Consider the following 922,746-nt stretch of genomic DNA (forward strand, 5'->3'; position numbering starts at 1 on the left):
TGGGCCAGTACGGCTTTTACTTCATCGGGTGAAAAGCGTTCCAGCAAACCCTGGCTGACCGCGACCAGCGCGTCGTTTTTATTCCAGCCAGTGGCAAAGGCGTTGGCCTCGTATGCCGGGAAAATACCCACTTCAGGCATCTTGATCCCTGCTTCGCGGGACAGTTGCTCAACGGTTTGCATCAGCCATTGTTCATGGCGGGTACGAGGCTGGGTAATCACCTGGGTGCTGGTGCTCATCTTCGCCATCCATTTGGAGATGAAGAGCGAGAACAAGGACCCTGCAAAACCAAAGACCGCACAGAATACCAACAGCTGACTGAGGTTCAGATCAACCCCGTTGGCCGCCATGAACCCGTCAAAGCCGAACAGGCTCAAGGTAATGCTGGCAATCAGCACGACCGCCAGGTTAGTGGCCAAAAACAGCAGAATGCGCATCATGGTTTAAAGAATCTCCTCGACTTAAAGGTATTGCCGTATGCGGGTATATAAGGTGCTGCCACAGGCTATTCAACCGGGCGACTATTTCAAACTGTGTCCTACGGCTTGATTTTAGTAACAAACCAGTCATTTCCTGATCCGGAATGACTTTTTTCAAGCGCACAAATTCGATCAGAGCCCAGCAAACCTTGGGTGCAAGCATTTTTTTGAAGTGAAAAAGGCTGCGTAGAAGGGCAGCAGGGAAGAGTAGGTGAAGAAAGTTTTACTCGACACATGCTGTGCGATATTTCCTTGATCGCACAGCATGTGAAGGGGTTACTGACGGTAGGTCTTCAAGAAATTACCGATTCGACCAATAGCCATATCCAGTTCATCGACCCGCGGCAAGGTCACGACGCGGAAATGGTCCGGCCATGGCCAGTTGAATGCGGTGCCTTGAACCACCAGCAATTTTTCCGAGAGCAGCAGATCCAGGACGAATTTTTCGTCGTTCAGGATCGGGCATACTTTTGGATCGATGCGGGGGAATGCATACAGCGCGCCCATAGGTTTCACGCAGCTGACGCCGGGGATGTCATTGAGCAGTTCCCAGGTGCGGTTACGTTGCTCCAGCAAGCGGCCGTTGGGCAAGACCAGATCATTGATGCTCTGGTAGCCGCCCAGTGCGGTCTGGATCGCATGCTGGCTGGGCACGTTGGCGCACAGGCGCATGTTGGCCAGCATGTCGATGCCTTCGATGTAGCTTTGTGCATTGTGCTTGGGGCCGGAGATGGCGATCCAGCCTGAGCGGAAGCCCGCCACCCGGTACGACTTGGACAAGCCGTTGAAGGTCAGGCACAGCAGGTCCGGTGCCAGCGAAGCGGTACAAATGTGCACGGCATCGTCGTACAGGATCTTGTCGTAAATCTCATCCGAGAACACCACCAGGTTGTGCTGGCGGGCCAGTTCCAGCATGCCCAGCAGTACTTCCTTGGAATACACCGCGCCCGTCGGGTTGTTCGGGTTGATGATGACCATGGCTTTGGTGTTGGGGGTGATCTTGGCTTTGATGTCAGCCAGGTCAGGCCACCAGTTGGCTTGCTCGTCACACAGGTAATGCACCGGGTGACCGCCGGCAAGGGTTACGGCAGCGGTCCACAGCGGGTAGTCGGGGGCCGGCACCAGAACTTCGTCGCCGTTGTTGAGCAGCGCTTGCAGCGACATCACGATCAGCTCGGATACGCCGTTGCCCAGATAGACGTCTTCAATGCCGACGCCTTCTACCTGTTTCTGCTGGTAGTACTGCATTACCGCCTTGCGCGCGCTGAACAGGCCTTTGGAGTCGCTATAACCTTGCGCGGTCGGCAGATTGCGGATCACGTCCTGAAGGATTTCGTCCGGCGCTTCAAAACCAAAGGGCGCCGGGTTGCCGATATTCAGCTTGAGGATGCGATGGCCTTCCTCTTCCAGTCGTTTGGCGTGCTTGAGCACTGGGCCGCGAATGTCATAGCAGACGTTGGCGAGCTTGTTTGATTTGCTGACCTGCATGGCGATGTGATCCTGAAAATGAACGATCCAGGCCGTGTGAAATCCCGGCCCTGGCTAATCCTGCCTTGCAAACACCGCATTGCTTCAAGAATCCGTTTGAATGCAGATAGAGCGGGTGCCAGACTGGCGCATTACGAGGCGCAATCATACGTGCCACCCGACCCCTGGAAAAGCCACCGGGCAGGGTTTTTCAGCGACAGAGGCAGAACCATGGAAAAGTTGAACAAAACACTGGACGAATGGAAGGCCATGCTCGACCCCGAGCAATACAACGTGTGCCGTCTCAAAGGCACCGAACGGCCATTTTCGGGCAAATACAACGCCACCAAAACCGATGGCGTCTATCACTGTGTTTGCTGCAATCAGCCGCTGTTCGATTCCAGCGCCAAGTTCGATTCGGGTTGCGGCTGGCCAAGCTTTTATCAACCGATTGGCGACAGCGCGATGATCGAGATCCGTGATGCGAGTCACGGTATGGTGCGCACCGAAGTGGTCTGCTCCAAGTGCGAGGCCCACCTGGGGCATGTTTTTCCGGATGGCCCGCCGCCGACCGGACTGCGTTATTGCATCAACTCGGTATGCCTGGACCTGGTTCCTCGCGCCTGACCTTTGCTGGAGAGACTCCGTCATGACTGGCAACCTGCTCAATATTCCCTGCACCACCCTCAGTGGCGAGCAAAAGACTCTGGCGGACTTCCCGGGCAAGGCAGTGCTGGTGGTCAATACCGCCAGCAAGTGCGGATTCACCCCGCAGTACAAAGGGCTTGAAGCCTTGTGGCAGCAATACAGGGATCAAGGGTTGGTGATTCTCGGCTTCCCCTGTAATCAGTTCGGCAAGCAGGAACCCGGTGACGCCGCCGCCATCGCCGAGTTTTGTGAACTGAACTTCGGGGTGACCTTCCCGCTGTTCAAGAAGATCGAGGTCAATGGCAGTCAGGCGCACCCATTGTTTGCAGCGCTTAAAAAAACGGCGCCAGGACTGCTGGGGACCGAAAGGATCAAGTGGAACTTCACCAAGTTCTTGATTGGCCCGGACGGCAGCGTCAAGCGTTACGCCCCGACCACCAAACCCGAAGCACTCAGGGCGGATATTGAAGCGCTGCTGCAATAAGCCGCCACAGACTCACGCCCGCGACTCTTGCCGCGGTTCAGCGCGGCGCCTGCTTGTGCATTGCTCAGGTTTTTAGCGGCACCCAGGTGTCGAGCAGGGCTTCGAGCTCTTCGCGGCGGAAGGGTTTGGCCAGGTAGTCGTTCATCCCCGCCGCGCGGCAGCGCTCACGCTCTTCGGGCATGGCATTGGCAGTCAGGGCGACAATTGGCAGCTCTGGCCAGCGGCCACTCTGACGAATTTGCCGGGTGGCTTCGTAACCATCCATGACGGGCATGTTGCAGTCCATCAGTACCAGATCGAAGTTGTTGCGCTCCAGCTGGCTCAGCGCCTCACCACCATGGGCCGCAATCACCACGTCACAGCCAAGTTTGCCGAGCATACCCTTGGCCACCAGCTGGTTGACCGGGTTGTCCTCAACCAGCAGCACTTGAGCGCGGTGCAGAACGAAGGATCTTCTGGAGTGAGTGCTCGGGTGGCTGCCGCCTTCTTTTTGCAGCAACTGCTGCAAGGTCTGATACAGCGCGTGCCGTGATAAAGGCCGGGCTTTTTGTTGCAGGGGAGCCAGGGCGTTGACCTGGTCGCCGGGCATGAAGTTGCCATAGGCGGTGACCAGTAAAATCGGGGTGCTGATGGTGGGGCGCAGGCCGAACAGGCACTCTGGGCAGTCCGTAATCAGCAGGTCCGGATTAGCGCCCGCCAGTGAGTCGTCGAGCGAGTAACGCTGGTAATCCAGGCCCCATAAAGGCAAAAAACTGCTCAATAGTTCAGTCAGACCGCTGCCCGCAGGGCTCACGGCAATTACCCGGCCAGACAAGGGCATGGGCTTGATGGCGGGAGTGTGGCAGGGCAGAGGCAGCTCGGCACAGAACTGGCTGCCGAAACCGATTTGCGAGCTGATGGTCAGTCGGCCGTGCATGACTTCACACAGGCTGCGGGTCAATGCCAGGCCCAGGCCGGTACCGCCAAACTGGCGGGTAATACCGGCCCCGGCCTGGGTAAAGGGTTTGAATATGCGTGTCTGCGCTTCGTGGGCGATGCCGATGCCCGTGTCACGCACCTCGATCCGTACCTGGTCGTTGTGCGCGCTAAGGCGTACATCAACGCGCCCGAACCGGGTGAACTTGAGGGCATTGGACAGCAGGTTGCTGACAATCTGCCGCACCCGGGTTGGATCCCCCATCACCAATGCCGGGAAGTGCGGATCAATCAGGCAGGTCAGCTCTACGCTGGGCGCCGCGTTCTGAGACAGCAGGTTGGCGGTGTCTTCGGTCAGGGTGCCGAGATCGAAAGCAATATGTTCAAGTTCCAGTTTCCCGGCGTCGAATTTTGACAGGTCGAGAATGTCGTTCAGCAGTTCGACCAGAACCTTGCCCGAGTCGTGGGCTATTGAAAGCTGCTGCAGTTGCTCGGCGTTCAGCGGGCTGTCCAGACACAGTTCCAGCATGCCCAGCAGGCCATTGAGGGGCGTGCGTATTTCGTGGCTCATGTTGGCCAGAAACGCCGACCGCGCCTGAGCCATTTTCAGTGCCGTGCTGCGGGCTGCCTCCAGTTCTTGATTGGATTGACTGAGGCGCGAATTGATTGCTTCAAGTTCCTGGGTGCGGGCCTTGACCATGTCTTCAAGCTGGGACGAATACTCGGTCAGGCGATTTTCTGCATTGCGCCGCTGCTCGATTTCCCGGGCTACGGCGTCAAATTGCTGATTGGCAGCGTTGACCAATACACCGATTTCGTCGTCTTCATGTCCGCGCGGGCACTCGATGCGCGATGGCTTGGGATTACCGGGTTTGCTTCTGCTGAGCTCGCCAATAACCCGTACCAGCGGCTTGGTCAGCATCACATAAAACAGTCCCAGCAGAATAAAGGTCAGCAGCAGGCTTCTGGCAAAACCACTGAGCAGTGTGAGCTCGGCACGGTGCAGGAATCGACTGCCAAACGGGTAGGTATCCACCTCAAGGTGAAGCACCCCCACGCTTTGCTCGGGCAAGTGGTTGAAGTACAGACGATCGTCGAAGGTGCGCATGGAGCCGAACAGGAAATCACTCAATGCCCGGTAGCGGCCGTTATCGGGCTGCTCGCGGCCATTGGCCAGCATATTTTTGTCGTTATCGCTGATTTGCACCCCGGTAATGGCCGGCGCGCGCATCAGGCCCATCACTAGCTCTTGTGCGAGTTCTGAGTCCAGGTTGTAGGCAATACGTGAGGCCGGGTTATGGCTGATATCCAGGAGGGATTCGATTTCACGATTGATGGCTGCGTTTTCACTGGCATAATCCATACCGATTTGCAGCAGACTGAGCATTGTCCCCAGGACAAAGCCGACCAGCACTGTCAGCCTGGCCTGTTTGTAAGACAGGCGATGGGTAAGTTTTATGTCCATGGGTGCAGCACCTGATTCCATTTCCCTTCGGCGGGCAAGAATAATCGATTAGTCGGTTAACAGGCAGGTATAGCTGCAGTATTTACAGGCAGGTTGTATCAATCACCTCATGGACGGGCGCTGCGCGCGGTCCATGTCAATGCGCTATCACTGTGTATCAGTCTGAGGAGATGTTGTGGATTCTAAACTGTATGCCTTTCTAGAGCGGGCCGAAGCGGTCCTGGCGCGTCTTGAACCGTTGCTGCCTGCGCAGCGCGAGCCGATTGAGTGGGGCGACTGCCTGGCAGCCCGCTGGCAACGCGAAGGCCGTTCGGGTTATCTGATGCCGCTGCAAGTCAGTCTTGAGATGCGTCTTACGGATCTGATCGGAGTTGATACCCAGCGCGATCAACTGGGCCGCAATACTAAACAATTTCTCGATGGCTTTCCGGCCAACCATGCGTTGCTGTGGGGCTCGCGCGGCACGGGCAAGTCTTCGATCATTCGGGCCTTGCTGGCCGAGTACGCGCAGTCCGGGTTGCGCTTGATTGAAATCGAACGTGATCACCTGGCCGATCTGCCACGAGTGGTGGAGCAGTTACAGGGTCAAAAGCAGCGTTTTATCCTGTTTTGCGATGACCTGTCTTTCGACGCCGGTGAAGGCGATTTCCGGGTTCTGAAAAGTGTGCTCGACGGCTCGCTGGAGCAAGCCCCGGACAACGTCTTGCTGTATGCCACCTCGAACCGCCGGCATTTGGTGTCCGAAAAAGAAAGCGACAACGAAAACTGGAAGAACGTCGACGGTGAGCTTCATCCCAGCGAAGCGGTGGAGGACAAGATTGCATTGTCTGATCGCTTCGGCCTGTGGTTGTCGTTCTACCCGTTTACCCAGGAGCACTTTCTCAACGTGGTCGAGCACTGGATTGAGGTACTGGCCGGCAAGGCCGGTCTGAAGTGGCAGCGTGACGAAGCGCTGGATATTCTGGCCGTGCGCTGGGCGACCGGGCGTGGCAACCGTAATGGCCGGTGTGCTTATCAATTTGCACGTTACTGGGTTGGATTGAAATTGCTGGAGCAAAACAATGATTGATTTGAATGCCACAGGCGCCGGTCTGGATGGCTATGGTTTGCTGCGGGCCCAGTTGGAGTCCTTGCTGGCGGATGAGCGCGATTTTATTGCCAACGCCGCGCAGTTTTCGGCTTTTTTGTACCATCAATTAGATGACCTGAACTGGGCCGGTTTTTACCTTAATCGTAATGAAGAGCTGGTGCTGGGGCCTTTTCAGGGGCAGATCGCGTGTGTCCGCATTCCTTTTGGCCGGGGCGTCTGTGGCGCCGCTGCGGCTAGCAGACAGACCCAGCGGGTTGAGGATGTACATGCTTTCCCGGGGCATATTGCCTGTGACAGTGCTTCCAACAGCGAACTGGTGGTGCCTTTGATCAAGGACGGGCGCCTGATCGGCGTGCTGGATCTGGACAGCCCGAGCGTCGGCAGGTTTTCCGAGCAGGATCAGCAAGGTATTGAGGCACTGGCTGCGATCTTCCTGCGTTTGAGTGAGTGCTGATAGCTCCTGATTGTTAGGGGCCGTGGTGCTTCGACTCGGGCTGGTCAGGCTGTAGCGGCTCCAGGCACGGCCGGGCGTATAGCAACATGCTCGCACCCAAACCGCGGGCCCACTGGTGATTCACGTGGGGCCGCGGTGACGTTCGGCTCAGGTGCCGGCAGGGTGGGTGCATTCAGGCGTGTTTGGCCAGTTCGTTGATCAATGTTACCTCCAGTGCTTCCATGGCCTGCTGCACGGCACTACGGCGAGACTCCAGAGTTGCAAGGCTGGCTTGCTCCAGCGCATCGCAGCGTTTGATCAGGATGTCGGCACTCACAATGCGCGCTGCGCCCTTGATCCGGTGTGCTATGACGAAAAAAGGTTGCAGGCCGTTGTCGACGCGCAGTTCAAGCAGTGTCTTGAGATCCTGCCGATTGCTGCGCAGCAGCTCTTCGAGCAGCATTCTGATTCGCGCGTTGTCCTGTCCTGACAGTGCGTAAAAGCTCTCAATATTGAGATTGGGTGCCCTCGCGGATGGGGCTGCGGGTTCGATCGCGGCCAGGCGTTGACCCAACAGTCTCAGGCTGATGGGTTTGAACAAACAATCGTCCATCCCGGCCTGCTTGCAACGCAGTCGCTCTTCGGGCTGGGCATTGGCGGTGAAGCCCAGAACCGTACAGCGGCTGTGTCGGGATGCCTGCTCATGCTGACGAATCGCCCGGGTCAAATCGTAGCCGTTCATGACCGGCATGTTGCAGTCAGCGATAACCAGATCAAACCTCGATTGTTTCCAGGCTTTTAACCCCTCAGCTCCGTTTTTTTCACTGGTAAAGCGATGCCCCAGAAATCCCAGTTGCTGGCACAGCAACAGGCGATTGGCAGGGTGGTCGTCCACCACCAGTACATTGAGCTGGGTGGTCGCGGGGTGGATTTGCGATTCTTCGGCGGTGGGCGGCGTACAGGGCTCCAGCGCAGGCAATCTGAGGGTTATTTGAATTTGCGTGCCTACGTTGGGCTGACTGCTCAGGCTAAGGGTACCGCCCATCATTTCGCACAAACTACGACAGATCACCAGACCCAGGCCGGTGCCGTTGATCGCCAGTTTTGCGCTGTTTTGCCCCTGGGCGAAGGGCTCGAACAGGCGCTCCTGATCCTGTTGGCTGATACCTATGCCGGTGTCCCGGACCCGCAACTGCAGATCAACATGGTGCGGGGTGTCGCTCGCCAGCAAGTGCAGTTCGAGGTTTACCAGGCCGCGCTCGGTGAACTTGATGGCGTTGCTGATCAGATTGGTCATGATTTGCTTGAAGCGCAGCGGATCGATCATGACATCAGGCGCCCGGCCTTCGGGTTTGAAAGTCAGTGACAGGTGCAGGGATTTCTGTCTGGCCAGGCCGTCAAATACCCGGATCACCGAGCTGGCCAGATCCCGCAGATTGACCCGCTCTGGAGTCAGGCTCATTCGACCGGATTCGATGCGGGCGATATCGAGAATGTCGCCGATCAACTCCAGCAGGTCTTTGGCCGAATGATAGGCGACCTCTATTGAGGGGCGGTCGAGATGACCCTGGTCAGCGCGTTTCAAGGTCAGCTCAAGCATGCCGATGACTGCATTCATCGGGGTGCGGATCTCATGGCTCATGGTTGCCAGAAATGTGCTTTTGGCCCGGTTGGCGTCTTCGGCCAGGTCTTTGGCGGTGCGCAGTTCCTCCAGCAGCTGGCGGCGATCGCTGATGTCGATCCAGCCGCCGATGATGCCCTGCACTTCGCCCAGGGCATCGCGATAGGGAAGAATCCAGTGGTAGATGGTGAGGGTTTTATCGCCTGCCTGCAGTGGCCGGTCGACGATAAGCGGGGTGCCTTCCGTCATGACCCGCAGACAGTCGGCCTGATAATCATGGGCTTCGTGTTCATCACGCATAAGGCTGCAGGTTTGCATCAGCGTTTGTCCGATGGCCTCTTCGCGCCGGGTTGAAAAAGCGTCCAGGTAGCTGTCATTGCAGGTTCGCAGAACCCCGTCGCGATCTTGCATATAAATCGGATGTGGCGTGCCATTGACCAGAACCATCAGGAACTCGAACTGATCACTGAGTGCCTGCTCGGTCATTTTCCGTTGCCGGATCTGCCGGCGCATGCAGGCGTTCCAGATCAGCAACAGCAACAGCAAAAGGCTGGCGCCAATGATGATCTGGTAAATCAGGCGATGGTAAGGGTGCCAGTAGCTCTCCGGCGCCGGGGCATGCCCACCCCAGCGGCTGTGGATAATGCCCAGTTCTTCGGGCGCAATGCCGAGCAATGCCTTGTTGAGGATAGAGCCCAGTTCTGTGGCATCCCTGGAGGTGGCCAGGGAAAACGTGGCGGGCCGGGTTCCCAGGGAGGCGCTGATCTGCAACCGGTTGTGGAGCAATTTTGAAGACAGCCAGTAGTTGGCAATGGCCAGCGAGTTGACCGCCCCCTGTACTTTTCCCGCGGCCAGGAGTTCGGTTGCCTGATAAATGTCATCGGTGTTGACCAGAACTATTTGCGGATGCTCGGTACGCAAATAGTCAGTCAGGGGGTTGCCCAGGGGCAGGGCCAGTTTTTTGCCTGCCAGTTGATCAAGACTTGCAGGTTTGCCGGAACCCTTTGCGGTGAGCAACACGAATGAGTTCTCAAAATAGGGCCGACTGAAACTCAGCGAGCTTTCTCGGGAAGCAGAGGGACTGATGGCGGCAATGATGTCGGTTTCATGCCTGTTGATCATCTGGATCATGGTCCCGAAGCTGCGTGCACGCTGTATCTCGAAAGTCAGCCCGGTACGCAGGCGAACGATCTCCAGCAAGTCGGCAGTAATGCCTCTGAAGTTTCCGTCCGGGTCAAAAAATGTCAGCGGCGCCAGGGTTTCATTGACCACCACTTTGACTACCGGGTGCTGGCTCAGCCACTGCTCTTCGCGCTCGGTCAGTTGCAGTTTTTGACTGGCCAGCAAACTATTGCTGCCGGCGTTCCAGCGCCTGGCAATACTATCGCGCTCACTGCCGGGCACGGCTTGCAGGGTAGTGTTGATCATCTCCAGCAGTTGCCGATTGTCCCGGTGTACGGCAAAGCTGAAGCCATGGGGTTGCGGCTTGCCGAAGTTGGCCATTTTAATGTTCTTCAGATGACCCTTGCTGATCATGTAATGCGCCGAGACCGTGTCCCCCAGAAATACATCTGTCTGCCCGAAAGCCACCGAGTTGATGGCGTTCTGAGTGGACGGATAGGAATGGATGATGGCCTTGGGGTAGAGCGCCTTGACCTCATCCAGAGGCAGGTAGTGGTGCACTAGGCTCAGGCGCAAACCGGCAAGGTCCCGGGGCAGAGAACGGCTGTCTCCCTCGCGGGTCACCAGGACCGGCTGGTCAATTGCATAGGGAGTGGACAGCAGCAGTTGCGGGTTGTCGGCTTCAAAGCCGTTTGAAGTACCAAGCAGGTCGATGCTGCCTTCTTCAAGTGCCTTGATGGCTGCGAGTCTGGAGTGGAATCGCTGGACTTTGATGGGGAGGTCAAGGGCACTGGCCAGAATTCCCAGGTAATCGGCGGTCAGGCCTTCATAGTCCCGGGCACTGGCGGTGAGGTCGAACGGTGGATAGTCAGGGGCCGAACTGCCGACCCGTAACTCGCGCTTGCCCTGGAGCCAGGAGCGCTGCTGTTGATCCAGAGCAACCACCATGGGGTAGGTTCCGGAACGGCTGAGCAGCACATGGCTCTCTGCCCGGGCTGTGGCGCTGAACAGGAGGGTATCCAGGAGCAGGCCTGCGATCAATGACAGGTACTTGTTTAACCATGAGGGCATTGAGTTCTTCATACCAAAGCGTTGCGTTTAGCCATTTCGATAAGGTTGATCATTGAGCTGACTTGCAGTTTTTGCATGAGCCGTTTTTTGTAAGTGCTCACGGTCTTGTTACTAAGAAACATGTCTGTGGCTATTTGCTTGTTTGTTTTTCCCTGGGCAAAGAGTTTCAGGACCATGAGTTCGCGGTCGTTGACAAGTTTGAACAGTTGCATTTCGGATGAGTCACCGTTTTCGTACTTTTCTGAACTCAATGCCTGGCCGGGGAAGTAGTGGTAGCCGGAAAATACAGCTTTGATGGCACTGACAAGTTCGCTCAGGTCTTCTTGTTTGCATACATACCCGGCTGCACCTGAATGCATGCAGCGCATGGCAAAAAGTGCAGGGGGCTGGGCCGTCAAAACCAGGGTTTTAACCCGTGTGTTCATTGTGTTGAAGCGCGCCAGCACTTCAAGACCATCGAGCTTTGGAATGCTGATATCGAGAATGACCAGGTCCGGCATGGACTCGCGGATCATCTGCATTGCATCTACACCATTATCGGTTTCCCCGACTATTTCATAACCCTCATGCTCTAACAGCATGCGGATGGCAAGTCGGATCACAGGATGGTCGTCAACAATGAATACGGTGTTCATAAGAAACCCCACAAAGTACGGTATAGAATAGGCGCACCTTAGCTTAGTTATATGGGGTGATATACGATTGGGTAGGCCAGTAAGGGTAGTATGGGAATAGTCCTACATTAAATAAGGCAGGGGTTAAGGGTTTACTTGGAAAGTTGGAGAAGGTGAGCGATGTAGGCAAAGGTTTACTTGAAATAGCGTCTGGGTTTTATCGAATTTTCTTTTGTGTAAAGTGAATTTTCCTACAGTTTTTTTCTGTTTTTATACAGGGGTAGTTGAAGGGGGGTGGGAGTTCCGGGTGGCGACAAGTGTCCGCGTTTGATTCAGCTCGGCACAGGCCGGAAACACGGCGGCCCGCCCTTTTTACAAGGGCGGGCCGTGGTCAGGTCGGGCTGGAGCGCCCGGTCATTTCCCGGGCCATCTCGGTGGCATAGCTATCGGTCATCCCGGCAATAAAGTCGATGATCCGCATAAACGCACGATGCAACGGCCATTGCGGATGGGGGGCGTTATTCCCCAGCAGGTCGAGGATCCGGCGACTCTTGAACGACGGGGTTCGTCCGCCATACTGCTCCAGTGCTGCGCCACAAAAGGCGTTCAGCAGAATTTCGAGCGTGGTGTAGGCGCCGATTTCATGCAGGGTTTTGCGTTTGTCCTGGAAGATCTTCTTGCGCGCCATGTCCTTGGCATCCAGTACACAGCGCTTGGCCGGACCGTGCATGTGCTCCACCAGATCCCCGGGCAGGGTGCCGGCCAGCAGTTGTTCTTGCTGCTCAACGAATGCCAGTGCAGCAGCGTTGGTCAGGTGCTCGATGGCTTTGCCGCGCAGAATCGCCAGCTTGCGCCGTTGGGAGTCCTGGGGGCCGAGCAGGCGATAGGTTTGCGGCAGGTCATCGCCCACCAGCCCCAGTAACAAGGATTCAACTTCGTCATACTGCAGAAGATCCATCTCCAGGCCATCTTCAAGGTCGATCAGTGCGTAGCAGATGTCATCGGCCGCCTCCATCAGGTACACCAGCGGATGCCGCGCCCAGCGCTGGTCTTCGATTTGTGGCAGGCCGAGCTTGTGGGCAATGTTTTCGAGCAGGTGCAGTTCACTTTGATAGCAGCCGAACTTGTGCTTCTTGTAGCCCAAAGCGTCCGCATGGCGTGCGGTCCAGGGGTATTTGAGGAAGGTGCCAAGGGTGGCGTAGGTCAGGCGGGTACCGCCATCGAACTGGTGGTATTCAAGTTGCGTAAGCACCCTGAAGCCTTGCGCATTACCTTCAAAACTCAGGAAATCATTGCGCTCGGCATCGCTCATGTCGTTCAGCCAGCCCCGGTCTGCTGCCTGTTGAAACCAGTTGCGAATGGCGTCTTCACCCGAGTGGCCAAAGGGCGGGTTACCAATGTCATGGGCCAGACAGGCGGACTGAACGACCATGCCCAGGTCGGCCGGATCGCACCATTCGGGCAGCGCGCTACGGATCGTTTCACCAACCCGCATACCCAGTGAGCGTCCCACGCAACTGACTTCAAGTGAGTGGGTGAGGCGGGTATGGATATGATCGTTACTGTTGACCGGATGGACCTGGGTTTTGCGTCCCAAACGACGGAATGCGCCAGAAAATATGATCCGGTCATGATCTTTATGGAAAGGGCTGCGCCCGAGTTCTTCGGGGCTGTGGTGGGGTTTTCCGAGGCGTTCGCGGTTAAGCAGGGTTTGCCAATCCAAGGCGCAGTGCTCCGTCAGTGACTGAGGCCCCAGCTTCTCGCTTCACACAGGATGGTGCAAGCCGCAGATGGTTCCATGCATGTCCAGGGCATTATCGGTGTTGCCCCCATGTGCAGGAACGAGGCAAGCCCGCTCCTGCACATGGCCCGTCAAGGCTTGCGCGACGAGGCTGCCTGGATGACCATTTTGATCAGTGGCAACAGGCCTGTGGTCAGACCGATCCAGCGTGATGTTCCATCGCTGCCTTTGCTTTTTGCACTTCTGCCCGTCAGAAAGCCGAGTACGCTGACAAGCCCCACGGCCCACAGCGAGCCGTGCTTTATCCCCAGGTTTTCTTGCCAGTTGCTGGCCATGCCGCGCACTTTTTGCAGTGGTTGCAGCAGTTGTTGCGATTCGTGACGAATCTCCTGGCGGTGCATTTCCATCCGCAGACGGATCAACAGTTTGCGCATCTCGCGCCGTGAGGCGTTTTGTGGCATTTCAGGATGGCTCATGGCATCAATCGCTCACGGTCTTTGGCCAGCTCTTCCAGCGTGGCGTTGAAAGGAGAAGACTCATCGAACACCGCCGCTTTAAGGCGCACGCCGCAGAACGCCGCCGCCAGCGCATAAAACACGCAGAGCCCGATAATGCCGCTCAGGCGATAACTGTCCCAGAGCAATATCAACACCAGCGCCGACAGACCGATCAGCAACAACAGGGCGAACACCAGTGCCAGCCCGGCAAATAACAACAGGCTGACCGTGCGCGCTTTCTGCTCTTGCAGTTCGATGCCCAGCAACTCGACATGGCTATGCAACAGACCCAGAACCGCGGCACCCAAGCGCCGCGGTGTGGAACGGGAGGAGCCGGATTCTTCAGTTGTCATATCAGCGCCGGGTGGCCAGCAGGCCAATCAGAAAGCCCACGCCCGCCGCGATGCCAACGGACTGCCAAGGGTTGGACTGAACATAATCTTCGGTGGCCACTACGGCAGCCTGGCCACGCTCCTGTAACGACTCCTTGGTATCAGCAAGCGATTCGCGGGCCTTGAGCAGGCTGTCCTGGATTTTGGCGCGTACTTCCTCAGCGCCGTCGCCGGCCAGAGTCGCAGAGTGCTCCAGCAATCTTTCCGTGTCGTTGACCAGGGCCTGGAAATCGGCCAACAGGATTTCTTGAGCATTCTTTGCTTTTATGCGGGCCATGGGTAACTCCGTTAGTGGCTTGTTGATGGTTCGAGTGTAGGCATTCGGTGAAGGTTCACTGCATTTCTCTGACACCTTGTGGGATTGCCCAACCTGAATGCCAGAGATATCCCGCTGAGCGATTTAAAACCTTACCTCAATTTATTCATTTTCGCGGGGGAAACCAGACCCTTCCCGCGGCTCTGTACTTTCAAAGCAGCCTTCAAGCAAGTGATAGCGGTTATGCCGCACTTCATCCACCCGGCGCTGTACGGTTTTTTCTGACAGCCCCAGCATGATCAGGGCATGGGAGGCGAGCATCAGGCTCGACTCCAGCAATTCAGGTACCACTTCAGTTGCCCCGGCGGCCTTGAGCTCGGCGAGCTTACTGTCGTCGCGGGTTCTGACCAGAATGGGCACGTCCAGGGTAATGAGCCGGGCCTCCTCGAGCACGCTCATGGCCACGTCCGTGCTATCCACCGCGATAACCAGCAGGCGTGCCCGGTCCAGGCCGATAGCGCGCAGCAAATCACCCCGACGGGCATCGCCGTAGTGCACGCTGCTGTTTCCTTTGGCCGCTTCCTGAATCCGCTCCGGGTCGTAGTCCAGAGCCACGAAGTGTTTGTTCTCGTTGCGCAGAAAACGCCCGATGGACTGGCCAACACGACCGTAACCGCACATCACCACATGGCCATGCAGCTCGGCACTTTGCGCGGCGATTTGTTCCAGCTCGGCTTCTTCATTGGACTTGCGGTGCAGGGCCGCGGCAATTTTAGGTGCGGCCCGCAGCAGCAGGGGAGTCAGCAGCATCGAACAGAAAGTGGCGGCCAGCAGGTAAGCGGCGATATCTGGCGGGATCAGCGAGTTGAGTTGCATCTGGGCCATCAGGGCAAAGCAGAACTCACCGCCCTGGGCCAGCGCCAGGCCACTGCGCCAGGCCGTTTCGCCATCGCTGCCGCGCAGCTTGACCAGGGTCGCGACGACAATGCCTTTGATCAGCATCAAGGCCAGGGTCAGGCCGAGAATCAGAAAGCCGTCGTGAACGAACAGTTGCAGATCGATCAGCATGCCGATACTGACGAAGAACAGCCCCAGCAAGATGTCGCGGAATGGCCGGATGTCGGCTTCAATCTGATGCCGGTAGTGGCTTTCCCCCAGCAACATGCCGGCCAGGAAGGCCCCCAGCGCAGGCGACAAACCGAGCAGGTGGGTCAGCCAGGCGGTCAGTAATACGATCACCAGTGCCAGCAGCACGAACAGTTCGGCCGATCGGGAAGCAGCAACTTCGTGAAACAGGCGCGGCAGTACGAAGCGACTGGCAAACAGCAGGCCAACAAACAAAATAACGGTTTTGCCCAAGGTGACCGGCAATGCCCAATACCAGGCCTGGTCGCTGCTGCCGGCAAATACCGGTACCAAGGTCAACAACAGCACCGCGACCACATCCTGAAACAGCAGCACGCCAATGGCGTTTTGCCCGTGGCGACTGAAAATTTCGCCCAGGCTGGTCAGTTCCTTGCTCACGATGGCCGTGGATGACAGAGAGAGGCCTGCGCCCAGCAAGAATGCGGTGTTGGCGCTCATCCCGAACGCATACAGCAAGCCGCCCAGAGCCGCGGTGCTCACCAGTACCTGCAGGCTGCCCAGGCCAAACACCACGCGGCGCAACTTGAGCATCTTGGGCAGTGAGAACTCCAGCCCCAGCGAGAACAATAAAAACACCACCCCCAACTCTGCCAGATCAGGCAGGTCCGGGCTGTCATTGACCCAGTCCAGTGCCGTCGGGCCCACCAGCAGGCCGACAGATAAATAACCCAGCACGGGGGGTAGTTGCAGGCGCCGGAACAGCGCGATCACCACCAGGGATGAGGCAAGGATGATTAACAAATTGGCGAACACGAAAGTCTTCCTTGTCAGTTCGAGTAAAAAAGTCGCGAGCATCCAGCAAACGAGCAGTGCCGGCGCTGATGTACATCATTCTTTGCTGCCAACCCCGCAAGGGGCCAGGTTCTTTGCCATTGCTGGTCTAGGGTAGTCGCAAGCAGCGGTATAGAGCGATTGTATTCTTCTGCCCGGAGGGGGGCGGCCCGCAAACCCAGCGCGCTAGCAAGCGCCTCGACGTCTTGGGGCAAGGCTCTTAAACTGGACGCTTATTCAAACAAGGTCATTATTTATGCCTCCCGAATGTCAACTGTTCGGCACCCTTGGCTGCCACTTGTGTGAACTGGCCGAGGCTGAACTGATGCCTTTGGTCGAACATGGATTGCTGGTGGAGCTGGTGGATATCGCAGAAAGTGAAGCGCTGTTTGAGGCTTATGGCTTGCGCATTCCGGTACTGCGTCGGGTCGATACGGGCGAAGAGTTGAGTTGGCCATTTGATACGGCCCAAGTGGTGAATTTTCTCCAATAGCCCTGGGCGGTTGCTGTGCGCGATAATCACCGGCTGCATTTACCGTCCGAGTTATCTATGTCGACCCAGCCTTTCAACGCCGCCGAGCACCAAGCCAGCACTTTGTACCTGCCTGCCGGTAGCTGGCTGACCGTGCTCGATTGTTTGTGCGAGCACTTTCGCGCCATCAGCCGCGAGCAATGGCTTGATCGCATCGCCCGCGGCCGGGTGCTGGATGCTGACGGTGCGCCGATCAGTGCGCAGTTGCGCTACAAGGAAGGCCTGCGCATTCACTACTTTCGCGAAGTGCCCAACGAGACTCCGATCCCGGTGCAGGAAACCATCCTGTATGCCGACGAGCATTTGGTGGTGGCGGACAAACCGCATTTCCTGCCGGTCACGCCGGCGGGCGAATACGTTGAGCAAACCTTGCTGCGACGCTTGATTCGTACCCTGGGCAATCCGCACCTGGTCCCGCTGCACCGCATCGACCGGCACACGGCTGGCCTGGTGCTGTTCTCGGCCAATCCAGAAAGCCGGTCTGCTTATCAATCGTTATTTCCCACGCGCAAGATCGAAAAACGCTACGAAGCGATTGCCAAAGCCCTGCCTGACCTTGAGTTGCCACTGGTGCACAAAAGCCGGTTGGTGGCGGGCGAGCCGTTTTTCCGCATGCAAGAAGGCCCGGGTGCCAGCAACACCGAGACCCGGGTCGAGGTGTGTGAGAAAAACGCCGATTTGTGGCGATATGCGCTGTATCCGGTGACGGGCAAGAAGCATCAGTTACGGGTGCATATGGCGGCGCTGGGGGCGGGGATATGCAATGACCCGTTCTATCCGGATGTGCTCAAGGATGCACTTGATGACTATGCCAATCCGTTGAAGTTACTGGCCCACAGCCTGCGTTTCGCTGACCCGTTGACGGGGCAGGAGCGCTACTTTGAAAGCCGGATTCATCTGGACTGGTAAACCTCCCCCGCAGGCAGCCCCAGAAACAACAAAACCCGCACCAGGCGGGTTTTGTTTTGATGCGAGGCTTACAACTCTTTAACGGTACGAATCTGGTCTTTGTTGATGCGGGTTTCTTTACCGTCCAATTGTTTGAACTGGTAGAAGCCTGAATCTTCATCGTACTTTGGCGTGTCGATTGCCTGGATTTCACGACCGTCGTTGAGCGTGATCACTGTTGGCGAGGCGCAGCCGGCAAGGGCGGCCATGCCAGCAGCGAGCATGAGGGCGGCGAGAGTCCGATGAGTCATTGTGGTTCTCCAACAAATTAAAGTGCTGTTATAGATCTATCTGTCCCTGAGACGTATACAACGTCCGCAAGTTCCCTGGCTAGGGGCACAAGTGCAGCATGCCCGGTCAATCCAGTAGGTCAGGGGTGTTGAAATTGCTAAGCCGGGGGTCATTCTCTGCGCATTGCCAGGCACGGGCATTGAGCTGGAGCATGATTTTACGCGGGCTGCGCTCTCCCGCGAGCCATGCCTGCTCGAAAGCCTCAGCCAGTGCCGTCGGGATCACACAGAACAGCGGCTCCCAGTGTTCGCCGTGGTGCACCATACAGGGTTGCTCCGGATATTGGCGGGCGGCGTTGAGCAGGGCGCAGAGCAAGTCACTGTCGACCCTGGGGGCGTCACAGGGCAACACCAGCAGGTGCGAGTGCCGGGCAACAGCCAGCCCGGCGCGGATACCCGCCAATGGCCCGGCAAAATCCTCATTGCCGTCACTGACCAGCACGTCTGCATAGTCTGCATACAGTTCGCGGTTGCGGTTGCAGGAAATGATCAGGTCATCGGTCAGCGGCCGCGCCACGCGCTGGGCGTGGGCGATCAGCGGCAGGCCCTGCCACATGAGCAGGCCTTTGTCCTGCCCGCCCATACGCTGGCCACGGCCCCCCGCCAGCAACAGAATGGAGCATTGAAACTCGCTCATGGATGGACTCCGCGCAACCAGGCAAAAGAAGCGCTGTGATATAACACCGGGCTGTTTCTCCTACAACTGGACCTCGTCTATGAAAGCCAAGGTTGATGTGCCTTTCGTGCCTTTGAACATCGCTGTTCTGACTGTCAGTGATACCCGTACTCTCGAAACCGACACCTCAGGCCAGGTCTTTGTCGACCGCCTGAGCGAGGCCGGGCATCAACTGGCGGCCCGGGTGCTGCTTAAGGATGACCTGTATAAAATCCGTGCCCAGGTCGCGACCTGGATTGCCGATGACAGCGTGCAAGTGGTGCTGATTACCGGGGGCACCGGTTTTACTGCCCGTGACAGCACGCCAGAAGCGGTGAGCTGTTTGCTGGACAAGCAAGTCGATGGTTTCGGCGAGTTGTTCCGGCAGATCTCGGTGGCCGATATCGGCACCTCGACCGTGCAGTCCCGGGCCCTGGCCGGCCTGGCCAATGGCACGCTGGTGTGCTGCCTGCCGGGCTCGACCAACGCAGTGCGCACCGGTTGGGACGGGATTCTGGCCGAGCAACTGGACTCGCGTCACCGCCCATGTAACTTCGTGGCCCATTTAAAGCAGGCGCCGGCCTGTGAAACCCGTGGATAAGCCGGGTCGCACCGGCGAGCTGATGCCCGTCGAAATCGCCCTGGCGCGATTGCTGGCGTTGGCCGAAGCAGCTCCAATTCGCGACACTGAATCGCTCGCGCTAGCGGCCTGCGAAGGCCGGGTGCTGGCCCGGGATCTGATCTCCACCCTCGATCTGCCGCCATGGCCCAACAGTGCCATGGACGGTTACGCGCTGAACCTGGCCGACTGGTCCGGCATGCCGCTGCCGGTCAGCCAGCGAATTTTTGCCGGTCAGGCCCCCGAACCTTTGGCGGCGGGTACCTGTGCGCGGATCTTCACCGGTGCACCCGTGCCCGCAGGTGCCGATTGCGTCGAAATGCAGGAAAACGCTCAGGTCCAGGCTGATGGCCGGGTAGTGTTCACTGAAGCTTTGCACGCGGGTCAGAATATTCGCCCCCAGGGGCAGGAAACCACTGTCGGGGAGACCGTGCTTGCCGCGGGCACTCGTTTGGGCCCGATCGAACAGGGGCTGGCGGCGTCTTTGGGGTGTGCCGCGCTGGATGTGATCAGGCGGGTCAGGGTTGCGGTGTTGTCCACCGGCGATGAACTGATCGAGCCGGGCCAGGCATTGGGCCCGGGGCAAATCTACAACAGCAATCGCGTATTGCTGTGCAGCTGGCTGACGCGCCTGGGGTGTGAAGTGGTCGATGCCGGGATCTTGCCCGACGACTTGCCGGCAACCCGTCAGCGCCTGGCAGAGCTGGGGGCGGTGGACCTGATTCTGTCCACCGGAGGCGTATCCGTCGGCGAGGCTGACTTCCTGGGTATTGCGCTGCGCGAAGAAGGTGAACTGGCGTTGTGGAAGCTGGCAATCAAGCCGGGGAAGCCTCTGACCTGCGGGCATTTTCGGGGTGTACCGGTGATTGGCCTGCCGGGCAATCCGGCATCGACCCTGGTGACCTTTGCACTGCTGGCGCGGCCTTACATCCTGCGCCGCCAGGGCGTACAGGCCGTCGAGCCGTTAAAGTTCCAGGTGCCGGCCGGGTTCGTCTGGCCCAAGGCGGGTAATCGCCGTGAGTACCTGCGTGGCCGGCTGGAGCAGGGGCGGGCGGTGATCTACAAAAACCAGAGTTCGGGTGTTTTGCGCAGTGCAGCCTGGGCCGAAGGGCTGGTGGAAGTGCTTGAAGGGCGAACCCTGGTTGAAGGTGACCTGGCAGGCTTCATCCCGTTAAGCGAAGTGTTGGGTTAAATCCCCGAAGACCTGCAGGCGCGAGCTTTTTATCGAGCTCATATTGAGTAGTGAGTTCGGTATTCTTCAGAAGCTTGCTCCTGCAAAACGCTTACCGTGCCACAGGCACCCGGCCATAAATGTCGCTCAGGCGCACTATGTCGTCTTCCCCCACGTACTCACCGCTCTGCACCTCAATCATCACCAGATCAACCGCCCCGGGGTTGACCAGGCGGTGGGCTCTGCCAGGTTTGATAAAGGTCGATTCGTTACTGTTGAGCTCAAACTGACGGTCGCCATTGGTGACCTGGGCGATGCCGCTCACCACAATCCAGTGTTCGCTGCGTAGCCGATGCATTTGCAGGGACAGCGCACCTTGCGGTTTGACCACGATACGTTTGATTTTCAGCCCCGGTCCTTCTTCGAGCACCGTATAGGTGCCCCAGGGGCGGGTGACGGTGCGGTGCAGGCGATAGGCGTCGTGGCCCTGAAGCTTGAGCGCCTGGGCGATGTATTTAACATCCTGGCTACGCTTGGCATCAGCGACCAGCAAGGCGTCAGGGGTATCAATGATGATCAGGTCGTTGAGCCCGACCCCGCCGACCAGACGTGTGGGCGAGTTGATATAGCAGTTGTGCACATCGTGCAGAACGCTTTCACCATTGCACTGGTTGCCGTTGGCATCCGCCGGGCTCAGCTCACGCACCGCCTGCCATGAGCCGATATCGCTCCAGCCCAATTGACAGGGAACCACCGCCACTTTTGTTGAACGTTCCATCAGCGCGTAGTCGATGGAAATATCGGGTGCCAGGACGAAGGTGCGACTGTCCAGCTCAAGGTGCAGATCCTGTTGCCCCTCAAACGCCTGACTGTGTTCAAGGCAGTGGCTCACTGCCGTCAGCACCTGTGGCGCGTACTCCTGGAGTTCACGCAGCAGGCTGTCGACCCGCATGCAGAACATGCCGCTATTCCACAGGTGCTGGCCGCCGTCCAGAAATTGCCGGGCCGTGATGGCATCGGGCTTCTCAACAAATTGCGCCACCTGGAACCCGTCACCGTTCAGCGCCGGGCCTTTTTCTATATAGCCAAAGCCGGTTTCTGCCTTGCTCGGGCGGATGCCGAAAGTCACCAGCCAGCCCTGGTCGGCCAATCGCCGTGCGCTGTCGACGGCGTCGGCAAAGGCGGCCAGATCGGTGATCAGGTGGTCGGCCGGCAACACCAGCAGTTGCGCGTCCTCGCCGTAGCGTCGAGCTACGTGTAATGCGGCAGCAGCAATGGCCGGGGCGGTATTGCGTCCCACGGGCTCAAGAATGAAATCCAGAGCCACGGCGCCATCGTTCAGTGGGCGATAGTCATCAAGGGTGCGGAAAAACACCTCGCGACTGGTCACCGTCAGCAAGCGGTTGACGTCTGCCAGGCCAGTTGCCCGATGGAAGGTCTTTTGCAGCAGGCTCTCGCCGTCGGGCAGGCGCATAAAGGGTTTGGGCATGGACTCACGGGACACTGGCCAAAGCCGGGTGCCAGCGCCTCCGGCGATGATGCAGGGAATGAGTGTGCTCATTCAGAAGGCCTCTGGCGTCAATGGGCTGCTTTGGGCGGTGGAGTTTGACCGGTTCTGCGCGATTGATCGACTGGTTGACGACAATAGTGCGGTATCGGGCAAATAAGTCGTGGCAGCATGGGTCTTTTCGGTTCGGCTGCTGTCCAAAAATTCAGACCGCTTTTGTCGAGGGAGATAGAGATGAGTGCAGGTAAGGCATTTTTGATTTTGCACGGTAAGCAAGCGCTCAACGAAGACGTGCGGGCTGCGGTGGAGCAACGGCGCGCCATGGGCTGGGAGCTGACAGTACGCCTGACATGGGAGGCCGGGGATGCCCAGCGGCTTGTGCACGAGGCTCTGGAGGCGGGCTATGACCAGATCATCGCGGGCGGTGGCGATGGCACCTTGCGCGATATTTGCGAGGCCCTGGCATTGGCCGATACCGAGGCCGGTCTGGTGCTGTTGCCGTTGGGCACTGCCAATGACTTTGCCCGGGCTGCCGGTATCCCGCTGCAACCCGATGAAGCCCTGGCCTTGCTGGACGTCCCCGCCCAGGCCATCGATCTGGGGGAGGTGGGTGGCCAGATATTCTTGAACATGGCCACGGGCGGCTTTGGCAGCCAGGTTACGGCCAATACCTCGGAAGACCTGAAAAAGGTGCTGGGCGGGGCGGCCTATCTGTTTACCGGGCTGACGCGTTTCACCGAACTGCACGCCGCGTATGCCGAGCTGCAAGGGCCGGACTTTCACTGGCAGGGTAATTTGCTGGCGCTGGGGATCGGCAACGGTCGCCAGGCCGGTGGCGGGCAGGAGCTGTGCCCACAGGCCCTGGTCGATGACGGTTTGCTGGATATCAGCATTCTGCCTGCACCCCAGGAAGTGGTCAGCACCTTGAAAGAGTTGATGGCCGGCGGCTGGAGCCTGGATAACCTGTTTGTCCGGGCGCGTGTGCCCTGGGTTGAAATCAAGGCGGCCGAGGGGCTTTCAATGAATCTGGATGGCGAGCCGCTGGAGGGTGATGCCATGCGCTTTGAAGTACGCAAGGGCGCGTTGAAGGTGCATTTGCCAGAAAACTCTCCACTGCTCAGCACGTCGACCCCAATTGATCCCGCGCAACTGCAGGAGGGATGACAGCAGCAACTGCCAGTCATAAAGAATCAGCCAGGCCGGCCGATAACCCCGGGCATCAAGCCCTTACGCCCAGGAGTTATTCATGGCCGGCATTCTCGACACGGTAGACCAGCGGACTCAGTTAGTGGGTGAAAACCGGCTGGAACTTCTCATGTTTCGCCTGGCGGGCCGGCAACTGTTCGCGATCAACGTGTTCAAGGTGCAAGAAGTCCTCCAACTGCCCAAATTGACCCTCATGCCGCACCGTCATCCTCATGTGTGCGGTGTGGTCAACCTGCGCGGCAAAACCCTGCCGGTGATCGATCTGTCCCGGGCGATCGGCATGCGCCCGGTGGTGCCGGGCCCCGACAGCACGATCATCGTCACCGAGTACAACCGTTCAGTTCAGGCGTTCCTGGTGGGCAGCGTGGACCGTATCGTCAATATGAACTGGGAGGCCATTCTGCCGCCGCCGGGCAGTGCCGGGCGCCAGCATTACCTGACCGCGATCAGCAAAGTCGATGAACAGCTGGTGGAGATTATCGACGTGGAAAAAGTGCTGGCCGAGATCGTCCCGTACAACGCCCGGGTCTCGCGCGAAAAACTGGCAGATCCGCTGCTGGAGCAGGCCCGTGGTCGTGAAGTGCTGCTGGTGGATGACTCCAGTGTGGCGGTGGCGCAATTGCGTGAAACGCTGTCGCAGTTGGGGCTCAAAATGCATGTTGCCAGCGATGGCCTCAAGGCCTTGAACATGCTCAAGGGATGGGCGGACACAGGCCAGGTCATGACGGACAAGTTGCTGATGATTTTTACCGATGCCGAAATGCCGGAAATGGACGGTTATCGCCTGACCACCGAAATTCGTAACGACCCGCGTTTGCGCAGCCTGTACGTGGTGTTGCACACCTCGTTGTCGGGGAGCTTCAACGAGTCGATGGTGAAGAAGGTCGGCTGCGACAACTTTCTCTCCAAGTTCCAGCCGGACAAGCTGGTGGATGTGGTGCGTCAACGCTTGATGCTGGAGCAAGTGCCGGCGTAACTTCGGGGGAAAAACTGATTTTTGCTCGTATACTTTGGCTTTTTAACTCTCTCGAGGCAGGCCAATGTTGCGTCTAAGCGCGCTTTATCGTTTTCCGCTGAAATCCGCCAAGGGCGAAAGCCTGCCCCAGGCCCGTCTGGACCGGCTGGGCCTGGTTGGTGATCGACGCTGGATGCTGGTCGATGAAGCGAGCGGCAGGTTCCTGACCCAGCGTGCCGACCCTGTAATGAGCCAGCTGTCGGCACTGTGGAACGCCGCCGGCGGTTTGACCCTGAGTGCCCGGGATTTTGACCCGCTGGACGTGAAGGTGCCGGATGCCGAGTCGAATCTGCGGGGTGTCACCATCTGGCGTGACACTTTGCGGGTGCCGGATGCGGGCGACGCTGCCGCTGACTGGCTAAGCCGCTTTGTCGAGAAGCCGGTACGGCTGGTGCATGTTCCGCTGGAGCGTGCACGCACCACTGAAGCGGGCTATGGCCGTGATGATGACAAAGTGGCGTTTGCCGATGGCTACCCGCTGTTGCTGATAGGTCAGGCGTCGCTGGATGATCTTGGCGCCAGGGTCGGTCGCGAACTGGACATGCTGCGTTTTCGGCCAAACCTGGTGATTGAGGGCAGCGAAGCCTTTGCCGAAGACGGCTGGAAGCGTATCCGCATTGGTGATACCGAGTTTCGTGTGGTCAAGTCCTGCTCGCGTTGCATCCTCACGACGGTTGATCCGCACACCGGTGTGCGTGATGAACAGCGCGAGCCGCTGGCCACCTTAATGACTTATCGCAAGCAGGCAGAAGGGACTATGTTCGGTCAGAACCTGGTGAATGACGGTAACGGTGTGCTTGAAGTCGGCATGCCGGTAACCATTCTGGAGTAAACCCTTACCCTGTAGGAGCGAGCTTGCTCGCGAGCTTTTAACAGCTCGCTCTTACAGCACATTGGTGTGATTACTGGTCGTCAAAATAACGTTCGTGCCAGTCCACCAGTGGCTGCGGTACGTTGAGCTTTTGGCCGTAGATCACCGAATAAGACAGTACGTTCTGCACATACTGGCGTGTTTCGTCGAACGGGATGCTTTCGATCCAGACATCAAAGCCCAGGTGGTTTGCACCCTTGAGCCATTGGCGAACGCGGCCGGGGCCGGCGTTGTAGGCCGCGGAAGCCAGCACCCGGTTGCCGTTGAACTGGCCATGGACCTGACTCAGGTAGGCAGCACCCAGCTGGATGTTCTTGTCCGGGTTGAGTACTTGCTGTGGCGAGGCCAGCGGAATGCTGAATTTGCGTGCGGTTTCTTTGGCGGTGGCCGGCATCAACTGCATCAGACCGCTGGCGCCCACACCCGAACGGGCGTCATCCATAAAGGCACTTTCCTGACGGGTAATGGCAAATACCCAGCTCGAATGCAGCCCACGAACTTTGGCTTCTCGTACCAGCGTGTCGCGGTGTGCCATCGGGAAGCGAACATCCAGGTCATCCCAATACTGCGCTTGCGCCATGGTACGAATGGCGGGGAAGTACCACTTCAGGTCGTAGGCCAGTTTGGCCTGGGCGACCATTTCATCGCGGCTGAACAAGCGGCTGACGTAATACCACTCGCGTCGGCCATCGACGATTTGTCCGCGCTCGTGAAACTCCAGTGCGCGCTGCACGCCGGGCGTGTTGCGTACTTTATTGATCAGCTGCGGGCTGAGCATCAGCGGCTTGTTATTGAGCTGATACGGGGTCTGGGCCCGGTCGGCGGCCAGAAAGCCGTAAAAATCCCGCTCACCGGCGACTTTTTTGAACAGCGCCAGCGCTTGCGGGTTTTTAGGCTCGGCCAGTTCAAGGCTGCGGGCTTGCCAGTAACGCCAGCGGCTGGTGGTTGCCAGGTCCTGGGGCAGTTTGGTGGTCAACTGGTAGGCGTCTTGCCAGCGTGCCAGGCGTAACAGCAGGCGCAGACGCCATTCGGTGACCGTGTTGTCCCGCAGTTCCGGGTCGTACTTGGTCATGATGTCCAGGCCGCGACTGTCGTAGCGACGGGCGAACGTCAGGCCTATTTCCCGGGCTATGGCGACTTTTTCGTCCCGCGAGAAATGCATGCTGCTGGCGTAGCTGTCGAGCAGGGATGCGGCTTTTTCCGGGTCCTGGCGTGCCAGACGGCGCAGGCCAAGGCCAACGGCATCAGACATGGCTTCGCTGGCGGGGGCGAAGCGCGACGGCTGGCTGAGCATGTCGGGCTTCTGGGCCACATCAATCATCAGCCTGGCTTGTGGGCCCAGCGTGTTGAGGCCGTTGGCCAGGGAGGTGGCAAGCCCGTAGTTGCGCGCTTCAGCTGCCAGCTTGACCCGCTTCCAGCGTTTTTGCTCGGTCAACTGGCCTTCGGCGGCCCACTGGCTGAACAGCGCGTCGCAGGCGGCAGGCTGTGCCTTGCCGACCATCCACAGTTTTTCGGCGTTGGCATAGCCTTCGGCCTTGAGGTTGTGCTTGAGCTGATACTGGCCGTTGAGGCAATCGAGTTCGGTGAAATTGAGCTTGGGGTCGTAATACTTTTCAAAAGTCGCCCAGTCGCCGCGCTCTGCCAGCCAGCGCAGCCAGCGCAACTTCATCCAGTTGGCCTGGGGCAGGTCGCCGTGTTGGGCCAGGAACTGCTCGATTTCAGGGTTGCTGGCCGACTTCAGACGTGCGGTCAGCTCGTCGTAGGCCAGATACGGGGTCAGGGGATAACTGCGCAGCGCGGCGGCATTTTGAAAGTAAGGGCCGGAATCACCCTTGGCCAGGGCGCGCTTGGCATCATCGTAGAGCTGACGTTGTTGAGTGAGATCTGCAGCGTGGGCGGTTTGCACGGCGCAGGTAGTGAGAAGCAGGCAGGATAAAAAGTTGAAAAGACGACTGCGCATGTGGCTTCCGTACAAATGAAAAACGCGACAAGCGCAGGGCGACCCGCGCTGATTGTGCCGTAGCTTAGCCTTTTGCCAGCGCCCCGTGAAAGCCTTGCCGGCCAACCGGTGCTACTTGGCACTAAATGAAGGGTAGACGGGGCCGTACAAGAAATACCCGGCCGCCTGGGGGCTCAAATCAGGTAGAATGCGCGCCCAGTTTTTGGAGAAGCTCATGACCCTGCTCAAATTCAGCGATGTGTCCCTTGCTTTCGGCTCTATGCCGTTGTTGGACAAGGTGTCCTGGCAGATCGCCCGTGGAGAGCGGGTGTGCATCATCGGCCGCAACGGCACCGGAAAGTCCAGCATGATGAAGCTGGTAAAAGGTGATCAAAAACCCGATGACGGCTCTGTTTGGCGCGCGCCCGGCCTCAAGATTGGCGAATTGCCGCAAGAGTTGCCTGCGGCCGACGAACGGACCGTGTTCGACGTGGTTGCCGAAGGTCTGGACGGTGTTGGTGAACTGCTCGCGCAGTACCACCACCTGAGCCAGAACATCGTTACCGATGCTGACCTGGACAAGCTGATGCACGTCCAGCAAGACCTCGAAGCCCGCGACGGCTGGCGCTTGCAGCAATTGGTAGACAGCACCCTGAGCCGTCTGCAGCTGCCGGCTGACAAAACCCTCGCCGAATTGTCCGGCGGCTGGCGTCGTCGCGTCCTGCTGGCACAGGCTCTGGTTTCCGAACCGGATCTGCTGCTGCTCGACGAACCGACCAACCACCTGGACATCGGCGCTATTGCCTGGCTCGAAGAGGCCTTGATGGGCTTCCAGGGCGCGGTTCTGTTTATCACCCACGACCGTTCCTTCCTGCAGAATCTGGCCACCCGGATTCTGGAGCTGGACCGTGGCGGCCTGATCGACTGGAACGGCGACTACGCCAGCTTCCTGGTGCACAAAGAAGCCACCCTGGCAGCTGAAGAAACGGCTAACGCCCTGTTCGACAAGCGTCTGGCCCAGGAAGAAGTGTGGATCCGCCAGGGCATCAAGGCGCGCCGCACCCGTAACGAAGGCCGTGTTCGCGCCCTTAAAGAGCTGCGCGTTGAGCGCAGTGAGCGTCGCGAACGCACCGGCAAGGCCAATATCCAGCTTGATACTGCCGACAAGTCCGGCAAGCAAGTGATGGTGCTGGAAAACGTCAGCTTTGCTCACCCGGGTGGTCCGTTCCTGCTCAAGGACTTCTCCATGGTGCTGCAGCGTGGCGACCGTATCGGTCTGCTGGGCGCTAACGGTACCGGTAAAACTACCCTGCTGAAGTTGATGCTGGGCGGCCTGGTGCCTACCGAAGGCACGGTTGAAGAGGGTACGCGCATCGACGTGGCTTACTTCGACCAGTTGCGCCATCAGCTGGATCTGGAAAAAACCGTGATCGATAACGTGGCCGAAGGCCGCGACTTTATCGATATCGACGGTCAGAGCCGCCACGTGCTCAGCTATTTGGGTGACTTCCTGTTCAGCCCTCAGCGTGCCCGCACGCCGGTCAAGGCGCTGTCAGGTGGTGAGCGTGCCCGTCTGTTGCTGGCCAAGCTGTTCAGCAAGCCAGCCAACCTGCTGGTGCTCGATGAGCCGACCAACGACCTGGACGTTGAGACCCTGGAGCTGCTGGAAGAGGTCTTGCTGACCTTCAAGGGCACCGTGCTGATGGTCAGTCACGACCGGGCATTCCTCGACAACGTGGTGACCAGCACCCTGGTATTCCAGGGCGAAGGCAAGGTCCGTGAATACGTCGGTGGTTATCAGGACTGGTTGCGTCAGGGCGGCTCGCCGCGCCTGTTGGGTGTTACCGAGAGCAAATCCGGTAAGGCTGACCTGACTTCGGCAGTGGTCACTGCAGCACCGGCTCCGGCCGCCGCTGCACCTGCACCGGCAGCGAAAAAGAAGCTGAGCTACAAGCTGCAGCGCGAGCTGGAAGCCTTGCCAGGCGATATCGATGCGAAAGAGCAGGCAATTGCCGCCGTTGAAGCCGAAATGGCTGATGCGGGCTTCTATCAGCTGCCAGCCGCCAAAACGGCTGAAGTCATCGCCCGGCTTGAGAAGTTGCAAGCCGAGCTTGAGCAGCTGGTTGAGCGTTGGGCCGAGCTGGATGCCTGATTGAGCACCTGCTGAACTGAAAAAGCCCGGCCCTTTGAACAAGGGGGCCGGGCTTTTTTACTGTTGCGGGAGGCTTAATCAGGTTTTTTCAGGCTGACCGCCAGCACATCGCACGGAGCACCATGCAGCACATCGTTGGCAGTGGAACCCAGCAGCAGTGCCAGGCCGTGACGGCCATGGCTGCCGACCACGATCAGGTCGCAGTTTTCGGCTTTCGCGAAGCCATGGATTTCCTGGCGCGGCTGGCCATAGGCGAGTTTGCAGTTGTCTTTGGACAGTTGCGGGTAGATATCGATCAGGCGTTCAAGGCGTTCCTTGGCCTGATCAAACTGTTGTTGTTGCAGTTGCGACAGGTCCATCGGAACATCGCCGCCAAAGGCCATGGCCATAGGCTCGACGATGTGGATCAGCGACAGTTTGGCACCGTTGGCCTCGGCGCTGGCGCTGGCGCGATAGATCACCGGATCGCATTCTTCGGTCAGATCGACGGCGACTAGAATGTGGGTGTAGGGCTTTGGCGTGGACATGTGCGGCGCTCCTGTAAATGGTGAATTGTTATGAGTATGGCCCTTTTTGTAGAGCCTTGGTTCAAGTCAGGGTCAACTCGTTTAGTCAGGTAATGAGAGTACAGATATGACGGTATGGATAGTGGTGTCAATCCTGGCGCTGGTTCTTAGCCCCCTGGCATGGTTGCGGCCTTCACGTAATCAGAGTGGCCGGATGGATCTGCGCATGGAGGCGCGGCGCATGGGGCTGGCCATGCAACTGGCGCCCCAGGAGTGGCCGCACTGGCTTGAGCCGGAGCCGCCGAGTTCCTGTGCGCAATACCATCGCCCGCGCCGCAGTACTAAGCCTGATGTATGGTGCTATTGGCAATCGGCTCCGGGGAAATGGCTCAATCGCTGGCAGGAAGAATGTGTGGATGAGCGCTTGCTGGCGCAGTTTGAAAAGTTGCCGGCCAACGTCTACAAAGTTGAGGCCGATGCGCAAATGATCGTGCTGGTATGGGGCGAACGGGGCGATCCTGCGGTCTTGAAGGCCATTGATCAAGTGCTCCGGGCGCTGGCGTAGCGCTTGTGGAGCGAGCTTGCCTCGCGATGCAGGCACCGCGTTTTGCTTGAAACACCGCGGTGATGCAATGGCGGGGCAAGCCCGCTCCTGCAGGGTGGTTTTGTCATCGTTGTTTTGGACAATTGACAATCGCGGGCTTTTCCCTGAAGGTGTCGACACCCAAATCAAACGGGCGTATGAATTGAGCGTTTGTCTTCCTCGACGGCGCTCACAGAACCCCGACTATCGCGTTGGCGGGTGTGCCTGGCGGCCTGGCATCAACATTGACGCAAAGGTCAGTGACAGCCAGACGCTAGCGTCCGACGTGTACTGTTCAGCTTCCATATCGTGGAGATCAGTTGATGATTTACGAAGGTAAAGCCATCACGGTTACGGCTCTTGAAAGTGGCATCGTCGAACTCAAGTTCGATCTCAAGGGTGAGTCCGTCAACAAGTTCAACCGTCTAACCCTGAACGAATTGCGTCAGGCAGTGGATGCGATCAAGGCAGATGCTTCGGTCAAGGGTGTTATCGTTTCCAGCGGCAAAGACGTGTTTATCGTCGGCGCAGACATCACCGAATTCGTCGAAAATTTCAAGTTGCCGGATGCTGAGCTGATCGCGGGTAACCTCGAAGCCAACAAAATCTTCAGTGCTTTCGAAGACCTCAATGTACCTACCGTTGCGGCCATCAATGGCATCGCGTTGGGTGGCGGTCTGGAAATGTGCCTGGCAGCGGACTTCCGCGTCATGGCCGACAGCGCCAAGATTGGCCTGCCTGAAGTAAAACTGGGCATCTACCCGGGCTTCGGCGGCACCGTACGTTTGCCGCGTCTGATCGGCGTTGATAACGCTGTTGAATGGATTGCTTCGGGTAAAGAAAACCGCGCTGAAGACGCCCTGAAAGTCGGCGCCGTTGATGCTGTTGTCACCCTGGACAAACTGGGCGCAGCTGCGCTGGACGTGATCAAGCGCGCCATCAGTGGCGAGCTGGACTACAAGGCCAAGCGCCAGCCAAAGCTTGAAAAGCTCAAGCTGAACGCAATTGAACAAATGATGGCTTTCGAAACCGCCAAAGGTTTCGTCGCCGGCCAGGCCGGACCAAACTACCCGGCCCCGGTTGAAGCGATCAAGACTATCCAGAAAGCCGCGAACTTCGGTCGTGACAAGGCGCTGGAAGTTGAAGCCGCAGGTTTCGCCAAACTTGCAAAAACATCGGCTTCGCAATGCCTGATCGGGTTGTTCCTCAACGACCAGGAATTGAAGAAAAAGGCCAAGGCCTACGACAAGATCGCCAAAGACGTGAAGCAGGCAGCCGTACTCGGCGCTGGCATCATGGGCGGCGGTATTGCCTATCAGTCGGCTTCCAAAGGCACGCCGATCCTGATGAAAGACATCAACGAACACGGCATCGAGCAAGGTCTGGCAGAAGCCGCCAAGCTGCTGGTAGGTCGCGTTGATAAAGGTCGCATGACCCCGGCGAAAATGGCCGAAGTGCTCAACGGTATTCGTCCGACCCTGTCTTACGGTGATTTCGGCAACGTCGACCTGGTGGTCGAAGCTGTAGTCGAGAACCCGAAGGTCAAGCAGGCCGTACTGGCTGAAGTGGAAAACCACGTCCGCGAAGACGCGATTCTGGCGTCCAACACTTCGACTATCTCCATCAGTTTGCTGGCCAAGGCCCTCAAGCGTCCGGAAAATTTTGTCGGCATGCACTTCTTCAATCCGGTGCACATGATGCCGCTGGTTGAAGTGATTCGTGGCGAGAAATCCAGCGACCTGGCTGTAGCAACCACCGTTGCCTACGCCAAGAAAATGGGTAAAAACCCGATCGTGGTCAACGACTGCCCGGGCTTCCTGGTCAACCGCGTGCTGTTCCCGTACTTCGGCGGTTTCGCCAGGCTGGTCAGCGCCGGTGTCGACTTTGTGCGCATCGACAAAGTGATGGAAAAATTCGGCTGGCCGATGGGCCCGGCGTACCTGATGGACGTGGTCGGCATCGACACCGGTCACCACGGTCGTGACGTGATGGCTGAAGGCTTCCCTGATCGCATGAAAGACGATCGCCGCTCGGCGATTGACGCTCTGTACGAAGCCAAGCGCCTGGGCCAGAAGAACGGCAAGGGCTTCTACGCCTACGAAGAAGACAAGCGCGGCAAGCAGAAGAAAGTCGTTGATTCCAGCGTACTTGAAGTGCTCAAGCCGATTGTCTACGAGCAGCGCGACGTGACTGACGAAGACATCATCAACTGGATGATGATCCCGCTGTGTCTGGAAACCGTACGCTGCCTGGAAGACGGCATCGTTGAAACTGCGGCCGAGGCCGATATGGGTCTGGTTTACGGCATTGGCTTCCCGCTGTTCCGTGGCGGCGCATTGCGCTACATCGACTCGATCGGTGTTGCACAGTTCGTGGCCCTGGCTGATCAGTACGCTGAACTGGGCGCGCTGTACCACCCGACTGCGAAGCTGCGCGAGATGGCCAAGAACGGTCAGAGCTTCTTCGGTTAAGCGCCCCATTAGAGTGAGAGTGAAATTATGAGCTTGAATCCTAGAGACGTGGTGATTGTTGACTTCGGTCGCACCCCGATGGGCCGCTCCAAGGGTGGCATGCACCGCAACACCCGTGCTGAAGACATGTCTGCGCACCTGATCAGCAAAGTGCTGGAGCGCAACAACAAGGTTGACCCGAACGAAGTGGAAGACGTGATCTGGGGCTGCGTAAACCAGACCCTGGAGCAGGGCTGGAACATCGCACGCATGGCGTCGCTGATGACCCAGATCCCACATACTTCGGCCGCGCAAACCGTGAGCCGGCTGTGCGGTTCGTCCATGAGCGCCCTGCACACTGCTGCCCAGGCGATCATGACCGGTAACGGTGACGTTTTCGTGGTCGGTGGCGTCGAGCATATGGGTCACGTGAGCATGATGCACGGCGTTGATCCTAACCCGCACATGTCGCTGTACGCGGCGAAAGCCTCGGGCATGATGGGTCTGACCGCTGAAATGCTGGGCAAGATGCATGGCATCACCCGCGAGCAGCAGGATGCCTTTGCCGTGCGTTCTCACCAGTTGGCCCACAAGGCGACCATTGAAGGCAAGTTCAAAGACGAAATCATCCCGATGCAGGGATATGACGAAAATGGCTTCCTGAAAATGTTCGACTACGACGAGACCATTCGTCCGGATACGAGCATGGAAAGCCTGGCTGCGTTGAAGCCGGCCTTCAACCCCAAGGGCGGGACAGTGACTGCGGGCACTTCGTCGCAGATTACCGATGGTGCCTCGTGCATGATCGTAATGTCGGCCCAGCGTGCAAAAGACCTGGGTCTTGAGCCGCTGGCAGTGATCCGCTCGATGGCTGTTGCCGGTGTGGATCCGGCGATCATGGGCTATGGTCCTGTACCGGCCACGCAAAAAGCATTGAAGCGCGCAGGCTTGAATATGGCCGATATCGACTTCATCGAGCTCAACGAAGCTTTCGCTGCACAGGCCCTGCCGGTGCTGAAAGATTTGAAAGTGCTCGACAAGATGAATGAGAAGGTTAACCTGCACGGCGGTGCCATCGCCCTGGGCCATCCATTTGGATGTTCGGGTGCTCGCATCTCCGGCACTTTGCTCAATGTAATGAAGCAAAATGGCGGCACTTTCGGGTTGTCCACCATGTGCATTGGTCTTGGCCAGGGCATTGCCACTGTCTTCGAACGCGTCTAAAGCGTTGCGTTGATGGAAGCCGGGGCCATGTGCCCCGGTTTTTGTTTTTTGGATGTTTTGAATTTTTTTCTTTTAGGGAGCGCAACATGTCGGTACAACTTGGGCTCTACCAACACTATAAAGGCCCGCAATATCGGGTGTTCAATGTGGCGCGCCACTCCGAGACCGAAGAGGAGGTCGTGTTTTACCAGGCCTTGCATGGTGAATTCGGCTATTGGGTGCGTCCGCTGAAAATGTTTATTGAAACGGTCGAATATGAGGGCAAAACAGTCCCCCGATTCGCTCTGGTAAAGGCTGAACCGAGTATTTTTCCCAAGCCATGAGGCGAGGTCGCGCAGAACCCTGTGCTTGACCTCACCTTGTAGCCACTATATATAGCGGTGCCGCGTCAGGCGCGAACCGCCTTTCACTTCTAGAATTCAGGAATTTTCTGATCCATGGGCAAATCGCTGGTCATTGTGGAATCCCCGGCTAAGGCCAAGACCATCAACAAGTACTTGGGTAACGAGTACGTGGTGAAGTCGAGTATCGGCCATATCCGAGACCTGCCCACCAGCGGTTCGGCTAGCGCCAGCAAAGAACCTGCTGCCAAGCGCGGCAAGGCGGCGGCTGGTGAAGTGCCGGCCCTGTCGCCAAAAGAGAAGGCTCAAAAGCAGCTGATCTCGCGCATGGGTGTCGATCCGGAACATGGCTGGAAAGCCAAGTACGAGATCCTCCCGGGCAAGGAAAAGGTCATCGAAGAGCTGCGCCGGCTCGCCAAGGATGCTGACACCATCTATCTCGCAACCGACTTGGATCGCGAGGGGGAAGCCATTGCCTGGCACCTGCGCGAAGCCATCGGTGGTGATGACAGCCGCTACAAGCGCGTGGTGTTCAACGAAATCACCAAGAAGGCGATTCAGGAAGCCTTCTCCAGGCCGGGCGAGCTGGACATCAACCGTGTCAACGCCCAGCAGGCGCGTCGTTTCCTCGACCGCGTGGTGGGTTACATGGTTTCGCCGCTGCTGTGGGCGAAAATCGCCCGTGGCCTGTCGGCCGGTCGGGTGCAGTCGGTTGCCGTAAAGCTGGTGGTTGAGCGTGAGCGTGAGATCCGTGCCTTCAACCCTGAAGAATACTGGGAAATCCACGCCGATCTGGGCACTGCCAAGGGCGCGAAAGTGCGCTTCGACGTTGCCCGTGAAAAAGGCGAAGCCTTCAAGCCGCTGAACGAAACTCAGGCCATGGCGGCGCTGGAGAAGCTAAAAGCCTCCAGCTACACCATCTCCAAGCGTGAAGACAAGCCGACCAGCAGCAAGCCTTCTGCGCCATTCATTACTTCCACCCTGCAACAGGCCGCGAGTAACCGCCTGGGCTTCGGGGTGAAGAAAACCATGATGATGGCCCAGCGTCTGTATGAAGCCGGCTACATCACGTATATGCGTACCGACTCCACCAACCTTTCGGCTGATGCCGTGGAAATGGCGCGCACTTACATCGAGGGTGAGTTCGGTGCTGCCTACCTGCCGCCGGCCCCCAACGTATATAGCAGCAAGGAAGGCGCGCAGGAGGCTCACGAAGCCATTCGTCCCTCTGACGTAAACACCGATCCAAGCAAGCTGTCGGGCATGGAACGTGATGCTGAGCGGCTCTACGAGCTTATCTGGCGCCAGTTTGTTGCTTGCCAGATGCTGCCGGCCAAATACCTGTCGACCACCGTCAGCGTCGCTGCTGGTGACTTTGAGCTGCGTGCCAAGGGCCGCATCCTGAAGTTCGACGGCTACACCCGGGTCATGCCGCAAATTGCCAAGCCTGGCGACGACGATGTACTGCCGGACATGGCCCAGGGCGACGTGCTGAAACTGATCGAACTCGATCCGAGCCAGCACTTTACCAAGCCGCCTGCGCGTTACTCCGAAGCCAGCCTGGTAAAAGAGATGGAAAAACGCGGTATTGGTCGTCCTTCGACCTACGCCGCGATCATCGGCACCATCCAGGATCGTGGTTACGTGGCGCTGCATAACCGCCGCTTCTACTCCGAAAAAATGGGCGACATCGTTACCGAGCGTTTGTCCGAGAGCTTCTCTGACCTGATGGACTACGGCTTTACCGCCGGGATGGAAGAAAATCTCGATGATGTGGCCCACGGTGAGCGCGACTGGAAAAACGTGCTGGACGAGTTCTATGGCGACTTCAAAAAGAAACTTGAAGTAGCGGCCGCGCCGGAAGGTGGGATGCGTGCCAACCAGCCGGTAATGACCGACATCCCGTGCAAAGAGTGCGGGCGTCCGATGCAGATTCGTACCGCGTCGACCGGTGTATTCCTGGGTTGCTCGGGCTACAGCTTGCCGCCTAAAGAGCGCTGCAAGGCCACGGTCAACCTGGTGCCTGGCGACGAAATTGCTGCCGACGACGAGGGTGAGTCCGAATCGTTGGTGCTGTTGGGCAAGCACCGCTGCCCGATTTGCAGCACCGCGATGGATGCGTACCTGCTGGATGAGAAGCACAAGCTGCACATCTGCGGTAACAACCCGGATTGCACCGGCTACGAAATCGAAGAAGGCAGCTACCGCATCAAGGGCTACGAAGGGCCAAGCCTGGAGTGCGACAAGTGCGGCAGCGAGATGCAGCTCAAGACCGGTCGTTTCGGCAAGTTCTTCGGTTGCACCAACGCCGAATGCAAAAACACCCGCAAACTGCTGAAAAGTGGTGAAGCTGCGCCGCCGAAAATGGACCCGGTAAAAATGCCGGAGCTCAAGTGCGAGAAGGTCAACGACACGTATATTTTGCGTGACGGTGCTTCGGGGTTGTTCCTGGCGGCCAGCCAGTTCCCGAAAAACCGCGAGACCCGTGCGCCGCTGGTGATTGAAATCGTGCCGCACAAGGACGAGATCGATCCCAAGTACCACTTCCTGTGTGAAGCGCCGAAGAAGGACCCGGATGGTCGTCCAGCGGTGATTCGCTACAGCCGCAAAACCAAGGAGCAGTACGTGCAGACTGAAGTTGAAGGCAAGCCGACAGGCTGGCGTGCCTTCTACGACGGCAAAAGCTGGAAGGTTGAAGACAAGCGTAAAGAGAAAGACGCCTGATTTAGCGTGACGGCTTAACAAAAAACCGCGCAAGGGCTGCATGCCTCGCGCGGTTTTTTTGTGATTGTCCTGTACGGGCCTGTGGCAACTGCAACAAAAGCGCAGGATTGGCGCTTGCTCCCGTAGCCCCTGATCCCTGAGACTGCTCAGTCTGCACTTATCCAACTCGCTGTGGAGCGCGCCCGCATGGCTCATGAACTCTATACCCGCACCAATCAGAAAATTTACTTCGCCGGCCTGGCCCTGGATGCCATGAACAAGGCCGGCGAAGGTCGGGCCATGAATGCTCAGGCGCTGGTACAGGCCGAACGCGAATCAGCGGTGTTCCATTTGTATGGTGCATTGCTCGGGCTGTGCCATGAAATCGCGGGTTTCTACCGTCTGCCTCAGGCCGGCGCGCCCAGGGTTGAACTGTTGCTCACTCCGGAGGTGCTGGAGGCAATAGCCATCCCCGAACTGGCAGAAATGGTCGAGCTGGCGCGTGCGCCGCAAACCTGGCTGGCCCAATTGATCGCCGCCCATGGGGCGTTGTACCAGCCGTTGCAGGCTCCGAAAAAGGTCAAGGCGGATGTCTTCCAGCCCTTGATCGTAGCGGTCAATCTGGAGGACGAGACACCCGGGGAGTTAGGCCGGGAAACCCTGGAAGAGTGGCGCCAGAACTTGAAATCCCTGGCTGTCCGCTTTCGCGACGGGCTCAATGAGTGCTGATGGTCGAAGGCAAAACTGTACAGTCATTCATCAGTCTGTAATGAAACCAGCACAGTTCCTGGCAAATTCCCAGTGGATGACTGATATAATCCCGCGCTTTCGTGGAGAACAAACTTTTATGCCAACGTCCTTTCTTGAAATTGTCGAATTGCCAGACGGCCGTATCGAGTTGCGTCGGGCTGAAGACGAGGGGTCTTTGGTGACGCTGAACTTCTCTGAAGATGCCAAGGCTTTTCTTCAGGGTCAGCACGTAGAGGTGGCCAAGGCCATGCTTAGCGTAGGTGTGCAGATGGCGGGCCGACTGGCCGAAGGCGAACTCGAAAAGGATGACGGACCGCGTATTCTTCATTAAGACGCGATCCATGCCCCAGGCGTGTCACGGACCGGCTTTTGTATTCAGCAAAAGCCCTGTGACAACGTCCGCTGTTTAGCCCAGACGAATATTCAAACTTTGCCCGTGACCGGTGCGTGCTGCACCAATCAGCTGTTGGCGGGCTGCGGCATTCAGTGGATTGATCCAGCTGACCACCGTGTGGCTTCGGCCCAGGCGCAGAGCTTCGCAGGTGAGTTGCAGCGTGCTTTTATTGCCGTTGGGCTGCAGCAGCAAAATACGTTCACGGTTGAGGCCGGCATCCCGTAGCCAGCTTTGAGTCAGGCTGGCGGGTGGCGCTATCAGTGTCAGCCAGCGGTCGTCCGGTTGTTCGCTCAGTTCGCGCAGCATGGGCGCAAGCAGGTTCAGGCAGTTTCCGGCAGCACCGCGCAGCGACAGTTCACTGAATGCTTCGGGTTCGACGCTCCAGGGTGAATCGAGCACGTCTTTGATCGCGGGGGTCATTGGTTTTGCCATGAACGCCTCGAAAAGATTGAGTTGTGCTGGCAGCGGTGTGTGTGGGAACTGCATGAAGCCTCCTTTAGCGGCGAATGACGCCGACACTCAAGCCTTCAATGACCAGTTCCTGGTCCTTGAGGTTGACTTCAATCGGGGCGAAGTCAGGGTTCTCGGCGATTAGCCAGACCTTGTTACCTTCACGCTTGAAGCGTTTTACCGTCACTTCGTCGTCGATGCGGGCCACGACAATCTGGCCGTTACGGGCTTCGCGACAGGTATGAACGGCAAGCAGGTCGCCATCAAAGATGCCGACGTCCTTCATGCTCATGCCTTGTACCCGCAGCAAATAGTCAGCGCGCGGATGGAAGAAGGTCGGGTTGATATTGCATGACTCTTCGACGTGCTCCTGCGCCAGGATCGGGGCGCCGGCAGCAACCCGGCCGATGATGGGCAGGGTGGACTCGTCGGACTTGGCTTCGAAACCGGGGATGCGAATGCCCCGCGATGCTCCCGGGGTCATCTCGATGGCACCCTTGCGAGCAAGGGCCTTGAGGTGTTCTTCGGCGGCGTTCGGCGACTTGAAGCCCAGCTCCTGTGCGATCTCGGCACGGGTGGGCGGATATCCGTTGTCATCCAGGCATCGCTTGATGAAGGCCAGGATCTCAGCTTGGCGTGGCGTCAGTTTTAGCATGTTGATCGCTCTGTCTTTTTATACAGTGACTGGGATTATATACAGTGATAGCTGATTGGCAATCATCCATTTTCAGGAGTCCGCCGGACGGTCGCCTGTCAGGCTGCGCACTTTATCAGCTGCGACCCGGCGGGCCGAGGCTGTGGTTAAATGCGAAACCGCCCGGTCGCAATGTGAATACGTCACCTTGACTTTTTACAAGCTGAAACGTATGTTTCAAACAACTGTTTAAATGTTTGTCAGGCGGAGTAGCCATGGCCCAGTCGGAAACCGTTGAACGTATCCTTGATGCTGCCGAGCAGCTGTTCGCGGAAAAAGGGTTTGCCGAAACCTCATTGCGGCTGATTACCAGCAAGGCCGGGGTTAATCTTGCGGCTGTCAATTACCATTTCGGTTCAAAAAAAGCGCTGATCCAGGCAGTTTTTTCGCGGTTTCTGGGGCCTTTTTGCGCCAACCTCGATCGAGAACTGGAGCGCCGTCAGGCCAGGCCGGAGAATCGGCCCACCCTTGAAGAACTGCTGGAAATGCTGGTGGAGCAGGCGCTGGTAATCCAGCCCCGCAGCGGCAATGACCTGTCTATCTTCATGCGCTTGCTGGGGCTGGCATTCAGTCAGAGCCAGGGGCATTTGCGGCGCTACCTTGAAGACATGTATGGCAAGGTTTTCCGCCGCTACATGTTGCTGGTCAACGAGGCCGCCCCGCAAATCCCCCCGATCGAACTGTTCTGGCGCGTGCATTTCATGCTCGGCGCGGCGGCTTTCAGCATGTCCGGAATCAAGGCATTGCGCGCCATTGCCGAAACCGACTTCGGGGTAAACACCTCGATCGAACAGGTGATGCGTCTGATGGTGCCTTTCCTCGCCGCAGGCATGCGTGCTGAAAGCGGCGTGGTTGATCCGGCAATGGCCGCCGCACAGCTTCGTCCCCGCAGCAAAACCCCGCAGGTCAGCGTCAAGGTTTGACCTGCTGCGGGTGGGCGTGGCAGCTGAGTTCCGCTAAGCTAGCTGCCATGTTCGTTCCTGATCCATTTCCTGTTGCCGACTCGCTGCTGTCTCATTCAGGTGAGGCCCGTAGCCCTGTGTCCGCTATTTTTTATTCAAAGGATTATCCATGAGTTCTGCCCTGCAAGGCTCCTTGATGGTGGACGTCGCCGGTACCTGGCTGACGGCCGAAGATCGGCAATTGTTGCGCCAGCCTGAAGTGGGCGGGTTGATCATTTTTGCCCGTAACATCGAGCACCCGCGCCAGGTGCGTGAGCTCAGTGCGTCGATTCGCGCCATTCGTCCTGACTTGCTGCTGGCGGTCGACCAGGAAGGCGGGCGGGTTCAGCGTCTGCGTCAGGGCTTCGTGCGTCTGCCGGCCATGCGCGCAATTGCCGATAACCCCAATGCCGAGTACCTGGCCGAACAGTGTGGCTGGATCATGGCCACCGAAGTGCTGGCTGTCGGGCTGGACCTGAGTTTCGCCCCGGTACTGGATCTGGATTACCAGCGCAGTGCTGTGGTCGGTAGCCGTTCATTCGAGGGTGACCCGCAGCGTGCAGCAGTGTTGGCCGGGGCGTTCATTCGCGGGATGAATGATGCGGGCATGGCTGCAACCGGCAAGCATTTCCCCGGTCACGGCTGGGCCGAGGCCGATTCCCATGTAGCGATTCCCGTAGACGAACGCAGTCTTGAGCAGATCCGCAGCCATGACCTGGTGCCATTTGCCCTGTTGAGCAAGCACCTGGCTGCAGTCATGCCGGCCCATGTGATCTATCCGCAAGTGGACAGCCAGCCAGCCGGATTTTCCCGTCGCTGGTTGCAGGATATTTTGCGCGGCGAGCTTGAGTTTGACGGCGTGATCTTCAGTGACGATCTGTCGATGGCCGGCGCCCATGTGGTCGGCGATGCTGCCAGCCGTATCGAAGCGGCGCTGTCGGCCGGTTGCGACATGGGCCTGGTGTGCAACGACCGGGCAGCGGCCGAGCTGGCACTCAGTGCAGCGCAGCGTCTGAAGGTGACCCCTTCACCGCGGATTGCACGCATGCGTGGCCAGGCATGGGCCAGCACCGACTATCGCGAGAGCCCGCGCTGGCTGGTGGCGATGGGTGCGCTTAGAGATGCCCAGCTGATTGATTGAAGGGCCAATGCAATAAAACTGCAGGAGCCTCGACCGGCTGCTCCTGCAGCATTCACGTTGTTTCAGCGCTTTTCGATTTTCGGCGGCAACGGTGCAAACAGCGCATCGATGTCGTCGTCCTGCAGTTTCCAGTCTCCGGCTATGCGGCCATCCAGAACCCCTGCGGCCAAATCCGATTTTTCCTGCTGCAAGTGCTGGATTTTCTCCTCCACGGTGCCGCGGGCAATCATCTTGTACACAAACACCGGTTTTTCCTGGCCGATGCGGTAGGCGCGGTCGGTCGCCTGGTTTTCCGCCGCCGGGTTCCACCACGGGTCGTAGTGGATCACGGTGTCAGCCTCGGTCAGGTTCAAGCCCACGCCGCCAGCCTTCAGGCTGATCAGAAAGATTTGCAGGGTGCCGCTCTGGAAGTCCTTCACCGGTGCGCGACGGTCACGGGTTTGCCCGGTGAGGATGGCGTAGCGCACCTTGCGTTTCTGCAGTTCGGCTTCGATCAGCCCGAGCATCGAAGTGAACTGCGAAAACAGCAAGATGCGCCGGCCTTCGGCGAACAGTTCTTCAAGCATCAGCATCAGGCTGTCGAGCTTGCCGGAGGTGCTGCCTTTTTTCGGCGGGGTGTCACTGACCAGTCGCAGGTCGCAGCACACCTGACGCAGTTTGAGCAGGGCTTCAAGAATGATGATCTGGCTGCGACCCACACCTTTGCGGGTGATTTCGTCGCGGACCTTTTTGTCCATGGCCAGGCGCATGGTCTCGTACACATCGCGCTGGGCTTCGTTGAGATCCACCCAGTGGATGATCTCGGTCTTGGGCGGCAGTTCGGTCGCCACCTGCTCCTTGGTGCGGCGCAACAGAAAAGGCTTGATCCGTGCATTGAGGTGCTGCAAACGCTCGTCGCTGCCCTGGCGCTCGATGGGCACCCGGTAATCGCGGTTGAAGGTTTTGACATCGCCCAGCCAGCCGGGCAGCAAGAAGTGGAACAGTGACCACAGCTCGCCCAGGTGGTTTTCCAGCGGTGTGCCGCTCAGGCACAGGCGCTGACGTGCATTCAGTTCGCAGGCCGCCTGTGAGGCCTTGCTGCCGGGGTTCTTGATGTACTGCGCCTCATCCAGCACCAGTACATGCAGCGGCAGTTTTGCCAGCTGTTCAATGTCTTTGGGCAGCAGCGCATAGGTGGTCAGGATCACGTCATAGTCGTTGAGGTGCTCAAAGTGCTTTTTACGCGTCGCGCCATACAGCGCCAGCACCTTGAGCTGCGGGGTGAAATGCGCCGCCTCGTCGAGCCAGTTGGGGATCAGGCTGGTGGGCATGACCACCATGGCCGGGCGATCCAGGCGCCCGGCATTTTTCTCGCAGAGGATATGCGCCAGGGTTTGCAGGGTTTTACCCAGCCCCATGTCATCGGCAAGAATCCCCCCGACCTCCAGTTGACGCAGTGACTGCATCCAGCTCAGGCCTTCCAGCTGGTAGGGGCGCAGGTTGGCGTTGAGGCCCTCGGGAGCTTCGACGCTGAAGTCCTTGATATCCCGCAGGCGCTGGGCAAAGCCGCGGATGTGCTCGCCGCCTTCCCAGCGCAGGGGCAATGCATCCAGGGCGTTAAGCCGCGGTGCGTCGGCACTTTTGATCCGCAGGCTGGTGGCGCCCGGCTCTCCCAGATAAAACTCGTCCAGGGTCGCCAGCACCGGTTTCAGGCGGCCATAGGGCAGAGCCACTTGCAGCGGGCCGTGGCCACTGTTGGGAGTGGTGGGGATGTTCACCAGAATCAGTTCGTCGTCCCGGCGCCTGGCCAGTTTTTCCGGGCTCAGCAGATCGGTATGGGAGCGCATCAGGTTCAACAGGATCGGCAGCAAACTCAGGCGCTGGCCGTTGACGATGATCCCCAGTTCCAGGTCGAACCAGTCGTGCTCCGGGGCCTCGTCGACGTTGGCGTACCAGTCTTGCACCGGGCTCAGGTCAAAACCGAAGTCTTCATCGATCTGCAGTTCCCAGCCCTGTTCGCGCAGGCCGGGCATTTGATTGAGGGTGAAGTTGAGCCAGGCACTGTCGTTGACCATTTCAAACAGCTCGCCGGCGCTTTCAGGCAGCGCCTTGCTCTGGCGGGTAGCGATTTTGAAACCCAGGGTGCGCAGTTGCTCGCGAAAGGCGTTTTCCGCCTCCGGCTGGCGTTTGATGCGCAGGGTCTGGTGTTCCTGGCGAATCAGGATGTCGGCGTTTTTTTGCCCGCTGGCGTATTGCTCGAGGTAATTGAACGACAGCGCGGCGCGGTGCTGGATATAACGCTGCATCTTGCCGTTGCGCGGTTCAAAGGCGCTGAACTCGGCACTGGCCAGCCATAGGCGCGGCACCGGTTGCACGTCATCGATCAGCACTTCGGGCAGGTTGGCAGGGCGACGCGAGTCGAGTACGGCCTGGAGTTTCTCCAGAAGCTCGGCGTCCTGGGCGGCGGCAGGATAGTTCAAGGTTTCTTCAATCTTCAGTAATACGGCAGCAGTGTGCTTGCAATTGGCCCGCACCGGGCAGGTGCAGTTGGCGCTCACCAGCAGCAATGTGCCTTTGGCCGAGTCGCGCAATTCAATGGTCTGGCGGTAGGTGTTTTCGCCCGAACCCTGACAGCTGGCAGTAATCAGGCTGTCACCGATCTGCACAATCCTGACGCGGTTTTGCCTGGCGTAGCTGCGGCCACGTTCCAGGCTTTGCTCTTTGAAGCGACTGACCCAGGTCGGTGCGAGCGGCTTGGTCAGTTGCGGGGTCAGGCTCACGGACATGGGTACTTCATTCAGGGCGACTTCGGTGTCAGGCGCTCAAACAGCGCCTCAATAGTGTTGAAGCGTTCTTCGGCACGTTCCATCGGCACCATGAACTTGAACACGGTGGCGCCTTCGAATTTGTAACGGTTGGGCTGGCCTTGAATCAGCTTGATCAGCACCAGCGGGTCAACCGGGGTGTCCGCGGCAAACTCGATGCGTCCGCCCTGGGGGCCGGCATCGACTTTTTTGATCCCCAGTTGTTCGGCCTGCAACTTGAGCAGGGTAATGCGCACCAGATTTTTGCTTGGCTCGGGCAGCAGGCCAAAGCGGTCGATCATCTCGACCTGCAAATCCTTGAGACCGTCTTCGTCGCTGGCATTGGCAATGCGTTTGTAGAGGATCAGCCGGGTGTGCACATCCGGGAGATAGGCTTCAGGAATCAGCGCCGGTACCCGCAGGTTGATTTCCGGCCCGCCGCCCAGGGGCTGGTCGAGGTTGGGCTGTTCGCCCTTGCGGATCGACTTCACCGCGCGCTCGAGCATTTCCATGTATAGGGTAAAGCCGACGGCCTGGATCTGGCCGCTTTGGCCGTCACCGAGCAGCTCGCCCGCACCACGGATTTCCAGGTCATTGGTGGCCAGCACAAAGCCGGCCCCCAGGTCCTGGGTATTGGCGATGGCTTCCAGACGCTTTTGCGCGTCGCCGGTAATTTGCTGGCGCGGGGGTGTCAGCAGGTAGGCGTAAGCCTGGTGGTGACTGCGTCCAACCCGGCCGCGCAACTGGTGCAACTGAGCCAGGCCGAACTTGTCGGCGCGCTCGATGATGATGGTGTTGGCGCTCGGCACGTCGATGCCGGTCTCGATGATGGTCGAGGCGATCAGCACGTTGAAACGCTTGTGATAGAAGTCGCTCATCACCTGTTCGAGTTCGCGCTCGCGCATTTGCCCGTGTCCGATACCGATCCGTGCTTCTGGCACCAGCTCTGCCAGTTCGGCGGCGCATTTCTCGATGGTTTTGACATCGTTGTGCAGGTAGTAAACTTGGCCACCGCGTAACAGTTCACGCAACAACGCCTCTTTGACGGTGCTGTTGTTCTGCTCCATGACAAAGGTGCGCACCGACAGGCGGCGGGCAGGCGGGGTGGCAATGATCGACAGGTCGCGCATGCCGGACACGGCCATGTTCAAGGTGCGCGGGATTGGCGTTGCGGTGAGGGTCAGAATGTCGACCTCGCTGCGCAGGGCCTTGAGCTGTTCTTTCTGACGTACCCCGAAGCGGTGCTCTTCGTCGATGATCACCAGGCCGAGGTTTTTGATTTTGACGTCGTCCTGCAGCAACTTGTGGGTGCCGATCACGATGTCGATCTTGCCTTCGGCCAGCTGGGCCACGGCGGCGTTGATTTCTTTGGCCGATTTGAAGCGGCTCATTACCTCTACCGTTACCGGCCAGTCGGCGAAGCGGTCGCGGAAGCTGTTGTAGTGCTGCTGGGCGAGCAGGGTGGTGGGCACCAGAATCGCCACCTGACGGCCGCCATGCACGGCAATGAAGGCGGCGCGCATGGCCACTTCGGTTTTGCCGAAGCCCACATCGCCACACACCAGCCGGTCCATTGGCTTGGGCGACAACATGTCGGCGCGCACGGCTTCGATGGTGGTTTGCTGGTCCGGGGTTTCCTCGAACGGGAAGCCGGCGCTGAAAGTTGCGTAATCGGCCTTCGGATCGGCAAACGCATGGCCTTCACGGGCAGCCCGGCGGGCATAGATGTCCAGCAGCTCGGCAGCCACGTCACGGACCTGCTCGGCGGCTTTGCGCTTGGCTTTTTGCCAGGTTTCAGAGCCCAAACGATGCAGCGGTGCCAGTTCATCGTCGCTGCCGGTGTAGCGGGCAATCAGGTGCAGGTTGGCCACGGGCACGTAGAGCTTGGCGCCCTCGGCGTATTCCAGGGTCAGAAACTCGGCCACCTGATTGTCGACTTCCAGCGTCGCCAGCCCTTGATAGCGGCCGACCCCGTGGTCGATATGCACCACCGGTGCGCCTTCGCGCAGTTCGGTGAGGTTTTTGATCACTGCATCGTTGTTGGCGTCGGCGCGTTTTTCGCGACGGCGACGCTGCATCACCCGTTGCCCGAACAAGGGGCTTTCGGCGATCAGGGCCAGGGCCGGGTCGTCCAGCAGCAGGCCTTCATCCAGCGGCGCAATGGTAATGGCCAGGCGGTGTTTGCTGGCGACGAAGTCGGGCCAGTTTTCGACGGTTTTCGGGCGAAGTTTCAGACGTTCCAGCAGTTCGAGCAGTACTTCGCGGCGACCGGCAGATTCGGCGGTAAACAGCACGCGGCCATCAAACTGCTCTAGAAAGCCGGACAATGCCGCCAGTGGCTGATTGGCCTTGGCTTCTATCGCCAGATTCGGCAACGGCCGGGCCGGGAAGCGCTCGCGGCTGCTGCCGGTATCTACGTCGTCCTGGCTGGCGACTACCCGTGGCCAGTTTTTCAGCCGGGCGAAGCAGTCGTCCACCGGCAGGAACAGCTCGGCAGGGGGCAGCAACGGGCGGGACGGGTCGATGCGGCGTTCTTCGTAGCGGTTGCGCACGTCAGACCAGAAATTCTCCGCGGCCTGCTCGATACCGGGCAGCGAGAACACTTGCGTATCCCCCGGCAAGTAGTCGAACAGGGTCGAGGTTTCATCGAAAAACAGCGGCAGGTAGTACTCGATACCGGCCGGGGTGATCCCGCTGCTCAGGTCCTGAAAGATCGGGCAACGGCGGAAATCCACATCGAAGCGTTCGCGAAAGCGCGCCTTGAACCGGGTTACAGCATCTTTTTGCAGCGGAAACTCCCGGGCCGGCAGCAAGCGTACCGATTCGACCTTGTCGATGGAACGCTGGGTTTCCGGGTCGAAAGTGCGCAGGGTTTCGATTTCGTCGTCGAACAGGTCAATCCGGTAGGGCAGTTTGCTGCCCATCGGGAACAGGTCGATCAAGGCACCACGTACCGCGAACTCGCCGTGTTCGTACACCGTGTCGACGCAGCGATAACCGCTGGCCTCAAGTCGGGTGCGCATTTGCTCGACGTCCAGCTTCTGGCCGATATCCAGCACCAGGCTGCTACCCAGCAAAAACCGGGTCGGAGCCAGGCGATGTAGGGCGGTGGTGATCGGCACTACCAAAACGCCATGACTCAGTTCCGGCAACCGGTACAGGCTGGCGATGCGCTGGGAAATGATGTCCTGGTGCGGCGAGAACAGATCGTAGGGCAGGGTTTCCCAGTCGGGAAAATGCAGCACCGGCAACTCGGGCGCGAAAAACCTCAATTCCTGCTCCAGGCGTTCGGCGCTTTGGCTGTCGGCGGTCAGGAGCAGGGTGAAGCGCTGGGCGGCGCTGGCAGCTTCGGCGATTGCGAGGCTCAGGGCGGCACCGGGCAGATTGCCCCAGTGCTGTTTACCTGCAGTGGCAGGGAGTTTCGGTAGACGCAGGACGGGCACGGAAGGTTGAGCTCCAAGCGTTGCGACAAAGTCGGCAATTGTAACGGGCCAAGGGGCTGGCTGTCAGTTGCAGTCTTTAAAGGGGGGGGAATTCTGTGCGTGATACCGGACATGGGGCTGTCGCGGGGGAGGATCAAGGGCTGAAAACCCATGAAAACCAGGGTGTTATAAATTTTTTTACCTTTATTTGCTGGGGCTTAAACGTTTCAGTTCGGGCGTGTGACAGGCGTGCATTGCCCAGGCAGGGGCGCAACTGCATAATGTAGCCCCTTTTTTCAGCCCCTACATGTGGAAGGTTCCCGTGACTCAGAAGCCCGACCAGTGTCTTGGTGAATGGATCGACCGTGAAGCACTCGCAGAAGCGATGATCCCGCTAATCGGTCAGCTCTACCGCAATAACAATGTGGTGAGTTCGATCTATGGCCGCAGCCTGATCAACCGTTCAGTCATCGCGATTCTCAAAGCTCATCGCTTTGCCCGTCATCGTCAGTCCGATGACAGCGAATTGTCCGTACACGAAACTTTCCCTCTGCTTAAAGCAATGAGCGAGCTCAAGCTCGGTGCTGCTTCGGTAGACCTGGGCAAGCTGGCCGTTAAATTCAAGGCCGAAGCCAATGGCCGTACTGCCGAGCAGTTCGTGCGCGAAGAACTGGCCGATGTAGTGGGTCAGCAAAATGCTTCTGCCCGTAAAGGCACTGACGTTGTGCTGTACGGCTTCGGTCGTATCGGCCGTCTGCTGGCGCGCATCCTGATCGAAAAAACCGGTGGTGGCGACGGTCTGCGTCTGCGTGCCATCGTTGTGCGCAAAGGCGCCGAAAACGATCTGGTCAAGCGTGCAAGCTTGCTGCGTCGTGACTCGGTACATGGTCCGTTCGATGGCACCATCGTTATTGATGAAGTCAACAACACCATCACCGCCAACGGCAACCTGATCCAGGTGATCTACGCGAAGAACCCGACTGAAGTGGACTACACCCAGTACGGCATTCAGAACGCATTGCTGGTGGACAACACCGGTGTATGGCGTGACGCCGAAGGCCTTGGCCAGCACCTGGCTTGCCCTGGCATTGACCGTGTGGTGTTGACCGCACCGGGCAAAGGCAAGCTGAAAAACATCGTTCACGGTATCAACCACGGCGAAATCACCGCAGACGACAAGATCGTTTCGGCGGCATCCTGCACCACCAACGCCATCGTGCCGGTGCTCAAGGCTGTCAACGACAAGTTCGGCATCGTCAACGGTCACGTTGAAACGGTTCACTCGTACACCAACGACCAGAACCTGATCGACAACTTCCACAAGGGCGACCGCCGTGGCCGTAGTGCCGCGCTGAACATGGTTATCACCGAAACCGGCGCTGCCACCGCTGCTGCCAAGGCTCTGCCCGAGCTGGCCGGCAAGCTGACCGGTAACGCGATCCGCGTTCCGACGCCAAACGTTTCGATGGCCATCCTCAACCTGAACCTTGAGAAGCCGGCTACCCGTGAAGAAATGAACGAGTACCTGCGCTACATGGCGCTGCACTCCGATCTGCACAAGCAAATCGACTACGTGAACTCCCAGGAAGTGGTTTCCACTGACTTCGTAGGTTCGCGTCACGCCGGTGTGGTCGATGCTGAAGCGACTATCTGCAATGACAACCGCGTTGTTCTGTACGTGTGGTACGACAACGAATTCGGTTACAGCTGCCAGGTAGTTCGCGTGATGGAAGACATGGCCGGGGTCAACCCGCCAGCGTTCCCGCGCTAAGCAACCGCCGCAACTGAAAACGCCCCGACTGGTTCGGGGCGTTTTTGTGTGCGCTGTAAAATTGTCAAAAACATCGCGAGGCGAGCTCGCTCCTACATGGTTTTAGCTGTTAGCCGGGATTGTGGCTTGAGCGGTGCGCAGTTCGTGTTTATTGCCGCGAAACAGCACTACGGTGGCAATCAGGCCCGGTGCAGTCGCCAAGCTAGTAGGAGCGAGCTTGTCTCGCGATCTTTTAGAAGATCAAAAGATCGCGAGGCGAGCTCGCTCCTACATGGTTTTAGCTGTTAGCCGGGATTGCGGCTTGAGCGGTGCGCGGTTCGTGTTTATTGCCACGAAACAGCACTGCGGTGGCAATCAGGGCCGGTGCAGTCGCCAGACTAGTAGGAGCGAGCTTGTCTCGCGATCTTTTAGAGGATCAAAACATCGCGAGGCGAGCTCGCTCCTACATGGTTTTAGCTGTTAGCCGGGATTGCGGCTTGAGCGGTACGCAGTTCGTGTTTATTGCCGCGGAACAGCGCTACGGTGGCAATCAGGCCCGGTGAGGAGCGAGCTTGTCTCGCGATCTTTTAGAAGATCAAAACATCGCGAGGCGAGCTCGCTCCTGCATGGTTTCAGCTGTTAGCCGGGATTGCGGCTTGAGCGGTGCGCAGTTCGTGTTTATTGCCGCGGAACAGCACTACGGTGGCAATCAGGCCCAGTACCGCTGCGCCCGTCAGGCACAGGCCCGGTGCCGCCTTGTTGTCCAGTACGTGGATCAGGTAGGTGCAAGCCGCCGGAGTAAAGCCGCCAAAGGTCGCAGTGGCCAGGCTATAAGCCAGGGAGAAGCCTGTGGTGCGCACCTCTACCGGCATGATTTCGGTAAGGGCCACCACCATGGCGCCGTTGTACGAGCCATACAGGAACGACAACCACAACTCGACGATCAGCAGATGGCTGAAGCTCGGGTTGGCCACCAGCCAGGACAGCGCCGGATAAGCAGTCAGGATCGCCAGGAGGGTCGCGCCCAGCAGCAACGGTTTACGTCCTACCTTGTCGGACAGTGCGCCCATCACCGGCAGCCAGAAGAAGTTCGACAGGCCAATGCACACCGTCACCAACAGGGCATCGAAATCCGACAGGTGCAGTTCTGACTTGCCGAAGGTCGGGGTGTAGGCGGTGATCAGGTAGAACGACACGGTGGTCATCACCACCAGGGCCATGCCGCCCAGCACCAGTCCGAAGTTCTGACCGATGGAACGAACTATTTCACGCAGGGTTGGGTGATGCGTTCGGGCTTCGAACTCAGGGGTTTCTTCCATCGATTTACGGATGACAAAGATCACCGGCACGATCATGCAGCCGATCAGGAACGGGATGCGCCAGCCCCAGTCACCCATGTCTTCTGGGCTCAGCCAGTGGTTGAGGCCAACCCCGAGCAGGCCGGCGAACACCACTGCCGCTTGCTGGCTAGCCGATTGCCAGCTAACGAAAAAGCCTTTGCGACCCGGGGTGGCGATTTCCGCCAGGTACACCGAAACGCCGCCCAGTTCCACGCCCGCTGAAAAACCTTGCAGCAAGCGCCCCAGCAACACCAGTAACGGGGCTGCGACACCCAGGGTGGCATAACCCGGCACACAGGCAATCAGCACTGTGCCCATGGCCATCAGGGCGAGGGTAATGATCAGGCCTTTGCGCCGACCGTGACGGTCGATGTAGGCGCCGAGAAAGATTGCACCCAGCGGGCGCATCAGGAAGCCTGCGCCAAAAGTAGCCAGGGCAAGCATTAATGAAGCGAAGGCGCTGTCGGACGGAAAGAAGGTTTTGGCAATGGCTGTGGCGTAGAAGCCAAAGACCATGAAGTCGAACATCTCGAGAAAGTTACCGCTGACAACGCGAAAAATCGCCTTGCCTTTGCCCGTACTGGAGCCCATCAGAAATCACCCGCTGTTATCTGTTTTATGCGTAATCCATGTTTTTTACTCGTCCACACTGCAAGATCAAGGCTTGTGCCGTTGTGCAAAACAGTTTTGTAACGATATGTGTATCCGTTGCTGTAGGCAACTGTAGTTGCAACTACAGGATGGCTCAGGGGGTATGCGCCAGCAGGGTCTGGCGCAGCTTTTCAGGAAGTCCGTCCGGGCCGAGCCAGATGCCGAGATAGGCCTTGGCCAGCTCCGGGTCAGGGCTGTTGAAGATGACTTTGCCATTGCGTTCAAGGTTCAGGCCGCGTTGCGGGTCATAGTCCAGGGCGTAGCGATCGCCCCGTTTGATATGGCCAAAGCTGGCCTGCAGTTGTTTCAGCGGTTGTTCCAGGCGGGCGAGGGTGGCTGCCGGCTGCTGGCGTTTGAGAATGGCTGCAGAAGCCCGGGTTACATCGCTGTGATCGAGGTCGCGCAGATAGAACAGTTCCAGGCGCATGGCGCGCTGTTCATCGAACGCTTGTTGCGGGGTGAGGCCGGGCCGGGTGAACAGTGCTGCGGCATAGATGTCGGCCCACAGATACGTCAGTACGATCTGGCCCCTGCGCTCCATGGGCTGCGAGCCTCCCTGCCACTGTGCGGCAAAGCCGGCTTGTTTGAGCTGCGCGGATTCATCGGCGAGGGCTGCGGCGCTAAAAGTCAGCACCAGGACGATCAACAGCTGGCGCATGGACGCAATCCTGATCGATGGGTGGTTAAAGGTTATGCCAGTTTTGTGAAAGCATGACGAAGATCTGTGCAGGAGCGAGCTTGCTCGCGAGCATTTGATCTTGAAGAGCCCGCGAGCAGGCTAGCTCTTGCAGGGGGTGCGCGCGTCTGAACGATGCGCCGCGGACAAAAATAGTTTTCGACCAGACCAAGGGTTAATGTTCGTGGCCTTCAGGCTTCTATAGACTGTGCCCCACGTTTTGATCCTTCATGCCGCTGGCCGCGACATGATTTAGCCGCAGGTGCCCAAATGGGGGCCGCGGCCTGTTCTGAGGAGTACGCATGGCTGTCTACAACTACGACGTAGTGGTACTGGGTTCCGGCCCGGCGGGAGAAGGTGCGGCAATGAACGCCGCAAAAGCGGGACGCAAAGTGGCGATGGTCGATAGCCGGCGCCAGGTGGGCGGCAACTGCACGCACTTGGGCACTATCCCTTCCAAAGCCTTGCGTCACTCGGTTCGCCAGATCATGCAGTTCAACACCAACCCGATGTTCCGGGCCATTGGTGAGCCGCGCTGGTTCTCGTTTCCGGACGTACTGAAAAGCGCCGAAAAAGTCATCTCCAAACAAGTGGCATCGCGTACCGGCTTCTATGCGCGCAATCGCGTAGACCTGTTCTTCGGTACCGGCAGCTTCACCGATGAGCAAACCATTGAAGTGGTGTGCAGCAACGGTGTCGTCGAAACCCTGATGGCCAAGCAAATCATTATCGCCACCGGCTCGCGTCCGTATCGCCCGGCCGATATCGATTTCTCTCACTCGCGTATCTACGATAGCGACACCATTCTCAGCCTGGGACATACCCCGCGTAAGCTGATTGTTTACGGCGCCGGGGTGATCGGCTGCGAATACGCGTCGATCTTCAGCGGTCTGGGGGTATTGATCGAGCTGGTGGACAACCGTGAGCAATTGCTCAGTTTCCTCGACTCCGAGATCTCGCAGGCGCTGAGCTACCACTTCAGCAACAACAACATCACGGTTCGCCACAACGAAGAATACGAGCGGGTTGAAGGCGTCGAAAACGGCGTGATTCTGCACCTCAAGTCCGGCAAAAAGATCAAGGCAGATGCCTTGCTCTGGTGCAACGGGCGTACCGGCAACACCGATCAGCTGGGTCTGGAAAACATCGGGATCAAGGTCAATGGCCGCGGCCAGATCAGTGTCGATGAAAACTATCGCACCACAGTGCCCAATATCTATGGTGCCGGTGACGTGATTGGCTGGCCAAGCCTGGCCAGTGCTGCCCATGACCAGGGCCGCTCCGCCGCTGGCAGTATTGTGGATAACGGCAGCTGGCGTTTCGTGAACGACGTGCCAACCGGTATTTACACGATTCCGGAGATCAGCTCGATCGGCAAGAACGAGCAGGAGCTGACCCAGGCCAAAGTGCCGTATGAAGTGGGCAAGGCGTTCTTCAAGAGCATGGCGCGGGCACAGATTGCCGGCGAGCCCCAGGGCATGCTGAAAATCCTGTTCCACCGTGAAACCCTGCAAGTGCTGGGCGTTCACTGCTTTGGCTACCAGGCATCCGAGATCGTGCACATCGGTCAGGCGATCATGAACCAGCCGGGCGAGCTCAATACCCTGAAGTATTTCGTCAATACCACGTTCAACTACCCGACCATGGCCGAAGCCTATCGGGTAGCCGCTTACGATGGCCTTAACCGGCTTTTTTGAGCGGCTCCGGCCGGTGGCCTGAGCCGGCCGGGGAGACCGATTTCAGCTTTTCCCGAGGGTGGCAGTGGCCAAACCGGGAAAGTCTGTAATCAGGCTATCTACGCCGAAGTCGGCGAGCCTGCGCATTAGTGCAGGCTCGTTGACCGTCCACACCGATACATGCAAACCCTGCTGTTGTGCTTTCTCAAGGCGCTCGGGGGTGCATAGCGTCCAGTTCAGCGCCAGCATGTCACAGCCATAACCTTGCGCGACCTTGATCGGGTCGAGCCAGGCGTATTCGGCTACCAGTCCGCGGGACAGGTCCGGGGTCAGCTCCAGCGCGGCCTTGAGCACCTCACGGGAGCTTGAGGTGACGGTGACCTTGTCCATGATGCCGTGGCGCACCGCCATTTCACGAATGGCCAGTACCGTGCTTGCAGCCCGGGTGCGGGATGCGCTTTTGACTTCCAGCTGCCAGTGCTCGAAGTTGCATTTCTCGAACAGCTCTTCAAGACGCGGGATCGGGCATGGCTGCATCCAGCCGGGGCCGCCTTTGCGCGCGTCATAGGTCGCCAGATCCGCTGCGGTATGTTCACTGACCTTGCCGCGGCGGTCGGTGGTGCGCTTGAGGGTCGAGTCGTGGATCACCATCAGCTCGCCGTCTTTGGACAGGTGCAGATCAAGTTCGCAGCGACGTACGCCGTGTTTGAGACATTGCTCAAAGCTGGCAAGAGTGTTTTCAGGTGCTTCGCCTTTGGCGCCGCGATGGCCGTAAATCAGAGTCACAATTGCTCCTTGGTAGGTAGCGCCTGAGTATTCATTCGGGCGCGGATTCGTGTTGTTCGCGGGCCAGGCGGCGTGCCTGTGCCTGTTTTTGCAAAATGTGGCGCGCTAACAACTGACGTTGGGTGTCGTTAAGGGATTCAAATTCGGTGTCGATGCTGTAGCCGCCGTCCTGCGCCAGGCATCGCACGACGCGGGCCCGCAGCAGCAGCCCAAGGGCTTGTGGCATCAGTACCAGTTTGACTGCAAGGTGGCTGTCGGTCGGGTAGGGGTGCGGGTGATGAAACTCGATTCCGCCTTCGGACAGCGTCACCGGCTGTAGCTCGCCGATTTGGCCCAGCACGGTTTGCGCCACGATCTGGCTCAGCAGATCGACGCGTTTGTTAAGGGTTTTCAGGTAGCTGGAAACAGTGCGGTCGCGCTCGCTGATCTGGCGCAGCAGGTGCTGGGACTCGAATTCGCTAAGGTGCAGCTCACTGAGTAAATTGAACAGTGGAGACGCATCTTGCAACACTTCGCTGGTAGCGGCTTCGGAGGCCCTTAACGGGGTTATTTCCAGTGCGATCAGATCTTCGATACGGTAGTATTCGCGGCGATCTGCGTCATTTAATGTCGACATGGCGAACCCGTGATGGCGGCTGTGGTCTGAGTGTAAAGCTGCTTATCAGGCCCCGCCACAAGGACGTCTTCTTTTCCCTCGAACAAGCCCCGACATGTTCAGACCTCTCTTCGTATTTATCGGCACGCGTTATACCCGTGCAAAGCGCCGCAATCATTTTGTGTCGTTCATTTCTCTGACTTCAATGATCGGACTCGCCCTCGGCGTGGTCGTAATGATTGTGGTGCTCTCGGTGATGAACGGCTTCGATCATGAGATGCGCACCCGCGTGCTGGGCATGGTGCCCCACGCGACCATCGTTGGTGATCAACCGATCAGCGACTGGCAAAGCCTGGCCGCCAAAGTCCGGCAGAACCCCAAGGTGGAGGCGGTAGCGCCGTTCACCCAGATGCAGGGGCTGCTGACCCATGACGGCAATGTGCAGAAAGTAATGCTCAATGCCATCGATCCGGTGCAGGAACGCAAGGTTTCGATCATTGACAAGTTCATGCTCGAAGGACAGCTCGACTCGCTGACCCCGGGCAGCTTCGGCATTATCATTGGTGACAAGGCGGCCAGGAAGCTCGGGGTTGCCATCGGTGACAAGCTGACCTTTGTTGCGCCGGAAGTCACCGTGACCCCGGCCGGGATGTTTCCACGCATGAAGCGTTTCACCGTGCAGGGCATTTTCCATGTCGGCGCGGGTGAAATTGACGGCTACCTGGGCGTGACCAACCTGCAGGATCTGGCGCGTTTGCAACGCTGGAAGCCTGATCAGGTACAGGGGTTGCGTCTCAAGTTTGACGATCTGTTCCAGGCGCCGCGTACGGCATGGGAAATCGCCCAGCAGCTGGGCGAGAGCCAGTATTACGCCCGCGACTGGACCCGCACCCATGGCAATCTGTATCAGGCAATCCGCATGGAAAAAGCCATGATCGGTTTGCTGTTGCTGCTGATTGTCGCCGTGGCCGCCTTCAACATCATTTCCACCCTGGTGATGGTGGTCAATGACAAGAAAGGCGACATCGCTATTTTGCGCACCCTGGGCGCCACGCCCGGCACCATCATGGCCATCTTTATGGTCCAGGGCACCGTTATCGGTGTGGTCGGGACCGCCATCGGCGCCGTGCTCGGCATGTTGGCGGCACTCAATGTGAGTGCTGCGATCTCGGCCCTTGAAGGCTTGATCGGGCACAAGTTTCTCAACGCCGACGTGTACTTTATCGACTACCTGCCGTCGCAATTGCAGGCGCAGGATGTGTTGATGGTGTGTGGCGCGGCATTGGTTCTGAGTTTCCTCGCGACCTTGTACCCGGCCTGGCGTGCTGCGCGCACCCAGCCTGCGCAGGCGCTTCGTTATGAGTGAGTTGGGCATGAAAGAACAAGCAGTGTTGAGTTGCCGCGACCTGGGCAAGAGCTACGAGGAAGGCCCGGAGTCGGTGGTGGTGTTGTCGGGCCTGCAGCTGGAACTGCACCCGGGCGAGCGCGTGGCGATTGTCGGGACCTCGGGTTCGGGCAAAAGTACCTTGCTCAATTTGCTCGGCGGCCTCGATACCCCGTCTTCGGGCAGCGTGTGGCTGGCAGGCGAAGAGCTGTCGGCACTGGGCGAAAAGGCCCGCGGCCTGTTGCGTAATCGCTCGCTGGGCTTCGTTTACCAGTTTCACCACCTGCTGGCCGAATTCACCGCGCTGGAAAACGTCTGCATGCCATTGCTGATCGGTAAAACCCCGATCCCCGAGGCGCGTGAGCGTGCAACTGCGTTGCTGACCCGGGTTGGCCTGGGCCATCGCCTGGAGCACAAGCCGGCAGAACTGTCGGGTGGCGAGCGCCAGCGCGTGGCGATTGCCCGCGCACTGGTGAACAACCCGGGGCTGGTGATGCTCGACGAGCCTACCGGCAACCTCGATTCGCACACCGCCCAGGGCATTCAGGACTTGATGCTGGAGCTCAGCACCTCGATGCGCACAGCGTTCCTGGTGGTGACCCATGACATGAACCTGGCCCGCCAGATGGATCGCGTATTGCACCTTCAGGAAGGTCGTCTGAGCGCGATGTAATCGCCAAGCCCGGCGCCGTATTCCGGCGCCGGGTCTTTTATTTTTATACGGTGCCCGCGAATGTTCAGACCGTTATCGATTTTTATCGGCACGCGCTATACCCGTGCCAAGCGCCGCAACCGATTTGTTTCGTTTATCTCCATGACTTCGATGATCGGTCTCGCCCTGGGCGTACTGGCGATGATTGTGGTGTTGTCGGTGATGAACGGTTTTCAGCGTGAAATGAGCAACCGCATTCTCGGTATGGTGCCCCACGCGACCATCGTCGGCGTAAAGCCCATTGATGACTGGCGCCCGGTGGCCGAAGCGGCGATGAAGAATCCCGAGGTCACGGCCGCTGTGCCGTTTACCGAGATGGATGGCATGTTGTCCTACAAGGGCTCGATGCAGCCGATTCAGGTCAGCGGGGTTGATCCGGCGCTGGAAGGCCAGGTTTCGATCGTTGCCCAGCACATCGTGCAGGGCCGGCTAGAAGACCTGAAGCCCGGCGAGTTTGGCGTGGTGCTGGGTGACATTACCGCACGACGGTTTCGCCTGGGTATCGGTGACAGAATCACCTTGATCGTCCCCGAGGCCAGCACCGCACCGGGGGGAATTACCCCGCGCCTGCAGCGCTTGAATGTGGTCGGTATCTTCAAGGTCGGGGCCGAGCTGGATGGCTCCATGGGCCTGATCCACGTTGCCGATGCCGCTGCCATGCAGCACTGGCAGCCGAATCAGGTGCAAAGCGTGCGCCTGGCGGTCAAGGATCTGTACGCGGCGCCCCAGGTGTCGAAGCAGGTGGCGGCCAGCCTGGGCGACGGCTACCGGGCGGATGACTGGACCCACACCCAGGGCAGCCTGTTCAGCGCCATGAAGATGGAAAAAACCATGATCGGCCTGTTGTTGCTGATGATTGTGGCCGTGGCTGCGTTCAACATCATCGCCACCTTGATCATGGTGGTGAACGACAAGGGGGCCGACATCGCCATCTTGCGCACCATCGGCGCCACGCCGCGTCAGATCATGGCCATTTTCATGGTCCAGGGCACGGTGATCGGTATTGTCGGTACCTTGATTGGCGGCGTATTGGGGGTGATTGCGGCGCTGAATGTCAGCGAGCTGGTGGGCTGGATGGAACGGGTTTCCGGGCAGCACATATTCAGCTCCGACGTGTACTTCGTCAGCAACCTGCCATCAGAGCTGCAAGGTGGCGATGTGGCGTTGATCTGCGGTGCAGGCTTTTTGCTGAGTTTTCTGGCGACGCTGTACCCTGCGTACCGCGCAGCGAAAATCCAGCCGGCCCACGCGCTGCGCTACTCCTGACCGTCCTTGACCTGACCTGTAGGAGCGAGCTTGTCTCGCGAGCTCTTCCTGAGTGCTGAAAAGCTCGCGAGACAAGCTCGCTCCTACAGTACATACGGCCGCTCAATTTCTAGCACGTATCGCGCGACGGAAATCCAGCCGGCCCATGGGCTGCGCTACTCCTGACCGCCCTTAGCCTGACCTGTAGGAGCGAGCTTGTCTCGCGAGCTCTTCCTGAGTGCTGAAAAGCTCGCGAGCAAGCTCGCTCCTACAGTACGTACGGCCGTTCAATTTCCAGCCGTATCGCGCGGCGAAAATCCAGCCGGCCCATGGGCTGCGCTACTCCTGACCGCCCTTAGCCTGACCTGTAGGAGCGAGCTTGCTCGCGAGCTCTTTCTGAGTGCTGAAAAGCTCGCGAGACAAGCTGTTGTGGCTCAATATTTATGGACCATCATGTAGGAGTATCAACTTAAGGATTCACCATGGGATTTCGGGTCGTAACTGCCGAAGAAAAAGCCGAGGCCATTCGCTTGGTCGTGGAAATGAATTACTCCGTGCCAAAGGCGTGCGAACAAACCGGCGTGGGACCGACGGCTTTGCGGCGGTGGGTTTCCCGATGGCACAAGGAGCATGTAGGAGCCTCGCAAACCACCCGCCCGCAGGATCAAGATCTGATTGATTCGCTTCAGGCCAGATTAGCGCTGCTGGAGGCAGAGAATGACGTCTTAAAAAAGCAGTTGCCCTCTCATCTAAAGGTGCTTTTCAGCCGAATAAAATGATCGAGGGCACCAAAGGCGCGATGTCGGTACGACACCTGTGCTGTCTTTTCGGTGTCCCTCGCAGCAGCTATTACGCGCAACGTCATCCCAAGCGACCGCGCGGAGTTGAGCGTCAGTTGGAGAAGAAAATTCGCCAACTGCATAAAGAGCATCGTGGTGCTTTGGGTAGTAGGGGTTTTAGCAAAGCGCTGAAGAAACAGGGGATGAAAGTGGGGCGTCATCGAATGCGTGGCCTGATGAAAACCCTCGGGCTGGTCAGGCGGCGCGCACGTTACGCCCACTATCGGCGAATGACCAAGCCCTCCAACATCGCACCTAATATCCTGGCCCGTCGCTTTAATCCCGCGGCCCCGAACACTTTTTGGGCAGGAGATATTACTTACATCAGGGTCGGTGGGAGCTGGCTGTATTTGGCGGTTGTCATGGATCTTTTCTCGCGCAGGATTGTAGGCTGGGCGTTTTCGAGAACGGCGGATACGGAGCTTTCACTTAAGGCGTTGCAGCTGGCTGTGGGCATACGCCGTCCTACTTCTGAGCTGGTTTTCCACTCGGACCAGGGCTGCCAGTACACCGCTGAGCGTTTCGTAAAATATTTGGCTGAAAAGAACATTGTGCAGAGTATGAGCCGACGCGGTAATTGCTGGGATAATGCCGTCGTTGAGCGCTACTTCAGATCACAGAAGCACGATTGGTCACCGGAAAACGGCTACCAGAATCATTTCGAGGCAGAGCGGGACGTGATGGATTTTATTGCCCATTACAACCACCGGCGTTGTCACTCCGCCTCGAATAACCTGCCGCCAGTTACTTTTGAGGAAATGGCGGCTTAATACTCCTACGCAATGGTCCAAAAAAACTGGACCACTACAAGCTCGCTCCTACAGTACATACGGCCGCTCAATTTCCAGCACGTATCGCGCGGCGAAAATCCAGCCGGCCCATGGGCTGCGCTACTCCTGACCGCCCTTGACCTGACCTGTAGGAGCGAGCTTGCTCGCGAGCTCTTCCTGCGTGTTGAAAAGCTCGCTCCTACAGGAGGCGTCAGGTGCTCACGGCCTTGATAGTGGGCAGTTCAAGCACAAACCGTGTCACGCCTTCCTGGGCTTCACACCTGATCTGCCCGCCATGGGCGCGAATGATTGACTGGGTGATGGCCAGCCCCAGCCCCGCATGCTCGCTGCTGCCTTCGCGCCGTGCCGGATCGGCCCGGTAGAAGCGATCAAACAGGCGTGGCAGCAACTCGGCAGCGATCCCAGCTCCGGTGTTTTCGATGCTGATGCGCACGTGGCTCGCCGTTTCTTCGATGAGCACCTTGATGGCTCCACCCCCCGGCGTGTAACGCAAGGCGTTATCCAGCAGGTTGGACAGCGCGCGGCGCAACATGCTGCGATCGCCTGCAATCTGTCCGTTTCCTTCGCGGGTCAAGGCTATTTGCGAGTCCTCGGCCAGCAGTGCGTAAAACTCCAGTAAAGCGTCCACCTCGCGGCCCAGATCCAGCGGCTCGCGGCGCGGAGTGAGCAGGCCATGGTCAGCCTTGGCCAGATACAGCATGTCGTTGACCAGTTGTGCCATCCACTGCAGTTCTTCGAGGTTGCTGTGCAGGGCCTCGCGGTACTCATCGATGCCCCGGGGCCGGGTCAGGGTGACCTGGGTATGGGTCAGCAGGTTCGACAGCGGGGTCCGCAGTTCATGGGCAATATCGGCGGAGAACGCAGACAGTCGCTGAAATGAATCATCCAGCCGTTCCAGCATGGCGTTGAAGGCGCTGGCCAGTTCTGCCAGCTCGGCGGGCATCTGCTGCTGGGGCAGCCGTGCGTTGAGGGAGTCGGCCGAGACGCTGGCTGCAATCGCGCTCATGCGCCGCAACGGGCGCAGGCCGCTACGGGCAGCCCAGGCCCCCAGAATGGCGGTAGCCAGCGCCGAGAGGCCGACCGTCATCCAGATCAGGTGCTGCATGCGCTGCAGGAAGTGTTGATGGTGGGTGATGTCCAGCAGCAGTGTCAGGCGCGGTGCGTTTTGTGTGTCAGGAATGGGGTTCAGAACCCGGTAATCAATGCCGTTGATTTGCAGGCTGCCAAGGCCGGGGCGCACAGCAAGCTGTTCCGGCAAACTTGGCGCGCTGTCAAACCACAGGTGCCCGTCCGGGCCGCGCACCCGCACCGTCAGGTCTGGTTGCTGGTTGAGGTGCAGGAGCAGGGCGGGCAGGCGCCGGGTGAAACTTTCCAGGGTGTCGGCGCCTTGCAGGGTGTCGCGCAGCACGGTGAGGCGGCTTTCCATCAGCTGTTGGTCGAGTTCGACGAAATGTACCTCGCTGGCGCGCCCGAACAGCACCCCGGCAAACAGTGAAACCACCGCCGTGCAGCCGGCAAACAGCAGGGCCAGGCGGCTGCTCAGGGACAGGCGACGGATCACGGAGCACGCTCTTCCAGCACGTAACCCATGCCGCGCACGGTGTGGATCAGTTTGTGTTCATGGCTGTCATCGATTTTCAGGCGCAGGCGGCGTATCGCGACTTCGATAACGTTGGTGTCGCTGTCGAAATTCATGTCCCACACTTGTGAGGCGATCAGGGACTTGGGCAGTACTTCTCCCTGGCGTCGCATCAGCAATTCCAGTAGGGCGAACTCTTTGGCGGTGAGGTCGATGCGCTGGCCATTGCGCTCAACCCGGCGCCGGATCAGGTCCAGGCGCAGGTCGGCCAGTTGCAGGTGGGTCTCTTGCGTGGTGCTGCTGCCGCGGCGCAGCAAGCTGCGCACCCGGGCCAGCAACTCGGAAAAGGCGAAGGGCTTGACCAGATAATCGTCTGCCCCCAGTTCCAGGCCGTGCACGCGGTCTTCGACGGCGTCGCGGGCGGTCAGGAACAGCACCGGCATGTCCAGCCCCGCACTGCGCACCGCTTGCAGTATTTGCCAGCCGTCACGGCCCGGGAGCATTACATCGAGAATCAGCAATGAGTAATCGCCGGTCAGGGCCAGGTGCTGGCCGGTGATGCCGTCAGCGGCCAGTTCGGTGGTAAACCCGGCTTCGCTCAAGCCCTGGCGCAGGTACTGGCCGGTTTTGGCCTGGTCTTCGACTATCAGCAATTTCATCGGTGGCTCATCACAAAAATATCCTCAGCCTTATACATTGGCCTTGGGCGGGCAGGGGCAAGCTGACAAAGTTGTAATCTTACGGTCAGTTGAATGCCAGCGGCGCAGTTCTAAAGTCGTTGAAAATTTGTACATTCCCGGGAGTCAGTATGACTGTGCGTAACCGTTTGGCCCTCGCGGGTTGTTTATTGATGTTGAGCGTGCCGGTGCTGGCAGCGCCTGCCGGCCATTTTGATTTTGGTCAGCCGGCCCCGGCCGCCAGTGCCACGCGCACCGTGCAAGTGGATATGACCGATATTGCCTTCACTCCCACAACACTGGACGTGAAAGCAGGGGAGACCGTGCGTTTTGTACTGGTCAATAAAGGGCAGTTGTTGCACGAATTCAACCTGGGCAATGCAGCCATGCACGGGGCGCACCAGAAAGAAATGCTCGAAATGCAGCAAAGCGGCATGCTCACGCCGACCGGGATGAGTCACGCCGGCATGGACCACGGCGCCATGGGCATGCAGCACGACGACCCCAACAGTGTGTTGGTCGGGCCGGGTAAAACTGCCGAGCTGACCTGGACCTTCAGTCGCTCCGACAACCTGGAGTTTGCCTGCAATGTGCCCGGTCACTACCAGGCCGGAATGGTCGGCAAGGTCAAAGTTGAGCCTTAATCAGCCCTGATCGTCTGCTGGCGCTGAAAGCCTGGCGTAAACCCGATAGAATTGCCGGGTTTTTCTAGCCAGGTTTTTGTCATGCATCCCGCAGCCGAACATTCGCCGCTGGGCAAGTCCAGTGAATACATCAGTACCTACACCCCGTCCTTGCTGTTCCCTATCCCGCGTGCGGCGAAATGGGCCGAGCTGGGGCTCAGCGCCGAGACCCTGCCGTATGTCGGGGTGGACTTCTGGAATTGCTTCGAGCTCTCATGGTTGTTGCCGTCAGGCAAGCCGGTGGTGGCCATTGGCGAGTTCTGCTTTGCCGCCGATTCGCCGAACATCGTCGAGTCCAAGTCTTTCAAGCTGTACCTGAACTCGCTCAATCAGAGCGTTTTCGCCGATACACCAAGCCTGGTGCAGACGTTGCAGGCAGATTTGTCAGCTGCATCCGGCAAGCCCGTCGGCGTGCGCGTGCGTAGCCTGGATGAGGTTCAGGCAGATGGCACCGGGGTTTTGCCCGGTCTGTGTATCGATGATCTGGACATCAGTGTCAGCGATTACCAGCAGCCGCGACCTGAATTGCTCAAGTGCGATGAGACGCGGGTGATCGAAGAAAGCGTCTACAGCCACCTGCTCAAATCCAACTGCCCGGTCACCAGTCAGCCTGACTGGGGCACAGTGGTGGTGGAGTACCGTGGAGCGGCACTGGATCACGCCAGTTTGCTGGCGTATCTGGTGAGCTTCCGTCAGCACTCGGATTTCCATGAGCAATGCGTGGAGCGGATTTTTCTCGACCTGCAGCGTTTGCTCAAGCCGGAAAAATTGACCGTGTATGCGCGCTATGTGCGTCGTGGCGGGCTGGATATCAACCCGTACCGCAGTACCGAAGCGGTCGAACTCCAGAACCTGCGGCTGGTACGTCAGTAAAGTCCTGTGACCCTGCAGGGGCGAGCTTTTGATCTTTTAAAAGATCGCGAGGCAAGCTCGCTCCTGCAGCGGGAGTATCAGGCCTGGTTCAGCGCCCTGGCCTGTTCCAGCACCGCTTCAACATGGCCCGGCACTTTCACGCCGCGCCATTCGTGACGCAACACGCCGTTCTTGTCGATCAGGAATGTGCTGCGGTCCACGCCCAGGTATTCCTTGCCGTACAGCTTCTTCAGCTTGATCACGTCAAACAGCTGGCACAGGGCTTCGTCCTTGTCGCTCAGCAATTCGAACGGAAAACCCTGCTTGGCCTTGAAGTTCTCATGGGACTTGAGGCTGTCGCGCGACACGCCAAACACTTCGGTGTTGGCCGCCTGGAATTCGGCGTAGTGGTCACGAAAGCCCTGGCCTTCAGTGGTGCAGCCCGGCGTGCTGTCCTTGGGGTAAAAGTAAATCACCACCTGCTTGCCCTTGAGTGCCGCCAGACTGACGGTTTGCTCACTGGTAGCCGGGATCTGGAAGTCGCCTACGGGTTGGTCAATTGCAACGGCCATGGGGGGAGCTTCCTTACATTGGGTTTTGTGGGCGCCAGGGTTCGATCAGCGCATCGAGGTTCAGCGCGTCGGCGAAGTCCAGGAACTGATCGCGCAACCAGCTGATCTGGATACCGGCCGGCAAGGTCACGGTGAAAGTTGCGTTGAGCATGGTGCCGCCGGTTTGCGGCGCCTGATAGGTGTCGCAGGTCAGGTTTTCAAGTTCGACGTTGTGGTCCATGAAGAACTGGCACAGCTCGTTGATGATGTCCGAGCGGTAGGCCGAGCTGACATAGGCCACGTACGGCAGCGCCTGCGGGCGGGTCTCAAGGGCGGCACTGCGCACCACATTGACGCTGAACGCGTGTTTTTTGGCCAGTGCGGGCAAGCCGGCTTCAAGGCGGGCCAGGGCATCCCAGCTGCCAGTGATTTCCAGAACCAGTGCGCTGCATTCGCCGTGGCGAGTGAGGCGGGAGGTCACGACGGCGCAGCGATTTTCATGGCTGGCGCGGCACAGGACGTTAGTCAGCTCCATTGGGTTGGCGCCAAGGGCACTGATGACAAGGAATTGTTCGCGGACTGTGGGGGTGGACATGCAACCTTCCTAAAGCGATGAGCGGTCAGTACGGTGGATGAATGCGTCGCGACTAGCAGGCTCTCAACAAATGCCTGAACCCTGCCAATACGCCGTCGTAGACAGTCTGCAGGCTCTGCAAACCGCTCCTGGCGGTGTTTGGGGCGGGCTTTTGGCGCTGGATAAAGACCTGTGAAACAGCCTTGCGCACTCATCAGTACCAATCAAAGGCTGAAGGGTAGCGAAAAGCAGCGCCAAGGGGAATGCTCATCGGGCGCGCTGTTGCTTGTGCAAGGGTCATGGCGCCAGTACCATTACGGCTCTCTTTTTCCGGCAGGAGCGGTTGCATGATTGCGGGCAGTATGGTGGCACTGGTCACACCTATGGATGCACAAGGCCGTCTGGACTGGGACGCACTGCGCAAACTGGTGGACTTTCACCTGCAAGAGGGCACCAACGCCATTGTTGCCGTTGGCACTACAGGTGAATCGGCAACGCTCGATGTGAACGAACACATTGAAGTGATTCGTCACGTGGTCAAACAGGTGGCAGGACGTATCCCGGTCATTGCCGGCACGGGCGCCAACTCGACGCGTGAAGCGATCGAGCTGACCACCAATGCCAAGGCTGCCGGCGCCGATGCGTGCCTGCTGGTCACACCGTATTACAACAAGCCGACCCAGGAAGGGCTGTACCAGCACTTCAAGGCCATCGCCGAAGCGGTCGACATCCCGCAGATCCTCTACAACGTGCCGGGCCGTACCGCCTGCGACATGCTGCCGGCCACGGTTGTGCGCCTGTCGAGCGTGCCGAACATCATCGGCATCAAGGAAGCCACCGGCGACCTGTCGCGCGTCACTGCCATCCTGGCCGGTGTCAGCGATGACTTCCTGGTGTACTCCGGTGATGACGCCACCGCAGTCGAGCTGATCCTGCTTGGCGGCAAGGGCAATATCTCGGTGACCGCCAACGTCGCCCCGCGTGCCATGAGCGAACTGTGCGCCGCTGCGATGCGTGGTGACGCCGTCACCGCCCGCGCGATTCACGAAAAGCTGATGCCGCTCAATAAAACCCTGTTTATCGAATCCAACCCTATCCCCGTGAAATGGGCGCTGCATGAAATGGGCTTGATGCCGGACGGTATCCGTCTGCCGCTCACCTGGCTCAGCGCACCCTGCCACGAACCGCTGCGTCAGGCCCTGCGCCAGTCCGGTGTTTTGGTTTAATTGAGGAAGCATTACGCATGAAGCGATTGGCCGGACTTTCCGCACTAGCCGTGATTATTTCGAGCACCAGCGGCTGCGGTTGGCTGTGGGGTCCAGACGGGTACTTCCGGGACCGTGGCAGCGACTATCTGGAGGCGCAACAAACCGCTCCAATGAAACTGCCGCCAGGTGTAGTGACTGACAAGCGCCTTGTGCCGCTGTTGCCGATCCCGAGCAACGTGCCCGATGACACCGTCAAGGGCGAGTTCGAGGTTCCGCGGCCATTGCCGCTGGCGACAGTTGCCGGTGCCAGCGACTACACCCTGCAAAGAAGCGGCGACAGCCGTTGGGTGATGGCGCAGCACGTACCGTCAGAAGTCTGGCCGGTAGCGATGCAGTTCTTCCAGGACAACGGCTTCCGTATCGATGAGCAGCGCCCGCAAACCGGCGAGTTCACCACCACCTGGCAGCGCGCTGACGAACTGTCCGCGCCAATGGCTCGCCACCTCGGCACCAGTGGCCTGGCAGCTGACAGCGAAACCCGCGTGCGGGTCCGCATCGAGCCGGGCGTACAGCGCAACACCAGCGAAATTTATGTGGTGAGCGCCAATCGTCCAGCCGGCAGCACCGCCAACGTCGATTTCGGCCAGCGTTCGGTCAATACCGGCCTGGACGCGGCACTGGTGGACGAAATGCTCATCAGCATGAGCCGCAGCGCCGAGAAGGGCGGTTCGGTTTCGTTGCTCGCAGCACGTGATTTTGACACCCCGACCCGCGTCAGCCTGAGCGAAGACGGCAGTGGCAACCCGGTATTGAGCCTGACCGAAGACCTCGATCGTGCCTGGTCCGGCGTAGGTCGCGCACTTGAACAGGGCGAGTGGCGGGTTGAAGATATCAACCGCACCTTGGGCCTGTACTACATCAACCTGGCCGAAAAAGCCGAGAAGAAGGACGAGAAACCCGGTTTCTTCTCCAGCCTTTTCGGCAGCAAACCGGCCAAGGAAGAAGTGGAAGCCCGCGCCCAGCGCTATCAGGTTCGCCTGAGCAAGGTCGGGGACAGCGTTCAGGTGACTGTCGAAGAAAACATCAACAAGGTTGCACCGCCAGAAGTGGCGCGCAAAGTGTTGGGCGTTATTCAAGACAACCTGGGCTGATCCTGTGCGTTTTGCCGTTCTCGGTAGTGGTAGCCAAGGGAATGGCACGCTGGTAGCCAGCGACAGCACCTGTGTACTGGTGGATTGCGGTTTCTCGTTGCGGGAAACCGAACGCCGCCTGGTGCGTCTGGGTATCAGCCCGCACCAGCTGAGCGCGATTCTGGTCACCCACGAACATGCTGATCATGTGCATGGCGTGGGGATGCTGTCCCGGCGCTACAATGTGCCGGTGTACATGAGTCGTGGTACCCAGCGCGGGATGCGCAAGCCGCTTGAACCTGCCGGCTTCGTGGCAGGTGGCGAAACGTTGCAGATCGGTGCCTTGACCATCAGCGTGACCCTGGTTGCCCATGATGCCCAGGAACCCACCCAATACGTATTCAGTGACGGCAAGCGGCGTTTCGGCCTGCTGACCGACCTGGGTTCGTACTGCGATGGCGTACTGGACAGCTATCGCGGCCTGGACGCGTTGATGATCGAGGCCAACCATTGCCGCGACCTGCTCGCCCGTGGTCACTACCCCTGGTTTCTCAAACAACGGGTAGGTGGTCAGGAAGGACATTTGAACAACCACCAGGCCGCAAGCCTGGTGGCCGAGTTGGGCTGGAAACACCTGCAACACCTGGTACTGGCCCACCTCAGCAGCAAGAACAACCTGCCGCAGCTGGCCCGGCAATGTTTTGTCGACACCCTCGGGTGCGACCCGGACTGGCTGCAACTGGCCGATCAAGATTCAGGGCTCGACTGGCGCACAATCGCCTAGCCCACCTACTTAGCATGCGGAGCCCATCATGGAAAAACGTGAAGAACTCTATCGCGGTAAAGCGAAATCGGTTTACACAACTGACGACGCCAACCGCTTGATCCTGTTGTTTCGCAACGACACCTCAGCGTTCGACGGCAAGCGCATCGAACAGCTGGACCGCAAAGGCATGGTGAACAACAAGTTCAACGCCTTCATCATGCAGAAACTCGAAGAAGCCGGCGTGCCGACCCAATTCGACAAACTGCTGGGCGATAACGAATGCCTGGTGAAAAAACTCGACATGATCCCGGTCGAGTGCGTTGTGCGTAACTACGCGGCCGGCAGTCTGGTCAAGCGTCTGGGTGTGGAAGAGGGCATGAAGCTCAACCCTTACACCTTTGAGCTGTTCCTCAAGGACGACGCCAAGGGCGACCCGTTCATCAACGAATCCCACGTCGTGGCGTTCGGTTGGGGCACTGCCGAGCAACTGGTGCGCATGAAAGAACTGTCGCTCAAGGTCAACGAAGTGCTGAACAAGCTGTTCGATGACGCCGGCCTGCTGCTGGTGGACTTCAAGCTCGAGTTCGGCGTATTCCACGACGGCAGCATCGTGCTGGGTGACGAATTCAGCCCGGACGGCTGCCGTCTGTGGGACAAGGCCACCGGCAAGAAGATGGACAAGGACCGCTTCCGTCAGGGTCTGGGCGACGTGATCGAAGCCTACGAAGAAGTTGCACAGCGCCTCGGCGTCCCGCTTTAAGCGGTCATAAAGCGCCTGGAGGCGGGTTCGCGCAACCGCCTCTGCCAGAGCCTCACGCCGACAGCGCAAGCTGTCGGTTAGAGGCGCGGCGTACGCCAGGTACGCCGTCGCCTGGCAATGCAATCCAACCGCTGTTCCGGACACAAATCGCAACCGCAACCGCAACCGCAATCACAAGCCAAAAGGCAGTGCAGGCTACTGGCGTATCATCCGCGCCAGGCACAGGCTGGTTTGCCTCCGTACTTCCTGTCGTGGAGCGCAGATCTTCAATGCGCATCAATCTGACGACCCGATATCTCTCTTCAGTGACTCGCCGAGCTCTGCTCTCAGGCGTCGAAGTCCTCCCCTTGCTGTGTCCTCCTGCGTTCGCATAAAGGCTGTCAGTCGATTCGTTGAGACGTGCTGCCCCATCAGCGATCTGCTGAGCGCAGGTATATCCTGCAATAACTTCTAGCTTCCCGCGATTTATCAAAACGCAGGTTTATTTTTACACCAGAAGAAGTATCAATACTTTTAGGTGGACTAAAGGCATTAGGAATATCAGGGGTATTAGGAGTATTCCGATATAACGATTAGGAATGTTTCGCTAAGGTTACCACTCGTTGCGCGACATGCTTGGTTGGGCCGGTCGGGGCACGAATATTAAGTATTTTTTAAGTAATCTAAGGCGAAACACGCCTCGGCTCGGAAGTCTCTATGTCCCTTTTCAAGAAAACTATTCTGACGCCCTTTGTACTTGCTGTCGGGGTATTGAGTGTTCAGGCCCATGCTGCACCGATCAATCATACGGTTCAGTTGTCTTCCTTCGTTCCGACAGCAGATTTTTATGTATTGCCAAGTGACAGCAGCTGGATCGGCGAGACTCAGGCGCTCTCTTACAATATAAACACTCAAGAAATGGCTTCATTGGTTAAAACATTTGACGCTGTTCATTCTGCAGGCTCAATCAGTGCACAACTGTTGGCCCCGGCTTACTTGGCTGCGGGTGCCAATAATGTTGTTCTGGATGTCAAGTTCAACGGCAAGTCGTTGACCACTACCGCCCAGACGGTACTCACCGCAGCCGAAGCAGCTACTGTAAAAGTAGTGAATCTGGAAATTATACCGACCAGGCCGGCAACCGGCTATGAGTCGGGTAGCTATCTGGGCAATGTCCAATTGTCTTTTGATGCCGTCATCTAAGTTCAAGTTGTTGAGCATCGGTTGTATGGCTTGTTGCGCGATCACGTAATCGGCCAGTACCGGTGCGGGCAGTAAGCGACTGATTGACTCTCTCCGACATCGTGTGCAGCGCATGTCGGAGTTTTTTTTGCCGCTATAAGCAAGGTGTTACGGAGTGAGTCGGTATACTGATTTGTCATTGGCTATTGCCTTTGCAAGTGCTGCAAGTTTTTGCCAGGCTTCCATCGCAGCAACACCTAGTTATACCACTTTGCTGGTTCAGGCAGACGGGTTGCCTAAAGAGTTTCACGAGCATTTCTTTGACGTGCCATTGGCCGTCCGGGTAATGCTTGATAATCAAGTTCTGGGTGAGGCCATGGTGGTTCTAAGCCGGGACGAGCGCATGACGCTTATCGAGTTTACGGATACCCGTGACAGCGACATTGGTCCGGCCGAACGTGAAGTCTGGCAACTGCTGTTACAGCAAGGTGTCGTACTGGGTCCCTGTGCAAGTCAGTGTGCAGAAGATCTGTTGGCAGTGCATTACAGCCTCAACAACTCAGAAGTCTCGATACTTACCGGCAAAACCGAGCGCAAAACCATCGAATCCGAACACTACGCCCAACCCCAGGGCGGTAGCAGGGGGTTGATGCTGAGTAATCAGTTGAACCTGTCTGGCGGGCAGGGCCAGGATCTCGCTGCGCACCTGGGACTAGGGGCCGTCTCAAGCCTGGGCAACTGGACCCAGACTGTCAGAGGCCAGCTTAGCAAGATGGGGGGGGACGAAAACCAGCTGATGCACTCAGTGTACGAACTGCATAGCCAAAGGGAGTGGCGCGACAACTTTCTGCGCCTGGGGTACTTCACCCCGGAGTCGGTGGGTCTCAGCCGTCAGCCGCGTACATTTGGTAACAGCCCCGACACAACCCTGGGCGTCATGCTGGGCAGTTCCGACAGTCTGGCCAAAGGTGGACTGCAACCTTCTGTCTACCCGGTTTTTGTGACTGCCAATCGTGAAGCAACCGTAGAAATTTACCGTAATGGCGTTCTGATCAACAGTCAGCAAGTTGCGCCAGGTCTGCAGGCCCTTGATACGCGCCCTCTGCCAGGCGGCATCTACGATATTGAAGTCAGACTTATCGAAGACGGCATAGTCACCTCCACGAGCGATGAGTTGGTGTACAAGCCCAGCAATTGGAGCAATACCAACCAGCGCTGGCGCTATAACGTGTTTTTTGGTCGAGAGACCAGGCTGCTGAGCAACTGGGACAAGCAGGAAGATGGCGACACCACCGTCGGTACTGCGGTCAACTATCTGTTACACCCTCGGGCAGTGGTCGGTGTTTCGGCACGCCAGACCAAAGGGCAGAATCAACTCGGCACTTCTCTGGATCTCGGCCTGGCAAGCCGCACGAGTCTGTACACCAGTGTGTATCGCAGCCAGGACCACGGCACGGGAATGGAGGTGCAAGCGCTGCACAGTTACAGTTCAGGCAGTGTCGTTGCCAGCCACAATCGTAGCTGGCTGGACACGCGCAACACGTGGGAAACCCTCCTTGACGGCAGCCGGGTGCGTCAACGCTCCCCCTATAACGGCAACGTCAGCAATTCGGCGCTGAGTATCAGCCACCGCCTGCAAGGGCATAACAGTGTTAACGCCCGAATATCCCATAGCGAAGGCCAGATAAGCGGCATTAGCCTGGACCTGGGATGGATGCGTACGACTCAATTGTTCGCCAATGACATTAACTGGCGGTTCTCTGTATTTGACCGGGCTGCTGCTGTCAGTAGCGGCAATCAGCGTAATCGCGGTTTCGATCTGAGCTTCAACATGGCGCTTGGAGAAGCCAGCAAGCGTATGACCGCCAGTGTCGGCTCCCGCGCTTCGCGTAGCGGTGATACAGATCGCAATGCCTCCCTCGGCTATCAGCAAAACTTTGAAACGGGCGCGGTGCGCAGTATCCGCGGCTCCGTGCAGACCGACACTTATGGTGTCGGGCTGGCCGGCAGTGCGCAGTTTGAAGGTCGCTATGCCTCTGGCGATGTGCAAGTGCAGCGCTCGTCTTACAGCCGGGGAGTGTCGGGCAGCCTGAACCTGACGAGCAGCCTGGTAGTGGGGGCCGGCAACATTGCCTTGAGCGGCCAGCAGGCGGGCAATCAGGCCAGCATGATTATCGATGTGGAGTCGGATATTAACGATCTGGAGCTGCGGGCTGACGACCTGAGTGGCAGCGGTACGATTCTGCGCCCGGGCCGCAACGTGATTCCTGTCAGTGCTTATCGCGACGGCGTAGTCCAGCTCGACTTCCTTGGCGTCGACGCGCCAGCGGCAACCATTCGGCCTGCCCGCGCCCGCTATCACTTGAACAAAGGCGGCGTGGCATACCAGCGCGTCAGCGTCATCAATACCCTGACCCTGTTAGGCCGTGTGGTAGATGCTGATGGCCTGCCACTGAAAGGACATCACGTAATCAACCACGCCAGCCGTGGCGTAACCGAGGTAGACGGGTTCTTCTCCATGGAGTTCAGTGCTGACACCCCGACCCTTGAAATCGTTCGTGGCGAGCGTGTGCTGTGCCGGTTTGATCTTGACCCCAAGGTTCTGAAGCTCGAAGGCGATGTTTTGATGGCTGGCGACCTGCGCTGTGTCGAGGACTCGATGGCCGGGAAACTGGCGCACAACTGACGCCAAAACCACTGGACCAGACCTCATAAATCCAAGGCCGCTGCCACAATCTGAAGCGGCTTCACATTCAAATGTTGAACGCCGGCGGTGACATTTTGTTTATCAAAGCGCTGATGGTCGCCGGCTTTTTACCGAGGATCTCCTTCGTGCACAAATTTTTATACCTGCTGGGCCTGGGCCTGTTTGCGTCGACGGTCCAGGCAGGGCCCAGTATCAACATCGGCACCATCTATGACTATATGGCCTCCGACAAGAGCTCGTATCTCAAGCGCATCAATAACGTCGGTGACAGCACGGCCTTTGTGCGAGTCAATATTTACGAAATGACCTTTGATGCCGACGGCAAGGCGACTGAAACCGCGCTGGACAACCAAGGGCCCTTGAGCGCAGAGCGCAAAGGTTTGGTGGCGAGCCCGGCGCGACTGATTATCCCTGGCAAGGGGATGCAAGGTACCCGGCTGCTCTATCTGGGGAATCGGGATGTCGAGCGTTACTATCGTGTGCGATTTGTTCCGGTCGTTCCTGAAAAGGAAGACCAGTTTGCGGTGCCCGAGGTGGAGCGCAAAGCCTATAAGGACTCGATGTCGGCCGGCGTTAATATACTGACCGGTTACGGCTCTGTGTTTTTCGTCAGGCCGGAAAATACCCGGTTCACTACCCGGGTCCACAACAGCGCTATTGAATACCGCGTTGAGAATGCGGGAAACAGCACCATAGAACTGGATGGGTTCAAAGACTGCTCGATGAGCCAGGCCACTGACTGCAAGGCCACCCGCAAGATTCATGTACGGCCCGGGAAATACTTTGCGTTCAACAAAGAACCCGGGCGAACATATTCGTATAACTTGATAGAGGGTGGTGCCTCGAAAAAAGTGGATGTGAAGCCATGAAGATGCTCGCGATAGCCAGGTTTTCCTGCGTGCTGGCGCTGGTGCTGAATTCCACTTTCAGTTGGGCAGAATCGATCGATATTACGGCAGTCTTCACCCCGGACCCAAGAAATCCGGGTAACACTAAATTCATTAATACAACACCCGACACGGGGCATTGTTTAAATATTGCATGTGCTGCCGGGCGTCATAGTCTTGCCCCGAAAATTAAAACCCTGCCCGCTGACATAAAGGCCAATGCCGCGGATTTGCGCCAGTCAGCCTTGTTTAAAATGCCAACAGAGATCAAGAATGTAACCATTGTATCTGCGGATGGCCAAACCCAGCAGCTGGGATTCCAGATAGTCGGGGCTGGAGCGCGCCTCCAGTTCAATAAAAGTGTTGGTGTCATAAGCGGGGGCGGGCACGCTGACATTTGGGTGGGGGGCTCGTGGTTGTATGCGGGTGCTGGAGGATGCTCGGGTACTGGCTATTCCAGGCTGTCGACTACCTTCTATAGCTTTTTCTGGGGCGTTGGCCCGCCAGCCAACTGCGGGAGAATATCCAGGTTTGATCTGGAAGATTTCCGCTACGAAAATTTCACTTTCATATATCAGCTCATCACCCCAAACCCTCTTTCAATGAAGTCAGGGGTATATCGGGGGCAACTTGATCTTTCGGTAGGTCCCGGAGGTGATTTGGACTTCGGTGACGTCATGTTGCCTGATGATGACCGCCTGACCTTGAATTTTATACTTGAAGTTTCTCATGTACTGCAGGTGGCATTTCCTGCGGGCTCGCAACATTTAGCACTGGTACCTCAAGGTGGCTGGCAGCAATGGTTGGAGCGTGGTCGGCGCCCGGATAAATTGTCGGCAGTGCAAAATTTTTCACTCTGGTCATCCATGCCATTCAAAATGCTGCTCCAGTGTCAATATTCCGTTGGTAATCAGTGCGCACTGGAAAATGAAGTGGGTCATCAAGTGGCGGTAGATACTCGCGTTACGTTGCCCCCGGGTTTTTCCACCCATCTGGCCGGGGGGGCTGTTAAAGACCTTCCACTGAGCAGCAGCACACCGACTGTCATTGATGTCACCCAGTACATGGATAACGCCAGGGGCAGTCTTGATTTTGCAATTGATCGCGACGGGGTGGAGAAGATGATCGTACATGCCGGGAGCCGGTACAAAGGCGATGTAACAGTGATCTGGGATGGTGACATCCCTTAGGTTCTGGCAAGGCTGCTGCCAGTAAAATCAACAAGGCGCGCTTCCATCAGGGGCTGGGCGACTTTATCCAGGCCCGTGAAGAAATTGGTGGCGCAGGGTTTTGAGCTCCAAAGGCGTGCAAGTAATTGATAGCAGGCATTTTTTTGAAATAAGGCTTTGCCAGAAAGATAAACCGCTGTTATGATGCGCGCCGTTGGAGAGATGCCAGAGTGGCCGAATGGGACGGATTCGAAATCCGTTGTACTGGCGACAGTACCTAGGGTTCGAATCCCTATCTCTCCGCCATTATTGAACAAGACGAAGCCCCTGAAATGGTCAAGCATTTCAGGGGCTTTTTCGTTGTGCCCGGGAATCGCCGGCAAGCCGGCTCCCACAGTAGGGGCAAGCGTGCTGGCGGTGCCTGAACCCAGCCCCTGGCCCTTATCTGTAGGAGCCAGCTTGCTGGCGATGGCAGCGCTGCAACCCCGTGGCCCTTGCGGTCAATCAGACAAAGCCCGACCTGAACTCGCCCCCCCCGTACCTGTAGGAGCCAGCTTGCTGGCGATGGCAACACTACGTTCCGCCAAGCAACCCCGTGACCCCTGCGGTCAATCAGACAAAGCCCGACCTGAACCCGCCCCCTTATCTGTAGGAGCCAGCTTGCTGGCGATGGCAACACTGCGATCCGCCAAGCAACCCCGTGGTCCCTGCGGTCAAACAGACAAACCCCGAACTGAACCCGCCCCCCATACCTGTAGGAGCCAGCTTGCTGGCGATGGCAACACTGCGGTTCGCCAAGCACCCCCGTGGCCCCTGCGGTCAAACAGACAAAGCCCGACCTGAACCCGCTCCGCTTACCTGTAGGAGCCAGCTTGCTGGCGATGGCAACACTGCGATCCGCCAAGCAACCCCGTGGCCCCTGCGGTCAAGCAGGCAAAGTCCTAAATGAACCCTGCTCTCTGTAGGAGCCAGCTTGCTGGCGATGTGTGTCTTGTCATGCGTAGCCCGGGCAATGAGGCGTCTACTACGGCGCTGCAGGCTGGTCTAGAGGTGTTGGCAGGATGAATTGTTTCAGCATCCTATTTTATTGGGTTTTTTTCAGTTTCTAGGAGTTTTCCGATTTTTCGGAGTGATGGACGTCTATAAGATTCGCCCTCGTCAACAGCGCAGTTACAACAGGTAACATTAAGTGGCTGCTGATTGAATGTTTAACGCGACTTGTCAGTTTTAGTGATTCTCAAACTAATAATAAAAAAACGACAACCTGGGGCGGCCTGAGTTTTTTTTCGGCCAAGAGTTGCTGTCGTATAACGATGTTGATTATTTGAGTCGGGCATAAACCCGGGTTGTTTAGTTGGTGAGTTAATTAGTGAGAAATCGATGAAAAAGGTAATGCTGGCTTTAGTATGTTGTGCGGGTTTTTCGTTGTCGTCGGTGCAGGCGGCGGCCCCAAATATTAATGTAGGTTCATTGTTTGATTTTATTAATTCCGATAAAGGCACCTTTCTCAAGCGTGTTCGTAACAGTGGTGATGCCACGGCATTTGTCAGAGTAGAGATCAGTGAGATTGTCTACGATGCTGATAGAAAGCCGGTTGAGCAGCCTGTTGAGAATACCCGTCTGGGTGAAGATAAAGATGGTCTGGTAGCCAGTCCGGCGCGGTTGATCATTCCGGCGAACAGTCAACAGTCGGCGCGCCTGCTTTATTCCGGTGATCGCACCCATGAGAAGTATTACCGGGTGCGCTTTGTTCCGGCCATGCCGGACAAGTCCGATGACTTTTCGCTGTCTACAGAAGAGCGTGATCAGTATAAGAAAGAAATGTCTGCCGGCGTCAGTATCATGACCGGTTACGGCACTATCGTTGTAGTGCATCCGTCCAAGGCACATTTTGCAACGGATATTAAGGAAGGGGCGGACGGCTATACCGTGCGTAATAACGGTAATAGCACCATTGTGCTGGACGGCTTCAAGGCGTGCGGCGCCAAAGGCAAAGACTGTCAGCCGGGTCGGCAAATTCATTTATTGCCACAGAGCAGTCAAACCTTTAGCAAGTCTGAGCAGCACACTTACGAATTCAAACTTATCGAAGGGATCCAGGAAAAACCGGTTCGCTTGGGTTTCAAGTAAATGCAATAACCTTTTGTTCCGTGCAGGGACTTTACTACCGAGAGAGATGTAATGATGAAGATCCGTTCGTTGTTTGCTGCCACCTTGTTGGCTTCTTCCAGTGCTGCCTTTGCTGCAGCTGTTCCCTTTGATCTGAACGTCAAGGCTATTGTGCCTTCGGCAACGGGCCTTGCTGTCTGGGATAATACCGGGTGGTCCACGTCTGATTTGAATATGGCCTACGACCATAACGTAAAAGACTTCAAAACTGTGGGCGGTCCGCTGAACATTAAAGGTGGTACTACTGCGGTTAAGTCCTATCTGGTTTTTGAACCAAAATTGTTGGACGCAAGCGAAGTTATTGATATGGAAGTCAAGGTGGGTGGTGTGGCTTTGAAGGTGGGTTCAGCCGCTGCTGTTGACGTGGCTACCGCTGCAGAAGCTACCGCGGGTGCAATCAAGGAAGTTCAAATCAGCGCCATCGAACCGGCTACTGGTTATAAAGAGGGTAGCTACGCAGGTGCTGTGCACATGATGTTTGAGTCTGCTCCTGCTGCTCCGTAATAGATAAAGGCTGTAAAGGTTATTGAATAAAGCTCCTGAAGCGGGGCTTTATTCCCCTTGCCCTGTTTTTAGGAGCTGTTGTGTTGTTTAAATTGCATGCCCTCAGTGTTGCAGTTGCGTTGTGTTGCGCCTCTGTTCAGGCGTCGGCAACAGCCCCTGAAACCGCAGCAGTAAAAATGAAGTCCTCCCTGAGTTTGCTTGAGCAGACTCAGGGTCTTCCAAAAGATTTCCTTGAACATTTTTTCGATCTGCCCCTGGCGGTGCGGATTGAGCAAGACGGCAAGTTCCTTGGCGATGGTCGCGTGGTCTTGTCCCGTAATAACACCCTTCAACTGCTGGAGATGAGCGAGTTTCACGACAGCAAGCTCAGCGCCGCGGATCGCCAGCGCTGGACGGATTACCTCAGCCAGCCGCGCCCGCTCGGCGAGTGCACTGCCAGCTGTGACAATGGCCTGGTGGCCATGCATTACAGTCTGGAAAGCTCGCAGCTGTCGCTGGTAACCCGCGGGGCCGAGGTCAACCCTGAAGAAGTGCGCTATCACCAGCTGCCCGAGGGCGGCAGTCACGGCCTGGTGCTGCGTAACCAGCTCAATGTGTTTGGTGGCAGCGGCACGGATACCAATGGCCGTTACTCGGTGGATGCCCAGGGCAGTATCGGTAACTGGACCACAGTCGGTAATTACCAGGTGGACCGCAGTACTTATGAAGGCGCCGAAACCCGGCAGTCGATCCAGAGCCTGTACGGCCAGCGCGAGCACGAGAATCAATTTGTGCGCGCCGGCTTTTTCCAGCCCAACTTCCAGGGCGTGGCGCGTCAGCCCAGCGCCCCGGGGGCGGTGCCCAGTACCATTGTCGGGCTTATGCTCGGTACCTCCGACATCCTGGCCATCGATAGCGCCAGCCCGAGCATTTATCCGGTCTATGTCACGGCCAATCGCCAGGGCACGGTTGAAATCTATCGTAATGGCAGCCTTATCTACACCCAGCCGGTAGAGCCCGGTTTGCAGCTGATCGATACCCGGCGCCTGCCCGGCGGTATTTACGAGGTTGAGGTGCGTCTGGTGGAAGACGGCAATGTCACGTCCAGCGAGACCGAGCTGATCAATAAACCTGCGCACTGGAGCAATGCCCAGGAGCGTTGGCGCTACAGTTCGTTTGTCGGCCAGCAGCGTAACCTGCTGAACAGCTACAGCACCGACGATGCCAATGAGCTGGCGGTGGGCGGGGTGGTCAACTATCTGGCTCACCCGCGTGCAGTATTGGGCGCCATGGTGCAGCAGGTGGGTAAAGAGCGGTCCGTGGGTGGCTCGCTGAACTGGCACGCCAGCGATAGCGCCAATCTCTACGCCAATGTTTTTCACTCCAGTGAGTACGGGATGGGGCTGGATGTGCAGGCGATCCGCAACTATGCCACCGGTAGCATAATGTTCAACCACAGCCTGAACTGGCAGAACGCCGACAAGTACCTCAAGACCCAGGCCGGCCCCCAGCAGAACTCGTCCATCGCCCTCAATCACCGGCTGGACGACATCAACAGCCTGACGGCCCGTGCGTCATACAGCAACGGTGTGACCAATGGTGTGGGGCTGGACCTGTCTTTCAGTCGGCGCTCCAGGTTGCTGGGCAGCGATGCCACCTGGCGCACCTCGGTGTTTGACCGACCGGCGACCGCCAGCAGTGGCAGCCAGCGCAATCGCGGGGTCGATGTAACCCTGACCATGGCCCTGGGCAGTGACGGCCGTCGCTACAACGTCGGTGCCGGTACCCGCACCGGGAGTACGGGCGGGCGTGACCAGTATGTCAATGCCGGAGTGTCCCAGGACCTGCAAGGCGGCTTGTTCAGCAATGTCAACGGCAATGTGTCGAGCGACCGCTATGGCGTGGGCCTGAACGGTGCGGCTTCCTTTGACACCGACCTGGTGCGCGGCGATGTGTTTGCCCAGCGTTCCTCCCTAGAAGGCGGGCTGAGCGGCGGGGTCAACCTGCAAAGCACCGTGGCCATGGGTGGCGGCAAACTGGTGACTGCCGGCAATGGCGTCAGCAGTGGCGCCCATACCGGGATGATTATTGATGTCGAGTCCGACTTGCCGGACCTGGGGTTGATGGCACAAGACACCAATGGTGCCACCACTGAGCTCAAGCCCGGGCGCAACTTTGTGCCGGTGACCGCCTACAAGCCCGGTAACCTGCAGCTGGACTTTTCCGGGCGCGAGGCGCCTGCAGCCTCGATTCACCCGTCAATGACCAGTTACCACCTGAACAAAGGAGGCGTGGCCTACCGTCAGGTCAAGGTCATGCAGACCCTGACCGTAATGGGTCAGGTGCAGGATGCCGCCGGCAAGCCGCTGCGTGGAGCCCAGGTGCGCAACCACGCCGGGCGCAGCGTTGCCGAAGCGGATGGCTTTTTCACCCTGGAAATGAGTGCCCGCCAGCCGATGCTGGAAGTGTCCCACCCCAGTATCAAGGGCTGCACTTTCCATCTCGACGACAAGCGCTACCCGCGCGAAGGCGATGTGGTGATGGTGGGTAAGCTCAAGTGCGACGATCTGAACACCAGCAAACCGTTGCTTAGGGAAACTCTGAAAAAGACTTCCAAGTCTGGTGAAATACGCCTGTCCCACGAACTGAACGGTTGAGCCCCGATGAAGCAAATGTCTTTCGCTGATGCCGAGTACGCAGGCAAACGTAAGCAGACCCGCCGTGAGCGTTTCCTGATTGAGATGGATCAGGTCGTGCCCTGGAAAGGCCTGATTACGTTGATCGAGCCGCATTATCCGAAGGGTGAAGGCGGTCGTCCGGCGTATCCGTTGATGGCCATACTGCGGGTTCATCTGATGCAAAACTGGTTCGGCTACAGCGACCCGGCGATGGAAGAGTCCCTCTACGAAACCACGATTCTGCGCCAGTTTGCCGGGCTGCATTTGGATCGGATTCCGGATGAAACCACTATCCTCAACTTCCGCCGGCTGTTGGAAAAACATGAGCTGGCCGGTGGGATTTTGCAGGTCATCAACGGCTATTTGGGCGACCGAGGTTTGCTGCTACGTCAAGGAACTGTGGTCGATGCGACGATCATTCATGCGCCCAGTTCGACCAAGAACAAGGACGGTAAACGCGACCCCGAAATGCACCAGACAAAGAAAGGAAATCAGTACTATTTCGGGATGAAATCGCACATCGGTGTCGATGCTGAATCCGGTCTGGTGCATAGCGTAGTGGGTACGGCGGCGAATGTGGCGGACGTGACTCAGGTCGATCAGTTGCTGCATGGCGAGGAAATTTACGTCTCTGGCGATGCCGGTTACACCGGCGTGGAGAAGCGTGCGGAGCATCAACATCGCCAGATGATCTGGTCGATCGCAGCGCGACCCAGCAGCTATAAGAAGCATGCAAAAAAGAGCCTGATCGGTCGCATGCGCCGCAAAATCGAATACGCGAAAGCCCAAGTCCGGGCCAAGGTTGAGCATCCCTTCCGGGTAATAAAGCGCCAGTTTGGTTATACGAAAGTCCGCTTCCGAGGCTTGGTGAAAAACACCGCGCAGCAGACCACACTGTTTGCCTTATCGAACCTTTGGATGATGCGAAAACGACTATTGAATGCAGGCGAGGTGCGCCTGTGATGTGGACAATGAGCCCTGAAAAGGTGCTCTTCCGCAAAAAATAGTGAACTGACAGGAGGAAAGGTCTGTTTTTCGATTAAGTCGGTGTTTTTTGCACCTCAGACAGCGAGACCGTTAAAAACGGCTGCTTACTTCAGACCTTCCTTAGTGCTAACGCCGAGTAGCAAGGATAAACATGAATATTATAGTTTTGATCAAACAGAGTCGTAGCGCCTTGCTGTTATTGGTGTTGTTGGTGCTTGGGCAGCTGGTGTGGCTGGCGCCGGCGCGGGCGGTAACTGTTGGTGTATTTGCTGAGTTCACCCCCAGTCTGAATAATCCTAATAATAAGACGTTTACCAATACTTCGCCTTTAAGCGGTGTTTGCTCCGGTACCCACAAGGATTGGTGCAAAGCTAACAATGTGTTCAGTATCGGAGTACCGTCAACGGGCACCAAAAGAGGTAATGGTGTCGCGGATTTTGGTCGCGGCTCGATATATTACGGTCTTCCTGAGCAGCGTATAATTACCGTGACGTCCGGCACTGGTGAGACGGCGGAAGTAATTTTTCGAATCACAGGCATGGCATTTAGGTTGCGCCACTATGACTTGCCTGAGAATGGTTGGGTAAGCGATTTGTCAGAGTTAAGGGGGTGCAGTCGAGTATATTCCAATAATGATTCTGCCAGTAATATAATGCGAATTATTACGCGAGACGATAATGGCGCGGGTGGTCGCAGCGTTTGTGCTTTTAAGATGCTCGCTGATAGAGAGTTTAGTAATTGGTCTTGGGATATAATTTATGAGATTGAGACTCCCGAGCCATTGAATATGAAGAACGGTGTCTACCACGGGGCTACCTCTTATTCCCGTGGGGGGGCGGGGACGGATTTTGATATGGGTGATGGTGCGTTTTTCGATGATCCCATGGTTAATATTAACTTCCAACTCACCGTAAACCACATGTTCGCGCTCGACTTCGCGCCCGGTTACGAAACGGTCAATCTGCAACCCCTGGGTGGCTGGAACCAGTGGCAGGAGTTTGGCAAGGTGCCTGCGACATTGCGCAGGGATGTACCGTTCCGGGTCAGTGGCTCCACCGACTTTGCGGTGGATATCAATTGTGAGTACACGATGCCCGATGGCCGCTGTGGTATCTCCAATGGCCCCTCAACCGTCCCCCTGGACATTGCGATCAATATGCCGGGGTTGATGGGGCATAGAGGCGGTATGATTGCCGAGGCATTGAATTATCCGTTGCAGAAAGACGTGTTTGTACCGAGATTTAGCCCTATGAGGGAAGGCGCCGTGTTCCAGCGATCATCCTATCTGCGCTTTGAGGTCAATGGCGATCCGATCAAGGAAATGGTCACTCATCCGTCTACCGAGTACAAAGGCCGGGTAACCGTGATATTCGACGCCAATATGTAGCCTTGCCTGTTGTCATCTGACTGGCCGGCCACAGTGGCTGCGGGGTTCTCCCTCTGAACCCTGTGGCGCTGGCCAGTCAGTCGCATATCCGCTCTCTGCCGCCATGCAGCCCTCTCGAATACCTCCCATCCTCCCGCCAGTGTCTGGCTTTCGTGCCGCGCTTATCCTTCTGATGCCGCCTTCCAATACGCGACCTTGATACTTTCCCTGCCTGTATAAGCCGGCTCGCAAGTGCATGGGCCAAGCCTCAATACCAGGCCCCCGGATTCTTGTCCTGGCAGGCTTGCGTCTGTTACTACCCACGCATCATTTACCCGTCATTCATTAATTCTCTATGCCGCACTCAAACCTGTGCGGGTCAATAACTTAGGATGAGTCCTAAGTTGATTGGTTGTTGGCGGTTTTTACTTCTGTTTTGGCCCATGACTCTTAGGAATAGCCACTTCTTTAAGACTATTCTTAATGTGTGTAGGTGTGTTTTTGTCATACTGCCCCACACAATTAAAGCGCTCGGCCTGAGTGGAATAATTTTGGAGTAGAACTTTTATCTGGCGCAGCGGGGCGATGAATATCGATGACTTTATCGTCGTTCTTTCCAATCAGGAGGTGGGTGAAAACCTGGAATATGATTCCGAATTTCTGGCACTTATGGATGAAGTCTCCAGCAAGGAAGAGTCTCAGTACGGCGATTATCTACATATTCCGGAGCCCATAGACTGGGCCTCTGTTGAAACACGCTGCGTGGGTTTGTTCGCTCGTACGCTTGATCTGCGGGTCGCCGTTTATCTGACCCTGGCCTGGCTTGAGCGAGAAGGGCTGGCGGGTTTGGCCAAGGGCTTGACGGTGCTCGATTATCTGGTGCGAGAGCGTTGGGAGCAGACCTACCCGCGCTTGAGTGATGAAGATCAATTCGACCCTCTGGTGCGGATCAATATTCTCGCGGAACTGGCGGTGCCCTCGGTGGTGGTGGCGACACTTCGCAAAGAAGTGTTGGCCAGGCTGCCCGGTGGCGAGTCCCTGTGCTGTGCCGATCTGGCGTTGATCGCCAGCGGTCAAGAGTCGCCCGAGCGCGACGCCTGTCTGCTGCGGCTGGAGAGCCAGATCGAGCCGCAATGCTCCACTGAGCTGATGCGCGGGCTGGGCGCGCTGAACCGGGTCAAGGGCTTGCTGGACAGCATCGGTCAGGGGCTGGATGAGAAAACCGGGCTCTGTGAAAGCTCGCCGCTGCAGCCGGTTTCGCGGTTGCTGGGGCAATGGATCCAGGTGGTGGACAGCCGTTTGCGCCGTACCTTGCACAGCGTTGCCCCGGAACCTGAAGTGGCCGTGTCTGCGTCTACGCCCGCCGCTGTTGTCTCTGCCGGGAGCGTGCGGGAGTGCCGCTCGCGGGAAGAGGTGCTGCTGGCTCTGGATGCCATTGCCGGCTATTACCAGCGCCATGAACCGAGCAGTCCCATCCCCATGCTGGTGCAAAGAGTGCGTCGCCTCGCCGGTATGGATTTTCTCGAAATCATGGCTGAACTGGCACCGTCCAGCGTCAGTGACATGCGGGCGCTGGCCGGTATTCAAGAAGAATAAATGTTGTTAATCGTGATTGAGGGTCAAGTATGTCCAGCACTGCAAGCAGTCAAAAATTTATAAATCGCAATCGTGCTCCGCGGGTCCAGATTGAATATGACGTCGAACTCTATGGCGCCGAAAAGAAAGTTGAAATCCCTTTTGTCAATGGCGTGTTTGCCGATCTTTCCGGTTCCAATACCCAGGGGTTGCCCTCGGTGGCCGATCGCAAGTTTCTGGACATTGACGTCGACAACTTTGATGAGCGCATGAGTGCCATTGCGCCGGCGTTAAAGTTCAGCGTGACCAATGAACTGACCGGTGAAGGGCAACTGCCGGTCCAGCTGGATATTCAGCGCATGGATGATTTCAGCCCGGGTTCCATCGCCCGCAATATCGAGCCGTTGCGCAAGTTGCTGGAGGCCCGTAATCAACTTTCCAACTTGCTGACCTATATGGACGGCAAAAGTGGTGCCGAGCAACTGGTCGCCCAACTGCTCGACGATCCGGCATTGATGAACTCATTGCTGCAACAGGCCAAACCCGCCGTCCCCGCTGAATAAGGTTCCAATCATGCCTGCAACTGAACAGCTTCAAAGTCAAGATAGCCAGGCCACCACCCTGGAGGCCGACAGTTTTAGCAGCTTGCTGCAACGGGAGTTCAAACCCCGCAGCGAACAGGCCAGTGACGCCCTGCACACCGCGGTGCAAACCCTGGCCGAGCAGGCACTGGGTTCTGTGCACCTGATTGCCGATGACACCCTGAGCACCATTGAAGCGCTCATCGCCGCCATCGACAGTAAACTTTCAAGCCAGGTCAATGCGATCCTGCACCATGAAGCCTTTCAAAAGCTGGAGTCGGCGTGGCGCGGCCTGCATCACCTGGTGAGCAATACCGAGACCGATGAAAAGCTCAAGATCCGCTTTATCAACATCTCCAAGGCCGAGGTGGCCCGTGAACTGAAGAAGTTCAAAGGCGCGGCCTGGGATCAGAGCCCGCTGTTCAAGAAGATTTATGAACATGAATACGGGCAGTTCGGCGGCGAGCCCTTCGGTGCCTTGATCGCAGACTATTACTTCGATAACAGCCCGCCCGATGTCGAGCTGCTGGCCTCCATGGCCAAAATTGCCGCGGCGGCCCATGCGCCGTTGATCAGTGCGGCCGACCCTGGCGCCCTGTTGATGGACTCCTGGCAAGAGCTGGCCAACCCGCGGGACCTGGGCAAAATCTTCCAGACCCCGGAGCATGCCGCCTGGCGCAACTTCCGCAGCTCGGAAGACTCGCGCTATGTGGGCCTGACCCTGCCGCGTTTCCTAGGGCGAATTCCCTACGGCGCCAAAACCGCACCGGTGGAAGATTTCAACTTTGAAGAAGTGACCCGGGGCGACTCGGCCAACTACCTGTGGGTTAACTCCGCCTATGCCATGGGCCTTAACATCAACCAGTCCTTCAAGCAGTTTGGCTGGTGTTCACAGATCCGTGGTATCGAGTCCGGCGGCGCCATCAGCGGCCTGCCGGTGCACACTTACCCCAGTGAAGACGGCGGGGTGGACATGACCTGCCCGACCGAAATCGCCATCAGCGACCGCCGTGAACTGGAGCTGGCCAATAACGGTTTCATGCCGCTGGTGCACTGCAAGAACAGCTCTGTGGCCGCCTTTATCGGTGCCCAGTCACTGCATAGCCCGCAGCAATACGACGACCCGGATGCCACGGCCAACGCCCGACTGGCCGCGCGCCTGCCTTATCTGTTCGCCACGTGCCGTTTTGCCCACTATCTGAAATGCATCGTGCGCGACAAGATCGGCTCGTTTAAAGAGCGCGCGGAAATTGAAAACTGGCTCAACGGCTGGATCAATCAATACGTTGACCTTAATCCGGCCACTGCCACCGATGCCGACAAGGCGCGTAAACCCCTGGCGGCAGCCGAGGTGGTGGTGGAAGAAGATGAAGGCAATCCCGGGTTTTACCGGGCCAAATTCTTCTTGCGGCCCCACTACCAACTGGAAGGTTTGACTGTTTCATTGCGACTGGTTTCCAAGTTGCCTTCGGTTAAAGCATAACGTTTAACAGCATTGTTAGCACAACAGGGCTTTCCCTGATGTGGTTCTTCACCCTGTGGTGATTATTCCTGGGAGTACATTATGATACTGGTAAAGTTTGATAAAGAAATCAAAGGCACCTCGACCGTTGAAAAGTATAAGGAATGGATTGAGTTTGAATCCTACTCATTGAATGTATCGCGCCATGTTCAAGTGCAAGGCAATGACCGTGATGTGGGGCAGGCGTTTATCTCTGAATTCTTGTTGACCAAAGGTGCCGATAAAACCTCGCCGGAGTTCTTTGTCCAGTCGTTGGTGGGCACTGCATTTGATTCGGCCACTATTGTTGTGCTGCATGCGGCCGGCTCGTCGAAAACGTCGCAAGAGTTGCTGCAAATTACACTGACCAAGCCTGTTGTCAGCTCTTTTTCTACGCAATGTACCGCGAACAATCGTCCTACCGAACACCTGTCATTGAACTTTATCAACATCAAGTATAAGTACGTCCACTTTGACGGTGATGTGAATAAAGGCTCCGTTGAAAAGTCTTATGACGTGTTTGCCAAGGCTTAACCCTTTGGCTTCAGGGTGCCCGCCCCGGTTGTAACAGGGCACCCTGGATTTAAAAGTTGTGCCATGTCAGTCAGTTTATGTGCGACACGCGATCAGGGTATTGGTATGAACAGCAGGGCCTGTACATTACTGGAACGCTTGAGTCTTGGTCTTCATCCCCACGTTCCGTCAATCCACTCTTTCAATAGAGAAACGCTTTTGTCGCGGCTGCGCTCGGACCTGAGCACGCTGCTCAATACCAGCGGGCTGGCGGGTGGCCAGGACCTGAGTGCCAGCCCTTATGCGGCGACCTCGGTGATTAATTACGGTATCGGCAATGTGGCGGGGCAAACCCTGTCCGGTCTTGCCCCGCACCTCCTGGAGCAACGTATTCGGCAGGCCATCTTTACTTACGAGCCGAGAATCATTCGCCATAGTCTGCAGGTGTCGTGGGTTGCCAATGGCAGTGAGCCCATGGCCGACATGCAATTTCTGATTCAAGGGCAGCTGCGTTGCGCAATGCAGGTGTACCCCTTCACGTTTCGTTCTTTGTGGAATACCCAAAGCGGTGCGGTGCATATCGACACCCCTGACGGTGTGCAACACCATGGATGAGCGCCTGTTGCGCCTGTATGAGCGCGAACTGGAGTTTTTGCGCGAGGGGGCGGGTGAGTTCGCCCGGATCTACCCCAAGGTCGCCAGTCACCTCAACCTGGACTCCCGGCACGACCCCGATCCCGGCGTCGAGCGCCTGCTGGAGGGCCTGGGGTTTCTGACGGCGCGTATTCAATTGCAAATGGAATCCGAGTTTCCACACTTCACCAGGAATTTGCTGGAACGGGTTCAACCCCACTCTTTAGCGCCACTGCCGTCCATGGCGGTGGTGCAGTTAACCCCGGATCTGCATCAGGGCAGCCTAGTCAAGGGTTTCTCTCTGGCGGCCGACAGCGCTTTGAGTGCCTTCGCCGATGTTGAGGGCCAGAGTGCCCGTTGCGAATGGCGCAGCCTGCAGCCCGTGACCCTATGGCCATTGCAGATCGAGTCGGCAGAGTACCTGCCCAGTGCCAACCTGCTTTCGGGTGTGCCCGCCGGGCTCGCCGTGGAGGCTCATTCGGCCATCAGGCTGCGTTTGAAAACCACTGCAGGCACCCTGTTCAATCAATTGGCCCTGGAACACTTATGCCTGTACCTGGGGCGCCCCGGAGCGCCGACGCTGGCGGTGCATGAAGCGTTGCTGTCGCGCACCCTAGGCATTATCGCCAGGCCGTCGGGCAGTGATGATGACGGGTGCGAGGTGATCGAACCCTGGCACATCAGCCAGGTTGACCTGGAGCCCGGGCAGGATGCGCAGCTCAAGCCGCGCGCTGGCGACGGGGCCGACGCTTTTGCCCTGTTGAGGCGCTTTCTGGCGTTCCCCGAAAGCCAGCGTTTCATCCGCCTGTGCGGCCTGGGACCTGCGGTTCGCCGCTGTGGCACCGACTCGCTGGAACTGGTGTTCTTGTTGGCACCCTTGTCAAATCCGCTGCCGGCGGATCTTGACCCTTCGTTTTTCAGCCTGTTCTGTGTGCCGGTGCAGAACCTGTTCAAAAAGCGCACCGACCGGATCAATCTGCAGCAGCACCGCACCGATATCGATGTGGTGGTCGATCAGGCCAACCCTTTGCATCATGAAATACATCAGGTGCTGCAGGTGCAGGGTTACTTTCGCGGCGGTCGCGAGCACCAGCGTTTCGTCCCTCTGTATTCGCCCCTGGCCGGCCAGGCCGAGGCCCGGGGCACGGGCTTTTTCCAGTCCCAGCGCAGGCCTTCACGGCCCATGGCGACGGGGTTCAATGGCCAGCCGCCCTACGCGGGCTGTGACCTGTCCATCACCCTGGTGGACCCCGAGCACCCGCCGTACCGCCCGGACCTGCATCAATTGGCGGCCGATGTCATCTGTTCCAACCGGCACCTGGTGCAGCACATCCGTTTTGGCAAGGGCAACACCGATTTCGTCCTTGAAGTCAGTGCGCCGGTGATCTCCATTCGGCGCCTGGCCGGGCCGTCGGCGCCGCTGTCCCTGCCGGTCTCGGGCGCAGGTCCGTGGAGCGCGATCCAGCATTTGTCGCGTAACTTTCTGCCGCTGGCAGATGCGGACGGTCAGGCGGGAGCCGCTGCCCTGCGCGAGATGTTGTCGCTGTACATCGCGTCCGATGATGCCGTGCTGCAACGTCTGCTCCAAAGCATCCTCTCGTTACGCGCCAGTGTCCTCACCCGGCGTCTGCCCGGGCCGGGGCCGGTGGTGTTCGGGCGCGGGCTGCAGTTTGAACTGACCCTCGACGATGCGGCGTGCGAAGGCATCGGTGCCTTTGTTTTTGGGGGCGTGCTGGAAGGGTTTTTCGCCCGTTACGCGGCCATCAATTCCTTTACCTGCACGGTGTTGTACACCCGGGGCCGGGGGCTGATTCACCGGTGGCCGGTCAGGGGTGGCCAATGCATGGTCCTGTAGATTTCTGGGCGCAACTGCAGAGCGCTGCCTGGCGCTTCGATTTTTTCAGTGCCTTGCGCTGCATCGATGCCCTGGACCCGCGCACGCCAAGGTTGGGCACCAGCGAACACTTGCAGCAGGACCCGCTGCGTCTCGGGCAGGCAGTGTCGCTGGGCTTCGAGCCGGGGATGCTGCGCAACCTGCAACTGCGCGAGGGGCGGGCGACCCGGCTGGCGGTTACGTTTTTTGGCCTGACCGGGGTCAACGGCCCGATGCCGCTGGCGTTCAGCGAGGACGTTTTGTCCCGGCAAATCAATCACAACGATTTCCTGCTGGCGGACTTTCTCGACATCTTCCATCACCGCCTGTTGTGCCTGCTGTATCGCAGCTGGGCGGTGACCCGGCCGGCGGTGTCGGCCGACCGTCCCGGGCAGGACCGTTTTGCGGATTATGTACAGGCCTTCGCGCCCCGTGGTGAGCGCTATTACGCCGCTCAGTATGTCGACCAGCGGCGTAGCGCCGAAGGGCTGCTGGCGGTGTTGCGCGACCATCTGCAAATGCCGGTGCGGTTGCAGCAATGGTTCGGCCGCTGGAGCGAACAGACCGCCCTGCAGCAACCCCGGCTTGGCGGCGCCGGTGCCGCACAACTGGGGCACAGCGCGTTGCTGGGGCGCCGGGTATGGAATGCCCAGCACAGCGTTCGCCTGGTGCTGGGGCCCCTGACGATTGCCCGGCTGGAGCAATTTTTGTCCGCCGCTGCGCTGTTACAAAGCCTGACCCGTTTGGTCGATGACTACCTGGGCAGCTGTTTTGAATGGGATGTGCAACTGCTGGTCGCCGATGAGGCTGAGCCGGCAGTGCGCCTGGGAGCCAACCAGGCATTGGGCCTGGCTTCATGGTTGCCCGGCACATCGCGTTCGCTTCATTCACGGGCTTGCGTCTTGAGCAGGGCCCGTCTTCACCGACTTCAACAGGAATTGAGCCATGACTGATATCAGCCGCGCCAAGCTATTTGGCAAACTTGACCACCTGGCGTTCCAGGCCATGGAGTCTGCCACCAGCCTGTGCCGTCTGCGCGGTAACCCCTACGTTGAGCTGGTGCACTGGTTTCAACAAATGTTGCAGGAGCCCGACTCCGATCTGCGCCGGATCAACGAACGGTTCGGGCTGAACAACGCCCGGCTGGTGACCGACCTGATCAACGCCCTCGAGCGTTTGCCTGCCCGCTCCGGATCGGTGATTGACCTGTCTGGGCAACTGGACGAAGCCATGGAGCGCAGCTGGATATACGGTGCGTTGCAGCTCGATGCGGTGAAGATTCGCAGCGGCCATATATTGCTCGGGGTGCTGGGCACCAGTAATTTGCGCCATACCTTGTTCGCCATGTCGCGGGAGTTCGAAAAGATCAACCGCGAACTGCTGATGGAGCAGTTCAGCGAGATCGTGCAGCGCTCACCGGAACAACCGGCGACCTTTGTCGAGAGCGAAATAACCAATGTCCCGGGTCAGTCTTGCAGTGCCTTGCAGCGCTACACCAGCGATCTGACCGAGCAAGCCCGGCGCGGCGAACTGGACCCGGTGGTGGGGCGTAATGATGAAGTGCGCCAGTTGATCGATATCCTCATGCGCCGGCGCCAGAACAACCCCTTGCTGGCAGGCGAGGCGGGGGTGGGCAAGACCGCCGTGGTCGAAGGGTTTGCCCAGCGTATCGTTGCCGGTGACGTGCCCCAGGCGTTTCGCCAGGCACGGGTGCTGGCGCTGGATATCGGCCTGTTGCAAGCGGGCGCCGGGGTCAAGGGCGAGTTTGAGCAGCGCTTGCGCCAGGTGGTCGATGAGGTTCAGGCCGCGGCAGTGCCGACCCTGTTGTTTATCGATGAAGTTCATACCCTAGTGGGGGCCGGGGGGCAGGCGGGTACCGGTGATGCGGCCAATTTGCTCAAGCCGATGCTGGCCCGGGGTCAGCTGCGCACCATTGGTGCCACCACCTGGGACGAATACAAAAAGCACATCGAAAAAGATCCGGCCCTGAAAAGACGTTTCCAGGTGCTGCGGGTGGATGAGCCCAGCCCCGAAGTGGCGATCAATATGTTGCGCAGCGTACTGCCCACCTTGCAGGCACACCATCAGGTGCAAATTCTCGACGAAGCGCTGCATGCGGCGGTGAACCTGTCCCACCGTTACTTGCCTGAGCGTCAGCTACCGGACAAAGCCATCAGCCTGCTGGACACCGCCTGTGCCCGGGTGCGCATCAGTCAGCAGGCATTGCCGGGGGAGCTGGCAGACCATCGCGAGCGCCTGGCCTACCTGCACGCAGAAAAATCCATGGTGCAGCGCGAACAGGCCATCGGCCTGGGGGATCCCCAGCGTTTGCTCAACCTTGAGCAACAGCTGCGCGAAGAGCTGCATGACGGGCGAGGGCTGGAGGCGCGCTGGCAGATCGAAGCGGCATGGGTCGAGGAAATCCAGCAGCTGCGCGAACGCCTGCAGGCCGAGGATGAAGGTGAGTTTCCCGAGCGGGCAGCCCTGCTGGAGCGTGCCGATGCATTGCAGCAGCGCCTGCAGGCCGCCCACGCCAGGACCGCGGCCCTGGTGCTGCCCGATGTCGACGCCCAGGCCGTGGCGGATGTGTTGCAGGGCTGGACCGGGATTCCGCTGGGCACGTTGCAGCGCGATGAGCTGGACACCATCCTCGATCTGGCCGCCAGCCTTGAGCACCGCATCATCGGCCAGCCCCATGCCCTGCAGGCGATTGCCAGCCGCATCCAGACCTCCCGCGCCGGCCTCGATCACCCCGGCAAGCCTGTGGGTGTGTTCATGCTGGCCGGTCCCTCCGGGGTCGGCAAGACCGAGACCGCGCTGGCCCTGGCCGAGCTGTTATATGGCGGTGAACACAACCTGGTCACCATCAACATGAGCGAGTACCAGGAGCCCCACAGCGTGGCCTCGCTCAAGGGCGCGCCGCCCGGCTATGTCGGTTACGGCGAAGGCGGCGTGTTGACCGAAGCGGTTCGCCGCCGCCCGCACTGCGTGATCCTGCTGGACGAAATGGAAAAGGCGCACCGCGACGTACATGAAGTGTTCTTCCAGGTTTTTGACAAGGGCTGGATGGAAGACGGCGAAGGGCAGGTCATCGATTTTCGCAACACCCTGATCCTGATGACCACCAACGTCGGCACCGAGGCGCTGTTCAACCTGCGCGGCGGCGAAACAGCCCAGGACCTTGAGCAGTTGCTGCGCCCGCAACTGCTCAACGTATTCCCCCCGGCACTGCTGGGGCGGCTGGTGGCCATCCCGTACTTCCCCCTGAATGACGAGATGCTGGGCAGCATTGTTGAAATGCAGTTGCAGCGCGTGGTGCAAAGGGTGCAGAACCGTTATCAGGTGCCCTTGCACTACGACGCGGGCCTGGTGGCGCATATCGTCGGCCAGTGCACCGACCGCCAGAGCGGCGGCCGTATGGTCGACACCATCCTCACCCGCGAGTTGTTGCCACAGATGAGCCGGGTGTTTTTGCAATGGACCAAGGATCAGAAAGCTCCTAAGAGTCTGAGTTTGAACATCGCAGAGGGCGGGGTGGGGCTGGAAGTTGAGATGTAAAGATAGCCGCAATGTTTTGGAGCTGGTCAATAGCCGCGCCACTATGTTTTCAGGCAGGTTTGTTGAGTCTCGTGCAGGTTAAACACTACATCTTTTGATGTTGAAGTGCTTTGGGGGATGCCTCTCGGAGCGGCTGGGTTGATGGTTTTAAATACTAAGGTAAGTTCAGAGTATGAGTTTTAAGCGGCTACACAAAGCGATTAATTATCACGAGCACTTGGAAGCAACTAATAGTGCAGGGCTTTGTTTGGGTCAGACATGGTTGTGGATGTCTGAAATTATAACGGGGGTGTCAGGCACCTTGTCGCCACCCAATTTTTTTATGGGGGGAAAGATACAGGCTGAGTACGAAGCTTATGATGATGCTGGTGGCAGCTCATTGGCTTTTATGAATAACAAAGTGTCTGAATTGCAGTTGAAAGTGCCGGATAAGTGCTTGGTGCGACGCAGTGTCAATGATTATGATTCCTCGGTTGCATTGGTGAATGGATTTTCGCTGCCGTCGGGTGAGAATGCGGTTGTTTATATGTCCTGGAAGATAGGTGCTGATAAAAGTCCGTTGCTCAAAGTAATGCGTAAATATGATAGTTTTCATGCGATGGCATTGCTCAAGTTGAAGAGTGATGGAAAAATCTATCTGTTTGATGCTAATTTCGGAGTCTTTGAGTGGATAAGGGAGCCGGGCGTTAAATTAAAAACAGATATCAAAAAGTATGTGCTTCAAAAGTACCATAGGCCTGTAGCGGCTATGCGAGGTGCCCTGATGCTGTCCACCAATAGTGATATACCGCTAAACTTTGAGCATGTCATTGTGTAGTGTCGACAGGACGTGGTTGGGCGTCAGCGTAAGTTCAGAAGTGCGCTTCAAGACGATAAAACTTTTTTCGCCATTTAGCGCTGGCTGCGTCCGCAATGGCTTGACGTGTTTCCTGAGCAACTCCAGGCGTGCGCCAGCGCTACGTCACTCAACGTTAGCGGTTTGGCGCTCTGGGTGGTGTTTAGTCGACCCTCAGTGTGTTGATTGGCTGAACGATAAGGATTGTTGTTTTTTTAAGTCTGGATGTAAAAGGTGGATGTTGTGAATAAGGTCAGTATTCTGAAAGAGTGGAGCCCGGAGAAGTTGGGCGCGTCTCGGGCATTGGTTCATACGTTGCGTTACAAATATTTAATGGGCGTGGGTACGGACCTGAGCCCGTTATTATCCAGGCCGGCTGAGGAGGTGTTTAAAACCTGGGATGTGATCAGCGCATCGCTGGTTGATTTGGGTCGTATGCAAGGAGCCAGTGCGGATTCAGACGCAGAAACCATGGCCTTTGGAGAATTGGCCCTGGTGCTGGATGTGCCGATTCAAAACATCTTGGGCACCCATGCCTATGATGTAAGTTTTCCTAATCATATCGGGACACAGCCTGGAAGAAACGGCAGCACCCAGGTCACCAATTCTTATGCCTTGGTGGATGCTATTTATTCCGGGGTGACGAAAAGCCCGGGCAAGAAAGTGGCGGGCGGGTTTAATCAACTTTGTACGCCGATGGAATTGCTTGGGCGTACCGCCAGAGTAATGAGCAATCATAATGAGGTGCTGCTTGTTGGGCGTCCGCATATCAATATATATCAGGGCTTGGGGGTGACGAGCCCGATCAAGGTTCGTGAGGTGTGGGTGTTGTCCAAGACTCAGGACCTCAACAGAAAAGCGTTTCTGGTGTCGAAGGCGCAACAGATAATGGCCATCAATAAAATAGCCGGCTCGCCAAAAATCATCTTGTGACGCTGTGGAACATTAGCCTTTTACCAACGAGGTGCTCACAGCGTCTTGAGGGGGCGACTGTATAAACCTTAAGTCCTTGCTGTTTTCAAAGTGCCATGGGTTTAATTTGAAAGCGCCAGGGCTTAAGGTTGCTCTCGCTGAACTTGATAAGAAAGTTTACGTGGCAGATAAGCGCTTAAGCGGATTTTCTGTTTGCGGGTATCGTCTGAAAAAACTTATCAAGTTTAGGACTATTCCTATGTGATGGTGCCTGCTTTTCTTTAGGCTGCGCCCATCAGTTATTAGCTACCGGTTGTTACCTAAAGCCATGAATCATTACGCGGAGGGCTACCTGTGCCACAACAAGTTGTAATGGGCGCGCTGTTAAGTTGCTCATTTGGCGCAGCGCCCGCCAAGTTGGCGGTGTTGCCGGTCAACCGGGTCACCGCTGAAGGCCAGCCCGCGGCCACGATCATGGATCACAAACCGATGGTCAATATCGCGCCGTTCGGTGTCTGCAAGTCGATGGCCAACCCGGCGGTGTCTGCTGCCACGTCTGCGGCGATGGGGGTATTGACGCCCATGCCTTGCATACCGGCTACCAGCTCGCCCTGGACCCCCGGGGCGATAAAAACCTTTATCGCCGGGCAACCGGCGTTACACGGCAAATGTACCTGTATGTGCAACTGGGCCGGGGTGATCAAGATCGATCACCCCGGCACCGGTAAAACCCTGGTCAGTTGAGGAGCTGTTGTGCAATGAGTGATTCTTTGCTGCCACGTTGTGGTTTTACCGGGCCACCGGGCTCAAGTGCCTTGTTGTTTGCCGGGCTGCACGGTCATGAAGGCCTGAGCGAGCTGTTTGAGTACCGGGTGAAGGTGTTGAGCCCGGAAGGGGAACTGAACGCGGACGACTGGCTGGGCAAGGCCCTTGGGCTTGAACTTCATCATTCGGCACAAAACAGCCCCTCATCGCGCAAGGTGCATGGCCATGTCTGTGGCTTTCGGCGTCTTGGCGATGAGGGGCGATTCCCCTGTTATGAGTTTTTGCTGCGGCCCTGGCTGTGGTTTGCAAGCTGTGCCAGCAACTGCCGGATTTTCCAGAGCCAGAGCGTGCTGGAGGTGCTCAAGGCTGTGCTGGCGCCTTACCCCGGCGAGGTGGAGTGGGCGGCGACGGAAAGCTATGCGGCACTGGAATATTGCGTGCAATTTGCCGAGACCGATGCCGCCTTTGTCAGTCGCCTGATGGAGGAGGCCGGTCTCTATTACTTCTTCCGCCATAGCGGCGAAGGGCACAGTCTGGTGGTGACCGACTCGATGAGCGAACACCGGAGTCTGGAGGCCGGTGACACCCTGTACTGGCGGGTGGGCAGCGACGACAACTTCCACAGCCTTTGGGACTGGGTGCCGCAACAGGCCCTGTGCAGCGGTCGGGTGAGTGCCGCTGATTTTGATTTCAGCAAAGCCAATACCCGTGAGGCCAGCGTGCTTGCGGCGGCGGCCTCGATCGCCGCGGGCCATGATCAGGCCGGGTTTGAGCACTACCGCTACCCCGGTCATTTTAACAACAGCGCCAGCGGTGAGGCCGCGACCAAGGTCCGGGTGCAGGCTTTGCACGCGCTGCGGCAACGGGTCGGGGCCACGGGTTGTGCGCCTTATCTGTTGCCCGGTGGCACGTTCAAGTTGTCCGGGCATGCCGACCCTGGGCAGAACGCCGAATACTTGATTACCCGGGCCACGCTGACCGCCACTTGCAGGGTTTCGCCTGCCGGGGTCAGCGCGCCGAGCTTCAGTTGTGATATCGAGGCCATAGGCAGCAATGCCCGCTATCGCGCCCCGGTCCAGACCCCGCGCCCAAGAATGCCCGGCCCGCAGACCGCCTTTGTGGTGGGCAAGGCCGGCGAGCAGCTGTGGGTTGATGAATTCGGCCGGGTCAAGGTGCAGTTCCATTGGGACCGTGGCGAACAGACCGACGAAAACTGTTCCTGCTGGGTGCGTGTCGCCCAACCGCTGGCAGGGCAACGCTGGGGCGCGATTTTTCTGCCGCGCATCGGTCAGGAAGTGATTGTCGAATTTCTTGACGGCAACCCGGACCGCCCTCTGATCACCGGCAGCCTGTACAACGGTGGCATGCGCCCACCCCATGAATTGCCGGCACAGGTGGCGCGCAGCGGGATTAAAAGCCAGTCGCTGGGGGCCCGGGATGTTTACAACGAACTGCGTTTTGAAGACAGGGACGGCGCCGAACAACTGTTGTTCCATGCCGGGCGCAATCAGGACGTCACGGTGCGCAATGATGCCCTGGAGCATGTGGGCAACGACCGCCACGTGAAGGTGGGGGGCAATTCCTTCCAGCAGGTGCTCAAGGATGCCCATCAGCATCTGGGTGGCGAATTCAATGTGTACGTTGCGGGCGGCCATTCGCTGGAGGTGGTGGGTGACCGCAGCATCAAAGTCGGTGCCGGTTACTCGATGGAAACCGGTGCCGATCATCGGTTCAAAGTAGCAGGCGGCCATTCGCTGGAGGTTGCTGGCGACAGCGATACCAAGGTCGGCGGCAAGTTCCGGCTCGGCGCCACCAGCGTCGACCTCAAGGGCTCGCAGACCCTGACCCTCGAGGCGGGGCAGACCCTGACCCTCAAAGCCGGCTCCAGCACCCTGGTCCTGGGGCCCAAGGGGGTGGCGATCAACGGCGCACTGGTGACCATCGACGCCAAGGGCAAGGTGGACATCAACGGCGGGGGCGACAGCAGCGCCGATCCGGCCGAGGCACCGCAGCCCATCCCCACCCAGAAACCACAAATGCCCAAGCAACCCGAGGAAGCCGACCATGGTCGTGACTGACGCCCTTAGGCAGGTGCGCCGGCTGGCGCTCTGCGGCGCATCGGTGCTGGTGCTTGGCGGGATGCAGGGCTGCCAGATGTTCGGCTGGTTCCAGGACCCGCCACCCGATCCGTACCGAAGCCTGCAGGTCGAGGCTGCCCTCGATGTGAATCCGGATATCCATGGGCGGCCATCGCCCGTGATTCTGACGATCTACCAATTGAGTGATGCCAAGGCATTTCTCGCGGCTGACCCGGCCAGTCTGCTGGAACCGGACGCAGAGCCGGCCAGCCCCGCCTGGTTGAAGCGCGAGACGTTCCAGTTAAGACCGGGGGAGGAGCTCACCCGGCGTTTTGTGCCCGAACCTGCTGTGCAGTTGTTCGGCGCAGTGGCGGAATACCGCGACCTGGAAAATGCCCAGTGGCGCACCGTGGAGGTGTTTCATGGGCAAACCCCCGAGTCGCTGCAGATCAATCTGCAACGGACCCGGGTTTCGATCCGCCTGATTCCATTACAAGGAGAAGCATCCAGTGTTCAGCAATGACCGGGTGCTGTGGTCGGAAGGGATGTTCCTCCAGCCGCAGCATTTTCAACAGCAACAACGCCACCAGCAGGCGCAACTGGTGCAGGGCCTGCAGGCTTTGCAAAGCCATGCCTGGGGCTTTACCGCGCTGAAGGTCGATGCGGCCCAACTGGCCCTGGGCTACGTGCAGTTACTGGAGTGCGCCGGCATCTTGCCCGACGGCACACTCTTCAATCTGGACACCGAGCAGCTGGCCCGCACCCGCTTTGTGGTGCCCGAGGGCGCACGGGAACTGGAGGTGGTCCTGGCCTTGCCCGCGCCGGGCATCTCGACTGTCGAAGTAAGCCGTGACAGCGGCCCCGACAGCCTGGCGCGCTACCGTCTGGTGGAAGCGCCGGCCCTGGATAGTTCGGCCCCCGACACGGGCGAGGCGACCCTGCAACTGGCGCGGCTGAACCTGATGCTGGCGGGCAAGCGCGACGTTGCACGGTCCCATGTCTATCTGGACGTGCTGCGCATCGCCGAGCGCAGCCCCGGTGGCCAGGTCAGTCTGGATGAGGGCTTTATCGCGCCGGTGTTGAACTGGCGTCTGGCCCGGCCCCTGGTCAGCTTTGTTGACGACTTTCTGAGCCGGGTCAAGCAGCGTGGCTACATGCTGGCTACCAATATGGGGGTGCCGGGGCTGGGCGGCGTGGCGGAGGTCCAGCATTTTCTGATGCTGCAAACCATCAACCGGGCCGAGTCCATGCTGGGTCATCTGGCGAGCTATCCGGGCTTGCACCCTGAGGTGCTCTACCGCGAGTTACTGGGGCTGGCCGGGGAGCTGGCGATATTTTCTGAAAGCAGTAAACGGCCCAAATCCTATCCTGTTTATCGCCACGACCGGCTTGGCGAATGCTTCGCCCCGATCATGGACGATCTGGCCTATACCCTCAGCGCCCAGGCCGGTACCGATGTCATTCCTCTGGTTTTGCACGAGCGCGAACATGGTATCCGCTTTGCCGCCGTGCTCGACTCAAGCCTGTACGCCAGCGCCCGCTTTGTGCTCGCGGTGCGCGCCCAGGTGCCGGACGATGAACTGCGCAAGGTGTTCCCGACCCGCCTGAAAATTGGCCCTGCAGAGCGGGTTGCCGACCTGGTGGACCTGCAGTTGCCCGGGCTTGGCGTCAGTGTCTTGCCGGCCGCTCCGCGGGAGCTGCCCTATTACGCGGGCTTCAGCTATTTCGAGCTGCGAAGCGATCATCCGCTGTGGCAAGAACTCAACACCGGTGCCGGTTTCGGACTCCATCTGGCCGGTGACTTCCCCGGCTTGCAACTGGCCTTCTGGGCGATCAAGGATCCTCAATGATTCGTCGTTTTGTCTCTCCGTTAGCCCGTATCAGGGCGCGTTTGCGTGCCTCTGCACAACCCGCCGGCCCGGCTGAAGCATTGCCCCCGCTGAGCAGCGACGGGCTTGGCCAGCGCGCCAGTGACCTGTTGTATGAAGTGGTACTGCTGCGCGGTCTGGAACGTGCGCCGGATCTGGATGAGCTGCGGGCCCGACTGGTCACCAAGGTGCGCACCTTTCATCGTCAGGCCATGGCTGACGGGGCTTCGCTGGATACGGTGGAACGGGCCCAGTACGCCATCTGTACCTTGCTCGATGAAATTATTTCGGGCTCCGAATGGGGGCGCGGCGGTTGGTCCAGACACAGTCTGTTGATGATTTTTCATGGCCAGACTTCCGGTGGTGACGGTTTTTTCGCCTACCTCGACGCCGCGGAACTCAAGCCCCAGGAAAACCTTGCCCTGCTGGAAGTGATGTACCTGTGCCTGGCCCTGGGGCTGGAAGGCCGCTATCGCATCCAGAGCGAGGGGCGCGCGGCACTGGCGTTGCGCCGCAACCAGCTGTTCGAAACCATCCGCCTGCAACGCGGCTATCTGCCCAAGGCCCGCCTGGACGAGCATTTGCGTTCGTGGAGTCGCGGCTACTTCAGCCGACGCCAGCGCTATGTCTGGTGGGGCTGTGGCGCCCTGTTGCTGGTGCTGGCCGCGGGCCTGACCTGGCACCTGGAAAATCGCGCCTATCAGACCCTTTTACGTTTGCAGGCACTGGAGCAGGCCCCGCTGATCAGCTTGACCCAGTCCCTGGCCGAGACGCTGTCGGCAGATTTGCGTGCGGGGCGTCTGAACCTGCTCGAAGACGGGCAGGGGGTGCGCATCATCATCAGTTCCTCGGGCCTGTTCGCCACCGGCGGCAGTGAAGTGGCGGCGCCCTATGAGCCAGTGTTGTCGCGCATTGCGGCGGCCCTGGAGCAGTGGCCGGTGCAGATCAAGGTGATCGGGCATAGCGATGACACGCCGGTGGCCAGAGGCCTGGGCTCCAATCAGGCCTTGTCGCTGGCCCGTGCCGAGGCGGTATTGCACAGGTTGCAGGGCAATCAGATCGACCCGGCGCGGTTTACCGCTGAAGGACGTGGCGAATTCGAACCTTTGTTCGCCAATGACAGCCCGGACAACCGGGCCCGTAACCGTCGGGTCGAAATCTTTGTGTACCCCGCCGAGCTGTAAGCCGGGCGCCTTCCCTCAACCTTCTACCTTGCGGATGTTGCTGCCATGCTCCTGCGTGTTTTGAAAACCCTGCTGCGGGCCTCGCCCTGGCTGCTGGGGCTGCTATTTACGATGTATCTGATCCTGATCCATGGCCCGCGCCTGGCGGTTGACGGTCATGTACCGCTGGCCGCTCTGGTGGTGCGCCTGCTGCTGTGTGGCGCGCTGCTGCTGGTGGCCGTGCTGCTGGTCTGGCTCGGGCGGCGTGGCAAGCAGCAGGCCGAGCCGCAAGCGGTCGCCACGGCAGCGGTGCTCGACGAGTTGACGGAGCGCGAACTGGCATTGCGCGAACGGCTGTGTGCATGGCGCCAGCGCACCGGGGGCAAATTGCCGGGGTTGCTGGTGATCGGGCCGGCCGGGGTCGAGAAGGGGCCCTTGCTCGGGTTGCCGGCCAATGCCGATGAAGACTTGCGCTGCAGTGCCGTTGACGGCTATGGGCTGTTTGAAATCGGCGGCCACCTGGTGAGCCAGCGCCACCCGCAGGAAGTGCGGCTGTGGCGTCGCTTGCTGGATGACCTGGGGCAGTCCGGCGCCTCGGGCCAGCATCCGCGTGGAGTGATCCTGGTGCTATCGGCCGCCCGGCTGCAGGGCGCGACAGAGGTGGAGCGGGACCAGATTGCATTGAGCCTGCGCGCGCGTCTGGAAGAGCTGGCCAGCCGCTTCGGCAAAGGGCTGACGCTGCAGTTGATCATCAGTGAATGCGAGCAGTTGCCCGGCTATGGCGAATCACTGGCCTGGCTACCGGCGGACCGCCGCGAGTTGAGCGTGGAATTCGCCCCGGCCACCCGCAACCGGCACTTGCTCACCACCCTCGAACAGCGCATGGCTGCCCTGATCGAGGGCCTCGACAGCAGTGAGTTCGAGCGTCTGCAGCGCGAGCCGGATGTTCAGGTGCGCGCCCGGCTGTATGGCTTCATACCGATGTGGCGAGGGTTTGCACTGACATTGAACGGGCTGCTGAACACAGCGCTGGCCCAGGAGCCGGGCATTGCCCAGGTCGCCTTGCAATCCATACGTTTCAGCGCCCGGGCAGCCACCCCGGAGTCGCCGGCGCCGGCCCTGCTGCGGGCCTTGCAGACCTGCCGCCGGCCGGGCCGGATACGCACCCCGTTGCGTCAGGCCGGTGCCTGGTGGCGACCGCGGGCGCACTATCTGATGCTGGTCGCCAGCCTGCTCGCCGGGTTGTTGTTACTCAATCTGTACCGTGATCAGGACCGGCGCCTGGAGCAGGTTGATCAACACATTGCGGCATTGCAGCAGGCGCTGCCCCATGGGGTACCCGTCGCGCTGGGGGCCGGGGCACTGCTGCGGCTGGACCGGCTCGCCGGCATAGCCCGGCTTCTCGATCGGCGCTGGAGGGTCTGGGCCACCGATCGCCAGTTACGTCAGTTGTCCGGGCAGTTGTATGCCCGGGATCTGCAGCAGGTTTTGCTGGTGGATCTGTTGCAGCGCTTGCATGGCAGTTTGCATGGCACCACTGACGAGGGGCTGCGCGAGAGCCTGGGGCTGTATTTAATGCTCGGTGGCGAGGCGCCCATGGATGCCCGCTCATTGCGTGACTGGTATGCCCGGGCTGCGGGCGGCCCCGGTGAAGCCTACCGCCTGCGGCTGGATCAGCATCTGCAAGGCCTGCTCAAGGGGTTGGCGCAGTCCGGCCCGGTGCCGCTGGATCGCGGCCTGATCGAGCAGGTGCGCAACCGGCTGGCGGCGCAACCGCTGGCCCAGCGTTTATACGAACAACTGCTTGAGGGGATGCGGGGTCAGGCCCTGGCCGAGTTCAGCATTGCCTCGGTGCTGGGGGCCGAGGGCATGCTGCTGTTCGCCCGGCGCAGCGGCGAAAGCCTGGTGGAGGGGGTGCCGGGGTTGTATACCCGGGAGGGTTATCGGCGTTTCGAGACATTGCTCGAGCCCTTGCTGACGGTTGGGTTGCTGCAAGAACGTCGACTGCTGGGGCGCTCCGAAGTGCTGGCTCTGGAGCCTGTCAAACGCGAGATTCTGGCGCTCTATCATCAGGACTACATTGCCCACTGGGAGGGTTTTTTCGACGATCTGCAAATCGCCGGCCTGGACCAGCATGAACACCTGCCGCGGCGGTTGATGCAATTGGCCCGGACCGATTCGCCGCTGCTGGTATTACTGCAGGCCGTCGCCGGGCATACCGAACTGACCCCCGCAGCATCCCCCGAGGGCTGGCTGGATATGGCGCAAAAGCAGGCGCAGCGTCTTCAGCCTGTGGCCGAACCGGGCGAGACCGCTGCCGCGCCCCCGGAGCATCCGGTGACCCGGCACTTCCAGCCTTTGCATCGCTGGCTCGCTGCTTCGGCACCCGAGCCGCCGGCCCTGGCAGTGCGCGCAGCAGTCAAAGGTGCCGCTTTATTGATGCAGGCCAATCAGAAAGCGCCTTCCCTGAAAGTCACGGTGCCGCCCAACGAGGTGTTGCAGCGTTTGAATGAGGAAATCGAGCAGTTGCCCGGTCTGCTGCAGCCGGTTTTCCTCGACGTTGCCGAGATTGGCCAGCAGCAGGTACAGCAGCAGGGCCGACGCTCGCTGGCCACTGCCTGGGCCGCTGAAGTGGCGCCATTGTGCGAGCGCGGACTGAGCGGGCGTTACCCGTTTGCGGGTGACTCGGCCAGTGACGTCAGCCTCGAAGACTTCAACCGGATGTTTGCCGCTGACGGGGCATTGCAAGGCTTTGTCCAGCAGCATCTGGCGGGTTTGCTGGATACCCGTTCGCGTCCGTGGCGCCTGGGTGACAGCCTTGGGGGCGAGTCCCTCGGGGGGCCGTTACTGCTCGCCCTGGAACAGGCCGGGCAGGTACGGGCGGGTTTTTTTCCGGCAGGCGGGACCCAGGCAGGCTTCGAATTTGAGCTCAGCCCGCTGACCATGAGCGAGCGCATCGCCAGCTTCACCCTGCACATCGATGACAAGCGCCTGGACTATCGGCACGGACCGTTGCGCGGGGTGACTTTCGGTTTTCCGGGCAAGGCCCTGGGGACGCAGATTCGCCTCTCGGCCACCTTGCTCGATGGCCGCACCCTTACCCGGCGCACCGAAGGGGCATGGGCCTGGTTTCGTTTGCTTGATCAGGCCCGGCAGATACCGACCGACAATCCCCAGGTCCGGCAACTGGTTCTGGACTTCGAAGGGGAGGAAGTGCGCTTGCAGCTGCGGGCAGGGCGCCAGGGCATGGCTTTGGGTCGTGAAGCACTGAATGGCTTCCGCTGCCCGTCGATTGGTACTTCAGCTGAACCGCTTCAGCTTTCAGAGCTTTCCTAAATACAGTAACCCGTTGTTCATATAGCTTTCTCTGCGTCATCGGACCTGACCGTCATCTGGACGGTTTCAAACCTTGAGGCGGGTGAAATAATCATTCCGTTGCGATTGCTGCCACTCCTTTAAACGGGGCGCGCCTGTAATCCGTCTCCCGCGATGTGCGTCTTGAAACCCGGATCAACAGCCGTGAGTGGACGTTAAGCTGTGCACAACATCGCCAACTCGGCTTTTACGCAGAAACAGCCGAATTGCGCAGGCTTGTGCGGTGCCAATACTGCTTTGAGTTGGTTCAAGGTGCTGGCCGAACAAGGTGTCGTCGAATGATGCCGAGGGGGGATTTGATCGGTAAGAGTATTTCTGCTTTTTAACTAAAAGCACCCGGCCTGCAAAAGGTATTTGCAACAGTCAATGCTTATAAAGGAGTTTCTGATGGCTTCATTATTACGGCCGGCCCGGCTGATGCTGCTGGATGATCACGACCTGGTCTTGCAGGGTATGTTGCAACTGTTGAGGCAAGAGCAGGATATGGAAGTCGTCGGGCACTTCATCCGCAGCCGGGAATTGATTGATGCGTTGAGCCAGCCCGGCATGGAAGTTGACATAATCATCATGGATTACACCCTGAGTCCGGGGGAAATTGACGGCTTGAATTTGATTCGCGGTTTGCGGCTTCGCTTTCCGGATATTCATTTACTGATTATTTCGGCATCCCACACTCCTGCAACTGTGGCGCTGGCCTTGCGTTGCGGAGCCAAGGGGTTTATCGGTAAAGACATGTGCTCCAGTCAACTGGCGGTTGCCGTACGCAGACTGGTGGGCGGGCGCGGTTACCTGCATCCGCAGATGGAGTCGAATCTGCAATACAACGGGGTTTCCATTGCTCAGGGGCAGCGCAATGGCCTGGCCAAACCCACCGGGGTGGACATGCTGGTCAGAACCAGTGAGTTGTCATTTCGTGAACGTGAAGTATTGCGTTGTTGTCTGGATGGCATGTCGGTCACGCAAATCGCGTTGAAATTCGAGCGCAGTGTCAAAACCATCAGTACTCAAAAGCAGGCCGCCTTTAAAAAGCTCGGGCTGCGCAGTGATAATGAATTGTTTAAGATTCGCTCGCAGTTTGAAGGTGATTAAGTGGTGGCCGCTGTTAGTGGGTCGGACACTATTGGGTTCTAATAATGGCCTGATTTTTGCCGGGTTATTATAAGAATGTTCTTATTTTTGATTTTTAGAGTGCTGCTATATTTTTTTAAATGCCGTCTGCTGATTCAGAAGTATGTCTGTTGCTCAAGCAGTACTGCGTTGGAGGGGATGGATTCCCCGTAGAGTCTACTTACTTATAAGGATATTCGATGGACAGTGTTGTGGCTTTATCACAGGCAATTCTCCGGATCAGTGAAAATCAGACGGTGCTGAGTATCATGATTCGTGAACTTACGGATGGTGTCGATTTACCGGTAAATTGCGTGAATGCGCAACTCCTGGCCTGTTATGTCGACATGCTGGATAAAAACCATTTGTTGCTGTTGGACGCTTTATGTCAGCTCAACTCCCAGGAAGTACTTTAGCGGGTTGCAAATGGCTGGCCTGATGGTGAATTCAAAATTTGTCTGGCAACGATGCCGGGCGATGGTACGGGCTCGGGCCCCGAGGATCTGCCAGTGTCGGGTCGGTTGTTTGCTCAGGGTCGGCGCCCGCTATGCACCCGCATGCACTCTGCGAGCAGTGATACCCACCCATGATCCGGTATCCCGTAGTCCTGCGCGCCCATCGGGTGCCGGGTGATTGCCTCGGCAGCCGGCCGGGCAATGGGGTACGCCAAGAAAGTTTTCAGGCGCGATCGCAGCGGCCGCAGGTTTGTCTGGGGCCTGCTGCTGGCCTCTGCCTGTTTTCGGAGCATGGCCCAAGGGCAGGCTGAACAGCTTTTCACTGCACAGGAAAGAGCCTGGATTAGCGCCAATCCTGTGGTCCATGTGGCTGTGGATCCCGACTGGCGCCCATTGGAATACGTTGAAGATGGTGTTTATAAAGGGCTCAGCGCTGAGTACCTGAAAGCCATTGCCAGGGTTTCCGGCCTGGAGTTTCGCTGGAAGCAAGGCCTGGGCTGGCCCTCCGCCAGGGCTGCACTGGCGGAGCGCGGTATCGACTTGCTTGCGGCCACTTCACAGCAGATGGCTGCGCCGCAATCCCGTGAGCATATCGCCTACAGCAAACCTTACTTTGTAGGTTCCACGCTTATTGTGACCCGAGCCAGTTCGCCGGTGATGTTCGATCCTCGTCAACTGGAGGGCAAGAAGGTCGCCGTCAAGGCCGGAGGCGGCTATGAGCGCAGTTTGCGTTTACGTTACCCCGCAATCCTGCTGGTCGCGGTCGAAACTGCAACAGAGGCATTGGAGCGTGTCGCGAGCGGTGAGCTGTATGCCGCCATCGATGTTGATGCGGTGTTGATCCCGATTTTGCAACACCGCTATTTCGATACGCTGCACGTCGCGGGTTCGATTGCCGAATTGCCCGCAGTGGTCAGCATCGGCATACGAATGGACCAGCCGTTACTGGTCTCGATCATCAACAAATCCCTGGCCACGCTGACCGCCCGCGAGACCGACCACATGCTGGCGCGCTGGGTTGATGCCGCCAGTTACGGGCCGCCGTCGTGGTCCGAACTGCTGAAATACTATTGCCGCGAAATGCTCGTGGTGGTCCTGTTTCTTGCCATCTTCATGTATCTGTTGTGCAACGCCCATCTGGCGCAACGCCAGGCCCGGCGTAGCGAGCGGGACAAGGCCATGTTGCTGGCGGTCATGAGTCATGAAATTCGTACGCCCATGAATGCGATACTTTCCAGTGTCGAGCTGCTGGGGCGAGCCCGGCTCGCGCCGGAAGATGCCGAGTTGGCGAAAATTGCAGTGACCAGTGCCAATACGCTGTTGGGGCTGCTCGATTGTGCGCTGGATTTTTCCAAGCTGGAGGCCGAGCGCATGGTGCTCGAGTTCAGGCCCACCAATATCGACGGGTTGATCGAGGAGGCGCTCAGCATCTCGGAGTTGCGGGCGCAGGAGAAAGGCCTGCCGATGAAGATGAGCCTGCAGTGGGACTCGCCGCTGTGGTTGAGTGTTGATGCCCTGCGCCTGCGGCAAGTACTGATCAACCTGCTCTGCAATGCAATCAAGTTTACCGAGGCCGGTGAGGTCAAGGTGGTAGCCGGTTTTGAGATCGACCCTGAGGATTCAGCCAGGGGGCTGTTGCACCTGAGCATTATTGACACCGGCATCGGCATTTCCTGGCGTGATCAGCGGCGCCTGTTTCAGGCGTTTACCCAGGCCGACGACTCGATTACCCGAAAGTTTGGCGGCACCGGTCTGGGGCTGACCATCTGCCGCCGTCTTTTGGGGTTGATGGGCGGCACTATTGTGTTGCACAGCGAGCTCGGCAAGGGCACAACCTTCGTGGTCCGGGTGCCCGCGCTGCTGGCAGAGCCGCAGGTGCACCTCCAGCAGACAAATTCCTCAGCTTCAACCGCGGCGGCGGGTAGCGGGATGCCGGCGCTGAAAGTACTGGTGGTTGAGGATCATCCGCAAAACCAGTTTGTGATCAGGCGCCAGTTACAGACCATGGGCCATGAAAACGTCCAGGCGCTGACGGGGCAGGCGGGTCTGGATTGCTTTGCCGGGGAACGCTTCGATGTGGTGCTGCTGGACTGCAATTTGCCGGATATAGATGGCTATAGCGTCGCCCGCCGTATACGTGTCATGGAGGCCGGGCGCCAGATCCGTACACCGATCATTGCCATTTCGGCAATGGTTGGGGCGGAGCATGCCGAGTCGTGTTTTGACGCCGGTATCGATGGCTTGCTGACCAAGCCGTTACGGGTTGACCAGTTGCGGGAAATAATCGATCTGTGGTGTGACAGATGCACGCCATCCCCGGAGCATCCCATGCTGCCGGAGCCGGCCGACGGCGATCTGCTAAGTGCTTTTTTTGCAACTTGTCACCTGGACTTCGAGCCTCTGCCTGGCTTTGCGCAAGCCTGTGACTGGCCCCAGGTGGCGCATCGGGCGCATCGCATTGCAGGTGCCGCCATGATGCTGGATCAGCCCCGGGTCGTCGAGGCTGCCCGCAGACTTGAGGCGCTTTGCCAGGAGCCAGTTGAAATTGCGACTGTTCACATGGCCATCGAGCATTTGCAACATGCCCTGGAATCCGCTTGTCGCTGACGCGCAACGCGGCTGCGACGGGGGCTCGCAGCCGCGTGCCCGGTCAGCGACTACGGGCCCGTTTTTCTGCTCAGGTAAAAGCTCTTCAACGCTTCTTCCATGCCGGCCAGCATGGCGCTCCAGTCGTACTCCTGACCGGCAGTATCACGCAGGGCCTGCTCCATGTCCCTGGCCCGTTTCGCCAGTTCGTTCGCCTGCATCGCCAGCGCTGCACCGTGAAGACGATGGCTGTAGTGCAGGGCCAGCACCAGGTTGTGCTTGTCGAACGCATCATGCAGACAGGCGAAATCTTCGCCACAGGAGGTATTGAACAGATCCTCGATGGAGGCGCTGCTCAGTGAGCTGGCCACAGGCTGGGGCGGGGTGTCGGGGCCGGGCAGCCACAGGCCCAGGATCTGCCGCAAGGCCGACAAAGTCAGGGGTTTTGACAGATTGCCGTCAATCTCGCTGTCGATGCATTTGAGCTGATGTTGCTCGTCGGTGGAGGCGGAGATCGCAATGATCGGCATGTGGGCCAGGCCTTGCTCTTGTTCCTGCTGGCGAATCCTGCGGGCCACTTCGTAACCGTCGATGCCGGGCAAGTGACAGTCCAGCAGGATCAGGCAAATGCCCTCGCGGTGCTGCTCCATGGTCGCAATGGCCGCTATGCCGTCCTCGACAATCAGCGCGTGATACCCCAGCTCAGTGAGTTGTAGCTGGATGGTCTGGCGGTTGATCGGATGATCTTCGACCACCAGTACCTGCTGCCAGGTTTTCGCTGGTGCGTCCGGCAGCGGCTCTTCGGCAGCCCGGGCAGGCAGGGCAGGGTATTTGTGCCGGAAACTCACCGGCAAGCTGACGCGTACACGGGTGCCCTGGCCGGGTTCGCTTTCGAGGTCGATCTGGCCGCCCATCAACTCCACCAGCTGTTTGCAGATGGACAGCCCCAGTCCGCTGCCGCCGTAACGCCGGGTGATCGAGTTGTCGGCCTGGACGAACGCCTGGAATAAATGCCGTTGTTGTTGCGCGTCGACTCCGATCCCCGTATCGCTGACCAGTATCTCCAGGTGTCCGGAGTCGGAGGACGTGGCTTCAAAGTGCAGGCTCAGCAGCACCTCGCCGTGCTCGGTAAATTTCACCGCATTGGACAGCAGGTTGGCGATGACCTGACGGATGCGGACCGGGTCGAGGATCAGTAACACCTCATCCAGGCCGGTAACCGCCAGGGATATCTCGGTATGGCGCTGGCGGGCGGCCAGCTGGTGGATGTCGGCCAGGCCCCGGGCCAGTTGCTGCAGATCGGTGGGGACGGATTCCAGCTGGATCTTGTCGGCTTCCAGCTTGGAAACATCCAGCACGTCGTCGAGCAATTCCAGAAGGTTGCGCGCCGAAACGTTGGCCAGGGTGGCCAGTTCCTGTTGCGCCGGGGTCAGCGGTGAACCCTTGAGCAGTTCGATGGACGACAGCACGCCATTCATCGGGGTGCGGATTTCATGGCTCATCATTGCCAGGAAACTCGATTTGGCCGCTTCGCTTTTCTGCGCGGCCTTTTTCGCCAGCATGGCACGTCGGGTCATGAAGGCCAGTGCCGACAGCAGCAGGGCAAAACAAATCAGCTCGATCCGGTAGTAGCGGAAAACCGTCGCCCAGGAGGGGGCGCCGTAGTCGGTCCGTTCCAGCCAGCGTTCAAAGATGGCATCGATGGTTGATGGCGGTAGCTGTGCCAGTGATTTGTTGATGATGGACAACAGTTCAGGGTACTTGGGGCTGATACCCATGCTGCTGACGATCGGCATGTCTGACAGCACGCCGGCCAGGTGCAGGGTGCCGAAAAACTTGCGGGATATGATCAACTGCAAAACGCTGTCCATGCCAATCACAGCGTCGGCTTTGCCCTCGGCCAAAGCCATCAGGGCGTCCTCCGGGTCATTGATCAGTAGCAGTTCGACGTCGGGGAACTCTTTTCGCAGGTACTGCTCATAGCCGCCGCCGCCTTTGACCGCTACCACTTTGCCGTTGAGTTTGTGGGTCGAAAACAGTACCGGTTCACCACTGCGGGTGACGACGACGGTGGAACCGACGAAAAAAACGTCGGACAGCAGTAGTTTTCCGGCCTGGTCCTTGTCGATCAAGGCTTTGGAGACGGCAGTGGTCAGGTCGATTTTGCCAGCGTCGATGAGGGCGAGGGTTTCACTCCAGTTTTTTGTCGGAACCAGTTCGAATTGCAGTCCGCTGATGCGCGAGATTTGCTGCAGATAATCGCGGGTCAGGCCTTTGTGTTCACCATTTTCGATGTATTCCAGCGGCCAGTAGGAGTCGATGGCATAGCGCACCACCGGGTGCTCCTGGATCCATTGCTTCTCTGCCGGGGTGAAGGCGTAAGGGGAATCGGCGTACACCTGGCAACTGATCAACAGCGCAATCCCCAGCAGCATCAGCCTGCGCATATCACTGGCCTTCCAGCAGGTAGCGGACCTTGTTCAGCTCGTTGTCATTGTTCAACCCGAGCTTTTTGTAGGCGGCTTGTTTCTGGGTACTGATGGTTTTGATGCTGCGGGAAAACTTATTGGCAATTTGCGTCACCGACATGCCGTCCAGGAGGCAGCGCATCACTTCGTGCTCGCGCCCGGTCAGCGCCGCATTCGTGGCAAGGATGGCCAGGCTGTCAGTGTCATCGTTGGTGGCTGCGGTCGACGGATCGCCGGAAGAGATCTCCTGTTCACGAAACTGCTCGCTCATGGTTTCGGCCAGGTAGGTCTTGCCGGATACCACGCGGCGAATGGCAATAGGCAGTTGGGACGGGTCCACTTCTTTGCCGATAAATCCGTCGGCGCCGCTGCGCATGACCATGGCCACGGTGGCGGGGTTATGCAGTGCCGACAGCACCAGCAAACGCATGCCCGGAAAGCGTTTTTTCAGGCCGCGCACCAGGTTCAGGCCGTCGATTTCGTCCGGCCCCAGTGAATAGTCCAGCAGCACCAGGTCGACGCTCTGTCGTTGCAGTGCCTCAAGCAGTGCCTGACTGCTGCTGAAACTGCCGGCAATCTCAATGTCGGCCTGGGTTTTCAGGCTCAGTTCCAGGCCTTGGAGCATGAATAGATGATCATCCAGAAGCATGACCCGAATCATTTTGCGAATGGACATGACCAGCCTCGAAGAACTTTGTCCTCATCTCGCGCCACAGTAGGCGCGAGGTCGACAAATAAGTGTTGAGTGTGATCTGCACGGCTCCAGGGGCCGCAGGCCAGAGCTTCAGAGTAATAGATTATGAACAACATGTGCAGCGGCTGAAGTCGCTACCCGGAATCAATAGTAGCCCGTGGTTCATCCTGACTTGAATCAGCACCCATTTCGCTCTGCACAGTCTGTGCAGTAGATGCCTCTAAACTGGATCAAGACGGGTTTTCAGAGATTGTGCTGCTTTCTGGCGCGGCCGACTTCATGTTGGCTGAGGCTGGTGGGGGTAAGACACTTTTGCTTTTTGAGACGATTCTTATTTTTGTGGCGGAAAGCGGGCATATCATAACGCGCGATTCTTTGCCCTTAGTGTTGGTGCGGGTTTTGGCTTTGACTCTGGTTGAAGTGCTGGTACGAACGCCCCTGATAAAGGGTCATATGGAGTAATACCTGGTTCAGCAACGCTGAGAGGTAAAGAGGAAGTTGCCATGGCATCCATGTTGAACCCGATTCGCTTGATGTTGCTTGATGATCATGCGCTGATTCTGCAAGGGTTTTCTCGGTTACTCACCCCCCATAAAGATATGCAGATTGTCGGCTGTTTCACCCGCAGCCGGCAGTTGATGGACGCGTTGAGAACGCAAAGTGTGGACGTGGTGGTGATGGACTACTCCCTGAGCCCCGGAGAAGTTGACGGCCTGAATCTGATTCGCGGTCTGCGGCTGCGGTATCCGGGGGCGCGCCTGCTGGTGGTTTCGGCCCTGCATACGCCGGCAACGGTAGCCCTGGCGATGCGCTGCGGCGCGAGTGGGTTTCTGGGCAAGGATACAAGCTCTGATGAAGTCGTACTCGCCATCAGAAAAGTCGCCGCCGGCCAGATTTATTTGCATTCTGCGATGGCGCTGGAGCTCAAACATAACGAAATTTCGACCCGCAGCAGCCTGGAAACCTCTGCCGACAGCGGGTCAGACCAGGGGGAACTGACCGGTTTGAGTACCCTTTCCATTCGTGAGCGCGAAGTGCTGCGCTGCTGTCTTGAGGGCATGTCGGTGACGAAAATCGCCGGGAAGTTTTCCCGCAGCATCAAGACCATCAGCACCCAGAAGCAATCGGCCTACAAAAAGCTGGGTGTGACCAGCGACAATGAATTGTTCAAGATCCGCTCGCAGTTCGAGAACGGCTGATGGCAGTCACTGATGGTTGTGGGAGCCCGGCTCCCACACACATTAGATGGCGGGGTATTCGTCACTGGCGTCGGGCCAGGGGCTGAGCACTTCGAAACCGTCATCCGTCACGGCAACCATGTGTTCCCACTGGGCCGACAGCGACTGATCCTTGGTCACTACGGTCCACTGGTCCGCCAGGGTTTTGACATGGCGTTTGCCCGCATTGAGCATGGGCTCAATGGTGAAGATCATGCCGGTTTTAAGCTTCATGCCCTGGCCCGGGTAGCCGTAGTGCAGCACCTGCGGCTCATCATGGTAGACCTTGCCGATGCCATGACCGCAGTACTCGCGGACCACACTGAACCCTTCCTTTTCGGCCAGCGACTGGATGGCATGGCCAATGTCGCCCAGGGTTGCGCCCGGGCGAACCACACGAATCCCGGCACACATGGCGTCGTAGGTGGTTTTCACCAGGTGACGGGTTTGCGGATCGACATCGCCGATCAGGTACATGCGGCTGGTATCGCCGTACCAGCCATCCTTGACCACGGCGATGTCGATATTGACGATATCCCCGTCCTTGAGCGGCACCGCGTTCGGGATGCCGTGGCAGACGACTTGATTGACCGAGGTACAGACCGTTTTCGGGAAACCGTGATAGCCCACGTTACCGGGAATGGCCTTCTGCACATTGACGATGTAGTCGTGGCAGATCTGGTCCAGCTGGTCGGTAGTGACGCCCGCTTTGACGTGGGCGCCGATCATGGCCAGCACTTCGGCGGCCAGCTTGCCGGCAATCTTTGACTGGGCGATCTGCGCCGGGCTGTTGATCACGACACCGGCTCTCATTGATCGACTCCTGCGATGGCTTGGGTGGCGGCGCACAACTGTTTCAAATCGAGGCCTCCGTCCAGTTCGGCGGCAATCAGCAGGCGGCAGATCTGGTTGTGATCCAGGCCTGGATGCAATTCGGTCAGCATGCCGATACGCATCCAGTGCTCCGCTTGTGCGTTGATCGAGCGGCTCAGAGCGTTGCTGGCCAGCCGCAGGTTCTCGTGCATGGCGTCCGAGATTTTTACAATGCCCATCTAAATGCTCAATATGAAATGTATATGAAACGTATATTAGGCGATGGCGGGGCCACATCGCAACCTTGCCGGGTCAAGCGCCCAGCTCCTGCAACGGGTAGGGGGTAATAGCCGGTATTCATGAAGCTCCATCACTAATCTCTGTAGGATGTTTGATCATTCTTTGTAACAACCTGATTTATCGAAGGTCTAGGTGTCAGCCTTTATTTTTGATGATCAAGGAGATTTATGTGATATCCCGCAGAAAGTTACTGTCTTCTGGCGCTGCCATAACCGGTGCCGGACTTCTTTCTTCATCCTGGGCGGGTTCGGTTCTGGCGCAAGGCATCAATAATGCCGCCACTGATGATGTCGAACTTTTGCACCAGCTTTCACTGTTCCTCACCGAGCGCGATGCGCTGGACCCGAGCCTCACGCTGCGCGTGCTGGCACGCTGTACCGAGGCCGATCCATTGTTCCCGGAAAAGGTCAGGGGGCTGTGGGGCAGCATCCGCCAGCATGGTTTGAGCCGGGTCTCGATGTTGAGCGCCAGCCCGGTTTATCAGCACCCGCAGTACAAGGACACGGTGCAAAAAATCGTCCGCGCCTGGTACCTGGGCTATACCGGCACTCCGGTCAGCATGCGGGCCGTGGACGACACCCGGCTGGTGACCTTCACCGGTGCGCTGGCGTACACGCCGACCCTGGATGCCACCGTGATCCCCACCTACTCCCAGGGGCATACCAACTATTGGGTTGATCCGCCGTCTACCGTCGCTAACGATTAAAACAAGGGGTACCCATGAGTCAGGTCTTTGATGCTGATGTCATTGTTGTTGGGTCCGGAGCCTTGGGCAGCAACGCAGCTTTTGAATTGGCCAAACAAGGCAAGTCAGTGATTATTCTGGAAGCAGGTGAGTCCATTCCCCGCTGGAAAATCGTTGAAAACTTTCGCAACTCTTCGAACAAGAGTAACTACAACTCGCCGTATCCGAATGAGCCATGGGCGCGTCATTCCTACGATGAGCAGTACATAGAAAATATCGGCTCGTTCGAGTTTCGTCCGGGCATGTTGAAACTGGTCGGCGGCACCACTTGGCATTGGGCGGCAGCCTGCTGGCGTTACCTGCCCAACGACATGAAGCTCAACACCCTGTACGGGGTTGGCCGCGACTGGCCAATGGAGTACAGCGAGCTGGAACCCTATTACGCACGGGCCGAAGTGGCGCTGGGCGTATGCGGAAGTGATACCCAGGATCAAAGCGGGCATGACGGCGAGGCCTTTCCGCCGCGCTCGACGCCGTACCCCATGCCGCCCGAAGGCGATACCTACCTGTTCCAGCGCCTTCGCGCGCGTCTGGCCCCGGCCGGCTATGTGTTCCTGCATGAGCCCAACGGTCGTGCCACCATGCCCTATGACGATCGCCCTGCGTGCAGCGGCAACAACAACTGCATGCCGGTATGCCCGATTGGCGCCATGTACAGCGGTGATGTGCATGCCCGGCACGCGCAGCAGGCGGGGGCCAGACTGCTGACCGACGCCACGGCATACAAGCTGGAGAAAGGCGAAGGCGGCAAGATCGTTGCCGTGCATTACCGCAGCTCCAAGGGCGATAACGTGCGGCTCACCGCCAAGTATTTTGTGGTGGCCGCCAATGGCCTGGAAACCCCCAAGCTGCTGTTGATTTCCGAGGTGGCCAACTCCTCGGACCAGGTGGGGCGCAACCTGATGGACCACACTGGTCAGGGGCTGCAGTTTCTGGCCGACGAGCCGGTATGGCCGGGGCGCGGAGCGGTGCAGCAAGGCGGGATTTTCAACCGTCGCGATGGCGCGTTCCGCAAGGAACGGGCGTCGGTCAAACATGCCTTTGCCAACAACGTGCCGAACATGGCCGTGGCCAATCGTCTGATCGAGCAGGGCATTTTCGGCAAGGAACTGGACGAGCGAATTCGTCACGATTCGGCACGCTGGGTGGATGTGTCGACGGTGTACGAAACCTTGCCGCTGGCGAGCAACACCATCCGCCCGAGCACCACCCGCACCGATGCCCTGGGCATCCCGATGATGGTGATCAATTACGAAGTGGGTGATTACGTCAAAGCCGCCAAGCCCGGGGTGGACGCCGACTATGCCGACTTCGTGAAAGTCATGGGCGGTACCGTGGTTGAGGACAACACCGGCTGGCAGAACCGCGACCACCTGATGGGCACCGTAATCATGGGTACTGATGCCAAGGACTCGGTGGTCAACCACGAGTGCCGCACCTTCGATCATCCGAACCTGTTTTTGGCCACCACCGGGGTGATTCCTGCATCGGGCACCATCAATCCGACGCTGACCGGGGTTGCCTTGAGCATTCGTGTGGCCGACATCATTGCGCGGGAGGTCTGAGCCATGAATCCCTATCTCTGCGCGCTACGCCCCCTGGTTGCCCTGTGCAGCCTGTTTGCTTCGCTGTCCGTATGGGCGGTCGAAGATACTGCCGCGCTGATCAAGCAAGGCGAATACGTGGCCCGGGCTGCCGACTGCGGGGCCTGTCACCGTACGGTGGAAAAAGACGGCCCGGCGCTGGCCGGTGGTTATGCCATCGACTCGCCCATGGGCAAGATCATTGCCAGCAACATCACACCGTCCAAGACCCACGGCATTGGTGATTACACCGAGCAGCAACTGGCCGATTCCTTGCGCAAAGGGGTCAACGCCAAGGGCCAGCAGTTGTATCCGGCCATGCCCTATACCTCCTATCAGGGCATGAGCGATGAAGACATCCACGCGCTGTATGTGTACCTGCAACAGGGGGTTAAACCGGTAGACGCAGCCGTGGCGCCGACCCGACTGGCATTCCCGTTCAATATCCGGCCGTTGATGTTTGGCTGGAACCTGCTGTTTCTCGACAACCAGGGTTTTGTTGCCAAAAAACCGGACGATGCACAGCTGACCCGCGGGCAATACCTGGTCGATAGCCTGGCCCACTGCGGTGCCTGCCATACCCCGCGTAATGCTCTGATGGCGGAAGACTCCGAGCGCTATTTGTCGGGCGCTGCACTGGGCGGCTGGATCGCGCCTAACATCACCCCGGACAAAGCCACCGGCCTGGGCGGCTGGAGCAATGACGAGGTGGTGGCGTTCCTGAAAAACGGCCACGTCACCAACAAGGCACAAGCGGCGGGCGGCATGGCTGAAGCGGTGGAAAACAGCCTGCGGTTTTTGACCGATGATGACCTGTACGCCATGGCCGGCTACCTGAAAACCGTCCCGGCGATTGCCACCGGAAACCATGTCGCCAGCACCCCGCGGGTGGTGACGCCGATCGACATGACCACTATCGAAACCGGTCAGCTCGATCAGGCAACCCTGGCCGATGCCAGCGAAACCGATGGCGCCCGGCTCTACAACTCGGCGTGCGCCAGTTGCCACGGGCGTGACGGGCAGGGCACCGGGGACGGGTTCTATCCTTCCTTGAGCCAGAACAGCGCCTTGACCGGGTTGCATCCGAATAATCTGGTGATGGCGATAATTGAAGGGGTGGAGCGTAAAGGGGCCGATCTGCAAGTCAGCATGCCGGCATTGGGTGGTGACCTGAATGATCAGCAAGTGGCGGCGATTGCCAACTACAGCCTGCAACGTTTCGGCAACCCGTTGCTCAGTGTTGATCAACAGACCGTGGCCAGCCTGCGTCGTGGTGGTGATGCGCCGCTGTTGGTGGTGGCAATGCCTTACGTGATCTGGGGTGGCGGCGGGTTGTTGCTGTGCCTGATTGTCTGGGGCCTGGTGGTACGCAGCCAGCGCAAGCGGGAGCGCGAGATTCTGGCCAAAAGAATGGCGCTTAACCGGCGCTTTCATTCGCGCTAATACCGCAACGACGTAATCCTGTAGGAGCGAGCTTGCTCGCGAGCATTTGGTTGATTGGCTGAAAAGCTCGCGAGGCAAGCTCGCTCCTACAGGTGTCGGGGGTGTTTTTAGGGGAATAATTTGACCTTGGCCAGGTCGATCCGTCCATCGCGGTTATACCGCCACGTTGTAATTCTGTAGGAGCGAGCTTGTCTCGCGAGCTTTTGGTTGTGTGGTTGAAAAGCTCGCGAGGCAAGCTCGCTCCTACGGGTGTCGGGGTTGTTTTTAGGGGAATAATTTGACCTTGGCCAGGTCGATCCGTCCATCGCGGTTATACCGCCACGTTGTAATTCTGTAGGAGCGAGCTTGTCTCGCGAGCTTTTGGTTGTGTGGTTGAAAAGCTCGCGAGGCAAGCTCGCTCCTACGGGTGTCGGGGTTGTTTTTAGGGGAATAATTTGACCTTGGCCAGGTCGATCCGTCCATCGCGGTTATACCGCCACGTTGTAATTCTGTAGGAGCGAGCTTGCTCGCGAGCATTTGGTTGATTGGCTGAAAAGCTCGCGAGGCAAGCTCGCTCCTACAGGTATCGGGGGTTGTTTTCAGCGCAATAAATCGACCTTGGCCAGGTCGATCTGTCCATCGCGGTTATACCGCCACGTTGTAATTCTGTAGGAGCGAGCTTGCTCGCGAGCATTTGGTTGATTGGCTGAAAAGCTCGCGAGGCAAGCTCGCTCCTACAGGTGTCGGGGTTGTTTTCAGCGGAATAAATTGACCTTGGCCAGGTCGATCCGTCCATCGCGGTCATACCGCCACGTTGTAATCCTGTAGGAGCGATCTTGCTCGCGAGCATTTGGTTGTGTGGTTGAAAAGCTCGCGAGGCAAGCTCGCTCCTACAGGTATCGGGGGTTGTTTTCAGCGCAATAAATCGACCTTGGCCAGGTCGATCTGTCCATCGCGGTCATACCGCCACGTTGTAATTCTGTAGGAGCGAGCTTGTCTCGCGAGCTTTTGGTTGTGTGGTTGAAAAGCTCGCGAGGCAAGCTCGCTCCTACAGGTGTCGGGGTTGTTTTTCGGGGAATAATTTGACCTTGGCCAGGTCGATCTGTCCATCGCGGTTATATCGCCACGTTGTAATTATGTAGGAGCGAGCTTGTCTCGCGAGCTTTTGGTTGTGTGGTTGAAAAGCTCGCGAGGCAAGCTCGCTCCTACGGGTGTCGGGGTTGTTTTCAGCGGAATAAATTGACCTTGGCCAGGTCGATCAGCTCCCGGGCACGACCGTCCATTACGGTCTTGAGCATGAACAGGCTAAACCCCTTGGCTTGTTCGAAGGTTTTGCTCGGTGGCATCACCAGCTCCTGACGGGCACTGACCACGTCGACCAGTACCGGGCCGTCATGGCTCAGGGCTTCACGCAGGGCCGCTTCCAGCTCGTCTGGATGCTCGACACGAATCCCCTTGACCCCCATCGCTTCGGCCATGGCGGCGAAGTTCGGGTTGTTCAGTTCGCAGCCCACATCCGGGAACCCCGCCGCTTTCATTTCCATTTCTACAAAGCCCAGGGTGCCGTTGTTCAGCACTATGACTTTTACCGGCAAGCCGACCTGATTCAGGGTCAGAAAATCTCCCATCATCATGGTGAAACCGCCATCGCCAGACATGGAAATTACCTGGCGGTCGGGGAAGGTCGCTTGTGCGCCGATGGCCTGCAACATCGCATTGGCCATGGAACCGTGGTTGAACGAGCCGATCAGACGACGCTTGCCGTTCATTTTCAGGTAGCGCGCAGCCCATGCGGTGGGCGTGCCCACATCGCAGGTGAAGATCGCGTCTTCATCCGCCAGCTCGTTGACCAGACGATTGAGGTACTGCGGATGGATGATTGAGCTGCCAGGGCCGCTTTCAGCCAGGGCGTCGAGGTCTTCGCGGGCTTTTTTGTAGTCCTTGAGGGCGGTATCCAGATGCTCGCGCTCAGGGTTTTGCAGCACTTTTGGCAGCACCGCCTGCAAGGTCAGCTGAACATCGCCGATCAGACCCAGCTCCAGCGGGCAGCGATTGCCCAGGGCTTCGGAGCGCAGGTCGATTTGCGCGATATAGCCATGCTCCGGGTAAAACTGGCGGTACGGAAAATTGGTGCCCAGCATCAGCAAGGTGTCACAGTTGGCCATCGCCTTGTAACCCGATGCAAAACCGATCAACCCGGTCATGCCGACGTCATAGGGGTTGTCGTATTCGACATGCTCCTTGCCGCGCAGCGCATGCACGATCGGTGCATTCAGGCGTTCGGCCAGGGCCAGGATTTCGCTGTGGGCACCGGCGCAGCCTGCGCCGCAGAGCAAGGTGACTTTTTTGCCGGCATTGAGAAATGAGGCCAGCCGGTCGATGTCGGTATCGTGCGGACGAATCATCGGCAGGCTCGGCTTGAGCCAGTTGGGCACTTTGGCGTCGCAGGCCTGCAGCGCCACGTCCCCCGGAATCACCACTACCGCCACCCCGCGCTTGGCGATGGCCATGCGCATGGCGCGCTCCAGCACTTGCGGCAGCTGCTCGGCCCGCGACACCAGCTCGACGTAATGGCTGCATTCCTGGAACAGGCTTTCCGGATGGGTGGCCTGGAAGTAATCAATGCCGATTTCGCTGCCGGGAATATGCGCGGCCAGCGCCAGCACCGGTACACCGCTGCGATGGGCGTCGAACAGGCCATTGATCAAATGCAGATTGCCCGGGCCGCAACTGCCGGCGCAGACTGCCAGTTCGCCAGTCAAATGCGCCTGGGCCCCGGCGGCAAAGGCTGCGGACTCTTCGTTGCGCATGTGAACCCACTGGATTTATTCCTGGCGCCGCAGCGAATCGGTGAACGCATTCAAGGAGTCTCCCACTACTCCGAATACACGTTTGACACCTGCCTGCTGCAGGGTTTCAGTGATGAAGTCGGCAACCGTTCTGGTCATGGGAGGTTCCTTGAAGTAAGAATGCGGAGGAAAACAGAGTAGACGCAGCATCCGACCCTGCAGGTTTTTAAAACGTTCGATGAACAAGTGTTCATCTGCATAACGCGCGCTGCTGTTGTGGCTGCAGGCTTGCCTGCGATCCGGGCAGCGGGGTTGATCAGTTGCCACAGCCATTGCTTCCCGGAGGATCAAATATGACCCGCACTCTTTCTGTGCTGCGCGGCCGAGGCAGTCATGACAGTGGCAAGGTCGGCATGGTCGAGCTGTTTTTCGACCTGGTGTTTGTGTTTGCCGTGACCCAGCTGTCCCATTCACTGCTGGCCAATTTAACGGCCCTGGGTGCGGTGCATGTGGGCTTGCTGCTGGTTGCCGTGTGGTGGGTGTGGATCTTTACTTCATGGGTGACCAACTGGCTCGACCCCGAGCGCATCCCGATCCGTATTGGCTTGTTTGTGCTGATGGTGGCCGGGTTGCTGCTGTCGGTGTCTATCCCCCACGCCTTCACGGATCGCGGACTGCTGTTCGCCGGGGCCTTCGTATTTATGCAGGTGGCACGCTCGGCGTTTGCCATGTGGGTGGTGCGCGCCGAGTCGCCCGGGCTGGCGCGAAACTTTCAGCGCATTTTGATCTGGATGCTGTTGTCAGGGGTGTTCTGGATTAGCGGTGGTTTGCTCGAAGGCAATCAGCGACTGGCCTGCTGGGCCGTGGCGCTAGCCATCGAGTTGGTGTCGCCGTCGTTGTTTTTTTGGGTGCCGGGGCTGGGGGCTTCGACCCTGGACGACTGGAACGTTGAAGCTAATCACATGGCTGAGCGCTGCGGGCTGTTTGTGATCATTGCCCTTGGCGAGTCCTTGCTGGTGACGGGGGCCACTTTTGCCCGGTTGAGCTGGAGCCTTGCTGGCTTTGCGGCCTTTGTAGTGGCGGTGCTGGGCAGCATCGCCATGTGGTGGATCTATTTTGACAGCGGCGCCGAGCGGGCCCATGAACGCATTGCCCACGCCCGTGACCCGGGGCGTCATGCGCGTCTGGCCTACACCTACATTCATGTGCTGATGATTGCCGGGGTGATCGTCAGCGCGGTGGCCGACGAGTTGGTGTTGATGCACCCCGGGCACGCAACGACTGGGGCGGTGATCACCATGATTGCCGGGCCATTCCTGTTTTTGCTGGGGTGTGCATTGTTCAAATGGGTGATGTCGGACCGCCCGCTGCCGCCGTTTTCCCACATGGGGGGTATGTTGCTGCTGTTGATTCTGCTGCCGGCGGCCCTGGAACAGGTATTTTCAGGACTGATCCTGGGGGCGCTGACCACCCTGATCCTGCTCATCGTCGCGGGGTGGGAGGCGGTGTCCTTGGGGCGCGGTCCGATGCCCAATGTTTAGTCGCAGTGCAACCAAAGGTATAAATGTCTGTATTTGACCTGCCCGGGCTGGCGTGTGAGGCTGGGTGTTCTTTGTAGGCAATGGTTTTGGCGATGAGGCTTGGCCCGATCAGGATTGGCGACCACTGGCTGTCGGACGTTTTAACGTCAAGCGCTGTGCCTTGCCCTGATTTTTTTGCCTGTGCAACGGCCTCTGCCTGCGGCCTCCCTTCAAAACTGGCCTTTTGGGCCTTGTTCCACTGCCGGCATGCCCGCCCGCCGGATGCTCGTATCTAACGTTGAGTCTGTGGGTTTACGCCCGAAATTGCGTGCCTGTATGCCTGTCTTATACGAATTTACGAGAATTGCCATGAGTGCCACCCCTGCGTTTGCCCCGCTGCAAGAAGCCCTGGATTTTCTGGAACTGAACCCGGATGTCGAGATGTTCGAGTTGTTCATCCTCGACAATAACGGCGTGCCCCGGGGCAAGTTGTTGCACCGCGATGAGTTGCTGGAGGTCTACAAAAACGGCCGCCCGCTGCCGAGCACGATTCTGGGCCTGAGCATCAATGGCGACGACGTTGAAAATACCGGTCTGGTGTGGGATGTGGGCGATATCGACTGCCGTGCCTTCCCGATCAGTGGCAGCCTGCAGCGCATGCCGTGGCGCCTGATTCCCATGGCGGCGGTGCAAGTGAGCATGCACCCGCAATCGGGGATGCCGGCGACGGTGGCCGACCCCCGGCACTTGTTGTCCAAAGTGATCGATGGCTTGAAAGCCGATGGCTACTACCCGGTGATGGCGGCGGAGCTGGAGTTTTATTTGCTCGATCAGCAACGGGACAGCAACGGTCGCCCGCAACCGGCACGGGATGCGGACGGTCAGCGTCCGCGTGCAACTCAGGTCTACGGGCTGCGGGAACTGGAACAGATCGAGCCGTTTCTGGCTGACCTGTATAGCGCCTGCAAGCTGCAGGGGATTCCGGCGCGCACGGCGATTTCCGAATACGCACCGGGGCAGGTTGAAATCACCCTGGAGCATCGCAACGACGCGTTGCAGGCGATGGATGAGGCCGTGCGCTACAAGCGCTTGGTCAAAGGTGTGGCACACAAACACGGGATGGTCGCCTGTTTTATGGCCAAGCCGTTTGATGACCTGGCCGGTACCGGCATGCATATGCACGTAAGCCTGGCCGATCAGGAGGGCAACAACCTGTTCGCCAGTGAAGCGCCGGACGGCACGCCGCTGCTCAGGCACGCCGTGGGCGGGATGCTCGACACCTTGCTCGATTCGTTGTTGATGTTTTGCCCGAACGCCAATTCCTATCGTCGGTTTCAGAGCAACAGCTATGCCCCCCTGGCCGCGACCTGGGGCGTGGATAACCGCACCGTCAGCTTGCGCGTGCCGGGCGGGCCCGCGTATTCGCGCCATATCGAACACCGTATCTGTGGCGCTGATGCCAACCCCTATCTGGCTGCCGCCGCGATTCTGGCCGGTATTCATCGCGGGATTCGTGAACAGCGCGATCCGGGGGCTCCGGTTGAGGGCAACGGTTATGCCCAGGCCACTGAGATGCTGCCGACCGACTGGCTGACCACATTGCGTGCGCTTGAAGGCTCATCCTGGGCCAAAGAGGCGTTCGGGCCGGAGTTTTTGAAGGTCTATCTGGCAGTCAAAAACGCTGAGTACCGCCAGTTCATGGGCGAAGTCGGCGAGCAGGACTGGCGCTGGTATCTGCAGCAGGCGTGATTCGGTGTTGCGGGATCGAGCAAGCTCGCTCCCGCAGAATTGATCAATTTTCTATCCCGGTTTTATGGTTTTCTGACAATTTTTTCACTGGTGCCCCGCTAGTCTCTGTGTCGAACATAACCAAACACTAGAGTTCGCGGGCCATGTCATCGCAGCTACCTTCCACCGTTGAGCTTGAATTCGCCGAACGCTACGACCGCGAGCATGCGCAAGTGTGCCGCGAAGTGCGGCCGCAGGGCATTGTCCGGCGGCTGGCGTTATGGCGTGAAAAACGGCTGGTTCGCCGGGCGCTCAAGGTGGCGGGCGAGCCGGGGCTGGTGCTGGATCTGGCGTGCGGTGCCGGGCGTTTCTGGCCCGTGCTGGCAGAGCACGGTAACCGGGTAATCCTCGCCGCCGATTCTTCCCAGGGCATGCTCGATCATGCCCAGACCCACCATCCGCTCAGCTTGCTGGCGCGCATCAAACTGTTCAAGAGCTCGGTGTTTTCCATCGACATGTCCGAAAACGCGGTGGACAGCATCTTCTGCATGCAGCTGTTTCACCATGTTCGCGACAGCGAACATCGCCTGGCCATCCTGCGCGAACTGCATCGCGTGAGCCGCGACAGTCTGATCCTGTCGGTATGTGTGGGGCGCTCTGTGGATCAGTGCAGGGACTCGCAACGGATTGTCGTGCGCAAGGAAGAAATTGAATCCCAGTTTGCCCTGGCAGGTTTCAGCATCCTCAAGCATTACGATGTGCTGCCCGGTTATGCACTGGGCAGCATCTACATCGTGCGCAAAGAGCCTTAGTCGAGGGCGTTGAGGATTTTATACGCCAGTTCGATGCGGGCACTGTTGGGGTAGTTCTTGTTGGCCAGTATGACCACCGCCTGTTTTTTCACGGGTATCAGCGCCACATAGCCGCCAAAGCCACCGGTGGAGCCTGTCTTGTTGATCCACACCGCCTCCTGTGGTGCCAATGGCGGGTGCAGGGCGATGGCGTCATTGTTCTCGTAGGCCATTTTGTCCGAATTGCCGAGCAGCAGATTCTTCAGCGTGACCGGGTAGGCGTATTGCTCCCAGATCAAATCCTGGGTCATGGGCCCGATCCGGAAGTAGCCGGTGTGAGTGTCGCCAATGGCCTGCTGGATTTTTGTCGACGGCTTGCCCGGCAAGGCATTCAATTGTGCAAAGTGAATCAGGTCACGGCTACTGGTTTTGACTCCGTAGGCTTCGTTGCCCAGCATGCCGGAATTGAGCCTGACCGGTTGATCCTGCTTGTCATAGCCTTGGGCATAGAGGGCCATCTTGCTCTTCGGCACATCGATATAGGTGCTGTGCAGGCCCAGTGCGGGGAACAAGGTGTTTTCCATGGCTTGGGCAAAAGGCTGGTTCATGCTCCTGGCGGTAATCAGGCCCAGCATGCCGATGCTCGGGTTGGCGTAGCTTCTTTGGGTACCTGCTGGGTAGACCGGTTTCCAGGCCTTCAAGTAGTCCATTAACTGTTGTTCATTCTGTACGGCGTCTGGCACCTGCAACGGGAAACCGCCAGCGGTGTGGGTGGCCAGATGGGTCAGTTGCACCTTGCCAAAAGCCGTGCCTTGAAGTTCGGGAACGTATCGGGAAACCGGGGCGTCGAGTGACAGCTGACCATTGATCTGAGCATAGGTGGCCAGGGTGGCGGTCAGGGTTTTACTGATCGAACCGACCTCAAACAGGGTGTCGGAACTGATGCGCACCCGGGTGTCCCTGGAGGCTACGCCGAAGTTGTAGAAGTGCTGCTTGCCATTGACGCTGACGGCGATGCTCAGACCCGGAACACCATAGGTCTGCATCAACTGTGTGGCACCTTCGGTCACGGCGGCATCGAGTCCGGGAACAAGGTCTTGCGCCAGTGCTGCAGTGCTGAAGGCGCAAAGGCCCACCAGCACCAAAGTAATACCGGACAGCTTGCGGGGGACAGGCATGGGTTAATCCTCGACTCTTGTTTGCGTGGACACTGACGGGTGTTCTTGCGGTTTCAAAGCACCGTACCCTGCAGGTTTGGGAAATCACCCGGCTCAGGAATAAAAATTGTGACGGTAGTTGCCTGAAATTGTGTAGGTTTTTCGTCGCTTAGAGTGTCAGTCAATGCCCGGAACTCCCTGGCGGCGATATATACTGCGCGCCATTCTTCAAGGGAGAGCCGTGTGGCCATCGATATTCACTGGATTCGCGACAACGATAGCCTCGGCCAGCATTGCGCCGAATGGCAGAGCCTGCCATTCGTAGCCCTCGACACCGAATTCATGCGGGTCGACACCTTTTACCCGATTGCCGGTCTGATCCAGATTGGCGACGGTGAGCGCGCTTACCTGATCGACCCCCTGACCATCGACAACTGGCAGCCTTTGTCCGACCTGCTGGAAAACCCGGCAGTGGTCAAAGTGCTGCACGCCTGCAGCGAAGACCTCGAGGTTTTGTTACGCCTGACCGGCAGCCTGCCGGCGCCTCTGTTTGACACGCAACTGGCCGCGGCCTACCTGAACCTGGGCTTCTCCATGGGCTACTCGCGCCTGGTCAAGGAAGTCCTTGACCTCGACCTGCCCAAAGGTGAAACCCGTTCTGACTGGTTGCAGCGTCCGCTGTCGGAAACCCAGATCAGCTATGCCGCCGAAGATGCCCTGCATCTGGCCGAGGTGTATGTGTTGCTGCGTCCGCGCCTGTCGGATGAAAAGTACGCCTGGGTGCTGGAGGACGGCGCCGAACTGGTGGCCAATCTGCGCCGTGAAGTGGACCCTTACGAGGTGTACCGTGAGGCCAAGCTGGCCTGGAAGCTGTCACCTGCGCAACTGGCAGTACTGCGTGAAATTTGCGCCTGGCGCGAACAGCAGGCACGGGCCCGTGATCTGCCGCGCAATCGTGTAGTGCGTGAGCATGCGTTGTGGCCATTGGCGAAAACCCAGCCCGACAATCTGGTGGCCCTGGCGCGTATTGAAGATATGCACCCGCGCACCGTGCGTCAGGATGGCGAGTTTTTGCTGGACATGATCAAGCGCGCTGCCAGTCTGCCGCCAGAGCAATGGCCGCCGGCTGTGCCTGAGCCGTTGCCGGTCGAAGCCGCCGCGTTGATCAAGCGTCTGCGGGCCATCGGTCAGGCAGAAGCTGAACGTCTGAACATTGCGCCGGAACTGATGCTGCGCAAGAAAACCCTGGAAGCCCTGCTTAAAAGCGGCTTTCCCAATGGCCCTTATCACTTGCCGGACTCACTGCGCGGATGGCGCCGTGAGCTGATGGGCCAGGCTTTGCTCGATAGCCTGGCCACTGCTGGAGAACCGTCTTGAAACGTATTTGCTCTATCTACCGCAGCCTCAAACGCAACGAAATGTACCTGTACGTGCTTAAGGCCGATGCTCTGGAACGTGTGCCCGAGTCCCTGATGAGTGCCTTTGGCAAGCCTCACCACGCGTTCGATCTGGTGCTGAGCCCCGAGCGCGCCCTGTCCCGTGAAGACATCCACAAGGTGCTGGAAAACCTGGATACCCAGGGCTATCACCTGCAGATGCCGCCGGCCGAGGACGAATATATCGAGCACTTGCCCGAAGAGCTGTTGCGTCGTAACGACCCGATGTAAATGCCCGGCGCCCGGTTCCGGGCGCCTGTCGCAAAAGGCTCATTTTGATTGGCGGTGGCCGAACGCTACGGGGGCGATCCCGGCGGCGGGCGCTGCAGTGTTTTAGGAAGGTTACAAGCATGCGCGTCCTGATTGCCGAGCACGATTACCCGCTTTACGCCCAACTCTTGCAGCAGGCTGCACCCGAACTGGAAGTGCAGACCAGCGGCGATTCGGCGCAATTGGCGAAGATGGCTGCAGATTGCCCGGTGTGGCTGGGGCAGCCGGACCTGATGGCGACCCTGTTGCGTCAAGGGCACAAACCACAGTGGGTGCAATCAACCTGGGCCGGCATCACCCCCTTGCTGGCCGACGGCCTGCAGCGCGATTACCGGTTAAGCCGGGCAGTCGGCATCTTTGGCCAGGTGATGGCCGAGTATGTGCTGACCTATATGCTCGGCCATGAGCGTGAAGTCATAGCGCGCCTGCTGAGCCAGGTTGAACGCAAGTGGGACAACCGCACCGGCCGCAGCCTGGTAGGGCGCAAGGTGTTGATTGTCGGGGCAGGGGACATTGGCCAGAGCGTGGCACAGTTTCTTGTACCCTTCGGGGTTGAGCTGTACGCCATTGCCAGCACTGCCCGGGAACAGGCGCCGTTCCGGGAAGTTGCCACATTGAGCGATTTGCCGCGGCTGGTGGGGCAGATGGATTACGTGGTCAACCTGTTGCCCAACACGCCGCAAACCCACGACCTGTACGACGCCGAACTCTTTGCACTGTTCAACCCCGAGGCTGTGTTCATCAATGCCGGGCGCGGTGTGGCCGTGGTGGATGCAGACCTGGTTGAAGCCTTGCGTGTGGGGCATCTGGCGGGCGCGATCATTGATGTCTGCCGTCAGGAGCCGTTACCGGCCAAGCATCCATTCTGGACGGCCTGGGGTTTGCTGCTGACCGGTCATAGCTCGGCGCCGACATCGCCATCGTTGATGGTGCAGCTGTTTGTCGACAACCTGCGGGCGTTCCAGGCGGATGAGGCACTGCGCGGCGAAGTGGATTTCGCACGCGGGTATTAAAGAAATGGTCGGCTTTGTGGGAGCTGGCTCCCACAGGGCCCATACACCATTGTGGGAGCTGGCTTGCCAGCGATGCTGGTGACGGGACTCGCCTGGTACAGCGCACCGCTACCATCGCCAGCAAGCTGGCTCCCACAGGGCCCATTCACCATTGTGGGAGCTGGCTTGCCAGCGATGCTGGTGAAGGGACTCGCCTGATACAGCGCACCGCAACCATCGCCAGCAAGCTGGCTCCCACAGGGCCCATACACCATTGTGGGAGCTGGGTTGCCAGCGATGCCGGTGACAGGGCTCGTCTGATACAGCGCACCGCAACCATCGCCAGCAAGCTGGCTCCCACAGGGCCCATACACCATTGTGGGAGCTGGGTTGCCAGCGATGCCGGTGACAGGGCTCGTCTGATACAGCGCACCGCTACCATCGCCAGCAAGCTGGCTCCCACAGGGCCCATACACCATTGTGGGAGCTGGCTTGCCAGCGATGCCGGCGACGGAGCTCGGCTGATACAGCGCACCGCTACCATCGCCAGCAAGCTGGCTCCCACAGGGCCCATACACCATTGTGGGAGCTGGCTTGCCAGCGATGCCGGCGACAGGGCTCGTCTGATACAGCGCACCGCGACTATCGCCAGCAAGCTGGCTCCCACAGGGTTGGGGTGTTCCAGGCGGGTGAGGCACTTGTGGGAGCTGGCTTGCCAGCGATGCCGGTGACGGGGCTCGGCTGATACAGCGCACCGCTACCATCGCCAGCAAGCTGGCTCCCACAGGGTTGGGGTGTTCCAGGCGGGTGAGGCACTTGTGGGAGCTGGGTTGCCAGCGATGCCGGCGACGGGGCTCGTCTGATACAGCGCACCGCTACCATCGCCAGCAAGCTGGCTCCCACAGGGTTGGGGCGTTACAGGCTGAAGTCACCCTCGGCTACCAGCTTGCTCAGCGGCTCACGCTGGCTCGGGACTTCCTTGGCCTGCAGGTAATCCACCAGGCTGGCCTTGTCGCCCAGTTTGCCGATGGCCACCATCGCCTGAATGGCATAGCCCTCAGGGATTTTCAGTTCCTGACGTGCGCGCTCGTAATCCAGGCCGCTCATGCCGTGGGTGTGCCAGCCGCTCAAGTGCGCTTGCAGCGCCAGATGGCCCCAGGCAGCGCCGGTATCGAAGGCGTTGGTCGGAGCCGGCTTTTCTTCTGTAGTACCCGGCGCGGCGAATGTGGTTTTCGACACAATCACCACCAGCGCCGCAGCGTGTTTGGCCCAGCCCTGGTTGAACTCCACCAGCAGGCTCAGGTAACGCTCGAAATCCGGGGTGCCACGCAGGGCGAACAGAAAGCGCCAGGGCTGCGAGTTGTAGGCCGAAGGTGCCCAGCGGGCGGCTTCGAAAAAGCTCAGCAGGGTGGCCTTGTCGATGCTTTCGTCAGTGAAGGCTCGGGGCGACCAGCGTTGGGTGAACTGCTCATGGATCTGGTGTTCGGCAATGCGATTGGAAGCAGGCATTCGATTTTCCTGAGTTGATTTGGCGGGTACAAAGCTACTGTTACGCCTTGAACGTGACAAGTCCAGTGACACCGTCAGTCACCAGCGCTTGGCCCGGGGAGCGCGGGGCACTAGACTGGCGGCCTTTTCCACTCCCTGATGTTGATGTTTGAGCCATGGCCGCAATAGTTGAACCGTTCTGGATCCGCAAAACCCTCGATCAACTCGATCAAGAGGAATGGGAGTCGCTGTGCGACGGATGCGGCCTGTGCTGCTTGCAGAAGCTCGAGGATGAAGACGATAACAGCGTCTACTACACGCGCATTGCCTGCAAATTGCTCGACCTGAAAACCTGTCAATGCACCGATTACGCCAAGCGTCGCGACAGTGTTCCGGACTGCATTCAGTTGTCGCCGGGCAAGGCCGAAGAGTTCAAGTGGTTGCCGCCGACCTGTGGCTACCGCCTTGTCAGTGAACGTAAGGACCTGCCGCTCTGGCACCATCTGGTGTGTGGCGACCCTGACGCGGTGCACCACGAACGCATTTCGCAATCCGGACGCATGCTCGCCGAGGGCAGCGTGCCGGAAGACGACTGGGAAGATCATCTGATTTTTCGCGCCGGTTAAGTGCCGGAGCGGTGCCATGGAGTGTGTATGCCGCTGCGATACCAATGGCCTCTGGGGCTGCTGCTACTCATAGTCAGCAGCCCGCTGTGGGCCGCCAAAAAAGTCGACTTTGACTACCATGTCCGCCTGTTGCCGCAAAGCGATCAGGCCGAGGTGCGCTTGACCCTGGCCGAAGGAACGGCAGTGCGCAGCCTGGATTTCGACCTTGGGCCACCGGGCAGTTACAGCGATTTCAAGGCTGACGGCCAGTGGCAGCTGACCCCCGATGCACATCACAGCCGTGGCCTGTGGCACCCGGCGCCGGGCAAGGCCAACCTGAGCTACCGCGTGCACTTGAACCATCAGCGCAAGAACGGCAGCTTCGACACGCGGATCACCCCGCAGTGGGCGTTGTTTCGCGGCGAAGACCTGGTCCCTGCGGCCAGTCTCGATCAGCAGGACGGCAGCGAGCTGGTGTCGCGTCTGGCGTTCGAGTTGCCACCGGGTTGGAAAAGCATCGAAACCCCATGGCCGCGGATCGGCAAAAACCGTTTTCGCATCGACGATGTCTCCCGTGTGTTTGACCGGCCGACCGGCTGGATGCTCGCCGGTACGCTGGGCAGTCGCCGCACCATGCTGGGGGAAACCGAAGTGACTGTCTCCGCGCCCAAAGGCCAGGGCATGCGGCGTATGGATGTGCTGACCCTGCTGACGTTCGTCTGGCCCCAGGTGCAAGCCGTATTCCCGCGTAACCCGGCCAAACTGCTGATCGTCGGTGCGGGCAGTCCGATGTGGAAAGGCAGTGCCGCGGCGCGCAACTCGATTTACCTCTCCAGTAGCCTGCCTCTGGTCAATGAAGCTGGGAGCAGTCCGTTGTTGCGCGAACTGGTGCAGCTGTTCAGCGCGATCAATGTCGAGCCGGAGCATGCCTGGATTGGCGAAGGGCTGAGTGAGTATTACGCCATTGAGTTGATGCGCCGTGCCGGTGGCATGAGTGACGAGCGTTACCAGGCCCTGCAGCACCGGCTCAATGCTGCCGGCAAGGGCGTGACCCGCCTGCGTGGCCCGGCCAGCCCGGCGATGGTGGCGCGGGCTGTCACGCTGCTGCAGGCGCTGGACCGCGAGATCCGTTTGCAAACCCGCAACAAGCGTTCACTGGATGACGTCAGCCAGGCCTTGATGCGTCTGGACAAGGTCAATACCCAGGTGTTTGTCCAGCTGAGCGAAAGCGTGCTGGGCGGGCAGTCCGAGGTGCTGGACACACCGCTGCTGCACTAAAACCCTTACGGGGGCATGCCTCGCGGGCTCTTGAATCTGGCCGCGAAGAGCTCGTGAGGCAAGCTCGCTCCTACAGGTAAGCGCGGTTTTTTACGCCTTCTTTACGCCCCCGCATCCCCCTCGATCTCGATCCTTTACGCCCATGTTGCGCACACTCTTCCTACACGCGGCAATTGCCGTTACGGGGAGATTTGTCATGGGCGTTCTGGATGGAGTGTCGCTGCTGTTGGCAGTGGGGCTGTTCGTTTATCTGCTGGTTGCGCTGTTGCGCGCAGATCGGAACTAGGAGCGGGTATGCACAGTTATGACTATGCGCTGATTCTTGCATTCTTCGCGTTGGTGCTGCTGCCGGCGCCCTTTCTCGGGCGTTTTTATTATCGGGTGATGGAAGGCCGGCGCACCTGGCTGACTCCGGTATTGGGGCCGGTGGAGAAGGTCTGCTACCGCGTCGCCGGGGTTGACCCGGGCACCGAGCAAAGCTGGCAGAAATACACCCTGGCCCTGCTGGCATTCAACCTGGCGGGTTTTGTGCTGTTGTTCGCCATTTTGTTGCTGCAACAGTATTTACCCCTCAACCCGCAGCAGTTGCCGGGGCAAGAGTGGACCCAGGCATTCAATACCGCTGTGAGTTTTGTCACCAACACCAACTGGCAGAGCTACAGCGGTGAAGCGACCCTCAGTTACTTCAGCCAGATGGCCGGTCTGACCGTGCAGAACTTCGTCAGCGCGGCCACCGGTCTGGCGGTGCTGGTTGCGCTGTGCCGGGGTATCAGCCGCCGCTCGGCGCAAACCCTGGGCAACTTCTGGGTCGACATGACCCGCGCCACGCTCTACGGCCTGTTGCCGCTGTGTCTGGTGCTGGCGCTGTTTCTGGTCTGGCAGGGGGTGCCACAAACCTTCGCCCACTACGTCAATGCGCTGACCCTGCAAGGCGCGGATCAGGTCATTCCTCTGGGCCCGGCGGCCAGCCAGATTGCGATCAAGCAACTGGGTACCAACGGCGGCGGCTTTTTTGGCGTCAACTCGGCGCACCCGTTCGAGAACCCGAGCGCCTGGAGCAACCTGTTCGAGATGGCTTCGATCATCCTGATTCCGGTGGCGCTGGTGTTCACCTTTGGCCATTACGTCAAGGATCTGCGTCAGAGCCGGGCCATCATCGCCTGCATGCTGGCATTGTTCCTGATCGGCGGCGGTACGGCGCTGTACGCCGAATATCAGCCCAACCCGACCTTGAACAGCCCGCTGGTGGAGCAAACCGCGCCGCTGGAAGGCAAGGAAGTGCGCTTCGGCACCACGGGCACCGTGCTCTGGACCGAAACCACCACCGCCGCCTCCAACGGTTCGGTGAACGGTATGCACGACAGCCTCAACCCGCTTGGCGGAATGGTGGCGCTGGTCAACATGATGGTCGGCGAAGTGATCTTCGGCGGCGTCGGTGCCGGGCTCTACGGCATGTTGCTCAACGTGTTGATCGCCGTGTTCCTGGCCGGCCTGATGATTGGCCGCACCCCGGAATACCTCGGTAAAAAACTGCAGGCCAAAGAGGTCCAGTTGCTGGTGGTGACCTTGCTGGTGATGCCGGTGGGGGTGCTGGTGCTGGGGGCTATCGCTGCCGTATTGCCAAGTGCCGTGGCTTCGGTGAGCAACCCCGGGCCCCATGGTTTCAGCCAGATCCTCTATGCCTTCACCTCGGCCAGTGCCAACAACGGTTCGGCATTTGCCGGGCTCAGCGCCAACACGCCGTTCTACAACCTGATGCTGGGCCTGGGCATGTTGATCGGGCGCTTCGGTTACATCCTCCCGGTACTGGCCCTGGCCGGCAGCCTGGCGATGAAGAAAACCGCGCCCATTGGCCAGGACAGTTTCCCCACCCACGGCCCGCTGTTTGTGGCGCTGTTGACTGTGACCATTTTACTGGTGGGCGGCCTGACATTCTTGCCGACCCTGGCCCTTGGCCCAATCGCTGAACAACTGACCCTGGGCTTTTAAGGAGACGATGATGACTATGCCTGCTCCTGTTTCCAAGTTGACTCCTGCGCCTGAAACCAGGGCGCTCGAATCACCCAAAACATCCTTTGCCGATATCTGGCGTCCGGCCTTGCTGCAAGCCTTCGTCAAACTCGATCCGCGTCAGCTCAAGCGCTCACCGGTGATGCTGGTGGTGGAACTGACTGCCATTTTTACCACCGTGCTGTGCTTTATGCCCGAGCCTGCGGTGCCCACCGGGGTGGCGGTGCAGATCGCCCTGTGGCTGTGGTTTACCGTGCTGTTTGCCAACTTTGCCGAAGCCCTGGCCGAGGGTCGCGGTAAAGCCCGCGCCGATAGCCTCAAGGCCGGCAGCGTCGGTTTGAGCGCGCGGCGGCGTACGGCCACGGGCGGTTTTGAAGTGGTACCTGCGACCCGCCTGCGCAAGGGCGATGTGGCGCGCGTCGAAGCCGGGGAGATGATCCCCGGTGACGGTGAGGTGATTGAAGGGATTGCCGCAGTCAACGAAGCGGCGATCACCGGCGAATCGGCACCGGTGATTCGTGAGTCTGGTGGTGACCGCTCGGCGGTGACCGGCAACACCCGGCTGGTGTCGGACTGGCTGCTGGTGCAAATCAGCGCCAACCCCGGCGAGTCGACCCTGGACCGCATGATCGCGCTGGTGGAAGGCGCCAAACGCCAGAAAACCCCTAACGAAGTGGCGCTGGATATCCTGCTGATCGGGTTGACCCTGATCTTCCTGATTGTCGTCGTGACCTTGCAGCCGTTCGCCTATTACGCCGGTGGCAGCTTGCCGCTGGTGTTTCTGGTGGCACTGCTGGTGACCCTGATTCCCACCACCATTGGCGGCTTGCTGTCGGCCATCGGGATTGCCGGCATGGACCGGCTGGTGCGGCTCAATGTCATCGCCAAATCCGGGCGTGCGGTGGAAGCTGCGGGCGACGTGCATGTGTTGATGCTGGATAAAACCGGCACCATCACTTTCGGTAACCGTCGCTGCACGGCGTTGTATGCATCCCCCGGCGTGACTGCCAAAGAGCTGGCTGAAGGTGCATTGCTGGCCTCCCTGGCGGACGAAACGGCGGAGGGCAAGTCCATCGTCGAGTTCATTCGCGGCCTGCATAGCTTGCCAGAGCCTGCGGCCTCTGATTTCACCGCCGTGCCCTTTACCGCTGAAACTCGCTTGTCGGGTATCGACTGCAACGGGCGGATTTATCGCAAGGGTGCAGTGGATTCGGTACTGGCCTTTGTCGGCCTCAAACGCAGCGAAGTACTGCCGGCGTTGTCGCGGGAGATCGACAAGATCGCCCAGAGCGGCGGCACCCCGTTGCTGGTGTGCGCCCAGGGCCGGTTGCTGGGTGCAATTCACCTCAAGGACGTGGTCAAGCCCGGGATCCGCGAACGCTTTGCCGAATTGCGCAAGCTGGGGATTCGCACCGTGATGGTCACCGGTGACAACCCGCTGACCGCTGCGGCGATTGCGGCCGAAGCCGGTGTGGATGACGTGCTGGCCGAAGCCACGCCGGAGAAGAAGCTGGCGCGCATTCGCCACGAGCAAAATGACGGGCGGCTGGTGGCCATGTGTGGCGACGGGGCCAACGATGCACCGGCGCTGGCCCAGGCTGACGTCGGCATGGCGATGAACGATGGCACACAGGCTGCGCGGGAAGCCGCGAACATGGTCGATCTGGACAGCGACCCGACCAAGTTGCTGGATGTGGTGCAAATCGGCAAGGAACTGCTGGTGACCCGTGGCGCCCTGACGACGTTCTCGATTGCCAACGATGTGGCCAAGTACTTCGCGATCCTGCCGGCGCTGTTTGCCACCATCTACCCGCAGCTGGGCGTGCTCAACATCATGGGTCTGAGCAGCCCGCAGAGCGCCATTCTTTCGGCCATCGTGTTTAACGCACTGATCATCGTGGTGCTGATCCCGCTGGCCTTGCGTGGCGTGCGGGTCCAGGCGGCAAGTGCCGCGCATTTGCTGCGCCGCAACTTGCTGATCTATGGCGTGGGCGGGCTGGTGGTGCCCTTTGCAGGCATCAAGCTGATCGACATGCTGCTCACGGCGCTGCACCTGGTTTAAGAACTTTTAGAGGACTCAATCATGGCGACTCTTTTACGTCCGGCCCTGAGCCTGATGGTGTTGATGACGGCGATCACCGGGGTGATCTACCCGCTGACCGTTACCGGGATCGCGCAGCTGGCGCTCCCACAACAGGCCAATGGCAGCCTGGTGCGCGACAGTGCGGGCCAGGTCCTGGGTTCGGCGCTGATCGCGCAGGACTTCACAGGGGCTGGCTGGTTCCACCCGCGCCCGTCAGCGGGGGCGTTTGCCACGGTGTCCAGTGCCGCGAGCAACCTGGCGCCGAGCAACCCGGCGCTGGCCACGCGGGTCAAGGACAGTGCTGCGCAGCTGGTGGTAGCCGATCAGGGCCCGGTGCCCCTGGCGCTGCTGACCACCTCGGGCAGTGGCCTGGACCCGCACTTGCCTCCTGAGGCAATACGCTATCAACTGGTGCGTGTGGCTGCGGCGCGTAATTTGCCGGTGCAGACGGTAGAGCAGCTGCTGCAACAACATATCGAGCAGCCGCTGGTGGGGCCGCCGGTGGTGAACGTATTGCTGCTGAACCAGGCGTTGGCTCAGCTTAAAAACTGATTGCACCCCGCAGGAGCGAGTTTGCTCGCGAGCTCTTTGAACAGCTCGCGAGCAAGCTCGCTCCTGCGGGGTTTATGTATTCAATAGGTAATTCCATGACAGATTCCGGTCGCGCCGATGCGCTGTTAGCTGATTTGCCTCGGGCAGGCCGTGGCCGGCTCAAGGTGTTCCTTGGCGCAGCCCCCGGCGTGGGCAAGACCTACGCCATGCTGCAAGCGGCTCATACCCAGGTCCGTCAGGGCGTAACGGTGCTGGCGGGGGTGGTCGAGACCCATGGCCGGGCCGAAACCCAGGCATTGCTCAACGGGCTGCCTCAGCAACCGATGCTGCGTTCGGAGTATCGCGGCGTGCAGCTCGAAGAAATGGACCTCGACGGTTTGCTGGCGGCCAGACCCGGGCTGGTGCTGGTGGACGAACTGGCCCACAGCAATGCCCCGGGCAGCCGTCATGCCAAGCGCTGGCAGGATGTCCAGGAGCTGCTGGCAGCGGGCATCGATGTGTATACCACGGTCAACGTCCAGCATTTGGAAAGCCTCAATGATCGGGTGCGCGGCATTACCGGGGTACAGGTGCGTGAAACCCTGCCCGACTGGATCATCCAGGAAGCCTACGAACTGCTGTTGATCGACCTGCCGCCGCGGGAGCTGCTGGAGCGTCTGCGCGAGGGCAAGGTGTACGTGCCCGAGCAGGCACGGGCAGCGATCGACGCCTTTTTCTCCCAGACCAACCTCAACGCCCTGCGTGAACTGGCGATGCAGACGGCAGCGGTCTACGTCGACGATGAGCTGGACAAAGGTTATCGCCAGCAGGGGCAATCGGCTCCGGCGCTGCGTGGTCGCCTGCTGGTGGGAATTGATGGCGACGTGCATGCCGAACGCCTGGTACGTCACGCCAGCCGCGTCGCAGAGCGCAGGCATCTGCCCTGGAGTCTGGTGCATGTGGACAACGGCACGGTGCGTGACGAGCAGTCACGGCTGCGTCTGCAAAACGCGCAACAGCTGGCTGAGCGCCTGGGGGGCGAAGTGGTGCTGCTGCGCGCCGGTGAAGTGGCCAGGACGCTGATCCAGCACGCCAGCGAGCGGCGTGCCAGCCTGTTGCTGGTGGGCCAGTCGCGCCTGACCTGGCGCCGCCGGGTCTTTGGCGGCGGGCTGGCTTCGCGGCTGTTGCGCGATGCCCACGGTCTGGAAATCAACGTGCTCGACAATGAGCAGTCGCCCACTGCGGCTTCAAGCCGGGGAGTGCCCACCCTGGTGTGGTTCGATTATGGCCTAGCGCTGGTGGCGACCATCCTGGCCAGTGCCCTGGCCTGGGGCGTTTCCAGTGTGCTGGCGCTGCCCAATATTTCGCTGGTGTTTCTGGCGGCGGTGTTGCTGGTGGCCGTGCGCAGCAGTCTGGGGCCCTCGCTGGCCTGCGCTGCGCTGTCGTTTCTGGCCTATGACTTTCTGTTCATCCCGCCCAACTTCTCGTTCAGCATCCAGCGCGAAGAAGACGTGCTGACCTTGTTGTTCTTTTTGCTCATGGCAGCCCTCACCGGCAATCTGGCGGCCCGGCAACGACGGCAGTTGCAGGCGCTGCGTGAGACTCAGGAGGAAACCACGCAATTGCTCGACCTGTCGCGCAAGCTGACTGCGGCTACCGATCGCCAGGCGGTGATCAATGCCGCGGCCCAGCATTTGAGCAGCTGGAAAGAGCTCGATGTATGTTTGCTCAAGCGGGACCCCGACGCTGGCTGGCAGGTCGAGACTGGCGGCCCCCTGCAGCTCAGCGAGGCCGAGCGCGCGGCTGCGGATTGGGCCTGGGCCCACGACCAGCCCTCCGGCAAGGGCACCGGCACGCTGCCCATGGGGCGTTGGTGGTGGTGGCCGTTAAGCGCTGAAGAGGGGCCGCTGGCCTTGCTTGGGGTGTGCGCCAAGGGAAATCTGGCGCTCAGCGGTCAACATCGTCGCCTGTTGATGGCGCTGAGCCAACCTCTGGCCCAGGCACTGGCCCGGGCCCGTTTGGCCCAGGATCTGGAAGCGGCGCGTTTGCACGGCGAGACCGAGCAGCTGCGCAGTGCCTTGCTGGCCTCCGTGTCCCATGATCTGCGCACGCCCCTGACCACGATGCAGGGCAGTATCGATACCTTGCTGGCACTGGGCGAGTCGATACCGGTACAGGATCGACGCGAACTGCTGGAAGCCACCCGCGATGAAGCCGAGCGTCTGGACCGCTACATTCAGAACCTGCTGGACATGACCCGGCTGGGGCACGGCGCGTTGAAGCTGGCCCGTGACTGGGTGTCTCCGGCCGATATTGTGGGCAGTGCCCTGAATCGGCTGCGGGCGGTGCTGGCACCGTTGCAGGTAAAGGTAGAGGTGCCGGCGCAACTGCCGTTGCTGCATATCCACGCGGCGTTGATCGAGCAGGCACTGATCAATGTGCTGGAGAACGCTGCACGCTTCTCACCGCCTGCCGGGCAATTGGTGCTGCAAGCGGGTGCCGATGAGCAGGAGCTGTGGTTTGCGGTCAGCGATCAGGGCCCGGGCATCCCGGAGGAGGAGCGGGCGAAGATTTTCGACATGTTCTACACCGCCGCCCGTGGCGATCGGGGCGGGCAGGGGACCGGGCTCGGGCTGGCTATCTGTCAGGGCATGGTCGGTGCCCACGGTGGGCGAATTACTGTCGGTGACGGTATTGATGGCAGCGGTACCTGTATCACGCTGTACCTGCCCTTGCCCGAGCAGCCCGCCTTCGATCAGGAAGAGTCCGGCCTTGAACACTGATATTCTTCGGCCATTCCTTTACTGCGAAGTGATGCCATGAGCCAGGGCGCGACTATTTTGGTCATCGACGATGAACCGCAGATTCGCAAGTTTTTGCGCATCAGTCTGGTCTCCCAGGGCTACAACGTGCTGGAAGCTGCCACTGGGGCTGATGGCTTGAGCCAGGCGGCGTTAAAGCAGCCGGACATGCTGGTACTGGATCTGGGCCTGCCCGACATGGACGGCCAGCAGGTGCTGCGTGAATTTCGCGAATGGTCGAACGTGCCGGTGCTGGTGCTTTCGGTGCGCGCCAGTGAAGTGCAAAAGGTCCAGGCGCTGGACGCCGGGGCCAATGACTATGTGACCAAGCCTTTCGGTATCCAGGAATTTCTGGCCCGGGTCCGGGCTCTGTTGCGCCAGGCCCCCGCAGGCGAGACGCAAGAAGCGGCGATTGAGCTTGGCCCTCTGGTGGTTGACCTGGCCTATCGCCGGGTGTTGCTTGATGGGGTCGAAGTGGCCCTGACCCGCAAGGAGTACGCGGTGCTGGCGCAACTGGCACGGCATCCGGGACGGGTGATCACCCAGCAGCAATTGCTCAAGGACATTTGGGGCCCGACCCATATCGAAAACAGTCATTACCTGCGCATCGTGATCGGCCATCTGCGGCAAAAGCTGGCGGATGATCCGACGCATCCGCGATTTATTGCCACTGAAGCGGGCGTCGGTTATCGGCTGCTGACCCGGGTTTGACTAGTGCTCTTCACTTTCGTAGCGGTCCAGCGTGTCTTTGGCGATTTGCCGGCCCAGAGCGATGAGTTCCGGGGCTTTGTAGAACTCAAAGAAGCGGCACACGCGTTTGGGCACATTGATCAGGATATCCGGCGGGTAACCGGCAATCTTGTATTGGGCCAGGGATGTCTGCATCACCTCGAAGCTCTGGTTGATCAAGTCCAGCAGCGAAGCGGGGCCGACGTTGTCGATGATAAACGAGCCGGTGGCTGACTTGGGGGCGCCCTGGTCGCCAGTATGCCGGGCTTTTGGTGCGGCCGATTCGAGCCAGGGATCGGGCAGCTGTTCGGTCAGGGGGTTGAGCATTTCCTGTTCCAGGTTCAACAGGTGCTCGGCCTGTTTGGTGCGAAACGGAATGTGTGACCCCAGTGAGCTCATCAAACTGTCGAAGCGGCCCTTGAATGCTGCAGGGCGCTCGATGACGGGAAGTTGATAGTTATTGTGGTGGGTGGAGTTCAGGTTGACGGCGATGATCAGGTCGCAATGGCTGGAGACCACCGGGACTATGGGTAAAGGGTTGAGCAGGCCACCGTCGACCAGCATGCGGTTGCCCTGCATCACCGGGGTGAACAGGCTGGGAATTGCCGCCGAAGCCCGCATTGCCTGGTGCAGGCAGCCCTCCTGAAACCAGATTTCCTGCTGGTGGGTGAGGTCGGTAGCGACTGCGGTGTAAGGGATGCGCAAGTCTTCGATGTTGATCTCGCCAACGATATTGCGGATCTGGCCGAAGACTTTTTCGCCGCGGATGGCTCCCAGCCGGAAGCTGACATCGACCAGGCGCAATACATCCAGGTAGTCCAGGCTTTGAATCCAGTCGCGATACTGGTCAAGTTTGCCGGCGGCGTAGATGCCGCCCACGACCGCGCCCATGGAGCAGCCTGCAACGCAGGCAATGTCGTAACCGCGACGCTCAAGTTCTTCAATGACGCCGATATGGGCATAACCCCGGGCACCCCCGGAGCCTAATACCAGTGCAATACGTTTTTTCATGAACCGAACCTTCGTCTGACAGGTGTCCACAATGCCTTTTTGTGCCCTGTAGTGACAGCTGTGGCATAAATCGGCGCCGGCCAGCTAGGATGTAAGGGCAATCGCTCGCCGTTACACGGACGCGCTTTTCAGTCGGCGTGGGCCGATTGAAAAGCCTGTCGCAGCAACAGTCACACACCGGTCAAGGCACTTTTACGGCGCTTGCCCGTCTGAGTTTGCACTGAACATTAATTTTTGAGGGAAACATTATGAAAGCTTGGCTTTGTGTACCGTTGATTGCATTGGCTCTGGCGGGTTGTGCGGGCAATAAAGCGGCTTATCGAGACAGTTGCGCTACCCAGCTGGACGCTGCCTGGCATGAGCTGGATCTGGCCAAGGCGGAAGGTTTTGCAGGGACTGTCAGTTATTCCAAAGCCTTGTCGTTACTGACCGGGGCGAAAACCCAGCAACAATTCGAAGCCTTTGAAGGCTGCACCACAAAAGCCGAAAAAGCGCGTTTCTATATTCGTGAATCCCGCGCAGGACGTTGAGCCGTTGCGGTGAAGGGGGAGGGTAAGGATGTCTCAATTGGTAGACCGGATAATCGGCAAAATTGTGCGCCTGGAGGTCAGGTTGCTGGCCTGCCAGGCGCGTTTGCAGGCTGACACCGATCCCGAGGCACTGCACGATTTGCGTACTACGGTACGTCGTTTGCGCAGCCTGTTGCGCCCGTTGCGCGGTTTGCCGGGCGTGGTGCAACTGGAAATGTCCGCCTCCCAGGTAGGTCTCCTGACGACGCCGCTGCGCGATCTTGAAGTGCTGGCTGCGCACTTGCAGCAGCAAGGCTATCGGGTGCAGGCCGCGCGGCGTCTGGAGCAGCTGTCAGGCAGTTATGCGGCGGTGGCCGACAGTGCGCAACTGGCACAGTTGCTGATGATCCTCGATGTCTTCCCGCGCTTTATCCGCGCGGCTCAGCGTGAAGGGTTGCTGCAAGGCTTGCGCAAGCGGATCGGGACGGTTCTGGATAAACAGTGGCAGACCCTGGAAAAGGCCCTGAATGATCCGGGGCATGACCGGCATCGGGTGCGGCTGCTGATCAAGCGCGTGCGTTACGCCGCCGAAGCCTATCCACAGCTGGATCGCTTGCCGGTGCTGGTACTGGCCCGGTTGAAGGAGGCGCAAAAGGCCCTGGGGGAATGGCATGACGCCTGGCAGTGGCTGGTTCAGGCCGAGCAGCAGCCCGACCTGCAGCCTTGTGTGGAGCAATGGCAGGCCGCGCTGGCTCGCGGCGAGAAGCGCGCAGACCGGGCACTGGTCAAGTTGAGCGCGGCCAGTTTTCGCTAGGCCCTTTCGGCTGGCTATTTGGCGGATACAACACTGTGCAGTGGCGGATGGATGAGTAGTATCGCTGCATATTTTTCTGTATCGAGGTGCTCATGCAGTTTTGTGAATTGGTCGAAGCGGTTCGCCGCAATCCACTGGACGTCACCATTACCCCGGACTGGGGTCAGGGGCGTGCCAGCTTCGGCGGCCTGATGGTTGCCTTGCAGTACGAAGCCATGCGCGCGCAGGTCCCCGCCGGGCGTGCCTTGCGTTCGCTGGCGGTGACCTTTGTCGGCCCTGCCGAGCCGGATGTGTCGATCAGTTTTGAAGTCGAAGTACTGCGTGAAGGCAAGGCGGTCAGCCAGGTCCTGGGGCGGGCGGTGCAGAATGGTCAGGTCGTGACCCTGGTGCAAGGCAGTTTTGGTGCCCCGCGCGAGTCGGTCATCAACCTCGAAGGAGTGCCCGCGCCGCAGATCAAGGCGCCTGAAGACAGCCCGTTGCTGCCCTATATCAAGGGCGTGACCCCGGAGTTCATGCGGCACATGTCCATGGCCTGGGCCGTGGGTGCGCTGCCTTTCACCGGGGGTGGCACACGGGAGATGGGTGGTTGGGTGCGTTTTGCCGGTGATGTCAAGGACGAGCCGCTGACTGAAACCCATTTGCTGGCCCTGGTCGATACCTGGCCACCTGCATTGCTGCCGTTATTGAACAAACCTACAGCGGGCAGCACGCTGACCTGGACCATCGAGTTTGTGCAGCCCCTGCCACAAGTCAGCACGCTTGAATGGTGTCAGTATCTGGCCGTGATTGAGCATGCCCGTGACGGCTACGGTCATGTGGCGGCCAATCTGTGGGCGCCCAATGGCGAACTGGTTGCGATCAGCCGCCAGACGGTAGCGGTGTTCGGTTAGTCAAAATGTCTGGCTGCGTTGCGCATTCCCGGCCCTGGCTTCGAGCTTGCGCCCCTGGTGTTGCAACGCCATGCCTGCGAACAAGGCCAGCAGCCCGATGCTGGCACTCACGGCGTTTTCACTGAATACGCCGGATACCAGCAACAGAAAAGCCAGCACCATCATGGGTATTGCGATCAGGTTGAGTGCCTGATGCGCGGTGCTTTGATGGCTCTGCGGGTTGGAGCGCCATTGCCAGGCCGGCAGGTTGGGGTGACGTTTGCCCATGATTGCTCTCCTTGTTTTATTCAGAGGTTCAGCCTTGGTTGAACCCTATGAACAAAGCATAAGCCCGGGTTACGGGCGGGGCGAATCAACTGTAGCTATTGGCCCGATAGGGTCTTCTCTATAGTTTCAACTGCCCGATGGCCCGATTCAGCTCACCTGCCAGAGTCGCCAGCTGGTTGCTGGTGGTGGCGGAATCTACGGTTTGCTGCACGGTGTTTTCGGTAACGTCGCGGATGCTGACCACGGCCCGATTCATTTCTTCTGCGACCTGGCTCTGTTGCTCCGCGGCAACGGCGATCTGGGTGTTGCTTTCGCGCATTTGCGCCACTGCGCGGGTGATCTCGGCCAGGGCTGCCCCGGCTTCCTGGGCTTGCTGTACACAGTCATCGGCCTTGAATGAGCTTTCCTGCATAAAGTCCACCGCGTCCCGGGTGCCTGCCTGCAGGGCCGATACCATTGCGGTGATTTCGTCAGTGGAGGTCTGGACGCGCTTGGCCAGATGGCGCACTTCATCGGCGACCACTGCAAACCCCCGGCCCATTTCTCCGGCGCGGGCAGCTTCAATTGCGGCGTTTAGCGCCAACAGGTTGGTTTGTTCGGCAATGCTGTGAATCACCCCGACCACACTGTTGATTTTCTGGCTGTCCTGGGCGAGTTGCTGAATCATCTCGGCGGTTGTTTGCACCCCGGTGGACAGGCTGGCGATGGATTGCTGCACGCGACTGACCACCTGCTGCCCGCTACCGGCCAGGTCATCGGCGGTTTGAGACAGGTCGCGGGTAGCGCCGGCGTGCTGCGCGATGTGGAAAACGGTGGCTGACATCTGGTTGATTGCAGTGGCCGCCTGATCGGTTTCGCTCTGCTGGCCGAGCATGCCCTGGCGTACCTCATCCATGCTGCTGGCCAGGCGCTCGGCGCCGGCGTCCAGTTGCGCGGCAGTGTCGGCGACGGTATGCACCACCCGCTGGTAGCCGGCCTGCATGGCATTAAAGGCGCTGGCCATTTGCCCGACTTCATCGGTACAGGCCAGGGGTACGCGGGCAGACAAATCGCCCGTTTGCTCGACATGCAGCATCACATCCTTGAGGGTATTGAGCTGGCTGAGCAAAAAGCGGATCAGCAATTGCGAGGCGCCGAGCATCGCCAGCATCAGAATCAGCACAGCCCCTGCATAGTTGGGCAGGCGCTCCATGAATACCTGAGCCAGGCTGGGGGCATAGGCCAGCACCGCGATTTTCTGGTTGTCGCCGCGGGTCACCACCTCGGCGCCCAGCAACGGATTTTGCCCGAACAGTGGCATGGCATTGATAGAAACCCAGCCATTGCCATTGTTCAGTTGCCCGAGTGAGCGCGGATCAAGATTGGGGGCCTTATCGGTTGGTAACAGCAAGACATGACTGGCTACAGGCAGCGCCTGACCGGCGGGCCATGCAGCCAGCAGATGGGCCTGGGCCCGGGCGCTGGCCTGAGCAGCTTCACTGCGCGATTGCTGCTCAAGCTGTACGGCGTACAGCACCAGCAGCAACGTAGTGATGAAAGCCACCGCATTGACGGCCCAGAATTTGTATTTGAGCGAGATGTTGCTAAGCCAGGTACCCATGGAAGGTCTTCTCTGATTTTGCGGAAACAATATTGGCAAGGTGCCATCATTGTGCCGCTACTCGAGGAAGACCTGCTGATATGGGTCAAGGATGCTGTTGTTTTGTTGTTGATCCAACTGCCCGTATGGCAGGCTGCAAGCTACAAGTTTGAGGCTTGCTGCTAACCCGGCAATCCAAAAAACGCCCGCGCGCATGCCGTCGTATGTTCGGCCAGGTCCTGTTCGCTCTCTTCCCGATGCACCGCCACTTCCCGCAGAACTTCTGTTAAGTAAGCCGGTTCATTACGACCGTTTTTCGGTTTTGGTCGCAAGGTCCGCGGCAGCAAGTACGGCGCATCGCTTTCAAGCATCAGGCGACCCCGGGGAATATCCCGCACCAGCGGGTGCAAATGGGTACCGCGGCGCTCGTCGCAAATCCAGCCCGTGATACCGATGTGCAAGTCCAGGTCCAGGTAGCTGAACAGCGCCTTCTTTTCTCCGGTAAAGCAGTGCACCACCGCAGCGGGCAAGTGGTCGCGATAGTTGCGCAGGATTTCCAGCAGACGCTGACTGGCATCACGTTCGTGCAGGAACACCGGTAACTGCAGCTCTACCGCCAGCGCCAGATGTTCTTCCAGCACTTTCTCCTGTTGCGGGCGCGGTGAGAAATCGCGGTTGAAGTCCAGCCCGCATTCACCCACGGCACGCACGTTGGGGTCTTTGAGCAGGGCCAGTAAACGCTGGGCACTGTCGCTGTTCCAGTCACTGGCCGAGTGCGGGTGAATCCCCGCCGTGGCGAACAGTCGCTGACCGCTCTGGTCAAGCTCGCGGCACAGTTGCAAGGCCAGTTCACTGCCTTCAATGCTGGTGCCCGTGAGGATCAGTTGCGCCACGCCAGCCGCGTAAGCACGGTCTAAAACCGCCTGGTGTTTGCCGTCGAAGCTAGGGTTGGTCAGGTTGACGCCGATATCGATGAGTTGCATGGTGCTACCTCAGGCCACAGGCCGAGAAGCATATCAGAGCTGTAGATTTATAAGAAAAACCAAGAACTACAGACAGTTATGGTTGTCTTTGAATGCCGCAACAACGCAATGCCCGGTTTTCTACAGGACGCATTGACTGTATTGCGCGCTGTTCCCAGCGCTTAAATCCCCCAAAAGGGGCACCGGTTGTCGGGTAATCCGACACGGCGCCGGGCTGTATTCTTTCCGGAGAACGGATGACAAGACCAACACTATTGATTGCGCTGTGCCTGATGCTGCTGCCACTACCGGTACTGGCGCGCCTGGCCGGACCGTTACAGGTCGGGCAGCCCAGTCAGGTCCGCGATCTGGCGCAAATCCGCAGCAGTCAGGTGTTACGGGTGCTGGTCAACCAAAGCCGCAATAGCTCGGGAGAGGTGCAAGGCCAGGCGATCGGTGTTGAATATCATCGGTTGCACGCATTCGAGCGCTACCTCAATGGCCACGCCCGCGATGGCCAGGAAATCACCCTCAAAATCATCCCCAAAGCCAAGGATCAACTGCTGGGCGCCTTGTCCCGTGGTGAAGGTGATCTGGTAGCCCCGGGCGAGTTGCTCGACTTTAAAGCCAACCATGCCATCAGCCCCAGCGACCCGATCGTCGATGACGTGCCTTTGCTGCTGGTGGGGGTCAAGGGTGAGCGCAGGTTCAGCCGTTTCGAACAGCTGTCAGGCCGGACTGTGACATTGACCACCGGCAGCGCAGCCGGAGCGGCGGTCAACATGATCAATCAGAAGCTGGCCCTGCGAAAACTGCCGGCGGTAAAAATCGAATGGGTGGACCCCAGCCTGGCCGTCGAAGATGTGCTGGAGATGGTTCAGGCCGGTATTTTTCATCTGACCATTGTTGAGCGACCTATTGCCGAACGCTGGGCGACCTTGATGCCCAAGCTGCGTTTTGACCGCAAGGTACTGGTCAGCGAACCTGCTGCCATGCGCTGGTATGTGCGCCGTGATGCATCGATGTTGCGTGCCAGCATTGACCGCTTTGTGCTGAGCTACAAGGCCCCGTCCGATCAGGACGTAGCCTTCGAGCGGGTGTACCGACGCTTGTATCGGGTGCATTACCCGTTGGCCCGGGCCGATCGCCAGAAGCTTGAAAAGCTGCGGCCGATTCTGCAAAAGCATGCGCGCCAGCAGGGGATGGACTGGTTGAACCTGGCGGCGCTGGCGTTCAAGGAGTCAACCCTTGACCCTGATGCCCGGGGCTCTGGCGGGGCTACGGGGTTGCTGCAAATTACCCCTTCGGCTGCCCAGAGAGTGGGGGTCAGCAACATTCAGAATGTAGATAACAATGTGCAAGCAGGGGCCAAGTACCTGGCGATGATCCGCCGCAAGTTCTTTGCCAGCCCCAAGCTCAATGAGCGTGAGCGCATGGCTTTTGTGCTGGCGGCCTACAACATGGGACCGGAACGTGTGCAGGGTATGCGGGCCGAGGCCAGGCGGCGTGGTTTGAACCCTGATCAATGGTTCTTCCAGGTCGAGCGGATTGCCATGGAGCAGGTTGGAATGGGTGCGGTCAGCTATGTTAATAGTGTGAATAAATACTATTTGGCCTTCGACCGGGAGCGTGACTCGCTGGAGCCAGTAAAGCCTGAGCTGGTCTCCCGGAAATGATCGGATAATTTGATTGTTATGTCGGGTTTATTCGACTTTTAACATGATGAAAACTGATTAGTATGGCGAGCATTCCCCACCTGATGATCTAAAGGACTACAGCATGAGCAAATTGATCCAAACCGTTTTGGGCACCCGTGCAGGCTATGGCCTGACAGTGTTGCGGGTTTTCGTGGGCATTATTTTTGCTGCCCATGGCTCACAAAAACTCTTCGGCTGGTTCGGTGGTGGTGGACTTGCCGGTACTGCGCAATGGATGGAAAGCATTGGCCTGACGCCGGGCACCTTGATGGCACTGCTGTCTGGCGGCACCGAGTTTTTTGGCGGCCTGGCCCTGATTGTCGGTTTGCTGGCCCGTCCGGCAGCCCTGGGCCTGTCATTCACCTTGCTGGTGGCGATTTTCTCGGTGCATATCCATAACGGTTTGTTCATGGCCAACAATGGTTATGAGTTTGCCCTGGCGCTGTTGGGCGGTACGGTGGCCGTGCTGCTGGAAGGCGCGGGCAAGTTGTCCATCGATGGTGCTATCGCCAAATAAAGTGCAACGTTCGCTAAAAGGCCCGCCGCAAGCGGGCCTTTTTCGTTGTACGGGATTGTTGACAGCTACAAGCCGGTTTATCTAGGATGTTTTCTTGCGCCGATTTAAACAGCTACTTGCGGGGCGCCAGAGGGTTGCAAGACCTTCTAAGAGGCTTGAAGCAGGCCTCGAAATACCGCTAAAGCGCTGGTTCGGTGTTGCCTCTCACCTGCCACGCAGAACCTTGAGGCGGAGAACCGAAACATGAGTCAGACGCGTCCCCTTGTACGTCTTGAGCCGATCACGGCCAATCTGAACCTGCGCAATCCAAAAATCCTTCTGAGCGGTAAACATCAGCCTACGCTGCTGCGTTATCTGGACGGCTGGCCGCGTCGCAAAGGCCGGGCTTCGGCGTTTCTGATTCAGTTTGTCGAAGAAGGTGACAGCCTGGCACGCTTTGCCAGCAACAGCTTCGATCTGGCAGTGATTCAATCCCCCAGTGCCGAGAACGCCGAGCTGGTGATTGGCAACCTTACCCGTGTGTCGCGTCAGGGCCTGATCACTCTGCGCTGAAGTCAGGGATATTCAATCGCCACGATGTACACCCACTGTTCACCGGTGGGTGTTTGCACCTGTACTTCAGCATCCAGCGATTTTCCGATCAGCGCCCGGGCCAGGGGCGAGTCGATACTGATCAGGCCCTGTTTGAGGTCCAGCTCGTCGGGGCCGACGATGCGGTAGCGCGACTGCTTTGCGTCTTCATCTTCAATCGTGACCCATGCCCCGAAGTAAACCTTGTTCGGGTCACTGGGCTTTTCGCTGACGACCTTGAGGCTTTCCAGACGCTTGGTCAGAAAGCGAACGCGACTGTCGATTTCGCGCAGCATTTTTTTGCCGTAAGTGTAATATCACCCCAACCCCAAGCGTACTAATTTGTACTCCCCCAAGCTTGGCCGCCTCTCTCACCCCCCCCCCCACACAGCCAGAACTGCATACTTTAGCCAAGCCCCCCCCCTCTCCTTGATAGTGAGTCAGGTGCAGCCTTCACGTCGGCCCCTCTGAATAGGCTGAAGTAAAGGTATAGCCGGCTAATGGTGGCAAATGAGATTCTGAAGAATCAAACAGTCGACAGATAGGGGGCGCAAGCGTGCAATCAGATGTGCCAGCAGAGCTTGTCGCTCTACCGACTCAATGCTCGCCCTGTAGTGGCCTACTGAAATCTATAGTAACCCCCATTTTTGCAATGCTGATTAACGGGTGAAGTGGCTGGCTTGCTTAAATCTACCCGGCGTCTCGTTGATAGCCTGCAGATCGAGCGAATAAGAGGTCGCCCATATCGTTACTCCAACCCAAATGACTTAGCGATCAATAATCACTGAAAAAAACCAACGAACGAACGCACTGCCATAGTTCGACCATCCAGTTAACCTCACCCTCAGCACGAATCTGCTCAGTGGCCGCACTGCCGATACCAGCTAACACGGCGCCATTCAGGCAAAAGGTCGCCGGACGTTCACGTCAGAAACAGACGGACTAAGCAGGATCGGGGATGGCGGGGAACTGAACAAAAAAAGAAAGCGAGAACAATCTCTCAAGCCAAAATGCTCACGAGCGCCTTTCAATCAGCTACGTATGACGGGCGAAAATGCCAAGGCCTGAGCCGCTATCCCACATAGCATAACTAACAGGCCTGAATCTCTACGCCGAGGAATGAAAACCGGACAATAGATGGATGTCCAACCCGAAAGCAGAGAAGAATAAAAACCCTTTAAAATACCACTAAGGGTATTTTAAATAAATAAAACAAAAAAATAAATTTGACTTTAAGAAAAAAACCAAAATGCTATACTTTGTATTCAAAATACTCGTCAATATATAGCATATAATGAGCGCGCGAAAAGTGTCAAGCATCCATCTATCTTATCCTGCAAATCTGCCTCCCCTAGCGGCAACACTTCGTGACGGCCCGTCACCCCATCACGCACGACCAACTATCTACCAACACCCCGGCCCCCAGCAGCCAAGCATACAAACCGCGACCAAAACCCTCCAGTGCAATTCTGTCGGCTCTCCGAGCATCACCAGCGCAATCTCCCCGATGAGCCTCGGTGCCTCCGTCAAAAGCACCCCCAACAAAAGCAGCAACAAAATAGGCAGCCGAAAAAAATTGAGCTCCCACCTGCTCGAAGGTGCTCGCCGATGACTTTTTGCATGAGGGTGAAGGTGGACTACCAGAGCGCTACGAACATCAAGAAAATGCGACTGCCTGGGTTGTTGACTGATCGTGGAATACTGGTATCGCTCCTGCAATACCACAGCGAGCAACGTAGGAGCATGTCTTGGCGGGATCGTGTGAATCTGGCTGTAATTTTACTGCTCGATTTCATAGCAAAGAGCGGCATTCCTTTCGATTCGCCTACGACGCTGCTGATGTCATTCAGTAACGCGTTGAGAAACGGCACCATCGATCTCGACCTGGAAGACCCTACAGGACTTTTCTGGAGCGCCCGCACTGCTAACGATGCGGATGAGTTGATCGGCTATCTGACAGGGTATACCGACTGGCTTGCTACTCAACCAGGTCATAGCGGCGTTCTTATGAACCCTATTAGGCGAGCGACGACCTATGAAGAGAAGCTCAATTGGTGCGCCTATCATCACCGCCAGGACGCCAAGCTGCTCAACCATTTGACCAAGGGCTCTGAGGCGGAAAAAAACCAGTATGCCCGGCAAATACAGCGCGAAAGATCACTGAGTATTATGCGAGACGAAGTTAAGCGCTTTCCAAAGGATAGCTTTAACAAGCTGATCGACAACGGCTTCATCATTGCGAGCGCTCTTAGCAAGGACGAGCGCCGTTACACGGATTACAAAAGCCAGGCGATGACCCTGTTGATGCACTGGGGTGGCGTGCGGAAAAGCGAGCTCTTCCATATCTACCTAGATGATATAGATATTGACCTCGGTCGTATGGAAGTCGTTATCCGCATCCATCATCCATCGGAAGGTACTGCACCCGAAAAAGGCTATAAAAATCGCGAAGACTATCTGTTGAGGAAGTTCAGGCTGAAACCAAGAGTTCAGTACCTGAAGTCTGAAACCCAGCATGCCGGCTGGAAAGCACCAACTGTAAACAGCCACAAATTCTTCAATGTTAATTTTTACCCGCCCGCAAAAGCAACTGAATTCTTGCTCGCGTTTCGAAATTATCTGCTTTACCAGCGCGCGGAGCCGAGTGGGCTAGGACATCCTTATGCCTTTACTAACAGTAAAGGTAGGCCGGAAACCATTAAAAACTTTCAGCGATTACATAAGTCAGCGGTAAAACGGATCGGACTGCAGTGCGGAAAATACTACGGAACCACGGAACATGGCCATCGACATGCTTACGGCTATCGTCTAGCAGAAGCAGGGTTTACTCAAATTGAGATTCAAAAAAGCATGCACCACAAATCCCCTAACTCTTGCCTGATTTACGTGCAAATGACTAACGCTGATCTAAATAAAAGAATGCGGGAAGTTGAAAGGCGGGCGAATGCCGAATCACTTTCTCACCTCGTTCCCACTAGTGATCCCAAGAGCGATTCTTATAGTTATCCAAACATTGCCTCCCAACTGCGATTCCAAAAACACGACACCGCCTCCGACGCCTAGGTACGATTCACATAGGAAACAAAAAGTTATGTAGAGGATTAGAAAATCCCGCGGAGCTTTAAACTGCAACAGCTGTTTTGGCTTCTGGCGGGGAACCATTATATTCCCAATTCAAACCCCACCTCTTTGCACCTTCAAAGATCAGAGACGGGCACACCCATGCCTACGACAAGCCGAATTTAACCCTGGAACAATGAATAAACAACCACCAAGACACGCACTCCTCAACCCCCAAAACTCAGCTACATCAACACACTGGGAATAAAGCTTCATGGGCAAGAAATCAGATTTTTATGAAACGCTTGAAGAGGCGCGCGAGGCCTGTATTAAGCTCGGCATAACTACTATCAAGGACTTCAAGCTGCGACGCACTGAAGATCCACGCATCCCTAGCTCCCCGAATGAGGTCTACAAGGATGAATGGAAAGGATATCTTCACTTTACAGGTCGAGGCGCTGCCGCGCTTTACAGTTATGACGATGCCAAATGCGCCATCATTAAGCTGGGAATAACAACAGCTAAAGAGTACGCTCAATACTACAAGAGAGATTACCGCCTTCCTTCTCGGCCCGACACCAAATATGCAGGAGAATGGAAAAACTGGCACGACTTTCTCGATAAGGAGGAGAAATACAGTGATTTCTACGAGGCGCGACAGATCGCAAGATCTTACAATTTTCGCTCTATAGCGGATTATAGAGGCACCTGTCTAGAAATTGACTCTCGACTTTATGCTTCGCCGCAATTGGCCTATAAGGAATGGAATGACTGGTACGATTATCTTAACATACAGCAGCGCGCCACGCTTTTCGCATTTGAAGAGGCGCAGGATTTTCTTGTCAAACATAATATTCGATCGTCCGCACAGTATTTTAAAGTTCGAGAAAACGAACCAAGATTTCCCGTCGCGCCTAATCTAACTTATAAGAAAAAATGGATTGGTTGGGCACATTTTCTTAAGCAAGGCCGCGAGCCATATATCTCTTATCATGATGCCAAAGAGGCCGTTAATGCCTTGGGAATAGCCACAGACCAGGAATACGCTGCTTGCTTTTCTGAAGACCCAAGACTTCCTAGAGAACCAGCTAAGCATTATAAGGATTCATGGCCTGGATGGCTAGAGTTCCTAGGCTACAGCCCCAAATATAAAACAATAGAACACGCGACGGCAGCTGTCCGACGTCTCGGAATTTCCGTTAAGACCGATTATTTTACGCGCTTTTCAGAAGATCCTCTGCTTCCTAAGCGTCCCGATATTTTCTACCGCCAAACCTGGCCAAGTACTGGGTGGCGCGCTTTCATGTATGGTGGGTTTCACCCCACCATGCGCACTGCTGGAGCAGCAGCACGCAAACTAGGTATAGTCACGATTACAGATTACGCAAAACTTCGACATTTAGATTTAAAGCTTCCTATGGCACCTCGAGAAGTTTATAAAGAATACACAAGTTGGAAAGATTTTATTCTTCCTGAAAAATGCATAACTCTCGCAGAGGCAAAAACCGCAGTAAAAATTTTGGGAATCAAGGATAGTAAAGGATATCGTCAAAAACAGTCGCTGTACCCCAGTCTACCGGCTAATCCACACCGTACATTCAAAGATGAATGGATCGACTGGTATGATTTCTGTGACATCCAGACGCCCTATACTTATGATGAGGCTATATCCATCGTGTGGGCTGCCGATTTGCAAACGGCAGCCGAATATAAAAAATTCATTGTTTCAAGCGGAGAGAAACGTCTCCCACTAACGCCGGATAAAGTATATGAGGGTGTATGGGTAAATTGGGCTTGTTACCTTGGAAAAGATGAGCCGTACACACTGCACACTATTAGGGCTCCTTATGAAAACTGGAAGCCGGCAATAGCATCTTATCTGCGGATCGTTAAAGGCGCTTCCGTTAAAGAAAATTACATTGTACGATTTGTACGTGATTTTCTTTCTCCGATTGGCATCGGCCATCACCCGACACAGTTATTCACGACAGACCGGTTCAAAATAATAGAATTCGAGCTTTTCGTTTCGAGCATCAGGGAGTCCCTGCAACGGAAGGTTGTCAACGGACTCCGGGAATTCGCCACCCATTACATTCAAGAGCACCTCAGCATTAAATGTGACTACACCGGTGAAATAACTCTTATCGAAGGAGCTCGCGATCCGTTTGCACCCTACTCAAAAGATCTTGGGTATCTGGTGCAACCCACAGAAACGGTAAAGCCAGCCCTCGCTTATCAGTTCGTCGCAGGGATGCGAGACTGGATTGTTCCGTGTAACGCCACGAGCTTTTCTGACTTGGAACACCTTCATGGGTTTGAAGCAGACTGGTATGACGTTGATGAATCTCTTATCGATCGTGATGACCCAGATTGCGTCTACAAATGCGTTAATGGCAAATACAAGATCTGGTTTCCCGGGCACTGGATGCACACATACGCGCTGGCGTCTGTCCCTGTTCGCGGTATACAGCTAAGTTACGTGGATTCTGGAGAAGCGGATAAAAAAATACCTGTCATCAAAGATGGCAAAGTTGCATGGATCAATAACTCCTTGAAACTGAAAGGCAAAACGAAGGAGCAAGGGTTTGTCAAACAGTATCCTAACAATGAAAACGGGATGCACCTCACTACAAACAAAACTTCCCGCAAGCGCCCTTATTACGACGTACCCTGGATTCCGGAGTATCTCGCGCTCTGGATAGTTCGCTTTCGTCAATGGCAGACCAAATACAACCCTATTAACCGCCCTATGCCTTGGGTGGAATGTCGCTTCACTAACCTGTGTGAAGATGACCTGAAGAAAAAAGGTAGTAATTGCTTTCTGTTTCGTGATTTCGAAGCCGAGGAATGCAGTGGAAGTTTTTCATCTCGCCTTAGTAGCCGGATTGCCATCGCGCTTTACAACAGCCAACCTAAGGCACTCAAGTTGGCCACCTTGAATGGCAATCCAGCGGCCGTGACTGCCTACACATCGGAATATACGCCCCACACGTTGAGGGTAAGCTTGATAACTGCTTATGTTATGGAGTTCCGACTTCCGCTGGAGGTCATTGTCAAGATCGCCGGACATAGCTCTGTGATCATGTCGATCTACTACGTGAAAATTAACAATGAAATGCTGCGCCTGAGATTCAATGAAGGAGAAAAGCGCGCATTGTCCAACCAGGCCAAAGCTGCGTATCAGATGGTCGAGCAGGGCCGCGTCAATAAAATCCGCAGTCAACTCATTACGAACAACGATGAAGCTATCAAACGCTTTGTGGGAGAAATCGCTGCTGGCAGTGCGCTTTTCCGCGACTACGGCATGTGCCCCTTCGCTGCTAACCGGTGCAGTGACGGCTATGCAGAAGAAAATGGTAAGTATATTTATGTACCTGCAGGGTATCTGGGCAGCGAGAACTGTATCCGTTGCCGGCATTTCATCACCGGCCCGGTTTTCCTGGGTGGCCTGCTCTCGTTGGCCAACGAAATTTCCCTAGCAGCGACTATGCAATTCGACCATCTGCATGACATGGAGCAAACAACCGAAGAGTTGCGGGCAAGCATCGAACTATCCGATGCTGAACAATATGATTGCGAAAAAAAGGGATTGAAATTCGACGAAGCTGCAAGGAACGCGCTGGAGATTGAGGTGATCGCTCTGCTCGGACAGATCGAAACCGCCTCTCGGAAAGCTGACATGTATCTCTCCGACATGAACTCAATCAATCGCTTAGCGAATCAATGTCAAGCCGTTATGAATGAACGTATCGAGAGCGACAATGACTCAGATTCTACCCAGCTCATCATGCAGCCGGATCACGAAGCTATGGTAGTCATCGAAGAAACCTCGTTCTTCCATCAGCTCAATGAAGTGTGTGTAAACGCGGAAATTTACGTATCGGCCAAGGCTGAACTGGCTGTCGCGCCACGCGCGCAGATGCTTGATCGGATGATCGAGCTAAACAATATGACACCGTCGCTATTTCGCCTGGACGCTAAACAACAGCTGATTATGGGGAACCAGCTTACGCAGTTCATGCTAGCCCGCCTCAAATCTTGGGAGAAGCTAGACGCCGTGGTCGAAGGTCGGTTGTTGATGCAAGACCTTCCCGCTCACGAACGTGTGACCGAGGGAGCAATTCAAAAACTTTTGACAGGAGCCAAGGCAACAGAGGTCATGGCACTCACTCTTGATTCCGACTCGACTTTCGAATTAGCTTTCGAGGCAATCCAGGGCCCTTGCACGGCCATTGCGGGCAAGGACGGCTATCAGACCTTTATTGAAAATGAAGATTGGGAGTACTCCTCATGAGCCCCGAAGAAATGCTGGCGCATCTCAAAGCAATCACTAAGCCACGCACTCACACCACTCTTGAAGCCGTCTTCAATGCTTGCAAGGAGCAAAAGGAGCGGGGGAGCACCGACTTCAGCTACTCAATGATCGCACGAGTAGGCAAAGTCTACGGTGTACCCGCGGCGCAGAGCTTGCGTAATCAGAGCGGTGTCAACTATCGAGCACTGATTGACGCCTTCGCTGCTACGTTACCGCCTAAGCAGAAAGAAGCCACAGGGCAATACTCATGGATTGAAGCGCTACCCATGGGCGAGCAGAAGCTTTTGACCAAAATGCTGCTCGGCGAGCTCAAAGACGCTGAGCGCAAACTGAAAGAGATCGTGCCGCCCAACAAGGTGTTCGACGTTGATGTCCGCCTCCCACCGTCCGCGCAGTTCAAGCTGTCACCCGGTGAGCGTCGAGCTCTGGAATACCTTTCTTCAGCACAGTTCCTGACCGAGCGATCACTGAAACGAGGTGAGCGCAGCGATGTGGTTGGCGCGAACGGTGAACAGCTCTTCAAGCCAGGCACGCTAGACGCTTTCGAAAAAGCACTGCAGTACCTGTAGCACCTGCATCACCAGTAGTGCCTGCTGAACTGGGACGCGTGAGCACTGCAGGTCGCGCCATAGCCGCTACACAGCAATACCCGCAACACTGAATCACAGTAATCCCGCAGCACCTACTTACCGTTGAGATTGCGACTGGAATCACCGAGTAAAGTAGGTGCCGCAACGGGCCCAAGCACCAGCACTCCCATTAGCAAGCTTACGATGGCAAAGGAATGCCAGCTCGCCCTGGACACCAAGCAGGTTAGACAGGTGGTGATGTCACACGCCCTTCTGTAGCGTCTACACATCCTTTCTTACACCTTTTACCCTCGCGTCCTTGTCATGGCAGTAGACGTCGGAGCCGGCGAGCCCTATGTACCGAAATATGTTCATTCCCTGCAGAGCCTGGAACGCACCTTATCTATTTCCTAGCCCCCAATGGGATCGCGCCTTCTCGAAACGGTGGGCCAAGCCAAGCCGATGTAATCCGTTCCAGTACTCGGTCAGCGCGGATATTAATGTCATCGTGAAATGAGATTCCTCAACATCCGTCTGTGAGATGCACAAACCTAATGAATGCGCCGTATCGGAAAGGGAAACGCCTCGCAACCCCACACTCCCGCTGCTGCTGCCGGGGCAGTAGTAGCGCTCTAATGAGGGCAAGACGCATAATCCAGATCGTCAAGTCACGTCACTTTTCTATGCTGCTGCCACAACCACCCGCTTCGGGTTCAATAGACCTTTGAGTCAGAGACGAATGTTCAATGGAAGAGTCTAAAGACGGCAGCTACTCGCCGTATGCATTCGAACGCTAAACGTTCACTGCCAACGGCTAGGCAGCCGATTAACTCATAATAGGAGGTAACGTTGGCTACAAACATTATCACCCGCAGTGGTCACGATGCCCTCAAAGAGGAGCTGGATCACCTCTGGCGGGTCTATCGACCAGAAATCACTCAGAAAGTCGCCTGGGCAGCATCCCTCGGGGATCGGAGTGAGAACGCAGATTATCAATACAACAAAAAGCTGCTCCGAGAAATAGACCGACGCGTCCGGTACCTTCGAAAGCGACTAGAGGACATCAGAGTCGTCGATTATTCACCCGAGCAGGATGGGAAGGTTTTCTTTGGCGCATGGGTCGAAATCGAAAACGATGACGCAGATATCAAGAAATTCCGGATAGTCGGATACGATGAGATCTATGGACGCAATGATTACATATCCATCGACTCGCCTATGGCTCGTGCGCTGTTGAAGAAAGAACAAGGAGATGAGGTAGTAGTCCAGACACCCAGTGGCGAAGCCACTTGGTACATCACCACTATCGCGTATGTATGAGAAAAATCCGACAAGATAGCCGACTCAGTGTCCTGCAGAACCCAAGCTCGCTATCGGCGCGAGATATTCGAAAGGCAGTCCTTCGCGAACCAGGTCATGAAGCATGATGCCGTGTGATGGCAGCCCGAGAGTCATCCAAATGCTCGGTGAGATTGCCGTACTTTCTAGAGCGGCGTCGATACCCTATCTGAGAGCGCAGCCCTTCAAGACGCATCAGCCTCGCTACACGATAGCGGCCACAGTCTTCACCGATTTCGCGCAGGTCGTCATGGATTTTGCGATAGCCATAAACGCCGCCGCTCTCCAGCCAGGAATGCTAGATCAAACCCAGCAGTTATGCGTCGACACGCCGAGACGGGCCGCTAAATTAGCGACAGGTAGCTTCTTTTCGGTCACTTGATTGACCGCTTGGATTTTGAACTCTTCGGGATAACGTGGGTTGCTCACGGCACCTCCTAATTGGCCTCAGTTTAAGGCAAATAGGTGTCTAGGAAACCCGGGGCGATTCAAAATGATCTCGAACAATTCGAGGGTGAGCGTATCGCCGCAGTGCTCGAAACCTACGACATCTTCACAGCGGTCAAAATGCTCAACACCTATTTTGACTATGTCCCAAACATTGCCGGCCCACGAGAAGAGGTACGAATCAGGTTACAAGTTTGATCCATGAGCCCAGCGTAAGCATCCGACGAACCTGTCTTCATAGCTCCAGCTTTTAGGTAGGCGTACTCGTGAACTATAACCGCTCTGGCTACAGATCATTGGTCGGGGAGCGTAGCCAGCATGCGGACAAATGCCCTACAGGCCGCCGTTACCTCCCCCCCTTCAGGGTGTCGCGATACCGCAAGGCTTGTCATGAACAGCAAATCACGCCATCAGCCTAGAGGTCGCCTTATTCAACCCAATCATATCGACATAAGCAAATGGATTACCAAGGGCCCCTGTCGGACGCCCCGGAACCGCGCGCCGCAGGCCTCTTCTGTTGCTTAGGCTTAAAACTACACATCGGATAGCTTGAGCATGAGCGGAATTGGCCATAGGGGCCTTCCTTAGCGACCATCACTCCTCGTTTGCACAAGGGGCACCTGTCTTCATGTATGGGTTCTCCGCGAATGCTGGTGACCTTGATGGCTCCCTCCTTAACCATCTCATCCAGAAACGGTGAGTTTTTTCCCATCACAGTGAACATCGCAACTGATCGGCGAGCTCGAGTCAGAGCCACGTAGAACAGACGGCGTTCTTCGCTGTATGGGTATGTATCGCCGGCTGGCATCACCAGCTCGAGCACTGAGTCATCGCTTTTTAGATTCGGGAATCCGCGAGCCACCATACTCGGGAGCAGAACGTATTCTGCCTCATCACCTTTGGAGGTATGGATTGTCTTAAATTTAAGCTCGATACGGTCGCCGAAATTATACTGCCAGCTGTCTGGAACATACTGTCGGTCGTTTTTGTAGCGCCCTAGAATGAAAACACTCACTTTGCCACTTTTTCCCGCAGGTATCTCTCCCTCAATCAGCTTGTGATAGAGGTTTGTTAGGTACTGATTGATGGCGTCTTGGATCTGGTTTCTGTCGAGAACCTGGAAAGCCTGGATAGCAGCGCCAATAGCAGGTGTCACTGACGTAACCGTCTTCTCCAACTGAACTGGGTTCTTTGAGACGAATCGGCTAGACACGTCACAGATCTCTTGCGGACACCGAAATGTAGTGCCTAGACGGTAGATTTGACCGTGACCGAACCAGTCTCGGAAGCCTGTCATTACAGATATGTCCGCGCCAGCAAACCGGTTGATCGATTGCCAGTCGTCCCCTACAGCAAACAAATGGCGACCGGGCTCCGAGACTAGAGCGCGGCAGAGGCGAGCCCTAGCCCTTGAGGCGTCCTGATATTCATCAGCCATTACAAGGCTGTATGGGGAGGGATGACCTTGCTCAAGTCGTTCAGCCGCCATGTTAATCATGTCCTCGAAATCGATTCCTCGATCTTGGGCCAAAGCCATGTTCCAACCATCGATCACGGGGCCGGCAAGATCAAGGAACGCTTCAAAGCGGTATTTGAATGCCCCAGGTGGTAAATCTCGAATGCGATCTGACATTTGCTCCATGCTGAGGCTGTTACTTTTGAAGTGCGTGATGAACATGCGAAGCAGCTTGACCAGGTCGACATGTTCGATCGGTACCACGCCTTTTGCAGGAATTGGTCGATCCGGATTTGGATCGAGAGTAATACCGCGAGCAGTTAGTTCCTTGGATAGATGATCGAAAATATTCCCGGTCTGTAACTGATGTGAAGTCGTCTCAATCAGGGCTGTGCCCAAACGTTTATGTGTGTCGCGCTTCCAGACCACACCTTGCGAGTAATCCTTGAAATGTTCAGGAGGATTGCCTTGCGCGTCTAGCGCGAAATGTTCGTGATAAAGATCGATAGCGGGATAATAAAAATCGGGAAAATACTGGCGATGCATCGCTGTAGCAGTATTGTGCTCGTAGCATCGTTCATACTGATAGTCGATGCCGTTGTAGAACAGCCAGTTAGCGATAATTCGCTCTTCTTGGCTAGCTACAAGCTCACCACCCAACGAGACGAGTCGGCCTTGTCCTTCTTTATCCCATGCTTCAAACGACTGCTCCTCCCCAGCAGCAGGAACATCCCGTCCTAGCACCAAGCGAAATAGATCCCACTGAGCCCTGAACGATTCAGACTGGTCTTTCAGGTCGTCGACTATGTTCAGAAGCTTCATGAGTCCAAGTTGGCTCTCTACTGCCCAATTCGGGACGTGGGGTTTGCGGCCTGTAGCTTCAGCAATTATGGAAAGCCCCAACGCGTGGAAAGTCTTGGCCTCTACTTCCACGTCTTCGATGCCGAGCCGATTCAGTGATGCTGCGATCCGCGCCTGCAGCTCGCCGGCTGCATCCTTGTTAAAGGCAAGCATGACAATCGACTTGGGCGGAACTAGCTCGCGGTGCAGGGCATAAACTGCCTTGGCAACCATGGTCGAGGTTTTGCCCGAACCTGCGGATGCGATGACCTGGACTCGATTGTCAAAGCATATGACCGCTCTTGATTGCTCACCCGTAAGTGGCTTGCTTTCGACGTTCGCGAGTAGCTCCTTGCATCCATCCAGCTCCCTCAGCATGAATGCTTCATTTCGTGCTGCCCACGACTCTTTCCACTCACACATCCAGGCATCGAGATCCTGGTGGATTGCCCCGGCAAGTTCACCGAGAGAAGATTGAACATCGGCAGTCCGGAAGAGCTTGGTTAATGCCTGGTCGTCAATATTAAGAGTCGGTTTTGCATCAATGAGAGCTTGCTGCTTTTCGTGGGTTAACCAGTGGTGCTGGGAATCTGCAGTGCTAATGGTTGACGCGACCTTATCCAACCACCCCTTTATGGATGAATAACAGTCCTCAAACTGGCTGCGCCTAGCTACCTGAAGCAGTCTCCCCAACTCCTGGGTCAGCGAGGGCTCTTTGGAGTTGGGCAAACCATCTATGTGGTATTTGCGGTCTTGGAAGAATGTTAAGTCCGTCCATAGCACCCCCCGACTCACTTCCACACTTGCGAGGCTGTGGGGGTTTATCTTCAAAGTGGCGTCACGCAGCTTCAGCAGAAGACATCCATCTTCGACCCAGAGGCGCCACGTTTCGGATTTCGTCAGCAGCCGCCCCCAAGCAGATGCTCGCCATTCCTTTGTCATGCCGATTCCACTGTCACAAAAAGTGGAGTGTACCTGAGAGAAGATGTCCGATCTCCTCGCACTCAAGGTCAGATCTCTACAAAATCGTCTATGTTGAATTGAGCAGAGCTAAGAGAATGTAACCACGGGCTTTCACTAAGCAAGGGAAGACATTTTCTTCTACGGGGTTTTCAAGTGCCAAAGACGTCCGACTGTTGATTTCGGCATCCCCAAGATCTGCACAACCTCAGCTTGACTGTGCCCTTCTTTTTTTAGCTCCTGGACGGCTTCCCATTTTTTCTGCGCTGCCACCGATTGGGGATAAGACAGTTTTTCGGGCTGAATAGGAAGGGGGATATCCAGCAGATTATTAGCTTCCAACTCTTCTAGAGCTAAGTGCAGAACTTCCCGAGCTGGTCGTTGGTCTTTGGCTGCGTACACAAGCACTAGAAAGGATACAGGATGCAGATGTAGAGCTTCTGCTAGCTCTTGGCTGACTTCCAGAGTGGCGGACGTTTTTACAGCCTCAAGCTGGCTCACGTGCGATTGTGTGACAGTCAACGCGATGTCGTGCTGTGAGAGACCCAGTCGAGCTCTCAACGTCTGTAGCACTGCAGCATATGCTTGGCGAAGCAACATCCTGACTCCCCTCCCAAAGCATGACGGTATGCCGTGTTTGCGTAATCCCATTCAAATCTATATATTTATATTTTTGGGACTTAGCATGGGCGGCTTGCGATTTAATCAGCCTCATACAGTCAGTTCAGGCCAGGCCGGAGACTCGTTGGTAGCCTCGAAGCCGGAGTGCACCACTTGGCTACGCCCAGAAGAATTGGCACATGGGGTAGCCTTCTTATAGTGAACAATAGCCATAAATTGTCAGTGCGTGGGGGAATAGACGCGGGTGAATTCAAGCTGCTTAGGCTGAGAAGCGACAAGCAGGAGAAGGCGCATGAACTTTCGTGTGAATACTTCCCCAATCGCCCCGCCGCATTTCGAATTGCAGCACCGCAAACGAGGAAACCAGCGTCATGTTTATTTCAGATGAGTCTTGTATGGTCGGCTTACCGGGCTTCCCTGGGCCTGGCCGCACGGCTTGGCGGATGGTCGAGCGAAACGCGGAAGATTTTTGGTATCACGTTCGCTTTCGCATTTGTGAAGGAGCAGAGGTTCGGTTCAAAAAAATGATGCCAACAGACCCCTCTATGTTGGCCCACCTAATCTCTCAGCGGAGCCGAGAGCACACGATTGAGGCGGTTCAGGTTGTTACTCCCGCTTGCATTAACGGGAGCTCTTTAGAACGGATGGAAAAGTTGATCAGTGTGATCGTCGGCTATGACAGAAAAGGTGAGTGCGTACTGCTTCATAAAGTCGAAAGCGGAGCAGTTTACAGCAGCTCTCCCGGCGAGATCGACGCAGGCTTGCTCAGAAATACTCGAACGATCTACGACGCCATGACTGCCGCAGGGAAGCATTTCCATTGCACCAACTCTCAGACCCCGAATCGCTCTGCCACTACAACGGCGGCAGGTTAATCCATGAAGATCCAAATTTATTCAGATCTGCACCTCGAGTTCGCTCGGTTCGATACCACCCCAAGCGATGCGGACGTCGTCATTCTCGCTGGCGACATTGATATCAAATCACGTGGAGTGAAATGGGCAAACGAGGTTTTTCAATGCCCGGTGATCTATGTCTGCGGTAATCATGAGTACTACGGCGGGCACATAGGTCACACACTGCGAAAGATGAAAAACGCTGCATTGCCCCATGTGCATGTACTCGAAAACGAGATGCTCATTCTCGATGGCACGCGCTTTTTGGTCACAACTGCCTGGACGGATTATTCGTCTACGGGTGATGTGGTTGCGGCAAAGCGCGTTGCTTGGGATTCGATGAACGATTTCTTGGTGATTCGAGCCGACTTGGATTACAGGCGCTTACGTCCAGACGATTTGGTCGCTAAATCAATGAGGGCACGCCGCTGGTTAGCCCAAGAACTCGATAAACCCTTCGACGGTAAAACCGTGGTGGTCACACACCATGCACCAGCGTTGGATCATCTAGGTGACGATCACCCCGGACACCTGGTTGCAGCCTATGCGAACGATTGGTCAGAGTTTCTTAGTAAGAATGATCTTTGGATACATGGGCACACGCATTTTGCAGCAGACTTCCTCAAGAATGGGTGCCGAGTGGTTTCCAATCCACGCGGTTATCCGGGTCAAAGGACAGGCTTCGATCCTGGGTGCTTGGTGGTGGTTTGATGGTGAATAGATCTCGTCAGTGTCCTCCATGAGCTCGGAGTTGATAGATCAAAACTAGCGGGTGTGAGTTTGTTCGAACGGTTGATATTTAGTGTGAATCTAAGGTTTTTGAATGGTCACTTTGAATGAAATCTCGCAGTTACTTTACGGAACAGGAGATGAATCGCCAGGCTGGCAGGACTCTGAAGAAGGACTGATCTCTTTGGCAGCAAAGTCTTTCCCTGGCAAAGCCTTCTGTGTGGTCAAACAGTGGATTTTGATCGATCTCACTGTGACGCCTGAGGAAAGGGAAAAACTGACGAAGCTCGGTTTACTCCCGGCAACTCTATACGCTCACGAAGTCGTCCTAGACAGTAGAGGCCGCTTTCAGCCTCGGATGTGGGTGCGCAGCAATTTTGGCGTGTCTTTTAGCCAGGGGTGCATGTTTGAAACCAAAAGTACGGTCTACCTCCTCTGGGGATCGGGCCTGAGAAAAGAGGCCAGCGTGGCGACTGCCTTTTCGATGAAGGCAGGGTAAGCGATGCTCTCCGACAATTTAAACAGAGTCGTTTTGGAGCTTGGGTTGGATGCCTGAAGTAATTGAGCTGGAATTCCATAGTAAGGAATTGAGTGACTTTCAGTTAAGTCGCCTGGTGCGGGCGAGTCTACGTAAATACACCGTGCCCATTACAGCGTTTATCATCGATGCACTGATCGCCGGGGACACTTGCCTCGGGGTGTCTTTCGATTACTCTCAGAAGGACGATGCCTACCACAGAGCCGATGGTTCTATCCTCCGCACCGGTAAAATTCAATCAGCGAGAAAAGAAGGCCGGTTTTGGTTACTCGAGACTCAAGATGGTAATTACGTCATCGCTAGCTTCAAGCGAGACCTCGGAAGAGCTAGCTTTCGCAAGCTAATCGAATCCGCCGACCGTTTCTAAATGACGGTGATAAAGTCACCTTTTTGAGCTCGAGATAGGGCCTGGCACATGTCAGATGAACGATGGTCAGCTGCTTGGGCAATAAGTCATTTTGACGAGTTGCTCGACTAGGTGATCACGACTCGCAAACCGTTTTTCATCGAGGGGGAACGCCGGACTGCGGTGCTCATTTCAATGGAGGAGTGGGAGTCGATTCGGGACAAGCTCATCGCTCGAGCTCCGTCAGACCTCTAGAAGTAACTCGCTGTGACCTCTTAGTATTTAGCGCCCCGAACTAGTAATGCGAAGCGTTTCAATCTGAATTTTTCCTGTAGTCTCTGGTAATATGAAGGCCTTAAGTTTTACTATCTAGTCCTTCGTGGCCGCTCGGTTACGAGCACTCCGGAGATTGCACGAGAATGGATTTTTACGTCATAGGCAGAGATGAAAAATTCCCAAGCCATGCGAGGAATGCGGCCTATCTCAAGTTCGATCGCTGGAATGATTTCAAATTTGTAACGATGTTTTATGTAGTGCTTTTTGATGAGGCAGGAGAGCGTTTTGAACTTGAAAATGTGAAGATCGCTTTTAAAGGTCAGGAAACCTCTACTTCAACCTACTCGAAACTTCCTCCCCGTTTCACCGTGCTGCCAGAGGGTTTTTTTTCTCTGGGTAATAGTGTTGAATACTACAGTGAAATAGCCAAAATTGACTCATCTTCACTGAAGTTTGAATATTTAACTGGGCTCAAGGATATCGTCGCGAATCCAGAAATTGTGGAAGGGATTATTGAGGAAGATGTTTTCTCAACCTCTCTTCTGCGCGACGTTAGTTTGAGCAGTGTCAAAGAGCAATTTCCTCGGGTTCTGCAGGGTGGGGCCATTCGCACTGACTATTCGTTTGTATATACAAAACTGACGGACAGCGCGACTGCAGGCATTGAACTTAGCTTCGAGGTTGAGGCCGAGTCTACCCCTTCGACCAATATTCACGCTCTGATAGGTCGCAATGGCATCGGGAAGACTACTATCCTTAACGGCATGATCAACTCGATCAGGGACGGGCATGCAGGCGCCGATGGCATATATCAGATTAATCCTTGGGGGATGCCGAAAACACCCATCAGTCAGGAGTTTTTTAGCAGCGTCGTATTGGTTTCCTTCAGCGCGTTCGACCCATTTGATCCGCCTGCCGAACAACCAGATCCAGCAAAAGGCACCTGCTTTTACTACGTCGGACTCAAAGTTAAAGGCGCCGATGAACATGAGTTAAAACATCGTAAAGCCCTTAAAACCGAATTTTTGGCTGGCCTGCGAGCGTGAATCGCCCCTAGTTTCGTAGACACCTCCAAGCCTTAAAATGAGGCCCATTAGGAGGTGCCATGAGCAACCAGCGTTATCCCGAAGAATTCAAAATCCAGGCGGTCAAGCAAGTGACCGAAAAGCAGCTTCCTGTCTCGGAGGTGGCTGCACGATTGGGTGTGTCTGTGCACAGCCTCTATGCCTGGGTTAAGCGCTACACCAAGCCCCAGGAACAGCGCGTTGAGGAGGATGATCAGAGCGCTGAGGTTCGTCGTCTACGTGCCGAGCTGAAACGGGTGACGGAGGAGCGAGACATCTTAAAAAAGGCCGCCGCGTACTTTGCCAAGGAGTGCGGCTGAAGTACGCATTTATTAAGCAGCAAGCGGGTCATTACGCGATTCGACGGCTTTGCCTGACGCTCAAGGTTCATCCCAGCGGCTACTACGCGTGGCTATCAGAACCAAAATCTGCGCGAGCCAAGGACGATCAGCGACTGCTTGGATTGATCAAACACTCCTGGCTGGAAAGCGGTGGCGTTTATGGCTATCGAAAGATCCATGATGACCTGCGAGAGGTTGGTGAGAGCTGTGGCCGTCACCGGGTGGCTAGGTTGATGCGCCTTGAAGGTTTACGTTCTCAGACTGGGTATCGACGGAGGCCTGGAAAATACGGTGGTAAGCCAGCCGTTGCCTCACCGAACTTACTGAAGCGCCAATTCGATGTCAGAGAACCCAACAAAGTTTGGGTCACAGACATTACCTACATCCGAACATATGAAGGCTGGCTGTATTTGGCCGTGGTGCTCGATCTGTTTTCACGCCAGATCATTGGTTGGTCAATGAAGTCGCAGATGACCAGCGACGTAGCCATTGATGCACTGCTGATGGCGGTTTGGAGACGTAAGCCGAAGCAAGAGGTGATGATCCACTCGGATCAAGGCAGTCAGTACAGCAGCTCAGACTGGCGAAGCTTCTTGAAAGCTAACAACCTGGTAGCCAGCATGAGTCGTCGAGGTAATTGCCACGACAACGCTGTGGCGGAGAGCTTTTTCCAGTTGCTGAAGCGGGAACGGATCAAGCGTAAAATCTACACTACACGCCAGGATGCTCGAGATGATGTGTTCGATTACATCGAGATGTTTTACAACCCAAAACGACGCCACAGTTTCAACAATCAGCTGTCACCGGTAGAGTTTGAAAAGCGTTACGCAGCGAGCCTTGAGAGTGTCTAGAAAACCCGGGGCGATTCACCGTGCCTTAAGGAAACGAATAAAAGGAATCGCTGGAAAAAGGCGATCCAAAGTTTACAGTCTGACGAGAACTTCGCAGAAATGAGGTTCTTGACGCTTCTCTCTCTGAGCGGTAATGAATTCGTCGCTACTGCGGAATATCTGTTCTCGAACTTGAGTTCTGGGCACGCGATTGTCCTGCTAACGATAACAAGATTAGTTGAGCGGGTAGAAGAGAAAACCCTAGTGCTTCTGGATGAGCCAGAAAGCCATCTACACCCACCACTCTTATCGGCTTTTGTTAGGGCTTTGAGCGAACTGTTGCTAGATCGAAACGGAGTAGCAATTATTGCTACTCATTCCCCAGTGGTCATCCAGGAAATCCCTTCTTCCTGCGTATGGAAGGTCAATCGCTCGCAACTGGTGGCTGCCGCCCATCGGCCTAATGTCGAAACCTTCGGTGAAAACGTGGGTGTACTTACAAGAGAGATATTCGGCTTGGAGGTTACCTCTTCAGGTTTCCACACTCTGCTGGCAGCTGCGGTCAAGCAAGGAAAAGATTTTGAACAGATCCGAAGTGAATTCAACGGGCAGTTAGGCTACGAAGCTCAGGCGATACTTCGAGCGCTTTTAGCTGTTCGCGATTCGAAGGCTCAGTCATGAAGCGTCTGTCTCGCCCGGATTATGCTCCGGAGTATGCTTACGGTGTCTGCATTTCAGCAATCATCGACGAGGAAGAACGTAACCGAATGATGGCTGCGATAGGAGACATCAAAGACACAGCCGTCAATTTCATTGAAAGGGCGATAGCAGGCTCAACGTTTGAGCTGCCTCCGTTGATAGTTGGACGCGGGGAAAACCCTGTCGTCGTTGCAGGCATTCGAAAAAGCGAATTAGTGAGGCTCTACGAATACTATATGGTGCAACGTCCGCTGGGACGTGAGATTTATGATTCGATTTTGGTAGCAGCTGAGGATAGCTGTCCTACGTGTGGTGGAATAGGACATCCCCGATCATTAGATCACTATTTGCCCAAAGCGAATTATCCGAAACTGTCGGTACTACCGCACAATCTCATTCCTGCCTGTCGAGATTGCAATACCGATAAAGGCAATCCGCTGTTCACCCAGCCCAATGAGCAACTGATCCATCCTTACTTTGACCAGGCCTGTTTTTTTGACCAAGCGTGGATCACCGCTACAGTAGCGCATTCGCAGCCCTGTGTTATTTCTTATGAAGCGAGTCCGCCTGAAGTATGGCGTCCAGTAGATTACCAGCGCGCGGTAAACCATTTCGATTTCTTTGATATTGCAAAGCGGTACAGTATCAGGGCTGCAGAAGAGCTTGGTGTTCTAGTCGATCAACGTCGGTCGTTAATGAAAGATCTAGACACCGACAGCTTCAGCGCATACTTGCGCTCCATAGGGGACTCACCCGTTTTATTTCCTAACCATTGGAGGAAGGTCATGTACAAGGCTTTGGCCATGGATGAATGGTTCTGCAATGCCCAATTGTAGAGAAAGGAGCCACCTCTGGCAGATGCCTGTGGGCTTGGCGAGTGTGCGAGCCGGATTGGGGGGAAGCGCAGAGAGCTGAGCCAAAGCTTCACTACATGGGGTGATCAGCTTTGGACGGTGTACGGCAGGTGATTCGAGTTTCGCCAACAGAGACGGTGGACGAAGCGGCAAAACGGAATTATCCCAAATTATGGCTCAGCCATAATTATTGCTGAGCCATAATTTATCGCTTCCAAAAGCTTCTGTTTAGGCTACTTAGCAACACGTCGTCATCAAAATGGGCAGGACATCCACCGGTTGCTGCAACGTCGAACTGCAGATAAGGTTTGGTCATGAATGATCCTCGTATCCCCGTAATCACTTCTACGAACCGCGTTCAGAGCAAGACCTCGTCGGCGCTTACTGATCCGATGGAGGCTCATCCTTCCGTATCCCGAACTCTCGAGCTATTGGCGGCTGACATGAATTCGCATCCGGAGCGCATCTTGCCTGTGGATACGTGTCTGGTCGCTCGCATCATTTCGCTAGTCTGTCAGGTTGATGTTGACCTCAATACGCCGCTCTCAGCGGAAGACGAATAAATCAGGGCGGCGAGGGGGGCGATGAGTCAGTCGTTTAAGTGGTTCATCTCACGGTAAGACCGTGTTCAGTTAATGATGTTGTTTTAATATGGTGTTTGGTTGCCGATCCCGAGGTATCAAATGCACAAACTTGTAGCTGAATATTTACGCCCTTGGAAAGACAAACTACCGACCCTTTACGATTGGGATTTTGACCAGGATCGCGCAATAAGCGAGTTCGGATTGACCTTTAGAGGTAGCACATCGTTCGACAGAACGTTGGAGCTGAAGTCAGGTTTGCGTCAACTGGTGAGGGGAACCGACTGCCCTATTGAGCATGGACGAGTCGCTACCTATTTCGTCAAGGTTTGGGGTGGGATTACCCGCTTCTCAAAAGTCGATGAGACGCTTATTCTCTTTTCGCACATGAAGGGCAGTACAGCTCCTCCGGTGGTATACAACCCCTCATTCAAGATGATCAGTAGCTGGTCGAAATGGGCGTCCATCGTCTGCCCTGACTGGGCATGTATTTATGATGCCAGGGTTGCCTACTCGCTGAACGCTATCAATTATCTAGCCGGGGCCAAGCACCCGATTTTTCCGATGCCAGAAGGGCGCAATTCACGCTTAAAGATGTTGGATGTTTCAACTCTGCTTTTAAGGGAAAAATTGGGCCATCCGCAGCCTCACGTTCATGGTGCGAGTGACCCTAAGACGATCCGAAGGAACCATTTTATTCCTGAGCACAGCACCTACGCTGCTTATGTGTCGTTGGTCTCCAAGGTGAGTCAGGATCTATGGGGTGATTCCAACCGCATCCATGAAGTTGAAATGCTACTTTTTTCGCTGGCAGATACTGGCATTTATGCAGATGTGTTTAACCGTCTTTCCAACTCTGCGGTAAAGTAATAAAAATTCAAATCTTGCTGTCTTCACAAGACACTCTAAATTTATTTTGACTTGAATATCCGATAAAACCACGGAGGCCCCAATGTCCAAACTCGCCGAATTCCGCCAGCTCGAAAAACACCTAGCCGAGCAGCTCCAGGCTCTTGAAGCCCTGAAAGGCGATGCCGGCCTGAAGCAAGAAATCGAGTTCGAAACGAAGTTGCGCGCTTTGCTCGCCGAGTACGGTTACAGCCTGCCGAACGTGATCAACCTGCTTGATCCGCAAGCGCGCCGCCGCGCTCCAGTCGTCGAATCCAAAGCTGGCGCCCGTAAGCCACGCCAAGTGAAGGTTTATAAAAACCCTCACACTGGAGAAGTCGTCGAAACCAAAGGCGGCAATCACAAGACTCTGAAGGAATGGAAAGCTGAGCACGGCTCCGCGACCGTCGAGTCCTGGCTGACCAAATGAATTTTCTTTGAGTAAAAAAAGGCTCAATGAGGGCCTTTTTTCATATAGGGCTTGTCCTATCTCACCCAGGTCTGACTAAGTTAAGAACTGTGTTAGGTTTAAATGGACAGAAAGGCTGATAGATTTTAGTAATCCCAGCGTTCTTCAGCCAACAACGACCTATTCAACTCATCTCGATGCGCCTGCCATTGCGGTAAGTACTTATCCATCAGGCCGCGAAAGCGGTCGTTGTGGTGGCGTTCGATTAGGTGTAGCAGTTCGTGGACGAGAATGTATTCCAGGCACTGGATTGGCTTTTTGGCCAATTCCAGGTTAAGCCAGACGCGGCGGGCGGCGATGTTGCAGGTGCCCCACTTAGTTTTCATCTTCTTGATGCCCCAAGCGTTCACCTCAACCCCCAAGATCGGCTGCCATTTATCTAGCAGGGTGGGGATTAGTTTTTTTAGCTCGGCACGGTAGAAGGCTTGGAGCAGTTCTTCTCGCCGTTCGGTACTGGTCTCCGGGCGCACGAACAGATCCAGCGCGGCCTTGCCCCGCAACGCGACCCGCATCGGTGTGCTGCCTTCGACTACACGCAGACGATAACGCTGTCCCATAAAGTAATGGCTCTCGCCGCTGACCATGCGCCGTTGAGATTGTCGCGGCTGGGCTTGGAATTTGGCGCGCTGGCGTTTGATCCAGCCGAGCTTTCCAACCACCGCCAAGCGCACAGCATCGTCGCTGACGGCCAATGGGGCAGCCACGCGCACCCGACCCAAGGGCGGATAAACGCCCAGGTGCAGGTTTTTGATGTTCTTACGCACCACCTCGACGCTTAGGCCGCTGACGGTGATGCTGTGGCTGTCAGTAGTCACGTTGGCTCGTTACCAGTTCTAGCAGCTTATCCAAGGCCTGATTGGCCGCGCCCGCATGGTACTCGCCGGCAAGTTCTGCCGCATCGTGGCCGGCTGCATCAAGCACCTCTTTAATCGCCAGCCGCACTTTGCGCACCTTAAAGGCGTTGTTGCGCCAATCATCCTGACGGTTGGCCATTACCGCGTTATCGACCGCAAGTGCCAATCCAGCGTTTTTATCCAGGTTGTCGTACAGCGCCTGACGTGCACCGGTGCTCATGGTCGAGGGATAACTATTGGTGCTGCTGGGATTCTTGGCTTGTTTGGCCAGCTCAACAACCTCCTGCAAATACTCCTGATAGCTGATGGCGTCTTCTTTACGCTTGGCGATCAAGGCATCCAGCAAGGACGACATGGTCTCGTAATACTTTGGGTTGATCGGCGACTCATCGATGATCAGCTTGCGCACGTTGTTCTCGATGGTTTCTGCCACAGCCTCCTGGCTGCCGCGAATACCCTTGGGTAACACCTCTACCGCATCAACGCCGCGTTCTACGATAAGCTGAATCAGCGACATATCATCGAACGCCGAGATTTTTTCGCTCTCTTCGGCACGGATGTAGGTGTCGATCAAAAAGCGCATATCAGGCTCATAGGCCTTGAGGTCGATGTAGTCGCCACTGGCAACCTTCACCTCGTCACGTACTTTGTTGTAGTGATCGACTTCGTCTTTGATCTCGGCAATTTGCTTGGCGCTGTAGCCCGCCTCTTCCAACTCATTGGCCACGCTGGCGAAGCAGCGAATCAAGGCAGAGGTCATCTTGTACAGGTTTAACCGGCGCGGCTCATTGGCCTTGAGTTGTTCGGCATTGCCCGATTCAGTCCCGCAAAAATAGCGCAAATAAGCCAGCGTATCTCTTGGCCGATCAACCAGCTCGCACAGCGCCTTGATCGTCTCGCGCGCATCCTCAAGGTCGTCACGGGCGTTACTGAGACGGTCTTCCAGCAGGCCAGCGACATCGGCTTTATCGAAGCCATCCAGCGCTCCGCTGGTGTAGTCGCCGATAGAGTTTTCAAGCTGCTTGAACAGATCTTTGTAATCGATGATGTAACCGTATTGTTTGTCTTCACCGTCCAGGCGGTTGACCCGACAGATAGCCTGAAACAGGCCGTGGTCGCGCATTTGTTTGTCGATATACAGGTAGGTGGCTGAAGGTGCGTCAAAGCCGGTCAGCAGCTTATCGACCACAATCAGCAGTTTCATCTGCCCCGGCTCTTTGACGAACTTCTGCTTAACCTCTTTCTCGAACACCTCCGGATCTTTGCCGTTCAGCATTTGGTTGTAGATGTTGTATTTACGCAGTTTCTCGGTCAGCCCTTCGCCGGTAGCCTCGCCCTTAATATCGGCTGGCGATGGCTTGTAGCTGGTAACTATGGCGCAGGTATCGGCCATGCCGGCCTTGGCGAATAGCTCGTAGCATTTGCAGGCCTCGAAGATGCTGCTAGTGACCAGCATCGCATTGCCTCTCCCATTCGCTAAGCGGTCGCGGATGGCTAGGTCGAGCATGATGTCCGCGACGATTTTCTCCAGCCGCGACTGGCTCGAAAGCACCTTCTGCAAGGTGCCCCAACGTTGCTTCAACTGCGCTTTGGCAAGGTCATTCAGCCCCTTAGTTTTGGCCTCAAACCACTGATCGACCTTTTTCTGCGAAGTGATGTTCTGGTCGATGTCGCGGGCTTCGTAGCGCAAGTCCAGCACTACGCCATCCTTAACTGCCTCATCAAACTTGTAGGTGTGGATGTAGCCGCCAAACACCTCGATGCTCTTTTGCTTGTCAGCTTTGAGCAGCGGCGTACCGGTGAAGCCGACAAATAGCGCATTGGGCAGAATCGCCTTCATCGCTTTGTGCAGTTCGCCAGACTGGGTGCGGTGGCACTCATCGACGAACACATAGATATCGCCCTTGGCGCGAAAATCAGCTGGCAGGTTCTTACGCAGTTCCTCAAGGAAGCCTTTGATATCGGGGTTCTCTGATTCGTCTTCTTCGCGGCTGCCAAATTTATGCACCAACGAACACAACAGCCAGGGTGCAGGCTGGTTCAGTTTGGCGATCAGGTCAGCGCCGCTCTGGCTACGATAAATCTGCTCATTGACGCCGGTAAAGACCTTCTCGATCTGCTCATCTAGCTCGGTGCGGTCTGTGATTATCAGCACCCTAGAGTCCTGGATGTTTTCTCGAATCCACTTGGCCAGCCAGACCATGGTCAGTGACTTACCGCTGCCTTGGGTGTGCCAAATGATCCCGCCTTCACGACGGTTTATGTGTTTCTGCGCGGCACGCACACCGAAATACTGATTCTGCCGGCAGAGCTTTTTCACCCCGCTGTCGTACACCACATAGTCGTGCACCAACTCCAGTAAACGGTGTTTACTGCACACCTGTTGCAGGTGGCGATCCAGAAGGTTATCGACAGGACTGTCTTCCTTCCACGTCAGGAAATACTTCTCACCTGTCTGGATGGTGCCGTAGCGCATACCCTGCGTATCGTTGCCCGCCATCACCAGCTGCATGGTGGAAAAGAATGGCTGAATGAACTCGGGCTTCTGGTTATCCAGGTTCTGACGAATGCCCTGATTGACTGCCGTTCGGGATCGCTTCAACTCCAGTACCGCCAGAGCGATGCCGTTGACGTACAACACTATATCCGGGCGTTTTGTGCTCGCCTTGGCATCTGCGCCCTTCACCGTTACTTCCTCAGCCAGTGCGAAGTGGTTGTTCTCGGCGTTTTTCCAGTCGATTAACCAAACCGTTTGGGTATTCTCGCCCACCTCGGGTTTTACTCGCACGCCGTAGCGCAACAGCTCATAAACCGCCTTATTGCGGTCATAGAGACTTTTGCTGGCATCAGCGGCCACTTTGGTCAGTTCGAACAAGGCGCGAGTGATCAGCATCGCGTCTACACCCTGCTTGGTCAGCCAGCTACGCAGCAGTTCTTGCTCGATGTTGGCGTTGTCGGCGCGATCTGCCCAGTCGCCCAGATACTCGTAGCCGAGGGTGTGCTGGAACAGCGCAACCACGCGGTCTTGGGTCTTGCGTTCGATCTGGCCAACTACGGCTACCATAACTTTGCCTCCTGCGAGCTTTGAGATAACCGAATCCTGCCGGTCAGTAGTTCTTGCATCATGCCCTGCTTGAGTTGACGGGCCTTGTTGCGGCGGGTTTCGAGAGTGGATAGTTCGCTGTCCATATCGGAGAGGATGGTGGCGATGGCGGCTTGTTCTTCTAGGGGAGGAACGCGAAAGGTAAGTTCCGAAAAGGTCGCCTTCGAAATAATGCTAGTTGCCGTAGTTCCAGCATTAGACAGCAGGTATTCCTTACTTGCTTCGAATATATAATAAAGGAACTCTGCGCTATTCTTTTGGCTTGGTATCACAGCATTGATTTGCTGATTGCAAGCACCCTCAACTCTCAATATCGCATTTTTACCAATGCTGGCGATACACGTTACAAGCACTGTATTGGCTGGTAGGCGTCGAATTGACTGAAGCCCTTCAATGGTTATGAGACGCGAAGATTCAAACATATCACGGCAGATTGAAATATCTGTAGGCGTGATCCAAGGAAAATCACCACCCCAATAATGGGCCATAGTGGTGCTCGGAGTATTTCCAGTTACGATCTCACCAAGCTCGCAAGTCCGCTTCAGCGTCCACTCTCCACTAAACCCCGGCAGGCGTTGTTGGCCGGTGAGGAGTTGTTGCATGGCGGCTTGTTTGATGTCGCGTTTTTTGGCGATAAATTGATCTAGGCCGCTGATCAGGGCGTCCATGTCGGACAGGGCGGCGGCGATGGCGCGCTGTTCGGGAATAGATGGGAGTGATACCGGTGTTTCAGAAAACTGCGTTTTGTTGACTATTGGTATGACCTGTTCACCTGCAAGAGCTCGAACTTTTGGCGCTGCCGCACATACAGTGTAATAAAGGTAATCAGTCGAAAAGGCTGGAGATGGAAAAATTGCGTTGATTTGCTGATTTGTCGTTAAGTCGACTGAAGCAACTCCACACTTGCCTATGGAACCAATACATACAAAAAGTATGGAGTCCCTTGGGAAGCGTCGAGAAATCGCGAAGCCTTTCTTGGTAAGCTTTCTTTGAGTATCAATTACATCCTTTTCATCGCCCAAGTCGGCTGGACTGACAAATAGAAATTCATCGCCATAGTTCGCCGAATCCCGAGTAGGCGGCGTGCTACCTGTAGCAATGATTGCAATATCTCCAAGTTTTTTGACTTCCCAATCCTCCGGAATCACCCCAGCCTCCGTCAGCTTGTACCCCGGCCTAACCTGCGCACTCATAGCGCAAAACCCATCTTGGCTAGGTGCTCGCCCACCCTAGCTGCCAGTGCCTCGACCTCAATGGTCAATTGCGGTAACGGCGTGGTATAGCGTTCTGCCAGTTGGCGTATACGCGAGGTCAGGGCTTGGGAGACGCGATTCAGTTCGGTCTGTACATCAATGGTCAAGGTCGCAATCCATTTGTCTTCAATCACCAAGGCTTTGATATCCGGCTCGCTGAGCTGAATATATTGCTTGGCGACTTTTACATCGAGCGCCTTTTGCGCATCTTTGACCTTTTTCCCTGCGGCGGCTTCTTGCTCCAGCACGGCGAGATAGTGCTCAAGGGCAGAGCGCTCATTGGCGGCATCTAGGTCGATTTTGATTACCTTGATTCGATCTTTCACGCTTTTGGCGCTGAGTTTGCCTTTGTCGGTTTTACCCTCGGCTAACAGACCATCTTCGCCACCCTGTTCTTCATCCATCTCTTCAAGCTGGCGGCTAAAAGCATCGCGGGCGGCTGCGAGCTGCTCGATGGCAGCGGCATCTGTGGCGAAGTAGCGTTTGATCAGCAGCTCTGGCGGCAACAAGTCTGTGTTCGGCTGGCCTTTGTTCGGGCCATCAACAATCAGTGCCTGCCAGCCGTCGCTGACTAGCTGATACAGATCGTCCTGCATGGCTGTGGCCCAGTAATCGAGCAGGTGCTGGTATACGTCGTAGGCATCCAGCAACGGGGCCTGGGCGAAGCTGGCGAGCAGGTCTTCGGCCAGGTTGTCGATCAACGCCTTGGGTTTGTCACCAATTGCGATGGCGTGCAAATGCGGACGATTGCGGGTTTTCCAGCCTTCGAACAGCTCGGTGATGGTCTGGTTGAAAGTGGTGAATTCTGGATGGGCAAAAATAGTCGGTTTGATCGCACCAATGGCCACTTGCAGCAGGCTGTAGCCAGCCCGTGCGGGGGCAAACAGGCTGGCGCGTACCGCCGGGATAACCTGCCAATAGGCGGCCAACGCATCGATGTCGCGGTTGGGAATGCCGCCTTGCAGGTGGGCGGCAATGTCTTGCAGGTCTTCGGCAGCGCTGGCGTCGATATAGCGCGGGATGTTGAGGTTGTAGTCATTGGCAGCAATCTCGGCCAGCGGCACTAGGCGAGAGTATTTGGCTACTTCGTGCTGCTGGGTGAAGGTGTCGACGATCTTGTGAATGTCTTGCTCGCGCAGGCGGTTTTTGTTGCCGTCTTTAATAAAGCCTTTGCTGGCATCGAGCATAAATATGTCTTTGCGGCTGTGGGCGTGCTCTTTATCCAGAATGATGATGCAGGCCGGGATGCCGGTGCCGTAAAACAGGTTCGCCGGTAAGCCGATGATGCCCTTGATAAAGCCCTGCTGGAGAATGCGCTGGCGAATAGTGCCTTCAGCACCTCCACGGAATAGCACTCCGTGCGGAAGAATTACCGCGCCTTTGCCAGAGTGCTTGAGCGAGGTAAGGATATGCAGCAAGAAGGCGTAGTCACCATTCTTCTCGGGCGGAATACCCAAACCGAAGCGCTCAAACTCATCTTCAGCCGGATTGAACCCGTTGCTCCAAGCTTTGGTTGAGAAAGGAGGGTTGGCGACGACGAAGTCAAAACGCTTGAGCTGACCTTTGAACGGGCCATGGGCTTCAGTGAAGTACGGCGCAGAGAGGCTATTGTCCTTCCAGATGGTGGCCGTCTCGCAACTGTGCAAGATCATGTTCATCTTAGCCAAGGCACTGGTGGCGTTGTCCATTTCCTGGCCATAGATGCTCAGGTCGAGGTTGGTGGCGTGCTTGGCTTCGTCGTGGGCTTTCAACAACAACGAGCCAGAACCGCAGGCCGGGTCATAAATGGTCTGGGTGCTGTCGGTGGCTGCGTTAATGCAGATGACCTTAGCCATGATCCGCGAGACTTCTGCCGGGGTGTAGAACTGACCTTTACTTTTGCCTGACTCGGTGGCGAAGTGGCGCATCAGGTATTCGTAAGCATCGCCGAGGATGTCGTCACCCTGAGCGCGGTTACCTTTGAAATTTAAGCCGGGTGAGTCGAAGATGCTTACCAGGTTGGACAGCCGATCCACCATCTCCTTGCCTTTGCCAAGCTTTTCGGCATCGTTGAAGTCGGCCACATCAATCACGCCGGTGAGGCTGTTGGCCTCGGCAAGGGTGCGAATGATGATGTTGAGCTTGTCGCCAATTTCCTTGTCGCCTTTGAGCGCGATCATGTCGGCAAAGCCCCCGCCGACCGGCACCTCAAGCATTGCGCTGTGTTTGCCAGCGTATTTGTCGGATACGTACTTCACGAACAGCAGCACCAGGACGTAGTCCTTGTACTGTGAAGCATCCATACCACCACGTAACTCGTCGCAGGATTTCCACAGGGAGGAATACAGTTCAGATTTTTTGATAGCCATTGGGGAAAGTTACTGCCTGAGCAAATGGGGTAGGAGTGAGGTGACGATTTCGACTGGGTGTTGCACCGGAACGGTAGCTTGAACGGCCTGCAGTGGCTGCGTGTCTGATTCGGAATATGCACTATTAACCAGGGAGACTTGAGGACTGGCTGCAATACTGGATTGCAGCGCTTGATGAAGGCGCCGCTCTGAGCGGGCAAATCCTTGAGTACCTCGTTCTTGTGAACGAGGCAGGCCATGTCCTAGCTGATCCTGCAGCTCCATGCTGCCTTCCGTGCCCTCGGTGATATCTCGCATTGTCGTGATGTGAGAGTTGTGGCGCAACCGCATTGCGTAACGCTTTTCAAACTCTACCGGTGACAGCTGATTGTTGAAACCATGTCGGCGTTATCCAGCCCTACATATACTCGAATAGTACAGATATAAAGGTATGCGTACTATCTGGAGAGATGAGGCAGAGCAAGGGGTACAGGGGAAATAGTACGGTGCATGGGGTGCTTGGGCGAATTCGGCGTTTTCCGAACGATCGCCCTGGGCCGCAGCCTCGCTGACCGACTGTGTGACTTGCGGTCTGCGCACGTGCCACAACTCGTGCAGCTCGGCACGCATTCGCGCTTCACCTTCGGGGGTGATCAGCGCGGTGCCGGCAGGGCGGGGAGGGCGATAGCGGCTCATGGGCATCCGTTGGCATATGAAAAACGCGAGTCTATCAGCCCTCGCGCAACACGGTTAGCGGGCTGGCATTAAGTGCCCGGCGGGTGCCAAACACCCCGGCACCACCGACCATCAATGCCCCTAGTACAGGCAGCACCAGCAACCACGGGTGTGGATGCCATGGCAGGTCGAAGGCGAAGCGATACAGCACCAGGCTCACCAGCTCGGTGCCCAGGGCGGCCAGTAAACCACTGGTAGCACCCAGCAGGCCGAACTCTATGCGCCGGGTTTTGATCAACAGTTGCCGTTCTGCCCCCAGGGCCCGCAGCAAGGCGCCTTGGCGGATACGCTCGTCCAGGGTGGACTGCAAACCGGAGAACAGCACTGCCATACCGGCAGCCAGGACAAACAGCAGCACGTATTCCACGGCGATGGTGACTTGCGCAAGGATGCTGCGCAGCTGCGCCAGCAGGGCTTCGATAGGCAGAATGGTCACGGCCGGAAAGCTGCGCGACAGATCGATGATTTCCCGGTCATGACCCGGGGCCAGATAAAAACTGGTGAGATAGGTGGCGGGCAAGTCCTGCAAGGTGCCCGGCTGGAAGATCATGAAGAAGTTCGGCTGGAAATTGTCCCAGTTGATGCTGCGCAAACTGCTGACCTGGGCCTCGCGATTGACCCCGGCAACGGTAAAGACCAGGTGATCGCCCAGTTTGAGTTTCAGGCTTTCGGCTACTTTTGCCTCCACTGACACACCGGGTACATCGCCCCCCGGCTGAGCTGTCCACCATGTGCCCGCAGTCAGCTGGTTGCCGGCAGGCAGGTCGGCGGCCCAGGTCAGGCTCAGGTCGCGCTGGATCGCTTTGTCGCCAGGGGAGTCTTTGCTGACGAGCTCCTGCACGGGCTCGCCATTGATACTGATCAAGCGTCCGGGCACCACCGGGTATAGTGGCGCCGCCTGCGCTTGCAGTTCGTGCAGGCGCTTGCTGAACGCGTCTTTATCCGCTGGCAGGATGTTCAGGGCGAAGTAGTTGGGGGCATCTTTGGGCAACTGGTTTTGCCAGGTGTCGAGCAGCTCGCCACGCAGCAGGGCAATCAACGCCATCGACAGTAGAATCAGGCCAAAGGCCAGGGCCTGACCGGCAGCGGCCAGTGGATGGCGCAGTAACTGGCCCAGCCCCAGACGCCACGGCAACGAGGCCCCGGCAAGCAGGCGGCGAAGGCTTTGCAGGCCCAGCAGCAATAGACCGCCGAGCACCAGCGCGGCAATTATGCCACCGCCGAGCAGGGCAAACGTCAGCACCAGATCGAGGCTCATGCGCCACATGATCAGCCCGAGTGCCAGCAAGGCGGCGCCGTAAACCGTCCAGGTACTGGCCGGGATCGGCAATATGTCACGGCGCAATACCCGTAGCGGCGGGACGCGCCCCAGCGCAGCCAGTGGCGGCAAGGCGAAACCGGCCAGTGCTACCAGCCCGGTTCCCATCCCGGCAATGGCCGGCATCAGGCCGCCGGCCGGCACATCGGCAGGCAATAAATCATGCAACAGTGCAAACAAACCAAGCTGCGCCACCCAGCCGAGCAGAGCCCCCGCAAGGCTGGCCAGCAAGCCGAGTACCGTTAGTTGCAGGGTAAACAGCCAGAGGGTTTCGCGCCGGGACAGGCCCAGACAGCGCAGCAGGGCGCTGGCATCAAAACGGCGATTGGCAAAGCGGGTTGCAGACAACGCCACTGCGACGCCAGAGAGCAGCACCGCCACCAGACTGGCCATATTCAGATAACGTTCGGCCTTGCCGAGCGCGCCGCCAATCTGCTGGTTGCCATCACGCCCGTCCAGCAGGCGCTGGTTGGCGTCGAGGCCGGGTTTGATGACCTGGCGATAGGATTCAAGAGCCGGGGCGTCACCTCGCCACAGTTCGCGAAAGCTGACCCGGCTGCCGGGCTGTACGATACCGGTGGCGGCGAGGTCGTCCAGGTTGATCAGTACCCGTGGGGTGAGGCTGTAGAAGTTGCCGGCGCGGTCTGGCTCGTAGGTCAGGACGCGGGTGATACGCACAGTTTTGGAGCCGACATCGATGGGGTCGCCGACTTTCAGGTCCAGGGCCGTCAGCAGTCTGGCTTCTGCCCAGGCTTCCCCGGACGCGGGGCCACCGCCGGGTTGTTCCTCGGCGTAGGGTTGCGCTGCACTTTTCAGCTCGCCCCGCAAGGGGTAAGCACTGTCAGCCGCCTTGATGCTGGACAGCTGAATGCCGTTGTCAGTGGCGATGACACTGGAAAACTCCACGACCCGGGCGTGCTGCAGGCCCAATTCCCTGCCCACCCTGATTTGCTCTTCACGTGCCGGTGAGCTGCCATCGAGCACCAGGTCGGCGCCCAGAAACTCGGTGGCACGCAGTAACATCGCGCCATTGAGGCGGGCACCGAAATAGCCGATGGCCGTGCTGGCGGCGACGGCGACCAGAAGCGCAAAAAACAGCACGCGTAACTCCCCGGCGCGGGCATCGCGCAGGAGCTGGCGCACGGCGAGGCTGAACAGGCGCAACAGCGGCAAGCGTGCCATCAAGGCTCCAGGGGGCCGACCAAATGGCCGGCTTCAAGACGGATCAGGCGCCGGCAACGATGGGCCAGGCGTTCATCGTGGGTCACCAGCACCAGGGTGGTGCCACGCTCCTTGTTCAATTCGAAGAGCAGCTCGGTAATGCGCTCACCGGTGTGACTGTCCAGATTGCCGGTGGGCTCGTCGGCGAACAGTACGTCCGGGTTGGCGGCAAATGCCCGGGCTATGGCTACCCGTTGCTGTTCGCCACCGGAAAGCTGGCGCGGCGAATGGCTCAGGCGTTGCCCCAGGCCGACCCGTTCCAGCAGGTGGCGGGCGTGCTCGCGAGCATCTCTACGGCCCTCGAGCTCCAACGGCAACATGACGTTCTCCAGCGCATTGAGGCTGTCGAGCAACTGGAATGACTGGAACACAAACCCGACGTGTTCGGCTCTGACGCGTGCGCGCTGATCTTCGTCCAGACTGCTGAGGGCACGTCCGGCCAGAATCACTTCGCCCTGGCTTGGCAGGTCGAGGCCGGCCAGCAGGCCCAGGAGGGTGGATTTTCCGGAGCCCGATGCGCCCACGATCGCCAGACTGTCGCCCTTGTTCAGCTCAAGGCTCAAAGGGTGCAGGATGGTTAGTTCGCCTTCCGCGCTGGGGACCACTTTGCTAAGGTTCTGCGCGGTGAGAATACTTTCGCCCATGGAGAATCCAATGCGTGTGTGGTTTTTAAGTGCTGCCCTGGCCCTGATGTGTATGGCACAGAATGCAGCGGCAGGAACAATCTTGATTGTTGGCGATAGTATCAGCGCGGCTTTCGGCCTGGATACCCGTCTGGGGTGGGTGTCGTTGCTGGAGCAGCGGCTCAGGCAGCAAGGCTACGATGACCAGGTGATCAATGCCTCGGTCAGCGGTGACACCAGTGCAGGAGGGCTCGCGCGGCTGCCGGCACTGCTTGCAGAGCATAAACCCGATGTGGTGATTGTCGAATTGGGCGGTAATGATGGCCTGCGCGGCCAGTTACCGGCGCAATTGAAACAAAATCTTGCTGGCATGATTGATCAGTCCCTGGAGGCGGGGGCCAAAGTGCTGCTGTTGGGCATGCAGCTGCCGCCTAATTATGGTGCGCGTTATACGACGGCGTTTGCCCGGGTCTACAGCGAGTTGGGGGAGGAGAAAAAGGTCGAGCTGTTGCCTTTTTTCCTCGAGGGTATCGGTGGTCATCCTGAGCTGATGCAGGCCGATGGCATACATCCTGCGGTCGGAGCGCAGGGCCGTTTGCTGGATAATGTGTGGCCGGTGCTAAAACCGCTGCTTTGATGTAATCGCTGAGAGGATTAGGAAGATCTGGTTGTGGGGAGGTATCTGAATAGCCCCGGGTTTTCTAGATACTCTCCAAACATAGGCTGGAGATGTCTACGGTGCCGGGGGCAGTCCAAGATTTGAAGCCAAAGTCAGAATGGAATTAGGCTCTTGCTGTAGCCGAATTTAACACCTGATGCGAAAAAGCCCCCGCACTCTCGCTGTTTTGTGCAGCTCTGGCACTCAGGCGCGTACTCATTCTTCCAGTCGCTTATTGATTTGCGGTAGTAGGGCTGGATGTCTGGATTCACCAAGCACAGCTGATGGTTATAAACCGAGATATTCATGCCGTAATTGGCCAGAATGCTAACCGATTTGCTGAGCGTATCTTTGTACTCGACTGGGTCAATCCATAGCTCATCGAGATTGGCCCTGGTGAAGCCCATCATCTCAAGGCCCATCAGCGCTACATGGTCAACAAATAGCAGATTACGCGCGATGAACTCACACAGTTCAGGCAGACGCTGCACCGATAGCTTGTGAATCACGACTCGGATCTCAACTTTCTGGCCCAAGCGCTTCAGATTGAGGATGCCCTGAATGGTTTCATCGAATGCGCCTTGGGCCTGGACGATGTAGTCATGCAGCGTCGGATCGTCTGAGTAGACAGGGATCCCGATCATCGCGTCGGGCAATTCAATCTGCGCATACTTTTCAGCGAACGTTAGGTCTTTGAAGCTGCGCCCGTTCGAGAGAATATGGATTGCTGTTCTCGGCAAATAACTTTTTGTCAGGCTGATGATCTTAAGGAAGCGCTCCCGGTTGGTTGTCGGCTCGCCCCCAGTAAACCCAAGTTCGCGGGTATCTTTTGGAATTAGTGGAATCAGGCTCTCGATTTCGTCAAGTATCCACGAGTCATCCACTGCCTTAGGAGGTTGTGAACACATAAGGCAGTAATGATTACACTGCTCGGTAACCAAGATGCTGTTGTGAGGCGACGACGCTCGAAATAGCACGCTAATGCTCTGTCGATCTGCTGAAAGCCGGATAATGTCACCGTCACTGATGTAGCTGTAGTCATTCGGTAGGATCGAGTAATCAGAGTCGGAAGGCAGTACCTCAACCAACTGGCGATGTTTCTCAAGCAGAAGGTAGTGTGCGAATCCTCGCGGGATCTCCTGATCGGAAACCAAGTAGGCTATTTCCCGTCGCAAGACTTCAGGCAAATTCCGGCTGGTCGACACCTTGACCAGAGTGAGGTGCTTATGAACATCAACCGCATGGATGCGGATAATCTTTCCGCCGAGTTTCAGCATCGGTTGGCCCAACCCATAAAAATCCGTTTTGTTTGCTCATCATTTTCCATTAGCTCAATAAGGTGCTTGAAAATCGCCATATTTCGCTTGCAGAAAGAGGACTCAGGTTTTCTTGCTACCACGTCCTTGTGAATGGCGTGATGGTAGACGGGCTCTGCTCCACAGTAAGGTTCAAATGCACAGTCAGAGCACATTGGAGCGCTTAAGGTGAAAGAATTTTCCAGTGCATCCAGAAGCTGATCAGAGAGAATGACCTCCTCATACGAGTGTTCAAGAATGTTGCCCAGACGGAACGTATGATCACCCATTTCGGCAAGCATACGGCTTTCATCTGAGGCATAGACCGATCCGTCGTAGTTGAACACGATGGCTGCGATACCAGCGCCGGCGGGGTTCATCAAATCAACAAACCCAGGGTCCCCTGATGTCAGCATTTTTGTCAGCACGAGCGAAGAATACTGCTCTACAAATCGTATGCCGGACTTGTTTAACTCAATAATGTACTCAAGGCCTTCCTTGTAAAACTCCAGCCAGCGCTCCGTATCATACGACATGAATTTTTTGGTCTTGATCGCAAAGCCGTAAGGGGAGAGGGTGCGTAGGAAGATGCCATCAAAGCCCAGACGCAAGTATTCATCAATGATGTCGCGTGCTCGTGGCAGGCTTATATCAGTGGTTGTCATCAGGGCTGACACTTGGTCATAGCCTAGAGCTGCACGGGCTTTCTTCAAACCTTCCTCGAAGCGCTGATGACTATCTCGGCCTGGTCGTGGGCGATTTGCATTGTGCAGATCCATTGGCCCGTCGAGTGAAGATGAAAGCACGATGTTGTGCTGCTTACAGAAGTCGAGCACGTCATCGGTCAGTAGCGAAAGCGTGGTCGCAATGACGAACTGTAGGTCACGTCCTTCCTTGAAATTACGTTTTTTTGCCTCAAGAACAACGTACCTCACCATCTCGAAGTTCAGCAGCGGCTCGCCACCCTGAAATTCAATTTTGATGGCTGGATTGGGAGATCTAAAGACGAAATCCAGAGATTTGTCTGCCATCTCTGTGGTCATATCGAATTCGCCTTTGCTCTCGGACTGCCTTGAAACCTGGCAGTATGGACAGCTATGGTCGCACCGAAGCGTCACTACAAAGATATGCAGATTGGTGAACTCGGCCAGCCTGGCCAATCGCGTGCGAATCTTGAGTGCCAGGAGCTGGAGTGGTGCCTGCTCATTGGTGAAGCGAATGAACTGTTTGGACCGAAGCGTAGGGATTAGCTCTGATGAGAGCGGAAGCGTCTTGCGAATGATCGGTTCCAGCATCGGCACCGGTATGACATGAAATTCGCCAGCCATGTTGGTAATGACATACTCGTCGTCATTCAGACGGTCGAACTTAAAGGGTAGCAACTCGTAGGGACGTTGCTCCGCGTAGAACTCCAGCTTTTGGAATTTACTCACTAATAAGTCCGGTTTTTGAAAAGGCGAGTCCGAGGATCAGGTTTTTGATCGGTTGCGTCTCAATTGCCAATCGGTGGCGCAGATGATAATCGAGTACATCCTTCTTGAATTCTTGGATGGCAGACAGAAAGGACGGCTCGTCCACGCCGATATTCGATGACAAAGCGCAGAAAAACTGCCCCTCTTCGGGTGTGATATCAACCGTCAGGGCATTGATAGATCGATAAGCAGCTTTCTGCAAAACCAGTGCGTCATAAAGCCGCTCATCAAACACGAGCGTATGAGAGAAAGTCATTATCGACCCGAGTAGTGGGAGCTATGGGAACTGTGCGAAGAGTGGGAGCTATGGGAACTGTGGTAAGCCATCAGTTGCCCCTGATCCCCGCGCTTGAGAACGAAGGCGAATAGATCATTGCCACCGCGAACAGAAAGATTCTCGCTTCGAGCTTCAGCTTGAAATGTATTCTTGGCTTTTGAGCTGGGCTCTACAACGTCATGAGAGGTTAGGGCTGAAGCCTGTTCTGTAGCTATGGCTGCGGCCAGAGTGGCCAAGGGAACTAGGAAGGAGCGCTTTTTCATTGCGGGATATCCCTATCACTGTGAGGGTTATTGGGTTCGTCTCGGTGACGTGTATCTATGATATCAATATGCAATCAATTAATGGTGTTTTTCGCGGTGATAATCCGGCGGTTGCCCTCCGCGTGGGTAGCTTGTAGTAAAGCCTTATGCAGCGTTTTGCTGAGCTCAGCTGATTATTGGCGCCACTTTTCCTAATGCTCCCGCAGGGTCGATGCCTTGAGCACCTTCTTGGGTTCCTTACCGAGCTTCCCTACAGGGATTTCAGCGCCATAGGTCCCGAAGTGATGGTGCGCGATGAGTGCCCGGTGATGGCTTGAGGGAACGCAACGGGAGCCCCTTCAGCTTGCAGGGCGGACTGTAAGATATGTCTCTGCATGTGAAGCGTCTGGGTTGTCTCATGGATCTCCCCATGGATTTTCTTCATCAACAGACCGAGGCTCTTGCTGGCCTCACTGGATAGTCGCCATTATCAGAGGGTAGGGCGCCCGCTTCGACAGCCTTGAGGAGCTCTTTCAACGCAAACGTCTTGAATGAGCCGTCACTCAGGGGAAAGGTTCGGTCGCTGTGCTTGTTCTTGATTGACTTGTTAGAGCCATTTCCATTGATATGAAAGCACCAGAGGCCATCGACCTGCTTGATGCCCTCCTTGCTCAGTTATCGGTGGTCATCCTGAGCTGATGCAGGCCGATGGCATACATCCTGCGGTCGGAGCGCAGGGCCGTTTGCTGGATAATGTGTGGCCGGTGCTAAAACCGCTGCTTTGATGCTTTTCTAGTTGCAGTGTTTCGGCTAAGGTGGCGCCCCCCCGATTTGGAGCCCCTGATGTCGCGTCCTGCCTGGTCTTTATATGCCTATCAACTGATCGAGCCCGATGAGCAGCTCGATTTGTTCGCCTGCCAGGAGGTACGGGTGCATCTGGTGACGCGCCAACTGGAGCTGGGAGGCACCATTGACCGCACGTTATGCGGCTCGTTGCTGCCTGCGCAGCCACGTTGGTCAGATGTCACGCGCAAGGTCTTCCAGGACCACCGGCTGTGCCCGTTGTGCCGGGCAATCATCGAGTCGCAACGCCGCGGCACCGAGCCGATCTGGCCTGAATTGCGCTTTGAACTATGATCTAACTTGTCTGGCACCTGAACCGGCCCACGATCACCGTGGGCGCGGTGTACACTCCCTTTTTTATCCCCGTTGATTATGCGAAGGATGTTCCGGATGTTGTCGCGCCTACCTGCAGTCACCCGCTACCTGTCAGTTGCCGCATTGTGTGTTGCGGGTCCCGTTTCTGCGCTTGAATTCCCGCTGCCACCGCCGGGTGAAGATGTGGTGGGTGAGGTGCAGGTGATCAAGGGCAAGTACGAGGACTCCTTTGCCGATCTGGGCAACCAGTACGAACTTGGGTACTCGGAAATGATCGCGGCCAACCCGGGGGTGGACGCCTGGTTGCCGGTCAAAAAGAATCCGGATGGCACGCTTGTCGATACCAATATCGTGTTGCCGACCCAGTTCATCCTGCCGCCGGGCAAGCGTGAAGGGATTGTGATCAACCTGGCAGAGTACCGGCTGTACTACTTCCCCAAGGACCAGGACAAGGTTTACACCTTTCCGCTGGGGATCGGACGCGAAGGTTGGGGTTCGCCTCTGGGGTTCACCAAGGTCACTGCCAAGACGCCTAACCCGACCTGGACGCCGCCGGCTTCGATCAAGGCCGAGCACGCCAGGAACGGCGACCCGCTGCCCAACGTGGTGCCTGCAGGGCCGGATAACCCGCTGGGGCCCTTCAAGTTCACGCTCGGCATGCCGGGTTACCTGATCCACGGCTCGAACGCAAAGTTTGGCATTGGCACGGGTACCAGCCATGGCTGTTTCCGCATGCTTAACAAAAACGTGCTGGAAATGGCGCAAATGGTGCCGGTGGGAACCCCGGTCAGAATCATCAACGAACCCTACAAGCTGGGTTTGAGTGGTGGCAAGGTCTACCTTGAGGTTCATGAGCCGCTGAATGTCAAAGATGGCTCTCTGGTGGCCGTCAGCGACAAGTCGCATTTGACCCCTGAAGACTTGCAGAACAAGTACGCGGGGTTTATCAACTTTTTGCTCAAGCACAAAGACCTGGAGAACAGCATTCAGATCGACAAGGACAAAGCCTTCCCTGTTGTGGGTGCCGAGACCGGTATCCCGGAAGAAATAGGCGTTGCTAATTCAGCTGAGCCAGTTGGCCAGTCGCTGGATTACGTGCAGTAAATTCACGTTAAAAAAAACCGCCACGGTTAATGCCCTGGCGGTTTTTTATTGCCCGCTTAGTTGCGGGCAATAAAAAAGCCGACCCATAAATGGGTCGGCTTGATAATAACCCCGAAGGATTATTACTTGCGGCTTGCTTTTTCAAGCATGCGCAGAGCACGTTCGTTAGCTTCATCAGCAGTCTGCTGTGCTTTTTGAGCAGCAGCCAGAGCTTCGTCAGCTTTACGGTATGCTTCGTCAGCACGAGCCTGGGAGCGAGCTGCTGCGTCTTCAGTTGCAGTCAGGCGGGCTTCAGTTTCTTTAGATACGCTGCTGCAACCGGTAGCCAGAACTGCGGCCAATGCCAGAGCAGAGAATTTCAGAACGTTGTTCATCGTGTTCCCCTTCAAGGACTTTCTATTTGAAGCTGCTCCTTCAAAGCGAGGAAACAGCCGGCGTACATACTACCCATTACTTGTAGTAAGTAAACTGACCTAGCGCAAGAACCAAAAAAAATATTTGGCAATCAATGCGGATGGACTAGCTTTAACAGATTGTGCTTGAAAAACAGCCAGTTTAAAGCCCTGGCCGTGGGTCGAGCCCGCCGCTTGATGGCGTGACTTTAAGTTCGGTTGTGCGTCATAGGCTTAACTTTCAGAAAAATGTTAAGGGTGCTGGCAAGTTATCGGGCTGGCCACAGGTTTGGTGTCCATAGCGTACCCCTGATGGCGAAGTGGTTCCCTCGGCACAAAAACAACAGTAATGTAGAGGTCACGGTTCAAGACCCGCTAAGGAGCAATGATGAGCGAGGCGTTGTCTATCCACCATGACCAGGCAGGTCACCAGTTTGAGACCACTGTCGACGGTCATCGTGCTTACCTGACCTACATGGATCTGGGCAAGCAGACTCTGGATATCTATCGCACCTTTGTACCCAATGCCTTGCGTGGCCGGGGTATTGCGGCAGCATTGACGGAGCAGGCGCTCGATTACGCCGAAAAGATGGGATACGAAGTGATTCCCTCTTGCTCTTATGTAGAGCGTTATATGGAACGTCACAAGCGTGCCCAGGCGAAAACCTGAAACCAGACTCACAGAAACGCCGGGCCAACAGCCCGGCGTTTTTTTGTGGGCCGCAAAACCCTGATCGAACCCCGGCGGCCTCCTCAGTCCGCCATCTTGATCAATGCCCCCAGCGCCCGCTCCCAGATCTGGCGCGTGCGTACCCACACCAGTTCTTGCCAGTCGCTGTCGGCCGGACAGAACTGTTCAAGTAATTGCAGCTTGATCTGACGCGCCTGCGGGCTGTCCAGGTCGCCGTGCAGATGCAGCCACTGGTCATCGCGCAGAACACTGTGAACCTGCTCGCCAGGATAGGTGCCGCATTCAATTACAAAGGGCATCAGGCGCACCCGGGGCAGGGCGTCGATGATTGCTTGCGAGGCATATCCGGTGGCCGTCGCGGCAACCCCGGTAGCGCTTTGGCTGTCGGCGCCGGTGATCAGGGTGAATAACCATGGACCAAACAACTGCCGGGCATCGGCAAGCGCCGGATAGGCAGCCTGGGCGATGGTCAGCAGCATTGGATGACCATAATCACCCGCGCCGGTATGCAGGTCGAAGCACATGGCGACGCTGGCGCTGGCAAGGTGCTCGCGCAAAATTTCGTGCAGCGTCCGGTTAGACCAACTGGCATTGTTGCCGCCATAAAACAGTCCGTCGGGATGGCGGTACTGGCCAGCCTCGACAATCGACATCACGGCCGGCCAGCCCTCACCCTGCACCCGCTCATTGAGCCGGGCGTCGGCCTGTTCCCGGTGCGGGCCGCGTAATTGATCGCAGGTGTAGATGGCATGCAGCGCCTCATACGCCTGGTTGTCCGGCGGTGCCTGGCTGAAATCCAGAAAATTGCGGTTCAGGTCGATATTGTCTTCATTGACCCGGCGTATCCACGCGGTGCCCCACGGGTTGATCAGGTGAATCATCAACACCGCCACTTCGTCAGGCAGGGTTTGCGGGTTGAATGTCTGCAGCCACCGGCTTTGGCAATCCGAGCCATAAAAGCCTTCGACCCCATGGGTGCCGCTCAGGGCGATCAACAGGTGTTTTGCCTGGGGGTTGCCGATCAGTGCGACATCGGTGCCCAGGGCTTCGCCAAACGGACCGCACAGGGGGTGAGGATAGTGGTACAGGCGTGCGCCTGCCGCAGTGGCGGCGGCCAAAAACTGTTCACGTTGGCGGGTAAAGCTGCGGTGTGACGGGAAACCTGTGCTCATGCTGCTCTCCTGTCTATGAACGCGCCGTGGCATTCAGGCGTCCGCAAAGAAATGGGGGCAGGCGGTGGCCGGGGTGAAGCAAGCAGATGGCTGGTGCCGGCGAGTGCCGGCTCCGGTGTTACGCGTCCATCCCTTGGCGGGGTGAGCAGGCCCGCCCCGCCAAGAGATGTTATCGATCAGCCGCGAGTACGCTTGGGCAGTACATCCTTGAGCTTGGCGTGCATGCTGCGCAAGGTGGTTTCAGTGCTGGCCCAGTCGATGCAGGCATCGGTAATGGAGACACCGTACTGCAAGTCTTCGAGGTTTTTAGGAATGGCCTGGCAGCCCCAGTTCAGATTGCTTTCGACCATCAGGCCGATAATCGACTGGTTGCCTTCGACGATCTGGTTGGCCACGTTGTCCATCACCAGCGGTTGCAGGGCCGGGTCCTTGTTGGAGTTGGCGTGGCTGCAGTCGACCATGATGTTCGGGGTGATTTTTGCCTTGTTCAGTGCTTGTTCGCACAAGGCCACGCTGACCGAATCATAGTTCGGCTTGCCGTTGCCGCCGCGCAAGACGACGTGCCCGTAAGCGTTGCCCTTGGTGGTAACGATCGACACGCCACCTTCCTGGTTGATACCCAGGAAGCGGTGGGGGCTGGAAACCGACTGCAGCGCGTTGATGGCAACTGTCAGGCCGCCATCGGTGCCGTTCTTGAAGCCCACGGCCGAGGACAGGCCGGAAGCCATTTCGCGGTGAGTCTGCGACTCGGTGGTACGCGCGCCGATGGCTGACCAGCTGATGAGGTCCTGCAGGTACTGCGGTGAAATCGGATCAAGGGCTTCGGTTGCGGTTGGCAGGCCCATTTCGGCCAGGTCCAGCAGCAATTTGCGACCGATATGCAGGCCGTCTTCGATCTTGAACGAGTCATCCAGATACGGGTCGTTGATCAGGCCTTTCCAGCCGACCGTTGTCCGTGGTTTTTCGAAATAGACGCGCATCACCAGATACAGGGTGTCGCTGACTTCTGCGGCCAGCACCTTGAGGCGCTCGGCATACTCGTGGGCAGCCTTGATATCGTGAATCGAGCAAGGCCCGATGACAACAAACAGTCGATGGTCTGTGCCATCCAGGATGTTGCGAATTACCTCACGCCCTTTGGTCACAGTCTGCAGCGCCGTTGCACGCAAAGGCATCTCGCGCTTGAGCTGTTCAGGTGTGATCAGGGTTTCGTTGGAGGCAACGTTTAGGTCGTCAATCGGTAAATCAGCCATCGTGTTACTCGTCAGGTCACGGGTGCCGGCCGCCAGCGATCCCCGAGCGGCGGAGCACAGCATGATTGAGCGCACCGGGGAGCCGAACCTTAACGCGTTATCCGCTTATTCGACAATGGGCATCCGCAGCTTTAATCCTGTGCTGTGCGGGCAAGCGCGCGATCGAGTGTGGCCTGGGAGAACTCCACGGCGTGCCGGCTGACCCACTCCAGGGCCAGGGTCTCGATATTTTCAAGGGGCAGGCTCTGTGGATGCTGGAGGCGGTAATAGTGCTCGATCTGGCACACCTGTTCGCCCATGCGCGCACCAAACAGTGTCTGCTCATCGGTAAAAACGACGCCGACCCGATAACCTGCAGGCTGTTTCTCGCACCAGGCTATATAGCCCGGGTAGCGTGCGGTTTCACCGAGGGTAGGCATGCACATGTCTACGGCCGTGCCCCGGCGCCAGCCTCTGTCGCTATTGCATGACACGCCGCCGAGGCTGATAGAGTGCAGCTTCTGGCGTGAAAGAGAAGGTTGTTCGCGGGGTGTTATCTCAACAGGAACATCATCCGGGTGAGGTAAGAAACGACCCATGTATGCACACTCCCAGTGCCAGCACTTTGATATTGTTTTCGTGAGTATAGTGATTGAAATGGAACTGACTGACTTTGATGCGGATCAGCGTCTACTGGCGCTGCCCGGGACCTCGCTGGTGGTGTTTACCGGCGCCGGATGCTCGGCGTGTCGCACGGCGCGCAAAATGTTGCCCGAGATGCAGTTACCCATCGATCGACTGTGCTGGATTGACGCAGGTGACAATGGCGGTCTGGTCCAGCGATACGGGATTTTTCATCTGCCGAGCCTGTTCGTTGTGTGTGACGGGGCGTTTTATGGTGAATTGAAATCGCGTTTGAGCGAGGGTGAGCTGGCGCACCACATTCGCCTGGCTTTGCTGCTTGAGCCTGACGAGCTACCTTGAATCGGTGTTTCAAGCCGGACTGAACCTGTGGAGGCGACATGAGCAAAGGCTTAAAGGGCAAGCTGGTGCTGGCCATATCTTCCAGGGCGCTGTTCGATCTGAGCGTTAGCCACCAGGTGTATCTGGCGCAAGGCATCGAGGCTTACCGTCAGTATCAGATCGAGCATGAAGATGAGGTGCTGGAGCCGGGCGATGCATTCGCGCTGGTCAAAAAACTCCTCAGTTTTAACGCCAGCCTCGGCCATGAGCGGGTCGAGGTGGTACTGGTGTCGCGCAACAGTGCAGACACCGGGCTGCGGGTATTCAATTCTATCCAGCACTATGGCCTGGGTATCTCCCGGGCGGCATTTTCCGGTGGCCGCAACCCCCATGCGTATCTCAGTGCGTTTGGTTGTGACCTGTTTCTGTCGACCCATGCCCAGGATGTGCGCAGCGCGCTGGACGCCGGCTTTGCGGCGGCAACGATCCTTTCCGGAGGCGCGCGACGTGCCGAGAGCAACGAATTGCGTATCGCCTTCGACGGTGATGCGGTTTTGTTTTCCGATGAATCCGAACGGGTTTTCCAGTCCGGGGGCCTTGAGGCGTTTCAATCCCTGGAGCGTGAAGCGGCTCGCAGCCCGTTGCGTGGCGGACCGTTCAAGGGCTTCCTGGAGGCCTTGAACCTGTTGCAGCGCGAGTTCCCTGACGATACCTGCCCGATCCGTACCGCGCTGGTGACTGCGCGCTCGGCGCCCGCCCACGAGCGGGTGATCCGTACATTGCGCGATTGGGACATTCGTCTGGACGAATCCCTGTTTCTCGGTGGTCTGGATAAATCCGCGTTTCTCGAGGCCTTCGCTGCCGATGTGTTTTTTGATGATCAGGCGGGTCATTGTGAAAGGGCGCGTCAAGTTGTCGCCACCGGCCATGTACCCCACGGCATAAGCAATGAGTCCAGGGACCTGGCCCCTGAGTAGGGGCAAGGTGTAAGTCATCGTGTGGCTCATCGTACTTGTCCGGGCGCTGCTAAGCTGACTCCATCTCGGCCCATTCAGGCAGTCGGGGAGGTCGCATGATTCGCTCGATACTGTATGCCACGGACCTCGGAATTTACGCTCCGGTTGTAATGCAGCATGCATTGGGGCTGGCCCACAGCTTCAATGCCGATTTGTATGTGGTGCATGTGGTTGAGCCCATGGGGCTGTTTGCCGAGTCGGTATTGCAAAGCTATCTCGATGAACAGGCTCTGAACGCACTGCACCAGCAGGGTATCAGCACCATGCTTGGCAATATTGAACACCGGATAGTTGATAGCCTGCGTGACGAATTGGCCGAGAGGCAGCAGGAACTGGCCTTGATTCGCTCGGTCAAGGTGATTCAGGGGGAGCCTTCGCAGGTCATTCTGGAACAGTCGCAAATGCTTGCAGTGGATCTGCTGATTCTCGGCAGTCATGGTCAGCCATCGGGGGACATTACCCATCTAGGGCGCACAGCTGCCCGGGTTGTCGAGTTGGCGCAGATGCCGGTGTATCTGGTACCGCTGTTGCAGCGTCGCCGTCCCACAGACGGGTGAAGGTGTAGAACAGAAAATTGATAAAAAAGTTCTAGATTTATTGTTCTTACCTTCCATATAGTTATATATCGCCGCCGATACCCTGGCGCCTATTTGCTTTGAGGGATGCATATGAAGCTTCAACAATTGCGCTACATCTGGGAAGTGGCGCACCACGACCTCAACGTTTCGGCCACCGCGCAGAGCCTTTACACCTCACAGCCGGGTATCAGCAAACAGATCCGCTTGCTTGAAGACGAGTTGGGCGTGGAGGTGTTTGCCCGCAGTGGTAAACACCTGACCCGCGTGACGCCTGCTGGTGAGCGCATCATCACCACCGCCGGCGAGATTTTGCGCAAGGTCGAAAGCATCAAGCAAATTGCCCAGGAATTTTCCAACGAGAAAAAAGGCACCCTGTCGATTGCCACAACCCACACTCAGGCGCGCTATGCATTGCCGCCGGTGATCAGCAATTTCATCAAGCAGTACCCGGATGTTGCCCTGCATATGCATCAGGGTTCGCCAATGCAAATTGCCGAGATGGCCGCCGACGGTACCGTCGACTTTGCAATTGCCACTGAGGCCCTGGAACTGTTCGGCGATCTGGTGATGATGCCTTGCTATCGCTGGAACCGCTGCGTAGTGGTGCCTCAGGGTCACCCGCTGGCCAAGTTGCCAAAGCTGACACTCGAAGCCCTGGCTGAATACCCGATCGTGACCTACGTATTTGGCTTCACCGGTCGTTCCAAACTCGACGAAGCATTCAGCCATCGCGGTTTGACTCCGAAGGTGGTGTTTACCGCCGCGGATGCTGACGTGATCAAAACCTACGTGCGTCTGGGCCTGGGTGTAGGCATCGTGGCCAAAATGGCCGTGGATGCCAATCTCGACAAGGATCTGGTGGTACTGGATGCCAGCGAACTGTTTGAGTCCAGCATCACCAAAATCGGCTTCCGCCGTGGTACGTTCCTGCGCGGTTTCATGTGCGACTTTATTGAAAAATTCGCGCCGCACCTGACCCGCGAAGTGATGGCCAAAGCCATCCAGTGCCACAACAAACAGGAACTGGAAGACCTGTTTGAAGGCGTTGAACTGCCGGTGCACTAAGACTGGCTGTAGCCGCTGCCCTGGCAGCGGCTACAGGCCCCCCCGATTTTATTGCTCTGCGTTGCGCGTGTGCCGGTACTGGCTCACGGCGTCATAGACCGCCTTGCGCAGGCGGTTGATGCCACCAATGGGCCGATGTTCTTCAATGCCATGCCAGGGGCTGAAGGACAGGTTGTCACAGGCCAGATTCTGCGCTGGCGTGTCGAAGTCCTGGGCAGGCACCTTGATCCTGGCCACCGTTTCGAAAGGTGCGTCTGACTCTTTCCATTCAATGCTGGTGTCTTCGATCGGCATGAAGCGGTTGGCATTCTGGCGCTGGATTTGCAGCACGAAACACGCCGGCACCCGGTCTGTGGACAACTGCTGGCTCAAGGCATTGCGCAGGAAGTTGGGCAGCTTCTGATTTTGCTCCGCCAGGGTGTAGGCCGGGCAGCTGTCAGGATCAGGTGCCACGCGGTATTTGGCATTGGCGCTGCCGAACTTGTAAGGCGAAACCGAAAAGTAGGTTGTTTGCGTCGGGCTGGCCGGGGCAGGCGCCAGGGTGGCCAGCGCGATAAACAAGTGGCGGACTTGCCAGCTGCGCGGGTCCCATGAAGGGAAGAATGCCATAGCCTTCTGACCATCGGCCTGGGCAGCTATGTTCTGACGATACTCGGCGACGTCGCTGACGAAGAAATTGGCATGGTTAAACATCACAAAGTCTTGTTCGGCCCGACCCTGCTGGCCGGGTAATAATTGAGCCCCCGGAACGTCCTGCAACTTGATCGCCATGCCCCGCGCATCGCGGATGCTGTCGAATTGCGGGTAAGCGTTGCCGTTGGACAGACGCATTACGGCTTGCCAGGTATGGCCCGGGGTGGCAAATACCCCTTGGCGCAATGCCGGCTCCAGGTCATCCAGTACCTGTACTTGCGCCTTGACGCAGCCATGGGCCTTGGCGTGGGCATCACGCAAATACCGGGTGTTCTCGCGGTGCTGGTCGACGATCTTGATCGCCGTGCGGATGGTGTCCTGAGTCATCGCCGCTTCACCAGCCGGGATCTGCTCCTGGGCCGCCACCGGGCCACGGTGCTGCCAGGCAAACCAGCCGGTGGCCAATGCCCAGCCGAGCAGTCCCAGGGTTATTACAATCAGCAGCAGCTTGCCCAGCCAGGAGCCGAGGCGAAGCCAGAGTGCGGTCAACATGCAGATATCCTTTTAGCAAAATCCTGGGGGCGTTGAAGGCCCTTCATTCGTTGGGTAACTGTTGTTCGAGCGGGCCACCGAGTACTTTCAGGTACTCCAGCAATGCCCAGCGCTCCTGGGGTTGCAGCAGGCGGCCGATTACCCCGTTACCACGGGGGCCGGCGCGGAACTCGTGACCGCTGTTGTGGTTGCCACTGATGCGGGTATCGAGCACAAATCCGCCGTCAAAGGCTTCCGTGCGATAGCCCAGGTGGCGGGGGTCGTACTCGAAACTGCCGCGATAGAAGGTTTCGGCGCGCTCTGACTGTGGCGAAAGCAACTGATACACCGTAGGCACCGAGCCATTGTGCAGGAACGGCGCCGTGGCCCAGATCCCGTCCAGCGGCCGTGCCTTGTAGGCGCGCAGTTCCATCACCCCGATCGGCAGGCCAAAGCCATTCAGACGGTCCTGTTCCTGCGGGCCGATGCCGGCCTCTTGGTAGGCATGTTTTTCAACAAAGGCGGTGACATAGGCCAGGCCTTTGGCCACCGACAGTTTGCCCAGGTCCAGCGGCGCATCGCTCTTGGGATACAGGTCCACATTCATGCTGGCCAGCTCGGCCGGGTCCCATTGCAGGGCGCGCAGGTCGTAACGATTGTCAGCGATGTTGTTGGCGGTATTGGGGTCGGTACCTATCACTTCTACAGGCAGCATTTTCAGTTGCTTGACCAGCCGGCCGTTCTCTTCAACTACGGCAGGCACATGGCAGCCGGCGCAATTTTCAGTGAACAGCGCACGCCCTTTGGCCGCCAGGGGGCGATCAATGGCGCCGAACAGTTCTTCGGGCCAGACCGGGGGCTTGAGCCTTTGCAGGGTTTGTTCGATCAGGTGCAAGTCTTGAACCCGCACACTGGATGGATAACGCGCATCGCCCTGCAGGGGTTGGCCGTGGTCATCAAAGAAGTTCAGGGTCGCGCCGACCCCCAGCGCTTCGCCGATATTACGTGCCATCGGTTGCTTGGCCGAGCCGTTCCACTGTACCCAGTCGAACGTCCACATGTCCCACAGGTGCGGGTAGTCCACTGGGGCGTTGGCCACCCGGTAGTTGTCGGGTGAAATCGCATCGCCGAAGCTGGCATTGGCAATCCGGCCGAAGGCATCGGTACGGCCCGGCCCCTCCAGGGTTGGATAGAGTCCGCGATGGGTGTCATTCCAGGCCACGGCCAGGAAGTTATCCAGCGACACCTTGAAGTCTTTGCGCAGTTGTTGGTGCTGCGCTGGGTACTGATCGCCCAGAACCTTGCGGGCGAAGCGCTCGAATTTCCATGGGTTGTAGTAGGTGGCTGCGAGGCTGGCGACCAGCGCCTGGCCGAAGCTGCCGCCACGCAGGGTCGGAACGCTGGAGGGCAATACGTGTTGTGCGGGGGCACCATCGATGCGCAGGGCCTGGCCTTTGAAGCGCAGTTCACCGGTATGGCAGGCGGCGCAGGTGATATCCAGATATTGCACCTTGCTGCCCGGGTTTTGATGGCGGGTGAAACCCACTGGCAAGTTGCCGGGATTGGCGGCACTGGCTTGCTGTTGGGGATCGATCAAAAATCCGAAGCGGGCCAGATATTCGGGCGCGGCGAACGATTGTTTGGAAAAGGGCAGTTCAAGGGCGCTGAACCAGTCGTAATGCAGGCCTTTAACTTGCGTGCCCTGGGGCGTGTAGTAATAGGCTTGCCGGTCAGCCGGGCTCCATTGATCGAGGAAGTGCAGCTGCTGCGGGGCTTGGTAGGCAGGTAGTTTCGGGTTGGCGATGAAGTAAAGCACCAGGCCCAGACACAGCGCCAGTGCCACGAACAGCACTAGCAGAACACGGTAAAACAAACGCACAGTAACGCTCCTTGTAAAATTTTTCACAGTCTTATGCCTGAGCTGCTGTCTGGCAGCAAGCAGCCATGTAATCTCATGCCTATGATATGAGCGAGGTTTACAGCTTCTCTGATATGTAAGTAAAAGATACGGGAAATATGAATTGTGCCCGGACAGAGCTCAGGCCGTGAACTTATCCACGATTAGGCCCTCTCATGCCGGTAGCCATTGGTCGCGGCCGCCTGATAAGCTCGCGGCTTTACTCGATTGCCCATTTGGCGCATGAACAAGGAAAAAGCATGAAACAGCATAGGTTGGCGGCAGCTGTGGCCCTGGTAAGCCTGGTACTGGCGGGTTGTGATTCGCAGACCAGCGTAGAGCTGAAAACCCCGGCGCAAAAAGCCTCTTACGGCATCGGCCTGAACATGGGCAAAAGCCTGGCTCAAGAAGGCATGGACGATCTGGATTCCAAGGCAGTAGCCCTGGGTATCGAAGACGCCGTCGGCAAGAAAGATCAAAAGCTTAAAGATGACGAACTGATCGAAGCGTTTGCAGCCCTGCAAAAACGTGCGGAAGAACGTCTGACCAAAATGAGTGAAGAAGCCTCTACTGCAGGCAAAAAATTCCTGGAAGAAAATGGCAAGAAAGCCGGTGTTGTAACTACCGCTTCGGGCCTGCAATACGAAGTGATCAAAAAAGCCGACGGCCCACAGCCTAAAGCTACCGACGTAGTGACTGTTCACTACGAAGGCAAGCTGATCGACGGCAAGGTTTTCGACAGCTCGGTTGAGCGTGGCAGCCCGATTGATCTGCCAGTGAGTGGCGTGATTCCGGGTTGGGTTGAAGGTCTGCAACTGATGCATGTTGGCGAGAAGTACAAGCTGTACATTCCTAGCGAGCTGGCTTACGGCGCGCAAAGCCCGAGCCCGGCGATCCCGGCCAACTCGGTGCTGGTATTCGATCTGGAACTGCTGGGTATCAAAGACCCTGCAAAGCCTGAGCAAAACGCAGCCCAGTAATCTGCTTTTGCCCGCACAACGCCCCGTCTCGACGGGGCGTTGTCGTTTCTGCAGTGCCATTGGCGATCCATGCCGGCCTGATCAGACAGCGACAAAATGTCCCAGATGCTTGCTGGCTAGTGGTTGCTGACCGCCAAGTCAATGAATTTATGGGATTTTTTATGTGTGTAAAAAATGCCCGATCTGAGCGCAGCCCTTATAGAACGTGGCTTTCAGCCGTGAAAATCAGCTCTGTTCACAAGGTTATCCACAATTTGTGTGGATAACATTTGCCGGCTATCCCCAGGTTTGCGCCTGTCTTGCATGAATTCGCTCCTCCAGATCAAAAACCCCAGAGACCTTGGCGGCTGTTAGGATTAAGCTTCTAAGGAAAGTTCCGACTCGATTTACAAAGAAGTCTGACGGGGTTTGGTAAATGGATGTCCAAGTAATCAAGCTTAATGGCGAACCTGAATACGCAGTCCTGCCATGGGCAAGCTATCAGGCGCTACTCAAAGCCGCAGGTCTCGATGATCAGGCGGCCCCCCCTACGGCACTACAAACACCTGAGACCGAATCACAGCCACCTGAACCCGATCAGGTGTTGCCCGGGCTCGATCAGTTGCGTGGTCTTCGCGAGAGCAAGGGCCTGGCCCTTGAAGTCCTGGCCCGCACTGTAGGCATTAGCCCTTCCTATCTGGTAATGATTGAAACCGGTGAGCGTCTGCCTGATCTCGCCATTCGTCGCAGCTTGGCCTGGGAGATGGGTGTTCCGGGCTGGAGGGAAACATCATGAATGTACGCATCAGTCGTCAACACTGGGATGGGTTACTGGCTGAGCTTGATAAAGCACGTCAACAACGCCACTTGCTGACTTACCGTGCATTGCTGGAGCGTTTGCAGTTACCGAGCCCGGCGATGTTGACGCTGACTGCCGCCCTTGAACATCTGGCGGCAATGGATGCCAAGGCTGATCAGCCGTTACGCAGTTCACTGGTGATCAGCCAGGGTGCCAGTCGTTTGCCCCGCACCGGTTTTTTTGAGTGCGTGGAGCGCCTGGGTCGCTTTGCCGGGCCGCCGGATGGTGTTGCTGCCGCGTCGTGGCACGCGTCTGAAGTGGTTCGAGTGTTTGAATACACTTACGAACATGAGGAGGCCTGAGTGCTAGGTCGGCTCAAGGCACGTCTGGGCTACGGGGTTGCCCGCAAGTTGTTCCACCAGTCCTGGTGTGTGCGTCAGCCGCGCATCTGGGGCTGGATGGAGGGGCAGTTTGCACGGATGTCCAACCTGGGGGATACCGGGGCTCAAAGCTTCTATGGCCATATCCTGGCTTTTCGCGGCCAGGGGCTGGGGGCTCGAGAGGAGGGCGTGCGCTTGTTGCGCCTGGCGGCTCAGGGCGGTGATGCCAAGGCGGCGTACCAGCTAGGGGTGTTCAGCCTGGCGGGTACCACCGCTAACCGCCCGGATGCATCAGAAGCGGCGCGCTGGTGGGCGATGGCGGCCAAGGCCGGGCATCCACTGGCCACCCTTAAACTGGCTGAGTTGTATCAGCGGGGTGGGCCTGGTTTGTTGCCTGATCCGCAACTGGCCAGGCACTACCAGCCTTAGGGTATATTTTTGCCAATAAAAAGGGCGGGCCGTGTTATGCGGTCCGCCCTTTTTACATCGTTGTCCCCGCCCTGCAGGAGCGCGCTCCTGCAGCTGTGTGGCGGGTTTTATTTCTTGGCTACCTGCGAGCTGAGCTTGAGGTAGTCCAGCAGAATCCGCCCGGTCTCACTCAGGTAGGCGTCGTCTTCCGGTTTGGTCTTTTCAGGTTCAACCGGCAATGCATCTTCGTCTTCTTTCTTCATTTCCTTGAGTGGCGCTTCGCCTTTGGCCTTGCGACGGGCGTTCTCCATCACCAGCTGCTTGGCATCGATATCGGCGTGCTGGGCACGACGTTCGGCTTCGTTCAGGCTGACGGTTTTCTCGGCCATCAATTTATCGGCCAGGGCCAGCTTGTCGCGAATGAAGATGAACTCGGCATCTTTGGCCACCCGTGCATCGTGCTCGGCTTTGAGCTGATCAATGTAGGGTTTGAACGGGTCAACAGCCGGCTTGATGGCAGGACGAATGGTGTCCCACGGCATCGCTTCAGGCAGAGCGCTTTCGCCAATTTCCTTGGTGTCGATTATCGACGGGAAGGCCACGTCAGGCAGTACCCCCTGATGCTGGGTGCTCTGGCCGGAAACCCGGTAGAACTTGGCCAGGGTCAGTTTCAGCTCGCCATGGTTCAGCGGCTGGATGGTTTGCACCGTCCCTTTGCCGAACGTTTGACCGCCGATAATCAGCGCACGATGGTAGTCCTGCATGGCACCGGCGAAAATCTCCGAGGCCGAAGCCGACAGGCGATTGACCAGCAACGCCATCGGGCCTTTGTAGAAGGCGCCCGGATTTTCGTCTTCAAGGACGTCCACCTTGCCGTCGGCATTACGCACCAGCACCGTTGGCCCTTTGTCGATAAACAGGCTGGTCAGCTCGGTAGCTTCCTGCAGCGAACCACCGCCGTTGTTGCGCAGGTCGATGATCACGCCATCGACTTTTTCTTTCTGCAACTCGGTCAGCAGTTTTTTAACGTCGCGGGTGGTGCTCTTGTAGTTCGGGTCGCCCGCACGGAAGGCTTTGAAGTCCAGGTAGAAGGCTGGAATTTCAATGACCCCCAGCTTGTAGTTCTTGCCATCCTGCTTGAGGTTCAGGATCGACTTTTTCGCCGCCTGCTCTTCAAGTTTCACCGCTTCGCGGGTAATGGACACAATCTTGCTGGTCTGGTCATTTGGCGCGTTGCTCGCCGGAATCACTTCCAGGCGGACCACGGAGCCTTTAGGGCCACGAATCAGTTTGACCACTTCGTCCAGGCGCCAGCCAATGACGTCGACCATCTCTTTATCGCCTTGGGCGACACCGATGATCTTGTCGGCCGGAGCCACCTGCTTGGTTTTGTCGGCAGGGCCCGCGGGCACCAGACGCACGATTTTCACCTGGTCGTTATCGCTCTGCAACACGGCGCCAATGCCTTCCAGCGACAGGCTCATGTTGATGTCGAAGTTTTCCGCGTTATCCGGTGACAGATAGTTGGTGTGCGGATCGTAAGACATGGCGAAGGTGTTGATGTAGGCCTGGAAGATGTCTTCACTGCGGGTCTGATCCAGGCGCGACAGCTGGTTCTTGTAGCGCTTGGTCAGCAGTTCCTGAATTTTCGCAGGCTCTTTGCCGGCGATCTTCAGGCGCAGGACTTCGTCCTTGATGCGTTTGCGCCACAGGTCATCGAGCTCGGCTTCGGTCTTGAGCCATGGAGCGTCCTTGCGGTCGATCTGCAAGGTTTCCTTGGCGTTGAAGTCGAACGAATCAACACCCTTGTTCAGCTCGGCAAGGGCGAAGTCCAGACGCGATTTAACACGATCCAGGTAGCGCTTGTAGATGATGAAGCCGGGGTTCAGGTCGCCGCTTTTGAGGAAGTCGTCAAACTGGAATTTCCATTTGTCGAACTCGGTAATATCGCTGGCCAGGAAGTAACTGCGTGAAGGGTCGAGCAGTTTCAGATAGCTGTCATAGATGATCGCGGAACGCGCATCATCCAGAGGCGGCTTGCTGTAATGATGGCGTTTGAGCAGCTCAACGACGTTAAGACTGGCAATTACCTCATCACGATCGGGCTGAAGGTTATCCCAACTGTTAGCGGCGAACGTATTGGCCGAAAACGGCAATACGCCCAGGCCAATGAATAGGGCAAGTGCGGTGCTAGGGAATAAATGCTTCATGCTGATTCGACGCGGGGGCAATTGATAACGCATATTAGGCCGTCTTTGAAGTCGCCGGTTCCGTTAAGGACCGGCCGCATAATGCAAGAAGCCCGGTGCAACAGCGCCGGGCTCAGTCCAGACTCACTATGGAGGCACTGTGAAAGCATTGCAAGGCGTTGAAGGTCAAGTGAAGTGGGTTGAAGAGCCAAGCCCCACCTGTGATGTAGGGCAAATTCGGATTCGCGTGGCGGCAGCGGGCCTCAATCGGGCCGACTTGCTGCAAAGCGCGGGGATGTATCCGCCGCCGCCTGGCGCCAGTCAGTTTCTGGGCCTTGAGTGTTCGGGGGTGGTCAGTGAAGTTGGCCCCGGTTCTTCGTGGCAAGTCGGTGACCGGGTTTGTGCCCTGTTGGCCGGCGGCGGCATGGCCCAGGAAGTGGTCGTGGATGCCCGTCACGCCCTGCCGGTGCCTGAAGGATTGTCACTGGCGCAGGCGGCAGCATTGCCTGAGGTGTACAGCACTGCGTGGCTGAACCTGTTTCAACTGGCGGGTCTCAAGCCGGGAGAGAAAGTGTTATTGCACGCCGGTGCGAGTGGTGTTGGTTCAGCGGCCATTCAGCTGTGCAAGGCGTTTGGCAGCCCGTGCTGGGTGAGCGTCGGTTCCGCTGAGCGACTGGCCTACTGCGAGGCGCTGGGAGCCCAGGGCGGTGTGCTTCGGGCCGATGGGCTTGAGGGGTTGAAAGCATTTGGGCCGTTCGATGTGGTGCTGGACCCGGTGGGTGCCAACTACGCCGAATCCAACCTCAAACTGCTGGCCCTGGACGGACGCTGGGTGCTGATCGGTTTGATGGGCGGTCGCAAGGCCGAGCTGGATCTGGCACTGGTGCTGGGCAAACGCATCCAGTTGCTGGGTTCGACCCTGCGCACTCGAGACGATCAGTTCAAGGCTGACTTGCTCAGCGATCTGAACCAGCAGGTATGGCCATTGTTTAGCGAAGGTCGTCTAAGCCCGCAATTGGCCAGGGCTTACCCGATGGAAGAGGCCCAGCAGGCGTATGCCGAATTGGCCAGCAATCAGGTATCGGGCAAGCTGGTGGTGGTCATAGACCCGAGTCTGATCTAAACCGCCTTTTCTTCTCTGCAGGAGCGAGCTGCTCAAAACGCCCACGAAGAGCTCGTGGGTACGCTCGCTCCGGCAGGAGGGAAGGTTATTTCCAGTGATGGACCGGCCACCCGGCCTCTTCTGCATGTGCCCGTAGCACCGGGTCGGGGTTGACCGCGTGCGGGTGATCGACCTTGAGCAACAGCGGCAAGTCGTTGCGTGAGTCGGAGTAGAAGCTCGCGCCTTCGAGGTTTTCTTCTTCGGCGTCCAGCCATTCAAGCAAGCGGGTGATCTTGCCTTCGCGGTAAGTCAGGGTGCCCAGGGTTTTGCCCGTATAGATGCCACCCTTTACTTCAAGCTCGATCCCGAGCACTTCATCGATTCCCAGCCGCTCGGCAATGGGTTTGACCAGGTGTGTGCCCGAGGCCGAGATCACCAGAATCCGGTCACCGGCCTTGCGATGTGCAGCAATGGTTTTAGTTGCGTCGCTGAAGATGATCGGCTCGATGTAGTCCTCAACCCAGGGCCCGACCAAGTGCGCGACTTCTTCGGGAGTGCGACCTATCAACGGCTCCAGGCTAAAGTCCATGAAGTCCTCCATCGCCAGTTTGCCCTGGCCATAGGCCTCCATCAGTTGGTTGTTGCGCTGCATGAACGACTGCGGATCGACCCAGCCCAGGCGGCCCATCTGCTCGCTCCACAAGGTGGCGCAGTCGCCGTGAATCAGGGTTTCGTCCAGATCAAAAATTGCCAGGGCCATCAGCGCAACTCTCTCTTCAATGTGTTTAAAGGCATCAGGCTACCTCACAAAGGGTGCTGCTATCGATGGACAATGCCACGCGCTGACCATCCGGATACAGATCTGCGGGAGAGCGGTTGAGCACGTCAACGATCAATTCCACACCGCGGACCTCTACGCGATAGCGAATCACATTGCCCAACAGGCTGTGGTTGCGGATAAGGGTGTCTGCCTCGCCTTGCAGGCTCAGACCCAGGGTTTCCGGGCGTATGGCGATGCGGCTGTTGACCGGACGCTGCAGCAGGCGGCTGGCAGTGTCGGCGTCCAGCAGGTTGTAGTTGCCGATAAACCCGGCGGCGAATACATCCACCGGCGCGGCGTACAGGGTTTGCGCATTGCCGCTCTGCACAATGCGCCCCTGGTTCATCAAAAAGATGCGGTCACTCATGACCAGCGCTTCTTCCTGGTCGTGGGTGACGAAAATGGTGGTCAGCCCCAGTTCGCGCTGAATGTTGCGGATCTGCTCACGCAGGTGCTTGCGAATACGAGCGTCCAGCGCCGACAGCGGCTCATCCAGCAGCAACAGGCGAGGGCGGGTGACCAGCGAGCGGGCCAGGGCCACACGCTGGCACTGGCCGCCTGACAGCTGATGGGGGTAGCGCTTGGCGAAGTCATTGAGCTCCACCAGTTGCAACACCTCGGCCACGCGTTTGTGGCTGTCATCGGGTGTGACTTTTTGCATGCGCAAGCCAAACGCCACGTTTTGCTCGACGGTCATGTTGGGGAACAGGGCATAACTCTGGAACACCATGCCGATCCCGCGCTTTTGCGGGCTCAGCGGCACAATGTCCTCGCCATCGAGGAGGATCCGGCCGCCGTCCACCGGGGTAAGCCCGGCGATGCAGCGCAGCAGCGTGGACTTGCCGCAGCCCGAGGGGCCGAGCAGGGTGACGAACTCGCCTTTGGCGATGCTGCAATTGATATCGCTGAAGACCGGGGTGCCGGAATAGGATTTCTGCAGGTGTTCAACGCTGACGAAGCTCATTGGCTTTTGTCCTTGTTCAGGAAGGTGGCAACCCAGGTCAGCACCAGTACAAAGAGGAAGTAGGAGATCACCAGCGCACTGGTGAAGTGACCACTGCTGTTACGCATGTTGTTCAGGAACACCTGCAGGGTTTCGTAGCGGGTGCCCACCAGAATATTGGCAAACACAAACTCGCCGAACAGGAACGAGAACGACAGCAGCAGGGCCACCATCAGGCCTTTACGCAAGTTGGGCAGAACCACCAGGAAGGCGGCCTGCCAGGTGCTGGCGCCGAGCAGTTGGGCGGCATCCATCAAGTCGCGCAGATTAATCGCCTGCAGGTTGTTGGTGATTGCCCGGTACATGAACGGCAGCGCCACGGTGAAGTAGCAGCCAATCAGTATCCACGGCGTACCGACCATGGCGAGCGGGCCCGAGCCATAGAGTTGCAGCAGGCCCACCGATGACACCACCGGTGGTACGGCGAAGGGCAGCAGGATCAGGATGTTCATCAGCGCGTCGAGTTTGGGGAAGTGGTAATGCACCACAAACAGCAACGGCAAAATCAGGATCACCGACAGCACCAGCGCTGCCACGCAGACCAGCAGTGACTGGCCGAAGGCCGCCAGAAAACGCGGATCGCCCCATAGCTGGTTGTACCACTTGAAGGTGAAACCGCTGGGCAATACGGTCGCCGACCAACTGCTGGCGATGGAGTAAATCAGGGTGCCGGCCAGCGGCAGGATCAGAATGAGCAGCAGCACATACACCACGCTGCGGTGGTAAAGGCTGGCCGGGGCGGATTCAGCGCGCGACATGGTAGCTCCTCTTTAACAGCCACTGATGCACCAGGGTTACCAGAGTCATCAACCCCACCAGAATCACCGCCAGGGCGCTGGCCATGTTGGGATCAAGGCTGATGTCGCCCGAGACCATTGCCGCAATCCGGATTGGCAATACGTTGAAGTTGCCGGTGGTCAGGGCGTAGACCGTGGCATAGGCGCCAAGGGCGTTGGCCAGCAGAATGACAAAGGTGCCGAGCAGGGCCGGAGTCAGTACCGTCAGGCCGATATGCCGCCAGAATTGCCAGCTGCTGGCGCCCAGCAATGAAGCCGATTCGCGCCAGTCTTCGCGCAGGGCATCAAACGCCGGATACAGCAGCAATACGCCGAGGGGGATCTGGAAATAGGTGTACAGAATGATCAGGCCGGTTTTGGAATAGAGGTTGAAATCCTCGATGATCCCCGCCTGTTTGAGCATGATCGTTATGCTGCCGTTGAAACCCAGCAAAATGATGAATGCGAAAGCCAGCGGCACCCCTGAAAAGTTGCTGGTCATGTTGGCGAATGCGTTGACGAAGTTGCGCAGCCGCGAGTCCACCTTGCGCAGTGAGTAACTGCCCAGAACGGCGATCACGATGCCGAACAGGCTGGACCAGAAACTGATTTCCAGACTGTGCTGGATGGCTTGCAAGTAGAACTTCGAGTTGAAAATCTTGTTGAAGTTGGCCAGGCCCCAGCCGCTGTCCTGCGATTGCACGCTGTGAATCAGTACCCACAGCAGCGGAGCGATTTGAAATACGAAAAAAAATACTGCGAAGGGTACCAAGCACAACAGCGCCAGCCATTTACCCCGGCTCATGTTGTGGGCCTCAGCAAGTCGCGGCAGACCGGTTTGTCATGGGTAACCCCCAGCAGTTCGCAGATGGTGCCGCACAGCTCTGTCTGCCCGGGCGTGACATCCGGGTTCAGGCTGAACGCCTCGCCGAGCACGAACAGCGGTACCTCCCGCTCTTCGGGCAAGATGCCGTTGTGCGAGCGGTCGTTGTTCATGCCATGGTCGGCGGTGACCAGTACCTGATAGCCGGCCTCAAGCCAGCCTTGCAGGTAGTCGGCCAGAATGATGTCGGCCGAGCGGGCACTGTTGCGGTATTGCGGGGTGTCGAGACCGTGCTTGTGCCCGGCGTCGTCGATATTCATGGGGTGGACCAGCAGAAAATTCGGTGAACACTCAAGACGCAGGCTTTCAGCGTCGGCGAACAGGTGGGAGTCGGGGTAATGGTCGCTCCAGTAGAAATGCCCGTGCTGGATCGGCAAATCGGCGCCCCGGGTATGACGGTCGCGCGCGATCACGAAGGGCGAGCGGTTATACAGTTCACTGACCCAGTGATAGGCCGCCGCTGCGGTGGTCAGTCCACCTTCACGGGCGTAATGGAACACGCTGCGTTGACTGGACAGACGCGACACATTGTTGTGCACGATGCCGCTTGCAATGGGTGGCACCCCGGTGAGGATGCACTCATAGAGCGGCCGCGACAGAGCAGGCAGTTCGCAGGTGAGTTTATAAAGGGCGGCGCGTCCTGCCCCGACATAGGCCTGTAAATGCCCCATGGCCAGGCGGGCGACCTCATAGTTCAGGCCGTCGAGTACAACCAGGATGACGTTGTGTTTCATGTACGACGACTCCACAAAACCTGTAGGAGCGAGCTTGCTCGCGAGCTTTACGTTGTTGCGTTGAAAGAGCTCGTGAGCAAGCTCGCTCCTGCACAGATCAAAGCTGCAGGGTTACTGCATATTGATAATGACTTCTTCCTGCCACTGCTGTGGCAGCGCCTTGGAGGTTTTTTCCCATGCGGCGGGGTCTTTGATCGGGGTCACGGTTTTGTACTGCTCGTTAGGCAGCAACTTGGCCTGGACCTCAGCCGGCAGCTTCAGGTGCTCGGCGCGAATCGGCCGTGCATTGCCCCGCGCCAGATTGGTCTGGCCGGCATCGCTGAAAATGAATTCCCGGGTCAGCTTGGCGGCATTCGGATGCTTGGCGTACTTGTTGATGATGGTGGTGTAGCCGGAAATCACCGAGCCATCAGAAGGGATCAGCACAATGTAGTCATCCGGCTTGACCATCTTGTCGCGGTAGCTCAGACCGTTGAAGTCCCAGACCACGCCCACTTCCACTTCGCCTTTTTCCATAGTGGCGATGGTCGGGTTGGCCAGCGACAGGCGACCTTGCTTGGCAATGTCGGCAAACATCAGCAAGGCAGGCTGAATGTTTTTTTCATCCCCGCCGTTGGCCAGGGCTGCAGCCAGTACACCGTTTGCCGCCTGGGCTGCGGTGCTGACGTCACCGATGGAGACTTTGTATTTGCCGGTCTTCAGGTCGGACCACTTGGTGGGGGCTTCGGAGCCATGCAGCAGTTTTTTGTTGATGATGAACGCGATGGTGCCGGTATACGCCAGGGCCCAGTTGCCGTCCTTGTCCTTGGCCCACTCGGGGATCTGCTCCCAGGTAGTCGGCTTGTACGGCTGGGTCACGCCTTTGGCCACGGCAATGGGGCCGAAGGCAGCGCCGACGTCACCGATATCGGCGCTGGCATTGTCTTTTTCAGCATCGAACTTGGCCACTTCCTGGGCCGAACTCATGTCGGTGTCGATATGCTTGAGGCCATACAGCTTGTTCAGGTCAGCCCAAGTGCCTTTCCAGTTGGCCCAGTCATCGGGCATGCCGACACTGTTGACTGTCCCTTCGGCCCTGGCAGCGGCTTCGAGGGTTTTCAAGTCCACATCGCCAGCCATGGCCGAAGTGCATAGGGCGATGCTGGTGCCTAACAGTGATGCCAGGAAAAAGTGTTTCATCCGAAGCTCCTTGGGCGTTTTCAACGCTGGGTTTTATTGCTCTTTTGCGGTGGGTTGGTCTAGGTCAGCAATACCTGAGCCAAGTTAAGGGGCAGTCATGACACTTTGATGTCGGCATTGATTGTGCAACTCGATTTAATGAGCCTTCCTGAGGCACCGGCTTAGCGTAGACCATGGCTAAAGCCCCGGATGGTATGGCCTTGGCGGATAAACTGAAGGTGAGTGTCATCCAACAGTCATCTGCACTGCCTAGGCTGCTAGCTTCAAGAGTTGATGGTTTCGCAGGCCAAGCCTGCCCACATTTGGTGCTGGACTAGTCCAGATAGGTAACATTGATGCGAGAGGGTGCACCCAAAGCGGTGACAGCGATCGGCCGCGCGCTGCAAGAGCAAATTGAACACGGCCTGCTGGCGTGTGGTAGCCAGCTGCCGGCGGAGCGCAAACTCAGTGAGTTGTTTGCCACCACCCGGGTCACCGTGCGCGAGGCGTTGTTACAGCTCGAATCCCAGGGCCTGGTCTATCGTGAGGAACGGCGTGGCTGGTTTGTGTCGCCGCCGCGCCTGGCCTACAACCTTATGCAGCGCAGTCACTTTCACGCCATGGTCAGTGCCCAGGGCAGGGTGCCGACCACCGAGGTGATTTCGGCGCGTTTGCAGCCGGCTTCTGCTGCGGTGTGTGAGCGCCTGCAACTGCCGGCGCTGTCCAGCGTGATCCGCATATGTCGGGGGCGGCGGATTGATGGTCGCCTGGTGTTGTATGTAGAGCACTACCTGAACCCGCAATACTTCCCGCAGATCCTGGCGTATGACCTCACGCAGTCGATCACCGAGCTGTATGCCCGGCATTACGACTTGCATTACGGTCGGGTGCGATTTGAGATAGTGCCCACCGCATTGCCGCTGGAAGCTGCGGCCACGCTCAAAGTATCTGCGGGCAGTCCGGGCCTGAGAATTGCCCGGATCAATTACGACCAGCACGAGCGTCTGATCGACTGCGATCTGGAGTACTGGCGACATGATGCAATTCATATCGGAGTGGACGTCGCCGAACGTTGAACCCCGAATGAGCTTGTCTCGCGATGGCATTCGCTGAATCCCATCCCAGGCAAGCCAGCTCTCACAGGATCTGCAAGCGACACCCCGCACTCTGCAGGAGCGAGCTTGTCTCGCGATGGCATTCGCTGGATTCCATCGCTGGCAAGCCAGCTCCCACAGGATCTGCAAGCGACGCCCCGTACTTTGTAGGAGCGAGCTTGCCTCGCGATGGCATTCGCTGAATCCCATCCCTGGCAAGCCAGCTCCCACAGGATCTGCAAGCGACGCCCCGCACTCTGTAGGAGCGAGCTTGTCTCGCGATGGCATTCGCTGAATCCCATCCCTGGCAAGCCAGCTCCCACAGGAGCTACAAGCGACACCCCGCACTCTGCAGGAGCGAGCTTGTCTCGCGATGGCATTCGCTGAATCCCATCGCTGGCAAGCCAGCTCCCACAGGATCTGCAAGCGACGCCCCGCACTTTGTAGGAGCGAGCTTGCCTTGCGATGGCAACCGCTGAATCCCATCGCTGGCAAGCCTGCTCCCACAGGCGTCTGCAAGCGACGCCCCGCACTCTGCAGGAGCGAGCTTGCCTCGCGATGGCATCCGCTGAATTCCATCGCTGGCAAGCCAGCTCCCACAGGATCTGCAAGCGACGCCCCGCACTCTGTAGGAGCGAGCTTGTCTCGCGATGGCATTCGCTGGATTTCATCGCTGGCAAGCCAGCTCCCACAGGATCTGCAAGCGACGCCCTGCACTCTGCAGGAGCGAGCTTGCCTTGCGATGGCATTCGCTGGATTCCATCGCTGGCAAGCCAGTTCCCACAGGAGCTACAAGCGACACCCCGCACTCTGCAGGAGCGAGCTTGCCTCGCGATGGCATTCGCTGAATCCCATCGCTGGCAGGCCAGCTCCTACAGGAGCTACAAGCGACACTCCGCACTCTGCAGGAGCGAGCTTGCCTCGCGATGGCAACCGCTGAATCCCATCGCTGGCAGGCCAGCTCCCACAGGAGCTACAAGCGACACCCCGCACTCTGCAGGAGCGAGCTTGCCTCGCGATGGCATTCGCTGGATTCCATCGCTGGCAAGCCAGCTCCCACAAGATCTGCAAGCGACGCCCCGCACTCTGCAGGCGCGAGCTTGCCTCGCGATGGCATCCGCTGAATTCCATCGCTGGCAAGCCAGTTCCCACAGGAGCTACAAGCGACACCCCGCACTCTGCAGGAGCGAGCTTGCCTCGCGATGGCATTCGCTGAATCCCATCGCTGGCAGGCCAGCTCCTACAGGAGCTACAAGCGACACTCCGCACTCTGCAGGAGCGAGCTTGCCTCGCGATGGCAACCGCTGAATCCCATCGCTGGCAGGCCAGCTCCCACAGGAGCTACAAGCGACACCCCGCACTCTGCAGGAGCGAGCTTGCCTCGCGATGGCATTCGCTGGATTCCATCGCTGGCAAGCCAGCTCCCACAAGATCTGCAAGCGACGCCCCGCACTCTGCAGGCGCGAGCTTGCCTCGCGATGGCATCCGCTGAATTCCATCGCTGGCAAGCCAGCTCCCACAGGATCTGCAAGCGACGCCCCGCACTCTGTAGGAGCGAGCTTGTCTCGCGATGGCATTCGCTGGATTCCATCGCTGGCAAGCCAGCTCCCTCAGCGTCTACAAGCGAGCGTCGACCGGTTACCGGGTTGGTGTATGGATCAATCCTTCTGCAATATGCCGCTGCCGGCCGTCACCACCTGTACGCTCAGGCGCGGTGTGGCCAGGTCCAGTCCGGCTTCGTCCAGATGGCGTTTGAGTGACAGGTTGAACGCCCGCGACACTTCCCATTGCTTGATCGGCGCAGTCTTGAAGCGGGCGCGCAAAATCGCGCTGCCCGATTCAAAACTTTCAACCCCCTGAATCTCAAGCGGCGACCAGATGTTGCGGCGCTGCAGCGGATCGGTGCGCATCTTTTGCCCGACCTCGCGCATCAGCTTGATCGCATCGTCGATTTCCATGTTGTAGGGGATCGCCACACGGAAGATCGCGTAGCCGAATTCACGGGAGTAGTTCTTGATGCTTTTGATTTCGCTGAACGGAATGGTGTGCACGATGCCGTCGATGTCCCGCAGGCGCACGGTACGGATCGTCAGGCCTTCAACCGTGCCCAGATGTCCGCCGACATCCACGTAATCGTCGATGGCCAGCGAGTCCTCGATGATGATGAACAGACCGGTAATCAGGTCGGCTACCAGTGACTGTGCACCGAAACCAATGGCCAGACCGATCACACCCGCACCAGCCAGCAGGGGGGTGACGTTCATGCCCATGTTGGCCAGGGCGACGATCAGGGCAATGATGGCAATTGTCGCAAACAGCACGTTGCGGATCAGCGGCATCATGGTTTGCGCACGCGCATTGGCCAGGCCTTTGCGTGAGCGGGTCAGGGCATGGTGGATCGCGGTGTCGGAGAGAATCCAGATCAGCCAGGCAAACAGTAACGTGCCGGCAAGGCCGAACAGTTTGACGCTGATCTCATGTCCTTCACCTTCGGTAAAGCTGATCAGTGACAAACCCCACACCCGCAGTCCCAGCTCGATGAAGACCAGCCACACCACCAGATGCGCCAGGGTGTAGATGAAGCTTTTCAGGCGCTCGGAATACAGTGCGTGGCGTTTGTGCCCGCGCTGGGGCCTTTGCGAATGCCGTCGTACCAGCCCGTTGATGACCATGCACAACACCACCAGCACCGTGCAGATCAGTGACTGGCGCAGTGCGGTACTGGTATCGCCTGCTGACAGAAAGGTCGCGAACAGAGAAATGCCCACCAGGATCAGCGCCGCGATATACCAGTAAGTACCGAGTATCTCGATGCTGTCGCTCAAGGCGCGCCGGGTCAGGCGCCGGGACAATGGCTGATTGCGGATCAAGTGGGCAATGGGCCGGCGGAAACGGATGATGAACAAACCGGTGGACAGTGCCGCCATCACATTGGCAAAGGTGGCGGCCGTGTGGGCCAGGTGCACGCCGAGGGTGGCCACCAGTCGCGGGTCGCTCAGGGCTTCGCCAAAGGCCGCGAAGCTGCCGATCCACCACAGTGGGCGAAAGGCCTGATGCCGCAGAATATGCAAGGCGCGATGGCGGTGCGGTCCGTCCAGCAGCGAGAAGGCGATGACGCAAATGGCCGAGAAGCAGGTGCCGATCACCAGTGCGTAGGCCAGCACCATGGCCAGGTCTTTACCCAGCGAAGACGGCAGGGCGTAACTGCCGTAAACCGTGATCACCAGCGCCACCAGCCACGGCCCCAGTTTGCGCAGGGCAAAGCGCAGCATGTCCACAGCCTTGGGATGTTGCGGCAGTTCTTCGCTCAGGCCAAAACGCAGGCGTACGCGGTGGCTGACCCAGATCAGCAGGGCTGCCAGCAGGCTCCAGACCATGATGATCAAGGCGAAGGCAAAAATGATCGGCAGCCACTGACTTGCCGGCAGCATCAAGGCCACCAGTTCGTCCTTGGCCAGGCCAATTTCCCTGGACCAGCGAGAGGTGGGACTGTCTGCGCCCGAGAACTGTTTTTCAAGGTCGGAAAGGGTGCTGCCGATCAGGCCCAGAACGCCGATTTCAGCTTCGGGCTGGGCTTTTTTTGTGGCGTCGCGCAGTTTTTTCAGGTCAGTCAGCAACTTGCTGCGCTGCTGGTCGTTTTCGAGATTTTTGATCACCTCGTCCAGCGACTGGCCCAGCGGCTCGGTCGGTTGCGCCTGGGTTTTATCTGAACTGCCGAGCAGGCTGGTGATGCCGGCGGCCTGGGCCGAAGACATGGGCAGCAGGGTCAGCAAGCAGACAAGCAGGCAATAGGGCAGGGCTAAAAGACGAAGAAACACTGGGCGATCAACCTCGAGGGGTGCGGATTTGCCGAGTGTACGCTAGGGCCCGCAATCATTCATTTGTATAAATCAGTGATCGCGGATCCAGGGTGAAAGTCAGAGCGAGGATTCGTTGAGCTTGGCCACAATCTTGAAGATGATAGTGCCGAAAATCAGCAGCATGCCGCACCAGATCATCAATACGCCGACGCCGCTGGGCCGGTCACGGAGGGTGAAGCCAATGGTCAGCAACAGCATGCCGCAGACAATTGGAATCATCATGGAGTGAAACGCGGACAGCTCAATCATGGGTAATGACCTGAAGGAATTAATGCCCATGAGTCTAGGTCGCTTTCCCGGAAAGTGCGGTGACATATATCAAAAATGAATCAACTGCCCCAGGGTGCATGATGCTCACATCAGTAAACCCTGCCTTTGTAGGCGCGAGCTTGTCTGGCGATGATGGTTTACGAGAATACGTGCTTACAGGTTAAACACGTCGCTCTCGAGATCATCGCCAGACAAGCCCGCTCCTGCGGGGCAGTTCTTATGGCAGTTGGTTGCTGGCGTAAAACGCGCTCAACACTTTGACCAGGTGTGCCAGGTCATGGCTGCCCGCCAGTTCGCGAATGGAGTGCATGGCGAATGTCGGCAGGCCGATGTCCACGGTGCGAACACCCAAATGGCTGGCGGTAATCGGGCCAATGGTCGAGCCGCAGCCCATGTCGCTGCGCACTACGAAACTTTGTACCGGCACTTCTTCGGCCATGCACAGATGACGGAAGAACCCGGCTGTCTCGCTGTTGGTGGCGTAGCGCTGGTTGCTGTTGACCTTGATCACCGGTCCGGCATTCAGTTTCGGGCCGTGGTTGGCATCGTGTTTGTCGGCGTAGTTCGGGTGCACGCCGTGGGCGTTGTCAGCCGAAACCAGCAGCGATTTCTGAATGGTGCGTACGTACTCGTCACCTTCAGGCAGCAGGCGCTGGAGGATTTGCTCCAGCATCGGACCGTCGGCACCGCAGGCCGAACACGAACCGACTTCTTCGTGGTCGTTGGCCACAAACAGGCAGCTTTCTTCGGTTTCGGTGTTGAGCAGGGCTTGCAGGCCTGCGTAGCACGACAGCAGGTTGTCCAGGCGTGCACCGGCAATGAAATCGCCGTTGAGGCCGATGACCGCAGCACTTTGGGTGTCGTAGAAACTCAGCTCGTAATCCAGCACCACGTCAGCGTTCAGGCCGTGCTCGCGGGCCAGTTGATCAGTGAGCAGGGCACGGAAGTCTGCGCGCTCATCCCCTGCAACCTGGGCCAGAATCGGCGGCAGTTCGGTCTGCGGGTTGATCGCCCAGCCTTCGTTGGCGGTGCGATTAAGATGGATGGCCAGGTTGGGGATGGTGGCGATAGGCGCGCGGAAGTCGATCAGCTGGCTTTCGACCTTGCCATCGCGGCGGAAGGTGACGCGCCCGGCCAACGACAGGTCGCGGTCGAACCAGGGGGCCAGCAAGGCACCGCCGTAGACTTCGACGCCCAGTTGCCAGAAGCCCTGGCGCTGTAATTCCGGTTGTGGCTTGACCCGCAGGCACGGGCTGTCTGTGTGTGCACCCACCATGCGGATGCCACCTTGCAGGGGCGAGTGGCGACCCAGCTTGAAAGCAACAATGGAAGAGTCATTGCGGGTGACGTAATAGCGACCGTTGGCTTCGGTGAACCAGGTTTCGCGTTCGTCGAGGCGCTGATAACCGGCGGCCTCCAGACGCTGAACAAGACTGGCAGTGGCATGGAACGGGGTAGGGGAGGCCTTCAGAAAGTCGATCAGGCCTTGGTTCAACTCTTCGCGCATAAGTTACTCCAGACAGCAAGGCCGCGAGTTTAGCGCATTGATCAGAAGATTTGTTGCTGTGTAAAAACCTGCGCGGGGCTCTTTGGGCGCAGGCCTGGGTGTGATGGCTTTACCTTGTTTTCAGGCAGGACGCGCCGCCTGAATCGCTGGCAAGCCAGCTCCCGCAATGAGTTGCTTTTGGTAGGCCGACACCACCTGTGGGAGCCGGCTTGCCGGCGATTGCATCATCGGTCAGAAAGGTGCCGGGCACTCAAAGCGCAGGCGCTCGCCCGTTTGCGGGTGGGTGAAGCTGAGCATGCTGGCGTGCAGACACAGGCGCGGCCAGGCTGCCAGCGCCTGGGGGTGGGCGTACAGGCCGTCGCCCAACAACGGATGGCCGATAGACAGCATATGCACGCGCAACTGGTGCGAGCGACCGGTGATCGGGGTCAGTTCAACCCGGCAGTAGTCGCCGCATCGCTCCAGCACTTTCCAGAAGGTCAGGGCGTTTTTGCCGAACTCGTGGTCGACCACATGCCGGGGTTTGGTCGGCGGGTCGTAACGCAATGGCAAGTCAATGCTGCCGCTGTCCAGTTCGGGCTGACCCCAGGCCAGCGCGGTGTAGGCTTTTTCGGTTTCGCGGTCGTGAAACTGTCGCGACAACTCGCGATGGGTATCGGCATCACGGGCCAGCAAAATGATCCCCGAGGTTTCCCAGTCCAGGCGATGGACGATGCGCGCCTCGGGATAGCCGTTCTCTTGCAGGCGGGTGATCAGACAGTCTTTGTTGTCTTCAGCCCGGCCTGGCACGGAAAGCAGCAGGGTCGGCTTGTTGACGACCAGAACGCCAGCGTCCTGATGGATAATGTGGATGTTCGACAACGGCATTAAAACAGCCTCTTAACAAACGCCAACGGCGACCTGGATGTTTCCCTTTGCAGAGAAACTTCCAGGTCGCCGTGGTTTCAGCCGGATTGATTAACGATCTGGCAGCGTGATGTTGAGTTCCAGAATCGAGCAGCTGCCCTGGTTTTCCAGCGCAACCTGTACTTGATCGGACTCGATATTGACGTACTTGCGGATTACTTCCACCAGCTCTTTTTGCAGAGCCGGCAAGTAGTCCGGGGTGCTGCGTTGGCCGCGTTCGTGCGCCACGATGATCTGTAGACGCTCTTTCGCGACCGACGCGGTACTTACCTTTTTGTTGGCACGAAAGAAGTCAAAAATATTCATTGCTTAGTTGCCTCCAAACAGGCGCTCGAAGAATCCCTTCTTCTGTGCATCGAGGAACCGATGCTCCACGGTTTTGCCCAGCAAGCGATCAACTGCGTCGCCGTAGGCCTGTCCGGCGTCACTCTGATCATCGAGGATCACGGGCACGCCCTGGTTGGATGCCTTGAGTACTGCCTGGGATTCGGGAATGACACCGAGCAGGGTCACGGCCAGAATTTCTTTGACGTCTTCAACGCCGAGCATTTCGCCTTTGCTGACACGCTCAGGGTTGTAGCGGGTCAGCAGCAGGTGTTCCTTGATCGGCTCTTCGCCCAGTTCGGCGCGGCGCGACTTGCTCGCCAGAAGGCCCAGCATGCGGTCGGAGTCACGCACCGAGGATACTTCCGGGTTAGTCACGACAATCGCTTCATCGGCGAAGTACATGGCCAGGTGAGCACCGGTTTCGATACCTGCAGGTGAGTCGCAGACCACGTACTCGAAGGTCTCTTTAAGTTCCATAAGAACTTTTTCGACGCCTTCCTTGGTCAGGGCATCCTTGTCGCGTGTCTGGCTGGCAGCCAGCACGTACAGGTTTTCCAGACGCTTGTCTTTGATCAGGGCCTGTTGCAGGTTGGCTTCGCCGTTGACTACGTTAACGAAGTCATACACCACGCGGCGCTCACAACCCATGATCAGGTCGAGGTTACGCAGGCCGACGTCGAAGTCGACGATCACTGTTTTGTGGCCGCGCAGAGCGAGGCCGGTACCGATAGCGGCGCTGGTGGTGGTCTTACCCACACCACCCTTGCCGGATGTAACCACTAGAATCTTGGCCAAGGTGTTTCACCCCTAAGGAAAAAGGACTTTTTAGCCCCTGAATAACATCTCTGTACACGACGGCAGGTGAGCAGCCCTGGTGGGTCATCTTTGCGGGTCAGGCTTACACAGCATAAGCACTGCCTGAGTATTGATTTCCTACAAGGTTGAGTCTGAGTTCCTACGCTTTGGAGATGCTTGGAAAATGGCGAGAGTATCCGTTAAAGACGGGTGATGTTCAACATGTCACTTGACAGACTGATTTGCACCCCTGAACCCCACAAGGGGTCGCGACGCAAATCTTCCGAAACCTTGTACTTGCCGGCAATGGACACCAGCTCGGCGCTCAGTTGCTGGCAAAAAATCCGTGCCTTGGTGTTGCCTTTATGTCCGGCCAGCGCACGACCGCGCATTGGCCCGTAAACATGGATGTTGCCATCGGCCATAAGTTCCGCACCGGGGCTGACTGAGGCGATGACTACCAGGTCACAGCCTTCTGCATAAACGGTCTGGCCGCCGCGTACCGGGCTGGTGATGATCTTGGTCGGCTTGATCACGGGTTCAGGCGGTTTTTCGGGTTTCTTCGGCTCTACGACTTCGACCGGGTCGATCGGTCGCTCACGGGCGCCTGAAGGCGGCAAGACCGGCAGGTCGATGGCGATGGCTGCGGCAATGTCTTCGATGCGGCTGGCCCGAATGGCCAGGGTGCGCAGGCCATGCTGGCGACACACGCGCATCAGCCCGGGCAAATCGATCGCGCCTTCACCGGCTGGCAGTTTGTCCAGGGCCAGCACCAGTGGGGTGTTGCTGAAAAAATTCGGCGCTTGAGCCACTTTGGCTGCCAGTTGGCGATCAAGGGCTTCAAGGTTGTTTTTGGCCAGTTCCAGCACCGTAATGGCGAGCATACTGCCCTTTAGCTGGAACACAGGGGCTTGGTCTAGCGATTCGGTTGGGCTCATGGTCTGTTTAACGCGGCTTGTAACTTAAAGTGCTGAGACTTATAACGAGATCGCCCGCGGGCCGCAAGCGGGGTCGAACGATGTAGAATGGTCGGCCATGTGTCTGTCCGGAATCATTAATGGATCGCCCGCAATTTCGTGCTGCTTTTTTTCATCCGCGTTTCTGGCTGCTGTGGCTGGGTTTAGGCGTGCTGTGGCTGGTGGTGCAACTGCCCTATAAAGCGCAGTTGTGCATCGGCCGGGTGCTGGGTGCCCTGATGTATCGGGTAGCCGGTGAGCGTCGGCGCATTGCCGCGCGTAACCTTGAGCTGTGTTTCCCTGAGAAATCTGCCGCCGAGCGCGAGCAGTTGCTCAAAGACAATTTTGCCTCGACCGGTATCGCTTTCTTTGAAATGGCCATGAGCTGGTGGTGGTCCAGGCCGCGCCTGGCCAGGCTGGCCCATATTGAAGGCCTGGAGCACCTCAAGCAGGCGCAACGGGATGGCAAGGGCGTTATTTTAATGGCGTTCCACTTCACCACACTGGAAATCGGTGCCGCCTTGCTCGGCCAGCAACACACCATTGATGGCATGTACCGCGAACACAAAAACCCGCTCTTCGATTTTATCCAGCGCCGCGGGCGTGAGCGACATAACCTCGACTCGCTGGCAGTGGAGCGCGACGATGTGCGCGGCATGCTCAAGCTGCTGCGCTCAGGAAGGGCTATCTGGTACGCACCTGACCAGGACTACGGCGCCAAGCAAAGTATCTTTGTGCCGCTGTTCGGGATTCAGGCCGCAACTGTGACCGCTACCAGCAAGTTCGCCAAACTGGGCAAAGCGCAGGTTGTGCCCTTTACTCAGCAGAGACTGGCGGATGGCAGTGGTTATAAATTGGTGATTCATCCGCCCCTGAGCAATTTCCCCGGAGAAAGCGATGAGGCTGATTGCCTGCGAATCAATCAATGGGTCGAGCGCGCGATACGCGAATGTCCGGAACAATACCTGTGGGCCCATAGACGCTTCAAAACCCGTCCGCCGGGCGAGCCCAAGCTCTACGACAAGCGCCGTTGAGCCTGTCTGCTGCAAGGGCGAGCTGCCTTGAGGCCGCTGGCTCCGGTTACGGGCCTGATCCTGTCCGGAGGCGGTGCGCGGGCGGCTTATCAGGTTGGCGTACTGGCAGCGATTGCCGAGTTGCTGCCTGCCGGTTGCGCTAATCCGTTCCCGGTCATTGTCGGTACTTCGGCCGGGGCAATAAATGCGGTCAGTCTGGCGAGCGGGGCGCTGGACTTTGCCAGGGCGGTCGAGCACTTGACTGAGTTCTGGCAGGGCTTCGAGAGCCATCTGGTGTTGCGCAGCGACTGGCCTGGGGTGATCCACCAGGCTGCCCGCTTTCTGAGTCACAGCCTGCTCGGGCTGGGCTCCCATGTTCCCGTGGCCTTGCTCAACAGTTCACCCTTGCGCAGTTTGCTTGCCGATAAAATCAATTTCGCCGGGATTGATCAGGCAATTGCCGAGCAGCAGTTGCGGGCTGTGGCGGTGACGGCGTTTGGTTATACCTCGGGTCAGGCGGTGACCTTCTATCAGGGGCAGGTGGCAATCGATGGCTGGTTGCGCCACCGGCGTATTGGTTTGCCTACGGCATTGACGGTGGATCATCTGCTGGCCAGCTCCGCCATCCCGCTATTGTTTGCCCCGGTCAAGGTCGGGCAGGAGTACTTCGGTGACGGCGCGGTGCGTCAATCTGCGCCCATCAGTCCCGCCCTGCACCTGGGGGCCAGTCGTGTACTGGTGGTGGGGGTGAGCGGCAATCCGCGCGGGCCTGACCCGCAAGTCGACCAGCAACTCTACTCCAACGCTCAGCAACCCACGCTGGCGCAGATTGGCGGGCACATGCTCAACAGTACCTTCATTGACAGCCTCGAGAGTGATATTGAACTGCTCGAGCGCATGAACCACTTCGCCCGCCTGTTGCCGCATCAGTCAGACAATCTGGGGCTGGCGCCGGTAGAGGTGCTGATCATCGCCCCGAGTCAGCCGATCGACGAAATAGCGGCCCGCCACCGGCATGAACTGCCGTCGGCGTTGCGCATGTTTTTGCGCGGTCCGGGCGCCACCCAAACCAGCGGCGCAGGGGTGCTGAGCTACTTGCTGTTTGAGTCAGGCTATTGTCGGGAATTGATTGAGCTTGGGCGGCGTGATGCGATGGCCAAGCGCGAAGCGCTATGCCGATTTTTGCGGGTTTAACCTCAGGGCAGGGCTGCACTGGCATGCAGCCCTGTGAACCTGATTATTCAGCGATCTGCAGTTTGCGGGCTTCGGTATAAATGTAGCGCAACTTGTCGTACTCAAACGGCGAGTCGAATTGCCCATAGCGGAAGCTGGTGTTGTAGCGCTTGTCGACAGCGCCCAGTACCCAGATTTCCGGATGCCGGGTGCTTTCGTGAGGCACGTTGAGGAAGTTGATTTCCTGATTCACGCCGTAGTCGACCACCAGACCCGTGGTGTCACGCAGGTTTGAAGGGCCGAGGATTGGCAGCATCAAGTAAGCACCACCGGGTACACCATAAAAGCCCAGGGTTTGCCCGAAGTCTTCGCTTTGGCGTGGCAGGCCCATGGCAGTTGCCGGGTCCCACAAGCCGCCCACGCCCAGCGTGGTGTTCAGCAGCAAGCGTCCTGTGGTCTCCAGGGAGCGATGTCCCTTGAGTTGCAGCAGGCTGTTGAACAGGTTGGGTACATCACCCAGGTTGTTGAAAAAGTTGCTCACCCCGGTACGCAGGAAGCTCGGGGTGACATAGCGGTAACCATCAACCACTGGCAGGAAGACCCATTGGTCGAAGCGGTAGTTGAAGTGGTAAATCCGGCGGTTGATGGACTCCAGCGGGTCATACACGCTCAGGGCGTTCATGGTCGCGCGTTCAAATTCACGCTGATCAAGACCGGGATTGAACTGCAGCATCTTCAACGGCTGGGTAAAGCCGTCGATGTCCTGAGTGCGTTCGGTCTGGGTCTTGCCGTTGTCTGCCTGGGCATAGCCGGCGCTGAGCAGGGCGGCGAGAAGCAAAATATGTTTAGCCACGGAAGAACTCCAGCATAGCGTCAGCGTTGACACGGTAGTTGAGGTTGCCGCAATGGCCACCATACGGGTAGACCGTCAGGCGATTGCCGAAGGTTTTACGCAAAAATCCAAGATCGCCAGGCCCCAGGATGATGTCGTCAGCGTTATGCATGACGGAGATCTTCGGGCTGTTTTGCAGATAATCCTTGAGCGCGTACAGACTGACCTGATCGATCAGTTGCAACAGGCTGCCGCCGTCAGTCCTGGCGCGCCACATCGGGATCACCTGCTCTGTGAGATAGCAGTCGAAGTCGCATTGCAGCGAGCGCTTGAGGAACGGTGTGAGGCTGGTGCCTTCGGTGATCGGATAGTTCGGCGGGGTAATCAGTCCGCGGCGGTTGATCAGGTCCGAGGTGAACACGATGTCGGCCGATGCGAAGCGGAACATAGTGCCGATCAGCATTGCCATCTGTTCGTTGGTCAGGCGTTCCTTGGAGTTCTGCAGGTCGTAGACCAGGGCGGCATTTATATCGACATAGCCTTTTTGCTGGAAGTAGCGGGTCAGTTTGTTCAGCAGCAATTCATAGAAAGTGGTGCTGTTGTTGATGCCTTTAACCTCGGTCTGCACCAGCTTGTCGAGGTTGCTGATGGAGGTGTAGAGATTGACCGGCGGGTTAAGCAGCAACACTTTTTTGAAGTTGAAGGTTTTTCGGGTCTCATCCAGATGGCTGACGAACGCTGCATCCAGCGCTCCCAGGCTGTAGCCGGCCAGGTAGTAGTCGGTGACCGGGACGTTAGCCTGCTGCGCACGCACGGCCTGCATTACCCGGTACAAATCTTCGGCATCGTACTGGCTGATGCCCGGGGTGGCATAGCGTGAGGCGGCGCTCATAAAGTCATAGCTGGTCGGCGATGACAGTTGCACCACATGGTAGCCGGCCTTGTAGAAGAGCTTTTTCAGGAACTCGTTGAGGCTGCTGTCATAGGGCGCGCCGGTGCCTGCAATCAGAAACATCAGCGGGGCCGGATGATCCTGTTTGGCCATGCGGTAGGAGAGCTTTTTTACTGCCCAGAAGTTGGCGGGCAAGGTGAACTCGCGTTCAGGGCGCAGCTTGAGGCTGTAATCCGACTGGTCGATATCGTCATCGTCCGGAAGCAGCGGACGCATTTCCGGAGGTGTAGTCGCAATTGTGGCTTCGAATGGGTTGGTCAGGGGGTAGCCATAGGTGGCGGGGTCAACATCGACCGCCTGTGCGGACGCACTCAATAAAAGGCCGCAGAGCAAGGCGGCGAAAGGCAGAGAACGAAGCATGGAGACTATCCCTAAGAAGGTGCGCAGAAGATTCGCAGGCTATGACCACAGGGCTACCGTCAAAGTGCCATGGAGCAGCACGATTAAATCCCCGATTCCGTTTAGAGCAGGCAAAAAGCTAGCAGACGATACACGTTGAATGACTTTAGTGAACAGATATCTGATTGCAAGGCTTGCATACCGAAGAGGGGAGATTAAGCTGGGCGCCGTTTTGCCTCTTGGAGTTTTTTATGCGTGCTCGTATGCCGTTGATCTTGCTGCTTCCCGTCCTGGCTCTTTGGCTGGCTGCCAGTTATGGCCTGCGCTATGGCTTTATGGAAGACTCGCAATGGGTCGGGACCTGTGTTGCAGAGGCGGCGCGCTGGGAGTGCCAGTTGCGGGCGAATATGGGTTGGCTGATTCATTTCCGGGTGCTGGGCTGGGTAGCTGTGGCCACCTCGGTGATCGCATTTTTTGTTCGCGGGCGGGTAGGCAGAGCGCTGGCAGTTTTGGCCTTGCTGTTCGGGTTTCCTGCGCTGGCGCTGTATAACGCCAGTCTGGCGGTGTTCGCCGTGGTGATCGCGGGGTTGCGCCTGGTCAGGGCGCGCTAGGCGCCTGAACCGTCGCGGGCAAGCACACTTTGTAGAAGCTTGCCTGCCCGCGATCCGTTGCAGATTTTCAGCGAATCCTGAGACTGCGCCACAGCGCCGCTACCATCAGTACGCAGACCAGTGCCCAGCCCCAGGCCTGTTGATTATCAAGCCCTTCGCGATATAGCTGTATCGGTATCCCGGCGCCAATGATAAATGCCAGCAGGCCCAGCTCCCGGCGCGGGCCCCGTACCGGACGCAACAGGTAAACCAGTGCAGGCAGCAGCAGCGCAGCACTCGGGAAGCTGCGATAGCGCGGTTCGAAAACCAGCCCCAGCATCATCACGGCTCCGGCGAAGCCCGCGGCGGCAAGCCACCATCCGGCCCGGCGTTCCAGCACATTGAACAGGCGCTCGCGCCAGCCATCCTTTTGACCCAGGGCCAAAGCGCCATGGGTCAATACGATGAGATTCAAGCCGAGCAGAATGCCTGCCCATAGCCATTCTCCGGCGTAACGGCTGGTGACCGAAGCCAGTTCGGCCCATGCCACGACGCTGCAACCCGCAATAGCGCCCAGGGCCGGCAGCAGCAGGGCAGAGCGAGTGCTGCGAGCCCGCCCGCCAACCACCAGGGTGCTTAAGAACAGTGCCACACCAAGTCCCAGCCAGACGGGCCAGTGCGGAAGGTTGGACACAGGCCCGGCCAGAATGCCCTTGTCCTGGCGATCGGCATCAAACAAGCCCCAGTAGCCGCCGACAGCGCCTTCGCTGCCGCGCTTCCAGGGCTGGTCGAAGGCTTCGATAAGGTTGTACTTCCAGCCATTCTGTTCCGCTTGATTGACGAAGCCACGGATGAATTTGGCCTCGTTGACCCGGCTCGGCAGGGCGGTCTCACGCTGGCGTCCTTCGCTTGGCCAGCCGGTTTCGCCAATCAGGATATCTTTGGGCGCGAACTTGTTGCCGAACACCTGGCGAATCTGCGCCACATGCTTCACTGCCTGGTCGATGCCCGCAGGGTCATCTTCCCAATAAGGCAGTAGATGGATAGTCAGGAAGTCCACGGCCGGGGCAATTTCCGGATGTTGCAGCCAGAACTCCCAGACATCGGCGTAGGTAACGGGTTGCTTGATCTGGCTTTTGACCTGATTGATCAGCTTGACCAGTTGTGGCGCGGTGACTTCTTTGCGCAGCAAGGCTTCGTTGCCGACGATCACAGACGTGACCACGTCCGGGTTGGCATTGGCCGAGGCAATCAGTGCCTTCACTTCTTCGGCGGTCGCTTGCGCATTGCTGCTCACCCACGCCCCCATCATCAGCTTCAAGCCGTGCTTGCGTGCCAGTTCGGGCAGTTGTTCAAGGCCTGTCTGAGAGTAGGTGCGAAGGCATTCGAAACGGGTGGCCAGCAATGCCAGATCCGCGTCCATCCGCTCAACCCGTGGCACGAAGGGCTGCTCGAACGGCGACTGATCCTTGTCAAACGGGGTGTAAGACGCACATTGCAGTTTGTGGGTCGGGGTGGCGGCATCGGGCAAGATCACCGGTTGGCCAAGGCCGTACCAGAAACCGGCAATGGCAAACACGCCCAGTACACAGGCGAACAGATAAGGCAGGACGGGGGAGCGGGCAGTCGCGGACATGGTCAGGCCGTATGGGAGCAAAGCCGCGCATCTTACCTGCAATTGGAGGGCGTACCGCGCCCGGTAAAGTTTGGACATGTAACCCTTGATGGCATCCCGCTATTCAATGGGGGTTCCTGTTGCCGCAGTGCGGTCGATGTCGTTAGCGGGTGCCTGGGGGTCGTCGTCAGAGCAGGCCGGCGAACGGGCGGGGTTGATTATCGAGGGGCATATTGGGTCGGGGTGCAGGGCGGGCCCTGAAATAGTTGATGTGGCCCGGCACTCGTCGGGCCCTGCACTGCGAGGAATCACTAATGAAGATGCGACGAATTTTGAGCGCGGGAGCTGCCTTGGTGCTGGCGATGAGTGCGGGGCTGGCGAACGCCCAGAGCAAGCCGACGCTCAATATTGGCTATGTTGACGGCTGGTCCGACAGCGTGGCGACCACCCATGTAGCGGCTGAAGTGATCAAGCAGAAGCTGGGCTATGACGTGAAGCTGATGCCGGTCGCCACCGGGATCATGTGGCAGGGCGTAGCGACGGGCAAGCTGGATGCCATGCTGTCGGCCTGGTTGCCGGTTACCCACGGCGAGTACTGGGCCAAGAACAAGGACAAGGTTGTCGATTACGGGCCTAATTTTAAAGACGCAAAAATTGGTCTGATCGTGCCTGAGTATGTGGCAGCCAAGTCCATTGCCGACCTCAAGGACGATGCCGGTTATAAAAAGAAAATCGTCGGCATTGATGCAGGATCCGGCGTCATGCTCAAAACCGACGAGGCGATCAAGGACTACGGGCTGGACTATAAACTGCAGGCCAGTTCCGGGGCGGCCATGACCTCGGAGCTGGGTCGCGCTTACGCTAAAAACGAGCCGATCGTCGTCACTGGCTGGGTACCGCACTGGATGTTTGCCAAGTGGAAACTGCGCTTCCTGGATGATCCGAAAGGTGTGTATGGCGCTGCGGAAACAGTCAACAGCATCGGCAGCAAAGAGCTGGACAACAAAGCCCCTGAAGTTGCGGCCTTTTTGAAAAAATTTGCCTGGAACTCCAAAGACGAGATTGGCGAGGTAATGCTGGCCATTCAGGAGGGCGCAAAACCTGAAGCAGCGGCAAAAGAGTGGGTCGCCAAGCACCCTGAGCGGGTTGCCGAATGGACCGCTAAATAAACACGAGGTGTCTAGCTCGCAGCACACAAGACCGTTTGGTGTTTACACCAAGCGGTTTTTGCATATCCGGGGTTCGGCGCGGCTGCACATCGTCCTTGCAGACTAGAGAAACCGGGGCCTTGAGCGAATCTGGCGCTCTACTACTAAAGTCGTCTGGAATTGAATTTGAAGCCCCCTAATAGTGAAAACGTTCCATCTCATCTGTGCTGCGAGGACAAAAATAATGAACGACAGCATTTACCTCTCTATTCAAAACAGTCCGCTCTTCAAGGAGCTGGTTAGAAAAAGAGAACGCTTCGCCTGGATACTCTCGGCAATCATGCTCGGGTTGTACGCCATCTTTATCCTGTTGATTGCTTATGGGTCACACATCATGGGGGCCAAACTAAGCCCCGGTTCGTCCATCACCTGGGGGATACCTATCGGCGTGGGGCTGATTGTTTCGGCTTTTATTCTGACTGGCATCTATGTGCACCGGGCCAATGGCGAATTTGATGACCTGAACAATGCAATTCTCAAGGAGGCGGGGCAATGATCGGGCGTCTACTGGCAACACTGGGCGTTGCTGCCCTGGCCCCTGGCGCCTGGGCAGCCGAAGCCTTGACCGGGGAAGTTCAAAAACAGCCGCTGAACATTTCGGCGATCATTATGTTTGTCCTGTTTGTCGGGGCAACGCTATGCATTACTTATTGGGCTTCCAAGCGCAATAAATCGGCAGCGGACTATTATGCTGCCGGTGGCAAAATCACCGGTTTCCAGAACGGCCTGGCGATTGCGGGCGACTATATGTCTGCCGCCTCCTTTCTGGGTATTTCCGCGCTGGTTTACACCTCTGGCTACGACGGTCTGATCTATTCCATCGGCTTCCTTGTGGGTTGGCCAATCATTCTGTTCCTGATTGCGGAACGTCTGCGTAACCTGGGCAAATACACCTTTGCCGATGTGGCCTCCTATCGATTGGGCCAGGCCCAGATTCGCTCCCTGTCGGCCTGTGGCTCGCTGGTGGTGGTGGCGTTTTATCTGATTGCGCAAATGGTGGGGGCGGGCAAGCTGATTCAGTTGCTGTTCGGTCTGGACTACCACGTTGCGGTGATTCTGGTTGGCATCCTGATGTGCCTGTACGTGTTGTTCGGCGGCATGCTGGCGACCACCTGGGTACAGATCATCAAGGCAGTTCTGCTGTTGTCAGGTGCAACGTTCATGGCCGTAATGGTGATGAAGCACGTTAACTTTGACTTCAACTCGCTGTTTGCCGAAGCCGTCAAGGTTCACCCTAAAGGCGAGGCGATCATGAGCCCCGGTGGCTTGGTGACGGATCCGATTTCGGCATTCTCCCTCGGGCTGGCGCTGATGTTCGGTACTGCAGGTCTGCCCCATATCCTGATGCGCTTCTTCACCGTCAGTGATGCGAAGGAAGCCCGTAAAAGCGTGCTCTACGCGACCGGCTTTATCGGCTACTTCTATATCCTGACGTTCATTATCGGCTTCGGCGCGATTCTGCTGGTGAGCACCAACCCTGCCTTCAAGGACGCGGCCGGTGCCTTGCTGGGCGGCAACAACATGGCGGCCGTGCATCTGGCCGATGCAGTGGGCGGCAGTATCTTCCTGGGCTTTATCTCGGCAGTGGCCTTTGCCACCATCCTGGCCGTGGTTGCGGGCTTGACCCTGGCAGGTGCTTCGGCGGTGTCCCATGACCTGTATGCCAGTGTGATCAAGAAAGGCAAAGCCAACGACAAGGATGAAATCCGCGTTTCGAAAATCACTACCGTAATCCTCGGCGTGCTGGCGATTGGCTTGGGTATTTTGTTCGAAAGCCAGAACATCGCGTTCATGGTGGGCCTGGCATTCTCCATCGCTGCCAGTTGTAACTTCCCGGTACTGCTGCTTTCCATGTACTGGAAAAACCTGACCACCCGCGGTGCAATGATTGGCGGCTGGATGGGGCTGGTCAGTGCTGTTGGCCTGATGATTCTGGGTCCGACCATTTGGGTGCAGATCCTGCATCATGAAAAAGCCATCTTCCCTTACGAGTACCCGGCGTTGTTCTCGATGATCATCGCGTTCGCGGGTATCTGGTTCTTCTCCATCACCGACAAGTCCAAGGCGGCAGAGAAAGAGCGTGCACTGTTCTTCCCGCAATTTGTACGGTCTCAGACCGGTCTGGGGGCGAGCGGGGCGGTGGATCATTGATCCGCTATAAACGGCAGATGTAAAAAATCCCCCTGTCGCAAGACCGGGGGATTTTTGTTTGTGTCGCTGTTCAGTAATGCGTAGGCGAGGGCTGTTGATCGGCGCTTCAAGAGCTGGGGAAAGCTCGCTCCTGCAGGCAGGCAGTTACATTCGGCCCAAACTAATACGGCCCCTGCTCTTATCAAGAGGCAGGGGCCGTATTGGCTGCAATCAGGACGCTATCGTGGGACAGGCCTTACTTGCGGTCTTCCAGCTTGGTAAGGTCACGCTGCTCGTAGCCGGTGTACAGCTGGCGCGGGCGGCCAATCTTGTACGGGCTGGAGAGCATTTCTTTCCAGTGCGAGATCCAGCCAACTGTACGCGACAGGGCGAAGATCACGGTGAACATGCTGGTTGGAATGCCGATCGCCTTGAGGATGATCCCCGAGTAGAAGTCGACGTTCGGGTACAGCGAGCGTTCGATGAAGTACGGGTCGGTCAGGGCGATCTCTTCCAGGCGCATGGCCAGTTCGAGTTGCGGATCGTTCTTGATGCCCAGCTCTTTGAGTACTTCGTCGCAGGTCTTCTTCATGACCGTGGCGCGCGGGTCGCGGTTTTTGTAAACCCGGTGACCGAAGCCCATCAGTTTGAACGGATCGTTCTTGTCCTTGGCCTTGGCGATGAATTTGTCGATGTTGGACACATCGCCAATTTCGTCGAGCATGGTCAGCACGGCTTCGTTGGCGCCGCCGTGGGCAGGGCCCCACAGTGCAGCGATACCGGCAGCGATACAGGCGAACGGGTTGGCACCCGAAGAACCTGCCAGGCGTACGGTGGAGGTCGAAGCATTCTGTTCGTGGTCAGCGTGCAGGATAAAGATCTTATCCATTGCCTTGGCCAGTACCGGGCTGATCGGTTTGATCTCGCACGGCGTGTTGAACATCATGTGCAGGAAGTTTTCGGCGTAGGTCAGGTCGTTACGCGGGTACATCATGGGTTGACCCATGGAGTACTTGTAAACCATCGCTGCCAGGGTAGGCATCTTGGCAACCAGACGGATCGCGGAGATTTCGCGATGCTGCGGGTTATTGATGTCCAGGGAGTCGTGGTAGAAGGCCGAGAGGGCGCCGACTACACCGCACATGACCGCCATCGGGTGGGCGTCACGACGGAAGCCGTTGAAGAAGGTCTTCAACTGCTCGTGAACCATGGTGTGGTTCTTCACGGTGCTGACAAATTGAGCCTTCTGCTCTGCGGTCGGCAGTTCGCCGTTCAGCAGCAGGTAAGCGGTTTCAAGATAGTCAGAGTGTTCGGCCAGCTGTTCAATCGGGTAGCCGCGGTGCAGCAGGATACCGTTGTCACCATCAATATAGGTGATCTTCGACTCGCAAGATGCGGTCGACATAAAGCCAGGGTCAAATGTGAACCGGCCCGTGGCCGTAAGGCCTCGCACATCGATTACATCGGGACCCACGGTGCCAGTTAAAATGGGCAGCTCGACGGGGGCTGCGCCCTCGATGATCAACTGCGCTTTTTTGTCAGCCATGTGGCCTCCTATTTATGCTTGAAATCATCAGACAGACCCCCCACGCAGGGCCCGCACCACTATAGTGAGATAAATTCGAATGTCAATTTGCCTAAAGTCTTGCTGTACAAGGCTTTGAACCGCGATTTTTAGCGAATATCCCTGCCGTTTACGCCTTTTATGCCCGAAGCGCAATGCGCTATTAGGGGAAGGTGATTGCGTTGTCATTAGTGACCTAACTGTCTATACTCGGCAGCCGACCGCCAGGGGCTTTTGGGCCTGTTTAGATGGGGGTCGTCACTCCCGGGTGGTGGGTACCTGACCAGTGCACATCCCAACAAACTTGCCCTGATTGTTAGGGGCTCTTCAGTGTGAAAAAAGCCGTGAATAGCCAACGACCTGTAAACCTAGACCTAAGGACCATCAAACTCCCCATCACCGGCGTTACGTCATTTCTGCACCGTGTATCGGGCATCATTCTTTTTCTCGGCCTGGGCTTCATGCTTTATGCATTGAGCAAATCCCTGGGTTCCGAAGAAGGTTTTGCCGAGGTGAAGGCATGCTTGACCAGCCCGCTGGCCAAATTCGTTGCGTGGGGCCTGCTCTCTGCCTTGCTGTATCACCTGGTTGCCGGTGTGCGCCACTTGATCATGGACATGGGCATCGGTGAGACGCTTGAAGGCGGCCGACTGGGCTCGAAAATCGTAATCGTCATTTCTGTAGTGATGATTGTTCTGGCGGGAGTTTGGATATGGTAACCAGCGTTACGAACCTGTCGCGTTCGGGCCTCTATGACTGGATGGCACAGCGTGTGTCTGCGGTTGTTCTAGCGGCTTATTTCATCTTCCTGATCGGATACCTCGTTGCGAACCCTGGCATTGGCTACGCCCAATGGCATGAGCTGTTCGCAAGCAACTGGATGCGTATCTTCAGCCTGCTGGCCCTTGTTGCACTGGGCGCACACGCCTGGGTAGGCATGTGGACCATCGCGACCGACTACCTGACGCCAATGGCACTGGGCAAGTCCGCGACAGCAGTACGTTTCCTCTTCCAGGCAGTCTGCGGCGTTGCAATGTTCGCTTACTTCGTCTGGGGTGTGCAGATTCTTTGGGGTATCTGATTCATGGCTAACACAGTTAATACACTCTCGTTCGACGCCATTATCATTGGCGGCGGCGGTGCAGGCATGCGCGCTGCTCTGCAGCTGGCGCAAGGCGGTCACAAGACTGCCGTAATCACCAAGGTTTTCCCGACTCGTTCCCACACCGTATCGGCACAGGGTGGCATTACCTGCGCGATCGCGTCTGCGGATCCAAACGATGACTGGCGCTGGCACATGTACGATACCGTCAAGGGCTCCGACTATATCGGTGACCAAGACGCTATCGAGTACATGTGTTCCGTAGGCCCGGAAGCCGTTTTCGAGCTGGAACACATGGGTCTGCCGTTCTCCCGTACCGAACAGGGCCGTATCTATCAGCGTCCTTTCGGCGGTCAGTCCAAGGACTTCGGTAAAGGCGGCCAGGCTGCCCGTACCTGCGCTGCAGCCGACCGTACCGGTCACGCGCTGTTGCACACCCTGTACCAGGCCAACCTGAAGGCCGGCACTGTATTCCTTAACGAATACTACGGTGTCGATCTGGTCAAGAACGAAGATGGTGCCTTTGTAGGCATGATCGTGATCTGCATCGAAACTGGTGAAACCTCTTACGTCCGCGCTAACGCGACCGTATTGGCCACTGGCGGTGCAGGCCGTATCTACTCCTCTACTACCAACGCCCTGATCAACACCGGTGACGGTATCGGCATGGCGCTGCGTGCAGGCGTACCGGTACAGGACATCGAAATGTGGCAGTTCCACCCGACCGGCATTGCCGGCGCCGGTGTACTGGTTACAGAAGGTTGCCGTGGTGAAGGTGGATACCTGATCAACAAGCACGGTGAGCGTTTCATGGAGCGTTATGCTCCGAACGCCAAAGACCTTGCAGGTCGTGACGTTGTAGCACGCTCGATGGTTAAGGAAATCATCGCGGGCAACGGTTGCGGTCCGGATGGCGACCACGTAATGCTGAAACTCGATCACCTGGGTGAGGAAGTTCTGCACAGCCGTCTGCCAGGCATCATGGAGCTGTCCAAGACCTTCGCTCACGTCGATCCTGCCGTAGCGCCGATCCCGGTAGTTCCTACCTGCCACTATATGATGGGCGGCGTTGCCACCAACATTCATGGTCAGGCTATTACCCAGGACGCTGAAGGCGTCGACCAGATCATCCCTGGCCTGTTTGCAGTGGGTGAAGTGGCTTGCGTATCGGTTCACGGTGCCAACCGTCTGGGCGGCAACTCGTTGCTCGACCTGGTGGTATTCGGTCGTGCTGCCGGCCTGTTCCTTGAGCAGACCCTGAAAGAAGGCGTTGATTACGCCCGTCCGCGTCAGTCCGACATCGATGCTGCCCTGGCACGTCTGGATGGCCTGAACTCGCGTACCGACGGCGAAGACGTCGCTACCCTGCGTAAAGAACTGCAAAGCTGCATGCAGAACTACTTCGGTGTATTCCGTACTGGCGAATACATGCAGAAGGGTATTGCCCAGCTGGCTGATCTGCGCGCGCGTATTGCCAACGTGAAAATCAACGATAAGAGCCAGGCGTTCAACACTGCTCGTATCGAAGCCCTTGAGCTGCAAAACCTGCTCGAAGTGGCTGAAGCGACTGCAATCGCTGCTGAAGTTCGTAAAGAGTCGCGCGGTGCTCACGCCCGTGAAGATTTCGAAGATCGTGACGACGTTAACTGGCTGTGCCACACCCTGTACTTCCCGGGTGAAAAGCGCGTAGCCAAACGTGCGGTGAACTTCTCGCCGAAAACCGTTCCGACCTTTGAACCTATGATTCGGACTTACTAAGGGTGGCCGATATGTTGAAAGTCAGTGTTTATCGCTACAACCCGGATCAAGACGCCGCGCCGTTCATGCAGGAATTCCAGGTCAATACCAACGGTAAAGACCTGATGGTGCTGGACGTGCTGGCCTTGATCAAAGAGCAGGACGAAGGTTTTTCCTATCGTCGCTCGTGCCGTGAGGGCGTTTGCGGCTCCGACGGCATGAACATCAACGGCAAAAACGCACTGGCTTGCGTTACGCCGCTGTCTGCTGTCGTAAAAGGTAACAAGTTGATCGTTCGTCCTCTGCCAGGTTTGCCGGTTATCCGTGACCTGGTCGTCGATATGAGCATCTTCTACAAGCAATACGAGAAGGTGAAGCCGTTCCTGCAGAACGATACTCCGGCCCCGGCCATTGAGCGTCTGCAGTCTCCGGAAGAGCGCGAGAAGCTCGACGGTCTGTACGAGTGCATCCTGTGCGCTTGCTGCTCGACTTCGTGCCCGTCCTTCTGGTGGAACCCGGACAAGTTCCTGGGCCCTGCTGCACTGCTGCAAGCCTACCGTTTCCTGGCTGACAGCCGTGACACCAAGACCAGCGAGCGTCTGGCTTCACTGGATGACCCGTTCAGCGTATTCCGCTGCCGCGGGATCATGAACTGCGTAAACGTGTGTCCGAAGGGCCTGAACCCGACTAAGGCCATTGGTCACGTGCGTAGCATGCTGCTGCAGAGCGGCGTGTGATTCAAAGCTGTACTGCAGGATCGCTGTAACCGTAGATGCTACGGCGCAGGCTTCAACCGGCGCCGTAGTTTTAACCTGAGCAACAGCTCAAAAAGCTGCGGCTCTTATTTTGAAGAAATGAGACCAGCAGGGGCATCCGGGCTGGTACCCGGACTATCAGCGTGATCCTAAGTGGCTTGTTTTAGTCGCTGTATTCGGACTTTCTCAAGCGTGCTCTGGTGTTCTCGTCGATGGTGTCCCCTAACCGAGGGTGACCAAGCATGCAAGAAAGCGTGATGCAGCGCATGTGGAACAGCGGCTATCTTTCAGGTGGTAACGCTGCCTATGTGGAAGAGCTCTATGAGCTCTACCTGCACGACCCTAACGCTGTGCCAGAAGAATGGCGCACCTACTTTCAGACGTTGCCCAATGACGGCAACTCTGCCAACGATGTTTCGCACTCTACAATCCGCGACCATTTCGTGCTGCTGGCAAAGAACCAGCGCCGCGCCCAACCGGTTTCTGCCGGGAGCGTGAGCAGTGAGCATGAGAAGAAGCAAGTTGAAGTGCTGCGATTGATCCAGGCCTATCGGATGCGCGGCCACCAGGCAGCCCAGCTTGATCCGCTGGGGCTGTGGCAGCGTCCTGCACCTGCAGACCTGTCGATCAATCATTACGGCTTGACCAATGCCGATCTTGATACGACCTTCCGTGCCGGCGACCTGTATATCGGCAAAGAGGAAGCGAGCCTACGCGAAATTCTCGAAGCTTTGCAGCAGACATATTGCCGCACCATTGGCGCCGAGTTCACGCACATCGTCGATTCCGAGCAGCGCCACTGGTTTGAACAGCGCCTCGAAAGCGTACGTGGCCGTCCAACCTACTCGGCAGAGATCAAGGGCCATTTGCTTGAGCGCGTGACTGCTGCTGAAGGCCTGGAAAAGTACCTGGGCACCAAGTACCCGGGCACCAAGCGTTTTGGCCTGGAAGGCGGCGAGAGCCTGATTCCTTTGCTGGACGAGCTGATCCAGCGTTCGGGCAACTACGGCACCAAAGAAATCGTTATCGGCATGGCCCACCGTGGCCGTCTGAACGTTCTGGTCAACACCTTCGGTAAAAACCCGCGCGACCTGTTCGACGAGTTTGAAGGCAAGAAGAAAATCGAGCTGGGTTCCGGTGACGTTAAATACCACCAGGGCTTCTCCTCCAACGTCATGACCTCCGGTGGCGAAGTCCACCTGGCGATGGCGTTCAACCCTTCCCACCTGGAAATCGTTTCTCCAGTGGTTGAAGGTTCGGTACGTGCACGCCAGGATCGTCGTAACGACAAGACCGGCGAAAAAGTGCTGCCGATTTCCATCCACGGTGATGCTGCATTCGCAGGTCAGGGCGTGGTCATGGAAACCTTCCAGATGTCGCAGACCCGCGGCTTCAAGACTGGCGGTACGGTTCACCTGGTGATCAACAACCAGGTTGGCTTCACCATCAGCAACCCTGAAGACTCGCGCTCTACCGAGTACTGCACTGACGTCGCGAAAATGATCCAGGCGCCGATCCTCCATGTAAATGGTGATGATCCGGAAGCCGTATTGTTCGTGACCCAGCTGGCAATCGACTACCGCATGCAGTTCAAGCGTGACGTCGTGATCGACCTGTTCTGCTACCGCCGTCGCGGTCACAACGAGGCCGACGAGCCAAACGGCACTCAGCCGTTGATGTATCAGCAGATCGCCAAGCAGCGCACTACCCGTGAACTGTATGCCGAGCGTCTGACTCAGGAAAACGTGGTTGACGCAGAGCGCGTTCAGTCCAAGATCGACGAATATCGCAACGCGCTGGACAACGGTCTGCATGTTGTGAAAAGTCTGGTCAAAGAGCCGAACAAAGAGCTGTTCGTTGACTGGCGTCCGTACCTGGGCCACGCCTGGACTGCGCGTCACGACACGCGTTTTGATCTGAAAACCCTGCAAGAACTGTCGGCCAAGCTGCTGGAAATTCCAGAAGGCTTTGTGGTTCAGCGTCAGGTGTCGAAGATCTACGAAGATCGTCAAAAAATGCAAGCCGGCGGCCTGCCGATCAACTGGGGTTATGCCGAAACCATGGCATACGCGACCCTGGCGTTCGAAGGTCACCCGATTCGCATGACCGGTCAGGACATCGGCCGCGGTACGTTCTCGCACCGTCACGCCGTGTTGCACAACCAGAAAGATGCTGGCACCTACATCCCGCTGCAGCACCTGTACCAGGGTCAGCCACGTTTTGACCTGTACGACTCGTTGCTGTCTGAAGAGGCTGTACTGGCGTTCGAATACGGTTATTCGACCACCACGCCGGATGCTCTGGTTATCTGGGAAGCCCAGTTCGGCGATTTCGCCAACGGCGCCCAGGTTGTAATTGACCAGTTCATCACCAGCGGTGAGCACAAGTGGGGCCGTCTGTGCGGTCTGACCATGTTGCTGCCACACGGTTACGAAGGTCAGGGCCCGGAGCACTCCTCCGCACGTCTTGAGCGTTACCTGCAATTGTGTGCCGAGCACAACATTCAGGTGTGCGTACCAACGACTCCAGCGCAGATTTACCACCTGCTGCGCCGTCAGGTTATCCGTCCGCTGCGCAAGCCGCTGATCGTCCTGACACCCAAGTCGTTGCTGCGTCACAAATTGGCAGTCTCGACCCTGGAAGATCTGGCCGAAGGTTCGTTCCAGACCGTTATTCCGGAGATCGATGCACAGGATCCGGCGAAAGTCGGTCGCATCGTGCTGTGTAGCGGCAAGGTCTACTACGACCTGTTGGAAAAACGCCGTGCCGAAGGTCGTGATGACATCGCCATCGTGCGTCTTGAGCAGCTGTACCCGTTCCCTGAGGACGACTTGATTGAAGTCCTGGCTCCGTACAAAAACGCCAAACACATTGTCTGGTGTCAGGAAGAGCCGATGAACCAGGGTGCCTGGTACTGCAGCCAGCATCACATGCGCCGCATCATTGGCGGTCACGATAAATCTCTCGTACTTGAGTACGCGGGCCGTGACGCTTCTGCTGCACCTGCTTGTGGTTATGCATCGATGCACGCCGAGCAACAGGCAAAACTGTTGCAAGACGCGTTTACTGTTTAACGCCTTCGCGCACTGAAACCGAATTTAAGGAACCACGAACATGGCTATCGAGATTAAAGCCCCTACTTTTCCGGAATCGGTTGCCGATGGCACCGTTGCCACCTGGCACAAACAACCAGGCGACGCTGTAAAGCGCGACGACCTGATTGTTGACATCGAAACTGACAAGGTTGTGCTGGAAGTACTGGCTACAGCTGACGGCGTTCTGGGCGCCATCGTCAAGAACGAAGGCGACACCGTTCTGTCCGACGAAGTCCTGGGCTCCATCGTTGAAGGCGGCGCTGCTGCTGCCGCGCCAGCCGCTGCTGCTGCACCTGCCGCTCAGGCTGCTGCTCCTGCCGGCGAAGGCGAAGACGATCCTGTTGCAGCTCCGGCTGCTCGCAAGATCGCTGAAGAAAACGGCATCAACATCGCTTCCGTTGCCGGTACTGGCAAAGGCGGTCGTGTGACCAAGGAAGACGTGGTAGCTGCTGTTGCTGCCAAGAAGGCCGCTCCGGCTGCTGCTCCGGCCAAAGCCGCTGCTGCACCGGCTGCTCCTGTTCTGGCTGCGGGCGACCGTGTCGAGAAGCGTGTTCCGATGACCCGCGTTCGCGCTACCGTGGCCAAGCGCCTGGTAGAAGCGCAATCGAACATGGCGATGCTGACTACTTTCAACGAAGTGGACATGACCGAAGTCATGGCACTGCGTTCGAAGTACAAGGACCTGTTCGAGAAGTCCCACAACGGCGTACGCCTGGGCTTCATGTCGTTCTTCGTGAAAGCAACCACCGAAGCGCTGAAACGCTTCCCGGCTGTTAACGCTTCGATCGACGGCTCCGACATCGTTTACCACGGCTACGCCGACATCGGTGTTGCTGTTTCCAGCGACCGTGGTCTGGTGGTACCGGTTCTGCGTAACGCCGAACTGATGAGCCTGGCCGAAATCGAAGGCGGCATCGCCGCTTACGGTAAAAAAGCCCGTGACGGCAAGCTGTCGATGGACGAAATGACCGGTGGTACTTTCACCATCACCAACGGTGGTACTTTCGGTTCGATGATGTCGACCCCGATCGTTAACCCGCCGCAAGCCGCAATCCTGGGCATGCACAACATCCTTCAGCGTCCAATGGCAATCAACGGTCAGGTTGTAATCCGCCCGATGATGTATTTGGCTCTGTCCTACGATCACCGCTTGATCGATGGCAAAGAAGCTGTAAGTTTCCTGGTAGCAATCAAAAACCTGCTGGAAGATCCAGCGCGTCTGCTGCTGGATATCTAAATAGCAGCGGCAAGCTGCAAGCGCCAAGCCTCAAGCTTAATAGCTGACGGGCTTCAAACTTGCAGCTTGCGGCTTGTAGCTTGTTGCTAAAAGGGAACCTTTTATGACACAGAAATTTGACGTTGTAGTGATTGGTGCGGGCCCCGGTGGCTACGTTGCCGCCATCAAGGCCGCGCAACTGGGTCTTTCGACTGCTTGCATCGAAAAGTACACCGACAAGGAAGGCAAACTGGCACTGGGCGGTACTTGCCTGAACGTCGGTTGCATTCCATCCAAGGCGCTGCTGGACAGCACCTGGAAGTATCACGAAGCCAAGGATGCTTTTGCCATCCACGGCATCACCACCGGTGAAGTGAAGATGGACGTTGCAGCGATGATCGGCCGCAAGGCCAACATCGTTAAAGGTCTGACTTCCGGCGTTGCTACCTTGTTCAAGGCCAACGGTGTGACTTCCCTGCAAGGCCACGGCAAACTGCTGGCCGGCAAGAAAGTTGAACTGACCAAGCCGGACGGCAGCGTTGAAATCATCGAAGCCGAGAACGTGATTCTGGCTTCGGGTTCGCGTCCGATCGACATTCCGCCAGCACCGGTAGACAACAACATCATTGTTGATTCCACCGGCGCACTGGAATTCCAGTCCGTACCCAAGCGTCTTGGCGTTATCGGCGCTGGCGTAATCGGTCTGGAGCTGGGTTCGGTATGGTCCCGTCTGGGCGCTCAGGTAACTGTTCTGGAAGCCCTGGACACGTTCCTGATGGCTGCCGACGCTGCCGTGTCCAAAGAAGCCTACAAAACCCTGACCAAACAAGGTCTGGACATCAAGCTGGGCGCTCGCGTTACCGGTTCCAAGGTTAACGGCGAAGAAGTCGTTGTGACCTACACCGACGCCAACGGCGAACAGACCATCACCTTCGACAAGCTGATCGTAGCCGTTGGTCGCCGTCCGGTGACCACCGAGTTGCTGGCAGCTGACAGCGGTGTGACCATTGACGAGCGCGGTTTCGTGTTTGTTGACGATCATTGCGCCACCAGCGTTCCGGGCGTATTCGCCATCGGTGACGTGGTTCGCGGCATGATGCTGGCACACAAGGCTTCTGAAGAAGGCATCATGGTTGTCGAGCGCATCAAGGGTCACAAGACCGAGATGAACTACGACCTGATTCCATCGGTTATTTACACTCACCCGGAGATCGCGTGGGTCGGTAAAACCGAACAGGCCTTGAAAGCTGAAGGCGTTGAAGTTAACGTCGGCACCTTCCCGTTCGCAGCCAGTGGCCGTGCCATGGCAGCAAACGACACCGGTGGCTTTGTCAAAGTCATTGCTGATGCCAAAACTGACCGCGTACTGGGCGTCCACGTGATTGGCCCGAGCGCTGCAGAACTGGTTCAGCAGGGCGCGATCGGTATGGAATTCGGCACCAGCGCCGAGGACCTGGGCATGATGGTTTTCTCCCATCCGACCCTGTCCGAAGCGTTGCACGAAGCAGCACTGGCAGTGAATGGCGGCGCCATCCACATTGCCAACCGCAAAAAACGTTAATACCAGACAATAAGAAACCACGGCGGTTTGCCCGTCGTGAGCCTTGCACGCAAGCCTCACCGCGGAACTTCCGCCGGACGCAGTCTTATGTCGCTTGAGCCAGATCCGACCTCGCCCACGCGGGAGTCGGGCTGGTCCGGGCAGCACAAGCAGCAGTCACAGGTGGTGCGGCACTAATCCAAGTGCAGCGCCGAATGCGCAGTACCTAACGAAGACGGTAAAAAGCATGAATCTTCACGAGTATCAGGGTAAGCAGCTGTTCGCTGAATACGGCCTGCCAGTATCCAAGGGTTATGCAGTAGATACCCCGGAAGCAGCCGCAGAAGCTTGCGATAAAATCGGCGGGACTGAATGGGTTGTCAAAGCCCAGGTTCACGCAGGTGGTCGCGGTAAAGCGGGCGGCGTTAAGCTGGTTCGCAGCAAAGAAGACGCTAAAGCATTCGCACAACAGTGGTTGGGCAAGCGTCTGGTGACTTACCAGACTGATGCCAATGGTCAGCCGGTCACCAAGATCCTGGTTGAATCGTGCACTGATATCGCTAAAGAGCTGTACCTGGGCGCTGTCGTTGACCGTTCGAGCCGCCGCATCGTGTTCATGGCTTCCACCGAAGGTGGCGTGGACATCGAGAAAATCGCTCACGACACTCCAGAAAAAATTCTGAAAGCTACTATCGATCCACTGGTTGGCGCACAGCCATTCCAGGGTCGCGAGTTGGCATTCCAGCTGGGTCTGGAAGGCAAGCAAGTTGCTCAGTTCGCCAAGATCTTCGTAGGTCTGGCCAAGCTGTTCAAGGATCACGATCTGGCCCTGCTGGAAGTGAACCCGCTGGTAATCAAGACTGACGGCGATCTGCACTGCCTCGATGCGAAAATCAACATCGACGCCAACGCCATGTATCGTCAGCCTAAGCTGAAAACTTTCCACGATCCGTCGCAAGACGATCCGCGCGAAGCGCACGCTGCCAAGTTCGAACTGAACTACGTGGCACTGGAAGGCAACATCGGTTGCATGGTCAACGGTGCTGGCCTGGCCATGGGTACCATGGACATCGTCAACCTGCATGGCGGCAAGCCAGCCAACTTCCTTGACGTTGGTGGCGGCGCAACCAAAGAACGCGTAACTGAAGCGTTCAAGATCATCCTGTCCGACAGCAATGTCGCTGCAGTACTGGTCAACATCTTCGGCGGCATCGTTCGTTGCGACATGATTGCCGAAGGCATCATCGGTGCAGTGAAAGAAGTCGGCGTGAAAATCCCGGTGGTTGTTCGCCTTGAAGGCAACAACGCTGAACTGGGCGCTAAAGTACTGGCAGAAAGCGGCTTGAACATCATCGCTGCTACCAGCTTGACCGACGCTGCTCAACAAGTTGTTAAAGCTGCGGAGGGCAAGTAATGAGCGTCCTGATCAATAAAGACACCAAAGTTATCTGCCAGGGTATTACCGGTTCGCAAGGTAGCTTCCACACCCAGCAAGCCATCGAATACGGCACCAAGATGGTTGGTGGCGTAACTCCTGGTAAAGGCGGCACCGAGCACCTGGGTCTGCCAGTGTTCAACACCGTGAAAGAAGCTGTAGCAGCCACTGGCGCAACCGCCAGCGTGATCTACGTTCCGGCTCCTTTCTGCAAGGATTCCATCCTTGAAGCAGCGTTCGGCGGCATCAAGCTGATCGTTTGCATCACTGAAGGCATTCCTACCCTGGACATGCTTGACGCTAAAGTTAAGTGCGACGAACTGGGCGTAGTCCTGATCGGCCCTAACTGCCCTGGCGTTATCACTCCAGGCGAATGCAAGATCGGCATCATGCCAGGTCACATTCACTTGCCAGGCAAAGTAGGCATCGTGTCGCGTTCCGGCACCCTGACTTACGAAGCTGTCAAGCAAACTACTGACGCCGGTTTCGGTCAGTCGACTTGCGTTGGTATCGGTGGTGACCCGATCCCGGGCTCCAACTTCATCGACATCCTGAAGTTGTTCCAGGAAGACCCGAAGACCGAAGCGATCGTAATGATCGGTGAGATCGGCGGTTCGGCTGAAGAAGAAGCGGCTGCCTACATCAAGGCACACGTGACCAAGCCGGTTGTTTCCTACATCGCTGGTGTGACTGCCCCTGCTGGCAAGCGCATGGGCCATGCTGGCGCAATCATCTCTGGCGGCAAGGGTACTGCAGACGAGAAGTTTGCTGCTCTGGAAGACGCAGGCGTTAAAACCGTGCGTTCGCTGGCAGACATCGGCAAGGCTCTGTCCGAGCTGACTGGCTGGGCAATCAAGTAAGCCTCGCGCTTAACTGATAGTTACACCAGGCAAAGGCCACCTTCGGGTGGCCTTTGTGCGTTTGGGGAATTAAACAGCGAGTGGTGCCGCAAGCGGGCTTGATGCCGGGCGCACAAACTTGCTCAATAGTTATAATAACTTTAGGAGAAATCCTATTTACGAATAAGAAAATCACATCAAAACGATTTTCGATGTCATTTAAGCGACAACTGCGTTCGTTCATCGGACAGTGCGCCCTGTAACAGTGCGCGCCATGGAAAAAATCGGTAACCTTGCCGCCAACTCTGCATTTCTGCGTATGCATCCCAAAAGGAAGCCGCGCGCTAGACGGGTCGGCCTTATTCAGGCTGACAGCATTTCCCACATCCGCACGGGAAATTCCCCTCTAAATTCCGATTCAGTAGTGTGGTATTTCCGTAATGAAAGTTTTGAAAGGCCAGGACATTCTGGCACTTGGGTTTATGACATTTGCCCTGTTTGTCGGGGCTGGCAATATCATTTTTCCACCTATCGTTGGCCTGCAGTCCGGACCTCACGTCTGGATGGCTGCACTGGGTTTCCTGATTACTGCTGTCGGCCTGCCGGTGGTTACCGTCATTGCGCTGGCTAAAGTCGGCGGCGGCATGGATGCACTGAGCAGCCCGATCGGCAAACTGGCTGGCGGCATACTTGCAGCTGTTTGCTACCTGGCTGTCGGTCCGCTGTTCGCCACCCCGCGTACAGCCACCGTATCCTTTGAGGTCGGCCTGGCCCCTTTGACCGGTGAAAGCCCGCTGGCGCTGTTTTTGTACAGCTCGGTGTACTTCCTGATCGTGTTCTTCGTGTCGTTGTATCCGGGCCGCTTGCTGGATACCGTTGGCCGCTTCCTGGCGCCGCTGAAAATCATTGCCCTGGCGATCCTCGGCATTGCAGCCTTTGCCTTGCCAGCCGGTGATATTGGCGTTGCGACCCCGGAATACGTGGCAGCACCGTTCTCCCAGGGCTTTATCAATGGCTACCTGACCATGGATACCCTCGGCGCACTGGTGTTCGGCATCGTGATCGTCAACGCAATCCGTTCCCGCGGTGTCGAATCGCCAAAACTGATTACCCGGTACGCAATCATTGCCGGCCTGATCGCCGGTGTCGGTCTGGCGCTGGTATACGTCAGCCTGTTCCGTCTGGGTGCGGGCAGCCATGAAGTGGCCGCCGGTGCAACCAACGGCGCAGCCGTACTGCACGCCTATGTTCAGCACACCTTCGGTTCGCTGGGCAGCGGTTTCCTGGCCGTATTGATTGCCCTGGCGTGCCTGGTTACTGCCGTTGGCCTGACCTGTGCCTGCGCGGAATACTTCAGCAAGATACTGCCGCTGTCCTACAAGACACTGGTGGTTATCCTCGCCGTATTCTCGCTGTTCGTCTCCAACCTTGGTCTGACCAAGTTGATCGCCTTCTCGATCCCGCTGCTGACGGCAATCTACCCGCCATGCATCGTCCTTGTGGCCTTGAGCTTCTGCAAAGGCTTGTGGCATGCGCAGGCACGGATTGTTGGCCCGGTGATGCTGGTGTCGTTTATCTTCGGCACTATCGATGCGCTGAAAGGCGCAGGTCTGGGTGAGTGGATTCCTGCCCAGCTGGCCAACATGCCATTCAGCAATCAGGGGCTGGCGTGGTTGGTGCCGAGCCTGGTGATCTTGCTGGCTGCAGTGATTTGCGACCGTATGCTGGGTAAGCGTCAAGAAGCTATCGCGTAATGACCGGGCACGCCAAAAGCGCGCTTTGAGTCAATCAAAAAGCCCTGCATCCAATGGATGCAGGGCTTTTTTTATGGTCGAACTTTTAAACCCTGAGTTGAACATTGCCGGTTTGATTTGTTGATCTCCAGATGCAACAAAGCCTGCACTAGGCAGGCTTTGTGGTGCCGCTCACAAAAGCAGATTACTTGCTTTCTGGAGTTGCTACAGGTGCAGCCGGAGCAGCTTCTTTAGCAGCCGCTTCATTGGACTCGGCCTGAGCTTTAGCCGCTTCAGCGTTCTCTTTGGCTGCATCGTTCACTTTGTCTTGGGCTTCGTTCATTTTTTCCTGGGATTGCTCGGTGTGCTGAGCCGCCTCTTGGGCTTTATCTTCGGATTTCTTGTCGCAGGCCGCGAGACCGAGGGTGGCAGCCAGCATCAAAGCAACAGCGAAAGTATTACGCATGGGGTGTTTCTCCTTATGAGTAGATCTACTGGGCGTTTGAGCACGTGCTGTGCGCTTAAGTTCCATGGCGGTTCATATATATAAACGACGGCTTAAACACAGCCTGCGCGCGGTAAAAGCGAGGCATTGAGAGTACAGGCCTTGAAATTTAAACCTTAGCCCCCAACTTTCATGACATCCCGCCGCCAACCCTCTCGGGCGTGGCTCATGCCATCTAATCGGAGTTTGATAACAATGAGCGTGGAAACTCAAAAAGAAACCCTGGGCTTCCAGACCGAGGTCAAGCAACTGCTACACCTCATGATCCATTCGCTGTACTCCAACAAGGAAATTTTCCTTCGCGAATTGATCTCGAACGCCTCTGATGCTGTCGACAAATTACGTTTTGAAGCGCTTTCCAAGCCTGAACTGCTGGAAGGCGGTACTGATCTGAAAATCCGTGTCAGCTTCGACAAGGACGCCAATACCGTCACTCTCGAAGACAACGGTATTGGCATGAACCGCGATGACGTGATCACCCATCTGGGTACGATCGCCAAGTCCGGCACCGCCGATTTCATGAAAAACCTGTCGGGCGACCAGAAAAAAGATTCGCATCTGATCGGTCAATTCGGTGTGGGCTTCTATTCGGCCTTTATCGTGGCTGACAAGGTTGATGTCTTCAGCCGCCGTGCCGGCACTCCTGCAAGCGAAGGCGTGCACTGGTCCTCCAAAGGCGAGGGCGAGTTTGAAGTAGCAACCGTCGAGAAAGCCGATCGCGGTACCAAAATCGTGCTGCACCTGAAGAAAGGCGAAGAAGAGTTCGCTGACGGCTGGCGCCTGCGCAACATCATCAAAAAGTATTCCGACCATATCGCCCTGCCAATCGAGCTGCCTAAAGAGCAGACCGTCGCAGAAGGCGAAGAAGCACCGGCACTGGAATGGGAAACCGTCAACCGCGCCAGCGCCCTGTGGACCCGTCCTCGCACTGAAGTCAAGGACGAGGAATACCAGGAGTTCTACAAGCACATTGCCCACGACTACGAGAACCCGCTGGCCTGGAGCCACAACAAGGTTGAAGGCAAGCTGGAATACAGCTCGCTGCTCTACGTGCCGGCCCGTGCTCCGTTCGACCTGTATCAGCGTGAAGCCCCCAATGGCCTGAAGCTGTACGTACAGCGTGTGTTCGTGATGGATCAGGCAGAGTCGTTCCTGCCGTTGTACCTGCGCTTCATCAAAGGTGTGATCGATTCCAATGACCTGTCGCTGAACGTGTCGCGGGAAATCCTGCAGAAAGACCCGATCATCGACTCCATGAAATCGGCGCTTACCAAGCGTGTGCTCGACATGCTGGAAAAACTGGCGAAGAACGAGCCTGAGAAATATCAGGGCTTCTGGAAAAACTTTGGCCAGGTGATGAAAGAAGGCCCGGCTGAAGATTCCGCCAACAAGGAAAAAATCGCCGGTCTGTTGCGCTTTGCTTCGACCCACGGTGACGACGGCGAACAGAATGTTGCTCTGGCCGACTACCTGGCCCGTGCCAAAGAAGGTCAGGACAAGATTTACTACCTGACCGGCGACACTTACGCCCAGGTCAAAAACAGCCCGCACCTTGAAGTCTTCCGCAAGAAAGGCATCGAAGTGCTGCTGTTGACCGATCGTATCGACGAGTGGCTGATGAGCTACCTCAGCGATTTCGACGGCAAGAGCTTTGTCGACGTGGCACGCGGTGATCTGGATCTGGGCAACCTGGACTCGGAAGAGGACAAGAAAGCCGCAGAAGAAGTCGCCAAGTCCAAAGAAGGCCTGGTTGAGCGCATCAAGGCAGCGCTGGGCGAAAGCGTCAGCGAAGTGCGGGTATCGCACCGTCTGACCGATTCACCTGCCATTCTGGCCATCGGTGAGCAGGACCTGGGCATGCAAATGCGCCAGATCCTGGAAGCCAGCGGGCAGAAAGTGCCGGAATCGAAGCCGATCTTCGAGTTCAACCCGGCTCACCCGCTGATCGAGAAACTCGATGCGGAGCCGAGCGAAGAGCGTTTTGGCGACCTGTCGCACATCCTCTTCGATCAGGCAGCCCTGGCGGCCGGTGACAGTTTGAAAGACCCGGCAGCTTATGTCCGTCGTCTAAACAAACTGTTAGTAGAGTTGTCGGTGTAACTGAGCTATAAAAAACCCGCTTCGGCGGGTTTTTTTTGTTTCGAATTCAGGAGTTTTTAATGAAATCTATTTCGGTCAGTTCCGTTGCCTATCAAATCGACGGCCTGCCATACGAAGGCCGCCTGGCCTTTGACCCGAGTCGAGAAGACCCGCTGCCGGGGTTGTTGATGGCACCGAACTGGATGGGCATCAGCGAGGGCGCCGAAGAGATCGCCAAGTCGGTGGCAGAGCAGGGCTATGTGGTGTTGATCGCCGACCTCTACGGCCAGGCTACACGCCCCGCCAATGGCGACGAGGCGGGCGCGGCGATGATGCCGCTCAAGAACGACCGCGCCTTGTTGCGCAAGCGCATGTGGGCAGCCTATGACGTGCTGAAAAACCAGGGCCTGGCAGTGGTCGACAGCAGCAAGCTGGCGACCTTTGGCTTCTGTTTCGGTGGTTGCTGCTCGCTGGAACTGGCGCGCAGTGGTGCGCCGTTGAAAGCGGCCGTATCTTTTCACGGGACCCTGGATACGCCCAACCCGATCGATGCCAGAAGCATTACCGGATCAGTGCTGGTGCTGCATGGCGCTTCCGACCCGCTGGTACCCCGGGAGCAACTGCCGGCTTTCGAAGCCGAGATGAACGCTGCCGGCATCGACTGGCAATTGACCAGCTATGGCGGCGCCGTGCACTCCTTTACTGATCCCCATGCCAACGTGCCGGGCAAAATGATGTACGACGCCAAAACCGCGCACCGGGCGTTCACCGCCATGCACAACCTGCTGGATGATGTGTTCAGGGACTGACACCACACTGTGGGAGCCAGCTTGCTGGCGATGGTTTCGGCCCAATCCTGCAGATACAGCCGGTTGCCTGCATCGCTGGCAAGCCAGCTCCCACAATTGTGTATGGGCCCTGTGGGAGCCAGCTTGCTGGCGATGGCTTCGGCTCAATCCTGCAGATACAGCCGGTGCCTGCATCGCTGGCAAGCCAGCTCTCACAAGGGTGTATGGGCTCTGTGGGAGCCAGCTTGCTGGCGATGGTTTCGGCCCAATCCTGCAGATACAGTCGGTTGCCTGCATCGCTGGCAAGCCAGCTCCCACAAGGGTGTATGGGCTCTGTGGGAGCCAGCTTGCTGGCGATGGCTTCGGCTCAATCCTGCAGATACAGCCGGTGCCTGCATCGCTGGCAAGCCAGCTCCCACAATGGTTTAAGTGTCAGGTCCGGGCCCTGTGGGAGCCAGCTTGCTGGCGATGGCTTCGGCTCAATCCTGCAGATACAGTCGGTTGCCTGCATCGCTGGCAAGCCAGCTCCCACAAGGGTGTATGGGCCCTGTGGGAGCCAGCTTGCTGGCGATGGTTTCGGCCCAATCCTGCAGATACAGTCGGTTGCCTGCATCGCTGGCAAGCCAGCTCCCACAAGGGTGTATGGGCCCTGTGGGAGCCAGCTTGCTGGCGATGGCTTCGGCTCAATCCTGCAGATACAGTCGGTTGCCTGCATCGCTGGCAAGCCAGCTCCCACAATGATGTATAGGCCCTGTGGTAGCCAGCTTGCTGGCGAGGGTTTCGGTTCAATCCTGCAGATACAGCCGGTTGCCTGCATCGCTGGCAAGCCAGCTCTCACAAGGGTGTATGGGCCTGTGGGAGCCAGCTTGCTGGCGATGGTTTCGGTTCAATCCTGCAGATACAGCTGGTTGCCTGCATCGCTGGCAAGCCAGCTCCCACAAGGGTGTATGGGCCCTGTGGGAGCCAGCTTGCTGGCGATGGCTTCGGCTCAATCCTGCAGATACAGCTGGTTGCCTGCATCGCTGGCAAGCCAGCTCCCACAAGGGTGTATGGGCCCTGTGGGAGCCAGCTTGCTGGCGATGGCTTCGGCTCAATCCTGCAGACACAGCCTGTTGCCTGCATCGCTGGCAAGCCAGCTCCCTCAAGTTTGTAAGTCAGGTGGGGCTATGCCGTGCGCTCTATGGTTTCGCTTACGGTCAAATCCCGCATCAACAACCCGTAGTTCAAGTCCACCTGCTCCGGAATCGGCAGGTATACGGTGTGGCCGTCACCCGGTGCCACCTGAATCGGCAACCCGGCGCTGTTGTGTAGATGGTCAAGATCGAAGTGATAGTTGCCCCGGGGCGTCATCAACTCCAGATGATCACCCAAAGCGAAGCGGTTTTTGACTTTTACTTCTGCCAGCCCGTTGCGCCGCTCGCCGGTGAGCTCGCCCACAAACTGTTGGCGATGGGACAGCGAGCTGCCATGCAGGTAGTTCTGATACTCGTCGTGCACATGGCGGCGCAAAAAGCCCTCGGTGTAACCACGTTGCGCCAGTGACTCCAGATCGGTCATCAGGCTGTGGTCAAATTCACGACCGGCCACCGCATCATCAATCGCCTTGCGATACACCTGGGTCGCCCGCGCGCAGTAGAAATGCGACTTGGTACGGCCTTCGATCTTCAGCGAGTGCACCCCCATCGCGGTCAGGCGCGCAACGTGTTGCACCGCACGCAAGTCCTTGGAGTTCATGATGTAGGTGCCGTGTTCATCCTCGAACGCCGACATCGGTTCGTCCGGGCGACCGGCTTCGTGCAGGACGAACACTTCATCGCTGGGGGCTCCCACGCCCAGGGTTGGCTCAACGATGTTGACCACATTGCCCAGCTCGTTTTCCGTTGCCGGCTTTGCCTCGTACTTCCAGCGACAGGCATTGGTGCAACTGCCCTGGTTGGCATCACGCTTGTTCATGTAGCCCGACAGCAGGCAACGGCCGGAGTAGGCCATGCACAGTGCGCCATGCACGAAAATTTCCAGTTCCATGGCGGGTACTTTCTGGCGGATTTCCTCGATTTCTTCCAGCGACAGTTCCCGCGACAGAATGATCCGGCTCAAACCCTGCTGGTGCCAGAATTCGACACTGGCCCAGTTCACGGTATTGGCTTGTACCGACAAATGAATCGGCATGTGCGGGAAGTGTTTGCGCACCAGCATGATCAAGCCCGGATCGGACATGATCAGCGCATCCGGGCCCATGGCAATCACCGGCTCCAGGTCTTTGAGGAAGGTGCGCAGCTTGGCATTGTGCGGGGCGATGTTGACCACCACGTAAAAGCGCTTGCCCTGAGCCTGGGCTTCGGCGATACCGATGGCCAGATTGTCGTGGTCGAATTCGTTGTTGCGCACCCGCAGGCTATAACGTGGCTGACCGGCATACACCGCGTCGGCGCCATAGGCGAAGGCGTAGCGCATGTTTTTCAGGGTGCCGGCAGGGGCAAGGAGTTCGGGCGGTGCAAGTGGCATGGTCAGGTCATTCGCAAAAGGGCGCGATGGTAGACCAGGCCGAATGCCGCACTATTGATCTGGGTCTACAAAACGCCTCGGAGCGGCCGGTAACCCAGGCTCAAAGCCAGCCCCGCCGATTGCCCCTTGTGCAATAAATGCAAGCCCGGGCGACCTGGCAGGTGATGGGCATTGACCGGGTGGCTGACCGGCTCGAAGCAGAAAAAATCCTCTCCGGCAGGGCAGTACACCAGGCAGTACGGGGCACCCGTGGCCCGGCACTCCAGCTCGTAGCCCAAATCCGGCTGGCTGATCAGCCCATGGCCATCCCAGCCGGTAAAACAGTTGTCGAGTCTTGTCTCGGGCAGGCTGGCGAGCTGGTTGAAATCCCGTTCGGCCGTCAAGGGCGCAAGGTGTGTGGGCAGCCCGTCGGTATCGCACAGCCAGATCTGTGCAGTGCGGGCCTGTAAGCGGGTGCGGGGAGTGCGGGGGAAATAGGGATGCAGCCCCAGGCCATGCCAGGCGGCACGTTCGTCCTGATGGGTAACGCTCAGTTCGATGCGCAATTGACCTTCAATCAGGCGGTAACGCAGCTGCGCGTGGTAGGCGAAGGGCACAGTGCTATCGAGTTGCAGGCAGGCATGCTGCGCGGTGTGCTCAATCACACTCCAGGGTTGTTGCCAGCCACTGCCATGGATGGGCAGGGCTGAGGTGGGGCTGTTGGGCTGCAGCACAAACCAGTGCTGCGGGCCGTCAAAACCGCCATCGCCGATGCGGTTCGACCAGGGCACCAGTGGATAGCACGCCAGGCGTCCCGGCAAACCGCTGTTCAATGCCGTGTCGGCACTGGGGCGCAACAGCGGCTGGCCGCTGGCGACGACACTCCAGTTGACAATGCTGGCACCGATCATCGGCGCCAGTGTCAGCCGGGTCAGGCCGTCTTCCAGGATCAACGTCTCGGGCCGCATGGCCGCTACCTCCACTGAGCAATCACGCGGCACGCCGCCACGTCAGCATTACAATACCGGCGACCACGATCAGGCCACCGATCACCTGACTGCTGCTGAGCAACTGGTCCAGAATCAGCCAACCAAACAGCAGGCTGGCCACCGGTTCAACGTTCATGACCGGGGCATTACGCGCCATGTCCAGGCGGGTCAGGCAAATAAACAGCAGGCAGAACCCTAGCCCATAAAGAGCCACTAGGCAGGCAAGGGCGGTCCAGCCGGTTGACGAGCCGGGCAGTGAAACGCCTCCCGGCAATACACCGCTGACCCCGGCGACTGCCGCGACGCTGAATACAATCAGCATCGTCAGCATGCTGCGCACCGTGCCGCGCACGCTCGACAGCTTGTGGTCAGTGATCCACAGCGCGCAGGCAAACACAGAAGCTGCGGCGAACCCGAAGGCAATGCCTTCCAGCCATTGTGCTTCGGTTGTGCCTTGATTCGACAGGCGCTCGGGGACGTCCAGGGCAAACGCCAGCCCGAACATGATCACGCCCATCAATACCGCTGCCCGCCGGGTCGGGGCCGAGCCGCCCAGGGCCCAGGTCAGCAGCACCAGCAGGATCGGCGCCACGTTGGCGATCAGCAATGCCAGGGCCACGGGGATGCGGGCCACGGCGGAATAGATAAAGAAGCTTTGCGCCGCGATCAGCACCCCCAGCAGCACTTGCCAGCGCCAGTGGGCGGGGGTTAACCGGGGGCGTTCACGTTGCCACAGCACCAGGCCGGTCAGTACCAGCAGGGTCACGCCGGCGCGGCACAGAATCGCCAGCAGCAGGCCGGTGTCATGGTCAAAGGCGATCCGCGCGGCGATGTGATTACCGGCAAATGCACAGGCCAGCAACACCAGCAGCAACACCGCGACATGACGGGGAAACAAAGCAGGAGCAGACATGAGTAACCAGCCTCCTTGGCTGGAAATAAAGCTGAAAACCCGTAGGAACGAGCTTTTAAACCGCTCGCGAGCAAGCTCGCTCCTACAGAGGGGGGGTTACAGCACCACGCTTGGCAGCCACAGCGAGATGGCCGGAACGTAGGTCACCAGCATCAGCACCAGCAGCAGGGCCGCATAGAACGGCAGCAGGGCTTTGACGGTGTTTTCGATCGTGACCTTGCCCACGGCGGCACCGACGAACAGGACCGCACCCACCGGCGGGGTAATCAGCCCGATCCCCAGATTGACCAGCATGATCATGCCAAAGTGCACCGGGTCGACACCGATCCCGATAATCACCGGCAGCAGGATCGGGGTCAGGATCAGAATCAGCGGCGCCATGTCCATCACCGTGCCCAACAGCAGCAACATGACGTTGATGCACATCAGGATCACGTAGCGGTTATCCGACAGCGTCAGGAACGCTGTGGTGATCTTCATCGGGATCTCCATCAGCGTCAGGATGTAGCCGAAGCTGGCAGCAAAACCGATCAGGATCATCACGATGGAAATAGTGCGCACCGCCCGGTGCATCAGCTTGGGCAGGTCGCGCCATTTGTAGTCGCGATAAATGAACATGGTGACGAAGAACGACCAGAGCACGGCGATGGCCGCGGACTCGGTGGCGGTGAAAATACCCGACAGAATGCCGCCGAGGATGATGACCATGGCCATCAGGCCCCAGAGCGCATCGCCGGCGATTTTCAGCGCCTGGCGCAGCGGAATCACTTCACCCTTGGGGTAGTTGCGCTTGCGCGCGAAGATCATGCACAGCCCCATCATCACGGCACTAAGCAGCAGCCCCGGAAAGATCCCGGCCATAAACAGCGAGGCGATCGACACCGTGCCACCCGCAGCCAGCGAGTACAGCACCGAGTTGTGGCTCGGCGGTGTAAGCAAAGCCTGGACCGAACCGCTGACGGTGACCGCCGTGGAGAACTCCCGGGGATAACCGGCACGTTCCATTTCCGGAATCAGCACTGAACCCACCGAGGCGGTGTCGGCCACCGAAGAGCCGGAAATCGCCCCGAAGAAGGTCGAGGCCACGATATTGACCAGTGACAGGCCACCGCGTACGAAACCTACCAGCACCCCGGCAAACGCCACCAGCCTGCGGGACATGCCGCCCTCGGCCATGATCGCACCCGCCAGAACGAAGAACGGAATCGCCAGCAGGGAGAATTTGTTCACGCCGCCGGCAACCTGAATCATCAGCGCGTCGAACGGAATATCGATCCACCATGCGCCAATCAGCGCCGAAAGGCCCAGGGCGTACGCCACCGGCATACCGAGAAGGATCAGCGCAATAAAACTGCCCAACAATACCAAAGCATCCATTTAGACGGCCTCTTCGCTGGCTTCTACGATGTCGAACCGCACCGCGCGGCGATGGCTCTGGTCACCCAGAAAGAGTTTTTCCAGGACAAAAACCAGGGTCACCAGCCCGCCAATGGGAATCGGCAAATAGGAAATCCCGACCCGCAAGGACGGCATCTCGCCGAGGAATTGATTCCAGGTGGTGGCGCACAGCTTGAAGCCCTTGACGGCCATGAACAGGCAGACCACCACCATCAGCAGCTGCACCAGCAAGGCGGCCTGTTTGCGCACCATTGGCGGCATCCTTTCGACCGCCATCGACACCGCCATGTGCGCGCCGGCACGGTAACTGGCGGCCGCGCCAAAGAAGGTAAAAACCACCATCAACAAGATGGCGACGGGCTCTGGCCAGCTGGAGCCCGAGCCCAGTACATAGCGGGCAAAAATGCCCCAGGGAATGATCAGGGTCATGGTCAGCACCGATAAACCGGCGATCCCGATACAGACCCGATACAGCATGTCGTTCAAGCGCAGTACGGTATTTTTCATGGGGCTCACCACTGCGGCGGTGACGGGGCGGGGCCCGTCACCGCGGCATAATCGGACAGGCTTATTGGACCGCTTCAATACGCGAGATCAGGTCTTTGTAGTCCGCCCCGTATTTGTCACGAACAGGCTGAGTGGCGTCGTAAAAGGCTTTTTTCTGTTCCGGGGTCAGGGTGATGAACTCCACCCCGGAAGCCTTGAGTTTTGCTTCAGCGTCAGAAGACTTTTTGTCCCACAGAACGCGCTCTTCCATCTGTGCTTCACGGGCTACCTTCTGCACCAGTGCCTGTTGCTCCGGGCTGAGCTTGAGCCAGGTGGTTTTGGCAATCACGATCGGCTCGGGCAGGATCAGGTGATCAGTCCAGGTGAAGTACTTGGCGTTCTGGTAGTGGTTGTGCTCGAGAAAGGTCGGCGTATTGTTTTCTGCACCGTCGATCACCCCGGTCTGCAGGGCGCTGAAGATCTCGCCCGTGGCCATGGCGATGCCGTTGCCGCCCATGTCGTTGATGGTGTCGATAAATACCGGGTTGCCCTGGACCCGGATTTTCATGCCCTTGAGGTCTGCGATCTGGCGCACAGGCTTCTTGGTGTAGAGGTTGCGGGTGCCGCCATCCATCCACGCCAGGGCGACCATGTTGAAGTCGGAGTTGGTGATCTTGTCGAGCATCTCCTGGCCGATTTCACCGTCGATGATTTTGCGCATGTGTGCCTGGTCGCGGAACACAAAGGGCAGGTTGAACGCATTGGTCTCGGGGACCACCGGCCCGAGGATGCCGAGGCTGACCCGGGTCATTTGCACCGCGCCGGACTGCAACTGCTCGACCACTTCTTTCTCGGAGCCCAGCACGCCGCCGGCAAACATCTTGAAGCTGATATCGCCGTTACTTTGATCCTGCAGCTTCTTGCCCATGTCCTGTTCGGCCACTACCGGTGGATAGCCAGCCGGGTGAACTTCGGCGAATTTGATTTTGATTTCGGCCTGGGCAGCGCCCGAAAGGCAGAAAGCCAGCGGTAGAGCAGCAATAAGCAAGGTGCGTTTGAAATCCATGGGTCACTCCAAATATTGTTTTTTTTATATCAAGGTGTCGGATCAGCAATGTCGGTAAACAGTCAGTTGTTGAAGGCGGGTTCCACCAGCCCCTTGATTCCCGGCCTGAGGGCGAACACGCCGCCCGCCAGGGGTTGATCGCTGATATCGCCTGCCGGACGAATCGAGGTGACGAACAGGGTGTCCATGTCTGCACCTCCGAAGGCGCACATCGCAGGCTTCTTCACCGGTACGGCAAGGGAGCGGTCGAGTTTGCCTGCAGGGGTAAAACGGTGGATCAGGCCGGCATCATTGCCGCAGATCCAGTAGCAGCCATCGGCATCGACGGCAGCGCCATCGGGGCGTCCCGGATGCTCCAGCATGTCTACGAACAGGCGACGGTTGTACGGCGTTGCGCTGTCGATGGCGTAATCGAAGGCCCAGATTTTTTGCACCTGGGGGTGTGAGTCCGAGAGGTACATGGTTTTGCCGTCGGGGCTGAAAGCCAGGCCATTGGGGACGATAAAACCGTCCAGCTGAGCCGTTAGCGGTTCTGTCTGACCTGCGCTGTAGCGATACATCGCCCCGCACTGCGCGCCTGCGGCCATGTCCAGCAGCATGGTCCCGGCCCAGAAGCGGCCCTGGCGGTCACAGCGGCCATCGTTAAAGCGCATGCCGGGTTGAGCATGGTCAACGCCTGCCAGCAGGCGGGTGTCGAGAGCACCGTCGGCCCGGGGCTTGAGGCTGAACAGCCCGCTTTGCATGCCGGCGATCCAGCTGCCGTCGCTGCTGCGGGCGATGCAGGCAAGCATTTGCGGGGCATCCCAGCTCTGGCTGCGACCGTCGATCAGGCTCCAGCGGTGCAAGCGTGCGGCGGGAATATCCACCCAATACAGCGCCTGTTCTGCTGCGCTCCAGACCGGGCTTTCGCCCGTGGCATTGCGTGCATCGAGAATGAGTTCGGCGGTCATGGGGCTACCCCTGTCGGTCGTGTTCTTGTCAGCGGCTGTGTTCAGTCGTCGCCGAAGGGGCCGGCTGCGACGAAGGCTCCGCCCTGGTAAATCATGCTCGGGTCATTGGCCGCCGGCATTGGCTGGGCTTCAACCTTGGCGCGAAACACCTCTGAACTGTCCTTGGGGGCAAAACCCAGATGGGCCGCGTAGCGGTTGTCCCACCACAGGTTCGGATTGTTTGACGCGCCGTAGACCACCGTGTGCCCGACGTCCGGTGTGTACAGTGCGCGTTCGAGCAATTGGGTCAGATCGGCAAAACTCAGCCAGGTGCTGAGCATCCGGCGGTTCTGCGGTTCGGGGAAGGATGAGCCGATGCGGATGCTGACGGTTTCGATGCCATAGCGATCGAAGTAGAAGGTGGCCATGTCTTCGCCATAGGACTTGGACAGACCGTAATAACCATCGGGGCGGCGCGGGGAGCGGGCATCGAGGGTCTGGTCCTGTTTGTAAAAACCGATCACATGGTTGGAGCTGGCGAAAATCACCCGTTTGACGCCATGGCGTCGAGCCGCTTCATAGATATGGAAGACCCCGGAGATGTTCGGCCCGAGGATTTCTTCGAATGGACGCTCAACCGAGACTCCACCGAAATGCAGGATGGCATCTACGCCTTCAACCAGTTGCTGAACGGCGTTTTTGTCGGTGAGGTCGCAGGGGTGTATTTCCTCGCTGCTGTCGACAGCGGGAGCCATAGGCGCAATATCAGAGAGTCGTAAAACCCTGGCGTAGGGCTTTATGCTTTCACGCAGTACCTTCCCCAGGCCGCCGGCCGCGCCGGTGAGAAGAAGGCGATTGAAGGGATTTTGGACAGTGTGCGAGGTTGCCATCAAGAGACCCTTTTTTATTATTGATGTCATCTGTTGTCGTATGACATGGTCGGGATTATTCGCAGTCCTTTAGGGTGTTGTCAATGCACCGAGGGTCAAAACATAGTGTGGCGCTATCATTTTGTCATCATGACGGCGAGCGTATGGGTGTGGGAGCGGGCAGCAACGATGGGCGTGGGAGCTGGCTTGCCAGCGATTCAGACGCTGCGGTTTGTCAGCGACAGCCCGCCGCAGACGAGCCCGCTCCCAGAGGGGGGGCGGGCAGCAACGATGGGTGTGGGAGCTGGGTTGCCAGCGATTAGGACGCTGCGGTTTGTCAGCGACAGCCCGGTGCGCCCCCCGCAGACGAGCCGGCTCCCAAAGGGGGTGCGGGCAGCAACGATGGGCGTGGGAGCTGGCTTGCCAGCGATTAAGACGCTGCGGTTTGTCAGCGACAGCCCGGTGCGCCCCCTGCAGAAGAGCCCGCTCCCAGAGGGGGTGCGGGCAGCAACGATGGGCGTGGGAGCTGGCTTGCCAGCGATTAAGACGCTGCGGTTTGTCAGCGACACCCCGGTGCGCCCCCCGCAGACAAACCCACTCCCAGAGGGGAAGCGGGCAGCAAGGATGCGCTAGGTGTGGGAGCTGGCTTGCCAGCGATTCAGACGCTGCGGTTTGTCAGTGACAGCCCGTTGATCCGATCGCGGACAAACCCGCTCCCACAGGGGGTTACAGCAGCGACAACGGATAGCTGATAAAGATGCGGTTTTCATCATATTCGTTAGTGCTGTAGTCACGACGCATGGTCGAGTTGCGCCAGCGCATGTTCAGGTCTTTGAAGGTACCGGTCTGGATGGTGTAGGCCAGTTCCGATTCGCGACCCCATTCCTTGCCGTCAGTGATGGCGCCGGTGTGGATGTTATCGCCGCTCAGGTAGCGGTTCATCATCGTCAGGCCGGGTACGCCGAACACTGCGAAGTCAAGGTCGTGACGCAGCTGCCAGGAACGCTCCTTGGCAAGGTCGTAGCTGGAGTTGTAGCTGTCGTTGGCCAGGGTGCCGCCGCTGGTGCCGTTGACGCGCATCCAGCCATCATCGCCGCTGACTTTCTGCAGGCCGACATACAAGGTGTTGCCTTTGTATTTGGCCGAAAGCAGGGCGTATGCGGTTCTGTTGTTCAGGTCGCCGGCCAGTTTGCTGCCGTCGTCCTTGCCCCAGAAATAGCCGAGGTTGGCGCCCAGGGTCACATCACCAACAGGCTGGGTGTGCAGGACGTTAAGGAATTGCTGCTGGTAAATATCTTCCAGCTGCGCGTACCACAGGCCGACCTGGGTGTGCTTGTCGTTGAAGCTGTAATCGCCACCGGCAAAGTTGAAACGGTCGGACGTGAACGCGCCTTTTCCGTTAAGCGACATCTCTTCCATGCTCGCATCGTTACGCGGGCTGTTGCCCCGGAACTGGCCGCCATAGAGGTTGAGACCGGCGATCTCTTTAGAGGTGATCTGGCCGCCACGGAAGGTTTGTGGCAGTGAGCGTCCGTCGTCCGAGCGCAAGATCGGCAGTACCGGCATCCACTCACCGATTTTCAGTTCGGTGTTGGAGATCCTGGCCTTGGCTGCAACACCCAGACGGCCGAAGTTGTCGGCCGGTTCGCCATCGCCATGGGTCGGCAGCAACTGTGTGCCGACCGTGCCTTTACCGCCATCGAGCTTCTGCGAGTACAGGCCCAGGACATCAATCCCGAAACCGACGGTACCCTGGGTAAACCCGGACTTGACGTCGAGAATGAAGTTTTGCGTCCACTCTTCAGCCTTGCTCTGCGGATAGTCCGGGTTGGTGAAGTTGCGGTTGATGTAGGCATTACGCAAGGTAAGGGTGGCCTTGGTGTCTTCCACAAAGCCTTCAGCCAGGCCGGTCAGCGGTAAAGCCAGGCTCATGCTGCCAAGACCGAACAAGACCAGTGACCGAGTGTTTTGATGTTTCATTATTGTTACGCTCCCATTTTTTGGCATAGCACTTCCCGTGACCGTCAGAAGAGCGGTCAGCGATTCAAAGGACGTGCGTGGTGCCCTGAAGTCAGGGCGGCGACTCAAGTCGCTGAAGCGAGAGAGTCTTTTGCTTGCGCACTAGGCGTCAGCAAATTCTGCAGGTGATCGTTGCGTGGAGGATCGTGCTGGAAACACGACCGGCATGCGGCCAGTGCGGATTAACGGCGCGCCATGGCGGGGAGCGGACACGAAGGGGCTCATACGAAAGATTCCTTGATTATTTTTATTTTTGTTATCTGTTGTCGTACAACATCCATCGGATTATTTACAGCTTGGGTCAGATTTGTCAATGCAGGTTCAGCCAAACAATTAAAGTAAAAATGTGATCGGTGCAGCAGCCCGGGACCCTCGGCTCGGCAGGTGAGCCTGAAACCCGACCGGGCATGATACAGACCTGATTCCAATGCAGCCGAGAAATATGCGCCCATGCTGGCCAACCACTGTGAACGGCTAGCCCTGCAGGCTTTTTTTCATCAGTCTTATTCCCGGCCCCTGGCCTACCACCCGCTCGCTGGCCCCGACGCCCATGGCAAAGCCCTGGGTGCCGCCTTGCTGGATATGGTGCTTGAAACCTTGCAGGAGCGAGCTTGCTCGCGAGATTTTGCTTGCCGCGTTGCAAAAAATTGCGAGCAAGCTCACTCCTGCAGACATGGGACATGCCGTCTTTATCCCGTAATGTGCCTGCGCGCCTGTATATTTGCCGTCTAAACTGCGCCTACCCAATGCGCTTGCGGCCCACTGACACGGATGGCACATGAACGAAACCAGTCTTCAACGTAAAACCCTGCTCTTGCTGCTGGCTTTGGTCACCATCGCGTTCATCTGGATTCTGCTGCCGTTCTATGGCGCGATTTTCTGGGCCGTTGCCCTGGGCATTCTGTTCGCTCCATTGCAGCGCAAGATGGTGCTCAAGTTGAAAGGGCGCCGAAACCTCGCGACCTTCTCCACCCTGGGGGTGTGCACGCTGATCGCGATTTTGCCGGTGATCGTTACCACCGTGCTGCTCGTGCAAGAAGTAGCCATGCTTTACAAGGATGTCGAGAGCGGAAAGATCAATGTCGCCAGCTATGTCATGCAGATCAAGGACGTCCTGCCGCCGACGGTACAGGACTGGCTGGACCGGTTCGGGGTCGGCAACATTGACGGCCTGAGTGAGAAAATTGCCAAAGGCGCTCTGGAGGGCAGTCAGTTCTTTGCGACCCAGGTGTTCAGTTTCGGGCAGAGCACCTTCGAGCTGGTGGTGAGTTTTTTCATCATGCTCTACCTGCTGTATTTCTTTATCCGTGACGGGCAGCAAATGGTGCGCTTGATCCGTAATACGGTGCCGATGGCCGAGCAGCACAAGCGTTTGTTGCAGCTCAAGTTGCGCCGTGTGGTCAGGGCCTCGGTCAAGGGCAACCTGGCAGTGGCCGTGACCCAGGGGGCCCTGGGCGGGTTGATTTTCTGGCTGCTGGGGATCCATAGCTCGCTGTTCTGGGCCGTGCTGATGATGTTCCTGTCGCTGCTGCCAGCGGTGGGCGCAGGCATTGTCTGGGCACCGGTGGCGGTGTACTTCCTGGCTTCGGGGATGATTTGGGAAGGGGTGGTGCTGGCGTTGTACGGGGTGTTTGTGATCGGGATGGTGGATAACGTGCTGCGTCCGATCATGGTGGGTAAAGACACCAAAATGCCGGACTTCCTGATTCTGATTTCGACCCTGGGCGGCATGGCGATCTTCGGCCTCAATGGCTTTGTGATCGGGCCATTGATTGCCGCCCTGTTCTTGTCCAGCTGGGGCCTGTTCAGTGGTACCCGGCGCAAAGTGCGACTGCCTGCCGATATCCCTCGCAACGATTAGCGAAAACTCCAGGAAACCCCGACGTAGGCGCCCCTGCCTTCGCCGGGAGTGGAGCGCGCGGCATCCAGCCCTTTGTCGTCATACCCCGGAGTCACAGTGGCGGGATAGCGTTCGCCGGTCAGGTTGCGCAGGTCGAGCCAGGTTTGCCAGTCCTGTTTGGGTGAGGCATAGCCCAGGGTCGCCCCCCAGAGCATGTAGGACGATGCGTAATATGAGTTGGCGTAATCCACCGCCATGCGTGAGGCAACCTGGGTGTTCAGCCCTGTATAGAACCCCTGCGGGTGGTCGTAGCGTATTTCAGCCTGATAGTAATGTTGCGGGATGCCCGGTAGCCGGTTGGCGCCAAACCGCGAGTCATCGCGAAAATGGAAGTCGCTGAAGGTGTAAGCCTGACGCAGCGAGACTTTACCCACCGCCTGGCGCTCCCACAGCAGGCTGTGGAGTCCGGCTTCGAAGCCCTGGTGCACCGTGGGGCTGGCGTTGGCTTCGCCGACAATGGCCACCTGTCCTGCGGTCGCGGCCCGGGTTTCGACACTCAGCAATTCATGGCGGATTGCCGAGTAGTACCAGGCCATATCCCATTGTCCGATCAAGGAATCGCCCCGGGTACCCAGCTCAAGGGTGGTGGCTGTCTGGTTGTCCAGCGCTACCGGCGTACTTTGTTGACCGGTAGCCGGGCCGCTGCCAACCGGGAATCGGTAGGGCGAGCCCCAGATCATCGACCAGGGGTGAGGTGGTTCTACTGAGCGGCTGAGGTTGGCATACACCTGCAGATCGGGGTTGAATTCGTAGCGCAGGCCGACCCGGGGCGCGTAATCCCAATCGTGCTGGCTGACCTTGCCGCCGCTGTCGGGGTAGCTGACGTCACTTTCGCGGCGGGTATAGATCAGTGCCATGCCGGTGGTCAGCCACAGGTCAGGGACCAGTTCCAGATCATTGCTGGCGTGCAGCACCGTGTCTGAGCCCTGGTAGCTGAAATCGCGAATTTTTGTTCCGGGCGCGTAACCGGCGGTATTGCCAATCGGCAGGCGCACGTATTCCGAGGCGCCGCTGTTGGGCAGGTGTTTGGTGTTGCGCAAGCCCAGGGTGGTGTTGCTTTCGAGTCCGAACAAGGTGTCGCGGCGCTTGTAGTTGAGGGTGCCGCTGATATCGCTGTAGGCGACTTTCAGCCGGTTCGGACCTTCGTGCAGATCCATCGGGTAGTCGTGATAGACCAGTCCCACCTCCAGCTGCGAGTCGTCATCCAGGTACATCGTGGTTTTGTTGCCCAGCCAAGTGCTGCCGGGCTGTGGGCGGGTGTAATCACCGTTCACATAAACCGGGTTGGCCGAGCGTGGATGATGCTTGATCTGGTCCTTGGTAACGCGGCCGGCCAGTTGGTTGTCGGTCTCGCGATAGCGCAGGTAAAAGCGGGTTTCGAGCTGCGGGCTGAAGCGATAACCGATGTTGGCCGCTATGCCTTTACTGCTGCCGCGGGTGTGATCCTGATAACCATCGGTGTCGGAGTCGGTCAGTGCCACGTAGTAATCGAGATCCCCCAGTACTTGTCCGGAACTGATCTGACGTTTCTGATAACCATAACTGCCGGTTTCATAGCGGACTTGCAGGGGGGCGGCGTCATGGCCGGTGCGGGTCACGTAATTGATCGAGCCGCCGAGGGCCAGTGCGCCGTTCTCAAAGCCGTTGGCGCCACGCAGCACTTCAGCCCGGCTCAGCCACAGGGGCTCGAACAGCTCGTATGGGGTGCCGCCGGGACCGGTCAATGGCAGGCCGTCGAACATCACGTACAGACCCGAGCCATGGGCCCCAGGGGCGCGATTGATGCCGGAGCCGCGAACGGAGACCTTGGCCCCGTCATTACCGGAAGATTGCGCGTAGATACCGGGTTGATAGGCCAGCACATCGGTGTTGCTGGCGGTGCGGCCATTTTCGACGCGGTTCAGGTCGATCAGGTTGCTGGCCCCGGGTACGTCATGCAGTCGGGCCTGGGCCAGTTCCAGTTCACTGCTTTCATCGCCGCGGACCTGAACCTCGCCCAACTCCAGTGACTCGGCGCAGACGGGTGTAGCGCAGACGAGCGCCAGGGGCAGCAATGAGTAAAGGGCGGATCGCATGAACAGGAATCTCGGTCGATGGGCGGGCGGCGCGCCAGCCTATACAAGCCGAGAATGACTCGCAACTTTCATGGGGCATCAATGGCGTGCGGGTTGAAAAGCTCGCGAGCAAGCTCGCTCCTACGGAGGGCGGGTGATTGCGGGTATCGGGAACAGGAGCTGTTGGCGGCGGGTTGAAAAGCTCGCGAGCAAGCTCGCTCCTACAGGGGAGGGTATTTGAGCGGGCAAAAAAATGCCCCGTAAAAGCCGGGCTTCTACGGGGCATGGGGTGCAACGTTTCAAGGCTTAGCCAACAAGGCTCAGCGTTGCGTGTTGCACCAGTTCAAGCATTGGCTGCGGGTATACACCCAGGATGAATACCAGTGCCGAAATAGCCAGCAGCATGACGCCACCCGCCTTTTGCTCCCAGTTCAGCGGAGCATCGTGACGATGCAGTTTTGGCTCGACCAGGTACAGGGTCACCATCACGCGCAGGTAGTAGAACACGCCGATGGCACTGCCCAGCACCAGGGACCCGACCAGCCACCATTGGTGGGCTTCAACGCCGGTAGCAACGATGTAGAACTTGCCGATAAAGCCGGCAGTCAGCGGGATACCCGCCAGCGACAGCATCATCACGGTCATGACCGCAGTCAGGTACGGACGACGCCAGAACAGGCCGCGGTACTCGTACAGCGCGTCAGCATCACGACCCTTGTACGGCGAGGACATCAGGGTAATCACACCGAATGCACCCAGGCTGGTCAGCACGTAGGTGATCAGGTACACGCCGATGGCTTCCATCGCCATGCCTTTGCTCGCCACCAGGGCGATCAGCAGATAGCCGAAGTGGGCGATGGACGAGTAACCCAGCAGACGCTTGAGGTTGTTCTGGGTCAGGGCCAGCAGGTTACCGAACAGGATCGAAGCAATCGCGATCACGGTCAGTACGTCGCTCATCACCCCGGTAGTTGCCGACGGGGTGATCTGGAACAAACGCACCATCACTGCAAACACGGCCACTTTGGAAGCGGTAGCCAGGAAAGCGGCGACCGGAGCCGGAGCACCTTCGTAGACGTCCGGAGTCCAGAGATGGAAAGGTACCAGCGACAGTTTGAACGCCAGGCCGACCAGCATCATGCCCAGACCCAGCTGGGCCAGCGGTGCAGGTACGCCGGAGGCTGCCAGGGCGTGACCGATACCGCTGAAGCTCAGGCTGCCGGCTTCGGCGTAGAGCAAGGCCATACCGAACAACAGGAACGCAGAACCGGCCGCCGACAGCACCATGTATTTGATGCCGGCTTCCAGTGAACGCTTGTTGAAGAAGGCATACGCCACCAAGCCGTACACCGGTACCGATAGCAGCTCCAGACCGATAAACAAGCCGGCCAGGTGTTGCGCGCTGACCAGAACAATGCCGCCGGTAGCGGCCAGCAGCATCAGCAGGTACAGCTCTTCGCGGTTGCCCGGATAGCCGGTGCCGCCTTCGCCCAGATAAGCATGGGCGAGGGTGACGCAGGCCAGGGTGGCGACCAGAATCAGCCCGATGTAGAGATAGGCAAAGTTGTCCATCATCAACAGCGGGGTGACAGCCAGCGGAGCCACTTTCAACGCAGGGAAGATCGACAGCAAGGCCAGGTTAAGACCGGCCACCGAAAGCAGGAAGGTCTGTGAATGGTTGCGCCGCCATGCGATTGCCAGCATCACCACTACAACGGTGAGACTGGTAATCAGCAGCGGCGCAAGCGCGATAAAGTGTTGGATCGTGAATTCCATAGCGCTCTTACCGGGCCGAAGCGAGTTGAGTGAAGGCGGTGCCGATCCACTGCTGCACGCCATGCATGGTCGCAGCCGAGGTATCGAGGAACGGTTGTGGGTATACGCCGATGAACACCAGCAATACCGCCAGACCGAGCACCATGATCAGTTCACGTGCATCCATGCCGGCCAGTACTGCATCCGACTTGGAAGGGCCGAAATAGGCGCGGTGAATCATGATCAGCGAGTAGACCGAACCAAACACCAGACCGGTTGTGGCAATGGCCGTGATCCATGGGAAGCTGGCGAACGAGCCAATCAGGATCAGGAATTCGCCGACGAAGTTACCGGTACCCGGCAGGCCCAGCGACGCCGCAGCGAAGAACAGGCTGATGGCCGGCAGGTAGGCGATCTTGGACCACAAACCGCCCATTTCCCGCATGTCGCGAGTGTGCAGACGCTCGTACAGTTGACCGCTGAGGATAAACAGCGCGGCTGCCGAAACACCGTGGGCCAGCATCTGGATGACGGCACCTTGCAGTGCCAGCTGGCTGCCGGAGTAGATCCCGATCAGTACGAAGCCCATGTGCGAAACACTGGAGAACGCGATCAGACGCTTGATGTCGGTTTGTGCGAAGGCCAGGAACGCGCCGTAGAAAATCCCGATCAGACCCAGGGCCATGGCAATCGGCGCAAACTCGGCCGAAGCATTCGGGAACAGCGGCAGGGCGAATCGCAGCAGACCATAGGCAGCGGTCTTCAGCAGGATACCGGCCAGGTCCACAGAACCGGCAGTCGGTGCCTGGGCGTGAGCGTCAGGCAACCAGGAGTGGAACGGTACGACTGGCAGTTTCACGGCAAACGCAATGAAGAAGCCAAGCATCAGGATGTACTCGGTAGTGAGTGACATCTTGGTTTTCAGCAACTCGGCGTAGCTGAAGGTAATCACGCCGGTGTTGTTGAAGTTGACCAGCACCAGACCCAGGATCGCCACCAGCATGATCAGGCCGGAAGCCTGAGTGAAGATGAAGAACTTGGTGGCGGCGTAGATACGGGTTTTCTTGCCGTCCGAAGAACTGTGACCCCAGAGCGCGATGAGGAAGTACATCGGCACCAGCATCATTTCCCAGAAGAAGAAGAACATGAACAGGTCGATGGCGAGGAACACGCCAACCACACCGCCCAGGATCCACATCAGGTTCAGGTGGAAGAAGCCCACATGACGCTGAATCTCTTTCCAGGAGCACAGAACGGACAGCACGCCGAGCAAGCCGGTGAGCAGGATCATCAGCAGCGACAGGCCGTCCAGCGCCAGGTGCACGCTGATACCGAAGCGTGCGATCCAGATGTGCTGGAACTCCAGGGCCCAGGTCGGATCGGCGCCGGGCGCCGGTGCAAATGAATAGTTACCCTGGGACCACAGCCAAAGGCCGAGTGCAAGCTCAAGGGACATGGTCAGCAACGCAATCCAGCGTGGCAGGGTAGGGCCGAAGCGCTCACCCAGCCAGCACAGCAGGCCGCCGATAAAGGGGATCAGGATTAGCCAAGGCAGAATCATGACGGGCTCAATTCCTTTCGCAATGTCGAAGGTTCATATCAGACCGCTACCAAAACGATGGCGCCCATGACCAGTACAGCACCGGCGGCCATAGAAGCAGCGTACCAACGCAGTTGTCCGGTTTCGCTACGGCTCAGGGCGTTATGCCCGGCTTTGGCCATCTTCGGGATCAAACCAATGGTCTGGTCCAGAGGATCTTTGCGCAGCAAGCGGCAGATCAACAGGTAAGGTTTGACGAACAGTTTGTCGTACAGCCAGTCGAAGCCCCACGCGGCGAACCACCAGGCCGTGAGGAAGCGGCCAATGGCGCTGTTGGCAACGTAGGTGACGAAGCGGCGCTTGCCCAGGTACAGCAAGCCGGCCAGCAGGATACCGGCCAGGGCGATGGCGCCCGAAGCGATTTCCAGGCTGTGCTTGGCTTCGCCGCCGGCATGGCCGACGCTTTGTGGCAGAACACCGGCCAGTGGCGGAGTGATCATGGCGCCGATGAAGGTCGACAGTACGATCAGTACCCCCAGCGGCAGCCAGTAGGAAACGCCATGCCCCGGGTGGGCTTCAGTCTTGGCTTCACCGTGGAACGTGATGAAGATCAGGCGGAAGGTGTACAGCGAGGTCATGAACGCGCCGACCAGGCCGGCATACAGCAGTTCGTTGTTGCCGCTGGCGAAGGCCTCCCAAAGAATTTCGTCCTTGGAGTAGAAGCCGGCCGTCAGCAGTGGCAAGGCAGAGAGTGCCGCGCCGCCGACGATGAAGCTGGCGTAGGCCAGTGGCAGTTTTTTCCACAGGCCGCCCATCTTGAAGATGTTCTGCTCGTGGTGGCAGGCGACGATCACCGCACCGGAAGCAAGGAACAGCAGGGCCTTGAAGAAGGCGTGGGTCATCAGGTGGAAGATCGCACCGTCCCATGCACCAACGCCCAGCGCCAGGAACATGTAGCCGATCTGGCTCATGGTCGAGTAGGCGAGGATACGTTTGATGTCGGTTTGTACCAGTGCGGCGAAACCGGCCAGTACCAGGGTCACGCCGCCGACGATACCCACCAGGTGCAGGATGTCCGGAGCGAGGGTGAACAGACCGTGGGTACGGGCAATCAGGTAAACGCCCGCGGTTACCATGGTTGCGGCGTGGATCAGTGCCGAAACCGGGGTAGGGCCGGCCATCGCATCTGCCAGCCAGGTTTGCAGTGGCAGTTGTGCCGATTTACCGACCGCGCCGCCCAGCAGCATCAGGGTCGCCAATACGATCCAGAAGTCACCGGCCTGGAACTTCAGCGGCGCTTGAACCAGCAGCTCCTGAATGTTCAGCGTGCCCAGTTGCTGGAACAGGATGAACAGGCCGATGGCCATGAACACGTCGCCGATACGGGTCACGATAAAGGCTTTGAGTGCGGCGTTACCGTTGTTGCGGTTGCTGTAGTAGAAACCGATCAACAGGTACGAGCACAGGCCTACACCTTCCCAGCCGAAGTACAGGAACAACAGGTTATCGCCCAGGATCAGGAACAGCATGCTGGCGATAAACAGGTTGGTGTACGCGAAGAAGCGCGAGTAGCCCTCTTCACCACGCATGTACCAGGAGGCGAACAGGTGGATCAGGAAGCCGACGCCGACCACCACGCCGAGCATGGTCACCGACAGGCCGTCCAGGTAGAGGGCGAAGTTGGGCTTGAAGCCTTCCACCGACATCCACTGCCACAGCACTTGTGTGTAGTGACCGCCTTCAGGCGGTGCAACGTTGAATTGCCAGATCACATAGGCAGCCACGATGGCCGAGAGGCCAATGGAGCCGACGCCGATCAGGGCCGAGAGGTTTTCGCTGAAGCGTCCACGGGAGAACGACAGCAGCAAAAAGCCGATCAGGGGGAATACGAAAGTCAGAAAGAGAAGGTTCATCCGCGCATCTCACTGGCAGCATCGATATCAAGCGTGTGGAAACGGCGATACAGCTGCAGCAGGATCGCCAGGCCAATGCTGGCCTCGGCAGCTGCAAGGGTGATCACCAGGATGAACATCACTTGTCCATCCGGCTGCGCCCAGCGTGCACCGGCAACGATGAACGCCAGTGCAGCGGCGTTCATCATGATTTCCAGACTCATCAATACGAAGAGAATGTTGCGACGTACCATCAGGCCGACCAGACCGAGGCAGAACAGGACACCGGCAACGGCCAGACCATGTTCGAGAGGTATTCCTGGCATGTTATTGCTCCTTCGCCTCGTTACGGCCCAAGTGGAACGCCGTCACTGCTGCTGCAAGCAACAGAAACGAGGCGAGTTCGACTACCAGCAGATACGGGCCGAACAGGCTGATGCCCACGGCTTTTGCATCGATGGTGGTTTGACCGATTGCAGCACCGCTCTGATGGGCGAACAGCACGTACAGCAGTTCGGCCAGCAGCAGGGCGGACAAAATGGTCGGTCCGATCCAGATATTGGGCTTGAGCCAGATGCGTTCCTGCTGAACCGAGGCCGGGCCCTGGTTGAGCATCATCACCACAAACACGAACAGCACCATGATGGCGCCGGCGTAGGCGATCACTTCCAGCACACCGGCAAACGGTGCGCCAAGGCTGAAGAACGTCATCGCCACGGCAATCAGCGAAATAATCAGGTAGAGCAGGGCATGCACGGGGTTGGTGTTGGTGATCACACGTAACGTGGACACTACAGCGATACCCGATGCGAAATAGAAAGCGAATTCCATCGTTCTTCCTTAAGGCAGCAAGCTCTTCACGTTGATCGGCTCGGCTTCGTTCTGGGCAGCGCCTTTCGGCTTGCCCTCAACGGCCATACCCGCAACACGATAGAAGTTGTAATCAGGGTTCTTGCCGGGGCCGGAGATCAGCAGATCTTCTTTCTCGTACACCAGGTCCTGACGTTTGAACTCGGCCATCTCGAAATCCGGAGTCAGCTGGATTGCGGTGGTCGGGCAGGCTTCCTCACACAGGCCGCAAAAAATGCAGCGTGAGAAGTTGATGCGGAAAAACTCCGGGTACCAACGGCCATCTTCGGTTTCGGCTTTTTGCAGCGAAATGCAGCCCACCGGGCACGCTACGGCGCACAGGTTGCAGGCTACACAGCGCTCTTCGCCGTCCGGGTCGCGGGTCAGGACGATCCGCCCGCGATAACGCGGTGGCAGATAGACCGCTTCTTCCGGGTATTGCAGCGTGTCACGCTTGCGGAAGGCATGGCCAAACACCATCACCAGGCTGCGAAGCTGGGTGTAGGTGCCATGCACGATGTCAAACAGATACTTGAACATGGGTCTCTATCCTCACTGAACCGCGCCGGCGGGCGTGTTCAACAACACGACTGCGGCGGTTACCAGCAAATTGATCAGGGTCAGCGGCAGGCAGAACTTCCAGCTGAAATCCATCACCTGGTCATACCGTGGGCGCGGAATGGAAGCGCGCAGCAGGATGAAGATCATGATGAAAAACGCGGTCTTCAGGGCGAACCAGATAAACGGAATCTGCGGCAGGATGCCGAAAGGCCCGTGCCAGCCACCGAAGAACAAAGTCACCAGCAACGCCGAGATCAACACGATCCCGATGTACTCACCAACGAAGAACATGCCCCATTTCATGCCGGCATATTCAATGTGGTAACCATCGGCCAGTTCCTGCTCGGCTTCGGGCTGGTCGAAGGGGTGACGGTGAGTCACGGCGACGCCAGCGATGAAGAAGGTCAGGAAACCGAAGATCTGCGGAATGATGAACCACATGTTCTGCGCTTGATATTCAACGATGTCGCGCATGTTGAACGAGCCAACCTGGACCACGATGCCCATCAGCGCCAGGCCCATGAACACTTCGTAGGACACGGTCTGGGCCGAGGCGCGCAAGGCGCCCAGCAAGGCGAACTTGTTGTTGCTGGACCAGCCGGCGAACAACACCGCGTACACCGACAGACCGGCCATGGCGAAGAAGAACAGGATGCCGATGTTCAGGTCCGCCACGCCCCAGGTCGGGGTGATCGGGATGATCGCAAAGGCGACCAGCAAGGCGCTCATGGCTACCACCGGTGCCAGGGTGAAAATCACCTTGTCGGCAAACGGCGGGGTCCAGTCTTCCTTGAAGAACATCTTGATCATGTCGGCAGCAATCTGAAACGCGCCGAACGGGCCAACCCGGTTCGGACCGTAACGGTCCTGCCAGAGGGCGAGCAAACGACGCTCGACCCAGCTCAACAGCGCGCCGCAGACCACCACGGCAAGCAGGATGACCACTGCTTTGAGTACCGAGATAATTACGTCGATCACTTCAGGCGTAAACCAGGTCATTGGGCTGCCTCCTGCAAACCGTCAACGGTAAGACCAAAGATCGCAGGCGGGATGCCGGCAAGACCTGCAGGCAATGCCACCAGACCTGAACCCAGCTCTTCATTGATCCGCAGCGGCAGACGCAGGGTCACACCGGCAACGTTCAGGCTGAGCAGAGCGCCGTCATTGACACCCAGACGATCGGCTTCGGCCTTGGCCAGCGCGATGTAAGCCGCCGGAATGCGTTCTTGAACCGGCGCGGCCTTGGAAGAGTTCTCTTCGCTGCCCAGCAGGTGGAAGAACGGCACTACTTGCCAGGTGCCGCGTGCCGGGTTGAATGCGCCCGGAATGCCGGCGAACCAGTTCAGCGAATCACCCTTGCTTTCGATCAGGCGGGTGCCCGGGTCGCCAGCACGGATATGACCACCCACTTCGTCCTGGAACTTGTTCCACGCTTGTGGCGAGTTCCAGCCCGGCGACCAGGCGAACGGCACCTGTTGGCGCGGTTCGACGGAGCCCGAGTAACCTTCCATCGAGAAGGCGAACGCGGTGTCCGGGTCTTGTGGGGTGCGAGGCTCATGCACGCTGATATTGGCGCGCATGGCGGTACGGCCGCTGTAACGCAGCGGTTCGCGGGCCAGTTTCATACCTTTGATACGGAACGCAGCAGAAGGTGCGGCATCAACGATGCGCGCCAACTCTGGAGTGCTCGCAGCAGTGGCCTGAGTCACGTGGTCCAGCAGGGTCCAGTCAACCGGCTTGTTCAGCAGGGTGCTGCGCAGGGCGTGCAACCAGCGCCAGCCTTCGTGAACCAGAATGCTGGCGTCCAGGTAAGTCGGGTCGAACACCTGGAAGAAGCGCTGGGCACGGCCTTCCTGGCTGACCAGCGTACCGTCGCCTTCAGCGAAGCTGGCGGCTGGCAGAACCAGGTCGGCACGGTCGGTGGTCGCGGTCTTTTGATGATCGGCAACGATCAGCACTTTGGCCGCATCCAGCGCAGCATTGACCTTGACTGCATCAACCCGGGTGAACAGGTCGTTTTCCAGCACTACGATGGCGTCGGCTTTACCGTCAGTCACTGCTTGCAGGGCCGCGTCCAGCGATTCGCCACCGAGCATGGCCAGGCCAAGGCTGTTGGCTTCCGGAACGATCAGGCTGATGGAACCGGCCTTTTCCCGCAGGTGCAAGGCTTTGGCGATGTTGCCTGCGGCTTCGATCAGGGCTTTGCAGCCCAGGGAAGTACCGGCAATGATCAGTGGGCGTTTGGCTGCCAGCAGGGCGTTGGCGATGCGTTGTGCCAGCTCCAGGGCTTCTGCATCCAGACCGGCGACGGCAGGCGCGCTGGCGTCGATGGCATGGGCCACGGCGAAACCGATACGGGCCAGGTCATCCGGTGCTGCGTGTACGCATTCTTCGGCAACGTCGTCGAGCTTGGTTTCAGCCAGGCTGGCGATGAACAACGGGTACAGGGCGTGTTGGCCGATGTTTTTGACTGCAGCATCGAGCCATGGCTGTACGCGCATGCCATCGGCCATTTCTTCGGCCTTGCCCTTGACCGATTGACGCAGCGACAGCGCCATACGGGCGGCGGTCTGGGTCAGGTCTTCGCCAAGGACGAAAATGGCGTCGTGATCTTCGATCTCGCGCATGTTCGGCACTGGCAACGGGCTATCTTTCAGAACTTGCAGCACCAGACGGATGCGCTCCAGCTCACCGGCTTCGATGCCCGAGTAGAAGTGCTCGGCGCCGACCAGTTCGCGCAACGCGTAGTTGCTTTCGAGGCTGGCACGTGGCGATCCGATACCGACGATGTTGCGACCGCGCAGCAGGTCGGCAGCCTTGTCCAGTGCCGCGTCGAGGCTCAGTTTGCTGCCATCGGCCAGCAATGGCTGGCGCGGGCGGTCTGTGCGGTTGACGTAGCCATAGCCGAAACGGCCACGGTCACACAGGAAGTACTGGTTGACCGAACCGTTGAAGCGGTTTTCGATGCGGCGCAATTCGCCATAACGCTCACCCGGGCTGATGTTGCAGCCGCTGGAGCAACCGTGGCAGATGCTGGGTGAAAACTGCATGTCCCACTTGCGGTTGTAGCGCTCGGAGTGGGTTTTGTCAGTGAACACGCCGGTCGGGCAGACTTCGGTGAGGTTGCCCGAGAATTCGCTTTCGAGCACGCCGTCTTCAACGCGACCGAAGTACACGTTGTCGTGGGCGCCGAATACGCCGAGGTCGGTGCCGCCGGCGTAGTCTTTATAGAAGCGCACGCAGCGATAGCAGGCGATGCAGCGGTTCATTTCGTGGGAAATAAACGGGCCCAGTTGCTGGTTCTGGTGAGTACGCTTGGTGAAGCGATAACGGCGCTCGTTGTGGCCGGTCATCACGGTCATGTCTTGCAGATGACAGTGACCGCCTTCTTCGCACACAGGGCAGTCGTGCGGGTGGTTGGTCATCAGCCATTCAACAACGCTGGCGCGAAACACTTTCGCCTCTTCGTCGTCGATGGAGATCCAGCTACCGTCGGTGGCCGGGGTCATGCATGACATGACGATACGACCACGCTTGTCGTTCTCGTCGGTGTACTGCTTGACGGCGCATTGGCGGCAAGCGCCAACACTGCCCAGGGCAGGGTGCCAGCAGAAATACGGGATATCGAGGCCTAGCGACAGACACGCCTGTAACAGGTTGTCTGCCCCATCGACTTCGAGATCTTTGCCGTCTACGTGGATAGTGGCCATGGTTCAAAGGTCTTCGTTGGCCCGGTGTCAGCGGGCGTGGCTAATGGAATCTTGTTATGCGTTCGAAGCAACTCAGCCTTACGGCGTTATCGAACGATCAGAGAGCGGCACGGACCGCTCTCCTTCAGAGCGTTACGCGCCGATAACAATCGGGCGTGCCAGAGGTGGAACTCCGGGTTTTGCTTGCGCAATACCGGCTTCGAACTCTGGACGGAAGTACTTGATCGCGCTGCCCAATGGCTCCACGGCACCCGGTGCGTGAGCACAGAACGTCTTGCCAGGGCCGAGGAAACCGACCAGACCCAGCAGGGTCTCGATATCGCCGGGCTGACCTTCACCGTTCTCGATGGCCATCAGCAGCTTGACGCTCCATGGCAGGCCATCACGGCACGGGGTGCAGAAACCGCAGGATTCGCGAGAGAAGAACTGTTCCATGTTGCGCAGCAGGGACACCATGTTCACGCTGTCGTCGACGGCCATGGCCAGACCGGTACCCATACGGGTGCCAACCTTGGCGATGCCACCGGCGTACATTTGTGCGTCCAGGTGCTCCGGCAGCAGGAAGCCGGTACCGGCACCGCCCGGCTGCCAGCACTTGAGCTTGAAGCCGTCGCGCATGCCGCCGGCATAGTCTTCGAACAGCTCGCGGGCGGTCACGCCAAACGGCAGTTCCCACAGGCCGGGGTTCTTGACCTTGCCGGAGAAGCCCATGAGCTTGGTGCCCATGTCTTCGCTGCCTTCGCGGGCAATGGATTTGTACCAGTCAACGCCGTTGCCGATGATGGCTGGCACGTTGCACAGGGTTTCAACGTTGTTCACGCAAGTCGGCTTGCCCCATACGCCCACGGCTGCCGGGAACGGCGGCTTGGAGCGCGGATTGGCGCGACGGCCTTCGAGGGAGTTGATCAGTGCGGTTTCTTCACCGCAGATGTAACGCCCGGCGCCGGTGTGAACGAACAGTTCGAAGTCAAACCCCGAGCCCAGGATGTTCTTGCCCAGCAGGCCCGCAGCCTTGGCTTCTTCGACCGCACGGTTGAGGTGCTTGGCGGCGGTGGTGTATTCGCCACGCAGGAAGATATAGCCACGGTAGGTTTTCAGTGCGCGGGCACTGATCAGCATGCCTTCGATCAGCAGATGGGGCAGTTGCTCCATCAGCATGCGGTCTTTCCAGGTGTTGGGTTCCATCTCATCGGCGTTACACAGCAGGTAACGGATGTTCATGGATTCGTCTTTGGGCATCAGCCCCCACTTCACCCCGGTAGGGAAGCCGGCGCCGCCTCGACCCTTGAGGCCGGCGTCTTTCACGGTCTGGACGATGTCGTCCGTGGCCATGTCGGCGAATGCCTTGCGGGCTGCAGCGTAACCGTCCTTGGCCTGGTACTCGTCAAGCCATACCGGCTCGCCGTCGTCACGCAGACGCCAGGTCAGAGGGTGGGTTTCCGGCGACCGCGCGATACGGTTGGCAGGGCCGAAAGAAGTCAGGGTCATGGGTAGCCCTCCAACAACGTGGCGACGCCAGCAGGCTGTACGTCACCGAATGTGTCGTCGTCGATCATCAACGCCGGCGCCTTGTCGCAGTTGCCCAGGCAGCACACTGGCAGCAGCGTGAAGCGGCCGTCTGCAGTGGTCTGGCCCAGGCCGATGCCCAGCTTGCTCTGGATTTCGCTGACTACGGATTCGTGGCCACCGATGTAGCAGACCATGCTGTCGCATACGCGAATGATGTGACGGCCCACTGGCTGACGGAAGATCTGGCTGTAGAACGTGGCCACGCCTTCAACGTCGCTGGCGGGGATGCCGAGCATTTCACCGATGGCGTAAAGCGCGCCATCGGGCACCCAGCCGCGTTCCTTCTGAACGATCTTCAGGGCTTCGATCGACGCAGCGCGCGGATCTTCGTAGTGATGCAGCTCGTGCTCGATGGCCGAGCGCTCGGTTTCGCTCAGGGCGAAACGGTCTGTCTGGATAAGCGTGCTGTTCATGCTTAGCGGTCCACGTCGGCCATAACGAAATCGATACTACCCAGGTACGCAATCAAGTCCGCGACCATTTCGCCTTTGATCACCGAAGGGATCTGCTGCAGGTGCGGGAAGCTTGGGGTGCGAATCCGGGTGCGGTAGCTCATGGTGCCGCCATCGCTCGTCAGGTAATAACTGTTGATGCCCTTGGTCGCTTCGATCATCTGGAAGGATTCGTTGGCCGGCATTACCGGGCCCCACGAAACTTGCAGGAAGTGCGTGATCAAGGTCTCGATGTGCTGCAGCGTGCGCTCTTTAGGCGGCGGCGTGGTCAGCGGGTGATCCGCCTTGTACGGCCCGGCCGGCATGTTGCGCATGCACTGCTCGATGATTTTCAGGCTCTGGCGCATTTCTTCGACGCGCACGATGCAGCGGTCGTAGGCATCGCCGTTGGCCGCCAGCGGAACTTCAAACTCGAAGTTCTCGTAGCCGGAATACGGACGCGCCTTGCGCAGGTCGAAATCGCAACCGGTCGAACGCAGGCCGGCACCGGTGACGCCCCATTCCAGGGCCTCTTTGGTGTTGTAGGCGGCGACGCCGATCGTACGGCCACGCAGGATGCTGTTGTCCAGAGCGGCTTTCTGGTACTCGTCCAGACGCTTGGGCATCCAGTCGATGAATTCCTTGACCAGGCGTTCCCAACCGTTCGGCAGGTCGTGGGCAACACCGCCGATGCGGTACCAGGCCGGGTGCAGACGGAAGCCGGTGATGGCTTCGATCACCTTGTATGCGCGCTGACGGTCGGTAAACGTGAAGAACACCGGGGTCATTGCGCCCACGTCCTGGATGTATGTCCCCAGGAACAGCAGGTGGCTGGTGATACGGAAGAACTCGGCCATCATGATGCGGATGGTGTCTACCCGATCCGGTACCTTGATGCCCGCCAGCTTCTCGACCGACAGCACGTACGGCAGGTTGTTCATCACGCCGCCGAGGTAGTCGATACGGTCGGTGTACGGGATGAAGCTGTGCCAGGACTGGCGCTCGGCCATTTTTTCGGCACCACGGTGGTGGTAGCCGACGTCTGGCACGCAGTCGACGATCTCTTCACCGTCCAGCTGCAGAATGATGCGGAAGGCACCGTGAGCAGAAGGGTGGTTGGGGCCGAGGTTGAGGAACATGTAGTCCTCGTTTTCCCCGGAACGCTTCATGCCCCAGTCTTCGGGTTTGAAACGGGCGGCTTCTTCTTCCAGCTGAACCTTGGCCAGGGTCAGGCTGTACGGATCGAACTCAGTGGCCCGGGCCGGGAAGTCCTTGCGCAGCGGGTGACCTTCCCAGGTCGGCGGCATCATGATGCGCGACAGGTGCGGGTGGCCTTTGAAGTCGATACCGAACATGTCCCAGACTTCACGCTCGTACCAGTTGGCGTTCGGCCAGATACCGGTGATGGTCGGCACGCTCAGGTCACTTTCGGACAGCGCCACCTTGATCATGACGTCGCTGTTACGTTCAAGCGACATCAGGTGATAGAAGACGGTGAAGTCGGCACCCGATGGCAGGCCCTGACGCTTGGTGCGCAGACGTTCGTCCACACCGTGCAAGTCGTAGAGCATGACGTAAGGTTTTGGCAGGTTGCGCAGGAAGGTCAGTACTTCAACCAGTTTTGCGCGGGTAACCCAAAGCACCGGCATGCCGGTGCGCGTGGCCTGGGCAGTGAATGCCTCGGGGCCAAAACGGGTGTTCAGTTCGACAACCACATCTTGGTCGTCAGCCTTATAAGGCGGGATGTACAGAGCGGAGCCTGTAGTCATGGTTTTTTTATCGCTTTCGGTCAACGTAAAGAATGAAGCCAGTGTCTCGTTCTATTAAAGAAGCAGAGCTGGATCAGACTTCGTCGGGGCTGCGCAGGTTGGTCACCTGAATACGCTGTTCACGGCGCTGTTCCTTTTGTGACGGCATCTCGGCGCGATAAACGCCTTGTTCGCCGACAACCCAGGAAAGTGGGCGACGCTCCTGGCCAATCGACTCTTGCAAGAGCATCAAGCCCTGCAGAAAAGCCTCTGGGCGGGGTGGGCAGCCAGGCACGTAAACGTCCACGGGCAGGAACTTGTCGACCCCTTGAACCACGGAGTAAATGTCGTACATGCCACCGGAGTTGGCGCAAGAACCCATGGAAATAACCCATTTAGGCTCAAGCATTTGCTCATAGAGACGCTGAATGATCGGCGCCATCTTGATGAAGCAGGTACCGGCAATAACCATGAAATCCGCCTGACGCGGCGATGCCCGGATAACTTCGGCGCCAAAGCGCGCGATGTCGTGGGGCGCCGTGAAGGCGGTGGTCATCTCCACGTAGCAGCAGGACAGACCGAAGTTGTACGGCCACAGGGAGTTCTTACGTCCCCAATTGACCGTATTGTTCAGTACGTCCTCAAGCTTGCCCATGAAGATGTTTTTGTGGACTTGATCTTCTAACGGATCGGAAACGGTTTCCCGTTCGCCGATCGGGTACTGCTCGTTAGGAGCATCCGGGTCGATCCTGGTGAGTTCGTATTGCATCGCCAAAGCCTCATTGTTTCAGCTTGGCCTGCCGCTTACGACGAGCTTCCGGTGCCCAATCAAGAGCACCCACCCGAAATAGGTAGACAAGGCCTGCCAACAGAATTGCTATGAAAACGAGAGCTTCGACGAATCCGGTCCAGCCGCTTTCGCGAACAGACACAGACCAGGCAAAGAGAAAAAGGGCTTCGATATCGAAGATCACGAACAGCATCGCGACCAGATAGAATTTGGCTGAGAGCCGCAAGCGGGCGCCACCGGTAGGTAGCATGCCCGACTCGAACGGTTCGTTTTTGCTGCGCCCCCAGGCTTTTGACCCGAGGAGGCTGGAGACGCCGAGCATGAAGGCACAAAGGCCGACAACACCGAGAAGGAAAATGGCAAAGCCCCAGTTGTGGGCTATGAGTCCTGTCGCTTCGGGCATGCTGGTAATCCTTAACAGAGAGCAAAGGTCTCTGAGCTTAAAAAAGAAATAAAGCAGTGACGATATGTCGCAGCGCTATTGATGGCCGGGATTTTATGGCTAAACACCCGGCAAGTAAATTTTCTAAGATGAATTAATTCAATCCTTTAGTGGTAGAGACATCCATAAAGACTGTCCAGGCCACGTTGTACGGGCATTGCAGCGTGTTTTGGTGATTATGTTTGGTGGGGCAACCAATCAACAAAAGCAACTCTAAATGATAATTAATATCGTTTAAGCGCTTGTCTGTGAGGACTCCGCTGCGGGGGTGTGTGGAAGTTGGCTTATATATGTACCGGATGCAAGTTCCGGACTTGGCTTTTTACCTGATTCTTGTTTCCGGGTATGGACCTGGATCAGTTTTTCGTCGATTCAAAAGGTGACGCTGCATGGGCTCGGTGCAGGTGCTGGCTTGCCAGTGACGCTGTCGTGCCGCAAGGAGGCATTGAGGCTGTCGCCGGCCAGCCAGCTTCTGCGGATTAATGGTCAGCAAAAAAAGCCCCGAACCAGTCGGGGCGTCATGTTCAAGGCATTGCGTGTTTTTCTCGGCAGGTCAGGCAATGTCCCTGTTTCGTTTTTCGGCTGGCAATCAGTGGAACTGTTCTTCTTCAGTAGACCCGGTGAGGGCGGTTACTGAGGACGAGCCGCCTTGAATCACGGTGGTCATGTCGTCGAAGTAGCCAGTGCCCACTTCCTGCTGGTGCGCCACAAAGGTGTAGCCTTTGGCGGCGTCAGCGAACTCCTGCTCCTGCAGCTTCACGTAGGCGGTCATGTCGTTGCGGGCATAGTCGTGTGCCAGGTTGAACATGCTGTGCCACATGTTGTGGATGCCGGCCAGGGTGATGAACTGGTGCTTGTAGCCCATGGCTGACAGTTCGCGCTGGAACTTGGCGATGGTCGCGTCGTCCAGGTTCTTCTTCCAGTTGAAGGACGGCGAGCAGTTGTACGACAGCAGCTGGTCCGGATATTCCTTTTTGATCGCTTCGGCAAAGCGACGGGCTTCGTCCAGATCCGGTTTGGCAGTCTCGCACCAGATCAGATCGGCATACGGTGCGTAAGCCAGACCGCGGGCGATAGCCTGGTCCAGGCCGGCACGTACTTTGTAGAAGCCTTCCTTGGTCCGCTCGCCGGTGACGAATGGCTGGTCGTACGGGTCGCAGTCAGAGGTCAGCAGATCTGCTGCGTTGGCGTCGGTGCGGGCCAGGATGATGGTCGGTGTGCCGGCAACGTCTGCAGCCAGACGGGCTGCGGTCAGTTTTTGCACGGCTTCCTGGGTAGGCACCAGAACCTTGCCGCCCATGTGTCCGCATTTTTTAACCGAAGCCAGCTGGTCTTCGAAGTGAACGCCGGCGGCGCCTGCTTCGATCATGCTCTTCATCAGTTCGTAAGCGTTCAGCACGCCGCCGAAACCGGCTTCGGCGTCAGCCACGATCGGTGCGAAGTAGTCGATGTAACCCTGGTCGCCCGGGTTTTTGCCGGCTTTCCACTGGATCTGGTCGGCGCGACGGAATGAGTTGTTGATGCGCTTGACCACGGTTGGGACCGAGTCCACCGGGTACAGCGACTGATCGGGGTACATGGATTCAGCAGAGTTGTTGTCTGCTGCCACTTGCCAGCCCGACAGGTAGATAGCCTGGATGCCGGCCTTGACCTGTTGTACTGCCTGGCCCCCGGTCAGGGCGCCCATGCAGTTGACGAAATCTTTCTCGGGACGGAAGGACGGGTGTGCGCCCTGTGTCACCAGTTTCCACAGCTTGTCAGCGCCCATTTTTGCGAAGGTGTGCTCGGGTTGAACCGAGCCGCGCAGGCGGACCACGTCAGCAGCGGAGTAATCGCGAGTCACGCCTTTCCAGCGTGGATTTTCGGCCCAGTCTTTTTCAAGGGCTGCAATTTGCTGTTCGCGTGTCAGTGCCATGGAGATAAACCTCGTCGCATAGGTCTGGGTTGAAAAGTAGTTGCTCCACCAGGCACACAACAATGTTGTTAAGCGTGAATGGCTACTCGCTACAGACTCAGAGCCATTTGGGGGCCTCTGATCAGCGGGAGCGGGGCCATCATGCCTCTGCATTTTTACGTCGTCAAATGTTTTGTAGTGCTTTTTTCAAGGCACTACATAATTGCCGAAAAAACGACTTGCCGGTCAGTTTCGGGCCTTTTAGTCGAGAGCGTCTACTTTGACCCGCAAGGTCATGTCATCCGTTCCCTGGGTAGAGTAGGTGCGGGTTCCAGCCTGCTGGCCGGCCATATTCCGGCTATTGCTGCCGGCGAGGGTGATCCACTGACCCAGCGGGCCGCTGACTTGTGTGTCGGTATTTTGAATGTTCACTACATCCGGCTGTTCCTGGCTCATGCGGTCGCGGTTGGCGTTGATCGCCAGGTGTACCGTTTCACCTGTGACAGTGGCGGTCACGTAGAAACCCCGGGTGACATCCCGGTATTCGGTTTGCGTCAGCAGTCGTCCATACGCGTCTGTCTGCGTGCTGGTGAGTGGCACGCTCTGGCCGCTCTGGATAAACGCAGGCACCCCTTCGGTGGCCTGGATCTGCTGGGTGCCGCCATTGCGACTGGCCGTGCTGATTACCCGTGTTGAGCTGCTGGCGTCAGGCAGGTTGTTGTCGCTGGTATCCACGGTGATCAGCAGGCGCCTGGCTGGCTTGTCGAGTTGCGCAAGCAGGTCTTCGAGGTTTTTGATTTTTGAGGCAGAGGCCTCGACGATCAATTGATTGCCGTAGGCGCTGACTTTGCCGTTTTTACCGATAAAGTTCTGTGCGATGGGCAGCAGGTCGGTGCTGGTGCGGTTCTGCAGGGTGATGACCTGGGTATCGGCCAGGGCGCTGATGCTGCACAACAGTGCCAGGCTGGCGATGATGGCGCGTAGGGACATGTCCGTTATCTCCGCAATGCTGAAAAGGCATGGAGCGAGTGTGCCAGATAGCAAAACGCCCTGCGATCCGAAGATGGCAGGGCGTTTGGCTGGATCTTTTGCGGGAGCCGGCTTGCCGGCGGTTGGGATGGCCCGTTCCATGGCTCGGAACGAGGCGCTGCTATCGCGGGCAAGCCCGCCCCCACAGGGCGAGCATCAGCCCGCGCGCACCATATCAACGTGGGGAATACCTGCTTCCAGGAACTCCTCGCTGACGATCTTGAAGCCCAGTCGCTCGTAGAACGGCGTGGCGTGCACCTGGGCACTGAGCATTTGTTGCTTCAGGCCGCGCTTTTCAGCTTCGTTGATGGTTGCCTGCATCAGCGCATCACCGACTTTCAGACCGCGCCAGTCCTTGAGCACTGAAACCCGGCCGATATGGCCGTCAGGCAAGAGCCTGGCGGTACCAATCGGAAAGTCGCCTTCATAGGCCAGAAAATGCACTGCGTCGGCATCGTCTGCGTCCCACTCCAGCTCGGGCGGTACATGTTGTTCGGCAATAAACACCGCTTCACGAATGCGTCGAAGTTCGGCGTTGTCCTTTTGCCAGTTGGCGACACGTACGTGAATCTTATTCATCGGCGAACCCCAGGCTTCCTTGTTTAACCAGCTCGCAGAGCAGGTTGCGTCCGTCTTCATCGGCCAGCCATGGGCCGAGGTTGTCACTGTGCAGTGCATCGGCGGCACAGATCATTTTCAGCAGTTCGCGCAGCTTGCCCGGCAGCAGGCGGCTTTGACCGCTGGCGAACAGCAGCAGGTCTTCATCGACTTCGGACCAGGCCAGGCGGGCGCTCGGGTTGCGGATCAGGACCGCGCCCTGTTCCAGGCTGCCCAGCAGGTCTTCTTCTTCGAGCTCCGGCCCGGTAACGAGTTCCGGATAGCGCGGTTCGGTCATGAACTGGCCGAACCAGGTCAACAGCATGCGCTCATCGCTCATGTGCTCGGCCAGCAAGCCCTTCAGGCGATCCAGTGCGTCGTGCTGGATCTGGTGCGGATCGCTGACCGGCTGCGCGTCGGCATCGGTATAGCGTTCTTCGTCCGGCAGGTACTGGCTGAGGAAGTCGGTGAAGTGGGTCAGCACTTCAGCTGCGCTTGGGGCGCGGAAACCTACCGAATAGGTCAGGCAGTCATCCACGGCCACGCCGCAATGGGCCAGGCGCGGAGGCAGGTACAGCATGTCGCCCGGCTCCAGGGTCCACTCGTCGGTGGCCTGGAAATCGGCCAGGATGCGCAGGTCGGCGTGTTCCAGCAGTTTGCTTTCGGAATCGCACATCTGGCCGATCTGCCAGTGGCGCTTGCCGTGGCCTTGCAGCAAGAACACGTCGTAGTTGTCGAAATGCGGACCAACGCTGCCACCCGGGGCGGCATAGCTGATCATCACGTCGTCGATACGCCAGCTTGGCAGGAAGCGGAAGTTTTCCAGCAGTTCGCCGACTTCAGGCACGAACTGATCGACCGCCTGCACCAGCAAGGTCCACTCACGTTCTGGCAGTTTGCCGAACTCGTCCTCGGCGAACGGGCCGCGGCGCAATTCCCATGGGCGCTCGCCGTGTTCGATGACCAGGCGTGATTCGACTTCTTCTTCAAGTGCCAGGCCGGCCAGTTCGTCGGCGTCGATCGGGCTTTCGAAGTCAGGTATGGCCTGACGGATCAGCAAGGGTTTCTTCTGCCAGTAGTCGCGCAGGAATTCCCGCGCAGTGATGCCGCCCAGAAGTTGAAGAGGAATATCAGGATTCATGTGTAACCTATTGAAAAATTGCGCTTTGTAATCGGGAATAAAAACGCCCGGCACGGCCGGGCGTTAGTAGGTCGTTGCAGCGGTCAGATGCGCTTGGCCTGTTCGATCGCGTTGCCAATGTAGTTGGCTGGCGTCAGCAGTTTCAGCTCGGCTTTGGCTGCTTGCGGCATTTCAAGGCCGTCGATGAAGGTTTGCAGTGCTTCTGGGCTGATGCCCTTGCCGCGGGTCAGCTCTTTGAGCTTCTCGTACGGGTTTTCAATGTTGTAGCGGCGCATTACGGTCTGGATCGGCTCGGCCAGGACTTCCCAGCAGGCGTCCAGGTCAGCAGCGATTTTCTGAGCGTTAAGCTCAAGCTTGCTGATGCCTTTGAGGCTGGCTTCGTACGCGATCACGCTGTGAGCAAAGCCCACGCCGAGGTTGCGCAGTACGGTGGAGTCGGTCAGGTCGCGCTGCCAGCGGGAAATTGGCAATTTGCTGGCCAGGTGCTGGAACAGCGCGTTGGCGATACCCAGGTTGCCTTCGGAGTTTTCGAAGTCGATCGGGTTGACCTTGTGCGGCATGGTCGAGGAACCGATTTCGCCGGCGATGGTGCGCTGCTTGAAGTAGCCCAGGGAGATGTAGCCCCAGATATCGCGATCGAAGTCGATCAGGATGGTGTTGAAGCGAGCGATGGCGTCGAACAGCTCGGCGATGTAGTCGTGCGGCTCGATCTGCGTGGTGTACGGGTTGAAGCCCAGGCCCAGTTCGTCTTCGATGAAGGCGCGGGCATTGGCTTCCCAGTCGATCTGCGGGTAGGCCGACAGGTGGGCGTTGTAGTTGCCCACGGCGCCGTTGATTTTGCCCAGCAGCGGGACTGCGGCCACCTGGGCGATTTGACGCTCCAGACGGTAAACCACGTTGGCCAGCTCTTTGCCCAGAGTGGTCGGCGAAGCCGGTTGGCCGTGGGTGCGCGACAGCATAGGCACGTCGGCGAACTTGATTGCCAGTTCGCGGATGGCTTCTGCGGTCTGGCGCATCAGAGGCAGCATCACGTCATCACGACCTTCGCGCAGCATCAGTGCGTGGGACAGGTTGTTGATGTCCTCGCTGGTGCAGGCAAAGTGGATGAATTCACTGACGTTGGCCAGCTCTGGCAGCTTGGCAGCCTGTTCCTTGAGCAGGTACTCAATGGCTTTGACGTCGTGGTTGGTGGTGCGCTCGATCTCTTTGACGCGCTCGGCGTGTTCCAGAGAGAAGTTTTCGGCCAGTTCATTCAGAACGGCGTTGGCTTCGGCGGAGAACGCCGGGACTTCAGGGATGGCGGCGTGAGCAGCCAGGCGCTGGAGCCAGCGGACTTCAACCAGAACGCGAGCACGGATCAAGCCGTATTCGCTGAAAATTGGGCGCAGGGCCTGGGTTTTGCCGGCGTAGCGGCCGTCAACAGGGGAAACCGCAGTGAGCGAAGAAAGCTGCATGGGGTGTTCTCGGACAGTCGGGCAACGAAATGGGGCGCGTATCATACATGAAAAAAACGGCCGGTCCGTTGCCAACTGACCGGCGTCATACGCATATCGACGTTACAAAGTGTGCCTGCTGGCGTGTTTCAGTTTCCGCGCAGCATCGGGTAAAGCTCTTTGAGCAGCTTGCGACGGCTGATTACCAGCTGCCAGCGATGGCCACCCAATTGACGCCAAAGCCGCGCTGAACGGATACCGGCCAGCAGCAGGGCGCGAATTTTTGCGGCGTTGTTCGGCTGTTGCAGATTGCGCATGTCACCGTGCACCTGAATGCGCTGGCGCAGCGTGCTCAGGGTGTCCTGGTACAGCGCGCCACAGGCGGCCACCACGTTTTCGTGGGCCGGGCCGAAGTGTTCGACCTGTGACTGGATCTGCGGCAGACGTTTGCCGATCAGTTCCAGCATGTCTTCACGCTTGGCCAGTTGTCGCTCCAGGCCGAGCATCGACAGGGCGTAGCGCAAGGGCTCGCGCTGCAGTGTATTGGGGTCGCGTTCAAGGGCGCCGATCAGGGCCCGGTAGCCTTCACGCAGATTGATGTCGTCACCACCGTAGACTTCGAGCGTGTCCTTGGGGTCGCGAATCAACAGGCTGCCAAGCATGCAGCTCAAGTCAGCTTCGCTGACCTGGCCGGTTTTGGCGATTTTGTCCACCAGTACTGCAGCGAGGAACACACCGCCCAAGGCTATCAGTTGCTCCTGAGTGGGGTTCATGCGCGGCTGTCCTTGCTGGTCCAGGGTTCGGCAACTTCAATTACGCCACCGCCCAGGCACACTTCGCCGTCGTAAAACACCACGGACTGGCCGGGGGTGACGGCGCGTTGCGGATCATCGAAGGTGGCGCGATAGCCGGTAGCGGTCTTTTCCAGCGTGCAAGGCTGGTCGCTCTGGCGATAGCGGACCTTGGCGGTCAGGCGCAACGGGCTGCTCAGGTCGATTGGGTTGACCCAGTAAATTTCGGAGGCGAGCAGGGCGCGGGAAAACAGCCACGGGTGATCGTTGCCCTGGCCGACGATCAGCTCGTTATGCTCAAGGTCTTTGATCAGCACGTACCACGGCTCGTCACTGGCGTCTTTGAGGCCGCCGATGCCCAGGCCCTGGCGCTGGCCGATGGTGTGGTACATCAGGCCGTGGTGGCGGCCTATGACTTCACCTTCGGTATTTTTGATCTCGCCCGGTTGTGCCGGCAGGTATTGCTTGAGGAAGTCGCTGAAGCGGCGCTCGCCGATAAAGCAGATCCCGGTGGAGTCCTTTTTCTTCGCGGTGGCCAGATCGTGCTTTTCAGCAATCTTGCGCACTTCGGGCTTTTCCAGTTCGCCGACCGGGAACAGGGTCTTGGCGATTTGTTCGCCGCCTACGGCATGCAGGAAATAGCTCTGGTCCTTGTTCGGGTCCAGGCCCTTGAGCAGCTCGGTGCGGCCGTCAATATCGCGACGGCGCACATAGTGGCCGGTAGCGATCAGATCGGCACCCAGCATCACGGCGTAGTCGAGGAACGCCTTGAACTTGATTTCACGGTTGCACAGGATGTCCGGGTTCGGCGTACGTCCGGCCTTGTATTCGGCCAGGAAGTGCTCGAACACGTTGTCCCAGTACTCGGCGGCAAAGTTGGCGGTGTGCAGCTTGATGCCGATTTTGTCGCACACGGCCTGGGCGTCAGCCAGGTCATCCATGGCGGTGCAGTAATCCGTTCCGTCGTCTTCCTCCCAGTTCTTCATGAACAGGCCTTCCACCTGGTAGCCCTGCTCCATGAGCAGAACGGCGGAAACGGAAGAATCGACACCGCCGGACATGCCGACGATGACGCGCTGTTTTTCGGGGGCGACTAAGGCTGGATCACGCATAAGGTTTCAATGAGTGTCTTGAAAAAGGACGCGATTCTAGCAGGCCCGAGCGCTCAAGGCTAAACCGAAGGGCGGATTAACGTCAGGTCGAACAGTTTACCGTCCAGATAATCGTCGATGCACTGCAGACTCAGCTCGCTGCGCCAGCGATGGCGTTGCTCTATCAGCTCGTCGCGGGTCATCCATAGCGGGCCGATGATGCCGGTATCCAGCTGGTAGTCGGGGTGGTGTTTAACCGCTTTGCCGGCAAAGCACACGCGCTGGTAGGTCACGCCATTGCTGGGGGCGGTGTACAAATAAATGCCGATCACGCCGGTAAGTTCGACGTCGTAGCCGGTTTCTTCGAGGGTTTCGCGGATTGCAGCGTCGATCAGGCTTTCGTTCGGATCAAGATGGCCTGCGGGTTGGTTGAGCACGGCGCGTTCGCCTTTGAGCTCTTCGACCATCAGAAAACGGCCATTGTCTTCAACGACAGTGGCGACGGTGATGTGGGGTTTCCATTCCATGTGTAGGCCCTATGGGGTGCGGGGAGGGGCAGGATATATCCTGTGGGAGCTTGCAAGCCAGCGCTCAGCTGGTGCGGCAGGTCAGATGCTGTGTGGTGAGCGTCGCCGCCAAGCCAGCTGCCATGGGGTTTGTATTGGCCCAAAAACACAAACCCCGGCGTCGTGGGCCGGGGTTTGTGTTGTTGCCTGTTGCCCTTACGCGGAAGCGATGATCGCGTTCAGCGTGGCGCTAGGGCGCATTACTTTGCTCACCTTGTCGGCGTCGGCGTGGTAGTAGCCACCGATGTCGACCGGCTTGCCCTGTACGGCGTTGAGTTCGGCAACAATTTTTGCCTCGTTCTCGGCCAGGGCTTTTGCCACAGGGGCGAACTGCGCTTGCAGTTCTTTGTCTTCAGTCTGGGCGGCCAGGGCTTGAGCCCAGTACAGCGCCAGGTAGAAGTGGCTACCGCGGTTGTCGATATTGCCGACTTTGCGCGATGGCGACTTGTTGTTGTCGAGGAACTGGCCGGTGGCCTGATCCAGGGTCTTGGCCAACACCAACGCTTTCGGGTTGTTGTAGGTTGTGCCCAGGTGCTCCAGGGAGGCAGCCAGTGCCAGGAACTCACCCAGCGAGTCCCAACGCAGGAAGTTTTCTTCCAGCAATTGTTGTACGTGCTTGGGAGCCGAACCGCCTGCGCCGGTTTCAAACAGACCGCCGCCATTCATCAGCGGTACGATCGAGAGCATTTTGGCGCTGGTGCCCAGTTCCATGATCGGGAACAGGTCGGTCAGGTAGTCGCGCAGTACGTTGCCGGTCACCGAAATGGTGTCCAGACCCGCACGGGTGCGTTCCAGGGTGAACTTCATGGCATCTACCGGCGCCATGATGCGAATGTCCAGGCCGCTGGTGTCGTGATCCTTCAGGTAGGTTTCAACCTTTTTGATCATTTCGGCGTCGTGGCTACGCTTTGGATCGAGCCAGAACACGGCCGGAGTGTTGCTGGCACGAGCACGGTTCACGGCCAGTTTCACCCAGTCACGGATCGGCGCGTCTTTGGCCTGGCACATGCGCCAGATATCGCCTTCTTCAACCTTTTGTTCCATCAGCACGTTGCCGTTGCTGTCGGTTACCCGAACTACACCAGGGGTCTTGATCTGGAAGGTTTTGTCGTGGGAGCCGTACTCTTCGGCTTTTTGCGCCATCAGGCCAACGTTTGGCACGCTGCCCATGGTGGTTGGATCGAAGGCGCCGTGCTTCTGGCAGTCTTCGATGGTCGCCTGGTAGATGGTGGCGTAGCAGCGATCCGGGATCACGGCTTTAGTGTCTTGCAGCTGGCCTTCGGTGTTCCACATTTTGCCGGAATCACGAATCATGGCCGGCATCGAGGCGTCAACGATGACGTCGCTCGGTACGTGCAGGTTGGTGATGCCTTTGTCGGAGTTCACCATCGCCAGCGCAGGGCGATCAGCGTACACCGCCTGGATATCAGCTTCGATTTCAGCTTGCTTCTCGGCCGGCAGGGCCTTGATGCGAGCGTACAGGTCGCCGATGCCGTTGTTCAGGTTGAAGCCGATTTCTTTCAGGGTGTCAGCGTGTTTATCCAGCGCATCTTTGTAGAACTCAGCCACGATCTGACCAAACATGATCGGGTCGGAGACCTTCATCATGGTGGCTTTCAAGTGAACCGAGAACAATACGCCCTTTTTCTTGGCGTCTTCGATTTCGGCCGCGATGAACTCGCGCAATGCCTTTTTGCTCATTACGGAGCAATCGATGATCTCGCCGGCCTGAACCGCGGTTTTCTCTTTCAGGACGGTGGTGGTGCCGTCTTGAGCGATCAATTCGATTTTAACGCTGCCCGGGGCTTCGATCAGGGCAGACTTTTCGCTGCCATAGAAGTCGCCTTCGCTCATGTGAGCGACGTGGGATTTGGAGTCGGTACTCCATGCGCCCATTTTATGCGGGTGCTTGCGGGCATAGTTCTTGACCGACAGCGGTGCGCGGCGGTCGGAGTTGCCTTCGCGCAGTACCGGGTTTACGGCGCTGCCCATGACTTTGCTGTAACGCGCTTTGATTTCTTTTTCAGCGTCAGTAGTCACGGTCTCCGGGTAATCCGGAATGTCAAAGCCCTGCGCTTGCAGTTCTTTGATCGCGGCCTGCAATTGCGGGACCGAGGCGCTGATGTTAGGCAGCTTGATGATGTTGGCTTCAGGTGTAACGGCCAGGGCGCCCAGTTCGGCGAGGTGGTCTGCTACAGCCTTGGCACCCAATTGCTCGGGGAAGCTGGCAAGGATACGGCCTGCCAGAGAGATGTCGCGCGTCTCAACGGCGATATCAGCGCTAGCGGTAAAGGCTTCGATGATAGGCAGCAGTGAATAGGTGGCGAGCGCCGGAGCTTCGTCGGTGAAGGTATAGATGATCTTCGAACGGTTGGGCATTTCGGATTAACTCTCTTCTTTGCTGAGCGTGCTCAGATACTCGAGATGCGCAGGGTAGGCGCTTTCGTTCACAGTGAACAATGAGCCGAAAGTCGAGGTTCTTCGCGGTGATGTGAATGCATCAGTAGAGCGTCAAGCGGTCGAGCCGGGGTAACGACTCAGCCTTTCTAGGCCTGAAAGACTCATTCCAGTAGGTGTATCTGAGTGACTCCGTGGTCACCGGCGCAGTATACATAGGTCACTAATGTTCCTGCGAGGGCTGCGCAATATCGGAGATCATCCATTGGTCTAAGAATGGATTGTACGATGTGCCGGTAGCTGGTGCCTGGTCCTTTGTTTCCGGGCTTGTCCGGACAATGTCACACCGAGGGTATTAATGTGGAGCATCGGTTTTGCGCGCTGATTTAACCTGATTGTGCCCGGCCATAAAAAAAACCGGCCGGTTCGGGTAGGCGAACAGGCCGGTTTTTTATGTGGCAGGTTGTGTGCTGGCGGGTCAGGCCGGAAGGCCGCTGGCCTCTGGTTCGGTCACTGGCGAAAGCGCAATGGCTTTGGCGTCGGTAATCGCCACGGCATGCAGGCCTTTAGGGCCTTGGGTAATTTCGAAGCTTACGGGTTGGCCGGCTTTGAGTGTCTTGTAGCCGTCCATCTGAATGGCGGAAAAGTGGGCAAAAAAGTCGATTTCGTTACCGTCGTCATCTTTGCCTTCCTTGGCCTCTGTGTTGATAAAGCCGAAGCCTTTGGCATTGTTGAACCACTTGACCTTGCCTTGCATACTCATATCCCTCTGCTGCAAACGACTCCATCACTGGAGTATCATCCAGTTCTCTCGCACATGAACCACTAAATATGGTTGACTGCGCGGACCTTTATTCCCCACTGTGGGTTGCATTGGTTGTAACACCGTTTTACCGATAGTCAAGGTCACGCGGCGGCGCTGTTGAAATTTGACACGTTTGCCTCCATCACTGTAATCGATCAACGACGAACCTTTCTTTCCATGCATGCAATCAGCCAGACTCGACTAACATTCAATCAGGATCAGCCCGATTTTGATGGCGAAGACTCCGCTGGCTTGGCTGTGCAAGAGGCTAAGCCTGCGCTCCAGGCGCCGCCGATGTACAAGGTGGTTTTGTTTAACGATGACTACACACCCATGGATTTCGTTGTAGAAATACTTGAGGTGTTCTTTAACTTGAATCGCGAATTGGCGACCAAGGTCATGCTGGCCGTCCATACAGAAGGACGGGCTGTGTGCGGCATCTATACCCGCGACATTGCCGAGACCAAGGCGGCGCAGGTAAACCAGTACGCACGCGAAAGTCAGCATCCGCTACTCTGTGAAATCGAGAAGGACGGTTAACGCCGACCACTTGGGTATGAGGTGAAGCCATGTTAAATCGCGAGCTCGAAGTCACCCTCAATCTGGCCTTCAAGGAAGCCCGCTCCAAACGTCATGAATTCATGACGGTTGAGCACCTCCTTCTTGCGCTTTTGGATAATGAGGCGGCCGCAACCGTTCTACGCGCCTGTGGCGCAAACCTCGACAAACTCAAGCATGACCTGCAAGAGTTTATTGATTCCACGACTCCCCTTATCCCTGCCCACGATGAAGATCGCGAAACCCAGCCAACCCTGGGCTTCCAGCGCGTCTTGCAGCGTGCCGTATTCCATGTACAAAGCTCTGGCAAACGTGAGGTCACGGGTGCCAATGTACTGGTTGCGATTTTTAGCGAACAAGAAAGCCAGGCAGTGTTTCTGCTCAAGCAGCAGAGCGTTGCGCGTATTGATGTGGTCAACTTCATTGCCCATGGCATTTCCAAGGTCCCGGGGCAGGGCGATCACTCCGACGGCGAAAATGACATGCAGGACGAAGAGGGTGGCGAATCGTCGTCCTCAAGCAATCCGCTGGACGCCTATGCCAGTAATTTGAATGAACTGGCTCGCCAGGGCCGCATCGATCCTCTGGTGGGGCGCGAAATGGAAGTTGAGCGTGTCGCCCAGATCCTGGCGCGTCGTCGCAAAAACAACCCATTGCTGGTCGGTGAGGCCGGCGTGGGTAAAACCGCAATTGCCGAAGGTCTGGCCAAGCGTATCGTCGACAATCAAGTGCCGGACTTGCTGGCTAACAGCATCGTCTACTCCCTTGATCTCGGCGCCTTGCTGGCTGGTACCAAGTACCGTGGTGATTTCGAGAAGCGTTTCAAGGCGTTGCTCGGCGAACTGAAAAAGCGTCCGCATGCGATTTTGTTTATCGACGAAATCCACACCATCATTGGTGCGGGCGCGGCCTCTGGTGGCGTTATGGACGCCTCCAACCTGCTTAAGCCGCTATTGTCCTCGGGTGATATCCGCTGTATCGGTTCGACGACGTTCCAGGAGTTTCGCGGGATCTTCGAAAAAGACCGGGCACTGGCGCGGCGCTTCCAGAAAGTCGATGTGTCCGAGCCTTCGGTTGAAGACACCATCGGTATCCTGCGTGGCCTCAAGGGCCGTTTCGAGCAGCATCACGGTATCGAATACAGTGATGAGGCCTTGCGCGCGGCGGCTGAGCTGGCTTCGCGCTACATCAACGATCGGCACATGCCGGACAAGGCGATTGATGTGATCGACGAAGCAGGGGCATATCAGCGCCTGCAGCCGGTGGAGAAGCGTGTAAAGCGCATCGAAGTGGAGCAGGTCGAAGATATCGTTGCGAAAATCGCCCGTATTCCTCCCAAGCACGTATCCAGTTCAGACAAGGAACTGCTGCGTAACCTGGAGCGGGATCTGAGAATGACCGTATTCGGTCAGGAAGCCGCTATTGATTCGTTGTCGACGGCGATCAAGCTGTCCCGTGCCGGCCTCAAGTCCCCTGACAAGCCTGTCGGCTCGTTCCTGTTCGCAGGTCCGACCGGGGTTGGTAAAACCGAAGCTGCCCGCCAGCTGGCCAAGGCTTTGGGGATCGAACTGGTACGTTTCGACATGTCCGAGTATATGGAGCGTCACACCGTGTCGCGCCTGATCGGTGCGCCTCCAGGGTATGTCGGTTTCGATCAGGGCGGCTTGCTGACGGAAGCCATCACCAAGCAGCCGCATTGCGTGCTGCTGCTCGATGAGATCGAGAAGGCTCACCCTGAGGTCTTTAACCTGCTGCTGCAGGTCATGGACCACGGTACGCTGACCGATAACAACGGGCGCAAGGCCGACTTCCGCAACGTGATCGTGATCATGACCACCAATGCGGGTGCCGAGACGGCTTCGCGGGCTTCCATCGGGTTCACGATTCAGGATCATGCTTCCGATGCAATGGAAGCGATCAAGAAGAGCTTTACTCCGGAGTTCCGTAACCGTCTGGACACCATTATTCAATTTGGTCGCCTCAGTCATGAGGTTATCAAGCATGTGGTGGACAAGTTCCTCACCGAGTTGCAGGCGCAGCTGGATGACAAGCACGTGCAACTGGTGGTGTCGGACGAGGCTCGTGGCTGGTTGGCTGCTGGGGGCTACGATGCGTTGATGGGTGCACGCCCTATGGCGCGTCTGATCCAGGACAAGATCAAGCGTCCGCTGGCTGAAGAGATTCTCTTTGGTGAACTGGCCGATCATGGCGGTGTGGTACATATCGACCTGAAAGACGGCGAGCTGACCTTTGAGTTTGAAACTGCGGTAGAAATGGCTTGATGTGACATTGCTGCAAAAAAAAGCGCCGAAAGGCGCTTTTTTTATGGGTGGACTGTTTATGGAGGTTGCGGCGCGAGGCCAGCTCGCTCCGGCAGGGGGGGCAAATCGCGGACACACAAAAACGCCCGGCAGAACCGGGCGTTTTGTATTGACTTGATTAACGAGCGCGGTAAGTGATGCGCCCTTTGCTCAAGTCATAGGGCGTCAGCTCGACGCGCACTTTGTCGCCGGTAAGAATACGAATGTAGTTCTTGCGCATCTTGCCGGAAATATGCGCGGTTACGACGTGCCCATTTTCCAACTCCACACGAAACATGGTGTTGGGCAGGGTGTCGACGACAGTGCCTTCCATTTCGAAGCTGTCTTCTTTCGACATGCAGTAAAGCCCTCGGTGTCCAATGAATGGCCCGGTGCAACTGCGCCAGGCAAAAGCGGCGTGCATTGTGCCCGAAAAATGGGGTTTAAGCCAAGGGTTCAGTTAACAGTGCTCCATCGCTGATTTATCAGCAGCTCTATCGGCCGATATTCCGTCTTGTAATTCATCTTTTTGCAGTTCTTGATCCAGTACCCCAAATACAGTGCATCCAGCCCCAGGCGCCTGGCTTCGGCGATCTGCCAGAGAATCCCGTATCGCCCCAGACTGCGGCGCTCTTCGGCAGGTTCGTAGAAGGTATAGACCGCCGATAAACCGTTGGGCAGTACGTCGGTCACGGCGACCGCCAACAGGCGTCCATCAAGGCGAAATTCGTAGAATGTAGAGAACGGCAGGTCGCGTACCAAAAAAGTCGAAAACTGGTCGCGGCTCGGTGGATACATGTCGCCATCGGCATGCCGCTGCTCGATATAGCGCTGATACAGACCAAAGTTCTCTTCGCTGAAGCCGGGTTTTACCGCTTGCACCTGCAGGTCGGCATTACGCTTGAAAATACGTTTTTGCTGGCGGTTGGGCATAAAGCGCGCGACAGGAATCCGCGCCGGGGTGCAGGCATCGCATTTCAGGCAATGGGGACGATAGAGGTGATCACCACTGCGCCGGAAACCCATTTCGGACAAGTCGGCATAGACCTGCACATCCATCGGCTGGCTGGGGTCGAGGAACAGCGTGGTGGCTTGTTCATCGGGCAGGTAGCTGCAAACGTGAGGTTGAGTGGCATAAAACTTCAAACGCGCCAGCTCGGTCATGATGGGCCCTCGGGAAATCTTTTGAATTAAGTGTAAGCCAGTGCGCAAAACTCGCCTATAAAACCCTGCCTGCAATAACTGCAGCCAGCGACGAGGCTACAGAGGTGTGGCCCACGCCGCGGTTGAGGGTTGGTCCAGATGCTGGCGCAGGTAGTCGGCAAACTGTTGGCGCGGGATTGAGCGTGCACCCAGGCTTTCCAGATGATTGGTCGGCATTTGGCAATCAATCAGCACGAAACCCCAGGCCTGGAGTTGCCTGACCAGTGTGGCAAAGCCGAATTTTGAAGCGTTATCGGCCCGGCTGAACATGGACTCGCCAAAAAATAGCTGGCCCATTGCCAGGCCGTACAGGCCGCCGACCAGTGTGCCGTTATCCCAGACCTCCACCGAATGGGCGTGCCCGCGGGCGTGAAGTTCGGTGTAGGCGTTTTGCATGTCGTCGGTGATCCAGGTGCCATCCGCGTAACTGCGGGGTGCGGCGCAGGCCTGGATGACACTTGCGAAGTCACGATCAAAGCTCACCTGGTAGCGTTGCTGGCGCAAGAGTTTCCCCAGGCTGCGGGATACATGCAGTTCCTCGGGGAACAGCACTGTGCGCGGATCGGGCGACCACCAGAGAATGGGCTGGCCTTCGGAAAACCACGGAAAGCAGCCATGGCGGTAGGCCTGGATCAGGCGGTCGGCTGATAGATCGCCGCCCGCGGCCAAAAGTCCGTTGGGCTCGCGCATGGCTTTGGTAAGCGGCGGGAATGTCAGGGTGTCGCGTTTTAACCAGGTCAGCATGGCAATCCGTCTTGCGGGAGAAGGGGAGGGCGGTTGCAACTCTGTCGCGCAAATGCGGTCTCAGTCGATCTGCCAGTTAAATGTAAGCTCTGTTTTGACGGTGGTATAAGTCTTTGTCACAAAAGGTAATACATGCTCAAATTGGCGCTTCTCAGCCAGTCGCGCGCCGATTTTGCCCGCGCCTTGAGGCCACGTGGCATCAGCGGCTTAAACCCGTACAATGGCCCGCCTGTTTGAGCTGATCTAGACTGCACGGATGTCACTGCAGACTACTGCGGGTAATAGTACAAGGCTGTGTACAGCGCTGGTCAGTTTCATGTCGGAACTTGTCACCTGCTCAATATGGGCAGTACTTTGCAGTCAATTTAGTCAATTAATAGTTGGGCGCGCCAAAGGCGCAGGAAAAGACCCGTTTTGAAGAAATCCACAGCAGCAGCACCCAAAGCCGTTCCTCTCTGGCGTCAGCAATTGCACTACCGGCTCAAGGAAGGTGCATTGATCGCTATTGGCGCCCTATGCCTGTTCATGATCATGGCCTTGCTGACCTACGGCAAGGACGATCCCGGCTGGAGCCATAACAGCCGCGTAGTCGATGTGCAGAACTTCGGCGGACCTGCGGGCTCCTACAGCGCTGACATCCTGTTTATGGTGCTCGGTTACTTTGCCTACATCTTTCCGTTGCTGCTGGCGATCAAGGCCTGGCAGATCTTCCGTGAGCGGCATCAGCCCTGGCAGTGGAGCGGCCTGTTGTTCTCGTGGCGCCTGGTAGGTCTGATATTTCTGGTGCTCTCGGGCGCAGCTCTGGCCCATATCCACTTCCATTCGGCCGCAGGTTTGCCGGCTGGCGCGGGCGGTGCACTGGGCGAAAGCCTGGGTGATCTGGCCAAGAACGCACTGAACATCCAGGGCAGTACCTTGCTGCTGATTGCGTTGTTCCTGTTCGGGCTGACGGTGTTCACCGACCTGTCATGGTTCAAGGTCATGGACGTCACCGGTAAAATTACCCTCGATCTGTTCGAGCTGATCCAGGGCGCAGCCAATCGCTGGTGGTCGGACCGCAACGAGCGCAAACAGCTTGTTGCCCAGTTGCGTGAAGTCGACACCCGGGTCAGTGAAGTGGTCGCCCCAAGCGTGTCCGACAAGCGTGAACAGGCCAAGGCCAAGGAGCGCCTGATCGAGCGCGAACAGGCATTGACCAAGCACATGTCCGAGCGTGAAAAACACGTGCCGGCCGTCATCGCTCCGGCGCCGGCCAAAGTGCCCGAGCCGAGCAAGCGGGTCCAAAAAGAGAAGCAGGCACCGTTGTTTGTAGACAGCGCGGTTGAAGGCACCTTGCCGCCGATCTCTATTCTTGACCCGGCCGAGAAGAAACAACTCAATTACTCCCCTGAATCCCTGGCGGCTGTAGGCCATCTGCTTGAAATCAAACTCAAGGAATTCGGGGTCGAAGTGTCGGTGGATTCGATCCACCCGGGCCCGGTGATCACCCGTTACGAAATTCAACCGGCGGCCGGGGTCAAGGTCAGCCGCATTGCCAACCTGGCCAAGGACCTGGCGCGCTCGCTGGCGGTGACCAGCGTACGGGTGGTTGAAGTCATTCCGGGCAAAACCACCGTGGGTATCGAAATCCCCAACGAAGACCGCCAGATCGTGCGGTTCTCTGAAGTGCTGTCGACCCCCGAGTTTGATGACGCCAAGTCTCCAGTCACCCTGGCGTTGGGCCACGATATTGGTGGCAAACCGGTGATTACCGACCTGGCCAAGATGCCGCACTTGCTGGTGGCCGGTACCACCGGTTCCGGTAAGTCCGTAGGCGTGAACGCCATGATTTTGTCGATTTTGTTCAAGTCGGGCCCGGAAGACGCCAAGCTGATCATGATCGACCCGAAAATGCTTGAACTGTCGATCTATGAAGGCATTCCGCATTTGCTGTGTCCGGTGGTCACGGACATGAAAGATGCGGCTAACGCCCTGCGCTGGAGCGTTGCCGAGATGGAGCGGCGCTACAAGTTGATGGCCAAGATGGGGGTGCGAAACCTCGCGGGCTTCAACCAGAAGATCAAGGATGCCGAGGCTGCCGGCGAGCCGCTGACCGATCCGCTGTACAAGCGCGAAAGCATCCATGACGAAGCGCCGCTGCTGGTCAAGTTGCCCACCATCGTGGTGGTGGTCGACGAATTTGCCGACATGATGATGATCGTCGGCAAGAAGGTCGAAGAACTGATCGCCCGTATCGCCCAGAAAGCACGGGCTGCGGGTATTCACCTGATCCTCGCCACCCAGCGTCCGTCGGTGGATGTGATCACCGGTCTGATCAAGGCCAACATTCCGACCCGTATGGCGTTCCAGGTGTCGAGCAAGATCGACTCGCGCACCATTATCGACCAGGGTGGTGCCGAACAACTGCTGGGCCATGGCGACATGCTCTACATGCCGCCCGGCACCAGCCTGCCGATTCGTGTGCACGGCGCGTTCGTCTCTGACGAAGAAGTGCACCGTGTGGTTGAAGCCTGGAAGCTGCGTGGCAGCCCTGATTACAACGATGACATCCTGGCCGGCGTTGAAGAGCCGGGTAGCGGCTTTGATGGCGGCAGCAGTGAGGGCAGTGACGACGCTGAAACCGATGCCTTGTATGACGAGGCGGTTCAGTTTGTACTCGAAAGCCGTCGTGCCTCGATCTCTGCAGTGCAGCGCAAGCTGAAAATTGGATATAACCGGGCCGCTCGCATGATCGAGTCCATGGAAATGGCCGGGGTTGTCACGTCAATGAATACCAATGGCTCGCGTGAAGTGCTGGCGCCGGCCCCAATGCGCGACTGATTTGCCTGCGGGCATTCGCGAGCAGCGTTCAACTAATCAATGAGGATTTCCATGCGTTTTGTCAGCATGCTTTTGCTGCCGGTATTGGCCTTTACTGCATTTTCGGCCAGTGCTGCCCAGCCTGATGTTCAGAGTTTGACCAACCTTCTGGAAAAGTCGAAAACCCTGACCGCCCGTTTTTCGCAGATGACCCTCGATGGCAGCGGCACGCAGTTGCAGGAGACCGCAGGTGAAATGGCGCTGCAACGCCCGGGCCTGTTCTACTGGCATACCGATGCGCCTCAAGAACAGACCATGATTTCCGATGGTCAGAAAGTGACCCTGTGGGACCCGGACCTGGAGCAGGTGACGATCAAGAAGCTTGATCAGCGTCTGACCCAGACCCCGGCCTTGCTGCTCTCGGGCGATGTGTCGAAAATCAGCGAAAGCTTTGATATTTCCTCCAGGCAAGCCGGAGAAGTCATCGACTTCGTGCTCAAGCCGAAGACCAAAGACACGTTGTTCGACTCGCTGAGCCTGTCCTTCCGCAAGGGCGTGATCAACAACATGCGCCTGGTCGACAGCGTGGGTCAGCGTACCGACATCCTGTTCAACGGGGTCAAGGCCAACGAACCTATCCCGGCCTCCAAATTCAAGTTCGATATCCCGAAAGGGGCTGATGTCATCCAGGAGTAATCCCGGACCAAGAGGTTTCAAACGCTGCCCATGGATTTGTTTCGTAGTGCTCCCATCGCTCAACCCCTGGCTGCCCGCCTGCGTGCAGCCAATCTGGATGAGTACGTCGGTCAGGAACACCTGCTGGCGCGCGGCAAGCCCCTGCGCGAAGCGCTGGAGCAGGGGGCACTGCATTCGATGATTTTCTGGGGGCCGCCGGGGGTGGGTAAAACCACCCTGGCGCGCTTGCTGGCGGAAGTGTCCGATGCGCATTTTGAAACGGTTTCGGCAGTACTGGCGGGGGTAAAGGAAATTCGCCAGGCGGTTGAGATCGCCAGGCAGCAAGCCGGCCAGTACGGGCGGCGGACCATCCTGTTTGTCGACGAAGTACATCGCTTCAACAAGTCGCAGCAGGATGCGTTTTTACCTTATGTCGAAGATGGCACCTTGATCTTCATTGGCGCCACCACAGAAAACCCCTCCTTTGAATTGAACAACGCACTGCTGTCGCGGGCGCGGGTATACGTACTCAAAAGTCTCGATGAAGCGGCCATGCTCAAGCTGGTGCAGCGCGCATTGACTGAAGACAAGGGCCTGGGCAAGCGTGGTCTGACCCTCAGTGATGAAGGCTTCCAGACATTGCTGCGGGCCGCCGATGGCGATGGCCGACGCTTGCTCAACCTGCTTGAAAACGCTTCGGACCTGGCTGAAGACCACAGCGAAATCGGCATCGATTTGCTGCACAGCCTGCTGGGCGACACTCAGCGCCGTTTCGACAAGGGCGGCGAGGCGTTTTACGACCAGATCTCGGCATTGCATAAATCGGTACGCGGCTCCAACCCGGATGCCTCGCTGTACTGGTTTGCGCGAATGATCGATGGCGGCTGCGATCCGCTGTACATCGCCCGACGCGTGGTGCGCATGGCCAGTGAAGATATCGGTAATGCCGACCCGCGGGCCTTGAGCCTGTGTCTGGCGGCCTGGGACGTGCAAGAACGTCTGGGGAGTCCGGAAGGCGAACTGGCAGTGGCCCAGGCCATCACTTATCTGGCCTGTGCGCCCAAGAGTAACGCGGTGTACATGGCCTTCAAGGCCGCACGGCGTGCCGTTGCCGAAGACGGTTCCCGTGAAGTGCCGCTGCATTTGCGCAACGCGCCGACCAAGTTGATGAAACAACTGGGCTATGGCGACGAGTACCGTTATGCCCATGACGAGCCGGACGCCTATGCCGCCGGCGAAGATTACTTTCCGGACGAGCTGGAGCCATTGCAGCTTTATCAGCCGGTACCCCGCGGGCTGGAGCTTAAAATCGGCGAAAAGCTCAGGCACCTGGCAGCGCTTGATCAGGCGAGCCCGATACGGCGGAGAAAATCTTGATTCCACTGATTGTTGCCGTCTCTGTGGGCGGTATTGCGGGAACCTTGTTGCGTTTCGCCACGGGTAACTGGATTAATGCCAATTGGCCCAGGCACTTCTATACCGCGACATTGGCCGTTAATATCGTGGGCTGCCTGCTGATTGGCGTCCTGTACGGACTTTTTTTGATACGCCCTGAAGTGCCGATTGAAGTCCGAGCCGGACTGATGGTGGGTTTTCTGGGCGGTTTGACCACATTTTCATCCTTTTCACTGGACACGGTGCGCCTGCTTGAAAGCGGGCAAGTGCCACTGGCACTGGGCTATGCGGCCCTCAGCGTGTTCGGCGGGCTGCTCGCCACCTGGGCTGGCCTGTCCTTGACCAAACTTTGATAAACGAGAAACCGACATGCTCGATTCCAAACTGTTACGTACCAACCTGCAGGACGTAGCGGATCGCCTGGCATCCCGTGGCTACAAGCTGGACGTGGCGCGCATCGACGCGCTGGAAGCCAAGCGTAAAGAAGTCCAGACCCTGACCGAGAAGCTTCAGGCCGAGCGCAATGCCATTTCCAAAAGCATTGGCCAGGCCAAGGCTCGCGGTGAAGATATCGCGCCACTGATGGCCAGTGTTGAAACCATGGGCAGCGATCTGGCCAGTGGCAAGGTCGAGCTGGACGCCATCCAGACCGAGCTGGACTCGATCCTGCTGAGCCTGCCGAACCTGCCGGACGCCTCCGTGCCGGTCGGTGCCGATGAAGACGACAATGTCGAAATCCGCCGCTGGGGAACGCCGACTGCCTTCGATTTTGAAATCAAGGACCACGTCGCCCTTGGCGAGCAGTACGGCTGGCTGGATTTCGAAACCGCCGCCAAATTGTCCGGTGCCCGCTTTGCCTTGCTGCGCGGGCCTATCGCTCGCCTGCACCGCGCACTGGCGCAGTTCATGATCAACCTGCATACCGGCGAGCACGGCTACGAAGAGGCTTACACGCCTTATCTGGTCCAGGCCCCGGCGCTGCAAGGCACTGGCCAGCTGCCCAAGTTCGAAGAAGAGCTGTTCAAGATCAGCCGCGAAGGCGAAGCCGATTTTTATCTGATCCCGACCGCTGAAGTGACCTTGACCAACATCGTTGCCGGCGAAATCGTCGAGCACAAATCCCTGCCGATCAAGTTTGTGGCGCACACCCCGTGCTTCCGCAGCGAGGCCGGGGCTTCGGGTCGTGATACCCGCGGCATGATCCGTCAGCACCAGTTCGACAAGGTTGAAATGGTCCAGATCGTTGAGCCTTCGACCTCGATGGACGCGCTGGAAGGTCTGGTTGGCAACGCTGAAAAAGTGCTGCAACTGCTGGAACTGCCATACCGCACGCTGGCGCTGTGCACCGGCGACATGGGCTTCAGCGCAATTAAAACCTACGATCTGGAAGTGTGGATCCCGAGCCAGGACAAGTACCGCGAAATTTCGTCGTGCTCCAACTGTGGCGATTTCCAGGCCCGCCGTATGCAAGCGCGTTTCCGTAATCCGGAAACCGGCAAGCCGGAACTGGTCCACACCCTCAACGGTTCGGGTCTGGCTGTAGGCCGCACCCTGGTAGCGGTGTTGGAAAACTACCAGCAGGCAGACGGCTCGATCCGTGTGCCAGAAGTGCTCAAGCCCTACATGGGCGGCATCGAGGTCATCGGCTAAATGGAGTTTCTGCCGCTGTTTCATAACCTGCGTGGCAGCCGTGTACTGGTGGTCGGCGGCGGGGAGATTGCCCTGCGCAAATCCCGGCTGCTGGCCGATGCCGGTGCGCTACTGCGGGTTGTCGCACCCGCCATCGAGCCCCAGTTGTGCGAATTGATTAACAGCAGCGGCGGCGAACAGGTGTTGCGTGGCTATGTTGAGGCGGACCTTGAAGGGTGTGTCCTGATCATTGCCGCAACCGACGATGAGCCGCTCAATGCGCAAGTTTCCGCTGATGCCCACCGCCGCTGTGTGCCGGTCAATGTGGTGGATGCTCCTGCCTTGTGCAGCGTGATCTTCCCCGCCATTGTCGACCGCTCCCCGCTGGTGATTGCCGTTTCCAGTGGTGGCGACGCGCCGGTGCTGGCGCGCTTGATTCGCGCCAAGATTGAAACCTGGATCCCCTCGACCTACGGTCAACTGGCCGGCCTTGCAGCGCGTTTTCGCACCCAGGTCAAAGGCTTGTTTCCTGATGTGCAGCAGCGTCGCGGGTTCTGGGAAGACGTTTTCCAGGGCCCGATTGCTGACCGGCAACTGGCCGGGCAGGGCGCTGAAGCAGAGCGTTTGCTGCTGGCCAAGATCAATGGCGAAGCGGCCATCACTACCGGTGAGGTTTACCTGGTGGGTGCCGGCCCGGGCGATCCGGACCTGCTGACCTTTCGCGCGTTGCGTCTGATGCAGCAAGCAGATGTGGTGCTCTACGACCGATTGGTAGCTCCTGCGATTCTTGAACTGTGCCGTCGCGATGCCGAGCGTATTTATGTCGGCAAGCGCCGCGCCGATCACGCCGTGCCGCAAGACCAGATCAACCGCCAATTGGTGGATCTGGCCAGACAGGGCAAGCGTGTGGTCCGGCTCAAGGGTGGCGATCCGTTCATCTTTGGTCGTGGTGGTGAAGAGATCGAAGAGCTGGCGGCCCATGGCATTGCGTTCCAGGTGGTACCGGGTATCACGGCAGCCAGCGGTTGTTCAGCCTATGCCGGCATCCCCCTGACCCATCGCGACTACGCGCAGTCCGTGCGTTTTGTGACGGGGCACCTGAAGGACGGCACCAGCAATTTGCCCTGGAGTGACCTGGTCGCTCCGGCGCAAACACTGGTGTTCTACATGGGGCTGGTCGGTTTGCCGATCATCTGCGAACAGCTGATCGCCCATGGCCGTTCCCCAGACACTCCGGCTGCGCTGATCCAGCAAGGCACCACGGCCAATCAGCGGGTGTTTACCGGCACGCTCAGTGACTTGCCCAAGCTGGTGGCCGATCACGAAGTCCATGCACCTACCCTGGTGATTGTGGGCGAAGTGGTATTGCTGCGTAAGAAGCTTGCATGGTTCGAAGGCGCACAGTCTCAGGTATAAACGCCAATTTCCTGTAGGAGCGAGTTTTTGCGCGCGTTAACGAACAGCTCGCGAGCAAGCTCGCTCCTACGGTGACTTGCGTTTGGCGCCGGTTATCTCCACCGCTTTGTGTATGTGCATCAGAAGCTGGCATGGTTTGAAAACTGTAGGAGCGAGCTTGCTCGCGAGCTGTCCAGCGCTGTCACATACAGCTCGCTCCTGCAGGGGATCTGCGTTTATTCAGCTGCGGTTATCTCCCACCAGACTCTCTACCGACGGCACCCGGGTATCGCTTTCCATTTGCGCGTCATGCTCGATCTGGTGGCTGAAGCGATCCAGTGAACCCTGGGCAGGCTGCGCGTCACTGGCAAATACCGGCGGGCTCAGGATGTAAGCACCGAGCAATCGGCTCAACGCCGCCAGGCTGTCGATATGGGTTCGCTCATAACCGTGGGTCGCGTCACAACCGAATGCCAGCAAGGCGCAACGGATGTCATGCCCGGCGGTCACCGCCGAATGCGCATCGCTGAAGTAGTAACGGAACATATCGCGGCGTACCGGCAGCTCGTTTTCGGCGGCCAGGCCCAGCAAGTGCCGCGACAAGTGATAGTCGTACGGCCCCCCCGAATCCTGCATCGCCACACTCACGGCGTGCTCGCTGGAATGCTGACCCGGTGCCACCGGGGCAATATCAATCCCGACGAATTCGCTTACATCCCATGGCAAAGCAGCAGCCGCACCGCTACCGGTTTCTTCGGTGATGGTGAACAGTGGATGGCAGTCAATCAACGGTTGTACACCGCTGTCGACAATGGCCTTCAAGGCCGCGAGCAAGGCCGCTACACCCGCCTTGTCGTCCAGATGCCGGGCACTGATATGCCCGCTTTCGGTGAATTCCGGCAGCGGGTCAAACGCGACATAGTCGCCAATATTCACCCCCAGTGAGTCGCAGTCTGCGCGAGTCGCGCAGTAGGCATCCAGGCGTAACTCAATGTGGTCCCAACTGATCGGCAATTCATCCACCCCGGTGTTGAATGCATGCCCTGAAGCCATCAGAGGCAGGACACTGCCGCGAATCACTCCGTTGTCGGTAAACAGACTGACACGGCTGCCCTCGGCAAAGCGGCTGGACCAGCAACCCACTGGCGCCAGGATCAACCGTCCGTTGTCCTTGATCGCCCGTACGCTGGCGCCGATGGTGTCCAGATGCGCCGAAACGGCGCGATCCGGGCTGTTTTTCTGACCTTTGAGGGTCGCGCGCAACGTGCCGCGACGGGTCAGTTCAAAAGGAATGCCCAGCTCATCCAGGCGTTCGGCCACATAGCGCACGATGGTGTCGGTAAAACCGGTGGGGCTGGGAATGGCGAGCATTTCCAGGAGTACCCGTTGCAGGTAGTCGAGATCGGGTTCAGGGATGGTGCGATTCATAATGACTCCTGAGGTGAGGCCCGCCGCATCGCTGCGATGCGGCGGGTTCCGGGTGACGTTCAGCGACGGTACTTCAGGGTGCCGGCTGACTGTGCGGGAACAACAAATCGATGAAGCGTTCGGCGGTGGGTTGTGGCTCGTGATTGGCAAGACCGGCCCGTTCGTTGGCTTCGATAAACACGTACTCGGGCTGATCGGCAGCCACCACCATCAAGTCCAGCCCGACCACCGGAATATCCAGCGCCCGTGCTGCACGGACTGCAGCGTCGGCCAGCACCGGGTGCAGAATGTCGGTCACGTCTTCAAGGCAGCCACCGGTGTGCAGGTTGGCCGTTCGGCGCACGTTCACTATCTGGCCAGTTGGCACAATACTGTCGTACTCGAAGCCCGCCGCCTGTACTGCGCGCAGGGTTTCGCCATCCAGCGGGATACGGCTTTCACCCTGGGTTGCGGCCTGGCGCCGTCGGCTTTGCGCTTCGATCAACTGGTCAACGCGGTGCAGGCCGTCACCAATAACCTGAGCAGGTCGGCGGATGGCGGCGGCGACCACTTCAAAGCCGATCACCACAATGCGCAGATCGAGGCCTTCGTGGAAGCTTTCGAGCAAGACCCGGCTATCAAACCCGCGGGCCGTTTCGATGGCCTGCTGCACCTGTTCGATGGTTTCCAGATCCACCGCCACCCCATTGCCCTGTTCGCCATCCACAGGTTTGACCACCACCCGCGAGTGCTGCTCGAGAAACGCCAGATTGTCATCGGCATCGCTCGCCAGTTGCTGGCTCGGCACGTTCAGTCCCGTTTGGCTCAATACCTTGTGGGTCAGGCATTTGTCCTGACACAGGCTCATGCTGATAGCGCTGGTCAAATCACTGAGTGATTCGCGGCAACGAATCCGCCGGCCGCCGTGGCTGAGGGTGAAAAGCCCGGCGCCAGCGTCATCGATCTGGACATCGATCCCGCGTTTGTAGGCCTCTTCAACCAGGATCCGCGCGTAAGGGTTGAGGCCGGCTTCGGGCCCCGGCCCCAGAAACAGCGGTTGGTTGATGCCGTTTTTGCGTTTGATGGTGAAGGTCGACAGGTTGCGAAAGCCCAGCTTGCTGTAGAGGCTCTTGGCCTGGGCGTTGTCGTGCAGCACGGACAAGTCGAGATAGCTCAGACCCCGGCTCATGAAGTGCTCGATCAAATGGCGCACCAGCACTTCACCCACTCCGGGACGAGAGCACTGTGGATCGACTGCCAGGCACCACAGGCTGCTGCCGTTTTCAGGGTCATGAAACGCCGTGTGGTGGTTCAAGCCCATCACACTGCCAATCACCGTGCCCGTGGCTTCATCTTCGGCGATCCAGTACACCGGCCCGCCCTGGTGGCGTGCGGTCAGCAGCTGCGGGTCGATGGGCAGCATATTGCGCGCCTGATACAGCGTATTGACCGCATTCCAGTCAGCCTCACTTTGCACCCGGCGGATGCGGAACCCGCGGAACACCCTTGTGGCCGGGCGGTAGTCGGTAAACCACAGGCGCAAGGTGTCTGAGGGGTCGAGAAACAGCTGCTGCGGTGATTGCGCCAACACTTGCTGGGGCGCTGCAACGTAGAGCGCGATATCTCGCTCGCCGGTTTGCTCGTTCAGCAACTCGTTGGCCAGGCTGGCAGGATCAGGGAAGGTATGCCCGATCAGCAGTCGCCCCCAGCCGCAATGGATGGCCATGGGCTCTGCGCCCGGTTCACTGCCATCTTCGGCAAAACGGGCCTGCAGGCGTTCATAAGACGGCGCCTGGCCGCGTAACAAACGCTGGCTGTAGGCCGTAGCGAGGGGTTTCATTGATTAGATTCCTTGTTCGCTCAACCACAGGTTCAAAGCAGCCAGTTGCCACAGCTTGGAACCATTGAGGGGTGTCAGTTGACCTTGCGGGTTGGTCAGTAGCTGATCGAGCATGGCGGGTTGAAACAGCCCTCGATCCTGGCTCGGGTCCAGCAGCAGGTCGCGTACCCAATCAAGGGTATTGCCTTGCAGATGCTTGAGACCAGGCACCGGAAAGTAACCTTTTTTGCGGTCGATCACTTCACTGGGGATAACCAGTCGTGCGGCTTCCTTGAGCACCTGCTTGCCGCCATCGGGCAGCTTGAAGCGTGCGGGAATTCGCGCCGAAAGTTCGGCCAGCCGGTAGTCGAGAAATGGCGTGCGGGCTTCAAGGCCCCAGGCCATGGTCATGTTGTCGACCCGTTTGACCGGGTCATCCACCAGCATCACCGTGCTGTCCAGGCGCAAGGCCTTGTCCACTCCGGCATTCGCCCCCGGCTGGGCGAAATGCTCGCGTACATAGTCGCCGGCCGCGTCATTGGCCGTCAGCCAGCGGGGCTGCACTGTGGCTTTGTATTCGTCATAACTGCGGTCGAAGAAGGCTTCACGGTAAGCGGCGTATGGATCGCTGGCGCCGTCGACTTGCGGGTACCAGTGATAACCGGCGAACAGCTCGTCAGCACCCTGACCGCTCTGCACCACCTTGCAATGTTTGGCCACTTCACGAGACAGCAAATAAAAGGCGATGCAGTCGTGGCTGACCATCGGCTCGCTCATGGCGCGGAAGGCCGCCGGCAGTTGCTCGATGATTTCATGTTCGCCAATGCGCAGTTGGTGATGGCGGGTGCCGTAATGCCTGGCGATCAAGTCCGAATACTGGAATTCGTCCCCGCGTTCGCCGCCTGCGTCCTCAAAGCCGATGGAAAAAGTCGACAGGTCCTGTACCCCAACATCCCGCAGCAAGCCCACCAGCAAGCTGGAGTCGACGCCGCCCGAGAGCAGCACGCCAACATCCACGGCAGCGCGCTGGCGAATTGCTACGGCTTCGCGGGTGCTGTCCAGAACGCGGTCGCGCCAGTCTTCTAGGGTCAGATTTTGCTCATCGGCGTGGGGCCCGTAGGGCAGGGTCCACCAGGTTTTTTGCTCGGTCTGCCCATTGGCCTTGATCCGCATCCAAGTGGCCGGCGGCAGTTTTTCGATACCGGCAATCAGGGTACGCGGTGCAGGCACCACGGCATGGAAATTCAGGTAGTGATTGAGTGCGACCGGGTCGAGCATCGGGCTGATATCACCGCCCTTGAGCAGTGCCGGCAGAGTCGAGGCAAAGCGCAGGCGTTCGCCGGTCCGCGACAAGTACAGCGGTTTTACGCCCAGGCGGTCGCGGGCTATGAACAGCGACTGGCTGTCACGCTCCCAGATGGCAAAGGCAAACATGCCATTGAGCTTGGGCAGTAACGCTTCGCCCCAGGCGTGATAGCCCTTGAGCAGCACTTCGGTGTCACCGTCGGAGTAAAACCCGTAGCCGAGGCTTTCGAGCTCGGCCCGCAGTTCGGGGAAGTTATAAATGGCGCCGTTGAACGCCAGGGACAAACCCAGTTGGCTGTCGACCATCGGCTGCGCCGAGCCGTCTGACAGGTCCATGATTTTCAGCCTGCGGTGGCCGAGGGCTATCGGTCCCTGACTGTGAAAACCCCAGGCGTCGGGCCCACGGGGTGCCAGGTGATGGGTGATGCGTTCGATGGCTGCCAGGTCGGCAGGTTGATGATCAAAACGTAACTCTCCAGCTAATCCGCACATGTTGCTTTAACCCTTTCAAAGCCGGGCCTGTCGCGCTACTGCTGCTGTTCAAGCAGGATTTTTCTACGCTTTCGCAGCATGTCAGGCGTCTCAACTCCTCTCCGTTGATCGGGAGAGGTGATCCACCTGGCATCGGTTGCTAGCAGTATCGGAACGCTATGCCCTGGCATTGCAAAATGCTGGTAACCAGTAGCGTTCAGGCCCTGTTTCGGATCGGACATAGCGCTCTGACCTGTCTCCCGATCCTTCCGGCGCAAAAGCGCAGTCAGAGCGCGCCGCCGTAAGTAGTCTGGGTTTTTCGAGTGCCTGCATGCCGTGATCGTTCAATAAAACTTTACCGGCGGTGCTGGTTTTGTCCTTTGCCGGGCTTGGGCTGAAGGCCGAAATGCATGGATATGTTTCGCTGCGGCGCAGCAAGAAAACACCAAAAGCAGGCATGGGTGCGCCTGTTGCATTGGTTCGGCGGCAAGCCGTATCAAGGGTTTGATGATGGGCGCTGACAGACAGACCGGGCGGCTTTACTGAAGCCTGATCGTGGATCGCCGGGCACTGAAGCCGTGGCTGTTCACAGGCAAATGAAGTGTCACTGGAGTAAAAACCCCGGGCAGGCATTGCGCGAGCCGGACATTTCAAGCGGCAGGGGGCGACTATGAAATGCTGATGGCAACACAGGCGTTCGGGCAAAAAAAATGCCGGATTTATCTTTTAGAGGGAGCGCTGTCTCGCTCTGGCATGGCTCAGTAGGCTGGCGCTCGCGGGTTGGATCTGGAGTTGCCCGGGGTAAGGGCCAGCGCCAATTGTGTCCGGTTACTCATATCAGTCAGGCGCAACACTTGTGATACATAGAGTTTTACAGTGTTTTCTGTAATACCCATTTCACAGGCAATCTGAAAGTTTGTCTGGCCCGTACTGACCAGTTTTGCAACTTCCAGCTGGCGCGGTGACAGTTGATCGAAGACGTTCGGTGCTACCTCGGCGCAGAAGTTAGCCCTGTCTGCAATCAGGTTTGTAGCGGCACTGGCCTGCTGCGCCTTGCCGATATCCTTGGACAGGTCGTTGATCGAATCGATCAGGCTATACAGCTTCTGACTCAGGTGCCCAAGGTCCTGGTTACCTGCTTGCCGATCGTCAAGGGCTTTCTCCCGACGCTTGAGGCCTGCCAGCAGCTCGTGAAGATCCACCGGCTTCTGGTAGTAATCAGAGAAGCCTTCACGCAAGGCCCGGATTACGTCTTGTTTGTCGCCATGGCCGGTCAGCATGATTGCCTCAAAGGCGCGGGTCTTGCCTGCCACCAGCCTCAAGGCCTGGACCAGTTCGACACCATCGTATTCGGGCATCAGTAAATCGCACAGCACCAGGCTGATCGAGGGGTCGTCGTGGAACAGTTGAATGGCCTGGCGACTGGAATGACAGGGCACACAGGTGTAGCCACTGCCTTCCAGAAACTCGCAGAGCTCATCAACAATGAAGAGGTCGTCGTCGACTACAAGTATTTTTTTTTGAGGCGAAAAATAAGACACACGCTACTCCATGTTTGGCGAGTTAAAGTTTTGCCGGACATGGATTGTAGAGCAGTTGGTCAGACGGAATCTGGCTGATCAGAGCCCAGATGTTCCAGAAGTTGCAGGCCAGTTCTCAACAATGAAAATTTCAGACCCTATTTTTGTGCGCTGGGCAGGCAAATCGTCGCGCCAGCCTTGTCAGGGCTGGCAGACGTTCAGGCCGGGCTGATCAGCTAGGTATGCGGCGCAAGAAAAATCCTGGCAGCAGCATTCGGGTCGCTGCCGGATTGCCGCCGGCTACAGCCTTTTGACCAATGCCCGCACCGCGAAGCGGGCCGGGTGGCAGGCCTCGGCGATACTGCGGGGCACGGGCATGGGTTCGTGGTTGATCCAGGCGGCAAGCATTTCCCCGGACAAGGGTGCTGTGATCAGGCCCCGGGAACCGTGGCCGCTATTCACATATAGGCCCTCCAGCCAGGGGCAGGGGGTATCCGGAACCTGACGGGCGTCTTTGCTTAATGCGCCATATGCCAGGGCAAATGCCTGCGGTTCAACCAGTGGGCCCACGATCGGCAAGTAGTCCGGGCTGGTGCAGCGAAAGGCGGCCCAGCCTTGCAGCGATTGGGGGTCCAGTTGCTCGCCCAGCCGCGTTGCCAGATCGGGTGAAATTTCTTCCAGCAGATCCAGATTGCCCTGATGGCCCTCGGGGGTAGTGGTCAAATCTTCGTTATGGAAATCGAAACTGGCCCCCAGGGTATGTTCGCCGAGCCGGCCAGGGGCCACATAACCCTCGGCGCAGACCACGGTCTTGAGCACGCTGCTGGCAGGGGTTTGGGCGAGTTGGGTGATTTGCCCGCGTATCCGTTTGAGCGGCAGTGCGCTGCTGGCGGGGAAACGCTTGACCTCTGCTGCACCGGCCAGCACCACCACCGGTGCGCAGGCCAGCACCTTGTCATCCTGGCAGGCCTGCCACTGGCCCTCGACTCTGTGCAGTTGCAATACGTCATGGTGGGTCAGCACCTGGACATTGGGGTGCAGGGCCTGGAACCGGCACAGCGCGGGAGGGTGGACCCAGCCACCTTCGGGGTAGAACAGACCGCCGTGGGCCAGTTCAATCCCGGCCAGTGCCTGTGCCTGGGGCTGGCCGAGCAAATGCACCAGTGCCGGGGGGAAGGCTGCAGCCAGTTGCGCCTGACGCTCGGCTTCCTTGGCACTGAAGCCCAGTTGCAGCACGCCACAGTCATCCCAGTCGCGTCCGCGCTGCAGGTTTTCCAGCAAGCGACGGGTGTAACCGAAACCACTGACAATCATTTGTGACAGCGTCGTTCCGTGGGCTGAAAGCTTGAGATAGAGCACCCCCTGCGGATTGCCAGATGCCTCTTTGGCCAGTCGCTCGTGGCGCTCCAGCAAGCACACCTGCCATCCACGGCGGGCCAGGCTGTTGGCAGTGGCGCACCCCGACAGACCACCGCCAATCACCAGCGCTTTACGTTCACCGCCGACCCGGGGCGGGCGGGCGTACCAGGGTTTGATGCCGCTGCTCGGCAACGGATGCTCAGGCAAACCGGCGAAGGTTCCCCGCAGGATCTCCCATTTATGGCCGATGCCGGGTGTTCGACGCATCTTGAATCCAGCTTCGTTCAACGCCCGGCGGACCCAGCCGGTGCTGGTGAAGGTACTGATGGTCGAGTCTGGTGCTGCCAGGCGAGCCAGTTGCGCGAACAGCTCCGGGGTCCACATCTGCGGATTTTTTGCCGGCGCAAAGCCGTCGAGAAACCATGCATCAATGCGCGCATCCAGTTGCGGCAGTTGTTCCAGCACATCGCCAATCAGCAGCGTGAGGGTGACCCGGCCATTGGCCAGGGTCAGGGTCTGGAACCCGGGGTGAATCGCATAATAGGCGGCCAGCAATTGTTCGCTGTAGGTGGCGAGCTCTGGCCATAGGGCGAGGGCTCGCTGCAAATCCTCACGGGTCAGGGGGTATTTTTCGACGCTAATAAAGTGCAGTCGTGCATCAGCGTGTGCGACCTGATCAAACAACTGCCAGGCACACAGAAAATTCAGGCCCGTGCCGAAGCCGGTTTCGCCGATAACCAGTTGCTCATTGGCGGGCAGGGCAGAGAAACGCTGCTGCAAGGCGTTCTGTTCAATAAAGACATAACGGGTTTCTTCGAGACCGGACTTGTCCGAAAAATACACGTCATCAAACACCCGTGAATGGGGGCGGCCTTGGTCATCCCAGTCAATCTGGGCATTGGGCATTTCAGTAGTCATGTGCGGCTCGGCAACGGCAAGGCGGCCATTCTAGCTGATCAGCAACAGCGGCACTGACCCATGACAAAGTTATGCGGTTTGTTCCGGCGCAGGCATGAGCAATCCGCTAGTCTTGTGACACTTGTCCAGGGAGCTTTCCATGTTCGAATCCGCTGAAATCGGTCACTTTATCGATAAAGAAACCTACGATCAGGAAGTTCCCGCCTTGCGTGAGGCCTTGCTGGAGGCCCAGTACGAATTGCAGCAGCTGAAAAACTGCGCAGTCATCGTATTGATCAATGGCATTGAAGGTGCAGGGAAGGGCGAGACGGTCAAACTGCTGAACGAGTGGATGGACCCGCGACTGATCGAGGTGCGGACCTTTGACCGTCAGAGCGACGAAGAGCTGGCACACCCGCCGGCATGGCGTTACTGGCGACAATTGCCGGCCAAGGGGCGCATGGGGGTGTTCTTTGGCAACTGGTACAGCCAGATGCTCCAGGGCAGGGTCCATGGCGTGTTCAAGAATGCAGTCCTCGACCAGGCAATCAATGGCGCCGAGCGCCTGGAGAAAATGCTCGCCGATGAAGGCGCATTGATCTTCAAGTTCTGGTTTCACCTGTCCAAGAAGCAGATGAAAGCCCGTTTGAGTGCCCTCAAGGACGACCCGCTGCACAGCTGGCGCATCAGTCCGCTGGACTGGCAGCAGTCGCAAACCTATGACAAGTTCGTTCGCTATGGCGAACGGGTCATTCGCCGTACCAGCCGTGACTATGCACCGTGGAACATCGTAGAGGGCGTCGATCCCAATTACCGCAGTCTGACCGTCGGCAAAATCCTGCTGGAGGGCATGCAAGCGGTACTCAATGCGCCCAAGTCCAGAGTGCGGACCAGCAATATTCCCCCGCTGCCCGAGCTCATTGACGGGCTGAGCCTGCTGGACTGCCTGGACCTGACCCGGCGGCTTGATAAAGACGATTACCAGGAGCAGCTGATTACCGAGCAGGCACGTCTGTCGGGGTTGATGCGCGACAAGCGCATGCGCCGCCATGCATTGATTACGGTGTTTGAGGGCAATGATGCGGCGGGCAAGGGCGGCTCGATCCGGCGGGTGGCGGCGGCACTGGACCCGCGCCAGTACAATATCGTGCCGATTGCAGCCCCCTCCGAGGACGAGCGGGCGCAACCTTACCTCTGGCGGTTCTGGCGCCAGATTCCGGCGCGCAGCAAGTTCACGGTTTTTGACCGTTCATGGTATGGGCGGGTACTGGTGGAGCGGGTTGAAGGCTTTTGTACCCAGGCGGACTGGATGCGTGCGTACGGCGAAATCAACGATTTTGAAGAGCAACTGCACGCTGCCGGGGTGATCGTGGTCAAGTTCTGGCTGGCCATCGATAAGCAAACCCAGCTGGAACGTTTTGAGGCCCGCGAAGAGATCCCGTTCAAGCGCTTCAAAATTACCGAAGAGGATTGGCGCAACCGCGAAAAATGGGACCTGTATCGCAATGCCGTGTGTGACATGGTCGATCGTACCAGCACCGAGATTGCGCCCTGGACCCTGGTGGAGGCCAACGACAAGCGCTGGGCGCGGGTCAAGGTGCTGCGCACCATCAATGATGCGCTTGAAGCCGCTTTTGACAAGCAGGACAAGCGCAACAAGAAGCATAAAAAATAGGCGCGGGCTTGCCCGTGATGGTTTTCGGCGCCGGGTGCATTGAGCAAGCAATGCACCCTCGTCAATCAACTACAGGGCAGGGCGAGCCCCGCCGGCTCAGTGCTTGCCGGAACCCAGCATGTTTTCCGGCCGTACCCATTGATCGAACTCGGCATCGGTAAGGTAGCCCAGATCCAGGGCGGCTTCGCGCAGGGTCAGGTTTTCTGCGTAGGCCTTTTTCGCAATTTCGGCAGACTTGTCATAACCGATATGCGGGTTCAGGGCTGTCACCAGCATCAGGCCGCGCTCCAGGTGTTCAGCCATTTTTCCGGCATCGGCTTCAAGGCCGGTGACGCAATGTTTCTGGAAGTTGCTGCAGCCGTCCGCCAGTAACTGGATGGATTGCAGCAGGTTGTGAATGATCACCGGCTTGTACACGTTCAATTGCAGGTGGCCCTGGCTGGCGGCAAAGCCGATGGTTACATCATTGCCCATGACTTGGCATGCCAGCATCGACAGTGCCTCGCACTGGGTCGGATTGACCTTGCCCGGCATGATCGAGCTGCCAGGTTCATTGGCCGGCAGTTTGATTTCGGCTATGCCTGCCCGCGGCCCCGAGCCCAGCAAGCGGAAGTCGTTGGCCAGTTTCATCAAGGTCACGGCCAGGGTTTTAAGTGCGCCGGACAGGTTGGTCAGAGGCTCATGCCCGGCCAGCGCGGCAAATTTATTGGGCGCAGTTACAAACGGCAAGCCGGACAAGGCGGCCAGTTCTGCGGCAATGGCTTCACCAAAGCCGTGGGGCGCGTTGAGGCCGGTGCCCACAGCCGTACCGCCCTGGGCCAGCTCGTACACGGCTGGCAATGCAGCGAGAATGGCGCCCTGGGCGTAATCGAGTTGCGCGATGTAGGCCGATACTTCCTGGCCGAACGTGATCGGGGTGGCATCCATCATGTGGGTGCGGCCGGTTTTCACCAGTTTCATATGCCGTGCCGACAATTCGGCCAGGCCGCCGGACAACTCATTGATGGCCGGTAACAGATGCTCGTGGACTGCTTTGGCCACGGCAATATGCATCGCGGTCGGGAAGCAGTCGTTCGAACTTTGTGAACGATTGACATGGTCGTTCGGGTGAACCGGAGACTTGCCGCCCCGGCCTGTGCCCGCCAGTTCGTTGGCTCGGCCGGCAATCACTTCGTTGGCGTTCATGTTGCTTTGCGTGCCGCTGCCGGTTTGCCACACCACCAGAGGAAATTGATCGTCGTATTCGCCGTCCAGCACTTCGTCGGCGGCCTGCTCGATCAGGCGGGCGATGTCGGCAGGCAAGTCGCCATTGCGATCATTTACCCGCGCCGCTGCCTTCTTGATCAACACCAATGCATGCAGCACGGCCAGCGGCATTCTCTCGTTGCCGATGGCAAAGTTGATCAGCGAGCGCTGGGTCTGAGCACCCCAGTAGGCCTCATCCGGAACGTTCACTTCACCCAGGCTGTCGGTTTCGATACGGCTCATCGGGTTCTCTCTCCATAGGGGTTGATCAGTGAGCTTAGGCGGTGAATTGCCCCATAGGTTCAAACTTTGGTTTTAGAGGCTTTGATCTGATTGTTGAATACCTCTGATCAGGCCCGGGGTTGAGTGCCGGAGTTTTTTAGGCGCAGAATGGGCGCCCTTGGGGTTCGTCCTCGCTTGCTAGAAAAGGAAACTCGATGACCCGTCTTCGCGCCATCTGTACTGCGGTAGCTCTGGTTTGCGCCAGTGGCCAGGTTTTCGCCGATACCGCCAGTCACGCTGCCACTGCTGAAACATTCCTCAAGCTGGCACATGCCGACAAGCTGGGTACCCCGGTGTACATGCAAGTGCAGCAAATGTTCGCCCAACGTTTTGAGCAGACCAAGGCACCGGCTTCCAAGAAAGCCCTGCTGGAAACCTACCAGGCCAAAGCCAACACCGCTCTGGACCAGGCTATTGGCTGGGACAAACTGAAGCCTGACATGGTCAAGCTTTACACCACCAACTTCAGCGAATCCGAACTCAAGGATCTGGTTGCTTTCTATCAATCGCCCCTGGGCAAGAAAGTACTGGAAAAAATGCCGCAGCTGACTCAGCAATCGGCACAAATGACTCAGGCCAAGCTGGAAAGCGCGGTGCCTGTGGTCAACAAACTGCTGGAAGACATGACTGTCCAGCTGGAGCCAAAAGCGGCCCCGGCCAAGAAGAAGTAAGCGGAGCCTGAATGAGCATGCAACATCGTATCGAAGCGGCGCTGGGCGCCTTGCAGCCCGAGCACCTGAACGTGCTGGATGAAAGCCATATGCACAGTCGTGGGTTGCAGACCCACTTCAAGGCGGTGGTGGTCAGCGAGCAGTTTTCCGGGCTCAACAGTGTCAAGCGTCACCAAAAGGTCTACGCCACCCTGGGTGACCTGATGGGCGAGTTCCATGCGCTGGCTTTGCATACCTATACGCCTGATGAATGGGCGAAAATCGGTACAGCCCCGGCCTCGCCGACCTGTGCCGGCGGTGGGCACTAAGTGGCTTGTTAAGCCTGCTTTTTGCTAGAATCCGCAACGCGCCGCTCAGTCGGCGCGTTTTTTTTGCATCCGGTTCACCCTTTACGAGGGTAGCCACCTGGAGATATATGCGATGACTGCGCCGATTGTGGTAGCTGCACTGTACAAATTCGTCACCCTGGAAGATTACGTTGAGCTGCGTGAGCCTTTGCTCAAGGCCATGGTCGACAACGGGGTCAAGGGCACTTTGCTGATTGCCGAAGAAGGTATCAACGGTACTGTTTCCGGTAGTCGTGAAGGCATTGACGGGCTGATGGCCTGGCTCAGGTCCGATCCGCGCATGGTGGATATTGACCACAAAGAATCCTACTGCGATGACCAGCCGTTCTACCGGACCAAGGTCAAGCTCAAGAAAGAAATCGTCACCCTCGGTGTTGAAGGCGTAGACCCGAACAAAAAAGTCGGAACCTATGTCGACCCCGAGAACTGGAACGCGCTGATCAGCGATCCGGAGGTGTTGCTGATCGATACCCGGAATGATTACGAAGTATCGATTGGTACATTTGAAGGCGCGATCGACCCGAAAACCACCAGTTTTCGCGAATTTCCTGACTACATCAAAGCCAATTTCGACCCGGCCAAACACAAGAAAGTCGCGATGTTCTGCACCGGCGGCATTCGTTGTGAAAAGGCTTCGAGCTACATGCTCAGCCAGGGCTTCGACGAGGTTTATCACCTCAAGGGCGGGATTTTGAAGTACCTCGAAGAGGTGCCGCTGGAAGAAACCAAGTGGCAGGGCGACTGCTTCGTGTTTGATAACCGGGTCACCGTGCGTCACGACCTGAGTGAAGGTGAATACGATCAGTGTCATGCCTGCCGCACGCCGATCAGCATCGCTGACCGTGAATCCGAGCATTATCAGCCGGGTATCAGCTGCCCGCATTGCTGGGACAAACTGAGCGAAAAAACCCGCCGCAGCGCCATCGACCGGCAAAAACAGATTGACCTGGCCAAGGCCCGCAATCAGCCGCATCCGATTGGCCACAACTACCGTAAACCGGCCGAGGCCTGATATGTCCGCGCGCCTGCTCTATGTGATGGACCCGATGTGTTCGTGGTGCTGGGGTTTTGCCCCCATCGTTGAGGCTCTGGTTGAGCAGGCGCAGGCTGCGGGGGTGGATTTGCACCTGGTGGTCGGAGGCTTACGCACCGGCAGCGGCGCTGCCCTGGAGCCTGCAACTCGACGCTATATCCTTGAGCACTGGCAGGCGGTGACCGATGCCACCGGGCAGCCGTTCACGATCGAAGGTGCCTTGCCCGATGGTTTTGTCTACGACTGTGAGCCCGCATGCCGGGCCATTGTGGCGGCGCGCAGTCTGGCGCCCGATTGCGCGTGGCGGTTGCTGAAACTGATTCAGCAGGCTTTTTATGTGCAAGGTCGTGATGTGACCCAGGCCAGTGTGCTGGCTGAACTGGCGCAGACGGCGGGGTTGCCGCGTATCGAGTTCGCTGCCGCGTTCGACAGCGCCGAGCAGCACACAGCGACCGCTGCCGACTTTACCTGGGTCCAGGATCTGGGGATCGCCGGATTCCCCACCCTGCTTGCTGAACGTGACGGTCAGCTGGCATTGCTGACCAATGGTTATCAGGCTCTGGAGCCTGTCTCCGACCTGCTGGGCCGTTGGCTTGAACGCGCCAAGCGTGCTTGATTGCGGCCCGGCAACGCCGGCGCCCGAGACCACAGATCGCCTGAGCTGGAAGGAAATCCGTGGTCTTGCCCTGCGCCATAAAAAAGCCCTGTGGCTCGCCAATGGCGTGGCGGTCCTGACCACGCTGTGCAGCGTGCCGATTCCATTGTTGTTGCCGTTGCTGGTTGATGAAGTGCTGCTGGGCAACGGTGATGCAGCGCTCAAAGTCATGAACCACTGGCTGCCAGCCGCCTGGCAAAGTGCGCCGGGTTACATAGGCCTGATGCTTTTCGTGACGCTGCTGCTGCGCTGCGGTGCCTTGCTGTTTAACGTGTTGCAGGCCCGGCTGTTTTCCCGTCTGTCCAAAGACATAGTGTTTCGCATCCGGTTGCGCCTGATCGAGCGTCTGAAGCGCATCTCGCTGGCCGAGTATGAAAGTCTGGGCAGCGGTACGGTGACCACGCATCTGGTCACCGACCTGGACACCCTCGACAAGTTCGTCGGCGAAACCTTGAGCCGGTTTCTGATTGCGATGCTGACCCTGGTCGGCACGTCAGCGATTTTGTTGTGGATGCACTGGCAGCTGGCGCTCTTGATTTTGCTGTTCAACCCGTTGGTGATTTACGCCACCGTGCAGTTGGGCAAACGCGTCAAACACCTCAAAAAGCTGGAGAACGACAGTACTGCGCGTTTTACCCAGGCGCTCACTGAAACCCTGGATGCCATTCAGGAAGTCCGTGCCGGCAATCGTCAGGGTTATTTCCTCGGTCGCTTGGGGAATCGGGCCCGGGAAGTGCGCGATTTTGCCACGTCATCCCAATGGAAAAGTGATGCCTCGAACCGGGCCAGTGGCCTGTTGTTCCAGTTCGGTATCGATATTTTCCGTGCCGCGGCAATGCTGACGGTGCTGTTTTCGGATCTGTCCATCGGCCAGATGCTCGCGGTGTTCAGCTACCTGTGGTTCATGATCGGGCCTGTCGAGCAGCTGCTCAACTTGCAGTACGCTTTCTACGCCGCAAGCGGTGCCATGACCCGGATCAACCAGTTGCTGGCGCGGCGCGACGAGCCGCAGTACCGCGGTGGCGTTGATCCGTTTTCAGGGCGTCAGACCGTTGATATTGAAGTGCGCGACCTGAGTTTCAGCTACGGCGACGAGAAGATTCTCGATCGATTGAACCTGACCATCGCCGCGGGTGAGAAGGTGGCCATTGTGGGCACCAGCGGCGGCGGTAAAAGCACTTTGGTGCAATTGCTGCTGGGGCTCTACACGCCGCAGTCGGGCAGTATCCATTTCGCCGGTGCGAGCCAGGCCGAGATCGGCCTGGAAACCATCCGTGAACATGTGGCCGTGGTGCTGCAGCACCCGGCGCTGTTCAACGACAGCGTGCGGGCCAACCTGACCATGGGCCGCGAGCGTACGGATGAGGCGTGCTGGCGTGCTCTGGAAATCGCCCAGCTGGACGGCATCGTACGCCAACTGCCCCAGGGGCTGGACAGCATAGTCGGGCGCTCCGGGGTGCGGTTGTCCGGAGGTCAGCGTCAACGTCTGGCGATTGCGCGAATGGTGCTGGCCGAACCCAGGGTAGTGATCCTCGATGAGGCTACCAGCGCACTGGATGCCGCCACCGAATACAACCTGCATCACGCTTTGGAAAAATTTTTGAGTGGGCGCACGACTTTAATCATTGCCCACCGTTTATCTGCGGTAAAACAGGCAGACCGCGTGCTTGTGTTTGATGGCGGACGTATTGCGCAAGATGGCGATCACCAGCAGCTACTTGCAGAGGGAGGGCTCTACGCCAGGCTGTACGGGCAATTGCAGCAGAGCTGACGGCGAGGGCACCGGACTTTTCAAGTGTGGCTGGCGCCAGTGATCCTCATACGGGTCATAAACTAGCCTAGGCTCAACTTGCTTGAGGGATTTTCTCCGGTTTTCTTCTGCCAGCCTGTGATAAAGGGAACTCATGAAGCACAAGCGTCCCCTCGGTACCCCACGCCTTTTGGGAATCGTCTGGCCCTTTATTGCGGTCGTGCTGTTTCAGGCGCTATTGGGTTGTCTCAGTCTTTATATGCTCTCAGCGGTGCGAGGCTATGTCGCAGGCGAAAGTCTGTGGTCCAAAGGACAGAAAGACGCCATTTACTACCTCCATCTGTATGCCGACAACCGCGATCCGGCGGTTTTCGAGAAGTACCTGCAAGCGATCAAGGTGCCCCAGGGCGGACACCGGCTGCGCATGGCACTGGATCAGTCACCTCCAGACCTTGCCGAGGCGCGCGAGGGCATTCTGCAAGGGGGTAATAGCCCTGAGGATGTCTCGAGCATTATCTGGTTTTATCGTTATTTCCATGATTTCAGCTATATGCGCACAGCCATTGAGAAGTGGAGTGTGGGTGATCAATACCTGATAAAACTGGATGATCTGGCGCAGGAAATTCACCGCAGTCTCAATGCCAATCAAGCCAGCGCCGCTGACGTAGCAGGCTGGCAGTCCGCTATCTCGCGGATCAATGAAAGTGTTGCCCCGCCGGCCAAAGCCTTTAGTGACGCACTGGGTGAGGGCTCGCGATTTATTCTGAAATTGTTGGTCATCATCAATTTCGCGACGGCGCTGGGGCTGATTCTTTTGGCTTTACTGCGCACCCACAAAGTGTTGAGCCAGAGCCGGGAATTTGCCGAAGCCCTGCAGGTTGAAAAAGAGCGGGCGCAAATCACCCTTGAATCTATTGGTGACGGGGTAATAAGTACGGATGTAAGCGGTTCCATCACTTATATGAATCCGGCCGCGGAACAGTTGACGCTCTGGAAGTCCGGGCAGGCGCAAGGCGTGCCCTTGGCCGCATTGTTCAAGTTGCTCGACGAAAATGTCCTTGATGATGGTTTCAAACTGATAGACCGCATTCTCGGCGGCCAGTTGGGTAATACCAGTGAACATTCAAAACTGATTCAGCGCACGGACGGCAGTACGGTTTCCGTGGCGCTGGTGGGGGCGCCAATCCTGCATGCCGGCAAGGTGAGCGGTGCGGTGCTGGTGCTGCATGACATGACCCGTGAGCGCCAATACATTGCCAACTTGTCCTGGCAGGCGACCCACGATGCACTCACCGGCCTGGCCAATCGTCGCGAGTTTGAATATCGGCTGGAGCTGGTGTTGCAGAATCTGGCGCGACAGCAAGGCCGGCACGCATTGATGTTTCTTGATCTGGACCAGTTCAAGCTGGTCAACGACACCTGTGGCCACGCTGCGGGTGACGAGTTGTTGCGGCATATTTGTGCATTGCTGCATTCGGGTTTGCGTGAGGGCGATACGCTGGCGCGTCTTGGGGGAGATGAGTTCGGTATCCTGCTGGAAAATTGCCCGGCCGATGCCGCTGAAAAAATTGCCGAGGGTTTGCGCCAGACCGTACAAAGGCTGCACTTCGCGTGGAAGGGGCGCCCGTTCCTGAACACCATCAGTATCGGTCTGGTGCATATCCAGCAAGCCCCGGTGACCCTGGAAGCCTCAATGCGTGCGGCGGACATGGCTTGCTACATGGCCAAGGAAAAGGGGCGTAACCGGGTTCAGGTCTACCATGCGGATGACTCAGAGTTGTCACTGCGCTTTGGTGAAATGGCATGGGTACAGCGCTTGCACGTAGCGCTGGAAGAAAACCTGTTTTGCCTTTATGCGCAAGAGATCGCTCCATTGGGGCGGGCCCCGGAAGGCGGCGGGCACATTGAAATCCTGTTGCGCCTGAGCGATGGCAGTGGCGGCCTGATCTTGCCTGACAGTTTTATTCCGGCTGCCGAGCGTTATGGTCTGATGGCTTCGATTGACCGTTGGGTTGTGGAAAACGTATTCAAGATTATTTCTCGGTGCTCGGCGCCGCGGGCAGAACATTCAATGGCGATGTGTGCCATTAACCTCTCGGGGTCGACCATAGGCGATGACGAGTTCCTGGCTTTTTTGCTCGAGCAATTTGAATGTTATGGCGTGGCACCCGAGCTGATCTGTTTTGAAATTACCGAAACCAGTGCAATTGCCAACTTGGGCAGTGCCATCCGCTTCATAAATGAACTTAAAGGGCTGGGCTGTCACTTTTCCCTGGATGACTTTTGCGCCGGGATGTCTTCGTTTGCCTACTTGAAACATTTGCCTGTGGACTATTTGAAAATAGACGGCAGTTTCGTCAGGGATATGCTGGATGACCCCATTAATCGGGCAATGGTTGAGGTGATCAATCATATAGGGCACGTTATGGGTAAGCGGACAATTGCCGAGTTTGTTGAAAGTCCTCAGATTGAACAGGCATTGATTGAGATCGGGGTCGACTATGCTCAGGGATATATAGTTGAGCGCCCACAATTGTTTACCTGTGACAGCTTGTGGACTCGACCTGTACGCCCCAAAGCCCTGGCTTTGAAGTTGCCGGGCACTTTGCGTTGATGAGGTGTCCGATTTTGTAAATCACCTCTGAGAAGGAACTTGATTGTGATGGATGCATTTGTACGTACCGGGCCTCTTATGGAAGCGACCAGCTATCCCAAGTGGGCGCAAAAGCTGATCCGCGACTGTAGCGAGAGCAAGCGCCGTGTCGTCGAGCATGAGGTTTATGCACGCATGCGTGATAACACGCTGAGCCCGACAATCATGCGGTTGTACCTCATTGGCGGATGGCCGGTGGTAGAACAGTTTTCGTTGTACATGGGGCATAACCTGGGGAAAACCCGTTATGGGCGTCATCCCGGGGAAGACATGGCCCGCCGTTGGCTGATTCGCAACATTCGGGTCGAACTGAACCACGCCGATTACTGGGTCAACTGGGCCAATGCCCATGGCGTCAGCCTTGCTGACATGAATGCCCAGGACATACCGTTCGAGTTTCAGGCGCTGAACGACTGGTGCTGGCATACCTGCACTGCGGATTCGCTGGCGGTATCCATGGCCGCGACCAACTATGCCATTGAAGGCGCCGTGGGCGAGTGGGCTGCCGTGGTGTGTTCACAAAACGTTTATGAGGAGTCGCTGCCGGCAGAAGGGCGCAAGCGCGCCATGAAATGGCTGAAGATGCACGCTCAGTACGATGATGAGCACCCTTGGGAAGCGCTGGAGATTATTTGCACCCTGGCGGGGATGAATCCCAGTGAAGCGTTGCAAACCGAGCTGCGTAAAGCCGTTTGCAAGAGCTATGACTACAAGTATCTGTTTTTGCAAAGCTGTCTGCAGTATGAAAAAAAGCCGGTGGTGCGCAAGCGTCCGGAATTGGTTGAGGGCTGATCCCGGGGGATTGACTTGCCCGGGTCTATAAAAAAACCGCAGCTGGCATTCATTCGCCAGCTGCGGTTTTTTTGTTGGCCGATTCGTTATTGCGCGTCGAATGCCTGGCCGTTTACGCCGGTGCTGTCCGGCCCCATCAGGTACAGGTAAACCGGCATGATGGCTTGTGGTTCCGGGTTGTTCAGCGGGTTCTCACCCGGGTATGCCAGGGCCCGCATGCTGGTGCGGGTCGCGCCCGGGTTGATGCTGTTGGAGCGTACGGCTGCCACGCCATCGACTTCGTCTGCCAGGGTTTGCATCAAGCCTTCGGTGGCAAATTTCGAAACCCCATAAGCCCCCCAATAGGCGCGGCCTTTGCGGCCTACGCTGCTGGAGGTGAAAATAACCGATGCGTCCTGGGACAATTTGAGCAGTGGCAGCAGGGTGCTGGTGAGCATAAACATGGCGTTTACGTTTACCTGCATAACCCGCATGAAGTTTTCGCCCGAGAGTTGTTCCAGGGGCGTGCGCGGTCCAATGATCGAGGCGTTGTGCAGCAGGCCGTCAAGGTGGCCGAACTCGTTTTCGATCATGGCGGCCAGCTCATCGTATTGATGGGGCTGGGCGGTTTCGAGATTGAAAGGAATGACTGCGGGTTGCGGGTGGCCAGCAGCTTCTATTTCGTCGTACACCTGACTCAGATTGGGCTCGGTTTTACCCAGCAGCAGCACGGTAGCCCCGTGCGCGGCATAGGTTTTGGCTGCTGCAGCGCCGATGCCGCGGCCGGCACCGGTAACCAGAATCACCCGGCCCTGAAGCAGGTCGGGTCGAGCGGAATAATCAAACATAAAAAACCTCAACAGAAATCAAAGATCGTTCTGCGCCCGCTGTCAGCAACTGCACATCGCGTTATCCAGTACTTTGCGCAATTCGCTCGGGTGGTCGACCACTACGTCGGCGCCCCAGTGGTCGGGGTTGTCGTCGGGGTGAATGTAGCCAAAGCGTACGGCGGCGGTCTTGGTACCGGCATCGCGGCCGGATTCGATGTCGCGAAGGTCATCGCCGACAAACAAAACGCTGGCCGGGTCAAGGTTGAGCATCTTGCAGGCGAGAATCATTGGCTCGGGGTCGGGTTTGCTGCGGCTCACGTGGTCCGGGCAGATCAGTACCGCAGAGCGTTCCGCCAGGCCCAGCCGCTCCATGATTGGTTGGGCAAAGCGCACGGGCTTGTTGGTCACGACGCCCCAGACTAGGTGGGCCTGTTCAATGTCGGCCAGCAGTTGCTCCATGCCATCGAACAGCTTGGTGTGTACCGCACAGTCCTGTTGATAGCGCTCGAGGAATTCAAGGCGCAGTTCCTCGAACCCCGGTGCTTCAGGGTCCATGCTGAAGGTCACTGCGACCATGGCCCGAGCCCCGCCGGAGATCTCGTCGCGAATCAGCTTGTCGTCAATGGGCGCTAGCCCGCGATCGGCGCGCATGGCCTGGCAGATGGCGATAAAGTCCGGCGCGGTATCGAGCAGGGTGCCGTCCATGTCAAAAAGAACTGCTCTTAAACGCATGGGTCACTCCTCGCGAAGGGTCTGGATCATGTAGTTGACGTCGACATCGGCGCCCAGCTTGTAGTGCTTGGTCAGCGGGTTGTAGGTCAGGCCGGTGATGTCCTTGACGCTCAGGCCGGCCTGGCGGCTCCAGGCACCCAGTTCGGAAGGGCGGATGAATTTCTTGAAGTCGTGGGTCCCGCGCGGGATCAGCTTCATGATGTATTCAGCGCCGATAATTGCGAACAGATAGGCTTTCGGGTTGCGGTTGATGGTGGAGAAGAACACTTGGCCACCCGGCTTGACCATGCGGTAGCAGGCGCGGATTACGGATGCCGGGTCCGGCACGTGCTCGAGCATTTCAAGGCAGGTAACGACGTCGAACTGCCCGGGCATTTCGTTGGCCAGTTCTTCAGCCGTGATCTGGCGGTATTCAACATTCACGCCCGATTCAAGCTGATGCAGTTGTGCCACTGCCAGCGGGGCTTCGCCCATGTCTATGCCGGTTACGGTTGCGCCGCGCTGGGACATGGACTCACTGAGAATGCCGCCGCCGCAGCCGACGTCGAGCACTTTTTTCCCGGCCAGCTGCACGCGTTCGTCAATCCAGTTCAGGCGCAGCGGGTTGATGTCGTGCAGGGGTTTGAACTCGCTTTCACGATCCCACCAGCGATGGGCAAGCGCTTCGAATTTAGCGATCTCGGCGTGGTCGACGTTGCTCATGGGTAAATCCTCTAAAGCTGAAAAATCCTGGTATTACTTCAGGCACAGGCCTGAAGGTCTTGAATCAATGGGGTTGGCTGCTGATGCGCTGGCCCCAGGCCTTGGCGGTTGCGCAGAGCTGTTGCTCGTCCATTCGGGTCAGTTTGCCATCATCGAGCAAGTGTTTGCCCCCGACCCACAGGTGTTTTGCACAGTCGCGGCCAGTGGCGTAGATCAGTTGCGAGACAGGGTCGTAAACCGGTTGCTGGGCCAGCCCGCTCAGATCGAAAGCTACCAGGTCGGCAGCTTTGCCGGGCTCGATCGAACCGATGTCATTATCCAGGCCCAGTGCCCGGGCTCCGTTGAGCGTTGCCATGCGCAAGGCGCGATGGGCGTCCAGTGCGGTGGCCGAGCCTGCCACGGCTTTGGCCAGCAGTGCGGCGGTGCGGGTTTCGCCCAGCAGGTCCAGGTCATTATTGCTGGCAGCACCGTCGGTGCCAACCGCGACATTGACCCCTGCCAGCCACAAACGCTCGACCGGGCAGAAGCCGCTGGCCAGTTTGAGGTTGGATTCGGGGCAATGAATCACGCTGGCGTTGCTTTCTACCAGCATTGCCAGGTCGGCATCGCTGATCTGGGTCATGTGCACGGCCTGAAAGCGTGGCCCCAGCAAGCCCAGTCGGGCCAGGCGGGCTATCGGGCGTTCGGCATGTTGCTCGACGGCCTGTTGCACTTCGAAAGCGGTTTCGTGGACGTGCATCTGGATTGCAGCATCCAGTTCATCGGCCATTACCCGGACTTTTTCCAGGTTCTCGTCGCCCACGGTATAGGGGGCGTGCGGTCCGAAGGCGATTTTGATCCGCGGATGGTGCTTCAGGTCGCCAAACAGCTCGACGGCCTGGCGCAATGCTTCATCGGCCGAGCTTGCGCCGGGAATCGGAAAGTCGAGAACCGGAATGGCGATTTGGGCACGAATGCCACTGTTATGCACGCGCTCGCAGGCGGTCCGGGGATAAAAGTACATATCGCTGAAACAGCTGATGCCGCCCTTGAGTTGCTCGGCAATGGCCAGATCGGTGCCGTCGCGCACGAAGTCTTCATCCACCCATTTGGCCTCGGCGGGCCAGATATGCTGTTCCAGCCACGTCATCAATGGCAGGTCATCGGCCATGCCGCGGAACAGGGTCATGGCCGCGTGGCCGTGGGCATTGACCAGACCGGGGGTGAGCAACATGTCAGGGAGCTCACGGGTTTCGCGGGCGGTATGTTTCAAGGCTTCGAGGCGCGGGCCGATGAACACGATGCGCCCGTCCGCGATGCCCACCCCATGGTCCTTGAGTACCACCCCGGCTGGCTCTACGGGCACCAGCCAGGTGGGCAGCAGCAACAGGTCGAGGGACAGGGGCAGGGTGGGCATCGAAAACGGCTTCCAGTGCGATATTAAAAGGAGGCGAAGTATACCCGAGCGTCTTAAAGGTGGGCTCGCTATAATCGGCGGCTTTGTATCTGTGTGATAGGGGTAGGCATGCGCGATCGACTGTTGGCGGCAGAAAAGGTAAAGGCCATCGATTGGCGGGGTGAGGCCCTGTACCTGCTGGATCAGCGCAGTTTGCCTTTTGATGAGAGCTGGCTGGCCCATACCAGTGCCGAAGCAGTGGCCCAGGCTATTCGCGCCATGGTAGTGCGTGGTGCACCGGCGATCGGCATCGCAGCTGCGTATGGCGTAGTGCTTGCGGCGCGTGTACGCAAGGCTGCGGGTGGCGATTGGGTCGGGGCGCTGGAAGAGGACTTTGCGCTGCTGGCGGACGCCCGGCCCACCGCAGTGAATTTGTCCTGGGCACTCAATCGCATGCGTGATCGTTTGAACCGTGCCAAAGCCAGGGCCGATGTTCTGCACATACTTGAGGCCGAGGCTGTGGCGATTCATGAAAGTGATCGCGAGGCCAATCTGACCATGGCGCAGTTGGGCGTCGATGTGATTCGCCGTCATCAGGGCAACGCTCAGACCGTACTGACCCATTGCAACACCGGTGCCCTGGCCACGGGCGGTTTTGGTACCGCGCTGGGCGTGATTCGGGCTGCCTGGCTGGAAGGCATGATCGAGCAGGTCTACGCCGACGAAACCCGGCCCTGGTTGCAGGGCTCGCGACTGACTGCCTGGGAGTTGGCGAATGAGGGCATCCCGGTGGTGCTCAATGCTGACTCGGCTGCGGCACACATCATGAAAACCAAGGGCGTGACCTGGGTGATAGTCGGCGCTGACCGGATCACGGCCAATGGCGATGTGGCAAACAAGATTGGCACCTACCAGCTGGCGGTAAATGCCATGCATCACGGTGTGCGCTTTATGGTGGTGGCGCCAAGTTCAACCATCGATATGGAGCTGGCCAGTGGTGACGACATCCCTATCGAGGAGCGTGACGCCAGTGAGTTGCTGGAGGTGGGCGGCCACTGTGTCGGTGCGCCTGTGCAGACATTCAATCCGGTATTTGATGTGACACCGGCCGATCTGATTGATGTGATTGTTACCGAGAAGGGCATCGTCGAGCGTCCGGATACGGCAAAAATGGCGCAACTGATGTGTCGCAAGCGATTGCATTGATAAATTGCACCTGCAGGGGTTGGCGAAGGTTGCGCCGGGTTGCAAGGCCGCGCTGTTGTTGAAGGTCCTGCGTACCTGATTGCAGCCTGCGTTTGCAGCTGCAGAATCTGCTCCGCTTACCCCTTGAATCGCTTCCAGAGCCTCTCTGGGCACGCTCAGGCCCACAACCTGTCCAATTACTACGCTCCATGCGCATCTGGGGGATAGGTGCGTAGCGGCGTTTGTGATAACATTCGGCGGTTTCCAGGGTAGTCCGCAAGGGTTGCCCTTACTGCGCAAATCCGTGGCATAACTCGTTGATTTGTCGTAAGTCGCTGCATGGCACTTGGTCAGCAGCGGCGAGCTTCGTTCGTCCCGAATGGATGTGGCGAAGTTTCACCCGAAAAAGGAATCAGGCTTCTCATGGGCGAACTGGCCAAAGAAATCCTCCCGGTCAATATCGAAGACGAGCTGAAACAGTCCTATCTCGACTACGCGATGAGCGTAATTGTCGGGCGGGCACTGCCTGATGCACGCGATGGCTTGAAGCCCGTGCACCGGCGTGTGTTGTTTGCGATGAGCGAACTGAACAACGACTGGAACAAACCGTACAAGAAATCTGCCCGTGTGGTCGGTGACGTAATCGGTAAGTATCACCCGCATGGTGATACCGCGGTTTACGACACCATCGTTCGAATGGCTCAGCCATTCTCTCTGCGCTACCTGCTGGTAGACGGTCAGGGCAACTTCGGTTCGGTCGACGGCGACAACGCTGCGGCCATGCGATACACCGAAGTGCGCATGACCAAGTTGGCCCACGAACTGCTGGCTGACTTGCACAAAGAGACCGTGGACTGGGTGCCGAACTACGACGGCACGGAAATGATCCCGGCCGTCATGCCGACCCGTATTCCCAACTTGTTGGTCAACGGCTCCAGCGGTATCGCTGTGGGCATGGCCACCAATATCCCGCCGCACAACCTCGGTGAAGTGATCGACGGTTGCCTGGCGCTGATCGACAACCCGGAACTGAGCATCGATGAACTGATGCAGTTCATTCCGGGCCCGGACTTCCCGACCGCAGCAATCATCAACGGTCGCGCCGGCATCATCGAAGCCTATCGCACCGGTCGTGGCCGCATTTACATGCGTGCCCGCTCGATGATTGAAGACATCGACAAGGTCGGTGGCCGTCAGCAGATCGTGATCACCGAGCTCCCGTACCAGTTGAACAAGGCGCGCTTGATCGAGAAGATCGCCGAGCTGGTTAAAGAGAAGAAGCTCGAAGGCATCACCGAACTGCGTGACGAGTCCGACAAAGACGGTATGCGTGTTGTAATCGAACTGCGTCGCGGTGAAGTGCCGGAGGTTATTCTCAATAACCTGTATGCCCAGACCCAGTTGCAAGCGGTGTTCGGTATCAACATCGTTGCGCTGATCGACGGTCGCCCGCGGATCCTCAACCTTAAGGATCTGCTGGAAGCCTTCGTTCGTCACCGTCGTGAAGTGGTTACCCGTCGTACTGTTTTCGAACTGCGTAAAGCCCGTGAGCGTGGCCACATCCTTGAAGGTCAGGCGGTTGCCCTGTCCAACATCGACCCGGTCATTGCATTGATCAAGGCTTCGCCAACTCCGTCTGAAGCCAAGGAAGCGCTGATCAGCACGCCTTGGGAGTCCAGTGCGGTAGTGGCGATGGTCGAGCGTGCCGGTGCGGATTCGTGCCGCCCTGACAACCTGGATCCGCAATACGGCCTGCGTGAAGGCAAGTACTTCCTGTCGCCAGAACAGGCGCAAGCCATTCTTGAGCTGCGCTTGCACCGTCTGACCGGTCTTGAGCACGAGAAGCTGCTGGCCGAGTACCAGGAAATCCTCAACCAGATCGGTGAGCTGATCCGCATCCTCAATAGCGCCGTGCGCCTGATGGAAGTGATTCGCGAGGAGCTGGAAGTCATTCGTGCGGAATACGGCGACGTTCGTCGTACCGAAATTCTGGATCACCGTCTCGACCTGACCCTCGGTGACATGATCCCGGAAGAAGAGCGTGTGGTGACCATTTCCCACGGTGGCTACGCCAAGACCCAGCCATTGGCTGCGTACCAGGCTCAGCGTCGCGGCGGTAAAGGTAAATCGGCTACTGGCGTCAAGGATGAGGACTACATCGCTCACCTGCTGGTTGCCAACAGTCACACCACGCTCTTGCTGTTCTCCAGCAAAGGCAAGGTGTACTGGCTCAAAACCTACGAAATCCCTGAAGCATCCCGTGCTGCGCGTGGTCGTCCGCTGGTTAACCTGCTGCCGTTGGGTGAGGGTGAATACATCACCACCATGCTGCCGGTGGAGGATTACACCGAGGGGCACTTCATCTTTATGGCAACCGCTAACGGTACCGTGAAGAAGACCCCGCTCGAATCCTTCAGCCGTCAACGCAGCGTGGGCTTGATTGCGCTGGAGCTGGACGAAGGTGACGTACTGATCAGTGCCGCGATTACCGATGGTGAGCGCGAAGTCATGCTGTTCTCCGATGGCGGCAAGGTGACTCGCTTTAAAGAGTCCGACGTGCGTGCCATGGGTCGTACGGCCCGCGGTGTTCGCGGCATGCGTCTGCCAGAAGGTCAGAAGCTGATTTCGATGCTGATTCCTGAAGAAGGCAGCCAGATCCTCACCGCTTCGGCGCGTGGTTATGGCAAGCGGACTGCTATCAGCGAGTTCCCTGAGTACAAGCGTGGCGGTCAGGGCGTTATCGCCATGGTCAGCAACGACCGTAACGGCCGTCTGGTCGGTGCCGTTCAGGTGCTTGATGGCGAAGAGATCATGCTGATCTCCGATCAGGGCACCCTGGTGCGTACCCGTGTCGATGAAGTGTCGAGCTTGGGTCGCAATACCCAGGGCGTCACCTTGATCAAGCTGGCCAGCGATGAAACGCTGGTCGGGCTGGAGCGGGTTCAGGAGCCGTCGGAAGTCGAAGGTGAAGAGCTTGAAGGTGAGGTCGATGGTGGTGTTGAGCTCGATGACGAGGTCATCCACGATGGCGTCGACGACGAGCAGCCGCTAGAGGCTGGCGCTGACGAAGAAGAGCCGCAGGAATAAGCGGGTACACAGGGGGCGGATGAAGATTCGCCCCCTTGTTGTATGTGTGGAGGCGATATTGCTCGCGATGAGTGACTGTTGCACCGCAGTCGCCTGCAAGCCCTCACATTGAACAATGTGTCGATAATTGATTTATTGCGTGACCCACCAAATCAGAGTGAGAGTGGATGTGAGCAAACGAGCCTATAACTTCTGCGCAGGTCCTGCTGCGCTGCCTGAAGCTGTCCTGTTGCGTGCCCAGTCCGAGTTGCTCGACTGGCATGGCAAGGGCCTCTCGGTCATGGAAATGAGCCATCGCAGCGATGAGTTCGTGTCCATTGCGACCAAGGCTGAGCAGGATCTGCGTGACCTGCTGTCTATTCCCTCGAACTACAAAGTCCTGTTTCTGCAGGGTGGCGCAAGCCAGCAATTTGCCCAGATCCCGCTGAATCTGCTGCCGGAAAATGGCAAGGCGGATTACATCGATACCGGTATCTGGTCGCAAAAAGCCATTGAGGAAGGTTCGCGCTTTGGCCACATCAATGTGGCTGCCAGCGCCAAGCCTTACGATTACTTCGCGATTCCCGGTCAGAATGAATGGAACCTGTCGAAAGACGCGGCCTACGTTCATTACGCGCCCAATGAAACCATTGGCGGCCTGGAATTCGACTGGATTCCGCAAACGGGCGATGTGCCGCTGGTTGCCGACATGTCTTCTGACATTTTGTCGCGTCCGGTCGATATTTCCCGCTTCGGCATGATCTACGCCGGCGCCCAGAAAAACATCGGTCCGAGCGGTATTGTGGTCAACATCATTCGTGAAGACCTGCTGGGCCGGGCGCGCTCGATCTGCCCGACGATGCTCGACTACAAGGTCGCGGCAGACAACGGCTCGATGTACAACACGCCTCCGACGCTGGCCTGGTATCTGTCCGGCCTGGTGTTCGAGTGGCTCAAAGAGCAGGGTGGTGTAGAGGCCATCGGCAAGCTTAACGAAGTCAAAAAACGTACTCTGTATGACTTCATTGACGCCAGCGGCCTGTACAGCAACCCGATCAACAAGACCGACCGCTCGTGGATGAACGTGCCGTTCCGTCTGGCTGACGATCGTCTCGACAAGCCGTTCCTGGTGGGTGCTGAAGCGCGCGGGTTGTTGAACCTCAAAGGGCATCGCTCGGTGGGTGGCATGCGGGCTTCGATTTATAACGCTGTGGACATTACTGCGGTTAACGCGCTGGTGGCTTACATGGCAGAGTTTGAGAAGGAACACGGCTAATGTCCGAGCAAGAGCTTAAGGCGCTGCGCGTGCGCATCGACAGCCTGGACGAAAAGGTTCTGGAGCTGATCAGCGAGCGTGCCCGCTGCGCCCAGGAAGTGGCGCGGGTAAAAATGGCAAGCCTGGCTGAAGGCGAAGTGCCGGTATTTTATCGGCCCGAGCGTGAGGCTCAGGTGCTCAAGCGGGTAATGGAGCGCAACAAAGGTCCGTTGGGTAACGAAGAGATGGCGCGTCTGTTTCGCGAAATCATGTCTTCGTGCCTGGCGCTGGAGCAGCCACTGAAAGTGGCTTACCTCGGGCCGGAAGGCACCTTCACCCAGGCCGCAGCAATGAAGCACTTCGGGCACGCGGTCATCAGCAAGCCGATGGCGGCGATCGACGAGGTGTTTCGTGAAGTGGCGGCAGGCGCCGTCAACTTTGGCGTGGTGCCGGTGGAGAACTCCACTGAAGGTGCTGTGAACCACACGCTGGACAGTTTTCTCGAGCACGACATGGTTATCTGTGGCGAAGTTGAGCTGCGGATCCACCATCACCTGCTGGTCGGTGAAAACACCAAGACCGACAGCATCAGCCGTATTTACTCCCATGCCCAGTCGCTGGCCCAGTGCCGTAAGTGGCTGGATGCGCATTATCCGAACGTCGAGCGGGTTGCTGTGTCGAGCAATGCCGAGGCGGCCAAGCGGGTCAAGGGTGAGTGGAATTCGGCAGCGATAGCCGGCGATATGGCTGCAGGCCTGTATGGTTTGACCCGACTGGCGGAAAAAATTGAGGATCGCCCTGACAACTCGACGCGATTCTTGATGATCGGCAGTCAGGAAGTGCCGCCGACCGGCGATGATAAAACATCGATTATCGTATCAATGAGCAACCGTCCGGGCGCCCTGCATGAATTGCTGGTGCCGTTCCATGAGAACGGGATCGATCTGACACGTATCGAGACGCGTCCTTCGCGTAGCGGTAAATGGACCTATGTATTCTTCATCGATTTTGCTGGCCATCACCGTGACCCTTTGGTCAAAAGTGTTCTGGAGCAAATCAGTCAAGAAGCAGTGGCGCTTAAAGTGCTGGGTTCCTACCCGAAAGCGGTTCTCTGAGGCGGTCATACATGAGCGGTGATTTTCTCGCCCTGGCGCAGCCGGGCGTACAACAACTTTCGCCTTACGTCCCGGGCAAGCCTGTGGATGAGCTGGCGCGTGAGCTGGAGATTGATCCGGCCACCATCGTCAAGCTGGCGAGCAATGAAAATCCTATGGGGGCAGGTCCGAAGGCGCTGGAAGCCATTCGCAATGAACTGGCGGAGCTGACCCGCTATCCGGATGGTAACGGTTTTGCCCTCAAGAGCTTGCTGGCTGAGCGTTGCGGTGTGCAACTCGATCAGGTGACCCTGGGCAACGGCTCCAACGATATTCTGGAGCTGGTGGCCCGGGCCTATCTGGCACCGGGCCTGAATGCCGTGTTCAGCGAGCATGCCTTCGCGGTGTATCCGATTGTGACCCAGGCGGTGGGTGCACAGGCGCGAGTAGTGCCGGCCAAGGACTGGGGGCATGACCTGCCTGCCATGCTTGAGGCGATTGACAGTGATACCCGGGTGGTTTTCATCGCCAATCCGAATAACCCTACCGGGACCTGGTTTGGTGTCGATGCACTGAACGAGTTTTTGCAGGACGTCCCCGAGCGGGTTCTGGTGGTGCTGGACGAGGCCTATATCGAATATGCGGAAGGCGGCGAGCTGCCGGACGGTCTGGAGTTTCTCTCGGCCTATCCTAATCTGCTGGTCTCTCGTACGTTTTCCAAGGCTTATGGCCTGGCTGCCCTGCGGGTTGGTTATGGCCTGTCGACAACGGTTGTGGCGGATGTGCTGAATCGGGTTCGTCAGCCCTTCAATGTCAACAGTCTGGCGCTGGCTGCGGCCTGTGCTGCACTGCAGGATGCTGACTATCTGGCTGAAAGCCGCCGTCTTAACGAGGCGGGCATGCAGCAGTTGCTGGACGGTTTTCGTGAGCTGGGTCTGGGCTGGATTCCATCCCGCGGTAATTTCATTGCGGTGGATCTCGGTCAAGTGGCTGCCCCGGTTTATCAGGGGCTGTTGCGTGAAGGTGTGATCGTGCGTCCGGTGGCCAATTACGGTATGCCGAACCACCTGCGTATCACTATTGGTCTGCCGGCGGAAAATACCCGTCTGCTTGAGGCGCTGGCCAAGGTTCTTGCTTGTGGTTGATGTAATGTCCTTGAAATCTGTAAAGCCTGTTGTGGGTCGGCTGGTGGTTGTCGGGCTCGGCCTGATTGGTGGCTCCTTTGCTAAAGGCATGCGCGAGAGCGGGTTGTGCGCTGAGGTGGTCGGAGTCGATCTGGACCCTGCGTCGCGCGCCCTGGCTGTAGAGCTGGGTGTGGTTGATCGCTGCGAAGCTGATCTGGCAGTCGCCTGCTGTGGTGCTGATGTCATCCAGCTGGCAGTGCCGATTCTGGCCATGGAGAAAGTGCTCGGGTTGCTGGCGGGCATGGATCTGGGGTCGGCCGTTCTGACTGATGTGGGGAGTGCCAAGGGCAATGTCGTGCGTGCTGCGACTCAGGCCTTTGGCGGCATGCCGCCACGCTTTGTTCCCGGGCACCCGATTGCCGGATCCGAGCAAAGTGGTGTCGAAGCCTCCAATGCGGTTCTGTTTGAGCGGCACAAGGTTATTTTGACCCCGGTGGCCGAAACCGACTCCGGGGCGCTGGCCCTGGTGGACACAATGTGGCGCGCTCTGGGGGCGGACGTCGAGCATATGCAGGTCGAACGCCATGACGAGGTGCTGGCTGCAACCAGTCATTTACCGCATCTGTTGGCATTCGGGCTGGTGGACTCTCTTGCCAAGCGCAATGAGAATCTGGATATCTTTCGTTACGCAGCGGGAGGTTTTCGCGATTTCACAAGAATCGCAGGAAGCGACCCGGTAATGTGGCATGACATTTTTCTCGCGAACCGCGAGGCGGTGTTACGTACATTGGATACATTTCGCAGTGATCTCGACGCCTTGCGCGATGCGGTCGATGCGGGAGATGGGCATCAATTGCTGGGCGTCTTTACCCGCGCCCGGGTTGCTCGCGAGCATTTCAGTAAAATCCTGGCCCGCCGGGCATATGTGGACCCTATGAATTCAAATGATCTGATTTTCCTGGCTGAGCCAGGTGGCAAGGTAACTGGCAAGATTCGCGTTCCTGGTGACAAGTCCATTTCTCACCGTTCAATCATGCTTGGTTCTTTGGCTGAAGGTACAACCGAAGTCGAAGGTTTCCTTGAGGGCGAAGACGCTCTGGCAACCTTGCAGGCATTCCGTGACATGGGTGTGGTGATTGAAGGCCCGCATCATGGCCGCGTGACTATCCATGGTGTGGGGCTGCATGGCTTGAAAGCTCCGCCAGGCCCGATTTACCTGGGTAATTCCGGAACCTCGATGCGTCTGTTGTCGGGTTTGCTGGCTGCGCAGAGCTTTGATACGACCTTGACCGGCGATGCTTCGCTGACCAAGCGCCCGATGAATCGTGTGGCTAATCCGCTGCGCGAAATGGGGGCGGTGATTGAGACTGCTGCAGAAGGTCGTCCGCCGATGACTATTCGCGGCGGTCACGCGCTTAAAGGGATGGATTACACCCTGCCGATGGCCAGTGCCCAGGTCAAATCCTGCCTGCTGCTGGCGGGTTTGTATGCTGAAGGCAAGACCTCGGTCACTGAGCCGGCGCCAACCCGTGATCATACCGAGCGCATGCTGCGTGGCTTCGGCTACCCGGTCAGTGTCGAGGGTGCCACGGCTTCTGTTGAATCAGGCCACAAGCTCACGGCTACCCACATTGAAGTACCTGGCGATATTTCATCCTCGGCGTTCTTCCTGGTGGCCGCCTCGATTGCCGAAGATTCCGATCTGGTGCTCGAGCATGTCGGCATCAACCCGACCCGCACCGGCGTTATCGACATCTTGCGTTTGATGGGGGCGGATATCACCCTCGAGAACCAGCGCGAAGTGGGTGGCGAACCTGTAGCTGATTTGCGTGTGCGCGCAGCCAGGCTTAAAGGTATCGAGATTCCTGAAGAGCTGGTACCGCTGGCGATTGATGAATTCCCGGTACTGTTCGTGGCGGCGGCAGTGGCCGAAGGTCGCACGATCCTGCGCGGCGCTGAAGAACTGCGGGTCAAGGAGTCTGACCGGATTCAAGTCATGGCTGACGGCTTGCTGGCGCTGGGCGTGAAGTGTGAGCCAACTGCGGACGGTATCATTATCGATGGTGGCTCCATTGGTGGCGGGGAAGTTCATGGTCACGGTGACCACCGCATTGCGATGGCATTCAGCATCGCTTCTCTGCGGGCAACGGCTCCCATCCGTATTCACGACTGTGCCAATGTCGCGACTTCGTTCCCTAACTTCCTAGCCTTGTGCAAGCAGGTAGGCATTCGCGTAGCGCAAGAGGTGCAGTCGTGATGGTCCCGCCGGTTATCACTATCGACGGCCCAAGCGGTTCCGGCAAAGGCACCGTGGCTGGCAAGCTGGCCAAGAGCCTGGGCTGGAATCTGCTGGATTCCGGTGCCCTGTATCGTTTGCTGGCATTCGCGGCGAGCAATCATGGCGTTGCTCTGGATAACGAAGCCTTGCTCGAGAAACTTGCTGCGCATCTTGATGTGCAGTTCGTCGGAGCGACGGACGGCAAGCATGCGCGCATTATTCTGGAAGGTGATGACGTTACTCACGCGATTCGCAGTGAGACCGTTGCTGCCGGGGCTTCCAGAATTGCCGCCTTGCCGGCTGTTCGTGAGGCTTTGCTGCAGCGTCAGCGGGCATTTCAGGAACTTCCCGGTCTGGTTGCCGATGGTCGCGACATGGGAACTGTGGTGTTTCCGGACGCGCCGTTGAAGATATTTCTGACGGCTAGCGCGGAGGAACGTGCCCGTCGCCGTTACTTGCAGTTGAAGGCCAAGGGCGATGATGTTAGTCTCTCGGGTCTGCTAGATGAGATTCGTGCCCGCGATGAGCGTGATACGCAGCGTGCAATAGCCCCGCTTAAACCGGCGGCTGATGCAATACAGCTGGACTCCACGGAGTTGTCGATCGAGCAGGTGCTTGAAAGAATCATGAGTGAAATTGCCCTGCGCGATATCACTGGATGACCAAGAAAGCGTGCAGGAGACCAGAAATAGTCCTGCATGCCTTCTTTTATATGAACGTAACCCACATTGTCTGGAATGTGGCAGATGGGCGTATCCTTCGCCCTTGATCAACAGGAATTAAAATGAGCGAAAGCTTTGCAGAACTCTTTGAAGAAAGCCTAAAAACCCTGAATCTTCAGGCTGGCTCTATCATCACCGCTATCATCGTTGATATCGATTACCAAGCTGGTTGGGTAACCGTTCACGCTGGTTTGAAGTCTGAAGGCCTCATCCCGCTGGAACAGTTCCACAACGACGCTGGCGAACTGAACATCAACATCGGTGATGAAGTTCACGTTGCGCTGGACGCGGTCGAAGACGGCTTTGGCGAAACCAAGCTGTCCCGTGAAAAAGCCAAGCGCGCTGAATGCTGGATCGTTCTGGAAGCAGCCTTCGCAGCAGAAGAAGTTGTCAAGGGCGTTATCAACGGTAAGGTTAAAGGCGGCTTCACTGTCGACGTTAACGGCATCCGTGCGTTCCTGCCAGGTTCTCTGGTTGACGTTCGTCCAGTGCGCGATACTACGCACCTGGAAGGCAAAGAGCTGGAATTCAAGGTCATCAAGCTGGACCAGAAGCGCAACAACGTTGTTGTTTCGCGTCGTAGCGTGCTTGAAGCAGAGAACTCGGCCGAGCGTGAAGCTCTGCTGGAATCCTTGCAGGAAGGTCAGCAAGTTAAAGGTATCGTTAAAAACCTCACGGATTACGGCGCATTCGTCGATCTGGGCGGTGTTGACGGCCTGTTGCACATCACTGACATGGCCTGGAAGCGCATCAAGCATCCTTCCGAAATCGTCAACGTTGGCGACGAGATCGATGTCAAGGTTCTGAAGTACGATCGCGAACGCAATCGTGTTTCCCTGGGCCTGAAGCAGCTGGGCGAAGATCCATGGGTTGCTATCAAAGCCCGTTACCCAGAAGGCACTCGCGTTACCGCTCGTGTTACCAACCTGACCGACTACGGCTGCTTCGCTGAGCTGGAAGAAGGCGTTGAAGGTCTGGTACACGTTTCCGAAATGGACTGGACCAACAAAAACATCCACCCTTCGAAAGTCGTACAAGTCGGCGACGAAGTGGAAGTTATGGTTCTGGACATCGACGAAGAGCGTCGTCGTATCTCCCTGGGCATCAAGCAGTGCAAATCTAACCCATGGGAAGATTTCTCTGGCCAGTTCAACAAGGGCGATAAAATCTCCGGCACCATCAAGTCGATCACCGATTTCGGTATCTTCATTGGTCTGGACGGCGGCATCGACGGCCTGGTTCACCTGTCCGACATCTCCTGGAACGAAGTTGGCGAAGAAGCCGTACGTCGTTTCAAGAAGGGCGACGAGCTTGACACCGTTATCCTGTCTGTTGATCCAGAGCGTGAGCGCATCTCCCTGGGTATCAAGCAGCTGGAAAGCGATCCGTTCTCCGAGTACGTACAAGAGAACGACAAAGGCGCAATCGTTAAGGGCATCGTGAAAGAAGTTGACGCTAAAGGCGCCATCATCACTTTGGCTCCGGATATCGAAGCAACTCTGAAAGCCTCCGAAATCAGCCGTGACCGCATCGAAGATGCACGTAACGTTCTGAAAGAAGGCGAAGAAGTAGAAGCCAAGATCATCAGCGTTGATCGCAAAAGCCGCGTAATCCAATTGTCCATCAAGTCGAAAGACGTTGAAGACGAGAAGGAAGCAATTCAGAGCCTGCGCGACAAGCCAGCTACCTCTGAGCCTGCTGCTGGTCCGACCACTCTTGGCGACCTGCTGCGTGCACAAATGGAAAAACAGAACTAAGTTCTGATTTACCATAGAAAAAGGGCGACTTAGGTCGCCCTTTTTTGTGCCTGAAATTTGAGCTGGCCAGGATTGGCTCGCCAGCTCAACCCCGGCCCCGGGGGGTGGCCTGATACAGGCCTTATGGGGCAGCGCTAACGAGACGTATATGATTGGTGGAATTCCTGAGCGGCAGGCTTGCAGCGTCGTCTGCAGCTGTCAGCGATCGCCAGAGCGAGGCTAAAGAGCCTGCGGCAGTGGTTATGGGTTCAAGGTGGCGGTCGCATGCCTGTTTTTCTGCTCTGCTGGCTGTTTGGCATCTATCTGATGCCTTTAAAGATAAGTCAATCCCTGGGCTGTTCAAACCCTTTCGATCATGCTAAAACCTTTGAAGCGCTGATCTAGCTGCTTGAAAAAGAAGGGAAAAATATGACGAAGTCGGAGTTGATCGAACGAATTGTCACCCATCAAGGGCTGCTTTCATCCAAGGATGTAGAGTTGGCTATCAAGACTATGCTTGAACAAATGTCACAGTGTCTGGCGACCGGGGATCGAATTGAGATCCGTGGCTTTGGCAGCTTCTCGCTGCACTATCGTGCGCCGCGTGTAGGCCGTAACCCAAAGACCGGCCAGTCTGTCAGCCTCGATGGCAAGTTTGTTCCTCATTTCAAGCCGGGCAAAGAGCTCCGGGATCGAGTTAATGAGGATGAGGAAGACGATATTTAATCCTTAAGGACCTAGGAGTTACTGATGCGTGACTTTAAACGTGCAGTGTTGGGGGTGTTCGCCCTGGCTGTTATTTTCGGGACTGTAATATTTATCCTCGAAAACCAGCAGCCTACCTCATTGATGTTTTTGGGGTGGCGTTCGCCTGAGTTGCCAGCATCGCTATTTTTTATCGGTGCCTTACTGCTTGGCATGCTCTTCGGCCCGGTATTGGGGTTTGTGGTCTATAAGCGAAAATCTGCGAAACTAAAACGCAGCCTGCTGGCCCATTCGTAGGCCTTTTTACATATTGAGTGTGTCTTAGCGCAGACAATGCGGCCGGGAGAGGGCTGCAGCGCAGGTTGAGAGCTCAAATGTAAATGGCACACTACAAAATTCATGTCGCGCCCCATAGATTTATTACACTTTGTCAGGCTTGTATAGTTTCGAGATACTGGCAAAATGCTTCAGATTCTCGATGTACAGTTATTTTTATGCTTCTTCAGGTGTGCATGAAGCTAAGGCCTGATGTTAGAAAGTTATATAAGCGCGTATGAAAATCGCTGCATAACGAGCCCGCAGTTTCTTTTAGAAGGCAGGTCTTGGTTGTGAGTAGTCTCTCCCGTATCCCGAATGCTCCTTCGTCCAATGAAGTGGATTTACTCCCTTTGTTTTTGATGGTCTGGCAGCAGAAAAAAATCATTCTTGCTACGGCTGCTCTCTTTGGTCTGGTTGCTTTGGGCTATGCCTATTTAAGTACGCCTGAATATCAGGTGAGTAGCGTTCTGCGCCCGGCAGCCATCAACGAGCTGGATGCACTCAATCGATCGGGTGTATATACCCTGCCTCCCAATGAGGCTCTGTTGAAAGTAGGGTCATCGCTTGAGTCATACGATAATCGACTGGGTTTTTTTCGGGGCAATCAAGAGCTATTCACTCAATTCAAGCGTCCGGGGCACACCCTTGAGCAAAGCTTCGAAGATTTCAATCGCAACTCGTTGAAGCTGATTTTTCCTGATTCTAATAAACAGGGTTCCCAGAGCGCTGCGATTAGCCTGGAATTGACATACCCCGGGGGAGTGGACGGGGTAAAGATCCTCAATGGCTTTGTCGATTACGCCATTGATGCAGAGCGTAAGCAAATTGCCGCTGACCTCAAGGTTATCGTCAATAACCGTTTGACCGAGCTAAAAGGCAAGCTGGACGCAGCCCGCTCCAGCTATGAGATAGACAAGGAGGCGCGCATCGCCGCCTTGAACGAAGCCGACAGCATAAAACGTGCGCAATTGCAGGACGAGCTCAAGGCGCTGCGTCAGCAACTCAAGGTTGTGCGCACTGATCGTATGGCGCAACTGAGTGAAGCTATTGGCATCGCGAGGTCCTTGAATATTCAAAAGCCTACGACGCCCTCGGCGTTGGGTGATTCGGCTAACATTCGTGGATCCAGTGGTATGCGGACCGAAATCAACAATCAGCAAATTCCCTTGTATTTTATGGGTACAGAAGCGCTTGAAGCAGAGCGCGCAGCCCTGCAGCAACGAAAAACTGACGATTTCACCGAAGGGCGCGTAGCTCAGATTGCTCGTGAGCTGCAACTACTGCAAAGCAACCGTGAAGTTGAAGCACTTAAGCAGCGTCAAAATGAAGACCTGTTCTTAAGTGGTGTAGAGCCGTTGCGCTCCGAGATTGTGCGTTTGGGGGATTTGAGTAACCTCGATAGCAGCAACATGAAATTAGTCTCAATCGATCGCAAAGCCCTGGAGCCAATGGAGCCAGTCAAACCCAGGAAGGCCCTGATTGTCTTGTTGGGGTTATTGTTGGGAGGCATTCTGGGTGTGTTAATTGTACTGGTCCGAAACTTTTTAGCGGTCAGAGAGGGGCAGCTCAAAAATCCGACTGCACTAAGGGCTCCGGCTTCTTTGACTAGCACCGCCAGCAGCGGGAAAGACCTGCAGCACGAAAAAATCTGATCTGTTTTCGGCGCGGATAATTATCGATTTTAAGAGAGTTGGTTTTAGGGCGCAGTACATGTCGAATTTTATGTACTGCAACCAGCTTTCAAATTCCAATTCGGTAAAGCGAGCCCGGATGAGTCCTGACTCAAAACACAGGGGGCGGATACCCTGTGTGCACATTCTGATCGGCAAAGGCGGGCGACATACTGGGTGTTGCCCGTTTGGAATGCGGCCGTAGCGATTTCCTGACATTTTTTAGTATCAGAACCTGCTGCAAAGGGCTATAGATCTGGCTTGGGGCAGAACCGCTGCTGATTCCCGTGTTCAATAATGGGCGCGTACGAAGGATGTTCTACGAAACTGAAAATATCCTTCAGCGGAACTGGCCCAGTTCACACGGATAATGATTTGGTTGCCGAGAGTTCAGGACTCTTCCAGGGGCAGGCAGTTGAGCATGCGGTCTAACAAACGATAGCCAAGGCAAGTGCGCACAGCCTGAGAGCGATCCGGCCAATATCGATCGGTGTGCGATTGTTGTTTTTGGCTTTGAAATGTGCGCCAGTGGTCGTATTGTCTATTACTTGAACGCTATGCAGGCAGACCGAAGGCATAATGTGTTTTTTACTGGCTATCAGGCTGCGCGTACCCGGGGCGCCGGGATGCAAATGTGTTACCGATTAGGCAGTTATGTTGAATTGGAGGGTGAGAGCTGTATCATTCGCCCATGTGTTGAAAATTTAAGCAGTTACTCAGCCCATGCTGATCAACAGGATTTGCTTGAGTTTATTTCAGGTATGGTTCAGAGGGCTGGGCTAATACGTATAGTACATGGCGATATAGTGGCGAAAAAGGCATTGGCAAAGGACCTGCTGGCCTGTAGGGAACTCCTGGCAGATTCGCCGGCGCTCTGATTCCGACGGGATGAGCTCACGGCTGCGGTTCAATTGAGCTGCTATGGAAAGGAAACAAGCCAGATGCGAGGCACTGGCGATTGCACAATACGATGGTAAACGGAAGACCCATTAATAAATGCCTATGTCTACAACATGCCCTGCAGCATTCTGCGAGCCCATTACATCAAAGCCTGCCGACTGGTTCTTGGTGCAATGCAAGCCCAGACAAGACGAGCGGGCAGAGGAAAACCTCCAGCGCCAAGGTTATGAGTGTTCACGTCCGTTCTGTCGACGTGAAAAACTCGTGCGTGGGCAACTGCAATGCATTCAAGAGTCTTTGTTTCCGGGCTATCTGTTTATACACATGCCCCAGGGCTCAAATTGGGCACCCTTGCGTTCAACTCGTGGGGTAGCCCGCATTGTGGCTTTTGGTGGCAGGCCTCTGGCCGTCAATCACAACCTTATTGTTCAGCTGCAAGAACGAGCGAACAGTCACGCCATCGTTACGTACAATCCGGGCGATAAGGTCACCCTTGTTGATCAAGGCTTCGCGGGTATTGAGTCCATTTTCATGACCATGGACGGCGAAGAAAGAGTCATTCTGCTTATCAATTTAATGAATCGACTGCAACAGATCAGTGTGCCTTTGACGAGTCTTGCCAATCGTTAAGTGACATTCAGGCTTCGGTCTGGACAAAGTAGACCATACGCGTTCTCAGGAAATCGACCATGAATCCTGGGGCGGTAGCGTGTTTTTCTGAATTAATAAAAGACATCACCTGTCGACGTCATAGGTGAAGCTCACGAAAAACTAAGGAAGTTCTAGGAACATGACCACCATTAAGCGCAAAGGCATCATCCTCGCTGGCGGTTCGGGCACCCGCCTGCACCCGTTGACCTTGGGCGTCTCCAAGCAGATGTTGCCTATCTACGATAAACCGATGATTTTTTATCCTCTGTCGGTCTTGATGCTGGCGGGCATGCGGGAAATCCTGATCATTTCAACCCCCGAAGATTTACCATGTTTCAAAAAATTGCTGGGTGACGGCAGCCGATACGGTATTGAACTGAGCTATGCCGAACAGCCTAGCCCTGATGGGCTGGCACAAGCATTTATAATTGGAGAAGAGTTTATTGGCCAAGATCCGGTTTGTTTGATCTTGGGTGATAACATTTTCTACGGTCAGCACTTTTCGGATAACTTGCGATCTGCTATGTCCCAAGAGACAGGTGCTACTGTCTTTGGCTACCACGTTTCAGATCCAGAGCGCTTTGGTGTTGTTGAGTTTGACAGTACAGGGCGTGCGTTGAGCATTGAAGAAAAGCCGTTAAAACCAAAATCTAACTACGCAGTAACGGGCTTGTATTTCTATGACAATCAGGTTGTAGACATCGCAAAAAAAATGAAGCCGTCGCCACGGGGCGAACTTGAAATCACCGACGTTAACCGTGCTTATCTGGAACAGAACAGTTTGACGGTTGAAATGCTGGGACGTGGCTTTGCCTGGCTGGATACCGGTACCCATGACTCTTTACTGGAAGCCAGTCACTTTGTGCATACCATAGAGCAGCGCCAAGGGTTAAAAGTAGCCTGTCTGGAAGAAATTGCCTTTAACAGCGGCTGGATTACCCCTGAGATGCTGGCAGTTCAAGCTGAACGGTTTAAGAAGACAGGGTATGGGCAATACCTTCTACGGCTTTTGATGGAGGCCGGAAGGTAATGAAAATTACACGAACTGAAATACCTGACGTACTCATCATTGAACCCTCAGTGTTCAGTGATGATCGTGGCTGGTTTATGGAAAGTTTTAATGAAGAGCGCTTCAGCAATGAAGTACAAAAGTTAGGTTTTCCCAAGCCGCGACCTTTTGTACAGGATAATCACTCCTGCTCGAGACGTGGCGTCCTTCGCGGATTGCATTATCAGGCTGCACCACATGCTCAAGGGAAGCTGGTGAGGGTCGTGGAGGGGGCTGCCTTCGATGTGGCCGTGGATATCCGGAAAGACTCACCCACTTTTTTGAAGTGGGTAGGTGTAGAGCTAAATAGCAGTAACAAGAAAATGCTATGGATACCAGAAGGTTTTGCTCATGGTTTTCTCGCGCTAGAAGATAATACGCAATTTTTGTACAAGACAACTGATTATTACGACAAGCCATCAGAAGGCTCTTTGTTGTGGAGTGACAGTGATATAAATATCGCCTGGCCCACGATGGATGAAGTTATCATAAGTGAGAAAGATCAAGTTGCTATTTCGGTGGTCGACTCTTCTTTTTAGATGTGGTTGGCGGGGGGCGGATAGGTGAATGATTTTTTAAAAATAGTCTTGGGTTAAGAGTGGCTAATGGATAATAATTTAGTATCTCTGTTTGAAATATTAGTTATTTTAACTTTGATTGGTGCCCAGGTTTTCGATGTCTATGCCGTGATGGTTAGGGCCAGGGTTAATGTGGACGGTACTACGCAAGTTTTAGCCGTGGCAAACTGGGTTCAATACCTGGCGCGAATCATGAATATGGTGTCTGTTTTCAGTATCTCATTGTTACTCGAGAAGAAAATAACCACCATAGGCGTTCCGGCCATGTTTGGATATTCAATGTGTGCCGGGTTGTTGTTTATAATTTTTGTGTGCCGCTCGAAGTATGCATCTCAGCCGCTTAAATATCTTCAGATTCTTGGCTTTACAGGAATTTTTGGAGCGTTGGGGAAGAAACAATACTGGTGGCGGGTAGAATGGGATGTATTCTCTAAAGTTACAATGTATTCAGTATTTGTCAGCTTGCTAATAAATTTAGCAATAATTATGCCTTTCGTGTTGAGTATTAAATATCCGGAAATAAGAATGACCCTGGCTTATACAGGGCAGTTGCTGAATTTTTGTGCATCAATAATTATGTTTACTTATATCGATAGAGTTTTCTTCAAGGCTTTGGATGTGGGTAATGAAATAAATTGTGCTGCGCGTATTATAACAGGGAAATTAATTGGTCAGATGGTTTTGGTTGCAGGCGTAGTGGTTGCTTTCTATGTGTTGAAAGTATGAGGTCTGTATTCTATGTCTGAATCACTCGGGCAACATAATGGGAAGTGGACATATTTTGTAAATACCAACAGGCTGCTGTTTTTGTTGGTCGTCTCTACAGTGCTTCTGGTTTATTACTCAGTGGGTGGCTACGGCTTTCCTGATTATCGCAATTACATCGCTCTGGCTGAAAATAATGGTTATATTGTATCGGCCAATGAGTATGCGGCAGAGTGGGTTGCACGATTTTTTTTACGTAATGGCTTTGGGGTTGCTGATACCGCTGCGGGGACAGTTGATTTCTTTGCTGCGTTCGTACAGTTTTTTTATGTAGTATTTATTTTGATGTTGCTGAGAGGTGATGATTTACAGCAGCAGCGTGGTTGGTTGTATTTTACGCTAGCTCTATCTCCTTTGTTATTGACGACGGCACTGAGGGCGACACCTGCTTATCTGATAATTGCATATCTATGTTCGTATGGAAAGATCTCTACTTTCCGGTTTCTAATTTTGGCTGTGGTTGCTATTTCTTTTCACGATTCGGCAATTATAATGATTGCTATATATGTGATGTCGTGTGTGTTTTGCAATGTGTTCTGTAATGTTAGGGAGGGTTTTCTCCGTTGGGTCATGTGGGGAGCATTTGCTCTAACAGTATTGTCGCAACAAGTTTCATTTTTGTTTGTTAGTTTAGTAAGTCATTTTGATTTTGGAATAAGGGCAGTTTATTTTCAAGGAGGGGAAAGCGCTTCAATAGTTAAGAAAGTCTTCCTGCTATTTATATGGGTTGTAGCCTACACGGCGTTGTCTGGTGAGGCGGTCAGTATAAGGTCGAAGGTTTTCCTATGTGCGAGCACATTGGTAATGGCGCTTTCATTCTCGCTCAGTGAAGTTGCGGGCATTAGATTTTCTGTATATGTTTTAGGTGCTGCTGTTGTAGCGAAGGGCGCATTTGTATTTAGTGGCAATAAAGATAGTAAATTCAAACAGGTGGATTTCGTTTTTGGTTTTATGTATTTCGTTATAATGTTCTATGATATTTTCAGGAATGTAAAAGCGTCCTGAACTATATGCGGCGCTCATCTATTAGCTTATGTTGTTTGTAGTGCATTTTGGTTGTGGGTGATTCCACATTGAGTGGTAGTTCCAGTCCTGATTTTGGTGCGTAATTTATGAAAGAGAAGATAGCTATTTTGCTGGCTACCTATAATGGTAGCAAGTATTTGGAAGAGCAGTTGATATCTATCATTGCCCAGGCAAATATAGAGTGGCACTTATTTGTTCGTGATGATGGTTCCACAGATAATACAGTCAGCCTGTTAAGGCTTTATGCCGATAAGCATGAAAATATCACAATAGTCGATAATTTTGGTGAGTTCACAGGTTCTGCTGCTGGGAATTTTTTTAAGCTAATACACTTCTCAGACTATTTGGATTTCACTCATATCAGCTTTGCTGATCAAGACGATATTTGGTCTCCTGGCAAGCTACGTGCTGCATTGGATTGTATGGCATTGGAGGGGGCCGGGGGCTATTCTTCAAATTTGGTCTCCTATGATAACGTCATGAGGCGCGCTAGTTACATTGATAAAAGTCAAGCTCAGAAGGACTTTGACTACCTTTTTCAAGGTGCTTCTGCGGGATGTACTTACGTCATTACTCAAGAAGTTTGTGCTCTCATAAAAGCCAGAACACTGACTATTGATTCCTTTAAAGGTAGATCGCATGATTGGCTTATTTATGCGATCTGCAGGGTAAATGAAGTCAAGTGGGCCCTGGACCGTGAAGCCCATATTTTTTATCGGCAGCATGCAACGAATGTATATGGTTCGATGAGCGCTTTTCAAGGACTTGTTAATAGAATAAAGCTGCTGCGAAGCGGATGGTACCGTAACAATGTTTTGTGGGTTGCAGATAAGTCCGGTTCGAAAGAAAGCGCTGCTGAAATTGTTGGGCTGATTGAGCGCAATGGCTTATTAGATAAGCTGAAGTTATTAAAGATGACTCGTCTTTTTCGTCGAGGGAAAAAAGAAAGTTACTTTCTAAAGTTTATTATTTTGTTTTTATTTAAATAATCTTAATGTTCAGGGGTCTAAATAAAAGTCGGATTTTGTAGGCGTTGATATAATTGAATTTTTTTATCGGATGCCAGGGTCTGGGAATGTCTGGATTTACATCGCTTTGTAGAGGCTTTTTATGAAACGTTTGTTTGATATTGTTCTTTCATTTCTAGGGTTGGTAGTTTTATCACCTGTGATGTTGGTCGTCTATTTTTTAGTTAAAAAAAGACTAGGTTCGCCAGTGTTTTTTAAACAACTGCGTCCGGGCTTACAGGGTAAACCATTCGAAATGATTAAATTTAGAACCATGCTAGATGCAGTGGATAGTTCTGGGAATCCTCTGCCTGACAATTTGCGCATGACTAAATTTGGCAGTTTTCTCCGCTCCAGCAGTCTCGATGAACTGCCAGGCCTTTGGAATGTGCTTAAAGGTGATATGAGTCTGGTAGGGCCTAGACCGTTGCTGATGGAGTACCTGCCTTTATATACGCCCGAGCAGTACAGGCGTCATGATGTGCGCCCTGGAATAACGGGCTGGGCGCAGGTGAATGGTAGAAACTCGTTGAGTTGGGAAGATAAATTTAAGCTGGATACGTGGTACGTTGATAATAGAACCATGCTTTTAGATATTAAGATATTATTTCTTACGGTTAAAAAAGTCATTGTAAGGGATGGTATAAGTGCAGATGGAGAGGCGACCATGAGCAGGTTTACAGGTGGGAAATCTTGAGTGTGATGAAAGTTTCCGTATTCAATTCATTAATTACTGCTGAGGTTTGATTTTGTGAATTCGTCCAAAAAGTTAATAATTATTGGTTTTAGCGGTTTTGCCAAAGAAGTGTATTGGCTTGCTTCCCGCCTGGGCGTAACGGTTGCCGGTTTTTTAGACGATAATGACAGCGTTCTCGGCGCATCATTTGGGACGGCCAAGGTTCTCGGGAAAATCGAGGGCTGGGAACGTTATGGTGACTGCCAATTTATTATTGCAATTGGCAATCCACGAGTCAGGCAGAAAATTTTCAAAAAAATGACAGGCACGGGTTGTCCAGAATTTGCCACGCTCATTGACCCGGCCGCGATTGCTTCTGCTGGTGATGTTAGTGTCGGCCCAGGCAGCATTATTTGTGCCGGTACCGTGTGTACCGTCGATATTAAAATTGGCGCCCATGTTATTGTTAATTTGAATGGTACTATCGGTCATGATGTAGTTCTCGATGATTTTGTGACGATTGCTCCCATGGTTGCCATTTCCGGAAATGTTCATATTCAGTCGCTTGTTGAGGTGGGAACGGGAGCATGTATCCGTCAAGGACTCGTTTTGGAAACCGGTTCGATGTTGGGTATGGGCAGTGTTTTGACCAAAAACGTAAAGCAAAACACTGTGTTTTTTGGTAATCCGGCCAAAGCCTTTAAAGTCATACCCGCAGATGAGGTTCAATAATGGTCATGCCAACTGATAATTTATGCATCGGAATCGTGGGTACCGGTACGATGGGTAGCGGTATTGTGCAAGTGCTGGCACGATCAGCCTGCATTGAAACTGTTTTGTGGTATGGCCGTACACCACAGTCAACAAACGCTTCGAGAGATGAAGTAGGGGCAAGATTTTTAAGCTTAGTCAAAAAAAATCGTCTCTCTCCAGAGGAGCACCAGCGGTTTCTTGAAAAAATAAAGGTGGTTTCGAGTATTGATGATCTTCGAAACTGTCATTGCATTATCGAGGCAGTATCAGAAGAGTTTGATGCCAAGCGCACTGTTTTCCTGGAACTTGCCAAGGTATGTAAGGCTGACACTATCTTAGCCTCCAATACCTCCAGCTTATCTATCACCGCACTGGCAGCGTTAACGCCGTATCCAGAGAACGTAGTTGGATTGCATTTCTTCAACCCAGCTCCTGTTATGAAGTTGGCTGAAGTGATTGCCGGTTTGACAACCGCGCAAGCCTCGCTCGATTGGGCATTGTCGTTCGCTGCACTGTTGGGTAAAGATCCAGTGCTGGTCAATGAAGCCCCTGGCTTTATTGTCAACCGCATGTTGATTCCAATGGTTAACGAAGCGATTGGTATTCTTGCCGAAGACGTTGCCAGTGCTGAAGAAATCGATAAGGCAATGCGTCTGGGGGCAAATCACCCGATCGGTCCTTTGGCATTAGCCGATTTGATCGGACTGGATGTGTGCCTTTCAATCATGGAAACACTCCACAATGAAACGGGCGATCCGAAATACCGTGCGCACCCGCTGATGCGGAAAATGGTGCGTGGTAATCGATTGGGTCGTAAAACGGGTTGCGGATTCTTTACCTACTGAATTGGGGGCTAGCACCTTTATGCTTAATACATCTTTTTCTCCTTGGCCTTCCTTCACAGTAGAAGAGGCTGACGCAGTCCGCGATGTTATATTATCCAACAAGGTCAACTACTGGACCGGTCAGGAAACACGCACCTTCGAAAAAGAATTCGCTGCCTGGTCAGGTACTGAGTACGCCATTGCTTTGGCCAATGGCACTGTAGCCCTTGACCTGGCATTAAAAGCGCTCGGGATCGGAGCGGGTGATGAGGTGATAGTTACCTCTCGTACGTTCCTTGCTTCGGTTTCAAGCATCGTCAATGCCGGTGCGGTACCCGTTTTCGCAGATGTCGACCTAGATTCGCAAAACTTTACGGCTGAAACCATCCGTGCAGTTTTGACTCCGCGTACCAAAGCGCTGATCTGCGTTCATTTAGCCGGCTGGCCATGTGATATGGATCCGATCATGACGTTGGCCAATGAGCATGGGCTAAAGGTGATTGAAGATTGTGCCCAGGCCCACGGTGCTCATTACAAAGGCAGGCCGGTCGGTTCTATCGGCCATGTAGGTGCCTGGTCATTCTGTCAGGATAAAATCATGACCACCGGCGGCGAAGGTGGAATGGTCACCACTAATGATCGACAACTCTGGGCTGATATGTGGGCTTACAAAGACCACGGCAAGAGTTGGGAGGCTGTTTATGAGCGTGAACATGCCCCTGGTTTCCGTTGGCTGCATGAAAGCTTTGGTACTAACTGGCGCATGCTTGAAGTGCAGGCTGTTATAGGTCGTATCCAATTGCGCCGCATGCAGGACTGGCAAGCTGATCGCCTGAAAAATGCTATGTGTATTTGGGAAACGGCTCGACAGTTACCGTCACTTCGGGTTCCAGTGGTGCCTGCCGATGATGTTCATGCAGCCTATAAGTGTTACGTATTTGTACGTCCCGAACAGCTGAAGGCTGACTGGTCGCGAGATCGCATCCTGAATGAAATTATTTCTCGAGGCGTGCCGGCCTTTTCTGGTTCATGCTCTGAGGTTTATCTTGAAAAGGCGTTTGACAACACTGGATGGCGACCTGAGCAACGGCTAGAGCATGCGAAAGAACTGGGCGAAACGAGCATGATGTTCTTGGTCCATCCAACACTGACCGAGGCGGAAATCAACTTGACCTGCAAAGTGTTGAGTGAGGTTGTTCAGGAAGCATCATTTGCGTGAGGTCTGACCTTGCAATAAATGTATGACCTTATGAGCAATAGGGTGTTGATGGTTTTTCAAAGCGGCATAGGTGCTTAAAGGGTTATGGATAAAATTCGAGCGTACTTACTCAACCTTTCACGTCGACAAAAGCGGATTCTTCAAGTAGCCACAGACGTATTTCTCGTTTGGATAGCACTATGGCTCGCTTTTGTCGTGCGTCTGGGCATGGACGATATGGTTAACCCAGTTAAGTTACACCTGTGGTTATTTATCTGTGCTCCTTTGATAGCCATCCCCCTATTTCTTCGTTTCGGAATGTACCGCGCTGTAATGCGTTATTTCGGTAACGATGCGCTTATCGCGATCATCAAGGCCGTCAGCCTTTCTTCATTGATTCTGGCGGTAGTGGTGTACTGGTACAGCAATCACGAAAATGTTGTGCCACGCTCAATCATTTTCAACTACTGGTGGCTGAGCCTTATCATGCTTGGCGGTTTGCGTCTGGTCATGCGGCAATACTTCCTGGGTGACTGGTTCTCTGCTGCTCAGCACGTTCCCTTTACCAGCCGGGACGACGGCTTGCCCCGTGTTGCCATTTACGGTGCCGGCGCTGCGGGTAATCAGCTGGTCGCGGCCCTGCGCATGGGCAGAATCATGCGCCCTGTAGCTTTCATAGATGATGACGAAAGCATCTCTGATCGTGTTATCTCCGGTTTGCAGGTGTTCAAGCCTGAAAACATGCAGCAGATGATTGATCGGACAGGTGCACAAGAACTCTTGTTGGCAATCCCTTCTTCGTCCCGCGGTCGCCGTCGGGAAATTCTGGGTCTGCTTGAAGGCTTCCCGCTTCATGTGCGCAGCGTTCCAGGTTTCATGGATCTGGCCAGCGGCCGGGTCAAGGTCGACGATATCCAGGAAGTGGATATTGCCGATTTGCTGGGGCGTGATGCGGTACCTGCCCAGGGGGAGTTGCTGGAACACTGCATTAAAGGTCAGTGCGTACTGGTGACGGGGGCGGGCGGCTCCATTGGTTCAGAGCTGTGTCGGCAGATCCTGGCACTTCGGCCTACGACGTTGCTGCTGTTTGAACACAGCGAATTCAATCTTTACAGCATTTGTTCCGAACTTGAGCAACGGGTTACTCGTGAGTCACTGTCGGTGAGGGTATTACCGATTCTGGGCTCGGTGCGTAATGCGCACAAACTGCTGGAGGTCATGAAGACCTGGGGTGTCGATACTGTGTATCACGCTGCCGCGTACAAGCATGTCCCAATGGTTGAGCACAACATTGCTGAAGGCGTACTGAATAACGTTATTGGCACGCTCAATACGGCTCAGGCTGCTTTACAGTCCGGGGTTGCGAACTTTGTGCTGATTTCTACTGACAAGGCTGTACGTCCGACCAATGTGATGGGCAGCACCAAGCGCCTGGCCGAGATGACGCTTCAGGCGCTCAGTCGGGAAGTGGCGCCTGTACTGTTTGGCGATGCAGCTAATGTTTCGCGGGTTAATAAAACCCGCTTCACCATGGTTCGCTTTGGCAATGTACTGGGCTCTTCGGGATCGGTCATTCCGCTGTTTCACAAACAGATCAAAGCCGGCGGGCCACTGACTGTGACTCATCCCAAAATTACCCGCTACTTCATGACTATCCCGGAGGCCGCACAGCTGGTGATTCAAGCCGGTTCCATGGGCCAGGGCGGTGATGTGTTTGTGCTCGATATGGGCGAGCCTGTGCGCATTGTCGAGCTGGCCGAAAAAATGATTCACCTTTCCGGCCTCAGTGTTCGCTCAGAGAAGAATCTGCATGGCGACATCGAAATCGAATTCACGGGCCTGCGCCCGGGCGAAAAGCTTTACGAAGAGTTGCTGATTGGTGACAACGTAGTAGCGACCCGGCACCCGATGATCATGAGTGCCAATGAAGACATGTTGCCCTGGGATGAACTCAAGCAGCGGCTGAGACAATTGCTTGAAGCGGTGGATCAGGACGACTATCCGCTGGTACGGCAACTATTGCGCGATACGGTCAGTGGTTATGCCCCCGAGGGCGAAATTGTCGACTGGATCCATCAACAACGTCGCTCAGAGTTGTTATGACTACATACTCTGCAACGCAGTGATTTTTGACACTCCGCTTCCATCACCTACGTTTGGAGTACAGCTCAGGAAAGCTGTTTCTACTTAACGATGTAAAGGAGTGTCACTTATGCGTATTAGCTTTCTGTCTTCGATGTTTTTGGCCCTGATGGTGGGTATTTCCGGCGTAGCTCATGCTGCGCCCCAGGCGGAGGTACCCAAGCCGACTGTAAGTGCCCACGCTGAGCCAGAAGCACAGCTGGTAACGGTCAACCTCAACACTGCAGATGAGGCGACACTACAGCGTGAACTCTCTGGTGTAGGGGCCGCCAAAGCCAGGGCCATAGTGGCTTACCGTGAGGCCAACGGGAACTTCGCCTCGGCAGATGAACTGCTGGAAGTGACCGGGATAGGCAAGGCCATTTATGACAGGAATCGCGATAAGGTCGCGGTGAACTAAGCCAGCCGGTGGAAAGTAAAAAGGCCAGTCATTGACTGGCCTTTTTGCGTCTGGTGTTCAAGCCTGCTGATCTGATTGCTTCAATGCATTACGCGTTACTGCAAGAATCTTCTCTCTGAGTGCATCGCTTTGGGCTCCGCGAGACAGGACCAGAGCCCCAACCAGTGTTGCAAGTATCACAATGCTCCGGTCTTGAGCATCCGGCTCCTCAAGGGCGCCCTCAATCTGTTCAAGTCGGGCGTTGATTACGTAGTCCGTGGTGGTGCTGGGAAGCCCTTGTTGGGCCATTTCAGCGGACATGGTTGGTAGCGGGCAGCCTTCATGGGGAGAAGTGACGTGCCATTGGGACAAGTAAGTGTCGATGAATGCATTGAGTGGCTGCGGCTGGCTGAATAGTTGTTCGCAGATGGTGTCCACTTCATCAGCGGCATGCTGCAGGGCTTTTTCTACCAGTTCGTTTTTCGACGAAAAGTGTGCATAAAAGCCACCGTGGGTGAGGCCCAGGGATTTCATGAGGGGTTGCAGCCCCGTGGCGCCAATCCCGTCTCGCCGGAAGAGCCCGGATGCTTCTTTGATGATGCGTTTGTAGGTTTGGGCTTTATGACCTGGGGAGTACCGCATGGCTGCTGTCTCTTATGCAATCAAGTATCATAGCCTTGGGCTCCAGGGAGATGTACAGGTGTTTCATTCCAGGGCATGTAGATATTTGTAGTCGACAACCCAGCCCATGGGCTGGGTAAACATAGTCAGACTGTCTCAGCGGTCCTTCGACTCTTTCTCATCCATCTCGGCGTTACGTTCGGCTACACGTTTACGCTGTTCATCGGTCAGTTCAACTTTGTTGGCGGTTTCACGTAAAGTCATCAGCGCGCCAACGATGGCGCCGATAGCTACGATCAGAATTAACCAGGCATACCAGGGCATAGTGTTCTCCTTGTTGAGTGAACCGCTGTGCAAGGCGTTCGCAAAGCGGGTTGCAGTCTGTCCTTTTGAGTCTGTGACTACGCAGTGGTTTCATTGTAGGCCGGTTAATCCGCTGCGGGTCTTATAACTCTTTAGATGACTAAAATTGTGAAATTGCGATCATCGGGTGCCGGTAAGCGGCTGGTTCCGCTACAATGCGCGCCGATTTCGACCAGCCTGAGAACCCGCTAATGTCCGACTGCCAGACTCCTATTATCGTCGCCCTGGATTTCCCAACGCGTGACGCCGCACTGAAACTGGCTGATCAGTTGGACCCGACGCTGTGCCGGGTGAAAGTGGGCAAAGAGCTGTTTACCAGCTGTGCTGCGGAAATTGTCGGCACTTTGCGTGACAAGGGTTTTGAGGTGTTTCTGGATCTCAAATTCCACGATATTCCCAATACCACAGCAATGGCGGTTAAAGCTGCCGCCGAGATGGGCGTGTGGATGGTGAACGTTCACTGCTCGGGCGGGATGCGGATGATGGCCGCGTGCCGTGAAGTGCTCGACAAGCGTACCGGCCCGCAACCGCTGCTGATTGGTGTGACGGTGCTGACCAGCATGGAGCGCGAAGACCTGGCCGGGATTGGCCTGGACATCGAGCCTCAAGAGCAGGTACTGCGGCTGGCTGCCTTGGCCCAGAAGGCCGGTATGGATGGCCTGGTCTGCTCGGCACTGGAAGCGCAAGCGCTCAAGGCTGCGCATCCAGCGCTAAAACTGGTGACCCCGGGGATTCGTCCTGCAGGCAGCGCCCAGGATGATCAGCGCCGTATTCTGACCCCGCGCCAGGCGCTGGATGCAGGCTCTGACTATCTGGTAATCGGCCGCCCGATCAGCCAGGCTGCGGACCCGGCCAAAGCTCTGGCTGCGGTGGTCGCCGAGCTGGCCTGACTGCGCGCTAATTAATACTGATTCTGTAACAACGGCTTGCCTGCGATGCTCTCGCGGTCAGGCCGTTGCCACTTCAGGGGGGGCACAATGATCAAGTGCCGGGTCAGACCTTCAAGATCAACTTGCCGAAGTTTTCCCCGCTGAACAGTTTCATCAGGGTTTCGGGAAATGTTTCCAGCCCTTCAACAATATGCTCCTTGCTTTTGAGTTGGCCTTTGGCCAGCCATCCGGCCATTTCTTGCCCTGCTGCTGCATAGCGGTCGGCATAGTCCATCACCACAAACCCTTCCATGCGTGCGCGATTCACCAGTAGCGACAGATAATTGGCCGGCCCTTTTACGGCTTCCTTGTTGTTGTACTGGCTGATGGCGCCACAAATCACTACGCGGGCTTTAAAGTTCAGGCGGCTAAGTACTGCATCGAGAATATCGCCGCCGACGTTGTCGAAAAACACATCGACCCCTTTAGGACATTCGCGCTTAAGACCTGCGATGACGTCTTCGCTCTTGTAGTCGATAGCCCCGTCAAAGCCCAGCTCTTCAATCAGTAACTCGCATTTCTGTTTGCCCCCGGCAATACCCACCACGCGGCAGCCTTTGAGTTTGGCGATTTGCCCGGCAATGCTGCCGACCGCACCGGCGGCGCCGGAAATCACGACGGTGTCACCCGCTTTAGGTGCGCCGACTTCGAGCAAGGCGAAATAGGCGGTCATCCCGGTCATCCCCAGTGCTGATAAATACACTGGCAAAGGTGCGAGTTTCGGATCGACTTTGTAGAAGCCCCGGGGTTCGCCCACGAAGTAGTCCTGCACCCCCAGCGCACCGTTCACATAGTCACCGACTGCAAAACCGGGATGTTCGGAGGCAATCACCTGACCGACACCCAGGGCGCGCATCACTTCACCCAAACCGACCGGCGGGATATAGGATTTGCCTTCGTTCATCCAGCCGCGCATGGCCGGGTCGAGCGACAGGTATTGATTCCTGACCACTATCTGGCCTGCGCCCGGCTTGGCCACAGGCACTTGCTGAAAGCTGAAGGTGTCCCGTGTTGCGGCGCCGACGGGGCGTTTGGCAAGAAGAAACTGGCGGTTGGTCTCGGCGGTCATGGTCTGCACTCAGCTAAAAGACAAAGACTGTTGATAGCCCTTCTTGCCTGGCCCAGCAAGTGAATCTCGGCTCACGAATGCTTTTTCATCACCTTGAGTGATTGTGGTGGGCAGGGATTTATCATTTCGATAAATAAGGGGCTGATCTGTGTGTGCCTGTGCGTGCCTACACTCTGCATAGCTTTTCCCCTTCGAGGACAAAAATAATGAGCATGAGCTTTTCCGGGCAGGTGGTGGTTGTCACGGGGGCAGGGGCCGGTATTGGCCGGGCAACCGCGCTGGCCTTTGCCGCAGAGGGTTTGAAAGTCGTAGTGGCCGATCTGAATGTTGCCAGCGGTGAAGGCACGGTTGAGCTCATCAGGGCTGCGGGCGGCACATCCGTGTTCGTACCCTGCAATGTGACCCTCGAAGCCGAGGTAAAACACTTGATGGCGCAGACCATCAGCACTTACGGCCGCCTGGACTATGCCTTCAATAATGCCGGGATCGAGATTGAACAGGGGCGTCTGGCAGAGGGTACACAGGATGAGTTTGACGCGATCATGGGGGTTAACGTCAAAGGTGTCTGGTTGTGCATGAAGTATCAGTTGCCGCTGCTGCTGGCCCAGGGCGGCGGTGCAATCGTCAATACCGCGTCGGTGGCGGGGCTGGGGGCGGCCCCGAAGATGAGTATTTATGCGGCATCCAAGCATGCAGTGATTGGTTTGACCAAGTCAGCGGCCATTGAATATGCAAAGAAGGGGGTTCGGGTGAACGCGGTATGCCCGGCGGTTATTGATACCGACATGTTTCGCCGTGCCTATGAGGCAGATCCGAAAAAGGCTGAGTATGCAGCGGCAATTCATCCCGTGGGGCGTATAGGCACAGTGCAAGAGGTGGCCAGTGCGGTGCTGTATTTATGCTCTGACGGTGCAGCCTTTACCACGGGCCACGCCCTGGCCGTGGATGGCGGAGCGTTGGCGATTTGAGCGAGCACCAACCAATTGTGCAGGAGTCGGGCTTGCTTGCGAGCTCCTTACCTCAGCATCGCCAGCGAGCCCGGCTCCTATAGGGTTGCATTGCCGGTCAGCGCGCTTTCCAGTTCAGGATGATCAAGGTCAACACGCCCGCGACAATTCCCCAGAAGGCCGAGCCAATCGAGAACAGGGTCATTCCGGACGCTGTGACCATAAAGGTGATGAGTGCAGCTTCGCGTTCTTTCGATTCAGCCATGGCGATGGTCAGGCCATTGCTGATGGAGCCGAACAGGGCCAGTGCTGCAATCGACAGTACCAATTCTTTGGGGAAGGCTGCGAACAGTGCCGCCAGCGTTGCACCAAAGGTCCCGGCAATACCGTAGAAAATCCCGCACCACATTGCCGCCGTGTAGCGTTTTTTAGGGTCTTCGTGGGCATGGGGGCCAGTGCATATGGCGGCACTGATCGCGGCCAGGTTAATCCCGTGGGAACCGAAGGGTGCGAGCAGCAGCGAGGCGACACCGGTGGTGGTGATCAGCGGCGAAGCGGGGACGTTGTAACCATCGGCCCGCAGCACGGCGATGCCCGGCATGTTCTGGGAGGTCATGGCCACCACAAACAGCGGGATACCGATACTGATGGTCGCGGCTATCGAGAACGAGGGTGTAGTCCATACCGGGACCGCGACTTCCAGGGCGAAACCGCTGAAATCCAGGAGTCCAAGCAAGCCCGAGATCAAGGTGCCGATCATCAGGGCCGCGAGCACGGCATAGCGCGGCAACAGGCGCTTGACGATCAGGTAAGTGACCAGCATCCCGACCACCAGCCCGGTGCGATGTTGTGCCGCGACGAAGATCTCGCTACCGATCTTGAACAGGATGCCCGCCAGTAAAGCCGCTGCCAGTGACCCGGGGATACGTTTGACCAGGCGCTCGAAGCTGCCGGTCATGCCGCAGATAATGACCAGCAGTGCACAGGTGATGTAGGCGCCGATAGCCTCGCCATAGCTGACGCCACCGAGGCTGGTGATCAGCAGCGCGGCCCCGGGCGTAGACCAGGCGATGGTGATGGGGGTGCGGTAACGCAATGACAATCCTATGCTGCAAACAGCCATGCCAATTGACAAGGCCCATATCCACGAGGAAATCTGTCCGCTGCTCAGACCTGCTGCCTGGCCGGCCTGAAACATCAGCACCAGGGAACTGGTGTAGCCGGTCATCATTGCGATAAAGCCTGCGACCACGGCTGAAGGCGAGGTGTCGGACAGCGGATGTAACCGCGGCAGAGGGGCGTCGGACATGGTGCGCAATTCCTTGTTCTTGAAGAGAGTTCTGACAGCACGCAAGCCTAAACGCAAAGCTAACCTGTCATTGCGATACAGCCGGGATCGCAAATGACCGTACAGTCGTACTGGCACTCTGGCTTGTGTACAATGCGCCCTGATTTTATGCATTAATTCTTTGCCAGCGACGCCCGTTACCGTACTGAGGTAACGTCTAATTCGCCGCCGCTTTCCCACACGAGTGCCCATGAACGAACAGTTGCAGCCTCTCAAGAAACAATCCCGCGCAGGCAAGGCCGGCCGCAGTGGAACCCAGGACGATATCGTCTACGCGCATATTTTCGAGGCGATTCTCGAACAGCGTCTGGCGCCTGGAACCAAGCTGAGTGAAGAAGCGCTGGGTGAAATCTTTGGGGTGAGCCGTACCATCATTCGTCGTGCCTTGTCGCGTCTGGCCCACGAAGGGGTCGTATTGCTGCGGCCAAACCGTGGTGCGGTGGTGGCCAGCCCCAGTATTGAGGAAGCGCGTCAGGTGTTTTTTGCCCGTCGGCTGGTAGAAAAGGCCATCACCGAACTGGCTGTGGTGCATGCCTGTGCTGAAGACCTGGCGCAGTTGCGCAAAATGGTGGAAGACGAGCGTGACAGCTTTTCGCGGGGCGATCGCGGGGCCGGGATCCGCTTGTCAGGCGAGTTTCACCTGAAACTGGCAGAGGCTGCCAAAAATGCGCCCCTGATCAGCTTCCAGCGCAGCCTGGTGTCGCAAACGTCACTGATTATTGCCCAATACGAGAGCGGCAACCGCTCGCACTGCTCCTACGACGAGCACATGCAATTGATCGATGCGATTGAAGCGCGTGATGCCGTGCTGGCTGTAGACCTGATGATGCACCACATGGATCACATCGACAGCAAACTCAACCTTGACGAAGAGAGCGCCTCGGACGATTTGCATGCGGTGTTCTCGCACTTGCTGCAAACCAAGGGCAAAAGCCCCCGGCCTGCAGCCAAGCTGTAAACCCGCCATCGATTCCTGCAGGAGCGAGCCTGCTCGCGATGTCATCGCCGGCAAGCCGGCTCCCACAAGGTAGCGGTGTATTCAGGTTTAGCGCTGATGCACCAGATTGCCCGCTGCATAGGTCTGTTGCACGGTGCGGTCATCGCCCAAGGTCATCAATACAAACAATGTTTCGGCAATGTTTTTCGACTGCTTGAGGCGATAGCTCATCAACGGTGTGGCGTTGTAGTCCAGGACCACAAAGTCCGCATCGCTGCCCGCTTGCAGGTTGCCGATACGGTCTTCCAGACGCAGGGCCCGCGCGCCGCCCAGGGTGGCCAGATACAACGACTTGAACGGATCGAGGCGTGCACCCTGCAGTTGCATGACCTTGTAGGCTTCGTTCAGGGTGTTGAGCAGCGAGAAACTAGTGCCTGCACCCACATCCGTGCCCAGCCCGACATTGAGCTTATGCTTCTCTGCCATCGGCAAGTTGAACAGGCCGCTGCCAAGGAACAGGTTGGACGTCGGGCAGAAAGCCACTGCCGAGCCGGTTTCAGCCAGTCGGGCGCATTCCTCGTCACACAAATGCACGCCATGGGCAAATACCGAGCGCTCTCCCAGCAGTTGGTAGTGGTCGTACACGTCCAGATAGCCTTTACGCTCCGGGAACAGCGACTTTACCCACTCAATTTCTTGAAGGTTCTCGCTGATATGGGTGTGCAGATACAGATCCGGGTATTCACCCAACAACTTGCCCGCCAGGGTTAATTGCTCTGGCGTACTGGTCGGCGCGAAGCGTGGGGTCACCGCGTAATGCAGGCGGCCCTTGCCGTGCCAGCGCTCGATCAGCGCCTTGCTTTCGCTGTAGCCGGTTTCGGCGGTGTCGGTCAGATACTCCGGCGCGTTACGGTCCATCATCACTTTGCCGGCAATCAAACGCAGGTCCAGCCCCTGGGCGGCTTCGAACAGGGCATCCACTGATTGCGGATGCACGCTGCCAAACACCAGGGCCGTGGTGGTGCCGTTGCGCAGCAGTTCCTTGAGGAAAATGCCGGCCACTTCGTCGGCATGGGCTTTATCGGCAAACTGGTTTTCGCACGGGAAAGTGTAGGTGTTGAGCCAGTCGAGCAACTGCTCGCCGTAGGCACCGATCATCCCGGTTTGCGGGAAGTGGATATGGGTGTCGATAAAACCGGGCGTGATCAGCGCATCGGTGTATTCCGTGATCTCGGTATCGGCGGTCAGTGTCGCAAGCAGCTCGCTGGCTGCTCCGACGGCTTTGATCAGGCCGTTTTCGACCACCAGCAGGCCATCTTCGAAATACTCATAGGAGGCTTCGATGCCGACTTCGGCGGGGTCGGCAATGCTGTGCAGGATGGCGGCGCGATAGGCTTTACAGGTCATGACAATTCTCGGTGCGTGGCATGGCTGCGTCGTGAAGACGGCAGCAATTGTTTAATGGGTTCAGATGACGCGGTGTTGCCACTGGCCGTGTGCTGGCCAAAGTGGGCGTTATAGGTGGCGATGATTTCGCCGGCGATGGATATGGCGATTTCCACAGGCAGTTTGCCTTTGACTTCGCTCAAGCCCATCGGGCAGCGCAAGCGCTGCAAATGTTGCGGGCTGAAACCGCGGTCGCGCAGGCGATGCTCGAACTTCACGCGCTTGGTTTGGGAACCAATCAAACCGAAGTAGGTAAAGTCGTTACGTTTGAGCAAGGCGGCGCTGAGTTCCAGGTCCAGGGCGTGATTATGCGTCATGACGATGCAGTAGCAACCTGTTGGCAGCGCATCCACCTCGTCGACGGGTTCATCGGTGACGATTTTTCGCACGCCTGCAGGTATTTGCGTCGGGAATTCCTGTTCCCGCGAGTCGATCCAGCGCACCCGGCACGGCAGGCCGGCAAGCAGCGGCACCAGTGCACGCGCCACATGGCCGGCGCCAAAGACGGCGATCTGGGCCTGCACCTGGCCCATGGGCTCGAACAGCAACAGGGTTACGCCGCCACAACATTGGCCCAGGCTGGCGCCCAGGCTGAACCGCTGCAGATGGGTGTCGTGCTTGCCGCTGTCGAGCATCTGGCGGGCAATCTCCATCGCCTTGTATTCCAGATGACCGCCGCCGATGGTGTCGAAGGTCTGCGCGGCACTGATTACCATCTTCGAGCCGGCATTGCGCGGGGTCGAGCCTTGCTCCTCGATAATGGTCACCAGGACGCAAGGTTCGCCTTGTTGCTGCAGGTCGGCCAGGGCGCTGATCCAGTTATTCATACGGTTTCCCCCGGGCTGCTTTACGCATTTGCTCACACCCCCACAACACCCGCTCCGGTGTTGCCGGCGCGTCGATCTCGGGTTGCAGGCGATAATCGGCGAGGCTGGCGACTGCATCCTTGATCGCACACCAGGCGGCGATGCCGAGCATGAACGGTGGCTCGCCTACGGCCTTGGAGTGGAACACCGTGTCTTCCGGGTTCTTGCGGTTCTCCACCAGGGTTACCCGCAGGTCCAGGGGCATGTCCGCCACGGCCGGAATCTTGTAGCTGGCCGGGCCGCTGGTCATGAGTTTGCCTTTGGCATTCCACACCAGTTCTTCCATGGTCAGCCAGCCGGCGCCCTGGATGTAGCCGCCTTCGACCTGGCCAATATCAATGGCCGGGTTCAGGGAGGCGCCCACGTCGTGGAGGATGTCTGTGCGCAACATCTTGTACTCGCCGGTCAGGGTGTCGACTATGACTTCGGCGCAGGCGGCGCCAAAGGCAAAGTAGTAAAACGGCCTTCCGCGTGCCTGGTTGCGGTCATAAAAGATCTTTGGTGTTTTGTAGTAGCCGGTGCTCGACAGTGAGACCTGGCCGAAATACGCCTGCTGGATCAGGGTTTCAAAGCTGATGATCTGCTCGCCAACGCGGACCTGGCCATTGTGAAACATCACATCCTGCGGCTCGACCTGATACTTGCCGGCTGCAAACTCGATCAGCCGTTGCTTGATGATTTCAGCAGCGTTTTGCGCGGCCTTGCCATTCAGGTCGGCACCGCTTGAGGCGGCAGTCGGCGAGGTGTTTGGCACCTTGTCAGTGTTGGTCGCGGTGATTTGCACGCGACTGATCTCCACTTGAAACACCTCGGCCACCACCTGGGCCACCTTGATGTTCAAGCCCTGACCCATCTCGGTACCACCGTGGTTGAGGTGGATGCTGCCGTCAGTGTAGATATGGATCAGTGCCCCGGCCTGGTTGAGAAAACTGGCGGTAAAGGAAATACCGAATTTAACCGGGGTCAGTGCCAGGCCTTTTTTCAGCACCGGACTGCTGGCGTTAAACGCCTTGATCGCTTCGCGTCGCTCGTAATACTGGCTGCTTGCCTCGAGATCTGCGGTCATTTCCTCCAGCAGGTTGTGCTCCACGGTCTGGTAATAGTGGGTCACGTTGCGTTCAGTCTTGCCGTAGTAGTTGGCCTTGCGCACGGCCAGCGGATCGAGGGCCAGGTGGCGGGCGATACGGTCCATGACCTCTTCGATGGCAACCATCCCTTGGGGCCCGCCAAAACCGCGATAGGCGGTGTTTGAAGCGGTGTTGGTTTTGCAGCGATGGCCATTGATCGTTGCGTCGCCCAGGTAATAGGCGTTGTCGGCATGGAACATGGCGCGGTCGACGATGGAATTGGACAGGTCCGGCGAGCACCCGCAGTTACCGGCCAGGTCCAGCTGAATGCCTTGCAGTTGGCCCCTGGCATCGAAGCCGACGTCGTATTCGATATAGAACGGATGACGCTTGCCGGTCATCAGCATGTCTTCGACCCGTGGCAAACGCATTTTGCTCGGCTGGCCGGTCAGGCGCGCGACTACCGCGCACAGGCAGGCGGGGCTGGCCGCCTGGGTCTCCTTGCCGCCAAAGCCTCCGCCCATGCGCCGCATGTCGACGACGATTTTGTTCATCGAAACATCAAGGACTTCGGCGACCAGTTTCTGCACTTCGGTCGGATTTTGCGTCGAGCAGTAAACAATCATGCCGCCATCTTCGGTAGGCATTACCGAGGAGATCTGGGTTTCGAGATAAAAGTGTTCTTGCCCGCCGATATGCAGGCTGCCCTGCAAGCGGTGAGTGGCCCGGGCCAGTGCACCGCTCGAGTCGCCGCGTTGATGGGTGTGGCTTTCGAGCACGAAGTGCTTGTTGCGCAGGGCCTGCACCACATCGAGCACCGGCTCCAGGTCTTCATACTCGATAATCGCCGCCATTGCGGCCTTGCGGGCGGTATCCAGGTCCTTTGCGGCCACAACCAGTACCGGCTGGCCAACAAATTCCACCTTGTCGATGGCCAGTAGCGGGTCGCCGGGCAGCAGCGGACCAATGTCCTTGAGGCCGGGAATATCCTCATGGGTGATTGCCAGACGCACTCCGTCAAAGCCATAGCAGGGCGCTGTATCGACGCGAATGATTCTGGCGTGAGCTCGGTCGGACAAGCGCGCGTAAAGATGTAGCTGATTGGGAAACTCAAGTCGGTCATCGATGTACTGTGCTTCACCCGAAACGTGCTTCTCGGCACTGTCATGTTTGACACTGCGGCCAACGCCGGTCTTCAGGTCTTGCCGGAAGAGGGCGGTCAACTCGGCCTGGGTTGGCTCAATCTTGTGATGATTAGACATATGCTGTTACCCGCGTCTCAAGGTGTGGCGTTTGCTGCTCGATGAAAAATTTGCGCAGCAGGTTTTGCGCGCTCAGCAGGCGGTATTCCTTGCTGGCGCGAAAGTCGGACAGCGGGGTGAAATCTTCAGCCAGTGCCGCACAGGCCCGCTCAAGGGTCGACGGGTTCCAGGGGGCGCCGAGCAGGGCATCTTCACAGGCTTTGGCCCGTTTGGAGATGGCAGCCATCCCGCCATAGGCGACCCGTGCCTCAATCACCAGGCCGTTGTCGATATGCAGGTTGAAGGCCGCGCACACGGCACTGATGTCGTCATCCAGGCGCTTGGATACTTTATAGGCGCGAAAGGTATGACTCTGGCTGGCGCGAGGGATGACAATTTTCTCGATAAACTCGCCTTCCTGACGAGCCGTCACCCGGTAGTCGATGAAGTAATCCTCAATCGCCAGGGTGCGCCGGGCTTCCCCTTTGCACAGCACCAACTGTGCACCGAGAGCGATCAGTAGTGGAGGCGTGTCACCAATGGGCGAGGCGTTGCCAATATTGCCGCCAAGGGTGCCCTGATTGCGGATTTGCAAGGACGCGAAGCGTTGCAGCAGTTCGCCGAAGTCCGGGTATTCAGCCTTGAGCGTGCTGTAGGCGTCAGTCAGTGAAACGGCAGCCCCGATTTCAAGACGGTCCTCAAAGCGTTCGATCAGTTTCATTTCGGCCACGTTGCCGACATAGATCATGACCGGTAACGGGCGATGAAACTGGGTGACTTCCAGGGCCAGATCGGTCCCTCCGGCCAGCAGGCGGGCCTGGGGGTGCGACTCATATAGCTGAGCCAGATCGCTGATGGTCAAGGGCAGCAGGCAGCGTTTGTCGCCGCTGTTCAGTTCTGCGGTCTGGGTCGGGGTAATGGCTTCGAGTTGAGCGATGGTCTGGCTCTGTTGCGCATCGAACTGATCGCCCCGCTCTGCGTTGCAGGCCTGCTCGGCGGCGGCCAGGATGGGGCGGTAACCGGTACAGCGACACAGGTTGCCGGCCAGCGCTTCGTGCGCCTGATGACCATCATGGAGGCCGGTGCTGTTCTTTTGCAGGGCGAACAGCGACATCACGAAGCCCGGGGTGCAGAAACCGCACTGTGAACCATGGCAGTCGACCATTGCCCGTTGCACGCTGTGCAGCTGGCCTTGGTGTTTGAGGTCTTCAACGCTGATCAGTTGCTTGCCGTGCAAGGTCGAAACAAAGGTCAGGCACGAATTGATACTGCGATAGCGCAGGCTCCGGGTGCCTGTATCGTCGCTATGCAACTCACCCACCACCACAGTGCAGGCACCGCAGTCGCCGCTGGCGCACCCTTCCTTGGTGCCGGGTTTGTGCAGGTGCTCGCGCAAGTATTCAAGCACGGTCATGTTCGGGTCCAGCGCATGCTCGCAGCGCAGCGTCTGGTTGAGTAGGAACTGGATCACGGAAGGCCTCGCAAAATCATTATTGTTATAGAGCGGGATGGACTGAATCTAGCTAAAGCTGACTCTCAGGTCAAGAAATTAGGCTCGACTGTCCCGGTGATTTAAATAACGGGAATTTATTTGCTTATTTCGTGCCAAATTCAGGGTTTGCGGCACTCCGCTAGCACCGGGCAAGTGAGTTACACTGCGCCGCTTGTACTGATCGAAGATTTTGAAGGTAAAACATGACGTTCAAGGCGCCGGATAGCCTCGCCGAGCAAATCGCTCACCACCTCGCCGAACGCATCATTCGGGGCGAGCTCAAGCCTGGGGAGCGCATTCAAGAGCAGAAAGTGACTCTGGCACTTAACGTCAGTCGCGGTTCTGTGCGCGAAGCGTTGCTGATTCTCGAGCGCCGGCACCTGATCGCCATCCTCCCGCGGCGCGGCGCCCATGTCACCGAGCTCACTGCGCACAAGGTGCAGAGCCTGTGCACGCTGATGAGCGAGATGTACATCCTGCTGGGCAACGCCGTGGCCCGCCGCTGGGCGGTACAGGCTGATCTGGGGCCTTTCCTGCAGATTCAGCAGCGTCTGGTCGCCAGCTACGAGCGTCAGGACATCAGTGCATTTGTCGAAGACAGTTTCAATGTGATGCGTGCGGCGTTTCCGTTTGCCGACAACCCGTATTTGCAGGAAACCGTTGAAAACCTGCATCCAGCCATGAGCCGTGCCTATTACCTGGCGCTGGATCAGCGCAAGGCTGAAATGAGCGAATACCTGGAACTCTTCGCGCAGTTGCTCGAGGCCGTAGTAGCGCGTGATTTGCCGCAGATTCGCGAGGTTCTGAGCCGCTATGCCCAGCGCAGTTGTGACCTGGTGCTGTCTGCCTTGACGGTTGCCTGAGCGTGCGCCTCACTTGCATCAAACTCGCGGGCTTCAAGTCCTTCGTCGATCCGACAACCGTTAACTTCCCGAGCAATATGGCGGCCGTTGTAGGCCCTAACGGCTGCGGCAAGTCGAACATCATCGACGCCGTGCGCTGGGTGATGGGTGAAAGCTCGGCTAAAAACCTGCGCGGCGAGTCGATGACGGATGTCATCTTCAACGGTTCCACCACACGCAAGCCGGTGAGTCAGGCCAGTATCGAACTGGTGTTCGATAACTCCGACGGCACGCTGCTGGGCGAATACGCGGCCTACGCCGAGATTTCCATCCGTCGTAAAGTGACCCGCGACAGTCAGACCACCTATTACCTCAACGGTACCAAGTGCCGTCGGCGTGATATCACCGATATTTTCCTGGGAACCGGTCTCGGGCCGCGCAGTTATTCGATTATCGAGCAGGGCATGATCTCGAAACTGATCGAGTCCAAGCCCGAGGATCTGCGTAACTTTATCGAAGAGGCGGCAGGCATCTCCAAATACAAGGAGCGTCGCCGCGAGACTGAAAACCGTATTCGCCGTACCCACGAAAACCTCGCCCGCCTGACCGACCTGCGTGAAGAGTTGGGGCGTCAGCTTGAGCGCTTGCATCGCCAGGCCCAGGCAGCCGAGAAATATCAGGAATACAAGGCCCAAGAACGTCAGCTCAAGGCTCAGCTGTCAGCTTTGCGCTGGCAGACACTGAACGAGCAAGTGGGCCAGCGCGAAGCGGTTATTGGTAACCAGGAAGTCAGTTTCGAAGCCCTGGTGGCCGAGCAGCGCAATGCCGATGCCAGCATCGAACGCTTGCGTGACGGGCACCATGATCTGTCAGAACGCTTTAATTTGGTGCAAGGACGCTTCTATTCGGTCGGCGGTGATATTGCCCGGGTCGAGCAAAGCATTCAGCACGGTCAGCAGCGTTTGCGTCAGTTGCAGGATGACCTGCGCGAAGCCGAGCGTTCCCGTCTCGAAACCGAGGCCCATCTGGGGCATGACCGGACGATGTTGGCGACGCTGGGTGAAGAGCTTGAAATGCTCGCACCAGAGCAGGAACTGACCAGCGCTGCGGCCGAAGAAGCGGCAGCCGCGCTGGAAGAATCCGAACACACCATGCATGGCTGGCAAGAGCAGTGGGATGATTTCAACCAGCGCTCGGCAGAGCCCCAGCGTCAGTCCGAAGTCTTGCAGGCGCGTATCCAGCAGCTGGAAACCAGCATGGAGCGCGTGGCCGAGCGTCAGCGCCGGTTGGCAGAAGAGCGCGCCTTGCTGGCGGCCGATCCTGAAGATGCGGCGATTCTCGAGCTGAGTGAGCAGCTGGCTACCAGCGAGCTGACCCAGGAAGAACTGCAAGCCAGTGAAGAGCTGCTGGTCGAGCGGCTGGAGCAGGTGCGTCACGATTTGCAGCAGGCGACACAGAATCAGCAGCAGGCACAGGGTGAGCTACAGCGGCTCAACGGTCGCCTGGCCTCCCTTGAGGCCTTGCAGCAGGCAGCTCTGGACCCGGGCACCGGTGCAGCGCAGTGGTTGCAAGACCAGCAGCTCGCCGATCGCCCACGTCTGGCCGAAGGCCTGCGCGTTGAAGCCGGCTGGGAGCTGGCGGTCGAGACGGTTCTTGGCGCCGACTTGCAGGCCGTGCTGGTGGATGACTTTGCGCAACTGGACCTGGCCGGTTTTGCCCAGGGCGACCTGCGCCTGTTCAGTGCCGGTACCCAGGGCGGTAGTTTGGCCGGCAGTTTGCTGGACAAGGTCGAGGCCGACTTCGATCTCTCGCCATGGCTGGGTCAGGTCAGGGCGGTGGAAACCCTGGAGCAGGCGCTGGCCATGCGCGTGCAATTGGCCGATGGCCAGAGCCTGATCAGCCGGGACGGGTATTGGGTAGGGCGCAACTTTTTGCGGGTTCGGCGTGCCAGCGAAGCGCAAAGCGGCGTGTTGGCCCGGGGGCAGGAAATTCAGCATTTGGGTGCTGAGCGCGAAGAGCGTGAAGCCGCACTGGCCAGCCTTGAAGAACAGCTACAGCGTTTGCGCGAGCAACAGTTGACCCAGGAAGACTCCCGCGAGCAGGTGCGTCGTCGTCTGCAGGACGAAGCCCGTCAGCAAGGTGAGATCAAGGCCCTGCTATCTGCCAGTAAAGCCAAGGTCGAGCAATTGACCTTGCGCCGGCGTCGCCTGGATGAAGAGCTGGTCGAGCTGGGAGAGCAGCGAGCCCTGGAGCATGAGCAGGTTGGCGAGTCCCGCCTGCAGCTCCAGGATGCGCTGGATGCCATGGCCACCGACACTGAGCGGCGTGAGCTGCTGTTGGCCCAGCGCGACAGTCTGCGCGAGCGCCTGGACCGGGTGCGCCAGGAAGCGCGTCAGCACAAGGATCACGCTCACCAGCTGGCGGTGCGTCTGGGCTCGCTCAAGGCGCAGCACGACTCAACGCGTCAGGCCCTTGAGCGGCTGGAGCTGCAGTCCGAGCGTCTGGCGGAAAAGCGTGAGCAGCTCAGTCTTAATCTTGAGGAGGGCGAGGCCCCCCTCGAAGAATTGCGCCTCAAGCTTGAAGAGTTGCTCGACAAGCGCCTGACCGTGGATCAGGAGCTCAAAATTGCCCAGACCGCCCTTGAGGATGCTGACCGTGAATTGCGCGACGCTGAAAAGCGCCGCAATCAGGCCGAGCAGCAATCGCAGCTGATTCGCGGGCAGCTTGAACAGCAGCGCATGGAGTGGCAGGCGCTGACAGTGCGTCGAACCACGTTGCAGGATCAGTTGCTGGCCGATGGCTATGACCTGCACGGGGTGCTTGCAACCCTGAATGCCGAGGTCAATGAGCAGCAGGCTGAAGAAGAGCTGGAACGTATTGCAGCGCGGATTCAACGTCTGGGGGCCATCAACCTCGCGGCCATCGATGAGTACCAGCAGCAGTCCGAGCGCAAACGTTATCTGGATGCCCAGGATGCCGACCTGGTCGAGGCGCTGGATACCCTGGAAAACGTTATTCGCAAGATCGACAAAGAGACGCGCAGTCGCTTCAAAGACACCTTTGATCAGATAAATGGTGGATTACAGGCACTTTTCCCAAAAGTTTTCGGTGGTGGCAGCGCTTATTTGGAACTGACGGGCGAAGATTTACTCGATACAGGGGTAACTATCATGGCGCGTCCACCGGGCAAGAAGAACAGCACCATTCATTTGCTGTCCGGTGGCGAGAAAGCATTGACTGCCCTGGCACTGGTTTTTGCCATTTTCAAACTCAATCCTGCGCCGTTTTGCATGCTTGATGAAGTTGACGCACCGCTTGATGACGCTAACGTGGGCCGCTATGCCCGCCTGGTAAAAGAGATGTCACAGACCGTGCAATTCATTTACATCACCCACAACAAAATCGCCATGGAAATGGCCGATCAGTTGATGGGAGTGACAATGCATGAGCCCGGCTGCTCTCGTCTGGTGGCGGTTGATGTCGAGGAGGCAATGGCAATGGTCGATGCTTGAGCTATAAGCATGTAGGGGGATTTTTCTTCTCGAAAGAGAATTCCTGAATATTTGTCTGGCATGACTGATGGGTCGTGGGCTATATGGGCATTAGCCCAATGCGACAGACGGTGTAAAGTTATCTTTGGTCGTGTTAATTTAGCGTCTAATTTTTTGTACGTGGGTAAAACGCCATTCAGAACATAGAGTTGGCGCCACGTTTTAAAGGGCTTTAGGCTCTTCTTCATAGAATCATTTTTTAGGGGCACGGGATTACATGGAAATCGGTCTGCGCGAGTGGCTGATAGTCATCGGCATAGTGGTCATCGCCGGTATTCTTTTTGATGGCTGGCGCCGTATGCGCGGCGGCAAGGGCAAACTCAAGTTTCGCCTTGACCGCAGCTTTTCCAACGTCCCTGACGAGGAGACCAGCGCCGAGCTGCTGGGTCCTTCGCGAGTCCTGGACACGCCGGCCCATAAAGAGCCCCAGCTTGACGAGCACGACCTGCCATCGGTCAGCATGTCGCCACGGGACAAGGGTTCCAAGCGCAGCAAGCGTGGCGGGGAGCCGAGCCAGGGTGACCTGAACCTCAATCTGGATCTGGAAGACGGTCCGAGCATCAGCGCCCGCGATGATGACTTCGCCCAGGAAGCCAAACCACGTGGGCGTTCAGCGCCAAGTGTGGCGGCGGTTGAAGCGAAAGAGCCAGCAGCACAACAGGCCGCTGAAGAAGTGCTGGTCATCAGTGTGATCAGTCGCGATCCTGCCGGCTTCAAAGGGCCTGCATTGCTGCAGAACATCCTTGAAAGCGGTTTGCGCTTTGGTGAGATGGATATTTTCCACCGCCACGAAAGCATGGCCGGTAATGGCGAAGTGTTGTTCTCCATGGCCAACGCCGTAAAACCGGGCGTGTTTGATCTGGATGATATTGACCTGTTCAGCACCCCTGCCGTGAGCTTCTTTCTCGGCTTGCCGGGCCCGCGTCATCCCAAGCAGGCATTCGATGTGATGGTTGCCGCTGCACGCAAGTTGTCCCAGGAGCTAAACGGTGAGCTTAAAGATGACCAGCGCAGTGTGTTGACGGCTCAGACCATCGAGCATTACCGTCAGCGCATCGTCGAGTTCGAGCGTCGCGCCCTGACCCAGAAACGCTAAACAGGTGGGGGCAGGCATGCTTGCTCCCGCAGAAACGCAAAATGATTAACGCAAGAGCAGCCTCGGCTGCTCTTTTGCTTTGTGAGAGAACACCCCATGACCGCCGCCAATACCCGAATTCTAGAGCTGCGCGCTGAACTGGATCAGCACAACTATCGCTATCACGTACTCGACGAGCCCAGCATTCCGGACGCCGAGTACGATCGTCTGTTTCGCGAGCTCAAAGCGCTGGAGACCGAGCATCCGGAGCTGATCACCCCGGACTCGCCGACCCAGCGAGTCGGCAGCGCGGCGTTGTCGGCTTTTACTCAAGTGCGCCACGAAGTGCCGATGCTGAGTCTTGGCAACGCCTTTGATGAAACAGACATGCGTGAATTCGACCGGCGCGTCAGCGAAGGTCTGGATTTGCCGGCGGGCGATCTGTTTGGCGGCGGCGCCGAAGTTGAATACAGCTGTGAGCCCAAGCTCGATGGTCTGGCGGTCAGCTTGCTGTATCGGGACGGCAATCTGGTGCGCGGTGCTACTCGCGGAGACGGCACCACGGGCGAAGACATCAGTGTCAACGTGCGCACGGTGCGCAATATCCCGCTCAAGCTGCATGGCAGCGGCTGGCCCGCAGTCCTGGAGGTGCGGGGCGAGGTCTTCATGTCCAAGGCCGGCTTTGACCGTCTTAACGAGACCCAGCTTGCCGCAGGCGGCAAAACCTTTGCCAACCCGCGTAACGCCGCAGCAGGCAGTTTGCGGCAGCTGGACTCGAAAATTACCGCCAGTCGTCCTTTGGAGTTTTGCTGCTACGGTCTTGGCCAGGTGTCTGAGGAGTTTTCAGACACCCATATCGGCAATCTCAAGCAGTTGCAGCAATGGGGCATGCCGATCAGTCATGAATTGAAACTGGCCCGGGGCATTGGCGAATGCCTGGACTACTACCGTGATATTGGCGAGCGCCGCGCGTCCCTGCCTTATGAAATCGATGGTGTGGTGTTCAAGGTCAATAGCCTGGCATCGCAGCGTGAGCTGGGCTTTCGTGCCCGCGAGCCGCGCTGGGCTATTGCTCACAAGTTTCCGGCGATGGAAGAGCTGACCGAGCTGCTGGATGTGGAGTTTCAGGTCGGTCGTACCGGTGCGGTCACGCCGGTGGCGCGTTTAAAGCCGGTCAAGGTGGCGGGGGTCACGGTCTCCAATGCCACGCTGCACAACATGGATGAAGTGGCGCGTCTGGGGCTGATGATTGGTGACACGGTGATTATTCGCCGTGCCGGTGATGTGATTCCGCAGGTGGTGCAAGTGGTGCTGGAGCGGCGTCCTGAAAACGCTCGCCCGGTGCAGATCCCGGAGAGCTGTCCGGTGTGCGGTTCCCACGTAGAGCGCACGCAACTGATCAAGCGCAGCAAGGGTCGCGAAACCATCAGTGAAGGGGCGGTGTATCGCTGTGTCGGGCGACTGGCCTGCGGGGCCCAGCTCAAACAGGCGATCATTCACTTTGTTTCGCGTCGGGCCATGGATATTGAAGGCCTGGGCGAAAAAAGCGTCGAGCAGTTGGTGGATGAGGGGTTGGTGAGTTCGCCGGCCGATCTGTACACCCTGACCTTCGAAAAAATTGTCGATCTTGAAGGGTTTGCCGAGCTGTCGAGCAAGAATTTGCTGCAGGCAATAGCGGACAGCAAGCGTCCGGCATTGGCGCGTTTTATATACGCTCTGGGAATTCCCGATGTAGGAGAGGAGACGGCCAAAGTACTGGCGCGCTCATTGGCCTCTCTGGAGCGTGTACAGCGTGCTTTGCCGCAAGTACTCACCTACTTGCCGGATGTCGGGCTGGAAGTGGCCCACGAGATTCACAGCTTCTTCGGTGATGCCCATAACCAGCAGGTGATAGCGCAATTGCTTGAGCGTGGCCTGGAATTGCAGGACCAGGGGGATCTGGGGGCCGAGTTCGCGGCCAGTGCCACCTTGGGCGGGTTGATCGACAAGCTGCATATCCCCTCGGTTGGGCCGGGTGGTGCGCAAAAGCTGGCCGAAAAGTTTGTAACCCTTGAGGGGGTAATCAACGCTGACTGGCTCGATATGCGTCAGGCGCTGCCTGAGAAACAGGCCAAAGCGGTGCGCGAATTTTTCGACAACCCAGAAAATGCCCGGGCGGCTCTGGCTGTCGAGGCGCAGTTGCGCGACTTCGGCATGCACTGGCAGAGCGAGAAAAAGACCGTGGAAGGTTTGCCGCTGGCCGGGCAGACCTGGGTGCTGACCGGCTCGCTGGAGTTGATGAGTCGCGACGTCGCCAAAGACAAGCTCGAAAGCCTGGGAGCCAAGGTTTCGGGTTCGGTCTCCGGCAAGACCCATTGCGTGGTGGCGGGCCCCGGCGCGGGCTCGAAACTGGTCAAGGCCAATGAGCTGGGGCTCAAGGTGCTGGACGAGGAAGCCTTTGTGGCGTTCCTGGGTGAGCAGGGCATCCAGATCTAGAGTGGTAGCCCCCTGCAGGAGCGAGCTTGCTCGCGAGCTCTTCGCGGCCTTGTTGAAAAGCTCGCTCCTGCAGAGTCTGCTGCCCGGTCCCCGCCCTGTATGGCCCAATCCAAGTGCTTGAGCCCGCTCATTTTTTTATTCTTGCCGCAGCGGTTGTAAGTTTTCCTCAGACAGGTACAATGGCGCCGTTCGCTGCTAAGCGGATGTTGTTATGGTGACCCTATCGGTCCCTCCGCAACGATTACCCGTTAACCTGGTCAGATCCGGAAGGAAGCAGCCACAGCGGGAACATTGTGTGCCGGGGTGTGGCTGGTGGGGTTGCCTCCATTTTAAAAATCCTCAGTTGTGCAGGGTTTTTAGTCGATACACAGCATCTCTCCATTCTCTTTTGTTCAAGCCCGTCCCGGCGTTTATTCCGCGGTCGATGTCTTTTTGTGCGCGGCATAAAATATGCGGCTGTACGGCATGAGCAGTTTAAAGTGCGCATCGGATGCAATTTTGCCCCTGCTCCGCTAGCATTAGCCCCTTCCGCTTTTCTGACGCGACGGTTATCAATGAGTTATCAGGTTCTTGCACGTAAATGGCGTCCGCGCTCGTTCCGCGAAATGGTCGGCCAGACCCATGTGCTCAAGGCTCTGATCAATGCCCTGGACAGTCAGCGCCTGCATCACGCCTACCTGTTTACCGGTACCCGTGGTGTCGGCAAGACCACCATTGCGCGGATCATCGCCAAATGCCTGAACTGTGAGACAGGTATCACCTCGACCCCGTGCGGAACGTGTTCGGTGTGCCGCGAAATCGACGAAGGGCGCTTTGTCGATCTGATCGAAATCGATGCCGCGAGCCGGACCAAGGTCGAGGACACCCGTGAGCTGCTCGATAACGTGCAGTACGCGCCAAGCCGCGGGCGCTTCAAGGTCTACCTGATCGACGAAGTGCACATGCTCTCCAGCCACTCCTTCAATGCGTTGCTCAAAACCCTTGAAGAGCCGCCGCCCTACGTCAAATTCATCCTGGCGACCACCGATCCGCAGAAACTGCCGGCGACAATCCTTTCCCGTTGCCTGCAGTTCTCCCTGAAAAACATGACCCCCGAGCGGGTAGTCGAGCACTTGAGCCATGTGCTGAGTGTCGAAAACGTACCCTTTGAAGATGACGCGCTGTGGTTGCTGGGTCGGGCTGCGGACGGCTCGATGCGTGATGCGATGAGCCTGACCGACCAGGCCATTGCCTTCGGTGAAGGCAAGGTGCTGGCGGCTGATGTGCGCACCATGCTGGGTACTCTCGACCACGGCCAGGTGTTTGACCTGCTGCACGCCTTGATCGAAGGCGATGCCCGGGGACTGCTGGAGGCTGTGCGCCATCTGGCCGAGCAGGGCCCGGACTGGAACGGCGTGCTGTCCGAAATCCTCAACGTCTTCCATCGCGTTGCCATTGCCCAGGCGTTGCCCGAAGGGGTCGACAACGGCCACGGCGACCGTGATCGCGTACTGGCCCTGGCCAAGGTATTGCCTGCCGAAGACGTACAGTTTTATTACCAGATGGGCCTGATCGGCCGGCGTGATTTGCCGCTGGCACCAGACCCCCGTGGCGGTTTTGAAATGGTCCTGCTACGGATGCTGGCCTTCCGTCCGGCAGACGCGACAGACTCGCCGAGTCAGCCGCTAAAGCCAGTGGGGATCAGCCAGGCCACAGTTGATTCCGCCCAAACCGTGGCTGGCCCGACCGCTGTTGCGCCAGTAGTTGCTGCACCTGCACCTGCCGCTGTGGCGGTGGTTGAAGTGCCCAGGCCTGAACCTGTGGTCGAGCCGGCACCTGCACCTGTGGCGGCCCCCAGGGCGCCAGCAGTGCCGGTAGTGGACTTGCCGTGGAACGAGCCTGCTGTTGCCGTGATCGAAGAGCCGCTGGCGCCCCAAGCGATGCTCGATACGCTCGGCGAACAACCCGAGTTGCCACCGATGCCGTTGCCTACGCCTGACAGCGTGGTGCCGGACGCGCCGCAGTGGGAAGACGCGCCTGTACCTGAGCCAACGCCGGAGCAAGTGGACTCGGCACTGTCGGGCCTGGATCGCGATGACGAGCCGCCGCTGGACGAAGATTACATTGAGCCGGACATGGACTCGGCGGCCTATAGCTACCTTGACGAACTGGCCAGCGAGCATGGGGGCGAGCCTGCACCTGAGCCCGAGCCATTGCCTGCTGCCGAGCCTGCGACCGGGCTGGCCCTTGAATGGCTGAATATGTTCCCCAAATTACCGGTATCGGGCATGACGGCGAGCATTGGCGCCAACTGCACATTGATCTCGGTTGATGGTGATGACTGGTTGCTGCATCTGGACCCGGCTCACAGCGCGTTGTTTAACGCGACTCAGCAGCGCCGGCTCAATGATGCGTTGAACCAGTATCATCAGCGCACACTCAAAGTGACTATCGAGCTGATCAAGCCGGAGCAGGAAACCCCGGCCCAGGCCGCCTCGCGCTTTCGTGCAGAGCGCCAGCGCCTGGCAGAAGAATCCATCTATGCCGATCCGCTGGTGCAGCAAATGATTGAACAATTCGGTGCGGCAGTCCGTGACGATACGATTCAACCTGTGGACGTTGTTGAGGCTCAGGCTTCATAACGCCAGGAAAAACTTACAGCCCGAGGTTTCTTGGCCGCGGGTGCATTGTCCAAATAACGTTTGAGGTGATTCCCATGATGAAAGGTGGCATGGCCGGCCTGATGAAGCAGGCGCAGCAGATGCAGGAAAAAATGGCCAAAATGCAGGAAGAACTGGCCAATGCTGAAGTCACTGGTAAAGCCGGTGGCGACATGGTGACTGTGGTCATGACCGGTCGTCATGACATCAAGCGTGTGAGCATCGATCCGGCTCTGCTTGAAGGTGTCAGCGATGATGACCGTGAAGTGCTGGAAGACCTGTTCGCGGCTGCAGTCAACGATGCCGTGCGCAAGGTCGAAGCCAATAGCCAGGACAAAATGTCCGGCGTGACCTCCGGCATGCAACTGCCGCCAGGCATGAAGCTGCCGTTCTAAGGCGCTGCACAAAATGCCAGGCCCCCGGGCCTGGCATTTTTTTGCCTGGCTGTTTTTGATTAATGGTGCAGGCTGCCCGGGTGCACGGGATTGCTGGCATTTGACGCTGGCCCGGACCGCGGGTATAAACCGCCTCTCGTTGTTTTGTCGGACCTTTCCCTATGAGCTTTAGTCCCCTGATTCGCCAACTGATCGATGCCTTGCGCACCTTGCCGGGCGTAGGTCAAAAGACTGCACAGCGCATGGCTCTGCAATTGCTTGAGCGTGATCGCAGCGGTGGTTCGCGTCTGGCGCTGGCCTTGAGTCAGGCTATGGAGGGCGTGGGTCATTGCCGTCTGTGCCGGACCCTGACCGAGGATGACTTGTGTCCGCAGTGCGCCGATGTGCGCCGAGACGACACCCTGCTTTGTGTGGTTGAGGGGCCGATGGATGTCTATGCCGTCGAACAGACCGGCTATCGCGGTCGTTACTTTGTGCTCAAAGGGCATTTGTCGCCGCTGGACGGCCTGGGGCCGGAGGCGATAGGTATCCCGCAACTGATGACGCGCATCGCGGAACAGGGCACCTTCACCGAGGTGATCCTCGCCACCAACCCGACGGTCGAAGGCGAGGCTACTGCACATTACATAGCGCAATTGCTCGGCAACAAAGGCCTTATTGCTTCGCGCATCGCCCACGGTGTACCGCTGGGTGGGGAGCTGGAACTGGTTGACGGCGGAACCCTGGCCCACTCGTTCTCCGGGCGCAGACCGATCGTTCTGTAAGCATCAGCTTGCCGGCGAGCAGACGACACGGCCTTACTCTGTCAGGGAAAATTCAGTCAGGCAAAACGTCGGGACGCCCATTTCCTGCAGGCGTTTCGACCCGCCCAGTTGTGGCAGATCAATAATCGCAGCGGCTTCAAACACCTGTGCCCCCATGCGCCGCACCAGATTGGCAGCGGCAATCAGGGTCCCGCCCGTAGCGATCAGGTCATCGACGATCAACAGCGAGTCGCCTTCACACAGGCTGTCGGCGTGAACCTCGAGAAACGCTTCGCCATATTCGGTCTGATAGCCTTCGGCTAAAACGTCAGCGGGCAATTTGCCCTGCTTGCGAAACAGGATCAGCGGCTTGTTGAGTTGATGCGCCAGTACCGAGCCAATCAAAAAGCCGCGGGCATCCATGGCGCCGATGTGGCTGAAATCAGCCTCGACGTAGCGTTCGATAAAGGTATCGGCAATCACGCGCATGGCGCGGGGGGATTGATACAGCGGCGTGATATCGCGAAAAATCACCCCTGCTTTGGGGAAGTCAATTACTGGGCGAATCAAGGATTTGAGGCAAAAGTCGTCGCGGATCATATCGGGCTGTCCTGGCGTGCGTTAGCTCGCCAGTATAGCCCGATGAATGACGGATTCAGACTTCCAGCGAGCCACCGGCCAGGGCGCACAGCTTGATGGGGTCAAGAATGTGAACTTCCTTGCCATCAGCGGTGATCAGCTGGTTTTCTTGCAGGCGGGTAAATACCCGGGAAACCGTTTCAACTGCCAGGCCCAGGTAATTGCCGATTTCATTGCGCGACATGCTCAGACGGAACTGGTTGGCCGAAAAGCCACGGGCGCGGAAACGGGCAGACAGGTTGACCAGAAAGGTCGCGATACGTTCGTCAGCGGTCTTTTTCGACAGCAGTAACATCATCTGCTGATCGTCACGAATTTCCCGGCTCATGATGCGCATCAGCTGGCGACGCAGTTGCGGCAGCTGTACCGAAAGCTCGTCCAGACGCTCGAAGGGAATTTCGCAAACCGGCGTGGTTTCCAGTGCCTGGGCAGATACCGGATAGGATTCGGTGTCCATGCCTGACAAACCGACCAGCTCGCTGGGCAAGTGGAAACCGGTGAGTTGCTCTTCGCCGCTGTCACTCAAGCTGAATGTCTTGAGGGCGCCGGAGCGTACTGCGTAGACCGAGACGAACGGGTCGCCCTGACGAAACAGAAATTCGCCTTTTTTCAATGGGCGGCCGCGTTTGACGATTTCCTCTAACGCATCCATGTCTTCCAGGTTTAACGAAAGTGGCAAACATAAAGGCGCGAGACTGCAATCCTTGCAGTGAGCCTGGCTATGAGCGCGCACTTTTACTGGCTCGGACATTTCTTAAATCCTTATAGGAAAACACACATAAGATGCAAGGTTACCCCAGGGAGGGGGCTGAGGCCAGTGCGCCAATTCAGTGCACTTCACTCAAGTAACCTGCCGCCGTGCCGATAGCCCGGTAACGGCTTAAGCACAGGGAGCAGGTCAGATGTCATCGATGGGTGGAGTTGGCCTTAGTCAGAGTGGCATGTTGACCATAAACACGCCTGCGATAAACAGACAGAATGTCGCAGTGGCCGACGAGGACACGGGCCTTGGCCAGGTGGCAGCTCCCGCTGAGGGCGTCAAAGTGGTGATTTCAGGTGCGGCCATGAAGTTGGCAAAAGCGCAGAAAGATCAGAACGACGACATTGAAGGCAGCGGCTTGCCGGATCAGGTTCAGAAAATTCTGAAGATGATTCGCGAGATTAAGAAGCAGATAGCTGAAAAGCAGGCTCAACTGCAGCAAGTCATGGCCAACAGCAATTTGAATCCTGAGCAGGCCAGGGCTCAGGCCGCCGGCTTGCAGGCGGCAATTGCCGGTTTGAGTGCTGCATTGCTCAATGCCAATGCCAGCCTGGTCAAAGCCATGAAAGACTTGAGCGGTGAGGACGCGCTCAAGGCTTCTTCGCTGATGGCCAGCTAGCGGGCGTTATCACCGGTTGCGAGCGCTCCCTATATCACCCGGGAAAATCGCTGCCGACTGGCCTGTTCCAGGTAGCCATCAAACACCATGCACACCGAGCGCACCAACAGCCGCCCGGCGGGCAGTACGGTCAATTGCTCATGGTCCAGGGTGATCAGGCCATCGGCGGCCATTCTCTGCAGGGCAGGCCACTGCTGGGCAAAGTAGCCTCGAAAATCAATATTGAATACTTGCTCTATGTGGGCGAACGGCAAGTTCAAATTGCAGATGATTTGTTGAATCACCTCGCGCCGGATCCGGTCATCCTGATTGCACAGCAGGCCACGGGCAGTGGCGAGCTGGCCGCTGGCCAGGGTGCGCTGATACTGGGTGATGTCGCTGTCATTCTGGCAGTACAGCTCGCCGATCTGACTGATGGCTGATACGCCGAGGCCGATCAGGTCGCAATGACCGTGGGTGGTGTAACCCTGGAAGTTGCGTTGCAGGGTGGCTTCTTCCTGGGCGATGGCCAGTTCGTCGTCCGGCAGAGCGAAGTGATCCATGCCGATATAGCGATAGCCGGCAGCTGTCAGCTGGGCGATGGTGCGCTCAAGCATTTCCAGTTTGGCGGCAGGCGAGGGCAGATCGCTGGTATTGATCCGCCGTTGCGGCATGAAGCGCTCTGGCAAGTGCGCGTAATTGAACACCGACAAACGATCCGGCTGCAGGCTGATCACTTCGTTGATGGTTTGTGCGAAGGCTTCGGGGGTTTGCTTGGGCAGGCCGTAGATCAGGTCGATATTGATCGAGCGAAACTGCAGGGTGCGCGCAGCATCGATCACGGCACGGGTTTCTTCCAGGCTTTGCAGGCGATTGACCGCTCGCTGTACCTGGGGGTCGAGATCTTGCAGGCCAATGCTGACGCGATTGAACCCCAGCTCGCGCAGCAGGCCCATGGTCGACCAGTCGGCTTCCCGGGGGTCGATTTCGATGCCGTAATCGCCGGAGTCGTCGTCCAGCAAGGTGAAGTTTTCGCGCAGGCTGGCCATCAATTGGCGCAATTCGGCGTGGCTGAGAAAGGTCGGCGTTCCTCCGCCAAAGTGCAGTTGTTCGACGGTTTGTCTGGGGTCGAGGTGGCAGGCGACCTGGCGGATTTCCTGCTCCAGTCGCTGCAAATAAGGCTGCGCCCGGCCACGGTCTTTAGTAATCACTTTATTGCAGGCGCAGTAGTAGCAAATATTGGCGCAGAACGGCACATGCACATACAGCGACAACGGCCGCGACGCCTTGCGGCTTTCGCGCAGGGCGTGCAGCAGATCGAAAGTACTGACCTGATCAGTGAACTGCATGGCTGTCGGATATGAGGTATAGCGCGGGCCGGCCAGGTCATAGCGGCGAATCAAATCTGAGTCCCAACGAATGGCGTCGAGCATGCGGGCATTCCCCTGGGATGGTTGGCAATGCGCTGGAGTCTAGGGGCTCGGGATTTGGATGGCCTTGATTTGTATCAATGGCGGCGTGTACTGCATCGCCGGCAAGCCAGCTCCCACAGTGTGTTCCTTGGGGTTGCACAGCTGCTGTGGGAGGTCAGGTCATCCAGCACCCACAGAGTGTCCTTGGGGGTTGCACAGCTGCTGTGGGAGGTCAGGTCATCCAGCTCCCACAGAGTGTCCTTGGGGGGTGCACAGCTATTGTGGGAGCCAGCTTGCTGGCGATGGTATCGGTGAGGTCATCCAGTTGAACTGGGTTGCTTGTATCGCTGGCAAGCCAGCTCCTACAGAGTGTCCCTCCCGGTTGCATAGCTATTGTGGGAGCCAGCTTGCTGGCGATGGTGTCGGTGAGGTCATGCAGTTGGGCTGCGTTGCCTGCATCGCTGGCAAGCCAGCTCCCACAGTGTGTTCCTTGGGGTAGCACAGCTGCTGTGGGAGGTCAGGTCATCCAGCACCCACAGAGTGTCCTTGGGGGTTGCACAGCTATTGTGGGAGCCAGCTTGCTGGCGATGGTATCGGTGAGGTCACCCAGTTGAACTGGGTTGCCTGCATCGCTGGCAAGCCAGCTCCCACAGTGTGTTCCTTGAGGTTGCACAGCTATTGTGGGAGGTCAGGTCATCCAGCACCCACAGAGTATCCTTGGGGGTTGCACAGCTATTGTGGGAGGTCAGGTCATCCAGCACCCACAGAGTGTCCTTGGGGGGTGCACAGCTATTGTGGGAGCCAGCTTGCTGGCGATGGTATCGGTGAGGTCAAGCAGTTGGGCTGCGTTGCCTGTATCGCTGGCAAGCCAGCTCCCACAGTGTGTTCCTTGGGGTTGCACAATCAGGTCATCCAGCATCCACAGAGTGTCCTTGGGGGTTGCAAAGCTATTTTGGGAGCCAGCTTGCTGGCGATGGTATCGGTGAGGTCATCCAGTTGGGCTGCGTTGCCTGTATCGCCGGCAAGCGCTCGCACAAGTGAATGGCTAGTGCCCCATCAACCAGTGCTGATGGGGGCCGGGCAGGGTCCAGATGCCGAACAGGATCACCAGCAAGCCCCCGGCCATGCGTACGCTGCGCTTGCGCAGCAGTGCCGTGACACGCTCGGCAGCCAGGCCGGTCGCCAGCAGCACGGGCCAGGTACCAAGCCCGAATGCCAGCATCAGCAGTGCACTGTCGATCGCGCTGCCCTGGCTGGCCGACCAGATCAGCGTGCTGTAGACCAGGCCACATGGCAGCCAGCCCCACAGCGCGCCCAGCAGCAATGCCCGGGGCAGGCTCGATACGGGCAGCAAGCGGTTGGCAACGGGCTGGATATGCCGCCACAGGCCGCGTCCCAGGCTTTCGATGCGGGTCAGGCCGCTCCACCAGCCGGCCAGGTACAAGCCCATGCAGATCAGCAGCAACCCGGCGAGGATGCGCATGTACATCGCCGCCGGACTGTTGGCCACCGCCCATCCGGCGAGCCCCAGCAGCAAACCTGCTGCGGCGTAACTGAGGATCCGCCCCAGGTTATAGGCCAGTAGCAGCCTGAAGCGGCGGCTGCGTTGCTCTTTGGGGATGGCCAGGGTCAATGCCCCCATCAGGCCGCCGCACATGCCCAGGCAATGGCCGCCCCCGAGCAGGCCCAGAATCACGGCCGAAACCAGTAGTGGCGCCAGCTCAAACATGGGGTGGGGCCTTGCTGTCGGTGTCCTGCTCCGACTCCGGGTGATGCAGCCTGGCTTCTTCGACGGCCGCTGTATGTTTCGGGTCCTGGTCGTCAAACAGGATGCTGTGGGCCGGGCTGTCGAGGTCATCGTACTGGCCGCTGTCCACTGCCCAGAAGAAGATGTAGATGGCGATTGCGACAATCAGCAAGGCCGCGGGAATCATGATGTAAAGCGCTGGCATAAATACTCCAGGCGACCGGTTCAGATCGGCAGCGGACGGGGTTGTGACGCAGGCCGGGCATGGTGCTGTCGGGGCATGCGGGTCAGGCGCAAGGCATTGAGTACCACGGTCAACGAGCTGATCGACATGCCGATGGCAGCCCAGATCGGCGTGATCCAGCCCAGTGCCGCAAAAGGCAGCATAAGGCCATTGTACAGGCCGGCCCAGAGCAGGTTTTCGATGATTACCCGCCGTGTGCGGCGGGCCAGGCTGAAGGCTTGCACCAGGGCATCCAGGCGATTGGAGAGCAATACTGCATCGGCACTGGTTTTGGCCAGGTCAGTGGCCGAGCCCATGGCCACGCTGATATCGGCAGCGGCCAGCACCGGCACATCGTTGACCCCGTCACCGAGCATCAACACCTTGCGGCCCTGGGCGTGCAGCTGCTGCAAGACCTGCAGTTTGTCATCCGGGCGCAAGCCGCCCCGGGCCTCATCGATACCCAGCTCGGCGGCCACACTGGCCACCATCGGCGAGCTGTCCCCCGAGAGCAGCAGCGTGCGCCAGCCCCGCGCCTTGCAGGCCGCCAGTAGCGCGGGAGCGTCGTCGCGCAGATGGTCGTCGAGCACCAGCCAGGCCAGCGCGCCTGAGGTATCACCCAGCAACAGCCATTGCCCGGGCTCATCCGGCATCGGCGGCACCGGGCAGAGGCTCAGTTCGCAGACAAAGTCCGGCTGGCCGATGCGTAACTGGCGGTCACCCACCAGGCCTTCAAGGCCCCGGCCTGGTGTGCTGTGTACCTGTTCGGCGGCTTGTGCAGCGCGGCCGAACGCGCGGGCGATCGGGTGTTCCGAGCGGTTCTCGAGGGCCGCCGCCAGGGCCAGACACTGATCGCTGTCCAGTTCGCCCAGGGGGCGAATCGCGCGCAAGGTCAGCCTGCCTTCGGTCAGGGTCCCGGTCTTGTCGAAGATCACCGTGTCGATCTGGTTCAGCCCTTCGAGCACATGGCCGCGGGTCAGCAACAGGCCCAGCTTGTGCAGAGTGCCGGTGGCCGCGGTGAGCGCGGTGGGGGTCGCCAGTGACAGGGCGCAAGGGCAGGTGGCTACCAGCATCGCCAGCACGATCCAGAACGCCCGTGACGGATCGAGTTGCCACCACAGCAGGCCAATCGCCACGGCAGCGAGCAAGGAAAACAGCAGGAACCACTGCGCCGCTTTGTCAGCGATCTCGGCCAGGCGCGGTTTTTCGCTCTGGGCCCGGTCCAGTAGACGCACGATGGCGGACAGGCGCGTGTCCTGGCCCAGGGCCAGAACCTCGACGGTCAGCGCGCCTTCGACATTCAGGGTGCCGGCAGTGACCGCATCACCGGCCCGGCGTGCCTGTGGCAGGTATTCGCCGGTCAGCAGAGACTCGTCGATGCTGGACTGGCCTTGCAGGATCTTGCCGTCGGCCGGAAGAATCGCGCCGGGGTGCACCAGCACCTTGTCACCGACTTTGAGTTCGCTCAGCAGAATGCGCTCGCTCTGGCCGTCATCACTCAATCGCAAGCAGGACGCCGGCAGCAGGTTGACCAGTTGTGCGGTGGCGGCGGCAGTGCGTTCCCGGGCGCGGCGTTCCAGGTAGCGCCCGGCCAGCAAAAACAGGGCGAACATGCCCACCGCATCGAAATACAGCTCGCCGACTCCGGTAATGGCTGTCCAGATGCCGGCGATATAGGCGCCGCCGATGGCCAGCGAAACCGACACATCCATGGTCAGATGGCGGGTGCGCAGATCACGCATGGCGCCTTTGAAAAAAGGCGTGCAGCTGTAAAACACGATGGGTGTTGTCAGAAACAGTGCAACCCAGCGCAGGATGGTGTGCATCTCGGGGCTGAGATCAATGTTGAATTCCGGCCAGGTGGCCATGGTCGCCATCATCGCCTGGAACCACAGCAGTCCGGCGACACCCAGCTGGCGCAAAGCCAGGCGATTTTCAGTGGCCAGTTGTTCCGTTGCCCTGTCTGCCTGATACGGGTGCGCGGCATAACCGATGTGCCGCAGTTCGCTGAGGATTTCACTCAGCGGCAACTGGCTGTCAGCCCAGCGCACATGCAAACGGTGGTTGGACAGATTGAGGCGGGCTTCGCTCACGGCAGGCAGGCGCCGCAGATGTTTTTCAATCAGCCAGCCACAGGCGGCGCAACTGATGCCTTCGATCAGCAGGGTGGTTTCGGCCTGTTCGCCTTCATGCCGGACAAAGGGTTTTTGCACATCGGCGCGGTCATACAGAGCCAGCTCTTCCACCAGTTGCACGGGTAATGCCTGGGGGTTGGCAGAGGCTTCGCTGCGATGCTGGTAATAGCTTTCCAGGCCGCCGGCCACGATCGCCTCGGCCACCGCCTGGCAACCAGGGCAGCAGAACTCGCGGGTCTGGCCCAGAACAACGGCAGTAAAGCGGCTGCCGGGCGGGACGGGCAGGGCACAGTGATAGCAGGGAACGGGAGAGGTCATGGCGGTCTTTCGCGAGAGGGTGTCGCCGGAACTGCGACATTGCGCTCCGGCCCGCTCCTGCAGGTGCGGGAACGGGCTGGCGCGCAATGGGGTTAATTGGTCTTGTGCACTTCAGCGCCCTGAAGCGGCTCGTCGCCCAGCAGCAGGTCTTTGTCATGGCCCACCAGCTCTTCTTCAAACAGGCGCCAGGTTTTGCCGTCTTCAACGCCCAGCAGCTCAACAAAGCGCCGGCCTTCGATTTTGTCATCCAACTGGCCGATGTAACGGCCCGGCTCTGATTCACTCTGGCTGAGGCTGATCTTGCGGTCTTTCTCGGGTTGGGTCGGCGAGATCAGATTCAGTTCCAGTACCTTCGGCTTGCTGTTGCCATCAAGCAGCAGCACCACTTCGCCGGTCATTTCGTCCAGCCGCAGCTTGGCCTTGAGCTGCAGGGTCTGGCCCAGCAGTTCGCGGTCAAGTGCGCGGTTAATGCCTTTGCCGGCCTCGTAGTAGTTGTCGTTGACCAGGTTGTCCGGGTTGTTCACGGCAATGGTCACCATGGACAGGGTCAACGTCACCGAGCAGGCGAGAATGGCAATGATGATCCACGGCCAAAGATGCTTGTACCAAGGGCTGGAGGCGTTTGCTGCGGGCATGGCAGGTTCTCTTCTCTTATCTGATTTGTGGGCCGATGAAGCGGCTCTTGGCTTTGACGCTGATGTCGTTGTGATCGGCATCCTTGAGGATGAAGAACACTTCGTTGGTGCTGGACGGCAGCTGCTCCGGAGCAATCGAGAGCTCGACCGGCAGGCTGACGATATCGCCCGCGGCGACCCTGATTTCGCGTTTGCCTTGCAGCTTCAGGTCCGGCAGGCCTGTGGCCTCCAGCACATAGGTGTGGTCTTGCTGATCCTTGTTCATGATCTTCAGGCTGTAGACGTTTTCGATCCGTCCTTCAGCGTTTTCGCGGTAGAGCACGCGGTCTTTGCTGACGTCGAACCCCACCAGGGTACGGGTATAGAACGCAGCTGCCAGCAGACCCATCATGGTCAGCAACACCAGTGCATAGCCAAGCAGGCGCGGACGCAACTTGTGGGTTTTCTGGCCCGACAGGTTGTGCTCGGTGGTGTAGCTGATCAGGCCGCGAGGATAGTTCATTTTGTCCATGATGCTGTCGCAGGCATCGATACAGGCGGCGCAGCCGATGCATTCAATCTGCAGGCCGTCACGAATGTCGATCCCGGTCGGGCATACCTGGACGCACATGGTGCAATCGATGCAGTCACCCAGGCCTTGGGCCTTGTAATCAGTGTCTTTTTTGCGCGGGCCGCGGACTTCGCCGCGCCGCGGGTCGTACGAAACGATCAGCGTGTCCTTGTCGAACATCACGCTCTGGAAGCGGGCATACGGGCACATGTAAATGCACACCTGCTCGCGCAGCCAGCCGGCGTTGCCGTAGGTGGCGAGGGTGAAAAAGCCGACCCAGAAGTACGCCCAGCCATCAGCCTGGCCGGTAAAGAAATCGAATACCAGTTCGCGTATCGGCGAGAAGTAACCGACAAAAGTCATGCCGGTGACAAAACCGATCAGCAGCCACAGGCTGTGTTTGCTGAATTTGCGCAGGAACTTGTTGGCGCTCATTGGCGCCTTGTCGAGCTTGATGCGCTGGTTGCGGTCACCTTCAGTGACCTTCTCGCACCACATGAAAACCCAGGTCCAGACGCTTTGCGGGCAGGTGTAACCACACCACACGCGACCTGCATACACGGTAATAAAGAACAGGCCAAAGGCCGCGACGATCAGCAGCCCGGAGAGCAGGATGAAATCCTGTGGCCAGAAGGTGGCGCCAAAAATAAAGAATTTACGCTCGGGAAGGTTCCACCAGACGGCCTGGTGCCCACCCCAGTTGAGCCATACCGTACCGAAATACAGCAGGAACAGCACGGCGCCACCGGCGATGCGCAGGTTGCGGAAAATACCGGTAAAGGCCCGGGTGTAGATCTTTTCCCGGGAGGCATACAAATCGACGCTGTCACCAGGTTTTTTGGCAGGCGGCGTGACGTTGTGTACAGGAATCTGATTGCTCATTAGTGCGTCCCACGGCAGTGGAAAATGCCTCGGTCAGTACATGCCGACCGCGGTCAGAAGGTGTTGCAGTGGCGTAATGATACGCCTGTGACTCTAGCTCAAGGGTGCGACCTTTGGTCGCGTTCCGGAAAGCACCAACTTGGTATAGGAGATGTAACAAGTCGTGACATGGATCAATTGACTTGGGGTCGCGGTTCAAGTGCAGGGCAATTGCGCACCGGGCAATGGTGGCGTCCAGCGAAAGCACGGCGGTAATAAAACGGCCCCGCCAACGTGGGTTGGCGGGGCCGTTTTCTGCAGCAGTTACAACCCTGGTTTACTCGGCTGCCTTGGCGTCATCGCCATGGGACAGACTGTAAACGTAGGCCGCCAGCAGGTGAACCTTGTCGTTCCCTTGCAGGTCGGCCTGTGCAGGCATCTGGCCCTGACGGCCGTAACGGATGGTCTGTTGCAATTGAGCGAAGCTCGAACCGTAGATGAATGCACCCGGGTGGGTCAGGTTCGGTGCGCCCATCAACGGGTTGCCCTTGCCTTCCGGACCGTGGCAAACCGCACAGTTGGTCGCGAACAGCTCCTTGCCCTTGGCAGGGTCGGCTTTCGCGCCTTCCGGCAGCTTGCGGCCGTCCAGGCCGGTCAGGACATAGGCGGCCACGTCGCTGACGCCTTGCTCGCCGATCACTTCGGACCAGCCCGGCATGATGGCGTGGCGACCGCCCATGATGGTGGCCTTGATGTCTGCCGGTGTACCGCCCCAGCGCCAGTCGGCGTCGGTCAGGTTAGGGAAGCCATAGGCGCCTTTGGCGTCGGAACCGTGGCACACCGAGCAGTTGGAGGCAAACAGGCGGCCACCCATCTTCAGTGCTTGCGGGTCTTTGGCCACTTCCTCAATGGGCATGGCGGCGAATTTGGCGAAGATCGGACCAAACTTGGCGTCCGATTTAGCCATTTCCTTTTCCCACTCGTGAACACCGGTCCAGCCTGTCTGGCCATTGGCAAACGCGGTCTTCTCTTTGGTGTCCAGGTACTCGTAGCCCGGCAGCAGGCCTTTCCAGTTACCCAGGCCCGGGTACAGCACCAGGTAGCCGAGGGCGAAGATGATGGTGCCGATGAACAGCATGAACCACCATTTCGGCATCGGGTTGTCGTACTCTTCAATCCCGTCGTAAGAGTGCCCAACTGTCTCGTCAGTCTGCTCGCTGCGTTGGCCCTTGCGGGTGGCCAGCAACAACCAGGTCAAGGCGAAGATGGTACCCAGACTGAGGACTGTGACGTACAGACTCCAGAACGTAGTCATTCTTTGTTACTCCTAGAAGCTTGCTCTTGCTCTACGTGCTTGATGGCTTCGGGATCATCCTTGAACGGCAATAAGGTTGCGTCATCAAACTCCGACTTGCGTCGCGGACTGAAAACCCACAATGCCAAACCGATAAAAGCCACCATCACGACGACAGTGCCCAGGCCACGAATCATCCCGATATCCATCTAGATCACCGTTTGCTTTTGATGATGGTGCCCAGGCCCTGGAGATAGGCCACCAGCGCGTCCATTTCGGTTTTGCCTTTCACTGCATCCTTGGCCCCGGCGATATCTTCGTCGGTGTAAGGAACGCCGAGCACGCGCAAGACTTCCATTTTTTTCGCCGTGTCCTTGCCGTCCAGCTTGCGTTCTACGAGGAACGGATAGGCAGGCATGATCGACTCGGGGACCACGTTGCGCGGGTTGTACAGGTGCGCACGCTGCCAGTCATCGGAGTAACGACCGCCAACCCGGGCCAGGTCCGGCCCGGTACGCTTGGAGCCCCACAGGAACGGGTGATCCCAGACGCTTTCGCCGGCTACCGAGTAGTGGCCATAACGCTCTGTTTCTGCACGGAACGGGCGGATCATCTGCGAGTGACATTGCACACAGCCGTTGGCGATGTAGATGTCGCGACCTTCCAGCTCAAGAGCGGTACGCGGCTTCATGCCTTCAACCGGGGTATTGGTCACGTCCTGGAAGAACAGCGGAACGATTTGGGTCAGACCACCGATGCTCACGGCGATGACCATGAAGAAGGCCATCAGGCCAATATTCTTCTCGATTGTTTCGTGCTTCATCAGTGGGCTCCAACTACAGCGATTTTGCTCGCTGCTTCAGCTTCTACCGGGTTCGAGGCGCGTACGGTACGGAACACGTTGTAGGCCATGAACAGCATGCCGCTGGCGAAGATAGCCCCGCCGATGGCGCGAACGATAAAGCCAGGATGGCTGGCTTGCAGTGCTTCCACGAACGAGTAGGTCAGGGTGCCATCGTCGTTGATTGCGCGCCACATCAGGCCCTGGGTGATGCCGTTGACCCACATCGAAGCGATGTAAAGCACGGTACCGATAGTCGCCAGCCAGAAGTGCGTGTTGATCAGGCTGGTGCTGTACATCTGCTTCTGGCCATAGATGCGCGGGATCATGTGGTACATGGCACCGATCGAAATCATCGCTACCCAGCCCAGTGCCCCGGCGTGTACGTGGCCGATGGTCCAGTCGGTGTAGTGCGACAGCGAGTTGACGGTCTTGATTGCCATCATCGGGCCCTCGAAGGTCGACATGCCGTAGAAGGCCAGGGACACCACGAGGAAGCGCAGGATCGGGTCGGTGCGCAATTTATGCCAGGCGCCCGACAGGGTCATCATGCCGTTGATCATGCCGCCCCAGCTTGGAGCCAGCAGGATGATCGACATTGCCATGCCAAGCGACTGGGCCCAGTCCGGCAGAGCGGTGTAGTGCAAGTGGTGCGGGCCGGCCCAGATGTAGAGGGTGATCAGGGCCCAGAAATGCACGATCGACAGACGATACGAGTAGATCGGACGCTCGGCCTGCTTCGGCACGAAGTAGTACATCATGCCCAGGAAGCCTGTAGTCAGGAAGAAACCTACAGCGTTGTGGCCGTACCACCACTGGATCATGGCGTCAGTCGCACCGGCGTAAGCCGAGTAGGACTTGAAGAAGCTCACCGGCAGGGACGCGTGGTTGACGATGTGCAGCATTGCCGTGACGACAATGAATGCACCGTAGAACCAGTTACCTACATAGATGTGCTTGGTTTTGCGCTTGGTAATGGTGCCGAAGAACACAATACCGTAGACCACCCAGACGATGGCCAGCAGGATAGCCAGGGGCCATTCCAGCTCTGCGTATTCCTTGGTTGTGGTGTAGCCCAGCGGCAACGTGATGATCGCGCCGATAATGACCGCCTGCCAGCCCCAGAAGGTGAAGGCAGCCAGGGCGTCGGAGATCAGGCGTGTCTGGCAGGTGCGCTGCACGACGTAGTACGAGGTACCAAACAATGCACAGCCACCGAAGGCAAAAATCACAAGATTGGTATGCAGGGGACGCAGACGGCCAAAGGTTGTCCACTCAAGACCAAGGTTTAATTCAGGCCACACAAGCTGTGACGCGATAAAAACCCCGAGCCCCATGCCAAGGATCCCCCAGACCACCGTCATGATGGCGAACTGGCGGACTACCTTATAGTTATAAGCAGTCGGACTGATTGCTGTGCTCATTCTAAGGTTCCACGGTTTTGGTGTTTTATTAGGAGTAAAAATCGGTCGCAAGTATGTATAAAACGTAGGGGTATTGCAACGCGGCTTGACCTCGGTCAATGCGTTCCAACGCTTATTCTGCGGCCTTTCCATGCGTGCAGTAGGGTCAAGTCGACCGCCAACAAAACACCCCGTGGAAGGCAAAAATGAAAGGGCCGGGCAGGGCAAAACCGGGAGGGGGGCAGTCATGGCAACTTGATGGCGAAGATCGCAATCAACGATAGCCGTTGTAAACCCACCAGTGTGGCCTGTAACTGCACCCTTCAACTTACCGATTAAATTCACTTGACGTGAAACCGGTGACCCCGGGATCACTGAGAATTTGAGCTTAGTCCTGAATGGCGGGAGAGCAACGGCGGACTAAAAAGAGGTGCGACACTTGGTCGCGCTTTTAGGCGGGAACTGCCGCACCAAAATGATGCGGCAGGAAATGTCTGGTAATTATTCGGCTGTTTTTTCCTCTTGATTACCATGGGACAAGCTGAACACATACGCAGCCAGCAATTGCACCTTGTCGTTACCCAGCAACTCGTTCTGCGCCGGCATGTGGCCCTGGCGGCCATGGCGAATGGTTTGCTGCAATTGCGCCAGGCTGGTGCCGTAAATAAAGCCCGCTGGCACCGTCAGATCCGGCGCGCCCATCAGTGGCATGCCTTTGCCGTTGGCACCGTGGCACGCCACGCAGGTGGTTTCGAAGGCTTGCTTGCCAGCCACCAGATCCACGGTCGTGCCCTGGGGCAAAGGCCGGCCGGCCAGATCGTGGCGCACATAGGCGGCAACGTTCTTCACACCCTCGTCACCCAGTACCGGGCCCCAGGCCGGCATTGCAGCGATGCGTCCGCCCATGATCGTGGTTTTAATGGTGTCGGCATCGCCGCCCCAGCGCCAGGTGTTGTCGGCCAGGTTGGGGAAGCCGAAGGCGCCCTTGGCATCAGAGCCGTGGCACACCGAGCAATTGGAGGCAAACAGACGACCGCCCATTTTCAGTGCCTGGGGATCCTGGGCCACTTGCTCAACCGGCATGGCGGCGTATTTGGCGAAAATGGGGCCAAACCTGGCGTCTGCCTTGTCCATCTCCTTTTGCCACTCGTTCACCCCGGTCCAGCCATCCTCGTAACCCGGCAGCAGGCCTTTCCAGTTGCCAAGGCCCGGGTAAAGGATCAAATAGCCCACACCAAACACCAGCGTGCCGACGAACAACATGAACCACCATTGTGGCAGCGGGTTGTCGTACTCCTCGATGCCGTCAAAACTGTGGCCCATGGTCTCGACGGTTTCGCTTTTTCTTTCCCCCTTGCGGGTACTGATCAACAGCCAGGTCAGGCCGATCAGCGTGCCAATGGTCAGCACGCAGATATAAACACTCCAGAAGGTGGTCATTGCTTATTACTCCTAGACGCTTGTTCTTGCTCGACGTGTTTGATCGCCTCTGGATCGTCTTTGAATGGCAGCAGGGTCGCGTCTTCGAACTCCGACTTGCGCCGCGGGCTGAATACCCACAGCGCCAGGCCGATAAACGCCACCGCCACCACCACAGTGCCCAGGCCGCGGATCATTCCACTACTCATGTCAAACATGGCTCACCTCTTGCTCTTGATGGCAGTGCCGAGCACTTGCAGGTAGGCCACCAGCGCGTCCATTTCGGTCTTGCCCTGTACCGACTGTCTGGCATTGGCGATGTCTTCGTCGGTGTAAGGCACGCCCAGGGTGCGCATCACTTCGAGTTTCTTCTGGGTATGGCTGTCATCCACCGGTTCGGAGACCAGCCACGGGTAGGCGGGCATTTTCGACTCGGGTACGACGTTGCGCGGGTTGTACAGATGCGCGCGGTGCCAGTCATCCGAGTAGCGGGCGCCGACCCGCGCCAGATCCGGCCCGGTGCGCTTGGAACCCCACAGGAACGGGTGATCCCAGACACTCTCACCGGCGACCGAGTAATGGCCATAGCGCTCGGTCTCGGCCCGGAACGGACGAATCATCTGCGAGTGACATTGCACGCAGCCTTCGCGAATGTAGATGTCACGACCTTCCAGTTGCAGCGCGGTATAAGGCTTCATGCCTTCGACCGGGGTATTGGTGACATCCTCAAAGAACAGCGGGACGATTTGCGTCAGGCCGCCGACACTCACACAGAGAATCATCAGCAACAGCATCAGGCCGATATTTTTTTCAACGATTTCGTGTTTCATGGCGAACTCCTCAGGCCATCTGCGCGGCGGCTACGACTTCAGCGGGCTCGGCGTTACGCACGGTGCGCCAAGTGTTGTATGCCATCAGCAACATGCCGCTGAAGAAAATCGCGCCGCCGATCAGGCGCACGACATAGCCCGGATGGCTGGCCACCAGGGTTTCGACGAAGGAGTAGGTCAGCGTGCCGTCTTCGTTGACTGCGCGCCACATCAGGCCCTGGGCGATGCCGTTGACCCACATCGAGGCGATGTAAAGCACTGTGCCGATAGTGGCTAGCCAGAAGTGCGCGTTAATCAGGCCCATGCTGTACATCTGCGGGCGACCGAAAATTTTCGGGATCATGTGATACAGCGCGCCGATGGAAATCATCGCCACCCAGCCCAATGCCCCGGCGTGTACGTGGCCGATGGTCCAGTCGGTGTAGTGGGAGAGGGCGTTGACGGTCTTGATCGCCATCATCGGTCCTTCGAAGGTCGACATGCCGTAGAACGCCAGGGACACCACGAGGAAACGCAGGATCGGGTCGCTGCGCAATTTATGCCAGGCGCCCGACAGGGTCATCATGCCGTTGATCATGCCGCCCCAGCTTGGCGCCAGCAGAATCAGGGACATCACCATGCCCAGTGACTGGGCCCAGTCCGGCAGTGCGGTGTAGTGCAAGTGGTGCGGGCCGGCCCAGATGTAAAGGGTGATCAGGGCCCAGAAGTGCACGATCGACAGGCGATAGGAATAGATGGGACGTTCGGCCTGTTTCGGCACGAAGTAGTACATCATCCCCAAAAAGCCGGCCGTCAGGAAAAAGCCCACAGCGTTATGGCCGTACCACCACTGCACCATGGCGTCAGTCGCACCACCGTACAGCGAGTAGGACTTGGTGAAGCTGACCGGGATTTCCAGGTTGTTGACGATGTGCAAGATGGCCACGGTCACGATAAATGCGCCGAAGAACCAGTTGCCCACGTAAATGTGTTTGGTCTTGCGCTTCATGATCGTGCCGAAGAACACGATGGCATAAGCGACCCAGACGATGGTGATCAGGATATCGATCGGCCACTCAAGCTCGGCGTATTCCTTGGAGCTGGTGTAGCCCAGCGGCAAGCTGATGGCAGCCAGCAAAATCACCAGTTGCCAACCCCAAAAGGTAAACATGGCGATCTTCGGCGCGAACAGTGTTGCCTGGCAGGTACGTTGCACTGCGTAAAAGGACGAGGCAAACAGTGCACAACCGCCGAAGGCGAAGATCACCGCGTTGGTGTGCAATGGGCGCAAGCGCCCGAAACTGGTCCAGGGCAAATTGAAGTTGAGTTCCGGCCAGACCAGCTGCGCGGCGAGAAAAACGCCGAGCCCCATACCGACGATGCCCCAAACCACCGTCATAATGGCAAATTGGCGGACCACCTTGTAGTTGTAGGCAGTACTTGTAGAAGTGTTCATGGTTCCCCATCCACGGTTCAGGCGCATACAAAGGTACGCCTGGAGTTATAGGCAGACTAAAAGCGAGGCAAGCATGGGCGTAGCAGGCAAGGCCGGTATTGACAGGGATCAATGGGCGCAATGCGTGCAGGAGCAGGGCTGGTTATGGAGTCCGGCCACCGCCGAGGTGAAAAACCCGCAACCGCAGACCCTGATCCTGGCCCATGGTGCCGGTGCTCCGATGGACAGTGCCTGGATGACCGGTATGGCTGAACGCCTTGCGGCACGAGGGGTGAACGTATTGCGCTTCGAGTTCCCGTACATGGCGCAACGCCGGCTCGATGGTGGCAAAAGGCCGCCAAACCAACAGGTCAAATTGCTCGAATGCTGGCGCGAGGTGTATGCCGGGGTGCGACAGCATGTCGCCGGGCAAATTGCGATTGGCGGCAAGTCCATGGGCGGGCGCATGGCCAGTCTGGTGGCTGATGAGCTGGGGGTTGCTGCTCTGGTCTGTCTGGGTTACCCGTTTTACGCCTCCGGCAAACCGGAAAAACCCCGGGTGGCGCACTTGGCCGGGCTACAGACAGCCACCCTGATCGTGCAGGGCGAACGTGATGCCCTGGGCAACCGGCAAGCCGTCGAGGCTTACACCCTGGCGCCGGGCATTGAACTGCACTGGTTAGTGGCGGGGGATCACGACTTGAAGCCGCTCAAGGCATCGGGGTTTAGCCATGAACAGCATCTGGACGCCGCTGCCGACAAAATCGCCCAATGGCTCCAGGCCGGTGATGCCCTGTAGGAGCGAGCTGTTCAATATGCCAGCGAAGAGCTCGCGAGCAAGCTCGCTCCTACAGGTTAAAGGGGGGGGCAGTGCTTAACGGTTGAACCGCTCCACCAGCGAATACTGGGTGTTTACCGTCTGGGTCAGCTCTTCGCTCAATCGCGCCGAATGCTGGGCCTGCTCTGAGGTCTGGTCAGCGAGGTCGGCAATGGTGCTGATGTTGCGGCTGATTTCTTCCGCCACTGCACTTTGTTCCTCGGTGGCTGCCGCGATCTGGGTGGTCATGTCGGTGATATTGGCCACCGCTTCACTGATGCCCACCAGGGCCTTGTCGGCTTCCAGTACCCGGGCCACGCCTTCTTCAGCCTGACGATGCCCGGCATTCATGGTCTGTACGGCAGTGGCCGCAGTCTGCTGCAACTTGGCGATCAGGCCATGAATCTGTCCGGTCGACAGGCTGGTGCGTTGTGCCAGTTGGCGCACTTCGTCAGCCACTACGGCAAAGCCGCGGCCCATTTCACCGGCACGTGCGGCTTCGATGGCCGCGTTCAAGGCCAGCAGGTTGGTCTGGTCGGCAATGCCTTTGATCACGTCAACCACGCCGCCGATTTCATCGCTGTCCTTGGCCAGCTGAGTGACTGTCGCGCCGGTTTCGCCGACCACGATGGACAGGCGTTCAATGGCTTCGCGGGTCTCACCGGCAATGTCGCGACCGCGGCTGGTCAGGCGATTGGCTTCTTGAGTGGCGTCAGCCGTGCGCTGTACGTGGCTGGCAACTTCCTGGGTGGTGGCTGCCATCTGATTGACCGCGGTAGCCACTTGTTCGGTCTCCACCCGCTGGCGCTCCAGCCCCTTGGAGCTTTTGTGTGCCAGCTCATCGGATTGACGGGCTTGCCCGCTCAAATGCTCGGCGGTGTCCTGCAGGCGGGTCAGGCAGGTCTTCAGTCGTGCTTCCTGACTCAGAATCGACATTTCCAGGCGCGCTTGCGGGCCGCGGCTATCGGTGTACATCTGCGCAATCAGCGGGTCCGACGTGGTTTGTTCGGCCAGGCGCAGCAAGCGCTTGATCCCGCGCTGTTGCCAGCTCAGCCCCAGTAACCCCAGCGGAATCGACAACAGGGCCGCCAGGGCAAAGCCCCAACTGGAATTGAGCAGGGCACCAATCATGAAACTCAGTTGGCTCACCAGAATGAACGGCAGCCAGTCCTGCAGCACGGGGATCCATTTATCGCGCTGTGGCACCGCCGACTTGCCGCGATTAAGGCGCGAATACAGGGCTTCGGCACGGCGGATCTGTTCGGCGCTCGGCTTGACCCGAACCGACTCATAGCCCACCACGCGCTCATTCTCGAATACCGGGGTCACGTAGGCGTTGACCCAGTAATGGTCGCCGTTGCGGCAACGGTTTTTCACGATGCCCATCCACGGCGCGCCTTTTTTCAAGGTGCTCCACATGTGTTCAAAGACGGCAGAGGGAACATCCGGATGGCGCACGAGGTTGTGTGGTGCGCGGATCAGATCTTCACGCAAAAACCCGCTGATCTCGACAAAGTCGTCGTTGCAATAGGTGATTACACCTTTGGCATCGGTGGTGGAAATCAACCGTTGCTGAGCGGGGAACGTACGTTCGCGTTGGGTGATGGGCTGGTTATTCCGCATGTCATATCTATCCGCAAGACTTTGACAGGCTGTCGGCATGGCCAGGGATTTGTTTAATTTATATTTCGGCTGCCGGGTGCGGCGAAACGCCCCGGTAGCCGTTGTGTGCTAGATAGCCCGCATCGGGTAGGTAAAAAACACGAAGTGCAGCAGGTTCAGCCCGAAGTGAGTGGCGATTGCCGCACCCAGCCCGCCGAAGCGCCAGGCCAGGCCATAACCAAGGCCGGCAATCCCCGACAGCAGCACCCAATGCCAGCCGGCGGCCATGTGCGCCAGACCGAACAGCAGCGCAGCCATGACCAGGGCCAGAGTCTGGCCATGGGGCAGTTGTTTGAACCAGCGACTCAAGCCGCCCTGGATGTAGCCGCGAAACAGGGCTTCTTCCACCAGGGTCACCAGCAGTAAATTGTTCAGCACCCATATCCAGCCAGAGGCTGGCCATTTGGGGGCCCAGGTAATCATGCCCAGCAGCATGGCGCCGCCCAGAGCCGCAATCGCCACCAGGGTCAGGGCCATCAACGTGGCGGCAAACGAAACCCGCCAGCCGAAGCGTGGCGCAATCCAGGGGCACACCAGCAATAGCCAGAAACCGATCAGCGGCTTGTCCAGATTGAGGTACAGCGAGAAGGGCACGGCGTCCGGTGTCAGTCGCTCAGGGTTGATGGCGCGGCCATTATGGAAACCGGGTAACCAGTGCAGGGCCAGCGCCAGGGCGAGCAATACAAACAGCCCGTGACCGGCATAACGCAGCCATTGCTGGCGCTGCTGACGGGCTGCGAGCCCGGCCAGGATCAAGGCAAACAACGGGATAAGGGCCTGGGCGGTCAATTGGCCGTAACTCAAGGCCAGGCAGTAGCCCAGGCTCAGAAATGCCAGATAAGGCCATGGCAGAGCAATCATGAAAATCCTTGTAATTGTTAAAAAAACGCCCCGAATGCAGATCGGGGCGCTGAGGATACATCGCGAGACAAGCTCGCTCCTGCACAAGGTTAACCTATGTCGCGGTATACGATCTCACTGACACAACCCCACCTGCAGGAGCGAGCTTTTCTACGGGACCGGCCAGAGGTAGCCAGAGCGTTTCAGGAGGCAATCAACTGGCGCAATACATAGTGCAGGATCCCGCCTGCCTTGAAGTATTCCACCTCATTCAGGGTGTCTATGCGGCACAGCACTTCGATTTTTTCCTGTTGACCATCCTCGCGGGTGATGACCAGCGTCAGGTTCATCCTTGGCTGCAGTTCGGCATCCGTCAGCCCCAGGATATCCAGGGTTTCCTTGCCGGTGAGTTTCAGGTTCCTGCGATTCTGGTCCAGTTTGAATTGCAGCGGCAGCACGCCCATGCCCACCAGGTTCGAGCGGTGGATGCGTTCAAAACTCTCGGCAATCACCGCTTTGACCCCCAGCAGGTTGGTGCCTTTGGCCGCCCAGTCGCGACTGGAACCGGTGCCGTATTCCTGGCCGGCAATCACCACCAGTGGTGTCCCTGCTGCCTGATAACGCATCGCCGCATCATAGATTGGCAGCTTTTCGCCGCTCGGGATGAAGATCGTATTGCCACCTTCTTCGCCGCCGAGCATTTCGTTGCGAATGCGGATGTTGGCAAAGGTGCCGCGCATCATCACTTCATGGTTACCGCGCCGCGAACCATAGGAGTTGAAGTCCCGGGGCTCGACGCCTTTCTCGCGCAGATAGCGTCCGGCCGGGCTGTCCGCCTTGATATTGCCGGCAGGGGAGATGTGGTCGGTGGTGACCGAGTCGCCAAGCAACGCCAGCACCCGGGCACCCTTGACGTCCTTGATCACCGGTAGCGGGCCGTCGATGTCATCGAAGAAAGGGGGATGCTGGATGTAAGTCGAATCTTTCTGCCAGACATAGGTTGCGGCCTGTGGCACCTCAATGGCCTGCCATTGTTCGTCACCGGCAAACACCTCGGCGTATTCCTTGTGGAACATGGCGGTAGTCACCTGTGCCACGGCATCGGCGATTTCTTTCTGGCTCGGCCAGATATCACGCAGGTATACCGGTTTGCCGTCTTTACCGGTGCCCAGCGGTTGAGTGCTGATATCAATACGCACGCTGCCGGCCAGTGCGTAGGCGACCACCAGCGGTGGCGAGGCCAGCCAGTTGGTTTTCACCAGAGGATGCACGCGTCCTTCAAAGTTGCGGTTGCCCGACAACACCGAAGCCACGGTCAGGTCAGACTGGGTGATGGCTTTTTCGATCGGCTCGGGCAACGGCCCGGAGTTGCCTATGCAGGTGGTGCAGCCATAACCCACCAGGGCGAAGCCCAACTGGTCGAGGTACTGGGTCAGGCCTGCGGCCTTGTAGTAGTCAGTCACCACCTTGGAGCCGGGCGCCAGGGAAGTTTTCACCCACGGCTGGCTTTTCAGGCCTTTTTCAACGGCTTTTTTGGCCACCAGCCCGGCAGCCATCATCACACTCGGGTTGGAGGTGTTGGTGCAGGAGGTAATGGCCGCGATCACCACCGCGCCGTTTTTCAGGCGATAGGTCTGACCTTCAACGCTGTAGTCCACTTCACCGATCAAGTCGGCATTGCCCACGGCCACGCCACCACCGCCTTCACTTTCAAGGCGGCCTTCTTCTTTATTGGCCGGTTTGAATTGCAGGCTCATAAACTCGTCAAAAGCCTGGCTGACATTGGGCAGCGAAACCCGGTCTTGGGGGCGCTTTGGCCCGGCCAGGCTGGCTTCGACGCTGCCCATGTCGAGTGCCAGGGTTTCGCTGAAGACCGGCTCTTGGCCTGGCAAGCGCCACAGTCCCTGGGCTTTGCAGTAGGCCTCGACCAGTTTCACGGCGGCCTCGGGGCGCCCGGACAGGCGTAGATAGTCCAGGGTGATTTGATCGACCGGGAAAAACCCGCAGGTGGCGCCATATTCCGGTGCCATGTTGGCAATGGTGGCGCGGTCAGCCAGGGGCAGATCCGCCAGTCCATCGCCGAAAAACTCGACGAACTTGCCGACAACCCCCTTGCTGCGCAGCATTTGCGTCACCGTCAGCACCAGGTCGGTGGCGGTGATGCCTTCTTTGAGTTTGCCGCTGAGTTTGAAACCCACCACTTCCGGGATCAGCATCGAAACCGGCTGGCCGAGCATCGCGGCTTCGGCTTCAATCCCGCCCACGCCCCAGCCCAGTACACCCAGGCCATTGATCATGGTGGTGTGGGAGTCGGTGCCGACCAGGGTGTCCGGGAACGCATAAGTGCGGCCGTCTTCGTCCTTGGTCCAGACTGTCCGTCCCAGGTACTCCAGGTTCACCTGATGGCAAATCCCGGTGCCGGGCGGTACCACGCTGAAATTGTCGAAGGCATCCTGGCCCCAGCGCAGGAACGCATAACGTTCGCCGTTGCGCTCCATCTCAATATCAACGTTTTGTTCAAAGGCACTGGGGCTGGCAAATTTGTCGACCATTACCGAGTGGTCAATCACCAGATCTACCGGGGACAGCGGATTGATTCGCTGTGGATCGCCTCCGGCCCTGGCCATCGCCGCACGCATGGCGGCCAGGTCGACCACCGCCGGCACGCCGGTAAAGTCCTGCATCAACACCCGGGCCGGGCGGTACTGGATTTCCCGGTCGCTGCGCCGCGCCTTGAGCCAGGCGGCCAGTGCCTTGAGATCCGGTTCGGTGACGGTCTTGCCGTCTTCCCAGCGCAGCAGGTTCTCCAGCAGCACTTTGAGCGACATGGGCAGCTGGCTTAAATCCCCCAGTGACTTGGCGGCAAGCGGCAGGCTGAAATAGTGATAAGTCTTATCGTCGACTTTTAGTGTGGCGAGGGTGTTCAGGCTATCAAGGGAGGACATGAAATGACTCCTTTTGATCCGCACGGTACGGATCGTGTGGAACGAACAGAGCTTCTAACGTAGCCCTGAATCATTGATCTGGCTAATAACTGGACTGTCTATAAGGGTTCAAGGTTCCGAACTCAGTTATCATGCTGGCCTTTTCGTGACAGTCCTTGCTCCAAATCAAGGATGCGCAGCCGGCCAATTCCCGCCTGCTGCCCAGGAGTAATTCAATGAACACCGTTTTTATGCACTGCCGGCCCGGTTTTGAGGGAGAAGTCTGCTCCGAAATCGCCGAGCATGCTGCCCGCCTCAATGTCTCTGGTTATGCCAAGGCCAAGCCGAGCAGTGCCTGTGCCGAATTTGTCTGTACCGAAGAAGGCGGCGCCGAACGCCTGATGCGCGGTTTGCGTTTTGCCGAACTGATTTTCCCGCGTCAATGGGCCCGGGGCGGTTTTATCGAACTGCCGGAAACCGACCGCATCAGCGTGATTCTCGGGCACATGGCCGACTTTCCGGTCTGTGGCAGCCTGTGGCTGGAAATGGTCGATACCAATGACGGCAAAGAGCTGTCCAACTTCTGCAAGAAGTTCGATGCTCACCTGCGCAAAGCCCTGATCAAGGCCGGCAAGCTGGTGGAGGACGATGAGCAGAAGCCGCGGCTGCTGTTGACCGTTAAAAGTGGACGCGAACTGTTCCTTGGTCTGGCCGAGTCGAACAACTGTGCCATGTGGCCCATGGGCATCCCGCGGTTGAAATTTCCCCGTGAAGCGCCTAGCCGTTCGACCCTCAAGCTGGAAGAAGCCTGGCACCACTTCATCCCCCGCGACCAGTGGGATGAGCGCCTGCACAGTGACATGACCGGGGTTGACCTTGGCGCAGCGCCCGGCGGCTGGACCTGGCAGTTGGTCAATCGCGGCATGATCGTCACCGCCATCGACAACGGCCCGATGGCAGAAAGCCTGATGGACACCGGACTGGTGCAGCACTTGATGGCGGATGGGTTCACCTTCAAGCCCAGGCAGCCGGTGGACTGGATGGTCTGCGACATCGTGGAAAAGCCTGCGCGTAATGCGGCGATGCTCGAAGAGTGGATCGGCGAAGGTCATTGCCGCGAAGCGGTGGTCAACTTGAAGTTGCCGATGAAGCAGCGTTATGCCGAAGTGCGGCGTTTGCTTGATCGCATTGCTGACGGTTTCAAGGAACGCGGTATCCAGGTCGAAATCGGCTGTAAGCAGCTGTACCACGACCGCGAAGAAGTGACCTGCCATTTGCGTCGACTGGACGTGAAAAAAACCAAATCCCGTTGATTCAGGAGTAACTGATGAGTTTTGCTGATTTGCCGGTTGACGGCACTCTGGACGCTACCGGCCTTAACTGTCCGGAACCGGTGATGATGCTGCACCAGCACATTCGTGACCTGGTACCGGGCGGTTTGCTGAAAGTCATCGCCACCGATCCCTCGACCCGGCGCGACATCTCCAAGTTCTGCGTGTTTCTCGACCACGAACTGGTAGGGCAGCAGGAAGAGGCGGGCAAGTACCTGTACTGGATTCGCAAGAAGCAGGCCTGAGCAAGATCCTGCAGGAGCGAGCTTGCTCGCTCCTGCAGTGTGGGTCTATGCCATGCGAATCCGCTCTTTGGCGCTGCGGGTCAGGCGTACGCTGAGCATCAGCGCCGCGCAGGTCAGGCCCACAATCAGGCCCTGCCACAGCCCGCTGGGGCCATTGGCCGGGCCGAACCAGTCGGTCAGGCCCAGCGCATAGCCCACCGGCAAACCAATCCCCCAATACGCGAACAGGGTCAGGATCATCGTCACCCGCGTGTCCTGATAGCCGCGCAATGCGCCCGCCGCAGTCACCTGAATCACATCCGAAAACTGATACAGGGCGGCAAACATCAACAGCATGGTCGCCACCTCGATCACCAGCGGATCGGCCGTGTAGACGGTGGCAATCTGCTCGCGCAACAACAGGATCAGACTGGCAGAGATGCCCGCCCATACCAGCGCAGTGCCCATACCGACCCCGGCGACGAAACGTGCTTCGCGCGGTTGCTGGCGCCCCAGTGCCTGGCCCACGCGGACGGTGATTGCCATGCCCAGGGAGTAGGGGATCATAAACACCAGCGAGCTGAAGTTCAGAGCGATTTGATGGCCTGCCACCACCGTTGCCCCCAAGCTGCCGATCAACAGGGCAATCACCGCAAAAATGCTCGACTCGGCAAATACTGCAATGCCGATCGGTAGCCCCACACTCAGCAAACGCTTGATGATTGCCCATTGCGGCCATTCAAAACGGCTGTATACCCGGCTCGACTGGTAGATCGCACCACGCCAGGTCCAGGCCACCATGCCCAGGGCCATAAACCACATTACAATGGCCGTCGCCCAGCCACAGCCCACGCCACCCATGGCCGGGACCCCAAAGTGCCCATAAATGAACACGTAGTTGATCGGGATGTTGAGCGCCAGGGCACACAACCCCAGCACCATGCTTGGCCGCGTACGGCCCAGGCCATCACTGAAGTTACGCAGCACGCAATACAGCCCCACCGCCGGCATGCCGCTGGCGATCCCGTGCAAATAGCCCATGCAGGGTTCAATCAGGTCCGGGGCGACTTTCATCAGATGTAACAGCGGCTCTGCACCCAGCAGGATAAATGTCGCACACAGCCCGGTAATCAGCGCCAGCCACAGGGCCTGGCGCACGATCGGGCCGATCTCCCGGTGATTGTTGGCGCCAAAACGCTGGGCAACCTTAGGCGTGGTGGCCAGCAGGATGCCCGACATCAACAGAAACACCGGTATCCAGATCGAATTGCCCAGGGCCACGGCCGCCAGGTCCCGAAGCCCGACGCGTCCGGCCATGACGGCATCGACAAAACCCATGGCCGTGGTGGCCACTTGGGAAATGATGATCGGAAACGCCAGCGCCAATAGCGCCCGCACTTCCGTGCGAACCCGGGCCGGGCGGCTGACAGGGGCGGCAGGGGTGTTATCAGTGACAGAGTTCACAAGCGTGCATCCACAGTGTTTAACGCGCAAAGCCGGCGATTGTACGCCTGCCCCGGAGCTCGGCAAACCTTGAGTTGTAGGGGCTTTGTAAGCGCGATTGAAAGTGCTTGGCACAGCTTGCTGGCCCATTGATGACTACAACGCCTACACTGCCACTCCGCCAAAGGAGCCTGCCATGTTGATTGTTGCTGACGAAAATATTCCGCTGATCGAAGAGTTCTTTGCCGGCTTCGGTGAAATACGCCGTCTGCCGGGACGCCAGATCACGCGTGCAGACGTGCATGCTGCGGATGTGTTGCTGGTGCGCTCGGTGACCAGGGTCGATCGCGATTTGCTGGAAGGCAGTGCGGTACGTTTTGTCGGTACCTGCACCATTGGCACCGACCATTTTGATCTCGATTACTTTGAACAGGCAGGTATTGCGTGGTCCAGTGCCCCGGGCTGCAATGCCCGCGGCGTGGTGGACTATGTGCTCGGCAGCCTGCTGACCCTGGCCGAAATCGAAGGTGTCGATCTTATTCAGCGCACCTACGGGGTTATTGGCGCCGGGCAGGTGGGCGGGCGTCTGGTCGATGTGTTGCGGGCACTGGGCCTCAAGGTACTGGTCTGCGATCCACCGCGCCAGGCGGCTGAAGGTGGCGACTACGTCAGCCTTGAACACATCATCGAGCACTGCGATGTGCTCAGTTTGCATACTCCGTTAAGCACCAGCGGCAGCTTCCCGACCCGGCATTTGCTTGACCGCCAGCGCCTGGACCGGCTCAAGCCGGGGACCTGGCTGATCAACGCCAGTCGCGGTCCGGTGCTCGACAATAAGGCGCTGCGCGAAGTCCTGACCCGGCGCGATGACCTGCAGGCGGTGCTCGATGTGTGGGAGCACGAGCCTGAGGTGGATCTGCAACTGGCGGACATGTGTGTGCTGGCGACGCCTCATATCGCCGGCTACAGCCTGGATGGCAAGCAGCGGGGCACGGCGCAGATCTATCAGGCACTGTGCGACTTCCTCGGGCAGCCGGCTGTGGTCAGCCTGTCAGACTTGTTGCCGGCACCCTGGCTGGCGAGGGTCGCACTGAGTGCCAATACTGATCCGGGCTGGGCCCTGGCCATGCTGTGTCGGGGTGTCTATGACCCGCGTCGCGATGATGCGGACTTTCGCCGCAGCCTGATCGGCAGCGTCGAAGAGCAGAAGCTGGCGTTCGACGGATTACGCAAAAACTATCCGGTACGTCGTGAGATAGAAGGCCTGGAGGTGCATGTCGAGGGCGAGTCGGTGGCCTTGAAGCAATTGGTCAAGGCGCTGGGCGGGGTGTTGGTTTAAGCACCGGGCACAAAAAAACGGCCCTTTCAGCGGGGCCGTTGTATGTTCTGAGCGCTGTTGCAGGAGTGGGCCGCGCGACGCATGGAACCCGGTTAAACCCTGTCGCCTGCATCGCGGGCAAGCCGCGCTCCCGCCGAGGATCAGTCTTTGTGCACAGGTTTGACCAGACGCAGCTCCAGTTCGTGGCAGGCGTCCTGAATCATCTCTTCAGTGATCGAAATTTCCTGGCCATTTTCATCGATAATGGCGCACCCCAGTGATTGCTTGGCTTGCGTACGAATCACTGGAACCGCTTGAGCATTGTGTTGCAAATCCATGGCCTGTCTCCTCATCAGGGTGTCTCGCTACTTTAGGTCCGTTTAGTGACCAAGCTGTGACATGGCTTGGCGACGGACCCAGTCCAACAGAAATATCCTGAAACTTCCACCCTCACTTTAGAACGATAATGCCTATGGCTTGTTGTCTCAGGTCATATTCAAAACGATTGAGAAAGGTTTAGCTCTGCGCAGCTGACTTCGTTGTAGGCTGTTTCACGCTTTCTTCTGGATGCCTTCCATGCTTTCTTCGCGTCAACGCCGGGCCATTCGCTTGGCCGCCCATTTTGTAGCGCCTTATCGTTGGCAGGCGGTGGGTGCCTTGCTGGCCCTGATCGTCACTGCGGGTGTCACCCTTTCGATGGGGCAGGGCATTCGTCTGCTGGTCGACAAAGGCTTCATGACCCAGTCGCCACACTTGCTCAACCAGTCCATCGGTTATTTTCTGCTGCTGGTGCTGGCTTTGTCGGTGGGTACATTTGTGCGCTTCTATCTGGTGTCCTGGATTGGCGAACGGGTGGTGGCTGATATCCGGCGACAGGTGTTCAACCACCTGATCGGCCTGCATCCGGGCTTTTATGAGAACAATCGCAGTTCGGAAATCCAGTCGCGGCTGACCACCGACACCACGCTGTTGCAATCGGTGATCGGGTCGTCCTTGTCCCTGTTCCTGCGCAACAGCCTGATGGTGATAGGTGGTGTGATCCTGCTGTTTATCACCAATCCCAAACTCACCAGCATCGTGGTGGTCGCGCTGCCACTGGTACTGGTGCCGATCCTGTTCTTTGGTCGCCGCGTGCGTACCTTGTCGCGCCAGAGCCAGGATCGTATCGCCGATGTCGGCAGCTACGTGGCCGAAGCCCTGGGCCAGATCAAAACGGTCCAGGCTTACAACCACCAACAGCAGGATCAACAGCGCTTTGCCAGCACCGTCGAAAATGCATTTGCCACCGCCCGCAAACGCATCCTGCAGCGCTCATGGCTGATTACCCTGGTGATCCTGCTGGTGCTGGGGGCGGTCGGCGTGATGCTGTGGGTCGGTGGCATGGACGTGATCGCGGGGCGCATTACCGGCGGCGAGCTGGCGGCATTCGTGTTTTACAGCCTGATCGTCGGCAGTGCCTTTGGCACCCTGAGCGAGGTGATCGGCGAGCTGCAACAGGCTGCGGGAGCAGCTGAGCGAATTGCCGAACTGCTGCAATCGAAAAGCCTGATCATGGCGCCGAGCAGCGATTTGCTGGTATTGCCCCGGCGGGTGGCCGGTAACCTGCAGCTTGAGAACCTGTACTTTTCTTATCCGTCACGGCCTGAAAGCTATGCCATTGAAGGGCTGAGCCTAACGATCAATGCGGGCGAAACCCTGGCTCTGGTGGGGCCATCGGGGGCAGGCAAGTCGACGTTGTTCGATTTGCTGCTGCGTTTTTACGATCCCCAGGCGGGCCAGGTCCTGCTTGAAGGCCTGCCCATTACCCGGCTGGACCCCCACGACCTGCGCCGTTGCTTTGCACTGGTGGCGCAAACCCCGGCCCTGTTTTTCGGCACCATTGAAGACAACATCCGCTATGGCAATGCCCTGGCTACCGACGCCCAGGTCGAAGCCGCGGCACGGATTGCCCATGCCCACGATTTCATACAGCAAATGCCCGAGGGTTATAAAACCCATCTGGGAGATGGCGGTCTGGGCTTGTCTGGCGGGCAGCGTCAACGGTTGGCCATTGCCCGGGCGCTGCTGGTGGATGCGCCGATTCTGCTACTGGATGAGGCCACCAGTGCCCTCGATGCGCAAAGTGAGCACTTGATCCAGCAAGCCCTGCCGAGCCTGATGCAAGGCCGCACCACGCTGGTCATCGCCCACCGCCTGGCCACCGTACAAAATGCCGACCGGATTGCGGTGATGGATCAGGGCAAGCTGGTGGCGATAGGTACCCACGCGCAATTGATCGCCAGCAACCCGCTGTATGCGCGGCTGGCGGCGTTGCAGTTCAATGTGGATATGGGCACGCAATGACGTGTAGGAGCGAGCTTGCTCGCGAGCTCTTTAAACAGCTCGCGAGCAAGCTCGCTCCTACAGATTTTTAGCGGTATTCACACAGGTAAGCAGTCTCAACCACGACCTTGAGCTGGAACTTGCTGTTGGCCGGTACGTTGAACTGGCTGCCGGTGGCGAAAGTCTGCCACTGCTCGCTGCCTGGCAGCTTGACGCTCAACTCGCCCGATACCACGTGCATGATTTCGCGCTCGGCGGTGCCGAACTCGTATTCACCCGGGGCCATGACGCCAATGGTGGCTTTGCCTTCGGCTTGTGCGAAGGCAATCGACTTGACGGTACCGTCGAAGTATTCGTTGACTTTAAACATGGCGATTCCTCGGAATGGGCTAAAAAGGGCTGGCCAGTATGCAGAAGCCGTTTTATCCCGTCACGCCATTTTATGGCCGCTAAACCTTGAGGATCAGCGGCAACAGGCGGGCAGTGTTACGGGCATCTTCCAGTGCCCGATGCTGCTGCCCGTTGAACTGCATGCCTGCCAGTTGCAGGGCACTGTTAAGCCCCGGCGCACTCTTTAGCTGGCGGGCCTGGGCAAATTGCTGCTTGAGGTTCATGTGTGGCAAACGAGCCAGCGCGCTGTCGAGTTTTTTCTGCTGCCATTCCTGCTCCAGCTGCTTGCGGTCGTAGTCACCCCAGCTGGCCCAGCCTTCAAGTTTGGGCAGGTGCTGGCCGAGCCAGCGCTCGAACTGCTCCCAGACCTGCGGCAGCGGAGCCCCGGCATCAATATTGGCCTGGGTGATACGGGTCAGATGACGGCAAAAAGGGGTCAGCAGCGGACGCCGTTGCGGGCGGATAAAGCGCTGGAAGTGGTCCACCTCCCGCCCGGCTCGAGTGACTACACTGGCGCCGATTTCAATGACTTCCATTTCTTCTATCGGCCAGCCGCCATCATCGGTAGTCGCTTCCAGGTCAATAACCAGCCAGTGAGGCATGTGCAGCTTCCTTAAACAGCATCGGCGTTGAGAAGGGGAGCGTAGCTAAAGCAGCGCAAATTTGTAGTGGGCCGGTCCGGCTCTTGCTTGATAACCTGTGCACCCTTAAATTACGCGCACGCATGATGTCAGGTTGTGCGCAGATCAATAAGTTCCAGTGATGGGCTCGACCAGGGGTGCATGGCTTTGAAGTGTTTGCCAGTGTGGATGGTCCATTGTGCAGTGCTGTCCTTGGGCACATTTTTTCTGACACCCGCCTGGGCTGTCCAGGAAGTCAGAGTGGGGGCGGCCCATTTTCCGCCCTATACCGTGCGCCCGGAAATCGGCGTCGATACCGGCCTGTTGCCGCAACTGCTCGACGCCCTGAATCAATTGCAGGGGGACTACCACTTCGTCATCGTCCCTACCTCCAATGCTCGGCGCTACCGTGAGTTCGAGCAGGGGCGCATGGACATGGTGCTATTCGAAAACCCGACCTGGGGCTGGAATACCATTGCGCATAATCCGGTAGACATGGGGCTGGAAGATGTCGAAGTGTTTGTCGCCAAGCGCCAGCCTGGCCGTGGGCAAACCTATTTTGGCGACCTGGCCAACAAGCGGCTCGCGCTCTTTAACGGCTATCACTATGCCTTTGCCGGATTCAATACTTCGCCCAAGGCCCTGACCGAAAAATTCCACGCCAGCCTGACTTACTCCCACGCCAGCAATTTACAGATGGTCCTGCGCGGGCGGGCAGATATCGCGCTGATTACCCGTTCCCATCTCATCGACCTGCTGAACAAGAATCCGCAGATTGAACCAACGGTGCTGGTGTCCGACCGGGTCGACTATATCTACCATCACTACGCATTATTGAGTCCCCGGGCGCCGATCCAGGGTGCGCAGTTGGCGAAGATGCTGCAGGCGCTGCGTGACAATGGCCAGTTTGCCTCGATCTTCGCGCCTTATAAAATTGCCCAGGTACCCGCGCAAATACCCGGGGCCCAGGCCGTACCCTAGGGGCGCCGGGTATTTGCCGGAGCGGGTTGCTGCAGGTGGGGGGTCTCAGTGTCTGGCAAAGATATCCGGCTGGGTTCCCGACACTTTTCGGCAATGCACCAGCGCATCCCGAATCATGAAGTTCACCAGGGTCGGTGATACTCCCAATTCCTTGGCGATATCTTTTTGCTGCACGCCGTGCAGGCGATACATCTCGAAGGCATAACGGGTGCGGCTCGGCAGTTCGGTCAGGGCGACCGCGATGTGCTCCAGCGTCGAAAAATTGATGTGCGAGGTTTCTGGAGACGCGCCGTGAATGACCACATTCAAACCTTCCTCTTCAGTTCCCGAATACTTCTGTTCGAGCGCCTGCTTGCGGTAGTGGTCAATCGCCAGGTTGCGCACGATCTGGAACAAGTAACTCAGTTGCGCCTTGAATGATGAAGTGATCTGCGGCGCAGACTGCAAGCGGAAGAAAGCGTCCTGCACCACATCTTCAGCCCTGGATCGGCAGCCGGTGATACGAGCTGCGATTTTGACCAGGATCAGCCGGTTATCAACGAAGGCTTGGAGTAGGGGTGAGTCGCACCTGCTTGTGGACACTTGTTCCGTCATGGAGATCACCTGTTGCGAGTGAATGAGTGCAGGGCTCGGTAAGCGTCCTACACAGCTCGCAACAAATTAGGCTGAATGATAATTATTGTCAATTGAGAAAGAGAATTAATGACGCTTGAAATGGAGGATTGAGAGGTTGTTCACATCGCCCGGCGGTGCCTCTAAAACGCCACTATTGGCCGGTCCCATGATCTGTCCGGCACAACCGTTCTCAAGGCAAATCTGCAGGAGCGAGCTTGCTCCTGCAGGCATTGCGGGGTTATTTGGGACCGAGGATTTTCACCAGTTTGTCCGGTGACGGTGCGCCTTGCTGCTGTTGCAGGTTGCCTTGCTCGTCGAGGTAGAAAATCGCCGGGGTGGCCGACACATCGAGGTCAGTCATCAACTGTGCATTGGCATCCAGCTTGGCTTGAACGTCAGCCGGGATCTTGGTCAGGGGCTTGAGCTTGCTGGCCTTGCCGGCTTGCTCATGTTCGTGCAGGGCCTGCTGCGGGTCTTTGGCGGCCAGCAACGCAGCAGATTTTGCCGGGCTGTCTTCGCGGATGATGCCGACCATGATATGGCGCAGCTGTACCTTGCCCGACTCTACCCATGGACGGGCCTGTTCCCAGAACATGTTGCAGTACGGGCAGTTCGGGTCGCTGAACAGGTAAACGATGCGCGGTGCATCTTTCTTGCCGTCGGCAATCCAGTTGCTCTTTTCCATATTGGCCCAGACCTGCTTGGCCATCGGCTCGTACACCAGCTTTTGCAGCGGTGCCAGGCTCAGGTCCTTGCCATCAGCGTCATACAGATTGCCCACCAGCACGTTTTTGCCATCCGGGGTCAGATACAGGGCCATGCCACGGTTCTGGTACTGGGCGGCATAGCCACGCATGCCGCTGGGCGCATCGAAACTGCCAATGATTTTTGCACCTTTGGCTTCAATCTTCTTGATCGGCGCCGGCCACTCTTCAGCGTGCACCAGCGACGATTGCAGCAGGGCGGCGCCCAGCAGGGTGGTTATGCTCAGGTTTAGCAGTTTGCGGTTAAACATTTTTGCAGATTCCTAGCAGGGTCGGCCTGGTGGGCCGACATTGAATTGTTCTGATCGAAGCTTTCCAGCGCACGGGCCAGGCTGGCTTCGGACAGCTCGCCCAGATGACTGCCCAGCAGGCGGCCTTCAGGACTGTAGAACAGGGTAGTGGGCAGGGCCATCGAACCCACTTTTTGTGCCAGTTGGCCGCCGCTGTCGAACAGCACGTTGCTGAGGTTCAGACCTTGGGTTTCAAGGAAGGTGCTGACGCTCTGCATGCTCTCGCCCTGATTGACGAACAGGAAGGTCACGTCCTGGTGTTGATGCTGAGCGTTTTGCAGCACCGGCATTTCCCGGCGGCAAGGCGGACACCAGGTGGCCCACAGGTTGATGACCAGCGGGCCGCCCTGATAACTGCTCAGTTGCACCGATTCGCCACTGGCATTGCGCAACACCAGTTCGGGCATGCGTGTGCCTTGTTCGTAGAGGCTGGACGAGAACGTGGCCAGCAGCCAGAACGCCAGGCCAGTACCCAGCCCCCAGCCCAGAGGGCGCCGCAGCCCCTGGCGGCGCCAGCCCCAGATCACTGCGCCGATCACCACCGCCAATAACCCCGGCCACAACACAAAACCACCGTCGCGCAGGTCGAGAATCTGCAGCAGGTCCTTCTGGAAGTAGCGCCAGTAGCTGATCACAAAGCCGATGCGGGCCACCAGCAAACCCAGCAAGAACAGGCTGAACAACACTGACTCAGGGTTTTCGCCACCGCGTTTGGCCACCCGCCAACCCACCAGCGTCGCCAGGGCGAGCGCCAGTATCAGCAGTAAGTGGTTGATGGCCAGGGCAAATGAACCAATGGTCAGAGTGAGCATTTAGAGGAGTTCCCGAGTGGCATTCCAGTTATTCAAAAAGGTCTCGGCGTTGACTTCGCCGGTGATGCGTTGCCCACGTCGCTCTGCACCGTCGGGGCCGATCCAGATGAAGCTGGGAGGCCCGGGGACTTGATAGCGGCTGAGCAATTCGCGGCTGGCGACATTATCGGCGGTCACATCAAGACGCAACAGGCGCACGCCCTCTAGCGCCTGCATCACCTGAGGCTTGGCAAAGACCTGTTTTTCCATGACCTTGCAGGACACACACCAGTCGGCGTAGTAATCGAACAACACCCATTGCCCTTGTTCCTTGGCACTGGCCAGTTCGCGCTCGAGGCTGGCGGGGTCCTTGATGGTGATGAAGGCATCATGGGCAGTCGTGGCGCTGCTGCCGGCGACTGTTTTGGCGGTATACACCTGCAACGGTTGCCACAGATCGGAACCGCCACCGGCTGCTCCCACCAGTAACAGGCTGCCCCACAGACCGGCCAGCAGACTGAGCGGGCTGAACAGCATTCTGGCGCGCAGGAAGGTCTGCGCCTGTTGCCACAGGCTGCACGCCACCAGAACCAGCAACACGCCCCACAAGCCGACCCACAGGGATTCGTCAAGCACCGGGCGGACCAGCAGCAGGGCCGTGCCCAAGAACAGGAAGCCGAACAGGCCTTTCATCAGGTTCATCCAGGCCCCAGGCTTGGGCAGGAAGCGGCTGCCGACGGTGACCAGCAGCAACAGTGGAACGCCGATGCCGAGCCCCATCACAAACAGCACTAGGCCACCTTGCACGGCATTGCCGCTTTGCGCGATATACAGCAGGGCGCCGGCCAGCGGGGCGGTCATGCACGGGCCGACCAGCAAGCCGGACAGTGCGCCAAGAATGCCCGCACCCAGCAGGCTCCCGCCTTTACGCCCGCGGCCGGCGGTTTCCAGCCGGTCACGCAGCGCTGCGGGCAATTGCAGTTCGAAGAAGCCAAACATTGGCAGCGACAGCACCACGAACAGGGCGGCAAAGCTGCCCAGTAACCAGGGTTGTTGCAGCAGTGATTGCAAGTTGGCGCCTAGCAGTGCGGCCAGCACGCCCAGCCCGGCATATACCAGCGCCATGCTGATGACGTAACTGCCTGCCACTGCAAAGCCGCGTCCGGCGCTGGCGCCGCTGCCCACCACCAGTCCGGCCAGAATCGGCAGCATCGGCAGCGAGCACGGGGTAAAGGCCAGCAACAGGCCCAAACCGAAGAACAGCAGCAAGCTCCAGCCCAGCGAGCTCTGTTGCAAGCTGGCGGCCAGGGACTGGTCCTGAGCCTGGCCTTGCGCTGCAACCGGTGCAGTGCCGCCCAGGTCCACTGTCTGGCTCTGCGGCGGGTAGCACAGGCCGGCATCGGCACAGCCTTGCCAGCTGACTTTGACCTGGCCGCTGGCACCTGCCGGAATCAGCAATTCAAGGCTGTCGCGATAGACCTGGGTCTCGCCAAAAAACTCGTCGCTGTGTTCCTGCCCTTGTGGCAGCGCAGGCTTGTGCGCTTCGTCCAGGCCGTCAAACTTCAAGCGCTTTTGATACAGGTAATAGGTGTCGGCGACCTTCCAGTGCAGGCGGGTTTCGCCGGACGGCATGGCTTCAGAGCTGAACTCGAAGGCTTTATTGGCAGGCAGGAAGTCGGGCTGTGCGAAAGGATCGTCCGTGCCCTTGGCTTGAGCCAGACCGGCGAAACACACCAGCAACAAAGTCATCAACAAACGCATCTTTAAAACCTTAAGCAATCACAAGTGGCGCTACAGTGCTGGCAACCCATTAACTGATTATTAAACGTTGTACAGTCAGTTGGCCCGCCATCGGCCCTTTAACGGCATAATCGGGCCTTAATCCTGTCGCCTTTTAATCGGCCACATTTACGCGGGTATCAGCATGCATGTACTGGTTTGCGAAGATGACGAACTGATCGCCAGCGGCATTGTGGCCGGGCTCACGGCTCAGGGCCTGACGGTGGAGCACGTAGGCACCGCAGCAGCGGCCAGGGCCATGCTCAAAGTGGCGGAGTTCGATGTGATGGTGCTCGACCTCGGCCTGCCGGATGAAGACGGCCTCAAGCTGTTGCAACAGCTGCGTCAGCAAGGCTTCGAGCTGCCGGTACTGGTGCTCACCGCACGGGACTCGGTGACTGACCGGGTCGATGGCCTGCAGGCCGGAGCCGATGATTACCTGCTCAAGCCCTTTGATCTGCGCGAGCTCGCGGCCCGTTTGCACACCCTGTTGCGCCGGGTGGCCGGGCGCAGCGTCAATCTGATCGAGCATGGTCAGCTGAGCTATGACCCCAGCAGCCGCGTGACCCTGCTTGCCGGTCAGCCGGTGGACTTGTCACGTCGGGAGCAGGCGCTGTTGCAAGCCTTGCTGCACAACCGTGGTCGGGTGCTGTCCAGCGAGCAGCTCAAGGACAGCATTTATGGCTTTGGCGACGAACTGGAGAGCAATGCCCTGAACGTACATATCCATCACCTGCGCCGAAAGCTGGGCAATGGCATTGTCGAAACCGTCCGTGGTCTGGGCTATCGCCTGGGCCCGGCCGATGGTGTCGGGCAGCCATGATGAGTATGCGACTGCGTTTGAGCCTGACCATCGGCTCGGCGTTCGTGCTGGTCTGGGCCCTGGCCGCCGCCTGGATGCTCAGCGACCTGCGTCAACAAATGATGTTCTCCCTTGATCAGCGGCTGGTGGCATCGGCGCGGATGGTGGCGGGGTTGCTGGAGCAGCTGCCGCAATTACCGGTCAAAGGCGAGGGCACCCATTTCAGCGCTGAACAACTGACCATCCCGGGTGGCATGGCCTGTCAGGTCAGCTCCCTGCGCGGCGAGATTCTGGCCCGCAGCCACAACAATCCGGACCAGCCAATGCAGTCCGAGGCGGCCGGTTTCCATGATCAGGTCATCGATGGTGCCGTGTGGCGCACTTTCACCCTGGACCGCGGCGATGTACGCATCACCACCGCTGACCGTCAGGTCGAACGCGAAGCGCTGAACCTCTCGGTATTGCTTGCGGCCTCGGTGCCGGTGGGCATGGCGTTGATGGTTTGCCTGCTGTTGTTGTGGCTGGGTATCGGTCAGGGACTGGCGCCTCTCAAGCGCATGCGTGAAGCCTTGATGCGCCGCGATGCCGATTCGTTGCAGCCCTTGCAGATCGAACCGCTGCCCAGTGAACTTAAACCGCTGCTCGACTCCCAGAACCAGCTGTTGTCGCGCATCGCCAAAGCCATCGAGCGCGAGCGTCGCCTCACGGGGGATGCTGCCCATGAACTGCGCAGCCCGCTGACGGCGATCAAGACCCATCTGCAAGTGGCGCGCATGACCGAAGGCGCCGCGCGTGACAAGTCCCTGGCCCACGCTGAGGCCGCCACTGACCGCTTGCATCGAACCCTTGAACAATTGCTGCTGCTGGCGCGGGTGGAGGGCAGTTTGTCGTTCGATGACGGTGTGCTGTGTTCGGCCGAGCAGGTGGCACGCCTGGCCATCCACGATGCCGCGAGCGGGGCGGCCGAGCGCATTGACCTGCAACTGCCAGAAGGATTGCCGGGCACGGCGCTGGAGGTGCCTTCGGTACTGGCCATTGCCGCATTGCGCAACCTGTTGGACAACGCCCTGCGTCACACCCCGGCAGATACCCAGGTCGAACTGCAACTGCGGGTTGAGGGCCGCTCGGTGCATTTTGTGGTGCGCGACCACGGGCCGGGCATCCCCCCGCAAACCCTGCAACACATGACCCAGCGCTTCTGGCGCAATGGCAACAGCAACGGCTGTGGCCTGGGGCTGGCCATTGTGCAGGCGATAGTCGAGCGGTGTGGCGGCGACCTGAACTTCGACAGTCGACCGGACGGGTTGCGGGTTGACCTGCGGATGCCGTTGAAAACCCCTTGAGCTGCCTATGTGAGCCGGCTTGCCAGCGATATTGGCACCTCGGACTATCTGAACGTGCCGGTGACCCATCACTGGCAAGCCAGCTCCCACAGGGTAAGGGGCTGGCTTTTTTTCAAGGGTTTTATTGATCTGAATCTTGTCGCTCAGCGATTTTTCTGGAACGATCCCTCCCTCCAATAAACGCCCGGGACAGCGCTTTAACAGGCGCTTGTGCAGTGTTTAAGACGCTGCCAAAGCATGCTCTCAGCCCTTCTTTCAGGCCGATAAACACCGTGTTTATCCGGTTTGCGGACCCCGTAAAAGACCAAGAACTCAAGGTAGAAAAACAATGAAGGATTCAACGCTGAATCACCGACCGGACGGGGAGGAGCCTGAACTCAAACGCAGTCTGTCCAATCGTCATATCCAACTGATCGCCATTGGCGGTGCCATCGGCACCGGCCTGTTCATGGGCTCGGGTAAAACCATCAGCCTGGCCGGCCCCTCGATCATTTTTGTTTATATGATCATCGGCTTCATGCTGTTTTTCGTCATGCGCGCCATGGGCGAACTGCTGTTATCCAACCTCAATTACAAGTCCTTCATTGATTTTTCGGCCGACCTGCTGGGCCCCAGGGCCGGCTATTTCACCGGCTGGACTTACTGGTTTTGCTGGATCGTGACAGGCATTGCCGATGTGATTGCGATTTCCGGCTATACCCAGTTCTGGTTCCCGGACATCCCGCTGTGGTTGCCGGCCATCGCTTGCGTGGCGCTGCTGCTGTCGTTGAATTTGATCACGGTGAAAATGTTCGGTGAACTGGAGTTCTGGTTTGCCATGATCAAGATCGTGGCCATTTGCGCGCTGGTCTGCACCGGCCTGTACATGGTGGTTACCGCTTTCCAGTCGCCGACCGGCAACACCGCCTCGGTGGCCAACCTGTGGAATGACGGCGGCATGTTCCCCCATGGCCTGATGGGCTTTTTCGCCGGGTTTCAGATTGCAGTCTTTGCTTTTGTCGGTATCGAGCTGGTGGGTACAACTGCCGCCGAAACCAAGAACCCTGAACGCAACCTGCCACGGGCGATCAACTCAATTCCGCTGCGCATCATCATGTTTTATGTGTTCGCGCTGATTGCGATCCTGGCCGTTACCCCCTGGCGCGATGTGGTCGCCAACAAAAGCCCCTTCGTCGAACTCTTCATGCTCGCCGGCCTGCCTGCAGCCGCGGGCATCATCAACTTTGTGGTACTGACCTCTGCGGCTTCATCGGCCAACAGCGGGGTGTTCTCCACCAGTCGCATGCTGTTCGGCCTGGCGCTGGAGGGCGAAGCGCCGAGCAAGTTTAAAAATCTTTCCCGACGGGCAGTGCCCTCCAACGGTCTGATCTTTTCCTGCATCTGTTTGCTGGCGGGTGCGCTGGTGATCTATCTGGTGCCGAACCTGATGGACGCGTTCACCTTGATCACCACCGTCTCGGCGACCCTGTTCATGTTTGTCTGGACCATGATCCTGCTGTCCTACCTGGCATATCGCAAAAAAAGCGATCACCTGCACCAGGCATCGCGCTACAAAATGCCGGGCGGCAAGTTGATGGTCTGGGTTTGCCTGACCTTCTTTGTCTTCATCCTGGTACTGCTGGCCCTTGAGGACGACACCCGGCAGGCGCTGTATATGGTACCGGTATGGTTTGTGGTACTGGGCCTGGCCTACCGCTCTGTACGGCGCAACAAGATGCTGACCCAGGACCGCTAGTCTGCAGTCGTTGTCAGTACTTTCACAATTGCGTCGATGTTGCCTTGCAGTTCCGCCACCGGATCGGCGCCATCGGCGCTGACCACCACCAGTTCACTGCCGCCTTCGGTCACCGCAGCCTGCAACGCTGCGGACGCCGGGCGGTGGTCCAGTACCAGGGCTACGTCATTGTCCTCAAGGGTCTGGCTCAAGGCCTTGAGTGCCTCGGGCGTCCATGGCTCATCGCCTTTGTGGTGTACCTCGACACGCTCCAGGTTGAGCCCGCCAATCAAGTACTCCAGGCGGTCCGACAAGCTCACCACGCTCAAGTTGTCGGCCCCGGCCAGTCTGGCTTCGCTATCGGCGCTGAGTTTGAGCAGACGCTGTTTGAGGCTCGCCAGATTGGCTTCAATTTGCCCTTTGGCGGACGGCGCCAGGCGCACCAGGTCTGCCGCGATAACGTCAGCCATTCGTCCCATATTGTTACTGGCCAGCCAGGGCTGACTGTTCAGCCCGTCGGGGTGATTGCCCGGCTGCAGGGCGATGCCTGGCAGGCTGCCGTCCACCGGGCGGGCGGCGTCGACCTCAACGATGCGGATATTGCTGCGCCGCGCCATGGGGTAGAGCGGGTCGTCGCTCCACACCGAGCGCAGACCGATCACCGCATCGGCATTGAGCGCCAGCTGGTGCAGGGCCGATGCGCCGCGACCGCTGAAGTAAGCGCTTTGGCGACTGCCGGGCAAGTTGGCCGCCGCCGCCCGTTCCAGGGCGATGTCGCTGTCCTTGACCAGCAGTTGGCCCAGCCCGTAGGTAATCGGCAGGCTGGCGAGGATTCGCAGCGGCGCGCCGCTCGTGTCGGCCGCCTGCAGCGGGGTGCTGAGCAGGCCGGTGATGGCCAGTGCCAGAGTCAGTTTGCGTAGGCTAGACATTTATCCAATATTCCCTTTCAGGCTGGGTACCACGCCACGGGCGATGGCTGCCAGGGCGAAAGCAATACCGGCCACCAGAATGATCGCGGCGCCGGACGGAATGGGCAGGTCGAACACGATGGGCAGCAAGATGCCGCACAAGGTACTGAGGGTTGCGATCAACACCGAAATCCAGAAAAAGCCTTTCAGTGACTGGCTGAGCAAGCGTGCCGCCGCCGCCGGAATCACCAGCAGGGCGCCCACCAGAATGGCCCCGATCACCTTGACCGCCGCGACGGTAATCAGGGTCACCAGAATCACGAACAGATAGTCTAGGGTCTTGACCGCCACCCCGCGCACGGTAGCCAGTTGCGGGTTGAAACTGGCGAGCATGATGCGGTTGTACAGCGTCAGACTCAGGCCAAGAACCAGCGCGCCGACTATGGCCAGCACCAGCAGATCGTTGCCGTTGACCGTCAATACCGAGCCAAACAACACGTTTTCGAGGATGTGCACGTTGATCTTGCCCGCCAGAATCAGCAGCAGGCTTGCACCCAGTGCCAGGGACACCGAGAGGAACACCCCGATCAGCGTGTCGGGGGCCAGGCCGGTGCGATTGCGCAGGTAATTGAGTGAAATGCCGAACAGCAGGCAATAGCCGAACAGGCTGCCATAAGGGCCGGTATAGGGTTCGCCGAGCAATATGCCGATGGCCACCCCCGTCAGCGCAGCATGGCCTACGGCTTCGGAGAAAAAGGCGAAACGCTTGACCACCACCAGCGTACCGAGGCCGCCCAGCACCGGGCCGATCAGCAACCCGGCAAGCACGGCGTTGACCACAAAACCGTAGGCCAGAACCTCTGGCAGATACCCGGCCGAAGCCCAGCCCTGAACCATCACACGGAATGCTTCGTAGCTCATCAAAGGGTGCTCCCGCGGGTTGCCGGATGGGTCGAAAACAGGCTCAGCAAGCGCTCCGGGCTGAGGGTTTGTTCCGGCGGGCCATCGAACAGCACCTGGCGATTAAGCCCGGTGACGCGATCGGCCAGACGCTTGACGGCCGCCAGGTCATGCTCGATCCACAGTACCGTCACCCCGCTGGAGCGCCAGTGCGCCAGCAAGCGTTCAAAGACCCGGGCCCCGGCTTCATCCAGGGCCGACATCGGTTCATCCAGAACCAGCAGTTGCGGGGCCGGAATCAGCCCCTGGGCCAACAACACGCGCTGGCGCTCACCACCGGACAACGCGCCCATGCGCCGCTTGCGCTTGTCCTGCATGCCCACTCGCTCCAGTGCCTCGCCAATGGCCGGAGCGACCTTGGGCGACAGTCCCATAAAGGCCGGGCGCCGCTGGCACATGGCAGCCATAAAGTCGTCGACGGTCATCGGCAAGCCGCGATCAAACTCCAGTGCCTGGGGCACGTAGCCGATCAGCCCCGGCTCACCGGGCCAGTTCAGGCCCAGGCGGCCCTGGTGCGGCATTTGCCCGAGCAGGGTTTTGATCAGCGAGCTTTTGCCGCCGCCGTTGGGGCCGACCAGTGCATGCACGCTGGCGGGGCGAATGCTGAAGCTGACGTGGTCGAGGATCAGGGTGCGCCCCAGGGTCAGGGACACTTGATCAAACTCGATTCCGGGCCCGCTGGCGGTAACACTCAGGTGTTCGGCGGCACTCATGCTCCGGCCTCCTGGATGGCCCTGACCACGGTGTCGAGGTTACCGGTCATTTCTTTTTCGTACTTGTCGGCGCTGTAGTCGCCATAGGAAATATGCGACAGCGGGTACAGCCTGACCCCGGACTCGCGTTGAATGGTGTCGACATAGCTGGACGGGAAATCCATCTCGGAGAAGATCACTTTCACATCCAGCTCCCGCAGTTGATCGATGGTTTTCTTCAGTTGGCTGGGGCTTGGCTCGATGCCGTGCGCCGGTTCGACCACGGCGGTGACTTCAAGGCCGAATTCGCGCAGCAGGTAGTCATAGGCGGCGTGCACCGTGGCCACCCGCAAATCAGCGTTGGGTGCCTCGGTCAGCTTGGCCAGTGCGTCAGCGCGCATCTGGCGCAGGCGTTTGCCGTAGGCGCGGGCATTGGCGGTGTAGGTTTTGGCGTTGGCCGGGTCGAGCTTGCCCAGTTCGCGGGCGATGTTATTGACCTGGGCAATCGAGGCGCTGATCGAGAGGAAGGTGTGGGGGTTGACCACCTTGCCTGCGCCTCGCGCAGCGTTGCCGGTGGCGGCCAGCAGCGGCACATTCTGGTTGGCTTCGATGACCGCGATCTGGGGTTTTTCGCTGGCTGCAATCATGCGGTCGGCGAAGTCGTCATGCCCCACGCCATTGAGCACAATCACATCCAGTGTGCCGATGCGTTTGATGTCTTCGGCCCGGGGCTCGTAGGCATGGGGGTTGAAACCGGCGGGAATCAGCGGCACCACTTCGGCCTTGTCGCCGACGATATTGGCCACGTAGCTGTAGTAGGGATGCAGGGTGATGCCGATGCGCAGCGGTTTGGCCAGCGGGGCGTCGGCAGCTGCCAGGGGGGTAATGCAAAAGGCCAACAGGCCGGCCAGCAGCAGGCTGCGGCGGCGCAAAACAGATGCAATGGACATGACAAGCCTCAGGTAAAACGGTGGGTTCAGTGCCGATGCTGGCGAGTAACCCCGGCATCGAACTGCGCGATCACTTGCTGCCAGCCGCTGCGGTTCAGGGCGGCATCGCTGAAGTCGGTCGGGGCGCTGGCGCCGGGATTGCGGTTTAGCCACACATCCGGGTCGGTGCCTATGCGCAGCAAAAACGCGCCCGCCACCCCAGGGTCGGGACTGATGCCCAGATAGGCTTTATCCCCCAGCAATTGCCAGGCGTGGCTGCCCCGGCTGACGGAGCTGGCATCGATGGCAAAGGGCGCAAAGCCTTCTGCGCCCAGTTGCTCGGGTTGTGCCAGGGCGCCGGACTCTTCACTGAGCAGCAGAATCTCGTCCAGGGTCACTCGCAGGTCGGCGTAGATGCCCTGTTCGGCGGCGTTCAGATCCCGCCGTGCATCCAGCTGGTGGGCGGCCACTGCAGTCACTTCCAGGGATTCATGACGCCAGGCCACCACTGAGCCGGCCATGACCAGAATCAGCAGGCACAAGAGCAACACATACAGGGTTTCATGCCCGGCCCCTTCGGGGCGTACGACTTGAGTAGTCATGGGGTCTCGATATCGGCTTGATCGATTTCAACGATGTGCCCGGGTCCCGCGTCGAACAGCACGTAAAACTCGGCATCCGGGCGCTTGAAGGTCATGCTCGAGTCCGGCCCCAGCTTGCCCGGTACCAGGATGGTCTCGTCGTAGCCGATCACATCCAGGGTCACTCCCGGCGCGCCGCTGCCATCGGAAAACCCGCCGGTACAGCGGATTTGCCCGTCTTCGACGCTCTTGCACTCGCACATCGGGTTGTGGGCCAGGGCCTGGCCGCTGAGGCCCAGCAAAGCCAGGAGCCCGGCTGTCATGGCCGGGCGTATGAACAGTCGCGAATTCATTGTTTAGCACCTCGTTGGGCCAGCCAGGCTATGGTTGCCGGGGAAGCCTGACTCAGGGGAATGGATGCCTGATGCATCGAGCCGTCCCACCCTTCAAGGGTGATCCACAGCTCGGCGTCGGCCCTGGTCCGCTCGGGGATCGGCAGCGTGGCGCCCATGCGATACGGCGTACCGAAGAAAATCACCCCGGCGGCCCGCAGGCTGCGCGGCTTGCCAATGCGCAGGTAAGCAGCCTTGACCTGATCGATGGAGCTGTCGCTCAGCGCCGCGTTAAAGCTCTTCATGTAGCCTGCCGGGCCATCGGGGCGCGGGCCTTCATTGCGCAGTTCAGCCAGTTGCAGGCTCCACGGCCCTACCTGCACCGTGCCCACGTCACGCTCGCCCAGGCCGCTGTCACCCCGGAACAGCGACGCATCGGCAAAGTATTTGGGCATAAACCCCAGCGGCACCAACAGCAGCAGGATGTTTATGTGAAAGCGCCATTTGTGCCACAGCCGGCTCAGGGTGGAAGGGGGCTGTGCAGTCACTGTCTTGCTCATGCATTGGCCTCTGCGGGTTGTTTTTTATGGGGGCTGGCGGCCAGGCTTGCTGCCGGGCGCGGGGATTTATGGCTGCGTTTAAGGGCGTTGGCGGTGGCCAGTGCGGTCCGTTTGGTCCAGATCAGCAGGCCGCTCAACACCATCATGCTCAGCACCAGGCCGAAGAAGAACCAGATCAGCTTGACCCACAGGCCGCCGAAGTCGCCGGTGTGCAGCGGCCGCATCGACTCGGTTACCAGTTCCAGGCCGGAGCGGTCGGCGATCATCCGCGAGCCTTCAATCGCGCCGTTGTACGGGTTGATTTCGGCGGTCTGGAACAGCAGCGGATACCAGCCCGGGCCGCCCACTTCAATATGGCCGTAGGCATTGCCCGGCAAGCTGACAAAGCTGGCTTCGAAGCCGGGAATTTTTTCGGCGGCAATCTTCACTGCCTGGTCGAGGCTGATCTGCGGTGCGGGCTGACCGTTGGCCATGATCGGCACATCCTGGCGCGCCACCACGGGGGGGATGCCTTCCGTGGAGATGGAGATCTGGTTATCAAACAGAAAGGCCTGAATCAGAAACCACAGGCCGGTGATGGAAATCACTGCAATAAACCAGATCGACCAGACGCCGCACAGGCGATGGAAGTCGCCCCAGAAAATCCGTGCCCCATGTTTGAAGCGCAGATTGGGTTTGAAAAAACCTTTCCAGAACTTCTTGTAGACCACCAGCCCGGTCACCAGCGATGCCAGCAATGGCAGGCCGAGAAACGACACCAGGTACCAGCCCCAGCTGTAGCCATTGGTAAAGGGCACCAGCCACCAGCCGTGCAGGGCCCGGGTGAATTGTTTGAAGTTGAAACTCGGGCTTTCGCCCTGGATGGCGCCGGTGTACGGGTTGATGTACAGCGAAGGCGAGCGCCCGTCCGGGTAGACCACGTCGGCCACCAGTGCGAAATGCGATTCATCGGGACGGCTGATGGACTGCACTGCCAGTTTCGGTTCGGCCTGGTGAATCGCGCTCAGTATCTGCTCGTAAGTGAGCAGCGGCGCATCATCTGACGGTTGGCTGGCGCGGGCTTCAGGGGTGGCCAGCCACACTATCTCCTGGCTGACTACGGCCAGGGTGCCGGTGACACAGACAATCAGGACAAAAAACCAGATGGGCAGGGTTAGCCAACTGTGGACCAGGAACCAGAGCTTTGAACGGGATTTTTTGGACATGGGAAACGACTAACTCGCAGCTGGGCGGGTACTTGATCGCTATTGAGAAGCGATTGCTTATCCATGTAGGACGGATGAGCCGCGGAAAACCCGAACCCCGAGTTGTAATAAATTATTTCTCCGGCCTCTTCCTGTAGCAGCGAGCTTGCTCGCGAGCCGTGTAAATGCCACTGAAGAGCTCGTGAGCAAGCTCGCTCCTACAGGTGTTTGGGGGTTACTCCAGGGAGCGTCCGAGTTTCCAGTACCCCATCAAGGTCAGGCTTTTGCGATCCAGCCCGCATTCATTAATGAAAAACCGCCGGATCGTCATCACTGCTGCCGATTCACCGGCGACCCAGGCATAAAACTCGCTCTGTTTGGCGCTGGCCCGTTCCCACAGGAGCTGGGTGGTCAGGTCGGGCTCTTCGAGTTCGCCCCCGGGTTTTGTTCTGATCAGCGGCAAACTGGCCAGTTCGCGGGCAGCCAGGGTCATGCCGTCGCCGTGCTGCTTGCCGAGGCTGGCGCGGGGCAGCCAGTGGATTTTGGCCTTTGGGCCGCACAACAGGGGCTGGCAGTCCGACTCCTGGGGAACCTCGATAAATGCTTGCACCTTGGGCGGGTCCGGGTTCAGGGCGAGTTCTTCGAGAATTCCGGCAATCGCCGGCAAGGCGGTTTCGTCGCCGATCAACAGCACTTGGCGCACGCCTTCTGGGGGCTGCCATTCATAACCGCCGGGGTCGGCGGCATAGGCTCCATTGGGAGCAACGATTTGCAGGCGGTCGCCGGGTGTTGCATGGGTGGCCCAGCGCGAGGCGGGACCGGTTTCGCCGTGCAGGACGAAGTCGATGTCCAGCTCGCAGGTTTCCGGGCGCAGATTGCGAATGGTGTAGGTGCGCATTGGTGTAGCGCACTGCGCACTCGCTTGGCGCCGTGCGGCTTGCCAGTCGCCATGTCTGGGCAGGTTGGGGGGCGTGCCATTGGCGCTCGGGAAAAACAGCTTGACCCGTTGATCCGGCCCCAGCGTGCGCATCAACCCCACATCGCTGCCGCTGAACACAAAGCGCTTGAGCGAAGGGCTCAAGGCAATGCTGTACTTGAGCCGGATATCGAACAGCTGGTAACCGGCGGGTTTACTGAGTCGTTTACGCAGGGATTGCACCAGCGTGGTGGCAACGGACATGGCAGCGCCTAAATAAACAGGAGTCATTAGATAGAACGACCCGTGTTGCGCTCAATTTAAAGGCTGATATCGAGTGGCCTGCATCGCAGACTGGCCAGCGATGCAGGAGGGCTGCTCAAGCCCCGAAGCTGAGCTGCGCGATCAGCCAGATATTGGCGCAACTGATCACGGCAAACAGGAACCAGGCCAGCAGCCGGGTCGGCAGGCGGTTGGTGAACGGCCCCATGAGTTTCTCGTCGCCGGTCATGCGGATCAGCGGGTACAGGGCAAACGGCAATTGCAGGCTGAGTACCACCTGGCTGAGGATCAGCAGTTTGCCAACGGCGTCGTCCCCCATCAGCCAGACCCCGAGAAATGCCGGGATCAGTGCCAGGCCACGGGTGATCAAACGGCGCTGCCAGCAGGGAATCCGCAAGTCCAGATACCCTTCCATGATGACCTGGCCGGCGATGGTGCCGGTGAAGGTCGAGCTTTGCCCGGAGGCCAGCAGTGCCACGCCGAACAGGACACTGGCCATGGCGCCGCCCACCAGCGGGTCGAGCATGCGGTAGGCGTCCTGGATCTCGACCACGTCGCTGTGGCCGGTTTGGTGAAAGGCCGCTGCGGCCAGGATCAGAATCGCGGCGTTGACCAGCAGCGCCAGGGCCAGTGAGCCGATGGTGTCGATGCGCGACAGGCGCACGGCGTCCAGTTTGCTGGCGTAATCGGTGCCCGTCAGGCGGGTCTGCACGATGGAGCTGTGCAGGTACAGGTTGTGCGGCATGACGGTGGCGCCAATGATGCCGATCGCAATGTACAGCGGTGCCGCCTCGCTGATCGCTGACAGGGACGGTTTGAAACCTTCGAAAACGTCCGGCCAGTAAGGTTTGATCAGCAGCAGTTCGACAAAAAAACACATGCCTATGGTCAGCACCAACGCCAGCATGATCGCTTCCAGGCGGCGGAAGCCTTTGCCTTGCAGGGCCAGGATCAACAGGGTGTCGAAGGCGGTGAGGGCGATGCCGAAGGTCATCGAACAGCCCAGCAGTAAATGGAAGGCCAGTGCACAGCCGAGCACTTCGGCCAGATCGGTGGCGATGATTGAAATTTCTGCCAGTACCCACTGGGCCCGTGCCGAGCGCTTGCTATAGCGTTCGCGGCACAGTTGCGCCAGGTCGCGGCCGGTGGCGATGCCCAGCCGTGAACACAGGCACTGCACCGCCATGCCTGCAAGGCTGGCCAGCAGGACCACGAACAGCAAGTTGTAGCCGTAACGCGAGCCCGCCTCGATGGCGGTGGCCCAGTTGCCCGGGTCCATGTAGCCAATGCTGATCAGCAACCCGGGGCCGGCAAAGCGCAATGCGCGTTTCCAGAATGGCGCCCTGGCATCCACGGGAACGCTGCCGCTGACCTCGGGAGGGCAGAAGGGCGCAGTGGCGATTTTCGGCAGGCTGAATTTCAAGCGCGGGCTCCGCTGTCATGGTCAAAGAGGCGCGGGCAAGCCCACGGGCGTCAGTACCGGTTGCCCGGAAAAAAATGCCACCAGGTTGTTAACGACCATCTGCACTGTGCCTTTAGCCGCTTCTGGCGATTGACCGCCCATGTGCGGGGTCATCACCACATTGCCCAAGGTCTTGAACGCATCCGGGACCTGGGGTTCGTGATCGAATACATCGAGCCCGGCCCCGGCAATTTGGCCGCTGCTCAGCGCAGCGATCAGGGCATCGGTGTCTACGACACTGGCGCGGGAAATATTGATCAGGTAGCCGTCGGGTCCCAGGGCATCGAGCACCGGGCCGTTGACCAGATGCCGGGTGTCGCTGCCGCCCGGAGTGGCCACTATCAGGAAGTCCACGGCGCCGGCCAGTTCGGTCAGGCTGGCGCACCAGTTGTAGGGTGTGTCGGGGCGGGGCTGGCGGTTGTGGTAGCTGACACTCATGTCAAAACCGTTGGCGGCGCGTTTGGCGATGGCTTGCCCTACGGCGCCCAGCCCCAGGATGCCCATGCGCTTGCCGGCGAGGGACGGCAAGCGCAGTTTGTTCCATTCGCCACGACGGATGCCGGCATCGGCCTGGGGGATGCCGCGTACCAGTGACAGCAGGAGCGCCATGGCATGGTCGGCCACCGACGAGGCGTTGGCCCCGGCGCCGTTGGTCACGGTGATTCCCCGGTTACTGGCAGCCTGCAAGTCCACTTGCTCATAGCCGGCGCCGATCACGCAGATGATCTTGAGCAAGGGCAGGGCGGCCATCTCTTCGCCAGACAAACCCAGGGGGCCGCGGGTCAGCACTGCGTCGATGCGTGCCCCATGGCTGGCAATGGCTTCGGCGCGGCTGAGGGGGGTGGGGGCAAGGATCAGCTCAAAACCTTCGCTTTCGAGCAATGGCAGGTAATCGTTAACCGTTTCAACCAGCACCAGTACTACTCGGGACATTGGGCGTCTCCAGTCAGGGGGATCGAGGATGGGCCGAGATTAGCACCCCTGCCGGTGGGGTTTCCCCGTATCAATTCGATACAAAGGCTCTATTCGCGCTTTTTTCCGCCCTGTGGCGTCACCGGTCAGTCCCGCGCTGGAGCCGGGCAGGGTCGGCCTGTTACCATTCGCCCTTTGTTTTATCTCTACTTCGAGACCGCCCATGACCACCGTTCGCACGCGCATTGCGCCATCGCCTACCGGCGACCCCCACGTCGGCACCGCTTACATCGCTTTGTTCAACTACTGCTTTGCCAAGCAGCATGGCGGCGAGTTCATCCTGCGGATCGAAGATACCGACCAGTTGCGTTCGACCCGCGAGTCCGAGCAGCAGATCTACGACGCCTTGCGCTGGCTGGGTATCACCTGGAGCGAAGGCCCGGATGTTGGCGGCCCCCACGGTCCTTACCGGCAGAGCGAGCGCAGCGAGATCTACCAGAAGTACACCCAGCAGCTGGTGGACATGGGGCACGCGTTTCCGTGCTTCTGCACCAGCGAAGAACTGGACCAGATGCGCGCCGAGCAAATGGCCAGGGGTGAAACCCCGCGCTACGACGGTCGTGCGTTGCTGTTGTCCAAAGAAGAAGTGGCCAGCCGCCTGGCTGCCGGCGAACCCCATGTAATCCGCATGAAGGTGCCGACTGAAGGTGTATGCGTGGTTCCGGACCTGCTGCGCGGTGACGTCGAGATCCCGTGGGATCGCATGGACATGCAAGTACTGATGAAGACCGACGGTCTGCCGACGTACTTCCTGGCCAACGTGGTGGATGACCACCTGATGGGCATCACCCACGTGCTGCGTGGTGAAGAATGGCTGCCGTCGGCTCCCAAGCTGATCCTGCTGTACGAGTACTTTGGCTGGGAGCAACCGCAGTTGTGCTACATGCCGCTGCTGCGTAACCCGGACAAGAGCAAGCTGTCCAAGCGCAAGAACCCGACTTCGGTGACGTTCTACGAGCGCATGGGTTTCATGCCTGAAGCCATGCTCAACTATCTGGGCCGTATGGGCTGGTCGATGCCGGACGAGCGCGAGAAGTTTTCGCTGCAGGAAATGGTCGATAACTTCGATCTTTCCCGGGTCTCGCTGGGCGGGCCGATCTTCGATGTCGAGAAGCTGTCCTGGCTCAACGGTCAGTGGTTGCGCGATCTGCCGCTGGAAGAGTTTGCCAGCCGTGTTCAGCAATGGGCGCTGAATCCTGAGTACATGATGAAGATCGCGCCGCTGGTGCAGGGTCGTGTTGAAACCTTCAGCCAGATCGCACCATTGGCCGGGTTCTTCTTCGCCGGTGGCCTGCAGCTGGATGCCAAGCTGTTTGAGCACAAGAAGCTGTCCAACGAACAAGTGCGCCAGTTGATGCAATTGATTCTGTGGAAGCTCGAAAGCCTGCGTCAGTGGGAAAAAGACCCGATTACCGGCTGTATTCAAGCGGTGGTCGAGTCTCTGGGGCTGAAGCTGCGCGATGCGATGCCGCTGATGTTCGCTTCGATCACTGGCCAGGCCAGCTCGGTGTCGGTACTGGATGCCATGGAGATCCTGGGTCCGGACCTGACCCGTTTCCGTCTGCGCCAGGCGCTGGATCTGCTGGGCGGCGTGTCGAAGAAAGAAAACAAAGAGTGGGAAAAGCTGTTTAACGCGATTGGCTGATCCTGGGTTATCTGTGGTGGCTGCCGCAGGCTGCGACGGGTTGCGCAGCAGCCTCCGGTGCTGTGGTGGTCCTGCTGACCCACCGCAGCCTGGGGCGGCGACTACAAGTTTTACTCTCAGGAGCCGTGTTTTCGGGGGTAGAAGGGTAAGTGGTTGTTCTCACGGCAAATTTTTTTAAAAAAGTTTGAAAATAAGTTTGACAGCCTACCCGTCCAGTCTTAATATGCGCCCCGTCCACACAGCAACACGTAACAGTGACTGTCTGGGGCTATAGCTCAGCTGGGAGAGCGCCTGCATGGCATGCAGGAGGTCAACGGTTCGATCCCGTTTAGCTCCACCAAATTTACAGTTCAATGCCTGGCCACACCGGCATTGAATCGATCAGCACTCAGCGCTGATCAGTGTTAGAAGGTTTGTGTCCCCTTCGTCTAGTGGCCTAGGACACCGCCCTTTCACGGCGGTAACAGGGGTTCGAGTCCCCTAGGGGACGCCACGATTACCCGCTCTGCGGGATTTATAAGGGTCATTCGGTTATTGAATGGCCCTTTTGTTTGTCTGCGATTTGGCAAAACTCCGACCTTTTCCCTTCGTCTGTATCCGCCCGCGCCTTCGTGCTGACCGGGTGCGTTACACTGCGGCCTTCATTCGCGTATGGAGAAACGGCATGAGTTGGGATCTGGCAACGCCATTCATCATTGATCTGCAAGTGCAGGCCGACGATATTGACGGGTTTGGCCATGCCAATAACGCTGCCTATGTGGTGTGGCTGGAACGTTGTGCCTGGCGGCATTCGCAGCGTCTGGGGCTGGACCTGAGTGCCTATCGTCGCCTCGATCGGGCAATGGCCGTGGCCCGCCATGAGATCGATTATCTGGCCAGCGCCTATGAAGGTGACGAGTTGCAACTGGCAACCTGGATTGTCGATTGTGACAAGCGCCTGCGCATGACCCGGCACTTTCAGCTGGTGCGCCCTTGCGATGGCGTAACCCTGCTGCGCGCACAAACCACCTTTGTCTGCATCGAACTGTCTACCGGCAAGGCCAAGCGCCTGCCGCCCGAGTTTCTGGAAGGTTATGGCCCGGCGGTCGTAACGGCCTGACAAGGGCGACAGCCTGATACCCGTTGGCCCCGGAACCCCGTAAACTGCCGCACGTTTTTTATGAGAGTCACCCATGCAAATTGCTTTGGCGCCGATGGAGGGGTTGGTCGACAACATCCTGCGTGATGTCCTGACCCGCACCGGCGGTATTGATTGGTGCGTCACCGAATTTATCCGGGTCACCGAACGTGTATTGCCAGAGGCGTACTTTCACAAGTTCGCCCCCGAACTCCAGCACGGCGCCAAAACCCGCGCCGGCGTGCCGCTGCGTGTGCAGTTGCTGGGCTCTGATCCGGCCTGTCTGGCGGATAACGCGGCATTGGCCTGTGAGTTGGGGTCAGGGGTGATTGACCTCAATTTCGGCTGCCCGGCCAAAACCGTGAACAAGTCCCGGGGCGGGGCAGTGTTGCTCAAAGAGCCCGAATTGCTGCATGCGATTTTGTTGCAGGTGCGGCGCACGGTGCCAGCGCATATCCCGGTCACGGCCAAGATGCGGCTGGGCTTCGATACGCCTGACAGTGCCAATGAGTGTGCGATTGCCCTGGCCGAAGGGGGTGCCAGCCAGATCGTGGTGCATGCCCGGACCAAGATGGATGGCTACAAGCCGCCAGCGCACTGGGAATACATTGCCCAGGTGCAAGACGCGGTCAAGGTGCCGGTGTTTGCCAATGGCGATATCTGGTCGGTTGAAGACTGGCGCCGCTGCCGCGAAATCAGCGGGGCCGAGGACATCATGCTCGGTCGCGGACTGGTATCGCGTCCCGACCTGGCCCGGCAAATTGCTGCTGCAAAAGCCGGTGAAGAGGTGGTCGAAATGACCTGGGCCGACCTGCAGCCCATGATTCGCGACTTTTGGGCCCAGGCCGAGGCTCAGTTGACCCCGCGTTCCGCCCCTGGGCGGCTCAAGCAATGGCTGGCCATGCTGACCCGCAATTACCCCGAAGCCATGGTGCTGTTCAATGCCATGCGCCGCGAAACCGATTGTGAAAAGGTCAGGCATCTGGTCAATAACCCGCCTTCGGACGCTGCCTGACACGGCAAAAAAAATTCAAAAAAAACCCTTGAAATGCGTTTGGCGGTCCCTATCTATGGGGTACGCGATGCCGAAAGCGGGTCGCGTAAACCAATCTCGCTGAAATCAGGAGGATGAAATTATGAGCACTGCACTTTCCATGGCGCCTCTGTTCCGTAATTCTGTCGGCTTTGACCGTTTTAGTGATTTGTTTGAAACCGCATTACGCAATGATTCCAGTGGCGGGTACCCACCTTACAACGTTGAAAAACGTGGTGAAGACAGCTATCGCATCGTGGTGGCAACGGCGGGGTTCCAGCAAGATGATCTGGACCTGCAAGTAGAGAAAGGTGTGCTGACCGTGAGCGGCAGCAAACGTGAAAGCACCAGCGAAGAAGGCGTTACCTTCTTGCATCAGGGCATCGCCCAAAGGGCTTTCAAGCTGTCCTTCCGTCTCGATGACCATATCGAGATCAAGGGCGCAAACCTGAACAATGGTTTGCTCAGCATCGACCTGCAGCGGGTCGTGCCCGAAGAGGCGAAAGCCAAACGCATCCCTATCAACGGGGATCGGCAGGCTGCTCTGAACAACTGATTTGAGCAAGCGCCAGCCCGGGACCCCGTCTTTAAGGCGGGGTCTCTTGCTTTGGGCGCCCTTGAAGAGTGGTACGCAGGCATTTGTTCCGACCCTCTCCCCGGGGCAGGTGCCTGCTTTGGTTGTCACTCGGCTCCAGTCGGGGCCGGGTATACAGTCCTGAATATCACGGCTCTGTCGCAAGTTTGCGGCTCGATGCCAATCGGACCCTGTACCTGGGTCAGCAAACATTGAATAAATCCTGAACCGGGCCCGGGGAGACGGGCCTGGTTGTCACGCATTACTTTGCGGCCTGATTCGCTGTGCCCTGGTAGTGCTTGAGATTTTTCTCGGCTTTGTAGCGCAGGGCTATATCAGGCACGCTGCCGCTCTTGCCGGTTTCTACCCAGTTGCGAATACGGCCGGCATCGGCAAAGTGGGTGTATTTGCCGAAGGCATCGAGAATCACCAACGAAACCGGGCGATTACCCATTTCCGTGACCAGTACCAGGCAGTGTCCGGCCTGATTGGTGAAACCGGTTTTGGTCAGCTTGATGTTCCATTTGTCTTTATTGACCAGATGGTCGGTGTTGTGAAAACCCAGGGTGTAGTTGGGTTTGCGGAACGCCACGGTCTTTTCTTTGGTGGTGCTCAACTGGGTCAGCATCGGGTAATGCCGCGCTGCGGCCAGCAACTTGCTCAGGTCCCGGGCAGTGGACACGTTGCGCACCGAGAGGCCGGTGGGCTCGACGTAATGGGTGCTCATCATGCCCAGGCTTTTGGCCTTGGCATTCATCGCTGCGATAAACGCTACATAACCGCCCGGATAATGGTGCGCCAGGCTGGCGGCGGCACGGTTTTCCGAAGACATCAGGGTGATCAGCATCATTTCATGGCGCGACAGTTCGCTGCCCAGCTTGACCCGGGAGAACACGCCTTTCATTTCCGGGGTGTCGCTGATGTTGACCGAGATGTACTCATCCATCGACTGCTTGGCGTCGAGTACCACCATGGCGGTCATCAGCTTGCTGACCGACGCAATGGGGACAATGACATCAGGGTTGCTGGAATAAATGATTTTGTTGGTCTGCAGGTCGACCAGCATCGCGCTGCCTGAAGCGATGTGCAGTTGTGACGTATCCCTTGGAGCCGAAGTGGCTTCGTTCGCTGCGGCGATCGAAGGGGCGGCGGTGCCTGTAAGAACTAAAAATAGGCTCAGAATCGAAAGATGAATTTTCACGCAGAATGACTCAAGGATGGTTGGGAGGTGCCGATCTGTAACGGTTATTTGAAACGTATCGTTACATTTCGTGAGTATGGATCAATAATCGTTGAAATGCCTGATTTCGCAGGGACTTGGAGCATGTATTTCAGGTAAATCGTTATTTGTAGACTTTCTCTGCCCGGGCAACTTGTCGATCCGGTCGGCTGCCGCGGGCGAGGGTAGCAGCTCAAAGCTGTGCGCTGGCTGAACGCGAGTGGGGCCGGCCGGCGTTTGCTTTGGCCCGGGACACTTAAGAGACCGGCAATTGTGTAAAATGCCGGCCCTTGAAATTGACCGGCCGGCCCGATGACTCCTGAAGCGTTAAGCACCCTGCACCTGCACCTATTGACTGCCCTGGAGACTGCGCCCGACGAAACCCGGCGTTTGTTCCATGGGCGTGGACGGTGCTGGCCGGGACTTGAGCAATTGACGGTGGACTGGCTGCAGGGCGTGCTCCTGGTTTCGCTATTCAAAGAGCCTGAGCCGGCGCAGCTAGAGGCATTGAAGCACCTGCTGCTGAACCTCTCGCAATCGGCGGTATGGCAAGCCAGCGGGGCGCACACGCTGGTGATGCAGCACCGCTACACACTCAACAGTGACAGCGAATGGCTGGTCGGCGAAGCGATTGATGAGTGGACGCTGACCGAAGGTGGCTTGCGCTACCGCGTCGACCTGGGCCGCAAGCAGAACAACGGCCTGTTCCTTGATATGCGCTACGGCCGTGACTGGGTACGGGCCAATGCCGAGGGCAAGCGGGTCCTGAATCTGTTTGCCTACACCTGCGGCTTCTCGGTCGCCGCCATCGAAGGCGGCGCCCGGCATGTGGTCAACCTCGATATGTCCCGTGCGGCATTGAGCCGTGGTCGCGACAATCACCGTCTCAATGCCCATGACATGAGCAAGGTGAGCTTCCTTGGCCATGAGCTGTTCAAGTCCTGGGGCAAGGTGAAAAGCATGGGCCCTTATGATTTGGTGATCATTGATCCGCCTTCCTTCCAGAAGGGCAGTTTTTTGCTGACCAAGGATTACCAGCGGGTGGTTCGGCGCCTGCCGGAGTTGCTCACTGAGAACGGCACGGTGCTGGCGTGCATGAACGATCCGGCTTTCGGCTCTGACTTCCTGATCGACGGCGTGACCCTTGATGCGCCGAGTTTGCGTTTCGTGCAGCGACTGGAGAACCCGCCTGAGTTTCCGGACGCCGATGCAGAGTGCGGTTTGAAAGCGCTGGTGTTCAAACAAGGGGTTTGACCGGCAAAAAAAAGCCCGCGGGGGAGGGTGCGGGCGAAGGGTTCATTGAATGAGCAGGGCGAATATACAGCTCGCTGCCAGTCAGAAATGTGAAACATATTTCATGCTTTGTTAGCCGGTGCGGGCTTACTTGGTGCGCGACGATTCAAACAGGAACCAGACGCGGCGTTCGGCCTCGTCGATCCAGTTTTCCAGCAGGCTGGTGGTCGCCACGTCACCCAGTTCAGAACACATTTCGTGGGTCTCGCGCATGTAGGCGGCGAGCTGGATATTGTCTTCGCGCAACTCGGCCAGCATGTCGCTCGGGGTCACGAAGTCGGCGTCGTTGTCCAGCAGGCGCTGGAGTTTTTTGATGTGACCCACCGAGCGGATAGTGGTGCGCCCCAGCTTGCGCACGCGCTCGGCAATGGCGTCGGTGGTGGCAAAAATCTGATCGGACTGCTCGTCCAGCAGCAGATGGAAGTCACGGAAGTGCGGGCCTGACATATGCCAGTGGAAGTTCTTGGTTTTCATGTAAATGGCAAAGGTATCGGCCAGCAGGGCATTCACTTCTGCCGCAATGTTGATGCAGGCTTCATCGCTCAGCGCCGAAGGTGTCCGCAGATCGGCCTTTCTGCTTTCCTTGGCGGATTTCAGGTCTTTCATGATGGTTCCTCGTGGTGGCTGGAAATGGGGATGACGCAGGGTGTCGGGCGTGTCTGTGCCGGCTGACTAAAGACCAGAAACTGCCTTTCGTCAAACGCACCCTGGAGCCGTCTACAGGTTGCGACCGGCGAAAGAGCAAGATTGTTCAATACTTTGGAACACCCTGCTGCGACCCTTTGCCACTGCTTATTGCCGGGATGTTTTTTGATGCCTACGACCCTTCCACGCGTCGCGTTTACCCGCGGTGCGATTGCTTGTCTTCCATTGACCCTGGCGTGTGCGCCCTGGGGGTTGCTGGCGGGTTCGACGGCAATTGATGCGCAATTGACCCCGCTGCAGAGTCAGGGTCTGTCGGTGTTTGTTTTTGCCGGGGCGGCCCAGTTGGTGGCCATTGGCATGATCAAGGGCGGCGCCAGTGTGATTTCAATCCTGCTGACCACCTTGCTCCTGACCTCGCAGCATTTGCTGTACGCGATGCATCTGCGCCCGCTGGTGTCGCCACTGCCGGTCAGGTGGCGGTTCGGGCTCGGGTTCCTGCTGACCGACGAATTTTTCGCCCTGGTCAGCCCCTATGACCAGAAGACCTTCAGTCGCTGGTACGCATTGGGTGTCGGGCTGTGCATGTACCTGGGCTGGAACCTCTTTACCCTGCTTGGGGTAATACTGGGCAAGAGCATTCCGGGGCTGGATCAACTGGGGCTGGAGTTCTCGATTGCCGCGACTTTTATCGCCCTGATTACACCCGTGGTGCGTAATGTGCCGACGGTGATCTGTGTCGCGGTCTCACTGCTGAGCGTGGTGCTGTTCAGTCACTGGCAGTGGGAGTCGGCGATTGTATTGGCGGGGCTGGCGGGCATGGCTGCAGGCTATGTGTGCAAGCGGCTGGGGGAGTACTTCGCATGATCTGGATGATTATCGCGGGGATGACCCTGATTCTGTTTTTCAACCGCTACCTGTTTCTGGAGCCGCGGTTGCCGATTCGCCTGAACCGGCGGGTAAAGGAGTTTCTCGGGTTTGCGGTGCCCGGGATGCTCACAGCCATTTGCGGGCCGATCATTTTTGTCAAAGATCACGGCCTCGACCTGGGGCCGGGCAATCCGTACCTGCTGGCCGGCCTGTGTGCGATAGGGCTGATGCTCTGGAGTCGCAACGTTCTGCTCAGTGTTGCGTTAAGCATGGGGCTGTTTTATCTGTTTCGCTGGTGGCTTTGATCTGGGCCGCAGCTCGCGTAGTGAAGGGACCGCTGACGGCAACGCCGTCACTGACCAGGTACCAGCAAGCCAGAAGGCCGTCGGCTCGAAGCCGGGCCGGTACTGCGCTACCGATGACAGACATGACATGAACTTTTGACATACAAACCTCTCTGCAAACAATGTTGCTAGCTTAAGGTCTGTGCCGGTGCGCAAATAATCATTGCGCGTGATAGTGGCCATTGATGCCAGTGAGGTCAGGGGCTAATCAACCACCTGGTCGAGCATCTGCATCACTTGCTGATCACTGATGAGCCCTTCGCTTACAAGGTGCTGGGCCAGCAGCGACATGAGTTTCGCAGTGCGGTGGCCTTCGAGCTGCTTGAGCTCGGTGAGGGTGTTATAGACCTTGCTTGAAGTGCACAGGCCTGCGGTGCGGTGCGGGTTTTGTGTAGGCATACAGGTCGTCCTTGTTTTTATAAAGTGCTCTTGTTGGCTGTCCGGGTGCGGCGGACTGTTGACCATCATGCCGCAACCCGCAGCATGAGGCTGTCTCAGCCGCGACACCCATGACATCTAATCAGACCTGGCGCCAGCTTCACAAGCCTGCCGGTGAACCCGCTGCTTACCAGCGCGGCGGGCCGTAGTAGCCGCGGGGCGGGCCGTAATACACCGGATGCGGGCGACCATAGTAGCCCTGGTAATAGACCGGTTGTGGCGCCGGGACATAGACCGGCCGTGGCTGGTAATAGATCGGTTGCGGCTGGACATACACCGGCTGCGGCTGCGCATAGACCGGTTGCTGGATATACACCGGACGTGGTTGTTGTGCAGCCATGACCGAGCCTGCAACGGTAGCGCCGACCACTGCACCGACAACGGCTGATCCGGCATCCCAACCGCCATGGGCGCTGGCTTGGCCTGCGACAGCCAAAGCGCCGATAAGCAAAGCTACTTTGGGGATGGTACGCATCATGACGATTCCTCTGGTTTCAGTCCCGACTTTGGCCACTGGGCCACGTAAACATTGCGGGGATAACTCTATGACCGCCTTTTTTGAAAAAACTGCGGAGCGCTTCGGTAAATATTGTGTAAGGTTTGCCCGGCGCTGAGACGTTTCAGCCCGGGCAGCAGCAATATGATCCAACAAAACTACCCACGCGGCTTGTGCCGTCGATCTGAAAGCAATCTGCAAGGAGATGAGCATGCAAATGAATCCGGATAAAGACACCCGACTGTGCATATCGCTGTCGGGCCGGCCGGGGAACTTCGGACTGCGTTTTCATAATCATCTATACGAGCAGCTGGGCCTGAACTTTTACTACAAGGCGTTCAGCAGCAAGGATCTGGCAGGGGCGGTGACCGGTATCCGGGCCCTGGGCATTCGCGGCTGCGGCGTGTCCATGCCCTTCAAGGAGGCCTGCATTGCGCTGGTCGATGAGCTGGATGCCTCGGCCCGGGCCATTGCGTCGATCAACACCATCGTCAATACCGATGGCCACTTGAAGGCCTACAACACCGACTACATCGCCATAGCCCAATTGCTGCGCGATCATAAAGTCCCGCAGCAAACCACATTCGCCCTGCGCGGCAGCGGTGGCATGGCCAAGGCCGTGGCATCGGCCTTGCGTGATGGTGGTTATCGCAATGGTCTGATCGTGGCCCGCAATGAGGCGACGGGGGCGGGGCTGGCCAAAACCCTGGGTTATGCCTGGCAGCCGGAGCTGGGGGGGAGCAGGCCGCAGATGCTGATCAACACCACGCCCGTGGGCATGACGGGGGGCGCCGAGGCGAATGATCTGGCGTTTGCAGAAGATGTAATTGCGCAGGCAGAAATCATCTTCGATGTGGTGGCCATTCCGGCTGAAACGCCATTGATCCTTTGCGCTCGGGCTCAGGGCAAGCGGGTGATTACCGGCCTTGAGGTCATTGCGATCCAGGCCCTGGAGCAGTTTGTGCTGTACACCGGCGTGCGGCCCACAGCCGAGCAGTTCAAGGCCGCGGTGGCTTTTGCCCGTAGCTGAGTGAAGGAGCGGGCGCGTTATTTCGCCCGCTCTACGGATTTACTCGAGTTCCGCCAGACGTGCTTCGAGCGCGGCGATTCGCGCCTCAAGGGCTTCAAAGCGTTCCAGTGATACGCCGGCACTGGCGCTGCTGCGCTCGGCAGGTTGCTGGCGGGCCGAGATGATTGTTTCGATATCGGCCGGGTCGCCCAGAGCGTGCATGTAGCGGTCTTCGCGCTGGCCGGACTGGCGCGGCACCAGCAGCGCCAGATCACGGGCGATCAGGCGCTCCAGCTGGTGTTGCACTTGTTCGGTGTCTTCGAAATCGTGCATGCGTGAGCTGCGGGTCAGCAGCTCATTGAGGGTTTGCGGGCCCCGCAAAAACAGCAGCCCCAGCAGGATCACCTGGGCCGGAACCAGCTCCAGCGCCTTGTCGACCTTGTGTTCCCAGCGGTCGGCACGGCTGCCCATCACCAGCCGGGTAAAGCCGCGACCTTCCAGTGCGCGCAGGCTTTGTCCGACCTGGCCCTGGGTCAGGCTCATCACCGGCTCGCGGCTGGTTTTCTGATTGCAGGCCAGCAGCAGGGCGTTGAGGGTCAGTGGATAAGTTTCAGGGTGGGTGGCCTGTTTCTCGATCAGGGAGCCGAGAATGCGGATCTCGATGCTGTTGAGACGAGGTCCGGTGTCAGATTCGATCTGCGGGTTTTCTGTGGACTGACTCGCTGGGGATTCCATTTCTCTTCTCCATTTTTAGCCAGCGGCCATTGTGGAGTCTTTTGCCCGTTAGAGCGACTGTCTTGATTGGCCCCGCAGGGGGCTGGCCCGGGCAGTACCTGCGGGGAGGGCGGTTAGCGGTTGACCAGTTTGGCCGGCAGCGCAATCACCAGCAGGCTGCTCAGTAGCAGACAGCCGGCAAAGAACCACAGTGCGCCGGCACCGCTGCCGGTGACGTCGATGGCAATGCCCATCAGCGAATTACTCACCAGCCCGGCAATATTGGCCAGCGAGCAGGCCAGGGCGAACCCGGTAGCGGCGGCCCGGCCCTTGAGAAAGGTCGCCGGCAAACTGAAGAACACCGGTACGGCCCCGATGATGGCGGCCGAAGCAATGGCGAACAGCAAAACCGTGGCAAACACGTTGTGGTTAAAGAAGGTGGTGGCGGCCATGGCTGCCGCACCAATCAAAAAGGGCACGATGATATGCCAGCGCCGTTCGCGACGACGGTCCGAACTGGCACCGATCATCAGCATGCCAACCAGGGCGGCGGCACTGGGCAGTGCGGTCAGCACACCGATATGAAAGTTGTCGGCCACCCCGGCGTTGCGAATGAAGGTCGGCATCCAGAACGCCATGGCGTAGGCGCTGAGCAGGATGGAAAAGTCGATGCCGCCGAGCATCCAGACCTTGAGGTTGAAAAAGCCGTCACGGAAGCTGTGCTTGCTGTTTTTGCCCTCGACGTCATCCAGGCGCAGTTCGCCTTCGAGCAAGGCTTTTTCTTCGTCGTTCAACCATTTGGCTTTGTGATGGTTATCCGGCAGTACCCAGAACGTCAGGATGCCGAGCAGCACGCTGGGTACGGCTTCGACGATAAACAGCCATTGCCAGCCGCGCAGGCCGGCGGTGTTGTCGAAGGCGCCCATGATCCAGCCTGACAGCGGCCCGCCGATCACGCTGGAAAGCGGCATGCCGATCATGAACAGGGCAATGATGCGCCCGCGCCGATAGGTCGGAAACCAGGTGGTCAGGTAGTACAGCACGCCCGGCAGAAACCCGGCTTCGGCCGCACCCAGCAGGAAGCGTACAAAGTAGAACTGGGTCGGGGTGGTGACCAGCATGGTGCAGGCCGACAGCAGGCCCCAGGTAATCATGATCCGGGCAATCCAGACCTTGGCCCCGACCTTCTCCAGCGCCAGGTTGCTCGGCACCTCGAACAGGATATAACCGACGAAAAACAGGCCCGCGCCAAGGCCGAATGCAGTCTCGCTGAAATGCAGGTCTTGCAGCATTTGCAGTTTGGCGAAGCCGATGTTGATCCGGTCCAGATAGGACGCCAGATAACAGAAGCAAAGAAAGGGGATCAGTTTCCAGGTGATCTTGTGATAGAGCGCCTTGACGGGATCTGCCACGGGGGTCGCAAGGGTTGTTCCAGCATTTGCAGAGGGCATGTGTGTCTCCTGGCGGTGACTTATGTTTGTTTTTGTGTAGCCGCGATCAGTGCTTTGGCAGGCTCGTAAAGCGGCTTCCAAAGGCAGTGTCAGAAGACTGGGCCGGCCCTCCTCGATGCTCGGAGTGAGGCCCTTGCCCAGTTGTGGCGACCGGTGCTCTGCGGCCCGGTTCTACGGCGGATTTCCCTGTCTGCCGGATGTTACTCAAACGCTTTTGGCGAATTGCTCCATGGCCTCCCGTTTGGTCACCACATCGCCATATTTACTGTCGATATCGAACAGGTTGGCTTCATGCGGCGCGCTGTGCCGGTCACCGACACACTCGCGCACAACGATGGTGCGAAAGCCGTGTTGCACGGCATCCACTGCTGTTGCGCGGATGCAGCCACTGGTGGAGCAGCCTGCGAGGACCAGGGTGTCGATACCCTGGGCGTGCAACAGCGATGCCAGGCTGGTGCCGAAAAACGAACTGGCGTATTGCTTGCTGATCACCACTTCATCCGCATTCGGTGTGACCGCTTCGCAGAAGGCGGCCAGCGGGTTGCCCTCGACCATGTCTTTCATCACCGGGGCTTTTTTAAGCCAGATCCCGCCGTCGGCAAAATTCCCCGGGTGGTAGCGGATATTGGTATGCACCACCAAAACTCCGTGATCACGGGCGCAGGCCAGCAGCCCGGCACTCTCGGCGACAGCGCTGACCACGCCCGGGGCGAACAGAGGGGCGCCCTCGCGGGTATAACCCTGCATGAAATCCACCATCAGCAAGGCCGGCTTGTTGCCAAAACCGATGCGCTGGCCCCATACGCCCTGATAGTTGGCGTCGGCACTTTGTTCCTGGCTCATGACTTTGCTCCTATTTATAAGCGCCCGAAAGCAGCGCGCCGGCGCCCGGCACTATGGGTTCCAGATCGAGGGCCTTGAGCATGGCGTAAGTGGTGGCAATGGCGGCAGTCAGTACCGGGATTCCGGTTTGCGCTTCAACCTGGGGCACCACGGGCAAGGATTGCATTTGCACGCAGGCAGATAGCACGATCACGTCCACGCCTTCAAGGTTCATGCTGCTGACAATGGCCGGTAACCTGGCCGGATCATGCAGGGCCACTTGCAGATTGTCGGGGATCTCCAGGGCGCGCCAGTCCACCACTTCAAACCCTTCCTCGCGAATGTAATCCACCACCAGCTGTGTCAGCGGCTTCATGTACGGCGCCACGATGGCGATTCTTTTGGCGCCCATCACCTTGAGGCCGTCGATCAGTGCGCCGGCGCTGGTAATGACCGGTGCAGTGGCGTCGTTATCGGCCGTGGCCCGGGTCAGGCGCGCCTCGGATTTGCGATGGTAGCCCAGGCCCATGGCCATGATCGCCACCAGGCAGGCGTAGCCCAGTACGTCGACTTTGGCGTCGGACAGTTCGATGGCGCAGCGGTCGGATTCGCCGTCCATTGCTGCCAGTTCTTCCTTGCGCACCTGTTTCATGCGCATGCGGCTGGAGTGGAAGGTGAAGCGTTCGGGGCGGATCAATTGGCGTGCGGTGAGCATCGCCGGAATCTCGGTTTCCATGGTGGTGTTGGAGCTCGGCACAATCTGGCCGATGCGGTAAGGCTTGATCACAGAGTGTCTCCTTAAAAGCGTTGCGCAGAATGCGGATCAGTGGCGGGCGAGGAAGTCGCGGCATGCGCCGAGAAAACCTTCAAGATCATCCCAGGGGATCATGTGCCCGGCGTTCGGCACCCGGGCTATCTGGATCCGTGGCTGCAGCTCGAGGATTTGCGCTTCGTCGGCGGCCTGTATCACTGCGCCACGCCCGGCGACCATCAGCAGCGCGGGCACGGTGAGTTTTGGCAGGTCTTGATGGAAGTCCACGTCATGGAAATCGTTGAAGGCGCGAACGATGGCGGGCTCATAACAGGTGTGCAGCCATTCGGCGCGCAATTGCAGTTGCTCCAGGCTCCAGGTGGGGCAGAAGGCGCGCATGGCCTCGGCGTCCATGCCTTGTTCGGCCTGGCGGATCGAGTCCACGTACCACGCCAGTTTGCTGGGGTACTCGCGTCGACCCGGGCCGGATACCGGAGGATCGATCAGCACCAGGCTTTTCACTGCGCCCGGATTGCGTGCGGCACTGCGTACGGCAAAGCGTGCGCCCATGGAGTGGCCGGCCAGGTGATAGCCATCAAAGCCCATGGCCCGGGCGAAAGCGCTGATGTCGTCCGCGCAGGTATCGGCGCTGTAATCCAGTTCGGGGCCGGTGGAAGACAGGCCGCGCCCCCGTACATCAAGTACATAGGTGTCGTAATCGGCGCCAAGGCGTTCGGCGACAAAGCCCCAGGTAATGGCCGGGCTGGTGATGCCCGGGATCAGCAGCAACACCGGTTTTACCGAGTCGTGCTGGCCGCCGTAGCGCAGGTAATGCTGGCGAATGCCATTGGCCTGGACATTGCCGCCCTCTATGAATGTGCTCATGCCGGTACTTCCGATTCAAGGGAGTGGCTGTACAGGTCGTAGCCGTAGACCCAGGCCGGATCTTCCTGGGTGCGCAGCCAGGTGTTGGCGTTGGACACGGCCTGGACCCGCGAGGCGCGATCCTTGCGGTTGGCTTCGTACAGTTTGAACGCGGTGCGGTAGTCACCCAGGCCGGTTTCCTGCAGGCAACGGGTCAACATGGCGGCATCTTCGATGGCCATGCCGGCACCCTGGGCCATGTGCGGCTTCATGGGATGGCAGGCATCGCCCAGCAACACCAGGCGTCCGCGGCTCCACAGCGGCAGTGGATTGCGATTGAGCAGCGGCCACTTGGTCACGCTTTCACTGGACTCAATCAGCGCCTGAACGGTGGGGTTGTAACCCTCGAAAGCCTGGTACATCTCTTCGCGGCTGCTGTCAACGAAATTGCCCTGGAAGTCCCACGCCTCATGGGGAACCCCGGTGACGTAGTAGTACTCGTCGCGCTTGGCGGTGGTGTGATAGACCATCATGTGGCGGTCGTGGCTCCACCACTTCACACAGTTCTCGAAGTTGAGGTTGTATTTGCCCAGGGTTTCGCTGCGGATCAGCGCGCGATGGGCAACCCAGCCGCTGTAGAGCGGTTTTTCTGCGCCGAGCAATTCTTCGCGGATTTTTGAATTGATGCCATCGGCACCAATCACGATGTCGGCTTCGGTGCTGGTGCCGTCGCTGAAGTGCAGGCGTACCAGCGAATCGGTTTCTTCAAGGCGGGTCAGGCATTTATTGAAGTGGGTGGTGCCCGGCGCGATGGTCGACATTTGCAGCGCATGCAAATCGCCGCGATGCACCGTGATATAGGCGGCGCCGTATTCTTTGCGGGCAAACTCGCCCAGCGGGATACGCGACAGGTAGTCGCCGCTGGCACCGTCCCGGCTGAACCAGAAATCGGGGTGCGAGCCCATGTCGCTCAACTTCTGTTCGATGCCCATGCGGCGGAAAATTTTCATGATATTCGGCCCCATGTGAATACCCGCGCCAATGCGGGAAAACGCGGGGGCCTGCTCATAAATATCGACCTGGAACCCGGCTTTTTGCAGCAGCGTGGCCGCTGCGGCGCCTCCAAGACCTGCGCCGACGATGGCGATTTTTTGTTTTACGGGCATGCAAGGCTTCCTTTTTCTAGAGCGGGAGCGGTTGCCGGGGCCATGGGCCTCGGCCAGACATTTACAGTGTATACGCTATTAATTTTCAAGCTGTATAGCCCCTCAGAAAAATAAATAATTTGCCTGAGGGCTGTTTCCAGCCTTGAAAGCCACTAATTGTTGGACTCTAACTGTTGTGTGGTTTTTTTGGTTTTTCGGAAAATAATGTTCATCAGTTATTAAATAGTGTGTACGCTTTAGTTGAGCGGCTGAAACGCTCTGCCTGATTTGGTACGACGGGCAGTTCGGCGTTTGCCCCCTGCAGCGATTCGATAGAGAGGATGAGTAAATGCCGGTGAGCGACTGCGAGTTGACGCAAATGTTTGAGCACGTGTTGCAACTGTCCCGAGTGGACGCGACCCAGAGTGTCGCAGTGCTCAAAAGCCACTATTCCGATCCGCGTACGGTGCGGGCCGCCATGGACGCCGCCCAGCGTCTTGGGGCCAAGGTCTACGCCGTGGAATTGCCCTCGTTCAATCACCCGACGGCCATGGGTAATGACATGACGGCTTACTGCGGGGACACCGCGCTCACGGGCAACATTGCGGCGCAACGGGCGCTGGAGGCGGCGGATCTGGTGGTCGATACCATGATGCTGCTGCATTCGCCGGAGCAGGAGCAGATCCTCAAGACTGGAACCCGGATTCTGTTGGCGGTTGAACCCCCGGAAGTGCTGGCGCGGATGCTGCCGACCCTGGCCGACAAGGAGCGGGTGATGGCGGCCGGAAAACTGCTGGAGCAAGCGCGCTCCATGCATGTCAGATCCAGGGCAGGGAGTGATTTCAAGGCGTTGCTGGGGCAGTACCCGGCCGTGACCGAGTATGGTTTTGCCGATGAGCCGGGGCGTTGGGACCATTGGCCCAGCGGCTTCCTGTTCTCCTGGCCGAATGAAGAAACCGCCGAAGGCGTGCTGGTAATCGATGTCGGCGATATCATCTTGCCGTTCAAGAACTATTCGCGAGAGCGCATCACCCTGGAAATCGACAAGGGTTTCATTACCAGGATTCATGGCGGGTTCGAAGCCGAGTATTTGCGCGACTACCTGAAGTACTTCAACGACCCGGAGGTGTACGGCATTTCCCATATCGGTTGGGGTTTGCAGCCGCGCGCCCAATGGACGGCGATGGGCCTGCACGACAAGAACGACGGAATGTGCATGGATGCGCGGGCATTCGAGGGTAACTTCCTGTTTTCCACCGGGCCCAATACCGAGGTCGGTGGCACGCGCAAGACCCCGTGCCATCTGGATATCCCGTTGCGTCATTGCGATATCTATCTTGATGATCAGGCGGTGGTTGCCGGCGGTGTGGTACTGGCCCGCTAAACCAGGCCCGCCCGGGTCAGGGGCCGGTGTTGTGGGAGCCGGCTCCTGCATGGGCGTTGCGACACGGATTGAGCATTACCCCGATCATGGCCCCGCAGGTTAAGGTCATGACCTCTCACCCTTGAATTGAAAGAGGCCGTTGTGCCGGATACGAAAGACAAAAAACCAGGCCGTCAGGCCGCTTATGATTTCTGCGAACAGCCAGGCCATTTGTTGCGCAAGGCCTATCAGCGCAACATGGCGATTTTTCAGCAAAATGTCGGCAACTCGCAGTTGACTGCGGTGCAGTTCATCACCCTGTGTGCCGTTCGGGATCACGGGCCCAGCTCCTTGAGTGAGCTGATCAAGGCCACCGCAGTCGATCAGGCAACCATTCGCGGCATAGTCGAGCGTCTTCAGGCCCGCGACCTGATCACCCTCAAGCCCGCCGTGCAGGACAAGCGCAAAGTCATCGTCAGCCTCACCCCGGCGGGTGAGCAATTAGTGCGCGAGACCGAGCCCCATGCACTGCAAGTGAGCGAGCTGACCATGAGCAAACTCAACCCGGCAGAGCGGGTCGCACTCCTGTATTTGCTGCGCAAAATGGTGGATGAAGGCAGCGAATAAGCTTTCCCCAACCTTGTGGCATCGTTCTTGCTCTGGCTTGTATGAAGTGTTTACTTCATCAAAACCGGAGTGAATCAGGGTCTGCCTGTGCAGGCCTTTGTTACGCCTGTTTCATGAAGTAAACACTTAATAAGATCCGCCTCCAACAGTGCGGACGATGTTACTTGGGGAAGCCTTGAATGAGCGATCACACCCTTGCGCCTGTCAGAACGGTAACACTGCACGTCAACGGCCAGCCTGTCGTGGTCAGTGCCATGGCCGATACCCCGCTGTTGCTGATCCTGCGCAATGACTTGCAGCTCAACGGCCCTAAATATGGCTGTGGTCTGGGGGAGTGCGGTGCCTGCACGGTGATCATTGACGGGGTGGCTGCCCGCTCCTGTGTCTTCCCGTTGTCCGGTGCCGAGGGGCGCACCATTACCACCCTTGAAGGCCTCGGCAGCCGGGCGCAGCCGCACCTGGTGCAGCAGGCCTTTATCGATGAGCAGGCTGCGCAATGCGGCTACTGCATGAACGGCATGATCATGACCGCCAAGGCGCTGCTTGATCGCATTCCCCACCCCAGCGAGGCGCAAGTTCGAAACGAACTGTCAGCCAACCTCTGTCGCTGCGGCACCCATCTCGAAATCATTCGCGCGGTCATGCTTGCCGCCCGTCAAATGCCCTGAACGGATTGATGACTATGACCCTTACCACGCTCACCCGTGATCAGTTGTTGGCCAAGTCTGGCGTCTTGCTGGTGGTTGATCAGATTCAGCCGCCTTCAGGTCCCGTGGCCAAAGGCGGTGTTCCTGTACTCAAGCCCAGGGAGCTGGGGCTGTTCATTGCGGTAAACGATGACGGGCAGGTCTATGGCTTCAACGGCCATGTGGACCTGGGTACCGGCATCCGCACGTCGCTGGCGCAGATCGTGGCCGAAGAGCTGGACCTGGCCCTGGAACAGGTATGCATGGTGCTGGGCGATACCGACAGCGCGCCAAATCAGGGGGCGACCATTGCCAGCGCCACGATCCAGATCACTGCCATCCCTTTGCGCAATGCGGCAGCCGAAGCGCGACGTTTTTTGCTGGATCTTGCAGCCCGGCGTCTGGGTGTCGAGCCGCAGTCATTAGTGATGGACAGCGGGGTGATAACCAGTGCGGACGCTCGCCAGCTGACATTTGCCGAACTGGTGGCCGGGGAGCGCCATGTGCTTGGCATTTCCGGCGATGCGCCGCTCAAACCCGTGGAAGACTACCGGCTGGTAGGCAAGGCCTCGGCCCGGGTGGACATCCCGGCCAAGGCCAGCGGCGAGCTGACCTATGTGCATGATATGCGCCTGCCCGACATGCTGCATGGCCGCGTGATTCGCCCGCCCTATGCCGGGCTCGACAGTGGCGAGTTTGTCGGCACAAGCCTGCTGCACGTGGACGAGTCGTCCATTGCGCACATTCCGGGCATCGTCAAAGTGGTGGTGATCGGTGATTTTATCGGCGTGGTTGCCAAGCGTGAAGAGCAGGCCGTGAAGGCGGCGCAAGCGCTGAAAGTCAGCTGGAAAGCCTGGACGCAAAAACTGCCGGACATGGATGATGTGGCGCAGGCCATCCGTGACAACCCCCGGGTCCGGCGTGTGGTGCTGGACAAGGGCAACGTTCAGCAGGCGTTGGACCAGGCCAGCGAACGCATGCCCCGCACCTATTTGTGGCCTTACCAGATCCACGGCTCCATCGGCCCGTCCTGTGGCCTGGCGGATTATCAGGAACACCAGATACGGGTGTGGTCGGGCACGCAAAACCCGCACCTGTTGCGGGCGGATCTGGCATGGCTGCTGGAGTACCCGGAAGAGCGGATTGAGATCATTCGCATGGAGGCAGCGGGTTGTTACGGGCGTAACTGCGCCGATGACGTGTGTGCCGATGCCCTGTTGTTGTCCCGGGCGGTGGGCTTGCCGGTGCGGGTGCAGCTGACCCGGGAGCAGGAACATGTGTGGGAGCCCAAGGGCTCGGCGCAATTGATGGAAGTGGATGGCGGCATCAATGCCGATGGCGGGGTCGCCGGTTATGACTTTCAGACCAGCTACCCCTCCAATGGTGCGCCCACTCTGGCCTTGCTGCTGACGGGCCGCGTCGAGCCGGTGGCGGCAATGTTCGAGATGGGCGACCGCACCTCCATCCCGCCGTACGATTTCGAGCACCTGCGGGTGACCATCAACGACATGGCACCCATCGTGCGGGCGTCGTGGATGCGCGGGGTTTCCGCACTGCCCAACACGTTTGCCCACGAGTCCTATATCGATGAACTGGCGTTTGCCGCCAAGGTCGATCCGGTCGAATACCGCCTGCGCTATCTGCACGATGAGCGCGCTGCCGAACTGGTCAGGGCCACGGCCGCGCGAGCCGGGTGGGTGGCCCGCACCGAGCCCATGCAAACCCCTGAACAGGACAATATTTTGCGTGGCCGCGGTTTCGCCTATGCGCGGTATATCCACAGCAAGTTCCCCGGGTTCGGGGCGGCGTGGGCGGCATGGGTCGCCGATGTGGCGGTCGACAGGCTCAGCGGTGAAGTCTCGGTGACGCGGGTGGTCATCGGGCATGACGCCGGGATGATGGTCAACCCGGCGGGTGTCCGGCATCAGATCCACGGCAATGTGATCCAGGCCACCAGCCGTGTGCTCAAAGAGCGGGTCACGTTCGAAGAGTCGACCGTCAGCAGCAAGGAGTGGGGCGCCTATCCTATTTTGACCTTCAAGCAGGTACCGAAAATCGACGTGCTGATGATGCCCCGTCAGCACGAACCGCCCATGGGCGCCGGGGAATCAGCGGGGGTGCCGAGTGCGGCGGCGATCGCCAATGCCATTTATGACGCCACCGGGATCCGCTTTCGCGAGCTGCCGATTACCCCCGAACGGGTATTGGCTGCACTCAAACTTTCCCAGGACGAAGCCGCTGCCGCCGTCGATCCGCAGCCAGTCAAAGGCAAGCGCTCCAAGTGGTGGTTTGCCCCCCTGATTGCCGGTATCGGCGCCCTGGCCGGCATGGCCGCCACTGCATTGCCCTGGCGTGCAGAAATCGCCCCCATTACACCGCCCGTGGCGGGCACCTGGTCGGCGGCCACGCTGGAGCGGGGACGACTGCTGGCGGCGGTGGGGGATTGTGCGGTGTGCCATACCGCACCGGGTGGCGTGACCAACGCCGGGGGGCTGGCGATGCAAACGCCGTTCGGCACCCTGCACAGCACCAATATCACCCCCGACCCCGAGACGGGCATCGGCAAGTGGTCTTACACAGCGTTCGAGAGGGCCATGCGCGAAGGCATCAGCCGGGACGGCAAGCACCTGTATCCGGCCTTTCCCTATACCTCTTTTCGCAATATCGATGATGCCGACATGCAGGCTCTGTATGCCTATCTGATGTCGCAGGCGCCGGTCAGCCAGCCGGCCACAAGCAATGCCATGCAGTTCCCTTTCAACCTGCGCCCGCTGATGGCGGGCTGGAACGCGATCTTTCTGCGTTCAGGGGAGGTCAAGGCGCAGCCGCAACGCAGTGCACAATGGAACCGCGGTTCTTATCTGGTCAACGGGCTGGGTCACTGCGCGGCCTGTCACTCGCCGCGCAACCTGATGGGCGCGCAGAAGGGCGGCAGCGCCTTTCTGGCGGGCGGCATGGTCGATGGCTGGGAAGCCCCGGCGCTCAATGGCCTGTCCAAAGCTCCAACCCCCTGGACCGAAGATCAGCTGTTCAGCTACCTGAGCACCGGCTACACCGACGCCCATGGCGTGGCGGCCGGGCCCATGGGGCCGGTGGTCACCGAGCTGGCGAAGCTGCCCGACAGCGACCGGCGCGCCATGGCGGTGTACCTGGCTTCACTCAGTGGCGATGCCCTGGCGCAACCTGAACCCGGCCCGGCGGCCCCCCAGGTCAGTACGCTGGCATTGAGTAACGGTCAGCGGGTGTTCGAGGGTGCGTGCCAGGGCTGCCACGCCGATGGCCTGGGCCCGAAACTGTTTGGCGTCAGCCCGTCATTGGCGAGCAACAGCAACCTGCACAGCGCCTTGCCCGACAACCTGTTGAAAGTGATCCTGCAAGGCATTCCCGTCCCGGCGACGGCGGACCTCGGCTATATGCCCGGCTTCAAGGACAGTCTGTCGAATCGCCAGATCAGCGAGTTGACGGCCTATCTGCGCCAGCGTTTCGCCCCGTCCGAGCCTGCATGGCAGTCACTGGAACAGAAGGTGGCGCAGATACGGGCCAATCCCGGGTCTCATTGACCGTTCGCGGCGCCGGGCAGGGTCATGACCCCGCGTATGACCAGATCGCTGATAAAGGCCAGCCAGTCCTGTTGCTGGCCTTTATCGGCGAGGTCCTGACCCAGGAACGAGGTGAGGGTGTGTTGGTTGGAGTTATAGAAGTAGCACAGCGAAGCGATCATCAAATAGACATGGTTGATCTCCACATCGAGGCGAAAAATGCCCATGCGCTGACCGGCTTCGATGATTGGCCTGATCACGCCCACGGTGGTGGCCGACAGGCGCCCGAGCTCGCGCGACTGGCGGGCGTGCTTGCCTTTATGCAGGTTTTCAATGGTGAGGATGGCGACGAATTCCGGGTGTTTCACGTAGTAGTTCCAGAAAAACGCCACTTGTTCGCGCAATGCTGCCACGGGGCTGGACAGGTCCGGGCGGCAGGTACTTTCGGCCAGGTTGAAGGCTTCGTAGGTGTGTTCCAGAACCTGGACGAACAGATTTTCCTTGCTGGAAAAGTAGTAATAAATCATCCGGTCGTTGGACTCGGCTTCTTTGGATATCTGTTCGATGCGCCCGCCGGCATAGCCGTCGCGGGCGAATACGGTCACGGCGGCCTTGAGAATGCGCGCCTTTGTCTGGTCGGCCTGATGAGCCCGGACACCGGTTTTTTTGTTCACGCTGTTGTCCTCCACGATGACGTGTTGCGCGGCGGCTGAAGAAAAAACTGACGAAAAACTGCAGTCGATGGTACGGCAATTAACTGGATAAGGTTGGGAGCGGCGCTCATGTCTGACTTGTATGGTTTGCTCGATGCTCTGGACCAGGCCGACAGTAACAATGTCGCCGTGGTACTGGCCACCGTGGTCAAGGTTGAAGGCTCGGCTTATCGGCGCCCGGGCGCCAGGATGCTGATACCGCGGGACGGGCAGGCGGTGGGTACGGTCAGTGGCGGCTGCCTGGAGCAGGAGCTGGTGCGCAAGGCCTGGTGGCTGACCGAGTCCGGGCTGCCGGTGATTCGTCGCTACAGCACCGCGGCCCACGACGAGGATGACAGCGATGAAGAGGGGGCCGCGCTGACCTTTGGTCTTGGCTGCAACGGCACGGTGCATGTGCTGCTGGAGCGGCTTGAAGCAGGCGCCCCGTCGCTGCTGACCGATGTCCTGCAAGGCGTGCGAGCCACCGGTGAGCCGGCCGCGCTGGCAACCGTACTGGCGGCAGGGGCCGGCAGCGGGGCGAGAATGGGGGCGCGGCAGGGGCTGACGGCGTTGTCGCGAAGCAGTCAGGGGTTTTGCTGTGACGTGCTTGAAAGCCGGGTCCAGGCCGATTTACTCGCCACCCTCGAGCGCAAGAAATCGTCGCGGATGATTTATGCAAGCGGGGCGCAGGCCGTTGAAGTGCTGCTGGAATACATCCCTGCGCAGCGGCGGCTGGTGGTGTTCGGCGCAGGTAACGACGCCCAGCCTCTGGTGCGGTTTGCCGTGCAACTGAACTGGCAGGTGCATGTGGTGGACGGGCGGGCGAATTTTGCCCGGGCCGAACGCTTTGCGGGGGCCAGGGAGGTGCTGGTGGCGTCGATTGACCAGCCGTTCGCGTTGCGCACCCTGGTTGATGGGGCGGCGGTGGTGATCATGACCCACAGTTACCGTCAGGACCGTTTTTGGCTCCAGAGTGTTCTGGCCTGCGCCCCGGCCTATATCGGGCAACTGGGGCCCAAAGAGCGCACCGAGCGCCTGCTTGACGAAATGGGCGGCGGTGCAACTGCAGCCCGTGCTGAGCTGCACTATCCCATGGGGCTGGATCTGGGCGGCGATACCCCGCAAAGCGTCGCCCTGGCCATCGTCAGTGAAATCACGGCCTGCCTTAATCAGCGCGAAGGCGGGATGTTGAGGCTGCGCAAGGCCAGGATCCATGACCCGGCAGATGCACAACACGCAGCGCTGTCGGTGCGCTCACCGGAGGCAAGAGATGCTCGTCGCCAGTGAGCCGGCCGGGGTCGTGGCGGTGGTACTGGCAGCGGGGCTGAGTCGGCGCATGGGGGCCAGCAACAAGTTACTGCTGCCGGTTGCCGGCCAGGCGATGGTCAGGCATGTGGTGCAGGCCGCGCTGGCATCGCGCTGTGGGAAAGTGCTGGTGGTCATCGGGCATGAAGCCGGGAATGTTCGTCAGGCCTTGTCCGGTCTGCCGGTCGAATTTGTGCTTAATAAGGATTACCGGGAAGGCATCGGCTCTTCGGTGCGCGCCGGTGCCAGTGTGGTCAGTGACCGGCAGGCGGTGATTTTTTGCCTGGCAGACATGCCCGGCGTCACGGCCGGGGTCATTGATCAATTGGTCGATGCCCTGCACGGGAATCCCGGGGTCATGGGGTGCCAGGCCAGTTACCAGGGCAAGCGCGGCAACCCGGTCCTGTGGGCCAGCGAGTGTCTGCCGCAGCTAAGAGACTGTGGTGGTGATGAAGGTGCCCGCCCGCTTTTACGCCAGTATCGCGAGCAAGTCATTGCGCTAGAGACGTGCAGTGAATGGGTGATGGTTGATCTTGATACACCCGAAGACTACAGGCGTGTCTATAATCGCCCCACATCCCGTTCCCGCCCACAGACTGTCGAGACTTTCATGACTATCTCTCTGTACGCTGCTTCCATTCCCGTGTTCAAACAAATGCTCAACGCCCTCAGCGGTGTGCTGACCAAGGCTGAGGCGCACGCCACGGCCAAGAACATCGATCCAAGTGTTTTCCTGCAAGCGCGTCTGGCGCCGGACATGTTCCCGCTGGTGCGTCAGGTGCAAATCGCGGTTGATTTCGCCAAGGGTGTTTCGGCCCGTCTGGCTGAAATCGAACTGCCGAAGTACGACGACAGCGAAGTGACCTTTGCTGACCTGCAAGCGCTGATCAGCAAGGTTCTGGCGTTTGTCGACGGGATCAAGCCTGAGCAGATCGACGGCAAGGAAGGCATCGAAATCATCACCCGTCAGGGCACGCCGAAAGAAAAACGCTTCACCGGCCAGGCTTACCTGCTGACCTACGGCCTGCCGCAGTTCTTCTTCCACGTGACCACTGCTTACGCGATCCTGCGCCACAATGGCGTTGAAGTCGGCAAGCGCGACTACATGGGGGCGTTCTGATCGCAATACAGTAATCGCTGACGAGGAGCGAGGCTGCGATCGGGCAACCCCCGAACCGCGATACCTCGTCAGCGCTTACATCGCCGGCGTCATCAGGACGCCGGTTTTTCCTCGGCCATGCAGGCCGCCGCAGTAAAGAGTACGTCGGTGGACGAGTTCAGCGCGGTTTCGGCGGAGTCCTGCAGGATGCCGATAATGAAGCCCACGGCCACCACTTGCATGGCAATCTCGCTCGGGATGCCGAACAGGCTGCATGCCAGAGGGATCAGCAACAGCGAACCTCCCGCCACACCCGATGCGCCACAGGCACAAATGGCTGCCACCACGCTCAGCAAAATCGCGGTCGGAATGTCGACTGCAATGCCCAGGGTGTGAACTGCGGCCAGGCTCAAGACCGTGATGGTGATCGCGGCACCTGCCATGTTGATGGTCGCGCCCAGCGGGATCGATACCGAGTAGGTGTCTTCATGCAGACCCAGACGCTCGCTCAGTGCCATGTTCACGGGAATGTTGGCCGCCGAACTACGGGTGAAGAACGCGGTAATCCCGCTTTCGCGCAAGCACAGGAACACCAGCGGGTACGGGTTGCGGCGCAGTTTCCAGAACACGATCAACGGGTTCATCACCAGAGCCACGAACAGCATGCAGCCAATCAGCACGGCCAGCAGGTGCAGGTAACCCAGCAGGGCGCCGAAACCTGAACTGGCGAGCGTCGAGGCCACCAGGCCGAAAATCCCCAGTGGTGCAAAGCGGATGACCACGCGCACGATCAGGGTGACGCCATTGGACAGGTCGCTGAGTACGGTGCGGGTGGTATCACCGGCATGGCGAATGGCAATGCCCATGCCGATGGCCCAGGCCAGAATGCCGATGAAATTGGCGTTCATCAGCGCGCTGACCGGGTTGTCGACCACGCTCAGCAACAGGCTTTGCATGACTTCGCTGATCCCGCCCGGGGCAGCAATGGCGACATTTTCCGTCGCCAGTACCAGGTTAGAGGGGAACAGCATGCTGGCGATGACGGCCACGACGGCGGCGGCAAAGGTACCGAACAGGTAAAGCACCAGGATCGGGCGAATATGGGTTTCTTGCCCGTGCTTGTGGTTGGCAATGGATGCCATGACCAGCACAAACACCAGGATCGGCGCCACGGCTTTCAAGGCGCTGACGAACACCTTGCCGATAAAGGCCACCGAAAGTGCAGCAGCAGGCGCAAGCCAGGCCAGCAAAATACCGGCAATCAGGCCAATCATGATCTGGGTGACCAGGCTGGTGCGTGTGAGCTTTTGCAGCAGGGTAGGTGGAGCGTCAGTCATAAGGGTATCTCTAGTTGTTTTGGGCCGTGCACTGAACAACGTTGGAGCGATCTGCAACAAGCGGGCAGGCAGATCGATGTCGGTCGGCGGGTTAAAACCTGTTGAGTAAAGCAGGGTCGGCAGCTGAGGTTAATCACCCGTGCCGAGTGGTCTGTCCGGCAGAATCCTGGCGGGGGCGGACTTTAGCATAGTGCCGGAGGCGCTTCGCGCTTCAGAGGCAATCTGCCACACCCGCGCCTGCTCTTCTCTGCAGGGGAGCGCCGTGTTCTTGGGTTTACTCATTCTGTTACTATTGCCCATCCTCACTTTTCTTTAAACCGGCGGGCCTGTATTGGCTTTCGCTGGCGTTGCTGTTTCTGGAGCCCTCCATGCTGTTGCCCATCCTGCTGCTGTCTGCGGCCGGTTTTACCGTGCTCACCACCGAGTTCATCATTGTCGGCCTGCTGCCCGCAATTGCCCGCGATCTTGAGGTCAGCGTGCCCCAGGCCGGTTTGCTGGTGACCCTGTTCGCCTTTACGGTCGCGGCCCTGGGGCCGTTTTTGACCGCTTACTTTGCGCGTTTCAAGCGCAAGCCGCTGTTTATTACGATCCTGTTGATGTTCGCCTTCGCCAATACCCTCGCGGCGCTGGCCCCCAATATTTGGGTGATGGGCTTTGCACGGTTATTGCCGGCTTTGGGCTTGCCGGTGTTTTGGGCCCTGGCCAGCGAAACTGCGGTAGACATAGTAGGGCCGGAGTACGCCGGGCGGGCGATTGCCAAAATCGGTTTCGGGATTGTCTGCGCAACCGTATTCGGGATCCCGGTCGGCACCCTGATCTCCGATGCCTGGGGCTGGCGCAGTGCGTTCTCCATCCTCGCGGTGGTCGCACTGGCCAAGGCCTTGCTGCTGTGGCTGTACTTGCCGGCGACCCATGTGGTCAGGGCCAACGCCAGCCTGCGCTCGCAGCTGGGCATGTTGCGCAGCCCGCTGGTGATTGGCCATATCGTGCTGTCGGTGCTGGTGTTCAGCGGCATGTTTACGGCCTACACCTATCTGGCCGACATCCTGGAGCGTCTGGCGGGCTTTGATGGCACCCTGGTTGGCTGGTGCCTGATGGGCTTTGGCGCGGTGGGCTTGATCGGCAACTCGTTGGGCGGGCGCATGGTGGATCGTCATCCGCTCATCGCATCGATGGTGTTTAGCGCCTTTATGATCGGCGCGCTGCTGGCGTTGGTGCCGAGTATTCACTCTTCGCTGGCTCTGGCAGCGGCGCTGGCGATTTGGGGGATTACCCAGTCGGCGCTGTTTTTGGTCAGCCATGTCCGGCTGATGAAGATTGCGCCCCAGGCCCCTGCGTTTGCCGCGTCGTTGAATATTGCCGGGGGCAACCTGGGTATAGGTTTGGGGGCGATGGTCGGCGGCCGGGTGATTGACAGCTACGGCCTGGGCAGCCTGGGCCTGGCTGCCGCCGGTTTTATCCTGCTGTCGATCGTGCTCGCGCTGGTGCTGATGTCTGCAAAACCACGGGCCGCGGCCTGCGCTTAATCGCTGGCCGGGGTGAACAACTCGCGTCGAGCGCCCTCGGTAATTGCAACGATGCCAGGGTGCCGGCTCTTGCGCTCGACAGTGATGGCGTAAAACGATTCGGTGACCGCCTCGGTCTGGCCGATCAGCTCCACATCGAATTGGCGCATGACTTCCTGGGCGATCACGCTGGGGGCGATAAATACCCCGATGCCGGACTGGCCAAACGCTTGCATCAAGGCACTGTCATCGAACTCACCGACGATTCGCGGCTGGATTTTCTGTTCTGCCAGCCAGCGCAGCAAGCGGCTGCGGATCACGGTTTCAGGGCCGGGGATCAGCAGTGGGGCGCCGTTCAGACAATGGGGGAAGTTTTCCCCATAGTTGCGGGCCAGGGTGGCAGTGGCAAAAAAACTGATGCCGCATTCCCCCAGCTTTTGGCTCAAGCCTTTGATATCGAGGTGGGAGGGCATCGGGCTGTCGGAAATCACCAGGTCCAGACGTTGAATGGCCAGATCTGCCAGGAGCCGGTCGAGCTTGTCTTCGCGGCAGGTAATGCGGATCGGCTTGTCCAGCTCCATGGTGGGAGCGATCAGGCGATAAACAATCGACTTGGGCACCACATCGGCCACACCCACCCGGAACAGAATCTGCTGCTCCTTGGGGGCCATGCGCAGCATGCTTTGCAGGTCGTTGCCGAGCTGAAAAATCTGCTCGGCATAAGGCAGGACCTGACGCCCGGTCTCTGTCAGTTCCAGCTGGCGACCGACCCGGCGAAATAACGGCAAGCCGTAGGTGTCTTCCAGCAGGCTTATTTGCCCGCTGATGGTTTGCGGGGTGAGGTTCAATTGCTCGCAGGCTCGAACAATGCTGCCGGTTTTGGCGACCACCCAGAAGTAATGGAGCTGGCGATAGTTAAGCATGCTGAATACTTCGTAAAAATCGAAGTATAGCCCTTAAAAATACGAATTTTCCTGAAGTATTTATCTCTCTAGAATCCCGCGTTATTCGCGAGCCATGCAGTGGGCCGCCGTTTTAGAGAGGAAAGCGAGATGAACATGAAGAAAGCAGGTGCATTGGCATTGGTAGCAGCAGGCCTGCTACTGCTGGGCGGTTGTGATCAGGCGGAAAAAGCGGCGCAACAAATGTTGAGCAAAACCGCTGAAACGGCCAAGCAGGCGATTGATGACACCCACAAGGCGGCAGAACAGGCACTCAGCGAAGCCACCGGCTCTCAGGTGGAAAAAGAACAGCCTGAGCAAGAACGCAAAGAGTCGTCCCAAGCGATTTAACTTGTCTTAAACCAGAGTCAGAACACACCTATGGAATATCTTTTACAACTGGCTGCCAGCCCCGCAGCCTGGGTCGCGCTGGCCACGTTGATCGTGATGGAAATCGTGCTGGGCATCGATAACCTGATCTTTATCTCGATTTTGACCAACAAGCTGCCTGAGGCGTATCGCACCAAGGCGCGCCGTATCGGGATTGGCATGGCGTTGATCCTGCGTCTGGGCCTGCTGGGCACTATCGCTTACATCGTGCAACTGACGACGCCCGTGTTTGAAGTGCTGGGCCAGGCTTTCTCCTGGAAAGACATGATCCTGATTGCCGGTGGTCTGTTCCTGGTGTGGAAGGCGACCAGTGAAATCCACCACAGCATGAGCCCTGAGGTCGAGGATAAAACCACCGGCGTCTCGTCCAAGGTGGCGCTGGGCTTTGCGGCTGCTATCGGGCAAATCTTGATGCTGGACCTGGTGTTCTCCATCGACAGCATCATTACTGCGGTGGGCATGACCGAGCACTTGCCGATCATGGTGATTGCCGTAGTGGTGGCGGTGCTGGTGATGTTGCTGGCTTCGGAGCCTCTGGCCAAGTTCATCAATGAGAACCCGACCGTGGTGATGCTGGCGCTGGCCTTCCTGATCATGATCGGCATGACCCTGATCGCTGAAGGCTTTGGTGCTCATGTACCCAAGGGCTATGTATATGCCGCGATGGCATTCTCCGCCACGGTGGAAACCCTCAACATTGTGGCGCGGCGGGTTCGGGAAAAACGCCAGGCTGCTCTGCTGAAGTAATCTGCAGCTGTAACTCAAAGGCCGTCCACCCTGTGCAGGGGGACGGCCTTTTTTGTGGCAGGTTTTTTTGTCGCGGTCACAACCAGACGTCAACCGCCCTAGTGGGCGTTTGCAGTGCCAGTCACGGGTTTTTCAGGCGGGACTTGCAGCTTGGGCTGTACCTGCGGGTGATGATGACGGCTGATGCGCATCAGTCCCCAGAGCATTGCGGCGGCAACGGCCAGCCAGCCGGTGATTAGCAGGATAATGGTCAATGTCGGGCTCATCAGTGCCTCCTTTGCCCACAATGGGCACAAACACACACTAAGCAACTGACAGTCTAGCGCGGGTAGTGTTGCAGTCTATTGACCAAAGGTCGTGCTGGACCAACTGATTTGTTCTATCCCGGTGATCTCGCTGGAGCTTAAGGCTATACCTGCGCTTGATGGCATCCTATGATCGACGGCCATGCCGGGCCTCGGGGCCGGTGCTCATTCAAAGCGAGGGAATATGCAGGCAGTGACGGGATCAAGATCGGTGCGGCTGTGGTTGCTGGCGGTACTTGCGCTGGCGGTGGTGGGGTGTGCCAGTGTCGAGCCGCCTGAGCTTCGTCGCCTGCCGGAACGGGTCGAACTCAATGGCGTGCCATTTTTTCGCGGCAATGCCAATCAAAGTGGTCCGCAGGTGCTGGCCAGCATGTTTGGCGAGCAGCGCATCAGAATTACCCCGGGCCTGCTGCTCAAACCATTGAAGCTACCGGATGCCGAAGCATCCCTGCAAGACAACATGCAGCAACTGGCGGCGGGGTACGGGTTACTGGTGTATCCATTGGACACCTCCCTTTCGGCGCTATTGGCCCAGGTGGCTGCGGGTTATCCGGTGATGCTGCGCTTCAGCGACGGTACAGTCTGGTCTGAACCGCGCTACGCAATGTTGGTGGGTTATAACCGCACCAAGCACACCGTGCTGTTGCGTGCCGGTATGGAGCGGCGACGGCTCATGGACTTCAACAAGTTTGAGTCGGCCTGGAAAGATGCCGGAGGCTGGGCGGTGCTGATTCTGTCGCCCGAGCAACTGCCGGCCAATGTCGACAAGGCGCGCTGGTTGAAAGCGGCCAACGACCTGTCCCGCTCGGGTCAGGAGCAGGCTGGAGCCCGGGCCGTCAAAGCCCTGGAGAACTCGGGGAAATAACGGTCACAACCATCGTCTGGGAGGCGGGCTGGCCCGCGATGGCCTCACGGGGGCCATCAGCGTCTGCATCGCCGGCCAGCCAGCTCCCCGGGTTGCACAAGGTAAATTAAAAGCCGTACTTGTCACGCAGGCTGTAGTACCACGCCCCCAAAGCGGTCAGCGGTGTACGCAACAGCTGGCCGCCGGGGAAAGGGTAGTGCGGAAGATCGGCGAAGGCATCGAAGCGCTCGGCCTGGCCGCGCAAGGCTTCGGCCAGCACCTTGCCGGCCAGATGGGTATATGTCACCCCGTGACCGCTGCAACCCTGCGAGTAATAGATGTTGTCACCGATCCGGCCCACCTGGGGTAGACGCGAAAGAGTCAGCAGGAAATTGCCGGTCCACGCGTAGTCGATCTTCACATCCTTGAGTTGCGGAAAGGCTTTCAGCATCTTCGGGCGAATAATCGCCTCGATATTGGCCGGGTCTCGCGCGCCATACACCACTCCGCCGCCGAAAATCAGGCGCTTGTCCCCCGACAATCTGTAGTAGTCGAGCAAGTAGTTACAGTCTTCGACGCAATAGTCTTGTGGCAGAAGGGTCTTGGCCAGCTCATCACTCAAGGGCTCGGTAGTGATCACCTGAGTGCCGCATGGCATCGATTTGGCTGCCAGCTCGGGCACCAAATTACCCAGATATGCGTTACCGGCAACGATGATGAATTTGGCGCGGACCTTGCCTTGAGGCGTATGCACCACCGGGTTGGCGCCGCGCTCAATGCGGATGGCCGGTGATTGCTGGTAAATCGTACCGCCCAGTGACTCAACGGCTGCGGCTTCGCCGAGAGCCAGGTTGAGTGGATGAATATGGCCGCCACTCATGTCCAGCAGCCCGCCCTGATACTGGTCACAGGCGACCACTTCACGAATCCGGCGCTGATCCAGCAGCTCCAGTTGCGTATTGCCATAACGCTCCCAGAGCTTCTTCTGGGCTTCCAGATGACCCATCTGCTTGGCAGTGATGGCGGCAAACACGCCGCCGTCTTTCAAGTCGCACTGAATTTGATATTTGGCCACCCGCTCGCGGATGATCTTGCTGCCCTCAAACGCCATTTGCCCCAACAGCTGCGCCTGCTTGGCCCCCACCGTCCGCTCGATGACATCAATGTCACGGCTGTAACTATTAACAATCTGCCCGCCGTTGCGACCAGACGCGCCGAAACCGACCTTTGCGGCTTCCAGAACCGTGACCCTGAACCCGTTCTCCAGCAAAAACAGCGCGCTCGACAGCCCGGTATAGCCAGCGCCGATGACACAGACGTCAGTCTCGATCTCCTCCTGCAGGGCGGGGCGTTCGGGAACCGGATTGGCAGAAGCTGCATAGTAAGACTGGGGGTAGGGGGTGTTCGACATTCTGCAGCCTCTGTTTAATATATTTGACGAGTAAGGGCGATGCTACCTGAGTTGAAATCCAGCGGCTAGCCACCTGCGGAAGCGGTTTTTTACGTCTCCTATAAATAATTCGACTATTCATAGAGTTAGCTGCAAAAAAGGTGTTGACACCCCTCCGCAAATCTATAGAATGCGACCCCACAGCAGGCACGTAGCTCAGTTGGTTAGAGCACCACCTTGACATGGTGGGGGTCGTTGGTTCGAGTCCAATCGCGCCTACCAAACAAAATCCGCTCTGCTGGGCGGTCTAGAAGGGCTCACCGAAAGGTGGGCCCTTTTTTGTTGTCTGCGATTTGCAAAACTTTTGCAAAACTTTTGCAAAACCGCCACCTCAGAACGCCAAATCAGCTCCCACCTCCAGGTACTCGATACCTTTCTCTGTGTGCCCGTCCTGATAGTGTTTGGTCATCTTCGCGTCCGCATGACCCATCAGCGCCTGGATGTATTCCTGCGGGAAACTCTGCTGCTCGTACAACCAGGCACCCAAAGCGCGGATCTCGTGAAAGGTGGGTCGTTCGGTAGTCGGAATATGGTCATACGCATGCGCCGCGTCCCTGGCCTTGCTGAACTCGTTGCTCAGATAGTTGGGAGTGACAGAGGTCCAGTGATCCTTGGCGGCTATCTGCTCACGCCTTCTTGCCTTGGGCCTGTAATGGATTAGGTAGGGCGAAGCCACAGGAGAGCGCATGCACTCGCTCACAACCTCTCGTAGAGCCTTGCCCATCTTGATCTGCAAGTGAACAGGGTTGTCATAGCCCTGGGTTTTGCCGGGCGACACCTTAATCGTGTTGTTTTCAAGGTCCACCGAAGACTTGAGCCACGAAACGATATCGTCACGCCGCTGCAGACTGGCCAGTGCCAGGCGTATGGCGCGTTTCAGCCAGATCGGCGTGGTGTCCGCGTCCACAATCGTCATCAGGCTCACCAGCGTGTGTCGCTGACGCTTCTTCTCGGCTTCCTTTTTGATCAGTGTCAGCTCGGCCACGTTGCGCTCAGCCAAGCCTTTGGCCACCGCGAAGGCAAAAACCTGGATCAACAAACCGCGGTGCTTGGTGTAAGCGTTGTTGCTGAAACCGTCCAGGTACTCCGCGATGCTAAGTACATCGAGCTGGCCGACCAACTGATCCCCCAAGTCCTGCCGGTAGCGCTCAAGCTTGAACTGGATTTCAACCAGAGTACGGGCGGCATAGCCGCGGTCTTTCAGCCATTCGGCCTCAAAGCGCTCGACCAGGTTGCGCATCGTGGGCAGGCGATCTCCTGTCAGGATCATGAGCAACTCACCGTCACCGGCCATCACAGGGGCCAGCTTTGCATTGGCTGCCCTGGCCAGCTTGATGGCGTCCTCCAGCGGGCGGTTGATGCTGGTCATCAGGCCGGTGATGGGGTTGCGGTACCGCCAGTATTTGCCGTTGGGGTAGAGGTTGGGGGGAAGTTTGCGGTTTTTGATTGTGCGAGGCCGAGAAGCCATTACCCAAGCTCCAGCATTTGAGCGAGCAGCGGATCGCTCGACCCCATAATTGCGGCCTGCAGGTCTACGAAATACATCCCGCCTTTTACCTCTCCCAACACTTCGCCTTCCTCTATCCATTTTTTGAGTTGTTGCAGGCTAGGCTTGCCGCCTGCGTAGCGCAGCTTTCTGAATTCACTGGCCTCCATTAAGCGTGGGAGGCGGGCAGTGATCTGGGCAATGATCTTTGCCATGTTGATTCCATTCTCTGGGGGGAGTTTATGAAGTGAGTGGATTCTTTCGGAAAGCCCAGTCGTGGCCGCACTGACGACAGCGGCCGAGTAGGCGCCCTGTTGCTTTAAGTTTATCCGTAGAGCTGACGGTGCTGATCTTGCCGGCAAGCACCTCGTAGCTGACTAAGTTGATGAATTCTTCGTTAATCTGAAAGTACCGCCCGCCGCAACGGGTGCATCGGGCGTCGATACGTTCGCCAATATTTTTTGTAAGCATAGAGATGGCTCCATATCGCCCACAGGCGGCAGTGCCTGGTGGAGTTGGCTAAATATCTTGTCATTTGTTCGAGGGTTTCTCGGATGTAAAAGTTAAAGCTCTGTAGCGTGTGTTGCGGATTATTTGGCCGTGCACTGGGAAAGGAAGTTTGGTTTGATATGTTTTTAAAATGGTTTTTGGTTGTTTTGGGTTGCGTGAAAAATAAAAGCACAAAGTGTGCTAGGTTTTTTGGTGGTGTGAATTATAAAGTTAAAGAAAACCCAGAGTGTCTGGGTTTTCTTGGGAGCGTGCTATTTACTTGATGGGGTGTTTTTTCTTGGTAATGAATGCTGGCTCTTTCCAGTTAGGCCCTTTTCTGTAGCCTCCGTCTGCATGCTCAATCAAGCCTTCCAGCGTCATGGCCTCAACGAGCTTTAAGAGTTCAACATTGTTAGAGATATTTGCCCAGTTATTTCTGCTGTAAAGTCTATCCAGAGCAGGGTATGAGATAATTTTTTCATTTCTAGTGGCGAAAAGAATAACGTCTCGTGGGCTTTCTGCAATAACTACTTCATTAATGTCGTTCATTTTATTCTCCGTATACTTGTTTATTTTCAGCAGTTATTGCATCTGGTGTATAGAATAAATCAGAAGAATCTTTGAGTTTGAAGTCTTCTAGAGTTGCAGAGTGAGCGTTATTCCATACGTTTCCTTCAATGCCGTCGGCAACCCCAAGAGACCTGTATCGCTCAAGCTCCCTCAGTTCGTGCGTGTAAAAGCGTTTGTCGACGTCAGTGATAGCAATTTCGCCTTTTAGGATTTTTCCGAGACGCTCAATCATGATTTTATTAGCATCTGAGGGGGCGAATCGCCCCGTATGCAGTTTTACCAGATTTATGCCGGTTTTTGTGACCGAAGCTTTCTTCCAGTCGAGATTTTGGGTTGGGCCACCAGCTTTGTCAGGGTTGTACATGCGTCCGCTGTGCTGGCCTTTGGTGGTTGCACCATCATAGGGGGAGCTAAACACTGCATAAATAGGCTGCAGTCCAGAGTCGACTGGGAAGCAATAAATACAATCTTGAAGATCCAATTGGTCGACAGCTGGCAAGGCTTGAGCTTTTACCTCAATTGGAGTCAGCGTCAAGCCGGTGTAAACGGGGACATCAATGGGGGTTATAGGCGTTGTTGAGGAGCTGTTGCTTGGCGAGGCAATAGGGAATACTAAGATGCGTGGTGGGGTACTCGTCGTGGTGAAGGTGTAAGCATTTAGCGCCCTGTCGAGCGTCAGAAGTCTTACAGGGACATTTGGCGATACTCCGCCACTGGCTTGTGTAGCAATGACCGAATACTTTGTAGAATCTCCGTAAATTCGATACGGAACTTTCACAGTTCCCTTTGCCAATGCGACCTTTAACCATTTTGCAGCAAGATTTTTAGTCGGATGATTGACAAGAATGCTTGCGGGGAGTGTCAGAGTAGTTTTTGCGCGGTCTGGTGGGTAAAGATCGCTATTACCAAGGTTGGATGGCCAAAACAATGTGGCAAACGGAATCCATCGACTCGCTACACTTGCAGTGGTTTCCAAGGTCGCAGCGCGCTTCAGTGATTCAAATAATGCTACAGCGGCTTTCAAGACTGCATCCAGTGTCAGCGTCGAGCCTGGTGATAGAGCAACAGATCCCGCCATTGCACTCAGTTGAGCGGCTCCGGTCGCTGTAATAGTGGAGGTATTAAGCAAAAGTGATAGTGCTGTGGATTTAGCTTCAAGTTGATCAATAAGTTGAGCAATGATTTTGGCGTTCTTAGCCGCTCTGTAAGAAGATTCGTAGCTATTTAGTATTTCATTGGTGCGTACAGGGAACTCACGAATAACAAGCCCCATAGATTTAATACCAATATCTGACCGTTGCGACTTGGAAAGTACCAGGGGGTCTCCCCCAGAGAAAGTGTTAGCGATTCTGATGGTGGCTTCGAGGTTCTGTTTTCGCGAACTGATGAGATTTTCGATAATCGTTTTATTGCCTGCAAGGCTTTGTGGGGTTTTGGTGTTGCTGGTACCTGCCGCAGCGAGATCTTGCTTAACCAGAGTATTCAGTGGGGTAGTGGATTTTGCATAAATTGCTTCAACATGATCTTGTACTAGTTGGAGTTGCTGAATTATGCGCCCGCGCAGATAATGTAGGTTCAGCCCTGCTGTCATCTGACTAAGTTCGGTTTGGCTCATGCCTCTCCATTCGCTACCAAAGTTGCTTGTGGTTCCTATATTTCCTCTTCCTTTCATACTCATGCTTGTGCCGCCTGCCATTCCATCCATACCAACGGGTGGTTCATTAGCAACAATATGAAGTGCAGCAATTTCCATAATGGATTCCTATAAGAAAGGGGGTTACTTTGTTTTTTGGGTCTTGTAAGGATTGATGCTTTTTTTTGAATTTGTTGTTCGTGTGTCCTTATATTGCGGTTCCTACGTTTGGGAGGTCGCTGCATGAATTGTGTATCGATGCATATTCGATATGTTGTAGTTAGGATTGGGTGCGGCGAAAGTTATGTTTTACGGATCTGTTAATTCGACTTATCTGTGAACACCATAAAATATGATGACGGTCATTATTGTTTCGATGCGTAATGCCCAAATGCGAAGTTGTTTCCCCCGCTTGGCTTGACGATAAAGCGAGGTGCCAAGGCGGGTGGGGGGGTAGCTTTTGATAGAGCTCGGCAGTGGCCTGCCGTGTGCGTTCGCGCAACCCCTCAAGAATTGCGCGGCGCTATGCATTGTCGATCCTCGGCAGAGTTGCGGTCATTCGTCAGTACTCAGGCATTGCGCTGACACCTATGGGGGCGCGATGGAGTGCTAAGGAATAAACGCAAGATGAATCGCCCCTAGTTTCGTAGACACCTCCAAGCCTTAAAATGAGGCCCATTAGGAGGTGCCATGAGCAACCAGCGATATCCCGAAGAATTCAAAATCCAGGCGGTCAAACAAGTGACCGAAAAGAAGCTTCCTGTCTCGGAGGTGGCTGCACGATTGGGTGTGTCCGTGCACAGCCTCTATGCCTGGGTTAAGCGCTACACCAAGCCCCAGGAACAGCGCGTTGAGGAGGATGATCAGAGCGCTGAGGTTCGTCGTCTACGGGCCGAGCTGAAACGGGTGACGGAGGAGCGAGACATCTTAAAAAAGGCCGCCGCGTACTTTGCCAAGGAGTGCGGCTGAAGTACGCCTTTATTAAGCAGCAAGCGGGTCATTACGCGATTCGACGGCTTTGCCTGACGCTCAAGGTTCATCCCAGCGGCTACTACGCGTGGCTATCAGAACCAAAATCTGCGCGAGCCAAGGACGATCAGCGACTGCTTGGACTGATCAAACACTCCTGGTTGGAAAGCGGTGGTGTTTATGGCTATCGCAAGATCCATGATGACCTGCGAGAGGTTGGTGAGAGCTGTGGCCGTCACCGGGTAGCTAGGTTGATGCGCCTTGAAGGTTTACGTTCTCAGACTGGGTATCGACGGAGGCCGGGAAAATATGGCGGTAAACCAGCCGTTGCCTCACCGAACTTACTGAAGCGCCAATTCGATGTCAGAGAACCCAACAAAGTCTGGGTCACAGACATTACCTACATCCGAACATATGAAGGCTGGCTGTATTTGGCCGTGGTGCTCGATCTGTTTTCACGCCAGATCATTGGTTGGTCAATGAAGTCGCAGATGACCAGCGACGTAGCCATTGATGCACTGCTGATGGCGGTTTGGAGACGTAAGCCGAAGCAAGAGGTGATGATCCACTCGGATCAAGGCAGTCAGTACAGCAGCTCAGACTGGCGAAGCTTCTTGAAAGCTAACAACCTGGTAGCCAGCATGAGTCGTCGAGGTAACTGCCACGACAACGCTGTGGCGGAGAGCTTTTTCCAGCTGCTAAAGCGGGAGCGGATCAAGCGTAAAATCTACACTACACGCCAGGATGCTCGGGATGATGTGTTCGATTACATCGAGATGTTTTACAACCCAAAACGACGCCACAGTTTCAACAATCAGCTGTCACCGGTAGAGTTTGAAAAGCGTTACGCAGCGAGCCTGGAGAGTGTCTAGGAAACCTGGGGCGATTCAGCATTTGTATAAAGTCGGGTGCCGGCTCGAGGTTCATGGGCATGGGCAGGAACTGCCGGAGGCGCGCCAGCTATTAATGTCGACGCCGAGAAGCGCCCGTTCTTTGGACAGCGGGGTAAACAGGCATAGTGCCCGTGCCTATCGTGTAAGAAGTAGCAATGCCCGCAGGGTACTGACGCGTTGGCCTGGCCTCGTTCTTCACGGGTATGTGTTTTGCCGGGCGGCGGTCAGGCTCTTGTGGTCGACGCTTTTACAGTTTTGCAACATTGCCCCGGTCAGGCTTTTAAAGCATGCTTTTTTCTATTGGTTTTACAGGTTTCAAGAGGGATATTAATGTGCGCCTGAATAATGTGCTCCGGGTCTGAAAATAGAATGTTCGATCCAGGATGTTGGGTGTTTGCGAGAAAGTTACGAGCTTTAGATGGTCTCGAAAAGATTTGGCCTCAGGAGTATTTCATAATGGATGAATCTTCATTCAAGGAGCTGGTTGAACTCAGTGCCAGGTGCTGCGGATGCATAGTATCGGGAATAGATATCGAGGTCATGATTGGTGCAGCGCTAGGAGCCTGGCTAATTATGAGCGGCAAAAGGAATTCCAGTATCAGGCAGCGTCTCACCACTCTTTTTTTATCAGCAGGGGCCGGTTATATATTTGCACCGATGGCCATGGAAATCGCTCCCGTATTCACCGCTGGAGGTGCTGCATTCGGTTGTGCCTTGATTGTGGTTCCCATCGGGATCAAGGTGAATGTCTGGGTGAGGCAAGCGGACCTCCCTGAACTCATCAAGCGGCTGCGAGGAGGGCGATAAAATCCAGCATGATGCGCAGCGAGATCCGTTGCTTTTCCCGGTGTTTCAAAACGCCTGATTACTGAAGCGCCGCAATACACTATTGACAGGCCTGCAGCATGAATACATTCAATCTGTACCCGGGTTAGTTGCTGGTTATGTGGTTAGACAACAGCCTATCGATATCATGTATGCGCTGTTCCAGTTCTCGAAAGCGTTTGCGCTCCAGAATAATGTTTTTTATATGCAGACGATCATCTTCATTTACAGAGCGGAACAGGGTAATTAGAGAATCTTCTGCGGGACTTAAGCGCGACTCCAGCACAGCGCTCTCCGGGGTGTGGGTACGCCGGATAGGGCCTTGTCCGGTGAGTAGCCAGTCAATCGATACTCCCAAATGGGACGCTAAAGATATCAAAGCATCTGACCGCGGGTCCCGTGCGCCACTGACCCAATTTTGTAGCGAGCTATAGGGGATTTCACATAACATCGCAGCATCCTTTAGCGACAGGTTACTCAGTTCGATTGCTAATCTAATTCTATTTTCAATACCCATTTGGGGCTCCTTCCTTGACATAATCTCAATTGGGCATGTAGCTTTGATATTACTAAGGACTACACGGTATTTAGCAAGCGCGAGCGCATGCACAAGCACTATCGTCGAGATGGTTGGTCAGTGCTTACACAACAAGGATAGCAGGGACGCTATAAGTAGAGGTTCAATAGTCTGTGAGTACTAAAGCGAAGTGTTGTATCGAGCGAAATAAAATACCTTTTGTTATGTATTCTGCCGAAACTGCAAAAAACACAATAAGAAAACTCCTAAAAACTCATTTGTATAAGATGAATTTCTTTACAGTAGTGCCTGGCTCTGGATGGATGGTCAGTGTTGTTTTCGGGTTTGTTGCGCTTCGTCAAACTTTGGTGACTGTACGCGATTTAAAATGGTTGTTTAGTGGTTGTGTGGATAGCGCTGAACGTATCAAGCGATACTTGCAAAATCAAGTTCCGGGCTATTTCGGTCAATGCCGATGTTTAATCGGATCAGGTGTCATCAAGTGATCAATAACTAAGTGGTTTGGAGGCTAGGGTATGGGGTGTCTGGATTTTGCTCCGTGGGGCGGGAAAGTCATGTGCAGTTTAGCAGGTGTGTTGATGGGAACTGCTGTGGGGGGGTAGCAAGGTGTGTTATTACCAATAAGTTTGATTCCTAATTAGAGCTTCAGCCGCGACCAATAATTATTTCTTCAATATGGATTTTTGAATATGAGTGCCTATAAACTGGTTTGCCCCCATTGTTCCAACAAAATGCGCATACGTACTAGCGAAGGGCGACATATTTTTTTGCGCATTGCCTATCTGCAATGCGTGTTTGAGGGCTGCGGATGGTCGGTCAGGGCCGAGTTTGAAATGACCCACGAGATGAGTCCAAGTGGTATGGCCAATCCTTCCGTCAAGCTACCCATCGCAGACGGTGCGCTTCGTCGTACAGCAATGAAGCCTGAGGCGCCTCTTCCAAGGGGCAATAAAAAGACGAGTTAGATCAATAGCAAAACCTTGACCTGGCAGCGAGGTGGAAACAGCGGCATCAGGCGCTGCTTTCCCTGTGTAACTCAAACTATCCGTTCAATGGGCGCCCTTCAAACTATCCACTCTATGGGGCGTCCTTATTGCAGCGGGATATGGAGTGCTTATCCGTCCCTCTCTCCAGTCGTACAGATGAATTAGCGGTATTAAAAATACCTCTACTCTATAGCGACGCTTGTATAACGCTATACCCTGCAGGTTGTACACCACTCCAGGATTTTTGAATCTGTCAGGCCTGCGCGCGCCTACTGCCCGACCATTTTTCTTGCTTCGTAATGCCTTGTCTTTCGCAAGGGCCTGGCCTGCAGCTGGCGATATATTTTTACTTCGCAAGTGCTTGGGCATCATCCCATGCTGCAATGATGGGGCTCGCAACAGATACCCTTGTATGTTTATTGTCTATCGTTTTTTAATTGACTCTTTTTATATTGAAAGACGTTTAAGGTTATCCCGCGGGTGCGCAGGCAGTAACTGCCCTGTGTTGTCTGCTCCTCAACGTGGAGATAACACTTGGCATGCCTCAACGTAGCGTAGGGCTACTGACCACACCTGCTTGGGCAAGCTGTGCTGTTTATGGGGGGGATCGGTTCATCCCCGCGCTGCAGTGGATATTGCCAGTCTGACCGGCCCTTTCCCGGGTCGATCAGATGCCTGGCTTTGGAACTCCGCTCTGCCGTTTGACCGACATGCCGGAGCTGGCGGGGCAGCGGCGCGGGATCAGTGGGTTTTAGCCACCCAGGCGTTGAAGCGCTGTTCCAGCTCTTCGCCATGATCGACCCAGAATCCATTGTTCATGGGCATTGCCTGCGCCAGGTTTGACGGGGCGGTGTTCAGGCGTGCTGCCAGGGCGGGATCAAGCAGGGCTGCGGTATGCAGACTGGTCGAACCATAACCCAGGGTCGCGGTATGGATCTTCTGGTTTTCCGGGCGCAAGGAGAAACTGATGAACTGCTCCGCGACGGCTTTGTTCTTGCTGCCTTTTGGGATAGCCCAGGAGTCGATGGCATAGATGCTGCCGTTCCAGACGATCTTGACCGGGGCTCCGGATTCCTGGGCCGAGAACACGCGACCATTGAAGGCGGTGCTCATGACCACATCACCGCTGGCCAGGAACTGCATTGGCTGCGCGCCTGCTTCCCACCATTGAAGCTGGGACTTGATCTGATCCAGTTTGCGGAATGCGCGATCCACACCTTCTTTGCTGCCAAGTACTTTGTAGATATCGGCATAGTCCACGCCATCGGCCATCAAGGCGATTTCCAGGGTGTACTTGGCTCCTTTGCGCAGGCTGCGCTTGCCGGGAAACTTCTGCACATCCCAGAAATCCTTCCAGCCAGTGGGCGCAGCACTCAGTTTGTCGCTGTTGTAAGCCATAGCCATGGACCAGACCAGCAAGCCGGCACCGCATTCCGAGAATGTGCCGGGCACGAAGTCTTCGGCCTTGCCCAGTTGCGCGGCATCCAGTGGCTCGAACATGCCTTCATCGCAACCGCGAATCAGTTCCGGTGCTTCGACCTGAACCACGTCCCAGTTGACGCTGTCGGTATCGACCATGACCTTGATTCGGCCCATTTCGCCGTTGTATTCCCCGGCTATCAGTTGGTTGCCGGTGGCTTTTTCAAAGGGTTTGTAGAAGGCTTGCGACTGCACATCCTTGCTGACGCCGCCGAACGAAATCACGGTTATTTCGCTGGCCATGGCACTCGACGCCACGACGGCGAGCAACAGGGTTCCAATGGCTTTGCTTTTCATGTCTACCTCTAGGATTGTTGGTTTTGGCAGATGTAGAAGAATCACTGGCGGTGTCTGGCGCTCGCCGCTCAGGTGCGATAATCCACCGGGTCACCGGCGATGAGACGCAGGGCCGAGGTCCAGGCAAGTTGGTGCAGCTGCTGGTCGATTTCGTCATCGGACTGTTGCGCGGTCAATTCGCATACGGCCTCTGAGGGCAAGCGCAATGCCTGTCCACCGGCCAGTGCCTGCACCTGGGCCTGGCAAGCGCGTTCCAGGAAGTAGATCTGGTTGAAGGCTTCAGCGATGCTGCGTCCGGCCGCCAGCAGCCCGTGGTTGCGCAGGATCATCGCCATGTGCGGTCCCAGGTCGGCCACCAGCCTGGCGCGTTCATCGGGGTTCAAAGAGATGCCTTCATAATCATGGTAAGCCAGGCGCCGGTAGAACTTCAGGGCATGCTGGCTGATCGGTAACAAGCCGTTTTCCTGGGCGGATACGGCGATACCTGCCGAGGTATGGGTGTGCACCACGCAATCGATATCCGGGCGCGCCCCATGGATCGCCGAATGAATATTGAAGCCGGCACGGTTGACACTGTCGGCCCCGCGCCAGGGATCGAGGACATTGCCTTGATGATCGATTTTGATCAGATCCGAGGCGCGCATTTCGTGGAACAGCACCCCATAGCAATTGATCAGGAAGTGGCCGTGTTCACCTGGAACCCTGGCGGAGATGTGGGTGTCGATCAGATCGGTCATGCGCAAATGCGCGAGCAGGCGGTAGAGCGCTGCCAGGTCACAACGGGTTTGCCACTCTTGTGCGCTGATCTGGCTGCGGTCGATTTGCAGGGGGGTATCGTGCATGGCGGTTCCAGGTTCGTGGTATGTTCTGCCGATAAATCGATCGGCCATGCCCCGATCCTGACGTAGTGCCCTGCTGGCGACCAGACACACAACAGGCCTTATGACGGCATCACTGTTATGGTCTTTTTACCAGTACACCAGCCTGCCCAAACCTTGCTTGTACGGACGTTCTCATGATGTTCCTGGATTCCGCTTCGCAGGCGCCGCTGGTTAGCCAGATCGTTGCTGGCATCAGTCTGGCGATCAAACAGCAACAGTTACGCCCGGGCAGCAAATTGCCCTCGATCCGCAAGCTCTCGCAATCCCATAAGGTCAGCCACTTCACCGTTGTCGAGGCCTATGACCGGCTGGTGGCAGCGGGCTTGTTGAAAGCGGTGCCCAATGCCGGTTTCTTCGTGCGCGAACTGGCGGACAGCGTTATTTGCGCGGCGCCGGCAGAGGCTGCGGATGTGGATGCGCACGGCGAGTTCGATTTCGACGCTTACCTGTTATTGCAGCGGGCCTTCCAGCCGATGGGTACAGAGGTGCGTCCCGGGGTCGGTCTGCTGCCTGAACAGTGGGCGGACGACGATGGCCTGCAACGTAGCCTGCGGGTGCTGGCCCGAAGCGCGCCCGGGGATTTTTCCGGTTACGGCATTGCCAAAGGCAGCGCGAAACTGCGCGCCAGGCTGGTGGAGAAACTGGCCGACAGCCGGATTGCGGCCCACCCCGAACAAATCATCCTGACCGGCGGCGCCAGTCATGCACTGGATCTGGTGGTGCGTTACCTGGTGCAGCGGGGCGACCCGGTGCTGGTTGACGAGCCGGGCTATCACAACCTGTTTTTCAATCTGCATTTGCAAGGCGCCAGGCTGCTGGGTGTGCCGCGCACCCGTGACGGCATCGACCTGGAACAGCTTGAACAACTGATCGTGCAGCACCGGCCCAAGGTGTTTTTCACCAACACCCGCCTGCAATGTCCCACCGGTACCAGCCTGTCGTTGGCCATCGCCCATCGCTTGCTGCTACTGGCGCACAAGCATGATTTCCTGATTGTCGAAAACGACATCTATGCCGACCTGGACCCGAGTGGCCAGCAGGCATTGGCAGGTATGGATCAGCTGTCGCGGGTGATTTATATCGCCAGCTTTTCCAAGACCATAGCGCCGGCATTGCGGGTGGGCTTCATCGCTGCCCGCCAGGAGCTGATCGACGAGTTGCTGCCGCTGAAACTGGTCAGTGGCCTGACCACCTCGCAAATCACCGAAGAGCTGGCCCTCGAGGTGCTGCTGCAGGGACGCCATCGCAAACACGTCAAACAGCTGCAAAGCCGTCTGGCCGAGGCCCACGAGGTGGTTGGCCGGCGTTTGCGCAGTGTTGGCATGGAGCCCTATGTCGAGCCCTATGCAGGCTTGTTCCTGTGGGCGCGGCACCCGCAGATCGAAGACTCCACAGCCCTGGCGATGCAGGCCAGGGATGAAAAAATCCTCTTTGCCCCGGGGCAGTTGTTCATGCCCGATGCCCGTGTCGTGCCCTGGATCCGCTTCAACGTGGCCCATTCCATGGATGACCGGATTTACCGCTTTCTGGGGGAAATCCGCGGCGACTGACCGGACAGGCGCGCTGCTGGCGGGCGCCATTGGCACCGAGTATCACCCGCGAGAGTCGACGTTTGCCCGCTCGTCGATTCGCCAGCACGATCGGGCAGGGCAGGGCTCCAATTCCTTGAGTCATGAAGATCAAGCCAAAGATGTGGAGGTGGATATGGGTACTAACGTGCCAGAAGTACCGCGATCAACTGCTCAGGGTGCCGCAAGCAAGGGTGCAGAACCCGACTCCGCTGCCCCGGACCCGTCCGGGCCGGCCCTCGATCCGGCAGGTCCGCAAAAGGTGCCAAACAAACCCAGGCCGAACGCCGAAGCTGAAGAAAATCCGTACAGCCCGAATTTCAAATCCGAACCCGAACCCAAACCCCGGCATGACGCCGATATAGACACCCCGGGGGGTTAGCGGCCCGCGCCATATGCAGCGGCAAACACCGGTTTATGCTTCGCGCAGGGATGACTGGCGGCTTGAAACGGAAAATCAAAAGGGGGGGAGGTTTTTAAACGTGTAGCGCCTGACGGCTGGATTACACGTGGATGAATCAAGTAAATGGCAGGGGCGGCTGGATTTGAACCAACGCATGGCAGGATCAAAACCTGCTGCCTTACCGCTTGGCGACGCCCCTGTATCAACTGCATTTACTGCCCATCGATCTCTTGTGAGGTCACTCATTGCGAGTGGCATCGAGAGGATGGTTACCGTCGTTGCGAACCTTGTTTTTGGCCCGCTTCAACAATGCGCGGAAATTTACCAACATTTGTTTCATATGGGAAGCACTAATTGAAAAAAATCTCGTAAAAACAGCTGGTTACTATCAAATTGGGCCAATTCGCTGTCCAGCACCCATATTCCAGGCACGGCGCCAGATGATTAAAGGTCGCGGACAGATTTGTGTCATCGGCAAATCTGTCCGCGATTCAAAGCCCGGCAAGGTGGCCCCAGCAACAGGAGTGAAGGCTGGCTAAGCCTTCACTGGCACCTGATCCGTGGTTTTCAGGCGCACCACTATGGCGGCCACCAACAGCAACAGCGCGGATACCGCCAGTACCGCAACAAACCCCTGGTCAAACGCAGCCCGGGCCAGTGCCGAAAGGGTGGCAGCCGATTCTGTGGTCATGGCCTCGGCCGTGATCAGGGCTTCGTCCAGACTGTCGCTGACCATGGCCGGCACCTGCATCCCGGCCGGAATCACCATGCTGGCCGCGTAGACCGCCGACAGGATGCTGCCCATCAGGGTCACACCAATCGCGCCGCCCAGTTCGAATGACACTTCCTCGATAGAGGCCGCCATCCCTGCCTGATCCTGGGAGGCACTGTTCATGATGGTGCTTGAAGCGGCAGTCATGGTTGCCCCCAGCCCCAGTCCCAGCACGATCAGGCTGGCGATTTGTGCCCCGATATTGGCGTTGTACAGCAGCAGGTAAGCGGCCATGCCGATGCTCGATACCAGCAGTGCCCAGAACAGCATCCGCTGGCTACCGACGCGCTGCAGCCAGTGCCCGGTCAATGGCCCGGAGACAAATGAGGCCAGCGGCAGAGGCAAAATAAACAACCCGGCCTGCAGTGGCGACAGGCCCATCACCAGCTGTAAACGCTGGGTGAACACCAGCTCCATACCAATCAGCGCGGTGGTGGCAACCATCGCCGAGGCCACTGCTGCGGTGAACCCGGGGTTGTTGAATATCTTGAAGTCGATCATCGGTTGGGCTTTATGGCGCTGACGACGAACGAACCAAACCATGAACGCCAGGCCAATCGCGAACACAACCGCCGCCGTAGCAAACGACGGAGCGCGTTTACCCAGCTCTTTAATGGCATAGGCGATACCGATCAGGCCGATCATGACCTGGACCGAGCCCCACAAATCCCAGCGTTTTTTACTGTTGCCCGGGTGCCCGGGAATCAACATCACGCCCAGTACCAGCGCGACCAGCACGATGGGCACATTGATCAGAAACACCGAGCCCCACCAGAAGTATTCCAGCAACGCGCCACCGAGCACCGGGCCGAATGCGGCACCGCCTGACGCCACGGCGGCCCAGATACCGATCGCCATCGAACGCTCGCGCTCATCGGTGAAGGTCATGCGGATGATGGAGAGGGTCGCAGGCATCATGACCGCAGCCCCCACCGCCAGTAACGAGCGGGCAGCGATCAACCACCCGGGCGTGGGTGAGAATGCCGCGCACAGCGAAGCCACCCCGAAGATCGCCAGGCCAGCGATAAACAGCCGTTTATGGCCAAGGCGGTCACTCAGGGTGCCCATACCCAGCAGCAGGCCGGACACCACCAGCGCGTAGGAATTGACGATCCAGAGCTTTTCCGAAGCCGATGCCTGCAGCTCCCGGGTCAAAGTCGGCAGTGCGGTATAGAGCACGGTCATGTCGATAACGATCAAAAACAGGGCGCTGGAAATGATCGCCAGGATCAGCCAGCGTTGTGAATGCATCATGGTTTCACCGTTAAATCCTGTTCAAATATTGGTCATGATGGGCCTATCAAGAGTGACGCCCACTGATTACAATACGATCGTATTCTAATTCGGGAATTTTCAAATGGCCAGACCTTCCGTTATTGATCGCAACCAGCTGCTTGACGCTGCAGAGGCGCTGGTGCGCGAGGGGGGCATCGCCAGCCTGACCATAGGCGAAGTGGCCAAGGCTGCCGGAGTCAGCAAAGGCGGGGTGCAGTCGTGTTTTGGCACCAAGGACAACCTCATACAGGCGATGTATGAGCGCTGGAGCCTGGAGTTCGATGATCAGGTGCACAGCCTGGCGGGGGACGAGCCCGGGGGCATACAGCTGATTGCTGCCCACACCGCAGCCACCCGTGCCACCGATGGCATGCAGGCAGACCGGGCGGCAGGCATGATGACGGCGTTGCTCGGGGTCGACTCGCTGCGCCAGCCAACCCGTGACTGGTACCGGGCGCGGATGAATCTGGCAGACCCGCAGACAGCAGATGGACGTCGGGCCCGCCTGGCATTCCTGGCCTCTGAAGGTGCTTTCCTGCTGCGCAGCTTCGGCTTTCTGGCGATGACAGAAGACGAGTGGCAAAGCATTTTTTCCGACATCCAGACATTGCTGGCAGTGGACAGCACAGCGCCCGCGGAACAGACCGATCCTTGCTGATCGCTACTGACAGGGCGTGGCCTGTCTGTAGGAGCGAGCTTGCTCGCGAGCTTTTTTCAATGCGGCAACCATGAGCTTGCCTCGCGATGGTCTCGACGTTAACAATCACCGCGAGACAAGCTCGCTCCTGCAGGGGGCCGGTCGAGAAAGGCTACCTAACCCTTGGGATTTCAGCGATGGATACGCGCAGCAAGCAGGAAATGACCAGGCTCCTGGCGTTCAACAGTTGCCTGCTTGAGCTGGGGCGACTTGCCCGGACCCGCGGCGGTTCTCACTTCATGCAAGAGGGCCTGCAGGCATTTCGCCAGGTGGTGCCTTTTGCCAGTGCATGGTGGGGCGAGATGTCGACCTCAGCCCTCGATGTACCTCCGCAAACCTGGATGCACGGGCGTATCGACCTGCCCGAGTCGTTTGCCGGCGAATGGCACAAGGGCGCAGGCAGTGACAGCTTTTCCCGCGACACATTGAGTCAACCCGGTAAGGTCATATGTGAAAGCGGCTTTACCGATCCCTGCGCGCAAGTCGATGCCTTTGCGCGGCGCCATGATCTGTTTCATGTGATGTGTATCAGCTTTGAATTGCCCGAAAGCGGCTTGATGTTTTTTGTCTGTCTGTACCGTGGTTCATCCGCCGCGGCTTTCTGCGCCATGGAGCGCAGTCTGTTTTCAGCCTTCTGTGAGCATTTACTGCAACTGTGGCGCTTTCAGGTGCAAGACCTGATCCGCTTCGACAGCCAGGACGGACTGAGTGATTTTGCCGTTGCGCGCCTGGACGGCAGTTTGCATTACGTGGGAGCACGCCTGTGTGCAGTGATCGAGCGTGAATTTCCCGGATGGAGAGGGTCAGTGTTGCCCGCTCAGGTAAGCAGGCAACTGCAGCAGGCACCCTCGGTGATCCGCCTTGGCCGCTCGGTACTGACCCTGAGTCCCCACGCAGAGCACGTCATTCTGTCCCTTGCAGCGCCGTCGCGGGCCTCGGTACTGGCGCCCCGGGAGCGAACCGTCGCCTTGCTGTTCGCAGCAGGTCATTCCTATAAGGAAATAGCCAGAATCCTGGTGCTGAGCCCCGCGACGGTCCGTACCTATCTGCGCAACAGCTATCTGCAGCTGGGGGTTAAAAGCAAGGTCGAACTGGGTGCGGCACTTGGATTGAATCCGGCGGTGGCTGTCAGCAGCCCATGACCTCACCCTCCTCATTTGTGGAGGTTCGAAATGTTTCTGCGTTCTATAGGGTGGGCCCTGCCTGTCACGGGGCGTGGCAGCTGATTCGCACCCCACAATAAAAACAGAGGTGAGGCACTTGAAGTTTTCCGGCTTGTTCATGGCTGTTGCCACTCTGGCACTGGTGGGCTGTCAGACCCGCAGTACTGCTCCGGCAGACATGGTGATGCGCAACGGTCAGGTGTACACCGTTGATGGTCAGGACTCGGTACAGCAAGCGATCGCCGTTACAGGTGGAAAGATCGTTTATGTGGGTAACGATGCGGGGGTCAGTTCGTATATCGGCCAACAGACCCAGGTGATCGATCTGGCGGGACGCATGCTGATGCCGGGCTTTATCGATGCTCATATGCACCCCGGGGATGGGGGGCGCGCCCTGACCTTGTGTGACTTGAAATACCAGCCCCTGACTCGCCCGATGTTCCAGGCGGCGATCCAGGCGTGCCTGGATGCCAGCGCGGACAAGGGGCCCGATGTGTGGCTGGAAGTCGGCAGCTGGGATCGAATGGCAATGGTCGGTCTTGACGGCGATCCCGATAAATCGACCCTGGATGCCCTCGACACCAAACGCCCGATTCAGGTGCGCTCCTCCGACTTTCATACGGTGCTCAGCAACTCCCGTGGCCTGGCTCTGGCCGGGGTCGACCGGCACACGGCCAACCCGGCAGATGGCAAGTTCGTCAGGGATAAGGCCGGCAACCCGACCGGTATTTGTGAAGACGGTGCTGCCAATATCGTCGCTTCGGTGGTGCCCCCCGTCACTGACGCACAAAAGCTCAAGCAGATCCGCGCAGCGCTCGATGCCATGCGTGAGCAAGGTATCACCAGCTTTATGGATGCCTACTCCGGCGCTGAAAATGGCAAAGCCTTTACCACCTTGCAGCACTCGGGGGAGCTGACCGCCCGGGCATTGCTGGCGATCAGGCTGGACCCCCATGCTGCAGCTGCAGACCCGGTCAAAACCATCGCCGGGGTCAAGTCACTGGCTGCAGCCTACGATCAGGGTGAAACCAAAGTGACGCCGGGGGTGAGCCTGCGTCATGTCAAACTGTTCATGGATGGCATCATCAACGCTCCCGCAGACACCGGTGCCTTGCTGACCCCTTACTTGCATAACGCCGGCTCCGATACGGCACCAGAATGGACTCCCGGCAAAAACCTGGGGGAACTGTACTTCCCCAGGCAAGTGCTCGACCCCTTACTGTTGCAGGCGGCCCGGGCCGGCCTCGACCCGCACTTGCATGCCACTGGCGAGCGCGCCGTACGTGAGGCTCTGAACAGTATCCAGTACGTGCGCCAGCAGTTGCCGGACAATGCTTTCAGGCCCGCTATCGCCCACGCCGAGACGGTGGATCCTGCGGACTACCCGCGTTTCAAGGCGCTCGACGTGACGGCCACCATGTCTTTGCAGTGGGCCCAGCAGTCGCCGTCGGTGCTCGACAGTACCGGCGATCATCTGGGGCCCGAGCGTCTGGAACGCATGGAGCCCTTCGGCAGTATCCATAATGCCGGCGGGCGTATTGCCTACGGCAGTGACTGGCCGGTGGACCCTCTCGATCCGTTCCTGGCACTCAAGGTCGGGGTCACGCGCTCGGGTGATCCGCTGAACCCCCACAGTTTCGGTCCCGAATACGCGGGCAAGCTAAACGCCGAGCCGGCGCTGTCCCGCGCCGAGGTGATTCGCGCCATTACTTTCAACGCCGCTCAACAGTTGAATCTGGACAAGGTCCTGGGTTCGCTCGAGGTGGGAAAATTCGCCGACCTGATCGTACTGGACAAAAACTTCATGCAAGTGCCCGAGCAGGAGCTGGCGCGCAATCAAGTGCTGATGACCGTTGTCGGCGGCCAGGTGGTGTGGCGCAAGGAGCATGCGTCCGGCCTTGATCCGAAAGGGTTGTCCCGGGCTGCACTTGCCCCGTGAGGGCAGCGCCCGGGCGCAGAACATGCAACAAGCGTTTCCAATAAAAAAAATAAAGGAAGTACCCTGATGAGCAATCCCAGTGTCAGTCATCAGCGAAGTCCGCTGATTGAAACTCGCTCGATCAATTTCATTCCCGAGGCCGAGCGCCATGGCAGCCTCTATAGCCAGTTCACCCTCTGGCTCGGCGCCAACCTGCAGATCACCGCAATAGTCACCGGGGCTCTGGCCGTAGTACTCGGCGGGGATGTGTTCTGGTCGTTGATCGGCTTGTTTATCGGTCAGCTGTTTGGCGGAGCCGTGGTTGCTTTGCATGCCGCTCAAGGACCCAGACTGGGCTTGCCACAGATGATCTCCAGCCGGGTGCAGTTCGGGGTCTACGGAGCTGCCATCCCGATAGTGCTGGTGTGCCTGATGTACCTGGGCTTCAGCGCCACTGGCGCGGTACTGTCCGGGCAGGCCATTGCCCAGTTGATCGATGTCAGTGACAGCGCCGGGATCCTGATCTTTTCGGCCTGTATCGCGTTTCTGACCATTTTCGGTTATCGCGTCATCCACATCGTTGGCAAGGTGGCCAGCGTGCTGGGGATCATTGCCTTTGCCTATCTGTTTACCCGGCTGATGACGCTGCACGATATCGGCCTGTTGCTGGAAAATCGCCACTTCAGCTGGGGATCTTTCCTGCTGGCGGTGTCACTTTCGGCCTCCTGGCAGATCGCTTTCGGTCCCTATGTGGCGGACTACTCGCGCTACCTGCCGAGCGCCACGTCGTCCTGGAAAACCTTTGCTGCCGTGGGCCTGGGCACTGTAGTGGGGGCCCAGGCTTCGATGGTGCTCGGCGTGTTCGCCGCAGCACTGGCGGGCAGCAACTTTCGTGGTCATGAAGTGGCCACTATTGTCGGACTGGGCAGTAGCGGTTTGATGGCTTCATTGCTGTACCTGAGCATCGTTTTCGGCAAGGTCACGGTGTCGACCCTCAACGCCTACGGCAGCTTCATGTGCATCGCCACCATCATCAGCGGCTGGCGCAGCCACCTGGAAATAACTGCCCGCCAGCGCATGCTGTTTGTGCTGGTGATTGTCGCGGCGTCGACCACCCTCGCGTTGCTGGGGCAGGACTCGTTTTTAAATACCTTCAAGTACTTCATCCTGTTCCTGCTGACCTTTTTTACCCCCTGGAGCGCCATCAACCTGGTGGATTACTACTTCATCAACAAGGGGCGCTACGACCTCAAGGCGTTGTCCGACCCGCGGGGCCGCTACGGTCGCTGGAACGTTTTGGGCATCAGCGTGTATGTGGCAGGTGTCTTGATCCAGCTGCCCTTTGTCGACAGTCACTTCTACTCGGGGCCGATGGTTGCGCAGCTGGGCGGGGTGGATATTTCCTGGATCGTAGGGCTGGTGGTGCCAGGCATGCTCTATTACCTGCTGGCCAGAACTTCAGTGCGCGTCGTGCCTGCGGTGATCCCTCAATAGCGTCACTGCCAAACCCCCGCAGCCCTTGACGCAGGGCACAGGCTGCAGTGAGTTTCTTTGCTATACCTATTGATCAATTCGCTAGCGGGTCAATCGGGACGACAGGCAATGAGGCTCAAACCTTTGACAAGACAGACATTCAAGTCTGCATCAGTGGCTGTGCCGCTGTTGGCTTGCATGCACATGGCCCATGGTGAAGGCCCGGCGGCGACAGCCGCCGGGCCAGAGTGGCTGCTGCTGGCAAGTCCGTTTGTGTGGGCGCCGTCCATGCACGGGCAGGCGGCACTGGGCGGGGTCAACAGCAAGGTCGATGTACCGTTCTCAGAGGTCGTGCACAACCTCAGCTCAGTATTCATGGGCAACCTGGAACTGACCAATCGCACCCTGGGGTTCTACCTCGATGGTGTGTATGCCAAAACCGATCAGTCCGAGAGGGTCTACGGGCGCAAGGTCGGGCTGGCGATCACCCAGACCACCCTTGCCGGCGGTGTGTACTACCGGGTGTATGAACACGCGCTGGGGGGCGCAACGGTCTTTTCCGAGCCGCGCACCTGGCGCCTGGAACCCACTGTCGGCCTGCGCTGGACCAAACTCTCGACAAAGCTGGACGTCAACGCCCTGGGGTTCAGTATCAGCAAAAAAACCGAGTGGACGGATCCATTTGTGGGCTTGCGCACTCAGGTCGACCTGACTGATCGCTGGGTCCTTTCCGGTGAGGCCGACATCGGCGGCATGGATACAGCCTCGAAGAAAACCTGGAACGCCCAGGGATATCTGGGCTACCGAATGTACGTTGCTGATCACCCCGCCATCATTCGCGTCGGTTACCGGGTGCTGTCCCAGGAGTACCGGACCACCGACTTCACCGGCAACAAGTTCAAATACGATGTGACCCAGCGCGGACCGGTGCTGGGCCTGTCCATGCGGTTTTAGTCCGTCTTCAAGGAGGCCAAGGAATGCAGTTGCTCAAACAAACCCGATACCTGGCGCTGGCGCTGGCAGGCTTTAGCCTGGCGCTACCGGTGGCCGATGCCTGCACCCGCCTGGTGTACCTGGGCGATAACCAGAATGTGATTACGGCACGCTCCATGGACTGGAAAACCGATGTGGCGACCAATCTGTGGATCTTCCCGCAAGGCATGCAGCGAACTGGAGAAGTGGGCGCCGGCTCACTGAAATGGACCTCTAAATACGGCAGTGTGATTGCCACCGGCTATGACATTTCCACCACCGACGGGGTGAACGAAGCCGGGCTCTCGGCCAACCTGCTGTGGCTGGTGGAGTCGGAGTATCCGCCGGTGCATAAAGGCAAACCCGGGCTGAGCATTGCGGCCTGGGCGCAGTATGTTCTGGATAATTTCAGCAGTGTTGCCGAAGCGGTTGCGGTGCTGGAAACCGAGCCCTTCACCGTGGTCACTGCGCAGGTGCCGGGTGAAAGTCGTCTGGCCACCCTGCATCTTTCGATGTCTGACGCCTCGGGTGACAGTGCAATCATTGAATACATCGATGGCAAGCAGGTGATCCACCATGACCGACGCTATCAAGTGATGACCAACTCACCAGCATTCGATGCGCAACTGGCAATGAATGCGTACTGGCAAGCTATTGGCGGCACGGTAATGCTCCCCGGCACCAACCGTTCGGCCGACCGTTTTGCGCGGGCATCCTTTTATGTCAATGCCGTGCCCAAATCCGAAGACCCGCGCTCCTCACTGGCCAGCGTATTCAGTGTGATCAGGAACGTTTCGGTGCCTTACGGCATTACCACGCCCGGCGAGCCGAACATCTCGTCGACCCGCTGGCGATCGGTGATCGACCACAAGCGCGGTTTGTACTTCTTTGAATCGGCGATCAGCCCCAACACGTTTTGGGTCGACCTGAACCGGATTGATTTTTCGAAAGCCACGGGAGCGGTAAAAAAACTGGACCTGGGGCCGGACCAGAGCACGATTTACTCGGGTGAAGTTTCAAACCGGTTTCAAGTGACCCCGGCCTTCAAGTTCGAAGGGGCCTGAGGACACCTGACCCTGTAGGAGCGAGCTTGCTCGCGAGCTTTTTATCGAGCCGATATTGATGCCATGTGAACGCGGCAATCTTGAGAAGCTCGCGAGCAAGCTCGCTCCTACAGGGGTTTGTGGTGGCCGGCGGTAATCTTGTGGGAGCTGGCTTGCCAGCGATGCCATCACTGCGGTCTGGCTGAACGAGCGAGGTGCCAATGGATCGCGAGCAAGCTCGCTCCTACAGGAATTTGTGGTGGCCGGCGGATCCTGTGGGAGCTGGCTTGCCAGCGATGGCATCACTGCGGTCTGGCGGAACGACCGAGACGCCAATGGCTCGCGAGCAAGCTCGCTCCTACAGGGGTTGTAGTGGCTGGCGGATCTTGTGGGAGCTGGCTTGCCAGCGATGGCATCACTGCGGTCTGGCTGAGCGAGCGAGGTGCCAATGGATCGCGAGCAAGCTCGCTCCTACAGGGATTTGTGGTGGCCGGCAGCAATCTTGTGGGAGCTGGCTTGCCAGCGATGAAATCACTGCGGTCTGTCTGAACGAGCGAGGTGCCAGTGGATCGCGAGCAAGCTCGCTCCTACAGGGATTTGTGGTGGCCGGCGGTAATCTTGTGGGAGCTGGCTTGCCAGCGATGAAATCACTGCGGTCTGTCTGAACGAGCGAGGTGCCAATGGATCGCGAGCAAGCTCGCTCCTACAGGATTTGTGGGAGCTGGCTTGCCAGCGATGGCATCACTGCGGTCTGTCTGAACGACCGAGATGCCAATGGATCGCCAGCAAGCTCGCTCCTGCAAAAAACATCCCTCCCTCAGGTAGCCAGCGGGTTTCGGCTGCTTTCACCGTTGACCAGACGCTGGATACCCAACGGGTTGGCGTTTTTCAACGCGTCCGGCAGCAGGCTGTCGGGGTAGTTCTGGTAGCACACCGGGCGCAGAAAACGGTCAATGGCCAGGGTGCCGACCGAGGTGCCGCGGGCATCGGAGGTCGCCGGGTACGGCCCGCCGTGGACCATCGCGTCACAGACTTCGACGCCGGTCGGGTAGCCGTTGAGCAGCAGGCGTCCGGCCTTCTGCTCCAGCACCGGCACCACCTCGGCGAACGCCTGCAGGTCCGCAGGTTCGGCAATCAGTGTCGCAGTCAGTTGGCCATGCAGGCTATGCAACGCCTGCAGCAACTGGGCCTTGTCTGCCACTTCGACAATCACGGTGGTCGGTCCGAACACTTCTTCCTGCAACACCTCGGCGCCGTCGATCAACAGGCTGGCATCGGCCTGGAACAGCTGCGGGCTGGCCTGATTGCCGTGTTGTCCGGAGCCTGCGATATGACGGATGCCGGCCACTTCTGCCAGGCGCTTGATGCCTTTGCTGTAGCTGTGCAAACCGCCTGCATTGAGCAGGGTTTGCGCAGGCTGGTTGCTGAAAAACTGGCTGAGTGCTTCGACAAAGCCACTGAACTCGGGGGAACGGATACCCAGCACCAGACCCGGGCTGGTACAGAACTGGCCGGCACCCTGCATCACCGAAGCGCCCAGCTCCAGGGCCAGTTTCTCGCCGCGTGCAGCCAGGGCCCGGGGCAGCATCAACACCGGGTTGATGCTCGACATCTCGGCAAATACCGGGATTGGCTGCGGCCTGGCCGCTGCCATGTCACACAGGGCACGTCCGCCCGCCAGCGACCCGGTAAAGCCGACGGCCTGAATCGCCGGATGCTTGACCAGGGTGGCGCCGACACCGGCGCCGTAGATCATGTTGAATACCCCGGCCGGCATGTCGGTGCGGGTGGCTGCGCGCTCAATGGCCTGGGCCACCAGATCGGCAGTCGCCATATGCCCGCTGTGGGCCTTGAACACCACCGGGCAACCGGCTGCGAGGGCCGATGCGGTATCGCCGCCGGCAGTGGAGAATGCCAGCGGAAAATTGCTGGCGCCAAACACGGCTACCGGGCCGACCCCGATGCGCCACTGGCGCAGATCTGCCCGGGGCAGGGGCTGGCGGTCGGGCAGGGCCTGATCGATACGGGCACCGTAAAAATCCCCCCGGCGCAGTACGCTGGCGAACAGGCGCATTTGCCCGCTGGTGCGGCCACGCTCGCCCTGGATACGCCCGGCAGGCAAGGCGGTTTCACGACACACAATGGCCACGAAATCGTCCCCCAGGGCGTCGATTTCATCGGCGACGGCTTCCAGAAACTCGGCCCGGCGGCTTGCCGGTAAACCACGGAACGCCGGGAATGCGGCGCTGGCAGCCATGGCTGCGGCATCGACTTCGGCCTCGGTGGCCTGGATAAAGGTATACGGCAATGCTTCGCCGGTGCTGGCATCAAGGCTTTGCAAATGTACGGTGCCGGCAGCGCAGCGCTGCCCGGCGATAAAATTTTGACCGCTGATGTGTGTCATCTGTGTGTCCTCAATAGAATCGGTGAAACCTGTGGGGGTGTGTACTCAGGTAATAGCCCCGATCTGCCAGGGTACAAATTCGTTCTGACCGTACCCGTGCTGCTCGCTTTTGCTGCGCTCGCCCGAAGCAATGCGCAGCATCATGCGGTAGATGTATTCGCCGCGTTCTTCGATGGTCATGCTGCCATCGGCTATGCCGCCGCAGTTCACGTCCATGTCTTCTTCCTGGGTTTCCCAGAGTCGGGTATTGGTCGCCAGCTTGATCGAAGGCGAGGGCGCACAGCCGTATGCCGAGCCCCGGCCTGTGGTAAAGGCGATCAGGTTGGCGCCGCCAGCGACTTGCCCGGTGGCAGAAATCGGGTCGTAGCCCGGGGTGTCCATAAACACCAGGCCATGGGCGCGGACTGTTTCTGCATATTCATAAACATCCACCAGATCACTGGAGCCTGCCTTGGCCACCGCACCCAGGGATTTTTCCAGAATGGTGGTCAACCCTCCGGCCTTGTTGCCCGCCGACGGATTGTTGTTGAGCTCGGCGTTCATCCGCTTGCAGTAGTCCTCCCACCAGTGGATGCGCTTGATCAGCTTCTCGCCCACCTCCTGGCTGACGGCGCGGCGGGTGAGCAAATGCTCGGCGCCATAGACTTCCGGGGTTTCGGACAGGATGGCGGTACCGCCTGCCGCCACCAGCCGGTCGACCGCATTGCCCAGCGCCGGGTTGGCGGTGATGCCCGAGTAGCCATCCGAGCCGCCGCATTGCAGGCCGATAATCAAGTGGCTGGCGCTGACGGGCTGGCGTTCTACCTGGTTGGCCCGGGCCAGCAGGGACTTGACCTGCTCGATGCCGCTGGCGATGGTTTTCGAGGTGCCGCCCGTGGCCTGGATGGTAAAGGCACGCAGGAACTCGCCTTTTTCCAGGCCCTGGGCCGCCAGCAAATCGGCGATCTGGTTGGTTTCGCAACCCAGGCCGATCATCAGCACCGATGCGAAATTGGGGTGCACCGCATAACCGCCCAGGGTGCGGCGCAACATGGCCAGGGCTTCGCCGCCCGGGTCCACGGCACAGCCGAAGCTGTGGGTCAGGGCAACCACCCCGTCAACATTGGGGTAGTCGATCAGGGCCTGGGGATTGATATCACGACGGAAATGATCGGCAATGGCCTTGGCCACGGTTGCCGAACAGTTAACCGAAGTCAGGATGCCGATGTAGTTGCGGGTGGCGACCCGGCCATCGGCCCGCACTATGCCCATGAAGGTGTCGCTGGTCTGGGGCCCGACCCCGCGCGCGTCGACGCCAAAAGCGTAATCGCGGGAGAAGTCGCCCATCACCAGGTTGTGCACATGCACATGCTCCCCGGCCTTGATCCGCTGGCTGGCGAAGCCAATGATCTGGCCGTAGCGGCGCAGCGGCTGGCCGGGTTCGATAGTGCGGGTCGCAATCTTGTGCCCGGAAGGAATCGGGTTCAACGCCACCAGCCCTTCAGCTTCCAGCACCAGGCCCTGTGGAATGGGCTGCCGGGCAATCAGTACATCGTCCAGCGGGTTGAGGCGGATCACGGCATTGGCAGCATTTTCGCTGCCTGTTTTAGTTATCAGTTGCATCACGGTTACCCCAATGGAGCGCAGTGGCTCAGGCCAGTCCGCGTTCACGGTAGTCAATGAGGGAAGAAAACAGCATCAGGCCGAACGCCATGACCACAAAGAAGATCAGCGCCAGGAAATACGAACCGGTGAACTGCACGATCAGGCCGATCAGGATGGGCACGATAACTCCGACCATATTGCCGCAGAAGTTCATGCTGCCACCCAGTACTCCGGCTTTGGATTTGCCCCCCAGAATGGCCGGCAGGCACCAGTACATACCGCACCAGCGGATAAAAAACAGCGCCACACAGAGCAGGGAAATGACGGTGACGGCGTCCGGGGTGTAAGCCACCAGCAGGATGCACAGCGCGGCAATGGCCGCCGAACCGCCGAACATGCAACGCATCACCTTGTTGGGCGCGCCGCCTGCGTCTTTCCATTTGTCCGCGAGCCAGCCGCCAAAGATTTCACCGATAAAACCGCACATGAAAATCAGGAACGTGGCGCCGCCCATGGCCTTGATATCCAGGTTGTGGGCCTTGTGCAGATAGCTCGGCATCCAGGTCAACAGGCCGTAGAACACACTGTTGTAGCAGGCATACCCGGCAAACATGGCCAGCACCGAGCGGCTTTTGAGCAGGTCCTTGAGAATGGCCTTGCGTTCGCCGTGGGTGCGGGCCGCTTCGGCATTGGCGTCGGTGATGTAAGCCAGTTCGGCCGCGTTGACCTTGGGGTGCTCGGCCGGGCTGTTGCGGATGTACCACCAGGCCCAGACGCCGACGATCATGGTGCCGACCCCGGCAATCACGAACGCAATCCGCCAGGAGTCAAACCAGGTAATCAGCCCGGCGATGATGATGGCGCCGAACGCGGTTCCCAGAGGGGCTCCGCCGTCCACCAGGGTCGCGCCGCGTCCACGTTCGTTAGGCGTTAGCCAAGCGCCGTTCAACTTGGCGCCGGCGGGCATGATCGGTGATTCGGCAACGCCCAGGCCGATACGGGTGGCCAGTAGCGTGATCCAGCTGTGGGCACCACCGGCAATGGCTTGAAAAAAGCCCCAGCCCACGGTGGCAACACCGACGATATTGCGCACTTGAAAGCGGTCCAGCAGCATCCCGCCGGGGATCTGCATTAATGCGTACGACCAAAAAAACGCACTGAGCATCAAGCCTTCCAGGGCCGGCGTCATTTCAAACTCGGCGGAAATCAGCGGCATCGCCACCGACAGCGAAGCGCGGTCGATGTAGTTGATCGCCGACAACAGCAGCAGGATCAGGAATATGCGCCAGCGCACGGTGGTTGGACGCGACGCATCCGCGTGATCGGCCAGCGTGGACGACGCAGGCGCTGAAGTTTTGAGGTTCATACGTGTCTCGATTTTTATATTTTTTATCAAGCGAGGCGGGTCTTTTGGCAGACCCGCAAAGCGATTTACAGTGGTTTTACCTTGCCGGCGGGCAGCTCGGCAGCACCGGCCTGGATACCATTGACCAAAGGCTCGCCAAACTCGGCCATGCTGATTTCGAACCGGTCGCCTTCACGGGTCTGAATCTGGTCGGCAAAGGACAGGGTGGCGGTGCCGAAGAAGTGCACATGCACATCGCCGGGGCGCAGGAATTGCGCATATTTGAAGTGATGGTATTCAAGGTTTTCAAGGCTGTGGCACATGTTGTCCTCACCGCTCAGAAACTCTTTTTCCCAGATCACCTCATCGCCCCGCAGGATGCGGCTCATCCCGCTCAGATGACGTGGCAGCTCACCGACCCGCAGTTCCGGGCCGTAGCTGCAGTTACGCAACTTGGAGTGGGCCAGGTACAGGTAATTGCGGCGCTCCATGACGTGGTCGGAAAATTCGTTGCCCAGGGCAAAACCGACGCGGTACGGCTTGGCGTCTTCGCCGATCACATACAGGCCGGTCAACTCGGGCTCTTCGCCGGCATCCTCGGCGAATGGCGGCGTGTCAAAGGCCGCGCCCGGGCGAACCACAATCGATCCGTCGCCCTTGTAGAACCACTCGGGCTGGACCCCCGGGGTGCCCGCAGGCGGGCGTCCGCCTTCGATGCCCCACTGGAAAATCCGTGCGGTATCGGTCATGGCGGCCTGCTCGCCGGCGTTTTTCTGGTGCATTTTGTCGCGGGTCGAAGCGCTGCCCAGATGGGTCAGGCCCGTGCCGCTGACCAGGCAATGGGCCGGGTCCTGGTGATCGAGCGGCGGCAAGACCCGGCCTTCGAGCAAAGTCTGGCGATAACTGTAGGGACTTGGCTCGGTGCCGCGTTCCAGCACCTCTTCCACCAGGCCGTGGCCCTTGGCAATGGCGCTGAGCGCCAGCTCCCGGGTAGTGTCGGTGGCGCGCACCACATGGATTTCATCGCCTTCAATAACACCGACCTGTCGTGTGCCACGGGTGGTTTCAAACTGGATTAAACGCATGGAGTGAGCTCTTCGCAGGTTATTTTTATCGCGAGCCGTAACGGCTCTTCTGGGGCTCACTTTAATTTTTGTCAGAGATGCTGCCTAATGACAGATGCTGATTGAGCGATAACCATTAGTCATCCCCTATGCTGCCATCCCTCACCACCATCATTTCCCGCCTGCGCCTCAAGCAACTGCGTTTGCTGATTGCCCTGGACGAACACGGCTCCCTGCACAAGGCGGCCGAATCCGTGGCGATCACCCAGCCCGGTGCGACCAAGGCGTTGCATGAAATCGAATCGACCCTGGGTTCAACCCTGTTCGAGCGCACGACCAAAGGTCTGACCCCCAACGACCTTGGGCGCTGCGTGATTCGTTATGCGCGGCTGATCCACACTGACGTGGCGCATTTGCGTGAAGAAATGCTCGGCATCATGCAGGGCCACGGTGGTCGCCTGTCGGTGGGGGTGATCATGGGCGCAGTGCCGGCACTGGTGGAATGCCTGGCGCGTTTGCGGGCCAAACAGCCGCAACTGTCGGTGGAGATTGTCGAAGACACCAGCGCCCGCTTGCTGCTACTGCTGGATGAAGGGCGGCTGGACCTTGCCCTTTGTCGCACCAGCGTCAGCCGGCACCCGGCGGCATATGACTGCCACCTGCGGGATCAGGAACCGCTGGTGGTGGTCGCCAGCCCCCGCCATCGGTTTGCCGGTCGCGCATCCCTGGAGTTGAGTGATCTGGCTGATTCGGCGTGGGTGGTGTTCCCGGTCAACATGCCGATGCGCCTGACCCTGGAGCGCGAGTTCAGAGAGGCGGGGCTGAACTTCCCGACCTACCCGATTGAAACCTCATCCACCTTCACCACGCTCTCGTTATTGCTGCAAGACCCGGATCTGGTCGCCGTGATGCCGGTGGATGTGGCGCAGATGGCGGTTACCCACGGCATGCTGGTGCATTTGCCGCTAGAGCTGAAATCCCGCAGCGAGCCTTACGAAATCGTCACCCGCCACGGCATCTCGCTCACGCCGGCAGCTCAGTTGCTGGTGGACCAGCTGGCCTTGTAGGAGCGCCATCTGCAGACCAGCCCCTGTAGGAGCGAGCTTGCCTCGCGATAGAGCAATGTCAGCGCCGGATGCATAGACTGACTCACCGCCATCGCTGGCAAGCCAGCTCCCACAGGGTGGTAGCGGTTGCATCCCACCCACCCCACCGTAGGAGCGAGCTTGCTCGCGAGCTGTTGGCGATTCGAAATACCGCACTGAAAAGCCCGCTCCTACAGGGTGTCCGGGCCAGAGATGAGCGAGCCCTTTCAATCCGCTGTGTCGCTGCGCATGGCATCCCAGGCGCTCATTACCTGAGTAATGGCAGCCTCCATCACGCCATGGGCTACGCCATCTCTGGCCAGGGTTGTAAGCCCCAGCAAAAAGCTTTCAAACACCGTGGCCAGGGCGACGGGACTGGTTTTTGCCAGCAACTCGCCCGAGGCAATGCCGCGCTCCACACAGGCAACAAACCCGGCCCGGTTGCGCGCCCGGGCTGCGGCGAGCGGGGCGCAAATGGCGATGGCTTCAGCCGAGCTGGCACTCATAAGTCCCAACGCCACCAGACAACCCCGGGGGTGGCCATCCTCGCATTGCATTCTGGCGGAGCCACGCAATGTCCTTTCAATTGCCTCGCGGGCAGGCAACTGCAGGTCAAACAGGCATTCGGTGACCTGGCCATGGGTGTTCAGGTAGCGCTCCATGACTTCCTTGAACAAGGCTTCCTTGGAGCCGAAGGCCGCGTAAAAACTGGGCGCGGAGATGCCGGAGCCGATGCTCGCCTTGAGCTGGCTGAGTGAAGTCGAGTCGTAGCCGTGCTCCCAGAACAGGTGCATGGCCTGGGTGATTGCCGCATCCCGGTCAAACGTACGTGGGCGTCCCATCTGTGCCATTGGAGTCTCCTCGGTAACAGGACTTAAATACTATTCGATACAAAAGTCGTTGACCATTGTTCTTTCCCGTGACTACATATGTACTAATCGATACATAACTAACAAGGCTGGAACAAGCGATGGCGGCAGCACAACACAACACTGAACGATTACCCATGGGGGCACTGCTCGCGCTGGCCATGACCGGCTTCATTTGTATCGTGACCGAGACCTTGCCAGCGGGTTTGCTGGCACAAATCAGCAGCGGTCTGCAGGTTTCATCTTCACTGGCAGGGCAGATGGTCACGGTGTATGCGCTGGGATCCCTGCTGGCCGCCATCCCGCTGACCATTGCCACCCAGGGCTGGCGTCGGCGCAATGTGCTGCTGTTGACGATTGTCGGCTTTTTGCTGTTCAACTCGATTACCGCCTGGTCTTCCAGCTATGGCGTGACCCTGGTTGCGCGCTTTTTTGCCGGTGCCTCTGCAGGTCTGGCCTGGAGCCTGCTGGCGGGGTATGCCCGGCGCATGGTGGCACCGCACCTGCAGGGGCGGGCGATGGCAGTGGCCATGGTCGGCACGCCGATCGCGCTCTCGCTCGGCGTACCCTTGGGCACATGGTTGGGGGCAATGGTGGGCTGGCGCACGGCCTTTGGCCTGATGTCGGGTCTGACCCTGGTGCTGATGGTCTGGGTTCTGGTCAAGGTGCCCGATTATCCGGGGCAGTCGGCATCGCAGCGCACCGGTCTGCGGCAGGTGCTGCTGACGCCGGGGGTGCGCTCCGTGCTTGGGGTGGTGATGACCTGGATGCTGGCGCACAACATTCTCTACACCTACATCGCACCTTTCGTGGCGCCGGCAGGTCTGGGCAATGACGTCGATATCGTGCTGCTGGTATTCGGTCTTGCGGCGCTGGTGGGGATCTGGCTCACCGGCAGGCTGGTGGATCGGCACTTGCGCAAAGCGGTGCTGGCAAGCCTTGGGACATTCGCTGCGATCGCGCTGGTATTTGGTTTTTTTGCTCAATCAGTGGCGGTGATATACACCGGCGTGCTGGTGTGGGGCTTATCGTTTGGCGGTGCTGCCACCTTGCTGCAAACCGCATTGGCGGACTCTGCAGGCGAGGGCGCCGATGTTGCGCTGTCATTGAACGTGGTGGTCTGGAACAGCGCCATTGCGATCGGCGCACTGACCGGTGGCGTGTTGCTGGATCAGGTCGGGGTTGGCATCTTTCCCTGGGTATTGCTGGTGCTGTTGCTGGCGGGACTGTGGATTGTATTCAGTGCCCGTAACCACGGCTTTCCCGAAGGTCAGCGGCAATTGCCAGACTTATCGTAGCCCCCCGATGATAATCGCTGCGTGACCGGACGCAGCCTGCGCCAACGGCTACAAAATGCGCGGATTGTGTAGTCGCTGATCAGGAACCAGGCTGTGATAAGGGCCCCAAGGCCCTCAGTTGCGGGGCCTGCTGCGCAGTCCATCGCCGCCCCGTGCCTGGTCCGCGACCTCAAGCCCCGATCAGTAAATCCCCAGCATGCCCTCGATGCTGCGCACCATCGATACCAGCCTTGGCCCGATATCGTTTTTAAGTTGCCCCTCATTCAACATAAAGGCCGAAACCCCGCAGTTGAATACCAGGATTTCGCCATCCGGCATGGGCCGCATCGGCACCGCAACCGCATGGATCTCACGCCGCAGATCACCATAGGACACGCAAAATCCGCGCTGGTTATATTCCTGCACACTCTCTTCGATGCGGGTCTGGAACATCTTCCAGTCGTCAGGGGTTTTGACTTTGATTTCGTTGAGCAATGCCGTGCGCTCTTCCCGTGAAGAGGCAGCAATCAATGCCCGCCCCATGGCCGTGCGCACAATCGGATAGCTCAAGCCAACATCCGGTGGATGGCTCATGGGCGCCGCACTGCGGCTGCTCTCCAGATACACCACGCTGAGCCGGTCACGCATGCCAAGGGAAACCGAACCGCGAATATGATCGGCCATCTCTTTCATGAAAGGCCGGGCGATTTGCCGGATGTTGAGGCTGGCGAGCAACGGATAGCCCAGGGATAAAACAGCCGAACCCAACTGGTATTTATTGTTCAGACGATTGATCCGCAAATAGCCCAGGCGCACCAGGGTGTAGGTGAAACGCGAGATTGTCGCTTTCGCCATACCGGTGCGTGACGCCAGTTCGGCATTGCCCAGTTGCGTGTCCCGCGGGGTAAAGCAATGCAGGATCTCCAGGCCGCGGGCCAGGGTCGCGGCAAATTGCCGGTCATCCGCGAACTCATCCGCCACGTAATGCCTGGCCGGGGAATGCCAATCCCCCGGGGCGGCATGGGCGCCTGAATCGCGCTGATGCAGCGCCGTCATAGGCAGGCGCCTGCGCTTGTCATTTATCTCCACAAGCAGTCTCCGGATCATGATCAATGGTTGAACAATGCGCGTTGTGTTCCAACTATTCAAACAGTGTTCTGCACAGCCGAACACTGTTTGCTTATGGTCCGGGGTGGATGCCATATGTTCGCCAACAACTATAAAAACAGGCGGGACCTACCATGATCAGAGATCATCAGACGTTCGACATTTTTTTGCATGAGACGCGCCGTTTCGTCACTGAGCGGGCAATCCCCAGAGAAACCGAGATCGAGCGCCTCGATGAGGTACCTGCCGATCTGGTCCAGGCCCTGCGCGAGGGCGGATTCTTCGGGTGGAGTATCCCCGAAAACTATGGCGGCGCCGGCCTGAGCACCGAAGAGCTGGTGTTGGCTGCATTCGAGCTGTCGCAATCTGCGGTGGCCATCCGGGCGCGGGTAGGCACCAACACCGGTATCGGCTCCGAGGGCATAGTGGTTGACGGCACCGAGGAGCAGAAGCAGCGCTATCTGCCGCGCATGGCCACTGGCGAGTGGACCGGCTGCCTGGCCGTCACCGAGCCGGACGCCGGCTCGGAAGCCACCAATGTGCAGACCAGCGCCCGACGCGATGGCGATGACTACATTCTCGATGGCGAGAAGTGCTACATCACCAACGGCCCCATCGCCGACGTCTTTACCGTCACTGCCCGCACCCAGCCGGGCACCACCGGGGCCAAAGGCGTATCGGCGTTTATTGTCGAACGCGGCATGCCCGGCCTGTCCACGGGGCCGGCCTATCGCAAGATGGGGCAGGCCGGCTCACCCGTGGGCGCGGTGTTCTTCAATCAGTGCCGGGTGCCTGCCGCCAATCTCATCGGCGGTGTCGAAGGCTGCGGTTTCAAGACCGTGATGAAAACCCTGAACAAGCAACGCATCCACCTGGCGGCCCTGTCCACCGGGCCGGCGATGCGCATGCTGGAAATGGCCATTGAACACACCTCCCGGCGTGTGCAGTTCGGCCAGCCGGTGGCCAGTCACCAGTTGGTACAGGCCATGATTGCCGACTGCCAGACCGAGATCTACGCCGCCCGCTCGATGATTGTGGAAACCGCGCGCAAACGCGACCGGGGCGAGGACGTGGTGCTCGAAGCGTCGATGTGCAAGTACTTCGCGACCGAGATGTGCGGGCGGGTGGCTGATCGCTGTGTGCAGATGTTCGGCGGTGCCGGTTACATCGCCGACCATGCCGCCATCGAGCGCTGGTATCGGGATGTGCGGCTGTTCCGCCTCTACGAAGGCACCAGCCAGATCCATCAGCTCAACATCGCCAAACAGGTACTGGCGGCCCATCGCTAAGGCCGGCCCATCTCCTCCGTTGCAGGAAGTCGTTATGAATATGTTCGATACCTTCTTCAACCCGCGCACCATTGCCGTGATCGGGGCTTCCCAAGACCTGGCCTCGATCAGCGGCCAGCCCATCGCCCACCTCAAGGCCAAGGGCTTTGCCGGGCGAATCCTGCCGGTCAACCCGCGTTATGCAGAGGTGGCCGGTTACACCTGCTACCCCGATGTGGCCGCGTTACCCCTGGTGCCCGATGTTGCCGTGATTGCGGTCGGGGCCAAACGGGTTCCGGATGCCCTGGCCGAACTGGGCAAAAAAGGCTGCCGGTTTGCGGTCATTCTTTCGTCGGGCTTCGCCGAGGCCGGTGAGGAGGGCGCCCAGGCTCAACGCAACATCACTGCAATCGCCCGTTCGTTCGGCATGCAAGTGATCGGCCCTAACTGCCAGGGCTACATGAATATCAGCGCGGGCATGCATGTGGGGTTCGGTGCGCCATACGGCCTGACCTATCCCAAGGGGCATCTGAGCCTGACCTCCCAGAGCGGCGCGTTCGGCAATTCGATCGTGATGCTGGCCAGCCAGGAAGGCATCGGCTTCAGGCATTACGTGTCCACGGGCAACGAGTCGGTGACCACCTCGCTGGACTTTATGGACGCCATGATCGACGACCCGCAGACCCATGTGATTGCCGGTTATGTGGAAGGCTTCCAGGACGCCCGGCGTCTGCTCGGCATTGGCCGTCGCGCGCTGGCGGCAGGCAAGCCGATGCTGATCTGGAAGGTCGGCACTTCGCCTGCCGGGGCCCTGGCAGCGGCTTCGCACACGGCCAATCTGGGCGGCTCGATGGCGCTGTATCGGGCCGCGTTTCGTCAAAGCGGGATCATCGAGGTCAATGACGTAGGCGATCTGGCCGACTGTGCCAAGGCGCTGCTACCGGGGCGCTTGCCCAAGGGCAACCGCCTGGCCATCGTCACCATCTCCGGCGGCGCCGGGATCGCCATGGCCGACGGCGCCAGCAATGGCGGCCTGCAGTTGCCGGCGCTGGCACCTGCCAGTGTGAGCGCGCTGAAACAGGTTCTGCCTGCTTTTGCCGCGGTTGCCAACCCGCTGGATGTGACCGCCAGCCTGCTCACCGACCCGAGCCTGTTGCGGGTGACCCTGGAGCAACTGGCCAGTGACCCGAACGTCGACATGATCGGCCTGGCCCTGGCGGCTGCCAGTGGTTCTCAGGCGGTGGAGCTGGCCAACGAAATAGTGCGCATCTGCACTGAACGCGAGATACCGGTGATGGTTGCCTGGAACGCCGACCCGGCCACGGTGCAGCAGGCCTATGACATTCTCGATACGGCAGGCATCCCGCGTTATCAGTCGCCGGTACGTTGTGCCCGCGGTGCCAGTGCGTTGTGGGCGTTCGCCCGGGCGCGGATCGAACTGGCGCAAGTGCAGAGCGAGCAGCCATTGCAGCTGACCAGCCCCCGGGCCCGGCTTGCACTGGCTGGTCGCGCCACTGATCTGACCGAGTTTGAAGCGAAAAAACTGCTGCAAACCTATGGCATCGGTGTCACCCGCGAAGCACTGGCCACCAGCGCCAGAGAGGCGAGCGACATCGCCGGGGCAATGGACGGGCCGGTGGTGATGAAAATTCAATCCCCGGCCATCCCGCACAAAACCGAAGCCGGTGGTGTGCGCATCGGTGTACAGGATGGCGCCGTGGTCGCAGCCTTCGATGAGATCATCAACAACGCCCGCGCCTATGCCCCCACCTGCGTGCCCGATGGTGTGCTGGTGCAGGAAATGGTCAGTGGCGGCGCCGAGTTGATTCTCGGTATCAACAATGACCCTTTGTTCGGCCCGGCGGTGATGGTGGGCTTTGGCGGGATCTTCGCCGAGGTGATGCAGGACGTCAGTTTTCGCCTGGCACCGATCACCCGTTCCGAGGCCAGGGCGATGGTGCGCGAATTGCGGCTGTTTGCGATCCTGGACGGTGCCCGTGGTCGGCCCAGGGCCGATCTGGACGCCCTGACCGACACCCTGATGCGGTTGTCGGCGATGGCCATCGATCTGCAAGAGCAACTGCAGGAACTGGATATCAACCCGCTGTTTGTGATGCAGGCGGGGGACGGGGTGAAAGCCGGGGATGCACTGGCAAAGCCGTTGGCCCCTGACTGCACGGTGCCGCCCGCCTGCCTGCAGGCAAGTGTGGCCGGCCTGGTCAGTGCCTGACGCGGCGCCCCGGTCATTCTGGCGGTCGCCAGTTCGGGCCGCTCCTTTGTATCGACTTCAATTTTGCAGAGTCATCGAGGGTCACATGAATATTGCTCAACAGTCCCCGGCTTTTGTAGACAGTTATTCGTCCGATGAAGTTGAACGGACCTACCGCAAGCTCACGCTGCGGCTCATGCCGTTCCTGATTATTTGCTACATCGTTTCTTATCTGGATCGCGCCAATATCAGCTTCGCCAAGCTGCAGTTCATGAACGACCTCGGGTTTTCCGAGGCTGCCTATGGTTTGGGCGCGGGGTTGTTCTTCATTGGCTATGTACTGTTCGAAGTGCCGAGCAATATCTGGATGCAGCGCATCGGCGCGCGCCGCACCCTGTTGCGAATCATGATCCTGTGGGGCCTGATTTCCAGCGCCATGATGTTCGTCAACACGCCGCTGCAATTCTATGTGATGCGCTTTTTTCTCGGGGCCGCCGAGGCGGGCTTCTTCCCGGGGGTGATCCTGTACTTGACCTATTGGTTTCCGGCCGCACGCCGGGGCCGTGTCACCGGTTTCTTCATGATGGGTGCAGCCACCGCCGGGATCATTGGCGGACCGTTGTCGACCTGGATCATGGTGCACATGGCCGATGTCCATGGTTTGCACGGATGGCAATGGCTGTTCCTGCTGGAGGGGCTGCCAGCAGTGCTGCTGGGGGTCGTGGCGTTCTATTTTCTGAGCGACCGGCCCGGCGAGGCCAAGTGGCTCAGCGAACGTGAAAAGGCCATAGTCCTGGCTGATCTGGCCAGCGAAGAGCAGGGCGAAGCCAGAGGCAAGGGCCATGGTCTGCGCGAGGCGCTGCACAACCCCAAGGTTTATCTCGGGATGGTCGGCTATTTCTGCGTGCTGGTGTCGTTCAACGCCATTGGTTTCTGGGCGCCCACCATCATCAGGGATGTGGGGGTCAAAGACTTGCTGGATGTCGGCCTGCTCTCCAGCGCCGTGTTCATCGCCGGTGCGATTGGCACCTATGTGGTCGGCCACAGCTCTGACAGGAAAATGGAGCGCCGCTGGCACCTGGTTGGCTGTGGTGCGGTGATCGCCCTGTGCTTTGCGCTCCTGCCCCTGTTTGCCCACAGCATCCCGGTGGCCATCACGCTGTTGTCCATTGCCGCGGCCGCTTCATACGGCGGGTTCGTGGTGTTCTGGACCATTCCGCAAACCTTTCTGACCCGTGATACCAAGGCCAGCGGCATCGCCCTGATTACCAGCCTGGGCGGGATCGGCGCGTTCGTCAGCCCGACCCTGGTGGGCTGGATGAAATCGAGTACCGGGAGCATCTATGCCGGACTGGCGATTCTGGGCGCCATTACCTTGATCGGTGCAATCGTGATGCTGATTGCGATCCCGGCGCGCAAGCACTGAGCAACCAGGAGCAGGCCAATGCGTATACCCCTGTGGCGGCAACAAGGAAAGGACCCGGACTACCGTTTCTCGCTGGCCAATGAACGGACTTTTCTGGCCTGGATTCGCACGGCGCTCGGCTTGTTGGCCGGTGGCGTGATGCTTGAACAGTTCGCCACCACCCTGGGCCCGCCCGCGGTGGTGGCGGGCCTGGCAATTGCCTTCGGGGGGTTGGCGGCGCTGCTCTCTACCCTGGCGTATGTGCGCTGGCGGGCCAATGAAATTGCAATGCGCCACGCCAGGAGCTTGCCTGCTACCTTGGCCATTCCGGTGATTGTGCTGGTGACGTTGGGCATCACTGCGATCATTGTGTGGTTGCTGGCGGCACGGATCTGGTGATGCACAGCCCCCGTGATCCCGGACTGCAGGCCGAGCGCACGGCACTGGCCTGGAACCGTACCGGACTGGCGGTGCTGGCCAACGGCTTGCTGGCGCTGCGTTCGGGGTGGGGCAGCCAGCAGACGGCGATTACCGGGTTGGCATTGGCGCTATTGATCGCTGCGGGCGGGGTTCTGGTGTATGGCGCGTGGCGCCATCGTCAGCTGCTCAATGGCACCCCGGTGACAGCCCCCGGGGTGCTGGCGGTTGGCACGGTGACAGGCGTTTCGTTGCTGGCCTGTATGGTCGGGGTGGCTTCAATGCTGGCGGGTTACCCACCGTAGGAGCGAGCTGGCCTCGCAATAGAGCAATGTCAGCGCCGGATGCATAGACCGACTCACCGCCATCGCTGGCAAGCCAGCTCCCACAGGGTGGTAGCGGTTGCATCCCACCCGCTCCACCTTAGGAGCGAGCTTGCCTCGCGATGGCGCAATGTCATTGCCGGATGCATAGACCGACTCACCGCCATCGCTGGCAAGCCAGCTCCCACAGGGTGGTAGCGGTTGCATCCCACCCGCTCCACCGTAGGAGCGAGCTTGCCTCGCGATGGCGCAATGTCATTGCCGGATGCATTGACTGACTCCCCGCCATCGCTGGCAAGCCAGCTCCCACAGGGTGGTAGCGGTTGTCCTGAATATCCCGCCCGCTCCACTGTAGGAGCGAGCTTGCCTCGCGATGGCGCGATGTCATTGCCGGATGCATTGACTGACTCACCGCCATCGCTGGCAAGCCAGCTCCCACAGGGTGGTAGCGGTTGCATCCCACCCACCCCACCGTAGGAGCGAGCTTGCCTCGCGATAGAGCAATGTCATTGCCGGATGCATTGACTGACTCCCCGCCATCGCTGGCAAGCCAGCTCCCACAGTGTGGTAGCGGTTGCATCCCACCCATCCCACCGTAGGAGCGAGCTTGCCTCGCGATGGCGCAATGTCATTGCCGGATGCATTGACTGACCCACCGCCATCGCTGGCAAGCCAGCTCCCACAGGGTGGTAGCGGTTGTCCTGAATATCCCGCCGCTCCTCCGTAGGAGCGAGCTTGCTCGCGAGCTGTTGATGTTTAAAAAGCTATCTGTCCGGCCTTCAACCATCCTGGGCGTTCATTGGGCCCGGGGACACGGGCTTGTGCTACGTGGCATGCTAGCTGCAAGGATCCGCCTGCGTTTTAAACCTCAATCAAAGGATTACCCATGCGTTATCGCCAACTGGGCAGAAGTGACATCAAGGTCAGCGTCATCGGGCTTGGGACCATGACCTGGGGCCATCAAAACAGCGAAAGCGATGCCCACCAGCAGATCGAGCTGGCGCTGGCTGAAGGCGTCAATCTGATCGACACCGCCGAGATGTATCCCACCCCGACCCATGCCGATACCTGGCGCACCACTGAACGCTACATCGGCAGCTGGCTGGCCCGCAGCGGCCGTCGCGGCGATGTGGTCCTGGCGAGTAAAATTGCCGGCCCGGCCCGTGAACCCGGCGGGCAGTTGCACATTCGTGACGGCCTGACCCGGCACGACCGGCGCAATATTGTCGAAGCGCTGGACGGCAGTCTCAAGCGTCTGAACACCGACTATCTGGACCTCTATCAACTGCACTGGCCGGACCGGGCGACCAATTTTTTCGGCCAGCGTGAATACCCCTATGCCGAAGACAACCAGAGCGTGGCCATTGAAGAAACCCTGTCGGTGCTGGCCGAGCAGGTCAAGGCCGGCAAGATCCGCCACATTGGCGTGTCCAATGAAACCCCCTGGGGTGTGGCCGAGTTCATCAAGCAGAGCGAGCGTCTGGGCTTGCCGCGCATTGTCAGCGTGCAAAACCCCTACAGCTTGCTCAGCCGCCTGTATGAGGGCGGGCTCTCGGAGTTCAGCCATCGCGAAGGCGTAGGGCTGCTGGCGTATTCGCCCCTGGCCTTCGGTTCGCTGACCGGCAAATACCTGGGCGGTGCGCGTCCCGAGGGCTCGCGCCTGGCAGCGGTGTACCGCACCTTCAACCGCTATGACGGCCCGGCGGTGGACCAGGCCGTCAATGGCTACCTTGAGATCGCCAGACAACACAACCTGAGCCCGGCGCAACTGGCCCTGGCTTACGTCATCAACAAACCTTTTGTGGCCAGTGCACTGACCGGCCAGACCAGCCTGGCCCAGTTGCGCGAAAACCTCGGCGCGCTGCACCTGACCCTCGATCCAGAAATCCTGGCCCAGATCGAGGCCGTCCATCAGCGCACACCCAACCCGGCGCCTTAGGAGTACGGCACCTGCGATGGACAGCGCCGCAGGCCCCATGGATGACGGGCCTGCGGCCCTTATCGCAGCCTCGTGGGTCGTCAGCGACTGCACAAGAGATATTATAGGCTTTTCCTGGCCGTTGCCGCAGCTAACGTCCGGCAACTGTTGGCCCACCAACAGTGACCGCACACAGTGTTGGTTTTTACCCCGCATCCCCCCGCCCATTACCCCTGTTTACTGGCCGAAAAACCCGGCATGCCTTGTGCAATAGCCCTGTTCCCGGACTTTAGGCAGTAAGCCCCATGCTCGAACGCTCACCCCATCTGCGATCTCAAGGCAGACGATCCAGGTCGCTGCTCAAACGTACACCCCTCATCGGTTTTGCTGCACTGTGCAGTCTGCTGGTCGGCTGCGGCCCGGATACCTCCACGGTCGCGCGCAGTGACAAGCCGGTCAGCGGCGGCACGCTGGTGTACGCCACTGACCGCGAACCCACTTGCCTGGACCCCCATGTCAGCGGGGACATGCCTCAGGTGTTTATCGGCCAGCAGTATCTCGACTCGCTGGTATCGATGGACGAGCAGGGGCAAATAGGTCCGTGGCTGGCCAAGGGCTGGGAGGTGTCGGCCGACGGCCTGGTGTACACCTTCCATCTGCGCAATGACGTGCACTTCACCGACGGCACGCCGTTCAACGCGGCAGCGGTCAAGGCCAACCTGGACCACATGGCCAATCCGAAAACCCAGTCCAGTACCGCCGGTGGTTATATCCGCCAGTACCGCAGCACCGAGGTGCTCGATGACTACACGGCAGTGGTGCATCTGGCCACACCTTATGCCGCGTTTCTGGAGGTGCTGGCCCAAGGCTTTCTGGGCATTGAATCGCCTACGGCATTGCTGCGCTCCCGTGACCAGAACTGTGAAAGCCCGGTGGGCAGCGGCCCGTTCAAGATCGTCAAATGGGACCGTCAGAGCCAGGTCGAACTGGTACGCAACCCGGATTACAACTGGGCGCCACCCACCGCCAGGCATCAGGGCCCGGCATGGCTGGAGCGCATTGTGTGGAAGTTCATCCAGGAGCCATCGGTGCGTTTTGCCTCGTTGCAGGCAGGCGAGGTCGACGTGATCGAGGCGCTGCCGCCCGAGTCCCATGAGGCGGCGCGGCGCAATCCGGACCTGACCATGCTGGTCGCCCTGCGTCCGGGCAACCCCACCAACGGCACGCTGAATATCACCCGCGCACCCTTCGATAACCTGAAGGTGCGTGAAGCCTTTGTGCGCAGCGCCGATGTCGAGGGCGCGCTGAAAAGCGTGTACTTCAATGAATTCCCCCGGGCCGGTGGCGCGCTGAGTTCGGCCACGCGCTTTTACAGTCCGGACTTCGAACATGCCCAGGATTACGATCAGGGCCGGGCCGCGCAGCTGCTGGATGAAAGTGGCTGGACCGGGCGCGACGCCGAGGGTTATCGCACCCGTGACGGCAAGCGCCTGCAGGTGCATGTGGTGATTGGCAACCGCACGCCACCCTCGGAACTGACGCTGTGGGAGCAGGTCCAGGCCACCACACGCAAGGCCGGGTTCGAGTTGCTGGTGGAGCAGATGAGCGATGTCCAGGCCACCCAGCGTCAGGCCGACTGGGACTACGACATCCGGGTGGGCTACTGGAACACCAACAGCGCAGACGTGCTGCGCATTGTGTTCGGCTCGGAGTTTGTGCAGCCGGCAGGCGTCGGTGGCTACCACCAGAACACCGCAGGGTTCGCCAGCCCGCAGTTTGACGCAATCAACCAGCAAGCCCTGGCCACCCAGGACCCCGAGCAGCGTCGAGCCCTGTACTACCAGACCCAGCAGATTGCTTCGCAGCAATACCTGCAACTGACCACCTACCCGCAAAGCTCGCGTCTGGGGATCTACAAGACCACCCAGGGCGTGCGCCTGGAGCCTTCGCTGGCGGTGACTTACCTGTATGACGCCTGGGTGAACAAATGAGAGGGGTAAACCAATGAGCGCAATTACATACTCCAATGCGCGGCACGAACGTCTGGCCCGGCTGGCCCGTCGCGCAACATGGCGTCTGGCAGGCGGGGTGCTGGTGCTGTGGGCCGTCGCGACCCTGACCTTCTTCGCCTTGCACCTGATGCCGGGTGATCCGGTGCTGGCCATTCTTGGCGGCGCCAGTGGCAACCCGACCGCAGAGACCATTGCTCAAGCCACCCGTGAGTTTGGTCTGGACAAGCCGTTGGCGGTTCAATATGCGCTGTACCTGGGGCGTCTGTTGCAAGGCGACCTGGGAATGTCCTACTCCCAGCACTTACCGGTCACGCAGGTGCTCGCCGAGCAGTCCTGGGCGACCTTGCAGCTTACCTTCAGTGCTCTGGCGCTGGCCTGGCTGCTGGTCCTGGCGCTGACCGTGCTCACCGCCGGCCGTGGCCGCTGGGTGTCCAGCCTGGCCTCGCTGGCCGAAACCCTGGCCGCTGCCTTGCCGCACTTCTGGCTGGGTATTTTGCTGCTGGCGGTGTTCGCCTTCGGCCTGCGCTGGTTCCCCCCGGCCGGTAGCGATGGCTGGCGCACCCTGGTATTGCCGGCGGTGGCACTGGCCATTCCGCTGGCCGGTTTTATCGCCCAGGTCACCCGTGAATCCCTTGAACTGACACTGGAACAACCCTTTGTCCTGACTGCCCGCACCCGGGGTCTGAGCGACACCGCCGTGCGCTTCAAGCACGCCCTGCGCCATGCGGTGTTGCCCGGTATTTCATTGTCTGGCTGGGCCATCGGCGCGCTGATCAGCGGCGCGGTGGTGATTGAAGTGATCTTTTCGCGCAAGGGCCTGGGCCGCCAGTTGTACCAGGCAGTGCAGGCGCAGGACTTGCCGCTGACCATCGGCATCAGTCTGGCGGTGGCCGCCGTCTATGTGCTGGCCAACATTGTGATCGATCTGCTGTACCTGTGGATCGATCCCCGGCAACAGGGGAAAACAGCATGAGTGAACTGACTTTCGAAACCACGCTGCCCGCTGTCCGGGTTCAGCGCACAGCGTCCCGGCTGCGTCCCGGCCCCTTGCTGGCCGTAACCTTCCTGGCCTTTCTGATCATCGCGGCGCTGGCGCCGCAACTGTTTGCCCACAGCGATCCATTGGCGATTGTTCCCCACGATGCCTTTCACCCGCCGGGCTGGGCGCACTGGTTCGGCACCGATCAATCGGGGCGGGATATTTTCTCGCGGGTTATCTACGGCACCCGCCAGTCCTTGTTCATCGGCCTGGCCGCCACGGCACTGGCCATGGGCATTGCGATTGTCCTGGGTTTGCTGGGTGGCCTGGGCGGCGCCTATCTGGATCGCGGTGTCGGCTGGCTGCTGGAGATTCTGTTTGCCTTCCCCAGTCTGGTGCTGGCGCTGCTGTTCGTGGCGATCTTTGGCAGTGGCGTCGGCCCGTTGATCGTCGCCACCGGGCTGGGCGGGGCACCGGGCTATGCGCGCATGGTGCGCGGTCAAGTACTGGCGGTGCGTAACGCCGGCTACATCGAAGCCGCCGTGGCCCTGGGGCATCCGACACGGCGGATCATCCTGCGCCAGCTGTTGCCCAATGCCATGCGCCCACTGATCGTGACCCTGACCATGGGTGTCGGTCAGGCCATTGTCTGGGCCTCGGCCCTGAGCTTTCTGGGGCTGGGCGCGCCGCCGCCCGCGCCGGAGTGGGGGACCATGCTGTCGATGGGGCGTGACTTTGTCGCCAATGCCTGGTGGCTGACCTTCTTCCCCGGGCTGTTCATCGTACTGACCACGCTCTCGACCACGGTCGCGGGCCGCTATCTGCAACAACGTCTGGAGGGACGCCTGTCATGAGTGACAAACACTTGATCGTTGAAGGCCTGTCCATCGAATTCGACGGCCAGACCGTGGTGCACAACCTGTCGTTTACCCTGGCCCCGGGCAAGACCCTGGCCCTGGTCGGTGAGTCCGGTTCCGGCAAGAGCGTGACTGCCCGCAGCCTGATTGGCCTGGCGGGCGCCGGTGCGCGGGTGACTGCGCGCACTCTGAGTTATGGCGGGCAGGATCTGCTGGGGTTGTCCGAGCGCGGCTGGCGTCGACTGCGGGGCAAGGGCATCGGTTTCGTGCTGCAGGATGCGCTGGTGTCCCTTGACCCCTTGCGGCCAGTGGGCAAGGAAATCCTTGAAGTGCTCAAGGCCCACAACTGGGGCGATCGTCGCAGCCGCGCCGAGCGGGTGATCGAGTTGCTGGATAAAGTCGGAGTGCCGCAGCCCCGGTTGCGTGCCCGGCAACGTCCCGATCAACTGTCCGGTGGCCTGCGTCAGCGGGCGCTGATTGCCAGTGCGCTGGCGCTGAGTCCGGGGCTGGTAATCGCCGATGAACCGACCACCGCACTGGATGCCACGGTGCAGGCGCAGATCCTTGAAGTGCTGCAGGAAATCAAGGCCCGGGGCGACTCGTTGCTGATCATCAGCCATGACCTTGCGGTGGTGGCGCAGCTGGCGGATGAAGTGCTGGTGCTGCGCCACGGCGTAACGGTGGAGCAGGGGCCAATGCAGCAGGTGTTGCGCAACCCGCGCCACCCTTACACCCGCGCCTTGCTGGATGCGGTACCTGCCGAACATGCGCGGGGTACGCGCCTGTCGCCGGGGCAGCCGGCAGTGGGCGGGCAGCCCCGTCCGGCGGCTGACTCGCCGTTGCTGCTCAGGGCCAGCGGGCTGGGCAAGGCTTATGTCGGCCCCGATCATCAATCGCGGCAAGTGGTTGATGGCGTCAGTTTTGAACTGCGGGCCGGGCGTACTCTGGGCATCGTCGGCGAGTCCGGCTCGGGCAAGACCACTGTCGCGCGCATGGTGCTGGGCCTGCTGGAACCGGATGCGGGACGGGTCGAGTTTCTCGGTCAGCCGTGGACGGCGGCGGGCAGCCAGCGGGTCACGGAAAAACAGCGGCGCCTGCATCGACGGGATATCAGCGTCATTTATCAGGACCCCCTCAGCTCGTTCGACCCGCGCTGGAGTGTTGCCCGAATCCTTGCCGACGCCCTGGATGTAGCAGGGTTCGAGGCCGGGCAACAGGCTGTGCGCATCCGCCAGTTGCTGGAGCAGGTGCGCTTGCCGGCCGACCTGGCCACCCGCCGCCCGTTGCAACTGTCGGGTGGTCAGCGCCAGCGGGTGGCGATCGCCCGGGCCATTGCCAGCAACCCGAAAGTGATTATCTGCGATGAACCGGTATCGGCCCTGGACGTATCGGTACAGGCCCAGGTGCTCGACCTGCTGGCGGACCTGCAGGCCAGCCTGGGGCTGGCGTATCTGTTTATCTCCCACGACCTGGGGGTGATCCGCCATGTCAGCGACGAAGTGCTGGTGATGCGTCACGGCAAGGTCGTGGAAAGCGCTCCAGTCGAGGCGCTGTTTGACAACCCGCAGCATGAATACACCCGTCGCCTGCTGGGGGCCGTACCGCGTCTGCCCGGTGCCCAGGTGCAACTGGTGGTGCCGCCGCTGGAAGCAGAGAACAGCGCGTGGCTGTTTGATGAATCACAGCTTTGGAAAATCGCCATTTAAGCGTCATCAACCCAAGGAATTGCCATGAGTAAGCTGTTTGCTGTAACCGAACGTCCCGTTGCTACGGTGGCAGAACTCAATGCCCGTGCCGACCGCCTGTTGCCGGAGATCGGCCAGGGCGCGGCGTTGCGCGAACGCGACCGGCTGCTGCCGTTTGAGGCGGTGGCGCAGATTGCCAAAGCCGGCTTTTTTAGCGCCAGAATCCCGGTCCGCTATGGCGGCAGTGGCGGCTCGGTGAAAGAGGTCATCGGTTTATTGATCCGTATCGCGGCGGTGGACTCCAACGTTGCCCAGGCATTGCGTCCCGGCTTCGGCTTTGTCGAAGGGTTGCTGGCGTCCCGGGCGGATGATGCCGAAGGCGAGCGCGAACGCTGGTTCGAGCGCTACCTGCAGGGCGCGGTGATCGGCAATGCGGGCTGGGAAGTCGGTGGCGCCAACGGCTCGATCAGCGCCCGGATAGTGCGTGACGGCGAGCATTACCGGGCCACGGGCAACAAGTACTACAGCACCGGTTCGTTATATGCCGACTGGGTCAGCGCGGTGGCGCTGGACGAAAACGATCAGCCGGTGTCGTTCATCTTGCCGCGTAACCGTCAGGGGCTTGAGCTGCTGGACGATTTTGACGCCATGGGCCAGCGCCTGACGGCCAGCGGTACTACCCGCCTGAACAACGTACAGGTGCTGGCGCAAGAGATTCGCACCCGGACCGTGGAGGAGGGCAAGCGCACCATCGTCACGCCATTTTTGCAATTGTTCCTGGCGGCGGTGCAGGCGGGTATTGCGCGCAATGCCTTGAATGATGCGGTGGCGTTTGCCAATGAGCATGCGCGGCCGATCAAGCACAGCAGCGCCAACCGTTCGGTGGACGACCCTTACGTGGAGCTGAGCGTGGGGGACATCTCGGCCCGGGCATTCACGGCCGAGGCGGTGGTGCTGCGTGCGGCTGAGGCCATAGACCGGGCGTGGGCAGGGGATCTTGATCCGCTGTTGGTAGACCGGGCGGCGGTGGACGTGGCGCAGGCGCAATATATAGCTGCGGAGTCTGCGCTCAAGGCGGCGGAGCTGGTATTCGACGTGGGCGGGGCCTCGACCACGGGGCGGGCGCACAACCTTGACCGGCACTGGCGCAATGCCCGCACTGTGGCCAACCACAACCCCCGGCAGTGGAAAGCCGCGGCGGTGGGGGCCTGGCAACTCAAAGGCACCCCACCCCCGACCTCCGGGTTGTTCTGATCAAGGTCTGTGGGCAGGGCCGTGGGCTGTTACGCCGACTGCGTCGTCGAGCGCAGGCTCAGCCTGCCCAGCCCCCTCCCAGTGCCGTCAACAATCCCACGCTGGCCTGCAACTGCCGGGTGCGCAGGGCTTGTACCGCGCGCTGGGCCTGCAACGCCGCGGTCTGCGCCGTGACTACATCCAGGTAGCTCACGGCTCCGGCTTCATAACTGTTGGTGGCCAGCGCCCGGGTGTGCTCGGCGGCATTGGCCGCCGCCTGTTGGTCCAGACCTTGCTGCCTCAGGTCGCGCAACTGCGCCAGGTTGTCTTCGACCTCGCGCACCGCATGCAGCACCTGGCTGCGGTAGTGTGCCGAGGCTTCTTCGAATTCGGACCTGGCCTGGCGCTCCTCGGCATTCAGTCGCCCGCCATCAAAAATCGGCAGGTTGACCAGCGGCCCCAAGGCCCAGAAACGATTGCTCGCGGCCAGTAAATTACCGCTGCCCTGGGTTTGCCCGCCCAGTAGTCCGGTCAGGCTGAAGTCAGGGTACCAGGCGGCTTTGGCCACGCCGATTTGCGCATTGGCGGCAAACATCCGCCGTTCCGCCGCGGCGATATCGGGCCGGCGCTGCAACAGGGTGCTGGGCAAGGCGCCCGGTTGCGCCGGCAGGCTCAGGGTCTGCTTGCCGGCCGGCAATTCAAAGTTGCTGGCCGGTTCGCCCAGCAGTTCGCCAATGGCGTGTTCGGTGAGGTTGCGCTGGCCGCGCACATCGTCCAGTTGGGCCTCAGCTTCGGCCAGCTGGCTCTGGGCGCGGGTCAGGTCAAGCTCGGATGAAATCTGCCCCTGATAGCGGGCGCGGGTCAGTTGCAGGGCCTGGCTGTAATCATCCAGCGAACTGGAGAGAATGCGCTGCTGCGCATCCAGCCCGTCAAGCTGCACATACAGGCTGGCAAGCTGGCGCTGCAAGCTCAGGCGAGCCACGGCCAGGTCATCTGCCGAGGCCTGAGCCCGGGCATCGCCCGCCGCCACCTGGTTGCGGATTTTACCCCACAGGTCGAGATCGAAATTCAGCGCAAAGCCTGCGGTATTGCTGTTGTATACCGCTGGCTGGTCGGAACCGCGCAGAGGCCGACTGTCCGACTGGCGCTGGCGCAGCGGTTGCCCGCTGGCGGTTATTTGCGGCAATAGCCCGGCATGCAGCTGGCTGGCATAGGCCTGGGCACCCTGGTAATGGGCCAGGGCTGCCGCCAGGTCCGGGTTGGTCTTGAGCAGGCGCTGCTGCAGTGCATTCAGGCGCTCGTCGTGATACAGCCGCCACCACTGGGGTGACAGTTGATCGGCCGGTTGCGCGCTGTGCCACGGGTTGTCGCTGCTCTGTTCGCGATAGTGCTGTGGCAGGTCCAGTTGCGGCGGCCTGTAGGCCGGTGCCAGCGAGCAGCCCTGCAACGCCAGGGCCAGCAACAGGGCGCCGCGTTTAAGCTTTGGCTGCATGGGTGGCTCCTGCATCGGCAAGTTTCACCGGGTCACCTTCGCGCAGGGCGTCGGGCGGGTTGTCGATCACGGTGTCGGCAGGTTTGAGCCCTTGATCAATCACCAGCCGGTCACCCAGATCCAGGCCGATATGGATGTTTTGCATATGCACATGCCGGGCGCTGTCGAGCACCGCCACTTGGGTGCCCTGGGCGCGGAAGATCAAGGCACTGGCCGGAATGCTGACGCCATGGGTGTCGGGCGGGATCGCCAGGGTCGCCTCGGCGTAATCCCCGGGCATCAGCACATCGCCGGGGTTTGGCGCGACAAACTGTGCCATCAGGGTGCCCGAGCGCTGATCAATGGCGGCCGAATTGCCGATCAATTTCGCGCTGAAAGTCTGCCCCGGATGCTCCGGCACGCTGAGCTGCACCGGCATGCCCGGACGAATCACGCTGGCATAGTTCTGTGGCACCGGCACGTACAGGCGCAGCTGATGGGTATCGGCGATGTCAAACAGCTCGGTGTCGCTGTCGGTATCGGCCTTGATCAGTTGGCCGATGTCGGTATGGCGCGCGGTGATGGTCCCGGCAAAGGGCGCGCGAATGGTCTTGTAGGCTTCCAGGCTGGACAGGCGCGCGTAGTCGGCTTCGGCGGCCTGGGCACTGGCCCTGGCGGCGGCAGCGTTGGAGGTTTTCTCGTCCGCCTCCTGGCGTGAGACCGAGTGGCTGGCCAGCAGGTTTTGCCAGCGCGACGCGGTGGTGGCAGCCAGTCTGGCATTGGCCTGCTCTTGCAGCATGTGGGCCCGGGTCTGCGCCAGTTGCTGATCCAGGTCGGGGCTATCAATGACCGCCAGCACCTGTCCGGCGGTGACCTTGCTGCCAATATCGCTGTGCCAGCTTTTCAGGTAGCCGCTGACCCGGGCATGGATCGAGGCCTTGCTCCAGGCTTCCAGATGCGCGGGCAAACGCAGGGTGTCGCCATGGGCGTTCTGCAGCGGCTGGAACACGCTGACCACTGGCAGGGCGGCGACTTCGGTCCAGTTGGCAACCTCATGCTCGTGGCGGCTGCGGGCCGCCAGACCATTGGCCACCAGCAACGCGGCCAGGGTCAGGCCACCGATACCCAGGTACATCAAGCGCTTGGGCGAAGGTTTTGGATCAGACGACATGGGTGGTTTCTCCAGCTGCAGAGCGATTTTTTTCACGACCGTGCACCAGGCTGAACACCACGGGCACGAACAACAAGGTGGCAACAGTGGCCAGCATCAGCCCGCCAATCACAGCGCGGCCCAGCGGGGCGTTCTGTTCTTCGGAGAGGGCCAGCGGCAGCATGCCGATCATCATTGCCAGGGCAGTCATGCACACCGGCCGGAACCGGGTGTAGCCCGCTTCGAGCGCAGCCTTGAGGGCGTCGCCATGTTCCGCCAGGCGCTCGCGGCAGAAACTCACCACCAGAATCGAGTTAGCAGTGGCCACCCCCATGCACAGGATGGCCCCGGTCAGGGCCGGCACCGACAAGGAGGTGCCACTGAGGAACAGCATCCAGACGATCCCGGCCAGGGCGGCGGGCAGAGCGGTGATGATCACGAACGGGTCCAGCCACGACTGGAAGTTGACCACGATCAGCAGGTAGATCAGCACCACCGCCCCCAGCAGGCCCAGGCTCAAACCGCTGAAGGCTTCATGCAGCGCGTCGATCTGGCCGTGCAGGGTGATGGTGGCGCCTTTGGGACGCAGGTCCGAGGCGCCATCAATCACTTTTTGCACATCGGCGGCCACCGAGCCCAAATCGCGGCCCTGAATGTTGGCGTACAGATCCAGGGTTGGCTCGATGTTGTAATGGGTGACCACCGCCGGGCTCTCGCCCCGGGTGATGGTCGCCAGCCCGCCAAGGATTTGTGACTGGCCGCTGCTGCCGGTGACCGGCAAGGCTTCCAGCGAGGGCAGGCTGTCCAGCCGGTATTGCGGGGTCGCGGCCACTACCCCGTAAGACACGCCGTTCTGAGGGTTGAGCCAGAAAGTCGGTGCCACCTGGGAACTGCCCGCCAGTGAGGCCACCATGCTGTTGGTAACGTCACGTTCGGTGATCCCCAGGCCATTGGCCCGTAGCCGGTCGACCTTGACTTGCAGGGACGGGTAGCCGACCGATTGCTGAATCCGCAGATCGGCTATCCCCGGCACATGTTGCAGGCGCCGTTGCAGCTCCAGGGCATAGGTGCGATTGGCGGCGTCGTCGCGGCCGGAGATTTTCACGTCCAGCGCAGCCGGAGCACCGAAGTTGAGGATCTGGGTGCTGATATCGGCCGGCATAAAGGCAAACTGGCTGCCGGGGAAACTCTCGGGCAGGGCTTCACGCAAGCGTTTCACATAGTCGGCGGTCGGGCTGTGGTCGGCTTTGAGGGTGACTTGAATATCGCCATCCTGGGGGCCGATGGTGCCGCTGCTGCTGTAGGCCATGTCGATGCCGCTCAACGGAATCCCGATGTTGTCGATGATGGTGTCCAGCTGGTCGGCGGGGATGATTTCACGAATGCGCGATTCGATCCGGTCGAAGGCCGCCGCGCTTTCTTCAATGCGCGTACCCAGCGGCAGGCGCACATGCAGGGCCAGTGCCCCGGCATCGGTGGCCGGGAAGAAGTCCTGGCCCAGACTCGGCAGCAACGCGAACGACGCCAGCACACAGGCCATGAAACCGGACAAAAAGCCTTTGCGATGGGCCAAAGCCAATTCCAGCACGCCGTAGTACCCATCGCGCACGGCCGAGAAGCGCCGTTCGAACCCTTGCTGAAAACTCAGCAGCGCCCGCACCGCTGCGCAATGTTGTGGGGTGTGCCGGTCGCCCTCGTGATGGTTGATGTAGCCATCTTCGGGGTGATGGCCCGGGCCTTGCTCCGCAACATGGGGTTTGAGCAGGAACATCGCCAGGGTTGGCACCAGGGTGCGCGACAGAATGAAGGACGAGCCCATGGCGAAAATCACCGACAGCGCCATCGGCCGGAACAGGTAGCCGGCAATCCCCTGCAACATGAACATCGGCACAAACACGATGCAGATACACAGCAGCGAAACGAATGCCGGGCCGACGATCTGCCTGGCGCCATCGAGAATCGCATCACGTACCGACTTGTCTTGTTCAAGGTGCCAGTTGATGTTCTCGATGGTCACCGTGGCATCGTCCACCAGAATCCCCACCGCCAACGCCAGCCCCCCGAGGGTCATGACGTTCAGGGTTTGCCCGCTGAGGGCCAGCAGGGCAATGGCCGAGAGCACCGCCAGCGGGATCGACACGGCAATGATCAGGGTCGAGCGCCAGCTGCCGAGGAACAGCAGAATCATCGCACTGGTGAGCAGGGCGGCGATGATCCCTTCCTGGGCCACACTGCCCACCGACTGTTTGACGAATACCGAAGCATCGCCCAGCAGGGATGTCTTGAGTGAAGGAGGCAAGGTTTCGTTGATTCGCGGCAGCATAGAGCGGATGCCGTCGACAATCGACAGGGTCGAGATATTGCCGTTCTTCAAGGCCGGCATCAGTACTGCCCGTTGCCCGTCCACCCGCACGATGTTGGTTTGTGGCGGCGAACCGTCACGCACGTGGGCCACCTGGCCGATGGTAATCAGGGCGCCATTGACGGTCTTGATCGGCAAGTCATTGAGTTCGTCGATGGCTTTGGGGCTGTTGTTGAGCAACACCGTGTATTCATAGGTGCCGAGCTTGGCGGTGCCCACCGGGATGATCTGGTTCTGCGCCGCCAGTGCATTGCCCACGTCCTGGGCCGACAAGCCCTTGGCTGCCAGAGCCTGGGGGTCGAGGTCGAGGGTGATCTGCCGCTGTTTACCGCCCATGGGGGTCGGCATGGCCAGACCGGGCAGTGAGCTCAGGGGCAGGCGGATGTTGTTCTGCACCAGATCGCGGATTTTGGCTTCCGAGAGCGTGGGGCTGGAAAACGCCAATTGCAGGATCGGTACCGTGGAGGCGCTGTAGTTCAGAATCAGCGGCGGGGTGATCCCCGGCGGCATCTGTTTGAGTACGGTTTGAGATACCGCGGTCACCTGGGCATTGGCTGTGCGGATATCGACGCCGGGCTGGAAGAAAATCTTCACGATGCCCATGCCGGGCAAAGACTGCGACTCGATGTGTTCGATGTCGTTGACCGTGGTACTGAGCGAGCGCTCGTAGGTGTAAATCACCCGGCCGGCCATATCTGCCGGAGCCAGGCCGGTGTATTGCCAGACGACGGCGACCACCGGAATACCAATGTCGGGAAATACATCAGTGGGCGTGCGCAGAGCTGCCAGCGGCCCGATGATGCAGATGAAAATCGCCAGCACGATAAACGTGTAGGGCTTGTGCAGTGCGGTCTTTACCAGCCCGAGCATGCCTGAACCTCCGAGGAGTGGAATTGCAAACCTCGGCAGTCTTACCGCCGGATCTTAACGATCCGCTTTCAGCCAGGTGAAGGATCCTTTAGGAAAGAGCTGAAAATCCCTTCACTTTCATTCATTTGGCGCAACACACGCTGAGTCGCAAGCTTGAGGCCTGTTCGACGGGTCAGCCTGTCGTCCCTTTTTCAACTTTGTACGAGGCGTACTTGCGATGACTCTTAAACCGCTGTTGCTGGTTCCGTCCCTGGGCCTGGTGTTGTTGCTGTCGGCCTGTGCCGGACCGATGCCCAAACAAGACCCGGGTGAAGCCTGGATCGGTCTTAAGGAAGAGGGCAACAGTGACCTGATGGCCGAGCGGGTAGACGGCAAGAACATCAATGATGGTCGCTATTTTGAAGTCACCCCTGGAGCTCACCGGCTGGACGTGACCTTGTTTGAGGGGGCCACCGGTGATGAAAACCAGGTCGATTGCCAGGGCAAGGTCAATTACCGGCAATTCAAGGCCGGAGAGCGTTACCAACTGATCGAGTCGAGCCTGGGGCCTGAAGTCAGCGCGACGCTGGTGGACTCCCACGGCAAGGAAGTGGCGCACACCGCGGACTTCACCTGCATGCCGGGCTGAGATCCCCGGACCCACAGCCTCTGCAGGAGCGAGCTGTTGCGATTTGCGCTGAAAAGCTCGCGAGACAAGCTCGCTCCTACAGAGGGGGGGAGGCGTACCGCGGGATACGATTTCACTGACACCCCGCAACACCTGTAGGAGCGAGCTTGCTCGCGAGCCGTTGCGAGTCGCGCCGAAAAGCTCGTGTGCTGCGGGATACGATTTCACTGACACCCCGCACACCTGTAGGAGCGAGCTTGTCTCGCGAGATGTTGCGATTTTCGCCGAAAAGCTCGCGAGCAAGCTCGCTCCTACAGGTGTTTCGGGGGCTTTAGAATGAGCGGACGATCTTGCCCAGGGTCTCCATGGCCTTTTCACTGGCTTCGTTCCACGGGCTGCCGTAGTTCAGGCGGATGCAGTTGCGAAAGCGCTGGGTGGCCGAAAAAATGGGCCCCGGGGCAATGCTGATGCCTTGGGCCAAGGCCATCTGGAACAACTTGAGAGAGTCCATTTGCTCGGGCAGTTCCAGCCACAGAAAATACCCGCCCGACGGCTGGCTCACCCGGGTCTGCGCCGGGAAGTAGCGGGCTATCGCCGCCAGCATCGCGCTCTGTTGTTCTTCCAGGGCATAGCGCAGTTTGCGCAGGTGGCGATCGTAGCCGCCATGTTGCAGGTAGTCGGCAATCGCGGCCTGGGCCGGCATCGAGGCGCACAGCGAGGTCATCAGTTTGAGACGCTCTATTTTCTGCGCATATCGACCCGCCGCCACCCAGCCGATGCGATAGCCCGGGGCCAGGCTTTTGGCAAACGAGCCGCAATGCATCACCAACCCTTCGCTATCAAAGGCCTTGGCCGGTTTGGGCGCGTGCTGGCCGTAATACAACTCGGCGTACACGTCATCTTCAATCAACGGCACCTGGTGGCCGCGCAACAGTTCCACCAGCGCCTGTTTTTTGGCCTCGGGCATGGTCGCGCCAATCGGGTTCTGAAAACTGGTCATGCACCACACCGCCTTGATCGGATGGCGCTCCAGGGTTTGCGCCAGCACCCCCAGGTCGATGCCGTCACGGGGATGCACCGGGATTTCCACGGCTTTGAGTTTGAGCCGCTCCAGCACTTGCAGGCAGGCATAGAACGCCGGCGCTTCGATGGCCACCAGGTCGCCGGGCTCGGTGACGGCCTGCAGGCACAGGTTCAAGGCTTCCAGGGCACCATTGGTGATCAGCAGCTCTTCCATGGGCAGCATCAGCCCCCCGACCATATACCTCAGGGCAATCTGGCGCCGCAGTTGCGGGTTGCCCGGGGACATGTCGGTGACCACCATGCGCGGGTCCATTTCACGGCTGGCGGTGGCCATGGAGCGGGCCAGCCGCTGTAGCGGGAATAAGGTCGGGCTGGGGAACGCCGAACCGAAGGGCACGGTGTGCGGGTCTTTCATCGAGTCCAGCACCGAGAACACCAGAGCACTGACATCCACTTCGGTGGACTCGGTTACATGGCTGCTGAACACCGGCTCGGAAAACGGACTCGGCGCATGCACGTTGACGAAGTAGCCGGAACGCGGCTTGGCCCGGATCAGGCCACGGCGTTCCAGCAGGTAATAGGCTTGAAACACGGTGGAGGGGCTAACCCCGTAGGTCTGGCTGGCATAACGTACCGAAGGCACGCGCTGGCCGGGGCCGAGCACCCCGCTGCGAATCAGTTCAGCAATATCGTCGGCGAATTTTTCGTAGCGTTTCATTAATAAGGCTCGGCTAATCCTGCAGGAGCGAGCGTGCTCGCGATGGCTCACTCCGGTCAGTCTGATTGACCGTGCTGATGCTATCGCGAGCACGCCCGCTGCCACAGGGATTTATCGTTTATCGATTCAACGGTGCCACAAAACGGCTCTTGGCCACACTGCGTACGCTCGGTTGATCTGTGTCGGTGACCACAAACCCGATGGTTTGCGAACTGCTTTTCGGGCGTTCGGCCAACAGCGCGACAGATACCGGCACATCGACAATTTCGCCGGGGGCCAGGGTCAGCTCGGTCTTGCCCTGCAGGCGGAAGTCCTGGTTGTCTTGCAGCGATACCCGGTAATGCTGCGGCTCCTGGGTCTTGTTGATGATTTTGAGGCTGTAGATGTTCTCGATCTGGCCCTGACTGTTTTCGCGAAACAGCCCCCGGTCCTTGATTACATCCAGTGACACCATTGAGCGCTGGTCAAGCGCCACCACCAGGGCCCCGATCATCAGCACCAGCACCGCTGCGTAGCCAATCAGGCGCGGGCGCAGCAAATGGGTGGTGCCGCCCTGTAACTGGTGTTCGGAGGTGTAGCGCACCAGCCCGCGGGCGTAGCCCATTTTGTCCATCACCGTATCGCAGGCGTCGATACAGGCCGCGCAGCCGATGCATTCCATCTGCAGGCCATCGCGAATGTCGATGCCGGTGGGGCAGACCTGCACGCACATCTGGCAGTCGATGCAATCGCCCAGACCTGCCTGCGCCGGTTCGACCCCGCGTTTGCGCGGGCCGCGGCTTTCGCCACGGTTCACGTCATAGGAAATGGCGAGGGTGTCCTTGTCGAACATCACGCTCTGGAACCGCGCGTAAGGGCACATGTGCATGCACACCGCCTCCCGCAGCCAGCCGGCATTGATATAAGTGGCGCCGGTGAAAAACAGCACCCAGAACAGACTGATGCCGGCCATTTCCAGGGTCAGCAGCTCAGTGGCTAGGGGTCGGATCGGGGTGAAATAACCGACAAAGGTCAGCGCCGTCATCACGCTGATTGCCATCCACAGCGCGTGCTTGGCAGTGCGGCGCAGGATCTTGTTCAGGCGCCAGGGTGCAGCCTGGAGTTTTATGCGCTGATTCCTGTCACCTTCGGTGATCTTCTCGCACCACATAAACAGCCAGGTCCAGGTACTTTGCGGGCAGGTGTAACCACACCACACCCGGCCAGCGAATACCGTGATCGCAAACAGGCCGAAGGCGGCAATGATCAGCAACGCCGACAACAGGATGAAATCCTGCGGCCAGAACGTCGCCCCGAAAATATGGAACTTGCTTTCGGACAGGTCCCAGAGGACGGCTTGTCGACCGTCCCAATTGAGCCAGACCGTGCCAAAGAACAGCAAAAACAGAAAGCCGGCACCGACTATGCGCAAGGTTCGGAACAGACCGGTGAAACTGCGGGTGTGGATCAGGTTGTCGCTGGAGCGGCTTTTGTTTTTTGCGGCCCGGGGTCGCGAAGCCTCGAATGTTTCAAGTATCTGGACGGGAATTTGTTCGCTCATGGTCTTTCGCTCATCAGCCTCCATCAGGCCTGAGCACTATCCCCTGCGAACTGTTTGCATAACAGACTCAGTTATTTGATTAAAAACCGGATCAGATGAGTTTTCAGGGTGACCTGCGACAACTTGCTGCACCCTGGTCGCGGCCACGTGCAGCAGGGGCCGGGCGCCTTTAACCCAGGCGCCGGCGGGTAATCCTGATCGGGGTCAATTAAATCACCGAATCACCCAGGATGAGCCCATGCTGGGGCTCATCAGTCCTGCAGCTTCAGATAATCGACTCACTGCCCCCGGCCCGCAGCAACTCGCGGCTGTCCTTGGCGCCCGCCGCAACCAGGGCTTCGGCTTCGTCCGAGGTAATGGCAATGCGCAGGCCGTTCATCAGCGCCATGCACATTCTCGAGGCGTGGTCTGTGATGACTTCTACCCGCTCGGCCGGGGAGTGCTCCGAGCCTTCGGGTGATTCATACCAGCAGCTTTTGTCGGCATCGATTGTGATAGTCATCAGCGTGGTCCTTTTATGGGGGTTAAACGTTAGTGCGTGGAAAACCGGCCGGGTTCGATCGAATGGATTGGCGTTCACTGGCTGCGGGTTGCGCCCGCTGCGCCCCCGATCGCAACCGTCAGCGACCGGGCAGGTCAAACAGCGCTCAAGACGGGCATCAGATTCTCATCGGCGCATCTTCGCAGGGGGGATCGCCAATCGGGTCGGGGTCCTTGAGCGGCGGATCTTCTTCCGGAACCGGCTCGGCATCACCGGGCGGTAACACCGGGTCGTCAATATTGGGATCGGGGGTTTCTGCGGGAATGGGGATATTCATGGACATGGCCTCATTGCTGCATGGAAAGGATTACAGCCGGTCGACCTCATTGAAGGCCGCTCGGTTCCCCGGCCAATGACCAACGGAGTATCGGCAATTAGTCTGAACTTTTAATTCTTTCCCCCGCTCCCAACCAGGTGCCCGGTGATCGATGCCGGGAATGGCTTTGATACGACCACCCATAAACGTCTGCGGGCGTGAGGAGTGCTGCTCGATGACTGCTGATTTCCCGCAAGACCCTGATTCCACTGTGACGTTGCCCTTATCCCAGGCATTGTTGTTGCCGCGCATTGTTATTGAAGCCACGTCCCCGGTGCTCGAAAACGGTGAGTTCGCGGTCAAGGCGACTGCGGGGCAGCAGGTCGACGTGCTCAGCAAAGTGTTTGTTGACGGTCACGAGCAGCTGGCGGTCATGCTGCACTGGCGTCTGGCCAGTTCCGCGCACTGGTCGGCAACGCCTATGCATTTTTTAGACAATGACAGCTGGAACGCACAGTTTCCGGTGCCCGAAGTGGGGCGCTATCTGTTTTGCATCGAGGCCTGGATTGATCGCTATGCCAGCTTTTGCCATGAGCTGGAGAAAAAGCATCAGGCAGGCATTGCCGTCAGTCTGGAGTTGCAGGAAGGGCGGATTCTGGTACAGCACGCCATCGAGCTCAGTCAGGGTGAACGGCGCGAACAGTTGCAGGCGTTGCTCGGGCAACTGTCTGGTCTGCTGGAGACCGAGCAAGTGGCGCTGTTCATGCACGAACACAGTGCGCAATTGATGGCCGAGGCACAAAACCACGCGTATTTGAGCCTGAGCCCCGAGTACCCGGTGGAGGTTGAACGGCCATTGGCGCAGTTCGCCAGCTGGTACGAGCTGTTCCCCCGTTCGGTCACTGACGATCCTGCCCGCCACGGCACTTTCAATGATGTACACCAGCGCCTGCCGATGATTCACGACATGGGCTTTGACGTGCTGTATTTCCCGCCGATCCATCCCATTGGCCGCCGACATCGCAAGGGCCCCAATAACGCGTTGCAGGCCGGGCCGGACGATCCGGGCAGCCCCTATGCCATCGGCAGCGAAGAGGGAGGGCATGACGCGATCCATCCGCAACTGGGCAGCCGTGACGACTTCCGGCGCCTGGTGGCCGCTGCCGCGGACCACGGCCTGGAAATCGCTCTGGATTTTGCCATTCAGTGTTCTCAGGACCACCCGTGGCTCAAACAGCACCCCGGATGGTTTAACTGGCGCCCCGACGGCAGCATTCGCTACGCGGAAAACCCGCCGAAAAAGTATCAGGACATCGTCAATGTCGATTTCTATGCCCCGGATGCGATTCCCGGCCTGTGGCTGGAGTTGCGCGACATCGTGCTGGGCTGGGTGGACGAGGGGGTAAAAATCTTCCGCGTCGACAACCCGCACACCAAGCCTCTGCCGTTCTGGCAATGGCTGATCGCGGATGTACGTGCCCAGAACCCCGAGGTGATGTTCCTCGCCGAGGCGTTCACCACCCCGGCCATGATGGCGCGCCTGGGCAAGGTCGGTTACACCCAGAGCTACACCTATTTCACCTGGCGCAACACCAAGGCCGAGCTGGCAGCCTATTTCACTGAGCTGAATCAAAGCCCGTTGCGTGAGTGCTTCCGGCCCAACTTCTTCGTCAATACCCCGGACATCAACCCCGGCTTCCTGCATGACTCGGGGCGCCCCGGCTTTTTGATCAGGGCCGCGTTGGCAACCATGGGCTCGGGCCTGTGGGGCATGTACAGCGGCTTCGAGCTTTGCGAGTCGGCGGCGGTGCCGGGCAAAGAGGAATATCTGGACTCGGAGAAGTATCAGATCCGCCCCCGTGATTTCAGTGCGCCGGGCAATATCGTGGCCGAAATTGCCCAGCTCAATCGCATCCGCCGCCAGAACCCGGCCTTGCACAGCCACCTGGGCCTGACCCTGTACAACGCCTGGAATGACAACATTTTGTACTTCGGCAAACGCAGCGCCGATGGCAGCAATTTTGTACTGGTGGCTATCAGTCTCGATCCCCATAACGCCCAGGAAGCTCATTTCGAGTTGCCGTTGTGGGAAATGGGCCTGGCCGATGACGCCTGGACCTCGGGGGAAGATTTGATGAACGGCCATCGCTGGACCTGGTATGGCAAAACCCAATGGATGCGCATCGAGCCCTGGCATCAGCCGTTCGGCATCTGGCGGATCAAACCCCTTTAAGCCCCTCTTGCCGGGCGGCTTCACTGGCCCCGGGCAACCGAATCAGCAGGTATTTCCCTTATGGCAAACCAACCCGCATCGGCCAGCTTTATCAAGGACCCGCTCTGGTACAAGGACGCGGTGATCTACCAGGTGCATATCAAGTCATTTTTCGATTCCAATAACGACGGTATTGGCGACTTTCCCGGCCTGATCAGCAAGCTGGATTACATCGCCGAGCTGGGGGTCAACACCCTGTGGCTGCTGCCGTTCTATCCCTCGCCGCGGCGCGATGATGGCTACGATATTGCCGATTATCGAGGCGTGCATCCGGACTACGGCACCCTGGCCGACGTCAAACGCTTTATCGCCCAGGCCCACAAGCGCGGTCTGCGGGTAATCACTGAACTGGTGATCAACCACACCTCGGATCAACACCCCTGGTTTCAAAAGGCCCGCCGTGCCAAGGCTGGCTCCAGGGCTCGGGATTACTACGTGTGGTCGGATACCGATGAAAAATACGACGGCACCCGGATCATTTTTCTCGACACCGAAACCTCGAACTGGACCTGGGACCCGGTCGCCGGCCAGTACTTCTGGCACCGCTTTTACTCCCACCAGCCGGACCTGAATTTCGACAACCCGCAGGTGATGAAAGAAGTGCTGGCGGTGATGCGCTACTGGCTGGACATGGGCATCGACGGCCTGCGCCTGGATGCCATTCCGTACCTGATCGAGCGCGATGGCACCAATAACGAAAACCTGCCCGAGACCCATCAGATCCTCAAGCAGATCCGCGCCGAAATCGATGCCCATTACCCCGACCGCATGCTGCTGGCAGAGGCCAATCAATGGCCCGAAGACACCCAGCAGTATTTTGGCGACAGCGATGGCATCAATGGTGATGAGTGCCACATGGCCTTCCACTTTCCGTTGATGCCGCGCATGTACATGGCCCTGGCTCAGGAAGACCGCTTCCCTATCACCGATATCCTGCGCCAGACCCCGGAAATTCCGGCGAATTGCCAATGGGCGATTTTCCTGCGCAACCATGATGAGTTGACCCTGGAAATGGTCACCGACAAGGAACGCGATTACCTGTGGAACTACTACGCCGCCGACAAGCGGGCGCGGATTAACCTGGGGATTCGTCGGCGTCTGGCGCCGTTGATGGAACGTGATCGCCGGCGCATCGAGCTGCTCAACAGCCTGTTGTTATCGATGCCGGGCACGCCGACCCTGTATTACGGCGATGAAATTGGCATGGGGGACAATATTTACCTCGGCGACCGCGACGGCGTGCGTACGCCGATGCAGTGGTCGATTGACCGTAACGGCGGATTCTCGCGGGCCAACCCGGCGAGCCTGGTGTTGCCGCCGATCATGGATCCGCTGTATGGCTATCAATCGGTGAACGTAGAGGCCCAATCCGGCGATCCGCATTCATTGCTCAACTGGACCCGGCGCCTGCTCTCCGTGCGCCAGCAGCAACAAGCCTTTGGTCGCGGCACCTTGAAAATGCTGTCCCCCAGCAACCGGCGGATTCTGGCGTACATTCGCGAATACACCGACGGCGACGGCAAGACTGAAACCATCCTCTGCGTGGCCAACGTGTCGCGCAGCGCCCAGGCGGCAGAGCTGGAGCTGTCCGAATTCGCCGGGCGGGTACCGGTGGAGATGCTGGGGGGCAATGCCTTTCCGCCCATTGGCCAGATGGACTTCATGCTGACCCTGGCGCCCTACGGTTTTTACTGGTTTTTGCTGGCTGCCGAGAATCAGATGCCGAGCTGGCACGCAGAACCGGCGCAAAGCCTGCCCGAACTGCTGACCCTGGTGCTCAAACAGCGCCTTGAAGAGTTGCTCGATACCCCGCCGCGGACCACTCTGGAAAACGTGATCCTGCCGGCGTGGTTACCCAAACGCCGCTGGTTCGGGCAAAAAAATGCACCGGTCGAGCAGGTCAAAATTCTCCACGGCACCCGTTTTGGCGATGCCTTGCACCCCATGTTGCTGACCGAGGTACAAGTCACCAGCGGCGGCGAACAGCACCATTATCAAGTGCCCCTTGGGGTATTGGGCGAGGATCAGGCAAGCAGCACGTTGGCCCAGCAATCGGTACTGTCGCGACTGCGGCGTGGCCCTCAGGTCGGTTTCATGACCGATGCTTTTGCTCTTGAAGCCTTTGTCAGGGCCGTACTGGCGGGCATGCAAAGCGGCGAGACAATCAGCAGCAGCGCCGGCACTATCAGTTTTACCGCGACCGCGCAGCTGGCGGCCCTGGGGCTCAACGAACAGAGTGAAGTGCGTTATCTCACGGCCGAACAATCAAATAGCTCGGTGGTGATCGGCGGCGCCATGGTGCTTAAGCTGATCCGCAAAATCAGAAGTGGCCAGCATCCGGAGCTGGAGCTGGGTGCCTACCTGACCGAGGCCGGGTATCAGCATATTTCTCCGTTGCTGGGGGCAGTGGTGCGCCATGGAACCGGGGGCGAAGAGACCTTGCTGATGATTGCCCAGGGCTATTTGAGTAACCAGGGCGATGCCTGGACCTGGACCCAGAACAACCTGGAACGGGCCATTCGCGATGAAATGGCCGACGCCATGTCCGAGCACGAACAGCATTACAACGCCCTGGTCGAACTGGCAGATTTTGCCGGTTTGCTCGGCCAGCGTCTGGGGGAGATGCACGGGGTGCTGGCGCAAGCCAGCGACAACCCTGACTTTGCCCCTCAGACCACGTCCGAGGCCGATACCCGGCAGTGGGCAAGCCATATCAACGGGCAATTGAAGCAGGCCTTGAAACTGCTCAAACAACATCTGCCCGAGCTTGGCGAGCCTGAGCAAAAACAGGTGAAAAAACTGCTGGCGCAACAAGGCGCGATCACCGCCCATGTCCAGCAACTGGCCAAGAGAACCCAGGGTGGCCTTAAGATCCGGGTGCATGGCGACCTGCATCTGGGGCAGGTGCTGGTGGTCAAGGGCGATGCCTACTTCATCGACTTTGAAGGTGAGCCTGCGCGCCCGCTGTCAGCCCGGCGCAGCAAGCATAGCCCCTATAAAGACCTGAGCGGGGTATTGCGCTCCTTCGATTACGCAGCGGCCATGGCGGTCAGCAACGTGCAACAGTCGGATCACTCGGATCAGGCTGACGATGCACGGCAACGGGTGGTTGAACGCTATTTGCAAGAAGCCCGGACAGCATTGGTCGATGCATACCGGCAAGCAACAGCTAGCCTTGCCCATGACTGGAAAGTGGCCGGGGGCGAGGATGCCGCACTGGCGCTGTTCAGTCTGGAAAAGGCGGCCTATGAAATTATCTATGAAGCGGCAAATCGGCCTGCCTGGTTGCGGGTTCCCTTGCAGGGATTAAGCGATTTGCTCACCCACTTGCCAAGTACGGCCAAGCCTTTACCGGATGGAGAGAAGTGATGAGTTCAAACAAGGTTCCTGGCCCGGGAAAAATGGCTGTGCTGCCCGCGCGCGACGATATCGAAGCACTGATCAACACTCGGCACCGAGACCCTTTTGCGGTGTTGGGGCCGCACCCGGACGGTGAGGGCGGGCAAGTGATACGGGCATTTTTGCCCGGTGCCCTGAGCGTCAAGGTAGTGGCCCGCGACTCGGACGAGGTGATTGGCACGCTGGACAGCAGCGAGGTCCCGGGCCTGTTTGCCGGGCATTTTGCCGATGTCCGCGGCTATCGGCTAAGCATCAGCTGGGCCGGCGGCGAGCAGACCAGTGAAGATCCTTACAGCTTTGGGCCTTTGCTGGGGGAAATGGACCTGTATCTGTTTGCAGAGGGTAATCACCGGGACTTGAGCAGTTGTTTCGGCGCCCAGGTCATGAGCGTCGATGGCGTTCCCGGTGTGCGTTTTGCGGTGTGGGCGCCGAATGCGCGGCGAGTGTCGGTGGTGGGGGATTTCAATATCTGGGATGGCCGCAGGCACCCCATGCGCCTGCGCCATCCAAGCGGGGTCTGGGAGCTGTTTATTCCGCGTCTTGCGCCAGGTGAAGCCTACAAGTACGAAATTCTTGGGGCCAACGGCATCTTGCCGCTCAAGGCTGATCCGGTGGCGCTGGCCACCCAGTTGCCACCCGATACGGCCTCCAGGGTGGCTTCGCCGCTGCAGGTGGACTGGCAGGACGCGGCCTGGATGCAGAGTCGCGCTGAACATCAGAAGCCGGACGCGCCATTGTCCATTTATGAATTGCACGCCGGCTCCTGGCAGTGCGAGGTCGACGATATCGGCGAAGTTGCGCGCCTGTATAACTGGCATGAACTGGCAGAGCGCCTGATCCCTTACGTACAGAAACTGGGGTTCACCCATATCGAGCTGATGCCGATCATGGAACACCCGTTTGGCGGTTCGTGGGGCTATCAGCCCTTGTCCCAGTTTGCGCCGAGTGCCCGATACGGTTCGCCGGATGATTTCGCAGCCTTCGTCAATGCCTGTCATGTGGCCGGGATCGGGGTGATTCTGGACTGGGTGCCCGCGCATTTTCCCAACGATACCCATGGCCTGGCGCAATTTGACGGCACGGCGCTGTATGAATATGCCAACCCGCTGGAGGGCTATCACCAGGACTGGAACACCTTGATCTACAACCTGGGGCGCACCGAAGTCCATGGCTTCATGCTGGCCTCGGCGTTGCACTGGCTCAAGCATTTCCATATCGACGGCCTGCGGGTGGATGCGGTGGCCTCGATGCTGTATCGCGATTACTCGCGCAAAGCGGGCGAGTGGGTGCCGAACATTCATGGGGGCCGGGAAAACCTCGAAGCCATTGAGTTCTTGCGCCATCTCAACGACGTGGTGGCCCTGGAAGCCCCCGGCGCCCTGATGATTGCCGAAGAGTCCACCGCGTGGCCGGGGGTCAGTCAGAGTACCCAGCAGGGCGGTCTGGGTTTTGCCTACAAATGGAACATGGGCTGGATGCATGATTCGCTGCACTACATCCAGCAGGACCCGATGTACCGTGCCCATCATCACAACGAGTTGAGCTTTGGCCTGGTGTACGCCTGGAGCGAGCGCTTCATCCTGCCGATTTCCCACGATGAAGTGGTGCACGGCAAGCATTCACTGATCGACAAGATGCCCGGGGATCGCTGGCAAAAATTCGCCAACCTGCGGGCCTATCTGAGTTTTATGTGGGCGCATCCGGGCAAGAAGTTGCTGTTTATGGGCTGTGAGTTCGGACAGTGGCGCGAGTGGAACCACGATCAGCAACTGGACTGGTACTTGCTGCAATACCATGACCACCAGGGGGTGCAGAAGCTGGTGGGTGATTTGAATCGCCTGTACCGCGAAGAACCGGCGCTGCATGACCAGGACGATGTGGCGCAAGGCTTTCAATGGCTGATCGGGGATGATGCGACCAACAGTGTCTATGCCTGGCTGCGCTGGAGCAAGGCGGGCAAACCGCTGCTGGTGGTCGCCAACTTCACCCCGGTGCCTCGTCCGGGATATCGCATTGGCGTGCCGTTTTCCGGTACCTGGCAAGAGGTGCTCAACAGTGATGCGGATACTTATGCCGGTTCCAACTATGGCAATGGCGGGGGAGTGATGACCCAGGCCTTGCCAAGTCATGGTCAGGAGGTTTCGCTGGCATTGAATCTGCCGCCGCTGGGGGTTCTGATTTTACAGCCGACGTGATGCCTGGTGGTGTGCCCCGGTGCTTTTCCTTTTCAGCCTGCCGGGGCAGATTTTTCCGGGTAGTCGCTGACGAGCAACGAGGCTGCGACAAGGGGCAGCAGGCCCTTCAGTTGCGGGGGGCTGCTACGCAGTCCATCGCAGCCTCGTCAGCGACTACCGGTGAAAGGCCCCACAAGTGTGACGTTCCCAGGGCAACCGGGCGCAGCCTTCGGCAACTGCCGCTACCAACGATTGTTCACAGATGCACTTCCACCGCCAACGGCAGGTGATCCGATAGATGGGGCCACGGTTTGTGGCCCAGGATGGTCGGGTGATGACTGGAGGCATTGCGCAGGTAAATCCGGTCCAGACGCAGCAGCGGCCAGCGCGCCGGGTAGGTCCTGGCCAGTTTGCCGTGGTGACGTTCAAATACTTCGTGCAGGTCGTCACGCTGGGAAAGCATGGCATTGCCTTGCTCTTTCCAGTCATTGAAATCACCGGCAATGATCACCGGATCGTCAGGCGGCAAGGACTTGAGCAACTGATTGAGCAGCACGATCTGCAACTGTCTGTGGCTTTCCAGCAGGCTCAAGTGGACGCATATCGCATGCACGTTCTCGTGCCCCGGGACATCCAGCACGCAGTGCAGCAGGCCACGCCGTTCCGGGCCGGTGATGGATACATCGAGGTTGCGGTATGACTTGATCGGGTACTTGGACAACACCGCATTGCCGTGATGACCGTCGGGGTATACCGCATTGCGCCCGTAGGCGTAGTCGGTCCACATGCTGTCAGCCAGGAATTCATATTGCGATACCTGTGGCCAGGCGTCGTAGCGCGATGCGTGCTTCTCATGTTCGCCCAGCACTTCCTGCAGAAATACCAGGTCGGCCGATGTACTGCGTACGGCGTCGCGCAGTTCGGGCAGGATGAAACGGCGATTGAAGGCGGTGAAGCCCTTGTGCATGTTGACCGTGAGCACCTTCATTCGGTGTACATCAGGCACTGCGCCCGGGGCGGGTGACTCAATGTCGTTACCGGCAATATCAAGGGTCATGGTTTCTCCTGGGTTGTCAGGGTCCGACCCGGTGCGAGCCTGGCCGTTCAACACAGGCTATTTATAGCGCACCGGGCCGTGGGTCCGGTTGATGTTGATCAGCTGCCGGGGCGATCAGCAGTGACTTCAGGTAATCGCCGAAGCCACCCCTGGCGCGACAGTCCAGCCGGGCACTGGTGGTCACCCTGGGCCGGTGGCTCCAGGCGATGGAGGCACCACTGGCCTGCAGCCGCTTCACCAGATGCACATCTTCATGGCACGCCAACGGCTGAAAACCTCCAGCATCGCGATATGCCCGGGCACTGAAGCCCAGGTTGGCGCCATGAATGTGCCGATGCCCGTCCCGGGCCTCATAGGCCGCCAGATATCGGGCGCGGGCAGGGGCATCGACCAGGGGGCCCCAGTCATCGATCCGCACGGTGCCGCATACGGCATCGGTATTGAGCGCCAGTTGCGCCACCAGCCAGTCATCGGCTACCAGGCTGTCTGCGTCGGTGCAGGAGATCCATCGCGCCCCCTGCTCAAGCAGCCACTGCGCACCGGTGCCCCGGGCGACTCCGACATTGCGGGCCTTGATGTGCAGCACCTTGATGTCGTACTTGGCGGCTATGTCTGCCGAACCATCGCTGCAACTGTCGAGCACCAGCGTCACCTTGACCGCCTCGCCGTTGAGTTCGGGGTGCCGGGCTGCCGTGAGCGCAGCTTGCAGGCATTGCGCGAGCAGATCTTGCTCGTTGTGAGCAGGTATCAGAATGCCGATCATCGCAGGCCCTCCTGGCTTGCCACTGACATAGGGTCGAGGCCCCAGACTTCAAGTACAAAATCATCTTCCAGGTGCTGCGCGAGCCGGCTCAGCCCCAGGCCGGCATGCAGCAGGCCATGCACTTGATCCCCGGTCAGGGCGCAGCCCTCGATGGCCGGGCGCCAGTGACAGGCCAGTACCTGTCCCTGCTCTGCAAGGCTGCCCGCGATCCGCTCAATCATGGACTGCAACTCGTTGGCATCCAGGTAGTAGCCCAGTTCACTGAGTACGATCAGGTCAAAACGGCCACTGGCCCAATCGGCCGGTAACCGGCTCTGGCGAACTTCAACGTTCGGGCAGTGGCTCAGGCGTTGCTGTGCCAGTTCGACCGCCCTGGCGGCTGCGTCGCAACACAACAGGCGGTCAGTGCGCTGGGCCAGGCCTGCACTTAACTCGCCATTGGCACAGCCCAACTCATAGATCGACCCATAATGCTGACGCGGCAAGCTGGCCAGGGTCAGTGCGCGTTTGCGCTGTTCGTACCAGCGCTCGCGAAAAGCCCACGGGTCCGGGTTCTGCTCATACAACTGATCAAAAAAAGCCGTGGAAACACCCATGTTTCACTCCTGTACAAAGACTATTTCGTAGGGGCGCAGCAGGCGCTCGAGTGCCAGGGCCGGCAAAATCGGGCCTGAGCCGGTACTCGGGTCGTCCTGCAACTGACTGCTGAACGCACTGGCCGCATAGCGTTTACGCGCCATGGCACTGGGGCTGAGGTTGATTTTGTACGCGCGGGCCCAAGGCACCCGGGCATCGTCATCGCGGGCCCAGTGCCAGGTCCAGATCGGCAGTTCATGCAGGGTCGCGCCCACCGCTTTGGCGGCAGTGCTGCTGGCGCGGCCGACCGCATCGTGATCGCTGTGGCCGTCCTCGCGCCAGGTCGCGAACAGCACATCACCGGGGCGTAACTGCTGCTCGATAAACACTGCCACCGCGGCCTCCCGGGTGGCGACCTGACTGTCCTCAAACCCTGCCCGTAGCCATTGCCACTGGGGTAGCGCGAGCCCCAGGCGGCGCAGCGCTTCTTCGGACTCCTGAACGCGCAACGCGCCCAGCTGCTGCGCGGGCCACCGGGTTGAGCCCGGGTGGCTGGCAGTGCCGTCGGTGACCGAGATAAGCAGCAACTCACGGCCGGACGCGCCGATCATTTGCAGCAAGCCACCGCTGCCCAGTATTTCGTCATCCGGGTGCGGGGCAATGATCACCGCGCGGGCGCCTTCGGGTACCAGGTCCGACAGCTGTATTTCCGGCAACCCGGCCAGGCGCCGGGATTCGCTCCAGTGCTCCAGCGAGGTACCGGCCCCTACGATCAGATTGGTTTTCATAGCGGCCACCGGGTGTCAGGTTGCAGCGCCACCAGTTTGCCCAGGGCTTGCAGGTCGCGTTCGGCATGGCTTTGGCGCAGGTACACCGGCAGGTCGGCGCTGAGCCGGGCAAAGTGCGGATTCTGGCAATAAGGGCCCGCGCCCAGTGCCCGGCCCACATGCTGAATCACCTGTTCGGCGCAGGCTTCAATGTGCGCCCGGGCCTGACGTGCCAGCAGTTGCGCGTCGGCCTCTGGGTTCTCATCGACCCGCCGGGCGCACTCGCGCAAAACGCAGGAGGCGCTGTACAGCGCAGCATTCACCGCGCCCAGATGGGCCTGGGCGTGGGGCTCTTCGCGCTGGCTGCAGTGCTGTTGCAAGTAACTGCCCAGCCGGCTGGCTGCAGCGTGCCAGCAGGCGGCGATACCGATGGCGCCGTGCCAGAAACCCGGGCGCTGCAAGTAGTCGCCGGGGCGGCCGATGCAGGTGGCGGGCGCCTGCTCGAAGGTCACCTCGACACTGGCGGTGGCGCGCATGCCAACCGCTTCCCAGCCGTGTGACGAGACGCTGATGTGTGGCTGGTGCATGTCCACCGCGACCAGTTGCACCGCGCCTTGCTCATCCCGTGCGGTGAGCAGGCCATGACTGACCACCGCCGCGCCCGAACACCAGGCCTTGCGGCCGGTGAGGATGGCCTGGCCATCGACCAAATGCACATCGACCCGGGCATCCGGCGGTTCTGCCGCCCACAATCCCCAGGTGCTGCCCGGTGCAGGCCGGGGGGCACCCAGTTCGTGGAGGGTGGCCAGGGCATCGGTATGGCCTTCATAAAGCTTGCACAGGCCCAGGTCCTGGCCGGCGACCCGCCCGAGTCGCTGCCAGCGCTCCAGGGTCTGGCCGCTGCCCGGCATCGGCAGTTGATCGAGGCCGGCCTGCACCATTTGCCGCAGGCAATCGCCCAGCGCCTGAGGGGTGTCCAGGCGCGGCGCGTGGATTTCAAAAAATGCGTGCAGATCCATGTTCAGGTCCCTTGTTCACGCATCAGCTCGAACAGCGCCATCGAACGTCCATTGACGCAATAGGTGCTGTTGAATGCCAAGACCTCCTGGCCCTTGATGTCCGGGTCGAAGGTGTCGAATTTACAAATCCAGCCGGTGCCCTCGGGCACTTCGGGCAGGGTGAAATCGACCCCGTCATGGTGCGCGTTGACGGCAATCAGCAGTGTGGCGTCGGCCCCGGCCCGTTGTACCCCCGAGACCCGGGCCCGGCCGTCCAGCAGCATGCCCAGACTGCGGCCATTGGCGTCCTGCCACTGCTCGATACTCATTTCATTGCCGTCGGCGGCCAGCCAGGTCACGTCCTTGACCCCCAGTTCTTCGTTGTAGTGGCCGACCAGAAACAGGTTGCGACGCAGGATCGGATAGCTCATGCGCAGTTTGATCAGGCGCTTGACGAACTTGAGCAGCGACTTGCCGTCTTCGTCCAGGTCCCAGTTGATCCAGCCAATTTCGCTGTCCTGGCAATAGGCGTTGTTATTGCCGTGCTGGGTACGGGCGAATTCGTCACCGGCGACGATCATGGGTGTGCCCTGGGCCAGCAGCAGGGTGGCAAAGAAGTTGCGCATCTGGCGCAGGCGCAGGCCGTTGATTTCGGGATCGTCGACAGGGCCTTCAGCCCCGTGGTTCCAGGACAGGTTGTTGTTGCTGCCGTCCTGGTTGTCCTCGTCGTTGGCCTCGTTGTGCTTGTCGTTGTAGGACACCAGATCGTGCAGGGTGAAACCGTCGTGGGCGGTAATGAAGTTGACCGAGGCATAGGGCCTGCGCCCACGCTGATTGAACAGCTCGCCGGAAGCGGTCATGCGCGCGGCGAAATCGGCCAGTTGGCCCTCGTCGCCCTTCCAGAAGGCCCGTACGGTATCGCGAAAGCGGTCGTTCCACTCCGCCCAGCCCGGCGGGAAACCGCCCACTTGATAGCCCCCGGGGCCGCAGTCCCAGGGTTCGGCAATCATCTTCACCTGACGCAGCAACGGGTCCTGGCGGCAGGCCACCAGGAAGCTGTGCCGCTCGCTGAAGCCTTCGTGATAACGCCCCAGAATGGTCGCCAGATCGAAGCGAAAACCGTCCACGTGCATTTCATGGGCCCAGTACCGCAACGAGTCGGTGACCATCTGCAGCACGCAGGGGTGGCTCAGGTCCAGGGTGTTGCCGGTGCCGGAATCATTGATGTAGTAGCGATTGTCATCGGGCATCAGCCGGTAGTAGGAGGCGTTGTCGATCCCGCGCATCGACAGGGTGGGGCCTTGCTCGTTGCCTTCGGCGGTGTGGTTGTAGACCACGTCGAGAATGACTTCCAGACCGGCCTCGTGCAGGTGCGCGACCATCTCCTTGAACTCGGCGATTTTGCCGCTGGCCAGGTAGCGCGGGTCGGGGGCAAAAAACGCGATGCTGTTGTAGCCCCAGTAGTTGGTCATGCCTTTTTGCAGCAAGTGCTGGTCGTTGACGAACGCATGCACCGGCAGTAGTTCGACGCTGGTGACCCCCAGCTTGCGGATGTGCTCGATCACTTCGTCAACCATCAGCCCGGCAAAGGTGCCGCGCACATCTTCGGGTACCGCCGGATGGCGCATGCTGATCCCGCGAACATGGGTTTCGTAGAAAATCGTACGGTCCCAGGGCACTTGCACCCGATGGTCGTGGCCCCAGGTGTGGGCGGGGTCTATGACTTTGCATTTGGGCACGAAGGGCGCGCTGTCACGTTCGTCGAAACTCAGGTCAGCGTCGGGATGGCCGATGGTGTAGCCAAACAGCGCTTCAGACCATTTAAGCTCGCCGACCAATTGTTTGGCATAGGGATCGATCAAGAGTTTGTGGTGATTGAAGCGGTGGCCATTTTCCGGGTCATAGGGGCCATAGACACGGTAGCCGTAGATTTGCCCCGGGTGGGAATCGGGCAAGTAGCCGTGGAAGGTTTCGTCGGTGTACTCGGGCAGTTCAATGCGCTCAAGCTCGATTTCGCCGCTGGGATCGAACAGGCACAGTTCGACTTTGGTGGCGTTGGCTGAAAACAATGCAAAGTTGACCCCCAGCCCGTCCCAGGTGGCGCCGAGCGGAAAGGGCAGGCCTTCACGAATGCGCGAGGGTTCAACGTCCGGAGTTGCAGGGGGGGGCGACTTGGGCTTGGTCATGACTGCTCCTGGGTAATGGGTTAAATCCTGAACGTTAATTCGCAGCGCGACTGGCGAAGGCACCGTGTTTTCAGGGCATAGCTTTGCCGTCAGGCATTACTGGCCTGCTAAAAATCTGATCAAAGATTCAGTGCGCAGACAGGTCTGCGCACTGCAAAAACCGGGTTAGGGTTTTGCCGGCTTGCGGGTTGCCTTGGGCTTTTTCGCCACGGGCTCTTTCGCAGCCGGTCTGGCGGCCGCGCCAGGGTCTGGTTTGGCCCGGGCCTTGCGAGGTTCGGACTGGGACGGGGCGAGTGCTTCGGCCTGCGCCAGTTTGTGCGCCATCTCCCAATGCCGGGCTTCCTGGCCCTCGGGCTGGCCTTCGGATTCCCAGATCTGGTAAGCAAACTCACGGATGCGTTTTTCGTTGTTACTCATCGCAAAGCTCCTGAACTCAAGGGTTGATCATGAGATTGACGGGGAAGGTATCGAGAGCATCGCAGACCCGCAGCGTCTTACTTTTAGTGACTACCGGTGTTTCAAAAAGTCCCTTTAATTTGAGGTTTAATCCGTCAAACGGTAAATCGATGCAGGTATCTGCCCAAATGGACTTTGAACTAAAGACGGGCGCCTGTTTTTGCAGGTCGGCGGCGCTCAAGCGTGGCACCACGATCACCGCCAGTTGATCCTGCCAGCGACGGGCAAATGCGAGTACTTGGGTGGCCCGCGGACCGCTTACCGTCAGCGGGATATAGCTGCCGCGACTGAACAGCTGCGGGTGGCGCGCGCGCAGATGCAGGGTGCGGGCAATCAATGCCTGTTTGATCGCACCACTGCGCCACTGCTGCAGCAGCTGGTCTTCACTCAAAGGGCTGGCAAGCAGTTGCTGGCGCTGTTCGAAGTCCACGGGCCGGCGGTTGTCCGGGTCCACCAGGCTCAGGTCCCAGAGGTCGGTGCCCTGATAGATGTCGGGAACCCCGGGGGTGGTCAGTTTCAACAGACATTGCGCCAGCCCGTTGACGGCCCCGGCACTGGCGATGTCTTCACAGGCCTGAAACAGTTCGGTGCGTAAAGCGAGCCCGGCCGGTTGCAGCAGCAGTCGGGCAACAAAGGTTTTGACCCCTTGCTCATAGGCTTCGTCAGGGGCGTCCCACTGGCTCTCGAGCTTGGCTTCGCGCAAGGCCTTGAGTTGCCACTGCCAGATTCTGTCGTGGTATTGCTGCAGGCCCGGAGCATCGTCAAGCCGCAGATCCAGCGGCCAGGTACTGAGGATGATTTGATACAGGATCAACTCATCGCCGGGCGTCGGGCCACTGGCGTCTGCCCGCAGTGCCTGTGCCAGGGGTTGCCAGCGCTGCACGCACTGCACGTACCAGGCACTGCGCTCACTGAGTACGGCAAGGCGCGCGCGGCTGTCTTCGCCGCGCTTGTGATCATGGCTGGCGGTGGCCAGCAGGTTGTCCGGGAAGTGCTTTGAACGCTGCTCGCAGACGCGGTGAAAGTCTTCGCTCGGGGCACTGATACGTTCGGTACTGAAGCCGACATCGTTGCGCGACAACAATCGTCCATAGCGATAGAGCGCCGTGTCTTCCACGGCTTTGGCGGCAGTGGGCGAGGTCAGTTGCTGAAAACGCACACAGGCATGCTTGAGGCGTTTGCGTGAAAGGCCTGCAGGCCAGTTGCGCCAGGCAGCGCCCCCCAGCCACTGTTGCAAATTGTCCAGCACGGGCCAGTCGGCTTCACCCAGCTGCTCCCGGGCGCCAGCCAGTGCCTGCTCAAAGAAGACCTCATCGGCCGCGCTGCGGCCGTTCGCGCCGATATAGATGCGGTACACCGGAAAATGCATCACCAGCGCTTCCAGAGCCCGGCGTATGGCGCCCAGGGTCAGGTCGCGGCTCATGATGTCGTCGCGGGCAACGTCCAGCAATGCCTGGGCCACGCTTGAAAAATCACCGGCAAGGGAACCGTTGAGGATCTGTTGGCGTGCCAGCAAGGCTTCGGCGTGAAAGTCGGCTGGTCGCTGGCTGAGGCCGGACCATAACTGCGCCAGGGGTTGCTCACCCTCAGGTTGATGCTGAAGCAGTGACACCTGATCCATGAATTCATAGCCGGTGGTGCCGTCGACACACCAGTCGGCGGGCAGCAGCTCGTCCATGGCGAGGATCTTTTCGACATAGATGGGTATATGCCGGCCCGGGCTCAGGCTATCTACCCGGCGGCGCAATTTGCGGCAATACCCGCGCGGGTTGGCGAGGCCGTCAATGTGATCGATGCGCAATCCGTCCACCAGGCCCTGTTCAATCAGCTGGAATATTTTGTCGTGGGTGGCATCGAAGACCCTGGAGCGCTCAACGCGCAAACCCGCAAGTTCGTTGACATCAAAGAAGCGGCGCCAGTTGATGTCGTCGGCGGCAGTGCGCCAGCTGGCCAGTCGGTAGGCCTGACGCTCAAGCAACTGGTGCAGGCGGGCAAAACCCTGGGCGTGGCGTGAATCGAAGTGTGACAACAGCTGCAGTATGGCGTCATCAGCACCGGGCGACTGGCTGAATACGGCCAGTTGCTGTTGCAGCGCCAGGCCCTGTTCCCGGGGGTTGTCACTGTCTTTGAGAGCCGAAAATTGCTCTGCCAGTACCTGCAAGGACTGCTGCGGGCTGTTGCCGAGGAGGGTGGCGTAGTGCAGCGGGCAAATGGGGAAATGATGGGTGCCATACTCTGCGTGAAAAGCGCCCGTGTCGGCATTGAAGCGCAAACGGATACTGCCTTCTTGCAGGCTTGCACCGTAGTCATTGCCCAGAAATGGCAGCAACAGCTGACCCTTTAGCAAGGGGTCGGAGGAGTGCCACTGGATGTCAAAAAACTCGGCGTACGGGCTGGCCCGGCCCCAGGCCAGAAGGTCTTGCCACCAGGCATTGTCAGACCCGCCCACGGCCATGTGATTGGGCACGATATCGAGGATCAGGCCCATGTCGTGGGCCCGCAGTTCGGCCACCAGACGCCGCAGCGCCGGTTCGCCGCCCAGCGCCGGGCTGACGTGGGCCGGGTCCACCACATCGTAACCATGCATCGAGCCTGCGCGGGCGGTGAGCAAGGGCGAGGCATATAGATGGCTGATGCCCAGGCGCGCGAAGTAGGGCACCTGAAGTCGCGCATCATCCAGGGTGAAACCGGCATGCAATTGCACGCGCTGGGTCGCGCGCACGGGCACTGGCGGCTGCACGTTCATTGATCGCGCTCCTGGGCTTGCAGTCGTGCGCAGGCGAGCAGTTCCAGGCGTCGGGCAACGTCTGCTGAATCAAGCAGGGTGTCGCAGTCTGCGGGAAGGCGTCGGCACCAGTTGGGGTGGCTGCTGATGGTCCCGGGCAGATTGGCCTGTTCTTGCAGGCCCAGGGCATCTTCGATGGGCAGCAGCACCAGCGGCGCGCGGGTATGTCCAAGGAAGCGGGCGCTGGCGTCGAGCACCTGGTCGGCCCCGGTGGATTCGTCCAGAAAATTCTGCCGGTCCTGACTCAGCGCCCGGTGCAGGCCATTACGTTCATGCTGGCGGTTTTCCCGCCAGTGGGCCTCGGTTGCCTGATCCACCATGCCCAGCCGGGCATTCCAGTCAATGTCGCGCTCCAGCCACCAGCCATTGAGGGTTGGCAGATCATGGGTGCTGGTGGTGGCCAGCGCGTTATCCGGCCAGTCCAGAATGGGCCGGAAATGGGCCCCGTAATCCTGTTCAAACAACAGCACGCGCATGCCCAGAATCGAGCGCTCGCTGAGTTTTTCGCGCAAGCCGTCGGGCACGGTGCCCAGGTCTTCGCCCAGGACAATGGCTTGATGGCGTACGGATTCCAGCGCCAGCAAGCGCAGCATGTCTTCGACCGGGTAGTACAGGTAGGCCCCTTCATGGGCCGGGGCGCCCAGGGGGATGACCCACAGGCGTTGCAGGCCCATTACATGGTCGATACGCAAGCCGCCGGCGTGGGCGAAGTTGGCCCGCAGCATTTCGATAAAGGCGCGGAAGCCGTTGCGCTTGAGGCCATCGGGGGAAAATGCGGAGATGCCCCAGCCCTGGCCCTGACGATTGAGCAAGTCCGGTGGAGCACCGACGGTGAGGTGCGCCAGCAGTTCATCCTGACGGCACCAGGCCTGGCTGCCGCCGCCATCGGCGCCCACCGCGAGGTCGGCGATCAGGCCAACCGCCATGCCGCTGTCGCGGGCGGCCTTTTGCGCCTGAGCCAGGCACCGGGCAATCAGCCACTGGCAAAAGGCGTAATAGCCGATGTTGTGGGCTTGTTCTTCGGCAAATATCAGCAGTGCCGGGCTGTCGGGATCGCGCCACTGTTCGGGCCACTGCCGCCAGTCCAGGCTTTGCTGCTCGGCCACATGCTGCGCCTGCAGGGCTTCGAACCGGCAGTGGTTTTCCAGGGCTTCACCGCCTTCGTCGCGAAACTGCAGGAAGTCGTCCAGCAGCGGCTGTTCACCGAGCAGGAAGTCTTCGTAGAGCTGGCGCAGCAGGGTTTGTTTGGCCAGGGTTGCCGCTGGCCAGTCAATCAGCGGCAGTTGCTCCAGCCGGTGCAGTTCGGGGGCAAGACCGCAGGTCTCGATGGCCCGTTGCACCGGGACCTCACCCAGTACAGTGGCGGGGGCGGCGTACAGGCTGTTGAGAAACAGCCGGCTGGAGGGCGAGTAGGGGCTGTAGCGATACGGGTCGCAGCTGAACATGGCGTGCATCGGGCTGATCGCCAGGGCATCGGCGCCACGCTCGCCGGCGGCCTGGGCAAAGTGCGCCAGGGCCCGGGTGTCGCCAAAGCCACCATCGCCCTGGCGTTTCAGGGCGTACAGTTGCGTGCTCAAACCCCAGGCCCGGGGTGTGGCACTGTTGACCGCGTCCGCCATGCTGTAGCACCGGGCCGGAGCTACGGCGAGGATGAAGTGCTGATCTTCGACCTGGGCCCGGTGATAACCCACCCCGATCATGCCGGGAAGCCAGGCGTCGGCGTCCAGTTGAATGTCCAGGGTGCCGCCGGTTTCCAGATGGATGACGCACTGGCTATGGGGGTTGAAATACCGCGCCAGGTTCAGGCTTTTACCCACGTCGGCAGTCAGCAGCGGCGGCAGGTGTTTGTTTTGCTGTTCCAGCTGCAGGTTAAGCAGGCTGGTTTCTATGGCTTCGGCCGTATCGGCAGGCAGACCGAGCCCGGCCAGTACCGCTCTCAGTGCGTGGGCCGGTACATGCTGGGGCGTCCCGTTGGCATCTACCCAGTCCACGGCCAGGCCGGCACGACTGGCCAGTATTTCAAGTTGCGCTTCACTCATGGGCGCTCTCCGGTGGGGGCGATTGACGGGGGGCGGCAAGCAGGCTGACCAACGCGCAATAGGGGGCCAGCAGATGCTGCTCGTGGAGTTGCGAGGCCACTTGGGGCTGGCTTTGAAACAAGATTTCGGTAGCAGGCGCCGGGGTGTGGGGCACCGCGCGGGAACTCAGATTGAGGGTGATGTTCAGCACGCTGCCGTCACCCATGCGCCAGTGAGCGGCCACGGCGCCTGCCGCCAGCACATGGGCCCCCAGGGATTGGGTTCCGGGCAGGCGCGCAATGATCGATTGATGGCGTATGCGCAGCAATTCTTGATAGAGCGCCAGCATGGTGTTGCGCTGCCCGTCATCGACCCCGGGCAATGACGGGCGGGCATGGGTAAAGGTCGATAACAGATTGGGATCGGGAATTTCCGGCCCCTGGCTTATCGAGTTGAAGCTGCTGAAGTCGGCGAATTCCTTGCGCCGGCCCTCGGTGACGGCCTGGGCCAGTTCGCCGGTGTAGTCGGTGAAAAACAGAAAGGGCTCGGGCGCTGCACTTTCTTCGCCCATGAACAGCAACGGAATCATCGGCGATAACAGCAGCAAGGTGGTCGCGGCGCGCAAGGCCTGGGGCGGGCAAAGCTGATGCAGGCGATCACCCAGGGCGCGATTGCCGACCTGATCGTGATTTTGCAAGAACAGGACGAAGGCGGTGGGCGGCAAATGGCTGCTGGATTCACCCCGGGCATTGCCGTGGCGATCGTTCTGGCCTTGAAAGACAAAGCCCTGACTCAAGCAACGAGCCAGCTTTTGGGTGTTGTTTTCGACAAACTCGGAATAATAGGCGTCGGTTTCTGCCGTCAGCAGTACATGCAAGACGTTGTGCCCGTCGTCATTCCACTGTGCGTCGTAGTCTTTTTCCAGGAGAAAGGCTTGATTGGCCTCGTTTTCCAGGGTCAGCCACAGCTGTCGTTCCGGGCCTGCGCGCTGGCGTACATGCTGCGCCAGTTCATGCATAAACCCCGGGTGATTGATTGCATGCACTGCATCCAGGCGCAGCCCGTCGCAGCGATATTCAAGCAACCACATCAGCGCGTTGCCGATGAAAAAGTCACGTACCTCACGGCGTTCGTAATTGATGCCGGCCCCCCAGGGGGTGTGGGCCTGCTCGTTGAAAAACGGGTTGGCATAGGTGGGCAAGTAATTGCCTTGCGGCCCGAAATGGTTGTAGACAACGTCCACTATGACCATCAGGCCCAGGCCATGGGCCTGGTCAATCAACTGCTTGAGTGCCTGGGGTGAGCCGTAGGTGTCATGGGGCGCGTACAGCAGGGCGCCGTCATAGCCCCAATTGCGTTCGCCGCTGAACTGCGCCAAAGGCATCAGTTCGATGCCGGTGACGCCCATTTGTGCCAGGCGCGGCAACAGCTTGGCCACTTCGGCATAGCCACCGAGCACGCCGACATGCAGTTCATAAATCACCGCTTCATGCCAGGGCCGGCCTTGCCAGTGGCGGTTGCGCCAGTGGTAATCATTGGGATCGAGCACCACGCTGTAACCCTCGAGCCCGCCGTCCTGCGCCCGGGAGGCCGGGTCCGGCACCGTAAATTCGCCATTGATGCAGTAGCGATAACGGGTGCCCTTGGGGCAGGGGGCATCCAGCACAAACCAGCCCTGCGCCCGGGCCGGCATTGGCAGCGACCGGCCGTTATCCAGCTCAAGGCTGACCGAATGCGCATCCGGGGCCCAGAGGGTGAAGCGTGTGTGTTGCGCGTCCAGCAGGTGGGCGCCATGGGGCCAGGTTTGCAATGTCTGTGAAGGCATCGACTAAGGCCTCTTTAAAATTTGCCGGCGTTGCTCAGAGACGTGCTGACCAATTGTTCATAGAGTTCGGCGTAGGGTTCCACGGCCTTGCACCAGTTGAACGGCGCAGTCATGGCGCGGCATCGCATGGCATTGAGCAGGCCCGGGTAGGCAAACACCTTGAACGCCCGGCACAGGGCCTGCTGGTAGCTTTCGACAGTGGACTCATCGAACAAGAAACCGGTCACGCCATCGTCGATGGTGTCAGCCAGGCCGCCGGTATTGCGCGCCACTGGCAGCGAGCCGAAGCGTTGCGAGTACATCTGGCTCAAGCCACAAGGTTCATAGCGCGAGGGCATCAATAAGAAGTCGCTGCCGGCGAACATGCGGCGGGCGTCGGTTTCGTTGAATCCGATGCGCACGCCGACCTGTCCGGGAAAGCGCAGGGCCAGGTCGCGCATGGCCTGTTCTGCTTCGGGTTCGCCGCGCCCGATGATGCAAATCTGCCCGCCCGAGGCGACGATATACGCCGCCACGGCCTCGGTCAGGTCCAGCCCTTTCTGGTACACCAGACGCGACACCACGGCGAACAAGGGGCCTTTGGATGGTGTGAGGCCAAACAGGTTGCGCACGTGATCGGCGTTCAGGGCCTTGCCCTTCCAGTCGCCAATGCTGAACGGCGCGACCAGATGCGGATCGGTAGATGCCTCCCAGCTTTCATCAATGCCGTTGGGGATTCCGCTGAGCAGGCCCTGTTGGGTTTTGCTGGCCAGGAAACCATCAAGCCCGCAACCAAAGCTGGGGGTGGTGATTTCGGCGGCATAGGTGGCACTGACGGTGGTGATATGGCTCGAATAGGCCATCCCGGCCTTGAGAAATGACAATTTGCCATAAAACTCCATACCGTCCTGTTGCAGGGCATGGTCCGGAATGGCCAGCTCGGGGCAGCAGGCCCGGCTGAATACACCCTGATAGGCCAGGTTGTGGATAGTGAACAGGGTGGGGGTGCGCTGTCCGCGCCAATGCATATACGCCGGTGTCAGCCCGGCCGGCCAGTCATGGGCATGCACCAGATCGGGCTGCCAGTGAATTTGTGCCAGATTGGCCGCAATATCGGCCGCAGCCAGGCCCAGGCGGGCAAAGCGGATATGGTTGTCCGGCCAGTCACGGCCATTGTTGGCACCATATGGGCTGCCTTCGCGCTCATACAGTTCGGGGCAGATCAGTACATAGATGACCAGCCCGTCCTTGAGGTCCATGCGCCCGATCTTGCATGGGGGCAAGGCTGCGTGACCGCTGAGTTCGCCGATGATATGGATCGGATTGTCGCTGTTGAGCACCTGGCGGTAGCCCGGAATCAGGACCCGCACATCATGCAGGTGGCGCATGGCCCGGGGCAGTGCGGCGGATACATCTCCAAGGCCGCCGGTTTTAACCAGATCGGCCAGTTCCGATGTGACAAACAGCACCTTCTTTTTATTGGGGTTGGCATTTCCTGCCGGCAGTACTGCCTTCCCTGCAGGGCCTGAATCTGACAGTGAAATCAGATTGGAGGCCTGCGGGTCAAGCCGATCATCTTGTTGGGAAGCAGCAGCACTGATCATGACTCTCTCCCTTTGTACTTATAGATTCACTTTGTCTGTCCGGCAGGGAAACAATCATTTCCTCAGGGGCGACATTCAACTCCAGATTGTTAAGCGGTTGACCACCGAAGCCATGGGCGCGCAGTCGGCTGACAGATCGCTGCAAGGAATGCACCACAAAGGGTGACTTGCCTTTAACTTGACCTGTAGCCAATGCAGAAGGTTCGGTTTATTTAAGCGCGAAAATCAAGCGTCGCAATTGCGACAGCCTCAAGTGTAGGAGGGATGCCGGGAGGCTGTGGGACAGGTGCCTGAAATAAGCGCCATAAGGTGGGGATTCGGCTGAGCGGTAAGTCCTGGCAGCCAGGCGGTCTTGTCCGCAAACGCACCTGTTCGGTGCGTTTGCGCAGGCAGGGGGTCAGTTGCCCGGATATTGCGCAATGACCTCATCACTGCCGTCGTTCCGCAGGCCTATCACCTGGTAGGCATCCTTGCGGTCGCCCATTTCCATGCCCGGGGAACCCACCGGCATGCCCGGCACGGCAATACCCTTGAGGTCGTTGCGTTTGCTCAGGGCGACCACTTGATCGGCCGGCACATGACCTTCCACGAACTTGCCGTTGATCATGCCGGTGTGGCAAGAAGCCAGTCGCGGCTCTACGCCAGCCTGCTGTTTAAAGCTGCTCATGTCCGCTTCAACATGGTCATTTACCTTGAAACCATTGGCTTGCAGGTGGGAAATCCAGGTTTTGCAGCAGCCACAATTGGCATCGCGGTGAACATCGATGGTCAGTTGCTCGGCAGCCTGTGCCATTGAGGTCAGCAACAGGGCCGAAAGGGCGACAAGACGCAATGGGGTTTTCATCGGGTTTCTCTTAATCCAAAAAGTTTCAGCCTGAGTGCCGGGCACTGTCAGGCAGCTGATAACAAGATGACGATTTTGTCAGGTAGGGGCATTTTTGGTGCATTCAAGACCTCAGTCTGGTTGTCGAGCAGCAGCTTGGCTACCATGGCTCTTCACTTTTCTGACGTCTTCAGTTCATGGCACTTGCAGTCCCGCCTGATTTGTCTGATCCCGGCGTGCCGGTTCAGCCGTTGGCCCGTACCTATCCGCGTGGTTTATACATTGATCCCCATGAGCATGAATGGGGCCAATTGTTATATGCCATGTCCGGGGTGATGTGGGTCGACACCCCGGAGGAAGCCCTGGCGGTTCCGCCACAACGGGCGGTCTGGCTACCGCCGGGGGTGCCCCACGGGATCCGGGTGGTCTCTGACTTGCAGATGCGCAATATCTATCTGCCTCCGGCACTGGCCAGCACTCTGGACAGCACCGTGCAGGTGATTGAAGTCGGACGTTTGCTGCGCGAATTGATCATCAATCTGGTGGAGCAGGCTGCTGGGAAATCGTCCTACACCGAGGCTGTGCTCAATCTGACGCTGCTCGAGTTGCAACGCGCGGGGCGTACCTTGCTCAGGGTGCCGATGCCCGATACACCTGACCGGCGCCTGCTGAACCTGTGCCAGTCGGTAATGGCCAGCCCGACCCTGGATATTTCCTTCGAGCAACATGCGCAGAACGCCGGGGCCAGTGTCCGTACCCTGGCGCGGCTGTTTCAGATGGAACTGGGTACGGGCTTTGCGCAGTGGCGGCGCCAGGTGCAACTGGCGACCGCAGCTGCCGAACTGATTCAGGGGACTTGTGTCAGCCAGGTCGCACGCTCGCTGGGCTATTCCCCCAGCAGTTTTAGCGACATGTTCCGACGCGAGTTGGGGGTCAGTCCTTCGTTATATGCACTGCGCCAGGGCGCAGCAACGGCGGTTTGACCGATAGGCAGAAGGCTTTGGCCGATACCTGTCGGCTGTCGGTCATACACTGGGGGCATCAATACACCACCCAGAGGGCTGAGCATGAAAGCACTGCAATTCTCCAGAACCGGCGATCTGGCCGCACTGACCCTGGTTGAAGTGCCAACCCCCGTACCCGGTGCAGACGAGGTGCTGGTGCAGGTCAAGGCGGCCGGCCTGAACCCCAGCGATGTGAAGAATGTGCTCGGGCGTTTCCCCTACACCACCTTGCCGCGTATTCCGGGGCGTGACTTTTCCGGGGTGATTGTCGAGGGACCAGCGGCGCTGGTGGGGCAGGAGGTATGGGGTACCGGCCAGGAACTGGGCTTCTATGGTGATGGTTCCCATGGGGATTTTTTGCGCTTGCCGGTTGCGGGAGTCGCGCTCAAGCCCCGCACATTGAGCTTTGTTCAGGCCGCCAGCCTGGGCGTGCCCTATACCACGGCATGGGATGCGCTACAGCGCAGTGATGTAGGGGCGGATACCTGTTTATTGGTGATCGGTGCCAACGGTGCTGTAGGCAGTGCCGCCATTGCGCTGGCGAAAGTACTCGGTGCCAGGGTGCTGGCTGCGGTGCGGCGCCCTGACCAGGCTCAAGTGCTACGGGAGCAAGGGATTGAAGTGATTGTGCTGGGCAAGCCCGAAGATCTGGCCGCTCAGGTCAGCGCAGTGTTCAGCGATGGTGCTGAAGTCATATTCGACACCACCGGGCACTGGCTGCCAGCGACCGTTGCGGCGTTGCGGATTTTTGGTCGTGTGGCCTTCATTGCTGCACCACTGGACGGCCATGTGCACTTGCCGGCGCTGGCGCTGTATCGCAAGGGCGGCACGTTGATCGGGGTTAACTCGCTGCTTTACAGCTGTGGCGAGTGCGCCCGGATGCTTGATCAATTTGGCCAGTATTTCGACCAGGGCCTGCTGCCCGTGCCCCGTGGGCTGCAAGAAGCGCGGTTGGCAGACGGGTTGAGCAGTTATGCCGAGGTCAATGCAGGGACCTGCGCCAAAGTGGTGCTGATCCCGTAGGCGCACAGCCGGCAAAACCCTGTAGGAGCGAGCTTGCTCGCGATCTTTTTGCTGCGGTATCTGAGGCTGCAACAGCTCGCGAGCAAGCTCGCTCCTACAGAGGCGGGGGTTGGTGAAATTCTTGTGGGAGCGAGCTTGCTCGCGATTTTTTCGCTGCGGTATCTGAGGCCGCAACAGCTCGCGAGGCAAGCTCGCTCCTACAGAGGCGGGGGTTGGTGAAATCTTTGTAGGAGCCGAGCTTGTCTCGCGATTTTTTGCTGCGGTATCTGAGGCCGCAACAGCTCGCGAGGCAAGCTCGCTCCTACAGGCCGGCTATTTCATCCATGAAATCCTGCACAAACCATTCAAGGCGCTTATGTCTGATGGCTGCCAGTCGCGCACCTTCCGGGGTTTGAAAACCTGACGCCAGCTTGAGCAACTTGGTATGGAAATGCTCGAGGGTGTAACGCTTGTCCTGATACTCGCGTCCCGTCGCCTGCGGGTTTGTGAAGTCATACAGCGCCGACCCCATTCTTCCCGATACATAAAAGCAGCGTGCTACGCCGATCAGGCCGATGGCATCCAGGCGGTCACTGTCCTGCAGTATCTTTGCTTCCAGGGTGGCGGGCGTCAGTGCCGCGGAAAAACTGTGGGTCTGTACCGCGTGGGCCACTGCGTTCACTCGCGACTCGGGCCAGCCCAGCCCCGTCAGGATGGTCGCGGCTTTATTCGCAGACAGGGTTGAGGCCTGCGCCCGTAAAGGCGAATCCTTTTCCACTGCCACGCAGTCGTGCAGAAGGGTGGCGGCCAGGAGAATTTCCAGATCGCCGCCTTCCCTGGCCTGAATCACTTGTGCATTGGTCCACACACGGTGGATATGTGACAGATCGTGGGAGCCGTCCCCGTTGTCCTCCGCCAGCCAGGCCTGCAAGGTGTCGGCCAGAGCCTGAAAGGGAAAGAATGGCTGAGTGTTCACGGGGCAGGCTCCGGTCCGGACAGGTAAAGGGCTTATTGCGCCAGACGCAGGCTGGCACGGATCCCCAGTACTTCAGCTTCGTTGGCTTTGTAGCCGTCTGCAGGACCTGCGTAGGAAAGGGCATAGGCGTTGCTGTCATGGGTGGCGGCGACCAGGGTCTGGGTGATCACGTGGTTGCCGTTCTGGGTGATTTTGCAGGTGGTTTCCAATGCCTCCAGACCGCCCAGGGTGCTGCTGTGAATTTTGTTACAGGCACTCTGGTAGCCGGCGCCGGCGAAGTTCTTCTGCAAGGTCTTGCGCATCTGCAGCAGTACCGCTTCCATATTGACCTTGTGGTCAGGAGCCAATGTAGTCTGGGTAAGCTCCATCACCATCAACGGATCACCGTTGGGGTCATTTTTTACCGCCCGCTGGCGCTGGCCATTGTCATCGGGGGCAGGTGGCACGGCCTGCACCTCCCAGTCGCCGGGCCAGGTAATCGTCAGACTTTCGGCATTCGCCGTCGGCAGCGAAAGGGCGGCGAGAAGTCCGATGAGTGCGGTGTAACGGTGCGAAAAAGTCATGGGCGACAGGCCTTTAGGGCGGTTTCATGGCAAGCATAGTGTATCAATTAGTGTCCAGCTCTTGCTTTGGGATGGAAGATCATTTGTACCATTGCTCAGCTAAACCTTTGCTTCTTATGACTAATCCCGGAGAATCGCGCCCTTCTTACGGCCGGGGCGTTGTCTGTAAGGTGTGTTTTGTACGCCCCGGCTGCGTGGTAACGACCGGCTAGCGGAGATTCGACCGGATGAATGACCAGGCTAACAGCGTCGATGAACGCTTTGACGCGGCACCCGCGACCCTCAGTCGCTGGAGTCGTCATGACACTACCTGGATGCTGGGCCTGTTTGGTACGGCCATTGGCGCAGGTACTTTGTTTTTGCCCATCAATGCAGGGCTTGGCGGCTTTTGGCCGTTGCTGATTCTGGCGTTGCTGGCGTTTCCGATGACGTTTTATGCTCACCGCGGTTTGACCCGCTTCGTACTCTCCGGACGCGAAGGCTCTGACATCACGGATGTTGTTGAAGAGCATTTCGGCTTGCGGGCCGGTGCATTGATCACGCTGCTGTATTTCTGTGCGATTTTTCCGATTCTGTTGATTTACAGCGTTGCTCTGACCAACACGGTCGGCAGCTTCATGCTCAATCAACTGCATGTCACACCACCACCCCGGGCGATTTTGTCGCTGGTGCTGATTCTGGGCCTGCTGGCCGTGGTGCGTTGCGGCGAGCAAGTGATAGTCAAGGCCATGAGCATGATGGTCTATCCGTTTATTGTCGCGCTGTTGTTTTTGGCGGTGTTTTTGATCCCCCACTGGAATGGCGGGATTCTGAGCACGGCGAGCACCTTGCCGGCGCCTTCAGCATTGCTGCACACCTTGTGGCTGGCGATTCCGGTGATGGTGTTTTCGTTTAACCATTCGCCGATCATCTCGGCCTTTGCCGTTGATCAGAAGCGCCGTTATGGGGCGAACGCCGATGAGCGCAGCTCGCAGATCCTGTCCCGCGCCCACCTGTTGATGGTGGCAATGGTGCTGTTCTTCGTCTTCAGCTGCGTGCTCACCCTGTCACCTGAGCAGCTGGCTGAAGCCAAGGCGCAGAATCTGTCGATCCTGTCCTACCTGGCCAACCACTTCAGCAACCCGACCATTGCCTTTGCCGCCCCGTTGATTGCCTTTGTAGCGATAGCCAAATCGTTCCTGGGTCACTACATCGGCGCCAGCGAAGGTCTTAAAGGCCTGGTCCTGAAGACCGGCAAGCGCCCGGCAGCGAAAACCCTGGACCGCATGACCGCAGCGTTCATGCTGATAGTGTGCTGGGCAGTAGCAACGCTCAACCCAAGCATTCTGGGAATGATCGAAACCCTGGGCGGCCCGGTGATCGCAGCCATCCTGTTCCTGATGCCGATGTACGCGATTCGTCGGGTACCAGCCATGCGCCAGTACTCGGGCAAGATCTCCAACGTGTTTGTCACCGCCGTTGGCCTGGTGGCAATTTCGTCGCTGGTTTACTCGCTGATTCCTTGATTCAGCTCCGCCCGTCGCTGCCATTCCGGGCGGCGCCGGGCGGGTGATTGTCCCTCGCAAGCCGTTCAAGGCTTGAGTCTGGCAAGCGCACCGAGGGTTCCCGTGGGCCATCCCCGTCGAACCCACTGCCGTTGCATGCAGACCTTCATACCCTCTATAGCGACCATACGGCTGGCTGTTGATCTGGCTGCGCCGGCGCCTGCGCGCTATTACGGCGATCCGCGTAACACATCCATACGTCTTATGCGTCTTCTGCGTCTTCTGTGTAGGAGCGAGCTTGCCTCGCGAGCTTTTCCTGCGCAGTCCTTCGAATCGCCAGAAGCTCGCGAGGCAAGCTCGCTCCTACAATGAATGCGTAAATGCGTAAATGCGTGAATGCGTGAATGCGTGAATGGCTGAATGAATGGTTGAGCGGCAATCGAATCTCGGCGCTGTGGTCCCTGTGCCGTATGTCACTTTCGGCTATGTCACTCACTTGCGCGCTTGATCTGCATCAAGGCTGTCGGCCCGCACCGGCATAGCCTGAGCCCAAGCCATATTCCAGGAGGTAGTGACAGATGAGCATCATCGTAACCGGGGCCGCCGGTTTTATCGGCAGTAACCTGGTAAAGGCACTCAACCGGCGCGGTGAGCGTGACATCATTGCCGTGGACGATCTGACCGATGGCGACAAGTGCCGCAATCTGGCGGACTGCGATATCGCGGACTACATCGATAAACGCGAGTTCGTGCATCGTTTTTCCAATCGTCAGTTGGGCGATATACGCGCCGTTCTGCATCAGGGCGCGTGCTCCAGTACGCTGGAACGTGACGGCCGGTTGATGATGGAGAACAACTACCGCTACAGCTGTGACGTGCTGCAAGCCTGTCAGGAGCAAGCGACGCCCTTTATCTATGCCTCTTCGGCAGCGGTCTATGGCGCCAACCGGGACTTTCGCGAAGTTCGCGAGTGTGAGCGGCCGTTGAATGTCTACGCCTACTCAAAATTCCTCTTCGATCAGCATGTGCGGCAATTGTCGGGCAAGGCACGCAGCCAGGTGGTGGGGTTGCGTTACTTCAATGTGTTCGGCCCCCGCGAGCAACACAAAGGCCGTATGGCTTCGATGGTGCGGCATTGTTTCAATCAATACCGCGACCACGGGCATGTCGAGTTGTTCGGTGAGTATGGCGGCTATCCGGCAGGCGGGCACATGCGTGATTTTGTTTCGGTGGAGGATGTGGTCAAGGTCAATCTGCACTGGCTGGATCACCCGCAAACCAGTGGCATTTTTAATCTGGGCAGGGGTGTGGCCCGCTCATTCAACGAGCTGGCGCTGGCAACGATCAACTGTTTGCGTGGAGCGCAGGGCCGGCCTTCCCTGACCCTGGAAACGGCAGTGCTTGAAGGGGTGTTGCGCTACTGCGAGTTCCCCGAAGAGCTCAAGGGCAAGTATCAGGTCTACACCTGCGCCGACTTGAGCCGGCTGCGCGAAGCGGGTTATGAGGAACCGATGTCGGGGCTGGAGGCGGGAGTGGAGGGGTATTGCAGGAGTCTGCTGACTTGCTGAGTTACCGAGGGGCTGCTATCGCGGGCAAGCCCGCTCCCACAAGATGAGCGCAGCGTCTGTCGCTGGGCCCGCTCCTGCAGGTTGTGTGCAGCTTCTGTAGGAGCGGGCTTTGCGCGGTCTGTTGCGGGATTACCTGGCCGTCAACAACGCCTCTAGCTTTTCCTGGTCACGGGCGAACTGGCGGATGCCTTCGGCCAGTTTTTCAGTGGCCATTGCGTCTTCGTTCGAGGCCCAGCGGAACTGCGCTTCGTTCAGGCTCTGGCGCGGTTCGCCCTGATGCCCAGGGCTCAATTTGCGCTCCAGTTTGCCTTCGTCCAGGGCCAGTTTTTCCAGCAGGTCCGGGCTGATGGTCAGACGGTCGCAACCGGCCAGCTGTTCGATCTGGTTCAGGTTGCGGAAGCTGGCACCCATGACCACGGTCTTGTAGTCATTGGCTTTGTAGTAGTTGTAGATGCGGGTCACGGACTGCACACCCGGATCATCGGATCCTGTGTAGTCAATGCCGGTGGACTTCTTGTACCAGTCGTAAATACGGCCCACAAACGGCGAAATCAGGAACACCCCGGCATCGGCACAGGCTGCGGCCTGGGCAAACGAGAACAACAGGGTCAGGTTGGTCTGGATGCCGTCATTTTCCAGTTTTTCGGCGGCACGGATGCCTTCCCAGGTCGAAGCGAGCTTGATCAGTACCCGGTCGCGGCCCACGCCGGCCTTGTCGTAAAGCTCGACCAACTGGTTGGCCTTTTTCAGCAAGGCAAATTCGTCGAACGACAGGCGGGCATCGACCTCGGTCGAAATACGGCCCGGAATGACCTTCAAGATACCGCTACCCACCGAGACCGCGAAGTGGTCGCAGGCCAGGCCGACATCACCGTTGGCGTGGGCGATGGCATTTTTCAGCAGCTCGGCATAACCCGGCATGGCTGCGGCTTTGAGCAGCAGGGATGGATTGGTCGTGGCATCAACGGGTTTGAGGCGGGTAATTGCGTCGAGGTCGCCGGTGTCTGCGACCACGGTGGTGAACTGCTTGAGTTGTTCCAGCTTGGAAGTCATGAGCGTCTCTGTCGGAAAAGGTGTTAATGGCTGTAAAGATTGAGTGCGGTGTCGATCAAAAGTTCGTTAAACCCAAGCTGGCAGAATGCCGCCGAATACCTTGGTAGTGCAACTGATCGTGCGATTTAATCTGCCTCAGCAGCCATTTACCTCGATTCAGAGTTCCAGCGTGTACCGGTCTGGCTCGCGGCTTTGCTCACTCATCTGTACTGCGTTGATGGTTTTGCCCGTGGCCTGCTCAACCCGGCGCGCCACTTCAGGGTCGTCGGCAAAGGGGATCAGGCTGGCTTCGTCGATATCGGTCGCGGTTTTATGTTTCAAACACCAGCTAATGGCGCAATAGAGGCTGATGACGGCTGCGCTATTGAGGGCTATTTCGATCATGTCCGGCACTCCTTGTCGAAAGCACCCGATACCGGTCCGGCGACCTGCATCGGGTGGGTGGTCAGGCTATCTGTGCTGTCAGTTCGGCTTGCTTGAGGTCGGCCACGCGCACTGTTCGCCACAGGTTCCAGCACATCAACAGCATGCCGCTGAGGAAGAACAGCCCGCCCACCAGACGTACGACGTAGCCCGGGTGGCTGGCGCTCAGCGACTCCACGAACGAATAGGTCAGGGTGCCGTCATCGTTGATCGCGCGCCACATCAGGCCTTGGGTGATGCCGTTGACCCACATCGAGGCGATGTACAGCACGGTGCCGATGGTCGCCAGCCAGAAGTGCAGGTTGATCAGCCCGATGCTGTACATCTGGTCGCGGCCGAAGATCTTGGGAATCATGTGATAGAGCGCGCCGAAAGTGATCATCGCCACCCAGCCCAGGGCCCCGGCATGGACGTGGCCGATGGTCCAGTCGGTGTAGTGGGACAGGGCATTGACGGTCTTGATGGCCATCATCGGCCCTTCAAAGGTCGACATGCCGTAGAACGCCAGTGACAGCACCAGAAACCGCAGGATCGGGTCGGTGCGCAATTTATGCCAGGCCCCGGAGAGGGTCATCATGCCGTTGATCATGCCGCCCCAGCTGGGAGCCAGCAGGATGATGGACATGGCCATGCCCAGCGACTGGGCCCAGTCCGGCAGTGCGGTGTAGTGCAGGTGATGGGGGCCGGCCCAGATATAGAGGGTAATCAGGGCCCAGAAATGCACGATGGACAGGCGATAGGAATAAATCGGCCTGCCGACCTGTTTCGGCACGAAGTAGTACATCATCCCGAGAAAGCCGGTGGTCAGGAAAAAACCTACCGCGTTATGCCCATACCACCACTGCACCATGGCATCGGTGGCTCCGGCATACACGGGATAAGACTTGAACCAGTCCACCGGAATCGCCAGGTGGTTGACCACGTGCAGCATGGCGATGACCAGAATGAAGGCGCCAAAAAACCAGTTGCCGACATAGATATGTCTGGTTTTGCGCTGCACCACGGTAGTAAAGAACACGATGGCGTAGGCGACCCAGACCACCGTCAGCCACACGGCACCGGTGAATTCTATTTCGGCGTATTCCTTGGTGGTGGTGTAGCCCAGCGGCAGGGTGACCAGCATGATCACAATTACCGATTGCCAGCCCCAGAAGGTAAAGGCTGCCAGCTTGTCCGAGAATAACCGTACCTGACAGGTGCGCTGCACCGCGTAGTAGCTGGCGGCAAACTGTGCGCTGCCGGCAAAGCCGAAAATCACCAGGCTGGTGTGCAACGGTCGCAGGCGGCCGAAGGTGGTCCAGGGCAAATCCAGGTTCATTTGCGGCCAGACCAGTTGCGAGGCGATCCATACGCCCATGGCCATGCCGACCACCCCCCACACCACGGTCATGATGGCGAATTGGCGGACGACCTTATAGTTATAGGCCTGCCCGTTTAGTGCTGTGCTCATGCTCAAGTCTTCCACGGTTCAAAGTCCTGCCAGGCCTGGTGGTCTGGCGCTGGGTGAACTCTAGGAAGTTGGCAGGAAACAAGACAGATTCAGGGGTGGAGAATTAATACGGAGCAGATTTAGCAGCATATTTAAAAGTGTTTTTTAAAATCTGATCTGGTTTTTAGCCGATTTACATTTTTTAAATACTTCTGAGCTGTACTGTTTTCGCTCTATGTCTCGGGAAAATTGGTCGGCGAAGCAGCGCTTTTTCCGCAGATTAGCTATACATAAATCCGGCACACAAATAGTTACGTTCTCCACAGGAGTTACAGAATGAAGCTCGGACTGATGATTAGTACGTTGTGTATTGCCTCGATCGGGGTAGTGGGCTGTGCAAGCAAGGTCCAGCAGCCGGATGAATACTCCGGTTTTTTGAAGGATTACAGTCGCCTTAAAGAAGCCAAATCGCCTTCGGGCGCCGAAGTGATGCGCTGGATCGATCCCAAGCTGAATATTAACCAGTACACCAGCGTCTATATCGAGCCAAGCCAGCTCTACCCGGCGCCGAAGCCGACGGAGAAGATCCCGCAAAGCACGTTGAACGGCATTACCCGCTACTACGATCAAGCACTCAAGCGTGAACTCAGCAAATCATTGCCACTGGCCAGCGCCCCCGGGCCGGGCGTGATTGTGGTGCGACCGGCGATCACTGCCGTGAGCAGCGAGACCGAGAGCCTGGCACCTTACGAATATATTCCGGTAGCGCTGGTGGCGGCGGCGGTCAGTACGGCGTCGGGCATTCGCGATCAGGAAACCCAGCTGGCAACCGAAGCCGTATTCATTGACGGGCAGAGCCAGGACGTAGTGGCGCAGGTGGTGCGCAAAGGCACCGGCAAACCGCTGGAGAACAGCAGCCAGCAAATGAAGGCCGACGATGTGAAAAAAGTGATAGATGGCTGGGCATCAGATCTTCATCAGTCGTATTTGAAACTGAAGAGCCAGTAAGCGGGATCTGCAACTGACTGCGGGCAAAACAGTTTCAGCACCCCGGCTTGCCGGGGTGCTGCTGGTTACAGCTCAGGGTGCTACAGGAGTCAGCAAGGGCATTTTCCATTGCCCGTCGGCAAGTTCAGGCTTGGGCATATAAATACGCAGTACGCCGTAAAACGGCCCGTCAGGCGCCGGCAACCAGTTGTTTTGCAGATCCCCGGCCGGGGGTTGAGGCTGGAGGTACAGGGTCACACCGCCATCTGCGTCGCGCTTGAGATCGGGCAACATGCGCGAATTGATCAGGTAGCGATCCAGCGGGTTGTCCACCAGCAATTTGCTTTTGCCGTCATACATGGTCAGCGACCAGAAGGCATTGGCAGGGGGCAGGGCATTTTTGTCAAAGTGCAAGGTATAGCGCTGTCTGGAGCCGTCCAGGGGGCGGCCCTGATTGTCGACGAAATAGCCGATGTAATCGGCCTCTTCGGCAGAGTTGCCAAAGATCCCCATATTGGCCCCCGCATAACGGTACAGGTAGTTGTTTTTCAAGTGCTCGCGGGAGCCGAACAGGTCTCCACTGCTGATCTTGTGCGTGTCGACCTGCTCTTTCTTGAACTGCTGGAATTCGGCTTTACCTGCTGCAATTCCTTCTTCCAGGGCCTTGCGTTGCTCGGCGGACAGCTGGCCCGTTGCATAGGGCAGGCCCGGTTCAATGCCAATTTTTTTGAAGCGCTCGCGTAATGCCGTTTCACCGGGCTGCGGCTCGGCAAATGCGAGCATGAAATTCAAGTAGTTGAACAGCTCGGGGCTGTCACTCATGTTCGCCACGGGGGCCGGCCAGTCAATGGCTGCAGACAGCGGCGGGGCGGGTTGGCCGAGGAACTGGCTCAAGGGCTGCACTGTGTAACCGCGCTGGATTTCCTTGACCCTGGGCAGGTCTTTTTCATCAAACAGCTGGGTCCGGTACAGGCCGTAGGCAATTTCGCTTTCGCTGGGAATCACGGCCTCGATACCGGCCGGTTTCTCACCTTGCCAGCCTGGCCCGACAATCAGGAAGTTCCCGCCTTTGTTGCCCGTGGTACGGCTACCGAGGTAGGCGAAGTTTTGCGTGTACAGGTCGATCAACTGCGTGGAGTAGTAACGACCGCCTTCAATTGCCGGCAGCGTCAGTACCAGCGGCTCGGCTCGCAGGTCCATCCATAGAAATGAATAGGGCGTGTCCGAATTGGGGGTCACGAAAGCGCTGTCTTTGGGGCTGAACACCATGGCGGTGTTGCCGATGTCATTGAACGGCGCCTTGAAGTCCTTGCCGCCTTGGTCCACGGCCTGGGCGTAGAGGGTTTTGTACATCTCCACCACCGGGAAACCATACAGATAGGCTTCTCTGGCGATGCTTGTGGCCTCTGCAGGCGACGCGCTGAAGTTCATGGCTGATACCTGGGTTGCCATCAGTGACAGGCAGGCTGCCAGGGCATAAACGGGGGGCTTGAGGTACCTGGCAAAGTCCCTGACTGTGGATTGACTGCTCATGACAGCAACCTGATGTCATCGGGTTTCCAGCTTTTATCGAGGCAAGCGCCGGTCTGGGCGAAGGTTTTGCCCTGTTCCATGCCTGGAGTGGCCAGCATGACGTGGGCGTGCTCCCGGGGCCGGGCGCTGAAGCCAGAAGCACGAAGCTGCGAATTCATGAAATTTCCTTATTTTCCGAAGGTGACATTAATGCCGGCGAACAATGTGAATTGCGGCAAGTCATCGCCTTTGCGTTCCACTGTCCATTGTGGTTCCAGGTAGGCGTTGAGGATGTTGCCCCCGGCTTTCCATGCCTTGCCGAAACCCAGGCCGACGGGGATATAGTGGGTGTTGTTTTTCAGGTCATAGGTCCAGGTGCCGGTGGAGCGCAAGTACCAGCCCTTTGGCAGGTTGTGGATGATGAACGGCTGGAAGGTGGCGCTCTCGACATGCTGGCGATCACTGTCACCGGCAAAAGAGCTTTGATACTGCATCAGTGCCCCCAGCAGGCCACGGGGTGAGGCATCTATGGCAATCGCTGCCAGCCCCGCTTGCCATTTGCCGGTGCCCAGTTCGTCATGCTCGGCAGTGGGCGCCGTAATTTGCGGGCCGATGCCCAACTGCACGCCATCGGTCTTGAGCAGGAAAATATCGAACAGGTTGAGATCGCCCATACCGGTGCTGTAACCACTCCTGGGGTCGGGGCGGGTGCTGATGGGCAGGGTGGCACGCAACAGTTGCGGTACGCCGATAAAGTCGTTCGGGGCGACGGGCAGGGCGCCGCGCAGCAGGGCGTCATTGGTGTGGATATTGCTGTCGTACACCCGGGGCGTGTAGTAGTCCTGCAGGTTCAGGCCCGGGGCCAGGCTCAGGGGGTTGTTACTTTTGTTGGCTATATCGGGATTGTCTGCCAGGGCAGCAGTGACAGGGGCCAGGGCCAGGGTCAGTAAAAGTCCCGAAGCAAGGTGTGTCTTAGCCATGAGCGTCCAATTCCCTGGAAGTCTTAAGAATGCAGCGTTAGGAAGCTAGCAGCAAATGGCGCGACTGCCAGTTCCCGGGGTCTGCTGCCGGGTACTGTTTTGCTCGAGGCTGGGCATTTTTGGAATTTTTCAGTACCGGCACGGTCTTTTTGTTCCGCGGCCCATGACATTTTACCTGCGGGCCGTAGGTCGGCTGCCTGATTCGTGTTTAACTCCGGCTTCTTCAAAAACCGTTAAGAAGGACATCGTTAATGGCTCAAGTGACGCTTAAAGGCAACCCTGTTCAAGTCAAAGGCGAACTGCCGGCAGTAGGCTCCAAGGCGCCGGCGTTTTCGCTGGTAGCAGGTAATTTGTCCGATGTGACGTTGGCCAGCTTTGCTGGTAAACGCAAAGTGCTGAACATCTTCCCGAGTGTTGATACGCCAACTTGCGCGACTTCGGTGCGCACCTTCAACACCAAGGCCAACGATCTGGAAAACACCGTGGTGCTGTGCATCTCGGCTGACCTGCCGTTCGCCCAGGCCCGTTTCTGCGGTGCCGAAGGTCTGGAACACGTACAGAACCTGTCGACCCTGCGCGGCCGTGAGTTCATCGAGAACTACGGCGTGGCAATCGCTGACGGCCCGTTGGCTGGCCTGACTGCCCGTGCGGTAGTAGTGCTGGACGAAAACGACAACGTGCTGCACAGCGAACTGGTTAAAGAAATCGCTGAAGAGCCGAACTACGAAGCAGCCCTGGCTGTTTTAAAGTAAGTCGCAACGCTTCAGCAAAAACGGCCGGGCATTTAATGCCCGGCCGTTTTTTTGTGGGCTGCTACAAATAACGCTGCAGGCGTCGAGCCCGGCCAGTGTCAATGTCACAGCCGTCGGTTAAAACCGAACCGCTCCGACTGCTCCGGCAGGCGATTCACAGGATTCTGGGGCAAACCCGTGGCCTTGACAGCGCTATAACGTAAATACCCGGTAAAGAACCTTTTCATAACCGTGCGCACTGCTTATCTTTCAGCCTCCTGATAATAAGCGCTCGCCGCCCAATGGTTGATCATTCAATGCAATCGTCTGTTTCCCACAAATCTCGTCGCTGGCTGTTTGGCCTGCTGGTCCTGCTGATCGTTGTTGCCCTGTGCTGGTGGCTGTGGCCATCCGCCTCGAAAAAGGCAGCCACTGCTCAGCCCGCCGGGCACACCAGCAAGTCGGGGATGATGCGTCCCGGATTTGGCGGTTCGACCCTGGCGGTGCCGGTTCGGGTGGCGGACGTGACGCGGGGTGACTTTGCGGTCTACTACAAGGCACTGGGTACGGTGACCGCGCTCAACACCATTAATGTACGCAGCCGGGTGGCAGGGGAGCTGGTCAAGGTCTATTTCAAGGAAGGCCAGATGGTCAAGGCTGGCGAACTGTTGGCCGAAATCGATCCGCGCAGCTATCAGAACGCCTTGCTGCAAGCCGAAGGCACGCTGTTGCAGAATCAGGCCCAGTTGAAGAATGCCCAGGTCGATGTACAGCGCTATCGCGGCCTGTACGCTGAAGACAGTATCGCCAAGCAGACCCTGGACACCGCAGAAGCACTGGTCAGCCAGTATCAGGGTACGGTCAAGACCAATCAGGCAGCGGTCAACGACGCCAAGCTCAATCTGGAATTCACCAAGATTCGCGCCCCGATCACCGGTCGTGTGGGCTTGCGCCAACTGGACGTCGGCAACCTGGTGGCAGCCAACGACACCACGGCGCTGGTGGTGATCACCCAGACCGAGCCGATTGTGGTCAGCTTCACCTTGCCCGAGAAGGACCTTGCACTGGTGCTTGAACGTTATCGCAGCGGCGCCAGATTGCCGGTACAGGCCTGGAACCGCGGCGACACCCAGGAACTGGCGACAGGGGTGCTGAGCAGTATCGACAACCAGATTGATATCACCACCGGCACCCTGAAATTCAAGGCCCTGTTCGATAACCGCGATCAGGTGTTGTTCCCCAATCAGTTCGTTAATGTGCACCTGCTGGCCGACACCCTGAAAAACGTGATCCTGGCCCCGACCGCAGCGATTCAGTACGGCACCAACGGTTCGTTCGTCTATGCGATGGACGGCGACAAGAAGGTCAAGATTCGCAGCATCAAGGTCGGTGTCACCGATGGTGATGTGACGGTGATCGAAGAAGGTCTTGAGCCCGGCGACCGTGTAGTGCTTGAAGGCACTGACCGCCTGCGTGATGGCGGCGCGGTGGAAGTGGTCAACGACAGCGCCGAGGTGCCGGAAACCCCGGCGCAACATCTGCAAGGCGGGCCTGAAGCCGATGCAACGGCCGATGGCAAGGTCAAGGGCAAGGCGCACGAATGAATCTGTCGCGGCTGTTTATCCTGCGCCCGGTCGCAACCACGCTCTGCATGCTCGCCATCGTGTTGTCCGGGATCATCGCCTATCGCCTGCTGCCGGTATCGGCCTTGCCCCAGGTCGATTATCCGACCATCCGCGTGATGACGCTGTATCCCGGCGCGAGCCCGGATGTCATGACCAGTGCCGTGACCGCACCGCTTGAGCGTCAGTTCGGGCAGATGCCGGGCCTGACGCAAATGGCTTCCACCAGTTCCGGCGGTGCTTCGGTGCTGACCCTGCGCTTTAATCTCGACATCAATATGGATGTCGCCGAGCAGCAGGTGCAGGCCGCGATCAATGCCGCCAGCAACCTGTTGCCCAAGGATTTGCCGGCGCCACCGGTGTACAACAAGGTCAACCCGGCCGACACCCCGGTACTGACGCTGGCGATCACCTCCAAAACCATGCTGTTGCCCAAACTCAATGATCTGGTCGACACCCGCATGGCGCAAAAAATCGCCCAGATCAGCGGCGTCGGCATGGTCAGCATTGCCGGTGGTCAACGTCAGGCGGTGCGGATCAAGGTCAACCCCGAAGCGTTGGCCGCCAACGGCTTGAATCTGGCGGATGTGCGCACCCTGATCGGCGCGTCCAACGTCAACCAGCCCAAGGGCAACTTTGACGGCCCGACCCGGGTGTCGATGCTGGACGCCAACGACCAGTTGAAGACCCCCCAGGAATACGCCGAGCTGATCCTGGCCTACAACAACGGCGCGCCGTTGCGGCTCAAGGATGTGGCGGAAATTGTCGATGGCGCCGAGAACGAGCGTCTCGCCGCCTGGGCCAATGAAAATCAGGCCGTATTGCTGAACATTCAGCGCCAGCCGGGAGCCAACGTGATTGAGGTGGTGGACCGGATCAAGGCACTGCTGCCAAGCATCACCGACAACCTGCCGGCCGGTATCGACGTCACTGTTCTCACCGACCGCACCCAGACCATCCGTGCCTCGGTGCGCGATGTGCAGTTTGAATTGCTGATCGCCATCGCGCTGGTGGTGATGGTGACGTTCCTGTTTCTGCGCCGTGCCAGCGCTACCCTGATCCCTTCGATTGCCGTGCCGTTGTCGTTGGTGGGCACCTTTGGGGTCATGTACCTGGCCGGATTTTCCATCAACAACCTGACGTTGATGGCCCTGACCATCGCCACCGGTTTTGTGGTCGACGACGCCATCGTGATGCTGGAAAACATCTCGCGCTATATCGAAGAGGGCGACAGTCCGATGCAGGCGGCGCTCAAGGGTGCCAAGCAAATCGGTTTTACCCTGATCTCGTTGACCCTGTCGCTGATCGCCGTACTGATTCCGCTGCTGTTCATGGCTGACGTGGTGGGGCGCCTGTTCCGCGAGTTTGCGATCACCCTGGCTGTGGCGATTCTGCTGTCGCTGGTGGTCTCGCTGACGCTCACGCCCATGATGTGTGCGCGTCTGCTCAAAGCCGAGCCCAAGGAAGAAGAACAGGGGCGTTTCTATCGCGCCAGCGGCGCCTTCATCGACTGGATGATCGCCCGCTACGCCAGCATGTTGCAGTGGGTGCTCAAGCATCAGCCACTGACCCTGCTGGTGGCCATCGGCACCCTGGCGCTGACGGTCGTGCTGTATATGGTGGTGCCCAAGGGCTTCTTCCCGGTGCAGGACACCGGGGTGATCCAGGGTATCTCCGAAGCGCCGCAGTCCATCTCGTTCAGTGCCATGAGCCAGCGTCAGCAGGAGCTGGCCCGGATCATTCTGCAGGACCCTGATGTCGAGAGCCTGTCGTCCTACATCGGGGTGGACGGCGATAACCCGACCCTCAATAGCGGGCGCATGCTGATCAACCTCAAGCCCCATAGCGAGCGCAGCGAAAGTGCCTCGCAAGTGATCGAGCGCCTGCAACCGCAGCTCGACCAGCTGGTGGGTATTCGCCTGTACATGCAGCCGGTGCAGGACCTGACCATCGAAGACCGCGTCAGCCGTACGCAATACCAGTTCAGCCTGTCCTCGCCGGATGCCGAGATGCTCAGCACCTGGAGCCAGAAACTGGTGACGGCGCTGAACAATCAGCCCGAGTTGACCGATGTGGCCAGCGACCTGCAGGACAAGGGCCTGCAGGTGTACCTGATGATTGACCGCGATGCGGCTTCACGCCTTGGGGTGTCGGTGGCCAACATCACCGATGCCCTGTACGACGCTTTCGGTCAGCGGCAGATTTCCACCATTTATACCCAGGCCAGCCAGTACCGCGTGGTGCTGCAAGCCCGGGACGGCGAGAAAATCGGCCCCCAGGCGCTGGAGCAGATCCACGTCAAAACCACCGATGGCGGCCAGGTGCGGCTGTCGAGCCTGGCCAAGGTCGAAGAGCGTCAGGCGCAACTGGCGATCTCCCATATCGGCCAGTTCCCTTCGGTGATGGTGTCGTTCAACCTCGCGCCCGGGGTGGCCCTGGGGCAAGCGGTCGAGTTGATCGATCAGGTGCAGAAAGACATCGGCATGCCGGTGGGGGTGAAGACCGAGTTCCAGGGCGCAGCCCAGGCCTTCCAGGCTTCGTTGTCGAGCACCTTGCTGCTGATTCTGGCGGCGGTGGTGACCATGTACATCGTGCTTGGCGTGCTGTACGAGAGCTATATCCACCCGATCACCATCCTCTCGACCTTGCCCTCGGCGGCGGTCGGAGCCTTGCTGGCCTTGATCCTGAGCGGCAATGATCTGGGGATGATTGCGATCATTGGCATCATCTTGCTGATCGGTATCGTGAAAAAGAACGCGATCATGATGATCGACTTCGCCCTCGACGCCGAACGCAATCAGGGCATGGCCCCCGAGCAAGCGATCTATCAGGCGGCACTGCTGCGCTTCCGGCCGATCCTGATGACGACTCTGGCGGCGCTGTTCGGCGCCATACCGCTGATGCTGGCCACCGGCTCGGGCGCTGAATTGCGTCAGCCATTGGGGCTGGTAATGGTCGGCGGTCTGCTGGTGAGCCAGGTACTGACCCTGTTTACCACTCCGGTGATCTATCTGTACTTCGATCGCCTGGGCCGCCGCTGGCGGGGTGATGCGGCTGCGCCCGAGCAGGCGTCGCTATGAACCTGTCCGGTCCGTTCATCAAGCGTCCCGTCGCGACCATGCTCCTGAGCCTGGCGATCATGTTGCTGGGCGGGGTGAGTTTCGGCTTGCTGCCGGTGTCGCCGCTGCCGCAGATGGATTTCCCGGTGATCGTGGTCTCGGCCAGTTTGCCGGGTGCCAGCCCCGAGGTGATGGCATCCACCGTGGCTACCCCGCTGGAGCGTTCCTTCGGCGCGATTGCCGGGATCAACACCATGAGCAGCCGCTCGAGCCAGGGTTCTACCCGGGTCATCCTGCAGTTCGATCAGGACCGCGACATCAACGGCGCCGCCCGTGAGGTGCAGGCGGCGATCAACGCTTCGCGCAACCTGTTGCCCAGCGGCATGAAAAGCATGCCGACCTACAAAAAGGTCAACCCGTCCCAGGCCCCGATCATGGTGCTGTCGCTGACCTCCGACGTGCTGTCCAAGGGCGAGCTGTATGACCTGGCCTCCACCATCCTGTCCCAGAGCCTGTCCCAGGTCCCGGGGGTAGGTGAAGTGCAGATCGGCGGCAGCTCGCTGCCGGCGGTGCGCATCGAACTGGAGCCGCAACTGCTCAACCAGTACGGCGTGGCCCTGGACGACGTGCGCAATACCATTGCCAACGCCAACGTGCGCCGGCCCAAGGGCGCGGTGTCCGATGGCGATCGCAACTGGCAGATCCAGGCCAACGACCAGCTGGAAAAGGCTAAGGATTACGAGCCGCTGATCATTCGCTACCAGGACGGCGCGGCCTTGCGCCTGAGCCATGTGGCCAAGGTTCAGGACAGCGTTGAAGACCGCTACAACAGTGGCTTTTTCAACAACGATGCGGCCGTATTGCTGGTGGTCAACCGCCAGGCCGGGGCCAACATCATCGAGACCGTGAACGCGATCAAGGCCCAGTTGCCGGCGCTGCAGGCGGTGTTGCCGGCCAGCGTCAAACTGAACCTGGCCATGGACCGCTCGCCGGTGATCAAGGCCACCTTGCACGAAGCCGAAATGACCCTGCTGATTGCCGTGGCGCTGGTGATTCTGGTGGTGTTCCTGTTTCTGGGTAACTTCCGGGCGTCACTGATCCCGACCCTGGCGGTGCCGGTATCGCTGGTGGGCACCTTTGCCATCATGTACCTGTACGGCTTCTCGCTGAACAACCTGTCGCTGATGGCGCTGATTCTGGCCACCGGGCTGGTGGTGGACGATGCCATCGTGGTGCTGGAGAACATCTCGCGGCATATCGATGCCGGTATTGCGCCGATGAAAGCGGCGATGCTGGGGGCCAGGGAAGTCGGTTTTACCCTGCTGTCGATGAACGTTTCACTGGTGGCGGTATTTCTCTCGATCCTGTTTATGGGGGGGATTGTCGAAAGCCTGTTCCGTGAATTTTCCATCACCCTGGCGGCCTCGATCGTGGTGTCGCTGGTGGTGTCGCTGACCCTCACCCCGATGCTCTGCGCGCGCTGGCTCAAGCCCCATGTGCCGGGTACCGAGAACGCCATGCAACGCTGGAGCATGGGCCTTAACGAGCGCATGGTCGCCGGCTATGCCCGCAGCCTGGACTGGGTATTGCGCCACAAGCGCCTGACCCTGTTGAGCCTGCTGGTGACCATAGGCGTCAACGTGGCGCTGTACGTGGTGGTGCCCAAGACCTTCATGCCGCAACAGGACACCGGGCAGTTGATCGGCTTTGTCCGCGGTGACGACGGCCTGTCATTCAGCGTGATGCAGCCGAAGATGGAAATCTTCCGCAAGGCAGTGCTGGCCGATCCGGCGGTGGAGAGTGTTGCCGGCTTTATTGGCGGCAATGGCGGCACCAACAACGCAATCATGATCGTGCGCCTCAAACCCATTTCCGAGCGCAGGATTTCGGCGCAGAAGGTCATTGAACGCCTGCGTGAAACCATGCCCAAAGTACCCGGCGGGCGCCTGATGCTGATGGCCGACCAGGATCTGCAGTTTGGCGGCGGACGCGAGCAAACCAGTTCGCAGTATTCCTACATCCTGCAAAGCGGTGACCTTGGTGAACTGCGCATCTGGTACCCGAAAGTGGTGGCTGCGCTCAAGGCCCTGCCCGAGCTGACGGCCATCGACGCCCGTGAAGGACGGGGCGCACAGCAGGTAACGCTGGTGGTAGACCGCGATCAGGCCAAGCGCCTGGGGGTGGACATGGATATGGTCACCGCCGTGCTCAACAACGCCTACAGCCAGCGGCAGATTTCCACTATCTACGACAGCCTGAACCAGTATCAGGTGGTGATGGAGGTCAATCCCAAGTACGCCCAGGACCCGCAAACCCTGGAGCAGGTGCAAGTGATCACTGCCGAAGGCCAGCGCATCCCGTTGTCGGCCATTGCCCATTACGAGAACAGTCTGCAGGACGACCGGGTGGAGCATGAAGGCCAGTTTGCCTCGGAGACCGTTTCCTTTGACATGGCCCCCGGGGTATCGACCGAGCAGGGCACCGCCGCGATTGAGCGGGCCATTGCCAAGCTGGGCCTGCCCGAAGACGTGATTGCCAAAATGGCCGGCACCGGCGATGCCTTTGCCGCCACCCAAAAGAGTCAGCCGTTCATGATTCTCGGTGCGCTGCTGGCGGTGTATCTGGTGCTGGGGATTCTCTATGAGAGTTATATCCACCCCTTGACCATTCTCTCGACCCTGCCCTCGGCCGGGGTCGGCGCCTTGCTGAGCATCTACCTCACGGGGGGCGAGTTCAGCCTGATTTCCCTGCTGGGTCTGTTCCTGCTGATCGGGGTGGTGAAGAAAAACGCGATCTTGATGATCGACCTCGCGCTGCAACTGGAACGGACCGCCGGGTTCAGCCCCGAGGCGTCAATTCGCAGCGCTTGCCTGCAACGTTTGCGCCCGATCCTGATGACCACCCTGGCGGCCATCCTGGGGGCCGTGCCCCTCATGCTGAGCACAGCCGAAGGGGCAGAAATGCGCCAGCCCCTGGGCCTGACCATTATCGGCGGGCTGATCTTCAGCCAGATCCTGACCCTTTACACCACCCCGGTGGTTTACCTCTATCTTGACCGCGCACGCCATCGTTTCAACAAATGGCGTGGCGTGCGCACTGATGCTGCTCTGGACACTCCGCTATGACTTCTCGTTTGCTTAAACTCGCTCCGCTGCTGTTATCTGGCTTGTTGCTCAGCGCCTGTGCAATAGGTCCGGACTACCAGCGTCCCGAATCGGCGGCGGCAGAGGATTACAAAGAGGCTGCCGGCTGGACCCGGGCCAACCCCAGCGATGCGCTGGCCCGTGGTGCCTGGTGGGAGCTGTATGGCGATGCGCAGCTCAATGGCCTGGTGGAGAAACTCAACAGCAGCAACCAGACAGTGGCCCAGTCCGAGGCCCAGTTCCGTCAGGCCCAGGCCCTGGTGCGCAGCGCCCGTGGGGCCTTTCTGCCAAGCGCCGACTTGAGCGTGGGCAAAACCCGCTCCAGCCAGGGCACCGGTAGCTCCAACTCCAGCCTGACCAGTTCCAGCAGCGGCATTCGCGACACCTTGAACGCCCAGGTGGGGGTCAGCTGGGAAGCCGATGTCTGGGGCAAATTGCGTCGCGGGCTGGAAGCCAACGAAGCCAGTGCCGAGGCCAGCCTGGCCGACCTGGCCGCCATGCGTTTGAGCCAACAGTCGGAGCTGGTGCAGAACTACCTGCAACTGCGGGTGATCGATGAGCAAAAACGCCTGCTGCAAGCCACGGTCGAGGCTTATCAGCGTTCCTTGAAAATGAGCGAAAACCAGTACAAGGCCGGGATTTCCGGCAAGGACGCCGTGGCCCAGGCGCAAACCCAGTTGCGTAACACCCAGGCCAACATGATCGACCTGATCTGGCAGCGGGCGCAATTCGAGAACGCCATTGCCGTGCTGACCGGGCAGGCGCCTTCCGGGTTCAGCCTGGCTGAAACCACAACCGTTCCGGCGCTGCCGCAAATCCCGCTGAGCCTGCCTTCGCAGTTACTGGAACGGCGTCCGGACATCGCCTCGGCGGAGCGCTCGATCATTGCCGCCAACGCCAATATCGGGGTGGCCAAAGCCGCTTACTATCCCGACTTCAGCCTGAGCCTGCAGGGCGGTTACAGCAGCAGTCAGTATCAGGACTGGATCAGCGTACCGAACCGTTTCTGGTCGGTCGGGCCAAAAGTCTCCTTGCCGCTATTCGATGGTGGCCAGCGTTCGGCCGAGGTTGACCGTAACGAGGCGCTGTATGACCAGACCGTGGCCAAATACCGCCAGACCGTGCTCGATGGCTTGCGCGAAGTGGAAAACTACCTGGTGCAGCTGAAGGTGCTGGGGGATGAGGCTGTGGTTCAGGAGCAGGCACTGGAGTCGGCCCGCGAGTCGTTACGCCTGACCAGCAACCAGTACAAGGCCGGCCTGATCGCTTACCTGGACGTTGTGGTGGTCCAGGCCACTGCCCTGAACACCGAGCGCAACGTGCTCAACTTGCGACAAAGCCGCCTGATCGCCAGCGTCAAACTGATTGCCGCACTGGGTGGTGGCTGGGACGGCAATACCGATTTAAGCCAGGACCGCTAATCAGCCTGAACCTTGCAGCAGCGAGGCACCGGCCCTAATAAAAGGTAAACCGGTCCTTGCCGCTGTGCTTGGACACATACAGCGCCTTGTCCGCCTTGGCCAGGGCCTGGTTCAGGCTGTCATCGTCTTCGACCCGGGTCAGCCCGATGCTGACGGTCACCGGGTAAGGGTGCGGGTCTACGCGCACTAGCCGGCACAACTCGTCCATCAACGCCTCGACATCGCTGCGCCGCACACCCGCCAGGTACACCGCGAACTCCTCGCCGCCCAGCCGCGCATACTCATGGTCAGCCATCACCGCCTGGATGCTGGCTGCAGTGCGCTTGAGCACCTCATCGCCAATATCATGGCCGTAAAGATCATTCACCTTCTTGAAGTTGTCGATGTCGATCATCGCCAGGTAGTGATCCTGCTCCCGTGGCCGGGTCGCCAATACATTGCCGGCCTGGGTCATGAAGGAGCGGCGATTGGGAATCTCGGTCAAGGGGTCAATGTAGGCCTGGCTCACCAGCAGTCTGAACATGGTGAAGTTGTAGAGCTTGATTTTGCGCAACTTGAAAAAGTTGTAGATCGTCAGGCTGCTGAGAAAGGCCAGATAGCACAGGATCAGGGTGCCCCGCAGATCGGTGACCGACACTTGAGTCATCAGGAAAGGGTTGAGGGTCAGCCAGGTGATGGCCACCACTGCGATAAACCCCCGATGGCCCAGCGGCATCACGGAGGCGCCGTAGAGGATGCTGGAGCAGGCCAGAATCAGCCAGATCGGCTGGGCATCGGCCGGCAGGCCAAAAATGATCAGGCGGATACCGATGGCAATCACTGCCACGAACAGGGCATTGAGTATGTCGAAATGCCAGGACTTGCGAATGAAACCCAGAATGATGGTGAGCACCACCAGGGTGCTCAGAAACAGGATGGACAGGGCGGTGAACCCCTGGCGGCCCTTGATGCTGACGATCAGGTTGAACAACAGCCACATGAAGATGCTTGCGCTGAAGGTGAGGCGGCAGAAGTTACGCAGTTTCTCGAAGTCATGTTGGGCGAATTCAGCTCGCAAGGCGTGGGGCGCCGCTTGCTTGGAAATCTCTTTTTCAATGGTCTTGAGCATGGCGGCCTTGATCAGGATCAACCGACGGGATTCGGGCCACCTGTGGGACTGTGCCAAGGGGGCCTCTACGTCCGGGCCGGCAGACACTCTGACAGTGGCTGCACCCGGGCGCTGCACGGATAACCCTAGCAGGAGTTTCGGGCATCAGTGCAACGGCCGGGGCGCTTGCTTCTGGCGGTTAACGGGCCTGGGCGAGCACCTCACCGATACTGCGCCGGCGTGCATAGTGCTCGCTGGCGCGGATCAGCTGTTCAAGGTCTTCGGGGGTCACGTCAATGAACGCATCCATTTGCTCCAGGGCTTGTTGCAGGTCCTGGGCGGTAATGCCCGGGTCGCCCGCGAACTGGGGGGCGACCGGGTTCGGCTCCGGGGGTTTTTTCGGGTAGCGCACCCGGGTCAGATTGTTATAGGCCAGTGCTGCCACCAGCATGCACGCCGCCGCGAGCATTACCGGCGCCAGCAGGCCCCAGCCCAGGCTGGCGCTGTCCGGATCTGCCAGGACCACCAGCAAGGCCAGCGCCCCGGCGGGCGGGTGCAGGCAGCGCAACAGGCACATGACAATCAGCGCCAGGCCTACCGCCAGGCAGGCGCTGTCCAGATTGCGCCCAAAGAAGTGCGCCACCGCCAATGACACCAGGGTTGCACAGAGGTAGCCGCCCATAATCGACCAGGGTTGCGCCAGCGCCCCTGAAGACACGGCAAACAGCAGAACCGCACTGGCCCCCAGCGGGCCAATCAAATGCATGGCCACCGGCAGGCCGAAAAACAGGCTGCAGACCCAGACACTCAAGAGCGTGCCAAGGGATACGCCAATGGCGGCGCGGCTCCATTCGGTGGGACGGGTATTGGTGGCCGCAGGCAATAGGCGGCTGATCCAGCGGGTATGCATGGTGAGAAAAATCCGGGGGTTGGCGATTGAAAGGATAAAAAAAGGGCTGTGCGGGTTTCCCGGCAAGCCCTTGAAAATGTCCCTTCATTTGGGGGAGGAACGGGAGCAGTGTGCAACAGCTGGTAACAGTCCGCAAATTCATAATAATGCTGATTAACTGCATTAATTTTGATGTTTGGAGCTGTTTGTCCTAGTCGTCAAAGCCCACTTGCTCGTGGATTTCATCCACTTTGAGTTCCAGCCGGTAGGCCACGGCAATAAACAGGGCCTGGCACAGGCACAGGGTTGCGCTCAACGAGCGAAACGCGAACGAACTGCCCTCATTGACCAGCAGCACGCTGTTGGCGCGTTTGGCCAGCGGTGACAGGTTGCTGTCGGTGATGATCAGGGTTTTGGCCTGATGCAGCTGGGCAATGCGCAGGCAATGCTGGGTTTCCTTGCCATAGGGGGTAAAGCTGATGGCAATCACCAGGTCGTTGGCCCGCACGCTGCGCATTTGCTCGCGATAACTGCCCCCCAGCCCGGACACCAGATGAATGCGCTTGTTGGTGTGCTGCAGGTTGTACACCAGGTAGTCGGCCACGGCGAAAGAGCGGCGCACCCCCACCACATAGATATTGTCAGCGTTGACCACCAGGTCCACGGCCTTGTCGAAGGACTGGTCATCCAGTTCCAGCCCCAGACGTTCGATACCCGAGAGGGTCGCGTTGATGCACTCACGGGCCAGATCGCCGCCGCTGGCTTTTTGCGACTTGTTGGCAATCATGCTGCGAATACGTTGCTGGTAATTCTGCGCCGGCGTGGCCTTGTGGGTGTAGGCCTCGCGAAACAGCGCCTGCATTTCACTGAAACCACTGAAACCGAAGCGTTGCGAGAAGCGCACGATGGCCGAAGGGTGGACTTCGCACTCGCGGGCAATATCACTGATCCGGTCAACCATGATCCGGTCGCTTTGCTGGCTCATATAGCTGGCAATACGTTTGAGCTGACGCGGCAGGCTCTCGTATTCCTCGGTAATGAGCTGCAACAGGCGTTCGGCATTGATCGGTGGGCCGGCCTGTTCGCTCTCTGGCGTTTGCTCGATCGGTGCCGGCTGATCAGGGGAGGGCATAGGGAGTCCTTATGGATGGCTCTTCAGGTCATGGGGCAGTTTAGCCTGCAAAGTCTACAGGGTAGGTGCGCAATAAATCCTGACCGGCCGTTCAAAGACCCTGTGGCTGAATCGTTACAGGGTCGAAAATTGATCCCTTTGGATCAATATGGAACAAAAATTCTACATTAAAAAATTATGGAATAAATATTGTTTATTGTGTCCGGACGTTTTAGTCTTCATCTCACAAAGAGCGCTCAACCTTCGGGGTGATGAGTGCAGGCTGATAAAAATAACAGGAGCCAGCATGGGACAGACTCGTTTTGCCACAGGGCGTGATTTGGATTTGATCTGCCTTGGACGCCTGGGCGTCGACCTCTACTCGCAGCAAGTCGGCGCGCGGCTGGAGGATGTCAGCAGCTTTGCCAAATACCTGGGTGGCTCATCGGCCAACATTGCCTTTGGTACTGCGCGCCTGGGCTTGCGCTCGGCCATGCTGAGCCGGGTGGGGGATGACCATATGGGGCGCTTTCTCACCGAGTCACTGGCTCGTGAAGGCTGTGACGTCAGCGCCATCACTGTTGATCCGCAGCGTCTGACCGCCCTGGTGCTGCTGGGCCTTAAAGACCGCGAAACCTTCCCGCTGGTGTTCTACCGCGAAAATTGCGCCGACATGGCGTTGCGCGCAGAAGACATCGACCCGGCCTTCATAGCCTCGAGCAAGGCCCTGCTGATTACCGGTACCCATTTCTCCACCGAAGGCGTGTATCAGGCCAGCGTCCAGGCGCTGGAATACGCCGAACAGCACAACGTCAAACGTATTCTGGATATCGATTACCGGCCGGTGCTTTGGGGCCTGGCGGGCAAGGCCGATGGCGAAACACGCTTTGTCGAAGACAGCAAAGTCACCGCCCACGTGCAATCGATCCTGCCGCGCTTCGACCTGATCGTGGGCACTGAAGAAGAATTTCTGATTGCCGGCGGCGGCACCGACCTGCTGGCGGCATTGCGTGCGGTACGGGCGCTGACCGCAGCAACGCTGGTGGTCAAGCTCGGTTCCCAGGGCTGTACGGTGATCCAGGGCCAGATCCCGGCCCGGCTTGAAGACGGTGCCATTTATCCCGGCGTGCGGGTTGAGGTACTGAATGTGCTGGGGGCCGGGGATGCCTTTATGTCCGGTTTCCTCAGCGGCTGGCTCAAGGATGCCAGCGATGAGCGCTGCAGCCAGCTGGCCAATGCCTGCGGCGGCCTGGTGGTGTCGCGCCATGCCTGTGCTCCGGCGATGCCGACGCCTGCCGAACTCGACTACCTGTTCAGTAGCCCGGTGCCGATCACCCGCCCGGATCAGGACGTGGCATTACAGCGCTTGCACCGGGTCAGTGTGCCGCGCAAGCAGTGGAAACAACTGTTTGTGTTCGCCTTCGATCACCGCTGGCAGCTGGTTGAAGTGGCCCAGCAGTATGGCCGCGATCACAACAGTATCTGCGCGCTCAAACAGCTGTTTATTCGCGCGGTCGAGCGGGTTGAAACTGACCTGCGGCGTCAGGGCATCGACGCCGATGTCGGGTTGCTGGCCGACCAGCGTTTTGCCCAGGACTCACTGAATGCCGCCACCGGTCGCGGCTGGTGGATTGCCCGCCCGGTAGAGGTCCAGGGTTCACGGCCACTGGCCTTTGAGCATGGTCGCTCGATTGGCAGCAACCTGATTGGCTGGCCCCAGGAACACATCATCAAGTGTCTGGTGCAGTTTCACCCCGACGACGAGCCGCTGCTGCGCCTGGAGCAGGAAGCGCAGATCAAGGGGCTGTATGAGGCATCCCTGGTCAGCGGCCATGAACTGTTGCTGGAGATCATCCCGCCCAAGGATCACCCTTCGACTCATCCCGATGTGCTGTACCGCGCGTTGAAGCGCTTGTACAACCTGGGGATTTACCCGGCCTGGTGGAAAATCGAGGCCCAGACGCCAGAGGTCTGGGAGCAGCTTGATGCGCTGATTCAGGAGCGCGACCCCTATTGCCGGGGCGTGGTGCTGCTGGGCCTGAATGCCCCGGCACAAGCACTGGCAGAAGGTTTCCGCCAGGCACGTCACAGCAGCACCTGCCGCGGTTTTGCCGTGGGCCGCACGATCTTCCAGGAGCCAAGCCGTGCCTGGTTGGCGGGGGAGATCAATGATCAAACATTGATTGAACAGGTGCAGGGCACGTTTGTGCAGCTTATCGAATCCTGGCAAGCGGCCCGCCGCTAACCCGGTTCCTGTATCTGTCCTTGTATCGGCACCTGTATCTACATCGGCACCTGTACCTGTATCTGCATCTGCGCATATATCTGCATCTGCGCATACATCTACATCTACATCTGTAGGAGCGAGCTTGCTCGCGAGCTCTTCAAGATCAAAAGCTCGCGAGCAAGCTCGCTCCTACAGGTTCAGGTTCAGGTTCAGAGGTTCAGAGGTTCAGAGGTTCAGAGGTCCAGGTCCAGAGGTTCAGAGGTTCAGAGGTCCAGCTTCAGCTTCAGGCACAGGTTCAAGTACAGCCGCAGGGTGCTGTTTAATTCAGAAAACAATAATAGGTGCAGCCATGCCCGCTATTCGTATTGGCATCAACCCGATTTCCTGGAGTAACGATGACTTGCCGTCATTGGGCGGCGAGACGCCATTGAGCACGGCGCTCAGTGAAGGCAAGCAAATCGGTTACGAGGGTTTCGAACTCAACGGCAAATTCCCCAAGGACGCCAAGGGCGTCGGCGATGTGCTGCGTCCCTACGATCTGGCACTGGTCTCGGGCTGGTATTCCAGCCGCCTGGCCCGGCGCTCGGCGGCCGAGGAGATCGACGCAATCGCCAGTCACGTGCAGTTGCTGGCCGAAAACGGAGCCAGGGTGCTGGTCTATGGCGAAGTCGCCGACTCGATCCAGGGCCAGCGCATTCCATTGGTCGAGCGCCCGCGCTTTCACACCGAACAGGCGTGGCAAGCCTATGCCGACAAGCTCAATGAACTGGCACAGTTCACCCTGTCCCAGGGCGTGCGCCTGGCTTATCACCATCACATGGGCGCCTATGTAGAGTCGCCGTCGGACATCGACACCCTGATGAGCCTGACCGGCCCCGAAGTGGGTCTGCTGTTCGACGCCGGCCATTGCTACATGGGCGGTGGCGAGCCGCTCGAGGTGTTGCGCAAACATATTGACCGCGTCTGCCACGTGCACTTCAAGGATGTGCGCAAGGCCGTGGTGCAACTGGCACGCAACAACCTGTGGAGCTTCCCGGACTGCATCATCAACGGCACCTTCACCGTGCCCGGCGATGGCGACATTGATTTCGCGGCATTGCTCGATGTGTTGCTGGCTGCCGATTACCACGGCTGGCTGGTGGTTGAAGCCGAACAGGACCCGGCCGTGGCGCCGAGTTTTGCCTATGCGCAAAAGGGTTATCAAACCCTGCGCGGCCTGCTGGATGCGAGGACCGGAAAATGAGCTTGCTGATCAAGAGTCAGGCCACGGGTAAAACCATGGTCGAACTGCCACAGGGGGCGCTGGAGTACGTGGGTTTTAGCGCTTATCGCCTGGCCGCCGGCGAACATCTGCCGGTCAGCGCCGGCGATCAGGAGCTGTGCCTGGTGCTGCTCAGCGGGCGGGTCACCATCAGTGGCGAAGAGCCGGGCAAGGGCGCTTTCAGCTGGGCCGATATTGGCGATCGCGACTCGGTATTCGAGGACAAATCGCCGTTCGCTGCCTACCTGCCGCCAGGCAGTCAGGCCCGGGTACTGGCCTTGGGCGAGGTGCAAATCGCTGTCTGTGCCGCACCGGGTTCGGCCACCGCCGGGCTGGGTGCACGCCTGATCAAACCCGAGGCCATGAAGCGCAGCGTGCGCGGCAAAGGCGCCAATACCCGCTATGTCTGCGACATTCTGCCCGACACCGAGCCTGCGCATTCGCTGCTGGTGGTGGAGGTGCGCACCCCGTCCGGGCACTCGTCCAGCTATCCACCGCACAAACACGACACCGACGATCTGCCGCGCCAGAGCTTTCTCGAAGAAACCTATTACCACCGGATCAACCCGCCCCAGGGCTTCGTGTTCCAGCGGGTCTACACCGATGACCGCAGCCTCGATCAGGCCATGGCAGTGGAGAACAGCGACCTGGTGGTGGTGCCCAAGGGCTACCACCCGGTCAGCGTGCCCTATGGCTATGAATCCTATTACCTCAACGTCATGGCCGGCCCCAAACGCGTCTGGCAATTTCACAACGACCCGCAGCACAGCTGGCTGATGGATCTTTAACGTTTTCGGAGAACAATAATGAGCACTACCCCGGTTATCGGTCACTACCTCAACGGCCAGCTCCAGGACACAGGCGGCGAGCGTTTCAGCGACGTATTCAATCCAGCCACCGGCGCCGTGCAGGCACGGGTGGCACTGGCCAGCCAGCACACCGTAGACGAGGCCGTGGCTTCGGCACTCAAGGCATTTCCGGCCTGGTCCGAACAGTCGTCCTTGCGCCGGTCGCGGGTGATGTTCAAGTTCAAGCAACTGCTCGACGAACACCACGATGAACTGGCTGAAATCATCTGCCGCGAACACGGCAAGGTGTTTTCCGATGCCAAGGGCGAAGTGACCCGCGGCATTGAAATTGTTGAATATGCCTGCGGTGCGCCGGCTCTGCTGAAAACCGATTTCAGCGACAACATCGGTGGCGGTATCGATAACTGGAACCTGCGCCAGCCCCTGGGCGTGTGCGCCGGGGTCACCCCGTTCAACTTCCCGGTCATGGTGCCGCTGTGGATGATTCCGCTGGCGCTGGTCACGGGCAACTGCTTCATCCTCAAGCCTTCGGAGCGTGATCCGTCAGCCAGCCTGCTGATGGCGCGCCTGCTGACTGAGGCCGGCCTGCCGGATGGTGTATTCAACGTGGTGCAAGGCGACAAGAGCGCGGTCGATGCGCTGTTGCAGCATCCGCACATCGAAGCCATGTCGTTTGTCGGCTCCACGCCGATTGCCGAGTACATCTATCAGCAGGGCACCGCGCGGGGCAAACGGGTCCAGGCATTGGGCGGGGCAAAGAACCACATGATCGTGATGCCCGATGCCGATCTGGATCAGGCGGCGGATGCACTGATCGGTGCGGCTTACGGCTCGGCAGGCGAGCGTTGCATGGCGATCTCGATTGCCGTGACCGTGGGTGATGTGGCCGACAAATTGATCGAAAAACTGCTGCCGCGCATCGACCGGCTCAAGGTCGGCAATGGCTTGCAGCCGGACAGCGAAATGGGGCCTCTGGTGACCGCAGAGCACAAGGCCAAGGTCATTGGTTTCATCGATCAGGGCGTGGCCCAGGGCGCACAGTTGATTGTCGACGGTCGCGACCTGAAAGTGCCGGGCGCAGAGCAGGGGTTCTTTGTTGGCGCCACCCTGTTCGACCAGGTCACCCCTGAGATGAGTATCTACCAGCAAGAGATTTTCGGCCCGGTGCTGGGGATTGTCCGGGTGCCTGACTTTGCCAGTGCCGTGGCGTTGATCAATGCCCATGAATTCGGCAACGGCGTGTCCTGCTTCACCAGCGACGGCGGCGTGGCCCGGGCCTTTGCCCGCACGATCAAGGTCGGCATGGTGGGCATCAATGTGCCGATTCCGGTGCCGATGGCCTGGCATTCATTTGGGGGCTGGAAGCGTTCGTTGTTTGGTGATCACCACGCCTACGGCGAAGAAGGTATCCGCTTCTACAGCCGTTACAAAAGCGTGATGCAGCGCTGGCCGGACAGCATCGCCAAGGGTCCGGAATTCAGCATGCCGACGGCCAAATAGCCAACCCCACAACCCCCCACCTGACCTGCAGGAGCGAGCTTGCTCCTGCAGCGGGCAGCAAGTAGTCGGGACAGGTATTTTTTCAGGGTGAAAACATGAGTACGACACGACTGACCATGGCCCAGGCCCTGGTGAAATTTCTCGATAACCAATACGTAGAAGTTGATGGGGTCGAGAGCAAGTTTATCGCCGGGATTTTCACCATTTTTGGTCACGGCAACGTGTTGGGGCTGGGCCAGGCGCTGGAGCAGGACAGCGGCGATCTGGTGGTGCATCAAGGCCGCAACGAGCAGGGCATGGCCCATGCCGCCATCGGCTTCGCCAAGCAGAATCTGCGACGCAAGATTTACGCCTGCACCTCGTCGGTCGGCCCCGGGGCTGCCAATATGCTCACCGCCGCGGCCACTGCCACCGCCAACCGGATCCCGTTGTTGCTGCTGCCGGGCGATGTCTATGCCAGCCGTCAGCCTGACCCGGTACTGCAGCAGATCGAGCAATTCCACGACCTGAGCATCAGCACCAACGATGCATTCAAGGCCGTGAGTAAATACTGGGATCGCATCAACCGTCCCGAGCAGTTGATGAGCGCGGCCATCCAGGCCATGCGCGTGCTCACCGACCCGGCTGAAACCGGCGCCGTCACCCTGGCCCTGCCACAGGACGTTCAGGCCGAAGCCTACGATTACCCGGATTACTTCCTGCAAAAACGCGTGCACCGCATCGACCGTCGCTTGCCGACCCCGGCGATGCTGGCCGACGCCCAGGCCATCGTTGCGCGTAAACGCAAGCCGCTGATCATCTGCGGGGGCGGGGTCAAGTACTCCGCAGCCAACGCAGCCCTGCAGGCCTTTGCCGAGCGCTTTGATATTCCGTTCGCCGAAACCCAGGCCGGCAAAAGCGCGATTGTCTCGGCGCACCCGCTGAACGTCGGCGGGATCGGCGAGACCGGTTGCCTGGCCGCCAACTTGCTGGCCGCACAAGCCGATCTGATCATCGGCATCGGCACCCGCTATACCGACTTCACCACCTCGTCGAAATCCTTGTTTCAGCACCCTGAGGTGGAGTTTCTCAACCTCAACATCAGCCCTTGCGATGCCCTGAAACTCGATGGCGTGCAAGTGCTGGCCGATGCCCGGGCCGCGCTGCAAGCCCTGGGCGAGATCCTCGGGCAACAGGGCTATCGCTCAGACTGGGGTGATGCCCCCGAATTGGCCAGGGCGCAACTGGACGCGGAAGTCGACCGGGTTTATCAGGTCGACTATCAGCAGCCGGACTTCGCCCCCGAGATCACTGACCACCTTGACCCGGCGGTGCTGCGCGAGTTTATCGAGCTGACCGGCTCATGCCTGACCCAAAGCCAGGTGCTGGGCGTGCTCAACCACAGCCTGGCCGACGACGCGGTGATCGTGGCCGCGGCAGGCAGCCTGCCCGGTGACTTGCAGCGGGCCTGGCGCAGCAAGGGGGTCAACACCTATCACCTGGAATACGGCTACTCGTGCATGGGCTACGAAGTCAACGCGGCGCTGGGGGTCAAGCTCGCAGAACCCGGGCGTGAGGTCTACGCGCTGGTGGGCGACGGTTCCTACATGATGCTGCACTCCGAGCTGCCGACCTCGATTCAGGAGCGGCGCAAGATCAACGTGGTGCTGTTCGACAACATGACCTTCGGCTGCATCAACAACTTGCAGATGGGCAACGGGATGGACAGCTTCGGCACCGAATTCCGTTATCGCAATGCGCAAACCGGCAAGCTCGACGGTGGTTTTGTGCCGGTGGACTTCGCCATGAGCGCGGCGGCCTACGGTTGTAAAACCTACAAGGTCAGCACCCTTGAACAGTTGCATATGGCACTGGCCGATGCACGTTTGCAAACGGTCTCGACCCTGATCGACATCAAGGTGCTGCCCAAAACCATGATCCACAGCTACCTGACCTGGTGGCGGGTGGGTGTGGCCCAGGTGTCCACCAGCCCGCGGACCGATGCGGCGGCACAAAAGCTCAACCTCGCACTTTCCAAAGCCCGGCAGTACTGATCGCAAACCTCTGACAAAAAATCCAACAGGAGCAGGCATATGTCGTTGAACACTAATTCCCTGAAGCTTGGCGTGATCGGTACCGGCGCCATCGGTCGTGACCATATCCGTCGGTGCAGCCAGACCTTGCTCAACAGCCAGGTGGTGGCCGTCACCGATATCAATCTGCTGCAAGCCGCCCAGGTGGTGGCTGATCTGGGGCTGAGCGCCGAGGTGTACCCAGACGGGCATGCCCTGATCAATGCACCGGAAGTCGATGCGGTGCTGGTGACATCCTGGGGGCCAAGCCATGAAGAGTTTGTGCTGGCCGCGATCAAGGCCGGCAAGCCGGTGTTCTGCGAGAAGCCGTTGGCAGTGACGGCCGCCGGCTGCCGGGCCATCGTTGATGCAGAAGTTGCCCATGGCAAGCGTCTGGTCCAGGTCGGCTTCATGCGTCCGTATGACGAGGGCTACCGCGCACTCAAAGCCGTGATCGACAGCGGCCAGATCGGCGAGCCGTTGATGCTGCACTGCGCGCACCGCAACCCGACGGTGGGCGAGAACTACAAGACAGACATGGCGATCACCGACACCCTGATCCATGAACTGGACGTGCTGCGCTGGTTGCTGGATGACGACTACGTTTCGGTGCAAGTGGTGTTCCCGCGCAAGACCAGCAAAGCCCTGGCCCATCTCAAAGACCCGCAAATCGTGCTGCTGGAAACGGCCAAGGGCACGCGGATTGATGTTGAGGTGTTTGTTAACTGCCAGTACGGCTATGACATTCAGTGCGAAGTGGTGGGCGAGACCGGGATTGCCAAACTTCCGGAGCCGTCGCAAGTGCAACTGCGCAGCGGCGCCAAGCTGTCCAACGCCATTTTGATGGACTGGAAAGACCGTTTCATCGGCGCCTACGACGTTGAGTTGCAAGCGTTCATCGACGCCGTGCGTGCAGGCCGGGTAGGCGGCCCCTCGGCATGGGACGGTTTTGCTGCTGCGGTGGCAGCGGATGCCTGCATCGAAGCGCAGCAGAGCGGGGCAATCGTCAAAGTGCAGTTGCCGGAGCGTCCGGGGTTTTACGGCCCGCACGCCCAATAAACCAAATACCAGAAAAACCTGTAGGAGCGAGCTTGCCTCGCGAGCTCTTCAAGATCAAAAGCTCGCGAGGCGAGCTCGCTCCTGCAGGAGACAGGTTCGCCCGGGTACATGGAGGCTTTATGCGTATTGGACTTGTCGGTTTTGGCCACGGTGGCCGTTTTTTTCATGCTCCGCTGATTGCCAGTTTGCCCGGCATCACGTTCGCCGGGGTTGTTACCCGCTCGCCTGAGCGGCGCCGCTTGTTGGCCAGCGAATACCCCGGGGTCAAGGCCTGGGACAGCCTGGGCCAGATGGTCGAAGCCGGGGTTGATCTACTGGTGATTTCTACCCCGCTGCAAGGCCGCCCGGAGCTGGTCATGCAGGCCATCGAGCTGGGTGTGCCGGTGGTCAGTGACAAGCCTTTCGCCGCCGATACCCATCAGGCCGAACAATTAGTGGCCGCAGCTCAACGTCAGAACGTGCTGTTGAGCGTGTATCAAAACCGGCGCTGGGACTCGGATTTTCTGACCATCCGCAAATTGCTGGATGCCGCTGCCCTGGGCCAGGTCACCCGCTTTGAATCATTCGTCGAGCGCTTTGCTCCCGATTCGGTGGGGGATGCCAGCGGCGGTGGCTGGCTGCGGGATCTGGGCAGCCATCTGGTTGACCAGGCGCTGCAGCTGTTCGGCCCGGTGCAGACGGTTTACGCCGAACTGGCCGATAGCCCCGGGCACCCCGGCATCGATCACACTTTCTTCATCGCCCTGACCCATGCCAATGGCGTGGTTTCCCACATCGGTGGCAGTTGCCTGCAAAGCAGTCCACGCCCCAGGTTTCGGGTGACCGGCAGCCTGGGCAGCTACAGCGTTGAAGGCTTTGACGGACAAGAGGCGGCAGTGCTCGCCGGGTTGTCGCCCAAAACCGAAGGTGAGCGTTGGGGCGCCGAAGAGCATCGGCGCTGGGGCTGGTTCGAGCAGGGGGCCGAGCGTGAGCGGGTACCCACCGAACATGGCCGCTGGCAGCAGTTTTATCTGCAGATGATCGACGCGGTAAAACACCAGGGGGCAGTGCCGGTGGGCCCGCAGGATGCGTTGCAAGCCCTGCGGGTGCTGGACGCGGCGCGCCTGAGTGCCGAGCGCAGGCAAGTCATCCGGCTCGATCAGGCAAGCTAAAATAGAATTATTTTTTTAATAAATTCTAAATACGGTTGATATAGAAATTATTTTCCAATAGAGTCAATTCCAGGTCAGCGAGACCTGGCCTCAGCTGTCATTCAAGTACGTACCGCATCTATAAAACCAACAAGAATGTGGAGACTGCCCTAATGAAACACCGCCTACGTTTTGCTTCCCTTGCACTGTCGATGATGCTGGCCAGCGGCGCAGCCATGGCCGACGTAAAAATCGGTGTGAGCATGTCCCAGTTCGATGACACGTATCTGACTTACTTGCGTGAGTCGATGAACGAAAGAGCCAAGAGCAACCCCGAAGGCGTGCAGTTGCAGTTTGAAGATGCCCGCGCTGACGTGGTCAAGCAGCTGAGTCAGGTCGAAAATTTTATCAGCCAGAAAGTCGACGCCATTGTGGTTAACCCGGTGGACACCGCCGCGACCCGCAAAATCACCGAAGCAGCGGTCAAGGCCGGGATTCCGCTGGTCTACGTCAATCGCCGCCCGGATGATGAAAAACTGCCGCCAGGCGTTGCCACCGTGGCCTCCAAAGATATAGAAGCCGGTCAGATGCAGATGGAATACCTGGCGAAAAAAATGGGCGGCAAGGGCGATATCGTCATCCTGTTGGGCGATCTGGCCAACAACGCCACCACCAACCGCACCAAAGGCGTGAAAGAGGAACTGACCAAGTACCCCGATATCAAGGTTGACCAGGAGCAGACCGGGATCTGGCTGCGAGACAAAGGCATGACCCTGACCAACGACTGGCTGACCCAGGGCCGCAAGTTTGATGCGGTGGTCTCCAACAACGACGAGATGGCCATCGGTGCGGCAATGGCCTTGAAGCAGGCCGGCATCGAGCCCGGCACTGTGCTGATTGCCGGTGTCGACGGCACCCCCGACGGTGTGCGTGCGGTGGAGAAGGGCGAGCTGGCGCTCACGGTGTTCCAGGACGCCAAGGGCCAGGCCTACGGCTCGGTCGATACCGCCCTGAAAATGATCAAGAAAGAACCGGTAGAGCAGGCGGTCTGGGTGCCTTTCCAGCTGATCACCAAAGACAATGCCAAGGATTTCAAGTAGTCGTCATCTCAATCCAATAACAACAATATGCGGCAGGGCTCAAGCCTTGCCCGCTGTCTCGGACATTCACCGAGGCATCTGAGGAGTACTGGCTATGCTCGCGTCAGCGACTGTTTCAAGCACCTCGACCATGGCGCCCGCACCTGCGGCTCTCCCTCAAGAGGTTCCTTATCTGCTGGAGGTGGTCAACGTCAGCAAGGGTTTTCCCGGCGTAGTGGCGCTTGATGACGTGCAACTGCGGGTACGTCCGGGTTCGGTTCTGGCCCTGATGGGGGAGAACGGCGCCGGCAAGTCGACCCTGATGAAAATCATCGCCGGTATCTATCAACCCGACTCCGGCGAGTTGCGACTGCGGGGCAAACCCGTGACCTTCGCCGGTCCCCTGGCGGCTTTGCAGGCAGGGATAGCCATGATCCATCAGGAACTGAACCTGATGCCGCACATGAACATTGCGGAAAATATCTGGATCGGCCGCGAGCAGCTCAACGCGCTGCACATGATCGACCATCGCGAGATGTTCCGTTGCACTGCGCAACTGCTGGAGCGTCTGCGCATCAACCTCGACCCCCAGGAACTGGTAGGCAACCTCAGCATCGCCGAGCGGCAGATGGTGGAAATTGCCAAGGCCGTGTCGTACAACTCGGACATCCTGATCATGGATGAACCGACCTCGGCCATTACCGACAAGGAAGTCGCCCACCTGTTTTCGATCATTGCCGACCTCAAGTCCCAGGGCAAAGGCATCATCTACATCACCCATAAAATGAACGAAGTGTTCAGCATCGCCGACGAAGTGGCAGTGTTTCGCGATGGTGCCTATATCGGCCTGCAGCGGGCCGACAGCATGGACGGCGACAGCTTGATTTCGATGATGGTGGGGCGCGAATTGAACCAGCTGTTTCCGGTGCGGGAAAACCCGCTGGGCGAACTGCTGTTGTCGGTCCGCGACCTGAGTCTGGACGGCGTGTTCAAGGGGGTTTCGTTTGACCTGCACGCAGGCGAGATCATGGGCATTGCCGGTTTGATGGGCTCGGGACGAACCAACATCGCCGAAACCATTTTCGGCATCACCCCGAGCAGTGGTGGAGAAATCCAGCTGGACGGGCTGCCCGTGCGTATAACCAGTCCCAACATGGCCATCGAGAAGGGCTTCGCCCTGTTGACCGAAGACCGCAAGCTGACCGGGCTTTTCCCCTGCCTGTCGGTGCTGGAAAACATGGAAATGGCGATTCTGCCGCATTACGCCGGCAATGGTTTTATCCAGCAAAAAGCCCTGCGCGCCCTGTGCGAAGACATGTGCAAAAAGTTGCGGGTCAAAACCCCCTCCCTTGAGCAATGCATTGACACCCTGTCCGGCGGCAATCAGCAAAAGGCCTTGCTGGCCCGCTGGCTGATGACCAACCCCCGGGTATTGATTCTGGATGAGCCGACCCGGGGTATCGACGTCGGGGCCAAGGTCGAGATTTACCGGCTGATCTCCTTTCTCGCCAGCGAAGGCATGGCGGTGATCATGATTTCATCGGAACTGCCTGAAGTGCTGGGTATGAGCGACCGGGTCATGGTCATGCACGAAGGTGAACTGATGGGCACCCTGGACCGCAGCGAGGCGACCCAGGAGCGAATCATGCAATTGGCCTCCGGTATTACCGCGATTCATTAATGACTTCAGTGCAGCGGCCCGACAGGGTCAGTGGCGCAGCAGAACAAGAGAGAAAACGTCCATGAACGCAATAACTGAAAACAAGCCTGCCGTGGCCCCGCCTAAAACCAAAAGCCGTCGTCGGTTCCCCACCGAGCTGAGCATCTTTCTGGTGCTGATCGGCATTGGTCTGGTGTTTGAAGTATTTGGCTGGATCGTGCGTGACCAGAGTTTCCTGATGAACTCCCAGCGTCTGGTGCTGATGATCCTGCAAGTGTCGGTGATTGGCTTGCTGGCCATTGGTGTCACCCAGGTGATCATCACCACCGGTATCGACCTGTCATCGGGCTCGGTGCTGGCGCTGTCGGCGATGATTGCCGCCAGCCTGGCGCAAACCTCTGATTTCACCCGGGCGGTATTCCCGTCGCTGACCGACCTGCCGGTGTGGATCCCGGTGCTGGCCGGGCTTGGCGTGGGGCTGCTGGCGGGGGCGATCAACGGCAGCATCATTGCGATTACCGGGATTCCGCCCTTTATTGCCACCCTGGGCATGATGGTGTCGGCCCGTGGCCTGGCGCGTTACTACACCGAAGGCCAGCCGGTGAGCATGCTCTCGGACTCCTACACCGCCATCGGACATGGGGCGATGCCGGTCATCATCTTCCTGGTGGTGGCGCTGATATTCCACATTGCCCTGCGCTACACCAAATATGGCAAGTACACCTACGCCATCGGCGGCAACATGCAGGCGGCGCGTACCTCGGGGATCAACGTCAAGCGTCACCTGATCATCGTCTATAGCATCGCCGGGCTGCTGGCGGGTCTGGCCGGCGTCGTGGCGTCGGCACGGGCTGCCACCGGGCAGGCGGGCATGGGCATGTCCTATGAACTGGATGCAATTGCCGCGGCAGTGATTGGCGGCACCAGCCTGGCGGGCGGAGTAGGGCGCATTACCGGTACGGTGATCGGCGCACTGATCCTTGGCGTCATGGCCAGTGGTTTCACCTTTGTCGGGGTTGATGCCTACATCCAGGACATCATCAAGGGCCTGATCATCGTGGTGGCGGTGGTGATCGACCAGTACCGCAACAAGCGCAAGCTCAAGCGCTAACCCCACGCCCTGTAGGAGCGAGCTTGTAGTGGTCCAGTTTTTTTGGACCATTGCGTAGGAGTATTAAGCCGCCATTTCCTCAAAAGTAACTGGCGGCAGGTTATTCGAGGCGGAGTGACAACGCCGGTGGTTGTAATGGGCAATAAAATCCATCACGTCCCGCTCTGCCTCGAAATGATTCTGGTAGCCGTTTTCCGGTGACCAATCGTGCTTCTGTGATCTGAAGTAGCGCTCAACGACGGCATTATCCCAGCAATTACCGCGTCGGCTCATACTCTGCACAATGTTCTTTTCAGCCAAATATTTTACGAAGCGCTCAGCGGTGTACTGGCAGCCCTGGTCCGAGTGGAAAACCAGCTCAGAAGTAGGACGGCGTATGCCCACAGCCAGCTGCAACGCCTTAAGCGAAAGCTCCGTATCCGCCGTTCTCGAAAACGCCCAGCCTACAATCCTGCGCGAGAAAAGATCCATGACAACCGCCAAATACAGCCAGCTCCCACCGACCCTGATGTAAGTAATATCTCCTGCCCAAAAAGTGTTCGGGGCCGCGGGATTAAAGCGACGGGCCAGGATATTAGGTGCGATGTTGGAGGGCTTGGTCATTCGCCGATAGTGGGCGTAACGTGCGCGCCGCCTGACCAGCCCGAGGGTTTTCATCAGGCCACGCATTCGATGACGCCCCACTTTCATCCCCTGTTTCTTCAGAGCTTTGCTAAAACCCCTACTACCCAAAGCACCACGATGCTCTTTATGCAGTTGGCGAATTTTCTTCTCCAGCTGACGCTCAATTCCGCGCGGTCGCTTGGGATGACGTTGCGCGTAATAGCTGCTGCGAGGGACACCGAAAAGACAGCACAGGTGTCGTACCGACATCGCGCCTTTGGTGCCCTCGATCATTTTATTCGGCTGAAAAGCACCTTTAGATGAGAGGGCAACTGCTTTTTTAAGACGTCATTCTCTGCCTCCAGCAGCGCTAATCTGGCCTGAAGCGAATCAATCAGATCTTGATCCTGCGGGCGGGTGGTTTGCGAGGCTCCTACATGCTCCTTGTGCCATCGGGAAACCCACCGCCGCAAAGCCGTCGGCCCCACGCCGGTTTGTTCGCACGCCTTTGGCACGGAGTAATTCATTTCCACGACCAAGCGAATGGCCTCGGCTTTTTCTTCGGCAGTTACGACCCGAAATCCCATGATGAATCCTTAAGTTGATACTCCTACATGATGGTCCATAAATATTGAGCCACAACAGCTTGTCTCGCGAGCTTTCCGATACGCCCCGAAGAGCTCGCGAGACAAGCTCGCTCCTACAGATAATTCATGTACTCATCAGCCGAATCGATAGCCCACAACCCTGTAGGAGCGAGCTTGCTCGCGAGCTTTTCCGAAACGCCCCGAAGAGCTCGCGAGGCAAGCTCGCTCCTACAGATAATTCATGTGCCCGGCAGCCGCATCGCCAAGCCCACGCTCAATCCAACAACGTCTTAGTCCTGACAGAAGCGGATGCGGTTGCCGAAGGGGTCATGGACTTCCAGAACCTGCCCCCAGCCCTGCTGAACAATCTCCGGGCGTCCGTAGCCGTAGCGCTTGCCCTGGAGTTCGTCATGCAACAACTGGATATTGTGCATCGGCACAAATAGGGTCGCCCCGGGGCTCGCATCGCCATGGTGCTCGGAGAGATGCAGTTGCAGACCGTTGCGGCTGATCCCCAGATACAGCGGCAGATCCGCTTCGAAGCGGTGCTCGAATTCGACGCTGAATCCCAGAAAATCCAGATAGAACTCCCGGGCCTTGGCTTCGTCAAACATCCGCAGGATCGGGATGGCCTTGTCGAACCTGATGACCGGCAAGGGATTCTCGGCGGGCAGTATTGCTGACGCAGTGTTCCAGTCCTTGTAGCCCAGCAAGTGCGCCACCGTTTCCAGCGCCGTGGCATGAGTCAGCTCTTGCGCGAGCAGTTCCCGGGAGGCACGCAGCCGCCTGGCCATCTGTTTGGCTTGTTCGATCGAAATCATGGTTGTTCTCCTGAGGTCGAGGCGCACGGTGCCCGCATTGCCAAACCTCGACTGTCAAAAGAAACGGGAGGATTCGGGAACAGAAACAATACTTTCACCTTTCCTTGCGGACGCGAGCGGCAGGCAGTATCAGCCTGCGCTGATATTACATAGCGCGCAACGAGCGCGAAAGGGCAAGCCGTATCTATCGCCAGGCGCTAGCGACTTCGAGCGGTACCGGCCCTGCAGGCTGGTTCAGGCGCTCCCTATGCAAGGCGCTCGAGCCCTTGCTCCCGTCAGCTTTAATCAAACCGCCAAAATCATGGGCACTGGCCACCCGCGGCCAGTACGCCGGTTATGCTTGGCGCTCAGCTTTTGTCACAATGGGCAGGGGGCATGACGACCAACGCTGGCATGCAAAGCTGCTCCCCCGATAGAGGCGTGAGCCAGCCAGAGGGGTCGGACATTCGTGGTGATAAGGAACTGCAGTTGAACCAACATACATTGTCCATGCGCCTGGAGCGTGTCGCGGCGCATGTGCCGGCGGGTGCGCGTCTGGCCGATATCGGCTCGGACCATGGCTATTTGCCGGTGGCGTTGATGCGCCGTGGCCTGATCACCTTTGCGGTGGCCGGCGAGGTGGCATTGACGCCTTTCAGTGCGGCCGAACGTACCGTGCGCGAGAATGCAATGGAGCAACGCATTACTGTGCGTCTGGCCAGCGGGCTGGCGGCAATCACCCCGGGCGACGCAATCACTGCCATCAGTATCTGCGGCATGGGCGGTGAAACCATCCGTGACATCCTCGACAGTGGCAAGGCGCGCCTCAGCGGCCAGGAACGGCTGATCCTGCAGCCCAACGGCGGCGAACAACCATTGCGCCAATGGCTGATGGAGAACGGCTACCGGATCCATCGCGAGGAATTGCTCCAGGAAAACCGGTTCGATTACGAAATCATCGTTGCCGAACACGACGGGCCGGTGCTGTACAGCCCTGAGCAACTGTTCTTCGGCCCGTTGCAGATGCAGGTCCGCAGCCCGGCGTTCCTGCTCAAGTGGCAGCGCATCCTGCGCCACAAGCAGCAGAACCTGGCCAACCTGGCACGGGCGCAGCAGGCCGTGCCAGAGCACAAGGTGCAGGAGATCGCCCGGCAAGCGCAGTGGATCATCGAACTGCTGGCTTGAATCCGCCAGACCCAGCGCGGGCCAGTACCAGTGGCCCGCCTGACATCGAACCAGGCACTTGCTCAGCGCAGTTCCATTCCCGGCTCAAGAGCAGCTTTTTTTACCCCGGGCCGGCTCCCCAATAGTTATGTACCTTCGCGGGCCACAACAAAGTTCGAATTAACCACTGTGTTCACAAACAGATAAAGACCCTATGGCTTTTGTAATGTCGCCGTCTACACGGGCTGGTTGTGTTCGACGTAAACAGGCCGCTATACACTTTATTTCGTAACTTGCATAAAGAGGTGGCTGCCCTCGCAAGTTGTATTGATATCTTGATGTGCCGATGGGTAGGGTGCAGTCAGGATATTTATTGTTCAGTCCGTTACTTAAATTAGTTTATTCATTATAAAGGATGAACCCATGTCTATTATTGACTCTTCGCCAACACAGGCGGCTAATTGGAAACAGCTTTCGTACTTCCGAGTGTTTGTCGAGAACGACGCGCACCTGCAAAATGCCCGTTATCCGCTGCTGAACAATAAGCGCCAGCAGTTACGCGTTACCGTGCGTCTGGCGGCGAAAGATGCGGCAGGTAATGTTGCAACTATCCCGAAAAGTGATCTGGATCAGATTCGACTGATTGATTACAACACATCGGCCCTGATTGATTATAATGATAACTTTTCCGGAGACTGGACCAGTTCATGGCACCATCGAGGCTTTATCTGGGATCGAGGCTTTCTTGATTCAATCAGATCCCTGAGGCTGGAACAGCCGCAGCTGTTTGAAACCAGTGACAGCAGCGCAGATGATGCAGATTATGCAGATGATCCAGACGCGAAAGTCTCCGAGCCTATTGAGCAAACATCTGAATCTTTCGGCCCGGTTCTAATCTCTCCTTCGATGGACGCAACCCTGGCGGACTGCCCCGGCGGCTACCAGTGCGTCACTTTTTATGTTTCAACCGGCGCCCGCGCTGCGCGCCGATTGGCGGCACGCATTACCAACGGTGATGGCACGGTATTTCGCAGCAACTACAGCGATGTGACCGACGACCTGGGTGAGGGTGATAAACGCGGGCGCTTCAACTCTTCGTTCGAGGTGGAGCCTGTCAGCTTCCCGTCCTTGCCGAACGAGAACTTTGGTGATCGAAAAGCCGACGGCTCAGGTTATCTGAGGGATACGCTGGTTGCATCGAATAAGTTTTCTTTTGGCGAGTTTCGTGCATTTGAGCAACACGTTAATATCCGCATGCCCAACGGCCGTAAAGTGCCAATCAAATCGGTCACTTCTCATCCGGGCGATGCTGATGGAGCGATAGGGGGCGAGATGATGTGGGCATCTCGAGGCCCTGTGACTCGCTCAAAAACAACGTTTACCTATATTTCCTATCCTGGCGAAACCCACGTACGAATGCAGGAGCCACCTAATTGGTATGGCGCCGATGGCTATTTTTATCGGGTGCACAGTCTCTTGGCCACGGCCTTCCCAAACTTTACACCGCGTATCTTTCACCCGCGTGCCGGTGAAGTTGTGATCGGGCATTTTCTCACTGACCAGAATCATCAATTTTATTATCGGGCACAGAACGGGGCCGAGCATCAGGTGCCGAATAAAATGATGATGCCGCTCCACGTGATGGATATTTATGGCACCGAACACCGCCTTCGAGTCGGGCTGGTGTCCACCCATAATTATTTGATGTTGAATAAAGTTTAATTTGTCGGAGTGGGATCAAGTGGCGGCGGTCACGCTTGCCCAAGGGATTGTTCCTTCGCGAATCATGATCCGTTCGCGGTGCTTGCAATAGCTTGAGCATATTTGCCCCGCCACTCCTTAGCCCTCGTCAAGCAAACCACCTGTATGTTGTGGATGCAGGCATCCTGGGGTCAGGGAGCAGCCGGTAGTTCTGCCGGATGCGCCCTGACCCTCTTTGTTATCCGTATTGCTATCTATTTGCCGCGACTCGGGCAGTAGCCACCATGGGTCAGCCCGGCTGACCCGTTCGCACCTTTGCAGTTCGCAAGCTGACGCCACTGGCCGGTCATTCGGGCTGGTTGAAGGTCTGCCCGTCGATGGGTTCCCGGGGGCATGTTTGCAAGGGTGTGTACCAGTGAACGGCAGAAGCGACATACAGGTGCTGTTGCTTTGGCGGCGTAAAGGGCGTGTCCAGAGTGCCCAGCGCTATGGAGACCCATTCGCTGAATTGGCCTTCAGAGCGTGACCAGAACAAGGTCGAACCACAGTGCATGCAGAATTCGCGCAGCACCGAGGCCGACGAGCAATAGCCCGTGATGCTGGTGCTGCCGTTGAGTATCCGCAGTGCGCTGCGGGGCACGCTGGCATAAGACGCGAATGCGGCACCATGGCCTTTGCGACACTGGCTGCAATGGCAATGACTGACGGCCTTTGGCGCTGTAAGCAGTTCATAGCTGACGGCTGCGCAAAGGCAGCTGCCCTGGTAGACCCTGGTCATGTCGTCGTCCCTGAAAAAGATCCCGGCTTGGTGTCTGACTGAAAGTCGTCGCCATGCATAGTGCCTTGACCGGACGGTGCAAGAAAAGGGTGAGCTTCAATCCGCTCACGGCTGGTGATTGGCAGGCGTACAAAGAGCAGTGCCAATGCCCGCATTTACCGACGGGCAGGCAGTGCTCTGTGGCCGGGAGCAGGCTTAGCGGCCGCTCGCTCTCAATGCATCGGGGGTGTACATATCGGCCGTCAGCTTCAGATTGTTCATGATCGGGCCTTTACGCTCTTCGTTGGTCAGCCCGTAAGCGGTGTACTGCCTCGAACTCAGGTCATAGAAAAACTGCACCCCGGAAATCGCCAGCTTGGCGTCCGGATGCTGGAAGTAATTCATCATGGCGTGCTTCCAGATTTTTCCGCGGGCATCGTAGTTGTCCGCCAGTGTGCCGGCCCAGGTATCCTCATCCAGGTAAATGACCCGCTTGCTGTACAAATGGCGATAGCCTTCTTTCAAGTTGGCCTCCAGCACCCAGACTCGACGCAGCTCAAAGCGCAGGTAGTCAGGATCAGGGTGAGAGGGGGTCAGCAAGTCACTGTATTTAACTGCACCACTGTTGACGCGAAAGGCGTTGACCGGGATGTAGATCTCTTTTTTACCCAGGTTTTTCCACTCGTAACGTTCAGGCGAGCCGTTGAACAGGCGGTCGTCATCCACGACCATGGTGCCATTGGTGCCAATCATCGGCTGGTCGAAGCCAAACCCGGGCAACTGTCGAACCCGTCGAGTCCCGGGGTTATAACTCCAGGCCAGACGTCCCTGTTTGCTCCAGTCGTAGTAGTCCTGTGAAACCGTGCTGACACCTGCATCCCGTTGTGGCTGCATGGTGAAGTTCCAGGAAAATGCACGCACGCCCTCGGAGACCGGTAGCTCGTTCGGATTATTGGCAGGTGACAAGCCGCGAAGACGGGTTTTACCCCAGCCAATACTGCCGTTAGGCAGTACCGATGCGTTTGAACGGGTGATGTCCTGGGTCCAGGGCCCGGCGATCAGCATATGGTTCCACAGCAATTCCAGGCCGCTTTTAGGAATAGGGAAGGGCACTTGCCCCAGGCCCTTGATACCCATTCCGTCATTCACCAGTTCGGCGTTCAGGGCATTCCACTGAGCGTGCTGGCAGACATAATCGGGTACTCCAAAGATCCGCTTGCCCGCATAAATGTTCATTTTGTAGCTGTCAGGGTATTTCTCGAACAGGACTTTCTGGCCCTCGGTCAGATTGGCCGCGTGTTCCTTGTAGTTGCTTGAAGTGAGCACCAGAACGGGCACTTCATCCTTGAACGGGTCTACGGGTTGGTCACCGGAATACAAGGTGTGATTCCAGCCCGGTACTTGATCTACATACTCGCCGGTAAATGCGGGAATGCTGCCGGCAGCGTTCCCTGCACGTTCTGCCCCCAGGCAGGTAAGGTTTTTCCCCAGTTGAGCGGCTTCCTCAGGTGTGACTTTGGAAAACGCAGTGCAAGAGGCGGTGAGTCCGGCCAGTAAAGATAAGGTCAATGCCATATTTTTTTTATTGGTTTTCATTTTAACCTGCAGGAACTGGTGCGTTGAAAAAGAGGTGGGTCAGAGGGATGCGCTACTCTGGTCTGGCGGGTTATTCAGATGCTTCAAACGTTGCTTGAGCGTGAGCATGTGTTCCAGGTAAACCGTCACTTCTTGAGTGGGAACGCCTGGCACAATGCGTCTGGAGTACGCATCCAGAGATGCTTGCAGGACGTCTTTATTATCCGGTGCCGCAAAGTAGGCCATGTCTGCCAGTTTGCAGGCCAGGGCCGGATTTACGTCCTGCAATACCCTAATTCGGGCGGTCAATTTGTCGATTCCGCCGCTCAGGTCGACTATTTCACTGCCAAAGGCCGAGAGCGGGGCAGGGGACCAATCCGAAGGCACGCCATTCCACCAGCCGCCATCTTCTTTCAAGACCATTTTTGCAACGTCTTGAAAGCGGTTGTATGTCTGCGCCATGTCCGTGCGCCCTTGCAGTTTTTCAGGCAGCTTGACGGCATCCACGATTTCATCTGGACGTTTATCGTCATTGAGCCCGTTGGCCACTTGGGTGACAGCCGAATCCAGCATCTGGGCAGCTGCCAGCAGCTTGTCTTGAGCTTCAGCGCCAGAGACCATTGCCGCGCCATGCATGGGCAGTACCCGTTGCGGTCTGGTTGCGGCCATATCGCGTAATGCCTGTGCCCATTCGGCGACATGGCGCTGACGGCGCTTGCCATTGCCGGCATTGAGCAGGAAGGGTTGCCAAAAGTCGGCGCTGACCACCACTTTGCGTGAAGGTACGCTCACCCAAAGCTGGTCGGCAGACTCTCCGCGGGCCTGGGTCAATACGAAGTCTTCGCCGCCAATGCTAAGGGTTTTGGTGCCGTGGAAGGTTTCGGTGGGCAGGATGGTATCTTCCATGCGCCGCGGAACATCCCGCGGGTCCTGGTTGTTGAGGCGCACCATGGAGAAGTTGACCAGCCTGATGTCAGTGGCCAGTTCGGAAAGAAAAGTGTCAGTGGTAATGATGCGCGGCTTCTCTCCGGCCGCGAGCAGCGCCCAGGCACCAAATGCATGGTCGGCATGGTGGTGGGTGATAATAATGGTGTTAACCGGTTTGTCACTGATCTTGCGCAGCGCCTCAAGCAGAGCCGGCCCTGCGGGTGCATAACCGCTATCGACCAGCACCAGGCCCTCGGTTGTTTCGAATACCGCGACATTGACAAAGGGCAGGCGTAACAACCAGGTCCCCTTGCCCTGTGGCTCTATGGTCAGCTTTGAGCGCGCATCGTCAATCGCGGCCTGGTTGGTTCTACTGTACATATGATTGGCAATGGCCGCGGATACAGGGCCGCCAAAACCGGCGTTCGGATTGGAACGCAGGGTATTCAATATGTTGGGGTATTGCTTCATCAGGTCGGTGCGTAGTTCAAACCGTTCAATGGCTTTAGGGTCTGGCGGTGCGGCGGATATTGGCACTTGAGGCGCAGCCTGCAGCCCCCCCGCGATCACACTCAAACCCATTACCAGTAATGCTTTCTTATAATTGTTATGCATGTTTATAAATAACCTTTGATTGATAAGATAAATCAATAATGGCTGTCAATAGTTACTGCAGACATTGAAATAAGTCGGGCCACAGGATGGCGGCCTTGACTATAAATATTTGAAGAGGGGCAGCATCGTCCGTGCGGACTAGATGATATTGCCGATAACCTGAAATTGATTATCGTCATTAGTCATAGGGCTATTTCTATAGAGTGTGACGGATGTCACAGAAAAAAGACTATTTATAAAGCAGCGGTGCAAGTTTTTTCTGTGAATCGTGATCACGGATGGCAGATACGTTAAAAAATAAAGGGCTGCCGGCAGGTTGATCTATTATGCAAGGCGTGTTCAAGACATGATGATGGGCGGGGGCAGAGTGAGCGGGAGTGATTTTTTACGAGGCCTGTGTGGCCGGGGGGGCGGTGTGATTGGCGCCTGTTGGAAGAACTTCAAATCCAGTGCATTGCTTACCGGTGCGGGCTATTGCTTTGTGATCGCATGTTCGCTGAGCATTTTTTATCTGTACTGTTACTGGGATGAACCAAGGCCGGTAGAAAGGGTATTAGTCACGACGGAAGGTACACTGTATGCGTATGCGGACAGTTCTCAGTATTCGACCTCGTTTCTGGTTAAAGAAAACAGTGGCAAGCTGATCAAGTTAACGGCGGTGCCTGATTATACCCGCCTCATCAAGGGGTTTGGTTCTAATCTTGGTAAAGCTATTGTGGTCAGGCATTACGAAGGCAGGGTTATAGCGTGTCGTATAGAAGGTGTGGAGTTTTGTATACCGCAGTGCTTTACTTCCTGGGAGTGTCAAATCAAGGTGGTTGAATCAGACGCCAGGGCAATGAGGAAAACCATCTATACAGTGTTGTTTATGGGAGTTGGTTTGGTGCTGGTGTTCATGTACAGGAAGTTGTAAAAAACAAGCAATTAAAATCGTCCCGACGCTGTGCAAAAGACTTTGCGCGGCCGGCTGCTATATTTAATCCGCCTGACGGCTTCCGTGCCCTGCAAACAACCCCGTTGCGTAAAGGACGACATGATCGACTTTCTCTGCGCCATCCTCGAATTGCTGGGCCTGATTGATTCCGGGGTCAGAGCACAAGGCCCTTCCAGATGGTATCGACGCCATCCAAAATTGATCCGCAGTGTGCTCAACATTTGCTGGATCCTCGTTTCGGCAGTGTTTTTGATCTATGTGCTGCAATGGCTGAGCATCCTGGGCCCGTGGGTACAGGGACTGGTGGCAGGAGTGATCGCGATGCAGGTGGTCGGTTTTTTAATTTTGCTGTTACGCCGGAAAAAATCTTAGACCCCCCCCTCTGTTACAGGCTCCCGGAAGGTTTGCCGGCGCGGTTGCTATCGCTCCAGTTACTGACTTCTGGTGGCTGGCCCGTTCTCGACAAAGACCCCCGGGACCTGATGCGTATAGTAAAGGTGCCTTGCAGGATGGCGGTACCGATCACTGCGTTGTGCGACGCAGCGGCAAGTACGTGCCCTGCGGGGCGGTGTTCGCGCCTGTAGTCGGGCTCGGCTTTCATAATAAGTACAAGAGGATGTCATGTTGAAAAAGCGATTTGTTACTGTGCTCTGCCTGCCTTTTACCGTCTGCGCTGCACTCGCGAGCACTGAGCAGCCAGTTGTCGTACAGAGCGATTTTGATCAGATGGCGACTCCGGTGCATCAATGGTCGGACAAGGGAAAAGAGCTGTTTTATATCGACGAGGGCCCTGAAGACGGGATCGCGGTTGTGTTTGTCGGGGGCAACGGCACCAGTGCAAGAGCCCTGGAACTGACCAATTTTCTGCGCTCTACCCGCGAGCAATTAAAGCTGCGGTTCATCACATTGGAACGTAACGGTTTTGGCCAGAGTGCCTTCGATCCGAAAGGCGATTACGGCAGTTACAGTGCCGATGTCCATGCCTTGCTTGACCATCTGGGCGTTGATGAATTTTCCTTGCTGGCGATCTCCGGTGGTGGTCCTTATGTCGCCCGGATTGGAGCCGACCTTGCGCCCCGGGTGCGTTCGATTCACTACGCGGCGGCCTATTCCCAGCCGGGGGTGGGCAAGCCTGCTGAGCGTTGCAAGCTGTCCGATGAGCAATTGGCGACGACTGCCCTGGCTTATACGGTGCCCACGCAGTGGTGGGCCATGCCTGCCGACAGTTCAATCAAACACATCCGCGGCTGGCAAGATGCGGCCTACGATGATGGTCTGCGCACCTTCTTCATGAAAGGCACCCAGGACGTGAAACCTCTGTTGCATGAGTGGCGCCTGTATTGCCAGCAACCGGTGGCTTCCGGGGCGGCAGTTAAGTCACCGGTGTTCATTTATGCGGGCACCGCCGATAGCGTAGTGCCCATGGAGCACAAGGATTTCTGGGCCGGGCATTATTCAAACATTGCTGCCGTACGCGCTTATCCGGGGGAGGGGCATGACGTGCAGTACCGGCACTGGGGCCAGATTCTCAGCGACATCGCTTATCAGGGTAAGCGCCTGCTGATCTGTGATCAGGGGCAGTCACTCTTGCTGCCTGAAGAGGTAGCGCAACAAAAAATCACCCGGGGCGCAACCCTGGATATATGCGCCTGGCAAAAAGCAGGCTGAAGGATTGCCCTCATCGCAGGCAGTTGATATTGCCGGTGATGAGGGCAGCGGAGACCGGACGCCAGCCACCACAAATCAAGGGATATTGACTTGAAGAACGCGAGCCAGGGACTCAGGCCGCAGTCGAATCAATGTTCCGGCGCAACCATCCGAAACTGTATGTCTATATCGTTGGAAACCAGACTGTCAGACCATTCGCCAGCCCCGACGTTGAAATCACTGCGTTTGAGCACCAGCTCTGCGTCGAAAATGCCGATGCTTCGCTCTGATTTCAGAAGCATCGGCACTGTTACCTCCCTGGTAAGGCCCCTGAGTGTAAGGTTGCCAATGATCTGGTAGCGGTTGTTGCCCAGGTCTTTAATGCGCGTCGACTCAAAGGTCGCCACTGGATAAGCAGTGGTGTCGAACCAGGCAGGCTTTTGCAACTCAGTGTTGGCGTCTTCGCTGCCGGCGTCGATGCTGTCGAGGTAGATGGTCAGTTTGGCCTGAGCCGCCTCGGGGTGTTCGGTGTCGAAACCGAGGGTCCCGACAAACTTGCCAAACGTGCCATACACCTTCGAGCCCATCTGGTGGTAGGTAAAACTTATGGTACTGGCGGCGGGATTGACGTGGGTGTATTCGACGGCATCAGCTCCGGGAAAAAAGCCGAGGGTAAAAGTGACAGCCAGTGCGGTGGTACGTAGAGATCGAGGACTCATTGCACTCTCCAGGACCGGCCCCTTATGGGTCGAAAGGTGTGGCAGTAGCTGAGGTGAAGCAAAGACTGGCCGTTTGTTGCAACCCGCAGAGGGCTCAACTTTTACCTGGCCGCGTACCAACGCCTGCCGGGTGTTGGCAGGGGTGACGCTATCCTCGGAATGCGCCCTTCAGGAATCTTAGCAGTGTTCGAGAAAGCGTTTTAAACACTCCGGCCCCGATGCCCTCAGTAACGAGTGGCAGCCAATGGCGCCGGGGAGAAGGAGAGGCGTCGAGCATGACGCACCTCGCTTGCTGCTCTTGGTTGCTGCTGTCCGGGGGCGGCCACTGTCAATTAGCGGCCGCCCTCTTTTGCGAGGGCAGCAGGCAATCGTCGCGGCTCGTCATGCCGCTGACAGTACTTGTCGGGTGTTGGCAGGGGCCAGGCGGCTTGAGAGCCGATAAAGTTTTTGCCCCTTGCGCCCTGCATGGCGCACAGAATCATTTGCTCGGCTTGCTCCGCCGTTACGCCATAGTCGGAAAATTCCGTTTTCACGCCCAGGCTATGCAGGAATTCGCGCAACTGATCCTGAGCTTTGTCCAGGTCGTTGCCGAAAATTCGTTGCAGAGTACGGTCGCGCGCTGCGTCGCGACCCCAGGCCAGGCCCAGCACCAGCGGCAATGTAAAGGAGCAGGCAATGCCATGTGCCAGGCCGTATTGCAGCGTCATCTCGTAAGAGATCGAGTGGGCAAGGGCGGTTTTGGTGTTGGAAAACGCCAGTCCTGCCTTGAGGGCGGCCAGTGCCATGCGCGAACGCAGTTCTTTGTTGGTGAGATCACGACGCAGCTGCGGCAGGCATTCGAAAATGTCCGCAATGGCGGAGATGGCGAAGGTGTCGGAAACCGGATTGGCATTGATGTTCCAGACCGACTCCAGCGCATGGGACAAGGCATCCAGCCCGGTAGAAACGGTGACGCCGCCAGGCACGGTCAGCATCAGTTGCGGGTCGATAATCGCGACTTTCGGCCAGGTGCATTCAAGGTGCAGCGAGTATTTTTTATGGCTGGCCGAATCCCAGATCGTCGCCCAGGGCGTCACCTCGCTGCCGGTACCCGCTGTGGTGGGCGCCGCGATCAGTATTTTGCTGCGCGCCGGGACGAAGGGTTTGCCGGTTGCCAGCAATGCGAGCAATTCATCAAAGTGCCCCGATTCAGTGCCCACGATCAACGCCTTGGCGGTGTCGATGGCACTGCCGCCGCCTACTGCGATGACCGCATGGCAATCGCCGGCTTGCTGCCAGAATCGCTCATAGGTGTCCCGTAGCCGGGCCACGTCAGGATTGGGCTGGACATCTTCAATTACATACACCAGACGGTCGCCCAGCAGATCCTGAATGCGATCAACCAATCCCAGCCCGCGCGCTTCGGGAAAGGTCACTAGCGCGACTTTCTGGTTTTCAGTGATGTCGGCAAGCTCAAGCAGGCTGCCCCAGCCGAATCGTGTATCAACGGGATTGTGGAATCGGGCAATCATGGCGGGTCCTTTATTTTTGTTGTTGGAAGTGGCCCCATACTCGGGGGGCTTCTCCAACAGCTCAAATCGATAATTCGCAGGCATTAATCGGCTGAACCGATACTTGATTCAATGTGAGTGCCTGGGGCAGGGATGTTCAGTTGTGAGCGCCACGCTGGATCGCGTTGCGCAATCGACCCGACACCGCATCAGCGACGATCACCATCAGCGTGATGACGATGATGCAGGTGGCAGTCTCCTGGTACTTGAACAGTTTCAGGCTGCTCACCAGCTCAAAACCAAGCCCCCCCGCACCCACCATGCCGAGTACGGTCGCCGAGCGTAAATTGACTTCGAAGCGGTAAAGGACCACTGCAATCCAGGCCGTGATGACCTGCGGCAGTACCCCGAAAACGATGACCTGCAAGGGTCGTGCGCCGGTGGCCTGGAGCGCTTCAATCGGGCCTTGGTCGATCTCCTCGATACTCTCGGCAAAGAATTTTCCAAGCATGCCCAGGCCATGCAACGCCAGCGCCAGCACGCCGGGGAAGGGCCCAAGGCCTACCGCCGAGACAAATATCAGGGCCAGAATCAGCTCATTTATGCTGCGAGTGAAATTAAGAAACTGCCGGGTTGCGTGGAACACCAACCGGTTTTTGTTCAGATTGCGGGCCGCAAGAAATGACAGCGGAATGGCCATCAACACGCCGAGCAATGTGCCCCAAATGGCAATTTGCAGAGTCTCCACGGCAGGCGCCAACAGTCGAGGAACAATGCTCAGGTCGGGTGGGACGGTGCGTGCAAGGAAATCACCAATTTGTGGCAACCCTGCCGCCAGTTCAGCCACGCTTAATTGCGCGCCAGTGGCACTCCAGTGCAGTGTCAGAATGACCGCCAGCACGATTGCGCCAGTGGACAGCCACCCACGCGGTCCGCGAGGCAGGCTCACGGTCCACAGATAACTTTGCTGTTTCATGCTTGAGCCCTCACTTGCGCGACGGGGGTTATCAGTTCGTCCGCTCTCGCAGTGGCGCCCTCGGGGGCCGTTGTCTGGCCGGGGTATATGCGCTGCAAGTCGTCTTCGGTCATGCTGCAAGCGCTACCGTCATACACCAGTTTTCCGTGGGCCAGGCCTACGATCCGGTCTCCAAACTCCCGGGCGTAATCGACCTGGTGCAGGTTGCACAACACCGTGATACCCAGCTCCCGCGTGGCGTCGCGCAAATATTGCAGCACCAGGCGCGCAGTCTTCGGGTCGAGACTGGCCACCGGCTCGTCGGCCAGAATCACTTTTGGGCGTTGCGCCAGGGCACGTGCGATGCCCACGCGTTGCATCTGCCCCCCGGAGAGCGAATCGGTCCGTTCGCGGGCTTTGTGCGCCAGCTCGACGCGCTCCAGGCATTGCATGGCCAGCGCCACGTCCTCGCGCCGAAACAACTGCATGATGGAGGTGAGCGTTGACACCGCGCCCAGGCATCCGGTGAGTACATTCTTCAGTACGCTCAGACGCGGTACGACGTTGTGGTGCTGAAAAATCATTGCCGCCTGACGTCGCAGAACGCTGGTGTCGCGGCAGGCCAGTGCGTCAATGCCTGCCACTGAGAGTGTTCCGGAATCGGCCTGGACCAGTCGGTTGATACACCGCAGCAAAGTAGATTTACCCGCACCGGACTGGCCCAGCACCACCACGAATTCCCCTGCTGCCACCTCCAGGTCGATCCCGCGTAGAACCGGGTTTGGGCCGTAGTGCTTGGTCAGTTGGCGGATGCTGATCATTTGAGCCTCCGCAAATCGAGATTGAGCACCTTGGCGGTTTCGCGGACGACGTCGTAAGCCGCATCGGTAGTGGGCTGGAAGCCATCCAATTGGCCCTGGTCACCCCAAGGCACGTCCTTCACCGAAGCCAGGGCGGCAGCGACTTTTTTCTTGAGTGCCGGGTCGAGGTTTTGCCGCCAGACCATTGGAGACTCCGGGATCGGACGCGAACTCCACACCACCTGGAAGTCATCCTGCTTCACCAGTCCTCTGGCCACGGCGTTGGTCAGAATGCGGTCGGCGACGGCGCCAGCATCTACCTTGCCGTTGGCTACAGCGAGGATGCTTGCGTCATGGGAACCGGAGAACACCACTCGCGAAAACAATGTTGCGGGATCAAAACCGGCCTGTTCCAGTCCGGCTTTGGGGAACAGATGGCCAGAAGCAGAGCTGGGGTCGACAAACGCGAAGGTGTGATTTTTCAGATCGGACAATTGCTGAATGCCGCTGTCCTTGCGCGCAAGGATCACGCTCTTGTAGGCGCTTTGCCCGGTTTTTTTGGTGACGGCTACTGCGAACGCTTCGACGTCTGCTACCGACGTTGCCAGAACATAGGAGAAAGGGCCAAGGTAGGCCACATCCAGTTTGCCTGCACGCAGCGCTTCGATGATGCCGTTGTAGTCCGTGGCGACAAAGGGTTCGACGGGCATGCCCAGTTTGGCTTCAAGGCTGCTGAGCACTTGCTTGCTCGACTCGATCATCGCCTGGGAGTCTTCCGACGGGATCAGGCCAATTCTCAATTTCTCGTTCGCTCCTGCTTGGCAGACAGCGCTTATGGAGAGGCAGGCAATAGCGGCGACACGCAAAAATCCGGAGAAATTATTCATGGCATTCCAGGCGATTGGTTGGAGTGACCTCAGGCTAGAAATGTCACGTGACAGTCATACGATCAATTCAATATAGGTTTTCGCAGCTAAGTATTGATGGAGTCTATGGATGTCGACCGCCAGGATGCGTGCCTTCCTCGCCGTGGCACGTCACGGAAGTTTCAGTGCCGGCGCACGGGCCCTTGGGCTCAGCCAGCCGACGCTCACCACACAAGTCCAGAGCATGGAGCGGCAATACAATCTGGAGCTGTTTCACCGTCGCGGGCGGCGCAATGAGTTGTCCGATGTCGGCCGGCAATTACTGCCCATTGCGCAAGCGATGGCTGCGCTGGATCTGGACGCGCACAACTTGCTGCGTGACTCCGGGCGGCTTGACAGTGGCCAGCTCAAGATAGGGGCGGTGGGGCCTTTTCATGTGATCGAGATGGTCGACAATTACTTTCAGCAGCATCCGCGTATCGATGTTTCGATACGGGTTGGCAACTCGGCGCAGGTGCTGGCCGATCTTGAGAGTTACGTGACCGATATTGCGGTATTGGCCGGATGGCACGAAGATCCAGGACTCTGCGCCGTGCATTACGCACGTCACGCCATCATCCTGTTTGCCCACCATGAGCATCCTTTCGCAAAACGCGAGTCAGTACGACTCGAGGAACTGGACGGCCAGCGGCTACTGCAACGGGAGCCCGGTTCCACTACTCGTCTGGTCCTGGAACAGGCCTTGTTGGCGGCACAAGTTGTGCCCCGCATCGCCATGGAAATCGGCAGCCGCGAGGCATTGCGCGAAGCTGTGGTGCGTGGGATCGGGCTGGGGGTGGTCTCCGAAGCGGAGTTCATCGCCGATCCCCGTATTCGCACGATCCGCATCGAGGGGGATCCGCTCTACACCGAAACCTATCTTTATTGCCTGGCCGAGCGGCGCTCCAGTCGACTCATTACATCGTTTTTTGATGTGGTTCTTTCGGCGCAGGTGAACGACTCACATTCGGCTGGCGAATATTGAAAGTCCGCGATTGGCCGATTGGAGGGGCCAGGAAAATCAGGAGAATTAGTAAAACCTGGCAAGGAGCTTGTTTTGCCAACAGTCGCGCCAATGATAACTATCCAGTGGTGCTAAATCTCACAGCCAGATTTTCCACCGAATACACTGGAGATCAATCGCTCACGCAATGATGTTTCTTAATATTACAAAGTAGGATGATAATAATTTAGTTAGGGTGGTTTTGTTTTGAGCGTATAAATCAGGATGTACAGCGTGAGTTCCCTAGCAACAAATCCAAGATTTACCATCGTGATCGCTATCTTTTGTTTTCTCTCAATGGCGCTTGCGGCCAAAATAACTTACCTCATGGTTTTTTCTCATGAGTTCTTGAGCAATGAGGGTCGTAAACGCTCAATGCGGTTGATTGAAACAGCTCCCGTTCGCGGGACTATATTTGACAGGTTTAATCAGCCCCTGGCAGTTTCCACACCCGTGAGTACCTTATGGGTAAATCCCAGGCAGTTTGCCCCAACGAATCGGCAGGCAGTCATCCTGGATGAACAGCTTGATATTGATGCCTCGCGGATCAGGGCGTTAACATTGAATGAACAAGGTAAATCTTTTGCCTATATGGCCAGAAGAATTAATCCTGAGCGCGCGAACAAGATCATGAAGTTATCTATTCCAGGTGTTTATGAGCGCCAGGAATACAAAAGGTTTTACCCTCAAACGTCGATGCTTGCCCAGACATTAGGCTTCACTAATATTGACCAGCAGGGTATCGAAGGCATCGAATTGATGTACAACCAAAAGCTTTCTGGCAAGCCTGGCCTGGAAGAACGCACCTTGAACTTACACAAGCGAGTCACCCGTGAGATCCTGGTGCACAAGCCCGTTACCCCCGGAGAAAATCTGCATTTAACAATTGACTCGACACTTCAATATTATGTTGAAAAAGCTTTGCTCAAAGGGGTAAAGAACAATGCAGCCAGGTCGGCAAGTGCAATTCTCATACACGCCAGAACAGGAGAAATACTGGCACTGTCTACGATGCCTTCCTTCAATCCAAACGCACGTAGAGGTTTCAACGCGGAGCTTATTCGAAATCGTGTGTTTACTGATGTGTATGAGCCAGGCTCGGTAATAAAACCATTCAGTATGGCCGCTGTTCTGACAGCCAATATAATTGACAAAAATGCCATTATCCCAATAGCGCCGGGTTTCATAAAAATCAATGGATATACCATTCGGGATGTAGGCAGAGACAGCCAGTTGGACTTGGCGGGAATCATCCGTCGCTCTTCAAATGTCGGCATGAGCAAGGTTGCTATTCCGACAGGAGGAGCAGTGATTTCGCAATTGCTTACTGATCTGGGGTTCGGAAACAATACTGCGATTTACTTTCCAGGGGAAAGTATTGGGACAGTTCCCGTCAGGAGGGTATGGTCAGATATCGCTACGGCGAGTCTCTCATACGGGTATAGTTTGTCGGTCAACTTGGCGCAACTGGTTCAAGCCTATACCGTATTTGCCAATGATGGGGATCTGATACCGCTATCGTTAATCAAGGGTGAGAAGCAGCCGCCACGCAATGTCATAAGCCCGGAGGTCGCCAACAACATTCTGGACATGATGGTACATGCCGTGGATGGACCCGGAGCAGGTGGAAAGCGCGCAGCAATCGAAGGTTATGTCATTGCGGGTAAAAGCGGGACCTCACGCAAGGCATCCAGCGGTGGATATAAAAGTAATGAATATAGAGCCATGTTCGTAGGGATCGCTCCGGCCAACGCGCCTGAATTCATTATGGCTGTAGTCGTGGATGAGCCAACTGCAAATGGTTACTTTGGGGGCGCTATTGCAGCGCCGATTTTCAAGGAAATAATTGAAGATGTGCTTCGGGTCAGTAATATACCTGGCAATGCAAGTGAAGTCTTTCCAGCAGCACTGGCCCCAATCGTTCAGTAGGCGCTGTCTCTGTTGCAGCAGTCAGGGTCGGCTTTAATACCCCGTACGACTGCCGCTTTTGGCAAAACTGAGTGTGACCAGCTGCTGCTGCCCTTGATTGAATGCGGTTTATTTGCCCTGGACCAGTATTGACAGTCACCTGACTGCAGATGGATTGAGTTGAGCCTTGACTGCGATACCGGCCATGCCCGCATGGAGTGGCTCACGACCTGTGAGCTTGACTACGCCCCTGGCTCGGAAAGTTGCTTCGTTCTCCAGCGCATCAAATCGACTTTGCAAGCACTTAAAATATCTCCAGAGCCCGATCCCCCCATCATGGAATCACTTTCCCATTGGCACTGTGCATCCTTGAATTTTTCAAAGGCCTTCTGAGAGGCGAGCAGCGATTCAAGGGCTTTGGCCGTCGCACTCGAATCGATTTCTTTTGTTTGAGCTTCCAGTTTTTTGTAGGCGATATTCATTTGTGACGTGATTTCGCGAGTCTTGCCCTCAAGGCAGCTTTGCAAAGCTGTCCGGGGCTGATCGCCAATGGAGTTGTTGCATTCGTTCAGTGCTCCGGTTTGAGCATCGTTGGCCACTGCAATTTTTGCTGCGGCAGTGCCAGGCGCAACTGCGGTATTGATAGCGCTATTTGCGATTGGGTTCACATCTGGTTTCGCGGGTGCTTGAGCGAATGCAGTACCCATGGCAAATGTAGTCGCTACAGCAACCACCGAAATGAGTTTTCTCAATTTATCTATCCTTTGGAAGGCGTTTTTCGAGGGGCAAGAAACAACTTTTGATGCTTGGCCAATTGCGTACTGCGTCTGCAAGACTAGCTCTAATGGCGTTCACAGCCCAAGGCCTGTTTGACTGCATCTTGGGCAAACTGTTCATAAAGGTCGGGGGGAGATGCCGGGAATTGCAAATCAGGGTGAAGCATCATTGGATGGGCGGACTGAAGTGGCAGGGTCAGCCTTTGGGTCAACCATGGTCGCAGAGAGGGGCAGAGTTGAATCTGCTCTGGCTCTTGATGTTGCGAGGGGGCCCGTGGATTTAATCAGCCACCCACACAGCAGTGTGCTGCACTTCAAATCTCGGGGCCGGGAGAGCTCCATCCGTTACGCGCGGTAGCTCCAGACCATTTCCACCACCCGTGCGGAAATCAATATATAGACCAGCACTATCAAAAGCTGAAAGACGAGGTGGTAGCGCAGTTGGGCCAGGCGGCGAATACCATCACTGACGTTCAGCAGCATGAGTATTCCAGAGATGGTGATCACCCCCCACCCAGCCATGTTGGTGGCCGTGATGCTCATAAAGAGCTTGTGATCACTGTGCAAAGCGTTCGTACCCGCTGCAAACAGAAGCGCGCACAGAACCATATTTTTGAAATTGTCGAAGATCTTGGCATTGAGATCCTTGTCGAGCAATTGCGAGTAGCGCATCCATAATTTTTGCATGTTCACTGCCTCAAGAAGGATCAATCAAGCACAGTTCGTCTCAACAACTGCTCGGAGAGTATCGGGCACGCGTTGCATTCTGAAACGCGCCACCGCCAGTTCAAGTTCGTTGGGCCGGTTGGGTGGGGACGCTGTTGTAGCTGGCTTCAAGTGTAAGGATTTAGCCAGCGCGCTTCTACGGCTTTGCGAACGTCTTCTGTTGGCCGCAAGCAGCCTTTCACGCAGGACTGCTTACGGCCAGAAGCGTTCTCTGAAAGACCGTGGTGCGGCCTTGCCGAGTTACGTCTGTGCAGCTTATGCCGTGGCAGCACCGAGCAATTGACTAATGATCGCCGCCGCTTCAGGTACAGCTTGAGTGGCGATATCCAGATCCAGCGAGTTCAAGGCAACTACACCCACGCAGGCTTCAAAAAAATGCTGGTTGTGAGGGCGACTGATCGGGCTCGCCACGCCAATGGCCCCGGGCTGCAATTGACCGTGAGTCAGGCTATAGCCCAGTTCACGCCCCTGTATGACGGCCTCCGAGTCTTCGGGATGCGCCTTGCGGCCAGAAAGAATCGCAATCCCGGCCGCGCCCTGGTGAAGAGGGTGGCGGCTACCGATTCGATACCCGACGCGCATCAACGACTCTTCGGGGTCGGCAACCATGATCACCATGCATTCATTGCCCTGAGTAACGGAAATGAAAGCACTGGCTTGAGACTGTTTGGCCAGGTCGAACAGCGGTTGCTGTGCTACAGCCCTCAACCGGGGTTCGAAGCGAGCGGCAAGGAGAGTTGCTCCAGCGCCAAGACGGATAACACCTTCAGCCCCGCGACTGATCAGAAAGTGATCCTCCAGCGTGGTCACAATTCGATAGGCAATGGCCCGATGCACCTCAAGGCGAGCGGCCAGTTCGGCGATGGATATACCGCTGTCCTGTTGAGCAATGATGCTTAAAGCCTGAAGCCCTCGATCGAGGGTTTGCAGGGTGTTCTTGCTCTTTTCCATAGGAGGACGCTCCAGGTTCTTTGACGCAAACAAAAGAACGGCATATGCTCTTTTTCTGTATTAGTACACAGTTGTGCGATAAAAGTAAAACAATAAGAGGTCAACCATGTCTCAGCCCAGTGCGCCGGAAAAGACTGCATCCCGTGAAGCCGGTCAATCAGTCAGTGCCGGAAAATGTCCGTTCGATCATGGCCAGATGAAACCCGCTGCAAGTGCGGGGTGTCCGTTCTCTGCGGCGGCGGCCAGCTTTGATCCTTTCGACGAGCCGTATCAGCTGGATCCTGCCAGTGCCTTGCGCTGGTTCAGGGATCAGGAGCCGGTGTTTTACAGTGACAAGATGGGTCACTGGATTGTCAGCCGCTACGAGGACGTGAAAGCGATATTTCGTGACAATCGGATTTACTCGCCCGCCAACGCACTGGAAAAGGTCACACCTTTTGCCCAGGAGGCACAGGACGTGCTGATGGGTCACGGTTACGCCATGGATAGAACACTGGTCAATGAAGATGAACCGGCGCACATGGATAGACGCCGGGCGCTGATGGGGTCGTTTTCGGTAGAGGAGTTGGCCCACCATGAGCCAATGGTGCGGCGTTTAACGCGCGATTACATCGATCGCTTCATCAATGCCGGCAAGGCCGATCTGGTGGATCAAATGCTCTGGGAATTGCCGCTGACGGTAGCGCTGCATTTTCTGGGCGTCCCCGAAGAGGACATGGACACCCTGCGCAAGTACTCGATCGCCCATACCGTGAACACATGGGGCAGGCCCTCTCCGGAAGAGCAGGTGGCCGTCGCCGAAGCGGTTGGACAATTCTGGCGGTATGCTGGCCAGGTACTGGAAAAAATGCGCAAGGAAGATTCGGGCGAAGGCTGGATGGGCTATGCCCTTCAGCGGCAGAAGGATATCCCCGAGATCGTGACCGACTCTTATCTGCACTCCATGATGATGGCCGGTATCGTCGCTGCGCATGAAACCACCGCGCATGCTTCAGCCAATGCCTTGAAGTTATTGCTGACCCACCGTACGGCCTGGGATCAACTGTGCGCCGATCCCGCATTGATTCCCAATGCGGTGGAGGAGTGCCTGCGTTTTTCCGGCTCGATTGTCGCATGGCGGCGGTTGGCGACCGAATCGACGCGCATTGGCAATGTCGAGATCCCCAAAGGTGCCAGGTTGATGGTGGTCATGGCCTCCGCCAACCATGATGAACGACACTTCGAAAACGCCGACGAGCTGGATATCTACCGAGACAACACCACCGACCATCTATCGTTTGGTTATGGCAGCCACCAGTGTCTGGGCAAGAATCTGGCGCGTATGGAAATGCGCATTTTCATTGAAGAATTCACCAAGCGTCTGCCTCACATGCGGCTGGTGGAGAACCAGAAGTTTGAAGGCATCCCGAATATTTCATTCCACGGGCCGGAGCACTTGTGGGTTGAGTGGGATCCAGAGCGCAATCCGGAACGGGCCGTACCAGGGATCGTTGACAGTCACCTTCCACTGAAAATAGGTCCACCCGCGCGGGCCGATATTTACCGCCATGTAATCGTTACGCAAGTAAAGGAGGAAGCCGACGGCGTTTTGGGTATCACGTTGGCCGATCCAGGCGGGAGTAAGCTGCCGGGTTGGACGCCGGGCGCCCATATCGATGTGATCGCAGGTGACTATGTTCGTAAATATTCGTTGTGTGGCATTTTGCACAATGGCCACGAACTGAGAGTTGCTGTTCTCAAGGAGGGAAGCGGCAGAGGCGGTTCTGCCTTTATCCATCAAACGGTCACCGAAGGCATGGCGCTAAAAATTCGCGGCCCGAGGAACCACTTTCGACTGGATGAGACGGCGGATGACTACCTGCTGATAGCAGGCGGTATCGGCATTACACCGATCATCAGCATGGCAGATCGCCTCAAACAATTGGGTAAGCGATATCGCATTCACTACGCCGGGCGCTCACTGCAATCAATGGCTTTTATCGAGAGGCTCACGCGTGACCACCTGGAATGTGTGCAGTTTTATTCAGCGGAACAAGGGGGGCGCCTGCAGGTCAGCTCGCTGCTGGATACGGCTGCGGCGGGGACCCAACTATACGCTTGCGGCCCAGAGCGGCTGCTGACTCACTTGCAAGAGCAGGTGCTCTGTAGGCCAGACCTGACCTTGCGCATCGAACATTTCAGTGCCGCGCTCAAGCCGCTTGATGCGAGCACTGAAAAGGGCTTCACGGTCGATTTGCAAGACTCCGGGCTGACCATCCAGGTGCCCCCCGAGCAAACGCTTTTGCAGGCCCTTCAAGCCTTCAACGTGGATATTCCCAGTGACTGTGGCGAAGGCCTCTGCGGCTCATGCGAGGTGCGCGTTGCTCAGGGTGAAGTGGATCACCGGGATCAGGTCTTGACCCCCTCGGAACGGCAGGTAAACGATCGAATGATGGCCTGCTGTTCAAGAGCCAGGACCGGCCGACTGGTATTGAAGCTTTAGGGCTTCAAGGTGCGGGTGGCATTCGCACACCCGCACGCTGTCACCCATTGCTTACCCAAACAATAATAATCAGGTAAACAACCATGCAGGATCAGATCTCGAATTTTCGTGCGACCCTGGATCGCCACCCGATCTCAGGATTTCAATGGCGGCTATTACTGTTACTGACGTTGCTGTTGATCACCGACGGCTACGACGCGCTCGGGCTTGGTTACGTCGTGCCGGCACTGGCTCAGGAATGGAGCGTAGATAAAGTACTGTTCGGCCCGGTGTTCAGCGCTAACTTGCTGGGACTGACGTTTGGATCACTGCTGGTCACGCCCCTGGCCGATCGAATCGGCATTCGCGTTGTACTCATAGGCTGCGTATCGGTCTATGGCCTGCTGACGTTGACAACGGCGCTGGTCAACTCCATCGAGGGGTTGGTCTGGGTTCGCTTCATTTGCGGAATCGGCATGGGTGGTGCCATGCCCTGCGCAATGGCGCTCATGTCCGAGTACTCGCCACCTCGCCAGCGCACATTGATGGTAACGCTGGCGGCATGTGGCTTCTCCCTGGGCGGGGCAATGGGCGGTTTCGTGGCCGCAGCATTGATCGACCGATTTGGTTGGCAGTCGGTATTTCTCACCGGCGGTATCGCCCCCTTGATGCTCTTGCCGGCGTTGCTCTTGTTCCTGCCGGAGTCGTTGCCAAGGTTGCTCAAAGACGGAGCCCCTTTTGTTCGGTTGCGCAAGTTGACGCGCAGAATGAAACTCGACTGGGAGCCGGTGCCGGTATGGGATGCGCAGTCGAAGGCGTCTCAATCCCCCAGTCGCTTTGCCGTGGTCGAGCTGTTCCGCAATGGCTATGCCCGCCCCACGCTCATGATCTGGGCAACGTTCTTTATGGCGTTGATCTTGCTGTACTTCATGGTGAGCTGGTTGCCGACCTTGCTCAAACAGAACGGCGTCAACCTCAGTGAAGCAAACTTGATCACGTCATTGTTCCTGTTTGCCGGGACGATCGGCGCAGGCGCGATGTCCTACTTTGCCGACCGTGTCACCAACAAGGCAAAACTGTTGTGCGTGGTGCTTGCCGCAGCTGGATTGTTCACCTTCCTGATTGGTCTGTTTCACGACAATAAGGTCGTGATGATCGGGTTGGTTTTTGCCACCGGTATGTGTGTGATAGGCGGACAACTGACACTTAACGCGTTCAGCAGCAACTTCTACCCGGCCCATTGCCGCGCTACAGGGGCCGGTTGGGCCTTGGGAGTAGGGCGCTTTGGTTCGATTCTGGGGCCACTGTTCGGCAGCCTGTTTATCGGTATGCAGATGCCGGTCAGTCAAATTTTCATCCTCAGCGCTATTCCGGCGATTCTGGCGGCGCTGTTCATATCTCAGGTGAAGGCACCCAAGGCGAAGGATGAAGTCCGCGAGTGGAAAGGGCAGGTCAAGGAAAGCAGTCCGCTTTGAGGTCGCGACGAAGAGCGGTTTGAGGCCAATGGGGCATAAATCCATCGACGGTTCGTTGGGTAAATATCTGCCGGCTGCGACCGGCAGATATGGGCCGATAGCAGCCTGTCGCGAGGGACTACAATCGGCCAGAAGCAGCCGCTCAAAGGCGTCCAGGAAAGTCGGGGCAATTCATCCTGAGCGGATCCATCCGATTAAATGATGAGTAGCGCCCTCATCGCTTAAGGCTTTGTGTTGGCACTCCCGAACCGACTCGACCAGAGACTCAGCCTCTAGCCACAAACGTACCGCCACTTCTGTGGAGACTTGAGAATTTCGCCCCCCTGTTAGTTAGTCAAGGCCGTTTAGGTCGCTTCGCACACAGTACCTGCCGTGGAGATTTTGTCGACAGCCCGGAATAGGGAATCGCCGAACTTTATAGAACTTCATAAGCAGTATCGTCATTCATAAATTTAGTGCGACAGACAGGAGTCTCCCACGGCAGGTACTGTGTGCTAAGCGAAACTTCCTCACTCTCTCGAACAAGAAATAAATTGCAACAAAGGCCTGTTGAAATATTCTAAACACCAAGAAACCAATATTTACCGACCAAAAAGGAGAAGCCTTGCCTTTTATAGCTGGATGGAAACCCAGTTCAATAAAACCACACCCAATGGTAACGTATGCTTTCGCATTGCTCAGAACAAGAAAAAACATGAGCAAACTTGTTGATTGAATAAAGGATTAACGAATGACTATCGAGCGAGAGATTTTCTCGGCCCTTATCGCGCAGAACGCATTTCAAGGTGAAAAGCCAAGCGTACAGAGCTTCGCCCAGCTAGCGGTAGACAAGGGATTTAGAGCACTTTCGTCAAGGCAGCAAGCGGTGGTAAACCCCTTCCTGAAAAAACAATGCGAGGGGATAAAACAACCAAATGAAAAACATAACAACTGCAAAAATAGTATAGGCGGTCGTGATTTGGTTACAGCGCTTGAGAATTCCGAAAGTTATAAGGGATGGCGCTGCGAGAGCTGCCGAAGCGCAGTTTAAAAACAATAAAGCAACACAAGAGAGTAGCGGCCCAGGACTCTACAAAAACAAAAACACTATTGCTCTCGCTACTCCTGAATATTACTGCAGCAGGCCATCATGGCCTGCTCGCAGGTCTTTATTTTCTTTAAGCCCTATCAGCCCACCATCAAAACGCTGCTCACTCGTCACTCATTTGAGCGCTTCGAAAAAATAGTGCACGATGCAGCCAAATTTTTCTGCGCATCTAATTTTCCAGAGAGAAAATAGTGCCCATATATCAGGTAGTACTACTGTTTGTTTTCGGTATCGCAACACTCTGGTTGGGCTGCCAGTTGGATAAGAAGAACCGTCAAAATGAACTGGCCGCAAAAGACAAAGCGAAACCCGGGCCTTTTAGGGGCGCTGGCAGACATCCCTGGTATACGTCTGCACCGCTCTCAAGGCTGCTTGGTCGGCAATGATCCCTGTCCTGATATCGAAAACCGTTAGAAAAATAAATGTGTCCCCTTTTCATAGGACGCCACCTCTCACTCAAGTGCGTAGATCAAGCCGGCATATTGCGCTGTCCGCACTACTGCAAAACGGTAGCTGAACTCGTATCTTAACTGTCCGCTATTGGCCGATAGCAGCCTGTCGCGAAGGACTACAATCGGCCAGAAGCGGACCTTGGACAAACACCGTTCAAGCCGAATGGTTAATTCGACTTCACTGTCATCACTTCAAATTACTCTGGAAAAAGCTCGCCAGTTTTTCAAAAGGAATGAGATCGACGCGATCATAAAGGTCAACATGGCCAGCGCCAGGAATGATGACGAGCTCCTTGGGTTGACCCGCAAGCTTGTAAGCTTCTTCGCTGAACTCTCTGGAGTGGGCATCGGCTCCGGCAATGAATAGCATCGGACGAGGTGAAATCGTCTCGATGTCATTGAAAGGGTAGAAGTTCATGAATTTGATGTTGCTAGTAAGCGTTGGGTGCGTGGTCAGCTCTCTGGACGAGCTGGCTGGTGTGTATTCGCCACGGGGTGTGCGATAGAAATCATAGAACTCACGCTGAATCGGGTGAGTATTTTCGTCCAGTTGGTGGACCGTGCCGCTGGTGTAGAGCGTTTCACCGCCGGTGAACTCTACATACCGCTGCTGTGCGGCTTGCGCGATGGTCTCTTTGCGCTGCTCAAGCGTCTGCCCATGCTTCAAGCCGTTACGATTGGCTGCGCCCATGTCATACATGCTGACCGTTGCGATGGCTTTCATGCGTGGATCGATCTTGGCTGCGCTGATAACAAAGCTGCCGCTCCCGCAGATGCCGAGTGCGCCTATCCGCTCTTTATCGATAAAAGGCCGGGTGCCAAGAAAATCCACCGCGGCACTGAAGTCTTCGGCATAAATATCCGGCGAAACTGCATTGCGTGGCAGCCCCTCGCTTTCGCCCCAGAATGAAAGATCCAGTGACAGTGTCACAAAGCCCTTTTCTGCCAGTTTAGTGGCATACAGATTAGCGCTTTGCTCCTTGACCGCGCCCATCGGGTGACCAACAACAATCGCAGGACTTCTGGTGTTGGCGTCAAGGCTTTTGGGGACAAAGAGATTACCCGACACGTTCATCTGGTACTGATTTTTGAAATTGACCTTCTGCACGGTCACTTTGTCGCTGGTATAGAAATTATCCGCGCCTCTGGACATATCGGCTCCTGTTGCTGAGAGTGAACTGACAAGAAGGGTGAGTAAAACCATGAGCTTTTTCATTGGTAGCCCTATCGAAGCAGAGTAGTCAGTTTTGGGAGATAGTTACTTTCACGGCATGTCGGCCCAGCACTTGTGCAAGGTTCGCGTTTTCATCCACATGTCCAAGGCGTGTGTAAGCGTATGTCGATTCAAAGGTCATATAGAAAACAACCAGGGTGTCATTGCCATACAACATCAGATCACCCGCGTGGATCGTTCCCGGCTTGCTCGCATTGGAGGGCAGGGCTGCAGGAAGGCTGGCGTATTTTTCATTGCTGTTGAGATCGTTCATCTCCAGCGTGAGTGGCAGGAGCGTGGCAAACGTCCGAGCGGCTGCGTTGTCGGCCAAGGTGATGGCGAAGCGTTGTTCGCCGACTGTCATCCACATGGGATATTTCTCCGTGATCGAGGACGCCGACGCGGCATCATTCATTAGGATGTAACTGCCAAGCACGAGAGCTGAATACAGCACGCCAGGCCAACCAAATGACCGCTTGCCCCAGCCTTCGCGCTGCGGGGTATTTGCTGCGGGGTGAATGCTCCCGGTCATGACCCGTCTCCAGGATCGTTGCGTGGTTCAAGCGGTTCGAGCGTGGGTAGCCGCCAGTACGGTCACTGCGGCACCCAGCAGTAGCACAATTGCACTAGCGACAAACGTGCTCTGATAGCCGTGACTGTCGAACAGTATTCCACCCATGGTTGAGCCCAGAGCAATGGACAGTTGAATCACGGCTACCATCAGGCCGCCGCCAGCCTCGGCATTATTCGGCATGGCCTGTGCCATCCAGCTCCACCAGCCCACCGGGGCCGCAGTCGCCAACAGCCCCCATAAGCCCAGCAGTGCAGCAACAGCGATGAGCGAGTGGCCAAAAGGGATCAGTGCCAGCGCGATCAAGGCCATCAAGAGCGGAATGACTGTCAACGTCTGGAACAGGCGGCCCCTCAGAACTCGGCCGATGATCAGGGTGCCGATAAAGCCAGCCGCACCGATCACCAGCAAGATCAACGACAACGTGGATACATCGACGCGCGTTACCGTTTCAAGGAAGGGCCGCAGGTAGGTAAACAGCGCAAACTGCCCCATGAAGAAGGCTGCGCAACCGGCCATGCCCAGCGCCACGGATCGATTTTTGAACAGTTTGAATACATTTCCGGAGCCTGGTTTGCGCGGTTCCACCGGCATGGGCGGCAGGCTGATGAGCATCCAGACCAGAGCAATCGCCGCGACGGGTACCACACAGAAAAAAGCCCCGCGCCAGCCAATAATGGAGCCCAGATAACTGCCCAGCGGTGCGGCAACTACGGTCGCCAGCGCGTTACCGCCATTGAAGATGGCCAATGCCTTCGGCACCTGCGCAGCGGGTACCAGGCGCATGGCCGTCGCCGCGGACATCGCCCAGAAACCGCCAATGACCACACCGATGAGCGCACGGCCGACCATGTAAGTTTGATAGTCGGGTGCCAGCCCGACGATCAAGCCCGAGACAGCCATCAACCCGGCCAGTGCCAACAGCAGCAGCTTGCGATCGAGGGTTCTGGCAAGCCACGAGATCGACAGGCTGGTCAGCACGGCAAATGCCCCGGAAATCGCAATGCCTTGCCCGGCCATCCCTTCGCTAATCTGAAGATCAACGGCCATCGGCGTCAGCAGGCTGACAGGCATGAATTCAGAAGCGATCAGGGCGAAAACACACAGCGTCATCGCAAAGACACCGCTCCAGTAGGCAGGCGCCTGGTTGCTTGTTGAAACAGTGCCCATCGGGGCCTCGCGGTTATTCGTATTCATAGCGGTAATGGTGACGAACGATCACTCCCGGGACTAGCTAATGAATACTTAACAAGGCTATAAGCTGAGCTAATTAATAGCTGTGAAAGGTGCTGCATACCATGGTCAGAGGAAACCTCAACGATCTGCTTTCATTCGTGACAGTGGCGCGCGAAGGTAGCTTCACCCGTGCCGCCGGGGTACTGGGCGTTACCCAGTCGGCACTGAGCCAGGCCATCAGTGGTCTGGAAGCGCGCCTGCAAATCAGGTTACTGACGCGCACCACCCGCAGCGTTTCGCCGACTGTCGCGGGCGAGCGACTGCTGCAAGCAATCGGTAATCGCTTCGATGAAATAGAGGCAGAACTGGATAACCTGACGCAAATGCGCGACAAGCCTGCGGGAACCGTACGCATCACTTGCGGCGATCATGTTCTGCGTACCACGTTGCTACCCAAGCTCACCGCGCTACTCCACGAATACCCGGACATCAACGTTGAGTTCGACGTGAGTTACGGATTCAGAGACATTGTGGCGGATCGTTTTGATGCAGGCGTGCGCCTGGGTGACACTATCGACAAAGACATGATCGCAGTCCCGATAGGCCCGCCATTGCGGATGGCTGTTGTCGCCGTGCCAGGGTACTTTGCCAGCCGTGGCACTCCCGAAAACCCGCGCGACCTGATGAACCATAGCTGTATCAACCAGCGTATGCAGACATCTGGAGGGCTCTATGTGTGGGACTTTGAGCAGCGAGGCAAGCAGGTAAACGTGCGTGTAGACGGCCAGCTTATTTTCAACACGTCGAGCCATATCGTGGATGCGGCCCTGGCCGGACTGGGCATTGCGTACCTGCCAGAGGAGGAGTTTGAGCCGCACCTGCGTGAAGGGAGGCTGGAGCGGGTGCTGGAAGATTGGTGCCCACCGTTCTCTGGCTACTATTTGTATTACCCCAGCCGTCGACAGCCATCTCCCGCCTTCACACTGGTTGCCAACGCATTGCGCAAAGCCGGGTAGAGAGGGCGCTCTTCTGGTGTAGATACAGTGGGTCTGAAGTCTGCGCAAGTTGGCCGCAGCTCATGAAACGAAAAGGTAGTGACTATGCATAAAGTAATCCGCACGAAGCGTAATCGCGGATGGTTGATTTCTGTCGTTTGCCTCGCCACGGTCATCGTTTTTTTTGTTCTATCCCGTCTTGATACCTATGGTCTGGATCGCAGAGTAAGTGAGCCTTTTACATTCGAAGCAAATGGACTGCTCCTGGCGGGTACGCTCTGGCTGCCTGACCAAACTGCAACCGCGGCAGTGGTTCTGGTTCACGGTGATGGCCCACAAGATCGCACATCGCAGCAGGGTTACGATCCACTCATCAACGCTCTTCTTGATGCAGGCATTGCGGTTGTATCGTGGGATAAACCGGGCATTGGCGACTCGCAGGGGAATTGGCTCAATCAGTCGATGACTGACCGCTCTGTTAACGTGCGCAGCGCGATTTCTACCCTGCGCAGCCAGTTGCAAGGGATCCCTGTTGGTGTTCTTGGGTTTTCGCAAGCCGGTTGGGTCGTGCCCCGCCTTAGGCCCAATGGTGCGGACTTTATTGTACTTGTCGGAGGCGCCGTATCTTGGCAACGGCAAGGAGACTATTACACCAGGCAGCGGTTGCAGCGCACAGGGATGTCTGCGGCTGACATTGAACGGGCGATGGCGGAGATGGCCGCAGCTGACGAACGTTTGTTTGCCTCTTCGCAAGTGCCGTCAGCAACCCTTCTGGGCGATATGAGCCCGGAGCGGTGGGCTTTTGTGCGACGAAATCTTCACGAAGATGCAACCCAAGATTTGAAAGAGCTCGAGGTTCCAGTGCTCGCGTTGTGGGGGGCGGACGATCTGAATGTTAATCCTGAGGTCAATGCAGATATTTACCGAAAGACTGTAGGGGGCAACCATCCCGCCAATCGGATAGAAGTCATACCGGATGCAAGTCATGGACTCCTGAGGGCGGTTCCCTATAACACACAACTAACCAGCGAATGGACCTGGCTAACCATGCTGAGATTCCTGATGGAGGGTCGTCATGCCTACGCCCCTGGTGCCCTTGAAACGATAACCGAGTGGGTTCATGCAAGAGCGGGCATAACGGAGGCACGCTGACCAGCAGATACGCTACTCACTCAGTGTGGGCCTGAAGTGAATCGCCCCTGCTTTTGTAAAGTCTTGAGTGACTGCTTCTGGCCGATAGCAGCCTGTCATGAAAGGCTGCTATCGGCCACTCCCATTTTCGTGGACTGCTTGATGGTATCGTTTCTGTCTGCCACGAGGGATTGAAATCTGCCAAGAGCTGGTCTTCGAGGGTACTTATTAAATCAGCGGCGAATCAACACTTTCAATCAATACTGCTTTGTTGCGCTTGCTATACGCCGGTACTTACGCAACTCCCGATAAGCGCTGCGGATATCCAGAAAAAATATCTCTGCGCTGCGCCAGAGCAGCATCCACACCGTAACGGTAAATACTGCCACCGGGATGGTGCTTTCAATGCCTAGAGCATTGCCTATCAGCCCCACCGCCAGTGCCAGGCCCAGGAGTGTCAGCGCTTCCAACTGTAGGATGAGAATATCCCCTCTGACTTGCTCGCTCTTTTCTGCAAAGGTATTGCTGATAGCTTGCTGTAGGCGTTCTCGCTCATTTTCGGGGCAGTTGATCTGCAGGCACAGCTTGGGGTAGTACCAGGCACTATCCAACAGGTAGTCCGCCAGCTCCGGGCTAAGTTTGGGTGCGTCCGGCGAGGCAAATGGATTGAGGTAATCGTGGGTGATCGTCAAATCGATTTTTTTGAGCATTACGAACTTTGGCCTGGTTGAGTTGTGGTCGGAGGCTTCAGTGATTCAGATAAAGCTAGTCCAAGATATCTGTTCTGCTTTGTTGGCAGTCACTCGCGCTGCAGTAGGAGCGAATTTATTCGTAATGCGTGGCTGAATGTGCACCTCGACAGCCTCCATCAACGCTGATTGTTATCGTTCTCTGCGAGTGAGTATTAGGCCGCGGGCGACGCATTCGCGGAAAGGGCTTGAGGCAGCTTGTGGCCGATAGCAGCCTGTTGCGAGGGACTACAATCGGCCAAAAGCAGTCGCTCTAAGGCGTCTAGGAAAACCGGGGCTATTCAGCTATCGCATCACTGGTTGCCTACCTAAGGCGCAGCTTTGCTGCATCCACTCACCGACAAGAGTCTGGTATCAGACATTTGATCAAAAGGGTTGTTATTCGCCTGACGAATTCAGCATGTGCGTATATGTGATTTCCATTCACAAATAGGATGATTCAATATTTCCCCCATCGCCACCGAAACACCAGAGGTTACGGTCATGTTTGGGAAAATATCGATTCTCGCAAGTATTCCAATGGGACTGGCTCTTTTAGCTGGAGCCTTGATTCCTCTTCAAGCCACCAGCAATGGCGCCCTTGGCCGTGAGCTTGGACATCCACTGTGGGCTGCACTCACCTCGTTAATCGTCAGCTCTGCTGTATTGATCGCAACCATCGTCGTTCTTCGTCTACCGCAGCCCAACATCGCGGGGGCCTTACAGGGGCCCTGGTGGCTTTGGATCGGCGGGTTCAGTGGTGCCATTTATGTGGCGATGGCCACCTTCCTGCCGCCAAAACTTGGGGCTTCGAACTACATCCTGTTCGTGATGGTGGGTCAAGTCATAGCCGCAATGCTTATCGATCACTTTGGCCTCTTAGGCCTAACTGCGAAGCCAATCAATTTGGTTCGGATTGCAGGGGTGCTGATCATCCTCTTCGGCCTGATAGTGGTTCAAGCCGGCTCAAACAAAACTCCTGCTAGTTCCGACAACGTGGTGCAAGCCCCTTCCGCACACGTGAGCCTGAAGTAAACCAAATCCTCCCTTTTGGCTGATTTTGCTCCCAAGCACCTGTCCTTTTTATTCCGGTCGACGCACTTAGTCGTACCAACGCATGCGGCTTGCGTGCGAAAAGCCGAGAAGTTGTTCTCGTGTGGCAAGAGGTGCATATGAACGGTCGTTCAGCACTCTATTATCGTTAACTGATTGAGGTGAATTTATGAGTATCGTTAAACTGCAATTCAGTGATGACCGTCCGAACGCTGTTGGCCTTGAAGACGTGAACGCCGTACTGCGAAGCGTAGGAGTTCGTGCAAGCACAGTGAGCATTCCTGAGGCGGCCAAACCCATCTTGAACGCATCGCAGTCCCGAGCCATCACCGAGGCAGAGCAAGAAGAACTGATCAAGCTCTTCAGCCTGAACCGCGCCCAACTTCTGGAACAAATCGAACTGGCTGGCCGTGTACCTGAAACCCCACGTGGAGGCCTGCTTGGTACGCGTCAGCCTGGCATAGCCCCTTATCCCAAGGTCTACGACATGCTGGCGATTCCGGACGATTACCGCGCAACCGTTCTGGAAACCTTTGGCCGCTTCCACGTCAACATGGCGCGCAACGGTGTTAGGATCGATGAAGTGATGACTGTCGTATCGGGTGGCCCCTTCACCTGGATGTTTGTTCTCCCGGACGCTGTGGTGGTACGACTGACTGTTGGCCCTGCTACTGAAGAAACCGCGATCCGCTTGAGCTACCCAGGCATGGGTATCCACGCAGGGTACATGGATGCTAAACAGGGATTGGTCGTGGCGTATGCCCATGGCCCTGAAGAGTTCGACATGCACTACGACGAGCCGACTGCGCCGAATCCACAACTGTTGAACACCAACCCTTGGGTGGACTTCTCCGGCGACATGCCGACCTTGTTTGACAAAATCAGCTAAGTCTTTCTCAGCGACCCTTCGCGCTTTTCGGTGCGAAGGGTCGTTCTCTGCCTCAGGAGACAAGCGAATGTCTATTTTCAAAGTTCAGCACATCGATCACGTTGTCCTGCGCGTTAAGGACATGGAAAGAAGTCTGGAGTTTTACATTGAGGTTCTCGGGTGCTTGGTCAAGAAACGCAACGATCAATACGCGATGATCCACCTTGCAGCAGGAAGCTCAATGATAGATCTGGTGGATATCGATGGCCCTCTAGGTGCCATGGGCGGCGGGGCACCTGGGAAAGAGCGACGCAATGTCGATCACTTTTGCCTTCGTGTCGAACCTTTCGATGAGACGGCGATCCTCGCCCACCTTCAAAGCCATGGCATCGCCGCTGACAAGGCAGTGACCCGGTATGGAGCAGAAGGCGTTGGCCCGTCGATCTACTGCTTCGATCCAGACGGTAATCAAGTCGAACTGAAAGGCCCAGTGCAAGCGGGAACCATGTGACTCAAAATCACGTGTCCTTGCTGCAATCCAAGATCGCTTGGCGGATCCACCTATTGGTAGGATCCGCGTCTTTACGGGTATGCCAAGCTTGCTGATACGATAGAACGGGTAGATCCAGGGGGGCATCGAATGTTCGAAGCGTCGGATAATTGTCCAGCCCACTAGCCGCCCAGCTGGCAACGGTGAGAATAAGATCCGTACCGGCAATCAGCTCAATAGCCGCACTCCAATGAGGTAACGCCACAGCGATTCTTCGGCGCAGTCCCATGCTTGCCAGCACTCTTTCAATCTCGTCATTTGCGTCGGGCCGCAACGCGAGCATCACATGTGGACGTTCTAGCCATTCTTCCAACGTCAGGCGGCCACACTCCGGCAGGGCCTTTTCGTCGGCAAGACTAACGAAGTGCTCTGGGAATAGTCCCTGCACATGGATGCCCTCTGGATATTCCGGAAAAATGCCTAGCGCTACATCCAGTTCACCGTCCGCAAGCTGGGCCATCATGCTTTCCCGGCTCGCTTGACTCACAGCAAGATCAACTCCAGGTGCGACGCTGCGAACGTGACGCACCAGTCTTGGCAGTATTCGGCGAGTAGCATAGTCCGACAGTGATAACCGGAAACGTGCTTGGGATTTACCGGGATCGAAGTCAGAAGCCCCTAATAAGTCGTTGAGGTGTCTGAGTGCCTGCTCAAGCGGTGCAAGCAAGCCTTGCGCTCTGGCGGAGAGCACCATTTTCCCGTCGCGGCGGATAAGCAACTGATCGTCAAAATGCGCTCGAAGCTGAGCGAGGGCATGACTGACCGCTGGCTGACTTTTATGAAGACGAACCGATGCCCGGGTTACGTGCCGCTCCAAAAGCAATGCGTGGAGGGTTAGCAATAGATTCAGGTCGATTCTTCGTAGCTCTTCCAGCATTGGCTCGGATCTGCATGGTTTGTCTGGAGAGCGTATCAAACCGTCTTGGTTGGTGACAGCTCAGCTCAACCAACACTTTGGGAACTTAACGATTGCCAATTGGGGAGGACTGATATTTCTGAACCGATAACGATTCGGCGAAAAGGTGGTAGGTGCTTTCGCCAGACGGCTACATCCAATCGCCGAAGGCCTACAGTACTAGCGAGTCTGCCCCTGAATTACCCTATTTTTGTAGATAGCTTCCAAAGACTGCTTATGGACGGTAGCCGTACTTGGTGTTTGTCCGCTTCTGGCCGGGAGTTGCCCTTCGTGATGGGCAGTTCTCGGCCAAGCACGTATGCTCGCGCACGCTTACATTGATAGGGGTCAAGTAGCAACGTAGACAAGAACCGGCTGGAGGCAATTGAGCGAAGGTGCCGAATCAAGCATGTCGGTAGACTCACACCATGGATAGCGGCGACCTTGAAGCCAATCCATTATTTTTCGCCTATGTTCAGAAGGGCACTCCAGCATGTGTTCGATAGTGATGGACAGTTGAATGGCCAGGCCGCTTTGCGGTGAAAAGACCCAATGATATTCCCCGCAGCCTACACGTAACTCTCCAGTCGCTTTTGTTGACATGCCAACCAGCCATTTGCACTTATGAACATTTGCCTCGGGCTTTGGAGGGTCTCCGAAGCAGAATGTATAAACGTTCTCATATTGCTGGCTAAAGCTGCGCACCAGTACTTCAGCAATAGCTTCGCGCCCGCTGACGCAAGGGGGAAACAGGATGGTGCTTGTCTGCACTCTCACGTTAAGAGATGCGTCCAGACTAAAAGCATGCCGCAACAAGTCAGGCCGATTTCCGTCCTTGCCGAAGATGTAGTGTTCAATCGCTTTAGTGGCATTATTCATACTCAAATCCTAGTCTTGCTACAGGTAGGCTAATCGGAATTCCGAGCGGATTATGGGTTAACCGAAGCTTCCCCCTTCGCGGAGTTTGGTACATCGAATACTCTGTCGAAGACCCACTGAAACACCAGCGCGTAAAAAAAGAAGAAAACGAACAGCCCCAGATCGGTGACCAGTGCAGCCCACCAAGAAATCTTCAGCCACCATGCCACCAGTGGCACCAGCAGCAGAACCAGCCCCCCCTCAAAACCCAGTGAGTGGAGCAAACGTCTGCCCAACGTGCGAGCACGCTGTGGCTGATGCGCTTCCCAGAACTCAAAAGCATAGTTAAACAGCACGTTCCACAGCAGCGCGCATACCGACAACATCAACGACAGCGCTCCCGCATGAGCCAGACCTTCGTTGTATATAAACGAGATGCTGGGCGACAGCACCGCAACAGCGATTGATTCATAGAGGATGGCTTGTAGAATTTTCCGCGAAGGTCCTTGCATGGTGTTTTCCGAAGGGGCAGTGGATCGAATATCTGCGACGGTATCGCTCCGTACGCACCACGGAAAATGAGATAAATTTAATACTCATCAATTCAATTCATCCAGGAAACTAGGCGTGTTTTCGACTCTTCCACTCAACGCGCTGCGCACCTTCGAGGCGGCTGCGCGACTGGGCAGCTTTAAAGCGGCAGCTGAGGAGCTCTCAGTCACCCCCGCGGCCATTTCCCATCAGGTCAGGACACTGGAAGCCCGCCTCGGAGCAATGCTGTTCATGCGATCTGGACAAGGTGTGGTGTTGACCGAAGAGGGCGAGATGCTATATCGCCAGACTCATCGCGCATTATCAGACATTCGCCGCAGTCTGGAGGCTTTCTATCCGGACACTGCTCCCCAAACCCTGACCATTTCTACTACTCCGGGCTTGGCGGCAGCCTGGCTGATTCCACGGTTGGGTGGTTTCTATCGGAGCTTTCCACAATACAATGTGAGGCTTGATACACGTAACGAACTAGTCGATCTGCTGCGTGATTCCAGTATCGATCTTGCTATTCGCTCGGTCAGCCGCGATGACCCGAAGTTGTTCCGTCAGGAACTCATGAACGAGCAATTTTCGGTTTACGGTGCCCCGAATCTGGTTGCCTCGCTAAACGTAAATCAGATCGAACTGATCAACGTGCACTGGAAAACTCCGGGCGTATTTTCAATCAACTGGGAAAGCTGGTGCGCGGCCGCAGAATGCCAGGCCTGGCTTGAAACGGCGCAGATGCGTGAGTTAGACGATGAGCATTTTGCTTTGAGCGCTGCTATCGCGGGTCATGGACTGGTGCTGGCAAGCAATGTACTGGTTGCCGACAGCCTCAGGCATGGAAAATTAGTGACCTATAGACCAGAAGTAAGCCTGCCCGGGCCGCGTTATGTTGCTGTGTGCGTGCCAGGGTGGGAGCGGCAGATGCATGTGAATGCTTTCTTGCTGTGGCTGGCAGGTGCCGCACTACAGGATGGATGACGACACTTCTTTGCTGCCTCTTACGACAGGCTGCAATCGGCCAGAAGCAGACGTTCGTGCAAGGTTGCAATCGGTCAAAATAGCCAAACACCACCCGATGGGGGAGCGCAGATAAAATCTGTGCAACCGAGTAACCATGATTTGTCAGTTCGAACCGCTACTCAGTTAACGGGTAACTATCTTGAATGAGTTCGTGTATGTGTTCGGTTGCTACCGAGCCGTCCAGCACCACACTGATCCAGTGCTCTTTGTTCATGTGGTAACCCGGAAGAATACCCTCCATTTGACGAAGTGAACCCGCTTTGTCCGGATCGCATTTCACATCCAGAATATCAACCTCTCCCTCGCCTGCGAGCCCCAGCTTTTCCTTGGGTACGTTCATCACTATTCCAAACCATTTCTCAGATCCCGGGTCCCTCAGGACGGCGTATTTCGGGAATTTGATCCAGGGGTAATCAGGCTGGATATCGAACGTTTTCGCAACATGGCTCAACACTGCTTTTCTGGATGACATGGGGCTGTCCTTAGGCATTGATTATCTGGTAGCTGATGCGGGTGGGTGCTGAATCGCCTCGCCAAAGAACAATGGCCATCGATGAGAAGATGATTAACCCCTACGCCCTTTTGCTCTCCAAACCTTGCTCACTGGATCGTTCAGAGACCGTCATTGCCACGAGCCTCTATCTGAAACCAGTCGTGTTGCAAGTCTGAAAAACTGTCTCAATGATTCTCCTGCATCTTGGATAGTGGAGTGACAGCTCTCGGTTACAGGCAGTGTCTCGAAGGTGTCCACGGAACCTGGGGCGACTCAACCCCTGTTCAGATCACTTTAACGGCCCGGCCAATAAACTGAATCGGTCCTGTGGGTTTTCCGGTCTGCGATCCATTGGGATTCTCCAGAGTCAGCTCAAAGAGCTGGTTGGGTTCCAGAGGGGGCAGGTTATCCAAAGGGACTGAAAACGTTTGCCCTGGCTTGACCAGGCCAAGGGATACCGGTGCTTGCCAGCCTTCCGCTTTGGTCCAGAACTGAAGTACTTTATCAGCCGGGACTTGCGCTACCTCCAAAGGTATCAGTTGGATTTCCCTGGGGTTGCTCGCCTGAATAACCCAGCCGGGCGCCTGGTTCTGCGGAGCTACCAGAACGACCAGGTAGGTGGTCGGGTTTACCACAGCTGTTCGTGTCAGGAGTATTGATCCGAGCAACAGCGTTGCGACAAGACTTGTTCCCGCGAGCCCACGCCATAGAGGAAGAAGGTTCCACCATGAAGTTGGCTTCGCGGTGGCTGCCACTCCTGATGCTCGCCGGTCAGTGCTGTTCACGCTGCGCTCGATTCGCCTCCAGAGCAGGGCAGAGGGGGGCTGCGGTTCAGCCAGTTCGGTCAAGGCAAGCAAGCGTTGTTCCCACGCATCGACAGCTGTTTGCAAATCGGCGTCCTGAGCGAGACGCTTTTTAATCTTGATGCGTTGCTCGGCCGGCAACGTGCCCAGCACATACTCACTCGCCAATTCATCAATGTTGTCGGGACTCTCACCCTCAGGGCTTCTGGTCATCCCATGCACTCCCGCAATACCACCAGGCTGCGTTTGATCCAGGCTTTGACAGTCCCCAGCGGGGTGCCCAGTTTCTGCGATATTTGCGAATGCGAATAGCCATCGACATATGCATGAAGAATGCAGTTGCGCCGCGCCGGCTCCAGTTGCTCAAGGCACACATAAATACGTCCTGAACGGGCTCGATAATCGAAGCTGTCCACATTCCCTGACGATGTCTGCATGGACGCTAAATCGTGCAGTGCCATTTCGCTGTGCTCGCTGACCTGCACTTCCCGGGCGTTATCTCGCATGAAGTTCAGCGCCAAATGCCGTGTCACGATGAAGATCCAGCCACGTGCAGAACCTCGTGCAGGATCGAAACTGGCGGCACGAGTCCATATCTTGATAAAGGCATCGTGCACGATGTCTTCGGCCAGGGCGTTGTCGCGAGCGATTCGCTTGGCAACCCCTAAAAGACGGGCACTTTCCTGCTGATACAAGTCCTGCAATGCCTGCTGCTCGCCTCGGGCGCAAGCAGCCAGACAGGCTTCATAGTCAAAACAGGGTTCAGGTAGAGACAAAGTTTTCAGCCGCCGGCAGTTGGTAAATAACCCCAGCCATCGGGCCGGGGTTTCGTCGAAGGAGAGTAGACGACTTTGCGCGCTAACCGCCTGTTCTGAATCCTTGGCTTAATTAGCTGCCCAAAAAATATAGTCAGCCTGATATTTCACCACCTCGCGCTTGCCTTTGTTTGCAGCGGTGCATTCGGTCATGGGGGCTACGCCGCCTTTTACGGCCACTCGCTGGATATAGCTGACATTGCTCATCGCGCCGTTGCCTTGCGCAGGGTTGGCCTTGACCAACTGATAGGGAAGGTCACCAGTACCTGAGTCTGCAACCGCCAGTTGCGTCCCGGTGATTTTAGAGCCGTCTTTGGCTTGCCAGGTGGCAGGTGGTCCGAAGTAGGTGCCGACCTGTTTGCCACTGCGATCATTAAGCACTGCTTTGGGCCCGACAAAAGTCCATTCGGTCTGACCTGCGACGTTCGCTTTGTCGCGACACTCATACGTGATTTCGCCTACGCCCACAGTCTCCAGGGCGACCTTGTGACCGTCAGGAACCTTGATGCTGTCGGGCAAATCTGTTTGGGCATACGCAGCTGGCACTGTGACCAACAAGCAGGTAGCCGCAAGCGTAGTGCTGACAATGCCCAGGAATCGTTTAGCGTTCATGCAAATCTCTCCAGAAAGGTAATCAGTTCAGCAGCTATGGCTACTACCTGTACTACCCACGGGAGAAGCAACTGGATGCAGCTAACTGGAAAAAATATCAACGCTGGAAGATTCAGCCAGTCTGCGGGTCAAGGTCCGGGCCGGCTTGCAGCGCTGCAAGCCGTCGGTACTCCGGCGCTCTTCGAAGGTGTATGGTCGAGTTTTTCGTCTGTTCTGAACTGCACGGTTGCAGCGTTATCTATATTGGCTGGTCCACCGCGCAATTGAATCCCGGGAGTATCAAGCATGACTGATTACGTACCACCCAAGGTCTGGACCTGGAACAAGGAAAACGGCGGGACTTTCGCCAGCATCAACCGGCCGGTGGCCGGCGCCACCCACGACAAGGAATTGCCGGTGGGGCGTCATCCGCTGCAGCTGTATTCCCTGGCCACGCCCAACGGGCAGAAGGTCAGCATTTTACTGGAGGAGTTGCTGGCCCTCGGTCATCAAGGGGCCGAGTACGATGCCTGGCTGATCAAGATTGGTGAAGGCGATCAGTTCTCCAGCGGCTTCGTCGCGGTAAACCCTAACTCCAAGATTCCGGCGCTGATGGATCACAGCGGGCCCAAGCCCGTGCGCATCTTCGAGTCGGGAGCGATCTTGCTGTACCTGGCCGAGAAGTTCGGGGCGTTTGTCCCCACCGAACCGGCGGCCCGGGCTGAATGCCTGTCCTGGCTGTTCTGGCAGATGGGCAGCGCGCCGTATCTGGGGGGCGGGTTTGGCCATTTTTATGCCTATGCGCCGATCAAGATCGAGTACGCCATCGACCGTTTTGCCATGGAAGTCAAACGTCAACTGGACGTGCTGGACAAGCAGCTGGCGGTGAACGAATACGTCGCCGGCGATCAATACACCATCGCCGACATAGCAATCTGGCCCTGGTACGGCGGCCTGCTCAAAGGCCGGTTATATGAGGCCGCGCAGTTCCTTTCGGTGCAGGATTACAAGCATGTCCAGCGCTGGGCGGATGCCGTTGAGGCGCGGCCTGCGGTCCAGCGAGGACGCCGGGTCAACCGGATTTCGGGGGACCCTTCGCAGCAGTTGCCCGAGCGTCACGATGCCAGTGACTTCGACGCGCGCAGCTAGTCGCTCGGCAGCCGCCCCTTGGCGGTTTCGGGTGCTGACGGGCAGCCCCTTGCCAGGGCTGCCCGCATAAACCCAAGCGTCCCGGGCCGGCACTTACCCATGCTGGCGCTACGGGTTTTATTCTTGCAATCAACGTTTCAATCCCTTATAGCTACAGAGCATTCATAACTAAAAGAGGCTGGATTAGCCCCCATGCATGAGAACACACGTATCTTTCGCTTTTCGGCCCCCCGTCCTGCGCAACGCAGTGATGGCCATGGGCCTAACCTGAAATCCGCTCGGTTCATGGCTTCTCCTTGTGCCAATGCACAGCTCTCCAGACGCTATCAATACCAGCCAATGCTGCCCCACGACGTGCTGGTGGCATTCAAACGCAAGCGCTCGTTCCCGCCACCTGCAGCTTAACGCCTGAACTCTTTCTCCCGTTGCCTGCGGCTTTAGCCGTCCGGGGCGGTGTTTTATTTTTCTGCGTTTAACTGTCGAGGGAATCAGATGTCTATTCGTGTCGCTATTATCGGTGCCGGTCCATGCGGCCTGGCGCAACTGCGTGCCTTTCAATCCGCCCATGCCAAAGGCGCTTCCATGCCGCATGTGGTTTGCTTCGAGAAGCAGGCCGACTGGGGCGGTATGTGGAACTACACCTGGCGCACCGGGCTTGATGAGCACGGCGAGCCGGTCCATGGCAGCATGTACCGTTACCTGTGGTCCAACGGCCCGAAAGAGTGCCTGGAGTTTTCCGACTACAGCTTCGATGAGCATTTCGGTCGACCGATCTCTTCTTATCCGCCCCGTGAAGTGCTTTGGGATTACATCCAGGGCCGGGTGAACAAGGCCGGTGTGCGTGATTACATTCGCTTCAATACGGCGGTCAAACATGTCAGCTTCGACCAGGCGACGCGGGAGTTCAGTGTCACTTCCCATGACTACAGCCTGCAGCAGAGCAAGACTGAGGTATTCGATTTTGTGGTGGTTGCCAGCGGCCATTTCTCGACCCCGAATGTGCCAGCCTTCGAAGGTTTTGAGCGCTTTTCGGGGCGCATCATGCACGCCCACGACTTCCGCGAAGCCACCGAGCTCAAGGGCAAGGACCTGTTGATCGTGGGCAGCAGCTACTCGGCTGAGGACATCGGCTCGCAGTGCTACAAGTACGGTGCGCGCTCGATAACCAGTGCTTACCGCACCCAGCCCATGGGCTACAAGTGGCCCAAAAACTGGGAGGAGCGCCCGCAACTGAGCAAAGTGGACGGCGACATGGCGTACTTTATCGACGGCTCCAGCAAGCGGGTGGACGCGATAATCCTCTGCACCGGCTACAAGCACCATTTCCCCTTTCTGTCCGAGGAACTGACCCTGAAGACGGGCAACCGGCTGTGGCCCGCAGAGCTCTATCAAGGGGTGATATGGGAAGACAATCCGCAGTTGATCTACCTCGGCATGCAGGACCTCTGGTACAGCTTCAACCTGTTCGACGCCCAGGCCTGGTATGCCCGCGACTACATGCTCGGGCGCATTGGCCTGCCTGCACCGGCGGCCATGAAGGCCGACAGCGCCCGCTGGCGTGCCCGGGAAGAAAGCCTGGAGTCCACGGCCTCGATGTACGAATTCCAGGGCAGTTACATCAAGCACCTGATCGAGCAGACCGACTATCCAAGTTTCGATATCGATGCCGTGAACCGGATTTTTCTCAAGTGGAAGACCGACAAGAAGCACGACATCATGGGTTATCGCGACAAGTCCTATCGTTCGGTGATCACCGGCACGGCGGCGGTCCCGCACCATACCCGCTGGTTGCAGGCGCTGGATGACTCGATGGACGAGTACCTGCGCGAAACCCGGGCCAAAGGCGACGTTAACCTATTGCGTCAGCGCTAGGGCCGGGCTCAAGGCTTGCCGACCCGGTCGTGCAAGCCGCCAGCCGTAGCGCTGCTACTGCCGTTCTGACCGGCAGCCGTCAATCACCCGTTACCTGCCGATTCTCTTCATAGCGCAACCAGCCCGCCACCAAAGGCCTTTTGTCCGCGCGGTCATTGGGGTGGGCGCGGCCTTCGAGCACCGGTACTTCTGCGAAATCAAACGGGCTCATGTGTTCGATACAGGCAATGTTCACGCCGTATTGATGGGGGGAAGAGCGGCGCTGGTGAAAGGTATAGATGCCACAACGCGAGCAGAAGTAATGCCGGGCTTCGTTCTTGTTGAACTGGTAGAGCGTCAGCGCATCCTTGCCCTGCACTATCTCGATGTCTGCCAGATTGGCCGACACGGCGACCGCACCGCGCATACGGCAGTAGGAACAATTGCACCGGCGTACCGTGTTCAGGCCATCGCTCAGCCGTAGCGCGAAACGTACGGTGCCGCAATGGCAGGCAGCCTGGTAAACCGGGCGGTTATCGGCAGGGGTTGTGCTCATGACAGGCCTCGCTGGCAACTGGAAGGTGGACTCGGTGCGCGCTGGCCTGACGCATACATGGCCAGAAAGCGCAGCCTGCGGACAGATGGCGCAGGTTCTTTGATCCTCGGGCAATTTGTCATATTTAGTATTGCTTCACTACAGATTAGTAGGCAGCCCAACCTGTTTAACCTGGCTGATGACTTCTCTGGCCGGCGGCGGCATGTCCTGGTAGCGGTTGCCGAACATGCTGCAGAACAGGGTGCCGAAGTCGTCGCCGCTACCACCTTGTGGCCAAAGAAACCTGATTGACTCATCGATCTATCGCTTCAGGGTATTTGGCCTCAGTATGGCGCTCCGGTACATCAACACTTCGGGATTGAGTGAACTATGGATGTTGAAGCTGCGGATCTTTCCCTGGCGGCGGTGGCGGGGGCAATTGCTGATCCGTCGCGCGCGATAATGTTGTGCGCGCTCCTGGATGGTCGCGCACGCACGGCCACCGAACTTGCGGCACTGGCCGATATTGCGGCGTCCACTGCGAGCGGTCATTTTGCACGGCTGCGTGAGCAGGGGCTGGTGCAGATGCATGTGCAGGGCCGTCATCGCTACTACCGGCTCAACAGTCCGCAAGTGGCCCGGGCGCTGGAAGCGCTGCTGTCGATCACCGATCGCGCAGCGACGGTATTCAGGCCCAGTACGCCTTCGGCGTTGAAGCAGGCAAGGACTTGCTACGACCATTGCGCCGGCGAAATCGCGGTGAAGGTGCATGACGCAATGCTGGCAGAGGGCTGGATCCAGATCCAGGGCCAGGACTATGACCTCACCGAGAAAGGTGCGCAGCTGCTGGCCAGACTGGGGATTGAGGTGGATTACCTGGTGCAGCAACGCAGGCGCCTGGCCTATCCCTGCATGGACTGGAGCGAGCGCACGCCGCATATGGGCGGCGCGCTGGGGGCCGCACTGCTGGAACTGATGCTCAAACGCGACTGGGTGAGCCGTCATCTCGACTCCAGGGCACTCACCCTGACCGCCAGGGGAACAACCGCGCTGGCTAAAACATTCGGCGCCTGACAGGGGTTGAAGCCGCTGCGGTTTGAACCTGTCCGGGCACAGGCCTTGGGTGCCCGGCACCAATTACCCGAAGATCGGAGCCGCGCCCGGGTTTATACTCGGCGCCCTCGCAATTAATCGTAATCAAACGGACCGAGATTCTTCATGAGCAGTTCTCTCTCTATGACGCCCGCGCGCAAGTCGTTTGCGCCGCTGGTGGCCTTTGTCTTGCTGGTGTTTGGCGCCGCCTTCCTGCAAAACAGCGTCGGCTCGCGCCAGGTGCTGTTGCTGGTGGTGGGCGCGGCACTGGGGTTGACCCTTTATCACGCAGCCTTCGGCTTTACCTCGGCCTGGCGGGTGTTCATAGCTGATCGGCGGGGCGCAGGTTTACGCGCACAAATGGTCATGCTGGCGTTGGCTGTGGTGCTGTTCTTCCCCGCGTTGGGGGCGGGCACTCTGTTCGGCCAGCCGGTGGTCGGGCTGGTGGCGCCGGCCGGAATTTCGGTGGTGTTCGGTGCATTCATTTTCGGCATCGGCATGCAACTGGGCGGCGGCTGTGCGTCAGGCACCCTGTTCACCGTGGGCGGCGGCAATGCACGCATGCTGGTGACCCTGTTGTTCTTTATCTGCGGTTCGTTGATCGCCACCCAGCACGTTGACTGGTGGTTTGCATTGCCGTCGTTCCCGGCGATTTCCATCGTCAAGAGCTTCGGTGTGGTGCCGGCGATGCTCGCAAGCCTGGCCATGTTCGGGATCATCGCCGCGGTGACCGTGCGCCTGGAAAAGGGCCGTCACGGTCAGCTTGAAGCGGGCGTGACCAGCGAGCACCAGGGCCTGCGGCGCTTCCTGCGCGGACCGTGGCCGTTGGTATGGGGGGCGATTGCACTGGCCTTGCTCAACTACGCCACCCTGGCGCTGGCGGGCCGGCCATGGGGCATTACTTCGGCGTTCGCGTTGTGGGGAGCCAAGGTTGCCAGCGGGCTGGGTATCGATGTCGCAAGCTGGGTGTTCTGGCAGGTCCCGGGCAACGCCAAAGCCCTGGCCGCACCGGTGTGGGAAGACATCACCAGCGTCATGGACATCGGCATTGTTCTGGGTGCGCTATTGGCCGCCGGGCTGGCCGGGCGTTTCGCACCAAGCCTGAAAATCCCCGCGCGCTCGCTGCTCGCAGCCGTGATCGGTGGTTTGCTGCTCGGTTACGGTTCGCGTCTGGCCTACGGCTGCAATATTGGCGCGTACTTCAGCGGCATCGCCTCGGGCAGCCTGCATGGCTGGTTGTGGTTAGTGGCAGCGTTTATCGGCAATAGCGTGGGCGTGCGTCTGCGGCCCTGGTTCTTTGCCAGTGAGCCTCGACCGCAGGCATTGAGCGGTTGTTGAACGCTCAGTAACTCCTGAGGTTGCGTCGCGTATTCCATGCTGGAATCCAATATATAAAATTAATGAATTTTTATTATCGGTCCGGCAGGAGTAGTTTGATTTCAAGCCATGGAGAACCCCCTTGAAATCATCCACCAGCGACGCCGTTGCAAAATTCGATGCCTCTCGGGCCAATGAATACGGGCGCCAGAGCCGTATCGCGCTGGCAGGATATGACGCCTGTCACGAGCTGGCGGCGTGCATGCTGGCGGCCAGCCTGGGCCACCGCAACACGGCGAAAATTCTGGTGGTGGGTGCTGGTGGTACGGCCCAGGAAATCATTGCGATGGCAGCGCTGGAGCCAGGCTGGCGCTTCACTGCGCTCGACCCGTGCGAACCGATGCTGGAGGTGGCAAGGCAGCAGTTGGATGCCCGCGGTTTGCTTGCAAGAACCGATATCCACCTTGGGCATATTGAGGACCTGGCGGCAGACGCCACTTATGACGCCGCCACCCTTGTCGGTGTGCTCCACCATCTGGGCGGGGACGATGCCAAGCGCCGCATTCTGCAATCGATCGAGGCTCGTCTTGAACCGGGTGCGCCGCTGATTGTCGCGGGCAATCACCATGCCTATGCCAGCGAGCCGTTATTGCTTGCGGCCTGGGGCCAGCGCTGGCGGCAACACGGAGCCAGCCCCGATGAAGTAAAGGTCAAGCTTGGCAAAATCCTCCAGGGCGCGGACCCGCCACACTCCGAGGCGGCGGTGCAAAAACTGCTGCATGAGGCCGGGTTCGGCGCGGCCACCCGTTTCTTCAGCAGTCTGTTCTGGGGCGCCTGGTTGACGACTAAGACGGCCTCAAGCGGATCACCCGCAGGGCAGTAAAAACGCCGATCACCGGGGCCAGTGCGAACACCCCGAACAGCCAGCCGGCCGCACTCATGGTGCCGGCGATGCCACCGGGCTCAGTGAGGCCGGCGAGGTTCGCCACCATCCCCGCCAGCGCTGCGCCGAGCGCGGTGGCAAATAACTGCACGGTGGTGATGGACGCACTGGTCAGGTCCTGCTCGCCCGCGGGCGCGGCCTGGAACACCCGGGTCAGCAGGTGCGGCCAGGCCAGGCCCACCCCCAGTCCGATTGCTACCAGCGCCAGGCAGATCGGCATGACCGCCAACCAGTCACCGCGACTTGGGCTACCCATCAAAACCGCCAGCATCAGCATGCCGACCAGGCCCAGGATCGGCCCGGCGAGGATTGCGCGCCGGATGCCTGCGCCGCTCGCCCCTGAACTGGCAACGGAGCCCAATGTCCAGCCGGCCCCCATCAGCGCCGCAAGATAACCGGCGACCAGGGCGGACTGATGGTGCAGTACCTGAAGGAACAGCGGCACGAATATTTCGCCACTGGTCACCGCGACCGCAAGCAATGACATCGTGGCATATAGAGCACCCAGCGCAGTGCTGATCCGGAACGCCCCATCAGGCAACAGCCGGTGGCGGGCTCGGCGTTCGCTACGTATCAGCAGGGCGGTGAGGATGACGGCGGCGCCAAGCCCCAGAATATTGTGTGACAGCTCGGGCGACACGCTGCCGGCTGAAACAGCGAGCACTGCTGCTGTCAAGAACAGCAGTTGGGCCAGCGCAAGTGGCGAGCCTGGCGCTCTGTCGGCACTGCGTCCGGGCAGTACGGTTGCAGCCAGCAGGGCGAACAGCGCTGCCACCGGGATCAGCGACCAGAACGCTGCCCGCCATACCCCCAACCCGGCGAAGATGCCGCCTATGGCAGGGCCGACCAGGGTTGCCACCCCCCACATGCCCGAGATCAGCGCCATCGCCCGCGGCCACAGGGATTCATCGAATACCAGGCGGATCATTGCGTAGGAGAGCGCGAACAGGAACCCGCCGCCCAGTCCCTGAATAAAGCGCCCGAGCAGCATCACCGGCATTGACGGGGCAAGCCCGCAGATCAACGCGCCCGCCGCAAACACCAGGCTGGCGCTGATATAGGCACCTCGGGGCCCGGTGCGGGCGAGCAGCCTGGCCGACAGCGCGGAGCCGAGGATCGAGGCCGCGACGAACAGGGTGGTGTTCCAGGCGTAATAGTCGATGCCGCCGATGTCCCTGACCACCGATGGCAGAATCGTGGTGGCTATATAGACATTGACCGTATGCAGGATGACACCACCGGCGAGCGCGAGTGAGCGCACCCCATTGGCGCCCGAGAGCAGGGCGGCCCAGCCGGTATTTGCGGGGCGTGCACAAGGCTGTGGCGCTGGTACCGATTGCGGGTTTTGATCAGACGGAAGGTGACGCTGGTCCATGGTGGCTCCACTTGGTGAGGTCACTCGCAGCAGCGAATGAAGGCTTGCAAAGGCAAGCCGACACTCTTTATAAGACCTCATGTAAAGGTGAGGTCAACAGGAGTCAGGGGTCCATGATTGATGTACGCGTGCTGCTTGGGGTAGGGGAGGTCGCCCGTCGCTGCGGTGTCACCATTGCCACCGTGCACTTCTACGAGGCCAAGGGGCTGATCCACGGGCAGCGCAATGCGGGCAATCAGCGTCGTTATTCGCGGGATATTCTGCGCCGGATTGCCATCATCAAAATCGCACAGCGTGCCGGTATTCCCCTGGCCACCATCAAGGGTGCGCTGGACCAGCTGCCATCCGGGAGACCACTGACGGCCACGGACTGGGCGCATCTCTCGACAATCTGGCGGGACATGCTGGCCGAACGGATACGCAGCCTCAGCCAGCTTCGCGACCAGCTGGACGGTTGCATCGGCTGTGGCTGCCTGTCGATGGAGGACTGTCCGCTACGCAACCCGGGCGATCATTTGAACCGGCTCGGGGCAGGTGCGGTTTTGCTCGAAAAAGACACCGCGTCATTGGCTGATTGAAGGCCTGCCCCCGGCCGCGGGGGCGGGAATGACGGATGGATACAAGGCATCTTTGCCCGGGAGGCATGCATTGCATACTGTGAGAGTTATTCGTCGCGCCGGTCAGGGCGATGCTGAGGCCATTGCTGTGCTGGTTAACCAGGCCTATGAGCCTTACATCCGCAGGATCGGAAAAAAACCGGGCCCCATGCTGGATGATTACCGGCAGGTGGTGGCTGATACCCACACCTTCGTACTTGAAGAAGGGGCGGACCTGCTGGGGGTGCTGGTGATGAGCCTGGAGGATACAGGGTTGCTGCTTATCAATATCGCCGTACAGCCTCGGCATAAAGGCAAAGGTATCGGCAAAATACTGATGGCCTTCTGTGAGCGCCATGCACTGCGTAATGGTTGCGACGCCATCAGGCTCTACACCCATGAGCTGATGACCGAGAACATCGCAATCTATAAAAAGCTTGGCTACCAGGAAACCCGCAGGGCCAGCGAAAATGGATTCGCCCGGGTGTTTATGCGCAAGGCTCTGTCAGTTCGCTGATCAGCCATCATGCGCTGGATCCACCAGCATGATTTCGATCCGCTCCTTGCCCCGGCCGGTATTCTTGCGTTTGAGTTTTACAGCGCCAACCTCGCGGGTTGATCTGGGATGGGTGCCGCCACAGGCCATCCTGGCAAAACCCTCGACTTCCCAGAATCGGCGCTGTGTCGGCACATCGCTGAAGTCTGTGAATATAGTCAGGTCGCGGCTGATCAATTGTGCGGCCGCCGATTCGATCTCCGGGAACAACGGGGCGAGGTTCTGATCACTGGCGAAATCGATGCGGGCCTTGTCCTGAGCTATGTGCGCGCCGATACGCTGGATGCCCGGGCATCTTTGATAGACCAGCTGCAAGACCATTTCTGCTGCAAAGTGCAGGCGCATCAGCCGGTATCGCCGCGCCCAGTCAATCTGCCAGGTCACGGCGTCGCCCGGTTTCAGCGAATGGTCATGGGGCAGGCTGTAAATGATGTCCAGGCCATGTTTTTCAGCCTTGAGCACCGGGTATCCGGCAAGGGAACCGCCATCGCTTTCCTGGCCCCCGGAAAACGCAAAAAATATCGTTGCCCGGGCCTGAACCCGCTCGCCATCGACGTGACTGACGAGAGTGTCCAGGGTTGTTCGATAGGGATCGTCCCAAAATACCTTTCGAGTCACGGCCAAGGATCCTTTTGCTCCAGAAAGGCGATTATGCTAATCAATCCGGATCTGCAGTTCTTGTACGATCTTGCTGTTCAGGGCCTTTATTCAACACTCCGGCTGAATATGTTCAGCTCTGCGCAGGCCGCTACAGAATCCGGCAAAGTTGCTCTCTGCGCACTATTTCCCCTCGCTGTGAAAACCACTGAAAATCCAGTTCAAAACTTGCGTACCTTCCGGTAAAAAATTGCGGGTCAGCAAGTCTGTCCGGAACCATGTTATCGAAAATCATGGGTTCTATAATTCTTAACTGTCTTGGGTTCTCGATACCTGCCGCACCGATCTGCCAAGGGTAATACCTGGGGTGATTACCTGAAATTGTTTGTCTGACCTCGGCGACAAAGTCGGGATTATGAATAATTGGATAGGGTAGTTGCTCCAGATGCCCGTTAACAAAGCCGGCTCTGCCACTGTAAGGAAGCTGGAGTGGTTCAAAAGAAGTGGATGACCAGCTTGAATAAACTGCTGCCCTGTTAGCCGAGTTGGTTTGCCCGATATTTTGCAGATCAGCACGGGACAAGTGCGGTAAAAAGCGCTCCCGGGTCGGTCCTTGTTCCAGCAAATAGGCTAGATCCATCTTAGGTATCGGCGCAGCCGTTGCTCCCACTCGCTGGGCATGTCCGGGAAATGCCCGGCCGCCTCCCGGAGCTCCGCCGGCATGCTGCAGTTTGTGCTGCCAGCTGCCCACGAACCTCCCGGCCTTTTTGACCCCCTTGGCCGCAGCCCCGGCCATCGACGGGGCCGCCGAGGCCAGCCCGGTTGCCATGCCCACCCAGCCCAGAATCCGTCCGGCGTTTTCATTGCCGGTGGCCAGCAAGGCTATCGAGGCCACGTCCGCTGCCAGCGACACCACACTCAGGGTCGCGGTGGTGACTGCCGTTACATAGCTGGCGGTCAGCGCCGCGGTGGGCGCCGCCAACGCACCCAGGGAGGCCACGGTGCCGATCACGGCCAGGGCGATGCCGGCCGCCGGCAACAGCCAGTCCAGCCACGAATGGCCCGATGGATCGATGCGGTTGACCGGATCCCCGGCGCAGTAGGCATAGCCATTGAGGCCGCCTTCGCCGAAGGGGCTGAGGCTGTCACGGCTGTGGAAACGCATCAGTGCGGGGTTGTAGATGCGGTAATCACCGAGGAAGTACCAGCCGCTGTCCTGTTCGCGCAAGGAGCCGGCGTAGCCCAGTCGGCTGGTGCCGGGCTGGCTCTGGCCGTAGGCGCCGTAGACCGGTGTATTGATCCCGTTATAGGCCTCAGTGGTTATCGAGCCCTGGGCGTCGGTGCCCAGCAGCATGACTTCGCGCACTGCCGATGCCAGTCGACTTTCTGCCACGGGAACAGCGCCGGCCCTTACCCAGCGGGTCTGGGTGTTGTCACCCATCTCGCAGCTGAGCTGGCCGCCGGTGTGGTAACGCCAGCGCGGACCGGTAGAGTCTTCGGTCTTGATGATGTTGCCCGCCGGGCCGTAGTGCCAGCGGCGCTCGCCGGTAGGCAGGGTTACCCCGATCAGTCGGCCCAGGGCGTCGTAGTGCAGCGGATTACCGCGCTCGTCGCGTTTGAGATTACCCAGCGCGTCGTACTCCAGGGTTACCGGTGCCGGGTAATCGCTTCGGCTGTGGCTGAGGCTAAGCAGCTGGGTGAGATCGGCGGGGTTGTAGGTAAATGTACTGATATTGCTGGCGCCGGCGTCGGCAAAGACCGTTTCCAGGCGTCGTACATTGTCGAGGGCGTCGTATTGAAAGTGCTGCTCGCGGTAGGTTTTGCCGTGGGCATCCTGTGGTAAATCCTGGCCGTGCAGACGGTGAACAATCATCCGTCCGCGCAGGTCGTAGTCGAAGCTTTCACTACGGACCAGAACACCGTCGCGGGTCAGTTCGCGCCGGGTCAGCTTGCCGTCTTTACGCCATTGCTGGGTCTGCACTTCTACATGCTGTGCATTCGACGTTCGGGTAGCCGTTTCTCGGCGGGCCGGGCGGCCCAGGCTGTCGTAGCCCAGGGTTACGGTCATGTCCCGCGAGCCGTCTATAGATTGCGTGCGCTGCTGGTGAATCCGCGAGGCTGCATCGTAAGTAATGCTGATGCTCACATCAGAGCCTTGCTGCACGCTCAAACGCCCGAATTCATCGTACTGGCAACGCTGTTCGGCGCCGTCGGCATCGGTCAGGCGCGTGACTTTGCCCGCCGGGGTAGTGCTTTGCTGTTGCGAGCGCGGCTGATCACCTTGCCAGGCGTAGTCGGCTTTGCTCAGTTGGCCGGACGGGGACCAGTGATCTTTTTGCAGACCCAGATTGCCTTGGGCTTCCAGCAAACGGCCGCTTAGCGGATCGTATTGATTGAACACACTGATGCCCGGGGCTTGCAGCGACAGCAACGCGCCGGCCAGTTCCGGTTGGCGTTCGGTATGGACTTGAGTGCCGTCAGGCAAGGTTTGGGTATGGGCGTGGATTTCTCCTTCGGCATATTCCCATTCAGAGACACTCTGCCCGACCTTTTCCCACACCAGTCGGCCCAGGCCATCGTATTTACGCTCGCCCAGCAGGACTTCATTAGTGCCCAACGACGGATGAGTGATCGATACCGTGGCCGGCAATTCACCGTCATGGCCTTCGGCGTAGGTGCGTTTAATAAGCGACCCATCAGGCAGCGTGGTGGATACCAGCCGATCCCGCACATCCCATTCTTGGCGGGTCTCCCGGCCCATGGTATCGAACTGGCTGACGCAACGGCCAAGGCCGTCATAGCTCCAGCGCAAGGTGTGTTGCAACTCCCCTTGGGCGCAAAATAATTGCTCAGTCAGCGGCTTGCCATCCAGAGTATGGGTGGTCACGGTTCTGGCCCCGGCCACACCCTTGGCATCGGTCTGCCAGCTGCTGCCGGTCAGGGCTACCGGGTCGGCCAGGGTATGTTGAGTGACACCGTCTGCGCCGGTTTCGGTCAGCACATTGCCCCAGTCATCAAAGGTGCGTTCGGTGGTCAGGCTCAGGGCCGGGACGTCTTCGTTACCGGGATCGTAAGTCGTTTCACGGAACACCCGGCCCAGCACGTCATATTCGGCAGTCCAGGCGGTATAGGTCTCACCGCTGTCGGTCTGTTTTTCACGGCGGATTTCCCGGGCCATGCCATCGAGCCAGACAGTTTCCTTACGCCCGGAAGCGCCGATTCGGGTCTGGCAGCGCTCGCTGGCCGACAACGAATAGGCCCAGTTGACCTCAGCCTCGAAAGCCGAATCCGGGGCCGCGACTTCCTGAGTCACACGCCCCAGGGCATCGTGGGCAAAGGCCATGCGCAACTGCTCGTCGGTCTGCTCGGTGACCATCAGGCCCGAGTACAGATCCTGGGAGGATTGGGAGCTGGATTTATGTCCGTCGTGGCTGGTGATCGTGACGTTTTCCTGCAGCACCGCCCGCTCCTTTGATCGAGCGTTGCGGGCCAGATTCAGGGTGTAGCTGTAGGCCCGGGTGGTGCCTTTACCCTCTACGGTTCTGGTTTCGCTAAGCATGCGAGCGTGATGGGGCGAGGTCGGATCGTTAATGAAATTTTGCGTCGAGCGGCCCAGCTCGGTGGACTGATTGCCCTCAACCAGCAGCAACCGCTCTTCACTGCTCTGGACAAATGTCGGCAATGCAAACCCGGGAGCATCCCCACGCACGGGCAGGGATTGATAGCGATATAGGGTCTGCTTGACCGGGCCTTCGGTGCCGGGTGGCGGGCTGACCGTACGACTTTTCAGACGGGTGATGCGGCCCAGTGGGTCGGCCGGGCAGTTGTCGCTCTCACCGGTTACCGGGTAGTACTCCGACTCTTCAATTGCGCCCAGGGCATTGCGGTGCCACACCGGGTTACCCAGCTCGTCGTAGCGGGTTTCTTCCTCGGTAACAAGCTCTCGCAGCACCCGTTGGCCATCCAGCTGCGCCTTGCGGGTAATGACTTTGCGCGGGAACTGGAAGTAAGGCACCTGCCGGGCAATGGGCAACCAGGGCTCGTCGTAATAGGTGGTCTCGGTTTCCTGCAGGGTCTGGCCCTGTTGCGTGCGTTCCCGGGTCAGCAGGTGGAAGCGGTTAAAGGTGCGGCTGATGGTTTGTAGGGGGGTGCCCCGGGCATCCATCAGGGTTTCGGTGGAGCCGTAAAGAAAATCGCCGGCACCGGTCAGGTGATAGAGGTTGTCTTCGCGGTTACGCCACTGGCGCACTGCCGGCCAGCCAAAATAGTTGCTGCTGCCATACAGACCGTAGTCATAACGAACCAGCTGCACCGGCTGGCCGTCCCCCGGGTCCTTGCGGGTCTGACTGACCACCGGCATCCGCGCAAACGGCGCGCCTGCAGGCAGGTTGAGGCCGTTGGCTTCGCTGTAGGTCACTTCCTCGGTGCTGCCGGTGGGCTGGGTACATTTGCTCAGCAGCAGTAATCCGGAAGTCGCAGTGCTGTACTCAAACTGCCAGCCACTGTCGGGAAGGCCGTCCACCGTTACCCGGCGCAACTGCCCGGAGACCCGATGAAAAGACATCACCACCTGTGCGGTGGTATCCGGTTGCAACGTCAGACGGGTTGTCACGCCCTCGTAGGTCAGTGCCAGCACAGTGCGGCCACGGGCATCGCTGACTTTTTGCAGGTACGCCCCATTGCCAACCGAGCGCCAGTCAAAATTCAAGGCGCTGCCATCGGCCCCCACCAGGGTGCTGACCACCCACAGGCTGGCATGCCCCGGCAACGGCGCGAGTCGTTCACAAGTGCCGTCGTTATGCCTGACCCACATTTCCTGACGCTGAACGGTCACTGCGACTACCGGCAAACGCACATCCGGGAAACGCATGCTCTGGCCGACAATTTCACCGCGAAAGCGCTCGCCGGAATTGAGTTGCAGTTGTTGGCTGGCCCCGTCCCAGGAGGTGGTGCCGAGCATCCAGCCCTGACCGAAGCCCTGATCTTCGGCCATCAGCGGGCTATGGCTCAGGCGCAACTGGCTGATGGGCCCGCGCAAATCGTTGGCGGCGCCGGTGGGCAGGGTTATCGAGGCCGAGAACGCACCGGTGCGCGGATCGACGCCGGCACTGATGCTGCTCATAAAGTTGTAGGCCCCGGAATATACGTCACCGCTGTTGAGCAGGCTGGGGGCGGATTTGATCTCGGGGGAGGGCGTCGTGTGGTCAGTCGGGGCAGTCATGATGACTATTCCTTGGCTATCTGGAGAGGAGCCGCACAATAGGAACCCTTGCTTGAGGCCAGCAATGAGCGAGGTTTGTAGGAGGGAGCGGGACAGAAGTCCGCACTGGGGGCATTTTCAGGGCAACAATTGAATTTCTTGCGATAAACGCACTCCATTAGCCCCTGCGTAACAGGTTTTTCGTCGTTTTCCATGTTTTGCTGGACAAATAGCTGTCATTTCAGTTGCTGACTCGATAAGTCGGCCTTAGACTGCCGCCCCTCGTAAATTGAGTGCCGGGTGGCGCTTGAAATAGATGGCACCTAACTGGTTGGGATGAAGAACGGTCAGGACGCTCCCTAATTCGCCTTAATGCACGTATTTTTTATAGAGAAATCAATGACAAAGGATAAGTTGCTGGCCATGCCGGCGGATGACTACATGAATGCCGAGCAACATGCTTTTTTCAGCGAGCTGTTGCAAAACATGAAGGTTGAAACCCACGAGCGTATTGAGCAGAACCGCATCGCGATCGAAAGCCTGGACACTCCAGCTGACCCTGCGGACGCCGCTTCGGTTGAAGAAGAGCGTACCTGGTTGGTGAACTCTATCGATCGCGACCAGCGCATGCTGCCTCAACTGGAACAAGCACTGGAACGCATCAAAGATGACAGCTTCGGCTGGTGTGATGACAGCGGCGAGGCAATTGGCCTTAAGCGCCTGCTGATCAGCCCGACCACCAAGTACTGCATCGAAGCTCAAGAGCGCCATGAGCAAATCGACAAGCATCAGCGTCAAGCCTGACTGTTTGCTTTGCCGGAGCCGCGCCACGCGGTTCCGGCATCAGTCGGGTCCTGCAGTCGTTCGTATTGCAGCCATTGTTGTAACTCCCTCCAAAACAATTTCCGAATCTTGAGCTGGCCGTGCTTCTTGCGTCTTATATTGGGCGCGGCATTATTGCGCGCAGTAGAAATAATCGAGGGCAGGATTGATGAGCAATTCAAGCAACGCGGGAGCAGTGTTGCGGGTCGGCATCTTTTTCGATGGGACGGCCAATAACCAGTTCAATAGCCTGCAGGGACAGCAGCGTCAGGAACAGGGGCTGCTGATTGATCCTGGCAGCAGCTATGGCTCTGCGGTGACCAATATTGCCAAGCTGCACCAGTGCTACCCGGCCCAGTCAGGGTTTGACCCTGCTGGCCATGCCGTGACTTCGCTGTATATCAGCGGTATCGGCACCACCACCGGCGCGGCCGATACTCAGTTTCCGGGCCAGACCTATGGTCGTGGCCATACGGGGGTGCTGGGCAAGGCTGAACTGGCCCGGACCCGGTTGACGGAGTGCTTGCAACACTTTGTCGCGCAGCTGCCCCCCAATACCCTGAGCCGTTTGCAGCTGGACCTGTTTGGTTTCAGTCGCGGCGCCGCGGCGGCCCGGCATTTTGTGAACCAGATCAACGCCAGCGCATTTACCGCCCAGTTTGCCCTGGCCGCCGACTTTGCATGCTCCATCCACTTTATTGGTCTGTTTGACACAGTCGCCGCCATGGGCGGGCTGGAGGATTGGGGGGATGTGGCCGATGACATCAATCCCGGACTCAACCTGTACCTGGGCCCGGACTGTGCGCAACAGGTGGTCCAGTTGAGCGCGCGGGATGAACAACGGCGAAATTTTTCCTTGAGTCGCATCGCGCCACAGTGGCCGCTGGATATTGCGGTGCCGGGGGCGCATGCCGACGTCGGCGGCGGTTATCCGCTGGATATGCTGGAACAGGTTTTTTTGAGCCGCTGGCAGAGCAATCTGGTGCAGCCGTCCACAGCCATTGAACAGACCCGGGCCTGGAAGTTGACCCAGTCTCAGTTGCTGGCATGGCAGGCCGAAGACCTGATTGATCCCCGCGCTGCGGAGAATTTCCTGCAGATCCGCACTCTTGAACGCAAGGAAGGTAGCCGTGAAGACCCGATGAAACGGGTACAGGCTGCAGTGTTCATGCAGCGCAGGATCGATGGCCGTCTTGCCCGGGTGCATTTGCGGATCATGCATGGCCTGGCGGTTGAGCACGGTGTGCCCTTCAACGCATTGACCGATGCCCAGGCCGCGTTGCCCGATGAGCTGAAACCCATAATGGCCACGCTTGAGGCCCAGGTGCGCCAGGGGACGATCAAGCTGAGCGCCGATGAAGAACGTTTGCTGCGCCAGCGCTATATCCACCAGTCGGCCAACTGGAACCCCGGCGTGGGGGCGGGCGAGGCCGTGGTGCAAAGGGCATTCTTCAATATCCCCGAGGAAGGCGGGCGCTGGGTCTTCGATCAGAAAGCACCGGATTACGCCTAGGCAAAGCAGAAGATTGTTACGGCTTATGCAATTGATCTATGCCGTAGATAGCTTTTTCCGGCGACGGTTAGCCACTAATATAGCCGACATCGTTAGGTGCCTAACTAATAGCTGGAGAAACCATCATGTCCAATCAAGTTGATGTTGCCGTAATGATCGGGAGTGGTGTGCCCAAGAGTTTGCGCGATACCGGGCAGAAGGCCTGCTGGGTGGTGCTGGTCAATGGTGAGCAGCGCGGGACGGCTTTTTCCAGTCGCCCGGAAGCCGAAGAGTGCCGCGCGGCATGGCTGGCGCAGCTGAATGCCGGCCAACTGTGCAACAGGGGGCATGCTCAGCGCGCTTGATGCAATACACAGGTTGGCACTAGGAGTTGAGGGCGCCGGCGTCCACTGCAGCCTTTAATTCTTTTGCCGATTGTTTGGCGGCATCTGCTGCCAGTTCGGCAGTCTTGAACCAGCGATCCTTTTCGACCTGATGGAAGGTGACAGTCGTTAGTGGTGGCTTGGCGCGCATGATGATCACTGCCTGAAATTCGCCGTCGACGTCTTTGGACTCACCGCGGATAAAAAATTCGCCAATATCAAATTCCGTCACGTGTCGCTTTCCCTTGGAGGTAATGAAGCCTGCATGACCCGGCGGCATGGGCCAAGTCGATTTTTACGCGAGTATGGCAGTAGTTGACTCTCAGTGGCGCAGTTAACTCATTCACGCGACGAAAGCCCTGCCGGGCACAGACTCAATCCGGCAAAAAAATTGATTGATTGCTTGATAGAGAAGAGGATGTATATACCCATCTTCGGGCATGACCCGGTAGAATGGTGCCCCCCGGCTATTTTTTTCAGCCAGTTTTCGCTGATGCAGGCGCTGCTTCACTCTGTTGTGCCTGTTCGCCGGGGTAATCATGGCGTTGCTCTATTTAGTCCAGATGTTACATGCCACTCCTGATTCGAGCAGTCAGGAGCACTTGTCGTACTCGGGTTTTCAATTAATTTTTGCTGTCGGTGGTTTGCCCGGACAGTTCCATTTCAGGTTTTCGAGGGTTTTGCGTTGGCAGTCAGTAATTTGGAAATGCATGCGTTGTTCGTTTTGGGTGACTTGCGGGCACGTTTGGTCAAGCTGTTCCACTCGCGCTTTGTATACGTAACTGAACAAAACGCCGAAGGTATTTACATCGCTGAAATTGATACCGAAACAGCGTTGGTGGTAGATGACAAACCGGGTCTTGAACTCAAGGTCGGCGATCATTTTCGCGCAGCAGTGTTGCCCAGCCGTGAAGGTGGCAAGTTCGAAATAAAATTCCGTGATATCAAGACCACCATTTACGGCATCGGTGATTACGCCTATGTCGCCTCACCTCTGGGTGAAGGCGTGGTATTCAAAGAAGGCCAGACCGTGATGTTGATCTTTGCTGCCAAAGAGCAACTTACCGAAGGCTTGAGCAAAACATTGAAAGCCGTCACTGCCAAAGCCGCCAAATGGCCCAAGGGCGAGTTGACCTTCAAGGCCAGCAAAGAGTGACGCTGACGCGCTCCGCAAACCTGTAGCCCCTTTCGGCAATTGCCCTGTACCTGTAGCAGCTGACGAGAGAATCGAGGCTGAGTCCGGTTGCGAAACCGTCGTAAAGTCATGCCCCGCGGTTCTTCAGATAACCCCGGCCCTGCGGATTACGATTGCTTCGCAAGCGGACGTAGCCTTCGCCAACTGCTCTGCAACGGCTGTTAACGGGCAGCGCCCGCACGCTATCCATCTTCCCCTCAAACAGCCTAGGCCTTATGGACGATGTCCGGGTTTCGGGCCAGCTTGATTATCGATCCCACTGGCTGAACAGGCCGGAACCCAAAAAAATAATAAGAATGTGCGAGGGATCGTGAGCATGAGCGCCATCGTCTTTTCATTAGCTGTGCGAGGTCGAAATGGCCGACGCTCATAAAGTCCCTCCCATGCAGCGTTTTGTGAACCGTTGCGCCGACCGGTTAATGACGCACCGAAAATCCCTGCTGGGTTTTTTTCTGCTGATCACCCTGGGCCTGGGTTACAGCGCCACCCACGTACGGCTGGACCCGGGTTTCAACAAGCAGATCCCGGTGCGCCATGCCTACATGCTCAACTTTCTGGATTTCAGCCGCATCTTCACCGGGGCCAACCGGCTGCTGGTGAGCGTGCACTGGAAGGGCCAGGGCGATATCTACAACCCCGAGTTCCTGCAGACCCTGCAACAGGTCACGGACGACGTGTTCTATATCTCCGGGGTCAGCCGGCCCAGCGTCACCTCGCTGTTCACACCCAACGTGCGCTATATCGAAATCACCGAAGAAGGCTACGTCGGTGATCTGGTGGTGCCGCCGCAATATGCGGCAACCCCCGCAGACCTGCAGCAAGTACGCAGCAATGCCGCACGCTCCGGGCAGATTGGCCGGCTGCTGGCCAACGACCTGAAATCGGCCATGGTGCGGGCCGACCTGCAAGACACCGATCCGAAAACCGGGCAGCCGGTGAGCTATGTGCAAATCGCCCGCAGCCTCGAAGACATTCGCGCCAAATACAGTAATGCCGACATCGAAATCAACATCGTCGGTTTCGCCAAGCTGGTGGGCGATGTGGTCGAGGGGCTGAACACGGTGATGGGTTTTTTCGCCATCGCATTCCTGATTACTGGCCTGCTGCTGTGGGTCTATTCCCGGTCGTTGCGCCTGACCATGGTCGCGCTGCTGGTGGCCTTGTTGCCGGTGATCTGGCTCCTGGGCTTATTGCCGTTACTGGGCCTGGGAATCGATCCGATGTCGATTCTGGTGCCGTTTCTGATCTTCTCCATTGGCGTGTCCCACGCGGTACAAATGACCAATGCCTGGAAGCAGGAAGTGCTGGCGGGCAGCGATTCGGTCAGTGCGGCCAAGGCTGCCTTCAGCAAGATATTCATCCCGGGGGCCCTGGCCTTGCTGATGAATGCCCTGGGCTTCGGGGTGATCATGTTGATCGATATTCCCATCGTTCACGAACTGGGGATTACCGCGTGCATCGGCGTGATGCTGATGATCATCACCAACAAAATCATGCTGCCGCTGATCATCGCCCATCTGCAACTTGAGCCGCATCTGCTCAATGCCCGCAGCCCCGGTTCGACCCGGCGCCATCCGCTGTGGTGGCGGCTGTCGGCGCTGGCCACGCCTGGCCCGGCACTGTGGGTCTTCGCCATCAGCCTGGTGCTGCTGGCAGCGGGGGCGTACAAGGCCCGTGAACTGCAGATTGGTGACATTGGTTCCGGGGCTCCGGAGCTGAGGGCCGATTCGCGCTATAACCAGGACAACCAGAAAATCATCAGCAACTACTCCATCGGCCTGGATGTGCTCTCGGTGTTTCTGACCATTGGCGGACGCAGTGAAGCCTGCCTCGACCCGGCGGTCATGCGCGCGGTCGAAACCTTCGATTTCAAGATGCGCGAAGTGCCGGGTGTGCAATCGGTGCAAAGCGTGGCCGGCATGGGCAAGCAAGTGATTGCCGGCAACAACGAAGGCAACCCGCGCTGGGCCGCGATTCCGGGTTCCGCCCAGGGCTTGCAGCAGGGCGCCTATGCCTATTCGCCGGACTCGGGGCTGGTCACCGACAGTTGTCAGAAAATGCAGATTCTGGTGTTTCTGACCGATCACGAAGGGGCCAGCGTGGCCCATGTACTGGGGGAGGCCAAGCGCATCATTGGCGCCATCCAGGTGCCGGGTGTGACCTTCCATCTGGCGGGCGGCAACATCGGGGTCATGGCCGCTTCCAATGAAGCGGTCAAGCAGGCCGAGGTGGTGATGCTGGCGGCGTTGTTCTTCTCCGTGGCGCTGTTTTGCCTGCTGACCTTCCGTTCATTGCGCGCGGTGCTGTGCATTCTGGTGCCGCTGGCGATTGTGGCGGTGCTGTGCAATGCCCTGATGGCTCTGCTGGGCATCGGCCTCAAGGTCGCGACCCTGCCGGTCATGGCGCTGGGGGTCGGGGTGGGGGTGGATTACGGGATCTACCTCTACGAGCGCATCGAGCACGAGATGGCGGCCGGGCAAGACCTGCGCGAAGCGTTCTACCGGGCCATGTGCCAGCGCGGCACGGCGGCCGTATTTACCGCCGTCACCATGTCCCTTGGGGTCTGTACCTGGGTGTTTGCACCCCTCAAGTTCCAGGCCGATATGGGCGTGCTCCTGGCCTTCATGTTTCTGGTCAACGTACTGGGCGCGATCTTTCTGCTCCCGGCGCTGGCTGCGTGGTTCAACCTGGGCAAGCCGCTGGTGAACAAAAGACCTTCCAGCGTACGAGCTTCCTGCGATCAACCGCTTGTCAATCTGTAGGAGCGAGCTTGCTCGCGATGGCATCGCCGCTACCCATTGAAGAATTGCAGTGTCTGCATCGCGAGCAAGGGTGCTCCTGCAGATCGGCATGTACGTCTAATAACAAGGAGAACACCCCCATGCGACGTCTTTCTCAGGTGGGCGGCTGGCTGTCAGTCGCTCTGGTTTTGCACAGTTACAGCGGGCCGCTCCAGGCCCAGGCCCCAGCCGACCAGATTGCCCGGCTGGGCAAGGATCTGACCTGTGTCGGCGCCCAGCAGGCGGGTAACGCCGAGGGCACTATCCCGCCGTTCGGCGGCCAATGGCTGGGGGCGGCCCCCGGCATGAAGTTCGAAGGCACAGGTAAACATCCGATCGACCCTTACCCCAACGAGAAGCCGTTGTTCGTGATTACCGCGCAAAACCTGAGTCAGTACGGTGCGCACCTGTCCGAGGGCCAGAAAGCCCTGTTCAAGCTCTACCCGCAAACCTTCCGCATGCCGGTGTACCCGTCCCACCGCGATTTCCGTTTTTCCGACACGGTGTGCAAGGCCACTCTGGAAAACGCCTCGGTCGCCAAGCTGGTGGATGATGGCGAAGGCGTGGTGGCCCGTACCGGCGGGATCGCGTTTCCGATCCCGCAGAACGGCATTGAATTGCTGAAAAATGCCTCGCTGTTCACGGTCAGGGCCTGGACTGAGGAATACACCTCGGACAACGCCTATGTGCTCAAGGACGGCAATATCAACTGGGGCCGCGTGCACTCGCGCAACATGGCGCCGGGGCTGGAGCCGGGCAAGATCGGTGATACCACCGGCAACTCCTCGTTCTACCTCAACGAAACCCTGCTGCCACAGCGCGACAAGGGCGAAATCAACACCGGTACCGAGTACTGGAACGACAAGACCGAGCCGCGCCAGAGCTGGCGCTACGACCCGGGCACCCGGCGCGTGCGGCAGTCGCCGGGCTACGGTTTTGACATGGCCTTCCCGGGCTCCGGCGGTTCGATCACGGTCGACGAAGTACGGATCTTCAACGGTTCGGCCCAGCGCTATAACTGGAATATCGTTGGCAAAAAAGAGCTGTATATCCCTTACAACACCGCGCGTCTGCACGCCAGCGATCTCAAATACGCCGGGATGCTGACCCCGGGCCACATCAACCCCGACAACATGCGTTATGAACTGCACCGCGTCTGGGTCCTCGAAGGTGTGCTCAAGCCCGGCAACCGTCATCTGTACGGCAAGCGCACGATGTACATCGACGAGGACAGCTGGTTTCCGGTCATGGGCGACAACTACGACAACCGTGGCGAGCTGTGGCGTACCTCGATGGTCAACTACTTCTACGCCCCGGAAACCCAGACCTGGCAGGCAGGTGTCGGCCTGTACCACGACTTGAACGCCGGCAGTTACCTGGCCTTAAACTTGATCAATGAGCAGCGCAACGGCTATGTCCTGAACAAGGGCGGTCTGGCCCCCGGAGACTTTGGCCCGGAAGCCGCTCGCCGGGCTGGCAAATAAACGGTCAACCCCCTGACTTTACCCGTCTGCCACAGGTTGCCTGTGCGCGGGCGGGCGGGTGATGCACAACAATAAGAAACAAGGAGCACGGCATGCTTAAGCACTGCACACGTTTTGTGGGGACCGGTTTACTGTCGGGTTTGAGCACCCTGGTACTGGCGGCGCCGACCATCGAGCTGGGAGAAAACACCACCCTCGACTCGTCGCTTACGGTCAACTACACCGCCTCCATGCGTACAGAAAAGCCTGATCACGAATACCTCAACAGCATCAACAACGACGATGCCACCCGCAACTTCAAGCGGGGTTCCTTGATCAACAACCGGGTCAGCGTATTTGGCGAGTTGATGCTCAAGCACGACAACCTCGGTGCCGTGATGCGAGGCAGCCACTTCTATGACGAGGTGTACCACCAGCGCAACGACAACGACTCGCCGGACACGGTCAACAAAACCGGGCGCTACAACGACTTCAGCCGGGACACGCGCAAACTCAGCGGCAGCAAGGCCCGACTGCTGGACGCCTATGTGTATGGCGACTTTACCGTCAACGACGATCAGTACGTGTCACTCAAGGCCGGCCGGCACCTGGTGGCCTGGGGCGAGAGCCTGTTCTGGCCCAACATCAGCCAGGGCCAGGCGCCCGTGGATGCGACCAAATTCAACGTGCCGGGAACCGAAGCCAAGGACGCCTACCTGCCTGTGGGGCAGGTGTCGGGCTCGTGGTCGATCAATGAAGATTTGGCCTTGCTCGGTTTTTACCAATACAAATGGGAAGAAACCCAGCTCAACCCGGTGGGTGATTACTTCGGCAGCGACACCTTTGGTCCGGGGGCCGAGTTTTATCGTCTGGCCCCCGGCATTGTCAGCAGCCTGCCCGATTCAGCTGCGGTGGGTTATGGCGGCTCGGTCAAGCCGGGTAACAGCGGCGAGTGGGGTATAGGTACCCGCTATCGGATCACCCAAAACACCGAAATCGGCCTGTTCCACTATCGCTACCATGATCGCGTACCGGCGCTGTTTTTCGACTTTACCGGGCAGACCCATTACTCCTCACTGAACAAGGTCGGGGGCAGTGGCTACGGTCCGAGTTACCAGTTGGGTTACTTCGACAACATCAAGCTGACAGGCATCAGCTTCACCACCAAAGCGGGAGACTCGGTACAGTTTGCCGGCGACCTGAGCTACCGCGACGGTGCGGCGGTCTACCTGAGCAATGGTGCACCGGCCCGGGGCCAGTTGTGGCAAGGCAACCTCAACGCGGTGTACATGATCGGGCCGACGTTCATGGCGCAGCAAACCACCCTCATGGCCGAAGTGGTGCACCAGCGGATTCAGGGGGTTGATGACCTGACCGTTACCGGCGGCGGGGCGGGTACCGACGGCACGTTCAACAAATACGTGTACGACGGCCAGACCCGGGGTTCCAGCCTGCTGGGGATTGGCACGTACTTCGATCATCCGAACATATTCAATGGCTGGGACCTGACCACCAAGGCCACCTGGACCCAGAACATTGATGGCAGCGCCTACTCCGGTTTGGGCCGTGCGGAAAAGCGCCTGACCCTGGGCGGGGATTTCAAATACCTGGGCAACTTCCAGCTGGGGCTGACCTACGTGGCCTACCTGAGCTCGGCAGACCTGGCCCAGGGCCGGACCATGGCCGACAGGGACTACCTGTCGTTCAACGGCAAGTACACCTTCTAGTCCTGCCCCCATCGCCGGCAAGCCGGCTCCCACAAGGTCAGATGCAGCACAGTCATTGTGGGAGCCGGCTTGCCGGCGATAAGGTTTCAAAGCCAGACAGCTGGCTGCCACAAGGTCAGAAGCAGCACAGTCATTGTGGGAGCCGGCTTGCCGGCGATGGGGTTTCAAAGCCAGACAGCCAGCTGCCACAAGGTCAGATGCAGCACAGTCATTGTGGGAGCCGGCTTGCCGGCGATGGGGCTTCAAAGTCAGACAGCTGGCTGCCACAAGGTCAGAAGCAGCTCAGTCATTGTGGGAGCCGGCTTGCCGGCGATAAGGTTTCAAAGCCATACAGCTGGCTGCCACAAGGTCAGATACAGCACTGTCATTGTGGGAGCTGGCTTGCCGGCGATGGGGCTTCAAAGTCAGACAGCTGGCTGCCACAAGGTCAGATGCAGCACAGTCATTGTGGGAGCCGGCTTGCCGGCGATGGGGTTTCAAAGCCAGACAGCCAGCTGCCACAAGGTCAGATACAGCACAGTCATTGTGGGAGCCGGCTTGCCGGCGATGGGGCTTCAAAGCCAGACAGCCAGCTGCCACAAGGTCAGATACAGCACAGTCATTGTGGGAGCCGGCTTGCCGGCGATGGAGCTTCAAAGTCAGACAGCTGGCTGCCACAAGGTCAGAAGCAGCACTGTCATTGTGGGAGCTGGCTTGCCGGCGATGGGGCTTCAAAGCCATACAGCTGGCTGCCACAAGGTCAGAAGCAGCACAGTCATTGTGGGAGCCGGCTTGCCGACGATAAGGTTTCAAAGCCAGACAGCCAGCTGCCACAAGGTCAGATGCAGCACAGTCATTGTGGGAGCCGGCTTGCCGGCGATAAGGGTTCAAAGCCAGACAGCATCCCACAAAGGGTAATCCCCAACCCGCTTCACCAGACCTGCCCGTAAAGGATTGGCAACCACATAGCGCGCCAGATTTTTCAGATCTTCTTCGCGACGCAATGCATGATCGTGAAACCCTTTTTGCCAGCGCCTGCCGGTTCTGTCTGTCATGCGATTGATGGCGCGAGCACTCAATGACTTGGTACGCCCCATGAGCTTGTCAAGTGAAGCGCTTTGCAGCTCTACCAGCCAATGAAAATGATCGGGCATTACAACCCATGCGAGTGAATTGACCGAACCTTGTGTGTGCTCATGACGAAATTGAGCAACCACTAACCTGCCAACGCGCCAGTCAGAGAACAGAGGTTCCCGGTCCAGCGTATTGGCGGTCAACAGGTAGATGCCATTGGCCTGGGAAAATCGGCCATACCTTAAACGGCTGGAAGCAGGTCGTTGGGTCATGAGCTCTACTCATAAGTCAGAGCTGCAAAGACTAGTTTCTGAGGCAAGCGACTTCCGAGAGTCTCTGGACCAAATATTTCATGGCCTGATGCATCGCCGGCAAGCCGGCTCCCACAGGGTCAGAGGCAACACAGTCATTGTGGGGTGCTGTCTGGCTTTGAAAGCCTATGGCCGGCAAGCCGGCTCCCACAGGGTCAGAGGCAACACAGTCATTGTGGGATGCTGTCTGGCTTTGAGAGTCTATCGCCGGCAAGCCGGCTCCCACAGGGTCAGAGGTAACACAGTCATTGTGGGGTGCTGTCTGGCTTTGAAAGCCTATGGCCGGCAAGCCGGCTCCCACAGGGTCAGAGGCAACACAGTCAATGTGGGATGCTGTCTGGCTTTGAGAGTCCATCGCCGGCAAGCCGGCTCCCACAGGGTCAGAGGTAACACAGTCATTGTGGGGTGCTGTCTGGCTTTGAGAGTCTATCGCCGGCAAGCCGGCTCCCACAGGATCAGAGGCAACACAGTCAATGTGGGATGCTGTCTGGCTATGAGAGCCTATGGCCGGCAAGCCGGCTCCTACAATGGTAGGGTCGCGTCTGACCTTGTGGGAGCCGGCTTGCCGGCGATAGGTGCGCCACGATCTATCTGGCCTCGCGGGGCATTCCCAGGGCCCGTTCGGCAATGATGTTGCGCTGTATTTCGTTGCTGCCGCCGTAGATAGTGTCCGCCCGGGTAAACAGGAACAATGCCTGTAACCGCGTCAGTTCATAAGGCGCTGCCGCCAGCAACTCTGCCTCCGGCCCCAGTACATCCATCGCCAGTTTCCCCAGCTCCAGGTGCCAGGTCGACCACGCCAGTTTATAAATGGTCGCCTCAGGTCGCAGGCTGCCATCCTGTACCCCCGAGAGCATGCGCAACGAGTTGTAGCGCAGTACCCGCAAGCCGCTCCAGGCCTGGGCGATGCGTTGCCGCATGATCGGGTCTTGCGCCGCACCATTGGCCTTGGCGATGCGCACCACTTCGTCCAGTTCGTTCTGAAATTGCATCTGCTGGCCAAGGGTCGATACCCCGCGCTCGAAACCCAGCAGGGCCATGGCGATTTTCCAGCCGTCACCGGGCTGGCCAATCAGGTTGTCGGCCGCAGTGCGCGCCTGGTCGAAAAATACTTCATTGAATTCGCTGGTGCCGGTCAGTTGCCGGATCGGCTGCACGCGAATCTGCGCCTGAGCCATCGGCACCAGCAGGAATGACAAGCCGCGATGCCCGACACTGCCCGGCTCGGTACGCGCCAGGACAAAACACCAGTCCGATTCATGGGCCAGGGACGTCCAGATTTTCTGCCCGCTGATCAGCCACTGGCCACTCTCACTGTCGAGGCTGGCGCGGGTCTTGATATTGGCCAGATCGGAGCCGGCACCGGGTTCGGAGTAGCCCTGGCACCAAAAGTGCTGCCCGCTCAGAATGGCCGGCAGAAACCGCTGTTGTTGCCCGGGTGTACCAAAGGCCGCCAACGTCGGACCGACCAGTCCTTCGCCGATGTGCCCCATGCGCCCCGGGCCACCCGCGCGGGCGTATTCCTCATAAAAGATCACTTGCTGGTTGATGCTCAAACCACGACCACCATGCTCGATGGCCCAGCCCGCACCCACCCAGCGGCCCGCGGCCAGTTCGCGCTCCCACTGCTTGCGCAATCCGGGGGCGAAGTCTTCGTCTCCCGGCCCGCCACGAAAGCGCAGTTCGTTGTATTGCCCGCTCAGGTGCTCCTGCATCCACTGCGCCACCTGTTGGCGAAAATGCTCATCTGCCGCGCTGAAACCAATGTTCATGGGCGCTCTCCAAAAATATGCCTGGCCAATTGCTCACGATGAAAGGCCGGCGTGCCCAATAACTGCTCGCTGGCCCGTGCCCGCTTGAAGTACAGATGCGGGTCGTACTCCCAGGTGAAGCCAACCCCGCCATGCAGCTGGATCGACTCGGCGGCGCAGTTGAAAAAGCCTTCGCTGGCATGGATTTTTGCCGTGGCCGCGGCTTCCGCCAGTTGCAGCTGGGCACTGGGGTCGCCATCGATATTCAGGCACTGGTCGGCAATGCAGGCGCCGTAGTAACTGGCGGACCGTGCACACTCAACGGCCAGCATCAGGTCTGCGCAGCGGTGCTTGACCGCCTGAAAACTGGCGATGCTGCGACCAAACTGTTCGCGGCCGCCGATATAGGTCAGGGTCAGATCCAGTACCTTTTGCGCGCCGCCGGTCTGCTCGGCGGCGAGCCCGATACAGGCCATGTGCAGCACATCGCGCAACAGCGGCCAGCCGAGGCCGGGCTCGCTGAGCAGGTGCTCATCGTTGAGCACCACGTCATTAAGGGTGATGGTGGAAAAACGTCGGGTCTGATCCAGCGTCGGTTGCTGCTGGCGGCTGATGCCGGGTGTCAGGGCAGACACGGCAAACAGGCGGATCCCGGCCTCGCCGATACTGCCCGGGGTGCGGGCGGCAATGATCAGCAAATCGCACTCGGCACCGTCGATTACATACAGGTACTGACCGTTGAGGCGATAACCACCGGCACAGCTCTGTGCATAGACCTGCACGCCGCTGTCGTCCCAGCGCGGGGCGCTGGTCCAGGCCAGGCTGGCGCTGATTTCGCCGGCCGCCAGCCGGGGCAGCCAGAGGTTCTTGAGCCCCTGATTGCGGCTCAGCAGCAGCGCCGGAATCCCCATGCAGCAGGTGGCAAAAAACGGCGTCGGCAACAAGCAGCGGCCCAGCTGTTCCTGCAACAGGCACACCTCGACAAAGCCCAGGCCCAGCCCGCCATATTCTTCGGGAATCGCCAGTGCCGGCCAATACAGCTCGCGGGCAATGCGGGCCCAGGCCGTGTGGTCGAGACCGGACTCGGCGGCCATTGCCGTGCGCACCGCTCCGGAGCTGGCCACCTGCGCCAAAAAGCGTTCGGCAGACTCTTGAATCATTCGCTGCTCTTCGGTCAGGGCAAGCTCCATAGGACTCCTCACTCTATAAGTGGATCAAGTCTTGAGCATGGAAGGGCAGCACAGGCGCGTAATCCCTGAGCCGGACTAGTCCATTTGGCGGTCGGATCCCCGGCACGGCCCCGCAGGTGTTTAGTCTCAACGGACGATGAGCCACCCCCTGCGCATTCCCATACTGCCCGCATGCCTTTCGCCAATTGAGGAGCACCTGTGAACAGTGCAGCCCCCACCGCAACCCATACCGCCTTTCACACCCGTATTGAGGCGGGGATCGCCGAGCTGGTGATCGACCGGCCACCGGTCAATGCCCTCAATAGCCAGGAGTGGCTGGACCTGGCCCGCACCCTCGAAGCCCTGGGGCAAGACCCGCAAGTGCGGGTCATCGTGATTCGTGCCGAGGGCCGCGGTTTTTGTGCCGGTGTCGATATCAAGGAACTGGACGCCCACCCCGAACGCATCGTGGCCGTCAATGCGGGCAACTACGCCACCTTCAAGGCCGTGCATCGCAACCCGGTGCCGGTGATCGTGGCGGTTCATGGCTATGTACTGGGTGGCGGGATTGGCATTACCGGGGCTGCCGATATCGTGGTGGCATCCGATTGCGCGACGTTTGCGCTGCCGGAAGTTGACCGTGGCGCCATGGGCGGCGGCGCGCATTTACAACGCCTGTTCCCGGTGCAAAAGGTCCGTTATCTGTTTTTCACCGGCGACAAGATCGGTGCGGTGGAGGCCCAGCAGTACGGCTTTATCGAACGTGTCGTACCCCGCGAGCAACTGCGCGAAACCGCTTTGCAGATCGCCCGCAAGATCGCCAGCAAAAGCCCGGACATGATCCGCATCGCCAAAGAGGCGTTGAACGGTATTGAAGACGGCAACCTGGAAGACAAATACCGCTGGGAGCAGGGCTTCACACTCCAGGCATACAACAGCGCGGACTCTGCCGAAACCCGGCGCGCCTTTGTTGAAAAACGCGACGCCACGTTCTGAGGAGCTGACGATGGACCTGACTTACTCCCCCAAGCAAAAGGCCTTTCGCCAGGAGGTGCGCCACTGGCTGGCGGCCAACCTGCCGGCCGAGCCATTGGCCAGTTATGACACCCGTGAAGGGTTCGAGCAGCACCGCCAGTGGGAAGCCAAGTTGTTCGACAGCCGCTTTTCCATGGTGATGTGGCCCACCGCCCTGGGCGGGCGCGGCTGCGACCTGATCGAATGGCTGATTTTCGAAGAAGAATATTACGGCGCCGGTGCACCGATGCGGGTCAACCAGAATGGCCAGCTGTTACTGGGCCCGACCCTGATGGAATTCGGCACCGAGGCGCAAAAGAAGCGCTTTCTGCCGCGCATGGCGGCCAGTGCCGACATGTGGGCCCAGGGCTGGTCGGAGCCCAATGCCGGTTCCGACATGGCGGCGATCACCAGCAAGGCCACCCGCGACGGTGACAGCTATGTGCTCAACGGCCAGAAAACCTGGTCGACCCGGGCCATCTTTGCCGACTGGCTGTTCGGACTGTTTCGCAGCGACCCCGCGTCCAGCCGCCACCACGGCTTGTCATTTGTGATGGTGCCGCTCGATGCACCGGGCGTCACCGTCCGTGCCATCAAGGCCCTGAACGGCAAGGACGCGTTTGCCGAAGTGTTCTTCGATGACGTGCGCATCCCGCTGGAAAACCGCATCGGCGAAGAAGGGCAGGGCTGGCATGTGGCGATGGCCACTGCCGGTTTTGAACGCGGATTGCTGTTGCGTTCGCCGGCCCGCTTTCAGTACACCGCCCGCAAGCTGGTGGAGCTGTACCAGGCCAATCGCGCCAGCGCCGACCGTGATCCGAGCCTTGGCGAAGCCGTCTGCAAGGCCTGGTCGGACGCCCAGGCCTATGCCTTGTCGGCCTATCACACCGTAGGCCGGCTGAGCCGCGGGGCGCAGATTGGCGCCGAATCGAGCACCAACAAAATCATCTGGTCGGAACTGGATTTGCGCATGCACGAAACCGCGATGCGGATTCTGGGTGCCAATGGCGAGCTGACCGGTAAATCGGCAGACGGCCACGACTGGCTGGAGGGCTTCCTGTTTGCCCAGGCCGGGCCGATCTACGCCGGGACCAACGAGATTCAGCGCAACATCATTGCCGAGCGCATGCTCGGCTTGCCGAAGTGAGGCCGGGTATGGACTTTACCTTTACCGATGACCAGCAAGTCTTCCGCGAAGCCATCAGTCGTTTTTTGATGACCGAAGCGGCACCGGAAATGCTTCGCGAAATCTGGGAAACCGACGTCGGTCGCTCACCGGATTTGCGCAACAAAATTGCCGAGCAGGGCCTGACCGCACTGTCTGTGCCCGAAGCCTTCGGCGGCCTGGGCATGGACGATGTGGCCTGGGCCTTGATGACCCAGGAGCTGGGTTACTACGCCATTCCCGACTCTCTGGGCGACACCGCTTATGTCGCCAGCGCACTGATTGCACAGTTGCCAGCCCAGACCCCGCAGCGTGGCGAATGGCTGGAGCGCATTGCTGAAGGCAGCCTGCGGGTCGCCATCGGCCACCCGGTCAACCCGCTGGTGGCCGATGCCGCCCATGCCGACCTGCTGCTGCTGGCCCATGGCGATGAAGTGCATGCCGTGCCCCGCAGCCAGGTTGACGTGCAACCCCACAGCAGCATCGATGCATCCCGGCGTCTGGCGCAGGTCAGCTGGCAACCGGGCCCAGCCACACTGGTGGCCGAGGGCGAGCATGGCCGCCAGCTGTGGGCGCAGACCCTCGACCGTGGCGCCTTGCTGGTGGCCGGGCAACTGGTGGGCCTGGCCCAGCGCATGCTCGATTTGTCAGTGGATTACGCCGCCCAGCGCAAACAGTTCGGCAAGCCGATTGGCAGTTTTCAGGCGGTCAAGCATCACCTGGCGGATGTTGCCACCCAGCTCGAATTTGCCAAGCCGGTGCTGTATCGCGCCGCTTACGCCCTGGCCCACGGCGAGAAAAACGCCTCGGTGTGGGTGTCCCAGGCACGTCTGGCGTGCTGTGAAGCCAGCTGGCTGGCGGCCCGTCACGGCATTCAGGTACACGGTGCCATGGGGTACACCTGGGAAGTCGACCTGCAAATGTTCATGAAGCGGGCCTGGGCGCTGGACAACGCCTGGGGTGATCGCGCCCTGCATAAAACCCGGGTGGCCGAGCATGTACTGAGCGGCGCGGCGCCTTTGGGCCCCGGCCATACCTTCGAGGATTGATTGATGCCCCAAGCCTATATTGTTGACGCCTTGCGCAGCCCGACCGGCAAGCGCAAGGGCGGTCTGGCCCATGTTCACGCGATTGATCTGGGCGCCCATGTACTCAAGGCACTGGTTGAGCGCAACCAGATTCCGGCCGACGAATACGACGACGTGATTTTTGGCTGCGTTGACACCATCGGTTCGCAAGCGGGGGATATCGCCCGCACCAGCTGGCTGGCCGCCGGTCTGCCGCTCAATGTGCCCGGCACCACCATTGACCGCCAGTGCGGCTCGTCGCAGCAGGCGCTGCACTTCGCCGCGCAGGCAGTGATGAGCGGCACCCAGGATGTGATCGCGGTGGGCGGTGTGCAAACCATGACCCAGATCCCGATTTCTTCGGCGATGCTGGCCGGGCAGCCCCTGGGTTTCAGCGACCCGTTTTCCGGCAGCAAAGGCTGGCAGGCACGTTTTGGCAATCAGCCGGTCAACCAGTTTTATGCGGCGCAGCGGATTGCCGACCACTGGGATATCAGCCGCCAGCAGATGGAAGCCTACGCCCTGGAAAGCCACCGTCGGGCACTGGATGCCATCGCCGGGCGCCGTTTTGTCAATGAAATCGTGCCCTGCGAAGGGGTGTGGGACGACGAAACGCCGCGCCACACCAGCCTCGCCAAAATGGCCGAGCTGGAGCCGGTGTCTGCCGAGTTCCCTTCGATTACTGCAGCAGTTTCCAGCCAGACCTGCGATGCCTCGGCAGCCTTGCTGGTGGTCTCGGAAGCTGCGCTCAAGCGCTACAACCTGACACCCCGGGCGCGGATTCATCACCTCTCGGTGCTGGGCGACGACCCGATCTGGCACCTCACGGCGCCGATTGCCGCGACCCGTGCCGCGCTGAAAAAAGCCGGCATGAACATCAACGACATCGATCTGGTGGAAATCAACGAAGCCTTTGCCTCAGTGGTCATGGCCTGGGCCAAGGAACTGGATTTCGACCCGGCCAAAACCAACGCCAACGGCGGCGCGATTGCCCTTGGCCATCCGCTGGGGGCCAGCGGCGCGCGGTTGATGACCAGCCTGCTCAACCAGCTTGAGCGCAGTGGCGGGCGCTATGGCCTGCAGACCATGTGCGAAGGCGGCGGGCAAGCCAACGTGACCATTATTGAGCGTCTCTAGGAGCATTGACATGGCAATTTGTGCAAACCGTACCGTGATCATCACCGGCGCTGGCGGCGGCCTGGGCCGCGCCTATGCCCTGGCTTTCGCCGGGGAGGGGGCCAATGTGGTGGTCAACGACATTCGTCGCGAAGCCGCTGAAGAAGTGGTCGCCGAAATTCGCCAGGCAGGCGGCCAGGCCATCGCCAACGCCGATGACATCACCACCACCGCCACTGCGCAAAACATCGTCGATGCCGCACTGGCGGCGTTTGGCGAAGTGCATGTGCTGGTCAATAACGCGGGGATTTTGCGCGACCGGATGTTTATCAGCCTGGGTGAAGACGACTGGGACGCGGTGATGCGGGTCCATCTCAAAGGCCACTTCTGCCTCGCCAACATCCTCGGCAAGCGCTGGCGTGACCTGGCCAAGGCCGGTCAACCGGTGGCCGCACGCATCATCAATACCAGCTCGGGGGCCGGCTTGCAGGGCTCGGTGGGACAGTCCAACTACAGCGCCGCCAAAGGCGGGATTGCCGCCTTGACCCTGGTACAGGCCGCGGAACTGGCGCGCTACGGAGTGACCGCCAATGCCCTGGCCCCGGCGGCCCGTACCTCTATGACCGAAAGCGCGATGCCGGACGTGGTGAAGAAGCCTGACGACGGCGGCTTTGATGCCTGGGCCCCGGAAAACGTTGCGCCGCTGGTGGTGTGGCTGGGCAGCAGCCTGTCGGGCCATGTGACCGGGCAAATCATCGAAAGCCAGGGCGGCAGACTGTCCCTGGGGGATGGCTGGCGCACCGGTGTAACCCGGGACAAGGGCGCGCAATGGCAGCCCGAAGAAGTGGGCGTGGCCATGGCCCAGATCCTCGCTGAAGCCCCCGCCCCGCAGCGGGTCTGGGGCAGCTGACACGAATGCCCCTGTGGGAGCTGGCAAGCCAGCTCCCACAAGGTTGCGCATGTTGTTTCGTTAGAACAAGAGAATTTCTGCCATGAGACAAGCTCCTCCCTATGTGCCTAGTCACCAGTTGCTGGCCGGCAAGTCGATTTTGATTACCGCTGCCGCCGGTGCCGGTATCGGTTATGCCGCTGCCAAGCGCTGCGCCGAAGAAGGCTGCCGTGCCTTGATGATTTCTGATATCCACCCGCGCCGCCTCGAAGAAGCGGTTGAGCGCCTCAAGGCCGAAACCGGGTTGCAGGCGGTGTACGGGCAACTGTGCAACGTCACTGTCGAAGCCGATGTTCAGGCGCTGGTGGCCGCTGCCGAAGAGGCGTTGGGCGGGGTCGATGTACTGATCAATAACGCCGGCCTTGGCGGTCAGGTACGCCTCACGGAAATGACCGATCAACAATGGTCGTCGGTACTCGATATCACCCTGACCGGCACCATGCGCATGACCCGCGCCATGCTGCCGCATATGGAACGCCGTGGCGCCGGTGCCATCGTCAACAACGCCTCGGTGCTGGGCTGGCGTGCGCAAAAGGAACAGGCCCACTACGCCGCGGCCAAGGCCGGGGTCATGGCCCTGACCCGTTGCAGCGCCCTGGAAGCCGCGGAGAGCGGGGTGCGGATCAACGCCGTGGCGCCGTCGATCGCTTTGCACGACTTCCTGAAAAAAGCCTCCAGCAGCGAATTGCTGGAGCAGCTCACCAGCCGTGAAGCCTTTGGCCGCGCCGCCGAAGTCTGGGAAGTGGCCAACGTCATGGTGTTTTTGGCCAGCGACTACGCCTCGTACATGGTCGGCGAAGTGCTGCCCGTCAGTTCACAACAGGCTTGAGGTGAGGCAATGAGTACGCTTTTTAGCAGCGCCGGGCAGTTACTCGCCGCACAGGGGCTGGATCTGGGGCGCACCGACTGGCTGCTGCTGACCCAGGAGCGGATCGACCTGTTTGCCGAGGCGACGGGGGATCACCAGTGGATTCATGTTGACCCGGTGCGCGCTGCCAGCGGCCCGTTTGGTGCCTGCATTGCCCACGGTTATCTGACCCTGGCGCTGGCCAATCTGTTTATGCCGCAGTTGATGCAGTTCGCCAATCTGGCCATGGGCGTCAATTACGGCAGCGACCGGCTGCGTTTTCCGGCAGCGGTCAAGGTTGGTTCCCGGGTACGCGGGCATGGCCAGATCCTGGGGGTCGAGGCCTTGGGCGATGCGTTGCAGGCGGTGGTGCGCATCAGCGTCGAAATCGAGGGCAGCGAGCGCCCCGGCTGCGTGGTGGACACCATCAGCCGCTACACCTTCAACCCTATTGAACAGTGAGCCTTGAACATGAATTTAAATGACGTTGTGATCGTATCCACGGCCCGCACCGCGCTGAGCAAATCCTTCCGCGGTTCGTTCAACGACACTGAAGCACCGGTGCTCGGTGGCGATGTGGTACGGGCGGTGGTAGAGCGTGCCGGTATCGAGCCGGGCTCGGTCGAAGACGTGATCATGGGCGCCGCCGCACAACAGGGCACCCAGGGCTACAACATCGGCCGCCTGTGCGCCAATACCGGGGGCTTGCCCGACACCGTACCGGGCATGGCTATTGATCGCATGTGCGCCTCGGGCCTGATGAGCATCGGCGTGGCCGCCAAAGGGATCATGACCGGCGAAATGTCGATTGCCGTTGCCGGGGGGGTCGAGTCGCTGTCCCTGACCCAGAACAAGTACAAGAACACCTACCGGGCCCAGTCCGAAGCGGTGCTGGAGTGCATGCCGACGGCCTACATTCCGATGCTTGAAACGGCCGAAATCGTGGCCCGACGCTACAGCATCAGCCGCGAAGTGCAGGACCAGTACTCCCTGCAAAGCCAGCAGCGCACCGCAGCCGCACAGGCCGCCGGGCTGTTCGCCGATGAAATCGTGCCTTTGGCTGCGCGCAAGCTGCTGTTCGACAAGGAAGGCAAGCCCAGCGGTTATCAGGACGTGATTGCCGACCGCGACGAGTGCAATCGCCCCTCCACCACACTGCAAGACCTGGCCGCCCTGAAACCGGTCTGGAAAGACGGCAAGTGGGTGCAACAGGGCGAGTTCATCACTGCGGGCAACGCCTCGCAATTTTCTGATGGTGCCGCGGCGGTGCTGCTGATGAGCCGTGCCGAGGCGAAACAGCGCGGGATCGAAGCGCTGGGCACCTACCGCGGGATTGCGGTGAGTGGTTGTGCGCCGGAAGAGATGGGCATTGGTCCGGTGTTTGCGATTCCAAAATTGCTCAAGCGCTTTGGCCTGACCGTGTCCGACATCGACCTGTGGGAGATCAACGAAGCGTTCGCCTGCCAGGTGGTGTACTGCCGTGATTTTCTGGAGATCCCCAATGACCGCCTGAATGTGAATGGCGGGGCGATTTCCATTGGTCATCCGTTTGGCATGTCGGGTGCGCGGATGGTGGGCCACAGCCTGCTGGAAGGCCGTCGCCGTGGCGCCAGGTTTGTGGTGGTCGCTATGTGTATCGGCGGCGGCATGGGCGCGGCGGGGCTTTTTGAATTGAACTGACACCGTGCCTGGTACCGGACCTGGACCTGTAGGAGCGAGCTTGCCTCGCGAGCTTTTCCACGGAGCGACACAGAGCTCGCGAGCAAGCTCGCTCCTACAGAGAACGCAGGCTGTGATGGGGGACATGTTTGGTAACGCTTTTTGCGACCTGTGGGGTATAACGCCTTATGGCTTTTCAATAAGGACAATCCGTTATGCAAACCCCTTCACAAAGGCCGCTGTGGCAGATCTATCTGATCTTCCTGGCGCCTATGGTGCTGTCCAACTTCCTGCAGGGGTTTTCCGGCACCCTTAACGGAATCTATATCGGGCAGATGCTGGGCACTCACGCACTGGCAGCGGTGTCGGGAATGTTTCCCGTACTGTTTTTCTTTATCGCTCTGGTGATTGGTCTGGGCGCCGGGGCTTCCGTGCTCATCGGTCAGGCCTGGGGGGCCGGCGAGACGTCCATGGTGAAGCAGATCACCGGGGCCACATTGACCCTCGGTGCGCTGGTCGGGCTGATCGCTGCAGTGCTCGGCAGCGTGTTTGCACGACCTGCCATGCAGGCGTTGGGCACTCCGGCCGATGTGCTGGATGAAGCCGTCGGTTATGCCCAGGTAATGATGCTGATCCTGCCCTTGCTGATGGTGTTCATTCTGTTCACCCAACTGCTGCGCGGGGTGAGCGATACCCTGTCGCCGTTGCTGGCGCTGATGGTATCCACCGCGGTGGGCCTGCTGCTGACCCCCGCCTTGATCAAGGGCTGGGTCGGGCTGGCGCCCATGGGTATTCAGAGCGCAGCACTGGCCGGTCTGGTGGGCAACCTGTTGGCCATGCTGTTTCTGGGCTATCGCCTGCGTCATAAAAACAGTGTGATGGCACCGGACCGCGAGCTGTGGGCTGCGCTGCGCCTGAACCGGGAAATTCTCGGCAAGGTGCTGCGCATCGGTTTGCCCACCGGGGTACAGATGGTGGTGTTGTCGCTCTCGGAGCTGGTGATTCTGGCGCTGGTCAACAGCCACGGCTCCCAGGCCACAGCCGCCTATGGCGCGGTGACCCAGATCGTCAATTACGTGCAGTTTCCGGCGCTGTCGATTGCCATCACGGCGTCGATTCTCGGGGCCCAGGCAATCGGGGCAGGGCGCAACGAGCGTATCGGGCCGATCCTGCGTACCGGCATGCTGATCAACCTGTGCCTGACCGGCGCTCTGATCGTGCTGGGCTATGTGTTGTCGGACTGGCTGCTGGGGCTGTTCATTACCGATGTCGATGCGCGGATTCGGGCCGAGCACCTGTTGCACATCATGCTCTGGAGCATTCTGGTGTTCGGTTTCCAGGCGGTGATTGGCGGCATCATGCGTGCCAGCGGCGTGGTGCTGGTGCCCATGGGCATCACGATTTTCTGCGTGTTGTGCATCGAACTGCCGGTGGCCTATAGCCTCAATGCCCACTTCGGCCTGGAAGGGGTGTGGATGGCGTTCCCGGTCACCTACCTGGCGATGCTGGGATTGCAGACGGCGTATTACCGTCTGGTATGGCGGCACAAGCAGATACAGCGTTTGGTCTGAACCCGTACCCCTGAAACCCTGTAGGAGCGAGCTTGCCTCGCGAGCTGTTGGCCATTTTAAAGCCCGCTCCTGCAGATATGTACATATGCAGATACATAGAGAGGCAAGTCAGGCCGTCCGGGCTAGGCCATTTGGACGATGTGCCCGTGACCCACCAGTCCGAAGATCGAAGGCAGGTTCTAGGCACCTCGCCGCCGAGGTAGCCAGAGCATCCACGATAATAAAAAGAGGACTGGCTGCATGAACTCTGCCCAGCAACTGAATCGTGCAGCGAGGCTTCGACCATGCGTGCAATGATCGGCTATCTGGTTTGCCTGATTGTCGCGGCAACCGTCGTTTTCACCTTCACTCCCCATCCTGCACCCGTTGTCGCCTCTGCTCAGTTGCGTCCCGATCGTCTGCAGATCAACGGCATGCTGTACCTCGATCAGCGCGTGGTGGCTGTGGGTGAGCGCGGCAATATTCTGCTCAGCGACGACCAGGGTTTGTCCTGGCAGTCTGCCGTGGTCAAGCCGCAACGTGACTTGACCCTCACCGCGCTGGTGCAGCTGTCGGACAAGACGCTGTTGGCTGTCGGCCATGATGGCTGGATTTTGCGTTCCGTAGACGGGGGCGCGAACTGGACTGAAGTGCGTCACGACGATGAAGTCGCCGAGCCTTTGCTGGGAATCTGGAATGCCGGAGGCAAGCACGTGCTGGCGTTCGGCAGTTTTGGCAAGTTTTACCAGTCCGATGATGACGGCCGTACCTGGCAAGCCCAGCCGCTGGAAGTCGACAGTGCCCACCTGAACGGCATGGACGGCGGCGCGGATGGCCGGCGGATGCTGGTGGGCGAGCAGGGTCTGGTGATGCGCAGCGACGATGGCGGGCGCAATTGGCAGAAACTGCCCGCGTTCTATAACGGGTCACTGTTTGGCGTGGTGCGTTTGAGCCCGGACCGCTGGGTAACCTACGGCATGCGCGGGCATGTCTTTGTCAGCCAGAACTTTGGTCAGAGCTGGGATCCGGTGGCGGTGGGCAATCAGTTGCCGCTCTATGGCCATGCCCTGTTGCCCAACGGCGGCGGGCTGTTGATAGTTGGCGCGGGCAGTTCCGTGGTGCGTCTGGATGGCAACGGCCATTTAGTCAGTGCCAGCCGCTTGCCCGGTCTGGGCACCTTGACCTCGGCGGTGCTGGTGGGCTCACAGCGGTTGCTGGTGGGCGGTGAGCGCGGGGTATTCCAGGGCACTGATGGCAGCGTTGCTGCGTTGGGAGATGCCAAATGAGCACGGCTAAATCTGCAGTTGACCGCGTCGTCGAGCGTACCGCCGACCTGTTGATCGCCTGGCGCAAGGGGTTGCTGGCACTGTTTGTGTTGCTGACCCTGGCCCTGGGCTACAGCGCCACCCACACTCAGCTAGATCCGGGCTTTAACAAGCAAATCCCGGTGCGCAACGAGTTCATGGTCAATTTCCTCAATTTCAGTCAGTACTTCACCGGTGCCAACCGTTTTCTGGTCAGCGTGAAGTGGAAAGGTGAGGGCGATATCTATAATCGCGAGTACCTCGACACCCTCAACAAAGTCACCGGCGACGTGTTCTTTATCAACGGCGTCAGCCGCGCCAGTGTTACCTCCTTGTTTACCGCCAATGTGCGCTATATCGAAATCACCGAAGAAGGTTTCTTCGGGGATGTGGTGGTGCCGCCGCGTTTTACCGGGTCTGGCGAAGACCTGGCCCAGGTTCGCAGCAATATTGCCCGCTCGGGGCAGATCGGGCGGCTGGTGGCCAATGACCTGAAGTCATCGATGGTACGTGCCGACTTGCAGGACCTGGACCCGCAAACCGGCAAGCCGGTGTCCTATGCCGAGGTCGCCAAGCGGCTGGAGGACATTCGCGCCAAATACAGCAACGATGATATCGAGATCAATATTGTCGGCTTCGCCAAGCTGGTGGGCGATGTGATTGAAGGTTTGACCACGGTAATCAGCTTCTTCGTGATTGCCTTTGTGATCACCGGCTTGATGCTGTGGCTGTATTCCCGCTCCTGGCGCCTGACGCTGGTGGCGTTGGTGGTGGCTTTGCTGCCGGTGGTGTGGCTGCTGGGCCTGCTGCCTTTGCTGGGGCTGGGGATCGATCCGATGTCGATTCTGGTGCCTTTCCTGATTTTCTCCATTGGCGTGTCCCACGCGGTGCAGATGACCAATGCCTGGAAGCAGGACGTGCTGGCCGGCAGCCCTTCGGTACAGGCGGCCCACAGTGCATTTTGCAAGATTTTCATTCCCGGCTCGCTGGCGTTGCTGATGAACGCACTGGGCTTTGGCGTGATCATGCTGATCGATATTCCCATCGTCCATGAGTTGGGGGTGACTGCCTGTATCGGCGTGATGCTGATGATCATCACCAACAAGTTGATGCTGCCGATCATCCTTTCTTATCTGAAGCTCGAACCCCGCGCTCTGGCCCAGGGGCTCAAGGCTGCCGGGGGCAAGCATGCACTCTGGTGGCGGCTGTCGGCACTGGCCGAGCCCAAACCGGCGCTGGCGGTGTTTGTCATCAGCCTGTTGCTGCTGGGTGTGGGTGCCTACAAGGCGCGGGATCTGGCCGTGGGCGATATCGGCGTCGGGGCTCCGGAGTTGCGCGCCGATTCACGCTACAACCAGGACAACCAGAAAATCATTAACAGTTACTCCATCGGCCTGGATGTGATGTCGGTGTTTGTTCAGGTCAAAGGCATTGAAGAAGGCTGTCTGGCGCCGCAGGTGATGCGCGCGATCGAGTCGTTCGACTTCCAGATGCGCAGCGTGCCCGGCGTGCAGTCGGTGCAGAGCGTGGCCGGCATGGGCAAGAACGTGATTGCCGGCAACAACGAAGGCAACCCGCGCTGGTCAGCCATTCCGGGCTCCGAGCGCGGTTTGAGCCAGGGCGCACGGGCCTATATGCCGGACGACGGACTGGTGACCGAAGGTTGTCAGCGCATGCAGATTCTGGTGTTCCTGACCGATCATGAGGGGGCGACCGTCAGTCATGTGGTCAAGGAAACCCAGCGCATCATTGCCGGCCTGCAAACCCCAGAAGTGCAGTTCCTGATGGCCGGCGGCAATGTGGGGGTGATGGCGGCTTCCAACGAGGCGGTGAAACAGGCCGAAGTGGTGATGCTCGCCGCCCTGTTCGGTTCGGTGGCGCTGTTTTGCTGGCTGACCTTCGGCTCGTTTCGTGCGGTGCTGTGCATTCTGGTGCCGTTGGCGATCGTGGCCATTCTGTGCAACGCCCTGATGGCGACCCTGGGCATAGGCCTGAAAGTCGCGACCCTGCCGGTAATGGCGCTGGGAGTCGGGGTGGGGGTCGATTACGGGATTTATCTGTACGAGCGCATAGCCCATGAAATGGCTGACGGCAAAGATCTGCGCAATGCGTTTTACCAGGCCATGTGCCAGCGTGGTACGGCAGCGGTATTTACCGCACTGACCATGTCCATCGGTGTGTGTACCTGGGCTTTTGCGCCGCTCAAGTTCCAGGCTGACATGGGCGTGCTGCTGTCCTTTATGTTCCTGGTCAACGTGCTGGGGGCGATCTTCCTGCTGCCGGCCCTGGCTGCCTGGTTCAACCTGGGACGGCCGCTGGTCAAGGTCAGGACTGTGGTTGAACCACAGGCCCATGCCGGGCATTACCCGCTCAAGCAGAGCGTGTCTGCCAAGGATCAGTCAAACCGTTGAAATAGAGGGTTGGCCGGGCTTGTATGCCGGTCAACATAAAGAAATACTGAGTCGCTTTTGCGCAGGGTTGACGGAGCATCCCGCTTCTGCGCTAAGGCAAGTCGCTAGTCATAAAAACAATAATGAGGGCAGGTCTTTGAATCTGGCCCAATGCGAGGAAATGTCCGTGGATACAGTGACCCTGAATCACCAAACCCTGACCAGTCTGGGACTGGATTTGTCCGATTACGATCAAATGATCGGCAGGTTTTATGATGGAGCGCTGGACCCTAAGGTCATGGGCCGTACCCTGTGCGCCGTGCGTGAAATGTTTGCTGCCAACTATGCGACGCTGATTCTGCGGGTGCCGGATCAACCGGACCTGGGGTTGATGATTGTGGCGGGTGACATCGAAGGCGAGGGTGAGCTGACCTACCAGACGTACCCCCAGACCAACACGCCTTTTGCCGGCCAGGCCCTGGACCAGGTCTTCACCGTCGAGGACCTGATGAGTGAGTCGGACTGGACCCACTCTGCCTATTTCAAAGCCTATTGCGGGCCGCAGAACGTGTATCACGTGATGGGCGCCGACATCTCCACCCCGGACGGCGGCAAGCTGCGTTTCCGGATCACCCGGCCTAAAACCTCGCCCAGATTTTCCACTGCGGAACGTGCCCTGTGCGGCATGTTTTTGCCCCATTTGCGCCGCGCCCTGCACCTGCACAATCTGCTGGACCGCAGTGAGTCCATGAGCGAGCTTTATGCCCAGGCCATCAGCCGGCTGTCGGTGGCGACCATTGTGCTCGACGAGACCGGCAAGGTACTGCGCCTTAACCCGGTGGCCGAAGAAATCCTTAAAAGCGCCGATGGCCTGAAACTGGTGGGCGGCCGACTGGAGGCCACCTATCCCAGCGACAACCGCGAATTGCAGCGTCTGGTCAAACACGCGTTCAGCCCCGAAGTACGCGAGGGCGGGTTGACCGCCGATGCCATGTCCGTGACCCGGCCTTCGGGTCAGGTCAGCCTGGGCCTGGTGGTGGAGGCGATTCCGTCGCTGGAATGGGCTGAGGGCAAGAGCAAGCCGGCGGCGGTGATCTATATCCGCGATTCGGTGGGCAAGTCCCTGGCCAGCGAAGTGGTGACCAAGCAATTGTTCAACCTGACCAAGGCCGAAACCGCGCTGGCCATGGAGCTGGCGAACGGCTTGTCCCTGGAAGAAGCGGCCGAGAACCTGAACATCCGGCGCAACACGGCGCGGGCACACTTGCGCTCGATCTTTTCCAAAACCGGTGTGCGCCGTCAGACCGAGCTGGTAAGGATTCTGCTGAACAGCGTGGTCGCGCTGGGAAAGCCCAAGTGCGCCTTGCGGGGGGATGAGTCGGTGATTGTACCGGCGCCGCAGTTGGCGCGGCCCGTTCGTAAAAGCGCTTAAGCACTCACGTCAGTCAGGCTCGCGGTGAGCCTGCATTATCAAGGAAAGTCTTATGCCAGTTACAGCTGTCAGCGGTTCCGCTTCCGGGATCGGCGCCGCCGTGTGTGCGCAATTGCGGGCTGCGGGGCACCGCATCATCGGAATTGACCGGGCCAATGCCGAGGTGGTCGCCGACCTGTCCACCCGTGACGGGCGCCGGGCGGCAGTGGCCCAGGTGCTTGAACAGTCTGGTGGTGTGCTTGACGGGCTGGTGTGCTGTGCCGGACTGGGCGTTACCGCGTCTTCCAGCAGCCTGGTGCTGGCGGTGAACTATTTTGGCGTCAGTGAATTGCTTGACGGCCTGGCCGATGCATTGGCCAAGGGCGAGAACCCGGCGGCGCTGGTGATAGGTTCAGTGGCGGCCACCCAGCCCGGTGCCGATCAGCAGCCAATGGTCGCTGCGCTGCTCGCCGCTGACGAAGCGCAGGCCCTGCAACTGGCGGACGACCTCGGCCAGCCGCATGTGGCCTATGCCAGCTCCAAGTACGCGGTGACCTGTGAGGCCCGGCGCAAATCGGTGCAATGGGCCAGGCAGGGAATCCGTTTGAATGTGGTTGCCCCTGGAGCCGTCGAGACTCCGCTGCATCAGGCAGCCAAGGATGACCCGCGGTTTGGCAAGGCGGTGAGTGATTTTGTTGCGCCATTGGGGCGCGCCGGTCATCCCGAGGAAATCGCCCGGGTGGTGGCGTTTTTGCAGTCGCAGCAGGCCAGCTTTGTCACCGGCAGCGTGATCTTTGTCGATGGTGGTATGGACGCGATGGTGCGTGCGCAACGCTTCTGATTTTTGAGGAACCCCTATGAACAAAGTGGCATTTATTACCGGCGCCAGCCGTGGCATCGGGCGTGAAACAGCTCTGGCATTCGCCCGTGCAGGTTTTGATCTGGCCATTAGCGCGCGCAGTCTGGATGAAGGTGAAAGTCATGTGCACGGCTTGCGCAACCCGGACGGCACGGCATTGCCCGGCAGTCTGAACGGCACCGCGGCAGAGATTCGCGAACTGGGGTGCAAGGTTCTGGTGGTGCCCATGGACCTGCTCGACAGTGACTCGGTACTGGCCGCCAGTGAGGCGGTGTTTGCCGAATATGGCCGGGTGGATGTGCTGGTCAACAATGCGATTTATCAGGGCAGCGACCTCAACTCGCCCTTTATGGAGTTGCAGCCCGAGACCTTGCAGCGGGTGTTTCAGGGCTATGTGCTGACCCCGTTTTTGCTGACCCGGGCGGTGGTCGGGAAAATGCTGGAGCAGGGTGGCGGGGTGGTGATCAACGTCACCTCCGGGGCCGGAGAAACCGACCCTCCAGTGGCTGCCGGCAAGGGTGGCTGGGGCTATGCCTATGGTGCAGGCAAGGCTGCGGTGTCGAGGTTGTCGGGTATTTTGTCGGTGGAACTGGGTGAGCAGGGGATACGGGCTTATACCCTCAACCCCGGGGTTGTGACCACTGAGGCGCTGCGTGCAACCATTGGCGATAAAGGCGTGATTGCCCTGCGCGCCGGCTCTGCGCCGCCAGAGGTTCCGGCGGCGGTGATGCTGTGGTTGGCGACTGACGAAGCCGCGCGCGATTACCAGCGTCAAACCATTCACTGCCAGCCGTTTGCCCGTGAGCACGGGATAGTTGCCGACTGGCGCTGACACGCCGGGCTCCTGCAGGGGTTATGCATTTTCATGGCTGCACTCTGCAGGAGCGGGCTTGCCCCGCCACAGGATCGGCGGGCTGTCTGTGCCTTGGCCGGTTGCCTGCATCGCCGGCAAGCCGGGCTCCCAGAGGATTTGTGCAAGTCCTGTCTCTAGTCCATCTGAACGATGAGCCCGCCTCCCGCCTCGGTGAAGATCAATCAGGCACGCGTCCTGGTCCCTAACCTGAGGAATAATAAAAATGACTAAACTCGCTGAAATCCACGTCGAGAATGCGTTAGCTCCGCGCTTTGGCCGGGGATGGCATTGCCTGGGCGAGGCGGATGAATACCGTGATGGAAAATTACATACCCTGAACATCTTCGGCTCCCGCCTGCTGGCCTACGCCACCTCCAAGGGCGAGATCAGTGTGCTCGACGCCCATTGCCCGCACATGGGTGCCGACCTGTCCCAGGGCACTATCGAGAACGACCGTGTGGTCTGTCCTTTTCACCATTGGCAGTACGAAGCCAGCGGGAAATGTGTCGAGATCCCGTATTGCAAGCGTATCCCGCCCAAGGCCAAAACCCGCGCCTGGTTGACCTGTGAAGTGAACAAGCTGCTGTTTGTCTGGAACAACCCGGAAGGCAAGCCGCCCGCTGAAGATGTGGTGATTCCGCACCTGCCAGAAATGGACAGCGATGAGTGGCTGCACAGCTGGCATCTGGACAAGATGATCATCGACACCAATCCTCGCGAGTTGGTCGACAACCTGGTGGATGCCCAGCATTTCGGCCCGGTGCACGGCACGCCGACCAAGTATTTCCACAACGTTTTCCAGGGGCATATTGCCGAGCAGATTTTCCATGGCGACTCCGAGCGCCTGGGCGGGGATCTGGTGGCGGAGTCGGCCTATTACGGCCCGGCTACTCACCTGACCCGCATGCGCGCCATGTTCGACGGTCAGGAAATCAAGTCCATTCTGCTCAACTGCCACGTGCCGATCGGCCCCAACAGTTTTGAACTGCGTTTTGGCTGCATGGTGAAAAAAGTCCCGGGCTGGAGCGATGCGCAAAACGAAGCGCTGGCGCTGGATTATGTGCAGCGTAACCGCGATTCGTTCTATCAGGACGTTGATATCTGGACCCACAAAGTCCGGGTCAATAATCCGGTTCTGGCCGAGGGCGACGGCCCTGTGTATCAGCTGCGCGAGTGGTATCAGCAGTTCTTCACCGATGAGGCCGGCGTGCCGGCGAGCATGGCCGAACGCCGTGAAATCACGACCGTTGATCAACGCTGATTGATCAGCTCAGGGAAGGGCACTGCCAATGATGTTGAATCAACGCAAAACGCTGGTGTTTATGCTGGCCGCGAGTCTGGCATCGACCATTGGCGGTTTGCCTTTCAATACGCTGCCTATTTTGCTGGGTTCACTGGCGGATAGTTTTGGCTTTGCAGCGAGCCAGATCGGCTTGCTGGGGTCTGTGTGCTTTACCGGTTATCTGCTGGGTACCCTGGTGGCCGTGGGCTTTATTGACCGTTGCAACTGGCGCGCACTGACCTTCGGGTGTGCGCTGGGCTCAGCGCTGGCGTTGCTCGTCTCCTCGCAGTTACCTGCAGCTGCGCAGTTGCCCTTGTGGGCCCTGATCGGTTTTTTCGCAGCGCTCATGACCTGTCTCGGGTTACGCATCATGGCCGAAATGCCTGACAAGGAGCGGGCCTTGGGGATGCGCCAGGGCATTGAACTCGGTCTGGTGGCACTGGTGCTGTTTGTCCTGCCCTCGCTGGTGATTGCCCATTTTCACTACGCAGGGGCTGCGCTGGTGTTGGCGGCAATGATTCTGTTACTGAGCCTGAGCGCATTTGCATTGCCCGGGCGCAGTGATTTCGCGGTTGATCAAGCGAAAGACAGTTCCCTTCAAGGCCGTTTTCGCTTCCCGGTGCCGGCATATTGGGCTCTGGGCTTTTTCTTCGTGTTTGGCGCCGGCCAGATTGGCCTGTGGGCGTTTCTTGAACGCCTGGGGCATGGGCTGGATGTGGCACCGGCGCAGATGGGGGTGGTGTTTGCGGTGCTCAAGTTGCTGGGCGGCGCGGCTGCCCTGGCGCTGGCCCTGATCGGCGACCGCCTGGGGTCGCGCTGGCCGCATTTGCTGGTATTGGCCGTGATTGGTGCCGGCTTGCTGTTGTTGGCCTATGCCCAGGGCTTTGTGATGTACGCACTGGGGGCCTGGATCTGGGAAGTGGGTTTTTGCTGGGGCTGTATTTACCAGAGCGCCGCTGTCGCCAGGCTGGATCCGAGCGGCCGCGCGATCATGTTGGTACCGGCAGCGTTCGCCCTGAGCTCGATGGTCGGACCGGCCCTTGCCGGGCAATTGGTCGCCGGCGGGTTTGGCGGGTTGTTGTGGCTGGCACTGGGCACGGCCGTGGTGCCAGTGCTGGCTTTTGCCGGATTACTGGCCAGTCGCCTGACGCTGCGGCCGTTGGCGCTACCCGCACAAGGCTAAGGTACTACTGGCTTTTTGATCCGTGCTGCTTAAGATGTCTGACATCTCAAGGTCACCGGGCTTGGATCAGGGCCAATGCTGAACAAAGACACCATCTCTATTCATCTGGTGCGTGAGGCGCTGCTGCAGAGCTGCGCGCCGGGCAAGGCCATGGACGAAGTGCTGCATAAGGTCGGGATCGACCCGCAGTTGCTCGGTCAGCCGCAGGCCCGGGTGCCTGCGGTTGTTTATGCGCGCCTGTGGCGACTGCTGGCGCGACGCCTGGATGATGAGTTCTTTGGCATGGACCCGCGCAAGCTCAGGCATGGCAGCCTGGCGTTCATGTCGCGCGCGGCCATGGTCCAGCCCACCCTGGCCCAGGGGCTGGAGCTGGTACTGGGGTTTCTGTCGTTGATGCTCGAACGCATGCCTGCGCGTCTGGTACGCCAGCAGAGCCTGGCGGAAATTGTCTTGCATGAATCTGACGCCGGGTCGGGCCGCGCTTTTACCTACTTCACCTACTGGATGATCGTGCACGGCGTTGCCTGCTGGCTGGCGGGCCGACGGATTCCGATCATGGCCATCGAGCTGCGCTGCGCTGCGCCTGATTACTGCGAAGATTATGAAGTGATGTTCTCCGCCAACCTGCGTTTTGACCGCCCGCGTACGCGGATGATCTTTGCCGCTGATTGTCTGGCAGCCCCGATCAAGCGCAGCCCCGAGGAGTTACAGAGCTTTCTGGCCCAGGCGCCGGCCAATATCCTGGTCAAGTACCGTGATCCGCAAAGTCTGGGCAGTCAGATCAAGCAGGATTTGCGGCAATTGCCTGCGCATCAGTGGCCGGAAACCGGGGGCATGGCCCAGCGGTTGTGCATGTCGGCTTCAACCTTGCGTCGGCGTCTGGCGGAGGAAGGGCAGACCTGGCAAGGAATAAAGGACAGTGTGCGCAAGGAGCTGGCTATTGGCTGGCTGGCAGAGCCGCAACTGAGCTTCGCCGATATTGCGCTGCGCCTGGGCTTTGCCGAAACCAGCTCGTTTTACAAGGCGTTCCGCAAATGGTCGGGGACCAATCCGGGGCATTATCGGAGTCTGATTCTGCAGGGGGCGGAGTCCCCGACGGCGTAGGCACGGATGGATATTCGATCGCTGTGCGATCGATCGATCGCAGCCTCGCGTAGCTCGTCAGCGGCTACGCAGGTTGCGATCGGCGACGCGGTTGTCGTTAAGCCGAGCCCAGCCCTGTAGTCGTGCGTATCCTGCCTTCCAGGCGACGCTTGAGGCCCCGAGGTTCGATCATCAGTCTGGACCCCTTGGCCGCATTGGCCCGGCCCCATTCCTCAAACAGTTCCAGGCACGAGTGGTCGATATAGCTCAGGTTGTTGAGTGGTACATGCACGCTGCTACCGGCAGGCACCCGCGACAGTATCTGGGTCAAGGCCGGAACCTTGAGGAAGGTTGCCGCGCCGGTGAGGCGTAACTCCATTTCACCCGCCACGGGCAGTTCAATCAGGCTGATCTTGAGCCTCGATGCCTTCCACGCCAGTTTCGCCAGGGTCAGACCAAAGCCCACCAGTACCCCGGTCAGCAAGTCGCTGAAGATGATCGCCAGCGCTGTTGCCGCGTAGGTAAACATCGGCATCCGCCCATAGCGCCCAAGACCACGAAACGCCTTGAGATCCACCAGCTTGATCCCGGTATAGACCAGTACACCCGCCAGGCTCGCCACCGGAATGCTTTGCAGCACACTGGACAGCAGCAATACAAAAGCCAAAAGCCAGACGCCATGGAACATCGCCGAAAGCCGCGTCGTGGCACCTGCCTGTACATTGGCCGAACTGCGCACTATGACGCCGGTCATCGGCAAGGCTCCGACCAGGCCACACAGCATGTTGCCGACACCCTGCGCCGACAGTTCTTTATCGAAGTCGGAGCGCTGGCCATTGTGCATGCGGTCAACGGCTGCCGCCGAGAGCAGGGTTTCGGCACTGGCGATAAACGCCACGGCGAACGCCGCAACCAGCAGGCTGGGATCGGCCAGGTTGAGCAGGTCGGCAGGGCGTAGCCAGTCGATGGCGTCTGCCAGGTTTTCCGGGACTTGCACGCGCTTGACCTGCAAGGCCAACAGCAGGCTGGCACCCGTGGTCAGGCCCACGCCCAGCAAGGCGCCGGGGACAAAACGCAATTTATGCGGGCGTAATTTATCCCAGGCCCACATCACCAGCATGGTGGTCAGGCCAAGCAGGCCGGCTTGCCAGCCAAGACCGGGAATGGCCTCGGCCACGGCGGCCGGGAAGCCTGTCAGGTTATCCAGCCCCGACGGTTGGGGGACGCCGTCGAGCATCACATGCACTTGTGACAGTACGATCAGTACCCCGATCCCGGCGAGCATGCCGTAGACCACGGCCGGGGCCGTAACGCGGAACCAGCATCCCAGGCGCAGACGCCCGGCCACCAGTTGCAGAAAGCCGGCCAGTAGCAGGATCGGCCCCAGCATGGCCATGCCGTGCTGGCGCACCAACTCGAAGACCAGGACTGCCAACCCGGCGGCCGGACCACTGACTTGCAGCGGTGAGCCGGCCAACCAGCCGACGACCAGGCCGCCGATGATCCCGGTGATCAGGCCTTTGGCCGGCGGCATCCCGGAGGCGATGGCAATGCCCATGCACAAGGGCAGGGCGACCAGAAACACCACCACCGAGGCCAGCAGCTCCCGTGGCAGTACAGCTTTTAATTGTGCAGCACGCATGATGATTCTCCCTGAGGTTTATTGAGGCGCATCCAGGCTTGTCTGAACTGTGTAATGCGGTGGCAAGGAGGGGTCAGAAGCGCGCTCTGGGGGTCGCGCAAGGGATGTCTTGCAGGTTGTCCAAAGGCAGAAAACAGCCGCGCTCGGCGTCGTAGGCTTTGATCTGACTGGTTTCGATGTTGTAGACCCAGCCATGGATGAACAATTGTCCGTTGGCCATGCGCGAGGCCACGGACGGGTGAGTGCGCAGGTGCTGCAACTGGGCAATCACGTTTTCTTCGGTGAGGGCGTGCATGCCTTCGGCTTCATTGGCACAGGCACAGTTCTCCTGGACCATGGTTTTGGCAACTTCGGCATGGCGCAACCAGGCTTTGACCGTGGGCATTTTGTCCAGGCTGCGGGGGTTGAGCACAGCGCGCATCGCGCCACAGTCGGAGTGCCCGCAAACGATGATGTGCTGCACGCCCAGTGCCAGGTTGGCGTATTCGATGGCCGTTGATACGCCGCCGTTCATCTCGCCGTAAGGTGGCACGACATTGCCGACGTTACGGGTCACAAACAAATCTCCGGGGGCACTCTGGGTGATTAATTCGGGGACGATGCGTGAATCTGCGCAGGCAATGAACATTGCCCTTGGTCGTTGGGCCGTGGCCAGTTTTTTGAACAGGTCTTTCTGTTGCGGAAAGACCTCCCGATGAAAATGTAAAAAACCTTCGACAATAAGGTGAAGCGCTGCGTCGGCATGTTCCGTTTCGGGAGGGGAGCATGCTGCAGCCGATGACTGTGTGACTTTATTATCCATCATTCAACCTCTGTGGCAGAGCGGGTTAATAGTTAATGCGAGTCATTTGTGACTCGCCGGTCACACTAGCGCGCGAAACTTAACTAAACCTTAATGGGCCGCTCTAGAACAAGGGTTTGATGATGTTAAAAGGCAACTACAGTGGCGGTGTGAGAGGGGGTAGGGCGACCGTGATGCCTGGGTCTCGAGCAGGCTTTTTATGACACAGAGCTCGCGAGCAAGCTCGCTCCTGCAGGGTAGGGGGCAATAGCAGCCCCCGGTGCAGGGTTCAGAGCAACCACATCCCCGCCAGACCGCTGAGCACGCCCACCAGCATGGTCATCAGCGCCACGCTGATCAGGACCCGGGCGTCGAAGTCTTTGCGCAGCATCAACAATGACGGCAGGCTCACGCTCGGCAAGGTCATCAGCAGCGCTACGGCAGGGGCGGTGCCCATGCCCAGTGCCATCATGGTTTGCACAATCGGGATTTCAGCTGCCGTCGGGATCACGAACAGGGTGCCGATAATGGCCAGCGGTACCAGCCACATCAGGCTGTCGCTCATGGCACCGTCCACATGGGGGAACAGCCACACCCGCGCCGCGCCCAGCAGCAGGACTGCCAGCAGGTAGACCGGGATGGTGTTCCAGAACAGTTGCCATAGCGTTCGGCCCCAGCGGCTGAAGAAATTCTGCTGATCGATCACACTGGCTTCCGATACGGCATCCAGGGCTGCTTCAGGGATGCTCTCGGGACGCGAGATGCGCTGCGCAATCAGGGACACGCCGATCACCAGTATCACCCCTGCGACCAGACGCAGCGCGGTAAAGCCCCAGCCCAGTACAAAGCCCATGAACACCAGGGTGGCCGGGTTGAGGACCGGGTTGGCGATCCAGAATGCCAGTGCCGCACCGACCGAGACTTTTTGCCGGCGCATGCCGGCGGCCACAGGTGCGGCGCAGCAGGTGCACATCATGCCAGGCAGGGCGAACAGGCCGCCGCGCAGGGTCGAACCCAGCCCGGCCTTGCCAAACAGGCGCAGTAGCCAGTCGCGGGGAATCAGGACCTGAATCAGTGAGCCGAGAATGACCGCCAGGACGGCTGCTTTCCAGATCGCCAGGAAATACACCTTGGCATAGGCCAGTGCAGCGGCAACGGGTTCGCCCTGATTGTCGTTGAGGATCGACGCACCGATGCTGTGGTTATCGGCGGCGACAAACGCCTTGAAGTAGTAGGGCGACCATTTGACGTAGTACAGACCGATCCCCGCGACCAGCAGGAACAGCAAAGGCTTCCACCAGAATGACCAGCCCCGGGCGGGTCTGGGTGAGGAGAGACTGGACATAAAGAATTACCGAACGCTGGGAAATAGCGCGGCATCATACCTGAGCGCACAGTCCGGGGGGTGGCTGCTTGCCCAGGAGCAACTTGCCAGTGACCGGGGGTCAGTCCGATTTAACGGTGGCGACGTCAGCGGCCTTGATTTTGATGTGCTTGCCGGCAATGTCGACGAATTCGTAAAAGCCATCCTTGCCGGTGGTTTTTGGCTGGTCTTTGGTCAGGTATTGCGTGCCGTTTTGCAGGGTCACGACCGTAGGTGCTGCACAGCCCGCCAGGCCCAAGACAGCAGCCAGGAGTAAAGGCAAACCGATAACGTTGATCTTCATGCAAGTACCTTGGTTCGTTCGCAAATAAGCAGTTGGTCGTGCCGGGCCTGATGCAATGGCCAGCGTTGAAAGTGGTTGCCGCATGTGACCGCTTTTTACGTCGGGAGTGCGTCATGGGCAGAGATAAATTTTAAACGGCCGGTGCATCGCGACCGGGCCCGCAGCGTGGGCCGTATTAAACGCCAGCAGGCCCGGGAAAAGCCAGAAACTGTGGTACGTCACTGGTTTTACGGCGATTGCAGGGCGGCGGCGAGCATGGCCCCGGGCTCGATCAGGAGCAGACCCGTCAGGTCGGGCAACCTTTGGCGCCATTGTTCAGGCCCTGCTTGTCCACCCGGCTAAGGAGGCTGGCCTTGCCGTCTTTCCAGGTCAGGGTCAGCACATACAGGGAATCAAAGTCACCGCCGGACCAGTCGTCAGTCAGCGTGGTCTTTTTGCCCAGGGCTTTGCTGGCGACGCCGTTGATCAACTCGGGCAGATAGCCATGGGACCATGCGGTGTAGATGGTTGCATTGTGATACTTGTCGTCAGTCAACTCGTTGGCCAGGGCCCGGGTATCGTTGGCCGAGTACTCCAGATTGATCGGCAAACCCAGTTTGATGGCGCTGGGATTGATGGTCATCAGCGGCCGGACATAACTGTAGGCGTCATCGTCGGCGCCTTCTTCAACCTGGCGCGAAGGGTCGGCGGCAAATACGTAATCGGCCTTGCCATAGCGTTGTGGCAGCAGGGTCGCCAAATCTATGGCACGGTTCAGTCCCTGGCAATTGAGTTGCCCAAGACCGTCGGCAGGTTTTTCCGCATGGCGCATGAAAACCAGTGTCTGCACACCGTCTATGGGTTGGGCAAAAACTTTATCGGCATGCACTGCCAGCGTGATCGCACCGGCGACGAGTAGCGCGGGGATGACGCCGAGCAGATAAGGCTTGAGTCGGGGGGTGTTCCAAACAGCTTTGGTCATGGGGCTCTTCTGGTTAGGTCCATTAAGGCTGACCTGCCTGGACGCGGCGAGTGGGGGTTCTCGGGCGTTGATCCCTGTCGTGTGTAAACGTCCTATGATTCTCCTCCTTGAGTCAAAGTGTCTATTAGACGCCTTTTTCGATATTGGTTCGGTTATACCTGTGCAATATGGGGATTTTCTTACAATTTGAGCCTGAGGGCCCGATCGATGCTTCCTGTGCCACTTAGAAGGTCCAGCAACCCCCTTCATCAGCGTGTGCGTGCCTGGCGCGGCCGGGTGGGGCTGGGGTTGGTCGCAAGTTTGTCGGTACTGGCGGGCATGACCGATGCCATCGGCTTTCTGGCCACCGGCGATTTCGTCTCGTTCATGAGTGGTAACACGACCCGAATGGCAGTGGCGATTGGCGAGGGTGATGGGTCCATGGCGCTACGCCTGATCTTTGCCGTGCTGGCGTTTATTACGGGCAACGCCGTGGGTGTTTTGCTGGGGCGTTTGAGCGGTCGCCGGGCGTTACCCTTGATGCTGGTGATTGCCGGTCTGTTGTGCACGGCGGCGCTGTTGCCGTTCGATACCCGGGTTCCGGCATTGCTGGCGGCAATTGTGGCCATGGGCATGCTCAATGCCGCTGTGGAGCAGGTTAACGGCCTGCCGGTGGGGCTGACGTATGTGACCGGCGCGTTGTCGCGTTTTGGCCGGGGGCTGGGGCGCTGGATGCTGGGGGAACGGCACAGCGGCTGGCGAGTGCAACTGGTGCCATGGACCGGGATGTTGCTGGGAGCTGTACTGGGGGCATTGCTGGAGGCGCACTTCGGGCTTCGGGCCATGCTGTTCAGTGCCGGTTTTGCCACCGTACTGGGGCTGGTGTCGCTGAAGATTCCGCGGCGCTGGCAGCGAGATTACATGCCGCGCTAGGCGGCTTGTCTAACCCGAATGGTCGATACGCGGGTCAGTGCCTGCAGGATAAGCTGGGGCACCAATAGCCATCGGGGGAGAAATAATGAAGGTGCTGGCCTGTATCAAGCGAGTGGTCGATTACAACGTCAAGGTTCGCGTCAAAGCGGACAACTCCGGCGTTGACCTCGCCAACGTCAAGATGTCGATGAACCCCTTCTGCGAAATCGCTGTGGAAGAAGCCGTGCGCCTGAAAGAGAAAGGCGTTGCGACTGAAATCGTCGTCGTCTCCATCGGCCCGACCACGGCTCAGGAACAGCTGCGTACCGCGCTGGCTCTGGGTGCCGATCGCGCCATCCTCGTCGAATCTGCCGAAGACCTGACCTCGCTGGCCGTTGCCAGGTTGCTCAAGGCCGTGGTCGACAAGGAACAGCCGCAACTGGTGATCCTGGGCAAACAGGCCATCGACAGCGACAACAACCAGACCGGCCAGATGCTGGCTGCGTTGACCGGCTACGGTCAGGGCACCTTCGCTTCCAAAGTTGAAGTGGCGGGCGACAAGGTTGCCGTTACCCGTGAAGTTGACGGCGGCGCGCAAACTGTTTCGCTGAGCTTGCCGGCCATCGTCACCACCGACCTGCGTTTGAACGAGCCGCGTTATGCGTCCCTGCCAAACATCATGAAGGCCAAGAAGAAGCCGCTTGAAGTGCTGACGCCAGAGGCGTTGGGCGTTTCGACCGCTTCGACCAACAAGACCCTGAAAGTTGAAGCGCCGGCGGCACGCAGCGCCGGCATCAAGGTCAAGTCGGTGGCTGAACTGGTCGAGAAACTGAAAAACGAAGCGAAGGTAATCTAAAGATGACTATCCTGGTAATCGCCGACTTTTTAGAAGGAAAGGATGGCAAGGCGCTGGCTCCGGCCACGCTGAACACCGTGGCCGCTGCCGCAAAAATCGGTGGCGAGATCAACGTTCTGGTTGCAGGCCAGGGCATTGGTGCTGTGGCTGAAGCTGCTGCGCAAATCGCTGGTGTGGCTAAAGTGCTGGTGGCTGACAACGCGGCTTACGCCCATCAGTTGCCGGAAAACGTTGCTCCGCTGGTAGCTGCTCTTGTACAAGGAGCGGGGGCTGCGGGCTACAGTCACGTCCTGGCTGGCGCTACTTCCAACGGTAAAAATATCCTGCCGCGTGTTGCTGCGCAGCTGGACGTTGACCAGATCTCCGAGATCATCTCGGTTGAAAGCGCTGACACCTTCACCCGTCCGATCTATGCCGGTAACGCCATTGCCACCGTGCAGTCCACTGCGCCAGTCAAGGTGATCACCGTGCGTGCCACCGGTTTCGATCCGGTTGCTGCCCAGGGTGGTTCGGCAGCCATTGAAGCGGTTGCAGCAGTGCACGATGCAGGCATTTCCTCGTTCGTTGGTGAAGAGCTTGCCAAGTCGGATCGTCCGGAGCTGACAGCTGCCAAAATCGTCGTTTCCGGCGGTCGCGGCATGCAGAACGGCGATAACTTCAAATACCTGTATGCACTGGCCGACAAGCTGGGTGCAGGTGTCGGCGCCTCCCGTGCGGCGGTTGATGCCGGTTTTGTAGCGAACGACATGCAGGTCGGCCAGACCGGCAAAATCGTTGCGCCACAGCTGTACATCGCAGTTGGTATCTCCGGCGCGATCCAGCATCTGGCCGGTATGAAAGACTCCAAAGTGATCGTTGCGATCAACAAGGACGAAGAAGCGCCGATCTTCCAGGTGGCCGATTACGGCCTGGTTGCGGACCTGTTCGAAGCCGTTCCCGAGCTGCAATCTGCGGTCTGAACTACCCCATGTAAAAGGCCCTCCTGATCAGGAGGGCCGAAAGGGCTAAAGCGCGATGCTGCGGGGGTGTTGCGCAACTCAGGCGGTTGTTTGAGTCAGCAGGTCACCGAGGAAGGCATAGGCAAATCCGAAGTAAATGAATACACCCACCAGGTCCATCACTGAGGTGATCAGCGGTGAACTCAGGGTGGCCGGGTCGGTACCGATCCGGCGGGCCAGGAAGGGCAGCAGTGCACCGATTATTCCGCCCAGTGTGGTGCACACCAGCATGCTCAGACCCACCACCATGAGGATGTCGAAACCTACACCCTTGCTGAAGTGCGCCAGAACGATTTCCAGAACCGCGATGGCAATACCCAGTGCAGCCGCCACTGGCAGTTCGCGCTTGAGAATGAACCACACGTCACGCCAGCGCAGTTTCAGTTCACCCAGCGCCATGGAGCGGATCACCAGGGTCGCAGACTGGCTTCCGGTATTGCCGCCCATGTCGACAATGGGGGCGATAAAGGCGGCCAGGATGATTGCCTGGGACAGGATTTCCTCTTGGGCTGCCACGAAGTTGCTGGTGATGATGCCGAAGAAGGTCAAGATCGCCAGCCAGAAGACCCGCACGCCGAACATTTTCTTGAAAGGCGAGTTGCGCACATCCAGATCAGGCCCGCCCAGTGAAGCTGTACCCCCGAACCGCGCCAGCTGGGTAGCATCCTGCTCTTTTTCGATATCCATGGCGTCGTCGACGGTGACTATGCCGATCATGCGTTTGTCTGCATTGATCACCGGCAGTGCCAGCAGGTCATAGCGGCGAATGAGTTCGACAGCGGCTTCCAGCGGCTGCTGGGCCTGGGCAAGTACCGGCTCGTGCTTCATCAAATCACTGATCCGGGTGGCCGGGGTGGCCAGTACCAGATCGCGCAGGGCAACTGTACCCAGTAGACGCCGCTCAGTGTCGAGCACGAAAAGCACATCAAGGGTCTCTTTGTCCGGAGCCATCGCGCGCAGGGATGCGATGGCTTGTTCGACGTTCATTTCAACAGCCAGTGCGGCGTAGTCGGAGGACATGGCGGAGCCAACGGTGCCCTCCGGATAGGCCGCCAGCTTAAGGATGTCATCACGTTCGCTCTTGGTCAGTTCCGGCAGCAGTTTCTGCCGGGCATCTTTGCTCAAGCGGTTGAATATGTCGGCCCGGTCATCCGAAGGGAGCTGCTCGAACAGAGCAACCACTTCATCTGCCGGCATTGCTTGCAGGAGCAAGTCCTGGCGGGCCGCCGGGAAGTACGCAAAGAGCGTTGCACGTTGTTCGGCGCTCAAAAGCAGGAGCAAACTGGCGGTCTGGACCGTATCGCAATGATCCAGTGCATCGATCACGTCGATGGCAGGGGTGGTGCTGACGATCTGGGCAAATACCTTGGCATCAAGTGAGCGAGCGAGGGTGCGGACAGCAAACAGCAGATCTTCGCGGTTCATTATTTTTCTCCCGCGGTGTGGGACTGGACGGTGTGACGTGCATGGGAGCGGATCAGTGGGCGTGCTGAACGCTGCAAATTACTCAGGCAGGCAGAGGAAAAGCGCAAAGGCATGACTTTCTCCTGGCTGGCTGCCCATGCAGAGGGGCCCGGGTGAAATCAAGGCGCGCCTCTGGCATGGAGCCAGACAATTGGACTGGAAATAAAAAGGACTATGGTTGGCGTTGATCTATCGGGGTCGGGGTCCATGAGACACCTCCATGGTTCACTGATGCGCTGAACGTACTAAGCTCTGGTCAGTGGGGGACAAGCAGGGGCGAACACGCCGCAGGCTGATCCTGAGTCGATGAAAAAGGCCTTGCTGGTACTGTCGGCCGATAACCTGTGCGGCAGGGATCGGCATGACCTGGGCGCTGAAAATTGCGCGCAGTATCCGCGGCATTGCAACCCGGTCGGAGTTGTAATACCGGAAACAGTTGGAGTTGGCTAAAAGTGCGTAGTCTGGTTGCCCAGCGCTATAAGAAGCCGTATCTCGATCTTGGCGAGAAACGGCAGAAGAAAGGCTGCGCGTTATCTCGCTGAGATTTTACCGATTGTTTTAACTGGTCGGTCACTGTCGCTCGAACAAGTACCCACAAAGGTCTCCGCTATTAATAAGGCGCCGAGATAATAAACAGGAAAAGATAAAACTGTAAATTGGAAAGTTGTTGGCGGTAGAGTGTGTATTCAGCGATTTCCCCCGTCGCTCATGGCTGCAGGGCACGGGTTATAGGCGTGTGCTGGAGATGGGCGGGTATGGGGTAAAATGTAAGTGTATTTTTCTGGTGGCAACTGTCTTATCTAGACAGCATATAGACAGTATTCGAATGGCAAGCTGCCGGTTATTAATGGCTGAGAGAAAGTTGGAGCCGAGTTACGGATTTAACTATCAAGTAGGCGGCACTGGAGTGATATGACTTCAGGTCTTTGTAGAGCAGGCAGTATGAGGGGGGGGTTGATAGTTTGTTGCTGGTTTCGAGTCGTACATCTATTTGTCATAGTTGCGTGGTAGTGCATCGCCGGCTTGTGCAGATGTTTTGAAACAAGAAGGGCTGAGTTCCGTACGGAACTCAGCCCTTGGGCCCGGGTGTAGAACTGTTCCACCCGGGTTTTGCATTACCGAAGGTTATCAGCTGTAGCTGTTAACTTTGACCAGTACCGGCTCGGTTTGAGCCTTTTCCCAGGTCAGGGTCAGGGTTTGCAGTACGCGCGCCATGTAGTCGGTATCGGCAGCGGCCTTCTTGCCCACGTAGCCCTGGCCACGGCGGTACATCTTGAGATGGGCGCGCATTTGTGGGCGGTCCTTCTCGAATGCGGTTTCTTCCTTGCAGGCAGCGACCGGGTCGATGCGAACATCACCAGCTTCGCTGATCCACAGGATGTGGTCGTTCAACGTGTCTTTCTGGGCGGCGAAGAGTCGAGCCAGCTCATTAACAGTCGGTTGATTATTCAGGTTCATAGCTAACTCCTTGACCACTCGTTGATCTGTCTAATTGATTCGCGCAACTGCACCTGCAGCGCTACGTAGTGTCTATCTAAAGCAGATCCGGCCTTGAGTCAGTCCTGTGTAGTGGATATCTCAAGCACTACACAAACAGCGTACAGCGAGGGAGAGCAGCGTGAACCAGGATGCAAGGGTGACATGACACATCAGCCACAAGCGTCTTGAGGACGTTTCGCTAGCAACTCACGCCCTGAACGTGGACGATCAAGCCAGGTCAGCTTCATCAATTCTGCCTTGTGGGCAGTACCTATCCCGGAACAGCTCGACAGCTCGTCGAACATGCTTACAACAACCCTTTCCAGCGCTTCCGGTGGGGAAGACGTCTGCATAATGCTGGGGGAAAAGTGAGTCGTCAATACATATGTAGTGATTATTTTCAGGCACTACATATGTGACTCGGCAGTCTGTTTTCTGCATGCCGGTCATCGTCCGGGGCGGGGCGAATTGCCCGGGAGCGGGCCTGTCTGGCGATGATTGCACCCTGTGCTGCCTGATATAGCGGCTCCTGCCTGGACCCGCTCTGCTAGTATCTGGCGCTTTGACAACGACTAGAGGTACCCATGAGCGAGCCGATTCGCCTGACCCAGTACAGCCACGGTGCGGGCTGTGGCTGCAAGATTTCGCCTCAGGTACTGGAAGTGATCCTTGCCGGCAGCGGGGCGCAGAACCTCGACCCCAAACTCTGGGTAGGCAATGCGTCCCGCGACGATGCAGCTGTTTATGCCCTGGATGAGGAGCGCGGTGTGGTTTCAACCACCGATTTCTTCATGCCAATTGTTGATGATCCCTATGATTTCGGGCGGATTGCGGCCACCAATGCCATCAGTGACATCTACGCGATGGGCGGTGATCCGTTGATGGCGATTGCGATTTTGGGCTGGCCGGTACATTTGTTGCCGCCGGAAGTGGCCCGTGAAGTGATTCGCGGCGGCCGTGCGGTCTGTGACGAAGCGGGCATTCCTCTGGCGGGCGGCCACTCGATTGACACCCCGGAGCCAATTTTCGGTCTGGCGGTGACCGGTGTGGTCAACAAGCGCCATATGAAACGCAACGACACAGCCACCGCAGGTTGCCATTTGTACCTGACCAAACCCTTGGGCATCGGCATCCTTACCACTGCCGAGAAAAAGGGCAAATTGCGTACTGAAGACGTCGGCGTGGCACGGGACTGGATGTGCAGCCTGAACAAAATCGGCAGCCAGTTCGCCAGGCTCGAAGGGGTCACGGCAATGACCGATGTCACCGGTTTTGGCCTGCTCGGGCATTTGGTGGAAATGGCCGACGGCAGTCATCTGACTGCACAGATCAAGTACGCCAAAGTGCCGAAACTGGCCTCGGTCGAGTACTACCTTGAACAGGGTTGCGTGCCCGGCGGCACCTTGCGCAATTTTGACAGTTACGCGAGCAAGCTTGCGCCGTTGCAAGAGCTGCACAAGCTGGTGCTCTGTGATCCGCAAACCAGTGGCGGACTGTTGGTGGCCGTCACTGCGCAGGGTAATCAGGCGTTCATTGAGATGGCTCGCGAGCACGGGCTGGAACTGGAATCGATCGGCCAGCTGGTAGAGCGACAGACGTACGCGGTTGAGGTGTCATGATGGCTCATGACGTAACCGACTTCCGCGAGCTGTTCCTTAATGACCGGCCGATGATGGACACCCGGGCGCCGATCGAATTCAACAAGGGCGCCTTCCCCGGCGTGGTCAACCTGCCGCTGATGACCGACCACGAGCGGGAGCGTGTAGGCACCTGCTACAAGCAACAGGGCCAGCAGGCCGCCGTGGTGCTCGGGCACCAGCTGGTGTCGGGCCAGACCAGGGCCGAGCGTCTTGAGGCCTGGGCCGACTTTGCCCGCGCCAACCCGGATGGCTGCCTGTATTGCTTTCGGGGCGGCATGCGTTCGCAAATCGTCCAGCAATGGCTCAAGCAGGACGCCGGGATCGACTACCCGCGGGTTACCGGCGGCTATAAGGCATTGCGTACCTTCTTGATCCAGACCGTCGACGACGCTGTGCAACAGTGTGACCTCACCGTACTTGGCGGCATGACCGGCACCGGTAAAACCGACGTGCTGGTGCAGCTCGACAATGCGCTGGACCTCGAAGGGCACGCCAATCACCGGGGTTCAAGCTTCGGCAAACGCGCTACCGGACAGCCTTCGAACATCGACTTTGAAAACCGTCTGGCCATTGATGTGCTGAAAAAGCGCGCCCGGGGCCACGAACGTTTGGTGCTGGAAGATGAAAGCCGCACGGTCGGTAGCTGTGCCTTGCCGTTAGCCCTCTATCAGCGCATGCAAGACGCGCCGATGGTCTGGCTCGAAGACAGTCTGGACAGCCGCGTCGAGCGCATTTTGCGTGACTACGTGGTGCAGCTGTGTGCCGAATTCACCGCCAAAAACGGTGAGCACGGCTTCACCCTGTTTTCACAACGCTTGCTGGAAAGCCTGTCCAATATTCAGCGACGTCTGGGCGGCGAACGTCATCAGCGTTTGCAGGCGGTGATGCAAGCGGCGCTCAAAGAACAGGCGAGTTGCGGGGCGGTTGATCTGCACCGGGTCTGGATCGAGGCTTTGCTGCGCGAATATTACGACCCGATGTATAGCTTTCAGCGGGAGAAAAAAGGTTCGCGCATTGTCTTTGCCGGCGATCAGGCGGCCGTGCTGGAGTACCTGCGAAGCTAGTTGCGCATTGGCCAAACCAGTCACTCAGCTTGAGCGGTTTGACTATTGTTGCAGAGCCCTCCCGAGGCGATCATCAGCAGGATTTTTCACGGTTCCCATCCTAAAAATAAAGACCGAGGGATTCTGCTGATGCGCGACTATCTGACCACGATGGCTGACTTTGATTACCAGCGAACGGTGACTGGAGCACTGGACGGTCATCTGGCAGCACTCAATGCCTGCGTCGAATGCTGCGACCGCCACGCCCTGCCGGGCCGTATTGCGTTGTTCTGGGAAGGGCGCGATGCCACCAGCGCGACCTACACCTTCAGCCAGTTACAGGAACAGGCAGCACGCTTTGCCAATTTCCTGCTGGCTCAAGGGGTCCGGCGCGGCGACAAAGTGGCAGGCTTGCTGCCACGCAATGTCGAGCTGCTGGTGGTGGCCTTCGCCGCTTGGCGTATCGGCGCCATCTACCAGCCCCTGTTTACCGCGTTCGGTCCCAAGGCCATCGAGCACCGTATCAACAGTTCGGGGGCGGCGCTGGTGGTCACCGATGCGGCTAACCGTTACAAACTCGATGAGGTCAATGCTTGCCCGCCGATTGTCACGGTGGCCGGTGCCAAGGGGCAGGGCCTGGTTCGCGGTGATTTCAGTTTCTGGGCCGAGCTGGACAACTACCCGCCGGTCTGTGAACCGGTGATGCTGACCGGCGAAGATCCGTTTTTGCTGATGTTCACCTCGGGCACTACCGGGCCGGCCAAGCCGCTTCTGGTTCCGCTCAAGGCAATTGTCGCGTTCCAGAGCTATACCCGCGATGCGGTGGATTTGCGCCCCGAGGATTCATTCTGGAACCTGGCCGATCCGGGCTGGGCCTACGGCATTTATTTCGGAATTGCCGGGCCGCTGTCGATGGGCCATCCCATCACCTTCTACGATGGCCCGTTCACGGTTGAAAGCACCTGTCGGGTGATCACCAAGTACGGCATCACCAACCTCACCGGCTCGCCCACGGCTTACCGCATGCTGATTGCCGCCGGGAGTGCGTTCTCAAGCAAGGTCAAAGGCCAGTTGCGTGCCGTGAGCAGCGCCGGTGAACCGCTGAACCCGGAAGTCATTCGCTGGTTCGCCGATGAGCTCAACGTCACCATTCACGATCACTACGGCCAGACCGAACTCGGCATGGTGCTGTGTAATCACCACGGCCTGGATCATCCCGTGCATCTGGGTGCCGCCGGCTTCGCCTCGCCGGGCCACCGGATTGTGGTGCTCGATGACAATCATCAGGAGCTGCCGGTGGGCCAGCCGGGCATTCTGGCCGTGGACCGCAGCCAGTCGCCGATGTGCTGGTTCGCCGGCTATCAGGGCTTCAACACCAAGGCATTTGTCGGCAATTACTACTTGAGCGGCGACACCGTGGAGTTGAACCCGGACGGCAGCATCAGCTTTGTCGGACGCAGCGATGATGTGATCACCACTTCCGGTTATCGGGTCGGACCTTTCGATGTTGAAAGTGCCCTGATCGAGCATCCCGCAGTGATCGAAGCCGCCGTGGTGGGCAAGCCGGACCCCGAGCGTACCGAGCTGGTCAAAGCCTTTGTCGTACTCGGCCCGCAGTACCTGGGCGATGCGCAACTGGCTGAAGCCCTGCGTTTGCATGTGCGTCAGCGTCTGTCGGCCCATGCCTATCCCCGTGAAATCGAGTTCGTCAGCGAATTACCCAAAACCCCGAGCGGCAAATTGCAGCGTTTTATTTTGCGCAATCAGGAAATCGCCAAGGCCGAACTGGCCGCAAGCGCCAAAGTCACGGCTTGACCGTCAGGCAAAATTTCAGGACATATCATGCAAATCGAGAACAAGGTTTTTATCGTCACCGGCGGTGCCTCGGGACTGGGGGCTGCAACGGCCGAGATGCTGGTCCAGGCCGGCGCCAGGGTCATGCTGGTGGACATGAACGCCGACGCCGTGGCCGCACAAGCCACCAGGCTTGGCAGCCAGGCCCGAAGCGCGGTAGCGGATATCAGCCAGGAAGGCGCGGCGCAGGCGGCCGTTGAGGCCACGCTAGCGGCCTTCGGCGCCGTCAACGGGCTGGTCAATTGCGCGGGGATCGTGCGCGGCGAAAAAATCCTCGGCAAAAATGGTCCCCATGCCCTTGAAAGCTTCAGCCAGGTGATCAACGTCAACTTGATCGGCAGCTTCAACATGCTGCGCCTGGCCGCCGAGGCGATTGCGCAAGCCACTGCCGATGCAGAGGGTGAGCGCGGGGTGATCATCAATACTGCCTCGGCTGCCGCCTTTGACGGTCAGATCGGCCAGGCGGCCTATGCCGCTTCCAAAGGTGCAATCGCCAGTCTGACCCTGCCTGCGGCGCGTGAATTGGCGCGTTTCGGGATTCGGGTGATGACCATCGCCCCGGGCATTTTTGAAACGCCGATGATGGCAGGCATGACCCCGCAGGTGCGTGAATCGCTGGCCGCCGGCGTGCCGTTCCCTGCGCGCCTGGGCAAACCTGCCGAGTACGCTGCGCTGGTGCGGCACATCATTGAAAACAGCATGCTCAATGGCGAGGTGATCCGTCTCGACGGTGCCTTGCGCATGGCCGCCAAATAAGAGGTATGAAATGACAATTGCCAATGATCCGGTAGTGATTGTGAGTGTGGCGCGTACGCCCATGGGTGGTTTTCAGGGCGACTTCAAAGGCCTGACTGCACCGCAACTGGGCGCTGCTGCCATACGTGCCGCGGTCGAGCGCGCCGGCGTAGCACCCGATGGCGTGGAAGAAGTGCTGTTCGGTTGCGTACTGTCGGCCGGTCTCGGTCAGGCCCCTGCCCGACAAGCCGCCCTGGGGGCAGGGCTGGACAAGGGGACGCGCTGCACCACCCTCAACAAGATGTGCGGCTCGGGTATGGAGGCCGCCATTTTGGCCCACGACCGGCTGCTGGCCGGCAGTGTCGATGTGGTGGTGGCCGGGGGCATGGAAAGCATGTCCAACGCCCCCTATTTGCTCGACCGTGCCCGCAGCGGTTACCGCATGGGGCATGGCCGGGTACTGGACCACATGTTCCTCGACGGCCTGGAAGACGCTTACGAGCGAGGACGTCTGATGGGCACTTTTGCCGAAGATTGTGCCCAGGCCCACGGCTTCACCCGTGAAGCCCAGGACGCCTTTGCCGTGGCTTCGCTGACCCGTGCCCAGCAAGCGATCAAGGACGGCAGCTTCAGCGCCGAGATCGTGCCGGTGCAGGTGACTGTTGGCAAAGAGCAGCACCTGATCAGTGATGACGAGCAGCCGCCCAAAGCCAATCTGGCAAAAATCCCGAGCCTCAAACCGGCTTTTCGCGAAGGCGGAACGGTGACGGCAGCCAACTCCAGTTCGATTTCCGACGGCGCGGCGGCCCTGGTGTTGATGCGCAGCTCGCAAGCGCAAAAGCGCGGCCTCAAACCATTGGCGGTCATCCACGGCCATGCGGCCTTTGCCGATGAGCCCGGGCTATTTCCGACGGCGCCTGTGGGGGCGATCAAGCGGCTGATGAGCAAGACCGGCTGGACCCTGGATACAGTCGACCTGTTCGAAATCAACGAAGCTTTTGCGGTGGTCAGTCTGGTCACCATGGACGAGCTGGCTATCCCCCACAGCAAGGTCAATGTCTACGGTGGCGCCTGTGCCCTGGGCCATCCGATTGGCGCCTCGGGCGCGCGGATTCTGGTGACTCTGATTTCGGCCTTGCGCCAGCACAAGCTCAAGCGCGGCGTAGCAGCGATCTGCATCGGCGGCGGTGAAGCCACGGCAATTGCCGTGGAATGTCTGGATTAAGGAACTCGTATGCTTGCCACATCAGAACAATTACAGATTCGCGACGCGGCGCAGCAGTTTGCCCAAGAGCGTTTGAAGCCCTTTGCAGCCGAGTGGGACAAGCAGCATCGCTTCCCGCGCGAAGCCATCAACGAGATGGCCGGGCTGGGTTTTTTCGGCATGCTGGTGCCCGAAGAGTGGGGCGGCTGTGACACCGGCTACCAGGCTTACGCCATGGCCCTTGAAGAAATTGCCGCTGGCGATGGTTCCTGTTCGACCATCATGAGCGTGCACAACTCGGTGGGGTGTGTGCCTATCCTCAAATACGGCACCGAGCAGCAGAAACGCGAGTTCCTCATCCCGCTGGCCAGTGGTGCAATGCTAGGGGCCTTTGCCCTGACCGAGCCACAAGCTGGCTCTGATGCCAGCGACCTGAAAACCCGGGCTCGCCGCGAAGGCGATTACTACGTGCTCAATGGCTGCAAGCAGTTCATCACCTCGGGGCAAAATGCCGGCGTGGTGATAGTGTTTGCCGTCACCGATCCTGCGGCGGGCAAGCGCGGGATTACGGCCTTTATCGTGCCCACTGATTCGCCGGGCTACAGCGTGGCGCGGGTTGAAGACAAGCTGGGGCAGCATGCCTCGGACACCTGCCAGATCCTGTTTACTGACCTGAAAATTCCGCTCGCCAACCGCCTGGGCGAAGAAGGGCAGGGCTACAAGATTGCCCTGGGCAACCTGGAAGGCGGTCGTATCGGCATTGCCTCACAGGCGGTGGGCATGGCTCGCGCAGCCTTTGAGGCCGCCCGTGATTATGCCCGCGAGCGCGTGACGTTCGGTCAGCCGCTGATTGAGCATCAGGCGGTAGCGTTTCGCCTGGCCGACATGTCCACCGAAATCGCCGTCGCCCGGCAAATGGTGCGCTACGCCGCTGCCCTGCGGGACAGCGGGCAATCGGCGCTGGTCGAGGCCTCCCAGGCCAAGCTGTTCGCCTCGGAAATGGCCGAGCGCGTCTGTTCCCGGGCGTTGCAAACCCTGGGCGGTTATGGCTACCTGAACGACTTCCCGCTGGAGCGAATCTATCGCGATGTGCGGGTATGCCAGATCTACGAAGGCACCAGCGATATCCAGCGCATGGTTATTGCGCGCAATCTTTGAATTGAGGACTTGATCGATGAGCTACGAAACCATTCTGCTGGACATCCACGACCATGTTGGCCTGATCACCCTGAACCGGCCGCAGGCGCTGAACGCCCTGAATGCGCAACTGATCAGTGAAGTGAACCATGCACTGGACCAGCTGGAAGCCGACAACAGCATTGGCTGCATCGTTATCACCGGTTCGAAAAAATCCTTTGCTGCGGGCGCAGATATCAAGGAAATGGCCGACCTGACTTACCCGCAAATCTATCTGGAAGACCTGTTTTGCGACAGTGACCGAGTGGCTACCCGGCGCAAGCCGATCATTGCCGCGGTGGCTGGTTTTGCCTTGGGCGGCGGCTGCGAACTGGCGATGATGTGCGACTTTATCCTGGCTGGCGATAACGCCAAATTCGGCCAGCCGGAAATCAATCTCGGGGTGCTGCCGGGTATGGGTGGAACCCAGCGCCTGACCCGCGCAGTGGGTAAGGCCAAGGCGATGGACATGTGCCTCAGCGGTCGCTTCATGGGCGCTGAAGAAGCCGAGCGTTCAGGGTTGGTCTCCCGTGTGGTACCGGTTGATGAGTTGCTGGAAGAAGCCTTGAAAGTCGCCGCGACCATTGCCAGCAAATCGTTGCCGGTGCTGATGCTGACCAAGGAAAGCGTCAATCGCGCGTTTGAAGTCAGCTTGACGGAAGGCGTGCGCTTTGAGCGCCGGGTATTCCACTCCCTGTTCGCGACCCAGGACCAGAAAGAAGGCATGGCCGCATTCGTAGGCAAGCGCGCAGCACAGTTCAAAAATCAGTAACCCCACCTGTAGGAGCGAGCAAGCTCGCTCCTACAGGTTTGTTGTCAAATCAGACATTTCTTCAGGTCCCGGGCAATCACCATGCGCTGAGTGAATCCGGCTGATTGGCACGCCGCGGCAAGCACCAAACCTCTGTAGGAGCGAGCTTGCCTCGCGAGCTCTAGAGGCTCGCGAGCAAGCTCGCTCCTACAGATTTTTTGTCAGATCAGACATTTCTTCAGCCCCCGGGCAATCACCATGCGCTGAGTGAATCCGGCTGACTGGCACGCCGCGGCAAGCACCAATCCTCTGTAGGAGCGAGCTTGCTCGCGAGCTTTAGAGGCTCGCGAGCAAGCTCGCTCCTACAGGTTTGTTGTCAAATCAGACGTTTCTTCAGCCCCCGGGCAATCACCATGCTCTGAGTGCGTCCGGCTAACTGGCGCGCCGCGGCAAGCACCAAACCTCTGTAGGAGCGAGCTTGCTCGCGAGCTCTAGAGGCTCGCGAGCAAGCTCGCTCCTGCAGGTTTGTTGTCAGATCAGATAGTTCTTCAGCTCCCGGGCAATCACCATGCGTTGGATTTCACTCGATCCTTCATAGATCTGGGTGATTCGAGCGTCGCGGTAGTAACGCTCCACCGGATAATCTTCAAGGTAGCCATAGCCGCCATGGATCTGTATGGCTTTGGAACACACAAACTCAGCTATTTCCGAGGCAAACAGCTTGGCTTGCGAGGCTTCCGACAAGCACGGTTTGCCCGCGCTGCGCAGTCGGGCTGCATGCAGGATCAGCAACCGTGCTGCATTGAGCCGGGTTTGCATGTCCGCCAGCATGTTGGCCACACTCTGGTGCTCGATGATCGCTTTGTCGAACTGCACCCGGTCACGGGCATACCCCAGCGCCGCCTCAAAAGCGGCACGGGCGATCCCCAGGGCTTGAGCGGCAATCCCTATGCGGCCGCCTTCAAGGTTGGACAGGGCAATCGCCAGGCCTTTGCCGCGCTCACCCAGCAAGCTGGCTTCAGGGACCGTACAGTTGCTCAGGGTGACAGCGCAGGTGTCCGAGGCGCGAATGCCCATTTTGTGTTCGGTGCGGTCAACGATAAAACCCGGGGTGTCGGTGGGCACCAGAAATGCCGAAAGGCCTTTTTTGCCCAACTGCGGATCAGTCACAGCAAACACAATCGCCAGCTTGGCGCGCTTGCCATTGCTGACGAACTGCTTGGCGCCGTTGATCACCCACTGACCGTCACGCAACTCGGCGCGGGTGCGCAGGTTGTGCGCTTCCGATCCGGCCTGGGGTTCGGTCAGGCAAAAACAGCCAATGGCCTGGCCGCTTGCCAGGTCCGCCAGCCAGGTTTCTTTCTGTGCCTGGCTGCCATATTTGAGGATGGGGCCGCAGCCGACCGAGTTATGGATACTCATCAGTGCGCCGGTGGCGCCATCGCCGGCGGAAATCTCTTCCACGGCCAGGGCGTAGGCCACGTAATCGACATAGGTACCGCCCCACTCTTCGGGCACCACCATGCCCAGCAGGCCCAACTCGCCCATTTTCGACACCAGTGCGTCGTCGATCCAGCCGGCCTTTTCCCAGGCCTGGGCATGGGGGGCGATTTCGCGGCGGGCAAAGTCGCGAGCCATGTCGCGGATCATGACCTGCTCTTCAGTCAGTTCGAGGTCTTGCATGGCTCAGACTCCGTGCTGTTTGAAGTGGGTGAAGAAGCTGGCGACATGGGCCGGATCAAGCTCGTCGAGGGTGGCCGGGTTCCAGTGCGGGGTTTTGTCTTTGTCGATAATCAGCGCTCGCACGCCTTCGATCAGGTCGCCGCGATCAAACCACTGACGGTCAAGATGCAGTTCAAGGGCGAAGCACTGTTCCAGCTTGAGTTCGCGGCCGTGGCGCAGCATTTGCAGGGTCACAGCCATGCCTAAAGGCGAGCGTGTCTGCAGCAGGTCGGCGGTTTCAAGCGCCCACTCGCGGCTTTCGGCAGCTGTTGTCGCGCGCAGTGCGGCGACGATGGCGGGCACGCTGTCGAGGGCGAAAACCTGATCAATCAAGGGGCGGAATTTGGCCAGCGGTGCCTCAGGCAAGTTGGGCACGGCGAAAGTGGCCAGTAGCGCCTTGAGGTCTTCAAGGGGGTTTTGCTGCCATTGCAGGGTGTCGAGGCTTTGATCCAGTTCAGGCAGTCGGGCACTTTCGGTGTAGCAGTCTGCAAGGCCGCAATACAGCGCGTCAGCGGCGCGGATGTGCACGCCGCTGACCCCCAGGTAGGTGCCCAGCTGGCCCGGGGTTCGGGTCAGGAAATAACTGCCGCCCACGTCCGGAAAATAACCGATCGAAACTTCGGGCATTGCCAGTCGGCTGCGCTCTGTCACCAGCCGCAGGTCGGCGCCCTGAGCCAGTCCCATGCCGCCACCCAGAACGTAGCCGTCCATCAGCGCGAGCACCGGTTTGGGGTAGTGATGCAGGGTCAGGTCGAGGGCGTACTCTTCTTCGAAAAAGGTTTTGTGCAGGGTGCCACCGCTCTTGTAACTGTCATACAGCGAGCGAATGTCGCCGCCGGCACAGAAGGCTTTTTCGCCTGCTCCGCGCAGCACGACTGCCTTGATCCTTGAGTCCTGGGCCCAGGCATCAAGCTGATGTTGCAGGCTGCGCACCATTTCCAGGTCGATTGCGTTGAGGCCGGCGGGGCGGTTCAGGGTCAGGTGGCCAATCTGGTTGCGCACCTGGGCCAGGACCGTGCTTTGAGTCGGCTCGACATCCTGTGTCGGTGAGGATGAAACCTGAGCAGTCATCACAAACTCCCTGCTTTGTCTTGTTATTAGGTGTGTTCGCGGGCGAACGATAGTCGATGCTAACAGTGCAAATTTGCACTGTACAACCCTGATAAGTGCAGGGTTGGTGTGCATTTTTGCATGTCGGGTGTGCAGCAATGCGCAGGCTTACTGCGCCAGCCAGCCACCGTCGACATTCCATGCCGCACCGCGCACCTGACTGCCGGCTTCGCTGCACAGGAACAGCACCAGTTCACCCAGTTGCGGCGGGGTGACGAACTCCAGTGAGGGTTGTTTCTCGGCCAGCAGATCGTGCTGCGCCTGGTAGGGGTCGATACCCTGGCTGATACGCTGGTCAATCTGCTTCTGGACCAGCGGGGTCAATACCCAGCCAGGGCAAATTGCGTTGCAGGTGATGTTGCTGGTGGCAGTTTCAAGGCCCACGACTTTGGTCAGGCCGATGACCCCATGTTTGGCGGCCACATAAGCAGCTTTGCCGACCGAGCCCACCAGCCCATGCACCGAGGCAATATTGACGATGCGACCCCAGCCACGTTTGCGCATGCCCGGCAAGGCAAGGCGAGTGCTGTGGAAGACCGCAGACAGGTTGATGGCGATGATCGAGTCCCAGCGCTCCACCGGGAATTCTTCAACGCTGCAGACATGCTGAATGCCGGCGTTATTGACCAGGATGTCGATGCCGCCGAATTCACGTTCGGCGTAGCTGAGCATGTCGGCGATTTGTGCGGGATCACTGACATCTGCCGGATGATGGCCAACCTTGCCGCCGAACTGTTCCATCTCGGCAACGACTTTGCTGGCGTCGCCAAAACCGTTGAGTATCAGGTCGGCTCCAGCTCTGGCCAGACTCTGTGCGATGCCCAGGCCTATGCCGCTGGTGGAACCGGTAACCAAGGCAGTTTTACCCTTAAGGCTCATGATCAATTCCTCAGGTGAGACACGACGGGTTCGTGAATGAGGAAACGTAGCACGAGGCTTGCAATCGCGGATACGAAACGGCCCGCCAAAGGCGGCAATGCTGTTCATTCAAACCACTGCGATTACAACCGCAGGGTTTACTTATGTGAACTGCATTGCCCCAAAAGGCGGGCCGTTTTCACGCAGGGCCGGGATCAGTCCTGGCGGCTGGTGACTTCCAGCAGGTGGTAGCCGAACTGGGTTTTAACCGGGCCTTGCACCACGTTGATTGGCGCGCTGAATACGACAGTGTCGAATTCCTTGACCATCTGGCCCGGGCCGAACGAGCCCAGATCGCCGCCTTGACGGCTGGACGGGCAAGTGGAGTTAGCTTTTGCGACTTCGGCGAAATCAGCGCCGCCTTCGATTTGTGCTTTCAGTTCGTTGCACTTGTCTTCGCTGGCAACGAGGATGTGACGGGCAGTGGCTTTAGCCATGAGAGAGTACTCCTTTCAAGAAAGTGCTGAGCCTACCGGATTCAGTGGGGTTTTTCCTGGCAAAAGTTCCCGGGGCGGCATTTTTGCTGCCGCCCCGGCTCTCTCAGGCGCTAGCCTTGGCGCAGAGGCGCTGCGCCTGCAGTTGTCCGGCTGCATGGCGCAGCAGTTGTTCGGTCGCATCCCAGCCCAGGCAACCGTCGGTCACGGACACGCCGTAACGCAGGGTTGCGCTCAACGGCTGGCAGCCTTCGAACAGATGGCTTTCGAGCATCATGCCGATCAGCGAGCGGTCGCCTTCCAGGCGCTGGGCAAGTACGTCATTGAACACCTCGGGCTGGCGCAGTGGATTTTTGCTGCTGTTGGCATGGCTGCAGTCCACCATCAATCGGGCGGGTATGGCATTTTTCTCAAGCCCGGCCCGGGCGCGGGCCACGCTGCTGCGGTCGTAGTTCGGGCCGCTATGGCCGCCGCGCAGCACCAGATGGGTGTCGGGGTTGCCCGGGGTCTGGACGATTGCCGGATGGCCCTGGCTGTCGACCCCGAAGTGACGATGGCCATGGGCGGCAGAGCGCATGGCATCGCTGGCAATCGCCACGCCGCCGTCGGTGCCGTTTTTGAATCCTACGGGCATCGCGAGGCCGCTGGCCATTTCGCGGTGAATTTGCGACTCGGTGGTGCGTGCGCCAATGGCCACCCAGCCCAGCAGGTCGTCGAAGTAACCGGCAGCCATGGGTTGCAGTAGTTCCTTAGCAATTGGCAGGCCCATGCCCAGCATCTCGAGCATCAGTTCGCGGGACAGGGTAAGGCCGTGGGCCATGTCATCACTGCCATCCAGGTGCGGGTCGTAGGCCAGGCCTTTCCAGCCCACAGTGGTGCGAGGTTTTTCGATGTAGGCACGCATCACCAGCAACATGTCGTCGCGCAGATCGTGGGCCAGAGCGGCAAGGTTGCTGGCGTATTCCAGAGCAGAGACCGGGTCATGGATGGAGCAGGGGCCGACCACTATCAGTAAGCGGGAGTCTTCACCGTTCAAGATGGCGCGAATGGCCTGGCGTTGCTGGCTGACCTGACGGCCAAGGGTGTCGCTGAGGGGCAGCTGCTGTTTGAGCTGCGCCGCGCCGGGCAGGCGTCGGGTCAATACGGATGCAGGAGACTGGTGTACCGGCAGAGCAGAAATGGATGCGTTCATGGTGTACGTCCTGGGCAGGCGGCGGATTGTTCCGCGCGCTCGGCCCTACTGGGGTGTTCGACAATTGGCCAGACTGGCTGTGAGTGCATGCGTGCCACCAATGTGGGTCCGTTCGGAGGCGGCTGACTGTCCCGAGCGGCGGCTGATAAATCGCCATGCAGTGCAAAGGTCGAAGCGGTAATAAGTGGCGTAGTTCATGGGGAAGATTCCTTTAATTAATGATTTTCGGGGCCTGAAAAAACAAAACCCCCGGTCGGGAAGCCGACCGGGGGTGAGAATTCTCTGGTAGGCGACCCCTAAGTAGTGGGCGCCGTGTGGGTATCAGGCGCGCCAGTGGCTAAACCAATACCCAAAATAAAATCGTGCAGCGTTCGCGCACACAGATTCGGCCACGCGAGATTCGCCTGTGGTCTTACAAATGTCTGTGGGGGCGTGATGCAACATGTGCTGTCTCCGATAAGTGCTGGGAGCTTACTCGACTCCGCCGGACCTGTTCAATCAAAAAATACTATGGGCCCGAGCTGGCAAAACTATGGGCGCGCGCAGGGGGCAGGGAAGGGGTGGCAACCACAACCGGTCACGGTTGTGTCCTGCAAGGTCACGGCTTTGCGCTTGCTTTGCAGTTTTGCCATGGATCATTGGCTCATGATAGGTAGGTTGGGTTAAGAGTTTTTTGCTAAGGTGTCGGCAATCAACCAAGACCAATTTGCGAGGTGTCGACTTGATTCGGGTTCTAGTGGTCGATGACCATGATCTTGTGCGTACAGGCATCACCAGAATGCTGGCCGATATCGAGGGCCTGCAAGTGGTCGGTCAAGCCGAGTCCGGTGAGGAGTCGCTGATCAAGGCGCGTGAGCTAAAACCGGATGTGGTCTTGATGGATGTCAAAATGCCCGGTATTGGCGGCCTCGAAGCTACCCGCAAAATGATGCGCAGCCACCCTGACATCAAAGTGGTTGCAGTGACTGTGTGCGAAGAGGATCCGTTCCCGACGCGGCTGTTACAGGCTGGGGCTGCCGGGTACATGACCAAGGGTGCCGGTCTCGCAGAAATGGTCCAGGCCATTCGCCTGGTGTTCGCCGGCCAGCGCTATATCAGCCCGCAAGTGGCTCAGCAGCTGGCGCTCAAGTCGTTCCAGCCTGCCAGCGACTCGCCGTTCGATGCCTTGTCCGAGCGAGAAATCCAGATTGCCCTGATGATTGTCGGCTGCCAGAAGGTCCAGGTGATTTCCGACAAACTTTGCCTGTCCCCGAAAACGGTCAACACCTATCGCTATCGGATATTCGAGAAGCTGTCAGTCAAAAGTGATGTGGAACTGGCCTTGCTGGCTGTCCGGCACGGCATGGTAGACGCTGGTTGACGATGACTGACAAGTTCGATGCCAGTGCGTTTCTTTCGACCTGCAGCGGTCGGCCCGGCGTGTATCGCATGTTCGATGGCGATGCGCGACTGCTTTACGTGGGCAAAGCCAAGAACCTCAAAAAGCGCTTGGCCAGCTATTTCCGCAAAACCGGCCTGGCGCCCAAAACAGCGGCGCTGGTGGGGCGTATCGCGCAAATTGAAACCACCATTACGGCTAACGAAACCGAGGCGCTGCTACTTGAGCAGACCCTGATCAAAGAGTGGCGGCCGCCGTATAACATCCTGTTGCGCGACGACAAGTCCTATCCCTACGTGTTTCTGTCGGACGGCCAGTACCCGCGCCTGAGCATTCATCGCGGCGCCAAAAAACTGAAGGGCAAGTATTTCGGACCTTACCCCAGCGCCGGGGCCATTCGTGAAAGCCTGAGCATCCTGCAAAAAACCTTTATGGTGCGCCAGTGCGAAGACAGCTACTTCAAAAACCGCACCCGTCCTTGCTTGCAGTATCAGATCAAGCGCTGCAAGGGGCCTTGCGTCGGGCTGGTTGACCCCCAGGTGTATGCCGAAGATGTACGCCACTCAGTGATGTTCCTTGAAGGCCGCAGCAGTGCGCTGACCGACGAGTTGAACAGCGAGATGGAGCAGGCCGCCAGCACCCTGGACTTTGAACGCGCTGCCGAAGTGCGTGACCAGATATCGTTGCTGCGCCGGGTTCAGGATCAGCAAAGCATGGAGGGCGGCACCGGCGATGTGGATGTCATCGCCGCGTTCGTCAACCCGGGCGGTGCCTGTGTGCATTTAATCAATGTGCGCGGCGGGCGAGTGCTGGGCAGCAAGAACTTCTTCCCCCAGGTCGGTATCGAGGAGGACGTTGCCGAAGTCATGGCCGCCTTCCTCGGGCAGTACTACATCAGCAGCCCTGAGCGCGATCTGCCGAGCGAATTGATCGTTAACGTCGAGCATGAAAGTTTCGACGCAATCATCGATGCCATCGAGGCCCTGCGTGGACGGGAACTGGCCATCAGTTACCGTGTGCGCGGCACCCGTGCCCGCTGGCAGCAATTGGCGGTGACCAATGCCGAGCAGGCTCTGGGGGCCCGCCTGGCCAACCGTCTGCATGTGGCGGCGCGCTTTGAAGCCCTGGCCCAAGTGCTCAAACTCGATGAGATCCCGCAACGGCTGGAGTGCTATGACATCAGTCACTCCAGTGGCGAAGCAACGGTTGCGTCCTGCGTGGTATTTGGCCCTGAAGGTCCGATCAAGTCCGACTACCGGCGTTTCAACATCGAGGGCGTCACCCCTGGCGATGACTATGGCGCCATGCATCAGGCACTGATGCGCCGTTTTAGCCGGCTAAAAGAGGGCGAGGGCAAGCTGCCGGACATTCTGCTGGTGGATGGCGGCAAGGGGCAGTTGTCGATGGCCCGCGATGTGCTCAATGAACTGGCAATCCCGGACCTGGTGTTGCTCGGTGTGGCCAAGGGCACCACCCGCAAGGCAGGCTTCGAAACCCTCTACCTGAACGACGCGGCCCATGAGTTCACGCTCAAAGGTGATTCGCCGGCCTTGCATCTGATCCAGCAGATCCGCGACGAAGCTCACCGCTTTGCCATTACCGGGCATCGTGCCCGGCGTGGCAAAACCCGGCGCACCTCAACCCTGGAAGGCATCGCCGGGGTAGGGCCGACCCGCCGTCGCGACTTGCTGAAGCATTTTGGCGGGTTGCAGGAGTTGACCCGTGCCAGCATCGAAGAAATCGCCAAGGCGCCGGGGATCAGCAAAAAACTCGCAGAGCTGATTTATGCGAATCTGCACAGCGAATAAATAACCCTTGGCCCCCGGGTTCTCTTCACAAGACCTCAAACCTGCCCCTGTCGCTTAAACTGGCTGCTCAGCAGGGCAGCCGATTCTGGTATGGTTGGGGTCTGTCACATTATCCGACTTGTGTGGGAACTCCGTTAGACATGCACCGGGAATGCTCCTAGAATTTGTCTCTCAGACCGCAACACCGAGTAGACTGCCCCCCTCACCTCGTAGCCAGTTGTGCCGATGAATATCCCTAATTTGATCACCGTACTACGCGTTCTGCTGATTCCTTTCTTTATTCTGTTGTTCTATCTCCCCTATAGCTGGAGCTATGTGGCCTCCAGTTCAGTCTTCGCATTTGCGGCGGCGACGGACTGGCTCGACGGATACCTGGCCCGGCGGCTGGAGCAAAGCACCCCGTTTGGCGCTTTCCTGGACCCGGTTGCCGACAAGCTGATGGTCGCTGTAGCCCTGGTTTTGCTGGTGCAGGAACATCACAACGTGTGGCTGACCCTGCCTGCCGCAGTGATCATTGGCCGTGAAATCGTAATCTCTGCGCTCCGTGAATGGATGGCAGAGCTGGGCGCGCGGGCACAAGTTGCCGTGTCCAACATGGGCAAGTGGAAGACCGCGGCACAAATGCTGGCGTTGATCATCCTGCTGGCCAATCCGTCCGATTTCAGCTTCTGGGTAGTGGTGGGTTATGCACTGCTGCTGGTCGCTGCGGGGCTTACCCTGTGGTCGATGGTGCAGTATTTGCGGGCTGCCTGGCCGCATTTGAAGACCACCTCGACCAAATAAATAAAACTTTTTGAATCAAGGGCTTGACGCATTTTTTGATTCATATAGAATGCCGGCACCAAGACGCGGGAATAGCTCAGTTGGTAGAGCACGACCTTGCCAAGGTCGGGGTCGCGAGTTCGAGTCTCGTTTCCCGCTCCAAACATTGCACTGCAGATTTTTACCGATCTGCAAGTGATTGAAACAAGGACCTTCGGGTCCTTTTTTCGTTGCGGCGAAAACCACTGAAATCCAGCACTGACTCTGTTCGGGAGCTGGCTTGCCGGCTGATGTATCGGGCTTTGACACTCTGCCAGCGCGAGCAAGCCCCTCATGCCGGGGCGGGGTGGTCAGGCCCCCCTTTGAGCCGCTTTCGCTGGCGCAAGTCTCAATGGGCCGCCAGCGGCTGGCAGTCGGCGGCTTCGGGCCGGGGGCGAATGATCAGCAGGGCGGCCGTGGCAATCACCAACGGTACCACCAGCGCGCTGTAATAGCCTGCGGGGCCGCCGTGTTCGAGAAACCAGCCGCCGCTCGCAGAGCCGATGATGGCTCCCACACGCCCCAGCGCAATGGCCCAGCCGGTGGCAGTTGCGCGCAATGCGGTGGGATACGCCTGGGCAACCATGTAGTTCAACACGATTTGCTGACCGCCAATACCCAGGCCTGCGCAACCGGCGAGGGTGAATACCAGTGCCCAGTGGTTGCCACTGTTAGCCAGGCCCAGGCACAGGGCAATGCCAAATCCGAACAGGATCAGCAGCAACAGTCGGGTATTGATTTTCGGCAGGATGATCGAGAGCGGGATCGCGCAAACCACAAACACCGTATTGACCGCCACCGTGCCCATGGGCGCCTGCTCTGCCGGCAGGCCGGTGGCTTTGAGCACGGTAGGCAGCCAGGACAGAAGCATGAACCATGCAATCCAGTTGAACAGGTACACCGTCCATATCCCGAGAGTGTTGCGGGCCAGCCCGGTGCGGAACAAAGAGCTCACCCCGGTTTTAACCTCCAGTTCCGGAACACTGTAGGTACTGTCCGGGTCAATCCGGGTATTTGTGATGCCTGTGAGGATTTTTCCGATCAGGTTGCGGCTGACAACGCTTTGGCGCCTGGTTAAAAAATACAAGGATTCGGGGAGGGCGAAGATCAGTACCGCCAGCAGTAACAGCGGCACGATGCCACCCACTGCAAAGATGCCTTGCCAGCCAATGGACGGCAGCATCCAGGCGGCCAGCAAACCGCCCAGAATGGCCCCGGCAGGCAACCCCAGCAATACCGTAGTCATGATCGTGCCACGCTGTCTGGCGCTGCCGTACTCGGCTGCCAGCGATAGCACCACGGGGGTCGCGCCGCCCATGCCGATGCCTGCAATAAAGCGCAAGACCAGGATCTGTTCCGTCGTTCGGGCAAAGGCGGTCGCCAGGGATGCAATGGCAAACAGTGCGACTGCAGTGATGATGATCGGCCGGCGCCCGAGCTTGTCGGCCATTAACCCCAGAGCCATTGCCCCGAGCACCATGCCGACAATCCCGGCGGTCAGGATCGGTGCCAGCGCACCAGCCCCCAGCCCGAACGCCTGAATGATTGAAGGGCCGGTGAAGGCAATCGCCTGGGTATCGAAACCGTCGAGAATCGCCACGAAAAAACACAGGGCAAAAACCCGCCATTGAAAGGCGCTGATGGGTCGGCTGTCGATCAGTTCGGGAATGGAATAGTGCGTGCTCATGGCGGCTCCGGCAGTTCCAGGATTTTTTATAGTTATGGGCAGGCACAGCCTGCCGGGGCAGAGGCTAAATGCCGCTGCCGTGGGCGTCTAATATCATTTGGGTGGCGTGCAATACCTCAAAGGTATGGCTGGCGCAGGGGCGGTAAAGACCGGCCATGCAGACCGGTGCTCCGATCCGCTGGCGGTGAGGGGCAGTGAGGCCGCAGGCGACCCCATGCAGTTGGACTGGGGTGTTATTGAAGCAACGGCACGCCGCTGAGTTCCTGCAAGGCTTCGAAGCTGATATCCGCCAGAATTTCACGTACCAGCAGGCCTTGGGCGGTGACGTCCAGAATCGCCAGATCGGTATAGATCCGGCTGACGCAGCCGATGCCCGTCAGCGGGTAGGTACACTGCGGCACCAGTTTGCTTTCGCCGGTCTTGGTCAGGTGATCCATCATTACGAATACCTGGCGCGCGCCGGTGGCCAGGTCCATCGCGCCGCCCACCGCAGGGATCGAACCCTCGGCGCCCGTGTGCCAGTTGGCCAGATCGCCTTTGACCGAGACCTGGAAAGCACCCAGTACGGCAATGTCGATGTGGCCGCCGCGCATCATCGAAAACGAATCGGCGTGATGGAAATAGGCGCCACCGGCGAGCAATGTCACATGCTGCTTGCCGGCGTTGATCAGGTCATCATCTTCTTCCCCCGGGGCCGGGCTCGGGCCCATGCCCAGCACGCCGTTCTCGCTGTGCAGGAACACTTCCTTGTCACCCAGGTAGTTCGCCACCAGGGTCGGTACGCCGATGCCCAGGTTTACATAAGCACCCTCGAGAATATCCTCGGCCACGCGCTGGGCCATTTCATTGCGCGAAAGTTTTTTCATGACGGTCATGGTGGGCCTCAGTTGACGTTGGCGATCGGGGAGCGGGCGGATGGCACCTGGACCACACGCTGGACAAATATCCCCGGGGTGATGATGTGCTCGGGGTCCAGTTCACCCAGCTCGACGATCCGGTTGACCTGGGCGATGGCCGTGGTCGCCGCCATGGCCATGATCGGTCCGAAGTTACGCGCGGCTTTGCGGTAGGTCAGGTTGCCCCAGCGGTCGCCCTGTTCGGCCTTGATCAGCGCGACATCGGCGTGCAGTGGCATTTCCAGCACATAGTTGCGGCCCTCGATGACCCGGGTTTCCTTGCCTTCGGCCAACAACGTGCCGTACCCGGTCGGGGAATAGAACGCACCGATTCCGGAGCCGGCCGCACGGATGCGTTCGGCCAGGTTGCCCTGGGGTACCACCTCCAGCTGCACTTTCCCGGCCCGGTACAGCTCGTCAAACACATAGGAGTCGGACTGGCGCGGGAACGAGCAAATCACCTTGGCGACCCGTCCGGCCTTGAGCAGTGCGGCCAGGCCGATTTCACCGTTGCCGGCGTTGTTACTGATGATGGTCAGGTCGCGAGCGCCCGAGGCAATGACCCCGTCCACCAGTTCCGACGGCATGCCGGCAGTGCCGAAGCCACCCACCATGATGATCGAGCCATCGGCAATTCCATCCAGTGCGGCAGCGATGGATTCGAAGGTTTTGTTGATCAAGGCGTGCTCCTGTTTTTAGTTTGAGTGAACAGATCAATCTGCATGGCCGACCACTGGGGCACGGTCCGACAGAGCATGTGCCTAGGGTGCCAAACATTCAGCCCGAGAGGGCGGTGCTGCATGCGATGTCGTGCGATTAACGAACGCTAGGTGACATTTTGCCCGCCCCGCAGCGCCATTTCGAAGCGCGGGATCTGTTGTTAAGTACTTATAAATCAAGGGCTTGGAGCATCCTGGCAACGCTGCGCCGGGCCCTGCGAGGCAAGACGCCGATGGCCGGCGTGCCACTTTGCACAAAGCGGATAGCGGTCTGCAGGTAACGGATATTGCCCGGCGCGCAGGTCGTGGACACTGCCAATACCCCATAACAACAACGGAGGCTCAGGCCATGTCCATAGGCGTCGAGTATCTCAATTCCTTGCTTGAAGAAAACCGTGATGAAGGCCGCTTCCGCTGCAAGCGTGAGATGTTCACCGACCCTCGCTTGTTCGACCTTGAAATGAAGCACATTTTTGAAGGCAACTGGCTGTACCTGGCCCATGAAAGCCAGATCCCGCAGAACAACGACTACATCACCCTGCAGATGGGTCGTCAGCCGGTCTTTATCGCGCGCAACAAAGACGGGGTGCTCAATGCCTTCCTCAATGCCTGCAGCCACCGCGGGGCGATGCTGTGCCGGCACAAGCGCGGCAACAAGTCGTCCTATACCTGCCCGTTCCACGGCTGGACGTTCAACAACTCCGGCAAGCTGCTCAAGGTCAAGGACCCGGGCAACGCAGGCTATCCCGCCAGCTTCAACTGCGAGGGCTCCCACGACCTGACCAAAGTCGCCCGCTTTGAGTCATACCGGGGTTTTCTGTTCGGCAGCCTGAATGCCGATGTGGTGCCCCTGGCCGAACACCTGGGGGAGTCGGCAAAGATCATCGACATGATCGTCGATCAGTCCCCCGATGGCCTGGAAGTCCTGCGCGGCTCCTCCAGCTACATCTACGAAGGCAACTGGAAACTGACCGCCGAAAACGGTGCCGACGGTTACCACGTCAGTTCGGTGCACTGGAACTATGCCGCCACCCAGAACCAGCGCAAAGAGCGCCAGAGCGGTGATGCCAACCCCACCATGAGTGCCGGTGGCTGGGCCAAAAGTGGTGGCGGCTTCTACTCGTTCGACAAGGGCCACATGCTGCTCTGGACGCGCTGGGCGAACCCCGAGGACCGGCCGTTATATGAGCGCCGTGATCAGTTGGTCAGTGATTTCGGACAGGCCCGCGCCGACTGGATGATCGGCAACTCGCGCAATCTGTGCCTGTACCCCAATGTCTATCTGATGGACCAGTTCAGCTCGCAGATCCGCATTGCCCGGCCTATCTCGGTCAACCAGACCGAGATCACCATCTACTGCATTGCCCCGGTGGGCGAGAGTGCAGAAGCCCGGGCCCTGCGCATTCGTCAGTACGAAGACTTCTTCAACGTCAGCGGTATGGCCACCCCCGATGACCTGGAGGAATTCCGTTCCTGCCAGATCGGTTACCAAGGCAGTGCCACCGCCTGGAACGATATGTCCCGTGGCGCCGAACACTGGGTCGAAGGGCCGGACGAGGCGGCGCTGGAAATTGATTTGCAGCCGTTGCTCAGCGGCGTGCGCACCGAAGACGAAGGGTTGTTTGTGGAACAGCACAAGTACTGGCAAGACACCATGTTGCAGGCCGTGGCCGCTGAACAGGCAGGCAAGATCCCTGCGCGGGAGGTCCAATGAGCCTGTCATACGACACCGTGCGCGATTTCCTGTATCGCGAAGCCCGGCATCTGGACGATAAACAGTGGGACCAGTGGCTGGAACTCTACGCCGCCGATGCGACGTTCTGGATGCCGTCCTGGGATGACGATGACGCGCTGACCGAGGACCCGCAAAGCGAAATATCGCTGATCTGGTACGGCAGCAGGGAAGGTCTGGAAGACCGCATTTTCCGGATCAAGACCGAGCGTTCCAGTGCCAGCATCCCGGACACCCGCACCTCCCATAACTTGAGCAATATCGAGATTGTCGAGCGCAGCGCGGACCAGTGCGTAGTGCGTTTCAACTGGCACACCCTGAGCTTTCGCTACAAGACCGTCGACAGTTATTTCGGCACCAGCTTCTACACCCTCGACACCCGCGGTGAACAGCCGCTGATCAAGGCCAAGAAAGTGGTGCTGAAAAACGACTATGTGCGCCAGGTCATCGATATCTACCACCTGTAAACCGGGCTGCATTCCAGCGCCCGCCAAGCGTGCGGGGGGAGTGCAGTCATGCGAGGTATGCCATGAGCCACAAGATTGCCCTGAATTTCGAAGACGGCGTGACCCGTTTTATCGACGCGAGCGCCAGCGAAACCGTGGCTGACGCAGCGTACCGCCAGGGGATAAACATTCCCCTGGACTGCCGTGACGGTGCCTGCGGTACCTGCAAATGCTTCGCCGAATCCGGTGAATATGACCTGGGTGAGGAATACATCGACGATGCCCTGACCGCCGCCGAGGCCGCTGAAGGTTTTGTCCTGACCTGCCAGATGCGCGCCAGGGGTGACTGCGTGGTGCACATCCCGACGTCATCGGATGTATGCAAAACCCGCCAGTCCTCCTATGAAGGCGCCATCGAAGAAGTGCGACGCCTGTCAGACAGCACCCTGTCGTTGTCGATTCAGGGGGCCGGGCTGGCTGACCTGACATTCTTGCCGGGTCAGTACGTAAACCTGCAGGTGCCGGGCAGTGATCAGACCCGTGCCTACTCTTTCAGCTCGGTGCAGAAAGACGGGCGTGTCAGCTTCCTGATTCGCAATGTCCCCGGCGGCCTGATGAGCCATTTTCTCACCGAGCTGGCCAGGGTCGGCGACCACATGAGCCTGGCCGGCCCCCTGGGCAGCTTTTACCTGCGCCCGATCAAGCGGCCCTTGCTGTTGCTGGCCGGCGGTACCGGTCTGGCGCCGTTTACGGCCATGCTCGAGACCATCGCGCAAAAGGGCAGTGAGCATCCACTGCACCTGATCTATGGCGTGACCAACGATTTCGATCTGGTGGAAATCGACCGCTTGCAAGCCCTGGCAGCGAGCATTCCCAACTTCACCTTCAGTGCCTGCGTGGCCAACCCGCAGAGCGCATGGCCGCAAAAGGGCTATGTCACCCAGCACATTGCCCCGGAGCATCTGAATGGCGGTGATGTGGATATTTATCTGTGCGGACCGCCGCCGATGGTTGAAGCCGTGAGCCAGTACATCCGCGAGCAGGGCATTTCCCCCGCCAACTTCTACTACGAAAAATTCGCCGCCAGCGCTGCTTGAATACGCGGCTACGACAACGGGTCTGGAGATCATCATGAGCATGAGATTCAAGGATAAAGTCGCGCTGGTCACCGGCGCGGCGCAAGGCATAGGCCGCGCGGTGGTGGAACGCTTGCTGCTGGAAGGGGCCAGGGTCGTTGCGGTTGACCGCAGCGAACTGGTGCATGAACTGGCACCCCAAGCCCTGACGCTGACCGCAGACCTGGAGCGCTATGAAGATTGCCAGCAGGTGATGGCCAGGGCCGTCGAGCACTTCGGCAGGCTGGATATTCTGGTCAATAACGTAGGCGGCACTATCTGGGCCAAACCCTTCGAATATTATCTGCACGCGGAGATCGAGGCGGAGGTGCGGCGCTCGCTGTTTCCGACCCTTTGGTGCTGTCACAGCGCGCTGCCGCATATGCTGGAACAAGGCAGCGGTGTGATCGTCAATGTGTCCTCGATCGCCACCCGCGGGGTCAACCGTGTGCCCTATGGCGCAGCCAAGGGCGGGGTGAATGCACTGACCGCCTGCCTGGCCTTTGAAACCGCCGGGCGCGGTGTGCGGGTCAATGCCACCGCCCCCGGTGGCACAGATGCACCGCCGCGCCGGATTCCGCGCAACAGTGCTGCCGCCACCGAGCAAGAGCAACAGTGGTACTCGCAGATCGTCGAGCAGACCAAGGACAGCAGCTTGATGAAACGCTACGGTTCGATCGACGAACAGGTGGGGGCCATCCTGTTCCTGGCGTCCGATGACGCGTCCTATATCACCGGCGTTACCTTGCCCGTAGGCGGTGGCGACCTGGGCTGAGCCCGATACACAGCGGTACCCGAAACACAGGCGCCCAATAACAACAAGAGAATAAAAGCCATGGGAACTCTGGATGTTCATGCAATTGTCGACAATGCCCGGTTTGGCCAATTCCACTGGATGGTCATGTTGTGGTGCGCTCTGCTGCTGATTTTTGATGGTTATGACCTGTTCATCTACGGCGTGGTACTGCCGGTGATCATGCAGGAGTGGGGGCTGACGCCACTGCAGGCCGGGGCGCTGGGCAGTTATGCCTTGTTCGGCATGATGTTCGGCGCACTGGTGTTCGGCAGTCTGGCGGATCGCATCGGGCGCAAGAAAGGCATCGCGATCTGCTTTGTCCTGTTCAGTGTCGCGACCATCATCAATGGCTTTGCCAGTACGCCCACCGAGTTTGCAGTCTGGCGCTTTATAGCCGGCCTTGGCTGCGGTGGCTTGATGCCGAATGTGGTTGCGCTGATGAATGAATATGCACCCAAACGCATGCGCAGCACCCTGGTGGCCGTGATGTTCAGCGGCTACTCCCTGGGCGGCCTGATTTGTGCCGGCGCCGGAATTTACATGTTGCCCGCCTTCGGCTGGCAGTCGATGTTTCTGCTGGCGACGTTACCGTTGCTGTTGCTGCCGCTGATTCTTTATTACATGCCCGAATCCATTGGTTTTCTGGTGCGCCAAGGGCGTGATGAACAAGCCCGGGCACTGTTGCAGCGCCTGCAGCCAGGCCTTGTGATTGCAGCGGGTGACCGGCTGCTGGTTGATGACCGCAAGCAGGCAGCGGCGTCGGTGCTGGAGCTTTTTCGCGAAGGCCGGGCGGTGCGGACAGTGGCGATCTGGGTGGCATTTTTCTGTTGTCTGCTGATGGTCTATGCGCTCAGTTCCTGGCTACCGAAGTTGATGGCCAGCGCCGGTTACAGCCTGGGCTCGAGCCTGTCGTTTCTGGTGGCACTGAACCTGGGGGGCATGCTGGGTGCCATCAGTGGCGGCTGGCTTGGTGATCGGCTGAACCTGACGAAAGTCATGGTCGTCTACTTCCTGATCGCCGCTGCGGCCATCAGTCTGCTGGGCTTCAACAGCCCGACGCCGCTGCTGTACCTGCTGATAGGTGTGGCGGGCGCTACCACCATCGGCACGCAAATCCTGTTGTACGCCGGTGCCGCCCAGCTCTATGGCCTGTCCATCCGCTCCACTGGCCTGGGCTGGGCCTCGGGCATCGGCCGTAACGGTGCGATTGTCGGGCCGGTGCTGGGCGGGCTGTTAATGGGCCTGGGCCTGCCGCTGCACCTGAACTTTGTCGCCTTTGCCATCCCCGGCGTGGTGGCTGCGCTGGCCATGGCGGTCTTTGCTGTCAGCGCCAGACGGCGCACGTGTGCCCCTGCGTTGCCGGCCCGGGCAATATAAATCAATAAAAGAGGTAGTCAGAATGACCGTGAAAATTTCCCAGACCCCCGAGCTCCAGGCCTTTTTCAAGGAGGTCAGCGGTGGGGGCAACGACCAGGGCAGCCCGCGGGCCAAACAGTTGCTGCTGCGCCTGGTGAACGAGGTGGCGCGGATCGTCGAAGACCTGGAAGTGACGGATGACGAGTTCTGGGCGGCGGTGGATTATCTCAATCGCCTGGGTGCCCGTAGCGAGGCCGGGCTGCTGGTCGCCGGTCTTGGTGTCGAGCATTTTCTCGATCTATTGCAAGACGCCAAAGACGCCAGTGCCGGATACGTCGGCGGAACCCCGCGCACCATCGAAGGACCGCTGTACGTGGCCGGGGCGCCGATCAGTCAGGGCGAGGCGAGGCTCGACGATGGCAGCGAAGATGGGGTGGCGACGGTACTGTTTCTCGAGGGTGTGGTGCGCGATACCGACGGTAATCCGCTCCCGGGGGCGATTGTCGATCTCTGGCATGCCAACACCCGGGGTACCTATTCGTACTTCGACTCCAGCCAGTCGGAGTACAACCTGCGCCGACGCATCGTCACCGATGCCCAGGGCCGCTATCGCGCGCGCTCCATTGTGCCGTCCGGCTACGGCTGCAACCCGGCCGGCCCGACCCAGGAGTGTCTGGACCTGCTCGGACGCCACGGCCAGCGCCCGGCGCATATCCACTACTTCATCTCGGCTGCGGGCTACCGGCACCTGACCACCCAGATCAATCTGTCAGGGGACAAGTACCTGTGGGATGACTTTGCTTTCGCCACCCGCGACGGCCTGGTCGGCCAGGTGGTGTTTGTCGACGACCAGGCAGCTGCCCGCAACCGGGGAGTGGATGGCCGTCATGCAGAGCTTGAGTTCGACTTCCAGTTGCAGCCGGCCGCCAGTCCGTGCGGCGAGCAGCGCAGCCAGCGTCCACGGGTGTTGCAGGACAGCTGAGACCACGCCGAATGCTTATCCCGGGCCGGGTGAGGGTGCGCCGGCACTCAAATCCCGGCGACCATGAGGTACCTATGCCAACTCTGTTTCGCGACCTGTCATTGTCGGCAGTGATTGCCGGGTTTATCGCAACATTGATTTCCTACGCGGGCCCGCTGGTTATCATTTTCCATGCTGCTGAGCAGGCGCATCTGTCAGCCGTTGAGTTGTCGTCGTGGGTCTGGGCGATTTCCATCGGCTCGGCAGTGCTCGGCGCTTTCCTGTCCCTCAAGTACAAAGTTCCGGTGGTGGTGGCCTGGTCGATTCCAGGCTCGGCGCTGCTGGTGACGGCGTTGCCCCAGATCGGCCTGAATCAGGCCGTGGGTGCCTATCTGGTGGCGAACCTGTTGCTGTGGGTAATAGGTTACAGCGCTGTGTTCGATAAATTGCTGGCCCATCTGCCGGGGTCGATTGCTGCCGGGATGCAGGCCGGCATTCTGTTCAGCTTCGGTATTCAAACCTTTCGCTCGGCACCTGAGGCGCCGCTGTTGATCGGCGCGATGTTTCTGACCTATATCGGTTTTCGCAAGCTGTGGCCCCGCTATGCAGTGGCGGCTGTGCTGGTGGTGGGGGCGGGCATTGCCCTGATCAGTGGCGAGTTTCGGGGCGAGGCCCTGGTGTTCGCGTGGGCGACGCCGCAATGGATAGTGCCCGAATTCAGCCTGTCTGCCACTTTGAGTCTGGCGTTACCCATGCTGCTGGTGGCCCTGACCGGGCAGTTCATGCCCGGTATAGCCGTCCTGCGCGGCGCCGGCTATACCACGCCGGCAAGCCCGTTGATCACTGCCAGTGCCCTGGTCGGTGCATTACTGGCCCCTTTCGGCTGTCACGGGCTCAACCTTGCCGCAGTGACTGCCAGCCTGTGCACCGGACGCGAAGCCCATGAGAATCCCCGCAAGCGCTACGTCGCAGCGCTGTCGGGCAGTTTGTTGTACCTGTTACTGGGCATGGCAGGGGCAACAGTGGTGTCGGTATTTGCAGCCTTTCCCCAGGCGTTGATCGCGGGCCTGGCCGGCCTGGCGTTGTATGGCGCGATCAATGATGCTCTGGTACGCAGCGTGTCAGATGCCAAGGACCGTGATGCCGGCCTGTTCACCTTTCTGGTGACCGCATCGGGGGTTTCTTTTCTGGGTTTGTCAGCCCCTTTCTGGGGCTTGCTGCTGGGGTTGACGGTGCATGTGGTGATGCTCAAACGGCGGCCGGTCAGTGTGTGCGCAACATCCACCGAGGGTTAGCCTGGGTGCTTGTACAGCCCGGCAGGCTGTTCGAATACCTTTGAGGTATCGTGCCGAACCTTATTTGTATTGGTATTAAGACGGATCCTGGTCGAGAATCCCGAGGCCTGCTTGTAACTGTCACATTTGTACTGCGCCTGATTGATAAAAATAATATAAGAGTGACCGCCATGAATATGCCCCTGCTAAGCGAACGCAGTGAGGTGTTCAAGAACGCCGACCCCCATGCGGTATCCGGCTATGTGAATCAGCATGTCGGCAGCCATTGTATTCACCTGCCGCGCAAAGCCACTGCCCAGGCGCACTTGAATCACCGCAAGTTTGCCAGCCTGGACCTGTGCCGGATCAGCTATGGCTCCAGCGTGCGTGTGGTATCCGATGCGCTGGAGGACATCTTCCATCTGCAGGTTCTGCTGCGCGGTGACTGCCTGTGGCGTGGCCCCAACGGGGTACACCATCTGGTGCCGGGGGAGCTGTTGCTGATCAACCCCGATGATCCGGTAGACCTGACGTATTCCCATGACTGCGAAAAATTCATCCTGAAAGTGCCGAGCAGGCTGCTGGAGCAGATCTGCCAGGAGCAGCGCTGGCTTTACCCGGGCGAAGGCATCCGTTTTCTGCAACAGCGCTATGCACTGGATCAACTGCAAGCCTTTGTGCCCTTGCTGGCCACCATCTGCACCGAAGCCGAGGACGGTGCTGCGCTGGCCCGGGTTCAGGAGCATTACGCCCATATAGTTGCCAGCAAGATGTTGACCCTGATGCGCAATAACGTGCGGCGCGAACACCTGGCCTGTTCCAGCAGCACCTTCGAGCGACTGGTGAATTACATCACTTGCAACCTGCAGCAAGACATCAGTGTCCAGAGCCTGGCCGATCAGGCGCAACTGAGCGTGCGCTCGTTGTACGCCCTGTTCGAGAAGCACATGTGCACCACGCCGCAACGTTTTATCCGTGAGCAGAAACTGCTACGGATCCAGGCGTGCCTGGCCGATCCCAGCTGCAACGTGCGCAGCGTCACCGAGCTGGCCCTGGATTATGGTTTTGTCCACCTGGGGCGATTTGCCGAACAGTATCGCCGGCAGTTCGCCGAGTTGCCCTCCGACACCTTGAAGCGCCGGATGCAGGCAATGGCCCTGGCTTGATGGCGGGCCCGAGCGGCTCAACCCGGGGTGTCATCCAGCAGTTCGATCCAGTGCCGGACAGGGGTGCGCCCGGCGCCGTCGAGGTGGCTCTGGCAGCCGATGTTGGCGCTGACGATGAGCTGCGGCTGGCCGCTTTCCAGGGCGTTGAGCCGGTTGTCACGCAGCTGGCGCGACAGTTCGGGCTGGGTCAGCGAATAGGTACCCGCCGAGCCGCAACACATATGGCTGTCCGGGACCGGCGTAAGGTTGAAACCCAGGCCGGTCAGTAGCTGTTCGACCGCGCCGCCGAGTTTTTGTCCGTGCTGCAAGGTGCAGGGGCAATGGACGGCGATGGAGGTTGTAGCCTTGACCCCGAGTTGCTCCAGGGGCTCGTCACGCAGCACCTCCACCAGATCCCTGGCCAGGGCGCTGACCTGTGCGGCCCTGGCGGCATAGGCCGGATCGTGGCGCAGCAAATGCCCGTAATCCTTGATGAAGGCGCCGCAGCCGCTGGCCGTCTGGACTATGGCTTCGGCACCGTTTTCGATACCCGGCCACCATGCGTCGATATTGCGTCGGGCACGATTGAGTCCCGCCTCTTGGGCATTCAAGTGATAGTCCACGGCACCGCAGCATCCGGCCTGGCTGATCGGCGTAACGCTGATGTGCAGGCGGTCCAGTACCCGGGCCGCAGCGGCGTTGGTATTGGGGGCCAGGCTCGGCTGCACGCAGCCTTCGAGCATCAGCACCTGACGCCGGTGCCGGGTCGCGGGGCGCAACCCGGCCGGGCGCACGCTGCGCGGCAGCTTGGCCTGGAGCACCTCGGGTAACAGGGCCCGAAAGACTTCGCCGGTATTGATCACCGCTTTGAACAGCCCGGGGTTTGGCACCATCCCCAGCAGACTTTTGCGCAGCAGACGCTGGCCCAGGGGGCGCGGTACGGCCGCGTCGACCACCGCGCGGCCGATATCCAGCAGGTTGTGGTAATCCACTCCGGACGGGCAGGTGGTTTCGCAGTTGCGGCACGACAGACAGCGATCCAGGTGCAGCTGGGTCCTGGCCGTGGGCGCATGGCCTTCCAGCACTTGTTTGATCAGGTAGATGCGCCCGCGCGGGCCATCCAGCTCATCACCGAGCAATTGATAGGTGGGGCAGGTGGCGTTGCAGAAGCCGCAATGCACGCAGCTGCGCAGAATGCTTTCGGCCTCTGCTGCCCGTGGCAGCAGTGCGGCCTGCTCGCTGAGGAGGGTCTGCATGGTTCAAAACTCCGCGTACATTCGGCCCGGGTTGAAGATCCCTTGCGGGTCCAGTTGCGCCTTGAGCTGGCGGTGATAGCGCAGCAACGCGGCGGGCAATGGTTGAAAGGGGCTGTCGATCAGACCGTGGCTGTAACAGGTGGCATGGCCGCCGGCCTTTTGGGCAATAGCGCGAATGACCCCGGCATCGGCGTCGGACTTCAGCCACAGCTGGGCGCCGGCCCAATCGACCAGTTGTGCGCCGGGCAAATCAAGGGCGCCGCTGTTGTTGGGCACTGACAAGCGCCACAGCGGCGGGCCAACGTCGAAAAAGGCCAACTGCTGTTCATTCAGGTCGTTCCAGAAACCGGGGTCCAGCGCTTCGCCGCCGAGGCGTTCATGGGCAGCCGCCACCGATCCTTCGCCACCTTCCAGACGCAGGTGCAGGCGCTGCCCGTCATGGCAGGCGGCGCTGACAGGCAGGGGCTGCTGGCCCCATCGGGCAAGATTTTCCAGTGCCCGGGCGCGATCCATCTCCAGCGAAACACTGAAGCAGCGTCGGGGTTTTGGCAGCACTTTCAACGACACTTCGGTGATCAGCCCAAGGCAGCCGTAACTGCCCGTCAGCAAGCGCGACAGATCGTAACCGGCAACGTTCTTCATCACCTCGCCGCCGAAGCGCAGGTGTTTGCCCAGACCGGTGATCACCCGGGTGCCGAGGACGAAGTCGCGCACCGAGCCGGACCAGGGCCGGCGCGGGCCCGACAGGCCGGTAGCGACCATGCCGCCGACTGTGGCTCCCGGGCCGAAGGACGGCGGTTCACAGGGCAGCATCTGCCCGGCTGCGGCCAGGGTTGCGGACAACTCAGCCAGAGGGGTGCCGGCGCGGACGGTGATCACCAGCTCGGTGGGGTCGTAACTGACAATGCCGCGATGGCTGCGGGTATCGAGGACTTCACCGGCCACCGCACGCCCGAGAAACGCCTTGCTGTTGGAGCCCTGGATCAGCAATGGCGTGGCATTGGCCAGCGCCCGGTTGACCTGCTCCAGCAACGCCTGGCTGTCATCGACACTGTGTTCGGCATCCATCAAAAACGCTCCAGTTCAGGGAAGGGCAACTGGCCCATGTGCACATGCATGGCCCCGAACTCGGCGCAGCGCTGCAGGGTCGGGATATTTTTTCCGGGATTGAGCAGGCCCCGCGGGTCGAATGCGGCCTTGACCCCGTGGAACAGGGTTAGCTCATCGCTGTTGAACTGGGCACACATCTGATTGATTTTTTCACGGCCGACCCCGTGCTCGCCGGTGATGCTGCCGCCGACCTTGACGCACAGTTCAAGGATTTTGCCCCCCAGGGCCTCGGCCCGGTCCAGCTCGCCGGGCTGATTGGCATCGAACAGGATCAGCGGGTGCATATTGCCGTCGCCGGCGTGAAACACGTTGGCGACCCGCAGCCCGTACTCCCCGGCCAGGGTGGCGATCTCCTTGAGCACGGCGGGCAGTGCGCGGCGGGGAATGGTGCCGTCCATGCAGTAGTAGTCCGGGGATAACCGGCCCACTGCCGGAAACGCATTTTTGCGTCCGGCCCAGAAGCGCACCCGCTCGGCTTCGTCGCGGGCCAGACGCACCTCGGTGGCACCGGCCAGTAGCAGAACCCTGCGCACCCGCTCGCAATCGTCATGTACATCGGCTTCGACGCCGTCCAGCTCGCACAGCAGAATGGCCTGGGCGTCTACCGGATACCCGGCATGAATGAAATCTTCAGCGGCCCGGATCGCCAGGTTGTCCATCATCTCCAGGCCCGCGGGAATGATGCCCTCGGCAATGATCCGGGCCACTGCAAGCCCGGCTTTTTCCACGCAGTCGAAAGCTGCCAGCAGTACCTTGGCAACTTGCGGCCTGGGCAGCAGTTTGACCGTGACCTCAGTGATGATCCCGAGCATGCCTTCGGAGCCGGTGAATAGCGCCAGCAAGTCGAAACCGGGGGCGTCGAGGGCGTCAGAACCCAGGCTCAGGTGCTCCCCTTCGACGGTGAGAATCTCGACCCTGAGCAGGTTGTGTACGGTCAGTCCGTACTTCAGGCAATGCACGCCACCGGCGTTTTCGGCGACGTTGCCGCCGATGGAGCAGGCGATCTGGGAAGACGGGTCCGGCGCGTAATACAAACCTGTAGCGGCGGCCGCCTGGGAGATTGCCAGGTTGCGCACCCCGGGCTGAACCCGGGCACTGCGGGCGGCGGGATCAATGTGCAGAATGCGGTTGAAGCGCGCCATCACCAGCAACACGCCTTTTTCCAGCGGTAATGCACCACCGGAAAGCCCGGTGCCGGCGCCCCGTGCGACCACCGGCACCCGGCGCTGATGGCAGAGTTCGAGCAGGCCCTGTACCTGCTCAACGGTACGCGGCAGTGCCACCAGCATCGGCGTGGTGCGGTAGGCCGACAGACCGTCGCACTCGTAGGGCTTGAGATCTTCTTCCTGGTGCAGGAGATCCAGATCGGGCAAGCGTTGCTGCAGAGCCTGTAACAGCGAATCTTTATCGACGGCGGGCAGATAACCGTCAACGCGTTCGTCGTAGAGAATATTCATCGGCGATCAAGGTCCCCTGGTTGTTTTTATTGGAGGCCTGTTCACGGGAACAGTTGCCTGCATCATTGGCTCCAGGTGGCCTGCTGTCCATGTGTTGCGCGTCGGATGCAGCGTTTTTTTAAAATTCCAATTTAATACTCATATTATTCAGTCGGTTGCTGATGTCGCCCGCAGGTCTCAAGGAGCGCGCTCAGCAAGGGGGCAGTGGCGGATCCGGACGGGCTCGCCGCCATGACCGCGAGGTCCTGCCGGTCACGCGACGCCCGCCAGTGATCGCTGCACTGTTACAGGCACTCAGTCCGCGCTCGGTTTCGAATGGGCTGATGTCAGGGTATGACCTGCAAGAAAACACCCGCGTTACAGAATTGCCCTGTAGCAGGGGATGAAACGGGAACAATCTAAAGTGTGATGCTTATATAAGGCGGCGGGATATTAATTATAAAGGGCGGTGCAATCTCTCGAAGTTGAGAGTTTCACCTGTTTATGGGGATGGTTTTGACGAAGGATTATTGTATTTAATAAAACCCCTGCGCAACTTTCAGTCAGGGCGACAAGTTGATGTAAAGGGCAGGGTATTGAAGACTGCAAGTTGCGATCGACCGCAACAACTGTCGATCGCAAAAAGGTTTATTTGTTGTTGCGCTGCCCCGGGTGCCTTTATGGCCGGGCAGTCCGGGCACTGACAGAGCAGGCCCGGTAGCGGTGGATCAGGAGCCGGCGCCGAGGAACGGCAGCAACAGGTACAGCTTGATCACGATGACGTTAATGATGTCGATGAAGAACGCCCCCACCATTGGCACCACCAGAAAGGCTATCTGCGAAGGACCGTAGCGCTGTGTCACCGCCTGCATGTTGGCGATGGCCGTCGGTGTGGCACCCAGGCCGAAGCCACAGTGGCCTGCCGCCAGAACTGCAGCATCGTAGTTACTGCCCATGACCCTGAAGGTCACGAAAATGGCGTACAGGGCCATGACCAGGGTCTGTGCCACCAGCAGGATGAAAATAGGCAATGCCAGGGCTGCCAGATCCCAAAGTTTGAGCGACATCAAGGCGATGGCCAGGAACAGCGACAGGCTGACGTTGCCCAGGACCGAGACTTCACGCTCGAACACTTGATACAGGCCCAGTGCAGAAAGGCCGTTGCGCAAGATCACGCCCACAAACAGGACGCAGACGAAGGTCGGCAGCTCGAAAGCCGTGCCCTGCAGCAAGCCGTTGAGCAGGTTGCCGCCCAGCAGGCTGACGGAGATCAGCGCCAGGGTTTCGATAAAGGAAAACGGCGTGATCGAACGCTCTTCGTTGGGTTGCTCGAAGCCTTTTGGCAGTTGCACTTCTTCGTGGGTAAGGCCGGGGGTCTTGACCCGTTTGATCAGCAGACGGGCGACGGGTCCGCCGATCAGGCCACCCAGCACCAGGCCAAAGGTTGCAGAGGCCATTGCCAGTTCCGAAGCGGAGGCCAGGCCGTATTGCTCGGTGAATGTCGCGCCCCATGCCGCCCCTGTACCGTGGCCGCCGGACAAGGTTACGGAGCCGGTCAGCAGGCCCATCAGGGGGTCGAGCCCCAAAGCCGTGGCCAGACCGATGCCCATGGCGTTCTGGACCACTAAAAGTCCGGTCACCACCAGCAGGAACACGCTTACCACGCGTCCGCCTTTTTTAAGACTGGCGAAGTCCGCATTCAGGCCGATCGTGGCGAAGAACGCCAACATCAAAGGCATCTGCAGTGAAGTATCAAACCGCACTTCAACGTCGAACAGGCGCAAAGTCAGGAGCAGCAAGGCAACGACCAGGCCCCCGGCAACGGGTTCAGGAATATTGTAGGTACGCAAAAATCCGACGCGGGAAACAAGCCCGCGTCCCAGCAACAGCACCAAAGAGGCAGCCACCAGCGTTCCATAAAAATCAAGCTGAAACATCGAGGCATTCCTATTATTAGTTCAGAAGCAGACTGTCCCTTGCCAGCTTGCAGAGCGGACTGAGTGGCCTCAGCCCTGATTGATTCGAAGTACCGGCAGCCGTCACTGGCCTGCCAGTTAAATTGAAGCGCGGGATAGTAGAGGAGTCAGCGTAGTTCTGAGGCAACTTAAGTCAAACAAAATGTTTCTATGTTGCGAGTCGCGGATCGCTATGCCGGATCAATAATCCTGCGGCTGTTACCGAACTAACTATGGCGTTGGTTTACGGCCTGTTATCAGCTGGCCCGTTGGCTGTTTTCAGGCCCCCCGCCACAGGGGGCCTGAAACTTGTCAGTTGCAGCGGGCGAACGGGCAGGATCAGTGCGCCGGCACCTGATTGCGGCGCTTGAAGCGACGTCGTAGCGAGACCGCGATAAAAATCACCACCAGGGTCAAACCGCCCAGAAATATCGTATTGAACCAGGGGAAGGGTTCAGTGCGGCTGGTGGTGGACTCAATGGCCGTGATATTCGGGAACACCGAGAGGATCTTGATCCTCCATCCGTAATAGCGAATAAGTGCCAGCTGCTCGGCATCACGGGAGTAACCCTGGGCCTTGGCCTGGATGTCCGCTGAGTCGAACTTGAAATACCAGGGGAACGACCAGCCAGTGTCCTCGTTGCGATAGACCATGACATTCTTGGTATCAGGGTTTTCGGTATTGATGAAATACACATCCCGGGTCGGACCGTCAGCCGGGTTCTCAGCGTTGATGACGCCATTGTGATCGACCCGCTTGACTTCAACCCCGGTGACCATCACCACGTCGTGTTGCGGTAGAAAGTAGAACAGTCCCAGCGCCACTGCGCCCACGGCGAGCAGGGCCAGGCCCAGAATGATGCTCTTGAGCCACTTCATGCGATAACCCTGTACATAGTGTTGATTCCTGATTGCTGTTGATTGACCGTAGAGCGCCATAAACCTTGCTGATGCCGCCAAAGGCAGTGATCGATCCTGCAGGAATGCCGGGCAAGCCCTGATTTGCGCGGAACCTTATCGCAGTCTGGGCCAGGGACTACAAGTTCCGCAGATGCCTCTTACATAATTTGTATCAGTTTAGACCGTCAAGCCCGGTTTGGGGTGCTACCGGCGCCACGCCAGCAATACCACGCCGGTGGTAATCAGGCTGATACCCGCCCATTGCCGCAGGTCGAGCTTTTCGCCCAGCAGGGTCACGCCCAGTACCGCCACAATCACCACGCTGAGTTTGTCCACGGGCGCGACCAGGGACGCTTGGCCCAGTTGCAGGGCGCGGTAATAGCAAAGCCAGGAGGCGCCTGTGGCCAGGCCGGACAACACCAAAAACACATAGCTGCGGGTCGAGATTGAGCCCAGTGACTGATACTGGCCGGTGGCATAGACGATCAAGCCCAGGCTCACCAGGACCACGATGGTGCGGATAAACGTGGCGAAGTCGGAATTGATCCCGGTGATGCCGACTTTTCCAAAAATGGCGGTCATGGCGGCGAACACCGCCGAGAGCAATGCCCAGAAGGTCCAGGATGAAAAGAAAGACGAGCCCATAGGGTCAGCCTGTGTGATGAATTGAGGTGGGGTGAGCATACGCCAGCTTTCAGTGCCCCGGGACAACGCCAGCAGAGGTTCACGGGCAGCGGCTGACATGTCTGCCGCGGCCAGCCGAGAGGCTTCCCTGCGCGGTAGTGGACAGGATCGTGATCACCTGTGGGGTATGGCGCCTTGGTTGGCACTGGACACAAGGTACGAGATGAAACCTGGCGCAGACTGAGGAACAGCCCTGCAGGAGCGAGCTGGCTCCTGCAGTCGGAGGAGGGGGCTTATCCTGCCTTCAGGCTATTACCGATCTGCCACACATACAGCGGCTCGGTACCGTTGATTGTCCAGTCGCCGACAATCCGCGCCTTGTAAATCCAGGGGTTGTGCGAGGCCGCGGTGCGGGCGTTGCGCCAGTGACGGTCCAGTGACTTGCTGACGCTGACACCCGAAGCGCCCAGGGCGTTGAACAGGTCAGTGGCCGCTCGCAGAATCAGCTCCGAGACCACCACCTGGGCTTTTGCAGTTTCAATCTCGGCGTCGATATTGGCCTGGCGCTCGAGTTCCTGATCGTGGCCAAACCGCGCGACATAAGCCCGCTGCAGCGGCCCGGCGCAGCGCAGGGTCGCGGCTTCGGCTGCGTATACCTGGGCGGATATCTGTCCCACAACCTGCTGGATTTGCGCATCGCCGCGGTTGGTGTCGGCAGTGCCATGGCTGAACACCCGTTTGCGCTCGCGTATTTCTTGCGTCACATCGCGTTCTATCGCACGGCCGATGCCGGCGAGCACGGCCAGGAGTACCAGCTGGTAAAAGGCGGTCTGGTATTTGAAGCGGGTTTCGAAGGGGATCAGGTGCTCGGCAGGCAGCGGCACGTCCACATACACCGAGGTGCCGCTGCCGGTGGTGCGCTGGCCGAAACCGTCCCAGTCGTCGCTGTGGGTGACGCCGGGGTGGCGGGCATCTACCACCGCGATGACATCAGCGCCGTTGTCCGAGCGCCGGGCATACACATCAATCCAGTCGGCGAAGATACTGCCGGTGCTGTAGTACTTTGCGCCGTTAAGCACAAAGCCGGCTGCCTGCGGGCTGACTTTGGTGATGACTTCGCCTAGCTTGACCGAGCCCACTTCGGTCCAGCCATTACCCACCAGCTCGCCTGCCACGAAACGTGCGAACCAGGCATCCCGGGCCGGACCTGGCGGTGCATTGAGGCGATCTTCGACAAATGCAAAGTGGGCACGCAGTGCTTGAGGGATATTGGAGTCAGCTTCGGCCAGCTCGATCAGCAGCTCAAACAACTGGGGCACCGAAGCACCGGCCCCGCCGTGTTCGACCGGCACCCGCACCGCGCCAAAACCGGCCTGCTTGAGTAACAGGATGGATTCACGGGGCAGGTCACGGCCCTGTTCACGCACGACGTTGCCGGTGGCGATTTGCCGAAACAGCGGGCGGAAGCGATTGGCCAGGGTTTCGTAGTCGGTGCCCTGGGACAGAGGTGAGACGGTCATGGCAGTACTCCTGAAGAAAAAGATTCCTGCCTGGGGGATTGCATAGTCTGTGCCGTTTGCCCGGGCCTTTAAAAACGTCCCATGTGCACAGCGAACTGCCTGCCAGCCAACAGCGCTGCCACAACCTGTACCCAAATCGCACAGCCGCAACCCGTAGTTGCTGACGAGTCACGAGGCTGCGATCGGCAGCGAAGCTGTCGTTGATCCTGGCCCCAGGTTTATCAGCTCTATTGAGTGCCCAGGTTTTGCGACTGCTGCGCCGCCATGTGCCTCATCAGCGACTGCAAGACAGGTGTTGACGGCACGCCCTGTGCAATAGCGACTGCAATGATTTCCATTGTCGCAACGGCGTTGCAGCGCCGCAGTTTCAGGAGTAATTCGATGTCCCGCGAAATCCGTCTCAACGCTTTTGACATGAACTGTGTCGGCCACCAGTCGCCCGGCCTGTGGGCGCATCCCCGTGACCGTTCATGGCAGTACAAGGACCTCGAATACTGGACCGATCTGGCGAAAATCCTCGAGCGAGGCAAGTTCGACGGGCTGTTTATCGCCGATGTGCTGGGTATCTATGACGTCTACCGCGGTAACGGTGATGCTGCCATCCGCCAGGGCGCCCAGGTGCCGGTCAATGATCCGTTGCAGCTGATTCCACCGATGGCGCTGGTGACCGAGCACCTGGGGTTCGGCCTTACCGCTTCGCTGTCATTCGAGCACCCGTATCCCTTCGCCCGCCGCCTGTCGACCCTCGACCACCTGACCAAGGGCCGTGCCGGCTGGAACATAGTCACCTCCTATCTGGAAAGCGGCGCCAGGAACATCGGCCAGCAAGCACTGACCGAGCACGATGCGCGCTACGACTATGCCGAGGAGTACCTGCAGGTTTGCTACAAGCTGTGGGAAGGCAGCTGGGAGGAGGGGGCAATCTTGCGCGATCGCGAGCGGCGGGTATTCAGCGACCCGAGCAAGATTCATGAGATCCGCCATGTTGGCAAACACTTCCAGGTGCCGGGTATTCACCTGTGCGAACCCTCGCCCCAGCGCACGCCTCTGCTGTATCAGGCCGGCGCTTCCAGCCGTGGCCGTCAGTTTGCTGCCGAGCAGGCCGAATGCGTGTTTGTCGCCGCGCCGTCCAAGGTCTTGCTGAAAAAAACTGTCAGCGATATCCGTCGGCGTGCTGCCGAGGCGGGCCGCGATCCGGCAAAAATCCTGATCTTCAACTTGCAAACGGTGATCCTCGGCGAAACCGATGCCCTGGCCAAAGCCAAGTTTGAAGAATACAAAAGCTATGTCAGCTACGAAGGCGCGATGGCCTTGATCTCGGGCTGGACCGGTATCGACTTCAGCCAGTTCAAGCCCGATCAGGCGCTTGAAAACGTGCCCACCAATGCGATCAAATCGGCGGTGGAAACCTTCTCCAGCGCTGATCCAGATACCCTCTGGACCCCCAATGCACTGGCCGACTGGGTGGGCATCGGCGGCTTTGGCCCGCTGTTCGTCGGCGGCCCTGAAACCGTGGCCGACCTGCTTGAAGAATGGGTCGAAGAGACCGGGGTCGACGGCTTCAATCTGGCCTATGCGGTGACCCACGAGACCTTTATTGACGCCGTGGAGTTGCTGGTTCCGGAGTTGCAAAAACGTGGCGTCTACAAAAAGGAATACACCAAGGGCACCTTGCGCGAGAAGCTGTTCGGCGAAGGCCCGCTCCTGGCGGACGGGCATCCGGGGGCGGCCTGGCGCAACCTCGGTGAATTGAACCGCGGCCGACAAAAAGAGCGCGCCTGAGTCGCAACGCTGGACACCGCAGGATCTGCAGAAGATCCTGCCGGTCGAACTGTAAAACCCCCAAAGCGAGTGAATACCATGAGCGAGCCACAAGCCGGACAGGCAACCCCTGCCATCCGCGAGGCCGATGTCTTGATTGTTGGCGGTGGCCTGAGCGGCACCCTGTTGGCCATGCAACTGCTGCGCTTGCCAGGTGCCCGGCGCATCGTGCTGGTGGAGCCCCGGCCCGAGCTGGGACGTGGCGAAGCCTACAGTGCGACGCAACCGGGGCACACCCTGAACGGCAATGCGGCGCGCATGAGCGTCGAGCCGGACGATCCCGATGACCTGACCCGCTGGCTTGAAGCGCACATCGCCGCTGGTGGCTGGCCGGAGTCCGATCAACAGCATGTAGCGGTGGCCGAGCTGTTCCCGCCACGGGGGCTGTTCGGGCTGTATGCCCAGCAGAAACTGGCGCAGGCACAGCAAATCGGAGCCGCGGCAGGTTCAAGCCTGACCCACGTCCGTGATGCCGTGGTGGACCTGCAAACCCATGAACAGGGGGTCACAGTGACCCTTGGCGACGGTGGCCAATGGCAAGCCGCTGCAGCTGTGCTGGCCACCGGCATGTTCCCGGCCGCGCGTACCGCCCAGCGCCAGTCCAGCGGGCTCAATGCCGCTGCCCTGGACCCCTGGGATGTTGCAGCCTTGCGTGGTTTGCCGGTGGATGCGCGGGTACTGATCATCGGCTCCGGGCTGACCATGGTCGATGCCCTGGAGACCTTGCATCAGGCCGGGCATCGCGGTCCGATCCAGGTCTACTCGCGCCACGGGCTATTGCCCCAGGTTCGACGCCAGCCGCCGGTTTGGGAAGACTTTCTGACCCTGGCACCACAGCTGCGCAGCCCCCTGCAATTGTTCCGTGAACTGCGCCGCCAATGTCGTTTGGCACAGGCCCGGGGTATCGACTGGCAAGCACCGCTGGATACGGTACGGGTGCATATAGGCAGGCTCTGGAACCAGGCCAGCGATGCGCAACGGCGTCAGTTTGTACGCCATGTGCGGCCCTGGTGGGAAAGTCATCACCACCGTTCGCCACCCCAGGGCAATGCGTTACTGCAACGCCTGCTCAGTGAAGGCCGCCTGACGATTACCGCAGCCTCCCTGCAAGGGGTGGACGCGGTGGGCGGTCGGCCACGGATTCGTCTGCGCTACCGGGGGCAGGCTGAATCGGTATGGGTCGAAGGTGACGGGCTGATCAACTCCACCGGCATCGAGTACGACTGGCGCCGGGTGGATAAACCGCTGCCGGTACAGCTGTTGCGACGTGGGCTGGTGCAGCCCGGAAATCTGGGGTTGGGGATTGCTGCCGATGCTTCAGGTGCCGTGCTGGATGCGGCATCACAGCCTGCGCCACGGCTGTTTGCCATGGGCCCGCCATTGCGCGGAATGTGGTGGGAAAGCACTGCGGTGACCGACGTTGCCTTGCAGGCCAAGGCTCTGGCAGAGCGGTTGGCCAGGCAAGCTCGCCTGTAGGAGCGAGCTTGCTCGCGAGCTTCTCAAGAAGGCCGCGTTCATGCGGTCATCAATATAGGCTCGATAGAAAGCTCGCGAGCAAGCGCCTACAGGGTTTTATGTTGAAGGTTACAGAACCTGTGGGCGCCTGGTTATTCGGCCAGCGAGGGCTTCTGCCAGAGGTTGATCCCGCCTTCCTGGGCGAAGCGGTCGATCTCGGCCAGTTCCAGCTCGCTGAAGCTCAGGTTCTGCAACGCCGCGACGTTCTCGATGATTTGCTCCGGCCGGCTGGCACCTATCAGCGCCGAGGTCACCCGCGGATCGCGCAATGTCCAGGCCAGCGCCATCTGGGCCAGGCTTTGGCCGCGGCGTTTGGCGATCTCGTTCAGTGCACGCACATGGGCGATATTGGCGTCGGACAGATGCGAGGCTTGCAGCGAGCCACCCCCCGGACGATTGACCCGTGCATCGGCCGGTACCCCGTTGAGGTACTTGTCGGTCAGCAGCCCCTGAGCCAGCGGAGTAAAGGCAATCACGCCGGTGCCCAGCTCCTCGGTGGTGTCCAGCAGGTCCTTTTCAACCCAGCGATTAAGCAGGTTGTACGCCGGCTGGTGGATCAGCAACGGCACTTTCCACTCTTTGAGCAAGGCCGCCATTTCGCGGGTTTTTACCCCGGAATACGAGGAGATCCCGATGTACAGCGCCTTGCCCTGTTGCACTGCGGTGGCCAGGGCGCTGGCGGTTTCTTCCAGTGGCGTGTCGGGATCGAAGCGGTGCGAGTAGAAGATGTCGACATAGTCCAGCCCCAGGCGCTGCAGGCTCTGATCCAGGCTGGCCAGTACGTACTTGCGCGAACCGCCGCCCTGGCCGTACGGGCCGGGCCACATGTCCCAGCCAGCTTTACTGGAGATAATCAGCTCGTCACGGTAGTGCTTGAAGTCTTCGCGCAATAAACGGCCAAAGTTGATCTCGGCACTGCCGTAGGGCGGGCCGTAGTTGTTGGCCAGGTCAAAGTGGTTGATGCCCAGGTCGAAGGCAGTACGCAACAGCGCGCGCTGGGTGTCGATCGGCGTGCTGTCGCCAAAGTTGTGCCACAGGCCCAAAGACAGTGCTGGCAGCAGCAGCCCGCTGCGACCGGTACGGCGATAAGGGATGGATTGATAGCGGTTTTCGGCAGCGATATAAGTCATCGAATCCTCATGGGGCAGGTGTTTGGACAGGTCAGATGCACAGGTTTAGCATTCTTTCGCTTTGCGGTGTGTCATTGGGCCGGCGTTTGTTGACCGCCAGTTCGCCGATGTTGATCAGTCGGGAGCGGGTGATGTTGCGGCTCAGGCCCAGCAGTTTGGCGGTGTGGACCTGATTGTAGTGACAGAAGCGGTAGGCGGCGCGGAACAGAACCTCCTCGACTTTCTCGTGCAGGGCTGCGGGGTGTTCTTCAAAGAGTTGCTGAAAGGCCCGCTCCAGCAGGGCTTCGGCAGATTTGTCGGTGCCGGCGGGCTCCTCCTGGCGTTCGATGCGCATATTGGACAGGCGCAAATCGCCACTCTGGATCAGGCCGTCGCGGCAGATCAACAGCGTGTGATGGATCACGTTTTCCAGCTCGCGGATGTTGCCCGGCCAGCCATAGCCCTGCAGCTTGCTTTGCGCTGCAGGACTTAGCCGTACCTCGCCGTAGCCCAGGCGTTTGCTGTAGGCCTCGATAAAGTGCCGGATCAACGGCAGGATGTCGCCGGGCCGCTCGCGCAACGGGCTCAGCTCAAGGCTTACCACGTCCAGGCGATAAAACAGGTCCTCACGAAAATGCCCGGCATTAATCGCCTTTTCCAGCTGCACGTTGGTGGCCGCCAGCACCCGCACGTCGATGGGTATGCTTTTACGCGACCCCAGGCGCACCACCTCGCGCTCCTGCAGCACCCGCAGCAGCTTGACCTGGATGGCCATCGGCAAATCACCGATTTCATCGAGGAACAGGGTACCGCCGTCAGCTTCTTCGAACCAGCCGGCCTTGGCACTGAGCGCGCCGGTGAAGGCGCCTTTCTCGTGCCCAAACAGCTCCGCTTCCACCAGTGACTCCGAAAACGCGCCGCAGTTGACCGCAATGAACGGCCGGTTACGGCGTGCGCTCAGGTTGTGAAGATGGCGGGCGACCAGTTCTTTGCCGGTGCCGGTTTCACCAATGATCAGTACGCTGGCTTCGCTGGGGGCGACCTGCTGCAAATGGGCCAGCAACGCTCTGGATTTCGGGTCTTCGAATACTTGCGCGGTGGCGCGGATCGACGTTGCCAGGGCGGGTGAGGGCGGTAGCGTCAAAAGCTGCATAGGTTTCTCTAGGAATAGAAAGTGGGAGTAGGCAGGTTCTGGTTCAGTGCCCAGTCGCCCAATTCTTGAAGCTTGTAATCCAGCGGATCGTGCAGGCTTTGGGTACGCAGGTTGCGCCAGTGCCGGTCCAGACCTACAGCGGCGTGGGTGGCGCGGGCGCCGGTGACTTCAAAAACCTTGCTGCACAGCTCCAGCCCGTGGCGGTGGGCGGCGACTTTGGCGGTGGCGATGGCGACGGCCACCTGTCCGCGCTCCTGTTCGCTGAGCCTGGGACCCTTGGCCCAGGCCTTGTCCAGTTGCGCGGCGGCGTGCTCGAGCAGCAGCCGGGCACTTTCCAGGCCCACCCAGAAATCGCCGTAGTGCCCCAGTACATAGGGGTCCTGATGGTTTTGCGCGGCGCCGGATTTAAACCAGGGGCGGGTTTCACCTAGGGTGTACTGGCGTGCCTCTTCGAACGCGCCCTGAGCGATGCCGAGAAAAATGTTGGCGAAATGCAGCTGTGCAATCAGAGGCCGCAGGCAGGCGAACGGGGTGCTCAAAGGTCCCGGATCGAGCAGCAAGTCCGACTCTTCGACCCGTACCCGCTCGAAGGTGGCACTGCCACTGTCGGTCTGGCGCTGGCCCATGTTGTCCCAGTCGCCATGCAAGGTAATGCCGGTACGTGCGCTGGGAATGGCGGCGATCAACAGCTTGCCACCGGCGGCCTCATCCACCGCCGAGGCAATCAGCATCTGCGAGTCGCTGGCGCCGGAGCAGAAACTTTTTTTACCGGAGAATTCGCGCCAGCTGCCGAAATTGCGCACGGTGGTGCGGGTGTCCAGCGGGTTGAGGGCGTTGCCCCAAAACCAGTTCTGGCGGGCGGTCAGTTCGAACCAGGGCTGCCATTGCTCGGGGCGTGCGAACAGCCGGACAGTGGCGAGCATCAAGTGATGAAAGCCCAATACGTGGGCAATGGAACTGTCGACCCGGGCGAACTCGCGCACCACCTCAAAGGTATCGCTCCAGCTGGCGCCGAGGCCACCGAACTGGCGGGGAATACTCATGGCCAGCAGGCCGCTGGCGCGCAGGGCATCCCGTTGCGCAATGGGCGTACCGCCACGCTCGTCGCGTTCGACCGCGCTGTGGGCGAACTCGCTGGCCAGCGCCCGGGCGGTGTGCAGCGGGGTAAGTGCTGCGTCTTGTAGATGGGCTGTCACGGGTTATGGCCTCCATTCAAAAAATCCTGCCGCTGTGCCCCTGTGTTTCTGTAGGAGCGAGCTTGCTCGCGAGCTGTTTGGGGCGGTTTGATATCTGCGGCGCTGTTGTGAAGAGCTCGCGAGGCAAGCTCGCTCCTACACAGCAAGCTCGCTCCTACACAGGGGACAGGGCAGGCCTCAGGCTTTGGCCGGCAGGACGTCGTTGGCGATCATTTCGCCAAAGGGGCCGGTCAGGTTGGTGATGCCGCGTCCAGCCAGGCTGGCATACGGCTCGGGCAACAAGGGGAATACCAGCTCGGCAAAGCGGTAGGCCTCTTCCAGATGCGGATAGCCGGAGAAGATGAAGCTCTCGATCCCCAGGTCGGCGTACTCCATGATCCGCGCTGCCACCTGTTGCGGGTTGCCCACCAGTGCAGTACCGGCGCCACCGCGCACCAGGCCGACACCGGCCCACAGGTTGGGGGCGATTTGCAGGTTGTCGCGACGGCCGTCATGCAGCGCGGCCATACGCCGCTGGCCTTCAGAATCAAAGCGCGAGAAGGACTTCTGGGCGGCGGCAATGGTCTCGTCGCTGATGTGTTCGATCAGTTTGTCAGCCGCTGCCCAGGCTTGCTGTTCGGTCTCGCGCACGATGACATGCAGGCGGATACCGAAGCGCAGGGTACGGCCCTGGCGGGCAGCACGCTGGCGTACATCGGCCAGTTTTTCGGCCACGGCCGCCGGTGGTTCGCCCCAGGTCAGATACACGTCGACCTGTTCGGCAGCCAGTTCGTGGGCGGCTTCGGAAGAGCCGCCGAAATACAGCGGCGGATAGGGTTTCTGCACGGGCGGGTAGAGCGCCTTGGCGTTCTGTACGCGCAGGTGCTTGCCTTCGAAATCCACAGCTTCGCCTTGCAGGACCCGGCGCCAGATTTTCAGGAATTCGTCGGTGACTTCATAGCGCTCGCTGTGATCGAGGAAGCTGCCGTCGCCACGGTTTTCATCCGGGTCGCCGCCAGTCACCACATTGATCAGCAGACGCCCGCCGGACAGTCGGTCCAGGGTTGCGGCCATGCGTGCCGAGACCGTCGGCGAAATAATTCCCGGGCGGATGGCCACCAGATAACGTAAACGCTCGGTCAGCGGCACCAGTGCCGAGGCGATCACCCACGAGTCTTCGCACGAGCGGCCGGTGGGGATCAGCACCCCGTGGTAGCCCAGATCGTCGGCCGCCTGGGCCACCTGTTTCAGGTAGTTGAGGGTGACCGGGCGGGCGCCCTGGGTGGTACCCAGGTAATGGCCGTCGCCGTGGGTGGGAAGAAACCAGAACACATCCATGACAGAGTCCTTAAGCGATTTTCAGCAGGTTCCTGGCAGACACGCCGAACAACGGCGCGGCACGTTCTGCAGCAAGGCGGATGCGAGTCTTCAAGGGCTCACTGGTTATCTGGTAATTGGCAAAATCGGATTCGACGGCATACACCCCGATCGGCAGGGTCAGTGCCTGAAAGAAACCGAACAGCGGCCGCAGCTGGTGTTCGAGCACCAGGGCATGGCGCTCACTGCCGCCGGTGGCGGCCAGCAACACCGGGGTATCGATCAGGCCGTTGATATCCACCAGATCGAACAGGTGCTTGAGCAGCCCCGGGTAGGAGCCGCGATAGACCGGTGTCGCAACAATCAGCAGGTCGGCGTTCTCGATGGCCCGGATCTGTGCTTCGACCTCGGGGCCAAGCTCCTGGCGTGACAGGGCGCCGCCCAATTGCCGGGCGATATCGCCCAGCTCAATCAAGTGACTTTCGAGGGTAAGCCGGGTTTTCAGTTCGTCGAGAATCGCCTCGGCCAGCACCAGGGTGCGTGAAGGGCTGAATGCTCCCCCGGAAACGACGACGACTTGCAGCGCTTGAGACATGGTTGATCCTTGGCTGTTGGGCAGCGGACTGTGGACAGGTAATACCCTTGAGCAAACTCCGTACCAACAGACAAAGCCCCTGAATGCGGGGGTTGGCGCATCGGCTGCTGTTTTTGGGGCAGGTGTTTGCTGATCCACTGTTGGCTGGGCAACAGTTCCTGCAGGCTCGACGGCTGGATCCGGACATAAACATTGGCCATAACTATCCCCTTTTGGCCTGCCTCCCACTGTGATGCGCCAGGGTTGTCGGCAAGAATCAAAAGCACCCGCCCTCTAACAAGAAAGTTTGCCGAGCTTGCCCTTGGCCATTTGCAGGCCGCTGCCGTGTACAGAACATAAAAAATATCGATCTCACGCCGACTTCGGGGAACACACGCATGCACACAATCAAACGCTTACTGGGCCTTACCGTCTGCGGACTGACCCTGCTGGCCAGTGCCGTACAGGCCGAACAGCGCGAATTGCGGGTGTACAACTGGGCAGACTACATCCTGCCTTCGGTGCCCAAGGACTTCGCTAAACAAACCGGGATCAAGGTGATCTGGGACACCTTTGATACCAACGAATCCCTGGAGGCCAAGCTGCTGACCGGCAACTCGGGGTATGACCTGGTGGTGCCGTCGAACCAGTTTCTCGATACCCAGATCAAGGCCGGGGTATTCCAGAAACTGGACAAATCCAAACTGCCCAACTGGCAGCATCAAGATCCGGCCTTGCTCAAGCTGTTGCAGACCAACGACCCCGGCAACCAGTACGCGGTGCCCTACATGTACGGCACGGTGCTGATCGGTTTCAACCCGGCCAAGGTCAAGGCCGCGCTGGGCGACAATGCACCGGTGGACAGTTGGGACCTGGTGTTCAAACCCGAGAACATGGAAAAACTGAAATCCTGCGGCGTGGCCATGCTCGACTCGCCTTCCGAGATCCTGCCGCTGGCCCTGCACTATCTGGGTCTGGACCCGAACAGCCAGAACCCGGCCGACTATGAAAAAGCCAAGGAACTGATGTTGAAGGTTCGTCCTTACATCACCTATTTCAACTCGGCCAAATACATGACCGACATTGCCAACGGTGACATCTGCGTGGCCATCGGTTATTCCGGCAGCTTCTACCAGTTCGGCAACCGGGCCAAAGAGTCGGGCAACGGTGTGGTGGTTGACTGGCGTCTGCCCAAGGAAGGCGCGCCCATCTGGTTCGATACCTTTGCCATTCCGAAAAGCGCGAAAAATGTCGCCGAGGCCCATGAATTCCTCAACAACTTGCTGGAGCCCAAGGTCATTGCCCCGATCAGCGATTTTCTCGGTTATCCCAATGCCAACAAAGACTCGCTGCCCTTGATCAGCAAGGACATTACCGGCAACCCCAACCTGACCCCGACCAGCGAAGCCCTGAACAACCTGTATGTGGTGCAGCCGCTGCCCCAGAAGCTCGAGCGTGTACGCACCCGGGCCTGGACCAGCATCAAGTCGGACAAGTAAAGGATTGATCCATACCCTCTTTGGGGTAGTGAATGGGGGGTATCGTCAAGTGTTGCCCGGATTTCTACACTGGGCGCACTTTACTGACCACAACGAGAGCAGAACGATGCGTATCCGTGAGCTTGGCATAACCATTGGTTCGGGCACCCCGGGCCTCTATAACGCAATCACCGATGTTGCGGGTGTGCGGGTCGGGCATCACACGCTGAATGTAGAAACCGCCGAAGCTTCCATCCATACCGGTGTCACGGTCATTGAGCCGCGGGCCGGTGCGGCGCATTTGCAGCCGTGTTTTGCCGGGGTCCATGTGTTGAACGGCAACGGTGACGCAACCGGTCTGGAGTGGATTCGCGAAGCTGGTTTACTGACCACGCCCATCGCCTATACCAACACCCACAGTGTCGGTGTAGTGCGCGATGCGCTGGTGGCCGCAGAACGTGAAATGGGCAAGAAGCACACCTATTGGTGCATGCCTGTGGTACTGGAAACCTACGATGGCACCTTGAATGACATCTGGGGCCAGCACGTGCGCCCCGAGCATGTGCAACTGGCGCTGCTGGATGCAAGGTCCGGCCCTGTCCAGGAGGGCAATGTGGGTGGTGGCACGGGCATGATTTGCCATGAATTCAAGGGTGGCATCGGCACCGCTTCGCGGGTGCTGAGCACTGAGCAGGGCGGCTGGACCGTTGGCGCTCTGGTGCAGGCCAACTACGGCGTACGAGAAGCGCTGCGGGTGGCGGGGTATCCGGTCGGCAAGGTACTGAATGATGTGCCGTCGCCGTTCAGGAGCGAGATCAATGTCGGCGAGCCGGGCATGGGTTCCATCGTGATTACCATTGCTACCGATGCACCTTTGTTGCCGCATCAATGCACCCGGCTTGCGCAGCGGGCCAGTGTTGGTCTTGCACGTGTTGGAGGGGGCACTGAGGATTCCAGTGGCGATATCTTCATTGCCTTTTCGGTGGGCAACAGCAGTTTGCCGGCGGCTGATTTTGGTCATCCGGGGGCGCCGACCACCGAGTTGCAGATGGTCAATAACGATTACATCTCACCGTTGTTCGTGGCTGCCGCAGACGCGGTAGAAGAGGCCATTCTCAATGCCATGCTGGCTGCCAGTGACCTCAAGGGTTGCGCCAGCCAGGTGTTTTCCCTCAAGCCAGAGCGCCTGCTTAGCGCCCTGGCCAAAGTAGGCTGGCAACCCTGAGCCCACAGTAGTGATGGTTCGCTGGCCGGGTGGGTGGGCAGGTGGGCAGATGGACCTGTAGGAGCGAGCTTGCTCGCGATGGCAGCGGTGGGGTGTATCAGGAAAATCCCGGTGTAAGCATCGCTGGCAAGCCAGCTCCCACAGAAATGAGGTTCACTGGCCGGGTGGGTGGGCAGGTGGGCAGGTGCACCTGTAGGAGCGAGCTTGCTCGCGATGGCAGCGGTGCGGTGTACCAGGTAAACCCCGGTGTATGCATCGCTGGCAAGCCAGCTCCCACAGAAATAATGGTGCACTGGCTAGGTGGGTGGGCAGGTGGGCAGGTGCACCTGTAGGAGCGAGCTTGTAGTGGTCCAGTTTTTTTGGACCATTGCGTAGGAGTATTAAGCCGCCATTTCCTCAAAAGTAACTGGCGGCAGGTTATTCGAGGCGGAGTGACAACGCCGGTGGTTGTAATGGGCAATAAAATCCATCACGTCCCGCTCTGCCTCGAAATGATTCTGGTAGCCGTTTTCCGGTGACCAATCGTGCTTCTGTGATCTGAAGTAGCGCTCAACGACGGCATTATCCCAGCAATTACCGCGTCGGCTCATACTCTGCACAATGTTCTTTTCAGCCAAATATTTTACGAAACGCTCAGCGGTGTACTGGCAGCCCTGGTCCGAGTGGAAAACCAGCTCAGAAGTAGGACGGCGTATGCCCACAGCCAGCTGCAACGCCTTAAGTGAAAGCTCCGTATCCGCCGTTCTCGAAAACGCCCAGCCTACAATCCTGCGCGAGAAAAGATCCATGACAACCGCCAAATACAGCCAGCTCCCACCGACCCTGATGTAAGTAATATCTCCTGCCCAAAAAGTGTTCGGGGCCGCGGGATTAAAGCGACGGGCCAGGATATTAGGTGCGATGTTGGAGGGCTTGGTCATTCGCCGATAGTGGGCGTAACGTGCGCGCCGCCTGACCAGCCCGAGGGTTTTCATCAGGCCACGCATTCGATGACGCCCCACTTTCATCCCCTGTTTCTTCAGCGCTTTGCTAAAACCCCTACTACCCAAAGCACCACGATGCTCTTTATGCAGTTGGCGAATTTTCTTCTCCAACTGACGCTCAACTCCGCGCGGTCGCTTGGGATGACGTTGCGCGTAATAGCTGCTGCGAGGGACACCGAAAAGACAGCACAGGTGTCGTACCGACATCGCGCCTTTGGTGCCCTCGATCATTTTATTCGGCTGAAAAGCACCTTTAGATGAGAGGGCAACTGCTTTTTTAAGACGTCATTCTCTGCCTCCAGCAGCGCTAATCTGGCCTGAAGCGAATCAATCAGATCTTGATCCTGCGGGCGGGTGGTTTGCGAGGCTCCTACATGCTCCTTGTGCCATCGGGAAACCCACCGCCGCAAAGCCGTCGGTCCCACGCCGGTTTGTTCGCACGCCTTTGGCACGGAGTAATTCATTTCCACGACCAAGCGAATGGCCTCGGCTTTTTCTTCGGCAGTTACGACCCGAAATCCCATGATGAATCCTTAAGTTGATACTCCTACATGATGGTCCATAAATATTGAGCCACAACAGCTTGCTCGCGATGGCAGCGGTGCGGTGTACCAGGTAAACCCCGGTGTATGCATCGCTGGCAAGCCAGCTCCCACAGAAATGATGGTGCACTGGCCGGGCGGGTGGGCAGGTGGACCTGTAGGAGCGAGCTTGCTCGCGATGGCAGCGGTGCGGTGCGGTGTACCAGGTAAATCCCGGTGTAAGCATCGCTGGCAAGCCAGCTCCCACAGTAATGATGGTGCACTGGCCGGGCGGGTGGGCAGGTGGACCTGTAGGAGCGAGCTTGCTCGCGATGGCAGCGGTGGGGTGTATCAGGAAAATCCCGGTGTATGCATCGCTGGCAAGCCAGCTCCCACGGAGGCGGGTCAGAGGTTCGGCAGCTGGCCGACGCGCGCCATCATTTCGGTCACGATCTGTAGGTCCAGCATGAACTGGTTCACTGTCTTGAACTCGTTATCGTTGTGACCGGTGTATTTGACCCCGGGCATCGCCAGGCCGAATTGCACGCCATTGGGCAGTTCATGCACCGAAGTCGCACCCGAGGAGGCGCCGAACTTGTGTTCCATGCCCAGGTTTTCAGTGGCCACCGCCAGCAGCGCCTTGACCCACTCGCCTTCAGGGTTGCGGTACATCGGCTCGGCAATGGAGGTCTCCAGGGTCAACGGGATATGGTTGTTCTTGCTCCACTGCGTCAGTTTTTCGGTGATTTCGGCTTTCAGCGCTTCCGGGGATTCACCCTTGGGCACGCGCAGGTTGACCGCCAGTTTGAAGTTGTTGTCGTCCATCCCGACATAGGTCAGGGAAGTGGTCAGCGGCCCCATGAAATCATCGGCAAAACCGATCCCCAACTTGCCGCCCAGATAGTCCAGGCCCCAGTTGTCGGCTGCATAACGGGCCGCATCGGTGATGTGGTTGTGCTTGAGCGCTACCTGACCTTCGAGGCTGTTGATGAAGTCCAGCATCCGCGCCACCGGGTTTACCCCGGAGTCGGGTTTGGAGGAGTGGGCGGATACGCCGGTCACGGTCAGCACCACGTCCTTGCCAACCACTTTGGCGCTCACTTCGAAGTTCTCACCATTGCGTCTGGCATATTCAATGCCGGCTTTTTGCAGGCTGGCGGCCAGCTCGGCAGGCTTGTCAGTGACAAAAGTGGCGACTGATGTCGACGGGATCTGGTTGGTGGCCAGGCCGCCGGTCAGCGAAGTGATTTCTGCACCCTGGCCTTCTGCTTTACGCCGTGCAAAGTTGGCCATCACCGTGCCGTAGCCTTTTTCGGCAATGACCACCGGGTAGCCGCCATCCAGTGCCAGGTTGTAGTTGGGCGTCGGGTTGTGTTCGAAGTAATACGGAATGGCGTCGCCACTGGTTTCCTCGGTGGTGTCCACCAGCAGCTTGAAATTGCGCGCCAGTGGCAGGTTTTCTTCCTTGATCACCTTCATTGCGTACAGCGTGACCACGATGCCGTTCTTGTCATCTTCGGTGCCGCGGCCGTACATGCGGTCGCCGATCAGGGTGACCTTGAACGGGTCAAGCCGGGTGCCGTCTTTCAGTACCCAGTTTTCCGGGCTCACCGGTACCACGTCGGCATGGGCGTGGATGCCCACCACTTCATCGCCTTTGCCTTCCAGGGAGATCTCGTAGACCCGGCCATCGACGTTGCGATAGTTCAGATTGAAGGCCTTGGCCAGGTCTCTGATCTTGTCGCCGATCTTGATGAATTCAGGGTTCTTGTACGATGGCACGCCTTCCACGTTGACGGTGGGGATGGCCACCAGCTCGATCAGGGTCTGGGTGGCCGCGCTGCCGTACTTGATCCGCGTGTACAGGCCCAGCAGGCGATAGATCTCGTTCTGCTGCTCGGCGGACAGGGTTTTGTTGTCGAGAAAAGCATTGATCGCAGGGCCCAGGTCATCGGTTTTAGCCAGATCGCTCTTGGCCAGGCTGGTCAGGAACTGCCTGAAATCCGTTACCGATTTATCGCTGAAGGACTTGAGGATGAGCTCGCTCTGCTGCGGGGTGATATTGGCCATAGCAGCCGGGGTGAACGCTGTGAGGCTGGCCATCATCAGGGTTGCGGCGGCCAGTTGCTTGAGTGAGAAATCCATTGAGCAGGGCATTCCTTTGCAGGTGGTTGAGGGTGAATAGCGGATGAATGTAACAAAACATTATCGAAAATGGGTCAAAAACAGCCCCCTTTATTTCACCCTCGCACCTACACCTATTGCTGGGCTTGCAGGAACAGTGAAAACAGTTCCGACTGGGACTTGATTCCCAGCTTGCTGTACATGTGTTTGCGATGCACTTTTACGGTTTCGGCCGAGATTGCCAGTTTGCGGGCGATTTCCTTGTTCGAGCAGCCGCTGAGCAATAGCCGGCCCACTTCCATCTCCCGTGCGGTGAGGGGCGAACTCAACTGTGCAGTGGCCGCCTCCAGGCGAGCCTGCCAGTTGGGCGTCAGTTCTGGCGCTTCCCCGGGATCGCGTTCAAACAGCAGGCGTTGGCGCATCAGCGCCGCGACCCACGGCTGGACCAGTCCCAGCAGGGCGGTCTGTTCCAGGCTGAACCGGCACTGGCTGCCCAGGGACAGGCTGAGGGTGCGTTCATTGTCGAGTTGCACGTTGATATGCACCTCGTCGGTCACGATATTCAGACGGAAATAACGCTGGTAGTAATCGGTCTGTTCAAAGCATTCGGGAGCCACGTCCTGCAGCTGGAACAACCCGCTCTGGGGCGCTTCGCGGTTGGCGATATAGAACGGGTCCAGCAGGTACAGGCCCTTGAGGTAGTCCTGGAACAGCGGGTCCACGGCGCCGTCGGCACCGGGGGACTCGGCCAGTACCTGGGGCTTGCCGGCGCCGTAAATCAGCACCACCCAGTTGTCCACGGGCAGGTAGCGGCCGAGCAAGCGCACCAGCGCGGTCCAGAAATTGGGGCGATCGAGGGTTTCAATCACCCGGCCCATGGCGTCATGCCAGGCCACATCCTGCAATGTCAGACTCATCTTTGTACCCAGAGGGGGTTACCCCATCGATGTCATTTATTGGCGCGATGCCGCGTTCCATACTCGGTTCATCCCCCGTGCAAGGATCTGAGATGAAGATTGAACTGATGCAACTGGCAGGCCGTGACGGCGACACCGCTTATAACCTGACGCGCACCCTCAATGCCATCGCCACTTGTGAGGCCGGCACCGATTTGCTGGTGTTCCCCGAGACTCATCTGAGCGGCTTTGTCGGCGCCGATGAGCTGGCCCGCGTCGCCGAACCTTTGCATGGCCCGGCCCTGCAAAGGGTGTTGCAGGCCGTGCGCGAGCGGGATGTTTCGGTGGTGCTGGGCATGGCTGAACAGCACAACGGCACCTACTACAACACCTCGGTTCTGGTGACCCCCGAGGGCATAGCGCTGGCTTATCGCAAGACCCACCTGTGGCCAACCGAGCGCGGTGATTTTTGCCCCGGCGATCGTTTCAGCACGGTGCCATGGCGCGGGATTCGAGTGGGTTTGCTGATCTGTTATGACATCGAGTTCCCCGAAACCAGCCGTGCGCTGGCGCAACTGGGCGCTGATCTGATTATCGTCACCAACGGCAATATGGACCCCTACGGTGCGGTGCATCGTACCGCCATCATGGCTCGAGCCCAGGAGAACCAGATCTTTGCCGTGATGGTCAATCGCGTCGGGGCAGGGGATGACGGCCTGGTATTTGCCGGTGGCAGTACAGTGGTTGACCCCCATGGCCAGGTGGTCTTTGAGGCCGGACGCGAAGAAGTGCGCCAGGTGGTGGCGCTGGACCTTGATCTGCTCAGGTCCGCCCGCCGTGATTACGACTATCTCAAGGACCGCCGTGTGCTGCTTGCCGGCGAACAGATCGTCCACCCAGATGGCCTCCGCGAGCTGCTGACCGGAGTTGCACAATGAAAAGTCAACGCAGTGTCAACTGGGCCCTGGCCACCCTGTTGAGTGTCGGTCTGGCCCAGGTGCAGGCGGCGGATTCTCAGGTGCATATCTACAACTGGTATGACTTTATTGCCCCGGATGCGACGAAGAATTTCCAGGCTGAAACCGGCATCAGCTCGGTGTATGACGTGTACGACAGCAGTGATGTGATGCAGAGCAAACTCATGGTGGGAGGCAGCGGGTACGACGTGGTGGTCGCCAGCAACGATGTGCTGCCTAATTTGATAAAAGCCGGGGTGCTGAAGGAGCTCGATCGCTCGCAGTTACCCAATCTGCCACACCTTGACCCGGCCATTCTGGCGAAAATGCAAAACAATGATCCCGGTAATCGCTATGCGGTGCCGTATCTGTGGGGCACCACGGGCATTGGTTACGACGCGGACAAGGTCAGGGCGACTCTCGGTCCTGATGCTGCGGTGGATTCCTGGGACCTGATCTTCAAGGAAGAAAACATCAGCAAACTGAGCCAGTGCGGCGTGGCCATGCTTGATGCCCCGGGCGATATTATCTCCATTGCCCTGCATTACCTTGGCCTGCCGCAAAACAGCAGCAACCCCCAGGATTACCAAAAGGCCGAGGCATTGCTGCTCAAGGTGCGGCCGTATATCCGTTACTTTGACTCGTCGAGGTTCATCACCGATCTGGCCAATGGCAATGTCTGCGTGGTGGTGGGCTGGGCAGGCGGGGTGCAGGACGCGAAAACGGCGTCGCTGGCGGCTGGCAATGGTCGCACCATTGGCTACAGCATCCCCCGTGAAGGGGCACCGATCTGGATCGAGAACCTGGTGTTGCTCAATGATGCACCGAACCCGCAACAGGGGTTGGCGTTTATCAATTACATGCTGCGCCCCGAAGTGATTGCCCGTACCTCTAACCACCTCAAATACCCCAATGGCAACCAGGACGCCAGGGAGCTGGTGGACAAAGTCATTCGCGATGACACTGATATTTACCCGACCGAGGCAGTGATGGCGACCCTGTTCCCGCTTCAGCCCATGGCACTCAAACTGGAGCGGATACGCACCCGGTTGTGGAGCAAGGTCAAAAGCGGGACCTGAGCCCCCGATACCCGGGGGCTGCTGCGCAGTCCAGCGCAGCTTCGTGCCTGGTCGGCGACTAGGCGCTGGCCGTGCGAGGGGCCACCTGTCGGGCCCCGGGCATCGCCGGCAGCACGGCTTCCTGCAGAATGCGCGCCGCAGGATGCTCGAAGCGCATCCCCGGCGTTACTTCGCGGTCTTCCACCAGGTTGCCGTCGGCCAGCACCACCACCCGCTGGCAAAAACGCCGGACCAGGCTCAGGTCATGGGTAATCAGCAAGAACCCTGTCCCGGATTCACGTCGCACCTCTGCGAGCAAATCAAGAATCTGCACCTGCAATACCCGGTCAAGGTTGGACAGGGCTTCGTCAAGAATGATCAGTTGCGGGCCAACCGCCATGGCTCTGGCGATCCCGGCCCTTTGCAGCTGCCCGCCGCTGAGTTGCGCCGGCAGTTTGTCGATGTCGGCCGGTTCGAGTTTGACCTGCTGCAACAGTTGTTCAACCCGGGCCTGGCACGCCTCGCGGTGCATGCCCGCAAGGTGGCGCAACGGCTCGGCAATGCTCCAGCCAATGCTGCGCTGGGGGTTGAAAGCACTGAGGGCATCCTGAAACACCATCTGCACCCGCTGCAAAAACTCCGGATGGGTGCCCTGCAACGCCTGGCCATTGAAGTGGATGCTGCCCTGGTCGGGCGTTTCCAGGCCCATCAACAGGCGGGCGAGGGTGCTTTTACCGCTGCCGCTGCCCCCCAGCAGGCCAAGGTTCTGGCCCTCGGGCAGGTCCAGATTCAGTTCGCTGAGCACCTGCACCCGATGCCGTTTGCTGAACATTGCGCCAGCGGTATAGCCGTGGCTGAGGTTGCGTATCTGGAATAAATTCATGCCGGGCAGCTCTCCATCGTTAACGAGTGATGCGCCGCAAGCAGGGTGCGCGCCTCCTGGCTCTGCGGGGCATGGAACAGGCTATGCACATCGGCCTGCTCGACGATCCGGCCGTGGGCCATGACCGTGACCTGATCGGCGCAGCGGGCCACGACGCCCATGTCATGGGTGATCAGCAGTACCCCGAGATTACGGTGCACCATCAGTCGTTCAAGCAGGTCGAGAAAGCGCGCCTGGGCCACCACGTCGAGATCGCTGGTGGGCTCGTCAGCCAGCAAGAATCGGCTGTCGGCAAGCAGGGCCAGGGCAATCATCATCCGTTGCAGCATGCCGCCGCTGAGCTGGAAGGCAAATGAATCGAGCACCCGCTGGCCGTCAAACAGGCCGACTTCAAGCAGGGTGGCGTGGATCAGTTGCTCGGCGTCGACGCCCCGTATGCCTCGCGCCTGCAGGGTTTCCAAGGCGTGTTGGCGCAGTGAACGGACAGGGTTGAAAGCACTGCGCGGGTTTTGCAGTACCAGTGCCACTTCGCGCCCGCGCAGGCTGGCGGCCGCAACTGCCTGCCCGTCCAGCAACAGGCTGGCGCCGCTGCTGTGCACCCCGGGCGGCAACAGGTCGAGGATGCCCAGGCAGGTCAGGGATTTCCCCGAACCGCTGGCCCCCACCAGTGCATGCACCTCGCCGGCCTTGAGGGTCAGCTCGACACTCTCGACCAGGGTGCGTTGCCGGTGCTTGAGGGTCAGGCCGCTGATTTTCAGGGTATGTTTCATTCCTTGATCTCCGCCAGCACGCTGGGGTCAAGCCGGTCGCGCAAGGCGTCGCCCAGCAGGTTGAAGGCCATGACCGAGATAAAAATCATCAGCCCCGGCCACAGCAATAGTTGCGGCTGGGTCCAGATAAATTCCTTAGCGTCGTTGATCATCACGCCCCATTCGGGAGTCGGCGGGCTCACGCCCAGACCCAGGAACGACAGGCCCGAGACGTGCAGCATCATGTGGCCGATATCCATCGAGGCCAGCACCAGCAACTGTCCCACCACATTGGGCATCACGTGCTGGCGCAGACGGGTCAGGCGCGAGGCCCCGGCCAGCCGTGAGGCGAGCACATAGTCGCGGTTGCGCTGGGCCAGCACCATGCCGCGCACCATGCGTGCGTACCAGGCCCAGTGGGACAGGGCGATGGCGATGATGACGTTGGTCAGGCCGGTGCCCAGCAGCGCAATCAGGAAGAACGCCAGGACCAGGGTCGGGAAGGTCAGGAACATGTCGCACAGGCGCATCAGAAACATGTCGACCTTGCCGCCAACGATCCCGGCGATCCCGCCAATGACCACGCCCATGATCAGCACCAGGGCCAGCACCAGCACCACGCTGCCCAGGGACAACTGGGTGCCGACGATCAAGCGCGAAAGCACGTCGCGCCCAAGGTGATCGGTACCCAGCCAGTGGCTGGCGCTGGCGGGCAGCAGGCGATCATCCAGACTCACCAAGGTCGCGTCGTAAGGCGCAAGCCAGGGCCCGAACAGTGCCATCAACAGCAACAGGCCGACCAGCAGATAGCCGACCCGCATCCCGTGTTTTTTACCCGGCAAGGCCATGGTTGAGGTGCTCATGCCATCACCCCCGACAGACGCGTGCGCGGATCGAGCCAGGCGTAGCAGATGTCCACCACCAGGTTGCACAGCACCAGCAGGGTGGTGAGCAACAGGGTGAAGCACTGCATCACCGGGAAGTCGCGGTTGAGCACGGCACTGACCGCAAAGCGCCCGACGCCGGGCCAGGCGAAGATGGTTTCGATCACTAATGCACCCCCCAGCAGTTCGCCGATATGCATGCCGGTGGCGGTCACCAGCGGCATCCAGGCGTTGCGCAGGATGTGATCACGCCACACCCGCCGTTCGCTCAGGCCACGGGCCCGGGCGTAGAACACATGCCGCTGCTGGCGCACATCCAGCAGGCTGGCGCGCAGCAGGCGGGCGTTGATCGACATCGACATCAGCGCGATGGCCAGTACCGGCATCAGCAAGTGCTGCGGCCCGCCACGCCCCATCGGCGGCAACCAGCCCAGCCACAGGGAGAACAGGGCGATCAGCAAAAAGGCCAGCCAGAAGTTGGGCATCGACACACCGATAAAGGTGATGAAACGCACCACCTGATCCGGCCAGCGGCCTTTCCAGCGCGCGGCGGCCAGGCCCAGCGGGATGCTCATGAGCAGAGTGGTGAGCAGGGCCAGGCCACCCAGTTGCAGAGTGGCCGGCAGGTAATACAGCAGGTCGTCCAGCACCGGGCGGCCGGTGATGTAGGAGGTGCCGAAGTCCAGGTGCAGGGCATTCCACAGCCAGCTGATGTACTGCTCGGGCAGCGGGCGATCCAGCCCCAAAGCCTGGCGTGCCTCTGCCAGTGCGGTGTCGGTCGGCGGGATCTGCGACAGGCGCAGGTAATCCAGGGCCGGGTCGCCATTGCCCAGGTGCAGGAGGATGAACACGATCAGCGACACCCCCAGCAGCACCGGGATCAGCAGTACCAGACGCAAAATGATATAGCGCAGCATGGCTCAGGGCTTCCCGGTGGCTGGGTGCATGACTTCGAACGGCACGTCGAACAGCGTGCTGCCGAACTGGACGTTAGCCACATTGTTGCGGCTGACACTGATGGCGGTCAGATAGGAAATCGGCAAATACACCGCCTGATCGTGCAGGGTGGTGAGGATTTCGCGGTAGCCTTCGGCGCGCTGTTGCTCATCGGTCTGGCCCAGGACTTCGGCGATCCTGGCGTCGATGGCATCCTTCATCGGCAGGCCGCGCTGGGCCATATAGTCGGCGTGCCCGGCATAGCGCATGGAGCTGACAAAGGAGTGCGGGTCGTAAGGCGCGCCCCAGGTGTCGGCGAAAATCATGCCGAAGCGGCCTTCACGCTGGCGCTGCACCAGCGCGCCGTCTTCCTCGGCCCGCAGCTTGACCTCGATTCCGACCTTGGCCAGCTCGCCCTGGATGATTTCGGCCAGGCTTTTTTGCAGGGCGCTGGTGCCCAGAAACACCAGTTCGATGCTCAGGGGCTGACCGTCCTTCTCAAGGATGCCCTTGCCCGACTGGGCTTTCCAGCCGGCGGCCTGCAGGGTTTGGCGCGCTTGCTGCGGGTCGTAGGGCGCGGCCTTGAGGCCCAGATCGGTGTACGGCATGTTGTTGGAAAACAGGGCGTCGGCACGGGGTTCCAGACCATGCAGGACCTTGGCGATGATGGTGTCCTTGTCCACGGCCTGATTGATCGCCTGGCGCACCGCCAGTTCGTTGGTGGGGGCCAGGCCGGTGTTCATCGCCACCGAACGGGTAGCCAGGGGCGCGGAAATGGCGGTGTTGAAACCTGAGTCGCGCAGGCGCACAAAGGTCCCGGGGGAGATTTCACCCTCGGCGCCCTGAATCAGATCCAGCTCCCCGGTCTGCAAGGCAATGGCGCGGCTGTCGGGGTCGGAGATGACCTTCACCAGCACTGAGCCGTAAGCCGGTCTGGCCCCCCAATAGCGTTCGTTGCGCTCGAAGCGGTCGTATTCGCCGCGTCGGGTTTGCGCCAGGATCCAGGGCCCGGTGCCCACCGGTGCACCCGGTTTGGCGTGTGGTGCGCCGAAGCGCAGCGGGCGCACTTGCGCCAGTTCCATCAGGGTCGGGTAGTAAGGGTGTTTCAGCTTGAGCACCAGGGTGTGCTCGTCCGGTGCTTCAACACCCTCCAGGGTGGAGACCAGTTCCATCCACTGATGGCGTTTGCTGTTGGCCAGTACGGCGTCCAGACTGGCTTTGGCGGCGGCCGCATTGAACGGGCTGCCATCGCTGAAGGTCACCGCGTCACGCAGGGTAAAGGTGTAGGTTTTGCCGTCCGGCGAGACTGTCCATTGGGTGGCGAGCCAGGGTTCCAGCGTGCCCTTGTCGGTGTACCGCACCAGGGGCTCATAGACCATGGCCTGGGCGTACATCTGGTTTGGCGAGTAACCCCGGGGGTCAAGCGGCCCGGCATTGGTCGGCCACGAATAGGTGAGGGTGGGGGCCGGGTCGGCGGCGTGGGCTGCGATCAGGCCCATACTCAGGCAGACTCCGGACATCCATAAGGCAAGTTGTTTTTTCATCCTTGACTGCTCCACACTGCGTCTCCCTCAGGTTGATGGCCGCTGGCCTGTCCACTCATTGGGTATGAAGTCTATGTCAAAAGATCATAACTGCGAGGCCGATTAGATGCAGAGGGTCACAATCACGCTGGACGATGCCTTGCTGACTGCGATTGACCAGCGGGTTGGCACCCACGGTTATCAGGGACGCTCCGAAGCCATTCGCGATTTATTGCGCGCCGGTTTGCTGGAACCGCAAAACCGCAACCCGCAGGAGTCCTGCGTAGCCACCTTGAGCTATGTCTACGATCATGGCACCCGGGAGTTGTCCAAGCGTTTGAACACCGCCTTCCATGAGCACCATGACCTGACCCTCTCGACCCTGCATGTGCATCTGGATCAGGGCAAATGCATGGAAGTGTCGGTGCTCAAGGGCAGCATTGGCGAAGTTTCGGAACTGGCGCGCCACGTCATGGCCGAACGCGGGGTGCGGCATGGCAGCGCGCAGATCATTCCGTTGGGTGATATCGAAGGTGATCAGGCCTGACGCTTGCTGCGCATCAGGCTGACCTGTTGCTCAAAGACTTCATACGACCAGCGCTTGTTCAGGGCCTCAAGCATCAACTGCTGCCCGGTCTGCGGTGCCAGGCCGTGAAGCGGCGGGTCGGTGTCCAGGTTGGTGGGGAATGCATAGCCGTCAGCGACCGCAGCAATCACTGCCGCCAGATCCCGGGCGTCCAGTTCATCCTGTTGCAGCCCCTTGAGCAGCGCCGGATAGAGCGCCAGCATCATGCTTTCGCGGTCCAGGCTTTCCATGGGCTTGCCGAACGCCGAACTGATTTGCAGCAGATTGGCCATGCGCTGGCAGTTCGCGGTGTGGTTGCTGCCGGCGGCGTGAAATAGCGCCGGGTTGAAAAAAAGCATATCGCCCTTGCTCAGCGCCAGTTGCACCGCGTGCTGGTTGAAGTAGTCGATAAATGCCTCGTCCCGCCATGCCAGATACCCCAAGTCATATTGCTGGGAAAACGGCAGCAACAGGGTCGGCCCGGTTTCCAGCGGCATGTCGGTGTGGGCGATGGCGCCCTGCAAGGTCAGATACTGCGACAGCACATGCAGTGGCAACGGGTACCTTTGCACCTCGTCCACCGACTGAAAACCCAGGTGATAATCTCGGTGGGGCTGCTGCGCCTGGCCGCCGGGATGCACCACGTTGACCTGGGCCGTGATCTGAAAATGCGGCCCCAGCCACGCCTCGGCAATCAGCCCGATCAGAGGGTTGGCGTAGTACTCGATAAACGACTCGGGTGAATACAGCGCCGCCTTTTGCAGGGAGTTCCATATGCGGCCGTTGCTCCCTGCTTTGGCGAAATGATCGGCACCGGTTGCAGCCTGTGCCTGGCGGGCAAGAATCGCTTCGAATACCCGGCTATGGCGATCGACCACTTGCAGATCGCCATAGGCCTGGCGCACCACCAGCACCCCGGGGCCATGGCGCAACAAATGGTGCAGCTGGTTCATCAGCGGTATCGGGTCGTCATGCAATGCCTTGTGTAGCGTATCGGCGTGATAGATCACCACATTGCTCTGGACCCCGGCGCAACCCGGGTAATCCGCGGCTTTGGCAGACTGCCCGCACAGCGCGGCAAAGTCACTCAGAGCCACTGCACTCTGGCGGACGAAAGCGCTGGCGCCGGTCATGCATCACCCAATGCCAAAGGTGCGTCCGGGCGCGGGGTTGAACCGTCACCACAGCCCATCACGCCTTGCTCCAGGTCAATCACCGAGCCGGTCATCATTCCGGATTCAGCGGACAGCAAAAAGGCCACGCTGCGGGCGACTTCTTCAGGCTTGAGCAGCCGGCCGAACGGCATCGACTGTTCCACTTCGGCCAGCCAGCCATCCTGTGCGCCGTGGTATTGGCGCTGGATCTGGTCTTCGTGGGGGGTGTCCATCCAGCCGATATTCAGACCGTTGACCCTGATCCGGTTGCGCAGGGTGCTGAAGGCCACGTTCCTGGTGAGGATCGCCAGTGCGCCCTTGGACGTCGAGTAAGCCGAGAGAAACGATTGGCCGCCATGGCCGCTGACGCTCTGGATATTGACGATGGCGCCTTCAACACCCTGGCGGATCATCAGCTTGATGGCTTCTTGCATAAGGAAAAACGGTGCCCGCACATTGACTGCGAAGATGCGGTCGAACAGTTCTGGCGAAGTGTCGAGAATGCTGCCTCGGTCAGACATGCCTGCGCAGTTGACCAACCCGTGCAAGGTGCCGAAATGTTTGCGTGCGGCTTCGATCACGGCGCGACAATCTTCCACACGCTCCATGTCGGCCTCGACGAAAAAGGCCTGGCAGTCCAGTTGTGCCAGCTGGCGCACCTGCTCGGCGCCTTTGTCACGGCTGCGCCCGCAAATGATCAGCCCGGCTGCACCGCGACGCGCCAGGGTATGGGCCACGGCTGCGCCGAGGCCTTGAGTACTGCCGGTAACGACAAAAAAACGGCCTGCGAACTGGGTGGAAAAATCGGCTTCAGACATGAACGTCTCCTGCGGTTTTTTATTGTTGTCGAGATCGTCGGGTGACACCTCGTGAAACCGAGACTAGCATCAGCCAAGCCTCATAACTGGCAGAAAAGACCTCATAAAAACCTCAAGAAAAAGCCCGGGGATTATCATGCTCAGCCGTGCCAAGCGTTTCTCCATCAAGCAAATTGCTACCCAGGCCGGAGTCAGCAAAGCCACGGTCGACCGCGTACTGCACCAGCGCGGCAGTTTTCATCAGCAGACTCAACGGCGTATCGAGCAGGCCCTGGGCGAGCTGGAAGCTCAGGAGAAAAGTGGCCTGGCGATGGGTCGCACTTTTTATGTCGACGTCATCCTGCACACCCCGGAGCGCTTCAGTACGGCGGTAAAAGAAGCCATATCGGCACAGCTGAGCAGCATGGCGCCGTTTCGTATTTCGCCGCGTTTTCATCTGTTCGAAGAGATCGACCCCCAGGCCATGCACGACTTGATCCGGCGCTGCGCAGAGAAGGGCAGTCAGGGGGTGGTGCTCAAGGCGGCGGATGAGCCATTGATCAACCTTGCGGTCAACCGGCTGGTGGCGGCCGGGATTCCGGTGGTGACCCTGGTCACCGATTTACCCCAGAGTGATCGCATCGCGTACGTCGGCATGGACAACCGCAACGCCGGGCAAACCGCAGCGTACTTGCTGTCACGCTGGCTGGGTACGGAGGCGCAAGAGGTGGCGGTGGTGATCAGCAGCGAACGTTTTCGCGGCGAGGAAGAACGTGAAATGGGCTTTCGCATGTGGTTGCGTGGGCGGGCGCCGCACCTGCGGGTACTGGACATCAGTGAAGGGCTCGGGGTCTACGAACCGACCTTTGCCCGCGTGACTCTGGCCCTGGAACAGCATCCGCGATTGCAGGCGGTGTACAGCGTGGGCGGTGGCAACCGGGCGATTGTCGATGCTTTCGCCGCCCTTGGACGGCCGCTGCAAGTGTTTATCGGGCATGATCTGGATGAAGAAAACCGGCAATTGCTGGCCGAAGAAAAAATCGCCGCAATCATCGATCACAACCTGCAGGTCGATGCCCGGCATGTGTTCCTGCATATCCTGCACTATCACCGGGTATGGAAAGCAGGTCCGATAAGCCCGTCACAGGTGCAGATCGTGACCCCGTTCAATTTGCCATAAGTCGTATCCGGTTGCGGCCTGGAGTGGCCGCTATATAGCGAACAACGGGCAAGGTCTTTAGTGTCTAAAAAGACCAGGTCGTTTCAACAGCAGGTTTTAAACAGCAAAGCCCAATGCGAGGCATTGGGCTTTGCTGGCGGTATTGCCGGATGGAGGGGGAATAAAAACTTAATGGATCAAAAGTTGGCCATCGAAACCCTTACAGCATTCGATTGGCCCATCCTCTGCGCATAAGTTCCCCCTGAGGGCCAAACCATTTGTAATCGTCCTCAAAATTCTTGAAACCTACTGGCCAGGTCCTGTTACCCGCAGCCCTTGATGTTTCGTAAGCCTGGTAAGTCGAGGCCTCTAGAATTCTTAATCGGGACGGGTTCTGAATACCTGTTTCAACAGCAACCTGCCAAGGATAATACTGCGGGTGATTGCCAGTAATGATTTGTCTCACTTCGTTGACATAGTTTGGGTTGTTGATAACCGGCCTCAGGTACTCGTGCTGTATTCCATCTTCCATACCTCTGGTCCCGGAAAAAGGCAGCTCTAATGGCTGGACCGCCGTGCTTGATGTCGGATTATATACGGCGGCTCTATTGGCTCTGTTGGTCTGTCCTATGTTCTGCAAGTCACCACGGGACAAGTGCGGCAAAAAGCTGTCCCGGATCGGTGTTTGTTCCAGTAAATAGGCAAAGTTCATATTTTGCATTTGCGGGGGTGGGGCGCTCGTTGCCACTCGATGAGCCCTGCCGGGAAACGCCCGGTTACCCCCCGGAGCGCCCCCTGCATGTTGCAATTTATGCTGCCAGCTGCCCACAAACTTGCCGGCCTTTTTGACCCCCTTGGCGGCAGCCCCGGCCATAGACGGGGCCGCCGAGGCCAGCCCGGTTGCCATGCCCACCCAGCCCAGAATCCGCCCGGCGTTTTCATTGCCGGTGGCCAGCAAGGCTATCGAGGCCACATCCGCTGCCAGCGACACCACACTCAAGGTCGCGGTAGTGACTGCCGTTACATAGCTGGCGGTCAGCGCCGCTGTAGGCGCGGCCAACGCACCCAGGGAGGCCACGGTGCCGATCACGGCCAGGGCGATGCCGGCCGCCGGCAACAGCCAGTCCAGCCACGAATGGCCCGACGGGTCGATGCGGTTGACGGGATCGCCGGCGCAATAGGCATAGCCATTGAGGCCGCCTTCGCCGAAGGGGCTGAGGCTGTCACGGCTGTGGAAGCGCATCAGTGCGGGGTTGTAGATGCGGTAATCGCCCAGGAAGTACCAGCCGCTGTCCTGTTCGCGCAAGGAGCCGGCGTAGCCCAGTCGGCTGGTGCCGGCCTGGCTCTGGCCGTAGGCGCCGTAGACCGGGGTGTGGATAGCGTCCTGGGCTTCTGTGGTCACTGAGCCTTGGGCGTCGGTGCCCAGCAGCATGACTTCGCGCACTGCCGATGCCAGTCGACTTTCTGCCACGGGAACAGCGCCGGCCCGTACCCAGCGGGTCTGGGTGTCTTCACCCAGCTCGCAGCTGAGCTGGCCGCCGGTGTGGTAACGCCAGCGCGGACCGGTAGAGTCTTCGGTCTTGATGATGTTGCCCGCCGGGCCGTAGTGCCAGCGGCGCTCGCCGGTAGGCAGGGTTACCCCGATCAGTCGGCCCAGGGCGTCGTAGTGCAGTGGATTACCGCGCTCGTCGCGTTTGAGATTACCCAGCGCGTCGTACTCCAGGGTTACCGGTGCCGGGTAATCGGCGCGGCTGTGGCTGACGCTGATCAGCTGGGTGAGGTCGGCGGAGTTATAGGTAAATGTACTGATATTGCTGGCGCTGGCGTCGGCAAACACCGTTTCCAGTCGACGAATATTGTCGAGGGCGTCGTACTGGAAGTGTTGCTCGCGGTAGGTTTTGCCGTGGGCATCTTCGGGCAACGACGGCCCTGCAAGGCGATGGGCAATCATCCGTCCGCGCAGGTCGTAGTCGAAGCTTTCACCGCGCACCAGTGTGCCGTCACGGGTCAGTTCGCGCCGGGTCAGCTTGCCGTCTTTGCGCCATTGCTGGGTCTGCACTTCTACATGCTGTGCATTCGGCGTTCGGGTAGCCGTTTCACGACGGGCCGGGCGACCCAGGCTGTCGTAGCCCAGGGTTACGGTCATATCCCGCGAGCCATCGTTTGATTGGGTTCGCTGCTGGTGAATCCGCGAGGCCGCATCGTAGGAGAGGGTGACCGTGACGTCAGGGCCTTGCTGTTGAATCAAGCGGCCCAATTCGTCGTACTGGCAGCGCTGCTCGGCACCGTCGGCATCGGTCAGACGCGTCACTGTGCCCGCCGGGGTGGTGCTTTGTTGTTGCGAGCGCGGCTGATCACCGTGCCAGGCGTAGTCGGCTTTGCTCAGTTGGCCTGAGGGAGACCAGTGATCTTTTTGCAGACCCAGATTGCCCCGGGATTCCAGTAAAAGGCCGCTTAGCGGATCGTATTGATTGAACACGCTGATGCCGGGGGCTTGCAGCGACAGCAATGCACCGCCCAGTTCCGGTTGGCGCTCACTCTTCACCCGGGTACCGTCGGGCAGGATTTGGGTATGGGCGTGAATTTCGCCTTCGGCATATTCCCATTCAGAGACACTCTGCCCGACCTTTTCCCACACCAGTCGGCCCAGGCCGTCATATTTGCGCTCGCCCAGCAGGACTTCATTAGTGCCCAAAGACGGATGAGTGATCGAGACCGTGGCCGGTAAATCACCGTCATGGCCTTCGGCGTAGGTGCGCTTGATGACACTGCCGTCGGGCAGCGTGGTGGATACCAGCCGATCCCGCACATCCCACTGCTGTCGGGTTTCCCGGCCCATGGCATCGAACTGGCTGATGCAGCGGCCAAGGCCGTCATAGTTCCAGCTAAGTTCGTGCTGAAGTACGCCGTCTGCGCAATACAGTCTCTCGGTCAGCGGCTTGCCATCCAGGGTGTGGGTGGTCACGGTTTTGGCCCCGGCCACGCCATTGGCGTCGGTCTGCCAGCTGCTGCCAGTCAGGGCTACCGGGTCGGCGAGGGTGTGCTGGGTGACACCGTCCGCGCCGGTTTCGGTCAGCACATTGCCCCAGTCATCAAAAGTGCGTTCGGTGGTCAGGCTCAGGGCCGGGACGTCTTCGTTACCGGGATCGTAAGTCGTTTCACGGAACACCCGGCCCAGCACGTCATATTCTGCGGTCCAGGCGGTATAGGTCTCACCGCTGTCGGTTTGTTTTTCACGGCGGATTTCCCGGGCCATGCCATCGAGCCAGACAGTTTCCTTACGCCCGGAAGCGCCGATTCGGGTCTGGCAGCGCTCGCTGGCCGACAACGAATAGGCCCAGTTGACCTCTGCCTCGAACGCCGAATCCGGGGCTGCGACTTCCTGAGTCATACGGCCCAGGGCATCGTGGGCAAAGGCCATGCGCAGCTGTTCGTCGGTCTGCTCGGTGACCATCAGGCCCGAGTACAGATCCTGTGAGGATTGGGAGCTGGATTTATGTCCGTCGTGGCTGGTGATCGTGACCTTTTCCTGCAATACGGCACGTTCCAGCGAGCGGGCGTTGCGCGCCTGAGTGAGGCTGTAGCTGTAGGCCCGGGTGGTGCTTTTACCCTCTACCGTCTGGGTTTCGCTGAGCATGCGAGTGTGATGGGGCGAGGCCGGATCGTTAATGAAATTTTGCGTCGAGCGGCCCAGCTCACTAAATTTTTCACCTTCGACCAGCAGTAGCTGTTCCTCGCTGCTTTGAACAAAGGTAGGCAAGGCAAACGCCGGAGCATCCTGACGTACCGGCAGCGCCTGATAACGGTAGCGGGTCTGCTTGACCGGCCCTTCGGTGCCGGGTGGCGGGCTGACCGTACGACTTTTCAGACGGGTGATGCGGCCCAGTGGGTCGGCCGGGCAGTTGTCGGTCTCGCCGCTCACCGGGTAGTACTCGGACTCTTCAATTGCGCCCAGGGCATTGCGATGCCACACCGGGTTACCCAGCTCGTCGTAGCGGGTTTCTTCCTCGGTAACAAGCTCTCGCAGCACCCGTTGGCCATCCAGCTGCGCCTTGCGGGTAATGACTTTGCGCGGGAACTGGAAGTAAGGCACCTGCCGGGCAATGGGCAACCAGGGCTCGTCGTAATAGGTGGTCTCGGTTTCCTGCAGGGTCTGGCCCTGTTGCGTGCGTTCCCGGGTCAGCAGGTGGAAGCGGTTAAAGGTGCGGCTGATGGTTTGTAGGGGGGTGCCCCGGGCATCCATAAGGGTTTCGGTGGAGCCGTAAAGAAAATCGCCGGCACCGGTCAGGTGATAGAGGTTGTCTTCGCGGTTACGCCACTGGCGCACTGCCGGCCAGCCAAAATAGTTGCTGCTGCCATACAGACCGTAGTCATAACGAACCAGCTGCACCGGCTGGCCGTCCCCCGGGTCCTTGCGGGTCTGACTGACCACCGGCATCCGCGCAAACGGCGCGCCTGCAGGCAGGTTGAGGCCGTTGGCTTCGCTGTAGGTCACTTCCTCGGTGCTGCCGGTGGGCTGGGTGCATTTGCTCAGCAGCAGTAATCCGGAAGTCGCAGTGCTGTACTCAAACTGCCAGCCACTGTCGGGAAGGCCGTCCACCGTTACCCGGCGCAACTGCCCGGAGACCCGATGAAAAGACATCACCACCTGTGCGGTGGTATCCGGCTGCAACGTCAGACGGGTTGTCACGCCCTCGTAGGTCAGTGCCAGCACAGTGCGGCCACGGGCATCGCTGACCTTTTGCAGGTAAGCCGCGTTGCCGACTGAACGCCAGTCAAAATTCAGGGCGCTGCCATCGGCCCCCACCAGGGTGCTGACTACCCACAGGCTGGGGTGTCCGGCCAGCGGGATCAGGCGTTCACAGCTGCCATCGTTATGCGTGACCCACATTTCCTGACGCTGAACGGCCACTGCAACTACCGGCAAGCGCACATCCGGGAAGCGCATGCTCTGACCGACAATCTCACCGCGAAAGCGCTCGCCGGAATTGAGTTGCAACTGCTGGCTGGCGCCATCCCAGGAGGTGGTGCCGAGCATCCAGCCCAGACCGAAGCCCTGATCTTCGCCCATCAGCGGGCTATGGCTCAGGCGCAACTGGCTGATGGGCCCGCGCAAATCGTTGGCGGCGCCGGTGGGCAGGCTCACCGAGGCAGAGAACGCACCGGTGCGCGGATCGACCCCGGCACTGATGCTGCTCATAAAGTTGTAGGCCCCGGAATATACGTCGCCGCTGCTGAGCAGGCTGGCGGCGGATAGGGGTACGGAGGTGTGCTCAGTCATGTATCTTTTTCCTTGTTTCGCTAGAAAGGGGTAGCAAAATAAGGTCCCTCGCTGAGGGCTAACAATGAGCAAGTGTTGTAGGGGGGGGCGGCACAAAAAGTATCTTTTAATACGTGGGGAAGATGCCCAACCATTGTTGATTGTGGGAGGGGCGCGTCGGTGATGCGCAAAATCACGGAGAAAGTGGCTGTTCAAGAAAAAATATTGAATCAAGAAAACCACAAAGAGGCTGATTGCTGGCAGGCCACCGGACTTTCCAGTGCCTGATGGCTGGAGATTCGAACCAAAGCGTACGGCAGTACCCATCATTTTCAGATCGATACTGCCGTCTCCGGTAACACTTCAATATTCAAAAAAACCGGCTTTGCTCAAGGAGCCGTCTGGTCTGAACACCTCGATCGGGCTGCGCATCAGACAAATGCACATCGTTGATGGCGAGTATGCTGGCAACCGTAGTCAGCCCTTGCTCAAACCCGACTTTTGGTGGGCCACCATTTTTTGAATTCCCAAAAGGCTGGAATATAAAAAATGGTGGCGAGTCAAGGCTTTCCTAGAGACGCCAGAGCATAAAGTTCTCCTGCCATCTGGTTTGATCCCTTATCCATAATCCATCCTGGGTTACATATTTCACAAAATCATTTTCGTAAGGCAGATCCCATATATGCGTACGAATAAATGTCGCTTCGTAAAAGTCAGGGGCGGTGATGGCTAGAGAGTTAGTGTTTATGTTGTAGCCCTGCAAGACCTCAGGTGGATACGCCGGGTGTATGTTGGCAGCTATTTGCCGGACATCATTAACATAATCCGGATTGTTCTGAAAAACAGGCATCACGGTAATGCCATCCATACTTCTAACGGTCGTGGATGGAATAGTGTTCTGTGGCAACGCAGCCTTCGTCGGGTTGAGCCTGTAAAAGTTTCGAACTTCTATAGAAGTTTCCCTACTGACGCTGCTGTACCGTTGAGCAGCAGCGTACATAATATTATTTGCTCCTCCTGAAGGGTTCATACTGCGAGTAGCAAGCCAGGCTTCCTTAGGGTCCATTGCATTTAAAGCTGAGTGCTGAAGCGTCGCAGGGTTAAAAGCCCGCCCCCCTCCTGGAGCTCCCCCGGCATGCTGCAGTTTGTGCTGCCAGCTGCCCACGAACTTGCCGGCCTTTTTGACCCCCTTGGCGGCAGCCCCGGCCATAGACGGGGCCGCCGAGGCCAGCCCGGTTGCCATGCCCACCCAGCCCAGAATCCGTCCGGCGTTTTCATTGCCGCTGGCCAGCAAGGCTATCGAGGCAACATCCGCTGCCAGCGACACCACGCTCAGGGTCGCGGTGGTGACTGCCGTTACATAGCTGGCGGTCAGCGCCGCCGTAGGCGCCGCCAACGCACCCAGGGAGGCCACGGTGCCGACCAGTGCCAGCGCAAGACCGGCCGCCGGCAACAGCCAGTCCAGCCAGGAGTGACCCGACGGATCGATGCGGTTGACCGGGTCACCGGCGCAGTAGGCATAGCCATTGAGCCCGCCTTCGCCGAAGGGGCTGAGGCTGTCACGGCTGTGGAAGCACATCAGTGCGGGGTTATAGATGCGGTAATCGCCCAGGAAGTACCAGCCGCTGTCCTGTTCGCGCAATTCGCCGGCGTAGCCCAGTCGGCTGGTGCCGGGTTGGCTCTGGCCGTAGGCGCCGTAGACCGGGGTGTTAATCCCGTCATTGGCCTCAGTGGTTATCGAACCCTGGGCGTCGGTGCCCAAGAGCATCACTTCGCGCACCGCCGATGCAAGACGGCTTTCAGCCACCGGAACGTCACCGGCCCGCACCCAGCGGGTCTGGGTGTTTTCACCCACCTCGCAACTGAGTTGACCGCCGGTGTGGTAACGCCAGCGCGGGCCGGTAGAGTCTTCGGTCTTGATGATGTTGCCCGCCGGGCCGTAGTGCCAGCGGCGCTCGCCGGTAGGCAGGGTGACGCCAATGAGTCGGCCCAGGGCATCGTAGTGCAGCGGATTACCGCGCTCGTCGCGTTTGAGATTGCCCTGCGCGTCGTACTCCAGGATTACCGGTGCCGGGTAATCGGCGCGGCTGTGGCTGACGCTGATCAGCTGGGTGAGGTCGGCGGGATTGTAGGTAAATGTACTGATATTGCTGGCGCTGGCGTCGGCAAAGACCGTTTCCAGTCGACGAATATTGTCGAGGGCGTCGTACTGGAAGTGTTGCTCGCGGTAGGTTTTGCCGTGGGCATCCTGCGGTAAATCCTCACCGTGCAGACGGTGCGCAATCACCCGTCCGCGCAGGTCGTAGTCGAAGGTTTCACTACGCACCAGAACACCGTCACGGGTCAGTTCGCGCTGGGTCAGTTTGCCGTCTTTACGCCATTGCTGGGTCTGGATTTCAAGGGACTGTCGGGTGGGCGTACGGGTAGCCGTTTCACGACGGGCCGGACGGCCCAGGCTGTCGTAGCCCAGGGTTACGGTCATATCCCGCGAGCCATCGTTTGATTGGGTGCGCTGCTGGTGAATCCGCGAGGCTGCATCGTAAGTAATGCTGATGCTCACATCGGAGCCTTGCTGCACGCTCAAACGCCCGAATTCATCGTACTGGCAGCGCTGTTCGGCACCGTCGGCATCGGTCAGACGCGTCACTTTGCCCGACGGGGTGGTGCTTTGCTGTTGCGAGCGTGGCTGATCGCCTTGCCAGGCGTAGTCGGCTTTGGTCAGTTGGCCTGAGGGAGACCAGTGATCTTTTTGCAGACCCAGATTGCCTTGGGACTCCAGCAAACGGCCATTTTTGGGATCGTAGGTGTTGAACACGCTGACCCCGGGAGCTTGCATCGACAGCAACGCACCACCCAGTTCCGGTTGGCGTTCGGTATGGACTTGAGTGCCGTCAGGCAAGGTTTGGGTATGGGCGTGAATTTCGCCTTCGGCATATTCCCATTCAGAGACACTCTGCCCGACCTTTTCCCACACCAGTCGGCCTAGGCCATCGTATTTACGCTCGCCCAGCAGGACTTCATTACTGCCCAAAGACGGATGAGTGATCGATACCGTGGCCGGCAATTCACCGTCATGGCCTTCGGCGTAGGTGCGCTTGATGACACTGCCGTCGGGCAGGGTGGTGGACAGTAGTCGGTCCCGCACATCCCATTCTTGGCGGGTCTCCAGGCCCATGGCATCGGACTGGCTGATACAGCGGCCCAACCCGTCATAGCTCCATCTCAATTCGTGCTGAAGTACGCCGTCTGCGCAATACAGTCTCTCGGTCAGCGGCTTGCCATCCAGGGTGTGGGTGGTCACGGTTCTGGCCCCGGCCACACCCTTGGCATCGGTCTGCCAACTGCTGCCGGTCAGGGCTACCGGGTCGGCCAGGGTATGTTGGGTGACACCGTCTGCGCCGGTTTCGGTCAGCACATTTCCCCAGTCATCAAAGGTGCGTTCAGTGGTCAGGCTCAGGGCCGGGACGTCTTCGTTACCGGGATCGTAAGTCGTTTCACGGAACACCCGGCCCAGCACGTCATATTCGGCGGTCCAGGCGGTATAGGTCTCACCGCTGTCGGTTTGTTTTTCACGGCGGATTTCCCTGGCCATGCCATCGAGCCAGACAGTTTCCTTACGCCCGGAAGCGCCGATTCGGGTCTGGCAGCGCTCGCTGGCCGACAACGAATAGACCCAGTTGACCTTGGCCTCGAAGGCTGAATCCGGAGCCGCGACTTCCTGAGTCACACGGCCCAGGGCATCGTGGGCAAAGGCCATGCGCAGCTGCTCGTCGGTCTGTTCGGTGACCATTAGCCCCGAGTACAGATCCTGTGAGGATTGGGAGCTGGATTTATGTCCGTCGTGGCTGGTGATCGTGACCTTTTCCTGGAGTACGGCACGTTCCAGCGAGCGGGCGTTGCGCGCCTGAGTGAGGCTGTAGCTGTAGGCGCGGATTGTGCTTTTGCCCTGTACCCTTTGGGTTTCACTGAGCATACGGCCGTGATGGGGCGAGGCCGGATCGTTAATGAAATTTTGCGTCGAGCGGCCCAGTTCAGTGGACTGATTGCCCTCAACCAGCAACAAACGTTCTTCACTGCTCTGGATAAAAGTCGGCAACGCAAACCCCGGGGCATCCCCACGCACGGGCAGGGATTGATAGCGATATCGGGTCTGCTTGACTGGCCCTTCGGTGCCGGGTGGCGGGCTGACCGTACGACTTTTCAGACGGGTGATGCGGCCCAATGGGTCGGCCGGGCAGTTGTCGCTCTCACCGGTTACCGGGTAGTACTCTGACTCTTCTATTCCACCCAGGGCATTGCGGTGCCACACCGGGTTACCCAGTTCGTCGTAGCGGGTTTCTTCCTCGGTAACAAGTTCTCGCAGTACCCGTTGGCCATCCAGCTGCGCCTTACGGGTAATGACCTTGTGCGGGAACTGGAAATACGGCAGTTGCCGGGCAATGGGCAGCCACGGCTCGTCGTAATAGGTGGTTTCAGTTTCTTGCAGGGTCTGGCCCTGTAGCGTGCGTTCACGGGTCAGCAGGTGAAAGCGGTTAAAGGTGCGGGACACTGTTTGTAAAACAATCCCCCGGGCATCCATCAGGGTTTCGGTGGAGCCATAAAGGAAATCGCCGCCCCCGGTCAGGTGGTAGAGATTGTCCTCGCGGTTGCGCCACTGGCGCACTGCCGGCCAGCCGAAGTAATTGTTGCTGCCATACAGCCCATAGTCATAACGAACCAGCTGCACCGGTTGGCCGTCCCCCGGGTCTTTGCGGGTCTGACTGACCACCGGCATCCGTGGGAACGGAGCACCGGCCGGCAAGTTCAAACCATTGCTCTCGCTGTAGGTCACTTCCTCGGTGCTGCCAGTGGGCTGGGTGCATTTGCTCAGCAGCAACAGACCTGAATCACTGCGGGTGTATTCAAACTGCCAGCCACTGTCGGGAAGTTCGTCCACTGTCACCCGGCGCAACTGCCCGGAGACCCGGTGAAATGACATCACCACCTGTGCGGGGGTATCCGGTTGCAACGTCAGACGGGTTTGCTGGCCTTCGTAGGAAAGCGCCAGCACCGTGCGGCCCCGGGCATCGCTGACCTTTTGCAGGTAAGCCCCATTGCCAACCGAACGCCAGTCAAAATTCAGGGCGCTGCCATCGGCGCCCACCAGGGTGCTGACCACCCACAGGCTGGGGTGTCCGGCCAGCGGGATCAGGCGTTCACAGCTGCCATCGTTATGCCGGACCCACATTTCCTGACGCTGCACCGTGACCGTTACCACCGGCAAGCGCACATCGGGGAAACGCATGCTCTGGCCGACAATCTCACCGCGAAAGCGCTCGCCGGAATTGAGCTGCAGTTGCTGGCTGGCTCCGTCCCAGGAGGTGGTGCCGAGCATCCAGCCCAGACCAAAGCCCTGGTCGGCAGCCATCAACGGACTATGGCTCAGATGCAATTGGCCGATGGGCCCGCGCAAATCATTGGCGGCGCCGGTGGGCAGGCTGATCGAGGCCGAGAACGCACCGGTGCGCGGATCGACGCCGGCACTGATGCTGCTCATAAAGTTGTAGGCCCCGGAATACACATCGCCGCTGCTGAGCAGGCTGGCGGCGGACTGGATGTCGGGGGTATTTCCAGAGGGGTCAAACATGGTTGCTACTCCTTGGTTCGCTGAAACGGAGTGGCAACATAGAAGCGCAGACTTAAGGGAAACAATGAGCAAGGGCTGTAGGTGTCTTCGCGACAAGAAGCTGCACGATTGCAGCCAAGGTGCACCTGCAAAGCTGTCTGGGTTTCGTTGCACGGGATGGGCGGGTCACAGGTTTTCGCTGGTAACGATCTGCAGCGGCACATGGATGCGGTGACGCAACGGATCAAACTGCGGCGCTGTTTGCAGTTCTACCAGCAGGTCCATCAGCGCCGTGGCGATCAGCCCGGGCTGTGAGTCCACCACTATGCGAATCAACCCCTGCTTGAGCGCCTGCTGCGACAGCTGCGTGGACTCCGGCAAGATACTGCACAGGCCCGGGCGAGCGGGCAACTGGGCCAGGGCGCGGATGATGCCGTCACCACCGCCGCCGACCACGCACAGGCCGCGTAAATCGGCATGCCGGGCCAGCAGGTCGAGGGCCGCTTCTTCGGTCACGTCATCGTTGTCCATATTGATCAGCGGATCGAGCAGTTTGAGCCCCGGTGCATGCTCTGTGAGGTAACTGCGCAAGCCATCGACCCGCGCCTGATGCCCCTGGAAGCGGTGGCCGCCCAGCAATACGCCGATGCTGCCCTTGCGCGCATTGCAGGTATGGGCCAGCAACCAGCCCATGGTGCGGCCCACCTGGAGATTGTCCACGCCGACATAGGCCTCCTGCGCCTGTTCGTGGATGTCTGACAGTAGGGCAATCACCGGCACTCCGGCTTCTCGAATCTGGGCAATGCAGGCATTGATCTGCGGATGGGTGAAGCTGACCACCGCCAGGCCATCGTACTGCACTGCCATGTGCTCGATTTGCGCCACGATGGCGCCGGGGCTGCGGTCGATCACGTACTCGAAATGGCAGCTCAGGTTGGCCTCGAGCTGACGGCGGGCCGCTTCGCCAATGGCGGCCGCCAGATTGCCGTAGAACGCCTGGGCAGTACCCAGCAGCAGAATGCCGAAGCGATAAGTGGGGCGGCGCTCGCGGATGCGCTGGCCAATCAGGCGCGCGGCGAAATAACCGACTGCTTCGGCGGCCTGGAACACCTGTTCGGCAGTGTCCGGGTTGACCGGGGCCCGGGCATTGAGCACCCGGTCTACGGTGGCCACACTCAGCCCTGCCTGAGCGGCAACGGTGGCGATGGTGGGGCGTTTATTGTTGTCCATGGTCAGCCTTGAAGAAGGCCTTGATAGAAAACTATCAAGCTGCACTGGGCCACGATGATAGCTTGATAGGGAATCTATTCAAGGCATTGAGGGCCATGGCATGGCTGCTTATATTTTCTCCAGAACAATAATCAAGCCAGCGGAGAAACTGCCATGTCCCACTCCAGTTCAACCGAACACCGCGACTATCGATTGACCGGCCCTGAAGCCGCGAGGGCTGCCGAAAAAGGCCTGGTCTCGGCCAGCTGGTATCAATGCCCGATCTCCCGCAAGCGCCTCAAGGAATTGATGCAGCGTCGCGATGGCCCGGCCCTGCGTGACACCGCGTTGTGGATTCTGGCGCTGCTGGCAACCGGGTTCGGTGGCTACTGGTTCTGGGGCTCCTGGGCCTGTGTGCCATTTTTTATTGCCTACGGGGTGTTGTATGGCACCGCCTCCAATGCGCGCTGGCATGAAATGGGCCACGGCACGGCGTTCAAAACCCGCTGGATGAACGATGCGGTGTATCAGGTCGCCAGCTTCATGTGCCTGTTCGAGCCTCATGTCTGGCGCTGGAGCCATACCCGTCATCACACCGACACTATCGTGGTGGGGCGCGATCCGGAAATCGTCGAGCCGCGTCCACCAAGTCTGGTGCGCATGGCGCTGAGCCTGTTCAATCTGCCCCATGGGTTCAATACCCTGCGCTCGGTATTGCGCCATGCAGCCGGGCGTATGGATGACGAAGAGCAGAGCTTTATTCCGCAGTCTGAATGGCCGGCAGTGGTGCGCACGGCGCGGATCTGGCTGGTGATTTACGCCCTGGTGATCGGACTGGCGCTGTATCAGCACAGCTGGTTGCCACTGATGTTTATCGGCCTGCCAAGCCTGTATGGCGCGTGGCTGTCCTACCTGTTCGGGCTGTCGCAGCATGTGGGGCTGGCCGAGGATGTACTGGATCACCGCAGTAACTGCCGGACGATTTACATGAACCCGCTGCTGCGCTTTATCTACATGAACATGAACTATCACCTTGAGCACCACATGTATCCGATGGTGCCTTACCACGCCCTGGCACAGTTGCATGAGGAAATCCGCCACGACTGTCCGCCGCCGTATCCAGACCTGCTTGCTGCCTTCAAGGAAATCATCCCGACCGTTATGCAACAGCGTAAAGACCCCGGTTATTTCATTGATCGTCCCACAGGGCCGCGCACTGCTGCGCCAGGGCAAAACCAGGCTGTCCCCGGCTGATCGCGACCACAACTACAAGAGAGAAGATCATGAGCGAGCAATGGATCGACGTCTGCTGCGTGGACGACATAGATGAAGAAGATGTAATGCGTTTTGACCACGGCCAGCACACTTATGCCGTGTACCGGTCGGCCGATAGCGAGTTTTTCGCCACTGCCGGGCTGTGTACCCATGAGTCCATCCACCTGGCAGACGGGCTGGTGATGGACCACGTCATCGAGTGCCCCAAACATAACGGGCGTTTTGATTACCGTTCGGGCAAGGCGCTTGGGGCTCCGGTGTGCGTCAACCTCAAGACCTATCCGGTACGGGTCGAGGCCGGACGTTTGTATCTTGGCGTACCGACTTGAGAGCGGGGAGCCAGACCATGAATACAGTCAATGCTCCACTGGTGATTATCGGCGCCGGCCATGCCGGCGGGCGTGCGGCCCTGACCTTGCGCAGCGAGGGATACAGCGGGCGTTTGATCCTGATCGGTGACGAAGCCCATGCACCTTATGAACGGCCACCACTGTCCAAGGGGTTGCTGCAGGGCACCACCGACCTGGCGGGTTGCAGCCTGTGCGACAGCACCCGGCTGGGTGAGCTGGACATTGAACACTGGACGGCCGGTCCGGTGCTGTCGCTGGCACCGGCGCAGCATGGGTTGCAACTGGCCGATGGCAGCTGGCTGGCCTACGGGCGGTTGTTGCTGGCAACGGGTGGACGGGCACGGCGCTTGCCCAACGTGCCGGAGCATATGGCCAATGTGCTGTATTTGCGCACCCATGATGAAGCTCTGACCCTGCGCAACGGATTGCGCCCCGGCTCGCGGCTGGTGGTTGTAGGCGGCGGCTTTATCGGCCTGGAAGTGGCCGCGACGGCGCGGTCCCTGGGCTGCAGTGTGACCTTGCTTGAAGCCGGGCCGCGTCTGGCCGGGCGGGTGTTGCCCGAGCGCTTGTCCGGGGTGTTGCTGGATTTGCATCGGGCCCGGGGTGTTGATGTGCGCTTGAACGTGGCCATTGAAGCGGTGCTGGGCGGCGAGCGGGCCGAGGCGGTACAACTGGTGGACGGCCAGTGCCTGCCCTGTGATCTGCTGGTAGTGGGGATCGGCATGCAACCTAATGTCGAGCTGGCCAGGACCGCCGGGCTCGATGTGGGGCAGGGCATTCGGGTCGATGGGCAATTGCAGAGCAGCGCGGCGGATATTTTTGCTGCGGGTGATGTATGTGAATTTCGCCTGCACCCCGGCGGTGAGTTCCAGCGTCAGGAAACCTGGCGTAATGCCGAGCACCAGGGCCATCACGCCGCCCTCAATCTGTTGGGCGCCGGGCTGCCCTTCAACAGCATTCCGGGGTTCTGGTCCGACCACTATGACTGGGGTTTACAAACCACGGGGCAGATCAGCAGCGCTGAGCCCTCCGCCAGCCGGGCCACGGCAGACGGTGGCTTTGTACTGTTCTACCTCGATGCCGGGCAGCGTTTGCTGGGTGCTTGCGGCTGGGGCATGGGCAACAGCATTGCCAGGGATATCAAGCTCTGCGAACGCCTGATCGCCTGCGGTACACCGCTTCAGGTGCCTGCACTGATGGATGCCGGCGTGTCGCTCAAACAACTGTTGAGGAACTGATATGCGTGAATTTCTGGTGTTTCAGTCACTCTGGGCCATGCAGGATCACAACGGCCAATGCGACCAGCCCCTGGAAGCCCAGCTGGATAAAATAGCGGCCGCCGGGTTTGACGGGGTCACCGATCACTTTTGGCTGCCCCAGCCTGCTGCACGCCTGCACCGCGCCGCCAGTGCCCGGGGGCTGCAGATCGAAGGTCAGGTGTTTCCACAATCGGTGGATGATCTGGCGGCCGCACTGGACGTGGCCACCCAATACGGCTGCCATCACCTGACGCTACAGGCTGATGTGCGGCCGCGCAGCCTGTCTCAGGCGGTGAAACTGGCCGAAGGCTGGCAGCGGCTGGCCGAACAGGTGGACTTTGCGGTGCTGCTGGAAACCCATCGCTATCGACTGACCAATGACCTGTTTTTTACCCTGGATCTGCTGGCCGAGATGCCCGACCTCAAGTTGCTGGCTGACTTGTCCCACTACGTGGTCGGCCGTGAGTTGCCGCTGCAGGCCAGCGCCGAGGACGACGCCATGATCCACACCATTTTGCGAAACAGTTGGGGCTTTCACGGCCGTGTCGCCTGTAGCGAACAGGTGCAGGTGCCCATCAGCTTTGCCCGGCATCAGCCCTGGTTGCAGCGCTTTGTGGGCTGGTGGCAATACGGGATAGAGGACTGGCTGGCCCGCCCGGACACGCCCCCAAGCCTGTCCTTCACCTGTGAACTGGGCCCGCCGCCCTATGCCATCACCGGTGCAGACGGGCGTGACATCAGTGATCGCTGGGACGAAGCCCTGATGCTCAAGGCGTTGATGCGCGAGGTTTGGCAGGACTGCCACAAGCGTTCCGAGACAGGCGCCGCCACAGCAACCGGCCCAGGGTAATCGACCAGTTGCACAGGGCGATCAGCAGAATGATCGACAGCAGGGCAGGGATGCCGTAGTTGACGATCACGTGCCCGGCCAGCCATGGAAACCCGAACACTCCGACAAAATAAGCCAGGCTGAACAGCACCAGTGACTGCGCCGTGTGCCCGGGGGGCGCTTCATTGGCAGCCTGGCCATTGATCACCGAGTAGGTCAGGCCGTAACCCACACCCAGGGTCATCGCGGCCAACAAATAAGTGCTGGCCGAATTGACGCAGAACATGAACATCAACACCGAGGCTACGATCATGGCCGTGAGGATGCAGGCCATCACGTAGGGGTCGCGCCTGACGATAAAGCCTGCGATCAACAGCCGGCAGGAAATGGCCGCGCCCATGAATCCCAGGAAAAACAGCGAATAGTCCAGCTGCATGAGACTGGCGTAAGAGGTTTGAAAACTCGAGAGCCCGCCGAAGATCGCACCGCCCAGGCCGACCATGACAATCGCCCATACAGCCTTTGAACGCAGTACCAGACGCGCGGCCGGCAGGGTGATTTTGCATACACTGACGGGGCCGACAGTGGCGCTCTGGTGTTTTATGTTCGGGCCGAGCAACACAAATACCAGGCCGCCCAGAAGGCTGGCGACGGTAGCCACCACAAACGCCGATTCCACCGGATAGCCCATTGCCTCGCCAGCGCGTCCGACCAGTGGACCGCTACCGATCCCGCTCATCATGCTGCCTGACAGCAGGGCGAAGTATTTAACCCGGCGCGCGGGTTCAATCATCATGGCCACGATGATCGGGCCCAGGGTGTAAAACACCCCCCAGCCAAAGCCCAGCAGCAAACCGGATACCAGCACCGCAGCGCCAAATGTCGGGACCGTGGCGAAGCCCAGGCACGCTGCGGCCAGCAGTAGTGCGCCGGCGGCAATGGCTTTGGGCGCGCCGAACAAATCAGTCAGGTGCCCGGAAAAAATCACCGCAGCAAAGGTGCTGAGCATGGCCACCGAAATGATCGTGCCGGCGTCGGACTCGCTGCCCCCGTGCGCGCTGAGCACCATGGCCAGCAAGAAGGTGGTGCCGTAAGACACCGATAACAGGTAACTGCCCAGGCAGAAAAGACCGAACACACCCCGGGTTGGCGTTGCAGCGGCAGATGCAGTGGATGGCATTCAGGGGGTTCCTCGGGGGTTCGGTTTTTGTTGTACGTGAGCGTCGAAGCTTAATAGCAGGCAACAGCACCAGGTCGTGTTGCAAACCTTTGGATCCTGACATCGCGAAGCATTAAACAAAGCGTGTTTCTTCAACCCTGAGAGCGTCTTTTGCGGCTGCGATGGAACCCGTGATTGAGGTTTAGTGGATCCAATGGCTCGGGACCGATAGCCGAATACCTGGAAATATCGCCCTCGGCCCCGGGGCGCAAGGAGATTGGTCGATAATCGCACGCTAATAGTGAAGACTTTGTATTTATTCAACCTATTGATTAACAAATAAAAAATCGATTCATGTATCGCATTAAGGCCACTCCCCTTAAGGATATCCGGTCCTTGCACTGTCCCCTCATATTGCCTGTGGATCCATTAACGGGTTGACTAGCGCCAGGTGATTGCAGGGCCCCTCCTGAACGTCACCCATCAAAACTACAAAAAAAGGGTCTCGTCATGAATGGCTTATCCAGGGCGCAGAACTGCCTGAGTTCTGCTGACTTTACGTCTGTGTGCACTACCGTTTTTTGCGTGGTTCCGGTCTTTGGCGACACGGAGGCACAGCCATGTCCATGGAGTTGAAAACCGCCGTGGATAACGGCCCGATGAGTCGCTTTCAGTTGCTCGCGATCGGTATTTGCATTGTGTTGAACATGATTGACGGGTTCGACGTGCTGGTGATGGCGTTCACAGCGGCTTCGGTATCGGCCGAGTGGGCACTCAACGGTGCGCAGATCGGCTTGCTGCTCAGTGCCGGTTTGTTCGGTATGGCCGCAGGTTCCTTGTTTATCGCGCCCTGGGCTGACCGCATCGGTCGTCGACCTTTGATCCTGTTGTGCCTGGTGATCTCGGGCAGCGGCATGCTGCTTTCAGCCATGAGTCAGAGTCCGCTGCAACTGGCTTTGTTGCGCGGTCTCACCGGGCTCGGGATTGGCGGGATTCTGGCGAGCAGCAACGTGATTGCCAGTGAATATGCGAGCAAGCGCTGGCGCGGCCTGGCGGTCAGCCTGCAGTCCACCGGGTATGCCCTTGGGGCAACGCTGGGTGGCTTGCTGGCAGTCTGGTTACTGACCCATTGGGGCTGGCGCTCGGTGTTTGTATTCGGCGGGCTGGTCACCTTTGCGGTGATTCCGCTGGTGCTGTTGTGGCTGCCCGAGTCGCTGGATTTTCTGCTGGCGCGTCGTCCGGCAACCGCCTTGCAACGGATCAACCGTCTGGCCCGGCGTCTGGGGCAGCCGCCCCTGAGTCAAATGCCACCGCTGGTCGCAAGCCCGTCCGGCAACCGCAATGCCCTGGGTGCACTGCTGGCACCTGCAATGCGTCGCACCACGCTGGTGATCTGGCTGTTGTTCTTCCTGGTGATGTTCGGTTTCTACTTTGTGATGAGCTGGACCCCCAAGTTGCTGGTGTCGGCCGGGCTTTCCGCGCAACAGGGGATTACCGGGGGCGTACTGCTGAGTGTTGGCGGCATCTTCGGTGCGGCATTGATTGGCGGCTTGTCATCGCGCTGGCCGCTGGCCCGTGTACTGTCGCTGTTCATGCTGATTACCGCCGGTTTGCTGGTGCTGTTTGTCGGCTCGGCGTCTTCGGTGATGGCTGCCCTGGGGTTGGGCTTGCTGATCGGGATGTTTTCCAACGGCTGTGTGGCTGGCCTGTATGCACTGTCGCCGGTGGTGTATGACGCCTCCGTACGGGCGACGGGGGTGGGCTGGGGCATCGGGATCGGTCGTATCGGCGCCATTGTGTCGCCAATCGCTGCCGGGTTTTTGCTGGATGCCGGCTGGCAGCCGCTGCACTTGTATGGAGTGTTTGCCATCGTATTTGTGGTCGCGGCGGGCTGTCTGTTGCTGCTCAAGCCATCGTCCGCGCAGGCACAGCCGGTGCTGGCGTCGGCCTGATCATGTTCCGCCTGTAGGAGCGGGCTTGTCTCGCGAGCCCTGTGCGATTGAAAAGATCGCGAGGCAAGCTCGTTCCTGCAGATTCAAATAACAATTAAAACGGGCGGGCTGTATCAGCTGCGGGGAGCGGCTGCGCCCGATAATCGGAGAACAATAATAATGAAGATGATGACTGGCTTGCTCTCGTTGAGCTTTTGCGCCTCGGCACTGGCGCAGCAAGAGGGTTTCTTTGAAGGGTCGAGCACCGACTTGCTGCTGCGCAATTACTATTTCAACCGTGACTTCCGTGATCCGGGCGCCACTAAAAGCAAGGTGGATGAGTGGGCGCAGGGTTTTATTCTCAAGTTCAACTCGGGCTACACCCCGGGGCCGGTGGGCTTTGGTCTGGAGGGGATAGCCATGTTCGGGGTCAAGCTGGACAGCAGCCGGCTGGCCAGCGGTTCGGAATTGCTGCCGGTACACGATGACGGTCGCGCCGCTGACAATTTCGGCCGTGCCGGGGTTGCGGCGAAAGCGCGCTTTTCCGCTACGGAGTTGAAGCTCGGTGAGCTGCTGCCGGATGTTCCGCTGTTGCGCTACGACGATGGCCGCCTGCTGCCGCAGACTTTCCGCGGTGCCATGCTGGTCTCCAAAGAGATCGAAGGGCTGGGGTTGCAGGCGGGTCAGTACCGATCTGTCAGCTTGCGCAACTCTTCGGATATGCAGGATCTTTCGGCCTGGGCTGCGCCGGGGGTAACCTCCGACCGCTTCAATTACGCGGGTGCCGAGTACCGTTTCAATCAGCAGCGCACCCAGGTGGGGCTGTGGCATTCGCAGCTGGAAGATATCTACCAGCAAAGCTATTTCAATCTGCTGCACAAGCAACCGGTCGGCGACTGGGTGCTGGGGGCCAATCTTGGTTACTTCATTGACAAGGATGATGGCAGCGCCCGCATCGGTAAGGTCAGCAGCCACACGGCCTATGGCCTGTTTTCGGCAGCAACCGGCGGCCATACCTTGTATCTGGGCTTGCAGCGGGTGAGTGGCGACACCGGCTGGATGTCGGTGTACGGCAGCAGTGGCCGTACCCTGGGCAACGATATGTTCAACGGTAACTTCAGTAATGCCGACGAACGTTCCTGGCAGGCGCGCTATGACTACAACTTTGCCGCACTGGGAGTGCCGGGGTTGCTGGCCATGGTTCGTTATGGACATGGTGACAACGCCACCACCAAGCAAGGCACCAACGGCAAGGAGTGGGAACGTGATACCGAGGTCAGTTACACCTTTCAGAGCGGTACCCTGAAAAACCTCGGCCTGCGCATCAACAATGCCACCAACCGGCGCAGCTTCAACAGCGACTTTGACCAGACCCGGGTGATCGTGAGTTATCCATTGTCGATATAGCCTCGACAGGCCCGTAGGAGCGAGCTTGCTCGCGAGCTCTTGATCACGCAAAGCTCGCTCCTACGGGTTTTTGGATGTGCCTGTTACTATGGCCGCCCCTGTTTTCTGGAAGTTGTCTGGATGAGCAAGCCCGGTCAATTAGTGCTGATCGCACTGCGCAAAATGATTGCCTCAGGCGAGCTTGCCGCGGGCGAGCGCCTGATGGAAATCCCTACCGCTGAATTGTTCGGTGTGTCCCGGATGCCGGTGCGCATGGCGTTTCGCACCCTGGAGCAGGAAGGCTTGCTGGTGCGTTTTGGCGGTCGCGGCTTTCAGGTGCGCTCGGTGAGTGCCGATGATATTGCCGGCGCGGTAGAGGTGCGCGGTGTGCTGGAAGGGTTGGCGGCCCGTCAGACTGCCGAGCGCGGGTTGTCGGCCGAAGGGCGCAAAGTCCTCGAGCTGTGCCTGATGCAAGGCGATGAGCTGTTCGACAAGGGCTTTGTGACCGAGGACGATCTTGAGATCTATCACGATCTGAACATGCGTTTTCATCAGGTGATCATCGAGGGTAGCCATAACCCGGCGATTGCCGATGCGCTGGCGCGCAATGATCACTTGCCATTTGCTTCGGTGACCGCGCTGGCGGTCGATCGCAAGGACATGGTGCGCGAGTACCGGCGTTTCAACTACGCGCACATGCAGCACCACTCGGTGTTCGATGCCCTGGTCAGTGGCCAGGGTGCCCGCGCCGAAGCCATCATGCGCGAGCACGCCAACGCAACTTTGCGTTATGCCGAAATATTTGGCTCGGCGGTGGCCAGTGAGCGGATGAAAGTGATTCACCGCCCGGACTGAGTTCAGATATCCAGCACCAGCAGCGGCGATTTCGAGCGTGAGCAGCAGGGTGTGAACTGATCGTTGCAGGCTTGCTCCTGCTCGGTGAGGAACATGTCGCGGTGATCCGGTACACCTTCAAGTACACGGGTCAGGCAGGTTCCGCAGACACCCTGTTCGCAAGACATGGGGATGTCGATGCCATGGCTTTCCAGAACCTGGACCACGGTTTTGTCGGCTGGAATCTCGAATACCTGGCCGCTGCTGCCCAGCTTGACGGAAAAACTGCCGTCGTTGCTGCTGTCCATCGGTGCTGCAGCGAAGTACTCGCGGTGTAGCGCCGCTTCCTCCCAGCCCTGGGCCCGGGCGCTGTCCAGAATGTGCTGCATGAAGCCTCCCGGGCCGCATACATAGAGGTGGGTGTCGAGTTGTGGGTCGGTCAGTACCCGGGCGGCGTTCAGGGCGGTTTCGGGCTGTTCGTCGAAGTGCAGAAACACCCGGTCAGCGAAAGGCGAATTGCGCAGGCGCTCAACAAAGGCGGCGCGAGCACTGGAGCGTGCGCAGTAATGCAGTTCGAAATCTGCACCGCTATGGGCCAGGCGCTCGGCCATGCACAGAATCGGGGTAATCCCGATCCCGCCGGCGAACAGCAGGCTGCGGCGGGCATCGTGGGTCAGTGCGAACAAATTGCGCGGCTCGCTGATGCGCAGGCGGTCGCCGGGCTTGATCTGTTCGTGCAGGCTTTGCGAGCCGCCCCGTGAAGCCGGGTCCTTGAGCACGCCGATCACATAGCGATGGCGCTCGTCGGGATGGTTGCACAGGGAGTACTGACGGATCAGCCCGCCGGGCAGATGCACATCAATATGTGCGCCGGCGCTGAACCCGGGCAGGGCGCAGTCATCGATACTGGCCAACTCATAGCTGCAGATGTCCTGCGCTTCGTTTTTGCGTGAAATCACCACCACATCAATCATGCCGGTTCCTTGTTCTTATGGGGGAGGCTGGCACGGCAGCGGCTGCCGTGCGCGGGTTGTTACTGTGCGCTGGCGATCAGTTGCGGTTCGGGGGAGCGTTCGCTGGCGATGATGCGCTCCAGTACCCGGCGTGACTGCACACCGCCCGAGTCGATATTGAGTTTGAGCAGGGCGCGGTGTGGATGGTCCAGCAGGTTTTGTTGCTGGCGCTCGAGCATCTCCAGGTCTTCGCTGAAGATCTGCCCCTGACCTTCGCGGATCGTATCGGTGAGGGCCTGGTCCTGGGGGTTGAAATTGCGCGCCATGCCCCAGAAGTACCAGATCGAGGTTTCGGTTTCGGGGGTGATGAAGTCGACCACGATGCTCGACGCCTTGAACTCGGGGGCTGCGTGATAGCCGCCTTTGCCCGCATGGGCCACGCCCACTTCAATCAAGACATGGCTGGGCGGTGAAAAGCGGCAGATCTGCCAGCGATCCACCAGCACGTCGTCGGCCAGGTTATTACCGCGCAATGCCATGCGCCAGAAGGGCGGGGGCATGATGTTTTCCATGTGCCGCGCAGTGACCACCTCGTGGCCTTCGACGGTGGTGGTTGGGGCAACTTCGTCGATTTCTTTCTGGCCGATGCTGGAAGCGTGGACGTAGGTCTCGTGAGTCAGGTCCATCAGGTTGTCGATCATCAGGCGATAATCGCAATTGATATGAAACAGCCCGCCGCCGTAGGCCCATTCATCGCTAACCGCCCATTCCAGATGATGGATCAGTGCGGGGTCGGCCAGGTCCTGGTCGCCGGGCCAGACCCAGATAAAGCCATAGCGCTCAACCACGGCGTAGGTTTTGTTGCACGGAAAACCGCGAACCCGCTGCCCTGGCATCTCCACGGTCTTGCCGTCGCAGCCCATGACCAGGCCGTGATAGCCACATACCAGATTGCCGTTATCGACATAGCCCAAAGACAGCGGAGCGCCGCGATGGGGGCAAAAGTCCTCGACCGCGGCGACCCGGTTTTCCTGGGCGCGATAGAAGACGATTTTTTCACCGCAAATCTGCCGACCCAGGGGTTTGTCGGCAATTTCATCTGGGGTGCACGCGACGTACCAGGTGTTTTTTGGGTACATGACCAATCTCCAAATCAGGTGTTATTGATTTTATGGATCCATTAGTAATCAGCTGTGCCTGTGTGGTCAATGTTGTTTGGCGTTAATAGCCGATTATCGAACGGTTAATTGAAGTATTGAGCTTTAATGGATCCATTGGGCGATATTCAGGCCTTGGATACATTCTGTAAGCATTGCCGTTTGCACTGCTGCGACCGGGTTGTCAGGCTCGCGTGCAAATCGGTCTCTCCTGCGCCAGAGTGCGTGAGTCAGACGTACAGGCTTATGGCAGGGGGAAACATGTTTCATCTCATCACCGCGAGCATTGCTCTTTATGTGATCTGGCGCTTTGTCCGGCCGCTCTCCGTGGGCCGGGCGGGCAAGATCGGGCTGGGTGTTCTGCTGCTGTTGATCGCCGAGCACCACCTTGTCACCCGTACCTTCTTTGGCAGCATGGCGTCCCCCGAGGTGCCGGGTCAGGTGCTTGTGGTGTTGGGGTGGGCATTTGCCAGCCTGATACTGCTGGCGCTGCTGCTGTTGATCCGGGATCTGCTCGGCATTGTGGTCTGGGCCCTGCGGGGTAGAACCGGGCGGGTCTTGCTGGGCGGCAGTCGCCTGGGGATTGCCCTTGGCCTGATCAGCACGGGCCTGTCGGCTGTGGGTGTGTGGCAGGCGATTCGTGTGCCGGACGTCAAAACCATGGAGATCGTTTTGCCACGTCTGCCTGCAGAGCTCGACGGGTTGCGCATTGTGCAGCTCACCGACCTGCATGCCAGCCGGTTGTTGCAGGCTCCTTGGCTCCAGGCCGTGGTGGACAAAACCAATGCACTGAAACCGGACCTGATCCTGATCACCGGCGACCTGGTGGACGGTTCGCCCCGGGCCAGGGTCGATGACGTACAGCCGCTCAAGGATCTGCGGGCACGTTATGGTGTGTTTGCCATCCCGGGTAACCACGAGTACTACGTCGACTACGTGCACTGGCTGCCGGCCTTTGAGCATCTTGGTTTGCATATGCTGCTCAACGAGCATGTGCTGATCACCCATAACGGGCGCGATCTGGTACTGGCCGGGGTCACCGACAAAGCGGCGCAACCGTTCAAGTTGCCGGAGCCGGACATCATCAAGGCCCTCAAAGGCGCTCCGGCGGGTGATCCGGTCATATTGCTCAGCCATCGCCCGGGCGGTGCACTGCTCAACGCGGGGCAGGGCGTTGACCTGCAACTGTCGGGGCACACCCATGGCGGGCAAATACTGGGTCCGCATCTGATTGCTAAGTGGGCTAACGAAGGCTTCGTCTCGGGGCTGTATGCAGTGGCCGGCATGCAGTTGTATGTGAGTAACGGCACGGGTTTGTGGAATGGTTTCCCGGTTCGACTGGGGCGGCCATCGGAAATCACCGAGATCGTATTGCGTGCACCGAAGGTGCAGCCGGAGTGAGGGAGCCTGAGCGCAGGGAAACTCGTAGAGAGCCGTGATACATCAAACGGATATGTACGCGGTGGGATCTATAGATCTACCGGGTACATATCCATTACAGGCGTTTAACTGAAATATAGATTTCGCCCTTACGGCGAGTCCCTTTTGGCAAACGCCCCAAAAGGAACCAAAAGGTCTGCGCCCTACCATACGGCCGAGCTCGCCTAGGCTCGCCCGGTGCCCTCACTCCGGCGCTGTTGTGGGGGCACGCCGTGACGGGCCATCCATGGCCCGGCACGGCTGGCTCGGCGTCCTGCCTCGCCACCCCCAAAACAGCACCTGCGTTCGGCCTTCTGTGATGGGCATGCGCGTCGTTCCGACTATCCAGTGGCGGCAGGGGCCTTGTTTTTAAAAGCAAAAAGCAAAACAGCGACTACAAGGTCGTTTTTGATCTGCTTTTGATCTGCTTTTGATCTGCTTTTGATCTGCTTTTGATCTGCTTTTGATTTGTTTTTGATCTTGATCTACTGGCCCCTTCGGGAGGCCGAGAGGAGGTTCTGTGTAGTGGTCCTCCCGGCATGGATGCCGGGAGAGCCGTGTTGGGCCATGGATGGCCCGTCACGGCGTGGCCACGGAGCGGGACCGGAGCGAGGGAACCTGAGCGCAGCGAAGGCCGTACGCTGGGGCAAGGCCTTTTTGGCTCCTTTTGTGGCTGTTTGACAAAAGGGACTCGCCGTAAGGGCGAAACCCGTAAAAAGCCGTGATACATAGAACGGATATGTACGCTCAGTTTTAACTGCAGTACCGCGTACATATCCGTTACAGGGGTTTAACTGAAATATCGGTTTCGCTCTTACAGCGAGTCCCTTTTGGCAAACGCCCCAAAAGGAACCAAAAAGTCTGCGCCCTACCATACGGCCGAGCTCGCCCAGGCTCGCCCGGTGCCCTCACTCCGGCGCTGTTGTGGGGGCACGCCGTGACGGGCCATCCATGGCCCGGCACGGCTGGCTCGGCGTCCTGCCTCGCCACCCCCACAACAGCACCTGCGTTCGGCCTCCTGTGATGGGCGTCTGCGTTGCACCGACTATCGAGTGGCGGCAGAGGCATCTGCTTTAAAAGCAAAAAGCAAAAACTGGCCCCAGCACCTAACCTTGATCTTGAACGTGGCCGCACCCCTGGGGGTGCGGCCAAATGTCCCGGGGGGGTATTTCAATGTGCTCCAACCGGCATCACAGAAGTCTATAGAATGCCGCCCCGTTGGTTCAGCCCCGACGCTTTCAGATGGCACCTGTTGTGCATACAACAAGGAGCATCAGCAAGACCGGATCCTGAACCTGTCATACCATCGCTAGCGAGTAGTTCACCCCTTAAATGAGCAACCCCACTTCTGCATCCCGCGCAAACTGGCAACCGGTCATCGCACTGGCTCTGGCCGCGTTCGTGTTCAATACCACCGAATTTGTCCCGGTCGGGCTGCTGAGCGCAATTGGCGCCAGCTTCGACATGACCACCGCCAGCGTCGGGCTGATGCTCACCATTTATGCCTGGGTGGTGTCCCTGGCTTCGCTGCCGATCATGCTGCTGACCCGCAACGTGGAACGCCGCAAGTTGCTGCTGGTGCTGTTCGGGCTGTTTATCCTCAGTCATGTGCTGTCGAGCCTGGCCACCAACTTCGGCATTTTATTACTCAGCCGAATAGGGGTAGCGTTGTCTCACGCCCTGTTCTGGTCAATTACCGCCTCCCTGGCCGTGCGTCTGGCACCCGAGGGCAAGCAGGTTCAGGCCCTGGGTTTGCTGGCCACCGGTACCTCGCTGGCAATGGTGCTGGGTGTGCCCCTCGGTCGTTTACTGGGTGAGGCCATGGGCTGGCGCACCACGTTTATCGTGATTGCCGGGCTGGCCGGGTTGCTGGTGTTGTGGTTGACCCGCACATTGCCCCTGCTGCCAAGCCAGAACTCGGGCTCGCTCAGAAGCCTGCCGATTCTGTTCAAGCGTCCGGCGCTGGTGGCGATCTATGTGCTGACGGCAGTGGTAGTGACTGCGCAGTTCACGGCCTATAGCTACATCGAACCCTTTGTTCAGGGCGTAGCGGGCATGAGTGGCAGTATGGTGACGTTGGTCCTGTTGCTGTTCGGTGGCGCAGGGATCATTGGCTCCCTGTGTTTCAGCTGGTTCCACAAGCACAACCCGCAGCGATTCTTGCTCGGTGCTGTGGCTTTGCTGACGCTTTGCCTGTTGCTGCTGCTGCCTGCCAGCGGCTGGATTGAGTCCCTGGGAGTGCTGAGCATTTTCTGGGGCATGGCGATCATGGGCTTCGGCCTGGCGTTGCAGTCCAAGGTGCTGACCCTGGCGCCAGATGCGACAGACGTGGCGATGGCGATGTTTTCGGGAATTTACAACATCGGTATCGGTGGCGGTGCGCTGCTGGGTAGTTATGTCGGTGGCCATCTGGGCTTTGCCTGGATCGGCCTGGTGGGCGGTGCGCTGGCAGGCCTGGCGCTGGCGTTGTACAGCTGGTCACTGTATCGGATCAGCCGCTCGGTCACGCCGGGCTGAGCAATGCCGGTATCTGACGCAGCCCCTGCGTCAGATACCGGTGAGGATTTAAACGGCGCTCAGGTGTTCATAGAGGATCGTTGCACCCACGATAATCAGCACCACGCCGCCGACGATTTCCGCACGCTTGCCCACCAGACTGCCGAGTGCTCGCCCCAACATGGTGCCGATGATCACCATGGTCATGGTGGCCAGACCAATGGCCGCGGCGGCCATCCAGATATTCACGTCGACAAATGCCAGGCCAACCCCGACCGCCAGCGCGTCAATGCTGGTGGCGATGGCGGTGATCACCAGAATCCAGAATGAGTGCTGCGACGGTTTCTCTTCGGCTTCTTCCTCATCGGGCTTGACCCCGTTGTAGATCATGTACAGACCCAGACCCAGCAACAGGGTGAAGGCGATCCAGTGATCCCATTGGGTGACATAGCTGCTGGCGGCGTTGCCGATGGCCCAGCCGATTACGGGGGTGATGGCTTCAATCACGCCGAAGATAAGGCCGGTGCGCAGGGCTTCTGTGAAACGCGGTTTGTGCAGACTGGAGCCTTTGCCGATGGCTGCCGCGAAGGCATCTGTCGACATGGCGAAAGCGAGGAGAATCAGGGCAATCGGGTTCATGTTTATTATCCAGTCGGGCTCAAGACAACGGCATAACACTGTGCGCCCGACTTCAGCACAGGTATGTCGTTGGTCTCGCAAATCCAGACGGATGCCATGGCCACGGCAGGTTGCCGAGAATGTTGACCAGAGCGCCGCCACAAGCGTGACGGCCAGCTACTCCCCAAAGAGGCGCGCAGGATAGCAGCTGCATGTGAAAAAAAGGTGAAATCCTTGATTGCCCTTGCCTTCTGCAGGAGCGAGGTTGGGGGTCGCAGGAGGAATTTCTGTAATTTGATGCAGACCTGTTTCAGGGCCGTGCGGTGCAGGATTTTGTGTGGCCGCGTCAGGCTGAGCACCTCCCTCTGTAGGAGCGAGCTTGTCTCGCGAGCTTTTCAAGATCAAAAGCTCGCCCCTACAGGTTGGTGTTCGCTGGAGGCATTTCTGTGGCTTGATCCTGGCCTGTTTCAATGCCGCAGGGGGTTGAAGCGCGGGTCTTTGAGCCATTCCTGCAATTCAAGTTCGGCCTGTTCCAGGGCTGTGCGGTTGAGCAGTTTGCGCAACAGTGCCACGTTGACCGCCCTCGAACGCAGGTTAAAGGCCGGGCTGCTGTCACTGTCGGTGCCGGGCTGGCGCACGCCGAGCTTTTCATACAGTTGTTGCAGGCGGTTTTGCACGCTGCGCAACGACAGGTTGCGACGTTGGGCGATGATCCGGTCTGTCAGGCCCAGGGCGATATCCTGCAATACTTCGTATTCGGTATCGGTCAGACCAAGCAGGTGATTCTGGCTCTTTTGCTGCACTCCGCGCACTTCACGATCGATCACGCACTGCTGCTCGATAAACAGGCTGCGCAGTGCCAGCCGCAGGCGATCCTCGGAGGCTGTCTTGAGGATATAACCATACGCCGCACCCTCGGGAACGATGCGTGAGATACCCCGCACATAGGCTTCGTCGGCGTAGTTGGACCAGAACATGATTGAGGTGTGGGGACGCTCGCGCCAGATCGCCCGTGCAGCTTCGACCCCGGTGCGTTTTGGCATCTGCAGATCCATGACCACCGAGGTGATGGCAAATTCATGGGCCAGCCGCTCGCCCACCAGGCCATCCTCGGCTTCATGCAGGCGCTCGCATTCTGGCAGCGCCCCCTCGATCACCTCCCTGAAAAAGGCACGGTGCACCGGGTCGTCTTCGATCAACAGGATTTGCATGGTGTTCTCTCTACCTATTGGGCCAGGTCCGGCAATGGCAGGCTGACCTGGACGCAGGTGCCTTTGTTGTCGGGACCTTTCTCGATCTGCACCTGCGCGCCAAGCAGCTGTGCGCGTATGCGCATGTTTTTGATACCGCCGGTTTCCAGTCGATTGAGGCTGTCCAGCCCGGGGCCGTCGTCGACAATGGTCAGTTGCAAGTGGCTGCCAGAGACGGTGATCTCGACAATTATCACATTGGGTGCCGCGTGCTTTATCGCATTATTGACCGCTTCCTGAATGATGCGGAACAGCGCGATCTGCTGGGGTTCGGCCAGGTCGTTGGCCCGCCCGCCGGTGTTGTCCCGCAGGCGGGTGACAATCTCCAGACCACTGTTGCGCACGCTGCGCAGCAGCAGGTCCTCCAGCCCCTCGACAAACCCGAACAGCTGCAACACGGTGGGTTTGACCGCATCAATGATCAGTCTCAATTCCTGCATGCTTTCTTGCAGGGCCTGGCCGACCGGGGCCAGTTCTGCTGCCGGGATATGGTCCAGCAGTTGCAGGCGGGCGATACGCCGGTGCAGACGGGTCATATCGGCCAGTGTCTGGTCGTGCAGGTCCATGCCTATGCGCTGTCGCTCGTTTTCCAGCTCTTCGGTCAGGCGCAGTGCCCCCAGGCGCAGGCCTTCTTCGCGGGCACGGATCTGCGCCTCGGCGATTGCCATATGTTTGGCCTGTTCGGTCTGGCGCAGGGCATACAGATAGGACGCCAGCAGATCAGCCACATGCTGGGTGTGGCGTACATCATCCAGGGTATAGAAGTTGGCGGCGTGGGTGGAGCAACTCAGGGCGCCGATCACTTCACCCCGGGCGCGCAGCGGGACGTGCAGGCGGCTGCGTAAATTGGCATCGAAAATCGGGTGATTGAGGGCGCCGGGGAACTGGAAGCGCTGGTCGTTCATCGCATCGTCGCTGAGGATATAGGGCTCCATCCCCAGCAACAGCGCGCGAATCGGACTTCGGGTAATGGCCAGCGGATGAAAGGCAAAATCGCTCCAGGAGGTGTGCAGACCCGTTTCATATGCCGACAGGTGACTGTCGTCATCCAGCAGCAGGCTGACGTCAAGATGATCGTGGGGCAGGATAAAACGGATCTCTTCGGATACCGCATCGATCATCGACTGAAAGTCTAGGCGCCCGGCCAGTGCGCGGGAAATCCCGAGAAAATGATGCAACACGTTTTCTGCCGCGATGGGGACTCTTTGGGTCATGGCCTGCAATCCGTCAGAGGCGCACCCGCTGGCGGCCCGATATCCGAGTATGACCCAAAGCGCTCAGCGGCCAGGGGCAAAAACCCTGCATATTTGCGCGTTTCTTTTGCGGGATCCCGCAGGTTATTTGCGCGCAAAGGGTATCAAGTGTGCATCAACGCCCCAGACAGAGCCCCGTGGCCCGATCAGACTGAGGGTGTCAATTAGCCCACAAAAATAATAAGGGTCATGTCATGGAACGTCACACGCTGCGTTGCGCCTTGCTGTCCACTGCATTGCTGATTACCCCCTTCATGCACGCCCAGGCCGACACGGCCGACAAAACCATCGCGCTGTCCAATAACTATGCCGGCAACTCCTGGCGCCAGAGCATGCTCAACAGTTGGCAACAGACCACTGAGCAGGCGGTCAAGGACGGGGTCATTGCCGGGGCGGACTCGTTCACCACAGCGGAGAACCAGGCCACTGAACAGGCGGCGCAGATCCAGAACCTGATCCTGCAGGGCTACAACGCCATCGTGATCAATGCGGCTTCGCCCACCGCACTGAACGGCGCAGTCAAGCAGGCCTGCGATGCGGGAATTGTCGTGGTGTCTTTCGACGGCATCGTCACTGAACCCTGTGCCTACAGAATTTCCATGGACTTCAAGCAAAGCGGTCTGGATGGCATGGACTATCTGGCCAAGCGCTTCCCGGACGGGGCTAATGTGCTGGAAGTGCGCGGCCTGGCCGGGGTCTCGGTGGACGGGATGATCCACTCCGGGGTCGTCGCCGGCGCGAGCAAGCATCCGCAGTTAAAGGTCGTAGGCTCGGTCAACGGCAACTGGTCGCAGACCGCGGCGCAAAAAGCCGTGGCGGGGATCTTGCCCAGCTTGCCGAAAATCGATGCGGTGGTGACCCAGGGCGATGACGGCTTCGGGGTGGCCCAGGCCTTTACCGCAGCGGGCCGGCCATTGCCGGTGATCATTTTCGGTAACCGCGAAGAAGAACTGGCGTGGTGGAAAAAACAGAAAGACGCCAACGGCTACCAGTCGTTCTCGATCTCCAGCGCGCCGAGCATCTCCAGCCTGTCGTTCTGGGTTGCCCAGCAGTTGCTCGATGGCAAACAGTTGCCCCATGACCTGCTGTCGCCCGCGATCAGCGTCACCCAGGACACCCTCGAAAGCTCGCTCAAAGGCCTGGAGAAGGGCGGGATCGTGAGTCAGGTGTACAGCGTCGACGACGTTGCCCAACTGAAGAGCCCTGCACCTCAATAAGCCTGGCCGGGGAAGGAGAGCGCAATGACAGTTACTCAAGCAGCGCTGGTTGACCTCAAGGGGGTCGGCAAGCGTTTTGGCGCCGTGCGCGCACTTAATGACGTAGATCTGACGTTTCGTCCCGGTGAGTGTCTGGGGCTGATCGGTCACAACGGCGCGGGCAAGTCGACCCTGATGCATATTCTGGCGGGGACCCTGAGTGCCGACAGCGGCACGGTGCTGATGGGCGGTGCCGATGTGCGCAACGGCTACTCGGTACAGGTGGCCCGGCAACACGGGATTCGCTGCGTGTTTCAGGAACTGTCGCTGTGCCCCAACCTGACCGTTGCCGAGAATACCCGGCTGACATGCCCCGGCCTGCGCGGTTTTGGCTGGCGGCGCAAGGCCGGCGCATTGATTGTGGCAACCCTGGACAGCATCTTCCCGGACCACAGGATCAGCCCCGGGGAGGTGGTGGCGGACTTGCCGATCGCCCAACGGCAGATGGTGGAAATCGCCCGTGCTTTTACCTGTGTGGATGAGCATCTGGCGCTGGTGATTCTCGATGAACCCACCTCGTCGCTGGACGCCCGGGTCGCCGGGCAATTGCTGCACCATGTGCGGCGCTATGTCGAAAGCGGCGGCTGCGTGGTGCTGATCAGCCACATTCTGGGGGAGATGCTCGCCACCTGTGACCGGATTGCGGTGATGAGCGATGGCTGTGTGGTGGAGGTACGGGGTGCCAGTGCTTTTACCCATGCTTCGCTGGTGGAGTGCATGGGCACGGTGAGCAAGCCCCAGGATCAGGACCGGGTGTTTGTGTCCAGACGCGACGGGCAGCCACCGGTGGTCGAACAGTTGCCGGCACGCCAGCAGAACGGGCAGGCAGTGGCCGCCTGGCCGGGTGAAATCGTCGGTTTGGCGGGGCTGGCCGGGCAGGGCCAGAGCCAGTTGCTGGTGCAGTTGCTGCGCGAACGGATTGCCAGCGGGAAGCGAGTAGCCATGGTCGCTGGCGACCGGCAGACCGACGGGGTGTTCAGCCTGTGGTCGATTGCCGAGAACATCAGCATCAGCTCCCTGGCGGCACTCAGGCACGGCCTGTTGATTGATCCGCAGGCAGAGCAAGCCATGGCGGCCAAGTGGCAGCAGCGGATGAACATCCGCACCCCGGACATGAATAATCCGATTCTGTCGCTCTCCGGCGGTAACCAGCAAAAGGCCCTGTTTGCCCGGGCCCTGGCCAGTGACAGCGAGCTGATTCTGATGGATGACCCCATGCGCGGGGTCGATGTCGGCACCAAGCGCGAGGTCTACGCCATCATCAAGGAAGAGGCGGCCCGCGGCCGGACTTTTATCTGGTACTCCACCGAGCTTGAAGAGCTCAATCACTGCGATCACATCTACGTGTTCCGCAACGGCCAGGCGGTGGCGGATCTGCCGCGCAATGAACTGAGTGAAGCGCAAATCCTGCGCAGTTCCTTTCAGGAGGAGGTGGCATGAACGCGCCTCAACCCATGACATTAAAAAAACTGCCCGCGGCCAACACCGTGGACCGCGCAGCCGGGGGGGTGAACCGCGCCCGCTGGTTGCGTAACGCTTTGCCTGGGATTTCCCTGGTGGTGCTGCTGGCGACGATTTTTATCATGCAGCCGCGGGCCATGAGCTACATGGGCATGAATCTGATGCTCAACCTGGCGGTGCCCATCGCTTTGGCCACCATTGCGCAGATGCTGATCATCACGGTCAACGACCTTGATCTATCGCTGGGCAGCTTTATCAGCTTTGTGGCCTGTGTGGCAGCTACCTTGCTCAACGATCATCCGCTGCTGGGATGCCTGGTGCTGTTGGGCTGCATCGGTGTTTACGCGTTGCTCGGGGCGCTGATTCACAGTCGCCGGTTACCGGCGATTGTGGTGACCCTGGGCATGTCGTTCATCTGGGTCGGCGGCGCCGTGCTGTTGCTGCCCGCCCCCGGCGGCAGTGCGCCGCAATGGTTGCAGGCGCTGGTCAAAATCAAGACCCCGGTGCTGCCGTTTGCCATTGTGGTGTGCGTGGTACTGGCCGTGGCGGTGCATCTGTTTTTGATGCGCTCCAGGTTTGGTGTGGTCTTGCGTGGCGCTGGCGGGAACCCGCTGGCGATGGCCAAGGCCGGCTGGTCGCTGTTGCGGATCAAGGTCACGCTGTATGCCCTGGCGGGTGGCTTCGGAGTGCTGTCCGGATTGTTTCTGGTGGGCCTGACCACCTCGGCCGACGCCAATATGGCGCTGCGTTACACCTTGCTGTCGATCGCCGGAGTGATTCTGGGCGGTGGTGAGTTTACCGGCGGCCGGGTGTCCCCCATCGGTGCGGTGCTGGGGGCTTTGACCCTGGTGCTGGCCGGCTCGCTACTGTCGTTTATCCGCATTTCCCCCGACTGGCAGATCGGTGCCCAGGGCGCGATCTTGATCCTGGTGCTGGCCCTGCGTACTGCCGTCAATCGTCTGGAGGTACGTCCGGTATGAATCTGCCCATTGCTCTGAACCGTATTCGCAGCAAACCCTGGTTGTGGTCGTTTCTGGCGGCGTTGCTGGTGTGGCTGGCGACCCTGGGGTTTACCGGCGGTGAGGGTGCCGCTGCACTGACGTCCAGTGCGCTGTCGTTCTCGGCATTTTTTGTCATCGTCGGCGTGGGGCAGATGTTCGTCATCACCACCGGCCCCGGCAATATCGATCTGTCGATTCCGGCCAATATCGCCCTCAGCGCAGCGGTCGGCATGAAGTTGATGGACAGCCAGAACAGCCTGATCGCTTTGGGGCTGGCCGGGGTGCTGGGGATTGGTGTGCTGGTGGGGTGTGCCAACTATGGGCTGATCCGTCTGCTGCGCATCCCGCCGATTATCGCCACCTTGTCGGCGAGCTTTCTGTTGCAGTCCATGGCCATTGCCTACGGCCGCAGCGTGCGAATCGCGCCGCCGGAGCTGTTCTATCAGTTCTCTACCGGCAGGTGGCTGGGCATTCCTTACCTGGCGCTGGCCGTTGCCTTGTTTACGGTTCTGGCCGGCTACCTGTTGACGCGCACCCGCTATGGGCGCTGGACCCTGGCCATCGGCCAGAATATGCGTGCTGCCGAGCTTGCCGGAGTGCGGGTGGAGCGGGTGCGCTGGGCCACCTATGTGTTGAGTGCGGTGTTTGCCAGTGTCTGCGGGGTACTGCTGGCCGGGTTTTCCGGCGGCGCGTCCCTGAGCATGGGCGAGGAATACCTGCTGGCATCGATTGCGGTGGTGGTGATTGGCGGCACTTCGGTGGCGGGCGGGTTTTCCAATGTGCCGGGGCTGTGGGGGGCGGCACTGTTTCTTTACTTGCTGGTGAGCATGCTCAACACCTTTGGCGCCAGCGCCGGTGTGCGGCTGATTCTCACCGGCGTCATCATAATCGCGGTGATTGCCGCCGTCAGCGGGCGCAAGACGCTGCGCAGCCTTTAAAGGACAGAACCATGAACGATGATATTTACCAGTTTCACGACCAGCGTTTTCGTCGCCTGACCCTGCCCAATACCCAGCTGGAGCGTCTGTACGACAAGTGCCGCTGGGCAGAAGGCCCGGTGTGGTTCAACGACGGCGGCTACCTGTTGTGGAGTGATATTCCCAACCAGCGCATCCTGCGCTGGACTCCGGAGCAGGGGGTTTCGGTATTTCGTCCGGCGTCCAATTTCGCCAATGGCAACACCCGCGACCTGCAGGGGCGACTTGTCACTTGCCAACACGGCACGCGCAGCGTCACCCGCACCGAAGCAGATGGCAGCATCACCACCCTGGCCGATCAGTTTGAAGGCAAACGCCTGAACTCGCCCAACGACGTAGTGGTGCACCGCGATGGCAGTATCTGGTTCACCGATCCCACCTACGGCATCCTCAGCGATTATGAGGGCTACCAGGCCGAGCCCGAGCAGAGCGGGCGCAACGTGTTTCGCATCGACCCCGATACGCTGCATATCACCTGTGTTGCCGATGATTTTGAACAACCCAACGGCCTGGCCTTTGCCCCGGACGGCAAGACCCTTTACATCGCCGACTCCGCCCGCTCCCACGACCCGGATGCGGCCCACCACATCCGCGCCATGACCGTCATCGACAACTGCCGCCTGGGTGAATCAAGGGTGCTGACCCATATTGAACCGGGCATCCCGGACGGCTTGCGGGTTGATGTGCAGGGCAACATCTGGACCAGCGCCGGGGATGGCGTGCAATGCTTTGATGCCAACGGGGTGATGCTGGGCAAAATCCTGCTGCCGGAAACCGTGGCCAACCTGACCTTCGGCGGGCCACGGCGTAACCAGTTGTTCATCACCGCCAATACCTCGCTGTACATGATTCATGTCGCGGTGGCGGGGGCGCAGCGGCCTTGATGGCATCGGCTAGGGGTTTTGCCCGGGCCCGGTGCCCGCCACAGGCAGCGCAGGGTCGCTGATGCTCGCGGTTGATGCCTTGGCGCGGCCCGGTTCCCACGGGGAATCTGCCCTGCTGCAGTCTTGTCTCGGGTCGGGCTTATAGCGGTAACTGTTGAGCCCCCCGGCCAGTTTGTCCGGGTCGGGGGTCAGGTAGCGCCCCGTATGGGGGTTGTAGTAGCGATGGCGGTGGTAATGCAGGCCGCTTTCCTCGTCGTGATACTGGCCCTGAACACGCAGGGGATTGCTGATGTCGGCGATGTCGAGTTGCTGCACCTTGCCGTAGGCACGGTAGTGCGCCGACCAGACGATATCAGCCTTGCGGCCGGTGAGCTCCAGGGGCATACCCAGCGGGTCGAGCTGGTAGTAAAAAATTTCGCCGCGGGGGCCTTTGCCCTGGAGCATGGCCAGCGGTTTGCCGGTGCCTGGCTCGTAGAGGTAGCTGCGGTAGCGGGAGCTTTCTGCGGTGTCTGAGACCCGGGTGCATTCGGCGATCAGGCGCTGCCCTTGCCAGATAAATTCTGTGCTCTGGTGCTTGAGCTGCTTGGCGATGCGGCGGCCGAAGGGATCATAACGGTATTTGATTTCATTGCCGTCAGGCAGGGTGAGGGCGCTCAGGCGGTGCTGGCAGTCGTAGCGGTATTGGCGCACCAGGCGCTGGCCCGCGCCGCGTCGTTCCTGGATCAGGTTGCCGTAGGCGTCGTACACGAAATGGCAGTCGCCCTGTATCAGGAGGCGGTTTGCCTTGACGTTGGCCAGGCTGCTGCGCCCTCTGCCACTGGCGCTCTGGCGTAGCAGGTTACCCGCCGGGTCGTGATCGAAATACTCTTCAGCATGACCCCTTATTGCGATCAGCCGGTTCAGCGGGTCGTAGGCAAAACTGTGCTGGCCTTTGCGGCTGTCGCTGAGCAGCCGCAGATTGCCGCCGGGGTCGTACTGGTAAGTGCGCCGGTAAAGCGCCTGGGCGGCGAAGCCATGGTGGTGGCTGATCGGGGTGACGACATGCTCTTGCATTCGTCCTTGTCGGTCGTATTGGTAGTGGCTGAGCAAGTCGCCCTGCTGACGGTCAGTTTCGCGGCCGTCGTCGAAGCAGTGGCTGGTAAGGCATTCACCGTTGAGGTCGATGGCTGTCAGGCCGGCCCCTTGCCGATAGTAGTAGGTCAGCCGGTTGCCGTCCGGTAGCTGGCAGGCCCTGAGCCGGCCCTGAGCGTCATATTGATAGCGCAGGGTGGCCTGGCCCTGATGTTCGGTGATCAGGCGGTCCTGCAGGTCGTACTGGAAAATCAGGGGCCGGTCGCCGTCATGGACCCGGGTGAGGCGGCCCAGGCTGTCGTAGCTGTAGCGGATCTGGCTGCCGTCGGGCAGGGTTTTCAGAAGCAGGCGCCCGGCGCTGTCACGCTGATAAGCAGTGATCAGCCGTGGCTGGTCAGGGTAATCGGGTGTCGGGTACTGGGTTATTTCCAGCAACTGGCCGTTGAGATCGTATTTATAGCCAGTCGTACCGCCGTCAAAGCCGATTTCCAGACGGAGCAGGCCGTTGGGGTAATAGTCGAGCTGGTAGTGTTCGTTGCGCTGGTTTTCGATGCCGGTGAGCAACAGGCGGCCATTGTCATAGCGGTAATTGACCTGGCTGGCGTCGGGGTTGATACGGCGGCGGGGCAGGGGCAGGTTGTCGAGGTATTCGTAGCGGGTAATGTGCCCTCGCTCGTCGCGCACGGCGGTCACTTTGCCGTAGGCGTTATAGCTCCAGGCGCGGGTTTTGCCGTCGGGCTGGATGATCTGACTCATGCGCCCCACGGCGTCCCAGTGGTAGCGGGTGATGACGCCGCGAGCATTCTGGCGGGCTGTTTTTCGACCCCGCAGATCATAGCTGTAACGCTGTTGCGAGCCATCGGGCAGGGAGTGCTCCAGCAACTGGCCGAGGGCGTTCCAGATGAGCCGGTGAGCGCTGCCGTCCGCTTGCACAATGCTGCTGATTTGCCCCTTGGGGGTGTAGCTGCAGGTGGTGACGCAGCCGTCGGGGTCGGTTTGGCGGGTGATATCACCCTGGGCGTTGCGCTCGTATCTCCAGCAGGCCGGTCCCTGCCGGACTGAGTGCAGGTAGCCGTTGCAGTAACTGTAAAACGTAGGTTCGTCGTGGGGCGGGATCAGTGCCGAGAGCTGCCCGGCCGGGTTGTAACGGTATTGGATGACGGCGCCCAGAGGGTCAATTTCGGCAATCAAACGGCCTTGCTCATCGTAGGATTTCTGATGTTGGGCACCGTCCGGGCCGGTTTGACTGACGAGGTGTCCGTTGTTGTCGTACACCCAGGTTTGTTGGCTGCCGTCCTGGCTTTTGGCTGTCACAGCGCCCTGGCCATCCCGTTCGTAGTGGATCTGCATCTGTCCGAAATTGGTGCTGTGGCGGATGCAGCGCGAGTGTTTGCCACAGTGTTGCCACTCCCAGAACAACACTGCGCCACCAGCCAGTTGCCGCTCCTGGATCACGTGCCGGGCGTCGTAGCGATAGTGCTCGGTTTCTTGCAGGGCATTACTGGCGCTGATCAGTTGACCGCTGTCGTTGTACTGATAAGTCATGAGGGTGAACAGGGTGCTCCAGCGCTCGGGGCGGCAGCCGGCATTGTGTCCGGTCAGGGTGTCGCCGGGTTCACCACTGTCATCATATTGCTGATAGTCCACCGCGCAGAGCCGGCCATGTGCATGGCGCAGCAACAAGGCGCGTCCTGCGCCGTTGTCGATGCGCCGAAGGTTTGCGGTGTGCCAGGTAATGCTCAGACGATTGCCGTAGGCATCGCTGATGCCTGACAGTTCGAGGTCTTGAAAGTGATAGAAATGCCGGGGCCTGGCGGCCGGGGCGAGGATCAGTTCGCCGTCGCTGTCGCCGCGGTAAATGGCCGGGCCGGTCACGCAGGCGCTGATGTCCGGGCGTTGCCCGACAGGCCGGGGAAAACGCGTCTCACGGTTCTCAGGATCGGTCCATAGCAGGCTTTGCCCGTCGCAGTGCAGGCGATGGCACAGGGCGTGGGTCCAGCCAAATCCCAGTTCACTGGCGGTTTCCACGGCGCCACTGCAATACCGGCGTGTCCACTCAAAGGCCAGCGGGCCGTCGAGCACACCATCGCTGAGCCGCAGCAGGACTTCGCCGGTAGCCATCGATACCGAGGGCCAACCGGCCGGCTCCCGGTCGAACGCGCAGGGCGCACTGTTGAAAGGAGGGGCTTGAAGATCATCGCCGATGCCTGCGGATAACAGGTTGAAGCGATGTCGGGGCAGTGAACGTGACATCCGCGTTTCCTTGCGCTGCGGTCGTTCTGACGCAATTGAACGTCAGGGATTTTTGGTCACGCAAGTGTGCAAGGCGGTGTTCAAGTTGGCTGTAGGGCGTGTCTCTGAGATTTTAGGAATTGCGTGAAGCTTGTGTAGGCAATTGGATTTTTACCTATGGGATGTTTAGGTCCACCCCAGAGTCAGCGCAGCCAGTGCCAGATAACGTGCGCCTTTGGCCAATGTGACAATCAGCACAAAGCGCCACAGCGGTTCGCCCATCACGCCGGCGATCATGGTCAGTGGATCGCCGATGATCGGCACCCAGCTCAGCAGCAATGACCAGCGGCCGTAGCGCAGATAGAACTGCCGGGCCTTGTCGAGCTTTTGCTCACTGACCGGGAACCAGGGTTTATGCCGCAAGCGCTCGACCGAACGCCCCAGCAGCCAGTTCAGGACCGAGCCCAGTACATTGCCCAAAGTAGCAACGAGCAGCAGGGTGCTTGCCAGGTATTTTCCGGAAAGCAGCATGGCCACCAGTACGGCTTCAGATTGCATCGGCAGCAATGACGCGGCACCGAAGGCGGCCAGAAACAGCCCGAGATAGCTGGTGATTTCAAACACTGTGGGGTCCACGGGTGAGGGGAGTTGCACGCACTTATTGCAGCAATCCTTGCGAGGCTGCTGCGCCGGTTGGCTTTTTAACATCATCCTTGGGAGGGATGCCGGAGTTTGTTGCGGGCTGGCAATATTTTGCAGCACATAGAGGCGGTTTATGCCGCTGTTTCAGGAGGGGGCTTACCTGCTGCTGTCCGCCTGAGTCGCCATGCTGGCACGAGTTTGAGCAAAGGCGTGATCCACCGTTTCGAGCAGAGCCAGAGCATGCCCACCCTGAAGGTGCAGCACCGCGAGCCGCGCTTTTTGCTTGCCGACAGAATTACCGTCAACCAGGAAAACATCGAATGGCAACTGCCGGGCTAACCCATAAGAGCCATCAGAGCCTGCTGCGCAGCCCATCGCAGCCTCGTCCCTGGTCAGCGACTACATCCCTTCCATAGGCAACAGGCAGGGAGCGCTGATCCGGCAGCGGGTATGACCAACTACAGGTCGGATTCACACAAAAAAGTCAGCTTTTTATCTGTTCGAATGATCCTCAACGACCCGCCTGCCGGCGGCTTCCGAAGATCGATCACAGAACAGGGTAACTGACATGCAAATGCCGAAAACCATCGAGATCAAGAACGGTGAGAAAGTCACTCCAACCTTCTCGGCCCGGGAATATGCCAATCGCCAGTCCAGGCTGCGCGCCTACATGGCACAGAACAATATTGATGCGGCGGTGTTTACCTCTTATCACAACATCAACTATTACAGTGATTTCCTGTACTGCTCGTTCGGCAGGCATTACGCGCTGGTCGTGACCCAGGACAGTGCAGTCACCATCAGTGCCAATATCGACGGTGGCCAGCCATGGCGCCGGACCATGGGTACCGACAATATTGTGTATACCGACTGGCAGCGCGATAACTACTTTGTTGCGATCCAGCAAGCGCTACCAAAAGCAGGGCGCATCGGCATCGAGTTCGACCATCTGAACCTGCTCAACCGCGACAAGCTCGCCAGCCGTTACCCCCAGGCCGAACTGGTGGATATTGCCGCGCCGTGCATGCGTATGCGCATGATCAAGTCAGCAGAGGAACACGCGATTATTCGTCATGGTGCGCGAATTGCAGACATCGGCGGCGCTGCTGTCATTGAAGCCTTGGGCGACCAGGTGCCGGAATACGAAGTGGCCCTGCATGCAACCCGGGCGATGGTGCGCGAAATTGCCCGCACCTTTCCGGACTCCGAGCTGATGGACACCTGGACCTGGTTCCAGTCGGGGATCAATACCGACGGCGCACACAACCCGGTGACCACGCGCAAAGTGAACAAGGGCGACATTCTGAGCCTCAATTGCTTCCCGATGATTGCCGGTTATTACACGGCGCTTGAACGTACGCTGTTTCTGGATCACTGCTCCGACGAGCACCTGCGCTTGTGGGAGGTCAACGTCAAGGTGCACGAGGCCGGGTTAAAGCTGATCAAGCCGGGCATGCGCTGCTCCGAGATTGCCCTGCAACTCAACGAGATTTTCCTGGAGCACGACTTGCTGCAGTACCGGACCTTTGGTTATGGCCATTCATTTGGCACCTTGAGTCACTACTATGGCCGCGAAGCCGGGCTGGAGTTGCGTGAAGACATCGACACCGTGCTGGAACCGGGCATGGTGATTTCCATCGAACCGATGATCATGATCCCCCAGGGGCGGCCGGGGGCGGGTGGATATCGTGAGCACGATATCTTGATCGTCAATGAACACGGCGGGGAAAACATCACCCGTTTCCCCTATGGCCCGGAGCACAACATCATCAAGAAATAGCCGCTCGCAGCCTTCGCCAGCGACTACAGATTGCCCCACGTGTAGTCGCTGACTCCTTTGCTACGAACCCACGCATGCGTACCCAGACACGCAGCGTTTTCTGACCCATTACCCCTGCCAAGAACTACACAATGAGGGTATTTGTCATGTCCCATGTCCCGGCTTTGCTGTCTGTTTTTCATCCCTGCACCTGTGCCTTCGGAGGTGTCCTGTGAGTACTCCGAGCGCAACTCTTACCCTGACGGCAGCACAACACACTGAGCGTCTGAGCGAGCGCAAGGCCCTGCGCCGCGCCGCCGTAGCCAGCTTCATGGGCAACTTTGTGGAGTGGTTTGACTACGCCGCCTATGGCTATCTTGCGACCGTGATCGCGCTGACGTTCTTCCCCCAGACCGATTCGGCAACCGGCCTGCTGGCAACTTTCGCGGTGTTCGCCCTGTCGTTTCTGGTGCGGCCGGTCGGTGGCCTGGTCTGGGGGCATTTCGGCGACAAATACGGGCGTCGCAGCGCTTTGTCGTGGTCGATCCTGATCATGACCGTCTCGACCTTTTGCATCGGCCTGCTGCCGGGCTACAACCATATCGGTCTGTGGGCCCCGGCGTTGTTGCTGTTGATTCGTCTGGTCCAGGGTTTTTCGGCCTCCGGTGAATATGCCGGGGCTTCGGCGTTTCTGGCGGAATATGCCCCCGACGGCAAGCGCGGGTTTTATACCAGCATCGTACCGGCGAGCACGGCTGCCGGGTTGCTGTTTGGCGCAGTGTTCGTTGCCGCCATGCACAGCCTGATGAGCGTCGAGAACCTGCATGACTGGGGCTGGCGCCTGCCGTTTTTACTGGCGGCACCCTTTGGTCTGGTGGGGCGCTATATCCGCATGAGCTTGCAGGATTCGCCCAAATTCCTGGAGATGGAACAACGCCTGGAGGCCAAGGAGTGCGCGACCCATGCACCGATTCGTGAATTGCTGACGGTGCACCGCCGGGCAGTGATGATCGGAATCGGCGTGACCTGTCTCAATGCCGTGGCCTTTTATCTGTTGCTCAGTTACATGCCCACCTACTTGTCGACGGAAATGGGCATGGATGAGAGCGATTCATTTATCGCGTCCACTGTGTCACTGGCGACCTATATCGGTCTGATTTTTTTGATGGGCAAGCTGTCTGACCGCTTTGGCCGCAAGACCATGCTGGTGAGCGCATCGGTGCTGTTTTTGCTGCTGACCTTTCCGCTGTTCGGCATGCTCGGTAACCCGTCGCTGGTGGTAATTCTGATGATCCAGATTGCCTTTGGCGCCATCCTGGCAATGAACGACGGTACCTTGCCGTGCTTCCTGGCCGAGATCTTCCCGACCCGGGTACGGTTCAGCGGTTTTGCTTTCAGTTTTAACCTGGCCAATGCCTTGTTCGGCGGTACTGCCCCGTTCATTGCCACCTGGCTGATTCAGCTGACCGGCAACAAGATGGCACCGGCCTGGTACTTGCTGGCGGCGGCCGGGGTGGCGCTGGTGGCGATGCTGGCCAGCCGGGAGACTGCGCACAAGGCGCTGCCGGACTGACATCTGCGCGCTGTAACAGCGAGCTTGCGGCCATGGCCCGCAAGCTCGTTTTCGTTTTAATGCACCGCCACCTGCTTGCGTTCGCCAATGGGTGATACCCCGAACAGGCGGCTGTAGCACTTGGAAAAATGCGCCGCCGAGACAAAGCCGCAAGCCAGGGCAATATCCCTGACCTGGGATTCACTGCGCAGCAACAGGCTGCGGGCGCGGGCCAGACGCAGTTCGAGGTAGTACTGGCTCGGGGTGCGCTGCAGATGCTTGTGAAACAGGCGCTCCAGCTGGCGCACCGAGACTTCGTTCAAGCGCGCCAGGTCTTCAAGGCTCACCGGCTCTTCGAGATTGGCTTCCATGATGGCCACCACCTGGCTGAGCTTGGGCTGCGAGGTGCCGAGCTTTTGCCGCAGCGGTACACGCTGCTGCTCCTGGGCTCCGCGGGCGCGATCACACAGCAGCAGTTCGGCGGCATGGGCCGCAATCTCCCGGCCACCCGGTTCGCGGGCAATCAGCTGCAGGGTCATGTCCATGGACGCCACGCCGCCGGAGCAGGTGTAGCGATCACGATCCAGTTCGAACAGCTGGTTGGAAATGATGATCCCCGGAAAGTGGTCCTTGAGGGTTTCGATGTCTTCCCAGTGGATGGTGCAGCGATACCCCTTGAGCAGACCCGCGCGGGCCAGCCAGTAACTGCCGGTGCAAATGCCCCCCAGCGCCACCTGTTCATGGGCCAGTTTGCGCAGCCAGTTGAGTACGGGCCGGCTGCTGAGGTGGGAGACGATGGGGTTGGAGCCCACCACCAGCAGAATATCCAGCTTTGGTGCATCGCCAACGGCATGGTCGGGGAGGATGCGCATACCGTTGCTGGCAATGACCGGGTCCATGTTGGGGGCAATGATCACGCTGCGAAACAGCTCGCGCCGGGCTGCCATATTGGCCATGCGCAGGGTCTCGATGGCCGAGGCAAAACCGATGGTGGTGAAGTTTGGTATCACCAAAAAGCCCACGGTTTTCACTGTGGGCTGATTGCTCGGTGACGCTGTTACTGGTGTTGCCATCTTCAGATTCCTCCTTATGATCCGGGACGTGTCTAGCTCAGGGCAAGCGCATTGAGCCCCTGCAATGACCCGTACTCTTGGAGGCTAAGGAAGCATTTGTTATGCCAGTGAGTCACTGCTTGCTATTGAGGCAGATATTTATCGCTGACATAGCCTGAATAGTCCGGCAGAACGCTTTCAATCTTGCTTTGCTCCTTGAGGAACAGGGCCGTCCGGGCGATGTCTTTGGCGGTGCCGCCGCCCAGCAGTTGCGGGGATTTCTGCTCGGCAGTCGAAGGGAAGTGCGCGCCCTGCAGCAGTTGCGGAATATCGGCTGCATTGGCCCCGGTGAGTTTGGCAATTTTCTGCACCTGCTGCGAATCTGCCGTCCAGGCGGCCTGATGGGCGTTGTAATCGGCAATGGCATCCAGGCTGACTTTGGCGAATTCAGCGACGATTTCCGGGTGTTTTTCGGCAAAGTCCTTGCGTGCTACCCATACTTCAAAGGTTGGCGCGCCCCATTCGCTGACCTGGCCCGCGTCGGTCAGTATGGTTCCGGTTTTGCGGATTTCCCCCAGTGCAGGTGACCAGGTGAAGGCGCCGTCGATATCGCCACGTTTCCAGGCTGCGGTAATTTGTGCCGGACTGAGGTTGACCACTTTCACCTGTTGCGGCGTGAGCCCCCAGTGTTTCAGCGCCCCCAGCAGGCTGTAGTGGGAGGTTGAGACAAAGGGGGTGGCAATGGTTTTGCCGATCAGGTCCCTGGGCTCCTTGATCCCGCTGCCATCACGTACCACCAGGGCTTCTGAGCCTTTGATCCGGGCGGTGACGATAAAGGTCACCAGCGGTACGTTGCGCGAGGCGGCGGCTGCCAGCGGGCTTGAGCCCAGATTACCGATCTGCAGGTCGCCCGAGGCCAGCGCGGCGACCACCGAAGGGCCCGAGTCGAAGCGTCGCCAGTCGATTTTCTGGCCAATGGCTTTGTCGTAGCTGCCTTCCGCCTGGGCCAGTTTGGTCGGATCGATACCGGTGATGTAGCCGATGGTCAGGTCGGCGGCCTGGGCGCCAAGGCTCAGGCCTGCCAGTGAAAGGGCAACGAGAAGGGTGCGCAGGGACATGGACCGGACCTTGTTGTAATGGACTGAAAGAGAGGTTCAAGCAAAGGGCCGGTGGTCCGGTGGGCTGAATCTAAGTGCTTTAAATAAAAGGGGAAAATACCGTTTTGGAACTAGCTTAGAGCGTTGCTGCAAGGGGCAACGTGGCCCATGCCTGACCCGGGTCAAGCACTGTCTGTTTAAAACCGGCTACAACAGATTGTGAGGAGTCAATAACAAAAACAGCATGGCCGAGGGGATCACCCCAGGCCGTTGCTTTAAAGGAATAGCCCATGCTTTTTACCCTTCCACGTCTGGTGCTCGCGGGCCTGACGCTGTTTTGCACGGTTCAGGCCCAGGCCAGCGAGTCGATAACGGCCGCTGACGCCGATCCGCTGCATCAGAATGCCTTGATCGAACGCGGCCTGTATGTGGCCCGGCTCGGCGACTGCATTGCCTGTCATACCGCCAAAGGCGGGGCGGTGATGGCGGGCGGGCTGGAACTGAAAACACCCATGGGTACGATTTACTCCAGCAACATCACCCCTGAGCGCGATACCGGGATTGGTCAGTACAGCCTGGATGAGTTTGACCTGGTAATGCGTAAAGGCATTACGCGTACCGGCCAGAATCTATACCCGGCCATGCCGTATCCTTCCTACGCGAAGATGAGTGAAGAGGACATGCGCGCCCTGTACGTTTATCTGATGCAGGGTGTGACTCCGGTCAGGCAGGCAAACCTGGAAGCCGACATGGGATTTCCGTTTAACCAGCGCTGGGGGCTGGCGCTGTGGAATCTGCTGTTTGTCGATGACCAGCGGTTCGTTCCCGAGCCGGGCCGCAGCGAGCAGCTGAACCGCGGTGCTTATCTGGTACAGGGCCTGGGGCATTGCGGGTCGTGTCACACACCCCGCGGGATAGCCTTTCAGGAAAAGGCCATGAGCGATGCGGGCAGTAGCGGTAAATACTATCTGGCCGGGGAAACCGTGGAAGACTGGCGGGCAATTGGCCTGCGCAACCTGTGGACCGTCGAAGACACGGTGCAGTTGCTTAAAACCGGGCAAAACCGCTTTGCCACGGTCTCGGGCAACATGGCCGAGGTGATTCATCACAGTACCCAGCATTTCACCGATGGGGACCTGACGGCGATCGCCAGCTATCTGAAGTCGTTGCCGGCGGGCAAGGACGACTTGCCAATGCCGATGGTTGCCAGTGAGCCAGCCATTGCCCCGGACTCCCTGTTCAGCAGTCGTGGCGGTCTGGGCTACACCCAGTTCTGTGCCGATTGCCATCGCCCGGACGGTGGCGGAGTCAAAGGTATGTTCCCGCCATTGAATGGCAACCCGGGCATCATTGCTGCCAACCCGGCCTCTTTGCTGCATATCACCCTTACGGGCTGGGCAACCCCGCAGACCGAGGCTCATCCGCGGGTCTACAGAATGCCCGGCTTTGCCCGGTTGAGTGACGGGGAAGTTGCCGAGATCCTCAGTTTTGTCCGTAGCAGCTGGGGCAACCAGGCGTCAGCGATCAGCACTGCGCAAGTGGCGGCAATGCGTAAACAGCTCAACCCGCAAACCATCGACGCTACGGCGTTTGAGACGCCGCGCCTGGCCGGTCTGTTGTCCGCATCCAATGCTGACCAGGTGCTGCGCGGCATGCGATTGCACCTGCAAACCAAGGCTTTGCTGCCGGACAACGTCGGGAATGCGCTTAATTGCACCAGTTGCCACCTTAACGCGGGCACCGTGGCCGACGGTTCGCCGTTTGTGGGGGTGTCGGCGTTTTTCCCTGGCTATGCACCCCGGGCGGGCAAGGAAGTGACGCTGGAGGAACGGATCAACGGCTGTTTCCGGCGCTCGATGAATGGCCAGCCGTTGCCTGTGGCATCAGCTGACATGCAGGCGATGGTGGCGTATTTCGACTGGATGAAAATGAACACGGCCCCGGGCGATAAAGTGGCGGGTCGTGGTGTGGGCAAGGTGGACCCGGGCATCAAGCCCGATTCACAGAACGGCAAGGTGGTGTATGTGCAGCAATGTGCGGTGTGCCACGGTGATAACGGGCAAGGCTTGAAGCATGCCGATGGCAGCTTTGTGTTCCCGCCGTTGTGGGGTGATGAGTCGTTCAATATCGGGGCGGGCATGGCGCGCACCTATACCGCGGCGGCATTCGTCAAACGCAATATGCCGATTGGCTTTCACCAGAAATTCCCGTTGGGGCAGGGCGGGTTGTCGGATCAGGATGCAGTGGACGTGGCCGAGTACTTCTCGCACCAGCCTCGTCCGGACTTTGCCGACAAGGCCGGGGACTGGCCAAAGGGCGGCAAACCGGCGGACGCCCGCTACTGAAGCCAATGATTGTCTGCAGGAGCGAGCTGTTTAAAAGCTCGCGAGGCAAGCTCGCTCCTGCAGATGAATCAATTACACATGCGGGTTTGGATGGGCCTTGACCTGCGGGCTGGCATACTGGGGTTTCAGCACGCCCTGATTATCAAGCAACCAGGCGTCCATCACCTTGCGCACCACCGGCCCTGCCACACGGCCACCGGCTTCGCCGTTTTCGATCATTACCGAGATGACGATCTGCGGGTCTTCGGCCGGGGCGAATCCGACAAACAAGGCGTTGTCGCGGTTGCGCTCGGCTGTCTTCAAGCGGTTGTAGCGCTCGCCCTGCTTGATCGCCACCACCTGTGCAGTACCGCTTTTGCCGGCAATCCGGTACTGCGCACCCTGGGCAGCTGCCCGGGCAATGCCGCGCGGATCGTGCATGACCAGCTGCATCGCATGGTTGACCTGCTCCCAGTCCCTGGGGTCGCGCAGCACGATATTGGCGATCGGGTTGTCGTCAGCCGGCGGCGTGCCGTCGATGGTTTTGGCCAGGTGCGGACGGTTCCACACGCCCTTGTTGGCAATCAGTGCAGTGGCTTGCGCCAGTTGCAACGGCGTGACCTGCATGTAGCCCTGGCCAATCCCCAAAATCACCGTTTCGCCGGGGAACCATGCCTGGCGACGGGTGCTGCGCTTCCATTCGCGGGAGGGCATCAGGCCCGAGGACTCTTCAAACATGTCCAGCGAGACCTTCTGTCCCAGCCCGAACATCGCCATGTAGTCGTGCATGCGGTCGATGCCCAGCTTGGATGCCAGGTCATAAAAATAGGTGTCGTTGGAGCGCATGATTGCCGCGTTCAAGTCCACCCAGCCATCACCGCTGTGGTTCCAGTTGCGGTACTTGTGGTCGACGTTGGGCAACTGGAAATAGCCGGGGTCGAACACCCGGGTCGAGGCCGAGATGACGCCGCTGTCGAGCCCGGCAATCGCCACTTCAGGCTTGATGGTCGAGCCCGGCGCATACAGGCCACGCAAGGCCCGGTTGAACAGCGGCTTGTCGATGGAATCGCGCAGGGCCGAGTAGTCTCTGGAGCTGATACCGGTCACGAACAGGTTCGGATCGAAGCTGGGTTTGCTGACCATCGCCAGCACTTCGCCGGTTTTCGGGTCCAGGGCAATGATTGAGCCACGACGGTCACCCAGGGCTTCTTCAGCGGCTTCCTGGAGTTTGATATCGAGGCTCAACACGATGTTTTTGCCTGCCACCGCGTCGGTGTGGCGCAGAACCCGCATCACTCGGCCCTGGGCGTTGGTCTCGACCTCTTCAAAGCCGACCTTGCCGTGCAGTTCGGGCTCGTAGAAGCGTTCGATACCGGTTTTACCGATCGATTGCGTGCCCCGGTACTGAGTGGGGTCCAGCTGTTTGGCTTCTTTCTCGTTGATGCGGCCAACGTATCCCACCGAGTGGGCGAAATGATCGCCCTGGGGATAGTGGCGTACAAACTGGGCTTCTACATCGATTCCCGGCAGGCGGAACTGATTGACCGCCAGCAGCGCGATCTGCTCTTCGCTCAGCTCATACAGCAGGGTCGAGGGGTCAAACGGGTGGCGGGCCTGCTTCATTGATTTGGCGAAGACGGCGCGGTCTTCTTCCGGCAAGTGCAGGATGCTCATGACCGAGTCCAGCACTTTGGCGGTATCGCCGGCACGTTCGCGGGTGATGGTCATGTTGAAGCTGGGCTGGTTGTCGGCCAGCAGCACGCCGTTGCGGTCGTAAATGAAGCCGCGTTCCGGCGGGATCGGCAACACATGCACCCGATTGTTCTCGGACACCGTCGAGTTGTAGTCAAATTCGGTGACTTGCAAAAAGTACATTCGGCCGATCAGGGTGCAACTGACCGTCAGCACCAGCAGGGCGCAGGCAATCAGGCGTTTATTGACCAGACGCTTCTCGGTTTCGTGATCTTTAAGAGGGATCGGCTCGGGCATTTCTGGGGCGTCTCACGTCAGTAAACACAAAGCAGCGGCCAGCAGGTCGTTAGCTGGCTACGAAAGTCGGCGCACACCTTACCAAGAAGCCGGTGATCGAGTCGGTTTATTGGTCGACTGGCGTGTGAAAACCGACAGGCTGCGCCTGTTGTCGGGTGCGGTAAACTGGCTTCCTTTTTAATGGAAGCCGCCATGATGTTGCCCTTGATTGACTGGCATCCCCGAGCCACGTTGCAGCCGCTGCACTTTGCCTGGCTGCAGCGGGCCGGGGTTGAAGTGGCGGTGCTGCGCCTGGACCGGATTGACCCGCTGATCAGCGGCAACAAGTGGTTCAAGCTCACCGGGTATTTGCAGGCGGCGCACGCTGCCGGGGCCCATGGACTGATCAGTCTGGGCGGCGCCCACTCCAACCATTTGCATGCCCTGGCGGCGGCCGGCAAGCGCTTTGGCTTTGCGACAGTGGGCCTGCTGCGCGGGCACCCACAGCAAACCCCGACCACCCTCGATCTGGAGCGGTTCGGCATGCAGTTGCACTGGCTGGGTTTTGCCGGGTATCGGGCGCGCCATGCTCCGGGTTTCTGGGAGCCCTGGCAGGAGCGCTATCCACTGTTGCATAACGTACCTGAAGGCGGCGGCGGGCTGGTGGGCGCTGCAGGCTGCATGCCGCTGGTGGTTCAGGTACGTGAGCAGTTGAGCACCCTGGGCTGGGACGATTACCACGGCTGGTGGCTGGCAGCCGGCACCGGGACTACGCTGGCCGGGCTGATACTGGGCGAAGACCCGCAGCGAAGGGTTTATGGCGCGCTGGCGGTGCCGGATGACCATGGCGTGGCGGCCCAGGTGGAGCAGATTTTGCTGGAGGCAGGGTGGGGGCCGGGCAATCATGAACTGATTGATGCCAGTCGCGGTGGTTTTGCCAAAGTCGACGGGGCGTTGCTGGACTTTATTCGCGACAGTGAAGCGGCCAGCGACTTGCCGCTGGAACCCTTGTACACCGGCAAGGCGTTAATGGCGCTCAAACAGGCGGTCGAGGCGGGGCGGTTTACCGCCGGTCAGCGCCTGGTGTTTGTGCACACCGGCGGTTTGCAGGGCCGCCGGGGGTTTGAGGCCCTGCTGTAGGAGCGAGCTTGTCTCGCGAGCTCTTCGTCATTAATGGATCGCGAGAATAGATCGCGAGGCAAGCTCGCTCCTACATTTCACATTTCACCGCTGGTTTATCGGCGGCGGGGCAGCATGCGCAACAGGGTGTTGTCCTTGATCAGGTAGTGATGCGCCAGGCCCGCCACGGCGTGCAAACCTATCAGCCAGTAACCGATGGTGCCCCCCAGTTCGTGCCAGCCTTTGATCTGCTTGGCGAAGTCCACGTCCTTGGCGGTCAGCGGCGGCAGGTCGAAACCATAGAAAAACACCGATTTGTCATTGTTGCTGAGGATCAGGTAGCCCAGCACCGGCATGGCGATCATGAACAGGTACAGCGCCCAGTGCATCAAGGTGGCGAGGGCTGTTTGCCAGGCCGGCGGGGTCGGGGTGATTTTTGGTGCCGCGCCCAGGGTTCGCGCCAGCAACCGCAGCCAGACCAGCACAAACACCGTCAGGCCGAGCATGAAGTGCGCGTCTTTCATCAGATTGCGCCCATCGCTGTCCTTCGGGAATATCCCGCGAAACTCGATGGCCGCATAAATCAGTACAAACAACAGCACCATGAGCCAGTGCAGGGCGATGGACATTCGACTGTATTGATCGGCGGTGCTTTTCCAGGACATGCTGTTTCCTCTCGATTCAGGTCTAAAACCTCCGCTCTTGTTCGACGGAGTAGCTTCACTTTAAACGGGTTGTGTCAGGTTGCACCTGAGATGTGTCAGTTTTCAGGGGTTCCCGGCAAATTTGGCCATAGATCGGCCACCAGAAACAGCCGCTCAGCTTCTTCCCAGTCACCTTGGGGGCTTTCTGTGAGGCGTACCAACAGCTGGGCCGGGGCTTGGGGGTGCAGTTCGTCGAGCCAGACCTGCAGCTGTTGCCCGCTCCAGATGCCCTCCGGGCCATAGTGCGCCGGGGCGAGCCAGGCATGCCGGGGCAAGGGCTGCCAGCAACCGGCTGCGCTTTGCCCGATAAACGCAGGCCAGTCACTTTGATGCAGCCACCTGCCACGCAAGTGCTGCGGGTTGGCGCCCAGTGGCGGCCGAGACTGGCCCGGCCACGGGTACAGCAGGTAGCCCCCCAGCCACATGTGGGCGCTGAAGGTCTGTACATCCAGCCCGGCGAGAATTTCGCGGCTTTCAGGGCGCTGTGACATGGGTAATTGATGCTGGCTGAAATGTCTGAGCTTGCGGTCCAGCCGGTCATTGCTGCCGGGGCCCAGCCACTGGGCAGGATCACTGCCATCACCTTGCTGTGGACCGAGGTAGAGCTTGATCGCCAGTTCCAGGTGATGTACGCCGTCGCGATCACGCAGCACCATGTCCAGCTCGCCCAGGGTATGCCCACCCAGGCGGATCGGCAGGTTGGCGGCGATCAGTTCGACTCCCGGCGCGTGCTGTACGGCAAACTGCCACAGCCGCTCATAATAACGGCCAAGTCGGCGGGTGGTGGCCAGTGCCAGCCATTGCTGCAAGGGCTCGCTGTTGCTGTCCAGAGCCCGCAGCCAGCGTTCCAGCTGCTCGGGGGCCTGGACCCAGGCGCTGCCGGCCAGGGGGTGGCGCTGTGGCCAGGGGGTCTGTTCAAGCATGGGCGGAGCGAGAATCACCCACGCCAGATCACGCACCTCGGGGTGACGCAATTGGCGGGGCAGGTTGAGCAAGTCGGGGAAGAGGATCATTGTGCGAGCATAGCTGTTTGCACACTGACTGAAAGGGTTTTGTCTATCGTCCCGTTTCGCCCATAATCGCTGTTTTCGCACGCCTAGAACCTTGCAGGAGCCTCATGGAGCAATTTCGTAATATCGGCATCATTGGTCGTTTGGGCAGTTCACAGGTGCTCGATACGGTTCGCCGACTGAAAAAATTCCTGCTTGAGCGGCACATGCACGTGATCCTCGAAGACACCATTGGTGAGGTTTTACCCGGCCATGGCCTGCAAACCTCGTCGCGCAAAATGCTCGGTGAAGTGTGCGACATGGTGATAGTGGTCGGTGGTGATGGCAGTTTGCTGGGCGCGGCCCGGGCGCTGGCCCGGCACAATGTCCCGGTACTGGGGATCAACCGTGGCAGCCTGGGCTTCCTGACCGACATCCGTCCCGACGAGCTGGAAATCAAGGTCGCCGAAGTGCTCGATGGCCACTATCTGGTTGAAAACCGTTTTCTGCTGCAAGCTGAAGTCCGCCGCCACGGCGAAGCCATTGGCCAGGGCGATGCCCTGAACGACGTGGTACTGCACCCGGGCAAATCAACGCGCATGATCGAATTCGAACTGCATATCGACGGCCAGTTCGTCTGCAGCCAGAAGGCCGACGGCCTGATTGTGGCAACTCCCACCGGTTCTACCGCCTACGCCATGTCGGCCGGTGGCCCGATCATGCATCCCAAGCTGGATGCCATCGTCATAGTTCCGATGTACCCGCATACCCTCAGCAGCCGTCCGATTGTGGTGGACGGCAACAGTGAGTTGAAAATCGTGGTGGCCAAGGACATGCAGATCTACCCGCAAGTGTCCTGCGACGGCCAGAACCATTTCACCTGCGCGCCGGGTGACACCATCACCGTCAGTAAAAAAGCGCAGAAACTGCGCCTGATTCATCCGCTGGACCACAACTACTACGAAGTGTGCAGGACCAAACTCGGCTGGGGCAGCCGTTTGGGCGGCAGGGCTGACTGATGCTAGATCCAGCGCGCAGTTACGATTTGATCGGTGACGTGCATGGCTGTGCTCATACCCTTGAGCACCTGCTGGAGCGTCTGGGCTATCGCAAACTCGCCGGTATCTGGCGACACCCGCAACGGATGGCGGTGTTTCTCGGTGACATCATTGACCGCGGCCCGCGCATTCGCGAGTCGCTGCATATTGTGCATGACATGGTCAGGACCGGTCAGGCGCTGTGCCTGATGGGCAACCATGAATTCAACGCGCTGGGCTGGTGTACCCCAGCACCTGCGGGCAGTGGCAAGCTGCATGTGCGCGAACATACCCCGCGCCATGCCCGGTTAATTCACGAAACCCTCGAACAATTCGCCCCGTATCCAGACGAGTGGCGCGAGTTCGTGCAGTGGTTTTACGACATGCCGCTGTTTGTCGACGCCGGTCGTTTTCGGGTAGTGCATGCCTGTTGGGATGCCCGGGTGATTGCAACCCTGCGCGGGGAATTTCCCGATGGCTGCATTGACCAGCAGTTCCTGCAGGCCGCAGCCATGCCTGAAAGTTTTGCCAACCTGAGTTTCAACCGGCTGTTGCGCGGCACCGACATGCGCTTGCCGGACGGCATGACGCTGACTGGCGGCGATGGTCTGACGCGGGCGTTCTTTCGCACCAAGTTCTGGGAAGACGACCCTAAAACCTACGGAGACATTGTGTTCCAGCCTGATGCACTGCCCGAGCGCGTGGCGCAAAAGCCGCTGTCCAGCATTGAGAAGGATACGTTGTTGCGTTACGGCAGCGATGAACCGCTGTTGTTTGTCGGTCATTACTGGCGCAATGGTAATCCGGCGCCGATCCGCCCCAACCTGGCCTGCCTGGATTACAGCGCGGTGCTATACGGCAAGCTGGTGGCTTATCGCCTTGATCAGGAAACCCGGCTCGATCCGAACAAGTTCGTGTGGGTAGATGTGGAACGCCCGGAGGCGATTCAATGAGTGCTGTTGCTGTTTTACGTTTGCCGCTGTCTACCGACCTCAGCGGTTTTGTGCATTTGCTCAAGCGCATGCAAGTGCCGCATAGGGTCAGTGAGGAGGCGGGGGAACTGGTGTTGTGGGCCCCCGAAACCATTGCCGATGATGTGCGCAGCCTGTATCAGCGTTTTCCGGCAGGTGACCCCGAGCATGAACTGCCCATAGTCGAGCGTCCGCCGGCCATGGCCCGCCCGGGGTTCGTCCAGCAGGTGCGCGACAGCCCGGCAACGGCCATCGTTCTCTTGCTATGCGTGATAGTGGCTGCCGTGACGCAACTGGGGGACAACCTGTCGACCCTGAGCGCGCTGACGTTTGTCGATTTCAGCATTCACGGGCAGTACATCCAGTTCACACCTTTGTCCGATAGCCTGGCAGCGGGGCAGTGGTGGAGATTGTTCACGCCGATGCTGATCCACTTCGGTTTTCTGCACATTGCCATGAACGGCATGTGGTATTGGGAGCTGGGGCGACGGATTGAAATGCGCCAGGGCAGCATCAACCTGATCGGCCTGAGCCTGCTGTTCAGCCTGGTCTCCAACTTCGCCCAATACCTGTTTGGCGGCCCGAGCCTGTTTGGCGGGTTGTCGGGGGTGTTGTACGGCCTGCTGGGGCATGTCTGGATTTACCAGTTGATGGCGCCCAACCCGATGTATCACCTGCCTCGCGGAGTGCTGGTAATGATGCTGGTGTGGCTGGCGCTGTGCATGTCGGGGCTGGTGTCGATGATAGGTTTTGGCCAGATCGCCAACGCGGCCCATGTCGGCGGTCTGTTGATCGGTTGCCTGACCGGCCTGCTGGGCGGCCTTTGGGCCCGGCGCAAAGCTGTTCAAACCCTGTAGGAGCCAGCTTGCTCGCGAGCAAGCTGGCCCTGCGGCTAAAAGTTAATTTTCAAAGAGCGGAAACAGAACCATGTCCTCTTTCAACGAAATGATTCAAAACATCACTCCCGAGATCTATCAGAGCCTGAAACTGGCCGTTGAAATCGGTAAATGGGCCGACGGTAACAAGCTCACTGCCGAGCAGCGCGAGCTGTCGCTGCAGGCGATGATCGCCTGGGAAGTCAACAACCTGCCCGAAGAGCAGCGCACCGGCTACATGGGCCCGCAAGAGTGCAGCTCGAAATCGGCACCCGTACCCAACATCCTGTTCAAGTCGGATGCTATCCATTGATTGAAATTGGTCGCGGTGCAATCAGCAAGATGTCGGCACGTTTAGAGACGCCGACCGTTCAATATGCGTTTCGTCTGGGCGATACCGAGCTGCCGGTCAATCCTTTGATCGGCACCCGGTTGCGTCTGGAATACCTGGGTGAGATCAACTGCACTCACTGCGGGCGCAAAACCAAGAAGAGCTTCAGCCAGGGCTATTGCTACCCGTGCATGACCAAGCTGGCGCAGTGCGACATGTGCATCATGAGCCCGGAGCGTTGCCATTATGATGCAGGCACCTGCCGTGATCCGTCGTGGGGCGAGCAGTTCTGCATGACCGACCACGTGGTGTATCTGGCCAATTCTTCGGGGATCAAGGTCGGCATCACCCGTGCCACCCAGTTGCCGACCCGCTGGCTCGATCAGGGCGCCAGCCAGGCGCTGCCGATTGTGCGAGTGGCCACCCGTCAGCAATCGGGTTTTGTCGAGGACCTGTTTCGCTCGCAAGTGGGCGACCGTACCAACTGGCGCGCACTGCTCAAGGGCGATGCCGAGCCGGTGGACCTGGTGGCGGTGCGCGAACAGTTATTCGAGAGTTGCGCCGAAGGCATGCAGGCCTTGCAGGAGCGTTTCGGGTTACAGGCGGTCCAACCCCTGGCGACTGCAGAACCCGTTGAGATCCGTTACCCGGTGGAGCAGTATCCGAGCAAGATCGTCAGTTTCAACCTGGACAAAGATCCGATCGTTGAAGGCACGCTGATGGGGATCAAGGGTCAGTACCTGATCTTCGACACCGGCGTTATCAATATTCGCAAATACACGGCCTATCAACTGGCCGTGCATCAGTAAAAGGACTCCAGCATGCGCACCGAACAACCGCAGATGATTTACCTGAAGGACTATCAGGCGCCCGAGTATCTGATCGACGAGACGCACCTGACCTTCGAGTTGTTCGAGGACCACAGCCTGGTCCATGCGCAACTGGTGATGCGCCGCAACCCTGCACGTGGTGCGGGTTTCCCGGCACTGGAGCTGGACGGTCAGCAACTGCAGCTGTTGTCGGTCAAGCTCGACGACGCCGAGCTGACGGCGGCTGATTACCAGCTCACCGACAGCCACCTGATTTTGCACCCGAGCACCGAACATTTCGTAGTCGATACCAGCGTCAAGATCCACCCCGAATCCAATACCGCGCTGGAAGGCCTGTACAAGTCCGGCACGATGTTCTGCACCCAGTGCGAGGCCGAAGGCTTTCGCAAAATCACCTACTACCTCGACCGCCCGGATGTGATGAGCAAGTTCACCACCACCGTGGTGGCCGAGCAGCACAGCTACCCGGTTCTGCTGTCCAACGGCAACCCGATTGCCAGCGGTCCCGACGAAGACGGCCGGCACTGGGCAACCTGGGAAGACCCGTTCATGAAACCGGCCTACCTGTTTGCTCTGGTGGCCGGAGATCTGTGGTGCGTTGAAGACAACTTCATCACCATGACCGACCGCACTGTGGCGCTGCGTATCTATGTCGAGCCGGAAAACATCGACAAATGCCAGCACGCCATGACCAGCCTGAAGAAGTCCATGCTGTGGGACGAAAAAACCTACGGCCGCGAATACGATCTGGATATTTTCATGATCGTGGCCGTCAATGATTTCAACATGGGCGCGATGGAGAACAAGGGCCTCAACATCTTTAACTCCAGCGCCGTGCTGGCCCGCGCCGAAACCGCCACTGACGCCGCGCATCAGCGGGTCGAGGCGATTGTTGCCCACGAATACTTCCACAACTGGTCGGGCAACCGCGTGACCTGCCGTGACTGGTTCCAGCTGTCGCTCAAGGAAGGCTTCACGGTATTCCGTGACTCCGAGTTCTCGGCCGACATGAACTCGCGGGTGGTCAAACGCATTCAGGACGTGGCGTATCTGCGCACCCACCAGTTTGCCGAAGACGCCGGCCCCATGGCCCACGCCGTGCGCCCCGAGAGCTTTATCGAAATCTCCAACTTCTACACCCTGACCGTGTATGAGAAGGGTTCGGAAGTGGTGCGCATGATCCATACCCTGCTCGGCGAAGCAGGCTTTCGCAAAGGCAGCGACCTGTACTTCGAACGCCATGATGGCCAGGCCGTGACCTGCGATGACTTTATCAAGGCCATGGAAGACGCCAACGGCGCCGACCTGAGCCAGTTCAAGCGCTGGTACAGCCAGGCAGGCACCCCGCGCCTGGCGGTCAGCGAGCACTATGACGCAGCACAGAAAACCTACAGCCTGACGTTCGCCCAAAGCTGCCCGGCGACTCCGGACAAGGTTGAGAAACTGCCGTTTGTGATTCCGGTGCAGTTGGGCCTGCTGGATGCCCGGGGCGTAGAAATCGCGCTGCAACTCAAGGGTGAACCGGCGGCTTGCGGCACCAGCCGCGTGCTATGCGTTACCGAGGCTGAGCAAAGCTTCACCTTCGTTGGCATCAATGAGCAGCCATTGCCTTCGCTGCTGCGCGAGTTTTCGGCGCCGGTCAAACTGCAATTTCCATACAGCCGTGACCAGTTGATGTTCCTGATGCAGCATGACAGCGATGGTTTTAACCGTTGGGATGCCGGTCAGCAACTGGCCGTGCTGGTACTCCAGGAATTGATTGGCCAGCATCAGCGTGGCGAAGCACTGGTCATGGATCAGCGTCTGGTTGAAGCCTTGCGCACCGTGCTGGGCAACCAGCAGCTGGATCAGGCGATGATTGGCGAAATGCTGTCGCTGCCGGGCGAAGCCTATCTCACCGAAATCAGCGAAGTGGCCGATGTAGAGGCCATCCACGTGGCCCGTGAGTTTGCCCGCAAGCAACTGGCCGATAGCCTGTTTGACGGCCTGTGGGCGCGCTATCAGAGCAACCGTGAAGTGTCGAAAGTCACGCCGTATGTGGCCGAAGCCGAACATTTTGCCCGTCGCGCGTTGCAAAACATCGCGCTGTCGTACCTGATGCTCAGCGGTAAACCGCAGGTGCTGGCCGCGGCACAGGAGCAGTTCGAACACAGCGACAACATGACCGAGCGCCTGACGGCTCTGGCAGTACTGGTCAATTCGCCGTTCGAGGCTGAAAAGGCTGCGGCGCTGGCCAGCTTTGCCGATCAGTTCAAGGACAATCCGCTGGTCATGGACCAATGGTTCAGTGTGCAGGCGGGCAGCGGTTTGCCAGGTGGTCTGCAGCGGGTTAAACAGTTGATGGAGCACCCGGCCTTCAACATCAAGAACCCGAACAAGGTACGGGCTCTGGTCGGTGCCTTTGCCGGGCAGAACCTGATCAACTTCCATGCGGCGGATGGTTCGGGGTATCGCTTCCTGGCGGACCTGGTGATTGAGCTCAATGGCTTCAATCCGCAGATTGCTTCGCGGCAACTGGCGCCACTGACCCGCTGGCGCAAATACGACAGCGCCCGTCAGGCGTTGATGAAAGCCGAACTGGAGCGCATCCGCAGCTCGGGCGAGCTTTCCAGCGACGTGTTTGAAGTGGTCAGCAAAAGCCTGGCCTGATCCGACCTTCGGTTGTAGGAGCGAGCTTTTTAAACAGCTCGCGAGCAAGCTCGCTCCTACAGGTTCAAAGATGCGTCAGTGTGTCTGTCCCAACACCACATCCAGCGCGGTGCGCGCATCGTCCAGCTGCACCAGGGTGGCATGCCGGGCGCCGAGGGCGTCGTGGTTTTCTATCGCGGTCAGAATCGCCTTGTGCCGGGGCAACGCCAGTTCGTGCAGGTTAGGCCGGCGATTGGAGTGCTTCAACGCTTCACGCAAGGCCAGCGACAGCATGTTGCACAGGTTGGACAACAGGTCGTTATGGGTCGCGTCGGCGATCCGGCTGTGAAAATCCAGATCAGGTTGCAGCAAGGCTTCGGGGGTTTGAGCATGCTCCATGCGCTCATAAGCCTCGCGGATCGAGGCTATCTCATCTTCGGTGGCATGCTGGGCGGCGAGGGCGGCAACAGCGGGCTCGATAATGCTGCGCACACTGGTCAGCAAGGCAAAAAACTCGTTTTGCGGTGAGCTTTGCATCAGCCAGTGCAGCACATCGGGGTCGAGCATATGCCATTCACGGCGCGGCTTGACCACGGTGCCCACCCGCGGCCTGGAATACACCAGGCCCTTGGCCACCAGCACCCGCGTGGCTTCACGCAATACCGGGCGGCTGACGGCATATTCTTCGCACAGCAAGGCTTCGGCGGGCAGCTTGTCATCGGGTTTCAATCGGCCGGAAACAATCTGCATGCCGAGTTCCTGAACGATGCGCGCGTGCATGCTTTTGCGCTCGGAGGGCTGACGATAATCCATTGGGCGCGGGTCGGTCCTGTGGCTGAAAAGCGCCGATCATAGCAGGCGCCGGTTTTACAGGTGGCACAAAACCTGATGGGCAAAGGTCGAACAAGCTGCAGGAGCGAGCTCTTCAGCTGGCTGGAGAAAAGCTCGCGAGCAAGCTCGCTCCTGCAGGGCCGGGGTTAGTGGGAGTGGCGCGGCACTTCGGAGCCGCGGCAACCCACCAGGAAGTCAAAATCACAACCTTGATCGGCTTGCATCACGTGGTCGATATAGAGCTGGCGGTAACCACCGATCAGCAGTTTCTGTGGCGGTGGAATATCGGCCAGACGGGCCGCCAGTTCTGCATCCGGAATATCCAGATGCAGGCGCCCGCCGGCGCAGTCCAGTTCGATCCAGTCACCTTCCTGAACCGCCGCCAGAGGCCCTCCGGCTGCCGCTTCCGGCGCCACATGCAAGACCACGGTGCCGTAGGCGGTGCCGCTCATGCGGGCATCGGAGATGCGCACCATATCGGTCACTCCCTGGGCCAGCAGCTTGGCAGGCAAGCCCATGTTGCCGACTTCGGCCATGCCCGGGTAACCCTTGGGCCCGCAGTTTTTCATCACCAGGATCGAGTCGGCAGTGACTTGCAGATCCGGATCGTTGATGCGCTGCTTGTACATGTCGAAGTTCTCGAACACCACGGCCTGACCACGATGCTTCATCAGCGCCGGGGTCGCCGCCGATGGTTTGAGCACGGCCCCCAGTGGTGCCAGATTGCCGCGCAGCACGCAGATACCGCCATCGGCCACCAGCGGGTTTTCGATGGCACGGATGACTTCGTCGTCACCATAAATCGGCGAGTTCTTGACGTTTTCCCACAGACTCTTGCCATTGACGGTCAGGGCGTCCGGGTGCGGGATCAGGTTGTTTTCCCCCAGTCGGCGCAGTACCGCAGGCAGGCCGCCGGCATAGTAGAACTCTTCCATCAAGAAGCGCCCGGAAGGCTGCAGATCAACCAGGGTCGGGGTGCCGCGGCCGATGCGGGTCCAGTCGTCCAGCTCCAGATCGACGCCGATGCGTCCGGCGATGGCTTTAAGGTGGATCACCGCGTTAGTCGAGCCGCCAATGGCGGCGTTGACCCGAATCGCATTCTCAAAGGCTTCTCTGGTCAGCACCTTGGACAGACGCAAGTCCTCGCGAACCATTGCCACGGCGCGCATGCCGGACATGTGCGCCAGGACATAGCGCCGTGAATCCACCGCAGGGATCGCCGCGTTGTGCGGTAACGAAGTGCCCAGGGCTTCGGCCATGCAGGCCATGGTGGAGGCGGTGCCCATGGTGTTGCAGGTGCCTGCCGAGCGTGACATGCCGGCTTCAGCGGAAAGGAACTCGTCAAGGCTGATATTGCCGGCCTTATAGGACTCGTGCATTTGCCAGACGATGGTGCCGGCGCCGATATCTTTGCCCTTGTGCTTGCCATTGAGCATCGGCCCGCCGGTGACCACGATGGCCGGCACATCGCAACTGGCTGCGCCCATCAACAGGGCCGGGGTGGTTTTGTCGCAGCCGGTCAGCAGCACTACGCCATCAATCGGATTGCCGCGAATCGCTTCTTCCACGTCCATGCTGGCCAGGTTGCGGGTGAGCATGGCGGTAGGGCGCAGGTTCGACTCACCGTTGGAAAAAACCGGAAACTCCACCGGAAACCCTCCGGCCTCGATCACACCGCGTTTTACGTGTTCGGCAATGGTGCGGAAGTGGGCGTTGCACGGGGTCAGCTCTGACCAGGTGTTACAGATGCCGATGATCGGCTTGCCCTGGAACTGATGGTCGGCAATGCCCTGGTTCTTCATCCAGCTGCGGTACATGAAACCGTTTTTATCTGCGCTGCCAAACCATTGGGCGGAACGCAGTGGAGGGGTTTTGTCAGACATTGCGGCCTCTCTTATTGTATGACTAATTTATTTTCTGTGGCAGAAGTTAGCGCTAAATGGCTCTGTTTGGAAGTGTTGTTGGGTAAATAGTATTACTATATAGTCCGATTCAACTGAGAGCTGATCCTGGCATTTTCCCGCCTGAGGCCACTCCAGAGGTGCCATAACAAAAACAATGGGAGACCGTCACATGAGCCAGGAATCCGGGCTTATCCGCCGCATCACGCTAAAACTCATTCCGTTTCTGATCCTGCTGTACCTGATTGCCTATGTGGACCGCTCTGCCGTGGGCTTCGCCAAGCTGCATATGGGCGCGGACATCGGCATTGGCGATGCGGCCTACGGCCTGGGTGCCGGGTTGTTCTTTATCGGTTACTTCTTGATGGAGATCCCCAGCAACCTGATGCTGGAGCGCTTTGGCGCCCGGCGCTGGTTCGCCCGGATCATGCTGACCTGGGGCGCGATCACCATCGGCATGGCCTTTGTCCAGGGGCCGCAGAGTTTCTACGTGATGCGCTTTTTGCTCGGTGTCGCCGAGGCAGGCTTCTTTCCTGGCGTGCTGTACTACATCACCCAGTGGTTCCCGGTGCGCCATCGCGGCAAGATCCTGGGCCTGTTCATCCTCTCGCAACCCATTGCCATGATGATCACCGGCCCGGTGTCCGGCGGCCTGCTGGGCATGGACGGGGTGCTGGGGCTGCATGGCTGGCAATGGTTGTTCATTGTCATTGGCATGCCGGCCATCCTGTTGACCTGGCCGGTACTGCGCTACCTGCCGGACGGCCCGCAACAGGTCAACTGGATGACCCGGGACGAGAAGAGCTGGCTGCTGGGGGAGCTGGAAAAAGACCTGCAGCAATACGGCCAGACCCGCCACGGTAATCCGCTGCATGCTTTGAAAGACAAGCGGGTGTTGCTGCTGGCGCTGTTCTATCTACCCGTCACCCTGAGCATCTACGGCCTGGGCCTGTGGCTGCCGACGCTGATCAAGCAGTTTGGTGGCAGCGATCTGACAACCGGCTTCGTGTCCTCGGTGCCCTACATCTTCGGCATCATCGGCTTGCTGATCATTCCCCGCAGCTCGGATCGCCTGAATGACCGTTACGGCCACCTGGGCGGCCTGTATGTGCTGGGGGCGATCGGTCTGTTCCTGAGTGCATGGCTGACGGTTCCGGCACTGCAACTGGGGGCTCTGTGCCTGGTGGCTTTCTCGTTGTTCTCCTGCACGGCGATTTTCTGGACCTTGCCCGGGCGCTTTTTTGCCGGTGCCAGTGCTGCCGCCGGGATAGCCCTGATCAACTCGGTGGGCAACCTGGGCGGCTATATAGGACCGTTCGTGATAGGTGCGCTCAAGGAACACACCGGCAACCTGGCGTCGGGCCTGTACTTCCTTTCGGGGGTGATGGTGTTCGGGCTGTTGCTGACGGTGGTGGTGTATCGCACCCTGGAGCGCAAACATGCACTCAAGCCCGATGAGTTTGCCGCCAGTGCCCGTCCGGCTAGCGATCATTAATCAGCCGCCAGAGCTATTCATCCATGGGTTAGTACGCAGGTTTGACCTATCATTACGCCTTTCCAACAGGTGATAGATTAATGAGCGATTCAAACCAGACCTTGCGTGCAGCCCTTGAAACCAGTGACATGCTGGAAATTGACGGGCTGCATGCCTGGGATTTTTCTCTGGACGATGTGCAGTTGCTCATCAAGTGCATGGATGGTCGTGCCGAAAAGCGTTGGAGCTTCACCCTCGCACAGCTGGATGCAGCCGTGTTTGACCAAGCATTGAAAAGCTGGACCCTGACCGGCGACTCGGGTGAGCACCGCCTGGTTTGCCTCAGCGCATTTAGCGCGAGCAATGACGACGATGACACTGAGGTGGTTGATGAAGTTTAAATGGTTACCCTTGTTGATGGCTTCAGGCATTGGCGCCATGTCGGCGCAGGCGGCCTTCGGGTCTGAGGTCGAGCTGCTGGTAGGGTCCTATACCCAGGGCAAGAGCCAGGGGATTTACCGTTTACAGTTCGACAGTCAGAGCGGGCGGCTCACCCCCGAGCCGCTGCAAGTGTTCAAGGCCGCCAACCCTTCGTGGCTGACTTTATCTCGCGATCAAAGCCGCCTGTTTGTGGTCAATGAAAACGGGCAGGGCCAGGCCGATGTGGTGGGGCGTGTCAGCAGTTTGTCGATCGATCCGAAAACCAATGAGCTGAACCTGATCAACCAGGTCAAGACCCTGGGCGAAGAGCCGACCCATTCCAGCCTTAGCGGCGACGAGCGCTACCTGTTTGTTGCCAACTACGGTGTGCACGCCGATCCGGGCGGCAGCCTGGCGGTGGTGCCGATAAACGCCCGGGGCGAGTTGCAGCCTGTGACCCAGATGAGCAGCCATCCGGCCAGCCGGGTAAACCCCGAGCGCCAGATGTCGGCACACGTGCATTCGGTGGTGTCTTCACCGGACGGCAAGTTTGTATTCGCCAGTGACCTGGGGGCCGACAAGGTTTTTGTCTACAAGTACGATCCGGCGGCCAACCCCGAGCATCCTTTGGTGGCTGCCGATCCGGCCTATGTCGAGTTGCCGGCGGGTAGCGGTCCGCGTCACTTGTTGTTCTCCAAGGACGGCAAGCACGCGTACCTGACCACTGAAATGAGTGCCCAGGTGTTTGTGTTCGACTATGTCGACGGTCAGCTCAAGCAGCGCCAGGCACTTGAACTGGCCCACGGCCAGCCAGCGCAAAATCGTGCCGCAGGTGCGGTGCATGCGTCGCCGGATGGCAAGTTTCTTTACGTGAGCAACCGCGGCAAGGCCAATGAAATTCTGGTATTTGCAATCAATCCGGCGAACGGTGAGCTGAGCGAGATTCAACGCCGTTCGGTTGAGGGAGACCATCCCCGGGAGTTTGCCCTGAGCCCCAACGGCAAGTTCCTGTTGATCGCCAATCAGATGAGCAATGCCATTGTGGTGCTGGAGCGCGACCCGCAGACCGGCAAGCTGGGTAAAACCCTGCAAACCCTGGCCATGGATGCGCCTTCAGATCTAAAATTCATCAAACGCCCGTAATCAGGGGCTTGCAGCCCTCTATTAATCCTGCTGATAGAGGCTAGTGCTGCAATGAATTTCTGCGGGATGACCCTTGGCGTTAAGTTGGTTCCACGGCCTGAAAAGGCAAGCAAGCCAACTGAATCGTCGAGGGTTACCGCCATGAATTTCAATCTTTTCTCCGTGATTGCTGCCTCCGCCATCTCTGCCACCGTGGCCCTGCCTGCCAGTGCCAGCGTGCTCATCAGCGACAAAAAATCCCCCAGCTATACCCAGAAATACCTGCAGCAAAGCGCTAACTTCTACGCCGCCCTGGACCATAAAACCCAATCCTGAAAAGACCTGCCCCCCCTGTAGGAGCGAGCTTGCCTCGCGAGCTTTTCAGCTTTGCCGGGAAGAGCTCGCGAGGCAAGCTCGCTCCTACAGGGGCTCAATAAATAGTGAGCTTTTATTCGCGGCTACAGGTTGTGGCCTGTCTCGAGCAATTCTGTGGTTGGGCCGTCTGCCGGGCCGACCATGGCGTAGTTGTAGCCGGGCCCGGACCAGTAGTCCGCCTGCAAATCGCCATCGCGCCGGCTGCCCCGTGGTAACAGGTTGTTTTGCGGGCCGGGCGGGCGGATGTAGAAGCTGATGTGCTGGCCCTGGCCATTCTCGTACAACACCATCGCCGCACCGCCCTGATCGGTGGTCAGCAATCGCCCGCTGACCGGCCGGAAGCCCGCACCGCTCAGGTCCGGCAAGCGTTCGGCCTGATTGAAATAACCATCTATCCAGCCCTGCATGTCTTTGCTTTGCTGCACCTTGTAGTCGGCCGGCAGAAAGCCCTGCAGCGCAAACATGCGATGGGCTGCCAGTGCATCGGTCATGGGCAAGCCAGCGGAGCCCTGAGTGATTTGCCGGGCTTGCCAGCCGCCGACGCCGCCGATGCTCACGGCGATTAACAGCACTGCCGCTGTTGCCCACTGGCGACGTGACTGGCGGTGCAATCGCTGGCGTATGGCTACGGGGTCGAGTGCCGGATTTTCCGGCTGCTGCAGGCTTTGTTGCAACGCAGTACGCAACACCTGAGCGTCCCGCTGCCAGGCTTGCACCCGGGCAGCGACTTCAGGGTTGGCCTGCAGATACTGCTCAACCTGGTGGCGTTCAGCCTCGCTGAGCGCGTAATCGACATAAGCGTGCAGGTCACGCTCACTGGGCGGGGTGGTGATCATTTCAGTCTCCGCAGGGCAGGGCGGGTGATTTCGCCTTCGCTGAGTTGGCGCAAGGCCTGGCGTGCGCGTGACAGACGCGACATCACGGTGCCAATCGGCACTTCCAGAATGTCGGCCACTTGCTGGTAACTCATGCCCTCCACCGATACCCACAGCAGCAGGGCCCGTTGCTCGGTGCCCAGGCGTTCGAATGCCTGCAACGTCGATTGCGCGATGACTGTGCGTTCGGTTGAGGGCTGAGTGTCATCGCGCCCGGTAAAAAATTCGAGCATGCGCGCATAGCGCCGCGAGCGCCGATGGTTGTCGACAAACTGGCGATACAAAATAGTGAATAGCCAGGCCCGCAAATCGCCTTCGGGACGTTTGCTCGCCACGCTGGCCAGTGCCCGTTCCAGGCAGGTTTGCACCAGATCGTCGGCATTGCTGGAGTGGCGTGTCAGCGACAGGGCAAATCGCCTGAGGCGCGGGATCAGTTCGCGCAGTTGCTCGTCAAAGGGTGACATGGGGACCTGCAAGGCGTTGGTCTGTTAGTCGGGGTCATCAGCATGCAGACGACCAGGATTGATGGTTATTCCCGAGGGGCAAAAATAAATGCCTGAAAAACTTTCCTCTACCGCGGGAATAAGCCGGTCCGGCCTTCGTCTCATAGGCAATCCACCTGACGGCCCCGTGGCCCTGGAGTTTTTTATGGTAGATCAATTGCCGCCCGTGCGGCCTGCCAAGCCACCGTTGAGCCCGACCAGTGTGATGCTGCGTCTGGCCGGGATCGGTGTTGTTGTGGTGGTCATGGCCGGGGCGTTTTATTACGTCAACGGTACGCTGGATTCCCAGCGCCTGCGCCCTAAAACCCTGGTCAATGCGCTGGAGCACAACAACGGTGTTTATCCGGGGTACCGACGCAACCATGCCAAGGGTATCTGCGTGGTGGGGTATTTCCAGAGCAACGGCAATGCCCAGGGTTTGTCCCGGGCCCAGGTTTTCGAGGACGGGCGCACCCCGGTGGTGGGGCGCTTTGCCTTGCCCAGCGGCAATCCGTACGCGCCCGACAGCAGTGTGCCGATACGCAGCCTGGCGCTGCGCTTCACCGAGGCCAACGGCCAGCAATGGCGCACTGGCATGAACAGCATGCCGGTGTTTGCAGTGGGCACCCCCGAGGCGTTCTACCAGATGCTGCAAGCCGGCGCGCCGGATCCGGCAACCGGTAAACCCCGGCCCGGGGCCATGCCCGGGTTTTTTGCGGCGCACCCTGAATCAGCCCCGTTCCTGCAGTGGGTCAAAACCGCGAAGCCATCAGCCAGCTTCGCCACCGAAAGCTATAACGGGATCAATGCGTTTTATCTGGTCAATGCTGCCGGGCAACGTCAGGCCGTGCGCTGGGGCGTAGTACCTGAAGGCCAGGATGCCCCGGGCGCCACGGCGCCCGATGATGCTGACTATCTGGAACAGGACCTGACCCGGCGCCTGGCCGCAGGGCCGCTGAAATGGCAGCTCAACCTGACCCTGGCCGAGGCCGGTGACCCGGTCAACGACGCCAGCAAGGCCTGGCCTGCCGGGCGCAAGGTGATCAACGCCGACACCCTGGTGTTGCAACAGGCCGAGCAACAGAACTCGGGAGAATGTCGCGATATCAACTATGACCCGCTGATCCTGCCAAGGGGCATTGAACCTTCGGATGACCCGTTGCTGGCGGCACGTTCGGCGGCCTATGCCAGTTCGTATCTGCGGCGCACCAGTGAAGTCGATCAGCTTTCCCAGGAGAAACGGCCATGAGCGCTCCAGTCTCACATTTCGCCCCGGTGGCGCGTTTTCTGCACTGGTTGATGGCGGTAATGGTTATCGCCATGTTGTTTATTGGTGCGGGCATGGCGGCATCGGTGTCCGAGCGCCATGAATGGCTGTTGAATCTGCACAAGCCTCTGGGCATTGCGATACTGCTGCTGGTAGTCGTACGCCTGTTTGTGCGCTTTTCAACCCGCCAGCCAGGGTTGCCGGCGGATCTGCCGGCGGTCCAGGTATTGGCGGCCAGGATGTCTCACCTGTTGCTGTACGGGTTGATGTTCTGCTTGCCGATTGTGGGCTGGGCGATGATTTCGGCAGCGGGTGATCCGGTGATGCTCAGCAGTTCCTTGCAGCTGCCCGGGATAGTGCCGGCCAGTCCCGGCACCTTTGCCTTTTTGCGCAAGGCCCATACCTACCTGGCGTATTTGCTGTTTTTTACTGTATTGCTGCATTTGGCGGCGGCGTTGTTCCATGGCTGGATTCGCCGGGACGGGGTGCTGCAAAGCATGGTGCGCGGTAAGGACTGACGTTGCCCTTGAAGCCTTGTAGGAGCGAGCTTGCCTCGCGAGCTTTTGATCCAGGAAAAGCTCGCTCCTGCAGTTTTGGGTTCAGGACCTGGCCATGATTGAGGTGAATAACTCGCTTGCCAGAAACCGCTCCAGCCACGCTCTCAGGCGCGGGTAGGGGGCTTGCTCGAACCAGTTCCGATCGACGTGGGCAAACTGCCGCACAAATGGCGCAAGGGCCACATCAGCCAGGCTCAATCGCGGCCCGGCGAGATACGGCGTCTGTTCAAGCAAATCTTCCAGGCGCTGTAAAAAGGCTTCCCCTTGGCCCCGGTAATGCTCCATCGGGCACTCGGGATATCGGTTGGCGTATTTGTAACGATCCAGACTGGCCTTGAAGCGGCTGTCGTTTTCTTCAATCAGCTCCCCCCAGGCCCCTTGCCGCCAATGCTCCGGATCATGCTGCTCAAGTGCCCAGTGCATGATGTCCAGGCTTTGTTCGATGACCCTGCCATCGGCACACACCAGTACCGGTACTGTGCCTTTTGGCGAGGCTGCCAGCATTTCGGCAGGTTTGGCCTTGAGGCTGACTTCCACAATCGACACCGGTACGCCGCTGTAGTGCAAGGCCATGCGCGCCCGCATGGCATAGGGGCAGCGACGGAAGGAATAGAGCAGGGTCATTTGACCTCCACGGTGCTCAGGCCGTTGCCTTGACGGCGCACTTGAATTTGCACGGGGATGCGCTCGTGCATTTCCTGGACATGGGAAATCACTCCGACTTTGCGGCCCTGGGCCTGCAGCCCATCGAGGGCATCCATTGCCAGTTGCAGCGACTCGGGATCGAGACTGCCGAAGCCTTCGTCGATAAACAGTGATTCGATTTTCAGCGTGCTGGACGCCATTGACGCCAGACCCAGGGCCAGAGCCAGTGACACCAGGAAGGTCTCACCGCCGGACAACGAGTGGACTGAACGCAGTTCGTCGCCCATTTCGGTATCCATTACCAGCAGGCCGAGCATGCTGCCGCCGCGTTTGAGGCGATAGCGGCGCACCAGTTGGCGCAGCTGTGCATTGGCGTGGTGCACCAGCAAATCGAGGTTGTAGGCCTGGGCGATTTTGCGGAAGGTGTCGCCGGTGGCGGAACCGATCAGGGCATTGAGCCGTGCCCAGCGCTGCCATTCGTCATAGGCCTGGCTGATGCGTTGCGCCAGTGCCTGGTTGGCCTCCTGGCGGCGCTGGTCTTCGGCTTGCCGGGCACGTAACTCCGCAGATTGCTGTTCGCTGGTGTTGATCAGGCCGTGCAGCTCATTCAGGGCGCTGTCCAGTGCCTGGGCGTCAAGGTTGCCGTTGGCCTGGGCCTGATGCTGATTCAGACGTTGGTCGCGCTCCTGCAACAGAACGCGGGCTTGCTCTACGGCCTTCTCGCTGTTTTGCAGTTGCAGGCGCAACTGACGCAATTGCGCTTCGTCAATGCTCAGCAACTGTTGCAAACGGCTGTCATCCAGTTCGCTGTGCTGCGCGCGCCATTGCGCAACCTGAGCACTGAGGGTGCTGTGTTCCTGTTGCAGTGCGTGCTGGTGTTGCTGTTGCGCCTTGAGCTCGGCGGTCAGTTGCAGCAACTGGTTGGCGCAGGTCTGCACGGCCTGCTCTGCTTCGGTCTGGGCCACACGGGCCTGTTCCACTGCCTGTTCCAGGCTGTGTTGCCATAGTTGCGCACTGCTGTAATCGCCCAGTAGCTCATGGAGGGCCTGCTGGCCCGACTGCTGTTGCGCGGTCAGTTCGAGCACGCTGCGTTGCAGGGTTTCGAGCTCTTTAGTGATATTGGCTTGCTGATACTGCGCCCGCTCGATTTGGCTCGCCCGTTGCGCCTGCTCCGATTGTTCATCGCGCAGTTGCTCGAGTTGCGCCAGTCGATCGGCCACTTGCTGGTCAAGCGCCATAAAACAGGCTGACGGATTATCGCGCAGCGCTGCGAGAGTCGCCTCGGGCAACAGGCCGGCGAATTCCGCCAGCTCATCGCCAAGGCGCTGCTTGTCGGCTTGCAGGTGCAGGCGTTGCTCGGCCAGCTGTTGCGCGGCCAACTGGCTGGCCTCGGTACTGCGCTGCACTTGCTGCTGTAATTGTGCGGCTTCTTTTTGCAGGGCCAGCAGGGTGTTCTGGCGCTGTTGATCCTGGTTGATGCTGTGTTGCAACTGGCCCAGGCGCTGGGTCAGCCACTGTTCACGCCTGGCCGGATCTTGTGCCAGCCATTGCGGATACAGCGGATGCGCCTCAAGGCCGGGAGCCAGGGCCTGTTGTTCGTCGAGGATGTGCTGATGTTGCTGGAGGAACTCGCGGTGCTGGGCGTTCAACCCGCCGACTTTCTCGCGCAACTGAATCAAGGTTTCTTTAAGGCCGTCGACCACCTTGCGGGCGCTGGCCTCTTCTTCCTCGTCAAAGCGTGAAAGGCTCTGCAACAGTACTTCTGGCTGGTGATAGGGGTGCTCATGACTGCCACAGACCGGACACGGCTGGTCATCCTGCAGCCGGGCGCGCAGCTCTTCGACGCTGGCGCTGCGAGCCAGTCGCTGGCGTTCCAGTAGCTGTTGGGTGACCAGCAGGGCCTGCTCGGCCGACTCGAATTGTTTCTTGGTCGCGGTGCCTTGTTCGATCAGCTGTTCGCGTTCGGTCTGCAGGGTCTGCAGCTTGAGTTGTAACCCCTGCAAGCGGGCCTCCAGTGCAAGCTGGCTGCTGCACAGGCGCTGCAAGTCTTCGAACGCGCGTTGTTGCTGATGGTTGTCGGAGAGCAGGCTGCCCAGGGTCTGGATTTGCTCATTGACGGCCTGCGGCTCGGCTTCGGCCTCCTGGAACAGTATTTCCAGAGTGTTGCGCAATTCGTTGAGTTGTTGCGCCGCCAGCTGCGCCCGTTGTTCAAGGGCGGGCAGTTCTTTATTGCCGGTGCCGAGGTTGTTGCTCAGGCGAACCAGTTGCTGCAGGCGCGGACGATAGGCGTCCCAGGCATTGGCCAATGGCGTCAGTTCAGCGCTTTGCTCCAGTTGCCGGGTGATGTGCTCAATGCGCCCGGCACCTTGTTGCTGGTGCTCGATCATCCGGGCCAGTTCTTGCTGGCCCTCGTCACAGGCCTGTTGCGCTTGTTGCATGAGGACTTGCTGGGCGTCGAGGGTTTGCGTCAGACGACTGAGGTTGGCCTGGGCCAAATGTGCCTGCTGCACCCGGGGTGCGCACTCGCGTTGTCGGGCCTGAGCCTGGGTGGCCTCCAGTTGCGCTGTTTGTAGCGCTTGTTGCAGTTGCCCCTGGCGCTGGCTGAGTGCGGTTTGTTGCTGCAGGTGAGCAGCAATGTGTGCGGCCAGCGGGCTGAGCTGTGCCTCAAGCTCGGCCAGTCGGGCAAATTGATGGCGTTGCGGTGCCAATTGCTCCAGCAGATTGAGGGTCTGGCGCTGGTCGGCCTGGCTCTGCCACAGGGTTTGCGCCTGTTGCAGTTGCTCGGCGGCACTGTGTTGTTGCTCTTGCAGCTCGCGCAGGGTTTTAAGCCAGCTGTGCTGTTGCTCCAGCTGCTTGAGCTGGCTCTGCCGGTTTTTCAGCTGTTGCCGGGCTTCGTCGTACTGCTGGTCCAGTTCGACGCGGGCTTCAGGGGTCAAGGGGGTCACACCAACGGCCTGGTCCAGCAACTGCTTGTGGTTGTCCCGGGCTTCTTTGGCCTTGTCGAAGGCCCGTTTACCCAGGCGGGTGTAGAGCGCGGTGTCGGTGAGTTTTTCCAGCAGTTCGCTGCGCTCGTTGTCATCGGCTTTGAGAAAGGCGCTGAACTCGCTCTGGGCCAGCATCACGGCGCGGGTGAACTGCTCGAAGTTGAGCCCCAGACGCGCTTCGAGCTGCACTTTGTAATCACCTTTCTGGCTGGCCAGCAGTTGGTCGCTGTCGAGGTCGCGCAGGCTTTGGCGGCTGGCCTGCAGTTTGCCGGCGGCTTTCTCACGGGCGCGGTTGGCTTCCCAGCGGGCCCGGTAACGGCGGCCGTCGATGCCGACAAAGTCGACTTCGGCATAGCCTTCACCGGTGCCGCGACGCAGCAGGGTTCGAGGGTCGCCGGTGGCCACTTCGCCATCGGCATCCGGCACCTTGGCATCGCGCCCGGTGTTGCTCAGGCGCGGAACGGCACCAAACAGTGCCAGGCACAATGCGTCGAGCAAGGTACTTTTGCCGGCCCCGGTGGGGCCGGTTATGGCAAACAGTCCGGCACTGGCCAGGGGCTCGGCGGTGAAGTCCAGCTCAAAGGGGCCGGCCAGCGAGGCGAGGTTCTTCAGGCGAATGGCCAGGATTTTCATGGTTGTTCACCTTCCAGCTGTACTTCTTGCAGCAACAGCGCGAAGTCGTTGAGGGTTTGCTCGTCGGCTTCACTGCCGTAATTTTCCTGCCAGGCGCGGCTGAACAGTTCCCGGGGAGTCAGTTGATCGAGTTCGATCAGGCCATTGGCGTCATCCTCGTCGGCGCGCCGACCACTGCCGGCGTACTCGGCAGCGATGCGCACCAGGCGAACCGATTTTCCCTGCAGCGCGGTTTCAATTTGCTGGCGCAGATCGGGTTGCGGCTCGTCAAGTTTGACCCGTACTTCGAGCCAGGGCTGACGCTGGGGATCGGCCAGCAAGTCGATGTCCGGCAGTTCGGCCAGTTGCTCAAGGACTTGCGCCAAGGGGGCCGGGCCAATGCGCTGCAGGTTGACGGCCCGCGGGATCAGGCGCGGTTCGACACTGACCAGGGTTTCGCCATCCAGTTGCACATCGAGGATTTGATGTTGGTAGCCGATTTCCGAGAATGACAACGGAATTGGAGATCCGCAGTAGCGAATGCGTTCTTCACCATTCACTCGCTGGGGTTTATGCAAATGCCCCAGGGCGACATAGCTGATGCTGGGGCCGAACAGGCTGGCGGGCAGGGCTTCGGCGTTGCCGATGATCAGGCTGCGCTCGGAGTCTTGCGAGACCGAACCGCCGGCCATGTGCGCATGGCTGATGGCGATCAGGGCCTGGCCTGGCTTGCGCCGGGCGTTGGCGGCGGCGATCAGCCATTCATGGACCTGGCCGATGCCGCGCAGGTAGTCATCCCCCAGATGGGCGCCGGTGACTTCGGCGGGCCGCAGAAACGGCAGCGCCAGGCACCAGCCGGCAATTTCGCCAGAGGCATCGGGGAGCGGGATCAGCAGGCGTTCTGCGTCCAGCCGCCCGTCGTCGAGCCACAGCACCCGGCCCAGGGCATGGGCCCGCAGGCGGCGCATCAAGGGCGCCGGCAGCTCAATCCGGGATCCGGAGTCGTGGTTGCCGGCAATCATCACGATGGTCAGGCCGGGCTGTTGCTCATGGGCGCTGACGATAAAGTCGTAGAGCCGTTCCTGGGCTTTGACCGGCGGGTTGACGGTGTCGAAGATGTCACCGGCAATCAGCAGCACGTCCGGTTGCTGATCGGCCAGTTGGCTCAATAGCCAGCTCAGAAAGCAAGCGTGTTCGAAGTCGCGTTCCTGGCCATGGAGGTTTTGCCCCAGGTGCCAGTCGGAAGTGTGAAACAGGCGCATGACAGAGTCCGTAAAAAATGGGCTTCGTCCAGCGCAGGCTGGACGCAAAACCGGCCCCGGTACACACACGGGCGCGGGGCCGGCTGGAAATTATTTGGGGTAGAGCGGTGGCAGGCTGCTCGGCTCGCTGCCCGCATCGTGCTCACGTTCGGCGGCAGGAATGCTGCGAATGGCCTTCCACAGTTCTTCACCCTGCCAGTGCTGACCGGTTTCGCTGTAGAGCGCGCCATTGAGACCATCCAGGGCATCGGACAGCAGTACAAACCGCGCGGCCATTTCGGCCAGGGTTTCCGGCTGTTGCCGGGCCCAGGCATCGAGTGCCTGGCGGGTGGCCTGCGGGTCGTTGGCAAGGCAGGCGCGCTTGAGATCATCGAGCAGGGTACGGGGGCTGGGACCGGTTTGCGCGGCCCGTAAAATGGCCGGCTGCCAGCGCGCGCGCCACCACAGGCCGAAACCTGCGAGGGTGGTGCAGGCGAGGATAAAGGTGCTCAGTTGCCAGAGCCACAATGTGGAGTCGTCATTCATTGCCGCAGGCAGGGTGCTGACCGGTGTATCCAGCGCCAGATTCGGGTTGGCGGCTACCTGTAAGGTCCGTGCAGGCAGGTAACTACGTTCCAGGCTGTCTTCATGGGTGTTCCACCAGACCACTTCGACGGCAGGCAATTCAACCTGGCCGACCCGGGAGGGGACCAGAGCCTCGCGTTCTTCACGGCTGCCCACCAGGCCGTTTTCGGTGATCTGATTGCTCAGTTGCGGCAGGTCCGGGTAGCGGCGCAATCCGTTTACATCGGTGGCGGGCAGGGGCGGCAGCTGGGCGCTGGACAGACCTTCAGCCTTGAGGGTGAGGGTACGGGTCAATGATTCGCCGACCTGGCAGTGATCCGGCTCGGGGTTCCACGACTCACTGACGCTAAGGCTGCGTGCTGGCAGCCAGGGCGAGTTGGCCGGATAGTCCGCAGGTTTGGGTTTGACCGTCAGCGGGATGTCGGCTGTGCTCACATGCACCATTTTTCCAGGCTTGGGGCCCAGCGGGGCAGGGGCGGCGGCTTGCTGGCTGTCAACCTGGGTAGCGCTGAACGTCTGGGCCGGGATGATCAGCTCGCCGCTTTTCTGCGGGTAAATGCCGTAGCGCAGTTCAATCACGCCGTGGCGTACCCCATTGATCAATTTCTCGTAGGTCCGCGACTCGCCCAGTTGTTCGACAATGGCGTCTGTCAGGTGCAAGGGGGTCAGGCTGCTGTCGTCGTACAGGGCAACCGAGTGGTAGATGCGCAGGGTCAGTATTGCCTGGGCCTGAACGTAGACGCTTGGCTGGTCGAGGACGGCTTCGATAAATACCGGCGCCAGCTCGTTGTCGCTGCGGATGCTTTGAGTGACCGTCAGGCTGATGGGCAGGCTGTGGTAGGCACCGACCTGCAGCGGCGGAATAATCACGGTGCCGGTGCTTTTGGGCTGCAAGGTGATGATCCAGCGGGTGTTGGCCTTGTTGTCTTCGCTGAGGTCGGTCAGTTGGTTGACCTGGCGCGTACCCCGGACATCGAACAGGGCCTGGAGCGGTGTCAGATCCGGTTTGCCGAACAGGGTGGCGTCGTTTGATTGAAGGGTCAGCTCGACGGTTTCGCCGGAGTTGAGTTGATTGCGATCAACACTGGCAACCAGCCCGAGCGCATGGGCCGGCACGGTCCAGCAGCAGAGCAGGAGAAGCAAGGCGCAAATGCGGTTCATTGGGGCGAGTCCTGATGTTGCTGCTGTTCGTACCAAAATTTCCGTCGCAACAATTCGCTGGGGTTGTCGGGAATCTGTCTGAGCCATTGTTCCAGTGCCTGGCGATGCTCCTCGTCCAGGTGGTCTGACGTCGGCGCCGGGGGGCGGGTGGTCGTCTCGTCGGTGGATTCGCTGCCGGGCTCTGGATTGCTGGCTGGCGGAGGCGGTTCCGGGGAATCGTTGTTGTTTGCCGCAGCATCCGGCTCGGTGGCCGAACTGTTTTCCTGCTGCTGCGCGCTGTCACCCGAGGCGCTGCTGTTACGGGTGTTGATGGCAGGCGCCGGTTCCGGTTCTGAGTCAGTCTCGGGTTTGTTGTCGGCCGGCGGAGTGGCCTCGGCGTTTTTTTGTTCGAGCACTTTTTCGATCAGGGCTTTGTTCTGTGCCGCTACCTGCAAGTCCGGTTGCAACTCCAGGGCTTGTTCATAGGCGTCGATGGCCGCTTCCAGTTGACCGCCCTTGGCCAGCGCATTGCCGCGATTATAGTGGGCGCTGGCGGTGTTGGACTCGGCAAAGCGCTGAGCCGCAGCGGCGTAATCGCCCGCTTGATACAGGGCAACGCCTTGCCATTGCGCGTCCTCGAAGTGCTCGACGGCTTGCAACGGTTTCTTCTGCTCCAGTAAACGCTGACCTTGCTGGTCGGGGCGCAGCCACAGGTCGGTGAAGCTCATGGCGTAACCGGGCTGGGGCAGCATCAATAACAACGGCAGGCACAGCAGCCAGCCGCGGCGGCCTGCGCAGGCTGCCAACAGCAACAGTGGCAGCAGCAACCAGTAGCCCTGGTCGGCCCAGGTGTCCAGCTGCAGGGTCTGGCCGTTATTGCGTAACTGCCGGGGCCCGTCGAGCAGGCCCAGGCCGCGCAAGTCGTTGTCGTCCAGGCGCGCCTGGCGGTAGCGGCCGTCAACTTCGAGGGCGAAGGCCCGCAGGGCCGCGCTGTCGAGACGGGGCATGAGGATGGCGCCCTGGTCGTCCTTGAGAAACTGGCCGTTTTCATCAACCACCGGCGCACCCTCACGACTGCCGATGCCGAGCATCAGCAACTGCGGGGTATGGCCCTTCAAGATCTGGCTGATGCCCTCGCGCTCCTGTTCGCTGAGCGATGAGGTGATAAGCAGCAAGCGGCCCTGGCCCAGGGCCCCCTGATCCAGCAGCTTGAGGGCTTTGGCCACCGCCAGATCGGCGCGATGGCCCGGCTGCGGCATGATGGAGGGCTTGAGCGCTTCGAGCAGGTTGCGGCTGGTGGACAGGTCATCGGACAGCGGCACCAGGGTATGGGCGCTGCCGGCGTAGACAATGACGGCCGTTTGCGCATCGCTGCGGCTTTGCAACAGGTCGTAGAGTTTGCGTCGCGCCTGCTCCAGCCGGTTTGGATTTTTGTCCGTGGCCAGCATCTCCGGAGTGAGCTGCAACATCACCACCAACGGGTCGGCAGGCTTTTGGGTGGATTGCTCAACCCGTTCCCAGCTTGGGCCCAGCAGTGCCAGCAGGGCTAGCAGCCAGGCCAGTCCCAGGGCGATCCAGGGCAGTTTGCTGTTACGCCCGCTGCCGCCACTGAGCAGTACGCGATGGAAGGCCACCGGCAGAATCATCTGCCAGCGCCCCGCACGTTTTTGTCGGTGCCAGAGTTTCCACAGCAACCAGCACAGCAGCGGCAAGAGCAACAGCCATTCGGGACGGAACCAGTGGGGCCAGAGCGTGCTCATCGGCGCCTCCGCAGACGCAGACGTTTGAGCTGCGAACGCCAGTGAGGATGTTGTTGCAGAAAATGTTCCTTGCTCAGCCAGCGTTGCAGTGGATTGTTTGGCCACAGTTCCCGTATCACCAGCAACACGCTCAGCAGCAGGGCACCGGCCAATGGCCAGCTGTAAAGTGCCTGTACCGGACGGGCCTGGGTCGGCTGCTGGGCGACGGGCTCCAGTCGGTCGAGGGTGTCTTTGATGGCGGCCAGCTCCTGACCATCGCGGGCCCGGAAGTACTGACCGCCGGTGACTTTGGCAATTTCCTGCAGAGCCGGTTCGTCCAGATCCACCCCGGGATTGATGCTGAACATGCCCTTGGCACTGCTTTGGGCAGGGTCGGCGCCGATGCCGATCGGATAAATTCTGACCCCTTCCTCGGCGGCAAGGCGGGCGGCAGTCAGCGGGTCGATCTGCCCGCCGTTGTTGGCCCCGTCGGTCACCAGAATCAACACTCGACTCTGTGCCGGGCGCTGGCGCAAGCGCTTGAGGGCCAGGCCAATGGCGTCGCCGATGGCGGTGTTTTTACCGGCAATGCCGATTCGCGCTTCATCCAGCCAGGTGTGGACGGTGTGGCGGTCGAAGGTCAAAGGCGCTTGCAGATAGGCCTGACTGCCGAACAGGATCAGGCCTACGCGGTCGCCTTCGCGGTTTTCCAGGAAGTCCCCGAGCAGGCTTTTGACCAGATCGAGACGACTGATGTCTTCGTTGTGCCATTGCATGTCGGGGAAGTCCATGGAGCCGGAAACATCCACCGCCACCAGCAAATCCCGGCCGCTGGCGGCAATGGGCAGTGGCTCACCCAGCCACTGTGGCCGCGCGGCAGCGGTCAGCAGCAGCAGCCATAAGAGCAAAAACGGAATTTGCTGGCGCAATGAAGGCATTGTTGCGCGGGCTTTGCGCCGGGCCAGCTCTTCCAGGTCAGACAGAAAACTGACTTTGAGTGCGGCCTCGCCGCTGTCGGCGGCCGGCAGCACCAGGCGCATCAGCCAGGGCAGCGGCAACAGGGCGAACAGCCAGGGCCAGGCGAACTCAAACATGTTTGCGAATCCAGGTTTCAACCGCTTGATTGAGGCCGGCAATCGCCTTGTCATCAAGCTTGCATTCGGGCTTGTAGGCCCCTTCAACCAGCACCATCCAGCGCGTCAGACCGGCCGCAGGACAGCGGTTGTCGAGGAATGCCAGCCATTTGCGGCCATTGAGCGTGTGGCTCTGGCTGTAGGGGTAGTGGTTGCGGCACAGGCGTTTGAGCAGGCCGTTGAGTTGTTGCAGCCAGGCTCCGGCCGGTGCGCCGTCATAGGGTTTGGGGAAACCTGCAAGCTCTTCAAGCGCCGCCAGCCGCACCGGGTCCAGAGGCTGCTCGGCCCTGCGCGGCTGGCGCTTGACCGGCAGATATCGGCGTAGCCACCACAGGCCCCAGGCCAGGGCCGCAAGGAGGATCAGCAGCAGCCACCAGCCGGGCGCAGGCGGCCAGAAGCCGATCACGGGCGGCTGGATCAGGGGCTGCAGCTGTTCCAGGTCTTTCATAATGGTTTGCCGGGGCGTTTGGCGTTCAGGTATTCACGCAATTGCTCGATCATTTCACTTTGTGTGCTCAACGGCATCAGCATCACGCTCAATTTTTGTGCCAGCAACGCCCAGCGCGCAATACGTGCTTCGCCCTGGGCGCGATAGGCCTGACGCAAGTCGTAGTTGAGGGTGTCCAGCTCCAGCTGTGCTCCGCGTTCGGCAAAGCGCAGCAGGCCGGCAGCGGGCAGGGCGTGGTCCAGCGGGTCGGACAGCGGCAGCAGCATCAAGTCGCAATGGCGGGCCAGCAGGCTCAGTTGCTGCTCGGCGGCGTCGGTGAGCGCGCGCTCATCGCAAATTACAATCACCAGGCTGCCGGGGCGCAGCACTTCCCGCGCCCGGATCAGCGCCATGCCCAGGGCATCGCGGTCGGACTGTACTTCGGTGTGCAGCGACTGGTTGACCCGTACCAGACGGTTAAGCAGTTGCAGCAGGCTCTGCTTGCTGCGCCGGGGTTTGATTTCGTAATGTTCGTGATCGCCGAATACCAGTCCGCCCACCCGGTCGTTGTGCCCCAGTGCCGCCCAGCCGATCAGACTGGCAGCCTGGGCTGCAAGCACTGACTTGAACATCAGGCCCGAGCCAAAGAACAGCCGCCGGCTTTGTTCGGCGAGAATGAAGATCGGCCGTTCGCGCTCTTCATGGAACATTTTGGTGTGCGGCTCCTGGGTGCGAGCCGTGACGCGCCAGTCGATGGTGCGCACATCGTCACCGGCCTGATAGACCCGTACCTGATCGAAATCCACGCCGCGGCCGCGCAATTTTGAATGGTGCAGGCCCGCCATCGGGCTGCGCTGGCCAGGGGAGGCGAACAGTTGTACTTCGCGCACCCGGTGCCGCATCTCGATCAGTTCGGCAAGGGTGACGCGAATGCCGGGCTCGGCGGGCAGGGGGTTGTTCATGGGTCAGGCGACGGCAACGACGTCAAGGATGCGCTGCACCACACGGTCCTGGTCGATACCGGCGGCTTCAGCTTCGAACGACAAAATGATCCGGTGACGCAGAACGTCAAACAGCACGGCCTGAATGTCTTCGGGGCTGACGAAGTCGCGTCCGGCCAGCCAGGCATGCGCCCGGGCACAGCGGTCCAGGGCAATCGAGCCGCGGGGGCTTGCGCCATAGGCGATCCAGTCGGCCATTTCCGGGTCGAACTTGCCCGGAGTACGGGTGGCCATGACCAGTTGCACCAGGTATTCCTCTACTGCATCGGCCATGTACAGGCCGAGGATTTCCTTGCGTGCAGCAAAAATGGCTTGCTGGCTGACCCGGCGCTCGGGTTTGGTTTCACCGTTGAGCGCTTCGCCGCGGGCCTGCTGCAGGATGCGCCGTTCGACAGCCGCATCGGGGAAGCCGATTTTGACGTGCATCAGGAAGCGGTCGAGCTGGGCTTCGGGCAACGGATAGGTGCCTTCCTGCTCGATCGGGTTTTGCGTGGCCATCACCAGGAACAGCGGCGACAGTTCGTAGGTGCTGCGCCCGACACTGACCTGGCGCTCGGCCATGGCTTCGAGCAATGCCGACTGAACCTTGGCCGGCGCGCGATTGATTTCATCCGCCAGCACCAGATTGTGGAAAATCGGCCCTTGCTGGAAGACGAAACTGCCGGTCTCCGGACGATAGATTTCAGTCCCGGTGATGTCGGCGGGGAGCAGGTCGGGGGTGAACTGAATTCGATGGAACTGCGCTTCAATCCCTTCCGCCAATTCTTTGATGGCCTTGGTTTTTGCAAGGCCGGGCGCACCCTCGACCAGCATGTGGCCGTCAGCCAGCAGCGCGATCAGCAGGCGGTCGATGAGTTTTTCCTGACCGAGAATCTGCGTTGAGAGAAAGGTTCGCAGCGCAAGCAGCGCTTCACGATGTTCCATCGTTGACTGTTCCTGAAAAGGACACCGACGGCGCAAGAGTTACGCCGGGGCTGGGGCCGTTACTTTAATCCATTGGAGGGGTCGCGGACTAATCGCAGGGGGAGCTTTTTAAGGAAAAATCCGATATTTAAGGAAAAATCCGAAATCCAGGGAGTTGTTGAGAACAGTGCTCATCTGTGCCTCGCCATTACCGGCGTCTGGCCAGTGTCACCAGGGTGACGCCGATCAAGGCGGTCAAACCGGTCAGCCACAGGATGACCGTCTGGGTGCCCAAGGGACCTGCCAGCAGGGCAATCAGTAGTCCGGCCAAGGGTTGGGACAGGTTGTTGAGCAAACTGACCACACCCACGGTTTTGCCAAAATCCTGTGGCGGGATGACTTTCTGGCGAACACTGCGAAAGTAGATGTTGAACATCTTGTCGAAGCCGGTAATCAGCAAGAAGCCCAGGGTGTAGGCCCAGATATTCGGGCTCAGGGCGGTGATCAGCGCGCCACACGCGATCATGGAGTAGGACAGGCTGCCCAGCACTTTCAAAGACAGGGTCGAGCGCGCCAGGTAAAACAGAATGGCAATGGTCGTCAGCGCGCCTGCGGCCTGCAAGCCGGCATAGGTCTGCTTGCCGGCCGCATATTGGCCGATGACCATGGCCGCGGAGGTGGCCAGAGTGACACCGATCAGCAGATTGACGCCGACTGCCAGGACGATGATTTTTTGCAACTCTGCCAATTGGCGGATATGCCTGAAGGCGATGCGCAATGGCTGTAGCCAGAGGTCTTGGTGTTGTTCGAAGGTTGGCAGGTTGACCCTGGTATTGCGTTGCCAGAACAGCATCGCCAGATCGGCCAGGACAAAGAGTCCGGCTACGGCCATGACCACCCAGTGCCAGGCCCAGATTTCGAGCAGCAATGCAGCTACCAGCGGCCCCAGAACCAACCCGCTCTGATCGGCGATCTGCGAGTAGGACAGGGTTTTGCCGTAGGTGTAGTGCTTGAAGATGTGCGGCATCAGCACCTCCCGGGCCATGACGCCCTGGGTGGTCAGTACCCCGCACAGTGCTGACAGCATGACCACCCAGTAAATCCCGTCGAACAGTGCGTAAAGCCCTACGGCGATGACGCAGGCAACCGCGCGATAGACCTGGCTGATGTGCAGGATGCGTACCGGGGGGTATTTGTCACAGAGTGCCCCGCAGACCGGGAACGCCAGATAGCGCGGCAAAGACTCGACAAAAAATGCCAGTCCGGCCCACGACACGCTATTGGTGGTCTGGAACACAATCAGCGGCACGATAAATAACAGGATCTGGTCGGCAAGCCGCGACACAAACAGCGAAATGAAAAAAGCCAGGTAATCCTTACGCATGCTGTTCTCGTGTCAGTGGCTAAACACCCTGTTTAGCTCAAGCGATAAAACTCTCGGGCGTTGTGCCACAGGGCCCGCGCGGCGCCGTCCTCACCCAGGGCATCGCTCAACAAGACGATGTCGCTGTCTGCAAAGGGGCGGGGCGCGCGGGTCGACGGCAAGTCGCTGCCAAACATCAGTGCATGGGGGTTGGCGCTGTGAATCTGTTGCAGTACGCCGGGCAGCGCGAAATCTACCCGGCCAAAACCGCAGGCTTTGACCCGAACCCCGTATCCGGCCAGGCGCAGCAGGCTGGGCAAGCCTTCATGGCTCAGCCCCAGGTGATCGATGCTCAGGGCTGGCAAGCGCAGCAGCCGGGTTTCAATGGCTGGCAGTTCCCGCGAGTCGATATACAACTCCGAATGCCAGCCCACGCAGTCATGCACCCTTTTGGCCAGGGATTCGAGCTGGTCCAGTTGCTCGGAACCGCCGCGCTTGAGATTGAAGCGCAAGGCGCGAACACCATGCCGGTCCAGGGTTTGCAACTGGGTATCGGTGACGCTGGCGGGCAGTTGCGTTACCCCCACGAAGCCCGGGCCCAGGCGGTTCAGTGCAGCGATCAGGTAAGTCTGATCGAAACCCTGAAAAGATCCCGAGACCACGGCCCCGCCGACGATGCCCAGGGGGCGGGTACGTTCCTGGTAATCATCGACACTGAAAAACTCGGGCATATAGCCGTTGTTCGGGATCAGCGGATAGGCGCTGTCGATGATATGGCAGTGAGCATCGAAGATCGGGCGCATGGCGGCATTACCTGCGTTTCAGGGGTAAGCAGTTGTTGTGGTCAGGTGGTTCAGCCCAGTTCGCTGACGTAGGTGCCGGTGCCTTTGAGGATGTTGTGCAGGGTTTGTTCGATTTCGGCCAGCTCGCTTGGGTCTGCGCTGTGAAGGATCTCGATATGATCGTCGCCATTGAGGGCGTCAGCGTCAGACGGACTGATTTCAATCAGCAGGCGGGTAGGGCTCAGGGTGGCTTTTACCCCTTCCAGAACCGAAGGTCCGTCAACGTCGCCGAAGGTGATTTCCAGTTCGTCTTCGTCCGGATAGCGGGTCATCAGGAACATTTCGCCCTGTTCGCTGTGGCAACACAGCATGGCCATGTTGTCTTCTTCGTCGTCGCACGGGTTGGCCATGAGGAGCGGGGTGGTGATTTGCATGGGGGGAATCCTGGCGCTGCGGGCGCATGTATCGGCTGAATAAAAGTTGATTTTGCCAGCCTGCACAGATTTATGCTGGCCTGATTGAAAATGTGTCGAAGAGTCCGGATCGCGTCGTACGAGTCATTTTTGTGACTGGCAAAGGATTTACAGGTGCTTTTCGGAATGTTTTTCCCATTGGAATGCTAGGGTTGTTCATTATCAGGCCGCAAGGTTGCGTCCCAATGACCGAATATGTCGCCGCATCGCAAGCAGGCCGGGCGGCTCAATCGTTAAGCTTCGCGGGTGATAGCTATCTTTAAAAACACAGCCTGTTCAACCGGCAGTCGTTTTTGCAGATACCCATCCTGGAACGTGAATGTGACCCCTGGGTCGCGGCCAGCTTCACCACCCTGTCATGCTGTGCTTTCAAGGACTGCCAAGATATGCCCTTGCACAGTATTGGCAGCTCCCCACGCGGGAACAGCACGCGACGCTTCTCTCAATAACAAGCCCAAGCGGAGTACCACAGATGGCGTTCTTCACCGCAGCCAGCAAAGCCGACTTCCAGCATCAACTGCAAGCAGCTCTGGCCCAGCACATCAGTGAACAGGCATTGCCACAAGTAGCCCTGTTTGCCGAGCAATTCTTCGGCATCATTTCCCTGGACGAACTCACGCAACGTCGAATGTCCGACCTGGCCGGCTGTACGCTGTCAGCCTGGCGTCTGCTGGAACGCTTCGATCCGGCGCAGCCGCAAGTGCGGGTCTATAACCCTGATTACGAGCGCCATGGCTGGCAGTCGACCCACACCGCCGTAGAAGTACTGCATCACGATTTGCCGTTTCTGGTGGATTCGGTACGTACCGAGCTGAACCGCCGCGGTTACAGCATCCACACCCTGCAGACCACGGTGTTGAGCGTTCGCCGCGGCAGCAAAGGCGAGTTGCTGGAAATTCTGCCCAAGGGCACCAGTGGCGAAGGCGTCTCGCAAGAGTCGCTGATGTACCTGGAAATCGATCGCTGCTCCAATGCCGCTGAATTGAATGTGCTGAGCAAGGAACTGGAACAGGTTCTGGGTGAAGTGCGCGTCGCCGTGGCTGATTTCGAGCCAATGAAAGACAAGGTCCAGGAGTTGCTGGCAGGTATCGACAGCTGCCAGTACGTCGTCGATGCCGACGAGAAAGCCGAAATCAAGAGCTTCCTGGAGTGGCTGGTGGGCAACCACTTCACTTTCCTGGGCTATGAAGAGTTTGTGGTACGTGACGAGGCGGATGGCGGTCATATCGAATATGACCCGCAGTCGTTCCTCGGTCTGACCAAGCTGCTGCGGGCCGGCCTGACTGCCGAAGACCTGCGCATCGAAGATTACGCCGTCAGCTACCTGCGCGAGCCGACCCTGCTGTCGTTTGCCAAGGCTGCGCACCCAAGTCGCGTACATCGCCCGGCTTACCCTGACTATGTCTCGATTCGTCAAATCGATGCCGACGGCAAGGTGATCAAGGAATGCCGCTTCATGGGCCTGTATACCTCGTCGGTATACGGCGAGAGCGTGCGGGTGATTCCTTATATCCGGCGCAAGGTTGCCGAGATCGAACGCCGTTCCGGCTTCCAGCCCAAGGCTCACCTGGGCAAGGAACTGGCTCAGGTGGTGGAAGTTCTGCCCCGTGACGATCTGTTCCAGACCCCGGTCGACGAGCTGTTCACCACGGTGATGTCGATTGTACAAATCCAGGAGCGCAACAAGATTCGCGTGTTCCTGCGCAAAGACCCGTATGGCCGTTTCTGCTACTGCCTGGCCTATGTGCCACGGGACGTGTACTCCACCGAAGTGCGGCAGAAAATCCAGCAAGTGCTAATGGAGCGTCTGCAAGCTTCGGACTGCGAGTTCTGGACCTTCTTCTCCGAGTCGGTACTGGCCCGCGTGCAACTGATCCTGCGGGTCGATCCAAAAAACCGGATCGATATCGACCCGCTGATGCTGGAAAAAGAAGTGGTCCAGGCTTGCCGCAGCTGGCAGGACGATTACGCAAGCCTGGTGGTTGAAAGCTTCGGCGAAGCCAATGGCACCAAGGTGCTGTCGGACTTCCCGAAAGGCTTCCCGGCCGGCTACCGCGAGCGCTTTGCCGCGCACTCGGCCGTGGTCGACATGCAGCACCTGATGAGCCTGAGCGAGAAAAACCCGCTGGTGATGAGCTTCTACCAGCCGTTGGGTCAAAGCGCCGGCCAGGAACTGCATTGCAAGCTGTATCACGCAGATACGCCACTGGCGTTGTCTGATGTGTTGCCGATCCTGGAGAACCTGGGCTTGCGCGTACTGGGCGAGTTCCCATACCGCCTGCGGCATGCCAATGGCCGTGAGTTCTGGATCCATGATTTTGCCTTCACCGCGGGCGAAGGCCTGAATCTGGATATCCAGCAACTCAACGACACCCTGCAGGATGCATTCGTGTATATCGTCAAGGGTGACGCCGAGAACGATGCCTTCAACCGCCTGGTACTGACCGCCGGTTTGCCGTGGCGTGATGTGGCATTGCTGCGTGCTTACGCCCGCTACCTGAAGCAGATTCGCCTGGGCTTCGACCTTGGCTATATCGCCAGCACCCTGAACAACCATACCGACATCGCCCGCGAGTTGACCCGGTTGTTCAAAACCCGCTTCTATCTGGCGCGCAAGCTGACCGCAGAAGATCTGGATGACAAGCAGCTGCGTCTGGAGCAAGCGATCCTGACTGCTCTGGATGACGTTCAGGTACTCAACGAAGACCGCATCCTGCGTCGCTATCTGGACCTGATCAAAGCAACCCTGCGGACCAACTTCTACCAGCCGGATGCCAATGGCCAGAACCGTTCGTACTTCAGCTTCAAGTTCAATCCGCACCTGATTCCCGAGCTGCCAAAGCCGGTGCCGAAGTTTGAAATCTTCGTCTACTCGCCACGGGTTGAAGGGGTTCACCTGCGTTTCGGCAACGTTGCTCGCGGTGGCTTGCGCTGGTCCGACCGTGAAGAAGACTTCCGTACCGAAGTACTGGGCCTGGTAAAGGCTCAACAGGTGAAGAACTCGGTCATTGTGCCGGTGGGCGCCAAGGGCGGTTTCGTGCCACGTCGCCTGCCACTGGGCGGCGGTCGCGACGAAATCCAGGCCGAGGCGATTGCCTGCTACCGGATCTTCATTTCCGGTCTGCTGGACATCACTGACAACCTCAAGGACGGCGCGTTGGTACCGCCATTGAACGTGGTCCGTCACGATGACGATGACCCGTACCTGGTGGTAGCAGCCGACAAAGGGACCGCGACCTTCTCCGACATTGCCAACGGCATTGCCATTGATTACGGCTTCTGGCTGGGTGATGCGTTTGCTTCGGGCGGTTCGGCCGGTTATGACCATAAAAAAATGGGCATTACCGCCAAAGGCGCCTGGGTGGGCGTGCAGCGCCACTTTAAAGAGCGTGGCATCAACGTTCAGCAAGACAGCATCAGCGTGGTTGGCGTCGGTGACATGGCCGGCGACGTGTTCGGCAACGGCCTATTGATGTCCGACAAGCTGCAACTGGTCGCGGCATTCAACCACCTGCACATTTTCATCGATCCGAACCCGGAGCCGGCCAATAGCTTCGTCGAGCGTCAGCGCCTGTTCGACCTGCCGCGTTCGGCCTGGTCGGATTACGACACCAGCATCATGTCGGCAGGCGGCGGGATCTTCTCGCGCAGTGCGAAAAGCATCGCCATCTCCCCTGAGATGAAAGAGCGTTTCGCAATTACCGCCGACAAGCTGACCCCGACCGAACTGCTGAATGCCTTGCTCAAGGCGCCGGTAGATCTGTTGTGGAACGGCGGTATCGGTACCTATGTCAAAGCCAGCAGCGAAAGCCACGCCGATGTAGGCGACAAGGCCAACGACGCGTTGCGGGTAAACGGCAACGAGTTGCGCTGCAAGGTTGTGGGCGAGGGCGGCAACCTGGGCATGACCCAGTTGGGCCGTGTCGAATTCAACCTCAATGGCGGCGGTTCCAATACCGACTTCATCGACAACGCCGGTGGTGTGGACTGCTCTGACCACGAAGTGAATATCAAGATCCTGCTCAACGAAGTGGTGCAGGCTGGCGATATGACCGAGAAGCAGCGTAATCAGCTGCTGGGCAGCATGACTGATGAAGTCGGCGGCCTGGTGTTGGGCAACAACTACAAGCAGACCCAGGCCATTTCTTTGGCGGCGCGCCGTGCATACGAGCGCATTGCTGAATACAAGCGTCTGATGAGCGATCTGGAAGCCCGTGGCAAGCTGGACCGTGCCATTGAGTTCCTGCCGTCCGAAGAGCAACTCAACGAGCGCGTAGCGGCGGGCCATGGCCTGACCCGTGCCGAGCTGTCGGTGTTGATCTCGTACAGCAAGATCGACCTCAAGGAAGCCTTGCTCAACTCCCAGGTACCGGATGACGACTACCTGACCCGTGACATGGAAACCGCGTTCCCGCCGATGCTGGTCAGCAAGTTTGCCGCTGCCATGCGTCGTCACCGCCTCAAGCGTGAAATCGTCAGCACCCAGATCGCCAACGATCTGGTCAATCACATGGGCATTACCTTTGTCGAGCGGCTGAAAGAGTCGACCGGCATGAGTGCTGCCAATGTGGCGGGTGCTTATGTGATCGTGCGCGACATCTTCCATCTCCCGCACTGGTTCCGTCAGATCGAAGCTCTGGATTACCAGGTTCCGGCCGAAATCCAGCTGGCGCTGATGGACGAGTTGATGCGTCTGGGTCGTCGTGCCACCCGCTGGTTCCTGCGCAGTCGTCGCAACGAACTGGATGCGGCACGTGACGTGGCGCATTTCGGCCCGCATCTGGCGGCGCTGGGGCTTAAGCTCGACGAACTGCTGGAAGGTGCAACCCGCGAGGGCTGGCAGACCCGCTACCAGGCTTACGTCGCAGCCGGTGTACCGGAGTTGCTGGCGCGGATGGTGGCTGGTACTACGCACCTGTACACCTTGCTGCCGATCATCGAGGCTTCGGATGTGACCGGCCAGAATGCTGCGGATGTGGCCAAGGCGTACTTCGCCGTCGGCAGTGCGCTGGATCTGACCTGGTACCTGCAGCAAATCAGCAACCTGCCGGTAGAGAACAACTGGCAGGCGCTGGCCCGTGAAGCGTTCCGTGATGATATCGACTGGCAGCAGCGTGCAATTACCGTCTCGGTACTGCAAATGGCTGATGCCCCGACTGAAATCGAAGCGCGTCTGGCATTGTGGCTTGAGCAGAACAACTCGATGGTTGAGCGCTGGCGCTCGATGCTGGTGGATCTGCGTGCCGCCACCGGCAATGACTACGCAATGTATGCGGTAGCCAACCGTGAGCTGCTCGACCTGGCGTTGAGTGGTCAATCAGGGCTCTGACAGCCTGAGCAATAAAAAAAGCCCCGGCTCGATTGAGTCGGGGCTTTTTTGTGTCCGGGGTGTAACGGGAAATCAGATCCCGATATTACCCAGGGTTTGTACGATATTGCGCAAGGTGCCAGCCAGGGTAGGGTGCTCGACCTCAAAGCGTTCTACCGCCAGATTAACGTTGTCGACCAGGCTGGTGTCCTGAGTTGCGTTTTCGACTTTGATCTGGGCATCGATCTGTTCAGCGAGTTTGTTGAGGTCGTCCCGCTCATCAAGGGAAAGTGGCGGGTTTTTATCAAGTTGCTCGCGCAGGGAGTCGAGTTGTTTTTGCAGATCGCCGGCAGGCATAGCATTCATCCTTTATTGATAGGCTCTGTATAGACCTTCGCCGTGAACAAAAGGTCTGTAAGCGGGCCTCTAGATTAATCCACTCGGGCCAAGCATGCATGATCTCTATCAAAATCCCTATAGCGGCTTTTGCCGGCAGAGAGGGGCGAGATGCGGAAACTTATAACAAATGTAATTATTTTCGGAACGACTGCTGCATGGGTCAGTCTGTTGCAGGTGTTTCTTTGGGCGCCGAAAATCCAATTACCGTTATACTCTGCGCCTGACCCAGGGCGTAGCGCCCAAGTATTATGTATTTTTTAGGAGCTTTGCTATGCGCTGGACCGATCGTCTTGCTCAAATATGTGTCTGTGCCGGTGTTGCGATGGTCCCATTCACCGCCAACGCCGCCACCGAAGATGACCCGTGGGAAGGAGTTAACCGGGTCATTTTCAAATTCAACGAAAAGCTCGATACCTATGCCTTGAAGCCTCTTGCCCAGGGCTACCAGTTCATCACTCCGCAATTTCTGGAGGATGGCATCCATAACATGTATCGAAATATTGGCGACGTGCGCAACCTGGCCAACGATGTATTGCAAGCCAAGCCCCAGGCTGCGGGTGTAGACACGGCCCGTCTGTTGATGAATACCACCCTCGGTGTGGCCGGTTTCTTCGATGTCGGCACCAAAATGGGCTTGCAGCGCAACGCTGAAGACTTCGGGCAAACCCTGGGGTACTGGGGTGTGCCTAGTGGTCCTTACGTGATGTTGCCGGTACTGGGTCCGAGCACCGTGCGTGATGCAGTCGCCATTTATCCGGACACCTTCGCTGAACCGTACCGTTACATGAATGATATCCCGGCCCGTAACATGGCAATCGGCATGGATGTTATTGATACCCGCGCCAGCTTGCTGTCTGCTGAAAAGCTCATTACGGGTGACAGGTACGTCTTTATCCGCAATGCGTATCTGCAGAACCGCGAGTTCAAGATCAAAGACGGGCAGGTTGAAGACGACTTTTGATTCTTGCGCTGTTGCTGCAAAAAAAACGGCCCTGATGGCCGTTTTTTGCATTGTCGGGGTGGGGTGAAGGTTACTTTTGGCGGGGCTCGAACCTTGGTTTTAGTTGCCGTTGACGAGGTTCTTATAACCCGCAGGAATTTAACTTGACGAAGACCTGCGGCCACCATCGGCCTGAGCTTGAAACCCCCCGCGGATGGGAGTACCGTCTGCGCCTTACACGGGCACCTTTGTAGGATCGAGCAATACCATCGATTTGAATCAGGGATGTTCATAAGCCAATTCAGTCGTTGAGCCCGACCCGTTCGAGCTCCTACGCCAACCCAATTCTGGCGCCATTTGCCCACATGCAAAAAACCAGTGCCACGCTGCTGATCATTGATGACGACGAAGTAGTACGCGCCAGTTTGGCAGCCTACTTGGAAGACAGCGGCTTCAGCGTCCTCCAGGCCAGCAATGGCATGCAGGGTCTTCAGGTGTTCGAGCAAGAGCAGCCAGACTTAGTGATCTGTGACTTGCGCATGCCCCAAATGAGTGGCCTGGAGCTGATACGGCAGGTAGCGCAGCGCTCGTCGCAAACCCCGGTGATCGTGATTTCCGGTGCGGGCGTGATGAGCGATGTGGTCGAGGCGCTGCGCTTGGGTGCTGCCGACTACCTGATCAAGCCGCTTGAAGATCTGGCCGTTCTGGAGCACTCAGTACATCGGGCGCTGGATCGCGCGCGGCTGCTGGTGGAAAACCAGCGCTACCGCGACAAGCTGGAGTCGGCCAACCGCGAGCTCGAAGCCAGTCTGCATCTTTTGCAGGAAGACCAGAATGCCGGGCGCCAGGTGCAGATGAACATGCTGCCCATCAGCCCCTGGTCCATTGATGATTTCAACTTTGCTCATCAAATTATTCCTTCCCTGTATTTGTCCGGCGATTTCGTGGATTACTTCAGGGTCGATGAGCGACGGGTAGCCTTCTATCTGGCTGACGTTTCCGGTCACGGTGCGTCATCCGCGTTTGTAACCGTGCTGCTCAAGTTCATGACCACGCGCTTGCTGTTCGAGTCCAAACGCAACGGGACCCTGCCCGAGTTCAAGCCTTCAGAGGTGCTTGGGCACATCAACCGCGGCCTGATCAACTGCAAGCTGGGCAAACACGTGACCATGGTCGGCGGAGTCATTGATGAAGAAACCGGCGTGCTGACTTACAGCATTGGCGGCCACCTGCCATTGCCGGTGCTTTACACGCCTGACAGCGTGGGCTACCTGGAAGGGCGAGGGCTGCCGGTTGGCCTGTTTAACGAAGCGACCTATGAAGATCATGTTCTGAAGTTGCCGGAAGCTTTCAGTCTTACACTGATGTCGGACGGAATTTTGGACCTTTTGACCGAGCAGACGCTCAAAGAGAAAGAGGCAGCTTTGCCACAACTGGTAAAAGCAGCTGGCGGCAGCCTGGATGGCCTGCGCCAAGAGTTTGGATTAGCTACGCTCGGGGAGATGCCGGATGATATCGCCTTGTTGGTGTTAAGCAGGAATCTTAAATGAGTACCGGTAGAATTCAGTTCGCCGAACAGGACGGTACATTTGTCCTGAAATTTGTGGGTGAAGTGCGCCTGACACTGTGTTCGGCACTGGATGCGACAATCGAGAGGATTTTCACGGCGCTGAATTTCAACGCCATCGTCATTGACCTCACCGAAACCCGCAGCATCGACAGCACCACCCTGGGTTTGCTGGCGAAACTGTCGATTTTGTCACGCCAGAAAATCGGTCTGTTGCCGACAGTTGTCACCACCCACGAAGACATCACGCGACTTCTGCAGTCGATGGGCTTCGATCAGGTGTTCAACATCATCGGCAAGCCAATTCCGTGCCCTGAGTGCCTGACAGACCTGCCATCCCAGGACCAGTCTGAAGAAGTGGTCCGGGTCAAAGTGCTTGAAGCCCACAAAATTCTGATGGGGCTCAACGACTCCAACCGTGAAGCGTTCCATGATCTGGTGAATGCACTCGAGCGTCACTGACCCTTGAGCGGCAACCGATAAAAAAGGGCCGTCCTGTACAGGACGGCCCTTTTTAATTGCCTGCGATTCAGCGGCCTTCCAGCAGCTCTGCGGCTTGATCCAGCAAGGCCAGTGGGTCCTTGGCCTTGTGGATGTCCACAGACAGCAACTGACGGAAGCGCCGTGCCCCGGGAAAGCCCTGGCCCAGCCCCAGGATATGCCGGGTGATATGGTGCATTGCCCCACCCGCAGCAATGTGCGCCGCGATATAAGGGCGCAACAGCGCCAGGGCCTGGGCCCGTGAAATCACCGGTTCGGTACTGCCAAAAAGCTGCTGATCGACTTCAGCCAGAATGTACGGGTTGTGATAAGCCTCACGCCCGAGCATCACCCCGTCAAACACCTGCAAATGCTCCTGGCATTGTTCAAGCGTCTTGATCCCGCCGTTGAGAATAATCTCCAGCTCAGGGAAATCAGCTTTCAGCTGCGCGGCAACGTCATAACGCAAAGGTGGAATATCGCGATTTTCTTTCGGCGACAGCCCTTCAAGAATCGCAATACGCGCATGCACGGTAAAACTGGTACAACCCGCATCCCGAACGGTGCCAACAAAGTCACACAGCTGCTCGTAACTATCGCGTCCGTTAATACCAATGCGGTGCTTGACCGTGACCGGAATGGAAACGGTGTCACGCATGGCCTTCACACAATCGGCAACCAGCGCCGGATGAGCCATCAGGCATGCGCCAATCATATTGTTCTGCACCCGATCGCTCGGACAGCCGACATTCAGATTCACCTCGTCATACCCGGCGGCCTGGGCCATGCGCGCGCAGCCTGCCAGATCGGCGGGAACACTGCCGCCCAACTGCAGAGCCAGCGGATGCTCAGCCTCGTCGTGACGTAAAAAGCGCTCGGCATCACCGTTAAGCAGCGCGCCAGTGGTCACCATCTCGGTGTAGAGCAGGGTGTTTTTCGATAACAGGCGCAGGAAGAAACGGCAATGACGATCGGTCCAATCCATCATAGGTGCAACAGAAAACCTCCTACTTACCGGATTCATTGGGGAGGCCTTGTTTTCTGCTGTGCTCGTCGACATTTCGCTAACTCTCATTCTCTACCATTAACCGCTATTTTTGCTTATTCTCCGATCTCCTTTGCTGAAATTCAGCAAGGCGGTTGGAGATTTCAGCAAAATGGGCTCTATATCAGTTCGCAAGCGCAAAGACGGCTCGACGGCGTACCACGCTCAAGTCCGCATCATGCAGAAAGGCGTTACAGTTTATCAGGAAACACAAACCTTCGACCGCAAGACCGCGGCGCAGGCATGGATCAAGAAAGTCGAAACAGACATGGCTGTGCCCGGGGCAATAGCCAAATCCCAGCGGCAAGGAGTAACGGTCAAAGAAATGATCGAACGCTACCTTCTCGAGTACGAGAAGCTTCGTCCGCTGGGTAAGACCAAGCGTGCCACTTTAAAGGCGATCAGCGAGACCTGGCTGGGTAAGCTCGAAGACAAGGACATCACCAGTCAGAAGCTGGTCGAATATGCCAACGACCGAATGCAGAAAGACGGCATCCAAGCACAGACGGTTGGAAACGATCTTGCCCATTTAGGGGCCGTGTTATCAGTGGCTCGCCCGGCATGGGGATACGATATTGACCCTATGGCTATGCCGGATGCTCGCCGGGTTCTGCGCAAGATGGGCGCGGTGACCAAGAGCAAGGAACGCAACCGCCGGCCTACGCTAGACGAACTCGAAACCCTGCTGACGTATTTCGGTGAAATGCGTGACCGCCGAAAGCAGGAGATCGATATGGTTCGAGTCACGGCATTTGCCCTGTTCTCTACTCGACGCCAAGAAGAGATAACACGAATCCGTTGGGATGCCTTGGACGAGGCGCGTCAGATGGTTCTGGTCACGGACATGAAAAACCCCGGGCAGAAATACGGTAATGACGTTTGGTGCCTGGTACCTGACGAGGCGTGGCGCATTCTTCAATCAATGCCAAAGGTTGCAGACGAGATATTCCCGTACAACCCCCGATCGGTGTCGGCGTCGTTCACCAGGGCATGCCATTTTCTGGAGATCGAGGATCTGCATTTTCATGACCTGCGTCATGATGGCGTGAGCCGATTATTTGAAATGGGCTGGGACATCCCGAAAGTCGCCTCTGTTTCTGGCCACCGGGATTGGAATTCGATGAGGCGCTATACGCACCTTAGGGGAAATGGCGACCATTACGAGGGTTGGCCGTGGCTGGAAAAGATAATAGCGGGTCCCAAGACTGAGACCCGGAAGCGATTTAAGAAACCCGGCGCAGCTTAGCTCGTCCCATGAGTTTTTCATGCTCGGTCTGAGCCTGGCCGTGCTGCGCATCAAGGTAGGCTGCCAAATCATTTAGGTGAACGCCCCTGGCTGACTTCTGGCTGCTTTCCATACGCACCAGAGGCAGATCAATTTCGCCAGCAGCGACCTTCATCTTCATCTTCTCAGGCGTGAGGTGGGTGAAGTAATCGGCGCACACCCGCTCAAGTGGGATGATGGCTTGGCCGCTGTACTGCGCCATCAATAGGAATGCTGTGTTCATTTATCGCTCCGTACTTCGCGCTGTCCGGCAGAAGGTGTTTAGGTGGAGGTTCAGGCCTGCCTCTTGAAGTCGGTGCACCGCACGATGACCGTGCTGGCATCGCGCTGAATCGGCGGCATGGCCTTGAAGGGAAGGGCGCTGCAATCTCGGCGGGCGTGCTGGCAAGCGCAGCACATGCCGCCTTTGGGGTGGTGGGGCATCACCGCGGCCCCTTGTAGCAGTACTCGTAGGCGAACCAGGCGAGGGCGATCATGGCTTCATCCGCTTGAACTCGACCACCCAGACCCAGGGGTTAGCGTCCCAGTCACCACCGACGGATTGCCACAAGTCGCGGAATGCTGGCACGGGGTATTTGTGGCAGGCACCACCTTCGTCGCTAGCGCACCACTCACGTAGCGGGCCTCGGTGAACTCCCTCGGCCGCAGCCTGCTCGTGGGTGATGTCCAGCAGGCGCTCGATGCGCACGTCGGTGATCTCCAGCAGGATGCGGCAGGCCGCCCGAGGCATGTGAATGCTTGGCTTCCATTTGAGGCCGAAGTCTTTGCGCGCTTCGTCCCCATGTGATCCCGGCCGCGTGTCGGCGCCGTAGGCATAACGCTGTAGAGGTCCATCTGGATAAGGACGATGCTCTACCCCGGTGCCCCGAAGATCCATGAATGTCTCGCGGATATACAGGCGGTCGCCGGGCTGGCCGAATGGGCAGAAGTCGTTGTAATACCCGATGCTGTTCGGGTGCAGTGGGCCTTCGCTGGGTAGTTCGTGGCACTCGCCGAGTTGGACGCCATAACCGATGTTTTTGAGAGCCTGGGCATTCAGCGCACGGCGCGTGACAGTCTTCCGGCCATTCCAGAATGGCGCGCACCATCGGCGCCGAGAACAGGATGGGGCGTTCCTTTATTTCAGGCATGACTTCGTCCTTGCCGCTATAGCGGCTGACTTTGAATTGGGGGAGGGGCGATCTGTTGCTTTTATTTCGCGTCAGGTGAACACTTCACCCTTTACTCAAGATTTAGTGCATGTGTAATGTGGATCGTTTATTTTTTTGATTTTTGTAATTTAGAATTTTTCTGTGGTTTGCTTTGAGGGGAGCGATTTGGACGACAATTGGAGTCATACGTTTTTTGTTGATAAAAAAACAGGGAAGAAGTACAGGATATATAAATATAAAGGGCACCCCTGTAAGAAGGTGGTATTAGACTCAAAAATCTGTGATCAAATGGCAGGCTATGCTCTTATCCAAAAAGATTTGAAAAGTGCAATTGTGTGGATGAGAGAGATAGATAGGATTCAATCTACACTGCCTGAAATTGATGGTGAGTTTCATTACGGGAAGGAAAGGGGGTCTTACGATATTATTAAGGGTTTGTTCGTGGCCTCGCTGACATTCTATGGAAAGTGCTTCTCTCGATGTGATGGGCGACCAGTTAAGTTAGAGAAGAAACAACTCGACGAGAAATACCACGAGCTTCATGATATGGGGATTTCATATAGGCATAATTTCGCGGCGCATAGCGGGGCTGAGAAGCTTGAAGTCGCTCGGGTAGTTTTGGTCGCCCCGAAGAAAAATAAAAAGGGAAAAAGTTTGCCTTATATGATGCTTTCCGAGATAGAGCAACCTGATTTGGTATGGAATAAGAGCGGCGAAGAAGTTTCGTGGGTTAAGTTGTTTGAACATGTGCGCGATATTGTATTGAAGAAAGGCCAAGTGTTGAATGATAAAGTAGTTAGAGACGTTGTTGAGGTGAATGGCGTGGAGTCTCTGTTCAAGTAGTTGTCCTATCTCGGGCTATGCTCAGGCGGTGTAGTGTGGGAGTTATGCGGCGCGAGATTGGCGTTGTTCATTGCGCCAAGGGTCGTTGGCTCGCGCCAGGGCAGCCATCGGCGGCGGACTGACGCTATTCCCGCACATGTGCACCTGCTGGGTTTTAGTGAACGGTATGCAGTCGGCGCCATGGCTGATGATGTAGTCGCCCGGGAAGCCTTGGGCCTTGTACAGCTCGGCCGGTTGCAGCATCCGCAGGCAGATATCGACGATCACATACGGCGTGCCTTTGATGGTTACAGTGACCAGTGCCAGGTGGTCGCGGGTGGTGATAGTGGGGGCGGGCGCTGCAATGTCGCCTGCATCACTGGTGCCGTAGTAGCTGATCAGGAAGGCTGCGACCCGAAGTGCGCCGGATGTTTAGGGTTGATTTATCAGCGGTGATGCGCGGCGCCGAAGAGTCGGGCAAGGTTTACGTCGTGGTAAAGAATTGACAAAAAAACCGGAGATATTATCTCCGGTTCTCTTGGTATTCGAGGCGATTAACAATCTTCGCTATATATTTCTTTTTTGAAATAGTTACTGCTTTTCTTAATTTCGGTGTCTACCCAGTTCTCTAGGTAAGCGTCATTGTTTTTATGATTTCCGACTAAACAGTTTTCGAAACTCATACTTACTGAAATAACGCCCTCTGTTCGTTTTGGCGCCGATACTATTTGCAGAATGGCAACTTTTTGGTCTTTAAATTTGCTCATTTTTCTGCTCCTGCCCAATCTGTTACATTCCGCTCAATGTAAATCGATAACAGCTTGGCAATCGTGAGTGTAAAAAACCTATCTCGTTCCCAGTCGAATTGACCTGCGCTGCTGCTAGTGAATACTAGCACGCCGAGGGGTTTTTCACCACTGCTGTTTCCAAAGGAGTCCGTAATAGGTATGGATAAGAATGATCTATATTTCGATTTATCTGACTCATCATTGGTTGAGGAATCGGCTAATTCCGTACTCATGAAAATGTCGTGACAAATTTTTGCTTCTTGCTGAACGAATGCCAAACCCACGTGGCCTAACCCAGGCTTCCATCTCCTGTTCGATGTTGACATTCGATCGTCATGCCTCCTCCAGATAATAAATAGATCATCATCATTTTTGTCATACATATAGAGTGCCATATTGTATAGGCTCTCGCCAGTATAGCCAAACACTTGCACTCGATGTTTATTAAGGTGCGACATTACTGCCTCTAGACCATTTTCCCAGTCCGCCCACCTTTGAGCAACGGGATAGTCTTTGTCTTTTAAGTTGATCTCCCTTATTCGGGATTCTAACTCTAGGGTCATTAAATATATGACGATCTGTTGCGCTGCGGCACAAGCGAATACTTCTTGCGCTTTAGGAATTACATCTTCTTTTAATGTGTCGAGCTTGTGAATCATGTTGTCAATCTCTACAGAGTTGCTCTGGCGTGACCCAGCTTTGTAGAGCACTAAGGCAAGTACAATGTGAATGGCTATTGCTATGGCTGCGAATGCTGTCTCGCTACCTGTAAAATTATTATTTGCTGAAAACAGCTTGCTTATGAATAAGCCGATCAAAACCGGCGAAATCAAAGTCATCCATGTGTTTGCAAATAATATTGATACTGAGGTGATGTTTGCTTCAGTGGTTTTGTTTTTTAGATTTAACTGCTTGAGGTCCATCTGTCAGGTTCCGAAATTATCTGTAATCTGTATGCTAGATTTGGAAGCTGGCGTCAATCGCATCTTCATTTCATTAGCACTTTTTGGATGCCCATCCCGACCCAGCGGACAACAGGTACCGCCTTAGAATTCCCGATTGCTTTATAGCGTGGGCTGTCCGGACATTCACTGGCAGGCTTGCCTCGCCACGGGATTTGCGTGAAGTTATCGGGAAAGCCTTGGCAGCGCTCCCACTCGATCACAGTGGTTCGGCGGATGCCTTCGGGCTCCAGCACATATGCCTCTCGATCATCGAGAGAGCCTCCCCCCTGTGCCGTGAGAGTAGGGTGAAGTGCAAACTCCGCCGACCGTCCCGGCGGGCAATCCCGGCGAGTGCCTTCGCGCTCAAAAAGTACCTCGGTGGGATCGAACCCGTCTCGAGCACTTGCGATAACGAATACACGACGGCGTCGTTGGGCCAAGCCGAAATATTGGGCGTCCAAGACCCTCCACGCGATTGTTCTTTTGGGTCCATACACACAACCAGCGTCTTGCCATTTTTTCCCTGGAGGCTGCAGCTCGCAGTCTTCCCCAGCAAGCGCGCCAAGAAAACATCCGAAGGCGTTCCCTTTGTCACTGAGGACGCCGGGGACGTTCTCCCAGACGATAACGCTGGCGGGCTTTCTCTGGCCGGCGCGAACATAGTCAACTGCATCTGCAAGCTCCACGTATTTGATGGTGAGGGCGCCGCGTGGATCAGTGAGGCCTTCCCGCATACCGGCAACCGAGAAGGCCTGGCACGGGGTGCCGCCGACCAGCACGTCCGGCGCCGGGATCTTGCCGGCCACCACCAGGGCGGCAAGCTTGGTCATGTCGCCGTGGTTCGGCACGTTGGGGTAGTGGTGGGCCAGGACCGCAGAGGGAAACGGCTCAATCTCGGCGAACCAGGCGGCGCGCATGCCCAGTGGGTGCCAGGCTTGGGTCGCGGCTTCGATGCCGCTGCACACGGAGCCATAGGTGATTTCGGACATAGGGGATCCTCGCCTGCTGGCGTGATTCGTTGAAGTGGGGTATTGAATGTCGTCCACATCGTTTAGAGGAAAGACATATGGATTGGTATGAGTCGCTGTTTTTACAGATGTGCGCGCACGTTCTTTCCGAGGCACGAATGTCGGACACGGCGCGAGTTAGTGGAAAGCCAAATTACGACATCACAGCAACCAGAAGAATCGTAGGGTCCTACCGAAAAGAAGCTCAGCTCGCTTATGACGCGCCCGCAGCTCTTGAAAAAATTTCGAGCGGGGCTAAGTACGTTGTCTTGATACTTGTTCGAGAGCATCAATTCATTAATGCCTTGCAGAATCTCAAGGAGAAATGTCACGTAGTACTCAGCGCTACTATGGAGACAGATGCGCGCGCAAGTGCGGTATCGAATTACTATGTCGATGTCGCAATCTGCAAACCTTTTTAAGTGGCGCCCTCAACGCAATATGTGAGGAAGAATCAAGTGGCTGGCGCTGAATCGTGGAAAACATCCATCTGCGCCGCGCCGTCGAGCCAGGCCGCCGCTATCCGGCGTTCAGCCATGGCGGCATAGTCGGGATTTAGCTCGCAAAGGATCGAATTTCGACCTTCCTGCATTGCTACCACCGCCGTGGTACCGGCACCGCCGAACGGGTCGAGCACAATCCCGCCCCGGGGAGCCCCCGCCAGAATGCAGGGCCGAATCAGATCGGGCGGGAATGTGGCGAAGTGGGCGCCCTTGAAGCTGTGCGTCGGTACCGTCCACACAGTTCGCTTGTTACGCTCGGTGGGCATCACTGCCAGTGCAGAATCCATCGACTCGTTGTCCTTTATCCTTCCCCGGCAGCGCTCTTTATCGTCTGTTCCATGACCCCAGCCAACGCCGTTCGACTTCCTGGTCACCGCCTTCATGTTGCCGTTGCTCTTGGCTCCGCCATTGGCACGCTCACTGCCAATCTGTGCAAGGACATCCTGCGAAAGCCGGTTGTGGGTGTTGGGTGAACAGGGTTCGAGGATCGCGCCCTGATCGAAGTAGTACTTCGGCGCCTTGCTCAAAAGGAAGATGTACTCGTGGGACTTGGTGCACCTGTCGCGGACGCTCTCTGGCATAGGGTTTGGCTTGTGCCAGATGATGTCCTGCCGCAAATACCAACCGTCGTCCTGTAGGGCGAATGCCAGTCGCCAAGGCATTCCCATCATGTCCTTCACCTTGACCCCCTCAGTCAGCGGGGCGCGATCAGGCGATACGGCAGCTCTGTCACGACGAAATGAAAGACTCCCTGTTGAACGCGCTGCGTAGCTGTCGCCCATGTTTACCCAGGCCGTGCCTTCGTCTCGGAGTACTCGACGCACCTCGCGGAACACATCGACCAGACGCCCGATGAATTCTACCGGTGTCTGCTCAAGGCCGATCTGTCCGTCGACTCCGTAATCCCGCAAGCCAAAATAGGGAGGACTGGTTACGCAGCACTGCACTGACTTATCCGGCAGCGTCTGCATCATGTCGATACAGTCACCGACCAGTATCTGGTGGGAAGGACTCATGAGATATTTCCAGTCGGATGCCACTCTCCGTGATAGGTGATGGCATTTTGGGATTGGTTGGGGTATCACGGGGAACCGGCATGAAGCCGGCTCAAGGAGATCTGCTGATGTCTACTGATCGTGAAGTTGCGCTGGAACAGGCACTCATTGCTGTGATCGCTGCGTCAGAGGCTGCGGGAGCCAATACCAAGGATCTGCTGGACATCGCGAGCGGGTTGATCATTGGTCAAAGCCCATTTCGCAAAGTCGAAGATAGGCATGTCGCTATGGCGTGTTTGGAGATCAGCAACGCGCACGCCACTGCGCTTACGCTTAAGTCTGAATAGCGTTTATGCTGATTCGATGCCGGTCTTGCTGAATTCTTCAAGCTGTCGCGACTGCTTTTCAGTGATGACGAATTCGGGTCGCGACATGGTGGTGAAACGGGTGGACTCTTCGGCGGGCGCAGCGGCGAGGTTGATCAGGAACGTCGACACAGTCTCCTGCCATTCCTTGAAGCCGTGGCGCTCGCCCAGCAACTGAAGTGCATCAGCGAGCGCTTTCGACACAATCAGCGTGCGCTTCTCGGCGCCGATCTTGTCGAGCAGGGCTTTCTCCTTGGCGCGCTTGTCCCGCTGAATATCCGCGTTGCTCTTGGCCATGGCCTACCTCTTCAATTCCGCTGGCCGGCAGTGCCAGCCATGTTTGACGTTTGCGTTGCTGGACTCGATTGATACGGCGCATCAGGCACCATTTAGGTGGTGGTGAGGCGCGAAAGGTATGTCGTCGTCGAAGCTGTCGTAGTCCGGGCCGTTGGTACCTTGCTGGCTCTGCTGCGGTGCTTGCTGCTGAGGTCGCGGCTGTTGGCGTGGCTGCTGGGCTTGCTGTTGTTGCTTAACTCCTTGTGGCGGCGAGCCTGCAAACTTGATGGCAATCACTTTTCCGGTCAGCTTGTTGCCCGGCGTGCCATCGCCTCGTTTGAACTCTTCAATATGCGCATCATCAATGGTGAAGTGCATCAGCTGACCGCGCACCAAGTACGGCGCCATCGCTTCGGCCTGCTTGCCAAAAATGACGGCTTCGACCCATTGGGTAGGCTTTTTGCCATCCTGACCCTTGCGACCGTAATCGCAGGCCAAGGTCAGGGCGACAACAGCAGTAGGGTTCTGGCCTGTGGTGTAACGAAGTTCGGCATCACGGCCAATCCGGCCTATATCGGTAAGTTGTGGCATGTTGGCTCCGGTTTAGGCTGCGATCCCGAGCACTTTATTCATGCGCTCATCGAGGATTTCGTAGAAAGTTTTGACGCGCTCGGAAAGCTTTCGGATCAGGGCTTCGTCGCGATAGGCACGCTTGATAAACAGAGGCATGCCGGGCCAGTAGCTGACGAAATCGATCCACTCGCGCTCTGATACCCACAAGCCGCCTTGGCATTGTGCGATGTGGTCCTTTGGTATTTCGTTACCCAGAATCACGCCGACCTGAAATTTCGGGAGCTTCGTTTTGATTTCACATAGACCGTCTGCACCGATCAGCGAGTCAGGCGAATAGCCGATGCCGTGGTTGAGAATGATGCCGACCTGCTGGGTGGTGACTCCGGTTTGGGCTTCAAAAAGCTGGCGCCCGGTGCCTTCCAATTCGTGGCCTCGCTCGGTATGGCGGTTACCCATAAATGGGTCCGCGGCCTCACCGGTGATGCGCTCACCGATCAGCGTATCCATGTAGGTGAATGCGCCTGCTCCCAGGCCCGCCTCACCCTTGCCGTTAACCAGCAGGGTATCCAGCTCGGAGCAGGTCACGATGCCCAGGCGCAGGTTCAGCCACTCTTGAGTCCCTTGCTCAACGTTACTGATGATTTTCATCGTCTTGTCCTTCTATGTTTTTGCTGTTCTGGGTCGCTGACTTGGTGAGCATTGCCAGCACCTGGTCAAACATGGTTTTTTCAACGGAGGTCGGCGTGCCGTGGATGCCGGCGAAAGCGGACTTCGCTTTGTCGCTGCACTTCTCCAGCAGCATGGCGAGCTGCGCAGCCTGGGCCGAGGTGACACGTGGGGTGATCTTGGCGGCCGCACCGTTGCCGTCGTCATCTTCGCCAGTGGTGGTGATGTTCAGCAGTAGGCCTGCGGTGTATCGCTTGCCGTAGCTGACGCTGGAGGCCACGGCCTGCACGCCGTTTTTGCTGCCCGACGTATCCACAGGCAGGACGATGGAGGTTATTTCACGATGCCCAGCTCGATGGCTCAGCACGCCCTCAACCTCGATGCCGCGCTCGTTGCGTGGAGTGCGGAAGGTGAGGGCAAAGCCATACTTGGCCATCACCGGTTTGATCATCTCGTTGATGTCTTCCCAGAGCGCGTAGGTGCTCTGGATTCGGCCGTTCCTGTCCTTGATGCCGCCACGCTCGCCAATCACCGGCATCTCTTCCTGCATTTGGGCTAGCGCATCGTCGTACTGCTGTTTGGCCTGCTGTGCCTGAAAGCGCTCATGCATCGCCATCAGGCGTTCCATCTTGTCGATGTCAGCGTCCGGACTCATGGCCACCTGCTGGATGATCGCCATGATCGTGGCAGATTCACTTTGTACGGCCGGCGAGCGCTCGACCTGGTCTTTTACTGCAAGATTGCTCATGGCGACCTCAGTACGAAATTGAAATGGCGGGAATCTTGCGCTGGGCAATCAGGGTGATCGCCTGCTTTGCGCATTCTTCGGTCATGCCGCCGGTGATGAAGGCTTCCAAGGCGGCGCGGTTGATCTTTGCCTGGTGAACTTTGTTGGCTTCGCGGGCCGCAGTTTGGCGGCGCTCTTCGTCAGCTTCCGCGTGCTGTCTGGCGATCTCGTTCTTGCGGGCCTGCTCGACGGCTGCTTTCTGCCTCTCGATGCCCGCCAGTCGTTCGCGCTCTGCGTTTTGCTCTGCTTCGATGCGCTCACGCTTTGCCTGTTCGGCTCGGCGCTCGGCTTGTTCCGTCTGAAGCCTTAGTCCCTGTTCGCGCTTCTCGGCGGCGGCTTGCTCGTCCTGGACGCGTTTGGCCTCTGCGTCACGCTCGCGCTGAGCCTTGGCTTCAGCTTCGCGAGTGGCTTGTTCGGCGGCTTCACGGGCGATCCGCTCATCACGATCCTTCTTGTCGCGGGCTTCCTTTTCTTCTCGCAGGCGCAGCAGCTCGGCCTGCTCAGCTTCATACTGCGTGCGCTCAGCAAGCAGGGAGCGCAGTTTCGCCAGCGTCTGGTCCTTCACCTGAGCGGCTTCGGCAAGGAACTCTTCCCAGCTGTCATCCATAGGCACCATTTCAAGGGCTGCAATGACCTGAGTGACGGTGGACGCTGTAGGAGTACCCTCGAAAACCAGCGTGTCCTTGATGTCCTGAATGCCATCGACGTGCTTGTCGGTTCTGGCCAGTTCAGCCTGCTCCCAGTCTGTCAGCGGCTTACGGGTGGCATCGCGCAGGTTATCCATCTTGGTGACGAACTCGCGCAGCTCTGCCTCGACCACTTTTGGCATTTCCTTGAGGCGCTTCAGGTAATCGCGGCCGGGTGTTTCAACTGCCTTTTTGGACTTGCTCACTGTTGCGGCCAAGGAAGCAATGCGAGCGCGACCTTTCACGGTAGTCAGGTCGGGAACCTCGGCGGTTACTTCGGCCTTCACCGCGTCGAAAAACTGGCCTAAGCCCCCGGTGATGTAAATGGCCGGTGCGTTGTCGTCGCTGATGTCGTCGATGGTGATGAGTTGCTGTTCTGCGGACATGGCTATGCTCCTGCGATCCGTGCGGGCCGCATGAATGAATTAAGAAGGGGTGTACCCTGGCGGGAGGGCGGTATAAAACGCGGTGACTTTGTCCTGAAGCATTTTTTGAGCAGTGGCTTTGTCTCTGGAGCTGCCGGTGTAGTGGCTTCTCCCGCAGAAAGTGAAACAGCCCCACCATCTGCCACCCTTACGGCCATCCCAGTAAACATGGGGCTCCGCAGCCTCAGCCTTTCCGCTGGAGCGGTTGTGCAAGTTGGCTAGATGAGTTACATCCCTGAGATTCGCGAATCGGTTATCGAAGCCGTTGCGATTGATGTGGTCAATCTCGCTCACTGGCCACTCGCCCGTCATGTACAGCCAGGCGGCTCGGTGAGCCATGCACCGCTTACCATCTATCCGCAACATCACATATCCGGAGTTGTTGATCCCGCCAGCGATTGTTCCAGCATGCCGGTTGGATACCTTGATCCGTCGTGTGAAGTGACCGGTTTCAGGATCATAGGTAAAAAGCTCTTTCAACCGAGCCTGCGTGATTTCCATGGGCGATACCGGTCCGATGCCGCGACGTGCGCAGCGCTTGAAGTTGAAAGTCAGGAGGTGAGGCTGTCGGCGAAAGCGCTGAGCAACATCAGGACGGTAAAGACGGCGAGGGCAGGGAATGAGCCCCGCCAGAGCGCGAAGCGGCGTTCACGTTGATCAGATGTCATGCCGCGTGCTCTCGGCGTTCGAATCGATCAGCCGCTGCGTCTGCCGCGATCTCTTCGGCACGGGCCTGGCCGTAATCGTTCGCCCAAGGCCGAATCAAAGCATCAGCTACATCGTGCAGGGCTGTCGGATGATGCTTCGCCTTGGGTGCGCCCAGCGCCATACAGGCCAAGTCATAGGCCTTTCCATACTCAGAGCGCCCGCCGGCAACGACCTCGCAGATCATCTGCTCGATGGGGTATTCGCGATTGTCAGTCAACAGAGGGGCAATGTTCTCCTGCGCGCCAAGATACTCAGCCAGCGCTTCATACAGAGACTGCGGTGTAACCAGGGCAACCGACTTGCCATAAGGGCGAGGCGCCGTAACGTTATAGCCGCAAATCAGAGTGTTGATTGCATCGTGAAGCCAGTCAGGGCCTTCAACGGTATCGAGAAAGTCAGGCATGGCAGCTACTCCTGCTCAAGTTTGCGTGCGAAGGTGCAGGCGGCGTTATGGTCGCGGCGAAAGCCCTTCACCTTGTTGGTGCGAGAATCGACGATGTGGAAGAACTCGCCGCTCACTGGGATTACCCGGTAACGCGGGGCGTTCTTAGGAGGGGTGGAGCCGACCAGTCCGAGGTGAAGCGCGACGGACATATTGCGGCGCTGATGCATGGCGAGCGCTACATCGCAGTAAGCGCGGTTACTTTGGTTCATGGTCGCCTCCAGGGCGAAAACCGCATTAGCCAGATGCCAGGCACGGGCGACCAAACCCAGCCGTGAGACTGGACTGGCACCTGCTAATGCGGTCTTTATAGTTTAAGGGGAAGGGTGCAGGCGCCGAGCGCTGCCTCGGATGCTTCTGGCGTGACTGCGATCGGTGCAGCCCCGGGAATCACCTGCAAAGAAGAGCAATTAATGAATTACTGAATTATCAATCTGCGGACGGGACGGACACGGAGCTCGCCGTACTTGTCGTTGCCGTCCTGACTGCCACCAGCGAAGCTCATGCTGAATGCGTAGTTGGCGGAGCGCTGCGTGCTGCTCCAGTGCCACTCTTTCTCAAAGAGCTCCGGAACGTTAGCCATGCAGAGTGCAAGCTCGCTGATGGCTGGTAGATAAAGGTCGCTGTGGCCATCAATAACAAGCTCTTCACACCACTGAGCTGCTGGGTGGCTTTCGCCCGAACCCTCAACCAAGTGCAAGGTGTTTGCAAGCCCGTCACGGCGGCTAGAAGCTTCTTGCTCGTCAACTTCGTATCCGCCATAGGCCAGCTTCTTGCGCAATACTGCTGCGTCAGTCGGAACTATCAGGTGGTAGTCAGGCTGGCCGTCATCGCCGCGCATCACGCCGGCATATACGCCGCCTTGGCCAGCCCAGAACGTACCGATTGCCGGGGTTTCGTTGGCAGCGGCTGGTGCAGGAGCTGCGCCAACTGCCAGTGTTGCGAGCTTCAGGACCAGGGTTTCATTAGGGCTACTGATCATCAGATCGCCGCGGGTGTAGGTTGTCATCGCTTGCATGGTGGGGGTTGGATGCTGTATCGGTAGAGCTTCTGTCGCTTTCTCTTGCTGCCCAGTTGCGGCTTCCGGTTGCCACGCCGGTTATGTTTGCTCGGACATGCAGAGGACATTGCGCAGAAGCTCTCCGATACAGCCTCTTGCGAGGGATCGGGCAGTTAACGACAGGCTGTCGTGGCGCTGGTTGTCACATTGAGCGCTCCAGGTTCTCAGCAATTTGCTGATCCACTAGGTCACCAATCTTGAATGTGTCGTCTATCGAAAAGTGCGGATTACATTCGGAGCAGTGACCAGCAACCTCAATCTCGACGGCGTACCGGACCAGCTCCTGATCGCGGAAGCAGGAAGGGCAGCGAACGGTTTCAACGCCGCGTGCCTTCACCTTCCCAATACAGCATTTCTCGGCGTCCTCCTTCTCGTCGTGCGACTCTTCGCAAATGTCGCAGAGCCACACATCGTTTATGTCCGGCTGACAGCAACGCTCCGCCTCATGATGGAGCTCATGAACTTCGTTGCAGGAGCCGCACTCATAGGCCCGCTTCGGCATATCAAGCACCTCTTAATTGGGCCCTGCCACCATGGCCAGCCAGTGAAATCTCACTCCTCACACGCTTCCACATGCCGTCCAAAAGCCCACACCAGAACAGCCACACAAACCAGAAGCACAATGACAATGCTGATGCAGGTGATTGGTAGCCATCCCATAGGGAGCTCCTCGGTTGTTTTCCCAATGCTCACCGCGCTGGATGGGCATCAGTGAAAAGGTCCGTCATGCCTCCATGCGCACCGTGACGTGGCCATTGCTCGCCACGATGCGCTCCCAGTGGTTGAAGTAGACGCAGGCGCCGAACTTGTCGATTGCCGCCTGCTTTACCTTGCCGAGAACATCGTCAGCGCACTCTCCGTCGTCCGGGATCGCCAACCACTCAACGCGCTTGTTGAGCGTTCTGTTGTTATCAATGTTGAACTGAGCCATTTCAGTGCCCTCCGTTGATTTCCAATGCCGCCTCATAGAAGCGGCATCAGTAAATCTGTGGGTGCGCTCACAAATCCTTTGGCTCAAGCGCGTACTTGATTTGAAGGTTCTGCTCTGGTGAATAGATCGGGTTACACGTACTGCAGTGCCTGGCAACAGCTATCTCAATTCTGAATTGAGCCGTGGCGGCAGGGCGCAGGCAGTTCGGGCAATGCTCATCGTCCGAAGACTCAATTTCTGCGTGGCTCAAAATGCACTTTTGAGCGTCACCCTCTTCGTCGTGCGATTCGTCACAAATAGGGCAGAAGAACCTTTCAATGACGCCAGGCATGCAGCACTCGCGAGCCCCATCCTCATCATCGTGCAGCACGTTGCACGCATCGCACTCGTACTTGATCACCACTCCTTTAGCCATGGCCTATTCCTCGGTTGTCATCCCAAGCAGCCCTCGCGAGAAGGCTGCTCAGTGATGCTTTCCGCCGTGACCCGCTACTGGCGTCGGTCACTGGCATGAATCATCTGTTAAAGAACTATTGGTTCCAGTCGGTCCCTCTCGGGGCTGGGAGATCACTTCACTGATCCCGGGCTATCTGGCGGCTTCACCAGTCGTGTGTCGGGATACCTGATCCCTGTCGCTGCGGTGTGTTGCTGCGATGGGCTCAATATGAACCAGTAGTTCATATTCGGTCAAGTACCGAAAGTACATATTTTTTGTTGGGCCACAAAAAAGCCCGCTCAGTGGCGGGCCTCAGTGGTTATGTGTTCCGTTATTTTGTTACAGCTAAAACTTGTCTTAAGCCATCCATATCCTGGGTGGAAACAGATCCCTCCACCCCGCAAACCTGAAATTCAATCAGTTTTGCGGCTGCAAGGCGCTCTAGATTCTGGCGGTCAACTCTCTTGGAGAATCGCTCAATAGATGACGAGCCACCGCTGATTTCGGAGTAGGTCATCTCAAGATATGGGTCTGGCGCACCATCTACCAACCAGTAAGTATGGTGGCACTCTCTGTAGCGCGAACGATCAGACACGGCGACAAGCTGAATATCCCCTGGTGTCCATCGAGCTATTAGATCGACTAGCAGCTCGGCAATGGCGTCGCTGTTGTCTGAAAGAGTCTCAATGTGCTCGTTGATTCGATGCGATGTTTCTGCGGAGCCCCTTTGGTCGATCCAGATTCCTATTTCTTCGATAGCAGAGCCCAGAGCGTTGATGTTTTGGTTCAAACGGCTGAGTAGGGCTGGTGTCGGGTCGTCGGGAAGGGCGGTCATAGTGCGTCCTCTGGATGATGAGGAAAGCGTAGCAGACACAAAAAAGCCCGCGCACTGCCGGGGTAAGCAGTACGCGGACAAGCGCCGAGACAGTGGAGTCTCAATCTCGGCGTTTGGAGTCTAGGTGGGGGGAGGGGGATTGCAAGGGGGCAGAAACAAGAAGCCCGGCGCTGGGCCGGGCTTGCACTCAAGCTCTTACGCGATGTTCAACCTTCATCCGGATAGCGTCTGTATCTTGGATGTTGGCAACCACATCGTTAGCTGCGTTGATCAATCGACGCCTATCCAATTTTGGAATGTCGTCAATGTTCGAGCATATGACCATCGAATCGAAGTCTTTTCTGGCCGCCTGCAGGTGTTGCAGAATGATAGTGGTGAGCATCGCCTTCTCTTTGGTGTTCACCCCAAACAGGTAAAGCGGCCGACGTGGCGCGTGGATATGGTAGTCAACGGGGTATGAATCGCCATTTGGCACGCCCGGAACGACATAACCCCGCTCAATCTGCTCTGGAGGCAATATAGATTCGATAACAGAGGCGAGGTCCTCATAGAAGGTCGACTCTATTCGGCTGCGCGTCCATAGGCCTATATCTTCTACCCGGGTGATACCCTGTCCGAGCGTGAACAGACCGCGAGGGATGGCATCGCTCGACACCTCCAGGTACAACTCGCCGTCATCCTCCGCAAGACCGCCTTCCTTGAGGATGGTCTCAAACAGCTTTCCGCGCGCTCCAGTAAACAGCTTGGATAGGTCGTTTTCGTAGCTAAGGCGCATCATTGTGGTGCCCATGTCGGAGATTCTCCATCCGGCAGAGATAGGCTTCAAATATGCGGTGAATCCATCGCCATCACGGCCTGTCATGGGTAGGTTTACCCGAGCATAACTATCGCCCACAGTGACTCTCACGTCTTGGCAAAACGTGTTGCACAGTTGCTTTTCGAGAGCTTGTTGGTCGATGTTCATCACAGGTCTAGGTCCAACTGATCGTCACTTACTTCTTCATTATCGTCGTGATCTGTCTGATTGGCGAGGCGTATTCCGGTAATCTTACAGTCGTCGATTATCGCTCTCAGTGCGCCATCAAGATCTGAATAGCGATCTGTACTCTCGGCAAAGTGCTCTGACTTCCGACCAGCAGCCATGTATCGCTCGGTCGCTCGATGAATGTGGCAATGATTGTCGGAGCGGGTGCCGTCGAGCGGATTGTAATGAGGATGGTCGCTACCGTTGTAGCGCGCCAAGGTCACTTTTTCACCGCCGGCGTGCAGATAAAGAAGGCCACAGGAGAAGGACTCCTTCAGGCGCTCGTTCTGACGAAGGTAGAGGGAGAAAAGCAGCTTGCCATCTTGCGACTTAAGATCGTAGTTACGCTGCCGCGATCCTCTTTGCGTCTTCCAACGCGCATTTGATGAAATCGCCGTTTTCGGTGTGCCAAGTAGGCGCTCTATCTGCTCGTCCGTAAGAATGATGTCGCCCATCAATGCTCCGTAATTTTTCATTAAGGCGTTTCAGCGCCATTTTTCTAAGGCTGCGCCCGCACAATCCTTCCCGCCTTCACCTCATCAGCATACCCCACCAGCCGATCCTCCCCAGCCTGAAACACGGTGCACATCCTCAGCACGGCTTGTGCATCCAGGTCATTCCCTGATTGGCTCAGTCGCTCAGCGATCCTCTTCAACTCTACGGCGGACCACTTCAGGTCTGAGGCGATCCCCTGCAGGTCGCGCTTTAGGTTTTGGTTGGGCTGGCTGAGGGGCATGCGTGTCTACCTTCAATTTTTTGGAGCGTTAGATCACTGAACCTTGGCGCTTTTGATGTCACTGATGATTTGCTTCGCAATAGCCTCAACCTGTTCTTGAGTCATGGCCGACATAGCGCCCTCCCAGGCAGAAGAAGATGTATCGTAGGTTCGAGTGCCGATCAATTGACCCGATTTCAAGTCCGTAAAGTCTGCGCTCGAGTTGATCCATGCATTGCCCACCATCACTCCGGCGCCATAGCGAGAGCCTGGTGTTAGGTATCGAAAGTTGGTCACGTTGACCTTGATGCCAACACCGTCTTGTCCGCTCGGGCTTGAAGCTTGAGTCTCGGACAAGCGATATCCCGCCTGGTTAGCTTCAGCTTGCAAAGCTTCGCTCCACTCGCGCTTCAGGCGTGGCCAGTCTTCATTCTGTTGAACTTTACTGTTCCCTTGAAGGTTAACGACCAAGTTTTGTTTGGCTGAGTCTTGAATTGTCAGTGTTTCAGTGCCGCCGCTTTTCACAGAGGCAGCGCATCCGCCCAGCATTGAAATGGCCAGAGCGCAGGGCAGGGCAAGTAAGATTTTACTGCTGTTCATTGAATTTCCTTATTCACAAGAATTAAGACAAACCTAAAGGGGGCACCAATATAGATCACTCAGCCTTCGCCCTGGTGATGACCCCGGCCTTCACCTCATCCGCTAGTGCCGCAACCCGGTCCGCATCTTCATACAGCTTCGCAATCAGCTTAAGGACCGCCGCTACCTCGACATCTCGGCAGTCCTTGGTGATTCTGAGTACTTCGCTGGCCGTCTGCTCAAGATCAAGCCCTAAATCGATGAGCTCGCGGCGCAGCGCTTGGTTGTGCTTGGTTAATGTCACGAATCCACCCTAATCGCTTAAGTCTCTCGACTTCAGATCCTCTGAGATCACCTTAAGCCGCTCAATGTTCTCGTAGAGCTTGGTGATCATCTTCAAGGTCTCTATCAATTCTGCGCCCTGGTATTTATGCGCCAGGCTTAGCGCTTCATCTGCCGCTTGCTCTAGTTCAACGCCTAGCTTTATGAGCCGGGCACGTATCTCTTGGCTAGGCTTGGTGAGAGGCATGGGGGAGGGCTCCTAAAGGTCGCCGCCGCGCCAGATGACTCGGCCAAGGATTCGGTGTTCGTTCGATTCGCTGTGTAGAAAGGATCGATCCGGGTACTCACCCTTATCTGCGTTGTCGCTACGCAATATCCACTCACCCGAAGTGGTCAGGACCAGGCGCTTAACTATCGTTCCGTCAGTGGTGCTTTCTAATACAAAGATGCCGCCGTCTACTGGATCGACCTTGGAGCTATCTACCAGCAGTACGTCGTGATTACTGATCGTTGGCCACATGCTTTCGCCATCGGCGTAAATCACTTTCAGGTTCTTTGGGTTGGCCCTTTTAGCTCTAAGCCAGTCGCGCTTGAAGGCGAGGGTATTGCGAAGCACTACGTGCGCGTTGTCATAGCCAGTTCCCGCAGCCGCTTTTGCGGTGTACTTGTCAACGAAGGCGTAATCATCCCAGTCATCTTTCTCTGTCTGCTTAGGGATTGCCCGAGACCCAGCATGCGGTGCCTGTTCTGGATCTGGAGGCGCATCGCCCCCAGGGCCTTGGCCTGATCCGTGCTGCAGCCACTCAACCTTTACATCCAGAGCATTGGCCAAGGTCAGCATCTTTGCGGCGCCAGGGATCGATTCACCGTTTAGCCACTTACTTACTGCTTTGGGGGTAACGCTCGTGATTTTCGCCAGGCGAGCGCCTGCTCCCCACTGAGGGATGCCTTTGGCGTCAAGCGCCTGCTTGAGTCGGCCAACAAAGGCCGTGCGTAACTCTTCTATCTGAACCATAGGTTCAATATCGCATGCACTTGCATGTACTTTCAGTTCCGACATAATATGTACTGCAAGTTCATAATTAATCTGGAGGCCTTATGCGGCCGCTCAAGAAATCAATCGATGACGCTGGTGGCGTACCTGATGTCGCTGCGGCCTGTCAGGTAAGTCCTCGCGCCGTTTACAAGTGGCTCTCAGCAGAGTCTCTGCCTCGTACCGAATACACCGGAGAGACTGACTACGCGAAGCGAATAGCTGATCTCGCTACCGCAAAAGGAAAGCCATTTGAGGCTGACTGGCTGTTGGTCGAAGCCCATCCAAGCAAATCCCAAAAATCCGCCGCCTAACCCACCCCTCAGTCGCGCTGCGGGCCAAATTTTCGCCCACTCCTTGGCAGTGGCGCCACGTAACAATTTTCGAGGTGTTACATGCAGACATTGATGCAAGCCATCTACGACGTAGTCGATGAGCACGGCACCAAAAAGATTGCGGAGGGCGCCAGCTTTACGTCACGCACGCTGCTGGCTCAGAAAGCCAATCCTGACTACGACAGCCACAACATGAACGTGGCTGAGCTGGATCGGATTATGGCTTTCACTCGGGATTTTCGACCGTTGGTGGCTTGGGCAGATCGCTTCGGCTTCGACCTGGTTGCGCGCAAGAGGCCCAGCCCGAAAGCACTCATTGTGTCGCTCAGCGCGGTATCGGCCGAGTACGGAGATGTTGCACGTTTTATCGTCGATGCGCTTGCAGACAGCTTTGTTAGCCGAGGCGAGAAAGTGCATGGCGACCGAATCATTCAAGAAGTGATTGATGCGCTGCGTGTGCTGCGCGAATCGCTGAAGGCCGCCTGAACTTCAGCCCGGAGAAAGATTATGAGTGAAGCCGAACTGAAAGTTGAGATAGCTAACAAGTCCGACTCCGAAGAGCTGGATGGTTTATTTGCCACCCTTGAAAAGATCTCGGCCCGCAGCCTCGAAGCTTTCCTTGATGCCAAGCATCTGTTTTTCAGCAGCGGCGATTTGCTCTCTCCCGGCCTCATCGAGTTCAGATTGGTCGCTGCAAGCGGGACAAGTGAAATGTCCGTCTCGCTTCACGTCACCGACCGATTTCGAGTACTGGTGGCCGCACTTTCCGCAGCTCACCTGGAATAGCTGGTCATCAATGATTGTCATGTCCGGCCTCCGAGGCCTTTTCGTGTGGAAGCCTGAAGCTACCACGGATGCGCCGGACACCTATAACGCCTGAATTTCAGGCACAAAAAAGCCGACGGTCGAGGTCGGCTCATTGCTAAATCTGCGAGGCAATAATGAATCCACAGGCGATCCCCGTCAATACCCCTTCACGTGTCGCGACACGTTTTACCGAAACTGAAAACGTGTCGCGCTTTAAATTTCGTTTCCAGGGGATCTCGCAATGACCTCTGACAACATCGTCCAGCTCAATAGCAGCAGGGGGTTCACCCGAATGGACAATAGCCTCATGGAGGCTTTGGCTACGGTTGACCTGCCAGCGCGCGAACTGCGCGTTCTCATGGCCATTGCCAGGCAGACCATCGGCTATCAACTCGAAACCAAACGCCTGACCGCTGACGAGATCGGCAAGTTCACCAACATGCGCCGCGACGTGACCTCGAAAGCGATCAGTCATCTGCTCGAGCGCCGGATCATCTACCGGATTGGCGGAAGCCGTGGCGATATCGGCATTTCACCCATTCGCGAATGGTCTTTCTACGAAGAAAAAGCACAGCGTCTCACTGAGACCAAAACGTCTCACTCAGACAATATCGTCTCACTGAGACCTGATGCGAGTGAGACCAAAACGGCAACTTGCCTTCTTTATACAAAGAAAAACCCCCTATTAACTCTTTCTTCGAAAGAGATTAATCCGCCCCCAGCTGAATCTCCTGCTGTCGTGGAAGGCAAGCCAGCCCGCAAGCCACCGTTCGGCATGGTCCAGATGCTGGCCGACAACCCACACCAGATCCCTGATCAACTGCTTGTGGACTGGCTGGCCCTCCGCAAAACCAAGCGCGCCGCCGTCAGCCAGACCGTATGGGGATCGTTGAACGCTGAGCTGAGCAAGTGCGTCGAGCTGGGCATCACCGCCTCTGACGCGATGACTGAGGCGCTGGCTGCTGGCTGGCAGGGGTTCAAGGTCAGCTGGATTGTTAACCGCTTGGCTCAGTCTGATCGAGCCCCAACCACCGCATCTGCTGGCCCTGACTTCTACAGTCAGGCATGGCGCACCGACATGAGCGACGAGCTATGAGAATCGTCAAGTCAGTCATGCCAGCAGCCGCAAGCGCTGTGAGGGCTGGTCAAGGGTCTGTGCCGGCCCCCGTGCAGCTTGGCAGTGTCGACAACCAGACCGCAGAAGTGGTCGAGAAGATTTTCCGCCAGCTCAAGGCGATTTTCCCGGCTTGGAAAACGGCATGGCCAGACGAGAAGGCGCTCGGCTCTGCACAGCGCAGTTGGACCAAGGGCTTCATGGACGCTGGCATCTGCGACATCCACCAGGTTGAGTTCGGTATCAAGCAATGCCGCAAAAGCGGATCACCGTTCGCGCCAAGCATCGGCCAGTTCATCCAGTGGTGCACACCCGGCCCGGAGGCCTACGGCATGCCTGCAGCGGCTGACGCATGGCTGGAAGCCCTAATGGGCACCGCCAGCCACGAAGCGGTGCGAATTGCAGCCAATGCGACAGGGCTTTTTGATCTGCGGGCAGCCAAGCAGGAAGACAAGGCGATGCGTGCTCGTTTCGAACGCAACTACGAAATCGTTCTTCGCCGCGCCCAGGCCAATCAGCCGCTCGACGGCAAGATCCTTACGGGGATTGGTCACGACAGCCAGAAGACCGAGCTGGAGCGAGCTGAGGAGTACGCCAATCTCCGGCAGGCCAAGCTTCTGGAAGTCCAAGGCATCCCAACTGCTGGCGGGGCCGCACGCGCCCAATTGCTGGCGCGACTGAACATCAAGCGCGAACCACAGCGCAGCAAGGAGAATTTCTAATGGCTGATGACGTCGATTTTGCAGACGAGCGAATTGAAAAAGAACTGGCCTCAGCCCTAGCTGCTCGCGTGGTTTACCGCGGCGAAAGTGCTCATGAGTGCGAGTGTGGCGAAGTGATTTCAGAAGGGCGCCGTGCTGCGGTGCCGGGTGTGAAAATTTGCAAAGAGTGTGGAGACCGGGCGGAACTCGCAGCTTCGGGGGTGAGACGTGGTTGATCATTCCGAGTTGAGGGTGAAGCAATGACTGATAAAATCAGCGTGAACTGCCAAGCCAAGCTCTCAGAAGCCATCACCTGCCTTACCGCCATGTACCGCGACAAGAAGTTCGTGGTGGTCTCCCTGCGCCCGGGTAAGGATCGAACGCTTGACCAGAACGCCCTGTGGTTTGCTCTGTACCAGCGCATTGCCCAGATGACCCAAGTCGGCGACGTGGAAGATGCCCGGCGGTACTGCAAGCTGCATTTCGGTGTGCAGATCCTGCTGAATGAGGACGAAGACTTCCGCGCAGCCTGGTACCGGACCATGCGCCACCTGTCATACGAGGAGAAGTTGGACCTCATGGGCGGGAACGCACTTTTCGGTCCTGATGGTTTTCCGGTAACTCGCCTGTTCAATCGTGCTCAGGGCGTGGCGTACACCGATCGTATTGATGCGGAGTTCACGGCCAAGGGTGTGGTGTTCGCGGACTTGCTGAGCAAGGAGGCTGCGTGAGCCTTCTCGACTGCTTTACCGACGATGAGTTGCTCGAAGAAATTGTTCGTCGACGCAACAGCAATAAGAGCAACCGGCAGCCCGCCAGATGGTGCGAGGAATGCTTGAACTTCCGCACCTGGAGCGAGAAAAGCGAAGTCCCTGCCGACTACAACCCTTGCTCCAAGAAGCACCAGATGGACTTCCATACGCCAACAGCATGGCAGTCGCCTGAGTGCTTCGGGCACTACCGAACCATATGCACTGACCGGCAGGAGTGCCCGCAATGATATTGGCCGCCAAGCAGCCCAAGCCGAAGACATGCCGCAACCCCGTGTGCTCGATCAAGTTCGTTCCGCAGCGCCTCGGGCAGGCAGTGTGCAGCCCAGCCTGTGCGTTGGCCACCAAGGACGTGAACCTGCAGAAGGCTCGCAAGTCGCTGGCTCAAGTTGAGCGGCGAGAGATCAAGGTTCGCAAGGAGAAGCTGAAGAGCAGGGCGGATCATCTGCGTGAGGCTCAAGCCGCGGTAAACGAGTTCATCAGGCTGCGTGACGCACACCTGGCATGCATCAGCTGCGATTCGTTGCCCAACGATCACGACCTTATGACCGGCAGCCGCTGGGATGCTGGCCATTATCGATCCGTAGGTGCCTGTCCAGAACTGCGTTTTGAGCCGCTGAACATCCACCGCCAGTGCGTGAAGTGCAATCGCAACCTTTCGGGTAACACCGTTGAGTACCGCATCCGCCTGGTGCTTCGCATCGGCGCTGAAAAGGTGGATTGGCTGGAAGGGCCTCACCCGGCCCGCAAGTACACCGTAGAAGAGATCAAGGCCATCAAGGCTGACTACCGGGCAAAGACCAGAGAACTGAAGAGGGCAGCAGCATGAGAATTGACTCGGCACGTCAGGCTTGGCATGACTGCAATTACAACCCGGCCCCGGGCCAGGCCTCTGATGCCGCTGAGTTAGGCGTGGTCGTGCAGGGCACTCAGCGCGGGCCTACAGCTAATCACGCTGTGCACGGGGCCTTGGCCGGGCAGATCCAGTCAGCAATTGCGCGCCTGCACTTCCAGCTCCGCGCATTCGGCAATGCCATGTATGCCGCCGAGCCATGCGCCGATGATGTGGAGGATGCAGAGGAGGCCGTGTTCAATTTGGCTTGCTCGCGCGTGGAGCGAATGACGGCCAGTAAGCGGGAGCGTGCTGAGTATGTGGCCAAGGGGGTATTCCGCCGATATCGGTACATGCATCAGGGTGGGCAATCGGCGAATCCTGATCCAATGAGCAAGCCTGAAGTATTCCGGGCGTGGCTTAAGGCTGAGTACGATATTGGACTGATCTCGGATCGCTGGGGGCGAGATTGGGAGCCTTTTGTGCAGTTGTGCTTCGATGCTTGCTATGACATTGATGCTAAGGCCTTGAGTCCAATTGGCGGGGTTATTTACCAGATGAAAGAGGCCGCTTGACTTCCCGCCCGGCTGACGGCATCATTTCGCCATAGTTAGTATTTTGCCTTTGGCAACTTACTCAAAGAAGCCCGGCCTCTGCGTCGGGTTTTTGCTTTTTCTGAGTTGTTCTTTTTGAGGTGCCAGTGGTGTGATATCGTTAAAGATCACTGGAATCAACACCTTAAAGGGAATTTATGCACTCGTTTCTTTTGAAGACCTTTGGCGGTCTTACAACTAGCTACTATGTCCGTCAGTTTATTTTCGGAGCTATATTCGCAGCTTTGATCCTCTCGCTTATGTCGAGCAGCCCTACCGGCTTCACAGGCAAATCGGGTGTGGTTTTTATGTCGATCGTGTGTACGATTCTTTACCCGTATTCGCGATTCGTTTATGAAAGCGTCGTTGGCTACATCATGGGAAACAACGTGTTTTTTGTGAATGCCATCCTGATGCTGATGGTTAAAGTGTTCACTATGGCCATGTGCTGGTCATTGGCAATTTTCGTAGCACCCGTTGGTCTCGCGTACCTTTACTGGCGCAACAGCCGACAGATTTCTCAGTAAGAGAAACCAGAACATTGAAACCCGGCCATAGCGCCGGGTTTTGCGTTTTAAAGCCTGCTGGGCCATCCTTGAGCTTCACAATTGGAGGCCCCATGGATACGGGAACGCAAGGAACGCAAGAAATAATCACCAAAATGATTGCCTCGATGGAAAAAATGGCGAGAACGGAGTTCGCGGAGACTCCTCTCAGCAATTTTCCTTTTGAGGTCTCATTCCCGCTCGACGATGACACTCCTGACCAGGCTCAGTCTCTTTGCGAGAATCTGACTCTAGGCTTGAGCAAAGTGTTTAGTCCTTCGCTTGTATGCGTCATGGTCGAAGACTCGCAGTACAAGGTACGTATCGATCGATAATGAGCAGTGCCTTTGAATAACCCGGACATATGCGCCGGGTTTTTATTGCCCAAAGAAAACCGTTCCACTGCGGCTAGAGCAGCCATCGGGACGTCTGGACACCGGCAGCCCGCGCACCCTGACCTCACACGCTTGTAGGGTGGGCGAGACTGGATCCGCAAGATCGATGCAATTGGGCGTCGACGCAGTGATGGTCTTTGGTGGACGGCGTGGCAAGACACGCGTTCCATTTGAATTCAGATGCGGAATTGATAAGCTGTTGACAGGATGACTCCTTCGCCGGAAGGCGGAGAAGTGACTTCAAGCCCAACTGCGGAGATTGATATGCGCGCCGAAGACCTTCTTGCCGACGACACAAACGAAGCCACCTTTGAAGGTTTAACCGTACGCAAGGGTACGGTTGGTGCCTTTCTGGCAAACGTGCGAACTTGGGGCGATTCGGCGGCCAGTATGGATGATCAGCAGACAGCTGAGCGGGAGATTATTGAATCTCTACCCGCTCTAAAGGCGATCGGGCTCCTCGACGTGTTTGAGCCTAAGGATTCCCGGCTGCGTGAATTGATCGCCAAGGCGTGCGCATCAGATTGACAGTGCATAACGCCTCATAGAGGCGATTCGATAGATTTACCAAACATATCTACCAAGCCTCGGCAATGCCGGGGCTTTTTCGTTTTCGGCCCCGCCACGCCCATTGCTCTGAGCTGGGAGTGCTGCTCGGGCTGACTCTAATCTTGTCATGCCCCACGGAGTCGAGCGCATGGATTTTCTGCACCGCCTGCTCGACAGGCTCGACCTACTGATAGCGGGTCTATTTGGGGTGATCGTCGCCAGTTGGTGGCACAAAGACGACCTGACCGATTGGCGGGCTTGGATGATCTTCTTGATCACTGGAGTTTCCTGCTCGCTGTACCTGACGGGAATGGTAAGCGCCTATCTGGGTGTCACTGAGCCAAGCATCGTTGCTGGCATTGGCTTTCTGTTGGGCACCTTCGGCGGCTCGCTCCTGGCAGCAATTAACCGAGCCATCAAAGCGGCCGACCTTTGGGCGCTTATCCGCCAGAGGTTCGGGGGAGGCAGAAGCGATGAGCCTTGATCTGATCAACTCCATAGCCTGCGGCTTGATTGCCTTGTGGGCGTTCTGGTGCGTGGTAAGCGGGAAGGTGCGAGACGGCATCCTTGGCAAGCTGATCTATTCGGTCATCGCTATCAGCGGCTACGTCGTGATGTCGCGAAACCAGAACATCTTCCTCGCGCCGACTACGGCCGGCACGACGCTTCTTGTGTTCCTGGCTCTGGCCGGCCTACGGCATATCTTCATGGTCATGTACTGGCAGCGGGTCAAGGCCTGGCTGTGCCGTACGCTGAACTGTGAGCAGTGCATGGGCTGTGACAAGCAGAAGTAGCCGCGACACGTTTTACAACTTAACGAATTGTGTCGCGACACTGGAGGCTAAATGATGATCAAGGTCCTGGAGTTCAAACGCGAAGACTGGCGTGACGCCGCCAAGACCCTGCGCAAGATTGCTGATGACCTCGATGCCGGGGAGCATCCGGACTGCACTGTTGGAGTCTTAACCCTGATCGGCCCAAAAGGTGAGGTCACCGTATTCGGGCTAGGGCCTAAGTGCGATGACTTGCAGTGCTTGGGCGCTATGCGTCTGGGTGAGCAGAAGTTGATTGATGTGCTGCTTGATCAGCCGGCCGAGTAAGGATTCCCATGACAACCAAGCAACCCGACTGGAAGGCAATCGAACGCGCCTACCGGGCCGGGTTGCTCTCGGTGAGAGAGATCGCTACTTCCTGTGGTGTGTCGCATACCGCAATTCAGAAGCGCGCCAAGGCCCATGGCTGGGAGCGAGACCTCAAAGCAAAGATCAAAGCCAAGGCCGATGCACTGGTTGCCAAGCGCGAGGTTGCCACGCAGGTTGCCAGCAAATCAGTGGAAACCGAGCGGGAGATTATTGAGGTCAACGCAGAGGTTATTGCGAGCATCCGCATGGCTCACCGTGGCGACATCTCGCGCGGCCGGCGGCTCACCAACAAGTTGCTGGATGAGCTGGAAGGCCTGACCGACAACCGCCATCTGTTCGAAGAGCTGGGCGAGCTGATGCGTGAGCCGGACGACAATGGGCAAGACAAGCGAAACGATCTCTATCAGAAGATCATCGACTTGCCGGGTCGCTCTAAGACGATGAAGGAAATGGCCGAAACGCTGAAGACCCTTATCTCCCTGGAGCGCCAAGCCTACGACCTCGACGCCAAATCTGGCGGCAGCGAAGCCGACGAACTCTCCAAGCTAATGGACGAACTCTCTAAGGAAGCCTGACGCATGAAACCCGAGCACATGAAATTGCTCAGGGACAAACGCTGGCGCCTGAACAACCTCTACTTCATCACGGATAAGCAGGGCAAGAAAGTCCGCTTCCGGATGACGGACGAGCAGATCGAATACTTCGAGGGGATGCACACCCGCAACATCATCCTGAAGGCCCGACAACTTGGCTTCACCACGGAGTGTTGCATCATCCAGCTGGACGCAGCCCTGTTCGAGTCGGCCAAGTGCGCCCTGATCGCTCACACCCTGAACGACGCAAAGCGCCTGTTCCGGGAGAAGGTCAAATATGCCTACGACAACCTGCCTGCTGAAATACGCGCTGCCAACCCTGCTTCTAACGATGCTGCTGGCGAGCTTGTGTTCAGTAAGGGCGGATCGCTCTATGTGTCCACGTCCTTCCGGGGCGGGACTCTACGGTATCTGCACGTATCCGAGTTCGGGAAGATCTGCGCCAAGTTTCCACACAAGGCCAGAGAGATCGTCACCGGCGCCTTCGAGGCTGTCGCCACAGATTGCTTCGTCACGATTGAGTCGACGGCGGAGGGCCGGGCGGGCTACTTCTTCGACTACTCGCAGAGCGCGGAACGGCAACAACTGGCGTGTGTTCCCCTAGGTCTGCTGGATTGGAAGTTTTTCTTCTTCTCCTGGTGGAAGAACAAGGACTACTGGCTTGACCCTGCTGATGCGGTCATCCCACAGCGACTTACCGATTACTTCAATGAGCTGCGCGCCAAGCACGGGATCATCACCAATGACGGCCAGCGCGCCTGGTACGCTGCCAAAGAGAAGACGCTCGGCGACGACATGAAGCGGGAATACCCTTCGATCCCCGTCGAGGCTTTCCAGCAGTCGGTAGAGGGCGCTTATTACGCGCAGCAGCTGACCAAGCTTTACGCGCAGAAGAGGATTGGCACTATCCCAAACAACGGCCATCTGCCGGTCATGACCTTCTGGGACATCGGTGTCGGCGACTCCACTGCCATCTGGTTCGTGCGACAGGTAGGCGAAGAGCTTCACATCATCGACTACTACGAAAACAGCGGCGAAGGCTTGCGGCACTACATGAAGGTGCTCAAGGAGAAGGGTTACACCTATTCCGAGCACTGGGGGCCGCACGACATCGATAATCGGGAATTTGGTAGCGATGCAAAGACTCGCCGGGAACTGGCTCGTGAGGGCTACGAGATCGACGGGCAGGTGTACCGAATGACATTCCAAGTGGTGCCCAAGATTGGTGTAGACGATGGGATCGAAGCGGCTCGAGAGATCCTGCCTCGGTGTGCATTCGATGAGGCCAAGTGCGATGAAGGTATTTCCCACCTTGAGGGCTACCGCAAGGAGTGGGACGACAAGCGCGGCTGCTGGAAAGATCGTCCTCTACACGACAAAACAAGCCACGGAGCTGACGCCTTCCGGTACTTCGCGGTAGCCAAGACTAAGCGCAACACCGTGACTCATGTACCTGTTTCCTTCACCTTCTGAGGCCATCCATGGCGAATTACAGCAACATTCGGGCAGAGTACACAGAAGCCCTGCCTGGCTGGCAGCTTGTAAAACGCTGCGTGGCTGGCGCCCGTGAGATCAGACAGTACGACATCTACTTGCCTCAGCCGGATCCTGGCAATAAATCTGCAGAGAATCAGGCTCGATACAAGCAATACAAAAAGAGGGCGATGTTCCTCAACGTGACCGGGCGCACGCGTACTGGCCTGATGGGAGCGGTGTTCCGCAAGACTGCTGAACTAAACCTGCCGACTGGCGTGGAGTACTTGAAGGAAAATGCCAGCGGCGACGGCACCAGCCTTGAGCAGCTCTCGAAAGAGGCAGTAGGCGAGTGTCTGGATACAGGGCGCGGCGGTTTCCTGGCTGATTTCCCGAAGGTAGACACTGAAACCGGCGTTTCTTCGATGGCCGATCTGGCCACCAAGCGCGCCTTGGTTCATTTCTACGACGCTGAAGCGATCATCGACTGGGAAGAGCAGGTGATCGACGGCGTGAAGAAGTTGGTTTACGTGAACCTGCAAGAATGCGTTACGGAGTTCAATCCGGCAGAGTTGACGCGCGTAACCTTCAAGCAGAATCGGGTTCTATTGCTGGTGGATGGGCGCTATGTCCAGCGTGTCTACAAAGAGGGTGACGGACCTTTTACAGAGACGCAGCCTACTGACAAGGCCGGCAAAGCATTCAGCCACATCCCTTTTAGTTTCTTCGGCGCCCAGAACAACGATGCCAGTGTGGACAAGTCGCCGCTTGAGGACTTGGCTGACGTGAACATTCTTCACTACGGCAACAGTGCCACGGTGGAAGAGAGCGGCTTTATCAGCAGCCAGCCGACGCTGTTTATCACCACAGACATTGATCCGGACAGTTTCATCCGGCTGAACCCGAACGGCATGCACATCGGTTCTACCCGGGGCTACAACCTTGGAAAATCCGGTACCGCAACTCTGGTCCAAGCCCAAGAAACCCAGCTCTCTCGCGCGCTGATGAAGGACAAAGAAGAGCAGATGTTGATGATCGGCGCCCGCATTGTCCAGCAGGGGGGCGGCGCTGAGACGGCAGAAGCTGTCCGGATTCGGTACAGCTCCGATAACAGCGTGTTGGGCACCATTGCGGGCAACGTTTCAGAAGCAATCAAGCGGGCCATCCTTGACGCCGAGCGATTCATGATCGGCGAGCCGGACGAGAAAGGCACCGTCTTCTGGCTCAATCAATCGTTCTTCGACGAGACCATGACCGCTCAGGATATCTTGGCTCAGGTGCAGCTTTGGCAGCAGGGCTTCATTGCGAAGTCGGATGTCCGCGTGAATCTGCGTCAGGGTGGTGTGCTTGAGGCTGACCGTACTGACGAACTCATAGATGAAGAGCTGGCGAGCCAACCACCTGTAGGCGGTAGCGATGAGCAATGAAGGCTTTCTTGAGGACGCGGCTACCCGCCATCAGGTCTACGTCCAGCGGTATGCGGGCGGCAACCTTAAGCGTGTGGCTGTGTTCCTAGCGAAGGCGATCAAAACGGCCAAGGCGCGAGTCTCGGAGGGGCTGAGTGCTTACGGCACTCGTCGTTACACCTCGCAGATAGAAACGCTCCAGATCGATTTGCGGGCTATATACGACGACCTGAAGGGAAGGGCGAGGCTCGACTTAGGAGAGTTCGCCGCTTACGAGGCTCAATTCAACGCGACCATGCTGGGTAAGGTGGTTCGGGCGGTGATTCAGCTCAACGTTCCCTCGGTAGAGATAGTGTCCGCCGCTGCACTTGCGGATCCACTGCAATTGGAGGCCCGCAAAGGCGTTCAGCGCATCAGCATCAATGGTGCGCTCGACCAGTTCGGTACCAAGAAGGCCGCCGAGATCATTGGCGAGATTCAGATTGGTTCGTCATTGGGTGAAACCAGCCAGCAGATCAGCCGGCGTTTGACCGGTATTCACCAGCTGCAGCAGGACCAGGCTTCCTCGCTGGTACGGACAATGACCAACCATATCGCAAGCACGGCGAGGGTTGAGGTGCTCAAGGCTAACGACGACATCCTTAAGGGTATGCGCCGGATTGCCACGCTCGACTCAAAGACCACGCTGTACTGCATGAGCATCGACCAGACGGTGATTCCGCTTGATGGTCCGAAGCCGCCGTACCACTGGGGGTGCCGCACTTCCCTGGTGCCGGTGCTGAAGGTTGAGTTTGCGCGGGAGATTCCCGGCTCTACCCGGCCCTCAATCGGGCCTGATGGGGTGGCGTTGGTGTCGAGCAAGACGAGTTATCAGGAATGGCTGGTGCGGCAACCTGCTGCCTTCCAGCGCGACATTTTAGGGCCGAATCGTTATGCGCTGTTCAGCAAGGGCGAACTGTCCCTGGACAAATTCATCGACGACAACGGTAAGACTCTAACCCTTCAGCAACTGAAAGACCTTGAGCCGCTGGCTTTTGAACGAGCGGGCTTGTAACTCGCACCAGGTTGAACAGCCCTGCCATTCGGTGGGGCTTTTTTATGTCCGCAGGCAGGGCCTGCACCAAGTCTCTGGGAGACAGCAATGACCTTAAAATTCCAACTGGACACCCTCGAAGGCGTCGATGAAACCACTCAGGGCATGTACGTCGAAAAGGATGGCAAGTTTGTCCTGAATATCGAGGGTCTACCTCAGCCAGAGGACGTTTCCGGCCTGAAGTCGAAGGTCCAGGAGTTGCTGGACGAGAAGAAGGCGGCCGACAAGGCGCGTAAAGAGGCTGAAGACGCAGCCCGTCTGGAGCGTGAAGAGTCCGCCCGTAAGTCCGGCAACGTCGAGGAGCTCGAAAAGTCCTGGTCCGAGAAGTACAACCGCCGCGAAGCTGAGCTGAACGGCATGTTGGAGCAGGAGCGCGGCACGCTGACTACGCAGATCCGGGATCTGACCGTTGGCCGCACCGCCACTGACATCGCGACCACGCTGGCCATCCCGGGCAGCGCCAAGGCATTGCTTCCCCATATTGAACGCCGCCTGAGTGTCGAACAGCGCGACGGCAAGCCTGCCGTAGTAGTGCTGGACCAAGCCGGCAAGCTCTCGGCGACCACGCTGGACGAGCTGAAAGCTGAATTCATGAAAGACCCTGCGTTTGGTCCATTGATCGCAGGAAGCAAGGCATCTGGCGGCGGGGCTGGAGGTGCTGGGAGTGGCGGCGGGGCCGCATTCAAACGTTCTGAAATGACCTCCGAGCAGAAGCGTGATTACCAGCGAAAGCATGGACAAACCGCATACCTGCAATTGCCCAAATAAGGGGATTTACCCATGGCTACAACTGTTAACAGCGACCTGATCATCTACAACGATGAGGCGCAAACCGCATACCTTGAGCGCGTTCAGGACAACCTCGATGTTTTCAACGCCTCGTCCAATGGCGCGATGGTGCTCGACAACGAGCTGATTGAAGGCGACTTTCGTAAACGTGCTCTGTACAAGCTGAACGGCTCGCTCGAGCACCGCGACGTCAACTCCGAAACCAAAGTGACTGCCAAGAAAATTAGCGCTGGCGAAGCTGTTGGCGTTAAAGCCCCTTGGAAGTACGGTCCGTACCAGACCACTGAAGAGGCGTTCAAGCGTCGCGGTCGCCCGGTTGAGGAATTCTCCCAGATCGTGGGTGCAGACGTAGCGGACGCGACTCTGGAAGGTTTCATCCAATACGCTACCGCAGGCCTTCGCGCAGCAATTGGCTCCAACGCCGACATGGTGGTTTCGGCCAACATTGAAACCGACGGCAAGAAGACGCTGACTCGCGGAATGCGCAAGTTTGGCGACAAGTTCGGTCGTATCGCGTTGTGGGTAATGCACTCCAGCGCCTACTTCGACATCGTCGACGAAGCGATCACTAACAAGATCTACGAAGAAGCTGGTGTCGTGATCTACGGTGGTCTGCCTGGCACCCTCGGTAAGCCGGTACTGGTGACCGATACCGCGCCCGCAGATGTGATCTTCGGGCTGCTACCAAACGCCGTAACCATCACCGAGTCCCAGGCGCCAGGCTTCCGATCGTATGAAGTGAACGACGAAGAGAACCTCGCAATTGGGTATCGCGCAGAAGGCACTGTGAATATCGATGTGCTGGGTTACAGCTGGAAGGCCACCACTGGCGGCTCAAACCCGACGCTGGCGGCTGTGGGCTCTGCGGCCAACTGGATCAAGCATGCTGGCAGCAACAAGGTCACCGCAGGCGTGATGATTCAGCTGACGGCGACTCCACCGCCTATCGAAGGCTAATAACCCCTCAATTCATCGCGCGGCCAGGAATGGCCGCCACGGAGAGCTTCATGGAACTTACTTACAGCAATCAGCGTGGTGGATTTGATCCAGGTAAGCGGTATCGCAACCCTGAGCACTTCGACAAGCCAGAGGCTGGTGTGACCAGTGTATTGGTGGTTGGTGATTGGCCGAATGTGGTGGCTGCCTACAAAGTTGCCGGCATTGATGTCAGCGTGAAAGAGGTTGTGCGGGTGCAGGTTACTGGTGGTAGCGATCAAGAAGAACTCAAAGAGCTGGTCGGCAAGCTTCGCGCCGAAAGTGGCGCCATCCGCGTGCTGATCGAGTCCGTCGAAGGCCTGATCCCCCTGGAGCATCCAGAAGCTGGCGAACTGCCGATCCGCCTGTTCGATGCTCTTACCGCCATTCATGCCGGAATCCAAAGCCTGCGCGATAATCGTGATGTTGAGGTCGAGAAGTCTCGCACGCTGCAGAAGCAGGTCGACGACCTTCTGTCTCAAGCCGAGCAGGCTCGACTGGAAACGGACGAGTCGAAAGAGGCAAAGGAAGTAGCTGAGCTGAAGACCAAGCTCGACGTTGCCGGCATCACCTACCGCGCTAACGCCTCGAAAGAGTCGCTGCAGAAGCAGGTCGACGAGCTCTCGAAGTCGTAACACCCGGGGCTCCGGCCCCATCCATTTAAGCGGAGGCCCGATGGCTACCTACATCACTGTGGCGGACGTAGACGCCATCCTTGGGGCCAACTGGACCACTGAGGACAAGAAGGCGCGCGCAGTTTTGCAGGCAAACGCTTATCTGACCACGCTCAACCTGGTCGGAGTCGATTTGGACGTTGTCCCAGAAGAGGTGAAGCAGGCCGGCGCTGAGTTGGCCAAGGTCGCCGCAGAGGGCAAGTTGTATCAGCAGAAGACTGAAGGCTCGCTGGAGGCCAAGACGGTGAAGGCTGGATCGGTCACCACCAGCAAGACCTTCGCCTCGCTGGATAGCAGCAAGATCATCGCACAGCCTGGCGACGTACAGTTCGCGCTGGCCCTCTTGGCCCCATGGCGTAGCAGCCCATTCGCTTTCAGCGTGTACAGGTGACCCATGGGTATTCGCGAAGAGATCCAAGCTGATCTGGCCGAAGCCTTCGACACTGATCTGGCTGATGCAGTCCAGTTGTTCACCGGAGGGGTGACATTACCCGGAACATGGGACCCAGTGACTGAGGAATCAACAGGAGAGGTCGTCGTCGCCTACTCGGGTCGTGGAGTTTTCGATGGTTTCAAAATCGCCATGGTGGACGGGATCAACATCAAGGCTACAGATCAGTTGCTTATCTGCCTGACCAACGAAACAACGGGTACTCCGCAGGTTGGGCACAAGATTAACGGATTCGACGTGATGAACGTCCAGGTTGACCCGGCCGGCGCCCACTACGAGATCCAGCTTCGGGAGGTCTGATGGCTACCACCGGTTGGAGCACCAACTTGACGGATTTCGCCGATCAGGCGGCCGAAGATTTGAGTCAGATGGCAAGGGTGATCGCCCAAGCGATGCTGACCGAGATTGTAAACAGGTCGCCCGTGGGAAACCCCGACCTTTGGCAGGCCAATATCAAGTTGAAGGCCAAGAACGTCGCCCTAGCGGATGCCTATGATGCCAACGTAGACGCGCGTAACGCAGTGAGCACGGGCCGCAAGAAGTTCAAGAAGCTGACAAAACGGGAGCGCAAGGAGAACTTTTACGTTGACGCTAAGGCTGCCGGCGCGGGGTACAGAGGCGGCACCTTCCGAGGTAGCCACATCGTATCCATCGGCGCGCCAGACTTCACTGTGACAAGTCGCGTAGACGCTCAAGGTGGTGCAACTATCTCCGATGGCACCAGCTCCATCCAGTCAGCCGGGTTGTTTCCGGTGATCTACATCCAGACCAATCTGCCGTATGCAGAAGCGCTGGAAAATGGGCATTCCACCCAAGCCCCGGGTGGTATTTATGGCCTGGCCTTCATCGGTGTCAGCGAGGCTTACAAGTGACTTTCGAAGAAATCCGCGAGCTTATAGTTTCGCGAGTTGCCGTTTACGCAGGTATTGAGCAGAACCGCATCTTCTATCCGAATGCGCCGTACCCACCTGAAAATCTCGATACCTCAGGAATCTTCAAGCCTCCTGCCTCGGGTCTCTGGTGCCGCCTGAACATCCAGTACGCCACAGCCTTCATGGCAGGCATGGCCGACAAGCCCTATACCCGCAAGCCCGGTCAGATCAGCATTCAGTGTTTCACCAGGGTGCGTACAGGCATCAAGGCCATTAACGAGTTGGCAGATTCTCTTGAGGCTCACTTTGGCTACTGGAGCAGTGGTGACCTTGAGTGTATGGAGGCCAGTCAGGTTGTGGCCGGCGAATTCGAAGGGTTCTATCAGATCAACGTGAACATCCGGTTCCGCGCCGGCTGATCCAGCAGCACCCATCCCACCCGCTTTGAGCGGGTTTTTTTATGCCCACAAAAAGGTGGAAAGAATGAGCTCCGGCGCAAAGATTGTCAGTCACATCATCCCCGAAGTGACACCAGGTATTACCCCAACAACCGGCACTTGGAACACGCTGCGACTGACAGGCAATGCGCTGACGCCTACGGTAAACACCGTGGTCAGCGACGAGATCACCGCATCTCGTGTAAGTCAGGGCTCGGTGGCCACCAGCGTCGATATCGCTGGCGATCTGGCGGCCGAGTTCTCGTATGGCTCGTTTGACGAGCTGCTTGAGGCTGCCTTTTACGGTGTATGGACCGCTAACGTGCTGACTGTTGGCGATGTTCGTCACACCTTCAGCATTGCTAAGGGCTACACCGACGTGGGCGTTTACAGCCTGTTCAAGGGCGCTCACGTATCGACTTTTGCTCTGGACATCCCGGCTGACGGCAAGATCACCGCCACCTTCAATATGGCGTGCCTGGACTACGCCGACAGCGATGCGCCACTCGTAGCAGCTCCGGCCGATCCGACCACTACTCCATTCCTGAGCCAAAACAACGTTGGCACCATTCTGGTTGATGGTGCTTCGCTGGAGGGTTCGGCCTGCGTATCGGCCATGACCATCAATCTGGACAACAGCCTTCAGGCACAACGATGCATTGGCAGCGACAAGCTCGGTCCGGGCGCACAAATCGCCACCGAAGCAGCTATCACAGGGACTATCACGCTGGCGTGGTCAGCTCGGGCATGGGAAATCTGGAAGAACACGTTCACTCGCGTGCCGGTGGCCATTCAGTTCCCGATTACTGACAGCTTGGGCAACAAGTACATCTTTGATTTCCCAGCAGTGGAGGTCGATGGGGAGCTGCCAAGCGGTGGCAAGCGAGACTTGGTCGAAGTGTCGCTCAACTACACAGTGGCCAAGATCAGCCCGACCATCACTCGGGTTCCATTCGCGGCAGTCACCAGCATTTCTGTCGCGCCTACTACTGCTTCGATCGCAGTAGCCGCAACCCGGCAGCTGACTGCTTCAGCGCTTCCGGTTGAAGCAGCGCAGAACGTCACATGGAGCAGTGCGACTCCCGGTGTGGCGACAGTGAGCAGTTCAGGCCTGGTCACGGGTGTATCGGCCGGTTCTGCGGTGATTACCGCCACGAGCGTATCCGACCCAACGAAGACCGCGACTTCGACCATCACCGTTACCGCTTAATCGATTGCAAGACTTTGACCGCTCCGGTGTTTACGCCTGCCGGGGCGGTCCTTTTATGGCATGGCGTTGGAGTAATCATCATGGCTCTCAAGCTGAAGAAGAAAGAACCCACTCAGGATGGCGAGAAGTGGGTGGATTTTGATGCGGATACGAAAGTACTGCTGGCTGGCACGGACAATGTTGAATACCGCGTAGCTCTGGAGCGTCACAACCGTCGCATTCAGCGCAACGACGCGCGCTTTGGCGAAGGACAAGTTGGCGTCGTCGAAGGCGAGCTGACCGACCTGCAGAACCACGCAATGCTGCTGGGCAACTTCATCGTCAAGGACTGGAAGGGTGTGCAGGACGAGGAGGGCAACGAGCTGAAATACTCGCCAACCGCCGCCGCCCAGCTGCTTGAGTCCAATGTCGACTTCTTGCTGTTTACACTTCGTGGTGGTGCTGCAGTGACTGCCGAGAAGGAAGAGGAACTGGCCGAAACAGTAAAAAAGCCATCGACCGGTTCGAGTGGGAAAAAGACTGGTCGGGCAGCGAAAAACGAAAGCTCATCTATCAGCGCCTGAAGATAGCTGTTCCCGAAGAGCCGGCCACCGATACGATTACCGGCTACTTGTTGAATACTTTCCGCAATATCTGTCGTGGTCGCCGGTTCCTTTCGACGATGGCCGGTGCATTCCCGCTGCCGCTATCAGCCAGGGAAATATCAGATTGGCTGGAGGCTCACCCGTCGCCTTTGCCTCGGCGACATGTAGACGAGGTTGTGTTTGCGCTGGATGCGATTTGTTTGGCAGAGGAGGGGGAGAACTGAGTCAAAAGTGGATTCGCAAGCGGCTTTTGAAACTATCCAGCGAGCCGAGCTAAAGCTGCAGCAGTGGCATCAAGAGTGCTCAGCTTTTAATAGGGAGAAGCCCTGCTGCCGTGCTGGTTGTCTCTAGCGGAAGATGGCGGCCTGCCAATGATCCTCAGACACGATTGATATTGCTCCGCCTGCATCACGCAGTTCAACAGCTTTGAGTATCTTGGCGCCATAAGAAGTGTGGAGCCATTGCTCATTACCTATGCTGCCAATGATTAGGTAATCCACTTTCTTGCTGACCCCGCCACCGAGTATGCCGCCACGCTCAACAACAAGGTGCTGGCATTCCTTTCTAGGGCCAAATGCCATGACTCCTGTGAACACGAAATTCTTGCCTTCAAATTGTAGTTCGGGTGCGGGCTTGCATAATGGTAGGTCTGTGGGGCGTGATGAAGCTGCGGCAACTGCTGCCCCCGAAAGTTCTTGAGCAGGCAAACCGGAGAAGCTCCGCAGCATCTCAAGCAAGTCGGCTGACTCATCTGCGTCCAGCTTTTCGTCAACGAGCATTTCGCTGAGTCGACGATAGAGAAGGTTGATGACCGGATCGTCTAAATGGGCAAGGTTCTGCTCGATCCATTGCTTAAGGAAGACTGCTTCACTCTGTGTAACAACGCCATCTGCAACCAGGCCAGCCGCTAGCCCGGTCAGGGCATCAGCGCTGCGCCTGTCGATACGTGCATCATGGAAGAAACGGCTCTTCTGGAATTCGTTGTGTATATCGGTCATCGGTTGCGCCTCGCTTCTCAATCTTTGGCTGAAAGAAGGCATAACGCTACTACGACAGATCGCGTCCTAGCCACTGGCATTCTATCCACGCTGGATGGGTGGACAGGATGGAAAGCGTTATTGCTTTACGGGATGATGGCTAATTGCCTTCCTCCGGAGTTGAGTCATGGCGTTGCGCTTTCGAAAGAGCTTCAAAATTGCACCTGGCGTGCGGATCAACCTCAGCAAAAGTGGTGTCAGTACCTCGGTAGGCGGTAAGGGTTTAACCGCCAACCTCAGCAAGCGCGGTACGCGGGTCACTACCAGCATACCGGGCTCCGGTTTATCGGCGTCCAAACTCTATGGGCAGAGGAAGAAGGGAGCGTCCGAAGTAGCGCCGGTGCCAATGTGGGCGCACGTTTTGACTTGGTTGATGATTGCAGCCTTCCTATGGTGGATCTTCAGCTGACCACGAAAAGCCCAGCCCTCTCGCTGGGCTTTTTGCACTCTGCTCTCAATGCTAAAGTCCAGCCAAATTAAATTGAGGGAGTGACATGCGAATTTTGATAGGGGCGCTGGCTCTGGGGCTGCTGGCGGGATGCGTGTCTCCAGGCGATTTGAAAGCAAAGAAGCCAACTCTGAGCGCCGCTTCGAAGAAAGAGCCAAAACAATATGCTTTGTGTGTGCTTCCGCGCTGGCAGGACGCTAGATCTGCAACATCAATGTCAGAAACAGTAAGCGGCTACCGTCTAGTCATCGGAGAGTTTCAGTTAGCTGATGAGCTTTTAGAAATCAACACGACAGCTTCAGGTAGTAGGGTAGATTTTTTTCAGCGGGTTGCATGGATGCCTGGTGTAGGCCGAACAGCGATTGAAGCCGCAGTTCGCGAGTGCCTTTAATAAGGGATTAAAAAGTCAGAGCAATTTCACAGAAACCGCCTTCGGGTGGTTTTTTTACGCCCGGAGAAAACTATGGCTGAGCATAAATCTCGCCTTGTCCTTGAGATTGACAGCCGGGACGCTGAGCAGAAAGCGGCTGACGTGCGTAAGGCGCTTGGAGCGCTTGAAGATGCGGGTGTTCGCGTCAAGCCTGCCATGGATAAGGCTGGGGCTGGGATTGATGGTGTCGGAAAAACGGCATCGAAGGCGGGAGAAAGCCTTGGTCAACTGGGAAAATCGGCAGATGGATCTGCCAAATCAACCACCAGCAGCTCGGAAAGCTACGCCGAGGCGAGTGCTCGATTGCTTGCCATGGCAACTAACTCCCTGCAGGCCAGCGATTACGTTAAGGCATTGTCTGCCAGCACCTCTGCAGCATCTGTCTCCTTCGACGCGGCCAGCGACAAGGTTAGAAGCCTTTCGTCTCTCGCTGCTCGTCTGCGGGCTGAATCGGATGCTCTGGTTGGCTCAACCGACAAAGCCGCGGTATCTACTAGAAATGCCTCGGTCGCCACCGACCTTCAGGCGAAAGAACTGGGCGAGCTGCTCGGCAAGATCAATCCGGCAGTGGCTGCACTGGGTCGCCTCGATGATATGCAGAGCAAGCTCGGGCAATTTCACAAGGCTGGTCTGCTCGACACGGAGACATTTAAGGACTATTCGACGCGTCTCGATAGCACTCGCCAAGGTTTGTCCGCCTTTGACGAGGGACTGTCGAAAACGGGCATCAGCGCCAGGCAAACCGAGGCGGCGCTGCGCCAACTCCCAATGCAGTTCACGGACATCTTCACTAGCCTGGCTGCCGGGCAAAATCCTCTGCTGGTATTGCTTCAGCAAGGCGGGCAGATCAAGGACTCGTTTGGCGGTATTGGCAACACCGTTGATGTGCTTGGTGGCAAAGTCAAAGGCTTCTTCTCTTCGGTCGCAGGCAGTAGCGCGGGAATTGCTGGTGCCGGAGCCGCTCTTGGGGAGCTGGCATCTCAGCAAAATGCCGTCGCGGAAGGTTCTGAAGCCGCAGCTGACGGCCTAGGCGGTATGGCAGATAGCGCAAACACTGCTACCGATGCCGCAAAGAATGCCAAAGAAGCAGCGGCTGCTTTGGGAGCCGGAGCTAGCGGGGCTGGTATCAGCATGCTTGCCATGGTCGGGGCTGTGACCGCTGCGGCTGCAGCTATCGGTCTTTTGATTTATGCATACAACAAAGGCAGCAAGGAGGCAGACGCTTACAACAACGCTCTGATCCTAACGGGGAACTACGCAGGAACCACAGCTGCCGATCTTGGAGCTATGGCGAAGCGAGTTGGTAGCTCGACCACTACTGTTGCGGATGCGGCTGCTGCACTCGCCATGCTTGCAGAGTCGGCCAAGATTCCCGTTGCGCAATTCGAAATGATATCCACCACTGCGCTGCAGATGGAGGACGCCACTGGGAAAGCAATTCGCGAGACCATAGCCGAGTTCGAGAAAATCGCGGACAGCCCAACAAAGGCTATTGCCGCACTGAACGAGAAATACGGATTTCTTACTGCTTCTGTCTATGAGCAGGTTCGCGCGCTTGAGCAGCAGGGCGACAAGCAGGCTGCGGCGGTTATCGCTGAAGATGCTTATTCGACAGCCTTGGACACAAGATCGGAGAAGATCAAGAAGAACCTTGGCTCTATCGAGAAGGCTTGGGATGACGTAACGAGCTCAGCAAAATCGGCATGGGATGCGATTTTTGATATTGGCCGCCAGGATGTGTCCGGGCCTGACGTCACCAAAATCCAGCAGAAGATCAACTACCTTAAATCGACACTGGGTAGCGGGTATGAGGATGCTGATGCCCAAGCACAGATAAAAGCTCTTCAGGCTCAAATCGACGCGGTCAACAATATAAACAATGCAGCAAGGGAGCGGGCCGCAGCCGAAGGTGAAGCTGTGAGAGTTCAGCGTGAGGGGCTGGCTGCCTACGAGAAATTTCAACAAAGCATCGAAGCCCGTGCTTCCAAGTCCCAGAAGAGAGACAAGGCTCTCAAAGATGCGCAGGATGAAATTAATAAGTCTCGGCTCGCTGGATACAAAATCACGAATGAGCAGGAGGCGGCGGCACTAAAGGCAATCCGCGACAACCCTTCCTACAAGGACGCGAAGACACCTGCCACAAAGCCCTACACCGAAGACGCCGGCCAAAAGATGCTCGACCAGGCGCGGCAGCAATTCGCGGTTCTTCAGCAGCAAAACAGCCTTATCGGCCTGCAGAAGGGTGAAGTCGACAAGCTCGGTGCATCAGGCCAGGCCCTGATCAAGTGGGAGCAGGAACTTGCTGATATCAAGGGCAAGAAGACCTTAACGGCTGACCAGAAATCACTGATAGCCAATCAGGATCTCATCACTGCTCAACTTAAGCGCAACGCTGGGCTTGAGCGGGAAAACGAGCTGCGCAAGACCGCTGCTGAGGAAGTGGCGAAACTGTCGGCTTTCCAGGCGAATCAGGACAGTCGACTTGCCACGGCTCAGGATGGGCTGGACGCGAACATTGCAGGTATCGGTCTGGGTGACAAAGCCCGGGCCCGCCTCAAAGAAGATCTGGCAATCCAGAAGGACTACGCCCGCCAATCAGCAGCTCTGTTGGAGCAATTCAACACAAAGCGCATTTCCCCTGACCTATATGCGAAAGAAAACGCCATTGTTCAGGAGGGCCTTGCTAAGCGGCTGCTGATGCAGCAAGACAATTACAACCAGCAGGATGCCGCGCAAAACAACTGGCTAGCCGGTGCTTCAAGTGCCTGGCAGAACTATTTCGACATCGCCACTGACTACAACCAGCAAACCCAAGATGCGACAGCTCAGATGCTGGGCAGCACAACCACATCAATTTCTGACCAGATCCAAGGCCTGATCAAAGGCACCACAAGCCTGGGCGATGCTTTCGTCAACCTTGGCTCGACCATGGGCAGCTCTGTGCTCCAGGCTCTATCTGACATCACTGCAAAGTGGGTGGTGGTGCATGCTTTGAAAATGGCGGGTATTACCGCAGAAACCAGCGCAGTCGTGACCTCCGAAGGCATCAAAACAACCGCGAAATTGGCTACTGACGCAGCCAGTACAAGCTCAACACTCGCGGCAATCGCAACCACTTTGGCAGCCAACGTTTCGGCTGCAGCTACAACCATCGCCTCTTGGCTGCCTGCAGCACTCGTTGCTTCCATCGGTTCATTCGGTGCCGCTGCGGTTGTAGGTGGTACAGCCTTGATTGCTGCATACGCAATGATCAAAGGCTTTTCATCTGGCGGCTATACAGGCGCTGGGGGAGTTAACGAGCCGGCGGGCATGGTGCACAAGGGCGAGGTCGTTTGGAGCCAGGCGGATATCAGCCGGTTCGGGGGTGTTGCAGCTGTTGAATCGCTGCGTAAGGGCAACGTGACACCAATCGGAGCGGCACGAACAGGCTCTTCCAGCTCTGGCGCGCAAAGCTCTGGATCGGGAGGTTCTAGCGGGATGAATGTCTCCGTTCACAACTACGCCGGAGCTCAAGTAGAGACGCAGCGCGACGGTGATCAGATGAAGATCATCATCAAACAGGCAAAGCGCGAGATTGCCCGAGATCTGGCGCAAGGTAACGGTGAAGTGACTCGAGCACTCACCAGTGGTTATGGGTTGAAGAGGGCGGCGCGGTGAGCATTCTCAAAAGGCTGTATGCCAGCGCGGGCCCTGAAATCATTCATGAGGTCCTTCAGGTCACGGATGGCATCACTACTTACTACCTAACCAAGGGCTGGGATGAGCTGGTAGTGACGCTGGAAACAGGGGCAGTTGTCACCTGCACACCTTGTGGAATGGACTTGGCCATCCCGGCCCGTAATGACGACGGCACACAGGATCTGAATTTTTCCCTAAGCAACATTGATGGCGTGGCGTCAGCCTTTATTCGATCCGCGCTGTCTGCCGGGCGCAGCATGTCACTGGTCTATCGGGTGTACACCTCTGATGACCTTGGAGCCCCGGCACATGCGCCCAACCGTTTTAAGATCAAGTCTGGAGCGGTCACAGCCACCCAGGTATCGATCACCGCCGGCTACTTCGATCTGCTCGACACTGCCTGGCCTCGCAATACCTACAACCTGAACAAATTCCCAGGGCTTCGCTACCTATGAACCTCGATAAATACACCCTCGGCCAATACGTCGAGGGCGGCCGACTGTGGCCGTTCGTTGACTGCTACGGGCTGGTGTTGGAGGTGCGCCGGGACTTGGGCTTGCCGGATTGGCCAGAGTGGTCAGAGATGCGCAAGGCAGATGGGGGCTTTGCCCGGGCATGCGATGAAATGATTCAGAACTCGGTTACCCCCTGCGAGCCAAGGCATGGCGCTGTTGTCGCTGCCTACCGAGGGAGCGTGCAGGATCACGTGGGCATCGTCGTAGAGGTCAATGGCGTGCTTGAGGTCCTCGAGATCAACCCTCGCCGAAACGTCAGCTACACCCCTATTCGCCGTTTCGAGCGCCGCTTCGTCCGCGTGGAGTACTACCGATGATTCGCATCTACCCAAGCCGGTTAGAAGGGGAGCCGCTGGAAACGCATAACATCACCGCTCCGATCCTGCTCGTGGATTGGATCAAAGTTTTAGCGTCCGGGTTCGAGCTGGACCGGGCGCATCCAATCTGTATTGAGGTGAGTGGCGTAACGTTGCCAGTGGAACAGTGGCAGAGCTTCGTCGTTCTGCCTGATACCGATCTGCGGATTTACCCAGAGGCTCGCGGAGCGGGCGCAGCAGCTGCTGCTGCGTGGGCTGCAGTGGCAATTGCTGCAGTTGCGCTGGTGATGGTGCTGACCATGGCCGCGCCGGATATGTCGCAGCCTGGGCAAGGCAGCTCAATCGACACCAACCCAGCGAAGGCCAACCGGGCAAAGGTGAACGAGCCTGTACGCGAGGTCCTTGGGCGTAGCAAAGTCTTTCCTGATTACGTGGTCCAACCTGTATCGCGCTTCGTCAACAAACGGGAAATGCACACCACTCTCTGTTTATGTGTGGGTGCTGGTGAGCATTCGGTGTTGGCCAGCAGCATCAAGATCGGCGACACCCCGTTAGCGGCCTTTGGCTCGGATGTGCAGTATGCATTCTATCCGCCAGGAGCCAGCCTTACGGAGGATCGCCGGGCCGAAAACTGGTATTCGGTGGGAGAGGTCGGCGGTACCGACGCAGGCACTTCAGGATTGGATACGGCTTCGACAGCGTCCGGCGGCTCGTCAGTGGTAGCAGATGCGTTGATTCTGGGCGGCCTGAGCGTGAGTCTCGCTGGTGATAGTCCCGACTTCCCTGAGACTTGGGCGATAGGTACCACCGTTACACTGAAGACCCCCAACACGTTCATGGTCAGCAACGCGGGTGCATACGATCAGATTGCAGGACCTCTGGATGATCTGGCGCCCTTCGTAGGAATGAAGGTCACTCTGTCCACGGATTCGGATTACGACCTGGTAGTGGTCAGTTACTCTCCGTATGTGCCTCCTGTGGCTGGGACTGGCGGAAGTCCTTCGTCAGTTCAGGCAGCGGCTTCTCCAACCACTTACGATTTCAGCGAATCAGCGATTGTCTGGACGCTTACATATCAGGGTGACAGCCGTACTATCTCGCTGGCATCCGACTTCGTGAATATGAGTGGCGTTATATCCGCTATCAACGCTCAGTTATCCGGCATGGGGCTTACCGCTCAGGACAACTCTGGCCGCTTGCTGATAGCGGAACCGTCCAGCCCCTACAAGGGTGGTGTGCTTTCCCAGTCGAACGCCCCCGTGACCTTGTTCGGTGTTGGTCCTGTTTATACAGTCGGCTCCGCTTCAGAGGGCGGAGTGCCGGAACAAGCCGCATACATCACATTGAGTTATGACAACGGCAACCCTTTTGCCGGGCTGGATGACGGTGCGCAGAGGATGTCTCTCGGGTACCGAGGCCATCGCTACCAGATCACCGGGCTGGACGCACTGACGATGGTCGTGACGCGCCTGACTGATGCTGGTACGGCTGATGCGTCATGGGTAGGGTTCTCGGCGCGCACTCTGCTTGATTTCTCGCTGGGCTCTGACGATACCGGTGAGCTGAACTGGCTTGGGCCATTCATGGCCACTCCAGAGGAAGAGCTGACTGACACCCTGGAATATGACATCTACATCCCTTCGGGCCTGGCCTGGTACAAATCCAGCGGGAGCAGGCGTGCGGGCACGGTCAATATTCACGTGGACTGGCGCGACGCGGCGATTGGTGGGGACTGGACGAGCATCGTCAACACCATCACTGAAAGCACTGAAGACGCCCTTGGGTTCACGTTTGTACTGAACCTTCCTTATCGGATGCGCCCACAAGTCCGTGTCAGGAGGGGCGTTCCGGAGGAGGGAGGCAATACGCGTGATACGGCTTACTGGTATGGACTGCGCTCAAGACTGGAGGCGCCGGCATCTTATGAGGGTGTGACCATCTTCACTGCAAGCATTCGCACAGGTGACCGACTGGGCGCCCAGTCTGATCGGCGTGTCAGCATGGTCGCAGAGCGCCTGTACGAAGGTGGCGTCGGTCGCTCAATCAGCCATGGAGCGCTCCACGTCCTGGACAGCCTTGGGATTCCCCGCAGTGAAACCGATGTTGCCAAGCTCAATGAACTGGAAACGAATTACTGGACGCCTCGTGGCGAAACGTTCGACTTTGAGTTTACGGAGCAGTCAGCAGTACGGGACGTACTCAAAACGATCTTCGCGGCCGGCATGAGCCATCTGACGTTAACAGATGGCCTCATCAGCTCAATTCGTGAAGGGGTTCAGCCTGCCCGGGGCACGATCACCAACTTTGAGATGAGCAGCGAGCTTAATGCCAGCTTCAAGGCGCCAAGCCCGGATGACTTCGACGGTGTGGATGTTAAATATATCGACCCTCAGACCTGGTCGCTTGAGACCGTTCCATGCCGGTTGAATGGGAGTATTGGCTTGAAGGTGGAAACGATTGAGCTGGATGGAGTGCTCAGCCGTGACCGCGCCTGGCGCATCGGTATGCGTAAGTTGCGCAAGCATCTGTACCAGCGCTGGAGCTATTCAGGCAACACCGACCTGGAGGCGCTGTGCTACGAGCGCCTTGACCATGTTGTGCTGGCTGACGACATTCCCGGTACCAGCCAGTCAGCACTGATTGTCGATGCCGAGGAGGTGAGTGAGCTTGTCATCTTGACTGTGACCGAGCCGCTGGACTGGAACGTGGACAATCCACGCATTCTGATCCGCCGGCATGACGGATCGGCCACACCGCTGATCGCCCCTACGCGGCTTTCGGATTACACGATGAGCATTCCAGCCGCCGCGCTGGACTTCGATCTGGTCACGGACCTGTCGATTGAGCCGGCGCGCCTCTTGTTCGCTGCCTCTACGCAAGTGGGGTATAGCACCATGCTCAGTGAGATCGCCCCTGACAGCGACGGCACCTGCAGTTTTTCAGCAGCCGAGTATCGCGACGATTACTACACCGACGACAACGGCATTGCACCTAACTAAGGACTGCCCATGCTTACTTACCCGGAGGGTTTGCCCCTACCGTTGCGGGAGGGTTACGGCTTTACCCCGGTCAGTCCAGTCCTGCGTTCACCAAAAATGAGCGGGCGGGCTGTCCAGCGACGACTGTATCGGAGTGTCCCGACCATGGTCAGCGCCTCCTGGCTCTGCACTGCTGAACAGGCAAGGTTGTTCGAGGGTTGGTGCAAGTGGGGGATTAACTGGATCGACTGGTTCCTGTGTCCGATCAAGAGCCCACTGGGCCTGCAGTTGACACGAGTCAGGTTCACGGACATCTACCAAGGGCCAGAGCTCGTCGGCGTTAACCACTGGCGCTACACCGCCACGCTTGAGCTGTTCGAACTGCCGATCGTTAATGAGGCTGAACTGGCGGATCTGCTCGCCGGGATGGACATCGGTGTCATGAATGCCCAGCTCCGCAGTCTGCTGGAGCGCTGGTACACGAAGTCTTGGCCCGGCGCGACTTAACCGCTCGATCCACAGATCACTTATCAATTTTATAGCCCACCACTGAGTGGGCTTTTTTTCGTCTGGAGCATTTATGAGCGGAGCCGAAGACCTTCAGCTTTTTGAACAGCTGGTGGATAACGCCAACTCGTTGTTTTTATCCGATGAAGACTTTGTTGTCATCAACGGGGTTACGAAGCCAACGCTGAAGAAAATATATGCTGATTTCATGGCGAGCACAGGCACCTTTATTACGGTGGATGAAGGGCTTGAGGCTACCAATGGAACTGGTACGAACAATCGGTTCTTCACTGTGCCTGAAACGGGCAACACCTATGAGACGCGCTACCGCAATGATGCAGGAATAGCTGTCAAGGTAGGTCAGATCTCAAGTGCGGAAGCGATAGATACAGTGCTGAAGCTGATTAGCCCGGCTGATGGGGCGCCCATTTACGTTCTGCTAGATGAGCTTGGCTTTGCTTGGGGCTCGATCAACTCTGATGGATTCGATCTGCCAGGTATGGCGGCTGCCACAAGGTCACAAGAAGGCACATCGATGTTGGATGCTGAAGATTTCATGATTTTTAATGATGGCCCTGATGGAACAACTTTTGGCTCCATGAGCTGGAGGCCCGTTCCGGGTGACGGGATGTTGGTCATCGATGACCTTGGGTTTTTATGGAATGACCTAACTAAAAGCAGCACTCCGGTGATAGCCGATGTACTTTCAACAATTCCGCTTATCGCCGGCCCCATTTGCGGCGTACAAGGAGTGCCGACTTCTATTTACGTCCGCAATATTTTGCCGAAACGCTCAGATACCAATTTGGTGCGAGGTACTTTTGCGTCAAGGTCTGGACCAGAGATCATTACCAGCTCTGATGAGATGCGTTTTTTTACTCAGGACATTGGAGCTCAAGCCTATCTCTACCTACGATCGGAACACGCCACATCCAGCCGCACTCGACTGACACTGAATTGTCTTTCAGCGCCTAATCCGGGTGTCGGGGCGGGCAACATCCTGACGCTTGGCGACTCCATCCAGAATCGCCAAGGCGGCCAGATGCAAAAGCAGTATCTGGAAGGTTGGGGGTACACGCCAACGTTTCTCGGGACTATCAATGGATCAGCCAGTTCGAGCGATGACGACAACGCTGCCGGCGAACTGGGTGAGGCCCGCGAGGGCTGGGAGACTGGTGACTTCACCTACTCGGTTACCGACCGCGTGAGCATCGTTGCGCCTGGTGGAGAGGCGGATTACCTGTCACTGCCGAAGCTCAGCAAGTGGCCTATTAACCCTTTCCTACGGGTGGCCACCGAATTCGATAGCGTGGATGTGGTGCGCAACGGAATGGTGTTTGATCCGGCGTTTTATCAGACCCGTTTCGGCCTGCCTACGCCCACCATCGTGAACATCACACTTGGAACCAATAACGTCCGAGACCAGAGCGAGGCAGATATTGCCGTCAACTATCACTCAGACATCACATTGATCGTAAGCCAGTGCCGTGCGGCCTGGCCCAGCGCCAAGATCGTATTGTCATGCCCAGGCACGCCACGCGATGTGATCCGCGACTCCCTGTGGTCCACCAAATACACCCCGCTTATTCGTTCGATGCTTCAGGTCAGGAACGACTTCAACGACTCGAACGTGATCGTTTTCCCCATCTGGGCTCATGTCACGCAGGAAGCTGGTTACACCATCTCTACACCTATGACAGATCCGTTAACTGGAGCTGTTACTGGTTCGTTGGGTGATGCTATTCACCCGCGTGAATCCACTCGAATGCAGATGCATCAGGCCTACGCCAAGTTGTTGGCATGCGCCCTCGCTAACTTGATCTAAGGAAATATCTCATGGGAACCGCTTTCATCGCCAAGAACACCAACGCGGAAGACGCAGGAATGTTTACGTTTATCCCGCCAGTTACGCGCAATCTCGAGGCTTGGCACTTCCTGAATACCGGGGTGGCAAAAGCTGCTCGCAACTATGCTTTGGACAAGCCGGACGCCTCAATCGTCGGCGCCCCCGCTGAGTTTCCAAACTATATCCAGTTCAAAGGTCAGGCTAACTATCTTGTCACCCAAGTGGCAGACGCTCCGACGCAGACGATTTTCAGCGTGATTCGGAGTAAGGATCTTCTGAACGACGTCGCTCACTCACCGGCGTTCTATGGCACTTACTCGGCGGCAGGGGTAGGGGCGGCATTGTATTGGGATTCTGCCAACGGAGCCTTGGTGAAAACTGCAGCGAGGTACTCCGATGCTGGACTCACTACGATTACGTCCGCTCCCGTATCTCAGTTTGCTGGAACGATGATCACTATTGGTGAGTGGTCGTTGATCATTGACGTTACCAAGTCGGACTTTAACCGTAGCATTAATGCCACCACTGACTCGACTCGGACAACAAGCGCTATCACTTATGGCCGCGCCCCGGCTTCAGTGCCGTTTCGAATTGGCTCTGCTTATGCAGGTTCCAGCTTGTGGTCTGGAACTGCTGAGATGGCTCTGTGGGCGCATTACTCGACAGAGCTGACGGTTTCGGAGATAGCTGCAGTCGTCGCACGAATTCGGGCTTATCTGTCTCAACGTCGCGGTATCAGCGTCTAATCACGGGGCGTTCATCCTCGATAAGGGGCATTTTTATCTTGATTTTCTGAGGTGTCCAAGGCTGTTGTATTCAAAGGGAAGGCTTATTGATATCATGTGCTGATATCAGACTGCCAGTTCATGGAAAGGCTCCATGTATTGTGTGAATCATGTCTGCGGTTCCGACTTTAAAGGGCGAGATGGCTGAATGAAGGATTTAGGCTTGTATGAAGACATGGTGAAGCTTATTTTGGTTATGGCAGTTGTTGCTTTATTTGCTGCATTTATGGTTTATCTTTTTTTGGTGCGTAAGCTTAATAAGTTAAGCGCATTAAGCAAGCCTGATATACCCCCTGTGATCCACCATCCTTTTAAGGGTGGTCTGCTATTTGAATCTAAAATAGCCGTGGCTGAAGCTGGATGCTCTTTTATTTATCCTGCAGGTATTTTGACTCGCAGGGAGTTGGCGAGTGAAGTTGTAGCGACGATTAGTGGGGTGGATTCTTCAGAAGTGCATACGGGAAGTGCTCTTCCTGTGGGTAAAAGTATGGGGGAAAAAGCTGTTCTTAATTTAAGAACGGCTGATTCTACTGATGATCGTCGTTTTATGGTATTGAATATCATAAGTGTTCCATTGCAGTCTGGTACTCCTGTCAAAGTATTGATGATAGGCGACAGTATTGTTAATCGTGATGGGGCAAGTTTGCTTGACCGATATTTACGAGAGCTTGGATTTAATCCGCAGATGGTCGGCCTACTACAAGGCATGAGTTCACCTGGTCTATCAGACGGGCTTCTGAGTGAAGGGCGCTCCGGTTGGGAAAGCGGAGATTTTACTTTCGCAATTGACGACAGAGCTATTCCGATTGTGGATGGTGAGGAAGAGTTGTATTTGGGGTTGGCTAAGGGGGCTCGAGTTACTTATAACCCATTTATTCGCTTAGCAAGGCATGATGATCCTCAGGATTTAATTCGTAATGGTTATGTATTTGATTGTAAGTTTTACCAAGAAAGATTTAATCTGGATACGCCTGATGTAGTGATAAATGCATTGGGAACAAATGATGCTAGAGATAGACCTGTCAGTAAAATATACGATTCCATCTACGATAACGATAGGATTATCCACTCTCAGATTCGAGCTGCTTGGCCGGATGCCAAAATTATCAGGACGCTTCCATCCACAGCGATTGCCAGTGCCCGAAATAAAATGTGGACTTCTAAATATGCAAAAATCATCAGAGCCATGCGCGCCTCTGCAAGTGATCTGCGTGATCCGTTACTAGTTGTGGCACCTCTATGGGCAATGACTAATCCTGAATGTGGCTATTATGCTCCAGACGGAATAGCAAAAAGTGATGGATTTATAATGGGGAATTGGATTGATCCCATTCATCCTTGCGGGGCCTCGCAGCATGGTTTTTACAAGTCTATGGCGCCATTTGTCGGGGCGGCAACTCTTGGGTTGATCGATAGCTATGTTAGCGAATAAAGGTTAGGGGCCTTAATCATTCATAGAGGGGTAGGAACACCTCTAGGGAGTGTGGTAGCCACGGGGTTTGGTTGAGAAGTATAGCCTTATTGTATGGAGTCGTTAACCTCCGCTAGATATTGAATTACGAGCAGTCATATTATTCAAGTGGGGGTTGTCGGCTTGGAGGGTACAGCGGTTATCGGGAATGCTCAGGTTGCATTTTTGGTTAAGGTAGGAAGTTGGCAGTGCCTTCAGCAGGCTTGAGAGTGATTTTAACTTGATTAGCTGTATTGCTCATAGCCATGATTGCGTAATAATAGCTTTAAATTAGAACAATGATGCAGAAGGGAAGGAGTTGAACGTGAGACAGGTGATTTCGGTTATGTACGGTTTGGCTGAGCAAGGAGGTGGGGTTACTCGGGTGTCCTTGGCAAGGACCCAAGCTCTAGCGAACGTAGGATATCTGTCAAGATTAGCTACTCTTTCAAATGACGATAAACTCGACCGTACTTTCGAAACTCTTGTTTCTCAGGGGCGAATTTCCAGTGAGTTAAATATTGTAAATTTTCAGCGTTGGTTTGCTCATAAAGCTGAAATGGCAATGTTAGGGCGCCCCACTGCACCTCAGTCAACTATTGAGCATCTAAGGGTTGGGGTTCAAAAAAGAGTTGATTATATAAATCATATTGGGGTCAAGGTGGTTAGGTACTTGACGTCCAGTGATTATATTTTCCTTGAAGAGTTTTATGATTGGCAAGGTTCACTTGCAATGATAACGCTTTCGGAGCCTGGAAAGCCTGTTCTGAAATTCAATTCGCTTGAGTCTGTTCACTCATATTGGCTGGAGTTGTTGTCGAAAGAATGTCTGCCGTCTTTTATAATCGCAGATGCAATACAGGGTGCAGATACAGTTGGGATGGTTGAGAGTCCTGATACGTACAGAATTCTTATGATGCATAGTAATCACCTTATGACGCCGCATACTGTTGGGTCGCGCGTGGCTCCCAAATATGATGGTGTCATGAGGGGAATTCCTTACTGCGATGGACTTGTTGTTCTGACAGAATCTCAACTTATTGATCTCAATGAGCAGTTTCCTTCCAGTCGCTATACGGCTATTGGAAATCCAATTGATATCGAAGAGTCTGATGTGCATGTAGAGAGAGAACGAAATTTGGCCGTGGTCGTTGCCAGGCTTCACTCAGTTAAGCGTATAAAAAACATAATTAAGGCCTTCGTTAAAGTAAAAGCTTTAGTGCCCGATGCTGTGCTCGAGATATGGGGGGCGGGTGAGCAGAAAGAAGAATTGCAAAAAGTAATTAGTGATAGCGGGGCAAGTCATTATATAAAGATGATGGGGTTCGCTGTAGATGTCTCCAAGATCTTCAGGCGTGCAAGAATAAGCCTCGCTATGTCTGTCACTGAAGGTTTTGGGGTGAGCTTTGCAGAGTCTCTAGCCTATGGGACCCCATTAGTAACAATGAATACTAATTACGGGCCTAGGGAGATTGTAACACATGGGGAAGATGGTTTTGTAGTAAGTACGGAAAAAGAGTTTATAGAAAAAGTATGCCTTATATTTAATAGGGATGACATTTCGAAATCTATGGGTGATAAAGGCAAGGTCAATGTCCGTAGGTTCTCTGCTGAATCTATTACGCAGTTGTGGGTTGCTTTGTTTGAATCGCTAGAAAGAAAGCATAGAAACATAGAAAGATATAATATGCCCGCCGGAGAACTCATAACTAATTCGTCTGCTAGCAAGCTTGGGTGGATTTATTTGCCAAAGTCAGATGTCTATTCGGACCCTACGTTTGTTGGCTCTTTTGATAAAGTTGTCGTTTGTAGTGTTGATAAGAGTAAAAGATTTTTGCGTGAGTCTACTGGGCTTGGGGTGGGGATGTATGAGGTGGATGAAATGGTGTTTGATGCACCTAAAGGAATCTACAGATTTAGAATGATGAGAGGCGGTGTTACTTATAAGGGGATTGTTGCTGAGGGGGCAATTCGATTTATACCGGCTGAATTTAAAAGCGGGCGGGAGCAGTTGAAGTTATGCTCGGGCAAAACAGTGTGTAATCCCCGTACTCTACTTCCGGTTCATCATGAACTATTCCAGAATATTTGCTCGGCTTCGTTCTTTCGGTTTTTTAACAAAAGAACTAGTCTCTTCGCGGCTATTGTTCTGATTTTTCTGGTTGTGCTTGTTTTTTGCTTTATGTATTCGTAGTTTTTCATGTGGGTCTATACGGCTAGTATCATTTAAATAACAAACATTTAAATATTCATTGTCCGACTAAGTTTCCATAAAGATATCCTAGATAATCCGCTCTATAGTAAACCGCAATAGCTCGCCCGCCAATCGCGGGCTTTTTTTCGCCTGGAGAAAACAATGCCCATCGTCGCGCAGCAACTGCTGCAGATCCTCCCGAACGCCGGCCAATCAGCCGGCGTTTTTGTGTCCGCCCTAAACACCGCCATGAACCACTACCAGATCGTTGGCCTAAAGCGCGCGGCGGCGTTCATTGCGCAGATCGGCCATGAGTCTGGCCAGCTCAAGTACGTGAAAGAGATCTGGGGCCCCACCAAAGCCCAAGTCAAATACGAGGGCAGGGAAGACCTGGGAAATACCATCGCGGGTGACGGCTCCAAGTATCGCGGACGTGGCCTGATCCAGATCACTGGTCGGGCAAACTACGCCGAGTGCGGCGAAGCCCTGGGTCTTGACTTGCTCAATCACCCTGAACTTCTGGAGAGGCCGCAGCACGCCTCTATGTCTGCCGCGTGGTTCTGGTCGAGTAGGGGCCTGAACACCTTGGCCGATGCGGGCAAGTTCGACACGATCACTCTGCGCATCAATGGCGGTCAGAACGGCGCAGCGGATCGGCGGGCACTGTACGCCCAGTCGCTGAAGGTGTTGGCGTGAGCTCGCTTGCAGTGAAGGCTGCACGCGTTTTCATACCGTTCTTATTGCTGATAGTTATTGGCAGTGATCTTGGGTGGTGGCTTGCCGCTCGGCATTATCGGCCACTGCTCGATGCTGCATATGCCGACTTGGCCAACCTTAAGTCGGCCCGGGACAACCTTGAAACCCTGGTGGGTGAACAGGGCAGAAAACTGGGTGAACTGATGCTCGCTGGTGATGAGCGAGCAAGGCACGCAGCTCAGGCCGTAGCTGATGCCAAGGAGTTGGCCAAGCATGACTATGCCGCGGCGAACCGGCTGCTGCAGGAGCGAACTGGCGGTGATCCGGCTCAGGCTGCTGCGACGCTCATTGATCGGGAGCTGGGGTTATGAACTACAAAATCGGCTGCAAAATATTACACATACTATTCTTGGCAGCTCTTGGTGTGCTGATGGGCGGATGCGCGGGAAAAGTAGAGTCCGAGATCCGCACCATCCGCACCGAGATTCCGGTACAGGTACCGTGCCGCGTGCCTGAAGTTTCCATGCCTCCGTGGGCGGCAGCTGGCCTGCGCAGGGCTGACAGCCTTGAAGTGAAGGTAAGGGCCCTTTTGGCTGAGCGTCGGCAGCGGGCTGGGTATGAGAGCTTGCTGGAGGCTGCAGTGGGCGCTTGCCGCTGAAGATATCTTATTTATATTGCTAGTTTGTGCGGGAAATCATATTGCTCCTAATATAGTTCGCATCATTTACGTGCTTGTGATACGAATGCTGTTTGAAGATTATCTCAGTTCATAACTTTAAATGGTTTGCGTGCAAGCTCTGCAATTCACGCAGACCAGTAGCTGTCCTGTAATTATCTCTTTTAGCTTAAGTTTATGGCTGTGCTGGCATCTTGGGCAGATAAAGTCAATTGTGTCTTCGGGCAGGGGTTTGTTTCTTGCGTACACGGAAATATTGCCACTTTCGAAAATATTTAATTCGCTGTTTCCATGCAGCCTAACTTCATTCCCCAAGAACTCAACGTGGCCTTTCGTTGATGTCTTGGCTACTTTCACTGCTCCGGCTGGCGCTGAAAATATGGACTTGTCGATTCGGGTTGAGCTGTTATTGGTAGTGGTAATTGAAGTTTTGTTTGAGTTTACTCTTACATTCTCAAGCAAGGTGTTGCTGTTATTGCTTGTTGTGATTAATGTATTTTCAGCCTCAATCAGGGTGTTTATTATTTCGTTCAGGCTATTTTCATCTGTAATAATCCTGAATTCTGATTGGTTATTAGCTAGGCGACTAAGGAAGTCGCTAGTTTTTTGTATTAGCTCATCATCTGTGTTGACGGTTCTGGCTACTTCAGCAATTGCATCTTCAAGCGGAGATATAGTTGCGATGTTTTCGTTTGTTCTTTTAATCGCATTCCAAATATTTTCCACTTCCTTCTCAAATCCCTTGTCGGAAAGATGTCTATCTAGGACTAGGCCAGCCTGAGAAATTCCTGGGATTGGCAACAAGCTAAGGCAGAATCCTAAAAATCTCATAGGCTCCTTTATGCCATGATTTTCCCAAAGCTTTCGGATTGCACTAGCAGCTACGTCTACTTTTTTGGTGTGTTTCATAACTAATAGTCCGTTGAGGTTATTGATGATGCGACTTCAGATGGCGACATATCGAATCGCCAGTCCAGCCAGTGAAGTCATTGATAAGCATGAATCCCACAGATTACTGTGCAGCGATTGATCTCTAGGGATGCTCCGATCAACTTGTCGTGCAGCCGCGGCAAGTTGCAATTTTCCAGGCACCTACAGCGTCATTGGACGAAAAGTGACCGAAAAATCATGTACGGAGAGCTTTTTCGACCGGTTCTCCGTGTTAAACGCGAACCTCACCCATACCCATGAGCTGTTTTCGAACCCTCCACAGGTTTGCCAGGGCGAACAGCGTGGTCAACTGAGCCGTGTTTTTCATCAGCCCACGAAAACGTACTTTCACGTAACCAAACTGCCGCTTGATCACGCGAAACGGATGCTCGACCTTGGCCCGTGTCTGAGCCTTGCAGAACTCGATCTTGCGCTTGGCTTTGTACAGTACGCTGCGCTGGTTCAGCTTGGAATAGGTGCTGCGACGCGCTGCAATCTGCCAGATCACCCCCCGATTTTCATGCTCTTCGCGCCTTTCGACACCGGTGTAACCGGCATCTGCATACACGGCGTTTTCTTCGCCATGCAGCAGTTCAGCCACCTGCGTGACATCGGCCACATTGGCAGCGGTGCCATGGACGTGATGCACCAGGCCGGACTCGACATCGGCACCGATGTGCGCCTTCATCCCGAAGAAATACTGACCGCCTTTCTTGGTCTGGTGCATCTCGGGATCACGCTTGCCTTCTTTATTTTTGGTCGAGCTGGGGGCATGAATAATGGTGGCATCGACTATGGTGCCTTGGCGCAGCGACAGGCCTTTTTCCTGCAGATAACCATTGATGACCGCAAGGATTGCCGGTGCGAGCTGATGCTTCTCCAGCAAGTGCCGGAAGTTCATGATCGTGGTGTCTTCGGGGATTGGCGCGCTCAGCGTCAGGCGTGCGAACTGGCGCATGGGCGTGATTTCGTAGAGCGCTTCTTCCATGGCCGGGTCGCTCAGGGAGAACCAGTTCTGCAACAGATGGATGCGCAGCATGGTTTCCAGAGGATAGGGTTTTCTACCGCCGCCGGCCTTGGGGTAGAACGGTTCGATCAGCTCCAGCAGGCCTGCCCAGGGCACCACCTGATCCATTTCGGCGAGGAAGCGCTCTCGGCGGGTTTGCTTGCGCTTGCCGGCGTACTCAAAGTCGGAAAAGCTCATCTGGCTCATGGGCGGCTCGGATCAGGTGTTGCGGGGATTCTCGCATAACTGAAGGCTTGTTCGGAGATTCCCTAGGGGCATACTTTTAGTAGTATGCCATGACCCACACGCGACGATAGATGGCAGTGACGCCAGGATCGCCGCCGGAATCGCCCTCCGCCGAACGGGTCTTTATCTGATCATGTCAAACTGATACAAGTGCTGTTTATGCATACAGTATTTGAAAATGAAACGCTATGTAGACGACCCGCTTGCTGAATGGCAGGTATTAATAAAGCAGCGCTTCGACCTGGTCACAGATCCTGAAGTCCATTGGCGCAAGCTTGTGGATCTGGCGATGCTCGCTCATAAGCGGCGTCAAGTGTGCAGCGGCGAGCTATCGGAAATGCTCGAGCTTACTGACGCCGCCAAGCTTTGGGGGCTGGTCGAGTGGGAGGAGGCTGAAGCTATCGGGCTGCTCAAGGGGGAGGCTGTTGATCCGGACGATGTTTCTGTTTTTCGTAACAGGGAGAGGTGAGCTTTGGCAGAACGCCGGGGATGGAGGATGTATCGTTCGTTCACTTGAAACAACGGATCAGCCATGTACCACTTTCTGTACCAATCAATGTTCCCAGTGGGGGTATTTAGCGCCTTCAGATAGCGCCAAACCCCCATGCGGGGCGCGTACTGCATACTCCCCTGTTTTCTTGCCCCCGGATGAATGAACTAATGCCACAGAACAGAATACTGCCGTAGCGTGTCGGCGAATTGCGCTGATCTGAGCTATCTAGATCAAGATGCCACTTGGCATACGGCCTCTAGATTCACTCCGTCAGGTCCCAGTATATAAGCCGCGTAATAATTGGCGTGGTAATGAGGTCTAACACCCGGCGCGCCATTGTCCTGCCCGCCAGCGGCAAAGCCAGCCGCATGGAAAGCGGCGACCGCCGCTCGGCTCTGAGCTATCAGTGCTATGTGCGCCCCTTGACTCGGTGTCGGCGAGTCATGCAGCCAGAAGAATGGCTTCCCTTCAGACCCGAATCCCAGCCGTCGAGGCTTTGAGCCCGGAGAATCGGTCGCAATCTTCATCATCAAGGTGATATCTAATGTCCTGAGCAGTAATTCGTAGAAGGCTTGGGCTTGCGAAATGTCTGAAACGCCGATGCCCATATGATCTATCGTAGACCCCGCAAAATCGCTCATAGATAACTCCATTAATGCCGAATGATCGGCCGGTGCAACTTGTTATTAACAGCACATGTCCGCTCATTGCACCATTAAATCTGGGATGCGCCACCGTCCGCGAATAGCTCGGTACCGTTGATATAGCTTGATGCATCGCTTGCCAAGAAGAGCGCCGCCTGGCCGATTTCGTGTGGCTCTCCGATCCGGCCGAGCGTGCTCTTATCGCTGAGGGCATCAATCACCTGATGCGCGTTCTCACCAAGCACATCGCGCAAGGATTGTGTGTTTACTGGGCCGGGACTGAGCAGATTGATGCGAACGCCAGAACCTTTTATATCCAGAACCCAACTGCGCACCAGCGCCCTTAACGCGGCCTTGGTGGCTCCGTAGGCACTCAGACCTGGGCCAGGGTTGATTGAGGCGGTCGAGCCGATGATGACGATGCTGCTCCCTTTACCCATTAATGGGAGCGAGCCCTGCACGGTGAAGGTCGTGCCTTTGACATTGGTCGTGAAAACTCTATCGAAGCCTGCTTCAGTGATTGCTCCAAGAGGCTCAATTGCACCTATTCCAGCATTGGCAATCAGCACGTCTATACGTCCATGGACCATGCGTATGTTATCGAACAGCTCGGCGAGGCCGACGGGGTTAGAGATATCTGCGCACACGCCGGACACGTGCTTACCGAGGCGACTCACGGCATCGGCGAGCTGAGGCTGGCGACGTCCGGTAATGACCAAAGTAGCACCTTCGCTGGCAAACGCTTCGGCAATTGCGAAGCCGAGGCCTGAGGAGCCGCCGGTGACCAAGACAACTTTATTCGTGAATTGCATGATATTACCTCGATGAGTGAATCTATTTAGTGAACACTACATATCTTTTCGACCGCTTACAACATTTTAGCGATCACTAAATATATGATGCTGCGTTTTGAGATTGATATCAGTTGTAGCGATCGCTACAGTTGTCGTATCGACGAAGTGAGATAGCCATGAACGAAAAAAAACGGCAACGCCGCCCCGCTTTCGACCGCGAGCAAGGGATAGCCATATCTCAGGTGCTGTTCCACCAGCGCGGTTTCGACGCGGTGAGCCTGTCTGACTTGACCGAGGCCATGGACATTAAGCCTCCGAGTTTTTACGCCGCCTATGGCAGCAAAGCCGAGTTATTCGAGCGGGCAATGCATCGATACGCCAAAGAAAACGCGCTACCTGTGGACAAATTGCTCACATTGGATCGGCCACCGGCAGACGCGCTGGCGTCGCTGTTAGTCGCTGCTGCAAAGCAATACGCAGGGGACAACACTTTGCGTGGGTGCTTGATCACGGAGGGCATGCGTGCGGATGATCCGATCGCCCGAAATATGGCCGAAAATCTGGGCGAAGCCGGAATACAGAAGATCCGCCGTTACCTTGACCAAGTTTCCCCGGAAGCCGCGCAAGCGCTGACCGACTATCTGCTGATCACTCTGCGTGGGCTGTCTGCCGCGGCGTGCAGCGGTATATCCCCCAAGCGATTAGTGGCGGTGGCGCAAATTGCCGGCAAAGCGATTGCTGAAGAGTTTAAGGCAAGCGGTATTGCTTCTGACTCTTGAGCAAATCAGCACGCCGTGACCTCGCGGGTGATTTATAGGTAAGCGATAGTCGTACCCGCGGCGATTTCGGTGATGCAGATAGAGATCTTAGCGAAATGCGAGTCGGCTAAAGCAGGCAGAAAGCAGGTCAGCTTATGGAGTCAGGCTCGGACTCGAACGTCCGTTATGGGTCAGTTGCTGTCCTTTTTTGTTCACTCCTGCGACATGAGGACGGCCAAGGCCAGCGTTATAAACTCCTCGTTCGTATCGATTGTTTCCAGTGCTCCGCGCACGTTGTCGGCAATGTCTACCGAGCCGTGAGTCTCTACCCAGCTTGAAAGCTCCATAATGGCGGCTTCTAGGGCGAGTTGGTTTTCGTAGATCTTGGATAGCAGGGAAGGGAGCAAGTCTAAGTTAGGCATCGCGAATCCTCCGTAGAGTTTTCAGCGTAGCAGCAGGGATTGGGGGTTGTGCACGTTGGCAGGACGCCGGAGGGTAGGCGCGGTGAGGCGGTCCGGTATGCCGGCGATTGGACGGACTCTTGTGTGAAAGCAGACCGAATCTAAAGGGATTTCCATCTCTTTGCTTATTTTTTGCTAAAGCAAGGTTTTGATATGTCCTATCATGCTGAAATATAAAGACTTTTTTCCTCAGTGGTTTCGATCCATCATAGGGGCCACGCTAAAGCGTCTGGACACCGCAGAGCCTGTGTTTACGTGGGGTGTAGCTGAATTCTGTACCATTTTGCTCTACGTGTTTTAGGCGTGTTTTAGGGGGTGAGTGGTACAAAGTACCAACCCGATTTCAAATTGTACCAGTTGACCATGGCCACTATCAGAGCAGGCAAACTCACCGACGGCAGCATTAGTAACACGGCACCGATACGCCTGATTCGTGAAGGGGCGCAAGTCTACCAAGAGAGCCAGACCTTCGCCCGAAAACAGGCCGCCCAGGCATGGGTTGGCAAGCGTGAAGCCGCGCCGGATCAACCCGGCGCGATCGAGCGGGCAAACCGTGTAGGCGCCATGGTTAAGGAAATGGCACTGGCCCGACGAAAAGCCCGGCTCGCTGGTGTTCAGCGTGGGCGGTGAGGTTGGCCCATGAGCCACGTCCTTTCCGAGCACGACCGCATGATCGCGGGCATGGTCAAGGAGTGCTATGTAGTCGCCCTGGACCTGACTGCCCGGCCGCCGATGTGCCGGGTGTCTGACGGCGAGTGGGTCAGTGCCTGGGTGCGCTGGCACAGTCTGGCAGCGGGCAAGGCACGGCACTGGCGGGTGCCCAGCATGGGTGAGCAGGGCACTTTGCTCAGTCCGAGTGGTGATGTGTCACAAGGCACCTTTGTACCGGGCTTGTTTGGCGATGCCGGGCCCGCCCCGGATAACCGCGATCACGTCGAGCGCTGGCTCACAGTTACAGCATTGTGCTGCCGACTGGCTTGGTGGATATCAAGGTCGTCGGCGACCGTTACGGATAGCGCTGTGGCGGTGACGTCCGGGGCGATCGCGCTCGATGATGTGACCTTTTACGGCGAAGTGCTGATCAACCGCGGGCTACGCGTCACGGGGGATATCAACGGTGGCGGAGCAATTTCGACATCAGATACATCAGTGGCAACACGGCTAACCACAAGCATTGAGGGAGTTCGAGTCAGCTTTATGAATCAACTGTGTTCGCATGATAGTCCTTGGCAAATCTAACAGCAGTGGTAATAGCTGCCCGGGCTTGGGGACTGTTCTTCCAGCAAGTCGATCCAACTGCTGCTGATGCCTGAGCCAGGATGTCGTCGACACTCGCCTTGCTGAGTAAATTAAGCGAGTCAATGCCCATCTGCTCTAGGCGAGCGATAACGGTCGGTCCAACGCCTTTTAGGGCCAGCAAAGCATTATGTTCCGTCTGTGGAAATGGCATCCGTAAACTCCTGTTATCGGGTAATGAGGACTCCGGAGTGTGCCCGACAGGAAAGGGCAGCTCAATAGATGGGCAGCATTACTACAGCGATAGCTTTCAACTCAACTAACCCGCCAGGCGCGGGTATTTTTTTGCCTGGAGAAAACAATGGCTAGCAAATCAACACCGCCCGACTAAAAATGTAAAGTCTGAGCTGGCGTCATTTTTCGAGTGCTTTTTTTTCACTGCTATCGTAGCTATTAAAGAAATCGATGCTGATTGTGAGAGGTTGGAAGTTGTTTTTGGTTGTAGTCTTGCTCAATTAGCCTGCAGAAAATCGTATATTAATTATCCTTTTTCGATACAAGTTTCCCGGCGAATGAAGTCGTAGCTAGGCATGCCTGGTGCTTATGCTGTAGGTGATGTGGGGTAGTGATACTGCATCTGTAAGGCTGCATCCCCGTGCAGTGAATTGCCTCGTACCATCCATCACTGACAAGGCTGAGGATTTCGCGTGATTGGCAGCAGCCTACCCGAAGTGGCAGCTGGTCCACCCGAGGCATTAATGAGCCTCATTTTAGGTTTTTCTGCATCAGTGCATTCTGAAGTGTTACGCCCCGACGGATCGGAAATCCTCGGCGCACGACATGAAAACCGTACAATTCAAAGAACCTTTCAGCGGTCTTGCTGACATCTGAAGTCAGTTCGTCAATGCCAAGTAACCTGGCTTCTTCATGGATACGGTTCATGAGTAAAGTGCCTATTCCTTGCCGAGGATGAGTACCCGACACAAAAAAATGGTCGATGTAACCGTTCGGTTGAATATCGGCATAGCCCACAATTTTCCCGTCTACCTCAGCCACGAATGGGCGGAGATTTCGAAGATGCTCCGCCCATAGCGTCTGATCAAGATCAGCAGGAGCCCAGGCCTCGACTTGATCGTGAGTGTAATCGCGTGACGCGACTTCATGAATGGCAGAGTAAAAGACGTCGAACAACGCAATCTCATCCCCGATTCTGAACCGTCGAATCTCCATGGTTTTCTCACAAAGCGTCCGCAAAAAAGAAGAGTCTGTCATACCTGATAAAAATCAGGAATGAACGACCTCGAGTTCCATAAGTACAACTGGGTGCCTATTTTTGGTCGTTCGCTGCCGCTTATGTAAACGGTCTTTCTTTCGCGAATGGTAGTTCAAGGATGGGATGGTGGAACAAAATTTATACAGGGATTAGATTGGAGCCAGATAATGTTTACAGGTGCTCTGAGTTTTAAAACCTTCGCGCAGCAAAATCATGGGCACTATCACCGTTCGCAAGCGCAAGGATGGATCGACGAGTTACACCGCGCAGATCCGCATCATGCAAAAGGGTGTGGCAGTTTATCAGGAAAGCCAGACGTTCGACCGCAACGCTTCCGAGCCGGCCTGGATCATACGTGTCGAAACTGAAATGTCAGTTCCTGGAGCAATCGAGAAGGCCAATCGATCAGGTGTTACGGTCAAGCAGATGATCGAGCGCTACCTTCTGGAGTACGAAAAATTGATGCCGCTTGGTAAGACAAAGCGCGCCACGCTCAGAGCTATCAGTGAGACTTGGCTGGGTAAGCTCGAGGATAGGGAGATCACCAGCCTGAAACTGGTGGCGTAAGCTGATCGACGAATGATGAACGACGGCATACAGGCCCAGACTGTGGGTAATGAATCTCTTAGGTGCCGTGCTTCACGTTCTATACCCGCTTGCGTGGCTGGTGTGGTGCGTGCAATCAGGCGATATATGGAACCAGCCCACAGCTCGGCCTCCGCATTGAGTGTCAGGATCACCGTCAAACAGATCGGTGGTGAAGTGCTTTCATGAGGGTGGTTGACGCTGTGCATGCTGATCGCCGCATGGCTGTGGTTTTGGCGATGGTTGCAGCGCGGGCAAGGCCCATCTCAAGCCCGGTACCTGCACCACCACTGTCGCCGCAGAACACGTCCACGACGATCTCATTGTCTTGCGGTTTGAAGACAAGACCGTATTGGATTTTGAAATCGAAGGGTGTTTTTGAATATATGCGGACATAGGGGTGCGTCGCCGGATGGCGTGATTCGTTTAAATGGGGGGGCTTTCGGCGGATCTTTTTGCTATTTTCGCCAGTCGTCTTGAAGTAATATTTAAGTATTTACATGTGTGTATGGAGGTCTCAAATTGAGTAAGTACGAGCCGCTGGGCCGTTATTTGAAAGGCTTGAAAAAAAATGCAGTAACTCTAAGTTTTCGACAAATAGAAGATATTCTCGGTTTTAAATTACCTCCTTACGCCCACACAAACACTGCTTGGATCAACTCAGATATAAAGAAACGGCCTCAAGCTCAACAATGGATTCGTGCGGGGTGGGAGCGTGGAAAATTAGATCTTGAGAGAAAAGAGGTTTCGTTTATTCGTGCTCAGGCTCAGATCCCTAAAGCTTCCTTAGCGCAAGCCGAGCTGGATGAGCAGGAGCAGGCTGATGAACAGCAGCGGAATATCGAGCAGGATGTAGATCTCACTGCTACAGAAAAGAAAACGCTGATAAGTGCGCGTATCGGCCAAGGTCAATTTCGACTGTCTGCGAGCCGTGTTGAGGCACGTTGCAGGCTTACAGGTATTTCTGATCTGAATTTTCTGATTGCCAGTCACATAAAGCCTTGGAAAGATTGCAATAATCAAGAGCGATTAGATGGTGAAAACGGTTTGATGTTGGCTCCTCACATTGACAGGCTATTTGATCGCGGATGGATTTCTTTCTCAAATAATGGCGATTTACACACTGCGCCAGGCGTTGAAAAGATAATGACTGCATGGTGTATCGACTCGATAAAAAATGTTGGTCAATTCAGTGCAGAGCAATGCCGTTATCTTGAGCACCATAGAAACAATGTATTTAAAGGGCGGAAACCCTGAAGTTTGTTGCCTGCGTTTTCAAGCCTCTGTTGCCTGGCTGTATGACTGGACGAGGTGAACCTTTTGCTGTCGGGTTATGAACACGCAGCACGGATTCTTCCTCGGCCGTGATCAATCTCTCTGGTCTAGAATGTTTGCTGCGGCGGATTATCGAAACTTCTCAGGCGAGGCTGAGTCCGACGTATTGAGCTCCGCATCGCGTGATGCGCTCACCAAGTTGCTTACAGGGAGTTATTGAAATGAAAAAAACACGCCTCTCAATCCTGACTGGATCTTGCATGATGTTGATCGCGGCTGGAGCTTCAGCGGAGCAGTATCTGCCCGAGTTAGCCAGCAAGAGTCCGTACAAAAAAGCCTATGCCGAGATGCTTAGCTTTCCGAGCTGGGTCAGCAAAGCTCAGGGCGTCGCGTCGCCGGTTGAGAAGGTTTCGGCTGAAGGAAAAAGCTTCACCGTGGGGCATATGTGCAAGCCACACGACTGTGCAGACAATCAGCTCAGTGTTGTTTTTAGTGCCGATGGAACAAAGTCCTGGGGACTTCTCGCTACGCGTTCAGAGGATGGGAAGGCCTTTAACAAACAGCTGCTGGGCAACCCTGACAGCGTGATCGAGGGTCTTCTGAACAAATCCTTCTCTGATAACAATCCAGAAGACTAACCCGTGGAGCAAGATTTGGCGGTGTTGTAATACTGGCATGAGCTTCTAGGCGGCTTAATTGGCGACTTCTTTACTGACTTGGCCATGACCGATCCTTTCTTTACTTCTGCTGGCCGGCAATGTTTGTCGTTTGCATTGCTGGACGCGGGCTATGCGGCGCATGTAGTGCTGCCTTAGCTCGCTTTGGGTAGTGGATGCTGTGGACGGCGATGATCCGTTCAAAGGCCCTGGCGCCGATTGCGAGCTTGCCGCAGCACTGCCGCCGGGTAATACCCAACGCCATTAATCCCTTGATTCTTTCGGCCAGCCGCGCATCCTTGGATTCATCCACCTACTTTGGTACCACGTTCCGGGTGCCGCCGTAGGTTGGAGCTTTGAAGGTTACCCCGAACTCCTTGCCGATCTTGTAGACCATACGCTGGTCGATACCGAGTATTGCCGCGACCTCAATCTTTGGGTGATTAACGGCCGGGCCCCGCAGGCGTTCAACCTGCTTAAGATGCTTTTGGTCACGAACATCGGATCGTGCCAAGGGTAGGGGAGTTGAATCGCCCCCCGGTTTATTCCACGCATCCCGGAGCCGCTATTGGTCTGGAGATGGCGGAACAGACTGAGGTTTGAACATGCATAGCGACGGTCGAAGTCAGCCTTTCGCTCACTGGCAGAAACGATCAATTGATGGGGCTACGAAAGTTGGGGCTGTTCACTCCTCATATTTCATCTGAAATTGGTCCATCTGCTTCAAGGATTTGGTTCAGGCTGAACGCTACTTCATACTCAAAAAGCGAGACATTAGGCACTGCCACGATAGCGTGACGCAGGTTTGAGCTGATGGATTTCGCAACGATGACGCCCTTCACCCTCTTCCCGTGCGCAAGGTTCTTCTTGATCCAGCCCATGTAGCGGCTGATCTGACCGATCGCACGATCTGCCACACGACCACGCTTGAGTTCAAAAATCACGAACGCGTCATCTGAATCAAGTGCGAGTATGTCGATTGGTCCAACGTCGGTAGGGTATTCAACTCCATCACGACCTTGAGGGTCGACATAGAGGCGAAGTGATTTACCTTCCAGTTTCAGTGATTCGATGTTGTGAGAGATGAAGTCGCGTAGCTGCCATTCCAGTTCAAAAACTGTCTCTCGATCTGAATCTGGCGTGTCTTCGTCACCAAGAGCCAGGTCTTCATCTTCGATGGCTTGGATAGCTGTTTTAGGTGTGCCGGGATGCAGGACCAGAACCTGTGTTTCAGTTTCTTCAGTGATCCATCCCATTCGAGTGAATGCACGACGAAGCTGCTGAGAATTCGTGTTGCGATCGATAGGTGGTGCTTCATTGGGATTCTGACGGCACCATTCTTTCATCGGATAGAGCGTGTGCCTACCATCTAAATCGACCAATACAACAGAGTATTTCTTGGGGGGCTGCATCTAGGGGTGTCCATGACTGATGGCCTGAAATTGGCAGGTTAACTGGTGGGGGATAAGAATACCAATGTGGTGATATTGCTCGTCTATCGCCACCGGTGGCAACGCGCAGCAGTGTTGTACGGGCGGAAGTTAGTCGGCTTAGCGTCTGCTTCTGGCCGAAAGCAGCCCCTCATACAACACTGTCAGTTTTGGAGTGCCATGAGCAATCATCAGGCAGCAGAACACTGTACGAAAAGACAAAAACTCGGACTGTATTTGATTGAGAGGATGAAGGTCAGTGTAGTGGTCTAATGAAACCGGACACCCTTTTAGGCGAGAATGCTCGCCAGATCGAGGTGTCAGATGACCAAACAACGCCGTACCTTTTCCGCTGAATTCAAACGCGAGGCTGCCGACCTCGTGCTCAAGCAAAACTACAGCTTCATCGAAGCCAGTCGTTCACTGAGTGTTGGTGAGTCGGCGCTGCGCCGCTGGGTCGACCAGCTTCAGCAAGAGCGCACCGGCGTCACGCCCCAGAGCAAGGCCCTGACACCAGAGCAGCAAAAAATCCAGGAGTTGGAAGCTCGGATTGCTCGCCTCGAGCGCGAGAAATCAATATTAAAAAAGGCTACCGCGCTCTTGATGTCGGAAGATCTCGAGCGTACGCGCTGATCAATCAGCTAAGCGTCCATGAGCCTGTTGACTGCTTGTGCGAGGCGTTTGAGGTCGCTCGTTCGGGGTACTACGCGCATCGTCTAAGGCGGCGAACACCAGATGTTGAGCGGCTCAGGCTGCGTAGCCGAGTGAGCGAGTTGTTCACCCAGGGCCGAAGTGCTCCCGGCAGTCGAAGCATCACGTTGATGATGCAAGAAGAAGGTGAGCAAATTGGACGGTTTAAGGTACGCAGGCTGATGCGTGAGCTGGAGTTGGTCAGCAAGCAGCCAGGATCACACGCCTATAAAAAGGCCACAGTCGAGCGGCCGGATATCCCAAATATATTGAACCGAGAATTTGATGTCGAAGCGCCCAACCAGGTCTGGTGCGGCGACATCACCTACATCTGGGCACAGGGGAAATGGCACTACCTTGCGGTTGTCATGGATCTTTACGCTCGCCGAGTGGTGGGCTGGGCGTTATCAGAAAAGCCGGATGCAGACTTGGTGATCAAGGCGTTGGATGTGGCTTACGAGCAGCGTGGCAAGCCGCAAGGCCTGCTATTTCACTCAGACCAGGGATCCCAATATGGCAGCCGCAACTTTCGCCAGCGGCTGTGGCGTTATCGCATGCGTCAGAGTATGAGCCGCCGAGGAAACTGCTGGGATAATGCGCCGATGGAGCGGGTTTTTCGCAGCTTGAAAACAGAGTGGATACCAACCACTGGCTACATGACCGGCCACCAGGCTCAGAGAGATATTAGCCAGTACCTGATGCATCACTACAACTGGATCCGACCTCATCAATTTAACGATGGATTGGCCCCAGCGAAAACGGAAGAAAAACTCAAAACCGTGTCCGGGATGAGTTGACCACTACACAGGCCGTTGGGCATAAACAGGCTCGGGCCGCTCAAAGCTGTGCGTGAGTCGTAGTTGGGGAGGGACGGGGTCAATAAAGTCGATACATGCAAATGGATATCCGCATCTTGTACAAATGCGCGACACTGAAAACCTGTTAGGGCATGGCTAGGATTCAGGCTTTTCCAGGGACATGATGTCGGCCCGATATGGGCACTGGTGTGATTTTGGAGGATCGTCTTCGGCCATGTTTCGTCAATTCGACCGCTAATTAAGAAAGAGAAAAATGGATACCAGGAAACTGCGTCATGTTCTGGGGCTGGTCGAGCACCTGACCTTTACCAAAGCCAGTATCGAGGTCAACCTGAGTCAGCCGGCCTTGTCGCGCAGCATTCAGTCGATCGAGGCTGAACTGGGGGTGCAGTTGTTCGATCGCGGACCTAACGGGGTTGAGCTGACACCTTACGGCGAGGTGTTTACCGAGCGCGCACGCAAGGTGCTGGCCGAGCTCAATGAGTTGCGCCGGGATATCGAATTGGTGCGCCGTGGTGAGTATGGCGAGATTGCGCTGGGCTTCGCGCCGACGGCGGCGGCCCTGCTCAAAACTCAGTTGCTGGAACATTTTGCCCTGAACTGTCCGCAGGTGCGATTGACCGTCAAGGGCGGCACCTATGAAGAATTGTTGTGGCTGCTGCTGGAAGAGAAGATTGATATTTTTTTCGGCGATGTGGCGCTGTTGTCCTATCGCCAGGATTTGCAGGTCGATTTGTTGCCCAATTGGCGAAGTGGTTTCTTTTGTGCCGCCCATCATCCTTTGGCGCAGAAAAAACAGGTTCACCCCTCGGAATTGCTGGGTTGCCCCTTGGGCAGTATCAAGTTGTCAGCCTGGGCCATGGCGGAGCTGGATACGTATTTGGGGGGATCCATCGAGACGGCCATTCATTTTCAGACGGATGTGCTCGCTGACCTCGAGGCCTTGGCGTTCACCAGGAACACCGTGGTCTTCGGCAGTTACCCGGCATTTTCGAGCGCCGTGGACAGTGGCCGGCTGCAGGAGATCGCGCTGAATCCACCGTTGCAACTGCGCGCGCGTTTCGGTTCGGTCAGCCTTGCGGGACGTACCCTGGCGCCCTCGATAAAGGGAGCCAAGGCACTGGCCCAGGAGATATTTGCGCGGTGCGCCGAACAGTTCCCCGTGGCGCCCTTGATCGAGGGTTGATCTCGGTGAAGATCGACAGCGCGGCGATCACCAGTCCTGGAGAGGTCGTCAGCAACTGACCCGTAGTGCCTGCACCGGTGGCGAGGATCTTGCCATTGCAGCGATCCAGCAGCAGACCACCGTCACTGCCACCTCCACGACCCTGGCGCTGAAGCGCGCACGATCCACGTTCGCATTGGCTATGCAAAGAGCGCATAGACACGTCCCAAGTATGCATTGGCCTGCAGCATTTGCACTCCAGCATGATGCTCGCAAGCGCTAAAAAAGCGCTCCCAATAATAAGGAACCCATGCACATGCCTATCAGCCCTGAAATCCAAGCCCTCGCCAGCGATATGCGCCTCTGGCGCCAACAGATTCACAGCCAGCCAGAAACAGCCTTCCAGGAACACAAGACGGCCAACTTCGTTGTTGAGCTGCTGCGCTCATGGGATATCGAAGTCCACACCGGTATTGGCCAGACGGGTGTCGTCGGGGTGATCCACGGCAGCCTTGGCTCAGGGCCGACGATTGCCTTTCGTGCCGACATGGATGCCTTGCCCATCGTCGAAGAAGGGCAGCCGTCCTATCGCTCTGTGCACCACGGGGTATTCCATGGTTGCGGTCACGATGGTCATACAGCCATTCTCCTGGGCACGGCGCGTCTGTTGGCAGAGCGGCGAGATTTCAGCGGCACCGTGGTGCTGATCTTCCAACCCGCTGAAGAGATCATCCAGGGAAGTCGGGCCATGCTGGATGATGGCTTGCTGCAGCGTTTCCCGTTCGAAGAAATCTATGCGCTGCATAACCATCCCGCCCTGGCGGCTGGCACCGTTGGCGTTCGTCGCGGCGCAGCGCTGGCCTCGGTGGACTTTTTCTCGATCCGCATCATCGGCGTCGGCAGCCACGGCGGTATGCCGCACTTGAGCGTCGACCCGATCATGATCGGCTCAAGCCTGGTTGCGGCCCTGCAAAGTATTGTAAGCCGCAACGTCAATCCGATAGAAAATGCAGTGATCAGTGTCTGCAGCTTCCAGTCCGGAGAAACCAATAACGTCATCCCCGAGTTCGCGGTGCTCGATGGCACCGTGCGCACTCTGTCCGTTGCTGTTCGAAAGCAGGTCGTCGAACGCATGCGCGAAGTCTGCCAAGGGCTGGCATTGGCTCATCAGTGTCAAATCGAGATGACACTGGCCAACAACACCCCGCCAACCGTCAACAGCCCTGAGCAGACCCAACACGTGATCCGTGCCGCGAAGCTCGTGGTCGGGGCCGATAAACTGCAGGAAAACGTCGCTCCGATCATGGCCGGTGATGACTGCGCAGTGTTTCTCCAGGAGCGTCCTGGCTGTTATTTCCTGCTGGGCCAGGATGGTCCTATGTGTCACCACCCGCATTACGACTTCAACGACGATGTGGCAAGCATCGGGGTGGCGATGTTCAGGCAGCTTGTGGATTTACGACTCGGTTCCGGACGCGACGACAATAACAATAACTAAGCCCGGAGCTCGCATGAAGCCCAAAATCCTGACAGCCTGTCTTTCGCTGATATTAGTGCTGGCCTCAAGCTCTGCCAGTGCGGCCACTGGCAGCAGTTATGCTGCCAACTGGCACACCCTGGTGCCGTTTTTCCTGCTGATCACCCTGACCCTGGCGATCACCCGTTGGGCCAGTAACCGTAGCCACAGCACCGCTGATTTTTACAACGCGGGGGGCGGCATCACGCCGATGCAAAACGGCTTTGCCCTGGCTGGCGACTACATGTCAGCGTCGACCTTTCTCGGCGCCGTGGCCATGCAGGCCCTGTATGGCTATGACAGTTTGATCTATGGGGTCGGCACCTTGATCGGCTGGCCAATCCTGTTGTTTCTAGTGGCCGAACCGCTGCGCAATCTTGGCCATTACACGTTGTCGGATGTGGTTTCGTTCCGCTTAAAAAACGCCCGGTGCACTTGCTGACAGCGGCAAACTCGCTGGTCATCGTGCTGCTTTATCTGGTGGTACAGATGGTCGGCGCGGGTAAATTGATCCAATTGCTGTTTGGTACGCCCTATCTGATCTCGGTGGGTATGGTCGGCATCCTGGTGCTGCTGTATGTGGTTTTCGGCGGCATGCTGGCTACCACCTGGGTGCAAATAACAAAGGCAGTGCTGATCCTGGCTATCGGCAGTTTCCTCTGTTTCATGGTGCTCAAGAGTGTCGGCTTCAGCAGCGACCAATTGATCGACAGAGTGGTCCAGGCCTATCCCGGCGGGCTGGCGGTATTGGCTCCCAGCAAGCTCATATCGAACCCGATTGATGCTATTTCCTTGGGTGTTTCACTCATTTTCGGCATGGTCGGCATGCCCCATATCCTGATTCGCTTCTTCACCGTGAAAAACGGTGCCGCTGCTCGTCAATCGGCGTTCTATGCCACCTGCATTATTGCTTACTTCTATACCCTGATCGCCGTGATCGGTGCGGGGGCGGCGATTTTCGTCATCGGTAATCCCCAGTTTCTGGAGCCCGGCAGTCAAACGCTGGTCGGTGGCAGCAACATGGCAGCCCTGCACCTGGGGGCCTTTTTTGGCGGTGAGTTGTTTCTGGGCGTGATGTCCGCCGTGGCGTTCGCCACCATCCTGGCAGTCGTGGCCGGCCTTACTATCTCAGGCGCGTCGGCCGTTAGCCACGATATCTACACCCACCTGTTCCCCAGGAAAGAAAACACCCCCAAGCGGGAGCTGATGATTTTCCGTGGGGCCTGTATCACCCTGATCGTCGTTGCTCTACTGCTGTCGCAACTGGTGCAGAACATGAACATCAGCTTCCTTGCCGGCCTGGTGTTTGCGGTTGCTGCAAGCACTAACTTTCCGATGCTGATCCTGTCGATCTTCTGGCGCGGGCTGACCACCCGGGGAGTCGTCGCCGCCTGCGTGTGCGGTCTCGTCTCTTCGGTGGGCCTGTTGGTGCTGGGGCCTGCAATTTGGGTCAATGTGCTGGGGCACGAAACGGCGATTTTCCCTTACTCCAATCCTGCGCTGTTCTCCATGAGCCTGGCCTTTATCGCCGCCTGGGTCGCCTCGATCACCGACCGCAGCCCATCGGGCCACGTCGAGCGTGCCAGGTTCGATGCCCAGCACTATCGGTCGCTGACCGGCATCAACGCCAACAGCGCGATTGCTCACTGACCCTTGACCAAACGAGGTAACCACCATGCCGAGCCCGTTCACCACCCTTGAAGGCAATTGCTCTCTGGCGCGTCTGAAAAAAATCAGATTCTGGTTAGTCCTGGGGCTGACCGTGCTGACGCTGGGTGCGTATTTCAGCTTTATCCTGCTGATCGCGTTTGCTCCCCATTGGCTGACCCTACCGTTGTCGACCGAATCGCGGCTGACCACCGGGATCGTGGCGTGCCTAGGCCTCTACTGGTTTTGTGTAGCGGTCACAGGCTTCTACACGTGGTACGCGAACCGGCGCATCGATCCGCTGCTGCGCAACCTTTAGTGCCCCGGCGGCGTACAAGGAGGCCGCCCCTGAAAGGATCAATCTTGCCCCCCGCCAGTCCAGCAGACTGGCGGGAACCCGGGCCTTGCAGAGGCCGAGCCACTTAGCTGGCTTGCTCTGCATCGTTTCTACCGTCGAATACTTTCTAAAAACAATAACTGGTCAGCCTGACTGACCGGAAAAGTCATCTATCGGTTTCGATTCGGGGTTCACAATGCTCGTACGATTTTTCTTTGGTACTACCCTGGCCTGCGCCCTGTCGGGTTTGGCGCAGGGGGCTGGCAATCCTGCCCAACAAGAGCAGGCCCGAGGCTTTTTAGAGGGCAGTAGCCTCGATCTCAATCTTCGGCATTACTACGCCAACCAGCACGCTCGAGGTTCCACCTACCTGACCATTCAAAAACCGCAAGGTCGGGTACCCACCCGTACACGCGAAACCTGGGTACAGGCCAGCATGCTTAAACTCAGCTCAGGCTACACACAGGGCACACTTGGGTTCGGTTTGGATGCTGGCATTTTCAGCGCCGTGAACCTCGCCCGTGGTCACGGACAAGTGGCCAACGGTGCTGACCGTGTTCTGGTCGATAGCAGCGGCGACGCCATACCCACGTGGAGCCGCCTGGGACTTGGTATTGCGCGGTTTCGTGTGTCGAACACCGAGCTTAAGGTGGGCCGGCAGATGACGGAAAACCCGATACTGCGTTACAAAGACAACCGCGCTTTACCTTCCAGCTTCCAGGGGGCCGGGCTGTCCAGCAATGAGACCGATTGGTTGTCGCTGCAAGCGGGTAGCTTTGACCGCGTCATTCCCCGTACGGGGACAGGCGCTGAGCGACTCACCAGTGGTTTTGGCAACCGTCAATACAGCGGCGATCGCATCAGCTATGTGGGGGGAACGCTCAAGCCTGGCTATGGCCTGGAGGCGACCCTTTATGCCTCGCGCTTTGAAAACATGTGGGATCAGTACTATTTCGGTGCGATCCACCGTGCCGGCGACAACGCGACCCTTGGCACCAGGATAGCGTTTGGTTACTACCACACGCGGGAGCAGGGCGAGCAACGTTTGGGCTACATCGACAATAGCGCCTACAGCATCGCGCTCACCGGCAGCCACCAAGCCCACAGCGTGACGCTGGCCTGGCAGCAGGTTATCGGCAACGAGTACTTCGACACAGTCTGGGAGTCAACCGGTAACTACCTGGCGAACTCGCTGTACTCGGAGTACAGCGGGCCCAACGAAAAATCCTGGCAGTTGCGTTACGAAGTTGACCTGGTGAGCATGGGATTGCCCGGACTCACGGCGGCCACCTGGCATGCAAAGGGCTGGGACATCGATGGCACCCATTATGACGGGGATCGGAACGGACGTAACACAGGCTATAACGTGCGAACCCTGGATGGCGCCAAGCACCATGAAAATACTTTGATGGTGACCTACACCGTGCAGTCCGGGCGCCTGAAGAACTCGACGCTGCGCACAATCATTTACAACCACCGTGCCAGCGGTGGACAGATCGATGGCAGCTATGATGAGTTTCGTCTGGTGGGTAATTTCCCGATCAATTAGCGCGTTTCATGTCGAAGTTAATCAAGCACCTGCACCAGACTCACGGGGCATCACAAGGTCTTAACCATCAAGGTCTAGAACAGGCTGCCTTCACCTGTGCTTTGTCGCTCAATCGGGAGCGGGCGATCACGGTGAGGATCGACAGGGCAGCGATTACCAGCCCGGGTGAGGTTGCCAGTAGCACGCCACTGGTGCCGGCTCCGGCGGCAAGGATCTGCCCGGCGGCCAGGGGGCCCGCCACTGAGCCCAGGCGACCGATTGCCACTGCCGCGCCGACGCCGGTGGCGCGCACTGCGGTCGGGTAGGACTGTGGCGCCAGGGCGTACAGCACCAGTTGAGCAGCCATGACAAACAGCCCGGCGGCAAACCCGGCAATCGACATGGGTACGATACCGATCGACAGGCCGACCCCGGCCAGCGCCACCAGTAACCCGGCATACACGAACAGCACCACTTTGAATTTGTTGCAACGATCCAGCAGCAGGCCACCGAGCAGCGAACCGAGGGCGCCGCCAATGTTGAACAGCATCTGCACCATGCCCGCCTGAGATTTACTGAAGCCCTGTTCCAGCAGTAATGACGGCAGCCAGTTGAGCAGCATGTACATCACAGTCAGGGTGAAGAAGTAGCTCAGCCACAAGGCCAGGGTGTTGCGTGCGCGGCCTTCACCGAACAGTGCCTGGGTAGTGGATGGTCGCAGGTTGTCCGTTGCTGAGTGTTGTTTGCGGAAGGCAGTGGATTCGGGCAGCAGCAGGGCCATCAGCGGCACGACCAACAAGGGCGCCAGGCCGCCGATGATAAAGGTGGTTTGCCAGTGCTCACTGGAGAACATTGCCACCGCCGCCGCAAGTGCCCCGCCCAAAGGCACGCCGCAGTACATGAAACTGATGGCGGTGCCGCGATTGCGTTCACTCACGGCCTCGGCGCACAGGGCGATCAGGTTAGGCAGGGCGGCGCCCAGGCCCAGGCCAGTCATGAAGCGCACTAGCAACAGGCTGGAGTAGCTCTCCACATAGGCTGTGCACAGGGAAAACAGGCCAAACAGCAGCACGGCAGTGATGAGGATTTTCTTGCGCCCGATGCGATCGGCGATCCAGCCGCCAAAAAATGCCCCGGGCAACAGGCCGAGGATCCCGGCGCTGAACACCCACCCCAGCATTTTCGGGTCCAGGGCAAAACTCTGACGCAGCCCGGCGGCAGCAGTGCCGGCGGCTTGCAGATCGAAACCCTCGATCAGCGCAACGATGAAGCACAAAGCGATTGTCAGCGTCGAATGACGTGATGGAGTGTCCATGGGTGAACCTCATTGTTGTTTTTATTGTGGAATCGAGCCGTTCCGTCGTGGTGGGCACGCTGATGAGGGCGGCTGCGATTAAGATAACAAATATAACTAAAAAATGAAGCTGGCCCTTGGTAACGCAAGAAATCAAAAATAAACCTTATAAAACAATAACTAATCGTCTAGTTTAATATGTGCCATAGAAATAGATAATAATATTAATGTTCGATTATCGGTCACTGGTGATTGACGATTGCCTTCGACTGTTTCCATTCTCTGTCCGCGAATCCGGTTGTACTGCGCGCACCGGTAGCAAAAACAACAATAAAAAATGGACATCGAACATGCCAAAAATCCCTACGAACGCCGTTGCGGCGGCGTCAGCCGCCTGTGTGTCCAGCATCTACCCAAGGTTATTGCTGATGCTGCTAGGCTTGAGCGTTGTGCCCACCCAGCTTCGGGCCGAGGGCTTTATTGACGACGCCCATGGCATCTTGACCCTGCGCAATTACTACCTGGACCGTGAATACCAGGATGGCGGGGCCAAGACCGCTGCCAAGGAGTGGGCTCAGGGTTTCATCATGAATATGGAGTCGGGGTTTACCGAGGGCCCGCTGGGTTTTGGACTGGACGTCCGGGGGCTATTGGGCGTCAAGCTCGATTCCGCGCCGGATCGCAGCGGCACCGAACTGTTGCCGGTGTCGGCCGGCGACAAGCGTGCGGCGGATGATTACTCGCGCCTGGCACCGACTGCCAAATTGCGATTTGCCAAAACCACACTGAAATCCGGGGATGTGTCGATTTTCCTGCCGTTCGCCTTTGCCAGCCCCTCGCGACTGCTACCCCAAACCTTTCGCGGCAGCACCATCAGTTCCAGAGACATCGACGGCCTGACCCTGAACACTGGCTACATCGATCGCATCAACAAGCGCGATTCCACGGACTATCAGGCCATGACCATCGCCTCGCCGAACGGGCGTTTCAACGGCGCCGCCACCACTTCACACATGGCCTACCTGGGAGGCGATTACCAGGTCAACCAGGATCTCAGTCTGCGCGCTTACCATGCCGAGGTGGCCGACCTGTACCAACAGGACACCCTGGCGCTGCTGCATAACCTGCCGCTGGGTGACGGTGTGCTCACCAGCGACCTGCGCAGTTTTTTCAGCCGCGAAGCTGGCAGTGCCAAGGCCGGCGCAGTGGACAACCGCAACCTCTCGGCACTGTTCAGCTACCGTTTCGGCGGGCACCGGCTGGGTCTGGGTTACATGTATTCCAGTGGAGACACGGCAACCCCTTATATCAGCGGCACAGAGTTGATGGGCATGAGCGAACTGACCATGAGTTCAGACTTTCTCAGTGCCAAGGAGCGCACCTGGCAAGCCATCTATGACTATGACTTCGTGGCGTCCGGGGTGCCCGGTCTGAAGGGGCGGTTGCGTTATGTGCGCGGCGACAATATCGAGCTGGCAGCCTTCAACGCTGAAGACCGCAAAGAGCGCGAGTTCCAGATGGAGCTGGGCTATGTGGTGCAGAGCGGCCCGCTGAAAGACGTCGGGCTGTTGGCGCGCAAGTCGATCTACCGCAATGACTTCCCGGGCGGCGCGGCATTTCGCGATGAAAACCAGACCCGGTTTCTGGTGGTCTATACCTTGCAGATCTGGTAACCCCGAGTCCCTCAGCATTTTCCGCCGGCCGCCCATTTGCGGCGTGCCGGCGTCTGTGTTCAGTCCTGATAGACCTTCTTCAACAAGCGCAGCAGCTCTTCGCGTTCCTCGCCATCGAGCGCCGCGGTGGCGTCAAGGTCGCTTTGCACGGCGATCTGCTTGAGTTCCTTGAGCAGGGTCTCGCCGGTCTTGCTGAGGAAGATCCCGTAAGAGCGTTTGTCCGGTTTGCAGCGCACCCGTACCGCCAGCGCGCGACTTTCCAGTTTGTTGAGCAGGGGCACCACCTGGGGCGGCTCGATGGCCAGTGCCCGAGCCAGGTCGGCCTGCATCAATCCGGGGTTCTGGTCGATGATCGCCAGGGCCGAGAATTGCGCGGGTCGCAGGTCATGGGCCGAAAGGCGACCAATCAGGTTCTGGAATAATTTCAGCTGGGCGCGGCGCATGGCGTAGCCGATCAGGTCGTCCAGTGCCGAGTCCAATGCGGTTTGCATCTGGGGCGGCGGCAGGGACTCGCTTGGGGCTGCGGGGGGTGAAGGCTTGGCCATTGCGGGTGAGTCCTGAAAAAGTGGAGGTTAACAAGGCTATCTATTTTGCCGGGGTTGGCCAGTGATAGCTATGGTCAATGTTGTTTTAAGGTGCTACGGCAGGTTCTTTCAGCGGGATAGAAAAATGGTTAATTTTATTAATGGTTAATTGACATAACTAAATTGCTGCTTTAATTTCTAGCTATCTTCAAGCCAAGAACAAGAGTGCATCATCATGAGCAACTACGAAGGTCGCTGGACAACGGTCAAAGTCGAGATTGAGGAGGGCATTGCCTGGGTCATCCTCAATCGCCCTGAAAAACGTAACGCGATGAGCCCGACCCTGAACCGGGAAATGATCGATGTGCTGGAAACCCTGGAACAGGACCCGGCCGCTGGCGTGCTGGTGCTGACCGGCGCCGGCGAGGCCTGGACTGCGGGCATGGACCTCAAGGAGTACTTCCGCGAAGTGGACGCCGGCCCGGAGATACTTCAGGAAAAAATCCGTCGCGAAGCGTCGCAATGGCAATGGAAACTGCTGCGCATGTACGCCAAGCCGACCATTGCCATGGTCAACGGCTGGTGCTTTGGTGGTGGCTTCAGTCCATTGGTGGCCTGCGATCTGGCGATCTGCGCCGACGAAGCGACCTTCGGCCTTTCGGAAATCAACTGGGGCATCCCGCCGGGCAACCTGGTGAGCAAAGCCATGGCCGACACCGTGGGCCATCGTCAATCGCTGTACTACATCATGACCGGCAAGACCTTTGGTGGGCAGAAAGCCGCCGAGATGGGGCTGGTCAACGAAAGCGTGCCCCTGGCGCAACTGCGTGAAGTCACGGTAGAGCTGGCGCGTAACCTGCTGGAGAAAAACCCGGTGGTTCTGCGTGCGGCCAAGCATGGCTTCAAACGCTGTCGCGAACTGACGTGGGAGCAGAACGAAGATTACCTCTACGCCAAGCTCGATCAGTCACGTCTGCTCGACACCGAAGGCGGCCGTGAGCAGGGCATGAAACAATTCCTCGACGACAAGAGCATCAAGCCTGGCCTGCAAACCTACAAACGCTGAGACACGGCGGCGAGTTACCGGGCGCATCCCGCTGCTGGCGGTTGCGCCCGGGTGCTGGGTCTAGATCGCTCAAATGCATTCCCGATAAAGACAATAAAGAGGAATCACCATGCTGGACGTGCCCCTGTTGATTGGCGGCCAGTCGTGCCCCGCCCGCGACGGTCGAACCTTCGAACGCCGTAACCCGGTTACTGGCGAGTTGGTGTCGCGGGTTGCTGCCGCCACCCTGGAAGATGCCGACGCCGCAGTGGCCGCGGCCCAGAAGGCGTTCCCCGAGTGGGCTGCACTGGCGCCCAATGAGCGTCGCTCCCGTTTGCTCAAGGCGGCCGAGCAATTGCAGGCGTGCAGCGCCGAGTTCATCGCGGCTGCCGGCGAGACCGGGGCCATGGCCAACTGGTACGGTTTCAACGTGAAGCTGGCGGCCAATATGCTGCGCGAGGCGGCGTCGATGACCACCCAGATCACCGGCGAAGTCATCCCCTCGGATGTGCCTGGCAGTTTCGCCATGGCCCTGCGCCAGCCTTGCGGCGTAGTGCTGGGCATCGCTCCCTGGAACGCCCCGGTCATTCTTGGCACCCGCGCCATCGCCATGCCATTGGCCTGTGGCAACACCGTGGTGCTCAAGGCCTCAGAACTGAGCCCGGCAGCACACCGCTTGATCGGTCAGGTATTGCAAGACGCAGGCTTGGGCGATGGGGTGGTCAATGTCATCAGCAACGCTCCGGCGGATGCGGCGGCGATTGTCGAGCGGTTGATCGCCAACCCGGCTGTGCGACGGGTCAACTTCACCGGCTCGACCCATGTCGGGCGCATTGTCGGTGAACTCGCGGCGCGCCACCTCAAACCCGCTTTGCTGGAACTGGGCGGCAAGGCGCCGTTTTTGGTGCTCGATGACGCTGACCTGGATGCGGCGGTGGAGGCAGCTGCCTTTGGCGCCTACTTCAATCAGGGGCAGATCTGCATGTCCACCGAGCGTCTGATCGTCGACGCCAAGGTCGCTGATGCGTTCGTCGCCAAGCTGGCGGCCAAGGTTGCAACCCTGCGGGCCGGTGATCCAGCGGCCACGGATTCAGTACTCGGCTCACTGGTGGATGCCGGTGCCGGGACGCGCATCAAGGCGTTGATCGATGATGCCGTGGCCAAGGGCGCTCGGCTGGTGGTCGGCGGGCAACTGGACGGCAGCATTTTACAGCCGACCCTGCTCGACGGCGTCAATGAGAGCATGCGTCTGTACCGCGAGGAATCCTTCGGCCCAGTGGCCGTGTTGCTGCGCGGCGACGGCGATGAAGCGCTGCTGCGCCTGGCCAACGACTCCGAGTTCGGTTTGTCGGCGGCGATATTCAGTCGCGACACCGGGCGTGCCCTGGCGCTGGCGCAACGGGTAGAGTCGGGCATCTGTCATATCAATGGCCCGACCGTGCACGACGAGGCGCATATGCCCTTCGGCGGGGTCAAGTCGAGCGGTTACGGCAGTTTTGGCGGCAAAGCGTCGATCGAGCATTTTACCCAACTGCGTTGGGTTACCTTGCAGAATGGACCGCGGCACTACCCGATCTGAACAGGCGTCGCCACGTCGGGCGTCGACTTCCCTGGAAGCGCAGCGCCCGCGTGCAAGGCAGAAATAACAATAACAAGGTTGCGGCCAACGGCTGCCACGCTATCCGCGAGTCATCTGTGTGTGGCTTGGTTTCAGCGTGCCTTGATGGAGAGCAAGCACGTGAGTTCCGAATTCAGATCGCAATCCAATGACCAAGCCGGTGCACCGCGCTATCGCCATGTGTCCATTGGCTGTTCGGCGGTCGAGGTCACAGAACAGCAGGGCGTATTGCACATGCGCTCCCTGGAACCGTTGGCCGAGTTGCCCAAGCGGCTGCTCGATCGGCTGGTGCACTGGGCCCAAGAGCGTCCCGAGCAGACCTTTATCGCCGCCCGTCAGGCCAGCGGTGATTGGCGCCGGATCAGTTACGCCCAGATGCTCGACAGTGTCCGGGCCATCGCTCAAAGCCTGTTGAGCTACGGCCTGTCGGCAGACAAGCCTCTGGTGCTGCTCTCGGGCAATGACCTCGAACATTTGCAGGTCGCCTTCGGCGCCATGTACGCGGGCATCCCTTACTGCCCGGTGTCGCCGGCCTATTCGCTGCTGTCCCAGGACTTTGCCAAGCTGCGCCACGTTTGCGACCTGCTGCAACCGGGCCTGGTGTTCGTTAGTGATGCCGCAGCCTACCAGCGCGCCATCGATGCCGTGATACCAACCGATACGCCAATGATTTCGGTGCGTGGCCAGGTTGCGGGGCGCCGTCAGGCGAGCTTCGCCAGCCTGCTTGAGCAGCCGGGTGGTGCCGAGGCCGAAGCCGCGTTTGCCAGCACGGGCCCGGACAGCGTTGCCAAGTTTCTTTTCACCTCCGGTTCCACTCGTTTACCCAAAGCGGTGATCACGACCCAACGCATGCTCTGCGCCAACCAGCAGATGCTGTTGCAGACCTTCCCGGTGTTCGGCGAAGAGCCGCCCGTGCTGGTGGACTGGTTGCCGTGGAACCACACCTTTGGTGGCAGCCACAACATTGGCATCGTGCTCTACAACGGCGGCAGTTTTTACCTGGACGACGGCAAACCCACGGCGCAGGGTTTCGCGCAAACGCTGCGTAACCTCAAGGAATTGTCGCCCACCGCTTACCTGACGGTGCCCAAGGGCTGGGAAGAACTGGTCACGGCGCTGGAACAGGATGCGCAACTGCGGGAATGTTTTTTCAAACGCATCAGTCTGTTTTTCTTCGCCGCCGCTGGTTTGTCGCAAAGCGTCTGGGACCGTCTGGACCGGGTTGCCGAACAGCACTGCGGCGAACGTATCCGGATGATGGCCGG

The 922,746-nt window shown here is 58.3% G+C and carries 799 protein-coding genes, 6 tRNA genes, 1 other RNA gene, 16 pseudogenes and 1 riboswitch (2 of these 823 only partly in view); of the genes and pseudogenes, 444 read left to right on the forward strand and 378 right to left on the reverse strand.

From position 1 onward, the window contains the following. On the reverse strand, positions 1-440 hold the start of the coding sequence (gene htpX / locus JQ848_RS06525) for a protease HtpX (RefSeq protein ID WP_003446575.1). The gene continues 448 nt to the left of window position 1, outside the view; 440 of the gene's 888 nt are visible here — the first part of the coding sequence; it begins with the start codon at positions 438-440; its stop codon lies off the left edge, out of view. A 315-nt stretch (positions 441-755) separates the two neighbouring features. Further along, entirely contained in the window at positions 756-1,967 is a 1,212-nt protein-coding gene (locus tag JQ848_RS06530) for a pyridoxal phosphate-dependent aminotransferase (protein WP_003446576.1), read from the reverse strand. Between the two features lie 210 nt (positions 1,968-2,177). Here JQ848_RS06530 and msrB point away from each other — a divergent pair, with 210 nt between their 5' ends. After that, positions 2,178-2,573, forward strand: coding sequence for a peptide-methionine (R)-S-oxide reductase MsrB (gene msrB, locus JQ848_RS06535; protein ID WP_003446577.1), 396 nt, complete (start codon positions 2,178-2,180; stop codon positions 2,571-2,573). Positions 2,574-2,595: 22 nt separating this feature from the next. Then, positions 2,596-3,078, forward strand: coding sequence for a glutathione peroxidase (locus tag JQ848_RS06540; protein WP_010656828.1), 483 nt, complete (start codon positions 2,596-2,598; stop codon positions 3,076-3,078). A gap of 64 nt (positions 3,079-3,142) precedes the next feature. Here the strand turns inward: JQ848_RS06540 and JQ848_RS06545 are convergent, their stop codons facing one another. Beyond that, complete coding sequence (locus JQ848_RS06545) at positions 3,143-5,458, reverse strand: response regulator (protein ID WP_202210373.1); 2,316 nt, start codon at positions 5,456-5,458, stop codon at positions 3,143-3,145. Between the two features lie 175 nt (positions 5,459-5,633). Here JQ848_RS06545 and JQ848_RS06550 point away from each other — a divergent pair, with 175 nt between their 5' ends. Both JQ848_RS06550 and JQ848_RS06555 read left to right on the forward strand, forming a co-directional pair. Next, on the forward strand, positions 5,634-6,527 hold the full coding sequence (locus JQ848_RS06550; RefSeq protein WP_003446582.1) for an ATP-binding protein: 894 nt from the start codon (positions 5,634-5,636) through the stop codon (positions 6,525-6,527). Continuing rightward, positions 6,520-7,002, forward strand: a complete 483-nt coding sequence (locus JQ848_RS06555; protein ID WP_010656826.1) for a GAF domain-containing protein — start codon at positions 6,520-6,522, stop codon at positions 7,000-7,002. The genes JQ848_RS06550 and JQ848_RS06555 overlap by 8 nt, the downstream gene beginning before the upstream one ends. Positions 7,003-7,174: 172 nt before the next feature. Here the strand turns inward: JQ848_RS06555 and JQ848_RS06560 are convergent, their stop codons facing one another. The 7 genes from JQ848_RS06560 to JQ848_RS06590 form a co-directional block, all read right to left on the reverse strand. Further along, complete coding sequence (locus tag JQ848_RS06560; RefSeq protein WP_202210374.1) at positions 7,175-10,795, reverse strand: transporter substrate-binding domain-containing protein; 3,621 nt, start codon at positions 10,793-10,795, stop codon at positions 7,175-7,177. Positions 10,796-10,803: 8 nt separating this feature from the next. After that, positions 10,804-11,430: a response regulator transcription factor gene (locus JQ848_RS06565; protein ID WP_003446589.1), complete on the reverse strand. Its 627-nt coding sequence runs from the start codon at positions 11,428-11,430 to the stop codon at positions 10,804-10,806. 370 nt (positions 11,431-11,800) lie between these two features. After that, the gene (locus tag JQ848_RS06570) at positions 11,801-13,132 is read right to left on the reverse strand and encodes a deoxyguanosinetriphosphate triphosphohydrolase (RefSeq protein WP_003446591.1); all 1,332 of its coding nucleotides are present in this window, start codon (positions 13,130-13,132) and stop codon (positions 11,801-11,803) included. A gap of 149 nt (positions 13,133-13,281) precedes the next feature. Continuing rightward, complete coding sequence (locus JQ848_RS06575; protein WP_003446593.1) at positions 13,282-13,626, reverse strand: hypothetical protein; 345 nt, start codon at positions 13,624-13,626, stop codon at positions 13,282-13,284. After that, positions 13,623-14,000, reverse strand: a complete 378-nt coding sequence (locus JQ848_RS06580) for a phage holin family protein (RefSeq protein WP_003446595.1) — start codon at positions 13,998-14,000, stop codon at positions 13,623-13,625. Before JQ848_RS06580 ends, JQ848_RS06575 begins: the two co-directional genes overlap by 4 nt. 1 nt (position 14,001) lies before the next feature. Next, on the reverse strand, positions 14,002-14,316 hold the full coding sequence (locus tag JQ848_RS06585; RefSeq protein ID WP_003446596.1) for an ElaB/YgaM/YqjD family protein: 315 nt from the start codon (positions 14,314-14,316) through the stop codon (positions 14,002-14,004). Positions 14,317-14,457: 141 nt separating this feature from the next. After that, positions 14,458-16,194, reverse strand: coding sequence for a cation:proton antiporter (locus JQ848_RS06590; protein ID WP_003446598.1), 1,737 nt, complete (start codon positions 16,192-16,194; stop codon positions 14,458-14,460). 274 nt (positions 16,195-16,468) lie between these two features. Here JQ848_RS06590 and JQ848_RS06595 point away from each other — a divergent pair, with 274 nt between their 5' ends. Then, a complete protein-coding gene (locus JQ848_RS06595) occupies positions 16,469-16,705 on the forward strand; it encodes a glutaredoxin family protein (RefSeq protein ID WP_003446600.1) in 237 nt (78 codons plus the stop codon). Between the two features lie 57 nt (positions 16,706-16,762). Further along, entirely contained in the window at positions 16,763-17,653 is an 891-nt protein-coding gene (locus JQ848_RS06600; protein WP_127195840.1) for a pseudouridine synthase, read from the forward strand. A 68-nt stretch (positions 17,654-17,721) separates the two neighbouring features. On the opposite strand, the gene JQ848_RS06605 is transcribed toward JQ848_RS06600, so the two are convergent. Continuing rightward, complete coding sequence (locus JQ848_RS06605) at positions 17,722-17,943, reverse strand: YgdI/YgdR family lipoprotein (RefSeq protein WP_003446602.1); 222 nt, start codon at positions 17,941-17,943, stop codon at positions 17,722-17,724. A 106-nt stretch (positions 17,944-18,049) separates the two neighbouring features. Then, complete coding sequence (gene mobA, locus JQ848_RS06610) at positions 18,050-18,619, reverse strand: molybdenum cofactor guanylyltransferase MobA (protein WP_202210375.1); 570 nt, start codon at positions 18,617-18,619, stop codon at positions 18,050-18,052. A gap of 79 nt (positions 18,620-18,698) precedes the next feature. On the opposite strand from mobA, the gene moaB reads away from it, so the two are divergent. Both moaB and JQ848_RS06620 read left to right on the forward strand, forming a co-directional pair. After that, positions 18,699-19,238: a molybdenum cofactor biosynthesis protein B gene (moaB, locus tag JQ848_RS06615; RefSeq protein ID WP_003446604.1), complete on the forward strand. Its 540-nt coding sequence runs from the start codon at positions 18,699-18,701 to the stop codon at positions 19,236-19,238. Next, positions 19,222-20,448, forward strand: coding sequence for a molybdopterin molybdotransferase MoeA (locus JQ848_RS06620; protein WP_202210376.1), 1,227 nt, complete (start codon positions 19,222-19,224; stop codon positions 20,446-20,448). Before moaB ends, JQ848_RS06620 begins: the two co-directional genes overlap by 17 nt. A gap of 91 nt (positions 20,449-20,539) precedes the next feature. Here the strand turns inward: JQ848_RS06620 and JQ848_RS06625 are convergent, their stop codons facing one another. Beyond that, a complete protein-coding gene (locus tag JQ848_RS06625) occupies positions 20,540-21,988 on the reverse strand; it encodes a mannose-1-phosphate guanylyltransferase/mannose-6-phosphate isomerase (protein ID WP_202210377.1) in 1,449 nt (482 codons plus the stop codon). Between the two features lie 180 nt (positions 21,989-22,168). On the opposite strand from JQ848_RS06625, the gene yegS reads away from it, so the two are divergent. The 3 genes from yegS to JQ848_RS06640 all read left to right on the forward strand — a co-directional run bounded on the left by yegS (position 22,169) and on the right by JQ848_RS06640 (position 24,987). Continuing rightward, positions 22,169-23,098, forward strand: a complete 930-nt coding sequence (gene yegS / locus JQ848_RS06630) for a lipid kinase YegS (protein ID WP_003446607.1) — start codon at positions 22,169-22,171, stop codon at positions 23,096-23,098. Between the two features lie 82 nt (positions 23,099-23,180). Next, positions 23,181-24,116, forward strand: coding sequence for a chemotaxis protein CheV (locus tag JQ848_RS06635; RefSeq protein WP_127195843.1), 936 nt, complete (start codon positions 23,181-23,183; stop codon positions 24,114-24,116). A gap of 64 nt (positions 24,117-24,180) precedes the next feature. Further along, positions 24,181-24,987, forward strand: a complete 807-nt coding sequence (locus tag JQ848_RS06640; protein WP_202210378.1) for an MOSC domain-containing protein — start codon at positions 24,181-24,183, stop codon at positions 24,985-24,987. Between the two features lie 70 nt (positions 24,988-25,057). Here the strand turns inward: JQ848_RS06640 and JQ848_RS06645 are convergent, their stop codons facing one another. Further along, entirely contained in the window at positions 25,058-26,986 is a 1,929-nt protein-coding gene (locus JQ848_RS06645; RefSeq protein ID WP_003446610.1) for a transglycosylase SLT domain-containing protein, read from the reverse strand. Positions 26,987-27,200: 214 nt separating this feature from the next. Between JQ848_RS06645 and JQ848_RS06650 the strand changes: the two genes are divergently transcribed. After that, positions 27,201-29,117, forward strand: a complete 1,917-nt coding sequence (locus tag JQ848_RS06650; RefSeq protein WP_003446611.1) for an ATP-binding cassette domain-containing protein — start codon at positions 27,201-27,203, stop codon at positions 29,115-29,117. A 74-nt stretch (positions 29,118-29,191) separates the two neighbouring features. Here JQ848_RS06650 and JQ848_RS06655 read toward each other — a convergent pair whose 3' ends face one another. After that, a complete protein-coding gene (locus JQ848_RS06655; RefSeq protein ID WP_003446612.1) occupies positions 29,192-29,644 on the reverse strand; it encodes a universal stress protein in 453 nt (150 codons plus the stop codon). 106 nt (positions 29,645-29,750) lie between these two features. Between JQ848_RS06655 and JQ848_RS06660 the strand changes: the two genes are divergently transcribed. From JQ848_RS06660 to JQ848_RS06690, 7 genes are all read left to right on the forward strand, one after another. Then, on the forward strand, positions 29,751-30,188 hold the full coding sequence (locus tag JQ848_RS06660) for a hypothetical protein (protein ID WP_003446613.1): 438 nt from the start codon (positions 29,751-29,753) through the stop codon (positions 30,186-30,188). A gap of 341 nt (positions 30,189-30,529) precedes the next feature. Continuing rightward, positions 30,530-32,677, forward strand: coding sequence for a fatty acid oxidation complex subunit alpha FadB (fadB, locus tag JQ848_RS06665; protein WP_127195845.1), 2,148 nt, complete (start codon positions 30,530-30,532; stop codon positions 32,675-32,677). A gap of 27 nt (positions 32,678-32,704) precedes the next feature. Next, positions 32,705-33,880 (forward strand): acetyl-CoA C-acyltransferase FadA, encoded by a 1,176-nt coding sequence (gene fadA, locus JQ848_RS06670; RefSeq protein WP_003446615.1) that lies wholly within the window; start codon positions 32,705-32,707, stop codon positions 33,878-33,880. A gap of 86 nt (positions 33,881-33,966) precedes the next feature. Next, positions 33,967-34,203 carry a DUF1653 domain-containing protein gene (locus tag JQ848_RS06675; RefSeq protein ID WP_003446616.1) on the forward strand — a complete coding sequence of 79 codons (237 nt, stop codon included), beginning with the start codon at positions 33,967-33,969 and terminating at the stop codon, positions 34,201-34,203. Between the two features lie 114 nt (positions 34,204-34,317). Further along, positions 34,318-36,945, forward strand: a complete 2,628-nt coding sequence (gene topA, locus JQ848_RS06680; RefSeq protein WP_003446618.1) for a type I DNA topoisomerase — start codon at positions 34,318-34,320, stop codon at positions 36,943-36,945. A gap of 186 nt (positions 36,946-37,131) precedes the next feature. Beyond that, the gene (locus tag JQ848_RS06685) at positions 37,132-37,653 is read left to right on the forward strand and encodes a DUF6586 family protein (RefSeq protein WP_161720060.1); all 522 of its coding nucleotides are present in this window, start codon (positions 37,132-37,134) and stop codon (positions 37,651-37,653) included. 118 nt (positions 37,654-37,771) lie between these two features. Continuing rightward, on the forward strand, positions 37,772-38,005 hold the full coding sequence (locus tag JQ848_RS06690; RefSeq protein WP_003446620.1) for a hypothetical protein: 234 nt from the start codon (positions 37,772-37,774) through the stop codon (positions 38,003-38,005). A 75-nt stretch (positions 38,006-38,080) separates the two neighbouring features. Here JQ848_RS06690 and sulA read toward each other — a convergent pair whose 3' ends face one another. Continuing rightward, positions 38,081-38,554: an SOS-induced cell division inhibitor SulA gene (sulA, locus tag JQ848_RS06695; RefSeq protein WP_003446622.1), complete on the reverse strand. Its 474-nt coding sequence runs from the start codon at positions 38,552-38,554 to the stop codon at positions 38,081-38,083. Positions 38,555-38,564: 10 nt separating this feature from the next. Then, positions 38,565-39,173, reverse strand: coding sequence for a transcriptional repressor LexA (gene lexA, locus JQ848_RS06700; RefSeq protein ID WP_003446624.1), 609 nt, complete (start codon positions 39,171-39,173; stop codon positions 38,565-38,567). 254 nt (positions 39,174-39,427) lie between these two features. On the opposite strand from lexA, the gene JQ848_RS06705 reads away from it, so the two are divergent. Together JQ848_RS06705 and nagZ are read left to right on the forward strand one after the other, a co-directional pair. Further along, entirely contained in the window at positions 39,428-40,135 is a 708-nt protein-coding gene (locus JQ848_RS06705) for a TetR/AcrR family transcriptional regulator (protein WP_003446626.1), read from the forward strand. A gap of 160 nt (positions 40,136-40,295) precedes the next feature. Next, entirely contained in the window at positions 40,296-41,294 is a 999-nt protein-coding gene (nagZ, locus tag JQ848_RS06710) for a beta-N-acetylhexosaminidase (RefSeq protein WP_177412936.1), read from the forward strand. Between the two features lie 62 nt (positions 41,295-41,356). Here the strand turns inward: nagZ and JQ848_RS06715 are convergent, their stop codons facing one another. Together JQ848_RS06715 and mfd are read right to left on the reverse strand one after the other, a co-directional pair. Beyond that, complete coding sequence (locus tag JQ848_RS06715; RefSeq protein ID WP_003446629.1) at positions 41,357-44,059, reverse strand: DEAD/DEAH box helicase; 2,703 nt, start codon at positions 44,057-44,059, stop codon at positions 41,357-41,359. An 11-nt stretch (positions 44,060-44,070) separates the two neighbouring features. After that, the gene (gene mfd / locus JQ848_RS06720) at positions 44,071-47,520 is read right to left on the reverse strand and encodes a transcription-repair coupling factor (RefSeq protein ID WP_003446631.1); all 3,450 of its coding nucleotides are present in this window, start codon (positions 47,518-47,520) and stop codon (positions 44,071-44,073) included. A 286-nt stretch (positions 47,521-47,806) separates the two neighbouring features. Here mfd and JQ848_RS06725 point away from each other — a divergent pair, with 286 nt between their 5' ends. Further along, positions 47,807-49,270: a glyceraldehyde-3-phosphate dehydrogenase gene (locus JQ848_RS06725; RefSeq protein ID WP_029612746.1), complete on the forward strand. Its 1,464-nt coding sequence runs from the start codon at positions 47,807-47,809 to the stop codon at positions 49,268-49,270. A 611-nt stretch (positions 49,271-49,881) separates the two neighbouring features. Here JQ848_RS06725 and tcuC read toward each other — a convergent pair. Both tcuC and JQ848_RS06735 read right to left on the reverse strand, forming a co-directional pair. Beyond that, positions 49,882-51,180, reverse strand: coding sequence for an MFS transporter (gene tcuC, locus JQ848_RS06730; protein ID WP_202210379.1), 1,299 nt, complete (start codon positions 51,178-51,180; stop codon positions 49,882-49,884). Between the two features lie 154 nt (positions 51,181-51,334). Further along, positions 51,335-51,898 (reverse strand): chalcone isomerase family protein, encoded by a 564-nt coding sequence (locus JQ848_RS06735; protein ID WP_161720064.1) that lies wholly within the window; start codon positions 51,896-51,898, stop codon positions 51,335-51,337. 320 nt (positions 51,899-52,218) lie between these two features. Here JQ848_RS06735 and sthA point away from each other — a divergent pair, with 320 nt between their 5' ends. Beyond that, entirely contained in the window at positions 52,219-53,613 is a 1,395-nt protein-coding gene (gene sthA, locus JQ848_RS06740; protein ID WP_003446640.1) for a Si-specific NAD(P)(+) transhydrogenase, read from the forward strand. 42 nt (positions 53,614-53,655) lie between these two features. On the opposite strand, the gene JQ848_RS06745 is transcribed toward sthA, so the two are convergent. Together JQ848_RS06745 and JQ848_RS06750 are read right to left on the reverse strand one after the other, a co-directional pair. After that, on the reverse strand, positions 53,656-54,378 hold the full coding sequence (locus JQ848_RS06745; RefSeq protein WP_003446642.1) for a glycerophosphodiester phosphodiesterase: 723 nt from the start codon (positions 54,376-54,378) through the stop codon (positions 53,656-53,658). Between the two features lie 31 nt (positions 54,379-54,409). Then, positions 54,410-54,994, reverse strand: a complete 585-nt coding sequence (locus JQ848_RS06750) for a PilZ domain-containing protein (RefSeq protein ID WP_003446645.1) — start codon at positions 54,992-54,994, stop codon at positions 54,410-54,412. 94 nt (positions 54,995-55,088) lie between these two features. Here JQ848_RS06750 and JQ848_RS06755 point away from each other — a divergent pair, with 94 nt between their 5' ends. The 5 genes from JQ848_RS06755 (at position 55,089) to JQ848_RS06775 (ending at position 59,923) form a co-directional block, all read left to right on the forward strand. Further along, complete coding sequence (locus tag JQ848_RS06755) at positions 55,089-56,339, forward strand: lipoprotein-releasing ABC transporter permease subunit (RefSeq protein WP_003446647.1); 1,251 nt, start codon at positions 55,089-55,091, stop codon at positions 56,337-56,339. Between the two features lie 7 nt (positions 56,340-56,346). After that, the gene (gene lolD, locus JQ848_RS06760) at positions 56,347-57,030 is read left to right on the forward strand and encodes a lipoprotein-releasing ABC transporter ATP-binding protein LolD (RefSeq protein WP_165439647.1); all 684 of its coding nucleotides are present in this window, start codon (positions 56,347-56,349) and stop codon (positions 57,028-57,030) included. A gap of 60 nt (positions 57,031-57,090) precedes the next feature. Further along, entirely contained in the window at positions 57,091-58,335 is a 1,245-nt protein-coding gene (locus tag JQ848_RS06765) for a lipoprotein-releasing ABC transporter permease subunit (protein ID WP_060781737.1), read from the forward strand. Positions 58,336-58,796: 461 nt separating this feature from the next. Next, positions 58,797-59,093 (forward strand): transposase, encoded by a 297-nt coding sequence (locus tag JQ848_RS06770; RefSeq protein ID WP_010656393.1) that lies wholly within the window; start codon positions 58,797-58,799, stop codon positions 59,091-59,093. Continuing rightward, positions 59,090-59,923 (forward strand): IS3 family transposase, encoded by an 834-nt coding sequence (locus tag JQ848_RS06775; protein ID WP_202210380.1) that lies wholly within the window; start codon positions 59,090-59,092, stop codon positions 59,921-59,923. Before JQ848_RS06770 ends, JQ848_RS06775 begins: the two co-directional genes overlap by 4 nt. Before the next feature lie 211 nt (positions 59,924-60,134). On the opposite strand, the gene JQ848_RS06780 is transcribed toward JQ848_RS06775, so the two are convergent. Together JQ848_RS06780 and JQ848_RS06785 are read right to left on the reverse strand one after the other, a co-directional pair. Beyond that, positions 60,135-61,502 carry a heavy metal sensor histidine kinase gene (locus tag JQ848_RS06780; protein WP_328821703.1) on the reverse strand — a complete coding sequence of 456 codons (1,368 nt, stop codon included), beginning with the start codon at positions 61,500-61,502 and terminating at the stop codon, positions 60,135-60,137. After that, positions 61,502-62,182 (reverse strand): heavy metal response regulator transcription factor, encoded by a 681-nt coding sequence (locus tag JQ848_RS06785; RefSeq protein ID WP_003446663.1) that lies wholly within the window; start codon positions 62,180-62,182, stop codon positions 61,502-61,504. Before JQ848_RS06785 ends, JQ848_RS06780 begins: the two co-directional genes overlap by 1 nt. Positions 62,183-62,331: 149 nt before the next feature. Between JQ848_RS06785 and copI the strand changes: the two genes are divergently transcribed. Further along, complete coding sequence (copI, locus tag JQ848_RS06790; RefSeq protein WP_202210382.1) at positions 62,332-62,844, forward strand: copper-resistant cuproprotein CopI; 513 nt, start codon at positions 62,332-62,334, stop codon at positions 62,842-62,844. A gap of 81 nt (positions 62,845-62,925) precedes the next feature. Beyond that, positions 62,926-63,756, forward strand: a complete 831-nt coding sequence (gene queF / locus JQ848_RS06795; protein ID WP_202210383.1) for an NADPH-dependent 7-cyano-7-deazaguanine reductase QueF — start codon at positions 62,926-62,928, stop codon at positions 63,754-63,756. Between the two features lie 77 nt (positions 63,757-63,833). Here queF and JQ848_RS06800 read toward each other — a convergent pair whose 3' ends face one another. Beyond that, positions 63,834-64,307 (reverse strand): peroxiredoxin, encoded by a 474-nt coding sequence (locus JQ848_RS06800; protein ID WP_003446668.1) that lies wholly within the window; start codon positions 64,305-64,307, stop codon positions 63,834-63,836. A gap of 13 nt (positions 64,308-64,320) precedes the next feature. After that, positions 64,321-64,881, reverse strand: a complete 561-nt coding sequence (locus tag JQ848_RS06805; RefSeq protein WP_003446670.1) for a glycine cleavage system transcriptional repressor — start codon at positions 64,879-64,881, stop codon at positions 64,321-64,323. A gap of 326 nt (positions 64,882-65,207) precedes the next feature. On the opposite strand from JQ848_RS06805, the gene dapA reads away from it, so the two are divergent. From dapA to JQ848_RS06970, 33 genes are all read left to right on the forward strand, one after another. Further along, positions 65,208-66,086, forward strand: a complete 879-nt coding sequence (gene dapA, locus JQ848_RS06810) for a 4-hydroxy-tetrahydrodipicolinate synthase (protein ID WP_003446672.1) — start codon at positions 65,208-65,210, stop codon at positions 66,084-66,086. Positions 66,087-66,103: 17 nt separating this feature from the next. Next, complete coding sequence (gene bamC / locus JQ848_RS06815; RefSeq protein ID WP_003446674.1) at positions 66,104-67,219, forward strand: outer membrane protein assembly factor BamC; 1,116 nt, start codon at positions 66,104-66,106, stop codon at positions 67,217-67,219. Positions 67,220-67,223: 4 nt separating this feature from the next. Further along, positions 67,224-67,982, forward strand: coding sequence for an MBL fold metallo-hydrolase (locus JQ848_RS06820; protein WP_003446676.1), 759 nt, complete (start codon positions 67,224-67,226; stop codon positions 67,980-67,982). A gap of 28 nt (positions 67,983-68,010) precedes the next feature. Beyond that, positions 68,011-68,724, forward strand: a complete 714-nt coding sequence (gene purC / locus JQ848_RS06825; RefSeq protein WP_003446678.1) for a phosphoribosylaminoimidazolesuccinocarboxamide synthase — start codon at positions 68,011-68,013, stop codon at positions 68,722-68,724. A 696-nt stretch (positions 68,725-69,420) separates the two neighbouring features. After that, the gene (locus tag JQ848_RS06830; RefSeq protein ID WP_202210384.1) at positions 69,421-69,906 is read left to right on the forward strand and encodes a CS1 type fimbrial major subunit; all 486 of its coding nucleotides are present in this window, start codon (positions 69,421-69,423) and stop codon (positions 69,904-69,906) included. A gap of 154 nt (positions 69,907-70,060) precedes the next feature. Then, positions 70,061-72,571, forward strand: coding sequence for a TcfC E-set like domain-containing protein (locus JQ848_RS06835; RefSeq protein WP_235972417.1), 2,511 nt, complete (start codon positions 70,061-70,063; stop codon positions 72,569-72,571). Positions 72,572-72,717: 146 nt separating this feature from the next. After that, positions 72,718-73,461 (forward strand): fimbrial biogenesis chaperone, encoded by a 744-nt coding sequence (locus JQ848_RS06840; RefSeq protein ID WP_202211250.1) that lies wholly within the window; start codon positions 72,718-72,720, stop codon positions 73,459-73,461. Further along, entirely contained in the window at positions 73,458-74,669 is a 1,212-nt protein-coding gene (locus tag JQ848_RS06845) for a hypothetical protein (RefSeq protein ID WP_161720076.1), read from the forward strand. The genes JQ848_RS06840 and JQ848_RS06845 overlap by 4 nt, the downstream gene beginning before the upstream one ends. A 195-nt stretch (positions 74,670-74,864) precedes the next feature. Next, a tRNA-Ser gene (locus JQ848_RS06850) sits at positions 74,865-74,954 on the forward strand. 1,074 nt (positions 74,955-76,028) lie between these two features. Further along, positions 76,029-76,778 (forward strand): molecular chaperone, encoded by a 750-nt coding sequence (locus JQ848_RS06855; RefSeq protein WP_202210385.1) that lies wholly within the window; start codon positions 76,029-76,031, stop codon positions 76,776-76,778. A 51-nt stretch (positions 76,779-76,829) separates the two neighbouring features. Beyond that, positions 76,830-77,321, forward strand: a complete 492-nt coding sequence (locus tag JQ848_RS06860; RefSeq protein WP_161718297.1) for a CS1 type fimbrial major subunit — start codon at positions 76,830-76,832, stop codon at positions 77,319-77,321. 176 nt (positions 77,322-77,497) lie between these two features. Further along, the gene (locus tag JQ848_RS06865) at positions 77,498-79,957 is read left to right on the forward strand and encodes a TcfC E-set like domain-containing protein (protein ID WP_235972418.1); all 2,460 of its coding nucleotides are present in this window, start codon (positions 77,498-77,500) and stop codon (positions 79,955-79,957) included. A gap of 6 nt (positions 79,958-79,963) precedes the next feature. Then, positions 79,964-80,941, forward strand: a complete 978-nt coding sequence (locus JQ848_RS06870; protein ID WP_106117532.1) for an IS5 family transposase — start codon at positions 79,964-79,966, stop codon at positions 80,939-80,941. 175 nt (positions 80,942-81,116) lie between these two features. Further along, on the forward strand, positions 81,117-82,352 hold the full coding sequence (locus JQ848_RS06875; protein ID WP_202210386.1) for a hypothetical protein: 1,236 nt from the start codon (positions 81,117-81,119) through the stop codon (positions 82,350-82,352). A 564-nt stretch (positions 82,353-82,916) separates the two neighbouring features. Further along, complete coding sequence (tssA, locus tag JQ848_RS06880; protein ID WP_235972420.1) at positions 82,917-83,927, forward strand: type VI secretion system protein TssA; 1,011 nt, start codon at positions 82,917-82,919, stop codon at positions 83,925-83,927. Between the two features lie 29 nt (positions 83,928-83,956). Next, complete coding sequence (gene tssB, locus JQ848_RS06885) at positions 83,957-84,469, forward strand: type VI secretion system contractile sheath small subunit (RefSeq protein WP_127195858.1); 513 nt, start codon at positions 83,957-83,959, stop codon at positions 84,467-84,469. A gap of 10 nt (positions 84,470-84,479) precedes the next feature. Next, complete coding sequence (gene tssC / locus JQ848_RS06890; protein WP_010656799.1) at positions 84,480-85,970, forward strand: type VI secretion system contractile sheath large subunit; 1,491 nt, start codon at positions 84,480-84,482, stop codon at positions 85,968-85,970. 81 nt (positions 85,971-86,051) lie between these two features. Continuing rightward, complete coding sequence (locus tag JQ848_RS06895) at positions 86,052-86,522, forward strand: Hcp family type VI secretion system effector (RefSeq protein WP_202210387.1); 471 nt, start codon at positions 86,052-86,054, stop codon at positions 86,520-86,522. Between the two features lie 105 nt (positions 86,523-86,627). Then, on the forward strand, positions 86,628-87,116 hold the full coding sequence (gene tssE, locus JQ848_RS06900) for a type VI secretion system baseplate subunit TssE (protein WP_161718306.1): 489 nt from the start codon (positions 86,628-86,630) through the stop codon (positions 87,114-87,116). Further along, on the forward strand, positions 87,109-88,989 hold the full coding sequence (gene tssF / locus JQ848_RS06905; protein WP_161718308.1) for a type VI secretion system baseplate subunit TssF: 1,881 nt from the start codon (positions 87,109-87,111) through the stop codon (positions 88,987-88,989). Before tssE ends, tssF begins: the two co-directional genes overlap by 8 nt. Continuing rightward, a complete protein-coding gene (gene tssG, locus JQ848_RS06910) occupies positions 88,974-89,960 on the forward strand; it encodes a type VI secretion system baseplate subunit TssG (RefSeq protein ID WP_202210388.1) in 987 nt (328 codons plus the stop codon). The genes tssF and tssG overlap by 16 nt, the downstream gene beginning before the upstream one ends. Beyond that, complete coding sequence (tssH, locus tag JQ848_RS06915) at positions 89,953-92,565, forward strand: type VI secretion system ATPase TssH (protein WP_202210389.1); 2,613 nt, start codon at positions 89,953-89,955, stop codon at positions 92,563-92,565. The genes tssG and tssH overlap by 8 nt, the downstream gene beginning before the upstream one ends. Before the next feature lie 172 nt (positions 92,566-92,737). Continuing rightward, positions 92,738-93,382, forward strand: a complete 645-nt coding sequence (locus JQ848_RS06920) for a hypothetical protein (RefSeq protein WP_202210390.1) — start codon at positions 92,738-92,740, stop codon at positions 93,380-93,382. A 261-nt stretch (positions 93,383-93,643) separates the two neighbouring features. Then, positions 93,644-94,333 carry a hypothetical protein gene (locus JQ848_RS06925; RefSeq protein WP_178105448.1) on the forward strand — a complete coding sequence of 230 codons (690 nt, stop codon included), beginning with the start codon at positions 93,644-93,646 and terminating at the stop codon, positions 94,331-94,333. 351 nt (positions 94,334-94,684) lie between these two features. Continuing rightward, on the forward strand, positions 94,685-95,056 hold the full coding sequence (locus JQ848_RS06930) for a DUF4280 domain-containing protein (RefSeq protein ID WP_003446719.1): 372 nt from the start codon (positions 94,685-94,687) through the stop codon (positions 95,054-95,056). A gap of 14 nt (positions 95,057-95,070) precedes the next feature. Beyond that, positions 95,071-97,155, forward strand: a complete 2,085-nt coding sequence (locus JQ848_RS06935; protein ID WP_202210391.1) for a type VI secretion system Vgr family protein — start codon at positions 95,071-95,073, stop codon at positions 97,153-97,155. After that, positions 97,142-97,678, forward strand: coding sequence for a type VI secretion system lipoprotein TssJ (gene tssJ, locus JQ848_RS06940; protein ID WP_202210392.1), 537 nt, complete (start codon positions 97,142-97,144; stop codon positions 97,676-97,678). Before JQ848_RS06935 ends, tssJ begins: the two co-directional genes overlap by 14 nt. Then, the gene (tssK, locus tag JQ848_RS06945; RefSeq protein WP_202210393.1) at positions 97,665-99,005 is read left to right on the forward strand and encodes a type VI secretion system baseplate subunit TssK; all 1,341 of its coding nucleotides are present in this window, start codon (positions 97,665-97,667) and stop codon (positions 99,003-99,005) included. The genes tssJ and tssK overlap by 14 nt, the downstream gene beginning before the upstream one ends. Beyond that, positions 99,002-100,207 (forward strand): type IVB secretion system protein IcmH/DotU, encoded by a 1,206-nt coding sequence (gene icmH, locus JQ848_RS06950; RefSeq protein WP_003446727.1) that lies wholly within the window; start codon positions 99,002-99,004, stop codon positions 100,205-100,207. The genes tssK and icmH overlap by 4 nt, the downstream gene beginning before the upstream one ends. A gap of 45 nt (positions 100,208-100,252) precedes the next feature. Further along, a complete protein-coding gene (tssM, locus tag JQ848_RS06955) occupies positions 100,253-103,522 on the forward strand; it encodes a type VI secretion system membrane subunit TssM (RefSeq protein ID WP_202210394.1) in 3,270 nt (1,089 codons plus the stop codon). Between the two features lie 426 nt (positions 103,523-103,948). Continuing rightward, positions 103,949-104,650, forward strand: coding sequence for a response regulator (locus JQ848_RS06960; RefSeq protein WP_003446731.1), 702 nt, complete (start codon positions 103,949-103,951; stop codon positions 104,648-104,650). A 218-nt stretch (positions 104,651-104,868) separates the two neighbouring features. Beyond that, positions 104,869-105,084: a hypothetical protein gene (locus JQ848_RS06965; RefSeq protein WP_003446734.1), complete on the forward strand. Its 216-nt coding sequence runs from the start codon at positions 104,869-104,871 to the stop codon at positions 105,082-105,084. A 405-nt stretch (positions 105,085-105,489) separates the two neighbouring features. After that, entirely contained in the window at positions 105,490-107,730 is a 2,241-nt protein-coding gene (locus JQ848_RS06970; RefSeq protein WP_235972422.1) for an ATP-binding protein, read from the forward strand. A gap of 50 nt (positions 107,731-107,780) precedes the next feature. Here the strand turns inward: JQ848_RS06970 and JQ848_RS06975 are convergent, their stop codons facing one another. Next, on the reverse strand, positions 107,781-110,156 hold the full coding sequence (locus JQ848_RS06975; protein WP_202210395.1) for an ATP-binding protein: 2,376 nt from the start codon (positions 110,154-110,156) through the stop codon (positions 107,781-107,783). Between the two features lies 1 nt (position 110,157). Continuing rightward, the gene (locus tag JQ848_RS06980; protein ID WP_003446740.1) at positions 110,158-110,853 is read right to left on the reverse strand and encodes a response regulator; all 696 of its coding nucleotides are present in this window, start codon (positions 110,851-110,853) and stop codon (positions 110,158-110,160) included. 521 nt (positions 110,854-111,374) lie between these two features. Between JQ848_RS06980 and JQ848_RS06985 the strand changes: the two genes are divergently transcribed. Next, on the forward strand, positions 111,375-112,070 hold the full coding sequence (locus JQ848_RS06985; RefSeq protein WP_003446742.1) for a response regulator transcription factor: 696 nt from the start codon (positions 111,375-111,377) through the stop codon (positions 112,068-112,070). Positions 112,071-112,112: 42 nt separating this feature from the next. Here the strand turns inward: JQ848_RS06985 and map are convergent, their stop codons facing one another. Both map and JQ848_RS06995 read right to left on the reverse strand, forming a co-directional pair. Further along, positions 112,113-112,901 carry a type I methionyl aminopeptidase gene (gene map / locus JQ848_RS06990; protein WP_160627052.1) on the reverse strand — a complete coding sequence of 263 codons (789 nt, stop codon included), beginning with the start codon at positions 112,899-112,901 and terminating at the stop codon, positions 112,113-112,115. After that, the gene (locus JQ848_RS06995) at positions 112,898-113,140 is read right to left on the reverse strand and encodes a ParD-like family protein (protein WP_202210396.1); all 243 of its coding nucleotides are present in this window, start codon (positions 113,138-113,140) and stop codon (positions 112,898-112,900) included. Before JQ848_RS06995 ends, map begins: the two co-directional genes overlap by 4 nt. 230 nt (positions 113,141-113,370) lie before the next feature. Between JQ848_RS06995 and JQ848_RS07000 the strand changes: the two genes are divergently transcribed. From JQ848_RS07000 to JQ848_RS07010, 3 genes are read left to right on the forward strand one after another with little or no spacing between them, the layout of a single operon-like run. Further along, positions 113,371-113,907 (forward strand): sugar dehydrogenase complex small subunit, encoded by a 537-nt coding sequence (locus JQ848_RS07000; protein ID WP_202210397.1) that lies wholly within the window; start codon positions 113,371-113,373, stop codon positions 113,905-113,907. A 14-nt stretch (positions 113,908-113,921) separates the two neighbouring features. After that, entirely contained in the window at positions 113,922-115,511 is a 1,590-nt protein-coding gene (locus tag JQ848_RS07005; protein ID WP_010656785.1) for a GMC family oxidoreductase, read from the forward strand. 3 nt (positions 115,512-115,514) lie between these two features. Further along, on the forward strand, positions 115,515-116,972 hold the full coding sequence (locus JQ848_RS07010) for a cytochrome c (protein WP_202210398.1): 1,458 nt from the start codon (positions 115,515-115,517) through the stop codon (positions 116,970-116,972). A gap of 1,205 nt (positions 116,973-118,177) precedes the next feature. Here the strand turns inward: JQ848_RS07010 and poxB are convergent. Then, a pseudogene (gene poxB / locus JQ848_RS07015) lies at positions 118,178-119,899 on the reverse strand (ubiquinone-dependent pyruvate dehydrogenase). A 194-nt stretch (positions 119,900-120,093) separates the two neighbouring features. Between poxB and JQ848_RS07020 the strand changes: the two are divergent. The 3 genes from JQ848_RS07020 (at position 120,094) to JQ848_RS07030 (ending at position 123,800) form a co-directional block, all read left to right on the forward strand. After that, entirely contained in the window at positions 120,094-121,281 is a 1,188-nt protein-coding gene (locus JQ848_RS07020) for a low temperature requirement protein A (protein WP_127195875.1), read from the forward strand. Between the two features lie 348 nt (positions 121,282-121,629). Then, entirely contained in the window at positions 121,630-123,009 is a 1,380-nt protein-coding gene (locus JQ848_RS07025; RefSeq protein ID WP_010657006.1) for a glutamine synthetase family protein, read from the forward strand. Between the two features lie 143 nt (positions 123,010-123,152). Beyond that, the gene (locus JQ848_RS07030; protein ID WP_202210399.1) at positions 123,153-123,800 is read left to right on the forward strand and encodes a class I SAM-dependent methyltransferase; all 648 of its coding nucleotides are present in this window, start codon (positions 123,153-123,155) and stop codon (positions 123,798-123,800) included. Here the strand turns inward: JQ848_RS07030 and ampC are convergent. Beyond that, on the reverse strand, positions 123,797-124,957 hold the full coding sequence (ampC, locus tag JQ848_RS07035; protein ID WP_202210400.1) for a class C beta-lactamase: 1,161 nt from the start codon (positions 124,955-124,957) through the stop codon (positions 123,797-123,799). The two genes, JQ848_RS07030 and ampC, sit on opposite strands and share 4 nt — an antisense overlap. Positions 124,958-125,179: 222 nt before the next feature. Here ampC and rnd point away from each other — a divergent pair, with 222 nt between their 5' ends. The 3 genes from rnd to JQ848_RS07050 all read left to right on the forward strand — a co-directional run bounded on the left by rnd (position 125,180) and on the right by JQ848_RS07050 (position 127,655). Next, the gene (gene rnd, locus JQ848_RS07040) at positions 125,180-126,313 is read left to right on the forward strand and encodes a ribonuclease D (RefSeq protein WP_003446760.1); all 1,134 of its coding nucleotides are present in this window, start codon (positions 125,180-125,182) and stop codon (positions 126,311-126,313) included. Then, the gene (locus JQ848_RS07045) at positions 126,310-126,603 is read left to right on the forward strand and encodes a YcgL domain-containing protein (protein WP_003446762.1); all 294 of its coding nucleotides are present in this window, start codon (positions 126,310-126,312) and stop codon (positions 126,601-126,603) included. The genes rnd and JQ848_RS07045 overlap by 4 nt, the downstream gene beginning before the upstream one ends. 119 nt (positions 126,604-126,722) lie before the next feature. Then, positions 126,723-127,655 (forward strand): D-2-hydroxyacid dehydrogenase, encoded by a 933-nt coding sequence (locus JQ848_RS07050; RefSeq protein WP_202210401.1) that lies wholly within the window; start codon positions 126,723-126,725, stop codon positions 127,653-127,655. An 894-nt stretch (positions 127,656-128,549) separates the two neighbouring features. Here the strand turns inward: JQ848_RS07050 and JQ848_RS07055 are convergent. Beyond that, on the reverse strand, positions 128,550-129,143 hold the full coding sequence (locus JQ848_RS07055; protein WP_003446766.1) for a nitroreductase family protein: 594 nt from the start codon (positions 129,141-129,143) through the stop codon (positions 128,550-128,552). A gap of 155 nt (positions 129,144-129,298) precedes the next feature. On the opposite strand from JQ848_RS07055, the gene JQ848_RS07060 reads away from it, so the two are divergent. The 8 genes from JQ848_RS07060 (at position 129,299) to JQ848_RS07095 (ending at position 139,141) form a co-directional block, all read left to right on the forward strand. Next, positions 129,299-129,748 carry a YcgN family cysteine cluster protein gene (locus JQ848_RS07060; protein ID WP_003446767.1) on the forward strand — a complete coding sequence of 150 codons (450 nt, stop codon included), beginning with the start codon at positions 129,299-129,301 and terminating at the stop codon, positions 129,746-129,748. A 27-nt stretch (positions 129,749-129,775) separates the two neighbouring features. Continuing rightward, positions 129,776-131,005 carry a hypothetical protein gene (locus tag JQ848_RS07065; RefSeq protein WP_003446768.1) on the forward strand — a complete coding sequence of 410 codons (1,230 nt, stop codon included), beginning with the start codon at positions 129,776-129,778 and terminating at the stop codon, positions 131,003-131,005. 196 nt (positions 131,006-131,201) lie between these two features. After that, positions 131,202-131,291 carry a K(+)-transporting ATPase subunit F gene (gene kdpF / locus JQ848_RS07070; protein WP_003446770.1) on the forward strand — a complete coding sequence of 30 codons (90 nt, stop codon included), beginning with the start codon at positions 131,202-131,204 and terminating at the stop codon, positions 131,289-131,291. An 8-nt stretch (positions 131,292-131,299) separates the two neighbouring features. Then, positions 131,300-132,994, forward strand: coding sequence for a potassium-transporting ATPase subunit KdpA (kdpA, locus tag JQ848_RS07075; protein ID WP_202210402.1), 1,695 nt, complete (start codon positions 131,300-131,302; stop codon positions 132,992-132,994). A gap of 10 nt (positions 132,995-133,004) precedes the next feature. Further along, on the forward strand, positions 133,005-135,077 hold the full coding sequence (gene kdpB, locus JQ848_RS07080; RefSeq protein ID WP_202210403.1) for a potassium-transporting ATPase subunit KdpB: 2,073 nt from the start codon (positions 133,005-133,007) through the stop codon (positions 135,075-135,077). A 21-nt stretch (positions 135,078-135,098) separates the two neighbouring features. Beyond that, complete coding sequence (gene kdpC / locus JQ848_RS07085) at positions 135,099-135,650, forward strand: potassium-transporting ATPase subunit KdpC (RefSeq protein WP_202210404.1); 552 nt, start codon at positions 135,099-135,101, stop codon at positions 135,648-135,650. Between the two features lie 95 nt (positions 135,651-135,745). Then, positions 135,746-138,412, forward strand: coding sequence for a sensor histidine kinase (locus JQ848_RS07090; protein WP_202210405.1), 2,667 nt, complete (start codon positions 135,746-135,748; stop codon positions 138,410-138,412). Between the two features lie 36 nt (positions 138,413-138,448). Then, complete coding sequence (locus JQ848_RS07095; protein WP_003446780.1) at positions 138,449-139,141, forward strand: response regulator; 693 nt, start codon at positions 138,449-138,451, stop codon at positions 139,139-139,141. Here the strand turns inward: JQ848_RS07095 and JQ848_RS07100 are convergent, their stop codons facing one another. Beyond that, positions 139,142-140,170, reverse strand: a complete 1,029-nt coding sequence (locus tag JQ848_RS07100) for a patatin-like phospholipase family protein (protein WP_127195879.1) — start codon at positions 140,168-140,170, stop codon at positions 139,142-139,144. A 248-nt stretch (positions 140,171-140,418) separates the two neighbouring features. Here JQ848_RS07100 and JQ848_RS07105 point away from each other — a divergent pair, with 248 nt between their 5' ends. The 3 genes from JQ848_RS07105 (at position 140,419) to JQ848_RS07115 (ending at position 142,383) form a co-directional block, all read left to right on the forward strand. Next, positions 140,419-140,700, forward strand: coding sequence for a hypothetical protein (locus JQ848_RS07105; protein ID WP_003446784.1), 282 nt, complete (start codon positions 140,419-140,421; stop codon positions 140,698-140,700). A gap of 28 nt (positions 140,701-140,728) precedes the next feature. After that, positions 140,729-141,493, forward strand: a complete 765-nt coding sequence (locus tag JQ848_RS07110) for a CHAD domain-containing protein (protein WP_127195880.1) — start codon at positions 140,729-140,731, stop codon at positions 141,491-141,493. Between the two features lie 92 nt (positions 141,494-141,585). Continuing rightward, positions 141,586-142,383, forward strand: a complete 798-nt coding sequence (locus tag JQ848_RS07115) for an acyl-CoA thioesterase (protein ID WP_202210406.1) — start codon at positions 141,586-141,588, stop codon at positions 142,381-142,383. Here the strand turns inward: JQ848_RS07115 and JQ848_RS07120 are convergent, their stop codons facing one another. The 3 genes from JQ848_RS07120 to JQ848_RS07130 all read right to left on the reverse strand — a co-directional run bounded on the left by JQ848_RS07120 (position 142,384) and on the right by JQ848_RS07130 (position 145,212). Next, positions 142,384-142,650, reverse strand: a complete 267-nt coding sequence (locus JQ848_RS07120; RefSeq protein WP_003446787.1) for a hypothetical protein — start codon at positions 142,648-142,650, stop codon at positions 142,384-142,386. A 118-nt stretch (positions 142,651-142,768) separates the two neighbouring features. Then, positions 142,769-144,250, reverse strand: coding sequence for a methyl-accepting chemotaxis protein (locus JQ848_RS07125; protein WP_202210407.1), 1,482 nt, complete (start codon positions 144,248-144,250; stop codon positions 142,769-142,771). A 161-nt stretch (positions 144,251-144,411) separates the two neighbouring features. Continuing rightward, positions 144,412-145,212 (reverse strand): TatD family hydrolase, encoded by an 801-nt coding sequence (locus tag JQ848_RS07130; RefSeq protein ID WP_003446789.1) that lies wholly within the window; start codon positions 145,210-145,212, stop codon positions 144,412-144,414. Positions 145,213-145,448: 236 nt separating this feature from the next. Here JQ848_RS07130 and JQ848_RS07135 point away from each other — a divergent pair, with 236 nt between their 5' ends. The 3 genes from JQ848_RS07135 (at position 145,449) to JQ848_RS07145 (ending at position 147,957) form a co-directional block, all read left to right on the forward strand. Further along, positions 145,449-146,867, forward strand: a complete 1,419-nt coding sequence (locus tag JQ848_RS07135) for an MltF family protein (protein WP_037001933.1) — start codon at positions 145,449-145,451, stop codon at positions 146,865-146,867. A gap of 103 nt (positions 146,868-146,970) precedes the next feature. After that, positions 146,971-147,405, forward strand: coding sequence for a DoxX family protein (locus JQ848_RS07140; protein WP_010656997.1), 435 nt, complete (start codon positions 146,971-146,973; stop codon positions 147,403-147,405). A 243-nt stretch (positions 147,406-147,648) separates the two neighbouring features. Then, positions 147,649-147,957, forward strand: a complete 309-nt coding sequence (locus JQ848_RS07145; RefSeq protein WP_003446797.1) for a hypothetical protein — start codon at positions 147,649-147,651, stop codon at positions 147,955-147,957. Between the two features lie 2 nt (positions 147,958-147,959). Here the strand turns inward: JQ848_RS07145 and JQ848_RS07150 are convergent. Then, positions 147,960-148,289 (reverse strand): annotated as a pseudogene (locus JQ848_RS07150) (GreA/GreB family elongation factor); the annotation flags it as partial. Positions 148,290-149,595: 1,306 nt separating this feature from the next. Between JQ848_RS07150 and gmtY the strand changes: the two are divergent. From gmtY to greB, 4 genes are all read left to right on the forward strand, one after another. Further along, positions 149,596-151,038 (forward strand): gamma-mobile-trio recombinase GmtY, encoded by a 1,443-nt coding sequence (gene gmtY / locus JQ848_RS07155; RefSeq protein ID WP_268968740.1) that lies wholly within the window; start codon positions 149,596-149,598, stop codon positions 151,036-151,038. A gap of 271 nt (positions 151,039-151,309) precedes the next feature. Further along, a complete protein-coding gene (gene gmtZ, locus JQ848_RS07160) occupies positions 151,310-155,329 on the forward strand; it encodes a gamma-mobile-trio integrase GmtZ (RefSeq protein WP_202210409.1) in 4,020 nt (1,339 codons plus the stop codon). Then, positions 155,326-155,919 carry a gamma-mobile-trio protein GmtX gene (gmtX, locus tag JQ848_RS07165; RefSeq protein WP_202210410.1) on the forward strand — a complete coding sequence of 198 codons (594 nt, stop codon included), beginning with the start codon at positions 155,326-155,328 and terminating at the stop codon, positions 155,917-155,919. The genes gmtZ and gmtX overlap by 4 nt, the downstream gene beginning before the upstream one ends. Before the next feature lie 849 nt (positions 155,920-156,768). Further along, positions 156,769-157,239 (forward strand): transcription elongation factor GreB, encoded by a 471-nt coding sequence (gene greB, locus JQ848_RS07170; protein WP_202210411.1) that lies wholly within the window; start codon positions 156,769-156,771, stop codon positions 157,237-157,239. 154 nt (positions 157,240-157,393) lie between these two features. Here greB and JQ848_RS23065 read toward each other — a convergent pair. The 4 genes and pseudogenes from JQ848_RS23065 to JQ848_RS07185 all read right to left on the reverse strand — a co-directional run. After that, a pseudogene (locus JQ848_RS23065) lies at positions 157,394-157,552 on the reverse strand (IS3 family transposase); the annotation flags it as partial. Positions 157,553-157,560: 8 nt separating this feature from the next. Continuing rightward, on the reverse strand, positions 157,561-157,686 hold the full coding sequence (locus JQ848_RS23070) for a transposase (protein ID WP_459565139.1): 126 nt from the start codon (positions 157,684-157,686) through the stop codon (positions 157,561-157,563). Positions 157,687-158,167: 481 nt separating this feature from the next. Continuing rightward, the gene (locus JQ848_RS07180; protein WP_202210412.1) at positions 158,168-160,942 is read right to left on the reverse strand and encodes a UvrD-helicase domain-containing protein; all 2,775 of its coding nucleotides are present in this window, start codon (positions 160,940-160,942) and stop codon (positions 158,168-158,170) included. Positions 160,943-161,101: 159 nt separating this feature from the next. Beyond that, positions 161,102-161,560, reverse strand: a complete 459-nt coding sequence (locus JQ848_RS07185; RefSeq protein WP_202210413.1) for a helix-turn-helix domain-containing protein — start codon at positions 161,558-161,560, stop codon at positions 161,102-161,104. A 392-nt stretch (positions 161,561-161,952) separates the two neighbouring features. Between JQ848_RS07185 and JQ848_RS07190 the strand changes: the two genes are divergently transcribed. From JQ848_RS07190 to JQ848_RS07240, 11 genes and pseudogenes are all read left to right on the forward strand, one after another. Beyond that, positions 161,953-162,456 carry a hypothetical protein gene (locus tag JQ848_RS07190; protein WP_202210414.1) on the forward strand — a complete coding sequence of 168 codons (504 nt, stop codon included), beginning with the start codon at positions 161,953-161,955 and terminating at the stop codon, positions 162,454-162,456. A gap of 3 nt (positions 162,457-162,459) precedes the next feature. Next, positions 162,460-163,188: a metallophosphoesterase family protein gene (locus JQ848_RS07195; protein ID WP_202210415.1), complete on the forward strand. Its 729-nt coding sequence runs from the start codon at positions 162,460-162,462 to the stop codon at positions 163,186-163,188. Positions 163,189-163,300: 112 nt separating this feature from the next. Beyond that, positions 163,301-163,705 (forward strand): DUF6957 family protein, encoded by a 405-nt coding sequence (locus tag JQ848_RS07200; RefSeq protein ID WP_202210416.1) that lies wholly within the window; start codon positions 163,301-163,303, stop codon positions 163,703-163,705. Between the two features lie 49 nt (positions 163,706-163,754). Beyond that, positions 163,755-164,111: a hypothetical protein gene (locus JQ848_RS07205; protein WP_202210417.1), complete on the forward strand. Its 357-nt coding sequence runs from the start codon at positions 163,755-163,757 to the stop codon at positions 164,109-164,111. 398 nt (positions 164,112-164,509) lie between these two features. After that, positions 164,510-165,412, forward strand: coding sequence for a hypothetical protein (locus JQ848_RS07210; RefSeq protein ID WP_235972427.1), 903 nt, complete (start codon positions 164,510-164,512; stop codon positions 165,410-165,412). A gap of 59 nt (positions 165,413-165,471) precedes the next feature. Further along, a protein-coding gene (locus JQ848_RS07215; RefSeq protein WP_104502081.1) for an IS3 family transposase occupies positions 165,472-166,622 on the forward strand; the annotation gives its coding sequence in 2 pieces (ribosomal slippage) (positions 165,472-165,706 and positions 165,706-166,622; 1,152 coding nt in all). A 21-nt stretch (positions 166,623-166,643) separates the two neighbouring features. Next, positions 166,644-167,282: pseudogene (locus tag JQ848_RS07220) on the forward strand (AAA family ATPase); the annotation flags it as partial. Continuing rightward, positions 167,279-168,136: an HNH endonuclease gene (locus tag JQ848_RS07225; protein ID WP_235972431.1), complete on the forward strand. Its 858-nt coding sequence runs from the start codon at positions 167,279-167,281 to the stop codon at positions 168,134-168,136. The pseudogene JQ848_RS07220 and the gene JQ848_RS07225, both read left to right, overlap by 4 nt. Before the next feature lie 410 nt (positions 168,137-168,546). Then, on the forward strand, positions 168,547-168,717 hold the full coding sequence (locus tag JQ848_RS22700) for a type II toxin-antitoxin system PrlF family antitoxin (protein WP_268968741.1): 171 nt from the start codon (positions 168,547-168,549) through the stop codon (positions 168,715-168,717). 120 nt (positions 168,718-168,837) lie between these two features. Then, a complete protein-coding gene (locus JQ848_RS07235) occupies positions 168,838-169,605 on the forward strand; it encodes a hypothetical protein (RefSeq protein ID WP_202210419.1) in 768 nt (255 codons plus the stop codon). Between the two features lie 82 nt (positions 169,606-169,687). Next, a complete protein-coding gene (locus JQ848_RS07240) occupies positions 169,688-170,053 on the forward strand; it encodes a histone-like nucleoid-structuring protein, MvaT/MvaU family (protein WP_202210420.1) in 366 nt (121 codons plus the stop codon). 125 nt (positions 170,054-170,178) lie between these two features. Here JQ848_RS07240 and JQ848_RS07245 read toward each other — a convergent pair whose 3' ends face one another. From JQ848_RS07245 to JQ848_RS07275, 7 genes and pseudogenes are all read right to left on the reverse strand, one after another. Beyond that, positions 170,179-170,907 (reverse strand): M48 family metallopeptidase, encoded by a 729-nt coding sequence (locus JQ848_RS07245; protein ID WP_202210421.1) that lies wholly within the window; start codon positions 170,905-170,907, stop codon positions 170,179-170,181. Then, the gene (locus JQ848_RS07250) at positions 170,897-174,010 is read right to left on the reverse strand and encodes a type I restriction endonuclease subunit R (protein WP_202210422.1); all 3,114 of its coding nucleotides are present in this window, start codon (positions 174,008-174,010) and stop codon (positions 170,897-170,899) included. Before JQ848_RS07250 ends, JQ848_RS07245 begins: the two co-directional genes overlap by 11 nt. Next, the gene (locus JQ848_RS07255) at positions 174,004-175,197 is read right to left on the reverse strand and encodes a restriction endonuclease subunit S (RefSeq protein WP_202210423.1); all 1,194 of its coding nucleotides are present in this window, start codon (positions 175,195-175,197) and stop codon (positions 174,004-174,006) included. The genes JQ848_RS07250 and JQ848_RS07255 overlap by 7 nt, the downstream gene beginning before the upstream one ends. A gap of 41 nt (positions 175,198-175,238) precedes the next feature. After that, positions 175,239-177,650, reverse strand: a complete 2,412-nt coding sequence (locus JQ848_RS07260; protein ID WP_202210424.1) for a type I restriction-modification system subunit M — start codon at positions 177,648-177,650, stop codon at positions 175,239-175,241. Positions 177,651-178,154: 504 nt separating this feature from the next. Then, positions 178,155-178,325, reverse strand: a pseudogene (locus JQ848_RS07265) (transcription elongation factor GreB); the annotation flags it as partial. A 34-nt stretch (positions 178,326-178,359) separates the two neighbouring features. Next, complete coding sequence (locus tag JQ848_RS07270) at positions 178,360-180,864, reverse strand: ABC transporter permease (RefSeq protein WP_202210425.1); 2,505 nt, start codon at positions 180,862-180,864, stop codon at positions 178,360-178,362. Then, a complete protein-coding gene (locus JQ848_RS07275; RefSeq protein WP_003446806.1) occupies positions 180,864-181,547 on the reverse strand; it encodes an ABC transporter ATP-binding protein in 684 nt (227 codons plus the stop codon). Before JQ848_RS07275 ends, JQ848_RS07270 begins: the two co-directional genes overlap by 1 nt. Positions 181,548-181,557: 10 nt before the next feature. Here JQ848_RS07275 and JQ848_RS07280 point away from each other — a divergent pair, with 10 nt between their 5' ends. After that, positions 181,558-182,163, forward strand: coding sequence for an arylesterase (locus JQ848_RS07280; RefSeq protein WP_003446808.1), 606 nt, complete (start codon positions 181,558-181,560; stop codon positions 182,161-182,163). Positions 182,164-182,297: 134 nt separating this feature from the next. On the opposite strand, the gene hxsC is transcribed toward JQ848_RS07280, so the two are convergent. The 4 genes from hxsC to hxsA2 are packed head-to-tail and all read right to left on the reverse strand — an operon-like array spanning position 182,298 to position 185,491. Beyond that, positions 182,298-183,461, reverse strand: a complete 1,164-nt coding sequence (hxsC, locus tag JQ848_RS07285) for a His-Xaa-Ser system radical SAM maturase HxsC (protein ID WP_003446810.1) — start codon at positions 183,459-183,461, stop codon at positions 182,298-182,300. Continuing rightward, positions 183,455-184,912, reverse strand: a complete 1,458-nt coding sequence (gene hxsB / locus JQ848_RS07290; RefSeq protein WP_202210426.1) for a His-Xaa-Ser system radical SAM maturase HxsB — start codon at positions 184,910-184,912, stop codon at positions 183,455-183,457. The genes hxsC and hxsB overlap by 7 nt, the downstream gene beginning before the upstream one ends. Then, a complete protein-coding gene (locus JQ848_RS07295) occupies positions 184,905-185,207 on the reverse strand; it encodes a hypothetical protein (RefSeq protein WP_003446814.1) in 303 nt (100 codons plus the stop codon). Before JQ848_RS07295 ends, hxsB begins: the two co-directional genes overlap by 8 nt. Continuing rightward, positions 185,207-185,491, reverse strand: coding sequence for a His-Xaa-Ser repeat protein HxsA2 (hxsA2, locus tag JQ848_RS22945; RefSeq protein ID WP_003446816.1), 285 nt, complete (start codon positions 185,489-185,491; stop codon positions 185,207-185,209). The genes JQ848_RS07295 and hxsA2 overlap by 1 nt, the downstream gene beginning before the upstream one ends. A 656-nt stretch (positions 185,492-186,147) precedes the next feature. Between hxsA2 and JQ848_RS07305 the strand changes: the two are divergent. From JQ848_RS07305 to JQ848_RS07315, 3 genes and pseudogenes are all read left to right on the forward strand, one after another. Continuing rightward, positions 186,148-186,255: pseudogene (locus JQ848_RS07305) on the forward strand (arylesterase); the annotation flags it as partial. Positions 186,256-186,313: 58 nt separating this feature from the next. Next, positions 186,314-186,607: a hypothetical protein gene (locus JQ848_RS07310; RefSeq protein ID WP_003446817.1), complete on the forward strand. Its 294-nt coding sequence runs from the start codon at positions 186,314-186,316 to the stop codon at positions 186,605-186,607. A gap of 96 nt (positions 186,608-186,703) precedes the next feature. Next, positions 186,704-187,732, forward strand: coding sequence for a L,D-transpeptidase family protein (locus tag JQ848_RS07315; protein ID WP_003446819.1), 1,029 nt, complete (start codon positions 186,704-186,706; stop codon positions 187,730-187,732). 122 nt (positions 187,733-187,854) lie between these two features. Here the strand turns inward: JQ848_RS07315 and oprI are convergent, their stop codons facing one another. Continuing rightward, the gene (oprI, locus tag JQ848_RS07320; protein ID WP_003172710.1) at positions 187,855-188,106 is read right to left on the reverse strand and encodes an outer membrane lipoprotei OprI; all 252 of its coding nucleotides are present in this window, start codon (positions 188,104-188,106) and stop codon (positions 187,855-187,857) included. 406 nt (positions 188,107-188,512) lie between these two features. On the opposite strand from oprI, the gene JQ848_RS07325 reads away from it, so the two are divergent. Next, the gene (locus JQ848_RS07325) at positions 188,513-188,794 is read left to right on the forward strand and encodes a GNAT family N-acetyltransferase (RefSeq protein ID WP_003446831.1); all 282 of its coding nucleotides are present in this window, start codon (positions 188,513-188,515) and stop codon (positions 188,792-188,794) included. An 83-nt stretch (positions 188,795-188,877) separates the two neighbouring features. On the opposite strand, the gene JQ848_RS07330 is transcribed toward JQ848_RS07325, so the two are convergent. From JQ848_RS07330 to JQ848_RS07340, 3 genes are all read right to left on the reverse strand, one after another. After that, complete coding sequence (locus tag JQ848_RS07330; protein WP_202210427.1) at positions 188,878-189,987, reverse strand: DUF2817 domain-containing protein; 1,110 nt, start codon at positions 189,985-189,987, stop codon at positions 188,878-188,880. 176 nt (positions 189,988-190,163) lie between these two features. After that, positions 190,164-191,240 carry a 3-deoxy-7-phosphoheptulonate synthase gene (locus tag JQ848_RS07335; RefSeq protein ID WP_003446834.1) on the reverse strand — a complete coding sequence of 359 codons (1,077 nt, stop codon included), beginning with the start codon at positions 191,238-191,240 and terminating at the stop codon, positions 190,164-190,166. 131 nt (positions 191,241-191,371) lie between these two features. Then, positions 191,372-191,818 carry a PilZ domain-containing protein gene (locus JQ848_RS07340; protein ID WP_029612824.1) on the reverse strand — a complete coding sequence of 149 codons (447 nt, stop codon included), beginning with the start codon at positions 191,816-191,818 and terminating at the stop codon, positions 191,372-191,374. On the opposite strand from JQ848_RS07340, the gene JQ848_RS07345 reads away from it, so the two are divergent. The 4 genes from JQ848_RS07345 to cysB all read left to right on the forward strand — a co-directional run bounded on the left by JQ848_RS07345 (position 191,817) and on the right by cysB (position 194,841). Beyond that, positions 191,817-192,203, forward strand: coding sequence for a thioredoxin family protein (locus JQ848_RS07345; RefSeq protein ID WP_003446838.1), 387 nt, complete (start codon positions 191,817-191,819; stop codon positions 192,201-192,203). The genes JQ848_RS07340 and JQ848_RS07345 overlap by 2 nt on opposite strands. A gap of 38 nt (positions 192,204-192,241) precedes the next feature. After that, complete coding sequence (locus tag JQ848_RS07350; protein WP_003446840.1) at positions 192,242-193,159, forward strand: 5'-nucleotidase; 918 nt, start codon at positions 192,242-192,244, stop codon at positions 193,157-193,159. A 95-nt stretch (positions 193,160-193,254) separates the two neighbouring features. Next, positions 193,255-193,755: a universal stress protein gene (locus JQ848_RS07355; protein ID WP_003446842.1), complete on the forward strand. Its 501-nt coding sequence runs from the start codon at positions 193,255-193,257 to the stop codon at positions 193,753-193,755. Between the two features lie 111 nt (positions 193,756-193,866). Further along, a complete protein-coding gene (gene cysB, locus JQ848_RS07360) occupies positions 193,867-194,841 on the forward strand; it encodes an HTH-type transcriptional regulator CysB (protein ID WP_003446844.1) in 975 nt (324 codons plus the stop codon). 48 nt (positions 194,842-194,889) lie between these two features. Here cysB and JQ848_RS07365 read toward each other — a convergent pair whose 3' ends face one another. Together JQ848_RS07365 and JQ848_RS07370 are read right to left on the reverse strand one after the other, a co-directional pair. Continuing rightward, positions 194,890-196,026 (reverse strand): catalase family protein, encoded by a 1,137-nt coding sequence (locus tag JQ848_RS07365; RefSeq protein WP_003446846.1) that lies wholly within the window; start codon positions 196,024-196,026, stop codon positions 194,890-194,892. Between the two features lie 43 nt (positions 196,027-196,069). Continuing rightward, the gene (locus JQ848_RS07370; protein ID WP_127195888.1) at positions 196,070-197,884 is read right to left on the reverse strand and encodes a di-heme-cytochrome C peroxidase; all 1,815 of its coding nucleotides are present in this window, start codon (positions 197,882-197,884) and stop codon (positions 196,070-196,072) included. Between the two features lie 278 nt (positions 197,885-198,162). On the opposite strand from JQ848_RS07370, the gene JQ848_RS07375 reads away from it, so the two are divergent. The 4 genes from JQ848_RS07375 to JQ848_RS07390 all read left to right on the forward strand — a co-directional run bounded on the left by JQ848_RS07375 (position 198,163) and on the right by JQ848_RS07390 (position 200,469). Then, complete coding sequence (locus JQ848_RS07375) at positions 198,163-198,882, forward strand: FKBP-type peptidyl-prolyl cis-trans isomerase (RefSeq protein WP_010656991.1); 720 nt, start codon at positions 198,163-198,165, stop codon at positions 198,880-198,882. 415 nt (positions 198,883-199,297) lie between these two features. Then, on the forward strand, positions 199,298-199,657 hold the full coding sequence (locus tag JQ848_RS07380; protein ID WP_003446850.1) for a helix-turn-helix domain-containing protein: 360 nt from the start codon (positions 199,298-199,300) through the stop codon (positions 199,655-199,657). After that, positions 199,654-200,022 carry a hypothetical protein gene (locus JQ848_RS07385; protein WP_003446852.1) on the forward strand — a complete coding sequence of 123 codons (369 nt, stop codon included), beginning with the start codon at positions 199,654-199,656 and terminating at the stop codon, positions 200,020-200,022. The genes JQ848_RS07380 and JQ848_RS07385 overlap by 4 nt, the downstream gene beginning before the upstream one ends. Continuing rightward, positions 200,023-200,469, forward strand: coding sequence for a tetratricopeptide repeat protein (locus JQ848_RS07390; protein ID WP_161718341.1), 447 nt, complete (start codon positions 200,023-200,025; stop codon positions 200,467-200,469). 107 nt (positions 200,470-200,576) lie between these two features. Here the strand turns inward: JQ848_RS07390 and JQ848_RS07395 are convergent, their stop codons facing one another. After that, positions 200,577-202,658: a carboxy terminal-processing peptidase gene (locus JQ848_RS07395; protein WP_177412934.1), complete on the reverse strand. Its 2,082-nt coding sequence runs from the start codon at positions 202,656-202,658 to the stop codon at positions 200,577-200,579. Between the two features lie 139 nt (positions 202,659-202,797). Here JQ848_RS07395 and JQ848_RS07400 point away from each other — a divergent pair, with 139 nt between their 5' ends. Continuing rightward, entirely contained in the window at positions 202,798-203,760 is a 963-nt protein-coding gene (locus JQ848_RS07400) for an NAD(P)H-quinone oxidoreductase (RefSeq protein ID WP_003446858.1), read from the forward strand. 85 nt (positions 203,761-203,845) lie between these two features. Here JQ848_RS07400 and JQ848_RS07405 read toward each other — a convergent pair whose 3' ends face one another. The 6 genes from JQ848_RS07405 to JQ848_RS07430 all read right to left on the reverse strand — a co-directional run bounded on the left by JQ848_RS07405 (position 203,846) and on the right by JQ848_RS07430 (position 209,134). After that, positions 203,846-204,499: an HAD family hydrolase gene (locus JQ848_RS07405; RefSeq protein WP_003446860.1), complete on the reverse strand. Its 654-nt coding sequence runs from the start codon at positions 204,497-204,499 to the stop codon at positions 203,846-203,848. 34 nt (positions 204,500-204,533) lie between these two features. After that, complete coding sequence (locus JQ848_RS07410; protein ID WP_202210428.1) at positions 204,534-205,523, reverse strand: ABC transporter ATP-binding protein; 990 nt, start codon at positions 205,521-205,523, stop codon at positions 204,534-204,536. Next, positions 205,520-206,320: an ABC transporter permease gene (locus JQ848_RS07415; protein ID WP_003446863.1), complete on the reverse strand. Its 801-nt coding sequence runs from the start codon at positions 206,318-206,320 to the stop codon at positions 205,520-205,522. The genes JQ848_RS07410 and JQ848_RS07415 overlap by 4 nt, the downstream gene beginning before the upstream one ends. Next, positions 206,307-207,143: an ABC transporter permease gene (locus JQ848_RS07420; protein WP_202210429.1), complete on the reverse strand. Its 837-nt coding sequence runs from the start codon at positions 207,141-207,143 to the stop codon at positions 206,307-206,309. Before JQ848_RS07420 ends, JQ848_RS07415 begins: the two co-directional genes overlap by 14 nt. Then, a complete protein-coding gene (locus JQ848_RS07425; RefSeq protein WP_161718347.1) occupies positions 207,140-207,955 on the reverse strand; it encodes an alkaline phosphatase family protein in 816 nt (271 codons plus the stop codon). The genes JQ848_RS07420 and JQ848_RS07425 overlap by 4 nt, the downstream gene beginning before the upstream one ends. Positions 207,956-208,066: 111 nt before the next feature. Next, complete coding sequence (locus JQ848_RS07430; RefSeq protein WP_202210430.1) at positions 208,067-209,134, reverse strand: ABC transporter substrate-binding protein; 1,068 nt, start codon at positions 209,132-209,134, stop codon at positions 208,067-208,069. Positions 209,135-209,469: 335 nt separating this feature from the next. Here JQ848_RS07430 and JQ848_RS07435 point away from each other — a divergent pair, with 335 nt between their 5' ends. Beyond that, positions 209,470-210,189, forward strand: coding sequence for a UTRA domain-containing protein (locus JQ848_RS07435; RefSeq protein WP_003446875.1), 720 nt, complete (start codon positions 209,470-209,472; stop codon positions 210,187-210,189). A 1,676-nt stretch (positions 210,190-211,865) separates the two neighbouring features. Here JQ848_RS07435 and JQ848_RS07440 read toward each other — a convergent pair. The 7 genes from JQ848_RS07440 to minC form a co-directional block, all read right to left on the reverse strand. After that, positions 211,866-214,025, reverse strand: coding sequence for a mechanosensitive ion channel family protein (locus JQ848_RS07440; protein ID WP_003446876.1), 2,160 nt, complete (start codon positions 214,023-214,025; stop codon positions 211,866-211,868). Positions 214,026-214,124: 99 nt separating this feature from the next. Continuing rightward, a complete protein-coding gene (locus JQ848_RS07445; RefSeq protein WP_003446877.1) occupies positions 214,125-214,316 on the reverse strand; it encodes a hypothetical protein in 192 nt (63 codons plus the stop codon). Positions 214,317-214,554: 238 nt separating this feature from the next. Next, positions 214,555-215,844, reverse strand: a complete 1,290-nt coding sequence (locus JQ848_RS07450; RefSeq protein WP_003446878.1) for a M18 family aminopeptidase — start codon at positions 215,842-215,844, stop codon at positions 214,555-214,557. A gap of 231 nt (positions 215,845-216,075) precedes the next feature. Further along, a complete protein-coding gene (locus JQ848_RS07455; RefSeq protein ID WP_003446879.1) occupies positions 216,076-216,711 on the reverse strand; it encodes an RluA family pseudouridine synthase in 636 nt (211 codons plus the stop codon). 90 nt (positions 216,712-216,801) lie between these two features. Beyond that, positions 216,802-217,056, reverse strand: coding sequence for a cell division topological specificity factor MinE (gene minE / locus JQ848_RS07460; RefSeq protein WP_003446880.1), 255 nt, complete (start codon positions 217,054-217,056; stop codon positions 216,802-216,804). Positions 217,057-217,059: 3 nt separating this feature from the next. Further along, positions 217,060-217,872 carry a septum site-determining protein MinD gene (minD, locus tag JQ848_RS07465; protein ID WP_003446882.1) on the reverse strand — a complete coding sequence of 271 codons (813 nt, stop codon included), beginning with the start codon at positions 217,870-217,872 and terminating at the stop codon, positions 217,060-217,062. Between the two features lie 200 nt (positions 217,873-218,072). Further along, the gene (gene minC / locus JQ848_RS07470; protein ID WP_003446883.1) at positions 218,073-218,810 is read right to left on the reverse strand and encodes a septum site-determining protein MinC; all 738 of its coding nucleotides are present in this window, start codon (positions 218,808-218,810) and stop codon (positions 218,073-218,075) included. 119 nt (positions 218,811-218,929) lie between these two features. On the opposite strand from minC, the gene JQ848_RS07475 reads away from it, so the two are divergent. Both JQ848_RS07475 and JQ848_RS07480 read left to right on the forward strand, forming a co-directional pair. Beyond that, positions 218,930-219,862, forward strand: coding sequence for a lipid A biosynthesis lauroyl acyltransferase (locus JQ848_RS07475; protein ID WP_003446885.1), 933 nt, complete (start codon positions 218,930-218,932; stop codon positions 219,860-219,862). Between the two features lie 27 nt (positions 219,863-219,889). Then, a complete protein-coding gene (locus tag JQ848_RS07480) occupies positions 219,890-221,035 on the forward strand; it encodes a patatin-like phospholipase family protein (RefSeq protein ID WP_003446887.1) in 1,146 nt (381 codons plus the stop codon). Positions 221,036-221,078: 43 nt separating this feature from the next. Here JQ848_RS07480 and JQ848_RS07485 read toward each other — a convergent pair whose 3' ends face one another. Further along, positions 221,079-221,867: an MlaA family lipoprotein gene (locus tag JQ848_RS07485; RefSeq protein WP_003446888.1), complete on the reverse strand. Its 789-nt coding sequence runs from the start codon at positions 221,865-221,867 to the stop codon at positions 221,079-221,081. Then, on the reverse strand, positions 221,860-223,158 hold the full coding sequence (locus JQ848_RS07490; RefSeq protein WP_127195891.1) for a serine/threonine protein kinase: 1,299 nt from the start codon (positions 223,156-223,158) through the stop codon (positions 221,860-221,862). Before JQ848_RS07490 ends, JQ848_RS07485 begins: the two co-directional genes overlap by 8 nt. A gap of 230 nt (positions 223,159-223,388) precedes the next feature. Between JQ848_RS07490 and JQ848_RS07495 the strand changes: the two genes are divergently transcribed. Continuing rightward, positions 223,389-223,748: a hypothetical protein gene (locus JQ848_RS07495; protein WP_202210431.1), complete on the forward strand. Its 360-nt coding sequence runs from the start codon at positions 223,389-223,391 to the stop codon at positions 223,746-223,748. Between the two features lie 67 nt (positions 223,749-223,815). Here the strand turns inward: JQ848_RS07495 and JQ848_RS07500 are convergent, their stop codons facing one another. After that, entirely contained in the window at positions 223,816-225,363 is a 1,548-nt protein-coding gene (locus tag JQ848_RS07500; RefSeq protein WP_202210432.1) for a glycoside hydrolase family 17 protein, read from the reverse strand. Between the two features lie 293 nt (positions 225,364-225,656). On the opposite strand from JQ848_RS07500, the gene JQ848_RS07505 reads away from it, so the two are divergent. From JQ848_RS07505 to JQ848_RS07515, 3 genes are all read left to right on the forward strand, one after another. Then, positions 225,657-226,511, forward strand: coding sequence for a glycine betaine ABC transporter substrate-binding protein (locus tag JQ848_RS07505; protein WP_003446895.1), 855 nt, complete (start codon positions 225,657-225,659; stop codon positions 226,509-226,511). Positions 226,512-226,734: 223 nt separating this feature from the next. Then, positions 226,735-227,046, forward strand: coding sequence for a DUF485 domain-containing protein (locus tag JQ848_RS07510; protein ID WP_003446897.1), 312 nt, complete (start codon positions 226,735-226,737; stop codon positions 227,044-227,046). Further along, entirely contained in the window at positions 227,043-228,701 is a 1,659-nt protein-coding gene (locus tag JQ848_RS07515) for a cation acetate symporter (RefSeq protein WP_202210433.1), read from the forward strand. The genes JQ848_RS07510 and JQ848_RS07515 overlap by 4 nt, the downstream gene beginning before the upstream one ends. Positions 228,702-228,936: 235 nt before the next feature. Here JQ848_RS07515 and gltA read toward each other — a convergent pair whose 3' ends face one another. Further along, positions 228,937-230,226, reverse strand: coding sequence for a citrate synthase (gene gltA / locus JQ848_RS07520; protein WP_003446901.1), 1,290 nt, complete (start codon positions 230,224-230,226; stop codon positions 228,937-228,939). A gap of 350 nt (positions 230,227-230,576) precedes the next feature. On the opposite strand from gltA, the gene sdhC reads away from it, so the two are divergent. From sdhC to brnQ, 10 genes are all read left to right on the forward strand, one after another. Then, complete coding sequence (sdhC, locus tag JQ848_RS07525) at positions 230,577-230,963, forward strand: succinate dehydrogenase, cytochrome b556 subunit (protein ID WP_085985560.1); 387 nt, start codon at positions 230,577-230,579, stop codon at positions 230,961-230,963. Beyond that, positions 230,957-231,325 carry a succinate dehydrogenase, hydrophobic membrane anchor protein gene (gene sdhD / locus JQ848_RS07530; protein ID WP_003446906.1) on the forward strand — a complete coding sequence of 123 codons (369 nt, stop codon included), beginning with the start codon at positions 230,957-230,959 and terminating at the stop codon, positions 231,323-231,325. The genes sdhC and sdhD overlap by 7 nt, the downstream gene beginning before the upstream one ends. Positions 231,326-231,328: 3 nt before the next feature. Beyond that, positions 231,329-233,104, forward strand: coding sequence for a succinate dehydrogenase flavoprotein subunit (gene sdhA / locus JQ848_RS07535; RefSeq protein WP_003446909.1), 1,776 nt, complete (start codon positions 231,329-231,331; stop codon positions 233,102-233,104). 11 nt (positions 233,105-233,115) lie between these two features. Next, entirely contained in the window at positions 233,116-233,820 is a 705-nt protein-coding gene (locus JQ848_RS07540; protein WP_003446911.1) for a succinate dehydrogenase iron-sulfur subunit, read from the forward strand. Positions 233,821-234,080: 260 nt separating this feature from the next. Continuing rightward, complete coding sequence (locus tag JQ848_RS07545; protein WP_003446913.1) at positions 234,081-236,912, forward strand: 2-oxoglutarate dehydrogenase E1 component; 2,832 nt, start codon at positions 234,081-234,083, stop codon at positions 236,910-236,912. A 40-nt stretch (positions 236,913-236,952) separates the two neighbouring features. After that, complete coding sequence (gene odhB / locus JQ848_RS07550) at positions 236,953-238,170, forward strand: 2-oxoglutarate dehydrogenase complex dihydrolipoyllysine-residue succinyltransferase (RefSeq protein ID WP_003446915.1); 1,218 nt, start codon at positions 236,953-236,955, stop codon at positions 238,168-238,170. A 103-nt stretch (positions 238,171-238,273) separates the two neighbouring features. Then, entirely contained in the window at positions 238,274-239,710 is a 1,437-nt protein-coding gene (lpdA, locus tag JQ848_RS07555) for a dihydrolipoyl dehydrogenase (protein WP_003446917.1), read from the forward strand. 226 nt (positions 239,711-239,936) lie between these two features. Next, positions 239,937-241,103, forward strand: a complete 1,167-nt coding sequence (gene sucC / locus JQ848_RS07560) for an ADP-forming succinate--CoA ligase subunit beta (RefSeq protein ID WP_003446919.1) — start codon at positions 239,937-239,939, stop codon at positions 241,101-241,103. Continuing rightward, positions 241,103-241,984 (forward strand): succinate--CoA ligase subunit alpha, encoded by an 882-nt coding sequence (gene sucD, locus JQ848_RS07565; protein WP_003446921.1) that lies wholly within the window; start codon positions 241,103-241,105, stop codon positions 241,982-241,984. Before sucC ends, sucD begins: the two co-directional genes overlap by 1 nt. Positions 241,985-242,403: 419 nt before the next feature. Further along, positions 242,404-243,717: a branched-chain amino acid transport system II carrier protein gene (gene brnQ, locus JQ848_RS07570; RefSeq protein ID WP_003446924.1), complete on the forward strand. Its 1,314-nt coding sequence runs from the start codon at positions 242,404-242,406 to the stop codon at positions 243,715-243,717. Between the two features lie 184 nt (positions 243,718-243,901). Here brnQ and JQ848_RS07575 read toward each other — a convergent pair whose 3' ends face one another. After that, positions 243,902-244,162, reverse strand: a complete 261-nt coding sequence (locus JQ848_RS07575; protein WP_003446926.1) for a hypothetical protein — start codon at positions 244,160-244,162, stop codon at positions 243,902-243,904. Positions 244,163-244,396: 234 nt separating this feature from the next. Between JQ848_RS07575 and htpG the strand changes: the two genes are divergently transcribed. Continuing rightward, positions 244,397-246,301 carry a molecular chaperone HtpG gene (htpG, locus tag JQ848_RS07580; protein WP_202210434.1) on the forward strand — a complete coding sequence of 635 codons (1,905 nt, stop codon included), beginning with the start codon at positions 244,397-244,399 and terminating at the stop codon, positions 246,299-246,301. Between the two features lie 59 nt (positions 246,302-246,360). After that, on the forward strand, positions 246,361-247,089 hold the full coding sequence (locus tag JQ848_RS07585; protein ID WP_003446930.1) for a dienelactone hydrolase family protein: 729 nt from the start codon (positions 246,361-246,363) through the stop codon (positions 247,087-247,089). Between the two features lie 1,143 nt (positions 247,090-248,232). On the opposite strand, the gene trhP is transcribed toward JQ848_RS07585, so the two are convergent. The 10 genes from trhP to JQ848_RS07635 all read right to left on the reverse strand — a co-directional run bounded on the left by trhP (position 248,233) and on the right by JQ848_RS07635 (position 258,878). After that, entirely contained in the window at positions 248,233-249,573 is a 1,341-nt protein-coding gene (trhP, locus tag JQ848_RS07590; RefSeq protein ID WP_161718361.1) for a prephenate-dependent tRNA uridine(34) hydroxylase TrhP, read from the reverse strand. Positions 249,574-249,638: 65 nt separating this feature from the next. Next, a complete protein-coding gene (locus JQ848_RS07595; RefSeq protein ID WP_202210435.1) occupies positions 249,639-250,520 on the reverse strand; it encodes an aldose 1-epimerase in 882 nt (293 codons plus the stop codon). 22 nt (positions 250,521-250,542) lie between these two features. Then, positions 250,543-251,454, reverse strand: coding sequence for an EamA family transporter (locus JQ848_RS07600; RefSeq protein ID WP_003446941.1), 912 nt, complete (start codon positions 251,452-251,454; stop codon positions 250,543-250,545). A gap of 96 nt (positions 251,455-251,550) precedes the next feature. Further along, the gene (locus JQ848_RS07605) at positions 251,551-252,831 is read right to left on the reverse strand and encodes a TRAP transporter large permease (RefSeq protein ID WP_003446942.1); all 1,281 of its coding nucleotides are present in this window, start codon (positions 252,829-252,831) and stop codon (positions 251,551-251,553) included. Next, positions 252,832-253,359 carry a TRAP transporter small permease gene (locus JQ848_RS07610; protein ID WP_003446944.1) on the reverse strand — a complete coding sequence of 176 codons (528 nt, stop codon included), beginning with the start codon at positions 253,357-253,359 and terminating at the stop codon, positions 252,832-252,834. A gap of 61 nt (positions 253,360-253,420) precedes the next feature. Beyond that, positions 253,421-254,404, reverse strand: a complete 984-nt coding sequence (locus JQ848_RS07615; RefSeq protein WP_003446953.1) for a TRAP transporter substrate-binding protein — start codon at positions 254,402-254,404, stop codon at positions 253,421-253,423. A 62-nt stretch (positions 254,405-254,466) separates the two neighbouring features. Then, on the reverse strand, positions 254,467-255,354 hold the full coding sequence (locus tag JQ848_RS07620; RefSeq protein WP_202210436.1) for a glucurono-1,5-lactonase: 888 nt from the start codon (positions 255,352-255,354) through the stop codon (positions 254,467-254,469). Positions 255,355-255,395: 41 nt separating this feature from the next. Next, complete coding sequence (locus JQ848_RS07625) at positions 255,396-256,223, reverse strand: NAD-dependent epimerase/dehydratase family protein (protein WP_003446957.1); 828 nt, start codon at positions 256,221-256,223, stop codon at positions 255,396-255,398. A 705-nt stretch (positions 256,224-256,928) separates the two neighbouring features. Then, entirely contained in the window at positions 256,929-258,182 is a 1,254-nt protein-coding gene (locus tag JQ848_RS07630; protein ID WP_010656203.1) for an OprD family porin, read from the reverse strand. A 513-nt stretch (positions 258,183-258,695) separates the two neighbouring features. Next, positions 258,696-258,878: a hypothetical protein gene (locus tag JQ848_RS07635; protein WP_202210437.1), complete on the reverse strand. Its 183-nt coding sequence runs from the start codon at positions 258,876-258,878 to the stop codon at positions 258,696-258,698. Positions 258,879-258,999: 121 nt separating this feature from the next. On the opposite strand from JQ848_RS07635, the gene JQ848_RS07640 reads away from it, so the two are divergent. Beyond that, positions 259,000-260,082: an AI-2E family transporter gene (locus tag JQ848_RS07640; RefSeq protein ID WP_003446960.1), complete on the forward strand. Its 1,083-nt coding sequence runs from the start codon at positions 259,000-259,002 to the stop codon at positions 260,080-260,082. Here JQ848_RS07640 and JQ848_RS07645 read toward each other — a convergent pair. The 24 genes from JQ848_RS07645 to JQ848_RS07760 form a co-directional block, all read right to left on the reverse strand. Next, positions 260,079-262,196 (reverse strand): TonB-dependent receptor family protein, encoded by a 2,118-nt coding sequence (locus JQ848_RS07645; RefSeq protein WP_202210438.1) that lies wholly within the window; start codon positions 262,194-262,196, stop codon positions 260,079-260,081. The two genes, JQ848_RS07640 and JQ848_RS07645, sit on opposite strands and share 4 nt — an antisense overlap. A 285-nt stretch (positions 262,197-262,481) precedes the next feature. Further along, positions 262,482-263,951 (reverse strand): NADH-quinone oxidoreductase subunit NuoN, encoded by a 1,470-nt coding sequence (nuoN, locus tag JQ848_RS07650; RefSeq protein WP_003446964.1) that lies wholly within the window; start codon positions 263,949-263,951, stop codon positions 262,482-262,484. Positions 263,952-263,958: 7 nt separating this feature from the next. Then, positions 263,959-265,491, reverse strand: a complete 1,533-nt coding sequence (nuoM, locus tag JQ848_RS07655) for an NADH-quinone oxidoreductase subunit M (RefSeq protein WP_003446966.1) — start codon at positions 265,489-265,491, stop codon at positions 263,959-263,961. A gap of 38 nt (positions 265,492-265,529) precedes the next feature. Continuing rightward, positions 265,530-267,383 carry an NADH-quinone oxidoreductase subunit L gene (gene nuoL / locus JQ848_RS07660; RefSeq protein ID WP_003446968.1) on the reverse strand — a complete coding sequence of 618 codons (1,854 nt, stop codon included), beginning with the start codon at positions 267,381-267,383 and terminating at the stop codon, positions 265,530-265,532. Beyond that, a complete protein-coding gene (nuoK, locus tag JQ848_RS07665; protein WP_003446970.1) occupies positions 267,380-267,688 on the reverse strand; it encodes an NADH-quinone oxidoreductase subunit NuoK in 309 nt (102 codons plus the stop codon). The genes nuoL and nuoK overlap by 4 nt, the downstream gene beginning before the upstream one ends. Before the next feature lies 1 nt (position 267,689). Beyond that, positions 267,690-268,193, reverse strand: a complete 504-nt coding sequence (gene nuoJ, locus JQ848_RS07670; protein WP_003446971.1) for an NADH-quinone oxidoreductase subunit J — start codon at positions 268,191-268,193, stop codon at positions 267,690-267,692. Between the two features lie 9 nt (positions 268,194-268,202). Continuing rightward, entirely contained in the window at positions 268,203-268,751 is a 549-nt protein-coding gene (nuoI, locus tag JQ848_RS07675) for an NADH-quinone oxidoreductase subunit NuoI (RefSeq protein ID WP_003446975.1), read from the reverse strand. Positions 268,752-268,763: 12 nt separating this feature from the next. Next, positions 268,764-269,771 (reverse strand): NADH-quinone oxidoreductase subunit NuoH, encoded by a 1,008-nt coding sequence (nuoH, locus tag JQ848_RS07680; protein WP_003446978.1) that lies wholly within the window; start codon positions 269,769-269,771, stop codon positions 268,764-268,766. After that, complete coding sequence (gene nuoG / locus JQ848_RS07685; protein WP_003446979.1) at positions 269,768-272,482, reverse strand: NADH-quinone oxidoreductase subunit NuoG; 2,715 nt, start codon at positions 272,480-272,482, stop codon at positions 269,768-269,770. The genes nuoH and nuoG overlap by 4 nt, the downstream gene beginning before the upstream one ends. Before the next feature lie 132 nt (positions 272,483-272,614). Next, the gene (nuoF, locus tag JQ848_RS07690) at positions 272,615-273,970 is read right to left on the reverse strand and encodes an NADH-quinone oxidoreductase subunit NuoF (RefSeq protein ID WP_003446981.1); all 1,356 of its coding nucleotides are present in this window, start codon (positions 273,968-273,970) and stop codon (positions 272,615-272,617) included. Next, complete coding sequence (gene nuoE / locus JQ848_RS07695; protein ID WP_010656198.1) at positions 273,967-274,464, reverse strand: NADH-quinone oxidoreductase subunit NuoE; 498 nt, start codon at positions 274,462-274,464, stop codon at positions 273,967-273,969. The genes nuoF and nuoE overlap by 4 nt, the downstream gene beginning before the upstream one ends. Before the next feature lie 2 nt (positions 274,465-274,466). Continuing rightward, positions 274,467-276,251 carry an NADH-quinone oxidoreductase subunit C/D gene (gene nuoC, locus JQ848_RS07700; RefSeq protein ID WP_003446985.1) on the reverse strand — a complete coding sequence of 595 codons (1,785 nt, stop codon included), beginning with the start codon at positions 276,249-276,251 and terminating at the stop codon, positions 274,467-274,469. A gap of 73 nt (positions 276,252-276,324) precedes the next feature. Next, complete coding sequence (locus tag JQ848_RS07705) at positions 276,325-276,999, reverse strand: NuoB/complex I 20 kDa subunit family protein (RefSeq protein ID WP_060691360.1); 675 nt, start codon at positions 276,997-276,999, stop codon at positions 276,325-276,327. A 10-nt stretch (positions 277,000-277,009) separates the two neighbouring features. Continuing rightward, entirely contained in the window at positions 277,010-277,423 is a 414-nt protein-coding gene (locus JQ848_RS07710) for an NADH-quinone oxidoreductase subunit A (protein WP_003446990.1), read from the reverse strand. Positions 277,424-278,051: 628 nt separating this feature from the next. Next, entirely contained in the window at positions 278,052-279,377 is a 1,326-nt protein-coding gene (aceA, locus tag JQ848_RS07715; protein WP_003446991.1) for an isocitrate lyase, read from the reverse strand. Between the two features lie 240 nt (positions 279,378-279,617). Further along, positions 279,618-280,346: a secretin N-terminal domain-containing protein gene (locus JQ848_RS07720; protein WP_003446993.1), complete on the reverse strand. Its 729-nt coding sequence runs from the start codon at positions 280,344-280,346 to the stop codon at positions 279,618-279,620. Between the two features lie 195 nt (positions 280,347-280,541). After that, positions 280,542-280,964 carry a GNAT family N-acetyltransferase gene (locus tag JQ848_RS07725; protein ID WP_003447004.1) on the reverse strand — a complete coding sequence of 141 codons (423 nt, stop codon included), beginning with the start codon at positions 280,962-280,964 and terminating at the stop codon, positions 280,542-280,544. Further along, on the reverse strand, positions 280,957-282,123 hold the full coding sequence (locus JQ848_RS07730) for a ribosomal protein uL16 3-hydroxylase (RefSeq protein ID WP_003447014.1): 1,167 nt from the start codon (positions 282,121-282,123) through the stop codon (positions 280,957-280,959). The genes JQ848_RS07725 and JQ848_RS07730 overlap by 8 nt, the downstream gene beginning before the upstream one ends. An 83-nt stretch (positions 282,124-282,206) precedes the next feature. After that, positions 282,207-283,577, reverse strand: coding sequence for an adenylosuccinate lyase (gene purB / locus JQ848_RS07735; protein ID WP_003447016.1), 1,371 nt, complete (start codon positions 283,575-283,577; stop codon positions 282,207-282,209). Positions 283,578-283,705: 128 nt separating this feature from the next. Further along, on the reverse strand, positions 283,706-284,329 hold the full coding sequence (gene hflD, locus JQ848_RS07740) for a high frequency lysogenization protein HflD (protein ID WP_003447017.1): 624 nt from the start codon (positions 284,327-284,329) through the stop codon (positions 283,706-283,708). Beyond that, entirely contained in the window at positions 284,326-285,459 is a 1,134-nt protein-coding gene (mnmA, locus tag JQ848_RS07745) for a tRNA 2-thiouridine(34) synthase MnmA (RefSeq protein WP_003447019.1), read from the reverse strand. The genes hflD and mnmA overlap by 4 nt, the downstream gene beginning before the upstream one ends. Before the next feature lie 59 nt (positions 285,460-285,518). Next, the gene (locus JQ848_RS07750; RefSeq protein ID WP_003447021.1) at positions 285,519-285,965 is read right to left on the reverse strand and encodes an NUDIX hydrolase; all 447 of its coding nucleotides are present in this window, start codon (positions 285,963-285,965) and stop codon (positions 285,519-285,521) included. A gap of 195 nt (positions 285,966-286,160) precedes the next feature. Then, positions 286,161-288,383 (reverse strand): NADP-dependent isocitrate dehydrogenase, encoded by a 2,223-nt coding sequence (locus JQ848_RS07755; RefSeq protein ID WP_003447023.1) that lies wholly within the window; start codon positions 288,381-288,383, stop codon positions 286,161-286,163. 496 nt (positions 288,384-288,879) lie between these two features. Beyond that, positions 288,880-289,158, reverse strand: a complete 279-nt coding sequence (locus JQ848_RS07760; RefSeq protein WP_202211258.1) for a cold shock domain-containing protein — start codon at positions 289,156-289,158, stop codon at positions 288,880-288,882. A 225-nt stretch (positions 289,159-289,383) separates the two neighbouring features. Here JQ848_RS07760 and clpS point away from each other — a divergent pair, with 225 nt between their 5' ends. Beyond that, on the forward strand, positions 289,384-289,746 hold the full coding sequence (clpS, locus tag JQ848_RS07765) for an ATP-dependent Clp protease adapter ClpS (protein WP_003447027.1): 363 nt from the start codon (positions 289,384-289,386) through the stop codon (positions 289,744-289,746). Between the two features lie 29 nt (positions 289,747-289,775). Then, positions 289,776-292,046, forward strand: coding sequence for an ATP-dependent Clp protease ATP-binding subunit ClpA (gene clpA, locus JQ848_RS07770; protein ID WP_003447030.1), 2,271 nt, complete (start codon positions 289,776-289,778; stop codon positions 292,044-292,046). 157 nt (positions 292,047-292,203) lie between these two features. Here clpA and infA read toward each other — a convergent pair whose 3' ends face one another. The 3 genes from infA to aat form a co-directional block, all read right to left on the reverse strand. Further along, on the reverse strand, positions 292,204-292,422 hold the full coding sequence (gene infA, locus JQ848_RS07775) for a translation initiation factor IF-1 (protein WP_002553999.1): 219 nt from the start codon (positions 292,420-292,422) through the stop codon (positions 292,204-292,206). 98 nt (positions 292,423-292,520) lie between these two features. Then, on the reverse strand, positions 292,521-293,228 hold the full coding sequence (locus tag JQ848_RS07780; RefSeq protein ID WP_003447032.1) for an arginyltransferase: 708 nt from the start codon (positions 293,226-293,228) through the stop codon (positions 292,521-292,523). Positions 293,229-293,324: 96 nt separating this feature from the next. Further along, positions 293,325-294,011, reverse strand: coding sequence for a leucyl/phenylalanyl-tRNA--protein transferase (gene aat, locus JQ848_RS07785; RefSeq protein ID WP_003447034.1), 687 nt, complete (start codon positions 294,009-294,011; stop codon positions 293,325-293,327). A 372-nt stretch (positions 294,012-294,383) separates the two neighbouring features. Between aat and JQ848_RS07790 the strand changes: the two genes are divergently transcribed. The 6 genes from JQ848_RS07790 to cysG are packed head-to-tail and all read left to right on the forward strand — an operon-like array spanning position 294,384 to position 301,925. Next, positions 294,384-296,831, forward strand: coding sequence for a DNA translocase FtsK (locus JQ848_RS07790; protein WP_177412945.1), 2,448 nt, complete (start codon positions 294,384-294,386; stop codon positions 296,829-296,831). Positions 296,832-296,882: 51 nt separating this feature from the next. Next, complete coding sequence (gene lolA, locus JQ848_RS07795) at positions 296,883-297,506, forward strand: outer membrane lipoprotein periplasmic chaperone LolA (RefSeq protein ID WP_003447038.1); 624 nt, start codon at positions 296,883-296,885, stop codon at positions 297,504-297,506. Between the two features lie 30 nt (positions 297,507-297,536). Further along, a complete protein-coding gene (locus JQ848_RS07800) occupies positions 297,537-298,862 on the forward strand; it encodes a replication-associated recombination protein A (protein WP_202210439.1) in 1,326 nt (441 codons plus the stop codon). Then, positions 298,859-299,233, forward strand: a complete 375-nt coding sequence (gene crcB, locus JQ848_RS07805) for a fluoride efflux transporter CrcB (protein WP_003447042.1) — start codon at positions 298,859-298,861, stop codon at positions 299,231-299,233. The genes JQ848_RS07800 and crcB overlap by 4 nt, the downstream gene beginning before the upstream one ends. Before the next feature lie 16 nt (positions 299,234-299,249). Further along, the gene (gene serS, locus JQ848_RS07810; protein WP_003447044.1) at positions 299,250-300,530 is read left to right on the forward strand and encodes a serine--tRNA ligase; all 1,281 of its coding nucleotides are present in this window, start codon (positions 299,250-299,252) and stop codon (positions 300,528-300,530) included. Beyond that, the gene (gene cysG, locus JQ848_RS07815; protein ID WP_003447046.1) at positions 300,531-301,925 is read left to right on the forward strand and encodes a siroheme synthase CysG; all 1,395 of its coding nucleotides are present in this window, start codon (positions 300,531-300,533) and stop codon (positions 301,923-301,925) included. Between the two features lie 219 nt (positions 301,926-302,144). Here cysG and JQ848_RS07820 read toward each other — a convergent pair whose 3' ends face one another. From JQ848_RS07820 to mnmC, 5 genes are all read right to left on the reverse strand, one after another. Further along, a complete protein-coding gene (locus tag JQ848_RS07820) occupies positions 302,145-303,332 on the reverse strand; it encodes an osmoprotectant NAGGN system M42 family peptidase (RefSeq protein ID WP_003447048.1) in 1,188 nt (395 codons plus the stop codon). Positions 303,333-303,405: 73 nt separating this feature from the next. Continuing rightward, a complete protein-coding gene (gene ngg, locus JQ848_RS07825; RefSeq protein WP_003447050.1) occupies positions 303,406-305,151 on the reverse strand; it encodes an N-acetylglutaminylglutamine synthetase in 1,746 nt (581 codons plus the stop codon). A gap of 3 nt (positions 305,152-305,154) precedes the next feature. Further along, positions 305,155-306,927 (reverse strand): N-acetylglutaminylglutamine amidotransferase, encoded by a 1,773-nt coding sequence (locus JQ848_RS07830; RefSeq protein ID WP_003447052.1) that lies wholly within the window; start codon positions 306,925-306,927, stop codon positions 305,155-305,157. Between the two features lie 737 nt (positions 306,928-307,664). Beyond that, positions 307,665-308,447, reverse strand: a complete 783-nt coding sequence (locus JQ848_RS07835; protein ID WP_003447056.1) for a response regulator transcription factor — start codon at positions 308,445-308,447, stop codon at positions 307,665-307,667. A 279-nt stretch (positions 308,448-308,726) separates the two neighbouring features. Next, the gene (gene mnmC / locus JQ848_RS07840; protein ID WP_127195900.1) at positions 308,727-310,703 is read right to left on the reverse strand and encodes a bifunctional tRNA (5-methylaminomethyl-2-thiouridine)(34)-methyltransferase MnmC2/FAD-dependent 5-carboxymethylaminomethyl-2-thiouridine(34) oxidoreductase MnmC1; all 1,977 of its coding nucleotides are present in this window, start codon (positions 310,701-310,703) and stop codon (positions 308,727-308,729) included. Between the two features lie 139 nt (positions 310,704-310,842). Between mnmC and pap the strand changes: the two genes are divergently transcribed. After that, a complete protein-coding gene (gene pap, locus JQ848_RS07845; protein ID WP_003447059.1) occupies positions 310,843-312,357 on the forward strand; it encodes a polyphosphate:AMP phosphotransferase in 1,515 nt (504 codons plus the stop codon). A gap of 96 nt (positions 312,358-312,453) precedes the next feature. Here pap and JQ848_RS07850 read toward each other — a convergent pair whose 3' ends face one another. Beyond that, positions 312,454-313,845 carry a class II fumarate hydratase gene (locus JQ848_RS07850; protein WP_003447061.1) on the reverse strand — a complete coding sequence of 464 codons (1,392 nt, stop codon included), beginning with the start codon at positions 313,843-313,845 and terminating at the stop codon, positions 312,454-312,456. A gap of 194 nt (positions 313,846-314,039) precedes the next feature. On the opposite strand from JQ848_RS07850, the gene JQ848_RS07855 reads away from it, so the two are divergent. From JQ848_RS07855 to JQ848_RS07885, 7 genes are all read left to right on the forward strand, one after another. After that, complete coding sequence (locus JQ848_RS07855) at positions 314,040-314,555, forward strand: DUF2059 domain-containing protein (RefSeq protein WP_003447063.1); 516 nt, start codon at positions 314,040-314,042, stop codon at positions 314,553-314,555. Between the two features lie 11 nt (positions 314,556-314,566). After that, positions 314,567-314,863: a BolA family protein gene (locus tag JQ848_RS07860; protein WP_003447065.1), complete on the forward strand. Its 297-nt coding sequence runs from the start codon at positions 314,567-314,569 to the stop codon at positions 314,861-314,863. A gap of 112 nt (positions 314,864-314,975) precedes the next feature. After that, positions 314,976-315,914: an oxygen-dependent tRNA uridine(34) hydroxylase TrhO gene (gene trhO / locus JQ848_RS07865; RefSeq protein ID WP_003447067.1), complete on the forward strand. Its 939-nt coding sequence runs from the start codon at positions 314,976-314,978 to the stop codon at positions 315,912-315,914. A 1-nt stretch (position 315,915) separates the two neighbouring features. After that, the gene (locus JQ848_RS07870) at positions 315,916-316,551 is read left to right on the forward strand and encodes a DsbA family protein (RefSeq protein WP_003447069.1); all 636 of its coding nucleotides are present in this window, start codon (positions 315,916-315,918) and stop codon (positions 316,549-316,551) included. Continuing rightward, the gene (locus tag JQ848_RS07875; protein WP_202211260.1) at positions 316,544-318,361 is read left to right on the forward strand and encodes an ABC transporter ATP-binding protein; all 1,818 of its coding nucleotides are present in this window, start codon (positions 316,544-316,546) and stop codon (positions 318,359-318,361) included. Before JQ848_RS07870 ends, JQ848_RS07875 begins: the two co-directional genes overlap by 8 nt. A 133-nt stretch (positions 318,362-318,494) precedes the next feature. Beyond that, the gene (locus tag JQ848_RS07880; protein ID WP_003447073.1) at positions 318,495-320,954 is read left to right on the forward strand and encodes an EAL domain-containing protein; all 2,460 of its coding nucleotides are present in this window, start codon (positions 318,495-318,497) and stop codon (positions 320,952-320,954) included. Between the two features lie 45 nt (positions 320,955-320,999). Further along, a complete protein-coding gene (locus JQ848_RS07885; RefSeq protein WP_003447075.1) occupies positions 321,000-321,785 on the forward strand; it encodes a TenA family transcriptional regulator in 786 nt (261 codons plus the stop codon). A gap of 86 nt (positions 321,786-321,871) precedes the next feature. On the opposite strand, the gene JQ848_RS07890 is transcribed toward JQ848_RS07885, so the two are convergent. From JQ848_RS07890 to JQ848_RS07905, 4 genes are all read right to left on the reverse strand, one after another. Further along, the gene (locus tag JQ848_RS07890) at positions 321,872-322,612 is read right to left on the reverse strand and encodes a YciK family oxidoreductase (RefSeq protein WP_202210440.1); all 741 of its coding nucleotides are present in this window, start codon (positions 322,610-322,612) and stop codon (positions 321,872-321,874) included. A 42-nt stretch (positions 322,613-322,654) separates the two neighbouring features. Next, positions 322,655-323,326: an N-acetylmuramic acid 6-phosphate phosphatase MupP gene (gene mupP, locus JQ848_RS07895; RefSeq protein ID WP_003447078.1), complete on the reverse strand. Its 672-nt coding sequence runs from the start codon at positions 323,324-323,326 to the stop codon at positions 322,655-322,657. A 3-nt stretch (positions 323,327-323,329) separates the two neighbouring features. Further along, the gene (gene ubiG / locus JQ848_RS07900; RefSeq protein WP_202210441.1) at positions 323,330-324,028 is read right to left on the reverse strand and encodes a bifunctional 2-polyprenyl-6-hydroxyphenol methylase/3-demethylubiquinol 3-O-methyltransferase UbiG; all 699 of its coding nucleotides are present in this window, start codon (positions 324,026-324,028) and stop codon (positions 323,330-323,332) included. A gap of 64 nt (positions 324,029-324,092) precedes the next feature. Beyond that, on the reverse strand, positions 324,093-325,424 hold the full coding sequence (locus tag JQ848_RS07905) for a TRZ/ATZ family hydrolase (RefSeq protein WP_202210442.1): 1,332 nt from the start codon (positions 325,422-325,424) through the stop codon (positions 324,093-324,095). 108 nt (positions 325,425-325,532) lie between these two features. On the opposite strand from JQ848_RS07905, the gene mtnA reads away from it, so the two are divergent. The 25 genes from mtnA to JQ848_RS08030 all read left to right on the forward strand — a co-directional run bounded on the left by mtnA (position 325,533) and on the right by JQ848_RS08030 (position 352,524). Continuing rightward, on the forward strand, positions 325,533-326,609 hold the full coding sequence (gene mtnA, locus JQ848_RS07910) for an S-methyl-5-thioribose-1-phosphate isomerase (protein ID WP_161718389.1): 1,077 nt from the start codon (positions 325,533-325,535) through the stop codon (positions 326,607-326,609). A 402-nt stretch (positions 326,610-327,011) separates the two neighbouring features. Continuing rightward, complete coding sequence (gene gyrA, locus JQ848_RS07915; RefSeq protein ID WP_003447086.1) at positions 327,012-329,675, forward strand: DNA gyrase subunit A; 2,664 nt, start codon at positions 327,012-327,014, stop codon at positions 329,673-329,675. Positions 329,676-329,844: 169 nt separating this feature from the next. After that, positions 329,845-330,930 carry a 3-phosphoserine/phosphohydroxythreonine transaminase gene (serC, locus tag JQ848_RS07920; RefSeq protein ID WP_003447088.1) on the forward strand — a complete coding sequence of 362 codons (1,086 nt, stop codon included), beginning with the start codon at positions 329,845-329,847 and terminating at the stop codon, positions 330,928-330,930. Further along, complete coding sequence (gene pheA / locus JQ848_RS07925) at positions 330,930-332,024, forward strand: prephenate dehydratase (protein ID WP_003447098.1); 1,095 nt, start codon at positions 330,930-330,932, stop codon at positions 332,022-332,024. Before serC ends, pheA begins: the two co-directional genes overlap by 1 nt. A gap of 11 nt (positions 332,025-332,035) precedes the next feature. Then, a complete protein-coding gene (gene hisC / locus JQ848_RS07930; protein ID WP_161718391.1) occupies positions 332,036-333,148 on the forward strand; it encodes a histidinol-phosphate transaminase in 1,113 nt (370 codons plus the stop codon). 4 nt (positions 333,149-333,152) lie between these two features. Further along, positions 333,153-335,384: a bifunctional prephenate dehydrogenase/3-phosphoshikimate 1-carboxyvinyltransferase gene (locus JQ848_RS07935; protein ID WP_202210443.1), complete on the forward strand. Its 2,232-nt coding sequence runs from the start codon at positions 333,153-333,155 to the stop codon at positions 335,382-335,384. Next, the gene (gene cmk, locus JQ848_RS07940; RefSeq protein WP_003447104.1) at positions 335,384-336,067 is read left to right on the forward strand and encodes a (d)CMP kinase; all 684 of its coding nucleotides are present in this window, start codon (positions 335,384-335,386) and stop codon (positions 336,065-336,067) included. Before JQ848_RS07935 ends, cmk begins: the two co-directional genes overlap by 1 nt. Positions 336,068-336,189: 122 nt before the next feature. Further along, positions 336,190-337,884, forward strand: coding sequence for a 30S ribosomal protein S1 (gene rpsA / locus JQ848_RS07945; RefSeq protein ID WP_003447106.1), 1,695 nt, complete (start codon positions 336,190-336,192; stop codon positions 337,882-337,884). A 177-nt stretch (positions 337,885-338,061) separates the two neighbouring features. Continuing rightward, on the forward strand, positions 338,062-338,268 hold the full coding sequence (locus tag JQ848_RS07950) for a hypothetical protein (RefSeq protein WP_127195908.1): 207 nt from the start codon (positions 338,062-338,064) through the stop codon (positions 338,266-338,268). 24 nt (positions 338,269-338,292) lie between these two features. Beyond that, complete coding sequence (gene ihfB / locus JQ848_RS07955) at positions 338,293-338,589, forward strand: integration host factor subunit beta (protein WP_003447108.1); 297 nt, start codon at positions 338,293-338,295, stop codon at positions 338,587-338,589. Positions 338,590-338,613: 24 nt separating this feature from the next. After that, positions 338,614-338,865: a LapA family protein gene (locus JQ848_RS07960; RefSeq protein WP_003447111.1), complete on the forward strand. Its 252-nt coding sequence runs from the start codon at positions 338,614-338,616 to the stop codon at positions 338,863-338,865. 311 nt (positions 338,866-339,176) lie between these two features. Further along, a complete protein-coding gene (locus tag JQ848_RS07965) occupies positions 339,177-340,538 on the forward strand; it encodes a Wzz/FepE/Etk N-terminal domain-containing protein (protein WP_202210444.1) in 1,362 nt (453 codons plus the stop codon). 500 nt (positions 340,539-341,038) lie between these two features. Then, complete coding sequence (locus tag JQ848_RS22950; RefSeq protein WP_408003739.1) at positions 341,039-341,434, forward strand: MBL fold metallo-hydrolase RNA specificity domain-containing protein; 396 nt, start codon at positions 341,039-341,041, stop codon at positions 341,432-341,434. A gap of 124 nt (positions 341,435-341,558) precedes the next feature. Further along, positions 341,559-342,086 (forward strand): transcription/translation regulatory transformer protein RfaH, encoded by a 528-nt coding sequence (gene rfaH / locus JQ848_RS07975; protein ID WP_177412947.1) that lies wholly within the window; start codon positions 341,559-341,561, stop codon positions 342,084-342,086. A gap of 160 nt (positions 342,087-342,246) precedes the next feature. Then, positions 342,247-343,137 (forward strand): glucose-1-phosphate thymidylyltransferase RfbA, encoded by an 891-nt coding sequence (gene rfbA, locus JQ848_RS07980; RefSeq protein ID WP_127195911.1) that lies wholly within the window; start codon positions 342,247-342,249, stop codon positions 343,135-343,137. After that, complete coding sequence (gene rfbC / locus JQ848_RS07985; RefSeq protein ID WP_127195912.1) at positions 343,137-343,694, forward strand: dTDP-4-dehydrorhamnose 3,5-epimerase; 558 nt, start codon at positions 343,137-343,139, stop codon at positions 343,692-343,694. Before rfbA ends, rfbC begins: the two co-directional genes overlap by 1 nt. Positions 343,695-343,760: 66 nt before the next feature. Then, entirely contained in the window at positions 343,761-344,459 is a 699-nt protein-coding gene (locus JQ848_RS07990; RefSeq protein WP_202210446.1) for a hypothetical protein, read from the forward strand. A 12-nt stretch (positions 344,460-344,471) separates the two neighbouring features. Beyond that, a complete protein-coding gene (locus JQ848_RS07995; protein ID WP_202210447.1) occupies positions 344,472-345,503 on the forward strand; it encodes a hypothetical protein in 1,032 nt (343 codons plus the stop codon). A gap of 107 nt (positions 345,504-345,610) precedes the next feature. After that, on the forward strand, positions 345,611-346,513 hold the full coding sequence (locus JQ848_RS08000; protein WP_202210448.1) for a glycosyltransferase: 903 nt from the start codon (positions 345,611-345,613) through the stop codon (positions 346,511-346,513). Positions 346,514-346,634: 121 nt separating this feature from the next. Next, positions 346,635-347,228, forward strand: coding sequence for a sugar transferase (locus JQ848_RS08005; protein ID WP_202210449.1), 594 nt, complete (start codon positions 346,635-346,637; stop codon positions 347,226-347,228). 54 nt (positions 347,229-347,282) lie between these two features. Continuing rightward, positions 347,283-347,939: an acetyltransferase gene (locus tag JQ848_RS08010; RefSeq protein WP_202210450.1), complete on the forward strand. Its 657-nt coding sequence runs from the start codon at positions 347,283-347,285 to the stop codon at positions 347,937-347,939. Continuing rightward, positions 347,939-348,805 (forward strand): 3-hydroxyacyl-CoA dehydrogenase family protein, encoded by an 867-nt coding sequence (locus tag JQ848_RS08015; protein ID WP_235972436.1) that lies wholly within the window; start codon positions 347,939-347,941, stop codon positions 348,803-348,805. Before JQ848_RS08010 ends, JQ848_RS08015 begins: the two co-directional genes overlap by 1 nt. A 19-nt stretch (positions 348,806-348,824) precedes the next feature. After that, positions 348,825-350,003, forward strand: a complete 1,179-nt coding sequence (locus JQ848_RS08020) for a DegT/DnrJ/EryC1/StrS family aminotransferase (RefSeq protein ID WP_127195959.1) — start codon at positions 348,825-348,827, stop codon at positions 350,001-350,003. Positions 350,004-350,087: 84 nt separating this feature from the next. Further along, positions 350,088-352,085, forward strand: a complete 1,998-nt coding sequence (locus JQ848_RS08025; RefSeq protein ID WP_127195918.1) for a polysaccharide biosynthesis protein — start codon at positions 350,088-350,090, stop codon at positions 352,083-352,085. 109 nt (positions 352,086-352,194) lie between these two features. Continuing rightward, positions 352,195-352,524: a ComEA family DNA-binding protein gene (locus JQ848_RS08030; RefSeq protein WP_003447144.1), complete on the forward strand. Its 330-nt coding sequence runs from the start codon at positions 352,195-352,197 to the stop codon at positions 352,522-352,524. A 57-nt stretch (positions 352,525-352,581) separates the two neighbouring features. Here the strand turns inward: JQ848_RS08030 and JQ848_RS08035 are convergent, their stop codons facing one another. Both JQ848_RS08035 and JQ848_RS08040 read right to left on the reverse strand, forming a co-directional pair. Beyond that, positions 352,582-353,145 (reverse strand): TetR/AcrR family transcriptional regulator, encoded by a 564-nt coding sequence (locus JQ848_RS08035; RefSeq protein WP_202210451.1) that lies wholly within the window; start codon positions 353,143-353,145, stop codon positions 352,582-352,584. Between the two features lie 135 nt (positions 353,146-353,280). After that, a complete protein-coding gene (locus tag JQ848_RS08040; RefSeq protein WP_003447148.1) occupies positions 353,281-353,448 on the reverse strand; it encodes a DUF2897 family protein in 168 nt (55 codons plus the stop codon). A gap of 230 nt (positions 353,449-353,678) precedes the next feature. Here JQ848_RS08040 and pyrF point away from each other — a divergent pair, with 230 nt between their 5' ends. Then, on the forward strand, positions 353,679-354,377 hold the full coding sequence (pyrF, locus tag JQ848_RS08045; RefSeq protein ID WP_202211264.1) for an orotidine-5'-phosphate decarboxylase: 699 nt from the start codon (positions 353,679-353,681) through the stop codon (positions 354,375-354,377). Between the two features lie 103 nt (positions 354,378-354,480). On the opposite strand, the gene JQ848_RS08050 is transcribed toward pyrF, so the two are convergent. Then, on the reverse strand, positions 354,481-355,485 hold the full coding sequence (locus JQ848_RS08050) for an NADP-dependent oxidoreductase (RefSeq protein ID WP_003447151.1): 1,005 nt from the start codon (positions 355,483-355,485) through the stop codon (positions 354,481-354,483). 206 nt (positions 355,486-355,691) lie between these two features. Here JQ848_RS08050 and JQ848_RS08055 point away from each other — a divergent pair, with 206 nt between their 5' ends. Further along, the gene (locus tag JQ848_RS08055; RefSeq protein ID WP_202210452.1) at positions 355,692-356,453 is read left to right on the forward strand and encodes an SDR family oxidoreductase; all 762 of its coding nucleotides are present in this window, start codon (positions 355,692-355,694) and stop codon (positions 356,451-356,453) included. 97 nt (positions 356,454-356,550) lie between these two features. On the opposite strand, the gene JQ848_RS08060 is transcribed toward JQ848_RS08055, so the two are convergent. Continuing rightward, positions 356,551-357,741 carry a benzoate/H(+) symporter BenE family transporter gene (locus tag JQ848_RS08060; protein WP_003447155.1) on the reverse strand — a complete coding sequence of 397 codons (1,191 nt, stop codon included), beginning with the start codon at positions 357,739-357,741 and terminating at the stop codon, positions 356,551-356,553. Between the two features lie 229 nt (positions 357,742-357,970). Between JQ848_RS08060 and JQ848_RS08065 the strand changes: the two genes are divergently transcribed. After that, entirely contained in the window at positions 357,971-358,738 is a 768-nt protein-coding gene (locus tag JQ848_RS08065) for a GntR family transcriptional regulator (RefSeq protein ID WP_202210453.1), read from the forward strand. Between the two features lie 87 nt (positions 358,739-358,825). On the opposite strand, the gene guaD is transcribed toward JQ848_RS08065, so the two are convergent. Genes guaD through xdhA form a run of 4 tightly spaced genes read right to left on the reverse strand, consistent with a single transcriptional unit; the run spans position 358,826 to position 364,808 of the window. Beyond that, positions 358,826-360,124, reverse strand: a complete 1,299-nt coding sequence (gene guaD, locus JQ848_RS08070) for a guanine deaminase (RefSeq protein ID WP_003447159.1) — start codon at positions 360,122-360,124, stop codon at positions 358,826-358,828. Beyond that, complete coding sequence (gene xdhC / locus JQ848_RS08075) at positions 360,121-360,990, reverse strand: xanthine dehydrogenase accessory protein XdhC (RefSeq protein WP_003447161.1); 870 nt, start codon at positions 360,988-360,990, stop codon at positions 360,121-360,123. The genes guaD and xdhC overlap by 4 nt, the downstream gene beginning before the upstream one ends. Continuing rightward, positions 360,983-363,358 carry a xanthine dehydrogenase molybdopterin binding subunit gene (gene xdhB, locus JQ848_RS08080; protein ID WP_161718406.1) on the reverse strand — a complete coding sequence of 792 codons (2,376 nt, stop codon included), beginning with the start codon at positions 363,356-363,358 and terminating at the stop codon, positions 360,983-360,985. The genes xdhC and xdhB overlap by 8 nt, the downstream gene beginning before the upstream one ends. After that, positions 363,351-364,808: a xanthine dehydrogenase small subunit gene (gene xdhA / locus JQ848_RS08085; protein ID WP_202210454.1), complete on the reverse strand. Its 1,458-nt coding sequence runs from the start codon at positions 364,806-364,808 to the stop codon at positions 363,351-363,353. Before xdhA ends, xdhB begins: the two co-directional genes overlap by 8 nt. Positions 364,809-365,032: 224 nt before the next feature. Between xdhA and JQ848_RS08090 the strand changes: the two genes are divergently transcribed. From JQ848_RS08090 to recR, 8 genes are all read left to right on the forward strand, one after another. Further along, a complete protein-coding gene (locus JQ848_RS08090; protein ID WP_003447165.1) occupies positions 365,033-365,692 on the forward strand; it encodes a GntR family transcriptional regulator in 660 nt (219 codons plus the stop codon). Between the two features lie 2 nt (positions 365,693-365,694). Beyond that, on the forward strand, positions 365,695-369,183 hold the full coding sequence (gene smc, locus JQ848_RS08095; RefSeq protein WP_202210455.1) for a chromosome segregation protein SMC: 3,489 nt from the start codon (positions 365,695-365,697) through the stop codon (positions 369,181-369,183). Positions 369,184-369,439: 256 nt separating this feature from the next. After that, positions 369,440-370,318, forward strand: coding sequence for a cell division protein ZipA (zipA, locus tag JQ848_RS08100; protein ID WP_003447169.1), 879 nt, complete (start codon positions 369,440-369,442; stop codon positions 370,316-370,318). A gap of 96 nt (positions 370,319-370,414) precedes the next feature. Then, on the forward strand, positions 370,415-372,772 hold the full coding sequence (gene ligA / locus JQ848_RS08105) for an NAD-dependent DNA ligase LigA (protein WP_010656165.1): 2,358 nt from the start codon (positions 370,415-370,417) through the stop codon (positions 372,770-372,772). Between the two features lie 221 nt (positions 372,773-372,993). Then, an RNA gene (ffs, locus tag JQ848_RS08110) (signal recognition particle sRNA small type) lies at positions 372,994-373,090 on the forward strand. 236 nt (positions 373,091-373,326) lie between these two features. Then, positions 373,327-375,393, forward strand: coding sequence for a DNA polymerase III subunit gamma/tau (dnaX, locus tag JQ848_RS08115; RefSeq protein ID WP_161718415.1), 2,067 nt, complete (start codon positions 373,327-373,329; stop codon positions 375,391-375,393). 74 nt (positions 375,394-375,467) lie between these two features. Next, a complete protein-coding gene (locus JQ848_RS08120; protein ID WP_003447184.1) occupies positions 375,468-375,806 on the forward strand; it encodes a YbaB/EbfC family nucleoid-associated protein in 339 nt (112 codons plus the stop codon). Positions 375,807-375,967: 161 nt separating this feature from the next. Continuing rightward, positions 375,968-376,570: a recombination mediator RecR gene (gene recR, locus JQ848_RS08125; protein WP_003447185.1), complete on the forward strand. Its 603-nt coding sequence runs from the start codon at positions 375,968-375,970 to the stop codon at positions 376,568-376,570. Between the two features lie 33 nt (positions 376,571-376,603). On the opposite strand, the gene JQ848_RS08130 is transcribed toward recR, so the two are convergent. After that, positions 376,604-377,149: an adenine phosphoribosyltransferase gene (locus JQ848_RS08130; RefSeq protein WP_010656163.1), complete on the reverse strand. Its 546-nt coding sequence runs from the start codon at positions 377,147-377,149 to the stop codon at positions 376,604-376,606. 55 nt (positions 377,150-377,204) lie between these two features. Beyond that, on the reverse strand, positions 377,205-377,939 hold the full coding sequence (fnr, locus tag JQ848_RS08135) for a fumarate/nitrate reduction transcriptional regulator Fnr (RefSeq protein ID WP_003447190.1): 735 nt from the start codon (positions 377,937-377,939) through the stop codon (positions 377,205-377,207). Between the two features lie 313 nt (positions 377,940-378,252). Here fnr and JQ848_RS08140 point away from each other — a divergent pair, with 313 nt between their 5' ends. Further along, the gene (locus tag JQ848_RS08140; protein WP_372238781.1) at positions 378,253-378,567 is read left to right on the forward strand and encodes a hypothetical protein; all 315 of its coding nucleotides are present in this window, start codon (positions 378,253-378,255) and stop codon (positions 378,565-378,567) included. Between the two features lie 29 nt (positions 378,568-378,596). Here JQ848_RS08140 and hemN read toward each other — a convergent pair whose 3' ends face one another. The 14 genes from hemN to ccoN (JQ848_RS08210) all read right to left on the reverse strand — a co-directional run bounded on the left by hemN (position 378,597) and on the right by ccoN (JQ848_RS08210) (position 393,649). Further along, complete coding sequence (hemN, locus tag JQ848_RS08145; RefSeq protein WP_003447195.1) at positions 378,597-379,979, reverse strand: oxygen-independent coproporphyrinogen III oxidase; 1,383 nt, start codon at positions 379,977-379,979, stop codon at positions 378,597-378,599. A gap of 1,024 nt (positions 379,980-381,003) precedes the next feature. Further along, the gene (locus tag JQ848_RS08150) at positions 381,004-381,687 is read right to left on the reverse strand and encodes a sulfite exporter TauE/SafE family protein (RefSeq protein ID WP_003447197.1); all 684 of its coding nucleotides are present in this window, start codon (positions 381,685-381,687) and stop codon (positions 381,004-381,006) included. Continuing rightward, positions 381,680-381,910 (reverse strand): cbb3-type cytochrome oxidase assembly protein CcoS, encoded by a 231-nt coding sequence (gene ccoS / locus JQ848_RS08155; protein ID WP_003447199.1) that lies wholly within the window; start codon positions 381,908-381,910, stop codon positions 381,680-381,682. The genes JQ848_RS08150 and ccoS overlap by 8 nt, the downstream gene beginning before the upstream one ends. 20 nt (positions 381,911-381,930) lie before the next feature. Next, positions 381,931-384,381 carry a heavy metal translocating P-type ATPase gene (locus JQ848_RS08160; RefSeq protein ID WP_202210457.1) on the reverse strand — a complete coding sequence of 817 codons (2,451 nt, stop codon included), beginning with the start codon at positions 384,379-384,381 and terminating at the stop codon, positions 381,931-381,933. A gap of 92 nt (positions 384,382-384,473) precedes the next feature. Continuing rightward, entirely contained in the window at positions 384,474-385,016 is a 543-nt protein-coding gene (locus tag JQ848_RS08165; protein ID WP_003447203.1) for a FixH family protein, read from the reverse strand. Between the two features lie 16 nt (positions 385,017-385,032). After that, complete coding sequence (gene ccoG, locus JQ848_RS08170) at positions 385,033-386,448, reverse strand: cytochrome c oxidase accessory protein CcoG (protein WP_010656158.1); 1,416 nt, start codon at positions 386,446-386,448, stop codon at positions 385,033-385,035. Between the two features lie 316 nt (positions 386,449-386,764). Further along, complete coding sequence (gene ccoP / locus JQ848_RS08175) at positions 386,765-387,742, reverse strand: cytochrome-c oxidase, cbb3-type subunit III (protein WP_003447207.1); 978 nt, start codon at positions 387,740-387,742, stop codon at positions 386,765-386,767. Continuing rightward, positions 387,739-387,930 (reverse strand): CcoQ/FixQ family Cbb3-type cytochrome c oxidase assembly chaperone, encoded by a 192-nt coding sequence (locus JQ848_RS08180; RefSeq protein WP_003447209.1) that lies wholly within the window; start codon positions 387,928-387,930, stop codon positions 387,739-387,741. Before JQ848_RS08180 ends, ccoP (JQ848_RS08175) begins: the two co-directional genes overlap by 4 nt. A gap of 5 nt (positions 387,931-387,935) precedes the next feature. After that, positions 387,936-388,544: a cytochrome-c oxidase, cbb3-type subunit II gene (gene ccoO / locus JQ848_RS08185; RefSeq protein WP_003447211.1), complete on the reverse strand. Its 609-nt coding sequence runs from the start codon at positions 388,542-388,544 to the stop codon at positions 387,936-387,938. After that, a complete protein-coding gene (gene ccoN, locus JQ848_RS08190) occupies positions 388,544-389,986 on the reverse strand; it encodes a cytochrome-c oxidase, cbb3-type subunit I (RefSeq protein ID WP_003447214.1) in 1,443 nt (480 codons plus the stop codon). Before ccoN (JQ848_RS08190) ends, ccoO (JQ848_RS08185) begins: the two co-directional genes overlap by 1 nt. 480 nt (positions 389,987-390,466) lie before the next feature. Further along, entirely contained in the window at positions 390,467-391,405 is a 939-nt protein-coding gene (ccoP, locus tag JQ848_RS08195) for a cytochrome-c oxidase, cbb3-type subunit III (protein WP_202210458.1), read from the reverse strand. Next, positions 391,402-391,593, reverse strand: a complete 192-nt coding sequence (locus JQ848_RS08200; RefSeq protein WP_003447218.1) for a cbb3-type cytochrome oxidase subunit 3 — start codon at positions 391,591-391,593, stop codon at positions 391,402-391,404. Before JQ848_RS08200 ends, ccoP (JQ848_RS08195) begins: the two co-directional genes overlap by 4 nt. Before the next feature lie 12 nt (positions 391,594-391,605). Beyond that, complete coding sequence (gene ccoO, locus JQ848_RS08205) at positions 391,606-392,214, reverse strand: cytochrome-c oxidase, cbb3-type subunit II (RefSeq protein WP_003447220.1); 609 nt, start codon at positions 392,212-392,214, stop codon at positions 391,606-391,608. 10 nt (positions 392,215-392,224) lie between these two features. Then, positions 392,225-393,649 (reverse strand): cytochrome-c oxidase, cbb3-type subunit I, encoded by a 1,425-nt coding sequence (gene ccoN / locus JQ848_RS08210; RefSeq protein ID WP_003447222.1) that lies wholly within the window; start codon positions 393,647-393,649, stop codon positions 392,225-392,227. A 73-nt stretch (positions 393,650-393,722) separates the two neighbouring features. Here ccoN (JQ848_RS08210) and JQ848_RS08215 point away from each other — a divergent pair, with 73 nt between their 5' ends. Further along, positions 393,723-394,427, forward strand: coding sequence for an alpha/beta family hydrolase (locus JQ848_RS08215; RefSeq protein ID WP_202210459.1), 705 nt, complete (start codon positions 393,723-393,725; stop codon positions 394,425-394,427). A gap of 75 nt (positions 394,428-394,502) precedes the next feature. On the opposite strand, the gene JQ848_RS08220 is transcribed toward JQ848_RS08215, so the two are convergent. The 3 genes from JQ848_RS08220 to acnA all read right to left on the reverse strand — a co-directional run bounded on the left by JQ848_RS08220 (position 394,503) and on the right by acnA (position 399,892). Next, positions 394,503-396,068: a methyl-accepting chemotaxis protein gene (locus JQ848_RS08220; protein WP_010656156.1), complete on the reverse strand. Its 1,566-nt coding sequence runs from the start codon at positions 396,066-396,068 to the stop codon at positions 394,503-394,505. Between the two features lie 108 nt (positions 396,069-396,176). Beyond that, a complete protein-coding gene (locus JQ848_RS08225; protein ID WP_003447228.1) occupies positions 396,177-396,968 on the reverse strand; it encodes a CPBP family intramembrane glutamic endopeptidase in 792 nt (263 codons plus the stop codon). Positions 396,969-397,150: 182 nt separating this feature from the next. Beyond that, positions 397,151-399,892 (reverse strand): aconitate hydratase AcnA, encoded by a 2,742-nt coding sequence (acnA, locus tag JQ848_RS08230; RefSeq protein WP_202210460.1) that lies wholly within the window; start codon positions 399,890-399,892, stop codon positions 397,151-397,153. Positions 399,893-400,107: 215 nt separating this feature from the next. On the opposite strand from acnA, the gene rlmM reads away from it, so the two are divergent. Both rlmM and tusA read left to right on the forward strand, forming a co-directional pair. After that, complete coding sequence (gene rlmM, locus JQ848_RS08235; RefSeq protein WP_003447232.1) at positions 400,108-401,184, forward strand: 23S rRNA (cytidine(2498)-2'-O)-methyltransferase RlmM; 1,077 nt, start codon at positions 400,108-400,110, stop codon at positions 401,182-401,184. 14 nt (positions 401,185-401,198) lie between these two features. Continuing rightward, on the forward strand, positions 401,199-401,447 hold the full coding sequence (tusA, locus tag JQ848_RS08240) for a sulfurtransferase TusA (protein WP_202210461.1): 249 nt from the start codon (positions 401,199-401,201) through the stop codon (positions 401,445-401,447). A gap of 45 nt (positions 401,448-401,492) precedes the next feature. Here the strand turns inward: tusA and JQ848_RS08245 are convergent, their stop codons facing one another. Then, complete coding sequence (locus JQ848_RS08245) at positions 401,493-402,890, reverse strand: MATE family efflux transporter (protein ID WP_202210462.1); 1,398 nt, start codon at positions 402,888-402,890, stop codon at positions 401,493-401,495. A gap of 175 nt (positions 402,891-403,065) precedes the next feature. On the opposite strand from JQ848_RS08245, the gene pdxB reads away from it, so the two are divergent. Continuing rightward, the gene (gene pdxB / locus JQ848_RS08250) at positions 403,066-404,208 is read left to right on the forward strand and encodes a 4-phosphoerythronate dehydrogenase PdxB (protein ID WP_003447236.1); all 1,143 of its coding nucleotides are present in this window, start codon (positions 403,066-403,068) and stop codon (positions 404,206-404,208) included. Between the two features lie 140 nt (positions 404,209-404,348). Here pdxB and JQ848_RS08255 read toward each other — a convergent pair whose 3' ends face one another. Then, positions 404,349-404,525: a PA1571 family protein gene (locus JQ848_RS08255; RefSeq protein WP_003447239.1), complete on the reverse strand. Its 177-nt coding sequence runs from the start codon at positions 404,523-404,525 to the stop codon at positions 404,349-404,351. 229 nt (positions 404,526-404,754) lie between these two features. Here JQ848_RS08255 and JQ848_RS08260 point away from each other — a divergent pair, with 229 nt between their 5' ends. Further along, a complete protein-coding gene (locus JQ848_RS08260; protein ID WP_165439657.1) occupies positions 404,755-406,530 on the forward strand; it encodes an ABC transporter transmembrane domain-containing protein in 1,776 nt (591 codons plus the stop codon). A 67-nt stretch (positions 406,531-406,597) separates the two neighbouring features. Here the strand turns inward: JQ848_RS08260 and ppnP are convergent, their stop codons facing one another. Next, positions 406,598-406,879 carry a pyrimidine/purine nucleoside phosphorylase gene (gene ppnP / locus JQ848_RS08265; RefSeq protein WP_010656155.1) on the reverse strand — a complete coding sequence of 94 codons (282 nt, stop codon included), beginning with the start codon at positions 406,877-406,879 and terminating at the stop codon, positions 406,598-406,600. A gap of 79 nt (positions 406,880-406,958) precedes the next feature. Then, positions 406,959-407,501, reverse strand: coding sequence for a 3'-5' exonuclease (locus JQ848_RS08270; RefSeq protein ID WP_003447245.1), 543 nt, complete (start codon positions 407,499-407,501; stop codon positions 406,959-406,961). Between the two features lie 180 nt (positions 407,502-407,681). On the opposite strand from JQ848_RS08270, the gene JQ848_RS08275 reads away from it, so the two are divergent. Further along, positions 407,682-408,500 carry a substrate-binding periplasmic protein gene (locus tag JQ848_RS08275; RefSeq protein ID WP_369826376.1) on the forward strand — a complete coding sequence of 273 codons (819 nt, stop codon included), beginning with the start codon at positions 407,682-407,684 and terminating at the stop codon, positions 408,498-408,500. A gap of 45 nt (positions 408,501-408,545) precedes the next feature. Here the strand turns inward: JQ848_RS08275 and JQ848_RS08280 are convergent, their stop codons facing one another. The 4 genes from JQ848_RS08280 to dsbD all read right to left on the reverse strand — a co-directional run bounded on the left by JQ848_RS08280 (position 408,546) and on the right by dsbD (position 412,721). Then, positions 408,546-409,094, reverse strand: coding sequence for an RNA polymerase factor sigma-70 (locus JQ848_RS08280; RefSeq protein ID WP_003447249.1), 549 nt, complete (start codon positions 409,092-409,094; stop codon positions 408,546-408,548). A gap of 259 nt (positions 409,095-409,353) precedes the next feature. Beyond that, positions 409,354-410,130: a thiol:disulfide interchange protein DsbG gene (dsbG, locus tag JQ848_RS08285; RefSeq protein WP_003447252.1), complete on the reverse strand. Its 777-nt coding sequence runs from the start codon at positions 410,128-410,130 to the stop codon at positions 409,354-409,356. Further along, complete coding sequence (locus JQ848_RS08290) at positions 410,109-410,981, reverse strand: TlpA disulfide reductase family protein (RefSeq protein WP_003447255.1); 873 nt, start codon at positions 410,979-410,981, stop codon at positions 410,109-410,111. Before JQ848_RS08290 ends, dsbG begins: the two co-directional genes overlap by 22 nt. Then, entirely contained in the window at positions 410,982-412,721 is a 1,740-nt protein-coding gene (gene dsbD, locus JQ848_RS08295) for a protein-disulfide reductase DsbD (RefSeq protein WP_003447258.1), read from the reverse strand. 163 nt (positions 412,722-412,884) lie between these two features. On the opposite strand from dsbD, the gene JQ848_RS08300 reads away from it, so the two are divergent. The 3 genes from JQ848_RS08300 to cycA all read left to right on the forward strand — a co-directional run bounded on the left by JQ848_RS08300 (position 412,885) and on the right by cycA (position 416,619). Further along, positions 412,885-413,562 (forward strand): response regulator, encoded by a 678-nt coding sequence (locus tag JQ848_RS08300; protein WP_003447260.1) that lies wholly within the window; start codon positions 412,885-412,887, stop codon positions 413,560-413,562. Further along, complete coding sequence (locus JQ848_RS08305; RefSeq protein WP_029612472.1) at positions 413,559-414,884, forward strand: ATP-binding protein; 1,326 nt, start codon at positions 413,559-413,561, stop codon at positions 414,882-414,884. The genes JQ848_RS08300 and JQ848_RS08305 overlap by 4 nt, the downstream gene beginning before the upstream one ends. 328 nt (positions 414,885-415,212) lie before the next feature. Continuing rightward, positions 415,213-416,619 carry a D-serine/D-alanine/glycine transporter gene (cycA, locus tag JQ848_RS08310; RefSeq protein WP_003447275.1) on the forward strand — a complete coding sequence of 469 codons (1,407 nt, stop codon included), beginning with the start codon at positions 415,213-415,215 and terminating at the stop codon, positions 416,617-416,619. Here the strand turns inward: cycA and JQ848_RS08315 are convergent. The 11 genes from JQ848_RS08315 to JQ848_RS08365 form a co-directional block, all read right to left on the reverse strand. Next, positions 416,616-417,527 carry a metal ABC transporter solute-binding protein, Zn/Mn family gene (locus JQ848_RS08315; protein WP_202210463.1) on the reverse strand — a complete coding sequence of 304 codons (912 nt, stop codon included), beginning with the start codon at positions 417,525-417,527 and terminating at the stop codon, positions 416,616-416,618. The genes cycA and JQ848_RS08315 overlap by 4 nt on opposite strands. After that, positions 417,528-418,427, reverse strand: a complete 900-nt coding sequence (locus tag JQ848_RS08320; protein WP_202210464.1) for a metal ABC transporter permease — start codon at positions 418,425-418,427, stop codon at positions 417,528-417,530. It abuts the gene before it with no gap. Continuing rightward, a complete protein-coding gene (locus JQ848_RS08325) occupies positions 418,427-419,179 on the reverse strand; it encodes a metal ABC transporter ATP-binding protein (RefSeq protein ID WP_202210465.1) in 753 nt (250 codons plus the stop codon). The genes JQ848_RS08320 and JQ848_RS08325 overlap by 1 nt, the downstream gene beginning before the upstream one ends. Then, positions 419,176-420,108, reverse strand: coding sequence for a metal ABC transporter substrate-binding protein (locus JQ848_RS08330; protein ID WP_003447296.1), 933 nt, complete (start codon positions 420,106-420,108; stop codon positions 419,176-419,178). Before JQ848_RS08330 ends, JQ848_RS08325 begins: the two co-directional genes overlap by 4 nt. 26 nt (positions 420,109-420,134) lie before the next feature. Beyond that, positions 420,135-420,689, reverse strand: coding sequence for a DUF6162 family protein (locus tag JQ848_RS08335; RefSeq protein ID WP_202210466.1), 555 nt, complete (start codon positions 420,687-420,689; stop codon positions 420,135-420,137). Beyond that, the gene (locus tag JQ848_RS08340; RefSeq protein WP_369826388.1) at positions 420,686-420,991 is read right to left on the reverse strand and encodes a hypothetical protein; all 306 of its coding nucleotides are present in this window, start codon (positions 420,989-420,991) and stop codon (positions 420,686-420,688) included. Before JQ848_RS08340 ends, JQ848_RS08335 begins: the two co-directional genes overlap by 4 nt. Positions 420,992-421,017: 26 nt before the next feature. Next, entirely contained in the window at positions 421,018-421,560 is a 543-nt protein-coding gene (locus JQ848_RS08345; RefSeq protein WP_202210467.1) for a thiamine pyrophosphate-binding protein, read from the reverse strand. Beyond that, positions 421,557-422,765 (reverse strand): PepSY-associated TM helix domain-containing protein, encoded by a 1,209-nt coding sequence (locus tag JQ848_RS08350; protein ID WP_003447303.1) that lies wholly within the window; start codon positions 422,763-422,765, stop codon positions 421,557-421,559. The genes JQ848_RS08345 and JQ848_RS08350 overlap by 4 nt, the downstream gene beginning before the upstream one ends. Before the next feature lie 214 nt (positions 422,766-422,979). Further along, positions 422,980-423,924: a siderophore-interacting protein gene (locus JQ848_RS08355; protein WP_202210468.1), complete on the reverse strand. Its 945-nt coding sequence runs from the start codon at positions 423,922-423,924 to the stop codon at positions 422,980-422,982. Positions 423,925-424,039: 115 nt separating this feature from the next. Beyond that, entirely contained in the window at positions 424,040-425,365 is a 1,326-nt protein-coding gene (locus tag JQ848_RS08360; RefSeq protein WP_003447307.1) for an Nramp family divalent metal transporter, read from the reverse strand. Positions 425,366-425,386: 21 nt separating this feature from the next. Further along, complete coding sequence (locus tag JQ848_RS08365; protein WP_202210469.1) at positions 425,387-426,337, reverse strand: 2-hydroxyacid dehydrogenase; 951 nt, start codon at positions 426,335-426,337, stop codon at positions 425,387-425,389. A 202-nt stretch (positions 426,338-426,539) separates the two neighbouring features. On the opposite strand from JQ848_RS08365, the gene gltX reads away from it, so the two are divergent. The 6 genes from gltX to JQ848_RS08395 all read left to right on the forward strand — a co-directional run bounded on the left by gltX (position 426,540) and on the right by JQ848_RS08395 (position 430,727). After that, entirely contained in the window at positions 426,540-428,021 is a 1,482-nt protein-coding gene (gene gltX / locus JQ848_RS08370) for a glutamate--tRNA ligase (protein WP_010656148.1), read from the forward strand. A 264-nt stretch (positions 428,022-428,285) separates the two neighbouring features. After that, positions 428,286-428,361 (forward strand) — tRNA-Ala (locus JQ848_RS08375). Positions 428,362-428,438: 77 nt separating this feature from the next. Then, positions 428,439-428,514: transfer RNA gene (locus JQ848_RS08380), tRNA-Glu, on the forward strand. A 171-nt stretch (positions 428,515-428,685) separates the two neighbouring features. After that, entirely contained in the window at positions 428,686-429,120 is a 435-nt protein-coding gene (locus tag JQ848_RS08385) for an acyl-CoA thioesterase (RefSeq protein ID WP_003447310.1), read from the forward strand. A gap of 73 nt (positions 429,121-429,193) precedes the next feature. Next, entirely contained in the window at positions 429,194-430,153 is a 960-nt protein-coding gene (locus JQ848_RS08390) for a tRNA dihydrouridine synthase (protein WP_060691479.1), read from the forward strand. A 121-nt stretch (positions 430,154-430,274) separates the two neighbouring features. After that, positions 430,275-430,727, forward strand: coding sequence for an Hsp20 family protein (locus JQ848_RS08395; protein WP_003447312.1), 453 nt, complete (start codon positions 430,275-430,277; stop codon positions 430,725-430,727). 280 nt (positions 430,728-431,007) lie between these two features. On the opposite strand, the gene pbpG is transcribed toward JQ848_RS08395, so the two are convergent. After that, a complete protein-coding gene (pbpG, locus tag JQ848_RS08400) occupies positions 431,008-431,946 on the reverse strand; it encodes a D-alanyl-D-alanine endopeptidase (protein WP_029612469.1) in 939 nt (312 codons plus the stop codon). A gap of 330 nt (positions 431,947-432,276) precedes the next feature. Here pbpG and JQ848_RS08405 point away from each other — a divergent pair, with 330 nt between their 5' ends. Beyond that, positions 432,277-433,218, forward strand: coding sequence for a class I SAM-dependent methyltransferase (locus tag JQ848_RS08405; protein ID WP_202210470.1), 942 nt, complete (start codon positions 432,277-432,279; stop codon positions 433,216-433,218). Between the two features lie 126 nt (positions 433,219-433,344). Here JQ848_RS08405 and JQ848_RS08410 read toward each other — a convergent pair whose 3' ends face one another. Then, complete coding sequence (locus JQ848_RS08410) at positions 433,345-433,863, reverse strand: Dps family protein (RefSeq protein WP_003447315.1); 519 nt, start codon at positions 433,861-433,863, stop codon at positions 433,345-433,347. Positions 433,864-434,070: 207 nt separating this feature from the next. Between JQ848_RS08410 and JQ848_RS08415 the strand changes: the two genes are divergently transcribed. Together JQ848_RS08415 and JQ848_RS08420 are read left to right on the forward strand one after the other, a co-directional pair. Further along, on the forward strand, positions 434,071-434,766 hold the full coding sequence (locus JQ848_RS08415) for an AzlC family ABC transporter permease (protein ID WP_003447316.1): 696 nt from the start codon (positions 434,071-434,073) through the stop codon (positions 434,764-434,766). Continuing rightward, positions 434,763-435,074: an AzlD domain-containing protein gene (locus JQ848_RS08420; RefSeq protein ID WP_003447318.1), complete on the forward strand. Its 312-nt coding sequence runs from the start codon at positions 434,763-434,765 to the stop codon at positions 435,072-435,074. The genes JQ848_RS08415 and JQ848_RS08420 overlap by 4 nt, the downstream gene beginning before the upstream one ends. On the opposite strand, the gene JQ848_RS22705 is transcribed toward JQ848_RS08420, so the two are convergent. The 3 genes from JQ848_RS22705 to JQ848_RS08430 form a co-directional block, all read right to left on the reverse strand. After that, a complete protein-coding gene (locus JQ848_RS22705) occupies positions 435,022-435,216 on the reverse strand; it encodes a hypothetical protein (protein WP_081481304.1) in 195 nt (64 codons plus the stop codon). The genes JQ848_RS08420 and JQ848_RS22705 overlap by 53 nt on opposite strands. A gap of 101 nt (positions 435,217-435,317) precedes the next feature. Then, entirely contained in the window at positions 435,318-435,512 is a 195-nt protein-coding gene (locus tag JQ848_RS08425) for a hypothetical protein (RefSeq protein WP_003447320.1), read from the reverse strand. A gap of 166 nt (positions 435,513-435,678) precedes the next feature. Further along, positions 435,679-436,029 carry a hypothetical protein gene (locus JQ848_RS08430; protein WP_010656145.1) on the reverse strand — a complete coding sequence of 117 codons (351 nt, stop codon included), beginning with the start codon at positions 436,027-436,029 and terminating at the stop codon, positions 435,679-435,681. A 229-nt stretch (positions 436,030-436,258) separates the two neighbouring features. Here JQ848_RS08430 and JQ848_RS08435 point away from each other — a divergent pair, with 229 nt between their 5' ends. Next, positions 436,259-437,077 carry a shikimate 5-dehydrogenase gene (locus JQ848_RS08435; protein ID WP_202210471.1) on the forward strand — a complete coding sequence of 273 codons (819 nt, stop codon included), beginning with the start codon at positions 436,259-436,261 and terminating at the stop codon, positions 437,075-437,077. Positions 437,078-437,116: 39 nt separating this feature from the next. Here the strand turns inward: JQ848_RS08435 and JQ848_RS08440 are convergent, their stop codons facing one another. From JQ848_RS08440 to JQ848_RS08465, 6 genes are all read right to left on the reverse strand, one after another. Beyond that, positions 437,117-437,791, reverse strand: a complete 675-nt coding sequence (locus JQ848_RS08440; RefSeq protein ID WP_003447323.1) for a YceH family protein — start codon at positions 437,789-437,791, stop codon at positions 437,117-437,119. A 113-nt stretch (positions 437,792-437,904) separates the two neighbouring features. Beyond that, the gene (locus JQ848_RS08445; protein WP_010656144.1) at positions 437,905-439,221 is read right to left on the reverse strand and encodes an MFS transporter; all 1,317 of its coding nucleotides are present in this window, start codon (positions 439,219-439,221) and stop codon (positions 437,905-437,907) included. A gap of 204 nt (positions 439,222-439,425) precedes the next feature. Continuing rightward, entirely contained in the window at positions 439,426-440,064 is a 639-nt protein-coding gene (locus tag JQ848_RS08450) for an N-carbamoylsarcosine amidohydrolase (RefSeq protein WP_202210472.1), read from the reverse strand. 10 nt (positions 440,065-440,074) lie between these two features. After that, the gene (locus tag JQ848_RS08455; RefSeq protein WP_003447326.1) at positions 440,075-440,830 is read right to left on the reverse strand and encodes a maleate cis-trans isomerase family protein; all 756 of its coding nucleotides are present in this window, start codon (positions 440,828-440,830) and stop codon (positions 440,075-440,077) included. A 36-nt stretch (positions 440,831-440,866) separates the two neighbouring features. Then, a complete protein-coding gene (locus JQ848_RS08460; RefSeq protein ID WP_003447327.1) occupies positions 440,867-441,679 on the reverse strand; it encodes an alpha/beta fold hydrolase in 813 nt (270 codons plus the stop codon). Beyond that, entirely contained in the window at positions 441,676-442,824 is a 1,149-nt protein-coding gene (locus JQ848_RS08465; protein ID WP_202210473.1) for an FAD-dependent monooxygenase, read from the reverse strand. The genes JQ848_RS08460 and JQ848_RS08465 overlap by 4 nt, the downstream gene beginning before the upstream one ends. A gap of 328 nt (positions 442,825-443,152) precedes the next feature. On the opposite strand from JQ848_RS08465, the gene JQ848_RS08470 reads away from it, so the two are divergent. The 4 genes from JQ848_RS08470 to JQ848_RS08485 all read left to right on the forward strand — a co-directional run bounded on the left by JQ848_RS08470 (position 443,153) and on the right by JQ848_RS08485 (position 449,039). Further along, positions 443,153-444,187, forward strand: coding sequence for a M29 family metallopeptidase (locus tag JQ848_RS08470; RefSeq protein ID WP_202210474.1), 1,035 nt, complete (start codon positions 443,153-443,155; stop codon positions 444,185-444,187). A gap of 141 nt (positions 444,188-444,328) precedes the next feature. Beyond that, positions 444,329-444,793 carry a MarR family winged helix-turn-helix transcriptional regulator gene (locus tag JQ848_RS08475; RefSeq protein WP_127195944.1) on the forward strand — a complete coding sequence of 155 codons (465 nt, stop codon included), beginning with the start codon at positions 444,329-444,331 and terminating at the stop codon, positions 444,791-444,793. 179 nt (positions 444,794-444,972) lie between these two features. Further along, the gene (locus JQ848_RS08480) at positions 444,973-445,461 is read left to right on the forward strand and encodes a (2Fe-2S)-binding protein (RefSeq protein WP_003447333.1); all 489 of its coding nucleotides are present in this window, start codon (positions 444,973-444,975) and stop codon (positions 445,459-445,461) included. A 14-nt stretch (positions 445,462-445,475) separates the two neighbouring features. After that, positions 445,476-449,039 (forward strand): molybdopterin cofactor-binding domain-containing protein, encoded by a 3,564-nt coding sequence (locus JQ848_RS08485; protein WP_202211266.1) that lies wholly within the window; start codon positions 445,476-445,478, stop codon positions 449,037-449,039. Here the strand turns inward: JQ848_RS08485 and JQ848_RS08490 are convergent. After that, positions 449,033-449,692 (reverse strand): TetR/AcrR family transcriptional regulator, encoded by a 660-nt coding sequence (locus JQ848_RS08490; RefSeq protein ID WP_003447335.1) that lies wholly within the window; start codon positions 449,690-449,692, stop codon positions 449,033-449,035. The genes JQ848_RS08485 and JQ848_RS08490 overlap by 7 nt on opposite strands. A gap of 108 nt (positions 449,693-449,800) precedes the next feature. On the opposite strand from JQ848_RS08490, the gene JQ848_RS08495 reads away from it, so the two are divergent. From JQ848_RS08495 to JQ848_RS22715, 3 genes and pseudogenes are all read left to right on the forward strand, one after another. Further along, positions 449,801-450,997: an XdhC family protein gene (locus JQ848_RS08495; RefSeq protein ID WP_202210475.1), complete on the forward strand. Its 1,197-nt coding sequence runs from the start codon at positions 449,801-449,803 to the stop codon at positions 450,995-450,997. Then, positions 450,981-451,490 (forward strand): annotated as a pseudogene (locus JQ848_RS22710) (nucleotidyltransferase family protein); the annotation flags it as partial. The gene JQ848_RS08495 and the pseudogene JQ848_RS22710, both read left to right, overlap by 17 nt. 135 nt (positions 451,491-451,625) lie before the next feature. Then, the gene (locus JQ848_RS22715) at positions 451,626-452,135 is read left to right on the forward strand and encodes a DUF1993 domain-containing protein (RefSeq protein ID WP_235972512.1); all 510 of its coding nucleotides are present in this window, start codon (positions 451,626-451,628) and stop codon (positions 452,133-452,135) included. Positions 452,136-452,227: 92 nt separating this feature from the next. Here JQ848_RS22715 and sstT read toward each other — a convergent pair whose 3' ends face one another. Continuing rightward, positions 452,228-453,451: a serine/threonine transporter SstT gene (gene sstT / locus JQ848_RS08505; RefSeq protein WP_003447338.1), complete on the reverse strand. Its 1,224-nt coding sequence runs from the start codon at positions 453,449-453,451 to the stop codon at positions 452,228-452,230. Positions 453,452-453,819: 368 nt separating this feature from the next. Here sstT and JQ848_RS08510 point away from each other — a divergent pair, with 368 nt between their 5' ends. Continuing rightward, positions 453,820-454,977: an MFS transporter gene (locus JQ848_RS08510; protein ID WP_003447339.1), complete on the forward strand. Its 1,158-nt coding sequence runs from the start codon at positions 453,820-453,822 to the stop codon at positions 454,975-454,977. On the opposite strand, the gene nhaR is transcribed toward JQ848_RS08510, so the two are convergent. Then, a complete protein-coding gene (gene nhaR / locus JQ848_RS08515) occupies positions 454,974-455,879 on the reverse strand; it encodes a transcriptional activator NhaR (protein ID WP_003447340.1) in 906 nt (301 codons plus the stop codon). The genes JQ848_RS08510 and nhaR overlap by 4 nt on opposite strands. A gap of 129 nt (positions 455,880-456,008) precedes the next feature. On the opposite strand from nhaR, the gene JQ848_RS08520 reads away from it, so the two are divergent. Next, the gene (locus tag JQ848_RS08520; protein WP_010656136.1) at positions 456,009-456,248 is read left to right on the forward strand and encodes a hypothetical protein; all 240 of its coding nucleotides are present in this window, start codon (positions 456,009-456,011) and stop codon (positions 456,246-456,248) included. A 30-nt stretch (positions 456,249-456,278) separates the two neighbouring features. After that, positions 456,279-457,034 (forward strand): TerC family protein, encoded by a 756-nt coding sequence (locus JQ848_RS08525; protein ID WP_003447353.1) that lies wholly within the window; start codon positions 456,279-456,281, stop codon positions 457,032-457,034. A gap of 98 nt (positions 457,035-457,132) precedes the next feature. Here JQ848_RS08525 and JQ848_RS08530 read toward each other — a convergent pair whose 3' ends face one another. Beyond that, positions 457,133-457,300 (reverse strand): hypothetical protein, encoded by a 168-nt coding sequence (locus JQ848_RS08530; protein WP_003447354.1) that lies wholly within the window; start codon positions 457,298-457,300, stop codon positions 457,133-457,135. Between the two features lie 223 nt (positions 457,301-457,523). Between JQ848_RS08530 and JQ848_RS08535 the strand changes: the two genes are divergently transcribed. Beyond that, entirely contained in the window at positions 457,524-458,204 is a 681-nt protein-coding gene (locus JQ848_RS08535) for a peptidase C39 family protein (RefSeq protein WP_202210477.1), read from the forward strand. A gap of 106 nt (positions 458,205-458,310) precedes the next feature. On the opposite strand, the gene JQ848_RS08540 is transcribed toward JQ848_RS08535, so the two are convergent. Next, a complete protein-coding gene (locus JQ848_RS08540; protein ID WP_010656135.1) occupies positions 458,311-459,594 on the reverse strand; it encodes an NAD(P)/FAD-dependent oxidoreductase in 1,284 nt (427 codons plus the stop codon). A 184-nt stretch (positions 459,595-459,778) separates the two neighbouring features. Here JQ848_RS08540 and JQ848_RS08545 point away from each other — a divergent pair. Further along, positions 459,779-459,855: transfer RNA gene (locus tag JQ848_RS08545), tRNA-Val, on the forward strand. Between the two features lie 109 nt (positions 459,856-459,964). On the opposite strand, the gene JQ848_RS08550 is transcribed toward JQ848_RS08545, so the two are convergent. The 4 genes from JQ848_RS08550 to JQ848_RS08565 all read right to left on the reverse strand — a co-directional run bounded on the left by JQ848_RS08550 (position 459,965) and on the right by JQ848_RS08565 (position 463,931). Next, positions 459,965-461,101, reverse strand: a complete 1,137-nt coding sequence (locus JQ848_RS08550) for a tyrosine-type recombinase/integrase (RefSeq protein WP_003447357.1) — start codon at positions 461,099-461,101, stop codon at positions 459,965-459,967. Next, positions 461,101-461,334: a hypothetical protein gene (locus JQ848_RS08555; protein WP_003447360.1), complete on the reverse strand. Its 234-nt coding sequence runs from the start codon at positions 461,332-461,334 to the stop codon at positions 461,101-461,103. Before JQ848_RS08555 ends, JQ848_RS08550 begins: the two co-directional genes overlap by 1 nt. A 550-nt stretch (positions 461,335-461,884) precedes the next feature. Then, entirely contained in the window at positions 461,885-462,157 is a 273-nt protein-coding gene (locus tag JQ848_RS08560; protein ID WP_003447362.1) for a hypothetical protein, read from the reverse strand. A gap of 1 nt (position 462,158) precedes the next feature. Next, positions 462,159-463,931, reverse strand: a complete 1,773-nt coding sequence (locus tag JQ848_RS08565; protein ID WP_003447363.1) for an S-type pyocin domain-containing protein — start codon at positions 463,929-463,931, stop codon at positions 462,159-462,161. Positions 463,932-464,501: 570 nt separating this feature from the next. Here JQ848_RS08565 and JQ848_RS08570 point away from each other — a divergent pair. Together JQ848_RS08570 and JQ848_RS08575 are read left to right on the forward strand one after the other, a co-directional pair. Next, positions 464,502-465,652 (forward strand): IS3 family transposase gene (locus JQ848_RS08570; protein ID WP_088500423.1). Its coding sequence is split into 2 segments (ribosomal slippage): positions 464,502-464,736 and positions 464,736-465,652, totalling 1,152 coding nucleotides; the frame shifts between segments, so codons are not numbered across the junction. A gap of 477 nt (positions 465,653-466,129) precedes the next feature. After that, positions 466,130-466,480 (forward strand): putative holin, encoded by a 351-nt coding sequence (locus JQ848_RS08575; RefSeq protein WP_003447466.1) that lies wholly within the window; start codon positions 466,130-466,132, stop codon positions 466,478-466,480. A 124-nt stretch (positions 466,481-466,604) separates the two neighbouring features. On the opposite strand, the gene JQ848_RS08580 is transcribed toward JQ848_RS08575, so the two are convergent. After that, on the reverse strand, positions 466,605-467,015 hold the full coding sequence (locus tag JQ848_RS08580) for a helix-turn-helix domain-containing protein (protein WP_003447467.1): 411 nt from the start codon (positions 467,013-467,015) through the stop codon (positions 466,605-466,607). A 710-nt stretch (positions 467,016-467,725) separates the two neighbouring features. On the opposite strand from JQ848_RS08580, the gene JQ848_RS08585 reads away from it, so the two are divergent. Next, positions 467,726-468,001 carry an Ogr/Delta-like zinc finger protein gene (locus tag JQ848_RS08585; protein ID WP_003447468.1) on the forward strand — a complete coding sequence of 92 codons (276 nt, stop codon included), beginning with the start codon at positions 467,726-467,728 and terminating at the stop codon, positions 467,999-468,001. Between the two features lie 762 nt (positions 468,002-468,763). Here JQ848_RS08585 and JQ848_RS08590 read toward each other — a convergent pair. Together JQ848_RS08590 and JQ848_RS08595 are read right to left on the reverse strand one after the other, a co-directional pair. Beyond that, on the reverse strand, positions 468,764-469,798 hold the full coding sequence (locus JQ848_RS08590; protein ID WP_127196751.1) for an ABC transporter substrate-binding protein: 1,035 nt from the start codon (positions 469,796-469,798) through the stop codon (positions 468,764-468,766). Positions 469,799-469,866: 68 nt separating this feature from the next. Beyond that, positions 469,867-470,640, reverse strand: coding sequence for a class II aldolase/adducin family protein (locus JQ848_RS08595; RefSeq protein ID WP_010656125.1), 774 nt, complete (start codon positions 470,638-470,640; stop codon positions 469,867-469,869). Positions 470,641-470,813: 173 nt separating this feature from the next. On the opposite strand from JQ848_RS08595, the gene JQ848_RS08600 reads away from it, so the two are divergent. Next, on the forward strand, positions 470,814-472,229 hold the full coding sequence (locus JQ848_RS08600; protein WP_202210478.1) for an aminotransferase-like domain-containing protein: 1,416 nt from the start codon (positions 470,814-470,816) through the stop codon (positions 472,227-472,229). Further along, complete coding sequence (locus JQ848_RS08605) at positions 472,186-472,629, forward strand: superantigen-like protein SSL4 (protein WP_202210479.1); 444 nt, start codon at positions 472,186-472,188, stop codon at positions 472,627-472,629. Before JQ848_RS08600 ends, JQ848_RS08605 begins: the two co-directional genes overlap by 44 nt. Positions 472,630-472,774: 145 nt before the next feature. Here JQ848_RS08605 and JQ848_RS08610 read toward each other — a convergent pair. Both JQ848_RS08610 and JQ848_RS08615 read right to left on the reverse strand, forming a co-directional pair. Next, positions 472,775-472,849, reverse strand: a tRNA-Gln gene (locus tag JQ848_RS08610). Positions 472,850-473,185: 336 nt separating this feature from the next. Next, positions 473,186-474,676: an MFS transporter gene (locus tag JQ848_RS08615; RefSeq protein ID WP_010656123.1), complete on the reverse strand. Its 1,491-nt coding sequence runs from the start codon at positions 474,674-474,676 to the stop codon at positions 473,186-473,188. A 103-nt stretch (positions 474,677-474,779) separates the two neighbouring features. Between JQ848_RS08615 and JQ848_RS08620 the strand changes: the two genes are divergently transcribed. From JQ848_RS08620 to JQ848_RS08645, 6 genes are all read left to right on the forward strand, one after another. Beyond that, positions 474,780-475,355 carry a TetR/AcrR family transcriptional regulator gene (locus JQ848_RS08620; RefSeq protein ID WP_127196746.1) on the forward strand — a complete coding sequence of 192 codons (576 nt, stop codon included), beginning with the start codon at positions 474,780-474,782 and terminating at the stop codon, positions 475,353-475,355. A gap of 176 nt (positions 475,356-475,531) precedes the next feature. Further along, complete coding sequence (locus JQ848_RS08625; protein ID WP_003447481.1) at positions 475,532-476,536, forward strand: helix-turn-helix transcriptional regulator; 1,005 nt, start codon at positions 475,532-475,534, stop codon at positions 476,534-476,536. Between the two features lie 118 nt (positions 476,537-476,654). Beyond that, on the forward strand, positions 476,655-478,496 hold the full coding sequence (locus JQ848_RS08630; protein WP_202210480.1) for an amidohydrolase: 1,842 nt from the start codon (positions 476,655-476,657) through the stop codon (positions 478,494-478,496). Between the two features lie 66 nt (positions 478,497-478,562). Then, the gene (locus JQ848_RS08635; protein ID WP_202210481.1) at positions 478,563-479,969 is read left to right on the forward strand and encodes a purine-cytosine permease family protein; all 1,407 of its coding nucleotides are present in this window, start codon (positions 478,563-478,565) and stop codon (positions 479,967-479,969) included. Between the two features lie 177 nt (positions 479,970-480,146). Then, positions 480,147-480,902 carry a porin family protein gene (locus JQ848_RS08640; protein ID WP_235972437.1) on the forward strand — a complete coding sequence of 252 codons (756 nt, stop codon included), beginning with the start codon at positions 480,147-480,149 and terminating at the stop codon, positions 480,900-480,902. Positions 480,903-480,925: 23 nt separating this feature from the next. Beyond that, a complete protein-coding gene (locus JQ848_RS08645) occupies positions 480,926-481,984 on the forward strand; it encodes a linear amide C-N hydrolase (RefSeq protein WP_003447493.1) in 1,059 nt (352 codons plus the stop codon). Positions 481,985-482,780: 796 nt separating this feature from the next. Here the strand turns inward: JQ848_RS08645 and JQ848_RS08650 are convergent. From JQ848_RS08650 to araD1, 4 genes are all read right to left on the reverse strand, one after another. Further along, positions 482,781-484,367: an aldehyde dehydrogenase (NADP(+)) gene (locus tag JQ848_RS08650; RefSeq protein ID WP_202210482.1), complete on the reverse strand. Its 1,587-nt coding sequence runs from the start codon at positions 484,365-484,367 to the stop codon at positions 482,781-482,783. A 45-nt stretch (positions 484,368-484,412) separates the two neighbouring features. Next, positions 484,413-485,969 carry a UxaA family hydrolase gene (locus JQ848_RS08655; RefSeq protein ID WP_161718501.1) on the reverse strand — a complete coding sequence of 519 codons (1,557 nt, stop codon included), beginning with the start codon at positions 485,967-485,969 and terminating at the stop codon, positions 484,413-484,415. Between the two features lie 28 nt (positions 485,970-485,997). After that, complete coding sequence (locus JQ848_RS08660) at positions 485,998-487,317, reverse strand: MFS transporter (protein WP_010656116.1); 1,320 nt, start codon at positions 487,315-487,317, stop codon at positions 485,998-486,000. 65 nt (positions 487,318-487,382) lie between these two features. Beyond that, entirely contained in the window at positions 487,383-488,381 is a 999-nt protein-coding gene (gene araD1 / locus JQ848_RS08665; protein ID WP_010656115.1) for an AraD1 family protein, read from the reverse strand. A 128-nt stretch (positions 488,382-488,509) separates the two neighbouring features. Here araD1 and JQ848_RS08670 point away from each other — a divergent pair, with 128 nt between their 5' ends. After that, positions 488,510-489,427: a LysR family transcriptional regulator gene (locus JQ848_RS08670; RefSeq protein WP_003447511.1), complete on the forward strand. Its 918-nt coding sequence runs from the start codon at positions 488,510-488,512 to the stop codon at positions 489,425-489,427. A 245-nt stretch (positions 489,428-489,672) separates the two neighbouring features. Here JQ848_RS08670 and JQ848_RS08675 read toward each other — a convergent pair whose 3' ends face one another. Beyond that, positions 489,673-490,296 (reverse strand): TetR/AcrR family transcriptional regulator, encoded by a 624-nt coding sequence (locus JQ848_RS08675; protein WP_202210483.1) that lies wholly within the window; start codon positions 490,294-490,296, stop codon positions 489,673-489,675. 119 nt (positions 490,297-490,415) lie between these two features. Between JQ848_RS08675 and JQ848_RS08680 the strand changes: the two genes are divergently transcribed. Continuing rightward, a complete protein-coding gene (locus JQ848_RS08680; RefSeq protein ID WP_010656113.1) occupies positions 490,416-491,612 on the forward strand; it encodes an MFS transporter in 1,197 nt (398 codons plus the stop codon). Positions 491,613-491,792: 180 nt separating this feature from the next. On the opposite strand, the gene JQ848_RS08685 is transcribed toward JQ848_RS08680, so the two are convergent. Then, positions 491,793-492,647 (reverse strand): IclR family transcriptional regulator, encoded by an 855-nt coding sequence (locus JQ848_RS08685; RefSeq protein WP_235972438.1) that lies wholly within the window; start codon positions 492,645-492,647, stop codon positions 491,793-491,795. Between the two features lie 185 nt (positions 492,648-492,832). Between JQ848_RS08685 and JQ848_RS08690 the strand changes: the two genes are divergently transcribed. From JQ848_RS08690 to JQ848_RS08740, 12 genes and pseudogenes are all read left to right on the forward strand, one after another. Continuing rightward, positions 492,833-493,987 carry an acyl-CoA dehydrogenase family protein gene (locus tag JQ848_RS08690; protein WP_202210484.1) on the forward strand — a complete coding sequence of 385 codons (1,155 nt, stop codon included), beginning with the start codon at positions 492,833-492,835 and terminating at the stop codon, positions 493,985-493,987. A 34-nt stretch (positions 493,988-494,021) separates the two neighbouring features. Beyond that, positions 494,022-496,196 carry an acetate--CoA ligase family protein gene (locus tag JQ848_RS08695; RefSeq protein ID WP_202210485.1) on the forward strand — a complete coding sequence of 725 codons (2,175 nt, stop codon included), beginning with the start codon at positions 494,022-494,024 and terminating at the stop codon, positions 496,194-496,196. An 85-nt stretch (positions 496,197-496,281) separates the two neighbouring features. After that, positions 496,282-497,601 (forward strand): MFS transporter, encoded by a 1,320-nt coding sequence (locus JQ848_RS08700; RefSeq protein WP_127196736.1) that lies wholly within the window; start codon positions 496,282-496,284, stop codon positions 497,599-497,601. Positions 497,602-497,619: 18 nt separating this feature from the next. After that, a complete protein-coding gene (locus JQ848_RS08705) occupies positions 497,620-497,979 on the forward strand; it encodes a YidH family protein (protein WP_127196735.1) in 360 nt (119 codons plus the stop codon). Beyond that, positions 497,979-498,302, forward strand: coding sequence for a DUF202 domain-containing protein (locus tag JQ848_RS08710; RefSeq protein WP_202210486.1), 324 nt, complete (start codon positions 497,979-497,981; stop codon positions 498,300-498,302). The genes JQ848_RS08705 and JQ848_RS08710 overlap by 1 nt, the downstream gene beginning before the upstream one ends. A 904-nt stretch (positions 498,303-499,206) precedes the next feature. Beyond that, positions 499,207-500,259: an NADP(H)-dependent aldo-keto reductase gene (locus tag JQ848_RS08715; RefSeq protein ID WP_161718512.1), complete on the forward strand. Its 1,053-nt coding sequence runs from the start codon at positions 499,207-499,209 to the stop codon at positions 500,257-500,259. A gap of 284 nt (positions 500,260-500,543) precedes the next feature. Continuing rightward, positions 500,544-502,229, forward strand: a complete 1,686-nt coding sequence (locus JQ848_RS08720; RefSeq protein WP_127196733.1) for an ABC transporter substrate-binding protein — start codon at positions 500,544-500,546, stop codon at positions 502,227-502,229. 13 nt (positions 502,230-502,242) lie between these two features. Next, positions 502,243-502,515 (forward strand): annotated as a pseudogene (locus tag JQ848_RS22955) (ABC transporter permease); the annotation flags it as partial. Between the two features lie 141 nt (positions 502,516-502,656). Continuing rightward, positions 502,657-503,223 (forward strand): annotated as a pseudogene (locus JQ848_RS22960) (ABC transporter permease); the annotation flags it as partial. Continuing rightward, positions 503,220-504,083 carry an ABC transporter permease gene (locus tag JQ848_RS08730; RefSeq protein WP_003447523.1) on the forward strand — a complete coding sequence of 288 codons (864 nt, stop codon included), beginning with the start codon at positions 503,220-503,222 and terminating at the stop codon, positions 504,081-504,083. The pseudogene JQ848_RS22960 and the gene JQ848_RS08730, both read left to right, overlap by 4 nt. Further along, positions 504,080-505,792 carry a dipeptide ABC transporter ATP-binding protein gene (locus JQ848_RS08735; protein ID WP_127196731.1) on the forward strand — a complete coding sequence of 571 codons (1,713 nt, stop codon included), beginning with the start codon at positions 504,080-504,082 and terminating at the stop codon, positions 505,790-505,792. Before JQ848_RS08730 ends, JQ848_RS08735 begins: the two co-directional genes overlap by 4 nt. Before the next feature lie 24 nt (positions 505,793-505,816). After that, entirely contained in the window at positions 505,817-507,025 is a 1,209-nt protein-coding gene (locus JQ848_RS08740; RefSeq protein ID WP_202210487.1) for an acyl-CoA dehydrogenase family protein, read from the forward strand. 58 nt (positions 507,026-507,083) lie between these two features. Here JQ848_RS08740 and JQ848_RS08745 read toward each other — a convergent pair whose 3' ends face one another. The 3 genes from JQ848_RS08745 to JQ848_RS08755 are packed head-to-tail and all read right to left on the reverse strand — an operon-like array spanning position 507,084 to position 512,857. Beyond that, entirely contained in the window at positions 507,084-508,496 is a 1,413-nt protein-coding gene (locus tag JQ848_RS08745) for an efflux transporter outer membrane subunit (protein ID WP_202210488.1), read from the reverse strand. Next, positions 508,480-509,646 carry an efflux RND transporter periplasmic adaptor subunit gene (locus JQ848_RS08750; protein ID WP_202210489.1) on the reverse strand — a complete coding sequence of 389 codons (1,167 nt, stop codon included), beginning with the start codon at positions 509,644-509,646 and terminating at the stop codon, positions 508,480-508,482. Before JQ848_RS08750 ends, JQ848_RS08745 begins: the two co-directional genes overlap by 17 nt. Beyond that, positions 509,636-512,857, reverse strand: coding sequence for an efflux RND transporter permease subunit (locus JQ848_RS08755; RefSeq protein WP_202210490.1), 3,222 nt, complete (start codon positions 512,855-512,857; stop codon positions 509,636-509,638). Before JQ848_RS08755 ends, JQ848_RS08750 begins: the two co-directional genes overlap by 11 nt. A 217-nt stretch (positions 512,858-513,074) precedes the next feature. Here JQ848_RS08755 and JQ848_RS08760 point away from each other — a divergent pair, with 217 nt between their 5' ends. Continuing rightward, positions 513,075-513,485: a PA0061/PA0062 family lipoprotein gene (locus JQ848_RS08760; protein WP_003447536.1), complete on the forward strand. Its 411-nt coding sequence runs from the start codon at positions 513,075-513,077 to the stop codon at positions 513,483-513,485. A 310-nt stretch (positions 513,486-513,795) separates the two neighbouring features. On the opposite strand, the gene mapR is transcribed toward JQ848_RS08760, so the two are convergent. From mapR to JQ848_RS08780, 4 genes are all read right to left on the reverse strand, one after another. Beyond that, the gene (gene mapR, locus JQ848_RS08765) at positions 513,796-515,205 is read right to left on the reverse strand and encodes a GntR family transcriptional regulator MpaR (RefSeq protein ID WP_003447539.1); all 1,410 of its coding nucleotides are present in this window, start codon (positions 515,203-515,205) and stop codon (positions 513,796-513,798) included. Between the two features lie 118 nt (positions 515,206-515,323). After that, positions 515,324-516,745 (reverse strand): cytochrome c oxidase accessory protein CcoG, encoded by a 1,422-nt coding sequence (gene ccoG, locus JQ848_RS08770; RefSeq protein ID WP_003447541.1) that lies wholly within the window; start codon positions 516,743-516,745, stop codon positions 515,324-515,326. A 265-nt stretch (positions 516,746-517,010) separates the two neighbouring features. Then, the gene (locus JQ848_RS08775; protein WP_003447543.1) at positions 517,011-517,247 is read right to left on the reverse strand and encodes a DUF3203 family protein; all 237 of its coding nucleotides are present in this window, start codon (positions 517,245-517,247) and stop codon (positions 517,011-517,013) included. Positions 517,248-517,404: 157 nt separating this feature from the next. Continuing rightward, positions 517,405-517,563 carry a hypothetical protein gene (locus tag JQ848_RS08780; protein ID WP_165439661.1) on the reverse strand — a complete coding sequence of 53 codons (159 nt, stop codon included), beginning with the start codon at positions 517,561-517,563 and terminating at the stop codon, positions 517,405-517,407. 214 nt (positions 517,564-517,777) lie between these two features. Between JQ848_RS08780 and JQ848_RS08785 the strand changes: the two genes are divergently transcribed. Genes JQ848_RS08785 through glgB form a run of 3 tightly spaced genes read left to right on the forward strand, consistent with a single transcriptional unit; the run spans position 517,778 to position 525,408 of the window. Then, complete coding sequence (locus JQ848_RS08785; RefSeq protein ID WP_202210491.1) at positions 517,778-519,775, forward strand: alpha-1,4-glucan--maltose-1-phosphate maltosyltransferase; 1,998 nt, start codon at positions 517,778-517,780, stop codon at positions 519,773-519,775. Positions 519,776-519,835: 60 nt separating this feature from the next. Beyond that, positions 519,836-523,183 carry a maltose alpha-D-glucosyltransferase gene (treS, locus tag JQ848_RS08790; RefSeq protein WP_202210492.1) on the forward strand — a complete coding sequence of 1,116 codons (3,348 nt, stop codon included), beginning with the start codon at positions 519,836-519,838 and terminating at the stop codon, positions 523,181-523,183. After that, on the forward strand, positions 523,183-525,408 hold the full coding sequence (gene glgB, locus JQ848_RS08795; protein WP_127196723.1) for a 1,4-alpha-glucan branching protein GlgB: 2,226 nt from the start codon (positions 523,183-523,185) through the stop codon (positions 525,406-525,408). Before treS ends, glgB begins: the two co-directional genes overlap by 1 nt. 235 nt (positions 525,409-525,643) lie before the next feature. Here the strand turns inward: glgB and JQ848_RS08800 are convergent, their stop codons facing one another. From JQ848_RS08800 to JQ848_RS08855, 12 genes are all read right to left on the reverse strand, one after another. After that, the gene (locus JQ848_RS08800; protein WP_010656101.1) at positions 525,644-526,444 is read right to left on the reverse strand and encodes an endonuclease/exonuclease/phosphatase family protein; all 801 of its coding nucleotides are present in this window, start codon (positions 526,442-526,444) and stop codon (positions 525,644-525,646) included. A 61-nt stretch (positions 526,445-526,505) separates the two neighbouring features. Then, a complete protein-coding gene (locus JQ848_RS08805; protein ID WP_010656100.1) occupies positions 526,506-527,207 on the reverse strand; it encodes a glycosyltransferase family 2 protein in 702 nt (233 codons plus the stop codon). Continuing rightward, entirely contained in the window at positions 527,204-527,803 is a 600-nt protein-coding gene (locus JQ848_RS08810; RefSeq protein ID WP_010656099.1) for an SAM-dependent methyltransferase, read from the reverse strand. Before JQ848_RS08810 ends, JQ848_RS08805 begins: the two co-directional genes overlap by 4 nt. Positions 527,804-527,806: 3 nt before the next feature. Further along, the gene (locus tag JQ848_RS08815; protein ID WP_003447564.1) at positions 527,807-528,571 is read right to left on the reverse strand and encodes a PIG-L deacetylase family protein; all 765 of its coding nucleotides are present in this window, start codon (positions 528,569-528,571) and stop codon (positions 527,807-527,809) included. Then, positions 528,568-529,569, reverse strand: coding sequence for an acyl-CoA dehydrogenase family protein (locus JQ848_RS08820; RefSeq protein ID WP_003447566.1), 1,002 nt, complete (start codon positions 529,567-529,569; stop codon positions 528,568-528,570). The genes JQ848_RS08815 and JQ848_RS08820 overlap by 4 nt, the downstream gene beginning before the upstream one ends. 2 nt (positions 529,570-529,571) lie before the next feature. Then, positions 529,572-531,734 carry a glycogen debranching protein GlgX gene (glgX, locus tag JQ848_RS08825; protein WP_202210493.1) on the reverse strand — a complete coding sequence of 721 codons (2,163 nt, stop codon included), beginning with the start codon at positions 531,732-531,734 and terminating at the stop codon, positions 529,572-529,574. A 165-nt stretch (positions 531,735-531,899) separates the two neighbouring features. After that, a complete protein-coding gene (locus tag JQ848_RS08830) occupies positions 531,900-532,151 on the reverse strand; it encodes a DUF2934 domain-containing protein (protein ID WP_010656096.1) in 252 nt (83 codons plus the stop codon). 16 nt (positions 532,152-532,167) lie between these two features. Further along, the gene (locus JQ848_RS08835) at positions 532,168-534,936 is read right to left on the reverse strand and encodes a malto-oligosyltrehalose synthase (protein WP_202210494.1); all 2,769 of its coding nucleotides are present in this window, start codon (positions 534,934-534,936) and stop codon (positions 532,168-532,170) included. Beyond that, complete coding sequence (gene malQ / locus JQ848_RS08840; RefSeq protein WP_160627233.1) at positions 534,933-537,014, reverse strand: 4-alpha-glucanotransferase; 2,082 nt, start codon at positions 537,012-537,014, stop codon at positions 534,933-534,935. Before malQ ends, JQ848_RS08835 begins: the two co-directional genes overlap by 4 nt. Further along, positions 537,007-538,818 (reverse strand): malto-oligosyltrehalose trehalohydrolase, encoded by a 1,812-nt coding sequence (gene treZ / locus JQ848_RS08845; RefSeq protein WP_202210495.1) that lies wholly within the window; start codon positions 538,816-538,818, stop codon positions 537,007-537,009. The genes malQ and treZ overlap by 8 nt, the downstream gene beginning before the upstream one ends. A 14-nt stretch (positions 538,819-538,832) precedes the next feature. Then, positions 538,833-540,401, reverse strand: coding sequence for a glycogen synthase GlgA (glgA, locus tag JQ848_RS08850; RefSeq protein ID WP_003447579.1), 1,569 nt, complete (start codon positions 540,399-540,401; stop codon positions 538,833-538,835). Between the two features lie 397 nt (positions 540,402-540,798). Continuing rightward, positions 540,799-541,245, reverse strand: coding sequence for a DUF411 domain-containing protein (locus tag JQ848_RS08855; RefSeq protein ID WP_003447581.1), 447 nt, complete (start codon positions 541,243-541,245; stop codon positions 540,799-540,801). Positions 541,246-541,421: 176 nt separating this feature from the next. On the opposite strand from JQ848_RS08855, the gene JQ848_RS08860 reads away from it, so the two are divergent. Further along, complete coding sequence (locus JQ848_RS08860) at positions 541,422-542,207, forward strand: AraC family transcriptional regulator (protein WP_202210496.1); 786 nt, start codon at positions 541,422-541,424, stop codon at positions 542,205-542,207. Positions 542,208-542,291: 84 nt separating this feature from the next. Then, positions 542,292-543,251 (forward strand): quinone oxidoreductase family protein, encoded by a 960-nt coding sequence (locus JQ848_RS08865; protein ID WP_202210497.1) that lies wholly within the window; start codon positions 542,292-542,294, stop codon positions 543,249-543,251. Between the two features lie 301 nt (positions 543,252-543,552). Here the strand turns inward: JQ848_RS08865 and JQ848_RS08870 are convergent, their stop codons facing one another. Next, complete coding sequence (locus JQ848_RS08870) at positions 543,553-544,206, reverse strand: HD domain-containing protein (RefSeq protein ID WP_127196716.1); 654 nt, start codon at positions 544,204-544,206, stop codon at positions 543,553-543,555. A 32-nt stretch (positions 544,207-544,238) separates the two neighbouring features. After that, positions 544,239-544,769 carry a DUF4946 domain-containing protein gene (locus JQ848_RS08875; RefSeq protein ID WP_010656090.1) on the reverse strand — a complete coding sequence of 177 codons (531 nt, stop codon included), beginning with the start codon at positions 544,767-544,769 and terminating at the stop codon, positions 544,239-544,241. 227 nt (positions 544,770-544,996) lie between these two features. Between JQ848_RS08875 and JQ848_RS08880 the strand changes: the two genes are divergently transcribed. Both JQ848_RS08880 and rfaD read left to right on the forward strand, forming a co-directional pair. Beyond that, positions 544,997-546,274, forward strand: a complete 1,278-nt coding sequence (locus tag JQ848_RS08880) for a serine/threonine transporter (protein WP_161719645.1) — start codon at positions 544,997-544,999, stop codon at positions 546,272-546,274. A 557-nt stretch (positions 546,275-546,831) separates the two neighbouring features. Then, positions 546,832-547,821: an ADP-glyceromanno-heptose 6-epimerase gene (gene rfaD, locus JQ848_RS08885; protein WP_202210498.1), complete on the forward strand. Its 990-nt coding sequence runs from the start codon at positions 546,832-546,834 to the stop codon at positions 547,819-547,821. A gap of 129 nt (positions 547,822-547,950) precedes the next feature. On the opposite strand, the gene tal is transcribed toward rfaD, so the two are convergent. The 3 genes from tal to ccoN (JQ848_RS08900) all read right to left on the reverse strand — a co-directional run bounded on the left by tal (position 547,951) and on the right by ccoN (JQ848_RS08900) (position 550,747). After that, positions 547,951-548,874 carry a transaldolase gene (gene tal / locus JQ848_RS08890; RefSeq protein ID WP_010656088.1) on the reverse strand — a complete coding sequence of 308 codons (924 nt, stop codon included), beginning with the start codon at positions 548,872-548,874 and terminating at the stop codon, positions 547,951-547,953. Positions 548,875-549,030: 156 nt separating this feature from the next. Beyond that, positions 549,031-549,258, reverse strand: coding sequence for a hypothetical protein (locus tag JQ848_RS08895; RefSeq protein WP_003447596.1), 228 nt, complete (start codon positions 549,256-549,258; stop codon positions 549,031-549,033). A 61-nt stretch (positions 549,259-549,319) separates the two neighbouring features. Beyond that, positions 549,320-550,747 (reverse strand): cytochrome-c oxidase, cbb3-type subunit I, encoded by a 1,428-nt coding sequence (gene ccoN / locus JQ848_RS08900; RefSeq protein WP_202210499.1) that lies wholly within the window; start codon positions 550,745-550,747, stop codon positions 549,320-549,322. Positions 550,748-551,062: 315 nt separating this feature from the next. Here ccoN (JQ848_RS08900) and JQ848_RS08905 point away from each other — a divergent pair, with 315 nt between their 5' ends. Then, positions 551,063-551,734, forward strand: a complete 672-nt coding sequence (locus JQ848_RS08905) for a DUF3313 domain-containing protein (RefSeq protein ID WP_161719649.1) — start codon at positions 551,063-551,065, stop codon at positions 551,732-551,734. A 72-nt stretch (positions 551,735-551,806) separates the two neighbouring features. Here the strand turns inward: JQ848_RS08905 and JQ848_RS08910 are convergent, their stop codons facing one another. From JQ848_RS08910 to JQ848_RS08920, 3 genes are read right to left on the reverse strand one after another with little or no spacing between them, the layout of a single operon-like run. After that, entirely contained in the window at positions 551,807-553,246 is a 1,440-nt protein-coding gene (locus tag JQ848_RS08910) for a DUF1254 domain-containing protein (protein WP_202210500.1), read from the reverse strand. Continuing rightward, complete coding sequence (locus tag JQ848_RS08915) at positions 553,243-553,404, reverse strand: hypothetical protein (protein ID WP_158525120.1); 162 nt, start codon at positions 553,402-553,404, stop codon at positions 553,243-553,245. Before JQ848_RS08915 ends, JQ848_RS08910 begins: the two co-directional genes overlap by 4 nt. 9 nt (positions 553,405-553,413) lie before the next feature. Then, positions 553,414-554,205 carry a hypothetical protein gene (locus JQ848_RS08920; RefSeq protein WP_161719653.1) on the reverse strand — a complete coding sequence of 264 codons (792 nt, stop codon included), beginning with the start codon at positions 554,203-554,205 and terminating at the stop codon, positions 553,414-553,416. Positions 554,206-554,456: 251 nt separating this feature from the next. Between JQ848_RS08920 and tpx the strand changes: the two genes are divergently transcribed. The 5 genes from tpx to JQ848_RS08945 all read left to right on the forward strand — a co-directional run bounded on the left by tpx (position 554,457) and on the right by JQ848_RS08945 (position 564,181). Continuing rightward, positions 554,457-554,957, forward strand: coding sequence for a thiol peroxidase (gene tpx / locus JQ848_RS08925; RefSeq protein WP_003447601.1), 501 nt, complete (start codon positions 554,457-554,459; stop codon positions 554,955-554,957). Positions 554,958-555,238: 281 nt separating this feature from the next. Beyond that, on the forward strand, positions 555,239-556,540 hold the full coding sequence (locus JQ848_RS08930; RefSeq protein WP_202210501.1) for an MdtA/MuxA family multidrug efflux RND transporter periplasmic adaptor subunit: 1,302 nt from the start codon (positions 555,239-555,241) through the stop codon (positions 556,538-556,540). Then, positions 556,537-559,638 carry an MdtB/MuxB family multidrug efflux RND transporter permease subunit gene (locus JQ848_RS08935; RefSeq protein ID WP_003447603.1) on the forward strand — a complete coding sequence of 1,034 codons (3,102 nt, stop codon included), beginning with the start codon at positions 556,537-556,539 and terminating at the stop codon, positions 559,636-559,638. Before JQ848_RS08930 ends, JQ848_RS08935 begins: the two co-directional genes overlap by 4 nt. Beyond that, positions 559,635-562,742, forward strand: a complete 3,108-nt coding sequence (locus JQ848_RS08940) for an efflux RND transporter permease subunit (protein ID WP_003447604.1) — start codon at positions 559,635-559,637, stop codon at positions 562,740-562,742. The genes JQ848_RS08935 and JQ848_RS08940 overlap by 4 nt, the downstream gene beginning before the upstream one ends. Beyond that, positions 562,739-564,181, forward strand: a complete 1,443-nt coding sequence (locus tag JQ848_RS08945) for an efflux transporter outer membrane subunit (protein ID WP_202210502.1) — start codon at positions 562,739-562,741, stop codon at positions 564,179-564,181. Before JQ848_RS08940 ends, JQ848_RS08945 begins: the two co-directional genes overlap by 4 nt. 34 nt (positions 564,182-564,215) lie before the next feature. Here JQ848_RS08945 and JQ848_RS08950 read toward each other — a convergent pair whose 3' ends face one another. The 3 genes from JQ848_RS08950 to JQ848_RS08960 form a co-directional block, all read right to left on the reverse strand. Next, positions 564,216-565,289 carry a GGDEF domain-containing protein gene (locus tag JQ848_RS08950; RefSeq protein WP_029612454.1) on the reverse strand — a complete coding sequence of 358 codons (1,074 nt, stop codon included), beginning with the start codon at positions 565,287-565,289 and terminating at the stop codon, positions 564,216-564,218. 178 nt (positions 565,290-565,467) lie between these two features. After that, a complete protein-coding gene (locus JQ848_RS08955) occupies positions 565,468-566,178 on the reverse strand; it encodes an HPP family protein (protein ID WP_202210503.1) in 711 nt (236 codons plus the stop codon). Positions 566,179-566,368: 190 nt separating this feature from the next. Next, the gene (locus JQ848_RS08960; protein ID WP_003447610.1) at positions 566,369-567,289 is read right to left on the reverse strand and encodes a MurR/RpiR family transcriptional regulator; all 921 of its coding nucleotides are present in this window, start codon (positions 567,287-567,289) and stop codon (positions 566,369-566,371) included. 286 nt (positions 567,290-567,575) lie between these two features. Between JQ848_RS08960 and JQ848_RS08965 the strand changes: the two genes are divergently transcribed. The 10 genes from JQ848_RS08965 to JQ848_RS09010 all read left to right on the forward strand — a co-directional run bounded on the left by JQ848_RS08965 (position 567,576) and on the right by JQ848_RS09010 (position 581,155). Further along, entirely contained in the window at positions 567,576-569,513 is a 1,938-nt protein-coding gene (locus JQ848_RS08965; RefSeq protein ID WP_003447611.1) for a bifunctional 5-dehydro-2-deoxygluconokinase/5-dehydro-2-deoxyphosphogluconate aldolase, read from the forward strand. Positions 569,514-569,844: 331 nt separating this feature from the next. After that, positions 569,845-570,738: a myo-inosose-2 dehydratase gene (gene iolE, locus JQ848_RS08970; protein WP_003447616.1), complete on the forward strand. Its 894-nt coding sequence runs from the start codon at positions 569,845-569,847 to the stop codon at positions 570,736-570,738. Then, positions 570,735-571,544: a 5-deoxy-glucuronate isomerase gene (iolB, locus tag JQ848_RS08975; RefSeq protein WP_202210504.1), complete on the forward strand. Its 810-nt coding sequence runs from the start codon at positions 570,735-570,737 to the stop codon at positions 571,542-571,544. The genes iolE and iolB overlap by 4 nt, the downstream gene beginning before the upstream one ends. A gap of 18 nt (positions 571,545-571,562) precedes the next feature. Further along, positions 571,563-573,065, forward strand: a complete 1,503-nt coding sequence (locus JQ848_RS08980; RefSeq protein ID WP_003447620.1) for a CoA-acylating methylmalonate-semialdehyde dehydrogenase — start codon at positions 571,563-571,565, stop codon at positions 573,063-573,065. A 95-nt stretch (positions 573,066-573,160) separates the two neighbouring features. Beyond that, positions 573,161-575,098 carry a 3D-(3,5/4)-trihydroxycyclohexane-1,2-dione acylhydrolase (decyclizing) gene (iolD, locus tag JQ848_RS08985; RefSeq protein ID WP_003447622.1) on the forward strand — a complete coding sequence of 646 codons (1,938 nt, stop codon included), beginning with the start codon at positions 573,161-573,163 and terminating at the stop codon, positions 575,096-575,098. Between the two features lie 39 nt (positions 575,099-575,137). Continuing rightward, positions 575,138-576,175, forward strand: a complete 1,038-nt coding sequence (gene iolG / locus JQ848_RS08990; RefSeq protein ID WP_003447624.1) for a bifunctional inositol 2-dehydrogenase/D-chiro-inositol 1-dehydrogenase — start codon at positions 575,138-575,140, stop codon at positions 576,173-576,175. A gap of 119 nt (positions 576,176-576,294) precedes the next feature. Then, positions 576,295-577,326, forward strand: coding sequence for a Gfo/Idh/MocA family protein (locus tag JQ848_RS08995; RefSeq protein ID WP_202210505.1), 1,032 nt, complete (start codon positions 576,295-576,297; stop codon positions 577,324-577,326). A 152-nt stretch (positions 577,327-577,478) separates the two neighbouring features. Beyond that, positions 577,479-578,405: a sugar ABC transporter substrate-binding protein gene (locus JQ848_RS09000; protein WP_003447628.1), complete on the forward strand. Its 927-nt coding sequence runs from the start codon at positions 577,479-577,481 to the stop codon at positions 578,403-578,405. Between the two features lie 94 nt (positions 578,406-578,499). Beyond that, a complete protein-coding gene (locus tag JQ848_RS09005; protein ID WP_202210506.1) occupies positions 578,500-580,065 on the forward strand; it encodes a sugar ABC transporter ATP-binding protein in 1,566 nt (521 codons plus the stop codon). 61 nt (positions 580,066-580,126) lie between these two features. Beyond that, the gene (locus JQ848_RS09010) at positions 580,127-581,155 is read left to right on the forward strand and encodes an ABC transporter permease (RefSeq protein WP_003447631.1); all 1,029 of its coding nucleotides are present in this window, start codon (positions 580,127-580,129) and stop codon (positions 581,153-581,155) included. A 63-nt stretch (positions 581,156-581,218) separates the two neighbouring features. On the opposite strand, the gene JQ848_RS09015 is transcribed toward JQ848_RS09010, so the two are convergent. The 3 genes from JQ848_RS09015 to JQ848_RS09025 all read right to left on the reverse strand — a co-directional run bounded on the left by JQ848_RS09015 (position 581,219) and on the right by JQ848_RS09025 (position 583,166). Continuing rightward, positions 581,219-582,052 (reverse strand): IS3 family transposase, encoded by an 834-nt coding sequence (locus tag JQ848_RS09015; protein WP_010656394.1) that lies wholly within the window; start codon positions 582,050-582,052, stop codon positions 581,219-581,221. Continuing rightward, a complete protein-coding gene (locus JQ848_RS09020) occupies positions 582,049-582,345 on the reverse strand; it encodes a transposase (RefSeq protein WP_010656393.1) in 297 nt (98 codons plus the stop codon). Before JQ848_RS09020 ends, JQ848_RS09015 begins: the two co-directional genes overlap by 4 nt. A 290-nt stretch (positions 582,346-582,635) precedes the next feature. Further along, positions 582,636-583,166: a glyoxalase superfamily protein gene (locus JQ848_RS09025; protein ID WP_003447633.1), complete on the reverse strand. Its 531-nt coding sequence runs from the start codon at positions 583,164-583,166 to the stop codon at positions 582,636-582,638. A gap of 468 nt (positions 583,167-583,634) precedes the next feature. Here JQ848_RS09025 and JQ848_RS09030 point away from each other — a divergent pair, with 468 nt between their 5' ends. Both JQ848_RS09030 and JQ848_RS09035 read left to right on the forward strand, forming a co-directional pair. Next, the gene (locus JQ848_RS09030) at positions 583,635-584,330 is read left to right on the forward strand and encodes a tRNA (adenine(22)-N(1))-methyltransferase (protein ID WP_202210507.1); all 696 of its coding nucleotides are present in this window, start codon (positions 583,635-583,637) and stop codon (positions 584,328-584,330) included. Between the two features lie 402 nt (positions 584,331-584,732). Continuing rightward, entirely contained in the window at positions 584,733-586,031 is a 1,299-nt protein-coding gene (locus JQ848_RS09035; RefSeq protein ID WP_235972439.1) for a hypothetical protein, read from the forward strand. A gap of 325 nt (positions 586,032-586,356) precedes the next feature. On the opposite strand, the gene JQ848_RS09040 is transcribed toward JQ848_RS09035, so the two are convergent. The 3 genes from JQ848_RS09040 to JQ848_RS09050 all read right to left on the reverse strand — a co-directional run bounded on the left by JQ848_RS09040 (position 586,357) and on the right by JQ848_RS09050 (position 589,884). Then, complete coding sequence (locus JQ848_RS09040; protein ID WP_161719663.1) at positions 586,357-586,788, reverse strand: GFA family protein; 432 nt, start codon at positions 586,786-586,788, stop codon at positions 586,357-586,359. Positions 586,789-586,983: 195 nt separating this feature from the next. Beyond that, entirely contained in the window at positions 586,984-588,363 is a 1,380-nt protein-coding gene (locus JQ848_RS09045) for a DUF1329 domain-containing protein (RefSeq protein ID WP_003447641.1), read from the reverse strand. 39 nt (positions 588,364-588,402) lie between these two features. Beyond that, on the reverse strand, positions 588,403-589,884 hold the full coding sequence (locus JQ848_RS09050; RefSeq protein ID WP_161719668.1) for an MBL fold metallo-hydrolase: 1,482 nt from the start codon (positions 589,882-589,884) through the stop codon (positions 588,403-588,405). Positions 589,885-590,230: 346 nt separating this feature from the next. Here JQ848_RS09050 and JQ848_RS09055 point away from each other — a divergent pair, with 346 nt between their 5' ends. The 3 genes from JQ848_RS09055 to JQ848_RS09065 all read left to right on the forward strand — a co-directional run bounded on the left by JQ848_RS09055 (position 590,231) and on the right by JQ848_RS09065 (position 592,486). After that, the gene (locus JQ848_RS09055; RefSeq protein WP_235972440.1) at positions 590,231-590,797 is read left to right on the forward strand and encodes a hypothetical protein; all 567 of its coding nucleotides are present in this window, start codon (positions 590,231-590,233) and stop codon (positions 590,795-590,797) included. A gap of 120 nt (positions 590,798-590,917) precedes the next feature. Then, a complete protein-coding gene (locus tag JQ848_RS09060; RefSeq protein ID WP_161719672.1) occupies positions 590,918-591,190 on the forward strand; it encodes a hypothetical protein in 273 nt (90 codons plus the stop codon). A gap of 249 nt (positions 591,191-591,439) precedes the next feature. Continuing rightward, positions 591,440-592,486: an alpha/beta fold hydrolase gene (locus tag JQ848_RS09065; protein WP_127196704.1), complete on the forward strand. Its 1,047-nt coding sequence runs from the start codon at positions 591,440-591,442 to the stop codon at positions 592,484-592,486. Positions 592,487-592,614: 128 nt separating this feature from the next. Here the strand turns inward: JQ848_RS09065 and JQ848_RS09070 are convergent, their stop codons facing one another. From JQ848_RS09070 to phnD, 5 genes are all read right to left on the reverse strand, one after another. Further along, complete coding sequence (locus tag JQ848_RS09070; protein ID WP_003447651.1) at positions 592,615-593,184, reverse strand: YceI family protein; 570 nt, start codon at positions 593,182-593,184, stop codon at positions 592,615-592,617. A 332-nt stretch (positions 593,185-593,516) separates the two neighbouring features. Continuing rightward, on the reverse strand, positions 593,517-594,695 hold the full coding sequence (gene psrA, locus JQ848_RS09075) for an iron-containing alcohol dehydrogenase PsrA (RefSeq protein WP_202210508.1): 1,179 nt from the start codon (positions 594,693-594,695) through the stop codon (positions 593,517-593,519). A 136-nt stretch (positions 594,696-594,831) separates the two neighbouring features. Continuing rightward, positions 594,832-595,650 (reverse strand): phosphonate ABC transporter, permease protein PhnE, encoded by an 819-nt coding sequence (gene phnE / locus JQ848_RS09080; protein ID WP_010656069.1) that lies wholly within the window; start codon positions 595,648-595,650, stop codon positions 594,832-594,834. Next, positions 595,647-596,450 carry a phosphonate ABC transporter ATP-binding protein gene (phnC, locus tag JQ848_RS09085; RefSeq protein WP_202210509.1) on the reverse strand — a complete coding sequence of 268 codons (804 nt, stop codon included), beginning with the start codon at positions 596,448-596,450 and terminating at the stop codon, positions 595,647-595,649. The genes phnE and phnC overlap by 4 nt, the downstream gene beginning before the upstream one ends. After that, positions 596,447-597,316, reverse strand: coding sequence for a phosphonate ABC transporter substrate-binding protein (gene phnD, locus JQ848_RS09090; protein ID WP_160627264.1), 870 nt, complete (start codon positions 597,314-597,316; stop codon positions 596,447-596,449). The genes phnC and phnD overlap by 4 nt, the downstream gene beginning before the upstream one ends. A 109-nt stretch (positions 597,317-597,425) precedes the next feature. On the opposite strand from phnD, the gene JQ848_RS09095 reads away from it, so the two are divergent. After that, entirely contained in the window at positions 597,426-598,319 is an 894-nt protein-coding gene (locus tag JQ848_RS09095; RefSeq protein ID WP_202210510.1) for a LysR substrate-binding domain-containing protein, read from the forward strand. A gap of 243 nt (positions 598,320-598,562) precedes the next feature. Continuing rightward, the gene (locus tag JQ848_RS09100; protein WP_235972441.1) at positions 598,563-600,266 is read left to right on the forward strand and encodes a peptidoglycan D,D-transpeptidase FtsI family protein; all 1,704 of its coding nucleotides are present in this window, start codon (positions 598,563-598,565) and stop codon (positions 600,264-600,266) included. A 221-nt stretch (positions 600,267-600,487) separates the two neighbouring features. Here the strand turns inward: JQ848_RS09100 and umoC are convergent, their stop codons facing one another. The 3 genes from umoC to JQ848_RS09115 form a co-directional block, all read right to left on the reverse strand. Further along, the gene (gene umoC / locus JQ848_RS09105; RefSeq protein ID WP_202210512.1) at positions 600,488-600,997 is read right to left on the reverse strand and encodes a lysozyme inhibitor LprI family protein; all 510 of its coding nucleotides are present in this window, start codon (positions 600,995-600,997) and stop codon (positions 600,488-600,490) included. A 369-nt stretch (positions 600,998-601,366) separates the two neighbouring features. Further along, positions 601,367-601,708, reverse strand: a complete 342-nt coding sequence (locus JQ848_RS09110) for a hypothetical protein (RefSeq protein WP_003447675.1) — start codon at positions 601,706-601,708, stop codon at positions 601,367-601,369. Positions 601,709-602,002: 294 nt separating this feature from the next. Further along, complete coding sequence (locus JQ848_RS09115; protein ID WP_003447676.1) at positions 602,003-602,698, reverse strand: IclR family transcriptional regulator; 696 nt, start codon at positions 602,696-602,698, stop codon at positions 602,003-602,005. Between the two features lie 106 nt (positions 602,699-602,804). On the opposite strand from JQ848_RS09115, the gene JQ848_RS09120 reads away from it, so the two are divergent. The 3 genes from JQ848_RS09120 (at position 602,805) to JQ848_RS09130 (ending at position 607,664) form a co-directional block, all read left to right on the forward strand. Further along, positions 602,805-605,180, forward strand: coding sequence for a cytochrome P450/oxidoreductase (locus JQ848_RS09120; protein ID WP_202210513.1), 2,376 nt, complete (start codon positions 602,805-602,807; stop codon positions 605,178-605,180). Positions 605,181-605,263: 83 nt separating this feature from the next. Continuing rightward, positions 605,264-606,634, forward strand: a complete 1,371-nt coding sequence (locus JQ848_RS09125) for an MFS transporter (RefSeq protein WP_202210514.1) — start codon at positions 605,264-605,266, stop codon at positions 606,632-606,634. Between the two features lie 730 nt (positions 606,635-607,364). Then, the gene (locus tag JQ848_RS09130) at positions 607,365-607,664 is read left to right on the forward strand and encodes a hypothetical protein (protein ID WP_202210515.1); all 300 of its coding nucleotides are present in this window, start codon (positions 607,365-607,367) and stop codon (positions 607,662-607,664) included. 696 nt (positions 607,665-608,360) lie between these two features. On the opposite strand, the gene JQ848_RS09135 is transcribed toward JQ848_RS09130, so the two are convergent. Genes JQ848_RS09135 through JQ848_RS09145 form a run of 3 tightly spaced genes read right to left on the reverse strand, consistent with a single transcriptional unit; the run spans position 608,361 to position 611,127 of the window. Beyond that, positions 608,361-609,389, reverse strand: a complete 1,029-nt coding sequence (locus JQ848_RS09135) for an alpha/beta hydrolase (protein ID WP_202210516.1) — start codon at positions 609,387-609,389, stop codon at positions 608,361-608,363. Positions 609,390-609,414: 25 nt separating this feature from the next. Next, positions 609,415-609,918, reverse strand: a complete 504-nt coding sequence (locus JQ848_RS09140; protein WP_161719687.1) for a cyclophilin-like fold protein — start codon at positions 609,916-609,918, stop codon at positions 609,415-609,417. Positions 609,919-609,945: 27 nt separating this feature from the next. Next, on the reverse strand, positions 609,946-611,127 hold the full coding sequence (locus JQ848_RS09145) for an MFS transporter (protein WP_202211270.1): 1,182 nt from the start codon (positions 611,125-611,127) through the stop codon (positions 609,946-609,948). A 128-nt stretch (positions 611,128-611,255) separates the two neighbouring features. Between JQ848_RS09145 and JQ848_RS09150 the strand changes: the two genes are divergently transcribed. Together JQ848_RS09150 and JQ848_RS09155 are read left to right on the forward strand one after the other, a co-directional pair. Continuing rightward, the gene (locus JQ848_RS09150; RefSeq protein WP_003447685.1) at positions 611,256-612,149 is read left to right on the forward strand and encodes a LysR family transcriptional regulator; all 894 of its coding nucleotides are present in this window, start codon (positions 611,256-611,258) and stop codon (positions 612,147-612,149) included. Between the two features lie 84 nt (positions 612,150-612,233). Then, positions 612,234-613,280, forward strand: coding sequence for an alpha/beta hydrolase family protein (locus tag JQ848_RS09155; RefSeq protein ID WP_202210517.1), 1,047 nt, complete (start codon positions 612,234-612,236; stop codon positions 613,278-613,280). A gap of 236 nt (positions 613,281-613,516) precedes the next feature. Here the strand turns inward: JQ848_RS09155 and JQ848_RS09160 are convergent, their stop codons facing one another. Then, positions 613,517-613,969 (reverse strand): hypothetical protein, encoded by a 453-nt coding sequence (locus tag JQ848_RS09160; protein ID WP_003447689.1) that lies wholly within the window; start codon positions 613,967-613,969, stop codon positions 613,517-613,519. Between the two features lie 522 nt (positions 613,970-614,491). On the opposite strand from JQ848_RS09160, the gene JQ848_RS09165 reads away from it, so the two are divergent. From JQ848_RS09165 to JQ848_RS09175, 3 genes are all read left to right on the forward strand, one after another. Further along, a complete protein-coding gene (locus JQ848_RS09165) occupies positions 614,492-615,022 on the forward strand; it encodes a DMT family transporter (protein ID WP_202210518.1) in 531 nt (176 codons plus the stop codon). Between the two features lie 187 nt (positions 615,023-615,209). Then, on the forward strand, positions 615,210-615,929 hold the full coding sequence (locus JQ848_RS09170; protein ID WP_202210519.1) for a hypothetical protein: 720 nt from the start codon (positions 615,210-615,212) through the stop codon (positions 615,927-615,929). 67 nt (positions 615,930-615,996) lie between these two features. Further along, positions 615,997-616,419, forward strand: coding sequence for a VOC family protein (locus tag JQ848_RS09175; protein WP_046810137.1), 423 nt, complete (start codon positions 615,997-615,999; stop codon positions 616,417-616,419). Between the two features lie 7 nt (positions 616,420-616,426). Here JQ848_RS09175 and JQ848_RS09180 read toward each other — a convergent pair whose 3' ends face one another. From JQ848_RS09180 to JQ848_RS09190, 3 genes are all read right to left on the reverse strand, one after another. Then, entirely contained in the window at positions 616,427-617,332 is a 906-nt protein-coding gene (locus tag JQ848_RS09180) for a LysR family transcriptional regulator (RefSeq protein WP_202211272.1), read from the reverse strand. A gap of 369 nt (positions 617,333-617,701) precedes the next feature. Further along, positions 617,702-618,232 carry a hypothetical protein gene (locus JQ848_RS09185; RefSeq protein ID WP_003447697.1) on the reverse strand — a complete coding sequence of 177 codons (531 nt, stop codon included), beginning with the start codon at positions 618,230-618,232 and terminating at the stop codon, positions 617,702-617,704. A 50-nt stretch (positions 618,233-618,282) separates the two neighbouring features. Next, the gene (locus JQ848_RS09190) at positions 618,283-618,723 is read right to left on the reverse strand and encodes a PACE efflux transporter (RefSeq protein WP_160627288.1); all 441 of its coding nucleotides are present in this window, start codon (positions 618,721-618,723) and stop codon (positions 618,283-618,285) included. 115 nt (positions 618,724-618,838) lie between these two features. On the opposite strand from JQ848_RS09190, the gene JQ848_RS09195 reads away from it, so the two are divergent. Continuing rightward, a complete protein-coding gene (locus JQ848_RS09195) occupies positions 618,839-619,729 on the forward strand; it encodes a LysR substrate-binding domain-containing protein (protein ID WP_127196687.1) in 891 nt (296 codons plus the stop codon). Between the two features lie 157 nt (positions 619,730-619,886). On the opposite strand, the gene JQ848_RS09200 is transcribed toward JQ848_RS09195, so the two are convergent. The 4 genes from JQ848_RS09200 to JQ848_RS09215 all read right to left on the reverse strand — a co-directional run bounded on the left by JQ848_RS09200 (position 619,887) and on the right by JQ848_RS09215 (position 622,494). Further along, positions 619,887-620,243 carry an MmcQ/YjbR family DNA-binding protein gene (locus tag JQ848_RS09200; protein ID WP_202210520.1) on the reverse strand — a complete coding sequence of 119 codons (357 nt, stop codon included), beginning with the start codon at positions 620,241-620,243 and terminating at the stop codon, positions 619,887-619,889. Between the two features lie 305 nt (positions 620,244-620,548). Next, the gene (locus tag JQ848_RS09205) at positions 620,549-621,280 is read right to left on the reverse strand and encodes an anti-sigma factor (protein WP_202210521.1); all 732 of its coding nucleotides are present in this window, start codon (positions 621,278-621,280) and stop codon (positions 620,549-620,551) included. After that, positions 621,277-621,843: a sigma-70 family RNA polymerase sigma factor gene (locus JQ848_RS09210; protein WP_029612448.1), complete on the reverse strand. Its 567-nt coding sequence runs from the start codon at positions 621,841-621,843 to the stop codon at positions 621,277-621,279. Before JQ848_RS09210 ends, JQ848_RS09205 begins: the two co-directional genes overlap by 4 nt. Positions 621,844-621,951: 108 nt before the next feature. Continuing rightward, the gene (locus JQ848_RS09215) at positions 621,952-622,494 is read right to left on the reverse strand and encodes a DUF3455 domain-containing protein (protein WP_003447710.1); all 543 of its coding nucleotides are present in this window, start codon (positions 622,492-622,494) and stop codon (positions 621,952-621,954) included. 285 nt (positions 622,495-622,779) lie between these two features. Between JQ848_RS09215 and yghU the strand changes: the two genes are divergently transcribed. The 3 genes from yghU (at position 622,780) to JQ848_RS09230 (ending at position 625,494) form a co-directional block, all read left to right on the forward strand. Further along, a complete protein-coding gene (gene yghU, locus JQ848_RS09220; protein WP_003447712.1) occupies positions 622,780-623,622 on the forward strand; it encodes a glutathione-dependent disulfide-bond oxidoreductase in 843 nt (280 codons plus the stop codon). 192 nt (positions 623,623-623,814) lie between these two features. Continuing rightward, complete coding sequence (locus JQ848_RS09225) at positions 623,815-624,027, forward strand: hypothetical protein (RefSeq protein WP_127196685.1); 213 nt, start codon at positions 623,815-623,817, stop codon at positions 624,025-624,027. Between the two features lie 87 nt (positions 624,028-624,114). Continuing rightward, positions 624,115-625,494 carry an NAD(P)-binding domain-containing protein gene (locus JQ848_RS09230; RefSeq protein ID WP_010656049.1) on the forward strand — a complete coding sequence of 460 codons (1,380 nt, stop codon included), beginning with the start codon at positions 624,115-624,117 and terminating at the stop codon, positions 625,492-625,494. 79 nt (positions 625,495-625,573) lie between these two features. On the opposite strand, the gene JQ848_RS09235 is transcribed toward JQ848_RS09230, so the two are convergent. Then, entirely contained in the window at positions 625,574-626,029 is a 456-nt protein-coding gene (locus JQ848_RS09235; protein ID WP_003447716.1) for a GFA family protein, read from the reverse strand. 369 nt (positions 626,030-626,398) lie between these two features. Here JQ848_RS09235 and JQ848_RS09240 point away from each other — a divergent pair, with 369 nt between their 5' ends. The 3 genes from JQ848_RS09240 to JQ848_RS09250 all read left to right on the forward strand — a co-directional run bounded on the left by JQ848_RS09240 (position 626,399) and on the right by JQ848_RS09250 (position 629,300). Continuing rightward, positions 626,399-627,082, forward strand: a complete 684-nt coding sequence (locus tag JQ848_RS09240) for an ArsR/SmtB family transcription factor (protein ID WP_202210522.1) — start codon at positions 626,399-626,401, stop codon at positions 627,080-627,082. A 144-nt stretch (positions 627,083-627,226) separates the two neighbouring features. After that, positions 627,227-628,438 (forward strand): YeeE/YedE family protein, encoded by a 1,212-nt coding sequence (locus JQ848_RS09245; protein ID WP_029612446.1) that lies wholly within the window; start codon positions 627,227-627,229, stop codon positions 628,436-628,438. 121 nt (positions 628,439-628,559) lie between these two features. Further along, a complete protein-coding gene (locus JQ848_RS09250) occupies positions 628,560-629,300 on the forward strand; it encodes an SAM-dependent methyltransferase (protein WP_127196684.1) in 741 nt (246 codons plus the stop codon). Here the strand turns inward: JQ848_RS09250 and JQ848_RS09255 are convergent. Further along, a complete protein-coding gene (locus tag JQ848_RS09255) occupies positions 629,263-630,735 on the reverse strand; it encodes an MFS transporter (protein WP_202210523.1) in 1,473 nt (490 codons plus the stop codon). The two genes, JQ848_RS09250 and JQ848_RS09255, sit on opposite strands and share 38 nt — an antisense overlap. A gap of 113 nt (positions 630,736-630,848) precedes the next feature. Here JQ848_RS09255 and soxR point away from each other — a divergent pair, with 113 nt between their 5' ends. Further along, a complete protein-coding gene (gene soxR / locus JQ848_RS09260) occupies positions 630,849-631,313 on the forward strand; it encodes a redox-sensitive transcriptional activator SoxR (protein WP_003447721.1) in 465 nt (154 codons plus the stop codon). A gap of 70 nt (positions 631,314-631,383) precedes the next feature. After that, a complete protein-coding gene (locus JQ848_RS09265; protein WP_161719705.1) occupies positions 631,384-631,848 on the forward strand; it encodes a GNAT family N-acetyltransferase in 465 nt (154 codons plus the stop codon). Here JQ848_RS09265 and JQ848_RS09270 read toward each other — a convergent pair whose 3' ends face one another. Both JQ848_RS09270 and JQ848_RS09275 read right to left on the reverse strand, forming a co-directional pair. Then, entirely contained in the window at positions 631,849-632,505 is a 657-nt protein-coding gene (locus JQ848_RS09270; protein ID WP_010656047.1) for an alanyl-tRNA editing protein, read from the reverse strand. Positions 632,506-632,635: 130 nt separating this feature from the next. Beyond that, positions 632,636-637,705 (reverse strand): RHS repeat domain-containing protein, encoded by a 5,070-nt coding sequence (locus JQ848_RS09275; RefSeq protein WP_202210524.1) that lies wholly within the window; start codon positions 637,703-637,705, stop codon positions 632,636-632,638. Positions 637,706-638,083: 378 nt separating this feature from the next. On the opposite strand from JQ848_RS09275, the gene JQ848_RS09280 reads away from it, so the two are divergent. From JQ848_RS09280 to JQ848_RS09290, 3 genes are all read left to right on the forward strand, one after another. Then, positions 638,084-638,488: a TraR/DksA family transcriptional regulator gene (locus JQ848_RS09280; RefSeq protein WP_003446412.1), complete on the forward strand. Its 405-nt coding sequence runs from the start codon at positions 638,084-638,086 to the stop codon at positions 638,486-638,488. A gap of 187 nt (positions 638,489-638,675) precedes the next feature. Then, entirely contained in the window at positions 638,676-640,019 is a 1,344-nt protein-coding gene (locus JQ848_RS09285; RefSeq protein WP_003446413.1) for a phospholipase effector Tle1 domain-containing protein, read from the forward strand. Positions 640,020-640,144: 125 nt separating this feature from the next. Continuing rightward, entirely contained in the window at positions 640,145-640,363 is a 219-nt protein-coding gene (locus JQ848_RS09290) for a hypothetical protein (RefSeq protein WP_003446414.1), read from the forward strand. A gap of 19 nt (positions 640,364-640,382) precedes the next feature. Here JQ848_RS09290 and JQ848_RS09295 read toward each other — a convergent pair whose 3' ends face one another. After that, a complete protein-coding gene (locus tag JQ848_RS09295; RefSeq protein ID WP_003446415.1) occupies positions 640,383-640,613 on the reverse strand; it encodes a hypothetical protein in 231 nt (76 codons plus the stop codon). Between the two features lie 453 nt (positions 640,614-641,066). Between JQ848_RS09295 and JQ848_RS09300 the strand changes: the two genes are divergently transcribed. The 4 genes from JQ848_RS09300 to JQ848_RS09315 all read left to right on the forward strand — a co-directional run bounded on the left by JQ848_RS09300 (position 641,067) and on the right by JQ848_RS09315 (position 647,546). Further along, positions 641,067-641,537 (forward strand): hypothetical protein, encoded by a 471-nt coding sequence (locus tag JQ848_RS09300; protein ID WP_029612994.1) that lies wholly within the window; start codon positions 641,067-641,069, stop codon positions 641,535-641,537. 422 nt (positions 641,538-641,959) lie between these two features. Beyond that, the gene (locus JQ848_RS09305) at positions 641,960-644,338 is read left to right on the forward strand and encodes an efflux RND transporter permease subunit (protein ID WP_202210525.1); all 2,379 of its coding nucleotides are present in this window, start codon (positions 641,960-641,962) and stop codon (positions 644,336-644,338) included. Between the two features lie 119 nt (positions 644,339-644,457). After that, positions 644,458-645,840: a DUF1329 domain-containing protein gene (locus JQ848_RS09310; protein WP_202210526.1), complete on the forward strand. Its 1,383-nt coding sequence runs from the start codon at positions 644,458-644,460 to the stop codon at positions 645,838-645,840. Between the two features lie 92 nt (positions 645,841-645,932). After that, positions 645,933-647,546 (forward strand): DUF1302 domain-containing protein, encoded by a 1,614-nt coding sequence (locus JQ848_RS09315; protein WP_003446423.1) that lies wholly within the window; start codon positions 645,933-645,935, stop codon positions 647,544-647,546. An 866-nt stretch (positions 647,547-648,412) separates the two neighbouring features. Here JQ848_RS09315 and JQ848_RS09320 read toward each other — a convergent pair. From JQ848_RS09320 to JQ848_RS09330, 3 genes are all read right to left on the reverse strand, one after another. Continuing rightward, on the reverse strand, positions 648,413-648,871 hold the full coding sequence (locus tag JQ848_RS09320; RefSeq protein ID WP_003446441.1) for an REP-associated tyrosine transposase: 459 nt from the start codon (positions 648,869-648,871) through the stop codon (positions 648,413-648,415). Between the two features lie 626 nt (positions 648,872-649,497). After that, a complete protein-coding gene (locus tag JQ848_RS09325) occupies positions 649,498-650,682 on the reverse strand; it encodes an acyl-CoA dehydrogenase family protein (RefSeq protein ID WP_010657372.1) in 1,185 nt (394 codons plus the stop codon). Beyond that, on the reverse strand, positions 650,679-651,851 hold the full coding sequence (locus JQ848_RS09330) for an acyl-CoA dehydrogenase family protein (protein WP_127196676.1): 1,173 nt from the start codon (positions 651,849-651,851) through the stop codon (positions 650,679-650,681). Before JQ848_RS09330 ends, JQ848_RS09325 begins: the two co-directional genes overlap by 4 nt. 198 nt (positions 651,852-652,049) lie before the next feature. On the opposite strand from JQ848_RS09330, the gene JQ848_RS09335 reads away from it, so the two are divergent. The 17 genes from JQ848_RS09335 (at position 652,050) to JQ848_RS09415 (ending at position 671,583) form a co-directional block, all read left to right on the forward strand. Continuing rightward, positions 652,050-652,826 (forward strand): enoyl-CoA hydratase family protein, encoded by a 777-nt coding sequence (locus JQ848_RS09335; RefSeq protein WP_003446447.1) that lies wholly within the window; start codon positions 652,050-652,052, stop codon positions 652,824-652,826. 10 nt (positions 652,827-652,836) lie between these two features. After that, entirely contained in the window at positions 652,837-653,991 is a 1,155-nt protein-coding gene (locus tag JQ848_RS09340) for an acyl-CoA dehydrogenase family protein (protein ID WP_010657371.1), read from the forward strand. Between the two features lie 8 nt (positions 653,992-653,999). Next, positions 654,000-655,058, forward strand: coding sequence for an acyl-CoA dehydrogenase family protein (locus tag JQ848_RS09345; RefSeq protein WP_003446451.1), 1,059 nt, complete (start codon positions 654,000-654,002; stop codon positions 655,056-655,058). 3 nt (positions 655,059-655,061) lie between these two features. Then, entirely contained in the window at positions 655,062-656,213 is a 1,152-nt protein-coding gene (locus JQ848_RS09350; protein ID WP_003446453.1) for an acetyl-CoA C-acetyltransferase, read from the forward strand. A gap of 10 nt (positions 656,214-656,223) precedes the next feature. Then, positions 656,224-657,102: an SDR family oxidoreductase gene (locus JQ848_RS09355; protein WP_003446455.1), complete on the forward strand. Its 879-nt coding sequence runs from the start codon at positions 656,224-656,226 to the stop codon at positions 657,100-657,102. Positions 657,103-657,184: 82 nt separating this feature from the next. Then, a complete protein-coding gene (locus JQ848_RS09360; protein ID WP_202210527.1) occupies positions 657,185-657,970 on the forward strand; it encodes an SDR family oxidoreductase in 786 nt (261 codons plus the stop codon). 9 nt (positions 657,971-657,979) lie between these two features. Next, positions 657,980-658,450: a MaoC family dehydratase gene (locus tag JQ848_RS09365; RefSeq protein WP_003446460.1), complete on the forward strand. Its 471-nt coding sequence runs from the start codon at positions 657,980-657,982 to the stop codon at positions 658,448-658,450. Positions 658,451-658,459: 9 nt separating this feature from the next. Further along, the gene (locus JQ848_RS09370) at positions 658,460-659,668 is read left to right on the forward strand and encodes an acetyl-CoA C-acyltransferase (RefSeq protein WP_202210528.1); all 1,209 of its coding nucleotides are present in this window, start codon (positions 658,460-658,462) and stop codon (positions 659,666-659,668) included. A 194-nt stretch (positions 659,669-659,862) separates the two neighbouring features. After that, positions 659,863-661,218: an MATE family efflux transporter gene (locus tag JQ848_RS09375; RefSeq protein ID WP_202210529.1), complete on the forward strand. Its 1,356-nt coding sequence runs from the start codon at positions 659,863-659,865 to the stop codon at positions 661,216-661,218. 284 nt (positions 661,219-661,502) lie between these two features. Further along, positions 661,503-662,483 (forward strand): WD40/YVTN/BNR-like repeat-containing protein, encoded by a 981-nt coding sequence (locus JQ848_RS09380; RefSeq protein ID WP_202210530.1) that lies wholly within the window; start codon positions 661,503-661,505, stop codon positions 662,481-662,483. Further along, positions 662,480-664,912 (forward strand): efflux RND transporter permease subunit, encoded by a 2,433-nt coding sequence (locus tag JQ848_RS09385; protein ID WP_003446467.1) that lies wholly within the window; start codon positions 662,480-662,482, stop codon positions 664,910-664,912. The genes JQ848_RS09380 and JQ848_RS09385 overlap by 4 nt, the downstream gene beginning before the upstream one ends. A gap of 166 nt (positions 664,913-665,078) precedes the next feature. After that, a complete protein-coding gene (locus JQ848_RS09390; RefSeq protein WP_369826381.1) occupies positions 665,079-666,323 on the forward strand; it encodes a helix-turn-helix transcriptional regulator in 1,245 nt (414 codons plus the stop codon). A gap of 52 nt (positions 666,324-666,375) precedes the next feature. Then, positions 666,376-667,143 carry an SDR family oxidoreductase gene (locus JQ848_RS09395; protein WP_161719721.1) on the forward strand — a complete coding sequence of 256 codons (768 nt, stop codon included), beginning with the start codon at positions 666,376-666,378 and terminating at the stop codon, positions 667,141-667,143. A 16-nt stretch (positions 667,144-667,159) separates the two neighbouring features. Further along, positions 667,160-667,993 carry an SDR family NAD(P)-dependent oxidoreductase gene (locus JQ848_RS09400; protein WP_010657366.1) on the forward strand — a complete coding sequence of 278 codons (834 nt, stop codon included), beginning with the start codon at positions 667,160-667,162 and terminating at the stop codon, positions 667,991-667,993. A 244-nt stretch (positions 667,994-668,237) separates the two neighbouring features. Continuing rightward, on the forward strand, positions 668,238-669,275 hold the full coding sequence (locus JQ848_RS09405) for a Rieske 2Fe-2S domain-containing protein (RefSeq protein ID WP_003446476.1): 1,038 nt from the start codon (positions 668,238-668,240) through the stop codon (positions 669,273-669,275). A gap of 28 nt (positions 669,276-669,303) precedes the next feature. Beyond that, complete coding sequence (locus JQ848_RS09410) at positions 669,304-670,479, forward strand: MFS transporter (RefSeq protein WP_010657365.1); 1,176 nt, start codon at positions 669,304-669,306, stop codon at positions 670,477-670,479. Positions 670,480-670,554: 75 nt separating this feature from the next. Then, on the forward strand, positions 670,555-671,583 hold the full coding sequence (locus JQ848_RS09415; RefSeq protein WP_003446479.1) for an AraC family transcriptional regulator: 1,029 nt from the start codon (positions 670,555-670,557) through the stop codon (positions 671,581-671,583). A 97-nt stretch (positions 671,584-671,680) separates the two neighbouring features. Here JQ848_RS09415 and JQ848_RS09420 read toward each other — a convergent pair whose 3' ends face one another. The 5 genes from JQ848_RS09420 to JQ848_RS09440 all read right to left on the reverse strand — a co-directional run bounded on the left by JQ848_RS09420 (position 671,681) and on the right by JQ848_RS09440 (position 676,613). After that, complete coding sequence (locus tag JQ848_RS09420) at positions 671,681-673,204, reverse strand: SulP family inorganic anion transporter (protein ID WP_003446481.1); 1,524 nt, start codon at positions 673,202-673,204, stop codon at positions 671,681-671,683. Between the two features lie 73 nt (positions 673,205-673,277). Further along, positions 673,278-674,006 (reverse strand): carbonic anhydrase, encoded by a 729-nt coding sequence (locus JQ848_RS09425; RefSeq protein ID WP_127196762.1) that lies wholly within the window; start codon positions 674,004-674,006, stop codon positions 673,278-673,280. 268 nt (positions 674,007-674,274) lie between these two features. Then, the gene (locus JQ848_RS09430) at positions 674,275-675,330 is read right to left on the reverse strand and encodes a permease (RefSeq protein ID WP_029612989.1); all 1,056 of its coding nucleotides are present in this window, start codon (positions 675,328-675,330) and stop codon (positions 674,275-674,277) included. A gap of 100 nt (positions 675,331-675,430) precedes the next feature. After that, a complete protein-coding gene (locus JQ848_RS09435; protein ID WP_161719726.1) occupies positions 675,431-675,652 on the reverse strand; it encodes a YgdI/YgdR family lipoprotein in 222 nt (73 codons plus the stop codon). A gap of 286 nt (positions 675,653-675,938) precedes the next feature. Beyond that, on the reverse strand, positions 675,939-676,613 hold the full coding sequence (locus JQ848_RS09440; protein WP_003446489.1) for a histidine phosphatase family protein: 675 nt from the start codon (positions 676,611-676,613) through the stop codon (positions 675,939-675,941). Positions 676,614-676,820: 207 nt separating this feature from the next. On the opposite strand from JQ848_RS09440, the gene JQ848_RS09445 reads away from it, so the two are divergent. The 3 genes from JQ848_RS09445 (at position 676,821) to JQ848_RS09455 (ending at position 679,319) form a co-directional block, all read left to right on the forward strand. Continuing rightward, positions 676,821-677,525 (forward strand): YoaK family protein, encoded by a 705-nt coding sequence (locus tag JQ848_RS09445; RefSeq protein ID WP_165439689.1) that lies wholly within the window; start codon positions 676,821-676,823, stop codon positions 677,523-677,525. An 85-nt stretch (positions 677,526-677,610) separates the two neighbouring features. Continuing rightward, positions 677,611-678,360: an electron transfer flavoprotein subunit beta/FixA family protein gene (locus JQ848_RS09450; protein ID WP_202210531.1), complete on the forward strand. Its 750-nt coding sequence runs from the start codon at positions 677,611-677,613 to the stop codon at positions 678,358-678,360. A 2-nt stretch (positions 678,361-678,362) separates the two neighbouring features. After that, a complete protein-coding gene (locus JQ848_RS09455; protein ID WP_202210532.1) occupies positions 678,363-679,319 on the forward strand; it encodes an electron transfer flavoprotein subunit alpha/FixB family protein in 957 nt (318 codons plus the stop codon). Positions 679,320-679,397: 78 nt separating this feature from the next. On the opposite strand, the gene mgtE is transcribed toward JQ848_RS09455, so the two are convergent. Next, positions 679,398-680,783, reverse strand: a complete 1,386-nt coding sequence (gene mgtE, locus JQ848_RS09460; RefSeq protein WP_003445057.1) for a magnesium transporter — start codon at positions 680,781-680,783, stop codon at positions 679,398-679,400. A 1,167-nt stretch (positions 680,784-681,950) separates the two neighbouring features. Further along, a complete protein-coding gene (locus JQ848_RS09465; RefSeq protein WP_003445056.1) occupies positions 681,951-682,280 on the reverse strand; it encodes a hypothetical protein in 330 nt (109 codons plus the stop codon). A 605-nt stretch (positions 682,281-682,885) separates the two neighbouring features. On the opposite strand from JQ848_RS09465, the gene selD reads away from it, so the two are divergent. The 7 genes from selD (at position 682,886) to JQ848_RS09500 (ending at position 690,725) form a co-directional block, all read left to right on the forward strand. Further along, positions 682,886-683,920: a selenide, water dikinase SelD gene (selD, locus tag JQ848_RS09470; protein WP_003445053.1), complete on the forward strand. Its 1,035-nt coding sequence runs from the start codon at positions 682,886-682,888 to the stop codon at positions 683,918-683,920. Further along, complete coding sequence (gene mnmH, locus JQ848_RS09475) at positions 683,920-685,005, forward strand: tRNA 2-selenouridine(34) synthase MnmH (protein ID WP_003445051.1); 1,086 nt, start codon at positions 683,920-683,922, stop codon at positions 685,003-685,005. The genes selD and mnmH overlap by 1 nt, the downstream gene beginning before the upstream one ends. Positions 685,006-685,134: 129 nt before the next feature. Then, positions 685,135-686,799: an AMP-binding protein gene (locus tag JQ848_RS09480; RefSeq protein ID WP_202210533.1), complete on the forward strand. Its 1,665-nt coding sequence runs from the start codon at positions 685,135-685,137 to the stop codon at positions 686,797-686,799. A gap of 27 nt (positions 686,800-686,826) precedes the next feature. Beyond that, a complete protein-coding gene (locus JQ848_RS09485) occupies positions 686,827-687,594 on the forward strand; it encodes an SDR family NAD(P)-dependent oxidoreductase (protein ID WP_003445049.1) in 768 nt (255 codons plus the stop codon). A 10-nt stretch (positions 687,595-687,604) separates the two neighbouring features. After that, positions 687,605-688,798 carry an acetyl-CoA C-acyltransferase gene (locus JQ848_RS09490; protein WP_010657430.1) on the forward strand — a complete coding sequence of 398 codons (1,194 nt, stop codon included), beginning with the start codon at positions 687,605-687,607 and terminating at the stop codon, positions 688,796-688,798. 9 nt (positions 688,799-688,807) lie between these two features. Next, the gene (locus tag JQ848_RS09495; protein WP_160627447.1) at positions 688,808-689,935 is read left to right on the forward strand and encodes an acyl-CoA dehydrogenase; all 1,128 of its coding nucleotides are present in this window, start codon (positions 688,808-688,810) and stop codon (positions 689,933-689,935) included. A 16-nt stretch (positions 689,936-689,951) separates the two neighbouring features. Beyond that, the gene (locus JQ848_RS09500; RefSeq protein WP_003445046.1) at positions 689,952-690,725 is read left to right on the forward strand and encodes an enoyl-CoA hydratase; all 774 of its coding nucleotides are present in this window, start codon (positions 689,952-689,954) and stop codon (positions 690,723-690,725) included. 510 nt (positions 690,726-691,235) lie between these two features. Here JQ848_RS09500 and JQ848_RS09505 read toward each other — a convergent pair. From JQ848_RS09505 to JQ848_RS09525, 5 genes are all read right to left on the reverse strand, one after another. Beyond that, positions 691,236-692,387, reverse strand: coding sequence for an acyl-CoA dehydrogenase family protein (locus JQ848_RS09505; protein WP_127197063.1), 1,152 nt, complete (start codon positions 692,385-692,387; stop codon positions 691,236-691,238). Between the two features lie 3 nt (positions 692,388-692,390). After that, on the reverse strand, positions 692,391-693,497 hold the full coding sequence (locus tag JQ848_RS09510; protein WP_003445038.1) for an enoyl-CoA hydratase/isomerase family protein: 1,107 nt from the start codon (positions 693,495-693,497) through the stop codon (positions 692,391-692,393). Between the two features lie 147 nt (positions 693,498-693,644). Further along, positions 693,645-694,415, reverse strand: a complete 771-nt coding sequence (gene hbdH / locus JQ848_RS09515; protein WP_003445036.1) for a 3-hydroxybutyrate dehydrogenase — start codon at positions 694,413-694,415, stop codon at positions 693,645-693,647. A 194-nt stretch (positions 694,416-694,609) separates the two neighbouring features. Further along, a complete protein-coding gene (locus tag JQ848_RS09520) occupies positions 694,610-694,891 on the reverse strand; it encodes a peptidylprolyl isomerase (RefSeq protein ID WP_003445034.1) in 282 nt (93 codons plus the stop codon). 103 nt (positions 694,892-694,994) lie between these two features. Continuing rightward, positions 694,995-696,080, reverse strand: a complete 1,086-nt coding sequence (locus JQ848_RS09525) for a 3-deoxy-7-phosphoheptulonate synthase (protein ID WP_235972442.1) — start codon at positions 696,078-696,080, stop codon at positions 694,995-694,997. Positions 696,081-696,801: 721 nt separating this feature from the next. On the opposite strand from JQ848_RS09525, the gene gacA reads away from it, so the two are divergent. From gacA to JQ848_RS09545, 4 genes are all read left to right on the forward strand, one after another. Then, entirely contained in the window at positions 696,802-697,440 is a 639-nt protein-coding gene (gene gacA / locus JQ848_RS09530; RefSeq protein WP_003445030.1) for a response regulator transcription factor GacA, read from the forward strand. Between the two features lie 2 nt (positions 697,441-697,442). Beyond that, positions 697,443-699,266 (forward strand): excinuclease ABC subunit UvrC, encoded by a 1,824-nt coding sequence (gene uvrC / locus JQ848_RS09535; RefSeq protein WP_010657433.1) that lies wholly within the window; start codon positions 697,443-697,445, stop codon positions 699,264-699,266. Positions 699,267-699,491: 225 nt separating this feature from the next. Further along, positions 699,492-700,049: a CDP-diacylglycerol--glycerol-3-phosphate 3-phosphatidyltransferase gene (gene pgsA / locus JQ848_RS09540; protein ID WP_003445025.1), complete on the forward strand. Its 558-nt coding sequence runs from the start codon at positions 699,492-699,494 to the stop codon at positions 700,047-700,049. A 65-nt stretch (positions 700,050-700,114) separates the two neighbouring features. Continuing rightward, a tRNA-Gly gene (locus tag JQ848_RS09545) sits at positions 700,115-700,190 on the forward strand. 226 nt (positions 700,191-700,416) lie between these two features. On the opposite strand, the gene JQ848_RS09550 is transcribed toward JQ848_RS09545, so the two are convergent. The 3 genes from JQ848_RS09550 to JQ848_RS09560 all read right to left on the reverse strand — a co-directional run bounded on the left by JQ848_RS09550 (position 700,417) and on the right by JQ848_RS09560 (position 703,330). After that, complete coding sequence (locus tag JQ848_RS09550) at positions 700,417-701,754, reverse strand: MFS transporter (RefSeq protein ID WP_202210534.1); 1,338 nt, start codon at positions 701,752-701,754, stop codon at positions 700,417-700,419. A gap of 233 nt (positions 701,755-701,987) precedes the next feature. Then, a complete protein-coding gene (locus tag JQ848_RS09555; protein ID WP_003446304.1) occupies positions 701,988-702,629 on the reverse strand; it encodes a 3-oxoacid CoA-transferase subunit B in 642 nt (213 codons plus the stop codon). An 8-nt stretch (positions 702,630-702,637) separates the two neighbouring features. Next, complete coding sequence (locus JQ848_RS09560; protein ID WP_003446305.1) at positions 702,638-703,330, reverse strand: 3-oxoacid CoA-transferase subunit A; 693 nt, start codon at positions 703,328-703,330, stop codon at positions 702,638-702,640. A gap of 388 nt (positions 703,331-703,718) precedes the next feature. Between JQ848_RS09560 and benA the strand changes: the two genes are divergently transcribed. The 8 genes from benA to JQ848_RS09600 all read left to right on the forward strand — a co-directional run bounded on the left by benA (position 703,719) and on the right by JQ848_RS09600 (position 712,215). Next, complete coding sequence (benA, locus tag JQ848_RS09565) at positions 703,719-705,083, forward strand: benzoate 1,2-dioxygenase large subunit (RefSeq protein ID WP_003446307.1); 1,365 nt, start codon at positions 703,719-703,721, stop codon at positions 705,081-705,083. Further along, a complete protein-coding gene (gene benB / locus JQ848_RS09570) occupies positions 705,080-705,568 on the forward strand; it encodes a benzoate 1,2-dioxygenase small subunit (protein WP_127197055.1) in 489 nt (162 codons plus the stop codon). The genes benA and benB overlap by 4 nt, the downstream gene beginning before the upstream one ends. Positions 705,569-705,630: 62 nt before the next feature. After that, entirely contained in the window at positions 705,631-706,644 is a 1,014-nt protein-coding gene (gene benC / locus JQ848_RS09575) for a benzoate 1,2-dioxygenase electron transfer component BenC (protein ID WP_003446309.1), read from the forward strand. Between the two features lie 34 nt (positions 706,645-706,678). Further along, complete coding sequence (locus tag JQ848_RS09580; RefSeq protein WP_127197054.1) at positions 706,679-707,437, forward strand: 1,6-dihydroxycyclohexa-2,4-diene-1-carboxylate dehydrogenase; 759 nt, start codon at positions 706,679-706,681, stop codon at positions 707,435-707,437. 60 nt (positions 707,438-707,497) lie between these two features. Beyond that, on the forward strand, positions 707,498-708,835 hold the full coding sequence (locus tag JQ848_RS09585) for an MFS transporter (RefSeq protein WP_202210535.1): 1,338 nt from the start codon (positions 707,498-707,500) through the stop codon (positions 708,833-708,835). A gap of 22 nt (positions 708,836-708,857) precedes the next feature. Beyond that, positions 708,858-709,796, forward strand: a complete 939-nt coding sequence (gene catA / locus JQ848_RS09590) for a catechol 1,2-dioxygenase (protein ID WP_202210536.1) — start codon at positions 708,858-708,860, stop codon at positions 709,794-709,796. 74 nt (positions 709,797-709,870) lie between these two features. Then, positions 709,871-711,070, forward strand: coding sequence for a benzoate/H(+) symporter BenE family transporter (locus JQ848_RS09595; RefSeq protein ID WP_010657219.1), 1,200 nt, complete (start codon positions 709,871-709,873; stop codon positions 711,068-711,070). A 170-nt stretch (positions 711,071-711,240) separates the two neighbouring features. Beyond that, on the forward strand, positions 711,241-712,215 hold the full coding sequence (locus JQ848_RS09600) for an AraC family transcriptional regulator (RefSeq protein WP_003446329.1): 975 nt from the start codon (positions 711,241-711,243) through the stop codon (positions 712,213-712,215). Between the two features lie 17 nt (positions 712,216-712,232). Here JQ848_RS09600 and glcF read toward each other — a convergent pair whose 3' ends face one another. From glcF to JQ848_RS09635, 7 genes are all read right to left on the reverse strand, one after another. After that, positions 712,233-713,450, reverse strand: a complete 1,218-nt coding sequence (gene glcF / locus JQ848_RS09605) for a glycolate oxidase subunit GlcF (RefSeq protein ID WP_003446330.1) — start codon at positions 713,448-713,450, stop codon at positions 712,233-712,235. Positions 713,451-713,453: 3 nt separating this feature from the next. Beyond that, on the reverse strand, positions 713,454-714,518 hold the full coding sequence (glcE, locus tag JQ848_RS09610) for a glycolate oxidase subunit GlcE (RefSeq protein WP_003446331.1): 1,065 nt from the start codon (positions 714,516-714,518) through the stop codon (positions 713,454-713,456). After that, a complete protein-coding gene (gene glcD, locus JQ848_RS09615; protein WP_202210537.1) occupies positions 714,518-716,017 on the reverse strand; it encodes a glycolate oxidase subunit GlcD in 1,500 nt (499 codons plus the stop codon). Before glcD ends, glcE begins: the two co-directional genes overlap by 1 nt. A 707-nt stretch (positions 716,018-716,724) precedes the next feature. Next, positions 716,725-717,933, reverse strand: a complete 1,209-nt coding sequence (gltS, locus tag JQ848_RS09620) for a sodium/glutamate symporter (RefSeq protein WP_010657222.1) — start codon at positions 717,931-717,933, stop codon at positions 716,725-716,727. Positions 717,934-718,290: 357 nt separating this feature from the next. Beyond that, positions 718,291-718,830 carry a DUF1523 family protein gene (locus tag JQ848_RS09625; protein WP_003446335.1) on the reverse strand — a complete coding sequence of 180 codons (540 nt, stop codon included), beginning with the start codon at positions 718,828-718,830 and terminating at the stop codon, positions 718,291-718,293. A gap of 225 nt (positions 718,831-719,055) precedes the next feature. Further along, complete coding sequence (locus JQ848_RS09630) at positions 719,056-719,496, reverse strand: EamA family transporter (protein WP_202210538.1); 441 nt, start codon at positions 719,494-719,496, stop codon at positions 719,056-719,058. A gap of 272 nt (positions 719,497-719,768) precedes the next feature. Next, the gene (locus JQ848_RS09635) at positions 719,769-720,995 is read right to left on the reverse strand and encodes an acyl-CoA dehydrogenase family protein (protein ID WP_202210539.1); all 1,227 of its coding nucleotides are present in this window, start codon (positions 720,993-720,995) and stop codon (positions 719,769-719,771) included. Between the two features lie 381 nt (positions 720,996-721,376). On the opposite strand from JQ848_RS09635, the gene JQ848_RS09640 reads away from it, so the two are divergent. Next, positions 721,377-722,777, forward strand: a complete 1,401-nt coding sequence (locus JQ848_RS09640) for an LLM class flavin-dependent oxidoreductase (RefSeq protein ID WP_202210540.1) — start codon at positions 721,377-721,379, stop codon at positions 722,775-722,777. A 78-nt stretch (positions 722,778-722,855) separates the two neighbouring features. Next, positions 722,856-724,292 carry an FAD/NAD(P)-binding protein gene (locus JQ848_RS09645; RefSeq protein ID WP_202210541.1) on the forward strand — a complete coding sequence of 479 codons (1,437 nt, stop codon included), beginning with the start codon at positions 722,856-722,858 and terminating at the stop codon, positions 724,290-724,292. Between the two features lie 131 nt (positions 724,293-724,423). Here JQ848_RS09645 and mgrA read toward each other — a convergent pair whose 3' ends face one another. From mgrA to msuE, 5 genes are all read right to left on the reverse strand, one after another. After that, complete coding sequence (gene mgrA / locus JQ848_RS09650; protein ID WP_003446361.1) at positions 724,424-725,461, reverse strand: L-glyceraldehyde 3-phosphate reductase; 1,038 nt, start codon at positions 725,459-725,461, stop codon at positions 724,424-724,426. Between the two features lie 31 nt (positions 725,462-725,492). Then, complete coding sequence (locus JQ848_RS09655) at positions 725,493-726,593, reverse strand: sigma-54 interaction domain-containing protein (RefSeq protein ID WP_202210542.1); 1,101 nt, start codon at positions 726,591-726,593, stop codon at positions 725,493-725,495. An 8-nt stretch (positions 726,594-726,601) separates the two neighbouring features. Continuing rightward, positions 726,602-727,789 (reverse strand): acyl-CoA dehydrogenase family protein, encoded by a 1,188-nt coding sequence (locus JQ848_RS09660; protein WP_202210543.1) that lies wholly within the window; start codon positions 727,787-727,789, stop codon positions 726,602-726,604. Between the two features lie 177 nt (positions 727,790-727,966). Next, the gene (ssuD, locus tag JQ848_RS09665; RefSeq protein WP_160627428.1) at positions 727,967-729,106 is read right to left on the reverse strand and encodes an FMNH2-dependent alkanesulfonate monooxygenase; all 1,140 of its coding nucleotides are present in this window, start codon (positions 729,104-729,106) and stop codon (positions 727,967-727,969) included. A 10-nt stretch (positions 729,107-729,116) separates the two neighbouring features. Then, positions 729,117-729,680 carry an FMN reductase gene (gene msuE, locus JQ848_RS09670; protein ID WP_003446376.1) on the reverse strand — a complete coding sequence of 188 codons (564 nt, stop codon included), beginning with the start codon at positions 729,678-729,680 and terminating at the stop codon, positions 729,117-729,119. Between the two features lie 377 nt (positions 729,681-730,057). Between msuE and JQ848_RS09675 the strand changes: the two genes are divergently transcribed. Both JQ848_RS09675 and JQ848_RS09680 read left to right on the forward strand, forming a co-directional pair. Then, positions 730,058-731,158, forward strand: coding sequence for a polyamine ABC transporter substrate-binding protein (locus tag JQ848_RS09675; RefSeq protein WP_003446378.1), 1,101 nt, complete (start codon positions 730,058-730,060; stop codon positions 731,156-731,158). 106 nt (positions 731,159-731,264) lie between these two features. Further along, the gene (locus JQ848_RS09680) at positions 731,265-732,362 is read left to right on the forward strand and encodes a DmpA family aminopeptidase (protein WP_202210544.1); all 1,098 of its coding nucleotides are present in this window, start codon (positions 731,265-731,267) and stop codon (positions 732,360-732,362) included. A gap of 380 nt (positions 732,363-732,742) precedes the next feature. On the opposite strand, the gene JQ848_RS09685 is transcribed toward JQ848_RS09680, so the two are convergent. The 4 genes from JQ848_RS09685 to JQ848_RS09700 form a co-directional block, all read right to left on the reverse strand. Beyond that, a complete protein-coding gene (locus tag JQ848_RS09685; RefSeq protein WP_202210380.1) occupies positions 732,743-733,576 on the reverse strand; it encodes an IS3 family transposase in 834 nt (277 codons plus the stop codon). Beyond that, entirely contained in the window at positions 733,573-733,869 is a 297-nt protein-coding gene (locus tag JQ848_RS09690; RefSeq protein ID WP_010656393.1) for a transposase, read from the reverse strand. The genes JQ848_RS09685 and JQ848_RS09690 overlap by 4 nt, the downstream gene beginning before the upstream one ends. A 402-nt stretch (positions 733,870-734,271) precedes the next feature. Next, positions 734,272-736,011, reverse strand: coding sequence for a dipeptidase (locus JQ848_RS09695; RefSeq protein ID WP_127197082.1), 1,740 nt, complete (start codon positions 736,009-736,011; stop codon positions 734,272-734,274). A 113-nt stretch (positions 736,012-736,124) separates the two neighbouring features. Then, positions 736,125-736,907 (reverse strand): helix-turn-helix transcriptional regulator, encoded by a 783-nt coding sequence (locus JQ848_RS09700; protein ID WP_010657230.1) that lies wholly within the window; start codon positions 736,905-736,907, stop codon positions 736,125-736,127. A gap of 92 nt (positions 736,908-736,999) precedes the next feature. On the opposite strand from JQ848_RS09700, the gene JQ848_RS09705 reads away from it, so the two are divergent. Then, positions 737,000-737,824: a carbon-nitrogen hydrolase family protein gene (locus JQ848_RS09705; protein ID WP_202210545.1), complete on the forward strand. Its 825-nt coding sequence runs from the start codon at positions 737,000-737,002 to the stop codon at positions 737,822-737,824. Further along, the gene (locus JQ848_RS09710) at positions 737,821-738,921 is read left to right on the forward strand and encodes a polyamine ABC transporter substrate-binding protein (protein ID WP_003446385.1); all 1,101 of its coding nucleotides are present in this window, start codon (positions 737,821-737,823) and stop codon (positions 738,919-738,921) included. Before JQ848_RS09705 ends, JQ848_RS09710 begins: the two co-directional genes overlap by 4 nt. A 58-nt stretch (positions 738,922-738,979) precedes the next feature. Here JQ848_RS09710 and JQ848_RS09715 read toward each other — a convergent pair whose 3' ends face one another. From JQ848_RS09715 to nikA, 5 genes are read right to left on the reverse strand one after another with little or no spacing between them, the layout of a single operon-like run. Further along, positions 738,980-739,783, reverse strand: coding sequence for an ATP-binding cassette domain-containing protein (locus JQ848_RS09715; protein WP_161720247.1), 804 nt, complete (start codon positions 739,781-739,783; stop codon positions 738,980-738,982). Continuing rightward, positions 739,780-740,553 carry an ATP-binding cassette domain-containing protein gene (locus tag JQ848_RS09720; protein ID WP_160627424.1) on the reverse strand — a complete coding sequence of 258 codons (774 nt, stop codon included), beginning with the start codon at positions 740,551-740,553 and terminating at the stop codon, positions 739,780-739,782. Before JQ848_RS09720 ends, JQ848_RS09715 begins: the two co-directional genes overlap by 4 nt. Then, positions 740,550-741,395 carry a nickel ABC transporter permease subunit NikC gene (nikC, locus tag JQ848_RS09725; protein ID WP_003446390.1) on the reverse strand — a complete coding sequence of 282 codons (846 nt, stop codon included), beginning with the start codon at positions 741,393-741,395 and terminating at the stop codon, positions 740,550-740,552. The genes JQ848_RS09720 and nikC overlap by 4 nt, the downstream gene beginning before the upstream one ends. Then, positions 741,392-742,333, reverse strand: a complete 942-nt coding sequence (nikB, locus tag JQ848_RS09730; protein ID WP_003446393.1) for a nickel ABC transporter permease subunit NikB — start codon at positions 742,331-742,333, stop codon at positions 741,392-741,394. Before nikB ends, nikC begins: the two co-directional genes overlap by 4 nt. Positions 742,334-742,336: 3 nt before the next feature. Then, positions 742,337-743,896 (reverse strand): nickel ABC transporter substrate-binding protein, encoded by a 1,560-nt coding sequence (gene nikA, locus JQ848_RS09735; protein ID WP_235972443.1) that lies wholly within the window; start codon positions 743,894-743,896, stop codon positions 742,337-742,339. Positions 743,897-744,002: 106 nt separating this feature from the next. Here nikA and nikR point away from each other — a divergent pair, with 106 nt between their 5' ends. Next, positions 744,003-744,422 carry a nickel-responsive transcriptional regulator NikR gene (gene nikR, locus JQ848_RS09740; protein WP_202210546.1) on the forward strand — a complete coding sequence of 140 codons (420 nt, stop codon included), beginning with the start codon at positions 744,003-744,005 and terminating at the stop codon, positions 744,420-744,422. Here nikR and JQ848_RS09745 read toward each other — a convergent pair. Together JQ848_RS09745 and JQ848_RS09750 are read right to left on the reverse strand one after the other, a co-directional pair. Beyond that, positions 744,413-745,573: a phytanoyl-CoA dioxygenase family protein gene (locus JQ848_RS09745; RefSeq protein ID WP_161720251.1), complete on the reverse strand. Its 1,161-nt coding sequence runs from the start codon at positions 745,571-745,573 to the stop codon at positions 744,413-744,415. The two genes, nikR and JQ848_RS09745, sit on opposite strands and share 10 nt — an antisense overlap. Beyond that, a complete protein-coding gene (locus JQ848_RS09750) occupies positions 745,570-746,412 on the reverse strand; it encodes an SDR family oxidoreductase (RefSeq protein WP_003446400.1) in 843 nt (280 codons plus the stop codon). The genes JQ848_RS09745 and JQ848_RS09750 overlap by 4 nt, the downstream gene beginning before the upstream one ends. A 136-nt stretch (positions 746,413-746,548) precedes the next feature. On the opposite strand from JQ848_RS09750, the gene JQ848_RS09755 reads away from it, so the two are divergent. Next, the gene (locus JQ848_RS09755; protein WP_202210547.1) at positions 746,549-747,571 is read left to right on the forward strand and encodes a LacI family DNA-binding transcriptional regulator; all 1,023 of its coding nucleotides are present in this window, start codon (positions 746,549-746,551) and stop codon (positions 747,569-747,571) included. Between the two features lie 199 nt (positions 747,572-747,770). Here JQ848_RS09755 and JQ848_RS09760 read toward each other — a convergent pair whose 3' ends face one another. The 3 genes from JQ848_RS09760 to JQ848_RS09770 all read right to left on the reverse strand — a co-directional run bounded on the left by JQ848_RS09760 (position 747,771) and on the right by JQ848_RS09770 (position 759,645). After that, a complete protein-coding gene (locus tag JQ848_RS09760) occupies positions 747,771-752,831 on the reverse strand; it encodes an RHS repeat domain-containing protein (protein ID WP_202210548.1) in 5,061 nt (1,686 codons plus the stop codon). 550 nt (positions 752,832-753,381) lie between these two features. After that, positions 753,382-758,436: an RHS repeat domain-containing protein gene (locus JQ848_RS09765; RefSeq protein ID WP_202210549.1), complete on the reverse strand. Its 5,055-nt coding sequence runs from the start codon at positions 758,434-758,436 to the stop codon at positions 753,382-753,384. A 165-nt stretch (positions 758,437-758,601) separates the two neighbouring features. Next, positions 758,602-759,645: a LacI family DNA-binding transcriptional regulator gene (locus JQ848_RS09770; protein ID WP_003444854.1), complete on the reverse strand. Its 1,044-nt coding sequence runs from the start codon at positions 759,643-759,645 to the stop codon at positions 758,602-758,604. 153 nt (positions 759,646-759,798) lie between these two features. On the opposite strand from JQ848_RS09770, the gene JQ848_RS09775 reads away from it, so the two are divergent. The 4 genes from JQ848_RS09775 to JQ848_RS09790 are packed head-to-tail and all read left to right on the forward strand — an operon-like array spanning position 759,799 to position 763,358. Next, entirely contained in the window at positions 759,799-760,878 is a 1,080-nt protein-coding gene (locus JQ848_RS09775) for a fatty acid desaturase family protein (protein ID WP_202210550.1), read from the forward strand. Positions 760,879-760,907: 29 nt separating this feature from the next. After that, positions 760,908-761,228, forward strand: coding sequence for a MocE family 2Fe-2S type ferredoxin (locus JQ848_RS09780; RefSeq protein WP_003444856.1), 321 nt, complete (start codon positions 760,908-760,910; stop codon positions 761,226-761,228). A gap of 17 nt (positions 761,229-761,245) precedes the next feature. Beyond that, positions 761,246-762,487: an NAD(P)/FAD-dependent oxidoreductase gene (locus JQ848_RS09785; protein WP_202210551.1), complete on the forward strand. Its 1,242-nt coding sequence runs from the start codon at positions 761,246-761,248 to the stop codon at positions 762,485-762,487. 1 nt (position 762,488) lies between these two features. After that, a complete protein-coding gene (locus tag JQ848_RS09790; RefSeq protein ID WP_127197086.1) occupies positions 762,489-763,358 on the forward strand; it encodes a sugar phosphate isomerase/epimerase family protein in 870 nt (289 codons plus the stop codon). Here the strand turns inward: JQ848_RS09790 and JQ848_RS09795 are convergent. Then, the gene (locus tag JQ848_RS09795) at positions 763,276-764,517 is read right to left on the reverse strand and encodes an MFS transporter (RefSeq protein WP_202210552.1); all 1,242 of its coding nucleotides are present in this window, start codon (positions 764,515-764,517) and stop codon (positions 763,276-763,278) included. The two genes, JQ848_RS09790 and JQ848_RS09795, sit on opposite strands and share 83 nt — an antisense overlap. 599 nt (positions 764,518-765,116) lie before the next feature. Between JQ848_RS09795 and JQ848_RS09800 the strand changes: the two genes are divergently transcribed. The 3 genes from JQ848_RS09800 (at position 765,117) to JQ848_RS09810 (ending at position 768,668) form a co-directional block, all read left to right on the forward strand. Beyond that, entirely contained in the window at positions 765,117-766,448 is a 1,332-nt protein-coding gene (locus JQ848_RS09800) for an MFS transporter (protein ID WP_003444860.1), read from the forward strand. Positions 766,449-766,607: 159 nt separating this feature from the next. Continuing rightward, positions 766,608-767,834: an OprD family porin gene (locus tag JQ848_RS09805; protein WP_003444861.1), complete on the forward strand. Its 1,227-nt coding sequence runs from the start codon at positions 766,608-766,610 to the stop codon at positions 767,832-767,834. 120 nt (positions 767,835-767,954) lie between these two features. Beyond that, positions 767,955-768,668 (forward strand): GntR family transcriptional regulator, encoded by a 714-nt coding sequence (locus JQ848_RS09810; RefSeq protein ID WP_003444865.1) that lies wholly within the window; start codon positions 767,955-767,957, stop codon positions 768,666-768,668. 2 nt (positions 768,669-768,670) lie between these two features. On the opposite strand, the gene JQ848_RS09815 is transcribed toward JQ848_RS09810, so the two are convergent. Together JQ848_RS09815 and JQ848_RS09820 are read right to left on the reverse strand one after the other, a co-directional pair. Continuing rightward, positions 768,671-769,621 (reverse strand): PDR/VanB family oxidoreductase, encoded by a 951-nt coding sequence (locus JQ848_RS09815; RefSeq protein ID WP_202210553.1) that lies wholly within the window; start codon positions 769,619-769,621, stop codon positions 768,671-768,673. A 59-nt stretch (positions 769,622-769,680) separates the two neighbouring features. Further along, the gene (locus JQ848_RS09820; protein ID WP_202210554.1) at positions 769,681-770,739 is read right to left on the reverse strand and encodes an aromatic ring-hydroxylating oxygenase subunit alpha; all 1,059 of its coding nucleotides are present in this window, start codon (positions 770,737-770,739) and stop codon (positions 769,681-769,683) included. Positions 770,740-771,018: 279 nt separating this feature from the next. On the opposite strand from JQ848_RS09820, the gene JQ848_RS09825 reads away from it, so the two are divergent. Both JQ848_RS09825 and JQ848_RS09830 read left to right on the forward strand, forming a co-directional pair. After that, positions 771,019-772,158 (forward strand): metallophosphoesterase, encoded by a 1,140-nt coding sequence (locus JQ848_RS09825; protein WP_202210555.1) that lies wholly within the window; start codon positions 771,019-771,021, stop codon positions 772,156-772,158. A gap of 1,350 nt (positions 772,159-773,508) precedes the next feature. Continuing rightward, entirely contained in the window at positions 773,509-774,693 is a 1,185-nt protein-coding gene (locus tag JQ848_RS09830) for a sugar transporter (protein WP_003444849.1), read from the forward strand. Between the two features lie 48 nt (positions 774,694-774,741). On the opposite strand, the gene mntP is transcribed toward JQ848_RS09830, so the two are convergent. From mntP to JQ848_RS09845, 3 genes are all read right to left on the reverse strand, one after another. Beyond that, a complete protein-coding gene (gene mntP, locus JQ848_RS09835; RefSeq protein WP_003444846.1) occupies positions 774,742-775,311 on the reverse strand; it encodes a manganese efflux pump MntP in 570 nt (189 codons plus the stop codon). Between the two features lie 7 nt (positions 775,312-775,318). Continuing rightward, positions 775,319-775,491, reverse strand: a riboswitch (yybP-ykoY riboswitch). 266 nt (positions 775,492-775,757) lie between these two features. Continuing rightward, positions 775,758-776,501 carry a response regulator transcription factor gene (locus tag JQ848_RS09840; protein WP_003444841.1) on the reverse strand — a complete coding sequence of 248 codons (744 nt, stop codon included), beginning with the start codon at positions 776,499-776,501 and terminating at the stop codon, positions 775,758-775,760. A 14-nt stretch (positions 776,502-776,515) separates the two neighbouring features. Then, positions 776,516-777,754 (reverse strand): GAF domain-containing sensor histidine kinase, encoded by a 1,239-nt coding sequence (locus JQ848_RS09845; RefSeq protein WP_202210556.1) that lies wholly within the window; start codon positions 777,752-777,754, stop codon positions 776,516-776,518. A gap of 233 nt (positions 777,755-777,987) precedes the next feature. Here JQ848_RS09845 and JQ848_RS09850 point away from each other — a divergent pair, with 233 nt between their 5' ends. From JQ848_RS09850 to JQ848_RS09870, 5 genes are read left to right on the forward strand one after another with little or no spacing between them, the layout of a single operon-like run. Further along, the gene (locus tag JQ848_RS09850) at positions 777,988-779,010 is read left to right on the forward strand and encodes an ABC transporter substrate-binding protein (RefSeq protein WP_160627362.1); all 1,023 of its coding nucleotides are present in this window, start codon (positions 777,988-777,990) and stop codon (positions 779,008-779,010) included. Positions 779,011-779,034: 24 nt separating this feature from the next. Then, entirely contained in the window at positions 779,035-780,489 is a 1,455-nt protein-coding gene (locus JQ848_RS09855; protein WP_003444825.1) for a sugar ABC transporter ATP-binding protein, read from the forward strand. Then, a complete protein-coding gene (locus JQ848_RS09860; RefSeq protein WP_202210557.1) occupies positions 780,486-781,490 on the forward strand; it encodes an ABC transporter permease in 1,005 nt (334 codons plus the stop codon). The genes JQ848_RS09855 and JQ848_RS09860 overlap by 4 nt, the downstream gene beginning before the upstream one ends. Next, positions 781,487-782,449 (forward strand): ABC transporter permease, encoded by a 963-nt coding sequence (locus JQ848_RS09865; protein WP_003444822.1) that lies wholly within the window; start codon positions 781,487-781,489, stop codon positions 782,447-782,449. The genes JQ848_RS09860 and JQ848_RS09865 overlap by 4 nt, the downstream gene beginning before the upstream one ends. 11 nt (positions 782,450-782,460) lie before the next feature. Further along, positions 782,461-783,372: an SMP-30/gluconolactonase/LRE family protein gene (locus JQ848_RS09870; protein ID WP_003444819.1), complete on the forward strand. Its 912-nt coding sequence runs from the start codon at positions 782,461-782,463 to the stop codon at positions 783,370-783,372. A 129-nt stretch (positions 783,373-783,501) separates the two neighbouring features. On the opposite strand, the pseudogene JQ848_RS09875 reads toward JQ848_RS09870, so the two are convergent. Together JQ848_RS09875 and JQ848_RS09880 are read right to left on the reverse strand one after the other, a co-directional pair. Continuing rightward, positions 783,502-786,570, reverse strand: a pseudogene (locus tag JQ848_RS09875) (RHS repeat-associated core domain-containing protein); the annotation flags it as partial. A 291-nt stretch (positions 786,571-786,861) separates the two neighbouring features. Continuing rightward, positions 786,862-787,299, reverse strand: a complete 438-nt coding sequence (locus tag JQ848_RS09880) for a YqaA family protein (RefSeq protein ID WP_010657252.1) — start codon at positions 787,297-787,299, stop codon at positions 786,862-786,864. A gap of 228 nt (positions 787,300-787,527) precedes the next feature. On the opposite strand from JQ848_RS09880, the gene JQ848_RS22830 reads away from it, so the two are divergent. The 3 genes from JQ848_RS22830 to JQ848_RS09890 all read left to right on the forward strand — a co-directional run bounded on the left by JQ848_RS22830 (position 787,528) and on the right by JQ848_RS09890 (position 790,649). After that, positions 787,528-787,656 (forward strand): hypothetical protein, encoded by a 129-nt coding sequence (locus JQ848_RS22830; RefSeq protein ID WP_257721188.1) that lies wholly within the window; start codon positions 787,528-787,530, stop codon positions 787,654-787,656. Positions 787,657-787,885: 229 nt separating this feature from the next. Next, the gene (locus tag JQ848_RS09885) at positions 787,886-789,097 is read left to right on the forward strand and encodes a M24 family metallopeptidase (RefSeq protein WP_010657253.1); all 1,212 of its coding nucleotides are present in this window, start codon (positions 787,886-787,888) and stop codon (positions 789,095-789,097) included. A gap of 211 nt (positions 789,098-789,308) precedes the next feature. Further along, a complete protein-coding gene (locus tag JQ848_RS09890) occupies positions 789,309-790,649 on the forward strand; it encodes an MFS transporter (protein ID WP_127196914.1) in 1,341 nt (446 codons plus the stop codon). A gap of 56 nt (positions 790,650-790,705) precedes the next feature. Here JQ848_RS09890 and JQ848_RS09895 read toward each other — a convergent pair whose 3' ends face one another. After that, positions 790,706-791,701 carry a GlxA family transcriptional regulator gene (locus tag JQ848_RS09895; RefSeq protein WP_003444796.1) on the reverse strand — a complete coding sequence of 332 codons (996 nt, stop codon included), beginning with the start codon at positions 791,699-791,701 and terminating at the stop codon, positions 790,706-790,708. A gap of 122 nt (positions 791,702-791,823) precedes the next feature. After that, a complete protein-coding gene (tauA, locus tag JQ848_RS09900) occupies positions 791,824-792,798 on the reverse strand; it encodes a taurine ABC transporter substrate-binding protein (protein ID WP_202210559.1) in 975 nt (324 codons plus the stop codon). Positions 792,799-793,067: 269 nt separating this feature from the next. Between tauA and JQ848_RS09905 the strand changes: the two genes are divergently transcribed. Further along, entirely contained in the window at positions 793,068-795,122 is a 2,055-nt protein-coding gene (locus JQ848_RS09905; protein WP_202210560.1) for a c-type cytochrome, read from the forward strand. Between the two features lie 72 nt (positions 795,123-795,194). On the opposite strand, the gene mrdA is transcribed toward JQ848_RS09905, so the two are convergent. Next, positions 795,195-797,090 (reverse strand): penicillin-binding protein 2, encoded by a 1,896-nt coding sequence (mrdA, locus tag JQ848_RS09910; protein ID WP_003444793.1) that lies wholly within the window; start codon positions 797,088-797,090, stop codon positions 795,195-795,197. Between the two features lie 192 nt (positions 797,091-797,282). On the opposite strand from mrdA, the gene JQ848_RS09915 reads away from it, so the two are divergent. Then, entirely contained in the window at positions 797,283-798,209 is a 927-nt protein-coding gene (locus JQ848_RS09915; protein WP_202210561.1) for a 1-aminocyclopropane-1-carboxylate deaminase/D-cysteine desulfhydrase, read from the forward strand. Positions 798,210-798,304: 95 nt separating this feature from the next. On the opposite strand, the gene JQ848_RS09920 is transcribed toward JQ848_RS09915, so the two are convergent. Beyond that, positions 798,305-798,853, reverse strand: a complete 549-nt coding sequence (locus tag JQ848_RS09920) for a cytochrome b (RefSeq protein WP_003444790.1) — start codon at positions 798,851-798,853, stop codon at positions 798,305-798,307. A gap of 95 nt (positions 798,854-798,948) precedes the next feature. Then, positions 798,949-799,905, reverse strand: coding sequence for a DUF1853 family protein (locus JQ848_RS09925; RefSeq protein ID WP_010657256.1), 957 nt, complete (start codon positions 799,903-799,905; stop codon positions 798,949-798,951). A gap of 104 nt (positions 799,906-800,009) precedes the next feature. On the opposite strand from JQ848_RS09925, the gene JQ848_RS09930 reads away from it, so the two are divergent. From JQ848_RS09930 to pepN, 6 genes are all read left to right on the forward strand, one after another. Continuing rightward, entirely contained in the window at positions 800,010-800,900 is an 891-nt protein-coding gene (locus JQ848_RS09930; protein ID WP_003444785.1) for an NAD(+) kinase, read from the forward strand. Further along, positions 800,900-801,871: a metallophosphoesterase gene (locus JQ848_RS09935; protein ID WP_202210562.1), complete on the forward strand. Its 972-nt coding sequence runs from the start codon at positions 800,900-800,902 to the stop codon at positions 801,869-801,871. The genes JQ848_RS09930 and JQ848_RS09935 overlap by 1 nt, the downstream gene beginning before the upstream one ends. Beyond that, positions 801,868-802,746, forward strand: a complete 879-nt coding sequence (locus tag JQ848_RS09940; RefSeq protein WP_003444782.1) for a rhomboid family intramembrane serine protease — start codon at positions 801,868-801,870, stop codon at positions 802,744-802,746. The genes JQ848_RS09935 and JQ848_RS09940 overlap by 4 nt, the downstream gene beginning before the upstream one ends. Positions 802,747-802,816: 70 nt before the next feature. Then, positions 802,817-803,077, forward strand: a complete 261-nt coding sequence (locus JQ848_RS09945) for a YeaC family protein (protein ID WP_003444780.1) — start codon at positions 802,817-802,819, stop codon at positions 803,075-803,077. Further along, a complete protein-coding gene (locus JQ848_RS09950) occupies positions 803,074-803,904 on the forward strand; it encodes a DUF2797 domain-containing protein (protein WP_202210563.1) in 831 nt (276 codons plus the stop codon). The genes JQ848_RS09945 and JQ848_RS09950 overlap by 4 nt, the downstream gene beginning before the upstream one ends. Before the next feature lie 12 nt (positions 803,905-803,916). Next, positions 803,917-806,574, forward strand: coding sequence for an aminopeptidase N (pepN, locus tag JQ848_RS09955; RefSeq protein WP_202210564.1), 2,658 nt, complete (start codon positions 803,917-803,919; stop codon positions 806,572-806,574). A gap of 75 nt (positions 806,575-806,649) precedes the next feature. Here pepN and JQ848_RS09960 read toward each other — a convergent pair whose 3' ends face one another. After that, positions 806,650-807,366: a FadR/GntR family transcriptional regulator gene (locus tag JQ848_RS09960; protein ID WP_003444772.1), complete on the reverse strand. Its 717-nt coding sequence runs from the start codon at positions 807,364-807,366 to the stop codon at positions 806,650-806,652. Between the two features lie 164 nt (positions 807,367-807,530). After that, a complete protein-coding gene (locus tag JQ848_RS09965) occupies positions 807,531-809,267 on the reverse strand; it encodes an IlvD/Edd family dehydratase (RefSeq protein ID WP_003444770.1) in 1,737 nt (578 codons plus the stop codon). A gap of 190 nt (positions 809,268-809,457) precedes the next feature. Here JQ848_RS09965 and JQ848_RS09970 point away from each other — a divergent pair, with 190 nt between their 5' ends. The 4 genes from JQ848_RS09970 to JQ848_RS09985 all read left to right on the forward strand — a co-directional run bounded on the left by JQ848_RS09970 (position 809,458) and on the right by JQ848_RS09985 (position 812,637). After that, positions 809,458-810,780, forward strand: coding sequence for an MFS transporter (locus tag JQ848_RS09970; protein WP_003444769.1), 1,323 nt, complete (start codon positions 809,458-809,460; stop codon positions 810,778-810,780). An 80-nt stretch (positions 810,781-810,860) separates the two neighbouring features. Beyond that, positions 810,861-811,160 carry a DUF5629 family protein gene (locus tag JQ848_RS09975; RefSeq protein WP_202210565.1) on the forward strand — a complete coding sequence of 100 codons (300 nt, stop codon included), beginning with the start codon at positions 810,861-810,863 and terminating at the stop codon, positions 811,158-811,160. Further along, on the forward strand, positions 811,150-812,322 hold the full coding sequence (locus JQ848_RS09980; protein ID WP_202210566.1) for a lactonase family protein: 1,173 nt from the start codon (positions 811,150-811,152) through the stop codon (positions 812,320-812,322). The genes JQ848_RS09975 and JQ848_RS09980 overlap by 11 nt, the downstream gene beginning before the upstream one ends. Positions 812,323-812,463: 141 nt before the next feature. Further along, positions 812,464-812,637, forward strand: coding sequence for a hypothetical protein (locus JQ848_RS09985; protein ID WP_003444762.1), 174 nt, complete (start codon positions 812,464-812,466; stop codon positions 812,635-812,637). A gap of 122 nt (positions 812,638-812,759) precedes the next feature. Here JQ848_RS09985 and JQ848_RS09990 read toward each other — a convergent pair whose 3' ends face one another. Next, the gene (locus JQ848_RS09990) at positions 812,760-813,512 is read right to left on the reverse strand and encodes an anti-sigma factor family protein (protein WP_202210567.1); all 753 of its coding nucleotides are present in this window, start codon (positions 813,510-813,512) and stop codon (positions 812,760-812,762) included. Next, positions 813,509-814,015, reverse strand: coding sequence for a sigma-70 family RNA polymerase sigma factor (locus JQ848_RS09995; protein ID WP_003444741.1), 507 nt, complete (start codon positions 814,013-814,015; stop codon positions 813,509-813,511). Before JQ848_RS09995 ends, JQ848_RS09990 begins: the two co-directional genes overlap by 4 nt. A 184-nt stretch (positions 814,016-814,199) precedes the next feature. Between JQ848_RS09995 and JQ848_RS10000 the strand changes: the two genes are divergently transcribed. Together JQ848_RS10000 and JQ848_RS10005 are read left to right on the forward strand one after the other, a co-directional pair. Next, positions 814,200-815,282, forward strand: a complete 1,083-nt coding sequence (locus JQ848_RS10000; RefSeq protein ID WP_202210568.1) for a catalase family peroxidase — start codon at positions 814,200-814,202, stop codon at positions 815,280-815,282. Next, entirely contained in the window at positions 815,279-815,818 is a 540-nt protein-coding gene (locus JQ848_RS10005) for a cytochrome b (protein ID WP_003444739.1), read from the forward strand. The genes JQ848_RS10000 and JQ848_RS10005 overlap by 4 nt, the downstream gene beginning before the upstream one ends. A gap of 81 nt (positions 815,819-815,899) precedes the next feature. On the opposite strand, the gene JQ848_RS10010 is transcribed toward JQ848_RS10005, so the two are convergent. The 12 genes from JQ848_RS10010 to JQ848_RS10065 all read right to left on the reverse strand — a co-directional run bounded on the left by JQ848_RS10010 (position 815,900) and on the right by JQ848_RS10065 (position 830,846). After that, positions 815,900-816,481 (reverse strand): glutathione S-transferase, encoded by a 582-nt coding sequence (locus tag JQ848_RS10010; protein ID WP_202210569.1) that lies wholly within the window; start codon positions 816,479-816,481, stop codon positions 815,900-815,902. Further along, complete coding sequence (locus tag JQ848_RS10015) at positions 816,478-820,119, reverse strand: SbcC/MukB-like Walker B domain-containing protein (RefSeq protein WP_202210570.1); 3,642 nt, start codon at positions 820,117-820,119, stop codon at positions 816,478-816,480. Before JQ848_RS10015 ends, JQ848_RS10010 begins: the two co-directional genes overlap by 4 nt. Further along, the gene (locus tag JQ848_RS10020) at positions 820,116-821,360 is read right to left on the reverse strand and encodes an exonuclease SbcCD subunit D C-terminal domain-containing protein (protein WP_003444736.1); all 1,245 of its coding nucleotides are present in this window, start codon (positions 821,358-821,360) and stop codon (positions 820,116-820,118) included. The genes JQ848_RS10015 and JQ848_RS10020 overlap by 4 nt, the downstream gene beginning before the upstream one ends. 90 nt (positions 821,361-821,450) lie before the next feature. Next, positions 821,451-823,085, reverse strand: coding sequence for a BatD family protein (locus JQ848_RS10025; protein ID WP_003444734.1), 1,635 nt, complete (start codon positions 823,083-823,085; stop codon positions 821,451-821,453). Next, positions 823,082-824,824 carry a VWA domain-containing protein gene (locus tag JQ848_RS10030; protein WP_202210571.1) on the reverse strand — a complete coding sequence of 581 codons (1,743 nt, stop codon included), beginning with the start codon at positions 824,822-824,824 and terminating at the stop codon, positions 823,082-823,084. Before JQ848_RS10030 ends, JQ848_RS10025 begins: the two co-directional genes overlap by 4 nt. Further along, positions 824,821-825,897, reverse strand: coding sequence for a vWA domain-containing protein (locus tag JQ848_RS10035; protein ID WP_010657353.1), 1,077 nt, complete (start codon positions 825,895-825,897; stop codon positions 824,821-824,823). Before JQ848_RS10035 ends, JQ848_RS10030 begins: the two co-directional genes overlap by 4 nt. Further along, complete coding sequence (locus JQ848_RS10040; RefSeq protein ID WP_003444728.1) at positions 825,890-826,384, reverse strand: DUF4381 domain-containing protein; 495 nt, start codon at positions 826,382-826,384, stop codon at positions 825,890-825,892. Before JQ848_RS10040 ends, JQ848_RS10035 begins: the two co-directional genes overlap by 8 nt. Beyond that, complete coding sequence (locus JQ848_RS10045; RefSeq protein WP_003444727.1) at positions 826,381-827,325, reverse strand: DUF58 domain-containing protein; 945 nt, start codon at positions 827,323-827,325, stop codon at positions 826,381-826,383. Before JQ848_RS10045 ends, JQ848_RS10040 begins: the two co-directional genes overlap by 4 nt. Positions 827,326-827,328: 3 nt before the next feature. Then, the gene (locus JQ848_RS10050; RefSeq protein ID WP_003444726.1) at positions 827,329-828,288 is read right to left on the reverse strand and encodes an AAA family ATPase; all 960 of its coding nucleotides are present in this window, start codon (positions 828,286-828,288) and stop codon (positions 827,329-827,331) included. Between the two features lie 187 nt (positions 828,289-828,475). Beyond that, on the reverse strand, positions 828,476-829,651 hold the full coding sequence (locus tag JQ848_RS10055; RefSeq protein ID WP_202210572.1) for an MFS transporter: 1,176 nt from the start codon (positions 829,649-829,651) through the stop codon (positions 828,476-828,478). Between the two features lie 32 nt (positions 829,652-829,683). Beyond that, a complete protein-coding gene (locus tag JQ848_RS10060) occupies positions 829,684-830,433 on the reverse strand; it encodes an amidohydrolase family protein (RefSeq protein ID WP_003444724.1) in 750 nt (249 codons plus the stop codon). Between the two features lie 50 nt (positions 830,434-830,483). Beyond that, entirely contained in the window at positions 830,484-830,846 is a 363-nt protein-coding gene (locus JQ848_RS10065; protein WP_003444723.1) for a hypothetical protein, read from the reverse strand. Between the two features lie 511 nt (positions 830,847-831,357). Between JQ848_RS10065 and JQ848_RS10070 the strand changes: the two genes are divergently transcribed. Beyond that, complete coding sequence (locus tag JQ848_RS10070) at positions 831,358-836,214, forward strand: NAD-glutamate dehydrogenase (protein WP_202210573.1); 4,857 nt, start codon at positions 831,358-831,360, stop codon at positions 836,212-836,214. A gap of 72 nt (positions 836,215-836,286) precedes the next feature. Here JQ848_RS10070 and JQ848_RS10075 read toward each other — a convergent pair whose 3' ends face one another. After that, complete coding sequence (locus tag JQ848_RS10075; RefSeq protein ID WP_003444719.1) at positions 836,287-836,550, reverse strand: DUF4404 family protein; 264 nt, start codon at positions 836,548-836,550, stop codon at positions 836,287-836,289. Positions 836,551-836,863: 313 nt separating this feature from the next. On the opposite strand from JQ848_RS10075, the gene JQ848_RS10080 reads away from it, so the two are divergent. The 3 genes from JQ848_RS10080 to rssC all read left to right on the forward strand — a co-directional run bounded on the left by JQ848_RS10080 (position 836,864) and on the right by rssC (position 839,561). Continuing rightward, the gene (locus JQ848_RS10080; protein WP_003444717.1) at positions 836,864-837,553 is read left to right on the forward strand and encodes an MlaA family lipoprotein; all 690 of its coding nucleotides are present in this window, start codon (positions 836,864-836,866) and stop codon (positions 837,551-837,553) included. Between the two features lie 344 nt (positions 837,554-837,897). Further along, positions 837,898-839,082, forward strand: coding sequence for a two-component system response regulator RssB (gene rssB / locus JQ848_RS10085; RefSeq protein WP_003444715.1), 1,185 nt, complete (start codon positions 837,898-837,900; stop codon positions 839,080-839,082). Beyond that, entirely contained in the window at positions 839,079-839,561 is a 483-nt protein-coding gene (rssC, locus tag JQ848_RS10090) for an anti-sigma factor antagonist RssC (RefSeq protein WP_010657349.1), read from the forward strand. Before rssB ends, rssC begins: the two co-directional genes overlap by 4 nt. 67 nt (positions 839,562-839,628) lie before the next feature. On the opposite strand, the gene dusA is transcribed toward rssC, so the two are convergent. Further along, positions 839,629-840,603 carry a tRNA dihydrouridine(20/20a) synthase DusA gene (dusA, locus tag JQ848_RS10095; RefSeq protein WP_202210574.1) on the reverse strand — a complete coding sequence of 325 codons (975 nt, stop codon included), beginning with the start codon at positions 840,601-840,603 and terminating at the stop codon, positions 839,629-839,631. Between the two features lie 133 nt (positions 840,604-840,736). Here dusA and JQ848_RS10100 point away from each other — a divergent pair, with 133 nt between their 5' ends. Then, a complete protein-coding gene (locus tag JQ848_RS10100) occupies positions 840,737-841,870 on the forward strand; it encodes a tyrosine-type recombinase/integrase (RefSeq protein WP_202211276.1) in 1,134 nt (377 codons plus the stop codon). Here the strand turns inward: JQ848_RS10100 and JQ848_RS10105 are convergent. Further along, positions 841,848-842,132, reverse strand: a complete 285-nt coding sequence (locus JQ848_RS10105) for a pyocin activator PrtN family protein (RefSeq protein WP_202210575.1) — start codon at positions 842,130-842,132, stop codon at positions 841,848-841,850. The genes JQ848_RS10100 and JQ848_RS10105 overlap by 23 nt on opposite strands. Before the next feature lie 249 nt (positions 842,133-842,381). After that, a pseudogene (locus JQ848_RS22965) lies at positions 842,382-843,039 on the reverse strand (ASCH domain-containing protein). A 186-nt stretch (positions 843,040-843,225) separates the two neighbouring features. Between JQ848_RS22965 and JQ848_RS10115 the strand changes: the two are divergent. Further along, positions 843,226-843,903 (forward strand): hypothetical protein, encoded by a 678-nt coding sequence (locus JQ848_RS10115; RefSeq protein ID WP_202210576.1) that lies wholly within the window; start codon positions 843,226-843,228, stop codon positions 843,901-843,903. Between the two features lie 42 nt (positions 843,904-843,945). On the opposite strand, the pseudogene JQ848_RS10120 reads toward JQ848_RS10115, so the two are convergent. The 4 genes and pseudogenes from JQ848_RS10120 to JQ848_RS10135 all read right to left on the reverse strand — a co-directional run. Further along, positions 843,946-844,311 (reverse strand): annotated as a pseudogene (locus JQ848_RS10120) (DNA cytosine methyltransferase); the annotation flags it as partial. 125 nt (positions 844,312-844,436) lie between these two features. After that, entirely contained in the window at positions 844,437-844,649 is a 213-nt protein-coding gene (locus JQ848_RS10125) for a hypothetical protein (protein ID WP_202210577.1), read from the reverse strand. Further along, positions 844,646-845,593 carry a GAF domain-containing protein gene (locus JQ848_RS10130; protein ID WP_202210578.1) on the reverse strand — a complete coding sequence of 316 codons (948 nt, stop codon included), beginning with the start codon at positions 845,591-845,593 and terminating at the stop codon, positions 844,646-844,648. The genes JQ848_RS10125 and JQ848_RS10130 overlap by 4 nt, the downstream gene beginning before the upstream one ends. Before the next feature lie 65 nt (positions 845,594-845,658). Continuing rightward, positions 845,659-846,603, reverse strand: a complete 945-nt coding sequence (locus JQ848_RS10135) for a DNA cytosine methyltransferase (protein ID WP_202210579.1) — start codon at positions 846,601-846,603, stop codon at positions 845,659-845,661. A 77-nt stretch (positions 846,604-846,680) separates the two neighbouring features. Between JQ848_RS10135 and JQ848_RS10140 the strand changes: the two genes are divergently transcribed. Then, complete coding sequence (locus JQ848_RS10140; protein WP_202210580.1) at positions 846,681-847,043, forward strand: hypothetical protein; 363 nt, start codon at positions 846,681-846,683, stop codon at positions 847,041-847,043. 32 nt (positions 847,044-847,075) lie between these two features. On the opposite strand, the gene JQ848_RS10145 is transcribed toward JQ848_RS10140, so the two are convergent. Beyond that, the gene (locus JQ848_RS10145) at positions 847,076-848,140 is read right to left on the reverse strand and encodes a DNA-methyltransferase (RefSeq protein ID WP_202210581.1); all 1,065 of its coding nucleotides are present in this window, start codon (positions 848,138-848,140) and stop codon (positions 847,076-847,078) included. Positions 848,141-848,247: 107 nt separating this feature from the next. On the opposite strand from JQ848_RS10145, the gene JQ848_RS10150 reads away from it, so the two are divergent. Continuing rightward, positions 848,248-848,466 carry a hypothetical protein gene (locus JQ848_RS10150; protein WP_202210582.1) on the forward strand — a complete coding sequence of 73 codons (219 nt, stop codon included), beginning with the start codon at positions 848,248-848,250 and terminating at the stop codon, positions 848,464-848,466. Positions 848,467-848,469: 3 nt separating this feature from the next. Here the strand turns inward: JQ848_RS10150 and JQ848_RS10155 are convergent, their stop codons facing one another. The 20 genes from JQ848_RS10155 to JQ848_RS10245 form a co-directional block, all read right to left on the reverse strand. Beyond that, the gene (locus JQ848_RS10155) at positions 848,470-848,781 is read right to left on the reverse strand and encodes a hypothetical protein (RefSeq protein ID WP_202210583.1); all 312 of its coding nucleotides are present in this window, start codon (positions 848,779-848,781) and stop codon (positions 848,470-848,472) included. A gap of 81 nt (positions 848,782-848,862) precedes the next feature. Continuing rightward, positions 848,863-849,351 (reverse strand): single-stranded DNA-binding protein, encoded by a 489-nt coding sequence (locus tag JQ848_RS10160; protein WP_202210584.1) that lies wholly within the window; start codon positions 849,349-849,351, stop codon positions 848,863-848,865. A gap of 12 nt (positions 849,352-849,363) precedes the next feature. Next, positions 849,364-849,981 carry a lambda exonuclease family protein gene (locus tag JQ848_RS10165; RefSeq protein ID WP_202210585.1) on the reverse strand — a complete coding sequence of 206 codons (618 nt, stop codon included), beginning with the start codon at positions 849,979-849,981 and terminating at the stop codon, positions 849,364-849,366. Continuing rightward, positions 849,965-850,747 carry an ERF family protein gene (locus tag JQ848_RS10170; protein ID WP_202210586.1) on the reverse strand — a complete coding sequence of 261 codons (783 nt, stop codon included), beginning with the start codon at positions 850,745-850,747 and terminating at the stop codon, positions 849,965-849,967. The genes JQ848_RS10165 and JQ848_RS10170 overlap by 17 nt, the downstream gene beginning before the upstream one ends. 7 nt (positions 850,748-850,754) lie before the next feature. Then, positions 850,755-851,858 (reverse strand): hypothetical protein, encoded by a 1,104-nt coding sequence (locus tag JQ848_RS10175; protein WP_202210587.1) that lies wholly within the window; start codon positions 851,856-851,858, stop codon positions 850,755-850,757. A 39-nt stretch (positions 851,859-851,897) separates the two neighbouring features. Then, positions 851,898-852,398, reverse strand: coding sequence for an HNH endonuclease signature motif containing protein (locus tag JQ848_RS10180; protein ID WP_202210588.1), 501 nt, complete (start codon positions 852,396-852,398; stop codon positions 851,898-851,900). 163 nt (positions 852,399-852,561) lie between these two features. After that, on the reverse strand, positions 852,562-853,008 hold the full coding sequence (locus tag JQ848_RS10185; RefSeq protein ID WP_202210589.1) for a hypothetical protein: 447 nt from the start codon (positions 853,006-853,008) through the stop codon (positions 852,562-852,564). 5 nt (positions 853,009-853,013) lie between these two features. Further along, entirely contained in the window at positions 853,014-853,259 is a 246-nt protein-coding gene (locus JQ848_RS10190) for a hypothetical protein (protein WP_202210590.1), read from the reverse strand. Between the two features lie 206 nt (positions 853,260-853,465). After that, on the reverse strand, positions 853,466-854,056 hold the full coding sequence (locus tag JQ848_RS10195; protein WP_235972445.1) for an Lcl C-terminal domain-containing protein: 591 nt from the start codon (positions 854,054-854,056) through the stop codon (positions 853,466-853,468). A gap of 193 nt (positions 854,057-854,249) precedes the next feature. Further along, a complete protein-coding gene (locus JQ848_RS10200; RefSeq protein WP_202210592.1) occupies positions 854,250-854,609 on the reverse strand; it encodes a hypothetical protein in 360 nt (119 codons plus the stop codon). Between the two features lie 222 nt (positions 854,610-854,831). Beyond that, complete coding sequence (locus JQ848_RS10205) at positions 854,832-855,038, reverse strand: hypothetical protein (RefSeq protein ID WP_202210593.1); 207 nt, start codon at positions 855,036-855,038, stop codon at positions 854,832-854,834. A gap of 67 nt (positions 855,039-855,105) precedes the next feature. Next, positions 855,106-855,453 (reverse strand): hypothetical protein, encoded by a 348-nt coding sequence (locus tag JQ848_RS10210; RefSeq protein ID WP_202210594.1) that lies wholly within the window; start codon positions 855,451-855,453, stop codon positions 855,106-855,108. A 352-nt stretch (positions 855,454-855,805) separates the two neighbouring features. Next, entirely contained in the window at positions 855,806-856,309 is a 504-nt protein-coding gene (locus JQ848_RS22885) for a hypothetical protein (RefSeq protein WP_328821550.1), read from the reverse strand. Positions 856,310-856,496: 187 nt separating this feature from the next. Next, complete coding sequence (locus tag JQ848_RS10220) at positions 856,497-857,273, reverse strand: DUF1828 domain-containing protein (RefSeq protein ID WP_169872379.1); 777 nt, start codon at positions 857,271-857,273, stop codon at positions 856,497-856,499. Next, on the reverse strand, positions 857,273-857,788 hold the full coding sequence (locus JQ848_RS10225; RefSeq protein WP_202210595.1) for a DUF6978 family protein: 516 nt from the start codon (positions 857,786-857,788) through the stop codon (positions 857,273-857,275). Before JQ848_RS10225 ends, JQ848_RS10220 begins: the two co-directional genes overlap by 1 nt. 44 nt (positions 857,789-857,832) lie before the next feature. Further along, on the reverse strand, positions 857,833-858,069 hold the full coding sequence (locus JQ848_RS22720) for a hypothetical protein (RefSeq protein ID WP_235972447.1): 237 nt from the start codon (positions 858,067-858,069) through the stop codon (positions 857,833-857,835). 33 nt (positions 858,070-858,102) lie between these two features. Next, entirely contained in the window at positions 858,103-858,648 is a 546-nt protein-coding gene (locus tag JQ848_RS10230) for a DUF4410 domain-containing protein (RefSeq protein WP_202210596.1), read from the reverse strand. A 55-nt stretch (positions 858,649-858,703) separates the two neighbouring features. Next, entirely contained in the window at positions 858,704-858,931 is a 228-nt protein-coding gene (locus tag JQ848_RS10235) for a hypothetical protein (RefSeq protein WP_202210597.1), read from the reverse strand. A 9-nt stretch (positions 858,932-858,940) separates the two neighbouring features. Continuing rightward, complete coding sequence (locus JQ848_RS10240) at positions 858,941-859,156, reverse strand: hypothetical protein (RefSeq protein WP_202210598.1); 216 nt, start codon at positions 859,154-859,156, stop codon at positions 858,941-858,943. Positions 859,157-859,168: 12 nt separating this feature from the next. Continuing rightward, the gene (locus JQ848_RS10245; protein ID WP_202211278.1) at positions 859,169-859,924 is read right to left on the reverse strand and encodes a LexA family transcriptional regulator; all 756 of its coding nucleotides are present in this window, start codon (positions 859,922-859,924) and stop codon (positions 859,169-859,171) included. A 413-nt stretch (positions 859,925-860,337) separates the two neighbouring features. On the opposite strand from JQ848_RS10245, the gene JQ848_RS10250 reads away from it, so the two are divergent. From JQ848_RS10250 to JQ848_RS10380, 27 genes are all read left to right on the forward strand, one after another. Further along, the gene (locus JQ848_RS10250; protein WP_202210599.1) at positions 860,338-860,763 is read left to right on the forward strand and encodes a phage regulatory CII family protein; all 426 of its coding nucleotides are present in this window, start codon (positions 860,338-860,340) and stop codon (positions 860,761-860,763) included. Positions 860,764-860,784: 21 nt separating this feature from the next. Beyond that, entirely contained in the window at positions 860,785-861,063 is a 279-nt protein-coding gene (locus tag JQ848_RS10255) for a hypothetical protein (protein WP_202210600.1), read from the forward strand. Positions 861,064-861,325: 262 nt separating this feature from the next. After that, positions 861,326-862,180, forward strand: coding sequence for a replication protein (locus JQ848_RS10260; RefSeq protein ID WP_202210601.1), 855 nt, complete (start codon positions 861,326-861,328; stop codon positions 862,178-862,180). Continuing rightward, positions 862,177-862,920 (forward strand): replication protein P, encoded by a 744-nt coding sequence (locus JQ848_RS10265; RefSeq protein WP_202210602.1) that lies wholly within the window; start codon positions 862,177-862,179, stop codon positions 862,918-862,920. Before JQ848_RS10260 ends, JQ848_RS10265 begins: the two co-directional genes overlap by 4 nt. Continuing rightward, positions 862,920-863,135 carry a TraR/DksA C4-type zinc finger protein gene (locus JQ848_RS10270; RefSeq protein ID WP_202210603.1) on the forward strand — a complete coding sequence of 72 codons (216 nt, stop codon included), beginning with the start codon at positions 862,920-862,922 and terminating at the stop codon, positions 863,133-863,135. Before JQ848_RS10265 ends, JQ848_RS10270 begins: the two co-directional genes overlap by 1 nt. 24 nt (positions 863,136-863,159) lie before the next feature. Then, positions 863,160-863,630 (forward strand): hypothetical protein, encoded by a 471-nt coding sequence (locus JQ848_RS10275; RefSeq protein ID WP_202210604.1) that lies wholly within the window; start codon positions 863,160-863,162, stop codon positions 863,628-863,630. Then, positions 863,627-863,899, forward strand: a complete 273-nt coding sequence (locus JQ848_RS10280) for a hypothetical protein (protein ID WP_202210605.1) — start codon at positions 863,627-863,629, stop codon at positions 863,897-863,899. Before JQ848_RS10275 ends, JQ848_RS10280 begins: the two co-directional genes overlap by 4 nt. Further along, positions 863,896-864,498 (forward strand): recombination protein NinG, encoded by a 603-nt coding sequence (locus tag JQ848_RS10285; protein WP_202210606.1) that lies wholly within the window; start codon positions 863,896-863,898, stop codon positions 864,496-864,498. Before JQ848_RS10280 ends, JQ848_RS10285 begins: the two co-directional genes overlap by 4 nt. Next, a complete protein-coding gene (locus JQ848_RS10290) occupies positions 864,495-865,076 on the forward strand; it encodes a hypothetical protein (RefSeq protein WP_202210607.1) in 582 nt (193 codons plus the stop codon). The genes JQ848_RS10285 and JQ848_RS10290 overlap by 4 nt, the downstream gene beginning before the upstream one ends. Positions 865,077-865,252: 176 nt before the next feature. Further along, on the forward strand, positions 865,253-865,621 hold the full coding sequence (locus tag JQ848_RS10295) for a hypothetical protein (protein ID WP_202210608.1): 369 nt from the start codon (positions 865,253-865,255) through the stop codon (positions 865,619-865,621). 677 nt (positions 865,622-866,298) lie between these two features. Further along, positions 866,299-866,562 carry a hypothetical protein gene (locus JQ848_RS10300; RefSeq protein WP_202210609.1) on the forward strand — a complete coding sequence of 88 codons (264 nt, stop codon included), beginning with the start codon at positions 866,299-866,301 and terminating at the stop codon, positions 866,560-866,562. A gap of 169 nt (positions 866,563-866,731) precedes the next feature. Next, positions 866,732-867,067: a hypothetical protein gene (locus tag JQ848_RS10305; protein WP_010657120.1), complete on the forward strand. Its 336-nt coding sequence runs from the start codon at positions 866,732-866,734 to the stop codon at positions 867,065-867,067. Continuing rightward, positions 867,057-867,377: a hypothetical protein gene (locus JQ848_RS10310; protein ID WP_202210610.1), complete on the forward strand. Its 321-nt coding sequence runs from the start codon at positions 867,057-867,059 to the stop codon at positions 867,375-867,377. Before JQ848_RS10305 ends, JQ848_RS10310 begins: the two co-directional genes overlap by 11 nt. A gap of 51 nt (positions 867,378-867,428) precedes the next feature. After that, a complete protein-coding gene (locus tag JQ848_RS10315; protein ID WP_202210611.1) occupies positions 867,429-867,683 on the forward strand; it encodes a hypothetical protein in 255 nt (84 codons plus the stop codon). 8 nt (positions 867,684-867,691) lie between these two features. Continuing rightward, complete coding sequence (locus JQ848_RS10320; RefSeq protein WP_202210612.1) at positions 867,692-868,300, forward strand: hypothetical protein; 609 nt, start codon at positions 867,692-867,694, stop codon at positions 868,298-868,300. A 3-nt stretch (positions 868,301-868,303) separates the two neighbouring features. Continuing rightward, on the forward strand, positions 868,304-869,791 hold the full coding sequence (locus JQ848_RS10325; RefSeq protein ID WP_202210613.1) for a terminase: 1,488 nt from the start codon (positions 868,304-868,306) through the stop codon (positions 869,789-869,791). Positions 869,792-869,799: 8 nt separating this feature from the next. Then, positions 869,800-871,218 (forward strand): DUF4055 domain-containing protein, encoded by a 1,419-nt coding sequence (locus JQ848_RS10330; RefSeq protein WP_202210614.1) that lies wholly within the window; start codon positions 869,800-869,802, stop codon positions 871,216-871,218. Then, complete coding sequence (locus JQ848_RS10335; RefSeq protein ID WP_202210615.1) at positions 871,208-872,251, forward strand: structural protein; 1,044 nt, start codon at positions 871,208-871,210, stop codon at positions 872,249-872,251. The genes JQ848_RS10330 and JQ848_RS10335 overlap by 11 nt, the downstream gene beginning before the upstream one ends. 87 nt (positions 872,252-872,338) lie before the next feature. Further along, a complete protein-coding gene (locus tag JQ848_RS10340; protein WP_202210616.1) occupies positions 872,339-873,058 on the forward strand; it encodes a hypothetical protein in 720 nt (239 codons plus the stop codon). Between the two features lie 12 nt (positions 873,059-873,070). Continuing rightward, positions 873,071-874,036: a major capsid protein gene (locus JQ848_RS10345; protein ID WP_202210617.1), complete on the forward strand. Its 966-nt coding sequence runs from the start codon at positions 873,071-873,073 to the stop codon at positions 874,034-874,036. Positions 874,037-874,086: 50 nt separating this feature from the next. Next, positions 874,087-874,689 carry a hypothetical protein gene (locus JQ848_RS10350; RefSeq protein ID WP_202210618.1) on the forward strand — a complete coding sequence of 201 codons (603 nt, stop codon included), beginning with the start codon at positions 874,087-874,089 and terminating at the stop codon, positions 874,687-874,689. 40 nt (positions 874,690-874,729) lie between these two features. Beyond that, positions 874,730-875,119, forward strand: a complete 390-nt coding sequence (locus JQ848_RS10355; RefSeq protein ID WP_202210619.1) for a protein singed — start codon at positions 874,730-874,732, stop codon at positions 875,117-875,119. A 3-nt stretch (positions 875,120-875,122) separates the two neighbouring features. Further along, positions 875,123-875,479 (forward strand): hypothetical protein, encoded by a 357-nt coding sequence (locus tag JQ848_RS10360; protein WP_202210620.1) that lies wholly within the window; start codon positions 875,123-875,125, stop codon positions 875,477-875,479. Beyond that, entirely contained in the window at positions 875,479-876,051 is a 573-nt protein-coding gene (locus tag JQ848_RS10365) for an HK97 gp10 family phage protein (protein WP_202210621.1), read from the forward strand. Before JQ848_RS10360 ends, JQ848_RS10365 begins: the two co-directional genes overlap by 1 nt. Beyond that, on the forward strand, positions 876,048-876,470 hold the full coding sequence (locus JQ848_RS10370; protein ID WP_202210622.1) for a hypothetical protein: 423 nt from the start codon (positions 876,048-876,050) through the stop codon (positions 876,468-876,470). The genes JQ848_RS10365 and JQ848_RS10370 overlap by 4 nt, the downstream gene beginning before the upstream one ends. Before the next feature lie 64 nt (positions 876,471-876,534). After that, complete coding sequence (locus JQ848_RS10375; protein WP_202210623.1) at positions 876,535-877,698, forward strand: phage tail tube protein; 1,164 nt, start codon at positions 876,535-876,537, stop codon at positions 877,696-877,698. An 80-nt stretch (positions 877,699-877,778) separates the two neighbouring features. Further along, the gene (locus JQ848_RS10380) at positions 877,779-878,261 is read left to right on the forward strand and encodes a hypothetical protein (RefSeq protein ID WP_202210624.1); all 483 of its coding nucleotides are present in this window, start codon (positions 877,779-877,781) and stop codon (positions 878,259-878,261) included. Between the two features lie 368 nt (positions 878,262-878,629). On the opposite strand, the gene JQ848_RS10385 is transcribed toward JQ848_RS10380, so the two are convergent. Beyond that, the gene (locus tag JQ848_RS10385; RefSeq protein WP_202210625.1) at positions 878,630-879,280 is read right to left on the reverse strand and encodes a BRCT domain-containing protein; all 651 of its coding nucleotides are present in this window, start codon (positions 879,278-879,280) and stop codon (positions 878,630-878,632) included. Positions 879,281-879,446: 166 nt separating this feature from the next. Here JQ848_RS10385 and JQ848_RS10390 point away from each other — a divergent pair, with 166 nt between their 5' ends. From JQ848_RS10390 to JQ848_RS22970, 14 genes are all read left to right on the forward strand, one after another. Further along, the gene (locus tag JQ848_RS10390; protein ID WP_202210626.1) at positions 879,447-879,728 is read left to right on the forward strand and encodes a DUF4236 domain-containing protein; all 282 of its coding nucleotides are present in this window, start codon (positions 879,447-879,449) and stop codon (positions 879,726-879,728) included. An 85-nt stretch (positions 879,729-879,813) separates the two neighbouring features. Continuing rightward, the gene (locus tag JQ848_RS10395; protein ID WP_202210627.1) at positions 879,814-880,158 is read left to right on the forward strand and encodes a hypothetical protein; all 345 of its coding nucleotides are present in this window, start codon (positions 879,814-879,816) and stop codon (positions 880,156-880,158) included. Between the two features lie 72 nt (positions 880,159-880,230). Continuing rightward, positions 880,231-883,854, forward strand: a complete 3,624-nt coding sequence (locus JQ848_RS10400) for a phage tail length tape measure family protein (protein ID WP_202210628.1) — start codon at positions 880,231-880,233, stop codon at positions 883,852-883,854. Next, positions 883,851-884,330: a DUF1833 family protein gene (locus tag JQ848_RS10405; RefSeq protein ID WP_202210629.1), complete on the forward strand. Its 480-nt coding sequence runs from the start codon at positions 883,851-883,853 to the stop codon at positions 884,328-884,330. Before JQ848_RS10400 ends, JQ848_RS10405 begins: the two co-directional genes overlap by 4 nt. Continuing rightward, a complete protein-coding gene (locus JQ848_RS10410) occupies positions 884,327-884,707 on the forward strand; it encodes a nitrite transporter (protein ID WP_202210630.1) in 381 nt (126 codons plus the stop codon). Before JQ848_RS10405 ends, JQ848_RS10410 begins: the two co-directional genes overlap by 4 nt. Further along, positions 884,704-887,706, forward strand: a complete 3,003-nt coding sequence (locus tag JQ848_RS10415; RefSeq protein WP_202210631.1) for a host specificity factor TipJ family phage tail protein — start codon at positions 884,704-884,706, stop codon at positions 887,704-887,706. Before JQ848_RS10410 ends, JQ848_RS10415 begins: the two co-directional genes overlap by 4 nt. Before the next feature lie 144 nt (positions 887,707-887,850). Beyond that, a complete protein-coding gene (locus tag JQ848_RS10420) occupies positions 887,851-888,192 on the forward strand; it encodes a hypothetical protein (protein ID WP_235972449.1) in 342 nt (113 codons plus the stop codon). A 73-nt stretch (positions 888,193-888,265) separates the two neighbouring features. Continuing rightward, positions 888,266-890,017, forward strand: a complete 1,752-nt coding sequence (locus tag JQ848_RS10425) for an SGNH/GDSL hydrolase family protein (protein WP_202210633.1) — start codon at positions 888,266-888,268, stop codon at positions 890,015-890,017. Positions 890,018-890,028: 11 nt separating this feature from the next. Beyond that, a complete protein-coding gene (locus JQ848_RS10430; protein WP_202210634.1) occupies positions 890,029-890,784 on the forward strand; it encodes a hypothetical protein in 756 nt (251 codons plus the stop codon). A gap of 187 nt (positions 890,785-890,971) precedes the next feature. After that, complete coding sequence (locus tag JQ848_RS10435) at positions 890,972-892,255, forward strand: SGNH/GDSL hydrolase family protein (protein ID WP_202210635.1); 1,284 nt, start codon at positions 890,972-890,974, stop codon at positions 892,253-892,255. A 343-nt stretch (positions 892,256-892,598) separates the two neighbouring features. Next, on the forward strand, positions 892,599-894,467 hold the full coding sequence (locus tag JQ848_RS10440; protein WP_202210636.1) for a glycosyltransferase: 1,869 nt from the start codon (positions 892,599-892,601) through the stop codon (positions 894,465-894,467). Positions 894,468-894,629: 162 nt separating this feature from the next. Continuing rightward, positions 894,630-895,163, forward strand: a complete 534-nt coding sequence (locus JQ848_RS10445; protein ID WP_202210637.1) for a glycoside hydrolase family 19 protein — start codon at positions 894,630-894,632, stop codon at positions 895,161-895,163. Further along, positions 895,160-895,534, forward strand: coding sequence for a hypothetical protein (locus JQ848_RS10450; RefSeq protein WP_235972452.1), 375 nt, complete (start codon positions 895,160-895,162; stop codon positions 895,532-895,534). Before JQ848_RS10445 ends, JQ848_RS10450 begins: the two co-directional genes overlap by 4 nt. A 59-nt stretch (positions 895,535-895,593) precedes the next feature. Next, entirely contained in the window at positions 895,594-895,821 is a 228-nt protein-coding gene (locus JQ848_RS22970) for a hypothetical protein (protein WP_408003740.1), read from the forward strand. Between the two features lie 117 nt (positions 895,822-895,938). Here the strand turns inward: JQ848_RS22970 and JQ848_RS10455 are convergent, their stop codons facing one another. Together JQ848_RS10455 and JQ848_RS10460 are read right to left on the reverse strand one after the other, a co-directional pair. Beyond that, entirely contained in the window at positions 895,939-896,748 is an 810-nt protein-coding gene (locus tag JQ848_RS10455; RefSeq protein WP_202210638.1) for a hypothetical protein, read from the reverse strand. 253 nt (positions 896,749-897,001) lie between these two features. Continuing rightward, positions 897,002-897,982 carry an IS5-like element ISPa41 family transposase gene (locus JQ848_RS10460; protein ID WP_014003920.1) on the reverse strand — a complete coding sequence of 327 codons (981 nt, stop codon included), beginning with the start codon at positions 897,980-897,982 and terminating at the stop codon, positions 897,002-897,004. Positions 897,983-898,199: 217 nt separating this feature from the next. Here JQ848_RS10460 and JQ848_RS10465 point away from each other — a divergent pair, with 217 nt between their 5' ends. Beyond that, a complete protein-coding gene (locus JQ848_RS10465; protein ID WP_202210639.1) occupies positions 898,200-898,490 on the forward strand; it encodes a hypothetical protein in 291 nt (96 codons plus the stop codon). Positions 898,491-898,744: 254 nt separating this feature from the next. Here JQ848_RS10465 and JQ848_RS10470 read toward each other — a convergent pair whose 3' ends face one another. Continuing rightward, positions 898,745-899,155, reverse strand: a complete 411-nt coding sequence (locus JQ848_RS10470; RefSeq protein WP_202210640.1) for a VOC family protein — start codon at positions 899,153-899,155, stop codon at positions 898,745-898,747. 74 nt (positions 899,156-899,229) lie between these two features. Beyond that, on the reverse strand, positions 899,230-899,970 hold the full coding sequence (locus JQ848_RS10475; protein WP_202210641.1) for an SDR family NAD(P)-dependent oxidoreductase: 741 nt from the start codon (positions 899,968-899,970) through the stop codon (positions 899,230-899,232). 158 nt (positions 899,971-900,128) lie between these two features. Here JQ848_RS10475 and JQ848_RS10480 point away from each other — a divergent pair, with 158 nt between their 5' ends. Then, entirely contained in the window at positions 900,129-900,731 is a 603-nt protein-coding gene (locus JQ848_RS10480) for a TetR/AcrR family transcriptional regulator (RefSeq protein WP_202210642.1), read from the forward strand. Between the two features lie 191 nt (positions 900,732-900,922). Here JQ848_RS10480 and JQ848_RS10485 read toward each other — a convergent pair whose 3' ends face one another. After that, entirely contained in the window at positions 900,923-901,132 is a 210-nt protein-coding gene (locus JQ848_RS10485; protein ID WP_202210643.1) for a hypothetical protein, read from the reverse strand. A gap of 402 nt (positions 901,133-901,534) precedes the next feature. Between JQ848_RS10485 and JQ848_RS10490 the strand changes: the two are divergent. Next, positions 901,535-901,750: pseudogene (locus tag JQ848_RS10490) on the forward strand (integrase); the annotation flags it as partial. A gap of 60 nt (positions 901,751-901,810) precedes the next feature. Then, positions 901,811-902,349, forward strand: a pseudogene (locus JQ848_RS10495) (phage baseplate assembly protein V). A 17-nt stretch (positions 902,350-902,366) separates the two neighbouring features. On the opposite strand, the gene JQ848_RS10500 reads toward JQ848_RS10495, so the two are convergent. Both JQ848_RS10500 and JQ848_RS10505 read right to left on the reverse strand, forming a co-directional pair. After that, positions 902,367-902,621: a hypothetical protein gene (locus JQ848_RS10500; protein WP_003444708.1), complete on the reverse strand. Its 255-nt coding sequence runs from the start codon at positions 902,619-902,621 to the stop codon at positions 902,367-902,369. A gap of 551 nt (positions 902,622-903,172) precedes the next feature. Next, entirely contained in the window at positions 903,173-903,679 is a 507-nt protein-coding gene (locus JQ848_RS10505) for a GNAT family N-acetyltransferase (RefSeq protein WP_235972457.1), read from the reverse strand. 214 nt (positions 903,680-903,893) lie between these two features. Between JQ848_RS10505 and JQ848_RS10510 the strand changes: the two genes are divergently transcribed. Continuing rightward, a complete protein-coding gene (locus JQ848_RS10510) occupies positions 903,894-904,247 on the forward strand; it encodes a hypothetical protein (protein ID WP_408003737.1) in 354 nt (117 codons plus the stop codon). Between the two features lie 84 nt (positions 904,248-904,331). On the opposite strand, the pseudogene JQ848_RS22735 reads toward JQ848_RS10510, so the two are convergent. Continuing rightward, positions 904,332-904,653: pseudogene (locus tag JQ848_RS22735) on the reverse strand (DNA cytosine methyltransferase); the annotation flags it as partial. Positions 904,654-904,787: 134 nt separating this feature from the next. Between JQ848_RS22735 and JQ848_RS10515 the strand changes: the two are divergent. Both JQ848_RS10515 and JQ848_RS10520 read left to right on the forward strand, forming a co-directional pair. Further along, positions 904,788-905,522, forward strand: coding sequence for an HNH endonuclease (locus tag JQ848_RS10515; protein ID WP_202210644.1), 735 nt, complete (start codon positions 904,788-904,790; stop codon positions 905,520-905,522). A 239-nt stretch (positions 905,523-905,761) separates the two neighbouring features. Beyond that, on the forward strand, positions 905,762-906,178 hold the full coding sequence (locus JQ848_RS10520; protein ID WP_003444702.1) for an Ivy family c-type lysozyme inhibitor: 417 nt from the start codon (positions 905,762-905,764) through the stop codon (positions 906,176-906,178). 100 nt (positions 906,179-906,278) lie between these two features. Here the strand turns inward: JQ848_RS10520 and JQ848_RS10525 are convergent, their stop codons facing one another. Then, complete coding sequence (locus JQ848_RS10525) at positions 906,279-906,509, reverse strand: hypothetical protein (protein ID WP_202210645.1); 231 nt, start codon at positions 906,507-906,509, stop codon at positions 906,279-906,281. Positions 906,510-906,888: 379 nt separating this feature from the next. Beyond that, positions 906,889-907,608, reverse strand: a complete 720-nt coding sequence (locus JQ848_RS10530; protein WP_202210646.1) for an endonuclease NucS domain-containing protein — start codon at positions 907,606-907,608, stop codon at positions 906,889-906,891. A gap of 342 nt (positions 907,609-907,950) precedes the next feature. Here JQ848_RS10530 and JQ848_RS10535 point away from each other — a divergent pair. The 6 genes and pseudogenes from JQ848_RS10535 to JQ848_RS10560 all read left to right on the forward strand — a co-directional run bounded on the left by JQ848_RS10535 (position 907,951) and on the right by JQ848_RS10560 (position 915,348). Beyond that, a protein-coding gene (locus JQ848_RS10535) for an IS3 family transposase (RefSeq protein ID WP_095019831.1) occupies positions 907,951-909,113 on the forward strand; the annotation gives its coding sequence in 2 pieces (ribosomal slippage) (positions 907,951-908,206 and positions 908,206-909,113; 1,164 coding nt in all). A gap of 274 nt (positions 909,114-909,387) precedes the next feature. Further along, positions 909,388-910,320: a LysR family transcriptional regulator gene (locus tag JQ848_RS10540; RefSeq protein ID WP_161720185.1), complete on the forward strand. Its 933-nt coding sequence runs from the start codon at positions 909,388-909,390 to the stop codon at positions 910,318-910,320. Positions 910,321-910,615: 295 nt separating this feature from the next. Continuing rightward, on the forward strand, positions 910,616-911,797 hold the full coding sequence (locus JQ848_RS10545) for a M20 aminoacylase family protein (protein WP_161720183.1): 1,182 nt from the start codon (positions 910,616-910,618) through the stop codon (positions 911,795-911,797). Between the two features lie 13 nt (positions 911,798-911,810). Next, positions 911,811-913,465: pseudogene (locus tag JQ848_RS10550) on the forward strand (sodium:solute symporter family transporter). Between the two features lie 25 nt (positions 913,466-913,490). Then, positions 913,491-913,781, forward strand: coding sequence for a DUF485 domain-containing protein (locus tag JQ848_RS10555; RefSeq protein ID WP_161720179.1), 291 nt, complete (start codon positions 913,491-913,493; stop codon positions 913,779-913,781). A 214-nt stretch (positions 913,782-913,995) separates the two neighbouring features. Then, positions 913,996-915,348: an OprD family outer membrane porin gene (locus tag JQ848_RS10560; RefSeq protein ID WP_202210647.1), complete on the forward strand. Its 1,353-nt coding sequence runs from the start codon at positions 913,996-913,998 to the stop codon at positions 915,346-915,348. Positions 915,349-915,415: 67 nt separating this feature from the next. On the opposite strand, the gene mhpT is transcribed toward JQ848_RS10560, so the two are convergent. Beyond that, positions 915,416-916,642 carry a 3-(3-hydroxy-phenyl)propionate transporter MhpT gene (mhpT, locus tag JQ848_RS10565; protein WP_161720175.1) on the reverse strand — a complete coding sequence of 409 codons (1,227 nt, stop codon included), beginning with the start codon at positions 916,640-916,642 and terminating at the stop codon, positions 915,416-915,418. Between the two features lie 329 nt (positions 916,643-916,971). Between mhpT and JQ848_RS10570 the strand changes: the two genes are divergently transcribed. After that, positions 916,972-918,294 carry an OprD family porin gene (locus JQ848_RS10570; protein ID WP_202210648.1) on the forward strand — a complete coding sequence of 441 codons (1,323 nt, stop codon included), beginning with the start codon at positions 916,972-916,974 and terminating at the stop codon, positions 918,292-918,294. 59 nt (positions 918,295-918,353) lie between these two features. On the opposite strand, the gene JQ848_RS10575 is transcribed toward JQ848_RS10570, so the two are convergent. Next, positions 918,354-918,839 (reverse strand): MarR family winged helix-turn-helix transcriptional regulator, encoded by a 486-nt coding sequence (locus tag JQ848_RS10575; RefSeq protein WP_003444695.1) that lies wholly within the window; start codon positions 918,837-918,839, stop codon positions 918,354-918,356. 214 nt (positions 918,840-919,053) lie between these two features. Here JQ848_RS10575 and JQ848_RS10580 point away from each other — a divergent pair, with 214 nt between their 5' ends. The 3 genes from JQ848_RS10580 to JQ848_RS10590 all read left to right on the forward strand — a co-directional run. Further along, the gene (locus JQ848_RS10580; RefSeq protein WP_003444693.1) at positions 919,054-919,884 is read left to right on the forward strand and encodes a p-hydroxycinnamoyl CoA hydratase/lyase; all 831 of its coding nucleotides are present in this window, start codon (positions 919,054-919,056) and stop codon (positions 919,882-919,884) included. Between the two features lie 109 nt (positions 919,885-919,993). Continuing rightward, positions 919,994-921,442: an aldehyde dehydrogenase gene (locus tag JQ848_RS10585; protein WP_003444691.1), complete on the forward strand. Its 1,449-nt coding sequence runs from the start codon at positions 919,994-919,996 to the stop codon at positions 921,440-921,442. Positions 921,443-921,601: 159 nt separating this feature from the next. Continuing rightward, a protein-coding gene (locus JQ848_RS10590; RefSeq protein WP_161720173.1) for a feruloyl-CoA synthase crosses the window boundary here: on the forward strand, positions 921,602-922,746 show its 5' portion. The gene runs 739 nt beyond the window's last position; 1,145 of the gene's 1,884 nt are visible here — the first part of the coding sequence; the start codon lies at positions 921,602-921,604; its stop codon lies off the right edge, out of view.

Source organism: Pseudomonas paraversuta (genome assembly GCF_904067025.1).
Taxonomy (GTDB): Bacteria; Pseudomonadota; Gammaproteobacteria; order Pseudomonadales; family Pseudomonadaceae; genus Aquipseudomonas; species Aquipseudomonas paraversuta.

Bases quoted from the DNA above. Each gene is read 5' to 3' on its own strand.
- JQ848_RS06530 (WP_003446576.1), bottom strand. From the start codon at position 1,967: ATGCAGGTCAGCAAATCAAACAAGCTCGCCAACGTCTGCTATGACATT.
- msrB (WP_003446577.1), top strand. From the start codon at position 2,178: ATGGAAAAGTTGAACAAAACACTGGACGAATGGAAGGCCATGCTCGAC.
- JQ848_RS06540 (WP_010656828.1), top strand. From the start codon at position 2,596: ATGACTGGCAACCTGCTCAATATTCCCTGCACCACCCTCAGTGGCGAG.
- JQ848_RS06545 (WP_202210373.1), bottom strand. From the start codon at position 5,458: ATGGACATAAAACTTACCCATCGCCTGTCTTACAAACAGGCCAGGCTG.
- JQ848_RS06555 (WP_010656826.1), top strand. From the start codon at position 6,520: ATGATTGATTTGAATGCCACAGGCGCCGGTCTGGATGGCTATGGTTTG.
- JQ848_RS06560 (WP_202210374.1), bottom strand. From the start codon at position 10,795: ATGCCCTCATGGTTAAACAAGTACCTGTCATTGATCGCAGGCCTGCTC.
- JQ848_RS06565 (WP_003446589.1), bottom strand. From the start codon at position 11,430: ATGAACACCGTATTCATTGTTGACGACCATCCTGTGATCCGACTTGCC.
- JQ848_RS06575 (WP_003446593.1), bottom strand. From the start codon at position 13,626: ATGAGCCATCCTGAAATGCCACAAAACGCCTCACGGCGCGAGATGCGC.
- JQ848_RS06580 (WP_003446595.1), bottom strand. From the start codon at position 14,000: ATGACAACTGAAGAATCCGGCTCCTCCCGTTCCACACCGCGGCGCTTG.
- JQ848_RS06585 (WP_003446596.1), bottom strand. From the start codon at position 14,316: ATGGCCCGCATAAAAGCAAAGAATGCTCAAGAAATCCTGTTGGCCGAT.
- JQ848_RS06595 (WP_003446600.1), top strand. From the start codon at position 16,469: ATGCCTCCCGAATGTCAACTGTTCGGCACCCTTGGCTGCCACTTGTGT.
- JQ848_RS06600 (WP_127195840.1), top strand. From the start codon at position 16,763: ATGTCGACCCAGCCTTTCAACGCCGCCGAGCACCAAGCCAGCACTTTG.
- JQ848_RS06605 (WP_003446602.1), bottom strand. From the start codon at position 17,943: ATGACTCATCGGACTCTCGCCGCCCTCATGCTCGCTGCTGGCATGGCC.
- mobA (WP_202210375.1), bottom strand. From the start codon at position 18,619: ATGAGCGAGTTTCAATGCTCCATTCTGTTGCTGGCGGGGGGCCGTGGC.
- moaB (WP_003446604.1), top strand. From the start codon at position 18,699: ATGAAAGCCAAGGTTGATGTGCCTTTCGTGCCTTTGAACATCGCTGTT.
- JQ848_RS06625 (WP_202210377.1), bottom strand. From the start codon at position 21,988: ATGAGCACACTCATTCCCTGCATCATCGCCGGAGGCGCTGGCACCCGG.
- yegS (WP_003446607.1), top strand. From the start codon at position 22,169: ATGAGTGCAGGTAAGGCATTTTTGATTTTGCACGGTAAGCAAGCGCTC.
- JQ848_RS06635 (WP_127195843.1), top strand. From the start codon at position 23,181: ATGGCCGGCATTCTCGACACGGTAGACCAGCGGACTCAGTTAGTGGGT.
- JQ848_RS06640 (WP_202210378.1), top strand. From the start codon at position 24,181: ATGTTGCGTCTAAGCGCGCTTTATCGTTTTCCGCTGAAATCCGCCAAG.
- JQ848_RS06645 (WP_003446610.1), bottom strand. From the start codon at position 26,986: ATGCGCAGTCGTCTTTTCAACTTTTTATCCTGCCTGCTTCTCACTACC.
- JQ848_RS06650 (WP_003446611.1), top strand. From the start codon at position 27,201: ATGACCCTGCTCAAATTCAGCGATGTGTCCCTTGCTTTCGGCTCTATG.
- JQ848_RS06655 (WP_003446612.1), bottom strand. From the start codon at position 29,644: ATGTCCACGCCAAAGCCCTACACCCACATTCTAGTCGCCGTCGATCTG.
- JQ848_RS06660 (WP_003446613.1), top strand. From the start codon at position 29,751: ATGACGGTATGGATAGTGGTGTCAATCCTGGCGCTGGTTCTTAGCCCC.
- fadB (WP_127195845.1), top strand. From the start codon at position 30,530: ATGATTTACGAAGGTAAAGCCATCACGGTTACGGCTCTTGAAAGTGGC.
- fadA (WP_003446615.1), top strand. From the start codon at position 32,705: ATGAGCTTGAATCCTAGAGACGTGGTGATTGTTGACTTCGGTCGCACC.
- JQ848_RS06675 (WP_003446616.1), top strand. From the start codon at position 33,967: ATGTCGGTACAACTTGGGCTCTACCAACACTATAAAGGCCCGCAATAT.
- topA (WP_003446618.1), top strand. From the start codon at position 34,318: ATGGGCAAATCGCTGGTCATTGTGGAATCCCCGGCTAAGGCCAAGACC.
- JQ848_RS06685 (WP_161720060.1), top strand. From the start codon at position 37,132: ATGGCTCATGAACTCTATACCCGCACCAATCAGAAAATTTACTTCGCC.
- JQ848_RS06690 (WP_003446620.1), top strand. From the start codon at position 37,772: ATGCCAACGTCCTTTCTTGAAATTGTCGAATTGCCAGACGGCCGTATC.
- sulA (WP_003446622.1), bottom strand. From the start codon at position 38,554: ATGCAGTTCCCACACACACCGCTGCCAGCACAACTCAATCTTTTCGAG.
- lexA (WP_003446624.1), bottom strand. From the start codon at position 39,173: ATGCTAAAACTGACGCCACGCCAAGCTGAGATCCTGGCCTTCATCAAG.
- JQ848_RS06705 (WP_003446626.1), top strand. From the start codon at position 39,428: ATGGCCCAGTCGGAAACCGTTGAACGTATCCTTGATGCTGCCGAGCAG.
- JQ848_RS06715 (WP_003446629.1), bottom strand. From the start codon at position 44,059: ATGTCCGTGAGCCTGACCCCGCAACTGACCAAGCCGCTCGCACCGACC.
- JQ848_RS06725 (WP_029612746.1), top strand. From the start codon at position 47,807: ATGTGGAAGGTTCCCGTGACTCAGAAGCCCGACCAGTGTCTTGGTGAA.
- tcuC (WP_202210379.1), bottom strand. From the start codon at position 51,180: ATGGGCTCCAGTACGGGCAAAGGCAAGGCGATTTTTCGCGTTGTCAGC.
- JQ848_RS06735 (WP_161720064.1), bottom strand. From the start codon at position 51,898: ATGCGCCAGCTGTTGATCGTCCTGGTGCTGACTTTTAGCGCCGCAGCC.
- sthA (WP_003446640.1), top strand. From the start codon at position 52,219: ATGGCTGTCTACAACTACGACGTAGTGGTACTGGGTTCCGGCCCGGCG.
- JQ848_RS06750 (WP_003446645.1), bottom strand. From the start codon at position 54,994: ATGTCGACATTAAATGACGCAGATCGCCGCGAATACTACCGTATCGAA.
- JQ848_RS06755 (WP_003446647.1), top strand. From the start codon at position 55,089: ATGTTCAGACCTCTCTTCGTATTTATCGGCACGCGTTATACCCGTGCA.
- lolD (WP_165439647.1), top strand. From the start codon at position 56,347: ATGAAAGAACAAGCAGTGTTGAGTTGCCGCGACCTGGGCAAGAGCTAC.
- JQ848_RS06765 (WP_060781737.1), top strand. From the start codon at position 57,091: ATGTTCAGACCGTTATCGATTTTTATCGGCACGCGCTATACCCGTGCC.
- JQ848_RS06770 (WP_010656393.1), top strand. From the start codon at position 58,797: ATGGGATTTCGGGTCGTAACTGCCGAAGAAAAAGCCGAGGCCATTCGC.
- JQ848_RS06775 (WP_202210380.1), top strand. From the start codon at position 59,090: ATGATCGAGGGCACCAAAGGCGCGATGTCGGTACGACACCTGTGCTGT.
- JQ848_RS06785 (WP_003446663.1), bottom strand. From the start codon at position 62,182: ATGAAATTGCTGATAGTCGAAGACCAGGCCAAAACCGGCCAGTACCTG.
- copI (WP_202210382.1), top strand. From the start codon at position 62,332: ATGACTGTGCGTAACCGTTTGGCCCTCGCGGGTTGTTTATTGATGTTG.
- queF (WP_202210383.1), top strand. From the start codon at position 62,926: ATGCATCCCGCAGCCGAACATTCGCCGCTGGGCAAGTCCAGTGAATAC.
- JQ848_RS06800 (WP_003446668.1), bottom strand. From the start codon at position 64,307: ATGGCCGTTGCAATTGACCAACCCGTAGGCGACTTCCAGATCCCGGCT.
- JQ848_RS06805 (WP_003446670.1), bottom strand. From the start codon at position 64,881: ATGTCCACCCCCACAGTCCGCGAACAATTCCTTGTCATCAGTGCCCTT.
- dapA (WP_003446672.1), top strand. From the start codon at position 65,208: ATGATTGCGGGCAGTATGGTGGCACTGGTCACACCTATGGATGCACAA.
- bamC (WP_003446674.1), top strand. From the start codon at position 66,104: ATGAAGCGATTGGCCGGACTTTCCGCACTAGCCGTGATTATTTCGAGC.
- purC (WP_003446678.1), top strand. From the start codon at position 68,011: ATGGAAAAACGTGAAGAACTCTATCGCGGTAAAGCGAAATCGGTTTAC.
- JQ848_RS06830 (WP_202210384.1), top strand. From the start codon at position 69,421: ATGTCCCTTTTCAAGAAAACTATTCTGACGCCCTTTGTACTTGCTGTC.
- JQ848_RS06845 (WP_161720076.1), top strand. From the start codon at position 73,458: ATGAAGATGCTCGCGATAGCCAGGTTTTCCTGCGTGCTGGCGCTGGTG.
- JQ848_RS06855 (WP_202210385.1), top strand. From the start codon at position 76,029: ATGAAAAAGGTAATGCTGGCTTTAGTATGTTGTGCGGGTTTTTCGTTG.
- JQ848_RS06860 (WP_161718297.1), top strand. From the start codon at position 76,830: ATGATGAAGATCCGTTCGTTGTTTGCTGCCACCTTGTTGGCTTCTTCC.
- JQ848_RS06865 (WP_235972418.1), top strand. From the start codon at position 77,498: ATGAAGTCCTCCCTGAGTTTGCTTGAGCAGACTCAGGGTCTTCCAAAA.
- JQ848_RS06870 (WP_106117532.1), top strand. From the start codon at position 79,964: ATGAAGCAAATGTCTTTCGCTGATGCCGAGTACGCAGGCAAACGTAAG.
- JQ848_RS06875 (WP_202210386.1), top strand. From the start codon at position 81,117: ATGAATATTATAGTTTTGATCAAACAGAGTCGTAGCGCCTTGCTGTTA.
- tssA (WP_235972420.1), top strand. From the start codon at position 82,917: ATGAATATCGATGACTTTATCGTCGTTCTTTCCAATCAGGAGGTGGGT.
- tssB (WP_127195858.1), top strand. From the start codon at position 83,957: ATGTCCAGCACTGCAAGCAGTCAAAAATTTATAAATCGCAATCGTGCT.
- tssC (WP_010656799.1), top strand. From the start codon at position 84,480: ATGCCTGCAACTGAACAGCTTCAAAGTCAAGATAGCCAGGCCACCACC.
- JQ848_RS06895 (WP_202210387.1), top strand. From the start codon at position 86,052: ATGATACTGGTAAAGTTTGATAAAGAAATCAAAGGCACCTCGACCGTT.
- tssE (WP_161718306.1), top strand. From the start codon at position 86,628: ATGAACAGCAGGGCCTGTACATTACTGGAACGCTTGAGTCTTGGTCTT.
- tssF (WP_161718308.1), top strand. From the start codon at position 87,109: ATGGATGAGCGCCTGTTGCGCCTGTATGAGCGCGAACTGGAGTTTTTG.
- tssG (WP_202210388.1), top strand. From the start codon at position 88,974: ATGCATGGTCCTGTAGATTTCTGGGCGCAACTGCAGAGCGCTGCCTGG.
- tssH (WP_202210389.1), top strand. From the start codon at position 89,953: ATGACTGATATCAGCCGCGCCAAGCTATTTGGCAAACTTGACCACCTG.
- JQ848_RS06920 (WP_202210390.1), top strand. From the start codon at position 92,738: ATGAGTTTTAAGCGGCTACACAAAGCGATTAATTATCACGAGCACTTG.
- JQ848_RS06930 (WP_003446719.1), top strand. From the start codon at position 94,685: ATGGGCGCGCTGTTAAGTTGCTCATTTGGCGCAGCGCCCGCCAAGTTG.
- JQ848_RS06935 (WP_202210391.1), top strand. From the start codon at position 95,071: ATGAGTGATTCTTTGCTGCCACGTTGTGGTTTTACCGGGCCACCGGGC.
- tssJ (WP_202210392.1), top strand. From the start codon at position 97,142: ATGGTCGTGACTGACGCCCTTAGGCAGGTGCGCCGGCTGGCGCTCTGC.
- icmH (WP_003446727.1), top strand. From the start codon at position 99,002: ATGATTCGTCGTTTTGTCTCTCCGTTAGCCCGTATCAGGGCGCGTTTG.
- tssM (WP_202210394.1), top strand. From the start codon at position 100,253: ATGCTCCTGCGTGTTTTGAAAACCCTGCTGCGGGCCTCGCCCTGGCTG.
- JQ848_RS06960 (WP_003446731.1), top strand. From the start codon at position 103,949: ATGGCTTCATTATTACGGCCGGCCCGGCTGATGCTGCTGGATGATCAC.
- JQ848_RS06965 (WP_003446734.1), top strand. From the start codon at position 104,869: ATGGACAGTGTTGTGGCTTTATCACAGGCAATTCTCCGGATCAGTGAA.
- JQ848_RS06975 (WP_202210395.1), bottom strand. From the start codon at position 110,156: ATGCGCAGGCTGATGCTGCTGGGGATTGCGCTGTTGATCAGTTGCCAG.
- JQ848_RS06980 (WP_003446740.1), bottom strand. From the start codon at position 110,853: ATGTCCATTCGCAAAATGATTCGGGTCATGCTTCTGGATGATCATCTA.
- JQ848_RS06985 (WP_003446742.1), top strand. From the start codon at position 111,375: ATGGCATCCATGTTGAACCCGATTCGCTTGATGTTGCTTGATGATCAT.
- map (WP_160627052.1), bottom strand. From the start codon at position 112,901: ATGAGAGCCGGTGTCGTGATCAACAGCCCGGCGCAGATCGCCCAGTCA.
- JQ848_RS06995 (WP_202210396.1), bottom strand. From the start codon at position 113,140: ATGGGCATTGTAAAAATCTCGGACGCCATGCACGAGAACCTGCGGCTG.
- JQ848_RS07005 (WP_010656785.1), top strand. From the start codon at position 113,922: ATGAGTCAGGTCTTTGATGCTGATGTCATTGTTGTTGGGTCCGGAGCC.
- JQ848_RS07010 (WP_202210398.1), top strand. From the start codon at position 115,515: ATGAATCCCTATCTCTGCGCGCTACGCCCCCTGGTTGCCCTGTGCAGC.
- JQ848_RS07020 (WP_127195875.1), top strand. From the start codon at position 120,094: ATGACCCGCACTCTTTCTGTGCTGCGCGGCCGAGGCAGTCATGACAGT.
- JQ848_RS07025 (WP_010657006.1), top strand. From the start codon at position 121,630: ATGAGTGCCACCCCTGCGTTTGCCCCGCTGCAAGAAGCCCTGGATTTT.
- JQ848_RS07030 (WP_202210399.1), top strand. From the start codon at position 123,153: ATGTCATCGCAGCTACCTTCCACCGTTGAGCTTGAATTCGCCGAACGC.
- ampC (WP_202210400.1), bottom strand. From the start codon at position 124,957: ATGCCTGTCCCCCGCAAGCTGTCCGGTATTACTTTGGTGCTGGTGGGC.
- JQ848_RS07050 (WP_202210401.1), top strand. From the start codon at position 126,723: ATGCGCGTCCTGATTGCCGAGCACGATTACCCGCTTTACGCCCAACTC.
- JQ848_RS07055 (WP_003446766.1), bottom strand. From the start codon at position 129,143: ATGCCTGCTTCCAATCGCATTGCCGAACACCAGATCCATGAGCAGTTC.
- JQ848_RS07060 (WP_003446767.1), top strand. From the start codon at position 129,299: ATGGCCGCAATAGTTGAACCGTTCTGGATCCGCAAAACCCTCGATCAA.
- JQ848_RS07065 (WP_003446768.1), top strand. From the start codon at position 129,776: ATGCCGCTGCGATACCAATGGCCTCTGGGGCTGCTGCTACTCATAGTC.
- kdpF (WP_003446770.1), top strand. From the start codon at position 131,202: ATGGGCGTTCTGGATGGAGTGTCGCTGCTGTTGGCAGTGGGGCTGTTC.
- kdpA (WP_202210402.1), top strand. From the start codon at position 131,300: ATGCACAGTTATGACTATGCGCTGATTCTTGCATTCTTCGCGTTGGTG.
- kdpB (WP_202210403.1), top strand. From the start codon at position 133,005: ATGACTATGCCTGCTCCTGTTTCCAAGTTGACTCCTGCGCCTGAAACC.
- kdpC (WP_202210404.1), top strand. From the start codon at position 135,099: ATGGCGACTCTTTTACGTCCGGCCCTGAGCCTGATGGTGTTGATGACG.
- JQ848_RS07090 (WP_202210405.1), top strand. From the start codon at position 135,746: ATGACAGATTCCGGTCGCGCCGATGCGCTGTTAGCTGATTTGCCTCGG.
- JQ848_RS07095 (WP_003446780.1), top strand. From the start codon at position 138,449: ATGAGCCAGGGCGCGACTATTTTGGTCATCGACGATGAACCGCAGATT.
- JQ848_RS07100 (WP_127195879.1), bottom strand. From the start codon at position 140,170: ATGAAAAAACGTATTGCACTGGTATTAGGCTCCGGGGGTGCCCGGGGT.
- JQ848_RS07105 (WP_003446784.1), top strand. From the start codon at position 140,419: ATGAAAGCTTGGCTTTGTGTACCGTTGATTGCATTGGCTCTGGCGGGT.
- JQ848_RS07110 (WP_127195880.1), top strand. From the start codon at position 140,729: ATGTCTCAATTGGTAGACCGGATAATCGGCAAAATTGTGCGCCTGGAG.
- JQ848_RS07115 (WP_202210406.1), top strand. From the start codon at position 141,586: ATGCAGTTTTGTGAATTGGTCGAAGCGGTTCGCCGCAATCCACTGGAC.
- JQ848_RS07120 (WP_003446787.1), bottom strand. From the start codon at position 142,650: ATGGGCAAACGTCACCCCAACCTGCCGGCCTGGCAATGGCGCTCCAAC.
- JQ848_RS07125 (WP_202210407.1), bottom strand. From the start codon at position 144,250: ATGGGTACCTGGCTTAGCAACATCTCGCTCAAATACAAATTCTGGGCC.
- JQ848_RS07130 (WP_003446789.1), bottom strand. From the start codon at position 145,212: ATGCAACTCATCGATATCGGCGTCAACCTGACCAACCCTAGCTTCGAC.
- JQ848_RS07135 (WP_037001933.1), top strand. From the start codon at position 145,449: ATGACAAGACCAACACTATTGATTGCGCTGTGCCTGATGCTGCTGCCA.
- JQ848_RS07140 (WP_010656997.1), top strand. From the start codon at position 146,971: ATGAGCAAATTGATCCAAACCGTTTTGGGCACCCGTGCAGGCTATGGC.
- JQ848_RS07145 (WP_003446797.1), top strand. From the start codon at position 147,649: ATGAGTCAGACGCGTCCCCTTGTACGTCTTGAGCCGATCACGGCCAAT.
- gmtY (WP_268968740.1), top strand. From the start codon at position 149,596: ATGAGGGTGAAGGTGGACTACCAGAGCGCTACGAACATCAAGAAAATG.
- gmtZ (WP_202210409.1), top strand. From the start codon at position 151,310: ATGGGCAAGAAATCAGATTTTTATGAAACGCTTGAAGAGGCGCGCGAG.
- gmtX (WP_202210410.1), top strand. From the start codon at position 155,326: ATGAGCCCCGAAGAAATGCTGGCGCATCTCAAAGCAATCACTAAGCCA.
- JQ848_RS07180 (WP_202210412.1), bottom strand. From the start codon at position 160,942: ATGACAAAGGAATGGCGAGCATCTGCTTGGGGGCGGCTGCTGACGAAA.
- JQ848_RS07185 (WP_202210413.1), bottom strand. From the start codon at position 161,560: ATGTTGCTTCGCCAAGCATATGCTGCAGTGCTACAGACGTTGAGAGCT.
- JQ848_RS07190 (WP_202210414.1), top strand. From the start codon at position 161,953: ATGTTTATTTCAGATGAGTCTTGTATGGTCGGCTTACCGGGCTTCCCT.
- JQ848_RS07195 (WP_202210415.1), top strand. From the start codon at position 162,460: ATGAAGATCCAAATTTATTCAGATCTGCACCTCGAGTTCGCTCGGTTC.
- JQ848_RS07200 (WP_202210416.1), top strand. From the start codon at position 163,301: ATGGTCACTTTGAATGAAATCTCGCAGTTACTTTACGGAACAGGAGAT.
- JQ848_RS07205 (WP_202210417.1), top strand. From the start codon at position 163,755: ATGCCTGAAGTAATTGAGCTGGAATTCCATAGTAAGGAATTGAGTGAC.
- JQ848_RS07210 (WP_235972427.1), top strand. From the start codon at position 164,510: ATGGATTTTTACGTCATAGGCAGAGATGAAAAATTCCCAAGCCATGCG.
- JQ848_RS07225 (WP_235972431.1), top strand. From the start codon at position 167,279: ATGAAGCGTCTGTCTCGCCCGGATTATGCTCCGGAGTATGCTTACGGT.
- JQ848_RS22700 (WP_268968741.1), top strand. From the start codon at position 168,547: ATGGAGGCTCATCCTTCCGTATCCCGAACTCTCGAGCTATTGGCGGCT.
- JQ848_RS07235 (WP_202210419.1), top strand. From the start codon at position 168,838: ATGCACAAACTTGTAGCTGAATATTTACGCCCTTGGAAAGACAAACTA.
- JQ848_RS07240 (WP_202210420.1), top strand. From the start codon at position 169,688: ATGTCCAAACTCGCCGAATTCCGCCAGCTCGAAAAACACCTAGCCGAG.
- JQ848_RS07250 (WP_202210422.1), bottom strand. From the start codon at position 174,010: ATGGTAGCCGTAGTTGGCCAGATCGAACGCAAGACCCAAGACCGCGTG.
- JQ848_RS07260 (WP_202210424.1), bottom strand. From the start codon at position 177,650: ATGGCTATCAAAAAATCTGAACTGTATTCCTCCCTGTGGAAATCCTGC.
- JQ848_RS07270 (WP_202210425.1), bottom strand. From the start codon at position 180,864: ATGGCACGCTTGCCGCTGTTGCGCCTGTTCAGCCTCGCCGTGCGCCAG.
- JQ848_RS07275 (WP_003446806.1), bottom strand. From the start codon at position 181,547: ATGGGCGAAAGTATTCTCACCGCGCAGAACCTTAGCAAAGTGGTCCCC.
- JQ848_RS07280 (WP_003446808.1), top strand. From the start codon at position 181,558: ATGCGTGTGTGGTTTTTAAGTGCTGCCCTGGCCCTGATGTGTATGGCA.
- hxsC (WP_003446810.1), bottom strand. From the start codon at position 183,461: ATGCTGAAACTCGGCGGAAAGATTATCCGCATCCATGCGGTTGATGTT.
- JQ848_RS07295 (WP_003446814.1), bottom strand. From the start codon at position 185,207: ATGACTTTCTCTCATACGCTCGTGTTTGATGAGCGGCTTTATGACGCA.
- hxsA2 (WP_003446816.1), bottom strand. From the start codon at position 185,491: ATGAAAAAGCGCTCCTTCCTAGTTCCCTTGGCCACTCTGGCCGCAGCC.
- JQ848_RS07310 (WP_003446817.1), top strand. From the start codon at position 186,314: ATGTCGCGTCCTGCCTGGTCTTTATATGCCTATCAACTGATCGAGCCC.
- JQ848_RS07315 (WP_003446819.1), top strand. From the start codon at position 186,704: ATGTTGTCGCGCCTACCTGCAGTCACCCGCTACCTGTCAGTTGCCGCA.
- oprI (WP_003172710.1), bottom strand. From the start codon at position 188,106: ATGAACAACGTTCTGAAATTCTCTGCTCTGGCATTGGCCGCAGTTCTG.
- JQ848_RS07325 (WP_003446831.1), top strand. From the start codon at position 188,513: ATGAGCGAGGCGTTGTCTATCCACCATGACCAGGCAGGTCACCAGTTT.
- JQ848_RS07330 (WP_202210427.1), bottom strand. From the start codon at position 189,987: ATGAGCACAGGTTTCCCGTCACACCGCAGCTTTACCCGCCAACGTGAA.
- JQ848_RS07335 (WP_003446834.1), bottom strand. From the start codon at position 191,240: ATGGCTGATTTACCGATTGACGACCTAAACGTTGCCTCCAACGAAACC.
- JQ848_RS07345 (WP_003446838.1), top strand. From the start codon at position 191,817: ATGTATGCACACTCCCAGTGCCAGCACTTTGATATTGTTTTCGTGAGT.
- JQ848_RS07340 (WP_029612824.1), bottom strand. From the start codon at position 191,818: ATGGGTCGTTTCTTACCTCACCCGGATGATGTTCCTGTTGAGATAACA.
- JQ848_RS07350 (WP_003446840.1), top strand. From the start codon at position 192,242: ATGAGCAAAGGCTTAAAGGGCAAGCTGGTGCTGGCCATATCTTCCAGG.
- JQ848_RS07355 (WP_003446842.1), top strand. From the start codon at position 193,255: ATGATTCGCTCGATACTGTATGCCACGGACCTCGGAATTTACGCTCCG.
- cysB (WP_003446844.1), top strand. From the start codon at position 193,867: ATGAAGCTTCAACAATTGCGCTACATCTGGGAAGTGGCGCACCACGAC.
- JQ848_RS07365 (WP_003446846.1), bottom strand. From the start codon at position 196,026: ATGTTGACCGCACTCTGGCTTCGCCTCGGCTCCTGGCTGGGCAAGCTG.
- JQ848_RS07375 (WP_010656991.1), top strand. From the start codon at position 198,163: ATGAAACAGCATAGGTTGGCGGCAGCTGTGGCCCTGGTAAGCCTGGTA.
- JQ848_RS07380 (WP_003446850.1), top strand. From the start codon at position 199,298: ATGGATGTCCAAGTAATCAAGCTTAATGGCGAACCTGAATACGCAGTC.
- JQ848_RS07385 (WP_003446852.1), top strand. From the start codon at position 199,654: ATGAATGTACGCATCAGTCGTCAACACTGGGATGGGTTACTGGCTGAG.
- JQ848_RS07395 (WP_177412934.1), bottom strand. From the start codon at position 202,658: ATGAAGCATTTATTCCCTAGCACCGCACTTGCCCTATTCATTGGCCTG.
- JQ848_RS07405 (WP_003446860.1), bottom strand. From the start codon at position 204,499: ATGGCCCTGGCAATTTTTGATCTGGACGAAACCCTGATTCACGGCGAC.
- JQ848_RS07410 (WP_202210428.1), bottom strand. From the start codon at position 205,523: ATGAGCTTCGTCAGCGTTGAACACCTGCAGAAATCCTATTCCGGCACC.
- JQ848_RS07415 (WP_003446863.1), bottom strand. From the start codon at position 206,320: ATGTCGCGCGCTGAATCCGCCCCGGCCAGCCTTTACCACCGCAGCGTG.
- JQ848_RS07420 (WP_202210429.1), bottom strand. From the start codon at position 207,143: ATGAGCCGGGGTAAATGGCTGGCGCTGTTGTGCTTGGTACCCTTCGCA.
- JQ848_RS07425 (WP_161718347.1), bottom strand. From the start codon at position 207,955: ATGAAACACAACGTCATCCTGGTTGTACTCGACGGCCTGAACTATGAG.
- JQ848_RS07430 (WP_202210430.1), bottom strand. From the start codon at position 209,134: ATGAAACACTTTTTCCTGGCATCACTGTTAGGCACCAGCATCGCCCTA.
- JQ848_RS07435 (WP_003446875.1), top strand. From the start codon at position 209,470: ATGCGAGAGGGTGCACCCAAAGCGGTGACAGCGATCGGCCGCGCGCTG.
- JQ848_RS07445 (WP_003446877.1), bottom strand. From the start codon at position 214,316: ATGATTGAGCTGTCCGCGTTTCACTCCATGATGATTCCAATTGTCTGC.
- JQ848_RS07450 (WP_003446878.1), bottom strand. From the start codon at position 215,844: ATGCGCGAAGAGTTGAACCAAGGCCTGATCGACTTTCTGAAGGCCTCC.
- JQ848_RS07455 (WP_003446879.1), bottom strand. From the start codon at position 216,711: ATGCCGTTGTCGAACATCCACATTATCCATCAGGACGCTGGCGTTCTG.
- minE (WP_003446880.1), bottom strand. From the start codon at position 217,056: ATGAATATTTTTGACTTCTTTCGTGCCAACAAAAAGGTAAGTACCGCG.
- minC (WP_003446883.1), bottom strand. From the start codon at position 218,810: ATGAGCCCAACCGAATCGCTAGACCAAGCCCCTGTGTTCCAGCTAAAG.
- JQ848_RS07475 (WP_003446885.1), top strand. From the start codon at position 218,930: ATGGATCGCCCGCAATTTCGTGCTGCTTTTTTTCATCCGCGTTTCTGG.
- JQ848_RS07490 (WP_127195891.1), bottom strand. From the start codon at position 223,158: ATGCTTCGTTCTCTGCCTTTCGCCGCCTTGCTCTGCGGCCTTTTATTG.
- JQ848_RS07495 (WP_202210431.1), top strand. From the start codon at position 223,389: ATGCGTGCTCGTATGCCGTTGATCTTGCTGCTTCCCGTCCTGGCTCTT.
- JQ848_RS07500 (WP_202210432.1), bottom strand. From the start codon at position 225,363: ATGTCCGCGACTGCCCGCTCCCCCGTCCTGCCTTATCTGTTCGCCTGT.
- JQ848_RS07505 (WP_003446895.1), top strand. From the start codon at position 225,657: ATGAAGATGCGACGAATTTTGAGCGCGGGAGCTGCCTTGGTGCTGGCG.
- JQ848_RS07510 (WP_003446897.1), top strand. From the start codon at position 226,735: ATGAACGACAGCATTTACCTCTCTATTCAAAACAGTCCGCTCTTCAAG.
- JQ848_RS07515 (WP_202210433.1), top strand. From the start codon at position 227,043: ATGATCGGGCGTCTACTGGCAACACTGGGCGTTGCTGCCCTGGCCCCT.
- gltA (WP_003446901.1), bottom strand. From the start codon at position 230,226: ATGGCTGACAAAAAAGCGCAGTTGATCATCGAGGGCGCAGCCCCCGTC.
- sdhD (WP_003446906.1), top strand. From the start codon at position 230,957: ATGGTAACCAGCGTTACGAACCTGTCGCGTTCGGGCCTCTATGACTGG.
- sdhA (WP_003446909.1), top strand. From the start codon at position 231,329: ATGGCTAACACAGTTAATACACTCTCGTTCGACGCCATTATCATTGGC.
- JQ848_RS07540 (WP_003446911.1), top strand. From the start codon at position 233,116: ATGTTGAAAGTCAGTGTTTATCGCTACAACCCGGATCAAGACGCCGCG.
- JQ848_RS07545 (WP_003446913.1), top strand. From the start codon at position 234,081: ATGCAAGAAAGCGTGATGCAGCGCATGTGGAACAGCGGCTATCTTTCA.
- odhB (WP_003446915.1), top strand. From the start codon at position 236,953: ATGGCTATCGAGATTAAAGCCCCTACTTTTCCGGAATCGGTTGCCGAT.
- lpdA (WP_003446917.1), top strand. From the start codon at position 238,274: ATGACACAGAAATTTGACGTTGTAGTGATTGGTGCGGGCCCCGGTGGC.
- sucC (WP_003446919.1), top strand. From the start codon at position 239,937: ATGAATCTTCACGAGTATCAGGGTAAGCAGCTGTTCGCTGAATACGGC.
- sucD (WP_003446921.1), top strand. From the start codon at position 241,103: ATGAGCGTCCTGATCAATAAAGACACCAAAGTTATCTGCCAGGGTATT.
- brnQ (WP_003446924.1), top strand. From the start codon at position 242,404: ATGAAAGTTTTGAAAGGCCAGGACATTCTGGCACTTGGGTTTATGACA.
- JQ848_RS07575 (WP_003446926.1), bottom strand. From the start codon at position 244,162: ATGCGTAATACTTTCGCTGTTGCTTTGATGCTGGCTGCCACCCTCGGT.
- htpG (WP_202210434.1), top strand. From the start codon at position 244,397: ATGAGCGTGGAAACTCAAAAAGAAACCCTGGGCTTCCAGACCGAGGTC.
- JQ848_RS07585 (WP_003446930.1), top strand. From the start codon at position 246,361: ATGAAATCTATTTCGGTCAGTTCCGTTGCCTATCAAATCGACGGCCTG.
- trhP (WP_161718361.1), bottom strand. From the start codon at position 249,573: ATGCCACTTGCACCGCCCGAACTCCTTGCCCCTGCCGGCACCCTGAAA.
- JQ848_RS07595 (WP_202210435.1), bottom strand. From the start codon at position 250,520: ATGCGGCCCGAGACGTTGATCCTGGAAGACGGCCTGACCCGGCTGACA.
- JQ848_RS07600 (WP_003446941.1), bottom strand. From the start codon at position 251,454: ATGTCTGCTCCTGCTTTGTTTCCCCGTCATGTCGCGGTGTTGCTGCTG.
- JQ848_RS07605 (WP_003446942.1), bottom strand. From the start codon at position 252,831: ATGGATGCTTTGGTATTGTTGGGCAGTTTTATTGCGCTGATCCTTCTC.
- JQ848_RS07610 (WP_003446944.1), bottom strand. From the start codon at position 253,359: ATGAAAAATACCGTACTGCGCTTGAACGACATGCTGTATCGGGTCTGT.
- JQ848_RS07615 (WP_003446953.1), bottom strand. From the start codon at position 254,404: ATGGATTTCAAACGCACCTTGCTTATTGCTGCTCTACCGCTGGCTTTC.
- JQ848_RS07620 (WP_202210436.1), bottom strand. From the start codon at position 255,354: ATGACCGCCGAACTCATTCTCGATGCACGCAATGCCACGGGCGAAAGC.
- JQ848_RS07625 (WP_003446957.1), bottom strand. From the start codon at position 256,223: ATGGCAACCTCGCACACTGTCCAAAATCCCTTCAATCGCCTTCTTCTC.
- JQ848_RS07630 (WP_010656203.1), bottom strand. From the start codon at position 258,182: ATGAAACATCAAAACACTCGGTCACTGGTCTTGTTCGGTCTTGGCAGC.
- JQ848_RS07640 (WP_003446960.1), top strand. From the start codon at position 259,000: ATGAACGAAACCAGTCTTCAACGTAAAACCCTGCTCTTGCTGCTGGCT.
- JQ848_RS07645 (WP_202210438.1), bottom strand. From the start codon at position 262,196: ATGCGATCCGCCCTTTACTCATTGCTGCCCCTGGCGCTCGTCTGCGCT.
- nuoN (WP_003446964.1), bottom strand. From the start codon at position 263,951: ATGGAATTCACGATCCAACACTTTATCGCGCTTGCGCCGCTGCTGATT.
- nuoM (WP_003446966.1), bottom strand. From the start codon at position 265,491: ATGATTCTGCCTTGGCTAATCCTGATCCCCTTTATCGGCGGCCTGCTG.
- nuoL (WP_003446968.1), bottom strand. From the start codon at position 267,383: ATGAACCTTCTCTTTCTGACTTTCGTATTCCCCCTGATCGGCTTTTTG.
- nuoK (WP_003446970.1), bottom strand. From the start codon at position 267,688: ATGCCAGGAATACCTCTCGAACATGGTCTGGCCGTTGCCGGTGTCCTG.
- nuoJ (WP_003446971.1), bottom strand. From the start codon at position 268,193: ATGGAATTCGCTTTCTATTTCGCATCGGGTATCGCTGTAGTGTCCACG.
- nuoI (WP_003446975.1), bottom strand. From the start codon at position 268,751: ATGTTCAAGTATCTGTTTGACATCGTGCATGGCACCTACACCCAGCTT.
- nuoH (WP_003446978.1), bottom strand. From the start codon at position 269,771: ATGACCTGGTTTACGCCTGAAGTGATCGACGTAATTATCTCGGTACTC.
- nuoG (WP_003446979.1), bottom strand. From the start codon at position 272,482: ATGGCCACTATCCACGTAGACGGCAAAGATCTCGAAGTCGATGGGGCA.
- nuoF (WP_003446981.1), bottom strand. From the start codon at position 273,970: ATGACCCTGACTTCTTTCGGCCCTGCCAACCGTATCGCGCGGTCGCCG.
- nuoE (WP_010656198.1), bottom strand. From the start codon at position 274,464: ATGAACAGCACGCTTATCCAGACAGACCGTTTCGCCCTGAGCGAAACC.
- nuoC (WP_003446985.1), bottom strand. From the start codon at position 276,251: ATGACTACAGGCTCCGCTCTGTACATCCCGCCTTATAAGGCTGACGAC.
- JQ848_RS07705 (WP_060691360.1), bottom strand. From the start codon at position 276,999: ATGCAATACGAACTCACCAGGATCGACCCGGATGCTCCTAACGAGCAG.
- JQ848_RS07710 (WP_003446990.1), bottom strand. From the start codon at position 277,423: ATGCCCGAAGCGACAGGACTCATAGCCCACAACTGGGGCTTTGCCATT.
- aceA (WP_003446991.1), bottom strand. From the start codon at position 279,377: ATGGCACTGACACGCGAACAGCAAATTGCAGCCCTTGAAAAAGACTGG.
- JQ848_RS07720 (WP_003446993.1), bottom strand. From the start codon at position 280,346: ATGTCCCTACGCGCCATCATCGCCAGCCTGGCACTGTTGTGCAGCATC.
- JQ848_RS07725 (WP_003447004.1), bottom strand. From the start codon at position 280,964: ATGAATAAGATTCACGTACGTGTCGCCAACTGGCAAAAGGACAACGCC.
- JQ848_RS07730 (WP_003447014.1), bottom strand. From the start codon at position 282,123: ATGAATCCTGATATTCCTCTTCAACTTCTGGGCGGCATCACTGCGCGG.
- purB (WP_003447016.1), bottom strand. From the start codon at position 283,577: ATGCAGCTTTCTTCGCTCACTGCGGTTTCCCCTGTTGACGGCCGCTAC.
- hflD (WP_003447017.1), bottom strand. From the start codon at position 284,329: ATGAACCCCACTCAGGAGCAACTGATAGCCTTGGGCGGTGTGTTCCTC.
- mnmA (WP_003447019.1), bottom strand. From the start codon at position 285,459: ATGCGTGATCCAGCCTTAGTCGCCCCCGAAAAACAGCGCGTCATCGTC.
- JQ848_RS07750 (WP_003447021.1), bottom strand. From the start codon at position 285,965: ATGGAATGGAAACCCCACATCACCGTCGCCACTGTCGTTGAAGACAAT.
- JQ848_RS07755 (WP_003447023.1), bottom strand. From the start codon at position 288,383: ATGCCCAACCGTTCGAAGATCATCTATACCTTCACCGACGAAGCTCCG.
- JQ848_RS07760 (WP_202211258.1), bottom strand. From the start codon at position 289,158: ATGCAAGGCAAGGTCAAGTGGTTCAACAATGCCAAAGGCTTCGGCTTT.
- clpS (WP_003447027.1), top strand. From the start codon at position 289,384: ATGCATGCAATCAGCCAGACTCGACTAACATTCAATCAGGATCAGCCC.
- clpA (WP_003447030.1), top strand. From the start codon at position 289,776: ATGTTAAATCGCGAGCTCGAAGTCACCCTCAATCTGGCCTTCAAGGAA.
- infA (WP_002553999.1), bottom strand. From the start codon at position 292,422: ATGTCGAAAGAAGACAGCTTCGAAATGGAAGGCACTGTCGTCGACACC.
- JQ848_RS07780 (WP_003447032.1), bottom strand. From the start codon at position 293,228: ATGACCGAGCTGGCGCGTTTGAAGTTTTATGCCACTCAACCTCACGTT.
- aat (WP_003447034.1), bottom strand. From the start codon at position 294,011: ATGCTGACCTGGTTAAAACGCGACACCCTGACATTCCCGCCGCTTACC.
- lolA (WP_003447038.1), top strand. From the start codon at position 296,883: ATGCGTTTTGTCAGCATGCTTTTGCTGCCGGTATTGGCCTTTACTGCA.
- JQ848_RS07800 (WP_202210439.1), top strand. From the start codon at position 297,537: ATGGATTTGTTTCGTAGTGCTCCCATCGCTCAACCCCTGGCTGCCCGC.
- serS (WP_003447044.1), top strand. From the start codon at position 299,250: ATGCTCGATTCCAAACTGTTACGTACCAACCTGCAGGACGTAGCGGAT.
- cysG (WP_003447046.1), top strand. From the start codon at position 300,531: ATGGAGTTTCTGCCGCTGTTTCATAACCTGCGTGGCAGCCGTGTACTG.
- JQ848_RS07820 (WP_003447048.1), bottom strand. From the start codon at position 303,332: ATGAATCGCACCATCCCTGAACCCGATCTCGACTACCTGCAACGGGTA.
- ngg (WP_003447050.1), bottom strand. From the start codon at position 305,151: ATGAAACCCCTCGCTACGGCCTACAGCCAGCGTTTGTTACGCGGCCAG.
- JQ848_RS07830 (WP_003447052.1), bottom strand. From the start codon at position 306,927: ATGTGCGGATTAGCTGGAGAGTTACGTTTTGATCATCAACCTGCCGAC.
- mnmC (WP_127195900.1), bottom strand. From the start codon at position 310,703: ATGACTACTGAAATGCCCAATGCCCAGATTGACTGGGATGACCAAGGC.
- pap (WP_003447059.1), top strand. From the start codon at position 310,843: ATGTTCGAATCCGCTGAAATCGGTCACTTTATCGATAAAGAAACCTAC.
- JQ848_RS07850 (WP_003447061.1), bottom strand. From the start codon at position 313,845: ATGAGCCGTATCGAAACCGACAGCCTGGGTGAAGTGAACGTTCCGGAT.
- JQ848_RS07855 (WP_003447063.1), top strand. From the start codon at position 314,040: ATGACCCGTCTTCGCGCCATCTGTACTGCGGTAGCTCTGGTTTGCGCC.
- JQ848_RS07860 (WP_003447065.1), top strand. From the start codon at position 314,567: ATGAGCATGCAACATCGTATCGAAGCGGCGCTGGGCGCCTTGCAGCCC.
- trhO (WP_003447067.1), top strand. From the start codon at position 314,976: ATGACTGCGCCGATTGTGGTAGCTGCACTGTACAAATTCGTCACCCTG.
- JQ848_RS07870 (WP_003447069.1), top strand. From the start codon at position 315,916: ATGTCCGCGCGCCTGCTCTATGTGATGGACCCGATGTGTTCGTGGTGC.
- JQ848_RS07880 (WP_003447073.1), top strand. From the start codon at position 318,495: ATGAAGCACAAGCGTCCCCTCGGTACCCCACGCCTTTTGGGAATCGTC.
- JQ848_RS07890 (WP_202210440.1), bottom strand. From the start codon at position 322,612: ATGTTTGATTATTCCGCTCGACCCGACCTGCTTCAGGGCCGGGTGATT.
- mupP (WP_003447078.1), bottom strand. From the start codon at position 323,326: ATGCGTTTAAGAGCAGTTCTTTTTGACATGGACGGCACCCTGCTCGAT.
- ubiG (WP_202210441.1), bottom strand. From the start codon at position 324,028: ATGAGCAACGTCGACCACGCCGAGATCGCTAAATTCGAAGCGCTTGCC.
- JQ848_RS07905 (WP_202210442.1), bottom strand. From the start codon at position 325,424: ATGCCCACCCTGCCCCTGTCCCTCGACCTGTTGCTGCTGCCCACCTGG.
- mtnA (WP_161718389.1), top strand. From the start codon at position 325,533: ATGCGCGATCGACTGTTGGCGGCAGAAAAGGTAAAGGCCATCGATTGG.
- gyrA (WP_003447086.1), top strand. From the start codon at position 327,012: ATGGGCGAACTGGCCAAAGAAATCCTCCCGGTCAATATCGAAGACGAG.
- pheA (WP_003447098.1), top strand. From the start codon at position 330,930: ATGTCCGAGCAAGAGCTTAAGGCGCTGCGCGTGCGCATCGACAGCCTG.
- hisC (WP_161718391.1), top strand. From the start codon at position 332,036: ATGAGCGGTGATTTTCTCGCCCTGGCGCAGCCGGGCGTACAACAACTT.
- JQ848_RS07935 (WP_202210443.1), top strand. From the start codon at position 333,153: ATGTCCTTGAAATCTGTAAAGCCTGTTGTGGGTCGGCTGGTGGTTGTC.
- cmk (WP_003447104.1), top strand. From the start codon at position 335,384: ATGGTCCCGCCGGTTATCACTATCGACGGCCCAAGCGGTTCCGGCAAA.
- rpsA (WP_003447106.1), top strand. From the start codon at position 336,190: ATGAGCGAAAGCTTTGCAGAACTCTTTGAAGAAAGCCTAAAAACCCTG.
- ihfB (WP_003447108.1), top strand. From the start codon at position 338,293: ATGACGAAGTCGGAGTTGATCGAACGAATTGTCACCCATCAAGGGCTG.
- JQ848_RS07960 (WP_003447111.1), top strand. From the start codon at position 338,614: ATGCGTGACTTTAAACGTGCAGTGTTGGGGGTGTTCGCCCTGGCTGTT.
- rfaH (WP_177412947.1), top strand. From the start codon at position 341,559: ATGTCTACAACATGCCCTGCAGCATTCTGCGAGCCCATTACATCAAAG.
- rfbA (WP_127195911.1), top strand. From the start codon at position 342,247: ATGACCACCATTAAGCGCAAAGGCATCATCCTCGCTGGCGGTTCGGGC.
- rfbC (WP_127195912.1), top strand. From the start codon at position 343,137: ATGAAAATTACACGAACTGAAATACCTGACGTACTCATCATTGAACCC.
- JQ848_RS07990 (WP_202210446.1), top strand. From the start codon at position 343,761: ATGGATAATAATTTAGTATCTCTGTTTGAAATATTAGTTATTTTAACT.
- JQ848_RS07995 (WP_202210447.1), top strand. From the start codon at position 344,472: ATGTCTGAATCACTCGGGCAACATAATGGGAAGTGGACATATTTTGTA.
- JQ848_RS08000 (WP_202210448.1), top strand. From the start codon at position 345,611: ATGAAAGAGAAGATAGCTATTTTGCTGGCTACCTATAATGGTAGCAAG.
- JQ848_RS08005 (WP_202210449.1), top strand. From the start codon at position 346,635: ATGAAACGTTTGTTTGATATTGTTCTTTCATTTCTAGGGTTGGTAGTT.
- JQ848_RS08015 (WP_235972436.1), top strand. From the start codon at position 347,939: ATGGTCATGCCAACTGATAATTTATGCATCGGAATCGTGGGTACCGGT.
- JQ848_RS08020 (WP_127195959.1), top strand. From the start codon at position 348,825: ATGCTTAATACATCTTTTTCTCCTTGGCCTTCCTTCACAGTAGAAGAG.
- JQ848_RS08025 (WP_127195918.1), top strand. From the start codon at position 350,088: ATGGATAAAATTCGAGCGTACTTACTCAACCTTTCACGTCGACAAAAG.
- JQ848_RS08030 (WP_003447144.1), top strand. From the start codon at position 352,195: ATGCGTATTAGCTTTCTGTCTTCGATGTTTTTGGCCCTGATGGTGGGT.
- JQ848_RS08035 (WP_202210451.1), bottom strand. From the start codon at position 353,145: ATGCGGTACTCCCCAGGTCATAAAGCCCAAACCTACAAACGCATCATC.
- JQ848_RS08040 (WP_003447148.1), bottom strand. From the start codon at position 353,448: ATGCCCTGGTATGCCTGGTTAATTCTGATCGTAGCTATCGGCGCCATC.
- pyrF (WP_202211264.1), top strand. From the start codon at position 353,679: ATGTCCGACTGCCAGACTCCTATTATCGTCGCCCTGGATTTCCCAACG.
- JQ848_RS08050 (WP_003447151.1), bottom strand. From the start codon at position 355,485: ATGACCGCCGAGACCAACCGCCAGTTTCTTCTTGCCAAACGCCCCGTC.
- JQ848_RS08055 (WP_202210452.1), top strand. From the start codon at position 355,692: ATGAGCATGAGCTTTTCCGGGCAGGTGGTGGTTGTCACGGGGGCAGGG.
- JQ848_RS08060 (WP_003447155.1), bottom strand. From the start codon at position 357,741: ATGTCCGACGCCCCTCTGCCGCGGTTACATCCGCTGTCCGACACCTCG.
- JQ848_RS08065 (WP_202210453.1), top strand. From the start codon at position 357,971: ATGAACGAACAGTTGCAGCCTCTCAAGAAACAATCCCGCGCAGGCAAG.
- guaD (WP_003447159.1), bottom strand. From the start codon at position 360,124: ATGACCTGTAAAGCCTATCGCGCCGCCATCCTGCACAGCATTGCCGAC.
- xdhC (WP_003447161.1), bottom strand. From the start codon at position 360,990: ATGAATAACTGGATCAGCGCCCTGGCCGACCTGCAGCAACAAGGCGAA.
- xdhB (WP_161718406.1), bottom strand. From the start codon at position 363,358: ATGTCTAATCATCACAAGATTGAGCCAACCCAGGCCGAGTTGACCGCC.
- JQ848_RS08090 (WP_003447165.1), top strand. From the start codon at position 365,033: ATGACGTTCAAGGCGCCGGATAGCCTCGCCGAGCAAATCGCTCACCAC.
- zipA (WP_003447169.1), top strand. From the start codon at position 369,440: ATGGAAATCGGTCTGCGCGAGTGGCTGATAGTCATCGGCATAGTGGTC.
- ligA (WP_010656165.1), top strand. From the start codon at position 370,415: ATGACCGCCGCCAATACCCGAATTCTAGAGCTGCGCGCTGAACTGGAT.
- dnaX (WP_161718415.1), top strand. From the start codon at position 373,327: ATGAGTTATCAGGTTCTTGCACGTAAATGGCGTCCGCGCTCGTTCCGC.
- JQ848_RS08120 (WP_003447184.1), top strand. From the start codon at position 375,468: ATGATGAAAGGTGGCATGGCCGGCCTGATGAAGCAGGCGCAGCAGATG.
- recR (WP_003447185.1), top strand. From the start codon at position 375,968: ATGAGCTTTAGTCCCCTGATTCGCCAACTGATCGATGCCTTGCGCACC.
- JQ848_RS08130 (WP_010656163.1), bottom strand. From the start codon at position 377,149: ATGATCCGCGACGACTTTTGCCTCAAATCCTTGATTCGCCCAGTAATT.
- fnr (WP_003447190.1), bottom strand. From the start codon at position 377,939: ATGTCCGAGCCAGTAAAAGTGCGCGCTCATAGCCAGGCTCACTGCAAG.
- JQ848_RS08140 (WP_372238781.1), top strand. From the start codon at position 378,253: ATGAAGTTGGCAAAAGCGCAGAAAGATCAGAACGACGACATTGAAGGC.
- hemN (WP_003447195.1), bottom strand. From the start codon at position 379,979: ATGCTCGACGCCATTCGTTGGGACTCAGATTTGATTCGCCGCTATGAC.
- JQ848_RS08150 (WP_003447197.1), bottom strand. From the start codon at position 381,687: ATGTTTGAGCTGGCGCCACTACTGGTTTCGGCCGTGATTCTGGGCCTG.
- ccoS (WP_003447199.1), bottom strand. From the start codon at position 381,910: ATGCCAGCGCTTTACATCATGATTCCCGCGGCCTTGCTGATTGTCGCA.
- JQ848_RS08160 (WP_202210457.1), bottom strand. From the start codon at position 384,381: ATGACCTCTCCCGTTCCCTGCTATCACTGTGCCCTGCCCGTCCCGCCC.
- JQ848_RS08165 (WP_003447203.1), bottom strand. From the start codon at position 385,016: ATGCCCGCAGCAAACGCCTCCAGCCCTTGGTACAAGCATCTTTGGCCG.
- ccoG (WP_010656158.1), bottom strand. From the start codon at position 386,448: ATGAGCAATCAGATTCCTGTACACAACGTCACGCCGCCTGCCAAAAAA.
- ccoP (WP_003447207.1), bottom strand. From the start codon at position 387,742: ATGACTACGTTCTGGAGTCTGTACGTCACAGTCCTCAGTCTGGGTACC.
- JQ848_RS08180 (WP_003447209.1), bottom strand. From the start codon at position 387,930: ATGGATATCGGGATGATTCGTGGCCTGGGCACTGTCGTCGTGATGGTG.
- ccoO (WP_003447211.1), bottom strand. From the start codon at position 388,544: ATGAAGCACGAAACAATCGAGAAGAATATTGGCCTGATGGCCTTCTTC.
- ccoN (WP_003447214.1), bottom strand. From the start codon at position 389,986: ATGAGCACAGCAATCAGTCCGACTGCTTATAACTATAAGGTAGTCCGC.
- ccoP (WP_202210458.1), bottom strand. From the start codon at position 391,405: ATGACCACCTTCTGGAGTGTTTATATCTGCGTGCTGACCATTGGCACG.
- JQ848_RS08200 (WP_003447218.1), bottom strand. From the start codon at position 391,593: ATGAGTAGTGGAATGATCCGCGGCCTGGGCACTGTGGTGGTGGCGGTG.
- ccoO (WP_003447220.1), bottom strand. From the start codon at position 392,214: ATGAAACACGAAATCGTTGAAAAAAATATCGGCCTGATGCTGTTGCTG.
- ccoN (WP_003447222.1), bottom strand. From the start codon at position 393,649: ATGAACACTTCTACAAGTACTGCCTACAACTACAAGGTGGTCCGCCAA.
- JQ848_RS08215 (WP_202210459.1), top strand. From the start codon at position 393,723: ATGGGCGTAGCAGGCAAGGCCGGTATTGACAGGGATCAATGGGCGCAA.
- JQ848_RS08220 (WP_010656156.1), bottom strand. From the start codon at position 396,068: ATGCGGAATAACCAGCCCATCACCCAACGCGAACGTACGTTCCCCGCT.
- JQ848_RS08225 (WP_003447228.1), bottom strand. From the start codon at position 396,968: ATGATTGCTCTGCCATGGCCTTATCTGGCATTTCTGAGCCTGGGCTAC.
- acnA (WP_202210460.1), bottom strand. From the start codon at position 399,892: ATGTCCTCCCTTGATAGCCTGAACACCCTCGCCACACTAAAAGTCGAC.
- rlmM (WP_003447232.1), top strand. From the start codon at position 400,108: ATGAACACCGTTTTTATGCACTGCCGGCCCGGTTTTGAGGGAGAAGTC.
- tusA (WP_202210461.1), top strand. From the start codon at position 401,199: ATGAGTTTTGCTGATTTGCCGGTTGACGGCACTCTGGACGCTACCGGC.
- pdxB (WP_003447236.1), top strand. From the start codon at position 403,066: ATGTTGATTGTTGCTGACGAAAATATTCCGCTGATCGAAGAGTTCTTT.
- JQ848_RS08255 (WP_003447239.1), bottom strand. From the start codon at position 404,525: ATGGATTTGCAACACAATGCTCAAGCGGTTCCAGTGATTCGTACGCAA.
- JQ848_RS08260 (WP_165439657.1), top strand. From the start codon at position 404,755: ATGCCTTCCATGCTTTCTTCGCGTCAACGCCGGGCCATTCGCTTGGCC.
- ppnP (WP_010656155.1), bottom strand. From the start codon at position 406,879: ATGTTTAAAGTCAACGAATACTTCGACGGTACCGTCAAGTCGATTGCC.
- JQ848_RS08270 (WP_003447245.1), bottom strand. From the start codon at position 407,501: ATGCCTCACTGGCTGGTTATTGACCTGGAAGCGACTACCGATGATGGC.
- JQ848_RS08275 (WP_369826376.1), top strand. From the start codon at position 407,682: ATGGCTTTGAAGTGTTTGCCAGTGTGGATGGTCCATTGTGCAGTGCTG.
- JQ848_RS08280 (WP_003447249.1), bottom strand. From the start codon at position 409,094: ATGACGGAACAAGTGTCCACAAGCAGGTGCGACTCACCCCTACTCCAA.
- dsbG (WP_003447252.1), bottom strand. From the start codon at position 410,130: ATGTTTAACCGCAAACTGCTAAACCTGAGCATAACCACCCTGCTGGGC.
- JQ848_RS08290 (WP_003447255.1), bottom strand. From the start codon at position 410,981: ATGCTCACTCTGACCATTGGTTCATTTGCCCTGGCCATCAACCACTTA.
- dsbD (WP_003447258.1), bottom strand. From the start codon at position 412,721: ATGCGTTTGTTGATGACTTTGTTGCTGGTGTGTTTCGCCGGTCTGGCT.
- JQ848_RS08300 (WP_003447260.1), top strand. From the start codon at position 412,885: ATGCATGTACTGGTTTGCGAAGATGACGAACTGATCGCCAGCGGCATT.
- JQ848_RS08305 (WP_029612472.1), top strand. From the start codon at position 413,559: ATGATGAGTATGCGACTGCGTTTGAGCCTGACCATCGGCTCGGCGTTC.
- cycA (WP_003447275.1), top strand. From the start codon at position 415,213: ATGAAGGATTCAACGCTGAATCACCGACCGGACGGGGAGGAGCCTGAA.
- JQ848_RS08315 (WP_202210463.1), bottom strand. From the start codon at position 417,527: ATGTCTAGCCTACGCAAACTGACTCTGGCACTGGCCATCACCGGCCTG.
- JQ848_RS08320 (WP_202210464.1), bottom strand. From the start codon at position 418,427: ATGAGCTACGAAGCATTCCGTGTGATGGTTCAGGGCTGGGCTTCGGCC.
- JQ848_RS08325 (WP_202210465.1), bottom strand. From the start codon at position 419,179: ATGAGTGCCGCCGAACACCTGAGTGTTACCGCCAGCGGGCCCGGAATC.
- JQ848_RS08330 (WP_003447296.1), bottom strand. From the start codon at position 420,108: ATGTCCATTGCATCTGTTTTGCGCCGCCGCAGCCTGCTGCTGGCCGGC.
- JQ848_RS08335 (WP_202210466.1), bottom strand. From the start codon at position 420,689: ATGACTACTCAAGTCGTACGCCCCGAAGGGGCCGGGCATGAAACCCTG.
- JQ848_RS08340 (WP_369826388.1), bottom strand. From the start codon at position 420,991: ATGACAGCCGGGCTCCTGGCTTTGCTGGGCCTCAGCGGCCAGGCCCTG.
- JQ848_RS08345 (WP_202210467.1), bottom strand. From the start codon at position 421,560: ATGAGCAAGACAGTGACTGCACAGCCCCCTTCCACCCTGAGCCGGCTG.
- JQ848_RS08350 (WP_003447303.1), bottom strand. From the start codon at position 422,765: ATGTCCAAAAAATCCCGTTCAAAGCTCTGGTTCCTGGTCCACAGTTGG.
- JQ848_RS08355 (WP_202210468.1), bottom strand. From the start codon at position 423,924: ATGTCCGTTGCCACCACGCTGGTGCAATCCCTGCGTAAACGACTCAGT.
- JQ848_RS08365 (WP_202210469.1), bottom strand. From the start codon at position 426,337: ATGTCCCGAGTAGTACTGGTGCTGGTTGAAACGGTTAACGATTACCTG.
- gltX (WP_010656148.1), top strand. From the start codon at position 426,540: ATGACCACCGTTCGCACGCGCATTGCGCCATCGCCTACCGGCGACCCC.
- JQ848_RS08385 (WP_003447310.1), top strand. From the start codon at position 428,686: ATGAGTTGGGATCTGGCAACGCCATTCATCATTGATCTGCAAGTGCAG.
- JQ848_RS08390 (WP_060691479.1), top strand. From the start codon at position 429,194: ATGCAAATTGCTTTGGCGCCGATGGAGGGGTTGGTCGACAACATCCTG.
- JQ848_RS08395 (WP_003447312.1), top strand. From the start codon at position 430,275: ATGAGCACTGCACTTTCCATGGCGCCTCTGTTCCGTAATTCTGTCGGC.
- JQ848_RS08405 (WP_202210470.1), top strand. From the start codon at position 432,277: ATGACTCCTGAAGCGTTAAGCACCCTGCACCTGCACCTATTGACTGCC.
- JQ848_RS08410 (WP_003447315.1), bottom strand. From the start codon at position 433,863: ATGAAAGACCTGAAATCCGCCAAGGAAAGCAGAAAGGCCGATCTGCGG.
- JQ848_RS08415 (WP_003447316.1), top strand. From the start codon at position 434,071: ATGCCTACGACCCTTCCACGCGTCGCGTTTACCCGCGGTGCGATTGCT.
- JQ848_RS08420 (WP_003447318.1), top strand. From the start codon at position 434,763: ATGATCTGGATGATTATCGCGGGGATGACCCTGATTCTGTTTTTCAAC.
- JQ848_RS22705 (WP_081481304.1), bottom strand. From the start codon at position 435,216: ATGTCAAAAGTTCATGTCATGTCTGTCATCGGTAGCGCAGTACCGGCC.
- JQ848_RS08425 (WP_003447320.1), bottom strand. From the start codon at position 435,512: ATGCCTACACAAAACCCGCACCGCACCGCAGGCCTGTGCACTTCAAGC.
- JQ848_RS08430 (WP_010656145.1), bottom strand. From the start codon at position 436,029: ATGATGCGTACCATCCCCAAAGTAGCTTTGCTTATCGGCGCTTTGGCT.
- JQ848_RS08435 (WP_202210471.1), top strand. From the start codon at position 436,259: ATGCAAATGAATCCGGATAAAGACACCCGACTGTGCATATCGCTGTCG.
- JQ848_RS08440 (WP_003447323.1), bottom strand. From the start codon at position 437,791: ATGGAATCCCCAGCGAGTCAGTCCACAGAAAACCCGCAGATCGAATCT.
- JQ848_RS08445 (WP_010656144.1), bottom strand. From the start codon at position 439,221: ATGCCCTCTGCAAATGCTGGAACAACCCTTGCGACCCCCGTGGCAGAT.
- JQ848_RS08450 (WP_202210472.1), bottom strand. From the start codon at position 440,064: ATGAGCCAGGAACAAAGTGCCGACGCCAACTATCAGGGCGTATGGGGC.
- JQ848_RS08460 (WP_003447327.1), bottom strand. From the start codon at position 441,679: ATGAGCACATTCATAGAGGGCGGCAATGTCCAGGCCAATGGCATTCGC.
- JQ848_RS08465 (WP_202210473.1), bottom strand. From the start codon at position 442,824: ATGCCCGTAAAACAAAAAATCGCCATCGTCGGCGCAGGTCTTGGAGGC.
- JQ848_RS08470 (WP_202210474.1), top strand. From the start codon at position 443,153: ATGCCGGTGAGCGACTGCGAGTTGACGCAAATGTTTGAGCACGTGTTG.
- JQ848_RS08480 (WP_003447333.1), top strand. From the start codon at position 444,973: ATGAGCGATCACACCCTTGCGCCTGTCAGAACGGTAACACTGCACGTC.
- JQ848_RS08485 (WP_202211266.1), top strand. From the start codon at position 445,476: ATGACCCTTACCACGCTCACCCGTGATCAGTTGTTGGCCAAGTCTGGC.
- JQ848_RS08495 (WP_202210475.1), top strand. From the start codon at position 449,801: ATGTCTGACTTGTATGGTTTGCTCGATGCTCTGGACCAGGCCGACAGT.
- JQ848_RS22715 (WP_235972512.1), top strand. From the start codon at position 451,626: ATGACTATCTCTCTGTACGCTGCTTCCATTCCCGTGTTCAAACAAATG.
- sstT (WP_003447338.1), bottom strand. From the start codon at position 453,451: ATGACTGACGCTCCACCTACCCTGCTGCAAAAGCTCACACGCACCAGC.
- JQ848_RS08510 (WP_003447339.1), top strand. From the start codon at position 453,820: ATGCTGTTGCCCATCCTGCTGCTGTCTGCGGCCGGTTTTACCGTGCTC.
- nhaR (WP_003447340.1), bottom strand. From the start codon at position 455,879: ATGCTTAACTATCGCCAGCTCCATTACTTCTGGGTGGTCGCCAAAACC.
- JQ848_RS08520 (WP_010656136.1), top strand. From the start codon at position 456,009: ATGAACATGAAGAAAGCAGGTGCATTGGCATTGGTAGCAGCAGGCCTG.
- JQ848_RS08525 (WP_003447353.1), top strand. From the start codon at position 456,279: ATGGAATATCTTTTACAACTGGCTGCCAGCCCCGCAGCCTGGGTCGCG.
- JQ848_RS08530 (WP_003447354.1), bottom strand. From the start codon at position 457,300: ATGAGCCCGACATTGACCATTATCCTGCTAATCACCGGCTGGCTGGCC.
- JQ848_RS08535 (WP_202210477.1), top strand. From the start codon at position 457,524: ATGCAGGCAGTGACGGGATCAAGATCGGTGCGGCTGTGGTTGCTGGCG.
- JQ848_RS08540 (WP_010656135.1), bottom strand. From the start codon at position 459,594: ATGTCGAACACCCCCTACCCCCAGTCTTACTATGCAGCTTCTGCCAAT.
- JQ848_RS08550 (WP_003447357.1), bottom strand. From the start codon at position 461,101: ATGGCTTCTCGGCCTCGCACAATCAAAAACCGCAAACTTCCCCCCAAC.
- JQ848_RS08555 (WP_003447360.1), bottom strand. From the start codon at position 461,334: ATGGCAAAGATCATTGCCCAGATCACTGCCCGCCTCCCACGCTTAATG.
- JQ848_RS08560 (WP_003447362.1), bottom strand. From the start codon at position 462,157: ATGAACGACATTAATGAAGTAGTTATTGCAGAAAGCCCACGAGACGTT.
- JQ848_RS08565 (WP_003447363.1), bottom strand. From the start codon at position 463,931: ATGGAAATTGCTGCACTTCATATTGTTGCTAATGAACCACCCGTTGGT.
- JQ848_RS08575 (WP_003447466.1), top strand. From the start codon at position 466,130: ATGGATGAATCTTCATTCAAGGAGCTGGTTGAACTCAGTGCCAGGTGC.
- JQ848_RS08580 (WP_003447467.1), bottom strand. From the start codon at position 467,015: ATGGGTATTGAAAATAGAATTAGATTAGCAATCGAACTGAGTAACCTG.
- JQ848_RS08585 (WP_003447468.1), top strand. From the start codon at position 467,726: ATGAGTGCCTATAAACTGGTTTGCCCCCATTGTTCCAACAAAATGCGC.
- JQ848_RS08590 (WP_127196751.1), bottom strand. From the start codon at position 469,798: ATGAAAAGCAAAGCCATTGGAACCCTGTTGCTCGCCGTCGTGGCGTCG.
- JQ848_RS08595 (WP_010656125.1), bottom strand. From the start codon at position 470,640: ATGCACGATACCCCCCTGCAAATCGACCGCAGCCAGATCAGCGCACAA.
- JQ848_RS08600 (WP_202210478.1), top strand. From the start codon at position 470,814: ATGATGTTCCTGGATTCCGCTTCGCAGGCGCCGCTGGTTAGCCAGATC.
- JQ848_RS08605 (WP_202210479.1), top strand. From the start codon at position 472,186: ATGACCGGATTTACCGCTTTCTGGGGGAAATCCGCGGCGACTGACCGG.
- JQ848_RS08615 (WP_010656123.1), bottom strand. From the start codon at position 474,676: ATGATGCATTCACAACGCTGGCTGATCCTGGCGATCATTTCCAGCGCC.
- JQ848_RS08620 (WP_127196746.1), top strand. From the start codon at position 474,780: ATGGCCAGACCTTCCGTTATTGATCGCAACCAGCTGCTTGACGCTGCA.
- JQ848_RS08625 (WP_003447481.1), top strand. From the start codon at position 475,532: ATGGATACGCGCAGCAAGCAGGAAATGACCAGGCTCCTGGCGTTCAAC.
- JQ848_RS08635 (WP_202210481.1), top strand. From the start codon at position 478,563: ATGAGCAATCCCAGTGTCAGTCATCAGCGAAGTCCGCTGATTGAAACT.
- JQ848_RS08640 (WP_235972437.1), top strand. From the start codon at position 480,147: ATGCACATGGCCCATGGTGAAGGCCCGGCGGCGACAGCCGCCGGGCCA.
- JQ848_RS08645 (WP_003447493.1), top strand. From the start codon at position 480,926: ATGCAGTTGCTCAAACAAACCCGATACCTGGCGCTGGCGCTGGCAGGC.
- JQ848_RS08650 (WP_202210482.1), bottom strand. From the start codon at position 484,367: ATGACACACATCAGCGGTCAAAATTTTATCGCCGGGCAGCGCTGCGCT.
- JQ848_RS08655 (WP_161718501.1), bottom strand. From the start codon at position 485,969: ATGCAACTGATAACTAAAACAGGCAGCGAAAATGCTGCCAATGCCGTG.
- JQ848_RS08660 (WP_010656116.1), bottom strand. From the start codon at position 487,317: ATGAACCTCAAAACTTCAGCGCCTGCGTCGTCCACGCTGGCCGATCAC.
- araD1 (WP_010656115.1), bottom strand. From the start codon at position 488,381: ATGCGTTTAATCCAGTTTGAAACCACCCGTGGCACACGACAGGTCGGT.
- JQ848_RS08670 (WP_003447511.1), top strand. From the start codon at position 488,510: ATGCTGCCATCCCTCACCACCATCATTTCCCGCCTGCGCCTCAAGCAA.
- JQ848_RS08675 (WP_202210483.1), bottom strand. From the start codon at position 490,296: ATGGCACAGATGGGACGCCCACGTACGTTTGACCGGGATGCGGCAATC.
- JQ848_RS08680 (WP_010656113.1), top strand. From the start codon at position 490,416: ATGGCGGCAGCACAACACAACACTGAACGATTACCCATGGGGGCACTG.
- JQ848_RS08685 (WP_235972438.1), bottom strand. From the start codon at position 492,647: ATGACGGCGCTGCATCAGCGCGATTCAGGCGCCCATGCCGCCCCGGGG.
- JQ848_RS08690 (WP_202210484.1), top strand. From the start codon at position 492,833: ATGATCAGAGATCATCAGACGTTCGACATTTTTTTGCATGAGACGCGC.
- JQ848_RS08695 (WP_202210485.1), top strand. From the start codon at position 494,022: ATGAATATGTTCGATACCTTCTTCAACCCGCGCACCATTGCCGTGATC.
- JQ848_RS08700 (WP_127196736.1), top strand. From the start codon at position 496,282: ATGAATATTGCTCAACAGTCCCCGGCTTTTGTAGACAGTTATTCGTCC.
- JQ848_RS08705 (WP_127196735.1), top strand. From the start codon at position 497,620: ATGCGTATACCCCTGTGGCGGCAACAAGGAAAGGACCCGGACTACCGT.
- JQ848_RS08710 (WP_202210486.1), top strand. From the start codon at position 497,979: ATGCACAGCCCCCGTGATCCCGGACTGCAGGCCGAGCGCACGGCACTG.
- JQ848_RS08715 (WP_161718512.1), top strand. From the start codon at position 499,207: ATGCGTTATCGCCAACTGGGCAGAAGTGACATCAAGGTCAGCGTCATC.
- JQ848_RS08720 (WP_127196733.1), top strand. From the start codon at position 500,544: ATGCTCGAACGCTCACCCCATCTGCGATCTCAAGGCAGACGATCCAGG.
- JQ848_RS08730 (WP_003447523.1), top strand. From the start codon at position 503,220: ATGAGTGAACTGACTTTCGAAACCACGCTGCCCGCTGTCCGGGTTCAG.
- JQ848_RS08735 (WP_127196731.1), top strand. From the start codon at position 504,080: ATGAGTGACAAACACTTGATCGTTGAAGGCCTGTCCATCGAATTCGAC.
- JQ848_RS08740 (WP_202210487.1), top strand. From the start codon at position 505,817: ATGAGTAAGCTGTTTGCTGTAACCGAACGTCCCGTTGCTACGGTGGCA.
- JQ848_RS08745 (WP_202210488.1), bottom strand. From the start codon at position 508,496: ATGCAGCCAAAGCTTAAACGCGGCGCCCTGTTGCTGGCCCTGGCGTTG.
- JQ848_RS08750 (WP_202210489.1), bottom strand. From the start codon at position 509,646: ATGTCGTCTGATCCAAAACCTTCGCCCAAGCGCTTGATGTACCTGGGT.
- JQ848_RS08755 (WP_202210490.1), bottom strand. From the start codon at position 512,857: ATGCTCGGGCTGGTAAAGACCGCACTGCACAAGCCCTACACGTTTATC.
- JQ848_RS08760 (WP_003447536.1), top strand. From the start codon at position 513,075: ATGACTCTTAAACCGCTGTTGCTGGTTCCGTCCCTGGGCCTGGTGTTG.
- mapR (WP_003447539.1), bottom strand. From the start codon at position 515,205: ATGAAACGCTACGAAAAATTCGCCGACGATATTGCTGAACTGATTCGC.
- ccoG (WP_003447541.1), bottom strand. From the start codon at position 516,745: ATGAGCGAACAAATTCCCGTCCAGATACTTGAAACATTCGAGGCTTCG.
- JQ848_RS08775 (WP_003447543.1), bottom strand. From the start codon at position 517,247: ATGACTATCACAATCGATGCCGACAAAAGCTGCTGGTATGAATCACCC.
- JQ848_RS08780 (WP_165439661.1), bottom strand. From the start codon at position 517,563: ATGAATATCCCCATTCCCGCAGAAACCCCCGATCCCAATATTGACGAC.
- JQ848_RS08785 (WP_202210491.1), top strand. From the start codon at position 517,778: ATGACTGCTGATTTCCCGCAAGACCCTGATTCCACTGTGACGTTGCCC.
- treS (WP_202210492.1), top strand. From the start codon at position 519,836: ATGGCAAACCAACCCGCATCGGCCAGCTTTATCAAGGACCCGCTCTGG.
- glgB (WP_127196723.1), top strand. From the start codon at position 523,183: ATGAGTTCAAACAAGGTTCCTGGCCCGGGAAAAATGGCTGTGCTGCCC.
- JQ848_RS08800 (WP_010656101.1), bottom strand. From the start codon at position 526,444: ATGACCCTTGATATTGCCGGTAACGACATTGAGTCACCCGCCCCGGGC.
- JQ848_RS08805 (WP_010656100.1), bottom strand. From the start codon at position 527,207: ATGATCGGCATTCTGATACCTGCTCACAACGAGCAAGATCTGCTCGCG.
- JQ848_RS08810 (WP_010656099.1), bottom strand. From the start codon at position 527,803: ATGGGTGTTTCCACGGCTTTTTTTGATCAGTTGTATGAGCAGAACCCG.
- JQ848_RS08815 (WP_003447564.1), bottom strand. From the start codon at position 528,571: ATGAAAACCAATCTGATCGTAGGGGCCGGTACCTCGCTGGAGCACTGG.
- JQ848_RS08820 (WP_003447566.1), bottom strand. From the start codon at position 529,569: ATGGATCTGCACGCATTTTTTGAAATCCACGCGCCGCGCCTGGACACC.
- glgX (WP_202210493.1), bottom strand. From the start codon at position 531,734: ATGACCAAGCCCAAGTCGCCCCCCCCTGCAACTCCGGACGTTGAACCC.
- JQ848_RS08830 (WP_010656096.1), bottom strand. From the start codon at position 532,151: ATGAGTAACAACGAAAAACGCATCCGTGAGTTTGCTTACCAGATCTGG.
- JQ848_RS08835 (WP_202210494.1), bottom strand. From the start codon at position 534,936: ATGAACGTGCAGCCGCCAGTGCCCGTGCGCGCGACCCAGCGCGTGCAA.
- malQ (WP_160627233.1), bottom strand. From the start codon at position 537,014: ATGAGTGAAGCGCAACTTGAAATACTGGCCAGTCGTGCCGGCCTGGCC.
- treZ (WP_202210495.1), bottom strand. From the start codon at position 538,818: ATGCCTTCACAGACATTGCAAACCTGGCCCCATGGCGCCCACCTGCTG.
- glgA (WP_003447579.1), bottom strand. From the start codon at position 540,401: ATGATCAGTGCTGCTGCTTCCCAACAAGATGATCGGCTTGACCCGCAG.
- JQ848_RS08855 (WP_003447581.1), bottom strand. From the start codon at position 541,245: ATGAAAACCCCATTGCGTCTTGTCGCCCTTTCGGCCCTGTTGCTGACC.
- JQ848_RS08860 (WP_202210496.1), top strand. From the start codon at position 541,422: ATGGCACTTGCAGTCCCGCCTGATTTGTCTGATCCCGGCGTGCCGGTT.
- JQ848_RS08865 (WP_202210497.1), top strand. From the start codon at position 542,292: ATGAAAGCACTGCAATTCTCCAGAACCGGCGATCTGGCCGCACTGACC.
- JQ848_RS08875 (WP_010656090.1), bottom strand. From the start codon at position 544,769: ATGACTTTTTCGCACCGTTACACCGCACTCATCGGACTTCTCGCCGCC.
- JQ848_RS08880 (WP_161719645.1), top strand. From the start codon at position 544,997: ATGAATGACCAGGCTAACAGCGTCGATGAACGCTTTGACGCGGCACCC.
- rfaD (WP_202210498.1), top strand. From the start codon at position 546,832: ATGAGCATCATCGTAACCGGGGCCGCCGGTTTTATCGGCAGTAACCTG.
- tal (WP_010656088.1), bottom strand. From the start codon at position 548,874: ATGACTTCCAAGCTGGAACAACTCAAGCAGTTCACCACCGTGGTCGCA.
- JQ848_RS08895 (WP_003447596.1), bottom strand. From the start codon at position 549,258: ATGATCGAAATAGCCCTCAATAGCGCAGCCGTCATCAGCCTCTATTGC.
- ccoN (WP_202210499.1), bottom strand. From the start codon at position 550,747: ATGAGCACAGCACTAAACGGGCAGGCCTATAACTATAAGGTCGTCCGC.
- JQ848_RS08905 (WP_161719649.1), top strand. From the start codon at position 551,063: ATGAAGCTCGGACTGATGATTAGTACGTTGTGTATTGCCTCGATCGGG.
- JQ848_RS08910 (WP_202210500.1), bottom strand. From the start codon at position 553,246: ATGAGCAGTCAATCCACAGTCAGGGACTTTGCCAGGTACCTCAAGCCC.
- JQ848_RS08915 (WP_158525120.1), bottom strand. From the start codon at position 553,404: ATGAATTCGCAGCTTCGTGCTTCTGGCTTCAGCGCCCGGCCCCGGGAG.
- JQ848_RS08920 (WP_161719653.1), bottom strand. From the start codon at position 554,205: ATGGCTAAGACACACCTTGCTTCGGGACTTTTACTGACCCTGGCCCTG.
- tpx (WP_003447601.1), top strand. From the start codon at position 554,457: ATGGCTCAAGTGACGCTTAAAGGCAACCCTGTTCAAGTCAAAGGCGAA.
- JQ848_RS08930 (WP_202210501.1), top strand. From the start codon at position 555,239: ATGGTTGATCATTCAATGCAATCGTCTGTTTCCCACAAATCTCGTCGC.
- JQ848_RS08935 (WP_003447603.1), top strand. From the start codon at position 556,537: ATGAATCTGTCGCGGCTGTTTATCCTGCGCCCGGTCGCAACCACGCTC.
- JQ848_RS08940 (WP_003447604.1), top strand. From the start codon at position 559,635: ATGAACCTGTCCGGTCCGTTCATCAAGCGTCCCGTCGCGACCATGCTC.
- JQ848_RS08945 (WP_202210502.1), top strand. From the start codon at position 562,739: ATGACTTCTCGTTTGCTTAAACTCGCTCCGCTGCTGTTATCTGGCTTG.
- JQ848_RS08950 (WP_029612454.1), bottom strand. From the start codon at position 565,289: ATGCTCAAGACCATTGAAAAAGAGATTTCCAAGCAAGCGGCGCCCCAC.
- JQ848_RS08955 (WP_202210503.1), bottom strand. From the start codon at position 566,178: ATGCATACCCGCTGGATCAGCCGCCTATTGCCTGCGGCCACCAATACC.
- JQ848_RS08960 (WP_003447610.1), bottom strand. From the start codon at position 567,289: ATGCCCTCCCCTGATCAGCCGGCACCGATCGAGCAAACGCCAGAGAGC.
- JQ848_RS08965 (WP_003447611.1), top strand. From the start codon at position 567,576: ATGGGACAGACTCGTTTTGCCACAGGGCGTGATTTGGATTTGATCTGC.
- iolE (WP_003447616.1), top strand. From the start codon at position 569,845: ATGCCCGCTATTCGTATTGGCATCAACCCGATTTCCTGGAGTAACGAT.
- iolB (WP_202210504.1), top strand. From the start codon at position 570,735: ATGAGCTTGCTGATCAAGAGTCAGGCCACGGGTAAAACCATGGTCGAA.
- JQ848_RS08980 (WP_003447620.1), top strand. From the start codon at position 571,563: ATGAGCACTACCCCGGTTATCGGTCACTACCTCAACGGCCAGCTCCAG.
- iolD (WP_003447622.1), top strand. From the start codon at position 573,161: ATGAGTACGACACGACTGACCATGGCCCAGGCCCTGGTGAAATTTCTC.
- iolG (WP_003447624.1), top strand. From the start codon at position 575,138: ATGTCGTTGAACACTAATTCCCTGAAGCTTGGCGTGATCGGTACCGGC.
- JQ848_RS08995 (WP_202210505.1), top strand. From the start codon at position 576,295: ATGCGTATTGGACTTGTCGGTTTTGGCCACGGTGGCCGTTTTTTTCAT.
- JQ848_RS09000 (WP_003447628.1), top strand. From the start codon at position 577,479: ATGAAACACCGCCTACGTTTTGCTTCCCTTGCACTGTCGATGATGCTG.
- JQ848_RS09005 (WP_202210506.1), top strand. From the start codon at position 578,500: ATGCTCGCGTCAGCGACTGTTTCAAGCACCTCGACCATGGCGCCCGCA.
- JQ848_RS09010 (WP_003447631.1), top strand. From the start codon at position 580,127: ATGAACGCAATAACTGAAAACAAGCCTGCCGTGGCCCCGCCTAAAACC.
- JQ848_RS09015 (WP_010656394.1), bottom strand. From the start codon at position 582,052: ATGATCGAGGGCACCAAAGGCGCGATGTCGGTACGACACCTGTGCTGT.
- JQ848_RS09020 (WP_010656393.1), bottom strand. From the start codon at position 582,345: ATGGGATTTCGGGTCGTAACTGCCGAAGAAAAAGCCGAGGCCATTCGC.
- JQ848_RS09025 (WP_003447633.1), bottom strand. From the start codon at position 583,166: ATGATTTCGATCGAACAAGCCAAACAGATGGCCAGGCGGCTGCGTGCC.
- JQ848_RS09035 (WP_235972439.1), top strand. From the start codon at position 584,733: ATGTCTATTATTGACTCTTCGCCAACACAGGCGGCTAATTGGAAACAG.
- JQ848_RS09040 (WP_161719663.1), bottom strand. From the start codon at position 586,788: ATGACCAGGGTCTACCAGGGCAGCTGCCTTTGCGCAGCCGTCAGCTAT.
- JQ848_RS09045 (WP_003447641.1), bottom strand. From the start codon at position 588,363: ATGAAAACCAATAAAAAAAATATGGCATTGACCTTATCTTTACTGGCC.
- JQ848_RS09050 (WP_161719668.1), bottom strand. From the start codon at position 589,884: ATGCATAACAATTATAAGAAAGCATTACTGGTAATGGGTTTGAGTGTG.
- JQ848_RS09055 (WP_235972440.1), top strand. From the start codon at position 590,231: ATGATGATGGGCGGGGGCAGAGTGAGCGGGAGTGATTTTTTACGAGGC.
- JQ848_RS09060 (WP_161719672.1), top strand. From the start codon at position 590,918: ATGATCGACTTTCTCTGCGCCATCCTCGAATTGCTGGGCCTGATTGAT.
- JQ848_RS09065 (WP_127196704.1), top strand. From the start codon at position 591,440: ATGTTGAAAAAGCGATTTGTTACTGTGCTCTGCCTGCCTTTTACCGTC.
- JQ848_RS09070 (WP_003447651.1), bottom strand. From the start codon at position 593,184: ATGAGTCCTCGATCTCTACGTACCACCGCACTGGCTGTCACTTTTACC.
- psrA (WP_202210508.1), bottom strand. From the start codon at position 594,695: ATGATTGCCCGATTCCACAATCCCGTTGATACACGATTCGGCTGGGGC.
- phnE (WP_010656069.1), bottom strand. From the start codon at position 595,650: ATGAAACAGCAAAGTTATCTGTGGACCGTGAGCCTGCCTCGCGGACCG.
- phnC (WP_202210509.1), bottom strand. From the start codon at position 596,450: ATGATCAGCATCCGCCAACTGACCAAGCACTACGGCCCAAACCCGGTT.
- phnD (WP_160627264.1), bottom strand. From the start codon at position 597,316: ATGAATAATTTCTCCGGATTTTTGCGTGTCGCCGCTATTGCCTGCCTC.
- JQ848_RS09095 (WP_202210510.1), top strand. From the start codon at position 597,426: ATGTCGACCGCCAGGATGCGTGCCTTCCTCGCCGTGGCACGTCACGGA.
- JQ848_RS09100 (WP_235972441.1), top strand. From the start codon at position 598,563: ATGTACAGCGTGAGTTCCCTAGCAACAAATCCAAGATTTACCATCGTG.
- JQ848_RS09110 (WP_003447675.1), bottom strand. From the start codon at position 601,708: ATGCAAAAATTATGGATGCGCTACTCGCAATTGCTCGACAAGGATCTC.
- JQ848_RS09115 (WP_003447676.1), bottom strand. From the start codon at position 602,698: ATGGAAAAGAGCAAGAACACCCTGCAAACCCTCGATCGAGGGCTTCAG.
- JQ848_RS09120 (WP_202210513.1), top strand. From the start codon at position 602,805: ATGTCTCAGCCCAGTGCGCCGGAAAAGACTGCATCCCGTGAAGCCGGT.
- JQ848_RS09125 (WP_202210514.1), top strand. From the start codon at position 605,264: ATGCAGGATCAGATCTCGAATTTTCGTGCGACCCTGGATCGCCACCCG.
- JQ848_RS09130 (WP_202210515.1), top strand. From the start codon at position 607,365: ATGACTATCGAGCGAGAGATTTTCTCGGCCCTTATCGCGCAGAACGCA.
- JQ848_RS09135 (WP_202210516.1), bottom strand. From the start codon at position 609,389: ATGAAAAAGCTCATGGTTTTACTCACCCTTCTTGTCAGTTCACTCTCA.
- JQ848_RS09140 (WP_161719687.1), bottom strand. From the start codon at position 609,918: ATGACCGGGAGCATTCACCCCGCAGCAAATACCCCGCAGCGCGAAGGC.
- JQ848_RS09145 (WP_202211270.1), bottom strand. From the start codon at position 611,127: ATGGGCACTGTTTCAACAAGCAACCAGGCGCCTGCCTACTGGAGCGGT.
- JQ848_RS09150 (WP_003447685.1), top strand. From the start codon at position 611,256: ATGGTCAGAGGAAACCTCAACGATCTGCTTTCATTCGTGACAGTGGCG.
- JQ848_RS09155 (WP_202210517.1), top strand. From the start codon at position 612,234: ATGCATAAAGTAATCCGCACGAAGCGTAATCGCGGATGGTTGATTTCT.
- JQ848_RS09160 (WP_003447689.1), bottom strand. From the start codon at position 613,969: ATGCTCAAAAAAATCGATTTGACGATCACCCACGATTACCTCAATCCA.
- JQ848_RS09165 (WP_202210518.1), top strand. From the start codon at position 614,492: ATGTTTGGGAAAATATCGATTCTCGCAAGTATTCCAATGGGACTGGCT.
- JQ848_RS09170 (WP_202210519.1), top strand. From the start codon at position 615,210: ATGAGTATCGTTAAACTGCAATTCAGTGATGACCGTCCGAACGCTGTT.
- JQ848_RS09175 (WP_046810137.1), top strand. From the start codon at position 615,997: ATGTCTATTTTCAAAGTTCAGCACATCGATCACGTTGTCCTGCGCGTT.
- JQ848_RS09185 (WP_003447697.1), bottom strand. From the start codon at position 618,232: ATGAATAATGCCACTAAAGCGATTGAACACTACATCTTCGGCAAGGAC.
- JQ848_RS09190 (WP_160627288.1), bottom strand. From the start codon at position 618,723: ATGCAAGGACCTTCGCGGAAAATTCTACAAGCCATCCTCTATGAATCA.
- JQ848_RS09200 (WP_202210520.1), bottom strand. From the start codon at position 620,243: ATGTCATCCAGAAAAGCAGTGTTGAGCCATGTTGCGAAAACGTTCGAT.
- JQ848_RS09205 (WP_202210521.1), bottom strand. From the start codon at position 621,280: ATGACCAGAAGCCCTGAGGGTGAGAGTCCCGACAACATTGATGAATTG.
- JQ848_RS09215 (WP_003447710.1), bottom strand. From the start codon at position 622,494: ATGAACGCTAAACGATTCCTGGGCATTGTCAGCACTACGCTTGCGGCT.
- yghU (WP_003447712.1), top strand. From the start codon at position 622,780: ATGACTGATTACGTACCACCCAAGGTCTGGACCTGGAACAAGGAAAAC.
- JQ848_RS09225 (WP_127196685.1), top strand. From the start codon at position 623,815: ATGCATGAGAACACACGTATCTTTCGCTTTTCGGCCCCCCGTCCTGCG.
- JQ848_RS09230 (WP_010656049.1), top strand. From the start codon at position 624,115: ATGTCTATTCGTGTCGCTATTATCGGTGCCGGTCCATGCGGCCTGGCG.
- JQ848_RS09235 (WP_003447716.1), bottom strand. From the start codon at position 626,029: ATGAGCACAACCCCTGCCGATAACCGCCCGGTTTACCAGGCTGCCTGC.
- JQ848_RS09240 (WP_202210522.1), top strand. From the start codon at position 626,399: ATGGATGTTGAAGCTGCGGATCTTTCCCTGGCGGCGGTGGCGGGGGCA.
- JQ848_RS09245 (WP_029612446.1), top strand. From the start codon at position 627,227: ATGAGCAGTTCTCTCTCTATGACGCCCGCGCGCAAGTCGTTTGCGCCG.
- JQ848_RS09255 (WP_202210523.1), bottom strand. From the start codon at position 630,735: ATGGACCAGCGTCACCTTCCGTCTGATCAAAACCCGCAATCGGTACCA.
- soxR (WP_003447721.1), top strand. From the start codon at position 630,849: ATGATTGATGTACGCGTGCTGCTTGGGGTAGGGGAGGTCGCCCGTCGC.
- JQ848_RS09275 (WP_202210524.1), bottom strand. From the start codon at position 637,705: ATGACTGCCCCGACTGACCACACGACGCCCTCCCCCGAGATCAAATCC.
- JQ848_RS09280 (WP_003446412.1), top strand. From the start codon at position 638,084: ATGACAAAGGATAAGTTGCTGGCCATGCCGGCGGATGACTACATGAAT.
- JQ848_RS09285 (WP_003446413.1), top strand. From the start codon at position 638,676: ATGAGCAATTCAAGCAACGCGGGAGCAGTGTTGCGGGTCGGCATCTTT.
- JQ848_RS09290 (WP_003446414.1), top strand. From the start codon at position 640,145: ATGTCCAATCAAGTTGATGTTGCCGTAATGATCGGGAGTGGTGTGCCC.
- JQ848_RS09305 (WP_202210525.1), top strand. From the start codon at position 641,960: ATGCAGCGTTTTGTGAACCGTTGCGCCGACCGGTTAATGACGCACCGA.
- JQ848_RS09310 (WP_202210526.1), top strand. From the start codon at position 644,458: ATGCGACGTCTTTCTCAGGTGGGCGGCTGGCTGTCAGTCGCTCTGGTT.
- JQ848_RS09315 (WP_003446423.1), top strand. From the start codon at position 645,933: ATGCTTAAGCACTGCACACGTTTTGTGGGGACCGGTTTACTGTCGGGT.
- JQ848_RS09320 (WP_003446441.1), bottom strand. From the start codon at position 648,871: ATGACCCAACGACCTGCTTCCAGCCGTTTAAGGTATGGCCGATTTTCC.
- JQ848_RS09325 (WP_010657372.1), bottom strand. From the start codon at position 650,682: ATGAACATTGGTTTCAGCGCGGCAGATGAGCATTTTCGCCAACAGGTG.
- JQ848_RS09330 (WP_127196676.1), bottom strand. From the start codon at position 651,851: ATGGAGCTTGCCCTGACCGAAGAGCAGCGAATGATTCAAGAGTCTGCC.
- JQ848_RS09340 (WP_010657371.1), top strand. From the start codon at position 652,837: ATGGACCTGACTTACTCCCCCAAGCAAAAGGCCTTTCGCCAGGAGGTG.
- JQ848_RS09345 (WP_003446451.1), top strand. From the start codon at position 654,000: ATGGACTTTACCTTTACCGATGACCAGCAAGTCTTCCGCGAAGCCATC.
- JQ848_RS09350 (WP_003446453.1), top strand. From the start codon at position 655,062: ATGCCCCAAGCCTATATTGTTGACGCCTTGCGCAGCCCGACCGGCAAG.
- JQ848_RS09355 (WP_003446455.1), top strand. From the start codon at position 656,224: ATGGCAATTTGTGCAAACCGTACCGTGATCATCACCGGCGCTGGCGGC.
- JQ848_RS09360 (WP_202210527.1), top strand. From the start codon at position 657,185: ATGAGACAAGCTCCTCCCTATGTGCCTAGTCACCAGTTGCTGGCCGGC.
- JQ848_RS09365 (WP_003446460.1), top strand. From the start codon at position 657,980: ATGAGTACGCTTTTTAGCAGCGCCGGGCAGTTACTCGCCGCACAGGGG.
- JQ848_RS09370 (WP_202210528.1), top strand. From the start codon at position 658,460: ATGAATTTAAATGACGTTGTGATCGTATCCACGGCCCGCACCGCGCTG.
- JQ848_RS09375 (WP_202210529.1), top strand. From the start codon at position 659,863: ATGCAAACCCCTTCACAAAGGCCGCTGTGGCAGATCTATCTGATCTTC.
- JQ848_RS09380 (WP_202210530.1), top strand. From the start codon at position 661,503: ATGCGTGCAATGATCGGCTATCTGGTTTGCCTGATTGTCGCGGCAACC.
- JQ848_RS09385 (WP_003446467.1), top strand. From the start codon at position 662,480: ATGAGCACGGCTAAATCTGCAGTTGACCGCGTCGTCGAGCGTACCGCC.
- JQ848_RS09395 (WP_161719721.1), top strand. From the start codon at position 666,376: ATGCCAGTTACAGCTGTCAGCGGTTCCGCTTCCGGGATCGGCGCCGCC.
- JQ848_RS09400 (WP_010657366.1), top strand. From the start codon at position 667,160: ATGAACAAAGTGGCATTTATTACCGGCGCCAGCCGTGGCATCGGGCGT.
- JQ848_RS09405 (WP_003446476.1), top strand. From the start codon at position 668,238: ATGACTAAACTCGCTGAAATCCACGTCGAGAATGCGTTAGCTCCGCGC.
- JQ848_RS09410 (WP_010657365.1), top strand. From the start codon at position 669,304: ATGATGTTGAATCAACGCAAAACGCTGGTGTTTATGCTGGCCGCGAGT.
- JQ848_RS09415 (WP_003446479.1), top strand. From the start codon at position 670,555: ATGCTGAACAAAGACACCATCTCTATTCATCTGGTGCGTGAGGCGCTG.
- JQ848_RS09420 (WP_003446481.1), bottom strand. From the start codon at position 673,204: ATGCGTGCTGCACAATTAAAAGCTGTACTGCCACGGGAGCTGCTGGCC.
- JQ848_RS09425 (WP_127196762.1), bottom strand. From the start codon at position 674,006: ATGGATAATAAAGTCACACAGTCATCGGCTGCAGCATGCTCCCCTCCC.
- JQ848_RS09430 (WP_029612989.1), bottom strand. From the start codon at position 675,330: ATGTCCAGTCTCTCCTCACCCAGACCCGCCCGGGGCTGGTCATTCTGG.
- JQ848_RS09435 (WP_161719726.1), bottom strand. From the start codon at position 675,652: ATGAAGATCAACGTTATCGGTTTGCCTTTACTCCTGGCTGCTGTCTTG.
- JQ848_RS09440 (WP_003446489.1), bottom strand. From the start codon at position 676,613: ATGACCAAAGCTGTTTGGAACACCCCCCGACTCAAGCCTTATCTGCTC.
- JQ848_RS09445 (WP_165439689.1), top strand. From the start codon at position 676,821: ATGCTTCCTGTGCCACTTAGAAGGTCCAGCAACCCCCTTCATCAGCGT.
- JQ848_RS09450 (WP_202210531.1), top strand. From the start codon at position 677,611: ATGAAGGTGCTGGCCTGTATCAAGCGAGTGGTCGATTACAACGTCAAG.
- JQ848_RS09455 (WP_202210532.1), top strand. From the start codon at position 678,363: ATGACTATCCTGGTAATCGCCGACTTTTTAGAAGGAAAGGATGGCAAG.
- mgtE (WP_003445057.1), bottom strand. From the start codon at position 680,783: ATGAACCGCGAAGATCTGCTGTTTGCTGTCCGCACCCTCGCTCGCTCA.
- JQ848_RS09465 (WP_003445056.1), bottom strand. From the start codon at position 682,280: ATGAACCTGAATAATCAACCGACTGTTAATGAGCTGGCTCGACTCTTC.
- selD (WP_003445053.1), top strand. From the start codon at position 682,886: ATGAGCGAGCCGATTCGCCTGACCCAGTACAGCCACGGTGCGGGCTGT.
- mnmH (WP_003445051.1), top strand. From the start codon at position 683,920: ATGGCTCATGACGTAACCGACTTCCGCGAGCTGTTCCTTAATGACCGG.
- JQ848_RS09480 (WP_202210533.1), top strand. From the start codon at position 685,135: ATGCGCGACTATCTGACCACGATGGCTGACTTTGATTACCAGCGAACG.
- JQ848_RS09485 (WP_003445049.1), top strand. From the start codon at position 686,827: ATGCAAATCGAGAACAAGGTTTTTATCGTCACCGGCGGTGCCTCGGGA.
- JQ848_RS09490 (WP_010657430.1), top strand. From the start codon at position 687,605: ATGACAATTGCCAATGATCCGGTAGTGATTGTGAGTGTGGCGCGTACG.
- JQ848_RS09495 (WP_160627447.1), top strand. From the start codon at position 688,808: ATGCTTGCCACATCAGAACAATTACAGATTCGCGACGCGGCGCAGCAG.
- JQ848_RS09500 (WP_003445046.1), top strand. From the start codon at position 689,952: ATGAGCTACGAAACCATTCTGCTGGACATCCACGACCATGTTGGCCTG.
- JQ848_RS09505 (WP_127197063.1), bottom strand. From the start codon at position 692,387: ATGCAAGACCTCGAACTGACTGAAGAGCAGGTCATGATCCGCGACATG.
- JQ848_RS09510 (WP_003445038.1), bottom strand. From the start codon at position 693,497: ATGACTGCTCAGGTTTCATCCTCACCGACACAGGATGTCGAGCCGACT.
- hbdH (WP_003445036.1), bottom strand. From the start codon at position 694,415: ATGAGCCTTAAGGGTAAAACTGCCTTGGTTACCGGTTCCACCAGCGGC.
- JQ848_RS09520 (WP_003445034.1), bottom strand. From the start codon at position 694,891: ATGGCTAAAGCCACTGCCCGTCACATCCTCGTTGCCAGCGAAGACAAG.
- JQ848_RS09525 (WP_235972442.1), bottom strand. From the start codon at position 696,080: ATGAACGCATCCATTTCTGCTCTGCCGGTACACCAGTCTCCTGCATCC.
- uvrC (WP_010657433.1), top strand. From the start codon at position 697,443: ATGACTGACAAGTTCGATGCCAGTGCGTTTCTTTCGACCTGCAGCGGT.
- pgsA (WP_003445025.1), top strand. From the start codon at position 699,492: ATGAATATCCCTAATTTGATCACCGTACTACGCGTTCTGCTGATTCCT.
- JQ848_RS09550 (WP_202210534.1), bottom strand. From the start codon at position 701,754: ATGAGCACGCACTATTCCATTCCCGAACTGATCGACAGCCGACCCATC.
- JQ848_RS09555 (WP_003446304.1), bottom strand. From the start codon at position 702,629: ATGACCGTCATGAAAAAACTTTCGCGCAATGAAATGGCCCAGCGCGTG.
- benA (WP_003446307.1), top strand. From the start codon at position 703,719: ATGTCCATAGGCGTCGAGTATCTCAATTCCTTGCTTGAAGAAAACCGT.
- benB (WP_127197055.1), top strand. From the start codon at position 705,080: ATGAGCCTGTCATACGACACCGTGCGCGATTTCCTGTATCGCGAAGCC.
- benC (WP_003446309.1), top strand. From the start codon at position 705,631: ATGAGCCACAAGATTGCCCTGAATTTCGAAGACGGCGTGACCCGTTTT.
- JQ848_RS09580 (WP_127197054.1), top strand. From the start codon at position 706,679: ATGAGCATGAGATTCAAGGATAAAGTCGCGCTGGTCACCGGCGCGGCG.
- JQ848_RS09585 (WP_202210535.1), top strand. From the start codon at position 707,498: ATGGGAACTCTGGATGTTCATGCAATTGTCGACAATGCCCGGTTTGGC.
- catA (WP_202210536.1), top strand. From the start codon at position 708,858: ATGACCGTGAAAATTTCCCAGACCCCCGAGCTCCAGGCCTTTTTCAAG.
- JQ848_RS09595 (WP_010657219.1), top strand. From the start codon at position 709,871: ATGCCAACTCTGTTTCGCGACCTGTCATTGTCGGCAGTGATTGCCGGG.
- JQ848_RS09600 (WP_003446329.1), top strand. From the start codon at position 711,241: ATGAATATGCCCCTGCTAAGCGAACGCAGTGAGGTGTTCAAGAACGCC.
- glcF (WP_003446330.1), bottom strand. From the start codon at position 713,450: ATGCAGACCCTCCTCAGCGAGCAGGCCGCACTGCTGCCACGGGCAGCA.
- glcE (WP_003446331.1), bottom strand. From the start codon at position 714,518: ATGGATGCCGAACACAGTGTCGATGACAGCCAGGCGTTGCTGGAGCAG.
- glcD (WP_202210537.1), bottom strand. From the start codon at position 716,017: ATGAATATTCTCTACGACGAACGCGTTGACGGTTATCTGCCCGCCGTC.
- gltS (WP_010657222.1), bottom strand. From the start codon at position 717,933: ATGTTTCAGCTTGATTTTTATGGAACGCTGGTGGCTGCCTCTTTGGTG.
- JQ848_RS09625 (WP_003446335.1), bottom strand. From the start codon at position 718,830: ATGAAGTGGCTCAAGAGCATCATTCTGGGCCTGGCCCTGCTCGCCGTG.
- JQ848_RS09630 (WP_202210538.1), bottom strand. From the start codon at position 719,496: ATGGGCTCGTCTTTCTTTTCATCCTGGACCTTCTGGGCATTGCTCTCG.
- JQ848_RS09635 (WP_202210539.1), bottom strand. From the start codon at position 720,995: ATGACCGTCTCACCTCTGTCCCAGGGCACCGACTACGAAACCCTGGCC.
- JQ848_RS09640 (WP_202210540.1), top strand. From the start codon at position 721,377: ATGTCCCGCGAAATCCGTCTCAACGCTTTTGACATGAACTGTGTCGGC.
- JQ848_RS09645 (WP_202210541.1), top strand. From the start codon at position 722,856: ATGAGCGAGCCACAAGCCGGACAGGCAACCCCTGCCATCCGCGAGGCC.
- mgrA (WP_003446361.1), bottom strand. From the start codon at position 725,461: ATGACTTATATCGCTGCCGAAAACCGCTATCAATCCATCCCTTATCGC.
- JQ848_RS09655 (WP_202210542.1), bottom strand. From the start codon at position 726,593: ATGCAGCTTTTGACGCTACCGCCCTCACCCGCCCTGGCAACGTCGATC.
- ssuD (WP_160627428.1), bottom strand. From the start codon at position 729,106: ATGGATGTGTTCTGGTTTCTTCCCACCCACGGCGACGGCCATTACCTG.
- msuE (WP_003446376.1), bottom strand. From the start codon at position 729,680: ATGTCTCAAGCGCTGCAAGTCGTCGTCGTTTCCGGGGGAGCATTCAGC.
- JQ848_RS09675 (WP_003446378.1), top strand. From the start codon at position 730,058: ATGCACACAATCAAACGCTTACTGGGCCTTACCGTCTGCGGACTGACC.
- JQ848_RS09680 (WP_202210544.1), top strand. From the start codon at position 731,265: ATGCGTATCCGTGAGCTTGGCATAACCATTGGTTCGGGCACCCCGGGC.
- JQ848_RS09685 (WP_202210380.1), bottom strand. From the start codon at position 733,576: ATGATCGAGGGCACCAAAGGCGCGATGTCGGTACGACACCTGTGCTGT.
- JQ848_RS09690 (WP_010656393.1), bottom strand. From the start codon at position 733,869: ATGGGATTTCGGGTCGTAACTGCCGAAGAAAAAGCCGAGGCCATTCGC.
- JQ848_RS09695 (WP_127197082.1), bottom strand. From the start codon at position 736,011: ATGGATTTCTCACTCAAGCAACTGGCCGCCGCAACCCTGATGATGGCC.
- JQ848_RS09700 (WP_010657230.1), bottom strand. From the start codon at position 736,907: ATGAGTCTGACATTGCAGGATGTGGCCTGGCATGACGCCATGGGCCGG.
- JQ848_RS09705 (WP_202210545.1), top strand. From the start codon at position 737,000: ATGAAGATTGAACTGATGCAACTGGCAGGCCGTGACGGCGACACCGCT.
- JQ848_RS09710 (WP_003446385.1), top strand. From the start codon at position 737,821: ATGAAAAGTCAACGCAGTGTCAACTGGGCCCTGGCCACCCTGTTGAGT.
- JQ848_RS09715 (WP_161720247.1), bottom strand. From the start codon at position 739,783: ATGAATTTATTCCAGATACGCAACCTCAGCCACGGCTATACCGCTGGC.
- JQ848_RS09720 (WP_160627424.1), bottom strand. From the start codon at position 740,553: ATGAAACATACCCTGAAAATCAGCGGCCTGACCCTCAAGCACCGGCAA.
- nikC (WP_003446390.1), bottom strand. From the start codon at position 741,395: ATGAGCACCTCAACCATGGCCTTGCCGGGTAAAAAACACGGGATGCGG.
- nikB (WP_003446393.1), bottom strand. From the start codon at position 742,333: ATGCTGCGCTATATCATTTTGCGTCTGGTACTGCTGATCCCGGTGCTG.
- nikA (WP_235972443.1), bottom strand. From the start codon at position 743,896: ATGAAAAAACAACTTGCCTTATGGATGTCCGGAGTCTGCCTGAGTATG.
- nikR (WP_202210546.1), top strand. From the start codon at position 744,003: ATGCAGAGGGTCACAATCACGCTGGACGATGCCTTGCTGACTGCGATT.
- JQ848_RS09745 (WP_161720251.1), bottom strand. From the start codon at position 745,573: ATGACCGGCGCCAGCGCTTTCGTCCGCCAGAGTGCAGTGGCTCTGAGT.
- JQ848_RS09750 (WP_003446400.1), bottom strand. From the start codon at position 746,412: ATGTCTGAAGCCGATTTTTCCACCCAGTTCGCAGGCCGTTTTTTTGTC.
- JQ848_RS09755 (WP_202210547.1), top strand. From the start codon at position 746,549: ATGCTCAGCCGTGCCAAGCGTTTCTCCATCAAGCAAATTGCTACCCAG.
- JQ848_RS09760 (WP_202210548.1), bottom strand. From the start codon at position 752,831: ATGACTGAGCACACCTCCGTACCCCTATCCGCCGCCAGCCTGCTCAGC.
- JQ848_RS09765 (WP_202210549.1), bottom strand. From the start codon at position 758,436: ATGTTTGACCCCTCTGGAAATACCCCCGACATCCAGTCCGCCGCCAGC.
- JQ848_RS09770 (WP_003444854.1), bottom strand. From the start codon at position 759,645: ATGGACAACAATAAACGCCCCACCATCGCCACCGTTGCCGCTCAGGCA.
- JQ848_RS09775 (WP_202210550.1), top strand. From the start codon at position 759,799: ATGTCCCACTCCAGTTCAACCGAACACCGCGACTATCGATTGACCGGC.
- JQ848_RS09780 (WP_003444856.1), top strand. From the start codon at position 760,908: ATGAGCGAGCAATGGATCGACGTCTGCTGCGTGGACGACATAGATGAA.
- JQ848_RS09785 (WP_202210551.1), top strand. From the start codon at position 761,246: ATGAATACAGTCAATGCTCCACTGGTGATTATCGGCGCCGGCCATGCC.
- JQ848_RS09790 (WP_127197086.1), top strand. From the start codon at position 762,489: ATGCGTGAATTTCTGGTGTTTCAGTCACTCTGGGCCATGCAGGATCAC.
- JQ848_RS09795 (WP_202210552.1), bottom strand. From the start codon at position 764,517: ATGCCATCCACTGCATCTGCCGCTGCAACGCCAACCCGGGGTGTGTTC.
- JQ848_RS09800 (WP_003444860.1), top strand. From the start codon at position 765,117: ATGTCCATGGAGTTGAAAACCGCCGTGGATAACGGCCCGATGAGTCGC.
- JQ848_RS09805 (WP_003444861.1), top strand. From the start codon at position 766,608: ATGAAGATGATGACTGGCTTGCTCTCGTTGAGCTTTTGCGCCTCGGCA.
- JQ848_RS09810 (WP_003444865.1), top strand. From the start codon at position 767,955: ATGAGCAAGCCCGGTCAATTAGTGCTGATCGCACTGCGCAAAATGATT.
- JQ848_RS09815 (WP_202210553.1), bottom strand. From the start codon at position 769,621: ATGATTGATGTGGTGGTGATTTCACGCAAAAACGAAGCGCAGGACATC.
- JQ848_RS09820 (WP_202210554.1), bottom strand. From the start codon at position 770,739: ATGTACCCAAAAAACACCTGGTACGTCGCGTGCACCCCAGATGAAATT.
- JQ848_RS09825 (WP_202210555.1), top strand. From the start codon at position 771,019: ATGTTTCATCTCATCACCGCGAGCATTGCTCTTTATGTGATCTGGCGC.
- JQ848_RS09830 (WP_003444849.1), top strand. From the start codon at position 773,509: ATGAGCAACCCCACTTCTGCATCCCGCGCAAACTGGCAACCGGTCATC.
- mntP (WP_003444846.1), bottom strand. From the start codon at position 775,311: ATGAACCCGATTGCCCTGATTCTCCTCGCTTTCGCCATGTCGACAGAT.
- JQ848_RS09840 (WP_003444841.1), bottom strand. From the start codon at position 776,501: ATGCAAATCCTGTTGATCGAAGACGACCCGGTGCACCGTGCCTTTTTC.
- JQ848_RS09845 (WP_202210556.1), bottom strand. From the start codon at position 777,754: ATGACCCAAAGAGTCCCCATCGCGGCAGAAAACGTGTTGCATCATTTT.
- JQ848_RS09850 (WP_160627362.1), top strand. From the start codon at position 777,988: ATGGAACGTCACACGCTGCGTTGCGCCTTGCTGTCCACTGCATTGCTG.
- JQ848_RS09855 (WP_003444825.1), top strand. From the start codon at position 779,035: ATGACAGTTACTCAAGCAGCGCTGGTTGACCTCAAGGGGGTCGGCAAG.
- JQ848_RS09860 (WP_202210557.1), top strand. From the start codon at position 780,486: ATGAACGCGCCTCAACCCATGACATTAAAAAAACTGCCCGCGGCCAAC.
- JQ848_RS09865 (WP_003444822.1), top strand. From the start codon at position 781,487: ATGAATCTGCCCATTGCTCTGAACCGTATTCGCAGCAAACCCTGGTTG.
- JQ848_RS09870 (WP_003444819.1), top strand. From the start codon at position 782,461: ATGAACGATGATATTTACCAGTTTCACGACCAGCGTTTTCGTCGCCTG.
- JQ848_RS09885 (WP_010657253.1), top strand. From the start codon at position 787,886: ATGCAAATGCCGAAAACCATCGAGATCAAGAACGGTGAGAAAGTCACT.
- JQ848_RS09895 (WP_003444796.1), bottom strand. From the start codon at position 791,701: ATGGCAACACCAGTAACAGCGTCACCGAGCAATCAGCCCACAGTGAAA.
- tauA (WP_202210559.1), bottom strand. From the start codon at position 792,798: ATGTCCCTGCGCACCCTTCTCGTTGCCCTTTCACTGGCAGGCCTGAGC.
- JQ848_RS09905 (WP_202210560.1), top strand. From the start codon at position 793,068: ATGCTTTTTACCCTTCCACGTCTGGTGCTCGCGGGCCTGACGCTGTTT.
- mrdA (WP_003444793.1), bottom strand. From the start codon at position 797,090: ATGCCCGAGCCGATCCCTCTTAAAGATCACGAAACCGAGAAGCGTCTG.
- JQ848_RS09915 (WP_202210561.1), top strand. From the start codon at position 797,283: ATGATGTTGCCCTTGATTGACTGGCATCCCCGAGCCACGTTGCAGCCG.
- JQ848_RS09920 (WP_003444790.1), bottom strand. From the start codon at position 798,853: ATGTCCTGGAAAAGCACCGCCGATCAATACAGTCGAATGTCCATCGCC.
- JQ848_RS09925 (WP_010657256.1), bottom strand. From the start codon at position 799,905: ATGATCCTCTTCCCCGACTTGCTCAACCTGCCCCGCCAATTGCGTCAC.
- JQ848_RS09930 (WP_003444785.1), top strand. From the start codon at position 800,010: ATGGAGCAATTTCGTAATATCGGCATCATTGGTCGTTTGGGCAGTTCA.
- JQ848_RS09935 (WP_202210562.1), top strand. From the start codon at position 800,900: ATGCTAGATCCAGCGCGCAGTTACGATTTGATCGGTGACGTGCATGGC.
- JQ848_RS09940 (WP_003444782.1), top strand. From the start codon at position 801,868: ATGAGTGCTGTTGCTGTTTTACGTTTGCCGCTGTCTACCGACCTCAGC.
- JQ848_RS09945 (WP_003444780.1), top strand. From the start codon at position 802,817: ATGTCCTCTTTCAACGAAATGATTCAAAACATCACTCCCGAGATCTAT.
- pepN (WP_202210564.1), top strand. From the start codon at position 803,917: ATGCGCACCGAACAACCGCAGATGATTTACCTGAAGGACTATCAGGCG.
- JQ848_RS09960 (WP_003444772.1), bottom strand. From the start codon at position 807,366: ATGGATTATCGTCAGCCCTCCGAGCGCAAAAGCATGCACGCGCGCATC.
- JQ848_RS09965 (WP_003444770.1), bottom strand. From the start codon at position 809,267: ATGTCTGACAAAACCCCTCCACTGCGTTCCGCCCAATGGTTTGGCAGC.
- JQ848_RS09970 (WP_003444769.1), top strand. From the start codon at position 809,458: ATGAGCCAGGAATCCGGGCTTATCCGCCGCATCACGCTAAAACTCATT.
- JQ848_RS09975 (WP_202210565.1), top strand. From the start codon at position 810,861: ATGAGCGATTCAAACCAGACCTTGCGTGCAGCCCTTGAAACCAGTGAC.
- JQ848_RS09980 (WP_202210566.1), top strand. From the start codon at position 811,150: ATGAAGTTTAAATGGTTACCCTTGTTGATGGCTTCAGGCATTGGCGCC.
- JQ848_RS09985 (WP_003444762.1), top strand. From the start codon at position 812,464: ATGAATTTCAATCTTTTCTCCGTGATTGCTGCCTCCGCCATCTCTGCC.
- JQ848_RS09990 (WP_202210567.1), bottom strand. From the start codon at position 813,512: ATGATCACCACCCCGCCCAGTGAGCGTGACCTGCACGCTTATGTCGAT.
- JQ848_RS09995 (WP_003444741.1), bottom strand. From the start codon at position 814,015: ATGTCACCCTTTGACGAGCAACTGCGCGAACTGATCCCGCGCCTCAGG.
- JQ848_RS10000 (WP_202210568.1), top strand. From the start codon at position 814,200: ATGGTAGATCAATTGCCGCCCGTGCGGCCTGCCAAGCCACCGTTGAGC.
- JQ848_RS10005 (WP_003444739.1), top strand. From the start codon at position 815,279: ATGAGCGCTCCAGTCTCACATTTCGCCCCGGTGGCGCGTTTTCTGCAC.
- JQ848_RS10010 (WP_202210569.1), bottom strand. From the start codon at position 816,481: ATGACCCTGCTCTATTCCTTCCGTCGCTGCCCCTATGCCATGCGGGCG.
- JQ848_RS10015 (WP_202210570.1), bottom strand. From the start codon at position 820,119: ATGAAAATCCTGGCCATTCGCCTGAAGAACCTCGCCTCGCTGGCCGGC.
- JQ848_RS10020 (WP_003444736.1), bottom strand. From the start codon at position 821,360: ATGCGCCTGTTTCACACTTCCGACTGGCACCTGGGGCAAAACCTCCAT.
- JQ848_RS10025 (WP_003444734.1), bottom strand. From the start codon at position 823,085: ATGAACCGCATTTGCGCCTTGCTTCTCCTGCTCTGCTGCTGGACCGTG.
- JQ848_RS10030 (WP_202210571.1), bottom strand. From the start codon at position 824,824: ATGAGCACGCTCTGGCCCCACTGGTTCCGTCCCGAATGGCTGTTGCTC.
- JQ848_RS10035 (WP_010657353.1), bottom strand. From the start codon at position 825,897: ATGTTTGAGTTCGCCTGGCCCTGGCTGTTCGCCCTGTTGCCGCTGCCC.
- JQ848_RS10040 (WP_003444728.1), bottom strand. From the start codon at position 826,384: ATGAAAGACCTGGAACAGCTGCAGCCCCTGATCCAGCCGCCCGTGATC.
- JQ848_RS10045 (WP_003444727.1), bottom strand. From the start codon at position 827,325: ATGAACAACCCCCTGCCCGCCGAGCCCGGCATTCGCGTCACCCTTGCC.
- JQ848_RS10050 (WP_003444726.1), bottom strand. From the start codon at position 828,288: ATGGAACATCGTGAAGCGCTGCTTGCGCTGCGAACCTTTCTCTCAACG.
- JQ848_RS10055 (WP_202210572.1), bottom strand. From the start codon at position 829,651: ATGCGTAAGGATTACCTGGCTTTTTTCATTTCGCTGTTTGTGTCGCGG.
- JQ848_RS10060 (WP_003444724.1), bottom strand. From the start codon at position 830,433: ATGCGCCCGATCTTCGATGCTCACTGCCATATCATCGACAGCGCCTAT.
- JQ848_RS10065 (WP_003444723.1), bottom strand. From the start codon at position 830,846: ATGCAAATCACCACCCCGCTCCTCATGGCCAACCCGTGCGACGACGAA.
- JQ848_RS10070 (WP_202210573.1), top strand. From the start codon at position 831,358: ATGGCGTTCTTCACCGCAGCCAGCAAAGCCGACTTCCAGCATCAACTG.
- JQ848_RS10075 (WP_003444719.1), bottom strand. From the start codon at position 836,550: ATGCCTGCCGGCGATCTGCAAAAACAACTCGACTCCCTGCGCGAGCAA.
- JQ848_RS10080 (WP_003444717.1), top strand. From the start codon at position 836,864: ATGCGCTGGACCGATCGTCTTGCTCAAATATGTGTCTGTGCCGGTGTT.
- rssB (WP_003444715.1), top strand. From the start codon at position 837,898: ATGCAAAAAACCAGTGCCACGCTGCTGATCATTGATGACGACGAAGTA.
- rssC (WP_010657349.1), top strand. From the start codon at position 839,079: ATGAGTACCGGTAGAATTCAGTTCGCCGAACAGGACGGTACATTTGTC.
- dusA (WP_202210574.1), bottom strand. From the start codon at position 840,603: ATGAATCCGGTAAGTAGGAGGTTTTCTGTTGCACCTATGATGGATTGG.
- JQ848_RS10100 (WP_202211276.1), top strand. From the start codon at position 840,737: ATGGGCTCTATATCAGTTCGCAAGCGCAAAGACGGCTCGACGGCGTAC.
- JQ848_RS10105 (WP_202210575.1), bottom strand. From the start codon at position 842,132: ATGAACACAGCATTCCTATTGATGGCGCAGTACAGCGGCCAAGCCATC.
- JQ848_RS10125 (WP_202210577.1), bottom strand. From the start codon at position 844,649: ATGAGCAAATTTAAAGACCAAAAAGTTGCCATTCTGCAAATAGTATCG.
- JQ848_RS10130 (WP_202210578.1), bottom strand. From the start codon at position 845,593: ATGGACCTCAAGCAGTTAAATCTAAAAAACAAAACCACTGAAGCAAAC.
- JQ848_RS10135 (WP_202210579.1), bottom strand. From the start codon at position 846,603: ATGTCCGAAATCACCTATGGCTCCGTGTGCAGCGGCATCGAAGCCGCG.
- JQ848_RS10140 (WP_202210580.1), top strand. From the start codon at position 846,681: ATGGATTGGTATGAGTCGCTGTTTTTACAGATGTGCGCGCACGTTCTT.
- JQ848_RS10145 (WP_202210581.1), bottom strand. From the start codon at position 848,140: ATGAGTCCTTCCCACCAGATACTGGTCGGTGACTGTATCGACATGATG.
- JQ848_RS10150 (WP_202210582.1), top strand. From the start codon at position 848,248: ATGTCTACTGATCGTGAAGTTGCGCTGGAACAGGCACTCATTGCTGTG.
- JQ848_RS10155 (WP_202210583.1), bottom strand. From the start codon at position 848,781: ATGGCCAAGAGCAACGCGGATATTCAGCGGGACAAGCGCGCCAAGGAG.
- JQ848_RS10160 (WP_202210584.1), bottom strand. From the start codon at position 849,351: ATGCCACAACTTACCGATATAGGCCGGATTGGCCGTGATGCCGAACTT.
- JQ848_RS10165 (WP_202210585.1), bottom strand. From the start codon at position 849,981: ATGAAAATCATCAGTAACGTTGAGCAAGGGACTCAAGAGTGGCTGAAC.
- JQ848_RS10170 (WP_202210586.1), bottom strand. From the start codon at position 850,747: ATGAGCAATCTTGCAGTAAAAGACCAGGTCGAGCGCTCGCCGGCCGTA.
- JQ848_RS10175 (WP_202210587.1), bottom strand. From the start codon at position 851,858: ATGTCCGCAGAACAGCAACTCATCACCATCGACGACATCAGCGACGAC.
- JQ848_RS10180 (WP_202210588.1), bottom strand. From the start codon at position 852,398: ATGGAAATCACGCAGGCTCGGTTGAAAGAGCTTTTTACCTATGATCCT.
- JQ848_RS10185 (WP_202210589.1), bottom strand. From the start codon at position 853,008: ATGCCTGACTTTCTCGATACCGTTGAAGGCCCTGACTGGCTTCACGAT.
- JQ848_RS10190 (WP_202210590.1), bottom strand. From the start codon at position 853,259: ATGAACCAAAGTAACCGCGCTTACTGCGATGTAGCGCTCGCCATGCAT.
- JQ848_RS10195 (WP_235972445.1), bottom strand. From the start codon at position 854,056: ATGACAACCTACACCCGCGGCGATCTGATGATCAGTAGCCCTAATGAA.
- JQ848_RS10200 (WP_202210592.1), bottom strand. From the start codon at position 854,609: ATGCCGAAGCGGGCCTATGAGTGCGGCTCCTGCAACGAAGTTCATGAG.
- JQ848_RS10205 (WP_202210593.1), bottom strand. From the start codon at position 855,038: ATGGCTCAGTTCAACATTGATAACAACAGAACGCTCAACAAGCGCGTT.
- JQ848_RS10210 (WP_202210594.1), bottom strand. From the start codon at position 855,453: ATGGCTAAAGGAGTGGTGATCAAGTACGAGTGCGATGCGTGCAACGTG.
- JQ848_RS22885 (WP_328821550.1), bottom strand. From the start codon at position 856,309: ATGACCGCCCTTCCCGACGACCCGACACCAGCCCTACTCAGCCGTTTG.
- JQ848_RS10220 (WP_169872379.1), bottom strand. From the start codon at position 857,273: ATGAACATCGACCAACAAGCTCTCGAAAAGCAACTGTGCAACACGTTT.
- JQ848_RS10225 (WP_202210595.1), bottom strand. From the start codon at position 857,788: ATGGGCGACATCATTCTTACGGACGAGCAGATAGAGCGCCTACTTGGC.
- JQ848_RS22720 (WP_235972447.1), bottom strand. From the start codon at position 858,069: ATGCCCCTCAGCCAGCCCAACCAAAACCTAAAGCGCGACCTGCAGGGG.
- JQ848_RS10230 (WP_202210596.1), bottom strand. From the start codon at position 858,648: ATGAACAGCAGTAAAATCTTACTTGCCCTGCCCTGCGCTCTGGCCATT.
- JQ848_RS10240 (WP_202210598.1), bottom strand. From the start codon at position 859,156: ATGCCTCTCACCAAGCCTAGCCAAGAGATACGTGCCCGGCTCATAAAG.
- JQ848_RS10245 (WP_202211278.1), bottom strand. From the start codon at position 859,924: ATGGTTCAGATAGAAGAGTTACGCACGGCCTTTGTTGGCCGACTCAAG.
- JQ848_RS10250 (WP_202210599.1), top strand. From the start codon at position 860,338: ATGCAGACATTGATGCAAGCCATCTACGACGTAGTCGATGAGCACGGC.
- JQ848_RS10255 (WP_202210600.1), top strand. From the start codon at position 860,785: ATGAGTGAAGCCGAACTGAAAGTTGAGATAGCTAACAAGTCCGACTCC.
- JQ848_RS10260 (WP_202210601.1), top strand. From the start codon at position 861,326: ATGACCTCTGACAACATCGTCCAGCTCAATAGCAGCAGGGGGTTCACC.
- JQ848_RS10265 (WP_202210602.1), top strand. From the start codon at position 862,177: ATGAGAATCGTCAAGTCAGTCATGCCAGCAGCCGCAAGCGCTGTGAGG.
- JQ848_RS10270 (WP_202210603.1), top strand. From the start codon at position 862,920: ATGGCTGATGACGTCGATTTTGCAGACGAGCGAATTGAAAAAGAACTG.
- JQ848_RS10275 (WP_202210604.1), top strand. From the start codon at position 863,160: ATGACTGATAAAATCAGCGTGAACTGCCAAGCCAAGCTCTCAGAAGCC.
- JQ848_RS10285 (WP_202210606.1), top strand. From the start codon at position 863,896: ATGATATTGGCCGCCAAGCAGCCCAAGCCGAAGACATGCCGCAACCCC.
- JQ848_RS10290 (WP_202210607.1), top strand. From the start codon at position 864,495: ATGAGAATTGACTCGGCACGTCAGGCTTGGCATGACTGCAATTACAAC.
- JQ848_RS10295 (WP_202210608.1), top strand. From the start codon at position 865,253: ATGCACTCGTTTCTTTTGAAGACCTTTGGCGGTCTTACAACTAGCTAC.
- JQ848_RS10300 (WP_202210609.1), top strand. From the start codon at position 866,299: ATGCGCGCCGAAGACCTTCTTGCCGACGACACAAACGAAGCCACCTTT.
- JQ848_RS10305 (WP_010657120.1), top strand. From the start codon at position 866,732: ATGGATTTTCTGCACCGCCTGCTCGACAGGCTCGACCTACTGATAGCG.
- JQ848_RS10310 (WP_202210610.1), top strand. From the start codon at position 867,057: ATGAGCCTTGATCTGATCAACTCCATAGCCTGCGGCTTGATTGCCTTG.
- JQ848_RS10315 (WP_202210611.1), top strand. From the start codon at position 867,429: ATGATGATCAAGGTCCTGGAGTTCAAACGCGAAGACTGGCGTGACGCC.
- JQ848_RS10320 (WP_202210612.1), top strand. From the start codon at position 867,692: ATGACAACCAAGCAACCCGACTGGAAGGCAATCGAACGCGCCTACCGG.
- JQ848_RS10325 (WP_202210613.1), top strand. From the start codon at position 868,304: ATGAAACCCGAGCACATGAAATTGCTCAGGGACAAACGCTGGCGCCTG.
- JQ848_RS10330 (WP_202210614.1), top strand. From the start codon at position 869,800: ATGGCGAATTACAGCAACATTCGGGCAGAGTACACAGAAGCCCTGCCT.
- JQ848_RS10335 (WP_202210615.1), top strand. From the start codon at position 871,208: ATGAGCAATGAAGGCTTTCTTGAGGACGCGGCTACCCGCCATCAGGTC.
- JQ848_RS10340 (WP_202210616.1), top strand. From the start codon at position 872,339: ATGACCTTAAAATTCCAACTGGACACCCTCGAAGGCGTCGATGAAACC.
- JQ848_RS10345 (WP_202210617.1), top strand. From the start codon at position 873,071: ATGGCTACAACTGTTAACAGCGACCTGATCATCTACAACGATGAGGCG.
- JQ848_RS10350 (WP_202210618.1), top strand. From the start codon at position 874,087: ATGGAACTTACTTACAGCAATCAGCGTGGTGGATTTGATCCAGGTAAG.
- JQ848_RS10355 (WP_202210619.1), top strand. From the start codon at position 874,730: ATGGCTACCTACATCACTGTGGCGGACGTAGACGCCATCCTTGGGGCC.
- JQ848_RS10360 (WP_202210620.1), top strand. From the start codon at position 875,123: ATGGGTATTCGCGAAGAGATCCAAGCTGATCTGGCCGAAGCCTTCGAC.
- JQ848_RS10365 (WP_202210621.1), top strand. From the start codon at position 875,479: ATGGCTACCACCGGTTGGAGCACCAACTTGACGGATTTCGCCGATCAG.
- JQ848_RS10375 (WP_202210623.1), top strand. From the start codon at position 876,535: ATGAGCTCCGGCGCAAAGATTGTCAGTCACATCATCCCCGAAGTGACA.
- JQ848_RS10380 (WP_202210624.1), top strand. From the start codon at position 877,779: ATGGCTCTCAAGCTGAAGAAGAAAGAACCCACTCAGGATGGCGAGAAG.
- JQ848_RS10385 (WP_202210625.1), bottom strand. From the start codon at position 879,280: ATGACCGATATACACAACGAATTCCAGAAGAGCCGTTTCTTCCATGAT.
- JQ848_RS10390 (WP_202210626.1), top strand. From the start codon at position 879,447: ATGGCGTTGCGCTTTCGAAAGAGCTTCAAAATTGCACCTGGCGTGCGG.
- JQ848_RS10395 (WP_202210627.1), top strand. From the start codon at position 879,814: ATGCGAATTTTGATAGGGGCGCTGGCTCTGGGGCTGCTGGCGGGATGC.
- JQ848_RS10400 (WP_202210628.1), top strand. From the start codon at position 880,231: ATGGCTGAGCATAAATCTCGCCTTGTCCTTGAGATTGACAGCCGGGAC.
- JQ848_RS10410 (WP_202210630.1), top strand. From the start codon at position 884,327: ATGAACCTCGATAAATACACCCTCGGCCAATACGTCGAGGGCGGCCGA.
- JQ848_RS10415 (WP_202210631.1), top strand. From the start codon at position 884,704: ATGATTCGCATCTACCCAAGCCGGTTAGAAGGGGAGCCGCTGGAAACG.
- JQ848_RS10420 (WP_235972449.1), top strand. From the start codon at position 887,851: ATGGTCAGCGCCTCCTGGCTCTGCACTGCTGAACAGGCAAGGTTGTTC.
- JQ848_RS10425 (WP_202210633.1), top strand. From the start codon at position 888,266: ATGAGCGGAGCCGAAGACCTTCAGCTTTTTGAACAGCTGGTGGATAAC.
- JQ848_RS10430 (WP_202210634.1), top strand. From the start codon at position 890,029: ATGGGAACCGCTTTCATCGCCAAGAACACCAACGCGGAAGACGCAGGA.
- JQ848_RS10435 (WP_202210635.1), top strand. From the start codon at position 890,972: ATGAAGGATTTAGGCTTGTATGAAGACATGGTGAAGCTTATTTTGGTT.
- JQ848_RS10445 (WP_202210637.1), top strand. From the start codon at position 894,630: ATGCCCATCGTCGCGCAGCAACTGCTGCAGATCCTCCCGAACGCCGGC.
- JQ848_RS22970 (WP_408003740.1), top strand. From the start codon at position 895,594: ATGGGCGGATGCGCGGGAAAAGTAGAGTCCGAGATCCGCACCATCCGC.
- JQ848_RS10455 (WP_202210638.1), bottom strand. From the start codon at position 896,748: ATGAAACACACCAAAAAAGTAGACGTAGCTGCTAGTGCAATCCGAAAG.
- JQ848_RS10460 (WP_014003920.1), bottom strand. From the start codon at position 897,982: ATGAGCCAGATGAGCTTTTCCGACTTTGAGTACGCCGGCAAGCGCAAG.
- JQ848_RS10465 (WP_202210639.1), top strand. From the start codon at position 898,200: ATGAAACGCTATGTAGACGACCCGCTTGCTGAATGGCAGGTATTAATA.
- JQ848_RS10470 (WP_202210640.1), bottom strand. From the start codon at position 899,155: ATGAGCGATTTTGCGGGGTCTACGATAGATCATATGGGCATCGGCGTT.
- JQ848_RS10475 (WP_202210641.1), bottom strand. From the start codon at position 899,970: ATGCAATTCACGAATAAAGTTGTCTTGGTCACCGGCGGCTCCTCAGGC.
- JQ848_RS10480 (WP_202210642.1), top strand. From the start codon at position 900,129: ATGAACGAAAAAAAACGGCAACGCCGCCCCGCTTTCGACCGCGAGCAA.
- JQ848_RS10485 (WP_202210643.1), bottom strand. From the start codon at position 901,132: ATGCCTAACTTAGACTTGCTCCCTTCCCTGCTATCCAAGATCTACGAA.
- JQ848_RS10500 (WP_003444708.1), bottom strand. From the start codon at position 902,621: ATGCCATTTCCACAGACGGAACATAATGCTTTGCTGGCCCTAAAAGGC.
- JQ848_RS10505 (WP_235972457.1), bottom strand. From the start codon at position 903,679: ATGACAGACTCTTCTTTTTTGCGGACGCTTTGTGAGAAAACCATGGAG.
- JQ848_RS10510 (WP_408003737.1), top strand. From the start codon at position 903,894: ATGGGCACTATCACCGTTCGCAAGCGCAAGGATGGATCGACGAGTTAC.
- JQ848_RS10520 (WP_003444702.1), top strand. From the start codon at position 905,762: ATGAAAAAAACACGCCTCTCAATCCTGACTGGATCTTGCATGATGTTG.
- JQ848_RS10530 (WP_202210646.1), bottom strand. From the start codon at position 907,608: ATGCAGCCCCCCAAGAAATACTCTGTTGTATTGGTCGATTTAGATGGT.
- JQ848_RS10540 (WP_161720185.1), top strand. From the start codon at position 909,388: ATGGATACCAGGAAACTGCGTCATGTTCTGGGGCTGGTCGAGCACCTG.
- JQ848_RS10545 (WP_161720183.1), top strand. From the start codon at position 910,616: ATGCCTATCAGCCCTGAAATCCAAGCCCTCGCCAGCGATATGCGCCTC.
- JQ848_RS10555 (WP_161720179.1), top strand. From the start codon at position 913,491: ATGCCGAGCCCGTTCACCACCCTTGAAGGCAATTGCTCTCTGGCGCGT.
- JQ848_RS10560 (WP_202210647.1), top strand. From the start codon at position 913,996: ATGCTCGTACGATTTTTCTTTGGTACTACCCTGGCCTGCGCCCTGTCG.
- mhpT (WP_161720175.1), bottom strand. From the start codon at position 916,642: ATGGACACTCCATCACGTCATTCGACGCTGACAATCGCTTTGTGCTTC.
- JQ848_RS10570 (WP_202210648.1), top strand. From the start codon at position 916,972: ATGCCAAAAATCCCTACGAACGCCGTTGCGGCGGCGTCAGCCGCCTGT.
- JQ848_RS10575 (WP_003444695.1), bottom strand. From the start codon at position 918,839: ATGGCCAAGCCTTCACCCCCCGCAGCCCCAAGCGAGTCCCTGCCGCCG.
- JQ848_RS10580 (WP_003444693.1), top strand. From the start codon at position 919,054: ATGAGCAACTACGAAGGTCGCTGGACAACGGTCAAAGTCGAGATTGAG.
- JQ848_RS10585 (WP_003444691.1), top strand. From the start codon at position 919,994: ATGCTGGACGTGCCCCTGTTGATTGGCGGCCAGTCGTGCCCCGCCCGC.